A 719,726-nucleotide genomic window follows, 5' to 3' on the forward strand; every position below is an offset into this window, starting at 1 on the left:
CCGTTTTATACCAAAAACAACAAAATTTAAGCCACTTTTTTAATGTTGTTTCGGGTATCAAAAACAGTTTTTCTGCTCATCTAATATAGACAAATAAAAAACAAACCGTATGAAGTTCCCTCTCCTTAGGGAGAGCCTGCCTCGCCGTCAGGCAGGGATTAGGCTGAGGGGTTATATATAAAATAGTGATACCAGTTATCGATGGGTATTAGATTCAACGTTGTTTTCTTCAACTTGATAAAACCAAATATAAAAAAAGTTCCATCTCCTCGGGAAGAGCCTGCCCGCCTGTGGTGGGGGTTAGGGTGAGGGGTTAGAAGTTAATATGTTAAGAATGCAAATCAATCCTATATGTTTTTCCTCAGCATTCTTTAACATTTTTATAACAAAAAGAAACTCAAAGTATCCAAAACCTACCACCATAAGTGGGGAAGGGGTACTTATATAAGTAGGTGTATGAGCGTCAGAGTATCGCTGGGGGTACTTATATAAGTAGGTGGATGTATCTAAAAGCTTCGCATAGGGTAGTGTCAATATAGGGTGGGGGTACTTAAAACAGAAGCATGACCAGGTGTAAACAGAAGTGCCACTTGTGTCAGAGCTAAGTGTCACTTGTGTTGGACACAGGAGCAGCCTATATAAGAACAGGGGGTTGGGTACTGTAGAGGTAGGAGCCGGGTACTTCATAAGTACCCCTTACTGGTATGGTAATGTTAATTTTTTAACAAATAGATAGTCTCGTTTCCTTATTTCTCATTTCTTGGTGGTATTGGAAATGTGTTGTTGTACATATAGTTTAATTCGTGATTTAAAACATCCAAAAAAATATATTCAGAATATTGGTATTCAGTAGTATATGAATCAGGTTAGAAATAAAATAAAAAATAATTAAAAATCGACAGTAACAAATGTGTACCTAATGACACTTACATATAGTAATAGCAACATTCAATAAATAAAGGTAGGCATTTAATTGAATAGCTATTACAAAAAATCAAGGGCTGCGGTTGTATATGGGGTATGTGTACCGTAGCCCGATTTTAGAATTTAAAAGAGCATTAAAAAGTGACAAAATGAGGATCAAATTGTGAATAACTATGCGTGCATTGTTAATAAGTTACGGTAAAACCGCTTTTTTTGTATTTTTTTTGTACATTGAGCTGGCTTAACAATCGATCCTTATATGATTTTATCCAGAAATGAAATCATAATGAACTTAAATAACCACAAATCGTCATTACTTTAAACCTCGCAACCCCTCCAATGAACAACTACAAACTTACGATCATCGGATTATCAATATCTGTGTTCGTTTATTTCTCCGCTATTTTTTTAGAAATCGACCTTTATGAGCAATTACTGATGTTTCTAGCTACCTTAGAACAGTATGAGTTTGATAAATTTATTATTCCTTTAGGTATTTTTGCCATCTTTTTGGTGTTTGATATGCGTAGACGTGTCAAGAAAATAAAATTAGAAAATGCAAAATTAAAGATTTATAAAGCAATGCTTTCTTCTAGTCACCATATTTTAAATAATTTTATCTATCAGATGGATATATTTAAGATCACTGCAGAGGATACACCTGGTTTTGATGCAAGAACCTTGGCGTATTATGAAGATATTATTAGCAATACCTCGCATCAGATTCATTCGCTCAGTAACGTATCCAGTATAGACGAATATTCTATACGTTCTTCTGTGATGTCCGGATAATCTCCAAAACGTTATTTTTAGTGTTATCGATGTATTATTTACATTAGATACAGTAGTAAGATGTACTTTTCATTTTACACTTAGTATTTCTGGTGATTGATTCTACCTAAAATGTAAGTATTGCGTATCCTTGTCGACTGTAGTGTAAAATTAAGCAATGGCGACTATAGATTACATATTGGGTAAAGGAGGATTTGCAATACTGGCATTGGTTGTAATACTAGTAGTGTTATATAATAAAGTAAAGGCACAACGAGAATTTGGAGTTTCCCCTAAAAAGAAAAAGGACAAATAAGTGACTATTACCGTATATATAGTATAAAGGAGCTATACAATCATATAGCTCCTTTATGTTTTAATAAAAGATAGTAAACGCTCTTAATTAAACTGGCATACTTTGTACGATGAAAAAGAAGAGTATCTACACGACACATCTCCAGGTCCTAAAAAAGGAGAAAGATCCCAGCAGTCCGAATTGGTATTACATCGTCTTCCGGCGATATTTCCTCCATTGATTGTTTTTTGTTGTGTTCTTGTAAGAACGGTTCCTAATTTTTTGATGTTGTTAATCATACTATACGTTTTAAGAATTAGATTTCTCTAATGTAAATTCTTTATCAAAGCAAAAGTAATTATTGTGGAGTGTCGACAGAATATTGTGGACGAGTGTATACGTCCTGATGAGATTTTTTTAAAGATATATACTCTAATTTAGATGAGTATTTATGCTAAAATGAGCAAATATTATCCTAAATCACAGTTTAAAAGGAAACTCTTTGCTCCTTTCCTTTGAACGAGGATTTTCTTGATAGCGGCAATAAACATAATTTTTAGTAACGAATTATTCTCCAATCTAACTATTTGTTCCCTCTCCCCGTGGGAGAGCCTGCCTCGCCGTCATGCAGGGGCTAGGGTGAGGGATTATTTGAAATTTTCAAGTATAAAGTTTCTCTAAATCTCCCTAGTAGGCAGACTTCTTAAACGTTTTTCCATACTCTTGTAAATCCCTCTTATAAGGGGGGGGTGGGGAAGGATGTTGTTAAAAAGGTGTAATTTTATACGTTTGAACTATCAGTGCTCCTAAAAAACAATATTACGAACCACTTTTTTCAAAAAAACTAAAGACAGATCCTCCATATTTGCGAGCATTGCTAAAGTTATCCAGATGATCAAGTTTAGTATGTTTAGAATGTTCTATGATTAATAGACCATCTTCATTAAGTAAATCGTGCTCAAAAACCAATGCTGCAATTTTTGCAAACTGCGCATCGGTAAAATCATAAGGTGGGTCAGCAAAAATAATGTCAGATTTTCTTTTTACTTTTTCCAAGTAGCTATACACATCACTTTTTATAGTGTCTATATTAAAATCAAGCTCTTTGGCAATACTTTTTATATATCCAACACATCCATAATTAGCATCTACGGCTGTAATGTTTTCCGAACCTCGCGAAGCAAATTCATAACTGATATTTCCGGTACCTGCAAAAAGGTCCAGTAAGGTAACTTGAGAAAACACATAATGATGATTGAGGATATTAAATAATCCTTCTTTGGCCATATCGGTTGTAGGTCGTACCGGTAATTTTTTTGGTGCCTGTAATCGTTTTCCCTTATATTTTCCGGAGATAATGCGCATACTAAAAGTGACTTAATAAAACAAAATGTTGATGATCATCAATAGGAGTAAGGCTATCAGAGATATTAATACTCTTATTTCTACTTCCAAAACCTACGTTACGGATATATTTATGTGCGATATCATAAGCAGTACTATTTTTAGAAATATCTCCTAAGAAAACTAATTGAAATTCTTCAGGGTTTAGTCTTAATTGCTCGGCAGCAAACATAACATAGTACAAAAAGTCCTCGTGAGTTTCATATATGTATGAATTACCTAATAAGATTTTTCCTTTTTGTGTAACCACCAGATCAAATGATCTGGAATTCATATGGACAAATACTTTGGTAGTTTCACTATTCTTTTCCTTTGCCAAAACATTGTCAATAAGTATGGTTACCGCGTGTTTATATGTAAACGAACCAAAAGTTTCAAAAAAGAAATTATTTATATTGGTATACGGAATATAAACGATCACTATTTCGTGTTGGTCTAATTCATCGTATGCTATAAAATCATTTTCTAATACTTTGATATTATATTTTAGATAATCTTTTAGCGATTCACTATCAAATAAAGCTTTAGGAACACAGGTATATAAATCGTTCTGATAAATTACTTCTACGGTATCAAATTCGTATTGAAGATTGGGATTGTGATCAAGAGTGTATTTGATTTTATCCAGAACTTGTTCCGGTGATAAATGAATCCCAAAATCATCTTGTTCTAAAGCAGTAATTTCACCATCAGTATTTACGGTGCAAAAAGAAAGTCCATTCAGGCTCACCTGAATGGACAATGTATATTTTGTAGTACCTGAAGTATTACTCTTGTTTTGTGTTTGAATCATAGGTTTTAGGCCAGTTACCAGTGGTATTAACTTCTTGCATAGAACCTACAGATAGAAATGGTCCATCCACACCTTCTACAGAAACCACTTGCTTTTCCTGATATAATAAATCTTTATCTAGGTCGTGTAATAAAACATCTTTAGCAACTTTAGCTTCAAAAACACTGATTCTAATTCCATTTTTGTCGATGAAACCAGCATCCAAATCGAATTTAGCATCGACTCCCTCGATAGGAACATTCATCATTGTTTTATAACGATCACTTCCTCCAAATAAAGAATCTTTGATAGACGCATAACCAAGTGTATCCACTACAACGGTATCTCTTGGCTCGTCAATTTGCAAGATTTTATTAAATCTGATAAAACTAGAATCTCTACGCTGTGTTAGTGTAAATTTAGCAGTATCTATAAAAGCAATTAGTTTAGCAGGATCTTTTTCGAATCTACCTACTACTGTATTATGAGCTAGTTCTGCTTGTCGAATATCTCTTAGGTTTTCGATGGCTTTTGCATAACGCACTTTTTTAACTTTGTTGAATCGTACAGGACCCATTACAGAATTGTATACCATGTAACCCAAGGCTGCGATAATTACCCATAGAACTAGTTGAAGAACAATTTTCATTTTATAATTTAGCTTTTAGACATTAGTGTATACGCAAATCTACAATTTTTTTTTAATCGTAAAAGTTTATAGCCAAAAAATCATTACTATCTTTGATTTATTAACAGATTATGGATTTAAGGAACACCAATATTTCATGAGGGAAACAGAGTTTTATCAATTGCTGAAAGATGATTTTCCTTTTGAACCTACACTAAAACAGGATATTGTACTACAGAAGCTTGCCAGTTTTATATTATCTGGTACTAAAAACAGTCTTTTTTTGCTTAAAGGATATGCAGGGACAGGAAAAACCACATTAATAGGTACTTTGGTCAAAAATCTGTGGAAAGCTAAGTTAAATTCTGTTTTATTAGCGCCAACAGGTCGTGCTGCCAAAGTAATTAGTAATTACTCAGGCAGACAGGCGCAAACCATACACAGAAATATTTATTATCCAAAAAAAACAAGTAGTGGAGGCTTGGCCTTTCAATTAAAACAAAACAAGAGTAGGAATACCATTTTTATTATAGACGAAGCTTCTATGATACCGGATACGCCTAGTGATAGCAAACTATTTGAGAATGGTTCTTTGTTAGATGATCTAATGATGTATGTGTATTCCGGTCATAATTGCAAAATTCTTTTTATAGGAGATACAGCCCAGTTACCACCGGTAAAATTAGAGGTAAGTCCAGCATTAGATCCAGATACCCTATCTATGGGTTTTAACAAAGAAGTAACTCAAATAGAGTTGGATGAAGTGGTAAGACAGGCAGAAAATAGTGGGATACTAATGAATGCGACATCCCTAAGAGAACTGCTGAATGATGGATTTTATGAATCCTTTCAATTTAATATTGAAGGATATCCGGATATCATACGATTAATAGACGGGCATGATATCATGGATGCTCTAAATGATTCTTATGCCAGCGCCGGTCACGAAGAATCTGTGATCATATTGAGATCCAATAAAAGAGCCAATATCTATAACCAGCAGATTCGTTCCAGAATACTCTTTCAGGAAGACGAGCTTTCTGCTGGAGATTATTTAATGGTGGTAAAGAACAACTATTTTTGGTTAGATACTAAAAGTGAAGCAGGATTTATAGCCAATGGAGATATTATCAAAATACTCGAAATATATGCGATCAAAGAATTATATGGATTTCGTTTTGCAGAAGTTAAAATTTCTATGGTAGATTATCCTGATCAAAAACCATTAGAAACAGTGTTGATTTTGGATACATTGACTTCAGAGAGTCCTTCTTTGTCCTATGAAGAGTCTAATAAATTGTATCAGGAAGTACTAAAGGATTTTGAAGGAGAAAAATCAAAATATAAGAAGTTTCTTGGGGTGAAAAACAATAAGTTTTTTAACGGTCTACAGGTAAAATTCTCTTATGCAATTACCTGTCATAAATCGCAAGGTGGTCAATGGGATACCGTATTTATAGAACAACCGTATTTGCCTGAAGGAATCAATAAAGACTATTTACGTTGGTTATATACTGCGGTGACAAGAGCGAAAGAAAAACTGTATCTTATAGGGTTTAAGGACGATTTTTTCATTGAGAATTAAATAGCGTTACGAATGCAAGAAACAATTTTAAGTATATGCCTTGGAGTCGGATTGGCGGCTTCTGTTGGATTTAGAGTTTTTTTACCATTATTGGCGGTAAGTTTAGCCGGGCATTATGGAGTGATTCCTCTCAATGGCGATTGGCAATGGGTTGGAAGCAATACAGCGTTAATTGTATTATCTGTTGCTACGGTTATCGAAATTCTAGCGTATTATATCCCTTGGTTTGATAATTTACTGGATACGATTGCAATTCCGCTGGCCGCTGTAGCAGGAACTGCTGTTATGGTCTCAACAGTAGCCAATTTAAGCCCTGTTGTAACCTGGGCTTTAGCGATTATTGCAGGAGGAGGAACCGCAGCAACCGTAAAAAGTACGATGGGCGCATCCAGATTAACCTCTACAGCAACGACAGGAGGTTTGGCCAATCCGGTGATTGCTACAGCAGAAACAGGAACAGCAACAGTGATGTCTGTGTTATCAATATTTTTACCCCTATTGGCGATAGTTTTTTTAATAGTTTTATTTTTTGGTTTAAGAAAAGTTTATAAAAAACTATTCGCTCGCTCTTCTTGAAAATCGATTTAAAAAAGTTATTTTTGACCCTGCAAAAGCAAGCAATTTTGAACAAAACTAACCTGAAAACGATCGCAATGATCCCTGCGAGATATGCTGCGTCCAGATTCCCTGGAAAATTAATGCAGGATCTCGAAGGTAAATCTGTTATTCTAAGAACATACGAAGCAGCAGTAAGTACCGCATTATTTAGCGAAGTGTATGTGGTTACCGATAGTGAGATTATATTTAATGAAATAACATCACATGGCGGTAAAGCAATCATGAGTATTAAAGAACACGATTGCGGAAGTGATAGAATTGCAGAGGCTGTAGAAAATATGGATATTGATATCGTAGTCAATGTTCAGGGTGATGAGCCTTTTACAGAGAGAGAAAGTTTAGAAAAGGTGCTAGAGGTTTTTGAAGGAGATGATGCCGATAAGATTGATCTTGCAAGTTTAATGACACCTATGAGTGATTGGGATGATATCGTGAATCCTAATAGTGTAAAAGTAATTGTGGATAAAGACGATTATGCACTTTATTTTTCTCGTGCTCCTATACCGTATCCCAGAGATAAAGAAATAAATCATACCTATTACAAGCATAAAGGAATCTATGCATTTAGAAAACAAGCTATTCTGGATTTTTATCGCCTACCGATGAGAACCTTAGAAGCTTCTGAGAAAATAGAATGTATTAGATATCTTGAGTATGGTAAGAATATCAAAATGATAGAAACACATCACGAAGGTGTGGAAATAGATACCCCGGAAGATTTAGAAAAAGCAAAAAAACTAATTAACAAACAAAATCTTTTGAACATTACATCTACGACTACTCCTAAGATTAAAGAATCTATTCATAAGAATTTCCCGATGGTACCAAGAGTGGTTTTTGGTAAAGGTTCTTTTAATCAACTAGGACAAATTCTTTCTTCAGAAAGAAAAAATGGAGCACCGTTTATTTATCTGATTGATGATGTTTTTGAAAACAATAAAACGTTTATTGAAGACAGAATACGGCTATCTGGGAATGATAGAATAGTATATATATCGACCCAAGAAGAACCTAAAACATCGCAAGTAGACGAGCTTGTTTCAGAATTTAAGAGCACTTATAGTTTTACTCCAAGCGGAATCATCGGTATTGGAGGAGGATCGATTATGGATCTGGCAAAAGCAGTGGCTATTATGATGAATAACACAGGTAGTGCTACAGAATACCAGGGTTGGGATCTTGTAGATAACAAAGCTGTGTATCACGTAGGAATCCCTACAATTTCTGGAACAGGAGCTGAAGTTTCCAGAACTACAGTATTAACGGGACCAGAAAAAAAATTGGGTATTAATTCTGATTTCACTCCTTTTGATCAGGTGATTCTAGATCCGGAATTAATTAAAGACGTGCCAAAAAATCAGTGGTTCTATACAGGTATGGATTGCTATATTCATTGTATCGAATCCCTAAACGGAACCTATTTGAATGCCTTTAGCCAAAGCTATGGAGAAAAAGCATTGGATCTTTGTAAAGAAATATTTTTAGAAGACTCTTTAGATAGAGAAGAGGCAGATGCAAAATTAATGATGGCTTCCTGGCACGGCGGAATGAGCATTGCCTATTCTCAAGTTGGAGTAGCCCATGCTATGAGTTATGGATTAGCCTATGTACTAGGAACAAAGCACGGTATAGGAAACTGTATTGTATTTGATAAACTTGGAGATTATTATCCAGAAGGTGTTGCACTCTTTAAGAAAATGAAAGAGGTTCACGATATAGAACTGCCAACAGGAATTTGCGCTAATGTAACCGAAGAACAATTGGATACTATGGTATCTGTCGCATTAGGTTTAGTACCATTATGGGAAAACGCCTTAGGTAAAAACTGGCAGGATAAAATGAATGCTGATATATTAAAATCGATTTATCGTACTTTATAGCTCTAAATTTCATAATTAAACAACCATGAGAAAATTATCATCTTTTATATTTTACAAAATAATGGGATGGAAGATGATAGGAGATTTTGATGGCGATAATGTTAAAAAATGTGTAGTCATTGCAGTGCCACATACGAGTTGGCATGATTTTTATATTGGGTTGTTAGTAAGGCAAATAGCAGGAGTCAAGATCAGTTTTATGGGGAAGAAAGAACTTTTTAAATGGCCATTTGGATGGTATTTTAGAAAAGTTGGAGGAATTGCCCTGGATAGAACTCCTGGTCAGAATAAAGTAGAAGCTATTGCAAAAGAGTTTGAAAAACGTGACGAACTTAGATTAACCTTAGCTCCAGAAGGAACGAGAAAAAAAGTATCTACTTGGAAAACAGGTTTTTATTATATCGCAAAAGCCGCCAATGTACCTGTTATTATGGTCGCTTTTGATTTTGGGAAGAAAAGAGTAGTGGTGTCTTCGGCGTTTTACCCAACAGATGATATTGATAAAGATTTAGAGTTTATGTACGGTTTTTTTAAAGGTGTAAAAGGAAAGATTCCTGAATACAGCTTTGAACCGGAAGCCTAGAATTTACGAGTTTTTTCTTTTTTAATGATTTCTTTTTTAGGGTCTTTTTTATGTTCTTCTTCCAAAGAGCCTGCACCAAATAGTAATTCCGTACTGGAGAATGTCGTTCCAAAAGTTTTTGCGGCAAGATAGACCTGAGATATTGCACTTTCTACTTGTTCTGTGCTAAGTTCCTTCAATGGGTGAACATATGCAGACCAAAGAATCCCATTAGAAATTGCGTACTTAACATCTAGTGCCGAATGAAAGTTTGCGGTCATTGAATCCAATAATAAATCTTTATCAAGATTGCTAGATTCCATGATAGGCGCTATAATGCGCATTCTATTATTTTTTGCATCCGTAATACACAACATCGCAGTTTCTTTATACACAAACTGCCAGTTTCCCGGTATTCCGCCAAGTGTATCTGCTTTTTTGGTAATAATTTCGCCTAATGTATCGTTGTTCATGTTTTGAGCCTGAGAAAATATTCCCATAGAAAGAAATACCAAAAAGATCCATTGCTTCATAATTGTGAAATTTTTTAATTAGGTCGAAAAGATATATTAAACATAACAAAAAAGACCGCCTGGTTAAGCGGTCTTTTCATAATTTATTAAAATGTTAGTTATTATTCTGTGAAAGTACCAGAAAAACTTACAGTTACCATTTCATTGTTATCCAATTGTATATCAGCAACAATCGTGTAATTATTATTCTCTCCACCAGAAATAGTAACAGTTCCACCAACTGCATCGTAAGTTACTCCATCAACTCTTAATGTCGCAATATCAAAATGAAAAGCTGGAGTTTCTGGAGTCTCAGCTAGAAAACTGAAAGTTCCAGGAGTAAATACGAACTCATTTCCTGTAATTGGAGAAAAAAGTTCAACATAAAATTCATAGGCGATACCATCATTGGTTCCATTTAAGTAAAAATCAAGGTTATAATGACCTTCTATTTGTGTGGTACCATAATCTTCAACTGATGTTGAAGAAACGTCAACTAAAGTTCCTGCATAAGAAATCTGATTAGTAACTTCAATAGTCGCTCCATCGTCGTCACTTGAACATGAAGTTAGTGCTAAAGCGGAAACGAATGCGAATAAAAATGTAATTTTTTTCATTTTGGGTTTTTTAAAATTAAGGCGCGAATTTAGACAAAAAAAGAAAAGAGTCAAATTTTAATTTAACTCTTTTTTAACTTTAACTTTTGTTGATTATTTCCCTTGATTTTAAGAAGATTCTTCCATGGTGTGATAAACATTCTGTACATCGTCATCTTCCTCAATCTTTTCTAAAAGTTTTTCTACATCGGCAGCTTGTTCTGGAGTGAGTTTTTTAGTCACTTGTGGAATACGCTCAAAACCAGAAGATAAAATTTCAATTTCTCTGTTTTCTAATTCTTTCTGGATTGCACCAAAACTTCCAAAAGGAGCATAAATCAATATTCCATCTTCATCCTGGAACACCTCTTCTGCACCAAAATCAATAAATTCTAATTCTAGTTCCTCAGGGTCAAGTCCTTCTCCATTAATTCTAAAATTACAGGTATGGTCGAACATAAATTCTACAGAACCAGACGTGCCTAAGTTACCATCGCACTTATTGAAATAAGACCTCACATTGGCAACTGTTCTATTATTGTTATCCGTAGCAGTTTCTACCAGGATTGCAATTCCGTGCGGAGCATATCCTTCAAACAGTACTTCTTTATAGTCACTTTGATCTTTGTCAGAAGCTTTTTTAATAGCTCGTTCTACATTGTCTTTTGGCATATTTACAGCCTTTGCATTTTGTATCACCGCTCTAAGACGTGAATTAGAAGCTGGATCAGGACCACCTTCTTTTACTGCCATGACAATATCTTTACCTATACGAGTAAACGCTTTGGACATTGCTGACCAACGTTTCATTTTACGTGCCTTTCTGAACTCAAAAGCTCTTCCCATAATCTAAATTTAAAATCTGAATACAAACATAAGTAGAAACCAAAAGTTTCACAAGTGGAAGTTTATTTCCGATTTAAATTTTTACTCTTCTTCTACAATTCCGTCGATTGCCTTGGCAAGTTGAAAGTCTTTTTCGGTAACACCATCAGCATCATGGGTAGATAAGGTAATATTTACCACATTGTACACATTAGACCAATCAGGATGGTGGTTCAGGGCTTCGGCTTCAAAAGCAATTCGAGACATAGCTGAAAAAGCATCTTTAAAGTTTTCAAATTCGAATGACGTATGAAGGGCATTATCTTCATATTCCCAACCATCCATTTTTTCTAGTCGAGAGGCAATTTCAGTTTCAGTTAATTTCATAATAGTATGATTTTTATTTAGTGTAATTGTTAGTAATGTTGTTTAAAGTCCTAATTCTTGTCGTAAAACTTCATCTTTATTACTGTTTTTGTTCCAGTAAGGTGATTTGATGAGCTTAACTTTCGTAGCTTTTGTGATTAATTCTTTAGCGTTAGCCCCAAAACCACTTTTAAACGTTTCTGTCCAGCTTTCGATTTCGTATGGGAAGGCACTATTAAAAGTGATGCTAATATTTCTGTTTAAAGAAGGATAGTTTATCGAATAAACACTAGTAGTGGTATTCTTTTGTAAGGTAGCTTTTGCCGAGTATGCTTTGATCTCTTTATGCTTAAGCCTGCAATATTCAAAAGAAGGAATAATTTTTAAGTCTCCTTGCGGAAGATTATCAGGGTCGATTCTAATTTTTGTCCATAATTCATTTTCAAGAATATCCTTTTCTAATGAAAAATCCTGATCTGCTTCTCCCTGAAAATACGAGTGTGATATGATATCATACGTTGCCCTATTATTTAATTGAGCATATACGTGTCCACACCATTCTTGCATAGAGCTCGATACTTTGATCGCGTGCTGGTTATCTGCAACCGGATAAAAAGTGCTCTGCATAATTGAATATGGATAAATTCCGGTATTAAACTTTTTAGTAGCATTTAACTTTAGAACCGGAATATTTTTAGCATTTTGGTAATCGGCTTTTACCTGTTCTTTAGGTAAAAAATCTTCGGTAACATAAATAAGAACGGCCTTTCCTTCTCTGGACTCACCATATCTGGCTTGTTCTAGTTTATAAGAGGTGATTTCGGCATTACCGGCATACCAATATTCTTTAAAAGCTGAAGAAAGTTCTTTAGCAGTTTCTAGAGTAGAATCCAAATTTTCTGTTGCTGATTTTTCTACATTTTTATTATTTTCTTCTGCTTTGATATTACTGCAAGCAATAAATATCAAAGCACCCAATATTCCGAATAGGAGCAATGACTTTTTCATAGTATTTTTTTTGATTTTTACGTAAATCTCTTTAGTAATCATCCCATCACTAAATCGATTCTTTTAAAAGCAATTTTGTATGAACTAAAGTACAATAAACCTATGATTTGGCAATTGCTATTAACGTTTCATAAACAAGTTGAACAGGTAATCCCATAACATTAAAATAACTACCTTCTATATGGGTGATGCCTACATAACCAATCCATTCTTGAATGCCATAAGCGCCCGCTTTATCAAAAGGCGTAAAGGTATCTACATAATAATCAATTTCTGCTTTAGAAAGTTTTTTAAAAGTAACTTTAGTGATTTGATGTATGATTTTGGTAGTTGTGGTAGTCTTAAAGCAAACAGACGTAATGACCTCGTGTGTCTGCCCCGAGAGAGAAGCGATCATATTCTTGGCATCTTTTGCATCTTTGGGTTTTCCGAGAGCTTTTTGATGATGCCAAACGATCGTATCACTGGTCACTAAAATATCATTTTGCTGTAGTTCTGTAAATTCATCTGCTTTTAGCTTTGCTAAATAGTCTGATATCTCAGAGCCTTTTAGATGATCTGGGTAAACTTCTTCTACTTCTTTTAATTGAATGGTGAAATCCAAATCCAGATCTTTAAAAAACTGTTGTCTTCTGGGCGATCCTGATGCTAGAATAAGGTGATGATCTTTTAATAATTCTCTAAGCATATCTTACAGTAAAATAAATTGATATAGTAATAATGATAGGGATGATAAAAACAAGACGATTTTTAAGATAAAACTCAACGTTTTAAAATCTTTATCGTTTTCTGCATTCCAACTCCTAAACATAAAATATAATAAAGGTGCGACCAAAAGACCTAAAACTAATACAACAACAATAGAATTACTAAAAAGGTAGGTATATACATAATAGATAATCAATCCAATAGGGATTGTAGTCAATCCACTTATAAGTTTTGCAGTACGATCTTTTCCTATAGCGATCGGAAGGGTTTGTATACCAGCATTATGATCTCTATTCATCATCAGGCAGTCTTTTACCATTTCCCTTATAGTAATAATAACAAATGCAAAAATAGAGTAGTCTACAATAATTAAAAAGATAACTTTTTGAGAAGTTCTATTCTGCTCAGTAATGGCAGGAAGCAAATCAAAAATGGCAACACCAATCAACGCAAGAGACATCATAAGACCCAAGAGAACATTCTTGAGTATGAGAATTTCTTTTAAATAGGTAGCATAAATATAAAAAACACCGGAGACAACTATAAACAGCGCAGCTAGTTTAGGATTGCCCACTATATTTGAGAGATAAAAACCTATACCGACACCGATTACATTAAAAATTATGAATAGTCGGTTCGCAATTTTTTCAGATATTGCTCCTCCAAGAATTCCTTTTGAATTTGAATTTTCTTTATCCTGAATTACGAACATCACATTAGCGGCGGCAACTAAAGAGATTGTAGAAATTACCAAAAGAAAAATTCCGAAACCATTTAAAGTAATTGCAATGTCGAAAGGTTGAAAAAGACCATATTTGATGCATAGTTGCGTTATGGCAATCAGGATTAGATTATCAAATTTAATGAGCTTTAAATAGGCTTGCATGAAAAGAAAAGTTGATTAGTTCGCAAATGTAATAATTAATCCTTTTGATACTCTATTAACTTATCTCCTTAAACGGGTTATTTTATAACTGGGTAAATATGTATTAACGTTAACGGTGGGTTAACGGTTATAAATTTCTCGGTTTCATACTCGGTTTGCTATACTTTTGATCTTGTCAACAATCAAAAAGCGAATAGTAATGCTAAGAATCACCATCATTTTGTTTATAGTTTCCTGTACGTATGGACAGACAAAGTATCAAAAAGACTTTGATTATTATTGGAATACAATAGATCAATATTTTGGATATTTTGATATTCAGAAAACAGACTGGAATAAAGTAAGAAGGATTTATCAACCTTCTGTAGATACAATACAAAATGATGGTGATTTTATTCGTTTGTTAGAAATGACTAATAATGAGCTTTACAATGGTCATATAGGTCTTAATACAAACCTGGCTTCATCCAGCAGAGTAATCCCAACAGGAACCGATTTATGGGTATCTTATAAGAATGATAGTTTTATGGTATCTGCAATTAGAGAAGGATTTCCGGCAGAAAAATCCGGCTTATTACTAGGAATGGAAGTAACTGGGTACAATGGTATTCCAATTTCTGAAGCGATAAAAAGATTTTTACCTAAAAGTGTTGAGACATATACTGACAAAATGTATGAATATGCAGGAAATCTGTTATTGGCCGGAACTCACAATTCGAAAAGGAGTATCAATGTTAATGGCCCATTAACATTCAATATTGAAAATGTAAAGAATAATAGACCAGCAAAGCTCGTAGACGCAAACATAATTGACAATAATATTGGATATATAAAAATCAATAATTCTTTGGGAAATAACAATACAATTCAGGTTTTCGATAAGACCTTGGATGATGTAAAAAATACAAATGGACTTATTTTAGATCTTAGAGATACCCCTAGTGGTGGAAACACAACGGTGGCACGAGCTATTATGGGAAGATTTATAACAAAAGAAGCTCCTTATCAACGTCATAGCTTTATTTATGAAGAAAAGTTATACGGAGTAAAGAGAAATACAATTGAATTGGTTTCTCCAAGAGGGAAAACGTATGAAAAGCCATTGGTTGTTCTTTGTGGCAGATGGACTGGTAGTATGGGAGAAGGAATTACGATTGGTTTTGATGGATTGAATAGAGCAGAAATAGTAGGTACAGATATGGGAGATTTATTAGGTGCTATCTATAACTACACATTGCCAGAAACTAACATTGGATTTCAGATTCCGGTAGAAAAGTTATTTCATATTAATGGAATATCTAGAGAAGATTTTAGCCCAAAACATTATATCTTAGATACCCAAGATCAATTACAAAAAGCGATTGATATCATTAATACATCTTTATAATGAAGCAGAAAGTAAATACACTCATCATTACATCAATCATAGCTTTGTTGGCACTATGTGGGATACAGGCGTATCTAATACATAATACATATCAACTAAAGAAGGATGTATTTATAAGGGAAACAAAAAGAGCTATAAATAACATTGATAATACTAAAGAGATGGATTCCTTAGCGGAGCTCTGGTATACGTATTTAAGTAAAAGTCTTGCTGAGTATAAGCAAAATAATATCCAGAAAAAAGAGGCATTAAATAGATTTAAACCTAAAGCAGATTCTTTAAATGACCTATTTATACAATATTACAAAAAAGAAATAGCAAGCCGCAATTTAGAATATGACATACAGTATAAAAAGGATATTAAAAGTATTGTGATTTTTGAAGATGAAAAGATGGATACCATTTTTTCCGCTTCGAATGGGGAAAACATATATGCGTTTGGAGAAAAATTTCCTAAGAAAGATGAAGTAGTCATGAGTAAAGCTCGCTGGTTTACGGATTTGGATTATGAAAACGAAATTAATGAAGGATCGATCAAAATGTCTTTGGACATAGAAGTGAGAACTGTAGATTATATCAATATTATAGGTTGGAAACGAATAGTGTTTAAACAGATGGCTACTTTATTTGTCTTTTCTGTACTGTTACTTCTTTTTGTAGTGAGTCTGATGTTCTATTCTATCAGGAATTTGATCCGTCAGAAGAAATTAGCAGATATAAAAACTGATTTCATAAATAATATTACGCACGAGCTTAAAACTCCAATGGCGACTTTAGGAATTGCATCTAAGAGTTTAAGAAAACCCGAAATACAGAATTCTCCAGACGCATTTTCAAATACACTGGATATTCTAGATCGTCAGAACAGTAGGTTGCAGAAGCTTGTTGATCAGGTAGTTACTAATAGTTTGGGTTCTGAAGAAATAGTGCTTAAAAAAGAAGAAATATTAGATGATACCTATTTTCAGAACGTTTTGAAGGATTTTGAATTATCAGTACAGAATAAAAATGTCAGTATCACATCCAAGATTGAATTTAGAGAAGTGCATTTAAGCATTGACAAATTTATGTTTACTACGGCCTTACTAAATGTTTTGGATAATGCTGTAAAATACGGCAAAGAAAAAGTAGAAATCGTTTTTAGAACATACCTTAGAGATGATCATTATGAGATATCTATTCATGATAATGGAATTGGAATCTCAGAAAAAGAACAACGTAAGATTTTTGAGAAGTTTTATCGTGTCAGCAAAGGAGATATTCATGATGTGAAAGGTTTAGGGTTAGGATTGTTTTATACGAGTCAGATCGTTAAGGCACATCAAGGAACAATTTCTTTAGAGAGTAAACCTGATTTAGGAACTACATTTACAATAATAGTACCTGTAAACGCATAAGTATGAAGCATATATTACTAGCAGAAGATGACTTTGATTTTGGAAGTATTTTAAAACAATATTTAGAGCTTCACGGATATAAAGTGGTTTGGGCACAAGATGGTAAAGAGGCTTTGAAACTCTTTTCTGAAGAGGAATTTGATATCTGTGTCTTTGATGTGATGATGCCCAAAATGGACGGTTTTACATTGGCAGAAAAAGTAATAGAGATCAACCCGGAAACTCCATTTGTTTTTCTTACTGCAAAAAAAATGAAAGAGGATAAAATCCGGGGATTAAAACTAGGAGCCGATGATTACATCGTAAAACCTTTTGAAGCAGATATTTTGGTTCTAAGACTTCAGAACATCCTAAAAAGATCTAAACGGGTTCAGGCGGTACGAGAAGAAATTATTGCCATAGGCGATTATAAGTTTGATGCAACCAATCATTGCTTAAAACTAAATGGAGAACGACAAAAACTTACAGAAAAGGAAACGATTTTAATCCAGTATCTGTACGATCATAAGAATACAATGATAAAGAGAGAGAACCTGCTAAACGACGTTTGGGGAAATGACGATTTCTTTTCAGGAAGGAGTATGGATGTATTTATCAGTAGATTAAGAAAGTATTTTAAACAAGATAAAAAGATAACAATTGAAAGCGTGAGAGGAGTTGGTCTCACATTTAACTTAGAATAAACAAATTTCATCAATCATCAATCATCAATCAAAAAACGAAAAATTATGAGGACATTAAGTGTTATTCTGTGTATAGCAGTGTCATTTTGTATCAACGCACAAACGTCAGTAGATCAATTACAAAAAGAAATAGATTCTATATATAGAACTAGTAAAATTACTGGTTTTGGAGTTTCTATAATGACCAGCGATAAAATACTTTATCAAAACGGTTTTGGTTATGCAGATATTGAAACAAAGAAAAAATATACCCCTCGAACAATACAAAACATAGGTTCCGTTTCTAAAACTTTTGTAGGGATAGCTTTGATGAAAGCAATTGAAGACGGTAAAATAACTATAGATACACCTATCAATGATATTTTGCCCTTTAAGATCAATCACCCTAAATATTCACAAGTTCCGATTACTGTAAAGCATCTTGCTACGCATACCTCTTCTATTTTGGATACCGATGCATATGAAAAAAGTTATGTTTTGGAAGAAGGAGTAGAACTAAAGGAAGAGAGCTTCACTAAAAAAGAATATAAAGAATTGAAGATGATGAGGACTAATAAGAAATATAGCCTTGAAAACTTTCTTAAAAATCATCTAACTCCTCAAGGCAAATGGTATGATCAGCGTAATTTTTTAAAGCATCAACCCGGAGATAGATTTGAATATTCTAATGTTGGATCCGCTTTATTGGCATATATCATAGAAATCGCAACAAATACTTCTTTTCCGAAGTATACACAACAATACATATTAGATCCTTTAGGAATGAAAAATTCAGGTTGGTCCTATACATCTGTTGATAAAGATCAATATGCTTCTATATATACAGAATCAGGAAATAAAATTCCAAGATATCAATTAATTACCTATCCCGATGGCGGATTTAGAAGCAGTATAGAAGATTTATCTAAATATCTCCAAGGTTTAATGAAAGGGTATTACGGAGAAAAAAGTATTCTTAAAACATCATCTTTTCAGAATATGATGTCACCGCAGGTAACCAAAGAACAATTTAATAGTAAAAAAGAATTAAAAGATAATTATGGATTTTTTTGGGGAGTATCTTCTTCCGGAAAAATGGGACACAACGGATCTGATCCGGGTATATTGACGCTTATGTATTTTAATAAAAAAGATGAAATAGGAGCGGTATTCTTTATGAATACAGGTTTAGAAGGAGACAAAGATATCCTTAGATCTGTACAGAGTATTTGGAAATCTATAAAAAAGTACAAAAAGAATTATGTAAATGCCCTTTAAAATATTTCAATCATTAATCTTTCTGCCTGTGGCGGATCAAAAAACGAATATTATGAGAACATTAATTTTAATTACAGCCAGTCTTATTTTAGGAATATGTACAACTATAGCTCAAACAACAGAAACCAACTCATCAAAATCTTCTTCAGAATTTGCATTGACATATGACTCTGATGCTGAGCATAAAAAATTCTATAGGTCTTTTGTCACATTAGACATGGATAATGATTATAGAATAAAAATTCGATTTATGAAGCATATGAAATCTGATGTAAAATCATATTTGATAGATCAATTTGGGAAAGAAAATATGATGGTTAAGGACGATACCTATTTCTGGAATAAAGAAGTGGATGATGAAGAAATGTATGAAGTGAGATTAAAAGGAAATAAATTAAGGGTTAATCTAAATAAGGACCTTGCATCAGATAAACTCATTAAGAGATTTGTGGAAATAGGTAAAGAACTAAAATCGATCACTTCAAACGCAGAAAAGAGTTAATAATCAATACATTTAAACATCAATCAATAACCTATCCATCTTAAGTGGATAATGAATCATTCATCAAAAAACGAATATTATGAAAACAATCATTTTAATGTTATGTATGGCATTTACAATGTCGATGACCAACGCGCAAACAAGTTCTAATTCTAAGGTAACAGTTAACTATTCTAGTGATGATACCAGTGATAATGGGTATAAAATAAATATTTCTATTTCTAATACAGATGATATTTATACGTTAAAGGCAAGCTTTCCCTCCCATAAAACAGATGAGGTAAAAAGCTTTTTAAAAGAACACCTAAATGCAAAAATGTCTACAAGTTATGGATCGTATATCTGGAACTATAATACTAGAGGAGAAGAAGGGTATAAGGTTAAATTAAGAAAAGGTAAATTATCTATCTTTTTGGATAAAGAAGCTGTGTCTATTGATCTGGTAGAAGATCTAATAGATGCATTTAGTGATCTTAGAGATTTAATTAAAGATAAATAGAGAATATACCTCAATGAAGAAAGTAATTATATGGATGATGTTTTCTATGTACATCATTTCGGTCAATGCTCAACAGAATCAAAAAAAAATTCTTAGCTCTAAACAAATATCAGATTTATATAATTTGATGATTTCTGAGATAGAATATGTTGATGCAGAGGCTATAGAGGTAAGAAATAAGACAAAACAGGTAAATTGGGATCAATACAAAGCCTATCATCAAAAACAGTTTGCCAAAGTCAATAGTTATGAAAGTTTAAGAAAGAAATTTCTTGATTTCGGAAAAGGGTTTACTAGTGGGCATTCTTATTTTAAGTTTAGCTATCCAATAGAAAAACAAAAAAAAGATAAGCTAGAGAGTTCCATTAAAATTGGATTTACATATCCAGAAAAGATGTTTTTTGATTTAGAATCTAAAAAAACAATCTCAAAAATTAATGGCATATCTGTAAAAGATGTTTTTCATCATTTTGTAAATTATGAAACGAGAGCAAATGGAATAGGGAATTGCCAGTTTGGTTTTAAATATAGATTTGAGCACGGTGCGTTAAAAGTAAATGGTCATCTTCCAAATCAAATAACTTTTGAAGATGGTAGTCAAAAAGAAGTTACTTATTCTGTTAATAATGATGCCGAATCCTCTTATGATCGTTATATGAGTCGAATTGAGGTTAACCAATACAAAGATTGGCGATTGATAGAGAAAGGTTATAAAACTGCATTACTATTAAAGGATGATATTGCTTTAGTTAAAATAAAAAACTTTGCATATAATAGAAGTGATAACGATTTAAGGTGCACAAAAGCAGTAAGTGATTCTACCGTTTGTAATGATATTAAAAAAATCAGAAATGGTTTAAAATCAATAGAAAATGATATAAGTTATTTGATTTTCGATGTTCAGAGTAACCCTGGCGGAAATGAAAACTCATCATTTCTTGCAGAGTTTTGTCCATCAGAATTTAAAGATCTAAGAATACAGTACAAGAAAACTGCTATTCTTGAGGATAATGATCTTAGGACGGCATTGTCATATGGTTTTCCTGGGGCAAACAGATGGTTTGACGAAATTTCGGAAAGCGGTACTTATGAGAAAACTGAAAATGGAAGTTTTTTACCACCCAGAGGAGATTTCTGTCGAGGTGGAGATAGCTGCGAACTGAAATATATTCAACCAAATGAAACAGCTAAACGTAAGGTTAAAAAAACAATAGTTTTAGTCAATGAAAGAACGGCAAGCTCAGCAGATGATTTTGTGTATAGAATGAAAGAGTATGGTGATGCAATCATTGTTGGCCAACCACAATCTGCGGATCTTACATTTGCGCTAATTGGCATTGTTTTTTATTTAGATGACCAGGGAAATATAAATAAAATGTATACAGGTAATAATCAAAAAAATTATGATGTTCCCGGAACAGAACTTTTTCAATTTTCCATACCGTATTCTAGAACAGTTAATAAAAATGGAGAAATGCTTCAAGGAAATCCACTTAAACCTGATCTATTAGTAGAAATTACTAAAGACAATTTTGAAAATAGAGAATATGCCGTGCTAAATAAAGCTATTGAAGAATTTGTTACTAAAGATAAGAACTAGATCATTTCAAAAATAGATAATGAGTCTTATCGATGATGATAAGGCTCGTTTCTTAGGATGGTAAAACCTCTATATAGTTGTTCAATAAAAAATAACCGAATCATTTGATGAGAGAATGTCATTTTTGATAATGAAAGTTTACCGTTAGCTCTATGATATACCTCCTGGCTAAAACCATAAGGACCTCCAATCACAAAAATCAATTGCTTGATACCGCTATTCATATGTTTTTGTAGCAACTCAGAAAAACCAACAGAATCATATTGTTTACCATTCTCGTCTAATAAAATCACCACATCTGAAGTAGTAATTTTATTTAAAATTAATTTTCCTTCTTTATCTTTTTGTTGTGCTTCACTAAGGTTTTTTGCATTCTTAATATCTGGAATAATTTCAAAATCAAATTTCACGTAAAATCCCAACCTTTTGATATATTCTGCAATTAGACTTTCTAGTTGTTTGTGATCGGTTTTGCCGATTGCGATTAATTTGATGGTCATAAATATAGTTTCTTTATGTACTTTGTTCTTCCAACTTCGTACTTATAATTTCTTTTCCTACTTTAGCAAAAATAACCATTCAATATGATTACAAAAGCTCAATTTGACACTGAAATTGAATTAATAATTGCTAATGCTATCAGAGAAGATGTTGGTGATGGAGATCATAGCTCTTTGGCGTGTATTCCTAATTCGGCAACTGGCAAAGCTAAGTTGTTGGTCAAAGATGAGGGGATTTTGGCAGGCGTTGATTTCGCTAAAAAAGTATTCAATTATGTAGATCCGGAAATGCAAGTTGAGGTATTGATCGAAGACGGATCAAAAGTAAAGTATGGAGATATAGCCTTTTATGTATCAGGAAGCTCTCAGTCTATCTTAAAAGCTGAAAGACTGGTGCTCAATGCAATGCAAAGAATGAGCGCGATTGCAACAAAGACAAATCAATTCGTGCAATTACTGGAAGGAACAGGTACCAAAATCTTAGATACGAGAAAAACAACACCGGGAATCAGAGCATTAGAGAAATGGGCAGTAAAAATAGGTGGAGGAGTAAATCATAGATTTGCTTTATATGATATGATTATGCTGAAAGATAATCATATTGATTTTGCAGGTGGTATTACTAATGCCATAAAAAAAACAAAAAAATATTTGAAGGATACGAACAGAGATCTTAAAATTATTGTTGAAGCACGCGATCTTGATGAGATTAAGGAAATATTGAAAACACCGGGAGTGTATCGAATATTGATTGATAATTTCAATTACGAGGATACTAGAAAAGCTGTAGAACTTATCGGAGATACCTGTTTAACAGAATCAAGTGGTGGAATCAACGAAAAAACAGTGCGCAAATATGCAGAATGCGGAGTAGACTTCATTAGTAGTGGAGCCCTGACACATTCGGTATACAATTTAGACTTGAGCCTGAAAGCAGTATAGAGTATGTCAAAAGCGGTTGAAGATAAGCTAGATAAAATACCAATTATTAATATTTTGGTTAAGATTGGTAAAAAGATTATTCTTCCCGGCTTTGAAGGACTTTCTCTATATGATCTGGTTGAAATTTATACTATTGGTATTGTAAAAGGAACATTTTCGGCAAGAGCGAGTTCTATTTCTTGGAGTTTCTTTTTATCCTTATTTCCTTTTCTTTTATTCTTATTGAATCTAATACCTATTATACAAATAGAAGGTTTTCAGGAGAATTTTTTTGAGTTTATAACCTCTGCATTACCAAATCAGTCTAAATTATTTTTTGACGAGATATATACCGATATTTCTGCTAATCCAAGAACTGGTTTATTATCTACAGTTTTTGTGCTTTCCTTGTTTTTAATGACTAACGGAATAAATGCCGTGTTTTCGGGTTTTGAATACTCTTATCACGTTACGTTAAATCGTAATTTTGTAAAACAATACATTGTGGCATTAGGAGTTTCTTTGATTGTGGCATCGTTATTGTTAATCACCGTAATAGTAACACTATATTTTAGTTACTTGTTAGAAAACTTAAAAGAAATGGGAGTGATGGATAATACCGTTTTTTGGTTACAATTTGGAAAGTATGGATTATTCATATTGATGATTTTTTTGGTGGTCGCTACACTCTTTTACTTTGGTACAACAGAAGGCAAAATGAACAGATTTTTCTCGCCAGGCGCATTTATGACTACAATACTGATAATGATAACAACCTATCTGTTTGGAGTATACATAGATAATTTTTCTAACTATAATAAATTGTATGGATCCATTGGAGCGATGCTCATTCTAATGGTATATATATGGCTCAATGCAAATTTACTATTGTTAGGTTTCGAATTAAATGCATCCCTAATTAAATTGAAGAAGAATTTTTAATATTTTAGCAGCATACAAACATTTAATTTAATAAAAATGAAAAAATTAAGCTTATTATTTATTCTTTTAGTAACTGTAGGAACTACTCAAGCACAGGTTAAAGTTGGAGATGCTACCTTACCAGATACGGTAACATTTAGCGGAGAAGACTTAACGATTAACGGAGCAGGGATGAGAGAGAAGTTCTTTTTCGATATATATGCTGGAGGATTATACCTTAAGAAAAAAAGCAATAGTGCCAGTTCAATTGCTGCTGCAGACGAAACTATGGCGATTAAACTCCATATAGTATCAGGTATGATGTCAAGAAGCAAAATGGAATCAGCGCTAAGAGACGGCTTTAAAAAATCTACCAAAGGTAATACAGCTTCTTTAGATAAAAGAATTAACACATTTGTTGGATTTATCAAAGATGAAATCGAAGAAGGACAGATTTATGATATTGTGTATGAGCAAGGTAAGGGAAGTGTAATCTACAAAGACGGAGTAGAAAAAGGATATGTAGAAGGATTAGACTTTAAAAAAGCTCTATTTAATATCTGGATAGGAGATAATCCTGCTGATAAAGGGTTGAAAAATGAAATGCTAGGCGCTTTTTAGGACAAAAAGCATTATTTTAGCGGTGAAATACACAAATTTAACGTTTTTTTTCAATTGTTGCTATGCGCGCATAACATATTTTATTACTTTTGTAATTAAAAGGAAGAATTTAAATATTAATACACCCCAGACAAAACTTTAACAAAGATGAAAAAAATTACTTTACTAGTTGTAGCTCTTATTTCTTTAACAACAGCTACAGCACAAATCAGAATCGGTAAAGCTGTATTGCCTTACGAAGAAAATTTCGGAGATACAGATCTTAAGTTGAACGGAGCGGGGATGCGTGAAATGTTGTGGATTGATTTATATGCAGGAGGACTTTATCTTCAAAAAAAGAGCAAAGATCCAAGAGCAATTCTGGATGCAAATGAAACGATGGCTATAAAATTGAATATAGTATCAGGTTTTGTAACGCAAAAGAAAATGATCAAAGCAGTACGAGATGGCTTTAACAAAGCAACTTTCGGAAACACAAAAGCGTTAGATGAAAGAATTAACATGTTTATTAAGTTTTTTAATGAACCTATCGTTAAAAATGACATTTTTGATATTGTATATATAAAAGATAAAGGAGTAAAAGCTTTCAAAAATGGAAAAGAACTCGGAGTTATTGAAGGTCGAGACTTTAAATATGCACTATTCAAAATTTGGTTAGGTGACGAACCTGCCAGTGAAGGAATTAAAAACGGAATGCTTGGAATTCAGTAATTCATTTCTAAGAAAAATTTAAAACGTAAAAAGCTATCTATAATCCGGATAGCTTTTTTGTTTTCATCATATTTTTTATATTGAACCTAATAATTTAAAACGATTAGCTAAAATGAAGATCTCAAAAATCCTTACAATAACCTTAATTCTTATAACCGGTTTTGCAAATGCCCAAAGCGAAATTATTGGAAAATGGAAAACCATTGATGACAATACAGGAGAGGCCAAATCAATTGTAGAGATCTATAAAAAAGGAAGTAAAATATACGGTAGAATAGCTCGAATTTTAAAAGAATCGGATCGAGATAAACTATGTAAAGAATGTGAAGGTGATGATTATAATCAGCCAATAGAAGGAATGGTTATTCTTAAAGGGTTACAAAAAGACGGAGATGAATATGAAGATGGAACCATTATGGATCCTGAAAATGGAAAGGTATATAAATGTAAAATTTGGGTGGATGAAGACAATCCTAACACTTTGAATGTTAGAGGTTATATTGCATTTTTATTTAGGACTCAAAAGTGGGTTAAAGCCTAGTGATCTACATTTAATATTCTTGTTTAAAGAAAATTTTAACATTTCTTACTGTTAGTTTTTAGAAAATTACAGAACTAAGCTGTTGTAATTTTTTAAAAACTAAATCATGAAAAAAATATTTACCCTATCTATCTTATTAGTCCTTACAACAATTACAACAGCTCAAATTAGAGTTGGAGATGCTGTTGTTCCATATAAAGTTACTTTTGAAGGAGAAGAGCTTACTCTTAACGGTGCAGGTGTTCGAAAAGTTTTAGGAGTTGAAACATACTCTGGAGGATTATATACAGTAAATAAGTATTCAGATGATAGATCAGTTTTGGATGCTGATGAAAGCATGTCAATTCGATTAGTGATCAATTCTAAGAAAGTAACCAATAAGCGAATGGTTAAAGTGTTTAGAAAAGGTTTTGACGATGCTATGTTTGGCAATACTCAGAGTTTAGATGCAAGGATCGATAAATTTCTGGAGCTATTCGGAAGTAGCACTCAAATCAATGATTTTTATGATTTAGTATATATAAAAGGAAAGGGGATAAGAACTTTCAAAAATGGAGAGGAAGTTGGTTACATAGAAGGAAGAGATTTTAAATATGCTTTATTTAAAATTTGGTTAGGAAACGAACCGGCGTGTAAATTAATCAAAGGCGGGATGCTTGGACAGAATGGATAAATAATATTAACCCCAAAATAAACAAAAGCCTGATCATTTGATCGGGCTTTTGTTGTATATAATAAGGCTAAAGATGTATTTTTGTTTAGAATCAAAAGTATCGATGGCATATTTTATAGATGTAATTCTTCCTATTCCTCTTGATAAAGAGTTTACCTATAGTATCAATAAAAATGAAGCTTCTTTTCTAAAACCGGGAATGCGGGTAGCCGTACAATTCGGTAAAAGTAAAGTATATGCCGCATTAGTAACAAAAACACATCAAACACCGCCTCAGGTGTATGAGGCTAAGGAGATAGAACACATTTTGGATGAAACTCCAATTGTTACTACGAATCAATTAGAACTTTGGTCCTGGATTTCTAAGTACTATATGTGTTCTAAAGGAGAAGTAATGAGAGCGGCTTTGCCTAGCGCGTTTTTATTAGAAAGTGAAACCATTATTTTAAGAAATGATAAGGAGCTTGTTGATGAAAATTTATTAAAAGATGATGAGTTTTTGCTTCACGAAGCATTACAGCATCAAAGTTTACTTCGTATCCAGGAGGTAATGGATATTGTCGGAAAAAAAAGCGTACTTCCATTAATTAAGCGATTAATTGAAAAACAGGTTATTACAGTACAGGAAGAGATCTATGAACAATATAAACCAAAGCTAGTTAGATATGTTAGGCTGCAATCAGAATATACTAGTGAAGTAGGGTTACAATCATTATTGGATTCTCTGACACGCGCACCTAAGCAAAGAGATGTACTGATGCACTTATTTATGCTGCAAGCGAAGAGTGAGAAAGCCATTATGGTAAGTGAGCTTATAAAAGCGGCGAATAGTAACGCAGGAGTAATTAAAACTTTGATAGACAAAAATATACTAGAAGAATATCATAAACAGACGGATAGAGTGCAATATGAAGGTAGTTCTTTCACTGTTACCAAAGAATTGAATACGTATCAAGAGCAAGCACTAAAAGAGATTAAAGAACATCTTGTAGAAAAAGATGTTTGTTTGTTTCACGGGGTAACCTCTTCTGGAAAGACCGAAGTTTATGTAAAATTGATTGAGGAACAAGTTCAAAAAGGAAAACAAGTTTTGTATTTGTTACCCGAAATTGCATTGACCACACAGTTAATAACTAGGTTGCAAGAGTACTTCGGTGAAAAATTATCTGTATACCATTCTAAATATTCTGTAAACGAAAGAGTAGAAGCCTGGAATAATGTAAAAGATTCAAAGTCTAAAGCTCAAATTGTCATCGGAGCAAGATCTTCAATATTTCTGCCCTTTATTAATCTTGGACTGATTATCATAGATGAAGAACACGAGAGTTCGTTTAAACAGTATGATCCTGCCCCTAGATATCATGCAAGAGATACTGCAGTAGTATTGGCTAATATGTTTAAGGCAAAAGTTGTGCTAGGATCTGCCACACCGGCTTTAGAATCTTATTATAATGCCGAACAAGGAAAATATGGATTGGTAGAGTTAACCAGAAGATATGGCAATGTATTAATGCCAGATATAAATCTGGTGGATTTAAAGACAAAATATAAAAGAAAAGAAATGACAGGGCATTTTAGTGATACGCTGTTACTAGCTATTCAAAATGCACTAAAAGAAGAGGAACAGGTTATTTTGTTTCAGAACAGAAGAGGATATTCTCCTGTAGTAGAATGTAATACCTGCGGTCACTCACCGCAGTGCCCTAATTGTGACGTGAGTCTTACTTATCATAATTACCGTAATCAATTACGATGTCATTATTGTGGATATCATATAGCGATGTTACAAAAATGTATGGCTTGCGATAGTCATGAGTTGTCTACTAAGGGTTTCGGTACAGAACAGATAGAGAACGAACTGAAAGAGTTGTTTCCGGATCATACTATTGGTAGAATGGATCAGGATACGACAAGGGGAAAACACGGATATGAAAAAATCATCACTAAATTTGAAGAAGGGGGAATCAATATTTTGGTGGGTACTCAAATGTTAACTAAAGGATTGGATTTTAGAAATGTGACTTTAGTCGGAATTATGAATGCTGACAATCTTCTTAATTTTCCTGATTTTAGAGCACATGAACGAAGCTTTCAGTTGATGTTACAAGTGGCAGGTAGAGCAGGGCGAACTAGTAAGAGAGGAAAAGTACTGATTCAAACCTACAATCCGTTTCACCAAATTCTTCAGCAAGTATCTATTAATGATTATACGGGTATGTATAAAGATCAGATTGAGGAACGATACCAATATAAATATCCTCCTTTTTATAGGATTATTAAGATCACCGGACGTCATAAAGATTATAACAAGGTAAACGAAGCAACACTTTGGTTAGCAAAATCTTTGGCAATGACTTTTAAGGAAAATGTATTAGGGCCAGAGTTTCCTCCAATTTCAAGAATAAGAAATCAGTATAATAAAAATATTTTGATTAAGATTCCAAACGGGCAATCACTAAACAGAACAAAAGAAGTAATCAAAAGGATAGAGAACTCTTTTAAAAGCATAAAAGAATTTTCTGGAGTCAGGATCATTATTAATGTAGATAATTATTAGTGAAACTTGATTTTGAGAAGTCTTTAAGACGCACTCAAAATTATAGGTTGAACCTGCCTACCTGGCGGATAGCAGGCAGGCTAATCCCGCTTTCTCAGCGGGATATTGGCCTAATACGTTATATGAATACGTTAACATAAAAAAACACAAAAAGCATGAGTTTGTGTTTAAAACAAGAAAATCCCACTTTTTAAGTGAGATTTTTAATTTATCAGTCATATTCTTTTATCCGCTTAATGCTTCTATTAAAGAATGTTTTTTGTGTCGACTTAACGGAATTTTTTCATCAGCAATCTCAATGTTACGACTGTTATAGCGTTCTACTTTATCAAGATTTACGATGTATGATTTATGTATTCTAAGAAAACGATCACTAGGTAGCTCTGCTTCAAAAGATTTCATGGTTGCCAATACTACGATAGGATCACCATCCTCCATGATTAATTTTACGTAATCACCTAAAGCCTCCACATATTTCAATTGACTTAAAAATATTTTACGTTTTTTAAGATTACTTTTTACAAAAATATAATCATCATCTTCAATAGATGCTTGTTCTGAGTTTAAACGAGACATACTTAATGCTTTTTCTACAGCAGCATTGAATCGATCCTTTTTAAGAGGTTTTCTTAAATAATCAATTGCGTCATAATCAAAAGCCTTAAAAGCATATTTAGTCTTTCCGGTAACAAAAATTATATGAGGTTTATTTTCCAGATCATCCAAAAGATCGAACCCGGTAAGGATAGGCATTTCGATATCTAGAAATAATAAATCTACCGGAGTATCCAATAATCCGTTTTTTGTCTCAATAGCATTGTTCCACTCAGCCACTAATTCCAGTGATGAATGTTCATCTATTAATTTAACAATAGCCAGTCTTTGCAGACGCGAATCGTCTACTACTGCACATTTTAATTGAGATTGTTCCACTTGCATAGGTTAATATTCTATACAATATTAATGAATATATATTATTTCCACAAACATTTTACGCTTTTTATCGATAAAAGATGTGTTTCATCGAAGTGTTTTTTAGTTTGAAAATCAAAAAAATAGTGTTACTTTTGCAGCCAATTTTAATTAAAAATAGATTTTTTATGAATCATTATGAAACTGTTTTCATCTTGAATCCCGTTTTATCTGAAGAACAGATAAAGGAAACAGTTAAGAAATACGAAGACATTCTTGTTTCTAACGGTGCCAAGATGATATCCAAAGAAGACTGGGGGCTTAAGAAGCTTGCTTATGCGATCCAGCACAAGAAAAGTGGTTTTTATCACTTATTTGAGTACACTGTACCAGGAGAGGCTATCAACACTGTAGAGGTTGAGTTCAGAAGAGACGAAAGAATAATGCGTTACCTTACTGTTCGTTTAGATAAGCACGCAATTGCTTGGGCTGAAAAGAGAAGAAATAGAAACAAACAAAAAGCTTAATTATGTCATCTATAGAACAACAAGCTAAAGGAAAAAAAGATGGAGAGATCAGATATCTTACTCCATTAAACATAGATACTTCAAAAGCGAAGAAGTATTGTCGTTTCAAAAAATCAGGTATTAAGTATATCGATTATAAAGATCCTGATTTCTTAATGGCATTTGTAAACGAACAAGGAAAATTATTACCTCGTCGTCTTACAGGAACTTCTTTAAAATATCAGCGTAAAGTGAGTGTTGCTGTTAAAAGAGCAAGACACTTAGCATTAATGCCATACGTTGGTGATTTATTAAAATAAAATTCGTCATAACATTATGGAACTTATATTAAAGAAAGACGTTGAGAATCTAGGATTCGCAGACGATGTAGTAGAGGTGAAGAACGGTTATGGACGTAACTTTTTAATTCCTGGAGGTTTTGCTGTATTAGCAACTCCATCTGCTAAAAAAGTATTGCAAGAGACTTTAAAGCAACGTGCTTTTAAAGAAAAGAAAGAGATCGAAGATGCTGAGAAAATAGCTAAGAAAATAGCTGGATTCGAAATCAAGATTGCTGCTAAGGTAGGATCTGGAGATAAATTATTCGGTTCTGTTTCTAATGCTGATGTTGCTGAAGCATTAGCAAAAGAAGGTGTTGAACTTGAGAAGAAATTCATTACTGTACCTGGTGGAACTATCAAACGTTTGGGGCAGTATGAAGCTTCTGTTCGTCTTCATAGAGCAGTAATTGCTCCGGTTGCTTTTGAGATAGTTGCTCAGGCTAAATAATTTGAAGATCTGATAATCAGTTAATAACTGGTTTATAAGAATATATAAAAACCGCTCATTTGAGCGGTTTTTTTGTTTACTTTCAGTGTAACTCACACAAAAATATCAATCAATGAAAAACTCTCTTCTCACCCTGGTTTTTGCATTATTGGCAATTACAATTCATGCTCAGGTAACAACCTCCAACATTTCTGGTTTAGTCTATGATAATACGAACCAACTATTACCTGGAGCAAACATTACCGCTATTCATTCGCCAACAGGAACTACCTATGGGGGAACCACTAATTTTGATGGTCGTTTTGATCTTATAAACTTAAGAGTTGGTGGCCCGTACCGGGTAACGATTAGCTATGTTGGTTTTAAGAAAAAAGTATATGATGATGTATTTCTTCAATTAGGACAAACCTACAATATAGATGTTATCATGACAGAAGATGATAATCAGCTAGAGGAAGTTGTGATCACTACCACCAAAAATGCTACGTTTAGTAGCGAAAGAACGGGGGCTGAAACTAATATAGGTAATCGAGAATTAAAATCTTTGCCTACGATTACACGTTCTGCTGCGGATTTTTATCGTTTAGAACCTACAGCATCCAGTAATGGGTCTTTTGGAGGAAGAAATGATCAATTTAATAATTTTAGCCTGGATGGATCTATTTTTAATAACCCTTTTGGGTTGGATGCGGCAACTCCTGGTGGTCAAACAAATGCCCAACCCATATCATTAGATGCTATCGATCAAATTCAGGTGTCTACAGCACCTTATGATGTTACTCAAGCTGGATTTACTGGTGCATCTGTCAATGCAGTGACTAAAAGTGGTACTAATGAATGGAAAGGTACAGTGTATGGTTTTTATCGTAATCAGGATTTAACTGGAGATAAAGTAGGGGATGATGATATCATTGTTCCTGATCTAACACAAGCACAGTATGGATTAAGTGTTGGAGGACCGATAATTAAAAATAAACTATTCGTTTTTGGAAATTTTGAAATTGATGATCGAGAAGATTTAGGTTCTAATTTTTTGGCAGCCAGACCTGGATTGACCGGGGCTAATGTATCTCGTGTTTCTGCAGAAGATCTTGATTATGTTTCTCAACAACTTAGTTTGTTAGGGTATGAGACTGGTCCTTATGAAGGGTATACGCATAATACAGAATCTACTAAAGGGATTTTAAAACTAGATTGGAATATCAGCGATAATCATCGTATGGCTTTAATTTATAATTTTCTTGATGCTTCCCGGGATTTACCTGCAAACCCAGAGGCTATTGGAAGAAGAGGGCCTGATCTAACCACCTTGCAGTTTAGAAATGCAGGATACACTATCAAAAACAAAATCAGTTCTTTCCTGGTAGAACTGAATTCTAATTTTGGAGGAAATATTTCTAATAAATTTCAGGCAGGATATACCTTTTTTGATGATAGTAGGGATCCTTTTTCTGCACCAGCACCACCAATTAACATAGCACAAGATGGTGTTCGTTATATAGTAGCGGGTCACGAACCATTTTCTATTAATAATAGATTAGAGCAAAAAGTATATCAGGTAACAAATAACCTAAACATAGTTACAGGAAAGCATACGATTACTTTGGGAGGAAGTTTTGAAAGATTTGAGTTTGATAACTCTTTTAATCTTGGAGTGTACACCTATTTTAATGCTGATGGTGGAGTAGGTACGTTTGCCCCAGATTTTGATAGTGTTCGTAATACATCAGGTTCTGTTAATAGCTTTGAGCAGGCGATTAATAATGGATTAATAGCAGAAGCGTTAGCAAACGCGCAGAATATTTTTGATACTAATAACGCAGCTGATAATTGGGCATTGGCAGAGACTAATGTTGGTCAATTAGCATTTTATGCACAGGACAAGTGGAGAATGAGCGATAAGTTTACGTTAACCTATGGTGTTAGAGTAGATCAACCACTTTTCTTTGATACCAGAGATAAAATTGCTGAGAATATAGAAAGAGCTGCTGGAGGTGAGTTTCCGGATGGTAATTATCAACCCGGCATTACCTATTTTGACGAAAATGGAACCCCTACGAATTTAAATAGTTTGGATTTACCATCCAAAAAGCTATTAATTTCTCCAAGATTAGGATTCAATTATGATGTAAAAGGGGATAAAACAATACAGCTAAGAGGAGGTACAGGTATTTTTACAGGTCGTTTGCCGTTTGTATGGATTGGTAATCAGGTAGCAAATCCAAATTTCTTTTTCTATACTACATCGGCTCCGGATTTTCAGTTTCCACAAGTATTTAGAAATAGTTTAGGAATCGACTGCAAATTTAAAAATGGACTGATAGCGTCTACGGATATTATTTATACCGAAGATATCAATGCGCAAATGGTAAGAAACTACGGATTAGCAACTCCTTCGGGAACACTTAATGGAGCAGATGGTAGGCCAATCTATCTGGCATCGGATAGAGCAGTCAATGAATTTGGAGGTACCACTAATGCGTATGTATTTACAAATACGAATGTAGGGTATTCGTTTAATTGGTCATTTAAGCTTCAGAAAAATTTCAAAAATGGATTGTTTGCTAGCGTTGCTTATAACTTCCTAGAAGCTGAAGATGCTAGTTCATTAGATGCAGAAATCTCTAGTGATGCATACGATAGAAACCCTGCGATTGGCAATGTAAATCAAGCGGTGAGTACGGCGTCTAGATATGGAGATAAACATAGAATTGTGGGGCAAATCAATAAATCCTTTAGCTATGGAAAAAACAAACAATGGAGAACTTCTCTTGGAGCCTTTTATGAATATGCGCAAGGAGGAAGATTTTCATATACCTATTCAGGAGATATTAATAATGATGGTTCTGTATTGAATGATTTAATTTACATTCCGACGGAAACCGAATTGGCAACCTATAATTTCAGTGGTACTCCTACAGAACAAGCTGAACAGAGAACAGCTCTTGAAGCTTATATTCAGCAAGATGAATACCTAAGAGAGCGTAGAGGGAATTATGCAGAGAAATATGCAATTTTGAGTCCTTGGCGAGGAAGGTGGGATGTGAAGTTATTACAAGATTATAATTTTCAAATTGGTGATAAGACAAATACCATTCAGTTAAGTGTTGATATTCTAAATTTCGGAAATCTGTTGAATTCTGATTGGGGAGTAATTGAAATTCCTGTAAATGATCAGCCTATTGGAGTAACCGTAGATGCTACTAATACACCCACATACTCTTTTGATACTTCTCAAACAAGCACTTTTGCAAATGACTTTAGCTTGGATTCCAGATGGCAGGCACAAGTGGGACTTCGATATATTTTTAATTAAAATAATAGATCACATACTAGATTTAAAAAATCCGTTCTCAATTTATTAGGAACGGATTTTTCCTCATAGAGGGTTCAGTTTCTAATGGTTTTCTGCAAGAAAAGACAGTAATGTTTTGAAAACATACTTAATAGACTTGTTTTGTGGTTGTTGATTTATGCTTATTTTTGCAGCCAATTTTACGAAAAGAGATGAAGTACCAAAGGCTTACCAAAGAACAGTTAGAAGAATTATATCAAGAGTTTATTAATTTTTTAGCCACCCAATCTATTACGGCAGATGAGTGGAATGAGATTAAAGCAAATAAACCAGAAGTAGCAGAAGAAGAGCTAGATATCTTTAGTGATTTGGTTTGGGAAGGAGTATTAAGTAACGCTCAGTTTTTAGAGCATTTTTCTAAAGATCAAATCCATCTTTTTTATCTGGGAGAAACCGAAATGCATCTAATAGCGATAAAAGTAAATGTTCCTGATATTGACATCACTACTCAAGAAGGATATGATTGGTTGCGCAATAACCTATTAGACGATCAGGTGGCTTTTTATAATGCAAATAAGGATTATAGTGAAGACTCTAATATGGATAAGTTTAAACTTATTTTACAGGGGGCAAATATCACGAAAGGTGAATTATATCAGTATTTTGAAAAAATTATTAGTGCGAATAAATAGTTTGGTGCTTTTTATTTTTTAGTAAGTAATTGCTTTACACCTAGTGGGTATACTATTTTTTTAATTTTTCATAGCTGTTGTTAGTGGAATATGCATAGCGTTTTTAATTTGACTACTGACTACTGACTACTGACTACTGACTACTGACTACTGACTACTGACTACTGACTACTGACTACTGACTACTGACTACTGACTACTGACTACTGACTACTGACTACTGACTACTCGTACCTCAGTGACTCAATAGGATCTTGTCTAGCAGCTTTTACCGCGGGATATGAACCAGAAACTACTGCAGTAAGGAAAGAAGTAACTACCGCTGCAAAAATTGCTAACCACGGAATGCTAAATTCAAAACCAGAAACAGCTACTATAATCGCTCCAATGGTTATCCCAAGTATAATACCAACTACACCTCCAATTTGTCCTATAATTACAGTTTCCATAAAGAATTGACTAGATATAGTATTCTTTTTGGCTCCTAGTGCCTTGCGAACACCAATTTCTCTGGTTCGTTCTGTAACAGAAACCAGCATAATATTCATTAAAGCAATCGAGGATCCAAAAATGGTGATGATGCTAATAATCCATGCAGCCCAATACAGATATCCAGTAATACTCGAAATACGGTTAATAAGATCTTCGCTTCGTTCTAAACCAAAGTTATTTTCTTCTACAGGATTTAATCCTCTTATCTTTCTGAAAGTTATAATTGCCTCGTCTTGAGCGCCTTCTAAAAACTGTTTGTCATCCACTTTTACACTAATATTATAGTTGATATTAGGTAAGGTGTATATAGAACGTGCAACTTGTAACGGAATCAATACCTTAAGATCCTGATTGTCTCTAAAAGTAGCTCCTTTACTTTCTAGAACGCCAATGACTTTAAATTTTACACCTCGTATACTAATAGTTTTGTTGATAGGATCCGTATCTTTAAAAATATTCTTCTTAAAATCAGAACCGATTAAACAAACATTGTTGTTATTTTCAATATCAAAAAAAGTAAAACTTCTTCCAAACTCTACTTCTGTTCCTGTATTTTCCAGATAATTTTCATTAACACCAACAACCGAAGCTTCAGGATCTGTTTTTTCATTTTCATATTTGACTTCAGCATTTCTAGTTCCAGTAAAAGACACAGAGGTTTTTGAAAATGGATATTGAAACTTTTCCTTAAACTGCCTTACATTACGATAGCTAATTATGGGGTTTATTTTTTCTCTTTCACCACTACCGCCACGTCTGGTAGTGAATTCATACCGTTGAATATTAAAGGTGTTGGACCCCATCGAAGCAAAATCTCCGGTTATAGTATTTTCCAGAGCCCCTAAAAATGTTAGGATTCCCACCAATGCGGTAATACCAATAGCTATAATCAAAACAGTAAGAATGGTTCGTAAAAGCTGACCTTTTATAGAATCTAAAGCAATACGGATATTCTCTCGAAAAAGTGAAAACATAATAGGTGAATTAGTATCGTTTGCAGTATAAGACTACAAAACGAGCTTAAAGTTACTCAAAAAAGTGAATTTTATAGATATAAGTAAAACTCTTTATGCATTTCCTGTAAAATTTTAAAGCTTTTTAAGATATTTACACCCTTTTAAGAATTGATAATTATTGGTAGTGATTAGGTAATAACATATCTTATACTATTAAAAACATAGAACAGCGCATACATGGCACAAAAACCATCCATACCAAAGGGAACACGTGACTTTTCTCCAATAGAGGTAGCTAAGAGAAGTTATATAATGAATACAATCAAAGAACAGTTTCAGTTGTTTGGTTTTCATCCTATAGAAACTCCAAGTTTTGAGAATAGCGATACCCTAATGGGAAAGTATGGAGAAGAAGGAGATCGATTGATTTTTAAGATACTGAATAGTGGAGATTATCTGAGCAAAGTAGATGATGTTTTATATACATCTAAAGAAAGTACTAAGATAACTTCTAAGATTAGTGAAAAAGCACTTCGTTATGATTTAACAGTTCCTTTTGCTCGTTATGTGGTGCAACATCAAAATGAAATAGACTTTCCGTTTAAGCGATATCAAATACAACCGGTTTGGCGTGCGGATCGCCCACAAAAAGGTAGGTTTAGAGAATTTTATCAATGTGATGCTGATGTAGTAGGAAGCAAATCCTTATGGCAAGAGGTAGATTTTATTCAGTTGTATGATAAAGTATTTAGCAAATTAGGGCTAGCGGGAGTTACAATTAAAATGAATAATCGTAAGATTCTATCAGGTATTGCAGAAGTTATTGGAGCTAGCGATAAATTGATTGATTTTACTGTTGCTTTAGATAAACTGGACAAAATAGGAGAAGATGGAGTTAAAAAAGAAATGCTCGCTAAGGGAATTTCAGAAGCTGCCATTGATAAAGTAAAACCACTCTTTAATTTTACAGGATCCACTTCTCAAAAAATCGAGAAATTAAAAGAATTATTAGTTTCTTCTGAAGAAGGAATGAAAGGAGTAGAGGAACTGGAGTTTATTATAAATACCATTGCCGAAATGCCTTTGGATAAGGCTACTCTTGATTTAGATGTTACATTGGCTCGAGGTTTAAATTATTATACAGGTGCTATTTTTGAAGTATCTGCACCAGAGGGCGTAAAGATGGGCTCTATTGGTGGTGGTGGAAGATATGATGATCTTACGGGGATTTTCGGATTAAAGGATGTAAGTGGTGTAGGTATTTCTTTTGGGTTGGACAGAATATATCTCGTACTTGAAGAATTAGGATTGTTTCCAGAAACGGTTGCTCCTTCTACAAAAGGATTATTTATTAACTTTGGAAAAGATGAAGCACTTTATTGTATGAAAGCTATCCGGGCGCTTAGAAATAATGGTACCATCACGGAGTTATATCCTGATAGTGCTAAAATGAATAAGCAGATGAAGTATGCCAATAAAAGAGCCATCCCTTTTGTTATTCTAGCAGGAGCATCAGAGATTGAAAATGACAATTTTACGGTTAAAAACATGGAAACCGGAACTCAGGAAACTATAAATTTAGAAGAATTAAAATTAATTTTGCAATAAATAAGACATATTAAACCAAACTGAAAATAAACACTAGTTAACTACCCTAAAATTAAAATTATGAAAAATATCGTTTTGAGCTCGCTATTGTGCCTCTTTTTGGTATCTGTAGCATCTTGCAAAAAAGATCCTAAAACAGATCAAGTAGAAGTAATAGAAGAGGTTGTAGACTCAACAGACGTTGTGGAGGTGGTTGAGGAAAAAAAACCTGTAGTAAAGAAGAAAAAGAAAACTACAAAAAAGAAAAAGAAAGCTACTGTTATAGAAGTTCCCGCTGGTGCTCCTTCTTTTAAGAGTACAGCTGCCAGAAAATATGTTAGAGATTACGAAGCGTATGTTGCTAATTATAAAAAAGCTGTTGAATCTAAAGGTGATATGGATGCTTTTTTAAAACTAAGCAAATCTAGTAGTGATTTAACGAATCAATATAGAAAATTGATTTCAACGCTACCTGCCGATGAAATGGAAAAAATGAGTAAGTACATGCAAGAAAAAACAAAGCAAATAGACGCTTTGAGCAGACAAATGTAATCATAGAGAAAGTATAATATTTTTAAAACCATCCCGTAGGCATTCGGGATGGTTTTTTGTTTGGCTTTTTTATAAAATCAAAAAAAGCCTTTAAAAATAAGGGCTTTTACGAATTAACTGTAGCGAGAGGGGGGGCACCCCCGTCCGCCTCAGGTGGATATGAATCCTTTCTTTATTTCATCAATTTATCTTTGACCCATTCTCTACCTTTACCTGATTTTAAGAATTTTTCTCTAATAATGGCTTCTTTTTTGGTTTCAAGAAACTCCAGGTAGGCAACTTTCCAAGGTCTATATCGAATGGTAAACCCTTTTTTGGCTAATTTGTTATGAGATTTAAAACGACTTATTAAATCAGAAGTGTATCCTGTATAACTTTTGTCATACTTTTCAGAATATAATATGTAGACTACAAACTCTTTCATAAATCAAAAAAAGCCCTTAAAAATAAGGGCTTTTGCGAATTAACTGTAGCGAGAGGGGGGCACCCCCGTCCGCCTCAGGCGGATATGAATCCTTTCTTTATTTCATCAATTTATCTTTGATCCATTCTCTACCTTTACCTGATTTTAAGAATTTTTCTCTAATAATGGCTTCTTTTTTGGTTTCAAGAAACTCTATGTAGACAACTTTCCAAGGTCTATACCGTACTGTAAATCCTTTTGTTGCTAATTGATTATGAGATTTAAAACGACTTATTAAATCAGAAGTGTATCCTGTATAACTTTTGTCATACTTTTCAGAATATAATATGTAGACTACAAACTCTTTCATAAATCAAAAAAAGCCCTTAAAAATAAGGGCTTTTGCGAATTAACTGTAGCGAGAGGGGGGCACGATCCCCCGACCTCTGGGTTATGAATCCAACGCTCTAACCAGCTGAGCTACCTCGCCAAATAGATGCTACATCCTTTTAATTCGGGTGCAAATATAAAAACAAAAAGTATTGTAGCAAACAATAAAGTAGAATTAATTTTTTTCAAATACTCTTTTCAAATACTTTTAAAGTCAATAATTAATCTATATATTGGCTTACTAACAATTTGCAATATGTCTGAAAAAATAAAATACGAACTCGAATTTGTAATACAATCCTCCCCACAGCTGCTATATCAGTATATTTCTACACCTTCAGGACTTTCTGAATGGTTTTCTGATAATGTAAATTCACGAGGAGAAATGTTTACTTTCATTTGGGATGATAGTGAAGAAGAGGCGAAGCTTTTAAGTAAAAAAAGTGGAGAAAGAATTAAATTCAGATGGATGGCTGATGAAGAAGAAGGCGATGATTATTTTTTCGAATTGCGAATACAAGTGGATGAGATTACCAAAGATGTTTCTCTAATGGTTACTGATTTCTCTGATGATGATGAGATTGAAGAAAATAAAATGTTATGGGATAATATGATTAGCAATCTAAAACATGTTTTAGGTTCTACCTGATTCCTTTATTTTTATAATGTATATTTGCCCCGCCCAATAGTTATTGGTAATAAGGGGCTTTTTTATGATTAATATTAACGGAAATTTAATAGCAGATAATGAAGCGACATTATCTATTGCTAATAGAGGATATGCATACGGTGATGCATTGTTTGAAACGATACGAGTAAACGCTGGAACCATTCTTTTTTGGGAAGATCATTACTTTAGACTGATGGCTTCTATGAGAATTCTGCGTATGGAAATTCCAATGAATTTTACACCAGAGTTTTTGCAACAAGAGATTCTGAATCTGATAGAAGAAAATAGTTTGAGTAATTCTTCTGTGAGGGTTAAAATAATTGTTAATCGAAAAGAAGGAGGTTTATATACTCCATTAGTGAATACAATTGATTATTGCATTTCTGTTAGACCATTAACGTCTAATTTCTTTACGCTTTCTGAAGAACCATATGAGGTAACTTTATTTAAAGATCATTATGTCGCTCCTGACTTACTTTCTACACTGAAATCTAATAATAAGTTGATAAACGTTTTGGGAAGTGTTTTTGCAAAAGAAAATTGTTTCGAAAATTGTTTGTTGCTCAATACTAATAAAATGGTGATCGAAGCACTGAATGGTAATCTATTTTTGGTAAAAGGAAACAAAATAAAAACTCCTCCTGTTTCTGACGGTTGTTTAAAAGGTGTTTTGCGGACTCAATTACTAAGAATTATTGAAAAATTACCCGAGTATGAACTGGAAGAAGCTTCGATTTCTCCATTTGAATTACAAAAAGCAGATGAATTATTTATAACGAATGTAATAACCGGATTACAACCGGTTACTAAATTTAGAAAAAAAGAATATGTCTCTGAAGTAACACGCAGATTGTTAGGAATATTAAATGCAAGAATTAGAATAGGGGATTAATTATAGGTAGGATCTTCTGGAGCATTAGACCATAATAAATATTCTCCACCTAATTCAATCATTTTCTCTTTCCAAAAAGTATCATAAGACTTGCCTATGATATTTTTTTCGTAAGTGTTTTTTACAATTACCCAAGAATTCGCTTCTAATTCTTGTAGCAATTGTTCTGCATCCCATCCAGAATACCCTAGAAAAAATCGAATTTCTTTAGGAGTAATTTTATTTTCAGCAATTAATTTTGATACTACCGAAAAATCTCCACCCCAATAAATTCCAGATGAAATTTCAACACTATTTGGTATTAAATCAGGGATTTTATGAATAAAGTATAGATTATCCTGTTCTACAGGTCCGCCATTGTAGATTTTAAATTCTGCTTCCACTTCAGGAACTAGATCTGATAGGACATAATCCAATGGTTTGTTCATAATAAAACCAATTGAACCTTGGTCGCTATGATCTGCAAGAAGTACAACCGAACGATTAAAGGAAACATCTCCAATGATGGATGGCTCTGCAATTAGAAGATGTCCTTTCGCGGGTTGAAGTGATATCATGGATGGCGTAGTTTATACTAAAACTAAATAATTATTTCTAATAATCAAAGCGGTTACCTCATTTTTACGGAGAATCCATAAAAAAAGCTCCCTTAGAAGGGAGCTTTCTATGATATCAAAAACTAATTAAATTAGTTAACTGAACTAGATAAATCTGCACCAGCTTTGAACTTAACAACGTTTTTAGCAGCGATCTTGATAGTTTTACCTGTTTGTGGGTTTCTACCTTCTCTTGCAGCTCTTTTAGAAACTGACCAAGAACCAAATCCTACTAAAGAAACACGGTCACCTTTTTTAAGAGAACCTTCAACATTTCCTAAGAAAGATTCTAAAGCTTTCTTTGCTGCTGCTTTTGTAATTCCAGCGTCAGCTGCCATTGCATCGATTAATTCTGTTTTGTTCATAATTCTGTTTTTAAATTAATTGTTGGTTAAACCAAATTTTTGTTAAACGCTCTACAAATTTATACGGATTTATGATTCATGCAAGGATTAGCCCAGTAAATACGGGGTTTTGTTGATAACTCAAGGCGATTGTTAATAAACAGGTGCGATTTCTATGAATTTTCTTACTCTAGTGATAGCAAGGGCTCAGCCCATTTTTGCATCTTTATAAAAGGTGTACCCGTTTAAGAGTGCTTTAGCTTCCATCGCTTTTTTCCCCGGCAGTTGAATTTTATTCAGAATAATATATCCGTTAGTGACCGCTACCTTAATTATAGAATCTTCGACAATAACCTTACCTACATCAAAATTATGTTCTTGCTTTTCCATACCTGCTCCATATACCTTTACAGACACTTCTTCTCCTTTATTATACAGAGTACACCAGGCTGTAGGATATGGACTTAAACCTCTAATAAGGTTGTAAATGGTTTGTAAGTCCTTACTCCAGTCTATTTTGGTGTTTTCGCGATGTAGTTTATAAGCGGTTTTAAGCTCTCCTTCTTTAGGTTGCTCTTTTGTGGTGACAGTTTCGTTTTCTATAGCTTTGATAGTATCTATTACTAAAGAAGCGCCAGCTGTCATTAACTTATCATGAAGAATACCTGCTGTGTCACTTTTTTCTATTTCCATTTCTTTCTGAAGAATAATATGACCTGTGTCAATTTTTTCATCTATAAAAAAAGTGGTGATACCTGTTTTTTGTTCTCCATTAATAATAGCCCAATTAATAGGAGCAGCACCTCTGTAATCCGGAAGTAAAGATGCATGTAAATTAAATGTTCCGTATGCTGGCATATCCCACACTACTTTGGGTAGCATTCTAAAGGCAACAACAATGTTTAGGTTGGCTTGTAATTTTTTTAACTCCTCTATAAAACCTTCATCCTTTAAATTGGTGGGTTGTAGGATATGTAGGTTTTTTGACAAAGCATATTCTTTCACCGCAGAAGCTCTAAGTTTTCTACCTCTACCTGCCGGTCTGTCTGGAGCGGTAATAACACCTACCACGTTATAATTGTTTTCTATAATAGTTTTTAGGGTTTCTACTGCAAAATCAGGAGTTCCCATAAATAGGATTCGTAAGTCTCTCATTATATGTTATACTAGTTGATAGTTGTTATATGGATCGATTTTTATGATATTGTGTTCGTTTAACTCCCTTAAAACCTCCAGTGCTGTTTCTTCGGGACAAGTTAATTGAGATAGAATATCCCTAGAGGATAAACCTTGTTTTTGTAAAAGAGCGATGATATTATTTTTAATTTCTTTCGGACCAACAATCGTTGGTTTTTTTGAAACACATACACTACAGATGCCACAATCCTTGGATTCCTTTTCTCCAAAATAAGTCAATAACTGTCTACTTCTACATATTGATTCATTTTGTACAAAACTAATCATAGCATTTACTTTATTGATTTTAGAAGTACTTAATTCTTTTAGAAAAGGTTTTACTTTATTAATGGTATGATCATCTTCTCTGGGTACTAAAAAAATAATATCCGCGTCGGTTAATTTATGATGAAACTGAAGTAATTCTGCATCTTGTAGTTTTTTTAAAACCTCAATTACGTTTGCTTCTGTGGTATTCACTTTAGAAGCGATAAGGGATAGGTTAATGTTTACTTCTTCATCAAAGACCCCTCCATAGGTTCGTAATATTGCTTTGGTTATCAATTCTAAATGCGAATGTTGTTCTAGATATTTTAGAAGCTGATTGCCTGTAGAGGTGATATGAACCGTACTTTTTTTAGTGAAACGTTGGGTGAAATTAATAATACTACAACGATCTAAAAACTGCAAGGCATTATAGGTTATCAAGGTGTTAAGGTTATATGTTTTGCAAAATATATTAAAATTAAATCCATGTGTCGTTTGTTCTCCTTCTCCATAAGATATCCTAAAGTAATTACACAGTTTACGATATATCAGCTTTACGAAATCCACATCAGGAAGTACTTTAATGAATTGATTTTCCACTCGAAGAATATCATTTTCATTTTTTAGAAGAAAGGCATAAGAAGTCTCTCCATTACGTCCGGCTCTACCAGCTTCCTGAAAATAACTTTCTATGCTCTCTGGAATAGTATAATGAATAATGGTTTTTACATTGGCTTTATCGATACCCATCCCAAAAGCATTGGTAGCAACCATAACTCTAATTTCCTCTGTTAGCCATTGCTGAAAGCGTTTTGTTTTTTCTTTTGCATCGACACCGCCGTGATAATATGTGGCCGCATATCCGCTTGCGTTCAAAAACTCACTGATCTCTATGGCTGATTTTCGATTTCTAACATAAATGATAGAGCTCCCTTGATAGCGTTCCAGAATTCTGATAAGTTTATCATTCTTATCCAAAATATGATACACCATATACCCCAGATTACTTCTAAAGAACGATTGTTTAAATATCTTTGGTTGAAATAAATCCAGTTCCTTAATAATATCCTCTACAACTTCAGGAGTCGCAGAAGCGGTAAGGGCAATCATAGGCACAGCCGGTTTAAGCTCCCTTAAAATCTTAATTTTTTTATAAGAAGGTCTGAAATCATTTCCCCATTGCGAAATACAATGCGCCTCATCAATCGCAATAAGGTTAATGTTCATTCTTTTAAGTCGCTCTTTTACTAAATCCTGCTGAAGTCGTTCTGGAGATAAATAAAGAAACTTATAATTACCATAAATGCAATTATCCAGTAAGGTGTCTAATTCTGAATATTTAATTCCGCTGGTAAGCGCAATAGCTTTAATACCTTTTTGCTGAAGATGTTGTACCTGATCTTGCATTAACGCAATAAGAGGTGATATTACCACACAGATTCCCGGTCTAAGCAACGCAGGTATCTGGAAACATATAGATTTTCCGCCACCAGTAGGAAGTAAAGCAAAAGTGTCATTGTTTTCAATAACGGCATTGATAATTTCTTCCTGTAACGGTCTGAAAGTATCATAATTCCAATTCTCCTTTAATAACTGGATAGGGGTAGTCATCAATACTATACTATATTACGTGTTGTAATATAAAGGTACTACGTTCTTTTACATTTCCAAAAGGAACTTCTATACAATTGTATCCAAATTTTGTGTATGTCTCTAATAAATGATGATGAATTTGTTGTGCTTCTTCAAAACTTTCATAACGTTCAGCATCAGATATATAAATTTCTTTCCAAGGAGGTAATAGGAAAACCTTATCGTAAACATAGTCCCTGCAAGCCTCTATAAATGGAGTGTCATAAGGTTGTTTAAAAAGATCCATGTACGCCAGTACGTCTGGAATTCCTCTATCGTAAAAAGCAATTTCCTTGTCGTCAGCAATGGAATCTTTGTATTGATTAATCCTACCATTCATTAATTGTATGTTGAAATTATAAGGATCAGAAACAGAAGCTATAGGATTAGAAACAATATCTATAGCGTCATTATTTTTTACTTCTTGAGTTATACTTCTAATAAACTCAGGAAAACAAAAGAAACCATCTTCTTCAAGTGTTTTAATAATCGATGTTTTTCCGGTAGAAGGACCTCCTGTAATAACTATTTTGTGCTGTGCCAAAGAAATAATTTTTGCGACAAATTTCGGAATTATAAAGTGATTTTGAAAATACTTTGGATACGTATACCATAAAGCTCTGTTAAAGTTGAATTTGTCCAGCTGTATTTTTAGTAACTTCAAAGACATAATAGTAATTTACCTACTATTTAGACTAATTAAATACAAATCCTAAAATTTAAACTCATGCCTGTTTATAATCTAAAAGTAAATGGTCAGTCACTTTCTGTAGAAACTGATGAAGATACACCTCTATTATGGGTGCTACGTGATCATTTTGATCTGGTGGGAACCAAGTTCGGTTGTGGTATTGGACAATGCGGAGCTTGCACTATTCACGCAGATGGAGTTGCAACAAGAAGTTGTTTGTTAAAAGTTTCTGTAGCTACAGAAATGGATATCAAAACAATAGAAGGTTTATCTAAAGATGTTTCTCATCCGGTACAACAAGCCTGGAAAGAGATTGATGTTCCGCAATGTGGATACTGCCAGTCCGGTCAGATTATGACTGCAGCTGCTTTTCTGGAGCAAAATCCTAATCCTAATAGAGAAGAGATTAGAGATGCAATGAGTGGCAATATTTGTAGATGTGCTTCTTATAATAGAATCGAAAAGGCGGTACAACAAGCTGCAAGTAAACTAAGTTAACCAATTTAAATCCCACGATAATGAAACATATAACGACTCCTTCGGTAAGTAGAAGGTCATTTATAAGAACATCGGCATTAGCAGGTGGAGGAATCTTGATTGGTTTTAACCTGTTTCAGGCGTGTAAACCAGAAGTTGCTCCTCCCACAGATATTGTAGATATTTCTGATCTAAATTTTAATGATTTTAATGCTTTTATTAAGATAGCAGACAACGGAATGGTCACTATTTTTTCTCCAAATCCTGAAATTGGACAAGGTGTTAAAACCTCAATGCCTATGCTGATTGCCGAGGAATTAGATGTTGCCTGGAAAAATGTTCATGTAGTTCAGGGAGCTTTAGATACCAAAAACTATACAAGACAAGTTGCCGGTGGAAGTCAATCACTTAGACATGGTTGGGAACCATTAAGGCAAACCGGAGCTACAGCAAGACAGATGTTAGTAAATGCGGCTGCAGCAAAATGGGGCGTGGATCCTGCAACCTGTAGTACAGAAAATGGAGTGATCACAAATAGTAATGGTGATAAACTAGGATATGGTGAAGTAGTTAAAGAGGCAGCTTCTTTAAAAGTGCCTGAGAATGTAATCCTCAAAGACCCAAAAGATTTTAAAATTATTGGTCAGGATATTCCTAATGTAGATGTTGATAAAATCATTACCGGAAAGCCTTTGTATGGTATGGATTACAAAGAAGATGGTATGGCCTATGTGTCTGTACTAAGACCTCCGGCTTTTGGGAAGAAATTGCAGGATTTTGATGCCACAGAAGCAAAAGCTGTTAGTGGTGTCATTGACGTATTTAAGTTTGGTGATAAGATTGCCGTGCTTGCCAAAGATACTTGGTCGGCAATGAAAGGTAAAAAGTCCGTAAAAGCAAAATGGATGAATGATTCTAAACTTGAAAACACGAAGGATTATGATAAAATATTAACGGATCTATTAAATGGTAAAGAATTTAATACAATGCGAGCGGATGGAAATGTGAAAAAAGCATTCGCAACTGCTGACAAGATATTAGAAAGAGTATATGAATCTCCCTTTCTTCCTCATAATTGTATGGAACCCATGAATTTCTTTGCACACGTGACAGATGAGAAAGTTAGGTTAGTAGGTCCTATCCAAACACCAGCGGGAACAGCCAGAAGAGTTGCAGAGTTATTAAATAGAAAACCAGAAGAAGTTTCTGTAGATATGACAAGAATGGGAGGTGGTTTCGGAAGACGATTATACGGTGATTTTGCTCTTGAGGCGGCTGAGATTTCTAATATATCCAAGAAACCGGTGAAGGTTGTATACTCTAGAGAAGATGATATGTCTGCTGGAATATACAGGCCCGCTATAAAATATAAAATTAGTGCTGCAATCAAAGATGGTAAGTTAACAGGATATCATCTTAAAGAAGCAGCGGTGAATTCTAATATGTATGGATTGATTCCTAATTTCTTTCCAGCTGGTGCCGTAGAGAATTACCAGGTAGATGTGGCCAAATATGATAGTAATATCACGATAGGTGCTTGGAGGGCTCCCTACACAAACTTTCTGGCTTTTGCCGAACAAAGCTTTTTTGATGATCTGGCGGAGTTAATGGAAGTGGATAACATAAAGCTGAGATTGGATTTATTACAGAACGTAAAAGGAAATACTGATGAAAGGATTCAATATTCACCAGAGCGATTAGAGCAAGTGATTAAAACAGCAGTTGAGAAATCAGAATGGGGTAAAAAACCTGATGGGGTCTTCCAAGGGTTTAGTTCATATTATTGTCATAATACGCATGTTGCAGAAGTGGCAGATGTGGTGTTGGTCAATGATCAGCCGGTAGTTAAAAAAGTCACTTGTGTCGTTGATTGTGGAATTGTGGTAAATCCTTTAGGGGCAAAGAATCAAATAGAAGGTGGTGTTATAGATGGAATTGGTCACGCTATGTACGGTGATTTTTCTTTTAAAAATGGTGAACCTCAGGATACTAATTTTGATTCCTATCGTTTGATACGAATGAATGAAACTCCTATTGTAGAAACTCATTTCATCGAGAGCGATATTGCTCCAACAGGATTAGGCGAACCCACATTACCTCCTGCAGGTGCTGCTGTAGCTAATGCGATTAAAGCAGCGAAGGGAATAAGATTGACCAAACAACCTTTTGTTAAAAATATGGATAACAAAGCAGTCTTGGGGTAGTATATGACACATGAGTTTAAAGAAATAATAGCATCGTATCAAGAAGCGAATCAGAAGGGAATACGAGCCGTCATTGCAACAGTAGTTGATATTGACGGCTCGTCATACCGGAGACCCGGCGTGGGAATGTTGATTTTAGAAAATGGTCAAATGACTGGGGCTGTTAGTGGTGGTTGTGTAGAAAAAGAAGTGCTAAGACAAGCACAATCTGTTTTTGCTACCAACAAAGCTAAGATCATGACGTATAATGGAAGATATCGACTTGGCTGTGAAGGAATATTATATATCTTGATTGAGCGTTTCTCTGTAAGTAATAATACTATTAATACAATACAACAATATTTAGCTTCAAGAACACCTTTTGAAATTAAATCTTATTACACAAAAGATGAAGAATCGAATAGATCTATGGGATCTAAAGTTTCGTTTGGAGATACTCATGAATTCAAGTTCTCTGATCATTTTGATATTGATATAGTTAAACAAGATATTAGTTTGGCATGTTTTGACCGTGAGATGCAACCTTGTTTTAGATTAGTAATTATCGGATCAGAACACGATGCTAAACAATTAAGTGTTATTGCTAATGCAACTGGTTGGGAAGTAGAAGTGGTGAATACACCAAAAAGTCCAAAAACGTTGTCTGATTTTTCTGGAGCTAATAAGGTGTTAAATCAATCTCCAGAAAATTTGGTGATTGATAAGGTGGATAAGCAAACTGCGATTATCTTAATGACTCATAATTTTGCTAAAGATCTATTGTATTTACAAGCTATAAAAGATACCCAACCGATCTATATTGGTTTATTGGGACCTTCCAGAAGAAGAGAAAAGTTGCTTTCTGCCTTTATAGAATATTTTCCTGATGTTACTGATGAATTTATGGAGTGTATTCATGGCCCTGCAGGACTTAATCTAGGTGCAGAGACTCCTCAGGAGATTGCTATTTCCATCATTGCAGAAATTCTTTCAGTGATTCGTGAACAGCAACCAATTCCATTACAAGATAAAGTAGGTGGGATTCATGGCAATGGGCAAAAGGAAACTATCGATAGCATTGTAAACAATCGCTAAGAAAATTGCACATATCATATTGGCCGCAGGATCTTCTAGTCGAATGGGAAGTCCAAAACAGTTGTTGCCCTGGGAAAATACTTCATTAATTGCGAATGAGGTTGAAAAGTCAATACAACTGAAACAAGTGATGACTTATGTTATTTTGGGAGCTAATTTTGAAGTGATTAAAAAAGAGATAGCACATTTTCCTGTTGAAATCCTTCATAACAGGAACTGGAAATTAGGAATGGGATCCTCTATTAGTTTTGGAATACAACAAACTCTTAAGAGTAAAGAAAACTTTGAAGCAGTACTGATTACATTGGTAGATCAACCATTGATTGATGAGGCTCACCTTACAAGTTTGATTTCAAAATTTAATCAAAATCAAGATGCAATTATTGCTACAGCAATGAAAGAAAGAATTGGAGTTCCTGCAATATTTCCAGGTCAATATTTTGAAGAGCTATCGGGTCTTAATGAAGATTACGGAGCACGTCATGTGATCAAGAATTATAAAGATCAAATAATCACCGTAGACGGAAAAGACAAAACAGATGATATTGATACAATCGAACAATATAAAGCATTGTGCAAACGGGTAAAAGAGAGAGCAAAGCATTCTGATTTGTAAATGAGAAGATGTATCTTTGTCAAAAATTTTGTGATACATGAGTGATGCTTCTAAATCTGAAGAATTTTATAAAAAACTAAAGGCCCAATTGGCAGACACTGCATTGTGGCCAACAGCGTATCTATATAAATTTATTGTTCCTACCGATTCTGATAAGGTGAGTCAAATAGAAGGTATATTTGATAATCTTGGCGCTGTGATTACTACCAAGCAATCTAAAAACGGTAAATATACCAGCGTATCTGTTAATGTACGAATGAAAAATCCGGATCACGTTATTATCAAGTATAAAGAAGTAGCAGTGCAGGTGGAAGGAGTTATTTCTCTATAACCAAATATTTTTATGCACTTCAATAAGCATACTGATTTTATTTTAGTATTTTGCAAACCAATTAATGAGCAACTGAAAAGTCTACACAGAAGCAAGTCTATTTTATAACTTACCATTCCTTTTTAGAAAAGCTCATACTACTATACATTTTATGGACGTTAACAATCACATGGAGATTAATAATTTAGAATATAATACAGAGCGTGAAAAGCTCATCATACCTGAGTATGGTCGTCATTTACAAAAGATGATTGATCAAGCGGTTGAAATTGAAGACAAAGAAGAGAGAAATAAAGTAGCAAAAGCAATTATTGCTGTGATGGGAAATTTGCAACCTCATCTAAGAGATGTGCCTGATTTTCAACATAAATTGTGGGATCAATTGTTTATCATTAGTGACTTTAAACTGGATGTAGAAGCACCTTATCCTATACTTACCAAAGAAAAACTAGAAGAAAGACCCGAACCATTAGAATATCCTCAGAATTTCCCGAAATATCGTTACTATGGTAATAATATAAAGAGAATGATTGATGTAGCAAACAGCTGGGAAGAAGGTGATTTAAAAACAGCTTTGATATATACTATCGCTAATCATATGAAAAAATGTTACCTGAACTGGAACAAGGATACAGTAGATGATCAGGCTATATTTAACCATCTTTTTGAATTAAGTAATGGTAAAATCGATCTAAGAAATAGCACTGAAGATTTAAGTACCTCTACAGATTTAATGAGAGGTAAGAAAAAAAGCTATCGTTCAGGTGGTTCAGGAAAAAAGAATTACAGAGGAGGCGGCAGTAACCGCGGTAAAAAACGTTATTAACCCATACCAAACCTAAATAACCATTCAACTTTTATGAGTACTTTTCAGATAGAAGGAGGGCATCAGCTCAAAGGTGAAATCACGCCTCAGGGAGCTAAAAATGAAGCCTTACAAATTCTTTGTGCTGTTTTATTAACCCCGGAAAAAGTGACGATTTCTAATATTCCTGATATAAGGGATGTCAATAAACTTATTGAAATTCTTAGGAATCTTGGTGTCAAAATTCAGAAACTGGGTAAAGGTAAGTATACCTTCAAAAGTGATGAGCTGAATTTAGATTATCTGGAAAGTGAGCAGTTTAAACAAGAGGGTAGTGGTCTTAGAGGATCTATTATGATCGTTGGACCTTTACTTGGAAGATTTGGTAAAGGATATATTCCACGTCCTGGAGGAGATAAAATAGGACGTCGTAGATTAGATACACACTTCGAGGGGTTTATTAATCTGGGAGCAGAGTTTAGATATAATAAGGAAGAACGGTTTTACGGAGTAGAAGCGTCAGAAGGATTGACCGGGACTCATATGTTATTAGATGAAGCTTCTGTTACTGGTACTGCTAATATTGTGATGGCAGCAGCGTTAGCAAAAGGAAAAACCACCATCTATAATGCCGCTTGTGAACCATACTTGCAACAGTTATGTAAGATGATTAACTCTATGGGTGGTAAAATAGAAGGAGTAGGTTCTAATCTATTGAGTATCGAAGGAGTCGAGTCTTTAGGAGGATGTGAACACCGTGTGTTACCAGATATGATCGAAATTGGTTCATGGATCGGATTGGCCGCTATGACCAAAAGTGAAATTACCATCAAGAATGTAAGCTGGGAGAATCTAGGAATTATACCAAATACATTTAGAAAACTAGGAATTACTTTAGAACGTGTAGGTGATGATATTTATATTCCTGCACATAAAGATGGATATCAGATCGAAAGTTATATAGATGGATCGTTCATGACCATTTCTGATGCACCTTGGCCAGGTTTTACACCTGACTTATTGAGTATCATATTAGTAGTGGCAACACAAGCTAAAGGCGAAGTGATGGTACATCAGAAGATGTTCGAGAGTCGTTTGTTCTTTGTAGATAAGCTAATAGACATGGGAGCGAAGATTATTCTTTGTGATCCGCATAGAGCAACCATTATTGGTCATGATTTTAAGTCTACACTAAAAGCTACCACAATGGTGTCTCCGGATATTAGAGCTGGAATCTCATTATTGATTGCAGCATTAAGTGCAAAAGGTACCTCTACTATTCATAATATAGAACAGATTGATCGTGGATATGAAAATATTGATGAACGTCTAAGAGCAATCGGAGCAAAAATAATCCGAGTTGACGCTTAATTATGATATAAATTATAATTAAAAAAAGAGGAACTGTTTAGTAATAGTTCCTCTTTTTTGTTTTCTAAATCTTTAATTTAAAAAAGCCGTCAAATTGAGTGATTTTCGTAATGAAATAAAGAAAATTAGCTTGCCCACCTATGGAGGGTATCGAAATTAGGCTTTTATACGAAAATCATTTGTTTTCGATAGTTCTGCTGAGCCTGTCGAAGTACAATCCGCTTGGGCGGACACTCAAACTGACGTAATTTTCTTCTTTAAAATAGGATGTATCTGATTTGAAAAGTACTAGTAAAAATTGTTAATTTATATCATCGAAACCCGTACTTTCTTTTTCTTAAGTCTTGTATTGGTAACTTGTTCTATTACCTTCTTCGCTTTAGAAGCTTTTACCGCTACAAAGGCACAATCAGGTTTGATTTCGATAGTTCCTAGTTCATCCTTGCTCAATTTTCCTTGTTTAAAGAATAATCCGGCAATATCACCTTTGGAAATTTTATCGCGTCTTCCTCCAGAAATAAATAAAGTCTTCCAGTCGGATGGCTTCGGAATAGGAGCATCTTCTAATACTTCTTCCTCTATGTCTGTTATGAATTCCGGAAGTACCTCGTTTTTCCATTGTAGAATATAAGCAGTTCCATCCGTATTCATCCTCGCTGTTCTTCCGTTCCTATGGGTAAACTCTTGACTTTTAAGCGGTAGGTGGTAGTGAATAATATATTTGATCTCAGGAACATCAATTCCTCTGGCTGCCAGATCCGTTGCGATGATAATTTGATGAGTTCCATTACGAAATTTGATCAACGCACGTTCTCTGTCTTTTTGTTCCATACCACCATAAAAACAGCCATGACTGATCTTGTGCTCCTTTAAAAAGTCACTCACTCGCTGAATCGATTCTTTATAATTACAAAAGATAATTCCTGGTTGATTACCGATATGACTTAGTGCTTTTACCAGTGTTGGTAACTTGTCTTTGGTATCAGAAATAATGGTTTTAATCTTTAGTTGAGAAGAACCTTCATCCAGATAATCGATTCGTACTGGGTTTTGTAATCCTACGAATTCGGGAATGGCTACTTCTTGTGTTGCTGAGGTTAGTACTCTTTTCTGTATATTGGGTAAAGCTTCTATAATCTCCGTCATTTCTGCTTCAAAACCTACTTCTAGTGATTTGTCAAACTCATCTAGAACGATGGTATTGATATGATCTACAGAAAAGCTGTCTCTTCGTAAACGATCTGCAACTCTACCGGGTGTTCCAATAAGGATTGCAGGGCGATGTCTTAAGTCAAGTTTATCCTGAGATCCGGATCGTCCACCATAGACCGCATTGACTTTATAGCCTGTACCCATATCTCTTGCGACTTGTTCTATCTGTATGGCTAATTCTCTGGACGGTACTAAGATCAAAGTCTGTATCTCTGCACAATCTGAATCTAATGTCTCAATGATGGGCAGCAAAAAAGCAACAGTTTTACCTGTTCCTGTAGGAGAGAGCAACACTACGTTATCACTAGATGAAATCGCTAGTTTTGCCTCTTCCTGCATAGGATTTAGGGTTGAGATTCCTAGTTTTTGTAATATATGCTGTTGATTTTTTATAGTACTTGACATCCGGCAAAGGTACAGTTAAAAGAGAAATATGCGAATGTTTTTTGTATTAGTCTGTCATTCCGGTCCTTCGACTTGGCTCAGGATAAACTAAAGGCTGGAATCTATGCTCAGTAAGAGTTTTATAAAAATTATTATAATCCCTTCCTATCTGCAATTTCTTTTTTTATCAGCTTTATGATCTTTTACACTCGATAAAAGTACAGTACAAATAAAAGAATTATAGTAATACGGATCAAAGTTATTTAGAGGGTGTTTTAAATATTGGTTATAATTTAATGGTTATCAATAATATAACTGTATTTTAATGGGATTTTTCCCTCAATTTTGTTGATAACCATCAATATTCACAGCTTTTTGTTCATAATGCCGATGTTTTTAACAGTTTGATCTAGGTTATTAACAATTTTTGTAGGAAAATAACACTTATAAACAATTTTATGAACAATTTTTGTGTTTTTTATCGATTAAAATAAGTTTTATATATAATTATTAACATTAACTCGCTGATAATGTTGATTATATGTTAATAACTTCGTATATTTACTTCAGTTAAACCTTAAATCACACAGTTATGAATCATCTTTATTCTTCTATTGATCTTATTTTAAAGAATGTTTTAGATTTCTTAAGAGACCTTCCCGGCGCATCTAGTTATGCGATCCGTAAATAATAATAAATTGTTTAGTGTAGTTTATAAATAGTAGAAGAGGTTGTTTCCCATAAACAACCTCTTTTTGTTTTCCGTACACTGAGCTTGTTGAAGTGTAAAGGAAAATAATAGTATTACCTGATTTTAATAGATCCTATCTTGATCATATAAAAGGACCAGATTTATACAATGATTACTAATATTCCTGGGATAACTGCTAGCACACTTGCTCAATACCCAAATATTTTGTTCTTTCGCTATCACAGCCATACATCTTGAAAGATTTAGAACAAAAAATACGCTCTTTTACACCCGTTAGTGACTCTGAAATGGAGTTCGGACTACAGTTTTATAAAAAGGAAACTTTTAAAAAAGGGGAGTTTCTTGTAAAACCTGGTCAGTACATACAAGATTTTTATTTTATGAAGCAAGGATGCGTTACCTTTTATACCATAGAAGAAGGAATTACAAGAGTTATGGAGTTTTACACAGATGGTTCTTTCTTTACGGATCTTTATCCTTATATAGAGGAAATTCCATCAGAATCATATCTGGAAGTTACAGAAGATTCCACAGTATATGTCATTTCTAAATCAGATGCCTTAAAAGTTTTTGATCATTCGCATGCTTTAGAACGTTTTGGACGATTGTCTATGCAAAAAGCTTTTATCAATAACTTCCAACGTATCAATCGGATGAAAAATTTATCCAACCAAGAACGGTATCTACAACTATTAGAAAAGCGACCATCACTTTTTCAACGTGTTCCGCAATACCTAATCGCATCTTATCTAGGATTAACACCTGTAGGACTCTCTAAAATCCGCAAAAGACTGAGTAAAAAGTAACTTATTGATTTAATTGCTACTTCTAGTTTATCACCTCGAGACATCCAATAAAAATTTTATATATCGAATATATTGACGTTCCAAAGCAGCGCTTTGTAAACCTTTTTTCACCAGTATAAGATTTGTTTTGCGTTAAAAAATCTTGAAGCCTTGGAAAGGTTTTAGTAAAGCAAATCTGGTTTTATCTGCTTAGGCAGATAAAAATACCTTGAAAAAAGCGTCTTTTCTTTTGTTTTCCAGCGCCTCATCTGGCGCACTCTTTACAGAGCACCCTTTGGACGAGCAAAGAAAATGAAAAAGGCTAAATCAAAGATAATTAAATTATTGAAAAACAATTCGTTATAAAACACATCAATGGTAGCTTTGTCGAGAGGTTACGTATGCTTAAGATTTTTTAAAACCTATATTTGAGATGTTTTTTTATGTCTAAAACCAAAGAATATCTTAAAATTCATATTTATTAAACCAGTTTAATTAGAATCTACTAAATATTCACGAAATTTATTGAGTTGTTAATAATCAACTTCTTAAAACTTCACACAATGGCTAAAGAATATATAGATTTAGATACCCTGAAATACCTTTTATATGATGTTCATCAATTAGAAGAAGTGTTACAGCAAGATCGTTTTGCTGATCACGACGCAGCATCCCTAGACTTATTTTTAAATTCGGTTAAAGAATTCTCAGATCGGGAATTGTTTCCATATTTTAAAGAAATGGACGAAAAACCCGCCTACCATAAAGATGGAGGTGTGGTGGTTCATAAACAAGTAGAGGTGATGATGAAAAAAGGAGGAGAGATGGGACTCATTTCTGGTACCTTTGATTATGAAGCAGGTGGATTACAGTTACCTATGATGATGTATACAGCCTCTGCCTTTATTCAGGATGCGGCTAATAACCATTTACCGGGTTACGTAGGACTAACCCTTGGTGCAGCAGAGTTAATTATCCATTTTGCTAATAAAGAATTAAATGACACCTATGTTCCTAATATGCTTTCTGGAAATTGGGGTGGAACGATGTGCTTAACAGAACCACAGGCTGGTAGTTCGTTATCAGATGTGATAACAAAAGCAACACCTCAGGAAGATGGTTCTTATAAAATGTTAGGACAGAAAATTTTTATCTCTGGTGGTGATCATCAATATGCTGATAATTTTGTACACTTGGTTTTAGCTCGTATCGAAGGAGCACCCGCAGGAACCAAAGGAATATCTTTATTTATTGTTCCTAAAAAACGTCCTGATGGAAATGGTGGTTTGGTAGCGAATGATGTAACCACAGTTGCTGATTTCCAAAAAATGGGTCAGCGAGGATATTGTACTACGCATTTAGGTTTTGGAGATGCAGATGATTGTAAAGGTTGGTTAGTAGGAGAAGCACATCAAGGGCTGAAATATATGTTTTTGATGATGAATGGTGCTCGTATTGCTGTGGGACGTGGTGCTGCCGCGATTGCTACCGCTGCGTATCAAGCTTCATTACAATATGCAAAGGAACGTCCGCAAGGTAGAAAACTGGCTAGTACAGGTAAAAAAGATCCTGAGCAAGGACAAACACTGATCATTAATCATCCAGATGTGCGCAGAATGTTATTGTTACAGAAAGTAATTGCAGAAGGTTCCTTAAGTCTGGTACTATTAGCTTCAAAATATTATGATCTGAAAGAAACATTAAAAGATGAAGTTGAAAAAGAAAAGTATAGCTTGTTATTGGAACTGATCATACCTATGGTAAAAACCTATCCATCGGATATGGGTGCCCATGCGGTTTCTAATGGGTTACAAGTATTGGGAGGTTATGGATTCTGTTCGGATTTTATACTACAACAATATCATAGAGATATTCGTATTTTCCCTATCTATGAAGGAACAACAGGTATACAATCTCAGGATTTATTAGGAAGAAAACTCCTAATGGAAAACGGAAAAGCGTTAGAGTTACTAAATAACGAAATAATGCAAACGATCCGACAAGCATCAGAATATGATGATCTAAGAGGATACGCTAATACATTAGGAGAAAAACTATTATTGACTCAAAAAGTAATAGGTTTCTTAGTTGGTTTTGCTAAAAAAGGAGATTATGAACGTTTTCTGTCGGATGCAACACCGTTTATGGAATTCTTTAGTAATATTACGATAGCCTGGATATGGTTAGATATGGCGGTAAATGCTAAAAATGCCATTATAACCGGAAAAAACACTTACTCTGAAGAATTTTACGAAAGCAAGATTCACGCAATGAAATTCTATTTTAAATATGAATTACCTAAAACCAGTGGTCTGGCAGAGATTCTGATGGATGAAGAAGTATTAACAATCGCTAGCGAGAAAGAGGTTTTTAGTTAATTCATTTGCTCATTTTATCATTATAACATTAACCCATTTTATTATTAAAACATTAATTCATTAAACTACCTAATGAACAGTATTAAACAATCATTTAATTTAGAAGGAAAAGTAGCAATTATAACAGGTTCAAGTAAAGGAATCGGAAAATCCATAGCACAGGGATTGGCAGAACACGGTGCCAAAGTAGTTATCAGTAGCCGAAATCAGGAAGCTGTAGATGAAGTGGCAGCCGAGTTTAAAGCAGCTGGATTAGAGGCTGTGGGTATCGCTTGTCATATCGGTAAAGCTGATCAACGAAAGCAGCTTGTTCAAAAGACAATCGAGCATTATGGCGGAGTTGATATTTTAGTAAATAATGCAGCAATTAATCCTATTTATGGTCCTATAGAAGATGCAGAAGAAGAAGTATTTGATAAGATCATGGATGTGAATGTCAAAGCACCGTGGATGTTATCTAATCTAATCTTACCATCTATGCAGGAACGTGGTGGTGGCAGCATTATTAATATTGCCTCTGTAGAAGCTTTACATCCTGGAGCAGGATTGGGATTATATAGTACTAGCAAAGCGGCTTTATTGATGCTGACCAAAAACCAGGCGAAAGAATGGGGACAATACGGAATCCGTGCCAATGTATTATGTCCGGGATTGATCAAAACGAAGTTTAGTGCGGCACTTTGGCAAAACGAAAAGTTACTGAATAAAATAGAAAAGACATTACCAACAGCACGTATGGGAATGCCGGATGAAATGGCTGGCATGGTTTGTCTATTAGCTTCAGAAGCAGGAGCTTATATGACCGGAAGCGTGTACAATGCGGATGGAGGTTATATGATTGCAGGTTGATACACGTTTTTGGGCGTTCGAGCTCGCTATACATTGCAATTCCTCTTCGCCTGAGGCGGATGTGGGATTTCCATTACAAATGCTTTGTATTCACGATTTCTTAAAACAATAGAAATCAATGAGTAATCCCTAACGCAAAAGAAGAATTAGATAAAAATACTTGCCTTTCACTTCAGGTTTTTTTACTGTATTCCTGTTGAAGGTCAGTGGCATTAAGATATTATAATATGAATTTTGAGTATTCAGAAAAAATTAAAAAACTCCAACAAAAGCTTACTGCTTTTTTTGAAGAACATATACTACCTGTAGAAGAAGAGGTAAATACCTTTCTCTACAATCCTGATAACCGATGGAAACCATGGCCAGGAATGGAAGATCTAAAGGCAAAAGCAAAAGCAGCCGGATTATGGAACTTGTTTTTACCCAAAAGTTATGGAGCCCTAAGTCCAGGATTAACAAATCTGGAGTATGCACCTTTAGCAGAAATTATGGGACGCATATTATGGTCTTCAGAAATATTTAACTGTAGTGCTCCTGATACTGGGAATATGGAGGTTTTGGCTAAGTATGGTTCTCCAGAGCATCAGAAACAATGGTTAGAACCATTAATGAATGGAGAAATTCGTTCTGCTTTTTTAATGACAGAACCACAGGTGGCTTCTTCTGATGCCACTAATATTGAGACCTCTATTATAAGAGAGGGTGATGAATATGTGATCAATGGAACAAAATGGTGGTCATCCGGTGGAATGAATCCCGATTGTAAGATTGCTATTGTGATGGGAAAAACAGATCCAGACGCTCCAAGACATCAACAGCAAAGTATGGTATTGGTGCCTATGGATACACCAGGATTAAAAATTATCAGACCTTTATCCGTATTTGGGTTCTATGATTCTCCAGAAGGTCATGCGGAGATTGTTTTAGATAATGTACGAGTACCAAAAGAGAATTTGATTTTAGGGGAAGGAAGAGGTTTCGAGATTGCACAAGGTAGATTAGGACCAGGACGTATTCATCATTGTATGCGTTTAATAGGTATGGCACAGCGATCTTTAGAGTTAATGTCCAAACGTGCCGCAGAACGCATTGCTTTCGGAAAAACGTTTAAAGATTACAGTAGTATTCGTCAGGAGATAGCCCAATCGCAATGTGACATTGAACAAGCCAGATTGCTAACACTTTCTGCAGCTGATAAAATGGACAAATTAGGTAATAAGGCATCCAAAGATTTAATCGCAATGATAAAGATTGTAGCACCTAATATGGCATTAAAAGTAATCGATAGAGCTATGCAGATACACGGCGGAAAAGGAGTAGGTCCTGATACCCCATTGGCACACTTTTTTGTTGCTGCAAGGATGTTGCGTCTAGCCGATGGACCAGATGAAGTGCATATGTACCAGTTAGGAAAAAGTGTGATTAAAAAATACGCAGAATAATGAAAATATGACGTTTTATAAGAATACTTTAATAGTCCCTTCTTCCTCTGGGAGAAGTTTAGCCCGCCTGACCGGACGGGCAGGGATGAGGGTTTTTCACAGTAAACACCCTCACCTTAATCCTCTCCCTCGAGGGAGAGGAAACATAAGTGATATATAATAATGTTATATACAATGTTTTTGTACTAATCAACCACATTAACAATGCAAAACGTACGCAAAGGCGAAGAACTAAACGAAAAAACTTTAAAATCATTCCTTCATAAGCAAGGACTGATAGATAATGACCAAAGTAGCTGGCAGGTAGAACAATATACACATGGGTATTCTAATCTTACCTATTTGTTAAAAATAGAAAATAAAGAATATGTATTGCGTCGTCCACCTTTTGGTGCCATTAAACGAGGGCACGATATGGGACGAGAGTTCAAAGTTCAGTCAGGTGTATACAAGGCATTTCCGAAAGTTCCAAAAATGTATGCTTTTACAGATGATAAAAGTGTTTTGGGTTGCCCTTTCTATATCATGGAAAAGGTAGACGGTATTATTCTAAGCGCTCGAGAAGCTAAAAAAAGGAATGTTTCGGCCAATGATTTTAAAACCATTGCAGATTCCTGGTTGAATACGTTTGTAGAACTTCATAAGTTAGATTACAAAGCAGTGGGACTAGAAGATTTAGGGAGACCTGAAGGATATGTAGAACGGCAAGTGTTAAATTGGGGGAAACAATACCTTAATGCAGCAACAGATGATGTTCCGTCTGCAGAGAAGGTGATGAAATGGATGGAAGAACATCAACCTAAAGACTATAGATATAGTTTGGTTCATAACGATTTTAAATATGACAATGTAGTTTTTAAAGACGATAGCTGGAAAGAAGTAATAGCAGTGCTGGACTGGGAAATGGCGACATTGGGAGATCCTTTAATGGATTTGGGCACGTCTTTAGGATATTGGACGATGAGCAGTGATCATGAGTTCGTTCAGCAAGGAATTCCATCACCAACCATAATGGAGGGAAATCCAAGCCGAAGCGAGATTGTAGAACTATATGCTCAGAAAAGTGGAAAAGATGTAGATCATCTTGTATTCTATTATGCGTTCGGACTTTTTAAAATAGCTGTAATTGCTCAACAGATTTATTATCGATATGATAAAGGGCTAACTACAGATCCTCGTTTTGCGCAATTAAACAAAGCAGCAGAATTGCTTTGTAACTTGGCTTGGCAAGCTATTCAGACCAAGAAAATAGATTAAATTTAGGATATCATGGATTATTTAGAGGCAACATACTATTTTGATTATGAATCAGATGAGATCCAGAATATTATTAAAGAATTTAATACGGATACATTAACTCCTAAGGAGAAAGCTACACGGTTATACCTTAAAGTAAGAGATAACTGGTGGTATGATCCATACCATATAAGCCTGACTAAAGATGCATACAAGGCTAGCTGGACTGCAAGAAAAAGTAGCGGTCATTGTCTGGACAAATCTATACTCCTGATTGCTTGTTTACGAGGATTGGGAATTCCTGCAAGAATTCATCTTGCCAAGGTGAAAAATCACATTGGTGTGGAGCGGTTGATAGAAAAATTTGGCACTAACGAATTAACACCTCACGGAATGGTCAATGTTTTTCTTGACGGAAAATGGCTAAAAGCATCTCCAGCTTTTAATAAGGCGCTATGCGAAAAATGTAACGTGGCTCCTTTGGAGTTTGATGGAGAAAAAGATTCCATGTTTCAGGAGTTTGATAATGCCGGAGGAATTTTTATGGAATATATTGAAGATTATGGACATTTTGAGGATCTTCCATTTGATTTTATAATGAATAATATTAAAGAGCATTACGCCGAAATTTTTCAACAATATGAAGGACTCACAGAAATTCGATTATAAAATATAATCTCTATGACAAATACATTTACAGGAATCACACAAAAGCAGTTTCATGATTTTATGGAATTTGAAGTCGATGGACCTTTTCAGATGATCAATCTTTTGAAGTTTAAGGATAAAGTAGAAGAAACCGGAACCACTGGAGCAGAGGCTTATGCACAATATATGAATGCGATCCTACCTTTTTTCCAAGATACAAGTGCCAAAGTGATATATCAAGGCAAGCCTTTGTTTGGTTTAATCGGTCCGGAAAATACTATAGAATGGGATAAGATACTGATTGTAGAATATGAGAGTAAGCAAGAATTTATAGGAATGATCACCAAAGAAGGATATCCTGCTGATATGCGGAGTCGTGCCTTATCAGATTCCCGATTGATTTTGTGTACTTCAAAATAAATATAGAATAACCAACCTAAATAAGTATATGCAAGTAAAAGATAAAATAGTCATAGTGACTGGAGCAGGCTCAGGAATAGGAGCAGCCACAGCGAAACATTTTGCAAAACACCAGGCTACCGTTGTGGTTTCTGATATAAAAGAAGGAAAAGCCAAAAGCATTGCAGACGAAATTAATAATGGAGGAGGAAAAGCAGTAGTGGTTGCTGCTAATGTAGCTAAGTTTGAAGAAGTAGAACAACTGATCAATACTACCGTAGAGAAGTTTGGGCAGCTAGATGTGATCGTAAACAATGCTGGCATTGGTCCCAGAAACATGACAAAAACAGGAGAATACTCTTTAGAAGATTGGGATAGTGTCATTGCAGTAAATCAAACAGGAGTATTCTATTGTATGAAACTTGCATTACAACAAATGATGAAACAAGGTCACGGAAATATTGTAAACCTTGCTTCATTAGCAGGCTTAAAGGCATCATTGAATAATCTTTCCTATAGCGCCAGTAAATTTGCAGTTGTTGGAATGACTAAATCCGCAGCGCTGGAATATGCTACTAAAAACATCCGTATTAATGCCGTATGTCCTGGATATACAGAATCTGCTTTATTAAGCAAATTGTTATCAGTACGACCGGATATGGATCAGATGCTAAAAAGTGTGATTCCGATGAAACGATATGGACTCGCTGAAGAAATAGCTGAAGCTGTTGTATGGCTGGCTTCTGATAGTACCAAATTCATTACAGGACAAACAATTACTTTAGATGGTGGAACCTCTTTGTAAAACTATTAATTAATCATTTAATCAAGCTATAACCAAGAATGCAAACCATTAGAATTGAAAGAAAACACAATTACGCTATTGTTCAGTTACATAGAGGCAAAGTAAATGCTATTAACCATCAAATGACAAAAGAAATAAGACAAGCTTTTTCGGATTTAGAAATTGATGATGCTGTTAAAGGAGTCATTATCACAGGAACTCCACATTTCTTTTCGGCAGGGTTGGATGTAATCGAGCTATATAGCTATGATGAGTCAAAAATGAACGAATTTTTCAATGATTTTGGTGGAATGTATATTCAGCTAGCCAAGTTTACGAAACCGTTTATCTGTGCGATTACAGGATATGCTCCAGCAGGAGGTTGTGTCATTGCGATTACGGCTGATCACAGAATTATGGCTGAAGGGGAAAAGTATACGATTGGATTAAATGAAGTTGCTGTGAATATTCAGATTTCTAATAATCTAATTAGAGGATACTCGTATTGGTTAGGAGAAGGAAAAGCAAACGAATGTATTTTAGGAGGAAAATTATTGAACGTAAACGAAGCTTTGACCTCCGGATTAGTGAATGAAGTGTGTGATTTAGAAGAAGTATTGCCAAAAGCTGAAGCCAAAATGAAACAATATTTGCAGGCCGATGAGGATATCTTCAAGAATACTAAATATAAACTCCGAAAAGATTGGTTGGAGAATATGGAAGATGATCCCAAAGTGGATCTGGAACAAGCAATTTCACTTTGGTGGAAACCAGAAATTAGAGCCAAAATGAAAGCTTTTGTAGAGAGTCTTCAGAAAAAATAATAAAACTTAGAATTTATAGTAAAACATAATAATACACAAAAATGAATAAACAAATCATCTTAAAAAACCGCCCTGAAGGATTACCAGATAACAATACTTGGGAACTGCAAGATAATCCTATTCCTGAACCTGCAGAAGGAGAAGTACTGGTACAACATCATTATATATCATTAGATCCAGCTATGAGAGGTTGGATGCGAGAAGGTAAATCATACATAGAACCTGTAGAATTAGATGATGTTATGCGTGCCGGTTCTATTGGCAAGGTAATAAAATCAAATAACCACCCTAAATTTAAAGAAGGAGATTATGTAACAGGTTGGGGCGGCGTACAACAATATACTGTTACCAATGGTGATAATTGGTATGCTGTAGATCCAAGTTTAGCACCTTTGCCAATGTATATCGGTACTTTAGGAATGCCGGGAATGACAGCATATTTCGGAATTTTAGAAGTGGGTAAGATTAAAGAAGGCGATACGGTCTTAGTTTCTGGAGCTGCTGGAGCTGTTGGTAGTGTGGTTGGACAAATCGCAAAAATCAAAGGTTGTCGCGTTATCGGAATTGCAGGTGGAAAAGATAAATGTGATTATGTGGTAAATGAATTGGGCTTTGATGCTGCAATTGATTATAAATCCGAAGATATTTATGAGGCGATCAAACGAGAATGTCCAAAAGGAATTGACGTGTATTTTGATAATGTAGGAGGAGAGATTCTGGATGCTGCACTATCAAGATTACGCATGCACGCACGAATTGTAATTTGCGGAGCTATTTCGCAATATAACAATATGGAAGATATGAGAGGGCCTAAAAATTATCTGTCCTTATTAGTAAATAGAGCAACAATGCAAGGAATGGTAGTGATGGATTATGCAAAAGATTATGGTAAAGCAGCCAGAGAAATGGGTGGTTGGTTAGCACAAGGAAAGCTAAAAAGCAGAGAAGATATTTATGAAGGGATTGAAAATTTCCACGAAACGTTCTTGCGTTTGTTTTCCGGAGATAAAATGGGAAAACTAATATTAAAAGTTATTGAAGAGTAATAAAAACCGTCGATTCGAGTACTTCGACCAAAGGAGAAGTGTATCGAGAATAGGATTTTGAATAAAAATTATATAAATAACAATGAGTTAACTCAAACACTCAAACACTCAAACACTCAAAACACTCAAAACACTCACAAACCAACTATGAAAGCAATAGTCTGTAAAGAATATGGATTACCAACAAATCTGATACTGGAAGATCTTAAAAGCCCAGAACCAAAAGAAAATGAAGTTTTAATTACAGTAAAAGCTTGTGGAGTGAATTTTCCTGATACTCTGATCATTCAAGGGTTATATCAGTTTAAACCAGAACTACCATTTACTCCCGGAAGTGATGTGGCAGGAGTGGTAAAAGCAGTTGGATCACAAGTAAAACATCTTAAGATAGGTGATGAGGTTTTTGGATTTGTAATGCAAGGTGGATATGCAGAAGAAGTTGCTGTACCGGCCAATGTATGTTTCAAAAAACCTCCAAAAATGGACTTCCCGATTGCTGCATCTTTTATGATCGCTTATGGAACATCGTATCACGCATTAAAAGATAGAGGAAAGCTAAAAGAAGGAGAAACCCTTTTAGTATTAGGAGCATCAGGTGGTGTAGGTCTCGCTGCTGTAGAATTAGGAAAGTTGATGGGAGCTAAAGTAATTGCTGCTGCATCCTCTGATGAAAAACTCAAGCTATGTAAAGAATATGGAGCCGATGAAGTTATTAATTATACTGGAGAAGATTTACGATCCAGAATTAAAGAGCTAACTAATGGTAAAGGAGCTGATGTGGTATATGATCCTGTAGGAGGTGATTATTCAGAATTTGCTTTGCGAGGTACGGCTTGGGAAGGCAGATACCTGGTAATAGGTTTTGCTGCAGGAAGTATCCCAAAGATTCCCTTGAACCTAACACTGTTAAAAGGTTGCTCAATCGTAGGAGTGTTTTGGGGTAATTTTGCAATGAAGACTCCTAAGAAAAATATGGAAAATACCGTGCAATTAATGCAATGGCTAGGAGAAGGAAAGCTAAAACCACATATTCATAAGATATATCCACTGGAAGAAGCTCCTAATGCTTTAGAAGAGATGATGAACCGAAAGGTAAGAGGTAAAGTTGTAATTCGATGTTCTTGAAATATTGCGTCACATCTAGTGACTCGACGATAGGAGAGTTGTATTGAGGTGTATAGCATAGTGAACACCTTTTTTAATACCTGCTTGACAGGTAGACAGGCTCTTCCCTAAGGGAGAGAAAATTATAAAACAATAATAAAACATACATGAGACTAAAGAATAAAGTAGCGATTATTACAGGTGGTGCCAGAGGAATAGGAAAAGCAGTTTCACAATTGTTTGCGCAAGAAGGTGCTACGGTGATCATCTGGGATTTATTAACCGAAGGCGAAAGTGTTGCTGAAGGGATTGTGGCAAAAGGTCAAGTGTCGGAGTTCACGAATATTTCTGTGACTAATAAAACAGCTATCGAAGTTGAAGCCGAAAGAATCCATAAAAAATATGGTCAAATAGATATCTTGATCAATAATGCTGGTATTACTAAGGATCGTACACTTCATAAAATGAGTGAAGCCGAGTGGGATGCTGTAATTGATGTAAACCTAAAAGGTGTTTTTCTATGCACACAAGTAGTTTCGAAGTATATGAAAGAAGCTGAATATGGTCGTATCGTTTCGGCAGCATCAAATGTAGGATTACGTGGTAATTTTGGACAAACAAACTATGCTGCTACCAAAGCAGGAGTAATTGCTATGTCTAAAACCTGGACAATGGAACTGGGTAAATACGGTATTACGGCAAATGCTTTGGCACCGGGCTTTACACTTACTGAAATGACTGAACAAATTCCGGAAGAACATTTGGATGGAATAAAATCTCAAATTCCACTCAAAAAAGCAGCCACGCCCCTGGATATTGCCTATGGATATCTGTACCTGGCATCAGATGAAGCTTCTTATGTTTCAGGTATATGCCTTACGATTGATGGTGGAATCTCAAGGTAGTTTGGGAGTGTTTCACGAAAGTTTAAAAAAAATCGTCAATTCGAGTGTCCCGATTTATGATAATCGGGATAGCCTGCCCGCCTATGGAGGGTATCGAGAATAGATTTTTGAACAACATATAAGAATAAAACCATGAATAAATTAATTTGTAAAAATTTTACGGAATTTAAAACTCATGAAGGTAAATCATTACCGGTAGGTGAGTGGCTTACAGTTACACAAGAGATGATCAATGCTTTTGCAGAAGCTACACAGGATTTTCAATGGGTTCATGTAGATCTGGAACGTATCAAAAAAGAATCTCCTTTCAAAAAACCAATCGCACACGGATTCCTGTCGGTCTCTTTACTATCTAAAATGTTGATGGATCTGATTCAGATAGAAAGTTTAGCGATGGGAGTTAATTATGGACTGAATAAAGTTCGTTTTCCACATCCGGTTTTGGTGGATAGTAGATTAAGATTACATAGCAGTATCCAAATGATCGAGCCTTATGCTGAAAACGGACTAAAAATTACTTGGGATTGCTCAGTAGAAATAGATAGTATTGATAAACCCGCTTGTGTCGCTGAATTTGTGTCTTTGATGTTTGAAGGTTAAAACACTTTTTGTTTTACACAAACCATCTCCAGCTACGAATAAAAACAAAAAGAGTAGACAATATCGATAAGGATACTGCCATGAAAACATATAATTGTGTTTCTTTTTTCCTTAATGCAACGCTCCTACAGTTCCTAATATACCTAAAAGAGCGTAGTAATATTGGTGCTGATACGCTAGTAGTTCTTTTAATCCAAATAAAGCTCTGGTTTTTCCTGAAGAACTAATATAATCTAAATAAATATCCTGGTTTATTTTTGTTGTTATTCCGACGCAAATGACACTTAACAGTAAGGAAATGAAACTTAGATTTTTGTTTTTTAGAAAACCTTTATTAATTGACTTTATAGGCATTTTGTTGAATAATTTTTCTTTAGCAAGAAAGACTTATGAAATGAGCCAAAGTTGCATGGTTTACGTCTTTGATAATTAGGAGTTAAATCTTTTTAAACTTCAAATCTTATTCCTCTGAGTCTTCTACTATTTCTTCTCCTTGTGCGTTTAGTTGCTTATCTATGAAATATAAACCGTTCATTGCTTCCTCATACACTATTTCTACCGCACCATCTTCATTTTCTGTAGGATCACCATTTTTGTCATAATATTTCATAGTCTTTATAAGGCCTGACGAAGCTCGGGTATATTCGTATTCTGCTACACCACTGCTATCATTAACCAAATTAAGGTCGGTATCGTAGGTGCTTTCTCTAATTAATAAATCAGAATCATTATAAACATAAGTTACTTTGTGATATCCATTAGGTCCTATAGCTGGGAGACCTTTTTTATTAAAGTACTCATAAGAAATAAGATGACCAGTTTCATTTAGTGTCTTTTTTTCGTGAAAAACACCGTTTCTATCATTAGTAGGATTGTCAAATCTATTGTAATTCTTATGACCAACGTAACGCTGTTGATTATCATATAAATATTCGATGGCGCTTATTCCATTTTGATATGAAGCTCTTTGATTTCTAGAATTGTAATAAGTTTCACGTGTAATATCGCCATATTGATTATACCTGTAATGCGTGGTACTAACCCCTTTGATCAGCCTGTTTCGTGTATCGAATTCTTTAACGAGAGTATCCTTACCAAAACGATTATATTCATATATTGTTTTAAACACTCCGTTTAATAATGCCGGCTTCATATTCTTATCGTAGTTGGTACGTTCTACAAAGAGGTTGTCTTTATTGTATGTATAAACGTTATAAGTAACATTTTGATTTGCATTTGCAAGTATACTGTCCTTTTGGTAATAGGTAGTTTTGGTTTTGTTGTTATTGTCATCATATTCCCAACGTGTAATAGCTACATCTTTGTTATAGGCTTTTAGGTTTCCTAAGGAATCTAGCCTCTTTTCTTTGATAAGGTTACCCCTTTTATCGTAATCGTATTCATGTATTTCGATACCATCCGCAGAAGTCGCAAAGCATTCATTTTCGTCTAGAAATAACTCTCGGATTACTTCTTCGTCTTTATTCATGTATTGCTTTCTAATCGCATACCCATCATCATTTTTAAAAATTGTATTGTAAACACCTAGATTCAAAACATTGCAAACCGAATCATTGATGTATTCATATTTACTAGCGCCGTTTCTATTGTCATCAAAGGCCAATACATAATTATCATAGTATTTAGCGGTAAATTTAATCCTGTTTTTATAATCATAATCCCATACTTGCATAAAATAATCATCATCTCCTATAACCGGTAATTCTGATGCGTTATATCTTCTAACAGAGGTATAATGATCCTTTAAATCATAAGAATATTCATAAATACATATTCCTTTTTTATTTTCTATTTGATCGCCATTTTCATTAAGATTCACATATTTGACTAGATTACCTCTTTCATCATATGTGTAGTGGAGATTGTATTCTGTTAAATGAGTGGCAAAAATTCCATTTTTATTATATAGCCTGGTTCTTTTAATTTTGTGATAATCATCTATAACATAATCATATACCGAAATATATTCTTTGTCATTCATAGGTTGATTATCCAAGTCAAAATTAGCGATTTTGATAGTCCTACCTTCATTGTCAAATTCTCTTCTTTCGTGAAAAACAAGATCATTATTAGCAGTTGGTCTTTCATTTACATCATAATAACTAGAATATCGGCTTTTAGTTTTGGGGTTATATTTCCAAATAGTTTTATGAACGGATTTGTATTCGACAGGGTCTCCATTTGCATTAAAGTATGAGATGGTCATATCTTTATTGGTGTTCCATACGGTTTTAGAAATAGATCTGTTTAAGACAGTGTTTCTGGTTAAGTCTTTATTGTAATAATGCATCTCAGACGTCGAATCTGTAGTTTTAATTATTTTGGTAATAGCAGTTTTAAAAATCCCTCCATTAGTAAGTTCTCCATTTTTGAAATACTTAATAATTACTTCCTTGTCATTACGTTCGACTTTATAACTTTTTCCGTTGATGTAGTCGGCTTTGCCGATTGGGTATGAAGTTAGAATTTGATGATCTAATGTGTGGTAAATATGTCTGTAATATTCAGTGCTTTTTTTAGTGAAATTATAATAGCTATAAATATTTGGGTTTTTATAGTAGGCTGTTTGACGTAATAAATCATCAATCTTTAACTCCCAATACCGTTGTTTCTTAAAATTGGTATTATGTTCTGAAACTTCATCATACGCTGCTTGCATTTTTGCTCTTTCCAGATCGTATGTGTCGTACAAATCCTGAAGCGAAGATGTGGTGATATTTTTCTCTCCTTTCTGAACAATTTCCTTACGCAACAAACGTGCGTGATATTCTGTAATGTTAAAATGATATTGTTCGTGTTTTAATAATTGAGGATCAAGAAGAGAATCTTTTAATCTTTCTGACTGGTTAGGATCCATAAATGCATATACCAGAGGATTATCTTCGTTAATTGTATTTGGGCAATGTATTTCAGAAAAGATTGTGGCATCAAACTCATCATCAATTTCTTCTACTTGCTTAAAATCCGACCAGTTTACCGGGCGGTCAGACCAAGTAACCATATTGCTGAGCTCTATTTTATTCGAATAGCCAACTATAAAAATTAAAATAAATAATAATAGAGAAGTGTAGAGGTAGTGTTTAGTTTTCATATTCCGCTTCCTCCTTTCTTTTCTTAAAAATCGATTTATAGGTTATAAATGGATGGTAAGTAACGCCAAGTATCACTACTGCCAGGAAAATGGCATATGATATATCTTCTAATTGAAATGATGCATAATTAAAAGTTAGATTGTATATGTAAATGCTTATAGAAAGTATTACGGAGTAGGTTAATCTTTGTCTAAATAAATAAGGATTAAATTCTGGTAAAGGTTCTTTCTTATTTGTAAATAGTAATAATAAAAAGAAACACACTAAGATAGAAAGGAATATACATAAGAATCTAAAAAACTCCTTTTCTACATAATTATTTAAAAGTTGTATGAGTAATGTGTTTAACAAAGCAAAACATAGTATTTCGCTTAGTATGTCTATATTTGATTTTCCCGGAGGTAATGGTATTCTTAATTTAAATGGTTCTCGTTTAGCGATGGGAGCATCCATTTCTTTAGGATTGTAACCATATTTATTTGCACCGTGATTTCCTTCTCCAAAGAGCATGAAAAGCCCATAAAATGGGATTATTTGAAAAAAACCACTATTACCCAAGTCGTGACAACGTTTAGCTCCCTGTGCTAGCAGGAACCAATATGATGGTATAATCATTAATACTATTAGGGATTCAGCTTCTGGTATAATTTCGGTGATAACTCCTACCAAAAAAAAGGATGCGATGAATATGATGTAGCTAAGGCCATATTCCAGCCTTCGTATCCTTCCGTAGAAGGAAAAAGGATTTTTAAACATATTTTGGGGGTGTAGGCTAATTTTGAATGTGCGAATATAAATATTTTTTAAGAAACCTGAAATTTCCCATGTTTATTTGTCTACTTTAGAGTTATATGTCAAATACTAAATATCATATTGTGTATTAATTCAAGGATGTTATCATAGAATATTTTTATAGTATATTTAAACCATGCTACACCATGAATTCTTTTTTGATTATAAAAAACACAAACTCTTCGGACAATATTGGCTGCCTAAAGATTGTAAAACCATCATTTTGTTGGTACACGGTATGGGAGAGCATTCTTCACGATATGCTGATTATGTAATACCTGAGTTATTGGCAAAGCATATTGGTGTGATTACTTATGATAATTTCGGACACGGTAAGAGTAGTGGTAAAAGAGGCCATTGCCCGAGTTATAATGCGTTAATGGAGGTTGTAGATATAATGTATCTTAAAGCTAACGAAATTGCAAGCGATCTTCCAATTTTTCTATATGGTCATAGTATGGGAGGGAACCTGGTAATTAATTATATATTGAGAAGTAATCCTAAGATTGCAGGAGCTATTTTAACTAGCCCGTTTTTACGTTTAGCATTTCAGCCGCCTATTTGGAAAATGATGATGGGTAAGCTTTTTCAAAAAATAGCACCTTCAATTACATTACCTTCAGGGTTGGATGTAAACGCTATTTCCAGGGTACCGGAAGAAGTGGAGAAGTATAAAAATGATCCTTTAGTGCACGATAAAGTGAGTCCTAATTTCTCTTTACCAATAATAAAAGCTGGAGAACAGGCTATTACTAAGGCTTCTCAATTAGAAAATCCCATTTTGCTAATGCACGGAACAGCTGATCAAATAACCAGTTATACTGCGAGTCAGGAATTTGCAGGAATAACAAACTATGTTGATTTTGTTTCCTTTGATGGTGCATATCACGAGCTCCATAATGATCTTGAAAAAGAAAAACTTATTTCTGTTATTACTGCCTGGATTCAAGAAAGTTTTTAACGTTTTGATTATGTGTTGTTTGTAATTGATTGTTGTAAGTGTTTTCATACCATATTATTATTGCTATGGCGTTAATTTTTGTTTACTTTTAATAACAACAGGAACATGTTTCTGTCAACTACTACCAACTTTTAAATAAATACATAAAAAAACAGTATCATGAGTGAAGTAACAGACGCCAAAAGAAAAAAGACATCAGTACTTAATATTATACCGGAGCAACAGATTGGAGGAAACAACTGTTGGGCTGCAGCTTTGTCCATGGCATTACAGAGTTATGGGTTACATATGTCTGAGAAAAAACTAGATGAAATGTTCGAAGGGAATAATCAAGGGTTGGATTTATTTACCTTACAACCGCAAATAGCTTCTCATTTTGGATATGTTCGCACAGAATATAGAAGCCTGATTTTTGGAAATGATCCTAAATTAACCTTTAATGAGATACAAGGTCAGATTGATAGTGATCGACCTATTCTTATCGGAACACAAAATTATAGTGGTTTTGCAGCACATGCTTTATTAATCATTGGATATACTGATGATGACACAGTACTTATCATAGATCCTTGGGTAGGAGCAATGAAGGAGATGGAATACGAAGAATTAGGAAATTATTGGGTGGAGACTATAGTTTTTGATAAATAAAAGGGATGTCTTCCTTTAATTTCAAGCCAAGGATTTTTTTAAATTATGTATGTTGTATCAAGATTTATTATAGGGAATGGTAAAGTAGAAAATCGTACCCAAATCTTTTTTACTTTCTAACCAGATTTTGCCACCCAGCATTTGGGTGTAAGCCTTTGCAATCGATAATCCAATACCAGCTCCTTCAATAGCATAGTTGTTTTCTATATCAGCTTGTACAAACCTTTCAAAAATGGCTTTTTGTCGATCTTTTGCAATACCCATTCCAGTATCTTTAACATAAAACTGTAAGAATTCATCTTGTACTTCATAGCCAAATGAGACAGAGCCTTCTGGAGTGTATTTAAGAGCATTTTTAACCAGGTTGGTAAGAATAGCATTAAATTTTTCTTTATCTGTTTTAATTAATGCCATATCATCTGATAATCCGTTGCTAAAGGATAATTGTAGTTCTTTTCTATCCGCTTCAGGCTTAAAGAATTGATATAAATAGGTTACTTGCTCATTAATATTTACTTCAGAAAGAAAAACTTTTACTTGTCCCGACTCAATTTTAGAGATATCAATAATATCTCTAATGATGTTGAGCATACGGGCACCACTTTCTTCGATTAAACTGATATACAATTGTTGCTCATCTCCGGTTAATACAGGTTCTTTGAGTAACTCGGCAAAACCTAAAATTCCATTCATAGGGGTCCGAATCTCATGACTCATATTCGCAAGGAACGCCGATTTAAGCCGATCACTTTCCTCTGCTTTATCTTTCATTTTGTTTAACTCTATTTCATACAGTTTTAATTCGGTAATATCAGTAGTGGTACCTACGTATCCAATTACTTCTTTTTTCTCGTTATATTCCGGGATAGCTTGTCCTAATACCCACTTGATGGTGCCGTCTGGCCTTAGGAATCTATATTCTGCATGTGATGAATCACTTCTTTTAGCATCATCATACCATCCGGATTTCAGTTTTTTCCTATCTTCTGGATGTACTGCTTTAAGCCATCCATCATCCATCGCTTCTTGCTGCGATAAACCAGAAATTTCACACCACTTTTCATTAACAAACGTAGTTTTTCCATTTGCTTTGGTCATAAAAACACCTACCGGAGAAATATCCGTAAGGGTTTGGTATCGACTTTCGCTCAATTGAATGACCTTTTCAGCTTCTTCAAATTTTTGTCGATAGGTAAGAGAATGATATACATCTTTAAAGGTGGAATACGTATCTTCTGTAACTTCTCTTTGAACGTATTTAAGATAAATGGTAAATAATATTCCGTAATAAAAACTCATGGTTATTTTGGATACCAATCCTGAAATAAGGAAATTCATTATGTTGTCAGAATTCCAAAAACCAATAACGCTAAACAATACCGCATCAAAAACAAGGACAACCAACATTGTCAAAAACACTCTCAAAAACAGACTTCTGATATACTTGGAAACGTATTCGAATATAAAAATCAATAAAATTGAATCTACAAAAAGCAATAACGTTCCGTATACTAAAAGAAAAACGTTAGTATTGAAGAAGTCTGATAGCATTGTAAACGATACTTGATGCATGCTGGAATCCTCCAAATTGATTCCAAAAAGAAGGAGCAGGATAACAATCATTAGATTGGCCGTTACCAACGCATAAATGAGTCTTCTGGTAAGTAATGCATCTTCTTTTATATAGAATATCAATACGGTAAATAAAGTAACCGAGAACAACACAGAAGAACCGGGAGATACAGTAATACCATCAAATATTTCAAAATACATCGTGGTAGCGGTAAATACCTGAATAAATTGAAACATTCCTAAAGCGGTAAACAATAATCCGTTACCTGTTACTTTACGGAAATGAAATAAAATTAGAACCAAAAAGGAAACAACGAATCCTTGTAAAAGAAAAATTGATATTTGATAATAATTAATTGCTTCCATAGAACATTATTAACCACCTGTATCTTTCAATAGATGAATGATAGTATTTTTTCAGTAAAGGCCCGAAAGATGATCAATGTGTGTAAACCCGTTAAAGGAAATTTATTGTATCCGTATTTTCGAAGATACAAAAGTAATTAGATTTTAGTGACTTAAAAAATCTAAGTTTTATGTAATGAAGTTATGTAGTCAGTTTACTTAATGCTAACTTATAACTTAAAGCTGTTTTTTTATTTTAAGCTAAGAAATTGAGGCATTAATCGTAGATACAACTATCCGAGCTAAGTTAGAGATCATTTTGAGTGTATCATTGACCATAATGAGTGGTAACTAATGTATCAAGATCTCATAGTTGTGCCTAAGAATTATTTTTGAGATAAAGATCAATTTTTGAATTTTCTGAAATTAAACAAGAGAGACTTTTGTTAAGGTACCATTACAATGATCACTGTCTTTGGAGATATGTATATACAAAAAATAGCGTTGAGGCTAATAATGCACTAATGATAAAGAGTATAATCCTATTAGGATCCTTTTTAGTTTTGGTTGTCATTATTTTAAAAACTTGAATCATTTTTCTATGTTCAAAAATTAGTAATATTAGAAGAACAGATAAGAACACTATTGCGTTAACGGTTGCCCCAGTTTTTACTTGATAAAAAACATCAAACAATACAATGTTAATCATTACAGGAATTAACAATAATGCTCCTATGATTTTTGTTCGTTGAGATAATAGAAGCAATGCTCCTGAAACTTGTATAATCCCTATAATTATTGGCAATGTCTTTGTATACCCAAAGAAAGACCACATAAGCTCCATCCCAGTTAGTTCGCTAACAAGCTTATCTGGAAATCCATTTTTATTTCCAAACTGTAGTGGCTTAGCAGCTCCATAGACAAATATGAAAAACGCAACAAAATAACGTAGTGTACGCTCTAGAATCTTCTGAAAAGTCATAAAAGTGATTTAATTATCAGACGATCTGTCGGAAATATTGTTACAACATAAGTGATTTGCTATTTTTTCGAGATTTTTCTTCTCCAATAAATTACAAATAGTAAGGTAATAACAGAAGGTGTTAACCAAACCCATAAGGTACTGGAGTTTAAAGCAGCTAATAAGAAAGCAGTTACGGCAGCACCATAAGCACCCGACATCTTACCGATATGATTAGATAGGTAAGATGTTGAATTTGTTTTAAACGTTTTATAAAGCCTAATATCTCTTACGCTAGCCATAATACCAAAACCACCAAAAAAAAAGAATAGAGTGCTTTTTGGTATTTCCTGAATGCGATAATAAATACCTACCGACACCATGCCAATAAAGACTAATCCCATAACACTAGTGATTGCTATATCTGTAATTCCTAAAGTGTGTTTTTTCTTAAACCGAAGCACACGGTTACCTGAAATAACGAGATATATAGTAAAAATAGAGAGTAGATGTAGTAATAAGTTTTCGTGTTTGGGTAACAATGTAATAGGTATAGCAATCAAAGCGCTAATAAACATCGTGATCGAAAAAACAATGCCTGCTTTTCTGTGATAAAACCTTCCTTTTTTACCAATAACACTTATCAGTCCAGATAATAATGCAATTCCGCCGAAGAAAGCGTGAATATAAATAAGAATTAAAGCTGTTTGTTCCATTATTGATGGTGTAATATCTCATAAAGATAAATAAATGGGTAAACAGGAAAGAAATTATTCAGAAGAAATAAACTTCATAATGTAATAAGCCAATCTTGCCGCTAATCTGGCAGTACAATTGTCTAAATCATACTCGGGATTAAGCTCTACGATGTCAGAGCTTACTAATTTACCGGACTTACAGATTTGTTCAATAACTGCTAATGCAATATCTATAGAAAAACCAAATGGGGAAGGAGCGCTTACTCCGGGAGCAAATGCCGATGAGAAACCATCCATATCAATAGTAAGATACACGTTGTCTACTTGGTCAATGAAATTATCAAGTACTGTAAAAATATAATTCCTGTTTTGGATATTAAAATCAGTACTTTTGATATATTTTACACCTAACTGATGAGCTGTTTTAAACAATTCCTGATTATTGGATTCCTCTTGAATCCCTAAGCAAAGGTATTTGAAACGATCATTCTCTTTAGAGATTTGATAAAATGGTGTTCCTGAGTTTCCATTACTTTCTATCTTTCTTAAATCAAAATGTGCATCTAGGTTAATGATTCCTATAGAAGAATTCGGCAAGTATTCCTTAATTCCGTTATAATGTGCGTAAGCTAAATCATGACCTCCTCCTAAAACTATCGTAAAATATTTATATTTAAGTATTTGAGCTATTTTATTTGAAGTATAACTTTGGGTGTATTCTAAATCGTTTTTATTACAAATAATGTTTCCAATATCTACAATTTGTACGCTTTTATCCAAGTGATTTGACAATGATGCCATCATTTTCCTGATAGCATCCGGAGCTAATGCAGCACCGACTCTTCCTGAGTTTCTTCGAACTCCTTCATCACAGGCATAGCCTAAAATAGCAAAAGCCGTATTCTGATTTTCAATTAGTTCATCGTTTTCCAAATCAAGAAAAGTAACTTTTTCATGAAGATATAATTGATCCTCGGATGTTCGTCCTGCCCAAATATGTGTATCTGCTCTTTTGTAATTCTTCATTGGCAAAAATAATGCGTGTGTATAATATATTACACAGATGCGATTGTTGTTAAAATAAATTATCTAAGATGTTGTTTTCTATAATATTAGGAATGGTTACTTTAAGTTCTGGTGTACGTTCCATTTCTCTTTTAATCGCAAATATAGCTTCTTCATTTCTTGCCCAGCTTCTGCGAGAAATACCATTGTTTACGTCATAAAATAACATGTTTTTAAGACGTCTGGAAGCTTCATCAGATCCATCGAGTAATAATCCGAATCCTCCATTGATTACCTCTCCCCAGCCAACACCTCCACCGTTATGGATAGATACCCATGTTGCTCCTCTAAAACTATCACCGATTACGTTATGGATAGCCATATCAGCAGTAAATTTACTTCCATCATAAATGTTACTGGTTTCACGATAAGGAGAATCTGTTCCACTCACATCGTGATGATCTCTACCCAGGACAACGGGAGCTGATATATCTCCTGATTTAATAGCTTTATTAAACGTCTCAGCGATCTTTATTCTTCCTTCGCTATCTGCATATAGAATTCTGGCTTGAGAGCCTACAACAAGCTTATTTTGCTTAGCCTCTTCGATCCATGTAATATTATCCTGCATTTGCTGCTGAATTTCTTCTGGAGCAGTGGCTTTTATTTCTTGCATCACCTTTACGGCGATTTGATCTGTTGTGTCTAAGTCTTCAGGGTTACCTGAGGTACATACCCATCTAAATGGCCCAAAACCGTAATCAAAGCACATAGGTCCCAAGATATCCTGTACGTAGGATGGATATCTAAAATCAATTCCGTTTTCAGCCATTACATCGGCTCCTGCCCGCGATGCTTCTAAAAGAAACGCATTCCCGTAGTCAAAGAAGTATGTGCCTTTTGCAGTATGTTTATTGATAGCACTAGCATGTCTTCTAAGGGATTCCTGAACTTTTGTTTTGAAAGTATTAGGGTCGTGGGCTATCATTTTGTTTGACTCTTCATAGCTCAAACCAACAGGATAATAACCACCGGACCAGGGATTATGCAAAGATGTTTGATCAGATCCGAGATGTATATAAATGTTTTCGTCATAAAACCGTTCCCAAACATCTACAATATTTCCTTTAAAAGCTATGGAAACCACTTCTGTATTCTGAATTGCTTCTTTCACTCGATTGACTAAGCTATCTAACTTGTCAATAATTTCGTCTACCCAACCTTGTTCATATCGTTTTTGTGCTGCATCCGGATTTACTTCTGCACAAACAGTGATGCATTTGGCAATATTGCCTGCTTTAGGCTGTGCACCACTCATTCCTCCTAAACCAGCGGTTAGAAAAATCTTACCCGCTGAGTTTTCTCCTGATTTTAATGTTTTTCTGAAGGCATTCATAACCGTAATGGTTGTTCCGTGAACGATACCTTGTGGACCAATATACATATAGCTGCCTGCAGTCATTTGTCCGTATTGGGTAACTCCAAGTGCATTATATTTTTCCCAGTCATCCGGTTTGGAGTAGTTTGGAATCATCATTCCATTAGTTACTACTACTCTAGGCGCTTCTTTTGATGATGGAAATAATCCCATGGGATGACCTGAATACATATGCAGCGTCTGATCTTCTGTCATTGTAGCCAGGTAATGCATAGTAAGTAAATATTGTGCCCAATTTTGAAATACTGCTCCGTTTCCACCATAGGTGATTAACTCATATGGGTGTTGTGCTACCGCGGGATCCAGATTGTTTTGTATCATAAGCATAATTCCAGCCGCTTGCTGGGTGTTCGCAGGATATTCGTTTATGGGTCTTGCATACATTTCATAATCAGGCCTAAATCGATACATGTAAATTCTTCCATATTCCTGAAGTTCTTCAAGAAATTCTTTGGCTAATTCCTGGTGCCAGTCGGTTGGAAAATATCTCAAAGCATTTCTAAGAGCCAGTTTCTTTTCGTCAATAGATAATATTTGCTTTCGTTTTGGGGCTCTGCTTATCTTTGGGTTCAAATGCTTTTTTGGAGGAAGCGTTTTGGGGATACCTGCGACTATTTGTTTTTTGAAAGTTGTCATATTGTATGCTGTAATTTCTAATCACATTGGTGATTATTGAAATGTTATTTTAATTTAATGTTCCGAGTGCACTGCATCTCCACGTTTCCAGACTTGTGAAGGAGTTAGTTTACCTTGATGATATAGAATTTCATTATAATGATCTGTAGAAAAAAGGCAAAAATCCGCTAACATTTTGGGAGCCAGTTTACCACGATCCTCTAATTTCAAGGCTGCTGCAGCTCTGTGTGTAATTCCAGCTAATACTTCTGCATTACTAAGTTTCTGAAAAGTTCCTAAAATACAAGCTTGTGTCAATAAATCTCCCATCGGAGCCGATCCCGGATTCCAGTCGCTGGCAATCGCCAGAGCACCTCCTGCATCTAGAATTCTTCTTGCTGGAGTGAAATCACATCCTAAGCCTATAGAAGCTCCTGGTAGTGCAACAGATATAACATCACTTTCTGCGAGCATCCTGATTTCTTTATCCGTACTAGCTTCGAGGTGATCAGCACTTATTGCATTGATTTTTACTGCTATTTCACTACCTCCCGGAGTAAACTGATCCGCGTGAACCGTGATATCAAATCCCTTTTCTATAGCTTTTTTGAAATAAGGTTCTATATCTTCTTTAGAAAATGCACTTTGCTCCACAAAAGCATCAATTCTATTAGCTAGATTTTCTTCTTTTAGTAGAGGAAATAGCGTTGATGCCATTTCATCGAGGTATTGCCGATGATTTCCATCATAATCTTTGGGTAGCATATGAGCAGCTAAACAAGTAGCGATGAGATCTGATTCTAAATGTAAGTTAGCTTCTTTTATTGCTCTTAACATCTTAAGTTCTTCTTTTATAGAAAGTCCATAACCACTTTTTACTTCTACAGTGGTGATTCCATTTTTAAGAAGATGATTGGCTCTTTTTACAACAGAGTGACACAGTTGTTCTTGACTGGCAGTTCTTGTTTTGGATACAGTGTCCCAAATTCCTCCTCCTGATTTTGCAATTTCCAGATAGGATTTACCCGAGTTGCGCATGGCATAATCATTGGCTCTTGAACCAGAGAAACAAATATGAGTATGTGCATCAATAAATCCCGGAAGACAAACGTAGTCCGATTGTAATTCTATGATTTCTGCTTCAAGACTTTTGGCGATTTCTTTCAAATCCGTATAATTTCCAATAGAATGAATATGTTCGCCTTCGGTTAGAATTCCTGCATTAAGAAGTATAGGAAGTTGTTCATCTTTTAAAGCACCTTTTAGTGGTAATCCATTCATGGATATGAGTTGTGTGATAGGACCAATAAGCTTGTACTTTGTCATAATTAATAGATTTCAAATTGGGTGGAGAATTTGGTTTCTAAAGATAAATTCTCCTTGTTGGCTACATTATTTGCTAATGTTATGATCGTTTTATTTTTAATAATATCAATCCCCTTATTTATATCATCCGCAAAAACACGATCTTTTTCAGCAAAAGGAACCTCTTTGCGTATAGTTTTATGAATCTCATCCAGAATAACACCTGATTTCATAGGTTTTCTAAATTCAAAAGCTTGCGCTGCTGTCAAAAGTTCTATCGCTAATATTTTTTCTACATTTTCAATTACTCTTAAAGCTTTTCTACCTCCAATGGATCCCATACTCACATGATCTTCTTGTCCAAGAGATGTTGGAATACTATCTGCACTGGAAGGGAAACACAGTCCTTTATTCTCGCTCGCTAATGCAGCGGTGGTGTATTGTAAAATCATATAACCGGAATTAATACCGGTGTCTTCCATTAATAATTTAGGAACTCCTGGAGAGTTACCTTCTAATGCCAAGTATATTCTTCGATCTGAAATATTACCAACTTCAGAAGCTGCAAGACAAGCATAGTCTATTGCCATAGCCAATGGTTGTCCATGAAAACTTCCACCACTTATAGTGAGTTCTTCATCAATGATAATAGGATTGTCTGTAACAGAATTTAATTCGATTTCTACTAATTCTTTAAGATGAAGCCAAGCATTTCTGGAAGCTCCGTGTACTTGAGGAATACATCGCAGTGAATACGGATCCTGAACACGATCACAATCAATATGATCTTCCATGATTTCAGATCCTTTTAGTAAAGATTTTACTCTGGAAGCTACATGAACATTTCCTTTGAATGGGCGTAATTCGTGTAATTCATTATAAAAAGGTTTTACAGAGCCTTGTAATCCTTCTATCATCATGGCTCCTATGATATCCGCTTGCGAAAGACAACTATGTAGCTTTTCTACGACTTTTACAGCGTGCGCCGCTATAAACTGTGTTCCATTGATTAAAGCAAGGCCTTCTTTTGGGCCAAGATCTAAAGAAGTCAGTCCTGTCTCTTTAAATAAAGCAGAAGTAGCTATCTCATTGTCATTGTATATAACTTTCCCCAAACCAATTAAAGGCAGAAACAGATGGGAGAGTGGTGCTAAATCACCTGAAGCACCTACTGATCCTTGAGAAGGAACCACAGGAATCACATCATTGTCAATATGCCAAAGTATACGATCCAATGTGCTTTCGGCAATACCAGAATATCCTTTGGATAAAGACTGGAGTTTAAGGATCAGCATGAGTTTGGCGATTTCCTGATCAATAGGATCACCCACACCCACACTGTGACTTTGTAAAATATTAGATTGAAGTATTTTGGTTTCTTCTTTTGAGATCATAGTCGTACATAAAGGACCAAAACCAGTATTGATACCGTATACCGGATGACCTTTGTCTACGATATTTTCGACAACCTGACGGCTTTTTCTGATCTTTTCTCTGGAGGTTTCAGAAATAATTCCTTTGATTTCTCCGGATGCTATTTTAATAGCAATACCACTGGTAAGATAATCCTCTCCGAATCGAAATTGTGATGATATTTTAGACATTATATGTTATTCATATTTGTGTACACTAAGATAATGTGTATTTTTAATACTTATAAATACTAATTTTGTCAATAATTAATAACTATGAGTTATCAGTTAGAATTACGTCACTTTACTTATTTTTTGGCTGTAGCCGAAGAGTTACACTTCAGAAAAGCAGCAGAACGTTTGTTTATTTCGCAACCTGGTCTTAGTAGGCAAATCAAACAAATGGAAGAGATTATAGGGGCTGAATTGTTTATTAGAAACAAAAGAAATGTTAGCTTGACGGTAGCGGGTGAATATCTCAAAAAGGAAATTGCCTATATATTTAACCATATTGATTTTACCATAAAACAGACAGCACTAATTGATAAAGGAAGTGAAGGAGAAGTTAGAATAGGTTTTTTAGGCTCTGCTATTCAAACGGTAATTCCAGATCTTTTGGTACAGGTTGACAAAGCATATCCCAAAATACAATTTAGCCTCGAAGAAATGTCTAATTACGATCAGGTTAAAGCAATTGTAAGCGATGAATTGGATATCGGTTTTGTGAGATTAGCCAGGGTACCAGATGGTTTACGTATTAAAGCAGTACAAACCGACACTTTTTCTCTAGTTCTGCCAAAGAATCACTTTTTAAATAAGCATAACTTTAAAACCATAGCGCAAGTTTCCTCAGAGCATTTTGTTCTATTTTCTTCAGACTATAGTTCGATATATTACGATAAGATAATGAGCATCTGTGAGGATAAAGGTTTTACACCCATAGTTTCCCATAAATCCGTTCACGCTCAAACAATTTTTAAACTTGTAGAAAGTGGGTTAGGGGTTGCGATTGTTCCTACCTCTTTGCAATATGGTTTTGATCTTAACGTAAAGTTTTTAGAAATTCCAAATATACCTCAAAGGGCAGAGCTCTCTGTCATCTGGAAAGAAGACAATCGAAATCCGGCTTTAGAAAAGGTGAGAAGATTTTTTTAATTATCAAAAATCAGGCTAATAATCAGCCTGATTTTTTGTTTTTCTATTGTGGAGGCATCGAATAAAAGAATTGCTCTTCTACTATTTTACCATTATTCACATTGTAAATGGCTAACTCTTCCATCTGCATGCGTCCTTGTCCTTTAAAAGTGCAATCCATTGTCATTTTACAAGTAAAATGATTTTCTGCAACTACAGGATCAGAAATTTCTCCTCCATGGAATTCCTCTACACTAGCATACCAATCTTGACTTTTTTTGGTTACAGCATCTTTTCCGGAAACGATAGCATTTGGTGCTCCTGGCATTTCTTTACTAACCACATTGTCAGCATATAGTTCTTTTAAGGCTTGCATATTTTCCCCTTTACGGCAGAGTTCCACTAAACGATTGGCTACTTCTTGTGTATTCATCGGATTGAAGTTTATTGATTTATAATTGATTTGCAATGCTTTTAAATTACAAAAAACTTCAGTTTCTAATTTTAAAGAAATGTTATAATTTTAGTGATTAAGCAACAGCTTCTTTGTAGACTTTAAGACAACGTTCTCTCGCTTCCTTATGATCCACTATCTTTTGGGGATAGTCTTTTGTATCAAACTCTTCTACCCAGGTTTTGATATAAGTTTTGTTTTTGTCAAATTTTTCAATTTGTGTAGTTGGATTAAAAATTCTGAAATAAGGAGCTGCATCCACACCTGAACCAGCTGCCCATTGCCAATTACCAACGTTAGCAGACATGTCGTAATCCAATAATTTTTCGGCAAAATAGGCTTCGCCCCAACGCCAATCAATCAATAAATGTTTGCATAAAAAACTAGCAACCAACATTCTTACCCGATTGTGCATGTAACCTGTTTTATTAAGTTGACGCATTCCTGCATCTACTAGCGGATAACCGGTTTTACCATTTTTCCAAGCATCAAACTCTTTTTCGTTATTGCGCCATTCTATACGATCATACTTGGATCGGAATGCTTTATCCTTAGTATGTGGAAAATGCCAAAGAATTTGCATAAAAAATTCACGCCAAATCAATTCTGACCAAAAAACTTCATTTTCTTCGGCAATTGCTTTTTTGATCATTTTGCGAATACTCACAGTGCCAAATCGTAAATGAGGACCTAACCTAGATGTTCCATTCTCTTTGGCAGGAAAATTTCGTGTATCTTCGTAATTGTCAATAAGCGTAGGGGTAACTATGTATTCAGGTACTTCTGTTGAAGATTTTTCAAACCCCATGTCGGATAACGACAGGTTTGGTAATCTTGTATTCTTGATCAAATTATCAATATGTTGACTCGTGTAATGAATTTTTAGTTTTGATTCGTCAAAAATCTCTTTCCACTTATTTTTATAAGGTGTGTATACAACATAAGGGTCACCATCCGATTTTACTACTTCGTTTTTTTCAAAGATTACTTGATCTTTAAAGGTTTTAAATTCAATAGAGTTTTCTTTCAGTAGTTTTTCTATGGATGCATCTCTTTGCTTTGCGTAAGGTTCATAATCTCGATTAGTATATACCTTTTCTATGTCATAATCTTTGATCAAATCTCTAAATATTGCTGTAGGTTTACCGTGAAAAAAAGCGATAGAGCTATCATTGTTTTCTTGTAATTCCTTTCTCATATTTTGTAAGGTATCGTAAATAAAAGACAACCTAGCATCGTTTTTCGGTAGCTTGTCTAAAATCTCACTATCAAAAATAAAAACAGGTAATACTTGTCTATCATCTTTAAGTGCTTCAAGAAATCCAATATTATCGTCGAGCCTCAAATCTCTTCTGAACCAAAATATATTTACTTTTTGAGACATCTTAATTGATATTTAAGGTAGACATACCTCCATCAACGCCTAATACTTGTCCTGTAATCCAACTACTGTCATCACTTAATAAAAATTTAGCGATGTTAGCAATATCTTCGGCTTCTCCAACACGTTTAAGAGGATGACGCTCATCCATTTTTTCTCGTTTTTTTTCATTTCCTAAAAGTCTTTCAGCTAATGGTGTATCTGTTAGTGAAGGAGCGATCACGTTAACTCTAAATTTTGGCGCATACTCAGCAGCTAAAGCTTTTGCGAAACCTTCTATAGCACCTTTGGCAGCGGCAACACTAGTATGAAAAGGCATACCTACTTTAACAGCAACGGTGCTAAAGAAGATTAGACTAGCTTGTTCTGATTTTTTTAATTGTGGTAGTATAGAATGCATGATTTTTATTAAGAACATAAAATTAATCTGCATATCTTCCTGAAAAGAATCAGGACTCAGCATCTTAAAGGGTTTCAAGTTAATACTTCCGGGGCAGTATACGAAACCATCCAATTGATCAGGAAGTTTTGAAGTGTCGATTTCGTCTGTTGACGCATCATATGGAATGTGTGTAACCTCTAGATTGCCTAGATTTTCAGAAGTTCGTGAAGCTATAAATATATTATGGTCTTCATATGTTTTTAATGCAATTTCGAATCCTATACCGTGGCTACCACCAATAAGTAAAATATTTTTTCTCATTTTTTGTAATTAAACCAATTCAACTTGTTTTTCTTTTTGACTTTTAAAGTCACCAAATAACTCTATTAACTTTTTTTCTCTGTAATCAAATATTTCTTTCAGCTTGGGTTTTACCAAAAAAGGATGTACGAGCTGTCCTAAAATTCCAAAAGGTACTTTGTAATCTATAATATCCTCCATTTCTACACCTCCCGGAATTTCTTTAATGAAATGTTTGTGGTGCCAAAGCGCATATGGACCAAACCGTTGCTCATCTACAAAATACTCTTTGTCTGCAGTATGAGTAATTTCGGTAACCCATTTAGTTTTAATGCCGGCTACAGGAGTAACAATGTATTGGATAATTTGTCCAGCATACATTTTTCTATCTGCACCAGATAAAATTTTAAACCCCATATAATCTGGTGTAATTGTCTTTAAGTTTCTTGGATCCGATAAAAAATCCCAGGCTTCCTGAAGAGAAATTGGAAGTTTTTGTTTTGCCTGTAATGTATATATTTTCATTTTGTACCTCTTTTTCAGGATAAAGGTACAATCATTTTGTTTAATCTTTAAGAGATAAATGTTAAACAAAAAATAAAATTAGAAATTATTTAGCCGCGATGTTTTGTTTACTAATATATAAATAAACAATCTCACAAGGTGTCTAACATTCTTTACAGCAGTTATCTGCTTTGATAAGTTTACAAGTCATTACAGCTAATATCGCTCCAACAACTGGTGCAGTCATGTACAACCATTGATGTTCCCAATGACCAGATAATAAAGCAGGTCCCAGAGATCTTGCGGGATTCATAGAAGCATTTGTCATAGGTCCGGCAAACATAGCTTCAAGGAGGACAACGCCACCAATCGCTATTCCGGCCATCATACCTACTTCTTTTGATCCAGTTGATACATTGATGATGACTAACATTAAAAAATAAGTAAGGAGTAATTCTAAAATAAACGCCCGGAGATCATCAAATGAAGGTAATGTGCCGCCTAGAAATTCACTATCAGGAAACAGAAAGAGTAAAATGCTACTGGCCGCAATTGCCCCAATGCATTGTGCTATAATATATTTAGGAACCTCTTTCCATTCAAATTTTTTAGCATATGCAAAAGCAATCGTAACTGCCGGGTTAAAATGTGCTCCCGAAATATCGCCAAAGGCATAAATCATCGCCATAACTATCAATCCCCAAGTGGCAGCAATACCAACGTGAGTAACATCTCCTCCAGTTACTTCGTTTATCGTCATGGCTCCAGTACCGCAAAATACCATGGTAAATGTGCCTATAATCTCTGATATATATTTACGTCTCATACAATTTGAAATGATGGCAAATATAGCATTACTTATTTTAAGTTTTTGTTAACTCTTAATGCAGGCGTAATTGTTAATTTCGTTATCAGTAAACTAATTAATAGACTAAATATAAACACAATGAAAAAGATCATCTTATTCGTATCGGCTGCCCTCATCTCTTTAGGAATTGAAGCCCAAGTAAAAACCCCACAACCTAGTCCTTTTTCTAAAATAGAGCAAGTGGTTGGATTAACAGATGTTTCTATAGAATATTCTCGTCCAAGTATGAAAGGACGTGCTATTTTTGGAAACCTAGTTCCTTTTGATAAATTATGGAGAACAGGAGCTAATAAAAACACTCAAATTACTTTCAGTGATGATGTTAAAATAGGAGATGCTGAACTTAAAAAAGGAACGTATGCTATTTTTACAAAACCAGGAAAAGAAAGCTGGGAAGTAATTTTCTATAGTGATGCAAGTAACTGGGGAACACCAAGAGAGTGGGATGATAGTAAGGTAGCTGGAAAAGTTACAGTAAAGCCTACCAAAATTCCAATGAATGTAGAGACTTTTACGATTATGTTAAGTGATTTTACAATGAATAGTGCGCATATCAATATCTTATGGGAAAATACTGAGGTTGCTTTTAAATTAGAGGTTCCTACTAAGAAAAAAGCAATGGCTAGTATCGAAAAAGCTATGGCGGGTCCATCTGCTAACGATCACTATCAGGCTGCTGTTTTTTATAAAGACGTAGAAGAATATGCGAAAGCTAAAGAGCATATCGAAAAAGCTGTTGCAGGTAGAGCAGATGCATTTTGGTATCACAGACAACATTCTTTAATCTTAGCTAAAACTGGAGATAAAGATGGGGCAATAAAAGCAGCTAAGACTTCTTTAAAACTTGCAGAAGAGGCTAAAAATGCCGATTATGTAAAGTTAAACAAAGACTCCCTTGCAGAGTGGGGAGCTAAATAAACACTCTTTTTTTTCACACAAATTGAAAGCGCTCTCATTTTAGAGCGCTTTTTTGTTTAGTCATCTTTTTCTAAAAAGAAAATTTCCTCAACCGGTTTATTAAATAGTTTAGCAATCTTTAATGATAGCACAGTAGAAGGAACATATTTGTTTTTCTCCATTGCATTAATTGTCTGTCTGCTTACGCCAATTTTTTCTGCCAAATCTGCTTGAGTAAGATCATGAATGGCTCTTTCAATTTTTATCTTATTCTTCATGATCGGGTTTTTTATAAACTACATAGTTAAATCGTAAAATAAATATCATTAGAGGAGTGAACATATTATAAATTAAGACATGCATATATCTTATATCGTATATAAAAATAGTAGCAAATAATAAAATAGAATAATTTACTACAACAGCCCATCCCAAAGAATCTAATCGCGTTTTTGAAATAAATTCATCTTCAATTTTTTCTTTGGAGAAGCTTACTAATAGACCACCAATGATAATAAGAATCACTATGATTTCATCTAAAATACTATTCTCAATGATTCTTAAAAAACCATTATTTTCCTTAAAGAAAGAATCATAATGGAATAATGAGATCACTTTGGTCTTAATTAGGTTGGATTCATAATCATTAAAGGAAAGTAATATTCCTGAGATAATACCAGTAAAGAGTAATGCCCAGCCAGGCCTTTTAAATTTGTTTGATAATAAGTATTTCATCTTGTTCGATTTTTGATTAATAAATCAAATGTAAATAATTTTTTACTAAAAGTAAATTTTATTTTACATTTTGTAAAATGACTCATACTTTAATATAGTTTTTGTGATATTAATTATTCATAATGCAAATCAATCTTATCCCTAACAGCATCCAGTAAACGAATTAATTGTAGACTTTTGTCAAAAGTCATTATGGTACTTTCTGTATTTCCTTGCGCTAGCATTTCCTGGACATGTATGGCCTCATAACTATATCCATTGGTAGTAACCGGAAATTCATATAATTTTGAAATTCCATCACTAGTGATAGTAACAGAAGAAGGTTCGTGAAATCGACTATGAATAATAATGGTTCCTTTTTCTAATTCGATAATAGCCTCAATATTTGTTTTTTCTGTAATCGAAGAGTATAAAGATGCTTGAATATTATTCTTATAGAAGAGTAACATAGTACAATTCTCATCGATGCCACTTTCATTAAATTTAGCATTCGCTTCGATTTTATCAGGATATCCTAATATACTTAATGCAGCAAATAATGGATAGATTCCTACGTCTAGTAAACTTCCTCCACCAAGTTTTTTGTTGAACACTCTATTTTCAGGATCGTAGGTGCTGGCAAAACCAAAATCGGCTTTCAAGCTTTTTACTTTGCCAAGTTCATTAGATTTTATAACATTTATAACGTGCTTATAATGAGGCAAGAAATACGTCCATAAAGCTTCCATTAAAAAAATATCATTATTTTTTGCCATAGCAATCATCTCTTCTACCTGTTTTGTATTCATGGCAAAAGGTTTCTCACAAAGCACTGCTTTTTTATGACTAAGGCACAGTAACGTGTTTTCGAAGTGAAAAACGTGAGGAGTTGCGATGTAGATAATATGTATATCAGGATTTGTTGCAAGTTCTTGGTAACTTCCATAACAGCTATAGACGTTATATGTTTTTCCAAATTCTTTGGCTTTTTTTAGATCTCTACTTGCTACCGCATATAATGTTGCATTTGGGATTGTTTTGATATCTTCTGCAAACTTATGTGCAATTTTACCACAACCAATAATGCCCCAGTTATATTGTTTTCTACTATCCATTGATTTTTTTATAAAATACGATTTAATATGGTAAATATTTTAAGGGTATTTTCCCTTTTTTGTGTTTTTGTTGTTTTTGTTTTCTGAATTTTATTTATAATTTAATGACAAATGTTTTATGAATCGTTTAAATATTTAACATAAATATAAAACATGTGCGGATATTAGCTGTTTTTTTTGATGGGTAATTAATTATTGGTAAATTTAAGATACTCACTTTTAAAACCAAACCATTATGAAAAATCAAACTACCCCAAAGGAATCTAGAAACCATCAGACGCATACATTGAGACTGAGCCGCATGAAAAATGAGCTCTCTGCTATGCTTACTGAGCTACATTCTTATCGTTGTGAACCCTGTACTCCTGATATGCACAAAGAATTTTTAGAACTGGATGACAGCGGACGCAGATTAAAGAAAACAATCGGTAAGGCATCAGAATTATTAAAAGACTCAGTGCAGTTTACAAAAGAAATTGGTGATGAAATTTTCGGAGTAATGAAAAGGTATCATAAATTTCAAAAGAATCTATCCATATATATGTCAGAAGCTATTGTTCATCATTAATTTATTGATCAATAGATATGTCATAAAAAAGCCTCGATTTAGAATCATCGAGGCTTTGTTATGATCTGTGCTTTCCAGAAAAGTTTTTTTTGATTAACCATCACGTATTCAGCTTTCTAATGGAGTGAAAATACTTTTAATTGATTTTGCTAATAATATCGATACGATGCTAGTATATAAAACCTTGCAGAAATCAAAAGGTTTATTGTTGTTGACCTATTAGTAATTCTTATATTTGAAAACATAAAATCATACGTGCCATAAATAAGTGGTATGTCATACCAAAAAAATATTATAGAGCGAATGAATCTCTTACAAGGTAAAACTGCCATTATCACAGGTGCAACTCGTGGTATTGGAAAAGGAATAGCACAGGTTTTTGCAAAACAAGGTGCAAATGTGGCATTTACATACAGTTCTTCAGTAGATGCGGCAAAAGATTTAGAAAAAGAATTGAATGGTTTAGGAGTTAAAGCGAAAGCTTATCAAAGTAATGCAGCTAGTTTTGAAGAATCCGAAAGTTTAGTAAAGGACGTTTTGGAAACCTTCGGAAGCATCGATATTCTGGTTAATAATGCGGGTATCACTAAAGATAATTTATTGATGAGAATGAGCGAAGAAGATTTTGATAAAGTTATCGAAGTTAATCTTAAAAGCGTTTTCAATATGACCAAAGCGGTACAAAGAACGATGCTTAAGCAACGAAACGGAAGTATCATTAATATGAGTTCGGTGGTTGGAGTAAAAGGAAATGCCGGTCAGGCAAATTATGCTGCTTCTAAAGCTGGTATCATTGGTTTTTCTAAATCAGTAGCCTTAGAATTGGGCTCTAGAAACATACGTAGTAATGTAATTGCTCCTGGCTTTATTGAAACCGAAATGACAGGCAAACTAGATGAGAAAGTGGTAGATGAATGGAGAAAAGCAATACCACTAAAACGTGGCGGATCTCCAGAAGATATAGCCAATGCTTGTTTGTTTTTAGCAAGTGATCTCAGTGCATATGTAACCGGACAGGTGTTGAATGTTGATGGGGGAATGCTTACCTAAAATTGGATTCTCGAACTAGGATTAACGATTTTCGAATAGTTTTTTAATAAGTTTAAGACCTTTTTAATTAAATGTGATTATTTTCAGGATTGTAATTGATGATCTTAAAAATTTGGAAAGTCAATAGTGTAATCTGAATATTTTACATCGTAATTAACAAGAATGCAGACACAAAATATAGGATTGATCATTGCAGCAGTAATAATTTCGTTAGTTATTGCGCTATTTCAATATATGTATAAAGCAAAGAATAGGACCAAAAGGAATCTATTGTTCGCTTTTTTGCGTTTTCTTAGTGTATTTGCATTATTAGTTTTATTAATTAATCCCACATTTAAGAAAAATATATATTATTCAGAAAAACCTTCCTTGGTAGTTGCAGTAGATAACTCTTCTTCAATAAAACATCTTGGTCAGGATCAGCGACTATCGCAGTTTGTAAACCAGATTCAAACTAATGAAGATCTTAATGAACGATTTGATATAAAATATTATTCTTTCTCAGATGATGTAAAGGATACGTTACGTCTAAAATTTGATCAAAAACAAACTAACATTTCCAAAGTGTTGGATAATTTGGATCAGGTTTATAAAAATTCCAATGCACCAACCATATTGATTACGGATGGAAATCAAACGTATGGTAGAGATTATCAATATAGGAGTAATGTTTATAAACAGCAGATTTATCCTATAATAACCGGAGATACCACAAAGGTTACTGATACTAAAATTCAACAACTAAACGTGAACCGTTATGCGTATCTTAAAAATAAGTTTCCGGTAGAAGTAATTCTCACCTATTCCGGTACTAAAGATGTTAACACAAGGTTGGAAATAAAATCAGGTCGAAATACTATATACTCAGCACCGGTTTCTTTTTCCAAGGAAAATAATTCTAAAGTAATCAACTTTACACTAGCAGCAAGTAATGCAGGTGTTCTAAAGTATAGTGCAAAATTAGTTCCCTTAGAAGGAGAAAAAAATACAATCAATAACAGTAAAGATTTTGCCGTAGAAGTAATCGATCAAAAAACCAATATATTATTAGTTAGTGATATCTTACATCCGGATCTTGGAGCGATTAGAAAAAGTGTTGAGAGTAATGAAAGAAGAAGTCTTAGCATTGCTAAACCATCAGAGGTTAAAGACATAGAAGAATACCAACTTGTTATTCTATACCAACCTAGTGCTCGGTTTAGTGGTGTTTATGAAAAGTTGAAAAATTCTAGAAAGAATCACTTTACGATAACAGGTTCTAAAACCGATTGGGTGTTTCTTAATAGAATTCAGAGTAAATATCGACAAGAGATTACTAGGCAAACGGAGTATTATTTACCAAGATTTAATTCCAATTACGGAACATTTTTGTTAGAAGATATAGGTTTTGATGGATATCCACCATTAATCGGTACATTTGGGGAGATACGGATAAATTCGTCCTTTGATGTTTTACTGCAAAGAAATGTGGATAATATAAAGACAGAAGAGCCACTGTTAACTACGGTTGAAGAGAATGGAATACGAGAAGCAATATTATTCGGAGAAGGTATTTGGCGCTGGAGAGCACAAAATTATTTAGACAATAAGAATTTTGAAAGTTTTGATGATTTCTTCGGAAAACTACTTCAGTATTTAGCCTCTAACAAACGTAAAAGTAGATTAAATACCATATCAGAATCTTTTTACTACGGTAACGCCAGTATCAAAATTAAAGCTGAGTATTTTACCAAAAACTATGAATTTGATCGCAGAGGAAGCCTAAAAATAGTGGTTAGGAATAAAGATTCAGAAACCTCTCAGACCATACCTATGCTATTAAAAAATAATACTTATGAAGCTGATCTTAGTAATCTATCTTCAGGTAATTATGATTATACAGTTTCTGTAGCGGGAGAAAATATATCACGCTCCGGTAGTTTTAGTATTTTAGATTATGATGTAGAGCAACAATTACTGAATGCTGATGTAACAAAACTTAGACAAGTAGCGACTAATACGAAAGGAAAAGCTTATTTTTTGGATCAAAATGATATCCTGGTTAAGGATCTCATTGAGGATCAGAGGTATCAGCCAATCCAAAAGAGCAAAGAAAATATCGTATCTTTAATAGATTGGAAATATCTTTTAGCAATTATCATATTTTTACTAGCAGTGGAGTGGTTTATGCGAAAATATAATGGGCTTATATAAAATTTAAAAACTAAACATTTATCATGGAAAAATTACCTAAAATAGGGTTACCTATTCTTATTATTGTTGTACTTGCAATTGTATTTATTTCAAAATCTACGGTCACAATTGGATCTGGAGAAGCTGGAGTATTATATAAAACGTTTGGAGGCGGAGTTGTAACTGATGAACCCCCACTAGGAGAAGGTTTTCATCTAGTGTTACCTTGGGATAAAGTGATTGTGTACGAAGTAAGACAGCAAGAAGTTTTTGAAAAAATGCAAGTACTTTCTTCTAATGGTCTAGAGATAAAATTGGATGCGTCTGCTTGGTTTCAACCCCAGTATGAAAAATTAGGATTATTGCACCAACAAAAAGGAGAAAATTATGTACAAAGAATATTATTACCAACCATTAGATCCGCAGCGCGTAGTGTGGTAGGTAGATATACTCCGGAGCAATTGTATTCTAGTAAAAGAGATGTTATTCAGAAAGAGATTTTTGAAGAAACAAAAAAAATTGTGGGAGATCAATTTGTACAACTAAATGAAGTGTTGGTGCGTGATGTTACTTTACCACCAACTATTAAAGAAGCAATTGAACGTAAACTTAAGCAAGAACAAGAATCTTTGGAGTATGAGTTTAAATTGACCAAAGCACAAAAAGAGGCAGAGAGACAAAAGATTGATGCAGAAGGTAAAGCAGTTGCCAATCAAATTCTTAGTGCTTCTTTAACAGATAAGATTCTTAAGGAAAAAGGAATTCAAGCTACTTTAGAGTTAGCAAAATCTTCTAATGCAAAAGTAGTTATAGTAGGTTCAGGAAAAGACGGAATGCCGTTGATTTTAGGAAACCAATAGAAAAATAATCTAGTACGATACTTTTTAATGTAGCCATCCTGCAATGTTTTGTAGGATGGTTTTGTTTTTATCTACTGATTGTGAATAGAATAGCTTTTAGTGATAACTAAATATATTTCAGGTATGAATAGTTGAAAATCCTTTACAATATAACTGATATGAGGATGTAAATCATATCTAACTGTCTTGTTATGTTCTGATTAAACCATAAAAAAGAAAAGGTTTATCCTCCTTAATTTTAAAAAAAATGTATTTTTAGCTTCACTAATAATCACTTAGTCTTTTTTTAGAATATTCTTAGCGATAATTTTATTATACGAATACCCTATATGAACAAACGGGATACTACTTTGTCCAAAATCGATTACTTGCTCGAACAATCCTTTAAACTTAGGGTTAATAATCTAGAAGATAGTGTAAAGCTGGCTACAGAAGCATTAGGGTTAAGTGAAAAAATACTTGATAATAAATATATAGGAAAAAGTTTAAACATGCTTTCGCTATATAGCATGATTCGCGGAAACGGTAATGAAGCTTTATCTTTTGCTGAAAGAGCTATTCAATGTTTCGAATCTTTAGATGACGACAGAGGAGTAGCAGATGCTAAATATAGTATTGCAGGAATACATTATAAAACAAATAATTATCATCTTGGGATGATATATCTTATTGATGCCTTGGTTATTTATCAAAAATATGATGATTGGCATAATCAATCACGTACTCAAAAATCATTGGGTACTATTTATGAAATTTTAGGTGATGAAAACAATGCTTCTGAAGCATACAGAATAGCAATTGAAACGGCAAAAAAATGTCAAAATAAAAACCTGGAGTCAAACGTGTATAACCCTATGTCCGGGATTTTACTTAAAAAAGGTAAGCCTGGAGAAGCGATGGAGATTATAAAAAAATCAATAGCGCTTAAGCAGGAAACAAAAGATGATAGAGGACTCGCATTTGCCATTTATGGTCGTGGTAAAGTATACAGCTATAATAAAAAGTATGACGAGGCCAGTGCTGATTATCTTACAGCATTGAGTATTCACGAAAAATACAATGATGTTTTTGGTATAGGAATGACCAAACATAAATTGGCTCAATTATATCTGGAAATAGGAGAGAAAGAGAAAGCGAAGATCATACTGAAAGAGGTAGTAGCTTTTGGTGAAAGATATAACCTGTCTAGAACAAAGTTTAAAGCTAGCCATCTTCTTTATGAAATATATAGTAAAGAAAACAACCACAAAAAAGCCTTAAAATACCTCGAAAGCTATTTAATAGAAAAAGATGCCTCTGTCAATTCTCAGACAGTAAAGGTTATTGAGAATTATGAGCGTATTTCTAAAATGAAATATCAGCAACAAGAAGAAAACTTGAAACGAGAAAAAGAAGCAATCGTTATAAAGAAAAAACAAGCAGAAGAAACAGCAAATATGAGACAATCATTTCTTTCTGCTATGAGTCACGAGATAAGAACACCGCTAAATGCCGTAACTAGTATTATTTCAATGCTTAAAGAAAGAGCAGATGCAGATGAACAAAAACTGCTAACATCGTTACAATTTTCATCAAAGAATTTAATGCGTATTATCAATGATATTTTAGACTTTTCTAAACTGGATTCTGACAAAATGGAATTAGAAATGCATTCTACTAATTTCGAAGAGCTCATTAATAACATTCGAGAAACTTATTTAGGAATGGCTCTTGAAAAAGGCATTGAGTTAAACATTCAAATCGATGTGGCTTTGAGTAAATTCTATATGCTTGATGAAACGAAGCTATTTCAAATTTTGGGAAATCTCGTAAGTAATGCGATAAAATATACGAATAAGGGATTTGTATGTATTGATATTGAGTTAATATCTTCAATAGGAAATAAGGATACAATATCTTTTAGTATAAAAGATACTGGTGTTGGAATAGCTAAACAGGAACAAGCCAGACTCTTTGATAGTTTTTACATACCTTCAACGATTTCAACAAGAAATAATGGAGGTACAGGTTTAGGTCTTGCTATTGTTAAGAAAATTGTCGAATTATATGGTAGCAGTGTATTGTTAACCAGTGAAAAAGGAATAGGTTCAACCTTCCAATTTGAGTTAGTATTACAACGTTCAAAAGCAATTGTTCAGATCGATCAAAAGCAAACAAATCAACTAAAGGGTAAAACGGCAATCCTTGCAGAAGATAATGAGGTAAATGCTTTGGTAATGGGGCAGTTACTTAAAAAATGGGGTGTTAAAATAAACCGAGTAAAAAATGGACAAGATGCTATAGAGATTGCAAAAAAGGAAAAAGTTGACTTTATTTTAATGGATATTCATATGCCGGAATTAAATGGTTTTGATGCTGCTAAACAAATTAGAGGTTCTGTAAATGAGAATCAACATACACCTATATATGCTCTTACGGCAGATGTAACTGCGGTTAACAACGATGATTACTTAGCCTATTTTGATGGTTTTTTATGGAAACCTTTACAAATAGATAGGTTATTTGATACCTTGGTGAATAATAAAAAAGGTGATTAGTCTACAAAAGGTAAGAAAGACAAACCTATCATTTGATGAATACTTACTTTCTTCTAATTCTCATTAAAATTAATACAGCAGTAATAGTAACCGCAGAAAGAATCAATGCGCCAGTAATATTTCCGTATATAAAATATCCTGTTGCAAATAATGCACAATAGACTAACAATACTCCTAGAAGCATAGAAGCCAGATCAACGGTGAATTTATCCGTGCTTTTATCCAATGTAATATTAGTTTGTTCTAGTTTGGATTTAAAACCATTCCAGCCAATACCATATGGTTTTACTTTATTATAAAACTTGCTTAGCGTATCGTCATTCGTTGGTTTGGTGATTAATGTAGCAGAAATCCAACTAATCGTTGTAAAGATTACACCGATTACTAATTCTTGATATCCTTCTAACCGCGAACCAAAAACGGATTCGTGGGCAAATTCAAACCAAAGCGCAATCACAAAAGAAACAATCATACCTGTAATTTCGCTATAAGCATTGATACGCCACCAAAACCATCTCAGAATAAAAATTAACCCTGTTCCTGCTCCGATTTGTAAAAGAATATTAAACGTGCTTAATGCGCTTTCCAAAGCCAATGCCAGTAAAGCAGCAAAAAACATTAATCCTACTGTGCTTAAACGGCCAATATTCACCAATTTTTTTTCGCTTGCTTCTGGAGCAATAAATCGTTTATAAAAATCAATTGCAATATAAGATGATCCCCAATTTAAATGAGTAGAAATGGTACTCATAAATGCCGCTACTAATGATGCTGCAACAAGGCCTAATAAACCACTAGGTAGTTTCGTGAGCATGGCAGGATATGCTAAGTCGTGACCTACAATACTTGGATCAACGTTTGGAAATGCCTTTTGGATAGCTCCTAACTCCGGAAAAACTACCAAAGAAATTAGTGCAATTAATATCCAGGGCCAAGGTCTCAAAGCATAGTGTGCAATATTAAATAAAAGTGTAGCTCCTATCGCGTTTTTTTCATCTTTTGCAGAAAGCATTCGTTGTGCGATATATCCACCACCTCCAGGTTCTGCTCCGGGATACCAAACACTCCACCATTGAACAGCTAGTGGTATTACCAATAAAGGAATTAGAGTTTTAGTATCACTAAAATCAGGTAAAAAATTAAGTTTGTCACTAACATTCGCGTGTTCTAGTAGATTTGATAGCCCGCCAACTTCAGGAAGATTAATTAAATAATAAGCGGCCGCTATGGAACCGACCATCGCAACAATAAATTGTAAAAAATCAGTAAATATAACACCACGTAATCCTCCTAAAGCGCTATAAATAACAGTAATAATAGAAGCATATAAAACACATTGTAACGGAGGCAATCCAAAAAGTATACCTCCAATTTTAATCGCCGCCAAACAAACAGAAGCCATAATCATTACATTAAAAAACACTCCGAGGTAAATAGCTCTAAATCCTCTAAGAAAAGCTGCTGCTTTACCACTATATCTGATCTCATAAAATTCCAGATCTGTCAACACTTCTGATCTTCTCCATAATTTTGCATAGACAAAAACAGTAAGCATACCGGTAAGTAAGAAAGCCCACCAAACCCAATTACCGGAAATTCCATTCTGTCTTACGATGTCTGTTACCAGATTAGGTGTGTCTGCAGAAAATGTGGTCGCTACCATAGAAATCCCAAGTAGCCACCAAGGCATATTTCTTCCTGAAAGAAAGAATTCTTTAGCATTTTTACCGGATTTTTTAGAAACGGCAATTCCAATAATTGCAAAAATTATAAAAAAGGAGATAATAATGATCCAATCTAAGGTAGATAATGACATAAAACAGAAATTAGTTAGATTTCGTAAATCTAATACTTTTTTGTTATCTATCTAGATCAAAAAAATAGCCTTTATAAATACACTTCATAAAGGCTGTTTTAAAAGTTAGTGTTACTATTATTTGTTTTTCAGTTTTTCTGCCTGGGCGGTCCAGTTATCACGCTCAATACGACCAGGAAAGAACTGTATCAAGTCGGTTACGGTATCTATATCCTCTTTTGTGAACCTGCTTATTTGATCAAAAGTATATATACCAATACTGTTTAACTTCTTTTCGATAAAAGGTCCAACACCACTAATAAGTTTAAGATCATCCTTTTGGGATGCATCTGCTTTTCCAAAACTTTCAAAATTTAATTTAGGTTTTTCATCATCACCTTCAGGTTTTGTTTCCGTATCACCGGACGTAATAGCTTTTGCCGTATCGTTGGTGTCAATCGGAACTGTTGTGGTAAATGTGGTATTTGCCTTCTGAAACTTACCGTTTCTTAGTTTTTCCTTTTCTCTCAGGCATTGATCTAATTTTTCTTGATATTTATTTTTAAGGCTCCATCTAGATAAAAACCATCCTAATAAGAATGCAATTAATAATAATAATAGAAGGCACCACCAATTTGCTTCGTTTAAAAAATCTAACATAGTTGTAGTTATTTAGTTTACAATTATTTCTATTCTTCTGTTTTTTGCCCTGTTTTCTTCGGTATCATTTGGAGCAACCGGGCTTGATTCTCCTTTTGATTCTGCAGTTAGTTTTTGCAAAGCAATACCTTGAGAAGATAAATAGTTTTTAACATTTTCCGCTCTTTGTAGCCCAACAGATTGATTGGCCGCGTCATCACCAACATTATCCGTATGTCCCGTTATAAGCACTTTCTTGTCAGGATATTTAGTCAGATAGTTTTTGAGTTCTAATGCATAATTTTTTAACGTAGCATCGGGTTTGAAGTCTTTAGATCCGAAATCGGAGTATAAAGTTTTATTTGCTATTCCTTTTTCGACTTCTTTTAATCTGGATTCATCTATTTTGGCAAAATTCAGAAGAACACCTCCATTGTAATTTCCATCATTATCGTATTCATAAGTATATAATTTCGCTTTGGTTACTATGCGATCGCCATTGACACCAGCTTTTACTAATAAATCCTTTAAGTAATTCGCCCTAGAAAGCCCAAGTTCTTTTTGATCTGTTTTTTCAGAAGATGTTTCATATCCGTACACTACTAATTCCTGATCCTGATTTTGGCCAAGATAGCTTGCTATCTTAGTTTCAAAACCTTGAATACCATTTGGAATATAAATGTCGCCGTTGATAATATTGATTCTGAGATTTTCTGGATATCGAAACACATCTGCGTTTTGGACGTCCTTAGCATAAAAGCCATGAGCTAACGCGAGACTATCTTCGTAAGCCTTTTTGGCTTTTGCCTCGGTTTCGGGGTCAATAGATTCTTCCATAACAGAAGATCCCTCATTTCTATCTCCAAGACACCAATTGCAGGAGTAGTACCACCACATTCCCAGCAAGGCGAATAAGATAAAAATAAGGAACGAAATTAAATTTTTCATATGTTGATGATTAGTGTTGTTCTCTTAAAGTTATAAAAATGTTTTAATTAAATTATTATGATAGAGTGATTTATACCTTGAAAAAAGATGAATAGCAAAAATTTAAGCTGAAATACATTTCAGAAAAAAATATTTTTTATAAATTCGCACAGTATTTAAAAAGACAATGAAAAATATTCTTTTACATCATCATCATTCTTACATTTCCGCCCAGGCGTGGTAAGTTGATATGTGTATAAGTGAATCATATATAATAACCCGTTTGAGCATTTTCAAACGGGTTTTTTATTTTAAAGCTTGTTTTGAACTGACCAAACACAACAATAAAAAAGATAATGTCAAAAATTAAAATTGCTATTCAAAAGAGTGGAAGACTTAATGAGGATTCTGTTCAGATTTTAAAAGATTGTGGTATTTCAATCGATAACGGAAAAGACCAACTAAAAGCGGCTACCAGAAATTTTCCTATGGAGGTTATGTTCCTTCGTAATGGTGATATTCCTCAATACCTTAGAGATGGTGTGGTAGATATAGCAATCATTGGAGAGAATGTTTTGGTAGAAAAAGGTAAAGATATCGATATTGCAGAAAGATTGAATTTTTCTAAATGCAAAGTATCTCTCGCAGTACCGAAAGATGTGGAGTACAATTCTATCAAAGATCTTGATGGAAAAAGAATTGCTACTTCATATCCGAATACGGTCAATGAATACCTAAAAGAAAAAGGGATTTCTGCTGACTTACACCAGATTTCAGGATCTGTAGAAATTGCACCAAATATTGGTTTAGCTGATGCAATTTGTGATATTGTATCTAGTGGTAGCACTTTATTTAAGAACAACCTGAAAGAAGTTGAAGTAATGCTAACCTCAGAGGCTGTATTGGCAGTTTCGCCAGGTATTAGCAATGAGAATAAAGCAATCCTGAAAAAATTACAATTCAGAATACAAGCAGTATTAAAAGCAAGAGCTTCTAAATATGTATTGCTCAATGCTCCGAATGATAAAATTGACCGAATCGTGGATATTCTTCCGGGAATGCGAAGCCCAACTGTTCTCCCACTTGCAGAAAAAGGATGGAGCTCTATCCATACGGTGGTAGAAAAGAATAAGTTCTGGGATATTCTAGATGAACTAAAGGCTGAAGGAGCAGAAGGTATTTTGGTATGCCCAATCGAGAAAATGGTATTATGATTTTTGAAATACGAAATACGAATTACGATCTAATGAATAATTAAAATATATACCTAAGTTCCCTCTCCTTAGGGAGAGGGTTAGGGTGAAGGGTTATGAAAAAAATATACAATCCAGAAAGGAATACTTGGTCAGAAATTCTAAAACGACCTACACAAACGGTGGCAGATATTGAAGGTACTGTGTTGGATGTTTTTAAAGAAGTGAAAGCAGAAGGAAATAAAGCTATTAATCGATATACAAAGAAATTTGATAAGGTTTCCTTAGATTCGATATTAATCTCTGAAGAAGAAATCGATAAGGCTAAGCAATTAGTAAGTGAGGAGCTTAAAGAAGCTATTGTACTTGCCAAATCCAATATTGAAGCTTTTCATGCTGCGCAAAAAACCGATAGAATATCTGTGGAAACTACAAATGGAGTGAGTTGCTGGCAGGAAAAAAGACCCATACAAAAAGTAGGATTATATATTCCCGGCGGGACAGCACCATTATTTTCTACGATATTGATGCTGGCAGTTCCTGCAAATATTGCTGGTTGTGCCGAAATAGTTCTATGCTCTCCTCCTGATACAGAAGGAAAAATCAATCCGGCTATTTTATATACTGCGAATCTTTGTGGTGTAACTAAAATTTTTAAAGTTGGAGGAATCCAGGCGATTGCCGGAATGACGTTTGGGACAGAAACTATCCCACAAGTATATAAAATTTTTGGTCCAGGAAATCAATTTGTAACAGTAGCTAAACAATTAGCTACAAAATTTGGAGTTGCGATTGATATGCCAGCTGGACCAAGTGAATTATTGGTGGTTGCAGATGATACAGCAAATGCTTCTTTTGTAGCTTCAGACCTGCTAAGTCAGGCAGAACACGGTAAAGATAGTCAAGTGATTCTGGTATCTACTTCAAAAGAACTTATTTCAGCAGTAGAAAAAGAAGTAACGAGTCAATGTGATGTATTACCAAGAAAAGAAATTGCAGAGGCGGCTATTGCGAATTCTAAACTGATTTATGTCGAAAATGATAAAGAAGCATTGGAGTTAATCAACGAGTACGGTCCTGAACATTTTATTGTGTGTGTAGCGAATCAAGATTATTACATAGATAATATAATGAATGCAGGTTCTGTATTTATTGGTAATTACACTCCCGAAAGTGCTGGAGACTATGCCTCAGGTACGAATCATACACTACCAACTAATGGATATGCTAAACAATATAGCGGAGTAAATTTGGATAGTTTTATGAAATCTATGACATTTCAGAAAATATCAGAAGAAGGAATTAAAAGAATAGGGAATGCTATAGAAATCATGGCAGAAGCAGAAGGATTACAAGCACATAAAAATGCGGTTACCTTAAGATTAAATAGTTTGTAAGACTCGATATATTTTGATTAATAGAATGTGAAAGGATGAGTTGTAAAAATTGCCAATATAATATAACAGAAACAGCTTTTTACTGCCAAGATTGTGGTGCAAAAGTAGTTACAGAAAGACTTACGGTTAAAAGAATGTTTCTCGATTTCTTAGATAAAGTTTTTGGTTGGGATAATACGTATTTAAGAACCTTTAGAACAATGGCGGTAGCACCAGATAAAGTTGCTAAGGATTACATTGATGGGGTCAGAAAGAAGTTTATGCCTCCATTTACGTTTCTTTTAATTGGTCTTACTATTGCGACGCTCGTTTTTAATTCTTTTTCAGATAAGTATACCGAGTTTTCATCTGGAATGTTTGGTGAAAGTTTTTACCGAATACAATTTGATAGTGCTAAAGAAAAAAACGATTCCCTCAAAAATTTAGAAAGTGAAAATGAGCAGAAAGCATTTGAAGACTTTATGCAGGAGCAAATAGAGGGTCAGAAAAAGACGCAAGGTATGCTGCTAAAATATTTTAACCTTTCCGCTTTTCTATTAATGCCGGTGTATACTTTTATAGCATTTCTAGTTTTTGGAAGAAAGAAATACAACTTTGCAGAGCATTTGGTAATTAACTGTTATGTACAAGGATTATCAATGATGACAATTACTTTTTTGTTTATAATCGCATTAATGATTCACCCGTACATATTTACGTCAAATGTTTTAATTGCAATTTTTTATTATTCATTTACTTATAAAAGGTTATGTAATCTTTCATTAGGTAGAACCTTATGGAAATTTATAAAATTCTTATTAATCTTAATAATTACATTTATAATATTTATTCTGTCTATAGTAATTATAGGGATTATACTAGATAAAGTTTTCGGCATAAACTTGTTAAATTAAATTTATAGAATTAAATATGATATCCTGAAACAAGTTCAGGATGATAATAGAAAATGAACAAAATACAATTCAACATAGATAAAATAACACGTGAAAACGTAAAAGGATTAGAACCGTATTCTTCAGCACGGGATGAATACGTTTCTGATGGCTCCGAAATGATTTTTCTGGATGCTAACGAAAATCCTTATGACAACGGGGTAAATAGATATCCTGATCCGCAACAGCGCAGTTTAAAGTCTGTGTTGGTAAGTCAAAAAGGAGTTTCGCCACAAAATATACTTTTAGGAAATGGAAGTGATGAAGTATTAGATCTTTTGTTTAGAGCTTTTTGCGAACCAAATGTAGATAATATTATTACATTGCCGCCAACTTATGGAATGTACAAGGTATTAGCAAACATTAATAACATTGAGGAAAAAGAAGTGTTGCTAACCCAAAATTTTGAGCCAAATGTATCCGAGATTTTAGAAGCTGTGGATGCCACTACCAAAATTATCTTCTTGTGTTCTCCTAATAACCCAACCGGCAATTCTTTTTCAGAAGATAGTATTATCAAAATTCTAGAAAATTTTCAAGGGTTGGTTGTTATCGATGAAGCTTATATTGATTTTTCATCAAAAGAAAGTTGGATTAACAAAATCGAAACGTATCCAAATCTGATCATCACACAAACATTGTCTAAAGCATATGGTATGGCTGGTATCAGGTTAGGATTATGTTATGCTTCAGAAGATATCATCGCGATCCTGAACAAAATTAAACCTCCGTATAACGTTAATGAGCTTACCCAACAAAGAGCATTAGAAAGAGTAAAAAATGTAGATCAGGTAAAAGAAGAGGTGGCTAATATTTTAAAAGAAAGAAAAAAACTTACGACTGTATTGTCTGAGATTGATTTTATTGAAAAAATATATCCAACGGATGCGAATTTTATTTTAGTAAAAGTAGATAACGCCAATTTGAGATACGATCAATTATTAAAGAAAGGTATTGTTATACGTAACAGAACAACACAACCGCTTTGTGAAAACACTTTGCGACTTACCGTAGGAACAGAAATTGAAAATAACGAATTAATAAAAGCTTTAAAAGAATTATAAAAAAATCCTTATTTCTTCTGTTTGTAATGGAGGATTAGGGTAAGGGCTTATGAAAAAGAAAGTATTATTTATAGATCGAGACGGTACTTTGGTTTTGGAACCTCCCGTAGATTATCAATTGGACAGTTTAGAAAAACTGGAGTTTTATCCAAAGGTCTTTCAGTATATGGCTAAAATCGCTAATGAATTAGATTATGAATTGGTAATGGTCACTAATCAAGATGGATTAGGAACAGATTCCTTTCCGGAAGATACGTTTTGGCCAGCTCATAATAAAATAATGACTGCATTCGAAAGAGAAGGAGTAGTATTTAATGCGGTTCATATTGATAAAACATTTCCACACGAAAATGCAAATACTCGAAAACCTAGAACCGGTTTGTTAACTCAGTATTTTGATAAAGAAAAGTATGATCTGGAAAACTCATTTGTTTTAGGCGATCGAATAACGGATATGGAATTGGCAAAAAACCTTGGTGCTAAAGGGATCTTTTTGTATGAAAATCCACAACTGGGAGCAGATGAAATAGAGACTGATACAAATGCTATCGCTGAGAGTATCGCATTAAGATCTACAGATTGGAAAGAGATTTATGAATTTTTAAAATTGGAAGATCGAGTAGCTGAAATTACTAGAAATACAAACGAAACTAAGATCTTTATTAAACTTAATCTAGATGGTTCTGGTAAAAATGATATCTCTACAGGGTTACATTTTTTTGATCATATGTTAGATCAGATCGGGCGTCATGGTGCAATGGATTTAACTGTTCAAGTGGATGGAGATTTACACGTGGATGAGCATCATACAATAGAAGATACAATGATTGCATTGGGAGAATTGTTTCATAAAACCTTGGGTAATAAATTAGGAATCGAACGCTATGGCTTTTGTTTGCCTATGGATGATTGCTTAGCACAGGCTGCAGTTGATTTTGGAGGTCGTCCATGGTTGGTTTGGGATGCCGATTTTAAACGGGAGAAAATAGGCGATATGCCAACAGAAATGTTTTTCCACCTTTTTAAATCATTTACAGATGGAGCTAAGTGTAATTTAAATATTAAAGCAGAAGGAGATAACGAGCATCATAAAATAGAAGGTATCTTTAAAGCGTTTGCTAAAGCTATGAAGATGGCAGTGAAGAGAGATGCTAATAAAATGTTTTTACCAAGTACGAAAGGAATGCTTTAGTTAATTACGAATTAAGATAGACGAATTACGAATTAAGATCTCGTAAATCTGAAATCACAAACCTAAAATCAAATTGAAAATAGTAATCATAAATTACGGGGCAGGAAATATACAATCCATCAAATTCGCAATTCGACGATTAGGGTATGAAGCGATTTTAAGCGATGATCCTGAGGAAATCAAAGCTGCAGATAAAGTTATTTTTCCTGGTGTTGGTGAGGCAAGTAGTGCTATGAAAAAACTCAGAGCCTCAGGTTTAGATACATTAGTACCTCAATTAAAGCAACCTGTTTTAGGAATTTGTTTAGGGATGCAGTTGATGTGTAGCTACACAGAAGAAGGAGATACTGAAGGATTAGGGATTTTTCATACTGATGTAGTTCGATTTAATCACGGTGTAAAAGTCCCGCAAATAGGATGGAATCAGATTGAGTCATTAAAGTCTCCATTGTTTCAAGGGGTAAAAGAAAAAGAATATATCTATTTAGTACATAGCTATTACGCACCCGTAATGGAAGAAACTATTGCGCAATCAACTTATGGAGTTACTTATAGCACAGCCTTGCAAAAAGATAATTTCTATGGAACTCAGTTTCACCCTGAAAAGAGTAGCACAGTAGGAGAGAAAATTCTAAAGAATTTTTTAGAAATCGGAAATTAGAAAAACGAAATTTAGAAAATTATGAAAGATATGAAGCTAAGAACTAAGCAATTTACAATTGATTGTTGGAAATTATGTTCTCAATTGCCAAAAACTAGAGAGTATAATAATTTAGTATTTCAGTTGCTAAAGAGTTCAAGTTCTGTGGGAGCCAATTGGAGAGCATCACAAAGGCCAAAATCAACTGCTGATTTTATAAATAAGCTAAAGATTGTGGAGGAAGAAGCTGATGAATCCTGTTTTTGGTTAGAAATATTAATAGAAATTATGAACGATGATACTAGTGAAGCAAATCGCCTTTGGAAAGAATCCGATGAATTATTAAGAATTATTGTAGCGTCAATTAAAACAGCAAAAAATAAACCGAGTTAAAATATTTCGTATTTCAACTTTCTAAATTTCGTATTTAATACATGAGAATAATACCAGCAATAGATATCATAGACGGAAAATGCGTTCGCCTCTCCAAAGGAGATTATGATACTAAGAAAATATATAATGAAAACCCTTTAGAAGTTGCCAAGGAGTTTGAAGCACACGGAATTCAATATCTGCATTTGGTAGATTTAGATGGAGCAAAGTCCAAACATATTGTAAACCATAAGATATTAGAACAAATAGCGTCTAAAACAAGTTTAAAAATTGATTTTGGAGGTGGTTTAAAAACAGATGAAGATCTAAAAATAGCTTTCGATAGTGGAGCAAATCAAATAACTGGTGGTAGTATTGCTGTAAAGAATCCTGATATTTTTAAATCTTGGTTATCAAAGTTTGGTAACGATAAGATTATTTTGGGAGCAGATGCACAAAATGAAAAGATTGCTGTCAGTGGTTGGTTAGAAGAAAGCGATAAAGAGTTGATTCCTTTTGTTAAAGAATACCAGAAAGAAGGAATTTCATACGTAATCTGTACCGATATCAGTAAAGACGGAATGTTAGAAGGACCTTCGTTTGAGCTGTATAAAAAAATGTTGAAAGAAATAAAAGATATAAAACTAATTGCTTCTGGAGGCATTTCAACTTTTGATGAATTACCAAAATTGGCTGAGATTGGTTGTGAAGGAACAATTATCGGAAAAGCAATTTATGAAAACCGAATCAGTTTAAAACAATTAGAAAATTATATTAGTGAAACTGAATTTTAAGGAATTCAAGAACGGATTCAAAATTGTAAGCTGAACTAATACCGCTGCAGAGCGGGATCTAATACTTTAAAATGATGAATGAAGAAATAGTTAAAGAGTTCAAGGAACAAATCATCTACAGATTAGATGAAAGTATCAGGATGGTTTCTATCAGTCTGGAACAACTGTCTGAAGATGATACCTGGAAACGATTTAATGAGTCGTCCAATAGTATTGGTAATTTGATATTGCACCTTTGTGGTAATATTACACAGTATGCTATAGCTTCTCTTGGAAACTTAGAAGATAAACGGAATCGTGATGTAGAGTTTGAAGCTAAAGATGGATTCAATAAAGAACAATTATTGACAAAACTTAAAAATACTGTGGAAGAAGCTAAAAGAATCCTATCAGACTGCGCGACTTCAGAATTAATGAGAAAAAGAGAAGTACAAGGGTTTACTTTTTCCGGAATAGGCATCGCGATTCATGTAACAGAACATTTATCATATCATACGGGACAGATAGCTTTTGCGACAAAACAATTGAAAAACAAAGATTTAGGTTTTTATGATGGTATAGACCTTAATATTAAAAATGAATAAGTAATTAGTGGTTGTCAAATAGTATAATTACATAAACAATAAACCAACGACTAATAACCATAAACTATTAACAAAGAAATGCTGACAAAAAGAATTATACCTTGTTTAGATATCAAAAATGGGCGTACCGTAAAGGGAGTTAATTTTGTTGATTTAAGGGATGCAGGTGATCCTGTAGAGTTAGCTGATGCCTATTCTAAAGCAGGAGCTGATGAATTAGTGTTTTTAGATATCTCTGCCACCGAAGAAAGACGAAAAACATTAGCGAACTTAGTATTGCACGTTGCAGAAAAAGTAAATATACCTTTTACTGTTGGTGGTGGGATTTCATCTATCGAAGATGTTGATATTTTACTTCAGAATGGAGCAGATAAGGTATCTGTAAATTCATCTGCTGTGAAAAACCCACAACTTATAAATGATCTAGCTGGTAAATTCGGAAGTCAATGTATTACTGTTGCTATAGATGCTAAACAGATTGATGGAGAGTGGAAAGTACATTTAGTAGGAGGAAAAGTGCCAACAGAGCTTGATTTGTTTGATTGGGCAAAAGAAGTAGAAGAAAGAGGGGCTGGAGAAATATTGTTTACCTCTATGGATAATGATGGTACTAAAGATGGTTTTGCAAATAAAGCACTAGCTAAGTTATCAAATGAGTTGAATATTCCGATAATAGCTTCTGGTGGTGCAGGAAATATCCAACACTTTGTAGACACCTTTAAAGAAGGTAAAGCAGATGCGGCTCTTGCGGCGAGTGTTTTTCATTTCAAAGAAATAGAAATAAAAGATTTAAAAAAGGAATTACGATCAAACGACATTCCGGTAAGATTATAAACGATTTGTCTTTCAAGCGGAGGCTGGAATCTAAAAGCTAGTAATAGAATAATGGAAATAAATTTTAATAAAAACAACGACGGACTTGTTCCTGCAATTATTCAAGATGCAACTACCAAAAACGTTTTGATGCTGGGATATATGAATGCAGATGCCTATCAGAAAACGTTAGATACAAAAAAGGTTACCTTTTTTAGTAGAACCAAAAACAGGTTGTGGACAAAAGGTGAGGAGAGTGGAAATTTCCTAAACCTAGTAGAGATTAAGAATGATTGTGATAAAGATACGTTGCTGATAACAGTTGATCCTGTCGGTCCGACTTGTCATAAAGGGTCAGATACCTGCTGGAACGAAAGTAACGAACAGTCTTTTGGTTTTCTTACGAAACTGGAAAACACGATACAAAATAGAAAGGAAAATCAAGATGATGAAAAGTCCTATGTGGCTTCATTGTTTAGAAAAGGAATTAATAAAGTAGCTCAAAAGGTTGGAGAAGAAGCTGTAGAAGTGGTTATAGAGGCTAAAGATGATAACGAAAAATTGTTCTTAGACGAAAGTGCAGATCTGCTTTTTCATTATTTGATCTTGCTCCAGGCAAAAGGGTATAAGCTCAATGATATTGTAGAAGTTTTAAAATCAAGAGAATAAATACATAAGTACGCTGTGGATTAATTATGTTTTTTATTGATTTATGCGGTTCATTTAACATTTTTTTATAGTTTTGCCGACTTTTATATATTCTATGTTGTGTTTTTTTGCTTTTTGATGGTAACAAATACCAGCATTACGACACTTACATATAAACCAATAAATTTTGAAAACATATAAAACAAAATTACTATTTATTTTATTGATAGTATTTGGAAGCTTTGGCGCAGCGATAGCTCAATGTAACCAAACCCAAACCATATCAATATGTGATATGGAAACCATCGATTTTGATAATGATGGTGACCCGGATGGAATTGTTAATTTGTATACCGAAACAGGGATTGCTCCACAACCTGGAGATACTTGGTTCGATCCCGGATTTAATTTTGCTTTAGATTCGGGTACTGGGAATCTAAGATTATGGGATTTAGATAATGCCTCAGAAGAAGAGAATGATTATGTATTCATTCTTAGAAATGCCAATTGTACAGATAATCAGTCTGCTATTATTAATTTAGTACTTGGTCCTTATTCAGGAGAAGCGCTGCCACCAGCTGGTCCTAATGAGGTTAATGTGGAAGTATGTGATGTAGCGGATCCTTGTGCGCCAGAGATATTATTCGATATTAACTTATTTAGCGCTTTAACCTCATTAGAAGGAGTACCGTCACCGCATCTTAATGGAGAATGGAATTATGTTGGAGATCCAGATAAAATAGTAAGGTTAGTAAATTCTAATTTTGGAACTACAGTTGCATATATCCCAGGTGGAGATTTGGTCGATCAGGAAGAATTTGAATTTACTTATACCGTTCCAGGTTTAGACCCTTTTTGTAATAGCTCTGCTATAACCAATGTTAAAGTTTCTGTTGTAAGGCAAGTTTCTTCCGGATTTGGTTCTAGTTTTAATATTTGTGAAGGAGAATTAATCAGTGGAGATTTTGATGTAGATATTGATTTACGAGATGATAGATTTTTAATAGCCGAAGATGAAGAAGGTGTTTGGTCGATAGATGATGATGGGCAAATTACTAATCCAGATGATTCATCGATTAATTTAAGAATGTTATATGATAATCTGTTAGCCACCAACCCGAGATTTGGTTGTCAGGAATATAGTTTTAGATATAATGTTGATCAACGATCTGTTGCTTGTTCAGATGTTAGTACAGAGGTTTCGTTTACATTTTATGAACAATTGAGACCTTTTAGACAGTCTGATGCTCCTGCTGAGTTTTGTTCTGATGATATTGCAACACCTACGACTGACCTTTATGATTTTCTTGAGTTTACCGAAGAAAATGGAGTTTTGTATGATTATCCTGATGGAAGTATTCCTAATGACTTTATTAAGTGGAGTTTGGTGAGTGGGCCATCGGATCTTCGGTTAGCCGCTAATCTTGCGGACTTGGATATTACACCAATTGATGAGCGCCATCGAGGGATTGTTAATTTACAAGGGGCACCATCAGGAACCTATATTTTTAGATATACTGTGGATCCAAAAAAACTTTGTGCTAATGTTAGTCCAGAAATACGTCTATCACCAAATTTTTGTGAGCCAGAAATTGATATAGAACATCCATGTGAAGAAATGTTTACTGACGTAACAATTGTGATATACGAAGAAGATTATGCAGGAGAAGATACAACAGGATTAAATTTTTGTGAAACACAAGATTCAGTTGATCTACGAAGCTTGTTAAATACAAACGGAAACATCGTGGATACAGAGGGTGTTTGGACAGACAGTAATGGGAATATAGTAGAAAATATTTTTGACATCCCAGAGATTACGGGCACTCAAACTTTTACGTTTACATATTCAACTATTAGTGATAATGGTTGTAGAGATGAGGCTGTACTCTCATTCACAGTTTTTACTGAGGCAAACGCCGGAGCAGGAACCGGAACTACCACTACATTATGTTCAGATAATTTAACTGTTACTCTGTTTGATCTTTTGCAAGGTAATCCAGATACTACCGGAATTTGGACAGGTCCTTTTGGGTATACTTCACCTGATCATTTAGGTGTTTTCGACGCTTTTGATACGGCATTGCCAATTCTAGGGCCTGGTGATTATGTATATACCGTTACAGGAAATGCGGGTTGTTCAGGAACTGATCAGGCAACTGTGACTATTGAAATAGTTGACCCTGTACAGATAGGTAATGATAGAAGTGATTCTTTTTGTGAGATAGACGGGCGGGTCAACTTATTTACAATATTAGATAATGATACGCCAAGAACGGGAAGTTTTCAGGATATAGAAAACACTGGAGCACTAACACCAGAAGGAGTTGTGGAGTTTGATTTATTGCCTAATCCCGATAACGAAATCAACAAAATATATAATTTTAGATATGTAATACCAAATACAGCTCCTTGTGATGAATCGTCACTAAATGTAGAAGTACAAATTATAGATTTACCGGAGCCCAACGTACCGGATCAGGAGTTTTGTATTCTCGATGCAAAAAGATTAGATGATATAGAAGTGGATGTGTTAAATTATAATTGGTATCCGACTCTGGAAAGCGATATGCCAATAATTGATAATCCATTATTATTTGATAATCAAGTATTTTATATAGCAACTGTAGATGCTGATAATTGCGAATCCGAGAGAGTAACCGTCAATATTAATATATTGAATATGGGAGAGCGATTTTCTAATGGAGACTTATGTACATTGGATTTTCAGGATGGAGTATCACCGGATGGAAATAACCAAAATGATACTTTTGACTTGTTTATAGAAGGTGAGTTTAATATTCCCGTAGCTTTTCCGGATTTTGATTTAAAAATTTATAACAGATACGGAGCTGCAGTTTATGAAGGTAATCGCAATACCGAACCATTTAGAGGAGAGAGCAATGTTTCCTTGCGATTAGGGGATGACCTGCCTTCAGGCACCTACTTTTATATTTTTACTCCCAATTTTGAAAACAATTTTCCAATTCAAGGAAGTTTTTACCTAAGCAGATAAACAATGAAATCACGATTTATTTTTGGTATAGCGATAGTTTTCTGCTCGGTATTGTATGCACAGCAGGAACCACAATATTCTCAATATATGTATAATATGAGCACGGTTAACCCTGCTTATGTAACAAATCAACCAGGGTTGATCTCTACTGGTTTACTATATAGAAAACAATGGACCGGGATTAACGGTTCACCGGAAACAGCAAATGTTTTCGGAAATATCCCATTGAATGAAAAGATTGAGTTAAGTGTTAATTACGTAAATGATCAAATTGGTGAAGCAATTCGAACTAATAACAATTTTTTCAATATAGATTTTGCATACATTACTCGTATTTCGGATCGTTTTAAACTTTCATATGGATTAAAAGCCGGTATTAATAGTTTTAAATTAGATGCTTCTGGTTCTGATGTGGCAGATGATCCTGCTTTTGCAGACAATAATTCCTCATTACAGCTTAACCTTGGAGCTGGTCTTTTCTTATTTTCTAATAATTTTTATGCGGGTATTTCGTCTCCTAATTTATTACCAAATGATGTTGATATCAATGGAATTGGAGTCTCGCAGTCAAAAACACATTTGTATGCAGTAACTGGTTTTGTATTTGATGTGGTGGATGAAGTTAAATTAAAACCCTCTATGGTGATCAAACAAGTATTGGATTCTCCTTTAACATTTGATGTTTCTTTAAACTCTCTGATTTATAATAGATTCGAGTTAGGAGTTTCGTATCGCTATGAAGATGCATTTATTGCATTAGCAGGGTTTAACATCACAAAAAATCTTAAAGTAGGGTATTCATATGATTTTAGTACGAGCGAACTAAGCGGTTATAATAATGGGAGTCATGAAGTTATTTTACTCTATAACTTCGATTTACTCAAATTCGGTAATAAATATACATCTCCAAGATTTTACTAGATTATGAAAATTAAAATACTACTTGTATTAGCATTGATGGTTACGCAGATAACTTTTTCACAAAGAAAAAGCAGAGCGGATCGTTTTTTCGAAAATGGAGATTATGTCAATGCAGCTTTACAGTATGAAGAAGAATTGAATCAAGAAGGGTATACTAAACATATTCTGGAGAATATTTCTACATCTTATTATAACACCTTTCAGTTTAAAGAGGCGTATCGATATCTAAAGGTTCTGACTTCAGGCAAATTTTATGGAAAAGATAAGAGTTATGATAACGCTTTCAATTTTATGATGCATCAGGTATTATCGGCATTAGGGAAGTATGAAAATGCGGTCGATTTCTTAGCTCTATATTATAAAAATGAAGGAAAAGAATTTAATAAGTCTAATGCTATTTCTGAAATAGAAGCTTTTAAACTAAAAGATGATGATTATACTATAACATCCGTTGGTTTTAATTCGGATGCTTCAGAGTTTGGAGCGATTAAAAAGGATAGCCTCATTTATTTCTCATCAGACAGAAAACCTAATGGAGTATTAGATAAAAATTATAGATGGACACATCGTCCTTTTTTGGATATTTACGCTGTAAAAGTGGATAAAAAGAACACACCTGTTTCAGATATAGAGACTATTTCAGGAGAAATAAATTCCAAACTCCATGAAGGTAATTTTTGTTTCACATCGGATGGGAATACCATATATTTCTCTAAAAGTAATTCTGAAAAAGGGAAAAAGAAATTTGATAGTCTAAGGACTAATGCAGTCCATTTATATAAAGCAACAAAAGTAGATGGTGTATGGCAGACACCAGAAAAATTAGCATTTAATGATACAAGCTATTCTACAGAACACCCTTGGATTTCTTCTAATGATAAAACGTTGTTTTTTGCATCCAATATGCCTGGTGGATATGGAGGTTTTGATATCTACTCCGTAGCGATAAATGCTGATGGAACATACGGTAAACCCGTCAATCTCGGTGAGACTATAAATACTCCTAACAGAGAACAATTTCCTTTTGTATCAAAGGATGGGCACTTGTTTTTTTCTTCTAATGGACATTTAGGACTTGGGATGATGGATGTTTTCGTTTCTGAATTAAAAGAGAATAAGTATACAAAACCGATTAACTTGGGAGCTCCACTTAATTCTAGTTATGATGATTTTTCTTTAACGTATTATAATGAAACAGATGGGTTTTTTGCTTCAAACAGAAAAAACAAATCAGAAGATGATATTTATTCCTTTTCTCAGATTGGAGAAATATTTTTGAAGGAATACGAGGCTAGTTTTACAGTAAAGGACTTTGCTACAGATAATTATATTCCTAATGCAGCTATTACAATTTTTGATTTAGACGATCAGTTATATGAAGATACGTTAGACAAAAAAGAATTTATTACACTGTCTTTGTTTCCTGGAAAGTATGCATTCAAAGCTTCAGCAGATGGTTACAAAACCAAGGAAAAGCCTGTTGTTGTTAAAGAGAAAGAAAACGAAACATATGTTATCTATTTAGATAAAGCGATCACTACTGTTGCAGACAATACTAAAGTTAAAGAGGATAAAAGCGTTTCTACTTCAGATAATGATGTTGTTAAAACACCTAACGAGCTCACTGCTGAACAATTACGAAAACAATTGCTAAGCGATAAAGTAGGTCCACAGGTTATAGAAAAGAATGGTAAGTTGTATTTTGATCTTCCTCCGATTTATTTTGACTATGATAAATGGAATATCAGAGCTGATTCTAAAAAAGTATTAGATGATTTTGCTTTAAAGCTTGAAAAATATAAAACGGTATACATTAAGATTTCTTCTCATACGGATAGTAGGGGTACTGATTCTTATAATCAGGTTTTATCAGAAAAAAGAGCAGAATCTACCCGTAATTATTTGGCGTTGGTAGGTTATGTAAATGCCAGAAGGATGCAGTTCGAAGGATTTGGAGAATCTATACCATTAATTAATTGTGAAGGTAAAGTTTGTACTGAAGAAGAACATCAGATAAATCGTAGAAGTGAATTTGAAATAATTAAGTATTAAGGAATTTGATATTGTTTGCAATATCTTGTTTTCTAATAAATTAAATTGTATTTTTGCACCCCTTTTTAGCGAGTAAGAGAATAAAAAGGATTAAAAAATAATTTATTTTAACGCTTCTGTATAAGTTTTCGCATTGATTCTCAAATAAGTACAGGATACAAATTTTATCTTCAATGTCTGAAGAAACAAAAAACACAGATGTTCAGGAAGTAGAGGCTCCAAAGGCAGCTCCAGCTGTATCTCCTCAACAAGAAAATCCTGAGCAATTTTTAAAAGATTTTAACTGGCACAACTACGAGGAAGGTATTGACCCAATCGCAGATTCAAAACTTGAAGAGTTTGAAAAGCTAGTTGCAGAAAACTTTGTTGACACTTTAAATGATGAAGTAGTAGAAGGAACTGTAATCAATATTACAGATCGTGATGCTATCATTGACATTAATGCAAAGAGTGAAGGTGTTATTTCATTAAATGAATTTCGTTACAACCCAGACCTTAAAGTAGGTGATAAGGTTGAGGTATTAATTGATGTACGTGAAGACGCTACAGGTCAGTTAATCTTATCTCACCGTAAAGCTCGTGTGATCAAGGCTTGGGATAGAGTAAATAATGCTCACGATACTGGCGAAATCGTAAACGGTTTTGTGAAGTGTAGAACTAAAGGTGGTATGATTGTAGACGTATTCGGTATCGAAGCGTTCTTACCAGGTTCTCAGATCGATGTGAAGCCAATCCGTGATTATGATGCATATGTTGGTAAAACAATGGAATTTAAAGTGGTTAAGATCAACCACGAATTCAAAAATGTTGTTGTATCTCACAAAGCACTTATCGAAGCTGATATCGAAGAGCAGAAGAAAGAAATTATTGGTCAATTAGAAAAAGGTCAAGTATTGGAAGGTACTGTTAAGAATGTTACTTCTTACGGTGTATTCGTTGATCTTGGAGGAGTTGACGGACTTATCCACATTACTGACCTTTCTTGGTCTAGAATTAACCATCCAAATGAGATCGTTGAACTTGATCAGAAATTAAACGTAGTAATCTTAGACTTTGATGAGGCTAAAACACGTATTCAGTTAGGTCTTAAGCAGTTAAAAGCGCATCCTTGGGAAGCTCTTGATAACGAGCTTAAAGTTGGAGATAAAGTGAAAGGTAAAGTAGTTGTAATCGCTGATTACGGTGCATTTATCGAAGTTGAAGAAGGAGTAGAAGGATTGATCCACGTTTCAGAAATGTCTTGGTCAACACATTTACGTTCTGCACAAGATTTCGTAAAAGTAGGAGACGAGGTAGAAGCTGTAATCCTTACGTTAGATAGAGAAGAGCGTAAAATGTCTCTTGGTGTTAAGCAATTAACTCCAGATCCTTGGACTGATATCACAACGAAATATCCTGTAGGTTCTAAGCATACAGGTATCGTTCGTAACTTCACTAACTTTGGAGTATTCGTTGAGTTAGAAGAAGGTATCGACGGATTAATTTATATCTCTGATCTTTCTTGGACTAAGAAAATCAAGCACCCATCTGACTTTACAAATGTTGGAGACAAACTTGATGTTGTTGTTCTAGAGTTAGATGTAGAAGGACGTAAATTAAGCCTTGGACACAAACAAACTGAGGATAATCCTTGGGATAAGTACGAAAAAGAGTTCGCTGTTGGAACTAAGCATACCAATACCATTGCTGAGATTGTAGACAAAGGTGCTACTATCGATTTTAATGAAGATATCGTTGCTTTCGTACCATCTCGTCATCTTGAAAAAGAAGACGGTAAGAAGCTTACTAAAGGAGATGAAGCAGAATTCCAAATCATTGAGTTCAATAAAGAATTCAAAAGAGTGGTAGCTTCTCATACAGCTTTATTCAAAGAAGAAGAGGCTAAGATTGTTAAGCAGGCTGCTAAAAAAGCTGCCGCAAGTTCATCAGAAAAAACCACTCTTGGTGATATCGATGCATTAGCAGATCTTAAAGCTAAAATGGAAAAAGGAGGTAACTAATCTCTTAATTTCAATATAAAATTAAAGACCGTTCTTTAAGGACGGTCTTTTTTTGTTTACCAATTTTGGATATAGTTATAAGTGAAGTAGATATAGAATTGTTAAAACTTATGATGTCCAACTAACATTATAACTCTAAAATTTTATTACTTTTGTATACCAAATATCTGTTTGGAGATTATGAGTCAAAAATTACTACTTAGTGCGAAAGAAATAGATATTATTCTGCACAGATTGGCTTGTCAATTAATTGAAAACCATACGCATTTTGAAGATACAGTACTTATAGGTGTACAACCTAGAGGAATTTTTTTGGCAGATAGATTAAAGGATGTTTTGGTGAAAGATTATCATCTTAAGGATGTTAAAATGGGATATCTTGATATTACTTTTTATCGTGATGACTTCCGAAGAGGAGAAAAACCTCTGGAGGCTAACAAAACCCAGGTTGATTTTACAGTAGAAGATAAACGAGTTGTTTTTATAGATGATGTTTTATATACCGGAAGAAGTATTCGGTCTGCACTGACAGCGATACAATCTTTTGGGAGGCCTAGGGAAATAGAGTTGTTAACTCTTATTGACAGGCGTTTTAGCAGGCATTTACCCATACAACCTAATTATCGGGGAAGACAGGTAGATGCGATTAATCAAGAAAAAGTAAAAGTGCATTGGATAGAAAATGAAGGCGAAGATGCAGTGTATTTGATAAATAATTAAAGTTGAATAGTTTCTGAAATTCAATAATAAGCGTTTCAGAAGTGTAATAAGGATAGAGACGAATGAGCGAATTAAGTGTGAATCACTTACTTGGAATTAAATATCTTACAGAACAAGATATAAATCTCATTTTTGAAACAGCCGATCACTTTAAAGAAGTGATTAACAGGCCTATTAAAAAAGTTCCTTCGCTTAGAGATATAACGATTGCTAACCTCTTTTTTGAGAATAGTACGAGAACTCGGTTATCGTTCGAACTTGCTGAAAAAAGATTATCTGCGGATGTAATTAATTTTTCCGCAGCATCATCTTCAGTGAAGAAAGGTGAAACCTTAATAGATACGGTTAACAATATTCTATCGATGAAAGTGGATATGGTGGTCATGCGACATCCAAATCCTGGAGCAGGCGTTTTTCTTTCTAAGCATGTAAACGCTAGTATTGTAAATGCTGGGGATGGAGCGCACGAACACCCTACCCAGGCATTATTAGATTCATATTCAATAAGAGAAAAATTAGGAGAAGTAAAGGGAAAAAAAGTAGTTATTGTTGGAGATATATTGCACTCTAGAGTAGCATTATCTAATATTTTTGCACTTAAGTTGCAAGGGGCTGAAGTTAAAGTATGTGGTCCAAAAACCTTAATACCTAAGTATATAGAAAGACTAGGAGTAACGGTAGAGACGGATTTAACAAAAGCCTTGCAGTGGTGTGATGTTGCTAATATGTTACGAGTTCAAAACGAACGAATGGAAATAAGTTATTTTCCGTCAACAAGAGAGTATACTCAGCAATTTGGAGTAAATAAAAGGCTGTTGGATAGCCTTGATAAAGAGATTGTAATAATGCATCCGGGACCTATTAATCGTGGTGTGGAGATCACGAGCGATGTTGCTGATTCTAAGCAGGCCATAATATTAGATCAGGTTCAGAACGGAGTAGCAGTGAGAATGGCAGTTATTTATCTTTTAGCTTCAAAAATAAAACAATAAGCATATGATATTCAATAAAGAAGGTACTACAACCATCATTACACAAGAAAAAGCTACCATAGTAGACTTTGTAAAAGGCATTGAGAATAAATATGAAACTTTGAAAAACGATAATATTGTCGCTAATCTATTTTCGTTAAAAGAATTATCAATAAATGATGTTAATGAATTTCTAAGAATTTCAAATACGCATAAGGCAAATAAGCGTTCTTTTGTTATTGTAACAGATAAAGTATCGTATGATGATGCTCCGAAGGAGATTACGATTGTGCCAACTTTAATAGAAGCACTGGATCTGATAGAAATGGAAGAAATAGAAAGAGATCTGGATTTCTAAAATTATTTGGTTAGTTTCTGTAATCTTCAATATTTATTTACGTCTTACCGTGTATGAATAAATTAGCCCCGTTTATTCTTGCCTTTGCTTTTGCACTTTCTAGTGCAGCTTATGCGCAAGATTGGAAATATGATTTTGATGAAGCAATAGCTTTGGCAAAAGAGAAAGATCAAAATATTGTTTTACTTTTTACAGGATCAGATTGGTGTCCACCTTGTATCAAATTAGAAAGGAAAGTGTTTTCGGATCCTAAATTTAAGGAGTTTGCAAATCAAAATTTTGTTTGGGTAAAAGCAGATTTTCCTAAGCGTAAAAAAAATAGATTGTCAGAAATTCAACAGGAGAAAAACAATAAACTTGCGGAGCGGTACAATAAAAAAATGGTCTTTCCGGTCATTCTGGTACTTGACAAAGAAGGAAAAGTGCTTGGAGCCACCGGTTATAGAAGGATGTCTGCTCAGCGTTACATAAAATTACTTTCAACTTTTGATTCTTTTGGAAGTTGAGATTGATTAATAAAGGAGATTAGAGTATATTCACACTGTTTTAAATAAAGATGTAAGAAAAATTGAAAATAACAATTTTAGGTTGCTATTCTGCAACTCCAAGAACATTTACAAATCCAACGTCTCAGGTATTAGAAATAAACAATCATATATTTTTAATTGATTGTGGAGAAGGTACTCAAGTAGAACTTAGAAGAAACAAAATTAAATTCTCCAGAATAAATCACATTTTCATATCTCACTTACATGGAGATCATTTTTTTGGATTAGTTGGTTTGGTGTCCACCTTTAGAATGTTGAATAGAGAAAATCCACTTCATATATATGGGCCAAAAGGAATAAAAGAAGCGATTACTTTACAATTAAAGCTTTCTAATTCCTGGACAGACTATCCATTGCATTTTCATGAACTTACTAATTCTGATTCTGAGTTGATATTTGAGGACGATAAGGTAGTTGTCCGCACCATACCATTACAACACCGCATTTATTGTAATGGTTTTTTGTTTCAGGAGAAATCTGGAGATCGTAAATTATTAATGAGTAAAGTACTTAATTATGATATCGATAAAGCTTATTATAAGTCTATTAAGAAAGGTAAAGACGTTATAATGAGTGATGGAACGATTATACCAAACACTGAATTAACTGATGATCCCGCTCCTGTAAAGAGCTATGCGTTTTGTAGTGATACTCGATACGATGAGGATAAAATTCCTTTGCTTAACGAAGTTACTGCCCTGTATCACGAGTCTACCTTCTTGGAAAGTCATAAACATTTGTGCTATAAAACCGGGCATAGCACAGCTATAGAAGCAGCGACTATTGCTAAGAAAGCTAAGGTGCAAAACTTAATCCTAGGACATTATTCGACAAGATATGATAATATCGAACAATTTAAGGACGAAGCTTTAACAGTTTTTGATCAGGTAGAAATTGGCGATGATGGTAAAGTTTTTGAATTCTAATTAGAGAGATTAAGTAATTCATATTACATTTAAACTAAAAAGGTATTAGTATCATGAATAGAGATCTTACAGATTATAGAAAATCGTATGATAAAAAGGCTTTGGAAGAAAAAGAGGTGCCTAAATCTCCTTTTCAGCTGTTTTCTGATTGGTTTAAAGAGGTTGAAAAAGAAGGTGGGGTAGAAGAGACAAATGCGATGACGCTTACTACCTTTGGCTTAGATGGTTTTCCAAAAGCAAGAATTGTGCTGCTCAAACAATTTGATAATGATGGATTCGTGTTTTTTACTAATTATGAATCAGAAAAAGGAAAAGCCATAAGCTATAATAATAAAGTGTGTATTTCTTTTTTCTGGCCTAATTTAGAACGCCAGGTGATTATCAAAGGCGAGGTAAATAAATTGTCTGAAGAAAAAAGTACTGCCTATTTTCAATCTAGACCAAGAGGTAGTCAATTAGGTGCCTGGGCATCTAATCAAAGCAATATAGTTGATTCCAGAGAAGTTTTGGAAGAAAAACTCTCGTATTTGGAAAAAAAATTCGACAACAAAGAGATACCAAAACCAGATTTTTGGGGAGGATTTTGTGTCACACCTATTGAATTTGAGTTTTGGCAAGGAAGACCTAATCGATTACACGATAGAATCAGATATAGTACTGCGATAGATGATGAATGGAAAATTGATAGATTGGCTCCTTAAATACTGCTATTTAATCGAAAGAATTCCTCGAGGCTCTGCCTCGGGGTTTCCTATTTCTACCTCTCCTTTCTGGGGAGAGGGTTGGGGTGAGGGGGAAATATAAAATTTCATTTTTTGATCCCAAGATCAAAATGAAACCAACGAAATACTCCGATGGCTCTCCCTCGGCGTATTTCGTTGGTTTCAAGAAATTTTTTATTCCATAATCACGAAATTGGACCTTCTGTTTTTTCGATATTCATCTTCTTCACAATCCTGACCATCCAGACAATTGTTCACAGGTCTTGTTTCTCCAAATCCCTGATAAGAAAGTATTCTGTTTTCTGAGATTTCTTGACTAACTAAATACCTAAAAATAGATTCAGCTCTTTTTTGTGATAATACTAAGTTATAATCAGTATCTCCACGACTATCAGAGTGTGTTTCTATTTTAATAATCATATTAGGATAATCTTCTTTCATTAGGATTACTACCTTATTAAGTTCGATTTCCGCTTTTTCGGTAATATCCCATTTGTCAAATTCAAAGTAAATTTCATTTAACTTAATAAGATCGTTGATGGTTTTATCAATGGTTATGTCCGAAGTTAATTCGCTACTTGGTTTTTGTGTAGTGTTTACAACATCATTGTTGTTAATCCCAGTACTTTCTGTATTTTCTGATTTGTTAGATGTATTTAATTCTACTAGGTTTTTGTCCAATTCTTTTGTTCTATTCACAAAATCAGTATTGGCGTTAGGACAATTTAACCCACTCATATCTACCGCTAACTTTAGCTGATAGTAATCAGGAAGATTGCATTTATTGATATGGTTATAACCTTTAGAATATTTTTTAGTTTCATTAAGAGAGCCATTAAATTCGGCTACTACCGGTTGATCTACAATGGTAACTTCTCCTGTTTCGTTTAGTAAATCACAACTCGTGTTTACTTTAATGGAATATCTAATTTCGAAAGGTTCGCTATCGATTTTAACCATTTTATTCGGAATCGCAAAACTTACGGTTCTAGAAGATTTATCATAATCAACTTTAATTCTTTTTGAAGGAAGAACTACAGACTCTTTCGAAAAAATTACGTTTTCAGGAAGTATATCTTTAATCACAGTATTCTTAGCATCGTCATTACCATCATTATTGATAGTTAAACTGTAAATAATATCCTGATCCGGTGTTACCAGATCATTAGGAAAAACATAACTGTTATCAGTATATCTTGATCTTTTTATAATCTGTATAGCAGGCTCATAGATTTCTACGCTAAAGGCAACAGCCATTACAGAATACCCATCATTATCGGTCAACAATCTAAAACTAGATTTGGTTTGGTTGTTACCAATAATGCTATTTCTTGGATTTTTAATATTAAATAAATCTGCATCATAACCTAATGTGTTCTGACTGGCAGGAACTCTGGAAGTTATATTTTTTCCGTTTTCGGTGATATTAGCATTAAAGAAATTGTTCATCGGATTGGTATTGTCCGTAATCCCTTTATATTTATTTGTCTCATTTGATTTTACCTGAAAACGATCACCTCGTATTCCTTTGTCTCCTTCATAAGAAATTACACCAATTTTTCCGTTTACTGCACCTTCCGGTATGGTTTGGAAATTATCAAATGAAAATTCAACAGGTTTAGCCTTGGAATCGATATTTACAAATCCATCATAAACGTAAAAACGTTTTCTGGGTTTAGAGTTGTCCTCATAAATAACTACCATTGTCCAGCCACCTGCTAAACCATTTCCTAGCGTAGGATCATCGTTAACTTCAGAGGTAGTTGCGGGAATATTAGCTACGGTATAAGTTCCCGTAGGATTTTCCAAATTCATAACCTGTGCAGTAATATCCTTATAACAAGAATACTGCTTAAACAAGGACTTAGAATCATTATAATAATCGTGGATGATCTCTGCTCCAGTTATATTTGAATAAAAATCATTACCAGGATACTTTATTTTAATAGAAGTGATATCATTCTTTCTTTCTGCATCTGCATAAGCCGCAGTCCAATAAAGACCAACGTGTTTTATAGAAGCACAACCTGATGTAATATCTAAGTCAGCACTACTGCTATTAAAGGTAGATGGATCATTATCGATGTCGATGAAACCCATTCTAAATTGATTATTCAGACCACCGTCATTATAGCTTTTGTTTGGGTTGAAAGTATCCGTTCCGTCATCATTACTCACCTTACCAAGAATGGTATTAGAAACAAACTTAAAATCACCTTTAATAGTGAACTCAGTTCTTTTTTCTAAAGGCACCTCTACCTGACCATATATATTGAATGCACAATATAATATAGTAACCATAAGACAGATATTAGCCTTAGAAAGCATTTTTATTTTGGTACTTGTTTTTTCCACTTTTCCTCTTTTATTCCCTAGTATGTTTAACTTAAATTTTACTATAAAATTGTATTTAATTGATTAGGGTAATCATCTTTGTAATAGGGGGAAACCGTAGGTAAATTTATATTTTAACATCTGATTATGTAAGTAAAAATTGTTCTTTTCGATATAAAATACACTTTTATCGATAAAGTGCTTTAAATTATTTACCTCATTTTCATTGGTTTACAGAGTGTTTTTTTGAAATAATTAACTGTTTTTTATGTATTTTGTTTGTTTTGTTACATGGATTTAGAGTTAAACATTTTTTTTTCAAAAAAGTCTTTTTTATGACTTTATGCTTAGAATTGTAAATGCTTATCCTTAAACTTGCGTATACAAAATGTATCTTGTTTATAACTTTGAAACAAATATGAAAACTTTATACATCATCAGACACGCTAAATCTTCTTGGGAATTTGATCTCGAAGATCATAAAAGGCCACTTAATAAAAGAGGCTTAAATGATGCAGATTTAATTGGAAAAAAATTGAAAACCCTTGTGAAATCAGTAGATCAGATATTAAGCAGTGATGCGGAAAGAGCAAAAACTACGGCTAGGATTGTTCTAGATAATCTTGATTTTCCGGAGAGTATATTTATGTTAGAACCAAAACTTTATGACTTTAGTGGTCATCAGGTCGTCGAGGTAATTAAAAATTGTAACGATGAAATTAATGATCTAATGATTTTTGGTCATAATCACGCATTTACCTCTATTGCAAATCTTTACGGGGATAAGATGATTGATAATCTACCAACGGCAGGTGTCGTAGGTATTTGGTTTGATGTGGATAGTTGGAAGAACATAAATGTAGGAAAAACCGTACTAACTTTGTTTCCTAAAGAATTAAGGTAATATAAATGGTAGAAAATCAGGTTAATACATATATAAATAGGGAGTTAAGTTGGCTGCAATTTAACGCTAGAGTACTTCAGGAAGCATCAGATGATAGTGTGCCATTACTGGAAAGATTGAGGTTTATAGGTATATTCTCTAATAATCTTGATGAGTTTTTTAAGGTGCGATATGCGGCAATAAAAAGAATTGATCTCTCTGGACGTGATGGAAAAAACGTTCTTAAAGGTAAGACAGCAAGTGAATTATTAGAACAAATAACCAAAATTGTTATAAAGCAACAGTCCGAAAGTCTAAAAACAATTAAAACTATTGGCGCAAAGCTAAGGGAACATGATATTTTTATTATTGATGAGAATCAAGTGACGTCTGAGCAGGATACATTTATACGCAGGTATTTTGTGGATAAAGTGAGTCCTGCTTTGGTAACCTACATATTAAATGATCTAGATAAATTCCCACATCTTAAGGATAGTGTTGCGTATCTGGCGGTAAAATTGGTGCTCAAAGAGCGTATTCCTAAAGAAGGGACTATTTCTAAAATTTTACACCAAAAAACACAAGAAAAAATCTATGCTTTAATCGAAATCCCAAAGAACACAGAACGTTTTGTAGTATTACCCGAAAAAGATGGTAAAAAATATATCATTATTCTGGATGATTTGATACGATACTGTATGCAGATCAACTTTAGTATTTTTGATTATAATAGTGCATCTGCTCATATGATTAAAATTACCAGGGATGCACAGTTGGATTTTGATAATGATTTTAGTAAAAGCTTCATAGAAAAAATTTCCAGTAGTGTAAAATCTAGGAGGGATGGTGAACCAGTAAGATTTGTATATGATAAAACAATAGATAAAGACACACTCAATTTTCTAATGGAAAAAATGGGAGTAGATAATACCGATAGCATTATTCCCGGAGGAAGGTATCACAACCGAAGAGACTATATGAATTTTCCTGATTTGGGTAAAAAAGAGTTGGTGTATCAACCTTTACTTCCTTTAACTATTCCAGGTTTAAGTTTACAAGGAAGTTTATTAGATAAGATTGCTAAAAAAGACTATTTACAATATACTCCCTATCATACTTTTTCATATACCGTAAAATTCTTGAGAGAATCTGCAATAGATCCTAAGGTGAAAACGATTAAAATAACCATCTATCGACTAGCAAATATATCTCACATTGCCAGCTCATTAATTAATGCGGCAAAGAATGGTAAGAATGTAACCGTACAGATTGAGCTTCAGGCGAGATTTGATGAAGAAGCTAATATCGGTTATGCAGAACAAATGCAAAGAGAAGGCGTAAACCTAATTTTTGGAGTTTCTGGACTAAAAGTACATTGTAAAGCTTGTGTTATAGAGAGAGAAGAAAAAGGTAAATTGAAACGCTATGGTTTTATAAGTACAGGAAACTTTAATGAATCTACTGCAAAAATATATACAGATTATACTCTATTTACAACAAATGAAGCGATTCTAAAAGAAACTAATAAAGTTTTTAAGTTTTTCGAGATTAACTATAAAGTAAGCAGATACAAACATTTATTGGTTTCCCCTCATTATACAAGAAGTGCTCTGGTCAAACTTATAGATAATGAAATAGCAAATAGTAAAGAAGGAAAACCCGCTGGGATCAAATTAAAATTGAATAGTCTTAGTGATTATAGCATGATTGACAAATTGTATGAGGCGAGTAGAGCAGGAGTGAAAATTGATTTGATAATTAGAGGAATATGCTGTTTGATTCCGGGAATTGAAGGAATGAGCGAAAACATAAGAGCAATTAGTGTAGTAGATAAGTTCTTAGAACATCCACGTCTTTTGATTTTTAAGAATGGAGGAGATCCAAAAGTATATATATCATCAGCTGATTGGATGAGAAGGAATTTGGATAGACGTGTGGAAATATCTTGTCCGATTTATGATGATGATATCAAAGAAGAACTTATGGATACTTTTGAAATTTGCTGGAGTGATAATGTCAAGGCAAGAAAACTTTCAGAAAATCAGGATAATGGGTATATTCGAAACGATAACTCGAAAGTGAGATCTCAAATTGCTACGTATGATTATTATTTAAGAAAATTAGGAAATTAAATATTTTGTTGACTATAGAAAAATATGGAGCCATTGATATAGGTTCTAATGCGGTAAGACTATTAATTAGCAGTGTTCATGAAGAGAACGGAAAGAATACAAGGTTTAAAAAAACGAGCCTTGTACGGGTCCCTATTCGATTAGGTGCAGATGTATTTTTGACCAATAGAATTTCAGAAGAGAATATTACTAGAATGATAGACGCTATGCAGGCGTATCAGCTTTTAATGAAAACACATAAAGTAGTTCGTTATAAAGCCTGTGCAACTTCTGCAATGCGTGAAGCTGAAAATGGCCAGGAAGTGGCAGATTTGATAAAGGAAAAATCAGGAATACAGATTGATATCATCGATGGTACTGACGAAGCAGCTATTATCGCTATGACAGATCTTCATGATTTAATTAATTCTGATGCAACCTACCTCTATGTAGATGTGGGTGGAGGTAGTACTGAGTTTACTTTATATCATAATGGAAATACGGTAACGTCCAGATCTTTTAAATTGGGTACAGTGAGATTACTGAATAATGTGGTTCCCGATAGAATGTGGAAAGAAGTTGAGGATTGGATTAGATTAATTACCAAAGGATACACTAGATTATCATTAATAGGATCCGGTGGAAATATAAACAACATTTTCAAAAATAGTGGAAAAGGAGTAGGAAAACCGCTATCATTTTTATACTTAAGCACATATTACGAACTGCTTAATTCGTTATCTTATGAGGAGCGAATATGGGAGCTTAATCTTAATCAAGATAGAGCAGATGTTATTTTGCCGGCTACCAGAATCTACTTGTCGGCTATGAAATGGAGTGGTGCGCGAAAGATTTTTGTTCCTAAAATAGGTCTGTCTGATGGTATTATAAAATCTTTGTATAATGAAAAAATAGATGGAAGCTAAAGGGATAATTCCCTATTTAATTATAGAAAATTTAATAAAATCATTTTTTTATCTTAAATTGTCCATATAACCAAATATCTTATAAATACTTATGCTATGAATAAAACTTTACTTTTGGTCTTTGCTCTATTAATCGGAACAATTACAGTTAACTCTCAAGAATCCAGATACGGAGTAAGAATTGGAGCTAATTTAAGTTCGATCAGTTCTGATGATATCACAGGGGACTTTGATAAGAGTAGGATTGGTGTCGTTGTTGGGTTTTTAGCTGATTTTGCACTAACTGAAAAATTAAGATTACAGCCTGAATTTCAATACTCCGGACAAGGAAATAAGGATAAAGATTTACGGGTGAACTATCTACAGGTGCCTATCTTGTTAAAATATAATATTACAGATCTTTTTAATATACAATTAGGACCTCAAGCCGGAATTAAAATTTGGGAATGGGAAGATAATCAGGCAGATATCGCTGATTTTAGTACGTTTGATTTTGCCGGTGTCGCAGGAATTGGAGTGAATATCACTGATAATTTCTTTGTTGATTTGCGCTATGCTTTTGGATTGTCTAATGTTTTTGATGAAGATGGTTCTGCAATAGAAATAGATGGTACCAGTAGAAATATACAGTTATCTGTTGGTTATAGATTGTAATGTTCATTATATCTTATAACAAAAATGCTCACTAAATAGTGAGCATTTTTGTTATCCATGAATAGATTCTTTTTTACTTAATGACTTCATAATCTCCGCCTCGTAATCCAATAAATTTTGCCATTTTTGATCGACTTCTTTTCGATCACCATATTTCCTTGCAAATCCAAGAAACATGGTATAATGGTTTGCCTCACTCACCATTAGATCTTTATAAAATTTTGCAAGTTCTTGATCTTCTAGTTCTTCAGAGAGCAATTTAAAACGTTCACAACTTCTAGCTTCAATCAAGGCAGCATATAATAATCGATGTACTAATTGAGTCGTTCTGCTACCTCCTTTTGGGAAAAATGTAACCAATTGAATCACATAATCATCCTTTCGATCCCTACCCAAAGTCCATCCTCTGGCAATGATTTTATCATGAACCATTTTAAAATGACTAATCTCTTCCTTCACAAGTTTGGTCATTTCCTGAACCAACTCTGTATATTCCGGGAAACTAACGATTAAAGATATTGCCGTAGAGGTTGCTTTTTGTTCACAATAGGCATGATCCGTAAGGATTTCTTCAATATTCTTTTCTACAATATTTACCCATCTTGGATCTGTGGGAAGTTTTAGACCTAGCATCATCTATTTCTTTTCGTTTATTATAAGACAAAATTAATGTTTTGAATCCTCTAATACTAATACAGTAGGAAACGTTTTTAAGTTATAAAAACTCATATTTAAGTCCAACTTGAGGTTTTAATTGATATATAAAAGATATTTTTTTATGTAGTAATGGAGTTTCCAAAGTGATTTCATAAGGTATGGTTAAGGAAGATTCTCCTCGAGTTAGTTTTAAGTGCTCATAGATATGTACTTCGGTATCAATAATGATTCGATCATTACTTTTGTTGGATTGTAATGATATATCTGTGGGTAAAAACTCTTGAGGTAATTTTGTTTCTATAGTGTCTATAGCTTCACGAGTATTAAAAATGGTTTGTGTTATAATATCTCCCTGTTCATTCTTAGCGTTATTACTAATTATGTCTACTTTTAATAATACGTTATTCGGAATTACTTGAATGTTACTAGATAATTGAGGTAGCATATTTGCTAAAATGGGTACATAAGATTCTCTAAATAATAAAGCATCTAAAGTTTCGCTATAAAGAATATGAAAAGTATTAGGATCCGGAATTGAAAAAGTCACTGCGTCAGCCCGATAATAATCTTTAATATAGTTTGATAACCCTAATTCTGTAATCAGTTTTTTTGCAAAATCCAGAGACTCTTTATTGATTTCTAATATAGAAAACTGTACTTCTAACTCATCAAATAAAGGAGCTACTAAAGTAATAAATGGAGCATAAGGACCGCACCCAGCATAGAATATATTGACTGTCTCATTTGGTTTTACTTTTTGGATATCTTTGATAGCTTTTACAATACCTCTTAAAAATTTGCTGGTTCTTTTATAATCTAATAAACATTGGGCAGCATGATTGAGTGATAAAGCCATACCGCTAGCAGTAGGAACAGCGGCTAAATGTTTAAATTCCATATCATACCCAGAAATAGAAGTTATTTCATTAAAATATCCGTGAATCTGATTTATAATAGTAATACGCTCTTCATAAGAAATATTCTCTTTTAAAAGTTTTGTGGATAATATTTTGATGTCCGGAATAGGTTTTAAGGAGTCCATTTTATATCGTTTGTCCTGGTTGATAAGAGAAAGTTTTATTGAGATTTATAAAAAAGCAGTTCATTGCGTATTAGATATCCAAATCAAAATCAGCTCTTAACTTGTCAATTAGTGGATTCTTTTCACGAAGTTTTTCGTATTTATCCTGTGGAGTAAACGCATATTTTTTGGATGCTTCTTCATTTACCTTAATATCAAGCGCAACACTATAATTATTTAATTTTTTATATAAAAACTGAAATAATCCTGGAAGCGCACTTTCCATATCAACTTTCATGGATTGATTAGGCAATTCTAAGTGAATTTTACCTTCTACTAAAGTTGGGATGTTCATGGCAAACATAGATCCAATGATTCGTTCTCCCTTTTTATCCTGCATTTTTCCGTATTCTTCCCAAGCACTTTGCATTTCTGCTTCAGTAAAGTCATCACTAGGTAGATTTTTGGGATCTACAATAGTGTCTACCTTTTTCTCTTCGTGTTCCTTTTTCTTTCGAATACTACTAAGAGATAATCCAGAAGTTCTGCGTTCTCTTTGTTTTAATATAGGTTTAGTTTCTGTAGCAGCTGTAGTTGCTGTTTTTTCTGAAATGGCAGTTGCAATAGGTGTTTCTCGTACTTTGGTTTCAACAGAACTGGATGTAATTGGTACTCCAGAAATTTCTTGAGTAGAAATACTTTGAGTTTCTGGATTAGCTGATTTTTCTTCAGCCTTTTCTTTTAGTTCAGGTGAAATCTTGATCGGTTTGATCCCTTTCTCCTTAAAATAACTAGGTGGAATTATGTAGGGTTGGTCATTTTTTTTTTCTCCGTCTTTAGTAAGAACAGAGGCAAGTTGCATTAAACATAATTCAACCAGTAATCTTTGATTACGACTTGTCTTATATTTTAGATCACAATCGTTGGCCAGTTCAATACCTTTTATTAGAAAAGGATGTGGGGCTTTTTGGGATTGTTCCAGATATTTAGCCTTTGTTTGTTCTCCTACTTCCAGAAGGTTGATAGTAGCTTGATTTTTGCATACCAACAAATCTCTAAAGTGCGATGCCAATCCGGCAATGAAATGGTGACCATCAAATCCCTGAGCCAGAATTTCATTAAACTCTAATAATAGTTGTGGAATGTTATTATCTAATATAAGATCCGTAGTTTTAAAATACGTTTCGTAATCTAGGACATTAAGATTTTCAGTAACGGCCTGTCTGGTGAGGTTTTTTCCACTAAAACTAACAACTCGATCAAAAATCGACAAAGCATCACGCATAGCACCATCGGCTTTTTGAGCGATGATTTGTAAAGCATCTTCGTCAGCAGTGATTCCTTCTTGCTCGGCTACTTGCATTAGATGGTTCTTAGCATCTGTAACGGTGATTCTTTTAAAATCAAATATCTGACAACGTGATAATATTGTAGGGATGATTTTATGTTTCTCTGTGGTTGCAAGAATAAAAATAGCGTGCTTAGGCGGTTCTTCTAATGTTTTTAGAAATGCATTAAAAGCAGCTTGTGAGAGCATGTGCACCTCATCAATAATATATACTTTATAAGTACCTACTTGCGGAGGGATACGAACCTGATCAATAAGGTTTCGGATATCATCTACAGAGTTATTAGAAGCTGCATCTAGTTCAAAAATATTAAAAGCAAAATCTTCATCTGGATTTTCGTGACCTTCCTGATTAATAGTTTTAGCTAAAATCCTTGCGCAAGATGTTTTTCCAACGCCTCGTGGCCCGGTAAACAATAAGGCTTGAGCAAGATGATTGTTTTCAATAGCATTAAGCAATGTATTGGTAATAGCCTGCTGTCCCACAACATCTTTAAATGTTTGGGGTCTGTATTTACGCGCAGATACTATAAAATGCTCCATCGATACAAAGTTAAAAATTGATTGGAAATAAAGAATTGTTGCTTTTGGTTTTTATACCGAGTTATTAACAGTTAAAAATATTGTCGAATTATGAATTCTCGTATATGAATTGTAGTATTTTTGCAACAAAGCAGGTCACCTTATCGCTGTTCGCTTTATGCGAAGAGAGGAAAGTCCGGACACCGTAGTGCAGCATAGCGGGTAACGCCCGTCCGTCGAGAGGCGAGGACAAGTGCAGCAGAAAGTATGTACAGGTAAGGCTGTAGTGAAACCAGGTAAACTCTATGCGGTGCAACGCCATGTAAACCAACGCTTAAGAGTTGCACGCTCAATGTTGGAGGGTAGGCGGTTTGATCCTGATAGTAATATCAGGACTAGATAAATGATAAGGAGTCCACCATTGGTGGGTCACAGAATCCGGCTTATGATCTGCTTTTTTTATTACATATTTGGGCATACTGTTTGATAAGAATATGTAAACTTCATTTGTATGCTAACTAAATTGACTTTTTTCTTTTTAATGCTATCTAATTTTATTGTTTTTTCTCAGGAAAAGCAACTTGATGTGAATGACTTTTTAGGAGATTGGAGTATAAAAAAAACAAACGAACATTTTCCTGAAATTTATCTTACCAGGTTGGATAGTAAAAATGGATATAAAGGATATGGAGTTAATTTTTTTATTGGTAAATATACAGGTAAAAGAAGAGTTCAACCTTTTAAAAAAGAACTTAAAAGACGCAGATGCGGAAATGATAATAGTTATTACTTTTATAATGATTTTGGATATCACGATATATGGGAGTATGATCCAGGTGCCCAAATATTACAAGTCTTTAATTCTAAAAATAATCAAGAAAAGAAATTCGAAGTAAATAAAATAAGTGCAGCGGAACTCATTTTGACTCGAATCAAATAGGTTTTTTACAAATCCTTTAACAATAAGCAATAACAATTTTCTTGTACATTGTGCAACAGAAAGAAAATTGTATTTATGAACATTGCGATTGTTTGTTATCCAACTTTTGGAGGAAGTGGAGTAGTGGCTACAGAATTAGGAATTGCACTAGCTAAATTAAATCATCAGGTACATTTTGTTACTTACAAACAACCTGTAAGACTTGGATTGCTTAATCCTAACATCCATTTTCACGAAGTTACAGTACCAGAATACCCTCTTTTTCATTATCAGCCGTATGAATTGGCGTTGTCCAGTAAGTTGGTAAATACTGTAAAAAAATATAATATTGAGTTGCTGCATGTGCATTACGCAATACCGCACGCCTACGCAGGTTATATGGCGAAAGAAATATTAGCAGAAGAAGGGATTCATATACCGATGGTGACTACTTTGCACGGTACTGATATAACACTTGTCGGGAATCACCCTTTTTATAAACCAGCGGTTACTTTTAGTATCAATAACAGTGATATTGTTACCTCTGTTTCAGAAAGTTTAAAAGATGATACACTTCGTCTTTTTGATATAAAGAAAGACATAGAAGTAGTTCCTAACTTTATTGACGCCAGTCTTCTGAAAACAGATTTTACAGATTGCCAGAGAGATTTAATGGCGACTCCAGAAGAAAGAATAGTTACCCATATTAGTAATTTTAGACCTGTAAAACGAATTATGGATATCGTGGATATATTCTATAATATTCAGAAAGAGATTCCTGCAAAATTATTAATGGTAGGAGACGGACCTGAACGTGAACGGGCTGAAAAAAAATGTAAGGAATTAGGAATTAAGGATAGGGTTATCTTTTTGGGCAACAGCAATGAGATCGATAAAATATTATGTTTTTCAGATTTGTTCTTACTGCCTTCAGAACGAGAAAGTTTTGGTTTAGCTGCCCTGGAAGCTATGGTGAACAAAGTACCTGTGATTTCCAGTAATGCCGGCGGAATACCTGAAGTTAATGTAGAAGGTGTATCAGGATACTTAAGTAATGTAGGGGATATAAAAGAAATGTCTGAAAATGCAATTAAGATTTTAAAAGACGATGATACTCTCCATAAATTTAAAGAAGGAGCTTATAACCAGGCACTAAAATTTGATATTGATAACATTGTTCCTTTATACATAGAGTTGTACGAAAATGCACTTGAAACAGTATAACAAGAAAGCACCATTGTTTTAACAATGATGCTTTACAACTAAACATAAATCAAATCAATTGATTCTAAAGGGTTTAAAAGGTATATCTTGCTGCGATACCGATATTAACCCCAAAATTATCGACATCTTCAACTCCTGCAGCATTTTCTATGCTATGAATATCGTAGGTAGGACGCACACTAAAGGCTACCTGTAACGGAAAATTAAAACGATAATCTACTCCAAAATCTGCCCCAACATAAGGAAAAAACTCACTATCCCTATCACTAGAAATTCCAATACCGAAAAAACTAGTTTTAAAATCAAGATAACCTGCACCAATTCCAGGACCGGCAAACCAATTTAAGTTATCCCAAATATTATAACTCCAATGAAAAAATACACCACCACGATAGGTATTGATAAATGCATTGGTTCTCCAGCTAAGATTGGCATCTATTCGGTTATGTTCTCCGAACATTTGTCGTTGATAGGTAATTTCAGGACCAAATCCTTCATCACCGACAACGCCTTCTGATAATCTAATACCAATAGCACTTTTAGGAATGTCCTGAGCTTGTAATTGGATACCGGTTATTACTAAGAATGCTACAAAAAATAATTTTTTCATGATTATAAGGTTTTTTAAAATTTACCTTTTGTATGTTAAAAGATCGATAGGTTAACATTTAGAAATATTTTTTTGTAAAAGAAAACCCTGAACATCATTGTTCAGGGTTTTCTTTATCGTATTGTATATTAAAAACTCGTTAAAACCTATATCGAGCACTTAGACCAAGATTAAAAATAATATCGTCATTATTATAATCATCAAAATAAATTTCTGGTCTGAAATCTAGAGAAATCAATAGTGGAAAATCAAAACGATACTCAATCCCTACATCTCCGGTTACAAACCCAAAAGTTTCTAAATCATCTCTGTCGTCAATATCATTGTCAAAATCTACTAATCCACCACCGATTCCAGGACCAACATACCAGTTAAGACCTCCATCGATATTAAAAACCCATTGATACATTCCTGTTAGTTTTAAGGCGTTGTATCTATTCCTTCCCTGAACTCCAAGATCTAATTCGATTCTGGTATCAGAACTTAATCTTGCTTGATAACTTGCTTCTGCCCAAAAACCGTCACTTTCACTAAGACGCAATCCAATTGCGTGTTCCGGGATTTCCTGTGCTTGCGATGTAAAGATAGAAGCAAATAATAATGTCGTAATGATAAAAATACGCTTCGTCATTGTGATTTTGTTTTTTTATTGTTATCCCAATATAACGTATGATCTCACTTTTTAATGTGATGAGATGGCTTAAGATTTTGTTAATATAATTTAAGTAATATTACCTTATATTTTAAGCTTCCTGAAGTTTCATATCAGTGCTTTCGAAAATTTTATCCGCTGAGTTGGCAATAAAACCTGTGAACAATTGACCATTATCTTGTTTATATCTGTATGCAAACTCATAATAACAAGAGGTAACCTCTTTTATGCCCTCTATAAATTCCATTTCAATTTTATCTGCTAAAATGCTCGATTGTTCTAAAAGTTGAGAAGGAGTACCTTTAATTTCTCCACCAGATGAATTCAAGATAAAACCATTTTCCTTTAGGAATTGATTTAGATTATTTAAATTCTCAAAACCTTCAAGTTTATTAACATCAATTGTAAAATGATTAGAACAAAAACCATTCACATACATCCAGGCTGCATATTCGGATTCTTCCTGTAGCATTTTATAAACTTCATAAGAAGGTGTTTCCCAAACTCTACCTTGGAGAATAAGATCATCTTGGTTGAAGATATCATTATTGCAATTATCTAGTATTTTCTTTACCGTGGCTTGCAATTCGAGAGAAAAATGATCAGTTAACAATTGGCTTATAAATATCTTTGGTGCATCTGGATTTTCTATATGCTCGTAGTGTTTTGCATATAGTTTCTTAGCTTCAAAATGATATTCACCCATTTCTGTATAACCCATAGCGATAAATGGTTTGGCAATCACTTCGATATTTGTTCTTAGGTCATCAAAAGTTCTTATAGCAATATGGTCATTGAAAATCGTTTCGCCTTCTCCTTCTAAAAGAGATTTTACTTTATATGCAGAAGGAGTTTTGCTAGCATATTGTTTCCATAGCTCCTCAAAAAAAAGTGTAGAATTCATTTTGTATCTGTTTGTTTTTGGAGCAAAAGTACTACTTTTGACTAATTTTGTTTATTTAAGTAATTGATTTAGTCAGTTATTATTTTATTTTATGTCAAATTGATTTTACTTTAAAATAAGATTTCTTATTTGAGTATAAATCTTTCAAAATTTCATTTATCATGAATCATTTTGATTATATAGACCAGCAAATATTATTGCAGATTCGCGAAGATGCCAGAAAACCTTTTTCTCAAATAGCAGATGAGCTAAAGATTTCTAATTCATTGGTACATCAAAGAATTAGAAAATTAAAAGAAAACGGTGTTATTAATAAAGCGGAATTTGTAATTGATGAGAAGCAAATAGGTTATAAGACAAAATCATATGTTGGTATTCGATTAAAAGAAGCCAGATATGCAAAATCAGTGGTTGAAGACCTTGCCAAAATACCGGAAATATTAGAATGTAATTATGTCTCGGGTAATTACGCACTTTTTATTCTGATATTTGCATATGACAATCATCATCTGCGTAACATCTTATATGAACAGGTACATCAGATAGATGGAGTAGCCGGAACGGATAGTTTTATTTGTTTTGATACGAATTTTAAAAGACAAATTACTTTAGATTCATTGGTAAAAGGAAAACAAGTATGATACAAGAGACTGACCTCGCAGTTTTAAAAGATCAGTTAGAAGGGGAGCTAGAGTTTGATTTACTAACTAAATCATTATATGCAACTGACGCCTCTGTCTATCGCAGGATTCCAACTGCGGTAGCATTTCCGAAGAGTATATCAGATATTAAAAGGATCATTGGTTTTGCAAACGATCATCAGTTAGGATTAATTCCTAGAACTGCGGGTACATCATTAGCAGGGCAATGTGTGGGAGATGGAATCGTGGTAGATGTTTCTAAGTGTTTTACCGAAATAATTGCTGTCGATAAAACCAAAAAAACGGTAACTGTACAGCCTGGTGTTATTAGAGATGATCTGAATCGTTATCTAAAACCATTTGGGCTATTTTTTGGTCCAAATACATCTACATCTAACCGCTGTATGATCGGAGGAATGGTAGGTAATAATAGTAGTGGTACGACCTCTATACAATATGGAGTGACAAGAGACAAAATACTGGAATTACAAACGATTTTGTCTGATGGTAGTGAAGCAATTTTTTCTACTATTTCTAAAGGAGATTTTGAACGTAAAATGAGTCAAAATACATTAGAAGGAAAAATATATAAAACAATTTATCAAGAACTGGCATCCAAGGATGTACAAAATCGTATACTCAAAAACTTTCCAAAACCAGAGATACATAGACGTAATACAGGTTATGCGATAGACGAATTGATTGAATCTAATATATTCTCTAATGAGAATGAAGATTTTAATATGTGTAAGTTGTTATCTGGTAGTGAAGGAACATTGGCTTTTACGACTCAGATAACCTTACAATTAGATGAATTACCTCCATCAGAATCGTTAATGATTGCTGCTCATTTTCATTCTATTGAAGATTGTTTAAATGCGGTAGAACCAGTAATGCAGCATAGGTTGTTTACTTGCGAAATGATGGATAAAACCATTTTGGATTGTACAAAGAATAATGTAGAACAGATTAAAAATCGTTTCTTTATAAAAGACGATCCACAAGCAATTTTAATGCTAGAGCTAAGAGCGAATGATACCAAAAGTCTAGCAGAGCAAAAGAAGGTACTTTTGACTACTTTAGAAAAATCAAATTTGTCATATGCAAATCCTATTTTATTAGGCAATGAAATCAACCGAGCCTTAGAACTTCGAAAAGCAGGATTGGGGCTATTAGGTAATATTGTAGGTGATAAGAAAGCGGTGGCCTGTATTGAAGATACAGCGGTGGCTTTGCCTGATTTAGCAGATTATATAAAAGAGTTTTCCGATCTTATGAAGAAGTACGATCAGCAAGCCGTATATTATGCACATGCAGGAGCCGGAGAACTTCATTTAAGACCTATTTTAGATTTAAAAAAGAAGGAAGATGTAGTGCTTTTTAAGAAAATTACAGATGATGTAGCCGCTTTGGTAAAAAAGTATCATGGCTCTATGAGTGGTGAGCACGGTGATGGAATTGTACGAGCAGCATATATTCCTTTTATGATAGGGGAAGAAAATTATAAATTACTAAGGCGAATTAAGGAAGTTTTTGATCCTAAAGGCATCTTCAATCCGGGTAAGATTGTAGATGCGTATCCTATGGATGAAAAATTGCGATATGAAATTGATAGAGAAGAACCCGAAATAGAAACCATATTTGATTTTACAGATTCGTTAGGAATACTGAGGGCTGCAGAAAAATGTAATGGTAGTGGTGATTGTAGAAAATCGGTAGAAGCTGGCGGAACCATGTGTCCAAGCTATAGAGCAACTAAAAATGAAAAGGATACAACCAGAGGAAGAGCAAATGCATTAAGAGAAGTACTGACGAATAATACGGCTAAAAATAAATTTAACCAAAAAGAATTAAAAGAGGTTTTTGATTTATGCATTAGCTGCAAAGGTTGTTCTAGTGAATGTCCATCTAATGTGGATGTGGCAACACTAAAAGCAGAATTCGAATATCAATATCAAAAGGAGAATGGAGTTTCACTGAGAACTAAGCTATTTGCGTATAACAATGCACTGAATAATTTAGGAAGAGTTGCTCCAGGATTAACGAATTTCTTTTTTAAGAATAAACTTACTTCCGGAATTTTAAAATCAGCATTGGGTATTGCAAAAGAGAGAGAATTACCATTACTCAGTAAACAATCTCTAAAGAACTGGTGCAATAAAAATTTAGCATCGATCCAACCTAGTAGTCCTATAAAAACTGTTTACTTTTTTATTGATGAATTTACAGATCATTTAGATACAAATATCGGAATCGATGCTATAGAATTATTAACTGGTTTGGGGTATGAGGTTAAAATCACTAAACATAAAGAAAGTGGAAGAACTTTTATTTCTAAAGGATTATTGAAACAAGCTAAGAAACTAGCGAATTATAATGTCAACGTTTTTGGCGAACTAGTTTCAGAAGATATACCATTACTTGGGTTAGAACCTTCTGCCATATTAACTTTCAGGGATGAATATCTTCGACTGGCAGATGATAAACAAGGAGCTAAAACACTTTCTAAAAATGTTTTTCTTATAGATGAATTCTTAAAATCTGAAATCGGGTTAGGAAATATTACTTCAGATCAGTTTACGAAAGAAGAAAAGATCATAAAACTCCACGGTCATTGTCACCAGAAAGCTTTATCCACTATTCAAACAACGTTTGTATATCTTAATTTACCGGAAAACTTTAAAGTGACGATTATTCCATCTGGATGTTGTGGGATGGCGGGATCTTTTGGGTATGAAAAAGAACATTATGATATCAGTATGCAAGTTGGCGAACAAACACTTTTTCCAGCAGTTAGGAAAGCTCCCGAAACCACCGTTATTGCCGCTGTAGGAACCAGTTGTAGGCATCAGATAAAAGATGGTGCACAACGCACAGCACTACATCCTGTAAGTATATTGAGAAAGGCTTTACAATAAAATATTTTATTATAAATAGCTTATAGTCAATAGGTTTTAAAATTGTGAATATCTAATAACAAAATTCGTGCTTAGAACTTTTTTTAAAATTTATATTTGGCATCCTAAAAAAGAAATATATGAGCGCTACTTGGTACGAATGTAAAGTGAAATATAGAAAAATAAATGACTCTGGAGTACAGAAAGTTACTACAGAACCTTATTTGGTGGATGCTGTATCTTACACAGAAGCAGAGACCAGAATTAATGAGGAAATGGCAGCCTATGTTAGTGAAGAATTTATTATTACTAACATAAAAGTTGCAAATTTTGCAGAGATACATCCTTTTGAGAATTCTGATCGTTGGTTTAAATCCAAGGTATCTTTAATCGCTTATGATGAAGAAAGCGGTAAAGAAAGAAAAACAAATTTGTATCTTTTGGTACAAGCTAATGATGTAAAAGAAGCGTTTGATAATACGAATAGTGTGATGAAAGGCACCACAGGTGATTATACGATTCCTGCAATTGCAGAATCACCTATTATGGATGTATTCCCATATTTTACAGGAGAAGAAGAACAATTAGAAAAGTTCAAAGCGTTACGAGATTCTATTCAGGTAGTAGAAGAAGTAGAAATTGATGAAAACGTACCTGCTGCTCCTGGTTTTATAGCAGAAGAGGAAGAGTAAGTAACTCTTTATACAAATGATTTAGAAGCTTAGTTATAGGCTGATTTAGGTTAAAAAAGTTCTTGTATTTATACGATTTGTATGATGCAAGAACTTTTTTGTTTTGATATTAATACTAGTTTCAGAATATTTTAAGTAAGTTTTTGGTAACTTATTCTTCAATTGATCGTCATACAGACAGCAGTTGTTTTACAATAAACTTGATATCAATCAAAACCATACATCACATGAAATCATCACAAAGAATTAAAACTCTATTACTTTTTTGTATCTGCACACTAGCATTCTTAACTACAAAAGCTCAAAACTTAGAAAAGGAAATTGATGAAATTGTATCTTCTATGTATACCTTAGAAGAACCTGGTATTTCAATTTTAGTAGCAAAAGATGGTAAACCTTTGTATCGAAAAGCATTTGGTAAAGCAAATCTAGAATTAGACGTTCCGCTAAAACCAGAAAACGTATTCGAGATAGGTTCTATTACCAAACAATTTACGGCGGTTGCTATTCTAATGCTTCAGGAACAAGGAAAACTGCAAATTGAGGATGAAATCACCAAATATATACCTGATTATCCTACAAATGGTAAAAAAATTACGATTCATCATTTATTAAATCATACTTCGGGTATAAAAAGCTATACAGGTATGGATAGTTTCATGAAATCTGCTCGAACTGATATGACCCCAACAGAATTAATTGATGTATTTAAAAACGAACCTATGGATTTTGATCCGGGAGAAGAGTTCCGGTATAATAATTCGGGATATATTTTACTTGGTTATATTATTGAAGTGATCACAGGTGATACCTATGAGAATTTTATAGAGAAGAATATCTTCGAAAAGATAGGGATGAATTCATCCTATTACGGAAGTATGAGCGAGCTTATCAAAAATAGAGCTTCTGGATATAAACCGGAAGGTGATAATTATCTAAATGCAGACTACCTTAGTTTAACATTGCCATATGCAGCGGGTTCTTTGATGTCTACAGTGGATGATTTATTAAAATGGCAAAATGCAATAAGCGCCAATACTTTTATCAAAAGAACAAGCTTAGAAAAAGCCATCAATGGTTCTAAACTAAATAACGGTGAAGAGATTAATTATGGATATGGTTGGGGAAAAGTAAACATACAAGGCGCTAAGGGATATGCACATAGTGGGGGTATTTTTGGATACACTACCAACGGAATTTTTCTGGAAGATGAAAATGTATACGTCATTGGGCTTACCAATTGTACTTGTAAAAATGTAGGTGAAATCACGATGAAAGTTGCAGCTACTGTGATCGGTAAACCGATTCCGGATAAAAAGGATGCAATAGCATTATCAGTTGACGAAGCTAAAAAGTGGGTTGGAGCCTATGAGTTTAAGGATAATGTGATAAGACATATTATGCTAAAGGAAGGTAAATTGTTTAGCTTGAGAGAAGGAGAGAATTCAAGAGAATTTGAAATATATCCAATGAAAGACGGCTCCTATATTTTTGATGATGGTACGATATCTTATAATTTCTCGATGACCGATGATGGTAAACGACAAACGGTTTTTAAAACTGCTGACGAAAGTTTTACTGGTAAAGGAATTGACAAAGCACCTCCTGCAGAAAGAAAAACAATTTCAGTTTCTCCTGATATTTTAAAAGGATATGTCGGTAAGTATGAGTTACAACCAAACTTTATCATAGACATCACGGTAGAAGGAAATTCAATATACGCAATGGCTACCGGCCAACCAAAATTCGAAATTTTCGCAGAAACTGAAACATTATTTTTCCTAAAAGTAGTACCTGCAGAAATTACATTTAATAAGAGTGATACCGGTACCATCGATAGTTTAACCTTAAACCAAGGCGGAAGAAAAATGCCCGCAAAAAGAATAGAGTAATTAGCAAAACAAAGTAAAGGATCAAAAGAGCCTATTAGTTTAAAAACTAGTGGGCTTTTTTAAATGATAGTGTATAATTCCATTTGCTCATTTTTACCTCTTAAAGAAGTATTACCAAGACTTTTAAAAGTAAAATCCGAAGAATTCTCTTTAAGTTTCTGAACTAATATTTCAGAAATTAAAGTTGCAACATCATAAGAATTACATAACCCTTGTATTCTGGCAGTGGTATTTAGCACATCACCGGTAAATACAATGTCCTTTTTGATTGTACCAATTTCGCCGGCGGTAATCATTCCGTAATGAAATCCGGCCTTAAACGTAGGCAAAACACCAAACTCTTTCAAGTACTTTGTTGATTGTTTTTTTAAAGCTTCCTCCATAGCATAAAAACACCTAATGCAGTTATCTTTTTTAAGTCCTTTTTGTAAATTCCAGGAAACTACAATTTCGTCGCCTACATATTGATATACCAAACCTGCGTGTTGTACAATAGCATCGGATATATCGGCGTAATAAGTCGCCAACATCTCAAAATATTTTACGTGACCTAGTTTTTCGGCTATAGTCGTGGAGGACTTCATGTCTAAAAACATGAAAATTCGTTCTTCTTCGATAGGTTTATGGTATTTTCCTGTGAAAAAATTAAATAAGACTTCTTGACCAATATTATCACTTACTTCAAGATAAAAAAGAGAGATTCCAATAATAGTTATGATGTAAAGTATGACACTCAGAAATGCTAAATTGGTTATGAAGTTTTGCAAATTTATCCAAACGTTTTCATCAAGTATATTGGTGTCGAATTCTACCATAAAAGATACACTGGCCGTACAAATGAGAAAAAAAACAACGATCGATAGATAAAAAGATATTTTGTAGATAATTTTCTTTAAAAAACTTTTAGAAGAAAAGAACTTGTTAAAATACAGTACTTCGAATGAACCTATCAATAATCCAAAAAGAGTTGCAGAAACTAAGGTGATTATAATACTGCTGTTTAGGTTGTAAGGGTTTTTGGTAGAAGGATAAAATTTAGAATCTCCAAGAATACCTTTTTCTAATAATAAATAAATTACTCCTGCAATAATAAAAAATATACCAAAGGGAATAACCCTATTAATGAATCTTTTATTTAAAGGAGAAATAATGCTCATTTAGAAAGTGAATATAATCTTTTGATAGAAAAGATTATTAAATATTTCAAATGTAGTAATAAATACTTTTAGGGAGTAATAAAGATTCTTGGAAAGTGTTGGAGACGAAGCTGTACTTCACATTAAAAAATAATCAACCCATTGTAAAGTAGATTGTTATAATTTGGTATCGCTCGGATCCTTTTGTTATCATAGTATTAAATGAAAATTGATGGTCTAATAGCCTTTGGGAACTTTAGCAATTGATACTATAAACTTTCTTAACAAGTTTCTGATTTATAGGTTTCATTTTTTTGATACGATTGTTATGTTTAAATTGATAGCAAAAGACAAGACTATATTTTAGATGAATTTGGGGGTTGTATACATTGTTTATGGAGTTTCGGGAAGTGGAAAAACTACCATTGGAAAAAAGCTAGCAAACCAATTAAATATTCCTTTTTACGATGCAGACGATTTTCATCCTGAAAGTAATATCAAGAAGATGTCTAATGGATTTCCTTTAGATGATAATGACAGAGAATCTTGGTTACAAGAACTATCGGTTTTAGTTAAAGATGCGCATCATAAAAAGGGAGCTGTGCTGGCCTGTTCTGCTTTAAAGCAAAAATATAGAGACACGCTTCAGTCAATTGATTCAAAATCCATAAGATGGATATTTTTGGATGGAAACTTTGATTTGATTGCAAATCGTCTAGAGTCGAGAAAAAATCACTTCTTTAAAAAAGAAATGTTGGTTTCTCAATTCGAAGCTTTAGAAAAACCAGATAAAGGTCTTATTATAAACATAAATAAGAATACAGATACAATCTTGAGTGAAATTATATCCAAATTAAATATGAATAAGTCACAATTAGGATTAATAGGTTTGGGGGTGATGGGTAAGAGTTTGGCTAAAAATCTATTATCTAAAAATTTTACTTTGTCAGTATATAACAGACAGGTAAAAGGAAAAGAGGTAGATATTGCTCAAAAGTTTGTAAAAGAAAGACAAGATGGTGTATTTGGATTTGATGATTTAGAATCTTTTGTAAATTCATTAGAACAACCGCGTACCATTATGGTTATGGTAAATGCAGGTAAACCGGTAGATGTAGTAATTGATTCGCTATTACCAATGTTATCCGAAAATGATTGTATTATAGACGGAGGAAATTCTCATTATATATCTACATTAGAAAGAAGTAAAAGATTAGCTAATAAAGGAATTCATTTGTTGGGAGCTGGTATTTCTGGAGGAGAAGATGGTGCATTAAAAGGTCCTTCGATTATGCCTGGCGGATCAAAGGAAGCTTATGATAGATCAGGGAAATTTTTAGAAGCAATAGCAGCAAAGGACAAGAAGAACAATGCCTGTTGTACTTATATTGGACCAGAAGGATCCGGACATTATGTGAAAATGGTGCATAACGGAATTGAATATGGAGAAATGCAATTATTGGCAGAAACCTACCACATCCTACGCTTTTATGCAAAGAAAAATCCAGACCAAATAGCCGATATTTTTAATAGCTGGAGAGACCAGGGATTGGATAGTTACTTATTGCAGATTACTGTAGACCTTCTACGTAAGAAAGAAGGAGACGATTTTTTGATAGATAAAATCTTGGATAAAGCAGGTCAGAAGGGGACTGGTGGTTGGTCCACCGTTGCTGCTCTAGAAGTTGGAATGCCCATATCTACGATTTCAGAATCTGTAATGGCTCGCAATATATCTGGTATGAAATCACAGCGTGTTATAGCTTCAGAAATATATCGGTTAAAAACTTCTAATATTTCTGAAGATGATTCTACATTCATAGAAAATTTAGAAAAAGCTTTTAAAGCAGCGAGTATTATTAATCATCATATTGGTTTCGAATTATTGAAAGAAGCCTCTAATCAATATAATTGGAATCTGGATTTATCAGAAATTGCTAGAATATGGACTAATGGTTGTATTATTAAAAGTAATTTGATGGAACATATTTGGAATTTGTTTGCAGTGGATCATACTGTTTCATTATTGTTATTTCCGGAAATCGTAACCACCTTAAAATCAAATATCGAAGCATTAACTGATACAGTTGCAACTGCACTTAAAGCAGGATATGCCTTACCGGTATTTTCTGCTGCGGCTAATTATTTTTTGATGTACACTTCTTCTCAATCATCTGCAAATATAATACAAGCACAAAGAGATTTTTTTGGAGCTCATACGTATCAAAGAGTTGATAAACCGTCAGATGAATACTTTCACACAAACTGGAAACGCTAATATATGGAGTATCAACTTTTAATAGCTGTAGGACTAGGGATCATTGCCTTACTTTTTATGATCCTGAAATTAAGAATGCAGGCATTTATTGCATTGCTTATTGTTTGCATATTAGTAGGAATTGTTGCCGGGCTACCTGCTGAAGATATTTTGAATAGTATTAAAAATGGAATGGGAGGCACGCTTGGATTCGTTGCTACTGTGGTAGGTTTGGGAGCTTTGTTTGGTGGATTACTAGAAAATTCTGGTGGTGCACAAGGATTAGCGAATTATATCCTCAAATTAGCTGGAGAAAAAAATGCATCCTGGGCGTTAATGATTACAGGTTTTATTATTGCAATACCCGTATTTTTCGATGTAGCTTTTATCATCTTGGTCCCCATCGTATATGCAATTGCCAGAAAAACTAAGAAATCTCTGTTGCTCTATGCAATTCCGTTACTTGCAGGATTAGCAATTACTCATAGTTTCATTCCGCCTACACCTGGTCCGGTTGCTGTAGCGGATATATTGGGAGCTAATCTTGGTTGGGTAATTGTATTTGGATTTTTAGCCGGAATCCCGGCAGCAATTATTAGTGGTCCATTATTAGGAAAATATCTTGCAAAAAAAATAGATTTAGTGATTCCTGAAAATGATGAATCGAATATAACCATCGATAATCCACCAAATCCAATTGGTATTATAGTCATTATTGCATTACCTATTTTGTTAATAGTTCTTAAAACGGTTTTGTTAGGTGATTGGTTTGAGGGCGGCATGTTACCAGCACCTTTGATATACACTATTACTCTTTTAGGACATCCTTTTACTGCTTTGATTATTGCAAATTTAATTGCGTGGTATTTTTTAGGAATTAAAAGAGGTGTCACTAGAGACGATTTATTAAAATTATCAATGAAATCTTTTAGACCTGCTGGTGCTATTATTTTATTGACAGGTGCTGGTGGTGCATTTAAACAGATATTAGTCGACACCAAAGCAGGGGAATTATTGGCTTCTTCCCTGCAGAGTTCCTATATACATCCGTTACTGTTTGCATTTGTAGTAGCTGCTTTAATAAGGGTTTTACAGGGTTCAGCTACGACCGCTATGATTGCAGCAGCAGGAATCACATCACCAATTATTTTGGCTGGGGATTTTAGTGCAGCTCAGATTGCTCTTTTTGTTATTTCTATTGCTTCTGGAGCAACGATCTTATCGCATGTTAATGATAGTGGATTTTGGTTAGTAGGACAATATTTGGGAATGACGGAGAAACAAACCTTTCGTTCCTGGACAGTTATGACAACGCTTATTGCAATTACTGGAGTTTTGATGTCTCTGTTATTGTGGTATGTTTTTTAAGTACCTTTGAATAATATGCTTTAATAACTGAGGAGTATAGGTGGAGAATTATCCACTATTAACAAATAAAATTTTAGAAATCCAGCGCCGTACGTAGAGAATTTCAAATCCACTGGTAACGGCAATTAATTATGAACTCATACCTCATTAAAATATTTATATTCTTTGTTTCTATGACATTTCCAACAGAAAACGATTTTATAGGAAAACACATTAGTAAATTTCCATCTGCAGCACTTGGAAGCGATCATGGCTATAAGAAGGATTATCGTATAGTAGGTGATTTTGCATACTTGGGAAAACCATATGAGATTTTATTTTTGTTTACTGACAAAAATGATATTGTACAATCTTATGATATACTTTTTGAAGGAGATATAGACCGTGCTTTTTATAATTTAATGATTAAAAAGTATGGTAATCCTGATTCAATTGTAAATATAAAAAACATCTCTGAGTCTGCGACTTCTATTGATGAAAATGGTATAAGTGCTAAACAATTTATTGGAAAATTGATGGAATGTTCTTTCGATGAAAATCCTTTTCTTATTAAATGGATTGAAAACAAAATTGAAATCCGATTTGATCTAAAAAAACCTGACGCTCCATTTAAAAAGACAATTATTCATTTTGGAAATTAAACTAATGTAAGTTGATTTCGTATTAGAAAGAGTTTTTTTTTATATTAAACTATAAGGTTGTGGGGTTTTAATAGAACGTATAGAGAGTTGTAATTTATATTGATTTTCCAATCTATTAACTATTTGGATTAGTAAATACTAGTTCTTAAAAATGTTATCGTGTGATTCTTTAGGGAATCATTAGCATAAACAAAGATTAAAAATTGCTTACTTTGTTTGACGATGAATCCAGAAGTCTTTAAACACATAGAATTATTATTAGGGAGTATTGGTTTTATAATCGCATTATTCTTTGGATTATTCTTGATAATCACAAAAAAGGAGCGCGCTAGTGCCAATGTGTTTCTAGCGATCTACCTTTTGGCTTTTAGCCTTAGGATTGGTAAATCCCTGTTCTATAATTACTTCCCGATTGATCCTATAATTAGAAATGTTTTTCTTGGAATGTTATTAGCTATTGGTCCTTCGTTATGGTTTTATACAACAAGATTATTTTTACCTAACAAAACAAAGAAGAAGAGGTCAGTTTTAATTCAGTATGTACCATTGTTTTTGTTTGTAGTATTTTGTTGGCTGATCCCCAATGATACTTCTATACTTTCCAGGATCATATTTTTAGGATTATTAGTTCACATTTTATCGTATGCGTTATTTACGTTGTATTGGTTATTTAAAAACAAAAGCCAATCCGGTCATAAATCTTATGCAATTTTTAGTTGGTTGATTTTCTTTACAGTGCTGACCATGGCCATGTCACTAATCCAGATGGGAGTTTTCTTGCGTTTGGTACCATATCTTAGTACAGCCTTTTTGTTTTCTGTGGTAGTTTTTATTCTATCTGTTTGGGCACTAAAGAATCCATTTTTATTTCAGACAGCAAATGAAAAATATGCCAATTCTTCTTTAAGTAATGAAAATGCTAAAACCTATTTAACTCAGTTAATACAATTAATGGAAAAAGAAAAACTATTTCTGGACCCCGAAATGACTCTCACAAAATTGAGTAATCGAATTGGGATTACTTCTAAGCAGTTATCTCAGGTAATTAATCAGCTCCAAAATGAAAATTACTCACAATTCATTGCCAGGTATCGAATCGCAGAAGCAAAACGATTATTACATCTACCGGAATATCAAAACTTCAAAATAGCTGCAATAGCTTATGAAAGCGGATTTAATAGCATTTCTTCATTTAATACCGCTTTTAAGAAGTTGACTAATACAACGGCGGTAAAATATAGAGAGTCTTCAGTTATATAAACATAAATATGCATCTGGGTTTTGATTATTTATGATGTAGCCATATTATTGATTTCGGTCAGCACTTTTTCTGTTTTATTCTTTAATATCATTTTTCCATTAATCCTTAGAACTTTGCAATCCAATGACTCCATCCAATTCATATGTATTTTTAAAGACCTTCCTTCAAAATCAGGGTTTTCATATTCATTTGCCCAATCTAAGAATGCTTTTGATGTTTGTTGGATTTTTTGGTCTGTATAAAGCTTTTCTCCATATCGTTGCTTCTCTCTTTGATACAAACGATGCATTCGTTCTTCATTGTCAAGATGTATAAATATTGCTAAGTCAAATATTGTTTCCCATTCTTTTCCCCAACTTACCATTGAACCGCTAATTATAACATTCTTATACTTCTGGAAATCGGCTTTTAGATACTTATTTCGTTCAGTTAATGGTATTTTTTCCTGAAAAGGAGGCTCAGTCTTTTTCCAATAATAATCATCTACATCCAGATGAACAAAATCAGTGTTTTTTTCAATTTCCTTTGCCAGTGTTGTAGTTCCTGAACCGGAAGCTCCAAATATTAAAACTTTCATTCGATTAAAATACTAATAAAATACAATTGATAACTTCAAAAATGAATTCTAACAGATAATTTGTAGGTTTGTTTTAATCCGCCACTTGGAATACATCTGATTATAGGTGTAATAGAGTAATTATGAAAAAGGAACAATATCAGATTAAAAAAATAAAGAAACCCTGGCCAACCAAAGATGCCATGGAGCAGGTGTATGAAATGAAATTATGGGGGAATAATGATGCTGAGTTTTATTCTGGAGAAGGTTCACATGATCCCGATATTGTACGCCCTTATGTTGAAGTTTTAGCAGCTTTTCTAACATCCTTTGAAGAGCCAATTACTGTATGTGATTTAGGTTGTGGGGATTTTAATGTTGGAAAAGCATTAGTAAAACATACCAAAAAGTATATCGCTGTTGATATTGTACCCGCTCTTATAGCACACAATAAAGAAAAGTTTACAGAAGAAAATTTAGAATTCCAGTGCCTGGATATTGCAGTTGATGATTTACCTATTGCGGATTGTGCAGTCTTGAGACAAGTTTTACAACACCTTTCTAATGCAGAAGTGCGAGAGATAGTTAAGAAATTAGCTGATTTTAAATATGTTGTTGTGACAGAACATGTACCCGAGGGTGATTTTGAGCCTAATAAGGATATCATTTCCGGACAAGGAATTAGATTGAAAAAACAAAGTGGGGTAAACTTATTAGCATCACCATTTGGTTTTAGTGTAAAAGAAGAAAAACAATTATTGTCTTTGGTTATACCTAATCAACAAGGTGTTATAGCAACAACAGTTTATAAGGTTTTTTAGATTGAAAAATTAAAGAAAGACGTTGTTCACTTTTCGTTTTTAAAGCGCCATAAGTAATCTCGATCATCTTTTTTCCAAATAAAATAAATAGCAATGGATGCTATAAGGGTAGCAGGAAAACCGGAGCCAATTCCAAGAGGTATTATTGCCAGAAAAAAAATAACTGCTCCCAGACATGCAATCTGAAATAGCTGGCCTTTCAACATCATTCCTATTGCGATTAATCCTTGAGCTATTGCAATAAGGGTAACCATTAGAATACTATTTGATGTGAACCAACCATTTATAAAATCAGCGTATAGTTGAAAAGGAGTCATTTTTGCATATTCCAGATAAGCATTCGGATCCTGATGAACAGTAGTTATATTTATCCAGCAGGCCCAGGCAAATAATAGTATAAATACTAATCGTGCTAGTTTTGGTTTACGAATCGCAGCTACCAAAAATAATATAGAAATGCTATTGGATATGGACCAGGGAATTAAATATTCTTTTAAGAGTTCCATTTATTTATTTGTGGAATTTATTAACTTGATTCAGCTAATGTTTCAATCAGTTTGCTACAACCGCCATTTTTTATAAATTCTGTATGATCATCTATTGTTTCAAAGTGTTTTCCGGTGATTTCGGAACATATTATTTTTGAATCAGTGTTGTGATAGAAAGTATCCAGTAATTTTTTGGAATATGGGTTTTTTAATGATGATTTTTTGGCTTCTTCTCGACACCAGATTAGAGATTTCATCCATATAGCGGCGGCTAGTGCACCACAGCCTTCACCACTCAAGCCAAGTCCTCCTGCAAAACCAGCTACCATGATCATTTCTTCATCACTAGCTCCCATTTTTTTAGCAACTTCGGTTGCACAACTTACACAAGCTTTAGAAGGTTCATTGTTTTTATTGGATAAACCTTTCAGGGCAGCTTGTACCGCCTCAGGTGCCCATTGACCTGCAAGCTTAAAACAGTGCAGAAACCTACCTGTGAGCATATATTTTGTCACACTTAATTTACTTGAAAAATCACAATGAGTAATATCCCTGCAGTTTATTGTGCTTTCTCTTTTCGAAAAAGATGTAATTAAATGTTGTGTAGCATTGATAGCAACTTGAATCGCTTGATTCTGATCTTTACATGTTCGAAAGGCTTCTGCACCAACAGCCAGAGATGCTCCCCAAAGCATACCACATTGATGGCCTTTTTGCATAATTCCTCCTGCAAGTGAATCTGAAGCTCGTTCCTCAAGTTCTTTCTGATGCCCGAATTCTCTATTTAGAATATAGAAAAACGTTCTGGAACAAGTTCCTGATTTTATAAATACTTTTGTTCCGTCTTTTGGCCCATCAGTAACATATTTTGTATCTGATTCCATATCGAAGTTTCATACGTTATCTGGGAAGATACAGATGAACAAAGTGTAATCATATGATATTCGTCAGTTTAGGGTAGAATTTTTGTAGTGGTAAAATATTGAAAATCAATTATTTTCTTATTGTTTCTAAGGTTTTACTCTAATAAACTATTTGTGAAAAGAGATGTAGTAAGTTTTATCGTTTTTTTTGAAGGTTCTCATATAACCAAAAAGAAATTATTTAGGTTGGGTAATTGGTTTGTCCGGTTTATTTATTGTTGTTTTTAATGTAATCTAACCATTCCTGTTCCAAATCCTTTATGGTCCTGTTGTATATCTGTTCCGTAGTTTCAGGATTAATGATATACTGTTTTAATTTTTCAATTCCGTAGGTCTTTATTAAAAAATCAATAATTGTAGCCGAAATCCCGTATCCTCCTAGATTTCCAAACTCTGAAGTATTAGCATCACTTAATTCCTGCCAGGAAGGAATTTCTTTTTTTAGGGCTTTGGCTCTAACAGCCTTTTTCTCCTCTTGAGTAAGCTGTCCGGCTTCATAATATGCATAACCTTCATTTAACCAATTAGGTAAACCAACTAATCCATTATCTCTAAAGTTTAATACAATAGTATGTGTTAATTCGTGTACAATAGCTTTGATAAGTGATTCATAGGTATGAACGCTACCAGGATTTTGTGGGCTAACCATTTTAAGTTCGTTTTTACTGGCAGCACCTACCACCCAATCTGGTGCATCAGGATAATTTATTGCTTTATGAAATGTTTTTATATCAGGGTAAATAAGTACGTCAATCTCAGTGTCAAAACGAGTACTCAATTTTTTAGTGAGACGAGCATAATTATTTTCAAGTACATTAGAAAGTTCCTCTAGAACTTCTTTTTTTGTTTTTTCTGAATAATACTTAAAATTTTCGCTGGTAAACTCTAAACTTAAAGATGTTGTGCTTGCTTTTTTCGAAGTAGTGTAATCAATTTCTTGATCCAATGGTGACAGTACAAGGGAAAATGTGTTTTCACCCTCTTTCCAAGTACCGGTAATTGTCTTTTTACTTTTATTCAGAATTCCGTGATAACTTGCCTGAGCAGCAGAGATATTGAGCTTAATTGAATCTTCAATAATTAAGGGAGGATCAAACGGTATTTTTTCTATGCCTTTACTTGGAATTCCTAAGTGTCCAGCCGTTTGTCCTAAGCTGTCTTCATAAAGATAAAATACCAATTCGGGATTTGCATCTCCCATTTTGATAGTTCCAATCCACGAACTTGGTAAAGATATTTTATCATTCTTTTTTTGACATCCAGCTATGGATATCGATAGCATACATAAAATTAGAATCTTAAGTTTCATGATGACAGTGTTTTTTAAGCATGACGATTCTAATTACTAATTGTTACTTGATGTACAAATTTAATTTGTTTTAAGTGTCTCAGCTTCGTTTAAGGTTCTGCAATTTCAACTTTATTTGTATTTAAATTGTACTTAAAATATTTTCCATTAGCTGTAGATAACACCATAAATTCTTTCATTTCACATAGTTCTGCATACAATCTAAAAGTACAAATATCAGTTGCTGTTATGTATGGAGTTCCTTTTAGATGAGAATGTATTGCGGATAAAACAATTTCGCCATTTGGTCCTTTAGACTGGGCAGGGATTAATCTGGAATGAAATTTTTTCCAATCCTTTATATTTCCCTTCATACCTGTGGTAAACAAATAATCATTACCAAAAGGTATAACTCCAGATTCTGTAGTTCCCATAATAATGTATAAACGATACTCTTCTTTATCTTTTATAAAAACTAAATTAGGATTAAAACCGTTTGGAAAACCGATTTTGTATTTCGGATCGGATAACTGATTTACAATTTTGATTTTAATATCCAGTAACTCTTTTTCTATTTTAGATAGATCGGATTTTTTAATTATTGACTCAAACGGCTTAGAAAGGTCAGATGTAGTAAAACAATATTTAGCTATTCTATTCTTTTGAGTTTTATCAATAAAAGATGCATATATAGTGTCATTTGAATGATATATAATATAACCTCCATAATTCTTTTTAAGCTTACGATTTGACATTAATAAATCGGTCGAATTCCAAGCAACTTTTTCATAACTGTACAATAAATTAGCCTCTTCGATAATTGAATCTAATTTTACTTGTAATGTATCCTTTTGCGAGTAGGTTAGGGCCGTTATTAGTACTGTGATTAATACAATTAATATTTTTCTCATTTTATTTTGATGTTTGATAAAGTAATGATATGTATTTAAAATCCGTTGAATAGCATAATCATTCACCAATTGTTATGTAACGTATATTAGATTTAGTTTTCAATTTTCAAATGTTGGATCAGGCCAGTCTAAAGTATTCCAATTATTGTTGTTCAACATATTCATTGCTGCTCCAAATACCTCGAGATAATTATCACGGTTTTTGGATACCATATCTGAAAATTCGTTATCCGGGTTATTCAATTCATTGATGGCGTATTGAAGATTAGTTTTAGCTTTTGTTGTATCTCCTTCATTATATAATATCCAAGCATAATTATAATAATCTTCAGGATGATTGGATTCTGGATTCAACAGATCAATATATGAGGTTTGAAATAATGTACTTTCTTTAGTAAGAAAGGATAAGGTGAAAAGTAAAATAATTATTCCTAATACTATTTTACTAGTAGAAAACACGGCTTTTTTCTTTAGTATTATAAATAAAGAGCCAGCAATTGTTAAAAAAGCCGCAATGATTAGTTCTTTAGAACCTGGCCAAAACAAAGTTTTAAAACAATAGGTTAAACTACAAAATCCAATAGTTACAAATAGAATTGATTCGGGTATTTTAATTTTTTTGGTAATTGAGTAAATTAAAATACCAATCGAAACCAGTAACAAAATCTGACTTCCTATGATTGTCATTTGATTACCAAAAGGCCAGCGCATTAGTTTGAATAGGATTCCAAAAATTAACGGAATAGAAATGAGCATCATTGCCGACTCTATTCGATGCTTCTTCTTTATCAAAGCTACAAGGCTGTAGATCGGAATCAACATAGCCATTAATAATACACCTAGTATTAGGAATTCATTACCTCCTCTATAAGGAATTAATGTTTTTGATACTAGGCCTAAAAGAGCTAAGGCAAAAGAAAAGAGTAGAATGTATTTAAGTATTTTCATTTATTTTGAGCGTTATAATTAAACATAACCTTTTGATCTGGTACTAAATTACTTTTATTCAGAATTCCGTGATAACTTGCCTGATCAGCAGAGATATTGAGCTTAATTGAATCTTCAATAATTAAGGGAGAATCCAATGGTATTTTTTCTATGCCTTTATTGGGAATTCGTAAGTATCCAGCCGTTTGTCCTAAGCTTTCTTCATAAAGATAAAATACCAATTCGGGATTTGCATCTCTCATTTATATAGTTCCAATCCACAACTAGGTAAAGATATTTTATCATTCTCTTTTTGACATCCAGCTATGGATATCGATAGCATACATAAGATTAGAATCTTACATCTCATGATAATCAGTATTATGGATAAGACGATTCTAAACAAAAATATTACTGATCCCTCTATTTACAGTAAACCGCTCAACCTTTGGGTGATGAGATGGTGTGATTCTTTCATGATACGGTCAATGAGTTCTTTACAAGTTGGTATATCGTGGATCAATCCTACAACCATTCCACAAGACCAGGCTCCAACCTCCATGTCACCTTCCATCATAATTTTAGGATATACCCCTGCAACTTCTTCGATAATATCTTCAAATCGAATATCTTTTCCCAGTTTTTTTTCCTTTTCCAGTAAACGCTGTACTGCGGTATTATTCATAACACGTTCTGTGTTTCTTAGAGGTCTCATCACTAATCGCGTATCTAATTCGGTAGCATCCAGAATCGCTTGTTTTACATTCTCATGCACCGGGGCTTCTTTAGTCGCTATAAATCGGGTTCCCATATTGATGCCTTCTGCTCCCATTGCTAGTGATGCAACTAATGAACGGGCATCTGCCATTCCGCCGGAGGCTAAAAAAGGAATTTCCAATTCGTCGTGTGCACGTGGTAGCAATATCATATTAGGGATATCATCTTCTCCCGGATGACCCCCGCATTCGAAACCGTCTACAGAAACCGCATCACAACCAATGGATTGTGCTTTTAACGCGTGTCTTACCGAAGTGCATTTATGAATTACCTTAATTCCTGCATCTTTTAGATATGGCAAAACAGCTTCGGGATTACGTCCTGCAGTCTCAACAACTTTTACGCCACCTTCAATAATCGCTTTGACATAACCCGGATAGTCAGGAGCGTTAACGGTGGGCAGGAAAGTAATATTTACAGCAAAAGGCTTTTCTGTTAGGTCTTTACATTTGGCGATTTCATTAGCCAAATCGGCTGGTGTTTTTTGTGTTAAGCCCGTAATTGTTCCTATACCACCTGCATTAGAAACGGCAGCTGCCAGTTCTGCAAAGCCTACATAGTGCATTCCACCTTGCATAATAGGGTGCTCAATACCAAAAAGTTCAGTTATCTTAGTTTTCATTATATATTTTTAGCGTTACGATTTATCGGATTATTTCTCGACTAAAGAAACGCATAATTCCCTAATCAAAAAGCATAATGTATAGCGATTTATTCACAAAGTGCTGTTGTATCTCTATTTTAGGTTAGATCACCCTTTAGAATATTATATACCAATTCTTTTGACATAGGTTTGCCAGCAGTCTTATTTCTAACGGTTTCAAAAGAAAACCTAAAGTCGCATCCGTTTTTAAATTCACTACATCCATAAGCCGTTTTTCCTTTTAGAATATATCCTGTTTTACATTTTGGACAAGGCATCTTTTCAGAAGTGCTTTTTGGTTTTAAATTTTCTTTTTGTTTTTTTTCTTCAAGAACCAATGAATAGTGTTCATCAAAACGTAATAATCCTTCTACAGTGCCATTTTCTGATGTAAAGCCTTTTAGATTTACAGTACAGCCTTTTTTTAATAGTCGTATATATTGCTTTTCGGATATTTTTTTACCCAGATAGCTAAAAGGTAAATTAAAATCACAACCTTCTTTATAAGCACTACATCCATAAGCAGATTTTCCTTTTAATAACATTCCCTGACCACATTTCGGACACTTTTCTGAAGTAATTGCGGTAGTTTGTTTTACTTTTTTTTGAGTATGCTTTTTTGTTTTTTGATCTATTGTATGCGATATATTAGCTCTTGTTTTTTCAGTTCTCACCTCATACACCAGCTGATCTACCATTTTTTTCATGTTCTTTATAAATGCACCGGCGTGAAAAGTGCCTTTTTCTATTTCTTTAAGTTGCTTTTCCCACCTTCCGGTTAATTCGGCAGAAATAAGGAGTTTGTTCTGGATCGTATCAATGAGTTGTACGCCTGTAGTGGTTGGTAAAATTTGCTTTTTATTACGTTCTATATATTTTCGTTTAAAAAGTGTTTCTATAATATTAGCACGGGTAGAAGGTCGTCCAATACCATTTTCTTTCATAAGCTCTCGCATTTCATCATCATCCACTTGTTTGCCAGCAGTTTCCATGGCTCTTAGCAAAGTTGCTTCGGTAAATTGTTTGGGTGGTTTGGTTTCTTTTTCCAAGAAAGAAGGTTCGTGTGGACCTTTTTCACCCTTTACAAAATCAGGTAGGATACCAGTTTCTTTTTTAGTGGGAGTATCCGGATTTTCGAAAACAACCCGCCACCCTTTTTCCAGAATGACTTTACCGGTGGTTTTGAATGGAACTTTTGCCGCTTCACCAATCACAGTGGTATTCGCTACTTTACAATCATCATAGAACACAGCTATAAAACGTTTCACAATAATATCATAGACTTGCTTCTGATTGTATTGTAGGTTTATCTGTTCACCTGTTGGAATAATAGCGTGGTGATCCGTTACTTTTTTGTCATTAAATACTTTGACAGATTTTTTAATCTTTTTACCTAATAGTTGTTGCGTTAGGGCATTGTAATTGGTTAATTTCTGAAGTATTCCCGGAACTTTTGGATACACATCATTTGGTAAAAAAGTAGTATCAACTCTGGGATAGGTTACTACTTTTTGCTCGTATAACTTCTGAACAATTTTTAAGGTTTCGTCTGCAGAAAACCCGAATTTGTTATTACAATATACTTGCAATCCGGTAAGATCAAATAATTTAGGCGCATATTCTTTACCATCTTTTTTGGTAATAGAAATTATTTCAAAATCACTTTCTTTTACTTTATTGGCTAACAACTCACCATCTTTTTTTTTGTAAAACCGTCCGTCTTCATAGCTAAACAGTGTATCTCTATATAAGGTTTGTAACTCCCAATAGGGTTGTGGTGTGAAATTTTGGATTTCCTTGTATCGATGAACTACCATCGCCAGTGTAGGTGTTTGTACTCTTCCTATCGATAATACTTGTTTATAACCGCCGTGTTTTACCGTATACAATCTGGTGGCATTCATTCCGAGTAACCAATCACCAATCGCTCTAGAATACCCTGCATAATAGAGATTGTCGTATTGTTCTGATGATTTTAGATTATTAAAACCTTCTTTTATAGCCTCGGTTGTTAATGAAGAAATCCATAAACGCTGTACTTTTCCTGTATAACCTGCTTGATTAATCACCCATCGTTGTATCAATTCTCCTTCTTGTCCGGCATCCCCGCAATTGATTATCAAACTGGCTTTTTCAAAGAGTGATTTTACGATATTAAATTGCTTTTGGATTCCCTGGTTATCCACAACCTTAGTCTTGAACTTTTCAGGAAGCATTGGCAGATTATTCAGATCCCAACTTTTCCAGTATGGTTTATAATCATTGGGTTCAAACAAGGTACATAAATGTCCAAAGGTGTAAGTAACCGCATACCCGTTTCCTTCATAATAGCCATCACGTTTTGTATTCGCTCCCAAAACGGTAGCGATTTCTCGTGCAACACTCGGTTTTTCGGCTATACAAACCTTCATGGAATTATTGGGTATTTAAAATAAATCTAATGCTATAGGAAATTTCCATTTTTTCTATTTTTCATAAAGAATATGGTTTAAAATATAAAGCTAATCAGTTATTCCTTTAATTAATTTCTAATGTCCACTGCAAACTGCCTACTGCGCAGTAGGCAGTTTGCAGTCGTTTGTTTAAAAATTTAGCGAGTCGAAAATTACGGATTTTTATATAGAAATGATAGTAATCTTTTGATGTGTATATCACGTTTTAGTTTGCCAGAATCACGATTTTGATAGGAAACAAGCTATATATCGGTCAAATTTGTCTAAAACCTTTACCGATATGAATACACCAGGATTTAACAGAAGAAAATTTTTACAAGTAGGAGGAACCTTTGCTGCGGTGAGTATTGCAACACCGTTAGCGTTTGGTGCATCCGTATTTACAGATGGAGGGGATCGACCAAAAGATACCGAGGAGAATTTAAGATTATTCTCTAATGAGAATCCATATGGTCCGTCACAGAAAGTTTTGGATGCCGTTTCTAAACATAATAACAGAATTAATAGATATGCATCTTTTCATACTCATGACACAGATAAGCTAAAGAAAACTATAGCACAACAGCAAGGTATTGAAGAGAATCAGGTGATTTTAGGTCATGGCTCTTTCGAAATATTGTGCATGCTTACCAGGGCTTTTGGACAAGAACAAAACAGTATCATTGTACCTGCGACTACATTTAATGTTACCGCAGCTTTTGCGGATAGAATTTTTGACCACAAAACGCTTAGAATACCGCTTACCAAAGAAATGGATATCGACCTGAAAGCTACCATATCGGCTGTAACCAAGGATACGAAGCTAGTATATATCTGTAACCCTAATAATCCTACCGGAAAAGCATTATCAGCTGCTGATTTAACTTCTTTTTGCAAAAATGTTTCTTCACAGACCTGTACGGTTGCTATTGATGAAGCATATATAGAGCTAATGAATCCTTCAAAAAGACCAGATACGATTCAGTTGTTACGAGAAAAGTATAATGTATTAATTATAAGAACTTTTTCTAAAGCCTATGGTTTAGCTGGTTTGAGGGTTGGATATGCCGTGGGGTTGTCACAAACAATAGCAAAGCTTCATCACGAATTTTATAGTTTTGGCGGATTAATCAGTAATCCCGGAGTAGTTGCTGCCATGACCGCTTTGGAAGACAATAAATATGTGGATGTTTATCGAAAGAGGAATGCCGAAGTCAGGTCGTTTGTGGAAAATAACTTACGTAAAATGGGAATAAAGTATTTGGAAAGCAATACCAATTTTATACTAATGGATGTAAAAGATAGCAAACGTTTTAGATCCGAATTAAAACCATTTGGGATGGCTATTGTTCCTGGTGGAGGAAAACAGTATCCTACTTGGGTTCGGATTAGTATTGGTACGTTGTCACAAATAAAAGTTTTCTTAAAAGCTGTTGAAGGAATGGAATGGTTGAAAGTATAAAATAGCTTAAATGAGTTCAAAATAATCATAGTGTAAAAAAAGAGTTTGAAATCTGAAAGAGTTGCAATTTTCAGGATAGAAACACCGGTTTTTCTGTCAAATTACTACCGAGTTTTTAAAGATTAACAAGTACATTTGTTGAAAATTGTTTTTTAATGGCAGGAAATACATTTGGAAACCTATTTAAGGTAACCACTTTTGGAGAATCACACGGAGTTGCAATTGGTGGAATCATTGATGGATGTCCATCTGGAGTGCAATTAGATCTTGAAGCCATACAGGGCGAATTAGATCGTCGTAAACCGGGACAATCAGCTATCGTTACGCAGCGTAAAGAACCAGATACCGTAGAATTCTATTCAGGAATTTTTGAAGGTGTAACTACAGGAACTCCTATTGGGTTTGTGATTAAAAATGCCAATCAGAAATCAAAAGATTATTCACATATAAAAGATTCGTACCGACCTTCTCATGCTGATTATACGTATGATCAAAAGTATGGTGTAAGAGATTATCGCGGTGGTGGTCGTTCTTCTGCCAGAGAAACAGCCAGTAGAGTAGTAGCCGGAGCTATTGCTAAGCAAGTACTTTCTGGGATTACTTTTAATGCATATGTAAGCGGAGTTGGAGCGATTAAATTAAATAAACCGCACACCGAACTTGATTTTTCGTTGACCGAAAGTAATATTGTCCGTTGTCCTGACCCCGAGAAAGCTGAGGAAATGGAACAGTATATCAAGCAAATCCGTAAAGAAGGAGATACCGTAGGTGGATTGGTAAGTTGTGCAATTTCTGGCGTACCTGTTGGATTAGGAGAACCTGTGTTTGATAAACTACACGCAGAATTGGGGAAAGCTATGCTATCTATAAATGCCGTTAAAGGATTCGAATATGGTAGTGGTTTTGCCGGTGCTGAATTAAAGGGAAGTCAACATAATGATTTATTCAATGCTGACGGAACAACCAAAACCAATTTATCAGGAGGGATACAAGGTGGAATCTCTAACGGAATGGATATTTACTTTAATGTGGCTTTTAAACCTGTAGCTACTATTATGCAAGATCAGGAAACCATTGACAAAGAAGGAAATATTGTCAATATGCAAGGTAAAGGTAGACATGATCCTTGTGTAGTACCAAGAGCCGTGCCCATAGTCGAAGCAATGGCAGCATTGGTTCTAGTGGACTATTGGTTAATGAATCGTACGATTAAGAAGTAGGTTTATGTCCAAGAATCTTTTTACAAAAGTGTTTTTTTCAATACTGTTGTGTCTTTTTTTTATTAATGTTCAGTCCCAGTCTTTAGGAAGAGAAAAGTACAAAGAACTTACAAATAATGATTTCGTAGAACAGATTGATTTGGTTTCAAAACCTTTTGAAATTGGGTCTGGCAAATTAATTTCTCCTTTAAGAATCATACCAGTTAATAATTATTTAGTAATTCATGATTTAGAATCGAAGAAGCACTTACATGTTATTGATATTGCACAAAAGAAATATATGGGTTCATATATTGATATAGGTAGTGGATCAAATGAAATGTCTAATATTAGTGTTTTAGAGGAAAGCGGAAAAGATTCTTTTATAATATGGGATGGTTACAATAAGAAGTATCTCTATTCTAAAATAGAATATTTACTAAATTCTGCAACTAATTTTGTAAGTGGTACGCTAGATGAAAAGGGATATTTTTATTTTCTGAACTATTATGAAGAAGTGAATAAACTTTGGTATGCAGGACATTTTAATGAGGGTTACCGTTTATATCAAAAGGACATAAAATCAGGAAAAGTAAAAAAATACGGAAAATTATTAAGTGCTGCAAAAGGTAAATTGAATACAATTGAGGTTAAGAATCATTTATCAGCGGCTAAAATTGAAAAAGGTAATAATCATATTGTGTTTGCGTATGAAACAGTTCCCTTGCTAGAGGTTTTTGACCAGAATACTAAAGAATTTATTTCTGTTTTTATACCTCACAGCGAACCACCTATTTATTATGCGGTTCAAGAACAACAAAAAGTGGAAATTGGGAGTACCAACGGTTCTTTATATGAGTTTTTAGATGTTAAACTAACAGATAAATATATTTACGCAGTTTATAGAGGAGAGGAATTTACTAATACAGATCCAATAAAAAGTGTTGTTTATGTCTTTGATTACAACTTAAAACCTATCAAGTTGTATTACCTGGATAAAGAGGTGACATCCATAGCGGTATATAATGATGAAATTATGTATGGTTTAAATATAGCTCCATTAATTCCTGGACAAAAAGGTAAGTTATTAAAATATGATTTAAGGAAATAGTTGGACTATTGGTTAATGAATCGCACGATTAAGAAGTAGGTTAGTTTTTGAGTTTGTGAGCCTTTGAGTAGTTGAGTCTCTGAGTGATTTTGTCATTCCGGCGTCCGCGTGTCGCTGAAGCTTTAGCGGAGGCACAAGGCTTGAATCTATTTTCATTTTGAAAATTTACAGTAATTGAGATTACACAATTATGTAATATGAGAAGAAAAGTAACTAAATTGAAAGTCCCAGTTTATGGATTATAGCCTATGGTGGAATGATATTCTGTTAACGCATTTATTCTAAAATACAAAAAACTAAGACATTCACACTTCTAACTTCGTAAATCGTAATTTATAAGGTATTTTTTTGTTTTTAATTTATATCTTCGACTTTTTGTATTCAAAAAATTAGATAATTCACATGAAGAAACTTGCATTGCATTGGCAGATAATGATCGGAATGATCGCTGGGATATTATTCGGATTTTTAATGACTCAGTTATCTTGGGGAAAAGGATTTACAGGAGATTGGATTGCTCCACTAGGTACCATTTTTGTAAATCTTCTAAAGTTAATTGCTGTTCCTTTAATTCTTGCTTCTTTAATCAAAGGAATTTCTGATTTAAAGGATATTTCAAAATTTAAAACAATAGGAGGGAGAACGATTATAATTTATGTAATCACTACAGTTATTGCCATTACTATTGGATTGTTATTGGTTAATGTAATGAAACCAGGAAATGGTATTACCCCCGAAACTATAGAGAAGTTAACTACAGAGTATGCAGGCAGTGCTAAGATATCAGAACGCATAGCCGAAGCTGGTAGACAAAAAGAAAGCGGGCCATTACAATTTGTGGTGGATATGGTGCCACAGAACGCCATAAAAGCAATGAGTGATAACAAAATGATGCTACAAGTAATATTCTTCGCTATTTTCTTAGGTATTAGTATGTTATTGATTAAAGAAGAACAATCGGATCCTTTGAAAAAGTTCTTCGATAGTTTAAATGAAGTAGTTCTAAAGATGGTAGATTTGATTATGCTTTCTGCACCATATGCAGTATTTGCATTATTAGCAAATGTTGTTGTGACATCTGATGATCCAGATATATTATTGGCATTATTGCGATATGCTGGAGTTGTGATATTTGGTTTAGCACTTATGATAGTGTTTTACTGTATTTTGGTTTCTGTAATTACTAAAAAATCTCCGCTTTGGTTCTTAAAACAAATTAGTCCAGCGCAACTATTAGCGTTTTCTACCAGCTCTAGTGCTGCGACATTACCTGTTACTATGGAAAGAGTAGAGGAGCATATCGGAGTAGACAAAGAAGTATCAAGTTTTGTATTACCAGTTGGTGCGACCATAAATATGGATGGTACTAGTCTATATCAAGCCGTAGCTTCCGTATTTATTATGCAAGTATTATGGCCAGAAGGACTTACATTTAGTAACCAAATCACGATCGTTTTGACAGCACTTTTAGCATCTATAGGTTCTGCTGCGGTTCCTGGAGCAGGAATGGTAATGTTAGTAATCGTTTTAGAAGCGATTGGTTTTCCTTCAGACAAACTTCCTATTGGATTAGCATTAATTTTCGCAGTAGATCGTCCGTTAGACATGTTACGAACAACGATCAACGTTACAGGAGATGCTACTGTGTCTATGATTGTTGCTAAGTCTGTAGGTAAATTAGGAGATCCAAAAGTAAAAGAATGGGACGACCATTATCAAGGCTAGTGTAGCTTTTTCAAAATATTTTGTTATTATTTTTCTAAAATTCAATGCTTTTTACATAAGATATAACTAGGGTTTTTACCTTTAGTGCGAATTGATTAATCAAGCTCGACATGAAGGAAAACATACCCATAGATGAATCATTACAGAAACTATATAGTCCGTCTGATTTTAGGCAAATTGGTCATCAGTTGATTGACATGCTTGCGGATCATCTGGATAAGGTACAATCACAAAAAGAACTTCCTGTTCTCAGCTATAAAGATCCCGAAGAAGAATTGGCCTATTGGAAAGAGGATATATCTTCTGATACTAATATGCTGGATTTTTATGAAAAGATTCTAGAACGATCTATTCATGTACATCATCCAAGATATATGGGGCATCAGGTAGCAGTACCTTCGGTGATTAGTAGCCTTTCTGGATTAGTCACAGATTTACTAAGTAATGGTACCGGAGTCTATGAAATGGGAATGGCCTCTAATGCCTTAGAAAGAATTGTTACAGACCTTGTTGCAAAAAAAATTGGATACGGATCAAATTCAGCCGGTTTCCTTACTTCCGGAGGTACTTTAGCGAATTTAACAGCATTACTAGCAGCTAGACAAGCCAAAGCTCCCGGTTCGGTTTGGGAAGATGGTCACAATGAAAAATTAGCAGTTTTAGTTTCTGAGGAAGCGCATTACTGTATAGATCGAGCTGCTAGAATATTGGGGTTTGGAGCAGAAGGGATTATAAAAGTTTCTACAAACAAAATGTACCAGATAAACACCTCTTTACTTGATCAATCTTTACAAGAAGCAAAAAGCAAAGGATTGACTGTTATTGCTGTTATTGGTTGTGCTTCTTCCACATCTACAGGTTCTTACGATGATTTAGAAACTCTGGCAACCTTTGCTAAACATCATAATCTCTGGTTTCACGTAGATGGCGCTCATGGAGCCGGGGTAGTCTTTTCTGAAAAATATAAGTATCTGGCTAAGGGAATTGACCAAGCAGATTCTGTAGTACTAGATTTTCATAAAATGCTATTGACACCATCTTTAAACACAGCTTTGGTTTTTAAAGAGGCTACAGAATCTTATAAAACCTTTGAACAAAAGGCTCAGTATCTATGGGATTCTCAGCAATCCAAAGAATGGTATAACTCAGGAAAAAGAACGTTCGAATGTACTAAATTAATGATGTCGCTTAAGGTATATTCGATTCTCAGAATGCACGGAGAAGATATCTTTGAGAAAAATATTGATCGATTATATGATCTAGGAAAGGTATTTGCCCAAATGATAAAAGATCGAGATGGCTTTGAGTTACTAATAGAACCTGAAGCTAATATTGTGAATTTTAGATATACAAACACCGTTTTAGAAGACTTAAATGCTTTTAATTCTGAAATTAGGGAACGATTGATCTTATCAGGAAAATTTTATATCGTACAAACTATGATTGGGGATCAGCGATATCTGAGAACATCCTTAATGAATCCACTAACAGAAAAAGAAGATTTTATGGCATTGTTAGATGAGATAGAAATCATTGCAAGCTCTTTGTAATAAAGCTGATATTAGCTAATTTTTTGATAGTATAATAAAATCTTTACATTATAACTAACGTTATATAGCGCAACGGATGTTGATGAACTTCATCTATAAATATATTTAGGAACCAACACACAGAAAAAATGAAACGTTTGTATATCTTACTACTTTCTCTTTTAATAATAAGTTGCAGTAATGACGATGACAGCACTAACAATAGCTTAGTCGATTTACAAGGGGAATGGAATTTGGTGAACATCATCGGTGGATTTGAAGGAATCGATCAGGATTTTGAAAGAGGAACTATTATTTGGGATTTCAATGAAACTGATGGAACGATAACGGTTACCAACAACAGTACAATAACTGATGTTTATAACGGTTTGCCTTCCGGTACTTATGACTATTCGGTGATGGATTCTGGTGGCTCAGATGAACTTATTGTCAATGATATCAATCTAGGTACCTTTACTGTTACTTCTATAAACCTGACTATCATTCCACAATTTAGAGATGGATTCGAAATTCGATTTGATCGATAGGAGACCGCAGCGTTATTTCTTTTTTAATACGCAACCAAAAGAAAAATATATCATCTATTAAGTAAATTAACTAAAACACGGTGATTTATGAAACGTTTTTGTGTCCTATTACTTTCCATCATATTGATTAGCTGTAGTAATGATGATGACAATTCAACACCCACGCTTCAGGGAGAATGGAATCTAGTGAATGTGTCAGGTGGATTTATAGGGTTGGATGCGGATATTGCCAAAGGAGTCATAGTTTGGGATTTTAATACGACTACCGGTATGGTCACCATAGTTAATAATAGTACTGATACTGATATAAATACGATATTACCTTCCGGAACATATTCATACAGTGTTTCTGCACCCGCAGATGCTGATACACTTGTGGTGAATGATGTGAATTATGGAAGAATCAATTTAGAAAATATGGTCTTTACCGTAACAGAATCTTTTGATGATGGGTTTATCTTTCGTTTTGAACGATAGATAATACTGGTATCGTACAATGATATGAAAATATCGGAAGCATTATAAAAAACAAAAGGGTTAGAGATTACCCTTTTTTTTATGATTATAAGTAAAGTTTTAGTCTTTGTTGATTTTCTGTTATATTTCATAAGTGTTTGATAAATAGTGAATTGAGTGTTTTTCGATATGTCGGAATAACCAAATAGGGGGAAAACCCCTATAGGATTCTTAGCTAAAGTCCCCTTATTTTGTGTGATAGATAACTATACTTTTGAACCACACTTATTAATAAACCTTAATACACTCATTATGAAACGGCTTTTTCTACCCATAGCTTTAATCTCATTTGCAGTAATATGTTTGAGTATTGTACACATAGATAATGTAAATCAGCTTGATAAAGAATACAATCAGTTAAGAGAGAAGCATCAAATTGAAAAAACAACCGATGCCAAAATCACCACTGTCGAGAAATTCGATACAAAGTGAAGAGCAGATCAAGATACGTTACCGTCCAATCAGGAAAAGGAAGTAATTTCTTCTGATTCGGAAAAATAAAGGGAAAACAAAAAAAGTAACGGATCACTCCAAGACTGTCTTATCCATTATGATAAGACAGTTTTTTGTTATATACGAATATAGAACTACAGTTTTTGGTGTTTCAGCTACCATAAACGATGTTATGAGACCATTATTAATTATGGACTCAACGAATTCTAATTAAACCCCAACGAATTCTAAAACACCTACCATAGTAGTGACTAATCATGATTACTTTTAAACCGTAATTAAAGGATGGTCTTTTTTTGCTCACCAAATCATTGAAACCCAAAATAAGGATGAAAAAGCTTTTAATACCATTTATACTAATTTGCTTTGCAGTAGCATGTTTAGGTTTTGTTCATATAGATAATATGAATAAAGCTGAATTGAATAGGGTAACATCAAAGGGGGGAAGTTTTGATTTTAATTCATAGTGCTATTGCAAAAGTAAATGGTATGTCATTGGTCAATAAAGAGTGCTTTTAGCTCTTGAGTTGGAATCATACAACTCTCTTTTTTGCCAAACCATTTATATCTGTTTTTCGAAATAATATCGTAAACACAATCTCTTAAGAATTTTGGGAGGATCAGAAAAACAGAAAGTAACGGATAACCACCAGACAGCTGCTTTGCTATATGCAAGGCAGCTGTTGATTTATGATAGTATGCCATGGATGGTTCGATAAGGAGGATCGTATCCAATTTAGAAATATCAATACCTCTTTCTTCGGCTAATTGTCGACCTATTTCGCTTTGTAAGGAAGCATATCTAAACACATCGTTTTTGTCACGTTTAATGATAAAATTAACAGCTCCGTTACAGAGATTACATACTCCATCAAACAGAATAACTTTTTTCCCTTCAAGATTCATAATGCAAAGATAAGTACGAATTACGAATTCTGCATATGGATTATCATTTCATTAAGATTGGTATTATTTTATAACAATCGAATCAATCACCTGTCTGGTAGTAATCTGTAGGTTTTTAGGTAACAAATTATCTTTAGGTAATACGGCGAGATATCTATCATTGTTAGAATCAAAAACTTGTTTAAATGTGGGATGTTCTAACTGTAGCATATCACATATTTCTGTTATGAGATCCAAATGATAAATAAGATCCGTGCTACCCAAATGAAAAATACCTTTTTTTCCTCGATTGATGATATAATGTAATTGCTGAGTAAGTTTCGAAATAGATGTGGCATTGATAATTACATTCGGAAAAACTTCTATCGGAGCCTTAAGATCGTGTAAGGTTTTAAGTTCTTGTACTCGTGGAGTGCTGGCCCCAAAAATCATCGGAATTCTAGCTATTACATATTTATGGGTTGGTAAGCGCATTAATGCGTTTTCGATTTTGATTTTCAACCTACCATAAACACTATTACTTAAGGTTTTATCATATTCATAGGATGGGTAATTACTAAAAGTATCAAAAACATTAGCACTAGATAGAAATATCAGTTTAGAAGTATTCTTTTTTAACCAGTTGATGATCCGCTGGTGCGCATCTAATTGAGCATTAAAATTACCTCTGATCGCAGAAACGATTATAGTGGGCTTTAGATTGTCTAATAATATAGAGATATCTTCCAGTTCCATATCATACTGAAAGAATTTCTGATTTTTCTCATAAAAAGGGTTATCCGTATGATAGGTACCATAGGTATCAAAATAGGAGTTAAGCTCTTTATAAAGAGCGTTTCCTATAAAACCACTGGCTCCTATGATAAGAATCTTTTTCAATACTCTTGTATGCTAAAAAAAGTTAAGTTTCTAAGATCACTAAATTCTGTAATCCTGAAACTTAACTTAAGCTTTATTATTGTTATAAAATAATTATCCTTTATAAAAAGGTAATTTTACTACCGTTGCCGGAATCGCTTTTTTACGTACCTGGATATTAATTTTACTACCTGGTGTAGCAAAAACTTTAGGTACATAACCTAAACCAATTCCTTTTCCCAGAGATGGTGACATGGTACCAGACGTTACAATTCCTATTTTTTGACCATTGCCATCTACGATATCATAATCATGTCTGGGGATTCCTCTTTCATCTAATTCAAAGCCTACAAGTTTTCTTTCAGCTCCGTGTTCTTTCTCTTTTGCTAATGCATCAGAATTTATAAATTCTTTGGTAAATTTAGTAATCCACCCTAATCCTGCTTCGATCGGAGAGGTTTTATCATTAATATCGTTTCCATAAAGACAATATCCCATTTCCAAACGCAAAGTATCTCTTGCTGCCAAACCAATAGGTTTGATTCCAAAGTCCGCACCTGCTTCTAATACTTTATTCCAAATTTGTTGTACTTCAGAATTTTTACAATAAATCTCAAAACCACCGCTACCAGTATATCCGGTCGCCGAAATAATTACGTGTTCGATACCTGCAAAATCTGCTACTTCAAAGGTGTAAAACTTCATCGCTTCCAGGTCTACAGAGGTTAAAGATTGCATTGCCGATGCAGCTTTTGGTCCCTGAATCGCTAATAATGAATACTCTTCAGACAGGTCACGCATATCGGCATTCATCGTATTATGACTTTTAATCCAATCCCAATCTTTCTGAATATTAGAAGCGTTTACCACTAATAAATACTTTTCGTCTGCTATTTTATAAACAATCAGATCATCTACAATACCTCCTTTATCATTAGGTAAGCAACTATATTGGGCTTTTCCATCTATAAGCTTGGATGCATCATTAGAAGTCACCTTTTGAATCAAATCCAAAGCATTAGGCCCTGTGATTAAGAACTCACCCATATGGGATACATCAAAAACACCCACACCATTTCTAACGGTCTCGTGTTCTATATTAACCCCTTCGTATGATACCGGCATATTATATCCGGCAAACGGAACTATTTTGGCACCTAATGCAGTATGAGTTTCTGTTAATGCAGTGTTTTTCATAATCGTTCGATTTGTAGAATTAAGAATCAAATGGACGCCGAAAGTAAAAAACTTTGTGCTGGTAAACAATGCTTTTATATGATAAATTGTTAACTTTTTGCTAATCCTAAAGCGGATTATTACGGATATGATAATCCCAAATACGAGTTTCAGTGTTTTTTTATAACTTTATCAAGTATCGTAATTAATTAAATAATTATGCCCGCAGGTTATTCTGGAACTCCACTTGCTAAAAAACTTGGATTAAAGGAAGGAGCAACAGCTTTATTTTATAATCTTCCGGATCACTATTGGAATCTTTTTTCTGAGATACCTAAAAATATTACAAAGCTTTACGAAGTTGGATCAACAGAGGCAGATTTTATTCATATGTTTTGCACCAGCAGTGAGGAGTTAAAAAAAGTTGCTCCGCTACATAAAAATGCATTAAAAAAAACAGGAATGTTATGGGTGAGTTGGCCTAAAGGAAGTTCTAAAATACCTACAGACCTTAAAAGAGAGCTTATAAGAGAATATGTATTAGAGATAGGATTAGTTGATATTAAAGTTGCTGCGGTTGACGAAGACTGGAGTGGTTTAAAGTTTGTATATCGGGTATCAGATAGAACATAACTTCCATAATTTACAGTTTATAGATTGAAGCAACCTAACACCATATGTTGCATCTACATCATAAACCTTATTGTTATGAAAAAATTAGCTTTACTTTTTTTAATTCCGCTTTTGTGTGTATCCGCCTGTAGCAATGATGATGATACCATCAGTAATCCTGATTTATTGGGAAAATGGAGATTGGTGGCGCAATTAGTGGATCCAGGTGACGGAAGTGGGACTTTTGAATCTGTAAATAGTGATTTAGAGTTAGCGTTTTTAGCAGCGGGAGTACTTCAGGTTTCTAACGGAAATTTATGTTCATTGGCGTTGGATACAGAAGGAAATAGTACAGAAAGTTATTCTGTAGATGAGAATACGATCAGCGTCGCGTGTACTAATCCAGTAACTATTAGTTTTGAAATCAAAGAAGGAAGCTTATTTCTTTACTATGCTTGTATAGAAGGATGCGCACAGAGATATCAGAAACTTCCTTAAAACGTTTACAAAACAATTTAATTGAAACTAATCATAACAAACAGCAAATCCCGTCCTAAAAATAGAACAGGATTTGCAAAATAACCCCCATCAATTAAGGTAACTAAACTTAATGATTTCTAAATGATTACTGCATCAGCTTTTTAGATAACTCCTGCAATTCTGCTGACTTAGCCGTCATGTAATCACTTAGCTTTTTTACATCATCACCAGAAAGGTTCCCCATTACCTCCTGAGCTTTGGTACCTAATTCTTGGCCTTTTTGACCTAAGGAAGCAAAAGCAGTCATATCCTTACTTTCTACTACTTTCTTATATTCTTCTATATAAGCTTCATAAGAATTAACATATTCCTGCACTTTTTCGTCGCTAAAACTAGGTACTCCATCTGATGCTGCGGTTTCAGTTTTGTTATCATTGCTTTTTTCTTCTGATGTTTCAGTTTTCTCAACTTCTTCAGTTTTGTTAGCACTATCAGAAGTTTCAGATTTAGTTTCGTTTTTACAAGAAGCTGTAAAAAGAACAGCAATAATTAATACGAAGTTTAAAATGGTTTTTTTCATGATTTTTATATAAGTGTTAATGAATTGGTTTGTTATGATTAACACTACAAATGTATGCTGAACAGCATTGTTACCAAACACTTTTTTCAGTGAAAAAAACACCCTGAAAACAGGGTGCTCTTGGATTCTAAAATATTAAATAGCTATATACGACCTAGCTATTTTTAATATACTACAATTAATTGTTTAGATTTGTTATTTAATCAGTGCTTTGAGTAGTTTGTCGATTTATAGGAAAAATTTAAGATATTCACTACTCCATTAGACTACGAATTATGATATTTTTGCCCCATGCAATATCTAAAAGACTCTACATATTATAAGGATGCCATTCAGGAATTAAATTATCCTTTTGGTGATTTTTATTTGTTTGATGGATTTGTCATAGGCGAAATCAAAGAAGATATGGTGATTACTTGGGACGATCACGCAAAAAAATTGGTAGAGGACCTCACTTATTTTTATGATCACAATGGCGAAAACGTGGTTTATATTACCAATAGAGTTCATTCATACGCAGTGAAACCCAGTGATTGGATAAAGTTTTATAAGAGTGATTATAAAATGAAAGGTTATGGTATTGTTAGCTATACTCGCAAGGGACTGCTAAATTCGTTAATAGAAAAATTGTTTATCAAAAGTAATTTTAAAAGTTTTGAATCCCTTGAAGAAGCCATTCATTGGGCAAAAAGCTTAGCCACATCTTCTGTTGCAAAATAGGCGCTACTTATTCGTTTTACTTACATTGGTATTATTGGTGTAATCTCATGTACCCCAATATAATCTATAGGATGAGTTCTTCAGAATTCTCATTGGGATTTTTTGATATGTAAAGATTTCTAAAAATAATACTTTGATTATCATCAGCTACAAACTTTTAATAGATTAGGTACCCGAATTTTATTGTGTAGATAGGATAAACCTTGTAATTTTCCCATACAAACGGTGGTTTACAGGGGTGATTTTTATACAGAATAGTAGTTATTTTGAAATCATTGAAATTGATAAACCTGTAGTATGCCTATCCAAACCATCAGTGAACACTTAGAGCATTATAAGACCTTAAAAAGCCAATTTGTTTCTCCGTATAACAAAATGGAAATCCTTATGGAGGCTCGTTTACATAAAAAGATCATCAGTACAGGTTTAGTCGAAAATATTAAGAAGAAACCGGTAGTCGTATTTTATACCACATCCAACCAAACAGAAGTGCCAAAAAAAGATTGGACACAGCAAATGAAAAAAGCTGCTGTCGACTATGCCGTGGAATATCCGGTTCCAGATGCTGGGAAAACATATTCTCTCTTTGGGAAAATCCTATTTTCTACTACTATAATTGGGGTTGTAGGTGCCTGTGCACTGATTTTTTATTTACTTTATTTCAGTACACCGCAATTTAAAATGAACCTAGAAGAATTTGTGTCTTTGCCCAAAAAAGGAGATCGCTATTATGGATTTATTCATCAAACTATAGATGATGAACAAAAGCCTTTTTTGGCTCACGGTTGGATTAAAATAATAGATGTGAATGCAGATAGTACGTGCACATACGTTTTGAGTACCGATCCAGGAGCTCTCACTTTTGATACTTTAGACGCAGAGCATACTAGTTTTTCTGATACGGCTATTCAAGGAAAATTTAATGCAGATGAACGTGCGCAGAAAGTAACGATTATTTCTCAAGACAAGCGTTCCAGATTTGATGCTCAGGTGATGAGCAATAAGATTAAAAATTATAAAATTAGTGTAGAGTAGATCAACTATGGAATTATTACAGAATACACCACTAAGTCGTAAAAATCCACCTAAACACGATACTTTTTTACAAGCATATCAAAATTTAGAACAGAATACCAAAGTAGGATTGTCGATATTAGGGACAGCCACCTTATTTTTTGTTTTGGTAATAGGGATGGGGTTTTATGAAGTTTTCGGAAACCCTTCTTTAGGAGATGGTATGCCTGCTAGTAGTTTGTTAGCTCCTGATTTTATCGGAATTGTTATCGGGGTTGCTGCATCCATATCTTTTATCATGTTTTTTCTAAACACACAGAGAAAACAAGCTATTAAGGAACAGCTTACCTATTACAAATTAGGAAATGTTGTTCCGCTTACTATGGATCAAAAGAAAGCAATCCGACTTAATTTAGTGCACATGTTTTATGGTGGAGCCTGGTCAGAGACGTTAGAAGTTTTTCCGTGTACTATTCGATTAGGAGATCAGAAATTTAAACCTAAAGCCTTTGACATACAATACGATAAATTATACCAACAGTATCTAAACGAAGATTGGGGTATTTTAAACAAGGCCCAATATCTTGATATGGTAGCTAGATTGTTTGAAGGAATGCATTCTAAATGGTTTGCTCAGGATATTGAGTCAGATGCGGCAGAGGATATGATAGATCAACTATCCGGTCTTACTAAAATTGACCAAAAGTATATCAGAGATTGTGGACAAAGCTCTGATGACAAACCTAAGAAACTAATCTGGGGATTTGACTTATTCAGGGTGATTCCAATGAGCAGATGGGCCTTTATGGCTGGATATATAAGCGAGGATCAAGCCTGGAAAAACGTGCTGAAAGCATCAGAGCTCATCTATTTTTTATTTGATAGTCACGAAGATTTTTATGATAATTATCGTGTTGGACATGCTTTTTGGAGCAATAATTTTGAAGCCTGTACAGATCGATTGGAGAAATGGACATACTTTAAAGAACATTGTAATTGGCCTGCGAGGAATTTAGATTGGTCACAACCTGCTACTGTAGAAATGCACGAAAACATGAAAACGAATTTTGCACAGCATCTATTATCCATACAAAAAGAACAGCAAAAAACAACGATCGGTTTCCGGAAACCGGATGAAAGTGAGTGATTACGCTAATTATAATCGTAAAAATGCCGAATTATTAGAAGAGTTGGTTGGTGAGACTTCTAGATCTTCAATCTTTATGGCACGTCTGAAGTGTAAGTTGCCGTATGGATTTTCATTCAGAACCGGGCAAACGTAAAAATACTCAGCAACCCTGAGTTCATCTAAGTGAAGAAAAGAAAAAGGATTCAAAGAATAAAGTTTTATCAAAAGAACAGATAACAATGCCGTACCTAAAGAAAGTAGTATTTCAGTTATTTGGTATCCTTCCTATAAAAGTTCTATTTCCTAATATATCAAATGCTATACTTACATTATGAAGAAACAATTAAAAAAAATATCGTTTTTAGTAGTCAGTCTGTTACTTGCCAATCCGTTCTTTGCACAAGAAAGAAAATTCGACACCGTTATTGTGAAAAGGCAAATAGCTACCAATGACTACGAGACAGATACGCTACTGGTTCAAAAAAATAGCATGAGGAGTAACCAGGTTTTAGTAGGTACCATGTTACTTAAAGATTCCAGAAAACTAAGCAGACTTTCTTTAAGCGGAGTAGAAGCCCTTAGTTTGGAAATGATAGATACTTGTGACGAAGGGCAAGAAGCATCTTCATCTTTTGGACGTAGTCGATATAAGCTACACGAAAATATTACCGATATACAACGAAAAGATAACATCGTTACCATTGATGTACAATTGGTTTCTAATTGCTGTAATGACTTTTTAGGAGAAGCAGATACTCGCGGAGATATGATTTGGTTGGGTTATATGGATTATGGTGACAACTGTTTATGTTATTGTACATACCATCTTAGATACAAGTTTGATATCACAAATCTAGACGCTAATATGGGATTAAAATATATCGGCTTTAGTGAAAAAAACAGAAAAAGAATTCCAGGATTATAACTGTTTTATCCACATAGAAAAAGAAAGAATGATGAATGAGACTTCGAGTACGCGAATGCTGAGCTGTGCCGGGCTTCGAGTGCCTCAGCCCTCGGGAAACGATATTTTTGAACACCATGTATTCCCGAACCCTGAGGCTCTCGAAGGGTGAGCTGTGCCGGGCTTCGAGTATGCGAATGCTGAGCAATGCCGGGTTTCGAGTGCCTCAACCCTCGGGAAACGATATTTTTGAACACCATGTATTCCCGAACCCTGAGGCTCTCGAAGGGTGATTCTGGTGGAACCGGGTTTCGAGTATGCGGATGTTGAGCTGTGCCGGGCTTCGAGTGCCTCAACCCTCGGGCGAAATATCGAACCCTGAGGCTCTCGAAGGGTGAGCTGTGCCGGGTTTCTAGTGCGCGAATGCTGAGCTGTGCCGGGCTTCGAGTGCGCGAATGCTGAGCAATGCCGGGTTTCGAGTGCCTCAACCCTCAGGAAACGATATTTTTGAACACCATGTATTCCCGAACCCTGAGGCTCTCTAAGGGTGATTCTGGTGGAACCGGGTTTCGAGTACGCGGATGCTGAGGTGTGCCGGGCTTCGAGAGCCTCAGTCTCCCCAATAGTATTAACCCTGATTAACCAAACGCTAGCGGTCGTTGAGGTACTCGAAACGAAAGCGTACTTGTACCCTCGAACCCTGAGTGGTCACAGGGTAACAATTGCTGAATTACAGACACATATTAGTATGAATGTAAAATATCATGTATATGAAAGGTTATATGTATATATTAGAATGTAGTGATGGAACGTATTATACGGGTAGTACAAAGGATTTAAAGAAAAGATTACAGCAACATCAAGATGGAGAAGGGGCTAATCATACTAAGAAAGGATTACCTGTAAAACTTTTATACTACGAGCAATATGATAGGATAGATACTTCCTTCTATAGAGAAAAACAAGTACAAGGCTGGAGTAGAGCTAAGAAAGAAGCATTGATGAGAGGGGAGCTAGATGCATTGCCTGGATTATCCATGGCATATCGTGATAAGGAGATCTTCAATTGAGAATACGGACTTCGAGAACCTCAGCCCTCGAGGTGTATCCGAAGGGTGAGGCTCTCGAACCCTGAAGTACTCTGAGTCCCCTGAAAACTCTGAGAACCCTGAAATGATACATTGAGCCTACCGAAGTACAGCCCTCGGATGATGATCGAACCCTGAGCCCTTCGACACGGCTCAGGATAAACTTTGCCGAAGGGTAAGTTGTTATACTGAGTGTACCGAAGTACAGCCCTCTGGTAGGAATCGACACTTCAAACCCTGAGGACCCTGAGCGAAGCCGAAGGGTCGAAGGGTGAGACTTCAAGCGCCTCAGTCTCCCCAATAGTATTAACCCTAAGTAACCAAATGCTAGCGGTCGTTGAGGTACTCGAAACGAAAGCGACTCCTTTGCCTTTGGCTTGATTCAGTATGAACTAGGCTGAGCGGTAATACAACCGTTAATTCCCCGTTAAACAGCTGTGTTTTCTTGGTTTTTTTACAAAGGAAGGCTATTTTAAAGTATGGAAAAAATATTAGTTATAGGTGCAACAGGCACCACAGGAAATAAAGTCATTAATGAATTACAAAACCATCAAAATTATGAGCCTATCGCCATGGTACGTAAACCCGAGCAGCAGTCTCAGTTTGAGCAGCAAGGTGTAAAAACCATTCTGGGAGATCTAACAGAAGACGTTACGCACGTTACCGAAGGAATAGACAAAGTAATTTTTGCAGCAGGTTCTAAAGGGAAAGCTTTGGACGCCGTAGATCGTAAAGGAGCCATGAAAATTGTAGATGCTTCTAAACGTCATAAGGTACAAAAGTTTGTTATGCTAAGTTCTATAGGAGCAGATCAACCGCAGCAATCTGATCAGTTACAAGAATACTTACAAGCAAAAAATGATGCTGATGAATATTTGGGAAATAGCGGATTGGATTTTACCATTGTAAGACCCGGAACGCTAAGTGATGATACTCCTACCGGAAAAATTACTATAAGTAAAAGCCTGGAGAATAAAAAAGGATCTATTCCTAGAGGAGATGTTGCAAAGGTATTGGTACACAGCCTGAAGGATGCGGTAGCAAATCGTGAGGTATTCGAAATCTTAAATGGAGAACAACACATCGAAGAAGCTGTGATGACCGTGCCGAGTGTCAACTAGACACGCTTTTATTATTAAATATTTAATACAAAGTGTACAACTGAAATCCTGCAAGCTGTCAGATGCTTGCAGGATTGTTATTTTTAGCGAAGGTTTAATGCAGCGCGTACATTCGTTGTTTTTTACGCTCGATCCAATAAAAGAATAACATGCCCAGGAAGTAGAGTGCTACGTCTAGCCAATCCGAGGTATAGCGTATCATATGCTTTGGTAAATACCATTCAAAATAAAGGGAATATCCCATAGTTACCACCATCAATAGCGGAAGAGGTAATATCATATTTTCATCACTTTTTAACTTTCTAACTATAAATTGACATACGTATAAAACGATAGGCATACATAAAAAATCATTCACGTGGTTTTGTATAAGTATAGGTAAGTCGATATTCAATTGCTGAAAACTATAAATAACCAGAGCAACGAAACAAAAGAAGAGGAAATAGTAACGATATACTAGTTTAGTAGTCATTTTCACCATTTTGATTTATGCCGCTATATATCCTATTACAAAAGCTAAGAAAGATCCTATTGCCAGGACAACAATCCAAATAGAATAAAAGAATTTGGCGGTATAGCGTATAAATATATTTTGATGTTCTTTAGCTTGTTCAAAAAACAGCGTAATCTTGTTTGGTTTTTGTTCCTTTATAGCTTTTTGTTTTTGTTCTAGTCGCTGTTTTCTTTCTTGGTTTCGTTTCAGCGTGGAGTTGACCAGAGTTCCGCACTCTTTGCAATAATCTCTATTTAAATTTAAGGTTCCGCAATTGGGACACTTTCTGTAAATATCACTCATAGTTAGTTGTTCTTTTCATAGCTACTTAAAGAAACCAAATTTCGATTAGATATAGCGTTATATTAACGTATTTTAAAGAATAGCTTAGTACTTTTTCTTAAAATTAAAAGACATCGGACTTCGGCTCCGTGGATGTTGCCCCTGTCGAAGTACAGTACTTGAGTGAGACTTCGAGAGCCTCAGTCTCCAAACTAGTTCCGACAGGTGAGACTTCGAGTGCCTCAGTCTCCAAGTTAGTTCCGAAGGGTGAGGTTCTCGAACCCTGATTAACCAAATGCTAGCGGTCGTTGAGGCTCTCGAAACGAAAGCGGACTTGTACCCTCGAACCCTGAATGGTCAATGGGTAACAATTGCCGAATTACAGACACATATTAGTATGAATGTAAAATATCATGTATATGAAAGGTTATATGTATATATTAGAATGTAGTGATGGAACGTATTATACGGGTAGTACAAAGGATTTAAAAAAAAGATTACAGCAACATCAAAACGGAGAAGGGGCTAATCATACTAAGAAAAGATTACCAGTAAAACTTTTATACTACGAGCAATATGATAGGATAGATACTGCCTTCTATAGAGAAAAACAAGTACAAGGCTGGAGTAGAGCTAAGAAAGAAGCATTGATGAGAGGGGACATTGAAGAATTACATATGTTGTCAGAGTGTAAAAATGAAACGCATTGGAGGGAAAAATATTCCTTATTCTTTGATAACGACAACGGTCTTCGGCTACGCTCAGACCTCGGATGATGATCGAACTAAGAGCCCTTCGACACGGCTCAGGATAAACTTTGCCGAAGGGTAAGTTGTTATACTGAGTGTACCGAAGTACAGCCCTCGGGTAGGAATCGACACTTCAAACCCTGAGAACCCTGAGCGAAGCCGAAGGGTCGAAGGGTGAGACTTCGAGAGCCTCAGTCTCCCCAATAGTATTAACCCTAATTAACCAAATGCTAGCGGTCGTTGAGGCTCTCGAAATGAAAGCGAGTCGAAGTGAAATCAAATAGGAATTGTGTAGCGAAAATACACACTTGTGGAAATAATACACACTTTCATTTTTTGGTATTTTTCTTAAATTGCTGGTATTCAATAGTGTTTGTAAATGGTATCAATTTTGGTTCTGCAGAGTGGTAATAAAAATACACTATGGAGATATCAAGATCTATTGAAATCACAAAAAGCCAGGTAATCGAAAGTTCGTTTGCTGATCGTATAAAGAGAAGTATGGCCAATGCGTCCTATTCTTTTATATTATTAGGGACATTTTTGCTGTTATTTGGCGCTGCATCTTTATTCTATTTCTTACAACCTTATTTTGAAGAAATTCATTTAGAAAGAATGAATACAGTTTGGGGCATTAGTTTAATGATCACAGGAATCTCTTTGTTATTAATCAAAGTAAGTTTTCTAGTGTTTATCCTACGTTTATATCTTAAATATAAAGTCATTGATACGGTTTCTGATCGAGAATTACCATTGTGTACCGTTATTGTACCGGCGTATAATGAAGGTGAATTGGTATATAAAACCTTACATAGCTTAGCAGAAAGTGATTATCCCATCGAAAAACTACAGATTATTTCTATCGATGATGGTAGCCAGGATGATACCTGGGATTGGATGCAAAAAGCAAAAAATGAATTAGGGAATCGTGTATCTATCTATCAACAACCCGAAAATAAAGGAAAAAGACACGCGCTTTATAGAGGCTTTAATTTAGGAATGGGAGATGTATTTATCACAGTAGATAGCGACTCTATTGTCAAAAAGGATACCCTACGTATAATGGCTTCGCCTTTTGTGAAAAATGAAAATTGCGGTGCGGTTGCAGGAAATGTTCGTGTATTGAATAGAGACAAAGCACTGATACCACGTATGCTTAATGTGAGTTTCGCTTTTAGTTTTGAGTTTATTCGTTCTGCACAAAGTGCGATTGGTTCTGTTTTATGTACGCCAGGAGCTTTATCGGCATATCGAAGAGAAGCAGTGATGAACTGTCGTCAAGCCTGGATTACACAAACGTTTATGGGGCAGGTTTCTAAAATAGGTGAAGATCGTGCAATGACCAATATGATTCTAAAGCAGGGTTATAATGTGTTGTTTCAGCGAAAAGCTTATGTGTATACTAACACTCCCGAACGTTATAAGAACTTGTATAAGATGTTTATACGATGGGAGCGAAGTAACATTCGTGAGAATATCGCGATGAGTAAATTTGCTTTTAGTGATTTTAGAGAAGGAGCAAAAAGCGGCACCAGAATATTGTTATTAAACCAGTGGTTAAAAATGACAATGGCTTATCCTGCTACCTTGTTAATGTTATTTTTTATATGTACATATCCAATATTATTCTTTAGCTCTACATTGCTTAGTATATTAGTGTTTTCTAGCATACAAGCAGTATTCTATGCTAAAAAGCATAGTATATCAGAATCACTATGGGCATATCCTTACAGTATTTTTTATGCATTTACTTTGTTTTGGATTACACCTTATGCCATAGCCACAGCCGGTAGAAGTGGTTGGCTTACACGTGATTTGACTAAAAAAGAAATAGAAGAACAGCAACAAGTGGTTTCTATATCTTAATCGTATGAATTACCCTTTTCATATCAATTAACCAACCGGTTTATTTCCTTTTTCAGGGTCTTGAATGTTTTTCCCAAATAAACTTTCAGACCCTGAGGAGATATACTTTTCTAAAAGAATGATACTACAACAATAACACCCAAACTCAACTACACTTTTTTTTGTTATCAATCTAACTATGATAGCTAACCTACTAAAACTCCTCCTATTGTAAATAGGGGGAGTTTTGCTTACTATAAGAATATCATACTATTTGCTGATGTAATTTCTTCAAAAAGAAAGGTTTTGAGAATATTCAAATACTGATATTTATCATAAATCGATAGGCCGTTTTTATCGTATCTTTAGTACATATTCACACCTTAAAACAATATCGTTATGGAGTTTATGGAAATTAAAGACAAAGACGGTAAACAACACTATATTAATCCAGACCATATATCTGCAATCACAGAGGTAAATGGACATTGCAAAATCAACCTAATGGGGCACGATTACATTTTTGCAGGAGAAAATCTTGAAGATGTAAGACTGCATTTGATGTCTTTTAAGCATTATTAATGTACTAGTTTTTGATCCTTTTTAAAAAGTATTGAACCACTCTTGAACCTTTTTACAGCATATGGTATTTAGAGTCAGGGGTTTACTTTGGTATTGTTCCCGGTTTAATTTGAGTTCGATATAACTTGGTTATGATATCAAGCGTGAAATTGTATGGTTTTTTCCTAATGAAAAGATGAAAAATTACGCGCCTTTCTAAGATCGAACCTAGAGTGACCTTTCAACAAGTTAGAGAGGATAAGCTTTATGACAGAGTCTTTTGTTTTCGATCTATTGTCTTAGACAGCTGCTAAAACTATAGAGTTTTTTATCGAACTCAAATTGGTTTGGCTTGTATTTAATATATCTATGTTAATCACGATGCGTCTGCATTAACTTTATGCATCCTTTAAATTAAAGCTCTCTTTTCTTTAAAGGGTATATGTTTATAAAGAACCGTACTAAACGTTATTTCTATATAGAAGGAAGAAATTTTCTTTTTTCAGTGAATAGAATATCCTTGTTTTCAGGGGTAGTTATTCTTCCTGTGATGCTTACTTTTACGATTCTAAATGAATAGTAAAGTAGTAGCTCGATTATGATTATTTCGAAAAAAAATATTTTAAAGTTTTTATTTGTTTGCGTAGCAATATGTAACCTAAGTTTTAAGGCTTTTGGTCAGAACGATACCATTTGGTATGATCAAAAATGGCAAGAATCCTCAAAGGAAAATGCAGCGTTTTATCGTCCTCCTTCGGTAAAAAATGGTGATTTGTACGTAATAAAAGACTACTATATCAATGGCCAATTACAAATGGTAGGAACCTCTACAGAAAAGGATAAAGCTATCTGGGAAGGAAAAGTTACTTGGTATCAAAAAGATGGAAAAGTACAGCAGGCGTTTACCTATAAAAACAATCGCTTGGATGGTGAATTTATTACCTATTACAAGGATCAAAAGCTGATTGCGCAATATAAAGACGGACGTTTTTTTTCTGGAAAAACCAATTTTATAAATAAAAATTCTCAAACCTTCAGAGAAAAAAAAGATAGTATTATTAGAGAAGTGATTTATGACAAGGACCTGAATGGAACACGTTATGAAATTTATAAAAAAATCACCAAAGATTATCCAAAGGAAACAGGAGTAAAGTACTATGGTAACGAAGGTGAATATTTGGGCACATCTTCCATAGATTCAGAAACCGGAAGGTACCAAGGTGTTTTTGTATATTATTATAAAAATCCTCTACGAGTAAGAAAGATTGTTGATCATAAGTATAAGGGCGGAAGAGTTAAGGCGACCTATTATCCTAATGGTGGTATCAGAGAACGATTCATAGACAAACCAGAACCCAAAATGGAGTACTATGATCAAAAAGGGACTTTGATAAGTACAGTTGGAATTGGAGATCCTAATAAAACCTGGGATTTTAGAGATGGAAAACGAGTTCAGTTTTATTCGGATTCAAAACCGGAAGAAATGCATTTGATAGATTTTATCGAAGAATTTGATGTAGAAGGAAATATTACCTACGCCGAGTTTTATCACAAAAACCAGCAAATACAATCAAAAGTTTTTTATGAAGATAAATACAAAAAAGAAGTTATTAGTTTTGATAAAAGTGGTAATCAAATTGCTAGGGTAACCTTTAAAAACTATGCTCCTTTTCAAGGTACTTTATTGGATAAATTCAAATCTAAAGTCTATGAACAGGGTAAGTTGATTAAGGAAACCAATTTTTACCCGGATACGACTATACCCTTTAGTGTATTTGAAAACAAAAAAGCAGTTTTTTATAACAAGAATGGGGATGTGCTTGGTGAAATAACTTCAAAATCTAATAGCTTTTTAAGTGAAGAGGATGGGACTCGATATTATATTGATTTTGAAGGAAGAATTATTCGCACCGCTACCTATGTAAAAGGAACAAAAACTTATGAAAAGGAATATAGACATTATAAAGAAGATACAACGAAAACAGGTATCAAGGAACGTTTTTATGAGGGATATAATATTATAAAAGAAGTATCCTTCTATCATGATACACCAAAAAAACGCTCTGAACTTTTTTATAAAAATGGAAATAAAGTTAGAGAAGTATTTTATGATAGAACAGGAAAAGAGGTTGCTACCTATGATTATGAACAAAAAGATGGTACTCTGTTTACTTATTTCTATGATACTGATGTAGTAGATGAATATCAAGAATTTGCTAAAGGGAGGTTGATAAAAAGTATAAAGTATAAGAAAAAATATAAACGTAACGCTGATGAAACTGAATCCTATGTGCTAATAGAAGATCTGGATATTAATACCGAAGCAGTTTTTTATAATGAAGAGGGTACCGTGATAGCAAAGTTAGTTTTTAAGGATAAAAAACCGTACGAAGGAGTTGGTTATGATTATAAAAGTAGAACCTATTATACTTTTAAAGATGGTAAAAAAAATGGATCCTATAAAAAGATGGGATACAATCAGAAGGTTTTAGAAGAAGGTTTCTATATCAATGATTTAAGACAAGCCGCCTTTATTACCTATGATTTTTATGGTAACAAGACTGTAGTCAAAAATTACAAAAATGATAAACTAGAAGGTGAAACTATTTATTATAATGAAAAAGGAGAAGTAGTCAGCAAGCTTGTGTATAAAAATGATCTACCTTTTGAGGGAAAAGCGATAGGTAGAGATGAAGAAATATGGTATGAGCAAGGTACAATCACGAAAAAGATAAAAACAACAGAAAATCAGGTCATAGTAACAAATTATATGACTGTAGATACCCAAGAAGTGATTGTTTATACCTCAAATAAGAAAAATAAAATATACCTATATACTTTAAAAAATTATAAACTACACGGAGACGTTATACGATACGACCTTAAAGGTAACCTACTCCATAAAGCGAAATTTGATAAAGGTATACTGAAATCTGGAGCTGTTTTGGTCAAAGAAAACTCTTATAGATCACAGGACTATACTAAACTACTTATTCACAAAAAAGAAGAAACCATATCAATAGAATGTTATAATAAAGATGGTGAAGTGGTGCTGGAAGTGAAAGAGAAAGCTAATTCGTATGGTGAATATACAAGTATTAATAAGTTAGGTTTCTATTTTAATAATATTGAAGCCAAGTTACTTTTATAAGAGTAAACAGATTAGACATATTTTAATCGTTACCTTGAAGGAATGAAAGGTAACGATTGTCTTATAAGTTCTTGTCCTGGGATCAAAGGTTATATAACAAATCTTATATTTGTAAAACCAACATATCCAATCATCTTATGAAAAGACTAATACTATTATGCCTTCTAGGATTTACTATACAAATACAAGCTCAGTTAGAAGACTGTGCTGAGTGTGATACCATTACTTACACAACCAAAGACATTACTAAAAACAGCCTTTACGACCTTCAGCTTTTGCGAAATGAAATTTTTGCCAGACATCAGTATGTTTTTAAAGATGAACGTTTATTAGAATATTTTCAGGAATATCTCTGGTATCAACCCGATTATAACAATCCTGCAGAAGTAAGTCTTAATGCTGTAGAAAATGCCAATATTGCTCTTTTCAAAACTGCTGAAGATCGTATAAAGAAGAAACGAAAACGGTTATTTAGTGAATTAAAAGAGTTAAAAAGAGTCCTGAAGCAAAACGACACTATTACGATTAATTTATTTCTGGATGATGGATTGTCTGACGGAGCCAATAAGACCGGAGCAATCAAAGAATTAAACGATATTCTTACGACAATTAATCTAAAAGATGTGAACTGGTACAAAGATACCGCCCTATACAAGGTATCTGTGGATAATGGATTCTTGGTTCGTATTACTGATTTAAGAATCAACGGGGGTGAGGTGATCCTTAGTACAGGAGATATACAACACTCAGAGATTATGACGGAACCTTTTCAGTACGGGAGTAGTTACTATTCTGAAAGTGAATACAATTCTACCTGGATTTTTAAGTTTGATGGTGAAAAGTTACGATTGGTAGAACATATGGTTGCAGGTTAGTTGACAAGATTTTGAGATACATTTCTCAAAGTTGATGATTACCAATAGTGTCAAAAAAAGATTTTCTGTATGTATTTCCGATAGGTAGTTCTTTCTGGTGTATCCAGATCGAATCATTGTCAATTTTATCAATATGTTTGATAGCGATAATATAGGATTTATGTATTTGTATAAAACTAGATGTAGGCAAGGTTTCCTTAAAATGTTTTAGCGTATTATAGGTAATGATTTGTTGATCGTACAGATGGATCGCGATATAGTTCTTAAGGCTTTCTATATATCGTATATCTTTTAAAAATACTTTGGTATACTTATTCTTCCCATCTGTTTTAAAAAAGAAAAAATCATCTGTATTTTGATCCAATACTACATTTTGACTAGTGCTTTCTTTAATTTTTGATATAGCTTTATAGAAACGTTCAAATTCTATAGGTTTTAGAAGATAATCGGTGGCTGATACTTCATAGCTGTCTAGGGCAAATTGAGGATAAGCTGTAGTGAAAATGATTTTGGTTTTTTTGTCAATAATCTTAGATAATTGAATCCCGGTTATTTCTGGCATTTGGATATCTAATAAGACCAAATCAATAGGTTCACTTTCCAAATATTTTAATCCCTCCAACGGATTCGTAAATGTGTTTTTTACCTTTAAAAAGGACACCTTGTTGCTATATTTTTCTAACAACCTAATGGCAGCGGGTTCATCATCAATAATTACACAAGTAAATATATCCTTCATGTTTAAAGTATTATAAACTTACAGTTCAAGTTTTAAATATGTCTCGAATTGGTTCTCATCTTTTTGATGTTCCAAGATATAATTATCCTTGTATATTACCTCAAGTCTTTGCTTAATATTTTTGGTACCAATACCAGGTTCTGTATACGTATCCGAGGTATTTATATAATTTTTAGTTTTTAGTTCTAGTGTATTTTCATTAATAAGTAAGGATATACTGGCCGGACAATTCTTGTCATTGATAATACCGTGTTTACAAACATTCTCTACAAAATGTATTAAAATGAGAGATGGTATTTTTTGAGAATGTATAAAACCATCAATATGTAATAACACATGGAAGTTATCTTCATATCTACGCTTAAAGAAATACAGATAATCTTCGATAAATGCAATTTCTTTATGTAAGTAGGCTAAGTCTTCATGAGTTTCGTAGGTAACGTATCTTAATAATTTGGATAACTTCATAATATCACTGGCAGTGTCCGGCTTTTCATCATACAATTCTTCATAAAAGTTATTTAATGTATTAAACAGGAAGTGCGGACTTATTTGTGATTTTAACACGGATAATTTAGCTTTTTCGTGCTCAATTTGTAGATGATGCATTTCTTCTTTACTTTGATTAAATCTAAAAAATAGACAGACAACAGCACTTACCAAACAAACTCTCAATGTGTAATAAAAAGAATCAAATAAATATGTACTTATAAATTCTGATATCGGAATGGTCATAACGTAATTATGTATTCCAATGATATGGTATAAGATAATTTCTTCTAGCAAAAATCTAATTCCTGCAAACAGTAAAATCATTGCAATAAAAGAAAAGAAGTATTTCGCGTACTTTTTCTTAAATAAAAATCGTGGTACACTGTATATATAGTTTACGGCATATACAAGTAGTAATGATATTGTAAAAGTGGTTTTAAATAAAAATAAATCAAGACTGGTTGAAAAAATATCTTTTTTAAAAATTATATAATCACCCAGAACATCCAGAATTAAAATAGTTATGATGATGAGTAAGTTGTAAAGAAATTCTTTTTTCGTATTCATATATCAAAAATACTTTTAAATGGGTACTGTTTTGGTTAAATAGTACGAACAATTCCTTTTCTAGGATGAACTACTATTTTGGCACAACAAATACTAATGTTTTATAATAACTATTATTGGCATAATGATAATGGGTGTTTGTGTAAAACTCATATACTTTGTGTGATAAGACAATAACATTGTATAGAATTTAATAATTTATATACAATGAAACACAGTCTATTATTACTCGTTAGTATCAGCGCAGTCTTTTTTACCAACAAAATGAAGGCGCAAGAAGTATCAAAGGAAAATGAAGGAATCCTGAAACCATATGCAACCTATTACCCAAAACAGAAAACAAAAGTATTGGTGGTTGGTACTTTTCATTTTTCATATCCGGGTTTGGATTACACCAAAACCAATGAAGATGATAAAATTGATGTGCTCAAAGAGCCTAAAAAATCCGAAGTAGAGGAGTTAGTAGCTTATATCAAAAGATTTAAACCAACCAAAGTAGCGATCGAGGCGAAAGAAGATTGGGGTATGGATAAAGAGTATGCCGAATATAGAGAAGGAAAACACAGAAACGTTAGAAATGAAAGTTATCAGCTAGGAATGCGTATAGCGAATGATCTGAAACATGATAAAATTTACTCGATAGATGCTACTACATTTAGTTCAGATTTAGAAAAGAAATATCCCAAAATGATGAAGGAACTTACAGAAGGTTATGATTTTCAGTCAGAAGATCCTTATGCTCAGATGGTTCAGAAATCGTTTGATGCATCTACCCAATTTCCTGCAAAAGTGAAGATTTTGGATTATTTCAAATTTATGAATACGATAGAAGGTCATCAGAATAATTATGGAGCGTATTTGGTTGGAGATTTTAAATTAGATGACAACCGTGGTGCAGATTTTTTATCTATATGGTGGTACAATCGAAATCTACGTATGTTTAGAAAAATTCAGCAAATAGATCAAAATGAAGAGGATAGAATACTAGTAATTGTAGGTAATGGGCACGCATCTGTATTAAGACATTTATTCGAATACTCGCCGGAGTATGATTTTGTAGAATTTAGTAGTCTGTGATGTGAAATAAAAAAGTAGAATAAATAATAAACAAAAATATCCAGCATGTTACGCTGGATATTTTTGTTTTAATAAAGCATTGGTCATCTAGTACCGAAGAAGTATCATTATTAGATGAGACTACTACAAAGGCTATTATTATTTTACACGAACCGCGCTCTTTTTTAATTTAATGATGCGTAGTTTATCTAACACTAGCATGATGTAATACGTTGGGTCGATTTCGTGCCATCGTACACCACCAAAATTAGCTCTGCCACTATGTTTATGATGATTATTATGATAGCTTTCACCCATCATCAAGAAATCAATAGGCAATAGGTTTTTAGAAGTATTATCGACTTTAAAATTCGTGTATCCAATGATATGTCCAAACCAGTTAATAATGACTCCGTGTATAGGTGCCATAAAAAAAGCTACTGGTAGAAATAACCAGTGCCACCAAACCGAAGCAAAAAAATAAAAGAATACCGTATATCCTAGTCCCCAAGCGATTCTGGAGAAATTGGAGCTGGCAAAAGCATCAAAAGATTTCCATTGAGGAGTATTTTTGGTAAACTTTGAATCTAGTAAAATTCTTTCATTATTAATGTCCTGGTATATATTTTTGGTACGCCACATCATGCTAAACATATTATTATCATATTTAGGAGAATGCGGGTCTTTTTCTGTATCTACAAAAGCATGGTGCATGCGGTGCATCACACCATAACCATAAGCACTAAGATAATTAGATCCCTGACATACCCAGGTAAGGAAAAAGCATGCTTTTTCAGTAAAATTAGACATAGTGAAGGTCTGATGTGCTGCATATCGGTGTAGAAAGAAACTTTGAAAAAATAAACCTGTATACCATAATACAAGCATAAAAATTAGAATAGCCATTTTTAGTGGAATGTTGAGTTTGTAATTATTTTGATTTGTGGGTATCTTAACTAGATTTCCAATACTGATCCGTTTGGTTATTTAGAAAAGAACGCTGCAAAAGTAAGGATATACCAGATGAATATGGTTATATAGTAGTTATATTTTCTGTACTATTATCTTTACATAAGAATAACAAAAATAACTTTTCAGCTAAGTAAATTACGACCAGAATTCTTCTTAGATTTGGGAAACAACCTAAACCAATTAAAACAAAATGATTCAATCCTATAAACAACGGCCGCGGTTAGAAGAAAATTATGATACCATTATTATTGGTTCGGGAATGGGAAGTCTTACTGTTGGGGCTATATTAGCTAAAGAAGGGAAGAAAGTACTGATCCTGGAACGTCATTATACTGCAGGAGGGTTTACACATATATTTAAAAGAAAAGGATATGAATGGGATGTAGGGATTCATTACATCGGAGGTGTACAGCAAGAAAATAGTCCTATCCGAAAGTTGTTTGATTATATAACCGATAGTAAGCTGGAATGGGCGGATATGGGAGAGGTATATGATCGCATTATTATTGGGGATACATCCTATGATTTTGTAAAAGGGGTTGAAAATTTTAGAAATCAAATGGTTAGCTATTTTCCTGAAGAAGAGAAAGCAATTGATGGATATATTGATTTGGTTTTTAGAGCGAACAAGGTAATGGGATCTTTTTATAAAGAAAAAGCATTGCCGGGTTTTTTACGTTTTCTGATCGGTGGATTCTTAAAACGACCGTATTTAAAATATGCAGACCAAACTACCTATGATGTACTTAGTAAGCTTACCAAAAATGAACGCTTGATTAAAGTCTTATCCGCACAGTATGGTGATTATGGTTTACCACCTAAGCAAAGTAGTTTTGCGATGCATGCGTCTGTGGCTAGACATTATTTTGGAGGAGGAAACTTTCCAATCGGTGGATCTTCCAGAATTGTAGATACGGTGGATCCGGTGATTGAAGCTTCTTCAGGTACGATACTTACCAACGCCGCAGTGGCTGAGGTGATCATTGAAAATAATAAAGCTAAAGGTGTTCGTATGATCGATGGAAAAGAGTTTTTTGCAGATACCATTATTAGTGGCGTCGGAGTTTTTAATACGTTTGAAAAATTAATTCCCGAATCTGTTGCTATTCATCATAAATTGAATGAAAAGCTTCAAAAAGTAACACCGTCAGTTTCCCATGCATGTTTATATATGGGATTTAAGAGTTCTCCAGAGGATTTACAATTACCCAAAACTAATTTTTGGATCTATCCTGAAGATTTAGATCACGATAGTTGCGTGGATCGATATCTACAAAATGAAGAAGCACCGTTTCCGGTAGTATATGTTTCTTTTCCCGCTGCCAAAGATCCTGATTGGCCCAATAGATATCCTGGGCGTAGTACTATTGATATCATTACTTTGGTTCCATACGAAACAGTGTCAAAGTGGAAGGATACGCGTTGGATGAAAAGAGGAGAAGAATATGAAGCCTGGAAGGAGAAGATTGCTCAGCGATTAATGAAAGAATTATTTAAACAACTTCCACATCTGGAAGGACAAGTGGATCATTATGAACTTTCTACACCATTGAGTACGGAGCATTTCGTAAATTATCAAAAAGGAGAGATTTACGGAATTGATCATACACCAGAGCGTTTTCGTCAGAAGTTTCTACAACCCAGAACTCCAATTAAAGGTTTGTACCTAACCGGTCAGGATATTGTTACCGCAGGAGTAGGTGGTGCGTTGTTTGCAGGAGTTGTTACAGCATCAGCTGCTACTGGTACAAATTTTAAGAATAAGATTTTTGGCTAGTTTACGTGATAAGGATTCCGCCGGATATTCTTAGAAGAATTATGTATCTTTAGAATGAACTCTTAACACTGTAGATATGGCAACAAATGATATTAAAAAAGAATATACAAACGGAGAACTTACCATCGTTTGGAAACCCGGAAAATGTATTCATTCAGGAGTTTGTGTAAAAACTCTACCAAAAGTATATCACCCAAAAGATAAACCCTGGATTCTACCCGAAAATGCTTCAACAGAGGCTTTAAAAAGTCAGATAGATGCCTGCCCGTCTGGTGCATTGGGTTATTATATGAATACATAATATTGATTATAAATTGGACCAAAAGGAAAACCGAATTTCTATGTTAGAATTCGGTTTTCAAGTTTGTGGATAGCCATAATTATTTTGAGGCAATCACTATAGACTTTATGTTCACGAATTCTTTTATACCAAAACCTCCGTGTTCACGACCGTAACCTGATCTTTTCACTCCTCCAAAAGGCATTCCCGGTTCTGCTAATCCAAAAGAGTTAATAAAGATCATACCAGTGTCAAAATGATTCTGTGCCAGAAGAATTGCTTTGTCTATATCTTGAGTAAAGATACCACCTCCAAGACCGAATTTACTGTCATTAGCTATTCTCATCGCATCTTTTTCATCTTTAGCTTTAATCAAAGAAGCTACCGGTCCAAATAGTTCATCATCATATGCGGGTTGTCCGGGAGCTACCGATGCCAAAACGGTAGCTGGATAATAAAATCCATCTCCCTCTGGAATTTCTCCACCACAAAGTATTTCAGCACCTTTTTCAACGCTTTTCTCAACCTGCTCGTGAAGCTTTTCTCTTAAATCCTCCCTGGCAATGGGTCCCATGTCAAAATCTGAAGAAGTAGGATCTCCAATTTTAATACCTTTCATAGCTGTTACAAAAGCATCTTTGAATTTATCGTAAATTTTATCAACTACGATAAAACGTTTTGCTGCTATGCAGGTTTCACCATTGTTGTATATACGACCTTTTACGCACATTTTTACTGCTAGATCCAGATCAGCATCTTCCAAAACTATATACGCATCGTTACTTCCTAACTCCAATACGGTCTTTTTTAGTTGCGCTCCGGCTTTTTCAGCGATCATTTCTCCAGCATTCGGACTTCCCGTTAGGGTAATACCCCGTATTAACTTATTTTTAATAATAGCATCTGATTGATCGTGGTTGATTACTAATACACTGAAGAGATGCTCGGGTAAACCGGAATCTAGAAATACTTTTTCTAACAGTTTAGCACTTCCGGTAACATTAGCAGCGTGTTTTAGCAATACTCCATTGCCAGCCATTAAGCTTGCCACGGCATAACGCACAACTTGATAGGATGGATAATTCCAGGGTTGTATTCCGTAGATCACACCTATTGGCGAATAGTTTACAATTCCTCTTCCACCACCGGAAAGTGTTCTTTCTTCAGACGCCAAATCATTCGGACCATTATTCGCTGTGTATTCACAAATAGCAATGCATAAATCTATTTCTTTCTCACTTTGTTTTAATAATTTACCCATTTCTGTCGTCATCATTTTGGCGAGATCTGATTTATGTTTTTTAAGGCTCGTACCTAATGATTTAATTTTTTCAGCTCTGTCTGATAGAGAAAATGTTTTCCAGTTTAGAAAAGCGTTATGACAATTCTGTATGGTTTCTTCTACAGTTTTATCAGACATGTATTTGTAATGCTTTAATTTCTTTCCGGTGGCCGGATTTATTGTGGTAATTGCTTCTTGATCTATTTCTGTGTCCATGGTATTTTTTGTTTTTAAGAGTAAGCCTAGTGATATTGTTATTTTTAATTACTGTTGTTCGCTTGGCAATACGTGAATGTCATTTATATTAACTCGAGCAGGTTGTGTCAATGCATACAAGATAGCTTCTGCGATATCTTCAGACTCTAACGTTGTCATATTCATCATATCGGAGAACTTATCCAGGATGTCTTGATCTGTAATGGTTTCTGTTAATTCAGTGGATACTGCACCAGGTTCTATAGAAGTTACATTGATTCCATACTTTGGAGCTAGTTCTTTTCGTAATCCTTCAGAAAACATTTTTACGGCCGCTTTTGTTGCACAATACACTGCTCCGCCCGGAAAATATTGATAAGCAGCAGTGGAGGAGATATTAACAATATGTCCGCCTTTGTTTTTAATTAAAGTAGGTAAAACGGCTGATACCCCATTAAGCACTCCTTTGATATTTACATCGATCATCGTATTCCATTCATCTGTTTTAAGCTTTTCTACATAAGACAATGGCATTAATCCTGCATTATTGATAATAACATTAATGGTGTCAAAAGTTTCTAGTGTTTTTGAGACAATGGTTTCAAAATCCTCTTTTTTAGTTACATCTCCTGTAACTACTAAGGCTTTCCCACCTTCATCTTCAATTTTCTTTTTTAATTTTTCTAAACGATCTTCTCTTCTTGCGGTGAGTACTACTTTTGCCCCATGTTTTGCAAGTTTAAGAGCTGTTGCTTCTCCAATTCCGCTGGAAGCTCCGGTAATAATGATAACACTGTTTTCTAGTTTCATAGCAATTTTTTTTAACGTTTAGGTCAAAATTGGACAATACTTAGGATTCTGATTAATTCTATCAGAATTATCTTTGACGTAAACGATATGTAGTTATACGGAAAAAATTCAGAGAGAAAGTTCTAAAAATAAAAAAGCCTGAAAATATGTTCAGGCTTTACTTTTTTAAAGTTCCCAAGGGTGATAACAGAAGCAGCGGTATTCTATCATTCCTGGCTCACAAGGAGGTGCAAAATGACATGTCACAGGACCACCTTTTCCGGTCACTTTTTTTTGTTCGTTCTTTTTAAGAACTTTAACATTGTTTAAATCTAAAATGCTTTTTAACATAATTTGAGTTTTAAGAATAAATGAGCCGTGAACATTTAAAGACACTCACGATGTATGTCTTTCTTTTATAATAAACAGATAAATAAAATTATTATTACAGGAAAATTTCCCTAAAAATTATAATGTTTTATTAAAATTATAACTTGATTGATCTTTAGAACATCACTAAAACCTTGAGGTTGATATAGGTTAGGTATAAGGTAATACCGTGAATCATTTGATCTAAGCCAAGAAGAGGAAAAAAGATTCTGGGATTTTCTCGATAACTGCTAGTAAGTTTACTGGTAAAAAAATCAGTTAGGCCGTGTAAAAAAGTATTAATTAAAACATAAACAATGGCAGTTTTTAAAGAGAACAAGAAAACAGAAAATATCCCCAGTACAATCATATATACCGTAACATGGATGCTGAGCCACTTAATTCCTTCGCTTTTTCGCAATGCCATTTTGGAACTTTGCAGCGCAAAATCTCCTATCCAATGTGCTATGAGAATCAGACTAAAGACCATAGCTAAAAGATATTAATTCAGGCTGTTATAACCTAATTGTTTATATAAAGTTTTAATAATTGTAGCCAAAAACACACAAAAAGAGCGTAAACTTAAGTATATTGTAGTAGCAATAGTTTTGAACCAAATTGTGAGCTACTTACTCTTCTATGAGATGTTTATGCACTAGGGTGCTTTAGTTAATATCAAAGTTTAATACTATCAGATGTTTCGTACTTTTCGTCATCGATTGTTATTTTGGTTTCTGGTTTTCATCAGCTTTAGCTTTGTGATTATCATGCTCTCTATTACCTATCTTCAAAAACGAGAAACTGTATTAAAACGTACTGAGGCGATTGAAAAGTCTTATGTAATGCTTTTAAAAAGTGTAAAAGCACAACAAGACTTTTTTAGCCACGCAAGTAGAGACCCTCAATTCTTTAAAACGGGAGACAATCAGTATTTAGATCAATACCTCACCTTGTTAGACAGTACACGATCATATTTAATGCAATTAGATTTTGAAGAAGAATCAGCTTTAATAGGAGGGATCGAATTCATAAAATCTGATATCACAGAGATAGACGCTGTATTTTTAGAACTTATTGAGCAAATCCAGGCCAGAGGGTATAAAAACTTTAATTTGGAAGGCTCTATGAGAAAGGATGCGCACTGGCTGGAGCAAATTGATGAGATCGCTACAGAGGATATTCTTTATTTAAGAAGATATGAGAAGGATTATATCATGCGAAATGAATCAGTTTATGTAACTAGGCTCAATGCACTCGTAACTAAATTAAGGAAACAAATTGTCGATGATAGAAGTATATCCAGAGCTCGAAAGGATGCTATTCTTTATTATCTGGATGGATACCGTAATAAGTTTATCCAATTAGTAAAGCTTGATCAACGTATTGGCATACGGGATAATTCTGGCTTGAAACAAAATCTGGATCAGAAGATTACGATTTGCGAGGAGGATTTTAGTAACCTCGTTTTGTATACAGAAGAATGGGCAAAAGCAGAGTTTAAACAACTGACCATTTATTTTGGGGTGATAGCTTTTCTATTATTAATTGTGAGTATTTTGATCAGCACACTAATCTCCAGAAAGATTACAAAACCGCTTACAGAACTCACAAAACATATTACGCGATTTGTAGATAGTAACTTTACATTAGAAACAGAACATCCACTAATTCGTACGGATGATGAAATAGGAAGTCTTACTCGTAATTTTTCCTTTTTGAAGGATGAAGTTATTTCTAGATTAAAATTTTTCAAGCAAAAGGTGGATGAACGTACTGAAGAATTAGCTACCGCAAATAAACGATTACTTCGACTTAGTGAGGCAAACAGTCGTTTTGTACCCGAAGAATTTTTACAGAACTTGGGTCGGGAGAGTATCGAAGAAGTACAGTTAGGAGATCAGGTAGAACGAGAAATGACAGTAGTCTTCTCTGATATCAGAGAGTTTACTAAAATTTCTGAGTTATTAAGCCCTCAGGAAAACTTTGATTTCCTTAATGAATATCTTAGTGGAATCGTCCCAATTATTCAACGAAATGGAGGTTTTATAGATAAGTTTATCGGAGATTCTGTGATGGCGCTATTCCCTGATAACCCGGATGCAGCCATACAAACGGTTTTTGAGTTTGAAGACTTTATCGAAGAATATAACCAAAGACTTCAGAAAAATATAGCACTCCCCATACAAATAGGAACCGGGATTCATACGGGTAAATTAATTCTGGGAACGATTGGTCACGATCATAGGCTGGAAACGACCGTGATTTCTGATGCGGTAAACACAGCTTCACGAGTCGAAGGGCTTACCAAATATTATGATGCCAAGGTTATAGGAACAGAACATACCTTGTCAAAGCTGAAGAATAAAAAGGCGTTTCACTATAGATTTCTGGATACGGTGAAAGTAAAAGGAAAAACGAAAACATTATCAGTATACGAATTCATAGCTCCGGGTGAAAGGATGAAGATAACCCAGCTAAAAATGTATAATAAGGGAATAAAATTCATAGAAAATAAAAAGATTAGAGAAGCAGCTGTAATATTTTCTGAATTACATAGAGAAAATCCTAAGGATCGAGCTGTTGAAATCTTTTTTGAGAGATGTGAAAATTATTTAGAAAAGAAAACATCCTCCTGGGATGAAATAACACATATGATTACCAAATAATAGTGAATGAAAAAGAAATTTGATCTTATTGTCATTGGCTCAGGTCCAGCCGGTGAAAAAGCCGCTGCAAAGGCAGCATATTTTGGATATAAAGTGGCTATCATAGAAAAGGAACGTAAGTACGGAGGCGCAGGAGTTCAAACAGGAACTTTACCATCCAAAACTTTAAAAGAGACCGCGTTGTACCTTTCCGGGATATATCAGAAAGGCGTATTTGGAGTAGATAAAGAAATCGGAAGAGCGACAGGAGTTCATGATTTTTTGTATCGTAAAAATGTAGTAACTAATCATATGCACAAAGCCGTTGCATATAATCTAAAGAAACACGGAATAGAAGTCTTTGAAGGTTTTGCAAGTTTTATTGACACTACGCATATAATAATAACAGGCGAACTGGAGCAAATTATTGAAGGAAAATACATTCTAATTGCTACCGGATCCTATCCATATCACCCAGAAAACATTCCGTTTGATAACAAACGAGTATTGGATTCTGATTCTATTCTTAACATAAAACGATTTCCAAAATCTATTTGTGTATTAGGAGCCGGAGTAATTGGCTGCGAATATGCTACTATTTTCGGAGCTATGGGTGTGAAAACCTTTATTGTCAATGATCATGACAAGATATTAGGATTCCTAGATTCAGAAATTTCTGAAGCGCTTGTAGAACAAATGCGAAAGAATGAAATTAAAATTTTGTTTAATAATTCGGTAGTGGAATTTGAAGTTTCTGAAGATGAGATGCAACCACTGAGGTTAAAATTGAGATCCGGAGAATATCTCAATGTAGAGATGTTTTTATTTGCAGCGGGACGAAGCGGAAATATCAGAGGATTAAACTGCGCAGGAATCGGATTAGAAACCGGTAAAAGAGAAACCGTGTTAGTCAACGATAAGTTTCAGACCAATATACCTAATATTTATGCTGTTGGGGATGTTATAGGTTTTCCTGCTTTGGCAAGTACCAGTATGGAACAAGGTCGGATCGCAGTGACTCATATGTTTAATACTGCAGATTTAGAATCATTGGCAGATGTTTTTCCATATGGTATTTATACAGTCCCTGAAGTCTCTATGGTTGGGATTACAGAAGAACAGGCCAAGAGTAGCAATATAGATTATGGTGTTGGTTATAGCTATTTTAGAGATACTGCAAGAGGAAAGATTATGGGTGATAATGATAACGGATACCTAAAATTAATTTTTGATAAAAAGTCCAAAGTGATAAAAGGCGTTCATATTATGGGGCATTTTGCCACAGAATTAATACACTTTGGTATGCAATTGGTACAAGAAAAGAAAACACTTGATCACTTGATCTCTACGGTGTTTAATTATCCCACATTACATGACTTGTATAAATATGCCAGTTATGATGGTTTAGGGAATATCGCAGGTAAAAAAGTGAAAACTGCTGGTGAAATGATATAATTCTTGTACAAATTTTCTCTAATTAAAGAATTCATCTCAGTAAATTGTACGGTTTGATCGATTTTACAATATCGATTCACCAGTTTATACTTTGTCTTGGTTATAAAACTTCCGTGAATATTTTAATAATATACACCTGGGCATATACATTGATTATGATTCAGAAAGTCTTAGTGTTCTTCAATAGATATATGTCTACAGCAACAGATTGCAATAATTTCTAAAAAAAACAGCGTAAAAGGAGGTAACAATTTGTCTAAATATGGCACTTACATATGCGATGACTCCTTTACTTCTTAGAATAGTAGTAACTGATGAGTATTTATTTTAATAATAACGAACTAACCAATATGACAAGAGAAGAACATTTAGCATTTTGTAAAAAGTGTACTAATCGAGAAATGGACCTTAAACAAGGTTTGGTGTGTGCATTGACTAAAGAAAAGGCAAATTTCATTAACGATTGCAGAGACTTTGTATTAGATCCTACCTATGAAGAACGATTTGATGATACGGAAGAACTGAATAATCAGGTAGTAAAAAGTCTAATATCTGATAAAGTTTTAGAGAAACTACGAGTAGAACAAAATTTTCCAATAGGGCTTATGTCAGGTATTTTTGTTGGGATTATTGGTGCTTTATTGTGGGGTGCAATCACATTGGCAACAGGGTATCAGATAGGGTATGTGGCATTAGCTATTGGAGCAGGTGTTGGTTTATCAATCAGATATGCAGGCAAAGGAGTGGATCAGATTTTTGGAATTACAGGAGCTATTGTTGCTGTTTTGAGCTGTTTTCTTGGAAATTTCTTTAGTATTATTGGGACAATTGCCAATTTAGAAAATCTAGAATACATAGAAACCCTTCTGTTATTTGATTACTCATTACTGATTCCTATGATGCAGGAGACATTTAGTGCAATGGATGTTTTATTTTATGGTATTGCTGGCTATGAAGGTTATAAATTTGCGTTCAGATCCTTTACCGAAAAAGAATTAGAAGATTTAAAAAAGAAGTAGGAATCAAATACATTCATTGTTATTATGTTTGTATCATCATTTTAAAATAAACTATGAAAAATATAATTTGCCTAATTATACTTTCATCATTTATAATAGTTAATGGTTATTCGCAGAAAGAAGGACAAAGTTTCTGTGGGGGAGATGTTACGGGAAGTTATTTTCCACTATCCGTTAAGAAAAAGAAACTTGTTTGGGGAAACACATTTTACTTTGAAACTAAAAAAGAAGAAAAAGTAATTGATGGTAAAAAATATATAAAGTATGAACAAGCATGGGAAAACGGGCAAAAAGTAGAGATGCTGTTACGTGAAGAGTTAGGAACCGTTTTCCAATATGAGCCTGACGGAAGTGATGAAACGCTTAGATACAATAGTTTACATAAGGCAGGAGATTCGTGGTTAACATCAGATAAAGAGGCAAAATATACGATTGTTTCATATGATGGAAAGCTCGCTACTCCTTATTGTAAGTATAAAAAGTTAATGGTGTTAGAAGGAAAATTTAAAGAAAATACATTCCTTTTTTATTATCTAAAAGGATATGGATATGTTGGTGCTACACTGGAAGATGAATTAATCTCGTTTGCAACTCCAGAATGGTAATTAAAAAAACTTATAGTTAATCATAATATGAGAAAAATAATACTTTTTGTATTTATATTACCTCCGTATAATCAAACTTATTACCAGATACATTGAAAAACATTTTTTTAATTTTTACGATATTAATTATCCTTTTTTCCTGTACTGATAATGGTGTGACGGAAAAAAAAGCGGTTCTTGCTTGTTTAGAGAAAGGTGAAAGTATTACAGAGCTCATTGAGGAATCTAATGTAGAAAAGTTACAAAAGGTTTTTATCGATATACCAAATCTAAATTATCTTATAGAAGTATTAGAGGATGAGGTGATGAAACATGAGAAGTATACACTAAGTCAACCTAACATTTTCTATAATCCCTATGGTGATGAATACATATATACTATTTATGCTAATAAGTGGATCGATAATGGAACCGATTGGGGTTTAAGTGATTATCTATTTGTATTTCAGCTTGCGTTTAAGTATGATGCTAATTCTCAAAAGGTTTCTGTTATAAATAATAGAATTTTAAAAGATCATGCTGGGTTCAAGAAATGGTGGTTTTCTTTTATCAAATCATATACTATAAAAAGCTGTAAAAGAGATTTTTGGGCAGATTCATTTGGGATCATCCCACCACCGCCACCACCTCCTGCAATAGAAGAATGGCTTTCAGAGAATAATGAGGGCTAATTTATCTTATTATTAATTTATAAAGGATGAAGGATATAATAACAAATATCATATTGGGGATTGTTATAGCGTTTTTTGTATTTATCATACTAAAAGAGTTCTTTTTAGACCTATATGAGTATAGAAAATGCTCTAGATGCAATAGCAGTTTTTTTAAGACGAGAATTACAAAAACAGAATCTCTAGGTATAGATTTTGAAGATTCTGATAAAGAAAACATTCGTCATTATTTTAATTGTAAAAAATGTAATCATACCTGGACCGTAGACACCTATAATGATCTTAGCTCTTCGGATTAAGAAGAGAGTAAAACTAATCATTTTTTAGATTTTTTAGTTTTGAAATTCACGTATTTATACTCATATATAAACGATATAATCGTATTAGTTTTATAGCTCTTAAAACTATATTAAAATGATAAGGTTCAACATAGTTCTTCTTACAGTATTACTAACATCTACAATTTTTTTTGGTGGTTGTGATAAGCACAATAAAAAAAAGCCAATTACTTCAGGAAATATTGAAGTTGTAAAAGATTCTGCAGTATTCAGTTTCTCTTTCGTTGGTTGTAATAGAGTTCAGTACGGAGATTGGCACAATGATAGTGCTACGAATGTATCTACAGCAAATCTTTCTGTATTAAAACGGATTTTTGATGATGTAACAACCCTAAAACAAAAACCATCTTTATTTTTCTTTTTAGGTGATTTGGTCTTAGCAGAATCGGATACTATTAATTTAGACACACAATTAAAAGCTTGGGTACAATTATATGAAGACAAGGCTTTTAGCACCATTAGTGATTCCGGAATAGAATTAGTTGCAGTTCCGGGAAATCACGAAATGTTGTTTTATAATACAAAGGATGATAAGGAATACCCTTTGGCAGGTGCTACTTCGGTATGGATGAAATATATGAAACCATATATGCCTACTGATCGAAACCATATCACAGGAAACGATAGCCTAGTGAATCAGATGACGTTTTCCTTTTCTCGGAACAATGTGGGATTTGTAGTAATGAATACGGATACTTATAACCCACCAACCAAAGAAAACCCTTATGGTTTTGAAGGTTTGATACCTACGCAATGGATTATTAATCAAATTGAACAATACAAACAAAACCCTGATATAGATCATATTTTTGTGCTAGGTCATAAACCGTACTATGTAGATGGTAAACCGGAAACAGGACATAAAGGATTTCCTGAAGGTCCCGTGCTTTGGCCTGAATTGCAGAAGAATAAAGTTGCAGCGATGCTATCGGCACACGTACACGACTATCAAAGGATGCAACCAAATGGGGAAGGAACCTACCAGATCATTGCAGGAAACGGCGGTAGTGATGGACCAGCTGCTTTTTTTGGTTACAGTACGATTAATATTATGAGTAATGGAGAAGTTCAATTTATTTCGAGAGGATTTGATAAAGGAAGACCTTACTATCAAGATGTACCGGAAAATGTTATGCAAGTACAAGATAGTACAACATTAACCTGGTCTAAAAATGCCAATCCTTATCAGCATAATTAATCATTCAAATCCCAGTTATACTCTAAGTACCGAACTTTTGCTGAATCATTAGCTTTTGTGTTTGAGTACTTGTTAATAAAAGGAATAACACCCTTTTTAAAATCAACAACATACCATTCGAATATCTTGCTGATTCCTATACTGTTCTCGGTGATTTTATTTTTGTCGGGATCATTAATCCAGGTTTTGGATAGTGTGTTTAACTGCTGATTAAGTTTGGTAGGAGTGAAGGCTTCATTTAATAATTTTGGGCAAGACACCGCAGCACAATTAAAAGCCACGTGTAATCTTGGTTCGTTAAAATTGGGACGAACAATGGTGTTTTCTATTTGGTTTAACGAGTAAATTCTATCTCCTGACTTTATAAATTTTTGATCCCAAGGCTTTCCTCCATTGATATCTTTAATACTTTTTATTGGATAAGCTTTGACTATTAAATAAACCGTAGCAGCATTATAAAGGTTAAACCAATAGGCTAATTTTTCATTATTAGTCCAATCATTCTTTGGTGGCATCTTCTCAAGATGAGATAAATACTCTTCTATTTTAGTAATGTCTGATTTAAAATCGTTATAATTTACTTTTCCCGTAGCAGAAACATATTTTTTTGTCAATAAATTCCATGTTGTATGATCGGGCCTGATTTTTTTAATTTCTGTTTCAACGATCTCTTCTTTTTTCTCTTCGTTTAAAGGAGTTGATTTCTCAATGTTACTTTCAGTTTCTTCAGTTTCTTCAGTTTCTTCAGTTTCTTCAGTTTCTTCAGTTTCTTCAGTTTCTTCAGTTTCTTCAGTTAGTTCAGTTAGTTCAGTTTCTTTTTCAGGCTCCGTTAATTTATGAGTAACTACAATAGAATCTTTGGTTTCTTGATTCTCAGTTTTTTTGTCGTTACTTAAGGTATCTTCTATTTCAGGTTTGGAGGTAGAAGATTTTGAAACCACAATATTTTCAGTAAGGATATTTGTTTTCTTTTCTTTTTTTTCAGATAGACATCCCGCAATAAAAAGAATCGTTAAGAATAAGATTACCTTTTGCATAATATTTAGTTTTGAAAGGATATCAGAATAACTTTTTTATTTTAAAAGCTGCTGCAATATCTATTTTAGGTTACTAAGAATAAAATCTAATTTTTTATTAGTATTCAGGTTTTGTGCAAAAGAATCTGTCATATGAGTTCCTTTATCAGCCAACCCCAGTTGCTGTAGTCTAAGAATATTTTTTTTATTTTCCAGTGTTACTTTACCAGTTAGTAAAAGACTCATATCTTGATTGCTATGGTAATAATCATATATTTTTTTGAGTCCTGTAAGATATAGATAATCCTTAGTAAATCCGCCGCCGCGATGCGCTCTTAATGTAATTTGCCAGGCTGTTTCTCTATTTAGTTTATATTGACTATACAGTAAGTCAAAGGTGTCTTTAAAATCATACCCTTTAATTAAACTATCAGCCGCTATTACCCGATATGCCAGCTCTTTCATGCGTTTTAGCGTTAAGCTTCCAGACATATATTCACTAAAAACCGCTAGGCCTTCTTGTGTTTCCGTATTATTGACAAAACCATTAGAGAATACTTTTAACGGCTGGCTTTTTCCATTAAAGGTGGTTACCATATGCACTCCAATTTCGTGGTTTGCCAATACCTGCAATTCATTATCACTGAACTTGTAGTTTTTCTTTAAGACCAATGTTTCAGAGGCGTTTAGAACCATTGCGGATGCAGAAATATGTGTAGATTTTTTAATATTAAAATCAAAATCATAGCGTTCTGCAAATTTTCTAAAATATGCTTCAGCGTCTGATGCCGAATGTTTTTTTATAAGTTCTTCTCCAGGCTGTTCATCTTCGAAATGAAGAATGAAACGTGCATTTTCTACATCACGTTCTTTTGGAGTGCCAAATACTTTTAATGAATTGTAATAAAAGTTTTTTCCACTTCCTATAGTTTCGATACATTGAATCAATCCAGAGTATTCATAGATAATATCCTGATATAACGTTCTAATCTCCTTATCTTCAATACGTTCTAATCGCTGACTAAAAAACAAACCTTGTAACTTATACGGATCAAATTTTATCTTTCGGTAGTTAAATTTTGGATTAAAACGATATTTACAGGCAAAGAAACTCTTTTTTTCCTGTTCAATATTCAATGGATTAAGGTAATTAAGAAGTTCAATATTCTTTACCAAATTATCCAGATTTTGATCAATTTCAAACAAATCTGTGTATGTATCTACGACATCTTTGATCATATTCTTATTTTAATAACAGCAAAAATAATAGATTAACTTTTCAGAAACACTACTTTGGATCAATAAAGCTTTGATAAAAAGATGTTGCGTGTTTTGGTAGCCTTAATTTTAGTTCTTGTTCAATGCTGTTGACTACTTCAGGATACATAATATATTCTAGTTCGTGGCAATAAATCTTTGAAAATTCGGTAGCCAAGACTAAGGTATTGTTAAAATGATTAGTAATATATTTTAAAAAGTATCCATTTCCCTGAAACGTATCATTGATAGCGGCTGTAGTTGTTATGGCGTTTGGTAGTTTAATTTCTGACAAGTCGTTACTCCAAGAAGTTGCAAACGTAGAAAAACGATCATTATCAATATTTGAAGTTCCTAGGTTCACAACAGGGACTTCTCGATCCCAGCGTCTCCAGTTATATGAATGCATATCATACACAACAGCGGCGCCATATTTAGATTCTATTTTGGAAACTAAAGCGTGAACTACACGATAAAAATTATGATGTTTTTGTAATGAACGTTCTTTGGTTTCTGATTTCAAGGAGTTTTTCCATAATTGTTTTCCCCAGGCATCTTCATAAATAGCATTTTCAGGATCTCTATTGAGATCATATTCGAATCTGGAGTCGCAACCTGCAATTACGATAGGATGGCTTTGTACCATCTGTTTGGTAGCTGGATCTTCTTCATACCAGCGCTCATATTCGGTATGCAGACAGTTTGCCCAAAGTTCTTTTCTAAACTGATGTCCGTCGTGGACGGCTCCACAAATATAATAGGAGTAAGAATCTATTTTAAGTGTAAACGAATAGTCTTCAGACACTGCATGAAAAGGTTCTTCGGCCTGTATTTTGGCAAGCATATCTTTAATAGAAAGCCTACGCATCGTCTACCGTTTTTCTTAATTTGGCTTTTCTATCAAACCTATTAACTCTTTGCACAACTTTATCTTCTATAAAGTCTACTACTTTTTCTTGTAGTCTTACTTTATATTTTTTGTTAATATACGTGATTCCGCCTGGGCTCATTACATTGACTTCTACCAGCATACCGTTGATCACATCAATCCCAACAAAATACAACCCGTCTTTAACCAATTTAGGGTCAATCAAACGGCATAATTCTTTTTCTTGTTTTGTTAGAGAGTGTTTTACAACAGAACCGCCGGCAGTAACATTTGATCTGTGATCATCTTCGGCAGGAACTCGTCTCATAGCGCCGATTGGCTTTCCATTCAGGATTAAAATACGAACATCACCCTGATCTGCACCTTCAATATAATCCTGAAGGATAACATAATTGGTGGTTCCATCTTTATTATCTATATAAAAATCTAATAGAGAACGGATACTGGTCATCGCTCTTTTTTCAATCAAAATAACACCAGAACCACCAAAACCATTAAGAGGCTTAAGAATCATTTTATCGTGTGTAGATTCTTTGATCATTTTGATCAGATAGTCCTTATTTTTAGTAACGTGCGTTCTTGGGATAAAATGCGTGTCAATATCGTCAAATGCTGCTGTATAAAGTTTATTATTTGATCTTCTGATTCCATCTATATCATTCATAATAAAAACATCATCCTTAATTGAATCCAGAAAATTAAGCATGATCATATCCAGAGGAGGATTACTGCGTAAAATAATTACATCAAACCCAGCTAAGGGTAGCATCTCATCTCTAAACGTTGTTTTAGTATAAAACGACTTCATAGAAGAAGAAACTTTATCCTGACGATTAATAACTTTGCAAAAAGAATAGGTAACACTGTCTCTGATAGTAAGATTTGAGGGTGTTGCTAATGCTACCCCGTGCCCTCTCTTTGCAAATTCGTGGATTAGTGTAAGACTCGTATCATTTTCAGGATCGATTTCTTCCCAAGGATACATAAGAAAACAGACGTTCATGAGTAATAAATGTTTTAGAAAAGAAAAATAATAAATTTTGCGTTTAGAAGCCCAAAAAACTAATAAAACTTAAATTATTTATCTAACAAAAATCTTAAATACAGTCTATATTTGGATTGACTTTATTTAGCTTATCCCAAATAATGTGATCAATAGGTTGCGGAGAGATCTTAAATAGTACCAAATGTTTATTAGTATTCTCACAATAATTATAGGTAGCTACTATATTTAGATGTACTTCTTTTTTTGTGGTAAATGCATCGTAGGTTATAACTTTACCGGCATAAGAATGATCATCAACTTTTTCGAAAAAGGCTTTAGCTTTTGGAATGGCTTCAGCTGAATCCTCATCGGAGTTAGAAACTACTTGCATCAAACCATCGAAATACATCTCCAGTTCTGATTCTAAACGATTACTGGATAGTTGAGGGTCATTATCTAAATACCAAAGAAACGCATAAGAAAAAAACTCTTCAGAACCTTGTTTGCCCCATCCAGGTGCAAATCTAACATATTCCGTACCTTTATGCTCTAGCGATTTGGCAAATGATAATGGAAATGTTATGGTCTCTTTTCTCCAGTTATCAGGAGCCGATAGGAGATTAATAACGTTATGTTCTTTTTTACATTGTATAAGAATTAATGATAGGACAATGAAAAATGGTATAGTTTTTGAATTTCTCATTTCGAGATAGTTATTTTAAGCAATAAAAATACTAATTGTAAAATTATATATTGTTTTTTATAAATTTGTTATAAGAAGGAAAAATACGAATACAAAAATTTTAAAATGAAATTATATAAGTTTAAAACATTACTACTACTTATTTTTTGCATTCAGATTTCAATGGCACAATCGCTGGATGATGCGAAAGAGGCAGAAATAATCAATATACAAAAAGATATAGTTGGTAAACTTACAGGACATATTCCAATAAAGGGTAAGAAAAAATTATCGAGCCGTTCTAGTAATTCAGAAAGGAAAACTACCGCTGATTATTTGTTCAATTCTTTAAAAGAAATCGGACTTAAGCCAAATCGTAATAGTTATAATGTGCAAGATAAAAAAGGGAATCAATATAATGGAGCTAATATCTATGCAGAGATTCCTGCCACCAATGGGAGTGATGAATATATAGTACTTGGTGCACATTATGATACTGCAGAGGATAGCCCGGGAGCTGTTCATAATGCCACAGGAGTAGCATTAACACTATACGTTACCGAAAAACTCACAAAGTTGGCCGACAGAAGTATTAATTTTATGATTGTCTTTTTTGATCAGCAGGAAACCAATATGATTGGTTGTAGAATGTTTGTAAAAAAACTACAAGATGAAAAGTACAATATAAACTCTATGCATCGTGTTGATTATGTAGGTTGGGATAACGACGAAGATAGAGCTATAGAGTTATTGGCTTCTAACATAAGTTTGGAGTCAGCTTATCGATTAGAATCTGGTGTTCCTGTATTTAAGAGAAGAGTATCTACTCCAGAAACAAGAATCTTTTCTAAATTAGGGTATGAAACCATTACAATTACTGCAGAATTAATGAATGGCGATAATTCACCATATGTACATCAGACTGAAGATAAATATACAACTGTAAATTTCAAGTATCTTGCATCTACCTCAGAGATCGTTTATAAGGTTATGAAATCTCTGTCTAAGTAAAGAATTTAAAAAAACGATATTTTTAAAAGAGTTTTTGCTAGTGTAGCAAAAACTCTTTTAGTTTTTTGTAGTCATTTGTTTTGACACTTATCTTCTCCTTATTCAATACTTTTTCAATTTGCTTAGGAATTTGAAGTTTTGTTTCCAGGGTTTCTTCAACAATATCCAAAAACTTAACCGGGTGTGCAGTTTCAAGAAATACACCATATTCATTTTCTTCTAATCCATACGCTTTCAAACCCAAATATCCCACAGCTCCGTGCGGATCTGCTATATATTTATTTTGACTGTATACTTCTTTCATAGCTTTTCTGGTTGCATTATCGTCAAAGCTATAGGCAGAAAAACTATTTTTGAGGGATTCGAAATTATTATCAAACAATTGTTGGATTCTTATAAAGTTACTGGGATTACCTACATCCATGGCATTAGATATAGTGGCCTTGGAAGGTTTTGGATCATAATCAGAAGTTTTCATATATCGGACCACAGTATCATTTACATTTGTAGCGGCAACAAAGTGTTTTACAGGTAGTCCTAGTTTATGGGCAACAATCCCTGCGCAGATATTACCAAAATTCCCACTGGGAACAGAAAAAACAATATCCTTTCCTTTACTTTTCAATTGTTTATAAGCAAATACAAAATAGAATAATTGTGGTAACCATCTAGCGATATTAATAGAATTGGCTGAAGTTAACTGCATATGATCCGTAATGGTTTCATCCAAAAAGGCTTTTTTAACCATATCCTGGCAATCATCAAATACACCATCTACTTCTAATGCGGTTATATTTTGACCTAAAGTAGTAAGTTGACGTTCTTGTATGTCACTAACTTTACCGGATGGATATAAAATCACTACATCCACACCTTTTACTCCTAAAAAACCTTGTGCAACTGCTCCACCAGTATCTCCGGAAGTAGCAACAAGTACAGTCACTTTATTATCATTATTTCGGTTAAAATATCCAAGGCAGCGTGCCATAAACCTGGCGCCTACATCTTTAAAAGCCATGGTTGGACCATGAAAAAGTTCTAAGGTTCCAATGTTTTCTTTGATATCGACAACCGGAAAATCAAAACTTAATACATCGGTTAGGATATCTCTTAATTCTGTTTCTGGTATTTCATCACCTACAAATTGCTTAATAGTTTGAAAAGCAATTTCTATAGTATCCAGATTTTCGATAGTATCAAAAAATGATTTGGGTAATGGGGTTATTTTTTCCGGAAAATATAATCCCTTGTCCGGAGCTAAACCTTTAATTACCGCTTCAGAAAAAGATACTTTAGGGGCGTTGTTATGTAAACTATAATATTGCATGAATACGCTGTCTTATTGTTGTGGAACTATAGCAGAAAACTCTATTTCTACCAGGATATTTGGGTCAATTAATTTCGCTACTTCTACCATTGTAGTGACCGGTTTTATTTTTCCGAAGTATTCACCGTGAGCTTTACCAATTTCTTCCCATTTGGTAATATCGGTACAGTATATTCTAGTACGAATGATATTATCCAAATCAGCACCTAAGTCGTTAAGCACTTTTTTTACGGATTCAATAATGGCCACTGTTTGCTCATATTCATTGGCTCCCGGAGCGGTTGTACCTGAAACCTCAATAGTATTACCGATTTTGATAGCTCTAGAGTATCCCACAATATCTTCCCAAGGAGAACCGGTAGCTATTTTTTTTATTTCTTGCATATCAGTTAATTATTTTTATACCGTCATTATTGATTTTAGAAATATGAATATCAAAATCAAGTCCGGTTTTTGTGTATACTTCTTTAATGGCTTCTGCAACTTTTTTTGCAGTATCCATACCTTTGCTTAAAGCAAAAATAGAAGGCCCTGAACCCGAAATACCACATCCTAAAGCACCCTTTGCAATAGCAACTTTTTTGACGTTTTTAAATTCAGGAATCAAAATGGACCGCATAGGTTCTATAATCACATCTTCAAGACTACGACCGATAAGTTCATAATCTTCTGTAAACAAACCGGTTACAAGACCTCCTACATTTCCCCATTGATGAATTGCCTGCTTTAGCGTTACGTTTTGTTTGATTACAGATCTGGCATCCGAAGTTTTTACTTCAATTTGTGGATGGATAACCGTCATTACTAAATCCTTTGGTGTATGCAGTTTTATAACATCCAATGGATCATAACTTCGAACTAATGTAAATCCACCCAATAGGGCAGGAGCTACATTATCAGCATGTGCATTTCCACTGGCAAGTTTTTCACCTTCCATAGCAAATTCTACCAATTTATGAGCAGAAAAAGGATGATCCAGCAGATGGTTCACAGCCCAAACGGCACCTGCACTGCTTGCAGCACTACTGCCTATACCGCTACCAGCTTTGATTTTTTTATAAATCTCAATCTCAATACCAATTGCACCTTCGTAATCCTTTAGTAAAGCTTCTACAGCTACACCTGCAACGTTCTTTTTTGTTTCTAAGGGTAAATCGGCTCCTTCGATCTTAGTAATTCTTACTCCGGGTTCTGAACTTAGAGAGATGATCATCTCATCCCCAACTGTATCCAAACAACAACCCAGGACATCAAAGCCACAGGATAGATTGGCAACGGTAGCTGGAGCAAAAATCTTAATACGTTTCATTCTAAATGTTGAGATTTACTTTTTACCAATTCTAATAATATCTGCAAAAATACCTGAAGCTGTAACATCTGCACCAGCGCCAGCACCTTTTACAATAAGCGGTTGTTGCGGGTATCGATCGGTATAAAAAAGAACAATATTATCACTTCCTTCTAAATTATAAAAAGGATGATCAGCAGGAATATGTTGTAATCCAACCTTTGCTTTTCCATCTTCATATTGTGCCACATATTTTAAACGACACTCTTTTTTGTTAGCTTCATCTAGGATTTGCTTAAAATGCGATTCGTTAGCCTTTAGTGATTCGAAAAAGGCGTCAACACTATTGGTTTCAAGGCTTTCTTCTGGTAAAAACGCTTCTTTTTCTATATCCTCTAGCTCCATAATATTACCACTTTCACGAGCTAAAATCAATATTTTTCTAGCCACATCTACACCACTAAGATCAATTTTAGGATCAGGTTCTGTATATCCTTCTTCCTGTGCCTGCTTTACTACATCATAAAAATTAACTCCCTCTTTGTAATTATTAAATACAAAATTAAGACTACCGGATAATACCGCCTGAATTTTATGAACATTATCTCCAGAAGCTATTAAATTGTTTAGAGTGTCAATAATAGGTAGACCAGCTCCAACGTTAGTTTCGTAAAGAAAAGAAGCACTGAATTTACGAGAAAGTTCTTGAAGTTCTGAATAGTTAGCATATTCATCAGCACACGCAATCTTATTACACGTTACAACGGCCATGCTTTCTGCTAAATAATGTTTATATACCTTGGCAATGTCAGGATTAGCCGTGTTATCTACAAAAATAGAGTTACGAATATTCATTTCCTTAGCAGTGATAAAAAACTTTTCAGAATTTGCTTTTTCTCCAGTTGCTAATGCTTCTTCCCAGGAGTCTAATTTGATTCCTTGTTCATCGAAGGTCATCGTTCTGGAGTTTGAAATTCCAACTACACGTATTTTAAGTCGTAGTTTATCCTTTAAATAGCTTTTTTGCTGTTCTAACTGGGAGAGCAATTTACTACCTACATTTCCAACACCGGTTACGAATAGGTTCAATTGTTTTGTTTTTACTTCAAAAAAGCGTTCGTGTAAAATATTTAATGCTTTTTTGATATCCTTTTTTCCGATAACCACAGATATGTTTTTTTCTGATGCTCCTTGAGCTATCGCTCGGATATTCACATTATTTTTACCTAGGGTACTAAACATTTTACCACTTAATCCTTGGTGGTGGTACATATTGTCACCAACTAATGCAACAATGGCAGCGTTATTTTCAATTTTTACAGGATCTACTTTATGTTTTGTGATTTCGAATTCGAAGGCTGTATCCAGAACCAACTTCGCCTTTTCAGCGTCTTGTTCATCTACAGCCAAACAAATAGAATGCTCAGAAGAAGCTTGCGTAATTAGAATTACATTGATGTTCGCTAAAAATAAAGCCTCGAATAAGCGTTTAGAAAATCCGGGTATTCCAACCATTCCACTACCTTCTAGAGATATGACAGAGATATTATCTATATGACTAATTCCTGTAACCGGTTTTGGTCTATTGGCAACTTCTCTTGTGATCAATGTTCCTTCATCTTCTGGCTGGAAGGTGTTTTTGATTACAATCGGGATATTTTTATCTAAAACTGGATGAATGGTAGGAGGATAGATCACTTTTGCTCCAAAATGAGATAATTCCATAGCTTCCTGATACGATATATGAGTGACAGGTTTGGCTTGTTTCACTAATTTAGGATTAGCAGTATACATTCCGCTAACGTCCGTCCAAATCTGAAGTTTATCTGCCTGAACTGCAGACGCTAAAATTGCTGCTGTGAAATCCGAACCACCTCTTCCTAACGTCGTTGGCTCTCCATCTGATGTTTTGGCAATAAACCCAGGAAACAAACTAACTTGATGGTTGTTATCCTGAGCGTAGCGCTTTATTCTAAAATTAGTCTCTTCGTAATCTATGGTAACTTTTGTAGCGTCGGTCGTGATAATATAATCCCTGGAATCTTTAAGAACGATATCTAATCCTTTTACTTTTGCTGCTTCGGCAATTATAAATGATGATAACATTTCACCAAAACTAGCAATAACAGATTCGGTTTTAGGTGATAATTCACTTAAAAGGTATACTCCTTCGCATAAAGATTCTAGTTTGTTTAGCTCTGATTTTACTTTGCTGATTATAGAACTTTGTGAAACCACCGGAATTAACTCTTTGATAGCCTCCAGATGTCTGTTTTCTATAGTAATAAGGGTGCTTTTATATGTATCGTTATTAGATGAAGCTTCCTTTCCGGCTTGTATTAGAAGATCCGTAACTCCACCAAGAGCAGAAACAACTACATACAGTGATTTGTTTCTGGATTGCTTTTCGATGATTTCTATTACTTTTTCTATGGTCGTTGCATTTGCAACTGAAGAACCTCCAAATTTTAGAACGTTCATAATGTATTTTTTAAAATAATGTAATTGATAAGGCTTTTCGGTAATTTCTTTACGTAAAACAAACTACTTACTTAATTTCTGTGATATATAAATGATTAACCCCTAAGGGTAATAATTGTAGTTGTAGTACGTGTAAATGAAGTGTAAGCGAAAGCCGCTGTTGTTCCTAACGCGAAAAGTAAAACCGAGATTGAAACCGTACTAAACATTAGTTTGATTTATATTTAAGTTCAAATGTATAATTTTTTACTTTTGGACAAAATAAAAACGTTGGTAATCATAAACTTTTATTGATCCTTTAATTTATAGATGAATTCGTTAAAGCATTCTTAAAAAAAGTAAATTAAAAAGATTATTGTGTTTTAAAATTATATGATGACTTAATTACTAAAATTTATACTTGTGAAGATATTTTCCGCTGATCAAATGCGAAAAGCAGACGAAGTTACTATTCAATCTCAAAAGATTACTTCTTTAGAGTTGATGGAAAGGGCTGCTACTCAGATATTCAATGTTTTACATCAACGATTACAGGGAGCTCCCATTCCGATTCATGTATTTTGTGGTATAGGAAATAATGGAGGAGATGGTTTGGTAATTTCGCGATTGTTAGTGGAACATGGATATCACGTTAAAACATATATTGTTAATTTTAGTGATAACCGATCTGAAGATTTTTTAGCGAATTATGATCGATTAAAATCATTAGGTGCAGAGTGGCCCATACAGTTAAAATCCGAAGAGGACCTACCCGATATTCAGCAACAGGATATGGCAATTGATGCTATTTTTGGGATTGGATTAAATAGACCTTTATTACCTTGGATAATTAACTTGATTAAACATATCAATGCCTCCAGGTGTTTTACCTTATCTATAGATGTACCTTCAGGATTATATGCAGATAAGGCTCCAGATGATCCGGAAGGCGTTATTTATGCTTCGACAACGGTTACTTTTCAGTTGCCAAAATTGATATTTTTTCTACCGGAAACAGGTCAGTATTCTCAGGATCTTGAAGTTATTGACATAGGTTTGAACAGAGATTTTATTGCTCAAACTCCTGGTCAGGCCGAATTAATAGGTAAGAATGAAGTATTGTCGCTTTATAAGCCAAGATACAAATATGCACATAAGGGAGATTATGGACATTGTTTACTAATAGGAGGTAGTTATGGAAAAATAGGGAGTGTAGTATTGGCGACAAAATCTGCATTACGAATAGGTGCAGGTCTGGCAACAGCATATATACCTGAATGCGGGTATGAAATTTTACAGACCTCTGTTCCAGAGGCCATGGTAGTAACGGATGAAGAAGATGATTATATCTCTAATGTGGTGATTGATTTTGATCCTTCAGTTATCGGAATAGGAATTGGGCTTGGTACACACGAAAAAACAGTGGATGCCTTTGGTAAATTTTTAAAGCAAAACAAAAGCAAGCTAGTTATTGATGCAGATGGTATTAATATATTAGCTAAAGAATCAAGGTTTTTAGAATATTTACCTGAAAGAGCAGTGTTGACTCCACATCCTGGGGAATTAAAACGTTTAATTGGTGATTGGAAAGATGATTTTGATAAAATTAACAAGACCAAAGAATTTTCTAAGAAATACGATTGTGTTGTGGTAATCAAAGGTGCAAATACTTTAATTATTTATGATGATAATATCTATGTGAATACTACCGGAAACCCGGGAATGGCTACCGCAGGAAGTGGTGATGTCTTAACAGGTATTATTACAGGATTAATTTCTCAAGGGTATGATCCATTGCATGCTTCTATTTTTGGAGTGTATTTACATGGTAGTTCTGGTGATCTGGCAATTCAAGAAACTGGATATCAGGGTTTACTGGCAGGTGATATAGTTTCTTATATTGGGAAATCATATATTGAGTTGTTTAAAAAACCAGAACAAATGAATCCTCAAGCCTGATTATACTTAAAAAAATAGTGGTTTTCGCGTACAATTTTGTTTGCTTTTTGTAGTTATGGTTACTGATGATTTGTATAATTTTATTTCATTAATTAAAAAGCAAAAAATGATGACAAAAAAGATGATGGCAATCGCTGCAATTGCCTTGGGATTATTAGGCGTTTCCTGTTCTAGTGATGATGGACCACCGGTTTCTAACTTAACTTTAGAATTGGTTGGTTTAGAAGTGTTAACTAATGGGGCCACTTATGAAGGGTGGATTGTAGTTGATGGAGAAGCTATTTCCACTGGAAAGTTTAATAGTGCTGCAAACTCATTAACGTTTCCTGTAATAACCTCTAATTTAGAAAATGCAACCGAGTTTATTTTATCAGTTGAACCGCCAAATGATTCAGATCCTGATCCTTCTAAAACAAAATTATTAAGCGGAACGTTTAGTGGTAATGTTGCACAGGTTAGTGTAAATACTGTGGTTGGAGATTTTTCTGCGGTTTCCGGAAGATTTATTATGGCCACTCCAACGGATGTTGTAGCGGATAATGATGAGTTTGGTATTTGGTTTGAAGATCCAAGTGGAGTGCAAACAGTAGCAGGTTTAAATCTACCAACACTTGCAGATGGTTGGAAATACGAAGGGTGGGTTATTTTTAATAATATTCCAGTGACAACCGGAACATTTAGTGATGTTGATAATTTTGATGATGCGTCTCCTTACAGTGGTAATGGTCCTTCTCCAAATTATCCTGGTGAAGATTTTTTAAATAGCGCTCCTCAGGGACTTACTTTTCCTACTGATGGTGATGTTCGTGGAAAAACAGTTGTTATTTCAATAGAGCCATTCCCTGATTATGATCAGGCAACACCGTTTTTTGTAAAACCATTAAGTGGAATTGCAGGTCAGAATGTGGCTCCTGCTATTAACAATATATCTGCGACTAACAATGCCCCTTTTGGTAGAGTTTTAAGATAAACCAAACGAATATTTGATCAAAATCCCGAGAACTTTCGGGATTTTTTTGTTTATTAAAATTACCTTCTGGGATGAAAGGTGTTAATAACTTCACTCAGATGACTTCGATCAATATGCATATATATTTCTGTAGTAGTGATGCTTTCGTGCCCTAACATTAATTGTATGGCTCTAAGATCAGCTCCGTTTTCTAATAAATGTGTTGCAAAAGAATGCCTAAAGGTATGTGGACTTATATTTTTATGAATTCCTGCTTTCTCTACAAGTCGTTTTACTATCGTAAAAATCATAGCTCTGGTAAGCTGCTTTCCCCTGCGATTTAAAAACAAGGTGTCTTCGTGTCCTTTTTGGATGTTAAGATGATTTCTTATTTCATCTCTATAGATGATAATAAACTTCTGTGTTACTTCGCCTATGGGAACAAATCGTTGTTTATCTCCTTTTCCTGTTACACTAATGAAACCCTCTTCAAAGAAAAGGTCAGAGAGCTTCAAATTAATTAATTCACTAACCCTCAATCCACAACCATAAAGCGTTTCGATAATTGCTTTATTTCGCTCACCTTCAGGTTTACTTAAATCTATTTGAGTAATAATAGTATCTATTTCTTCAATAGAAAGGGTATCAGGCAATTTCCTTCCAATTCTGGGAGCTTCAATTAATTCCATCGGATTAGTTTCTCTGTAATCTTCAAAAATCAAATAATTAAAAAAGCTTTTTAACCCAGAAATGATACGGGCCTGAGACCTGGCGTTCACTAGTTTTGCAGTAGCATAAATAAACTGTTGTAACGTATTTTTTTCTATAGAAAGCGGAGAAGTATTCATATCATTTTCCTCGAGAAACTTTATTAATCTTTGGATATCCAAACTATAATTAATGATCGAATTATCAGAAAGTCCTCTTTCGATTCGTAGATAATGTTCATAATCTTTTATAGCATGATTCCATTTCATTGCTCTAATATATTAAAAGAATGGATGTAATGTAATTTATATTTTAGAGAATTTGTAACCTTTTTAAAATGAATTAATTATACAATTTTATGAAATCAAATACTAGTGTATGTTTTTGATTTTATTAGATTTTTGTTTGTTATATCGATAAAAATAGTACTTTTGTCGGGATTATTTGAAAAAAACTAAAAAAACAAACAATGATTAAAAAACTATTATTTGTAGTATTATTTGGAGCAGTTACTGTAAGTGCTACTGCCCAAGAAGAAAAAATTAGATTTGGTGCTAAAGCAGGTCTTAACTTATCTAGTATTACAGGAGATTTTACTGATGAGCTTAGTATGAGAACAAGTTTTCACGTTGGTGCATTAGTTGAAATTCCACTTTCAGATAAGTTTGCTTTACAACCAGAATTAATGTATTCAGCACAAGGTGCTAAGTATGAGTTTAGCGAGCCAGGATTTACTGATGAATCAACTATCAAGTTAGATTACTTAAACATTCCTGTAATGGCTAAGTTCTACCCTGTAGAAGGATTTAGTATTCAGGCTGGACCACAGTTAGGTGTTTTATTATCTGCAAAAGATAAGGGAGAAGATTCTATTGGTGGTGAGTATGACGATGATATCAAAGAGTTTATTTCTTCTATAGACTTAGGTTTAAATTTTGGTGTAGGTTACCAGTTAGAAGCAGGTATCTTCTTTGAAGGACGTTATAATTTAGGGTTGACTGATATTAATGATGAAAACACTTCTGATGACTTTAGTCAAAGAAACTCAACTATTCAATTTTCAGTAGGATATAAATTCTAAGAAAATAATTTATATTTTTTATAAGAAGCACCTTCTAATAAGGTGCTTTTTTTATACCCAATTATGCAAATAAGAGTTTTCAGTTTTTCATTCATCACTAGGATTTAACTATTCATCCACATTATTATACCTAACGAGAACAGTTCTGTTTGTTTAAAAAAATCTTCTCCTAGTTTTGATGCATTGAATAAGGCTTTTAATAGGCTGGATCAATGAACTAAATATTAATAAAAAAACAAAACATGGTAAAGAAGTTATTAGTAGTACTTTTCTTAGGGCTAATTACAGTTATGAATGCTCAGGAAGAATCAATACGATTTGGTGCTAAAGCAGGATTAAATTTAGCAAACATTACAGGGGATGGAACTGAAAATCTTGATATGCGAACTAGCTTTCATATTGGAGCGCTTGTTGAAATTCCACTTTCAGATAAGTTTGCACTGCAGCCAGAATTAATGTACTCTGCTCAAGGAGCTAAATTTGAATTTAGTGATTTTGGACTTACTGATGAATCAACGATTAAGTTAGATTACTTAAATATTCCTGTTATGGCTAAGTTTTATGTTGTAGAGGGATTAAGCATTCAGGCGGGACCACAATTAGGAATTCTATTATCGGCAAAAGAGGAAGGAGAAGATTCGATCGATGGAGAATATGAAGAGGATATTAAAGATTTTGTTTCCTCAATAGATTTAGGTCTAAACTTTGGTTTAGGATACCAATTGGAAGCTGGTATCTTTTTTGAAGGTCGCTATAATTTAGGTTTGACTAATATTAATGATGATGATGAAGCGGTAGATGATTCAAGCGTTAGGAATTCTGTAATACAATTTTCGGTAGGATATAAGTTTTAAAAGTGAGTGACATTTTGTTTGTAAGTAAGAACCCATCATAAAAATGTTTATGATGGGTTCTTTTGTTATTATTAAATACTGATCTTAGAATTTATATACCAATCCAAGATTGATATCATCAAGGTTTACTCCAAAAGTAAAAGCATCGGTTGATTCAGCACCATCAACATCCGGTTTAGCTGTAGCATACCCTAAAGCACCCCAGAATGCCTCCAAAGCAAAATGATCACTTAAGAAATAACTTATACCAGGACCTACGTTAAGTCCAAAACCATTTACTTTAAGTTCGTTGGCACCTTGTTCTTGCTTAGAACTTGCGTATTCTAAACCAAATTCACCAAAAACAGAAAACTTGTTAGAAGGAGTGAAGTAATACCTTCCGAAAGCCCCTGCATTAATAGTATTTGTTTTAAAATCTTCTGTAAAAGGAGCTTCTTGTTTACTTGTTTGATAACCCAATCTTGCACCTACAGCAATATTATCGGAAACAAAGAATCCTACTCTAGGAGTAAATTCGAATGAATTATTTTTAATATCTCCTGTTGATTGTGAATCATATCCAAAAGATCCAGATACAAAAATATCACCTTTAGCGAATCCGCTATCTTGGGCATTAACAAATGCCAATGTAAATACTGCAACTGCAGTTAAAAGAATTTTTTTCATGATGTTTGTTTATTAATTATTACACCCATTAGTTACAGAAATAGAAGTTTTGTTACTATATTTTTGAGAAAATTTAAATTAAATTTTAGGGAAATTTTATAACACACTAATAATCAATCAATAAAATATGTTCTTCATGTGTAGTCTTTTTCATTTAGGAAAGAGAGAATATATAGACTTTTTTCCAAAACATTTTTATACTGTTATAAAGCAGAGGTTTTTTATTTCCTTGTGCACCTTGTTATAAAAAATAAAACTACATTTGGGTATCAACTTATTTTTATAAATATGAAGAGAAATAATTTTATACTACTACTAGTGATCTTCTGTTTTATTTCTGGTAATGCGCAGAAGATAGATGATGAAGATCCGTTGTATGCAAGAGCAGGATTTAAAGGAGGTATTAATTACAGCAGTATTTTAGGTGATGCGGATGGTACAGATGCTAGAGTACGCATACATCTGGGAGCCGTTATAGAATATCCTATTTCCAGTAAGTTTTTTATACAGGGCGAATTGTTATATTCTGCTCAGGGATATAAGATAAATGTTGGTGATCAGGAACAGAAAATCAGTTTAAATTATTTTTCATTACCAATTGTGACAAAAATATACCTGACCGAGACTATAAGTCTAGAAACAGGCCCACAGTTTTCGTTATTGACTTCGGTCGGAAATGACGATGTACCCGATAATGATCCTTTCTTTGATGCTTTTAATGATCTTGATGTTAGCTGGGCATTTGGTGCTGGTTATAAGTTAGAAAGTGGTTTGTTTTTTCAGTTACGATATAATTTAGGACTTACAAATATTAATGACACAGGAATTATTGATGTAACCAACAGGAATTCAATTGCACAATTATCAATAGGATATTTGTTTAAAACCAAAAATAATCGAAGAATCATACGAGAGCAATAAATATGAAGCTTTTAATAATAAACGGCCCCAACCTTAATCTTTTAGGTAAACGAGAACCCGGAGTGTATGGGAATCAATCTTTTGAAGATTTTTTTTCAGAACTACAGATGAAATTTAGAGATGTTGAATTAGGGTATTTTCAATCTAATATAGAAGGCGAGTTGATTACCAAAATTCAGGAGGCAGATGATATTTATGATGGTGTTATTTTAAATGCCGGGGCATATACACATACTTCTATCGGAATTGGAGATGCGATTAAAGCCGTTTCTGTGCCTGTTGTAGAAGTACATATTTCAAATACATTTAGCAGAGAAGAATTTAGGCATCAATCCTATATTTCTCCAAATGCTAAAGGTGTTATTCTAGGGTTCGGTTTGCAGAGTTATGTATTAGCGATTCAAAGTTTTCTATAAATGCATAAGGCTTATTTTAACTGGAGTAGTGGTAAGGATTCTGCTATGGCGCTTTACTTAATTTCTGAACAGAAAGAATTTAAGGTCACTAAATTATTCACTACCGTTAATGCTGACTATAATCGTGTTACTATGCACGGACTCAGGGAAGAGCTTCTAAACAAACAAATTGAGAGTCTTAATTTACCTTTGCAAAAAGTAAGCCTTCCTAAAGACGTTTCTATGGAATTGTATGATCAGAAAATGCATAAGGCTGTTTCTCAATTAAAGGATGAAGGTTTTACACATAGTGTTTTTGGAGATATTTTTCTGCAAGATTTACGAAGTTATAGAGAGGAACAATTAAGGAAAATCGGAATTCAAGGTGTATTTCCATTGTGGAAAAGGAATACAAAGGAATTACTTGAAGAGTTTATATCGTTAGGTTTTAAGGCAATTACGGTTTGTGTAAATGCTAAGTATCTTGACAAATCTTTCTGTGGGAGAGTTATAGATCATGGCTTTCTGAAAGAATTACCAAACAATGTAGATCCCTGTGGAGAAAATGGAGAATTTCACACCTTTGTTTTTGATGGACCAATATTTAACAAACCAATTAATTTTGGAATAGGTGAGAAGGTACTTCGAAGTTATACGTTATCGGATGATGATACTGATAATTGCTTTGCGGATGAAGATAGGAATTGGGATTCCTCATTTTGGTATTGTGATTTGATACCTGAATAATACCTCATAAAAAACACCTTACTAGAAAAAGTAAGGTGTTTTTTTATGTGATACTTTATATGTTTTATAAATGAATCACTTCATCATAAGCATCTGCTACAGCTTCCATTACCGCTTCACTCATAGTTGGGTGTGGATGTATAGCTTTTAATACTTCGTGACCTGTAGTTTCTAATTTTCTACCTAATACAGCTTCTGCGATCATATCTGTAACACCAGCTCCTATCATATGACATCCTAGCCATTCTCCGTATTTAGCATCAAAAATCACTTTTACAAAACCGTCTTTGGTTCCAGCTGCACTTGCTTTACCTGATGCAGAGAAAGGAAATTTACCTACTTTAATTTCATAACCAGCTTCTTTGGCTTGCTTTTCTGTCATACCGACACTTGCAATTTCAGGAGAAGCGTATGTACATCCAGGAATATTGCCATAGTCAATAGCTTCTACGTGCATACCGGCTATTTTTTCTACACAAGTAATACCTTCTGCTGATGCTACGTGAGCTAATGCCGGTCCTGATACTACATCACCAATTGCATAAATTCCAGGAATGTTAGTTTGATACCAATCGTTTACTACGATTTTATCTCTATCTGTGGCGATACCCAATTCCTCCAGTCCAATATTTTCTATATTGGTTTTGATACCTACTGCAGATAAAACGATATCGGCTTCAAGGATTTCTTCTCCTTTTTTAGTTTTTACAGTAGCTTTCACTCCATCTCCACTAGTATCCACACTTTCTACAGAAGAATTAGTCATTACCTTAATTCCTGCCTTTTTAAAGCTTCTTTCGAATTGTTTTGATACTTCTTCATCTTCTAATGGCACTAGATTAGGTAAGAATTCTACAATGGTAACCTCTGTTCCCATTGCATTATAAAAATGAGCGAATTCTACACCGATAGCTCCAGAGCCTACAACAATCATTTTCTTAGGCTGAGAATCTAAAGTCATCGCTTCTCTATATCCAATTACTTTTTTGCCGTCTTGTGGTAAGTTTGGTAACTCTCTTGATCTGGCTCCTGTAGCAACAATGATATGTTTAGCTTCATAATCAGATGCATTCCCGTCTTTGTCAGTAACGGTAACCTTATTGCTGGCTTTTAACTTACCAAAACCTTCAATTACGTCAATTTTATTCTTCTTCATAAGGAATTGCACACCTTTGCTCATTCCTTCTGCAACGCCACGACTTCGTTTTACTACCGCATCAAAATCTTTATCGAATTTTTCAATGGTTAAGCCATAATCAGAAGCATGTTTTAGGTAATCAAATACCTGTGCACTTTTTAATAATGCTTTTGTAGGGATACACCCCCAATTTAAACAAACACCTCCAAGGCTTTCTTTTTCAATAATAGCAGTTTTAAACCCCAATTGAGAAGCTCTAATGGCGGTAACATAACCACCAGGTCCACTTCCTAATACGATAATATCATATGCGCTCATAAATGTGAATTTTTTGAAGACACGAATTTACGGATAATTCGGTTAATCAAAAAGGGAATTGTAGTTTCCATTTTCATAATTATGAGCCAAAAACATTAATAAAAAAACACTACCATAATGATAGTGTTAATTTTTTTAAATATCTCTTGATCTTTTTAGAATAAAATCTAGTATTATTAAATTATATAGGCTTTTAGAATTCTAAATTTAAAGCAGACTGAACTTCATTAAAATTCAATAGGTTGATATCTGTACTTTCTGCAAATTCTGATGGAATTGCAACAATTCTAAATGTTTGATTATCTGTAAATTCAGGTCCTGCAAGTTCTGGAGCATCACTTTCTAAGATAATGTCTACATCACCAACGGTAAAATTAAATCGATAGTAAAGAAATCCTTCGATTGCACCTGTTGTATCATTGAAAAAGAAAATTGATCCTGTTGGTAATGGTTCCCATACATCTAATCCATTGTCCACTGCTTCTAACCTATAAACCAATACTACATCAGAATCGAAAATATTTTCATTGAAGAAAAAGCGATCAGCAAAATCATTTGCTTGATTAAAACTTGTAGTAAATTCAAATGTTTTGCCAATTTCACCGTCTAGTCCCGGAGGGCCTTGTGGACCTGGAAGTCCTTGATCCCCTTCGCAAGAAGTAAATAAAATAGTTGATAAAAATAAGAGTGTGAAAATCTTTTTCATAATGTGTAATTATTTGTTGTTTTGATATTTAAATTAATTATCAATAAGTGTTCCAAAGTTTTTAAAACAATATGTTTTTATGTTTTATCAAAATCTATACTTACCGAATTTACACAATAACGTTGACCTGTTTCTGTAGGTCCATCGTTAAAAATATGTCCTAAATGGCTACCGCAATTGGAGCATAAAATTTCTGTTCTTATCATTCCGTGTGATGTGTCTTTTATATATTCGACACTTCCTTCGATGGATTGATCAAAACTAGGCCATCCACAACCGGAATCAAATTTAGACGTGCTTTCGAATAACGGTACGTGACAGGCCATGCATTTATAGGTGCCATTTTCAGAATGGATATTATATTCACCTGTAAATGGACGTTCGGTTCCTTTTTGTCTTAAAATTCTATACTGCTCCTCGGAGAGTTCTTTTTTCCACTCTTCTTCTGTTTTATTAAAAGGATATTTACTCATTATTTAGTTTCTTTTGATTCAAAAATTAATGCATCACCGTTGATACAATGTCTTTTTCCGGTAGTTTCTCTTGGCCCATCATCAAATACGTGTCCTAAATGTCCGCCACAGGTAGCACAAAGTAACTCGGTTCTAGCATATCCTAACTTATAATCAGTATCTACAGAAACGTTTCCCTTTACTGCTCGGTCAAAACTAGGCCATCCGGTACCACTATCAAATTTGTGTTCACTTTCATATAAAGGAGTTTTACAACCTGCACAATAAAAAGTACCTGCTTTATAGACTTTATTTAAAGGGCTAGAGAATGGTCTTTCGGTACCTGCTTGTCTTAGAATGTAGTACTGTTCATTGGTTAGAATTTCTTTCCATTCTTTATTCGTCTTAGAAACCGCGTACTCTTTCTTTTCTTTTTTTACTTCTTTTTGGGCATTGCCTGTACAACTAATCGTTAAGATGCAAATGCAAAGTATGAGGATTTTTTTCATTAGTATTTAAATTAAATTATTGTTTTTTAAGTAGTCGTAAAATACTGTTATTGATAACGAAGTTCATTATTTTGAAATAAAATCTACTATAGTATCAATCACTTCTTTGTCTCCTAAAATCTTTCTATGACCTAGTTTTTCTGTTAATATTAATGTGCCATTTTTCAATTTTTCGTGGATCTCTTTTGCTGCACTATAATGCACATCTACGTCATTTTTATCGTGAACAACCAGTGTAGGAATGTCAACACCTTCAGCAGAAATTCCGCCAGAGTAGTTGTCAAGATCTTCTCCATAACGTTTATCAAAATATTGTTTCATCAATCTACCTGTTTTCTGACTTAATTGTAAATTTTTGACAAAGTTTTGAGTTATTTTTGTGATGCTATTGGCTGTTCCTATGATCACAAGTTTTTCAATACCAAAACCAAACTTTGCAGCTCTTAATAATGACATACCACCCAGAGAATGACCAATTGCTGCTTTAAACGGACCGTGTGTTTTTTCTAATTGATGAATAGTCTCGATAAAATGTAGCATGCTACTTCTTTTTCCCGAAGCTTCACCGTGTGCGGGAGCATCAAAACTAATTGTACTATAACCTTTAATCAATAATTGATCAGCAATCTTACTAAGTTGAGTACCACTACCGGACCATCCATGTGCCAACAAGATCTTTTTATCAGAGTTTCCGTAGTTATAAACAACCACCTCTCTGTTTATCTTTTCAATTCTAATAATTTCTTTACGGCTATCTAAAGCCATATTTTTTTCCCTTTCAGGTCTATTATATTTAAATGGGGTTAAGAATAAACGGGCACCAAATCGAGAAGCTAAAAAAGGTGAAATCCAGTTTAAAACTTTTCCGAGATACAAAATTGGTTTGGGCACAAGCAGAGCCTGCACAGGTATCAGATCTTTATCAATCTTAGCCATTAATGAATAAGTCAATTTTTTAATTAAAATTAAAATAACAAAAGCATTTGTAAGAAATATTATGAATAATTAACATTATGTAGGACAATTACTGAAATAAAACCAAATATATCTTACCAATTCTTGTATATAAGTTTATAAAGTGCTTAATTTTGTAGCTTATTTTTTAATTTAAAGCAAATGCGGGTAGAACCCTCTGAAATAGAAAAAAAAGAACAAAAAGTACTTTATGACTATCAGGCCAGAGATATAGACAAGATTTTTGGGCGTTTGCAAGAATTTCCGAATAACTACAATTTATTATACCAACTCCCAACCGGTGGAGGTAAAACTGTGATTTTTTCTGAAATTGTAAGAAGGTATATAGAAACCACTAAGAAAAAAGTAGTGGTACTTACACATCGTATTGAACTTTGTGATCAAACGTCCAAAATGCTTACCGAGTTTAATGTAAAGAATAAGATCATTAACAGTAACGTAAAAAAACTGGAAGATCAAGATCAGTACATGTGTTTCGTGGCAATGGTGGAGACGCTTAATAATCGTCTGAATGATGACCAACTAGAGATCGATAATGTGGGAATGGTGATTATTGATGAAGCACATTACAATTCATTTAGAAAACTTTTTCGTTTTTTTAATACTTGTTTTATACTAGGAGTTACTGCGACTCCGCTAAGTTCTAATATGAAACTCCCGATGAAGGATAACTATCGTGAGTTGATCGTTGGGGATACGATATCGTCTCTTATCAATAATGGATTCTTGGCTAAACCTGTAACGTATACTTATGATGTAGGTCTTGGTTCTCTTAAAATAGGAATGAATGGTGACTATACAGTAAAATCATCTGAAGAACTTTATACTAACGCCTTGATGCAGGATAAGCTCTTAAAGGCTTATGAAGAAAGAGCTAAAGGGCAAAAAACATTGATTTTTAATAATGGAATTAATACTTCAATTCAGGTGTATGATGTTTTCCACAGGGCTGGTTATCCCATAAGACACCTGGATAACACCAATAGCAAACAAGAAAGAGCAGATATCCTAAAGTGGTTTAAACATACAGACAATGCAATTCTATCTTCTGTTAGCATATTAACTACAGGTTTTGATGAACCTACAGTAGAGACCGTGATTCTTAATCGGGCTACAAAATCCCTAACACTCTACTTTCAGATGATTGGTAGAGGATCGAGAATACTTCCTAAAAAGCCAGAATTTTCTATTATTGATATGGGAAATAATACTGCACGGTTTGGACTTTGGAATGGAGAAATTGATTGGCAAGCTATTTTCAGATTACCTGACTTTTATTACGATAGTCTGGTAAGTGACGATGAAATAGAGCGTAAATTTAAATATGTAATGCCTGATGAAGTCCGAAAGGAGTTTAGCAATTCTATAGATATCGATTTTGATATCGAAACGGAATATGCTAATACTAAAAAATATGGTTTGCGCAGTAAAAGTGTTTTAGAAAAATCTATAGAACAACACGCTAGGATGTGTGTCGAAAATAGTGAAGATGTTTTCGACGCACGAATTCTTAGCAAATTATTAGATCAGGATATTGAATATAGAGTTCGTCGATATTCTTATTGTATTAGTAAGAGTACCAAAAATTATAGAGAATGGTTACAGGAGGATTACGGACGCAAATTACGTTCTAAAATAAATCAACTTTTTTTATAATAATTTCTGATACTTTTATTTATTGTTTCATTTTTTTCAAATCTCTATTTCACCAACTAAATAAGGAACAGAATATCCACTCAGAAAAACTCTATCGCCCTCTAATCGACAATCTATTTCACCACCTCTTTTAGACAATTGTCGTGCCTTAAGTTCTGTTTTACCAAGTTTTTCAGCCCAAAATGGTATCAAAGCTGCGTGAGCGGACCCAGTAACAGGGTCTTCCAAAGGAATTTTTGGATTTGCATCGAATACTCTGGATACAAAATCCGAATTTTTACCTTCAGTAGTGATGATGGTACATAAATAGGGGAGTCCTTTCAGAAGTTCTAACTTAGGTTCTTCCGCTAATACTTCTTCTTCAGAACCAACAGTAATAATAAGATCTCTTCCTGCAAAAGCTTTTAACGGTTTGGATTGGAAAGCCTCAAATATTTCTTTCGGAATATCAACAGGTTGAGGAGGTCGAGAAGGAAAATCTAATGTAATAGACCCGTTATCCTCTTTTTTAGCTTTTAGGATACCACTTTTAGAAGAAAATGTTACTTCACTAATTGCAGTGTCAATAAAATTAAAAATAACATAGGCAGAAGCTAAAGTAGCGTGACCACACAAATCAATTTCTGCATAGGGCATGAACCATCTAATTTCATAGATGTCATCTTTTTTTACAAAATAGCCTGTCTCAGCAAGATTATTTTCGATAGCTATATTTAATAAAGTTTCATCATCCAACCAATGAGTTAAATGACAAATAGCAGCTGGGTTACCTCCAAAGAGTTTTTGCGTAAATGCATCGATCTGGTATATTGGAATTTTCATAGGTTTAATAAATTTTTAAAATTTGACCTGTATTTTTAGTAGTTAATATGTGCTCATATATTTTTACAACATCTTCAATTTCTACAGGTAAATACCCTGCGAATTTTTGATCTTTAGGAAAATCACCTGCTATTGCTCCAGGAGCGACAGTATTAAGTCGAATACCTCGATTTAATTCATTTGAAGCAGCATGAACAAAACTATGAATGGCGCCATTAACCAGGGAAAGTGCTACAGCGTTCGGTTCATAATGTTCAGCAAGAATACCTGTGGTTAGTGTTATAGAACCATTTTCTTTTAGATAATCTTTGGCTATATGAACAAGATTTACTTGCCCCATTAATTTACTTTTAATTCCTAGGTAATAATCTTCTTCTTTGAGATCAGAAAGTGATTTCCATGAAGCAGTGCCAGCAGCATTAATTACAGCATCTAATTTAGGTAGTTTCTCGAAAAGTGATTTAATTGAGTTCTTATTTGTAATATCAACAGGATAGGTGTCACTGTTTCTATGTGCTCGGTATACTTCATGATTCTTTTTAAGAGCATTGTAAATTTCTTTCCCTATAGTTCCGGTGGCTCCTATAACTAATATCTTCATAATTATATATTTAATTTTATAAATATGTATCTATAAATTTTTTATAGATTATCTGTTATTTCAGTAATATATTCCTGTATAATCTTTTCATTTCTTTTAAAATATGTCCATTTTCCATGTCTGGTTGGTGTAACCAATCCTGCTTTGTGCATAGTGGCTAAATAATGAGAAATAGTGGGCTGTGATAAGCCTGACTTATCCTGAATCAATTGACCACAGACTCCAAAATCAAAATGTCCTAGCTCCGCATGTGGCGGAAAATTAGATTCCGGATCTTTTAACCACTTTAGAATATCCAACCTTGTAGAATTAGCCAAGGCTTTTTTAATTTCTAATATTTCTTCTTTTTTCACGGGTCAAATATACATATTTAATTTTATAAATATGTATATTTTTAGTTTTTTATAATTCGAAAGGTAATCTGCACTATAGAAATCATAATAATGGTTAAATGAGTGATAAATTGTATTTGATAGAATTTATTTGTGTTTAATCGATTCTTGATAGGGTGATTTCCCTTTTGTTAAAAATATAACTATATTCACTAAATAGTTAAATATTTAATAATTAAAACTCTCAACTTATGAAAAAACAAGGCATTTTATTTTTACTCACATTATCTGTAATTTTGATGATATCCTGTGATTCGTCTGAAAACGAAGGGGTTAATCAAGAAGAAGTTTCTAAAGATCTTATTGCCAAACTAGAAAATGCACATTTTGTTACTCACAATGCACGTATCACAACCTTTATGGGCGAACGCGGTGTTGCAGTGGAGGACATGTTTTTTACTTTTGAGCAAATTGATGAATTAAACCAGGAGATTGTTGGACCAGTTACAAAACAATATCGCACCACAAATCTGGTAAAAAAGCTTCCTAGAGTAATCACCGTGAGTGTTGATCCTGCATTGGGTAGTTTAGGTTCTGATGCGTTAGATGGAATGATTAACATGTATAATCAGGAGAATCTTCAGTTAACTTTTCAACGAGTGGCTTTTGGATTAAAAGGAAAGCGAAAAGCCAATATTGAAGTAACAGAATTTTACGAATTAGAATCAGGAGGATTTATAACACTTGGTAGAGCCGCTGGATTTCCAACACGTAAAGGTGATCCTGCAAAAGGCTTTGGTATTAACAGTAGGTGGTTTGAGTTACTAAATCCTTCTTTAGCAGAGGTTACAGGAACGATGGCTCACGAGGTTGGACATTGTATTGGGTTTAGGCATACTGATTATATGACCAGAGAAAGCTGTGGTCAGAATGTCAATGAAGGTAGTGCAGGAGTAGGAGCAATTCATATTGCCGGTACACCAACTACATCTGATGCTACTTCCTTAATGCAGGCGTGTGGTCCAGCAGATAGGTTTAATAATAATGACAAAATTGCATTGGATGTACTGTATTAATTAATTCGATTTAGTGTCTTACGTATATAATAAGTTAGAAGGAGTGGTCACAAAATGGCCGCTCTTTTTGTATCAGGTAATATTGATTAAAGGAATAGGTTGAACTATAAATATACGTTATGAAATCTATTATACTTTTGAACAACTGCAGATGATGCTATTTCGCTAGATTATTTTTATTTAATTTTTATAATACGACTCTAAAATTAGGAAAACTAAGCTGTTTATTATATCTCAAAATATGACCCGGATTTAAACATTTTTAATCAAAACATTCGTATATCTATCCAGATTTTTCAAAACCATATCACTTCCTTTTACTACAACTTCCAGAGGGTTTTCTCCTTTGTAAACCGGTAATTCTGTAGTTTCTGAGAATCGCTTATCGAGGCCTCGAAGCATAGATCCGCCTCCTGTTAAAAAAATACCGGTGTTATAAATATCTGCAGAAATTTCAGGAGGAATATCAGATAAGGTATCCAGTACCGCATTTTCAATTTGTGTGATTGATTTGTCCAGACTTTTGGCTATTTCTTTATAGGTTATATATACCTGTTTTGGCTTACCGGTTAACATATCTCTACCTTGTACAGGGAGTTTTTTGGGTGGAGATGTTAAAGTGTTTAATGCCGAACCAATCTTAATTTTAATCTCTTCAGCTGTACTTTCTCCAATATGTAAGTTGTGATTCTCTCTTATATACTGAATAATATCATCGTTAAAAACATTTCCTGCAATTTTCACAGATTGTCCCGAAATAATTCCGCCAAGAGTAATAACAGCAATTTCTGTAGTACCACCACCAATGTCAATAACCATATGACCTTTAGGTTGTAATACATCAATGCCAGCTCCTATAGCTGCTGCCATAGGTTCAGAAATTAAGTATACTTGTTTTGCATTAAGACGTCTAGCAGAATCTCTGACAGCACGCATTTCAACTTTGGTAATTCCGCAAGGAATTGCAATAATCATTTTGAAGGATTTTATAAATAGAGCATTACTTAAGTCAGAAAGTTTTTTGATAAGAATTTTCAGCATTTTTTCTGATAAATCAAAATTCGCAATAACACCGTTCCGTAAAGGGTAAAAGGTTTTAATATTCTTATGGATTTTGCCACGCATTGAGCTGGCTTCTCTTCCTACTGCTATTATTTTTCCACTTATTCTATTGACTGCTATAATAGAAGGTGCATCGATTGCTATTTTACCTTTATGAGTAATTAGGGTGTTGGTAGTACCTAAATCTACCGCAATTTTATTGTTTAGAAAGTCAAAAAAGCCCATAATTGTTTAGTTAAGTTAGTATTGATTTGTGGGTAATTATTCTTTATGGTTGCTAATTCATAATAACTCTAATAAACGTTTAATATTGTGATATTTTATTCAAGCATTTGATTATCAATTAATTATTATTTGTTTGTTATTTATTTTGTTCCCTTTTTTGTTGATATTGATTCCGAATATTAGCAAAAAATGACATAGAATGACCTTTTAAAACATTATCATGGAGAGTCTTGGAGGTTTTATTTTATATCCTATAAAATTTTTGGCGCTAACTATCGTTTTCCAGATAGTTTCTTTTATTTTTGCTGCTAATGATGCGTAAATACATTTTTTTGGTAATAATCCTTTTTACCACTTTTACCTATTCACAAATAGGAGGAAGATATACTTACCAATTCTTAAATTTGGTTTCTTCACCAAGACAAGCTGCACTTGGCGGTAAGTATGTGACTGGGTATAATATGGATCCAACATCCGCAATGCTTAATCCAGCTGCAATAAATATTGAAATGGATAATCAATTGGCTGTAAATTACGTGAATTACATTGCAGATGTCAATTACGGTTCTGTATCATATGCCAAAGCATTTGGAGAAAAGAGGCGAGTATTTCATGCTGGAATTACGTATATCAACTATGGCAAGTTTGATGGATTTGATGAATTTGGTAATGAAACTGGTGATTTTGGAGCAGGTGAGGTTGCTATATCTGTTGGGTATGGATATGCAATTCCTAATTCAAATTTTCACGTAGGAGCAAGCGGAAAATTTATTTCTTCAAAGTTGGAACAATATACGTCATTAGGTGGCGCATTAGATCTTGGAGTAATTTATCATAATCCAGAGTCAAAGTTTGATTTTGGTCTTGCGGTACGTAATCTTGGTACGCAATTTACAACCTATGAGGATACCAGAGAAGATTTACCGTTATCTGTAGATATGGGTTTTGCACAAACACTGAAGAATGTACCTATCCGATGGAACTTTACATTAGAGAATTTACAGGTTTGGGATGTGGCATTTCGGAATCCTGCACGAGATATTACAGATCTTGAAGGAAACGTAGAAGCCGATGACCCTAGTTTTTTTAATAACGCATTACGTCATGTAGTAGTTGGACTAGAGTTTTTTCCTGAAAGCGGATTTAATATTCGTTTAGGGTACAATTTCAGAAGATCAGAAGAATTGAGAATAGTAGATCAACGATCTTTTGCAGGACTTAGTGGTGGTTTTTCTCTTAAGCTCGGCAAATTTAGATTTGCTTATTCCTACGCACGTTACAATTCTGCTGCTTCTTCGAGTACTTTTGGTGTAAACGTAAATCTTCAGTAGTGAATAAAAAAATTATCATAGCAATAGACGGTCATTCTTCTACAGGAAAAAGTACAGTAGCAAGACAATTAGCTAAAGAACTTGGTTACATCTATGTAGATACTGGTGCTATGTATCGTGCTGTCACATTATATGCAATGCGAAAATGTTATATTGATAAACATCATTTTAATAGAGAAGCATTAGAACGTTTTCTACCTTTTATTAATATCAAGTTCGAAGTCAATTCTAAAACAGGATTAGCCGAAGTGTTTTTAAATAATGAGAATGTTGAAAAAACAATACGAAAACTGGACGTGTCTAATTTTGTAAGTCAAATTGCAGCTGTGTCGTTGGTTCGTAAAAAACTAGTAGAACAACAGCAACTCATGGGCAAAGATAAAGGGATCGTAATGGATGGGCGTGATATTGGCACGGTTGTTTTTCCTGAAGCAGAACTAAAGTTATTTATGACAGCAACTGCAAAAGATAGAGCAGAACGTAGATATAAAGAACTTATTGACAGAGGAGAAAAAGTTACATATGAAGATGTTCTAAAGAATGTTGTCGATAGAGATCATATAGATAGCACAAGAAAAGATTCTCCTCTTCGGAAAGCTGAAGATGCTATAGTTATCGATAATTCTAACCTTACTCTTAACGAGCAATTTAGTCAAATTCTTAACATAGCTAAAAACGTTATTGAAGGAAAAGCTAATTAGGGTATATCAGTCAATTCAAATATTATTCTGAATATTTAGGTTCTCTCAGTTCGTGGAAGGTCATTTTTCCCTTTACCCATTCTATAAGCTGCTTTTGTTTGTTATCTTCGGTAACTAGTAGTACTCTATTAAGAATAAGAGTTTTATCTTTAAATGTATACCTTAATGGAATGGTCGTATCCGCAACAGCATATAAAGGAGTTTCTTTAAGGATTTTATACTCCTTGCCATTGTTCATTACGACAGATTTTTTAGACTCGTAAATAATACTGGTTTTAGATAAAGATTGCCCATATCCAGATATTGATAATATTAAGAAGAATGAAAATAAAATCGATTTCATAATTATTATAGATTTGGGATATTACGGTAAAACCGCAAAGTTACACATTTTATTGTTTTTGACCAGTACTTTTAAATAAACACAGGAATTTTATATTTTTTTTATGATATAGATTTTTATTTTTGGCGTGAAGAGGTATTAAAAAACCATCAAAACTAATAGCTTTGATGGTTTTAAAAATTCTTCTGTCAAATAGATAGTGGTAATCCTATCATCTGATCAATTATAATCGATACGCTACTTTATGATAATTGCATGATTAGATAATTTTCCTGCTATATCTAAAGAAAGAATGTATGATCCAGTCTGAATACCATTCACATTAATTATTTTATTCGTCACATTTCCTTGTGATACTCTTCTTCCTTGAAGATCATATAATGTGTAAGCTGTTTTTGCATTCGGAGTAACAATATTAAGTATACCATTCGAACCAACAGGGTTCGGGTAAGCACCAATCTGTATGGCTTCTGTAGTAGTAAAACTTTCTACTTCAGGTCCTCTTGCCGAACCTCCAACAGAAAATGTTGTTGACTCAGATCCTCCAAATGCTCCACCAGAAGCTAAGGTAGTACTGCCTGCAGTAAGAGCATAAGATCCATTTCCGTAAGAGCAGCAGATACCATCTCCATAAGAATCATTTATGGTAAAAGTATATGATCCTGCATTAAGGCATTCTGTCACGGTAATGGTTGATCCATCTGGTTGAGAACCATAAGTTCCACCAGAAGCAACTACTTGATTACTGCTATTTACAATTTGCCAGCTTGTTTCTTCTGGATAATTATCTAATGTAATTGATAAAGTAACATCAGTACAAGAAGGAGGTGTTACAGTTCCTGTAGTTAAACTAATATCGTCTACTGTCATATCACCGGCCCAGGAGGAGCTTGTAATACCGTTAAATCTAAGTTGAACTCCTGCACCTGTAAGCGACGCTAAGTCCACACTTGCTGACTCCCAAGAATTTCCTTGGTTACCTGATTTAGACCATAAAGAAGTCCATGTTGCTCCATTATCATTACTGGCTTCTAAAGTTAATGTCCCCATACTACTTCCATACATATGGTATTGAAATGTAAAAGTAGCTTGAGAAGTTCCGGTTAAATCAAAACAAGGAGAGTTTAAAATAGCTCTTTTGTTTGGATATCCATTTCCATTACCCGATGCTTCGATGTACATATAGAAAGATCCTTCAGTTGCGCTAGATGGTCCAGTATTACGAGATGGAGTTCCATTAGCATCTCTTGTCCAGTTGATATCATCACCAGAAGCCTGTGACCAGCTGCCTAATCCGGTTTCGAAACCTTCACTATAAGGAAATGAAGAAATACCGCCGGTACAACCTGTATTAGGAGTTCCTGCTTCTGTAGTTACATTTACCGTATTACTGAAACTAGATTCATTTCCAGCAGCATCTTTAGCTTTTACTCTAAAAGAGTATGCAGTTTCTGGAGATAATCCAGTCGCGGTATATGATGTACCTGCAATGGTAGCAACTACTGTATTTCCTCTATAAACATCGTACCCTGTTACCGCTACATTATCGGTAGATGCATTCCAAGATAAATCTGTAGTACTAGTGGTAGTATTAGAAGCGGTTAAGCTTGATGGAGTAGAAGGAGCTTCAGTATCTGGAGTTACAACACCAGAGATTTCAAAATTAGTATTAGAAATATCAAAGAAAATATTTCCTGATCCTTTTACCATAATTCTGTTCTGAGTACCTTGAACATTTGGTACAGTAATGTTATGTGAACCATCATTAGGTACTCCTGTAGCTAATGCTATTGGATATGTATCTCCACCATCTGTTGATAATAAGATATCTACATTGGCAGCGTTAATTCCGTTTCCTGTAGTACCTGCTACATCCCAAGTTACAGTTTCGATAGCATTTGCAGACCAGCTTACATTTGTATTTGGTGAATTTACCACAAAAGGTCCTGCATTAGCAGTAACACTAACACTCATATCGTCACTGTTGTTTCCAGCTCCACCAGCTCTATTGTCTCTAACAGTTAATCTAAAGTTTAATGTTCTGGTTACATTTGGAACAGCTTCCCATTGCCAGGAAGTAGCTCCAGTCTTTACAGTAGATAATCTAGGAAAATATCTTTTATTAGAGGTTGTCGGGTTAAAAGATCTAAAGGCTACACCAGAAGTTCCTGTAACACTTGGATATGTAGTAGCAGCATTGTTTTCATCTCTTTGTTCCCAGCAATATGTTAGAACATCACCAGAATTAGCATCAGATGCCTGACCTTCAAGAACAAATGGAGTTCCTCTTGGTATGGTGTGGTTTGATCCGGCATTAGCCGTTGGAATTGAATTACCTGTATTTGTGTTTGTTTGGCAACTTGTAGATTTCACATAGTTAGTTACCTGTTCAATAGAGAAAAAGTGAAAATATGGATCACTATTCTGCTGTACATCAGTAGCTCCGGTAATTCCTGCATATCCCATGATCGTTGTTCCACTACCTGGTTCAAAATGCGCGTTAGTACCTTCATTTCTGAATGAGAATGTGTGATTTGCTCCAAACTGATGTCCAATTTCGTGAGCTACATAATCTACATCAAAAGCATCTCCTACAGGAGTACTTCTGGAAGTAAATGCACTTCCTTTACTACCATTTACACATACACAACCAATACAACCTGCATTACCATTATCACCGGCTTTGGCAAATAAGTGTCCTATGTCGTAGTTAGCTTCTCCTATTACGCTTGTAAGCGTAGATTGAAGTTGGCTATTGAAACTTCCAGTATATGGATCTGTACTTGGATTTGTATAAATAACATCATCAGTGTTTCCGATAACAACCATGGTTACAGCAAAATCACTTTCAAAAATACCGTTAACACGAGTCATTGTGGTGTTAATAGCAGCCAAAGCTCCTGCTTTAGTCCCTCCGTGAAACTGAGTATACTCTCCATTAGTAGAAACTGCAATACGGTACGTTCTTAAAGTACTATCATCTGCATTTTTATTGTTAAATGAAGCAGCATTGCTTAAGTTAGGTGTGTTTCCATCAACTAAACATTCAAATTTCTCAATACTAGCAGATTTTTGGTCTCTGGTATAGATGGTATATATTGAACCATCTAAAGAAATAGGCTCAATAAATACTGCAGCATCGCCACCTAAACGCATACTTTGCAATCCTAAGGGAGAAACACTAAATCGAACTCTGGCAGTAGGGTTATCTATACTTTGACCTGCGTAAGATTTAATACCTGGGTATTTTGCAGAAAGCTCATCACTAAATACCGGTGCTTCCATGACTCTATATGACTCCATTGTTCCATCTGCATTCGGCAAAGGAATAATAATGGAAGATGTTGAAGATTTCCCTCTTAATGGAGAATCCGCTAACATTTTTTGAATGCTATTTACATCTAAGTTAAAAAGAGTGTTTGTAGGTAAGTCCTTTTTTGTAGAGATTACATTAGAACTTTTAAGATTTGTGTTGGTTCTCGTCCAAGGATTTTGAGAGAAACCAAGGCTTATCATGAATAAGCCCATGATCAAAGATAATCGTGTTTTCATATTAATAATAAATTGAGTTAGCAGCGCCAAATGTAAAAATATTTTTAATATAAATGTGAAATATTTAACAATAAAACAATAATAAGTTAATAATTAAACACATTTTAATAAATTAATAGCTATAAAAGTGTCAATTCTGTAATCTTGGAATCATATTTTTAATTTATATTATCATATTGACAATGTTAAATTACCGAGAAAATGATAATGGTTGAATGAAGTGGAATTGGGTTACACACAAATGAGGGTCAAAAAAAGACCGCCAAAAAGCGGTCTGAATATAAAAGTATGTTTTGTTTTTAAATGTATCTTATAGATTAGGGATAATCAATTCCTGATCAGGATGAATAACATCTGGATTCTTCAGAATATGTGTATTCGCAGCAAAAATTTCTTTATACTTCATAGGATCTTTATAATAGTGCTTTGCTATTTTACTTAAAGATTCACCACTTTTTACAGTATGTCTATGATATACAGAAGTATCTGCTACATCTATATCCGCTTCTATATCAGAAGGAGCTTCACCACCAATTTCCTTTATTTTATCCCAAAGTTGATTTTTTTCGTATTGAGTATTAGCAGTTCCCTTTACTTTAAGAACTCCATTGTCTTCAGAAACATCACCGTTTTGTATATTTAATTCTTGTCCAAGATCTAAAACGTCTTGATATTTTGCTTTAACCATAACTAAGTTGATTTTTTAAATTATTAATTAGATTTACCCAAATATAATAATTTATAAAGTTGGATTTATATAATTTCTTGATTAAAAAACATCTTATAATCGATGAAATGCATAATTTATCTATATTCGAATACTTATAAATAAAGTTAATATGTTTCGAAAACGATTCTACTACCTTATTCAACTTCAATATTTGGGTTTTAGATATCATGGTTGGCAAAAACAACCTAATGTAAATACCTTGCAACGTATGGTAGAACGTACTACCAACTATGTATTGGATACTAAAGATTTTAAAGTATTGGCTGCCGGTCGCACTGATGCAAAGGTTTCAGCTAATGAAGCATATATTGAACTATTTGTAGATCATAAACCTCTAGAGTTAAAAGTTTTTTTTGATTTGTTTAATCAAAATCTACCACAAGATATAAGAGCTATTAGTATACAAGAAACAGATGAGCAATTTAATATCATACAGCATCCTAAAATAAAAGAATATATATATCTTTTTGCTTTTGGTAAAAAGTTTCACCCTTTTAGTGCACCATTTATGTATAATGTTATGGAAGTGCTAGATATTGATCAGATGATGAAAGCTGCAAAATTGTTTGAAGGAAAGCATAACTTTAGATCGTATTGCCATCGACCCAATGAGAATACAATAGTGCACGGAGAAATTATACAATGCGAAATTGTAAAAAACACTTTGTATACAGCCAGTTTTTTTCCTGAGGAGAGTTATATGTTGAGGGTTAAGGGAGAAGGATTCAAAAGAAATCAAATTCGATTGATGATGGGAGCATTATTGGATCTGGGAAAAGGCAAGATTGGTATAGATTTCATTAAACAAACATTGGATCCGGATGCAGAAGAGATTACTTTAGAACATATTGTTCCAGGCTCGGGATTGATTTTGAATTCAGTAACACTTAACAATGAAATACTATGAAAGTAGTATCTACTAATATTGGAGAACCTCAAACTATTTCCTGGAGAGGAAAAGAGGTAAAGACAGGGATCTATAAATATCCTGTTAACAAACCTATCTTTCTTGATACAGAGGACGTAAAAGGAGATTTTGTTATAGATCGAAGATTTCATGGTGGTGTTGACAAAGCATGTTATCTATACGCTGCAGAGCATTACCCATATTGGAAAGAAAAATATCCAGATTTAGATTGGAATTATGGAATGTTTGGAGAAAATCTAACTGTAGAAGGATTTGATGAAAGAGATATTAAAATTGGTGCTATTTATAGGTTAGGAGAAGCTACAGTTCAGATTTCCAGACCCAGACAACCCTGTTATAAGTTAGGAGCTAAATTTGGTACTCAAAAAATTCTGAAACAGTTTATAAATTCATTATTTCCTGGAGTATATGTTAGAGTATTAGAATCAGGCACTGTTAACAAAGGAGATGAATTTATACTTATTGATGAGGCTGATGATGGAGTATCTATTTCTGAGATATATATGCTAATATATCATTATGATAGAAGTAAACATAAAGACCTATTATATAAGGCGCTAAATAATAATTTAGTTTCAGATAGTGATAAAAAGTATTTTGGAAAGTATGTATAAGCTATTTATCCGTACTATTGGAAATAGTTGCTAACAGCTTAGAAGAAGGAATACCTTGATTTTTAATTTCAGAATTTTCAAATGTTTTTATTAGCCGTATAATATTATTGTTGGCGGGACATGCTATATTCATTTCTTTTCCGACGTTTACAATAGCACCATTTAAATAATCGATTTCGGTTTTTTTACCTTGAGATAAATCCCACCACATAGATGTTCTAACCGTAGGGTCTATTGCCATCATTTTGTTAGCCACCAGATTAAACAAAAAATCAGGTAAACTAAGCACAAAAGGTAAATATTTGCCCGGTACTGCTGTCACCTTTGGTAGTTGAATATCTAATGCTCTGGTTACAGAAAGTAATTCTCTCATTAATGCAGCAATAACCAAGCGATAGTTTCTTTGTTGTAACATTGCTTTTACTGGTATGTTAGCCAATGCATTTACGCTATTTCCCAGGTTTAATTGTAGTTTTGCCCATAATAATTCTTTCATTTCCTTTGTTTGGGTAACAGGCATTAGTGAAGTATTTAGCTGTTTGACCAGATTTTCTATTATATTTTCAGTTTTGTAAGTTACTTCTATAGTCAAAGCTCCTTCGGATCCTCGATGCAGGTGACCGGGTTTAATTTCGGCTACGTTAAAAGGTACCATAACTCTTAGAACCGTATTCTGCGGATACTTTTGTTTCATAACTTGATCCGAACCCAATCCATTTTGGCAACATAAGATAATTGTATCCCGACCAACTAATGGATATATATCCTCACTGGCTTGATCAACTCCTGTACATTTTACAGTAACCCATAAAAAATCACAGAATTTATGTTCGTCTTTTTTATTTAAATCTTCAAGGGCTAAGAAATCAAGATTCTTTGCATACACAGTATTATCTAAATAATCGGTTAGCTTTAATCCGTTACTTAGTTTTTTATGAATTAGGGGACGACAAACTAATTTGGTATCACGCCCTAAAGAGGTAAGCCTACCTCCTAAAAAGCATCCAATCAATCCAGCTCCAAATATAATATGTGATTGCATAGATTAGATTAAGTGATTTTTTCTTGGTTTAAAATAGCCAACGCCAATTTTATGGTATTATAATCCATAGCTTGTTCAAAATGTTCGAAATAAGGTTTTAAGGTATCTGGATTGTTAAGCGTTTCCTTTGCTTTTTTCACCGAATTGATATCCTCTTTGCTTACAAATTGTTTCAGATCAATATCTTCACCGTCATTATACAGTTTCATGATATGAGAAAAGATCGTGGATTGTGCTAGTTTTCTTTCTTGTCCAATTTCTTCAATAGATAAACCTTGCTTATATAAATTCAGTGTTTCTTTATAAGAATTTCCTTTGTTTTTATTTGATTTTTTCTTCTTGTTAGTCTTTTCTGCAGAGAAATCAATAATCGCTTTAATGAATTGGTATCCATAGTTCTGCATTTTTAGCTTACCTACACCGCTAATTTGCATAAACTCATCATCACTCATTGGTCTGGACTTTTCCATTTCCTTCAAGGAAGCATCATTAAAAATCTGATATGCAGGAATGCCCGCTTCTTTAGCTAGTTCCAATCGCAATGCGCGTAACTTATCAAATAAAGTATTCGCTGTCACTTTTTTTACTTGTTCGGCAGCAGTTTCCTTCAGCTTGTCAAATTCAGCGAGATTGGCAAGGCTTACTTTTTCTCCTTCAAAAAGTACCTTTTTAGAAAGCGAGGTAAGTTTAAGCTTATTATTTAGATGAAAAGCTATTTCCAAATATCCCTGATTAATCAACTGGATAATATATTGTTGCCAATCTTTCCAGGAAATATCATTGGCAATTCCATAGGTTTTCAGGTTTTGGTATCCTTTGTCAAGTACCACTGCATTTTGTGCTCCTCTAAGCACATCAATTACGGTTCCTATAGGTTCTTCTTCTTTGATTCTAACTACAGTGGATAGTGCCTTTTGTGCGATAATAGTTCCATCGATAAAGCTTGGTGGATTTTTACAAACATCACAATTACCACAATCTTCTTCGATCAATTCTCCAAAATAGCTTAGTAATATTTTTCTCCGACAGCTAAGAGAGTCTGCATATTGCTTCATTCTATCCAGCTTGGCCATTTGCACTTCTTGATTGCCGGATGTGGTAGCAAACTTCTGTAATTGGACAACATCGGCATAACTATGAAAGAGAAGAGTAGAAGAGGGTAATCCATCTCGACCTGCACGACCAATTTCCTGATAATATCCTTCTATATTTTTTGGTAAATTATAATGAATGACCCAGCGCACATTGGATTTGTCGATTCCCATACCAAATGCAATTGTGGCACAAACGATCTGTACATTGTCATTTATAAAACCTTCTTGTACTTCAGCGCGTTTTTCGTGATTGATACCTGCATGATACGCTTCTGCTATGAACCCTTGTACTTGCAATTTTTCTGCGAGCATTTCTGTAGTTTTTCGACTTAAGCAATAGATAATACCTGCATCATTGGGTTTATCCTTTAGGAAATTTATAATTTGTTCAATTCTTTTGTTTCCGGGACGTACTTCTAAACTTAGGTTTTTGCGATCAAATGAGGCTAAAAATTGCTTAGCATTTGGAATATTTAATTGTTCACATATATCTCGTCGTGTAGCTTTATCTGCTGTTGCTGTTAACGCAATAATCGGTGTGTCCGGAAATCTGTTTTTAAGGTATCCAAGTTGCGTATATGCCGGTCTGAAGTCGTGACCCCAAGCCGAAATACAATGTGCTTCATCAATGGCAATCAAACTTATTTCAATTTGAGAAAGCATCACATCCAAAAAACTTAAACTCTCAGGAGCCACGTAAAGCAGTTTAATATCTTTATCAAGAATTTGTTGATAGATTTCCTGTTGTTCTTTTTCATTCTGACTGCTATTTACAAAAGCTGCTTGTACTCCATTGGCTCGTAATCCATCTACCTGATCCTTCATTAATGCAATTAAAGGAGAAATTACTAAGGTGATACCAGGAAGTAGCAAAGCGGGTAATTGATAACAAATTGACTTTCCGCCACCAGTAGGCATAATAACCATATTGTCATTTCTATTGAATACGGAGTCAACGATATCTTCTTGTAAAGGTCTAAAACTATCGTAACCAAAATATTCTTTTAGAGTATGTAGAATTTGTTCTTGTGTTGGCATATGTGCAAAGAAAGGAAAAAAGACACCAAAAAATAAAGGAAAGGATTAGAGCTTATGAACTATCGTTTTATTTTTTTCATTCTCACTGGCAAGCCATCCTCAGGCACTTGCAACGGCACCGGTTTTACCGGCATTTTATATTCTGGATCTACAGACCATTCGTGAGAGAGTAATAATTTGCTGATTACGTATTTTATCTGCATTTCTGCAAAAGCAAAACCTATACAATAATGGGCACCTGCACCAAATGGAGTATAGGTATATGGGCATTTTGTATGTTCACTTCTTTCTTTCGAAAAACGCTCCGGATCAAAACTTGCCGGACAAGACCATACTTCGGGATTATGATGGTTTTGATCAATGTCAACCGAAACATGAGTACCTTCGGGAATATTGTATCCTTTATATTCAAGATTTTTGGTTGCTACTCTTCCTATGGATACCAGCGGTGGATAACGTCTTAAGGTTTCTTTAAGTGCCAGCCCAAATTGTTCTAATTTTCTTAAATCTTTTACTGTGAAATTATCACCGTGTTCTTTATAAAACTCTTGAGCTTCTGTTCTTAATTTTTCTTGCCAATCCGGATATTTAGCAAGAAAATAACAAAAACTTGTTTGAGTACTTGCCGTAGTGTCGTGAGCCGCCATTAAAATAAATATGAGATGATCAACAATTTGTTCATCATTTAAAGAGTTACCATCTTCATTTTTGGCATTTGCAAGTATACTAAAAAGATCTTTTTTTGGATTGTTTTTTCTTTCCGGTAAAAGTTCTTTAAAAAAAGTAACCAAATATTTTCGAGCTTTGATTCCTTTTCCATAGGCAGTAAAAGGAAGTTTAATCGGTAGTGCAGAGCTCGCATCAACGATATCCGTGATTGCTTGATTAATTTTCGTAAACTGTTGGTTTTTATTAATTCCGAAAAATACTTCCAAGGCAATTTCCAGCGTAAATTCTTTTAGTAACGGAAACATTTTTGGATTTGGGTCATTCCAGGTGGATATATGTGCGGGAACAATATTTTTCATCATCTCTAGATATCCTTCCAGAGGTTGTTTCTTAAAAGCTTCTGCTATGATAGAACGATGGTGTTTATGTTTTTCTCCGTCCATTAGCATCAATCCATTCGGAAATAGATCTTTTAGAATCAGATCCCAGGCTTCTTTACTATTAAAATCTTTATCGTGTTCTACCAGCGTATATCGTGCAGCATCTTTGTCATGAAGTGTAGAAATCACCCTATTTAGAATTCTAACCTTATAAAGCTCTCCGTACTTTTTTATTTTTTTCTGTTTAAACTTGTGATAGTCTTTAAAGAAGGATAATAAATCGCCCCAAGGTAAAAATGATGAAGTTTTACCCGGGATTTCTGATAGATCAGAGTTTTTCATGAAAATAGATTTGTGCAATTTGTTTATAAAGCTAATGAAACAAAAACAGATTCGCAGAATACTTTTACCATTTAATCTTCTATATGGTAGAATTTTAATTATCTGAGGTCCGAAACCTTGTCAAAACTACGTTTCAGCTAAGCATTTCGTATGATTATCTTAATTGAGTTGACGATTTAAACATGCTGATCAAGAAGAATTGTATTTCCGTCGGGATCAATTAACACAACACTTCCGGGACCGGTTGAAGTTTCATCAGTTTCTCTCTCTAATTTTAAGCCTTTATTTTTAAGATGTTTTTGAATTTCTCTTACATCATCATAATTTTTAAGAGTATTGGCATTGGTATCCCATCCGGGATTGAAAGTCAAAATATTATTTTCAAACATCCCTTGAAAAAGCCCGACAAGAGCGTCTTCATTTTTCATTATTAAATAATTTTTTTCCAAATCCCCTGCAAATACCTGGAATCCTAAATTCTCATAAAATTCTTTTGATACTCTTAAATCTTTCACGCTCAGACTTATTGAAAATGCTCCTAGTTTCATGTTATATACTTTGTTAGGTTATATAGTTTATTTATTCGTAAAAATAATCCATGGCTTTATTGGCATATGGACCATATGAATTTACAAATATTTTAATAGATACAACGTATTTATTAACTAGAGAAAGAGATTAGTGATACAGGTGATGAATGTATGAGGTGATCATCACCCAAAATAGCATAAAGAAAGCTATTCCACATTGTACAAAAGCTTTTGTGCTAGTTTGTTTTGTTTTATTGTTCATGATTGATGAAAAATTAGGTTGATACCTATAGGTATCAAAACAATGAAATATGTTACACTTTTTTTAATTGTAAATGGTTTTGTGATGCTGATATAACAGGAAGTAATAATTTAATTTTTAATCATTAATATTTTCAAATTCCTCCAAACATGTATCCAGAGTTTTCCCTTCTTTATGAACGCATTGACAAAACTGAAATCCTTCGGTTTCTCTTTCTGTATGTATGAATTGTTTTTTGCAATCTGATAATGAGTTTTTTGGCATTACTTCATGACCATAGATAAATACTAATAATATCAATCCGAAGACAACAGTCACTGTGGTAAAGAATAGAAAAGGAAACTTATTACTATATTTTTTTGGTTTTTCAATGATTCCGTAGTCGGATATTTTTTTAAACGGTAAAATATATTTCAGCCTGTCGTAGTTCCAGACCAGAATGTATACATTGGCAAGTACCATTAATGGTGCAGAAACGAAGGATCCGTCAAATCGAACAGCAAATGAAAGTATGCATATATTTACGATAATCGGGAAATATAGTAATGCTCCTAAAGTTACCGTTCTGGGTATTAATAATAATATTGCTGCAGCAACTTGGGCAATACCAATAAATGTGTAGTAATATCCTGTATGATGGAGTGCTTCTAAATAAGAGCCCATTGGATGATTGGTCGATAATCCACTGGCAAATCGTTCATCCATAATTTTTACCATTCCGGAAATAAAAAAGCCAAGGGCTAATGTAAGCCTACAAAAGATTGAAAAGTACCAATGCCATCTATTTTGCTTAATCTTAAAATAGAACTGGTCAAATTTGGATAGATTGTCCAATTGTTTGGTGTGTTTATTTATAATGACTGACGTTTAAAAGTACTATAAAAATTCTAGATATAAACGTAATGTATTAGTCATCTAAAATCAATATCAGTTTTTTAATTATGCTCATAAGTCATAGGCTTTTTTGGCACTTTCTATTTGTTCTTTTTCGGTGGTTTCGGGGTACAGTATATACTTGGGAGCAATGATTGGTTTTACTTGTTCAATGTTAATTTTTGTAATCGACGCAAATGGAAATTTTCCACCTGTCATTTGAACCAATACTTTTTCCATTAAAGAAAATTCTGAATGAGTTGTACCGATAATTTCGGCTTTTCCCTTTATCTGAAATCCTTTTTGTACTAGGATATCAATAAAGCTAATACAAACATTCATATTTTGCTTAATATTTCTAACAGTTTGTGGAGAGGCAATGTTGGCAACAATTATATAATTTTCTTCATAATAATTAAATATTTCCTTTGGCGAAACATTGGGAATACCATCAGCTGATACTGTGGCAAGCCAGCACAGTACACTCTTGTTCATATATTCCTTTATTTCTGATGTTAGTTGCACATTTATTCCTTTAAGATCTCTAGCAAATAATTGTTATATAAAATTAGTTACATGACGTACTAATTTTGAAACAAAACCATCATCGATATAGGTGGAACAGCAATCTTATTTTTTACGCTTTTCTTTCCTTCTATATCAAAATCATCTCCTGAAACAGCTACTTGCCAATCTCCTATAAGCTGATATGTTGTTGCCTCTGAATTACTATTGTATATAACATAAATGTTTTTCCAGGAATCTCCATTCGCATGATTACTGATCTGATAGCTAATCAATCCACCGTTATCATCTTTAAATTCTAAATTAGCTCTGACATCTTCTGCTTTGGTCATCCTGAATGCCGGATGTGCCTTTCTTAATGCGATTAAATTTTTATAGTAAGTAACCACATCAGTGTTACTATTTTTCCAGTTCCAATCAATTTGGTTGATACTATCAGGTAAATTATAAGAGTTGTGTTCCCCATTTTTAGTACGTAACATTTCTGCCCCGGCGTGCATAAAAGCGATTCCTTGAGAAGTCATTACAATTGCATTTGTCAGTTTTTGCATGGCAATGAGTTGCTCATTGGTAGCATCTTTTCTAGAAATTTTTAATTTATCAAATACCGTATGATTATCATGACAAGAAACGTATGATACAGATTGCCAGGGTTCATTAGCCCAAGGTGCTTTTGAATAATTCACTTTAGCATAATCGATCTGAGGATGTTGGATGGAACCTACAATCCCCATTTTTACAGACTCTTCTTCATTTTTTGCTCCACTCACAAAACCAGTACTTTCTTCTTTAAAAACAGAACCTTTTAATCCGTCTCTTAGATCATCACTAAAAGCTGATACTTGTGGCATCTGTAAAGTATTCTTTTTTAATGCTCTTTTTTCTTCAGGCAGGGGAGAATCTCCTGCAGTCCAGCCTTCACCATATATAAAGATATTTGGATTTATTTTTTTCACAGTTTCGGCTACCTTATTCATAGTTTCGGTATCGTGAATTCCCATCAGGTCAAAACGGAAGCCATCTAAATGATATTCTTTTGCCCAATAGGCTACAGATTCTATAATATATTTTTGAACCATTGCTCGATCAGAAGCCGTTTCATTACCGCAGGCGGATGCATCAGATGGTTTACCATCTTCCCATTGACGATAATAATATCCCGGAACTTCTAAATTAAAGTTAGAATTCTCAGTTCTTCCGGTATGATTATATACAACGTCTAAAATGACACCAATTCCGTTATCGTGAAACGCTTTAACCATTTGTTTGAACTCTTTAATTCTCACCTCGGCATTGTATGGGTCGGATGAAAAAGATCCTTCTGGCACATTATAATTTTGTGGATCATATCCCCAATTAAATTGAGGTGTGTCTAATTTTGTTTCATCGATAGAGTAGTGGTCATAGGTTGGAAGCAGATGTACGTGGGTGATTCCTAAATCTTTTAAATGATCAAATCCTGTTGCTACACTATCAGGTCCTTTCGTTCCTTTTTCTACCAATCCCAAATATTTACCAGGCATGCTTGATCCTGAATGAGGGTGAATTGTCATGTCTCTAATATGCAGCTCATATATTATGGCTTCATTAGGGTATTTTAATTCAATCCCACGATCTTGGTCCCATCCTTCCGGATTAGTAGTTTCAAAATCCAGAACCATAGCCCTTTTACCATTCACCCCAGTAGCTTTAGCATAGATACCAGGAGTTTCTTCTAACCATTCACCATCAATCATAGTCTGATATGTATAGTAAGTGCCGTGAAGATCTCGATTGATTTGGAGATTCCAGATTCCCTTTTCACTTTTATCCAATAAGAAGGTTTCGATAGGAGTCCCTTCACTACCTTTTTTATATAGATGTAATTGTATTTTTTCTGCTACAGGCGACCATATTTTGAAGGTAGTAGCCTCTTTGGAATAATCAAGCCAAAGATCAGCTTCTATTGGAGTAGGATATTCTTCAAAACTAGCATAAGCTATTTTCTTTTCTGAACATGAAATTATAGCAGATGAGATAAATAGATACATGAAAATACGTTTCATACGTTTTTACTTATGGTTTATAAAAGGTTATGGTTGGTTAACTAAAGGTTTTAAAATGTATTCTTATTTATAAAAATAGATCTGAACTTAGATATCGATCTCCGCGATCACAAATAATGGCAACCAGCACACCGCTATCCAATGTTTCAGCCAATTTTAGGGCCGCAGTAACAGAGCCACCACTGCTCATTCCAGAAAAAACTCCTTCTTCTTTTGCTAATCTTTTTGCCATTTCGGTAGCTTCATCCTGACTAACTTCTATTACCTGATCTACTTTGTCGGGATTAAATATTTTTGGGAGGTATTCTTTTGGCCATTTTCTAATTCCCGGAATTCTGGATTCATCGGTAGGTTGTACGCCTACAATTTGGATGTCTTGTGATTTTTCTTTTAGATAGGTTGAAGTTCCCATAATGGTTCCTGTGGTTCCCATAGAAGAGACAAAATGAGTAATTTTACCTTCGGTATCTTTCCAAATTTCTGGTCCGGTTGTTTTGTAATGAGCTTTCCAGTTATCATCATTGGTAAACTGATTTAGCATAACGTACCCTTCATTATTTACTTTTGCTTCAGCATAATCACGTGCACCTTCGATTCCTACGTCTTCAGAGGTTAAGGTAACTTTTGCACCATATGCACGCATCGTTTGCACACGTTCTTTAGTAGAGTTTTCAGGCATTACCAATTCTATATCTAGTTTAAAAATACCTGCAATCATAGCTAACGCAATACCAGTGTTACCACTAGTTGCTTCAATAAGTTTTGTGTTTTGATCAATATCACCTCTATCTAAGGCGGATTTAATCATATTATATGCTGCTCGATCTTTTACACTACCTCCGGGATTGTGTCCTTCTAATTTTAGGAATAATGTAATATTGGGATTTTTAATTAAAGAAGTAGCCTTCACCAAAGGCGTATTTCCGATAAGGTCTAAAATGTTGTGGGACATTAAATAACTTTTTTGATCTTTATTTCTGAAGTATTTGATATGATAGAGTTTTCCGGGACAGAGGATGTAATCCACGCATTACCGCCGATGGTGCTATTAGCTCCAATGACTGTAGTACCGCCAAGAATGGTTGCATTTGCGTAAATAGTTACATTATCTTCTACCGTAGGATGTCTCTTCACATTTCGAAGTTTTCTGTCTACATATAAACCACCCAAGGTAACCCCTTGATAAATCTTTACGTTGTTTTTGATAATAGCAGTTTCTCCAATTACAATTCCGGTAGCGTGATCAATAAAGAAAGATTCGCCAATCTCCGCTCCCGGATTAATATCGGTTCCCGTTAATCGGTGTGAGTATTCTGTCATTAATCTTGGAATTAGAGGCAAACCAAACTTCAATAATTCATGACTTAATCGATAAATAGCTATTGCATAGAAACCGGGATATGCCAAATACACTTCTTCAATAGAATTAGCTGCAGGATCACTTTTTATAAATGAATCTGCATCTTTATTCAATTTCTGTAATATCTCAGGTAGTTTTTCTAAGTAAGATTGCCAAATTTTACTACAAGGTTTTTCGGTTTCCCAACAGGCAAGATCAACAAGTTCTTCAAAAGTTTGTTCGAGGATTTCAATATTTTTTTCTACCTCTGTATCCGAATCGAATAATGTGTAAAAAAGAAGATTGGTAAAATACTCGGTTCGTTCCTTTAGTATTAGTCTAAGATTAGGATTTTTCTTCTGTTCCTTAATCTTAGCTATAATTAGATCTTTCTCTTTAGTCATCGTACCTCTTTTGAAAAGTCTAGTAAATATATAGAATAAAGAATATATACGTCCTAAAATGGTTTAATTCCTTACATTTTTATAAAAATAATAACAAAGAACTACTAGAATTGACAGTAATACATAAAATTCGGTTAAAAAGGAGGAAGAAAATAATGGTAAAATATATTCTTGCTTTAGAGCTGTAGAAAATGAAAAGTTAGGTCAACTAGTTAGAGAACTTATTGATATGTGTTCATTTTTTATTGTCAAAACCACTGATATTTATCATAATTTTTTCTGGAATATGGTACTACATTTGAACATCATTTTAAATTAATTCAACATGAAAAAAAGAACTCCTGTTTCCAGAATAATGACTTCTGATGTTATAACTTTAAATAGTACTAATGGTTTAGAAACAGCAGAATTGTTATTTAAAGAACATAAAATAAGACACATACCTGTTGTTAAAGGCGATAAGATCATTGGAATGTTAAGTTATACAGATTTGCTTCGCATAAGCTTTGCAGATGCTGTGAATGATACAGATGGTGATGTAGACACCGTTGTTTACGAAATGTTTACGATAGAACAAGTAATGGCTAAAAATTTAGTTAGTGTTAGTTCTAGTACTACCATAAAAGAAGTAGCAGAAATATTAGCTAAAAAAGAATTCCATGCATTACCTGTTATAGATAGCGGAAAACTAGTAGGAATCGTAACCACCACAGATCTCATAAACTACTTATTAGAACAGTTTTAGTAGCATTTATAGTATTTCAAGTAAATCTTAGGATTAAATTGACAAACCTTCTTTTATTGAATCTAAGAAGGTTTTTTTATGATTTAAAGTTTAGTTAAACTTCTAATCAACCATTAGATTTTAGTAATTTTAGCATTAAAGTAAATTGTATGACTACGATACCAAAATCATCCTTTGAGTTTTTAAAAGATTTAAAAAAGAACAATCATAGAGATTGGATGCAAGAGCATAAGAAACGTTATCAGTCCAATGAAAAAGAATTGAAAGTATTTTATGCTGCTGTTGTGGAAAGACTTAATGAACACGATGAGATTGAAAAAACAAAGGTTTTTCGTATTAATAGAGATGTTCGTTTTAGTAAGGATAAAACTCCTTATAATGTTCATAGAAGTGTTAGTTTTAGTAGGGCAGGAGCTCATCGTCGTGGCGGGTACTATTTACGATTAGAACCGGGCAATTCTTTAATGGCCGGAGGTTTTTTTGGTCCGGAGCCTAAAGATCTGTTGCGTATTCGAAAGGAGTTTGAGATGGATGATCAGGAAATCCGAGATATACTTGCAAATCCGGATTTTAAAAAGGCATTTGGTGATTTTAATTCAGAATATCAGGTAAAAACTGCACCCAAAGGCTTTAGTAAAGATCATCCGGCAATTGACTTGATTAAAAATAAGTCATTTTTTGTAAGTCATCAGTTTACGGATAAAGAAGTATTTGCTTCTGATTTTTTAGATAAACTAATATATCATTACGAATTATTGCGTCCATATTTTGATTATATGAGTGATGTATTAACTACAGATCTAAATGGAGTTTCATTGATTGATACCTGATGTAATTTTTAATCGCATTATCCGACAAAAGCAATGAGTTTACCACATTTATAAACTAACAAAAGATACAACATGAAAAGAATAGCAATTAATGGATTCGGACGAATCGGTCGTGCAGCTCTAAAAGTGATTATGGAAGAACCAGGATTGCAAGTAGTAGCAGTTAATGACCTGATGTCTTTAGAAAATGCACAGTACTTATTAAAATACGATAGTGTGTACGGTATTTACGATAAAGAAGTGCGTATTCATGAAGATCATCTGCACGTGGATGGTGAAAAAATATTATACTTTAATCAGAGAGATCCTGAGCAACTTCCGTGGAAAGAAAATAACATTGATATTGTGATAGAAAGTACTGGATTTTTTACTAATAGAGAAGATGCAGAGAAACATATCAAAGCTGGTGCAACTAACGTTGTTATTTCGGGTCCTACAAAAAGTAAAGACGCACCAACGGTTGTTCACGGAGTAAATACGGAGGATGGAAAAACCGCTATATTCTCCTGTGCCAGTTGTACAACCAATAATATTAGTCCTGTGGTAGAAATTCTGGGAAGAACCATAGGAATCAAAAAGGCAATACTTAATACAATTCACGCATATACTGCATCTCAAACTTTGGTAGATGCTCCATCCAAAAAGAATCCAAGAATGGGTAGAGCGGGAGCAATTAACCTAACACCAACATCTACTGGTGCTGCTATTGCTACTACTAAAGTATTACCTCAGTTTGAAGGTAAGTTTGACGGGATTGCGGTTCGAACACCTGTTCCTGTAGGTTCTGTAAGTGATGTTACTTTTATCGCAGAAAGAGATACTACGGCGGAAGAAATTAACGAAATACTTCTTAAAGAAGCTAAAACAGATCGATATTTGAAGGTGTTGGATGTTACCTATGAACCCATAGTTTCATCAGATATCCAAATGAATCCTTTTGCCTCCACAGTGGATGCCTCTATGACGAGGGTTGTGGATGGAGATTTGGTCAAAATCATGATTTGGTATGATAATGAGTGGGGTTTTACCAATCAGATGATCAGACAAATTTTGGAATTGTAATGATTCATCAGGTTTTAGCTATTTCTGCACCTATGATCGGTTTTGTTTGTAATAATTTTAACACAAAGTAAATTTTCGTATTCTATTTTTGAGAATTAAATGTTAAAACCAGTAATTATTAAGAATTAATACGAAAGTTTCTATATGAGGTTTTGGATTATTGTATGCTTCATCAGTTTAGGATATCAGAATTTTGGCCAATCGATTACTACAGAAAAAAAATCTTTCGTAGTTGGCACTACTACTGAAGCTATAAAAATAGATGGACAATTAGATGAAGCTATTTGGTCTAAGTTGACACCGGCAAAAGATTTTGCACAGTATTTTCCTAATGATTCATTACCGGCAACGGCTCAGACAGAGATTTATATGTGTACGGATAAGAAGAATCTGTATATTGGGATCAAGTGTTATGCAACTGGAAATAATTGGCTTGTAGAATCTTTACGTAGAGATTATCGTGCAGGAGGAAATGATAACATTACATTGTTATTCGATACTTTTGATGATCAAACAAATGCTTTTTATTTTGGGATTAATCCTGAAGGTGTTTTACGAGAAGGAACCATAAGTAACGGAGGAAATGTGTTTCAGGATTTTTCTACTTCCTGGGATAATAAATGGAGAGGCAATGCAAAGAAGTACGATGGATATTATACAGCAGAATTAGAAATTCCTTTTAGCACATTTAGATATCCAATCCCTTCAAAAAAATGGGGATTTACTTCGTATAGATTTGATACACAATCCAATGAAATAAGTATATATCCGGGAACACCACGTAATCAGGTGGTATTTACTTTGGCCTATCCAGCAGAAATGATTTGGGAAGAGGATCTTACGACCAAAAGCAGTGCGGTTTCTTTGATTCCATTTGTTTCTACAGGAATTAATAAGGATTATGAAGACAATACACCTACCGATGAGATTTTTGAAATAGGTGGTGATGCAAAGATCGCTTTAACACCCGGATTAAATCTTGACCTTACTGTAAATCCTGATTTTTCGCAAGTAGAAGTGGATGAGCAAATTACCAATCTTGATCGTTTTGAGATTTTTTTTCCGGAGCGAAGACAGTTCTTCCTTGAAAATGCTGATCTTTTTGGGCAATTTGGTTTCTCCAATATCAATCCATTCTTTTCTCGTCGTATTGGAGTAGCAGAGGATGTAGTGACGGAAGAATTAGCACAGAATAGAATTTATGGAGGATTACGTATAAGTGGTAAGCTAGATCCTAAGACAAGAGTTGGGTTGTTGAATATGCAAACCGAATCTAGGAAAAAGCAAGGAATCCCCGGAACTAATTTTGGCGTAGCAGTCGTACAGCGCAAGATAGGAGTGCGATCAAATATTGGAATTATAGCTGTAAATAAACAAGCTGTTAATTTTGATGAAAATCTGGATACGCTTGATATTAATAGATACAACAGAATGGCTGGTATCGATTATAATTACTCTACGAAAAGTAATACCTGGTTTGGTAAAAGTTTTGTTCACGGAACCTTTTCTCCTGATACCGATCTTGCTATTGCTCAAGGAACTACCTTAAATTACAATACAAGAAGGTTCGGAGCCTTATGGAAACACGAGTATGTTCACGAAGATTATAACGCAGAAGTGGGTTTTGTACCGAGAACAAATTACTTTAGGATCAACCCTACTGCCGAACTACGCTATTATCCGCAGAATGATTTTTTGAATAATCATAGCTATGGAGCAGAGGCAGATGTATTTTGGCGTCCTGAGTTTGGTAAAACGGATCATTTTTTTTCTGTTGGATGGGGAGGAGAGCTGACACAAAGATCGAATTTTGGGTTTAATCTCAATCATAGTTACGTGTACCTATTTGATCCATTTGATCCGACAGGTACAGATTCTGCAGAATTAGCAGCCGATCAAGATTTTTCTTGGGTTAGTTTTACCGGAAACTACAGAAGTGACAGAAGAAAAGTATTCAGTTGGAATCTAAGTCCTTACATAGGAGAATACTTTAATGGTTGGCGATACGGTACCAGAGGTGGTTTTAATCTTCGTTTTCAGCCTAAAGGGTTCTTCTCACTTAATTATGCAGTTAATGTTTTTGATTTACCACATCTAGATGGAACGAGAGAAACTTATCTAATTAGTCCCAGAATAGACTACACCTTTTCTAAAAGTATCTTTACTTCAGTTTTTGTACAATATAATTCTCAAAATAATAACACCAATATTAATGCACGTATTCAATGGAGATTTGCTCCGGTATCTGATTTGATTCTTGTGTATACAGATAATTACTTAACAGGAGATGTAGATGATCCAATGAACCGCTTTGCGTTTGATGTGAGAACACGTTCAATAGTATTAAAAATTACGTATTGGTTGAATTTATAAAAGAAAACCTTTCAAATTTTACGAATCTGAAAGGTTTTATAGGATCAAAAGTGTTTTGATTAGATCTGACTTAATCCACCATCTACTTCTAATTCGACCCCGTTAATGTATGAAGCGTCGTCTGAAGCCAGGAATAATGCTGATTTTGCAACTTCTTCAGAGGTTCCAAAACGACCAAGTGGTACTTGTTGCGCGAATCCTTTTCCCATTTCTTCTACTACATCTTCCGGTAAGCCCATTTTTCCGTAAAGAGGAGTTTCGATAGGGCCCGGTGCAATCGCATTTACTCGGATTCCTCTGGATTTCACTTCGGATGTCAATACTCTTTGGTATGCTCTTAAAGCACCTTTAGAAGCAGAGTATATTCCTAATCCATCAAAACCTTTTTGATGTACTATAGAATTTGTGAAAAGAATCGTTCCGCCATCATTTATATGCGGTAAGGCTTCTTTTGTGGCGATAATAGGTCCTTTAACATTAATATCAAATATATGATTGTAATGTTCTTCTGTAATATCAGTAGCAGGAGTAACAGGTGCAATTCCTGCGTTCAGAAATAGAATATCAATCTTCCCATATTTATTGGTTGCTTCCTGGATCAAACGTTTATTATCCGCAGCAATACCTACGTCCGCTTTAACAGTTATGAAGTCACCTTCAAGTTCCTTAGCAACTTCGTCTAATGCTTCTTGTCGTCTTCCGGATACTACAACTTTAGCCCCTTCTTTTAGATATAATTTGGCTGTTGCTAATCCGATACCGCTGTTCGCTCCAGTGATAATCGCTACTTTGTTTTTTAATTTACTCATGTTTGTATGTTTTTATTTGAAACAATCGTTTCAAATTTGGTTAAAAAAAATATTAGTGTAGTACTTTTAGTACTGTATTTATTAAATTTCTAAGTTCTTCCTCATTATTATTAAGTATTCCTGTCATGCGGAATCCTTGTATCGCAGAATATAAATAAAGGGCATATTGACTAGCCGTTTGATTTTCATTAAAAATCTTTTCCATTTGACCATTATGAACCAAATCTTCGAAGACAGCTAACATCTGCTCTTGATTCTGTTCCATAAAAGATTTAATTAACGGCTCCTGATTTGCCATTTCGGATTTACAATTCACAATCAAACATCCTTTTCTGTCCGCATCCGTTATAATATCCTTCAGATACATTTCGAAAATTGATCGAATCGTATCCGAAGCATTTTGTGCTTGTATTGTTTCTTTTCCTATATTGTTTTTCGCAACAGATTGGTAATGAGAAAGTACTTCCATAAACATGCCCAACTTACTACCAAACGAGTTATAGATACTTGAACGATTAAGATTGGTAGCATCAACTAAGTCTTGCATAGAAGTACCATTGTATCCTTTTTTATGGAATACTTCTGTTGCGTTTTGCAATACTTGTTTTCTATTAAATGTTTCTACTTTAGGCATGATTAATTGAAATGATCGTTTCAAAATTAATTATAATTTCGAAACCCTAATGTTATAAAAATACTAAAATTTAAAAATCTAGGATAGCATCCGTTTCATCATAAGATCGATTTGCTTATCAGTACCTAGCATAAATTGATGTCTATTGAATATCTTGAAACCATTTTGTTCATAGAATTGTATTGCTCTCGTGTTTTTATCCCAAACTCCTAACCAAATAAAATCTACTGCATTTTCTGTGGCTATCGCTACTATCTTGTCCAACATATACTTGCCAATACCTTTACCTTGGTTAGATTTTATAACATAAATCCGTTCAATTTCTATTGAGTTTCCGTTTACAGCTTCAGTTTGTGCTTTTCCTGAATTTAATTTCAGATAGCCGGCAAGTTCATCTTTATGCAGAACAAAGTAAAACTGTGATTCTGGATTTAGAATCTCGTTCGTAATTTCTTCTAAAGTAAATTTCTTGCTTAGATAATAATGAATATTCTCTTCAGTATTTAATGGAGGGCCAAAAGCGTCATAGAATGTTTGACGACCAATTTCCAGAAGTTTATGGTTATCCTCAGGAAGAACTCTTACTATTTTTAATTCCTGAGATTTCATATTTTTTTATTTCTATTATATAATTCGCTTGATAACTCTTAGTTTATGGGTGTATAAACGTTTCTCTCCATTAAAAATGCCCGTATGATCTATACGATCCACACGCACTTTACCGTGCGCGTGGATGATATAGTTATCTTTCATAATGATACCAACATGAGTAATTACACCTTCATCATTATCAAAAAACGCAAGATCTCCGGGTTCACTTTCTTCTATAAAACTTAATGGTTCACCTTGTGTAGCTTGCAATGAAGCATCTCGTAATAGTCTATAACCGTTTAGTTTATAAACCATTTGAGTAAAACCACTACAATCAATTCCAAAGTTCGTTTTACCGCCCCATAAATATGGAGCGTTTAAAAAGAGATATGAAGTTTCCACTAACTTTTCCTTTGGTCGTATGTTGGTAATCCTATTACCTTCATAATTGTGTTCAAAAAAATCCAACGCTCCTAATGAAGATCCTAATGCAATTGGCATTAGCTGATCATCTTTACAGCTCACAAAATCAATTAAATCTGATGAAAGATCTAATGGTTTTGAATCGAAATCTTTATACGCTTCTTCAGTAATTTCTATATACTGTTTGTTATCTATCCAACCTTCGTATGAGTCAAAGGCCAAGCGGATTCGACTCCATTTTTTTCGTTTTTCTAAAACTTTAAAATGTTCGCCGTATAAAACCTGCGATACCATTTCACTGGGATCACTGGGTTCAAAACGTAAGGGGACAATACTAAGATTGCAAATACCGTATAGCATGAATCTTTATAGGTACTAGATATTAAACATTTAATAGAATTTCAATGATATTTGGGTCCATTACACCCTTTCAATTACCATTGCAGAAGCACCACCACCACCATTACAAATAGCGGCCGCTCCGGTTTTTGCATTATTCTGCTCTAAAACATTCATCAAAGTAATTAGAATACGAACACCAGAACATCCTAACGGATGTCCTAAAGATACAGCTCCACCATTTACATTGGTATTAGAATCGTTTAATCCAAGTATTTTCATATTAGCCAATCCCACCACAGAGAAAGCTTCATTAAATTCAAAGAAGTCCACATCATCTAATGTGATTCCTGCTTTTGCAATTGCTTTTGGTAGGGCTTTTGCCGGTGCAGTAGTAAACCACTTAGGCTCGTGAGCTGCATCTGCATAACTTTTAATTTTTACCAAAGGTTTTAATCCAAGTTCAGCGGCTTTTTCTGCACTCATTACAACCACGGCTCCAGCACCGTCATTAATAGTAGAAGCATTAGCTGCTGTAACGGTTCCTTCTTTGGTAAAAGCAGGGCGCAAGGCAGGAATTTTCTCCATTTTTACGTTTTTATACTCTTCATCTTCCGTAATCATTACAGGTTCTCCACGTCGTTGAGGAACAGGAACAGGAACAACTTCATTTGCAAACTTACCTTCTGACCAAGCCTTTGCAGAACGTTCATAAGATTGAATGGCAAAAGCATCTTGATCTTCTCTACTAAAATTATGTTCTGTGGCGCATAAATCTGCACAAACTCCCATAGCATTTTGATCGTATACATCTACTAAGCCATCACGTTGCATTCCATCTTCCAATGTTTGAGAACCAAACTTATGACCTGTTCTTAATCGAACATAATGAGGAATTAGACTCATGTTTTCCATTCCACCAGCTACTACAATATCGGCATCTCCTAATGCGATAGCCTGGGCAGCATGCATTACTGCTTTCATACCACTTGCACATACTTTGTTTACAGTTGTACAAGGCACGGTGTCGCTTAAGCCGGCACCTAAAGCTGCCTGTCTAGCCGGTGCTTGTCCATTTCCGGCCTGTACTACATTACCCATAAATACCTCTTCAACCAATGAAGGATCTAGATTGATTTTATCTAATGCACCTTTTATTGCTATGGATCCTAATTGTGTAGCGGGAACTGTAGATAAACTTCCTAAAAAACTACCTATTGGAGTACGTGCTGCTGATACTATTACAACGTCTTTGCTCATTATATTCGAATTTAATATATGTGTGTTTGTTATTTTGCGAATTTAAGGATTTTTGAAGGATATACATAGCTATGTTATTCACAGGATTCACTTATCCCGAATTATATGAAGACACTATTTTTTCTGCATCTTTGTACTGACTTATTTTTTAGTACTTTTGAGTAATATATACGAATATCCTGGTGAAAAATATTTTAAATAATTTCTATAAAAATCAATCCTTTTTATATAAAGGTTTTCTTTTTGTTAGTACGTTGATTCTCATAGTATATCTTTTCCCAAAAGGAGGAGTTTTTAAGTATGAGTTTACAAAAGGGAAGCCTTGGCAGTATGAAAATTTATACGCTCCTTTTGATTTTGCCATTGCAAAGACACAAGAGGATATTGATGCAGAGAAGAAACGTATCGAAGATAATAACATACCGTATTTTGAGTATGATACTATCATTGCAAATATAGCAAAAGACACTTATAATGCTGCATTTAAGAGTAATTTAGAAACGCTGGATCAGAGTAGTTCCGGAAAACAGGCTAAGCTTTTTGGCAGAATACTTCTTAACGATATTTATAGGTATGGCGTTTTACAGGAGTCTTACAGCTATGAAAACAAACGACAAATATTTCTTAATAAAGGGAATAAGGCTGAAGCTATCACCTTTGGACAAATATTAACTCCTAATGCGGTTACAGCGCTTATTAATTCTAGAATTGACAAAAGTGAGTACGTTAAATTTAAGAGTGGTTTTGTTGCTATGTTTTATGATTTGGTGAAACCCAATGTATCTCTAAATCAAAAATTAACAGAAAGCACGCTAGAAAACGAATTAGCTCAGGTACTTACCACTAGAGGTAGTGTTTCTAAAGGAAGTAGAATTATTGCAAAAGGAGAGGTTGTAGAAGGAAATAGGTTGCAGATTCTTACATCTCTGAAAGCTGAATATGAGTCCCAGGTTTGGAGTGATAAGAATTTCTATTGGATTGTTTTCGGATATGGTATTCTGGTTGCTTTGGCGCTATTAATGTTATTACTTTTCATCAGGAAGTACAGAAGGGAAATTTATAATAATAATACTCAGGTTACTTTTATTGCTTTTAATATCCTATTAATGGTGTTGATCACTACGTTAGTGGTAAAATACAAATCAGATTATATCTATATTGTTCCATTGTGTATTTTACCGTTGATTTTAAAGGCTTTCTTTGATTCTCGACTTGGTTTGTTTACACATGTAGTAACTGTAATGATTTTAGGTTTTGTTGTTCCTAATAGTTATGAATATACCTTTTTGCAAATTATCGCTGGTATCGTTACCATATTAACGATTTCTGAATCTTATAAACGAGCCAATCTATTTATCACCGTAGGTCAGATTACACTCATTTATATCTTAGCTTATATCGCTTTTCATATTATACATGAAGGAAGTATTAGTGAGATCGATTGGACAACGGTGGGGTTATTTGTTATCAGTGGTTTTGCTACCTTAATTGTGCATCCATTAATTTATGCTTATGAAAAAATGTTTGGGTTAATCTCTGATGTATCTCTTCTGGAGCTTAGTGATACCAATTCCTCTTTATTAAAAGAGTTATCGGATAAAGCACCAGGTACTTTTCACCATTCTCTGAATGTTGCCAACATTGCTGAAGCGGCAGCTAGTGAAATTGGAGCAAATGTAATGCTTGTTCGAGTAGGAGCCTTGTATCACGATATTGGTAAAATGGCAAATCCTACATATTTTACTGAAAACCAAACAGCTTCAGGAAACGCACACGACGTATTATCTCCTAAAGAAAGTGCTAGAATTATTATTAATCACGTAATCAGAGGTATTGAAATAGCTAAAAAAAATAAACTACCTGATAGAGTTATAGATTTCATACGAACACATCACGGAACCAGTACGGTGTATTACTTCTATATGAAAGCTAAAGAAATCAATGAAAATGTGAATATAGAAGATTTTCAGTATCCGGGTCCAAAACCTTTTTCTAAAGAAACTGCAATTTTAATGATGAGTGACAGTGTAGAAGCTGCTTCTAAGAGTTTGAAAAACCCAACAAGTAGTTTAATTGATTCATTTGTAGAGAAAATTGTGAATAAGCAAATGGAAGATGGTCAATTTCTTAATGCAAATATTACGTTTAAAGAAATTCAGCAAGTAAAAAAGATTTTTAAACGAAAGCTTACTAATATATACCATTTAAGGATTGAATATCCGGAGTAATCTATGAGTTTGTGAGTTATTGAGTAAAGGGAGTTTTTTGTATGGAGTTGATATATCCTATACCAAATCCAAGATCCAACCTTCTAACAACCTAACAATCTAATGATCCAATAATCTAATGATCTAATGATCCAGAGATCCTAGCTCTTCAAATACCTTCCATCCATCCAGAAAGTTCCAAAAGGAATAATAGAACATAGTAAAACAATTCCAAGTGTCTTGTTATTCCATTGTTTTTCCGGTTTTATTAAAAACGCAAATACGATATAAGCAAGAAATAAAAAACCATGTGCCATGCCAATTACTTTATTAGGCTCGGGTGATGCAAATAAATACTTTAATGGCATTGTAACAAACAGTATGGCCAGGTATGAAATTCCCTCGAGATAGCTAATTAATCTAAAACTGGTGATCATATTTTTATTTTTATTTAAAATCGATGCAAATTTAAGGCTCAGAATATATCCAAACGTTAATAAATACCTATTTTTTACTACCATACTCTAATTCAAATACCTCGAGATCAAAATAGGGGATAGCAGATAATAAATGATCAAAAATATCAGCCACTATCTTTTCATAGTTTTTCCATACTTTATCATTACTAAAGGCATAAATTTCTAAAGGAGTTCCTTCAGCCGTAGGCGCTAATTGGCGACTCATAATTGTCATTTCATTATTGATGTAAGGGTGGTTCTCCAGATAGGATTCTACATATTTTCTAAATACCCCCATATTAGATAGGTTTCGACCGTTCATTAAAACTTCTTTATTGATCTTATGTTCTGTATTATAAGAATTTACCTTTTGTTGAGCTTCATCCAGATATTTTTCAATGAGTTCCACCTTTTTGAGACGATCTACGTCATTTTCGGATAAAAATTTGATACTCGAAGCTTTTATTAAAATAGCTCTTTTAATTCTTCTTCCTCCCGAGTCCATCATACCACGCCAATTCCTAAAGGATTGAGAAGTTAAATGATAGGTAGGGATGGTCGTGATTGTTTTATCAAAATTCTGAACTTTTACAGAAGATAGATTGATTTCGATTACATCTCCATCTGCTCCATATTTATCCATTGTGATCCAATCTCCGATTCTCACTGTATCATTAACAGCGACTTGTATACTGGCTACAAAACCTAGAATAGTATCTTTAAATATTAACAGAATTACGGCAGACATCGCTCCAAGAGCCGTTAAAAATGTCCAGATTGATTTCCCGGTAATCGAAGAAAAAATAAAGATAAAACCGATCACCCAGATAAATATCACGAAAACCTGTACGTAACTATCTATAGGTTTATCTTTAAAAGATTCTAAGGACTTGAGGAAATCTCTGAAAGTTCTCAGGATGCTTCTTACAATCCAAATGGTTAAAGCAATAACAAGGATATCAAAGAGAATTTCTAAATAACTTTCTGCTATAGGAAAAGCTATGAATAGTTTTGGTATTATCCATATGCTAATGGATAACGGTAGGATGTGAGATAGATAGTCAAAAGTTTTGTTTTTAACTAAATAGTCATCGAAAGTATTCGTTGATTTAGAAGCGTATCTTTTAAAAAGGTTTAAGAGTACTTTTTTGATCAACCTGTCCAGAACATATAGTACTATGAGTAATACGAAAATACCAATAACAACATTTAGAAATTCTGCTATGGTTTCGGAAACACCATTTGTAACTAGGAGCTTATAAAAATATCTTGTTAACTCTGCCATAGAATAAAAATCAATCAATAATTAATAAACTATAAAAATAAGCTTGAAGAGTTTTCTTAAACAAGTCTATACCAGACTAAATATGGCTACAGCATATAAATAAAATCTAACAAATCTTAATAGTCCAAAAAGTAAATAGTTAATGAAAGGATATTTGATCATTCCAGCTGCTATACTGGTAATCGAAAAAGGTATAGGAAGCAAAGCACCAACTACAATTAAAAAACCACCCCATTTACGAGTGTTTCTAATATGTTTGGCCATTTTTACCTCTAAATAGTTGTGAACTGAAGGGATTTTTGTAATTGATTTCCCAATAAAATAAGAGATGACTCCGCCCAAATAAGATAATAAGGCCAGTATGGAAAGATATAATATAGGGCTAGTCGTTTTGTCACTCCAGGCAATGAAAATTTCCGGAGGAATAAGACCTAATAAAGATTCTGAAGCAAAAAATACACTAAAAACTACATAGTCTGAATAGTTTTCTGTTACATAAATCAACACATCATTGATATTAATAACAAAATAGTTTACAATTAATAAACCTGCTATAAAAAGTAAAATAGGAGGTAATGCCTTTTTTAAACTAGTTCCTAAAAACTTATAAAAACCGGTATAACTATAATATTGATGCAATAACTGCAATCGTGTTTTTTTTACAGATCGGGGATTCATTTTCATAACAATTTTTCCACAAGGCAACAAAAATAATATATAATTGATTTTTTGACGTTTATAAAATCATAAAATTTGTCGAAAAATTTTGAAAGCCCTTACAATTTAGAAGAAAAACCAAGTAAAACATACTAGATTATGAATTTGGAAAATAAAAAAAGCCTTGATGGCTCAAGACTTTTCTGAAATTATGATTAAAAAGGCTTATGTATTAAGCATTTAAGGCGTCTCTGTAATCTGCCAAATCCATAACATTCATTTTGTTTTTTAAATCCTTCAATAAAGAAACAAGGTACATAAGACTCTCAACCGGATTTACATCTTCATTCTTCGCTACTGGTGTTTCATTTTCTTCTTCTTGTTCTTCGATAGGTTCATCATCCGGAATAGGGATAAGAAAGCTATCATTCTCCTGAATATGTTCGTAGGTAAGTCTTAATACCTTTACTACTAATGGTACTTGTTGTTCTAAAGCATAAGATCGTAAAGCTTTAAGATCTTCAATAAGTGTGTCTGTATTGATTCCGGATTTTTCCAGATCGTTTAGAATTTTGTCAATTAATTTGAGCGCCTTTTTATTTTCCAAGGATTATAAAATTAGTATGGTTTAAAAAATGATTACGGCAAATTTAACTCTTTATATAAATCTTTAAAATCTTTTAAAACAATAAATTTATTTTTTAATGTTAAATAAATAATATGCAAAAAAAATCTTCTTAATAATTAGAGGAATTTTCCCTGTAACTTATTGGTAAATAGTGCTTTATTTGATCTATGCTAGTATTCCAGCTAAAGTTTGAGGTTTAACCGTAACCAAAATTCCATAATCCTCTTTATCTTTGAAGAGTATTCCAATTACAATTTTTCCCTTACTTTTTTTGTTTTCCCCAACACTTACCTCCTTGAATACAGGAGGTAAGTTCTTCTTGGGGTATTTCGTAATTAAAATAAGGCAACTGTTGTATCTTTATCTTCCTCTTTAATCGTTACTAATAGTTTTCTTTTTCCTAAAGTACTAACTTTATATACTTTAGTCCCTGTGGTCCAATTTTCTTTTCTGGTTGCTTGTGGCATCATTGGGAAACCGTAACTAAATGTAGATCCATCTGGTTTAGGTCCAATCACTAAGAATTGATTTCGGGTTAATGAGTTATTCTTGATTTTAAACTTTATATATTTTATAGATGTGTTTTTAGCTTTTTCACCCTTGTTTACTATTGTTTTTGCATCACCACTAATCTTTTTAGGCGTGTTCATTATTTTTAGTTTTGCCTTGTCACTTAATTTTGCATCTAGCTCATTAGTAACAAATACTCTTGCAGATCCACGACTCCAAATATCTATTCTAGCGTTTTCTGCAACTAAACCTGATGCATCAATAGAGGCAAGTTCTGCAGCGATGCGTAACTCTTTTGTTTTTCCCTCTATAAAAACCTTACCGATAGGGGCAATCACTTGAATATAGTCATTATCAATATTAATAATTCTCGTAGTATCGTGGGTGCCACTTTCGACTTTTCTTAGGTTAGGAGCTCCAACAATAATCTTGGCATTTTCCGAAGGTTGTATCCATTCCTTTTGATCAAGGTGTAATACACCATCTACTACTTCTTTATCGATATAGTCAAAAAGATTAGAATCGGTAGTAATGGTAAGACCTTCTTCTTTGGATTGATCAATAATTACTTGTGCATAAAAATTTATTTTTATGGTTTGAATAGTATTAATATTAAAAGTTCTGGTTATAATATCTTTATTTCCTTTTATTTGAGCTGTAGTTGTTAGACAAACAAACAGTATTAATAGGCTTATAAGTTTTCTCATGATTTTGTGTTTTAAATTAAATTAGTGATAAGCTGGTTTTAGGTATTTTAAACCATTTTTTGCTGATTATGTAATCAATCCCGAATCTTCCTGATCCAAGAACAAGGTTATAGATAGAAATCCAAAGGAATCCCATTGCCGGTAACATTCCCCATAATCCATTATCCCATTTCTGGAAAAATATGGCGACTAACATCGTACACATAATTAGGAAAGAAGCGATTCTGGTTTTGAAACCTAATAAAAGAAATGCACCTCCAATAGCTTCACTCGCTGCTCCCATCCAGGCAAAAAACACAGGGAACAATGCAAAAATACCTCCATACTCCGCGATATCCTTAGGAAACCATTCTACAACTTCCAGAAAGCCCAAGTCCGGAGATCCTTCTGGGCTCCAGGGCACTCCAAATTTACTTCCGCCAAAATTTACTGCTAAAAAATAACCGCAAATAATTCTGGGAAATGCGAATAGTAAATCTATCGACCAATGCGGCATTGTAATCGGTGTAATAATTTTTTTAATAACATTTTTCATAACTGAAACGATTTTAGATTGTTTGATGTTCCAAATGTCTGAATCAGTTGTGAATACTGCGCCCCAAAACAAAATAGGACGGCTCAAATTATAATTTGAGCCGTCCTACATAAAGTGAGCCGATATTTAAAATACTATTTTTTAACTTCTAATAATACGATTTCATAATCCGATTTGATGGTTACACTACCATCTTTTACAGTAGTATCTGTTCCGGAGTAGGTGTCTGTTAAAGTAGTACCGTCTTTAAAAATAGAATTCACTTTTAAAGTCTTTGTTCCTTTTCTAAGATTTAATCCTATAACGACACCATCAACGATATCATCTTTACTATACATCCTTGAAAAAACATATGGAGTTTCACTAATCATTTTGTGTTTTCCAGCGCCAATAGCAGGGTGATCTTTTCTGAATTTCCCTAATTTTTGCCAATGTAGTAATAATGATTTGGTTTCTTCTGTCTCCAGATCTTCCCAGTTCATATTGGATCGTAGTGTCGCATCTCCTTGTGCTCCTTCAATGACCAATGATCTTGCAGTTTCATCACCATAGTATACCTGAGAGATACCAGGAGTTAATAAAAGTTTAGTTGCAGATTCATAGGTTTTACTTCTTTTTTTATCAAATGGGTCACCATCATCATGAGAAGTAATGTAGTTCATCACACTTTTACCGATCAAACCAGTTTGTAATGCTGTACTATATTTGCTGTACAATTTTTCATAACTTAATCGTTTTGCATCGTATTTAAACTGGAAATTGATAAGATTATCAAATCCATTGGCGTAATAGTCTACTTTTCGATCTCCAAAATCGTAAAAACGCTTTCCGTCAATTCCATATCCATATAATTCTCCAAGAACATAAAATTCATTATTATCCAACACTTTGTCAGGGTTGTTTTTCTTCCATTCTGTAAAAGCAATTTTAGCTTGTTCTGCCAGTACACCCCAAACACCTTCTTCTACATGTTTTACGGTATCTACACGGTATCCATCAATTCCAAGCTCTTTTACATAATCTGTTAACCATTTTATGATATAGTTTTTTGGTGATCGTTTAAGGCCTGTTTTGGCAAAAAAGAGCTCTAATTCATCCATTTCTGCTTCTAATCGTCCTTCTTTTTCCCACTTAGCAACAAGTGCGTCCGGCAGTTTTACTTCTTCATCACTTTCAGTTTTAATATCCGGAAGATTCTCAACCAAAGTACATTTTACAGCAGTTTCATAATCCTTATATGTACATTGTGGAGAAGTGCGCACCCAATCTTCTGACCAAACAGGATCCTTATCTGTTACAGGACCTGTGTGATTAATAACCACATCCATAAGAATCCGTATGCCGTTTTGATGTGCAACCTCTACTAGTTTTTTAAGATCATCATAGGTTCCGAAATTAGGATCAATAGTTGTCCAGTCTTTTGCCCAATATCCGTGGAATGCATAGGTGTTACCGGTTCCCTCATCCACACTGTCATGAATTTGCTCAACTAATGGATTTACCCAAAGTGCGTTAATTCCAAGATTTTTAAAATATCCATCTTCAATTTTTTGAATGATTCCTTTTATATCTCCTCCTTCAAAACCACGTAATACTCCTGTTTCTTTTGTTCTTTCTAAAACTTCGTCATTGGTTGAATCTCCATTTTTAAATCTATCCGCAAGTAAAAAGTAAACGTTCGCACCTTCCCAAATAAAAGGCATGTCTTTCGTGGTTACTGGTTTAACTGTTTTTACTGCTGCAGTTTCGGTTGTTGAAGAGGCTGTTTTTGTATCACTTTTACAGGAAATAAGGATGCTAAAAAGCCCTAAAAAGGTAGTTGTTAATAAATGTTTCATGTGTTAGTTTTTAATGTTTCAAAACATTTTTGTTCCAAATAGTATAGGGATCTAGAATGATGTTGAAACAGAAATCAATACTGGTTTAAGCTGCTAATCTATAAAATTGAACATAAAAATCCATCTTTGTAGAATTGCGAAATTCATAAAAATAATAAAATCAGGTATTGTTTAGAGAAGCTGCGTATTGAGAGGGTGAAGTATTTGTTAGCTTTTTAAAAACCCTGTTAAAAGTTGCTTTACTATTAAAACCACATTCATAAGCAATTCCTAATAGAGATAATTGTTCTTGTTTTCCTTGTTGTAGCATGTTTTGTACTGCTTCCACTCTATATGAGTTTACAAAATCATTGAAGTTTTTATCAAATCCAGAATTTATGGCATCTGACAGGGTTGGTGCAGGAATCTTTAGCATTTTAGAAAGCTCTGTAAGATTTAAATCCGGATTAAGAAATGGCTTGTCATTTTCCATAAACTCTTCAATTTTTTCTTTAACCTTAATTACATCTTCACTAAGTTCAATCTGTGGAGTAGCGGAATTCTCTTTTACATTCACTGAAAAATTTAAGTTATTCAACTTATTAGTGTCTGTAAAATATCCTTTGATTCCAATATAAATGATCGCTACAGCCGTAAAGAAATGATACCACCATTTTTGAGTCCAATGCAAATCTGTAATAACCGAACCAATAACTCCCTGAAAAATACTATATAAAAATAGGAAGGAATAAATAAAAAGAAAGTTTCTAATCCAGTTTAATTCAAGGCTATAGGTGTTGGAGAAAAACTGCTGGATTTTTTTTCTATATATATAGTATAGCTGTATGGTAAATGCCAAATACAATAACATCTGCAGATTTTCTACAATTCCTATTAGAGGGCCAACGTATTTTTCATCCAGAAAAACCTTAAGATAGCCGTTCTGCGTATCACTAAATCCTGGTTGAGAAGCATCATAAATAAAAATTGAAATTTTATAAATAACGTATAAACTAACCGGCGCAAAATGTATAAAATCCTTTTTTTTGAATCTGAAATTAGAAGTAGTGATTGATTTTACATAAAAATATAAAAGCGGACCAATTGCCAATGATAATGCAATTAGCCAATAATTAATCTTGGTATTGCGATAGGTATCATACCAATCCATAAAACCTATCGTATATGTAGTTCTGTGATATCCTGTAATAAAAATAAGAACCGATAGTATGAGTGCTGATACGTATTTCTTTTTGAAATATCTAACTAGTAGAAGGAAGGCAAAAACAAAAGCTTGTAATACCAATAGTAATAAAGGGGTACTATAAATATTAAAAGAAGGAAACTCTAATGGGAATGGAATTAGCATAATGCTAAATTAAATAATTCGAAGAAGTATTTTTTATTTTTTTTTTAATTAAAATACTGTTCCTTTGACTATAATTTAGAATAGAATGACTAAATTCAAAGCTTGGATCTCTGCAGCACGACTTCGTACATTACCATTATCAATATCAGGAATTATTGTCGGATCTTCTATAGGAGTTAGATTTATATATGAAGACATTCTGAAAATTATAGAGTCTAATGATCATTTGATCTGTTTATCCGGACCAAATTTTTTTGATAAATCAATTTTCTGGTTAGCTATTGCGACCACCCTGGGATTGCAGATTTTATCAAATTTTGCTAATGATTATGGGGATGGAGTAAAAGGGACTGATAATGAGGATAGAGTAGGACCTCAAAGAGCATTACAGAGTGGAGCCATTTCTAGAAAAGAAATGTTCAGAGGTATCGTTATTACGGCTATTATTACATTGATTTTGGCAATTTTACTGATCTATGTATCCTTTGGTAAAGAATATTTTGTGTATTCTGTTTTCTTTTTTCTATTAGGATTAGCGGCTATCATTGCTGCTATGAAGTATACAATGGGGGATTCTGCTTACGGTTATCGAGGATTAGGTGATCTGTTTGTTTTCATATTCTTTGGATTGGTAAGTGTGGTAGGATGTTATTTCTTATTCACCAAGAATTTAAACTGGTCAGTTTTTTTGCCGGCAATTACCATAGGCTTTTTGAGTTCGGCAGTGTTGAACCTCAATAATATGCGTGATCACGATAGTGATAAAAAAGCAAAAAAAAATACTTTAGTTGTGAAATTAGGTATAGCACAAGCAAAAAAATATCATTATTTTCTGATTTTAGGCGCTATATCATCTATGGTAATATTTCTATTTTTCACCTATCAGAATTATGCTAATCTATTATTTTTAGTCGCATTTATTCCCTTGGTTATTCATCTAATTAAAGTAGAAAAAACAAAAGATACTAAGGATTTAGATCCTGAGTTAAAAAAAGTAGCTTTATCAACTTTTTTATTAGCCATATTGTTTAGTTTAGGACAGATTTTTTAATTTAGTGACACTTAGTTTTAAGGAGCTTACTAAGTGAACTTAAAACTATTAGTGGAACTTATCCCGCTGTAGAGCGGGATCTAATACAATTATAATTAATTGAAAGAGCTTGCAAAGCGATTTTAAAACAATTAGTGGCACTTATCCCGCTGCAAAGCAGGATCTATATATAACAAGTAAAAACTTCACATAATGAAAATTACATTTTACGGGCATCATACCTTATTATTAGAAATCAAAGAAACTAAAGTCTTGATAGATCCTTTTATTTCTGGAAATCCATTAACTAAAGATAAGTTGAATATAGAGGATTTTAAAGTTGATTTCATATTATTAACTCATGCACATCAGGATCATACGTTGGATGCAGAGGCTATTGCTAAAAACAGTGATGCCACTATCGTTTCCAATTACGAAATTGCGATGCATTATCAAGAAAAGGGTATAGAAGTACATCCAATGAATCATGGTGGAAATTGGGAATTTGATTTTGGTAAAGTAAAATATGTAAATGCTATCCATACCAGTAGTTTTCCTGATGGGAGTTATGGCGGACAACCGGGAGGATTTGTTATTGAAGGCGAACATAAAAACATTTACATAGCCGGGGATACTGCATTGACGATGGATATGAAATTAATTCCTTTATCTACTAAATTGGATTTAGCGATACTACCTATTGGTGATAATTTTACTATGGGAATTGATGACGCTATTCTAGCAAGTGATTTTGTAGAGTGTGATAAAGTATTGGGTGTTCATTATGATACCTTTGGATATATAGAAATTGATCATGATGAAGCAAAAAGAAAGTTTTTCGCTAAAGATAAAGATTTGATGTTGTTAGATATCGGTCAGAGTATAGAGCTATAATGAAGGCTACTTACCATAAACACATTTTAGAATTTAAAAGACCTAGTGGAACTTCTCGCGGAATATTAAAAACTAAAGAAACCTGGTTTATTGTTATTACTGCTCAGGGAAAGCAAGGTATTGGAGAATGCGGAATTCTAAGGACCTTGAGTATAGATGATAGACCGGATTACGAAGAAAAACTGCAATGGACCTGTGATAACATTCAATTAGGGGTAGAACAACTTTGGGCAGAATTAAAAGAATTTCCGAGTATTCAGTTTGGTGTAGAGATGGCTTTTAAATCTTTAGAAAGCGAATCCCCTTATATACTGTTTCCTTCAAAATTTACAGAAGGGAAAGAAGCTATTCCTATCAATGGATTAATTTGGATGGGAGAGAAGGACTTTATGAAAAATCAGATCACGGAGAAGCTAGATCAGGGATTTGATTGCATAAAAATGAAGATAGGAGCCATCGATTTTGAAGCAGAATTGGAACTTCTGTCTTATATGCGTTCTCAGTTTTCTAAAGATGTCATCGAACTTAGAGTAGATGCTAATGGAGCTTTTTCTCCTGATGATGCATTGGGTAAATTAACCCAATTAAGTGCTTATCATCTTCATAGTATAGAACAGCCTATTAAACAGGGGCAATTCGAACAAATGAAGACTTTATGTAAGGCAACTCCATTACCTATTGCATTGGATGAAGAATTAATTGGTGTTTTTGATGTAACAGATAAGAAAAAACTACTACTAACTATACAACCTCAATATATAATTTTGAAACCAAGTTTGATAGGAGGGTTTAAAGGAACACAAGAATGGATTGATATTGCAGATGAATTGGAGATCGGGTGGTGGATTACCAGTGCTTTAGAAAGTAATATTGGATTAAATGCAATAGCTCAATATACGTTTACTTTAAATAATAAAATGCCACAAGGTTTAGGAACCGGAGGTTTATATACTAATAATATAAAAGCACCTTTGGCAGTAGATAAAGGAACATTAAGGTATCAACCTTATAAGAAATGGGTTGTATCATATTTAGATTAATAAAATAATTATAGATGTATATAGAACAAGGAAGAAAAGGAAAACTAGGAATGTGGAAGTATTTATTTCCTCCATTAGGGTTTTTTGGTTTAATGATTTTAAATTTTTTAGTCAGTTTATTAATAGGGGCGGATACCGAAACTGTTATGCAAGATCAAATAGAAACTTTAGGTAAACCTTTATTTTTTCTTATAGCTGTAGGACCTTTTGTTGTCTTCTTGGGAGCGTTATTTTTTTGGGTGAAAATTGTCCATCAACAAAGTATTACTTCATTGACTACTTCTAGAAAAAAAATAGATTGGAAACGAGTATTTTTCATGTTTGGATTAATGGCATTATATATTTGTATTACCACGTATATAGGATATATTATTGCTCCAGATGATTATGAAATAAATTTTCAGTTACAACCATTTTTGATACTAGCAATAATGGCATTAATCTTAGTACCAATACAAACCAGCTTTGAAGAGTATTTTTTTAGAGGATATTTAATGCAAGGACTAGGTATTGCTACAAAGACGAAATGGATTCCTTTTGTAATTACTTCTGTTACATTTGGATTAATGCATATTGCCAACCCAGAAGTAAGCAAGTTGGGACCTATTATAATGGTTTATTATATTGGTACAGGATTTTTCTTAGCAATTATGACCTTGATGGATGAAGGTTTGGAATTAGCATTGGGATTTCATGCCGCCAATAACCTTGTAACTGCTATGTTGGTAACATCTACTTGGACTGCTTTTCAAACAGATTCTGTATTATTATATACCGCAGAACCTGAGGTTAATCTCGAAATTCTATTTCCAGTGTTGATAATATTTCCTGCCTTTTTATTCATTTTAACCAAAAAATATAAATGGTCTGGATGGAAAGATAAATTATTCGGAAAAATAGAACCAGAACTTCAGACAGAAGAATGATAACAAATTGATAATATACAATTTACCTACGCATAACCTACGAGTATAGAAGAAAATTGAAATTTGGATATGCAAAAAAAAGATACATTTTCTATTCCAGAGATACACGAAGATTTTAGGATTAATAATCAGTCTTTAGATAAGATAGGATTGCAACGAATTGCATATAACTTTATTAAAGAAGGGGAGTTCTATGAGCAGGAAGTGGGTAATTTTCTATTGGATTGGTTAAATGATAAAGATCATATTATTGTTCAGACTTCTGGATCTACAGGTACACCAAAAAAAATCAAAGTATATAAACAGCATATGATCAACAGCGCCAAAGCTACGGGTGCTTTTTTTAAGGTAGAAGAAGGAACAACTGCATTATTATGTTTACCGGCTGCCTATATTGCGGGTAAAATGATGTTAGTTCGAGCGATGGTTTTAGGATGGAAAATAGACTTGGTTCCTCCAAAAACAAATCCTTTGGATACTGTGTATAAACAATATGATTTTTGTGCTATGGTACCTTTGCAGCTTGATAACTCTATTAATAGGCTACATTTATTAAAAAAACTAATCGTGGGTGGTGGAAAGGTATCAGAGAATCTCAAGGAACTGGTACAAGGCATAAAAACCAAGATTTTTGAAACTTATGGGATGACAGAAACTGTAACCCATATTGCTGCCAGAAGAATCAACCCAAAGAAAAAAGATAAAAAAGATGCTAAATATTTTAGAGCACTACCTAATATCACTTTAAGTATAGATGAAAGAAATTGCTTGATGATCAAAGCCCCCCAATTAAATGAAGAAACCATTATCACAAATGATGTTGTGGAACTAAAAACCTACAAAAGGTTTAGTTGGAAAGGCCGTTTTGATAATGTTATAAATAGCGGCGGAATAAAATTGTATCCTGAAGAAATTGAAACAAAACTCCAACTACTGATTGGACATCGATTTTTTATCGCTGGTGTTCCGGATAATGTCCTAGGTGATAAAGTAGTTTTGTTAATAGAGCGTAGTTTAGATATCACTGCAAAAGAAAAACTTAAAGAAGCAATACAACATCTTAGTATTTTGACTAAGTATGAAATCCCTAAAGAAATTCATTTCTTACCTCAATTCATAGAAACCGATACGGGTAAAGTTCAGCGCAATAAGACATTGGAACTTATTTATGATGAACGATCCTAAATGTTTAGGTAATTTCACTAATCCAAAATACTACTTCACTCAATGTAGGTTGTGATTAGATAGCTCTAAGAGTAGTTTTATTTCATAATCAAAAACAATCAATTATGAAATCTCTACACTATTGTATGCTATTATTCTTTTTTACCGGAATAGCCGTTGCACAACAAATAACAATATCAGGAACTGTTACAGATATCGCAACCAGTGATCCCATTCCCGGAGTAAATATCTTTGTTAAAAATTCGAATACTGGAACACAAACAGATTTTGATGGAAACTATAGTATCGAATCCAAAGTAGGGGATATCTTATCATTCTCTTTCATCGGATATGAAACAAAAGAAATAACAGTAAAAAAAGATAGTTCTATTATAAATGTAACAATGTCGATTGCAGCAGGTGAACTGGAGGAAGTTGTTGTTGTGGCTCAATGTATACAGAGAAAACAAACATTATTGGGGTATGCGGTTTCTACTATTACGAGTGAATCAAGGCGATCAACTAGAGCAGAAAGAAGAAGAGCCAGAAAGGAAAGAAAAAAATCAATTACTAATTTAAATAGGACACTTAGTGGAAAAGTAGCAGGGGTATCAATATCTAATGGTGTTGGAAGTATGAATTCCAATAGTTCCGTAAGAATTAGAGGTGCTAATAGTATGTCGGCCTCAGAACAACCATTATACATAATAGATGGAGTGCCTTTGGATAAAAAAGATATAGCTAAAATTCAGCAGATTGATCCAGCCAAAATTGCGGATGTGAAAGTACTGAAAGATAAAAAAGCTACTTCTCTCTATGGATCAAGAGCGGTTCACGGATGCATTATAATTACTACACACCAAGGGAATTACAAAATAGAAAATAACGAGTCTTACGAAGAAATTGTTGAAAATAGTTTTGAAAAAGTACAGACTTCTCCATTGTCTACATTTTCTATAGATGTAGATAAAGCATCCTATAGCAATATAAGAAGAATGATTAATAATGGTCAGCAAATACCAGCTGATGCTGTAAAGGTTGAAGAAATGATCAATTATTTTGAGTATGATTATCAACAACCAACAGGAGATCACCCATTTGCAATTCATACCGAATATGGCAAAACACCTTGGAATAAAGAAACTCAATTAGTGAAAATTGGCCTAAAAGGAAAAGAAATTCCACAAGAAGCTATTCCTGCTTCGAATTTAGTCTTTCTATTGGATGTATCTGGTTCTATGAATCAAGCAAACAAATTGCCATTGCTTAAGCGTGCTTTTAAATTACTGGTAAATCAACTAAGAGAGAAAGATAAAGTCTCTATTGTAGTATATGCAGGAGCTGCGGGAATGGTATTAAAACCGACATCCGGTGCTCATAAAAATGAAATCAATCAAGCACTAGATAATCTGAGTGCAGGCGGTTCTACTGCGGGTGGAGCCGGTATTCAGCTTGCCTATAAAATTGCTCAAGATAATTTTATAGAAAACGGCAATAATCGCGTAATTCTTGCTACTGATGGAGATTTTAATGTGGGAATGAGCAGCGATAAGGATATGAAAACCTTGATAGAAGAAAAGCGTAAATCTGGAGTATTCTTAACCTGTTTAGGTTTTGGAATGTATAATTACAAGGACAGTAAATTAGAAACCCTGGCGGATAAAGGGAATGGGAATCATGCGTATATTGACACAATGCAAGAAGCTCAAAGAGTTTTAGGTAAAGAATTTGGAGGAACACTTTATACAATCGCAAAAGATGTAAAGATTCAGGTAGAGTTTAATCCTGCAAAAGTACAAGCGTATCGTCTTGTAGGATATGAAAACAGGTTATTGGCTGATGAAGATTTTGTGGACGACACAAAGGATGCCGGAGAATTAGGAAGCGGACATACGGTTACTGCCTTGTATGAAGTAATTCCTGTTGGTGTAAAAAGTAATTATTTGAAGCATATTCCGGATCTGAAATATACAGATGCTCAAATCTCTAAAAATTATGGAGATGAATTGTTAACGGTAAAATTTCGATATAAAAGACCACAAGAAAGTAAAAGTATTGAGATGGTTCATATATTAAAAACAAAAGAAAGTATAGTGACAAAAGACTTCAATTTTGCTGCTTCTGTAGCTTGGTTTGGAATGAAAATCAGAAATTCAAAATATATAACTAATCGGGATATAAATGATATTATTGCATTAGCAGAAAAAAACAGATCCAAAGATAACCAGGGATATCGAGCAGAGTTTATTCGATTGATGAATAGCTATCAAGTAATGTAAAACAAATAGGATATTTCCTTATTTTAACAAACAGAGAAGTAAAAACAAAAGGAAACAATAACCACTTTTAATAGATCAAATGAAAAAGATTGTATTATCAATATTGCTATTAGCTACAGTCCACAATTATGGTCAAACAACTAATGAGAAGAATTTTATAGATCAAAATTATATTGAAGTTACTGGCAGAGCAGAATTGAAAATTGTTCCTAATCAAATTTATTTAAAAGTTTTATTAAATGAAAATGATAATAAAGGGAAAGAAAAAGTAGAGATGTTAGAAGAAAAAATGATGACTTCCTTAAAGGAAGTTGGCGTTAATACGGAAAAAAATGTTTCTGTAGCAGATTTTTCTAGTACTTTTAATTTTGGATTCCTTAAAAAGTCGGACATCAGGAAAAGTAGAGAATACCAAGTGCTGGTTGAAGATGCTGAAAAAGTTGGTGATGTTATTGAAGCATTAGAGAAAAATGATATTTCTAATATATCTATTGATAAAGTTAATCATTCAGAAATAGAAAAATTTAGAAGACAGGTAAAAATAGAAGCGATTAAAGCTGCAAAAGAAAAGGCAGTCTTCCTGACTGCTGCGATTGATCAAAAAATTGGAAAAGCAATTTATATTCAGGAATTAAACAATTCATATGGATATTCTCAATCTAATATTAATTATGAATTAAATCGGAGTTCAAATTCTTATGCTTCAAGAAGAGCGATGGCAGAGCTGCCAGGAACTGTATTCAAGAAAATAGAACTAAATTACGGCGTGTCTGTAAAGTTTATTTTGTTGTAAAGGAGTATCAGTTTTTAATAAAAAAGTGATTTTTACGGTAACATTTTGGTGATGTAAGAAATTAACAGATACAATTATCAAAGTTTTAGGATTGAATCTTTAGAATCAATACTTCTATTTTGATTAGAACAAGCATTTCTTAATTTAACACAAATCATTTTGTTATGGGTAGGTCTAAAATTCTAATTGTCAGTATTCTTTGTGTTTTCTTTTTTCTAAATTCTTCCTTCAACGAATTTTCAAGTGAAGAAGATATAATCATCTACTGGGATGCTTCATTTTCACAAAAAGATAAAAATTTCAATAAAGAATTTCAGTTTCTCGATGCCTATTTCAATAATCAGACTAATATAAAAGTAAGTCTGATTGTTTTCAATACAGAAATAATTTCTGAGGATATATTTACTATTCGATCTTCTCACTGGAACGATTTAAAAAACAAATTAGAAAATATAACTTACGATGGTGAGTCTGATTTTAGCTTAATAAATACAAAAGTCGATAGTAAGTTACTGTTTTTGTTCACAGACGGTAACAGTAATTTCGGAGAGGTTAAAACAAATCTTTATAGTCCTAGGATTATAACAGTTAGCAGTCAGGAAAGCATCAATAAAAAAGAGTTGCATGAGTTAGCGTACTACAATAGAGGATATTATGTAAATCTCTTGGAAAATGACATTTCTACATACATAAAAGCAATCAAAAATCAGGAAACACCAACCAAATTAGAATTTATAACAAGAAAAAAAGCAGAAAGAGATATGTCTTTTATAGAAGGAGTGATTACAGATGGTGAGAAAGGGTTACCAAATGTAAATATTCTATTAAAAGGCAAGAACAAAGGAACAATCACGGATAAATTTGGGAATTATCAAATTGCTGCAAAATCTGGTGATATCTTGGTTTTTAGTGCTATAAATATGAAAAGAACAGAGGTAGAAGTAGGTGATGAGAATATTATCGACATAAACTTAACAGAAAAGTTAAATCAACTCGAACCAACTGTTATCAAAGCGAAAGGAGGCGGGATTGATAGTGAGATTATAAAAGTAGGAGATAAGTTAATTAAGAAGCGCTCGTTGGGATACTCTGTAAGCAGTATTACATCAGATGATATTTCTGATATCAATAGAGGTCTAGGCGAAGCAATGGCTGGGGAGTTTGCAGGAGTTCAAATGGGAGTGCATAACGATCCAGGCTTAATGATAATAAGAGGATTCAGTTCTTTTCAGCTAACAAATCACCCTGCATTTTTTATAGATGGAGTACCATTACCGGTAAGTGGGGTAGAAAGTTATCAAAAAGAAAATTATGATTTTATAGATCCAAATATGATTAAAGATATAACTGTTTTAAGAGGTATTGCAGCAACAAATCTTTATGGAAAACTTGGGGTAAATGGTGTAGTGTTAATTACTACTAAGCACGGTAGTCTTAAATTTAAGGAAGCTAAGAAGAGCAATGAACCTAAAATCGACTATGACATATATGAAGGCCCTTTGGAATTAACAAAAACTGAACCAACAAAATTTATAAAAAGCCTTCAAATATTTTCTGAAATAGCTGCTGCGTATTCTTATTATCTTGATCAACGAAAGGACAATAAAAAAAATGTAACATTCTTTTTAGAATCTGCCGAATATTTTTTTCTAAAAGGAGAAAAGAGTATTGGATTAAGAATATTATCAAATCTATCCGAATTATTTCCGGAAGATACATCTGTTCTTAAAATCTTGGCTTTTCATCTTGAAAAATATGAAATGTTTGAAAAAGCTCAGCATATTTATAACCGTATTATAGAAGTTTCACCAACTATTTCGCAAACATATTTGAATCTCGCGAATAGCTATTTTGAAGATAAAAAATATCAGAAATCTGTTGATCTTTTTACTAAAATTAGTTCACAAAAGATCAACAAAGTCAACAGTTTTAATGGTTTGCAGAATCAAATCAATAATGACTTTAAAAATTTACTATCAAATCGTACCGTTGGATGGAAGCTTAACAAAATTAGGCGAAAATACTTCAACCTACCTAAATATGACTTACGTATAGTCACAGAGTGGTCACATCCACAAACAGAATTTGAAATGCAATATATCAATCCAAAAAAACAGTACTTTGTATTGAGTCACACACCAGAAAAGCACAAAAGAGTGATGGATAGGGAACTGCTAGAGGGTTTTACTTCTGAAGAATATATCTTGGCTGATGCAGAGAAGGGTAGATGGTTTCTAAGTCTTAAACCAACTCTTGGCTATAATTCTGATTTGAAGTACCCCAAGTTTCTAAAGATAAAAATTTATACAGATTTTGGAAGAGAACAAGAAAAATTACAAACGCACATCATCAATTTGGATAGAGTTTCAGAAGATAAAATATTTGCTTATTTTACCATTGATTAGAATATTCACGTCTTTTGATATAGTATAATTCTAGCTTACATTATTAAAAATTCTTAATTTATTTCAGTAAGAAAACTGTTGTAATAGTGTGTTTTAATAGAAAGTGCAATTGATTAATGAACAGCTATCCTACGCTTTAAAATTACCACTATGAAAGTAATTGAAAAGAGACACAAGCAAAGCATTGCAGGTGTCTCTTTTTTGTGATACATTTATTCGAATTTAATGAACCACACAAATGAAAAAACTCCTTATTCTAACATTAGTCCTGATCACCTATATTTCTAGTGCACAAATTCTTCCGGAAAGGGATAGAGCAGAGATAGTAGATCAAATACTAGCGGATCGTTTTAATAACTTATTACCTCAATTAATGGATCGAACTGATTTTGATATGTGGATATTGATTTCGAGGGAATATAATGAAGATCCGGTATTAAAAACTATGTTACCTGCTAAATGGCTTAATGCAAGAAGAAGGACGATATTGGTTTTTTACCGAGATAAAGAGAAAAATACAATTGAACATTTAGCTGTGGCGAGGTATAACGTAGGCAAAAATATTGATTCTGCATGGGATAAAGAGAAGCAACCCGATCAATGGAAAGCACTTATGGATATTATTACCACAAGAGATCCTAAAAAAATTGGAATTAACTATTCAAAACATTTTGGTATTGTAGACGGTATTGTAAAAACAGACTATGAAGAGTTTATGCAGGAACTTCCGGAAAATTACAAACCCAAAGTTACTTCTGCAGAGAAATTAGCAATTGCTTGGATAGAAACTCGAACCGAACAAGAAATGGAGCTATTCAAAGAATTAGTTCAAACTACCCATGATATTATTGCCGAAGCCTTTAGTACAAAAGTTATTAAACCTGGAACCACAACTACAGATGATGTAGTTTGGTGGCTGCGCCAAAAAGTTACTGATATGGGACTAAAAACCTGGTTTCATCCTACAGTGGATATCCAAAGGGCTGGAGAGAAATTAGAAAGTCATATTACTTCCTTTTCTAATAGGCCCGATAAAAAGATTATTAAACAAGGGGATCTTATTCATTGTGATTTTGGGATTACCTATTTAAGACTGAATACTGATTGTCAGCAACATGCTTATATTCTTAAAAATGGAGAAATGGCTCCACCTGATTTTCTAACAAAAGCTTTCTCTGATGGAAATCGTGTTCAGGATATTTTTACAGCAAATTTTGAAACTGGAAAAACTGGAAATCAGATTTTATTAAAATCATTAGAAGAGGGTAGAGCAGAAGGATTAAAACCATCGATATATACCCATCCACTGGGATTGTATGGACATTCTTCTGGTACTACAATCGGAATGTGGGATTCTCAAGGCGGTGTGCCTGTTAATGGAGATTATCCGTTGTACGAAAATACTGCATACGCAATAGAACTAAATACAACAGTAACTATTCCTGAATGGAAGAAGGATATTAGAATTATGTTGGAAGAAGCAGGTTTTTGGGGAGAAAAAGGGTTTAGATATATAAACGAAAGACAGACTGAATTAATAACAATTCCTAAGAGAAAATAAATAAAAAAGCATCCGTAAAATCTTTTACGGATGCTTTTTGAATATTACATTCTGAATAAACTATAGATCAATCTCTTCAGTAGTGCCATCAGGATATGTTACTATCGCTTTATTATCGCAAGTACCATCACCATAATTAATAGAAGCAGTCAATGCATTCTTGGTCATTACTAATGTACCTGTAGTGATATATTCACAGCTTAAAGTTCCTTCTAAAGCTGGATCGGTAGCTAATGAGTATGTATCAGCATTTAATGTTACAGTCCAGTTTCCGCTTAGTGTATAAGTTGCATCTGCAGAATTAAGTCCGGTAATCGTATAAGTCTTTGTTCCTTGCTCTGAAGCCGTTGTTCCATCTGCTAGGGTAATGGATAAATCAGACGTAACTGTATATGTGAAATTTCCACCATCGGTAGTATTTAGTGAATACGATGTACTCTTGCTACCATTAATTGAATTACCGGCATAGGTTAAGTTGTCAAAAGTAATGGAAGTAGAAACAGCATTATTTTCAACAACTACACTTACATTAATCGCTCCACTGATTGTTTCACCGTCCTCGGTAGTACAATCCGTAAACGTAAGAGTATATCCGGTTTCAGTTACACTAAAATCTGCACAATCAGGTCTTCCTAGCTTAGAAGATATTTCGGCATTAGATCTATTCATAGAAATATTATCCAATGTGATACCGTCAATAAAATTAGATATCTCTTCGACCTCTAAACTTTTCATAATATCTTCCTGAGTTATATCAGTAGATAGATTATTGTTACTATCATCATCGCTACAACTCACTACCAATAGTGAAGCCATCATTACGATACCTAATACTTTAATTTTAAAAAATGGTTTGTTCATTATGTATTGCTTTTAAGTTTAAATATAAAACTTGATTTACCATTTTTTATTTTACGTATGTGTTAATTTTTATAGTATATCTAGTACAACAATTATTGAGAATGTATCTATTTAACTAAAAGTTATATTCATGAAAAAATCACCTTTTAATAAAGGTGATTTTAATAAATAAATTCTATTGGTTATTTTTCATAAAGAAAACATTGACCAAATACACAAAGACCGCCTACACAAAATTCACCACAATTTGGTCCGTGGTTCCCGGCTTTAATGGATTTTTTTTCATTCATGTTGAGTTCTTGTACTCCCTTTAAATTTAAGATGTCTTTTAACATTTTTAATGATTTTAAATTAACTTATAGTTTTAAAATGATTTGTGATTCTTGTCGACTAGAATACATTTTGATACGAAAGTATGTTCAAACCATTAATTATAAAAAAGAAGAATAGTCAGTTTTATAAATTTGATGATGTTTTCTAAGAAAGATTATGCGTCCGCTTTGTTTTTATGATATCGTACGTATGCCGTTGACTACATCTTTTTTAGTATTATCCCAGTATGATTTTTGTTGTCAATTAGAAGAGAGTAGTAGTACCTTCCAGCTAATAAATTGCTATTATGATAGTGCAATTCTTGTTTTCCTTTGTTTTTAAATTGATACTTTTCCGTAGAAATTAAATTTCCGTACTCATTATATACATCCAACTGAACTAAGGTGTTTGTTGTTATTGTTTCGAATGAGAACGATATACTTTCTTTAAAATAGTTTGGGAAAGCTTTCACTTTGGTATTCTTGGATAACCTTTCGGGAACATCAATTTTCCAAGTATTATTTTCTTCATTAGATTCATCTATCTCATTTTCTTCATCAAGAATAATAAGAACTACATTATCCAGAGTCCCTTGATTGAGGTTCTCTTTGGTCCATAAGGATAAAGATGTTTTTTCTCCTGCTTGCAGAGGAACAATGGTTCTTGACCCCAAAAGTTTGCGAACGCTATTATTATACAAATAAAAGTTGGCTATTGATTTTTTTAGAATGTCATTACTATACTCACTATCATTATTTTCTATAATACACGAAATTGTAGTTCCACGTGCATCATCATATGGGCCTGTATATTTAAGATCTGCGCTTTTAATCAATAAATCTGCTCTTAGCGAAGGGTCATATACCTCGAAAATGAAAGAGTTTCTATCTAGAATTGGTCCTCCTTCATCATCTCTAATTAAAAACCCAACATTATATGTGTCAGGATCTAAGTTATATTGATCTGCCGAAAGATGGATATCTTTACCCTCTAAGTACTCCAGTTCTGAATTATTAGATTCTTCAACACGATTTGATGGCAAAGGCCTTTTTGGTGGTATAGGTACCGGTTCCAGGGTGGTATAAATCCAATCAGCAGATATGACTAAACGTAATTCAGGAGTCTTAGTGTATTTTAACCGATTATGAATATAAAACTTTAACGTTACACTTCCGTTCTCCCTTATGGCAAGATTATCATCTTTATTTGGTATTAATAGTTTAACTTCATTGTCACTTATATCCACGATTATATCTACGGAAATTGAACCTGAATTTCTTATTTCAACAATTTTATCATTCTGTGTCTCGCAATCATAATTTGTAGAAAAAATAGTATTGCAATAAATAGAATTCCAACCAGTAAAAAGGGTTAATATAAGAAATGAAAGGACAGTTTTTGGGTTCATGAATTTAATTTTTTTAAAGTATCGTTCTTATTAAATTTATATTAGATATAAAAATATAGTAATAGCTTTATAAACAATGTTTTATCGAAGTAAATAACATCAATTTTATAAAATTGACTATCCATTATAACTTATTTTAAGTTCAAGATTTTACTTATTTTTTAGTGTTGTGCACGTCCTTGCTAATTTGTTTCATATAAAAAGAGTGTGTTAATCCAGTTTGTTTTTTGAATGCAGCAGCAAAGGTGTTTACACTTTTATATCCGAGTTCTCCTGCTATTGCTTTAATTGTATAGGATCTGAACTTAGAATCCATTTTCATTTCTTTCAGAAAAAAATTAATGCGTAGTTCATTTATATACTCATTGAATGATTGTTGTTTATACTCATTCATGGTTTTTGACAAATACGTAGTATTGGTGTCTATCAGTTTGGCGGTGTTGTATAAATTACAATCCTTTTCTAAGAAGAAATTAGTTTTTTCTATTTCCTGAAGTTTTTCAAATAACAGTTTTACTTTTTCGTTGGTAATAAAATCTTTCTTAATTATCGGATTTGGTTTAGGAGGTTTTACTTCTATTTTTTCACTTTGAAGTTTTTCGAAAAGAACTTTGTTTGTTCGTTGTTTGCTAATTTGATGAACTAATAATAGTACAATTAGTATCGCAGCAAAAACTAAACCTATGATATATTTAGAATTTAAGGATGAAAGATCTTGGTTTTTTTCTTCCAAAGTAATTAAATCATACTCATACATTTGATCTTTAGTATTTACATCATCCTGGTGTCTAGAATCAATAATTCTTTTGTATGCATTTGCAAAATAAATTTGCTTCTCTGTATTTCCTGTATTTTCTGCACTTCGTTGTGCTAAGTCATACATTTCGGTTATTTTTTCTACCTGCTTTTCTTTTTCTTCAGAATTGATACTATCAAAATTTTCCGTTAGATATTCCAAAGCTTTGCTGTGCTCTCCCTTATTAAAAAAGAGCGTTGCGAGATGAAAATTAGTTGTAAATAATGCTTTATCAAAAACCTGATTCTCCCTTTTTATAAGTTTTTTGGCTTTATTTAGATAAACTAAGGCATTATCATATTCATTAATAGCAATATAGGTTTCACCAATAGTATTGTTGAAATTGATTTGAAAGGGAATTAATTTATAATCTTCTGATAACTTCAAGCCTTTATTATAATAATTCAAAGCATTGTGATAATCTTTTAAAAGATAATTACATACACCTGCGCCTAAAACAGCCGAAAGATAATTACCATAATAATTGGCTATTTCTTTGTTTTCTTTTTTGTCTAAAGAAATGATAGTTTCTTCATAAGATTCTAGAGCTTCTTTATATTGGTGAATACGTGTTCTTATATTATTAATATTAAGAAGTGTAGAAAATTCCTTGTCTTTTAAATTATTACTTTTTGTAATCTCTAATACTTTAAGGTATTCTTTTAAAGCCTCGTTATAATATCTTATTTTGAAATAAGAATTGCCAATTAGTGTATATGCACTTATTTTATATTCTTTATCCTTTTGGTTTTCGGCTAGATCTGATAACAATTTACCATACTTGATGGCTAAAACATAGTTCCCTTTTTGATATTGAATAAACCCTAAATAATAATATGCGAAAGATTGAATATTGTAATTATTTTCTTTAAACCCTCTTTCTAAATAGAGTTGATAATATGACTCGGTTTGATCGGGATTTTCTCTAATTTTTTCTTCAATAAAATCATAAACTTTATCCAGGTCTTCTTGAAAAAGAATATAGTCTCTGTTCTTTTTCAATTCCACGGATAATGAATCTGAGGTAACATATTTATCTTCTTGAAAAGAATATCCTTGTAAAAAAGATAAAAAAATCAACAGTACAATTACTTCCCTCATAGCAACTATGCTTTAGTTTAAATAATTTTTGAGAATGATAAACCAATTGATAATTATGGTTATAAAACTATAATTATGATACCGTTAACTGGTTACTTGTTATTTCATACAATTGAGAAATATTTAAAAGTTAAACCTGAATCACTCCAAGATTAAAGGGCTTCTCGATAGGAGCATGGTCTGCCGCTTCGATACCCATAGAGACCCATTTTCTAGTATCCAAAGGATCAATAATACCATCTGTCCAGATCCTTGCTGCAGCATAGTATGGAGAAATCTGTTTGTCATATCGAGCTTTGATTTTATCAAATAATGCTTTTTCATCTTCTTCAGAAAGTTGTTCTCCTTTCTTTTTTAAAGAAGCTGTTTCGATTTGCAATAATACTTTGGCAGCCTGAGCACCACCCATAACCGCAAGTTCAGCACTTGGCCAAGCGCAGATCAATCTTGGATCATACGCTTTACCACACATTGCATAATTACCAGCTCCATAAGAATTACCAATAACAATAGTAAATTTTGGTACTACACTATTACTAACAGCATTTACCATCTTCGCACCATCTTTTATAATTCCACCGTGCTCACTTTTACTACCTACCATAAAACCGGTAACATCTTGTAAAAAGACTAATGGAATTTTCTTCTGATTACAATTGGCAATAAATCGAGTGGCCTTATCAGCAGAATCAGAATAGATCACACCACCAAATTGCATTTCGCCTTTTTTAGTTTTCACAATCTTACGCTGATTCGCTACAATACCAACAGCCCATCCATCGATACGTGCATATCCGGTAATGATTGTTTGACCGTAACCAGATTTATATTCCTCAAAATTAGAATCATCTACCAATCGATGAATGATTTCCATCATATCATATTGCTCGTTTCGAGCTTTTGGTAAAATTCCGTAGATATCTTTTGGGTCTTTTTTGGGCTTTGCAGGCTTAATTCTATTATATCCGGCTTTATCAAAATCTCCAATTTTAGAAACTATATTTTTTATAGTGTCTAAAGCATCTTTATCATCCTTTGATTTGTAATCCGTAACTCCAGAAATTTCACAATGGGTGGTAGCACCACCTAAAGTTTCATTATCAATACTTTCTCCAATAGCAGCTTTTACCAGATAGCTCCCTGCTAGGAAAATGCTTCCAGTTTTATCCACGATTAAGGCTTCATCACTCATTATTGGAAGATAGGCTCCTCCAGCAACACAGCTTCCCATTACGGCAGAGATTTGAGTAATACCCATACTGCTCATCACCGCGTTGTTTCTAAAAATCCTTCCGAAATGTTCCTTGTCAGGAAAAATCTCGTCTTGCATAGGAAGATAAACTCCAGCACTATCCACCAAGTAGATAATAGGCAATTTATTCTCTATGGCAATTTCCTGTGCTCTAAGATTCTTTTTGCCCGTTATCGGGAACCATGCACCTGCTTTTACAGTAGCATCGTTAGCAACGACAATACATTGTTTACCACTAATATGTCCGATCTTGATGACAACTCCGCCACTAGGGCAACCTCCATGTTCAGCATACATATCATCACCGGCAAATGCTGCAATTTCTATAGCTTTAGCATCATCATCCAATAAATATTCAATTCGCTCTCTGGCTGTCATTTTGCCTTTAGCGTGTAGTTTCTCTATTCGCTTTTCTCCACCACCTAGCTTTACTTTTGCTAATTTTTGACGCAACGCAGAGACCAGGAGTTTATTATGATCTTCGTTCTTATTGAAGTTTATATCCATTTGTGTGTATTGTTTGCACGAAAATACAAAAATCAAAGAGTTTTCAAATCATTAAAATCAAAACGAAATATAAGAGCACATTTTCAAGAATTAGGTTTCATAAATGTTAATGAGTAACGGTTCGAGATGCTGTTTTATAACAGTTTGCTAACATTTGATTATCAGATAATTAACAATTGAGCTATAGATTTATATCTAACTTAAAACCAACTAGTTAAATATTAATCTAAAATCAAAACTCAACTATGAAATTATTAAAATTAAACACGCTCTTTATTTCTGTTTTTGTAGCACTTTCGATTACAAGCTGCAGTGTAGAAGATGAATCCTTTTATGAAGATATCCCATCAGTTCCATTGCAAATAGATGGCGAGATCAAAGCACAGACAAATTATTATGATAATGAAGGTCCTCACGATCATAATTTTTCAGAAAAAAGAGTTGATGGTTTTACAGAAACCTATGAATCCGGATCAAAAGGTAGCTATGCTGCTGCCAGTGTTAATTTATCTTCTTCAGGAACCTGGTATTTGAGTGATGCACTAATTGGCACGTTGTCAAATGACCGTAAGTTTGGAGCTAAGTCTGTGAGAATTAGAAATACAGGATATGCGATTATGTCTTTTAATATGGATAATGGTGTACAAACTGTAAGGATACGTCACGCAAAATATGGAAGTAACGGGAATTCTACTTGGCGTCTTATCGCTTCATACGATAACGGATCTTCTTGGTTTTATGTTGGTTCAACAATTACAACCAATTCTACATCGTTAAATACGGTTACGTTTGATGTAAATGAAACTGGAAGCGTACGGTATGGCGTATACAAAACTTCTGGAGGGTCTAATCGAATTAATATTGATAATTTTGAGATTATTACAGGATCCACCGGAGGTGGTGGAGGCACAGCATCAAGAGATAGTAATATTACTTTTGGTAACCCATCCAATGCCGGGTCAGGTTCTACAAATTATTATTTGTCAAAACCTGATTTTATTTTGTCGTACAACAACAATAGAGGAACCGCCAATTGGGTGAGTTGGCATTTAAGTAGTGCGTGGACAGGAAACGCACCACGTTGTAATTGTTTTAAAAGCGATACTTCATTACCAAGTACATTTTTTCGCGCTACATCAAGTGATTATACCAATTCTGGATTTGATAGAGGTCATCTATGCCCGTCTGCTGATAGAAATGGATCTGCGGATTCTAACGAAAACACTTTTTACATGAGTAACATTGCACCGCAGGCACCTGATAACAACCAAAGAAGTTGGGCAAATTTCGAAAACTATCTTAGGTCCTTGACCTTAGAAGGAAACGAAATTCACATCATAGCAGGAGTTGCCGGAAGTGGAGGAACAGGAAGAAATGGTTTCGCATCAACAATCGATGGAGGAAATATTACGGTACCGGATTCCTTCTGGAAAGTAGCACTTATTTTACCAAATGGCAACGATGATATTAATCGGGTAACTACATCTACTCGAGTAATTAGTATAAATGTACCTAATGATCAAGGTATTAGTTCTGATTGGACCCAGTTTAGAACTTCTGTAAACGATATTGAGAGTTTAACAGGATATGATCTTTTGGAGAATATTTCCAATTCTGTGGAATCTGTTATAGAATCCGTAATAGATAACGGCCCTTCTAGTTAAACTTTAATAACTAAGAGTACTAAAATGAGGACTATACGATCTTAGTCCTCATTTTTTATAAAATCACTTTTATAACTCCTTGTTTAACAACAGATAAGATGATTCTGTAGTTGAAGATCTCTCTAAAAAACTATTTTTTGATGATAAAATACCGATATTTGTATGCTGTTTTTGATTTATTATTAAAAACATTTAACTAAATAACTTGCTATGGGAATGAATAAAAATACGGTATTAGGATGGGCTACTTTTATAATGATTCTGGCTGGACTGGGATTAATAGCTTTAGGTGCATTTAGATATAGAGATGTTTCTGGTTGGGGATTTGCTGCAGTTGGAGTTGGATTTCTTGCAAATGCATGGGTATTTAATGCTTTAAAAGGTAGAGTATAACTAATCATATAATCAAGAGTTAAAATAATATCATTTAAAATAATTTTAGGGGCTTATGTCAGACGATAAAAAGATCATCTTTTCTATGTCTGGAGTTACAAAAACGTATAAAAGTGCGAATACTCCAGTTCTAAAAAATATATATTTAAGTTTTTTCTACGGTGCGAAAATTGGAATTCTCGGTCTCAATGGTTCGGGGAAATCAACTTTACTTAAGATCATCGCAGGTATTGATAAAAACTACCAAGGGGATGTTGTGTTCTCTTCTGATTATTCTGTTGGATATTTAGAACAAGAACCACAGCTTGATCCAGAAAAAACGGTGCTGGAAGTTGTAAAAGAAGGAGCTGCCGAGATGGTTGCTGTACTGGATGAGTATAATAAAATCAATGATATGTTCGGTTTGGAAGAAGTGTATAGCGACGCTGATAAAATGCAGAAGCTAATGGATCGACAGGCTGTTCTACAAGATCAAATTGATGCTGGTAATGGTTGGGAGCTGGACACGAAGCTGGAAATTGCAATGGATGCTTTAAGAACTCCGGATCCGGATAAAAAAATCGAAGTATTATCAGGTGGAGAACGAAGAAAAGTAGCGCTTTGTCGTCTTTTGCTTAAGGAACCTGATGTGCTTTTATTAGATGAGCCAACAAACCATTTGGATGCAGAATCCGTACATTGGTTAGAACATCATTTAGCGCAGTACAAAGGAACCGTTATTGCCGTAACGCACGATAGATATTTCTTAGATAACGTAGCTGGTTGGATTTTGGAATTGGATAGAGGAGAAGGGATTCCTTGGAAAGGAAATTATTCTTCTTGGTTAGATCAAAAGTCTAAACGTTTGGCGCAGGAAAGTAAGTCAGCTTCAAAACGTCAGAAGACATTAGAGCGAGAGTTGGAATGGGTGCGCCAAGGTGCAAAAGGAAGGCAAACTAAACAAAAAGCACGTTTAAAGAATTACGATAAATTAATGAGTCAAGATCAAAAGCAACTTGACGAAAAATTAGAAATATACATTCCTAATGGTCCACGTTTAGGAACTAATGTATTAGAAGCTTCCGGAATTAGTAAAGCTTATGGCGATAAATTGCTGTATGAAGATCTTAATTTTAAACTTCCTCAAGCAGGAATTGTAGGAATTATAGGTCCTAACGGAGCGGGTAAGACTACTATTTTTAAAATGATAATGGGTGAGGAAACTCCTGATAAAGGAAGTTTTTCTGTAGGAGAAACCGCTAAGATAGCGTATGTAGATCAAGCACACTCTAATATAGACCCGGATAAATCCATTTGGCAAAATTTTAGTGATGAACAGGATTTGATAATGATGGGTGGTAAAGAAGTAAATTCTAGAGCATATCTAAGTCGCTTTAATTTTGGAGGAAGTGAGCAAAATAAGAAGGTGTCCACGCTTTCCGGTGGGGAACGAAATAGATTGCACTTGGCGATGACGCTCAAAGAAGAAGGTAATGTATTGCTTCTAGATGAGCCAACTAATGATCTTGATGTCAATACATTAAGAGCTTTAGAAGAGGGATTAGAGAATTTTGCCGGTTGCGCCGTAGTAATTTCTCACGACCGCTGGTTCTTAGATAGAATTTGTACTCATATTTTAGCATTTGAAGGAGATTCTCAAGTGTATTTCTTTGAAGGTAGTTTCTCAGATTATGAAGAAAATAAAAAGAAACGTCTGGGAGGAGATTTAATGCCGAAAAGAATAAAGTATAAAAAACTAGTTCGGTAATATTTATGAATACATTATTTAAACTACTAGTTGTTCTGGTATTTTCTACCGTTGGTCATGCGCAATCTGAATATCCCCATGTACTGATTCTTAAAAACGGTACTGAAATAAAAGGGAAAGCCTTTTTTTGGAATAACAGAAAGGTAGTTTTTAGACTTGCAAGCACTGGCAAAAAAGAAGAGTTTAAGTATAAAACATTAAAAACAATCAAAAGCAGTGATCCCGAAAAGGCGTATGAAGGAGCGTTTGTACTAAAACAATTAAAAGGAACAGATAAAACCTTACGATTAATCCGGGTGGTTTCTGGAGAATTAGAATGTTTTTATCAAGAAACTTCTTCTTCTTACTATACGTATGGAACAGAGGTAGTTGCTACAACTGTTTATTATATTGGTAGACAACACGAAGATTTTGTGGCTAAAGTTAAAAATGGACCAAGATTTAAGAAGAGATTTCTCAAAGATGTTGATGGATTCTTCAATGATTGTCCAGATGTGATGTCTAAGATAGAGAAAGGATTTTTTGATGGTCAATTAGACGCTACAGAAGAAGTAGTAAGATATTACAATACAAAATGTTAGATAAAATTAAAGTAATAGCATTTGATGCAGATGATACCTTATGGGTAAACGAAACTTTTTTTAGAAAAGCAGAAGAAGAGTTTTGTGAACTTGTTTCTGATTATTTACCAAAAGAAGAAGCTAATAAACTGCTTTTTGAGGTAGAAATGCAAAACCTTGGTTTGTATGGTTATGGAATCAAGCCATTTACCCTTTCATTAATAGAAGCAGCTATTAAGATTACCAATGGTAATATGAATATGCAATTGGTGGAGAAATTGATAGCCAAAGGAAAGCAGATGCTTCAGGAACCGGTCGAATTATTAGATGGTATAGAGGAGACTCTTGAACATCTTTCTAAGAAATATCGATTAGTCATGGCTACCAAAGGGGATTTATTGGATCAGGAACGTAAGTTGATTAAATCTGGATTAGAGAATTATTTTCACCATATAGAGATTGTATCTGATAAAACAGAAAAACAATACCAAAAATTAGTAAAGCATCTGGATATTAATGAATCAGAGTTTTTGATGGTCGGTAATTCACTGAAATCAGATATTCTGCCAGTGCTGAATATTGGAGCACATGCGTTTCATATTCCATTTCATACCACTTGGGCTCACGAGGTTCATAATGGAACCATTGATCATCCTAATTTTAGAAGTTTAACCAATTCAAAAGAACTATTACAATATCTATAATGAGTAAAACGGAATTAAATCTAACTACTTGGAACAGAAGAGAGCATTATGAGTTCTTTAGTAGTTTTGATGAACCGTTTTTTGGCATTGTGTCAACTGTAGATTTTACTAAAGGATACCAAAATATTAAAGATAATGGGTATCCGTATTTTTTATATTACCTACATAAGGCAGTAAAAACAGCCAATGACATAGAGCCATTCAGATATAGAATAGAAGAAGATAACGGATATATATACGATAAGATTCACGCTTCGGCCACGATTGGAAGAGAGGATCATACTTTTGGTTTTTCTTTTATCGAATACGATGAAGATTTTAAAGTTTTTCAGGCTAATGCGCAAAAAGAAATAGAAGCAGTTAGAAATTCTACAGGATTGCGTTTTGATAATAATGCAAAGCGGATGGACAGTTTGCATATTTCTTCTATTCCGTGGTATAACTTTACAGGAATCTCTCACGCTAGACATTTTCAATATCGAGATAGTGTTCCAAAAATTTCTTTCGGAAAATACACAAAAGAAAAAGGTAAAATTAATTTACCAATATCGATTCACGTGCATCACGCACTCATGGATGGTTACCACGTGGGGTTATATCTTGAAGAGTTTCAGCGATTATTAAATGAATAAGTTTACTATTCGCGCTTTGTATATTAACAAACATACTCAATGAAAAAACGTATTCTATTTACTTTTTTAGGTTTATTTTGTTTTATAATAAAAGCACAAGATTATACAGATATTGTTAGACTCAATATATCACAAGCAAATTTGGAAGATGAACAAAAAACTTTTGACACGGACGTTACAAACATCAATTTTGAAGTTCTATATCCTAAGATTTTAAATGAAAATTTAATTCTGTTAACAGGTTTAACTGCAGAAAATACAAACGTAAATCTTTCTCAATTAGCATCAGACGAAAATTTAACCATGACCCGTTTAAATGCAGGCTTGAAAATTAAGCATTCAGAAAAATGGTCAGGGACGTATGTTGTATTACCCAAATTAGCGTCTAATTTCGAAAGTCTAGGGTCGCGAGATTTTCAAATAGGGGCAATTGCACTTTTGGATTTTCAGTATACCCAAGGAATAAGAGCAAAATTCGGTTTATATTCTTCGTCAGAAAATTTTGGGACTATCATTACACCGCTATTAGGAGCTTTTTACAGATCGCCTAACAAAAAGTTTCATTTTGATATCGTTCTGCCTATACGGATGGAAGCAAATTATGTACTTGCAAATCATTTTAGTTTAGGCGTTGATTTAAGGACATCGGTAAAATCGTATAATCTAGTTGGTGGTAGTACTAATGTTTATGTTCAGGAAGAGTCGGTTCGTGCGGCTTTGTATGGATCTTATGGTTTATTTAATGACTCTTTGCTACTACGTGCTAAATTAGGTTTTGATACTACAGATTATGGAGTATATGCTGTCAATGATAAGGTGGGTGTTCAGGTGCTTACTTTTACCCTCAATAAGGATAACAGAACACGTTTGAATAATGAATTCGACAGCAACCTGTTTTTAGGCTTAGATCTTATTTATAGATTTGATATTTCAACAAAACAATAATACCTATTGTATTTTTAATTGATTCAGATAATTAAATACAGTTTTATATTAATTTTATAAAGTAAGCCTTATAATTTCAGTTGAAATTATAAGGCTTTTTTGTGTTTAAAAAGTGTGGTTAATTAGCGATATACATAACCTACTACACCTTCATAAGCATATCCGGCACCTACGCCTTCGTTATAATTGGTTGTATATAAATGGTCTGTGTTAGACGATCCATAAAATCTATAAAGCTTCACTCTTCCGCTTCCGCCACTGTTATGAATATAAGCGGCTTTTTTAATGTTCCCGAACAAAGTGCGTACGCTATAATCTCTAAATCCTCTTCTTAATAAATTAGATTTTTCTGCACTACTAGTGGTCATAACAAAATCTCTATTTCCTGGTGCCAGAAGAAAGAATAATTGTTTAGTCCCTGATGGAGGTGCCGAGATGTAGTCATAAGTACCCAACTTAAAAGGCCTACCTTCATAAGTTCCTATGCCTATTCCAAGATTTAATACCCTGTACGTATGGACGGTGTTGGGTCCGCCAGAATAATAACGGCTAACTGCTGATATGGTATTAGCTTTTCCATTGATTTCAGAAGTTGTGTTTACATCTTCAGACACAGTGTTTTCTAAAGTGAGCTCATCTTTTTCACAAGATGTTAAGGTCAATACAGCAAGTATTGCTGTAAACGCGATTGATGATTTTAATGTTGCTTTCATAATTTAAGAATGATTAATATGTTATAAGTCAAAGATGTAACTTATGTCATTTTCTTAAATCATTTTGTGGAGCTATAAGGGGGAAATTGTGGATTACGGTCGTGGTTAGCGTGATCTATGTTTTTAATCAATTTTTTTATTATAAAATACGCTAAAGTATTACCGTAATTACCTTACTGGATTACTCTTTTTACTTCGATTACTTCGCCAACTTGCATATTATTTAATAGGATGTTTCCAATTCTAACTCTAACTAAGCGTAAGGTAGGAAAACCAACAGCAGAAGTCATTTTACGTACTTGCCTGAATTTACCTTCTTTTAAGGTTATAGAAACCCAACTAGTAGGACCGTGTCTTTCATCTCTTATTTTTTTTGATCTTTCAGGAAAATTAGGAGTATCTTTTAATTTAATTGCTTTGCAAGGATTGGTTATATATTTTTTTCCATCAAAACCAATTTCAACACCATCTCGTAACTTTGATATAGCCTCATTAGTAATACTTCCATCTACCTGAGCATAATATTCTTTCTCAATAGCGCCACTACATATATGATTGCTTGTTTTTCCATCAGTTGTAAGTAGTAATAGTCCTTCTGATTTTTCATCTAATCTCCCAATAGCCATAGTTCCATTCGGAAAATCAAATAGTTCGCCAAGTAATTTTTTTGAGTTTTGTTTTTGCCCATTGTTTATAAACTGACTCAGGTATCCGTAGGGTTTGTATATCATAAAATGTTTATGACCTTCTTTATTATTACTATTAGGCATTATTGACTAAATATTTATAATGAATGCAGTAATTAGATTCTGCCAAATGTAATAATTGTAAAACAGTCTATGAAAATTTTCATCATTTTAGGTTAACCTTTATATGAATTGTATAACTAATTGGTAACTAGATAAATATTTGATTATGGTCTGGTGAGTTTTATGTATCTATTTAAAATTAAACAATTACAGCGATGTCAATTCATATGATAGGACAGCCTTACAGCAGAGATATTATTGTCGGTGGGTATGGCTCTGGAAGAAGAAGGGATAGAGATCCCAATTATTTTGCTCCTAATCCCTTAGACCCCTGGCAACGGGATCAAATAAGAGGTTTTTATCAAATAGTAGAGGATGAGCATTTAATAGATTTGCATTATTATAGGTCAAATGATAATGTTTCAATTAATATTTATCAGGTAAAACAATCAGAGGTGCTATTTGTAGAAAGAACATTAGATTTGATACCATCCGGGCATTTAAGATGGCTACAAGAACGTAAACCTGCAGGAATCATTTTTGCTAATTCTGCGGGAAGAAGAAGAGATGAAAGGTATACCGGTGGTTTAAATCCGGGGTATGATGATCAAACAACGCCCTTTTTTGACGAAAGTGAAGGTATTATCATAACATATGGTGCCATATGGAGATACCAAAATCTACTCATTTCTCCAACATTAATTCACGAAATTGGTCATGTAATGACTCACGGTGGAAAAATTAGTTATCGCTATTTTTCTGCTACAGCAAGAGAAACATTGTCTAATACCAGGGTTTCTAGAAATCCCGGAACCCTTGAAGCTCTATGTAATGCTTATATGTATTTTATTTGCTATAGTAGTTCAAATCCTGCTGTGCGTCTTTTTGGAAGTAGACCCGCTATATTAGAAAAGAATCAACAGACCCGAGAAGCACTTAGAAGATGCCCCGCATTTACTTCACGAATGCTTTCTCCATCAGAAATGATAAATTTTAGAGAGAGATAACAAGAAATGAAACAAATCTTACAAGCTAATTCACTAAAATGTTTCATGAATAAATCAATTTAATGGCTCTAATTAGTTAAATTAAAATGGAACATCTATCTTTGTAAAAATAAGTACATATCGATTACTTTTTAAACTCTTTGTACTTAGTCGTTGTAACCACTGGGTTAATTGTTCGGTAAATCAATCTTCCAGAATTGTCATTTTCCAATCATTCGTTTAGTATTTCGATGACAATTTATGTTTAACAGATTAATTATAAATATACTGAATGGCAAAATCACAACAGACCTTTAGCAAGATTGAAAAAGAAAAGAAGAAATTAAAGAAACGCGAAGAAAAGCAGAAAAAGAAGGAAGAGCGCAGAGCAAATTCGAAAAAAGGAAGCGGTTTCGATAACATGATTGCTTATGTTGATGAGAATGGCCACCTTACTGATACACCACCAGATCCATCAAAAAAGAAAAAAGTAAAAGCTGAAAACATAGAAATTGGTATTCCGAAAAAGGAACATATTGAAGAAGATCCAATTAAAAAAGGTAAAGTAGCTTTCTTTAATGATTCTAAGGGATATGGATTCATTACTGAGCAAGAAACTCAAGAAAAATATTTCGTGCACGTACATGGTTTAATGCAGGAAGTAAGAGAAGGGGATAAAGTACAGTTTGAACTAGAAATGGGAATGAAAGGATTAAATGCTGTACGAGTAAAAAAGATTTAATAGCGTTTTATACTAATAATATTAAAAAAAGCATTTGCAGTTTATAAACTGCAAATGCTTTTTTGTTCTATTTTATAGTAGGATACCAATTTAGCTGTACAACTTCTATTTCACTATTTCCTTTATTAACAGTTTCTCTAAATTTAATAATATTACTTAATCCATCAGTTCCTCTATAGTGATATGGATAAACTTGCTTGGGTTTAAACTCTAGAACGGCACCAGCTGCACTTTCTACGGTCATCGTATAGGGTAGATTCATACAAACGAATGCTTTGTCAATATTTTTAAGAGCTCTCATCTCCGGTATATCTTCTGTGTCTCCGGAGAAGTAAAGGCGTTCGTCTCCTAAGGTAATTACGTATCCATTACCGCGTCCTTTTTCGTGGAACTTCAGTGCTTCTTCTCTTAGGTTGTACATAGGTATAGCTTCAATTGATATTCCAGCTACATCTTTTACTTCTCCATTATTAATAATGACTAGCTGATCCGTATAATTTGCAGGAAGTTTTTCTGCAACAGCTTGTGGTACAATTATTTTGGATTTAGAAAGGTCAAGACTGTTTAGAGTCTCTATATTCATATGATCTCCGTGGATATCGGTAATAAGTACAAGGTCTGGGAGTTTTTGATTTTCAAAAGCTTTTGCTCCACCAGTCGGATCCATATAGATGGTTTTTCCTTTGTATTCAAGTACAGTGGTAGCGTGCTGGATTGGAATAATTTTGATATCAGAAACTGGTTTTTCTTTAGATGAATTATCTGCAACAACTTCTTGAGTGTCTGTATTAGCTGTTGTTTCTTCTTTTTTAGTGTCCTTACAGCTTTGTATAAAAAGCGAAATTACTAAGAGGAATAGGGTATGTGATTTCATTATAGTTAGTTTTAGTTATGGTAACAAGGTATAAAATGACTGTAAAATCAGAAACATTTTAATGTAAGATTAACTATCTATCCAAAGCTTAATAGCCATCGCAACTACCATAACAACTAAAAATATTTTAACAACACCGTCTCCTTTTTTTACAGACCATCTACTGGCAAGCCAACCGCCTGAAGCGTTGCCAAAGGCTAAAACGAATCCATATAGATAATCTATTTGGTTATTATAGGCAAAAACGGCTAATGCACCGATAGTGTATATAAATACGACTAATGCTTTTACCGCATTGGATTTTACCAACCCCATTCTGTTAATAGAAGTAAGTGCTAATAGTATAAAGATTCCTACACCTGCCTGTATAAACCCACCATAAATTCCGATCACGAAAAAAGCAAGAATAGATAAAAAACGATATTTACCTTGTATACGTTCTGAAAAATCTTCAACATTGACTTTCGGTTTAAAAACCATGAATAATACAACAACCAGCATTACCACCGCCAGTATTCTATTAAACGTTTCACCTTTAATGTCAATCGCTATTTTTGCACCGATTAAAGAGCCTATCAAAGCAGATACACCTAAATAAACACTAAAGATTGAAGGCCTAATTCCTTTACTTTTAAAACCTGCAACCGAGGTAATACTCTGAATAAAAATACCTATTCTATTGGTACCGTTGGCGACCGTTGGAGGTAAGCCCATAAAAATTAGCATGGGTAAGGTCAGTAAAGATCCGCCTCCTGCAATAGTGTTAATGACTCCAGCAATAAAACCGACTAAGGCCAGAAGAATAAGTAGTAGTGTTTCGTTCATTTGGTTGTGTTACTTCCCAAAAATAACCAAAACTAAAAAATACAAATGCTTTTTGTAATTCATTTAGTATAAAATCTTAAACTATCGTAGATTTACAATACTAATTTAAAATTGAACAACCGTTAAAACGTTACACAAAATACTTCCGGTTTTAGAATCCTTAATAGGTTATAATAAAGCAACGTTGGCAGCGGATGCCGTTGCCGGTATCACAGTAGGTGTAGTGCTTATTCCTCAGGCAATTGCATATGCTTTATTAATGGGTACACCACCTATATATGGGCTGTATGCTTGTTTGATTCCATTAGTCTTGTATGCTTTCTTTGGTACATCCAGACAATTGAGTATTGGTCCGGTTGCTGTTACCGCTATTTTAGTGATGAGTGGAGTGAGTCAGATCGCTGTCCCATTTACACCAGAATTTACCAATTTGGTGATTTTTTCGGGCTTGTTGATTGGAATATTACAGTTAGCTCTTAGTTTTTTAAGGATGGGCTTCTTAGTAAATCTTATTTCTCAACCGGTAATTTCGGGATTTATTTCTGCAGCAGCCATCATTATTATTATTTCTCAGCTTAGTGAATCATTAGGAATAGAAATTCCCAATTTTGATTACACCCACGAATCCATATGGTTTGTAATGCAAAATATTTCTTCCATTCACCTTATAACGGTTGGTATGTGTTTAGGTTCTATATTGATTATGCTTATTCTGAAGAAGTGGAAGAGATCTTTTCCAGGAGCACTTTTTGTGCTTATAATAACAACTATAATTACTATTGTTTTTGATTTAAAAAGTAAAGGCCTTTCTGTAATCGAAGACGTCCCAAAAGGTTTACCATCATTTAGTATTCCTGAAATGAATTACGATTCGGTGGTAGCGTTGATACCATCAGTGCTTACCGTTACATTTATTGGATATGTAGGTAGTATTGGTATTGCAAAATCTTTAGAAATGAAGAATAGAGATCATATCGTGAAACCTAATCAGGAATTATTAGCCTTAGGGATTGCTAAAATAGTTGGAGCATTTTTTCAGGCAATTCCTTCTTCGGGTAGTTATAGCAGATCTGCAATTAATGACGAAGCAGGAGGGAAGACTACTATTTCGTCTATAATTACCGTGATTATGGTTATTATATCACTTTTATTTTTAACTTCTTTCTTTTATTATATTCCTAAAGCGGTTTTGGCTGCGATTATTCTTGTTTCTGTTTTTGGTCTCATTAATTTTAGTGAGGCAAAGCATCTTCTTCAACTAAGAAGAAGAGAGTTTATAGTAATGATTATAACATTTGTGGGGACTTTGGTTTTTGGAGTTGAAAAAGGGATTTTTATTGGGGTCATACTTTCTTATATATTCTTGCAGTACTATAGTTCCAGACCACATATAGCAGAATTAGTGAATATTCCGGGGACTCAATATTATCGTAATATCAATAGATTTTCTGGGGCTGAGAGGTCTTCTAAGTATTTGATCATCCGATTTGATGATCAGTTGTATTTTGCTAATACCAGTTATTTTAAAGAAACCATTCTGAGATATGTCCAAAAAAGGAATCCTTTACCTGAATTTTTAATTTTGGATAGCACTAACATACACGATATTGATAGTACCGGGTTACATGTTTTAGAGGACGTGCACCGGTATTTAGAAGAATCAGGTGTACAATTGTTAATTTCGGGGACCATTGGACCCGTGAGAGATTTTCTTAAAAGATCGGGTTTTACAGATACCTTAGGAATTCAGCATAATTTTTTAAATATAATAGATGCAGTAAATTTTACCGAAAATAAAACAGTTCAGAAAAACTCTTTAGAAGTAGCAGTCCAACATAACCAGAAAAGATCTTTTTTGGATTAATTTTTTATATTGAATTAGGTCTCGACTCCGCTCGACCTGACAGAACAATAATAAATAAGTTCCGATTAATAAATTAATTAGGTTGAAGTTAAGCAAGGATTGACTTCAATATAAAAATCATACTTTTCTAACCATCTAACCATCTAACCATCTAACCATCTAACCATCTAACCTATTTTTCATAGATGTGCATCTTCAATCCCATGCCATAATTCATGAAACCCTTTTGTATCAGTGTGTTGTTCTCACTATATTTTTTATCAAAACGTTGCCAGGTTCTGTTTTTATAGAATATTCTTCTGGTGAAGGTAATATTATCTTCAATTTTATCGGTAAACGGTAGTAGCGGTCTGAATGTGGTAGAGACCTTAACGATTCCTTTTCGGGTTTCTACTTCATGATATTTTTTTGTATGTTGAAGTTTTCCTTCCTTATCTGTATATCCAAGTACCTGAATAGAAATAAATACGCCATTTTTGGGTATAAAAACTTTATATTCGGAAATATCAAGCTCGAAATTAGTTTTATCTTTATTGGTGATCCTAAATATAATATCGTCACCGGGTAGTCTTTTACCGGGAAACCCATTGCTATTTTGATAAAATTGCATTTTAAATAAAGTAGAAAAGGATTGCTTCTTTCCGGAAGAAGATCCGCGAGAGGATTCCATCATAACTGGTAAAAATACTGAAGCAATTTTAGTCGATTTTAGTGGATCTTTGGGAAAAAATACTGCAATTTCAGATTCTACCGTAGGTAACCAACACCTAAAATAGTCATCGTGTACCTTAGAGCTCTTTTTTTTCGTTTTGTATTTACCAAGATTTTCTGCTTTTACAACTACTTCCTGAAGTTCTGCAATATCAGGTGTCAGTAAAATTGTTTTAGGCAAATCCTCTGTTGTTAAACCTTTTTCTTTATATCCAAGTGCGGATATAAATATAGAATCTATATCTCTATATCTTTTTTTTGAAAATTGAAAAACCCCATCTGCATCGGCAAATAAACCATTTCCGTTGCCAAATGAAATGGTAGCATAGGATATGGGGAATTTTTCCGAGGCATCGAAGATCTTGTAAGATTGACTTTGAATCCCTTGAAAAAGCAGTAATACAAGTATGGGGAATACTTTTTTCATAGTAGGTTAGGGGGGCGTTAAATAAAGGGTTAAATTAATGAAAAAAAATTAAAACCATAAGCCGTCTGACTTATGTAATAACATTTTGAACTTTTTATCATCGTATTTTTTAATTTTATATTATCAAAAAGAGAGCCAAAAAAAGAAGAATACCTACGGGATATGTTCTATTTTTAAGAATAACGTATTCTCTATTTGATGAATAATAAATGTACAAGCTCTATCTTTGACTTTCATTAGACTTCATATCTATCCGATACAAATAAAAAAGTAAGTATTTGAAAAAAGCTATCTATTTTATGATTCTAAGTACCGTATCTTTTACGGTAATGAACTTACTGGTAAAATATCTAATTGGGTTTAGTGCATACCAATTGGTGTTTTTTAGATCCATAGGAACATTGTTTTTTACCATGCCATTTTTGTTATATCATAACATATCAATCCTTGGAAATCAAAAGAAACTCCTCATATTTCGTGGATTAGCGGGTGTTACTTCTATGGGATTGTTTTTTATGTCAGTAGAATATCTTAAAATAGGTTCTGCCGTATCTCTTAGATATCTTTCACCCATCTTTGCTACAATTTTGGCTGTCATATTTCTTAGGGAACGAGTAAAAAACATACAATGGCTATTTTTCTTACTTGCATTTTTTGGAGTTTTGATCATCAAGGGATTTGATACGGATATTAGTTCTATTGGCTTATTACTCATCATCCTGTCTGCTTTGTTTAGTGGTGTTGTGTATGTGTTAATTAATAAAATAGGTTTAAAAGATCATCCTGTAGTGATTGTAAATTATTTTATGTGGATAGCTACAATTCTAGGAGGAATTCTTTCGATTTTTAATTGGAAAAAAACTCCGGAAGGATTAGAATGGGCGCTATTGTTAAGTTTAGGTATTTTTGGTTATTTTGGACAACTGTTTATGACCAAAGCTTTTCAGTCACAGGTTACCAATAAGGTGGTTTCCCTGAAATATATGGAAGTGATTTTTACGATGATAGCAGGTATTTTTTTGTTTGGAGACAAATATCCTTTATTAAGTATTTTAGGAACTGTTATGGTTATTACAGGGTTGGTTCTTAATATGTTTTATCGTTCTAAATAAATAGTAATAAATTGATTTAAAGTTAATTAAAATAATTTTTTAAACTATTTCTCCAACTTTTTTATGTAACCCACATTGCTCTACAAATTTGTTCGTAAATACTTCTCTTGTATCTTCATTTAATAAATGATTACGAGAATCTATCCAATGTTGCACTGTGGCAGCACCATACATTTTTTGTATTCGATTAAAATTAAGATTGAAGTTTATTTTACCCCAATGTAATGTATAAGCGATATTTTTAGCCTCCAGCCTATTCCATATTTTTTCATAAAAATTTCGGGTAACTTTAGAATCCACACCATCTAATTCTAACACACAGGTTTTCGGAAATTTTGTAAATCCTAATAATGCCTCAGTTCCTTTTACATATCGTAATGAAATTCCGCCAGGAAAAGGGTCACCATTATCAATGATATCTAATATTTCCTGTACTACTTTTGTGCTATCCTTTATATCTATACCCAATGCAGCGCTTGCTACTTTTCCTCTAAATTTAGTATTGTTATAGGTTTCACCTATAGTACCTTCTAGCGCAGCTGTTTCTTTGTATGCAAGAGGAAACAATAGATTAACCAGACTTGGCACTAGTTTTACGGATAGGGTTCCTAGACTATCCATCATTGTTTGTATGAGTCCTAAAAGATCATCGCCATAGGTTAATCCATTACTATCTCTGGTTCTGCGAGTATAATCATCGCGGTATTTTCGTTTATAGGCTACTTTAATATACACTCCTTTATCTGTGTCATTTGGCTTAAAATCAAATGGGTTTATAAGTACTTCGAAATGATACAATTCTCGATCTGATGAGAACTGTGGAAAAGGCAATAGATTCTCAATACCTGAAAAATCTTGTGTTGTCATCGCGTGTTTTAAGGTATCGTTATAAGCAATTTTATCAATGCGGTGCTCTTCTAATAAAAACTTTGGTTCAGTTTCTATTAACACTCCGTGGATGAAACCAAAACTACCGAAACTTACCAGTGCAGAATTAAATAAAATATCATCCTGAATTCTTTCTGCTCCAAGCCAATTCACAAATTTGTCTGACATAACAGGAGTAGAGTGACGTTCTAGCCAAATATGTCTATTCTTACCAACGATTATGTGCAATCCAACCACAAAATCTTGCAGGGACCCTACGTTAAATGCAGACCCATGTGTTCCTGTAGATAAAGCTCCGGCTATGGTTTGACCATTGCTGGCTCCTGAGGCTTTGATAGATCTATTGGGTCTTTTTTCTTTCTCCAGTTTTGAGTTTAATTGTAGTATGGACATCCCACATTGTGTAAAAAACAAGTTTTCGGGAGTTCCTCCTTTATCTATATAGTTATCTGCTACGTATGATTTGGAAATAGAAAAAGAGAGACGTAATGATTTAGTGTCAATAATTCCTCCTTCAGACACTGCAACTTTAGAAAAAGACCAGCCGCTACCCATAGCTCTAAGCCGGATTTTGTTTTTAATTGCGTGTCCGATTAACCATTGAATATTTTTGGTAGTTGCCTTATATTTTTCTGAGCTTTTGGATAAGGAATGATCATTTCTAAGCTTAAAAGAAGCATCTTTAGTGAGTTGTTGAGTAAAATTCTGATGCCTGTTTTCCCACGATGTGATTGGTAGTATTTCGATACCTTTAGGTAATGCCATTTTGATTAGTTTTTACTGGATTTATACTTACAAATCTTCGATTGGGGTGTCTATTGGAGCACATTCCCATTCTACAGTCTGCGGCACTACAATGCCTATAGTGATAGCAGAGATTAATATATACCCTAAATTAGTAGAACTGGTAACAGAGTTCATTCGTTTGGACTCACATTCGGGATCAATGTCTTTGGGTGTGACTAATCCCCAGGCATAGCTCCAGGAAGTTTTGGAGTGTTTTACAACAGAATCATTGTCATACTCGCTAACAACACGTGTTGACATACAGCTTTGACAACTTATCATAAGCACTAGTAATATACTAATGCTTCGCAATCGAATATAGTTTTGCATACCTCATGATTTTTTAGAGGCAATTAGACAAGTATTGGGTGGTGAATACGTTATACGTAAAAATAAGCAGATAATTTGTGCTGAGAAAGGGGGATTTAACTGTTTTTTATATTGAAAGTAGCTTTTTTAATAGAATTCACCAGATAATATATATTGATATATTGAAAAGTACATATATTTATACTTTAATTTATTCATAAGTTTATAAAGTATATTTGTGTATACTTTAGTATATTTGTATTGGTACTTACTATTAAGTATATTAATTTGTACTTTAATTAATAAAAAGCGCATAACGTATATATAAATATACATTATATTTTAGATATGGATTTTAATAAACTTTCGGATGATGATGTTTTGTTAACGCTTACACAACGTGTAAAAAAAAGGAGACTTAACCTCAATATAACACAAGATGAACTTTCTAAGAGGGCAGGAGTTCATGTGCAGACAATTAAGAACTTTGAATCTGGTAAATCTACAACTTTACTTACTTTTATTCAGATTCTTAGGGCTTTTGGAGAGCTTGACTCCTTGAGTTTGTTTTTGCCGGATCCGGGAATCAGCCCTATAGAATTATTGAAATTAAAAGGTAAAGAAAGAGAAAGAGCTTCAGGGAGTTCTGTAGATAAACCAAAGAAATCATCATGGTAGACGTTATCAAAATAACACTTTGGGATCAGGAATTAGGAGCTTTGAGTTGGGATACCAACAAAAAGTATGCGTCTTTTGAGTTTTTTTCTGATTTTTTGAAAAATAATTGGGATGTTTCACCCATACATATGCCTATTCGTAATTCAGAGAAAAGAATTTATAGTTTTCCGCGTCTTAATGAAGATACTTTTAAGGGATTACCGGGAATGTTATCGGATGTGTTACCGGATGATTTTGGAAATCGATTGATTGATCAATGGTTATTGCTTAATAATATCCCTAAAGCTCAATTTACACCTTTAGATCGTTTGTGTTATATCGGAACTCGTGGAATGGGAGCATTAGAGTTTCAACCTGCCAGAAATATTGGTAAAAAAATAGCAAGTAGTGTAGAAATAGATAAACTTGTAACACTTGCACAAAAAGTATTGAATTCCAGAGAGCAAATAGAACTCAATATCTCTGATACCGAGCATCTAAATGAATTGATAAAAGTAGGTACTTCTGCTGGAGGACAGCGCGCAAAAGCCATTATTGCTTATAATTCAAAAACTAATGAGATCAGATCTGGACAAACAGATGTTCCAAAAGGTTTTGAGCATTACCTTTTTAAATTTGATGGTGTTAATGATGTATCTCTTGGAGATCCACAGGGATACGGCAGAATAGAATATGCCTACTATCTAATGGCTTTGGATTGTGGAATTCATATGGAACATTCTCAGTTGTTCGAAGAACATGATCGAGCACATTTTATGACCAAACGATTCGATCGTTTGCCGGATAACGAGAAAGTGCATATGCAAACGTTATGTTCTATTGCACATTTTGATTATAAATCTCCGGGTGCATACTCGTATGAAAATGCATTTGAAGTTATGAGACAACTCAGACTGCCACATCAGGATGCTATTCAGCTATATAAAAGAATGTTACTAAATGTTATTGCCAGAAATCAAGATGATCATACTAAGAACATTTCTTTTTTAATGGATAAACAAGGTGTATGGAAACTGGCTCCTGCATATGATATCACCTATTCTTATAATCCTACCGGCATATGGACCAGCACACATCAGATGTCTATTAATGGAAAAAGAGGTGGTTTTACTATTAAAGACCTACTTGCTGTAGGGAATAAAATAAGCTATAAGAAGAGTAAAGAAGCTATACAACAGGTGTTGGATGTAGTAGGAAACTGGAATTATTATGCTAGTATCGCAGGAATTCCTTCAAAACAAGCTGATACATTGCAAAAAGCATTTAGAACTGAGTTATAATAAAAGTATTCTATGATTTTATTAAGTAGTCGGATTTCGAGTACCTCAATCCTCATTTGATATTTTTTTGAACCCTGAGGTTCTCGAAGGGTTAACTGCCATAACGGTCAAGCTGATACATTGCAAAAAGCATTTAGAATAAAATTATAACTTGGTACAGATAAAAATACTTTAGCATATATGAGTTTTAAAAAGAAAACCAAATTAAATTATATAACGACTAAAGGGATATTTTTCATAACACTATTAGTGATTGCTATTACGATACTTTCTGTATGGCAATTTGGACTCGGAAAAGAAAGAACTATTATTGAAAACTCTATACTATCCACAACCATCTTATCAGTTGTGTTTTTTCTGTTTATGACAATAGGGTTATATCACGGTGTAAAGTTAAAAGACAATTTAGGGAAAATGACAGATCGTTTGGATTTTGAGAAGGAGGGTATATCTGATGTTTTTGATACCTCACCGGAGATACCTGATCTTGGTGACGGATTTGAAGAAATCATTTTGGGTATTTTGCTTTGGGTTTTAATAACCATAATAATTGGAATATTATTATGGTTATTTGGGGGCATTTTATGGACGATGGTACTTATATTTTTAGCAATGCTATACTGGATTTTCTTTAGGGCATTACGTTTAGTCTTCAAAAAATCTCCTGTATGCAAGGGAAAATTAGCAAAAAGTATGCTATTTGGTGTAAGTTATACCGTTCTGTATAATTTTTGGATATACGGTATTATTCTAATAGCGGATTTCTTGAAGTAGTATTATTGAGCATACGAGTACCGAGAAATTTGGTGAATTATTTAGGGCAAAATATTCAAAATTTAGTCACGATAATTGGGGTAAAATGTTTTAATCTAGAAACTAACTTAAGTCTCATCGTACTCATACACTCAAAAATGGATTGTTCTAATTAAAATCCTCTCGTAAATAGAACATTAATTTAGATTTATCAGTAAAACTTTTGATAGCAATGATTTCACCGTTTAATTTGTTGTAAATTATTTCGGCAAATAAAAAGTCTATATAGAAAATACTGTAGTAAAAATCACGATTGGCATCATTGATAGAAAACAGATGTATTCCTTTGTTCCAAATGTGATGATATTTTTCTGCTAAGTCTTGCGAATTGAAACGCTTCTCCAGAGTAGTTTTTTGCATAAGTATATGATTTTAAGATTTAAAAGGCACCTCTAAACTACGGAAAAACCGTAAGAATACAAACATAAAAATTGAAAAAATCTATAAATTCCCCTTTTTCCGCCTATAAACTGGTAATTTTTGCCATTAAATCCAAAGAGTTAGATGCACTAAAAACTTAAATAAATCTTATTTTCGCATTAAATACTTGTATAGAATTGGCGACAGTTTCTCAAAATATATTTCTAACCAAAAAAGAAAAACTACGATGTATTTCTTGCGGTAAAAAGATTCCTTTAGGAAAATCTTTTGTTGCAGAAAGCGAAAATCATAAAGGTACCTGCTTTAGTTGTTCTCCTTTTGTAGGATATGTGTTATTACCTCCCGGAAATGTAGCAATGACCAGAAGATCTAAGAAACATTCTACACTTTGTGGGGTTGTTCTGGCTTGGAATCAACGTGGAAAAAGATATGAGCGCAGAGGACAGTTGGTAGAAGCGATAGCAATAGAAAAAGCACGTGTAGAATGTGAACAAGACCAGGCATCCAGAGATCGTAAAAATAAAAAAGCGGCAATCATTAGAGAACAAAAGGATCGTGAATTTGTAGTTAATTTTGCAGAAGCAATCAGAACTCAATATCCTAATTGCCCTATAAAAAGAGAGTTTGCCATCGCCATGCATGCCTGCGAAAAGCATAGTGGAAGAGTAGGCAGAACGGCTAAAGCTAAGGAGTTTGATGCCAAAATGATTGATTTGGCCGTAGAAGCACATATACGACATACCGAAACCAATTATGATCAACAGTTTGGTAAAGGAAAAGGTAAGAAAGAAATAAGGGTTGAAATTAAATCTGATATTCATACCATTATGAATAAATGGAAGTAATGTTTTTTACTTATAACATAAATACTGGGCTTTATGGCTAAAAAAGGTAGAGAAAAGAATACACTGAATAAAGCGAAGCACTCAAAGCTTATGAATCGTAAAAAGAATAAACTCCGAAAAGAAAAAGAGTTGAGAGCAGAACGATTAAAAGCGATGGTACAAAAAATGAATGCGTCCAAACAAAATACTTCTGAGAATGAGTAAATGCTATTGTGGAAGATCACAATCATATGATACTTGCTGTGGTAGGATTCACACAGATATTACGCTGGTAACAACTGCCGAAGATCTAATGAGATCCCGTTATAGTGCTTTTGTTTTGGCCAAAGGTGAATATTTAATGAAAAGCCACCATAGCACTACACGACCACCCTTAAAAGAAAAGAAGTCTATTGTAAAATGGGCAAACTCTGTAAAATGGGTCAAATTGGAAGTTTTAAAGACCTCAAAGGGTGCCGAGTCTGATGAAGAGGGAACGGTTGAGTTTAAGGCTTTTTACTTTGAAAATGGTGCTTTAGAAGTAATCCATGAGAATTCTCAATTTGTAAAAGAGAACGGATATTGGGTGTATATGGGAGAAGTTGATCATTAATAATCCTAATAAGTAATCAATGGAATTATACGACAAGATCATAAGGATCGTAGATGCAAATTTTATTTTTTGCTTATTTCCATTGATAATGACACTTATACTCGTAGAATTAATCTTCAAGAATAGATGTAAAACGAAACAGGTTTTGAATTTCATACGATGGAGTATTATTGTCTATACCGTAGTATCCATTGTTCACTTTATAATTGGAATTGTTTTCTTCCCAAATGAGTTTGCATTTATTAACAGAGCCGTCGGATCATATTGGGCAATGTATTGGGTTATGCTCTTTTCTTCCTCTATACTACCTTTTACATTGTTAATAAGAAAATTAGAAAGTAAACCCTTGTATATTTTGTTGGTTGCTGTTTGTATGAAATTAGGGGTTTATTTAGAACGTTTTGTGATTATCGTGACCAGCTTTCATAGAGATTATCTTCCGAATAACTGGAGTTCTGGTTTTATAAATTTTCCAACCTATGGCATTCTATTGTTTTTTACACAAGGATTCATTTTAGCAATTTTATTACTAGGTTTTTTTGAATTTATACATCGTAAAAACAATATTTAGCGGAAACTCGATATAAGTTTTAAATGTACAGTAGTATCTAAAGGTTTTCCACAACTTCATTTTCTTTCATTCATTTTAGATTTATAAAAACTTTTTTTACTCAAAGAGGGTAACAAAAAAATTCCCTGTGTATATAAAGATGTACTATCAAAACGCGCGCTTGATTACTACAACTTTTTGAGGTAGCCGAAAATCATCAAGAGTAGGCAAAAATCTAAACATACAAATAATGAAAAAGGTATTCTTATTACCCAGAGGCTTAGAAAAATTTTCTGCAAAGGAACTTAAAAACATGCAAGCTATTTTAGGTGGAGCAGAAGATGTTCCAGCACCAATATACTACCCTACTAGTGGTGGTAGACGATGTATAGATGGTCAGGTTTGGTCAGAAACATTGAAGAAATGTGTTCCGACTGTTATCGGAGTTCCTATTGAACATAGGTAGACGATTTGGGAAAGTTTATTAAATTCTCTTAGATAGTACTCTAAGGGACTGTAGTGATAACTATTTCCAATACGTAAACAGTAGAGGATTGATTTATCAATCCATAGGATACTAGGCGAAGCCGGAAAAGCTTACTTGTACAACCATAAAATCTCCGAACTTCGCTTAGTATTTCATAATTCACACTAACTCATTAAAAATATCTCTCATGCAATTCGATGCTTTAATACTCAAAGTGGCCAGTAGATGTAATCTCAATTGTTCTTATTGTTTTATGTACAATCTTGGGGATACTACCTATAAAGGACAACCTAAATTTATGTCATACGATATGATCGATTCGATTTTAGAAAAAACTAAAAAATATATCATTGAATATGACAAAAAAGAATTTTCATTTATTTTTCATGGAGGAGAACCTTTATTGATAGAAAAGGATTTTTATAGAACCTTTGTAAATAAAGCGAATACCCTCAATGAAGAGTTGCCGGGAGTTGTTTTTAGATATGATATACAGACTAATGGCGTGTTAATCGATGAAGATTGGTGTACATTATTTAGAGAACTAGAGGTGTATCCAAGTATCAGTGTTGACGGTACCAAAAAAGCACACGATATGTTTCGGGTAGATCATAAAGGAAATGGTAGCTATGATAAAGTTAGCGATGCAGTAAGATTACTTAAGAATCAAATAGGATATGCCGACACAGTCTGTGTAATTAATATTGAAGAAGAACCAAACGCCATTTATGAAAGCTTTAAAAAAATGCAGGTAAATTCTGTGAACTTTTTAATTCCTGATTTTACGTATGATAATTTTCCTTTCGACAAAGAAAAAACCGAAATGGCAGATTGGCTGATGCAGCTATTTGATATTTGGATTCAAGATGCTGAAAGATATAAAATTCCTATGTTTATTGGATTAATCAATAGATTATTGGGTGTTGGGAAAAATAGTAATAACGAATCTACTGTATTAGTAATAGAAACAAACGGCGAAATTGAAGCTATCGATTCATTAAAAGCTTGTGGTCATGGATTTACCAAATCAGGTATGAATGTGTTGTTTAATGATTTTTCGGATATTAAAAAATCACCATTGGGAAAGCTATATTTTGAAGATAGTTCCGTAAAACTGAATGATAAATGTCTTCATTGTCCGATTCGAGATATTTGCCAGGGAGGAAGACTGGTTCATAGATTTAATAAAGAAAATGGATTTAACAATCCATCAGTGTATTGTAAAGATCTGATAAAATTTATTAGTCATATACAAAATAGGTTAATTGATATTTTTCCCGAAATTTATAGTAACGAAAATGTGGAACCGATGAAGAGTGATGAAATTGTCGAATTTATAAATGATTTAAATGCAGAAACGCTGTTTGCCGAAGAGTTAGAATATTTTGGCAGCAATTAATCTACTCAAATTTGTAATTTTTTTAAATTAATTGGCACTAAACCTAAGAATACCATTCAGATAACCAATTTTTAGTTAAATCGTGAATAGGAAATTGAAAGAAAGGAATAATTCAATGGGTGAGTTCGCTACTGTAGATCAATGCAGTTTAAGAGGGCATTTACGTTGTGTATACACCACCGGAAAAGAAGTATACCGAGATGGCCGTCAGGGTCGCAAAACAATTCATTGGTGGAGAATGTCTTATATCGGCAGAGCTTGTACAAGAAAGTGGGGTAAAGGAGCTGGAGTTTTCTATGAAGCATTATTTGCAGTACCACATTATATCGGGATTTTGATAGGGAATCTAGCGGGTTATCTTATGTTTTTGCTCTTGGGAGCTAAAAAGCGATAATCTCGTGATGATCTAAAAAATAAGGCGCTATATATTTTCTAACAATTTCATGTTAAAAACTTCATTTCTTTTTCTCCTTAAAAAAGGATTTATTTGTTCCCGGAAAAAAAAAGTAGCCATTGGAAGAACAAGTTATTACCACAAAGAAATTTACTCGAAATAATTTCTTTAAAAATACCTATTGCGTATTTAAGGGAGTACGATTAAGAGAAATCTCCAGAAGAAAGCCTCATTATCGAAGCGAATCGGGGAGTACGTATTACTATACTACCAATGGAGTATATAGATTATCTAATCATTGGGGAAGAGCTGCTAAATGTAATTGGAGATTAGTATCAGAAATACCTGTAGAAATAGATGACCTTCGTTTAGGATATGCAGATTGGACGGACTTTAGAGAAAATTTAGATCAAGATGTTGATGCATACTACATTGCCGTAGATTTCGAGACCAAAACGGTAAGTTATAAGCATAAGGATAATCCTAACTATGACAATATAGCAGTGGTACGTCCCGTTGATGCAACCCGTAAATTGATCAAGCAAATCAAAAATCTTTTAGAAGATCATAAATGGGCAAAATATTATGACTATGATGATCTGGATGAGTTTCGAAAAGAAGTGGTTCTTGAACTGGTTAATACAAACAAAACATTAAATGAAATAAGACGAGAATTGGCGGCTTACTAGTTCGTGTTATTCCGGCATCATCACATAACTATCATCATTCGGGACCTTAGGAAATTGTTTGTTGCGCCATCGGTCTTTAGCTTGTTCTAATTTCTCTTTGCTGGATGATACAAAGTTCCAATAAATATGTCTTTCTTCAGGAAATGGTTGACCACCAAATAACAAAAGGTGTGTATTCGGTTCCATAATCACTGAACAACTATCTTCTATTTTAGAAACTAACATATTTCCTGTTGAAATAGTGTTTTCGCAAGCTTGTATTTCACCATCCACAATGCAGATACCAATTTCTCCCTGTAATTCACCTTTGATCTTTAGTTCATATCGTTCAGTGCTTTTTATTTCGACCATAAATAACTCTGAATGCACCGGTAATGGTGATTCTTTTCCGTATCCTTTTCCTGCAATCAATTTAAATTCTGTAGTTCCGTCTGTCCAATGAGGTAAATCAGTTTTATCTAAGTGATGAAATTCTGGGGCAATATCTTCTAAATGTTTTGGTAAGGCCACCCAAATCTGATATCCGTGCGCTAAAAATTCTGAGCCATCCCGCATATCTTTTGGAGTGCGTTCTGTGTGAGTAACTCCTTTTCCGGCTACCATCCAGTTTACAGATCCCGGAGAAATTCGTTGATTCGTTCCAATACTGTCCTGGTGCATTATTTCTCCATCTAACAAATAGGTCAGAGTAGATAAACCAATATGTGGGTGTTGATCCACATCCATATATTTCCCTTTTTTAATCATAGTTGGACCCATATGGTCTATAAAAATAAACGGACCTACCATTCTTTTTTTCCTGAATGGTATCAATCTTCCTACCAGAAAATCCCCAATATCGCGACTTCGCTCTTCAATTATTAATCCTTCACTAGACATTAAAATTTATTTTTTGACGTTAGAATTTCTAAAATACACTTTTTGGCTTGTGCATTACGTTAAATAAATATTAAGTAGTAATACAATAATTGCTTGCGAAGTAGATGAAATTATTTTACTATCTTTTCCAAACCAATCTTAAACAACCTTAAACCAACTCATGGAAATATTCTCCTCGTATAATCTCATTATTGAAGTTTCATTAGTACTTATTTTATCTTTTATCTTTAACGGTATTGCCAAGAAAACGAATGTTCCTGCTGTCTTGATGCTAATTATACTCGGTATTATTATTCAGTATGCTATTAAATCATTTGGAGAAGGAGCCTTTAATTTTTTTCCAATGTTAGAAGTATTGGGAATCGTTGGTTTGATTATGATTGTTTTAGAAGCAGCGTTGGAATTAAAACTGAAAAGAGAAAAACTGGTTCCAATTCTAAAATCTCTGGCTATTGCCTTAATAGGTTTAGTAGCATCCGCTTATGTTGCTGCAGTTGTACTCAAGGCATTAATAGATGGAATGACCTGGCAATCTGCATTATTATATGCAACACCCTTGTCTATTTTATCCAGTGCTATCATTATTCCTAGTGTCGCTGGCTTATCTGAAGCCAAAAAAGAATTTCACGTGTACGAGAGTACGTTTTCGGATATTTTAGGAATTATGATGTTTTATTTTCTTACCGGAAAATTAAATCCCGCAGAAGATGCAGGAGTAACCGGCTTTGTTTTTAATCTAATTATTACAATTATCATTTCATTAATAGCTAGTTACGGAATCATCTTGATTTTTCAAAAAATTAAAAGCCAGGTCAAACTATTTCTTTTGATTGCTGTATTGTTATTATTATATGGTGTCGGTAAAAAGATGCACCTTTCGTCATTGATTATCATATTGATTTTCGGATTGGTAATTGCCAATATGAAATTATTTTTTCAATGGAAGCTAGAAAAACTATTGGATTATGAAAGAGCCAAAGCTATTTATCACGAATTGCACGTAATTACAGCAGAAACAGCTTTTGTAGTGAGAACTTTGTTCTTTGTGATTTTTGGAATTACCATTACGCTTTCTTCATTATTAAACCTAAAAGTTACTTTAATCAGTATTCTCATCATTATATCCATATATGTCATCAGGTATGGATTATTGCGATTATTTGTTGGTAAAGACATTTCACCACAGTTATTTATTGCTCCCAGAGGTTTGATCACCGTACTTTTATTCTACGCCATACCTACAGAAGCTGTGATTCCGGGATTTGAACCGGGTATTTTATTATTTGTAATTATAGGAACAAGTTTGATTATGACTGGTGGAATGATACGAGATAAGAAGATGAAAGGAGTAGCGTTAACACCAGAAGAAATAGAAGCTGCGGCTGATGCAGAAGTGGAATATATCATGAATACCACCACAGATTTAAGTGAAATTGAAGATACTGATACCGGTGATGAAGAGGTATATGAATAAGTAATAGCAATGAAGAGATTACATAGATTAACAGCGATCTTAGTAAAATTGCAGTCCAAAAAGGTAGTTCAGGCTTCGGATTTAGCAGATAAGTTTGATGTGAGTATACGTACGATCTACAGAGATATGTTAGCACTGTCAGATGCAGGAGTACCTATAGGAGCAGAGGCGGGGACTGGTTATTTCTTGGTAGATGGATATTCTCTTCCACCGATTATGTTCACAGAAAAAGAAGCCAATGCCTTGATAACGGCTTCCAAAATTATACATAACAATAATGATAAGTCTCTAATATCGGACTATGACGAAGCAATTGAAAAAGTAAAAGCAATTCTTAATTCGACTCAAAAAGAAAAATTAGAACTTCTGGAACAACGAATTGTAAGCCCTCCTTTTCAAAAACCTCCCACAAGTAGCCATTTATCTGTAATACAGAAAGCCATTACGGATTTACGAGTATTAGAAATTGAATATACTGCTGCATCCCAACAATACACCAAAAGGACTATAGAACCTCTCGGAGTTTATTTTACCAGTACTATTTGGGTACTAATTGCTTATTGTAGATTAAGAAAGGATTATCGCGAATTTAGAACCGACCGGATCATTAATCTTATTGAGACTTCAGAATTATTTCCTCCTAAACTTTTCACATTAGAAGAGTATTTTAAAAAATATATTGAAAATTAATTTCACTACTGACATACCGTTGTCATAGGTCGCTTGTAGTTTTGATTAAAATTAAATCATGTATCACTTAATTCAAACTATTATGCTTAGTATGTTTTTATGCTGTGCAACAACTTTTAGTCAAAACCGAAACCTTATGAAAGACAAACCGTACACAATCGAAGTAGTATTATTTGAAGCAAATCCTGATTATTCTAAAGAAGAAGTAAAAACTGCAATTACCTCTTTAAATGATATCATTAAACTATATGATGGATTTATTGACAGAACTACAGCAAGTAATGAAGATGGTAAATTCATTGACTTGTTATATTGGACAGATATAAATGCTGCCAAAAAAGCCGGCGAGGATATTATGAAAAACCCTGAAGCTGTTGCTATTTTTGAAGTTATCCAACCGGAGACTATGGAAATGTATCATCTGAATGTTTTTAATCAATTTGAAGAATAGTTATATTTAAACTCATTACTATGTTATTAGACTTAAAACCAATCACACAAATAGATAGTATGATTCCCGAACATATTACGAACAGAAAAGGTGCCAGAAGCTTTAAAGATCTCAATTCGGAGGTAATTGAGTATTTGAATAAAGGTTTGGTGGAAACCGCTAATTTAATGGAGTGGTTAGCCGTTGATCAATTAAAATTATTAAAACGAATACTAGATGAATTCAATAAATCTCATTGGTTTGATAGTTTTTATGAGGCTGTTTTAAATCAAAAAAAGCCTAGCGCAAATTCGAATACAAAGGTAATTGGAGCGACTTTTACTCAATTAACTAATGACAGCGAAATTATCGACTATTTATCTAATCATAGATCAGATGTTCCCAGATGCTGGGCCGCACAATATTACGGAGCGATAGAAATGTCCATAACAGAACGATTACATACGATGAAGCCTTTCGCAGCAGATACTCATTTTGGAGTGAGAGAAGTGGCGATCTTTGCTGCCAAAGAGTACATTATTCAGGATTTAGATCAAGCGATTATGATCTTCTCTAATTGGACAAAAAATCCTGATGAGAATGTTAGACGCTATGCAGTCGAGGCAACCAGACCTATAGGAGTTTGGACGAAAAAAATTGATGATTTAAAGGAATCTCCAGAAAAAGCAATAGATATTTTAGAGCCTCTTAAATCAGATACTTCTAAATACGTAAAAGACTCATTGGGAAACTGGTTAAATGATGCAAGTAAAACCAGACCAGACTGGGTACAAAAGGTCTGTAGTCGATGGCAAAAAGAATCTTCTACAAAAGATACAGCCTATATTATTAAAAAAGCATTGCGAACTATTAATAAGTAACTCAGGTTTATTAAAAAATATTGTGGATTTCTCAGAATATCTAAGAATTATTAAATCAAAAATTATAATACTAAAAGATTATTAAAAAATCATTAAATCTTATTCTTTTTAAAATTTATTAAGGTGAATGTTCTTAAGTTTTTATAGCTTTAAACAGCCTTTTATAAGATATTAACAATTAGGTTAATCTCATTAATTTAATAACAAAGAATAGGTTATGAGAGTACTACACGCAAGTTTAGAATGTTACCCTTTAGCAAAAGTTGGCGGACTTGGTGACGTAGTAGGCTCATTACCTAAATACCTGACTGATTTAGGATGTATTACTGATGTCATTCTTCCATTTTATGACAATGAGAAAGTTCATCATTTGGAATACGAAGAAATCTTCACAGGCTCTTTGAGTTTAGGTGAAAATTCATTTGATTTTTCTATTAGAAAATTACTGTCTACCGAATTTGGTTTTCAGATATATCTGGTATATCAGAAAGAGTTATTATACAGACCGGATGTTTATAGTTACGAAGATGATACCGAACGCTTTGTAGCTTTTCAATTGGCAGTTCTAAATTGGGTGTTAAGCGAAGAGATAAAACCGGATATTATACATTGTCATGATCATCACACCGGAGTCATACCATTTCTGGTGTCACAAGTGGATACGTTTCAGAGTTTAATAGACATACCAACAATATTAACAATCCATAACGCTCAATATCAAGGTCAGTTTTCGTATGATAAATTGGATTATATACCGCAATTTGACTTACACAATATAGGTTTACTGGATTGGGATCATTGTATCAATCCATTAGCCACAGGCATTAAATGCGCGTGGACGGTAACAACAGTCTCACCGAGTTATATGGAGGAACTGCAGCATCAGGCTAATGGTCTGGAAGGTCTTTTAACGCATGAAAAGGCTAAATGTATAGGAATTTTAAATGGAATTGACCACGATACATGGGATCCTGAAAAAGATCCAATGGTGATAGAAAACTATGGAGTAAAAAATATAGTTTCCGGAAGAAAAGCTAATAAAAAATGGCTTTGTGAGGAATATGGTTTTAATATAGAAAAACCACTTTTTGCTTTTATCGGACGATTAGTTTATGAAAAAGGTGCGGACTTGTTACCAGACATTATTACTGAAGCCTTACATCATCTGGATGTCAATATCTTAATTCTTGGATCCGGTAATGCTGAAGTAGAATTAAAACTTAAGGAATTGAAAGAAACTTTTCCTAATTCTTACAACACGTATATTGGGTATGATGAAAAGTTATCACACATCATATACGCAGGAGCTGATTTTCTATTAATGCCATCGCGTGTGGAACCGTGTGGTTTAAATCAAATGTATGCGCTACGATACGGATCGATACCGATTGTAAGACGCACAGGAGGTCTAAAAGATACCGTTATCGATATTGGAGATGGTGGTTTCGGAATTTGTCACGATAAGGTAAATGTTCAGGATGTATATAATTCAATCAAAAGGGGAGTTGAATTTTATAATGACCAAAAATATTATAGGAAAACACAAAAAGAAATAATAAAAATTGATCATTCTTGGAATAATTCAGCCAAGCAATACATTGAATTATACAAATCTTTAAAACAACCACAATGATTAACAAAAAAGTCCTCGCAATTATCCTTGGAGGAGGACAAGGAACAAGATTGGCCCCACTTACAGAAAGTAGATCAAAACCAGCGGTATCTATAGCGGGAAAATATCGGTTGGTAGATATTCCAATTACTAACTGTATACATTCTGATATCAAAAGGATGTTCGTACTTACACAGTTCAATTCAGCCTCTTTGAATAGTCATATTAAGAACACTTATATTTTTAGTTCTTTTAGTCAGGCTTTTGTTGATGTGCTTGCTGCAGAACAAACTCCGAATAATAAAACGTGGTTTCAGGGAACGGCAGATGCTGTAAGACAATCCATGCACCATTTTTTGAATCATGATTTTGAGTATGCGCTTATTTTATCAGGGGATCAATTATATCAAATGGATTTTAATGATATGATCGAGGCACATATAGAAAAAGGAGCAGATATCTCTATTGCAACGTTACCTGTTAGTCCAAAGGACGCTACTGATTTTGGAATTCTTAAAACCAACGATGAAAGTTTTATTACGTCTTTTACTGAAAAACCAGATATGGATCAACTACCTGGTTGGGAATCTGAAGTAAGCGAGGAAATGAAAAAGGAAAAAAGAGAATACCTCGCATCTATGGGGATTTACATTTTTAATCGACAATTATTAGTTGATTTGCTTTCTGATCCTACCAGAATAGATTTTGGTAAAGAAATTATTCCGCAGTCTATTGATAGCCATAAAGTCCTGGCATATCAGTATGAAGGCTATTGGACCGATATTGGAACAATATCGTCATTTTTTGAAGCTAATATCGAGCTGGCTAATGATATTCCAAAATTTGATTTATTTGATAATGAACGAAATATACTAACGCGACCAAGAATACTTCCACCATCAAAAATATCCGGTACTCATTTGAATAAAACGATGATGGCAGAAGGTTGTTTGATTCAAGCAAAAGAAATTACGCAATCGGTTATAGGAATCCGTTCCAGAATAGGTAAGGATACAGTCATAAAAAACACTTATATGATAGGAAGTGATCGATATCAGGATTTGGATGAATTGGCAACTGATAATAAGGAAAACAGGCCTTATATTGGTGTAGGCGAAAGGTGTATGATTAATAATACTATTATTGATAAAGATTGCAGAATAGGTAATGATGTGGTTATTAATGGCGGACCTCATCTAGAAGATTTTGATAACGACCGATACGTAATCAAAGATGGTGTTGTTGTGATCAGAAAAGGAGCAGTAATTCCTAATGAATTCAAAATTTAGCTCCCTAAATTCTTAATTTATATCTTAATTTTTTGTGCTTTATGCATTTTTATAAAAATGCTAAGGTGAACTATATCGTTGTAGTATTTTGCGAAAACGTTATTGTTTATAAATTCTTACAATACACTCCTAAATCGTACAAAATATGAGATAAATTTTCATAAATAAATAATAAATTGCTTGACTTGTTATTAAAATACTAAAATCAAATCAATTTAATTTAAAATTTTTCATGTTGAATCAAGAGCGGGTTGTTATTGAAAATGTATCTCCAGAGATTAATAATGGAGCATTTTTTATCAAAAGAGTTGTCAATGAGAAAGTACACATAACAGCAGATATTATAGGTGATGGTCACGATATAGTTCAGGCAAGTATACGATATAAACATAAGAGTGAACGTAATTGGACAGAAACCAGAATGCAACCTTTAGAAAATGATTCGTGGAAAGGAGAATTTGAAGTTCAAAAGCAAGGATATTATACCTATCAGATTCAGGGATGGATTGATTATGCGTTAAACTGGAGACACGGAACTATACGTAAAATTGATGATGGGCAATATGTAAAATCAGAATTATTAGAAGGGAGAGATTATCTACAGAGCTTATACAAAAAAGCGACAGCAGAAGAGAAAAAGTATATCAATGAGTTATTAGATATATTTCAGGATGAAAAACAATATGATACGGCAATAGCCGAAGTAAAGAGTGGTAAAATACACGATCTGTTCTATAAATATCCATCAAAAGGTTTGATGGCGACGTATCAGGATTTACGGGTATACGTGGATCGTGAGAAAGCAAGATTTAGTACCTGGTATGAATTTTTTCCAAGAAGTGCTTCAGAAAAAGAAGGCAAGCACGGAACTTTCAAAGACTGTGAACGGCTTTTGCCCAGAATAGCTGAAATGGGATTTGATGTGTTGTATTTTCCTCCTATTCATCCAATAGGAGAAGTAAATAGAAAAGGTAAAAATAACACTACAGAAGCCTATCATGGAGATGTAGGATCTCCTTGGGGTATTGGTTCTAAAGATGGTGGTCATACCAGTATTCATAAAGAATTAGGTTCTTTAAAAGACTTCAAAAACCTAGTTAAAAAGGCAAAAGATTTAGGATTGGAGATCGCTATGGATTATGCGTTACAGGCAGCACCGGATCATCCATGGGTAAAAGAATTTCCAGAGTTTTTTAAATGGAGGCCAGACGGTACTGTACAATATGCAGAAAACCCTCCAAAAAAATATCAAGATATTCAACCGATTTACTTTGATACTGTCGCATGGAAAAAGATGTGGAAAGAGTTATTAGATACAGCGCTGTTTTGGATAGAAGAATGTGGCGTAAATATCTACAGAGTTGACAATCCACATACAAAACCGTTCCATTTTTGGGGCTGGTTGATCGAGGAAATTAAGAAAAAACATCCAGATGTATTGTTCTTGTCAGAAGCATTTACAAAGTCAAAAGTAATGCAACAATTAGCAAAACAAGGATTTACGCAATCCTATACATATTTTACCTGGCGAACAAATAAGCATGAACTTACAGAGTATGTAACAGAATTGACCACTACTGATCAGAGAGAATATTTTAGACCTAATTTCTGGCCCAATACTCCGGATATTAATCCTTATCATTTGCAAGGGGCCAATGAGGCGATGTATTTAATTAGATATGGATTAGCAAGTACATTGAGCTCTAGTATAGGTGTTTACGGACCCGTATTTGAACAAATGGTTTCAGAAGCTATTCCTGGAAAAGAGGAATATTTAGATAGCGAGAAATATCAAATACGTCATTGGGATTGGAACAAAACAAACAAGCTTACTACGATTATGGGGAGCTTAAATCATATCCGTAAAGAGAACCCGGCATTACAACAAACGAACAATATAAAATTTTGTCATATTGAAAACGATCAAATTATTGCGTTTTACAAATATGACGAAGAAAGAGCTAACGAATTGTTGATTGTAATAAGTTTAGATCCTTATTATTCGCAAAATGGACATGTACAACTACCGCTACACGAACTGGGTATACACGCAGGTCATCCTGTGCAGGTTCACGATCTGATTACAAAAAGTAGTTATCATTGGCATGATGAATGGAATTTTGTCGAATTACATCCAGCGTTGCCTTTCCATATATTTAAAATCACTAAATGATGTAAGCATATGTCTGATACGAACCAGAAAAAAGACCTCAATGATGTATATACTTATAACTCTGATTGGTCTGAATTATTTGAGAATCCCCAATTTATTAAAGAATTTAGCGAAGATATTTTAGAACCTTATATTATCACCAAACGTTGGTACGGTGGTAAAGCTAGTGCTTTAAAATATATAGAGTTAGTAGAACACTTTAGGATTGAGGATGAAAATGATTTATTCTACGGTTTAGTGTTAGAAGTTAATTTTAGAGAAGCATTTGTTCAGAACTATTTTATTCCACTTGCTTTGGTGACTGACCATAATTATGCTCAGGAAGAAATAATTACTAAAATAGAGCTAAATAACAAACAAGGCTTTCTGATTGATGCGACGCTTTTAGAATCATTTAGAAAACAAATTTTTGAAAAAATAATAGAAGGCGCCAAAGCTAAATACGGAGAGTTAGAATTCAGAAGAGGACGAGGATGTAAGGATTACGAATATGTGTCATCAAAAGCAATGGGAGTAGAGCAAAGCAATACTTCGATTATTTTTAACGACAAGTATATTCTAAAGATTTTTAGAAGAATATTTGTAGATCAAAATCCTGATTATGAGATCAATAAATACCTAACTGATAAAGGAGTTTTTAAAAACACTCCTAAATATAGCGGAAGCATTACATTGCGTTTCTCAGATAAGAATGTAATCACTTTGGCATTGATGCAGCGATTAGTTCCAAATCAGGGAGATGCTTGGGAGTATTTCTTAAATCAACTAAAAGGAATTTATGAAACCTTGAACCATGTTCATCCTGATGTCATGCAACTCAAACCTATTGATATGTTTGATAGAATAGATATCAAGGCAATTCCCGAAAAAATCAGAGAATATGTACCTATATCATTTTTTGAAGATATCGTTCAACTTGGACTTAGAACTGCCCAAATGCACGTGGCACTTGGATTAGAAAGAGTGAATATGCAATTTACTCCGCAGACCTATAGTAGTGATTATTCTGTTTGGTTAAAAAACAGGTTGATTTATCAATTCGAAAACCGAGTAAATCTTGTAGAAAACAACCTTCACAAACTAGAAGGGTTACGCCTAGAATTAGCACAAGAGTTTTTAGACAACAAAAAAGTTATACGAAAAAAATTACTTGATTTTGATGAGTCTAAACTAAAAGGCGAGCGTATACGTATTCACGGTGATTTTCATCTGGGTCAAGTATTGGTAGATGATGGAGATTTTTATATCATTGATTTCGAAGGTGAACCGGAGAGTACGATTAGAGATCGAAAAGTAAAACAATCTCCACTTAAAGACGTCGCAGGAGTTTTCAGATCATTTAATTACGCAGTATATTCTACAATATTTAATAATCTCGAAAATTTCAATTATTCTAAAGAAGAGTTATTTCATTTTGCCGATGTTTTGTACAGCTATATGACCGCTATTTTTCTAAAAAAATATGTTAAGTATGTTCAATCACATAATTTAAGCATTGGATATCATAAAGAGATAAAATTTATGCTAGAGTACTGTTTGTTGGAAAAAGCAGTGTATGAACTGGGATATGAGTTAAATAGTAGACCAAGATGGGCGGTGATCCCATTAAAAGGAATTTCAAAAATTATTAATAGCTAACCAAAAATATGAGCAAAGTAATAGTACATAGTTTATTCTCTGAATTTGATATCGATCTTTTTAAAGGTGGTAAGCATTATAGATTGTATGAGAAATTTGGATCGCACATTACTACGGTAGATGGAGTAAAAGGAACATATTTTGCGGTTTGGGCGCCATCTGCTAAATCAGTTTCCGTCATTGGTGATTTCAATTTTTGGATAGAAGGTGAGCATCAGTTGAATGTTCGCTGGGATGAATCTGGTATATGGGAAGGTTTTATACCTGGAGTCGGAAAAGGTAGCGTTTATAAATATAAGATTCACTCTCATAATAACGATATCAAGACCGAGAAAGCTGACCCTTATGCCCGTAGATGTGAACATCCACCTAAGACTGCTTCTGTCGTTTGGGAAGATTCTTATAACTGGGAAGATGCAAAATGGATGAAAAAAAGAAAGAAAAACAATGCTATTGATGCGCCTTTTTCTGTATACGAAGTTCATTTAGGTTCCTGGAAGAGAAGAGTGGAAGAGGATAGATCTTTATCTTATACAGAGTTAGCAGATGAATTGGTTGCCTATGTGAAAGAAATGAATTTTACTCATGTAGAATTAATGCCCATAATGGAGTATCCGTATGATCCTTCTTGGGGATATCAACTTACAGGCTATTTTGCGCCAACATCACGTTTTGGTTATCCCGAAGAATTTAAACTGCTAGTTGACAAATTACATCAAAACGACATAGGAATTCTATTGGATTGGGTGCCATCGCACTTTCCGGAAGATGCTCATGGATTAGGATTTTTTGATGGCTCTTGCTTATATGAACATCCGGATAAAAGAAAAGGATACCACCCAGATTGGAAAAGTTTGATATTTAATTATGGACGAAATGAGGTAAAAAGCTTTTTGATTAGTAATGCAATCTTTTGGTTGGATCAATATCATGCCGATGGTTTACGAGTAGATGCTGTGGCCTCGATGCTGTTTCTTGATTATTCCAGAGAAGAAGGGGAATGGGAACCAAATATGTATGGAGGAAGAGAAAACCTGGAGGCGATTACCTTTATGAAAGAATTGAACGAAGAAGTTTATAAAAGCTTCCCTGATGTACAGACAATAGCAGAAGAATCTACATCGTTCCCAATGGTATCTAAACCTACGTTTATTGGAGGTCTTGGTTTTGGCATGAAATGGATGATGGGATGGATGCACGATACCTTACAATATTTTGCTAAGGAACCCATATATCGGAAACATCACCAGGATGATCTAACCTTTAGTATGACGTACGCTTTTACAGAAAACTTTATGCTTCCCTTATCACACGATGAAGTAGTGTATGGTAAAAAGAGTATTATTGGCAGAATGCCAGGAGATGAGTGGCAACAGTTTGCCAATCTAAGATTGTTGTACAGCTATATGTTTACACATCCAGGTACCAATCTATTGTTTATGGGTGCAGAATTTGGACAACGAGAGGAATGGAATTTCCAAAGTAGTTTGGATTGGCATTTACTACAATATAACTATCATTCGGGTATTAAACATTTAATTACAGACCTTAATCTGTTATATAAAACATATCCTGCACTCTACGAGAAACAGTTTAGTGGAGATGGTTTTGAGTGGATAAGTTATGATGATCACGAGAATTCTGTTCTTGCCTATATTAGAAAGGGAAATAAAAAGAAAGATTCTTTGGTGATCGCTTGTAATTTCACACCTGTGCCTAGAAATAGTTATCGAATTGGGTTACCCAATAAAGGTAAATTGGTCCAACTATTTAATAGTGATAGCAAAAGTTATGGAGGAACAGGAGATTTCGATGTAAGCAAAACCTTAATAGAAGATAAAGATTGGCATTATAGAAGTTATTCTGCTGAGATTAATATACCTCCATTAGGAGCAATTGTATTCAAAATTGAATGATAAGATTAGGTAGAATCAATAAATATTTCAAACTTTTATCTACTTAGATTAAACAAATGTTAATACAATATAGTTTCAAACGTTTTCGTTAATTTTTCTTAATAAATACTCATTAAAAGAGTTTCTTTATTAAGATAGTTATTGTTTTTTTACATAACAAGAAAAAGAAACCAGCCAGCTATGATTACTAATACTGAGTTAGAAATAAAAGGAAACTTATTTCCCGGAAAAATAATATCCTTCTCCCAGAATGTAGATAAAATCAATTTTACAACAGAAAACGGGGTTATTTTACAAGTAACTATTCTTAGAGGAAGTGTTATTCGCTTTAGATATGCTACGGATAATAATTTTGAAAAAGATTTTTCCTATGCCATTAGCGAAGATGGAGCAAGAGGATATAGTAAGCTTGAGGTAGTAGAAAAGGACAAAGAATATCAGATAATCACTTCACGTGTTGTAGTCCATATTCATAAATTAGATTTAAAAATCACCATTCATGATCTGGAAGGGAACATTATCTGCAAGGATGATTGGGGATTTCATTGGGAACAAAGCTATGAATACGGTGGTAACATCGTAAAAATGAGTAAATCCGCTCCGCAAGGAGAATGTTATTATGGTTTAGGAGATAAACCTATGCACCTTAATCTAAAAGGAAAAAGAATAGAGAATTGGGCCACTGATCAATATGCTTTCGGAAAAGATCAGGATCCTTTATATAAAAGTGTACCTTTTTATATCGGAATGTATGAGGAAAGGGCCTATGGTATTTTCTTTGACAATAGTTTTAAAACATTTTTTGATTTCTGTAATGAACGTCGAAACGTAACTAGTTTCTGGGCCCATGGAGGGGAAATGAATTATTATTTCTTTTATGGACCTAACATGCAAGATGTTATTACAAGATATACGGATCTAACCGGTAAACCAGAGCTTCCACCTTTATGGGCGTTAGGATATCATCAGTGTAAATGGAGTTATTATCCGGAAAGTAAAGTAAAAGAAGTCACTACTAAATTTAGAGATTTAAAAATACCGTGTGATGCCATCTATCTGGATATTGACTATATGGAAGGATTTAGGTGTTTTACTTGGAATAAAGAATATTTCCCAGATCCTAAACGTATGGTTCAGGAATTAGCAGAAGATGGCTATAAAACTGTAGTAATTATAGATCCGGGAATTAAAATTGATGATGATTACTGGGTCTATCAAGAGGCTATGGAAAATGATTATTTCTGTAAGCGCGCAGACGGACCGTATATGAGAGGAAAAGTTTGGCCGGGAGAATGTTTTTTTCCTGATTTTACGAACCCTGAAGTTAGAGAGTGGTGGGCAGGATTATTTAAAGAACTTATTGATGAAATAGGAGTCAAAGGAGTTTGGAACGATATGAACGAACCTGCCGTGATGGAAGTTCCCGGAAAAACATTCCCGGATGATGTTCGACATAATTATGATGGCAATCCTTGTAGTCACAGAAAGGCACATAATATTTATGGTACTCAAATGGCGAGAGCTACCTATGAAGGGATCAAAAGATTTGGATATCCTAAAAGGCCCTTCGTAATTACTAGATCGGCATATTCTGGAGCGCAGCGTTATACTTCTTCTTGGACCGGTGATAATGTGGCAACCTGGGAACACCTTTGGATTGCTAATATCCAGGCACAGCGAATGAGTATGAGTGGTATGTCGTTTACGGGTAGTGATATTGGTGGATTTGCAGAGCATCCTACCGGAGAATTATATGCTCGTTGGATACAGTTGGGTGTATTTCATCCTTTTTGTCGTACGCACTCATCCGGTGATCACGGTAATCAAGAGCCTTGGACTTTTGGTGAAGAAGTAATAGATGTTACCAGAAAATATGTAGAATTAAGATATCAGTTATTACCATATTTGTATACAATGTTTTGGGAATATGCAGAAGAAGGAATTCCAATGCTAAAATCGTTGGTTCTTTACGATCAATTAGATCCTCAAACACATTATAGAACAGATGAATTTGTTTTTGGTAATCAGATTCTTGTATGTCCGGTACAGGAACCAAATGCAAAGGGAAGAAGACTATATATCCCAAGAGGAAACTGGTATAATTACTGGACTCGCGAATATGTAAAAGGCGGAATGGAGCAATGGGTAGATGCGGACCTGGACACGATTCCATTGTTTGTAAAAGAAGGAGCGATTATTCCTAAATATCCAATTCAACAGTATGTAGGAGAGAAAAAAATCGAAGAACTTAAATTAGAAGTATATTATAAATTAGGTAATAAAGAAGTATCCAAAGTATATGAAGATGCCCAGGATGGTTATGATTACGCCAAAGGCAGGTTTAGTCTAAGAAGTTTTGCTTTTACAGGGAAGGAAAATGAAATTATTATCCAACAACATAAAAACGGAACTTATATCACCGAATACGAAAGCATGAAAATTGAACTGATTGGATTACCTTTTACTGTTGGAGAAATTGAAATAGATAACGTAGTTGTTCCGCTCAAGGATCTAAAATTTAACTCAAAAGAGAATTCTGTAGTAGTTCCTAAAAATTTTGCAGAACTACACATTATTGCAAAATAAAAACAGTTAATCGATGATTATAGTTATTTATAGATTTTAATTTACAATAGATAGATTTTTATTGAAAAGGATGTGTCGAATTTTGTAATTTTAACATACAAAATTCACATCTATCCATAAATATTATGAAAAAAAGAAAACTAATAGTTGCTTTTGGATCTGTACTTCTTTTCCTTTCCTGTGCAACCAATCCTTTTACCGGCAAACAGACGCTGGCTCTGGTACCTAATTCACAGATTTTGCCAATGGCTTTTCAGCAGTATAATCAGTTTTTAGGTGAGAATAAGGTTGTTAAAGGAACTTCAGAAGCAGAAATGGTAACTCGAGTAGGTCAAAGAATATCCAAAGCATCAGAAAGATGGTTAAATGCTAATGGTTATGCAGGATATCTTAAAGACTATAAATGGGAATACAATCTGGTACAAGATAAAACGGTGAATGCCTGGTGTATGCCCGGAGGAAAAATAGTATTCTACACTGGTATTATGCCAATAGCGCAAAGCGAAACAGGAGTTGCGGCGATTATGGGTCACGAAGTAGCACATGCGCTCGCTAATCACGGTCAGCAACGAATGAGTGCTGCACAGATCCAACAAGTTGCCGGAGTTGCTACTGCAGTTGCTGCTAGTGGACAAGATGAAGAAACTCAACAGATCATTGGTACAGCCTTTGGACTAGGGAGTCAATTGGGAGTGATGTTACCGTTTAGTAGAAGTCACGAAACCGAAGCGGATCGTATAGGATTACAATTAATGGCTATTGCAGGATATAATCCTGATGAAGCTGCAGAGCTTTGGAAACGAATGAAAGCAAATAGTGGGGGACAAGCACCACCGGAATTTTTGAGTACACATCCATCAAACGACACGCGTATTGCAAATCTCAAGGCCTGGTCACCTGCCGCAAAAGCCGAAGCTAAGAAATTTGGTGTGACAACCTTTAAATAATTGTAATTTTTCAATTCTTAAAAAGATTATACCTATTTTAGAAGCTGTTCTGGAACAATCCAGAACAGCTTTTTTAATTCTATAGCATGCGAGAAACATTACCTAAAGGACATAAAAAATTATTAAATGCCTGGGCCTTTTATGATTGGGCAAATTCTGTATATAGTTTAACCATTGCATCTGCAATATTTCCTATTTTTTGGGGAGCACTTACTATTGTAAGAGATGCCGATGATAACATCATTAATGATACAGTTCGTTTTCTTGGCATTGATTTTAATAATGATTCCTTAATTAGTTATGTAACTGCGCTCGCTTTCTTAATGGTATCTATCCTAAGTCCACTACTATCAGGAATCGCCGATTATATTGGAAACAAGAAGAATTTTTTAAAATTTTTCTGCTATTTGGGAGCATTGTCTTGTATTGGTTTATACTGGTTTAGTATGGAACATCTTTGGTTTGGATTATTATGTTACTTTTTGGCATTAATTGGTTTCTGGGCAAGCTTGGTGTTTTATAATTCATATTTACCGGATATCGCTTTTCCGGAACAACAAGATGCTATCAGTGCAAAAGGCTATTCTTTAGGCTATATTGGTAGTGTTGTCTTATTGATTATTAATCTGGTGATGATCTTCTTTTACGACACCTTTGGTTTTGAGGATGAAGGAGTTCCGACGAGATTATCTTTTGTGATGGTTGGAGTATGGTGGATTGGGTTTAGCCAGTATACGTATTATCATTTGCCAAAAGGAAATAAAAAAGACAAGTTAACAAAAGATGTAGTTTTTAATGGTTTTAAAGAACTGAAAAGCATATGGGCTGCGATGCAGCACGATCTTAGACTTCGTAGATATCTTTCTGCATTCTTTGTATATAGCATGGCGGTACAAACTATTATGTTAATTGCTACATACTTCGGAATAGAAGAATTGGATTGGGGAGATCAAGATGCGACTACAGGTTTGATTATTAGCATATTGTTGATTCAATTGGTGGCTGTTTTAGGAGCTTTTCTTACTTCAAGAGCTTCTGCAAAATATGGAAATATAAAAGTTTTGATTTTTATTAACTTTATTTGGATAGGAATATGTGCATTTGCATATACTATTACTACACCTGAAGAATTCTATGTAACTGCTGCCATTGTTGGTTTAGTGATGGGAGGAATTCAATCTCTGTCAAGATCTACGTATTCTAAATTTTTACCGGAAAATGCTGTAGATACCGCTTCTTATTTTAGTTTTTATGATGTCTCTGAGAAAATAGGAATCGTAATCGGTATGTTTTCATATGGTTTGGTTGCGCAATTAACCGGAAGTATCAGATACTCCATACTTTTTCTGATTTTATTTTTTGTGATTGGTGTTCTATTATTATTTAGAGTGCCCCGAAATCAATAATTGTATATTTCCAAATGAATTAATTATTCTCTTATTTGAGGACACTTAAAAAAGTGTCTAACATTACATTTGTACTATAAAAAGTACGTTTTTCACATACAATTTTTGTTCATAAATATCAGATAAAATTAACCTCTAAAAGAAATATAGATTTGAATTATCCGTTATTATTTTACAATCTGTAAAGTAAAATAATTTAAGATTGATTTTTATCTATAATCTTTACACTTTATCTAATTAATGAAATAGTTTTAAACTTATTTTCCAATAAAATATTCAGGTATTGCGATATTTGAGTATAAATTATGCAACCAAATTTTACACATAAATAATAAACTAAAAACTCATGAAAAAACTGATCTTATTACTTGCAGTTGTTCTGCTCGCTTCTTGTTCTGCAAGTCAGAAAACCATTATTGCTGCAAAAAAAACACTAAAAGGAGAGTGGTCACTGGATAAGATATCCTATGATCGTTCTGGAATTTTTGAAGTTACTTTGTATAATGATGCATCGGCGGAATGTCTTACCGGCGGTGTCTGGAAATTTATTCCTAACAATAATACTGGTATGTATACTGTAAACGAAAGTCAGTGTACTTCTACAGGAGCTCGTAACTTTAGATTTACGATTCCGGAGCCTTCAGAAAATGGAGATTATAGTTTTCTTTTTAAACCAATTGATGAAAAGAAAAGAAGCACCAATGATAATAAAGGATATCGAATGACCCTAAAACATTTAGATGATACTACAATGACTTGGACGCAGACTGTAAGTCTGGAAGGAAAACCCTTTGTTATTACTATGAATTTTAATAAACTACAATAACTCAAATCTTTACACAATGATCAAATCAATTTTAAATAAAATAGCAATAGCATGTATAGCGCTAACAATACTAAATAGTTGTGATGCAGTGCAAAATGCAAATAACACACAGAAAGGTGCTGTAATCGGAACAACCGCGGGAGCAGTTCTTGGTGGTGTCATTGGAAATAATGTAGGAAATAAGGAAAACTCTGTATTGGGTGCTGTTATCGGTGGCGTAGTTGGTGGCGTAGCTGGTGGAGTTATCGGAAAACAAATGGATAAACAGGCTCAAAAAATCGAAGAGGAGATTCCCGGAGCAGAAGTTACACGAATTGGAGAAGGAATCGATATTGTATTTGACGAAAACAGTGGTGTTTATTTTGAGACAAACAAATACAATATAAATACTAAATCAAGAGAGAACTTAAATAAATTGGTAAATGTTTTTAAAGAATATCCGGATACCAATATCATCGTAGAAGGACATACAGATAGTTCTGGTGATGATGCATACAATATGGAATTGTCTAAGAAGCGTGCTAATTCGGTAACAAGCTTTTTGATTTCTCAAGGAATCGACAAAAATCGTCTAACTACTTATTATCACGGAGAAACATTGCCGAAATATGATAATGCAACAGCAGAAGGTAGAGCCAAAAACCGAAGAGTGGAATTTGGAGTAGTTGCAAATGACAAGATGATAGAAGATGCAAAGCAGAAAGTAGACTAAGTAATATCTCAGGTTAAAAAAAATCCCCAACGGAACTAAGTTTCGCTGGGGATTTTTTGTGCCCAAATATTTCTATACCCTGAATACAGTGATATGATTTTCACTATTTATGATATGGTTTACAAGGCATGATATCAAGATATTTGTAGTGTTAAATCAAAATAACCTCTTTAAAACCAAAGTCTTGAGAATAGTTTTTTTAGTAATGATATGTGCACTTTTATTGGGTTGTGGTGCTTCAGATAAATTAACCAGAGTTGCAGAGAGTTCAATCAATGGAGTTTGGATACTAAAAGAGGTTAATTTTGACACCGCCGGTAAAGGGACTTATACGATTACTATTTTAGACAACATCCCATTAAAATGCATAGAAAATACAAATTGGGAATTTATCTCCAACAATAACACCGGTAGCTATGCACTATCAGGTTCTTACTGTTCTACAAAAGGTATCCAAAATTTTATTTGGTCTGTTCCTAAAGAAATGTACGGGTTTAACCATAGTATCTTGTTAAAACCTGTCAATGCTAAAATGAAAAGTGAAAAAAATAACAAAGGATATCGGATGCAATTATATGAACTGGGAGAAGATAATATGATCTGGAGTTATGATATGATTGTTGATGGTGAAAAGTTTACAATTAAGCTACACTTTGATAAACAATAGACTTCAAAAAAATTAGAAACCTAAACATATATTTTACAGATGAAACCACACAATATCAAAAACTTAAAGAAACCGTTGTATTTAATAATGCTATTAACAACATTAATTAGCTGTAAGTCTATGAAAAATGCAGAATTAGGAGGCTTTATCGGTGCTGCAGGCGGGGCTATCATTGGAGGAGTAGTTGGAGAAAGCCTAAGCGAAGAGGCAGAAATAGGTGCTGTTATTGGGGGAATCGTTGGCGCTACAGTAGGAAGTATTATTGGAGATCGGATGGATCAACAAGCTAAAAAAATAGAGGAAGAAATGCCAAGCGTTGCTGTAGAAAGGGTAGAAGAAGATATTAATATCGTATTTGATGAAGAGAGCGGAGTATATTTTAAAAGTAATAAACACGACTTAAACGAGTCGTCTAAAGAAACCATTAAAAAATTAGCAGTAATTCTACAAGAATATCCTAATTCTAATATTGTAATAGAAGGACATACAGATAATGTTGGTAAAGAAGAGTCTAATTTTATTTTGTCAAAGTATCGAGCTCAATCTGTAAGGGATTACCTTGTTCTTTTGGGAGTAGAAGAAGAAAGGTTTACAGTAAAATATTATGGAGAATCTCAACCAAAATATAGTAATGATACTCTGGAAGGGAAATCAAAAAACCGACGAGTAGAAGTAACTATTTCGCCAAATGAAGAGTTAAGGAGACAAGCAGTGGCACAAATAAAAGAGTAAGGTCTTGTAATTGAGAATGATAAATCCCGACGTAATACTCGGGATTTTTTTATGCTCAAAATTTATGTATCTTCAATGGATGAATAGTCACACACACATAATAATCATCGGAGGTGGTTTGGCCGGTTTAACGAGTGCTATTCATTTGGCTAAGTCTCAAATACCTGTTGTTATTATAGAAAAAGATGTGTATCCAAAACATAAAGTTTGTGGTGAGTACATTTCTAATGAAGTACTACCATATCTGGATTTTTTAGATATAAATTTGACCCATCTAAAACCCACAAGTATCTCAGAATTAAATATCAGTACTATAAAGGGCAACATGATCAAAAGTAAATTACCCTTAGGTGGTTTTGGAATAAGCAGATATACATTAGATTATAATTTATGGAACTTAGCGAAAAGTCTAGGTGTACAAATGATTAATGATGAAGTTTTGGATATAAAATATAATCACAAGACATTTGAGGTAACAACTGCTAATAATGATGTATTAACCAGTGATTATGTAATTGGAGCTTATGGCAAACGTTCAGGCCTAGATAAAAACTTGAAACGTGATTTTAGTCAAAAAAAATCTCCTTGGTTAGCAGTAAAAGCTCATTATAAAGCCCATTTTGATTCTAAAACAGTGGCGTTACATAATTTTGATGGCGGGTATTGTGGATTGTCTTTGGTTGAGAATAACACTGTAAATGCCTGTTACCTGGTTAACTATAAAAGCTTCAAGAAATATAAGAATATTAAAGAGTTTGAAAAAAATGTACTTTATAATAACCCACATCTAAAAGATTTTTTTGAAAACTCTGAGCTAGTGTTTGAAAAACCTATCACTATAGGTCAGATTAATTTCGATAAGAAAAAACCTGTTGAAAACCATATTTTTATGTTAGGAGATGCTGCAGGATTGATTCATCCGCTTTGTGGAAATGGAATGGCTATGGCGATACAAAGTTCACAAATCTTATGCGAATTATTGGTAAAAAATTATACATCAAATATATATTCTACTAGCGAGATTGAAAAATTATATATCAAACAGTGGAATGAGACTTTTTCAAGAAGATTATATGCCGGTAGAATGCTACAAAAAGTGTTGTTACATCAAGGATTTCAACAAATAGCGCAGAGAGTGGCACAGGTGATACCCTCTATTGTTCCGCAAATTATAAAACAAACACACGGAAAACCAATGGTATGCTAGTAGATCTTTCATATAGAAGTAATGAGGCTGAGCTTATGGATAATCCTGAATTGGATAGTGCGGATCTGAATGTAGCACTTTCTGATATAGCTAGGGTCAATAAATGGTTAGGGGGAAACAATATTACCATAGAAGCAGTACTTAATGAAATAAATAAAAAAGAAGTTACCAAAGAATGGGTTATTGTGGATCTGGGATGTGGGGATGGTGAAATGCTCCGACAGTTAGCAGATGTTTTTAGAAGAAAGAAAGTAAATACCAAATTAATAGGTATTGACATCAATCCAAAATGTATAGAGCAAGCTAAAAAACTAAGTAGTAGTTATCCAGAAATTGAATTTTATGACAAAGATATTTTAACTTTAACAAAAGACGATTTTTATAGTGATATCATAGTCTGCACGTTAACTTTACATCATTTCTCGGATCAAGAGATTAAAAAAGTACTGACGAAAAGTGTAGAACTGGCCGAATCTTCGGTTATTATTAATGATATACATCGAAATAAATGGTCATACTACTTGTTTAAACTATTCAGCTTCTTTTTTATAAAGGGATACATAGCAAAAAACGATGGTTTGGTATCTATAAAAAGAGGGTTTAAAAGAAAAGAATTATTGCAGTTTGCAAAAAACATACAATTGGAAAACTATCAACTACAATGGAAATGGGCTTTCAGATATTGTTGGATCATTAATAGTTAATAAATAAAGGGGAAATACATTGAGTGTAAAAATTATAACAGTTGCTAAACAGTTACCAGAATATGTAAGAGAAACTAAAGAGATTATTCCTTTTGTTTCTCAATGGCTTTCGGGTCAGGAGGATCGTTTTAGGAGAAAAGTACTTAAGATTTTCGAAAATGCAGCGGTGGATAAGCGATATGGGATTATGAGTATTGAAGAAGTATTTACAGCAACTTCTTTTGAAGAGAAAAATAATATACATATTCGCGAAGTTAAAAAATTAGGAAACTCCGTAGTAAAGAAAGCATTGGATCAAGCAGGTTGGGATTCAAAATCCTTAGATTATATCATTACCGTAAGTTGCACTGGTATTATGATTCCATCATTGGATGCTTATATTATTAATTCATTAGAGCTTAGACAAGATATTGTAAGATTACCTGTTACCGAAATGGGATGTGCTGCAGGAGTATCAGGGATGATTTATGCTAAAAACTTTCTACAAGCTAATCCGGGTAAACGAGCTGCTGTAATTGCTATAGAATCCCCAACAACTACATTTCAGCATAATGATTTTAGTATGGTCAATATCGTTAGTGCAGCAATTTTTGGAGATGGAGCAGCGTGTACGTTGCTTTCTTCAGAAGAAGAAGCTGTTGGTCCAATCATAATCGCAGATGAAATGTATCATTTTTATGATGCCACTACTATGATGGGTTTTAAATTAACCAATACGGGTTTACAAATGGTTCTGGATAAAGAAGTACCAGAGAAAATTGCTAAACATTTTCCAGATATTATTCATCCTTTCCTTAAAAAACACGGTACATCGATAGAAGAAATAGATCATCTTATATTTCATCCAGGTGGAAAGAAGATTGTTCAGACGGTTGAAGGACTTTTTGGAGATCTCGGCAAGAATATTGATGATACAAAAGCGGTATTACGTGAGTATGGTAATATGAGTAGTGCCACCGTTTTGTATGTGTTAGAGCGTTTCATGAAAAAGAAACCAAATAAAGGCGACAAAGGGCTCATGCTTAGTTTTGGTCCAGGATTTTCTGCTCAAAGAATACTGTTACAGTGGTAGTTTTAATGAAAATAATTTAAAAATATGAAATCAAGGATTGTTTTGGTCTTATTTCTGCTTTACTGCGGAATAATAGTTGCTCAGAAGCAATTTAATGATACCATTCCGTTTAGAAATGATTTAGGCTTAATTATGATCCCAATCAAGTTTAATGGAGTAGAAAAAAACTTCATCTTTGATACTGGGGCTACTAATTCTGTTGGGTTTTCGTGGGTTAGAAATGAGCTTGCTAAAACATCAAAAACCTTAAAGATAACTTCCTCAAGTAGAAAAAAAAGTAGATTACGATATTATAAAAGTGATTCGGTAAACCTGGCTTCGGCAAAAATTACAAAGCATAGGATCTTGATGACAGGAGACAGTGATATCTTTTCTTGTTATGATATCGATGGAGTTTTAGGAGTAGATATTATAGCGCAGTTTAACTGGGCAATTAATTTTGATCAACAATATTTGGTGATGTATCCAAAAGATTTCCTTCCAGATGAAGCTAAAGAAATGTATCCGATTGACTTTGATTATACTAATAGAAGGCCCGGTGTTTTTCTTAAATTTGGCAGTGAACAAATCCGTTTTTTGTTGGATACCGGAGCTACTTATTCAGATATTTATACAAAGGACTATGATCGAATACAAAGTTTAGACCATACGAGTAGAGAAGCATATAGCGGATTTTTTGATTTTAAAGGTGATTTAACGAAGTCGAAATCCACTATAATGAGATTTTCTCCTATTACATCGAATGATGTAACCATTAATGGAATATTTGATTTAAGTAAAAAAAGTAATAAGATCGGTAATGGATTATGGAAGAATAATACCTTATTTTTAAGTCTTGAAAGCAAGAAACTTTATGTAAAACAAAAAAATATAGACGAATATCGTAAGGATTACGGCTGTGCTTTTGTATTTGAGAATAACAGAATGAAAGTAATAAAAGTGGTAGTAGATAGCGAAGCGTGGAAAAAAGGGTTGCGGCAAGGAGATGATGTGAAAATGATTAACGGACAAACATTTGAAGATTTTTGTAGTCTACAACAATTTCAAGAAGAGACTTCAGGAAAAGAAGCCGAAGTCACAATTACCTTACATAACAATACGAATATAGTGCTACAAAAGAAAACTGTACTTTAAACAATGAGACATCTACCTATATATCTGTTCTGTGTATTAATACAAGTAACAGCTTGTGCTAACAATGATAATTCTGTTACAGAAACCGATGCTACTACAAAAGCAGAGGTTGGCAATGTTTCGGTAACGGGAGATGAGAATAATTACACTTTTAGTGTTGAAATAAAAAGTCCTGATCAGGGTTGTAATCAATATGCAGATTGGTGGGAGGTCATTTCTGAAGAAGGGACGTTGCTATATCGAAGAATTTTGGCACACAGTCACGTAAACGAACAACCTTTTACCAGATCAGGAGGACCCGTAAACATTGCTAAAGATCAGATAGTATACATAAGAGCCCATATGAACAATAAAGGATACGGAAACGTAGTATTTAAAGGAAGTGTATCTACTGGATTTAGTCAGGAAACACTAGAAATTACTTTTGCAAGTGAATTAGAAACGACAGAGCCTTTGCCAAACGGATGTGCCTTTTAAAAAATAGATTTTGACAAAAGAACAAATCATCGAAAGATTACCATATCAAGAGCCTTTTCTATTTGTAGATGAGATTATAGACGTTGGTGCAGATGGTATCACAGGCTGTTATACACTAAAAACTGATGAGTATTTTTATAAAGGCCATTTTAAAGAGTATCCTATTACTCCTGGTGTTATTTTAACAGAGGTTATGGCTCAGATTGGTTTAGTATGTTTAGGAGTTTTCCTTTTTAAGGATCAACTGTTAGATGATAATATTCTTGGGGTTGCCATGAGTAGTACAGAAATGGATTTTTATAAATCCGTACTACCGGGAGAAAAAGTAATCGTAGTGTCTGAAAAAGAATATTTTAGATTTAATAAACTTAAGTGTAAAGTGTCTATGTACAATGAATCCGAAGAATTAGTAGCCAAAGGAATGATTGCAGGAATGATAACAAATTTAGATTAAATGAGCTTAGGGTATTCTTTAGTAAAGTTAGCTTTAAAGATAAAAGGAGAAAAGAAATCGTGGTCAATAGATCCTATTGATTACGTAAAAAAGCGCAAGGAAGATGTTAAGCTTCCAAATAGTAAAATCTTATTAGGGAATTCTTTTCATACAAGAGCCATTTTGGACAATAAGGTAACAGAAATAACTCCAATCAAACCTTCTAATGAATATTTACTCTTTTATTGTCACGGTGGAGCCTTTATTTATGGTCCAACTAAAAACAATTGGAAATCCATAGCACGTATTGTAAAACATACAAATACAAGAGCCTGGATGATTGATTATCCAAAAGCTCCCGAAAATAATATCGAAAAAATTACACAGAATATTTGTGAAGCATATCATAAGGCCTTGGAAGAATACGAAGCTTCGAAAATTATTTTTATCGGTGATTCTGTTGGAGGCAATTTACTTACTTCCTTAACACAAGGTTTAATCCAGGATGATAAGGAGCTTCCTAATCGTCTTGTTTTGGTTACCCCGATGGTAGATGCAAGTCTCACAAACCCAAGGATTGGAGAAATTGATCCTGTCGATCCTATTTTAAGTTACAAAGGGGTGCATTCTGCCAAAAAGATGTGTGCTGGAGATTTTTCGCTAAAAGACCCAATCATTTCGCCTTTATATGGTTCTTTTAAGGATTTTCCACCAATTCATATTTTTATGGCAACTAATGATATTTTAATGCCTGATCAGGAAATATTTATAGAAAAGGTAAAAAAAGAAGGAGGAGAAATAGAAGTAATTATAGGAGAGGGCATGCCACATATCTGGCCATTTTTACCGTTCTTTAAAGAAGGTGCTATTGCAATGAAAAAGATCATTTCCATCATTAATAAAGCGGTTTCTTATGAATAATAGGAGAGTGGTTATTACTGGTATGGGCGTAGTAGCTCCAAATGGAACGACCGTTTTAGATTTTAGTAATGCCATTAAAACCGGGTCATCGGGAATCCAATATATAGATGAATTAAAACAACTTAAATTTTCTTGCCAAATAGCTGGAAAACCAAATTATAACAATACTTACCTAAACAATTACTTTAATAACGTTCAATTAAAAGGATTAAATGCCTCAGGCTTGGAATATGGTGTGATCGCCGGATTAGATGCATGGAAAGATGCTGGATTACCAATTGCAGATAAAACGGAGAACCCTTTTTGGGATGCCGGAATTATTTTTGGTACGGGTGTATTAGGTGTAGATAAATTTAGAGAAGCCATTTATAAAGTTGATGATGGTAACGTAAGGAGGTTAGGCAGTACATCGGTGATACAAACCATGGCAAGTGGTATTAGTGCTTATTTAGGCGGAATGATCGGCTGTGGAAATATTACAACCACAAATTCATCCGCTTGTAGTACAGGAACTGAAGCCATTTTGATGGCGTATGATCGTATTGTAGCGAATAAAGCAGAAATAATACTAGCCGGCAGTACAAGTGATAGTGGTCCGTATGTTTGGGGTGGTTTTGATGCAATGAGGATTCTTCCTCATAAATACAATGATAATCCCACAGCAGCTTCCAGACCTATGAGCGCTACAGCCAGTGGTTTTGTGCCTGGAAGTGGAGCAGGGGCAATGGTTGTAGAAAGTTTGGAAAGTGCCCAAAAGCGAGGAGCTTCTATTCACGCAGAAATATTAGGAGGGCACGTAAATAGCGGCGGACAGCGTAATGGCGGAAGCATGACTGCTCCCAATAGTATTGCGGTTCAAAAATGTATTAAACAGGCAATCATTAACGCCGAAATCGAAGCAAAAGATATTGATCTGATCAATGGACACCTTACTGCTACTACCAAAGATGTTTTAGAAATTGAGAATTGGTGTACTGCATTGGGTAGAAAAGAAAAAGATTTTCCGTACATAAATTCATTAAAAAGCCTGGTAGGTCATTGTCTGGCAGCGTCCGGTAGTATAGAAAGCGTTGCTACGGTGCTTCAGTTAAAAGAAGATTTCGTTTTTGGAAATATAAACTGTGAAGATTTACATCCCGAAATTTCGGCCATAGTAGATAGGGAACGAATTCCTGTCAAAACTATAACCAAACCTCTTACCATTGCGGCAAAAGCTAGTTTTGGGTTTGGAGATGTAAATGCTTGTATTATCTTTAAAAAATATTCATAATCAAAAGTTCATGACAAAAGAAGAATTGCTATCTAAATTAAAGACTATAATAGAACCTTATGTTCAAAATCAAGAGGGATTACAACATCTCTCTGAAGACACAAATTTTATCGAAGATTTGGAAATAAACTCTGCTAATTTAGTCGATGTTATTCTGGATGTAGAAGATGAATTTGATATCGAGATCGATAATGACGGTATGGATAAAATGCTTACTGTGAAGGCATCTATAGAAGTAATTCAGGATAAATTAGCGACTAAATGATTGGTAATGACATTATAGATCTTAAACTTGCCGCAGTACAGAGTAATTGGCAAAGAAAGGGTTGGTTGCACAAAATCTTTACCGGATCAGAACAAAAAACGATTTGGGATGCAAATGACCCCAATCATATGATATGGAAATTATGGAGCATGAAAGAAGCTGCATACAAAGCACATCAACGATGTTTCTCGTTGTCTCCAAAATACAATCCCTGGGATTTCATTTGCACAGATAACAAAGTTGTTACCCAAAACAAATCATACCAAACCATTTCAAAATACACTGAAGACTATATATACACTATTGCATATAGTGACGCCGAGAATACAAATTTTGTATCTAAGGTATTTACTGGTGCACAAGATCAGTACAAAAGGATACTTCAGAATTATATTGCAGATATAAAAGGGGTCAACTTATGTGATGTCACACTTCAAAAGGATAATAGAGGTATTCCCGATGTAAAAATATGTAATCAATCTTCTCATATACCACTTTCATTATCAAGTCACGGTTCATTTTCGGCTTTTGCTATTGATTTATAAAAGCTTACGATGATTGTTAACTTTTACTAACAATTCGATTGTTTGATTTTATCCTAGTAATCACTTGTTTTTTAAGACGTGTACTTAACGGCAATCTGTAGTCTTTTATGAAAATTTCGTTTCCAGAAATTTTATCAATTTTATGTAATGCTACCAAAAACGATTTATGGGTTTTAATGAAATCTTCTTCCGATAAGGAACTTTGCATACTTTTAAGCGTTTTATGGGTAAGAATAGTCTCTTCTGTCGTTATAATCTTAACATAATTTTGTTGTGCCTCTACAAATAAGATTTTATTTAATTCTATTTTCTTTATTTCTTTATCTTGTTTTACAAATAAATAGGCAGTTAATTCTTTGTCGTTAATGAGATTACGTGTTTTATCTACTGCTTGTTTAAAGCGTTCAAATGAAATGGGTTTAACCAGATAATCGATTACATTAAAATTATAACTTTCTAAAGCGTGTTCTGAGTATGCGGTGGTCATAATGGTTGGAGGAACCATTTTCTGTGTTTTTAGCCATTCAATTCCAGTAATTATAGGCATTTGAATATCCAGAAACAAAATATCCACGTGGTTTTCTTGTAATAATACCTGAGCTTGTCGTGCATTTTTACAAATTCCTATTACTTCTAAAAATTCCAGATTATTACAATACCCGCTAAGAGCTTCCCTGGCCAAGGGTTCATCATCAACAATAAGACATTTAAGTACCATTATCTATAAATTTATTTCTAAAAACACCTTATGAAGATTGTCCCGTGTAGAGATACGTAAATCATATTGGTCGTCATACAAAAGAGCTAATCTCCGTTTTACATTTTGTAACCCAATACCACTTGACTTTTTGACGCTATTGAAGGAATCAAATGTGTTTTCTATATCACATTGTAGTTTGTTGTTACTTTCAAGTAGTTTAATATTAATGTAATTTTTTGAGGGGTCATCGTGATTACTTATATGTTTGAATGCATTTTCAATAAAAGGAATGAGCAATAACGGGGCAATTGTCTGATCTTCTTGTATATTAGAAATTTGATAATCTAATAGGATATCATCTCCTTTTCTGATTTTTTCTATTTCAATGTATTTTGAAATATAATCTAACTCCTTTTGTAAAGCTATTTTTTGTGAGCTACTTTCATACAATTGATACCGTAGCAAGTCAGAAAATTGGAGTAAGGTGTTTTTTGCAAGAGTAGAATTTTTATCGATTAGGTGATAAATACTATTGATCCCGTTAAAAAGAAAGTGAGGATTAAGTTGAGCTTTTAGATATTTCAGCTCACTATTATGTGTTTCTTTTAAAAGCTCTTGTTTCTTTTTCTCGGATTTAAAATATTCCAAAGGAAATCGGAATAAAAATCCCAGAAATGTGTAAAAAACATTAAAAATAAAATCTGGAAATAACCATATCATTGAGAATTCAAAGAATGTAAAACTTTCTTCAATTACATTATTACTTTTGGTATAGTAATAATCTAAATATCCTTCAATACCACTAATCAACAAGAAAAACAGTATGGTTATTGCTAAAAATTTAAAGATTCGATTTTTAATAAAATAATAAGGAACAGTAACAAAATATTGCCAGTAAAACAATAGCATATTGCTTAAAATTCCATAAGCAAAAGCAACATATAATAGGTTGTTTTCGGTAGAAAAACCATTCCAACTAAGATTATTAAAACCTAAAAAAGCAACACCCCAATGAGCACTCCAAAAAATGAAGTGGAAGACAAAAATCCACCGCTGAAACATTTTCTTTTGCATTATTTTTCAAATTGAAATTATAGGAATAAATTTATCAGTTTTTACAATAGATCTTTCCCGAATTGTTTACAGTTATGCTATAAAATTTGCAATATACAGTATAATAAACATATGTTTATCTAATCTTATTTTAATAGAGAAAGCATCTTAAAACATAAACCATCAATGGATTGCTTTTTTGGATGAAAAGAAGAAATATTGGTAAGCATAATCACTGCTTTTTGCGCTTTCTTATCAATAAGAATACAAGAAGTGTAACCTCCGGTGCCACCGTTATGAAATAAAATGGTTTGATCCTTTTTGTTTATGATATGCCAACCCAATCCCATAGAAACTTGCTTATTAATCATATGCGTTTGTTTTTGAGTTAAATCATAAATAGGGGTATTACTCATTTGTTTTCTAACAAATTTTTCTAAATCGACAATGTTTGATTTTATAGCTCCTGCACCTGCTAGCACATCAAAGTTCCAATTAGATGTTTCCTTTCCTTCAGGATCACGACCCTTTACAAGACTAGTTGACGGTATTTGATTAATATCTGTTGTAGAACTGTTCATATTCAAGGGCTTGAATATATTTTTTTGTAATAGGGTTTCAAAACTTTGATTGGTTTTCAGTGTTAATAGATGCCCCAAAAGTCCTGCTCCAAGATTAGAATATGCACTTTGTTCTCCTGGTTTTGATTCAGTTTTAAAATCTGTTTTTAAGTATTCATACAGTTTATCCGAATCATAGTTGCGGTATGGGTCATTTTGATCCATAGTAATCAATGGAATTAAATTCTGAGGAATTCTTGGCAAGCCTGATGTATGATTGGCGAGCATTTTTAGGGTAATATTTTTTTGATCTTCTCTCGGGTTATCTAGTTTGAAAGGAAGCAGATTAACAACAGATTCATCTAAAGACAACGCTTCTTCTACAACTAATTTTGATAATAGCGTCGATGTAAATACTTTGGTTATAGAACCGATCTCGAAAACAGCATTTTGGTTCTTTTTAGTTTGTAAGGAGTCATCTTTTTTAACAAAACCAAAGAATTCACTTTTCTCTTGATTAATCAAGGCAATGGAAACTTCAGTTTGATTAGGGAAAACAATTAGTTTATCCTTTAAAAGTTTAGTGATCTCTTTATTTTTTATTTCGTTAATAATGCTTTTTTGAGCGTGTATGATATCCGAATAATATTGAGTCAAAATGAAGATTCCAAAGAGTACGAGTTTAAATTTTATATAAGCCATAATAATGTATTTTGTTTCTCCGAAAATAGATAATATCAAAACTTGTAGTTTCTTATTTTGACCATCGTAATTATTTTTTTGATAACCGCAAAACGTGAACTCCTTATACGTTGATAATCATAATAGGGGTAAAGCCCCATCGAAATACCGTATTTACACCCTTATCATTATCTACGAATCTTTTGTACTTTTATAGAAGGGAAAATGAATACATAAAAATAACTGAAAATGATTACTCAATTAATAACAAAAGGGGAAGAAGTTCGAGAAGACAAAATCGAAATCACACGTTTAAAAGAAATTAACCTGGTAAATCTAGGACTTAAGCATAGTTCTGAAAGACTGGCAAAAGCATATAGTATGAAGTTATGAGTTTTATTAGATTAAAAATCTTTACTTCAGAATTGGAAAATCAAACACTATATTTAGTTTGTTTTTTTCTCGCTCATCCACAATGTTTACTCCAAAATCACTGGTATAAATAGTCGTTTTACCCAGAAGGTTTTTGGTAATATCTAAATTAAAATTGATGATAATTTCTTTGGTAATACCTTTGATTGTTAAATCTCCGATAACTTTATAATTATTATCACCAAAATGAACTACTTCTTTACTTTCGAAAGCTATTTTTGGATATTTCTTTTTATAAAAAAACTTTTCCCACATCAGATGGCCATCTCTCAAGAAATTATCTGTGTCTAACGTATTCACAAGAGCTGTACCTTTAAAATAAGCATTATCCGGATCTTCTGGATTAAAGGATATTTTAAAATCTAAACCTCCGATTGTACCAGTAGTTTCCTCAGAAACGAAGTCAAAAGTTATTTTAGCATTTTTCTTATCAAACTCTAACTTAATAAAATCGTTGATCAAAGTATCTTCGTGACCTATATATCCGTCAGATCCACTGATCATTTTGTCGGCCGGAGGTGTAAATTGACCATACCCAAAAGGGATCAGTAGTACTAAAAAGAGAATTAAATTAATGCAGGCTTTCATAATAAAGTTCATTTTTTAAAGATACAAAGGATCAATAATTGTTCCAAGAGTATATAAAAATCAAGACTGGTAAATTAAATGAAAATCAAGTAAATAATTATAATTTGATGTTAACGTTTCATCAAAATTCTAAAAAAACATCTAACTTAGAATTGAAATTGATTGTTAGTCAGGTACATAAACCATAAATATTTAGATATGGAAAGTCAAAATAAAGAGAAATCCTGGTCAAAAAGAAAGTTTGCAGATTTCCAAACAAAGTATCGTAGATCTTCTAATTTTGGATATGGATCCAAGAGAGATAAATTTTCCATCGAAGGTGATGGTGAGCTTTCTGTTCCTGTCAATAAGAACATAGAAGGTCGAGGTTCTAATAGCTAAAAGTTACTGTTTTGTCTTTCGCATGGAAGCTTTTAGATATATAAGAATCCCAATAGAAATTGCTGCACAAACAAGAAAACCCAGAAAAAGAGGTAGTGCAGTATCTTCAACATATCTTCCTATGTAGGTACTAATAGGAACAGCCATTATTGTGCTAACAAATCCCGTTATTGCCGCTGCGATTCCCGCAATATGACCAACTGGTTCCATAGCCAGTGCTCTTAAATTCCCGAATAAAAATCCAATCGAAAAGAATTGCAATCCAAAGAAAATCAAAAGAATAACAACGTTGGGGTTCGTCCCATTGTGAAACAAGGCTATATACAATAATGAAATACCAAAGAACGCATAGAGCGAAATTGATACCAGTTTCTTCATTCCATATTTGAGAACCAACGTACCATTCAAAAAAGTTGCAGTACCGATAGAAATGGCTAATAAAGCAAAAATATAAGGAAACTCATCTTTGAGATTATATTGCTGCTCAAAAATTTGTTGTGAACTACTGAGATACACTAAAAATGAACCTACAATAAAACCGGAGATAAGAGTATAGCCAATGGTAGCCTGATATTTGATTAATTCCTTTATACCATCTACAAAAATATGAGAAGAAAAACGTATACGTTTCGACACTTCTAAGGTCTCCTTTTGACGTTTCCAAAACCAAAGTGAGACCAAACCGCTAAATACTAGCTGAATATAAAAAATGGCCTGCCAATTGTAATGGTCTAATACCGATTTACCTAATGCTGGTGCTATGATAGGGACCAAAATAAAAACTACCGTAATAAATGACATAATACGTGCCATATAATTCCCGCTATAAATATCTCGAATCATAGCGATGGCTATCGTTCTGGGAGCAGAAAGCCCTATACCTTGTAGAATCCTTCCGGCAATCATCACCGTAAGACTAGTAGCATTAATACACATAAAACTTGCGATAATAAAGAGGGCAAAACCCATATAAACTACTGGTTTTCTTCCGATACTATCCGATATTGGTCCAAAAATAAGAGGACCGATACCAAGACCTAAAAAGATCATCGTAATCAATAATTGATTATCCGCTAATTCGGTCGTACCAATATTAATTCCTATAATATCTAATGCAGGTAATAATGCATCAATAGCCAAAGCCACAATAGACATCAGTGAGGCCATTAAGACAATAAATTCTAACTGTGCATATTTCTTTTTCGGCATTCGGCAAAAGTAGCTTATTTAGGAATATAGTCTAATATTGATGATCGCTATTTAACCTTTATTTAGTAGCAACGTATTTTTTGGTATAAATAGCATTTCTAATTTATTGTATATTGGTGATATGAAATTGTTTAATCAACAACGTAAAAGTCTAATGAACGTTAAAGGGATACGAAAATATCTATTATATGCAATAGGGGAAATTATTCTAGTAGTCATTGGTATTTTGATTGCTGTGAGTATTAATAATGCTAATGAGGTAAGAAAAACTAAGAATAAGCTGAAAAATATTTTAATTACTTATAAGGAAGATCTAAAAATTGATACGCTACAAGTAGGAAGGTCACTAGTTTTTTTAGATACACGTAAGAAAGTTTTTGATCAGTTTTTGAGTGATTCTGTAAACATAGATATGTATAAAAAAAATCCTACTGCTATGGGATTGGTATTGAGCTATAATCCATTTGAATTACAGCAAAAAGGAATTCGATTATTAGAAAAGTTCGAAAGTAGTGGGGAAACAGATAGCCTAGTGACCAGAATATTAGCAAATCATAACGCTTTTGATACATTATTAAAAGAAACACATGAACGAATAGGAGCAGATATCACTGATAATATGGATTATCTGAAGTATAATCATCCTTGGGTAGGGGATTTGTTATTGCGTAAACTGGACAATCCAGAAATGTTTGAATATTATGTGAGTGATACGTATAAAGCTAGATTGGCAATTCATCATATGTTGGTGTTTGGAAATCTTAAACCTATATTGGAACAGTACCAAAAGAGTGCGAAAGACATTTTAGATAGGATAGAAAAAAGAGTAGTTAATTAGAATTTTATATAATGATCTATTCGTTTTCGATTAAAATCATCAGACTTGATAAATAGAAAACGAATAGATATTTTACTTTATTAATTCTGGAATAAGCGAAAGGTTTTTTTTTAAGTTATTTCTCTATTAAAATCTTTCTGTTAATGATTTCTTTTCCATTGGTAATCTTTGCGATGTATAATCCAATTGGTAAATGTCCTAAACTGATTGTACCAATTCCATTTTCTATTTGCTCGGTATATACTGCTTGACCCGCACTGTTGAAAATATCTATTTTAGCGACTTTTGAACCATCGATACTAATATGAAGTACATCTGAGAGTGGAACAGGATAAAGGTACATATTAGTATTTTTAATTTCACTGGTTCCTAATCTAGAACCTCCAACCGTATCAAACCTCCATTGCTGATTTTGATTGGTGCTACTAGAGGCCCATAGATACACATTTTGATCAATAGCGCCACCATGGTTACCATCTAGCGAATAATTGGTTCCTCGTTTTTGTAATCGATAATGTCCCGATCCGGCATCTATTTTTTGCCATTGCTGACCATAATCTGAAGCATCACAAGGTTGTAGTGTCACATCTTGTCCGTTAGCTCCTCCGGATCCACCATCTAAGCATACATTGGTATTGTATTTTTGGTATGAATAATAACCTCCACCATGATCAATTTCTGTCCATGTCAAATTATTGTGTTGCACATAGGTATACAGCTCAACGCTTCTACCTGCAACCGCTCCGCTACCACCATCAATAGCAAAACTGGTAGCATTTCTTTTTACTAACTGGAAATTACCTCCATCATTGGTCACAGCTTCTCCATATACTTGTACTTCAGCCAGAGATAAAATACCAGTTCCTTGTATCCGTATTTTGATTATCTGTCCGGTTGTTCCTCCTGCATTTACAGTGATTGACGGGTTAGGAGCAGAGGTAAAAGATTTAGAAAATGTAGTATTTTCTTCAGAATCTATAACGGAGACCGTAAAATTTGATAATCTATTTATACAACAACTATCTGTTCTATTAAAAATAACAATTTCATCAATATTATAACTTGACTTCAAATCTACCTGCCACCAAGGGTTTGCTTCATTTTCAGTATGTGTTACGGATCCTCCAGACCATTTTCCATTGGTATTATTGTCTATAGCTCTTGTAGCATCGCCTCCATGTGTTTGATTCGTAGACGATTGTGTAGCTATACCAGTTAAAGCGAGATTATCTGATCCCCCATTATCATTATTAATAGAAATTGTAATACTATTAAGATTAAAGGAATTAGAAAATCCGCTAGCTAAAACTTTCATGCTTTGTACTCCTTTGGATAATGTGATTCCTGTTTTAACGGTAAGATCATTCCATATTTGTGTTCCTCCAGTAGAAGGTAGAGTTACTTCACCTGTTTTATCACTGCCTCCAAATTCGAATTTGATTTTACCACTAGTATTGATTGCTGCATAGTTTATAGATATATCATAAGTAGTTGTCTCTGGGACATAAACTGTATATGTCAACCACTCACCAGTGGCTATCCAACCTATATTATAGCCACCTCCGGTACGATTCTGGATGTCTACATTTTCGTCGGTACGATATTGATTTCCGGAATTGCCGTTAGAAGCATCTTTATAGGTTCTTCCGTCTCCAATCACAGGAGAGTAATCATAGTTTTCTGCCTCAATCGTCATTGGTAAAACATTCATATTATAATTAGGTAATCCATTGGTGAACCCACTGATTGGATCTCCATAACAACCAGATGGTCTCCTATATGTTAGACCTCCCCAACCTAAAGCATCGTTGGTCCAGCCAGCTTGTTCGTATCCATCTATTTCTATTGATTTGTCTCGGGCGCGCAATGTCCATTTCGCTTCATCTTCCGATTTAAATCCTCTACCAATATAATGTCCTACCGACATCTCCCAATTAGGACGATTTTTTGTAAAACCTCCAATACCGTCTGGACTTATAGATTTACTATACCATCTTTCAGTTCTATCAAAACCTTGAAGAAAAGTACTTGGTTCCCAGTGAGAGGTTTGATCAGGATATGAAGCTACATATGATACATTATAACGTAATGAATATTCTAATCCCAATAGTAGTCGATCATCTTCATGGCTGTATAAATCATCTCCTTGATTCCAAGCCATTTCTGCCATAGAGTTTAATAATCCCAAACCAAACATTACATGCGCTTGATCTCTAGATGATTCTTGACATTGCCCTGTCTCATAAATATAATTTGTCAATACTTCATTATACCCATAATCTGGGATATAGTTTCCTTGTGAAGTATTATAGGTGTCCGCGTGTTCTCCTGAAGCAATAAGATTTGTGTGCCTTCTTGGACCTGATGGATACGATAAGTCATCAGAGCGGTGTGTTTGTCCTTTTATATATCTAAGTGCTCGATCATACATGATTTCGTTATCCAAAAAGATTCCCATTGCCATAACCGTGCGCCAACCTGACAATCCCTGATTACCGTGACGTCCGGGATCTCCTTGGTAGGAACTCCAATAAAATGTACTATTAGATCTAATATCAGGAGGAACGGTTGTGTTAGAGTATCCAGGATAAACTAACATATCTTTAAATTTCTGTATATCAGATGCTGACCAACCAGAGTAGGTGCTTTTTATAATCTCTGCAGCCTCAATCATGATATGAGCAATACCACCACTTAATGCTTCTGTTCCGTTACTGGTCACGGATTTTAAATTAGACCAAGCTTTAAAAATTTCTATGGCTTTCTCAGCATGTCTGGCATCTTCACTAATATACCATCTAAGGGCATTATAATACGCAGCACGGATGTCACTATTCCATGCATTATAATTTGTTCTGGGAGCATCTCTTGCTAATACTGTAAAACTTTCATCACCCTGAACATTATAATTATAACTGGATTTAGAATCATCAATCATATTTTGATAAGAAGTATACCAAGGGTCTATTCTTGCTTCTACCATATATTTCATTCTGTCAAGATCCGATTTTTTATGAGATATGCCGGGATGTACCATCTGAGCTTCTATAAAATGTATAGCTATGAAGTAAAAAAAGAAAGAGGAAATGACTTTTTTGATAGGATAAGAGTAGTTCATTATAAATGAGTTAAGTGGTTATAGTATATATTGGTTTATAATATTTAAATTGGTCAACCAATTTATAAATTTATATAATCACTTAGTATAGGTAGGTTCCTCTCTAGAATTTGTAAGTAGTTTTCTAGTATACGCTGAGGATAAGGCTTTCTAAATTCTAAAATTAACCCAAAATAGTGGTTTACAGTGGAATCATAAAACTAAAATTCGTAAATTACCTTATAAAGATTATTGATAAAATTTTGTTACACAAAATAGTGGAAAGATGAGGGGTTTAGTTTTTATATTAATGATAGGAGGTATGTTCATAGGGTGTAATAGTACAAAAAAAGTAATAGAACCTACTGCAAAAAGTGAAGCTTTGGAAGCAATGATTGCCAAGAAAGCATTTAAGATAGAATCGGATTGGATGTATCCATTAGCAACAACTAGTATGAATGTGATTGCCAATAGTGGACTGCTTCCACCGGGCAGTACTGTTAATGGTATAAGTCTTATTGGAAATCCAAATTATATAAAATTTTATGGCGATAGTATCGCTATGGACTTACCCTATTATGGCGAACGTCAATTACCAGGACAATATACCCGAAATGAAGGTGGGATTAAGTTTAAAGGTATTCCGGATCGATATGAAATAACAAAAGATGAGAATAGACTACAGCATATGATCAAGTTTACTGTTAAGCATAACAGAGAATCATATCGAGTAACGATCACATTATATCCTAACTGGACCAGCAGTATTAATATTAATAGCACTCATCGAACTTCTATTAGATATCGAGGTACTGTGTCTATATTAACACCAAATGATGGATTGGTCACAAATTAATTTACACAATACCTCACCATTAGCAGTAGTAATCAAGAATGAAAATACCGAAAATAAATGGGATAATTGACCGTCGAATTCTCATAAACTATCAAGTTGACGGCCAAGTATTAGAAAATTATTTACCTGAGCCGTTTAAACCTAAGCTTATTGAAGGAAAAGGTATCGCCGGAATATGTTTGATTAGACTAAAAGCTATCAGACCAAAAGGATTGCCCAAACAAATCGGAATTTCATCTGAGAATGGAGCTCACCGAGTTGCTGTTGAATGGACGGAAAACGGAAAACGAAAAGAAGGTGTCTACATTCCAAGAAGAGATACTTCCTCCAAATTAAATTCTTTGGCCGGAGGAAAAATTTTTCCGGGTATTCATCATTTCGCCCAATTTAAGGTTGATGAATACGACGGTCATTATAATGTATCGTTCATTAGTGATGATAATACTTCTTTATCTATTGAAGCTAGTGAAACTGATTGTTGGAATAAAGAAAGTGTATTTGAAAATCTAAATAGTGTTTCAGATTTTTTCGAGATTGGCTCGGTTGGATATTCTCCTAATAAAAATGGTTTTGATGGTTTAGAGCTAAGAACGTATGACTGGAAACTGTCTTTGCTGGATGTAAAAAAAGTTCAGTCTAGTTTTTTTGAGGATGAAAATATTTTTCCAAAAGGTTCTGTGAAATTTGATAACGCTCTTTTGATGAAAAATATTGAACACGAATGGATTGGATTGAAAAAAATAGCAACCCATTAGGGAAATAAAATTTATAGCAGAAAACTTTACAAACCTTTAGTTTCCTAAAAATAAGAAAACCACGGTGTAGTTTTAGTTATATATCTTTAGATACTACTGTTTAATTTTTCAATATCTTCTATATAAGTTTGGTAAAACTCTTCTACATACGGTCTTCTACTATTATATCCTTGTGCCAAAAGTTCCTTTGATGTTTGCAAAAGTCTTTTAATATCAGAAGGATTACTATGTAGTTTCTTTAACGTTTTTGCTTTCCAATAAAACAGATCTGCATTTTTATTGTTTTTTATTCCCAAGTCAAATTTTTCCAGCGCATTTTCAAAATCACCCATTTCAAAATAGGTGATTCCGTGATACATAAAAGCTCTGCTTTCTATATAACGTAAATCTCCGGATTTAGATTCATGCTCAAAGAACTTTTTAAAATATTCCTGAGCTTTGAGATAGTCTTTTTTCATCATATAAGCTATACCACGCATAAAATCTATGTTTTCAGACTGCGGATAATCGACAAAATTAGGAGTAAGTACATCTAGTTCATCAAAATCCTTGATGGCGTTATCGTAATCTCTATAAAAATATAAATATAGATATCCTCGATATCCTTGCCACGATTCCGGATCCAATTCCACTGCTTTTGCATATTTCTTCATCGCCTCAGTATTGATACCTCTTTTTACTCTGGATGCTCCCATTTCTCTGTATACGTCCGATAAAGTAGAATCTAAAACACCTGCTTCATGGATTAAAAAATGCTCTTCTGGAGAACCTTGATAGTAGGATCCGTGTAATCCTTCTATAAATTGTTTTGCATATTTTTTTGACCCTGTTTCATTAAATTCTTTCTTGTATAATTTTGGTTGTTGATTACAAGAGCTCATCAATAATACAATACAAAAAACATTACGGTAAAATATCTTTAATCTCTCCATTTTTTAAAATAAAAGTTACATAGAAGTAAGAATCTCTTTTTACATTTCTAATTACACAAGGTTTCCATTTTTTTACACCAGAAATAATCTCATAGAGATGTGTGACCGTTTCTTTTGAGAATTGTTTCTCGTTATAATCAAAATCAGCTGATTGATCAGTAATAAATTTACCGGCTATACCCTTACAGTTAATAACAAACCTAAAGGTCAAGTATCCTGATGCATTATTCAGTTTATCAGTATCCAAACTACCATACACCAGCTTTTTTAGCTTTCCTTTTCCACCTATAAATCCTGCGCGATCATTTCCACCATTATAGTAATCAGCTATAAACTTATGATCGGTACAAAGTGTTAAGTCTTTGTCTTTATCAATCGTTTTATCAAAATCAATATATCCAACCCGCTGTATACCATGTTTAGATAATGAGTCAAATTGTTTTGGAAGGATTTGTTCTACTAAAATTCTTTTTATAACGTTTTCATCTGTAGTAAGTGTGGATGAGTAGAGTCCTAAATCCCGGACATAAATGTTACGAGAATGATATTGCATGGTATCTCTTCGAGTAGTACCAAAAACTGTAGTACTCGTTGTTGTTTGCTCAATAATTTTTGCAGGTTTAGACTCGATTAAAGTATCCTTAACCAGTTTTGCAATATGTTGAACATCAATATATATAGAGTCACTATTATGTAATCTTGCGTGATAATAAACCGTATCCTTACTAAAAGGTATGTATGTAGTCTTGATATCATCAGGATATACGGCATTCAGTGTATCTCTAGGGTAATAACGTTTATAACCAACTTCTACTGCATCCGTATCTTCAATTGTAAACTGCTTAGAAGATTGTAATTTAAAGGCTGGATTATAAATGTCTTTAGTGTATAAACTATCATTAAGTTTCTTAGTCCACGAATAATCCAGACTGGTTTTTATGTTCTGCTTGTTTTTCGGATATACATGTGTATAATATTTATTTATAACTCCTTCATTTTTGAAATTTTGAGGAATAAAATAACGTTCATTAGTATCCGAGGTAGTGTTGCAGGAGTAACAGATGATACATAATAATAATAGCTGTAGTTTCTGGTGCATTTAGTCGGTATTGATTCTAGAATAAAGGTAGTTTAATTTTAGGAATATAAAATCAAAAATACGCCGGCCATTATACCAAACAAAGGAACCAGTTTTTTCCGCTTGTTTTTTTCTTTGAAGATCAGGCCACCAATAACTACAGCGATTAATATTTGACTACGTTTTATAGCAGATAATAACATAATCAATGCTTCAGGATCTTGTAATGCTTTAAAATAAAAATAATCTGCGGCTTGTAGTAAAACACCAACTGCTACAATAGTCCAACGCCACGTAAACTTTTTTCGCTTCTCTGGATTGTTAAACCACGTGAGTGATAAAATAACCAACAATATCAAAACGGTATACCAGCAAAACCAGAATTGTAAAGTTTGTGGATTTAATTCTAAACTCTGAATTAAAAATTTATCGTATAAACCACTGGAAGCTCCTAAAAAAGTGGCTCCTATAATGGCAAATATCCATTTGTTTCTTTTGAAATTTATTCCTTCTTTTTTACCGATTTTAGAATATAGGATGACTGAGAAAATAATTAGAAAAAAACCTATCCATTGTAAAGAGTTAGGCCTTTCCTGATAGATTAAAATCGCTCCAATAAAGGTAAAGAAAGGACCTGCAGAACGAATCGGCGTTACAATGGTAATGGGAAGATGTTTTAACGCCTGATATGCTAAAACCCAAGATGCAGCCATGATCATCGACTTTATAAAAATAAAACCATGAGTTTGCCACGGAATTCGATCTATATGAAAACCAATTTGTTTTGTGGATTCAGGGAAAAACTGAGAACCTATAAAAAAGGGTAGTAATACCAAAAAACCTGAACCAATAGTACCAAGAAGTACCGGAAAAACTTCATTTCCCTGTACTGCATGTTTCTTGCATAAGTTGTGTAAACCCAAAAAAAGTGCGGCCAATAAACCCAAATACATCCACATGCCGCGAATATAAGTTTTTAGCTGATTTTATGAATAATTGAATATATGATATTTTAATTATTCAATGAATCGACGATTCAAAGAAAGGAAATCAATACTGAAAAAAATATACACGGCAAGTATCAAAAGTCTATAAATCCTCATCATGATGTTAAACCGAAAAAGTTAAAATCTATGTAGGAATTATACTTCTATTATTTTTTATATAACATTATTATGAATTTTGTAATATTTTATGATAAAAATTAACATTTACATAATTATTTAGATATATTTGCCGTCAACTAATTTATTATTCACGCATAATAAATCATCTATTTAACACAAATTAATTAATCTTAAAATCTAAAAATGAAAACTCAACTACACTTTTCTAAAAGATTTTTATGGCTATTTGCCATAGCATTTCTTACCACTGTTGCCACCTATGCGCAACAAGTCATCAATGCCACATTACAAAATGATGGAAGAACAAGACAATACCGGCTGTACGTTCCTGCAAGTTACGATGCCAGTAAGCCGGCTCCACTTATTTTAAATTTCCATGGTTTTACCAATAACATTGACACACAATATAATCAAAGTGACTTTAGACAATTAGCCGAAGACAATCAATTCATTTTTGTGACACCTCAGGGTCTGGGAGGCTTTTTCTCAGGATGGGCCATCAACAATAATTTTGGTGGTAACGAAGATGATTTAGGATTTTCTGATGCCTTGATTGATAAAATACAGCAGGATTATAACATTAATGAAAAGCGTATTTATGCCACCGGATTCTCTAATGGTGGTTTTTTTAGTTATCGATTAGCCTGCGAATTAAGTCCAAGAATAGCTGCAGTTGCATCGGTTGCAGGAAGTATGACAAGAGTATGGATCGATAACAACCAATGTCAACCACAACATCCTACTGCGGTATTACAAATTACAGGTACTAATGATAATGTGATTTCCATCAATGGTAACGGTACCAATGAGCCTATACAAGATGTTATGGAATACTGGGCAGCTGTTAACAATGCTGATTCCACGCCGGATGTGATTCAATTAGGAGGAGGATCTACACGTTCGATTTGGGATAACGGAGATAATGGTGTAACAGCAGAGTTTATAAGAGTTCAGGGAAAAGGACATAGCTGGAATGGTGGAAATGTAAGTACTTCTCAGGAAATTTGGAACTTCTTTTCTCGATTTGATATAGATGGTGTAATAGATGGCGTTCCGCCACCGCCACCAGTAGATACCTGTACAGCTACAATATCATCTTTCCCTTTTAATGAAAGTTTCGAAAGCAGTTTAGGACAATGGTCGCAATCCAATAGTGATGACCTTAATTGGACTAGAGATTCAGGAGGGACACCTTCTAATAATACAGGGCCATCTAATGGAGCAGATGGTAATTTTTATCTCTATGTGGAGGCATCCGGTAACGGAACAGGTTTTCCTAATAAAACAGCAATACTTAATTCACCTTGTTTAGATTTTAGTAATGTACCCACACCAACGCTAAACTTCCAGTATCATATGTTTGGTAGTACTATTAATAGTCTGGTAGTTGAAGCCAGAACGGATAATACCGGAAGCTGGTCTTCTGTGTTTAGTAGAAATGGTAATCAAGGAAATACATGGAATGCAGCTAATGTGGATTTGGTTGCATATGCCGGAGAAGCAAGTGTACAGTTGCGATTTATCGTAGTTACAGGTAGCGGAAATAGTGGATGGCAAAGTGATATTGCGATCGATGCTATCTCTATCCAAAATGGTACAGTTGATCCAGGTCCAAGCTGTGATGCTATTAATTTTAATGATTTTAGCATAAATTCTTTCTCCAATCAGGATAGTGCCGGTGATTTCTCTATACAAAATGGAGGAGGGGCTTTAGCTTTAACAAACAATACCTGGAAATTCATTCCGATCAATTATACAGTTACTGCTAATACTGTAATTGAGTTCGACTTTAGTAGTACATCGCAAGGAGAAATTCACGCAGTAGGTTTTGAGGACAATAATTCGCTAACATCGTCAAGATATTTCAAAGTACATGGTACTCAAAATTATGGAGTAACTAATTTTGACAACTATTCTTCTGGTACAACAACATATGTAATTCCTGTTGGGAATTTCTATACAGGCGCTATGGACAGATTGGTGTTTATTAATGATAATGATGCCGGTTCAGGAAATAATTCTATTTTCTCGAATGTAAAAATATACGAAGGGTCCTGTAGTGGTCGATCGGCACAAGAAGTTATTGCTAGTTTAGATACAAAAAGAACTATATTGGGTGACGAGGATGAAGGTATCCTAAGTTCCATCCAGATGGTTCCAAACCCCACAAGAGATCGATTCTCTTTTAATGTAAATGCCGAAAGTAACCAGGAAATTATGCTCACGATTTATACAACATTGGGGCAGAAAAAATATCAAACGAAATTAGATACCGGTGTAAATAATTTCTCTGCCAGCAGCTTAGCGCTTAGTTCTGGAGTTTATATCGTGAAAATTCAATCCAAAGGAGATGAGGATGTTACCAAAAAATTGATAGTTCAATAAGTAGTAAGTAACCATTAATTATATACAGAAAGATGCTTCGGTTTTATAACTGAAGCATTTTTTTTATTTAAGAATATTATACTTCCTGATAAGGGTAGCATAAAACGTAATTATTAATAACCTTATTTAGTTATCATACCAGCTATAAAAATAACTTTATCTTTTTTCGTTTATAAACTAATTCTACCATTTATAAAAATACAGGGTAAGAATTTGTATTTAACCATTAAATTTGTTTTGTGAAGACAATTACAGCAATAGTTATAGATGATGAACTAAGCGCAAGAAATGTGTTGAGTAATTTATTATCCAGAACAAATAAAAACATAGAGGTTATCACTACTTGTAGTAATCTGGAAGAAGGTGTTGAGCAAATCAAAAAATTCAAGCCTGATGTCGTTTTTCTTGACGTACAAATGCCTAATTATGCGGGCTATGAAATCGTGAGATTTTTTGACGTGATTAATTTTGAAATCATTTTTGTTACTGCTTTTAACCACTATGCCATAAAAGCTTTTGAACTTAATGCTATCGACTATTTAGTAAAGCCCATAGAACGCTCAAAACTGGATAGTACGGTTGAAAAAATAGAAGTAAAACTAAAGCAGAAATCCGCATTAACCGATTATAATAGTTTACTAAAATCTATTAAAGAAAAAGATTTTAATAAAATTGTAATTCCCGAACTTGGTGATAGACGAATTGTGAATCTAAGCGATATACTAGCGATACAAGCAGAAGGAGCCTACAGTAAATTACTGTTAAAAGGAAACAAAACTATTATTGCAAGTAAAAATTTGAAACATTTTGAAGAAATTTTACCAAAAGACGCCTCTTTTTTTCGAGCACATCGTACATGGATTGTAAATTTAGATCACGTAGAATTACTAAATAAAACTGCTCAAACTATTACTATGAGTGATCAAACAGTCAAAGTGAAGATTTCAAGAACAAGGATTGAAGCATTTCAGAAAAAATTAAGTTCAAACTCCTTAAATTGATAAAAAAGATTACATTCATAGTATGTCTCATTTGCGTTTTTAATAGCAATGCGCAAGAACCTGTTTCTATACAACTTTCAGAAAAAGATGGCTTACCGGATAAAGAGTTTTATAATATAATAGAAGATGATAAGGGCTTTGTTTGGTTATGTGCAGATAAAGGTTTTTTTAGATATGATGGTAAACACTTTGTAAATTATAGCAATCAACAACAACGCGGTCTATCTGTTTTTGGTGTCAAACAAGACGCATCAGGCAAGATATGGTGCAATAATATCTCTGGGCAATTTTTTTATGTAAAAGATAATCGTTTAGAATTATTTATAGATTTGAGTGAAGAACTAAAAGGAGAACTGGCAGAGTTTGAAATTTTGGACTCTAATTTGTTGGTCTTTTCGAGAAGTTTCATTCTTACTGTAGATATTAAGAATAAAAAATACATCAAAAAAACAGAGAACAAAAATAAGTTGGGATCTCCATTTAAAATTGATGACACTTTTTTTGTAGAAGATAATAATATCATTTTAAATCTCGAATCAAACTTTAATCTAGCTCCATTGTTTGAGATAGGTGGATCGCTATTAAATAAATCTTCGAAATATAAACGAGGAAAATCAAGGTTTTTCAAAGTAGGAACGTCGGTGTTTTTCAATCAAAATTTAAATGATAAAAATGTATTTTTTCAATTAGATTTAGACGCTAAAGTGGCGAAACCCATTTATGAACTAAACAATATTTCAAACGAAAGAATTTATGATTACTTTGAAAATAACAACGAAATATGGATTGCTACCAATTCCGGAGTATGGATCTATAAATTGATTCATGGAAAATTGAATTTTGTAAAACGTATTTTTAGCTCGCTAAATGTTTCAAAAATTATAAAGGACAGTGCAGATAATTATTGGTTTACTACCTTAAATAATGGAGTTCATGTCGTTCCAAACATCGCTATTGAGATCAGTGATGTTTCTATAAAAGATGCGAATATAACTGCTCTGGATAAGGTTAATGATTCTGTTGTTGCTTATGGTACCACAAAAGGAAATGTTGGGTTTTATAATGTAGTAACCAATAAAAATACTAGGATTACACTACCAACAAAAGATAGAGTTTCAGCAATAAAATTTTATCATTCTTATAACAAATTATTGATTGGTAAAGATATAAATGGTTACGTTTTGGACTATGATTCAGGGAAAATTGAGAAAATTGGACAGTTTCAAACAGTTAAAAGTATATGTATTTTAGAAAACAACACACTTCTTTATACTGATTACTATAGAGTTGGATTGATAAAAGAAGGTAAGTTTAATAACCGACCAATATTTATTTCTAGAAACAAAAGAACCTATGCTTCTCATTATAATTTAAAAACAAAAGAGACACTGATTGCATACGTTGATGAGCTCAAAGTTTTTGATACTTTATGGAAATCTAAGACCATAAGATATAAGGACAAACCTATTTTTGTAAAAACCATAAGCCAAACTTCTGATGGTACTATTTGGGTTGGTACGTTTAAAGATGGTATTTATGGTATCAAAGACAATAAGGTTAGCTATCATTTTTCGACTTCAAATGGTTTAACATCCAATAATATTCAAAAAATTAAAGGTAATACAGATGAATTGTGGATTGCCTCTGACAATAGTATTCAATTACTTAGTGCAAAAACTAAAACATTTAAAACGCTCACAAAACGTGAAGGCGTTCTATCTTATGATATAACTGGTATTGAAGTATTTAATAATAAGGTATATTTTTCCTCAAGTAATGGTTTGTTTTCAATTATTAGTGCAAATAGCTTCAAAAATCAGAATCCTGAAGTGTATTTTAATGCATTTAAGATTAATGATACGGATACAAGCCTTACGGATAAATATAAATTAGATTATGACAAGAACACTATCGAAATTGGGTTCAATGTAAATGGTTTTTTGTTCAATCATAAAGGAACTTATCAATATAGATTAAAAGGACTTAATGATAGTTGGTTTATGACCACAACCGGAGTGAATTTTGTGAAATATAATGGTCTTCCCGCAGGTAACTATACTTTTGAAGTAAAACCCTTTCTTGAAAATTTTAAAAATAATAGTGCTATAAAATCATTAAATTTTTCTATTAAAAATCCTTTTTGGAAAACATGGTGGTTCCTTCTTGGAATTATAGTATGTTCTATCAGTTTGATCACGTATTATTTAAGAAAAAAGATAAAAACAAAAGAAAAGGAACGAGAAGCTCAGCTCGAAAAAATTTCTTTAGAAAAAGAGCTATTAACAATCAATTTAATGGCCTTACGTTCTCAAATGAACCCTCATTTCATATTTAATTCATTAAATTCTATTCAGGATTTAGTTTTAAAAGAAGACACCGAAACTTCTTATGATTATATCGTTTTGTTTGCTAATCTTATACGCAATACTCTAACATATTCGAATCAAGATTTTATAACAGTTGATCAAGAATTGGAATTTTTAGAAGTTTACCTACGACTTGAGAAACTACGTTTTGGAGATTCTTTTAATTATACCATTTCTTATAAGGGAGAAAAAGACTTATATATCCCGTCTATGATGATACAACCTTTTCTTGAAAATGCTTTGGTGCATGGTTTATTACATAAGGAGGGACAAAAAAAACTTAATGTGTCGTTTGAGTATAAAGAAGATTATCTACACTGTGTAATTATAGATAATGGGGTAGGCAGAAAAAGAGCAGAGGCCATAAGAAAAAGACAAGGGAATCATCACGAATCTTTTGCTTTAAGCGCTATTAATAAACGTCTTACAATTCTTAATAAACGTTTTGATCAAAACATAGGCTATGTCATTGAAGATCTAAACGACGAACATGGTGGTGCTATAGGCACCAAAGTTATTTTAACGATGCCTAACAAGAAGAGTTTATAACAAATATAATATCCAGATTCTGATTTTTTTCACTTAATGAATCCAATTCGCAGTTCATCAAGTGGATTGATGAAATTTTATATTCTAGTAGTTAATTAGCATAAATATTAATTATTAATGATATAAAATGAAAAATTTAAAAAAGGGATTATTTATTTTAATAATTGGATTGCAATTAGCATCGTGTGGCGGTAGTGATGACAATATTGAAGATACTCCAAAAGACAAAAGCATTACAAAAGCCTATTTCACAAAAACAGTCTCGAACTTTAGAGACACCTACTTTCTATATAATTTAGGAGATGTAATTAACAACTCTTGGGATGCAGAGATATCAGTTGAGGGATATAATAGCGCTTACAGTTATGAAATAAAAATTAAAGGAGATGTTTTAAAGGAAGAATATACGTTACCTCTTCAATTTTCAAACACAGATGATACGAACCCAAGTATAAACATATTAAACTTTACTAAAGAGTTATTTAACGCTGAAGTAGATACTTACAAAGCTTTTATTGTAGAAAAAGAAAGTAACACCGAATTGGAAATTAGTATTCCACCTACATCGCCTGATAGACCTTACATTATGGTTGACGGAGATGAGGATGGTTTTTTATATAATTTTTTCTTCTCTGCAGAAAGAACTACAAGTGCCGCAGTTTTGACCGAATTAAACTTACCTACTAGACAAGGATTCGATTTTTTCTTTGGAGGGTCTTGGGCTCTTTCCAATGGCTTAAATGTAGTTATTGAAATTTATGATTTAGATTTAAATAAATTAGGAGAAGTTGCAACAAATAGATTTGTAACGGATAATAATGTAGTAGGTTATTCATTCATTACATCGAATTTTACAACGCTTATTCCAAACACAGGAGAGTATTTTTTAAGATTAAAAGGTTCTTCAGCAAGCGAGTTAAGATATAGCCCTTATCAAAAAATTAAAATAACAAAATAAGCCATGAAAAAAATAATTTTACTTACTATATGTGCCTTGTTTACAATAACCTTGCAGGCGCAAAAATCATTCTTCGAAGCCCTTGAAGCCAATGGGGAAAATGCAATTTACGAAGGTTTTACTGATATATCGCCAAATGGAGGAGGCACCTGTAAATTTGCAAGGTCGTTACCTAAAGTTAAAGTAAGCATACTGCGAATAGGTGGTGGAATTCCTGTTGGTTTTGTTGGAAAACCAGTATCAAAAGATTGGGGAGAAATTGGCGAAACAGAATTAAGTGATTATGGTAGAATGGACAGTTATCCTCATACCATGAATATGAAACATACCTACACAAAAGAAGGGTATGTTATTGTAGATGATATTATTTTTGTTTTAGATAAAATTCCAGATGGAGGATTACCTTCTGTTAACAATATAACTAAGGTATATGCCTTGGTAAAAAATGACGAAACTACTACTAAGAAAAAAAAGAAAGGTGGTTTTCTAGGAAAAATGAAACAGAAACTAAACAGCGCAGGACTTAGCCCTACTCACAAATATTTAAAAAGTGTAAACCTTGTAGAAAAATTTACCAATTATGTAAAAGCTATGCAAGCAAAACAAAATGCCCATACACTTACCGCTAAAAATAAAAGCGATATGGTTAAAATTAAAGCAGCTCGTAATGCGGGAGATGCAGAGATAAAACGTTACAACGACTCTATAAAAGCAACACCCGAGTATAAAGATTTACAGAGAAGAATAAAGCAAAACGAGGAAAATTATCAAGGCGCAAAGGCAAGAAATAAAGTAACACTACGTAATAATACGGGGAACACCATTTATATAGGTAAATCTGGGAGCCGTAATCAAGGAACTAGAATTGACAGTGGTAGCACAGCAACTTGGAGTTGCGATACAGATGCTTACTTGCAAATAGTAACAAAGTCTGGTGGAAGTTACAATTATAGTACTACAACTAATAAAGTCTATAGTTCAAACTCAGGGTGTGGATCTACAATAGCTATTAATTAATGGCAATAAAATCACAGGAAAATTTTAAAACATCTTTAAAATATCTTATCGTATTTGTTTTACTCTTTACAGTGTAAGCTCAATTCTGAATACCCGCCAAAGCTAGCAACGATATATCATTTAGTTAAGGGAGATAAAGAACTCTTGGGAACCAAAAAAACTAATACTAAAGGTTGTTGACCAACAGTACACGTATTAGTTATAACATTTTATAAATCATAAACCTCTCAAAATTCAATTGGATTTTGAGGGGTTTAATTTTACTGATTTTTTAGTTCACAAAGCCAAATTGCTATTTATAAAGTTCTTTACAACTATGTTATAGGAGTATAGTTTCTTTGATTTTATAAAACAGATAAACTATTTAAAATGAAAAACAAACTACTTTATTTTATGCTGCTTTTTGTAAGCGTATCCTATGCACAAATACCTTCAAATGATTTAGTTGCTCGATACAACTTTAATCAGTCAGCACCCTTGGAGGATGCTATTGCAACAAATGACTTTACTGCACAAATGTCGAGCTTTTCACAAGTCAATGACAGGTTTGGTGCTCAAGACGCTATTAACCTTCCATCAAATGAGGCTTTAGTAAGACCAGATTTGGATATCACTAAAACTGGAAATGATGTTAATTTTACGTACAGTTTTTGGGTAAAAACAGGTGTTAATGACACTAATAGAAGAACAATATTAGATGATAGTAATAGGTCTACTGAAGGATTTTCAGGTTCTGAATATGGTTATTTTATTTATTTAAGGAACGGAAGAGTTGGCTTAAGAGCAAGATACCAGATTACTCAATCAGGAAACATGGTCAATATAAGTAGAGGAATAGAATCTGCAATTACAGTTTCTGACGATAATTGGCACCACATTGTTTTTGTCGTTTCAATAGCGTTTAATACTACAACTTCGCAATGGAATTTAGATGGAGAAGTTTTTATAGATAATATTAGTCGTGGAGCGTTGAGCGAACCTTATAGTGGATTAGTAGAAAACATTGAAATAAATGGTAACGTAACACTAAATAATAATAAAAACCAAAACTTAGCAAGCGCTAATAAATATAACGGAGAAATAGATGACTTGATAATTTATAATAGACGCGTTGGTAATGCAGGTATAAATTCATTATTTAACGATGGACAATCTGGAACGCCAGGAGTTAAATTTGTAAATATTAATGCTACTGGAGCTAATAATGGTAATAATTGGAGTGATGCTTATACAGATTTACGAGATGCCATTATTAATGCTATACCAGGAGATGAAATTTGGGTAGCTCAAGGTGTTTACAAACCAAGTAATTCTTCTCGTACTACTTCTTTTAATATTAGTGCAGACAATGTTAGTATTTATGGAGGTTTTGATGGAACTGAAACACAATTAAACCAAAGAGATTTTGTATCTAATCCTACAATTTTGTCTGGCGATATAAGTGATAATGATACATCGGTTAGTTTTAATTTTAATAACAATTCCAGAATCGAAAATTCATATAATGTGCTAAAAATAAGCGCCAATAATATTATTGTAGATGGTGTCCACATTACTGGTGGACATGCGGATAATGTCAATGTGAATGCCAATAATCGAGGTTCTGCTATATTAGTTGCAAACGGCACTTTAGCTACTACTAATGGATTTGCTTTAAGAAATTGTGAGATTAGGGAGAATGTGTCCTTTGGTGCAGGATCTATATATGCAGACTACAATGCAAATGCTAGCGTAACTATAGCTAATTGTAAGTTTATTAATAATCTTAGTTTTTATGGAAGTGGAATGTTTCTTTATTGTAGAAATTCTAATACCACTTCTGTAGAGGTTTCTAATAGTTTATTTATAAACAATAGAACAAAAGACAGGACAACATCAAGCGGTAATACACTATTTAATGGTATTTCTGGTAGCTCAATGTGGATAGACGCCAGAGACAATTCTACGGTTAATACTAATATTACCAATGTTACTTTTGCAAATAATTCTGACTTTGGCACTGAGTCTTCCACATCTAGAGGTACTTTGGTCCTAATTAAACAAACTAACGCATCCCACAATGTTGAGCTAAATAATACCATCCATTATGGTAATAAAGGTGGTGATGGTAATAATAACAATACCACATTGGCAATCAACAGAGGAAACGGCACAAGAACAACATCTATCGCAGTTAATAATGCTATAGATGAGGATGGTTTTTCTAATTTAAGTTCTGGGACATCTAATATTTTAACTTCAGATCCATTATTTACAGATGCACTAAATAATGATTATACTTTATCCAGTGGTTCTCCAGCAGTAGACTCCGGTGATAATAGTTTTGTTATTGGTACTACTGATTTATCAGGTAACCAACGTATTTTTAATACTACGGTAGATATGGGAGCTTATGAGTTCGATTCCCAATTATTAAGTACAGAAGAGAATACATCCTTAAAAGGTTTTGTGGTTTATCCAAATCCTGTTAAAAACTCTTTCTATATCCAATCCAGTATAAAAGTAAATAGTATTACTGTTTACAATTTACAAGGTAAAGCGGTAAAAACATTTCCACAAAGTTTACCAAAGTATACTATTGATGAACTATCATCAGGCACTTATTTTATAAAAGCGAAACATCATGACGGAATTACAGTTGAAAAAATATTTAAGCAATAATTACATAGAAAATTTAATAATAAAATACAGGCTAAAAGTGGTTCTGCTAATTATGTATACTACACTGTTTATTTTTGTGTTTTCTTATATAGTTCATTGATAATGATCTATACTTCATTAAGAATAGCTACTTAAAGTAATTAAAATATCTGGCGCTTAAAATGCTAACAAAAAACTAATTGTTCAACAAATAGTAAGTAACCATTAATTTTATATAGAAAGATGCTTCGGTTTTATGACTGAAGCATTTTTTGTTTACCTGTTTTATTACCAAGTCCCATACGACGTTTTTGAATTCCAATTAGTGGTCCCGCTAAAATTGAAGATAAAAGTGCAGCAAATACGATAGCTACAAATATAGTCTGCCCTATTAACCGCAATTCAAGTGCGAGCGTAGCTACTACAATTTCCATGGCACCACCCGGAATAAAAGTAATACCCATTAAAATTGACGTTTGTGGGGACTGTTTGCCAAGTCTCGCTCCCAACCAAGCACCTATAAATTTACCCAAGATCGCCACTATACAAAAGATAACCGTAGGCCATAGAGCCATACCAGCAAGGAAATCGATTTTGAGACCAAGTGTTGCAAAGAAAAGAGGCACAAAAATAGCGTGTAAGGTATCAGAAACACTGTTACGAAGGTCATCTGACACACCTTTTGTACTTCCGATAATAGTACCAGCCAAAAAGAAACCAAGAATCGCATGAATACCTAACCATTGGGTGATGGCACCACAAAATAACCCTAAGCTTACAATTAAGGTTTGGGTTGCTGCCGGCTGGGTTAATGAGGTGGCTTCGACTCGACGAAGCGCACTGCTTAATACTTTAGCGCCAAAAATAGAACTTACAACTACAAATCCAATGATCCCTATAATCGAACCAACTAATTCTAAAGTACTTAAAGTATGTGGTGTCACCATAGAAATAACCAAGGTGAATAAAAACCATCCAAAAATATCATTGATAGCACAGGATGAAAGAGCAAGGGATCCCTTTGGTGTTTTACTGATTTCGAGATCATTAAGGGTACGGGCAACTACAGATATGGCAGTGATAGAACATGCTACGGACAAAAACAGTGAAAATGAGAATACGTTTGCTTTGTCTCCCCAATAGATAGGATCAAATGTACTAAACACTGGATAGCCTATCAGTATAGGAAATATAACACCTACAATGCCAATTAACATAGCAGCACGACCACTGCGGATTGCAGTTCTGATATCTACATGAAAACCCGAAGAAAGTAATAAAAAGAATACACCAAGCCAAGAGACAGTTTCTAACATTGTTGACTGTATCTGGTCTATAGGAAAGAGCCAAAGCTGTAGAGAAGGAGAAACTCGTCCGAGGAGTGTAGGACCTAATAAGATACCAGCTAGAATCTCTCCAACTATAGCAGGAATTTTATAAGCTTCAAAGATTACACTAAGGGTTCTAGCACAACCCAGAAGAATAAGGATTTGCAAAAGAAAAAGTAGAATATGACTTTCGTTAAGATAATGCATGTTTATACTTCTGCAGCTATGAATTTCTACATCGTTTATTAGTTTCTTAAATCATGTAATGCCAGTATTGGAATATTGGAATGATATGTCAGATTTTTCACCATTGGTTTAGATAAATTCCAACTAAAGAAATTATGCTTTCTATTAATAAAGGAAACCAGGTCAATATTGCGATTTTCAATAAAAGAATTAACACCCGATTGTACCTTCGTATCTTGTAGTTCATAAAACGAGTATTCTAACCCTTTAAAATATTCTTTTAAAAGGTTTTGGTTATTTCGTTGGTCTTCGTCAAGTAGTTTATTCTTTTGTAGAATATGTAAAATGTGTATGGCTGAGCCATTGTTTTTTGCAATATCGATCAAGTAATGAAATTCCTTTTTCTTATAAACCGTTCTATAGTCGGTTGGAAAAACGATTTCCTTTATTTTTTTGAAGATTGCTTTTGCTGGAATGGCTAAAACAGGACAGTTTCTAATTCTTTCCATGGCTAGCATGGTATGGCTTCCATAGATTTTTGTTCCGGAATCTGTGGCTCCTTTAGTTCCCATAACAACAATATCGATATCTTGCTCATCTATTATTTTTTTTAGTTTTTCTATTAAAAAACCACGCTCTGAAATCATATGATATTGATGATTTGGTGAATCATTAATAATGGATAGTCTATCAAGAATATTTGCTAACCCTGTTACAGATTTTTGTTTGGATACTTCTATTTGTGTTGTTGCATCAAGTTCCATCGTGAAAGCTTCGATACTATAAGTATTTAGGATATAAAACTCACAAGTGTCATGCTTATATAGGTTGATGGCATAATCCATTGCATTTTGAGCATTTTTTGAAAAATCAGTTGATATTAGTATTCTTTTTTTCACAACATATTATTTTATCATGATGATATTAAATCTATACTTTTATCAAACGTGTTACAATGATTTTTGTCAGTTATCGCCAATAATATCTAAGGTCCAACAGACTTTCTGGATATTATCACGTGTACTATGATACACTTACATGATGTATTACCAAGAGTTTATTCAAGTGGCTTTTCTTTGGTCACGACATAATTTCAAAGATTGAGAATCTCTGAAATTATGAATGAGGATGTGCGCAGGCTTTTTATTTCTACATATTTTTTAAACGTTCCCTGATGAAACCGAAGATTAGCTTCGCCGAATTCTAATTTGGTTCACAAATTATTCGTTTCACAGACTCCTTTAAAACAATAAAAGCCCTGTGAATTAAATGTTTTTTTTGAAAAGGTAATGGACAATCCTCCTGCCTTTCATTCCGGCGGATTAGTTTATTATATCCTACGCTATATGCAGTCAAGTAGTAGGAGTGGAGTGTAATGACTGTCTGGCAAGAAGTAGATATGTAGGAATCGATTTTAGCGGTATAAATTCATTTATTTTTTTGGAATCAACAGAGCACCATAGTTAAAAAATCAGATTTCATTCATAAATATTTGAAATATACCAAAGACCACTATTTTAAGCCCACTTCGTCTTTAAATCCTTATACTTTGTTCTTCCAATAGGAATACGTTCTCCATTCTTTAGCTCGGCAATATATTTACTTCCGGAGGAAACACTAATGTTTGTGATTTCAGTCATTTTTACTAAGTAGGATTTATGGATACGTTCGAAAGTAGGTGATAACAGCTGTTCTAGTTTTTCGAGTGATTTATCATGTAAGGCTTTGTTGCCATCTACCAGAAAAAGCTCTGTATAGGTTCCGGCACCTTTTATATATACTACTTTTTCCATAGGGATTAACTGTACTTTGTGCCGTTTTTTTACGGCTAAATATTTAACCGTGTTTACGGTAGAGGTTTCTTTGGTAGTTATTCGCTTTACTGCTTGCTCTAACCGCTCTTGATTAAAGGGTTTCGGTACAAAATCCAACACCCCATGTTCAAATGCAGTAATTGCCTGCTCTTTGTAGGCAGAAATAATAATGGTATGAAACGATTCAGACACTGCAGTAGTGAGCAAGTCGAAACCACTTTTGCCATTCAGGTTTAAGTCCAACAATACAAGATCTAATGTGTTATTTTCAATAAAGGTTACTGCTTCCTGTAGTGTGTTGATATGTTTTATGGATTGCAAGGCTTCGCCAACAATCGTACGTGTCATGCGTTCGATTCTTTTGGCGATTCTGGATTCATCTTCAACAATTAAAATATGCATCTCCTTACAAATATATAGTTATCGTATTTTTCCAGCCATGATCCACGGGTTCTGAGGTGAGTTCCCATTGATCACGATAACTCTCGGTTAGTCGCGCTTTGATATACTTCAGTCCTGTACCTTCTTTTATATTTCCTTCTTGTCTTAAAGCGGTAGCAAATGTCAAAAATGTGTAACGGTTATAATCGCTATTCGTTTCAAAAATAAGTCTAAACCTAATACGATTATCTTCCTGTGACAAACTGTGGGTAATTCCGTTTTCTAATAAAGTATGTAAAATTCCAGGTGGTATGTTTTGTTCTGGATCGATACCTTTTTCTTCCCAGAAATAGTTAATTTCTTTTCGGTATTCCATAATCTCCAAATGCGAACGGCAGAGTGCAATCTCCTGCGTTATAGGGATCAATGTTTTATTTTCGATCTGATTTAGCAAATCAAATTCTTTGGCCAAGGCTTCTATAAACAACACCCCTTTTTTAGGACTTTCTTCTACCCAATCTATTAATGATGTCAGTGTATTCATAAGAAAATGCGGTTGAATGTTCTTTTTTAGTAATTCGAGCCGTAGGCGAGTGGATTGTACTAATGAAGTTTCATAGGCCAATCGTTGTTCTTTGATCCGTAGCGAAAGTACGTACAACATGCTTAATAGGATAAGACTAAACCCTACAAAAAGACTGATGCCAAAGGAAACCGTATAACGGATAATGATGCAAACGAGTAACGTAAGTACTACTAGCAGGGCACCTTTCCCTTTTTTATATGCGCCATAGATCGCTATGCCTAAAGAAAACACCCATAAGCTAACCATCATATTATAGGCCGTAAAATCAAAGGAATGGTGCTTAAAAATATACAGGGATAGTAAAACTACCCCATAAATTCCTAAGAAGAGTTTCTGTTTTGGGTAGGGAAACTGCATAGAGAAATAGAGCGGAATTAAAAAAGAAATTCCAAACATAATACCGGTGATCACTTCTAAGCGTATTACGTGCAGGCTGTAATGGATAGGTATAGTTGTTCTTACAAAATGGGTCATGGTTAAGCCAAAAAAGAGAAAACAACTGATACTAAAAATAAGCATAGGGAACTCTTTTTTGTTGCCTAAGAATAGAAACAGAAAATAGATAGCTGCAATGAGGAACGCTCCGGCAAACACGTGCATATAGGAGTTTTTGATAAGTCGATCAGTGACCAGATCGTTGTATTCATCAATCTTCAACTCATGAATACCTATGTGATCCGGATAATAATAATTACTTAGGCGCAAAGCGAGTAGGTGTTCTCCTTTGTTAGTCAAATGGGTAGGAATCGTAAAAGTAGCCCACAATTCACCTTCAGGCGGTACATCTATTTCCTGGCCTGGGTTTCCGTTTCTACCAATCAACACCCCATCCCAAAATACTTCATACGCTCCGTAAACTTCTAACCGAAGGCCATAAGGCTGTAGGGATTCTGGAGCCTTGAGAATCTTGATGGGAGTCCTGGACCAGAAAATCTGTCCATCAGGAACCAATTTCATCCTTTTTTTCCAATTTGTATCATTCCAGTTTTTGGTAGCCCACGCTGGTTGATCTCCTATTTGGTATACCGTTTTATATCTTTTGAACACAGGATTTCGATCACTTTTAGTACAAGAAGTCCCTAGTAGCAATAGAAATAGCAAACAAGACAAAAATCTTAGGTTCATGTGGATGCGGTTTACGAACGCAAGATACTCATTATAATAGGTCTGCTTAGAGTAGTTCGTTAGTATATAGAGCAGTTGGCATAAAATAAATTCCATACATGAAATAAAAAAACATCCTTTGTATAACATAAAACGTATAAAGAGATATGCTACTATGAAAATTACTTATCTGAAAATTTACGTCTGTCTGAGTGATCCCGATTGTAATCGGGATTGTATCGAAGACCAGTAAATTTTTGTCTATGAAAATTTCTCGATACGATCCGACTTAGTCGGATCAATCGAAATGACGCCATTTTTAATTGTAAACCTTATCTGTTATACAGGTTAAAAACAACTAAATAAACAACTGATAAAGCTGATAATTCAATTATGAAATTTATAAATATGAAAAATAGTATCTCATTCCTCTTCGTTATAATTCTATTTCAATCATGTGCATCACAATCCAATACTGATACGAACATTGATTTAGTTAAAAAGGTAGAAACGGGCCTCACAACTAGGGTATACATAGAAGGTGATTCGACCTGGTCTATAGAAGAACGTATGAAACACTATGGTATTCAGGGTGTTAGCATTGCCGTCATACATAACGGTAAAATTGCATGGGCAAAGGGTTACGGTGTCGTGGATAAAGAAAGTAAAGCTCCTGTGACCGAGCAAACCCTTTTCCAGGCAGCGGCAACTAGTATGCCGGTAACGGCCTATGGTGCATTACGTCTTATAGAACCAAATAAACTAAGCTTAGATGAAAATATTAATAGTTACTTAAAATCTTGGAAAGTACCCGAAAATGAATTTACCAAAGAAAAGAAAGTTACCATAAGAAATCTTTTAAATCATTCTGCCGGAATACATCCTCGTGGAACGGGATCATATAGTATAAATAAAAAGATTCCAACACTTGTAGAAATACTAAACGGAACCCTTCCAGCTACAAACGAGCCGCTTACCGTAAATAAAGAGCCTGGTGAAAGTGTTCGTTTTGCATATGCTAGTTATGTGCCCATTCAACAAATGATGCTGGATGTTGAGGGGAAAACATTCCCAGAGATCATGCATGAACTCGTATTACAACCCTTAGAAATGAATAACAGTACGTTTAACCAATCACTAACTCCAGAGCAATTAACGATGGCGGCAACTGGTTATTTAACAGATGGTTCTATGGTAAAGGGTAGAAGTTTTATCAATCCATCAATGGCTTCCAATGGATTATGGACAACGGCTGAGGATTATGCAAAATTTATATCCAACGTACAGCAAACCCTAGATGGTAAGCGTACTAATGGATTATCAAAAGATCTGACAGAATTAATGGGCACACCGTATGGGGTGAGTAATTCTGACTGGTCATTTACACTGGGTTTAGGGTTTCAGCTTATTAATAAAAACGATGAAATCTACTTAAGGCATCACGGATGGAATACAGGTTTCTATGCTGAGATCATGGCTCATAGAGACAAAGGTTATGGTGTGGTTGTGATGACCAATTCCACGTTTCCCGAGTTTAATGCTGAAGTGATTCGCTCTGTATCCCAGGCGTATAATTGGGATAATTTTGTTCCGGTCTATAAAAAAATAGAAATCCAACAGTCTTTAATGGACCAAGTTACCGGTAGATACCTGTCCGATAACGCAATTGTAGAAGTTTTTCAAAAGGACAATCTACTATTCTATAAAGATATACTTGACGTAGAAGCTACAGAACTAGTCAAAGTCTCAGATAGCATTTTTGTTAGAAGAAATTCTAGCCGATTGATCCAATTCAAACAAAACTCTGAAAATAAAACGATCAATTTACTTCATCTTAATAGAAGCGATCAGACCATAGCAGCTACATTTATCAAGACGGATACTGATAAAAAAGATCCTGTGGAATTCCTTCTTGAAGATGATTTTGAAAATGCACTAAGCGCCTATAGAACTTTAATCGAACATGACCCTACTAATCCTAAAGCTACTGAAGACTACCTAAATGATCTAGGTTATGATTTTTACCACGAGGACAGAATGAAATTATCACAAAACACTTTCAAATTGAATATGATGCTCTATCCAGATAGTTTTAAAGTATACGAAAGTTATGCAACAGCCTGTATGAAAATAGGAGAAATTGATTTGGCCATTTTAAATTACTCTAAATCACTTGAATTAAATCCTCATAATAACGATGCTAAAGCTAAACTCAAGGAATTACAAAAAACTGAATGAAACGAACTTTTAGAGAATAGTAAGTAATAAATCGTTCCAAACATTACAAAATTTAAATTATGAAAAATTACTATGTTGTATTTGCAATACTTGTATTCGCACTATTTCTAAAAGCCTGCAATACCAGAAATCAGAACGTAAACGATTCTGATTTTCCTCGCTTAGAGCATCCCTTTTTTAGCCAAAAACCACCAGGGTTGACGCCCGAATTGTTTGCTCCTGGTATTGTTGCGACAGAAGAACATCTTGAAACTGTTGTAACGTTTTCATCAGATATGAAGGAATTCTATTTTACGAGATCTGGCGGAAAATATAAAGAACCCACATTGATTGTTATGCAAAACAAAAATAATCAATGGAACAAGAAATCTTTCGTGTCTGCTGATGCAGATAAATATAAGAAGCAATTTACGCCCAGTTTATCTGAGATAAAAAGCCTTGAACCGTTCAAAGACATTCCCATCGTAGGTTTTTCGGTCTCATCTAAAGGAACTTTATATTTCTATGTTTTAGATTTTACTGATGGTAGTGGCCATATGAGTTATTCACATCTTATAAATGGCAAATATGAAACCCCTCAAAAAATGAGTAAGACGATTAACACTGGTAAGTATATTGCCCACCCCTTCATTGCTCCAGATGAATCCTATTTAATATGGGATGCTGAGAAAGAAGGTGAAAATACTCCCGATATTTATATTAGTTTTCGACAGAAAGATGGTTCATGGAGCGCTGCAATTAACATGGGAGATAATATAAACACACCACTCTATGAACAGCATGCGCGAGTGACACCCGATGGAAAATATTTGTTTTTTTGGAAGGGTGATGTAAAGGTTAGGGAAGATGGAAGTAATCATGTAATAGGAAGCCCTTTTTGGGTAGATGCACAGATTATTGAGAATCTTAGACCCAAATAGGACGGAACGTATAGTAAAGGTCTACTAGACCTTTTTAGTGAATGAGACAATTGGCGGGTTGGAATTATAAACTACAAACACAAAAAGTAAAAACATGAAAATTACTAAATTATTAATATTGACATTGGTTATATCCCTAAACGCTGTCCTTGCTCAAGAAAATACTCAACATGTAGAAAGCTCTTCCTTAGTAGTGCCACAAATTCAGTTGGTCCCAATAAAAGACACGAAGACAGAAAAAAACTATGAATTGTATATAGAGTTGCCAGAAAATTATTCTGAGAACAATAATAAAACGTATCCTGTCCTTTATTATACAGATGCTATGTGGCATCTCGAAATACTATCTGCCTCAACAGAGTACATGCTTGAAGACGTTATTCTAGTTGGAATTTCTTGGCAGAAGGACATTGCAGAAAATTTAAAGCAACAATATGGGGCTCACGCCAGCCGATTTACCGATTATTCATTCTGGAAAAAAGCGAACCCTAATCATCCCAAACTGAAATTTGGTCAAGCTGAAAATCACTTGAGATTTATCCGCAACGATGTTATCCAATATGTGGATAACAGCTATCGCACTGATCCAGATAGTCGTACCTATTTCGGTTACTCACTAAGCGGTGCATTTGGTGCTTATATATTACTGACTCAACCTGATACTTTTAATAATTACATTCTTGGTAGTCCATTGAGCAAAGGCTTAGTTCCCTATCTTTCTGAGATTGATGCTAAATTAGGAGCTTTCAGGTCAAATAAGAACAAAACATTAAATGCTAACGTATTTATTGCCTATGGTACTTTAGAAAAAGAGAAGGCCGAACCTACTAACGAATTTATTAATTTACTTAATAATAGAACAAATTTAAATGTATCCATACAAAATAAAGCAATTAAAGGTGATCATCAAACCGCTTTCCCAATGATTGCTATACAAAGTGTCGATTGGCTCTCAAGCCTGCAAGACAAAACAAAAACATTTATAAATAGTGATTCGCTAACTGTAGAAATCCCATATCTGGGACAAAAGCCGCCAGGGCTAGTACCAGAACCTTTCGCTCCAGGTTTGGTTACAACAAAAAATTGGCAATATGGTGGTGTATTCACACCAGATTTAAAAGAATTTTATTTTATCAGAGAAGTTGGAGAGGAGGAGGATAAAAAAATGGAATTTGTCGTTTTTGAATACAAAAATAAGTCATGGCAGGAGCGTGTGATATCTAAAAGAGTAGGGCAGCCCTTTATCTCACCAGATGGTAAGATCATGCATTTGGGCAAAAGATATATGGAACGTACTGAGGACGGAGATTGGTCAGAGATAAAAAAATTAGACTCGGTTTTCCAGAAGATACAGATTATGCGTCTAACAGCGTCATCAAAAGGAACCTATGTTTTTGATGAGATAGGTATGCCGGACGGAGATGGCGTTATTCGTTATTCTCGATTAATTGATGGGAAACGTGAGCAGCCTAAGGCATTTGGTACTGCAATTAATACCGGTAGCATGAATGCGCATCCTTTTATCGCACCTGATGAGTCCTATCTCATTTGGGATGGTAGGAGAGATAGTGGATATGGTCATTCTGATCTTTATATCAGTTTTAAACAAAAAGACGGTTCATGGGGTGAGGCTATAAATATGGGAGACAAGATTAATACAGCAGCCTGGGAAGCTGGTGCCAGTGTGACACCGGATGGTAAATATCTTTTATTTAATAGGAATATGGGTTCAGACAAATACGAAAATGTAGATGTATTTTGGGTAGATGCTAAGATTATTGAAACACTAAGGCCAGAATAATAACTCATAAATATATATACGTAATGAAGTCAATCCGCCGCGGCGAACTGCAATTTGCTTATAAATACATTTGTACTATAAGGTACTGCGTTATGCATTACCATGATTTGTCACACTGCGCTGTTACACTGAGCATGTTTACACTGAGTTTATCGAAGTGTCGAAGTGTTGTCGTAGGGATAGGAGAGTGGTAGGGAAATCGATTTTAGTAGGTTCACAATCTCTTAAAGCAATAGAAGGGTATGAGCAGTGCTTTCGGCAGACAGCTTTGTAGAATCAATCTACATCCTTTTTTATGACTAATATCAGGAAAAATGGTATCATGTTTTTCTACTTTTAGATAATTCAAACGTTATCTTCTTGTTATGAAAAACACAAATCATTTAGTCATTAGGTCTATTAGTTATCATTTATTTATTCTTGGATTTTTATGCTTAGTAACGGCCTGTAATAATAGTCCTTCAGAAGATAAAACAAGTATACCTGAAACAGAGGAAATCGTAAAAGTTAACAATATCTATTGGAATGTGAAAGCCATTCTTCCAGATGGAAAAAGCTTAGATGTTAAAGCCTTTGATGAAGAAGGGAAATCCTTCGACATTAAGGCCATTGAAAACTCTGATCAAAATAGCTTCTTAGATGTTAAAGCTATTGGAGATAGTGAAGAATTACCGGTTAAATTGTTACTGAATGATGAGCAATTTGCACCCGTTGCGGCTATCAGTGATGAAGGAAATACGTATGAAATTAAAGCAATAACAAAAGAAGGTGAAAAACTGGATATAAAAGGCATTAGAAGATTTGGAAATATTGTCATTATGAAAGGCATTACCAAAGAGGGGAAATATATTGGATTGCAAGCCATTTCTCCAGATGGGAAACAAAATGATATTAAAGGTATAAAGGTTAACAGAGGAGAAAGAGAAATGACATTAAAAGGTGTAGCCGTTCATGCTCATGTGAAAGCAATGCACCCAGCCGCTAACGAAGCCGAGTTTAAAATGTTTAAAAAATCAGAAATTAATAAGAAAAGAAAGTATACCACTGATTTCAAAAGAATTATCTGGAATATTAAGGCAGTAACTACCGATGGTAAAAATCTAGATGTGAAGGCTTTTGATGCTGATGGCAATACATTTGACGTAAAAGCAACACAAGATTCTGAACAACATAGTTTTATGAATATTAAAGCATTTGTAGAGGGGTTCGAACTACCAGTTAAAATCATGCAAAGTTCGGATGCACATGCACCTGTTACTGCTATTGGGAAAGACGGTACTATTTACGAAATCAAAGCCTTAACTGAGGATGCTATCAAATTAGATATAAAAGGCGTGAGTCGTTCCGGTAATATCATTAATGTTAAAGCTATAAATCAAAATGGCGAATTCTATGGTGTGAAAGCTTTCGCTCCAGACGGTAAATTGAATCAAGTAAAAGGTATTAAGATTTTTGACAGAGAAGTAGAGATGAAAGTACAAGGACAACCGGTATATGCTCATTTAAAAGCTATAAATCAATAATCTGCTCTGTATCATCCGTTTAAGGTAATAACCAAAATAGTATATGATTACTATTTTGTATCATCATCCACCTTCATTTCATTTAGATGAACACCTGTATGTGCCTTATATAACTGTGAGTTGTCACCCTGAGTAGTTTACCCTGAGTTTGTCGAAGTGTCGAAGTGTTATCAAATGGTCACTTTGCTTTGAGATCCCAATAAAAAAGGTCTTATAGACCTTTTGAAGCAGGAGTGAGGTAGTGTGATGGCATTTATTTCCTCTACGGTATATTTTAAAAGTTTTCTAACGTAATCGAAAATTGGCTTCACCGAATTCTTATTCCGGTAAGCAAATTATTCATTTTTTGTAAAGTTTTGTTATTTATATTTGCGAAAATTACTGCTACTATAAATTAAAACTAAAACTAAAAGAGAATAAACTAAATCAAAATTTTATAAATGAGATATTTATTAAGCTTCATAGCATTATGCTTTTTCAATATTACTATCGCTCAAGAAATATTAACGATGGATGATGTTTATACAAAAGATAAATTAACTTATAAGACATTGAATAATCAATTATTTACGGGACAAGTTCAGTGGAGTAACAATAACGCATACCGAAATACAACAAATTTAGACATTGAATTTTATGATAATGGAAAAAAAATTAAATGGGAAACGTATAGTCTGAATGTTGATGATGAAAGGGAACTTAAAAAAGAAGTAGAATTTTATCCTGAACTTTTGAAAAGAAAAAAAATTACGATTTATATTGATGAAGGTAAGGAATGTACACTTTATGATAAAAAAGGAGATAAAATTTTTGAAGAATTATATGATGCTAATGATTTCTTGATATATAGGAATGAGTATAAAGATGAAAAAAAACATGGTATTCATACTTATTTTGAAGAAGGTGAAAAATACCAAAAAGAATTTAAAAACGGTTTTATAATAAGAGCAATAAGTTATAAGGGTGGAGAAAAGATTAAAGAGGTTCTTCTGAATTATGCAGAATCCATATATGAAAGAAAGGTGATAAAAATTATTGAGTATAAAAATGGAGAAATAATCAAGCAAACAAAATGTAATATACCTCAAATAGATTATGTTTTTGATAAATAGTACTACTTATTATAAATAGCAATTAAATATGCTAATCATAAGATTTCGACAATCGCCTGTGATAGGGTTTTAACAGCATATCATCCATTAATACAACTTTTAAGAAGTTAACCCAAAGAACGGCAATTGAATATAGCCAATCTCCTTTACCTTAAAAAGTCCTTAAAAGTTTCTTTTTTGTATGCCAACATCGTGATGTAAGTAGGAAGCTGAGTCTAAACCTTAGACATTTACAGCATATTAATAATAAATCCGGATTATGTAATAGAACTTCGTAATGAAGCTTTGAGATACAATAAATACTGGTGTTTTCTTAATTTATGCATAGCATCGCTCTGGTTAAATTAAAAAACACAGCGAAGCGGCAATATTTGCAGTAGCTCAAAGATTGAATAGATTTTCTATTGCATAATCCGGATTAAAACACAGTCAATATGAAAAAGTACGTCCTGGTAGTAGCTATGCTTCTTACAATTCAATGTATAAATGCGCAAGCTAAAATTGATGAAGATGTGAATACATCAGTTATTAATTTAGTTATTCTTAATGATAACGGAGATATTTTACTAAAAAAAGCAACAATTGGTTGGATTACAATAGGTGCATTTTATGAGAAAAGACACACCATAAATGAAGTTATCGATAGTATCTCAAATAAATATGGAGTATCCATTACAAAACCAAACCTTAAAGGTGTTTTTACGTATAAATTTGACTTTAATAATGCTGCAAGTGTACGACAGATGTATGTCGCTAAATCTACTACTAATGATTTACCAACAAATAAAAATGTAGAATTCCGTTGGGCTCCAAAAGATGAGGCTATAGAAAAATTTAAAAGTACCATTCCATGTTTAGGCGAAATGATAGCGCAAATTATAGAGTATCCTCAAGTAGTTTGGGGAGGTTCTTTTTTAATTAAAAGAGAAAACAAAAAAATGACTTCTAGGATAACAGAGGATTTTTATCCAATAAGCGACGCTTCTACATACAGAGAATCATCACATCATCCTTCAGTAGTAAAAGCACTTCAAAAGTATATGGAAGGCAGTTCTTATAATAAGAAAGAAATGCTACTAAGTGCCTTTGCAGACAATGCTACATTATATCTAACAAACAGAGATGGAGATTTCAAAAGATATTCCCCAAGTGAATACGCTGATTTTTTTAAAAAAGCTGAAAAGGGAGAGTTCAATGGGAGAGATGCTAAAATTTTAGATGTCAAGGTTACAAAAGATATAGCAACAGCAAAAGTTGAAATTGCCGGCCCTAATAGAGCGTGGGTATATATTGATTTGTTCTTGCTTAAAAAGTTTAAAAATGATTGGAAAATTATTAGTAAAACAGCAACAAGGGTCGATAACATAGAGAAGAATGCTGTATTATTTGTGGTTTCTAACGCTCATTATTATGCAAATACAGATATACCTACGGGAAACAGCTTTTCTGAAATTATAAATGCATATGATGTTTTCAAAAAAGCAAATTATAGGATCGATTTTGTGAGTCCAAAAGGAGGTGCGGTGCCATTAGCCTATATTAATACATCAGACGAGATGAGTAAAAAATATCTATATGATACGCAGTTTATGAATGCTTTGAAGAACACAAAGTCACCTTCAGAAATTGATGCTTCAAAATATAAGGCTGTTCAGTATATTGGTGGGGGAGCTGCTATGTTTGGGGTTCCGGAAAATAAAGAAATTCAAACCATAGCCATGGATATTTACGAAAAATATAACGGAATTTTATCTTCCGTTTGTCACGGTACAGCGGGCATTGTTAATTTAAAGACAAAAGATGGAAAATATGTAGTTGATGGTAAAAGAGTAAGTGGTTATCCTGATGATTATGAAAATAAAGATGCGCCGTATTTTAAAACATTTCCTTTTTTAATCAAAAAAACAATTGAAGAAAGAGGAGGTGATTTTAAATTCTCCGAACGAGGGAAATTTATTGTAGAGGTAGATGGACGTTTAGTTACAGGACAAAATTTTCAATCTTCAAAGCCTGTATCTTTAAAAATTATAGAATTAATAGACGCAATGAAGAAATAGATAAAGAGGCTAATAATTCTTATTCAGTTTCCATCCAGAAGCTTCGGGATTGTACGTGACAAAAGAAATTATCCGGTGTATATTTAAATATTATCTTGTGTACTATGATACAAGATACTCGAACTTCGCTAAAACAATGCCTATGCAGTTGATAATTATATTCTAGTTTAGTATTTTTTATTAATTCAAATACTATGTGTGGATTTAAAATTTTAAAATAGCTTCTTGTTTTTAGGTGTTTTATATGAAATGGTTTAAAAGAATAAAAGAGTTATATTATTTTTGCTATTTATATACGTTGCATAAATCCTGAAAAATTGTTAGAGAAAAGACGGCAATTACCCCAAGAACAATTTGTAGATACAGATTATTTCATTTACTGTTTAGAAGCGGTTCATGATATAGAAACGGACAATATTACCGAAGCACAAAAAAAATTAGAAAAATTGACTTCGCAATATGGCGTAGCTAGTATTTATAAAACGTGTGATACCATTGAAAGTTTAGAAGCTAGTTTAAATGCATTGGTCTTGGATGATCATAATTTTAAAAACTATGAAATAATCTACCTCGTTATAACAGGTGAAGCAAATAGTATTTGTTTGAATGACTATTATTATAGTCTACAAGAGATTGCAGAAATTTTTGAAGGAAGATTAAAAGGAAAGATTTTACATTTTTCAAATGCAAAAGTGCTAGATTTAAACGAAGAAGAAGCACAATATTTTTTGGATATCACTGGTGCAAAAGGTGTTTCTGGGTATGGAAATGAATATAATGGAATAACTAGCTCAGATCTTGATATAGCATTCTTTAACTTATTTAAAGAAGATGAGAATATGCTAGATGTTGTAGAAGAGTTGCATCAAAGACATTATAAAACCTGTAAACTACTTGATTTTAGATTGTATTACTAAACACTGACGATGTAAAACACCCGGCGGTGTCAATATATAATCAGAATTATTTCAATCCGCCGCGGTAGATCGTCAATTTGCTTCAATAAATACATTTGTACCATAATGTACTAATGTACTTGCGTGACGCCTGTCCTTAGCCGTCACACTGATCTGTCACACTGATCTGTCACACTGAGCATGTTTACACTGAGTTGTCACACTGAGCCTGTCGAAGTGTTATCGAAGTGTCGAAGTGTTATCGAAGTGTCGAAGGGATAGGAGCGTAGCGGGAAACCGACTTTAGGAGGTTCACGATTTCCTGAATATCAAATTGCAAATAATCAGTAATGCCTGTCTACAGCCAGGTAGATGTGTAGAATGGGAATACTTACAGAATTATTGATTAGTAGTTCTTAATTTTGGAATGTTTGATGAATATCGTATATTACACCAATAGTATGATTATTTAAACACATGGCAATGGCTACAATTAGAAAAACAATCACATTTACAGAGAAACAAGATAAATGGATAAAGTCTCAAATTAAGGCAGGAGAGTTCACAAATGATAGTGAGTATCTTCGTGATTTAGTAAGACGTGACCAAGCTAAAAAAGCAAAGTTCTCAGCACTTAAAGCAGCTATAACTGAAGGCATGGATAGTGGTATTAGTGATAAATCTGTGCCAGATATTATGAAAGAAGTCGAAGAACGTATGCGAGCAGATGGGCGTTTATAAAGTATCAAGAAAGGCAGAGATGGATCTTGCCAAAATGTATGAATATGGTATTGAAACATTTGGATTAAAACAAGCCAAGGGATACTTATTAGGAATGAATACGCTTTTTCATGTATTAGCCGATAATACTAATCTTGGACGTGATGCATCAGAATTTATACTATCATTAAAGCGATTTTCTTATAAATCTCACACTATTTTTTATTTGGCTACAGATATTGATATTTTAATTGTTCGTGTATTAAATCAAAGCATGGATTATGAAAAGAATTTATAGTCGATAACGCACATCCGAATACAATTTTATATAATGTCTTATTATGACTACTATTTTTGTATTATAATGTATTTGCGTGGCGCCTGTCCGCCGAAATGTAATGTAGGAGGATCACTTTGCTTTGGATAAAAGCTTTTAATACTCTAAATTTTTCATTTTTTTTTCTCAAATGTTTCTTGAAAATGTAATGGAATACTCCTTGCTCGAAGCGACGATAGGAGCGAAGTGGGAATGTGTATGGAATGGGATTAATAGTTCTATGTTATTAAATAAATACTTCATATATTTGGACTATAAATATTTTCGCTTACGAAAAAATGAAAGGTACCAAATTGACAGTTAAAGAAGTAGCTACAGAATTAGACTTGACTCCTCAACAAGTTAGAAATTTATGCAGATATGACAAATTACCAAGTGAAAAACTTGGGAATTCGTGGATAATAAATGAAGAGGAAGTTCAATACTATAAATCAAATCATAGTTGTGGGATAACAGAAGACAAAAATTTATCTCAACCTAAGAATTCAAATATAATTAGTTTTAATGAACCAATAGCCTTATCTTTTTTTACTGGAGCTATGGGCCTTGATTTAGGTATTGAGAAGGCTGGTTTCAAAACTCTTTTAGCCTGTGAAGTAGATAAAGCCAGTCGTAAGACAATAGCAAGAAATAAGCCTGAGATGGCTTTAATTGGTGATATTAGGGATTATTCTGCTAATGAAATAAGGAAAAAAGCTGGATTAACTAATAGTGATGATATTGATTTAATAATAGGTGGGCCACCTTGTCAAGCATTTAGTACTGCAGGAAAAAGAAAAGGTTTTGAAGATGAAAGAGGAAATGTTTTCTTAACATTTATAGATAGAATCTTAGAACTCCGACCTAAGTATGCCGTAATAGAAAATGTTAGAGGAATATTATCCGCACCTTTAATTCATAGGCCTCATAATCAAAGAGGAGAGGAGTTTGATGAATTAAAATTTTCCGAATTAAAAGGTGGAGCTCTATTAAATATAGTAAATATACTTAGAGATAGCGGATATGGTGTAAGTTTTAATTTATATAATGCAGCAAACTTTGGAACACCACAAAAGAGAGAACGTGTTATTATTATAGCATCAAGAACTGGAGAAAAATTACCTTATTTAACACCAACACATTCTGAAAACGGAGAGTTTGGACTTCCTGAGTGGAAAGATTTTAAAAGTGCAGTGCAGAATATGGATGAGGACTCGAAAAATCACGTAAATTTCCCAGAGAAACGTTTAAAATATTATAGAATGCTTGGCCCGGGACAATATTGGAAGAACTTACCAATTGAAATACAAAAGGAAGCAATGGGAAAATCCTTCTATTCAGGTGGAGGAAAAACAGGCTTTCTAAGAAGATTAGCTTGGGATAAACCTTCGCCAACCCTAGTAACTCATCCAGCAATGCCTGCGACTGATTTGGCGCACCCTGAAAAAGACAGACCTCTAACTGTTGAAGAGTATAAAAGAATTCAACAATTTCCAGATGATTGGGTTATTGAAGGAAGTTTAATTGAACAGTATAGACAAATTGGAAATGCTGTTCCAGTTGGATTGGGAAAAGCTGTTGGTAAAGCAATTTATAACCATATGAATAATATATCATCTAAACAATACTCTGGTTTTAAATACTCTAGATATAATAAAACAGATGATATCCAATGGGAATTACAAACTTGTAAAGCTATGAATCAATTTAAAATGGTTATTTAATGAATGAACTCAACCTAGAAGATGTAAAGCTCTATGTTAAAGATAATATAGGAACCTTTCATCAAAAAAGAATAGATAAACTTGATGACCTTGAATTAAAGGTTATTTTGAAGAGAAAAAACCCTTATTTATTTAGAGCTAAAAATGTATTAGTGGCATCAGATATTGTTCAAGGAATATTAGATGCTTGGGTTTCATCTAGTGAAGAGGGGATTTTTGGAGATTGGCTTGAAGGGTTAGCAATATTTGTAAACAATAAAGTTTATGGTGGCTGGAAATCTGGAATGGATGGAATTGATTTAGAGTTTGATAAGGATGGAGCTAGAAATATAGTCACAATTAAATCGGGTCCAGATTGGTCAAATAGTAGTTCTTGGAAAAAAATGATTGATAATTTTGATTCTGCTAGAAAAAGGCTAAAAACTTCAGGTGGAGGCATCAATGTAGTTGCTGTAAATGGATGTTGTTATGGTAGGTCTTCAAAGAGATTTGAATACAAGAAAAAAGGTGACTTATACAAATATTGTGGGCAGTCATTTTGGACTTACATTTCTAATAATGAGAGATTATATAAGGATTTAATTATACCTATAGGATATAAAGCAAAAGAGAAAAATGAAGAATTTTTGGAATCTTATTCTAAGATATTAAATAAGTTTACTCTAGAATTTTCTGAGAATTTTTGTTTAGATGACGGAGCTATTGATTGGGATAGATTAGTAGAATTTAACTCAAGTATTCGTTAAATTTAATTTGATAGGCTGAATGATAAATTGGCAATATTTTCCAAAATCTGATAAAATTCCAAATCACCTAACTAAAGTGATTGATGTGTTTGAAAAAGAGAGAGAACAAATAGATTCAGAAAATCATCAGTTCTCTAGTGATGAAGTACTTTCATTTTTAAGAAATAGGCTTGAAGAAATAAATTTTGAGATCGAGAAATCGAAAAAGCAGATAGATAAAATTCATATTCCAGTATTATTTGGAAGGAATGGGAATTTAGAGAAATACTTTGAAGCAGATGGGTTAAATAAAGAAAAGAAGACTGTTATTGAAGTAGAGGCTGGGAGAGGAGTTAGTAATCATCAATTTCTTAAAGATTTATTTCAAGCTTCTGTTATGCATGATATAGAATATTTAGTAATAGCAGTTAGAAATATCTATAGAGCAAGTAAAGATTTTGAAAAGGTTATTTCTTTTATAGATACTTTATATGCAAGTAATAGATTAAAGTTGCCGTTAACTGGGATTTTAATAATTGGATATTAGACTAAGCTATAATCACATTATGTAAAATAGAACTTGTGTGTTGATACCCAGATGGAACATTGAAAAAACGACCTCAAAATCTTTGGTAAAACAATAGGTGAATGAGCATGCATATTTTAGGGGTTTAGCAATACAGTTTCTTAAGAGTTCTAAATAATCAAGGAATTTCAAAGCAATGTTAATGAGCAAAAAGGTTAGCTTTTATTTTGGCGTTGGCAAGCGTTGGATAATTGTGTGTAAAATAAATTGCCAGAGCAATTTGATTTTATAAAGCAATCGAGCGCTTGGTAGCCCAGCCACATCAGCTCGCTAATATTTCTAAAGATTGAGAATCTTTAGAAATATTCCGTACAGAACGGCAACTGCGTAGCACATCACGAACTCCAATAAAATATTATCGCTGTGAGTAAATTATAGCTACAAATACGTGACAAAAGAAATTATCCAGTGGATGATTGCTTTTGGCGGCGAGATGATGCGGCTGCGAATGTTTCAACATATAATGACCCCAGTAGCTGCGATTACTATGAAATATAATTATTCTGGGATATTTTACACGAGTTTTTATAATTGATCACAAATCAATTCTAAAAAGCTGCGAGATGATGTGGCTGGGAACATTATAGCTACGAATGAAGCTTAACGTTTCTCAAATTGGTTTTTACATAATTGAGGACGATATAAAACACTGACGTGTTGTTATATCTGCAATTATGTCAATCCGCCGCGGCGGAGCGCCAATTTGCTACAATATACATTTGTACTATAATTTATATTATGTAAAATAGAATATTTCAGTAACTACTCTATTTACATAATTCTTATAGAAATTACTTAAATAGACTAATTACCTTAATTCTTATAAATCGAATATTCTGTACAATCGTACGTAAATTTTCAAATACGCGATTCTCAGCAAATGACATTTTGTTGTTATGTAAATAATAATTATAAAGATTGAGAATCTAAAGCAAAACTTTTAGGAACGTTCCATTACCTTAAAGCCAATCTTCGATTTCATCAGAAAACTTTTAATTCAATTATAGATTTAATAAAGGTTCGTAAACCCCACAAACTAAAAAAACAACCTCATTTGACTTTTACCAAATTTTCACTTGGAGTTGTTTCCTTCTGGAACCAAATATCAGCAACTCCAGAAGTGGCCAAATGAAACCCTGTGACCGTATCGTTTGCATCCCTTTTAAATGCCATGGAGGTAAAATGTCTACGGCTCCCCGTGAATAGATCTGGTATTCTTGGATCTAATTGGATAGGATCCATCCTGGGATGGACAAGTACAAGCTTCCCTTGTTGATCAATGATCAGAGCATACGTCGTATCCAAATCAGCAGCATAATAATTTCCAGTAAATACGTCTAGGTCCTTTGTCCAACTTGCATTGGTGTCATATGCAATCGAATGGAAGGTATCTTCCCCGACAGTTACGGACATCTTTTTGGGAACAGCTTTAGCATCGAAGCTTACCGTTACTTCTCCCCTTGTAATCATCTTAAAGGAGTTATCGCTTAGGGGAACAAGGGCACTTTCGTTTCCTGGACCTCTAAAATACCTCAAAGTATCGTTGGTAAGATGAATTTTCCGGGTTGAGTGGTTATTAAGGTCCCAATAATCGCCCTCAAATGCGGTAAGTTGTTCTTTTAATAATTTTTTTGCAGTTATTTTCTCGGGCTCGCTTGGCATGGGATCCAAGAAATCCTCAATATAGAGCTCACTGGCCCCTGTGGCAGCAAAGCCATTATAGGCTCCATCGTTTCCCATCACAACAATAGCAAGGTCATAATCCGGATAACGTATCAATTTACTGGCATATCCTCCCGCGACCTCAATATGGTACAGTTTTTTAGATCCTCTAAAATTCCAAAACCGATGACCTCCCGTATATAATGCCATATTACTTTCATTGACCTTTTTTCCATTAACAACAGACAGACCATCGAATTTTTTAAGCATCTGTTGCGTACCAACTTTGGGGTTTCTAAGTTCTTTGGCCCATAAACACATATCACCCACAGTAGTGTATACATCGGAAACGATTGTATGCGTGTGGTTCATGGTCGAATTGACAAAACCATCGTTCTGAGCAAAATATCCTTGAGCTTTGTTGGCGATTACGCTACCTTGGGTATCAAATACAGAATTTGTCATTCCTAGAGGTTTAAAGACTTCCTTAGTTATAAAATCTGCATAAGACATCTTACTGATTTTGGCAATAAGATCTTCGAGTATCATAAACCCAGCATCAGAATAGCGTTGCGTGCTTCCGCTATTGGACAGGGATTTTGCCTGGTTTAATACCATAACATATGCTTGTTTCTTGGTAAAAACATCTTCTGCGCTCCATCCGGCAAGGGCTTTAGAAACTTCTTGGTTGTTTAATCCACTTGTATGATGTATCAATTGCTCGATGCTTATGGAATGTGGAAAGGATCTCAAATTGGGCATATATTTCTTAATATCGTCTTGCAAGGAAAGTTGGCTTCGCTGCTCTAACAACAAAAGCCCATAAACGGTAAACTCCTTTGCTAGATCCCCGATATGAAACCTGGTTTCGGTACTAATTGGAATCTTGTGCTCTAAATTGGCCAGACCATAGCCCTTGGTATATATTATTTCACCATCGCTCAGGATACCAACGGCTATCCCTGGCTTATCTGGGGTGTCCCATTTGGCAAAAATGGCATCTATCTGAGCCGGTGTAATTTGTCTTTTTTGTACCTGCTGTGAAAAACAGCTAATACATGCGAAGAATAAAAATGTTATAAATAAATTTTTCATGCTCTTTTAGTTTGTTAAAAATTTATAATCGTTGCAATACGTCTACTACTTTTTTTGCTACCGAGGCTGCAGCAGATGGGTCTTGCCCTGTTATTAATCTGTCGTCGGCAACCATAAATCCGTCCCAACCTTTAGGTGAAAATTGAAAATCTCCTCCTCTTTTAGTGATTAGTTGTTGAATCGAGAACGGGAACGTTTTATAATAGTCAGCCTCCATGTTTTCGAAGGCATCAGGAAAGCCATTTACTTTTTTGCCTGAAACTAAATACGTACCATCTTTTGTTTTTAGATTCACAATGCCTGCCGTGCCATGGCAAATCGTAGCTATGATACCCTTATGATTCTCATACATTTGCATCACAATACGTTGTATATCCTTGTTCTCGGGAACTCCAAACATGGCAGCTCCTCCACCTCCGTAATAAACGGCGACATAGTTTGAGGCTTTAATTTTTGCCGGTTTATGCGTATGCTCTAAGGCATCCATAAAATCATTATCATATAAGTATTGCTTCTGTAATGAATCTGATGTGTTGATATACCCTATTGGTATAGCTCCTCCTTCTGGACTTACAAAATCCATTTTATAACCTGCCTTATCAAAGACATCATAAGCATGAACTATTTCTGAAAAATGATTGGAGGTATTCTGTTCTGAATCTCCATAAAAATGAGCGTTGGAAACAATGAATAGAATTCGTCCAGAATTTTGGCCGTTTACAGTTGGGATCGATTTATCTACACCTTGTGCATAGGTCAATAAAAACGAAGCAAATAAAAATAGGAAGTGAATAGTCTTTTTCATTTTTTTTGTTTTAGTCAGAAGGATAGATTACTTCTTTTTTTTGGTAAACATTTTATGTATAATAGTCCATGTACCTTCCGTTTTAAGCAGCATAAAATAATCGATATACGGTGTCTTACCAGGCGAAGCTATTTCTACTTTGGCAACCGCTGCGTTATTGGTATAATCAATAAAAAAGATCCTGCCCTTTTCCCCCGTTGGTTTCCCTTCTTTGGTATCGGCTATATAGTCTTTGCCGGACCAAATGCTTATCTGGTCATTTTTTACATAATATAGATTCAGATCTTGGTGAAAAGCTTCTTTTAATAGTTTGGGCTGTCCTCCTGTAGAACCATCGATGTACTTGGTTAGCGTTTCTCGAATACGGTCCTCTTCTGTTTGTGCCAATACGCATTGGGTAAGTAGTAAACAGGTAATTATAACTAGCTTTTTCATTGTTTTTGTTTTGGTATGAAAGATTATATTATTGAATCTTCTACCAAACTATTATAAATGAACAAACAAATGAAACAGGTGAAGTAAAAAGGCCTACAGATTTATAATTCTGTAGAAAACAAAGCCTAGTTTAAGGACTTTTTAAATTGTGCAGGGGTCATTCCTTTATGTTTTTTAAATGCAGCATAAAATGATGTATTTGATTTAAAACCACATTCGTTTCCGATACCTTCGATAGTTAGAACCTTATTAGATTGTAACATTTCTATAGCGGACTCTACCCTGTAGCTGTTTACAAAGTTCGAAAAGTTTTGCCCCATAGTATCATTAAGATATTGAGACAAGGTATGCTGATTAGTTTCAAGTTGCTTAGCCACATCTAAGAGTTTTAAATCAGAATTGAGGTGTATTTTTTCTTCTATAAAGAGATGAGGCAATCTATCGGCAATTGATAAAGCTTCGGTATCAGGTATCGCTTTGTTCTTGTATTTAATTACAGGTGAAAGAAAAGACAAACTATGTTGTCTTCGTTTAAAAAACCAGACCATTAGGCTAATGTACAGTGTAAACGAAAAAGAAAGTGCACCTACAATATACGACGTGTATTGGACGGTATTATACGCTAACCAAATAAGAAAACACCCTACAACAATATTGATAATCCAATAATCCAGATTACTCGGTTTTTCTGTTTTATCAACTAATTTTGAAAAAGAAAATCTAACCTGATAGATGGAGACAAAAAGATAAAGAGTCCATTGAAAGAGTAGCATATATCCTAAAATTCCATCATGTCCGCGCTGCCATAAATACCAATGCTCATTATAGGGATATAGGATTCCCGTCACAGTCATGAATACAATAATAGGTAGAATATGTAGCAACCAATTCCATTTACCAATACTTTCCGGTTTTGTTACGGTTCTAGTATATAGATATAAAAAAGGGCCAATAAGGAAACAAGCTGTTAAGCCAACTTGAATAAATAGTGACGATGTTTCAGAATAAAATGTTAGAAATACCGATTTTGTAACGCGTACACTAATAACAAACAATAAGGTAGCTAGAAAATAGTTAGCTCTATTTCTTTCTTTTATGATAAAAGCAAAATAGTAGCTCAAAAATAGACCATTAAAGGCTCCTACCGCGCTGAAAAAGAATAATATTTGGTCTTCGAAATCCAAGCTTAGTTGTTTAACAACAAATATATAAAAGTAAAAGAATAAATTTTTAGTCATTCCACACAGCTAGCTGGCTGTAAACAGTTATTGAACTTAAAGTTTATAGTTTTATTGTTGATTACATAAATTCTGAAAAAACGTTTAGATTTGTCTTCCTGATGTTCAACAATGAAATTTCATCATCATCTTTTATGTTATTATATACCAAAGAAAGAGTTACTATCTATATTGGCTCTTATGGAGACCCAAAGAAAAGTTTACGTGTATGAATTTCGGTATTTATTATTTTGATATTGTCAAATATCACAAGGCTTTAGAAAACTTCAATTTAGCTTTTGAGCTAGATAAAGATACTTATTTGCTTACTGAACATGTTGAAAAGACAAACACAGAAAGTAAACATTTAAGCAAATCTAGGCGGTACAATCACCCTTTGAAAGATCCGTTTCCCCTACTCTTGGATAAACTCGGTATGATAGCTCAGGAAATTAATAGATTCAAATAGAGCAAATATTGTATTAAAAATGTTGTTCTTACCAATGTCCTGTTCCTGGTTCTCCTTTAAAAGGCCCTACCAAGTCCGAAGTAATCCATCCAGCATAAAATTCACTGGATTGAGGGGTTACCTGTTCTCCATCAATATAACATTCCAGATGTTGTGGATAGAACGCGATATGATCTTTTAATACTTCAAATTCTGGAAAAGGATTCGGATACGACCATGCTACTGGCCTGTCTATCCCTGTTTTCAAGGTCCAATACACGGCATTTCCTTTCCATTCACATAAAGAGGTTTTACTGCGAATACTAGTAAGCATAGCCATTTGGACATCACCTTTAGGTATATAATATGTGGGTGGACTGGCGGTTTCAAGCACTGCTAGGGCTTCGTTAGAATTTGCAATCGTCACACCTTTATAATGAACTATTACAGGTTTGCACACCTTTTCAATGGCTGGAGGACGAGGAAAATCCCAAACGGAACGTTGTCCTTCTTTTGGAGTTATAGCAAATGGAGGTCTTTTACTACCATTATAATTCCAGCTTTCACGGGATTTTTGTAACCAATTGATCTTTGTTTTATCTTTTTTATTGGATCCCATAATTCCGTTTTATTTGTTTATCCTACTTTTCTTAATATAGCCAAAGGCGGACTTTGCAATACACTTTTGATATTACTTAATCCAATAATTAAAACCAATATCACAATACCTGGTAAAAACAATAAGAATGGTATACCGGAAGGCACAAAAGGTTCTTCAAATAACAATGTAGCCAATAATTGACTACTCAGCAATGACAAGAAAATTCCGGCCGAACTCCCAAGAATCCCTAAAAATAAATATTCAAGTGCCGTGATGTGTAGGATTTGTTTGCTCTTGGCACCTAGTGTGCGTAATAATACACTCTCTTTAATACGATGGTATTTACTAGTGCGAACTGAACCAATCAATACAATAAGTCCTGTCAGAATACTAAAGAAAGCCATGAAATTAATGACCCAGGATATTTTTTCTAAGATGTCTTCGATAACGGTATAGATCTGCCGTAGATCGAAGACAGTAACATTCGGAAATTTACGTACCAGCTCCTGTTGTAAAGCTGCCGACCTGGCATTATCAGGAACATAGGTGGTTAACACATGAAATTGCGGAGCTTGTTCTAATACACCTTTAGGAAAAACAATCATGAAATTTAACTGTAATCTTGTCCAATCTACTTTTCGAATACTTCCCACGGTGGCTTCCATTAATACACCTTGAACATTAAACACAACAGGGTCGCCTATGCCTATTTTTGCATTTTCTGCCAGACTTTCCGAAATAGAGATCTGTACCTTTTCACCTGGTTGGATCTCTTCAAGCCAATTTCCTTCTATAACAGTTTCTGAAGCAATGAGTGAGTCACGAAAAGTAGTTCTAAACTCGTGATTTAAAACCCAATCATTTATGGTTGAGCTTGTGTCTTTTCGGATCTCGTTCGCCATTTTTCCTTTAATGCTGTGCATTCGCATGGTAACAATCGATAGGTTATCCATAATGTTTAAACCTGCTTGGCTCACGCTGGCAACTACTTCTTCTCGTTGCTCCGGCTGCACATCCACCAAGATAATATTAGCATTTTCCTTACCATTGTCAAGTGCTGTTTTGCTCAACAGTATATCTTTTGTAAAATATAGGGTACTAATCAAAAAAGTCCCCAAGCCAATAGCAAAGATGAGTACGGTGGTTTGATTGTTGGGTCTAAAGAGATTCAGTAGACTTGTTCGCGCAGTAAATCCCCAAGCTGTCGGGAAATAACTTTTAATGGCTTTGATAAACAAGGCAGATATACCTGCCAGGATAGCAAAGGTTACAAAAATACCAACCACAAAAGCTAGCGCAAATAGCAAGTCCTTAAAAATCCAAAACGAGAATAAAAGAATAAAAATCAAGATCGCTCCAAAGGTCAATATCCTCATCTTTCTTGATCCGGCCGGTTGCTCTTCTGACACTCGCAATACTTCCAAAGGCGATACAAACCACGTACCAAGCAAAGGTGGTAATGTAAATAATACAGACATGAAGACTCCTAGTAAAAGCCCCATCATAATAGGTTGCAGACTGATCGAAACCTGAACATCAAAAGGTAAAAAATCTTCTAAAAGAAACGGAAGCGCTTGTTGAAGTCCTACACCTGCCATCGTACCTAGAATACCTCCTATAAGTCCCATGACAGCAATTTGTATCAGGTAGATCAAAAAAGTCTGTTTCCTGCTCGCTCCTAAACATTTTAAAACGGCGACATCGATTAGTTTTTCTTTGATATAAATATGTACCGAACTAGCAATACCAATACATCCCAAAAGTAAGGCTATAAAAGCTGCTAAATTGAGAAATTTACCCAGATTTGCATACCCACGTCCTATTTGTCGACTGGTGCTGGTATGGGTGTCGAGATCGGCATTTTCTGCATCCAATATAGGATCTAAGGTGTTCTCCAATTCAACTAAATCCACTTCGGGTGCTTCAAAAAAGTATTGATATCTCTTTCTACTGCCTAATTGCAACAGTTCAGTTTGTTCTATAAATCTAAAAGGAATAAGCACGGTTGGTGCTACAGTAGCTCCTATACCTGAACTACCCGGCATCGAATTAAGAGTGCCCGTAATAGGTAAGGTAACCACTCCTAATTTTATCGAATCACCTGGTTTGATATCATATTGTAACATCAGGGTCGCATCAACTACTGCTCCTCCTTTTTGCTGATACGCTGCTGCTGCAGTAACGGGTTCAGTCTCTAAGGTGCCATAAAACGGAAAGTTGCCTTCCATACCCCGAACCTGTACCAATTTAGCAGCTCCGTTTTTTGGAAATGCTGCCATCGACGGAAAGCTAACTTCATAAGCATCTGCTCCTAGTGAGTCAATAATAGCTTTAACCTTATCGTTGGGAAGTTGGCGGCTATCAATAATAAAATCAGCACCAATTAACACTTTGGACTGACGTTCGATGTTTTGCTTTACATTTTCGCTGAACAATTGTATCGAAACTACAGCGGCAATACCGAGAATAATAGAAGCCATAAATAGGAATAACCTAGAAATACTAGCTCTTCCATCACGCCAAGCCATCTTGAATAACCAAGAAATACCTGCTTTTGAATATAAACGCTTCTTCATTATTGGGCCAGTGTTTTCTCGTTACTTATAATCTTCCCTCCTTTTAATCGAAGTATTTGTTGCGTTCTGTTAGCTAGATCAAGATCGTGAGAGATAATCACTAAGGTCGTTCCGGCTTCTTTGTTTAATTCAAAAAGCAATTGTATTACTTTTTCACCGGTTTCCTCATCCAAATTCCCTGTGGGTTCATCGGCAAATAAGATGGATGGCGAATTTGAGAAGGCTCTTGCCAATGCAACACGTTGCTGTTCTCCACCTGATAATTGAGATGGATAATGATGAAAGCGATCCGACAAACCTACTTTTTGTAATAATTCCTTGCCTTGTTTAGCAGCATTTTTAACGCCTTGTAACTCTAAAGGTACAATCACATTCTCCAAAGCTGTTAATGTCGGTAGTAATTGAAAATCCTGAAATATAAATCCTACCTCCTTATTCCTCAATTCTGCTCGTTGATCTTCATCCAGTTCTTTAAGATTTTGTCCACATAACTCTACCGTCCCGGAATCTTGATGATCTAACCCGGCACAAAGTCCCAGCAAGGTAGTTTTACCACTTCCGGAAGGCCCTACAATCGAAAAGGTCGCTCCTTTTTCTACTTCAAACGAAATATCATGTAAAACTTTTAGCTTTTTTGAACCACTATTATATGTTTTCTCCAGTTCATGAATCTTTAATATCTTTGGCATATTGATTTTCAATTAATTTATTAGGCAATGCTAAAAAGGAAAAATAAGCAAATGGTTTCGGATTTATACAGTCGTTATGAGCAGATTTCCTTAAAGTTTTGTTATTTTTTATTAATAAGTTCACTTCTTTCTTGTGGAGAAAATACAGCTAAAAAAGAAACAACTTCCCCAGTTGAATCCGTTGAAAACACTAGCGAAACAACTAAAAAAACTGCTACCAAGACAATTCTTTGTTTTGGAGATAGTTTGACAGCCGGTTATGGCTTAGAAGACATTAATGATGCATATCCCGCCATACTTCAGACTAGGTTAGATTCTTTAGGGTTACCATATACAGTAATCAATTCGGGATTGAGTGGAGAAACAACAGCAGGAGGAAAAAGTCGGATTGGCTGGGTACTCAATCAAAAAATAGACATTTTTATATTAGCCTTAGGTGCCAATGATGGATTACGTGGTGTTCCCTTAACAGAAACCCGAGCAAATCTTCAGGTTATTATTGATACAGTGCGAAAAAAAAATCCAAAAACAACAATCATATTAGCCGGTATGCAGTTGCCTCCAAATATGGGTCCCGAATATATTACTGAATTCAGATCTGTTTTTCCTGATTTGGCTCAGAAAAACGAACTTGAGCTTATCCCCTTTCTCTTAAAAGATGTTGGTGGTATTGCAGAACTAAATCAGGCAGATGGTATTCATCCCACTGTCGAGGGGCAAAAGATACTCGCCAACAATGTGTGGGCTGTTTTAAAAAAGGTGTTACAATAAAAAATATATTTACTTTTATTTCGCCTCAAAAGACATAATAAATTTAGTACCAACACCTAATTGACTTTCGCAATGAATTTCGCCCTGCATCGCTTCCACATATTTCTTAACAATAGACAACCCTAGTCCTATAGATGATTCACCTGCTGTGGGCTGCGCACTGAGTCGCTGAAACCTTCCAAACAGCTTCTTTTGATCTTCCTCACTAATACCGGGACCGTTATCTTCGACTACCATAAATGCTTTGTTATCTTCAGAATATACGTGTAATTGTATCTTACCTCCTTTTTCAGAAAACTTAATTGCATTAGATAACAAGTTTTCTAAAACCTGTATCATATAATTTTTGTCCAATTCGGCAACGTGACTCCCTTCTTTTGCTTTTACAACTATGTGAATATCTTTGTCTTTGGCAGTAAGAAGAAAACGTCTTGTCATGTCATCTGCTAATGCAACCAAATCGATGAGTTCATTTTTCAACTTTACCTGATTGCTTTCCAGTGCGTGTGTATTTAAAATACGCCCTACCATATCGGTTAAACGATCTACCGAGTTGTTAATTTCATTTAAATACATGGCTTGATCCTCTGTTAGTTCCATTGCCGGTATATCAAGTAACCATATAATTCCTTTCATTTGATGTAACGGAGTTCTAAGGTCGTGCGCCACCATATCAACCAGCATGTCTTTTTCTTTATTAAGATGAATTAGTGCTTCATTTTGGCTAGCCACCTCTGCGGTTCGTTCTTTTACTTTTTGCTCTAATATAATATTTTGCTCCTTAATGAGTCGTTCATTTTCTTTCGCAGATATCAAAGCTTCTAACTGGGCATCTTCTTTTTGTTTTTTGTACATATTGATCCGATCTCCTAATGCAAAAGAAAGTAGTAATACTTCTAATGCAGAACCAATCTGCATGGCATTTAAATAGGTCATTACAAAAGTTAGATTTAATGACTCCAATATCGCAAAACAAATCCCCACAATAAGCGCTCCCCACGCAAACAGGTAATAGATTGCAGGACGAAACCCTTTTAGCTTAAATCGTATCCCTAAAATCAAAAAGTAAAAAGCCATTAACAAAAGACCAGCTTGTGCTAGTTTTAACCCTTCGATTTTATAACCAACAACTACCAATGCACATACCAAAAATCCCCATACAAGAAATATCATCGAACCTTTGTGCAGACGCGAACCTGATTTTTTGGTGTCTAAAAATTGTTGAGTAAATAATGTTGCCGTAATCATGGTTAAGCCTGAACTGACCACGACTAGTTGATTTAGAAAAGGTGCATTCGGCCAAAAGTATTCAAAGAAATAACCAAATACCGAAGCCATAAACCAGGTAATACTGAATACGTAGGCTATGTAATAAAGATAAATTCTTTCTCTTATGGAAAAATATAAAAAGAGATTGTAGAGGAAGATCAACAACATAAATCCGAAATAAATCCCTTGTAGAAAGTCTAAATCGTGCTCGTATGCTGCAAAATTAGAAAGTGTTCCTACTCTGAGTGGGAAAAATAAGGGTTGATCACTTTTTACTCTTAAATAAAAGGTTCTTGTAATATTCTTATCGAAATCAAGGGTAAATAAATAATTACCTACTTTAATTTCTCGTGTATCAAAAGGCAAGTCATCACCAGTATGTCTCGTAGAAACAAGTTGATTAGTAGCATCAAACTCATAGAGTGATATCGCATCAATATAAGCAGATCCTACATTGAGATAAAAGTTATCTGAAGTGGTTTTCCTGATCTTAAATTTTAACCAATAAGCCGAAGCGGTACTAGAGAAATTTATGGTTTCCTGAGAATTCGCTGTAAAGTTATTATTAATACGATCACTTAAGATTTCTTCTATAGATAAATCCAGAGAAGCATCTTCCAGATAATAGGTTTGCAGACCAATATCTTGTAATTCTTTAGTGTCATTTAGTAAAATTTCTGTTTGACTACATAAATGAAGAGGAGACAATAATAATATTGACAATACTCCTAAGCAGTATTTGAAATAAGGGGTCATTCGTAGTGCTTAATATAGGGAAAATATAAATAAATTACTTGTTGAATTTACTAAAAAAATTATTGTAATTAGCTGTTTAACTTGTAAGTTTATGAACCATTTGACGAATATATGAACAAACTTGAAATACTTAAGGAGAAAGCCAAAGAAATCGTTGACAAGGTGGCTGACGATCCACAAGGTCGATATAAATTACGATATCAATTCTATCAAAAATACGGAGACCCTTTTGTAAAAGGTAAAGAAGGGTTGGGAAATTCTGAATTAGCTTTTATGGAATGGGAAATAAAAAGAGGTGTACTCAATCCTATCCAAGACGCTTATCCGGGAAGCCCTTGGTGGAGAGAAGTCAATAGTCATTTTTTGTATGTAGCTACCCTTGCCCAGTTAATTAAGGAATCCGGAGAAACCTTTACTGATTTACCGGTTCCTGTGGATTTTTGGCTGGATTTTATCAATACTCCCAATGAATGTTCGTGGTATCGTGCCCATAACTCCAGTATTATTTCTGGATATGAAGTAGCAGATTCGCTGGCTTTTAAGGAAAATATATATGAACAATATTTTGTGAATATCGTACTCTATCGATTATTGTACGCTCAGTCGATGGTAGAAGGTGTAAGTTTTGGGATTTTAGGTAAAATTTTTGCAAACCCTCGTGGAAAAGCGGTTTCTATCATAACCGATATTGAAGCTTTTTATCCAAGTAATTACCCATTATCAAAAGAAGACATTGCGTATGTTACACATCACGCGCATAATCTTCCCGGATTAATCGAAGATATTTTCGATTTAATTTTTATAGTTCCACATTTAAGCAAGTTATACGATGAAGCTGCAAAATGGAATAACTCCCCTATCGTATTGAAGTATGTGAAAAACAATAAGCCCCTCTACCCGATTACTGAAAATAAAGTAAGCTCAGTTCATTTTAGTAACGCATTAACAACCAAGGACATCAATACTCCTTAAATACAAATAAACTAATAAACCAATACAAATCACACAAATGGAAAAAAAGAAAATAGCCATACTAGGTAGTGGTATGTCGGCACTTACCTCGGCTTATGAGCTTAGCTCTTATGAAAATTGGCAAGACCGTTATGATATTACCATTTATCAAATGGGCTGGCGATTGGGCGGAAAAACGGCTACCGGAAGAGGCCCCAACGAACGAATTCAGGAACATGGTATTCATATCGCTCAAGGTTGGTATGAAAATGCCTTTAGATTGATACAGGATTCTTACAAAGAGTGTGAGAAACATAATCTAATGCCGGATAGTCCTTTTAAATCTTGGGAAGATGGTTTTGATCGTGAGGACACTACCCTACTCACCCACTTTGATCCCAAAACTAATCAATGGATCAAGAAAAATATTATTTTTCCATCTAATAATTACATACCCGGTCAAGGAGGTCCTTTACCTTTTTCTGCTATTGTCAAAAAAGCTGTTGGGTTGATTTTAGAAATTTTGTTTGGTACAGATCCAAATAAGAAAAGTTTACTGAGTGCAGCGTCTGAATCTGCCAAAGAAATAAAAGCTCCAGAGCATCATTCTCTTTGGGAAAATTTCAAATCTAAACTTGAAGGATTTGTAAAAGATAAAGTTTTTAAACACGAAGGTGAAAAATTATTGAATTACGTGGCTGAATTAGTTCAGCATCTAAGTGAAGGAGATCACGATCACTCGGCAAGAAAAGATCATCATTCTATGATCAATGAACTTCTAGATACATTATCTAAATGGATTACTAAGCTTATCGATTCTATTGCGGATCATGACGAATACTTCTATTGGTTAGCAGTATTTGTGGAATTCGGAATTGTGAATATGAAGGGAACTTTTGATGATGTATATGACCCTGAAACTCACGAATTGGATTATGAACGTATCAACGAATTGGATTATCGCGAATGGCTTCAAAAACATGGAGCTAGTGAACGGTTATTGAGTTCTGCTATGGTTAGATTTTTGTATACAGGAACATTCCATAACCTAACAGGAGCTGATCAACAAGGAAGTCTGGCTGCCGGAGTTGGTCTTCATTTCCTTACCAATTCTGCCGGATATAAAGGATCTTTCGTATGGAAATTTAAAGCAGGAACGGCAGATACTATGATCACTCCAATTTATCTGGTACTTAAAAACAGAGGTGTAAACTTTAAGTTTTTCCATAAAGTAGAACAAGTACATTACTCAGACTCTGGAGCCATAGAAAAAGTATCGATGGCGGAACAGGTAACCTTAAAAAATGGCACCTACACTCCTACTTATAAGTTCAAAAATCTAGATGTATGGCCTGGGGAACCATTGTATGACCAAATTGATGATGCACAAGCTAAAGCCCTTAAAGAAGGTAAATATGATCTTGAGGAATCCTGGTGTGGTTGGAAGAATGTGGGTCAGGTTTCCTTGGAAAAAGGAAAAGATTTTGATTACGTTATTTTGGGGATTCCTATAGATGTTTTGGGTGGTCAAGAAGGTATTTGTAAGGAGATTATTGAGAATAATCAGGCTTGGTATAATATGTATCATCACGTAAAAAGTATTCCTACGATGTCTATGCAGTTATGGATTAAACCGACACTAAAAGAATTAGGAATGAACTTGCCGGATTGGGGTTTTCCTGAAGGTTCTTTACCAAACTTGGTTACCTATGCGGATCCCCAATATTCTTTTATAGATATGTCTCAGGTAATGCCTTATGAAAACTGGAATGAAGATAAACCGGGTGTATTAATTTACTATACAGGATCATTTCTGGATCCCGAAGAGATACCTCCATTCTCTGATCATCACTATCCTCACGAGCAATTAGAGCGAATTATGCGTGTTTCAGAACAATGGCTAAGAGACAAAATGGGATGGTTTTTCCCAAACGCTACTACGCTGGAATATCCAGAAGGAATGAAGCTAAGCGTTATCCATGATTTTTCTAAAGCTGCCAAGACCGATTATGGTAGATTGAAAACTCAGTTTTTTAGGGCAAATGTAAATCCAACGGATAGATACACGTTATCACTTCCAGGTTCAAATAAATACCGACTTAAAACGGATGAATCCGGTTTTGAGAATCTTATCCTTACTGGAGATTGGATTAATTTTGGTGTCAATGTTGGTTATTACGAAGGTGCTATCGTCTCTGGGCTTCAAGCAGGTCAAGCTGTACGTGATAAACTTGGTTTACCGAGCGAGACCGCTATTTTTAATGGTGTTAAATTGAAATAACTTCACACCCATTTATAGAAAATACAGAAACGAGTTTAGTTAAAGCAATAATTAAACTCGTTCTTTTAAATATTTGTAAATTAAATAATTACATATTTTAAACATCTTAATTTCAATAGTTCACAAGGTATGAAATACAGAATCACCCAAGAAGATCTAAAGAAAAGAAGTTATGGAATTTCTTTTGATATGATGGATGATGAATTCTTGCGTTTTATTCAAAAAGAAAAGGAACTGAATAATCCTTTTTTGAGTGAAGCTAATATTCAAAAACTCGAAAAAGATACCTTAAGAAATATACACAGGAATATTTACACCTATGGTTTATTCGGTATTATTTCAATGGGATATGGCTTGTTTATCTTGTTTAATTTTGAACCTAGAGTTGCGGTCAACTTGTATACGCAATTTCCTCTTATAGAAAATGGGTCGATCCCTATTGTATTGGGTTTTGGATTCATCATTGGTTCTTTGTACAGTTATAAAAAGAAAAATGAAGTTTTAGTCACCAAAGTGAAATCAAAGATTATTGAATATTTAAAAGAAGTACAAAAAGAAAAGTTAGAAAAAAGTTCTTATCAATATGGGAAAAAGAAAACGAATACTCACTTACAACCTAAAAAAAGGCAGAAAAGGAAATGATGGGTTTACAGAGACGAAATCCATATAGCTTTAGGATTATCAAGATTTTTGTTTATTGTCTTACCCGTCACTTGCACGACATTCACTAAATGTCGTTGTTTCAATTATAGGCAAACTATATTTTTGATCGTGTATTTTTAATCAATAGTTATGCAAAAAATTGAAAGACGTTATGATTTAGACTGGTGGCGAGTTATCTCTATCTTTCTGGTTTTCTTACACCATATTGGAATGCCATTTAACGGTGATGATTTTCATATTATGAATTCAGAATCAAGTAAGTTGTTAGATGATATTATGGTATTTTTTGAACAATTCAGGTTGCCATTGTTGTTTATGATATCCGGAACAGGAACAGTATTTGCTTTCTCTAAACGAAGTTGGATACAATTTGTAAAAGAACGTGCGACTCGGTTATTAGTTCCGCTAGTTTTTGGAGTATTTATCATCGTACCACCTCAAACCTATATCGAGCATATTGAATCATATACTTCCTATTCTGAATTTTACACTAAGATCTTAGAGTATTTGGATGTCAATCATCTTTGGTTTATCGAAAACCTGTTTTACCTTTCTGTTGTATGCATTCCATTTATTTTATTTATCAAATCTTCTAATTCGACATCCTTTCGAATGACATTAGAAAATTTTTGTTCTAAACCATTAGGTATATTTATGTTCGTACTACCGCTCATCATTCTTAAAATAGTCACCAAAAAGTATTTCCCAGGTGATAGTACTGCCATTACTAACCTTTCTACTACCCTATTTTATGGCTATTTTTTCATTATCGGAATTGTATTGGCAGGAACATCAACTTTATGGGACTCATTAAAAAAACATCGAAAATTAAATCTGGTAACCACCATCATTGCTATTATTATATTTTATGTGTATTATTTCTTGCCAGAGAGTATTGCATCATCTTATTGGGACATTTCTACCAGATGGGATATTTGGTATGGTTTGTCAGCACTTGTTAGCTGGACCGTGGTTATTACTTTGCTAGGATATGGACAGATTTGGTTAGCTAAGCCCAGTAATTTATTAAAGAAGCTTAATGAAGGTATCTACCCATTTTATATTTTACATCAGACAGTTCTGATTGTGATAGGATACTACGTTTTACAACAACCTTGGGATATTCTTCCAAAACTATTGGCACTAATGATTTTCTCATTTATTATTATCCTATGTATCTATCGATTTGTGATATATCCATTTGCAGTGCCCCGTTTTCTCTTTGGAATGAAAAAGAAGCAGGTTACTACAAAAGAGATTCCATCTATAACCTATAAAAACGCTTAGTATAATATTCAATATGATTGACACTTTATGTATACAACTTCAAAGAAGATTATAAATAAAAGAAGGTTATTGATTCCTAATTATTATACTAAAAATGATGTTAATTAAGATTCTTTTGTAAAACAATATCAGTATATTATATACTCATAATTAGATGGTTACAAATATCAAAATATGGTTTTTTGCTTTAGCTCTCGTCGGGGTTTCAACCCGTAGATGTGTGAAGGAAAGAGATACCTTTTATATAGAAAAGGTAGAAACATCCACTGGACCAAAACCGTATCCGGTTAACGCTGATAAGAGTACATTTGAAGAGAATTCTAAAATTACAAGAGCCGTTCTTATTACGCATTGTGGTAGTTGTCACCAAAGTTCTCTAGATTCTCATAAAATAGAAGCTATAAAGATTTTTGATCTGGATATGGCTACCAACTGGCATACTTCTTTATCTGTAGATAATTTACCTGGAATTGCTAGCCGTACAAAAAATAAATCTGCTATTTCTTCAGCACAAAAGGAGGCAATTGACATTTTTTTAAGATTAAAAGAACTACAACTGAAGGAATAAAACCTAAGTTTTTAATAAATCTAACCCTACTATTTGTTTAAAACAAAACTGTTTACACAAAAATCACCAAGAAAAATCGGCACTAATACTTAAGTAAAACTTTTAATTCAAAAGATATTATATAAATAATTGTTAATCATTTAATTATGATTATTCGTGGTATAATAAATTCGATCAATTTTCACTTTTAAATACATCTTTAATCATTCTAAAAATTATTTAATACATTAATTTAATTTATGATTTAGATAATAACTATAAATAAAAATTAATCAACTATATCTATAACTTTGTTCCAGAATTATAAATCAATCGCATATTTTTTTAATCAAAAAATCTTATTAAAATGGAAACAAAGGATTTAATTCAACTCGAAACTGTGACTCAACAAGTCGAACTAGTAAAAGGTGAATTTACACCATCTGAAGCTGCTCACGTTATTAGCAGTTTAATCAATGAAAAAATAAACTTTCACAAATTACAAAGACTTCAAATATGGGAAGGCGATCACGGATGCAAAACAAATAGATTGGATGGTCGTATCGATGAATTAGAAAATGAAAAGGAAATTGCCACTCAATTTATTAAAAGTATTAGAGGCCTTGGCAAAAACTTGAAAATCAAAGGTACTTTAGAAATTAGTCTAGCAGAATAATAACTATTAAACCACAGTAACAATGGAATTATTTAAAACGAAAGTTTTACCAGCACTCGGAATCACCATATTACTTTTCTTTATTACTCTCTCTTATTACAGCAACCAACTTTTCTTAGATAAAATCTTATTATGTTCCTTTATCATAGGTGGCTTATTAATAATGAAAGCACGAATTAGCATCAAGACTACTAGCTCTTCCAAAGCAGAGATCATGAATACTAAAATGGCTGAAAATGACTTTTCAAAATCTTACAAAAAGCAATATTACTAATATTCATATGGAAACTAACGTAAACCAGAAAGTTCCTTTGTCATACAAATTTGTATCTGTTTTACTATGGGTGCTATTTGCAAGTGGCTTATTATTTCTTGTCCTAAATTTTGGTAATATGCCAAAATTGGAAATTGGAGAGATGCTCAGAATCAATAGTTTTAGCATACTGATTTGCACTACAGTGGTCTTTTTTAGTGCTGTTGTTACCAGTTATGCAGCTAAGTATCTAAATGGATTTAGATATCAAAACCAATTTTTGATATATTGTCTATGCTTCACCGCTTCGGTAATATTGTTGGTAGTTTCTAATCACATTTTGTTGCTGCTATTCAGCTGGCTGGTTATGGGCATTTTTATGTCCCGGTTAATTGGTATCAATAAAGAATGGGGAGAAGCCAGAGAAGCATCAAAATTCACACTGAAGTATTTCCTTACCGGGACATTGTTTTTGACCGGTGGAGTATTACTTCCGGCTTTTTACAGCAATGCTTTTACAGTAGAAGAACTGACATTGGTAGCAGCTCAGCTGCCAATGCTAATCATCATACCTTCTGCCCTACTTATTATCGCAGCTGCAATTGTACAATCAGCAATGTATCCATTTCATCGCTGGTTATTATCAGCAATGACAGCACCTACTCCAGCCTCTGCTCTTATGCATGCAGGTTTTGTTAATGGTGCAGGTATATTATTAGCTTTGTTCGCTTCACTATTATTCGCTTCAAACACATTAGACCTTTTGTTTATCATTGGGGGACTCACTGCCATCATAGCACAATTTACCAAACTACTCCAGATCAATGTTAAACACAAATTAGCTTGTTCTACTATCGCTCAGATGGGTTTTATGATTATGCAATGTGGTTTGGGCTTTTTCAATGCTGCGGTAGCACATTTAATACTACACGGATTTTATAAAGCATACTTGTTTTTATCATCCGGTGAAGAAGTTGTACAAACCAACCCACAAAAATCCTTGCAATTAAAAATAAAACCACTACAAGCAATTGTAGTATTGATTTTTGGAATTCTTGGTGCCTTCTTATTTGCAATATGGACAGGAAAAGGTTCTAGTTTGGATAGCGGAATATTTTTAACCTTAATCGTAGCTATCACGGTGGGTCAGGCAACATATAATATTGTCAAAGAGGGAAGCCTTTCTACTTTACAAAAAATTATGGTGATGCCCGTTTTATTTGTTATCGGAATTGGATTATATGCTTTGATGTATAATGCAGTAACGGTTTTAATGGCAGATCTTCCTATGACAGCTAGTGCTGCACCATTATCAGTAACACAAATAACTTTTGGAATTATCTTCTTAATAGGATTTTTTGTAATGAAATTAGGCGGATATCAAAAACTTCCGTGGGTGTATGTAAAGTTAATGAACCTATCACAGCCCAATAAAAAAACAATTTTAATGTATAAATCAAAATCAATATGAATCCTAAAATTCTAAGCAGTATTGATAAAGCGTCAAAAGTAATAGGTAAGACGTGGCCACTCCATACTTTTGTAGCATCTAACCCTTTGTCAGGGTACGAAAACAGTTCTTTTTTCGAAGCTGTAAAAACTGCAAAGAAACATTTTGATGCGACTGTTTTTCCTGAAGCGAAAATGTATCGTGAGGCTTGGGAAAAGGGTGAAATCGATAACAACCTTTTAAAAGGATTACTACATGAAGAAGGGCTTACGAATTCACCAGAAGAATATCTTAAAGATATTGAAATACAAAGTCAGCAAGAAGCTCTCAATGCAAACCACGATGTTGATCGTATCATGGCAAAATGGCTTGCAGCATTTATGGATGAAGGGCTTGCAGAGTGGAATATGCCATTTAAAAGTGAAGGATTCTATAACGCCTGGAGACTTCTGGTAATTTATGATGAGGAAACCGGTCTGAAATCCCTGAAAAATATACCACCAACAAGCTTAGACGCTTTAGAGTCAATTTTGAGAGATTTTCCAGAAACTGAATATACTAACATATTGACGTATCATCTTGCTGCACTGCCTGGTTGGACAGGATATATTAACCATAGGCAAGAGTCGAACTCAGAGTGGCAACAAAAATATCCTATAACACTATCCGATTATCTGGCGGCACGTTTGTTGACTGCTAAAAGTCTAGGTATTTCGTTAGTTCCTGAAGTAAAAAGTTCGTTAGAGAATGAGTTGATTATAAAGTTACAATACATTTTGCTAAAAGCTTGGGAACAGAGCTGGCAGAATCGACTGGTAAACACTTTGGAGAACCAATCGGTATTATTAAAGACCGTTGAAAATGATAGCTCCCCAGATGCGCAGCTCGTATTTTGTATCGATACACGATCAGAACTAATTCGTAGACACGTAGAATCCAGTGGCAATTATGAAACATATGGTTACGCTGGTTTTTTTGGGATAGCTATGGACTACGAAAGTTTAGACGATGGAATTGTTCGTAAATCCTGTCCTCCTATCGTTGGTTCAGCTTATAAAGTGACAGAAAAGGCACAAATTAATGGCAAAAACAAATTAGAGAAGTACAATGCTAAAAATGACATTGCTAAGTTTAGCAAGTACTTCTTAAAGCGAATGAAGAATATGCTACCTTCTGCTTTTGGATACGTAGAAGGGTCAGGATTATATTATGGTATATCTCTTATTGCCAGAACACTGTTTCCTCGTAGATTATACCAACAACAAAAGAAAAAGTCCTATGAGACAACTTCATTTTGCGAACCGGACATCAATCCGTACAATAGTTCGAAAGCTTGTGAAATTTCTCTTGATGAAAAAGTGGGAATTGTAAAATCAGGATTTGATCTAATGGGTTGGAAGACGTTTTCTCCACTTGTACTCTTTGTGGGTCACGGAAGTCACTCTGCAAACAACCCTTTTGGTTCCAGCTTGGATTGTGGTGCTTGTGCAGCAAGCCCTGGTAGACATAATGCCAGAACTCTAGCCAAACTGGCTAATGAACCTGAAGTACGAAAAGCACTAACAGAAATACACGGATTTCAAATTCCGGAAGTTACTCTGTTTTTGGGTGCAGAGCATAATACAACCACAGATGAGATTGTTTTGTTTGATTCCGAAATACCGGAATCTCATTCAGTACTCGTGGCTAGATTAAAGAAAAATTTAGGCAAAGCACAAAGATCTGCGACAGCAGATAGATTAGGAACAAGCACTAAAAGTATCGTCACAGCGGAGAAGAAAGCAAGCAATTGGGCAGAAACCAGACCAGAATGGGGACTTGCTAAGAATGCAGGTTTTATTGTTGGACCAAGAAGTCTAACACAAAATACAAACCTGGATAGTCGTTGTTTTCTTCACTCTTATAACTGGGAATTAGACACTACCGGAAAAGCACTGGAAGGCATTATGCAAGGTCCTATGGTGGTAACACAGTGGATAAATAATCATTACTATTTCTCTACCGTAGATAATAATACTTTTGGTGGAGGGTCAAAAATAACTCACAACATCACTGGTAGATTTGGAGTCGTGCAAGGAAATGGTGGAGACCTTAAAATGGGACTTCCTCTGCAATCACTATTCGATTCGGATGACAGATTGTATCATAAACCCTTACGATTGTCTGTGATGATTCAAGCACCCATTAACAGAGTTTCTGATATCCTTTTGAGAAATGAAAATCTAAAAACATTGCTTGATAACGAATGGATTTATCTGATGGTAATGGATCCTAAACAAAACAACGGGATATTCAGATACAAAAAATCAATTCAGTGGGAACTTATGTCAGATGCCAAAACAGTAGAGTTTAACCAACAAGTAAATATTAAAGAAAAAGTATTAGAAGAAATTTCTGCATAAAAATGTATTAATATTTTTAGAAGAGACTGAATTCTAAGTTATAAGCAAATAGTTTAATTATAAAACTGAGGTCGCTATAATTTGATCATAAAAAAAGTCCATCAATATTGATGGACTTTTTATTAAACTTGAAAGTATATGTATGTATTAGATAACTTTTACGTTCACTGCGTTTAATCCTTTGTTACCTTCCTGTAGATCAAATTCAACTGTATCGCCTTCACGAACTTCGTCTACTAATCCAGAAATGTGTACAAAGTGATCTTTGTTAGCACCTTCTTCAGTGATAAATCCAAAACCTTTAGCGTCATTGAAGAATTTTACTGTTCCTTTATTCATTGTAATGTAATTAAATTAAAATATTATATTGTTTTAAAGTGCAAAAGTGACCCCTTTTTTTCGATATACAACATATTAATTCACTTATTTTCAATTTATTATAAATATGGTGTCTTTATATCTGATAATAATGGAGTTAAATTTTATCTTTTCTATAACTTGATGGTGTCATTCCTTCAAACTTTTTGAACGCACTATTAAAAGAAGAAAGACTGCTAAAGCCTGTATCGAAGGCAATTGCGGAAATGGTATATTTATCACCTTCAGCAGTAGAAAGCAATTTCTTAGCTTCCTGAACACGGTAATGATTGATGAAATCATTAAAATTTCGCTTTGCATATTGATTAATAACTGATGAAGTAATTTGCGTGCTTTTTCCCAAAAGTTTACTAAGCTTTGCTAAAGAAACATCTGGTTCGAGATATAATTTTGTATCAGTAATTAGTTTTGAAATCTTATTAAACAACAGATTATTATCATTTGCTCTAAACGCATCTCCATCCAAATCAGTAGCTTTTAGTTGAAATGCCTTATAACTTAAAAAATAGATGATAACAGAATATAAAATAGGGCCAACAATATACGGTACAGCTTCATCTACAATATTTAATATATAGGTCATCCAGATCACTATAAAACCTATGATAAGAAAACGTAACCAATTAAAAATAGCTCTCTGGGATTTTGTTTGTAATGTTTGCTCGTATTGCTGCTTTGTTTTTTTTAAAATCCACCAACCAAATATTATATAGAAAGCTAAATGTAAATAGATAAATAAAAGACCAATTCCAAAAATGACCATGACAAGTTTACCATTTTCATACCATTCTTTGGTAACAAAAAGGCTAGCGATAAAAATCAAAACAAACGGAATGAGTTCTAAATAATAGTATTTCGGTAGCTTAAAATTAGGATGGGTCATTCCCAAAATATACCATCTAAATAATGGGCCAATTAATAAAAGAAAAGCCAAACCTATAAAAATAAAAATTGGTTCCATACCACCACCAAAATTGAGCATAACTGATTTCCCTATTCGAAATGCCATAAAGACGAGGATCAATCCAAGTAAGCGATTGGTTAATGTCTTTTTCTTTTTGAATACGATTAAGTAGCACGCAAAAAGTACTCCATGCAAAAGTCCTGCACTACTAATAATAATCAATAATATATCTAAAAAGCTCAAGATACTATTTTTTCCAAATGTAGGGATATTTGATATTCCAAGAAAGCATAAACTTATGGAAGAGTTTATACTTTCTATTTAGCAATAATGCAAGTTTATCCTTTTAGTTTTCGAAATCTTTTGATATTTTTTTTGCATAAGATGTCAACCCAACTAAACTGAAAAATCGTCCAATTTTACCTTGCATAGCCGCTATAATACCGTGTTTTGCTATTAATATTCTTTGCATAGGCTTGTTATCTATAGAAATCATTTGCTTCATTAATTCTTTGGCTTTCCGGAAACCTTCTGTTTCATATACCTTTAAAACTTTGACAGCATTTTCTTCTCCTGTGATTTCTCTGTACTTGGGTGTATACCCTATTTGTGTGATCATGGTTTCGGCTAATTTCCAAGTAGACCAAGGATTTTGACCTGTTATTAAATTTTTATCGTGACTAATGTTTTCTAAATACATAGAACCTTCATTAAATTTCCCTCCTTTTGATATTAATTTATCCTGCAGAAGAAAAGGAAATATAGTTTCGGCATCCGAAATAAGCAGTAATTCTTCATCATTTGTAAAACCACTCACCTTTTTGTTTTCTAATAATGAACGACCAGAATCAAGAGTTACATTTACTAAAGCTGCAGGTCCGTGGCATACTGCACCAATAACCTTATCAGCCTGATATAACTCTTTTATAATAAATTGAATGGATTTATTTTTAGGAAAATCAAACATGGCTCCTTTTCCACCAACAAAGAATACTGCTTCATATAATTCAGGGTTAATATTGTGTACCGGAATCGTATGTTTTGCCTTATATTGAGCCAAACTATCATTTAAGAAAGCAAAATCATAGAGACCCATATCCTCATCATCAATTACTACAGGTGATTCTCCTCCTGATGGACTGGCAATATCTACCTCAAAACCGTTAGCTTGAAAAACGTAGTAAGCCCGCGATAATTCGGTTAATTCATAACCGGTACTTTTATCTGTAGCACCCATAGTATCGGTACTGGTAACGATTGCTAAAATTTTTCCTCGTTTTGGCACAATATCTTTAGAGAGATATGGTAAATCCGACACTTGAGTTCCGGTTATATATGGTCTATTCTCTGCCGATGGTAATAAACTCATAAACCACCAACCAAAAATAAAAAGTGAAATGATAATACCTAAAATGGAAATTATACTCCATTTAAGAATTCGATATTTTTTGAACATGCTATTTAATTTTAAAAATTATAGCACGAAGAACTACATAACAGCTTATAAAACCTGTCGAAATGATAATTCCGTCAGAGTAAATGATGTTTTAGGTTAGTCACTTAATTATAATAAATCTCAAACTTTAGCAATTGAAAAAGTAAAAGTACTCCCTTCTCCTTTAGAAGAAGCTACGGTGATTTCTCCACCTAAGTTTTGGACTATCTTTTTTACGGTTGCTAATCCAATTCCGGTGCCTAAATTGCCGTCCCTATCTTCTACTCCTACAACCGTAAAAAGATCAAATATTTTATCTAAATAATCTTTGGGAATACCGTCACCATTATCTTTAACAGCAAATTCATAAAAACCCAAAACGCTGGTTATCTTAATATCGATTACTATTTCAGGTTTTGAGTTATATTTGATTGCATTCGTAATCAGATTTGTTAAAACCTGCATTAATGCAGACTTATTTGCGATAATTTCTTGTACGTTTCCTAAAACATTAAATTTCGCTTTATGTTCTGAATCGGTAATTTGTTTGAGCTCTTCTACCAAATGTTCAATATCGATTTTCTCTTTTCTATTCTTTATTAAATCGTCACTTTTATAAAACTTCAGGATACCATCAATATAATCTTTTAGCGAGTAGGATGATGTTTTTAGATACTCTAAATACTGTAAAGACTCCTCACCTAGTTTATCTTTATTATCATCTTCTAAAAGCTCTGTCAACGAAATTATATTTGCTAAAGGCGATTTAAGATCGTGGGACACTACACTAGCAAACTTTTTTAGGTCTTCATTTCTTTTTTCCAGCTTATCCCGAAGCTGTGTAAGTTTTAAATTTTGGTATCGTTGCTCAAATAAACTAACTACCTGTTTAGACATTGCGAGCAATGCATTTTTCTGTTCAGAACTTAGCTCTCTGGGTTTTGTGTCGTATACACACAATGTGCCCAGTTTAAAACCTTCGGAATCTATTAATGGTGCACCAGCATAAAAAATTGCCTGATGTTCTGTCACTAAAGGATTGCCGTCAAATCGTTCATCTTCTCTTGAATCTTTTATAATGGTTATGGGATCATCTGAATTAATGGCATGACCACAAAACGATATCTCTCTTGGAGACTCGCTAAATGGAATTCCATAATGAGATTTTAGAAAATTTCGATCTTTATCCAACAAAGTGATTAACGAAATTGGAGCATCACAGATATAAGACATCACAGACGTGATATTATCAAAACTCTCTTCGGGTAAGGTGTCTAACAATCCATATTTTTCTACAGCAGCTTGTCGTTGCTTTTCATTCTTGGGGTATAAAGGTGCTATCATTGGGATAAATCTAAAGAATAATCAAACTGAAATCAAGATCCGTACATTTTTTCTCAAGCGAATACAACGGAACGTTATTTAATAATAATCTATGTTTTACAGAAAAAATAACATTAATGTATAATTTTAAGAAGAGACATCATATAGGCGCATTATCTATTTTGCAATACTATGTATTAAGGTTTTGCGGTTTTAATTATGTTTCTAACTTTTCTCCAAAGGTTTTTGGAAGCTAATGATTTATCATCTAATTCTCCCATTAAATGTCCCAGGTTTAGTTTTTCTGTATTTCCTTCGTAAGAAATATTCAATATGTTATTATCAGATATCATAGCCATAGACCAAAGTTTAAAGTCCCGAGATGGTTTTGGCCCTTTCCACATAGTAATAATATCAGAATGCCTTTTATCCTTTTTGATTCTTTCATATAATTTTAAAACATTCTTCTTTGGACCTTCGATAAGCTGAAAGAACACTTTCCTATGATAAATAAGACTTCCGGTAATATTATTATCTTCATTTAAAGCTCTGGCTAGAACGATAATATTTTCGATATCAGAGTTTGTAATTCCCGAAAATGCCATCGAACGATAAGTCACTTCGAACAAGAGATCGTCTTTTAGAAACGAATTTTTATATTCGCTAGGAAGCACACCAAATCTTTTTTTGAATAAATTAGAAAAATAACTTCGACTAGTATAACCAATCTGATAACAAATTTCTGAAACACTATAATCCGTAGATTGAATCAACTCTTTGGCATATTCTAATCTTAAATTGGTGATATACTGGTTGGCAGAGTATCCATATAAAAACTGAATTCCGGACTGAAGTTTTTTTAAAGACATACCGATTTCTCTGCTTAGTTCTGAAACGGTCAGTTTGTTACTAATATTCTTTCTGATATAATCCCCCAATTCTGTAATTTTTGAGAGTTCTTCTTTTGTAAGTGTAGGTTGGAAACTCTCGGTATTTAAATCGTGATCGTGAGCTTCAATCTGTGATGCTAACATATTCAAGACACCAGCCTGCGTTAACAATCTTCCGACAAGATCAGTTCTCTTGTTTCTAATAACAATTCTAGCAAAAGTACCTATTCGTGCATCTATATCTCCAAAATATCTATATGGCTTGCCTTCTTTTGTGTTATCAAAAATCTCATTTAGATTAGATCGTAACTGTTTACTGATACTATTTGTACTATGTAAACCTAATGATTTCGGATTTATAATTAAATAACAACATTCAAATTTAGTGTTTCCGGGAATCTCGAATTTTGACTTTTTACCCGGTTCACTCACAAGAATAAAATTCTGACTTTGTTGTATTTTTTTAAATTCAGTTTCATCAGGAAATTTTTGTAATTGATATCCTGATACAACATAGCTAAAATAAAGTGGTTTTTCGTTAGAGAATTCGAAGTCAATAACTAAATCCGAAGCAAAATTGATATCATAAACCCAAGCAGTTAAACCCGGAAAAAGCTCATATGCATTAATACTCCCTTTACCTTTACTATTATCAATGATCATAGATGCTGCTCCATAATCTTCGTGTAAATCCGCATCAAAATAAACAGAAAATTCACGTAACATCTCAATGGGGCTATTTTCTTTTAATCCTAACATATAATTTATGACATCTATAATGAGTAAATTTAAAAAAGTAAAAGTACTAAAATTTCAATCCTCGGAATACCTACAAGGAAGAAGCTTTCTATGTTCTATGAATACATTAATATATTAAAAATTAAGCATATTTTCAATTTATTGATTGATAAATAGTTATGTTGATTTTACTATATATAGTATGACTTTGATTTATTATGGATTTCTATCAAATAGCGTTAATATTTGTTTAAAATACAGTAAAGACTGAATACATTCATTTAAATTCTTATTTTATGATTAAAAATATTATTCCGAATGCGGAATAATGAAGATTTTAGTTTTTCTTATCATAGATCAACTATTAAAAGCCTATTTATTATAAAATTTGTTATTCAAATGTAAAACAAAGTTTAATCCATCCTAAAAAAATATAACACAATGAGAAATTTTGAATTATACGTGCCCACGAAAATGATTTTTGGCAAGGGGCAAATCGAGAAACTGTCTACAGAAGTGCCAAAAGATAAAAAAGTTTTAATGCTTTACGGAGGAGGAAGTATTAAGAAAAATGGTGTTTATGATCAGGTCGTAACTGCGTTAAAAGATCATACAGTGGTAGAGTTTGGTGGTATTGAAGCTAATCCTGAATATACTACTTTATTAAAAGCATTAGATGTTATTAAAAAAGAAGATATTGGTTACATGCTTGCCGTTGGCGGAGGTTCTGTTATTGATGGGACTAAGTTTTTATCTTCAGCAGCACTTTATGAAGGAGATAATCCTTGGGATATTCTAGCAAAGAGAATTAGAACATTAAAGGGATTACCTTTTGGGACAGTACTAACCTTACCTGCTACAGGAAGTGAAATGAATAGTGGTGCCGTGGTAAGTAGATCAGAAACGAATGAAAAAATGGTGATGGGTGGACCTGGATTATTTCCCGAGTTTTCAATTTGTGATCCTACAGTAGTTCATAGCATCCCAAAAAGACAATTGGCTAATGGTATTGTTGATGCATATACTCATGTATTAGAACAATATATGACCTATCCAGCAGATGCTCCATTACAGGATCGTTTCTCTGAAGGAATTTTGCAAACTTTAATCGAAATTGCACCTGCAATAATTAAAGATCCAAGTGATTATAAAGCTGCATCTAATTTTATGTGGTGCTGTACCATGGCACTTAATGGTTATATTCAAAAAGGTGTTCCTACAGATTGGAGTGTACATATGATCGCCCATGAGCTTACTGCATTTTATGGAATTGACCACGCGCGTACTTTAGCGGTGATCTTACCAAGCGCTTATACCAAGAAGTTTGAGCAGAAAAAAGAGAAATTAGCTCAATATGCCGAGCGAATTTTTAATATTAAAGAAGGCACTATTGACGAAAAAGCCACAGAAGCTATCAACAGAACAGAAAACTTTTTCAAGTCTTTAGATATTGACACACGATTAAGAGATTACACCAATGACTATGAAGGATTCTCTCAGAAAGTAGCAAAAAACCTAACAGACCACGGAATGACTGCTTTAGGAGAACATCAGGATATTACTCCCGAAATAGCAGCAGAAATTGTTGAGATGGCTTATTAAAGAATTTTTCTTGTATTTAAAGAAAGTCCTGTTTTTATATTTTAAAACAGGACTTTCTTATTTTTAATTATACTAATTTGAATAAGTGATATCTTATGGTGTGATACTATAAATTTAAAGGACTATTAATCAATTATTTTCAATAAGTATTGCTTATAATCAACAACTAATCAGCTTAATAAATGGTTATTGCACAAACCTAATATGGTCTTACCTTTCATTTAAAAAAAAGCTAAAATAATTTCAATTTGCTGTTAAAATTTGAGTTAAATTTAAGTCAATTAACCATTTAAATTAACACAAATGAAATTAAAACTCTTATTACTAACAGCCTTTGTCGTGAGCACATTTATGACTCAAGCTCAACAAACTGGGACCAAAGCATTTTATCACGGAAAAGTCTCTTCTGTAGAATATGTTTCCTCTATTGCATCAAGACCCAATGATCTTATTCCTCCTGATAATTCAGTGAGAGAAGCAAAAGATAAAAGATCCTTAGGAAATCAAATTATCTCTGGGAAAGATCCACAAACTGAAAATGATTATTTCTTTAGAAATAAAAACGCAATGGAGCAAAGTGTACAAAGAGCTCCTGCTAGTTTAGTTTTTGATACCTATTCATCAAATTCTCAACCTACAGACCCTTCCATTGCAGTAGGTCCTAATCATGTAATCGTTGTATACAATACTGGATTTATGATTTATGATAAATCTGGTAATCAATTAGTTGGCCAAACATCTCCTAATCCTGCAATTTTTCCTTCAGGAGGTTGCTGTGATCTAACGGCATCTTATGATAATGCAGCAGATAGATGGGTACTTTCGTTTTTAGGATCAGGTGCTCAGGTAGCAGTTTCTGATGGACCTAACCCAGTAACTTCTGGATGGTACGTTTATAACATCTCAGGAATACAGGATTATCAAAAATTATCTGTTTGGAGTGATGGATATTATATTACAGAAAACACAGGTGGAACTAATAAATTATGGGCATTAGAAAGAGATGCTATGTTAGCAGGAGATCCCAATGCGCAAATTCTTGGTTTTAACCTTCCTGGAATTGTTACCAGTGGTTTTTTTAGTCCTCAGGCTTTAAATGTAACTGATGGTAATTTACCAGCTCCTGGAGGTGCAACAATTGTTTATCTACAGGATAATGCTTGGAATGGCGTATCCGTAGATCATATTAAAGTATGGACAGCAGATGTAGACTGGAATAACCCAGGAAGCTCAACAGTATCGAGTCCACAGGAAATCGTTACAACACCTTTTATTAGTGTGTTTGATGGAGGAAGTTTTGTTAATTTATCACAACCTAATGGAGGTACTTCGATAGATGCATTGCAAGCAACGATTATGAATCAGGCACAATTTAGAAAATTTGCCACTCATAATTCTGCAGTGTTTAATTTTGTAGTAGATGTCGATGCTAGTTCTGGAGAATTGGCAGCCATACGATGGTATGAATTTAGACAAAGCGGAGATAACCAGCCTTGGTCTTTATATCAAGAAGGTACGTATACAGCTCCTGACGGAAGGCACGCCTGGCACGCAAGTTTAGCAATGGATGGTCAAGGAAATATAGGAATGGGATATACTTCTATGTCTGGTCCTACTACTCCATCAACAGTAAGAGTAAGTTCTTATTTTACAGGAAGATTAAGTTCTGATCCTCTGGGGACTATGACTACTGCAGAAGAACTTATTGCTAATGGAACAGGTAATATACCCGGAACACGATATGGAGATTATAGTAAAATTGATGTGGATCCATCAGATGATTCTTCATTTTGGTTTATCAATGAATATGTAAATGGTAGCAGAAGAGGTGTTGTCGGTAAATTCCAAATCGAAGCTGGAGTTCCAGATACAGAGGCCCCTACAGATCCAACAAATTTGACAGCTAGTAATATTACAGCTGGTGGAGCAACCCTTAACTGGACTGCTTCTACCGATAATGTAGGTGTAGCTCGATATACTATTTCTATAGGTGGTTCTGTAGTAGGAACCTCTACAACAACAAGTTTTAGTCTTACAGGGCTTTCTCCTTTAACCTCGTATACAGCTTCTGTAAGGGCAGAAGACGCAGCTGGAAATGTTTCGGGAAATGCAACTACTTCATTTACTACGATAGATGGAAGTACTACCGTTTATTGTGATTCTGAAAGTACTAATGTAAATGATGAGTTTATTAGTAATGTACAATTGAATACTATCAATAATAGCTCTGGTGCTCAGTTTTATTCTGATTTTACTGGAATTTCTACTGATTTAAATGAAGGGCAAACATATACGATTACCGTTACTCCAACCTGGACAGGAACTATATACGCAGAAGGTTATGCTGTTTGGATTGATTATAACAACAACGGGGATTTTGATGATGCCGGAGAGCTTGTTTGGTCAAAATCTCCATCTACAGACACTCCTAATAGTGGATCATTTACAGTTCCAACCGGAACTTCTGAAACTTCGGTGAGAATGAGAGTTTCTATGAAGTATAATGCGATTCCTACTTCTTGTGAGACTTTTACCTATGGCGAAGTAGAAGATTACACCGTTAATCTTAACGAAGGAACTGGAGGTCCAGGAGGCGGTACTATAGCTGCCTACTTTTTCGAAACCGGATTCGAAGGATGGATAGATGGTGGAAGTGATTGTGCTCGTATCAATAACAGTGCACGTGCATTCGAGGGTGATTATTCGATTAGACTTCGTGATAATAGTGCCTCATCTAACGCAGTATCTCCAATACTTGATTTAACAGGAAATACAGAAGTATCTATAGAGTTTCACACCTTCGCAAATGCCATGGAAAATGGTGAAGACTACTTTATTGAATTCTTTAACGGGTCCTCTTATGAAGTGATTGGGCAATATGTGACAGGTACCGATTTCAATAATGGTTCGTTCTTTACTGATACGATAGTATTAGACTCAGGGACTTATAATTTTAACGCTAACAATAGATTCCGTATACGTTGTGATGCTAGTGTTAATAATGATCAGGTTTATTTTGATCAAATCATTATTACCGGTGATAATGCTAGAACTACTACTCCTGCAACCACAGAAGATACCGATGATATTGCAGAAATAGTATCATTCACTAGAATGGCGGATAAGAGTATCCAGTTATATCCTATTCCTGCAACTTCGACACTAAACATTGAGATTAATGAAGGTAAATTTGACGAGATTATTATGATTTCTTCGAATGGTGCTATTGTGAAAAAGATAAATCCAAAAGAATCGTCATTTGGAGTTGATATTTCTCAATTCGCTGATGGATTGTATTTTGTTAGATTTACTAATTCTGATGGATTAGCAATTACAAAACGATTTATTGTAAAGAAGTAACTATAAATATTTATTAGCCAATAAGTGTTAGAAAAGGCTGTCGTCACTATGATCGGCAGCCTTTTATTATTAATCCACAAAAGAAAATGGAAATCTAATCTTTTCTATTTTTTATAAAATAAAACATCAATTATCTCCACTGCAAAAGAGATAAACCAATTCCGAAAGTAGTTTGACTATGATTGTAATCTATTAAACTTTCTCCATATCCGTGAAAGACTTGCGCGTGAATCTGTAGTTGACCTAAAATTTTAAATGCGTAATCCAGACGTATGCTGCCTCTATTTTCATTTCCATCTCTTAAGGAATGTTTTCCAAGTATACTAATATCATGTCTTCCTTTTGAAAAAGCAGCCAAAAACTCTGTCCTACCAACATAGTTTTCTATTCCTGGATTATTATCTTCTACCGCATCTTCTGGTAATCGCCACCAGGGTCTTAGCACAAAACTCCAAGAAGGATTCTCCCATCCAAACTGTAAAATAATTCTATTCCAGCTTCTCGATAAAGGATTTGATCTTCCATTACTTTGATGATTTATCCCGATACCGGCCAATACACCATTTAATCCTAAAATTTTATAAGGAGTTGGAAAAACCAGCATCAATTCTGGTTCGTAATTAGTTTCTCTAAATGGTCTCGAAATATTTGCGCTATAGAGTTGCCATCTGGACGATTGGGTATATCCTACCCAAACATCTCCTCCTATTTTGTTTCCAAACAAGTTTCTAACTGCTCTGGTTTTGAAACTTAATTGAAATTTTAATTCTGTATCAGAAAAATCAGAAGGTTCTTCTACTGAATTAAGAGGATTGTCACTAGTTGGAAAATTATTTATATCCGTTGTGTAATTAGCTACTAAAAAATAAACAGGTTTGTAGGCCTCAATCTTGAAACGTTTAATACTATCTTTTTTAATTTGCCATCGTTCAGATAAACTTCCTTCAGAATCTTGAATAATAATCTGACTATGCGTATACGTAAATGCTAGAATAGATAAAATCGCGGTAAATAATCCTTTCATAACATTTTATGTATTCCAAAGTTTTTAATAAAGAGAACAGCGAGTTAAAATATAGATTCTAACTCGCTGTTTTTAGAAATTATAAATTATTTCTCTATTCCTTCTAAATCAAGCATAAAGGCATAATTAAGGGCTGTCCTCTTATAACGTTCAAAACGTCCTGAGGCACCACCGTGTCCGGTTTCCATATCGCAATCCATGATTAAGAGATTATCATCTGTCTTCAATTCTCTAAGTTTAGCAATCCATTTAGCAGGTTCCCAATACTGTACCTGACTATCCCAATAACCTGTAGTAATCAATATATTAGGATAATCTTTTGCTTCTACATTATCATAAGGAGAATATGATTTCATATACTCATAATATTCTTTATTCTTAGGATTTCCCCATTCATCAAATTCGAATGTCGTTAACGGAATTGTTTCATCCATCATTGTGGACACTACATCTACAAAAGGTACAGCAGCCACTACTCCATTCCAAAGCTCTGGTTTCATATTTAAAACAGCTCCCATTAATAATCCACCAGCACTAGCTCCATAAGCATACATATGGTCAGAACTGGTGTATCCTTCTTTTACTAAGAAATCACCTACGTCAATAAAATCTGTAAATGTGTTTTTCTTTTTTAGCAGTTTACCATCTTCATACCAGTACCTGCCCATTTCTTGCCCTCCTCTAATATGTGCCATTGCAAATACAAATCCACGGTCTAGTAAACTAAGTCTGGTAGAACTAAAATAAGGTTCTGTGCTACTGCCATAAGAACCATAAGAATACAATAATAACGGAGTATCAGCATTTTTCTGAGCACCTTTTTTGTATACCAGTGATATAGGAACTTTCACACCATCCCTAGCAGTAGCATATAAACGCTCTGACACATAATTATCTTTAGAAAAATCAGGGTCTAATACTTCTTCCTCTTTCAATACTGTTTGCTCCTTCGTATCCATATTATAATCAATAATACTATTTGGAGTTGTTAGAGAAGTATAACTGTATCGTAAAATATTTGTATCAAAATCTAGATTGGTAGTAGGATAAGTAAGATAAGCGGGATCATTAAAAGATATATAATGATCATCTTCACCGCTCCATTTCTTTACTCTAATAGTACTTAAACCATCTTTTCTTTCGCTAAGTACCAAATGATCCTTGAAAACGGTAAAATCTTGTAGTAATATATCGTCTCTATGCGGTATTACATCTACCCAATTCTCCTTGGTTGTTGCTGTTATTGGTGTTTTTACCAATTTAAAGTTTTTTGCATCCAGGTTCGTATTGATATAAAAATGATCTCCAAAATGTGCAACGCTATACTCTAAATCTCTTTCTCTAGGTTGTATTACTTTCCACGCTCCATTTGGAGTATCTGCATCTAGGTATCTATACTCTGTAGATAATGTTTGATAACTACCGCTAATGATATACTTATCGGATCTTGATTTATACACAAAGGTGCTAAATGTATCGTCTTCTTCATTAAAAATCAATTCATCTTTTGATTGATCAGTTCCTAATACGTGCTTATAGATTTTATCGGCTCTCAATGTCACAGAATCTTTAGATGTATAAAAAACTGTTTTATTATCATTGGCCCAGGCTACACTTCCTGTAGTATTTACTAGCTTGTCAGAAAGGATTTTATTCGTTTGTAAATCTTTAAAATAGATGGTATAACGACGCCTCGAGACAGTATCAACCCCATAAGCTAACATTTTGTTATCTGGACTAACGGATCTACCGCCTAATGCAAAATAAGCAAGGCCTTTTGCCATTTCGGGTCCATGAAGCATGATTTCTTCTTTTGCATTTTCTTCTAGTTTCTTACGACAATACAAGGCATAATCCATTCCTTTTTCGAATCGTGTGTAATAAGAATATCCGTTGTCGTTATATGGAACTGATGAGTCATCTTTCTTGATACGACCTACAATTTCATCAAATAAAGTTTTCTGTAGACTATCTGTATGCTTCATCGAAGCATCTTTATAATCATTTTCTGCATTTAGATAGTCTAATACATCCTGTGTTTGTGCATCAGGAGTTTCTGCATTTTTTTGTTCGTCACTTAGACGCATCCAGAAATAATTATCTATCCTAGTATCTCCATGTGCTTTTAACTCTTCTGCTATTTTTTTAGCGACCGGAGCGTCTAATGATTGATGTGGTCTTAATTCGGTCTTTTCTTCTTTTGTCGTATTACAGGCTATAAATAGCGCAGGGACAATAAGAAGTAGATTGATGATGTTAGTTTTCATATAAAAATTAAATTTTGATTTTATGAGAATTCCCAATTGAATCCTGAATATAATTTAAAAGATAAAAGTACTGGTATTCTACAACAATTAGAAATTAATTTAATTTTTAAGAGCGATCGGTTTAGTTATCGAGTTCTAAAACTAACTATTGATTAAATAAAAAGCATCAACAGATTTAACACCAATGATGCTTTTTGTTTTAGAATTTATACACGCAAACGATTAATATGATGGTATTATGTAAATAAAAAACTCTATAGTTATAGGATGGAAAATTTAAGGCTAATTTTTAACCTTAAATTTTCCATCAAGCATTTCAATTTTTACTTTGTTTTCTAACTGAAACTGATTAGTAGCATAATGAGCCTTAAGAATTCCTTTTAATTCAAATAACTGATCAGGAACCACAATTTCCTTATTAAGTGCAGTAACACTATATGTTTTGAAACCAGATTTGGATTGGGAATTCCTATAAGATATATCTGCTTTTTTATTCATTTGTGCGTTTTCTAATCTTTTTGACTGCGCTACACTTTGTTCTAAAGTAACTTTTATGTTCTTTATTCTATTAAAATCTGTTGGTGAGGATAGTTGGTATACTTTATCTATTCTTTCTAAAGCATTTGCCAAAACAATCTGTTTATCAACTTTTCTATCATCAGAAATTGCGGCTCCTAGGTCAGAAAGTCCTTTAAAAAACTGAAGTTTTACAAACTTTTCTGATATCGCCTTTTTAGCGTCATTTTCTGCTTTTGAAACTTTCCCTAAATAATCTGTTACGGTTACCTTGTTTTTAAGGAGATCATTATTAGGATCTTTAGTTTCTTTTCTCCAATCAATTATGATTTGAATTCCATTAATCTTTTTTAACTGATTTGAATTCATTGCAGTACTAAACTTCTCTTTAGTGATCCCCATAAGTTTATCCGCATCTTTTATCAAATCCAGCGATAAATAATCTTCAACAGACTTAGTATAAGCATTGATAGCATTACTATCTTGATTTAATTCGTTGTAGACATCCCCTAACATTCTTCTAAGTTTTGGATTTACTATGGGTCCAATTCTACTAGACACTGCCCTACTTAGCTGGAATTTAGCGTTTGCTCCGCCGGGTCCATCCCATTTCTTCTTGTCATAAAAAATACCTCCCAGTGTGATATGGTATTTTCGGATCATTCGTAGGTCATTATCTCCGTATGCAGCACCTTTCATATTAAAAAGCCTGATGATAAGTTTATTGAGTTTCTTATCAGAAGGATCTAAACGTGGGTTATTATTATATAATTGTGCCATATCGGATGCAACCACTGTATAGAATGCACGATCCGAATTCCTTACTCCATCCAGTCCAGCTTGCCAAAAAGCTTCTGCATCTTTAAGATAGCCTTTGAAATATGCTTTTTTTCCCTTTGTGTGGTAAACTTTATATAACACTGATTCTGGATTGATCTTACTCCATTCACCAGACATATAAATTTCTGGACTATATCCATTCCAAAAACGAATATCACCAATATCCTCTATTTGTTTCGCCTCAATTATACTTTGAAGTTCATTTAATGCACTATAAATGGTATTTTCAGCTCTGGTTTCACTTTCTTTACGTTGAAACAATTTAATCTTCAATCTATTGATTTTCTTAGAACTAAGCCAGTTATTATCTGCCATTACATGAGCCCATAGCACCAAAGATTCTAAGGCTTTTTTATATTTTTTATTATTAAAATATGTTACTAGTTCTTTCTTTAGAAGTTCTTCTGAATAATTAGGTAGATCAATTTCCTGACAATCCAATGCTAACTGTCTGATGTTGTTCCGCACAACGCAAGAAAAATCATATCTGGTATACAATGCTACCATAGCACCACACGCTTTTTCTGAAAATGGGTCTTCTGCGTATGCTTTTTGATAATAATCACACGCTTTTTGTAAATTATTGTCATTTTTATAAATGTCACCAATTCGAACATAGATATCTAAGCGTATGGATGGATATTTTTTGGCCATGCCTTCTAGTTTGGCAATGGTAGATGGATCAATACCCTGTTCTTCTATCAATTGGATAAAATTGGACCACGCAGCTTTATTATCAGGATATTCAGCCAAAACTTTTTCATAATACACTAAAGCCCGTTTTTTATATGCATTAGTATTATTCGTATCCTTTAGTGCAGCTTGTTGATATAAATAACCACTTGTAAAGTTGAGTCCTGCTTCACAAAGCTTGCTACCATCTCCCAATTCAAGACAATCGGACATTTTGTTTTTTATATGTTTTGCAGCTTCTGCTATCTCACCTTTTGCAAGAAAGTCTTCAACGGTAAGATTCACATCTTTTATTAGTATTCTACTACTCTCTTTATAGCTTATAGGAGAGGGAGAACCAACCTGTCCAAAACAAAAGGTAAAAAGTAGTGCAGCAAATACTATCGAAAATATTTTTTTAGTTTTCATCTTACTCAATATTAGATTCAAAAAAATCGCTCGAAGTAGCAATAGTAGTATACACTTTCCTTCTGTATTTAGTAATAAAGATTTCCCCATTAAGTAGTTCCATAACAGGCAATTCTTTAAGTTGTATTCTTAGGCATCCCATTAGAGGTAACGGTATTCCAGTCATATTTTCCTGTACAGTACCTGAAAATTGAGCTTCTTCGTGCTTGGATACTGTAGCAACTCCACTATTTGTCTTACCATTAACAATCACTTTAAACTCACTATCAATGGGATCCATCATCAGCATTTCTTTTTTAAAAGGAAGAATAGCCTCTTTAATACCCGAAGTATCATCAATATAATAATGGTTACTATCCGGAATAGTGATTGAAATTTTATCAAACAAAATACTTACCAATTCCTGATTATATGATTTATTTAAATACGATTTCCAATCTTCTTGTAACTTTTCTAACATCATGGTAGTAGAGCTCTGATATGCATCAAATTCTTCGTAATCCAAAAATTGCCATTCATGAGAAAATACTGAGTTTTCTATATCCTTTAATTCAAAAAACAACCAATACTCTTCATTAAAACCTGTACTACCAACATTCTTATTTTTTAATGTGATCGTTAGCTTATTCGGTGCAGATTCTTTCAAGAATGATGCAAATCCTATATACTCATTAAGTCCATCCATGAGTATTGGTAATGCTTTGGTTTTTATTTCATCAATATCACTTTCAAATATTTCAAAAAATAAATTATCTGTAGCGATATCAAAACTCACTTGTATTTCCGGTTTTTGCCCCATAATCAGTGTCGTACAGAGTAGAAATGTACAAGTGATCCATCTGTTAATTGTTGTTTTTCCCATAATCCCCGTTATTGAAATGTAAATTTTAATAATTTATCTGTGTTATCAGATCGTATACGATATGATTGTTCGTTTACAACAGTGCTATCTGATTTTTTAATAACCTTTACCGTAATCTTATCATCCATATCTAAGTCAACTTCATTATGGGGCTTTATTTTTTTCCAATGTTGTGACCATTTTTCTAATATAGCAGGGGTTAATTGGTCATTCTCATGAAATTGTTTCCATTCTCTTTCACGTTCTTTAGTAATTTTCAATTTTCGTTTTCCTAATAACATTGCGCCTTTATCTTGTAATATACTATCCGTAAACTTGATAACTTTATTGTTGTGCTTTTCTATTCGGACCTCCAAACTAAACTTTTTCATTAATCTTGCTCGTTTAGGATCAAAGCGTATTAATAGTATCGGTTCTTGCAAAAAGCTTTTGGGGTAATACAATTCTTTCTTAGAAAATGGAGAAACAAAGAGAGGTAATTCTTCTCTTCCTTCTGGAACAATCTTCACAGAATCACCCATAAATGTTGTCCATATCAAAAATTTAGTATCACCTGTTGGATTCAAACTCTTTTGACGACCTTCTTTATACTCTTTACCACTTAACAAGGTAATTGGTACTTTATCAAATTCAGAATTTCCATGAACCCATACAGATGTCGTAAATGTCCATAAAAAAAATGCAATGACACCAAGGCTTATTAAAGATATGTTACCAAAAAATAATGACCCAATAGTACTTTTAAGCTTGCTTGATTCAGTATTCATATCTTCACCAAGCCAATCCCCCATTATTTTACCTGATACTGTAACAGTTACCAGAATTATTGCTATCAATCCGGATTCTTGTATTTGACCAAGGTGATAAAACATCCACCAAATCAACAGAAATATTAAAATTGGTAAAATAATCAATCTAATCCCATATTTGCGATACATTGGATATTTGGGGTATTCCAGATTATATTCTTTCTTAATCTGTTTTTTAACTGCTTTACTCGTTAATTCTGAAAAGACATTGGTGTCACCATCTTCTTCCCATTTCTTAAAAACTCTCCAAATAATATCTATAGGTATTACGAAGGCCCCAAGATCATCATTAGGGTTACGGGTCATCTGTATAATACCGATGATGTTGCCAGTTTCTCTTTCTATCAAAGCAGCACCACTCATTCCGGGTCTTATCAATCCATTTGCAAATACTAATTTTCTAATAACGTCAGAATCAACTTCTTCTCCGTTATAGTTTAAACTTACAGCCTGGGGTACATTACGTTTAAGGTCTCTGTCATTTTTTTGAAAACCAAAAGCCAAAAACTGTCTATCCTGTAGATCATTAGGGACATGGGCACTCTCAGGAAATGCCATCAAATGATGATCTTTTTTGGGGATTTCTATGATAGCAACATCCGGATACTCCTTTTTTAAAGATCCTAATTCACTTTCAGTATCAGTTGTTTCATTTGGTTCTTCATATATTTTTGAAACATACACTTTTACCGCACTCTCTTCCCATTCAAAATGGCCAGGTTCTTCAGGATTGGGGAATAATACTTTGATGGAACCTATATCATCTATTGACTTTCTTACAACGTGTGCACATGTAAGAACTTTTCCTGGAGCGATGAGGGTACCTGTTCCTATTGAGTTTTTTGCACGAACAAGCACTGTTCTCTTACGAAACAGTTTAATTAAAGGGTCGGCCATTAGATGATATTGTGACTATTAAGGTAATAAAAATTGGGGAAAATAACAATTATCATTAATTTACAGCAATTTGATTGTATTACGATTAAGATAATCCATCATACTATTTAACTTCATAAAAAACATATATGCCAAACCCTATATCCATCGAATTATTTCCAGCGGGAAACGGTGATGCAATACTTTTAGATTTTGGCGAAGCTCTCATTCTTATTGATACCGGATACACTTCTACTTTTCGGGATTATGTAAAACCCAGGTTAAAAGCGCTTCACGATGAAGGTCGTCGACTTACAAAGTTTGTAGTAACTCATATAGACGCTGACCACATATCAGGCGCTATAGCTTTTATTAAAGAAAACGGAGCTGCTGACAATCCATCTGTGATTGCTATAGATGAAGTATGGTTTAATAGCTATCGACATCTTAATTTTGAGGATAAAGCAGATGGAGATTTTGAAGGAGAGACTCCTATGATTGATATTATTGGAGGAAAAGAAAGTGCAGAAACGGAAGACGATATTCAATTAGTAAGTTATGAGCAAGGTACATCTTTAGGAAGTTTATTGCTGAAACATAAATATAATTGGAATACGACTTTTGATTCATTAGCTGTAAAAGCAGATGAACCATTAAAACTAAAACTATCAAATGACCTTTATCTAACCCTATTAGGTCCGACGCAATCTTCGCTTAATAAAATGGCGAATACGTGGTATCGTTATCTAAAAAGAATATTTGCAGGTAAGATCAATCAAGATGCCTTTTTTGATGATGCTTTTGAAAAAATGATGGAAGAAATGCGACAAGCAGAACTCGATGCAGCCATTCTTGATGAAGAAATGTTGGTATCTACTTTTGGGGATTGGGTGGAAAACTATACCAAATCTTGGGAAAAAGAGGACAACTCCCCTACCAATGGATCTTCTATTATCTTTTTATTAGAATACGGTGGTAAAAAAATGCTCTTTCTTGGAGATGCAATTCCTAGCCAGGTAGAAGAACAATTAAAAAAATTGACTCCCGAAGATCAATTGCCGATACAAATCGATGCTCTTAAAGTTTCCCATCACGGAGCCTGGAAAAATAATAGTCCTGAACTTATCAAAATGATTCAGGCAAAATACTATCTCTTTTCCAGTAATGGAAGACGACATCGACATCCAAATTTTGAAACTATCGCTAGTATTTTAAATAATCACCCTGTAGAATCCCATAAAACATTGGTATTTAATTATAAACAAGGAGAACGATTACTGGATGTTGATGATGATTTGAGTAAAAAAAAATATAATTATGATACCATTTGGCCTGACGTTGATGAGTGGGGAAATGGAATTGATGGGTATGTAAAATTGATAATAGAGTAATCCCATTAAGTACTTAAATACCATATAGAACTACCCTATTATATCATAAAACTAATGTCTAAAACGATAATTCGTTTTCTGAAAACGACATAGAATTATTTTCTGTTTTCTTATCAATTATTTTCCTCTTAGGATCTACGCTAGCTCTAGTAGGTTTTTGATCTACTATAATATGTAATTCTGTAGCGTGTTTGGTGATTTTATGTTTCTTTAGGTATATCAACTCTTCTTCTCCATTGGTTCCTTGTGCATATACCCCTATGTCAATCCAGTCGTTTACCGGAATGTTACTTTCGTTTTTAATATCGGCTACTTTATATTTATCTACATCTAAGTTCAGTTTTACTTTATACTGATTGTCAGAAATCTTGTTATAAGAAGCTTCGGTTATCTTACTTTCATGAAGTGTAACAGTTTCAAATAAATCTGTGATAACATATTGTAAACTATCCGGTGTTACTTCTCTAAAATAAGGTAGTAAATCCTTGGTAGTAGCATATCTATCTGTCTTGGTCTTTTTTACACCTTCAAAACTATCCCAATCTCTAATAAACCTTCTTAATGCCACATTAACGCTATCTTCAGAAATATAATCCTGCAAAGCATACATATTAATCAATCCTTTGTCATAATAGATATATTGTTGCCCGGATTCTACTAACGTAAGTGGCATTTCTTTAATTTTCTCATTAGCTCTTCCCTTCAGATAATTATCCATTCTGGATTGTAAAAACTGTTGTACTTTTTCTTCTGGATATTCTTCTTTCAATACCATTAAAGCAGAATACTGAGCTAAGGTTTCCGAAAGCATAGCTTTTCCCTGTACATTAGCAGGATTTACCTGATGACCCCACCACTGATGCGCTATTTCGTGCGCGGTTACATAAAAAGCCATATCCACATCTTTTTGATCATCAATATCCATAATAAAACCTATGTTCTCTGAAAAAGGTACTGTATTTGGAAATGATTGTGCTCTCTTTTTGTAACTGGTAGCTTCTACGATTCTCATCTGACGATATTGATAAGGACCAAAATTTTCAGTAAAATAATCAAAAGACTTTTTCATGCCACGCATCATTCGATCTAGATTATATTCATGTCCTTTATGATAGTATATCTCAAGATCTACTATCTGCTTATGACTTGAATGTTCTGATATCCATTGATCTTTCATCACCTCATATTCTGCAGATATAATCGAGTAGAAATTAGACATAGGTTTATCCATTTTATAATGGAAATACTTGCGATCACCTTCCTCCCATTCTTTCTGTAAATAACCTGGAGCTACAGCAGTTTGATTTATGTTAGTCCCAATAACGATTTCAAAATTAATCTCCTCGCCGTCACCTGAGGACAAACCTTCTAGAACTGCTATTGGATCATCTATTTTAGCTCTTCTCATTCGTGGTTGTAAACCATATTTTTCACGTTCTGAATCATCTTCTAACTCGATATGCTTATTGTATCCAATTGTTGGTAAGTAAAAGTTATTTAGCAAGGTTCCATTATATACGATATTCGTACTCGCCCCTTCTGTAAAACCTTTGGTGGTAGGGGTTTGTTTAAATTCCATTTTTATAGCCTCACCTGGCTGTAAAGGTTGATCTAATTCATAAATATAGTACCCATACAATTCGTATTGCTTGTTTACGCTGGCTCCTTTCTCGATATTCAGATATTCAATTTCTACCTGGTCATTAGGAGCTTTTTGGATATGAATTTCACTGATTACAGTCTTATGAGGGTTACTTAAAATGAAATATCCTTCTGCCGTATAGTTTCTTTGATAGGGATATAGTTCTACTTTTAGATTAACATCTACAATTTTTGGCTGTATGAGCTGGTCATATTTCTTTAGCGTTTTTTCATAATTTACTCTATGTTCCTGCTGTGTGGCAACGGTTGAATAATTATTCAGAATATTAGTGTTATAAAATATATAACAACCTGATAATAAAAAAACCGACAGCATAGCGATACCAAATCGCATTAATGGTTTTGTGAATCGTACTTTACTTGATTTCCAGCGTCTTTTGATATTTGTTTCTGTACCTCTTATTGCAAAAACTATTGCCACAATAAAAAGTAGTATTGAAAATGCAATCCAATACGATTTAAACCAGATAAAAGGTTCCCAAAAATGACCATAACCATTCATATCGGAATATATTCCTAAACTTGGACCTCCTAAATTGTATAATCCGTGATCGTACCCTAATACTTGTAATCCAATCGTAGCAGAGAAAGTAAAAACTATTGCTATGATATGTGATAAAAACTTATGGTTAAGAACAGTTTGAAAGAAAAAACAGATAATCGTAAAAAGGAATAAAAACGGAAGTATTTCAATGAAAAAGAAAGTAAAATACAATCCAATTTCAAATTTATAATAACCCATAGACACTTGGAAAAGGATTCCGGTCATAATCATAAGAATCATCAAAACGCTATAAGAAAGTACGAGACCTATCAACTTACTTGTCAAATACACCATATCCGAAACTGGCAAGGCATCATAAATTAGATTGAGCTTTGCATCTCTTTCCTTCCATATCAGTTCTCCTGAATAAAATATGATAATCAATAAAAAAAAAAGTATAGTATTTTCTAGTAACTCTCCTACGATAATATAGGTCGTAGGATAACTATCTACGCCAAATGAAGTATCTAAACTTATTGAGCTGATGAGTATGATTCCTAGTGCACAAGCCGTAATTACTAAAAAAGGTACTGATGTTAGAATTGATTTAAAATAAAATAGAGAATGATGACAAAGAAGACCAATCTTATTAGGATTCATAGAAACCTTATTATTAGAAATCAATATCGCATCTATTTCTTCATTAGTTTTAGTTTTAAGATCTGTATTGCTAGTTCTTTTTCCTTTTATAACACCATTTTTAATAACATTAAAATTAAACCTGTAATAACCAATTATTAAAGTTATCAATCCAATAAACATCCATAACAATCTATTATACAGAAGTATACCGTCTAACGGAAGCATCATAGTGTTTCGTTCTGCTACCGTCCAATATTGAGTAACCAAACTAATTGTTTGAAATGAAAAAGGTTCTAAAAGCCCGGACAATAATAAATTTTCTGATCCATTAGCTAATTGCATCGAGAGGATATATACCATTAAAAGTAGCACTCCTTGTGTATAGACAACCATCAATTTTCTGCTTAAAGCACCGCTTATAAAAAAAACAGCACCTCCAAAAAACAAACTAGGAAGTATAAGCGTAAGAAAAGGATGCAAATAATGCCAGAGATTAAAAGCTAACAAAGCATCACTAATTCTCCAAGGTAAAAACTCACTAAGTATCATCCCTAAGGGCAAGGCAGCATAAATAACCAGCAATATCACAAAAGAACCTAAAAACCGTCCCAGTAAATAATCTCGTTTTTTGATTGGGTTCACAAACATCAATGATTCCATATGATGGTCAAAATCACGTAATGCCGCAACTCCCATGATCATAGAAGTAATCATCAGAAAAAATGCAGAACTAATGGTCATTGTTCTGGCAATAACATAAGGCGCATTTCTTTTTAGAATATCAAGATTACCTTCAAAAATAATATCTACTGCCAACATTGAATACAACAATAGAATGAAGAAGTATAGATAGGTATCAGGACGTTTTGCCCTGTATTTAATTTCAAATTTGAATATTTCGAATAGCATAATGATTATAGTATTAAATGAGAATTGAAAAGTGTTAAGTATCTATGTCTATTGACAAATAGTTTAGTTCTGAAGTCTACCAAAAATATTAGAGAAGTATACATGCTCTAAATCTGCTGGAATAGCTTTAAATCCGTTCCCTGGATTGCTTTTATCCAAAATGTGAATTACAGGTTTCCCTTGTATAAACTTTTCAGCAATGACTGCAAATTCTTGCTTATAGGTATTTAGTTCACTTTTTTCAATCGTTTTTTGATATATCATACCTTCAAGTTCTTCGATGGCTTGTATTGGATTTCCCTTTAGGAGTACTTGTCCCTGATTGATGATAGCCATATTGGTGCATAGTTCTTTAACATCTTCTACAATATGAGTGGATAGGATTACCACTGTGTTTTCTCCCAATTCACTCAATAAATTGTAGAAACGGTTTCGCTCCGCCGGATCAAGTCCTGCTGTAGGCTCATCTACAATAATGAGTTTAGGGTTAGAAAGTAAGGCTTGTGCAATACCAAACCGTTGCTTCATTCCTCCAGAAAAACCTCCCAGATTTTTCTTTCTGTGATTATATAAGTTTGTTTTATGTAAAAGAGCTTCAACAACTTCTTTTCGCTGTTTCTTATTTGATAATCCCTTAAGTACAGCCAAATGGTTTAGCAAAAACTCTGCAGATACTTTTGGATATAAACTAAACTCTTGTGGTAGGTATCCTAACACTTTTCTGATTTCATCTTTTTGCTTTAACAAATCTGTATTACCAAGAGTTATGGAACCTTCATCAGCATCTTGTAAAGTAGCAATCGTACGCATTAATGTTGATTTCCCCGCTCCATTAGGACCCAACAGACCAAACATACCCGTTGGGATGTTTAGTGTAATATTTTGTAATGCTTTGGTTCCGTTAGCATATGTTTTTGATAAGTTGTTAATGACCAGTTCCATAATGTTCGTTTTTTGATTAAATGATTACTTAGCCAAACATATCAAGAAGCTCTTTTACAAATAAATAATAGTGATCAACAGGGTATAAACAGGTACACAAATAGTATCTAAATGTAATAAGTAAGTTCATCCCTGATTTGCTATAGTTCATACAGAGATAATCAGCGTATATCAACTTCTTTGGTGGATATACTTTATTTAAGTAATATTGGGTTATGATGTTACAAAATGATAGCTATAATCGGGTATTTATAACACTTAGTCTCTTTGTGTTTTCTTTAATAAGTGGTTTGTTTTTAATAACACTGGATATTAAATTCACAGGTGTTTTATTAACACTAACTTCCATTGGGACACTTAGCTATTTACTGTTGTATTGGTTTCTAACGAGAAAAAACTATATCAAAGACCTACCAGCTTTAATACGAAAGGAAATCTTAGCGATTGCTATACTATTAGGAGTATTTTATTTGATAGGAATGGTAGAATCCGATCCAACTCACGGAGTTCTTAGCATACTATTCGGAATTTCATTTATATCAGTACTTGCTTTCTTTTATTTCAGATATCGAATTGATAAGAAAGAAAGTACAACTTTAAAAAAATGGAATGTAACCAGATTAGGTTTTTGGTCGTTAATGGTTAATATCACCGTTGTACTATTCATTTTGATTTTCTATACATTTGAGAAAAAAGCAACTGAAAAAGGAACATTACTATTATTAGAAGAAGAAGATTTATTAATGGATCTTCTAATACCGGTTATATTCTTGATGCTTTTGATTTTTATCCTAAGCTGGTTAATCAGGCAGATTAAATCCATCATCAGGCTTAAAAACGAGAAAACTAAAACGGAACTGTTACATTTAAAAAGCCAAGTTAACCCACATTTCTTTTTTAATACACTCAATAACTTGTATGGTTTAGTAGAAGAAGATTCAAAAAAAGCGCAAGAGTTGATATTAAAGTTATCTGATATGATGCGATATAGCATTTATGAAGGAGAACACGATTTTGTGACTATTAACAAAGAAGTTGAATACCTTCAGAATTATATCGAGCTTCATAAGATGCGCTACCATAAAAAAACCGATGTTCAATTTAATTGTACTATTGAAGATAAAGAATCCAAAGTAATGCCTTTACTATTTATAATATTATTGGAAAATGCATTTAAACACGGTTTAGAAAATCTAAGGGAAAACGCCTTTGTTCGATTAAACCTGACTTCCACCGCCAAAGAAATTCATTTTGAAATAGAAAATAATTTTGACACCGCTGAACTTACTAAAGATCCTGGTATTGGGCTTAAAAATTTAAAAAGAAGACTGGAGTTAGTATACCCAAAGAAACATTCTTTATCTTTTGCTGTAACAGAAGATGTGTATAAAGTACAATTAACGTTAGAACAAATATGATCAAATATATAATCGTAGACGATGAACATATAGCACACGGTATTATCAAACGTTATTGCGATTTGTTACCAAACATGAAATTAATGAAGGATTGTTATGATGCGTTAGAAGCATTAGAATACCTAAGTACGAATGAGGTAGATTTAATTTTTCTTGATATTAATATGCCTAAACTCAAAGGTTTTGATTTTTTAAAAACCCTTTCTTCTCCACCCAAAGTCATTGTTACTACCGCTTATAGCGAATATGCTCTGGAAGGATATGAACTTAATGTAACTGATTATTTGTTGAAACCCTTTGGATTCGAACGCTTTCTTAAAGCCGTCAATAAAGCAGTAACCACAACATCTAAACCCTCATCTACTTCTGAAGTAAAGCTAGAAACTGAAGAAAAAAGTATTTTTCTAAAAAGTAATAAAAAATATACACAGGTTCCACTTGGTGCTATTCAGTACTTAGAATCTGCGGGAAACTATGTAAAGGTGGTCACTATTGATGAAACTATTACTGTTAGAGAAAAAATAACTGATTTATTAGAGACACTAGCTAGTGAAGACTTTCTGCAGGTACACAAGTCCTTTGCAGTGGCTAAAAAGCATATAAAAAGTGTTGAAGGAAATAGAATATTAATTGCAGATCATATCATACCCATCGGAACGATGTATAAAACTAATATCACTCAATTATTTAAATAAATTGTAATACGCTAAGCATTATCGATTTTATTTAAAACCATTTTTCGGTAAGATTTACTTATCGGTAATTTACTATCATTTGTTAATACCATCTGATTACCATCGATTAATTTCAGTTTATTAAAATTTACAATAAATGATTTGTGTATTCTGATGAAATCATTTGATAATTTTTCTGCAAAATCTGATAATGTTGTGGGAGTTAGAATCATTTGATGCGTATATATTTTAATATAATTCCCGTACGCTTCTATATAATTAATAGTATCTAGATTCAGCTTGATAATTTTTTTGTCACTTTTAACGTATATAGATGTAATAGTATCTTCTTTCTCAATAACAATATTGGTATTGTTATTATTAGTCAACTTTTGTTGCACCTTAATAACAGCCTGTATAAATCGTTCTAAAGAGAATGGCTTGAGTAAATAATCTGTCACAGATAACTCAAATCCTTCTACGGCATATTCCGGATATGCAGTAGTAATAATAACCTGAGGTTTTTGCTGCATTGTCTTTAATAAACTTATACCAGACAATTTGGGCATATTGATATCCAGGAATAATAAGTCTACATGGTTTTCTTGTAAAAATGCCATAACTTCAAAAGCATTTTTACATGTGGAAACTACTTCCAGATATGGTATTTCTTTTATGTAATTCTCTATGATCTGACGAGCTATAGGCTCATCATCTGCTATTAAACACCGCAAAACTTTCATCTAAAAATTAAGGATTAATTCTACTTTATATGATTCTTTTTGTTTTTCAATATTTAATTGATGCTTTTCTGGATACATCAAATCTAAACGTTTTCTAGCATTTTGTAAACCAATACCGCTTTTTCCTTTTTCAAGATCATTATCCTTTATATCTAAAGAATCGGTAGTGTTAATACACTTAAAAACAAGTGAACCCTCTCCAACTTCAACATCAACTAACACTTTACTCTTCACACTCTCCAGAACTCCTAAATGTTTAAACGCATTTTCCACAAAAACAATAAGCAACATTGGCGCTATAACAGTACTGGATACATTGCCATTTATATTGAACTGAATATCCGCTTTATCTTCTAAGCGTATTTTCTCTAGAGAGATATAGTTTTCGAGATATTTGATTTCCTTTTCTAAAGGAACAAACATTTCTTTGGTTTCATATAAACTATAACGCAATAAGTCTGAAAGTTTCAACATTAAATCAGGTAATTTTTCTGATTTCACTACGGATAGTCCATATAGATTATTTAAGGTGTTAAATAAAAAATGTGGATTCAATTGTGCTTTTAGGAGTTTTAACTCCGCTTCTCTTTCTTCCTGACGACGAAAAAAACTATCCCTGGCAATTTTTAAAGCGGTTCCAAAAAGTATGACCAATAGAACACCCCCAAAAACATTCAAAAGCATTTTCCACTGGAAATTATCAAAGAAGTTACTCAATAGAATTACACCCAAAAAAGTAAAAAACACAACATTAAGAAAAAACAAAACAGCTCCTAGCAACCTGTTATTGTTAAAGAATAATGGTAATATCTTTAGATTACTAATATACACTGGTGGCATAATAAAGGCAATAAAACCTATTGATACTAGTAGCCTGTTGTCTGCCTGGATTACCATTAAAAAGATAATCATCAAAAACACCCATACAAGAATGTTTTGCAAAAGCTTATTGTCAATCCAAGTATCTAATTTTGACATGTTATTAGGTTAAATATTCTGATCAAAAATAGGTTTTGATATTTGAAATAGCACTTTTTCATGATATAAGTTATCTATTACAGTCTATGTGACCTCTTTTTCGTGTTAAGATGATTTTTATGCTAATATCATTCTATTGCTTCCTCTCATCATTCTTTTTTCATTCTCATGTAAAAATACTTCAGTTTTGATCTAACAAATTATAAAAACAGAAATATGAAAACTTTACAACAATTAACAGTAATACTAGTATTCTTCGTTCTAAAGCATATAGGATATAGCCAAACAAATGATTTAGATATTATTTATAAAAAATACAATTCGGTATTAAAAGAACAAAACAAAGGAGTGGCCATTCTTATTAAAAAAGATAATGAAATAAAGACAATCAGTCTAGGTAATTTTAAGCTAACCGAGCATAGCGTTTTTAATATTGGTAGTGCCACAAAAACTTTTACTGCAATCCTAATACTGCAGGAGGTTGAAAAAGGAAACTTAAAACTAACCGACAGTATTGGTAAATATTTAACACCCATAAAAAATGTAGATGGATCTTTGACTATAGAAACTTTACTAACACACGAAAGTGGTTTAGATGAAGTCATAGGAAAAAATGTTCAAGATATTTTCTATGCTAAAAACGATTCACTTTACGATACTAGTTTATTAAGCCAAGTGGAAAAATCAAATCCAAAGATGATTGGTAAGTTCGACTATTGTAATACGAACTATTTCCTTTTAGGAAAAATTATTGAAAAAATCACAGATCAGAATTATTTTGATTTGTTGCGAGAACGCATTCTTATTCCTTTAGAAATGAAAAACACATATCCCTATGTGCATAAAAATATTCCAAATTTAGCAACTCCTTATCATGAGGAAAAAGACGTAACTGACTATTTAGACTATCGTTATTTTGCAAACATTGCGTATGCAGCTGGTAGCATTGCGTCCAATCTAACAGATATGGAAATATTCTATCGATCCTTATTTGAAACAGAACAGTTACTTAAAAAAGAGACTGTAAAAATTATGATGGAATCCGGAAACCAATATTATGGGTACGGGTTATTTAAATCTAATCAAGAAGGAGTTAAGTATTACGGACATGGTGGAAATAATATTGGGTATGCATTCAGGAATCAATATAACCCAATGACCAAAGATTTGTATTTAATGTTTACGAATACAAAAGCAATCCCATCAAAACGATCTATTCATAATGATCTACTAGCGTATATAAACAATAAACCTGTAGAAAATTTTAAAAGTATTGATTTAAAAAATTTCAAAAGATACACAGGTACCTATTTACTTAAAGAAGCTAATCTAACATTAGAAATCATTCTAGAAAACAATAGAATGTATTTAGTATCTAAAGATCAAGGAGTTAGAAGCGAACTTATCCAAAAGGATGGGAAATCACTTTATGACACTACAGTTGGAGTTGTTTAACACAAATTGAAGATGACAATAATAGTTTATCGTTTAGCCAAAACGGTTTTGTAACGACAATTAGCAAAAAAACATTAAGTAAATAAAATTAATAATTATGACACTTGAAATCCAAAACATATCAAAAAAATATAACAGAAATAAATACGGATTAAAAGATTTCTCTATAACCATAGAAAAAGGAATATTAGGGCTGCTAGGACCTAATGGAGCTGGAAAATCTACGCTTTTAAAAATGATAGCGACTGTAAGTAAACCAACGCAAGGTGTTATTATTTTGAATAAAAATAACATTGTAAAAGATGCTAATTATATGCGAAAACAATTGGGTTTTTTGCCTCAAGATTTTGGTGTATACCCCAACCTTAATGCTTTCGAATTTTTAGAATATATAGCAGCAATGAAAGGTATTGGAGGATCTAATCTTAAATCAAAAATAGAGCAATTACTTGATGGACTTAATCTACTAGACGCTGCCAAAAAACCTATTGGAAGTTACTCCGGAGGAATGAAACAACGCGTTGGAATTGCGCAAGCACTTCTCAATAATCCCAGTATTGTAATTTTTGATGAGCCAACGGTTGGCCTTGATCCTGAAGAACGGGTTCGCTTTAGAAATCTTATTTCGGATTTAGCACAAGACTGTATTGTGATTTTGTCCTCTCATATTGTATCCGATATTGATACGATTGCTGATCAGGTTGCAGTAATGAAAAATGGTTCCTTGCTCTCCTATGGTAATCAGGAAGTATTGATAAAGCAAGTGGATCAAAAGGTTTTTAGCATCATCATAGATAAAGAACAACTTGCTAATTTTAAAAATAATCAAATTGTAGTAAGTACTTCGCGAAAAGAAGGAATGTTACATGTTAGATACATTTCGGAAACTCCAATAGAACATTCTATCCCACAGCAAGCAAATCTAGAAGACGCATATTTATTCTTAACTAAAACAAATTAAAACAATGAAAAATTCAATAAATAAAAAGACAATTGCAGGAATATCTCTTGCCACCATACTATTTCTAATCGCTGTTCTGGTTTTCCTTAAAAAGGTGCATATCGGAGTTTATTATGCATACTAATACAATTCATTATGAAATCATTTTTATCTACCGTCAAATACGATTATTTACAAAGAACCAGAAGTTATAGTTTCTTGATAACCTTGTGTATTAGCTTAGCAATAGCATATACCTTTGTCCCGGAACCAAATGCCTCATATTCAACGATAAGAATTTCTGATTATGTTGGATATTACAATTCAGCCTGGTTTGGTTATGTAACCGCAATTATGACCAGTATATTTTTATCATTGGTTGGTTTTTACCTGGTTAACAGTGGAATTAAAACTGATCAAGTAACAAAGATTGGACAAATTACAGCGGCCACTTCTGCCTCTAATTTTAGATACTTATTCTCAAAGGTTTTTAGTAATTTTTTAGTGTTATCGACCATTGTATGTATTGTTTTTATAATGAGCATATTACTTTTCTTTTTGTATAACGAAGGATTTCCCTTTGAACTATCACAATTTATAGTTCCTTATATACTGATTCCCATTCCGGCTATGTTTTTTATTGCGGTATTAGCCGTGGTTTTTGAAGTATTATTCAAAAAATATTCAATAATTCAAAATATAGGGTTCTTCTTTTTATTTTCAGCTATAGCGTTTACTACATCAACAAATGAAACTCAATACTTCTTAGATCCTTTTGGAACCAAAATAGTAATGCATCAATTAGAAGAGAATGTTAGAAGCATTTTACAAACAGATGAACAGACTAGTCTGAACATAGGATACGTTATAGGAAACACAAAAGAGACTAAGAAATTTGAATTCAACGGAATATCTTTTCCTATATCTTTTTTAACGAGTCGAGTAGCATGGATTTTATTAGGAACAATACTAATTGTCACTATATCTCCATTTTTTCATCGATTTAATATAAAAGACAGATCTAGAACCATAGGTACAATTCCTAAATTCTTTGATAAAAAGGAAGGCAAAGAAATTGTTCTTTCAAACTTACATACATCCGAAATTAATTATGGAATATATTCTCTAATCAAAACTGAATTAGTATTACTTTTCCGAAAAGGAAAAAGATGGTTATGGACTATAAACCTTATAGGAATGGTTTTGTTAGCAATCGCTCCTATTGAAATTGCCTATCCATTGATGCTACCTGTATTATGGTTTTTACAAGTGCATAGGCTTTCAGAAATCTCTTCTAAAGAAATCTACCACAATGTTCATTATTTTACATTTAGTTCATATAAACCATTAGGTCGATTACTAACCTCACAGGTAATTGCTGGGATAATCTTACTACTGTTTTTAGCCTCTCCGCTACTAATTAGACTGATGATAGCGGATTTTTTATCAGTAGGTAATATTGTTATTGGATCAGTATTTATTGTTTTGTTAGCTTCTGCTCTAGGGATACTTACTAAAGGAAAAAAACTATTCGAGATATTGTTTTTTATGATCACCTACGCAAACATTAATAAAATATCATTTGCCGACTATTTCGGGGGACTATCACATAGTGATAATTATATAATATCACTAATAATAATGACCATAACTATAGGAATCATTGGTTTCTTAACAAGAAGGTATCAGTTAAGAAACTGAAATTCATAAACGCATTTTCATAAAGTTTATTTAAAACTTTCATATCCAATACCCATCATCATATATGGTGGGTATTATTTTTATATATTTATCCATATCATATCACACAAACCATCTCATGAAAACTATAAAACCTAACCTTCACTACATTGTCTTTTTAGCTTTAGCACTATCTTTCTTAGTAGGATCTTGTGGAAAAGACAATACCAAAAAAGACAAGACCCAAAAGGACATAGATAAAAAAAACACTACAAACATTTCACTAAAAGAAGCCTTAACTTTTTATGCTTCTTTTGACCAAGGTGTTCAGGCAGATTTTGCATTAGGCGACCCTCAATTATATACTATTCCCTCTCGTAAGGCCAGAGATTCTGCTCAGGTAGGAATACACAAAAAAGATATAAGTATCGCTAAAAATCAAGGACTCAAAGGCGACGCACTATTGTATGGTTCAAATAGCAAAGGCTATATTTATTATGTTAGTAAGGATAATATCGCTTATAACACTGAAAACTGGAACGGAGCTGTTTCTTTCTGGCTAAACCTTGATCCTGCTACGGATCTGGAACCAGGATATTGTGATCCAATCCAAATTACCGATGTAAGTTATAATGATGCATCTATATGGGTTGACTTTACAAAAGAAAATCCAAGAGATTTTAGACTTGGAGTTATTGGAGATAAAACTTCCTGGAAAAAGGACACCACAATTTCTGATAATGATGATCCGGACTTTATTAATCAATTACTACCCGTGTCCAAACCTCCTTTTGCTAAAGGTAGCTGGACACATATTTTTATCAATTTTAATGGTTTAAATACCGAAAACGCTGAGACTTCCTTATATATTAACGGTATACTGAAAGGGCAAAGAAATGGTATTACAGATCCTTTTTCCTGGGAACTCGATAAATCGAATATTTATCTTGGATTAGGCTATATAGGATTAATGGATGAACTTTCTATTTATAATAGAAATCTTACCCAAAAAGAAATCACCACATTGTATACATTAGAAAACGGAGTTCATACCCTTCTAAAATAAGAATTCAGTTACTTCACATACTATAAAATTAAAACTATGATGCGTTTTAAAATCATATTCGTCGGTATTACCGCTTTCCTCTTATTTTCTTGTAAAACTGAAACAAAAGTAGAAATCAGTGAAGAGGAACAAAGATGGGAAACCCACGCACTCAACACTACAATTATTAGAGATGATTTTGGCGTACCTCATATCTATGGAAAAACAGATGCAGATGCTGTTTTTGGGTTGTTATATGCGCAATGTGAAGATGATTTTAATCGTGTAGAACAAAATTATATTTGGGCTACAGGAAGATTAGCTGAAGTAGAAGGAGAAAATGCTATTTATAGTGATTTGAGAGCAAAACTCTTTATGACTGAAGAAGAGGCAATTGCTAATTATGAAAAAAGTCCACAATGGCTTAAAGAGTTATGTATTGCTTTTGCAGATGGTATCAACTATTACTTAAAAACAAATCCTGAGGTGAAACCCAGATTGCTTACACATTTTGAGCCTTGGATGCCTATGTATTTTAGTGAAGGATCCATTGGCGGAGATATAGAGCGTGTATCTACACGTAAAATCAAAGCAATGTATGAAGGTGGGATGGAAATACCTGTTAATGAGGAGTTAGCGTTAAAAAAGGAGAAAGAAATGTTAGAGCCACAAGGTTCTAACGGAATTGCTATTTCCGGATCACTCACACAATCAGGAAATGCAATGTTATTGATCAATCCGCATACTTCATTCTATTTTAGAGGAGAAGTTCATGTGGTAAGTGAAGAAGGGTTGAATGCATACGGAGCTGTAACTTGGGGACAGTTTTTCGTATATCAGGGATTCAATGAAAAGACCGGTTGGATGCATACATCTACCTATACGGATGTCATTGATGAATTTATAGAAACTACTACCCAGAAAGAAGGAAAACCAATGTATCAATACGGTGATGAATTACGTCCCATCGAACAGTATGAAGTTACGTTAAAATATAAAGAAGGAGATACTGTAAAAGAAAAAACTTTTCCTGCCTATCGCACGCACCACGGACCTATTACACATCTGAAAGATGGAAAATGGGTTGCTACTGCTCTTATGTGGGAACCTGTAAAAGCATTAGAACAATCCTATATCCGAACAAAACAAGATGGATATAAAGGATTTCGAACTATGATGGATATAAAGACTAATTCGTCTAACAATACTGTGTATGCTGATGCCAAAGGAAATATTGCGTATTTTCATGGTAATTTCATTCCTGTTAGGGATCAATCTTTTGATTATACTAAACCGGTTGATGGTAGTAATCCCAAAACTGATTGGAATGGCTTACATGCTGTTGATGAAGCTATAACCCTTTTAAATCCAAAAAATGGATGGTTACAAAATTGTAACTCTACACCATATACTTCGGCACTAGAATTTAGTCCGAAAAAGGAAAAGTATCCAAAATATATGTCTATAGATCGAGAAAACTTTAGAGGAGTTCACGCTATTGAATTACTAAAAGACAAGAAGGGCTATACAATAGACAGTCTTATTTCATTGGCTTACGATCCATATTTACCGGCATTTGAAAAATTAATTCCGGGATTGGTAGAAGCTTATGACAAACTTGATAGAACCAAAGAATTAGGTAGTAGTATAGAAATCTTACGAAATTGGGATTATAGAACTTCCAAAGAATCCAAAGCCATGACATTGGCTCATTTTTATGGAACAAACTATGCCAAAAAAGGAAAAAGACCAGAGGAATGTATCAGTGATATGGCTCTTCTCACCTACTTTGGTACAAAATCTCCGTTAGAAGAAAGGCTTGCCATTTTTAAAGAAACATTAGCTCAATTAGAAACTGATTTTGGAAGTGTTGTTCCTTGGGGTGAAGTCAATCGTTTTCAGCGGATTAATGGTGATATTAGACAACCTTTTGATGATAATAAACCAAGTACAGCTGTTGGATTTGCTTCTGGACGATGGGGAGCATTAGCCGCTTACGGTGCTCGATACACAAACAATACTAAAAAAATCTATGGAACCAGAGGAAATAGTTTTGTGGCTGTTGTAGAATTTGGAAATAAGGTAAAAGCAAAAACTAGTTTAGCTGGAGGACAAAGTGGTGATCCGGATTCCCCTCATTTTGATGATCAAATACAACCATACGTGGATGTACAATTTAAAGAGGCTGCTTTTTATAAAGACGATGTCCTAAAACGTGCTAAAAAAACATATCATCCTGGAGAGGAATAACTTAAATTAAAGCTTTAAGCATTAAAGCATAAGAACCTATAAATCAAATTTTTAAAAATAAAAAATATTATAACAACTGGATATTTTCTATGAAGTCTATAACTTTTTGTTCAGGCATTTCACAGGGTTTTAACAGCTCAGAGGTGGATGTGATATAATAATTTAGACTTATAAAATCATTTCCTTGTAATTCTTTCGCGTATACCTTATAAGATTTTCCATTATTAAAAACTTCTTTAGTAATACTATACTTTACATTGTTATATATTCCTTCAGAATATCCTTCTGGAATCCTTTTTATGTTTTCTAATAACATACTAATATTAAGAACTACAAGATAACATCGAACACCCCACTTTATTTCTTGCCCATTCCGGGCGTTTGGCAAACCATTTTTGATATTGTGGTTGATCATCATATGGTTTTTTAAGCATTTGGTATAATTCATCAATCAACTTATAATTTCCTTTATCAGCCTCATCAATTGCCAGCTGGGCCATATAATTCCTTAAGACATATTTTGGATTTATAATATTCATTTTTTCCTTACGTAGCGCATCCTCCACCTCTTCTTCTCGCAATCTATCATCGTACGCTAAAAACCACGAATTCCAACGTTCTAGTAAATTATCTTTTAAATCGTCAGGATTATAAAATGCTTCCTTTACAATTTGCAGCCCTTGATTAGGATTCCCTTTTTTATAATCAGCTAGGTTTCTATAGAAAATTGTCATATCAGTTTCTGTAAGCTGAAGTAATTCTTCTAATTCATTTATAAATAGATGATCTTTTTCCTGACTGGTAAAAACTCCAATCTTGGTGTACATCATATCAATATACTTTTTCTTATATGCCTCTTGATATTCATCTAACACTTTTTCTATTGGATCTACTTCTTCTATCAATGGATATAAGGCATTTGCAAGCTGATAAAGATTCCAAAGTACTATCTCCGGTTGTGTTCCATATCGGTACCGTTTAAATTGACGATCTGTAGTATTAGGTGTCCAACCATGATCATAACCTTCTAACCATCCATAAGGCCCATAATCAATAGTTAATCCTAGAATAGACATATTATCTGTATTCATAACCCCGTGCACAAAACCTACACGCTGCCAATCAATCACCATTTTAAGACTTCTTCTACTAACTTCCGACAAAAGGGATAGATAGGCATCTTTTCCAGTGTTCTTTATTTCCGGAAAGAAATACTTTATGGTATAATCTGTAAGTAGTCTCAGGTTTTTATGATCCCCGTGAGCAGCTAAAATTTCAAAATTACCAAATCGAATAAAAGAAGGTGCTACTCTACATACAATAGCTCCTTTTTCGTACGCTGCATTACCATTGTACATAATATCCCTTAGTACCATATCTCCAGTAATTGCAAGAGATAATGCTCTTGTTGTAGGAACTCCAAGATGATACATCGCTTCACTACATAAATACTCTCTTATAGATGAACGCAAAACGGCTAATCCATCAGCATTACGAGAATACGGAGTTTCTCCGGCTCCTTTTAATTGGATTGCCCAACGTTTTGAATTGTGTACAACTTCTGCAAGATTAATAGCGCGACCATCCCCTAATTGTCCGGCCCAGTTTCCAAATTGATGTCCTCCATAGTGCATAGCATAAGGCTTCGTGTGTTCTAGAACTTTATTGCCCGTCATTATCTGTAAAAACTCTTCTGATTGTACATCCTCCTTTGTAAACCCTATTTCATGCATCATTTCTTCAGAAACGTGTAATAATTCGGGATTAGAAGTCTTCCTGGGTTTTACATAAGAAAAACAAGCATTTCTAACCTGCCTACGAGTATTCTCTTCTATTGGATCCCCGGGTAATTCTTCCGAAAATGTATTTTGAATCGTAAGTTTCATTTTTAACTTAAATATATTATTTAATACAAGAAGATAGAAACTGTCATCACTCCTACAAATGCAATGGGTACTATAAACATCATATATACAAAGGAAACTAAATTCGCTTTGAAAATAGCAGATATCCAGCTGCTTCTATAAAAATTCCTAAATGCCAATATTAGATATAGTATAAACGAAAAATAGAACATCGTTATAAGCCAAGTTGGAATCTCAACCAACGAATTAGCTAAAATCAGAATACAAAATGAAGTAAAAACAAAGGTGAAGAAATAAAAACTGAATACCATATGATGCGCAAAAGTACACTTTCTCCAATAAAATATTTTTAAAATAAAAGCAAACAACGGCAACATCAAAAACATCGTAATCGGTATAGTATCATACAGTGTTTTAAGAATCCCACCTCCTTTCTTTTCATAAAACTTCAGAATTTGTGTATAGAACTTCTTGGTAATAGCACTATCCGCATCATCCAACCCCATAGCTTCTAATTTTTCGGTCTCAGGAGCATCAACAGAAATGAGAGAATCCAATACTTTGCGATCAAAACTGAACGAAAGTTCAGGAGCTTTTTGTTCTACAGACATCATAGAATCAATAACTTTCATATCCTCTTCGGATATTTTGGCAAGCGCTGCATTTGCTTTTATTGCTTCTTTAGCTTTTGCTATACCAATAGAATCCTTCATCAATCCTAAGGAATCAAGCTTTATTTCCCTATCAAACCCTTTTTTAAATTTTTGAGTTAGCGTATCATCTGCCTTCCTGACACTAAAAGAAAAAGCAAAAAAGAATACTACTGAAATAAAAAGATAAAACTGAGCCGGATGCAGATACGAAAGACGTTTTCCATCTACAAAACGTCTTGCTAAAACGCCTGGCTTGGTCATTAATGGAATAAAACTTCTAAAAAAACGAGCATCTATAGAAAAGTAGTTACTAATGGTATTGCTAAACAGTACCCCAAACGTAAGTTTATCAGCGGTTTCTTGCCCACAATATGGGCAATAATCAAATGATTCTTCAAAAGATTTTTCGCAATTTTTACATTGGTTAGTTCCAGACATTTTTAATCGTTTGGTTAAAAATACAAAAAGAATTTACAACTATAATTCTAATCCAATGTACGATCCAGTATTGCTTAATCCATTGTTAACTTCTCATAAACAGATCATCTAATTTTGAACCGCGTAGCAGCTATTTTTGCAATCACTTAACACATTCACACCTAATTTCTTGTATTTTTGGCAAAATTAAATAATTAATATTCACACATCTTTTATGAAAAAAGTAATTTCCGTTTTAGTAATAACGGCATTCATTGCAGCTTGTGGTACTACCAAAAATGCTACTACCCAATCGGCAACAACTAAGAAAACAGAAAAAAATCCCATTACTTATGCAAAAACAATAACCGCAGAAGATTTAAAAACTGCTTTGTACACCTATGCTTCCGATGAATTTCAAGGTAGAGAAACCGGTGAACCCGGACAAAAACTAGCCATTAATTTTTTAAAAGATCACTATGTTAAATATGGTGTTCCTGCGGCAAAAAGTGATGGAAATTATTTCCAGGAAGTACCTCTTGAAGTAATTGGAACACCAGAAGTTAAACTTAGCGTAAATGACAAATCATTTACCTATAAAGATGATTTCTTATCTCTTAGTGCCGGTAAAACAGATATTCTTTCTTTAGATGAGATTGTTTATGCAGGTTTTGGAATTGAAGATGAAAAATTTTCAAGTTATGACAATATTGATGTAAAAAACAAGGTAGTTGTGATCAAATCCGGTGAACCTAAAAACGAAGATGGAACATTCACCATTACCGCAACAACTGAAGCATCTAAGTGGTCCAATATGAGACAACAATTTGCAGCAAAACGTAATGCTGCTAAAGAAAAAGGTGCGAAAGCTATATTGTTTTATTTCCCAGAAATTTATCAAATGGCAGTTGCACAATTTGGTAATGCATCAGGTAGAATGTCTTTGGAGGATAATACAGAAGAACCTTATTTCTTTCTTATAAATAATAGTTTAGCAAAGGCTTTAGTAAACGATATAGATACTAATGATAAGACCAGTGCTATAAAAACGAAAATGACGTTAGATTTTAAGAGTATTTCTGAAAAAATTACTTCAGAAAATGTAGCTGCATTTATCAAAGGATCTGAAAAACCGGATGAGATCATAGTAATATCTGCACATTTGGATCACGAAGGCGTAAAAAATGGTGAAGTATATAATGGAGCTGATGATGATGGATCAGGTACGGTTGCCGTAGTAGAAATCGCAGAAGCTTTTGCAAAAGCTGTTAAAGATGGCAATGGCCCTAAACGCTCTATCTTATTCCTAAATGTAACAGGTGAGGAAAAAGGACTTTTGGGATCTCGTTATTATACGGATATGGATCCTATTTTTCCTTTAGAAAATACAGTTACAAACTTAAACATAGATATGATTGGTCGAACTGACCCAAAACGTAAAAGTGAAAACAGAAACTATGTATACCTAATCGGTAGCGATAAATTAAGCACTGAATTACACAATATTTCTGAACAAGTAAACACAAAATATACGAACATAGAACTAGACTATACGTATAATGATGAAAACGACCCTAATCGTTTTTATTACAGATCAGATCACTATAATTTTGCGAAAAATGATATTCCTGTGATTTTTTATTTTAATGGAACTCATGACGATTATCACCAGCCTAGTGATACTCCTGATAAAATCCAATACGATCTGTTAGAAAATAGAACACGATTGGTATTTTACACTGCTTGGGAATTAGCTAATCGCGAAAACAGAATTGTTGTAGATAAAGCCGAGAAAAATAAGTAAAACATATATTCTTTAAGATAAAAGGGACTTGATTAGATAAATCAGGTCTCTTTTTTTTAGTAGTAATATGAATATTTCTTATAGAAGTTATGCTTTATAATTTTTTCTGGTTAAAATGTAAAACAAACGTTGCATTAAAACCAAAAACAAAATTTCCATCACTAAGATTAAAATTATTAGGAGTTTGTGTTATAAATGCATCCTCTACCATATTTCTGGCATTTGTCATCTGAAATTGCAACATTAAATCGCTCATTTCCCAATTTACACCCAAAACAAAAGCATCATACGTATCAATCGATTTCAATGGGTTTGCTAAGTAATAGTATTCTGAGACAATAGATATATGGCCTCCAACTTTATACCTTGCTCCTATCCCTAGAGCAAAATGATTATGTGGATCCTCATCAAAAACAGAAGAACTCCTATGAATGAAAGTTGGTGATAGTTGTAATGAAAATTGAGGTGTAAACTTACGAGCTATTAATACCTGACTAGTATATGAAGTCCGATCGATAAAGTCATCTGATAAGCCGATTCCACCATAAAACTCATTCGTTTTACTTCTATAAGAAGCATTCTGAAAAAGTGTAATACTCAAAGGAGAACCTTTATCATGCTTCATCTGTCTTATCAGGTTATATTTTAAAAACCCATCAAAAATTCCGTCTAAAGTAGATCCACCGGCTCCAAACGTTAATCTGTTAGATATACCATATTCTAACGCTATCCTTGCTGTCCATTTATCTGCAACGAAACTTTGACTGGGGCGATTTGGGATGTTCCAAAATAAATTCATTGCTTTGATTTCTAAAACTCCTTTTCTTCTATTTTCTATAGAATGACCTAATGAAATTCGAGTACCTTTGAACGTTGCTATTTCGTACTGAGGAGTATCAGGATATTCTTTATCCAGTGTATCCAATAAGTCCTGCGCCTTCATAGAGATGCTACATCCAATGAGCATAGGTATAAGCAAAAGAAAAAACGTACTATTTCTCATAGGGTTGATATTCAAATCTAAATTTAATTGATATTATTTTAGCTATATTGGGTGCTAGAATTGGTGGGATTTTGATATCAAAATCTTTAACAACAACTTCAAAGTCTCCAGTTATTACATATTTTCCATCTATATTTTCTATGTTAGTTTTAATTTCTACTTCCTTTGAAATATCTCGTATCGTAAGCGTTCCCTTGACTATTTTAGTTTGAATTCCTTTTTCTAAAGGATCAAAATCAATAATAGTACCTTGAAAAGTAGCTTTTGGATATAAATCAGATTCAATATAACTTTCATTGAAGTGTTCGTGCATTAAAGATTTCTTGAATATAAATGCATTCATTAGCATACTTATTGCTATCTCATTTTTAGAAAAATCAATAATACTTAAAACCTGATTGTTTTTGGCTTCAATATTTTCTACAGAAGTATACGAAAAGAAAGATACTTGCCCTTGACGTGTAATAACTTGATCCGACCTCTTGTCAGAGTCCGTGAAATGGATCAAAAGGGATAGTAGAATAATAATTCTATTCATTGCTTTGTTGGTTAATCAGCATACAATTTAATAAAATGGCATCTTTTAGAAATCCTTTACAAACTCCTTTAAGCACTACTTTATCGCCTTTAGTGAGGTTTTTGATTTCCATAGTTTGATTGGATTGTAAATCACATAATACACCAGAATACTTGTTGTTGCCATACAATATTACTGTATTTCGGTTATTTAAAAAACTAACTTCCTTTATTACTCCTTCTACCTCGATAATTTTACCTTTATAAATTAAATCTGCATTTTTCTCATTCGTAATAAATGATGCTGTCAGACGTTCAGAACTTATTTTTATTTCTGTGGACACCTTATCAATATCAATTAGTGTTTCATTGTAAAATTTAAAATAAACAAAAACACTTCCGATGAAGAGTAAGCAAAAGAGAAAAAATATTATAACACTTTTTTTTTTCATATATACGCCACTAAGAAATTTACTAACATTAGGCTTACTATTTGATGCAATTTAAAATATAATTTAGAAATCGACTCATTTAGCCTCTTATTATAAAGATTAAAATAAGTCGATTTCTTATCTAAATTGATAACTAAGTATTTTTTGCTTTAATCTATAATCGTGATGGTACCTGTCATAGAGCCGTGAAACTCACAATTATAAAATAATGTATCAGGAGCAGTATCAGGAACAACAAAAGTAATCGTTCCGGATGCTATACCATTATTAGTAACCCCATTATCATAAGTATCTCCTGTACCAGTACCTTGTACAGATTTAATTAAAAATGGATGACCCGGTGCATCAACAGTAAACGTATAGGTTTTTCCTCGTTCTAAGGTTAAATCAGGATTATTACTATCAGTCAGGGTATTACTATTAAAAACATAAGCTGTAGCACCACTATTAGTTACATCATAGTTAATAGCCGTATTTACGTTACCTCCTATAATATTTATTTGACCTGTCATTACTCCATGGAACTCACAATTATAAAACAATGTGTCCGGTGCTGTATCAGGAACAGTAAAAGTAATTGTTCCAGATTCTGTACCATTATTAGTAACTCCATTATTATAAGTATCAGCAGTACCGGTACTTTGTACTGATTTAATCAAAAATGGATGACCTGGTGCATTTATAGCAAATGTATACGTCTTTCCTCGTTCTAATGTTATATCCGGATTGCTACTATTGGTCAAGACATCATTATTAAAAATATACGCCGTAGCTCCACTGTTGGTTACAATAAAATCTGCATTTATTTCTTCAATTATTTCTACTACAACTCCATCATCGCTACTGCAACTACTAATTAGCAATGCTGAAATAGAAAAGAGACTTAATACAAGATGGTTTTTTAATGTTTTCATTGTTATATTTTTTTGAATTATTACTGACACAAACTAACGAACATCGAAACTTTTTTATAAACAAAATATGTGTCAAGAAGAAAAATTGGCTTTAAAAAGGAAATAAAGATGTTGAAATAAATTATAATTTATCCGATTACTTAGTAACAACATCATATTAACAAAGTAATTTAGTTTCGAGAAAAATCTTGAGTATATTGCATTTTTAATTATTTAAAATCTTCGATACATTCTCAATGAGAAAAGACAAATTATACTTCTTAACTTTTATATCTATATCAGTAATTTTCTTAATTATTGCCTCATTTGGTGTGAAGTACTTTATTAAGGTTAGTGCAAATCAACTCATCGAGGTACAACTAGAATCCAGCAAGCGAGAAGCTAATGAAATTGCCAAGTTAGTACATTATCAAATAGTTGGAGGTATCGACAAACAACAGATCATTAATAATACACAAAGCGCTATTGAAAACACGCATAATGAAGCCTCTTTTATTTGTTTGTTTGATTGGTCCGGAAAACAAGTTTGCCATCCTAATATTACGAAGGTAGGACAAAAAGTAAACTCAAATCAATCGTTGTTAAAATCATTAAATGAAGAGGATAGTTCTGATAAATTATATGATTTACTTATTGACCAAAGAAAAGAAAATGATAGTATTTCCAGTACCGAAATGTTGTCCGAAATTGTTTATATATCCCCAGTAAAAGAGTCTGATCTTATTGTAGCGGCACAAGTTAACTTAAGTAAAATATCTGCGCAAACCATAGAATTAAAAAAAAGTTTCTATACCATTTTTGCTCTAATGGGTGGATTGATTATTCTTTCTTCTTTTTTTGCAGTTCGTATCATAGGAAGTTACTACGAAAAGCAATTAGAGCAAAAAAATATAAGCTTAGAAAGTGAATTGCTTAACCTTTCCAAATTAAACACTGATCTTATAGCATATCAACAGAAAGTAATTAAAAGTACGGAAGAAGAATCTACAGAAACCACGGAATCTGCAGAATCTACCAAAGAATCTGGTAAAAAAAGAATCCTTACCTATATCCGTAATGAATTGATCCCTGTTCCAATAAATAATATATCCTATATATATACAGAAAATACAATAACCTATATTGTTTGCTTTGATGGCAAAAAATCAACAAGTAATGACAGCCTTGATGATATGCTGATGAACCTGGATACCTCTCTCTTTTTTAGAGCAAACCGTCAATTTATTATTAGTATTACTGCAATAGCCAAAATAATTAAATATGGAAATAGTCAACTTAAAATTTTGATTCGTGATGCTGATGTTGAAATAATAATAAGTAAAAACAAAGCAGCAGAATTTAGACAATGGCTTAATATCTAACAAGCATTTGTTTTTTATTGATAACTCCTTGTACATATTTATAAACTTCAATTACGATACTTCATTTTTTCTTTAAAATAGAAATTTTGACAGATCAATTTTCGCTTTTTTATAATGTAATTAGGTAGACATCATGTGAACATGGCTTGAAAATAATTAATTTAATTATTTGTTTTACAGTGATTTACAGATTATTACTACTACTTCAGTTTCGATAAAATTTTCAAAAAATAAACCTGTTATAATTTCAAAGCCTTTTTTTCCTTTTTAAGGCTATTTTTTCCTTCTCATATATATTAATTTGATTCTCCACCCTTCATTGACGGTTATTTGTGACATAAATCATAAACTATCAAGAAATGAAACAAATAATCACATTACTTCTTACTCCAATATTATTCCGGTTAATACCAAAAAGTAATTGAGTAACAAACAACTTTAAATAATTAAAATAGTCTGTAAATCACGAGGACGTCTTTATCATCTATCTCATAGAATTAGCAACATATATTTCTCGTATTTAAGTAGGTTAGTTAGTTGATCATAAGAGGAAGACAAGTAAGTATGCTTTCTTCCTCTTATTCTTAAAATCCATTAAAAATGAAAATCAATTCAAAAATTAAAAGTACACTGATAATAACACTCAGTATCGCTCTTTTCTCTTGTGAAACTAATGTGGAAGAAGATTCTGATATAATCATAGAAGAATCTTGCAACACTACTATTTCTTTCACCGCCGATATTAAACCAATTATTGATAGTAACTGCATAAGTTGTCACGGAGGAAGTCGATTTCCCAACTTAAGAACTTATGAGAGTATCAGCGATAATGCGGCAAGAGTAAGAACGCAAGTTGTTAATAGAACAATGCCACAAGGAAGTTCATTAAGCAATGAACAAATAGAATTGATACGTTGTTGGATAGATAGTGGTGCATTAAACAATTAAAATAAATCTGATGAAAAGAAAAACAAGAATAACATTTGTTATTTCAATACTGATCATTGCCTTAGCAGGGATGTTTATATATACTGCTGTGTATAATAAACCTCATATAGATGTATCTGTAACTACACCAAATATATCATTGGAAGCGGGTGTTTTATTAGATGAGTTTCTAAATAATGAAACAGAAGCTAATACAAAATACTTAGACCAAATAGTTGAGATAAGTGGTATGATAACCGAAATAACTACAAATAAAGATGGTAATGGAATAATCACTTTGAGTAATGAAAACTCAATTGGCAACGTACTATGTCATTTATCTCAAGAAGAAAGTAAAAAACTAAGTAACCTAAAAACACTTCAAAAAATCAATATTAAAGGTATCTGTACTGGATATTTAATGGATGTAATATTGGTAAAATGTGTAATCGTTAATTAATACTCTAATTATAAAAAAATGAAAACAATAAATATCTTATTATTCAGCTTATTATGTTCTGCTGTTACATTCGGACAGGGTAAATTTCTAACAAAACAAGGATATACCTCTTTCTTTTCCAGCTCTCCTGTAGAGGATATTAAAGCAGAAAATAACCAAGTACTTAGCATCATTGATACATCTACAGGATCAATTGCTATTTCTATACTTATGAAATCATTTATGTTCGAAAAATCATTAATGCAAGAGCATTTTAATGAGAACTATGTAGAATCTGATAAATATCCTAAAGCGATTTTTAAAGGTAAAATTGTGGATTTCAAAAATATAAGTGGAAAAGAACAAGAAGTATCTATAGTGGGCGATATCACTATCCACGGCGTTACTAAAAAACTAGAAACACGAGGTAAAATTAACAAAACAGAAGGAAGCATAACATTAACAGGAGATTTTCCGGTAAAAGTTGCTGATTTCGAGATTGAGATACCATCTGTAGTTGTAAACAATATAGCTGAGACTATTAAAGTAACTTTTGAATTAGATCATAAACCATATAAAAAATAACATGAAAAAGAAGTTAATTGTTTTTCTATTGTGTGCGATTAGTTCGCATACATTTGCTCAAGATCTACTGGATATTTTAGAGGATGAAACGCCTCAGACAAAAAATTATATCACCTCTACTTTCAAAGGGACCAGAATATTAAATGGACATTCGATAGAAAATCGGAAGAAAGGAACTTTGGAGTTTGTCATATCTCATCGTTTCGGTAGAATAAATTTAGGAGCCGATGAACTATATGGACTAGATCAATCTAATATTCGTTTTGCATTGGAGTATGGATTAACTGATGATATCATGCTGGGAGTTGGTAGAAGTAGTTTTGATAAAACATATGATGGATTTGTTAAGTACAAGTTCTTAAAACAAAATTCTGGTAAAAATGGATTCCCATTTACTGCTTCTCTTTTTACAAGCATTGCCTATAGAACGCTCAAGGATTTTGATCCAAATAACGAACCTAGTTTTAGTCAAAAGTTATCATATGTTACTCAAGTATTAGTGGCTAGAAAATTTAGTCCGGGATTTTCATTACAAATTACTCCTACTTATATCCATAGAAATTCAGTAAAAATTAATGAGGATCCACACGGCATATTCGCCATCGGTGTTGGCAGTAGGATTAAGTTAACGAAGAGAGTTTCCATAAATGGAGAGTATTATTACACAGTAAACCCATTAGAATCAATTGATGCTTCAAATTCGCTTGCCTTCGGAGTAGATATAGAAACAGGTGGACATGTTTTTCAGATCATACTTTCTAATTCTATAACCATGATAGAAAAAAGTTTCATCACTGAATCCACAGATGACTTTTTTGAAGGTGATATACATCTTGGTTTTAACATTTCTAGAGCTTTCCAAATTGGAAATAAGAAAAAGAAAAAACTGAAAGCAATGAAAGAAGCTGGTCTTTAAACAAGTAAGATTGCTGTCAAAATAAGTATTAAACAAATTATAAGATGAATAAAATGTTTAGAAGAAATTTTAAAGTTAAGGGAGAAGATGTTGATGATTTCATGGTAATGCAGGAAGACGCTTATCAAAACTATACATCATCAATACTTAATGCTTATTTATTTGAAAAAGGATATGCTAAACAAAAGAGAAAACAAATCAACTTTGATTTGCATGAATTCTTAGAAACAAAAAAGATCAGAAAACATTTAATGTTTATGCAAGAATTTTTTATAAATCTGGAATTATTGTCATTTGATGAACAACAACAAAAGCTAATTGTTAGAAATAGTTTTTTTAATTCTAGTAATGAATTGTGTGTCACAGCAAAAACCAGTATATCTTGGTTTGATCATTCTTAATAAAACTAATTATAAATATAAATGTATAGATAGATCAATCAATTATTTAATTAAAACTACTTTATAGAAAAGTCAATGGGGTGAAATTGCTATGAAAATGGTTTATTTTAGGTGATTGATGTTTAGAAAGGCTGGATTCTTATAAATCCAGCCTTTTAATTATAAAAACCATTCCATCCTTTAATGTCTTAATCAACTTATAATTGAATTAAAAGTTGGTGTAAACTTTAATTATCCTGTTTTATATTTTTTAGAGTGGTTTCAAAAATAAAATCTCTGCAATTAATAATAACTACAGAGATTTTCAATAAACAAATCTAACTATAAACACACAAGAAACTAAGCTCTCATTTTTACAGTCTTGGGGTAATAAACTTTTAAAAATTTCTTTCTGATTTTAATGTTTTGATATCAATAATTAATTGTGCAATTGAAGCCCTATTAAGTCCATTATAAATTCCACGGATATGTTTGTTTTTATCAATTAATAAAAAATTCTCTGTATGCAAGAAATCATCTTCACTCTTTTCAACTCCGAGATCTTCTTCTACAAAATAATGATTCCTCCCTAAATCATAAATTTCCTTTCTATCACCTGTCACCAAGTGCCATTTATTATCGATAATCTCCTTTTCTTTAGCATATTTTTGTAATATAGGAACAGAATCATATTCTGGAGTTACAGAATGAGATAATAACAAGATTGTAGCATCATCTTTAAATTCTTTCTGAAGCTTAGACATGTTGTCGGTCATTTTTGGACAAATGCCGGGGCAAGTCGTAAAAAAGAAATCCGTTACATATATTTTATTATCAAAAATTTTATTTGTAATCGTATCTCCAAGTTGATTTACCAAAGTAAAATCAGGTATCGCATGAAATTCTCTTTCCTCCTGACTACCTGGTTTTAACCAATGTGGTGTAAATGTAGCTTCATTAAAATAAGGTAATGATTCTACCCTACTTGTTTCCTTTACTTTATCATTTTTACAACCACTTATGATAACTGATAAACCAAAAAACAGATATACTATTCTATTTATATTGTACCACTTCTTTTTCCAGTTCATAACATAAATTTGAGCGTTTAAGACCAAAAACTCGACCATTTTTAGCTTCATAATTAACATATATCTTACCATTTTTTAACCAAGCTTTTTGCATACCTTCTTCTTTCCCGTAATTCATATGGTTTTGTTTGGACAACTGTCCGGTTGGATACCACTGTTGCTGAATACCATGTTTTTCTCCGTGTACATAATTAGCTTTTGATGCTAAAGAACCATTATTCCACCAGATTTCTACAACACCATCAAGACGATTGCTCTTATAAAAACATTGTTTACGTAATGTTCCATCAGAAAACCATTTTTGGGCAATTCCCTGTTTTTTTCCTTCATAATAACCAACTTTTTCTTCTAAGGTTTTATTGGTGTGATAACTCACTGCATATCCAGAAAAAGGTTGTTCATTATAATACCATTTCCCTTCATTTGAACTAAGAACTAACTTGTTCTTAAGCACCAGTTTATTTGGAATACTTGTAACATTATCAGTGTATATATCTATACTTTCTGAAGTATTTTTACAACCGATCAAACAAAGGAAAATGATGATATAAATTATCTTAGTTAACTGCATTAGGAGTACCTTTAAATGGGCCAATAAATACTACATATCTACCGGTGTTAGAATAAATTTCATTAATAATGTGATAATGATATTCAGCTACATCGGTATGTTGTGTCACACTAGTATGACCTCCTGAAGTATCTAAATCTGTTGGGTATGTTCCTGTAGAATTACATTTTCTACCGTACATAAAGAAACCATCAGTTAATATCCCAATTAAATCCTCATCATCATCAGACCAGGCTTTTGGTTCCAAATGATAGTGATATACAGAGGGGCCTATATGAGCTCCGGAATAGTCTAAGCTTCCAACTGCTTGATCTAATGGTCCATTCCCTTCCTGATCATTAAAAATGGCTGCTCCACTAATTGCTACGCCAATGATTCCTAAAGAAGTAGCTGTAGTATTGGCTGCCAATTGTGGACTTGCAGAAACCCTCAAAGTAGCAGAACCATCAAAATTTGGGATCAAACTCGGAGTCATAGCTGTGGCTGTTGTTGGAGCCACATATAATTCATTACCTACACCCCAATATGGAGTAGTATGATTTGGATTTCCAGTTGTTTCAATCACAACATTAGATCCATCTAAATAAATATCCGTTTCATCGGTATCAAACTCTGCAAAAGCCGCATGAAGTTCTGTTACAGTGCCATCATCATCTGTAGTATCATTAGTGTCATCATTGCTACACGAAATAAATGCTATAAACACTAGACTGATTATTAATGTCATTGATACTAGATTTTTAATTATCGATTTCTTTTCCATTATTTTTAGGGTTAAGTTAAACTGATGTAAAATATTACTGTTCTCTCCTTGGAGGGCCTTTTCTTTCTGGCTTAGGAACTTTCTCTAGCTCTTCTTTTGTGATAAATCCATCTTCGTCTAAGTCGATTTTAGAAAAATCTCTTTTCAACGGTCCTTTTACTTCTTTTTTAGTAAGTTTTCCATCCTCATCGGCATCCATCATTTTAAATACCTCCTCTACACTTGGAGGTTTATGACCTCTTTCCTTAGTATCATTAGATTGTGCATTTGACTTGCAGGACATCATAATAGTTACCATTCCTATTACCAATCCTAAATTCATTTTATTTCTTTTTAAATTCATATCTATACGTGTTGTTATTTCTTATATAGACTATTAAACTAACCAAAAGTACTAGAGCAAAACTTTGTTTTCAGCGAATAACACTATCTTTTCAGTGAATGATAATTTATATTCTACAGACTACATTTATAAAAAGGATTTGTACCAGGTTTTAAAAAATCACTGACTTTATTTTTCCTTAATTTGCAATATGAGTAAATCAAAAAGGTTCTTTTTTCAAATACTTTTATGGCTAACTGTCTGGATGATTCTATCCATCGGTCAAGCTGATAATCGTAGATTATTTATTGAAAATTTGTTAGTGTTTAGCTTTCAGGTTTTTCTTATCGCAGGTCTTATATTTTATCTCGCAGAGAAGTTTTTATTTAAGAAAAAATATCTACTGTTTTTTGTGATTTCTATTTTGGCAATTGGTCTATGCACATTTATTTCTTCTAATCTATTCACTCCTCCAAGAATGCCTCGGATTGATGAATTAAGACATATGCCCCGAAGACCTCCATCTAGATTTTTGATTACATTATTGTTTTTAACCATATCTTATGTTATCGCTACATTTCTAGAGACTTTCCTATTTGCACAGAAGAAAGAAGAAGAAACTATCCGGAGTAAAAATGAGAACCTCCAAACTGAACTAAAGCTTCTTAAATCACAGATAAATCCTCATTTCTTGTTTAATTCTCTCAATAATATTTATGCACTATCGGTTATAGATTCTAACAAAACACAAGAAAGTATTAGTTATTTATCCGATATGTTGCGTTATGTGCTTTATGAATGTGAACGTAACTTCGTGCCTATAGAAAAAGAAATTACCTATATTGAAAACTATATAAGGTTATTTTCGTTAAAAAGCAGTAAACCATATAACATAACCACTGATTTTAATAGTATGGATAAATCAGTATCCATTGCACCAATGTTATTCATACCCTTTATCGAAAATGCTTTTAAGCACAGTAATATTGAAAAACCAAATGGTTCCTTTATCAACATAAAAATCATTACGATGTCTAGTAATGTTAGGCTAATTATAGAAAATAGCATTCCGAAAGAAAAAATTCACAAAGATAAACTGGGAGGAATTGGAATTGAAAATGTTAGAAAGCGATTGAATATTTTATATCCTAATCAACATCAATTGCAAATTAAGGATCATAAAGATGTGTTTAAAGTAGAACTGAACATAAATTTGACAGATTATGCTTAGATGTTTGATTATAGATGATGAAGAACTAGCAAGAACACTTCTGAAAACGTATATAGACAGATTACACTTTATAGAAATAGTTGATTCTTTAGAGAGTCCTTTGAATGCAATAGAACTTCTTCAAAACGAAGTGATAGATGTAATATTTTTAGATATTCAGATGCCTGAATTAAAAGGCACAGATTTCGCAAAAATGATTCCTACAACAACTGAAATAATATTTACTACAGCGTACTCAGAATATGCTTTAGAGGGTTTTGAATTAAATGCCTTAGATTATCTGTTGAAACCTATTACTTTTGATCGTTTCTTAGCGGCAGTACATAAAATAAAAAAAGGTTTGCAACCAACAATTCTAAATGAGACTATAACTATTAAATCAGGTTATGATTTACATAAAATAAAGTATAGGGATATTCTATATCTGGAGAGTGATAGTGAATATGTTATTTATCATACTGACAACAGAAAAATAATGAGTCATCAAACTTTAAAATTATTGGAAGAAACATTACCTGCCAATATTTTTATGAGAGTTCATCGATCTTTTATTGTGAATAGGAATAAAGTCACCGCTTTAAAGGGAAAGGATCTTTTTTTATCAGAAATTAAAATTCCTGTGAGTTCAACATACCACGAACAAGTCAAAGAGCAATTATTTTAAAAACATAGAATTAGGGGTTAAAACCTATTGTTTACCAGTCTTTTAACTCTTGAACCATACGTTAATTACAGATAGATTTGCCTTACAAAAAAAATATAACAATTATGGCACAATCAACTTTTCAAATTCAGACGTACTCATATTATAATTGGTCATCTAGAAGTAATGGAAAAACTAATTTAATTTTAAGAGGCTCTGGTGGACAAACCTGTTCTGTTTGGTTTAGAGAGGATCCCAATGCAGTTCTTCCGGCAGCAACCCAATCCGGTTCTTATTACAGCTTTTATTATCATCATAATCAACTACAGCATTTGATTGATATGCTACGCAATGAAAGCCCGATTTATGTATACTTCAATAATGACAACGGATTTAACAACTCCAGAATATCCACGGCTAATGAGCCTGTAGGTGAAGGAGAACTTAGTTAACTAGAAACACTACATTCATTAATTTAAATCGGAGAGCACAAACTGCTCTCCGATTTGTTGTTTAAAGATTATTTCAATGTCTAAAAACAGCCATACCACAAAGTCCAAAGGATTTATATTCTATATATTTAATTGAAAAAATGAATACGGTAATTGGCATTTATTTAACTCTACGCCTCCTCCATTTTTATTAATTTTAGAATCATTGATTATTTATAAATCACTCGTCATGAAAACACTCATCACTTTTATTATTTCATTGATCCTAGCTCTTTTTGCTAATAATGCTCAGGCAAATTCTTCTTTAAAAGCAAATTTCAAAACCGGTAATCCTGGTATCACCTCTATTCATACGATGACTTTTGGTCTAGAAGGTATTCTGTTTATAGGTGATAGTAAGGCTGCCCAAATTGTGGCTATAGATCTTAAAGAACATCCAACATTGGATAATTCTAAAGTAAAACTAGATCAATTAGATAAATTAATAGCTGATATGATGGGAACCACTATCGATCAGATACAAATTACTGATATGGTGGTAAATCCTGAGAATAATAACATCTATCTTTCTATCAATCATAGCTCTGGTGTGCCGATATTGTTAAGAGTAGAAGATAATATGTTGAAACAAGTCCCTCTTGATAATGTATCATATAGCAAAACAACCTTACAAAACCCTGTTACAGAAGAAGCAGAAGACCGTAGAGGTCGAAAATTACGTAAATGGGCTGTAGCTGATATTAAATATATGGAAGGCAAAGTATTATTGTCCGGCTTAAGCAATCAAGAATTCGCTTCTACTTTTAGATCTATCGATTTTCCGTTTAACGAAAAACAAAATTATAGTTCCTTGGAAATTTATCACGCAGCACACGGAAAATATGAGACTCATGCTCCGATAAAAGCGTTTATTCCTACTACTATTAATGGCAATCCACATGTAGTTGCCGGTTATACGTGTACTCCATTAGTGGTTTTTCCAATGAATGAAATTAAACCGGGTGAACACAATAAAGGTAGAACTGTTGCAGAATTAGGAAGCGGAAACTCTCCAGTAGATATGATAGAGGTTGAAAGCGAAGGAAGCCGTTATTTATTGATTGCAAATACCAATAGACCCCTAATGAAAATGGATTTTAAAGATCTTGAAGCATATCAAGGCGCTCTTACCACACCGGTTACCAAAAAAGGGGCAGCTGTAGGCGTGGATTATGTGAATTTACCATTTGTGAATGTGCAACAACTAGATAAACTGGGCGATAGTTTTCTTATAATACAAAGAGAATCTAATGGAAATCTGGCACTAAAAACCGGAAATAGTTGGTGGATAAAATAAAGAAAATCATTTCTCCAAATTTCATCTTTTATTATCAATAAAAAAGTGAAGCATTTCTTCTATATTCTATTAGTATCCATAAGCGTGGTATCAAAAATCTGCGCTCAATCGGCTCTAGACTTTACCCTTAGCGAAAATCAAATTGTAATAAAGAATGACATATCAACAGTAGAAAATATTTTTGTCTTTAAAGGTGAGATTGCTAAGGATAAGTTGGCTTCCTCTTCTCCTATACTGGGAAAGACCATTAGGTTAGAAAAAGAGATTCAATTTATTCCATTAGTTCAATTTGGATGGAATCAGAAATATACAGTCGTATACAATGACACTATTAGGTATTTTTCACTCCCGATCCCCAAAAATTATGAGTTCCTCACCGTATCAGAAATTTATCCTTCGGCTTCTGCACTACCCTCTAACCTTTTAAAATGGTACATCAAATTTTCAAAACCAATAAATACGGTACAGGCGTATAACCATATTAAATTAGTTAGTGCAAATGGCGACACATTATCCAGAGCTATACTACCATTAGAAAATGTGCTTATTTCGGAAGATGGAACCCTTTTAACAGTCTGGATGGAGCCCGGAAGACAAAAACGTGGTTTAATACCTAATGAACAATTAGGTGTTATTTTTAGTGAACAAGAAAGCTATCACCTGATAATTTCAAAAGAAATCAAAGATGATAACGGAGTTTCTATGAATGAAGAGTATACTCATCCGTTTATGATTACTACCGCGGATCGAGTTAAACCCAATATACACGACTGGAAACTAAATATCCCAAAAGGGAATTCTGTATCCAACCTTCTGATTCAATGTGCTGAACCACTTGATTATGGTAGTTGTATTGATAACATTACAGTGTTAGATAGTAATCAAATAGAGGTTAAAGGTAACTGGAAACTTATAGATAAAGAGACAGTATTATCTTTTACACCTTTTAAACCGTGGAAAAATGATAACTATCAAATTCTTTTTAAACCAAGTATTGAAGATTTAGCAGGAAACAACCTGAATCGGTTATTCGATAGTGAAATAAATGATAATTCTAATAAGATGACTACTCTCGAAAGTTATAAATTAAAGTTTGTCATAAAATAAAAAAAGGCAGTTCACACTGCCTTTTTTCGTTAAGTAGGTTGCCGTCTCCGTAGTAGTTTTGAGACTCATTTAGGATTTTTAATTACCAGCCAGTAACACAAAAGAATTACTGGAAACTGGTGATACATTATAACTCTTTACATTTTTTAATGTTTTCATATATTTTTCTGCTTCCATAAAAGCACTCTCCATAGGACTTACAGATGAATTCTTATCTAGGGTAATCGTCTTAGAAATCACCTCTCCACTAGTATATTCGATTGTCATTTTCCATCTTTTTACAGAATGAAAATTTTTAGAAACTAAAGAGCTCTCTTCTTTGACACTTTTCTTCTCTTTTTTAGTTTTTTCCTTTTCATTTTTCGGAGTTGTGTTTGCGTATCCTAAGGACACACAGAATAAAGCAGTAAACAATAAGAGTTTCATAGGTGATGATTTTTGGATTAGTTTTCACGAATATACATATATAATTTGATTATACAAATATATTTTTAATAAAATTTTATTTGATTATTAAAAAATTACATGTATGTTTGAATTATGGTAAATAAAAATTTGAAAAGACTCCTCAAGAAAAGTAAAGGAGCTAAAACGGTATACGGGATTTCTAAAACATTAGGAGTAAGCCCGCAAGCAGGAGATTATGTAGTAAAGCGTAAAAACCTAGCTAAAGACTTTGAAAGAATAAAAAAGATCGCAGATTATATGGAAGTAGATATAAAGGATATAATAGATGGTACTAAATAAAGGAGCTCTCCTCTATTCCTTTATATTAATATCATTTCCTGTTTTTTTTTGAGTAAAATTATCTTCACAGTTTATTCCTTATATTTCTTAAATAGAAAAAAGTTCTTTATGGTAATTGAGAAATAAATGTTACAATCAAACTTTTATACTTATATTTCCGAAGAAACTAAACAACTTCCTATTTAATGAGATTTATCTTTATTGTATTCATTTCTTACCTATATCTCTCATCTATAACCCCAGAAACTTATATTGGTCAGTGGCAAATACAAGGTGGATCTATCATCGAGATATACAAAAATGAGAATCAGTTTTTTGGAAAAATAAAAAAGAGGGCAGAAAAGCCTATCTCAAATCTTAATGGTTTGGATAACAAAAACCCTAATCCAGCTCTTAGAACACGTCAATTATTAGGAATTGATATTCTTAATGATCTAATTTTTGAAGACGGAGAATTAGCCGGAGGAACCATCTATAATGCAGATAGTGGAAAAACATATACTGTAAAAGTATGGATTGACTCAGACAATACTGATTTATGCTACATTAGAGCTTATAAAGGTATTTTATTTAAAACTTTTGAAGCAACAAGAGTAAAGAACTAATCAATACTCTTTCTTCTACTCCAATTCACCTTATATAATCAATAAAACTTTCTAGTACAGATGTATGCTGTTTAGGATCATTTTATAACACATTTTTTACAAAAGTTAATAGTAATATTAACAATATTCATTCCCGAAAATTCTTCAAAAAATAGTATATTTAAAGGTACGTCCTTTATTGTCAACACATTACATCTTTTTGTTTGACAAAACACTAGAATTTCTATTCTAACAACCGTTTTAACCTTTTTAATTCTATTATTACTATGAGTATCGTAAGACCAACCCCAAAAGGTAAGGTAAGAAGACCTGACTTCAAAGACCAATACAATAACTACATTGGTGGAAAATGGACCGCTCCTGTTAAAGGTCAATACTTTGACAATCTTTCTCCTGTTGATGGAACCAGCTTCACCAAAATTGCCAGATCCACCGCAGAGGATATTGAACTTGCTATCGATGCAGCCTGGAAAGCTGCTCCCGAATGGAATAACTCTTCTGCCACGTATCGCAGTAATTGCTTATTGAAAATTGCTGATATTATGGAACAAAACCTGGATGTCTTAGCTCGGGCAGAAACCTGGGATAACGGAAAAGCTTTACGAGAAACTTTAGCAGCCGATCTTCCTTTGGCTATAGATCATTTTAGATATTTTGCCGGTGTAATCCGTGCAGAAGAAGGATCAGCAAGTGAATTAGACTCCAATACAGTATCTATAAACATCCTAGAACCTTTAGGTGTTGTAGGTCAGATTATTCCATGGAACTTTCCGATCTTAATGGCAACTTGGAAAATAGCTCCTGCCCTTGCAGCCGGAAACTGTATTGTATTAAAACCGGCAGAACAAACTCCGGTAGGAATTATGATCCTTATGGAGTTGATTGAAGGAATACTTCCTGACGGTGTTCTTAATGTAGTTAATGGATTTGGAATTGAAGCCGGAAAACCATTGGCTTCTAGCACCAGAATTAAAAAAGTAGCCTTTACAGGAGAAACTACAACAGGCCAGCTTATTATGCAATATGCTTCTAAAAATATCACACCAGTTACATTAGAACTAGGAGGTAAATCTCCAAATATCTTTTTTGAAAGCATTATGGAAGCAGATGATACGTTTTTTGACAAATGTATCGAAGGAGCAGTATTATTTGCACTTAATCAAGGCGAAGTATGTACTTGCCCATCTAGGATATTGATCCAGGAAAGTATTTATGAGAAATTTATAGAACGTGTAATCGAACGCACCGAAGCAATCGAATTAGGTCATCCATTAGATCCGGAAACGATGATGGGTGCACAAGCATCAAATGATCAGTACGAAAAAATTCTAAACTACATAAATATTGGTAAAGACGAGGGGTGCGAGGTGTTATCTGGAGGTAAAGCTGCTTACGTAGAAGGCTTGGAAAATGGATATTACATTGAACCAACTTTATTACTAGGAAATAATAAAATGCGTGTCTTCCAGGAAGAAATATTCGGTCCGGTTGCCTGTGTAACTACGTTCAAAGATGAAGCAGAAGCTATAGAAATCGCCAACGACACACTCTATGGTTTAGGAGCCGGTGTATGGACTCGTGATATGCATCAAGCATATCAGATATCCAGAGCTGTACAAGCTGGTCGTGTTTGGATAAATTGTTATCATACATATCCTGCTCACGCACCCTTTGGAGGTTACAAAAAATCCGGTATTGGAAGAGAAAATCATAAAATGATGCTCAACCACTATCGCCAAACCAAAAACATGCTTATTTCTTATGACAAGAAACCACTTGGTTTCTTTTAAAACGAAGTTTTAATATGACACCGCGTGTTAAAGTTACTGAAGCTGCAAAAGCAGTAATTAATACCCTTACAAATACACATGGGGAATTGATGTTCCATCAAAGCGGAGGATGCTGTGATGGATCATCACCTATGTGTTTTGAAAAAGGTGAATTGATGATTAATGAAACCGATGTATGGCTAGGAACAATCCATAACTGTGACTTTTACATGTCTGCAGATCAATTTGAATATTGGAAACATACACAATTAACTGTAGATGTGATCGAAGGTCGCGGATCTAGTTTTTCTTTAGAAATCCCTTTGGGGATTCGATTTGTTATAAAATCACGAATATACAAAGACAATGAAGTCGATGAATTAAGTCCTATTCACGTTGGTGAGATGATATAACTGCCTTTACAACAATTATTAAATTAATATCAAACAGGCTGAAAACAGCCTGTTTTTTCATTTTTCACCATAGATTCGTTCGAAAACAACCTTGTTTCTTATTTATAACTTAGAAGTAAATGATTCTATTCTTTTTCGTAAACTTTGACCAACCGAATTCTCACTAAAACCTATAAAAACTCCGACCAGAAGTGCTAAATTTTCATAGTTTTTAGTACCAATATTTTTGGTTGATAACAAATCTCCATTACCAATTTCTACGTTAAAGAATCCGGTGATGAAAAACAGATAAAAAATAGAAGACACCAATGCAACAATAGCCAAACGATACAACGGATGCGGAATATTATCTCTAAGTGATTTTATTTCCTCAATAGTTTTATTCTTTTTGAAAAGTGAAAATGAAACCCAAGTACCCAATAATGATCCAATTAATACAAAAAACCAGTTTGTAATATACCCTTCATCAACATTCATTTTCTCATAGAACTCATCCTGAATTAATCCAATTTTTAATAATAACACAAGAACAAGACAAACCAATACAGCACCAAACATGGTGACTCCTAATTCTCTAATAAATGGAAGTTTCAATGACCACCACTTTGAAGCTACAAAATTCTCTTCAAAAGCTGCTAATTGTTTTTTTGCAAACAAATTATATGTAGAAGTTCCTCCCACCTCTGCAATTCCATATAAGGTGGACAAATACTTATCAGCTTCTTCATTAGATTTACAATTTTCCTTAATTACTGTTTGCACATCTTCTACAGCACTTATAAATTCAAATATTTCTGTTGGTATGGTATATCCTTTTGGTTTTTTTAAAAATATCTCAATTTTATAATCCTCATACTCCGTTCTGTAATAAAGAATATGTTTTTTAGGATCTATAGTTTCTGATTCTTTATTTTTTTCGGCTTCCAGTTCTTTGATTAAAGACTCTATGTTTTCAGTGTCTTTTTTGGTTAGATTTAATGTGTCAAGAAGTTTTTTATCCTTTAATAATTTTAATAACTCATCTTTATCTATATCTTTTTTATTAACCTCTTCCAAAAACTTTGCTTGTATATCATTCCTCTTTGCTTCTTCTAGCTTCTTAATTTCATCTATTACACCCTTAAGTTTTTCTTTTAACTCTTCCATTATTTTGTGTGTTTAAAGTTGATCTGTATCCTTATAATTTGTTCTTCCAGTCCGGATCTATTCGTATATCTAATTTCTCTTCCCAATCTTTATCTAATCGAATTCTCACATCCTTCCAATCCTTGGGATCTAATCGAATTCGGGTAATAAGGTCATCAAGAACTTGTCTCTTTTTTTCTTCAGAAAGTTCTTTTGAAATTGATATTCGATAAATAACAGAATTCTCTATTTTTTCTAAATCTAACTCATCCAGAACACCATCATCAATCAGGTCTTTAATCCACTCATCAGCTACATCTTGATTTTGTAGCATTTTTTCTAATTTAGAAGGATCAAATTTTGTGTCCCCCAACATATCCAATAATGGTTCTTGCTTATTACTTTTTTCTTTTGCGCTTTTAATTGATGCTAGCAATAACTCTATTAATAAGGTTTTTGGTTGTTGTTTTTTCATGATTACATTGTTGTTATATTATATATCTTACTTAAATCACCTAATAACTATTTGATTATAATCCAATCATCTCAACACATTAGCGATTATATGTTGAAATAAAAAAAGGCTAGTTTACGATTGGGGAAATTGACGACTGAAACGGGAGTTTTATTCTTATATGCAATTTACGAAAAAACACATATAATTTATTGTTTTTTAAATACTTACATTTCACACAATAATTAATTTGTATAAAAGTATAAAACTAAAAACCACAAAAAAATACCCAGAAAAGGGTATATTTTATAGCATTGAAATTTAGTCTTGATAAATGAAGTTCGGTATGAATATACCTAATACCAAATTACTTGAAAAATGTATTAAACAGAATAGGCTGCTATCAAGCAACCTATATCAGTTTAACCCTTGTCAAAAGAAGCCTGTTTTACAAGCAAACTTACTTAAGGCTAACACATCTATCTAAAAAAGTTCTTGTTTAATGTAGAGGTTTCATTATTTTAAACTTATTCTATAAATCCTCTATTCGTTTCATAACACTTTTCATTTGATCAACTTGCGCATTTGTGAATTCTCTTCTTAGATGTGGTCTTATTTTGCTCATTACATTTCCTTCTATTGTAGAATGAAGTAACCCCAAAGCATGTCCAATTTCATGAGGAGCGGTAGGAGTATATAAAAATTCATCTGTAATTAAAGCTCTTTGATTTTTTCCTATCCCGGCGATGTTCACGGTATGAGCTCTTTTAATAATATATAAACTTACCCTATTAGGATTATATGAATTCTGTGTTTGCATTAAGAATATTCTTGACTCTTCTCCTCTATTATCCCTCAAATCGTATAACTCATCGTTTATGAGGGTTTTAATATCTCCTTTTTCTAATCCAATACCGTATCTATGAAAAAAACTACCATTTAGATTCTTGATAAAATCAGATTCATCCAAGTTATAAGAAGATTGTTGAGATACAGAAGTCGGTTGTACATAAATAATATCGATCATCATAGTTTGTTCCGGATCATCAGAATAAACTTGATCAAACCCTAAAGGAACATTATCATTTTCTATAGTACAAGAAATTAAAAGTAAAAAGGTAAGCGTTGCTACAACAGACTTCATAAATCGCGTATTAAGTATTAAACATATCTGATTAATGAGTTCTAAGTATTCCTAGCACTTTGAAGCACAAATTGAATACATCTAACTTTAGAGCTTTTTATGTATGGGTAATTCTGATTATAGTTGCAGCAACAATAACTATAAATCATCAAAGTATGATTCGCTCAAATCGAATTTCATGTAAGCCAATCTATGATGCAATATTGATATACAAATTGCAAGATAATTAAGTTTGTGTGAGAATATTTGTGACGATTAATTAGGATAAATATAAAAAATTAAATAACTAAAAATAAGGGGTATTTTCCCCTTTTTATAAAAACTAAAATCCTCATTTAGTAGTATTTTTTTAAACCTAAAAGCTAAAATTTGGTATAAAATACATAGAGAATTATCAGCTTTTTTTCAACAAAATCAGGGTGTTTATTGCTATTGAGAAGATTTTAGTTAGTTTAGAGTACTATTCTTTTTTATATGATCATAAAAGTTTAATGATAGTTGAAACATGAGCTTTATAGATGTTTATTTAACTTTATTTTAACATATTTTATCCCGCATTTTTAGTGTTAACAAAAGTAATAGTCCAAAACTCTTATTATCTCGCTACTAATTATTTTCAGAAATTATAATCCATATATTTACATATTCATTATTCCAATTTATATTTTGCATCCAGATAATATTCATAATTCGCCTTACAAGTTTGATGTCCTAGCTGCAGCTCATCAAGATTTATCAAATTATCTTTTGATAAATTCTTATGGTACCAAGAGTATTGATTTTTCAAACAATCAGGCAGTACTAGAGTTAAACAAAGCAATTCTAAAACATCATTATCGATTAGATGACTGGAATATTCCAAAAGATTATCTCTGCCCTCCTATTCCAGGAAGAGCTGATTACATCCATCATATTGCAGATATATTAAAAGAAGATACTATTGGTGTTCAAATAAAAGGGTTAGACATTGGTGTAGGTGCAAATTGTATTTATCCCATTCTAGGATCTCAAATATACAACTGGAAAATGGTTGGTGTAGATATTAATATAGCTGCCGTTTCTGCTGCTCAGGCTAATGTAGATCTGACTTCCAATTTAAAAAACAATATTGAGATAAGACATCAAGAGAATAATGCTAACATTTTTGAAGGTGTTATTAAACCTAATGAATATTACCATTTTTCTATGTGTAATCCCCCTTTTCATACTTCAGAAAGTGAAGCGACCAAAGGAACATTACGAAAATTAAAGAACTTATCATCAAATGATACTAAAATTAACACTGCGTCATTAAATTTTGGCGGACAAGCGAATGAACTTTGGTGTAATGGTGGCGAAGCTTTGTTTATTAAACGAATGATCAAGCAAAGTGTATTCTTTAAAACCCAAGTCGGTTGGTTCACTTCTTTGGTTTCTAAAAAAGAAAACTTACCAAAAATTTACAAACAACTTAATAAAGTAAAAGCTATTCATAAAACGATAGAAGTGTCCCAGGGAAACAAACAAAGTCGATTTGTAGCCTGGAGATTTCTGAAAGAATAAAGGTTCTTAGATATATCAGAACTTAATACAATGAAAAGGTTTTATTCTGGTGGTCTTCCGTGAATTTCTTCGAATTTGGTATCAAAATTCTCTCTTAGATATGCATTCAATTTTTTTCGGTAATCGTCTTTTAACCAGGATAAAAAATTGTGTGTACTCCTACTTATACATTTGGCATAGCTTTGTATTCTATGATCTATATCCTCACCTAACATTTTAGCTAAAGCAATTGCATCATACACATCTTCGCTATTCTCTATACAAATTTTTGCGTGTTGTGCGATAGATCTTTCTAATACCACTTTAGAAGACTCACCTTTTCTAACTGAATCTTTATAAGTTTCTTTAATATCAAAATACACTTCTTCAGAATTAGCAAACTCTGCTCTTAATTCTTCTGGCATTTCATGCCTGAATTTGCTTTCAATCTCCTCATCATTAAGGAGTTTGTCCATATAATAATCTGGTGAATTAAATATTTTTTGCCAATCCAGATCTGCTCCCCAAGGTCCAAATCGATGATAATTATTTCCTAAATCAATAACATTGAACTTAGATTTATTATTAAGAATACGCGAACCACGACCAATCATCTGGTAATACAAAGTCAATGATTTTGTAGCTCTATTTAAAATAATTGTATCTACAGTAGGTTCATCAAACCCTGTTGTTAAAATACTAACAGAGGTTAAAATAGCATCCGGAGTTTCTTTAAACCATTTAAGAATCTGTTTTCTTTGTTTTTTGGTAGCTGTGTTATCCAAGTGCGCTATCGGATATCCAGCAGATCTAAAAGTATCATACACATGTAGTGAAGTGTTGATACCATTATTAAATATTAATGTTTTCTTACCTTTAGAATGCTTTTCATATGACTGAAGCAGCTGACTCAGCATATTACTATTGGTATATAAATCCTCCGAAGATTTCACCGTATAGTCTCCATTAGATCCTACTTCCAGAGAAGTTAATCCCATATTATATGCAAATACCTCTGCACGCGCTAAAAACTCATTCTCGATAAGAGATTCGATAGTTTCACCAACGATCAACTCATCATAATTATCTTTCATCGGTAACTTTGAGTTAGAACTCAGCGGTGTAGCTGTAACTCCCAGAATAAAGGACTTTTCGAAAAACTTAAATAACTTAGTAAATGAATTGTAGTGTGCCTCATCAATGATAACTAAACCTATATCAGATATATCTAATTTATCTTCATTCAACCTATTATTTAAGGTTTCTACCATTGCTACAAAACAACTATACTTATCCTGATCATCAAGATTTGCTTTGCTATCTACCACTTTATTATCTACACCGAATCCTGTAAGCATATTAGATGTTTGCTTACATAATTCTATTCGATGTGTCATCACTAATACTTTTCTATTGTGATGTTTAAGGTATTGTCTTACGATTTCAGAAAATATAACCGTTTTACCTCCACCAGTTGGTAATTGATACAAAAGGTGATAATCTTCTCTAGCATCTTCAAAACTTTTAAAAATTTTATTGATGGCTCCTTTCTGGTAACTATATAAATCCTTGCCTGTTTTTGTTTCTTGTAATTCTGTTGTGAGCTCCGACATATTTTCTGATTTCTAGGGCTGCAAAACTACTGCCTTTTGTGCGTTTTTGCAGAATTTTTATCATAAAAAATATCATTTATTTTTTCACATCCAGTTATTTAACAAATAAATATGTTAATTTCAGTAACATTATTCTGTATAAATAGTTACTTCAAAATGTATCTCATCAGAGATCAAATTGTCACCAAAATTACCAAATAAACTACCTGATTGATAAAACATATTCCATCTGGTCCTATCAATTATAAACTTTGACACAAAAGTTATACTGTCATTATTGTGTGTAATCACTGCATTAAATTCTATAGGTTCTTTTATTTCTTTTATAGTTAAATCAGCTGTAACGGACAGATTAGAATCATCTGTATATTTCACATCTGTGATAGAAAGTTTAGCAAAAGGGTATCTATCTGTTTCAAAAAAATCAGCATTCTTTAAATGATCTACCAATGACTCACTATATTCACCGTCAGTATTTCTTATTGAATTCATATCGATAACAAATTCACCGCCGATAATCTTATTCTCTTTTTCAAAAAATTGACCGCTATGAAAGGTAACAGTTCCATAATGCCCACCAGTATGCAGTTTGTTAAAGCCTTCCCATCTAAGTTTACTGTTTTCTTTATCTATTCTTAAAACTTTACTACCATTTGGCTTGGACATTTTTTCTTCTTGTACGATGTCTATCAATTCTATATCATAAAGCAATGTAGAATCTGGATGTGGAAATGTTATATTGCCTGTTCTTTTACTTAATGATGGAGGAACGATTAACTTTCTTATCTCTCCAACTTTCATTCCTTGTAACCCTTCATCAACACCCTTAATCACTTGGTTTCCTCCTACTAAGATTTTAAGAGGACTTGTTCTATTTCTGGAAGTATACACCAAAGAATCATTTGTGTATTTTGTAGTTTCATGAATAAGGACTTCTTGTCCTTTTACAACCATTGGACCGGAACCAACTTTTAGTATTTTATACTGAAGACCAGATTCAGTGGTTATGAAATCTGTCTTGCCTGAACAACCAAAAAACATCATGATTATGACTACACCTACAGGTATTTTAATTCTATTAGTGATTAGTTTTTTAAATCGGATTCTCACATTAATTTTCATCAATTTTCTCTTTTTTAATTTTACTTAAAACGAAAATAACTCGGAGTCTATCCAACTACACTAAATCAATTGTAAAAAAGTGTATCGCAATTGTAAAATTTCCGTTATTTGTAAAAAGTGAAGCTTTTCTATGAAAAACAAAGTCAAAATATTAGCAACTGTAATTGTCTTATTGGCAGGTATTTTGTCAATTCATAGTTTTTCTTCGAAAGAAGTTTCGTTTTATCCTGAAAAAATAAAGGTCGCGTTAAGAATTGTCGGGAATAAGTTATTATTAAAAAATAATGATACTACCTCGCTTGTTTTACCGATAAAAGAAATAGATAACAACACTTTTGAATTGTCTTTTCAAAAAGAAATATTTATCAATCCCGAAGTTCTCGTAGAGGTTATTGATACTGAACTTAAAAAAGCAGGTCTATCTGAAAATTATATTACAGAATTAGTTAATTGTAAAACGAATGAGGTGTCTTATAGTTATGAAATATTAGGCCCTCTTCAGGAAAATGAGATTCCATGTTTAGGTAGAGATTTTCCTAAAAGTTGTTATTCGATTAAAGTAATCATGCTAAAAGAAGATGTATCTTCCTTATATAGCACCTTAGGTAATCCTTATACACTTGCTTTAGTTGCACTATTTATTCTCCTATTAACGGGAACAAATTTATTTAAAAAGAAATCAGAAAAAAACACTTCAGAAATTACTTCTTATCATATCCAACTCGGAACACTTTGTTTTTACCCTGATCAACTAAAATTAAGCAAAGATCAGAATGAAATTTCTTTAACCATTAAAGAAAGTGAGCTTCTCACAATTTTTGCACAACATCCTAATCAAATCGTAAAAAGAGAACAACTGATAAAACAGGTTTGGGAAGATCAAGGAGTTATTGTTGGAAGAAGTCTCGATATGTTCATTTCAAAATTACGTAAAAAACTAGGAAAAGATTCTGGGGTAAAAATTACAAATGTTCATGGTGTTGGTTATAGATTGGAGGTAAGCAGCTAAAATTAAGTTGCAATAAGAATTGTGAAAATTAATTATAAATTACTGATTACTAGATTTTCTAAAATAAAACAACAGTTATTATAATTATATAGGTTAATGATGTTCTTTTTGTCCAAAAGGTTTTATAATAATACCAGCACTAAAAATAAAACCATCAGTTGGTGCATAAATCTCTGGAAACGTAGGATCGTTATTTGGAGGTAAAACTAATGGCGAAAACCTGCTTTGTCTTCGATCCGTGAAATTTTCGAAATTTACAAAGATCGTTCCCCAACTAAAATTACGCATTCCTAATAATCCCATGGTTATAAAATCTGTAGTTTCTGTTCCGTTAGAAAGCAATTGTTTTCCGGTATAATAAGTTTCATAACCAATACGCCATTTTTCATTTTCATACATCACCACACTTCCTGCATTATGTCTTGCCGTTAATGGCTTTTGGGGATTACCATCGAGATAGTTTAAACGTGTATCAATAAATGCATAATTAAGAAACCATCTAAAATCTTTATATGTAAATTTGATATTGGTTTCTGCTCCCTTGCTAACAATATCGTCTTGTGCATTTTCGAATTCAAAAAATCCATTATTAGCATCCGTTAATAGCAGGCCTTTCTGAATTGCTGTGATATAAAACAATTGGTTTATAGAAAAACCAATTTCATCGGTAAGATGAGTCTCATAGTTAAAATCAAGATTTACACCATATGAACGTTCTGCATCCAATGCATCCTTATCGATACCAAGTACGTTGTTAAAATTGATGAATTCTGCCTCTTCTGTAAAAATATCCGGAATCTTATATCCTAAGCCTCCTCCTATTCTGCTTGAAAATGAATTATTTGATTTATAAAGCAATGAAATCTTAGGTAAGGGAAAGAAACCCCAATCTTTAGCATAATCCGCTCTAAAACCAGTCTCTAATATCCAGTTCTCAGAAAAATCATAAATATTATTAACAAATAACCCTGTAGTGATATCGTTCTGATCTCGTTCCAAACCACTAGATTGTTCATCAAAATCGATGGTATATAAATTTGCTCCTAAAATCCAATCGGACCTTTCTCCTCGTTTATGATAAGCTACTTCTGTAAATGAATTGAACTGATCCCCATTAAAATTTATATTCGGAACAGTTAAATTCCTCTCAAAATAAGCAAAACTGTTCTTTATATTTAAAGATCGTGCGGCATCTATTTCTGTCGTATATACAGCCTGTGTACTAATACGTTTGGATATGTTCTCTTCTGTGTAAAGGGTGATATTTGCGGTATTTTCAATTCCGCTTATATCTCCACCTATTCTATCCTCGTAGGTTCCGTTGACACCAAACCAAAAGGTAGTCTCATCAGAAGGATAGTAAAACAATTTTGGGTTGATCGATACAGATTTTGTTCTTGGTAAATTGCTAAATCCGTCATCTTCTGGATCATATTCTTTTTGGTAATGTCCTGATCCGTACAAGGTAATCCCTAATTTACCATAACGCTCACTGTAAAAAACATTCGCGGTGGTTCCCAAAGCGTGGGTTTGGGTAAGCATTATATCTAAATCCGATTCTTCCTCTGGTGTTTTTGAGATCATATTTACTAATCCTGCAATGGCACCACCACCGTAAAGTGTAGAAGAACTTCCTTTTATAATTTCAAATTGTTTCAAATCCACCGGTGGAATCTGTAAAATACTCAAACCACTAGAAAATCCACCATATAATGGAAAACCATCTCTTAGTAATTGTGTATAGCGTCCATCCAATCCTTGAATTCTAATGTTAGAGTTCGCACTACTTAAAGATGTTTGCTGCATTTGTATACCCGTGCTTTCTCTTAAAACCATGGAAATATTGGTAGCATTCATGGCATTTTTTTCTCCTAACTCTTCTGCTCCAATAAACTCGATTCTGGTAGGGATTCTTTTTATCGTTCGGGTACTTCGATTTGACTGTAGAATTACTTCTTCTAAAGCTTCTCCATCTTCTTTTAGCTTTATCACCAATATTTCTGAATATGGAATTTCTACGGTCTTTTCTATAGATTCAAAACCCATAAATGATATATTAACATTATAGCTACCATTAGGGATATTATCAATTGTTGCCATACCATCAATATCTGTAACACCTCCTTTATCTATTTCTTGTATATAAATAGTTGCTCCAATAAGTGGTTCATTATTTGATTCTGAAAGTACTTTTACGTTTAGTGTATTTGTTTGCGCACTAGCATATGCACATATTGATATAGAGAGCAGTATGCTCCATATTATTTTTTTCATTCTGAATTTGTATTATGGAAATATGCTGATGAAAAGTTATATTTTATTAACAAATATAAATGAATTAAGATGTCTAGAACCAGAAAATTCTGCTAATTGAAGATATACTTCTACTGAATTTAAGGAGATTTACTTCTTCCTAAGGAAATCCAGGAATAATCACTGTTTCTTACCAACTAAAATCCATATCCGCTTATCTTCTTCCTTTTTCCACCTACCAAAGTCTTTGCTTTCGCTTTTAATCTTAAATCCAGCTGCTTCTAATTCTTCTTTTACATAATGTAACGCTAATGTATGGGCCTCCTTTTGCTCTTCTCTGGATTTATTGAGCATATGTTGCTTAAATTTTTCTATAAGTACAATATTTCCTCCAGATTTAAGAGCTTTCTTCACATGAGCTAATATTTTCTTATAATCATCCATTTCGTGATATGTATCCAAAATAACGACTACGTCTAATGAGTTTTCCGGTAATTTAGGATTATCATAATCTCCTAGGATTGTACGCACGTTTTTTACATTTCTATCTATAAGATGCTCCTCCAATTTTTCTAATCTATCTTTTCTAACATCTACCGCAAAAACTTTTCCGGATGCTCCGACCGCCTTAGCCATATGAATTGATAAATATCCTTCGTGACAACCAATATCAGCAACTTTATTACCTGATTTTATTTCTGCTATCTCAAAGATCTTCGAGACATTCATCCAGGTATCTCGTTCCTTCCAATCGTTCTCTTTATATTGAGCTTGACTAAAGAAAACTCCTAGTAAAATTAATAATGCCAGCAATTTGTTCTGTAATTCCATACATTTTCCATTTTTATAATTAATCCTGATAATGTGATGGTTAGAGAGTTTAAAATACAGTTTAAATAAGCCTTGGGTATACATTTTATGAAAAATTTAAATATTCTTTACATTTAAAAAGTGATATTCATTTAAATTCTAGGTAAGATTACATGGTATTCTTCTTTCAAACTATTATCATAATTAACTAAATCCATGAAAAAGGAACTATTTACGGCACTAAGTGTATATATATTTACCTGGTTAATGAGTCTGGTTCTTTTTATAATCGGCGGAGTTAGTAACGGTATTACTTTTTATGAATCTATCAAATATTTTGGCGAGGCATCAAAGGGACTCAACTTCCAAATCGCACTTCATGTTTTGTTTATTATATTATATTTTCTCTTTTTAATTTTTAGATACTTTATAAGAGTACAAAAAAAGAAAGGTTTTAAAGTAATGATAAAGAATTTCTCGCTCAGATTATTTACTCCGGCATTGGTTCTATTTGGTATATTTAAAATTATTATTGCGAAAAACAGTTCAGAAAACTTCGAATATGATTGGATTCCTTCCATCGAAAATAATAGTGGTATTGCTAAAGAATTATATGAGACTGACGGGAAACATCGCGGTATGACAGTATTTGGATGGAATTACAATAACAATCATGAAGTAGCGATTGATGACATCATACGATCTAATATAGAATGGGTGGCAGTAGTTCCTTTTATGGATCAAGAAGATGAGAAAACATTGACCATGAGAATTCCCAAAAATCTTGGTCAATGGTCAAAAAGGGATAGTTTGCATATAAAAACTATAACAAACCTGAAAGCAAAGAATATACGTATCATGCTCAAACCTCACCTTTGGTTGGGCACCGGATGGAGGTCTAATATTACCCACTCATCAACCTCTGATTGGGATATCTGGTTCGAATCGTATCGTATGAATATGATTCACTATGCAAAAATGGCTGCTAAAACAGATGTAGCGTTATTTTGTATTGGAACGGAGCTAAACAGTTCTATAGTCCAACAACCGGAACGATGGAAATCCCTTATTAAAGAAATTAAAACTATTTATAAAGGAAAACTAACCTATGCGGCCAATTGGGATGGAGAATACGAATTCATAGACTTTTGGAATGAATTGGATTATATTGGTATCCAAGCTTACTTTCCTTTAACAGAGTCATCAAACCCTGATATAAGTGCCATAAAAAAAGGTTGGAACATTCATGTAAATTTACTGGAATCATTATCAAAAAAGCATAATAAACAGATCCTATTTACAGAAATAGGTTATAAAAGCGAAGCTTCAGCCACGATTAAACCATGGGAATGGGGTTCTGCTCTGAGTATATTATCTAAACAGAAATCTGATAAGACACAGCAAATTGCATATCAAGCTCTTTATGAAACGTTTTGGGATAAAGATTGGTTTGCAGGAACGTATATTTGGCAATGGAATACGCAATCGAAAAAGGAAAATGCTTCTACAAATCTGGATTTTTCACCCAGATACAAACCTGCAGAGAATACTATTGCCAAATGGTATGCTACCAGTAGTTGTGATTAATTGCGTGATAAAAATACCGCAGGATTATCACGCGCGATAATATCAAACTCTTCTACCGTAAGATTACCCGTAGTGGTAGCCACCAGATTCTTTTCTGCAGAATGATTTCGAACTACATAAAAATCTGTCCCAAATAACACTTTCTTTCCTAATTTATCGTGATTAATAGTCTGTCTTAATAATGGAAAAATTTGTTCATCATGAAGTATATAACTAATATCAGCATACACATTATCATGCTGTAGCATAATACTACAGATAATCGAATACCAATCAACATATTTCCAACAATCCTGAAGTTTTTTCCAACTGAACTTTTTATTAGCCGTATACAAAAAATCAATGCCCATTTCGGGTTCTTTGATCAATTCATTACTGTATCCATATCGATCCAATTCCAAATATTTATTCCATTGATCTTCACCTCCAAAATGTGCAAAACAAATTTTTAAATGAGATAAATTATATTTTAATTCGGTGTTAAGGTCGGTATATCCAAAAAGGTTTCTGATCTCTTCACCACATTGACTGACTAATATTCTCAATAACTCTTCTTTTAGGAGTATTAAATAATTTAATGGATGTGTAAAGTTTAATGAAAAGTCTTTGTTCTTACCTTGTGGTAGTAATAATGATTCATAAATCTCATTTTTTAGATTTACAACTTCTTTAAACACCGGATGTGCCTCCCATTCTTTTTTCTTAGTCCCTCTATAAAAAATAGTCCCCTTGATACAATGAGTCATTATTGGTATCCCATTATCTGCTGCATATTTCCATAAGGGTAATAAAGCTTCATCAAATGGATAATATCCTAGTGCCGGATAAATTTTAAACCCTTCAAACTTCTTTTCTTCTATATATTGTTTAATGAAACAATCTAGCAGGGTTACTTTTCCATTTTCAGAAGTATATTTTAGATGATCCTTTTCTTCTTTAATTCTTCTAGGTTCGGCAAACACAAATGGTAGAAACGCATCTTTATTAGAGCTACTTTCTTTAATCGCTGCCAATTCTTCCATTTGGTATCGGTAAGAATTCTCGGGTTTTAATTTACCGGCGCCCATATATTCCATATCCATTGGCAATACAATAAATTTGGTTCCTGGAGCGTATTGCTCTTTCATTGACGAAAAAATTTTACTTTGATTTTTATACAAAGTAAATCGCCCTAATAATAAATATCTTTCTAACAAATCCTTTGTCATTTTACCGGGAAGAATTGAGAAAAATTTTACTGTTTTTCTGAGAATAAACAGAATAAGATTTCGGCCACTCTTGAAAAAACTAAATAATATAACAGTCAGAAGAATTTGTAAATATACATTATGAATAGGAAATAACATTGTATGATCTATCAACCAAGTCTGAAGCTTGATAATATATCCTATTATTTCGTTTTGTTCGGGATTGAAAACAAGTGACAACCATCTAAATATAATAAAAAAGACATGAACGGTCAGCACCATTCCTACTAATGACAAAATGCTAGAAAACAATTTGTTTCTTCTAAGTTTAATGGCTTTAACCACTCTTTTCCTTCTTTTCTCTACGTACGGATCCTGAAATTTTTTACCACTGCTACGAACACTTCTCTTATAAAACTTCAAAATCCAAGCAGTATTTAGTAAATAGCTTAATGGCCAGGGAACAAAAGTTTTTGCAAGATATGGTGGTACGTGTTCTCCTCTAAAAATATGAGTATGACAATTTATTACCGGTTTCTTATTTGGCAAAGACATATGGTTGATGGTTTGGTTATTTACAAATTATAACTAAAATCATACTAAAGAAAAGACCTCAGTACATAGTTCTATCTAATCTAGACGAAAGAATACTATGTACAGAAATCACACTTTCTTTATTAAAACTAAAAATCTGGGGAATAAACTGACGATTGTAAAGCATTAAATTAATGAGAAATAACGATTAAAAAAAATTCTAGTAGTTGTTTTTACCACTTCCACTCCAAAGTATGTTAAATTATAAATCAACAAGAAAAGCAACCAAATAGTTGCATTTATTAATAGTATTAATTAAATTAGCAACCGTTAAGTTGCATTTTAAAATTTTAAAAACCTAATCCAATGAAAGATTCAATCATTAAAGAACAAATTTTTAAGCATTCGATAGATAAAATCTGGAATGCTATTTCTAGACAAGAAGAAATATCTAGCTGGTTTATCCCGGCAGATTTTAAAGCAGAAGTTGGTTACAAATATACTTTTAACTCACCTGACGAAGAAAACTGTAGCCAAATCACAGGAACGATAAAACAAGCTCATCCATATACGTTAGAATATACTTGGATTGTGGCAAATACGGATGTGGAAACTACCGTTACTTGGAAATTAGAAAAAGTAGAAGAAGGCACTAAATTATATTTAGAACATTCTGGTATTGCTAATTATCCCGGAGAAACAGCGGTTACTATGTTTAATAGTTTTCATGGTGGATGGGATAATTGTATTCACGAACTTTCTGGTTATTTAAAACAAGCAGTGCATGCAGGATAGAATCACTAAAATACTGAAGGCAGTTGCAGACCCAACAAGACGCGAAATATTTCATGCATTGGTTGTAGCTGCCACCGCATTACCTATCACTCAGATATCGAGTCAATTTGATATGAGTCGCCAAGGTATTACCAAACACCTAAAAACTCTGGAAGAAGCCGGTTTAGTACAAATAAATTCTAAAGGGCGAGAACGATTTTGTTTTGCCGATACTAAACCTCTAAAAGAAATAAATCAATGGTTGCAATTCTATGAGCAATTCTGGGATGACTCCCTTAGCAATTTAGAATCTTATCTGGATTCTAATGTATAAGAGTCATCATAAGAGATTTCAATCTATACCAACAGCATCATATATCTGTACTTTATTCCACAAAGGAGAAGCCTCTTTAATAAACAAAAGATGTGCTTCTTCTTTTTGATATAAATCCTGTTCCTCTCTAGAGGAAAAGGTTACAACAATTGCATAAGTATAAGAGTTGTCTACCACTTCCCTATCCGTACCCGCCGGATTTCCTACAAAATTGGTTTTTGCATATTTTGATGTCTTGAGAAATTTATCTAGAGATTCTTCAAAAAGCTTTCTGTCGTCTTGGTTATCAGGATTATTGAGCCAGATGTAAACTATATGCACAAAGTTTTTATCAAAAACTTGTTGATCACTTTTACAGGAATAGAAAGTAAGACTAAAAAAGAGTAGAAAAAAAAAGGTTTTGCACACTTTTTTAAAGTTTTTATGATAGTTCATTTTATGTGAAATTGGTTACTTTTTAAAGGTACAAAAACATCCTATTTTTCTCATAGTGGTAATATCCGTGATGAGTTAAAAAAAAGAAGCCCAAAACTTTTAATAAAGTTCCGAGCTTTATTTTTCTATAATAAATTGAATACTATTCTTCTGTTTGTAAATCCTTTAATATATTTTCGGCTTCATTTATATTTTTTCCGTAGCATTTTTTAACCCATTTGGTAAAAAACACGAAAAATGTAATTCCTAAAGGAATGAAAATAATCAGAGGCCAAATATTCTTTACGCCTGTAAACATATCCTTACCACCGATAATTTTAGATGTTACAGGTAATATCAAAAAGATTAATAAAAAGCTTAAATAATAGGAAATCTTCTGAAGTGATTGAAATTGCTTTTTACTTTTGGTGTACTTTATCAAAGTATCCTTATAACTGTTTGTGTAAAAATCAATTCCGCTCATTTTATTGATCGATCGTAATGATAGCACCGGTAAAACCAAGAGTATAACCGCTGATGAAATGCCTAATATTATATTATACCAAGTTTCTAATGTAGAAATATTAGCAAAAATTAATATCGCCATGCTAAAGCAAATAATTGTACCAAATATTTCCGGATAAGCAATTTTATTCCATTTTTTCCTATACTGTTCTTGTGTCATCATAATAATCATTTTATCAGTTAATTTTTTTTGTTTTTCTAATTGGCCACTTATCTCAGACCATACTGTTTGCATTTCTTCTAATTCCATAGCCACCTATTTTTTTATTTGAGTTTTCAATTTTTGCTTAATTCTGGATATTCTCGTTCCTACATTTGATGCTGTTAAACCGGTAATTAATGCTATTTCTTCATATTTTTTTCCTTCTAAAAGCAATAGAATCAGACCTTTCTCCAAATCATTCAGCATTTTTATATGCGCATATAAAATCTTTAATTTCTCTTCGAACTCGGTATTATAATTTTCGGTTTGTTTCAATACGACCTGATCGATCCCAACTCTATTACCATTCCTTTTCTCTTTTTTTAATCTCGTAATTGCCGTATTCAAAGCAACCCGATACATCCAGGTACTTACTTTAGCATCTCCTCTGAAACTGTCATAAGCTTTCCATAATTGATACACGATCTCTTGATATAGATCTTGTTGATCTTCTGATCTATCTGTGTATACAGTAGTTATTTTAAAAATAACACCTTCATTATCCTTTATAATTCGAGTAAACTCCTCTTCTTTACTCATATGAGCTTGTTTTTTCTTATTAGTATCTAGTACATTCAAAAAATCACAAAATATTTTAAAAAATTAATTTAAAGCTATGAATTAAAATACCAAACATCCCATAAACATTAGGGGATTTCGGATAATCATAATACATTAAAAAAATAAGGAAAGACGTAAAGCAAATTAAAAACGTATCTTTTAAGAGGAAAGCAAGAAGAGAAACTAGTATAAGATTAGAAATTTTACCAAAAAAAGTATTAACAACAAAAAGAATTATTCTTTTACTACGATAATGGTAGCTTTTACTCCGGTAGTCAAATTCCATTCATTAGCTGTAATGACATTTCCTTGGTCATCGTGTAATTGAAACTCTGCAGTATTAGGACCTGAAGTACCCTGATTAAGAGCTTGTATATCTATTTTATTAAATCCTTTTACAAGATCTATTTTAAAACCCTGAAAAATTGCATCCAAATAGACTTCGGATCTAATCACATCATCATTTATATAAATCCTAACCAAATCCCCATCCACAGATTGATGATCTCTGTAAACAAGGTATACATATTCAGAATTACTTTTGAAATCTCCAAGATACTGATCGGATTTATACTCTTCTTTAACTTCTTTATCTTTTTGGAAATATTTAGGCACTACCTTGAAATTTGGTCGTAACAAACCATTGTTACCGGTCATGTCAAAAGGTTTCTGAGTTCTGTTAAATCGAATAGAATCCTCTAAACTACTATATAAAGTAAAATTATTTTTCGGCTTGGTTAAACCCGGAGAAAGACTGTATTTACTGGTTTTTAAATCACTATTGTTGTCGATTTTTAAAGAAGATAAAGGTTTTTCTATTTGTGCATTCATAGAAATGACAAAAAAAACTAAAAATATCGATACAACGTTTGATTTCATCTTCATTACTCCTTAATCGGATCTAGAGGGTAAAGATAACTAATCCCTCACTTTTTCTCATAATTGAATATCAAAAACTCGACCAAACTAGGGATTTCATAAAATAATATCACAAAAATTTGAATTTAATAAAAAAACACCCTTCCAAACTTGTAAGATAAATCCGATATATCTTATTTTGCTTTAAAATTATTTCAAATGATTTATAATATCATCGGAATTGCATTCGTCTTCATTGTGATTTTTTTAGGGTACCGCTGTTTTGTGTTAAGTAAAAATATTAAACATAAGAACAATGAATTGAATACTCTATTAAATACTACTGAGCAAAAAGTTCAAAGCAATCAAGAATTTATTTCATCTCTTAGTCAGGAATTAAGAACACCTTTATATGGAATTATGGGGTTAACAAATATTCTTGTAGATGAGCATCCCGAATTGAAAAATAATAAGAACCTTAAATCATTGAAATTCTCTGGGGATTATTTATTAACATTGATTAACAACGTATTACAGATCAATGTTTTAGAATCTGAGGAAATCGTACTCGATAAAAAGCCCTTTAACCTAAAAGAACTAACTCAAAACATCATAAATTCTTTTAGTTATGCAATTGAAAATAGTGGTAATTCTTTAGAATTAGACTTTGACGATGAGGTTCCTGAAGCACTACAAGGGAATCCTGCTATTTTGTCTCAGATAGTAATGAACTTAATTAGTAATGCATTAAGATTTACCAGAAATGGAAACGTTATTTTTTCTGTGCATCTAATCAATAAAAAAGGAAATATCAACAACATTTCGTTTAAAGTTGCTCACGATGGAAATGAAGTTTCTGAGGAAGACGAAAAATCTATCTACCAAGAATTTATTGGTATTGAAAACGTAAAAAAGTCATACTTAGGAACAAGTTTAAACTCCACAATTGTAAAGAAACTTGCTAAATCCTTAGAGGGAGAAATTATCCTTCAAAATAATTCTCAATCAGGATCTGAATATGCTTTTGTTGTTGATCTGGAAACAGTTAGCGAGACAGGTGATACTATAACTGAAACAATAGGAAGCGAAAAGCGAAAGGCTTTAGTAGTAGATGACAACAAATTAAACTTATTAGTTGCTGATAAAATCCTTTCTAAAGAAAATTTCGTTTGCACTACCATAGATAATGGGTTTGACGCTATAGAATTAGCCAGAGATAATTCTTACGATATTATTCTTATGGATATCAATATGCCCAAACTTAATGGTATTGGAACTACAAAAAGAATACGAGAGTTTGATGATAAAACACCAATTATTGCTTTAACCGCTGTAGATGTTACTCAATTAAACCGACAGATCATTAGAGCAGGATTAAATGACTATATATTAAAACCTTACGACAAGAATGTTTTATTAGAAATGATACATAAATACGTACAAAATTGACAATTAGTAAATTACTATTTCCTGTCCGACATTCAAAACAGAGTTATATTGTATGGCGTTAATTTTACATATCTCAGAAACCCCTATAGCATGTTTCCTTGCAATTCCGTGTAACGTATCCCCTTTCTTAACAACATAGATACTTTTTGTTGGATTATTATTGATAGCTTTTGCTTCTTCAATATTTGTCTGAACTACAATTTTACTTTTTCTAGTGGATCTATGTGACCGTGGAGTCATCCATTTTTTGGTCACAACAATATCATTGGATCTCACTTTGGTTTCTTGTGTAAACTCAAATAGATACTCAGGATGAATACTTTTACCGCGATATCTTACCTCCAGGTGTAAATGACTTCCTCTGGCATTACCAGATACTCCTCCTTTGCCAATAATCTGGCCTTTCTCGACAATATCATTTTCCTTTACTAAATATTTGGAAAGGTGTGCATAAACGGTCTCTAATCCATTATCATGACGTATAACTACAGTTTTCCCATGCCCTCCGTGACGTCTTGTATAACGTACTTTTCCACCCAACAAGGCTTTTACATTATCTCCCGTTTTTAAGTCAATATCGATTCCCTGATGTGGTCTACCTCTTCTCCATCCATATCTGGAAGTAACCACCATCTTATGATCTACCGGAGAAGCAAATACATCATCTTCAAAATGCAAAGGAATGGGATAGGTTACACTCTTTTTCCAATAAGTATTAAATACTGTATTACTCCAATTCTCTTCATAAACAGTACTGAAATCTTGTTTTACTAATTCTTCTTGAGGATCTGCTTTTTCCAGAATAACTTGGTAGTTGACCTTATATATTGGCAAATTCGTAATAGAACCGTCTAGGACTATGGTTTTATAATCCAATAATACTTTTTCTTCATTATGATCTAACTCTTGTGTAAATACCTTTACAAATGAAGCACAAACTAGAATTCCCAACAAAACCAGCTTTCTAATATTCAAAAACATGAATCTTTAATTTTTTTTAAATGAAGTAATTCTAATTCAGAGCTTTTGTTTTGTAATAAGACGATATAATTTTTATATCGTTACAATAATAAAAGGTATTGGGTTTTGTATAAAAGTTTTGAATCATAATCAAAAAATCTAAAAAATTATTAATCAGTTTGTTAGCAAAAACAAAAGGATAAATTTACCGTAAAAATATTACGGTATGCTAATTTTTAACAATTTTTTTTAACAATTTTTAAGAATTTGATGTGAAAAGTTTAGTAGGTGAAATTATAATAAAACCCACAACAATTAGTTTTACATAGCATATAAAAAGATTAATTAAATAACCATGAAAAATGTATTCACACTAATCGTACTATCCGGGGCTTTGATGACTACCTCTTGTGTATCTAAGAAGAAGTACCTTGCCCTAGAAGAGGATTTAAACAATACTCGTAGTACGTTACAGAAAACCACTGTAGAAAAAGAAGAATTAGAATCTAAATTTGCAAAAATCGAGGCAAGAGTAGCCGATTATAATGCAAAAATCAACTCTCTAAGAGATTCTAATGATGAGAAAATGGTAATGGTAGATAACCTTGCTGTAATTTCTAACAACACCAAAGAGAAGATGAAAGAAACACTGGCTCAGGTAGACCCTGAAAAGCTTCAAGGAGCCAGAACACTTGAGGATTCTATGAATCTTGCAGTTTCTCATAATCTAAAGAGTTCTTTGGACGATAGTTTAAAGGAGGATGAAGATATCTCTATCGATATTGACAATACTGTAGTAATGATTTCAATATCTGATAAAATGTTGTTTAATAGCGGAAGTTACAGAGTAAGTAACAAAGCTAATGATGTTTTAAACAAACTAGCTCAGGTAATTAATTCTGAACCTAGTCTTGATGTAATGATCGAAGGACATACGGACCCAAGAACTATTAGTACTCCCGCACTTGAAGATAATTGGGATTTGAGTGTTAAAAGAGCAACTTCGATCACAAGATTATTACAAAACAAGTATAACGTAGACCCTTCTAAACTAATAGCTTCAGGAAGAAGTAGTTACCAACCATTAGTTGAGAATGATTCTGAAGAAAATATGGCGATCAACAGACGTACAAGAATTGTATTACTACCTAATTTAGATAAATTCTTTGCGATGCTATCTTCAAATTAAGAGCAAACAATTTCAGAGAAAAAGGGATGAGCATTTACATATACTCATCCCTTTTCTTTTGGTATAATATTTTATTTCTCATCATATTCCTTCAGCTTTTCATCTAGTACTATAAATAGCTTGTCGTTATCTTTCTGGTCATATTGGTTTATCTTATTTTGAAATTCTGAAAGATCCAACAAAAATGATTTTATTCCATCCGATGCAAAGTCGTTAAGCATTTTGCCATATCCGAGTTTTTGTATATAAGCTCCATTTACATACTGCTCAAACTGATTCTTAATAGGAACCGTACATATAGGTTTTTTTAAGAATAAAGCTTCTGATATAAATGAATATCCACCATTAGCTAAAACAGCCTTAGCAGTCCTGAAGTTATCAATAAACTCAGTTTCACTAAATTTTTTCAGCATCACATTCCCGTGCTTTTCTTCTTTATTAAAACCATACAACAGAAAATTCTCGTTAGAAATACTGTTTAAAAGGTCAATCATTCTTTCTTGACTGCAAGAAGATTGATAAATCAGTATATGATTTCCTGCTTCTGGTTTGGCTTCCAAAATCTCTTCTCTAATTATAGGTGGAATCAAAATGCTATTCTTCTTACTAACCTCAATATTAAAAAAAGAAGAGATTAAGTATTGATTACAATTTGGAAGTTTTGCTTGGATTACAGCCTTTGCTATTTTATAATTTACTCTTTCTGACTCAGGTATTTCGATATCTAATTTACCTCTATCAATAATCTGCATATTATCTATACTAATTACTGGAAGTCTATGATATTTAGCATATAAATATGTGAAAGATTCAAAATCTGATATAACGATATCCGGCTCAAAACCATCTTGTAAATCTTTATATTTTTTGAAATTCGCAACTAAGTTTTCTGGTGCATTTTTTAAGATATCAATCGTAGTTTTTGACTTAGATACTACTCCATCCTTATAAGAAAACTGAAAACCTTTTATCTGATGTGTTTGATTTGGAAATCTATTTTTTAAAAACAGATAGGCTCTATCACTAGACACGATTCTAACATCATGGTTTTTTACTAAATGTGTTAGAATTACTTTGGCTCTGGTAGCGTGCCCCATTCCTTCTCCCGGAACTCCGTATAATATTTTCAAACTATGTATTACAATTTATAACAAGCTTAACCAATATAAGTATTTACGCTAGTCGTTAATTTACAAGAATTATGAAGCATCTTCTTAAACTTCAAAGCAAGATGCTCATCGTTAAACTTCATTGCTTCACTTATACTCTGAGATAAAACTAATTCTCCTATAAGGTATTCTACAAAATAAGTTTGATCTTCAGTTAACAATACATATTCTGTCATATTGATTCTCGTTTTAGAACCTTTAAGATTATTTCTCTTCAATTTTTAAAATATCAGGCTCTAGTATTATCAAGATCAAATTTAACTTTTACGATAGTTACTTTTATGTATACACCTTGCGGGTTATCAAATTCTTATTCACAATCTCTCCCAAAGAAATTATAAAGCGAAAACAAAACAAATAAATCTCATAAAATTTTTGTAACTTATTAATGTTCAAAACATAAATCACTCCATCATGAAAATATTTGTATTGATTCTACTCGGCTTATTTTCTACTACTACAATTTATAATACCAATACACCTCCTCCTATTGATGTTCATAATCTAGAAGGAGTATGGGATTTACAGTTCCAATTATTATATGATAATAACCAGGTGTCTGATACTATTTTTAACACGAACGGATATCGTCAGGTAAAAATATATAGTAAAGGAAAAGTGATGTGGACTCGGTTTGATCCTGCCGATAGTAATGAATGGTTTGGTTATGGATCGTATTCAATTAAAGGTAATCTGTTGGAAGAAAGATTAGAATACGCATCTGGACCTATGATGAAAATAGTAGATACAACTCAGGTATTCAAATTTGAACTGGTAATGGATAAAGATTCCTATCAACAAATTGCAGTAGACGAAACAGGACAATACTCGCAATCCGAAAACTATATCAGAATTGAATAATGAATGGCATAACCTTATCAATTACAATTATCTAGCGAAGAATACCGCATTAGTATATTAGATTATTTTCCTGTAATTTATAAATTAAAAAAAGGGGATTAACCCATTGATTAGGGTTGTACTCCCCTTTTTTATTATATCCTTTCAACTTACTTTTGAAAAGAGTCGAATGTATGGTTCCATACATTTATCATGTACCTATCCTAAATAGCTATTTCTTTTACACATTCATTTTTAATGTTTGTGGATGTAAATCTGTGTAAAAGAATTTCTGAGTAAAATAAGTATCATAATTAACCATAACTAAATATATTACAATGAAAAAAATTAAATTCTTAGCACTCAGTGCCACTGTGATGGTAATGCTCTTTTCTTGTCAAAAAAAGGAAATTACTGAAGAAACTCCACAAAACATTTACGAACCAACCAAGGAGCAACTCGATAAGCTGTATGACATGGGAATAAACATAGATGATGTTTCTATACAAGAAATTACTTATTTAGATGGAAAAACTTCGAAATATTTTGTTTCTGGTGACATTTTAGTTCCCGTTTCAGATTTAGATTCGTATCCCAAATTGAAATCATTGGATGATGGCAACAAACAATATCGACATGTAAATATTGTATCACCAGCTAACAGAAACATTGATATTCTTGGGTATACAGGTGGTAATCTTGGCTTAACTTCAAAAATGCAAACAGCGTTAAGCTGGGCAGTTAATAATTATAATGCATTACCAAATAGTCTTAATTTCAATCTTACTTTTGGTACAGATTATGTTCCCGCAGATATCGTCGTTTATAAGGTAAATAATGCGAATGGCGGCGGAAGCGCAGGCTTACCTAATGCTCAGGGAAAACCTTATAAATGGATACAAATCAATTCGGGAATGGATGCATTTAGTGTAAATGTAAATGAACATGTTATCGGCCACGAGATCGGTCACTGCTTAGGGTTGAGACATCAAGATTGGTACAATCGTCAAAGTTGCGGCTACTCAGGTCCTCTGCCCGCAGAATCTCCAGCTATTTGGATTCCGGGAACACCTTTTTCTGCATTTGCAGATTCCATAATGTTAGCTTGTTTTGGACCTAACGAAGATGGCGAGTTTACGGATACAGATAAAACCGCTTTGAATATACTCTACTAACAATAAAAATTAATCAAACCTATACAAAAAAGGTGTCTGAAAATTATAAAAATCACACATACAATTAAACCTTTTCATTTATATCAAGTCATACTACAAAACATTAAAATGTTGTACTATGAAAAATATAAGAACTCAAAAACTAGTATTACCATTCTTAATCGTAATTTTTTTAATCGGTAGTAGTTTTACCGCAAACATTGCGAAATGGGAACATCTAGGCTCCAGAACTGTAAACTATAAGATAGACCGTGATGTAATAAAAGTAACCGCTCGTGATGGGGTTTTTAAAAAATTAAAAATTAAGGTTACCAATGGTTCATTAAATATGCACAGAATAGTAGTACAATACGGTAATGGAGAGAAACAAGTAATACAAGTCAAAAAAAACTTTGCAAGAGGTAGCGCAACAAGAGTAATTGACCTAAAAGGTAATAAGCGAATCATAAGAGATATCACCTTTTTTTATGACACAAAAAATTTATCAAGAAAACGTGCAAAAGTTCATGTTTTTGGTAAACATTAAAAAAACAACAATATTAATCTGAGTCTAAATTGGTTGAAGTACTTCATATCTAAATTTATCCTAATTCAACCAAACTCAGATTCATTTTTTTATGATGTTTAACCTAATTGGTAATATCCACACTTTAAATAAGCTCCTTCTGGAAAAGTAACCGGGTGATCAATATCGTGATAAGTTTTATCTATAAGTGTAAAGCGCCTTCCGGAATTAGAAATATTTTCTTCACATATATCAAAAAACTCTTTTGCTAACACTCTTGATGAACAGGAAGCCAGCACCAACATACCATTTATATTTACTAATTGAGCACCAAGCTTGGCTAGTCTGGCATAACTATTTTTGGCTTTATTAATTTCACTTTCTCTTTTTGCAAAAGATGGTGGATCAATTACTACAATATCGAATTTCTTTTTACGGCGAATTAGGTCTTGTAAGCCCTCAAAAGCATCAGCAACCATAACTGTATGATTCCCGGAGTGTTCGTTTAATAAAGCGTTGTCTTTTGCCATTTCTAATGCTTGTCTACTTATATCTAAACTTGTGACCTCCTTCGCACCACCTGCTAGAGCGTGGATCGAGAATCCTCCTGCATAAGAGAATACATCCAATACGGTTTTTGCTTTAGAAAAATCCCCTACTCGTTTTCGATTGTGTCTATGATCCAGAAAATATCCGGTTTTATGTCCTTTGATTACGTTGGCAGAAAATAATACACTGTGTTCTCTAAATATAACAACTTCGTTTTCTAAATTTCCATAAATCACCTTTCCATCTTCCATTCCATATGTTTCTCCATCTGTTTGCAAAGATCTACTCAGTCGTACAACCACAGTTTTACATCCTGATTCTTCTATTAAATGAGGAACAATCCAATTTAGATATGGAAACCAAATATGGGAATACAATTTCATCACCAAGACCGTATCATACACATCTGCTATAAAACCTGGCATCTGATCATTTTCACCAAATAATAGTCTATAGCTATTTGTATCTGTTTCTAACAAAGGTTTTCTTATCATAAAAGCCTGATGAATTCTATTACCAAACCATTCTTTATTTATCTGAGCTGCTTTTTTGAACTGAATAATTTTAATTCTGATAGGAGAATATGGATCATATAATCCAATAGCTAATATGCTATTCTTCTTATGATCGTATATAATAGCCAAATCTCCGGCATTTCCTTTGGCATTTTGCTTAGCGATACTATTTTCAAAAACCCAGGGATGTCCCCGCTTTACCATCTTTTCTGCAGCAGGCTTCAGCTTTATTGCCAATCGTTGGATATTGATATCAGTAATTATATTCATAGCATGCAAGAATAACAATATTTTTCAGGTTTTAAGAAGATATTATACACAAAAAAAAAACGGGATTGTCTTTACAATCCCGTTTCACCAATACTTTTGTAGAGTTTTTACTTATTATTGAAGGTACTTATAAACCTTTAAATAAGTAAAACATCTAATCTTAGATTTAAGAGTTTTTCGTGTGTAATATATTTGTTGGTCAATCAAAACACGATTTTCTAACAAAGTCTGGCTTGTTTGTTAAAAATACTACAATTTAATCACTTAGACTTGCGTATAAACCTCAAAATAAGTACAATAAAATGATTGATTTAGGCTTTTAAAATAAGAAAAGCGCCCATCCCAAGAAGTATCAGGATACACGCTCTAAAAAAGTATTGTTCGAACTTGTAATTATTAGTAAAGTAAATCCCGTTTTTTGATTGTCTGTTAAATAGAAGTACTTTTCTTTAAAAAGCATTGATCCCAAGATGTATCAGGATAAACCCTCTTTTCAGCACTTATTCAACTTTCGTTTATCTGGTAAAAGATTTCGTTGATTTCTCTACTGTTTACATCTATATGACGAGCATCGATAAAATTTGTTACACTTTTATTTTATTTTTTTAAAATTGTTTTCTAAAAACGTCAAAACCCATTATAAACAATGGGTTTTGGAGATTGATTATCTAAGAAAATATCAGTATTATTTTCAGACTTAGAACTATCCAAAAGAACAATCCATCTAAAATAAATTACAATTTTTTAGCATTCTTCACTTTACTCTTGGTTAATGCTAGTTCTAAAACTTCACTCATTTCCTTAACATAATGAAATTTTAAACCTTTAAGATATTCAGGTTTTATCTCTTCAATATCTCTTCTATTATCCTCACAGAGTAAAATTTCTTTAATATGAGCTCTTTTTGCAGCAAGAATTTTTTCTTTAATCCCTCCTACCGGTAATACTTTACCTCTTAAAGTAATTTCCCCAGTCATTGCTATGCTCTTTTTTACTTTTCTCTGCGTAAATAGAGAAACTAATGATGTTAACATCGTAATTCCTGCACTTGGCCCATCTTTTGGGGTTGCGCCCTCAGGTACGTGAATATGTACATTATAATTACTAAAGATATCCGGATTAATTCCCAATATATCTGAATTTGCTTTGATATATTCCATCGCAATAGTTGCGGATTCTTTCATCACTTTACCTAAGTTTCCGGTTATGCTAAGACTTCCTTTTCCTTTGGATAGAATAGATTCTATAAATAAAATATCACCTCCTACACTAGTCCAGGCTAAACCTGTTACCACACCAGCGACCTCATTATTTTCATATTTATCGCGCTCTAGTCTAGGAATTCCAAGAACTTCAACTACATCATCACTACTTACTTTTACATTATAAGGCTCATCCATCGCAATGTTCTTAGCAGCATATCGTACCATTTTAGCTATTTGCTTTTCTAAACCTCGAACACCTGATTCTCTAGTATATCCTTCTACAATTTTTTCTAATTGAGTTTTCCCAATTTTAAGGTGTGATTTATCTAAGCCGTGTTCTACCAATTGCTTAGGAAGTAAATGTTGTTTTGCTATTTCTACTTTCTCTTCAATTGTATATCCAGTCACATTAATAATCTCCATACGATCGCGCAAAGCCGGCTGTATGGTATTCAAGCTATTAGACGTAGCTATAAACATCACTTTGGACAAATCAAATCCCATTTCAAGGAAATTATCGTGGAACTCAGAATTCTGCTCTGGATCCAAAACTTCTAATAATGCAGAAGAAGGATCTCCCTGATTACCTACAGACAACTTATCAATTTCATCTAAAACGAAAACAGGATTGCTTGTACCAGCTTTTTTGAGACTTTGAACAATTCTACCCGGCATAGCTCCAATATAGGTTTTTCTATGACCTCTGATTTCTGCCTCATCACGCAATCCTCCTAAAGAGATGCGCACATATTCTCGTCCTAATGCTTCGGCAATTGATTTTCCCAAAGAAGTCTTACCAACTCCAGGAGGCCCATACAAACATAAGATTGGTGATTTCATATCATTACGAAGTTTGAGTACTGCTAAATACTCAATGATACGTTTTTTAACTTCATCCAATCCATAGTGGTCACGATCAAGAATTTTCTTTGCACGTTTCAGATCAAATTTATCTTTACTAAATTCATTCCATGGCAAATCCAAAAATAAATCAAGATAATTACGTTGGATAGAATATTCAGCAACTTGTGGATTCATGCGACGCATTTTGGACAATTCTTTGTCAAAATGCTTCTTTACTTTCTCATCCCACTTTTTATCCTTACTTCTTGCCTGCATCTCTTCTATCTCATCTTCATGAGATACTCCACCCAGTTCTTCCTGGATAGTTTTCATTTGCTGATGCAGAAAATACTCGCGCTGTTGCTGACTCATGTCGTGCTGTACCTTATTCTGAATATCGTTTCTAAGTTCCAGTTTCTGGAATTCTAGGTTCATGTATTTCAAGGTAGCAAGTGCTCTGTCTTTTATATTGTCAATTTCCAGTATTTTCTGTTTCTCATCTACCGGTAGATTAAGGTTTGAAGAAACAAAATTGATTAGAAAAGAGTTACTCTCTATGTTTTTTATAGCAAAAGATGCCTCAGATGGAATATTAGGGCTTTCCTTGATAATTTCAAGCGCCAAATCCTTTATAGAATCAATAATCGTGTTAAATTCCTGATTTTCCTTAGAAGGTCTGGTTTCTGGTACTTCTAAAACTCTTGCTCTTATATATGGGTCTTCTTCTAAGATTTCATCAATCTTAAATCTTTTCTTCCCTTGCAAAATAACCGTAGTATTTCCGTCAGGCATCTTAAGCACTCTTAAGATTCTAGCCACTACTCCAACCTTATTAATATCCTTGGATGTTGGATTCTCTACATCTTCTTCCTTTTGAGAAACTACACCAATGGTTTTATTTCCATTATTCGCTTCATTCAAAAGTTTTATTGATTTGTCCCGGCCAGCAGTAATCGGAATTACCACACCAGGGAACAATACTGTATTTCTTAAAGGCAGTATCGGAAGTGTCTCAGGTAAATCTTCTTTATCTATCTCCTCTTCATCTTCAGGTGTCATTAAAGGTATTAATTCTGCATCTTCATTTATTCCCTGTAATGACAAACTGTCAAGCGTTGTTAATTTGGATTTCGTCATAAGTATATATAAAGTCATTTTGTCATTAAGTCAAAACGACATTCTTTAAAAATTAAATAAAACTGATTTTAGAATCAATAACACTAACAAAATAAGCCATTTATATATGATTCTACTTATGTATTTCAATTCTTATGCCACAAACTTCAAAAAAAATATTTTTAAAACTGTAACAAAATAGAACTATATATATCTTTATGTAAAGTAAACTGAAGTTTTTGACACTAACCAAACTAAATACTGAGCAACTGGTAGAGAGATGCCGCAAACGCGATCAGGGAGCGCAGATGGAAATTTATAATCGATACTATAAAGCTATGTATAACAGTGCTTATAGGATTATAAAAAATTCTGCAGAAGCTGAAGACGTAATGCAAGAAGCGTTCTTAACAGCTTTTACAAAGCTATCTATGTTGGAAGACAATAGGTTATTTGGTTCTTGGTTAAAAAAAATAGTGATTAATTCTAGTCTTACAATATCACGTAAGCGTAACATATATGGTGAGGTCCCTTTAGAAACCATAGAATATACGCTTACAGATGACACAGAAGGGATTGTAAGAGAGGATTTAACTAGTGTTAAAGCAAATACAGTTTTAAACACATTGAAAGAACTAAAAGAAAGCTATAGTACAGCATTATCATTACACTTAATAGAAGGGTATGATTATGAGGAGATTTGTGAAATTTTGAATATATCATATTCTAATTGTCGTACACTTATTTCTCGCGCGAAAGAAAGTTTACGAAAAAAATTACTGGTTGCATGAAAACTGAAGATGAAATAGAGAAATTATTTGAACGCATGGAAAATCAACTTGATGTATTTGAACCATCAGCTGATCATAAGGCACGTTTTTTAGAAAAACTACAAGAACAAAATAAGGTAGTTACATTACATCCTAAGAAACGAAATTGGATCAGGCCACTGGCTATAGCCGCATCTATTGCAATACTTGTAGGATTAGTATCAGTGGCTCCAATATTTAATGCTAAGGAAAAAGCTGATTTAGCAAGTGTTTCTCCACAAATGGAAGAAACTCAAAACTTCTTCACAGTTGCAATTAAAACTCAGCTTGAAGAAATAAACAAAAATGCATCTGCAGAAACTACTGAATTAGTTGCTGATGCAATGATACAATTAGAAAAATTAGAATCTAGTTATGAAATTCTAAAAAAAGATCTAGTAGAAAGCGGCAATGATAAAAGAGTGATCAGCGCGATGATTAAAAACTTTCAGAAACGTGCTTCTTTACTAGAAAAAGTATTAGAGAAAATTAACAATGTCAACGAATTAAAATTATCAGAAAATGAAACCAATATACTATAATATACTATGTTTACTATTTCTAGTTCCTGCAATTTCACTTGGAAATGGAGATACTAAAATAAAAGGAAAATATACCAAAGAAAAATCGCTGAAAAAAGAGTTTTCTGTTAACAGTGATGCTTTGCTAAAAATAAGTAATGACTATGGGAACTTGGATATCACTTCTTGGGATCAGGATAGGATTGTTATGGAAATAAATATAAAAGTCAATGGAGATGATGAGGAAAAAGTAATAAAAAAGTTGGAGAGTATTGATGTGATTTTTGAAGCTACTTCACAACTTGTCAGTGCAAAAACAACTTTTAATAAAGATGGAAAATCCTGGTGGTCAAAATTTTCTGATGGTTGGGGCGGAAACAATTTAAAACTAGAAATTAATTATACCGTAAAGGTTCCGGCGACAAACAGCATTGATCTTAATAATGATTATGGCAGTATCACACTAGATAAAATTAATGGTAATGCTAAAATTAACTGTGATTACGGACAGATCATTATTGGAGAATTATTGGGTAATGACAATTATATCAGTATTGACTATACACATAACAGCACCATAAAGTATATTAAATACGGAAAAATCAATGCCGATTATTCTGACTTTACTTTAGAAAAAGGTGATGAAATACTACTCAATGCTGATTATACACAATCCAAAATAATGGCGGTTAAAGAACTTAATTACAATTGTGATTATGGAAGTTTAAAGGTTGAAAATGTTGGAATATTCAAAGGAAACGGAGACTATCTGGATACAAATATTGGAAATGTAAGTAATAGTGTAAATATCAACTCTGATTATGGTTCTATAGATATAAAAAATTTAGAATCTACAACTAAAAACGTATCAATAAGAACAGATTACACAGGTGTGGATATAGGTTACAGCGATAATCTTAATTTTGATTTTGACATCAAAACATCATATGGAGGTATCAACCTAGATGATAACATTAGTATTATGAAAAAAAATAAAGAAAACTCTAGCAAAGATTACCAAGGGTATCGTGGTCAAAAAAATAGCGGAGCGACTATCAGCATATCTACCAGTTATGGTGGAGTAAAACTAAGAAAAAATTAATCATCAAATATTCAATCAATTATGAGAACAGTAACATTTATTTTAAGTTTAGTATTGTGTGGGGCAACATCGGTTCAGGCGCAATGGTGGGGAAACGGTAAAAAAATAGAAGGTGATGGTAATATGGTTACCAAAACAAGAACTACATCAGAGTACGATCAGGTAAAAGTAAAAGGTAGCCTAGATGTATCTCTTGTCTCCGGAAGTGAAGGAAATATAAAAATAGAAGGAGAAAGCAACCTAATTCCATATGTGAAGACCGAAATTGAGGGAGAAGCACTAAAAATCTATGTTGAAAAAGGATATTACTTAAAGGTAAGTAAAGGCAAAAAACTTATTGTCACAGTTCCTTTTAAAGATTTGAACAAAGTAAGTTTATCAGGATCAGGCGATATATACAGTGATGATGTTATTAAAGCTACAGATTTCACCACCAGTGTTTCGGGCTCTGGAGATGTAAGACTAGCTGTAGAAGCTAATAGTATCGAGAGTTCGGTTTCTGGTAGTGGAGATCTTATTTTAAAAGGATCTACAAATAACCTAGAATGTAAAGTGAACGGATCTGGGGATGTAAAAGCATATGATCTTAAAGCAAAAGATGTAATTGCATCTGTTAATGGATCAGGTGATATCAAAGTAACCTCTACATCTTCGTTAAAAGCCCGCGTAACAGGTTCTGGGGATATTGATTATCAAGGAAATCCAGAAAAAGAAGATAAAAAAGTTTCAGGATCTGGTGATATCACAAAACACTAAAAAAGAAGCATATTTCAATAATCCGAAACTGCTTAAGGAGTTTTACTTCTTGGGCAGTTTTTTTTACGTATATTAATCTTTATTTTTGTAAACAACTTGAAGTAAGTAATCGACAATACTCACTAATTAAAGTGCTAAAACTTTAATTTACCCCAAAACAATACGGACACTTTGCATTTTTTATCAAAAAAAGAAATTCCATTAAACGAAATCCTACCGCAAGGTTATGTTGATATACACTCACATTTATTAGCGGGAATCGATGACGGGGTAAAAACTGTATATCAATCAGCTTATATTATTGAGCAATTTGAGAAGTTAGGTGTAAAAAAAATCATTACAACGCCGCACGTAATGCAAGACGTATGGCCTAATACTCCAGAAATTATCAAGTCCAAACATACCGAAATGCAACAGGTTTTATCCTCTCTTGAGATAGAGGTAACTCTTGAGGCTAGCGCAGAATATATGTTGGATGATTTATTTTGTGAAAGTATAAATGGCCAAGATATTATTCCTCTGCATAAAAAATATATTCTGGTAGAGATGTCTACTTTTAATCCACCTATTAATTTAAACGAAATCCTTTTTGAAATAAAATTAGCAGGCTTCACTCCTATTTTGGCGCATCCCGAACGCTATTCTTTTTATCAAGATGATATAGATAAGTTTATCCAATTAAAGGAATCAGGTTTTTTATTTCAACTTAACCTGCTTTCAATTTCCGGATATTATGGAGAAAAAGTAAAGAATCTTTCTATAAAATTACTATCTGCGAATCTCTTTGACTTTGCAGGTTCGGATATCCATAATTACAGACAGTTCGAAATATTGGAAAAAGGTTTCATCCCAAAACATGCAAAAATGGTTTCATCCCTGATGGAAAGAAATTGTTTGTTTCTTTAGTCTTTTGCTCCATAACCATAACCATAGCCATAACCTACTTTATCACCAGCAGCATTTAGGAGGACGGCCATGTTAGGCAAGCGTTTTTCTCTATAGAAGTTTTCAGGAACTTGCAGAATTCTTTTGTCTGAGTAATTTTCTCTTACAATATATATACTTAAGTCGGCAAAGTGACCGATTAACAACGTATCCGTAACCAGACTCACAGGAGCTGTATCCACTACAATATAATCATAATGCTGTCCCAAATATTCGAACATCTCTTTTACCCTATCATTCATAAGAAGTTCGGCTGGGTTTGGAGGAATAGCACCAGAAGGAACTACAAAAAGAGGATCTTCTTCACCCATTTCATATATGACATCTTTAGGATTAATATCCGAATTCATAATAAAATTAGTAAACCCAGGAGTATCCTTCCCTTTTGGAAGCTCAAAGAAATTATGAAATTTAGGATCTCTAAAATCAGTCCCCAGATATGCTATCTTTTTACCAGAGATGGCTAATGTTTTTGCCAAATTTGATGAAACCAAGGTTTTACCTTCACCAGAAATAGTAGAGGTAACAAATATGACTTTGCCAGTTTCCTTTTTAGTTCCGGCCATTAGGAAGCCTAAATTGGTTCTAAGAATTCTAAATGCCTCAGCTACAGAAGACCTACTATTCCTAGAAACAACAATTTTACTTTTCTTCGTTTTCGTTCTTGGAATAGCGCCTAAAATTGGCATAGAAAGTACATTCTCGAGATCTTCTCTCGAATTTACTTTTGTATTAAACAGATCTAATAAATAAATCGTTAAAAAAGGAAGTGCGAGCCCAAAGAAAATAGCACCAAAATAGATCATTTTCTTATTTGGAGAAACAGGATATGATCCTAAGGTAGAAGCTTTGTCTATCACACGGGCATTAGATAATGTAATATGACTAGTGATTTCAGCTTCTTCTCTTTTTTGTAATAAATACAGATACAATTGTTCTTTAATACCTTGCTCACGACCTATTGCGGTTAATTCTTTTTGCCTTAAAGGAGCATTATATAATTGTCCACTAAAGTATTTATCTTGTGTTCGTAAACTATTCAAACTTATACTTATAGAACTTTTAGCTCCATTTAAACTCGCTATTAATCCTTGTCGCAATGAACCAATCTGTTCATCTATATTTACAACAACAGGGTTTTGCTCACTTGAAGACTTTAATAATCTTTTTCTTTGATTTATTAATCCGTTATACCTAGCAACAGTTCCTGTTACGGATGGATCATCAAATCCCAAAGTTGAAGGTAATATATCATATTTACCATCCTGACTTAGCACAAAACGCCTAGTAGACTCTATCTTCCTTAATTGAGTTTCTAATCTATTAATCTCCTGAATATTCCTGGAATCTATATCTGCTACCCTTTGAGTTTGTGCCGAAACATCATTTGTCAATCCAAATTTAGACTTGTACCCTGCTGCTTCATCATCGACCTCTGATAAATCTCCAGAAATAAGCTCTAGCCTTTCATTAATAAAACCTGCAGTTCTAGCAGAGGTTAATTTTTTATTTTCAATAGTAGACTTATTGTATTCTTCTACCAGATTATTAATGATATCCTTGGCTTTTTCCTTTACTGGATCATTTAATGATAACTTAACAATCGAAGATCCTTTCCCGATTGTAATAACGGATAACTTGTTTCTGTAGCCTTGAGCAACAATATTAACAGGCGTTATCTTAATGTGGATTATCTTTCCTTTATTAACCTCTATACCTTCAACACTTGGTGTAATAACTACATCACCAACACTTGTATTAATGGTTTTACCAAAAGAATGATCGCTAAGCTTTTTTCCTTCCTTATCCACAAAAGAAAAAGAAGTTGAGGAATTAATAAGTACTCTGAAGCTTTTGGATTTGGTATGAACAATAGAGTCTGCCGATAAAAAATTAATTTCAATTAATGATTTGGGATAATTCTCGGCTTCAAGAACCCTACCTTTTGTAAAATATTGAACATTAAGCTTAAGGTTGTTGACAACATTTGTAAGCAAAGTCCTAGATTTGATAATCTGTATCTCGTTTTCAATTTTATTTTTAGTATCGTCTAATAATCCTAGATCCTTAAATGCAGACAATTCAGATTCGCTCACACTTTCCTCTTGTGAGATTAAAATCGTACCCGAAACATTATATTGTGGAATCGTATAACGTATATGAACATAGGCTAATGTTCCAAAAATTAGTACACTCAATAGGAACCAATACCATTTTTTTACATATTTAAGAATTTCCTCCCTAAAGTTAAAACTTGACTTTGGAGTCTTTACAAAAGTATTTGTATCAGAATTATTATTAGAAATCATAAATTTTCTATCTTAAAATAAGCGCTAATGCAGCTAAACCTACACTTACTACACTCAAAACAACTCCGACTGTATTATCTCTACCTTTAGAACTTTTAATCATAGCTTGATTAGGCTCAATATACAATACATCGTTCTGTGCAAGATAATACACTGGTGAATCAAAGATAGATTTAGAAGTAAGATCAACTCGGTGATATGTGTTCACACCATCGTTTTCTCTAATCACCATCACATTACCTCTTTTCCCCATTATAGTTAAGTCACCTGCTAAACCGATAGCTTCAATAATCGTTACTCTTTCATTAGGAATTGTAAACGATCCAGGTCGACCTACTTCACCAATAACTGTAATTTTAAAATTCTTAAGTCTAACATTAACGATAGGGTCTTTTATATATATTTTTAATTTTTCCCTTAGCATATCCTTGATCTCTACTCTAGTTAATCCGGATATCTTTAATTTTCCTAATACTGGAAAATCAATATTTCCTTCTTCATCAATAAGATACGTAGGCTCTACTCCTCCATTCCCATTTGCAGCAGTTCCTGCATTATCGCCCGTTGGAGATGGCAAACTAGCTCCTTGCATCAAATTAAAAGGTCTGGCTGCATCCATATCGGTAGCAGAAACCAAAATACTAACAACATCATCTACTTTAAAAACCGGAGTAAACGAATTAGTTGACTTTATTCTTTCTAAATCATTAGAGTTTTGAAAATACACAACATCCGTTGGTGTTTTACAGGAAAAAATAAATGTTGATACTACTAATAAAAGTAAAAACTTGTGTGAGTTCATATTGTTAAATTCTTTAGGGCATTTCAATAAACAAACAAAAATATGACAATATTCTTGTTTTGTTATAACTATTTTAAAAAGAAGGCTACACTAATACTTTTGAGGTTTCGTTATTAGTATTTTGGTTCTTAATATCTATACTCTCAAATGCAGAATTTTTAGAGATAAATTCTGGCACAATTTCTTTGAGTTTACCCACAATTTGGTGATCTTGATTGAATAAATTCATAATACAGAGATCATCAATTTTATCCATTACCAATGGACAATCTGCATCGTCAAATTTACTAATCATAATTTTTTTGTGGTATGTTGGCAAGGTATTCTCCGTATCTGCTAATAGCTCTTCATACAGTTTCTCTCCTGGTCTTAAACCAGTTATCTCTATATCAATGTCATTAGGATAATTAAGACCGGATAGTCTAATCATTTTTTTGGCTAAATCGAATATTTTCACAGATTCACCCATATCAAAAATAAAAATTTCACCTCCATTACCCATTGTTCCTGCTTCAATCACTAACTGAGAAGCTTCCGGTATCGTCATAAAGAAGCGAGTAACATCTTTATGGGTAACAGTAAGAGGTCCTCCTTTATCTATCTGTTTTTTAAACAAAGGAATCACAGAACCATTAGATCCCAAAACATTACCAAATCTGGTGGTAATAAATTTAGTCTTACTTGTTTTGTGTAGACATTTTATATACATCTCTGCAACCCTCTTAGTAGCTCCCATCACATTGGTTGGATTTACCGCTTTATCAGTAGAGACAAAAACAAATTTATCTACACCAAATTCTGATGATAAATCTGCTAATTTTCGTGTACCTAAAACATTTATCTTAATTGCTTCACAAGGGTTATTCTCCATTAATGGCACATGCTTATACGCAGCTGCATGAAATACCATATTGGGTCTAAACCTTTCAAATATGGTTTCTATACGTTGGTGATCTCTGATATCAGCTACTATAGGAGTGAAATTAGTAACTCCTTTACTTAATAACTCCTGTTGTAAATCATACAAAGGCGACTCTGCCTGATCTACTAACACCAAATGTTTATAACTATAGAAAGACGCTTGTCTTACAATTTCGCTTCCAATAGACCCAGCAGCACCAGTAATCAAAATAACTTTATCGTGCAGCTCTTTTTTTATGTTTTGATTTTCTAATGCTATTGGTGCTCTATCCAATAAATCCTCAATTTGAATTGGCTTAATCTGAGATACATTTAATTTACCATCGATCCAATCATTTATTGCCGGAATAATCTTCACTTTCACTGATAGCTTAAGTAAATCATCAGAAATTTTGGATAAACGTTGCTTATCAATATGAGGAATTGATACAATGATTTCCGTTATATTGTGTTTTGTTACATAATTTTGCGTAATTGTTTTAGAGCGGTATACAGTAATACCATTAATTGTTTTTCCAACTTTTTGTGGGTTATCATCAATAAAACCAACTACAGTTACTGATTTATGAGAATCATTAGTAATAGCAGCCAGTGTTATCAAACCTGAATCTCCTGCTCCATAAATCATTACCCTCGAAGAATCTCCAAGTTTTGACTTTATATAATGGTAACAATATTTAAATACTAAACGACTAACCGTAAGATTAATAATATTCAATAAATAGTGAACACAAATAATAGATACAGGAATATTAAGAAGCTCTGGAATTAAGGATAATCTGCTTGACACCATTAACGCTCCACTTAAAGAGATCAGTACTGTAACCGCCAAAAACAAATTGTAAGCATCCCTCATTCCGGTATGCCTTATTACTCCTTTATGAGAACCTATCATCAAGAAACTAACCGCTGCTAAAGCCGTCATTACCGGTATTTGATAAAGGAAATTAGTAGTATCAAAATCTAGGGTTATACCAAACCTAACTACATAGGCCAAAAAGAAATTAAAAATAGTAATTGCAATATCGATAGATAATACAACCCATTTTGACGCGTGCTTATGTGAGTTATTTATTATGTAGTCCTTAATCATCTCAATATATTTTTAATTACCGATACTATTCTAAATAAATCTTCTTTTTCAAGATTGGACCCGCTGGGTAGGCAAAGTCCTCTATCAAATAGGTCGTCAGAAATTCCATTGAGGTAAGCATCACAATCTGCAAAAACAGGTTGACGATGCATGGGTTTCCATAGTGGTCGCGATTCTATGTTTTCTTCTGCCAGAGCTAATCTTAAACCTTCTCTTAGTTCATAAGATGTGGTTTCTATACAAGTCAGCCATCTATTAGAATGAAAACCTGTTGGCTCTTCCAAAAATTTAATTTCCGCAGAGTCGCTTAAGTTGTTTTTATAAAAATTAAAGTTATTTCTTCTGTTGTTTACGTGTTTCTCCAAAACCTCCATCTGCCCTCTTCCTATTCCCGCAATGATATTACTCATTCGATAATTGTGACCGATCTCAGTGTGTTCATAATGTGGGGCATTATCTCTAGCTTGAGTAGCAAGAAAAATAGCTTTTTCCCGCTGTTCTGGCTTTTTTGCTATTAACGCTCCACCACCAGAGGTAGTAATAATTTTATTTCCATTAAAAGAGAGTATCGCAATATCACCAAAAGTCCCACACTTCATACCGTGATAAGAACTTCCTAATGATTCTGCACTATCTTCTAAAACAGGAATTTTGTATTCTGAAGCTATTTTGTGGACGGCCTCTACATTATAAGGCATACCATATAAATGGACTGCGATAATTGCTTTGGGCTTTTTACCCTTAGCAATTCTATCTTTTATAGCCAATTCTAATTGTTCTGGACAGATATTCCAGGTTTGCGCTTCGCTATCAATGAATATAGGTTTTGCTCCTAAATAAACTATAGGATTGGCAGAAGCAGCAAATGTCATACTCTGACATAGCACTTCATCTCCTCGCGAAACTCCCAGAAGCTTTAGCCCTAAGTGTAATGCTGCGGTACCAGAACTTAGAGCAGCTACAAAATTGTTGTCACCCAAATAATTCTCGATATCCTTCTCAAAACCATCTACATTTGGCCCTAATGGTGCAACCCAATTAGTGTCAAAAGCTTGTTTAACATAGCTTTGCTCCATCCCCCCCATATGTGGTGAAGAAAGCCATATTTTCTTGGATTCTACTGCATTCATAATTTTCCCCATTAATTAATGAACAATACTTTATCCTCAACAACTATAACATAACTGTTACAATTGCCGACATTCTTTTTCATGACAATCTAATAAAATGTAAGGAAGAAGGGGGTAGCACTTCCAAAAATTGTATTTTACTCTTACTTGCTTTAACCACCGCTAAAATAGTTCAGTTACTTGTAATATCATCAGAAAAATTTGTTTTTTAGATAGAATACTAAAAAAAGGCGTTTAACAGCATTACTATTTCGTTATAATTCGAAAAACGAGGGGTTTACCGTAAGAAAAGTACTATATGACATAACACTAAATACAAGTAAAAACCTACAAAAAAGCTGGTTTTGTTTAATCAATTACGCTGAAACTATTATTTTTAACGTTTTTTAACTAACATTTACCAAAAAACAGCTGTAATTTCCTACTTCATTCCACCTCCAAAACTATACTGCAATGATACTGGTAAAATTTAATAATATTAGCAGTGAATAACCTATTTATCTATAGGGTTTTTCCCCCTGCCAATTCTAGCAGAAAAAGTCTAATTATGTCATCAAAATAAGAGTTTTTAAAAAAAATAAGATAATTCTTGATTTATTAAATTAATTAAACAAAATTTACACGCTTCAAAAAATTAATAGAATTGTATCATATCAATTTCTAATCAATAAACTCCCCGAATTTTATATTAATGGTTATACATGTTATTTAATTCTTTAGATTTTTTCATATTTCTACCGGTAGTTTTTATTTCATACTGGTTTTTTTTCTACAAAAACTTAAAACTGCAGAACTTTTTTATTCTGGGAGCTAGTTATTTGTTTTACGGAATGTGGGATTGGCGTTTTTTGTTTCTCATTCTAGCAAGTACTACAGTTGATTATTTCGTTGGTCAATACATCTACAGCAGTGATTCCCATAAACAAAGAAAGAGATGGTTATGGGTTAGTGTGATTTTTAATATTGGACTATTAGGCTTTTTTAAATACTACAATTTCTTTGTAGATTCCTGGGTTGATTTTATAGATATTTTTGGCTATAAACTACAAAGTTCCTGGACATTACAAATCATACTTCCTGTTGGTATATCTTTTTATACCTTCCAGACCATGTCTTATTCATTAGACATTTACTATAAGAGACTTGCTCCTACTAAGGATTTTATCTCATTTGCTACATTTGTTGGTTTTTTTCCCCAATTGGTAGCAGGTCCGATCGAGAGAGCTTCTAACCTACTTTCTCAAATTACTACTAAGAGGAGTTTTAACTATATACAATGTACAGAAGGTCTTAAACTCATAATCTGGGGATTGTTTAAGAAAGTTGTAATTGCTGATTCAATTGCGCCCATAGTGGATGATATTTTTGCTAATTATGGAAGTTACCCTGCCTCTACTCTTATATTAGGAGTTACTTTATTTAGTTTTCAGGTATATGGAGATTTTAGCGGGTATTCTGATATTGCGATTGGTACCGCTAAATTATTTGGAATAGAATTAATGTCCAATTTTAAGTTTCCTAGTTTTTCCAGAAATGTTGCAGAATATTGGCAACGTTGGCATGTATCATTATCGACCTGGTTTAGACATTATGTATACATTCCTCTTGGTGGAAGTCGAGTTAGTAAGCTAAAATCGGTAAGGAATATTTGTATTATCTTTTTAGTCAGTGGTTTTTGGCATGGTGCCAATTGGACTTTTATTGCATGGGGAGCAATTCATGCGCTTCTATATATTCCGGTTTTCCTGATGGGACGTAATCGAATTTATATGAATAATGTAGTTGCGGAAAATAGTTGGTTTCCTTCTATTAAAGAAATATTACAAATACTCCTTACCTTTTCATTAGTAACATTTTCCAGGGTATTTTTTAGATCAGAATCCATCACTGATGCTTTTGGTTTTTTGAAACAGATATACAATAATTTTAGTTTTGAAATATATGAACATCCTCTAGGATATCGTATGATTGACTATTTTATATTACTGGGGCTTTTTGTTTTATACGAGTTCAGAATAAGAAGAGATGAACGATCTCCTTTCAAATTTAAATCACGAGTAGTACGATTTATAGCCTATACTTTAGTAATTTTAGGTATGCTCCTTTTCTTTGATGATAATATTGATAGATCTTTTATATATTTTCAATTTTAGTTAAATGAAAAAACTTATTCTAAAAAGCGCTTTATATGTTTTTCTAGTACTCATTTCATTAGAGTTATTAGTTCGCGTTTTTCATTTAGGAAAAGATACTCCGACCAGAATTCTGGATGAATACAAAGTAGAGAAATGGATGCCTAATCAGAATGGTTTTTCTGTGACAGGAAACAGGAGACAGAATTTTTCTGAATATCATATAAACAACTCAGGATATAACTCTTACCGTGAGTTTACACCAACCAAAGACAATATTGAAGTTGCACTTGTAGGAGATTCATTTATAGAAGGGTTCCATCAAAATTATTATAATTCTATTGGTAAAAAAGTCGAGAAATCTATCCCAGAAATTGAAGTTTATGAATATGGATATGCAGGCTATGATTTTGCGGATCAACTACACCTAATCAATGCCTACAAAGAACAATTTGAGGCAATTGATCATATTATCCTTGGAATAAAATTCTCTAATGATCTCACCAGAGGAGAATACAAGGTAGTTACAGGTCGTCTAGCGTTAGAATCCCCTATGAATAGGCTTCTTAAAAAAAGTAAGCTACTCGTATACTGTAAAAGCATTGGTATTTTGGATCCTCCACAAAGACTGTTCTACAGACTAATGAATATACTGAAACCTACGTCTAAAAAACAAGATGCAAGCGAAGAGGAAATATTACGTATCAAAAAGGAGAAAGAAAACAAGTACTTAGCCAATTTCAATAACTTAGCTAATACATACGGCTATGATAAAAATCGTTTCACGCTGCTTTTAGATTCGAGAATTACCAGTAATCTTTTCATATCTTATTTAGAAGAAAATGATTATAATTATATTGATTTTTCAGAATATTTTGAAGAAAGTGATCATTCCACTACTTTAATTTACGATAGACACTGGAACAATCACGGGAGGGATTTGATTGCCAAAGCCATAAGTAAATACCTTAAAGAAAAAGAACTGATCAAAAAGTAACTTACTTTTGCAACATCACTTTTTGCATTTTTGATTTCCCCACAATTACATACGTTTTTTCTTTTTTAGAAACCTCTAACACTTTAACGTTAGCAACGTTATCTATACTGGTATACAGAAAATCAAAGACAATTCTTCTCAATTGTCTATGGTCTTTCGTATTGTAATCTATAACGGGTAATTTTTTATCATATACAGCTTCTTCTATTGCAGCAACTTGATATTCTTCAGTAAAAGCAATTGGATTTTTCTTTCGTTTCGCTTTATACTTTTTATAACGAACGTAAGCGATTTTAAAAACAAATTCTTTTAATTTTACTTTTAGATACTCAATATTTCCTTTAAAGAACCCTACAACTGATTTTTTTGGATATATGATTTGATGTTCAAAATTATATATGTGATTACACCATTCTCTCTTATAGCTTAGATCTCCCATTCCCATCTCATACGATTTATGATCGTTCTCAATAAGCCAATCTAGCTTTTTATAAATCTCTACGCTACCTAGACTAAACTTAGAATAATCAATATCATATGATGAAATTGCACTAAACAATCGATCTTGAAAATGATGGTTTAAGGAAACAATAATGGGTTGATTATTATCAAAAGCAACAAACATGGATGCTTTTTTTTCATTAATTAAAGAGAAATACATCTGTTTATAATGATCCCACCTTAAAAGACTTTGACTTACATCATTACGTTGTTCAAATCTTCTTACTAACATTTTTTCTAAAGCATCCATCAAGAACTCATAATCCTCCTCCTCTATTGCTCCATAGTATGTCTTATACGAAATGTTAAAACAAGATTCTAACCGTTTAATTCTTCTTCTGATACCTTTGGCATTACTTCTAAAACGATGCTTAATATAGGCATCAGCACTTGCAAAACCATCCAAAAAAACAGCATAGCCTTTAAAAAATTGCTCTACTTTTTTTACAACAAAATTACCACTGTTACTATGTGGTTTTAAATAATCTGGAATGAAAAAAACAGAATACACCTTATCTGGATTTTGCTCCAAACTATTATCATAATCAGGGTTGATTATCCCTTTCTCGTTTTCTGATGATCGTACTTCTGAGAATAGTTTTGGAATTGAACATTTTTCAAAAAGCTCGAAAAAATAATCTATATGTACTTTTTTCATCTATTGTTCAATCTATAAAACGGAAAGAAATAATTTTTCAGATCTTCTTCCTTGATATTTGCAAATTCTTTGTCTGAAGCTAAGCATAGTTCATTATACACTTTTTCATTTACTATTTTTCTTCCCGTACAAAATATAACATCATCATCCTTAGGAAACAATGACTTTTTATTTTTATACAACCCATCTCCATCCTTCATTCCTCCACCAAGAACGTAATACTTTTTACCATTTTCCACGGCCCATTCTATTACTTTTACTCTTAGGAAATCATTTGGTCGATAACTAAAATACTCTGCATTAGTACCTCCTAAGAATGCAAAAATTATATCTTTATAATTGATGATAAGTTCCACAGAAATTGGTACGCCCTCATGATAAACAATAACTATAGAAAAGTTATCCAGATTAGATAATATAAGATCTTCAAAATAAGTCTCAGAGAAGAAATAAATACTATCTGCTTTATTTCTTGTCATTGTATCTACATAGATATCATGAAAGATTTTGATAGTATCTTTAGTGATCTGATCCTTATGAAAAACCTTAAAATCCAAATTATAGTTTACTGCTTTTCTATAATTATTTCTCACTTTAGGAAGAAACGCATTCCACTGATCTTCAAAGTTTTCTAATAAATGACCTTTTACATTAGAAAGTGTTTGTATCAACGAACCAGAATAATTTTCATGATTCTCATTAAGACTAAAACGAACAAATTCTGTTACGATGTTGTTTTCCTTATACCAGGCATCTACATAATTCCAAAATTGAGCAAGATCCTCTGATGAAACATTATCATTAAACAATGGCCCACTATATCCATAAGGGCTAATAACATCATTATATGGGTATTCCTTATCATTTATTTTAATCTTTCTTAGCACAAAGGGCATTAAAATAATCGGGACACCATCCTTTTCAAATAAAAAACACCTTAATTCGTCTGAATCTTTCTCAGAATGACGAAGATGTTCTATGGAATAATAGACGTTATTGTTCCATTCTTTTTTAAGAAGTGACTTGTATTTCAAAACCTCTGAACTATCGTCAAGATCTTTTATTAATATTCTGTAGTTTCCTTCCAATGCTAATGTATTAATATGATTGATTTCATTTATTGATTGATGCTTTTAATAATCCCTACTTACTTTGACTAAAAAAATCATATATTTTATCAGATAGAACATTTGAAAGCCATATTATCCTCCCACAATGTTCTACATGCCAAACAGCTTTTCCCTCAAAAATATTGCCGGCTAATAATGGTCCTACGATATGTAAATTATCCGATGCTTCTAAAGATTCATTTACATCAAAACCAATCTTGGATTCATTAGGAATACATAATTTCTTTTCTATGGTATTCTTTAATAATTGTGGAATATCAGATGCTGTTAAATTTGTACTTCCAATACAGTTAAAAACTATTTGTACGGAATCTTTAGAAATTCTATTAGTTCCTGATCTGGTATCTAAGTATTCTAAAGAATACATATCATCAGAATTTTTCTTTATATCTATAAATCTCCCTGCGATATGATCAAAACGATTTTCCTCTTTTAAAGCTTCTATTGTTTTAGAATAATGATACCCTGCACATCGCTGTCTTCTTCCTATATCATTACCATATAGACAGGCAAACTTTTTTAGTTCTCCCTGATCTAGTTTTTTTAACAATGAACCAAAGGCTTTTGAGATAATATCCACAGTAGAAGCTGCTCCCAAGTGAATTTCATCTGCTAAATCCAGGTCTTTATATGTTGCATCGGCAATTTGCTTGGCTGTTAAGCTTTGATGATCAGCCAGAGAAAGTAAATTTTTTGGTAAATATTTCTTTTTTCCTTCCTCGTCAACAATAGAGTCTGGTGATAATCCCTGAGTAGAAAGAAGTGTAAACTTATTGATTTTGGATTTAATATTTCCGTGATCATTAAGCTTGTAAAGCATTTCTAAACCACTGGCATTTGCCCCAACGATTAAAGCATTCACCTCTTTTTCTGGCTGATCTTCTAAAAAGGTATCAAGTTTTGCAAGAACCTCTTTTAAACAAGGCTTATAAGGATTATTAACAAAAATCAAATTATCATCTGTAATGAAATCTTCTTTTTTCCATAAATGCACAGTAGGAAGTGAGCCTACAGAAAGAATAACCTTCTTAGAAATAAGCTTATGATCATTATTAAGAGATAATGAATACATAGTATCAGTCTTATCTATATCAATCACTTCTGTGTTCACATAATCGACTACTATACTGCCTTTTTCTTCAGCTTCTTCTATATACTTTTTGGTTTTTTGATCAATGTAGCAACCAAAAAAACGACGAGGAATAAAAAGGTCCTCCCATTCGTTGTTTTTGAGCTTATCTGCGTGCTTAGAAAGCCACTCTGCAGACAAAATACCTCCATCGGATCTAAACTCTTCTAATAACCATTCTTTATTTATATTAAGCCATTTGATAAACTTGCCTAATTCCGGTTCTGGTAAGAAATTCTTTAAAGATGTAATTAAAAGAACTGAAAAACCAGATCTCACACCATAAGGTATTCCTGTATAAAATTCCGGGTATTTATCGATAATAGTTATTGATATTTTCTTGTGTATTGATTTGGTTTTTAATCGATCAAGAAAATGTAAAATAGTAAATGATGATGAGATACCTGACCCTATAAAAGTGATATCTGTGTGGTTAGTTTTATTTTCAAAATCCATAAACTATGGTTGTTTTGTTTTTATTACGCGAGCCGGGTTACCAACTACGGTAGTATATTCCGGAACATCTTTAATAATAACTGTTCCTGCCCCTATTAATGTTTCTTTTCCTATTTCTTTTATACCAGTCATTGCAGTAACACCCATACCGATATAAGCATTTTTTCTAACATTGATTAAAGCTCCAATGTTAACACCAGAAGACATAAACACTCCATCTTCTAAAGTCACGTGATGTGCAATAGTGCTATCCATATTGATCATAATATAATTACCAATAGTAGTATGCGGCATCACGATATTACCAGCTAACATGTAGACAGCTTCGCCAATGGTTACATCGGGTGCAATCGATACAGTATGATGTAAAAACCCTGGTATACCATAACCTTCCTTTTTTAAAGTAGATAAATACGATACTCGTACTGCATTTACTCCAATAGGACAATACACATCTTGTATCTTATCTTTAAACTCTTCCAAAAAAAGATCCTTATACATACCGATAACTGGTATATTAATAACATCTTTACCTATAAGATCTGGATTATCATCGATAAAACCTATGATGTTTACTCCAGCTTCTTTAAGATATGAAGCATACACTTGTCCTTGTGTTCCTGCACCAATTATTACAGCGTTTTTCACTTTCTTACAATCTAGTTTTAGTGGTTTTTTTATTCTATTTGGTTAATTATTACCTGTAAAAGTAGGCATATTTACATTTTCGCCGCTATTAATATCTTCTTTAAACAAAACTTTCTTAGCTGTCATAAAAATAATCTTAAGATCAAGTTTAAAACTTAAATTTTCTGTGTACCATACATCTAGTTTAAATTTTTCATCCCAAGAGATTGCATTGCGTCCATTTATCTGAGCCCAACCTGTAATTCCTGGTCGCACATCATGTCTTTTTCTTTGAAAATCACTATATAAAGGTAAATACTTTACTAAAAGTGGTCTGGGACCAATTAAACTCATATCTCCTTTTATTACATTAAAAAGCTGTGGAATTTCATCTAATGAATACTTTCTTATAAACTTCCCCGTTTTTGTAATTCTCTTTTCAAAGGGTAACAGTTCTCCTTTTTCATCTTTTTTATCATTCATACTTTTGAACTTCACTATTTTAAATACCTTCCCATTTTTACCAGGTCGCTCTTGAAAAAAGAAAGGTTTACCGTTGTTGGCTATAGCCAATAGTATAATGAGTACCATTATGATCGGTGATAAAATGAGAACACCTATAAAACAAAGTGTGAAATCTAAAAAACGCTTTATAAATGAATTATACATAAATTCTATTCCTATATTCTAACTTATTTAATTTAAGATTTAGATAAATATCTCTTCCCTTTTTTTACTGTTTTAATAACTTCGCCCGGAACGCCGTATACTAGATTAAAATCATCTACATCATGCAATATTAACGATCCCGCACCGATAATACTATGTTTACCTATATCTACACCTTGTATTACATTAGCTCCTAATGATATTGCCGAACAAAAACCAACCGTTACATTACCTCCTACTGTGACACCTGGAGCAATACTTGCAAAATCATTAAGTTTACCATCGTGTCCAAAACTAGCATTTGTATTCAGGATACATCCATCTCCTATTTCCGCCAGGGCATTCACTTTTACTGAAGCTAATATTACCGTTCCTTTTCCTATTATAACACTAGGACTTATAATGGCGCTAGAATGAATAATCGTTACAAATTCAAAATCCGGGGCCAGTTCTTTAATTTTGGTATGCATTAGATATCTAGTCCAATTATCTCCAATAGCAATGATACCTTTCTTAATCCCTTTTTTTATTAAATCCTTTATCAGATCTTCTGTCCCTAGGATTTCATAACCAAGAACCTTATCTCCCTTTGGTTTAAACGAATCAATCAGCCCATAAATCTGATACTTTCCATTTGATTCTACTGTTTCTATAACAACCTTAGCATGACCTGAGGCACCGATAATTACAATTTTCTCCATTGGTTCGTAAAATGATAATCCGATAAAGAAATGAATCTGTTTATCACTATACTATGACAAAAATCAGTAGACAGTTTAAAAAAAATGAAATTAAACAGTTACCTATTTATTATATTGAAGGCTTATTACTATTGTAATTCTGATTGAATACTATTAACTAAGTCACCCACATTATTCATATTCATCAGATCCATTAACTTAAACTTAATATCAAAAGTTTTCTCTACTTCTGTAATAATCATCATATGCGTAATGGATTCCCATCCGTCCACATCATTTGCCGTAGTCTCATCCGAAAGTTGAAAATTTTCATGTTCTAATACAGCTACAAATGCTGTTCTCACTTTAGATAAAATCTCTTCTTTATTCATTAATTGGTTGTTTTTAGTTGTTTAGTGTATATCAAAATGTTTTTTTAATTCTTTTCTGTCAATTTTTCCATTGATACTATGCGGAAATTCTTTTATAAACCTTATGTGCATTGGAATCATATAACTTGGCATTACATTTTTCATATGATCAAAAATATATTCCGTATCAAATTCTTCGGATTCAATAGCTAAACCAAGTTCGGCATTACCTAACGAATTAGTAATATCTAGCGCTACCATATTCACTTTTTTATCAGATCTGGATTTTGCGTGAAACTCTATTTCGGCTAATTCTACTCTATATCCTCTAATCTTCACTTGGAAATCTGCTCTACCTACATATAAAAAATCTCCTTCATCATCCTTTAAACAAAGATCACCTGTTTTATAATACCTAATACTTTTCCCATTTTCTTCTCTTACAAAAAAGCTTTGAGCATTTCGTTCTTCATTTTTCCAATATCCTGGTGTAATTTGTGGACCTCCAAGGCATAATTCACCGGTTTCACCAATACCAACTTCTTCATTACTTTCATTAACAACAAGATACAAAGTGTCTTTTTGCGGGGTTCCAATCGCTATAATTCCATTATGTGCCTTAGTGTGAGTTTCCTTGTGATAAGGATAAAATCCGCTATACACGGTAAATTCTGTAGGGCCGTAGTAATTGAATATTTTACAGTTAGGAAGGCAATCGCTCCACTCTTTTGCGATATCACTATGTAAAGCTCCACCACCAAAACTACAGTATCGTATATCAGGAGCATTTATTTCTCCAAAATAAGGGCGTAAATAATTAATAATCGAAGGGACCATCGTAAGCACGGTAAGCTTCTCTTCGTTAATTAACTTAAAAATATAGAAATACTTAATCGCTACTTTCGGAATGGTATACATACAAGATCCTGACAACAAAGGAAATAGATAAGTAACTACCGAAAAATCAAAAGTAAGCTCAAACATTTGCAGGCATCTATCAGATGGCTCCAAATTAAATGTTGGTTCTGCATCAATCGCTCCTACCAAAGCCTGTACATTATCAAAAGTAATAGGCACTCCTTTTGGCAGTCCGGTAGTACCGGAAGTAAACAAGATATATGCTAATTGGTCTCCTGAGAATTCTTTAGGAACTAAGTTGATTTCAGTATTTGATAATTCTTTAGAAGGGATTACTTGATAATCATCGTACACCGAACTTTCTGAAGAATCTATAACATATTTAGTTTCAGTAAGCTCGAAAACTTTTGCATTACGCTCAAATGGAACTTCAGGATTCACTGGAACATACGCTTTACCTTCTAACCAAAGTGCAACGATACTGGCATATGTCTGAAGATCATCATTGGTAACCAAACCAATAAGCTTTTCCGAATCTTCTATTGTGTCAACTATTGCGCTTCTTATTTTGGATATTTCAACGGCAAAATGTTTGTAGGTATAAAACGTACCATTAATGCACAATACATTATGATCTGAATGCTTTTCTATCGATTCTTGTAGTCTTTTTACGAATTCCATTTGTGGTTGATTATGCAATTGGTTTAATAAAAATGTCCATCACGGTTTAACATCATAAAATTTTCAGAATCTATCTCTGTATCATTATGCGCCAAGCCTTTTTTGGTAACTTTATGTGTAAAAATTGTCTTATATCTTTTGGTGATATTATCAGACAATTTTGTGTCATCAGTAAATATGAAGGTTTTTCTTTGTTTCATAAAGTTTTCCATTAATGCATCTACACATAGATTATAGTTCCCCTCATCTTTCACCAAAAAATATTTAACATTGAACTCATTATAATTTATGACATAGGACAAAAACCCAATGATTTTATCTTCTTTTATGATTTTTAGATTATGAAGATATATATTATTACTAATACCTGTCTGTAGTGATTTATGAGGATGCTTATCAGGTACAGGCGTCTGTAGGTATTGACTAGTATCTATTTGCCAATTCACATACGCTTTTGTTTTATGAATCAAATCGTTATCACAAAGAGGTTTTACCAATTCCCAAGTTTCATCATCTAATTGGTTTATATACTCATATGAAAGCTCTTTTACCTTACTTTTTAGTTTAGATTTATTTAGCGATCGTATAATTGCTCCGGTTAAGTTGTCCATTTGATCCAGTATAAACTTAAAGGATTTTAAAAACTTAAATCTTCCAATTAACATAGAGGCATCCAGGCTAAAAAATATGGTATGCCTTAGTCTTGATGCTATAACTTTAAAAGGCTGTTTCTCATAAAATGTATTGACATTCTCGGCATATGATTTAATAAGTATTTGTTTTCCTGTAAGATTAACCGCTTCATTATAAATATATGTTCCTAAAACAGTGTCTTTATAGGTTTTATGTACCCACCAAGATATCATCCAATACACTTTTTTTGGTTTATTATCCTTTGTATTTAATAAGTCTGGAAACATAAATATAAACGAAATCATTTTATCTCCTTCATATCCAATTACTCCGCAATAATCATCATCATTAATTCTATCATTAGCCACTAACCATAATGCTTTACTCTTTGGTAATGGCGCGAGATCATTTTTCCAATAGGTGTTTTTATCAATAGCCTCGCTTAGTATTTTTTTTGTTAAGCCTATAACTTTTAAATCTTTACTCATTCTATTCTACCTAAAACCAAACTGATTAATTAGTACCATTAAACCACTCTGATGTTAACTCATTTGATAAGTTAACATCTTCTTTTTTCAAAACCTTTTTTAGTGTAAGACCCAATATTTTTAGGTCTAATAAAAAACTACAATTCTCCACATACCAAACATCATATTCAAATTTTTTTTTCCAAGTAATTGAATTTCTTCCATTTACCTGAGCCCAACCCGTGATTCCGGGTCTAACATTGTGTCTTTTTTTCTGAGTTTCATTATAAACGGGTAAATATTCTATAATCAACGGTCTGGGACCAATTAAAGACATATCTCCTATTAAAACATTTATCAGCTGTGGAATTTCATCTAAAGACGTTTTTCTAACAAATGTTCCAACAGTTGTCATTCTTTCCTTATCAGGTAATAAATTACCGTCATTATCCTTCAGATCATTCATTGTCTTAAACTTTATGATACTAAATATCTTCTCAGATTTGCCTGGTCTTTTCTGAACAAAAAATGGTTTTCCTTTATTTGCAATGGCAAGAAAAATGATTAGTACCAAAAATATCGGTGCTATAAATAGAAGCAACAGGAAGGCCGTGCTAAAATCCAGAACTCTTTTGAAAAAATTTTTATACACCTTATTTTTTTAGTTTAAAAACAATAATATTTTAAAACCTCGGAATGAATTCCAGGTCATACTTTTACACTTAAAAAATGGGGGAAATGAAATAGATATATGATTTTTATCTGTCAAGGGGAATGCAGTGATGATCATATCTATAATCCTATCATTAGAATCGCTGGCAAATATACAATCTATATTTTATTTTTTAAATTTAATTCTACTACTTTTTTAATAAAAAAATATAATTTGAATTTGAATTTTTAAGTTACTTAAACCATTACTTCATTTACAATTGCCTGTTGTTTGCCTGATTTTAATAGAGGTATTTCCGGGACATATTCTAACTTTATAATTGCGTCTTCTCCTAGGTATTCTTTAAATTCTTCTATAAACTGATTTTCACTTTCCAGAGTGTCATTTAGTACCTTTAATCTGAAAACGTACTCTTTATTTGTTTTCTGGATAATCTGCCGTTCTTTTACTTCTTTATATTTATTAATCACCAATAAAATACTTGTGGATAATATCTCACCCGAGGTGCTCCGTATCATATCCATTTTTCTCCCCTCAATTTTTGTAAGTACAGGTTTAGAAATCCCTTTTTCTTCTACATAATCCATGATTCCAATATCACCAGTATCATAACGGATCATGGGTGTATTATAATTAAATAAGTCAGTAATTACTATTCTTCCCAATTCTCCAGGTTCTACGCTATTATCGGAACTAAAACTTAAAATCTCTACGTAATAACTTGCCCAATTAATTTGGAAATATTCTTTACCAATCGGTTGCTGAGCTATCATTCCGTTTTCTGCATTAGAGTATCTAGAAACCATATCTACATCAAAATACTTTTTCATAGACAATTTTGTCAATGGATCTAAACGTTCTGACATGCCTATTACAGATTTTAGATTACAATCAATCGGTTTAGAATCAATTGAATCCAAATACTTACAGATTTTATCAAAAGATGAAGCATATCCTAGCATTCCTTTATTGGACGCGTCACTTTTTAAAATATCTATTAAATCCTTTATTGAGTTTTGTGATAAAGCAAAAACATCTATTGGTGTTATGTTTTGAAGAAAAGATTCCAGTTCATTTTTCTTTTTAAACATACTCCAAAAACGCAAATAAAATAACTTGTAACCAATATGAAACCCACACAATTCAGAAAAGTAAATAATATCTGCTGTATTTCTTGCTTTCTTATTAAGATCCTGATATACGGTAAAAGAAGCTCCTGTAGATCCGCTGGTAGAGACACTAACTTTCTTTTTGTGTTTATATTTTATCGATTGAATGTTATCGTATGAAGATCTAACAATCTCTTTGTTTGTTACGGGGAAATTTTGAAGATTTGAAGGATTAATATTCCTATAATATTCAGATGTATCCACAGAATGCTTTAATAACGAATCTAAATATTGTTTTTGTTTTTCGGAAAACTTCTGACTAACTGAGCCTTCAATTAGGTTTTTAATATCTCGATAATGTCTCCTTACACTACTTCCTGTTATAAAATCTAATGACCAAAAAGAAATATTTCTTATCCTTTCGTTAACTCTCATACTTTGTATTGACTTTTATTGAATAAAGTCTAGAAATAATCAAAGCCACAATATGATAATTAAAATATAGGTATATAGATTATTTGATATCTCTTAGATATTGATATGAACTATCTAAATAATTATGACGATGTTATTTGTTATTCTTGTCGTAAAATAAGGAATTGTTTTAATATTTGAAGAAAATGATATTGTCTTAAGTTAAACTACCATATCCGTTTCTTATAACCAATCCCTATCAATATAAGTAAAACAACTAATATTCCTGGGCTTAAAAACCAATATATAGAAATGTTATTATCTATTAAAATAGGTGAAGAATCACCAATAAGATAAAATCCACCCCAATAAAATGGAGCCTTATAGTCAATATTTGTAGTAGCAAGAAATTCTAACTTAGCATTTTGAAGAGCTTTATCTTTACTCATACCTCTGTTAAGGTTAGAATAAAAGTACTTCATTAACTTTGGTGTAGATTCGTCAGATACAGCCCAATTGGTTAAAACCAAACTTTTAGTCCCCGAATATTGAAACGCATTCCCTAAACTCATTATGCCTTCTCCCTCCGCTATTTTACCAGATCCCGTATTACAAGCACTTAAAACAACTAACTCAGCAGGAATATTTAATGCAAATAGTTCATAGCTATATAAAAGATTATCTTCTTTTATTTCCTTGTCATTATTATTAGTAAAGAAAAGTTTAGAATTTTCCGGACTCACATTATCTATCATCCCGTGAAGAGCTAGATGTAAAATACCATACTCTCCAGCATATTTCTTAAAATTAGCTTCTGTAGCCTGAGAATCATAATAATATTTTCCGTCTACTATTTTAGATACTTCAGTTATTTCTTCTCGAGTACCGGGTAAATCTCTAAGATTATTGCGGGACTTTGTATTATTTTTTGAATTAAAGAAACTTTCGGTATAGGAAAAAGCAAGACATTTACCTTTTATCACATCAGGTTTTGATCCATTGTTGAAAGATGCCCACAATAAATTAGAAGAATTAGCATAAGCAATAGCGTAATCTTTAAGAAAATAAGAAAATTGTTCTGGGTTATCTGTATTGTCATTTTGTGTCAATAGCAAATCAAAGTTAACGTGCCATAATGGTCCATCGGGAACAATTATCAATTGATCTCCAACAAGATCATTTTCAAAAGGCTTTATTAACTCAGAATATAATAGACTTGAGCATCTTTTATATTTATTTGAATTTTTAGAAATGATACTTTCTTGAAACTCCTCAACTTTTTTCGTTAGATCTTGAACTAATAATTCTTTTACAGTAATTTTATTTTTGGAAATCAAAAAAACATAAACAATACCTCTACCCGTAGTAAAAAATTCCAAAAGGGTTATATTTTCATTTAAATTATATTGAATATCATCAACTGAAATAATTTCCTTTTGATATTTAAGCTGATGATATTTAGGATAGTTTTTTTCCAATATTCTTATTAGTGAATCTTCTTTCCTATTAATATCAAATAATTTTCTTTCATTTTCTACTATCCTTATGGTATCAATAGGGTTATTTAATGAAGAAGAAATTATTTGTCCTTTATAAAATGCTCTTTTAACCTTAAGGTTTTCAACAAGGTCAATAACCCCTGAAGGAACTATAGAACTTTTAGCATATGAATCATTCAACAGTTGTTTAAGTGTATTAGCTTTACTTTTCTCGGAATAGTAAAAAGCATCCAACAATCTTTCTTTATCTTTTGTTTTTTCATAAAATAATATTTGTGAACTTATAATATCTGCATAAATTTCTTTTGTTTGTTTTGCAAATGCTACTTTATCTTTATAATTATTAAAAGCACTTCGAATCTTATCAATAATCAAGTCTATTTTGATATAAATACTAACACATTCATTTAAATAAGTTAGATCCTTATTTTCAACATATAATGACTGTAATGTTTTTCCTTTATTATAATATGTCATTAATACTTTTTGTATATCATAAAAAATATCCGAAGTAAAAACATCTTTGTTATTAGTAGGATTTTTGTATTTCTGATTTGAAGCTAATGACTTATTAAAATATTCAATAGCCTTTTTATACTTCTTTTGATTGTGATAAACTTTTCCTATTGATAAATAAAAATCCGAAGTTATAGGATGCTCTTCATTAAAATCATCGAGTAATAAATTCAATCCTATTTGATAATTTTGTTGAGCTTCTTCATACATGTTCATTTCGCTATAAACATTTCCTATGAACTCATAAGTTGCAGCAATGGAACGATGCTTCCCAAATAATGATTTGCCAATTTCATTAGATTTTTTATAGCATTGTATTGCTTTATCATATTCTTTTGTTTTTAAATAAAGATCTCCTATATATAAATACACAGTTTGTATACTAGTATGATTTTCTCCAAAAATTGACTGAGAAAGCACTAAGGCCTTTTTATAATATTCCTTGGCTCTATCATAATCTTCATCATAAAAGCATATCCTCCCCATATTTCTGTATACATTAGCTGAATGAGGGTGTTGTTCACCGTGAATTTCAAAACCTAAATTCAAACTTTTTCTAAGATATTCTAATGTTTTGTCATATTCTCCTTTTTGAGTAAAAACCAAAGCAGTATTCAGATATATAACTTTTTGTCCATTTAAAAACTTTTTCTCTTTAAATATAGTCAATGCATCTTGGTAACACTTTAAAGCATATTCATATCTCATCATTCTAAATGAAGTTAGACCAGTATTAGCCTTTATTCGTCCTACATAAAGATTATCGCTTCCAAAATTTTCGACAACAATTTTTAAATTTTTATCGTAATACTCTATAGCTTTTTCATATTTTCCTAAATCACTATAAATAATTCCCATAATATTATAATTGGAGCCAAGTTTTATATTATCGGAACCTAATTTTTCTAATCTAATAATAATTGCTTTCTCATTATATTTTATTGCAAGTTCATACTTATTAATTCTATAATGTATCATTGCCAAATTACTATAAGATGTAGCAATATCAGGGTGATTTTCAGGGAATAATTTCTTTCGCATTTCCAACGCTTTATTGAAATAATCCAATGCCTTGTCATAATTAGATGATCCTTGAAAATATTTTCCTTGATTATCGTAAGCATTGGCTTTTTCAGGATTATTATTTTCAAGATAAGTAGAACTTATTCGTAAAGCTTTTTGAAAATACTCCGAGGAATTCTCAAATTTCCTCGAATTTCCAAAATTCTCAGAAATTTTATTGTAACAACTTGCCACTTTGTCCCAGGAATTATTTTCCATATAAATATTCAATGCACTTTTAAAAAGGACAATAGAACTATCGGCTTTCTTTTCTAATAGAAAAGATTCTGCCTTTTTAAAATATTCATTTGCTAGAAGAATATCATTTTCAACTTGAGCGTAATTATTGAAAAATGGATTAAATATAATAACCGTCCATATTATTCTGTTGTATCGAATCAATTTACCTATATTCATAAGTGCGCAAGTATTACTTAATCATTTTATTATTAAAGAGAGAAAAAGTGAAAATATTAATTATAATTGTCTATATTCTTCTAAAATTGCGTTCCACACATACTTTCTTTCGTACCTCTCGCAAATCATCTCTCTCGCCTTCTGTGATAATTGTCTACAATATTTTTTATCAGTTAAAAGTTTTTCCATAGCATCATAAAGAGCTTCAGAACTTTTAACAGGTATGATGGTACCATTGATTCCTTCAGTTATTATTTCGTTACAGCCATTGATATTGGTAACAATACTTGGCAATCCCATAGCACCTGCTTGCATCACTACGTTAGGAAAACCTTCTCTATAACTAGGAAACGTAAGTGCATCTGCGATGGCAAAAAATGGTCTAACGTCGTTTTGCCATCCTACAGAAATAATATTGGGATTACTATCAATCTCACTTTCTGTTTCGGGTAATAAAGGATCTAATTCTCTTTCATAAGTTCCGACTAGCAAAAGTTTAGTATTTTGATGTTCATCATTCAACTTTTTGAATGATGTTATCAATTCATTGATCCCCTTATCTTTAACAAATCGACCCACAAAAACATACACAAAATCTTCTCTATCAATTTTTAACTCTTCTCTTAGTTTTGCATTATCTTCTAACGAATATTTAGAAGGATCAAAATGCGTGGTATCGATTCCGTTAGAACTTCCATTAGCAATAACCTTTAGTTTTTTGTCACTAGTATATTTATTTTCTAAAATAATATCATTTAACCCAAAAGAATTAGGATAAATCATCGTTGCACAACCATATGTAAATTTTTCTACAGTATCTAACAATAATCTCCTCGCTCCGGTTGCTTCTAATAAAGGTAATCCAGCTATGGTATGAAGTCTATGTGGAATCCCAGCAAATTTTGCAGCGATCATAGATAAAGTACCCGCCTTTGGAGTATGACTATGTACAATATCAGGCTTTTCTTTCTTAAAGACCTTATATAACTGATATACAGCCTTTAAATCTTTAATTGGTGTTATTTTACGAGTCATTTCTACAGGAATAACCCTTATCTCTTCCTTTTTACCAACTTTCTCTAAAGTATTTTCTTCTCTACTTGATACTCCAATTACATCATAGTGTTGTGACATAAACTTTAACTGTCCCTGTAATAGTCCTCCTAATGATCTAGGAACCGTAGTAACACGAATGATTTTACCCCTTTTTTTCACTTGTATAAATAAAATATAATATTTGACTGCAAATATATAGATATAACAAGGCATTAATATTTTTATTTAAATTCTTTTTTAACATATATTTAATCAATATATTGGAACGCATATCTGACTTAATGAGTTTTGACAGATAAAAATCACACCAAAAAGAAAGAAAAAACTTACAAAAATATTCTAATCTCTGATAAAATTGGGGAATAATTCCACACTTTTCATGACTTCTACACAATATTCCGCTATTTACGGCTTATTCAACCATTATAAATGGGACTTTGGATAATTTCAAACATCTTTTACGGTAAAACCATAGTTTATTAAGTGTTTATATATCAAATAATTATGTTTTGTAAACTTTAACATTTTTTTTCGACATAATACACAATAGTATCGATGAAACTCCGTTAACTATGAAATTGAAAACTAAAATTAACCCCCATCCAAATGAAAAAGTTACCTTATTGTCTATTGATTTTATTGACTTTCTGTTATTTCTCTTGTAGTAATGAAAGTATTGAAGAAATTATTGCTGAAGAAGAAGAAATTATTGATGAAGAAGATAATAATGAAGAAGAGGAAGAAGAAGATACAGATATAATTTCTGATACGCCTTGTGATTTTGACCTATCGAATCTTACTGCTAATTCTACTGTAGTTATTGACTGTCTATTAGATTTAGAAGGACAAACAATTAATTTACCTGCTAATGTTACCTTTGATTTTGAAGGTGGAGATATTTTCAACGGTACTCTTGTATTTTCCGGAGGATATATTGACGGAAGACTTCTAAATTCAAAGTTAGAAACTCAAGGCGACGTTTTACTTAAAGACCCTACATTTAAGTTTACGGCATCTCGATGGGAAAATATTGTACAAGGTCAGACAACATCTGATATTGCTCTGAAAAATACCGCTGAGTTCGAAAGATTGATGTACTCTATTAAGGAAATGGGTGGAACTACGTTCGAAACCAATGTTTTTGATGCTTATTTTGAAACTACTAAAGTAACCAGTACAACATCAAACCAGAATTTCTATGCATCTGTAGAAGCAATTAATGTCCCTTCGAACTTTCACCTAAAGATGTCTGACAATACTAAACTACGTCAGTATCCTGCTGAATCAAGAATTGAAAATGGTGCTATTCTAGCAATTCGGGATGCGGACAATGTTACTGTTTCTGGAGGTTATTTAATAGGAGATAGAAATGATCGTATTTATGCAGCTGATGATGTTGGTTTATATGGAACTCACCTAATGCATATACACTCTGGAAGAAACGTTACCATTGATGGCGTAAATTTTGTAGAAGGTTCCAAAGGAGCTCTTGCAATTTATTCTATAGGTTTTAGATTTAATCCCGATTATATTCCTACTTACGGTATAAATGTTATTAATTGTACTTTCAAAGATATTAGAAGAATGGGTATCGCCCTTACTGATGGTAGCGATATTCTTATTGAAGGAAATACATTTACCAATGTTGGTCAACCGATGTCTGGATCTGATGGTGGTGAAGTTGGTTATGCAATTAATATAGAAGCATATAGAACAAGAGATGCTAACGGTGTTCTTATGGAAAATGAAAGAGCTTTTGATATCCTAATCACTAGAAATACTGAGATTAATAGTAGAGTTGGATTTACGGCTGCCACGATAGGTCAAGACATTACTGTAGAGGATAATGATATTGAAACCAGATGTATCTTATCGCTGGCTTCTGGAACTAAAATCATCAATAATAGATTTAATGCATCTGCTGTAGCTGGTGAAACCTTTGCGATTTTTGCTGCAGGTAGTCATAGTGATACTGTTTTTGATAATGAAATAAGTGGTAATGACATATCTGGTTATGCTATTGGTATCGCCACGGATACTAATGATATTAATGTTTTCAATAACAATATTACAAATGGAGATATTGGACTACAATTAAAAGACACATCGGACTCCAGTTTTTATAACAATACCATTAATGTCAACCAAACAGGAATTAGTGCGACCAATACTTTCGTAAACAACACGACTATCAATGACAATACAGTAACTGCCGGTAGTTTTCATTTATATCTTACAGGATTTAATAACTCTACAGAGACTAATGGATATACAATCTCTTTAGAAAGAAATAAATTCTTAAATTCTAAAAAGGTTACCATTAATAATGCTAACGGAATTACTTTTAGAAATAATGAAGTAACTGGTGGTATTGAATTAGGAACTTCTTCTAATATTGATATTTCATCTAATACTAAAATAGATCCTAATGATAGTGATGGTATTCGTTTATACGGAACTCATTCTAGTATTTCTATAACTAACAACAATATACTAGAACCATCTGGAGCTGATAGATACAACTGTATTAATAACAATTCAGATACTCCAAACGCAATTACCTTAAGTGGTAATACCTGTGGTACGAGATAAGATAAACGTGTAAATAGGTAACCCTGTATATACAAGAAATCCGGAACACAATATTGTATTCCGGATTTTCCTTTTCTTTATAACTCTATTGCAAAATTTCTTTTAACGGCATCAAATTTGCCATTTGGTCCCAAAGGAATATCCTCCACTACTCGTATCTGATAATTTATATTTTGGCCTAGTCTATCTTTAAGGTTATCTACTAATTTTTCTTGCATTTTATCATCAAAATTTTGATCTGCAATTAAATTAACTAGAATCTCTTCTGGGTTTTCCTGAATAATTTGGCTTTTTACAATTCCTTCTAAGCCTTTGTAAGCAGTATCCATTCTACCTACGTATCCTTTTTCTTTTGTCCAAAGGATATCATCTTCCCTACCGGTTAATTTTTCTATCATTGGCATGGCACAACCACAACTACATGTTTTACCGGCTTCTGCAAGTAAAACAGTATCTTCAATATTGTATCTAATTAAAGGGGTTTTTAGATTTGTAAAACTGGTAACCACCAATTGAGCTACTTCTCCAAACTTTGCTTTTTCTCCTTTTACATTTACAAATTCAAAAACTCCCGAATCCGTATTTAAATGTAAATTACCTTGAGTACACTCCGTAATAAAAGGGCTTCCTTCACTAGATGCGTATTGATTATATACATGGCAATTAAATGCTTTCTCGATTTCCAGCCTTTGGTAATCGTATAACGTTTCTGCCGTAACAGCGATAGCCTTCGGAGTAAAATTTAATGTCAATTTTTTTTGGTTAATGAATCTACTAATAATATAAATTGCCGATGGGTACCCATCCAATAAAATGGGCTTAAAGCGATTCAATTTTTTTACATAATGAAATAAGTTATCATCGGTTAAATGATATGTAGACATTAACAATTGATTCTCAAAATAATTATATACCCAAAAAGGAGGTTTTTTTGAATCAGGTTTAACGATCAATCTTCCAGAAAATCTAACTTGCTTAACTCTCTTTGTTTCTAAACCAATTGCTTTATGAAACCTTCTCCATAAGGCAAAAGATCTGTTTATTGATTCTTTATCCAAATAATTAATCGTGGGCGCACCTGATGTTCCACTAGTATAACCAACTCCATCCGTATTTCGGCTTTTATTTACCAATAGATCGGGATTGGTTTTTCTTTCAGATTTGGTTAGGATAGGCATTTTCTGAAGCACATCATAAGGGTTTTCTTCAATATGTTTACCCTTTATTCCTAATTCCTTCATCTTCTTACTATACCAATCTGAGTGATGTAATGCTTCGGATAATAAAAGTATCAATCTACTTTTTTGATAAGCATTTATATGATCACTATCAGCATTCCACAAATCAATATATTCTTTTAAAAATGCGTCGAACTCTTTAGTATATCGTTGTTTTGAATTCTGAAACGCTTTTATATTCAGCAAAATGAATTTAAAGGGATAAGGCAAACTATTATATATTTTCTCCTGCATTTTTCCCATAACTATGCCTTTACTTGTTCTAAATAAAATTCCTGAATCTTTTGGGTATTCGAAACGATATCATAATTCCCTTTCACTATCTTTTCTGTATTATCATTCTTTTTAGCAGCATCTATTTCCAATATCTTCTTAGCCCAGTATTCTGCTGGTTTATCAATGGAAAGAAACGCTATATCATCTGTCAGGCTCACTTCTTTAGTAATACTATCAGATGCCAGAACTTTAATTCCAGCTGCTTGTGCTTCAATCAAGGTGACTGGAAGCCCTTCATAAAAAGAGGGAAAAACAAACACATCAAACATTTGAAATAACTCTGGTACATCAGCTCTAACTCCTAAAAAATGTACGTTACTGTCAATAGATAAGTTTTTGGCTTCCTTTTCCATCACTTTCTTTAATGGACCATCACCAATCATGACTAAATCACTAGCTGATTTTTCTTTTACTAAGGCAGCAAAAATTTGTAATAAGAATGCATGGTTTTTTTGGCTTGCAAATCGCCCTACATGACCAATCACCAACCGATTCTGCACATCGAATTCTTCTTTATACTCTTGAGCAACTAATGCATTGTAGGCAAACTTTTCTGTATCTATGGCATTATTCATAGTTGTAAAAGAAACGTTACTACCAAACAACCATTTTCCTGCTTTATCTCCGCAAGAAAACAGATGTGTCGCATCTTTTTTAACCTTCTTTTTTAGTTGAAGTTTGATTAACTTTTTAAATGTTTCTTTTATACTTTCTTTTTGAGAAAAAAGTGATGAAATACTAACATCATCTATTGCAATATGAGCGTGTGCTATTCTACAGGGAATATTGAATTCTTTGGCGATTTTAAGAGGGAAACAACTAAATGTATTCAGATGAGAATGTACAACAGCATATTCCTGATGTTCTTTAAAAAAAACTCGTAACTTATTGTAATAATCACCAGGAAAAAGCGGATTAATCGCATCAAATCGGTATATCTTTCCTCCTAAACTTTCTATTTCATCATCAAAAGCAGCTTTTTCCTTTCTATGCACTAAAAAATCGAACTGCACTTTATCTCTATCAATCTTTCTATAATAATTCATAATCATAGATTCAGCTCCTCCCCGATTCATGATCGTAAAAACTTGTAAAACACGTATGGCCGCCATTAAAATTCTCCTTTAGTTTTATATCGTATGTACAAGTTTAGCAATACGCCAAATGGTATCGCCAGAATGGTAATCAACTTCTTTGGTGATTCACTGATAAAAGACCCATTTTTAGTAAACATAGCGCTAGAAACGTAGTGAATTGCATTCTTAAATTGATCTTTAAAGTTCTCTGCTAGTTTCATTCTGCTTTTTCTAGAAAATGCAAATCCTTTGGGATGCCTTCTATATTGCTTCAGAATATTCATACTTGATCCATCTTGCATATATTCTACTTCACATAATACTTCATTAATGGGTAGCAGTTTATAGTCCTGATCAATCAATTGATATAAATACCCGAGAGGAACGAAACGCTCTCCTTCAAAAATAGGATACGGAGGATATTTCTTCACTACCTCTGTTCTATACACTAACTTCTTATCTCCCAACACCTTGTGCACATTGTATAGATCGTATAGTGTAGTTTCTTTTATATGGTCAGGAATCGTTGTACCAATAATTTTTCCTTCGGGATCAGCGTCTAATCCAACCAATCCGGCAAATTCTGGTTTGTCTTTGATCTTTTCCCAGGCAACAAGAATTTTATCAATAGCTTCTTCCCCCATACAATCATCACTATCGATACAAACGTTAAGTGTAGTTTCGGTTAATCGATAAGCAGCATTATGACCGCCATGCATTCCTTGATTTTCCTGATAATGATATTGTATATCGATTTTACCTTCTTTGATCCACGAAGCTACTAGCGTTTCTGTATCATCTGATGAACCATCATCTATGATTAACCAAACAAAATCTTGATTAGATTGTTTTATTAAACTCTCATAACACTTATGTAAGCAATAGGCCCTGTTATAAGTAGGTGTAAATACGGTTATAGTTTTCATTAGTTGACTAATTGATTTGTTTTTTTGTAATTATCCCCAATATAAATAGTACATCATATATGTAAATGAAAAATAAACCAGCATTACTTTCCCAATCATAAAATGCTGATTTTTAAAAAATTCTTTTTTTAGAAATGGATAAATAATGACAATTGCCATCATAAACCACGATAAATAGGCAAACCTATTGGAATAGTTAGCTTTGATTACTAAAATCCAAAATCCGTTACATATTAAATAGGTATTCAGCAATTGGAAATAAAATTTATCTTCAAATTTCTTTTTATAAATAAAGTACCATCCCGCAAATACTGCAAAAGCACTATGAAATAAGAAATCCCAACGAAATCCAGTACTTGCAAATGCACTAGCATCTACTTCTGATGTTAAGTATCCTGTAAGTCGATCATCTCCAAAACCTAAACTGGCAAAAAGTGTAACCCATAGACTTCCCATTACGAGTGACAAAGGAATACAAAAAAGCCATCCTTTAAAAAACGTTTTAGGATTGTTATAAAAGTTCGTGATGATATACGCGAAAATTGGTAAGAACAATGTTTTATGAAAGAATGTCGCAGCTAGAAAAAACAAAGCCATAACAACTTTGTTTTGACGGTAGCATAATCCCCATAAAAAAAGCGATGTCGCGGCACCATTTCGCATACCATTAACACCATACGTCCAAAATGAAAATGATACAATAAACATCAAAAAGGAATAATACCAATATTGACCAAATAATGTTTTGGATATCTTATAGAGTGGAAATATGTATATGAATGCACAAATCGTAAAAAAGGTATGTGCAGAAACGATCTGTGCTAAGGTTTTCATAAATACATGCCAACCATAATCATTCACTTCTGGAATCTCTCCTCCTAGTCTATACCTATCAAATGTGACTATATAATTAACCGTATCACCAAATATCCCACTAATAGGTCTCTGCCCAATATGTAGAATAAGGAAAATCAATAAAAAATATCCTGTAAAATTTATAAATACGATATTTTTCTTTTCACTAATTTCTAAGATTCTAGTGTGCAATAAAGTAAAAATAACCAAGAAAAAGCATAGGTTGATATACAACGGATAGTAAAACTCTAAAGGCACAAAAGTGTTCATCTTACTTAGCGATTTTAACCGTTATGTTAGTATTCTGCTTCACTCTTTTTAATTTATTCTTTTTGTTTTTGTCTAAAGTTAGAATTATACCTTTTTCCCATCTTGTTTGATAATACGTGCAGGATTACCAACCACTACACAATTATCCGGAACATCTTTCACTACCACAGATCCTGCACCTATTGAACAGTTATTACCGATTTTGATATCACCAATAATAATGGCTCCTGTGTAAATCGATACATTATCTCCAATTGTGGGTCTCTTTCCATTTACTTCTCCTACTGTGACTAAATGATTCACATATAAATTCTCTCCGATTGAATCTGCATTAAGAATGGTACTATATGGATGCCCAGTAAGCACTCCTCCACCAAGCTTTGTACTCATATCAATCCTAAAATACTTTTCCTTTTTACAATATATATTTAACAAACTGGATATAACACCTCTGTTTCTAAAATAAAATAACGTTCTAAAATCCGGAGAATTAGCCAGGAAATTTAAAAGTAATGATACTTTACTACCCTTTGCTCCTTTTGCTGATGCCCATCTTTCTATATCCTTATCAATAGACTCTTTGTTTTTACTCATCCGATATACAATCACATGAGGTAACAAAAACATTTTATAAATATTTAAAATTAATGATCTCATTTCTAATTTATTAAATCATTAAACATTTTTTGCCAAAGACTCATCACAGAGGAAAGCTGATACTTCTTAGCATTTTCTCTGGCGTTCTTACCCATCCTCAGTATATTATCTTGATCACCCATTAATTCATTAAGCTGATTAATAAAAGTATTATTATCATAAACGGGCACAAGAATACCGGTTTCTTTATCTATAATATTTCTTGGTCCATAAGGACAATCAAAGGATACAATTGGTAAGCCACAAGCCTGTGCTTCTAGTAAAACTAAAGGAAAACACTCATTATGTGATGTCATCACAAAAATAGAAGAATGTAACATTTCTTCTTGAATCTTATCTGTAGATCCCATTAATTTGATAGTATCCTGAATGCCTGCAGTATAAATTTTATCCTGAAGCATCTTAACATAACCCGGTTCTCCACTACCAAAAATATGAAGTTGCCAATCTTTTCTAATTTTGGCTATTTCTTTCCAGATATCGACAAGAATATCATACCCTTTTACTGCAGCAATTCTTCCTGCAGTAATAATTCTTTTATTAGTAAGCTCTGATACCTTATCAGGATAAAAAGTCAATGGATTAGGGATAACAACAGTATTCTTACTCTTATAATAATTAGATTCATCTTTATTAAGAATTACCAATGTATCATATTTCGACTCTACATAATCCGCAAATTTGAAGAAGAACTTCTTAAACAGACTTGGATTTTCACGTTTGCTCTTTTCGATAAATCTTGAGTAATGAAACTCTTTAACCTTTGGAATACTTTTTACAATAAATGGAACGAAATAAGTATCTACACTGTGACTGCAAACCACTACCACATCTGGTTTTATTTGTTTTAATGCAGCTTTAGTTCGTGAAATATGTTTAGGTAGTTTTTTAAGGTTTTTAGGATGGAAATAAGATTTTCGACGATTGTAATTAATCGCTAAATCTCTAAAAATTATCTTTTCATCAAAGGTATAACAAGGCTTTTCTTCTTTTTGTTCGGTAGTAACAATATGAACTTCATTACCTTCTTGAGCAGCAAAATAATTTGCTTTAATGGATAGTACCCTTTCGATGCCACCGTGCAAGTATACCTGATCAATAATAAAAACTATTTTCATGTCGAAGAGGTATTCGTTAAACTCTTAAATAAAAGGTTCCATTCTTCAGCAATAGTTTCCGGTAAATATTTTTTAACAGCTTCTTTTGCCTTTACTCCCATGGATTTTCTTTTATCCTCATTTTCAATTAAAGAAATCACACCTTCAGCAAAAGCATCAATATCACCATTTTCTATTAAAATACCATTTTCTTTATCTGTAATAATATCCGAAGGTCCATAAGGACAATCATATGAAATACAAGGAACACCATATGCCATTGCTTCTGTTAAGACCATTCCAAAACCTTCGAACCGAGAAGACATTGTATAAATAGAAGCTTGTTCATATTTTTCTGCAATATTTTTAACCGGTGGATAAAAATTTACCGTTTTTGAAATATTGAGATTGTTAGCTAGTGTAGCTAAACCCTCTGCCTTACTAATCGTACCATAGATATCCAATGTCCAATCCGGATATTTTTCTGCTACTTGTTTCCAGCTTTTTAACAATCTATCATATCCTTTTTGAAAACTATGCTTTCCGACAGCTAGTACATTCTTGTTTTCTAAAGTGCTTTTTACATCCGGATAAAATGATAAAGGATTAGGAATTACCTTTAGGTTTTTAAAGGACCACTCATTGAGGTTTCCATTAGTCAATACAACAAAATGATCGTAATATTTACCACCAAAATTCATCAAGCCAAATTTAATAGCGGTAGCGATTCGTTTGGTTAGTGATCTTTTTCCTTTTTTGATTTCAACACTTCTGGAAACGTGTCTCTCATATATCATCGGACACGGTTTACCCAATACTAAAGGAACAAAAAAACCTTTTAAACCATCATCACATACTGCAATTACATCTGGATTTAGGTTCTTCATTACACTTCGTAAACCAGACGCATATTTAAACATTCTGGTAAAAGGATTTCCTTTCGCACTCACATTATGATAAGATAACTTAGGACTAAAATTGTAAAAAAGGTCACTCGTGTCCTGATTCAAAGTAACAATATGTATATCATAACCATAATCATCAGCGAGTTTGCTAGCCTTAATGGAAAGCACTCTTTCTAGTCCACCCGGACCATCTATGCGGTTAACAATATATACAAGTTTCATCAAGATTTAGTTTAGAATAATGTCTAAGACTTTTTGCTTTTATTATTTTTTGATAACGATATCTAGATAAGGATAACAGAATCCACTGGTTAAATTTTTATTGAGTGTTTTTAAAAATTTGATATAGCGTAATCCTTTAAAACCAACCTTCAGAAATGCTGATTTTTCAAACTTCATCAAGCTACTAACTACATTTAGCTCTTTTAGCGGTGCAATCGCCACTTCAAATTCGTGGTAACTAGCTCCTCTTCCCCATCTCTTAAATTTCATCATGTTTTCATCATCTATTTCTCTATAAGAATCTTTAAAATTCTTTCTACTAGAAAACTTAGAATAATAGTATCCCAAATCATCGGGGAGCCAATCGTAAAAAGGTAATGCTGCGGTATGTGAGTCATAATACCACAATCTATTTGGAGTTTCGATAACTGCTAGATATCCACCTTTTGATAACATTCCCCAAGCTTGTTTTAATGATTCTAATCGTTCACTTACCGTCATGTGCTCTAAAACGGCATAATAGATAATAAAATCAAATTTTCTATCTTTAAAATTCTCTTCAATTTCTTCTCCATTTACATGATGTAATTCTGCTTCATAACCCGCAATCCGCATCCTATCTTTAGCTACTTCTAACGCACCTGCATCTACATCTACTCCTACTACTTTAGCACCTTGTTCACTTAGTGCCAACGTAGAGATTCCTGTTCCACATCCAATCTCCAGAATACTAGCACCGTTTAAATCTTTTACATGATGTAGCCAAGGTGCAATACGGTTTCTATTATAGTACAAACGTTCAAAAAGCTGTCCACTAATCGCTTGATTATATTCTGAAGTGGATAATCTACTTTTGGTGTTTCCCCTGTCTAAATAGTTTTCTTTAAGCGATTTTGTTAATTCTTCTAATTGCTCTTTGGTAAATACAGTATGTTTTTGTTGCATTTTTTTAGGAGCTGTAAAGAATCTATCTTTAAGCAGTTTTTTGAATACCCTTTTCATCTTTTGTGTGGTTGATTAGATTTTACTTGTTACTTTTTCTTTTAATGCATTTGCTAAGTCGTGGTGTTTTTCGAGGTTTTTTACGGTTGTATCGTTGGTTATTTTGCCTTCTAATCCAAAATTAGAAGTATATGCTCCTGTCTTACTATCAATATCTATTCTGTTAAACAATTCCAGAATACCGTCAAATCGGCAAGAGTCTACAAAACTATCAAATCCATTTACAAAAATTACGGGTGTTCCCATTGCTAAGCAAGGTAAAGCACAATGAATTCTGGAGGTGATTACTAGTTTTGCTTTTGCATACTTATTTAGAAGATCTTCTGCCATTGCAAATTTTTCTTCATCTGTATATGTATTAGAAGGTGGTTCCTGGTTAATAAATGTTGCAGTATCTAATACTTCTTTACTAATAAACTTTTTTATGTGTTTATTTTTCTTTCCTAATTTAAAAGCGGAGCCATTAAGAATATTTTTTATGGTAATTTTAGTATTATAAAATACTTTTTCTGCTCTTGGATAACTATATAAAGGATCCACGATATAAATATCATCTCCTCTTTCAGCATCATCAACTTTATATGAATCCAAAGTTAGCGTAAGACAACCAGTAAAATGTGCATCAATACCTTTTGCCTTAAGCGTATCTGCAGTAAATTGATCTCTACATCCTATAGGTTCATGTTTTTTTAAATAAGCAATCCCTTTTTCACTTAACATTGCTGGAGCTGCAGTATTGTTCATATGAAAAGATACGAATACAGGATCTATTTCCTCTGATGGCACCCAATTATGAATGTTATGAGTAAACCATCCATTCATTATCAATTTAATAGGATCTCCCTTATATTCTCCTAATCGTTCTCTATTTAATAGCGTATCAACTTTTGGTAAATATTGCTTAGCTGCTAAACTTTGAATATTATCTCCAACATTAAAGAAATTTTTATTCTCATCGTATGTAAGTAGTCCGTATTTCATGAATTCTACAATTAACCCAGTTTTTTATTCTATTTGAATTTTCTATATATCGTTTGCAACCAAGGAAACTTATTTCTAATAATAAATTTTAATCTGTTTGTTCCTTTGTTGGCGTTATTAATCTTTTCTTCTAAAAGCCGATCCACTTTTCCGTTTCTGAAATCGTTCATATGTTTGGTTTCGGTCTCTTTATTATCAAAAACAAAGAAAGTTTCTACACTCTTAGCTTTTTCCATAAGTTCCCACCAAAAGTACTTTACTCCCTTACTACCAGAACCAATATGTAATATTTGATAAATCTTGTCATAAACACTACCATCAACTTTGAAACCGTATTCATTAGGATTCTGGTTATTAAGAATTAAACCAAGTATTGTTCTGAAGCACTTTTCACAATAGCTACAATTGAATTCGGTCCTTTTTTCAGAGTAACATACTCGCAGTCTAAATCTCTTGTTTTTTTCTGAAGCAAATTTTGCAATCAGATCTACTTTGTCCTGTCTTTTTAATTCATAGCCATCATGAAATACTTTGAAACCAGATCCCCAGGTTATTTTCTCATCTATCTCTGGTGTAGATCCCCAATCAATATCTATATGATCTGTATAAGAAGACGCAATATGGACTGAACCATACTTATTTATATATGATAATGGAGCAAGTGAACCAACTAAAGCCAATCCGTGTTGAACTTTTCCCCACCACCCAATATCTTTCAACAAAAGCTCTACTTGATACGTATAAAAATCTCTAAGGTTGGTTTCTATATATTCTTTATTATTATCTTCTAACAGTTCTTCACTTTCTATAAAGCCGGTAAAATCTTTCCATTGATCTTTATCCTTTATAGTGATATCTGCCCCGTGAAGTGTAATTAAATCTGGTTTTCTATCGTAGATTCTTATATATGTAGCATATGCATCTACTCCTCCACTAAAAAGCATTGATGATTTAGAACCATCTAATGTGTTTTTTACTAATTTCTTTGCAATTAATATACCTTCAAAACTATTCGAAGTATCTCTTTTAGCAAATTCTTGTTTTATCTTCTCCTGTGCATTGTAAAAATCTTCATCTACTTCATCTACTTCTATAGAAAAGCCGGCAAACCAAGCCATTGGTAACACATTAGATAAAAATGGAATTACCGCAATACTTACTGGAGTAGCACTAACATCAATTTGATACTTAGAATAAAAAGATTCATTTTCTACAAATAGCTTCTGGATATTAGAACCAACAGAATATTCGTAGTTGATCTTTCGACCTTCTTCTGAATATGTAATTGAATGTAGTTTTAATGTATCCATTTCTTCTTTTTATTTTCGTTTTAATAAAGAAACTATAGGTTTTCTAAACAGCTCTCTTTCATACTCTAACATACCGATAAAATACATCATAAAGATAAAAACAATAGTATATGAAATCCCTTTTGCAATAAAACTAATCCATCCTTCACCAGGAATATAATTAATAAAGTAGCCTACTGCAATCACTAATAAAACTACTATTAGAGCTTTATGAAACAGTTCTTTAAAAAAACGTATAATATTCAAACCTATATTATTGTGATAATAAAAATTCATTACATTCTGTACAATCATCCATCCTCCAACAAGCCCAATTATCATTCCGACAGCGCTATATTCTCTGGCTAGAAAACCTCCTGCAATTACTCCCAGAATCATAAAGACAAGATAAAGAATTGCTTTAAAAGATAATTTATTTTTAGCCTCCAGTATAGAATTTCCAAATGCTTGTAATAAAGGGAGTGTATATCCAACCATGATAATAAGAGCAATCACATAAATCTCTCTACACTCTTCTACACCATATTTTCCATCGGACGAAGATTCTCCTCCTCCTACCCAAAGATTAATAAATTGTTCTCCATACAACATAAAAGCTCCAAAAATATACATCAATATGATAAACGACAGTCTTCCTAATTTAATCATCATATCGGTCAATTCCTCACCACTAGCATTATTTACAGACATCTGCGTTGCTCTTGGTAAAAAAACACTAGAAATCGCTGTAGAAAATGCTCCATAATAGGTTCCCAATGTAATCCCTAATCCATATATTCCTAAAACTTTAGGAATACTAATAGCTCCTAAAACCCAACTTCCGGATTTCCACTGCAACATATTTACAATGGCAAATAGGAAAATCCAACTCGAATATTGAAAAATCTGAAGGATAAAACTTTTGGATAATTTATGCAATTTGAACCTTACTTTTAATTTCACCAACACATAATAAGCAGATACCGAAATGGTAAGGACGTTGAATATTGTATCCACAATAACTAAAGCAATTGCTTTACCTCCAAAAAACAATACAGCAACGATGGTCAATGATCTTAGCAAATATCTAATGATCCCCACAGACTCAGGAAACACAAACTTTTCATATCCTTTACAAATACCGGTAAATATCATTCCCGGTAGCTGAATGGCCAAATTAAAAATTAGAATCACAAACATTAACTTAGCAATTCTTAACTCTTCTGCATTGAATTTGGTAAAGTATGAATCAATAAAAAAATAAAATACGATTCCAGAAATCACTACTAATGCAGAAACAGCAAAATATAAGATTCTAACAGTACCTAAAAAATTCTCCTCTCCTTCCTTATCTTTCTCTGCTCTATACTTAGCAATAAATCGAACCACGGTATTGGTTAATCCAAAATCAAGCAATGCAATAGTACCTATCAACGCACCTATAGCATTGAATATACCGTACTCATCTTTCCCTAAATAACTAACAATTAACGGAGTAATCACAATTCCGATAACGTTTATTAAGAAGATCTTTAAATAAGTAAGTAAAGCTCCTTTCTTTAATTGGCTCAATGTGGTTGGTTTAAAAAGTTGTTTATATTATAAGATGAAGATTGTTTCCCTTACAGTCTTCCGTGTACTTTTTCTTTTAAAATTCCCTTTACATCATACAAAACCCCATTTGGTTTTAATAATGAATTAAGATCAATATCCAAATATTCCTTATGTGCTACCGTTAATACAACAGCATCAAACTTTGAAGTTGGTAATTCTGTTATTGTTTCCAATCCATATTCATGTGCTACTTCTGATGGATTTGCCCAAGGATCATAGATATCGATATCCGTTCCAAAATCCTTTAAGTTTTGTATTACATCTACTGCTTTTGTATTCCTAACATCAGGACAGTTTTCTTTAAAGGTAATTCCTAATACCAATACATTAGCTCCTTTGATTTTGATATCGTGATTGACCATCAACTTGATAACTTCTGAAGCAACATATTGTCCCATGCTATCATTCAATCTTCGACCTGCTAATATAATTTCCGGGTGATATCCGAATTCCTGTGCTCTTTGAGCCAAGTAATATGGATCAACCCCTATACAATGCCCACCAACCAAACCTGGTTTAAAAGGCAAGAAGTTCCATTTTGTACCAGCCGCTTTTAACACCTCATTGGTGTCAATATCCATCAAATTAAAAATCTTAGCTAACTCATTAACAAAAGCAATATTAATATCACGCTGCGAATTTTCTATAACCTTGGCCGCCTCTGCTACTTTTATGGTTGGAGCTAAATGGGTTCCTGCGGTAATAACAGAAGCATAAAGTGCATCTACTTTCTTTCCTATCTCTGGTGTAGAACCTGCTGTTACCTTCAGAATTTTTTCTACAGTATGTAGTTTATCTCCTGGATTGATGCGCTCCGGAGAATATCCTGCGTAAAAATCTTTATTAAATTTCAATCCACTTATTCTTTCTAAAACCGGAATACACTCCTCTTCAGTTACTCCCGGATATACTGTAGATTCATAAACAACGATATCTCCTTTTTTCAGCACTTTACCAACAGTTTCGCTGGACTTATACAAAGGAGTAAGATCTGGTCTGTTATTTTTATCTACTGGCGTAGGAACCGTTACGATATAGTAATTACAATCTTTTATATCTTCTAAATCAGCAGAACAATACAAACCTAGCTCCATTTGAGCGTCATTTTTTAGTACAGACTGTAATACTTCATCTTCAACTTCTAAAGTGGTATCTTTTCCAGACCTTAGTTCATTGATTCTTTTTTGATTAATATCAAAACCAATTACAGGAAATTTTGTTGCAAACAATCTGGCCAAAGGAAGTCCCACATACCCCAAACCAATGATTCCTATTTTTATATCTTGCATTTTTGTGGTTATTTAGTTTATTTACTGGTTATGTAAAATTACTTTAGATTATCCCAATACCATTTTACAGCTTCTTTTAATCCTGATTTTATATCAAACTTTGGATCATATCCAAGAAGTGTTTTAGCTTTATCAACAGAAGCTAAAGAATGAGGCACATCGCCTTTACGTTCCGGGCCTTTTTTAACTTCTACATTCGCAATTTCGGTATCGAACTCTGATAGGTATTCCTTAAGCAAAGTGACTAATTCGTTTAAAGTAGTTCGCTCTCCAAAGGCCGTATTATATACATTGTTTAATGCTTCTTCATTATCAGAGACGATAGCCCTAAGATTCATCTGAATTACATTATCTATATATGTGAAATCTCTGGAAAAAGATCCGTCACCATTAATTACAGGTGATTCATGTTTCATAAACTGCATTACAAACTTCGGAATTACCGCTGCATAAGCACCATCAGGATCTTGTTTACGTCCAAACACATTAAAATAGCGTAATCCAATGGTATCCAAATCATACGTTCTTTTAAAATTATCCGCATACAACTCATTTACATATTTTGTAATTGCATATGGTGATAAAGGTTTCCCGATTTTATCTTCCACTTTTGGTAAGGCCTTAGAATCTCCATAAGTAGAAGAGCTTGCTGCGTAAATAAATCGTTTAACCCCAGCATCTCTAGAAGCTACTAGCATATTGAGAAAACCTCCTACGTTTACATCATTACTAGTTATTGGGTCATTTATGGATCTTGGTACAGATCCTAGTGCGGCCTGATGTAATATATAATCAACACCATTACAAGCTTTATGGCAATCTTCGAGATTACGTATATCGCCTTCAATAAATGTAAAACTTGGATTTTCACTAATAGCTGCTAAGTTTTTCTTATGCCCGGTGGCAAAATTATCTAAACCTACAACTTTACTACCTTTTTCTAGTAAAGCTTCACATAGATTCGATCCTATAAAACCTGCTGCTCCAGTAACTAAAACAGTAGAAGAACTTAATAGTTCTAATTGGTTAGTATTCATGAATTTTTTGTATTACCCCTTGATTTTTAATCCCCTACACTATGTTTATCACATAGACTGCGCGAAATTAAGATTAAACAATAGAACACACAACTTATATCAAAGGGGATTTTAACCCTTAATAAAACTCGTGATGTTCCGTCATCCTATAAAGAAATCAATTCATCGATTCAAACATTGCAAACAACTGAAAATCAAATATATAAAATCTCACTCGTTTTTATTAACAAAAAACGTTTTCGTAATAAAAACAGGTATTAATACCTATAAAGATCTAGCAACTCTTTTTCGAACCTATTTTTAGCCAAATATTGCGACTCTAGCTTCGGTTCAAAAGGAAAAGGCATTTCTAAACTTGCAGCTCTTCTCAACAGAGCTTACAAATAGATGATAAAGGATTGATTAGTTAGTATTCTTCGTCATATTTCCTTTGATGGTGTTTTCAAATTCAAGCGCTATTTCTTCTGTCCAGTCCTTAAGGAACCAATATCGCCAACACGATAATAAAGCTAGCACTATAAAGATCCAGGGACTTAAAATCCCACCTATAAAACCGTGAATAATTTCGATAAAAAAGACAAAAGACAAACTTCGAAAAAGTTTATAATGCGCTGTATTTCTTTCTAATTCTTGTAAGGCAGAGGTATTATTTATTCTTATAAAGGAAAAAGCCTTATAAAATCTATTACGACCTAATGATTTTCTATTGAATTTGAAATATAATATGTCTAATGGGTGACTAATATTAAGTAAAAAGTGTCCAACTATATACGACATCACCAAAAATATCGTAATCTCTGAGGTTTCAGAATATTTAAAATGAAAAACGAATGATATTTCCTTAATCCATAAATAAGTGAATACTAAACCTGGTAAAAGAATCGCAAATAAATCAAAGATTCCTATAAAAAAATCGCTGGGTTTAAAATTCATACTAAATTATTCTAAAATTACCTTAAACCTATTATTACATACAGGTCTAAAATTTTAACAAATCCTGTAACTCTTTTTCAAATCTGTTTTTTGCCAAATATTGAGACTCCAAGCTGGGTTCAAAAGGAATTGGCGTTTCTAAACTTGCAACTCTCTTTACCGGCGCATCTAAATATCGAAAACAATTCTCCATAATCAGAGCTGAAATATCTGATGCTATCCCTCCAAACATAGAATCCTCTTGCAAAATAATCGCTTTTCCTGTTTTCTTCACTGACGATAAAATTGTTTCTATATCTAATGGTTGTAAGGTTCTCAAATCAATAACATCTGCATTTATTTCTGAATATTTTTCTAATGTTTCTAACACCCAATGAACTCCTGCTCCATAACTTATAATAGTAATATCATTTCCCTCTTGTAACAAGGCAGCTTTGCCAAATGGTATTGTATAATATCCTTCTGGGACTTCTTGTCTAACACTGCGATATAATGCTTTATGCTCAAAAAACAAGACCGGATTAGAATCTTCTATAGATGTCAATAACAACCCTTTAGCATCAGCAGGAAAAGCCGGATATACCACTTTTAAACCTGGCGTTTTTGTAAACCAAGCCTCGTTGGTCTGGCTATGAAATGGTCCGGCACCTACTCCTCCTCCGCAAGGCATTCTAACAACAACATCCGCAGACTGACTCCAGCGATAATGAGATTTAGCCAATAAATTTACTATAGGATTAAATCCAGAGGAAACAAAATCAGCGAACTGCATTTCCACAATAGCCTTCATACTATTTACAGACAATCCATATGCTGCAGAAATTATAGCAGATTCACAAATCGGTGTATTACGAACTCTATCTTTCCCAAATGCTGAAACAAAACCTTCTGTAATCTTAAAAACACCACCGTAATCAGCAATATCCTGTCCCATAATAACTAGGTCATTATATTTGCGCATTCCTTCTTTTAAACCTTCAGAAATTGCATCTATAAGTCGAAGTTCTTTAGAAGATTTTTCAGGTAAAATTTCTTTAAAATCAACTGTTTTATAAACATCTTTTAGTTCTTTATCCAAATCAACTTGAATCTTTTCTTCTTCATTAGCTCTTTGCCAATGTGAATCGATATCCGCTTTTATTATAGATCGTTTCTGAAGATCTTCTTCGACAGAAAAAATACCGTTTTCAATAAGATATTCCTTATAATTTTCTATAGGATCTTTTAATCCCCAATGCTGCATTAATTCTTCAGGCACGTACTTTGTTCCGCTCGCTTCCTCGTGGCCCCGCATTCTAAACGTTTTGAATTCTAATAAAACAGGTCGAGGATTTTGACGTATACTTTCTGCTAGTCTATTTACTTTATCATAAACTTCCAAAACATTATTACCATCTATTATATGTGATTCCATACCATATCCTACTCCACGATCAGCAAGGTTTTTACAATTATACTGCTCACTTGTTGGTGTTGACAATCCATATCCATTATTCTCAATACAAAAAAGAACGGGTAAATTCCACACAGAAGCTATATTGAGTGCTTCATGAACATCTCCTTCGCTAGTTCCTCCTTCGCCTGTAAATACAGCAGTGACCTTATTATTGTTTTTTAAAAGATTACCCAAAGCAATTCCGCACGCAACCCCTAATTGCGGTCCGAGATGTGAAATCATACCGACAATATTATATTCTTGCGTCCCAAAATGAAACGAACGATCTCGACCATTGGTAAAACCATTTGCTTTGCCCTGCCATTGACTAAAAAGCCTATACATTGGTATCTCGCGTGTGGTAAAAACTCCCAAGTTTCTATGCATTGGTAAAATATATTCATCTTTACGTAAAGCACTGGTTATTCCTACTGAAATAGCTTCCTGACCTATACCACTAAACCATTTTGAAATTTTACCTTGTCGAAGTAAGATCAACATTTTTTCTTCGATCAGTCTAGGCTTCAGCATTTTTAAATATAAAGAAACAAGTAGTTCATTACTATACTCTTTCTTATCAAAATCTAATAACAATTTCTCTTCTGCCATAAGGTTTAAAATTCAAATAATAAATAGTTTCCAAAAACGAAAAATAGACAAGTAAATGTAATTATTTTTATCTCAGAAAAAACAACTCATACTACAATACTATTAAGTAGTTGTTAATTTAGACAGAACAATTATGTGAATTAACTAAATTTACTATAGATTAATGATTAGTTGTTAAAAAATAATTAATTTGACAGTAGTCTGGAATATTTCAAAAAAATATATCCTAGATGATGTGTATTTAACGAAATACATCTATTTTAGTTTAAGAAAATTAAATAAGCATGAATAATATACCAAGTGTAGATCTTGCAGATTTTTTGTCTGATGATCCATCACGTAAACAAAAGTTTGTTGATGAAATAGGAAAAGCCTATGAGGAAATAGGTTTTGTTGCATTAAAAAATCACTTTCTTAGTGATGATTTAGTAGAAGAGTTATATAAAGAGGTAAAAGCATTTTTTGCCTTACCATTAGAGGATAAACAAAAATATGAGATTGAAGGATTAGGTGGACAAAGGGGGTATATATCTTTTGGAAAAGAACACGCAAAAGGTAAAAAAGAAGGTGATCTAAAAGAGTTCTGGCATTTTGGTCAAGAGCCTTCTGAAGATGCAAATTTAATTGAAGAGTATCCTCCTAATGTAATCGTAGAAGAGCTGAAGGATTTTAATCATACCGGTATGGAAGCTTATAGAATGCTCGAAAAAACCGGTATATATGTATTGAGAGCTTTAGCTATATATATTGGTCTGGATGAACATTATTTTGATCATTGGGCAAGTAATGGTAATAGTATTTTACGTCCTATTCATTATCCACCTATTACCGAAGAACCAAAAGGAGCAGTTCGTGCAGGTGCACATGGTGATATTAATCTAATCACACTCTTAATGGGAGCTTCTACAGGAGGTCTACAGGTACAACGTAAAGACGGTGAATGGATTGATGCTATTCCGCAAGAAGATGAATTAGTGATTAATGTAGGAGATATGTTAGAACGTCATACTAATAATAAATTACGTTCTACGATACACAGAGTAGTTAATCCTCCAAAAGAACAATGGGGTAAACCAAGATATTCAATTCCTTTCTTTATGCACCCAAGAAGTGACATGAAATTGAATTGTTTAGAGGAATGTATCACAGAAAGTAACCCAAAACAGTATGAAGATATTACCGCTGGGGATTTTCTACATCAAAGATTAGTAGAAATAGGATTGATTAAGAAGTAGTTTTTAAAACATGGATTTAAAAGATCAATTAAAGAACTTATTTCCTGATCACGAACCTATTGAAGAGGAAAAAGATCTGGAAAAAGAAGATGGTATTTGGATGCAAAATGATCCAATTATTTGTAAATATGAGAAAAGAAAAGGGAAACCGATCACCATATTAGAAGGATACACAGGTGCTGATGAAGATTTTAAGAAACTTGCTAAAGAAATAAAAACAAAATTAAGTGTGGGAGGTAGTTTTAAGGATGAACGCATTATTATTCAGGGGGACTACCGAGATAAGATTATGGATATTCTAAAAACAAAAGGGTTTAAAGTAAAACGTGTTGGCGGATAATCACTTCTATACAATCTATTGAAAAAATAAAGACTTGGGGGCTAAAACTTTACATATTACCAATGGCGATAGTTTAACAGATCGCTTAAAAGAAATTAATCTTGTTGATGGAGAATTCTTGGTTTGGAGGGAGATGCTTTGTGAAGGCCCTACAGACATAAGAATTGAAACCGATGAAGCACTCTTAAAACGGAAAGCATTCCTAAAAAAATATTACAGAATTTCTCCTGAAGATTATGATAAAAAGTTTATAAGTCAAATAGAAAAGTTAGAAACAATAGAAAAGTATGATGAAATTATACTTTGGTTTGAATATGATCTTTTCTGTCATATCAATATGATTGCTGCCATAAGTTTATTACTTCGAAAAGGTATTAAAAACACTCCTGTGTATCTGGTTTGTAGTGGTAGAGTAGAGAATTCAAAAAAATATTTAGGGCTATGTGAATTATCTGATGCTCAGCTAAAAAAGCATTTTGAGAATAAAATAGCACTAGACATCAATGATTTAGAGCTAGCATCTCACATTTGGACATTATATTGTGAATCAAACCCAAATAAGATAGCTGGGCAAATCAAGAAACAATCCTCTTTTGATTATTTATCCATTTGCTTAAGAGCCCACTTACAGAGATTCCCTAATATGCTAACTGGCCTTAATACACTAGAGCACAATATCTTACAAATGGTAGATACCTATGAAATAAAAAACATAAAACAACTAATGGGATATGCATTAGAGTATCAAGGATTCTATGGATATGGTGATATGCAGTTGAAACGAGTATTAGCAAGACTTTTTCAGTTTTTTGATCAAACTAAAGATCGACTTTTATTATCAGAAAGAGGAAAATTAGCCCTGCAGCAAAAAAAGAATTTTTATAACACACAAATGTTGGATTGGTATTACGGAGGCGTCAAAAAATATGATTACCTGTATAATGATGAAACACATAACTTACTAAAATTATAATATGGCTATAGCCGAATCAGAATTAATTCTCAACCAAGATGGTAGTATTTATCATCTAAATCTAAAACCAGAGCATCTTGCAAAAACGGTTATAATCGTAGGTGACCCAGATCGTGTAGAACGAGTTACTAAATATTTTGACACTGTAGATTATATCATCAATAAAAGAGAATTTCATACTCAGACAGGTACCTACAAGGGAAAAAAGATAACCGTATTATCAACCGGTATTGGTACAGACAACATAGATATCGTTTTTAATGAATTAGATGCTTTAGTAAATATTGATTTCGAAAAAAGAGAAGTCAAAAAAGATCACACATCTCTTAATATCATTCGAGTTGGTACATCTGGAGCATTACAGCCAGAAATACCTATCGATAGTTTTGTAGTATCTGAACTTGCTATCGGATTTGATAGCTTGCTACATTTTTATGATAGTAAAGAGATTCAATTTCCCCAAATTTCGGAACCGCTAATGAAGCATTTGGATTGGGATAAAGATAAGTCAACTCCTTATGTAGTTTCTTTTGACAAAAAGCTAGGGAGACATATGCAAAGTGAACAAACTATTAAAGGTTTTACAATTACAAATGTTGGTTTTTATGGTCCTCAAGGAAGAGTCTTAAGGCTGGTAACATCAGATGAACAGTTAAACGAAAAGCTAGCTTCTTTTAGTTATGCGGATAAAAAAATAACCAATCTGGAAATGGAAACTTCTGGTATATATGGAATGGCAAAGCTTCTGGGTCACCGCGCTGTATCTATGAATGCAATGATAGCCAATAGAGCTACAGGACAATTTAGTAAAGATTCAAAAAAAACAGTTGATAGGCTTATCCAATATACTTTAGATAAAATTGTGAGTTATACAGATTAAATTCACACAGAGATATATCGGACAAAAAAAATGGACGATAAACCGTCCATATAATCACAATTCAAATATGAAAATTTCTGAAGAAATGAAATTCTTAAGAAAATATACTATCCAAACAATATCTTTAAGCTTATTAAAAAATTAGTAGCTAATAATAAGGCTATAAAAACAACAATTCCGTTTTCTAAAGTGTTGCTTTTTAATTTAGCTACCTTAACCTGAGCACTTTTATTTCTTAAAAAATTCTTTTTCATAACAAATATTGTTTTATTTGGTTTTAATTACTTCAAATATAGTCGCAATTATCAGATTTATATTTCAAAGGTAATGATATTATTTCTTATTTGACGATAAAAAACAAATATAATCGATGAAACACACCTTTTTAACATATTTCATATTTTAAAAACATGCATACTATAAAAATTGGAGGAGTTCCAGAACACTTTAACTTACCTTGGCATTTAACTATTGAAGAAGGAGCCTACTTAACAAACGATATACAATTAGAATGGACTGATTTTCCTGGAGGCACTGGAGCTATGTGTGAGGCTCTAAGGAATAAGGATATAGATATGGCCATTATTCTCACTGAAGGAATTGTAAAGGATATTATAGCAGGTAATCCCTCTAGAATTGTACAAACATATATTCAATCTCCTTTGATATGGGGAATTCATGTAGGATACAATTCTACCTATAAGAGTCTGGATGACCTAAAGAATACTTCTGCCGCTATTAGCAGATATGGATCCGGATCCCATTTAATGGCATATGTAAATGCACAGAATAACGAATGGGATACCACTTCTCTACAATTTGAGGTAGTAAAAAATCTTGATGGTGCTGTAAAAGCCTTAACACAAGGTAGTGCGGACTATTTTATGTGGGAACATTTTACGACAAAACCATTGGTAGACAACAAAACGTTTCGTCGAGTAGCAGACTGCCCTACTCCCTGGCCTTGTTTTGTAATCGCAGTTAGAGAGGAAATTTTAGAAACTAAAAAAGAGCAAATAAAAGATATCTTACGTACAATTAATAATACAACTTCTGATTTTAAGCAAATACCGAGTATCGATAAAACACTCGCTCATAGATATGATCAACAATTGGTGGATATTAAGGAATGGTTACAGATTACTGAATGGAGTCAATCAATAATAGATAATGAAACTTTACATAAAGTTCAGGATCAATTATTCAGTTTAGGTATAATTGGCAAGGTAGTTGATCCAGAAAATTTAATTTTTGAGATGTAAGCAACCTTTTTCAGGTTTTTACGTCTTGTTTAATAGGAAAACAACTTAATTATTATGAAACAGACATTAATTGCCTTTATTATTTTATTCTCATTTCAAATTTCTTTTGCTCAAGATCAGTCAGATCTTCCACGTAGAGATATTAACAAAAATGAACTCAGTATTAACCCATTCAATATTGTAGCCTTTGGAGCACTTGATCTTGGTTATGAAAGAATTATTAGCGAAAATAGTAGTTTAGGGTTTGATTTTTTCTACCGCCTAGCGGATGAAGATAATGATGAAGACGACTATGATCTTATAGATACCGATGGCGTATTTGATAAAGAAATAGCTTTTACAACCAGGTTTAAATACTTTTTTGGCAGCAGAATTGCTAGAGGTTTTTATGTAGAAGCTTTTGGAATGTTATCCTCTGGAGAACACGAAAACTACGTAGAAGTTTTTGACGATCTTGGAAACTTTATTAGTGCTGGTGATGTAGAAGAAGAATATACCGATTTTGCATTAGGATTCTCTGTTGGAGGAAAATTTGTTACTAGAAATGGATTCTTTATCGATCTTGGATTTGGTATTGGGCGAAATTTATTTAGTAATAAAAGCCCTGAAATCATATTAAGACCTAACTTATATCTAGGATATCGATTTTAATACGAAGAATTTATCCAGTTAGTATTATCATATACTCACACCATAGAGTTATACAGCTTTTTAGTAAGATTTAAGTCTGTATAACTCTTTTTTTTGTAAAACAAATTACATAATGAAGAAAACCTTTATTATAATAGCACTTATTTTCCTTGGAAAAATTGGTCTTTCCCAGGAAAACTCAACTAATCTACCAAAACGTGATACTCAGAAAAATGACTTAAGCATCAACCTCCATCCTTTTGCTATTGCTGAAGGTTTTAGCATAAACTATGATCGGATTCTTAATAAAAATATAAGTATAGGAATAAACCTTTTTAAAGCGTATGATGACCAAAATAATATTGATAATAGAGATATAGATATTACGGGAAGAACCAGTTTTTCAATTATTCCTAATATAAAATACTATGTTGGAGAAAGGTTTGCCAGAAGGTTTTATGTTCAGGGACTTGCTATGATATCATCAGGGCAGTTCATTACCTTTACGAATAATAGCCCAACCGCTCGAGAAATTGACTTTACAGATGTGGCTTTAGGAATCGGTATTGGGGATAAAAGAATATTAAAAAATGGCATTTTTATTGATTTTGGAATCGCAATTGCCTACAATTTAATTAATAAAAATAGTCCAGATTTACTGGCACATCCCAATTTATCAGTTGGTTATCGATTCTAGAAGTAGAGTATACCATTATATAAACGTTATTCAATAAAGGAGTGACATATCAAATGTTCATTTTTTTAATAACTTTTTATCGGAACCTGAATTAAATAGCAAAAATATTTCAGATATGATTAAATCATATATCTTATGGGCTTTCCGTAGGAAAAGGTTCAAATATTTTTGTACATTTGCATCGCCTACCCCAATAAACTAATTATGAAAGTGTACGCAACCTTTTTTAAGGAAACGCATCTAATAATTAACTAACAAATCAATTATGGTAACATTTCTACTAATACTTGGAGGGCTTATAGCATTCAATTTTATTCTTTTAAAATTCAGTATACAGTCAGTGGATGGTGAAAAGAGAAAAACTAAAAAAGTTCAATCTACTGTAGCCAACAGTAAAATTAATAAGGTAAAAACTACAGGAATTCCTAAGGCTGCTTAAATTTTATTTATCTCTTTACCACTCTATTGGTACTTGATTGGTACTTAGGAGATGTTCATTAGTCTTACTAAAATGCTTGTTTCCGAACCAATAACCTCTATTAGCGCTTAAAGGAGAAGGATGTCCACTGGTCAAAATATGATGCCTATTGTTATCAATTTTTGCACCTTTCTTTTTTGCAAAACCTCCCCATAATAAGAAAACTACATCATTTTTATTCTTGGAAATGGAATGAATCACGGCGTCTGTAAACTTTTCCCAACCTTTGCCTTGATGAGATCCTGCTTGATGGGCTCTTACCGTTAAAGTGGCATTAAGCAATAAAACTCCTTGTTTTGCCCATCGCTGTAGGTTGCCATTAGATGGAAAAGAAACATTAACATCGGATTCTATTTCTTTAAAAATATTGATTAATGAAGGTGGTATAGCAATTCCATTACTTACAGAAAAACACAATCCATTAGCTTGTCCGATACCATGATAAGGATCTTGACCAATGATAACCACTTTTACATCATCAAAATTACAACTATCAAAGGCCGCAAAAATATCCGATCCTTTCGGAAAACAAGTATGCGTTTGATATTCAGTTTTTACGAAATCAACTAATTCTCTAAAATATGGTTTTTCAAACTCATCTACAAGCTGTTCTTTCCAGCTATTCTCAATATTTACATCCATGTTAGTGTCAAAAAAATATGCAATTGTTTACATTTGCTTTTTCGTAAAATTAGAATAAAAACTTTTCTAAAAATAGACTCAGGTTGAGTTTTATAATAAAGAAATTAACAGAAACAAATATCTATCTTAAAAAAAATAGGATATCCGCATGATCCGTATTTCAGAAAAAACACTAAAAGATTTAGAATTCAATATCATACTTGATCACGTAGCTGATTTATGCAATACTGAATACGGAAAGTCAAAAACGTTAGAAATTGTTCCGTTAAGTACAAAAGAAGCATTACACATTTCTTTACAACAAGTGTTTGAATACAAATCTTCCTATTTAAATGATGCTAGAATTCCTAATCATGGATTTGATAGCATTGATAAAGAATTACAGCTGCTAGGGATAGAAAACACGTTCTTGGAAACATTTAATCTAAAAAAAATTGTATCCATAAGCCTTACTGCAAATGACCTACTTGGTTTTTTTAAAAAATTCAATGAGTTATACCCTGTTCTATATCAAACTTCATCTGAAGTTCCTTTTACTAAAGAGATTATCAATCTAATCGAACTAGTTGTCGATAAATTTGGAGAGATTAAGGACAATGCCTCTCCTACTCTTAATTCACTGAGAAAAGATATAAATGAAGTACAAGGTAAACTTAATGGTAGTTTTGGAAGAGATTTAAACAGATACAACAGTTTGGGGTATCTGGATGAGATAAAAGAAAGTGTTGTTGATAATAGAAGAGTATTGGCTGTTAAATCCATGTATCGCCGTAAAGTTAAAGGTTCCATAATGGGAAATTCTAAAACTGGGAGCATTGTATACATTGAACCCGAAGCAACCTTGCAGTATAGCAGAATGCTCAGTAACTTAAAGTATGAAGAGCGAGAAGAAGTAGTTAAAATACTGAAGGATCTAACAAATAGAATAAGACCTTTTTCAGAATTATTAGAACACTATCAGGAATACCTTAGCGATATTGATATTGTAGCTGCTAAATCAAAATATGCAAGTAAACTAAATGCGGTACTTCCAAAAATAACAGAGGACAGAGAACTAACCATAAAAGATGCATACCATCCCCTACTTTACCTGAACAATCAGGAAAAAGGCGAAAAGACCTATCCCCAAACAATTTCTTTGGATAAAAATAACCGAATTATAGTTATATCCGGTCCTAATGCCGGAGGAAAAAGCATTACACTAAAAACTGTTGGATTACTCCAAATTATGCTTCAAAGTGGTATGTTAATTCCTGTGCACGAGTACAGTAGAATGTGCTTATTCAACACCGTACTTACTGATATAGGAGATAATCAATCTATAGAAAACCACTTAAGCACCTACAGCTACCGATTAAAAAACATGAATTATTTTCTTCGAAAATGTAATGACAAGACCTTATTTCTTATTGATGAGTTCGGTACAGGTAGTGATCCGGAATTAGGTGGTGCACTTGCTGAAGCTTTTTTAGAGGTTTTTTATGAACGTGAATCTTTTGGGATCATTACTACCCATTATGCTAATCTAAAAATGTTGGCTAATGAATTACCAAATATGACTAATGCCAATATGCTTTTTGATGCTAAAACCTTGGAGCCTTTGTTTAAATTATACCTCGGTGAGGCAGGAAGTTCTTTTACTTTTGAGGTAGCTCAAAAAAATGGTATACCCTATAGTTTAATTAATAAGGCAAAGAAAAAGGTAGAACGCGGCAAAATACGTTTCGATAAAAGCATTGCAAACCTTCAGAAAGAAAGATCAAAACTTCAAAAAACTACTTCTGCTCTCAAAACAAAAGAACAAAAAACAGAAGAAGAAAAAGAGCGATTAGATAAGATCAACCAGCGTTTACAATTAAAATTAGAGAGCTATCAAGAACTCTATGACAGTAATCAGCGCATGATCTATTTAGGTCAGAAGCTAAACGAAATAAGCGAAAAATACTTCCATAATAAAAAGAAAAGGGAGCTTATCGATGAATTCATGAAAATTGTTCAGGTAGAGAACTCTAAAAGAAAAAAACAAACCGTTAAGCAAAGAAGGGCTAAAAAGGTGCAAGAAGAAAAAATAGTCAAAGAAGTAGAGAAAAAGGTAGATGTAATCAGAGAGAAGAAAAAAGAGCAAAAGAAAAAAGAAGAAAAAATCGAAAAAGCTAAACCTAAAATGATTCTGAAGGTAGGCGACAGAGTCCGCATGATTGATGGAAAATCCATAGGAACAATAGATACTTTAGAAAAAGGGAAAGCAGTAGTTAACTATGGGATTTTTACTACAAACGTAGCGATTGATCAACTTGAATTCGTTGAAAGAAAAAAATAGATAAATAAAATTTATACTCACACTATAGCAAAAGGCCACTAGTTTTTAATTAGTGGCCTTTTTATGTAGGTAAAGTTCAAGTGATTATTACTTTCCTCCTGCTAATAGCACAAAAGAATTTCCTGATACTGGCGATACGTTATACGCTTTCACCCTTTTTAAAGTCTTTATATATTTTTCTGCTTCTATAAAAGCTAATTCCATAGCACTAGATGATAAGTCATCATTAATCTCAATAGTTTTAGAAATAATATCTCCATTAGTATACTCTACTGTCATCTTCCACTTCTTTATCGAATGAAAATTTCTGGAGATTAGTGTATTCTCTACATCTTCTTTCTTATCCCCTTTTTTGTTTTTTTCCTTTTCGTTTATCGGATTAGAATCTAAAGAAGCGGCGTTTCCAAACGTTACGCAAAGCATTGCAATTACTAATAAGAGTTTCATTTTTTAGCGGTTTTGATTTGTATGATTCGAATATACAATTATTTTTTGATTATACAAATATTTTTTTATTAAAAATTTATTTGTATATTTAAATTATATAATATTGTTACACAATGATTAACAAGAAATTAAAAAGACTACTCAAAAAAAGTAAAGGAGCCAAAACAGTATACGGTATCTCCAAAGTATTGGGCATTAGTCCGCAAGCAGGAGATTATGTTGTAAAGAGAAAAAATCTGACAAAAGATTTCGAACGATTACAAAAAATCGCTGACTATATGGAAGTAGATATTTTGGATATTGTAGATATTAAGAAGAAATAAAACTCTCCTGCTTTAACCAATTCTTCCTCCTGCACTACAACAACAACTAAAACCTGAAAAGCTTTTTTAATAAAAGCTTTTAGCTATTTTTGAAGCTCACCAAACCATCTCATATGCAGATCTACCTTTACCTGTCTATCTATATTATAATAATCATTGGCCTATCTGTCTATATCTCCAAATCATCGAATACAGAAGATTTTCTAATTGGTGGAAGAAACCGTAGTGGATGGACTATTCTATTTTCGAAATTTGCCGGCGCCATCGGTGTGAGTACTTTAATCACCTATACAGGCTATGCATATAAGTTTGGTTGGGGATTATTTGCCATGTCTATTGGCTCTGTGATTGGTTATCTTTTATTTGCTTTTTGGGCAGCACCTAGAATTAAGAAACTATCATTATTAGGTAATTTCTATACACAAGGTGATCTACCCGCATTTGTTACAGGAAATAAAACCACTTCGTTAGTTACCAATTCGATTACTATTATTGTACAGTTTTTCTGGATTTTGCTATCTCTGGCAGGAGGTGCCAAGGTGATTACTTTTTTTGATTTATTTTCTTACGAAATTGCTTTACTAATTACCACTTTGGTAGTATTGATTTATGTGTTGTTCTCTGGTTTCAAAGCAGTTGTACTTACTGATACCATTCAGGCTATTATCATTATTGGTTTCTTATGTATTTTGATTTTAGGGATGTTAGATATAAAAGATTTTGGTGACATTTTAGGAACTTCTACAAATGAAAACGTACAACTAGGCAGTATTATCGGCCTTGTATTATATGGCGGATTATCTGTTTTTGGTTTAGCAGACAGATATCAACTTTGTTATGCCGCAAAAGATGTGAAATCACTAAAAAAAGGAATGGGATTGGCGATTATTCCAGTTTTATTAATAGCGTTTTTATTACTCCTTATAGGTTTATATGTTTATAATCAGAATACTACTTTGGATCCGGATACGGTATTTGTATTTGCAATGCAAAACTTAGTCAATCAATCCTGGATTCCTTTATTAGTAGTACTTTTCTTTGCTGGGTTAATGAGTACGGCGGATACTTCAATTTTTGCGGTCTCCTCTCACCTAGTTTATAAATCAAAAAAAGATCAGAAAGTGAAATCGGTACGATATGCAACTGTTTTTACCGTTTTTATTGCTTTTATCGTTGCCTTGTTTTGGAAAAGTGTTGTTGATATTACTATTGTCGGAGCGGCTCTTAGGATGACACTTTCCGTGGCTATGATTTATGTAATCAAGAAAAGAAAAAATAGCGGTCGATTTATAGCAAGTGCATTGGGCGGAATTGGAGGTTTACTTATTGGTTTATTGGCATTTGGACCTAAACCAACAATCGCAATTACAGTACTCCTAGGGTCATTGATTGGATTAATTTATAGATCCAAATAGTCTTGTTAAAGTATCCTTAAACCTAAATACTCAGAATTTTATCTTTTTATATTTGACGAAACACTCAAAACCAGGATCAAAATACTATTATGCGAAAACTACTTGTTGTCATAACTTTTAGCTTGCTATCTGTACAAATTACTGAAGCACAGCAACCTAAAAAACCGAATTCTGTAGAAATTCATGAAGCAATTAAGAAACTGAACTTTTTAGGTTCAGTTTTATACGTTGCAGCACATCCTGATGATGAAAATACACGATTGATTTCCTATATGTCAAATCAGGTGAAAGCCAGAACCGCATATCTATCACTTACTCGTGGTGATGGTGGTCAAAATTTAATTGGCCCGGAAATAAGAGAATTACTAGGAGTAATAAGAACACAAGAATTATTAGCAGCTCGTAATACTGATGGTGGAGAACAAATGTTCACGCGTGCTAATGATTTTGGATATTCTAAACATCCTGATGAGACCTTGGCTATCTGGGACAAAAAAGAAGTGCTAAACGATGTAGTTTGGGCAATAAGAAAGTTTCAACCTGATGTTATAATTAATAGATTTAATCACCGAACACCGGGAAGCACACACGGACATCATACTTCTTCTGCAATGCTTAGCGTAGAAGCTTTTGATATGGTAGCAGATAAAAATGTATACCCAGAACAACTTAAATATGTGAATACCTGGCAACCTAAAAGGTTATTCTTTAATACATCTTGGTGGTTTTACGGAAGTAGAGAGAAATTCGAAAAAGCGGACAAATCCAAATTTTTGGAGTTCGACACAGGTGTTTACTATCCTGACTTAGGACTTTCTAATTCGGAGATCGCTTCATTAAGCCGCAGTCAGCATAAGTCACAAGGTTTTGGAAGCACTGGAACTCGTGGGACACAAACTGAATATATAGAGTTAATAAAAGGAGATCTTCCTGAAGACAAAACCAATGTTTTTGATGGAATTGATACTTCCTGGAACCGAGTTAAAGGAGGAAAAGAGATTGGTGATATTTTATATGAAGTAGAAAAAAACTTTGATTTCAAAAATCCTTCAGCTTCTGTGAATCAATTAGTAAAAGCATATCAATTAATACAACAATTAGAAGATACGCATTGGAAAGCCATTAAAACCAAGGAAATAAAAGATATTATCGCAGCGACAACCGGTCTTTATTTGGAAGCTGTTGCGACAGAACCTTATACGACAAAGGATAGTGAAGTAACCATTAAAATCGAAGCCATTAATAGAAGTGACGCTTCAATTCGTCTAAAATCAATTGATATTTCTGCAATAGGAGTTTCAGAAAATGCAGAAACAGTCTTAGATAATAATAAAGGAAAAAACTACGAATTAAAAGGTAAAATCATTTCAAGCACAAAAAACACAACTCCATATTGGTTGAATAGTAAAGGAACTCTTGGCATGTATAATGTTACGGATCAAAAACTGATCGGAACACCAGAAACCAAACATCAAACCGAAGCTATATTCAATATTGAAATTAATGGAACTATTATCCCCTATAAAAAAGATATTGTTTATAAGACTAATGATCCGGTAAAAGGAGAAGTATATAAGCCTTTTGAAGTTATTCCTGCCATTTCTGCCAGCATAAAAGACAAAGTGATTATTTATGCAAATGGCCCTGCAAAAGAAATTCCGGTTACCATAAAAGCTGGAGAATCTAACCTAACAGGAACAGTTTCTTTAAAACACCCAGAAGGTTGGCAGGTGTCTCCACAAAAAATTGATTTTAGTTTAGCACAAAAAGGTGAAGAAAAAACCTTGGTTTTTACACTTACTGCTCCAAAAAATCAAAGCGAAGGGTATATTTCACCTCAAATAAATATTAAAGGAAAAATATATTCTGATGAAGTAATTACAATTGATTACGATCACATTCCTTTTCAGACCGTAGTATTACCTTCAGAAACAAAAGTAGTTCGATTGGATATTCAAAAGAAAGGTCAAAATATTGGATATATAGAAGGTGCCGGAGATGTAGTTCCAGAAAGCTTACAACAAATTGGTTATAAAGTAACTACAATTACTCCTGAATCAATTTCTGAAGAAACATTGCAACCTTTTGATGCTATAGTTGTTGGTATACGTGCATATAATACAGTAGATGAATTAAAGTTCCGACAAAAATATCTATTAGAGTATGTAAAAAACGGTGGAAACTTGATTATCCAATATAATACTAACAGAAGACTCAAAGTACAGGATAATTTAGGACCTTATCCATTAAAACTATCCAGAGATCGTGTTACAGATGAAAATGCAACCGTCAAGTTATTAGCAAGTGATCATCCTGTATTAAATACTCCGAATAAAATAACTAACAAAGATTTTGATGGCTGGGTACAAGAACGAGGATTATACTTTCCTGGTGAGTGGTCTAAAGAATATGTGCCTATTATTGCCGCAAATGATAAAGGAGAATCTGAGAAAAAAGGAGCTTTGTTGATTGCCAAATATGGAAAAGGATATTATGTATATACCGGTCTAAGTTTTTTTAGAGAATTTCCTGCAGGAGTTTCCGGAGCATATCGATTATTTGCAAATATGCTATCTTTAGGAAAATAATAACCATTATGGAAGATTCAAACACCAAAATAGTCTGGAAAAAGCTCTACACAATTATTTTAATTGCTAATGTATTGTACTTACTTTTTTTCTATTGGATTACGACAACATTTTCCTAAAATTTTATGTATTGGATATTTCTCTCAAACTAACTTTCATTATTACAATAGATAACTAACATATGCAACTTATAGATTGGATCGTACTTATAGGAACTTTATTATTTATTGTATTATACGGAGTTTGGAAAACAAAAGGCAGTAAGAACGTTCAGGATTATATACGCGGTGGTAATGAGGCAAAATGGTGGACTATTGGTTTATCTGTAATGGCTACTCAGGCATCTGCCATTACCTTTCTTTCTACTCCCGGACAGGCATTTCATAGCGGAATGGGTTTTGTTCAGTTTTATTTTGGACTACCCATTGCTATGATTATCATCTGTATGGTTTTCATTCCGCTCTATCATAAATTAAAGGTATACACCGCTTATGAATACCTAGAAAGCAGATTTGATCTTAAGACTCGTACTATTACTGCATTTTTCTTTTTGATTCAAAGAGGATTAGGTGCCGGAATAACCATCTTTGCTCCTGCTATCATATTATCTGCCGTATTAGGTTGGGATCTTACCACTCTAAATATAATCATAGGAATTCTTGTCATCATCTACACCGTTTCTGGAGGAACTAAGGCTGTTAGTGTTACACAAAAACAACAAATGGCTATCATTTTTACCGGAATGTTTATTGCTTTTTTTCTGATTATAAGTTATTTGCCAGAAGACGTAACCTTTACAAAAGCACTAGAAATTGCTGGAGCTAGTGGTAAGATGGAAGTGTTGGATTTTTCTTTTGACCTCAGTAATAGATATACTGTTTGGACAGGAATCATTGGAGGAACATTTCTAATGCTGTCTTATTTTGGAACGGATCAAAGTCAGGTACAAAGATACTTATCCGGTAAATCTGTAAAAGAAAGTCAATTAGGGCTGTTGTTTAATGGGTTATTAAAAATACCCATGCAATTCTTCATACTTTTAGTCGGAGTCATGGTATTCGTTTTCTACCAGTTTAATGCGGCTCCACTAAATTTCAATCCGGCGGCGAGCATTGCTATAGAGAATTCTAAATATGTTCAGGAATATGAGGAACTTGAAAATCAACTCACCGAAATTCAGGATTCTAAAGAAATCTCAATTCAAAAATATCTAAAAGAAACAGATCCTCAACAAAAGTTAGATGCCAAAAACTTTATAGCAGAATTGGATAAATCTGAGAAGAAAACCAGAGAAGCAGCGAAAGAATTGATTACCATGGCCGATCCCATTGTGGAAACCAATGATAAAGACTATGTGTTCATCCATTTTATACTCAATAATCTTCCGAGAGGACTAATCGGTTTGTTATTGGCTGTGATATTATCTGCAGCGATGTCATCTACGGCTTCAGAATTAAACGCCCTGGCATCGACTACGGCTATTGATCTTTACAAACGTAATATAACAGAAGAAAAAAGCGAGAAACACTATGTAACTGCTTCTAAATTTTTTACGTTAATTTGGGGATTATTAGCGATTCTGGTAGCGTGTTTTGCTGATTTATTTGATAACCTCATACAGTTGGTTAATATTATAGGATCTATTTTTTATGGAAATGTGCTGGGTATATTCTTGTTGGCATTCTTTATCAAATATGTGAAAAGTAATGCTGTTTTTGTGGCTGCATTAATTACACAAGCGATTATCATTTTTGTATGGTGGCAAGACTGGCTGCCTTTTCTTTGGTTAAATGCACTTGGATGCGGAACTGTAATGTTTTTGGCAATTGTATTAGAACTATTTATCCCGACCAGTGATATTGAAGTTGAAGCGTAATGAATTATCATAAAAAAGGGAAGCTAATGATAAGCTTCCCATATAACTGAATGGCACTAAAACTTAGTCCATACCACAAATCCATAAACAGGCATCTACATCATCCACCATTGCTACAAATTGTCCATTGCAATAGCATTTGATATTTGAATCTGGTACTGATATTATTGGATCTTGTTGTTTACCTCCGTTAATTTGTCTTTGTTCTACTCTATTTAGGGTAGTTCCTAAGTTTGAAATGTTTTTTAACATGATATGTATATTTTTAAATATGATGAATACTATGAACATTTAACGACACTCATAGTATATGTCTTTTTTAAAGATTAGTGTTCTGATGCCTCACATACGCACCCAAATCTTGAATGATAACAACCGTTTGAAATCTCAATTGAGGAGCATGCTCTCCATAAACCACCTTGAATGGACTGTTGTTCTAGTTTACCTAATGTTTTACCTAAGTTTGAAATGTTTTTTAACATGATATGTATATTTTTAAATATGATGAATACTATGAACATTTAACGACACTCATAGTATATGTCTGATTACCGATTGAGACTTATATATCTATAACTCGATAGGATCGGCTTCATCAACGATAAAACCATAACAACATGCATCCCAAGTACTGTTATAGGTTGTTCCACCAGGACAAGTTGTAGAAGTAAATCTAAATGATGGATGACAAACTAAACCATCTGCATTGGGTCTTAATCCTCCCGTAATAGATTTCTGTTCGTTTTTGTTTAATGATTTCCCTAAGTTTGAAATGTTTTCTAACATGATTTATATTTTAAAAATTGAAACTCTGTGATCATTTATAGACACTCACAGTATGTGTCCAATTCTTCGCGAAAGAATTTAGATTAAATAATCAGGAAAGAAACACGAGTAACTTTTTCTAATTATGCTGTCCTGTTACAACAATCATTATTTTGTTACCCAAAAAAATTATCTTTTTTTAAGAAAAAATACTAAAGCACTAAGAATTAGTACTAAAAGAAGTGAAAAAAAAATTCCATACAGAAGTATATTTGATGGAAATAGTTTGGTTTCTGCATCACCAATCAATACAAAAGTGGCCCAATAATGAGGAGATGTATCTGATAAAGAAGCTGATTTTAAGTAGTTAATTTTAGCATTATGCAATGCTTTAGATTTGGTCTGACCTTCTTCTAAGTTATGATAGAAACTCTCCATAATCTGAGCTGTAGATTTGTCATTAGCGTTCCAAAGAGAAGATATAACCGTATTAGCCCCTGCATAGAAAAAACCTCTTGCCAAACTCATCACACCTTCACCTTCGGCTATTTCTCCTAAAGATGTATTACAGGCACTTAGTACCACCAATTCTGCTTGATTTCGGGAAGTGTACAACTCATGATACTCTAGATTAGTATCATGAAATGCTATCTGAAGATTATCTGAAAAATTGGCATGTGTAGCCAGGTGAATTATCTTATGATCATCTGTATTAGATAAAAAGTTATACTTAGAAGCTTCTTCGTTACTATACCTATCTCCTACTATATACTTAGTGATACCTTCTATCTCATTACTACTATTGCTAATATCTTCAAGATTATCGTGATCAAAATTTATAGGGGCAAATGTTACTATATCTTTAGAAGGTTCTCTCTTTACAGTAGCATTATGTTGTAAAAAAGACATAGAGTATGCGTAACTTATTTCATTATCTTCAATGAGGTATCTATTTGTTTTTTTATCTATTATTAGAGCTTCGAAAGGAATATATTGTAAAGTACCATCCGGGATGATTACCAAATGTTTTTGATACAAAGACATAGAAATTTTATCTTTAGGAATTAGTAAAGCATATAGTTCTGAAGCTGTTTCATTAAAAGCTAATCGATCCTGCTCTGTCTCAAAAGGCTTAGACAATTGATTTCTATAGGCGCTAACAAGCTTTTCTAATTCACTTAGCTTGCCAATTCTAAGGATCTCCGTTTGTGTTTTAGAAATTAAAGTAGCATATACAACACTAAAAGAATCGTAATACTCATCGTGATTAGTGATGTATGAAATTACTATATCGCCATCATCCATGGTTTCTTGAACATTCTTTAGATCCACAATACCGGTTGTATTTTGATCTTTATAATATGCAGGAAATAGTATTCTTAAAGAATCTTCTTGTTTTTGGTATTGTCGTTTTAAATTAAAGCGTGCATTTTCTAATAATGTAATACTATCCTTATTTTTATTAGATGATATTAAATTATCAATATCAAGAATCTGTTTTTTTAAATCATTTTCTAATGCTAATACTGTATCCGGTAGTTTTGATTTATCAATATTTTCAAGAATACCCTCTGTTAAGAGAAGTGCTTTCTTTTTTTCTGAGAAATAAAAAGCTTTTTCACTCTCTTTAAGTATTTCACAAACTAATATTCCTTTTAAATAAATTTCTGAAGCTTTTTCTCTCCAGTATAATCTTGATCCATCTTCTTTACTAACATCAATCAAAATATCTACTAAGGTATCTGCTGATAATAAATTGGACAGCGCAAGCTCGATATGTTTTTTATTATTTTCCTCTTCATATAACTTTATAAGGATAGTAGATTTCTGAATTAATGCTAACAAAATATTATGTTGGTTATCCGAAATCCTTAACTCTTTCAGATCTGGTAAAGCGTTCATATCACGACCCAAACCTGCACTCTCCATTAGAGATTTTTGTATTTTATCTAAGGCATCTTGATATTGATTATTTTCAAAATAATAGTGACTTAATTGATGATATGCAGTTGACTTTTCTTCTGTTTCTATGGCGTATTTAATCCCTTCATTTAAAAAGAAAAAAGCACTATCCATTTGTTGTTCCTTTTGAGAATCTCTGTATAAATCTCCAAGTGACACAAATGAAGTGTAAATAAAAGTGGAGTCTTTGTCTTGAATTGCCTTACTTAAATTTCTGTTACTATAATATTTAGCTTTATCAAAATCATATCTTTCTATTTTACTATAATAATTTGCATAGTAATTATTAAAAGTTCTGTAATCTCTTATTGAATAATTAGGTAGTTGATCAAAAAGTTGGTCGACTTTGTCCAATAATTCTTTTGCTCTATCTAAACTATCAGGTGTGCTCATATTTAGTAGAACTAGAGCATGATTAAGATATTTAATAAGTAACACATTTTTATTACCAAATTTCTCCAACCCAGAAATTCCGTGAACATAATACTCATCCGACCTGAAATAATCATTTATAGAATAATAATACTTTCCTAATTCACAATAGGCTCTGGCAGTGGAATAATCATCTATATTAAGTGCTATTACTTCTCGATAACACGTTAAAGATTTTTCAAAATTTTTAATTTTAAAATACAAAAACCCTAGTTTGTATAGGGCTTTTGCATACTCATTATTCTTTATATCCAACTTTCGATATAAAGATATTTCATATTCTGTATAATCAATTGCTCTTTCGTATGACTGTATTCTATAAAGTTTCTTTGAAAAATCGCCGGCAATTTTAATAGCCTTTAACTCCTCTCTATTGCTTTCATATATAGCAACAATACTGTCAACTTCTTTTTCTATAAACGAAATCTCAATATTTTTATCATCCCATAAAGATTCATAAAATGAATAAAGGTCCTGAGAATTTACGCTGGCGTAAAAAAGTATAAAAAGAACGGATAATTGAAATCTATAAAGGTTCACTAATTCCTACCATTAGATTTATCACAATTAGTATTAAAAATTACGTGCTGTATTGCTTCTCGTAAAGGTTCGTCACTAGAAGTATCAGTAAGAGGTCCTGGCATTCTAGCTGCTTCCACAGTCCATGTTTCTGTATCTTCATCCTCGCATTCCACAATATCTGATATTAACAATAAACCTCTGTAGTGCACCCGTACTTCATTTTTAACACTTTCGGGAGTTCCTTCCACATAGATGATCAAAACTTCCATTCTTCCTTCCTCATCTATATAAGGCCTCCATTTCACCTCAGTTGTTTCCTCAATAGTAATATCGTTTGTAACCGGATCAGAGGTACAGCCAACCATGAAAATCATTGCACAAATAATTGTAACTTTATTTATAAAAAATTGTCTAATCATTATCTTACTTTTTTAAATTATAATATTTTCACCTTATTAGTTACCAAAAAGCTCATTTTGTTACCCAAGTGAGGATAAATATTTTGTTTAACCAAGGAATCACAGTATTTTAATGATTGAAAATGAACAATATCTTACCAGTTTACTGAATAATGATTCTAAAGGAATCATGAAAATTTATACTGCAGTTTTTCCCAGAGTTAGAAAGTTTCTTTTACAAAATAAGGGCACCCAGCAGGATGCAGAAGATATTTTTCAAAAAGCATTAATCCAGATCACTGTTAGATATAGAAAAGAGAGATTTGAAATCAATACAAGTTTTGAAGCGTATTTATTCACCGCTTGCAAAAATTTATGGCGCAGAGAATTAAATACTTCAAAAAATAGGGTAACAAATAGTGATATTATTGAACTAGTACCTGCAGAGCGCGATACTGCGTTAACCATTTTAGAGCAAAAGAGATGGGAATTATTTAGCGAAAAACTTGATTTGATCTCGGGAAACTGCAAAAAAATATTGACTATGTTTTTCAATAATAGCTCATATGCGGACATGGTTAAAAAAATGGGATATAGTTCTGAAACTGTAGCAAGGCAACGTGTTTTTAAATGTAAAACAAAATTATCAAAGAAGATCAAAGACGATCAACGTTATAATTCACTCAAAAAGTTATGAGTATAGAAGAAGACATATTAATTCAAAATTTTCTTAGGGATACACTTTCAGAAAAAGAAAGAAACGAAGTATTGCTTAGAATGGAAAACGATAACGATTTTCGAGAAAAGGTAAACTTTGAAAAACAATTACTTCTTAATCTAAATGAAAACAAATGGAGTGTTAGTAGGAATCAAGAGTTACCGGAAGTAAAGGAATATGAAGCATTGCTTAAAAGTGAATCTACTCAGACATTAACAGATACAATAAGTGCCGTGAATTATGAGTACCAGTTAAAACAAAACAGCGGAAATCAATCCTGGCTCTTATATACTGGTATAGCAGTCATTTTATTTGTTATCGGTCTCACGATTTTTTCGCCTTTTAAAGCTTCTCCAGAAGAATTATATGTAAGTTATTTAGATGTATCGGAATTACCTTCTTTAGTAGATCGGGGAAATAGTGAACAAAAATCACTAATCCAAGCACAAAAATTATTTGAGGCTAGAGAATATCGCCAATCCTTAGATATTTTAGAGAAGGAACTTTCTATTATGCAGAAAAACCAAGCTACTATATATCTTTATACAGGAATTTCTCAGATGGAACTAGGTCAATTCAATAAAGCGGAAATTAGTTTTAATGCATTAATAGAAAGCAAGCTTATAGATGCACCTAAAGGAAAGTGGTTTAAAGCTCTATTATTTCTCAAACAAAATAGTATAGAAAAAGCAAAGGAATTACTTTCTGAAATAGCCAAATACCCTAATAATTATAAATCAAAAGAAGCATCAGAGCTTTTAGACCAATTATAAACAAAAAATCCATCCGCCTTAGGCAGATGGATTTTTTTAGTTAGTAACCTCTTTATTTCTTAGAGGATCTAAACTTTATTGTAACTTAAAAAAAATTATATCTTTTGCCGATTACATTTTAACGTCCTCATCGTTCTTTTCGTAGTTAAATAAATAATCTATATCCATTTCCTTCACCTCACCTAACTTTTTTAAAGCCTTCATATCTACATCCTTTTTATTACCTATAACCAGAACATTATAATTCTCACCTTTAATATTCTCATTAAAAAATGTCTTAAGATCTTCTAACTTCATATTCTTAATAGCATTATACATTTCTTCTCTATTATCGTTATCTATACCCCTTTTCTTAAGACGCTCATATGTCCAGAAAATATTAGATTTCGTAATACGTTGCGCGGCAATTTTCTTTAATGTTGCTTCTTTTGCTTGATTAAACTGCTCTTCTGCTTCTGGCATATTTGTCATTAATTCCATCATTGCATCAACCGCCTGTGGCATTTTATTAGCTTGTGTACCAACATAGGCCATTACATAATCTGATTCCCCTACTTCTCTTCCTTGATCATAACTAGAAAACGCAGAATATGCCAACGATTTAGATTCTCTTATTTCCTGAAACACGATAGAAGATAATCCGCTACCAAAATAGGTATTAAACAATCGAGAAGCAGCCATTTTTTTAGGATCAAATTCAGCTCCTTTAGCTAATAAAAGCATCTCACTCTGCACCATATCATAATCTACAAAGTAAACATTACCACCTGTTTCCTTTTCTATATATGTAGTCTTCTCCGGGTACTCTAATAAATTAGATTTTACTGTATGATTTTTATCTAAAGATGCGATGGCTCCGTCGATATCATTACCATAATAGAAAATACGTTGCTTAAAATTACGCAACTCCTTTACCTTATCCACCAATTCTTGTGGATTCATTGCCTGTAATTCTGAAGCAGTATAGATATTACGTAAACGTGAATTCTCACCATATTTACCATAACTCATAAGCCCATTCCAAAAAATATTCCCTTTTTGAGTTTTATTATCCTTACGTCCTTTTAAGACTTTATCTACATACTTATTATATGTCTCTTGATTTGGTACCGCATTGTTCCATAAATCTTCTAACAAAGTTAAACCAGCATCAAGATTTTCTTTTAGTCCCGAAATACCCACATAAGTTTTATCATTGGCAGTAAAGACATTATAATTAACCCCTATTTTATAAAACTCTTGTTTAAGCTGTTCGGGTGTATACTTATCGGTGCCTAAATAATCTAAATAACCAGCAGCCAGAGACATTTTAGGATCATGATCTTTACCCATATCAAAAATGATATTTAAACTAAAAATATCATTATTAGGGTTTTCTATATGTGATACTGATAATCCATTACCCGTCTTACTTTCCTTGATAGCTGTCTTATAATCTATAAATTGAGGAGATAATGCTGTAGCTTCCAACTTATTAAACTCTTGTAAAAAGACAGACTCTTTATCTCTATTTAATTCAATTGGAGTAATTCCAGGGTTTTCTACCTTAACGATACTCTTGTCTTCACCTTTTATTTTATGGACTTCAACATAGTTATTACCGTATAAGTTATTCGCAAACTCTACAACTTGTTCTTTTGTGATTTCTTTCATATTATCTAACATTTCCAAGCGATTTTTCCAATCCTGAAAACCAATAAAAGCGTCTAAATATGCATATGCTGTAGAGGATGCATTTTCATATTGTTGAATTTGAGATAAGCGTAAATCATTAACAACGGCATCTAACAACCATTCTTCGAACTCTCCTTTTTTAATCTTATCAATTTGCGCTAATAACAAATCTCTAACTTCATCTAATGTTTGATCTTCTTTTGGTGTTCCATATAATAAATGAAATCCATAATCATTATCAAAATTTGTATAGGACGAAGCATTTTGAACTAATTGTTTTTGATTTAAATTTAGGTCAATCAATCCTGCCTGAGAATTTGCAAGCATATAATCAATAAGAGTTACTATTACTTCTTGCTCAGTTCCTTTACCTTCTGTTCTAAAAGCTACATAAATAGACTCCGAGGTAGGGCCATATACTTCTTTTTTAACAGGAGTAGCAAGTGGTGCTAATTTTTCAAATGTAGGATGCGAAACTTCTTTCTTTTTATAAGACCCAAAAGACTCGTTTACTTTTTTAATCGTAGCATCAAAATCAATATCTCCCACTAATATTACTGCCATATTATTTGGTACATAATACTTATCAAAATATGAGTGAATGGCCTCCATTGAAGGATTTTTAAGATGCTCTGATATTCCTATTGTAGATTGCGTACCATATGGATGTGTTGGGTACAAACCTTCTAATACAGCAAAATACTGCTTACGTCCATCACTATCTTGACCTCTGTTAAACTCTTCATATACAGCTTCTAATTCCGTATGAAACAAACGCAATACCAACTTACTAAAACGCTCACTTTCTACAGTTAGCCATTTATCCAATTCATTAGCAGGTATTTTATTCACATACACAGTTTGCTCATTTGATGTAAAAGCGTTTGTTCCCTCTGCTCCTAACGAACCAACCATCTTATCATATTCATTGGCTATAGAAATCTTAGAAGCTTCTTGAGAGATTTCATCTATCTTTTTATAGATTTCTTTTTTCTTTGTTGAATCTGTTTCTGCCTTATGAGTTTCATACAAATCAGAAATTTGTTTCAAAAGGACATTCTCTTTCTCAAAATCCTGTGTACCAATTTTATCAGTTCCTTTAAATACCATATGCTCCAAATAATGCGCTAAACCTGTATTATCTGCTGGGTCATACGTGGATCCCGCACGGACTGCGATAAGCGTTTGTATTTTAGGCTCTTCTTGATTTTTCCCTAAATAGACCTTCAGACCATTGTCTAATGTATATAATCGTAAACCTGTAGGGTCATTGGAAACTGTTTCATAAGAAAACCCAGCAGCATCGGTATGTGATTCTACTGTAAGTTCTTTGTCTGAATTTGTTTCTTGATTTGATGAATTCTTACAATTACTCAGTAAAAATAAAAAGGATAATAGTAAGACTGATTTTAATGATTTCATTTAATTAGTTTAAGTTAATATTGTTTAATGTACTATTAAACGTTTAATGTTAAAATAAGTTACGGTTTTTAAGAATATTTTAACAATAAAAAATCCACAAGAACCGAATCTTATGGATTTTCATTAAAATATTATAAATAAAGTCTTACTCTAGCTATTTTTAGCCTAAAACTTCAGCTACTTTTTTACCGATTTCTGCAGGAGAATCCACTACGTGAATTCCACACTCTCTCATAATTGCTTTCTTTGCTGCAGCAGTATCTTCACTTCCTCCAACGATTGCACCAGCATGTCCCATCGTACGTCCTGCAGGTGCTGTTTCTCCTGCAATAAATCCAACTACCGGTTTAGAAGTTCCGCTTTCTTTAATCCATCTAGCTGCGTCTGCTTCTAATTGCCCACCTATTTCACCTATCATCACAACACAACTTGTTTCTGGATCATTGATTAATAATTCCACTGCTTCCTTTGTAGTAGTTCCAATAATTGGGTCTCCTCCAATACCAATAGCAGTGGTAATACCTAATCCTTGTTTTACAACTTGATCCGCTGCTTCGTATGTTAAAGTACCAGATTTGGAAACAATACCAACGTTACCCTTTTTGAAAACAAAACCTGGCATAATACCAACTTTAGCCTCACCAGGAGTAATAACACCCGGACAGTTAGGGCCGATTAAACGACATCCTTTACCTTTTATATAATTAGAAGCTGTAATCATATCTGCAACAGGAATACCTTCAGTAATAGTAATAATTACTTTAATTCCTGCATCAGCAGCTTCCATAATAGCATCTGCAGCAAATGCAGGTGGTACAAAAATAATAGTAGTATCAGCTCCAACTTCTTTCACTGCATCTTCTACAGTATTAAAAACTGGTTTGTCAAGATGCGTTTGCCCTCCTTTTCCTGGAGTTACACCACCAACAACGTTGGTACCATACTCAATCATTTGACCAGCATGAAAAGTACCTTCACTACCTGTAAAACCTTGAACTATTATTTTAGAATCCTTATTTACTAGAACACTCATTGCGTTATGATTTTTTTATTTTTTTTAGCAGTTTCAAAAGTACGCTTTTGAATACTATAGTTAAAATGAAAAATCAAAAAAAATCTATTTTTTGATTTTTTAATTTTCTCTACCTATATTATATTATTTTCAGAAAAGTTAAAACAGATTAATTCACTTCTAAAAATTTATTCAGAGAAAAAAGATTTTAAATTTTCTGGAGTATTATCGCCTTGTTGACTAATCTGATATCCTCTATATAACTTACCATCTTTTAACTCCCAAATAGCTATAAAATGTGCTATTGCCTCTTCTTTATCGGGTGCTTCGATAGTTTTAGCTACATATGTATATCGAACCGTTACCATACCATCCTCTTCCAGAAGGTGGCTAATTTCACATCGAAACGTTTCAAAGGAACGAGACATCTCCTTAAACATGGTCTTGATATCATCGAAACCTTTTTTATTGTAGCCAAAACTACTGTTCCAATTTAATTCAACTTCTGGATGTAAATACTCAGAAAAGGCGTCTATATTATGGATCAAATCCGTCTGATAGAATGATTTAACTACCTCTTTTGCTGTTTTACTCATTATTCTTTAATTTTTCTATTATTTCGGGTATTTGCCTGATGGCAGCAATTTCTTTATATTTTTTTCTAAAATCATCTGCAGGCGTACCAAAATAGCTTTTATGTCCTTCTAAAGATTTACTAATTCCGGACTGGGCAGACACTACCGCTTTTGTTCCGATTGTAATTCCACTGGTGACTCCTACTTGTCCCCACAACGTAACTTCATCTTCTAGCACCACGCAACCGGCAATACCTACTTGAGATGCTATCAAGCATTTTTTTCCAATAACCGTATCATGTCCTATATGAACTTGATTGTCTATTTTGGTTCCTGATTTAATCGTTGTATCACCTGTTACTCCTCTGTCTATAGTACATAACGATCCCAAATCAACATGATCTTCTACTACAACTCTACCACCAGAAATTAGCTTATCAAAACCTTCAGGGCGATTTTTATAATAAAAAGCATCGGCTCCTAATACAGTTCCGGAATGTATCGTGACATTGTTTCCTATGACAGTACCATCATATAAACTTACATTGGCGTGTATTACGCAGTTATCTCCTATCACTACATCATTACCAATAAATGCTCCGGGTTGGATAACAGTGTTCTTTCCTATTTTGGATGTTTCTGATATGATCGAAGTAGCTTTCTGAAAAGGTTTAAAATATGTAGTTAACATATTAAAATCCCTAAAAGGATCATCTGATATAAGCAATGCTTTTCCCTCAGGACAATCTACTTTTTTATTGATCAATATTACCGTGGCTGGGCTTTCCAAGGCTTTGTCGTAATACTTAGGATGATCGACAAAAACAATATCACCTGGCGTAACCACATGAATCTCATTCATACCTAATACCTGAAAATCAGGGCTACCAATAAATTCCGAAGATATTATCGTTGCAATTTGTTTAAGGGTGTGTGCTTGAGGAAATTTCATTATACAATTTAGAGTTTTAGAATACGATTTCTAAATTACTCTTTAATACGCTCTTTATAGGTTCCTTTTTCAGTTTCTACCTTAATTTTATCACCTTCGTTGATAAAAAGCGGAACCATTACTTCTGCTCCAGTTTCCACTGTAGCAGGTTTTGTAGCATTCGTTGCGGTATTTCCTTTGACTCCTGGTTCTGTTGCAGTTACTTCTAATATTACACTTGCCGGCATTTCTACAGAAAGTGGCATTTGATCTTCAGAATTTATAATTACGGTAACCACTTCTCCTTCTTTTAGCAATCCAGGAGCATCCAAAGTAGATTTTTCGAGTGTTATCTGATTATAATCTTCTGTATTCATAAAATGATATGTATCACCTTCTGCATATAAAAATTGAAATTTGTGTGTCTCAACTCTGACATCTTCAATCTTATGACCTGCGGAAAATGTATTATCAATTACTTTTCCGGTAGTTACACTTTTTAATTTTGTACGAACAAAAGCAGGTCCTTTTCCTGGTTTTACATGTAAAAACTCTATAATCTTATATATATCGTGATTGTATTTGATGCACAATCCATTTCTGATATCACTCGTACTTGCCATCGCTAATTTTATTACTTGTTGTTATTATCTATTTTTCAATATTTATTAATTTGAGAAATACCCTTTCATGATACCTCTTTGAGAGTTCTTTATAAACTCTAAAACCTCGTCTCGCTCAGGTGTAGCTTCCATTTCAGCTTCTATGATTGCCACGGCCTGAGAGTTATTATAATTACTTTGATACAATATTCTATAGATAGATTGTATCTCTCTTATTTTCTCTGTTGTGAATCCTCTTCTACGTAGACCGATTGAATTTATCCCAACGTACGATAAAGGTTCTCTTGCCGCTTTTGCATATGGAGGGACGTCTTTACGTACCAAAGACCCACCAGTCACAAAAGCGTGATTACCTATACTACAAAATTGCTGAACTGCTGCCATACCGGCAAGCACAACAAAGTCTCCTACATTAATATGACCTGCAAGCGTACTATTGTTAGAAAAAATACAATTATCTCCTACAATACAATCGTGTGCTATATGGCAATATGCCATGATCCAACAATTCTTTCCGATTTTAGTCTTCATTCTATCGGTGGTACCTCTATTAATGGTGACACATTCACGAATAGTAGTATTATCACCTATCTCTGTTGTAGTATCTTCATCATTAAACTTTTTATCTTGTGGAACTGCAGATATTACAGCTCCCGGAAAAATACTACAGTTTTTACCTATTCGGGCACCTTCCATAATAGTTACATTAGAACCAATCCAGGTTCCCTCTCCTATGACTACATTATTATGAATCGTAGTAAAAGGTTCGATAACTACATTTTTTGCAATTTTTGCTCCTGGATGAACGTATGCTAAAGGCTGATTCATTGATTTTATTTTAATGCTTTAGTTATCATCAAATATCAAATGATATACTAAATAATTATTTTGATTTTACTATTTGTGCCATAAGTTCTGCTTCTGTTACTAATTTTCCATTAGCATAAGCAAACCCTTGCATATGACAAATTCCTCTTCTTATTGGAGTAAGCAATTCTAATTTGAATATCAGCGTATCTCCGGGAAGTACTTGTTGTTTAAACTTTACTTTATCTATTTTCATAAAATAAGTCAAGTAATTTTCTGGATCCGGAACTGTACTCAAAGCAAGAATACCACCAGTTTGTGCCATTGCTTCTACTTGCATAACTCCTGGCATAACAGGTGCTCCCGGGAAATGCCCTACAAAAAATGGCTCATTCATAGTCACATTTTTCATTCCTACAACATGCTTGTCAGACATTTCCAAAATTCTATCAATCAATAAAAACGGAGGCCTATGCGGAAGCATGGACATAATTTTATTGATATCCATCAAAGGTTCTTGATTTAGATCAAATTGAGGAACTTTATTACGTTTATCAATCTTTATGATCTTGGATAGTTTCTTAGCAAACTGTGTATTTACATAGTGACCGGGTTTATTTGCTATAATTTTCCCTCTGATTCGAGTCCCTATTAAAGCAAGATCACCTATTACATCTAAAAGCTTATGCCTTGCAGCTTCATTAGGATAATGAAGTGTGAGGTTATCTAATATACCGTTAGGTTTGATTGCAATGGATTCTTTTCCAAAAGCAACTTTTAGCTTTTCCATAGTATCAGGACTCAGCTCTTTATCAACATAAACAATTGCATTATTTAGATCTCCTCCTTTTATTAAACCGTGCTCTAGCAACATTTCCAGTTCATGTAAAAAACTGAAAGTTCTGGCATCAGCAATTTCTTCTTTAAATTCTGAAAGATGTTTTAAGGATGCATTCTGTGTCCCGAGTACTTTTGTACCAAAATCTACCATTGTGGTCACCTGATATTCATCTGATGGCATTACAATAATCTCACTTCCAGACTCTTCATCAGTATAAGAGATTACATCTTTTACAATATATTCATCTCTTTCTGCCTCTTGCTCCACAATACCTGCTTCTTCAAGGGCCTCAATAAAAAATTTACTGGAACCGTCCATAATTGGAGGTTCTGAAGCATCAAGTTCTATAAGAAGATTGTCTATTTCTAAACCTACGCAAGCTGCCAGTACATGCTCGGAAGTTTGAATGCTTACACCGTTCTTTTCCAAGTTTGTACCTCTTTGTGTATTTACTACATAATTAGCATCGGCTTCTATAATAGGATTACCTTCTAAATCAACCCGACAAAAAGCATATCCGTGATTTTCAGGAGCAGGTTTAAAAGTTAGTGTTACTTCTTTTCCTGTATGAAGTCCTACTCCTTTGAGTTCAACTTCTTTTTGAATCGTTCTTTGTTTAATTGCAACGGCATTACTCATTGTCATCTATCTTTTTCTCAAGTTTGTATATTCTATCTACAATTTTGGGTAAATTTTTAAAATGTACGTAAGATTTATTATAATCTGAGTACCCTAACGCTGGAGATCCTTGAATGGCTTCTCCGTCTTTAATATTTCTTCCTATACCTGATTGAGCCTGGATTCTAACTCTATCACCGATAACCAGATGTCCTGCAATACCAACCTGACCTCCGATTAAACAATGCTTTCCGATTTTAGTGGATCCTGCAATACCTGTCTGCGCTGCTATAGCAGTGTGTTCTCCAATTTCTACATTATGAGCTATCTGGATTTGGTTATCCAACTTTACTCCTTTACGAATAATAGTAGACCCCAGAGTTGCTCTATCAATCGTTGTCCCTGCTCCTACGTCTACATTCTCTTCTATAATCACATTACCGGTTTGTGGTACTTTACTATACTCTCCTTTTTCATTTGGTGTAAATCCAAAACCATCCGCTCCAACAATTACTCCACTATGAATTACACAGTTATCACCTATAATTGATTCAGAATAAATTTTGGCTCCAGCGAAAACAACCACATTATCTCCAATAGTAACATTATCTCCTATATATACATTTGGATAAATCTTAGCATTTTTACCAATATTTACATTATCTCCTAAATAAGAAAACGCACCTAAATACATATTCTCATCATATTTTGCCGTTTCAGAAATAAAACTTGGTTGTTCAATCCCAGTTTTATTCATCTTTACCATATTATAGTAATCCAATAATTGTGAAAATGCTTTATATGCATCATCTACCCTTATCAAAGTAGTCTTTATATTGGACTCTGCTTCAAAAGTTTTATCTACAATAGTAATCGACGCATCAGTAGAATAAATATATGGGGTATATTTAGGATTAGACAAAAATGTTAACGAACCTTTCGTTCCTTCTTCTATCTTTGCTAGTTTAGATACTTCTACGGTTTCATCTCCCTCGATTTCACCATTTAGTATACCTGCAATTTGTGTGGCTGTAAAAATCATTAGCAACAAAAGTATAAAAAATGTGTTAATCTATATACTTTGGATAACATATAAAATATTTAGTTACTGGTTTTGACAATGCCTTCAAATTAAATTGGTCCGTAGCACGCACAATATCAACTATTTTGCTCGATTTATACAAAATATTTATATTCTGTTTATTTTGGTGATATGCCTGATTAGAAATCTTTCCTGTGAAAACAAAATAACTAGCTTCTTCATCAGAAATTCTATTTTTCATTCTAAATTCATCTAATCGTTTTTTGATTTTCTCTTCACTAAAGGCTTTCTTCTTTATTTTTATTCGTAGTAAATCTCTGTCTATAATCATATTACACAGGTTTCGCAAAACAAAATCTTCTGATAAAGCCCATTCTTTCATTGCAGAAACAATATCATAATCATCCAATTTTGAAAATGTCTCCAATACTTCAACCGTAAAATTATCCGCAGTAATTTTATTTTCTAAGAAGAATAGTAGTGCTTTGCTTGCAGTAAGCTTCTCTCCTTTATTTACCAATTCTTTGGCTCTTTTTAGAACTCTTATCAATAAATTTTCGGCAACGAGGCTTGTTTTATGAAGATATACCTGCCAATACATCAAACGTCTTGCTAATAAAAATTTCTCTACAGAATATATCCCTTTTTCCTCTACTACTAACTCATCATTAACTACGTTAAGCATTGTTATTAAGCGCTCACTGTTAATATTTCCTTCAGCAACACCTGTGTAAAAACTATCACGCTTCAGATAATCCATACGATCCATATCCAGTTGGCCAGAAATTAACTGGTGAAGGAACTTACGGTGATACTCACCTTTAAAAATTTGTATAGCAAGCGTTAAACTACCGTTAAATTCTTTATTGATTCTCTCCATAAACATCAAAGAAATGGACTCATGATTTATCTCATTTACAATGCTATGTTCCATCGCATGAGAAAAGGGTCCGTGCCCAATATCATGTAACAAAATTGCAATACACAACCCGTCTTCTTCTTCTTCAGAAATACTAACACCTTTAAAACGAAGGACTCGCACAGCATTTTGCATTAGATGCATACATCCTAGTGCATGATGAAACCTCGTATGGTGAGCACCTGGATATACTAAATATGAAAGACCCATCTGAGATATCCTTCGTAACCTCTGAAAATATCTATGCTCGATAAGATCAAAAATTAGTTCATTAGGTATGGTAATAAAACCGTAAATTGGGTCGTTTAATATTTTAAGTTTGTTTCTTTTTTTCAAGTTTACTATACTTTTGCTAACAAATATATATGTATGAATTCAGAATTACGAATTAAGGGTTATGAATTATTAGATAATATATATTTTAGAAAGTGAAACTGTAATTCTTCAACAAGGAAACAGTCAATTAATTACAACTAAATGATTCTGAAATTGATAACACGCTGAACTTAATTAGTCAGATCATTTAATAACAAGAAATAAAAACTTTAGCATATAATGAGCAATATAAAGATACTTTGGGTAGATGATGAGATCGATTTACTAAAACCACATATATTATTTCTGGAAAAGAAAAATTACGAAGTTACCAAATGCCAGAGTGGTACAGAAGCTCTGGAAACATTGGAAGAAAATAATTTTGATATTGTTTTTCTTGACGAAAATATGCCTGGACTTTCAGGAATAGACACTTTATCAGAAATCAAAGAAAAAAATGATAGTCTACCGGTAGTAATGATCACTAAAAGTGAAGAAGAATATATCATGGAAGAAGCTATTGGAAGTAAAATTGCGGATTACCTCATAAAACCTGTTAATCCAAATCAGATTTTGCTTAGTCTAAAGAAGAATTTAGACCATTCTAGATTAGTTTCGGAAAAAACTACATCAAATTATCAACAGGAATTTAGAAAAATAGCAATGGAAATGGCTATGGTAAATTCTTATGAAGAATGGGTAGAACTTTATCAGAAACTAGTTTATTGGGAAATTCAATTAGAAGATATTGAAGATACAGGTATGTTTGAAATCCTTGAATCTCAAAAAGTAGAAGCAAATTCTCAATTCTGTAAATTCATAGATAAAAATTATCCCGATTGGTTTAATGGCGATGAAGATGCGCCAATCATGTCGCATACTTTGTTTAAACAAAAGGTTGTACCAGAAATTAGTAAAGATCAACCAACATTATTCATTGTCATTGATAACCTGAGATATGACCAATGGAAAGCCTTCGAACCTATTGTAAATAATTATTACAAAAAAGAAGAGGAAATATCATATTGTAGCATTCTGCCCACTGCTACTCAATATGCTCGTAACGCTATTTTCTCTGGATTGATGCCTGCGGATATGAAAAAACAACATCCTGATTTGTGGTTAGATGATACCGATGAAGGTGGTAAAAATATGAATGAAAATGAATTCCTAACGGCCCAACTTAAAAGACTGGGTTTAAACATAAAGCACGAGTATTATAAAATAACAAATGAAAGGTCTGGTAAAACGTTGGCCGCGAACTTTAAAGGACTGAAGGATAATGATCTAACTGTAGTTGTGTACAATTTTGTAGATATGTTATCCCACAGTAAAACCGAAATGGAGGTTATTAAAGAATTGGCTTCTAACGATAAATCATATAGATCCTTAACCCAAAGTTGGTTTAAAAACTCTCCTCTTTTAGAAATGATACAGCAGGCTCAGCAAATGGGTTTCAAGTTATTAATTACTACCGATCATGGAACGATTAACGTTAAAAATCCGTCTAAAGTTATAGGTGATAAAAACACTAGCTTGAATTTAAGATACAAAACCGGTAAAAGTCTGACCTATGAAGACAAAGAAGTTTTAGCTGCTACAAATCCAAAATCTATACACTTGCCTTCCATTAATATGAGTAGTTCTTTTATTTTTGCAAAAGGTGATTATTTCTTTGCGTACCCTAATAATTATAATCATTATGTAAGCTACTATAGAAACACCTATCAGCACGGAGGAGTTTCTTTAGAAGAAATGATCATACCATTTGTAGTTTTAAAACCCAGGTAGTTAAAATAAGTAAACAGTAATAAGTATGCATAGTAACCATTACTAATATTGCATATATATACAATTTAAAGTATACAGTATAGTGAAAATCCAATATACCCTAAACGAACTTTCACAAACAGCAGAGGAACTTATAAAAAATGCAAAGCACAAAACCTTTCTCTTTGATGCAGAAATGGGTGTTGGTAAAACAACACTAATCAAAGAAATCTGTAAGCAATTAGGTGTGCAAGATACGATCTCCAGTCCTACTTACTCTTTAGTGAATGAATATAAAGGTAGAAAAGACACTATTTATCATTTTGATTTCTATAGAATACAAGATGAAGAAGAAGCTTATGATATAGGTTTTGAAGAATACTTGGATTCTGGTGCCTGGATATTTATTGAATGGCCAGATAAAATCTCTAATTTATTACCAGAAAAAAGTGTTAAAATCAAAATAGACCTTCTGGACGATGGTAAAAGAGCACTATTATTAGGGTAAAAACATGTTAAAAAAGTCGTTTTAGTAAAATTTAACAGAGTTACTCTTTTTCTTACAGGAATAATCAACTATTTTTAATGTTGATTTTTACAAGTACTTAATCGACAAAAACATGGTTTTTGACAGAAACAACGTAAGAATAATACTTTTTATCAGTAACAAAAGTATTATGTTACAGCTCGCAAAATTACAATTTTTTTGAATTCAACAGCTGTCTGATTTTCATCTAAGTTTGGCTATCACTAATTTAAAATCCAATAAAATGAAAATCACAACAACTATCTTTTTTAGCTTTTTCTTAACCCTAGCAACCTACATGTTCTCCGAAGTAGATAACAACCAGACAAAACCCAATACCTCAACCACACAAAATGACAACACCAAGCAAGGAACAGCCATCTCAAAATCCCTCGAAAAAACAAAAATTAAAGTACCTAAAAATAAGTAGTCTGATTGTTTTTCTCATAGCAACAGTACCTTTCTTATTTTATATAAATGATATTTTCCCGGATGGAGCCATCTGGGAAAACTCTTTTTTCACTTACCAGAGTAAATATTATGAAAGTGTGAATGTTTTTATATGGGTGTTTCTCGGTAAATTCATCCCGCTTGTTCTTTTTATTATTTGGTTTTTTACCTGTAAGCATTGGTGGTATCCAGTAATATTAATTCCTATCGCTCTATATTGTTTTCAACTGATCTCTTTAATTATTGAAGATTCTCATATAATAGATGAAAATGAAATCTTTTATCTTATACCAGTTACGATTTTGATTTTGAGTCTAGTATATACAATACGTACTAAAGTATTTGACAAGATACACGGTATTGACCTATCGGAATTGAATTCTTTTAATAAATCTGATAAAAGACCTTGGTGGAATAGATTTCGATAGCTCATTTGGTTGATTTGTATTAGAGGATATAAGAATAGAAATATCTAATTTGTTTCTCTTGCCTATTACAAAAACTCAATATATAGTAAAATGAAACTAATTATGTTTTGTAACACATCCTCAATCAACCTCTCCTTCAAAGAAGAGAAGCTAAAAAAAAATCTTATAAAAAGATGATGTGATCGTACTTTTCGAAAAGTCAAAACAAAAGAAATTAATGTGCCCTTTTTTCAGCTTAAAAACATAAACTCATAAACTCTTAAAACTTACATACTCATCTTCTAAATTTGGATGCTATTCATTTTTATTCGTAATTTAGATACAGAATATCACACAAATGAGCAAACCAACCTCTCCTTTTACGAAAGAGCAACTCTTGCCACAAGAGGAAATGATAGAAGTAGCACGTAAAAAAGGAAAACTTTTTATTGGTATCCCCAAAGAAACCAGCTATCAGGAAAAACGAGTATGCCTTACTCCTGATGCCATTGCTGCCTTAACAGCACATGGTCATAGAGTATTAATAGAGACAAACGCAGGAATTGGAGCAAGTTTTACAGATCGGGAGTATAGTGAAGCCGGAGCGGAAATTACCAATGACCCTAAAAAGGTATTTGGATGTCCTATAATTCTAAAAGTAGAACCACCATCTATGGAGGAATTAGAGCACATCAATCCCCAAACGGTACTGATCTCGGCATTACAGCTAAAGACTCAATCCAAAGAATATTTTCAGGAACTCGCAAAAAAGCGAATAACAGCTTTAGGTTTTGAATTTATCAGAGATGCTGATGGTGCCTACCCTGCTGTTCGCGCATTAAGCGAAATTGCTGGTACTGCTGCTGTGTTAATTGCTTCAGAATTAATGAGTAGCGCTACCCAAGGATCCGGATTAATGATGGGTAATATTAGTGGTGTTCCACCTGTAGAAGTCGTTATTATCGGCGCTGGTACTGTTGGAGAGTTTGCAGCACGATCTGCTATTGGTCTTGGGGCTAACGTAAAAGTGTTTGATAATTCTATCACCAAACTCAGATGTATACAAACACACGTTGGAAGACCTTTATACACCTCTACAATTCAACCAAAAAACTTATTAAAAGCATTAAGACGCTGCGATGTAGTCATTGGAGCTGTTAGAGGTAAAAATCGTTCTCCTATTATTGTTTCCGAAACTATGGTAGAACGTATGAAAACGGGTGCTGTAGTGATTGATGTTAGTATAGATATGGGAGGTTGTTTTGAAACCAGTGAAGTAACATCTCATGATCATCCTACTTTCGAAAAACATGGGGTTGTACACTATTGTGTGCCAAACATTCCATCACGCTACGCAAAAACATCATCCCTATCTATTAGCAATATATTTACACCTTATATTTTGCAGATCGGTGAAGAAGGAGGTATCGAAAATGCTGTTCGTTTTGATCGTGGACTAAAAAGTGGATTGTATTTCTACCATGGTATCTTAACCAGTAAATCCATTGCTGATTGGTTTGATTTATCGTATCGAGATATTAATTTGTTGATTTTGTAAAAAGGAGTTACTAAGCTGCTAAGCCGCAAAGAAACAAAGAATCCCAGTTTCTAATAAAATCTGGTATAATATCGGTTCCAAGCCGTCCCAATAAAGTTTTATCGATGAATGTACTTACGATTTTTACTTGATTGTAATTACAAGCTTGTCGAGGCAAACAAGAACTTAAAGCTTAAACTTTTTTCATATTTGTTACTTTCCAGAACAATGATTCAAAAACTTTGAAACTTTGAAACTTTGAAACTCTGAAACTTTCCTTACTTTTGGTCACTGAATTTTTATAGCACATGAAATTAGCGCATCGACTAGGTTTTTACTTTTTTGGTTTTATTATTGGATTATTTCTGTTATTCTTCTTTCTGGGCGGAAAAAAAGCCTCTTGTGACTATACTCCTACCGCTCGCGTATTAAAAAACATAAGAATTAAAGAGCGTGCCTTTTCTGAAGAAGTACTCGTTGCTATGCAAAACTATAGTATTGATACTGCCGATATCTCTAATATTCTAAAATCAGGAGATGTTGATTTTGGAAAAAGTAATACTAAACTAGACTCTTGCAACACCTATTTTATTGAAGGTCAGACTAAAGAGAAAACGATTGGACTAATGATCGCTAATTGCGATTCTATTGCAAAGGTAAATACCTTGGAGATTTTGAAATAATTATAACTTTCTACTCATCACCCAAAAATCAAAATCCTCTTTACCAATACTAAAAGCATGCTCTCCTACAATGGCATATGAATTTCTTTCATAAAATCGTACTGCTTTTTCATTCGATTTCAGAACAGATAACCAGATATACTCGCTACCACTGGTTATTGCCTTATTAAAAATAAGTTCCTGTAATTGAGCTCCTATACCCATAGACAAATATTCTTTTAATATATATATCTTTTGCAGCTTACACGGTTTTGTAGATTCAACAAACCCTGAAGGCGAATCCAGTTGAATTTTAGCATAGCCCACAACTGTATTACCATAATAAGCCACCCAATAGACATTATGCGGCTTGACAACACTGCTTCTCAACTTTTCTACAGAAAAAGTACGATCAAGATAATCAGTAAGGTCTTTTCTATCTTCAAAAAGATGTCCAAAAGATTGGTCAAAAGTTTTCTTGCCTAAAAAAGAAAGGTCGTGAACATCCTCTATCGTTGCTATACGTATGTTAATATTACTCATATATTATAAATCAAATCTGTAACAAAAAACGAAAACTAAACACTTATACATTATACAACATCTAAAACACCAAAAATGAAATATATTACAGGAACTACCTTAGCTTCAATTGGAATTTTATTCTCAATATTCGGTATGACTATATTAAGTGATTTTTACACCATAAAGTATATTGCATTAGGATTAGGTGTTATTCTTGCGATCCTTGGTGTCTATCTAGAACAAAAAGCAAAACAGAAAAATCAATCTAAATCTTAATATATCAACGTTCTCTAGCGTTTATATCCTTATACTTATTAAACAACTCTTTAAAAACTTTCTGATCCACAGGTTTATAAACAATCTTAGTACTTAAAGGATATTTCTCTAAAAGATGAGATGGTCTCGTCGGTCTTTTAGTAAAACCTCCTCCACAATTAGGACATACATTATGCAAAATGGATTCAACACAATCTTTACAAAACGTACATTCAAATGTACATATCATTGCTTCTTTGCTATCATTGGGTAATGATTTGTTGCAATTTTCGCAGGTTGGTCTTATTTCTAACATAACTATAAAATTATGAATTACGATTGTCGAATTATAAATTAAAATTTAGCTTTTATTTTTTACGTACTTTAATACCGCATCAGGAATCTCAATACCATCTTGCAAATCTGTATCAGAAACTGGATCACTAGCTATTTGCCTAATAGGCACCACTCCTGCCCAAATAGGTAAACCATGATCTTCTTTTTCATCCACAACGCCTTCTGCCCTAACCTTTGCAGAAGCCGTATCGATATTAATTGCCATGACCAATGTAGCATTAAACTCCTTATCGTTTGGTTGTCTAATATTATCCCAATGTCCTGGAACCATATGATTCAAAATACATTCTAAAGCCTTCATCTTTTCTATTGGATCTACTACTTTACGAACCTTTCCAAAGACGTTTACAGAACGATAGTTAGCAGAGTGATGAAAAGCAGATCGTGCTAATACCAATCCATCCAGATGGGTAACCGAAATACTAGCGCTTCCTGCATCCAATAAATTAGTGATCATCCTATTTTTTAGTGATCCATGAATGTAGATAGTATCTCCCTGTCTACCATAAGCAGTAGGTATTACAATGGCATTATTTTGCCAAACATATCCTACATGACATAAAAAAGCATCGTCTAGAATTTTATTGATTTCTTCTTTGTTGTAGCTTGCTCTTTTCGCTCCTCTAATTACCTTATTAAGTTTTGTTTTTGGGTATTGTTCCATTGTTCACTGTAAATATTAATTAATTTTAAAATCATTTAGTTGTAAATACCTTCAAGTAAATCAATAACTCCAAAGTTTTAATCCAATAAAACCAACATCCCACAGATAAATTGATAGTATAATGGTTGCTATGGAGGTTGAAACATAATAAACTTTAAAACCTGTTCGATTTGATAACCGACCCCATCTCCATATTGTCATAAAAGAAAATCCTACCATAAAATACGAACTTAAATACACTACTACAGAATAGAAGTTCATACTTCCCGTATTATGAATATCATTCATTATGAAGCTAAACCCAACTAACATCAAAACAAAACAAAAAATCGCTCCAAATAATATAACGTGATTTAAAACTGGTGGTTTCTCTCTTTTAAAAAATCGACTTATAAACCATACCGAGCCATACAAAAGATATATAGCAGCTAGCAAAAAAGATAAAAACAATCCAAAAAATATGATTAGTCGTTTGATTCTTGATTCTTTCTCTGTGTAATTGTCATTAATCCAAAATACCTTTTTATTGTTTGATTCCATCAACATAGAAGAAGGAACACCCTCATTATTAAGATAAAATTGATTTTTTCCGGCGTAATATAATGTGTCTTTTGGTTTGCCCAGCAATGTTTTTGTTACTACTATATCATTATCAAAATCTAATACCAACCCGGCTAACATCCTATCAGAAAAAGCCATAAACTGATTTTTAGGACTTTTAAACTCATAAAATCCAGTGAATGTCTCTTTTAGATCCTCAGGCACTGGATAAACAATTCTTTGAGATGAATCGGTTTTATCTTTGGTTAAATATTTTAGAATTTCATCGACCAAAGCATTTGCATTTCCGTTGCGGTTAATTGATACAGCAATCCCTAAATCTATTTCCCTGGAATACACATACCTCGAAGCAAATCCATCTATTTCTCCCCCATGGCCATGAAAAAGATAGCCATTTTTCCAAACAGAATAATTTCCTAATCCATATCCAAATTCTAAACCTCTTCTTGCTGCAATGCTAGTTTTGGGGGTTTCTATCCTAGAAAATTCTTTTTCGGTTATCAATGCTGTATCCTTTTTCAACATAAACTGCAGGTAATTAGCCATATCTTCTGCATTGGCACAAAAATCCCCAGCCGGTCCTCCATTAATTGAGGTAAATGGAATTGGAATCAGATTTGCACCAATTTTTCGATATCCTTCTACGAAAGGAACATTGGGTGGTTTTTTAAAATAAAACCCTGAAGATTTCATTCTCATGGGATTCAAAATATTTTCCTTTATGTACTCGTTATATGGAACTCCGGAAATAACTTCTATTAAATGACCTGCAACTATATAATTAGGGTTTGAATAAGCTTTTCTATCCCCTGGTTTCCATCTGGATTTTAAAGAATTCTGATGGTCAACAACCATATTAAACACAGGTGGAGTTTCATTATCTCTTGTATTATACATGGCATGTAAATGAAAGTCCTCAAAACCTGAAGTATGCTCTAATAGATGCGATATCCTAACTGGATCATCATCCCTCCATTCATTATTAAACGGAAGATTTTGATCTATTTCTTCTATTGGCGTATTTAAGGAGTAAGAAGTCTCATTTAATAATTTATACAATCCAAAAGCTGTAAAAGATTTAGAAATCGATCCTTGACGAAATAAATGCTTAGAAGATACTCGTTCCTTTTCTTTTATATTGGCATATCCAATTCCACCGACAAAAATTATAGTATCAGAATTAACAATACTTATCATTGCTCCAGGAATCTGTTTCTCTTCAATGAAGTTTTCGATAGTATCAAGAAGGGAAGGAATATCATATTGACAAAATACTGACGATGAATTGATCATCATTAAAAATGATAATAGAAGTTTGATTGTCAACTTATTCATTATTTTTTTCTATTTAATAAATATTAAAAAGTGAATTAATTAGTAAACACATTTTTTTACGGAATAAATATAGTAGTTTTATGGAGTGTTAAACTAATCCAGTTTATATATTATGGGTAGTCCGGATGTATTTCCATTTAAAAGTAACATTGATTTAGATAGAAACTCTAGTAGACACCTTTATTTACAATTGTGCGATCAAATAATTGGATTTATTAAATCAGGCAAACTGGCTCCTTCATCAAAACTTCCCGGATCTCGCAAATTATCCGAAGATCTGGAGGTCCATAGAAAAACAGTGGTCGCTGCCTATGACGAACTAATATCACAAGGATGGATTGAGAGCATTCCCGCTAGAGGTACATTTATAAGCCAGGATTTACCGATTGTTAGTCCTAAAAAACTTCGGAGTTTTTCTAATACTTCAAGCAATAAAAACACGGCTGGTTTTAACTTCAAAAAGCGAAAACATCTTATAAGAAAAGAAATAGATACAATTCAAGCCGCACTAAAAATAGACGATGGAGTCCCGGATCACCGATTAGCTCCGATTGAAGATATCGCCAAAATCTATAGGAACATCACTAAAAAAGTTCATCATAGAGAACTCCTTACCTATGGCGATATATATGGAAATATGGATTTACGCAAGGCACTAGTCATTTATCTCAACCAAACCAGAGGATTAAAGATAACTGTAGATAACATCCTAATCACCAGAGGAAGTCAAATGGGTATTTATCTAGCTAGCCAATTGCTATTAAATGACAAAAAAACTATTATCACAGGAACTACTAATTATATGACTGCCGATAATACATTTACAGAAGCCGGTGGAATTATAAAACGTGTTTCTGTTGATGCGCAAGGGATCAAAACCAATGAAATTGAAAAGATCTGTAAAGAACAACCCATTAGTGCTATATACGTTACAACTCACCACCATCACCCTACCACTGTTACCTTATCAGCAGAACGACGTATGCATTTATTAGATTTAGCACAGCAGTATAACTTCGCAATAATAGAAGATGATTATGATTATGATTTTCATTACAGTAATGCTCCTATTCTTCCATTAGCAAGTAATGATACGCTTGGAAACGTTATATATATTGGTGGTTTTACAAAGATTATTGCTCCGGCACTGCGTATTGGTTATTTCATTGCACCAAAAGAGGTAGTAGATGAAGCCGCAAGATTAAGAAGAATCCTGGACAGACAAGGTGATACATTACTAGAACAAACGCTGGCGAGAATGATTAGTAATGGCGATGTGCAAAGACATAGTAATAAAGTACGAAGGATTTACAAATCACGTAGAGATTTGTTTTGCAAGTTGTTACAGAAAAAACTTACTAACTACTTTGAATTTGAAATTCCCAAAGGCGGAATGGCAGTTTGGGTACAATTAAAGAAACCATATCATTGGGACTTGGTAATAGCTGAATCCCATAAACAAAATTTAGTTTTCATAAATGATTGGAAGCGATATGATAATGACAACACTGATCACAATGGTTTTAGAATTGGGTTTGCAAAATTTAATGAAGAAGAAATACATACCATAATCAACACCTTGGAAGAGGTTATGGAATCTATTGATGAAAAAAAATAATTCACAATAGTTGAGAATCCAATGAATTACTCCGAATCTCTGGCAAGAAAATCCATAGCTATTTTTGCACTTTCCTCGGGTCTTTCTTCCATTGGCAAATGACCAGTTTCCTTCATGATAACTAATTTAGAATTAGGAATGGCTTCGTCAAACTTATAGGCAGATTTCACAGAAATCCAACGATCATTTTCGCCCCAAAGAATAAGCGTTGGATTGTTTATTTCCTTTAATTTATACGATGTATCTTTTCCTTTTTTCATAGTAAGTCTATCCATAAAAGCTTGACGATTTCCTTCTCTTAAGGCGAAATCGTGGTATTGCTTAACCAAAGCATCTGTTACCATACTATCATCATAATACACCTGTTTCAAGTTATTACGAATAATTGATTTTGGCGTAAAATAGAGGAATATTTTATTGATAACTGGAATACGAGCTAATCTAAAAATTGAAAAACTACTACGTTTCTTTTCTTTACTTTCATTGGTTTGCTTCTTTGGTATAACCCTATATCCCGAAGCATCTAATAATAATAATTTCTCTACCTTTTCTGGATAATCTGATGCAAAATTCCAGGCGATACCACCTCCTAAAGAATTACCTGCAAGATGAAAACTTTCGAGTTTTAAATTACTTACAAAATCATATAAGAACTTCGTATAACTATCAATAGAATACGCTCCTCGTATATGAGGACCTGTTAATCCAAAAGCGGGTAAATCTATGCTTATTACACGATAATTCTTTTTTAATGTATTTGCCCAACCCTCCCAGGTATGCAGTGATCCTCCACTGCCGTGTAATAAAACAATAGGAACACCAGATCCTTGATCAGTATAGTGAACTCTCATTCCATCTACTTCTATAAACTTAGAATAAGAATAGGTGTATTTTTCTTCTAACTCTTCTAAAGGGATATCAAAATCCGCAAGAAAAAATAATGATAAAAAGATGAAAGCAACAAAAGTCAACAATTTCTTATATTTTCTTATTTTTCTCATGTCGTTAAGAGTTTATGGACTACTTGAAAACAAGTTGGTATTTATATAGTAGACCTTGTAAATTAGTTTTAGAAAAAATCGCTCCCTTCAACATATTTATTTCAGGGTTAATCGTATAATTAAATGCAGTGCTGAAGTCTACCTTTTCGGCATTAGTTTGTTCAAAAATAGTTTTTGTTAAATCACAATTCTTAAACTCTGAACCAGAAATAATAGCTTCAGCAAAATCAGTTTCCAGAAGTTTGCAATCTATAAACTTTGTGTTTTTTAGCTGAAACCCATGAAAAGATGCATAATCCAGCATACACCCTTTAAACGTTGCCGAAAACATAAAGTCATTACAACTACTAAAATTTGCTCCCAATAACTTACAGTTTTCAAAAACGCACTCATCTCTAAATGCTGTTTGCTTCATCATTACTTTCGTAAAATTACAATCTATAAATGTGCATTCTAAAAATGTAACCACGGATATGTCTGCTTCAGTAAAATTACAATTAGTAAACGTACAACTATCATATTCAATACTTGGTAATTTTTGTCCTGAAAAGTTTTTATCTTGGAAATTTTGCTCGATTATTGGATGATCATTCATGTATTACTATTGTAAGTTTAAAATTAAATATTTCCTTTCAATCCAAAACACTATTCCTACTATTTTTATAAGGTTACTATTTAATTTAAACGTTCTTTCTAACTGATATGATAAAACTTTTAAACCAATCGATATCATTAAGACCATATTAAGATAAAATTCAAAAGAGATTAACTTTTAACAATGTACATTTGTTTTAAAACGCATAAATAATAGTATACTTTTTCCTGTGAACAAAAAAAAGAAGAAAAAATATAGATGGTTAAAACTACTATCCAAAATAATTACCAGCATACTTTTCATATTCATTCTTTTAATTCTATTTATAAGAAGTCAATGGGGTCAAGACATTATTGTAGACAAATTAGTCTCTTACATATCGGATAAAACCGGAACAGTTGTCAATATTGACAAAGCCTATATTACATTCTCCGGAAATATTCTTTTAGAAGGTGTTTACATAGAAGATCAAAAGCAAGACACACTGCTATATTCAAACAGACTAGAGGCTTCTATAGCTTTGGTTCCTTTGATCAGAGGAAAACGTTATCATCTAAAATCTTTAGATTGGAATGGTGTAAAAGCAAATATCATCAAAACACAGGAAACGGCTTCGTTCAACTTTGATTTTATAGTCGAGGCTTTTACATCCAATAATGATTCCGTATCACAACCAACAGATTCTACACAAACTGTTCCAATTAAAATTGGAAATATTGCATTAAACGATTTTGATGTTACCTTTCTGGACGAATCTTCCGGAATCGATAGTAGTTTTAAGCTAGGCACTTTAGAAGTAGAAATAGAAAAATTTGACTTGGAATCCATGTTTTTTGAAATCGATGAATTAGAATTCACAAATTCAATTGTCGATTATACTCAAACTAGAGCAACTAAGCCAGATACCACTATCAGCAATAACCGTTTACCTATTATAAAAATAAACGAGCTCACAATTCAAGAAATAGAAGCTAATTACACATCAATACCTGAAAAAAATACGTTGATTTCTAATATAAGTGAGTTATCTATAGAATCAGGTTTTATAGATTTAGAAAAGCTTAATTATCAAGTGGATGTTTTAGCACTCAACGACTCAAAAATCTCGTATGTAGATTTAAATAATACATCCAACAACACTATAAATAACGCTCCTTTTACCTTTGAATGGCCAGATATAAATGTAAAAGCTAATCGATTATCCTTACAAAATAATTCTATACAATACCGTACCACTCCTAATATCATAAGTACTTCAGAATTTAATCCTAATCATATTGAATTCAGTTCTTTAACACTAAAAGCTAATAATCTTACATTAATACAGGGTAAAGCAAATATTGATCTTGCTAAGTTGTCTTTTAGCGATCGTAGCGGATTTAGACTCAATAACTTTTCCTCTAAAATAAGTATCAATGATTCTTCAGGCTTAGCAATGAATAATCTAATTATAAATACGAATAGTAGCAACCTAGATGGTAGCATAAATTTACGTTATACTTCCTTAACTAATTTCATCAATAATCCAGAGAAATCAAAGATGGATATTGATTTAGATACTATAAATATTGATATACGAGATTCTTATTATTTTCAACCGGATATAGCGAAAAATTCTTATGTAGATTCTTTAGCTCAGAAAAAAATTAGTGGCTCACTACAAATTGATGGGAAAATATCTGATTTCAACGCAAACGTATCTAGTTTGAATTGGGGAACAGATACTAAAATAAAATTGAAAGGAGGAATAAAAAATCTTCTCACAGAAGAAGAGCTTGTTATTGATAGTTTAAGTTATAAAGCCAGTACGACACGTGATGACATTAAGAACTTTGTAAATGAATCAGAATTGGGAATTGCTCTTCCAAAAGAAGCATCCATAAATGGTCAACTAAATGGTTCTTTTAATGATATCAAAGGTAAATCTGTGATTGAGACCTCCTTGGGATCTGTGACTATTGAAGGAAATTATAAAAACAAAAATTCTATAGCATTTACCGGAGATATTGAGATAATAAGGGTTCAACTCCAAAGGCTATTAAAGAATGAACAACTTGGTCCACTCTCTTTTTCTGCAAAACTATCGGGATCAGGAACTTCTCTAAACACATTAAATGCAACTTTGGACTCTAATTTTAAACAATTGACTTATAATGAATATGATTTTTCTAATCTATCATTAGAAGGTAAAATTACACAGGGGAAAGGTAACGTAAATGCAAAGTTTAAAGATGATAATCTAAATTTATTGCTGGATACAAAGGTGGAATTAGACTCTATTTCACCTAAAATTAACGGATTGGTAAATATAAAAGGAGCTGACCTCAATGGACTGGGCATCACGCAAGAACCGATTAAAACTCAATTCAAATTATTTGTTGATTTTGAAGGGAATCCGGATAATTTCGGATTTACTTCTAATATCACCGATGCTTTAGTTGTAAAAGGAAGTGAACCCTATCCAGTTAATGACATTAACATCACCGCATCCAGCAATGATCAACAAACAAAGGCCTCAATAGATAGTAGATTTTTAAATGCTAACTTATTTGCTGATGCAAACATTAGTAAAATAAATTCCTCGATACAAACTCAGTTAAAAAGTTATATCTCAGCATCTGATGTGAGAGATACCCTAAGAAAACCGGTAGCTATTAAAATGAATATAACGCTTAGAGAAAAACCGATACTTAGCGACGTATTGCTTCCTGGAATTAAGAAAATGGACTCTATTACAGCTTCTATCAATTTTATTGAAGAAAAAGAAAAACTTACCGCCAGCATTAAAGCTCCTTCTGTACAATACTATAATAGTAGTATAGACAGTCTTGATCTTACGATTAATGGAGACGGGAAGGACTTAAACTTTTCTTTGGGATGGAAGAATATTTTATCAGATCCCATACATATAAATAAAACTTCTATCGATGGAGTACTAGAAAATCAAACCTTATTACTTGATTTTAGTACAAACAATGAAACTGATGAGATCGCTCGTTTGCGATCCGAATTACGTCTCAAAAATGATACACTATACTATCATATAAATCCAGCATCTGTAATTTTTGACAAAAATCCCTGGTCAATTTCTGAGAATAATCAAATTACTATAGCCAAGAACTATCTAGTTTTTCAAGATTTTCAATTATCTCAAAACCAACAACAATTAACAATTAGCTCTCATGATCCTTCTATCGATAAAGAACATATCAAGATTGCATTCCAAAAGTTTTATTTATCAACGTTTACCTCCATTCTAAGTAATGACGAAGTATTGGCCAATGGAGTCCTTAATGGCGAATTGACTATCGAAAAACCATTTGATGAAACAGGATTAATTGCGGATATAGCTATTGATAACTTAGAAGTTACAGAAATACCTTTAGGTGATCTTACACTAAATGCCACATCCAAAAGCTTAGAAAATTATGATCTGGCATTGAAGCTAAACGGTGAAAATGCTGAATTAAGTCTCAATGGAGATTATAAAGCATCTGAAAACGCAGCTGATATAAATCTGGACTTTAACCTCGAAAAGTTAAATATGAAAGTCATAGAAAAGTTTGTAGACGATCAAATTTCAGATACCAAAGGGAAAATTACCGGAAGTGCAAAAATTACAGGCACCACTTTAGAACCTAAATATGACGGAGTATTTCATTTTGAAAACACCAGCTTTATTGTTAATACACTAAATACAAGATTTACATTTCCCGAAGAGAATATAAAAATTAATAATTCCGGATTATTTCTAAATAATTTTACGATTGCCGATGGAAATCAAAACACCTTTTCACTGGATGGAAAAATAGGAACCAAAAATAGCAACAATCCTAATTTTGATCTTAAGCTAAAAACTAAAAACTTTCAGATTTTAAATGCAACTAGAGAAGATAATGATCTCTTTTATGGTAAAGTTAAAGTTACGGCCGATCTTGATATACAGGGAGACCTAAATATTCCTAAAGTTAGAGGAAATCTGGCAATTGATGAAGGATCTGACTTTACTTTGATCGTTCCCGAATCCGAACTCGATATTAAAGAGCGAGAAGGAGTCGTAGTATTCGTCAATCGAAAAAATCCTGACGCTATTATTACACGTAAAGAGGAGGATCAATATGCAACAGCATTACTAAAAGGGTATGACATTAATACACGATTGAAAATTGATAAAGGCTCAATTTTTAAGATTATCATCGACGAAAGAAGCAAAGATAACTTTCAGGTTTCAGGAAAGGGCGAATTTAAGTTCGGAATGGAACCAAATGGAAGAACCACACTCTCCGGACGTTATGATATTTCTGATGGTCATTATGAGGTGAGTTTGTATAATATTGTAAAAAGAAGGTTCTCTATTGCTCCCGGTGGTTCTATTACTTGGCTAGGAGATCCGTTAGATGCAAAATTAGATGTAACCGCTATTTATAATGTAGAAACCTCTGCTGCATCTTTAATGGCTTCTAAAACATCCGGAGAATCTGCAGGAGTAGTCAATCAATTCAGGCAAAAACTACCGTTTTTAGTATACCTTAATGTAGATGGAGAGCTACTAGAACCTGAAATTTCTTTTCAACTGGATATGCCGGAAGAAGAACAAGGATCTTTAGGAGGCGAGGTTTATGGACAAGTACAACAGCTTAACAATCAAGAAGAGGAACTAAATAAACAAGTTTTTTCTCTTTTAGTGCTCAACAGATTCTTTCCTCAGTCAGGAAGTGATGGCAGTAATGGTGGTGCAGTTTCTATAGCCAGAGACAATGTTAATAAGGTTTTATCTGGTCAACTTAATAATTTTTCTGATAAGCTAATCGGTGATACAGGCATAGAATTGGATTTTGGCCTCAACAGTTATACCGATTACCAAGGAAACTCCCCAGAAGACCGAACTCAATTAGAAATTAATGCACAAAAAAGATTATTTAATGATCGATTGATTGTTCAAGTAGGAAGCGATGTAGATATCGAAGGTAGCAGTCAGAACTCTGGTGAAAGTACTCCTGTAATAGGTAATGTAAGTCTCGAATATCTACTAACAGAAAATGGTAGATATCGTCTTAAAGGTTTTAGAAAAAATGAATTCGAAAGCGTTATCGACGGACAATTAGTTGTAACCGGAATAGCATTAATATTTAATAGAGAGTTTAATAAATTCAAAGAATTATTCTCTAAATCTGTCAAAGAACTGGAACAAAAGAAAATCAATAATAAAAAAGAAAATTGATCTTGAATAAAAACCTTATACTTTTTATCGGTATGATTATTCTGCTCTATTCTTGTGGAGTAAAAAGATTTATACCTAGTGATGAGCAGCTATACACAGGTGCTTCGTTAGGTTTACAAACAGAAGAGAGCATTGATAATCTAAAAGCAATAGAAGAAGAGCTAGAATCGGTACTTAGACCAAAACCAAACACTAAAATTTTAGGAATCAGACTAGGATTATACGCTTATTATAAAAACCAAAAGAAAAACCCTGGAGTTATCAATAGATTCTTATTTAAAAACTTTGGAGAGGAACCCGTCTATCTTTCTGATGTAGATCAAGCTCGTATAAACGAACTAATAGATAACAGACTGGAAAACAGAGGTTTTTTCAGAAGTATCATAGATTCCGAGGTTATTAAGGATAGTACCAGAGCCAGGATCAAATATAAGGCATCAATTAATGAACCTTACAAATTAGAAACCTATCAATTAAACGCTACAACATATCCTATTGGTGAGGATATTAAAGCAACATTAGCAAATAGCTTGATCAAAAAAAATGATCGTTTTGATCTTGCTTTATTTGAATTAGAACGAGAACGAATTGATAGATCATTAAAAAACAAAGGGTATTACAATTTTAATGCAGATTTCCTAATCTTCGAAGCAGATACTAATCAATATAAAAACAAACGTTTCGATTTATTTTTGAGATTAAAAAAAGAAGTGCCCGAAAAATCTTTGGTACCTTATAAAGTTGATGAAATCAATGTTTATCCAAACTACGCGATAGATACTGATAGTATTATAAAGGATACTGTATCCTACTCAGGTATTAATGTTATTCAGAATAAAGAATATTTTAAACCTAAAAGACTGGAATCCTATATTTTATTTGAAAAAGGACAATTATATAATCCCACTATTTCTAAAAGAACCAGTAACCGTTTATCCTCTATAGGAACCTACAAATTCGTAAACATAGAATATGATGTTCTTGATACAGGCAACAATGGTACTGGAAACGGTAATCTGACTGCTAATGTATACTTATCCCCCTTAAATAAACGTGCTATTAGAGCAGAGTTACAGGCTGTTTCTAAATCTAACAATTTTACAGGTCCTAATCTTTTGCTAACATATGCAAATAGAAATCTTTTTAGAGGAGGAGAAACGTTAAATTTAACGGCTTATTTGGGATATGAAACTCAATTATCTGGATCAGAAAATCAAGGACTAAGCAGCACGCAAATTGGATTTAAATCAGATCTTATATTTCCCAGATTGTTGTTTCCCATAGAAATTATGGATCGATTTAAATATGCGGTACCAAAGACAATTGTTAGTGCGGGATTCGAATACCTTAATAGAAGTAAATTATACAGCCTGAATTCAATCAATGCCAGTTTTGGATATAGCTGGAATGCCAATCGTTTTGTTAATCACGAACTGAACCCAATAAGTATTAATTATGTAAATCTTTCTAATACAACACAAGAGTTTAAAGATATCCTCAATGAAAATCCTTTTTTGGCAAGTAGTTTTGATCAACAGTTTATTGCAGGACTCACCTACTCTTTTATATATAATGAGCTTAATGACAGTTCTATTAAGAATGCTTTTTATTTTAATGCAAACTTTGATATCGCTGGAAATACCATTAGCCTTTTTGGAAAAAATGAAGAAGGAACAGAATCTGATTCATTTTTAGGATTAGAATATGCTCAATATGTAAAAGCCGATATCGATTTTAGATATCATTTTAGTTTAGGTAATGATCAAAAACTGGTAACCCGTTTATTTGGTGGATGGGGATTGGCGTATGGTAACTCTACAACATTACCTTTTTCAAAACAGTATTTCGCTGGAGGACCTTTTAGTGTAAGAGCCTTTAGAATACGATCACTCGGTCCCGGAACTTATACACCTAGCGATGAAGATTCTGGATCCTTTTTTGACAGATCAGGAGACATACGACTAGAAGCTAATTTAGAATACAGATTCCCTATAATTCCATATCTGAAAGGTGCTGTTTTTGCAGACGCAGGAAATGTATGGCTTATGGAAGAGAATAATGCCTTATCCGGAGGAAAATTTTCCTCTAATTTTATAAATGAATTAGGTATTGGCGCGGGTGTTGGCTTGCGGGTGGATATTCAAAACTTTGTAATTCGATTTGATCTGGCAGCTCCATTAAATGATCCTTCAGAAGAAGAACAAAATTTTAAATTTGATATTGCTAATCCCATATTGAATTTTGCAATTGGGTATCCTTTTTAAAACAATTACCTAACGCGCCATGGTGGATTCTTACGATTATCTCCTGCAAAATACAAAATGATTTGATTCCCATCAGGGTCTTTAAGCCTTGCTTCTCTCCATAACCAGCTTTGATTGATCGGCAGTTGGTCAAACTGTAATCCTTCTGCAACTAATCGTTCTACTTCTTGATCTAATTGTACGGTTTCAAAATATACATAAACCCCATCTCCTTCAGGTAATTTTTCGACTTGATGGATAGAAAAGGTAGCATCACCTTCTTTACATTCAAAACGAGCATAATGAGGCAACGCTTTTACGATTAATCGTAAACCAAGTTTCTCATAAAACGAAATAGATCGTTCTACATTAAGAGATGGAACGGTGACTTGGTTTAGGTTCATTGCTTAAACATTAATACATATAATAAAATTTGTGCTACACTTACCCTCTCTGTCAAGATGTATCTTGACATCTCTCCCTCTAAGGGAGAAGCTGGAATTGTTCTTTTAGTAAATCTGTTGACTAAAGACTGCCAACTATTATAACTTTCTTCTTTTTCTTTCCTTTGATAATAAATCTAATTCCCTAGTAGTTTGTCCGGCAACAGAGGTGTTTTCTTCAGCTCTACGTATTAAATAAGGCATTACATCCCTAACCGGTCCAAAAGGAAGGTATTTAGCCACATTATAACCTTCTGCTGCTAGATTAAAACTAATATGATCACTCATACCATACAACTGTCCTAACCATACTCTAGGATCACTCTTAACTATTTGCTCTTTTCTCATTAACTCAATAGCTTGGTAACAGCTATCTTCGTTATGAGTGCCTATAAATACGGAAATATCATCTAGGTTTTGTAATATGTAAACTAACGTGGTATTAAAATTAAGATCTGTAGCAGCCTTACTTTCACAGATAGGTGTTGGGTATCCTTTTTCTGCAGCACGATCATTTTCTTTTTCCATATACGCACCGCGCACGATCTTCATTCCGATTTTAAAACCAGATTCTTTTGCTTCTTGATGCAATTTCTTAAGATAGTCAAATCGATCATGTCTGTACAATTGTAAGGTGTTATATACAATTGCTTTTTCTTTATTGTACTTAGCCATCATTTTGGCTACCAATTCATCAGCAGCATCCTGCATCCAGCTTTCTTCGCCGTCAATTAATAGCGGAACATCACATTCATAGGCTTTTTTGCACACCTGATCAAAACGTTCCTCAATCCTACTCCATTCTTTCTCCTCTGCCACAGTTAGCGGTGTCCCTTCTGTTTTCTTTTGCCAAACCAAAAACCGACCTAAACCTGTAGGTTTGAAAACTCCAAAAGGAATTGCTTCTTTTTGATCTACAAAATCTAAGATTTGCATTGTTTTCTCTAGTACGTGGTCAAACTGTGCTTCTTCCTCTTTACCCTCTACAGAGTAATCTAAAACAGAAGAAACCCTACCTTTTTCATACATTTTTTCCACTACCGGAATACAATCTTCTTCATCTACACCACCACAAAAATGATCAAAAACCGTTGCTCTAATTAATCCTTGTACGGGTAAATGAGCTTTTAATGCAAAATTAGTAACAGCAGTACCAATACGAACCAGCGGTTCATTAGCAATCATTTTGAAAAGAAAATAAGCTCTCTCTAGTTCAGAATCACTTTTTAAAGCAAAAGCAGTCTCGGTATTATCAAACAAAGTATGTTCCTTCATTAAATGCAAATTTTAAAGATTCGTAACTATTATAGTCAATTCACTAAAATTATGATGGTATTATCAATTACCAACTGTTTGTTTTAAGATATCTGCAAATATAGAACTTGGAAGTTTATTTTATTACAAATTCTACTTAATTTCACAGCCTGTTAAAACACCTTTTATGAAGCCCATAGTTTCTAAAGATTCTATCGTTTATTTCAATGATGAATGTTACGCTGCTCTTAATGCTTACCTGGAAAAAGCAAACCATTCCAAAATTTTTATTCTTGTAGATAGCAATACCTATGAGAATTGTTATACTCATTTTATGAGTAAAATAGAAAAAGAATATGAGATTGAAGTTCTTGAAATTGAACCAGGAGAAATCAATAAGAACATAGATACCTGTAGTAGTATCTGGAGTGTATTAGCAGAATATGGCGCAGATAGAAAAAGTTTACTAATCAATCTTGGTGGAGGTGTTGTAACGGATCTTGGTGGTTTCATTGCTTGTACCTATAAACGTGGTATTAACTACATCAATGTTCCAACATCATTATTGGCAATGGTAGATGCTTCTGTTGGTGGAAAAACAGGCGTAGATCTCGGGAATCTAAAAAATATGGTTGGTGTTATTAGTGAATCCGAAATGGTATTGGTGGACACAGAGTTTTTAGGAACATTACCTGTTAAGCAAATGTGCAGTGGTTTTGCAGAAATGCTTAAACACGGATTGATACAGGACAGAGCTTATTGGGAAAAAATGAGCGATCTTTCCAAATTAACCACGGATGATTTGGATCAATTGATTTATGACTCTGTAGTCATTAAAAATAAAATTGTTTTTGAAGATCCAACAGAGCAAAACATCAGAAAATATCTGAATTTCGGTCATACTTTAGGCCATGCCATTGAATCTTTTTATCTAACACATCCAGAAAAACCTGAATTACTACACGGTGAAGCGATTGCTATTGGAATGATACTAGAAGGATTTATTTCTGCCGCACAACTATCGTTAACAGAAGAAGAACTCATCATAATCAGCCATGTAATTCTCGCTACATTTCCAAAAGTCGACATTGATCCTAATGATTATAAAGCGATAATGGAACTACTGGTACACGATAAAAAGAATGAAAAAGGAAATATCTATTTTGTATTGTTAAACACCATAGGCGAGGCAAAATATAACTGTATTGTGTCTGATGATTTGATCATCGATGCTTTTGAGTACTATGCTTCGCTGTAATCTTTTTAAATAGGAAAGTAAATCGGTTTGTAGAATTTTAGTTTTTAAAACCTTTATTAAACCTGGATCTAAAAAATTTCCACTCTAATTCTGATAGTTCTGATTAAAATTCGTCAAAAATACTTTTTAATCGAATTATTCGACTGTAGTAAAATATTCTTGCATACAATATCATAAAGAGATCAAGCACACCGACAAGGATTAATAGTGTTTTACCCTGTTCGGTTTGAAAGAAATCCATCCATCCAAGTTCAGAATAATCTGCTAATTTCAGAATCCCTACAGCACTTATCAATACCAAATGTACAGTTACAAAAAATTGGATTAGATAGGTTTTGAGAAATCTAATGCAAGCATTAATATAATTCCTTACGCTGTCGGTAGGTTTTATTTTTTGTAGTTTTTTTAAAGTATGTAGTGTCAAAATGCATCCCGCAAAAAGTGATAGCAAACAAACGATCCATATAGAAAAGGTTACTCTATTATAAAACATAAAAAGAGCAGCAGCAACCAATATGCTAATGCCAAGCTCCACCTTTAGTATTTTGGTAAATTGATCTAGTTCATTATTTGATTTTTCTTTTAGGTATTTATCTACCTTTTCTTGTGTAATATCGTCTTTAGGAATTTCAGCCCACAGTTCTTCTAAGTCTTTCATCAATAATATCTTTTAATTTTTTCTTAATTCTGTTTACTCTTACACCTATGTTATTGGCTTGCAGCCCTACTACATCTGAGATTTCTTTATATTCTTTTTTCTCCAGATAAAGCATAATAATAGCTCTGTCTATAGTCTGCAACTGTCTAATAGCTTCAAAAAGCAATTGATAGTTGTCATTCGACTGATCTTCATCAACCTGTTCATCCAGTTTTCTATTAATTTCTATTCGATCTGTGGGAATTATTTGAACCCTCTTTTTCTTTTTCAGGTTGTACATGCATACATTAAGTGTGACTCTATATACCCAGGTAGATGATTTAGATTCTCCGCGAAAATTATCCAGGGACTTCCAAAGCTGGTAGCATACGTCCTGCACATAATCCTCAAAGTCCTGAGAATTATTGGTATAACCACGACATAATTTCTTTATGATCCCTATATGATCATTCAGAAATTGATGAAAATGTTCTTTTTTACTATCCATATTAAGGTGCACTTTCAACGATTAGTAATCAGAATTGTCCAAATATTACATCAAACAAAAAAAAATATTTAAATATGTAAGAAATCAATTATTTCATTACTAATCAGGGCAAAACTTAAAAACTTAAAGTAATGAAAAAACAATGTATAGTCTTATTAACTCTTTGTGCTTTATTTTTAATGAATGCAAAAGCACAAGATCTGGTCATCAAAAATGTAAATGTAATTGATGTAGAAAACGGAATCCTAAAAACTTCTCAGGACGTTTTGATTAAAGGAAAAAAGATTCAAAAAATAGTAAATTCAAAACCAGGCAAAGTTTACGAAAACGCCAAAGTTATTGATGGTACAGAAAAATATCTTTCTCCGGGATTTGTAAACTCTCACGTTCACGTAGCATTAGGACCTGTTGGGGTCGAATTTGAAGATAAAAAACCGGTATTGGCCATCAAATTGGAAAAAGAATTACCCAAAATCACACTCGAACTTTTGTTGGAATATGGAATAACAACGGCAAGAGATCCTGGTGGGTATACGCAATCAACAGTGCAAGCAAAAAAGCAGATAGAGAATGGTTTATTAAAAGGTCCTGAATTACTTGTTGCCGGCAGTATTTTGGATACTTCAAGATTTAAAAATCTGACAGCAACCGTGCACAATACGAGCCAAATTAGAGAAGAAATAAGAGCACAATATAAGGCCGGAGTCGATCTGGTGAAATTATATACCAGTTTGACTCCAGAGTTTCTTGAAGCTGGTATCGATGAAGCCCACAAGCTTGGTTTGGGAACCGTAGCGCACCTGCATTCGACTTCCTGGACAGAAGCTGCGAACTTGGGAATCGATAATATCGTACATATTATACCAGGTAACGATAGTTATATTCCGGAAAGTAAAAGAGAAGATTACCATAATGCGGAAAAAATGGGAACTAAAGCATTCTTCAAGTGGTTTGAGCTCGTAGATCTTGATAGCAAAGAAATAAAAGAAATGATCAAAGCTCTAAAATCGAATGACGTATCTATTGATCCCACATTAATTCCATTTCATGCTGCTTTCTTCGGAGATCAGGGATTATATCAGAGCAATGAATTACTAAAAAGGCTTCCAGAGCCTTTGGTAACTAACTGGAAAACCGTTTTTAACTTTAACATAGGATGGACCAAAGATGATTTTGAGATCGCACATAACGTTTGGCCCAAGGTAGAACGATTTACCAGAATGTTACACGAAGAAGGTATTATGTTAACTGCAGGGACTGACGCCAACAATCCTTGGATAGTTCCTGGAGATAGCTTTCATAAAGAATTAAAATTATTAAAAGCGTGTGGTATCTCGAATAAAGATGTATTACGAATAGCGACAATCAATGGAGCCAAACTTTTAAACCTGGAAAATCAGATCGGAAGTATTACAATAGGAAAAGATGCAGACTTGGTACTTTTAAGTAAAAACCCTTTAGAAGATATCTCTGCGACTAGCAATCTAGAATTAATCATCAGTAATGGAGAAATCATAAAACCACTATTATATAAATAACCCAGATATACTAAAAAAGAGAAGCAAAATAAATTGATTATTTTTGACACTTAATAGTCAATTTATTTTGCAATAAGTAATAATCTATTAAAAGAAATAAACCCTGAAGATCAAAAATGGCTTATAATATCTAATCAAAACCCAATATCCTTTGAAAAAACGACTCTTTAAACTCCTCAAAATATTCTTCACTAGTTTATTAGTAATTATCATTTTTTTGGTAGCAATTCTATACTTTTCACTACACAAAAAAATGCCAGAAGGTACATCTGGAACAGAAGCTGATAATTTTGCTTTACAAATCCAAAAAGCGGTACAACACGATAAATATGTGAATACTGATTATATACAATGGACCTTTAGAAATAAAAATCACTATCTCTGGAATAAAAAATCTGGAAAAGTCGAAGTAACATGGGAAGATTACAAAGCAAATCTAGATCTTCTAAATCCTAAAAATAGTACCATTAGCAAAGACAATGTAGATTTAGTCAATTCTGAAAAAGACGAGATGTTAGAAAAAGCATTGTCGTATTTTAATAACGATTCTTTCTGGGTAGTAGCACCTCACAAATTATTTGATACAGGTGTCACCAGAAAATTAGTCAATCTGGAAGATGGATCTAAAGGCCTACTGATCACCTATGGTTCTGGAGGCACTACTCCTGGTGATTCTTATTTATGGAAAGTGGATCAAAACTACCTACCGAAAAGCTATCAGATGTGGGTTTCTTTACTACCAATCGGTGGTGTTGAAGCAACTTGGGAAAATTGGACCACTACAGAAAGTGGTGCTTACCTAGCGAAACAACATAAACTATTAGGCTTTGGTATTCCGATAAGTAATCTGAGAGCTTGGAATGAGTGAATTAGTATTGAGAAGTTAGTATTGAGAAGTTAGTATTAAATAGTAAGCATAAAGAATATTAATTAATACGAGTATATTATTGGATTAAAGCATGTTTTTTAAACGTTTACTCGTTTCCTCCCCCTCTGGGAGAGGACTAAGGTGAGGGTTTTGATGTAAAATCCCCTCATCCAAACCTTCTCCCCAAGGAGGAGGAGTTTTCACATAACACTGAATAACAGTCAATTCATCTTATTTAATTGAATACTACATTTCAAAACAACAAAGACACATAAAACTTAAACAATAAGACCAGTAATATCACAGAGATGATATTTAGAATCAATCCTGCTTTAACCATTTCGGATACTTTTACATAACCACTGGCAAATACAATGGCATTGGGTGGTGTTGCCATCGGTAACATAAAGGCACAACTCGCTGCCATCGTTACCGGAATCAACAGATGTAGTATTGGTATATCAAGTCCAAGTGCTATTCCTGCAACCACAGGAACAAAAATGGCAACCAAAGCTACATTGCTCATCAACTCTGTCATAAAGAGCATAAAAACAATAAGTAACAGCGTCACCGCCAATAAACTTAAACCTTTATTGGCTGCGATCATATTAGCTACCAACTCTATAAGCCCTGCATGAGATAAACCACTTGCTAATGCTAATCCTCCGCCAAATAAGATAAGGATTCCCCAAGGTAGCTTCTGAGTGTCTTTCCAAATTAAGGTAAACTCACCTTTACTTAATCGAAACGGAATCACAAACAAAGCAAATGCTCCCATCATACTAATACCAGTGTCCGACAACTTAAGATCAGGGAAAAAACCATTAATGGTAGTTCTGGAAATCCATAAAAATATGACTACACAAAAAATGGTCAACACTCTGCGTTCAGTCTTCTTTATTTTACCAAGCTTTTTTAATTCTTGATGTATCACATCTTTGGATGCAGCAAAACTTGCAATACGATTCGGATATATCCATTTTACAATCACAACATATATAATTCCGATCATCAAAACAGAGAAAGGCAATGCCAATAACATCCAATTCAGAAAAGAGATTTCTATCTGATATTCATTTTCTAAAAACCCTACTAAAACAGAATTTGGTGGTGTTCCTATTATCGTTGCCACGCCTCCTACATTCGCAGAAAAAGCGATGCCGAGCATAATACTCAAGGCAAAGTTTCGATCGTTCTTGGTAAAACCATCTTCATCGTCTACTAATAACTGGATTACAGACAACGCAATTGGCAACATCACTACTGTACAGGCTGTATTACTGATCCACATACTCATAAAAGCAGTCGCAATCATAAACCCCAGAATGACCCGATCCGGACTGGTTCCTGTAATTCTAATAATAGATAACGCAATTCGCTTGTGTAAATTCACTTTTTCTAACGCCAAAGCCATCACGAATCCACCAAAAAAAAGAAATACAATAGGACTTCCATAACTTTGCGAAACGGTTTTTAGGTCTAAAACACCGACCAGCGGAAACAAAATCAATGGTATCAAAGCAGTTACCGATATAGAAACTGCTTCTGTAATCCACCAAACAATCATCCATACTGCTACCGAAAGTACTTTATCAGCAATTTCAGAAACCATCACTATAGGAAGATTGATCAAGACCAAAAACAATATGGGTCCGGCAATCAATCCAATCTTTTTAATCAGTGGATATCTTGTCATTTATTTTTTGCTACTTCCCGTGAACTGTTGGGATTTATTTTTGAATAACACATTAAATGTTGTCAAACTCCCATACATACGTGTAATGTATTGTTGTAAATCTATCTTATCCTGATCGTCTATTACTTTAGAACTATTGATCTTTTGTTCCATCACACGGATGCGATCTCGTACCATTACTATTTTATGAAAAAACGTATCAATCGGAATTTCTTTAGAAACAAGATTCGTATCACCGGGTTCTAGTATGATCTTACCTCCTTTCCATTTATCAGCAATCGGAACAATTTCGGATATATCACTGTAGCGTTTTAATAATTCCCTAAAGGTGTTTTCCACTTCATAGAAACTTACAGTATCTACTTCATCTTCTACCCCATCAATCACTTCAAAATCTTCATCGACATCAATGGTTTCTAATCCGTTTTCTATAAATGTTACCCAATACATCTTTGATGTCACATTAGTAACTACACCCAACCCATAAGTTGGATGTTTAATTCTGGAGCCTATTCCTAATATCATTGGTATTTGTTTTTAAGCTAAAATATAAAAGTATGACGGTTTAGTCATATGATCTAGTGAGAAATCTAATATTCAGTATGATTTGATTAGGATATTTCCCTATACTCCGGTTTCGATGCTTGTGGGCTATACTTCGGTAAACTCAGCAGTCGTGGAGTCGAAGTCTGGGTACTCTCATGGTTCGAAAGCATCACCCTTCGTTAACGTGCCAATTCGAGGACTGTACTTCGGTACACTCAGCAACCGCTTAGCCGAAGTCCGATTTCACTTAAAGTTTCAATGAGAATTATAGCACTTCAGTCTTTATCAATTATAAGTTTTTAGTACCTTGCTTTCTACTTATGATTCAATTTATTTTAAATAACGAGGTTATTCACACATCTGCTAATGCAGGATTAACGCTTCTAGACTTTATTAGAGAACACAAGCAATTAAAAGGAACAAAAATTGGTTGTCGTGAAGGAGATTGTGGTGCATGTACAGTTTTGGTTGGACAACTAAATGATGACAAAGTCTCTTATCAAAGTATTACGTCATGTATTTCACCTCTCGGAAATGCCAACGGAAAACACATTGTAACGATCGAAGGAATTAATTTACCGAAAACACTGAATACAGTACAACAAGCCATGACCGATAACTATGCTACTCAATGTGGGTTCTGTACTCCGGGTTTTGTGGTTTCTATGACAGGGTACGCTATAGAAAAAGATAAAAATAACCTGGATTCTTGTAATGATGCCATAAGTGGTAATATCTGCAGATGCACGGGATATAAATCAATTGAGAAAGCGGGATTACTTATAGAAGAAAAACTGAAAGAAAAAGATACTAATGATACCGTTACTTGGTTGATCAAAGAGAAATTTATTCCTGATTATTTTGAAACCATTCCGCAGAAATTAAAAGATTTAGAGCCAAAAGTTCTTACCGGCGAAGGAAAAATAGTTGCTAGTGGAACTGATTTATATGTGCATAACGCAGATCAACTTGCCCAAGAACAAGTTCAGTTAATTGCGGGTCATAAAACTTTGACAGGAATTGAATTTACAGATTCAACTTGTACCATAGGTGCTAATACTACAGTTACAGAGCTATTAGAAAATAAGGAATTACGACTTCTATTTCCAAAGTTGAAGTCTTTTTTGAAACTAGTTTCTTCTGAACCCATACGGAATATGGGAACTTTGGGAGGAAACTTTGTAAATGCATCTCCAATCGGGGATATGACAATTTTCTTTCTAGCGCTCAATACCTCCTTAACAATACAAGCCGAAACTAAACAGGAAAGACAAATAGCATTTCAAGAATTTTATAAAGGGTATAAAACGTATGATTTACAGAAGGGAGAAATTTTGAAAAGTATTTCTTTCGATATTCTGGGAAACGAAGATTTTTATAATTTCGAAAAGGTGAGTAAACGAACCCATTTAGATATAGCGAGTGTAAATACCGCTGCAAAGATCACTTTAGATGATGATGTGATCAAAGAGGCGCATTTTTCTATGGGAGGCGTTGCTCCTATCCCAAAATATCTATTCGATACTAGTAATTTCTTAATCGGAAAAACAATAGGTTCAGAAACCATAAAAGAAGCTGCAGTAGTTTTACAATCCGAAATAACACCAATTAGTGATGTAAGAGGATCTGCAGACTATAAGCGTTTATTAGCCAAACAATTGTTCTTTGCACATTTTATCGAGTTATTTCCAACAAAAATTCAACTTCAAAAACTGATCGCATGATGAAGACGATGAAAAATATTGACAGTTTTACTCATGTTCGGGGAGAATCACTATTTGTTGATGATTTGATTACTAGGCAAGATACGTTGTATGGATTGGTATTTGATTCACCAAAAGCTCATGGGAAAATAAAACATGTAGACTATACAAAAGCAGAACAGGTTAAGGGCGTTGTAAAAATATTTACATACAAAGATATTTTGGGTGAAAACCAAATTGGTGGGATCATTCCGGATGAGCCTCTATGGGCAGAAGACGAAGTTCATTTTTGGGGACAACCTATAGCATTTATTGTAGCAACATCTGAAGCCATTGCAAAAAAAGCACGGCTGCTTATTGACATAGAGATTGAAGAATTATCTGTAATTACAACGGCAAAAGAAGCCAAAGAGAAACAGAGCTTCATCAATACTCCACGTTCGTTTTCATTAGGAGATACAGATGCAGCTTTTTCGGATTGTGATTACGTAATCGAAGGGGAAACTTTTTCTAACGGTCAGGAGCATCTTTATTTGGAAACGCAAGGTTGTTATGCTGTTCCTCAAGAAAATGGAAGTATTAAGATTACATCATCAACACAAGGCCCAACAGCAGTACAAAAAACGGCAGCTAAAGTTTTGGGAGTACCTATGCATAAGATAGAGATAGACGTTATTCGATTAGGTGGTGGATTTGGGGGAAAAGAAGATCAAGCAACTCCTTGGTCTGTTATGGCTGCAGTTGCCGTACAACATCTCAATAAACCTGTAAAATATATCCTAAACCGCCATGATGATATGCGCATGACCGGAAAACGTCATCCATATTCCTCTTTTTTCAAAATTGGGCTTGATAAAAACTTAAAAATAGTTGCGTTTGAAGCTGAATTTTTACAAAACGCAGGTGCAGCAGCAGATTTATCACCAGCAATTGCCGAGAGAACATTATTTCATGCCACAAACAGCTATTTTGTTCCTAATGTGAGTACAACCGTCTATAGCTGTAAAACAAACCTACCTCCCAATACGGCATTTAGAGGTTTTGGTGGCCCACAAGGAATGTTCGTTATTGAATCGGCTATTGCCAAGGCAGCAGATACAATAGGTATTGATAAACGAAAAATTCAGGAAGCCAACTTACTGGCCGAAAATGATGAATTCTCTTACGGGCAAATCGCAACCAACGTTGAAGCCCAAAATACTTGGTTTACCGCAAAAGAAAAGTTTGAACTTGATAAACTAGAGAAAGAAATTACTGATTTCAATGCTAATAATGCCCATTTCAAAAAAGGAATTTCTTTAATGCCTGTCACCTTCGGAATTTCATTTACAAACACCATGATGAATCATGCGAGAGCATTAATTCATATCTATCAGGATGGCAGTGTTGGTGTGAGTACAGGAGCGGTAGAAATGGGGCAAAGCGTTAATACAAAGATGCTACAAGTCGCTCAGAATGCGTTAGGTATTTCCGCTAATAAAGTAAAATTAGAAACAACCAATACCACTCGTGTCGCCAATACTTCACCTTCTGCAGCAAGTTCGACAGCAGATTTAAATGGAAAAGCTGTACTAAAGGCTTGTACTGCATTACTAGAAAGATTAGCAATAGTGGCTTCTAAAATGGTGACTGCAGATGTGTCCAAAATTTCTTTTCAAGAAGATTATGTTTTTGTAGATGGTAAAAAATCAAAAATAACATGGGAAGCAATCGTTGCTCAGGCCATGGCAGAACGTATTGCCTTATCAGAAAATGCACATTATGCAACCCCAGTTATTCATTTTGATAAAACTAAAGAAAAAGGACACCCTTTTGCATATCACGTGTATGGTACCGCCATTACATCTGTGACAGTGGATTGTGTGAGAGGAACCTATGAAATTGACTCCGTGAAAATTGTACATGATTTCGGAGAAAGTATGAATTTTGGTGTAGATATTGGTCAAGTAGAAGGTGCCCTCGCACAAGGAATTGGTTGGATGACTATGGAAGAAATCTCTTATAATAGTGATGGACGATTATTATCAAATGCATTGTCAACCTACAAAGTCCCGGATATATTTTCGGCCCCAAAGACAATCGAAACAATAGCTGTAGAAACGGATGGAAACGATATGGCGATCCACAAATCTAAAGCCGTTGGTGAACCTCCATTAATGTATGGAATTGGTGCGTACTTTGCAATTCAGCAGGCCGTAAAAGCATTCAACAAAAATTATAAACTAAAGTTTGATTCCCCCTTTACACCAGAAAAGGTACTCATGGGATTATACGAAAAGTAATAACCTTGAGCAAAACCATAAAACTGCAATACACCAAAGCTAATATTCTTAGAGGAACTATTATTTATAGTTCTGGTGATTTGATTGCTTCACTACTACTAGGAGAATTTTCTATGTATCGACTATTAGGTATGATCGTATTGGGCGCAACATTATATGCCTTCGAAATTCCGAATTATTTCGCTTGGATCGAGGTCAAAACAAAGGATATAACAGGAGTCAAAAAGACACTTGCTAAAACAGGATTAGCAATCCTCTATTTTAATCCACTGTGGATTGCGCGTCATTTGTTATTTATCAAACTTTTCTCTGGCAATCTTACTCAAATCAACTTAAATTTACTAAAAATAGCATGGGTATCATTTTTGGTCAATATCCCAATATCATTTGTGGCTAATTATTTGATTCAAAATAAAGTAAACTTAAGTTGGCGATTTTTGGCTAGTGCTATCTTCTCTGCATTAATGGCTATTTATTATGCATTAAGTGAAGTTATTTTCAATTAGAAGTGGATTATATTTTTTAATAAAACGTATGAAATTCTGGCAACATCTTTTATCAAAATTACGAGATTACCAAAACGTATATTTACTAACTGTTATAGAAAATATAGGTAGTTCTCCCGGTAGAAAAGGGTTTAAAATGCTGGTTGCTGAAGACGGTTTTATTTTTGGTTCTATTGGAGGAGGCGTTATGGAATTTTCATTGGTAGAAGAGGCTAAAAAACTACTAAGAAATCGGGATCTGAAAATCTTTTTGAAAAAACAAATACATCAAGGTCATAAAGAAAACGGTTCAGGAATGATTTGTTCAGGGGAACAAACGGTAGTCTTTCATCCATTAAACAATACACATATTTCTGTTATTGAAGATATTTTGGATTGTTTACAAAACAATACTAATGGAATATTGACACTAACACCGACTTTATTAAATTTTTCCAATGAACAATTAACCAATAAATTCGAGTACAAGATAAACGCATCTCAAGATTGGTTTTTTAAAGAATATATAGGACATAAGAGTACATTATACATCGTTGGTGGAGGTCATGTGAGTGTAGCAGTTTCTGAATTATTTGTAACTCTTGGATTTTATGTGATTGTTTTTGATAATCGAAAAGACCTAAACACACTAGAACTAAATACGAGTGCACACCAAAAATTAATTGTGGACTTTAATGAAATAGGAAATTACATTTCTGAAGGTTCAGAAAGTTATGTGGCAATTATGACCAACAGATATACCGATGATAAATTAGTGCTGAGTAAACTTATCAGAAATAATTTTGCCTACATAGGCGTACTTGGTAGCAAAGCAAAATTAAAAACAATGTGGGAGGTATTACAAAAAGAAGGTGTAACAACGTCTGAATTAAACATAGTTCGTGCACCTATTGGGCTTACCATAAAAAGTCAAACTCCAGAAGAAATAGCCGTAAGCATTGCCGCAGAAGTTATTAAGATCAAAAATATGAACCAATAATATATTTTGTTTCTTACTATAAAAAATCTACATTTCCACCTGATTTCATTAAAGACTCAATAGATAAAAATGTTATCATTTTTATCGAATTAAAATATTAAATAAAGACAAATGACAGAAGAGGATAAGAAATTTATGAGGCGTGCCATTGAACTTGCAGAAAATGGTATGGATACTAATACAGGCGGCCCATTTGGAGCAGTAATTGTAAAAAATGGAGAAATCATAGCAGAAGGTTGTAATAAGGTTACATCACAAAATGATCCCACTGCTCATGCAGAAGTAGATGCCATCCGTACGGCTTGCAAAAAACTAAACACTTTTCAGTTAGAAGATTGTATCATTTATACTTCTTGCGAACCCTGCCCTATGTGTCTGGGAGCCATCTATTGGGCCAGACCTAAAAAAGTTTTTTATGGATGTACGCGTGAAGATGCTGCTGATATCGAATTTGATGACCAATTAATTTATGATGAAATTGCAGTAGGAATTTCTAATAGACAAATAGAGTTCACCAATGGATTGAGAGATGAAGCATTAAAAGTTTTCAAAAAATGGAATTCAAAAATTGACAGAACAGAATATTAATTTAGGATTAATTGCTTTACTTCTATTTATCTGGAATCAACGTTCTAGAGCCTCAGGGCTCGTGATCTGAGAATTATCCTTCCGTAAACTCAGCATCCCTGTACCGACCTCTGTCAAAGTGAGAGGACTGAGGCTCTCAAAGTCCAAAATTATAACAGCTATTTAACAATTGTAAAAGCCAACCCTATTTTACTAAGAGCTATCAAATAACTACATTTGCAATCTTGGTTAAAAATTTATGGCAATATCAGACGAAAATATAGAGGTTTTAGGGGCAAGAGTTCATAATCTTAAGAACATTGATGTCACCATACCTCGAGAAAAATTAGTAGTTATTACCGGGCTTTCGGGATCTGGAAAATCATCGTTAGCTTTTGATACGATTTATGCCGAAGGACAACGTAGATATATAGAAACTTTCTCTGCTTATGCCAGGCAATTTTTGGGTAGTCTGGAGCGTCCTGATGTTGACAAAATCGACGGTTTATCTCCTGTAATTGCTATAGAACAGAAAACAACCAGTAAAAGCCCAAGAAGTACCGTTGGAACCATTACGGAAATCTATGATTTCTTAAGACTTTTATTTGCTCGTGGAAGCGATGCTTATAGCTACAATACCGGTGAAAAAATGGTTAGTTATAGCGATGAGCAGATCAAAGATCTTATTCTTAAAGACTTTAATGGTAAAAGAATAAACATTCTAGCCCCTATCGTAAGATCCAGAAAAGGGCATTATCGAGAACTTTTTGAACAAATAGCAAAACAAGGTTTTGTAAAAGTGCGGACCGATGGTGAAATTAAAGATATCACCAAAGGAATGAAGTTGGATCGCTACAAAACTCACGATATAGAGATCGTTATTGATCGTTTGGCTGTTAATGACGATAAAGATAATTCTAAACGTTTGATGGAGACTATTAATACTGCTATGTATCACGGTGATGATGTATTGATGGTAATTGAACAAGAATCTCAAGAAGCACGATTTTTTAGTAGAAATTTAATGTGCCCGTCAAGCGGAATTTCATACCCAAACCCGGAACCCAATAACTTTTCATTTAATTCACCAAAAGGCGCTTGTCCTAAATGTAACGGGATTGGCAATCTATATGAAGTAAATATCAAAAAAATCATTCCAGATGATTCTAAATCCATTAAAAATGGAGGATTGGTACCACAAGGACCACAAAAGAATAACTGGATTTTTAAGCAATTAGAATTAATTGCACAACGCTTCGATTTTAAACTAAGTGATCCGATTAAAAAAATCCCTAAGGAAGCGATGGAAGTCATTCTTTATGGAGGAAAAGAAAAATTTAGTGTAGATAGTAAAACACTTGGAGTTACCCGAGAATATAAGATTGATTTTGAAGGAATTGCCACTTTTATAGACAATACCTACACTAATAATGACTCTACTTCTTTGCGCAGATGGGCAAAGGATTTTATGGATAATATTGAATGTCCCGAATGTAACGGATCCAGACTTCGCAAAGAATCTTTATATTTTAAAGTTGGTGAGAAAAATATTGCTGATCTGGCCAATATGGATATTAGTGAATTAGCAGATTGGTTCATTCATCTACCTGATCAATTAAATGAAAAACAAAAGCAAATTTCAGGAGAAATCCTTAAAGAAATTAATGCTCGACTGCAATTTCTAATAGACGTTGGATTAACGTATTTGTCTCTAAACCGAAGTAGTAAATCACTCTCTGGTGGAGAAGCACAGCGGATTCGTTTGGCAACTCAGATTGGTTCTCAACTGGTGGGAGTTTTATATATTTTAGATGAACCAAGTATTGGACTGCATCAACGTGATAATGAGAAACTCATTAACTCTTTGGTTCAGTTGAGAGATATTGGTAATTCTGTTATCGTTGTAGAACACGATAAAGATATGATTGAGCGAGCAGATCATGTCATTGATATTGGTCCGAGAGCAGGAAAACACGGTGGTGAAATCATCAGTGAAGGTACTCCGGAAGATTTACGATCACACGATACTTTAACCGCGGATTATCTGAGTGGTAAAAAACAAATAGAAGTTCCTGCAAAAAGAAGAAAAGGAAATGGCAAAAAGATTTCTTTAACCGGTGCTACAGGAAATAACCTGAAAAACGTTTCGATCGATATACCTTTAGGGAAAATGATTGCCGTTACCGGAGTTTCGGGTAGTGGTAAGTCTACACTTATTAATGAAACACTCTACCCTATTCTTAATGCGTATTATTTTAATGGTGTTAAAAAACCTATGCCTTACAAAAAAATTAAAGGTTTAGAGCATGCCGATAAAGTTATTGATATTAATCAATCACCCATTGGTCGCACACCACGTTCTAATCCCGCAACATATACCGGTGTATTTTCAGAAATCAGAAACTTATTTTCTAAAACTCCCGAGGCTATGATTCGTGGATACAAACCGGGCCGTTTTAGCTTTAATGTAGCAGGCGGTAGATGCGAAACGTGCAAAGGTGGAGGTCTGCGTGTCATAGAAATGAATTTCTTACCTGATGTTTATGTAGAATGCGAAACCTGCCAGGGAAAAAGATTTAATAGAGAAACCTTAGAAATTAGATATAAAGGAAAATCTATTTCTGATGTGTTAGAAATGACTATCAATGAATCTTGTGAGTTTTTTGATCAGATTCCTAAAATATTTAGAAAATTAAAAACAATCAGAAGTGTTGGCTTAGGATATATTACCTTAGGACAGCAATCAACTACTTTATCTGGTGGTGAAGCACAGCGCATAAAACTAGCAACAGAATTATCAAAAAGAGATACCGGAAATACTTTTTATATATTAGATGAACCTACTACGGGTCTTCATTTTGAAGATATACGAGTATTGATGGAGGTCCTGAATGAACTAGTAAATAAAGGAAACACTGTATTAATTATTGAACATAATCTGGATGTTGTAAAAATGGCAGATTATATTATTGACATTGGATACGAAGGAGGTAAAAATGGTGGCGAAATTGTAGCCAAAGGAACTCCAGAGGAAATTATTAAAAACAAAAAGAGCTATACCGCTAAGTTTCTAAAAAAAGAATTAGAAGTTAGTAACTAATGAAGAGTTACGTGCTACCTTCAAAAAAATAAATAAACAACCAATCAAAGCTTTATTAGTGATTAACTAAAAGCTGTAAAATATTATTTTATGAGAAAAGAACAACGACATAAAGGATGGAATGAGATAAAAACAAATGACTCTTGGGCTATTTTTAAAATCATGGGAGAATTCGTGAATGGATTCGAAAAAATGAGTAAAATTGGACCTTGTGTTTCTATTTTTGGATCGGCAAGAACCAAAATTGATGATAAATACTATCAATTAGCCGTTGATGTAGCTCAAAAGATCGTAGAACACGGGTATGGTGTGATTACCGGTGGTGGACCAGGTATCATGGAAGCCGGTAATAAAGGAGCACATTTAGGTGGCGGAACATCCGTAGGTCTAAACATTGATTTGCCTTTTGAACAGCACGATAATCCTTATATTGATAGCGACAAAAGTCTTGATTTTGATTATTTCTTTGTTCGTAAGGTAATGTTCGTAAAGTATTCTCAAGGATTCGTCGTAATGCCTGGAGGATTTGGAACTCTAGATGAACTTTTTGAAGCAATCACTTTGATACAAACTAAAAAAATAGCCGTATTCCCAATAATTTTAGTAGGAACTGAATTCTGGGGAGGGCTAATTGACTGGGTAAAAAGTACACTTTTAGACAAATTTGGAAATATTAGCGCGGGAGATATGGATTTAATCCACGTGGTGGATACACCAGAAGAAGTATTGCACATATTAGATAAATTCTACGGAGAATATAATCTAAGCCCAAATTTTTAGAAAACATTTCTTTTCGCACAAACTCAACAAACTCAACAAACTCAACAAACTCAACAAACTCAACAATGAAAAGATCATTAATAATAGTCGTCACATTTTGTATTGCCCAAATTTCTTTTGGGCAGGCTACTATAAAAACTATGTTTTATAATGTATTAAATTATCCTACTGCTCCGCCGGAAAATAGAGAAGAAATATTAGAAACGATCATCGATAGTTATGAACCTGATATTTTTATGATTTGTGAATTAGAAACAGAAGAGGGAGGTAATGAGATACTAAACAATTCATTAAATGATGACAATACTAATTATTCCAGTGCTCCTTTCTTAAGTAATTTTTCTAATTCTGATGTAGAATTACATCAATTACTATATTACAACAATCAAAAGTTTACATTGATCCAAAGTCAAAGACTAATCACTACTATAAGGGATATCAATTGGTATACATTAGAGTTAATATCAGAAGATCAAGTAAACAATCCGATTAGAATAGAAGTTTTTGTGGCACATCTAAAAGCTAGCAGAGGTTCTGATAATGAAACAAAACGCCTCAATATGGTAAGAGAGTTTACAGATAATTATGCTAATTTAGATGAAAATGATTACGTGATTTTTGCCGGCGATTTCAATTTGTATTCTTCTAATGAACCAGCATATCAAGAGTTATTAGACGTGAATAACAAAATTATTATGGTTGATCCTATCAACACTCCCGGTAATTGGAGCAGTGATAACACATTTACCGATATACATACTCAAAGTACACGACTAAGTAGTGAGGATTTTGATGATTTTGGAAGTGGCGGCGGATTGGATGATCGTTTTGACTTCATCTTAATGTCAGAAAATATGGTTAATAGTACCGAATTAAAATATATTCCTAATACTTACGAAGCTTATGGTAATAATGGCAATTGTTATAACCAAAGGATTGATAACGTCGATTGCACAGGAACTTTTGATAGCGCTCTAAGAGATGCGTTATATACTATGAGCGACCATCTACCAGTAGTTATGGAATTACAGGCTAATCAGCAATTTCTTAGCACACCGGAATTTACAGAAACAATAAAAAAGATAGAATTGATTAGCGGCAACCTCTTAGATACTCAACTATCGCTACAAATTAATAATAATTCTGAGCCTATTGATTTCAAAATATATAATACCTTAGGGCAAGAAATAAAATCATTTTCGGCAAAAGGTAATAGTATTACAAATATTTCGGTATCTGAATTAAGTGCTGGAATGTATTATCTTGTTCCCGTTAGTATTATTAGTGATACCATCAAATTTGTGAAGAAAAATTGAGTCGCTCCAGAATATTCCATATCGTTTTAATACTTTTGATAATGCAAGCAGCCTCTGCTCAGCATACTATTGTTATTGATGGAGTTCTGGATGCCGATAACAAAAGTATAACGATACAACAGGAAATCATTTATACTAATCTATCTAAAGACACACTACAAGAGATTTTTTTACACGATTGGGCGAATAGTTTTGAAAGCAAAACAACACCTCTGGGAGAGCGATTTTCTGAAGATTTTCTGAAAAGATTTTATTACGCAAAAGACTATGAGCGCGGATCCACTTCTATTAAATCTATTACGGATACATCAGAAAACAATTTAACATGGATGCGTCATAATCAAACTCCGGATATCATAAAAATCGAGATGGATCGACCTCTGTATCCGGGAGCTAGTTTCACCTTTCAATTAAAGTATAAAGTAAAATTACCTAGTGAAAAGTTCACTCGCTATGGGTATCATAGAAATGGGGATTTTAGTTTAAAATATTGGTACATCGTGCCTGCTGTTTATGATACCAAATGGAATGTTTATAGTCATAAAAATCTTGATGACCTCTATGCTCCGTTATCGGATTATACTGTAAACTTAAGTTTACCGGTAGATTATACTCTTACTAGTGAATTTAATCAGAAAGAATCAACTGAACCCAACAGTACAACAAAAACAGTTAAGTTGACCGGTAAAAACAGAAACGAGGTTAACCTATACCTTCAAAGGAATAATTCGTTTTATGACTTTCAGATGAATGGGGTAAAACTCATTAGTAATATAGAGGATAATGATTTGATGCCCGAAATGAAAAGTGTGGCAACAAAACGAATTATCAAGTTTTTGGAAAATAGATTAGGCCCCTACCCTTTTGATAAAATCTTAGTTTCAGAAAATGATTATAAAAATAATCCAGTATATGGTTTAAATCAGTTGCCAGATATCCTGAGACCCTTTCCTGATGGTTTTCAATATGAAATTAAACAACTAAAATCGATTACAGAAAGTTATCTCGAAAAAACATTGTTTATCAATCCCAGATATGATGCTTGGATAAAAGATGCTATACATATCTATCTGATGATGGCTTATACAGAGCAATATTATCCGGATATGAAGATTATCGGTAATTTAAGCAAAGTCATAGGTATCCGTTGGTTTCACGCTGCAGACTTAGATTTTAACGATCAGTATTTCTTAGGATATAAAAACATGGCGAGATTATTTCTGGATCAACCTCTCACAGAGCCACAGGATAAACTGGTAAAATTCAATAAAAATATTGCAAATGCATATAAAGCAGGAATTGGTTTTAAATATTTAGAAGACTATTTAGAAGATGATAACATCCTAACTGATGCAATAAAGGAATATTATTCAAACAACACTTTAAAACTTACTGGCTCTAAACAATTTGAAAAAATCCTAAATACCTTAACTCCCAAAAATATTGATTGGTTTTTTGAAGATTTCATCCCTACGAACGAAAAATTAGATTTTAAAATTAAGTCGGTTAAAAAAAGAAAGGATTCTCTTGAAATTACTATAAAGAATAAAAGAAATAATTACATGCCCGTTTCTATAGCCGGATTAAGGGATGGACAATTAGTTTCGAAGACGTGGGTTACTGGCATCACGGGAAGGAAAAAGGTGAAAATTGCCAATGAAAATATTGATAAGTTAGTATTAGACTATGATCAGAACATACCGGAAATAAATAGAAGAAATAATCATCGAAATCTAAAAGGAATTTTTAATAAACCTATTCAATTCAGGTTTTTACAAGATGTAGAAGACCCTACTCGTAGCCAGATTTTTTATATTCCAGAGTTCGAATTTAATGTATATGATGGTCTTACAATCGGTTCCAAATTTTACAATAAAACGTTTATAAGAAGGGATTTTGACTATAGAATTACGCCTAGTTATGGTTTTCTATCAAAAAAACTAATCGGTTCTGCATTTTTTCAATATAGACATCAAATTGCTGATTACGATCTTTATCAAATCAAATATGCGTTTAGTGGTAGTATGTTTAGTTATGCGCCTGATTTACTTTTTAGACGCTTCTCTCCTTCTGTTGATTTTTTCTGGAGACCAGAAGATCTAAGATCTAATGAAACTCAAAGATTATCCATACGTAGTGTAAATGTATTTAGAGAACGAGACGACAACAATCCTGTAGAAACTCCAGATTATAGTGTATTTAATGTAAGGTATCGATACTCTGATTTCAATTTGTTAGACTTCACATCTTACCTATTTGATTATCAAATCGCTAAGAATTTCAGTAAATTATCTACAACAATTAATTACCGAAAAATATTCTTAAATAATAGACAGATCAATCTTCGTCTATTTGCTGGAGCTTTTCTTTATAATGATACAGAAAAAGATGGAGATTTCTTCAGCTTCGCATTAGATCGCCCTACAGATTATCTTTTTGATTTTAGTTATTTAGGACGAAGTGAAGAAACCGGCCTAGTAAGCCAGCAAATTATTATTGCTGAAGGAGGATTTAAATCCCAGTTAGAATTTCCTTTTGCAAATCAATGGATCACAACGTTGAATGCTAATACCAATATTTGGAATTGGATTTACGCTTATGGAGATGCGGGATTTGTCAAAAACAAAGGAACATCTCCAAAGTTTGTTTATGATGCAGGAGTACGAGTAAGTCTGGTAGCCGATTATTTTGAGCTTTTCTTTCCGGTTGTATCCAATAATGGTTTTGAAATAAACCAACCTAATTACGATGAAAAAATCAGGTTTATCATTACACTAAGTCCGCAAACCCTTATTGGTCTTTTTACCAGAGAGTGGTATTAGATTATAATTATAAAAATTTTTCTTTTGCAACTGTTACCTTTTCGGGAGTATCTTCTACTAAAAACAACATAAAAATATATAAGCTTAGCACGTGGGCAATATTAACAAATACTGTAAAAATATCACTTGGATAGAATAATTCGTTGATAGGCAATAACGACACTATAAATATGCACAAAAAAGCGACTATTATTAATTTCAGACCTTCTTTATACATATCTTGCATATAGATCAAATAAGCTACTAGTATATATGTAGTAGAACTAAAAAGACAAATAACAACTTCTGGAATAGCCTCTTTCACTACATCGATTAATAGTTGAGAGATAGAATAAATCAAATAAGCAATCAATGCGGTACAAACCAAAATTGGGGCAGATAAAAACGTGTTTTTCTTTATTTTTCCAATTACCAAATACTTTCTCAATGCCAGCGTACAAAAAATAAAGTAAAGTGACGTTAACATACAGATAAGCGAAAAATTCTTGATAAAATCCGTATAAATTAAAATATCACAAACGATCATAGAAACTAAACTAAGTACGTACCACATATTTACTTTAGCAGCTCGTTCAAAATAGATAGCTCCAATTGAAAAAATTATAATAGGTAACGCATAAGTCAGATAATTTCTATCAAAAAAAACAGTAATTATAATAACTACTGCAAACGCCATATAGAATAATATATCTGTGAGTTTTATGCTTTTCAAAAATGTATAGTTACATGAATAGGGATGGATCTTAATTTATAAAAAATCCTAATCAATCGTAATATAAACATTAATATTTATCTGAATTCATCTTTTTAATTTTTGTTTATCTAAAAAAAACAATCAACTACATTTTACAAAATAACTGATAAAAAGAAAGTCTTTACAACCTATCACTTCTATTAAAAACGAACAAAATTTTGATAATCAATTAATTAAAATTAAAAACCGTATATCTGCAATAGAATTTTTAATGGACGACAACTGTATCTTCCGTCTTACGAATCTGTACAATTTGTCTTATTTTCTAACAAAAATGATAAATGTGAAAATTTTGAATATTTGTTAATCAGTTCTTAAAATAATCAACTAAAAAAAGAATTCTTCAATAAAAAGTATAATTATATGAATAATTCACAATAACTTTAATACTTACTCTCTTGGAAATGATTCGAATTTTAGCTAAATTTGCGCACCGTAAAACATCGTTCACATGCAGCCTGAAACAACTATTACACCTAATATTTCTTTTGAAGAGTATAAAAATCAAATACTTAGAGATTACAAAGTCGCTTTAATAAGTAGAGAGTGTAGTTTGTTAGGACGAAGAGAAGTTCTTACCGGAAAGTCTAAATTCGGTATTTTTGGTGGTGGAAAGGAATTACCTCAATTGGCTATGGCAAGGGTTTTTCGTGATGGTGATTTTAGATCAGGTTATTATCGTGATCAAACATTTATGATGGCGATAGACCAATATACTGTAGAACAGTTTTTTGCCGGTTTATATGCTCATACAGATATAGAAAAAGAACCTTTTGCTGCAGGAAGACAGATGGGTGGTCACTTTGCTACTCATAGCCTTAATGAAGATGGATCCTGGAAAAATTTAACTAAACAAAAAAATTCTAGCTCAGACATCTCTCCAACTGCAGGTCAAATGCCTAGATTATTAGGATTAGCACAGGCATCTAAAGTATATCGAAATGAAAAGAGTGTTGAAGGTTATACTAATTTTTCTATCAATGGAAATGAAGTTGCCTGGGGAACGATAGGAAACGCGAGTACAAGTGAAGGTCTTTTTTGGGAAACTGTAAACGCAGGTGGTGTTTTGCAAGTACCTATGGTGATTAGCATTTGGGATGACGAATACGGGATATCTGTTCACGCAAAACATCAAACAACAAAAGAAAATATATCCTTAGTACTGGAAGGATTTAGACGTGATGAAAAACATGACGGATACGAAATCATAGTAGTAAATGGTTGGGACTATCCAGCATTAGTGGAAGCCTATGAAACCGCAGAGGATCTGGCAAGAGAACACCACATCCCCGTAATTGTCCACGTAAAAGAACTGACTCAACCACAAGGTCACTCCACATCAGGATCACACGAGAGATACAAAAGCGAAGAACGATTAAACTGGGAACGCGAGCACGATTGTAATAAGAAATTCAAAGAGTGGATTATTGAACACAATATCGCAACGGCTGATGAATTGCTAGAGCTGGAAAAATCTTGTAAGAAAACAGTACGACAAGGTAAAACTAGTGCTTGGAATGCTTATTTATCTGAAATTAAAGAAGAACAAAAACAAGCATTAGCTCAATTGCGGGCTGTAGAAGCCAAAAGTGCAAATAAAAATTTCATTTCTCCTCTCGTAAAAACATTAGCAGATAAGGATGAGCCTATACGCAAGGATATTCTTGAGGCTACTAGAAGAGTTTTGCGCTATATAGTTAAAGAAGATTTTCCTGAAAAAACTGCACTTCAAAACTGGGTAAACAATTACATAGAAGAAATACAACCTAAGTATAGTGATCATCTTTATAATGATTTTGATAGTAATGTAACCAAAATCAAAGAGGTAAAACCTCAGTATGCTGATAACGCAGAAACTGTAGATGCTCGTTTAATTCTCAGGGATAATTTTGACCAAATATTTAGCAGAATTCCAGAATCTTTAATCTTTGGAGAAGACAGTGGTAAAATTGGTGACGTTAACCAAGGACTAGAAGGATTGCAACAAAAATTCGGAGAGATAAGAATTTCTGATGCCGGTATACGAGAGGCAACTATTATCGGACAAGGTATCGGTATGGCGATGAGAGGTCTTAGACCTATTGCAGAAATACAATATCTGGATTATATTCTATACTGTATCCAGGGATTAAGTGATGATCTGGCTACCTTACGATACAGAACATTTGCCAAACAAAAAGCACCATTAATTGTTAGAACCAGAGGACATCGACTAGAAGGTATCTGGCATTCTGGTTCTCAAATGGGTGGATTAATTCATTTATTACGTGGTATTCATATTCTGGTGCCAAGAAATATGACAAAGGCAGCTGGATTCTATAATACTTTAATGGATAGTGATGAACCTGCAGTAGTAATAGAATGTCTAAACGGGTATCGCCTTAAAGAAAAGATGCCTACCAACCTATCAGAAATCAGAACACCGGTCGGTGTAGTCGAAACGATAAAAGAAGGTAGTGATATTACTTTGGTTTCTTACGGATCTACATTAAGATTAGTAGAACAAGCTGCTAAAGAACTTTTATCTGTTGGTATCAATGCAGAAGTAATAGACGTACAGTCGTTAATTCCATTTGATTTAACTCACGACATTGTAAAGAGTGTTGCCAAGACCAATAGAATTCTGATTATCGATGAAGATGTTCCCGGAGGCGCAACAGGATATATCCTTCACAAACTTATTGATGAACAAAATATTTATCAATATTTGGATAGTGAGCCGCAAACATTAAGCGCGAAACCACATCGCCCTGCTTTTGGTACCGACGGAGATTATTTCAGTAAACCATCTACAGAAGATATTTTCGAGAAAGTTTATAATATTATGAATGAAGTAAATCCTATAGAATATCCAAAATTAAGATAATACCTTAAAAAGGATTTTCTATCCGAATACGCTTTCCGTCTTGATAAGAAATAACAAATATATTTCTATCAATGATACCAGACTGAAGTAGAATTTTTCTAAATTCCTGAGCTTCAGAAAGTGTTTCGAATATTCCTAAGCTCAATTTAAAATAAGAAGTGTCACTATAGAAAAGAGCATTGGTAAATTTTTCAGAAACCAAAGGAGAAACTTTATCTTTTGTAAACGACTGGATTTGAACCGAATATACAGTATCTCTATTAATAAGACTTCTATATAAATAGAGGTCTTTTATATTTTGAAGGTCTTTTTGACCTTTTTCCAAATCTTTTAGTTGATTTTTAAGCACATCTATCTCCGATTGAAATGAAGGTAGTTCTTTATTTTTTACAAAAGTATTCTTTGCATTATTATCATCAACCCAAAATATAGTATAGATCAGCAAAGCGATCGTAGATATTAACAAAAATGAGCAAAGCACTTTTAGCATTACCTTGGAGGCCCTGTTCTTTTTAAGTTCTGCTGATCTTTCATTCAAAAGATCCTCTAGCTTTCCCTGCTCCACTTCAGCTTTTTCTATCTGATAATGTAACGATAAAAGATCTTCATTTTTAATATCTGGCATCTTAGTTGGGGATTAAGAGTTGTTTATAGTTATGGCAATTTTTGTTTAGTAATTTTATACACAATTCCGTCGCTTATTTCTAGAACCATAATGGGGTTCTCCGCTATGATTTTTTGAAAAGCTTTTAATGGAAAGCCTTTAGAGATCTGATTTATATCCTGAATACGTACTTTATCGTTTAACTCCAGCCTTCTAAGCTTTGTATTTGCATTAGAAACGTAATAGTTATCATACAAAAAATACAAGGTGTCCCCGTTTTTATCTATATCATATTCGGCTTCGTTATTTTCTTTTGCTTTTTCTACAGCTTTTTTTCCTTTATAATACTCAATAAAATCAGCTTCAATAAAAATTACACCATTATTTCTAAAGACCTTTTTGACATAACAATGTTGTCTTTCAAATTTTAATTTATTTATGGTATCCGTTGCTGACTTCTGAACAACATCATCCATAATATTTTCTCCTGGATTTGCTGTTTCTGTTGTAAGACTATCTTCTGCTGTTCCCAATCCCCTTTTGTAGTCTGCAATATCAGACTTAAGCTTTACCAATTCTTTTTCTAAGGAATCATTGATTTTCTGTATTTGATCTACTTTATCTGGTATATTATCCGGGGAATCTTCAGAAATCAGTTCACTATTTTGACTTAAGTAGTACATCCCTCCTCCCATTACCATAATGACAGTAAGAAAAAAGATCATAAAAATAAGACTATTTCGCTTACTTCTTTTAAGTTCCTCAGAAATAGAAACAAGACGGTTTTCCAGCTTTTGCTGTTTCATTCCAGATTTTTCAATCCTGTATTGTACTGATAATAATTCGTCTTCTTTACTTTTCATTATAATTCTCTAATCTAGACATCAAAATCAAACTATGGTATCCATTTAATATCCTTAAAATCCGGCTTCCGCTTTTCTAAAAACGCATTTCTACCTTCTTTTGCCTCATCCGTCATGTAGGCAAGTCGTGTAGCTTCTCCGGCAAAAACCTGCTGCCCTACCATACCGTCATCTGTAAGATTCATCGCAAACTTTAGCATCTTTATAGACGTTGGTGATTTCTCTAATATTTCTTGTGCCCATTGATATGCCGTATCTTCTAACTCATCATGCGGAATAACTGCGTTTACCATCCCCATTTCGTAAGCTTCCTGAGCGGAGTAATTTCTACCTAGAAAGAAAATCTCTCGTGCTTTCTTTTGGCCGACCATCTTAGCTAAATATGCAGACCCATATCCTCCATCAAAACTAGTAACATCTGCATCAGTTTGTTTGAAAATTGCGTGTTCTTTACTTGCCAAAGTAAGGTCACAAACCACGTGCAAACTATGTCCTCCACCAACAGCCCATCCTGGTACTACAGCAATGACTACTTTTGGCATAAATCGTATTAATCTCTGTACTTCCAGAATGTTTAATCGATGCATGCCATCTTGTCCAACATATCCCTGATGCCCTCTAGCCTTCTGATCTCCTCCACTACAAAAACTGTATACACCATCTTTTGTAGATGGACCTTCTGCCGAAAGTAATACTACTCCAATTGAAGTATCTTCTTGCGCATCATAAAAAGCATCATACAATTCACTCGTGGTATTAGGCCTAAAAGCATTACGAACGTTGGGTCTATTAAATGCAATCCTTGCTACTCCATTTGATTTTTTATAGGTTATATCCTGATATTCTTTTACAGTTTTCCAGTTTATTGAACTCATTATATTTTTTTTAGTGCTATCAAAAATAATATAATATATCGTATTCATCTATATTATTGCCATAGTTAAATCGAGTTGAAAAAACATAATATTTTAGATTTTGATTAAATTAACAAAGGTTCTGCACGATTTTTGATACTTTTAGTGAGAAAATGTAAGTTAAAAATTATGAGAATCTTTTTTGTATTACTTTTGGGTGGATTCGGTTTTATGACTTTTGGTCAGGAAAAACCTTCCTTAGCTATAGAATGGGAATCTCTGAACGCTCAGCTATCCGAAAGTTATACCCAATATACAATTGAACATCAAGAGATCATTCCTTCACTTTCATATATAAGATCTATAGTTTCTACCGGTAACTACCAACTCATGGAAATAGACCTGACAGTTGATCTTAGAAGGCAACTTATCAAAGATGACAGGCCCATGCTTTTGCTTCCGGAAAATAAGTTTGTAAAATCTGATTACTACGTCGCAATTCCTACCATCGAGAAAAGTGACGCAAGTATTACTATTACAGGAAATGGTGGTTACAATAATAGTAATCCTAACAACGGGGGCGTTAAAAACACCGTATATGAAGATGCCAGCACCAGAACAGGAATATACTGTCCGGTCACTGGGCTCCCACTAACTACTAGTCGAAGACCAAATTAGTATAAATGAATTAACGTAATCAAAAAATCAGTCTACCAGACGGATTCCGTCTTTTTCTATAACTATCTTTTTTGCTTTATATAAAGAACCAATCGCTTTTTTAAAGCTCTTTTTGCTTAACTGAAAAACATCTTTGATATCGTTAGGATCTGATTTATCGTTGAGATCAATAAATCCTCCACTAGATTTTAATTCATCCAGTATCTGCTGGGCGTTGGGTTCTATAGCCCTGAATCCGTGTCTTTGTAGTGTGAGATCTATTTTACCATCCGGACGAACTTTTTTGACAAAACCTTTTAACTGATCACCGGGAGTAACTTTCTGGAAAATTTCATCTTCATATACCAAACCTAAATGTTTTTGATTCACAATCATATTCCAACCGTATGGCGATGGGTGTGAAGCAATAAGATCTACTTCATCAAAAGGAGAAAGCAACACTAAAGAATTGTCCAGAAAAGCATTGGTCTTACTCGAACCTACAAGTCTGTTTGTTTCTTCATCCAAGTATACATAAATCAGATACCAGCTACCTACTCTCATCTTAGAAGCTTGTTCTCTAAAAGGAATAAAAAGCTCTTTCTCTAATCCCCAATCTACAAAAGCTCCAATATCAGAAACTGTTGTACATTTTAAATAAGCAAAAGAATTAACAGTGGCATAAGGTTCTATGGTAGTTGCTACAATTCGTTCTTCGTGATCGAGATATAAAAATACCTTCACCTCATCCCTGATCATAAACTCTTCTGGCACATATTTATTTGGTAATAGCACTTCATTTCCATCATCATCACTAAGATAAACCCCTTGATCTCTTTCTCTTACTATTTCCAGCGTATTGTATGTACCAAGTTTAAACATAATCTATTTTTTGCGCAAATATAATTCTTTAATCTTCCTCTTGTTAAATTAAAGTAAAAAAGGTGCTCCTAATGGAACACCTTTTTTAAGGTAAAAACCTGATATTTTATTTGTAAACAGATTCTTTTTTAAAGTGTTTTGCCAGCAGATAATATACCACTGCTCTATACTTATTTCTATTAGACTTACCATATGCATCCATAACAGAAGCAATTGCTTCATCTAATTTTGGTCCATCAGAAAGACCTAGTTTTTTAATTAAGAAATTTTTCTTTACTGTTTCTAATTCTGCCGCATCACTACCAGATACCGTAGCAGCATCTTTATTATAAATTGATGGTCCACAACCAATGGTAACTTTAGTTAAAAAATCCATGTCTGGTGTTTGACCAATTTTATCTTTAATATCAGCAGCATACTTAGTAATTAATTCGTCTCTTTTACTCATAAGATGATAATGTTTTAGGTTTTAGTTAATTTATTATGTTATCTCAAATATAACTTATTTATTAATGAATTATTCATTAATAAATTATATTATATCGCCTTTTTTAGACAAAACACCCAAAATAATCGATTAAAACACTATCGTTCTTGATTCTTGGGGTAAAAACTTCTAATAACTGTGGAGAATCATTGTAGTTATATAGTTTTTCCACACCTTTTACCAATTCTTTTTCATCGCTTGCTTCCATATATTCTATATCAAACATTTGACATAACTGCTTCGCTGTGAGCTGGTGTTTTGTTTCAAAAAACTTACTAAAGTTTTCGCTTTCTGTCTTACCGGGTAAAATCCTAAAAATACCTCCTCCACTATTATTAATTAAGATAATCTTGAAATCAGATGGTATGGAATCGTTCCATAGTCCATTACTATCATAAAAGAAACTAAGGTCACCGGTAATTAAGGTGGTCGGCAATCCCGATCCCAATGCTGCACCAATCGCCGTAGATGTGCTACCATCTATACCACTGGTGCCTCTATTACAATATACCTTAAATGAAGGATTTAATGAAAACAATTGGGCATATCGCACAGTAGAACTATTGCTAAGTTGAATCATCTGATGATTCGGAATTAAATCGAATAGATACTCAAATACTTTTAGATCTGTGAAATCTATCTTTTTTAAATATTCAGAATGTCGTTCTCTTCTTTGATTCCTAATAGTGATCCAATCAGACTTATATTTGGTTTCTACCAGAACCGTGTCTGGTAAAAAATTGGAGAAAAATGAATTGGGATTCATTTTTATATGTTCTGTTAAACAGAAATAAGTATCATAAGCTTTCTTTTCATCTACATGCCAATGAACTTTGGGTTGATAATTTCTTAAAAAAGCTTTAATCCGTTTAGATACAACCATCCCGCCAAAAGTTAATAAAACCTCTGGCTGCAAGGCTTTAAACTCTTTCTGATTTAACGGTGTAATTAACTGGTCTATACAATTAATATGTGTAGAATGATGAATATTGGATGTCGTCTCAGTCAATACTAAAACAGAAGGATCCTTAGCAAAATGATCAATCCATCTCTGCTCTATACTATCCGGAGAATTAACTCCGATCAATACAATTTTACGTTTTGCCCGATTCCATTCTTTGACCATACCCAATCGCAGAGTTTTAGAAATCTTATTTTCTATACGCTCTACGGGTATATTTTTGGGAGAAATTGTGGGCTCGGTAATAGTATCATATAGCGGTTCATAAAAAGGAACATTAATATGAACCGGACCATTTTTTTCTAAAGCAATATTTAACGCCAGATTAATTTCTCTTTCGTTATGTTTTTGAGCTTCGTGTTGTTTTTGTTTTATTTTTACGTCATCAATTTTCGTCTCCGGTACAATTTCAGAATATAAATTCGCAGAATACAGAATATGATTTTCAAATACATTTTTCTGACGTATTGTTTGCCCATCACCAATATCAATGCGCTCAATCGGTCGGTCGGCACTTAGCACCACCAATGGGATATCACTATAAAAAGCTTCAGAAATTGCAGGATAATAATTGAGTAAAGCACTACCTGATGTACAAACTAATGCAACTGGTTTCTGGATTTGTTGGGCAATACCCAATGCAAAAAAAGCTGCACATCTCTCATCTACAATACTATAACAATGTATTTCTGGATTTTCAGTAAAACCAATAGTCAAGGGTGCATTTCTGGATCCAGGCGAGATAACAATATGATGAATTCCTTTTGCTTCGCATAAAGCAACAATAGTTTGTGACAAAGGAATTTTGGAATATAAACGTTTTTTCATTCGTGGTGCTAAATTACAATTTAGCCATAATTAAAGCCAACCTTTTAGAAGTATTTTAATGTAAAACCTTTTTCATTGTTTCAGTCTTTCTGACTGTTTCTTCCCATTCATTTTCAGGAATAGAATCTTTGGTAATTCCTCCCCCTGCATAAATCAGGGCTTTTTTGGACACGAACTCCATACATCTAAGATTTACAAACAGATTAGATTCTCTATGTCCATTTTTAACTATATTCAATTCACCTAAAAAGCCCGTGTAATATTTTCGATCGTATAATTCATTCTTCATAATAAAAGATAAGGCTTCTTCTTTTGGTAAACCACATACTGCCGGTGTAGGATGTAATGTTTTTATGATATCTTCTATATTAGAATTATTAGGTATCAATGTACCTTTAATATCTGTCCTTAAATGTAATAATGTTCCCGCTTTATGGGTGTAGGTCCCGGATTTTTCAAGAGAATCTACTTTAGAAGAAAGCCTATTCATCACATAATCTGTTACGATAGCTTGTTCTTCTATCTCTTTAGCACCCCATTTCACTTCTAAAGAATCAACATGCGGCTGAGTTCCTGCCAGAGACATTGTAAAAAACTGATCCCCTTTTATGGTTACCAAAGTTTCCGGGGTTGCTCCTAGCCAAATTCCTATTGCCGGATGATACCAGCAATACACAAAGGCATTAGGATAACTATCAATTAACTTTTGGAAAACAACCAAAGGAGTTATATCGGAAAAATGCATTTCTTCTTTTCTGGATAACACTACTTTTTTAAAAGAACCTTGAGTAATAGCTTCAATTCCTTTGCGGACAAGCTTCAAATGAGCTTCTTTCTCATTATCATCTATATCAATTGATATTGATTGTTTGTTATGCTGAACTTCAAATTCGGTTTCTGAAATAACCGATCTATAATATTCACTGTTTTCGGCTGATATTAGAATTGTATCGTCTCTGTTATCAAATGGTGCAAAAACAAAGCCTGTAGTGTCATAAGAATCTACCTTGTATAATTCATTATTATTTTGAAGAAAACTATGAAGTTCTTTTTCCCCTGATTTCCGATATATTACAAATGGTAATTCTCGATCCCATTGAGATTGGATCTTCATATATAAAGATGAAATATCCATATTATCTGGATTTTGCCAAAGCAATAGTCGTTAGTTTTACTATAGAGATCAGATTATCATCCTCATTACGTATTTTGATATCCCAAAGCTGTGTGGTCCTTCCTCTATGTACAATCTCAGCTCTTGCATATACATATCCGTCTCTAACACTTTTTACGTGATTCGCTGAAATCTCTAAACCTCTAATATAAAAATCTTTGGTGTCCAAAAATATATGAGAAGCCGCACTACCCACACTTTCTGCCAATGCTACCATTGCACCACCGTGAAGAACACCATCTGGCTGATGTACTCTGGGAGTTACCGGCATCTTTGCTACTAAATAATCCTCTCCTACATCACAAAAAGAAATATCCAATGTTTCCATCAATGTATTCTTGCACATGATAGCGCATTGTTTCAATACCTCCTCTTTATTTAACTTCATATGTTTTAAATTTTAAGTAAAAATAAGCAATGACATTAAATAATTCTAACTATATTTGATTGTAATTTTAACGAACGTTCAATAAAATGCCAAAAACCAAAACATCCAAAGAAGAAGTATTAAGTAAAGTAATTCCGGTACTTAGAGAACGAGGTGTTTCTAAAAGCAGTATGAGCGAATTAGCAAAAGCCTGTGAAATTGAAAAATCTCATTTTTACTATTACTTTAATAGTAAAGAAGAGTTGATTAAAGAAGTATTAGCAACCGTTAATAGTTATTTTAAGCATAATTTATTTAAGGTAATTGAAAACAAAAGCTTCACTACCGAACAAAAGCTTAAAAAAGTACATGGCCTTATCGATAAAATGTTTAGAAATGCCAATAGCGGTTGTATTATGGCCAATACCGCCTTAGAAACCGCACACCTTGATCCTATTTATAAAGACGAAATCAAATATTTTTTTGAAGATTTTATAGCTGGGTTACAGATTCTATTAGAGCCCAACTATTCTAAAGAAGAATCTCTGGCATTGGCAGAACAGATGGTTCAAGATCTGGAAGGTGGAATCCTATTGATGCGTATCTACAACGATCATAAATATATAAACAATGCTGTTTCCAGAATGGAAAAGATAATTTTGAAATCACAATCATGAAATCTTATTTTATAAAATCTAATGATGGATATCCTATTTCGGTACACGAATTTGTTCCAAAATCACCCAATAATAAAACAATCGTCTTTGCTCCGGCAGTAGCTGTTCCACAAAAATTTTACTTCAATTTGGCTATCTATCTGGCAGAAAAAGGGTGCAATGTATTTACTTTTGATTATCGAAGTATTGGCAAATCAACTTCTCAAAACATTCAATCTCTAAAAGAATATGGTTTCTTTTCCTGGGCGATGGATTTCAAATCAGTATCCAAATATATAAAGGAGGAATTCCCGAAAAATACCCAATATATGATAGGTCATAGTTATGGCGGAAACAGTGTGGGGTTTAGTGACGCCTACCAATATTATGATAAGTATCTTACCATTGGATCTCAGTTTGGGTTTTACAAACATTTTACACCAAGAATGCGTGCTTTGATATATCTCAATTTTAAGATATTCGTCCCTGTCACTACATCTATACTAGGATACTATCCCTCTAGCTGGTTTGGGCTAGGAAGACCATTAACAACCAAAGCTGCAAAAGATTGGGCTACTTTCCTTTTACATCCTGACTCGATGTTACAATTTACCAAAAAAAATACTGAAACCTATTATCAGGATATCACGGCATCTATGTTGCTTATTAGTATTGATGATGATCTTTTTGCTCCCAAAAAATCAGTAGACATCTTAGGAGATCGAGTGTATAGCAATGCACAAACGATTCGAAAGCACCTAAAACCATCTGATTACAATCTGAAAAAAATTGGTCATTTTGATTTTTTTAGAAAGAAAAATCAGGATATATTGTGGCCACTAATAGATGAATGGTTCCAACTATAAAACCACACTAATTATGCAAAAAGAGGTTGTATATCAATCTACAAACACCTATGATACTTTGAATGAGTTGACTGAAGAAACGAAAACTGTTTGGTTAGTCTTTCACGGAATTGGTTATCTAAGTCGATATTTCATTCGGTTATTCCAAAGTTTGGATAATAAGGAAAACTATATCATTGCACCTCAAGCTCCGTCTAAATATTACAAAAACAATGATTATAAGAAAGTAGGATCTAGCTGGCTTACCAAAGAAAACACACAAACTGAGACTAAAAATGTTCTGAATTATATAGATGCTGTAATAGAAGCCGAAAATCTTCCTTCTACCATCAATTTTGTTGTTTTGGGGTACTCACAAGGTGTTAGTATCGCCAGTAGATGGATTGCCAGCAGAAACATACAACCTGATGGTTTTGTGATGATCTCGGGAGGTTTCCCGAAAGAACTCGCAAAAGAGGATTTTACATTTTTGACAGATAAAACCAAAATAACTCATATTTTGGGAGAAAAAGATCCTTATTTCGAAATAGATAAAGTAAACGCAGAAAAAGTAAGAGTTAAAGAAATTTTACCACAAATAGAATTTAGAACACATCCTGGCGGTCACGAATTGGATATTTCTACTCTGGAAAAAACTTTTTAGAATTCAATTATTTAAAACCCCTTAATTCTTCTGTAGCCTTTCTGCTTAGGACAGTATCATAAATAATAGTCAATTTTTGAATTTTGTTTTCAGAAGTTAATTCTAAAATATCTACTACCTTAAATTTGACTTTTTTATTATTTTTTAGTGTCCAGACATAATCAAAAAGTAAGGAAACTCTGTTCGTATTTTTCTCAAAAAACAATCCATCAAAATGTAATCGAGAAGAAGACGTATCTTCAGATAGTTTTCTATAAAATTCTATAGCTGGCAGTGTACCATAAAGAGGAGAAACTACAACTCCATCAGCCGTAAACAGGCTAATCACTTTATCCATCTCTCCTTTTTCTAAGAAAGAAAGATATTTTTTCGCTACTTCTTCTTTTGTCATTTCAATTGTTTGCGGAAATATATAGACCTGTCTGGTTTTTAAAACCTGACAGGTCTTGCGTATTATAAATATCGATTTTCAATTACATCGAGATGATGTTTCTGATGACCAGAAAGTATATAACCGGCAGCTCTGGCACTCATTGGGCTACCACTCGCCTCACCTATTTGAGTTAGCATATCCTCTGTAAAACCTTTAAATAAAGTTATTGAGCTATTCCTAACGGCCTCAAAATCTTCTATAAACTCTTTCTTGGTATAATTGTTAGCATTCGAATTAGGAACATATTCATCCTGATCAAACCCCATTAACGGACTTTTATCTTTTCTCGCAAAACGAAGTGCTCTATAAGCAAAAACTCGTTCTGTATCAATGATATGCTGCAATACTTCAGCAACGGTCCATTTGCCTTCCCCATAGCTATAGGTTAGTTTTTCATCAGGAATTGAATTTACAAATTCAATGAATTTATGTTTATCAAGCTTTAAGCCATCTACAACATTAGAACTTTCGGCTTTATCAATGTAAACGCCATAATATGGATTATACTCTTCTGGAGTAAGTATAGATTGCATATATTATTATTTAAAAATAAAGTAGAAATGTACTAATTCTTAATTCAATCCATAAACTCATTAACAGTTCTTTATTATTGACTATCCCAAATTAACTGTTTGCGTTTTGTTTCTCCAACTTACGCGCTCGAAAATATAAAAACAATGGAAATGCAAATGCAATAGCTACCATAAACGTTAAGGGAATAAATATCCACCAGTGTTTCATTTTTAGCTTAATAGCCTCCGGTATATACCAAACAAAAAAGGTAAATACTACCACTAATAAATCTGCATTAAATGATTTCGCAGGAAACGTAGTTTTTGTTTGTGCAATATAGTTAAGTAAAGAAGTATCTTCTGCCGTTAAATAAAACTGAATATTAAAATACCAGGTGTAGCAAAGCCCCAGGATTGCTAATAAAAGAAATATGTATTTAAGTTTCATGTCGTTGATTTTAAAAGAGTTGATTAGTTAATATGTTATTAGTTATATCAAATATACATTAACTAATCAATACTTAAACCGCCGTCAACAAATCCCTAAATTAATTATATCTACACTTTTTACTGCTCTGCATCTATAAATTTAATGGCCTCGATAATATTTTTGTCTTTAGTTAAATCCTGAAAATTAGCTTCTTTAATAATTTCAATTTTCGGTTTAATGGTTTTTGTGAATATGGCAGATCTATCGGTTCCATAACTGAGTGTAATTGCTGCTTTTGTTTTATATGGTAATTCAAACAAATCGTTAGCTGTGGTCAACCCATAACTTTCTTCACCTATAATCACGGTATTTTTTCTTCCTCTAAAACCTAAGGCAACAAATTCTCCAGCGCTTGCTGTCATAACACCAGTAATTAATGCTACCGGAATATTTGCTTTTGCTTTAGCGTTTGTCTTTACCTCTGCTTGAATTTTTTGATTTTCATAGTAGATCCCCTTGTCTAAACCTGAACGATTTTTTACATTTTTGTCTGCATCCAAATACAAGGAAACTGTGTTATCACCAATTAAATGGTACAACCCAGCCAGCATAACATTAGAGTTCCCTCCTATATTCAATCGTAAATCAATGATCCATCCTTTTATTTTTTGTGCTTTGTCTAATTTTATGATAGAATCGTATATTTTCTGAGCATTTTCATTTAACTCTTCTTGCGTTGCATTAAGCAAAAGCATTCCCGGAATAAAAACATACCCATAATGATCATTGATTAATTTTACCTCAAATTTTGGTTCTTTTGCATATGCTTCCAGTAGGCTTTTATGCAAATCTTCTTGTGTAATTTGTCTTTTGAGATTGCTTTGATATACTCCTTTTTCAGAAAAGAGGAGTAAATGATCTCCTTTTATGGTATCGAAAAGCTTTGAACATACCTCTAGCGACTGTTCAAAGGTTCTACTTTTTAGTGCTTCTTTTTTTATATCCGGCTTTATTTGATTCCAATCAACATTTTTTCGATACAAATAATTAGCTTCTAATTGTTCAAAGAATTGATCATAGAACACGTTAATACTGTCTTGCACCGATGCTACTTTCTGCTGACTGTAGATTCTTGAAGAAAATACAGAAACACTAATAATCAAACTTAAAAGTAATCTTTTCATAAGTATAGTTTTAAAATTTTATGATTTCAAAACTATGGGCTTTTATAGAAAAACAACTTCGAAAACAACGTGATAATGTCCAGAAAATAAATACTGGACATATTAGTTTTTATGATTTGCCTTATACTGAGTGGGAGTTGAACCCGTTATTTTTTTGAATACTGCATTAAACGAGGATTTAGAACTGAAACCAGATTTTTCTGCAATCGCCAACAACGTAAATTTTTCCTGTTCAGAAGAAACTAACAATGATTTCACCTTTTCAATTCTATAGGTATTTATAAAATCGGTAAAAGACATGTGATAGGTATCGTGAATGTATAAGGATAGTTCTTTTTCTGGCATAGATAATAGAGAAGCCAAATCCGAAACCTTAAGATTTTGATTAGTAAAGACTTCTTCATTCTTCATATAGTGCTCTATTTTATTTTTTAATAAACGATCTGGCTCTTGTTCTTTTTGCTCTTTGAGATGAAAGGTTTTAAATAATAAATTCGATTTTGTAAAACCAATGAAACCAATCCAATATATATACACAGAATTTAAAACTAATATTACGTAATAAAACTCTCTGCTATCTTCAAGATTAAAAAGAACAGCGATAATCTGATGGAATAAATTAAGAATGATAACAACAATAAACATTTTAGAAAATTTTGACAACCATTCCCAGTTTTTACGAGTTGATACAGAACCTTTAATCATTTCTTTATGGTTCCTTATAAACCCTAGAACCTTCATCATAATAAGTAGATTGAAGATCAAGTAAGCAAAATCATTGTACAAGAAAAATCCTGTTTGATACACTCGCCAAAAGATATCTTTATCAATACCACTATGAAGCATCACATACCAATATGTTCTTAATACTCCATATAGCACCGCTGGAAGAAACAGCATATATTCAATAGAAGAAATAACATTTGCCCTTTTTTCTATTTGATTTTTGATATAAAAATAAAATCCAACACCAATTAGATACTTATAGGGAAAAGGAAAAGACCCCAAAGGAATAAATCCTATTGAATTGACATCCATATACAATAGCGCGTATCTAAAATTATAAAAGGACAAGGAGAACAAGAACAACAGGTAATAATTAAAAGCCGCTTTATTTTCTCTTCTTTTAGAAAGTAAATAAAGACATAATGTAAACCCTTGAATTGCTCCAAAAAGCACTATTATATTTAAGACGATATAGTTTATGGTACTACTATTTATTAATGCAAAATGAGATCTACTGTATCAAAAAAATTAAAACAAATATACAAGAATAGTCCAGTTGAAATAATACTATTTCATAATCTAGTTGTTTAAGTAGATATTGTTCCAATTTCTGGTTTTCATATATTGATCCTACCCTTCATACCACGAAATTATTTAGGTCTATATATGTTTCTGGGGTAATCTGATATCCTTACACTCTCTTTTTGCAGTTCTTTTAATGCATCTTTCGCGATCCATTTTGCAGCGGAATTATCAATTGCTAACAAATCATTAGCAACCTTAATCGCTATTTGTTTTAAATCAATATTGCGCTTGCCAATATTCCGTAATGCCCAGTTTACAGCTTTTTTTACATATAACCTTTCGTCGGTAGCTTCTCTTAAGATCATTGGAAAAAACTGAACAAATAAATCATTATCTGATTTTTTATCCGCCATACAATAGGCTGCCATGGTAGCAAAACCTGCTCGTTTTTCGAACTCAGGTTTTCTTTCTGTCCAATCTATGATTTTGGCTAATGCAAATTTACTTCTGGCAAACAATCCCATACAAAAGCTATCGCAAATCTCCCAGTTTTCAAAGGTTTTGACCCATTTTTCCATTAATTCTTCAGTAACATCTTTTGGATCGAAGATCTTACTGCATAAAAGACGACCTTCATAAATATCACTATCGAAAAGTTTTAAAGCGAGTTGGTTATCTTTTCCAATTTCTTTAGCAATTACTTTTAAATCTTTATGATATATTCCCAAAGAATTATTAGATACAATTCCGAATTTCTTTTCTCTAAAGATTACTTTTTCAGGATCCTGCAGCTTTTTAAGCCTTGTTATTACCTCATCATATGTCACTTTTAGATTTTTAAATTCATGAAAACTTTATCATAGAAACTATTATTTGGTTTGTTCTTGTATCCAGCTAGTAATCACATCTAATGCAGTAGGCGAAAATGTTTGTTCAATTTCTGAGTATTCACTCATCGCTCCTGTTTTACATTCCTGAAACAGATGATTTAGATTTTCTAATTTCATAATCTTTACGCTATCATTACTGCCTTTTGTTAGTGAGTTTTTAATAACCATTAGATTTTCGTCTGCGGGAACTTGCAAATCCTTGTCACCGTTCATTGCTAAAACAGGTACGTCTATTTTCTCTAAATATTCTGAAGGCTTCGATTGTATTAAACTTGCAACTTCGAAACTAGTAATTTGCGCTACCAGCATTTTTCTTTGATTTTCAGGGAACATTTTACCGTATTTATTACTATAAAATGAATTGATACTATCTTTTAGGGATGTATTATCCAACTTAGAATTCTTAATGATATCATACGCTCCTTTTACTAATTCCTGACCTTGAGCAATTTGCATTTCATTTAAACCCATTGTTTTTTCAATAGCAGCTTTTTGCGATAACATTAAGATATCTCCATTAACTCCCGGAGCCGCCAGAAGTACTAGAAAACTAATATTTTCAGTTTCAGAAGCAACCTTAGGAGCTACAATTCCACCGATACTGTGGCCAATTAAACCAATTTTAGAAGCATCGATTTCCTTTCTGGTTTTTAGGTAATCCACTGCTGATTTAACGTCAGAGGACGAAACCGCGATCGTAACGGTATTAAAATCGCCCTCTGATGCTCCGACACCTCTCTCATCAAAACGTAATACTCCAATTCCATTTCTAGTTAATTGATCTGCAATTAAAAAATAAGGTTTATGCCCCATCATTTCACCATCTCTATTTTGAGGACCGCTACCACTAACGATAATAACTACCGGAAATTTACCGTCTTTTTTGGGAAGCGTTAAAGTTCCTGCCAACTTTAGGGTATCAGCAACATTCATAAACGTTATCTCTTCTGAATAATAACTAAATGGCGGTTTGGGTTCTTGAGGTCTATTAAGTTTAATGGTTCCTTTTTTCAGGTTTAAGGGAATTGGATTCCCTCTTTGCATAAAACTTCCAATAATTTCACCATTTTCACTAAGGTTTCCTTTATATTCTAATTTCAAATCAGGAAATGATATGGTGAGTATAGAATCTATCAAGGTCGCACTTTCTGCTTTAACGCCACTCAACCCTTGCAGTGGAATATCCATCGTTAGCGCATAATTATCAGCCATTTTCTCAATATGGAAAGCAACATCTAATTTCATCGTGTTTATAGTTACTTTTCCCATCCAATCTCCAGTAATATCCTGAGAGAACAAGCTCATTGAAAATATTGAAAGAAGGAGGATTATTAGTATTCTATTCATTATCATCTTTTTAAGGGTTGTGAGTGATTTTCTTTTTAGTATTGCTATAAGTTCATGGACCACTAATTTATGAAAAGATACTAAACCTGTTCAGAAACTATAGCATTTATCGAATTGAAAGAGAATTTTTATATTCAGCAAAAAAAACTACTATCGAGTATCTATCTTTCTTTTTTATATAAGATAGCTCTACCATTTCATTGTTTAACTGACAGAGGTATTCTTGTAGTCTTTGTATTGTACTCTGTATATGTAAACATCCATATCTAAATACTTTGTTCTGGTTGCCCTGGTCATTCCATTTCTTTCAGCAACTTTTTGAGAAGGAACGTTTTCTATGTCAATAATAGAAATGATGGACGTAGCTACATTGTTTTCAAAGGCTATTTTTTTAAATTCACTAGCCGCTTCTATTGCATATCCATTACCCCAATATCTAGAAATTAGATGATACCCGATTTCTATCTCATTTCTTCCATCTACATTTTGCAACAAAAGACCGCACTGTCCTATCAAATTGCCTGATTTTTTTTCAACTAATGCTTGTAAACCATAACGATTGTCCTCATATCTTTTTAACTGAAAATCAATCCATTCCATAGATTTTTCCGGTTTCATTTTCCAATCATCAGGAAAATACTTTGTAGCAACTTCATCCATAATAAACTCTCGCCACATTTCATCATCATCCTTAACAAGTGGCCGAATTAATAAACGTTCTGTTTCTCTCTCTTCTAAATAGTTTTTCCACATTTTTTTGAAGTTTTTCTTTATTCTAAAACATTAAGTTAACATAATCAGTATGAATACCAAGGTTAAAAAACCTATCACTGTGGTAAAGATTCCCATTTTCTTAGATTTAGTCCAACCTGCTAAAGAAATCATCGTAATCAATGATATAATTCCCATAAAAAAGCCGATAACTCCAGCGACTCGTGGAAGTAACAAATCATCTTCCACAACTTTAAAAGGATACCCGACGGTCGTCTTCATAAGAAGATTGGTCATAGCAAACACAGTAACCAAAAAGAAACAAGCTGCCAAGGTAGACGCAATCATAATTTTTTTAAACAATCTGGTATTCATCTCGGATACTAAAAGATTTGCAATTACCGCTATCGAAAACCCTCCAAGCAATGAACTGACTGTAATGGTTTGGTCTGCGAGTTTATTCCAGTATTCAAATGTGATTTCGGTCATTGATTCAGTATATGTTGATTAATTTGATTTTAAATAAAAATACAAATTAAAAAAATCATACTCTGATTATTCTTTGGGTGTGATATATTCAGAAACTTTATTGGTCCAGATTAGACAACCCGTTTGGTAGTTAAATTGGGCAGTATCTCTTTCCAATATTTTCTCTGCTTTGTCAATAAGCTTTGACTTTTTTACTGAAAGACCTTTATACGCATAAACCCTTACAATTGGATTTTCGTGTTTTATCAATTCAAACATTTGTATTTCGTCTAACAACTCAGTTAAGCGTTCAAATCGGGCATATTGTTTTGGATATATACCCCCAATCCCAATAGCACTTTCATAAACAAAATTTGCTTCAACAATTCCCTTGATTAAGAAATCAGGATTTTTGCATCTTCTAATCTTTGGATAGTCTCTTATACTATTATAAGGTAATGTGTCCAAGACATACACTCCTTTTTCTCTATCAAAATATTTAAAAGTTTCTGGCTTGCGATTACAGGATATTACTAAAAATATAATAATTAAATAGAGAACATTTTTCATTATTGATAATTTACAATAATTGCTAACAACAGGGCAATTTATAAACAATAACTAGTTTTCTTTTAGGATTGTAACGATTCTGGTATATGTATCACTAACAATTATTTCTTTTTCAGAGTTTATTGCCACTCCTGTCGCAGCTGTAAATAAACCTTCTTTTATACGCTCAATCACATCGAAGTCTATTGATGTCTTAAGAATTACATTTTCACAAGCAAGAAAAACATTATCTCCATCAACCGCAATATCATAAATATTATTCACATTTGGAATGGTTATTTTATTAATAAAACTTCCTTGTAGATCAAAAATTTGGACACCATTTTGATCTGAAACGATTACTCTATCATTTAAAATAGCAATACCCCAAGGGTTTATAAATTCTCCATCATTCATTCCATTTTGTCCCCATTCCGACAGAAAACTACCTTGATTATCAAATTTTTGCACTCTATGGTTATTATGGTCAACAATATAAATATTTTCCTGAGGATCAGAAGTTATTTGTCTGAAGTAGAAAAATTGACCTGAAGCGTTACCTTGTTCACCCCATTCGTTGAGTATGTTATTGTTCTGATCTATTATGGAAACCTTGTTTTCTGAAGACTTCGTTAGAACAACTTTTCCTTCACTTAAAAATTCAATACCTCTTGGTGAATTTATTGATTGAAATCTTTCAATAAATGTTCCATTACTATCAAACTTTTCAATCTTATTTCCGTTTGTATCAGTAATGTAAATATTGTCAGAATCATCTATATTAACATGCTCATTAAATAAGAATTGACCATTATTAGTTCCTTCACTTCCAAAAGATGATAACACGTCATAATTATCCCCATTCGAATAACCATAATCATTGTCACTTAACTCACTAAACTCTGTAGCAGAATTATATACTCTAACCTTATAAAAATATTTAGTTAAAGGATTCTGAATGTCAATATCTTCAAAAATATTCTCTGATGTCTCACCGATTATAAGATATTCATTAGACGATTCTTCTAACCTTAATATTTGATAGTTATTAGCATTAGGAACAGTAACCCAATTGAGCTCTATCTTATTTCCGTAGTCTCCCTTACTTGCGGTTAAACCTAAAGGCTTATCTATACTTGGCTTTGATATTATAACGGATATTTCATTTTCTGACATATTACCACTAACATCATAAGCAATAGCTTTTATAGAATAACTCCCTGAAGTATAAGAAGTAATATCAATAGAAAATTCATAAGGAGAATCAGAGTCAAACCCAACAACAACATTGTTTACAAATAGGTCCACTTTTTCAATTGAGTTATTATCTTCTGCTTCAACAATGATGTCAAAATTGCTTGCTTGAATAGATTCGTTCACAGGATTCGTTATTAAAACCGTAGGATTAATAATATCAATTGAACTTTCATCTGTGGTTGTGTTATTATCGGTACTGCAAGAAATTATTAGAATAGAGCATATACATATGGTAAAAATTACAGTGTTTTTTATTTTTTCTTTCATTTTTTAGTGTGATGGATTTAAAAAAACAGTAGTTAACCTTTAATATAAAATGAATTTTACACAAAAACTTAAGCTCGCTTTTTACCAATTTAACATTTAATTATTTCCCTTTGATTTTTTAAAAACGCCACAAATATAGATAAATTAGAATTATACAGAAATCCTTCATATCCATACCATTCAATAATTATTTTAACTTACATACTGACAATAATTTCATCTGCTCGATTTCATTCTTAAAATGATTATTCTTAATCTACCAATACTATCTTTTAGTATATGTATCTTAATGGCTCAAAATGTTACCTTAATTTTAGATTTATTTTCTATCGTTTTCGCTTTTTTCTTAAATGCTTCAATAAGATAGTATACCTTATAAATGGAATGACTTGGTTAATTATATTTTATGCCTTTACAAGTGAATAGCAGATGTATCCCAACTTTGTAACTCAATCAAATTTCCCTCAGGGTCTCTAGCGTATACAAAAGTGATTTCTCCTACTTTATCTATTCCTCTTTTTGTGATTTCTCCAAGTGTTGTACCTCCATTTTCTTTCAAAGTTTGAAGCATCTCATCAACACTATCTACTTCAAATGCAATATGACCAAAACCTCTTTTGTTTGGTAATATAAACTCCTGATTTTCTACTTGATTATATTGGTAAATTTCCAGTGTTGGGCCATTTTCTCCATATCCAGGAAGTAAAAGGTGAGCACCTTCCAATTTGGCATTTTTCAATCCAGTTCCGTTGTCGAGCCATTCTCCGGATTGATTTCTAATTGGCGGAACAATTTTACAATGGAAAGTTTTTACATAAAAATCTACAAGATCTTTCCAATTGACACTTACAATATTTGTGTGCGCAAACCGTATCATTCCTAAAAATTAAATTTTGTCTAGTTTAGAAACGGTCAATTCATTTTCTGTGTTTCCGGTATTTAAGGTAGAGGCCGGTTCAAATAACATCACGCTAACTTCCTCTGGTGCATACGGTTTGTGCTCCACTCCTTTTGGAATTATTACAAATTCGCCTGAATTCAACTCTAAGGTTTTATCGATTAATTCAATAAATAATTTACCCTCTATGACATAGAATAGCTCATCTTCCTGTTCGTGTTTGTGCATTACAAATTCTCCGTTGAATTTTGCTATTTTAACCAACTGATTATTAAGTGATCCGACGATCTTAGGTGTCCAATATTCGTTGAAGGTTTTTAATTTTGACTGTAGGTTTACCTTGTGTATTTCCATAGTGCTTTTTATTGGCACAACAAGTTAAACGTTTTTGGAATTAGTGCAAAATAATATTAAACAGTTTACTTTTCTTTTTTTATTTTAACAATGAATTCTCAACAACACAGTTATATCTAAGAAACACACAGATCATTGCATTTATGCATGAGTAGTTCTTATTGCATAGAGTGTTAGTAAATTTAAAAAAACACCGCAGATAAACATGATAATCCATTCTTTATTACTTGACGTCAAGGTTATCCTGCCTCCTTAAAAACGAAGTTTGTTTTTACTAAAAATTATAATTAGTTACCTGGTAAAATAGCGTTTGCTCACTATATTTCCATCTCGGTCATAAAAAGTCCACCAACCTACTTTTCTTTTTAAATGAATGTATTTACCTTCAGCTTTAACACTCCCATCTTCATAGAATAGCTTTGCCGGACCTTCCGTTTTGTTATTTACATAAGTGCCTTGAGAATCTTTGCTTCCATCGGGGTTATAATTAATCCAAATACCGTTGCCTACACCGTTTTTAAATTGCTGAACAGCTTCTAATTCTCCATTATCGTACCTTGCGCATAACCAACCCGTATAGGGTTCTTTATTTCCATTTGCAAAATATTGTTGACCATACCGAGTTCCATATTTTACATTTGCATCATTCATTGAAACCATCTCTGATTGAGGAGGTAATGTAATGTTATCATTTTGTGCGCAACTCATAAAATGAGTTAGATATATTAGCAATATTAATCTTTTCATTTTTTTATTTATTAATCATTAAATACTTTGATTCCATATAGTATAGATTCCATATTCTCTCACCATTAGCATCTTTCATATCTCCTCGATTACTACTAAAATAGAAGTACTTCCCATCTGGTGAAAAACTAGGAGATCCTTCAGATTGGGATGAATTAACCACTGGTCCTAAGTTTTTGGGTATTGACCAAACATCTCCTTTTTTTACAGAATAATAGATATCTGATCCTCCATAACCATCATATCTATTGTCAGAACCGAAAAATAAAATATTCCCATCTGGTGAAAATTGTGGTGAAGTATCATAATTGATGGGGCTTGACGGTGGAATTAATTCTTGAGGTTTGCCATAGGTTCCATCACTTTTTAAAATAGAAAAGTAGAGATTGGTTCTATCATTATTAACCCCTTTTGTCCAGTAATAAAGATTACCATCTTTATCGGTAATAGGTCCTGCTTCATAGTTTGCAGGCCATACGTTACCTTTTGCCATAGATTTATTTATTGTATTAGACAATGGCTTGGGCTTTGACCAACCATTATAACTCTTGTTCATCACCCAAATATTCATATCCATTTTTTGTGTAGTACTTCCATCTGGCAGAGGCCTATATGATGCAAAATAGAGTTCACTGGCATCACTATTTATAAAAGGAGCTTCATCCTCATCTATTGAGAATGCTGCAATTATTGGTTTGCTCCATCCTTTCTTAGTTTTATTAGTACTATATATGCGTTTTTGGCCGGTTTTCATATCTCTTCTGGTGAAATAAGCTGTTTCACCATCTGGCATAAAATTAATACCCCATTCATTGCTATTCTGCTCAGATATAAGCCCTTCTTGAAATATCAGTGGTTCATCAATGCGCTGTATTCCATTTTCGTAACGCTTTCGCGAAAGCAAAATACCTTTTGGATCATACGTGAATTCAACACCATCTTTTTTACCATTAATATAGGTAGCGTCATATTTTAGCTGACCATTTTCATAATAAGTTTTAAAAATTCCTTGAGTTATATCATCAATATAAAAACTCTCGGAGCGCAACTGTCCATTTGGATAAAAATATTCCCATCGCCCATTTCCTAAACTATTTTTCCAGTAGGCTCTGTACCGCAAAACCCCATTAGGATACCATTCTAACCATAATCCTTCAGTTTTCCCATTAACTAAAGTCTTCCAAAGCGATGGACTTCCATTAGCATACTGTTCTGATATGATACCTGTATAGGTTTTCATATCGACTTCTGATTCTTTAGAAACCTTTAACGGTTCTTGAATTTGGGAATGGACTGATTGATTAAAAACTAATAAAGCAACTATTGTTACTAGTATTCTCAATATGTTTTTCATAGTAATACGTTTCTTATCTTAAAGATATTCAAGAAAGACAGTCTGCGTATTTTAAAGTCGATAGGCCTGAAAATAAACCGATGAAATCGTTAAAGTACGATGCTTTTTATTTCTGGTAAATAAGTATCACTAACCCTAAGATTTTTTCCGTTATTTAAAATGACGTAGTGATATCTATCTACTTTCTTCAATTCTATGATAGCATTCATATTTACAAAATATGAACGATGTATCCGTAAAAAAACCTTTGGATTAAACATGTCTTTAAGTTGGGAAATTCCTTTTATAGAGAGAAATACTGAGTTTTTGGTGAACACTTTAGTGTAATCGCCAAACGCTTCTGCATACCATAAATCCGAGACGTTCACCATTAACTTTCTTGTCCCTTTGTGAAGAATTACTTTGGATGGAAAATTAGCTTCTTTTTGAAGAAGCGCTTCTGTCAAGGGAATTACACTTTCTTGATTATTAAATATTCTGTTGAGTGCATTGTCAAAACGTTTTTTACCATAAGGTTTAAGTAGGTAATCAATGGCATGTACCTCAAATGCTTTTATAGCATACTGGTCATAAGCCGTAGAAAATATGACTTCTGGTATTTCTTCTAACTTAGTAAGCACTTCAAAACCATTAAGACCAGGCATCTGTATATCAAGAAAAATAGTATCAGGCTTCAATTGATTTATCAAATTAACCGCATCATTACCATTAGTTGCTTCGCCTATAATTGCAAGCTCTTTATGAGCAGAAATATATTGCTTTAATAAATCTCTTGCATCTTCTTCATCATCTATAATTATTATTGTTTTCAAATGGCAAATGAGATTTTAGTTCCTGAAGGTATGTTGTCTTCTATCTTTAATTCAGAATTATAAATTTTGTCAAGTCTCATTTTGGTATTTAATAATCCCAATCCCTTAGAGAAAATAGTATCTTTATTTATAATACCAATTCCAGTATCTTCTATGGAAAAGTTTAAAAAACCATCTACTTCTTCAATTTTTATTATCAATCTTGAAGGTTCAACTTTTGCAGCAATACCGTGATTAACCGCATTCTCAACCAAAGGCTGCAATAGCATTGGTGCGATTTTAAGATTATATACCTTCTCTGGTACTTCAAAAGAGAAGTTCAACCGTTCCTTTAGTCTTATCTGCATTAACTCTAAGTAACTTTTTATAAAGTCCATCTCTTCTTTAATGGTAACAGATTCATTTTGAGATGCATAATTCTGATATCTAAAAAGATCAGACAATTGTATAATCAATTCTCTAGTTCTTTCATTTTCTGGCGGTATGGTCGCGTTAATAGAGTTAAATAAATTATGCAAGAAATGCGGGTTTAGTTGAGACTTTAAGGCAGTAATTTCACTTTTTAAGGTAATCTCTCTAAGAATAGCTTTTTCCTTTTCTTCTTTTTTGAATCTCTTGAAATATCCATATGCGTGTATGAATCCAAATTGCACAAAATAAAAAAGCATAAAAGTATAGAGTGTCCAGATTACTTTATAACCTCCCCAATACATGGCCCAACCAAATATTTTTGTTACCCAAAGTAACAAAAAATAACATATTGCAATGTATAGTGGTAAAAAAACCAAATGTGATAACAGCTGTATCCTAAGGTTATATTTTCTTAATGTAATGGAAGTGATATACCAAATGGGAATCGTTACCAAAAAACTGATAAAAAATTGCGCTCCTCCAGAAGCAAAAAATTCTTCTAAATGAAAATAAGGCGGGTGACCAGGTTTAAAACCACCCCAGGAAATCCAGCTTGCCGTATAATATATGATAGTTGAAAAAAAGTAAAAACCTAGAAATAAGAAAAGATCGCTCTTACTTACATATTGATTTATTTCTTTCCATAATTTCATATACTGTACAATATAAATAAATATACTATCTCATCTACAAAATAAATGATAAGGCTGTATATGTTTAGATGAAATGGTTTGATCACGAATTAATTTGGGGCGAAGCATGATTACGCATAACGGTTAGTATAGCAATCGTTGCAAGCAATAGGCGGTAATGATTTGTTATACAGAATTAATGACTATTTTTTTCTTTCTCAATATAATTTTTAACCAATTCAAGGAATTCCTTTTTTGTATAAAATTTACTTAGAAAATCTTCAAGTGTTCCTTCATTTGTGATTTCTTCGAAATAAACTTCGTGGTCGGTTCCAAAAACAGTTGGGTTTTCTGGATTAGGATCAGATAAACAAATATAATATCCGTCAGGAAAACTATATGAGAATGCTATTTCCATAAACTCCAATTTTCCATTCCCTATAACCTTTTTGACCTCGGTCAGGTTGGTCATTTCTTCATCTTCAAAATCCGCACTCCATTCTTCATAATCATTTGTACCCTCAGTTAATGGAGTAAATAATCTTTTCCTGTAAAAAGTTTGTCCATATGGTATTTCGTGGTCAGAAAAAAAATGAGAAATCAAACTTTTGTAAAATCTATCTTTATCCTGTTTATAAAGGTCTTTTTTTTTATCATAAAATTCCTCGACTCCATACAATTCGTGCCCCCAAAGTTCTTGGGGATATAAGGGATGATTAAATTCTATCCCTTCTATACATTCTTGTAGTGTCAGCCCTTCTTTAAAAGTTCCCCCTAAATCTAAGATTCTATTTATTATTTCTTTTTTCATTCCGTTCTAATTACCACTAACGTGTTAGTATAGTTACAAAAGGCAATTATATTTTATCATTAACCAACTCTTTACAAACGATTAAAGCAACCGCTGCAAGGATTTACTGTTAAAGGAAACTAAAATTAATCAAACAAAAAAACCACAGCAATACTAACTGTGGTTTTGGTTTTAAAATTATTTTTTACTATGCCGAGTTACGACTGGCATTGATATTACCAAATAACGAACGGGTGACCATTTTTTCATAGATTTCTAAGTCTTCTGAATCCTTACCTGATCGGGTAATATCCTGAATTTTCTTTAAGGCATATTGCTGAATCGTAAGTAATGGCAAAACAATGTTTTCTCTAATATCTATCGATGCCTTACCTGCAGGTTCGTTTTCCATCAATTTTGAGTATCCGGTTAACTTCAATATCAAACGTTTGGTTAATTCGTACTCATCGTGGATGATATTCCAAAAAGCTCCGTATTCCGGATCATCTTTCATATACGCCGTTAGTTGGAAGAATGACTTGGTTAAACTCATCATACTATTACCAACCAAAGCTCTGAAGAAAGCAGATTCTTTATACAATGCAGTAATTTTATCAAACTCTCCTCTATCTTCATACGTTTTTAAAGCGGTACCTACTCCATAAAATCCTGGAACATTTTGTTTTAACTGACTCCAACTACCTACAAAAGGTATAGCTCGCAAGTCTCCAAAATCCAAACTGCTACTTTTACTTCGTTTAGAAGGACGGCTACCGATATTTGCTTTTCCATAATACTTCAGCGTACTCATATGCTCCAAATAAGGTAAAAACTTAGGATGGTTCTTAAAGTCTACATAGGTTTGATAACTGATATCAGCCAATTCCTGCATCGTTTCTTTATTCTCTTTAGAAAAAAGATTGGCTTCATTTGCTGTCAACTGATTTTCTACACCCGCACCAAGTAATTGTTCTAAGTTATACTGACAAGAATCCAGCGTTCCGAAATTAGAACTTATCGTTTGCCCCTGAACGGTTATCTGTATTTGTTCATCTTCTACGGTTGGTCCAAGCGAAGCATAGAATTGATTGGTGTTTCCTCCTCCTCTGGCCGGTGGTCCACCACGACCATCAAAGAATATAACTTTTACATCGTATTTTCTGGAAATTTCAGTCAAGGCTTCTTTAGCTTTAAAGATTCCCCAGTTTGCCATCAAATATCCTCCGTCTTTGGTACCATCAGAGAAACCAAGCATAATCGTTTGCTTCATTCCACGACGTTTTAGATGTTCCATATAAACAGGATTACTATACAATGCTTCCATCACCTGATGTGCGACACGAAGATCGGGTACAGTCTCGAATAATGGAATCACATCTACTGATGGATGCTCCCAATCGCTCAATCTGATCATGGCAAAAGTTTCCATTACATTTAGTACACTTCCGTTGTTACTGATTATATAACGATTCGCACCGCGCTCTCCATTATTTTGTTGTATGGTCTGTATAGCATATATAGACTCTATGGTCGCTCTTGCCATGTCATCGTCTAGTACAGACGGATTCAATTTTCCGGTAACATTAGATAAAACCTGTATCTGCTCTTGTTCTGATAAGGATTGATAATTATCCGGAAAGAAGCCTAGTCCTAACTCAGTAGTTTTTTTTACAATTTCGGTAAGCACACTATGATGTACTCTAGAATCTTGTCGGATATCTAACGTCCCGAAATGGAATCCAAAAATCTTTACTTTATTGATTAAATCCTGTAATTCTTCTAAAAATAGGGATTGATGCTTACTGATCAATTCTTCTCTTACTTCTAATAAACCATTCATCAACTTTTCAATGGACAAAGGTTCTGCCGTTTTAGCGTAATAAAAATTATCGTATAAAGCTTCTTCTAAAACACCCAACTTATCCTGAAGGTTTCCGAAAGTTATTCTGCGTTTTAGTTTACGCATATCCCTATAATAGTTGATCAGAACTGTTTTACGAAGTCTTTTGGCAACTTTTAATGTTGTTTCTGTCGTTACAAAAGGATTACCATCCCTGTCTCCTCCAGGCCAAAAACCAAGGTTGATCAGATCATTTTCCAAATCCTCACCTTGAAAGATATTCTGCTGAATGTAGTTGTAAATAGTTCCAACCGAATGATAAAATACATTTTCTAAATACCAGATTAAACTTACTGCCTCATCATAAGGTGTGGGTTTTTCCTTTTTAAAGAATGCCGTTTTACCAAGCTGAGCAAGTAACCTTTTAATTCTTTGAGAATCATTATCACGAATCGCAGTATCAAGATCATGAATAATTCCGAGTACTGTTCCCGGATAAAACTGCGTAGGATGCGCAGTTAAGGTTGGTCTAATTTTAAACCTTCTTAGATAATCTTTTAATTCTTCTAACTGTCCTTTTGCTTGTGCTTCTTCTTTGATACTTCTTAGCGTACCACGGCCATCCATATTATTTACAATAGGAAAAGCAGCATCTTCGATGGCATCAAACAATACTACCTGCCGCTCTATATATTGGATAAATCGAAATAAAAGATCGTGCTTTTCTTTGTCTGAAGGATTATCCTGATAAAGTTTAAAAAAACTTTCTACAATTTCTGAAGGGTTTTTCTTTTGATCATACCCTTTTTCACAGAATTCTTTAAAAAGTGGAAGTAAAACTCCGGTATTGGTAATCTCATCAAAAGGTAATGTAATAAATATACTGTTGTATATCTGATATTTAGTAAGAACGTTGTGGTTAAAACGCTCTATTTTTGGTTGTCTTGCCATAATTGTGGTTACGAATATGGTTGATTAATAAATTATTTCACATTAAAAAACCCTCTAAGATCTATTCCTAAAGGGTTTATATGTTTAAAAACGACTGCCCTTTACAAATCTTGGAAAATAGAATGCATCAAGCGTTTCTTATCATTAATACTTTCTTCTAAAGAAATCATAGTCTCTGTACGGTATACACCATCGATATCATCCAATTGAAAAATAATGTCTTTAGCATGATTAGTGTCTTTTGCTCTTACCTTACAGAAAATGTTGAATTTTCCTGTGGTAATATGCGCAACTGTTACAAAAGGTATTTCTCTAATTCTTTGCAGTACAAACTTGGTTTGTGAGGTGTTTTGAAGATAAATACCTACATAAGCGATAAAAGAATATCCTAATTTTTTGTAGTCTAATGTTAAAGAAGAACCTTCGATAATTCCAGCCTCTTCCATTTTCTTTACACGTACGTGAACGGTACCTGCAGAAATCAGTAATTTTTTTGCAATATCCGTAAAAGGAGTACGAGTATTTTCAATCAACATGTCTAAAATTTGGTGATCTACTTCGTCTAATTTAAATTTTGCCATAGTAATTCTAATAAATTTTCCCGATTATTTACATTGCAAAAATAACAGAAAAATAATGTTTTCATACATTTTTTTTCAACTTTTTCTCAATTCTGTTGAGAATAATTCATCGTTTAGGTAGAATTTTAACATCTCATTATCTGGAACTACCTCTACTGTAACGTTTTCGTTCTGTATCACTCTTTTATTGCCGATAATTTCTCTGTGTCCATAAAAATTTCCTAAATCCGCAATTTTAACAATTTTTGGTATGAATTTAATATCATTTTCGGATAATTCTTCGGTATATTGAATTGCTATATCTACATTTTTTTTATCCAACATAACATCTCTGATAATTATATCATAAAAACATTTTCCATTTTCCGGGATTTCAAAGTAGTTTTCATAAAGATTCCCAACTATATTTTTTTCTGAAATGTAATCTACAGCTGCCACCAATGCATAAAAAATAAAAACTCTGGTTTTTTCGCGATCATAATCATCTTTATAATGCCCAGCTTCGAATAATATAGTAGGAATTCCCATATCAGACAGGGTATCACCAATACAATTGATATTAAAGCCATCATCATATCTTCCTACGCTATTAGGAATTACCTGTTGCAATACTGTGTTCATTTCTGCTATAATCTCCATAGCAATTTTACGACAAGGAGTAATTGTGCGTTCTTTATCACCAGCAGGTGACAAAAATGAGACTGTAGCCGGATACTTAGTTTCTCCGGCGCTAAAAATAGTTCGCTGTCCGTGTAAATTAAATGCATAATTCGGTTGAAACCTATCTATAATATCTCTGAGCAAGATACTTTCTTTCTGAGTTTTATTTTGTGCATCCCGATTAAGATCAATTTGATTATAATTGAGTCTTGTATATGCTTTTGCACCATCGGGGCTTAGTATAGGAATGATATATAAAGTACAAGAAGCCAAAATACCTTGAGAAATCTCATTGGTGTCATCTATTAGCATATTTAGAAAATCAAATACAGCTTTTGTAGTGGTACTTTCATTTCCATGCATTTGTGACCAAAATAACAACTTCTTTTTTCCAGTACCTAATTTCAAAAGATGGATAGGAGCATTATTTTCTGATGTCCCTAAAAGCTCTATCTCGACATGAATTGATAAGGTATCAAAAAGTGGAAGAATATGTTCCAGATGTATATAACGTCCTGATAGGGAAGGTTCTTTATATATATCGAACCAGCCTGACAAATTTTTAATATTCATATGCTAAATAAAACGTCTAAATTACTACGGTTTATCGAAGATTCATAACAATTATTTCAGTTTTTACGGATGTAAACTACAACAGTAGTTACAATTGTAAACTAGTGTAATGTTACATATGTAAACGCTATAAGAATCATATTTGTTTAATAAGTTAAACACTGCCTTCTTTAGAATTATTCAAAGTCGTTTATTAATTAACAAATAATTTCAGGAGTTAAATAAATATTTATAATTTACTTATTTTCAATCACTAAAACTTATTTACATAAAGTGTTTATTTAATAAAATTCATTAAGAAACTATATTAAATTACAATTGTAAACCGCTATTTAAAATCATTTGTTTAACTTTGTAACCACTCTCACGTTTTAAAATCGTTTACAATGGTAAACACGGCTGCATTCGGAAAAAGAATACAAGAAATCATGAAATTCTATCACGTTTCGGCGTCTGGATTTGCGGACGCTATGGGCGTTGGCCGATCTTCTATTTCTCATATTTTATCCGGAAGAAACAAACCTAGTTTGGACTTTGTGATGAAGATTACAGAAGCATATCCAGAGGCTGAATTATATTGGCTACTATATGGTGAAGGTACTTTTCCTAAATCAGAAAAAGAAGCTACAAATATTGAAACACCTTCACCAATTAAAACAATGCCCCCTTCTCCTACTGAAACGTCCACAGCTGAAGACACAGAGCAAGATTTATTTTCTCAAACCGAAACGAATATCACAAGTGCTCTAGATGAAACTATTCCTGAAGTAAAAAAAGAAATCATCAATACTGTTTCTACTAGTAAGGATATTAGTCAGATTGTGTTTTTTTATAAAGATGGCACTTTTGACGTCTACAAGAATTAGAAATCTTAACAACTTTTCTATTGGTTCCTGTAAAATCTGTAGAAATAGATTTATTTTCGTCCATCATAATTAAAATTACATGGAGCGACTTTGTTTTTTACTGCTTGTTTCAGCATTCATTTCTGGTTGTTATCAACAAGAAAGAAACTGTGTAGATTTTCATACAGGTACTTTTGAATTTGAAACTTACCTGAACGGCGAACTTGCTAAAACTACATTTGTGCGTAATGACTCTATCGAAATTGATTATTTTCAAGGTAAAAGTGATACCGCCAGTATTCGTTGGATTAACGACTGTGAGTATATCGTAAAAAAACTCCATCCAAAAAACATGGCCGAAGAAAAAGCTATACACATGAAAATTTTGACAACCGATAAAAACACCTATACTTTTGAATACGGTTTGGTAGGAGTAAAAAAAAATAAACAAAGAGGAACCGCAAAAAAAGTTAAGTAACACCCTTTTTACTTATAATCACCTAGCATTCAGGTTGATTGTAAATTATAAGGAAACAATCTTACTTATTTAAAAATGAGCAAACTAAAAGAATTACAGGATCGTAGTGGATCTATATGCGAATTATGCAGTGCTAACGAAGGGCTATCGGTATATGACATACCCGAATCTCCTAATGTAGGATTAGATTCAAGTTTATTATTATGTGCTACGTGTAAAAGACAGATTGAAGATGTGTCAACTATGGATCCCAATCACTGGCGATGTCTTAATGACAGTATGTGGAGCCAGATTCCCGGAGTACAGGTTATGGCTTGGCGAATGCTTACCCGATTGCGATCTGAAGGTTGGCCTCAGGATTTGTTAGACATGCTATATCTTGAAGATGATATCTTGGGCTGGGCAAAAGCTACCGGAGAAGGTGAAGATGAAAACACTACTATAAAACATCTGGATTCTAATGGTGCTATACTGCAAGCAGGAGATAATGTCGTATTGATAAAAGACCTAAACGTTAAAGGAGCTAATTTTACTGCTAAAAGGGGTACAGCAGTTCGTAACATATCTTTAGTACACGATAATCCCGAACATATAGAAGGAAAAGTTAGTGGCCAACACATTGTTATTTTAACCAAGTTTGTAAAAAAGTCGTAGCAGTACAGTTTTATAAAGAATAAGAAAATCCTAGTTAATATCTAGGATTTTTTTCATTTGTATTTTGCTACATTTACCTGAATTTTTGTTTCAGGTAATATAGTCTTAAACACTATTAATCAATACTTTAGAATAAAGAAGCTTGTTCGCCACTGCCATCATCTTCAACATCTTTATTTAATGAAATATCATTACCAGAGGTACTGTTTTTTGAGTCTGGAGTTACCGCCTGCTCTTCAATAACCTCTATTTCCTCTACAGGTAATTCTTCGGGTTCTTCGTACGGTAAAGATTCTAATAAATTTATCTGTCTCACCTTTTCAGTAGTCAATTGATTTCCTTGCGCCTTAATTCCTTTTACAGAAATAAAATCTTCTAAACTTATTTCATCATTTGGCTTCTGATCCTTTCCTCTAAGCTTGTTATACACTATTTCTGCAACCGGCCTATGATCTGTAGAAACAATTTCTAAGAATGATTTTTGATGGTCAGAAATAATCGTCTCTTCACGATCCGAATTTTCTACTAAAAATCGTTTTACATAATAACGCTCTTTTTCTCCATCCCAGTAAATAGCAGAGATCGGTTTCATCGGTTTCCATTTTTCCAGAACAACCATGTCTGAGTCAAAATGAACAGTAATTTCAGGAATAATTGTTTTCACAATCCCTTTTTGATTGATGATCAACAATCGATCTTCTCCTTTAAACTCACCAAGCAACTCTCCTCTTCCATCAACATTTAATCTTCTAACCGTGTCATCAAACCATATCTTACGAGGTTTTAACGTAGAGACCCCTTGTTCTTTCAGTTCGATTTTTTTGATGTTATATTTAGTGACGATATTTCCTTTTACTCCTCTTCCCTTTATCAACAAATCAGAAAAATCAAGATCAAACTTCAATTTTTTGACGCTTCCGGCTTGACGAAGGAAAATAGTAATTACTTCTGCTTCTCCGTTTGGATTTGCTGTAAAATAAGTCACTTTGGAACTTTTCTTTCCTTGTGTAAGATCGTATTCCTTATCTCTGGTGACACCTGTAACCGCAAAACGTTTTACATAAGATGCTCCTCCTCGACCATCCTGATAAATCATATTGTAGATAGTGCGTTTATCTTTCTTTTTAAAGACAGCCACGTGTATAATATCTTTACCTACAAAGGTTTTTGCATCTACTTTTGTAATCATCATTTTACCATCTGCCATAAAACAAATGATATCATCGATATCAGAACAATCTGTTACATATTCATCTTTTCGAAGTGATGTCCCTACAAAACCTTCTTCTCTATTTACATATAGTTTTGTGTTTCTAATGACAACTTTAGTAGCTTCAATATCATCAAAAATTCTGATTTCCGTCTTACGTTCTTTTCCTTTACCATAGGTATCTTTTAATCTCTTGAAATATGAAATAGCATACTCCACAAGATGTTCCAGATGATGTTTTACCTGAGCTATATCTTCTTCTAAAGCTTCAATCTTCTGCTGTGCTTTATCAATATCAAATTTTGAAATTCTTTTTATTCGAATCTCTGTCAAACGTACAATATCCTCTTCGGTAACGGCACGTTTCAAATGTTTTATATAAGGCTGTAATCCTTTATCAATCGCTTGTATTACACCTTCCCAGGTTTCTTCTTCCTCAATTTCACGATAGATACGGTTTTCAATAAAAATCCTCTCTAATGAAGCAAAATGCCATTGCTCTTGTAATTCGTTTAACTGTATCTCTAATTCTTTCTTCAATAATTCTACAGTATGATCTGTAGAACGCCTCAGCATTTCAGAAACTCCTATAAAATTTGGCCTGCTATTTTCTTCAATTACACATCCCAAAGGAGAAATAGATGACTCGCAATTTGTAAAAGCGTATAAAGCATCAATTGTTTTATCAGGAGAAATACCGCCTGGCAAGTGCACCAAAATCTCTACTTCTGCAGCAGTATTATCTTCTATTTTTTTGATTTTTATCTTACCTTTTTCATTGGCTTTAAGGATAGAATCAATTAAACTAGAAGTTGTAGTAGAAAAAGGTATCTCGTTTATAACCAGCGTGTTCTTGTCTAATTGAGAGATCTTTGCACGCACCCTAACCTTTCCTCCTCGATTACCATCATTGTAATTGGTAAAATCTGCAATACCTGCCGTTGGAAAATCCGGTAAAATTGTAAATCGCTTTCCTTGTAAGTGCTTTATGGAGGCTTCAATTAGCTCAATAAAATTGTGCGGAAGAATCTTTGTACTTAATCCTACTGCAATACCTTCTGCTCCCTGAGCAAGCAATAAGGGAAATTTTACAGGAAGATTAATTGGTTCTTTTTTTCGACCATCATAGGATAGTTGCCAATCCGTTACTTTTGGATTATAAACAACATCCAAAGCAAATTTAGACAAACGTGCTTCAATATATCTAGATGCCGCAGCTCTATCTCCTGTTAGTATATTACCCCAGTTCCCTTGCATATCAATCAACAAATCTCTTTGACCGATCTGCACCATCGCATCAGCAATACTAGCATCACCATGTGGGTGATATTGCATGGTATGTCCTACAATATTTGCAACTTTGTTATATCTACCATCATCTAAATCCTTCATAGAATGAAGAATTCGGCGCTGTACAGGTTTCAACCCATCTTCTATAGCCGGTACTGCTCGTTCCAGAATTACGTAAGACGCATAATCCAGAAACCAGTCTTTATACATTCCGGTAACTTTGGTAATCACTTCCTGAGGCTGATGATCCTCTGGGGTTAACTCATTATGTAGTTCTTCGTTTTCGTTTTCTATATCCATACCTTTTTTCGGGGCACTTTTTTGTATTCCTTACAATTAATCCTCTACTACGTCCAGCTCTACTTTCAAGTTTTCTATGATAAACTCTTGTCTACTCGGCGTATTCTTTCCCATATAAAAAGACAGTAATTCTTCTATCGACTTTTCTTTGTCTAACATTACAGGATCCAGACGAATATCATCTCCTATAAAATGTACAAATTCATCCGGAGATATCTCTCCTAGCCCCTTAAATCGTGTAATTTCAGGCTTTCCTGACAATTTCTGGATAGCATCTCTTCTCTCTTGTTCTGAGTAACAATAAATGGTTTCTTTTTTATTACGAACTCTAAATAATGGTGTCTGAAGAATATACAAATGCCCTTCTTTGATAACTTCCGGGAAGAACTGAAGAAAAAATGTAATTAATAACAAACGAATATGCATTCCGTCTACATCGGCATCTGTAGCAATTACGATGTTATTATACCTAAGATCTTCTAAGGACTCCTCAATATTAAGTGCAGCTTGCAGTAAATTAAACTCCTCATTCTCATACACAATCTTTTTACTCATGTTATAGCTATTTAGCGGTTTACCGCGTAAGCTAAAAACAGCTTGTGTATTTACATCTCTAGATTTTGTAATCGATCCACTTGCAGAATCACCCTCGGTAATGAACAAGGTACTCTCCAAGTTTCTATCCTTCTTACTATCTGTAAGATGAACACGGCAATCCCTAAGTTTTTTATTATGTAGACTTGCTTTTTTCGCACGTTCGCGAGCTAATTTACGAATACCTGATAAATCCTTACGTTCTCGCTCTGCTTGTAGTATTTTTCTTTGTAGTGATTCGGCTACAATCGAATTTTTGTGCAAAAAATTATCAAGTTTAGTTTTTACAAAGTCATTGATATAGGTTCTAACAGTTGGCAGATTTCCTCCCATTTCTGTAGAACCTAATTTGGTTTTAGTTTGACTTTCAAAAACCGGTTCCATTACTTTTATACTAATTGCAGAAACAATTGATTTACGAATATCACTTGCTTCATAGTTTTTGCCATAAAACTCTCGAATGGTTTTTACCACTGCTTCTCTAAAAGCAGCCTGATGTGTTCCTCCTTGTGTAGTATGCTGTCCATTTACGAAAGAATGATATTCTTCGCTATATTGGGTTTTGCTATGCGTAATGGCAATTTCTATATCATCACCTAATAGATGAATAATAGGATATAATCGATCGTCCTCATTAATATTATCAGAAAGAAGGTCTTTTAAACCATTTTCGGAAAAATATTTCTCTCCATTAAAAATAATAGTCAATCCAGGATTAAGATACACGTAGTTCTTTAACATTTTTGCCACATATTCTGTGCGGTACTTGTAATGCTTAAAAATTGTATTATCCGGTACAAAAGAGACTTTTGTTCCTCTTCTGCGAGAAGTTTCATCTAAAGTGTCCTGATTGGTAAGGTTTCCTTTTTCAAATTCTGCAGATGCTGATTTACCATCACGAGTAGATTCAACTCTAAAATAAGCTGATAACGCATTAACGGCTTTTGTACCAACTCCGTTTAATCCAACCGACTTCTTAAAAGCTCTGGAATCATACTTACCTCCAGTATTCATTTTAGAAACTACGTCTACTACTTTACCTAATGGAATTCCTCGTCCATAATCTCTTACAATTACTTTGTCGCCTTGGATCGAAATCTCAATGGTTTTGCCAGCACCCATGACATATTCATCAATAGAATTGTCAAGTACCTCTTTTAGTAAAATATAGATTCCATCATCCGCAGAAGATCCATCGCCTAGTTTACCAATATACATACCAGGTCGCATACGAATATGTTCTTTCCAATCGAGGGATCGTATATTATCTTCGGTATATTTAGTTTCTTCGCTCATAAAATTTTGGGTAGAATGCTTGCTAATATAAGGTTTCACTTACAAAATTAAAACAGTCATATTACAAAGTAATTAACAATTCTAACGTAATTTTTGTTGATTAATTGGCACACAATAGATTAATAGAAAATCCAGTGAAAATTATTCGCACATATAGTGCTTCAATCTTTTTAATTTTACTAGTTGAAAAATTAATTATCTATTCTTTATATATTGTATTTTAATTTGAAAATAGGCTTCAATTTTTTTGAAAAATTAAGTTTAAGATCACATCTTAATGAGAACTAAAACAAACATAAAATTAAATCTTTCTGACATTGAAAGATCTAACCTAAGGAAACAGAAGATTAAAATTTCTGAGATTCTCAATTATGCTGTAGATGAATTAGAAGTGATTCTTGGTGTATCCCCTGAAAGAGCAAAGGAAATATATGCTTTAGCTGATTTTCAACGAATTCCTTCCATAGGAATTAAATTCGCCGAAGATTTAATCTTTTTAGGTTACTATTCTATTACTGAACTACAAGATAAGGATGGTGCTGAACTAACAAATCAATATGAAAAAAAGAAAGGATATCGTATCGATTCTTGCGTAGAAGATCAATTTAGATTGGCAGTACATTTTGCAAATACTAGTGATTATTCAAAAAATTGGTGGGATTTTACTACAGAAAGAAAAAACTATAGAAACAATTTCGGATATCCAAAAGATAGACCAGTAAAGAATTGGCATGAAGTTCTCTAGGATTTGTATGGATAGTATAAAAAATCATGAATATAATAGTAGAAACCGATAGACTGATTTTACGAGAGTTTTGTATTTCTGATGCAAAAGATTTCTTTACACTGAACTCAGATCCTGAAGTTTTAAAATATACCGGAGATCTTCCTTTTTTATCGATCAAGAATGCAGAACTCTTTTTAAAAAACTACAAAGAATATAAGAAGAATGGTTTTGGACGTTGGGCTGTTTTGTTAAAAAACACCAATCAATTTATAGGATGGTGTGGACTTAAGTTAAATGAGGAAAATTTAATAGATATAGGATTTCGATTTTTTAAAGATCATTGGAGTAAAGGCTATGCTACCGAATCTGCCATTGCTTCGTTAAAATACGGATTTTATCAATTGCATCTTCAGGAAATTATAGGACGAGTCGATGGAGAAAATAAAGCTTCTATTAGGGTTTTAGAAAAATTAGGTATGAAGTTTTGGAAAAAGGATCCTTGTAACGGGATTCAAAACTCATCATACTATAAAATTCATAAATCTGATTTTCAAAATATTAATTATAAATAAAAAAGGTGACCTATAATTTTGGTCACCTTTTAGAAATATCAATTTTTCTATTTCATTTTTATTTCAAATCGAATCGATCAAGGTTCATTACCTTAGACCAAGTTGTCACAAAATCTTTAACGAATTTTTCTTCAGCATCTTCACATGCGTAAACTTCGGCAACAGCTCTTAATTCTGTATTTGAACCAAAAATGAGGTCTGCTCTTGTTCCTTTAAATTTCACCTTTCCGGTTTTACGATCGCTTCCTTCAAATATGGTATCATCATTAGAAACCGATTTCCAGGTATAGGTAAAGTCTAAAATATTTATAAAAAAATCATTTGTTAACGAACCAGATCTATCAGTGAATACACCATAATCAGAACCGTCATAATTTGCACCTAAAACACGTAGACCTCCAATCAGCACAGTCATTTCTGGAATTGACAAGGTCAATAATTGAGCACGGTCGATTAGAAGTGATTCTGCAGGTTGATTTTGGTCGCTCCTTACATAGTTTCTAAAACCGTCTGCTTGTGGCTCTAAATAACCAAAAGAAACAACATCTGTTTTTTCTTGAGTTGCATCTCCTCTACCAGAGGTAAAAGGAACTGATATATTATATCCTGCATTTTTGGCTGCCAGTTCTACACCTACATTACCGCCAAGTACTATCAAATCTGCAATCGATACATCTCCTGAAAAATCATTTTGGATACGTTCATAAACATCCAAGACCTTTGAGAGCACTTTAGGATTATTTACCTCCCAACTCTTTTGAGGTTCTAAACGAATACGTCCTCCGTTAGCGCCACCTCGTTTATCTGAATCTCGATATGTAGAAGCCGACGCCCATGCTGTTGTTACCAACTGAGATATAGTTAATCCTGATTTAGAAATCATCTCTTTTAAAGAAACGATCTCGGAGTCCTTAAGAGTTTTCCCTTTTGGGATAGGATCTTGCCAAGAAAATTCCTCATTAGGAACCTCAGGGCCAAGATAGCGAGAAATTGGACCCATATCCCTATGTGTCAATTTATACCAAGCTTTAATAAATGCATCTTCTAACGCTTCTGGGTTTTCTCTAAAACGTTTAGATATTTTCAGGAATTCAGGATCCACCTTTAATGCCATATCTGCATCCGTCATTATTAGCGCTTGACGTTTAGAAGGATCCCCAGCTGTTGGCGCGGTAGGAGCTTTAGAGTCAGCTTTTGGCGTCCATTGATGAGCTCCGGCAGGACTTTTAGTTAATTCCCATTCATAATCTAGAAGAACCTTTAAATAGTCATGATCCCATTTGTCTGGATTTGGTGTCCATGCGCCTTCCAAACCACTAGTAATAGCGTGATCTAAAACGCCTGTTTCATAAGAATTTTTCCATCCCAAACTCATTTGTTCGATGGAAGCACCGTGCGGTTCTGCTCCTACATATTGATCTGGATTAGCGGCTCCGTGAGCTTTACCAAATGTATGACCGCCGGCAGTAAGTGCCACAATCTCTTCATCATTCATAGCCATACGTCCAAAGGTTACTCTCATATCTGCCGCAGAGCCTAAAGGATCCGGTTTTCCATCAGGACCTTCAGGATTTACATAAATAAGTCCCATATGCACCGCTCCCAAAGGTGCTTCTAAATTATCTCTTCCTTCAGAGAAGCGCGCGTCATTACCTAACCATTCTGTTTCAGAACCCCAATATATATCTTGCTCAGGTTCCCATACATCTTCTCTTCCACCACCAAATCCTAAAGTTTTAAGCCCCATAGATTCAATAGCGCAATTTCCAGCTAGTATTATCAAATCAGCCCAAGAAATTTTATTTCCATATTTCTTTTTAATTGGCCAAAGTAATAAACGTGCTTTGTCTAGATTTCCATTATCAGGCCAACTGTTTAAAGGAGCAAAACGCATTGAACCCGAACCAGCTCCACCTCTACCATCACCTGCACGATAGGTACCGGCACTGTGCCAAGCCATGCGTATCATAAATCCTCCGTAGTGCCCATAATCTGCTGGCCACCAATCTTGTGATTCAGTCATTAAATTAATAACATCTTGTTTCAATGATGCATAATCAAGACTATTAAACGCCTCTTCATAATTAAAATCTTCATCAATAGGATTAGATTTTAAAGAGTGTTGTCTTAAAACATTTAATTTCAATTCGTTAGGCCACCAATCACGATTTGTAGTGCCCTGACCGGCAGCTCCTTTTGCAGCACCACCCAAAAAAGGGCACTTGCTAACATCGGTTTCGGTATTAATATTATAACTTCCTGTGCTATCCATAATGTAATGAGTTTTAAAGTGTACTCTCAAATTTAATGAATTGCTTATCCATTATCTATAGATTGATTATATATTTAAATGAATTCACAATAAACAAAATCTATACTTACAAAAATCACCTTAAAGATTATGAGTCATACATTTGCGTAACCGAATGATTACGTTTATATTTGTAACCATTCAGTTACGTTTTTGATGAGAAGAGATGTTTTTCAGGCTATTGCGGATCCGGTTAGAAGAGATATTATTGCTCTTTTGGCAGAACAAACGATGTCTATTAATTCTATAGCCGAAAAATTTGATATCAGTCGTCCTGCAATATCCAAGCATCTTAAAATCCTAGAAGAGTGCGATCTCATTTCTATTCATAAACAAGGAAGAGAGCGTTATTGTTTAATTAAGCCAAAAAACCTTGTGCCTGCATTCTTATGGATTGATCAATACAAAATCCTATGGGAAGAAAAATTGGACTCCTTCGAAAACTATTTAAATAAATTACAATCTAAAACCGAACAAAATGAATAACTTAAATAATCGTACTTTATCTCTACAAAGAACCTTTAATGCACCCATTGAATTAGTTTGGGAAGCCTGGTCACAACCAGAGCATATTGTCCAATGGTGGGGGCCTAAAGGAATGGAAACTAAAGTTATTGAACATAATTTTAGTGAAGGCGGAGCCTGGAAATATGCAATGCTTATGCCTGATGGGAATGAGTTTATTGCTGATGGTATTTATATTAAAATTGTAAAACTTGAAAAAATAATTTCATCTGCAAATTTTAAACCTATGACTGAAGGTGTAGAAATACAAGCTTTGTTTGAAAAAGATGGAGATCGTACAAGTTTTACATTTAATGTAGTCCACCCAACTGAGGAATATTGTAAACAACAAGAAAAAATGGGCTTTATGAATGGTTGGGGATCCGTTTTTGATAGGTTAAAAGAATTTGTAGATACTTCAAATAAAAAATAGCAATGTTAAGACTCCAGAAATTTAGTTTTTATATATAAACGTAAGATATACCTGCAACCTGCTTCTCAACTATCATAAAAAATAATACCTTTAGCGAAAACTGCTAAAAAGGACAAGTTTAAACGACAGTTATTGAACTCTATGGAAAAAGAAAACTATGCGGAAGTGTCTCCTGTTGAAAATCAAAACGATTTAAATAAAAATAAAAAGTATGATACCATTATCATTGGGTCAGGAGCAGGTGGACTTTCTGCCGCTATATGTCTGGCACGTTCAGGTCAGAAAGTTTTAGTATTAGAACAGCACGATGTACCCGGGGGTTGGTGCCATAGTTTTTATCTCAACGGGTATCGCTTTACACCGGGAGTACATTACATTGGTTTGTTAAACAAAGGAGAATCTACCAATACTCTTTATGAAGGACTTGGTATTGCTAATGATGTTTCCTTTTTTAGAATGAACCCCAAAGCCTATGAACATTGTTGGGTCGGTAATGAACGCATAGACATGCCAGCAGGTTATGACAATATAAAAGAAGCCTTGGCCAAACTTTTTCCCGAAGAGAAAAAAGGAATTGCTTCTTATCTAAAACTTGTTAGTGCTGTAAGCTATGAGCTGCAATTAATCCCAAAAGTAAAGGGATTTTGGGCACATCTTACCATTCCCTTTCGTACTAAGAACATGGGTAAATACAGCGTTTTTAGTTTAAGGAAAGTCATAAAAAAACATATAAAAAGCCCACTACTAAAAGCCGTATTAAATATACAAATAGGAGATCATGGGCTACCTCCTTCTAAGGCTAGTTTTCCCTTGCACGCCGCAGTTATGGGCCATTACTCTAGTGGTGGTTATTACCCTGTAGGTGGTGGAGGCGCCCTTGTAAAAGCTATGACAAATGCCTTAAAGAAACATAATGGGGAAATAAGAACAAGTCAAAAAGTGAATCAAATTCTACTAGAAGGCGGCAAAAAAAAGAAAGCTATCGGAGTACAATTAGAGAATGGTGAAAAGATTTTAGCCAAGCGGATTATCTCTAATGCGGATCCCAGCAAAACCTTTCTCGAACTGGTCGGAAAAGAAAATATTAGTAATAAACTAAATAAGCGCCTTGGTAAAACCAAATACTCCTGTACTTCTTTGATGCTTTTCGTAACTGTGGATATGGATATGCGAAAGGCCGGCTTGGACTCTGGTAACATCTGGATGATGCAACATGAAGACCTCGATACTTTATTTGAAGAAACTCAGAAAATTGATATACTAGAAGGAGATGTATTTCCCGGAATGTTTATTAGCTGTACAACTCTCAAAGATCCTATCAGTTTTGACGGTAGATATCATACCATTGAAGCAATTACCTATATTAACCATAAATCTTTTGACAAGTTTAAAAATGAAGGCGATACCCGATCTAAAGAATATTTAGATTTTAAGGATCAACTGACAAAAAAAATGATTAGAACGTTGGAAAAAGTGGTTCCCGGAATTGACAATAAAATTGTTCAAAAAGAATTAGGAACCCCAATTACTAACGAATACTATATTAATTCTACGAATGGTTGTGTATACGGAACAGAAAAAAGTTTCTGGCAAATCGGACCTTTTGCTTACAAGGCAAAAAGCGAAATAGAAAATCTCTATTTATGTGGTGCTAGTGTCTTATCACACGGAGTTGCCGGTGCAGGGTATTCTGGCGTAGAAACTGCTGCAAAAATACTTAAATGCAGACAAGAAGATCTTATACAGCCAGATGATTCGCAGAATATTAGGATTTACGAGGCAGAAGATGATTCTGACTACCCTGAATGGATCCGAAAAAAAATAAAAGTAAAAAGAGACCGACTTGCTTCTGGTGTAGATGCATTTGCAAAAACAGAATAAAATTAAATAAGAATATTCTTTTATCTTTATAGTGACAATCAATTCAAAACAAACCAAAAATTATATGTTTACGATAGAAGAATTAAGTAAAATTCAAAAACGGAAACAACTTATCGATATAGCACACCAGAAAAATATTGATATCCAAAAAATATTGTCCAAAATAAGATATGAAGAAGAACTAAGAGCGCTACAAGCAGAGTTGGTTAATCTTCAGAATTGGATAGCTAAGAAGAAGCTAAGAGTTGCCGTAATTTTTGAAGGTAGAGACGCCGCCGGAAAAGGAGGTTCCATAAAACGGTTTACAGAACACCTAAATCCCCGTTCCATGCGAATTGTCGCATTGGCAAAACCCACTGAAATTGAAAAGGGGCAATGGTATTTTAGAAGATATATAAAAGAACTACCAAATCCCGGTGAAATCGTATTTTTTGATCGTAGTTGGTATAACAGAGCTGTTGTAGAACCTGTCATGGGTTTTTGCTCTAATCAACAATATAAAAATTTCATGGTGCAAGTTCCGGAATTTGAACATATGCTTTATGAAGATGGTATTATCGTTATTAAATTTTGGTTTTCTATTTCTAAAGATGAACAGAAAAAGCGTTTTGATGCAAGGTTAAAAAATCCTCTTAAAATCTGGAAGTTTAGCCCTGTGGATATGGAAGGACAGAATCTATGGGATAAATACACCCATTATAAAGAACAGATGTTCTCTAAGACTCATACTACCTTTAGTCCCTGGATTATTGTAAAAACTAACAACAAAAAAACAGCTAGGTTAGAGAGTATGCGCTACGTGCTTTCTCAATTTGATTATATTGGGAGATCAAAGGCAAAAACAACTATTCTGCCAGATCCCAACGTCATCTTGCGATATTATCGCTATATAGAACAAATAGATATTTAGAATATGTCAGTAACTCAAAAAACAAAAAACCTAAATCTTTCTGAAGAAGATCTCGCGCTTATAAATTCTAAAATTGGTATAAAATATCTTTTTGCTGATAAAAAACCAGATTTTGAGAAAGTAGTTCGAATGGCAAGATATGAGACCGAACTCAAAGAATTACAGGCAGAACTTATCAAACTACAAGAATGGACTGCTAAAAACAATAAGAAAATTGTCATACTTTTCGAAGGGCGCGATGCTGCAGGAAAAGGAGGTGCTATACGAAGAATCACCGCCCATATCAATCCAAGACAGTTTAGAATTATAGCACTGCCAAAACCTTCAAAGGAAGAGGAAGGACAATGGTATTTTCAGCGTTACGTAAATCAACTTCCCCAACCTGGAGAAATTGTATTTTTTGACCGTAGTTGGTATAATCGTGCTGTTGTAGAGCCTGTAAATAATTTTTGTACTCAGGCTCAGTATGAAACTTTTATGGGTCAGGTAAATGATTTTGAGAGAATGCTATTAGAATCTGATACGTACTTAATTAAATTTTACTTCTCTATCACCAAAGAAGAACAAGCTCGCAGATTTAAAGATATAAAGACCAGCCCTTTAAAAAGATGGAAGATGACCAACGTAGATGAAAAAGCTCAGGAGCTATGGGATGAATACACAAAGTATAAATTAAAAATGTTTGAGCATACGAATACAAAAATTTCTCCCTGGATTATCATTGAAGCAGATAAAAAGACTAAAGCCAGAGTTGAAGCAATTCGACATGTTTTAGATAAAATTCCTTATGACAAATAGTACCACAAAAAAAAACGGGTCTTTATGACCCGTTTTTCTTTTTATATTTTTAAAACACTATCCCTTTAACCAAGCGCTTCTTAGTGCTAATTGTTCTTTGGTTGGATTATCAACAGATGATAAAGCTTCTCCTTTTGTATAGGATTTAGTTAGTTTAGTCTTTATAACTATCTCTTCTCCTGCTCTATCTAGTTTTACTTCTACATCATCACCTTCTTGCCATTGAAGTGTTTTTTGTAATTCAGTGTTGGCATTATTTAATGTTAATGCGATTCCATTAACTTCTTTAATAACATCAAATGGTTTTACTCCATTATCCGCCCAAAAACTATTTTCGGTTACCAGATCCGTAAAGAAAATAGTTCCTTTATCCTGATCTCCTCCAACAATAATTGCACCGCCATTTCTAACATAGTCAGTTTCAATATTTTTTGTTCCTATCGAAAGTCCTACTTTTTCAAAGAATTCATTATAATTAATTGGAGTGTTCCCAACTACATGAGTTTCTAAAAACTCTCCTATTGAAGGATACGTCATAGCAGTAATTTCATCAATGATCTTATCATCTTCAAATGGTTTATTCTTACCATATTTTAATGATAACTCTTTCATTAGTGACAATATGCCTCGGTTTCCTTCACTTTCTTTTCTCATTAAAATATCAATACACATACCAATCAAAGCACCTTTTTCGTATACATTCGCATAATTTTTAGCATATGGTTCATCAATTATATTTTCACTCATTACCGTAAAACTCATAGCATCATCAAACATACTAGCGGATGCAATCTTTCCCATCATTTTAGTGTAAAACTCTTCCTCTGGAACCAAGTCTTGATTCACCTGAAATACACTTGCAAAATACTCGGTAACACCTTCATACATCCATAAATGCTTAGAAAAAGTTGGATCATTATAATCAAAATAATGTACATCTTCAGAATGTACACTCAACGGAGTTACTATATGAAAAAACTCGTGAGAAACTACATCGATCATCGCCGAAGCCAAGGCATCTTCCGGAATTGCTTCTGGCAACACCACCACGGTAGAAGTATGATGCTCTAGTGCTCCAAAACCAGTGGGCGCAGACTGTGTTTGTGGTGCAAGATAAAGATAGATGTCATATCTAGGGGTACTATCGATATCTCCCAGATACGTTTTTTGTGCCTTCATCATCTTAAAAACAGTTTCTTTAATTCCCGCTGCTGTGTACACTTTATTTGGCGAATACACGCTTAAAACGATTTTTATTCCATCTACTTCGAACTCTTCTACATCCAACTTACCATACATCATTGGGTTATCTGTAATATCAAAATACCTTGTAGCAAAATACTTATCAGTAGTAATGCTTCCGTCTTCACTCGACTCAGAACCTACTTTTTGCAAAGCAGAAGTTCTCTTCATTGTGGTAGGTGCTTTTACCTCCAGTGCATATTGATTATTCTTTAAAACATCAAAATATCCAATAAAACCGTGAAGATTCAATACAAAATTATCGGGTTCTATATTCGTCCCTGAAGGCGAAAAAGGAGTACTCTCGCTTGTGTTTTCTATATCATATGTATCGTTCACCAAATAAACTATTTTATCCAATTGCTTAGCATTGGTAATCAGCCAAGTATTGGTATCCAATTTCTCACTTGCCAGCTCTGCTCCACTATAATCCAGTGCTCTAAAACCATCTACAAATTTCCCAAAATCACTAACAGCATAGGTTCCTTGTACTACTTTAGGAAGGAAATATTTTACAGTATCTTGTGTAAAACGTCCTGGATTAATAACAACAGGAACCTTATCATCTGTTATTTCAGTTAAATCTACTTCGGTAGCAATCGGCAGTTTAGAAGCAATATCATTTGCTTGGTTTATAGATCCGCATCCTATTAGTACCAAACCAATAGATACTATTATTAAGGCATTTTTCATGTATTTCAATTATTTACTTTTACTTACTTTGCTAGACGCAAAAAATTATTTGGTGTTACAATTTTGGTCCCGCAAAATATAGAATTTGTATAGACTTTAACCTATTTTTGGCTATTATTTACTTTATATAGCACTTTGGATATTTTAATTGATACTTATCGAATACGACTTTCTGATCATCCAGAATCGTTTGATTCTTCAAAAGCAACAATTGTTTTTTTACACGACTCTTTAGGTTCTATCGAGCTTTGGAGAGATTTTCCACAGAAGATAAGTGAATCTATAAACTGCAATGTTCTTTCATATGATCGCCAGGGGTATGGTAAATCAGATCCATTTTCTATATCAAAAAGAGATCAAGAATATCTTAAAAAAGAAGCACAAGTATTGGCTAAATTAATTGACCATCTAAAATTAGAAAAAGTAATACTATTTGGTCATAGTGATGGTGGAAGCATCGCACTAATAGCTGCCTCATTATACCCCAAAAAGATTAAAGGAATCATTACAGAAGGAGCACATGTATTTGTAGAAAAGGAAACTCTGGAAGGAATCCGAAATGCAAAAATGGCATACGAGACTACTTCTTTAAAGAATAAATTAAAGAAATACCACGGGAACAAAACAGAAAACGTATTTAAGATGTGGACAGAAACCTGGCTTTCCCCATCTTTTATTCATTGGAACATAGAAAATTATTTACCTGGAATACAATGTCCTTCTCTGATCATACAAGGAGAGAACGATGAATATGGTACTATAAACCAAGTATCTAGTATCATACAAAAAACCTCTGGGATTTCTGAAGCTTTAATAATACCAGACGTTGGTCATTCGCCTCATAGAGAAGCTGCTAATATAGTAGTAGAAACAACAGCTAGTTTTATAAATACATTAAAAATCTAAGAACTTTAGGGATCAGATAACCTAGTTAAGGCAAAAGATTTTTCGCTATAATATCTCTCAGATCATTTTTATTTAATGGCTTATTAATAATATCGTTCATTCCAATAGCAAGACATTCTTCTTGTACTTCGCCCAATTCTGCTGCAGTGAGTGCTATGATCGGTGTTGTTTTGTCAAATTCCCTGATTCTTTTCGTCGCCTCGCTACCATTTAAATAAGGCATATTAAGATCCATCAGTATCAAATCAAAGTCTTCTTTCTTCACCATTTGTATGGCATTAAAACCATTTTCTACAATCACACAATCATACCCAATTAAACCCAGTAGGTTTTTAGTAACAATTTGATTGATTTTATTATCCTCTGCAACCAATATTCTACGATACACATTGGTTGCCCCGCTATTTCTATCAGTTGTAGTTGCTTCTTCTCCTTCTTCTAAAATCTCTAGTTCCAGATCAAAGTAAAACTTAGCCCCTCTTCCTTCATTACTTTCCAGAAACACCTGACTATCCATCATTTTTAAAAGGTTTTTTACAATTGATAAGCCAAGACCAGTACCTTCTACGTTATTAGATTCTCTATCTACTTGAGAAAATTTTTCGAATACAAAGTCTTTTTTATCCTCTGGAATTCCCACACCACTATCCTCTACTTCATACCGAATAAGAATGGTATTGTCTTCTTTATTCAAAATTTTAATTCTTAGCCATATTTTTCCATTTTCTGTAAACTTAGAAGCGTTACCGATCAGATTGATGAGAATTTCTGATAATCGCAGCGAATCTACATTAAGAGAATCCGGTAAATCATTGGGCACCTCAAGTACGAGCTCATTGTTTTTACTTTTTGCCTGATACTCAAAAGAATTCAATAGATTTTGTGAAAGTTTAAATAAATTGGTTGGTGTTTTTGCCAATCGAACTTTATTGGACTCTATCTTACTAATCTGTAGTACATTATTAATTAAATTCAAAAGATAATCACCGGAAAACTTTAATGATCCCAACAATTGCCTATGTTTCTCTAATACATCTTCATCTTCGAGTAATAATGATGTTATTCCTACTACGCCATAAAGCGGAGTTCTTAATTCGTGACTTACAGTAGAAATAAATTGAGATTTTACTTGTGTTAGTTTTTCAGCTTCAGCTTTTGCTTCAATAAGTTGTACATTTTTATCCTTTAGCACGTCACTTAACTTTTTCTTTGATCTATATCCTATAAAAAGAAAAAACGCGGTTGCGAATAAAAATATAAGTCCAGCTACAGAAATAATAGTAATCGTCCTATTATTCTTTGCCATTTTGGCCTGATATTCCCTTTCTGTTTTGGTTATTTCTAATTCTCTTTTGTATTCATCTACATTAAAACTAACTCGAGCGACTTCGATTTGTTTTAGTTTTTCTTTATTGTAGACTTGATCTTTATATTCCTGATATCGCTTTATATCTTTATAGGCTTCTCCAAGATTACCCATTTTTTCATGCATTTCTGCCCTTGCTTCATACAGATAGGATAGCTCTAGTAACATATTATGTTTTTCTGCGATCTCTATCGATTCCTGAAAATAGTCTTCTGCTTCAGTATACTTATTTTGACTTAATGCTAGTCTTCCTTTAAGGTAGTACACTTCACAATATCCCTCAATATCTCTATTCTCTATTACTAATTTTTCGGCTTCTTCTAAATAAGGAATTGCCTTGTCATATTCTTTAGCATCGATATAGGTCCAGGCCAAATTGATAACAGGAGTCATATACTCCTGAGAATTATTTAGTGATTTACCTAGCTCAGTGGCTTTATTATAGAAGCTTAACGATTTTTCAAGATCTTTATAACCGTCTGAGTATACATTCCCCAAACCATTGTTATTCCATAATATAAGTAAAGAGTCATTGGCTTTTTCTGCATATTCCAATGATTTTCTAAAATACAGTTCTGCATTTTTGTAATCTACCAGTGTTTCATAATTATAAGCCATTAAATAATAGGCTTCTGACTTATAATGATCGTTACCTAATTCATGTGCGTAGTTAGCAGCTTTAATTGCATACTCAAGAGATTCTTTGATCTTATACTCAAAGGTCAAGTTATTAGAGGTGTCTATTAAGTATTGAAGACTATCATTAATGGGAAATCTAGATTCTTGCTGAGTATAGACCAAATAAGGAATAGAGAATATAAAATATATGAATAGTATTACTTTCCTCAAGATATGTAACTTTTAAAATGATTATCCGAAATCAATCCAATAATCCGAACTAATATTGATGATAATCAATCTTTAAGGTTAATTTACTAAAAAAAAGTAAACAATCGTTAGTTTTATCTTGTTAAGCTAAAAATTTCATATTCTATTTTTATTTTTTCTTACTATTTCTAGTTATACTATAAATCCCTAAAATTACGATAGCAGAACCTATAATCTGTAAGCTAGACACACTTTCATTCAAAAGAAAAAAGGCAAGAATAATGGTTGATATCGGACCAAGACTCCCGATGATAGCAACATTAGAAGCCCCGAGTCTTGCTATAGCGTATGAAATAAGATATGATGGAATAATCGTAGAAAAAAAAGCCATTAAAATAGCCAAAACATATATTTCTGAGCTGTAATTTATCAGGTTACCTCTATCAAAGACCAAATATTGTATAATAATGCACAAAGAAGACACGATCATCGCATAAGAAGTAAAAGTAATAGCTCCGAACTTAGGTATTAACCAACCACTTCCTACTAAGTATGTAGCATATGTTAAAGCACTTAAAAATATCAATAAAACTCCTAAGCTTACATTTGTGCTATCCAATTGAAGTTCTTGCCAAAAAGTAATTACTACTCCTATGTATGTAGTAATTATAGCTACCAACTGTTGTTTTGTTATTTTATCTTTTAAAAATATTCTAGAGATGATAATCACCAAAGTTGGGTACACAAATAGAATTATCCGTTCTAAACCAGCTTTTATGTATTGTAATCCTAGGAAATCAAAGTAACTGGCTAAATAATAACCTACAAAACCAAAGAATACGATCCACAAATAGTCAGTTTTCCTTATTTTTTCTGGGTTTGAGGGTTTATTCAAAGTAGCTATCACAAAATAAAAAGGAAGTGAGAACAACATTCTGAACAATAATAAATGCTCTGAGCTTATGTCAAATTTATAAGCTATTTTTACCATTACTGCTTTAGCAGAAAAAAGAATGACCCCAATAATAGCCAATATAACTCCAAAAAGGATTGGTTGCTTTTTTTGCATTGAGCAAAATTAGATTCAATATTAGATTACACTTTCTCCAATTGACAAAAATTACGATGTTCACCATTAAAAAAACCTCTAAGAAAAACAATCCAAGAGGTTTTATATAAAAATAAACGGTTATCTGCGTTATACGTTAAATAAGAAATGCATTACATCACCATCATTTACAACATATCCTTTTCCTTCTACACTAAGCTTTCCTGCCTCTTTTACTTTGGCTTCGCTACCATATGACACATAATCATCATACTTAATAACTTCTGCTCGAATAAATCCTTTTTCAAAATCTGTATGGATCACACCTGCTGCCTGAGGTGCTGTAGCACCAATAGGAATGGTCCAGGCTCTAACCTCTTTTACACCTGCCGTAAAATATGTTTGCTGATTTAACAACTTATATGCTGCCCTAATTAACACTGAAGATCCAGGCTCCTCTAATCCCATATCCTGAAGAAACATTTGTCTTTCTTCATAATCATCCAGCTCGGTTATATCTGCTTCGGTTCCAACTGCCAAAATAATCACTTCGGCATTTTCTGAAGCTACTGCTTCTTTTACTTTTTTTACGTGATCATTGCCATTAACTGCTGCACCTTCATCTACATTACATACATATAACACAGGCTTATCTGTAATAAATTGCAATGGTTTTACAAATGCCAGGTGATCATCTTCAGAAATCTCGATAGCTCTTACTGATGTTCCGGCTTCTAACCCTTCTTTCAACTTTAGCAACACAGCTTCTTCTTTCTGTGCTTCTTTATTACCGGTTTTTGCAGCTCGTTTAATCTTATCCAGCTTTTTTTCAAGAGTTTCCAAATCTTTTAGCTGTAATTCTATATCAATAGTCTCTTTATCACGTATTGGGTCTATAGAGCCATCAACGTGAACAATATTATCATTGTCAAAACAACGAAGCACATGAATAATCGCATCAGTCTCTCTAATATTACCCAAAAATTGATTTCCTAACCCTTCTCCTTTACTTGCTCCTTTTACCAATCCGGCGATATCAACAATCTCTACAGTGGCGGGAATAACTCGTTCTGGATTTACTAATTCTTCGAGCTTTTCTAATCTCGTATCAGGCACATTTACTACACCTATATTTGGTTCAATTGTACAAAATGGGAAATTGGCACTTTGTGCCTTCGCATTAGACAAACAATTAAAAAGTGTTGATTTTCCTACATTTGGCAATCCAACTATTCCTGCTTTCATATTTATGTATGTATAAGAGCAAATATGATATTTGCTCAAATTTTTGAGAGTGCAAAGATAACAGTATTAACTGATAGTATACAAATACAACGTAAAGAGATTATATTTAAAAGTAAATATATTCAATCCCATTTACCTTGGTAATTGCCCTTATAATTTAATTACTATAAAATGATTTATTACTTTTTCGTAATTTTACAATACCAAATAAATAAACCAATGAAAACATTGCGTAACGTAGTAACCCTTCTGTTTTTCTTCTGTACAATACTTGGCTATTCTCAATCTGAGGAAAAAAAAGATGAAAAAGAGAAAGTTGAGGAAACAAAAGCTAAAGAAAATACTTCTGAAGAAGTCGTAACTAAAATCATCAGGATTAAAGGTGCTAACGGAGAAGAAAAGGTAATCAAACAACAGCAAGTGATTACTAAAAAAAGTGAAGTAAAACTAAGTCCTGATGAGGAAGATGGTGAAACTAATAGAACTGCTGTTTATACGCCCGAGAAGGTATCGATCAAAAATTCTGGAACTACTTCTAATGAAAAGATATACAGCAGTATTCCCGATGGCAACGGCTATGTATTAACTCTTATTGATGAAAAAGGAGAAAAAACATCTAAAGCTAAACCACTATCTAATGGTTATTACCTGATAAATAATGGAGCAAATGATAATTGTTTAGGTCGTTTTGATGAATCTAAAAACCTAATTATTGAAACATACGATGCTGCAACGGATGCCGTAATAACATTAACATATAAATTAAAATAATCCGTATTAGATTTCACTAATACTAAAGAATGGCCCAATGTAAAAACATTGGGCCATTTTGGTAGCTAATCTATCTAAAGTTAAATTATAATCCTTTTAATCTAGTTTACACTAAGGTTCTTAATTGCTACTTGTCCATATACATTAGAGCCAGAATGACTGCTGCTGGTTGATTGCAAATACGCCCCTGCTTTGAAATAATTCTCATCTGCATCTCCGATATTAACAGAAGTAAACAATGTTCTTACTCTACTGCCACTATTATTTAACTCATATAATCTTACTACACTATTTCTCATCGTTAACTCAAAATAGTACTCAGTATCCATATTCATATTGAAATCGATAGTTCTTCCTTGACCTTCTATTTCTTCTGTTACATAACCTAAGATCCTAAGGTCTACCGAACCTGAATTTTGCCCACTATTTCCTTGAACTTGTACACGGATAACATCATCGTAACTATCATTTCTTTCATGAATTTGACCAAAACATAGTTTCCCCGATGGTGGAAGGTCTTCTATCTTAAATCTCCATTTCATTGAGTGTTCTGTATTAGTAGTTCCATCCCAATAATTACTTCCTCCATTTACTAGTTCTCTTAACTCTGATCTTGGATTAGATGACCCACCAGAGGTTGGATTTCCTGGGTAACATCTAAATGTTGCATATCCATTATTTTCAAAAAAGAAATGACTCTCACTTGTGCTTGCATTATCTGCATAATTTAACCCATTGTCATTACTACCAACATTAAGGTTACCACTAAAACCATTTAGTTTCCAACCACTTCCTATAATACTTGCTGCGGTTCCTCCTCCTGGTGGTGGCGGTGGCGGTGTACTTCCTACCTCTGTAAAAAACCATTTCTGACTATTCCACCCACTGTAAGCCCATTGATCTGCATTACTACCATTCGTTGTACCTCCTGCTCTTAAACTCTTTCCGCTATCTCTGTTCTTCAGTCTAAAATATCCATTTCCAACAGAAATTATTTGCCACTGTTGATGCGTCGTTCCTTGATAAGCCCACTGTTGCACATTAGCTCCATTAGAATTATTCCCGCCGGATACCTCGAGTGATTTCCCGCTATCTACTCCTTTCAGACGGACATACCCATTACCAACAGAAATTATCTGCCACTGTCTATGAGTTGCACTTGTGTTAGCGTCGGTTCCCCAAACCTGAAGATTTGCACCATTCGAATTACTTTTATTTTTAATATCTAATGTGCGACCACTTTTTAAATTTTTAATGGTGTAAATTTTTCCAGCAATCGGCGTTGCTTTTTGAAAAAACTCTTCTTTTAAATCAGATTCTGTAGAATTCTCAAACTCTTCTGATTCACAAGACACGAGACCAATAAAAGTTAGAAACAGGAAAGTTTTGGAAAGAAAAGATGAAAACACCTTCATTCGATGGGTTACATAAGTTTTCATAATTGTGAGTTTTAATTATTAATATTATTTGTGTTAAATATTTGGTTATCCAATAATAAAATTGGTTAACCAATCTAGTTGTAACAATATTAGTAATTTATTAACACAACTCAAACGTTTTCGTAAAATATTTTAAAAATAATTATCAGATTATTAGATATTTAACAGTAATTTTTAGTAAAACTAATTTTACACCAAATAAACAGTTTAATCTTACTAATTTTTAAGTCATATAATAATGAAAAAGACCACTCTTTAGAGCAGTCTTTTTTTAAGTTTTTACTATACCCATATTTTAATAGGTAACATTCAACGTCATATCTTTAACTCTAACTTCACCATAAGCATCTGGGGACTCATTATCATACCCTTCTCCTGATTTACAATCTTTTAAGAACATTGTAGATTGGGTATAACATCCTACTTTAAAATATCCCGTACTATCCTCGGATTTCCAATCATCTGTCCAAGCATCCAAACTAGGTCTACTTTCATTTTCTATCCTACAGTAAACTCGACCATTTTGAACAGTAACTGTAACTCTTAATTGCTCTCCCAAACTGTAAGGCAATACATTATCTACCTCAATATCATCATTTTGAACGACATGTAACCCTTGCTCATCTGACCTATACTCCACACGCAAAGGCTCATCACCTGGACCATGAATTTGCACCATAGACACTTCTGGTTTTTCTACCGGTAAATGTGTAGCTCTAACACGCACATCTAGATATTGATAATCATTCATACTCCAATAATTATCATTACCTCCTGGCATTTGTCTTAACTCCGATCTTGGATAACTTGATCCTCCAGTCGTTGCTCCACCACAATGTGCTTTAAAAACAACTTCATCACCTTCTACATAAAAATACTCAGCATATGGTGCAGGAATTTGTCCCATAAGATCTCCCATTTCTATTTCGCTATCAGAAGCATTTTTATTTCTATCATTACAGTTATTTCCTGACTTGCTATCATTAGTACTATCCTTTCCATTTCCATCAAGTGGGAATGTAATTTTCCATTGATCCAAATTAGATAAAATATCAGAAGGATTAGTACCTCCACTAGAGTTACCTTGCGGAGTAGCAATAATTGTTCTTGAGGATGATGTATTTCCTGCATTATCCACTGCTACTAGGGTAAAAGTATATGATGTTCCATTGGTTAAACCACTAATAGTTCTGCTTTCTCCAGATGTGGTAGCATTTCCACCAGCATATGTAATCCGTACATTATTAAAATCAGCGTCTCCAGGATTGTTCCAACTTAAAGAAACAGTACCATCACCAGCTGTTGCACTTAATCCTGAAATAGGTCCGGGAGGAGTTGTATCTTCTTGGTTGCCAAGTTCTCCGTAAATTTCTGTTTCAATGATACTATTCCAACTACTACTGGAATTACCAAAACAAGATATTCTTACATACCTAGCCTCTATACTATCAAAATTATAGGCCTCCAATCCTTCAGTAGTACCGCTACTCCCATTTGTTTTTGCATCATATACTGTACTTAGAGAAGATGTTGAGTTACCCACTCTAATTTTAAAATATGCTCTTCTTTCATCGCCTTTAAACCAAGCAATTTTTAAACTTGATATTGTTTTAGAAACACCAAGATCATATGTGATGTACTTACCCGTATATCCATTAGATGACCATCTTGATTCTGTATTTTCAATTTCTCCATCTACTGTATTTTCAGGTACATAACCAGTTTGATTTCCGTTGGCAGAGACACTTGTTGGTATGATCTGACCTGATTGGGTTGGATCACCCGATTCAGAACTGTCAAGTGTAAAATCATCAAAACGAACATCGCCACTATCTCTAGTTCCTAAAATAGTGACTGAAGATGCACTACCACTATTAAATGCAATAGTAATTTCTTCATAACTACTGGTATTAAAATCATTAATTTTGCCGCCTACTGAGAGTTTTCCATTTCCATTTACCCAAGCTTTTAGGATATAATTAGTGTTTTGGCTAACACTTACAGTTTGTTCTATCTTACCTGAAGAACTGGTAACTTTACCCGCTTTAGATCCTGAGTGCTCATCCCCGGAAATAGCATATTTTGCAGTATCTCCCCAACCCACTTCACCTGATTCGAATCCTGGATTTTGAAGTGGTACAGAAGCCTTTATTTCAGAATTACCTTTAATTCCCTCTAAAACTTCATCTTCAATTTGTTCATTGGTACAGCTAACAGCTGAAATGAATAGTAACACTAAGAACGTAGTTATAAATGACAAGTAAAACAACTTTCCCCGGATGATTGGTAATTTTTTCATTTGTTAGTAATTTTTTTAAAATGTTAACGTTTTTCCCTTAAACTACCGATTTGATTAAATTGGTTAACCAATTTTTCAATATTACTATTTTTTTAACACTCCGCAAACGTTTTCGTAAAATAATTATCAATTTTTTTCCATATTCATAATTTTGGCATACAGCACATACCGAATCTCTACTACTTTAAAACCACTTAAAAACACGCGAAAAATCCTACAAACAGTATCATCTTATTATTTTAATATGATTCTATATTTAGCGAATTAACCACTTACATAATCGAGCACATCTTGTTTGAAAATTATTTTTTTTACCCAAAAATCAACAGATAATTGAGTGAATTAATGCAGAAAACTTATCAAAAAAGATTTAAGAAATTTCAAAACCCGTCAAGTTTTAGCATTCCATTATTTAAAACTTGTAATAAATAGTATCCATCCTCTTGCTTTAAGATTTATTGAATATCTTTATTCCAAACCAATAAATATTATTACATGAAAAAACTCACACTCATTTTATTTGGCTTATTCACTAGTTTAGGATTTAGCCAACGAATTGTTACAGGAACAGTAACAGACACTTCTGGATCACCCATTCCTTTTGTTAATATTTTAGAGAAAAGTTCTGATAAAGGTACCACTACTGATGATGATGGAAAGTATACCATTGCGGTAGATGATAATGCAATTCTGGTATTTAGTTTTATCGGTTTTCAGACCCAAGAAATTCCTGTAGGTAATAACGACAAAATTGATGTGGTTCTTTTAGAAGGAGAAGCACTTAGTACCATCATCGTCGTAGGATCAAGAAGTCCTAAAAGAACCGCTACTGATACTCCTGTAGCTGTTGATATTATAGATATGCAGGATATTATTACAAAAAGTGGTAAAATAGAAATTAATGAATTATTACAGTACTCTGCTCCTTCGTTTAATGCCAATAAACAATCTGGTTCTGATGGAGCTGATCACATTGATCCTGCCAGTTTACGAGGTTTAGGTCCGGATCAAACATTAGTTTTAATTAATGGAAAAAGACGACATAGCTCTTCTCTTATTAATATCTTTGGTACCAGAGGCCGGGGAAATTCAGGAACAGATCTTAACACCATTCCGGCTACATCAATCAAAAGAATCGAAATCCTTAGAGATGGAGCCGCTGCACAATATGGTTCTGACGCGATTGCAGGAGTTATTAATATTGTACTAAGAGATAACATTGATAAACTAAGCGGTAGTATCAGTTATGGTGCTTATAACACGAATGCTAAAGGTGATTTTCCTGATGGAACTCCAAATACTGATGGTAATCGCTTAGACACAGAAAATGACGGAAACAGACTTGCCGATGATAAAAGTTTGGATGGAGGTTCTGTAAAAGTTACCGCTAATTACGGAGTAGGTATTGGTGATAAAGGATATATCAATTTCACTACAGAATATCTAAGCAAAAACAAAACACTTAGACCAGGATTTGATTTCAGGAGAGGTTTTGGTGAAGCAGCTATAGATGGATTCAATTTCTTTGCTAATGCAAGTGTTCCTCTATCTGACAAGACTGAATTATACGCATTTGGTGGAAGAAATTACCGTGATACCGATGCTTTTGCCTTTACTCGTAATGGCGGTGAACGTGTTGTAACTGAAATTTATCCTAATGGCTTCACACCAAGGATTACTTCTAATATTATAGATAATTCTATTTCTGCTGGTGTAAGAACTGAAACAGATAGTGGCTGGAAAATTGACCTTAGTAATACTTGGGGAAAAAACAATTTCCATTATTTCATTGGGGGTACCCTAAATGCCTCACTAGAAACAAATTCTCCTACAGAATTTGATGCAGGAGGACATAGTTTAAGTCAAAACACCATCAATTTAGACTTCTCTAAGTATTATCCCAAACTTGCCAAAGGTTTAAACCTGGCATTTGGAGCAGAATACAGAACTGAGAATTTTATAATTTTTGCTGGAGAAGCAGGATCATACGGAACATTTGACGCGAATGGAGAAATAGTGACTCCAAGTACTAATTTTAGAAATTTACCCTATTGGAGACCTAATGGTAATTTTGTCGCCACAAATTTCGACACTGTCGGAAATGAAATATTGACCGATTTATTCATTGATAATGATGGTTTAGCACAAAATATTAATGGTGATTATGTAGCCTATTCCGATGTTGCTGATGCTAATGGTAATTTCCCATTAGTTGTTGTCACGAATCCAGGTGATCGACAACGTATTGACGCTTTAGCAATTCAAAGACCTGGTGGATCCCAAGGATTTCCTGGATACAGTCCAGCCAACGAAGTGGATAGATCTAGATCGAACTTATCATTATATGCAGATGCAGAATTAGATATTACTGATGCTTTCCTATTAGCCGGAGCTGCCAGATTTGAAAACTATAGCGATTTTGGAAGCACCATCAATGGAAAACTAGCATTTAGAGTAAAAGCTTCTGATAACATCAATATTCGAGGTTCGGTTAGTACAGGATTTAGAGCTCCATCTTTAGCTCAAATCTACTACAATCTGAGATTCACGGATTTCCAAGGAGGTGTCGCAACGGAAACGCTATTATCTCCAAATAATAGTCCTGTTACTGCGTCTTTTGGAATAGATCGCTTAAAAGAAGAAACCTCCATAAACGCATCTTTGGGTGTTACTGCTAAGTTGGGTGATTTCTCGGCAACCGTAGATGGTTACTATATTGATATTAAGGATCGTATTGTGCTTACCGGGACTTTTCCAGCAACCGATTTTGACAATGTAAATGAAGCTCAATTTTTTGCTAACGGAGTGGATACAGAAACCTTAGGTATGGATGTTGTGCTTTCTTGGAAAAGTAATTATAGTTTTGGAACGTTGTCTGCGCTGTTAGCGGGTAATATTAATAACATGTACATTACCGCCGTAAATACGGACCTAGATCCAGATATCTTTTTCGGAAAAAGAGAGCAAGCATTTTTATTAGCCTCAGCGCCGAGAAGCAAATTTGCTTTGAATCTAAACTACAACACTGATAAATTTAATGCTGGATTGGGATTGACACGATTCAGTGATATTACACTGGTTGATTTTGATGACAATGAAGATGAGTATAGTGCAAAAATAACAGCTGATCTTACGGTTGGTTACGAATTGACTGATCAACTGAAACTTACAATAGGTGGAAACAACATCACCAATGAGTATCCTGACCAACAAGATGATTTAACAGAAGCTGGTGGATATTGGGATGCGGTACAAATGGGATTTAGTGGAGCCTATTATTATGCAAGATTGGATTTTAATTTTTAAATAAATCACTGTCACATTGAGCCTGTCGAAGATGAATCATTCTGGATAAAATACACTTCGACATGCTCAGTGTGACATATTATTTCTCATCATTTTTCTTGCTTAAAACTTGATCAATTGTATTTCTGTATTTTTCAAATTTGATCAAGTTATTATGGGAGCCTCCTTCTATCGTAATCATTCTCTTATTTGATGTTGATATACTTTCAAAAAGTCTTTTACCAGAACCATATGGTACCACGCCATCATCGGTACCGTGATAAATAGTAATAGGACATTGTACTTCCTTAACAAATTTGTTTGAAGGAAACTTGTATTGAAGTATCTGTTTAACCGGAAAGATTGGTAACCAATGAGAAGTTACTTCCTCCATAGTATTATAAGGAGTTTCTAATACTAGGTTACCCGGTTTGTTAGTTGAAGCTATTTTTGTACCGATACCTGTTCCTAGAGATCTTCCATATATAATTACCTGATCTTCATCATATTTAGTTAAAGCATACTCATAAAACAACTGAGCATCCTTGTATAGATTTTCTTCAGTTATGGTGCCGGTACTCTTACCATAGCTTCTATAATCCATCACGATCACATCATATTGTTTCTTAGCAAAAAAAGTAGTTATATTTCCCCATCGAGATAGACTTCCCTTATTTCCGTGGAAATACAAAATTACTCCCTTAGGGTTTTGATTTTTAAAATGAATAGCATTTAAGCGTTCTCCATCAGTAGTTTCAAGAAAAAACTCTTCAAACGGATGATCAAATTGAAATGAATGAAGTTCTGAAAGTTTTTTAGGCTGAAAAATTATTTTATGTTGAAAAAAATAAAGCAAGCCCATTCCTATAAGATATACAATTAATGTCCAAATCAGGACTCTTTTAAGCTTGGACATTTACTTTTTTTGAAGAATGCTTAACACCAATGCTTGTATTTGAAAGATTAATTTTTTTCATCTTTGAATTAATAATTTCTCCTAGCATCTTATGATAGGATTCAAAATTATTTAAGTTTTTATGTCCCCCACCTATAACAGTGTATAAGCGTGTGAGTTTAGGTTTTATTTTAGACAATTTTATACTAGACTTAAAAGGAATTAATTTATCGTGTGTACCATGGATAATATGAATCGGACAATTTACATATTTTAACCACTTATAAGTTGGTATGGGATATCTCATGATCAGTGAAACCGGCATAAAAGGAATAAACTTAGCAGCTACTTTACTTAAACTATAATAAGGAGCATCAAGAATTAACATTTTGGGATTATTGATAGAAGCTAGTTTAGTTGCAAAACCGGATCCCATCGATCGTCCATATAATATGATGTATTTTTCATCTACCTTTTCCTTTAATTTATTATAAACAAATTGAAGGTCTCTTTTGATTGCTTTAAAAGATCGTCTACCCGTACTTTTACCAAAACCACGATAATCTAACATGCATACATCATATCCGTGTCTGGTAAAATCTACTGCAAACTTACCCCAACCTTTGATGCTTTTAGAATTTCCTTTAAGATATAAAACAACACCTTTTGGATCTTCTACCTTAAAATGAAGTCCATTAATAATTGCACCATCCCGTGTTTCCAGGTTATATTCTTCCACCACCTGATTGTTGTAGTGAAACTCAAAATCTTTATCTAATTTCTCAGGTTTGAAAATAAAATACTCCTGTAGGTAGTACAAAACAATACTAGCTACAATATAAAACCCAAGAATAATAATTGCTATGTATCCCCAATTTGGCATATTAATATTCAATTAGATGTATTTGTAAGTAACTAATTTACAAAAAATTAAATATAATTGAATAAAAAAATCCTACCGTAGCAGGATCTTAACTAATATTGTGCTTATTCTATCTTATCGTCTAGCATCATAAATTCTAAAACGAACACCTACCCGCGCATAAATATCAAAAAACTTACTTTTATCAGTAAATTGAGCAACCAATACATCATCACTCAAGTTATTGGTAAAATCATTCATTACACCAGCCTCAAAAAATATATCAAACATCTCCCCTATCATCTGAGAAAAACCAGCTCCGTATACTCCGCCAATTACCAACTGTTCGTATGCTTCTGATTCTAATTCAACACCTAAAACTTCAAACTTAGTATTTAATCTAAATGATGGACCAACATTCACAAATGCTCTAAATCGATCTTTACCTCTGCCAAATAAATACCTAAACTTAGGATTAAAACCAACCTGTAATGCTTTAAATTCACCAAAACCTTCAACTTCACTTGAACGTTGCACTAAATCAAGTGAAAAAACAAAACTAGTCTTTGCTCGAACACCCATCAGATAACCATACCCAGCATTAAAATAAAAACCTGTGCCAATTTCTGAATCTACATTTTCAAAATTAAGTTTAGAAAATGTAGGTCCACCTGAAACTTCCCAGCGATATTGTCCGTAAGAAGAAAAGGAAATAACAGTTAATAAAATAAAGAATATTAATTTTTTCATAATTTCATGTTTAGATTTGAGGTTAAATTCTTGACGAAAATACTAAAATTTAAAAAACGAGTATAAAAAAACCTATCTAAACAGATAGGTTTGTAGTAAATATCTATCTACTAGTATGTTATTCCTTGTGCATAAACGCTTGTTTTTGTAATAAAAACTCTTCTGTTTCAACCACATCTTCATCCGGCACACAACAGTCTACAGGACACACAGCAGCGCACTGAGGTTCTTCATGAAAACCTTTACACTCTGTACATTTATCTGGTACTATATAATAAATCTCATCGCTAACCGGTTCCTGAGCCTCTTCTGAATTAACAGCTTTTCCGCCAGGAAGCACAACATCCCCTTCTAAATCAGTACCGTCGGCATATCTCCAATCATCGGCACCTTCATAAATTGCGGTATTTGGACATTCCGGTTCACAAGCACCACAGTTTATACATTCATCTGTTATTATAATTGCCATAGCTCTTTTTTATTCTAAATTTGCATCACAAAAATAACTCGTAAACTAGTGATAAACAAATTAGAAATGGGATTAAATGATCGAATCACAGCTTTTTCTGAATTAGGTAAGTTCTTAAGCCAATTCAAAAATACTGGTTATGAGAAGATTAGCAACATTAAATTTAATGAAGATTTTTTTGACGGAATGATCCAAAAAATAGAATCTGCTAAACATCATAATGGTTGGTTTACCGAAGAAAATATAATGTTTTCATTATCACAATGGAGTAAAACGCTAACCAAAGACAGTTTAGAAAAATGGTCCTCATCATATTCCTTAGATCATATAAAACCTAAAACAGTAGGAATTATTATGGCAGGTAATATCCCATTAGTAGGGTTTCATGACTTCATTTCGGTACTTATAAGTGGGCACAACGTTTTAGTAAAACAATCTTCAAACGACAATCAATTACTTCCGTATCTGGCGTCATATCTAATCGCAATTGAACCAAGATTTAAAAAACGTATTTCTTTTACCGAAGAGAGATTTGACCATTTTGATGCGATTATCGCCACAGGAAGCAATAATACGGCACGTTATTTCGAGCATTATTTTGGCAATAAACCTAATATCATACGTAAAAACAGAAACTCTATTGCCGTTTTAACCGGAAATGAATCCAAAGAACAGTTAGAAGCATTAGGGGAAGATATTTTTAGATATTATGGATTAGGTTGTAGAAGTGTTTCTAAGCTTATGGTTCCGGAAGGATATGATTTTGACTTGTTTTTTAAATCTATGTATGCTTACAATGATATCATAAATGGAGCCAAGTATGCTAATAATTATGATTATAACAAGGCTGTTTATTTAATGAGTAATTTTAAATTATTGGAAAACGGGTTTTTAATGCTGAAAGAAGACAAAAGTTATGGATCTCCGATTGCAACTTTATTTTATGAGACCTATACCTCCAAAGAAAAATTGTTACAAAAATTAGAAGCTGACAAAGAAGCTATTCAATGTATTGTAGGCGATAATTTTTCTGCCAATAGTATCGATTTTGGAACCACACAACATCCTTCTCTATCAGATTACGCAGATAATGTTGATGTTATTGAATTTTTAACAAAAATTGATTAAATAATTTATCATTTTGACAATGAATTTGTATTAGATTATTAGCACCTTTGTGGTGTTTTTTCTTACCGGTTTAAGGAGCTGGAAAATAACGAGAAAAGTAAATAATATAAAACTAGAAAAACTACTGATGAAAAAGCACAACTTTAGCGCAGGACCTTGTATTTTACCACAAGAAGTATTCAAAGAAGCATCCCAGGCTGTATTAAATTTCAATGACTCTGGGTTATCGATTCTGGAGATTTCACATCGTAGTAAAGATTTTGTAGATGTAATGGAAGAAGCTCGTAGCCTGGCTTTAGAACTACTGGGATTAGAAGGCAAAGGCTATAAAGTACTTTTTCTTCAAGGTGGAGCTAGTACACAATTTTTAATGGCTGCTTATAATTTACTACAATCGAAAGCCGGATATATTAATACCGGTAGTTGGAGCGATAAAGCAATCAAAGAAGCTAAAATTTTTGGAGAAGTTATTGAGGTTGCTTCTTCTAAAGATGCAAACTACAATTACATCCCAAAAGGATATGATGTCCCCGAGGGTTTAGATTACCTACATTGCACAAGTAACAACACTATTTTTGGAACACAAATCAAAGATTTCCCGACTACCAGCGCACCTCTGGTATGTGATATGAGTAGTGATATATTCTCTAGACAATTAGATTTCTCAAAATTTAGTTTGATCTACGCAGGAGCACAAAAAAACATGGGTCCAGCAGGAACTACATTAGTAGTTATAAAAGAAGATATTTTGGGTAAAATCGAAAGACAAATCCCATCCATGTTAGATTATCAAGTACATATCAGCAAGAGTAGTATGTTTAATACTCCTCCTGTATTTGCAGTGTATACTTCTATGCTAACACTAAGATGGTTGAAAAAACTAGGTGGAATTGCAGCAATTGAAGAACAAAACGATAAAAAGGCAAAGCTGATCTATTCTGAAATAGAATTAAATCCTCTTTTCAAAGGATTTGCTGCAAAAGAAGATAGATCTATGATGAATGCTACTTTTTCTTTGGTAGATGAAGATCTTAAAGAAACATTTGATGCTATGTGGAAAGAAGCTGGTATTAGCGGAGTAAATGGTCATAGAAGTGTGGGTGGTTACAGAGCTAGTATGTACAATGCTATGACAATGGAGAGTGTAGCTGCATTAGTAGATGTAATGAGTGATCTTGAAAGAAAAGCGTAAGAAATGATGAATTTTAAGTGTTAAATTATAAATAAATATGATTGAAGAACGTAGTTTTCAATTTGCACTTAAAATCATACAACTTGTAAAATTCTTGAGAGAATCTAAGGAATATGTTTTTGCTGATCAAATTTTGCGCTCTGCTACAAGTATTGGCGCTAATGTTGCGGAGGCCGGTGCAGGGCAATCTAAAAAGGATTTCATTTCTAAAATGGCAATTGCTTCAAAAGAAGCTAGAGAAACAAGGTATTGGCTGCGCTTATTAAATGAAAGTGATTTAGTTAACATAAACTTATCTTCTCATCTTGATGAAATAAATCAAATTATAAAAATTCTAACAAAAATAGTTAAGACAAGTCAACTTAAAACTTAACATTAAAATTTTAAAACTTTTAAAATGAAAGTATTAGCAAACGATGGAGTATCGCAAAGCGGTATTGATGCTCTAGAAAAAGCTGGATTCGAAGTGCAAACCACCACAGTTGCACAGGATCAGTTAGTAGATTATATTAACAAAAACGAAATCAATGTATTATTAGTTCGTAGTGCTACTAAAGTAAGAACTGATATTATTGATAATTGTAGTTCTTTAAAAATTATAGGACGTGGTGGTGTAGGTATGGACAATATTGATGTCGCGTATGCTCGTGAAAAAGGCTTACACGTTATCAATACACCCGCAGCATCATCAGGATCTGTAGCCGAACTGGTTTTTGCTCATTTGTATGGAAGTGTTCGTTTCCTTCATGATGCAAACAGAAATATGCCATTAGAAGGTGATAGCAAATTCAAGAACCTTAAAAAAGCATACGCTAGTGGAACCGAATTAAGAGGCAAAACACTGGGTGTTATTGGTATTGGACGAATTGGTCAAGCAACTGCCAAAATTGCGATTGGTGTGGGGATGAACGTAGTAGCCTTTGACCCCTTTATTGAAGAAGTGGATATTCCTTTAGAGTTTTTTGATGGGCAATCATTAAATTTTAAAATAAAAACCGTTTCTAAAGAAGAAGTACTTAAGCAAGCGGATTTCTTTACATTACATGTTCCGGCCCAAAAGGATTACGTAATTGGTAAGGCAGAAATTGAACAAATGAAGGATGGTGCAGGATTAATTAATGCAGCGCGTGGTGGAGTTATTGATGAAGTAGCTTTGGTAGAAGCTTTAGAGAGTGGTAAGTTGAGTTTCGCAGGTCTTGATGTATTCGAGAATGAACCAAATCCTGCTATCAAAGTATTAATGAATAATAAAATATCTTTAACACCACATATTGGTGCAGCTACAGGAGAAGCTCAAGATAGAATTGGTCAGGAACTTGCTGATCAAATCATTTCTATACTAAAGTAAATAATATAGCAAGAAACTATATTACTCTTAAAAAACACCTATTGCAAATAGTTGCAATAGGTGTTTTTTTATTTTCATTACCCTTATATCGACAAAATCTTCTTTTCATCTATTATTCTATGAAATAAAAGCATACCTATCCCATATTCTTAGAAATAAAAAATGTAACTTTAAGTCACATAATAAAAAATATATTAAAATGTCTGGATTATTAGATTTATTAAATAGCGATATCGGAAAACAAATGATTAGTGGCGTTAGCAATCAGACTGGTCAATCAGAAGGAAAAACTGCTGATGTTTTAAGTATGGCATTACCCGTATTAATGGGAGCTATGAAAAAAAATGCTTCAACGTCTGATGGTGCTTCTGGTCTGATGAATGCTTTGTCAAGTAAGCACGATGGAGGAATTCTTCAAAACTTAGGAGGATTATTTGACGGAGGTGTCGATGATAATACAATGCAAGATGGGGCAGGAATTCTTGGTCATATTCTAGGACAAAAACAACCTCAGGTAGAAAATGCACTTAGCTCTCAATCTGGCGTCGATGCAGGATCTGTTAGTCAAATTCTTAAAGTTGCAGCTCCAATACTTATGGGTGTTTTAGGACAACAAACCAGAGCCAATAACGTGAGTGATTCCAACGGACTAACCTCATTATTAGGCAGTATGTTGGGAGGACAACCAAAACAGAATCAAAGTTTGATTATGTCTCTTATTGACTCAGATGGAGATGGTAGTGTTCTTGACGATGTTGCTGATATGGTGATCGGATCTAACAAGAAAAAAGGTGGTCTTGGTGGACTACTAGGGGGGCTCTTTGGAAAATAAAATCCGACAACCACCCTTTTTATAAAATTATAATAAAGAGTTTTGATATTGTATCAAGGCTCTTTTTATTTTATAATATTAGCTGTATAAAAATGTTAAACACATAAAGTATTCAATCTACTTTTTGTAATTTAGAAAATGATTATGAAAAACAGTATTTACATATTTATTTTAGCATTGTGTATCTATAGCTGTGGAACTACTAAGGACAGAAAACTGGATACGACATCTACCACCGCTACATCTGATACATTAAGAATTGCTAATGACGATTTAGAGTATGAAATTATTATTATAGAGCCAGGCTTTAATAATTGGTTGGTTACACAACAACCTAGAGGATATTACAATCAACAATTTTTGGAAATAAGAAATCGACAATACGTTATTGAGTATAATCAAAGAGTTGTTCAGCCACAACGGTTTGATCCTAATTTATATATACAACAGATTAACTACGATCAATATACGGATTATGGATACGAGGTAAATTATCTTCTTTTTAATTATTTTAAATATTTCGAACAGCGATATAAGCAGAAATTTTTTGTAAGTAGAGGTTAAAGGTTTTGACACAAAAAGTATAAATTGTATTTTTGCGCCATGCAAAAATTCAAAGATCGTTGGGAGATTAAAGCAAATTGGCAACTTCTTTTCCCCTTCCTGGGATTATTAGGTTTACTAATTTCAGCTTTTTTAATAAGTAAACGGTTAATTTCCGGCCTTTTAAAATTATCAGAAACCAACGATTCTTATTTTCTTGCGGTATCCTTAATCACCATTTTTATTTTTATTCCATTACTAGGTTTAACCTTAAAGATTTTTGATGCTTTAGAAAAAAAATGGAATGTCACTTATCGATGGGAACTTATTGCTATTTTTATAGCTTTTGCCATTACAGGCTCTACTGCGGCTCAGGTCTCTGACCCTATACTAACGCTTCTTGGTTTAAGTAGGGAAACTACAAATGGTTGGATTTATTGGCCTCTTCGAATATTATTAATATTCCCAATATATCAGGTAATACTATTGATTGTAGGATGGTTGTTTGGACAGTTTAAGTTTTTCTGGTGGTTCGAGAAAAAAATGCTTCGTAGAATGGGGTTTGCCCGATTCATAAAAGATTAAACACTATCCATCCACAAGTAAAAGTTTATTTAACAACTTCCACTTCAATTATTTTAGCTTCATTATCAGCAACTTCCTCTTTATTTAATACAAAAGTATATATCCACATTAATGTAAATGATGGAATAATATCGGTACCTGGAATAATCTCTTCAATAAAAGTTATTACGGAAGCTATCTTACCCTTCTTTCCGGGATACATATCCATCATTTTTTTTGCAGCATAAGGTGCCCACAAAATATCTAAAAAAGGACCAATAAAGGGCACAGCCATTGAAGCCATACCAACTATATCATAAACAATCCCTTTTTTTAATAATTTATATTTCTGTTTTTTCATAAGTTTCTATTTACTAAAGATATAACAAAAAAAATGCCAAAAAATTGTTATGCCAAATCCGCAGTAATCAACCTTAAAAATTCTGTTCGGGTTTCAATTTTTTCAAATTGTCCCCTAAACCCCGAAGTGGTAGTTACCGAATTTTGTTTTTGTACGCCACGCATCATCATACACATATGTGCTGCTTCAATAACTACAGCAACACCTTTAGGCTTCAACGTATCATTTATACACTCCAAAATGTTATGAGTCAACCGCTCTTGCACCTGAAGACGTCTGGCAAAAACATCCACAATTCTTGGTAGTTTACTTAAACCTACAATTTGACCATTAGGAATGTATGCAATATGAGCTTTTCCAAAAAACGGCAACATATGATGTTCACACAAAGAATACAATTCAATATCTTTTACAATTACCATGTCATCGTATTCCTCTTTAAACATAGCACTTCTGAGAATTTCTTCAGGATCTTGGTGATAACCCTGGGTTAAGAATTGCATGGCTTTTGCTGCTCGTTCAGGAGTTTTTTCAATTCCTTCTCTGCTTACATCCTCTCCTAGATCTGTGATTATAGATTTAAATTTATTCTTAACATCGTCTGTAACTTTTATGTTGTATTCCTCGAATTTATTATATGGCATTATATCGTTATTAGTTCTGTATTTCCTTCTTTAATTTACTCTTAAAAGTATTTTGCAATTTACTTAGTTTTGGGTTAATCACAAACTGACAATACCCTTGATTACTATTTTGATTATAATAGTTCTGATGATAATCTTCAGCATTATAAAAAGCTCCTAGCTCGGTTACTTCCGTTACTATAGGGTCATCAAAAATGCCTTCAGAAGTAAGACTTTCAATAATGGATTGTGCCATCTCCTTTTGTTCTTCATCAATATAAAAAATAGCGCTTCTGTATTGTGTACCTCGATCCGCTCCTTGCCTATTTAATGTGGTTGGGTCGTGAGTAGCAAAAAAGATTTCTAACAACTCGTGATAATTAATGATCTCAGCATCATATTCGATTTTAATCGCTTCTGCATGACCTGTTCTACCTGTTGTTATTTCTCGATATGCCGGATTCTTAATTGTGCCTCCTGTATATCCTGAGATTACTTTGTATACGCCTTCCAGCCTCTGAAAAACCGCTTCGGTACACCAGAAACATCCACCAGCAAAAACAGCAGTACTTAAGTTATTTTTTCCCATAGTAATGTTAAAATATAAATATTGTTTAACTAATGTACACATATACTAAACAGCCCTAATGTTTTTTAACTTTTCATTAGTATGTCATGTAGTTGTACAATCCTAGTTTTGCAGGTAAGTCGAAAAAGTAAGGATTTTTTTACAAAACATGAATAGAAAACTACGCCCTATCTTAAGTGTGCTGTTAATGCTGCATGCGCTTATTTTGTTCAGTCAAGAAAAAAAAGAGATTACCGCAAAGAGAATCACTACAGCACCTAAGATCGATGGTATTCTGGATGATCAGGTTTGGAAAGATATTCCTGCTTCTGGCGACTTTAGAATGTGGCAACCGGGAAACGAAGGAACAATTCCGGAGAATCTTCGAACGGAAGTTAAAATGGCTTATGATAATAAAGCTGTATATTTTGCAGCGTATCTATATGATGATCAACCGGACAAAATATTAAAGCAGTTTAGTCAACGTGATAATGTGTTTGCGCAGGCAGACTTTTTTAATATTTCGATAAACACCTATAATGATGGGATTAATGAAACTCGATTTTTTATTACGAGTGCAGGAACCATTGGAGATGCTCGAGCGGATCAGTTTAATGAAGATTTTAGCTATAACGTAGTTTTTAGTGCCAAAATTTCTTATGACGAAAAAGGTTGGTATGCAGAATTTAGGATCCCATACAACGCCTTACGTTTTCCTGAAGTAGCAGTGCAAGATTGGAGTATCAATTTTTTTAGACGTCTGCAAAATAGAAATGAAACACATTCCTGGAATTTTGTAGATAATGAAGTAGGGCAACGAACCCAGTATAACGGATTAGTGAGAGGTGTGGAAAATATAAATCCTCCGCTAAGACTTACATTTTTTCCTTTTGTCCAAGGCTTAGCTACCAACTTTGATGGAGAAACGGAAACTGATTTTAGTGCAGGATTGGATGTAAAATATGGATTAAGTGATAGTTTTACGCTGGATGCTACGTTGATACCTGACTTTGGGCAAGCTGCTTTTGATGAAGTGCGCCTTAATTTAGGCCCCTTTGAACAGACTTTTGGAGAAAACAGACAGTTTTTTACAGAAGGAACAGAACTTTTTAATAAAGGTAATATTTTCTTTTCCAGACGTGTGGGTAATGGCCCTACAGGTTTTGTATCGGATGATGAACTCATGGAAAATGAAATAGCCGAAGAAGCTCCTTCTAAAGTTAACTTATTAAATGCAATTAAAATTTCCGGAAGAACCAAAGGAAATCTGGGTATTGGTTTTTTTAATGCTGTTACTGAAAAAACAGAGGTTCGTATCACAGATACAATTACTGGAAATCAAAGAAGTAAGGTGGTCGAACCATTGGCTAATTATAACATTTTTGTACTGGATCAACAGTTTAATAATAACTCTTCTTTATCCTTAATAAATACGAATGTAACTCGTAATGGCAGCGATTTTAGGGATGCTAACGTAACGGGATTAGTTTGGAATCTGGCGAATAAGGCAAATTCATACCGATTAACAGGACGATCCATAGTCAGTCAGGTAAATCTACCGGGAGATAACATTGCAGGTTTTAGATCAGAATTAGATTTTGATCGTATCAAAGGTAAATGGCGATACGGATTTGGTCATGACTTAGCAAACACTACTTTTGATATTAATGATCTGGGAGTAAATTTTAGAAACAACTTCAATAGCTTTAGAGTAAGTACCTCTTACCAAATCTTTGAACCCACTAAGGTATTTAATAACTATAGGATCAATCTCTTTGCCAGGCATCGTAGGTTATATAAACCAAGCGTTCAAACATCTAACTCTATAGGTGTTGATTGGTTTTTTGTGACCCGAGAACGTTTTGCTTTTGGAGGGTTTACTATTTATGATTCTGACACAGACGATTATTTTGAGCCAAGAGTAGATGGCAGATTTGTAACATTTAGTGAAAATCTAGGAGTCAATCTATGGGTATCCTCTGATTATCGAAAGAAATTTGCATACGATGTACGAGTATTCCATCGTAATTGGTTTGAAGATGATCAACAAACCTATAGCATGAATCTTTCTCCAAGATATCGATTCTCTGATAAACTCCTGGTAGTTTGGGCCACTGATTACTCTATCAGAAAACGAAATTTTGGATATATTGACAATAATGACACGGATGTTTTCCTGGGACAAAGAGACATTACTACAATAGAAAATTCGCTGAGTGCCAGCTATAATTTTGATCCGTATAAAGCGATCAATCTTCGTTTTAGAAACTTTTGGAGTACAGCAGATTATTCAGAAAATGTATTCTACGTATTGAACAACGATGGAAGTCGCACACAAGCAGATTACGACATTTCGCAAAACGATCCTAATACCAATTTTAATATTTGGAATCTGGATTTAAGCTTTAGCTGGAGATTTGCTCCCGGAAGTGAAGCTACCCTACTCTACCGAAATCAGATTTTTAATCAGGATGAACTTTCTATGATTAACTATACAGACAGCTTAGACAATCTTTTTGGTCAGCCGATCCAGCATACATTATCATTAAGAGTTGTTTATTTTCTTGACATCAATAATTTAAAGGGTTCTTTTAAAGGATAATCTTGGCGATTTTTAGGATATTGGTTACTTTCACAGATTCAAGAAACAAATAGATGATAAAAGCGAAGAATATTCATAAAAATTACGGAGATTTACACGTATTAAAAGGTGTAGATTTACACATTAAAGAAGGTGAAATTGTTTCTATCGTAGGAGCGTCAGGTGCAGGAAAAACTACGTTACTACAGATTCTTGGAACATTAGATAGAGCTTCAGAAATTAAAGGAAGTGATTTGTCTATCAATAATAGTATTATCAATTTCCTTTCTGAAAAACAGCTTTCTAAATTTAGAAATGAGCAATTAGGGTTTATTTTTCAGTTTCATCAGCTTTTACCTGAATTTACAGCTTTAGAAAATGTATGCATCCCTGCATTTATTAAAAAAGTTCCAAAAGCTGAGGCAGAAAAAAGAGCGAAAGAATTGTTAGGCTTTTTAGGTCTGGAACATCGGTGTGATCACAAACCCAGTGAGCTTTCCGGTGGAGAACAACAAAGAGTTGCCGTTGCCCGGTCTTTGATTAACAACCCTAAAGTAATCTTTGCCGATGAACCTTCTGGTAACTTAGATAGTGAATCCGCAGAAAATTTACATCAACTATTCTTTAAATTGAGAGATGAGTATGGACAAACGTTTGTTATAGTTACACATAACGAAGAATTGGCGGATATGGCAGACAGAAAATTAGTAATGGTAGATGGTAAAATTATAGGCTAATATTCTTAGTTCTAACAAAATATATAAAAGACCGTTTAAAAAACGGTCTTTTGATAGATTTCTAAGTTATAGCATTTTTTTTTAATAAAGATATTCTATAGCAGTTACATCATTTCTGTTGAAGTTTCCATCTTCATATCCTGTAGGACAGGACATCATTGTAGAACTAATGTCAATTCCTGTAGGAGTTCCCGGAATATGAATTGCTCCATCTGATCCTTGCTGTTCGTTACTTCCATCACAATATCTTCTGAACCAATCAGTATGACGTAATCCAATACAGTGACCCATTTCGTGAGTAATAACATGAGTTGCATAATTAGACCCTCTACTGGAAACACTTGGTCCAATACGAGCCCATTTATAAGGCCTACCACCTGATGGAAATCCGGCTAATCCTCCAGCTCCAAGATCTCTTCTAACATATACCACAAGATCAGCTGCTTGATAATTAGTTCCAAAGGTTAGTCTAAGATTAAGAGAACTATTTAAGCGATTATAATTATTTACCGCTCTTTGTAGCGCTTGTCTATTTGTAGTATCAAGGCCATTTCCGCCTCCTCCTGTATATCCTAGAACATCAATAGTACGATTATTACTACTTACAAGATTACGAGTTCTATACTGCTTCATACCATTATCAGTATCTCCTAAACCTTCCATATCCATAAGTTGGTTTACAGGAATACCTAGATCGGTATTATTTACGATGAAATCGGTCGTAGTTCCGTCTAAATCGGTAATAGCCTTAAAAGAAACTTCGGTATTACTGACCCCAAGTTCATTTAATTTCAGCAATTGCTCTTTTGTTGGTTCCTTCTGTAATGTTTCAGTTTCATCGCCTACACCTTCATTTTGGCAGGACAGAAAAGCTCCACCGAACAAAAGAGTTAGCATCATTAATTTGAATGTTTTCATAATAATTGTTGAGTTTGATAGTTAAAAAATTTAGTTTCAATACTGCTTGTTAACTTAGAAATCTCTTAGTTGAGTTTAGTATTATTTTTTTGTAAGCACTTTAGATAAAAATCAATCGCCCCTTCTAAATGAACCAAAATAATTAGTCTTTTATCTAAAAAATATAGATTAGACTTTATATCAAGCATATATCACACAATTCTTTATTGCTTATTAGAATATTGATTACTTAAAACCTTGATATGAGTATGATTTTACTATACTTAACAATAGTTATTTTAGCAAATAGGATAGAGATTGATCCTGTTTAAATGTTGATTCAAATGTTATAAAATCTTAGTTGTAACCCTTTTTTCAGGAAATGATAAAGTTCAAATAATATTTCGAATCCAGATGCAAATGTTGTTTAAATAGTACTTCGGGTGATAATTAGGTGTCATAAAATTTATATAAGTTGAGTTTGTGTTAGTTGAGGACTAAATTCGAAATAATTTACACTAGAAACAACATTTGATTGTCTCAGAACACGTTTTAAGATGTCTAAAAAAATTGAGAATTTACATTATTGAATTGAAAATCAATTATTTACACTCTTAATGTATTCTGACGGAGAGACACCTGCTATTTCTTTGAAATTTTTATAAAACGAGGCTCTGGAGCTAAAACCAACCTCATCTGCAATAGCAGAAATGCTATATTGTTCGTATTTCTCAGATAATAATAACCTCTTACACTCCTTAACTCGATAAGAATTTATATATCCATTAAAATTTTTGTGTTCAATTCTGTTAATAGCCCTTGAAATTATTCTTTCGGGTAGTCTTATATCTTTAGAAAAACTTTTTAGGTTTATATCTGGATTCAAATAAGACTTTTTTTCGTTAATATGATTTTCTATCCTTTTGATTACTTCTTCCAATTCTTCTTTACCATCATTAATTTCCCTTTTGGCAGGAATCACATTATTAATGTTAATTTGGACTAAGCTCGATATTGTTATATAATATAGGCAAAGTAGTCCTATGGCACTGTAAAGATTAGATACCAGATTATTTCTAATTTCGAATGAATAATATAAATGCCTGAAAATATTTAATATGATACAACTTATACAAAAAACAATTAACCAAATCAAGGATTTAAATCTTGTGTTTGAAAAATGAAATGTAAGAAGTTTATTATGCTTGATCGAAACACGAATTATTAGAATACTAAGCGAAACTATATATACAGATGAAAGAATCCTATGGATAGAATCAAAATTATTTTTAATTAAAAATTCCGGTGTTTCTGATGTTACAAGAATTATAATAGATATGATAAGTAGTACAACGAATTCTATCAAAGCTGGAATCAGGTATATAAACCTTGATTTTACGTTAATACCTGTAGTCTTATAGGCGTAGAATAGTAATAGGGTGAGCGTTAAAAAATCAAATCTAAAAGGTAAATAATAAACCGCAGGATGATCAATGTACTTAGTTAAGAAATAGATGGCTATCTCAAAAAACATTGTAGCAAAAAATAATGATAAATATCTATTAACTTTGATTTTTTTGGACTTATAAAAGAATAGAATAAGGGAAATAACTAACGTTTGTAAGCCACTAATAAGGAATAGAGAATCTTTTATTGTCATAGACATATCTTAAAAAGTTTATTTACAGATATATATAAATAACAATTTGAGCTTTAATATCCCTAAAAACAAGAACATATTCGATTATTAAAAAAATAACACTATCTGTGAAAAATTTAACAAACTCAGAACTCAAAGAATTTCTTGATGAAAAAGCTCTTTTTTATGAACAACCAAAATTCATAGAAACAGATCCAGTTCAGATACCTCATCTTTTTACCAAAAAAGAAGATATTGAGATAGCCGGTTTTCTTACGGCGACTATTTCCTGGGGAAACCGTAAAAGCATTCTTAATAATGCGCATAAGTTAATGGAGCTTCTGGGAAATGCTCCTTACGATTTTATACTAAATCATACAGATACAGATCTTGAAAATTTAGAAGGTTTTGTTCATAGAACTTTTAATGGTACAGATCTTACTTATTTTATAAAAGCATTACAAAATATCTATCGTAAGTATGGCGATCTAGAAGGCTTTTTCAAACAATTCGGTAATGAAACACATTTGCAAAACGCTATCCACTATTTTAAAAGAGAATTCTTCATTTTACCGCATCTGTCTAGAACCCAAAAACACGTAAGTGATCCTCACAAAAACTCCGCAGCAAAAAGGATCAATATGTTCTTTAGATGGATGATACGAGATGCTAAAGCAGGTGTAGATTTAGGAGTTTGGAAAAGCCTATCTTCTTCACAATTATCTTGTCCTTTAGATGTACATTCCGGTAACGTTGCCAGAAAATTAAACTTACTAAGTAGAAAACAAAACGATGGTAAGGCACTACACGAACTTGATGTTAACTTAAGGTTATTAGATCCTTTAGACCCCGTAAAATATGACTACGCATTATTTGGATTAGGTGTTTTTGAAAAATTTTAACTTAGAATAATTCTAAAGAATAACACTCTGTTTACATTCTAAACATTAGATTGATGTTTCTTTAATGAACATACAACATTTCCATAAAGAGTTTGGGCTTGTGGTCGTGCTAAATTTGTGAAAACAAAATTCACACAATCATGAAAAACTACTTAAAACTTCTTGCGCTAGGTTGCAGTTTTGTATTCATTTCTTGCAATGATGATGACAATACTTCAGCACCACCAATAGGAGATCTCATCAATTTAGAAAGCAGATCAACATCACCTATTTTACTAAAAAAAATGTCTGGTTTTACAGATATTGACATTTACAACTTACTATCTTCAGAAGATACTTACATTCCTGATTTCACGTATGGTTCTATGGCAGATGGAGCTGGCTTACTTCGTAATACTGATGGAACCTATACATTAATAAACAATATAGAAGCAGACTATGCGATAGCCAGAATTACACTCGATGAAACTTTTAAGCCTATCAAAGGAGAGCATATTCTTAATGCGATAGCAACAGCAGAAACTGCTCAGTGTTCTGGATCTATGGTCACACCAGAGGAACACGGTTTTGGACCTATCTACCTTTCTGGCGGAGAATGGGGTGGAAATTCTAAAGGAGTTTTTGCCACAGACCCTTACAGAGATCCTTCTATTGCCTCTACTCCCAGAATGTTAACTGCAATGGGACAGTGGTCTACTGAAAACGCAGTGGCTATTGGCAAAGATGCATATCCGGACAAAACGGTTGTTTTTATAGGAGACGATAATAGTAATAACGAAATTCCTTCTGGTCAATTAGGTATGTATGTTGGCAATCGAGGTGATCTCGAAGGAGGAAAATTATATGGATTAAAAGTAACTTCGCCTGGAATTACATACGAAATGGATATGGAAGAAGGAACTGCATATGATATGGAGTTTGTAGAGCTTACAGAAAAAGATATTGATCTATTAGATGCTGAGGCTAAGTCAAAAGGTGTAATGGGATTCTCTAGATTAGAGGATATCGACTGGAGAAGAGGTTCTGCCGCTAATAACAGAGAAGTATATCTTGCCGTTACCGGAAGAGATAAACCAGACCTTATCGGAAAAGGAACTCGTTCAGGAAGAGTGTATAAAGTGATGCTGAACGAAAATGACCCTACAGGAGCTGGAAAAATAACCTGTGTGCTTGATGGAGATAAAGAAGGAGGTAAAGCTGAAGCCTTCCACAGTCCTGATAATATTTTAGTAACAGAAAACTACGCGTATATTCAGGAAGACCCTAATGGAATACAAGATTTTAAACCAGCAGCCGCTCATTATGCTAGATTGTATCAGTATAATCTTAATTCAGGTATATTAAAAACTGTTCTAGAATGTGATCAAGTAACTGCTGCTGCTCAAGGATACGGACCTGCCGATAAAACTTGGGAAATCACAGGTATGATTGATATTTCTGACATAATCAGAGTAGATGAGACATTTATTCTCATTACCCAAAACCACGGTTGGGAAAAAGCTGACGGTACACCTTTTACGGATCCTAACGCCAATCCAAATGTTGCTAATAGCAGAAAAGAAGGTAGTATGTTATATATTATCAAAGGATTAGGACGATAATTTTATATCACACATATCATCAAATGCAATTATTATTAGATTATATAACAAATAAAGGGGCTTGTCTTGGGATAAGCCTCTTCCTTTTAATTACTCTATTCTCTTGCAGTGAAGTAGTAAAAAAAGAAGATACAGAAGAAATCAAATTCAATACTGTAATGCATAAAAAATTTGACCAGGATATTACCTTAGCAATTATGTATACTGATAGTATTAAATATAATCCTGATAAAATTAAACAGAATTTTAAAGAAGCAAGAAAATACTTTAAAAAGCTAGAACCCATATTATCCACTCTTGATATAGATAACTATGGATTTCTTAACCAGCCAAATATTCTAAAAGTTGAAGAAGAAGATTTTACGGATATCAAAATAAAACCTCCAAGTGGCTATCAGGTTCTTGAAGAAGAGATATTTTCAGAACAAATTGATACAGTTACTATTATTAAACATGTCAATCTAATTTCTAGTCGGTTAAAGCTCATTCAAAAGAACACGAGCTTTAACCATATAAAACCGTATCACTTTCTGTGGATGTTTAGAAAGGCTATTGCAAGAGTTGCGCTTACCGGAATTACAGGTTTTGATTCTCCTGTTCTCGAAAACTCATTAGAAGATGCTAGAATAGTGTATAAAAGTTTACAGACGTACCTATCCATGTTTAATAATGAATTCAAAGATCATAGCCTATTTGAAGCCTGGAATAATGAAATAAACGCTACAATAAATAATCTACAAGGTGATTTTAATGAATTTGATCGCTATAATTTTATTAAAAACCATACACACAAACAGTTAAATCTTTGGAATAAAACAGTTACAGACTGGAAAGTAGAATTTCCTTTTGAACTAGCATTAAAAAACGATGCAAAATCACTCTTTTCTTCCGATACTTTTAATGTGAATTATTTTGCGGATCAAAGTCAAAAAGAAATCACAGAAGATCAGATACTACTCGGCAAAAAACTCTTTTATGATTCGAATCTTTCTACAGACAAAAATATCAGCTGTGCAAGCTGTCATCAACCTGAAAAAGCTTTTACTGATGGATTAAAAACATCCAAAGGAATTACTCGTAACAGTCCCACCTTATTATATTCAGCCTTACAACAAGATTTCTTTTATGATAAAAGAGCCGGTGGGTTAGAGGGACAAATTATAAGTGTTGTAGAAAATGAAAACGAATTTCATTCGGATTTAGAAACTTTAGAAAAAGCTGTTATCGAAAATGATACATATGTAGCTGAATTTTCAAAAGCATATCCTAATCGTGAAATCAACAATAATGATATCCGGAATGCAATCGCAAGTTATATAAGAAGTCTGATTCCGTTCAATTCCAAGTTTGATAGAAATATAAACGGTTTAGAAAATACGCTTTCCCAGAATGCAATTCATGGATTTAATCTTTTTAATGGTAAAGCAAAATGTGCTACTTGTCATTTTGCACCATTATTTAATGGCACTGTTCCGCCAGATTATAAAGAATCTGAAATGGAACTAATTGGAGTTCCTAAACATAAGGATACAGTTAATGCCGTTATTAGTGACGATTTAGGAAGATACTTAGTATACAAAACTCCTGAACGAAAACACTTTTTTAAAACACCTACAATACGAAACACCGATAGAACCGGACCTTATATGCATAATGGTGTATATAATACTTTAGAAGAAGTTATGGATTTTTATAATCGTGGCGGCGGAGCCGGTATCGGTATAGATCAAAAATATCAGACTCTACCTAAAGATCCACTGGATCTAACAAAACAAGAAATCGCTGATATCATTGCTTTTATAAAAAGTCTCAACGATGAGTCAATAGTATATTAAATTATGTATGATTTGAATATTGATTAAAGGGAATTCTTAATTTTTAATATTTTTTTGTTAATTTTATTAAGAATTGTTTCACACAAGGCAATTCGTGATGAAGATGATTGCACCGGTACTCCCCTTAAACGAAGAATTCAGAATTGAAGCATTAAAGTCATTAGGTATTCTTGATACAGAATCCGAAAATGAATTTGATGAGATCACCGCTTTAGCTGCGTATTTGTGTGATACCGAGTCTGCTTTAATATCATTGGTTGATAGTGACCGGGAATGGTTTAAATCCTCCTATGGGTTTTCTGCTAGTGAAATTCCGAGAAAGGAATCATTTTGTGCTCATGCTATTTTAGAACCCGATACTCCATTAATTGTTAAGGATGCCAGATTAGATGAACGTTTCTGTAACAATCCTCTTACCATAGAAGGAACAGTGACCTTTTATGCCAGTATTCCTTTGATTGATAAAGACGGTTTCGCACTGGGCACTCTATGTGTAATCGACAGACAACCCAAAGAACTTAGCGACAAACAGTTAGAAGCTTTAAAATCTCTTGCCCACCAAGTTGTCATTTTGTTTGAGCTCAATAAAAAAAATAAAGACTTAGAGCAAGTAGAAGATAAACTTCGTAAAAGAAATGAATCCTTAAAGGAGTTTGCAAGAGTAATTTCTCATGATTTAAAAATGCCTTTGGCCAATGTGATTACAACTTCAGATTTGTTAAAACTGAAATTGGCAAATGATCTGGATCAAGAAACTTCACAATATTTCGATTATATAAAACAATCCTCATTTACTATGAGTGATTATATTAATGATGTTTTGGATCACTACGAAAGTGATAGCTTAGCACAAAATAAACCAGAGTCATTTAAACTTAATTATCTTTTAAAAGAAATTGCCGAATTATTAAGTATTAAACCTGATTGTACGATTCATTTCCCGGAATCTAATCCTGCACTAAATTGCAACAAATCAGCATTAAAGCAAATATTTTTTAATTTGATCGGAAATAGTATTAAGTATAATGATAAAGAACAAATTATAATAGATATTGAGTATACAGAAGATACTATCTTTTATTACTTTAAGATTACTGACAATGGAATGGGCATCCCGGATGATAAAATTGATTCTATTTTCGAATTATTTACTACAGCTAACGGAACTGACAGAAGCGGTAACAAAGGAAATGGAATAGGACTATCTACTGTAAAAAAATTAGTGGAAAATTTGGGTGGATGCATCAAAGTAAAATCAACTTTGAGAGTACAAACCACATTTGATTTTTCTATCAAAAAACAGCAAAATCTTTAAGCAATAGTAGCCACACAGGCTTCGGCACACTTTTCACCATCGATAGCAGCAGAAATAATTCCGCCAGCATAACCAGCACCTTCTCCGCACGGATACAATCCTTTTATTTGTGTATGTTCTAAAGTAAATCGATCTCTTGGAATTCTCACCGGAGATGATGTTCTGGATTCGGGAGCATGCACTACCGCCTCATTAGTAAGATATCCTCTCATACTTTTATCAAACGCCTTAAATCCTTCTTGAAGTGTTTTATGAATAAACTTCGGAAAAACTTCGTGCATATCTACCGATGTTAAACCTGGCTTATATGAAGTCTCAGGCAAATTTAATGATGTTTTTCCTAGTGTCATGTCCACTAATCTTTGTGCCGGAACCCGTTGTGTTTCTCCTGCTAAGTGCCAGGCACGTTGTTCTATTTTTTTCTGAAAGTACATGCCAGCTAAAGGACCATATTCAGAAAACTCTTTAAAATCTTCTAACCGCAATTCTACAACAATACCACTGTTAGAAGTAGGTTGATCCCTTTTGGATGGAGACCAGCCATTGGTTACTACTTCTCCGGGACTTGTAGCACAAGGAGCAATAACGCCACCGGGACACATACAGAAAGAATACATTCCCCTACCTCCTACTTGTTTCACAATACTATAAGGAGATGGAGGAAGATAAGGCCCGCGTACTTCACATTTATACTGTATTTGATCAATTAATTGTTGAGAATGCTCTACTCTAACACCTAATGCAAAAGGTTTTGCTTCAATATCAATGTTTTTCTTGTATAACAATTCAAAAATATCTCTGGCAGAATGTCCTGTAGCCAATATTACTTTCTTCGTTTCGATTACATCTCCGTTATGAAGCACTACTGCATTGATTTCAGAGTTTTTGATCTTGAAATCAGTCACTCTGGTTTCAAAATAAATCTCGCCTCCGTGTTGTTTTATCTTTTCTCGAATAGAAGCAATAATGGCAGGTAACTTATTAGTCCCTATATGTGGATGTGCTTCTACAAGAATCTGATCTGTAGCACCAAAACCAACTAACAATCTAAGAATACGATTTACATCTCCCCTTTTCTTAGAGCGTGTATATAATTTTCCATCACTGTAGGTACCTGCTCCTCCTTCTCCAAAACAATAATTGGAGTCTTCATTTACGATATGATCTCTATTTATTGCTTTCAGATCTCTTCTTCTGTTACGAACATCCTTACCTCTTTCTAATACGATAGGTTTACATCCTAATTCTACGCAACGTAAAGCCGCAAACAACCCTGCAGGACCCGCTCCGATAATAACAATCTCGCTTGCATTTGAAACATCTGGATATTCTGGTAACTGAATAGATTCTTCAACAAAATCCTCTTGCACATATACCTTAATTTTCAAATTGACTTTTATGGCCTTTTGACGTGCATCAATAGACCTTTTTAAAATCAGTATATGTCTAATTTCGTCAATAGGCAACCCATTTTTTATCGACACCTGAGTTTTCAATAAATCCAGATTTGCCGAGACTTCAGGTGTTACTTGTATGCTAAATTCGTACTGCAAGGAATAGGTTTTCTAATTTTTGGCGAAGATACAATGTTATACAGTAAATCTATTTGTTACGAACATAAATCAGCTTAAACTTTCCACTACTATGATCTCGTTGATCTATTTCGAATTGCTTCAAAGAATTAAATAAAGGAGTTAATTTTGCAAAGCCAAAGTTTCTTGAATCAAAATTAGGCTGCTTTTTTAGAATTAGGGAACCTACATCACCCAAAAACGCCCATCCATCCTCATCTGCTGCATCATCTACAGAGTTTCTAAGTAATCTTATAATATTAGGCGTGATCTTATCTAAATTGGATTTCTCTGATTTTTCTTTACCATCCTTCTTCTCAGTATCTTTTTTAAGAATTTCCAGGTAAATAAACTTATCACAAGCAACAATAAATGGATCCGGAGTTTTCTTTTCTCCAATTCCATACACTACGACACCAGCTTCTCGTAATCGCATGGCTAACTTAGTAAAATCACTATCCGATGACACTAAGCAGAAACCATTAACCTTTTCTGAGTACAAAATATCCATTGCATCTATGATCATCGCAGAATCGGTAGCGTTTTTTCCTGTTGTATAACTATATTGTTGTATTGGGTTTATAGCATTTTCGAGTAAGAGATTTTTCCATTTTGCCAAATAAGGTTTTGTCCAGTCTCCGTATATTCGTTTGATAGTCGGAGTTCCATACTTGGTGATCTCTTCCATCATCTCTTTTACATACTTTGCGGGAATATTATCTCCATCAATCAGGACTGCTAATTTTGTATCTTTAATCATGCCTTTAAAGGTACATAAATACAATATCTAATAAAAGTATTCAATAGTAATCTAATGACCATTCAGAAAATATTAAAAAACACTGAACATCGACCTTGGGAATTACCAAAACAACCTTGGAAATATTACCAAGAATGGAATAAGGCAATTTTCTTACATTGGAAAGTAGATGACAATGAACTCAGAAAATTCGTTCCTAAAGAATTGGAAATTGATATGTATGAAGGGAGTCCCTGGGTATCCTTGGTAGCCTTTTCTATGGAAAAGATCAGACCAAAAAATCTACCATACTTTGATCCTATTTCAAATTTTGGAGAAATTAATATTAGAACCTATATTAAGTCAGGAAAAAAGACAGGTGTTTATTTCTTAAGCATAGAAGGAGGTAAAAAGCTTTCCTGTATGATCGCCAAAAAGATTTCTGAACTACCTTATCGCTATTCTAAAATGAAAAGAAAATCAGGAATTTACACCTCTACTAATAATCAATATGAAGATTCGCTTAAAATTGAATATCACCCTGGGAAAGAGCAAAACACCAAATCAGACCTTGATATTTGGTTAACAGAAAGGTATGCCCTCTTTCAGGATTCTAAAGAATTTATTAATGAATATGAAATACATCATCCGGAATGGTCATTACAAGATATTGAAATTAAAAACTTACTGGTGAAGTATCCGCGGTTCGAAACATTACTAAAAAATAATCCAGATAAAATGTGCTACTCCAAAGGTGTACAAGTACTTGCCTGGGGAATGGATAAAAAGAATAAATCCGATTATTATTAATGCACTCTAACACCGGATCATAAAAGATTTGTTATGTTAAAAAGGAACCAGTTCTAAAGTTTTATTAGACTATTTAACCTTTTTTTAGTATTTAAGTTTCTATATTTGATTAGAACAAACAATTAATTAGACTTATGAAAAAACTATTTTTTTTAGCCATCGCGCTTATCGGTTTTACTACAATTTCTAATGCACAAAGTATCAAATTTGGTGTTAAAGGAGGTGTCAACTTTTCTAATATAAACGGAGATACTGATCTAGACAGCAGAACAGGATATCATATCGGAGTTGTTGGACAATTAGGAATCGCTGACAAATTTGCGATTCAGCCAGAAGTATTATATTCTGCTCAAGGAGCTGACGATACTGATATTGACTATGTTAATGTACCAATATTAGTGAAATATAAATTTCTTAAATTTCTTAGCTTCGAAGCAGGACCACAATTTGGTATCGTGGTAAATGATGATTTTGAAGTAGGAGAACCAGAAAGTTTTGATGTTAGTGGTGCTGTTGGTGCCGGTGTAGAGTTTGGTGATTTCTTTGCTCAGGCAAGATATAATTTTGGACTTACCGATGTCGTAGACAATGTTGATTCGAAAAACGGAACTTTCCAACTTTCTATAGGATACTATATATTTTAAAAAGAAGCGATATATAAATATTTTAGAAGCGGAAGTTAAACTTCCGCTTTTTTTTATTCTTTTTTATGTTCTTTTACGTCTTCGATTATTATTTCTATTTGTACGTTTAGGTCTTCCTTGTTGATTTTTCTTTGGTGCAGCAGCGTTATAATCAAAAACGAAGCTCGGTTCAAAACCTGCAATGGTTTCTTTAGGTAATGTTAATTCTAATAACTTCTCTATTCCTTTTACATAAGCTACTTCATCCTGAGATACAAGAGAGATTGCCTCACCGCTTGCTCCTGCCCTACCAGTACGACCAATTCTATGTACGTAGTCTTCAGATATATTTGGTAATTCGTAATTAATTACGTGCGGTAACAAAGGAATGTCTAATCCACGTGCTGCAATATCTGTAGCGACCAACACCCTGATTTTATTTTGTTTAAAACCAGCTAGTGCTTTAGTCCTTGCGCCTTGACTTTTATTTCCATGAATTGCAGCAGATGTGATTCCACTCTTCGCTAATTTTTCGCTTAGCCGGTTTGCTCCGTGCTTCGTTCTAGTAAATATCAGTACTTGTTTCCAGTTTCCTTCTGAGATCAACTTGATAACTACAGCAGATTTCTTAGCTTTATCAACCTTATACATCTTTTGATCTACCTTCTCTGCAGTAGTGTTTTCCGGAGCAGCCTCTACAGATACGGGATGATATAAAATTCCGCTAGCTAATTTTTTAATTTCTTTAGAAAATGTAGCAGAAAACAATAGGTTCTGTCTTTTCTTTGGTAATAAGGCCAATATCTTATTAATATCTCTTTGAAATCCCATATCAAGCATTCGATCCGCTTCATCTAATACCAGTATTTCTGTTTTTGCCAGAGAAAGTGCTCTTTGATTATGTAAATCTAACAGACGACCGGGAGTAGCAACTAATATATCTACTCCATTTCTTAATGATCTGATCTGTGGATTCGCATTAACGCCACCAAAAACCACCATAGATCGTATATCTACAAATTCGCTATATGCTTTTACGTTATCTAAAATCTGTGCTGCTAACTCTCGTGTAGGTGTTAATATCAATGCACGAATTGGTCTTTTCCTGTAATGTTGACCTTGTGACAGTAACTGAAGTATTGGTAAAGTAAATCCAGCTGTTTTTCCGGTTCCCGTTTGAGCAGATGCTAACACATCTTTTCTTTCTAAAATTGGTGGTATTGCTTTTTCCTGAATTGGGGAAGGAACAGTATATCCTTTTTTATCGATTGCTTTTAATAAAGCATCGGATAATCCTAATGAATTAAATGACATATAAATTGTTTAAGAAACAACAAGCTATTACGTTATGCCATTTCTGAATGCAGCTGCAAAGGTACATCTAATTTTTAGTATACGTTTTACTTATCTGCTTATTAGTCTGTGAGAAGTAAAAAAGTATAATTCTTAGCCTAAAAATTCGTTAAGTCTAAACCTTCAATATCAAATCTTATAGTATATTTGACAAACGTTAATCAAGAATGCAATTTAGACACCCAGAATTTCTTTATGCTTTATTTGCACTCGTTATTCCTATTATAGTTCACTTATTTCAGTTAAGACGTTTTCAGAAAGTACCTTTTACCAATGTCCAGTTTCTAAAAGCAGTTACCATACAAACGCGTAAAAGTTCTCAGATAAAAAAATGGTTAACCCTACTTGCTCGTTTATTGGCTCTTGCGGCATTAATTATCGCCTTTGCACAGCCTTTTTTGGCTTCAGAAGAAATCGTGGGTAAAAAAAGTGAAACCGTAATTTACCTTGATAACTCTTTTAGTATGCAAGCTAAGGGTTCTAATGGTCCATTATTACAGCGAGCAATTCAAGAATTATTAAGCGTATTACCTGATGATGAGAATATTTCCCTCTTTACTAACACCAAGACGTTTAAAGAGGTTAGTAAAAAAAACATTCAGAATGATTTGCTTCAGCTAGAGTATACTTCTAATCAAATACCGTATAGTGCAGCGTACCTAAAAGGAAAACAACTTTTAGGAAATTCTCCGGAAACTATCAAAAGAATCATTATGGTTTCTGATTTTCAGCAAAAGAAAGAGGTTTTTGATCTTCCTTTGGATGCAGAAACCAAAACAAATTTTATTCAGTTAAAGCCTGTAACACGTCAAAATATAGCCATCGATAGTCTTTTTTTAAAACGCGATACAAATAATGAATTGGTTCTTAATGTTCTACTTAGTAATACCGATGCTAATGCAGAGGATGTATCGATTGCTTTTTATAATGATGAAAGGCTAATCGCGAAAACTTCGGTTACAATTCCTAAAAATGGTAAAACCAGTACTATATTTAAAATTGAAGAAAATACGAAGGTTAATGGAAGAATTGTTCTGGAAGATCCGGGATTGACATTTGATAATTCTCGATATTTTACAATTAATGTACCCGAAAAAATCAAAGTTGTCGCCATTAATGAGGCAAATGACCGTTTTATAAGAAATATCTATACCCCAGATGAATTTTCATTAATTAGTACTCCTTTAGAAAATCTAAATTACAATGATATTAGCAATGCTAATTTGGTATTGATTAACGAACTAAAACAAATTCCTATTTCATTAATTAATGCTCTTAAGTCTTTTGAAGATCAAGGAGGCACTATATGTTTTATTCCTGCTGCAGACGGCAATCTCGTCTCTTACCAGCAACTTATTGGCAGTTTCTCTAATGAAGGACTATCGGCTTTAAAAACACAGGAAAAGAAAATAACAGGCATTAATTTTTCTCATCCGTTATATAGAGGGGTTTTTGATAAAAGGGTAACTAATTTTCAATATCCCAAGGTCAATTCATTATATCAGACCAATGCGGTAAATAGTATCCTGTCTTTTGAAGATAGTACTCCCTTTTTTTACAAAACAAATTCTATCTATATATTCACCGCATCTATTGATAATGAGAATTCTAATTTTAAAAATTCACCATTAATAGTTCCTACGTTATACAATATTGGGAAACAAAGTTTACAACTGTCAGATATATCTTATACCATCGGACAAACCAATACGTATGATATTCCCATATCATTAGGACAAGATGGAATACTATCCTTAGAATCAAGTCAGGAAAATATTATTCCTCTGCAACAAAGCTTTGCCTCTAAAGTAAAAATCACAACTGAAGAAGTTCCTACAAAGGCAGGAATATATGCACTTAAGGATAAAGAGCAATTCATCCAAAACGTAAGTTATAATTATAATACCACAGAAAGTAATTTACAATATTATGATCTTTCTACTACTGCAGAATATGAAGTAAGCGATTCTATAACATCCTTATTTGAGCAAATAAAAGAAGAATCCAGTATCCACGAACTTTGGAAATGGTTTATTATTTTTGCTTTGATTTTCTTATTAATCGAAATTCTATTATTAAAATATCTCAAATGAACTTATTATTAAAGGCCGCTACTATAATTGACCCTTCATCGCCTTTTCATAATCAAACGGTGGATATTCTAATTGAAAACGGAATCATTAAAGATATTGATGCACTCATCGAAGCTAACGAAACTGTTGAAGAAGTAAAATTAGATACACTACACGTATCCCAAGGATGGTTCGATAGCAGTGTAAGTTTTGGAGAACCAGGATACGAAGAACGGGAAACTATTGATCAAGGCTTAACGGTAGCTGCCAAAAGTGGTTTTACAGATATAGCGCTTAATCCTAACACATTGCCCATAACAGACACGAGCTCATCTATTGGCTTTCTAAAAGGCAAAGCATATCAAAACCCGGTAAATCTGCATCCCATCGGTGCCTTGACTACAAAATCTGAGGGTGTGGATATGGCTGAGCTGTACGATATGCGTCAAGCCGGTGCTGTAGCTTTTGGAGATTATAAAAAACCGATTCGAAATCCAAATTTGCTTAAAATAGCACTATTGTATGCTCAAAATTTTGATGGACTTGTACTTTCCTTTCCACAGGATACGAGTATTGCAGGTAAAGGTATAGTCAACGAAGAAGAACAAAGTACATTGCTGGGACTAAAAGGAATTCCTGCGCTGGCAGAAGAATTACAAATATCCAGAGATCTTTACTTATTAGAATATACTGGAGGAAAATTACATATTCCGACTATATCCACTGCAAAATCGGTGCAATTAATTAGAGATGCTAAAGCAAATGGTCTACAAGTAAGCTGTAGCGTATCCGTACATCATTTATCTCTTACAGATGCGGAATTAACAACTTTTGATACGAATTATAAAGTTTTACCTCCGCTAAGAACCCAAAAAGATGTAAATGCTTTGCTAGAAGGTATTAAAGATGGCACTATCGATATGATCACCAGTGATCATCGACCTATGGACATAGAACATAAGAAAGTAGAGTTTGATAATGCAAAATATGGTACTACAGGTTTAGAAACTGCTTTTGGGATACTGAACAGTATATTAAGTATGGATCAAACGATAGAATTACTTACCAAAGGAAAGTCTGTATTTGGAATTGAACATATATCTATTAATAAAGGAAATAAGGCTAGTTTATCATTATTTACTCCAAAGGGGAATACCACTTTTAAGATAGAAGATATTTTGTCAACTTCTAAGAACAGCGCTTTTTTAGGTAAAACTTTGAAAGGGAGTACCTATGGGATCATCTCTAACGGGTACATGATATTAAAATAAAAAGGGTTTTTACTGCTTCTTTTATTCTTTAGCACTAATAAAACGATAATAAAAAACATCAATCATGCAATCAGATTATGCAAAACAAGGAAAAACCGCTGCGATTGTGGCTTACATCACCATTATCGGAACGATTATAGCTTTTTATATGAATCAAGATGACAAAAATACGTTTGCTAGTTTTCATATTCGCCAGGCATTGGGTATAAACATTGGCTTCTATTTGTTGGGAGCTTTAGTAAGCATGTTCGATTCTTGGATAATTTCATCATCCTTTTACATCTTTATATTCGTACTTTGGTTTTTTGGTTTGATAACAGCCATACGAGAAGAACAGAAAACTGTACCAATAGTAGGGCCTTACTTTCAGGATTGGTTTACTTTTATTAAGTAATACTCCTGATATTGTAGAAAAACCTGCAAAATTTCTTTTACAGGTTTTCATAAATAACATAGTTAGCAGACTATTTTGTTTAAGACTTCGGGCTCCATTTTAGGAAGTTGGGCTTGATTACTAATTGTACCCATCCCCAGTTTTGTAATCCACTTGGATTTGGCTGGTTTTTTAGGAACTCCATTCCTTCTCCGGCAAACATTTGTGAGTATCCAACTTTTACAGAAGCATAAGGAAGTAATTTTTGT

656 protein-coding genes, 1 tRNA gene and 1 other RNA gene are annotated in these 719,726 nt (G+C 33.4%); 352 read left to right on the forward strand and 306 right to left on the reverse strand.

Annotated elements, in window-relative coordinates; genetic code table 11:
• The first annotated feature begins 1,263 nt into the window (after positions 1-1,263).
• The gene (locus ACFSR1_RS04710; RefSeq protein WP_378290134.1) at positions 1,264-1,716 is read left to right on the forward strand and encodes a hypothetical protein; all 453 of its coding nucleotides are present in this window, start codon (positions 1,264-1,266) and stop codon (positions 1,714-1,716) included.
• Between the two features lie 157 nt (positions 1,717-1,873).
• Positions 1,874-2,011, forward strand: coding sequence for a hypothetical protein (locus ACFSR1_RS04715; RefSeq protein ID WP_378290136.1), 138 nt, complete (start codon positions 1,874-1,876; stop codon positions 2,009-2,011).
• Between the two features lie 83 nt (positions 2,012-2,094).
• Here the strand turns inward: ACFSR1_RS04715 and ACFSR1_RS04720 are convergent, their stop codons facing one another.
• The 4 genes from ACFSR1_RS04720 to ACFSR1_RS04735 form a co-directional block, all read right to left on the reverse strand.
• Positions 2,095-2,289 carry a hypothetical protein gene (locus ACFSR1_RS04720; protein ID WP_378290138.1) on the reverse strand — a complete coding sequence of 65 codons (195 nt, stop codon included), beginning with the start codon at positions 2,287-2,289 and terminating at the stop codon, positions 2,095-2,097.
• 520 nt (positions 2,290-2,809) lie between these two features.
• Positions 2,810-3,355 (reverse strand): RsmD family RNA methyltransferase, encoded by a 546-nt coding sequence (locus ACFSR1_RS04725; protein WP_378290139.1) that lies wholly within the window; start codon positions 3,353-3,355, stop codon positions 2,810-2,812.
• A 1-nt stretch (position 3,356) separates the two neighbouring features.
• Positions 3,357-4,187 carry a DUF3822 family protein gene (locus tag ACFSR1_RS04730; RefSeq protein ID WP_378290141.1) on the reverse strand — a complete coding sequence of 277 codons (831 nt, stop codon included), beginning with the start codon at positions 4,185-4,187 and terminating at the stop codon, positions 3,357-3,359.
• Positions 4,162-4,815 carry a hypothetical protein gene (locus ACFSR1_RS04735; RefSeq protein ID WP_378290143.1) on the reverse strand — a complete coding sequence of 218 codons (654 nt, stop codon included), beginning with the start codon at positions 4,813-4,815 and terminating at the stop codon, positions 4,162-4,164. Before ACFSR1_RS04735 ends, ACFSR1_RS04730 begins: the two co-directional genes overlap by 26 nt.
• A gap of 136 nt (positions 4,816-4,951) precedes the next feature.
• Here ACFSR1_RS04735 and ACFSR1_RS04740 point away from each other — a divergent pair, with 136 nt between their 5' ends.
• The 4 genes from ACFSR1_RS04740 (at position 4,952) to ACFSR1_RS04755 (ending at position 9,460) form a co-directional block, all read left to right on the forward strand.
• Positions 4,952-6,379, forward strand: a complete 1,428-nt coding sequence (locus ACFSR1_RS04740) for an ATP-dependent DNA helicase (protein ID WP_378290145.1) — start codon at positions 4,952-4,954, stop codon at positions 6,377-6,379.
• Between the two features lie 12 nt (positions 6,380-6,391).
• Positions 6,392-6,955 (forward strand): DUF4126 domain-containing protein, encoded by a 564-nt coding sequence (locus ACFSR1_RS04745; RefSeq protein WP_378290147.1) that lies wholly within the window; start codon positions 6,392-6,394, stop codon positions 6,953-6,955.
• A 77-nt stretch (positions 6,956-7,032) separates the two neighbouring features.
• Positions 7,033-8,877 (forward strand): 3-deoxy-manno-octulosonate cytidylyltransferase, encoded by a 1,845-nt coding sequence (gene kdsB, locus ACFSR1_RS04750; protein ID WP_378291356.1) that lies wholly within the window; start codon positions 7,033-7,035, stop codon positions 8,875-8,877.
• A gap of 25 nt (positions 8,878-8,902) precedes the next feature.
• Complete coding sequence (locus ACFSR1_RS04755; protein ID WP_378290149.1) at positions 8,903-9,460, forward strand: 1-acyl-sn-glycerol-3-phosphate acyltransferase; 558 nt, start codon at positions 8,903-8,905, stop codon at positions 9,458-9,460.
• Here ACFSR1_RS04755 and ACFSR1_RS04760 read toward each other — a convergent pair.
• The 7 genes from ACFSR1_RS04760 to ACFSR1_RS04790 form a co-directional block, all read right to left on the reverse strand.
• Positions 9,457-9,972 (reverse strand): hypothetical protein, encoded by a 516-nt coding sequence (locus tag ACFSR1_RS04760; RefSeq protein ID WP_378290151.1) that lies wholly within the window; start codon positions 9,970-9,972, stop codon positions 9,457-9,459. The two genes, ACFSR1_RS04755 and ACFSR1_RS04760, sit on opposite strands and share 4 nt — an antisense overlap.
• Before the next feature lie 101 nt (positions 9,973-10,073).
• The gene (locus ACFSR1_RS04765; RefSeq protein ID WP_378290152.1) at positions 10,074-10,568 is read right to left on the reverse strand and encodes a hypothetical protein; all 495 of its coding nucleotides are present in this window, start codon (positions 10,566-10,568) and stop codon (positions 10,074-10,076) included.
• A gap of 108 nt (positions 10,569-10,676) precedes the next feature.
• Positions 10,677-11,393 (reverse strand): YebC/PmpR family DNA-binding transcriptional regulator, encoded by a 717-nt coding sequence (locus ACFSR1_RS04770; RefSeq protein WP_378290154.1) that lies wholly within the window; start codon positions 11,391-11,393, stop codon positions 10,677-10,679.
• 81 nt (positions 11,394-11,474) lie between these two features.
• Positions 11,475-11,762: a 4a-hydroxytetrahydrobiopterin dehydratase gene (locus ACFSR1_RS04775; protein ID WP_378291358.1), complete on the reverse strand. Its 288-nt coding sequence runs from the start codon at positions 11,760-11,762 to the stop codon at positions 11,475-11,477.
• Positions 11,763-11,801: 39 nt separating this feature from the next.
• Entirely contained in the window at positions 11,802-12,746 is a 945-nt protein-coding gene (locus ACFSR1_RS04780; protein WP_378290156.1) for a septum formation inhibitor Maf, read from the reverse strand.
• A gap of 100 nt (positions 12,747-12,846) precedes the next feature.
• Positions 12,847-13,434 carry a Maf-like protein gene (locus ACFSR1_RS04785; RefSeq protein WP_378290158.1) on the reverse strand — a complete coding sequence of 196 codons (588 nt, stop codon included), beginning with the start codon at positions 13,432-13,434 and terminating at the stop codon, positions 12,847-12,849.
• A 3-nt stretch (positions 13,435-13,437) separates the two neighbouring features.
• Positions 13,438-14,340 (reverse strand): geranylgeranylglycerol-phosphate geranylgeranyltransferase, encoded by a 903-nt coding sequence (locus ACFSR1_RS04790; protein ID WP_378290160.1) that lies wholly within the window; start codon positions 14,338-14,340, stop codon positions 13,438-13,440.
• A gap of 199 nt (positions 14,341-14,539) precedes the next feature.
• Here ACFSR1_RS04790 and ACFSR1_RS04795 point away from each other — a divergent pair, with 199 nt between their 5' ends.
• The 7 genes from ACFSR1_RS04795 (at position 14,540) to ACFSR1_RS04825 (ending at position 21,665) form a co-directional block, all read left to right on the forward strand.
• Positions 14,540-15,727, forward strand: coding sequence for a S41 family peptidase (locus ACFSR1_RS04795; protein ID WP_378290162.1), 1,188 nt, complete (start codon positions 14,540-14,542; stop codon positions 15,725-15,727).
• Positions 15,727-17,124 carry a sensor histidine kinase gene (locus ACFSR1_RS04800; RefSeq protein WP_378290164.1) on the forward strand — a complete coding sequence of 466 codons (1,398 nt, stop codon included), beginning with the start codon at positions 15,727-15,729 and terminating at the stop codon, positions 17,122-17,124. The genes ACFSR1_RS04795 and ACFSR1_RS04800 overlap by 1 nt, the downstream gene beginning before the upstream one ends.
• Positions 17,125-17,126: 2 nt before the next feature.
• The gene (locus ACFSR1_RS04805; protein ID WP_378290166.1) at positions 17,127-17,807 is read left to right on the forward strand and encodes a response regulator transcription factor; all 681 of its coding nucleotides are present in this window, start codon (positions 17,127-17,129) and stop codon (positions 17,805-17,807) included.
• Between the two features lie 45 nt (positions 17,808-17,852).
• Positions 17,853-19,064, forward strand: a complete 1,212-nt coding sequence (locus tag ACFSR1_RS04810; protein WP_378290168.1) for a serine hydrolase domain-containing protein — start codon at positions 17,853-17,855, stop codon at positions 19,062-19,064.
• Positions 19,065-19,116: 52 nt separating this feature from the next.
• Positions 19,117-19,566 (forward strand): hypothetical protein, encoded by a 450-nt coding sequence (locus ACFSR1_RS04815; protein WP_378290170.1) that lies wholly within the window; start codon positions 19,117-19,119, stop codon positions 19,564-19,566.
• Between the two features lie 79 nt (positions 19,567-19,645).
• Complete coding sequence (locus tag ACFSR1_RS04820) at positions 19,646-20,065, forward strand: hypothetical protein (RefSeq protein WP_378290172.1); 420 nt, start codon at positions 19,646-19,648, stop codon at positions 20,063-20,065.
• 13 nt (positions 20,066-20,078) lie between these two features.
• Positions 20,079-21,665, forward strand: a complete 1,587-nt coding sequence (locus ACFSR1_RS04825) for a S41 family peptidase (RefSeq protein ID WP_378290174.1) — start codon at positions 20,079-20,081, stop codon at positions 21,663-21,665.
• A gap of 26 nt (positions 21,666-21,691) precedes the next feature.
• Here ACFSR1_RS04825 and rlmH read toward each other — a convergent pair whose 3' ends face one another.
• Entirely contained in the window at positions 21,692-22,165 is a 474-nt protein-coding gene (gene rlmH / locus ACFSR1_RS04830) for a 23S rRNA (pseudouridine(1915)-N(3))-methyltransferase RlmH (protein ID WP_378290176.1), read from the reverse strand.
• A gap of 84 nt (positions 22,166-22,249) precedes the next feature.
• Here rlmH and nadC point away from each other — a divergent pair, with 84 nt between their 5' ends.
• The 7 genes from nadC (at position 22,250) to priA (ending at position 29,110) form a co-directional block, all read left to right on the forward strand.
• Complete coding sequence (gene nadC, locus ACFSR1_RS04835; protein WP_378290178.1) at positions 22,250-23,107, forward strand: carboxylating nicotinate-nucleotide diphosphorylase; 858 nt, start codon at positions 22,250-22,252, stop codon at positions 23,105-23,107.
• Between the two features lie 3 nt (positions 23,108-23,110).
• The gene (locus ACFSR1_RS04840) at positions 23,111-24,028 is read left to right on the forward strand and encodes a YihY/virulence factor BrkB family protein (protein WP_378290180.1); all 918 of its coding nucleotides are present in this window, start codon (positions 23,111-23,113) and stop codon (positions 24,026-24,028) included.
• Positions 24,029-24,064: 36 nt separating this feature from the next.
• Positions 24,065-24,628, forward strand: a complete 564-nt coding sequence (locus tag ACFSR1_RS04845; RefSeq protein ID WP_378290182.1) for a chalcone isomerase family protein — start codon at positions 24,065-24,067, stop codon at positions 24,626-24,628.
• 147 nt (positions 24,629-24,775) lie between these two features.
• The gene (locus tag ACFSR1_RS04850; RefSeq protein ID WP_378290184.1) at positions 24,776-25,339 is read left to right on the forward strand and encodes a chalcone isomerase family protein; all 564 of its coding nucleotides are present in this window, start codon (positions 24,776-24,778) and stop codon (positions 25,337-25,339) included.
• 112 nt (positions 25,340-25,451) lie between these two features.
• The gene (locus ACFSR1_RS04855; RefSeq protein ID WP_378290186.1) at positions 25,452-25,880 is read left to right on the forward strand and encodes a DUF2147 domain-containing protein; all 429 of its coding nucleotides are present in this window, start codon (positions 25,452-25,454) and stop codon (positions 25,878-25,880) included.
• Positions 25,881-25,986: 106 nt separating this feature from the next.
• Positions 25,987-26,553: a chalcone isomerase family protein gene (locus ACFSR1_RS04860; protein ID WP_378290188.1), complete on the forward strand. Its 567-nt coding sequence runs from the start codon at positions 25,987-25,989 to the stop codon at positions 26,551-26,553.
• 103 nt (positions 26,554-26,656) lie between these two features.
• Complete coding sequence (priA, locus tag ACFSR1_RS04865) at positions 26,657-29,110, forward strand: replication restart helicase PriA (protein ID WP_378290190.1); 2,454 nt, start codon at positions 26,657-26,659, stop codon at positions 29,108-29,110.
• Positions 29,111-29,335: 225 nt separating this feature from the next.
• Here the strand turns inward: priA and ACFSR1_RS04870 are convergent, their stop codons facing one another.
• Entirely contained in the window at positions 29,336-30,049 is a 714-nt protein-coding gene (locus ACFSR1_RS04870) for a LytR/AlgR family response regulator transcription factor (protein WP_035084012.1), read from the reverse strand.
• 161 nt (positions 30,050-30,210) lie between these two features.
• On the opposite strand from ACFSR1_RS04870, the gene rpsF reads away from it, so the two are divergent.
• The 5 genes from rpsF (at position 30,211) to ACFSR1_RS04895 (ending at position 35,304) form a co-directional block, all read left to right on the forward strand.
• Positions 30,211-30,549 (forward strand): 30S ribosomal protein S6, encoded by a 339-nt coding sequence (gene rpsF / locus ACFSR1_RS04875; protein WP_378290192.1) that lies wholly within the window; start codon positions 30,211-30,213, stop codon positions 30,547-30,549.
• A complete protein-coding gene (gene rpsR / locus ACFSR1_RS04880; protein ID WP_170837001.1) occupies positions 30,549-30,848 on the forward strand; it encodes a 30S ribosomal protein S18 in 300 nt (99 codons plus the stop codon). Before rpsF ends, rpsR begins: the two co-directional genes overlap by 1 nt.
• 16 nt (positions 30,849-30,864) lie before the next feature.
• A complete protein-coding gene (gene rplI / locus ACFSR1_RS04885; protein WP_378290194.1) occupies positions 30,865-31,317 on the forward strand; it encodes a 50S ribosomal protein L9 in 453 nt (150 codons plus the stop codon).
• Between the two features lie 112 nt (positions 31,318-31,429).
• Entirely contained in the window at positions 31,430-34,633 is a 3,204-nt protein-coding gene (locus ACFSR1_RS04890; RefSeq protein WP_378290196.1) for a TonB-dependent receptor, read from the forward strand.
• A 191-nt stretch (positions 34,634-34,824) separates the two neighbouring features.
• Positions 34,825-35,304: a DUF6495 family protein gene (locus ACFSR1_RS04895; RefSeq protein WP_378290198.1), complete on the forward strand. Its 480-nt coding sequence runs from the start codon at positions 34,825-34,827 to the stop codon at positions 35,302-35,304.
• A 224-nt stretch (positions 35,305-35,528) separates the two neighbouring features.
• Here the strand turns inward: ACFSR1_RS04895 and ACFSR1_RS04900 are convergent, their stop codons facing one another.
• Positions 35,529-36,770, reverse strand: coding sequence for an ABC transporter permease (locus tag ACFSR1_RS04900; protein ID WP_378290200.1), 1,242 nt, complete (start codon positions 36,768-36,770; stop codon positions 35,529-35,531).
• 219 nt (positions 36,771-36,989) lie between these two features.
• Here ACFSR1_RS04900 and hisS point away from each other — a divergent pair, with 219 nt between their 5' ends.
• Entirely contained in the window at positions 36,990-38,360 is a 1,371-nt protein-coding gene (gene hisS / locus ACFSR1_RS04905) for a histidine--tRNA ligase (RefSeq protein ID WP_378290202.1), read from the forward strand.
• Positions 38,361-38,420: 60 nt separating this feature from the next.
• Positions 38,421-38,891, forward strand: coding sequence for a hypothetical protein (locus tag ACFSR1_RS04910; RefSeq protein ID WP_378290204.1), 471 nt, complete (start codon positions 38,421-38,423; stop codon positions 38,889-38,891).
• 172 nt (positions 38,892-39,063) lie between these two features.
• On the opposite strand, the gene ACFSR1_RS04915 is transcribed toward ACFSR1_RS04910, so the two are convergent.
• From ACFSR1_RS04915 to ACFSR1_RS04925, 3 genes are all read right to left on the reverse strand, one after another.
• On the reverse strand, positions 39,064-39,315 hold the full coding sequence (locus ACFSR1_RS04915) for a GIY-YIG nuclease family protein (RefSeq protein WP_378290206.1): 252 nt from the start codon (positions 39,313-39,315) through the stop codon (positions 39,064-39,066).
• Between the two features lie 97 nt (positions 39,316-39,412).
• The gene (locus tag ACFSR1_RS04920; protein WP_378290208.1) at positions 39,413-39,664 is read right to left on the reverse strand and encodes a GIY-YIG nuclease family protein; all 252 of its coding nucleotides are present in this window, start codon (positions 39,662-39,664) and stop codon (positions 39,413-39,415) included.
• A gap of 46 nt (positions 39,665-39,710) precedes the next feature.
• Positions 39,711-39,784, reverse strand: a tRNA-Met gene (locus ACFSR1_RS04925).
• A gap of 156 nt (positions 39,785-39,940) precedes the next feature.
• Between ACFSR1_RS04925 and ACFSR1_RS04930 the strand changes: the two genes are divergently transcribed.
• Together ACFSR1_RS04930 and ACFSR1_RS04935 are read left to right on the forward strand one after the other, a co-directional pair.
• A complete protein-coding gene (locus tag ACFSR1_RS04930; RefSeq protein ID WP_298539152.1) occupies positions 39,941-40,333 on the forward strand; it encodes an START-like domain-containing protein in 393 nt (130 codons plus the stop codon).
• 64 nt (positions 40,334-40,397) lie between these two features.
• The gene (locus tag ACFSR1_RS04935) at positions 40,398-41,246 is read left to right on the forward strand and encodes an aminotransferase class IV (protein ID WP_378290210.1); all 849 of its coding nucleotides are present in this window, start codon (positions 40,398-40,400) and stop codon (positions 41,244-41,246) included.
• Here the strand turns inward: ACFSR1_RS04935 and ACFSR1_RS04940 are convergent.
• The 5 genes from ACFSR1_RS04940 to ACFSR1_RS04960 form a co-directional block, all read right to left on the reverse strand.
• Positions 41,243-41,803: a YqgE/AlgH family protein gene (locus tag ACFSR1_RS04940; RefSeq protein ID WP_378290212.1), complete on the reverse strand. Its 561-nt coding sequence runs from the start codon at positions 41,801-41,803 to the stop codon at positions 41,243-41,245. The two genes, ACFSR1_RS04935 and ACFSR1_RS04940, sit on opposite strands and share 4 nt — an antisense overlap.
• 131 nt (positions 41,804-41,934) lie before the next feature.
• A complete protein-coding gene (locus ACFSR1_RS04945; protein WP_027391128.1) occupies positions 41,935-42,207 on the reverse strand; it encodes an HU family DNA-binding protein in 273 nt (90 codons plus the stop codon).
• 186 nt (positions 42,208-42,393) lie between these two features.
• The gene (gene fmt / locus ACFSR1_RS04950) at positions 42,394-43,341 is read right to left on the reverse strand and encodes a methionyl-tRNA formyltransferase (protein WP_378290214.1); all 948 of its coding nucleotides are present in this window, start codon (positions 43,339-43,341) and stop codon (positions 42,394-42,396) included.
• 6 nt (positions 43,342-43,347) lie between these two features.
• Entirely contained in the window at positions 43,348-45,240 is a 1,893-nt protein-coding gene (locus ACFSR1_RS04955) for a RecQ family ATP-dependent DNA helicase (RefSeq protein WP_378290216.1), read from the reverse strand.
• A gap of 10 nt (positions 45,241-45,250) precedes the next feature.
• On the reverse strand, positions 45,251-45,931 hold the full coding sequence (locus tag ACFSR1_RS04960) for an AAA family ATPase (RefSeq protein WP_378290218.1): 681 nt from the start codon (positions 45,929-45,931) through the stop codon (positions 45,251-45,253).
• Between the two features lie 57 nt (positions 45,932-45,988).
• Here ACFSR1_RS04960 and ACFSR1_RS04965 point away from each other — a divergent pair, with 57 nt between their 5' ends.
• From ACFSR1_RS04965 to murA, 7 genes are all read left to right on the forward strand, one after another.
• Positions 45,989-46,450, forward strand: a complete 462-nt coding sequence (locus ACFSR1_RS04965; RefSeq protein ID WP_378290220.1) for a (2Fe-2S)-binding protein — start codon at positions 45,989-45,991, stop codon at positions 46,448-46,450.
• Positions 46,451-46,470: 20 nt separating this feature from the next.
• The gene (locus tag ACFSR1_RS04970; RefSeq protein WP_378290222.1) at positions 46,471-48,633 is read left to right on the forward strand and encodes a xanthine dehydrogenase family protein molybdopterin-binding subunit; all 2,163 of its coding nucleotides are present in this window, start codon (positions 46,471-46,473) and stop codon (positions 48,631-48,633) included.
• A gap of 3 nt (positions 48,634-48,636) precedes the next feature.
• Positions 48,637-49,707, forward strand: a complete 1,071-nt coding sequence (locus ACFSR1_RS04975; RefSeq protein WP_378290224.1) for an XdhC family protein — start codon at positions 48,637-48,639, stop codon at positions 49,705-49,707.
• Between the two features lie 19 nt (positions 49,708-49,726).
• Positions 49,727-50,323 carry a nucleotidyltransferase family protein gene (locus ACFSR1_RS04980; protein ID WP_378290226.1) on the forward strand — a complete coding sequence of 199 codons (597 nt, stop codon included), beginning with the start codon at positions 49,727-49,729 and terminating at the stop codon, positions 50,321-50,323.
• A 37-nt stretch (positions 50,324-50,360) separates the two neighbouring features.
• Positions 50,361-50,654, forward strand: a complete 294-nt coding sequence (locus ACFSR1_RS04985) for a DUF493 family protein (protein ID WP_378290228.1) — start codon at positions 50,361-50,363, stop codon at positions 50,652-50,654.
• 169 nt (positions 50,655-50,823) lie between these two features.
• On the forward strand, positions 50,824-51,480 hold the full coding sequence (locus ACFSR1_RS04990; protein WP_378290230.1) for a DUF4290 domain-containing protein: 657 nt from the start codon (positions 50,824-50,826) through the stop codon (positions 51,478-51,480).
• Positions 51,481-51,513: 33 nt separating this feature from the next.
• A complete protein-coding gene (murA, locus tag ACFSR1_RS04995) occupies positions 51,514-52,830 on the forward strand; it encodes a UDP-N-acetylglucosamine 1-carboxyvinyltransferase (protein WP_378290232.1) in 1,317 nt (438 codons plus the stop codon).
• Between the two features lie 306 nt (positions 52,831-53,136).
• Here murA and ACFSR1_RS05000 read toward each other — a convergent pair whose 3' ends face one another.
• A complete protein-coding gene (locus ACFSR1_RS05000) occupies positions 53,137-54,447 on the reverse strand; it encodes a DEAD/DEAH box helicase (RefSeq protein ID WP_378290234.1) in 1,311 nt (436 codons plus the stop codon).
• A 924-nt stretch (positions 54,448-55,371) separates the two neighbouring features.
• Between ACFSR1_RS05000 and ACFSR1_RS05005 the strand changes: the two genes are divergently transcribed.
• From ACFSR1_RS05005 to ACFSR1_RS05065, 13 genes are all read left to right on the forward strand, one after another.
• On the forward strand, positions 55,372-55,944 hold the full coding sequence (locus tag ACFSR1_RS05005) for a Crp/Fnr family transcriptional regulator (RefSeq protein ID WP_378290236.1): 573 nt from the start codon (positions 55,372-55,374) through the stop codon (positions 55,942-55,944).
• 542 nt (positions 55,945-56,486) lie between these two features.
• Positions 56,487-58,301, forward strand: a complete 1,815-nt coding sequence (locus tag ACFSR1_RS05010; protein WP_378290238.1) for an acyl-CoA dehydrogenase — start codon at positions 56,487-56,489, stop codon at positions 58,299-58,301.
• Positions 58,302-58,373: 72 nt separating this feature from the next.
• Positions 58,374-59,150, forward strand: coding sequence for an SDR family NAD(P)-dependent oxidoreductase (locus ACFSR1_RS05015; protein WP_378290240.1), 777 nt, complete (start codon positions 58,374-58,376; stop codon positions 59,148-59,150).
• 227 nt (positions 59,151-59,377) lie between these two features.
• Complete coding sequence (locus tag ACFSR1_RS05020) at positions 59,378-60,592, forward strand: acyl-CoA dehydrogenase family protein (RefSeq protein ID WP_378290242.1); 1,215 nt, start codon at positions 59,378-59,380, stop codon at positions 60,590-60,592.
• Between the two features lie 204 nt (positions 60,593-60,796).
• Positions 60,797-61,849, forward strand: coding sequence for a phosphotransferase family protein (locus tag ACFSR1_RS05025; RefSeq protein WP_378290244.1), 1,053 nt, complete (start codon positions 60,797-60,799; stop codon positions 61,847-61,849).
• 12 nt (positions 61,850-61,861) lie between these two features.
• Positions 61,862-62,497, forward strand: a complete 636-nt coding sequence (locus ACFSR1_RS05030) for a transglutaminase-like domain-containing protein (protein ID WP_378290246.1) — start codon at positions 61,862-61,864, stop codon at positions 62,495-62,497.
• A gap of 12 nt (positions 62,498-62,509) precedes the next feature.
• Positions 62,510-62,896, forward strand: coding sequence for a hypothetical protein (locus ACFSR1_RS05035; protein WP_378290248.1), 387 nt, complete (start codon positions 62,510-62,512; stop codon positions 62,894-62,896).
• Positions 62,897-62,924: 28 nt separating this feature from the next.
• Positions 62,925-63,680 carry an SDR family NAD(P)-dependent oxidoreductase gene (locus ACFSR1_RS05040; RefSeq protein WP_378290250.1) on the forward strand — a complete coding sequence of 252 codons (756 nt, stop codon included), beginning with the start codon at positions 62,925-62,927 and terminating at the stop codon, positions 63,678-63,680.
• A gap of 38 nt (positions 63,681-63,718) precedes the next feature.
• Positions 63,719-64,483 carry an enoyl-CoA hydratase/isomerase family protein gene (locus tag ACFSR1_RS05045; RefSeq protein WP_378290252.1) on the forward strand — a complete coding sequence of 255 codons (765 nt, stop codon included), beginning with the start codon at positions 63,719-63,721 and terminating at the stop codon, positions 64,481-64,483.
• 41 nt (positions 64,484-64,524) lie between these two features.
• On the forward strand, positions 64,525-65,529 hold the full coding sequence (locus ACFSR1_RS05050; RefSeq protein ID WP_378290254.1) for an NADP-dependent oxidoreductase: 1,005 nt from the start codon (positions 64,525-64,527) through the stop codon (positions 65,527-65,529).
• A gap of 147 nt (positions 65,530-65,676) precedes the next feature.
• Positions 65,677-66,654, forward strand: a complete 978-nt coding sequence (locus tag ACFSR1_RS05055; RefSeq protein WP_378290256.1) for an NADPH:quinone oxidoreductase family protein — start codon at positions 65,677-65,679, stop codon at positions 66,652-66,654.
• Positions 66,655-66,800: 146 nt separating this feature from the next.
• Positions 66,801-67,538: a 3-oxoacyl-ACP reductase FabG gene (gene fabG, locus ACFSR1_RS05060; RefSeq protein WP_378290258.1), complete on the forward strand. Its 738-nt coding sequence runs from the start codon at positions 66,801-66,803 to the stop codon at positions 67,536-67,538.
• Positions 67,539-67,670: 132 nt separating this feature from the next.
• Complete coding sequence (locus tag ACFSR1_RS05065; RefSeq protein WP_378290260.1) at positions 67,671-68,138, forward strand: MaoC family dehydratase; 468 nt, start codon at positions 67,671-67,673, stop codon at positions 68,136-68,138.
• 111 nt (positions 68,139-68,249) lie between these two features.
• Here ACFSR1_RS05065 and ACFSR1_RS05070 read toward each other — a convergent pair whose 3' ends face one another.
• From ACFSR1_RS05070 to ACFSR1_RS05080, 3 genes are all read right to left on the reverse strand, one after another.
• Complete coding sequence (locus ACFSR1_RS05070; protein ID WP_378290262.1) at positions 68,250-68,492, reverse strand: hypothetical protein; 243 nt, start codon at positions 68,490-68,492, stop codon at positions 68,250-68,252.
• A 106-nt stretch (positions 68,493-68,598) separates the two neighbouring features.
• Complete coding sequence (locus tag ACFSR1_RS05075) at positions 68,599-71,160, reverse strand: hypothetical protein (RefSeq protein WP_378290264.1); 2,562 nt, start codon at positions 71,158-71,160, stop codon at positions 68,599-68,601.
• A 79-nt stretch (positions 71,161-71,239) separates the two neighbouring features.
• Positions 71,240-72,007, reverse strand: a complete 768-nt coding sequence (locus ACFSR1_RS05080; protein ID WP_378290266.1) for a DUF805 domain-containing protein — start codon at positions 72,005-72,007, stop codon at positions 71,240-71,242.
• A gap of 172 nt (positions 72,008-72,179) precedes the next feature.
• Between ACFSR1_RS05080 and ACFSR1_RS05085 the strand changes: the two genes are divergently transcribed.
• Positions 72,180-73,004: an alpha/beta hydrolase gene (locus tag ACFSR1_RS05085; RefSeq protein WP_378290268.1), complete on the forward strand. Its 825-nt coding sequence runs from the start codon at positions 72,180-72,182 to the stop codon at positions 73,002-73,004.
• A gap of 159 nt (positions 73,005-73,163) precedes the next feature.
• Entirely contained in the window at positions 73,164-73,652 is a 489-nt protein-coding gene (locus ACFSR1_RS05090; RefSeq protein ID WP_378290270.1) for a C39 family peptidase, read from the forward strand.
• A 57-nt stretch (positions 73,653-73,709) separates the two neighbouring features.
• On the opposite strand, the gene ACFSR1_RS05095 is transcribed toward ACFSR1_RS05090, so the two are convergent.
• The 7 genes from ACFSR1_RS05095 to hutH form a co-directional block, all read right to left on the reverse strand.
• The gene (locus ACFSR1_RS05095) at positions 73,710-75,590 is read right to left on the reverse strand and encodes a sensor histidine kinase (protein ID WP_378290271.1); all 1,881 of its coding nucleotides are present in this window, start codon (positions 75,588-75,590) and stop codon (positions 73,710-73,712) included.
• Between the two features lie 445 nt (positions 75,591-76,035).
• Positions 76,036-76,551, reverse strand: coding sequence for a hypothetical protein (locus tag ACFSR1_RS05100; RefSeq protein WP_378290273.1), 516 nt, complete (start codon positions 76,549-76,551; stop codon positions 76,036-76,038).
• A gap of 59 nt (positions 76,552-76,610) precedes the next feature.
• A complete protein-coding gene (locus tag ACFSR1_RS05105; RefSeq protein WP_378290275.1) occupies positions 76,611-77,246 on the reverse strand; it encodes a hypothetical protein in 636 nt (211 codons plus the stop codon).
• 54 nt (positions 77,247-77,300) lie between these two features.
• Positions 77,301-78,254 carry a formimidoylglutamase gene (gene hutG / locus ACFSR1_RS05110; RefSeq protein WP_378290277.1) on the reverse strand — a complete coding sequence of 318 codons (954 nt, stop codon included), beginning with the start codon at positions 78,252-78,254 and terminating at the stop codon, positions 77,301-77,303.
• A gap of 49 nt (positions 78,255-78,303) precedes the next feature.
• On the reverse strand, positions 78,304-80,307 hold the full coding sequence (locus ACFSR1_RS05115) for a urocanate hydratase (RefSeq protein WP_378290279.1): 2,004 nt from the start codon (positions 80,305-80,307) through the stop codon (positions 78,304-78,306).
• Between the two features lie 54 nt (positions 80,308-80,361).
• On the reverse strand, positions 80,362-81,612 hold the full coding sequence (gene hutI, locus ACFSR1_RS05120) for an imidazolonepropionase (RefSeq protein WP_378290281.1): 1,251 nt from the start codon (positions 81,610-81,612) through the stop codon (positions 80,362-80,364).
• Positions 81,613-81,614: 2 nt separating this feature from the next.
• On the reverse strand, positions 81,615-83,195 hold the full coding sequence (gene hutH, locus ACFSR1_RS05125) for a histidine ammonia-lyase (protein ID WP_378290283.1): 1,581 nt from the start codon (positions 83,193-83,195) through the stop codon (positions 81,615-81,617).
• An 84-nt stretch (positions 83,196-83,279) separates the two neighbouring features.
• Between hutH and ACFSR1_RS05130 the strand changes: the two genes are divergently transcribed.
• The gene (locus ACFSR1_RS05130; RefSeq protein WP_378290285.1) at positions 83,280-84,158 is read left to right on the forward strand and encodes a LysR family transcriptional regulator; all 879 of its coding nucleotides are present in this window, start codon (positions 83,280-83,282) and stop codon (positions 84,156-84,158) included.
• A gap of 43 nt (positions 84,159-84,201) precedes the next feature.
• Here ACFSR1_RS05130 and ACFSR1_RS05135 read toward each other — a convergent pair whose 3' ends face one another.
• The 5 genes from ACFSR1_RS05135 to ACFSR1_RS05155 all read right to left on the reverse strand — a co-directional run bounded on the left by ACFSR1_RS05135 (position 84,202) and on the right by ACFSR1_RS05155 (position 87,984).
• Complete coding sequence (locus tag ACFSR1_RS05135; protein WP_378290287.1) at positions 84,202-84,570, reverse strand: SnoaL-like domain-containing protein; 369 nt, start codon at positions 84,568-84,570, stop codon at positions 84,202-84,204.
• A gap of 97 nt (positions 84,571-84,667) precedes the next feature.
• Positions 84,668-85,975, reverse strand: a complete 1,308-nt coding sequence (locus ACFSR1_RS05140) for a cryptochrome/photolyase family protein (protein WP_378290289.1) — start codon at positions 85,973-85,975, stop codon at positions 84,668-84,670.
• A gap of 1 nt (position 85,976) precedes the next feature.
• Entirely contained in the window at positions 85,977-86,675 is a 699-nt protein-coding gene (locus ACFSR1_RS05145; protein ID WP_378290291.1) for an SDR family NAD(P)-dependent oxidoreductase, read from the reverse strand.
• A 9-nt stretch (positions 86,676-86,684) separates the two neighbouring features.
• Positions 86,685-87,179, reverse strand: coding sequence for an SRPBCC family protein (locus tag ACFSR1_RS05150; RefSeq protein WP_378290293.1), 495 nt, complete (start codon positions 87,177-87,179; stop codon positions 86,685-86,687).
• A gap of 142 nt (positions 87,180-87,321) precedes the next feature.
• A complete protein-coding gene (locus ACFSR1_RS05155) occupies positions 87,322-87,984 on the reverse strand; it encodes an MIP/aquaporin family protein (protein ID WP_378290295.1) in 663 nt (220 codons plus the stop codon).
• Positions 87,985-88,104: 120 nt separating this feature from the next.
• Here ACFSR1_RS05155 and ACFSR1_RS05160 point away from each other — a divergent pair, with 120 nt between their 5' ends.
• A complete protein-coding gene (locus ACFSR1_RS05160; protein WP_378290297.1) occupies positions 88,105-88,944 on the forward strand; it encodes a DUF2911 domain-containing protein in 840 nt (279 codons plus the stop codon).
• A gap of 56 nt (positions 88,945-89,000) precedes the next feature.
• On the opposite strand, the gene ACFSR1_RS05165 is transcribed toward ACFSR1_RS05160, so the two are convergent.
• The 3 genes from ACFSR1_RS05165 to ACFSR1_RS05175 all read right to left on the reverse strand — a co-directional run bounded on the left by ACFSR1_RS05165 (position 89,001) and on the right by ACFSR1_RS05175 (position 90,752).
• Entirely contained in the window at positions 89,001-89,201 is a 201-nt protein-coding gene (locus ACFSR1_RS05165; protein WP_378290299.1) for a helix-turn-helix transcriptional regulator, read from the reverse strand.
• On the reverse strand, positions 89,191-89,658 hold the full coding sequence (locus ACFSR1_RS05170; protein ID WP_378290301.1) for a hypothetical protein: 468 nt from the start codon (positions 89,656-89,658) through the stop codon (positions 89,191-89,193). Before ACFSR1_RS05170 ends, ACFSR1_RS05165 begins: the two co-directional genes overlap by 11 nt.
• Before the next feature lie 113 nt (positions 89,659-89,771).
• Entirely contained in the window at positions 89,772-90,752 is a 981-nt protein-coding gene (locus ACFSR1_RS05175) for a Gfo/Idh/MocA family protein (RefSeq protein WP_378290303.1), read from the reverse strand.
• Between the two features lie 301 nt (positions 90,753-91,053).
• Between ACFSR1_RS05175 and ACFSR1_RS05180 the strand changes: the two genes are divergently transcribed.
• The 5 genes from ACFSR1_RS05180 to ACFSR1_RS05200 all read left to right on the forward strand — a co-directional run bounded on the left by ACFSR1_RS05180 (position 91,054) and on the right by ACFSR1_RS05200 (position 97,939).
• Positions 91,054-91,320 carry a hypothetical protein gene (locus ACFSR1_RS05180; RefSeq protein ID WP_378290305.1) on the forward strand — a complete coding sequence of 89 codons (267 nt, stop codon included), beginning with the start codon at positions 91,054-91,056 and terminating at the stop codon, positions 91,318-91,320.
• A gap of 303 nt (positions 91,321-91,623) precedes the next feature.
• Positions 91,624-92,370, forward strand: coding sequence for a 3-oxoacyl-[acyl-carrier-protein] reductase (fabG, locus tag ACFSR1_RS05185; protein WP_378291360.1), 747 nt, complete (start codon positions 91,624-91,626; stop codon positions 92,368-92,370).
• Positions 92,371-92,532: 162 nt separating this feature from the next.
• A complete protein-coding gene (locus ACFSR1_RS05190; RefSeq protein WP_378290307.1) occupies positions 92,533-94,563 on the forward strand; it encodes a VWA domain-containing protein in 2,031 nt (676 codons plus the stop codon).
• A gap of 23 nt (positions 94,564-94,586) precedes the next feature.
• Positions 94,587-95,402 carry a prohibitin family protein gene (locus ACFSR1_RS05195; protein WP_378290309.1) on the forward strand — a complete coding sequence of 272 codons (816 nt, stop codon included), beginning with the start codon at positions 94,587-94,589 and terminating at the stop codon, positions 95,400-95,402.
• A gap of 329 nt (positions 95,403-95,731) precedes the next feature.
• Positions 95,732-97,939: a tetratricopeptide repeat-containing hybrid sensor histidine kinase/response regulator gene (locus tag ACFSR1_RS05200; RefSeq protein ID WP_378290311.1), complete on the forward strand. Its 2,208-nt coding sequence runs from the start codon at positions 95,732-95,734 to the stop codon at positions 97,937-97,939.
• A gap of 43 nt (positions 97,940-97,982) precedes the next feature.
• Here the strand turns inward: ACFSR1_RS05200 and ACFSR1_RS05205 are convergent, their stop codons facing one another.
• The 3 genes from ACFSR1_RS05205 to ACFSR1_RS05215 all read right to left on the reverse strand — a co-directional run bounded on the left by ACFSR1_RS05205 (position 97,983) and on the right by ACFSR1_RS05215 (position 101,321).
• A complete protein-coding gene (locus ACFSR1_RS05205) occupies positions 97,983-99,755 on the reverse strand; it encodes a sodium:solute symporter family protein (protein ID WP_378290313.1) in 1,773 nt (590 codons plus the stop codon).
• A 117-nt stretch (positions 99,756-99,872) separates the two neighbouring features.
• Positions 99,873-100,394 carry a hypothetical protein gene (locus tag ACFSR1_RS05210; RefSeq protein ID WP_378290315.1) on the reverse strand — a complete coding sequence of 174 codons (522 nt, stop codon included), beginning with the start codon at positions 100,392-100,394 and terminating at the stop codon, positions 99,873-99,875.
• A 12-nt stretch (positions 100,395-100,406) separates the two neighbouring features.
• Positions 100,407-101,321 carry an OmpA family protein gene (locus ACFSR1_RS05215; RefSeq protein WP_378290317.1) on the reverse strand — a complete coding sequence of 305 codons (915 nt, stop codon included), beginning with the start codon at positions 101,319-101,321 and terminating at the stop codon, positions 100,407-100,409.
• A gap of 335 nt (positions 101,322-101,656) precedes the next feature.
• Here ACFSR1_RS05215 and hisG point away from each other — a divergent pair, with 335 nt between their 5' ends.
• The 21 genes from hisG (at position 101,657) to pdxH (ending at position 123,142) form a co-directional block, all read left to right on the forward strand.
• Positions 101,657-102,514: an ATP phosphoribosyltransferase gene (gene hisG, locus ACFSR1_RS05220; protein WP_378290319.1), complete on the forward strand. Its 858-nt coding sequence runs from the start codon at positions 101,657-101,659 to the stop codon at positions 102,512-102,514.
• 95 nt (positions 102,515-102,609) lie between these two features.
• Positions 102,610-103,890: a histidinol dehydrogenase gene (gene hisD / locus ACFSR1_RS05225; RefSeq protein WP_378290321.1), complete on the forward strand. Its 1,281-nt coding sequence runs from the start codon at positions 102,610-102,612 to the stop codon at positions 103,888-103,890.
• 35 nt (positions 103,891-103,925) lie between these two features.
• Positions 103,926-104,783 carry a DUF3667 domain-containing protein gene (locus tag ACFSR1_RS05230; protein ID WP_378290323.1) on the forward strand — a complete coding sequence of 286 codons (858 nt, stop codon included), beginning with the start codon at positions 103,926-103,928 and terminating at the stop codon, positions 104,781-104,783.
• A gap of 53 nt (positions 104,784-104,836) precedes the next feature.
• Entirely contained in the window at positions 104,837-105,886 is a 1,050-nt protein-coding gene (gene hisC / locus ACFSR1_RS05235; protein ID WP_378290325.1) for a histidinol-phosphate transaminase, read from the forward strand.
• 49 nt (positions 105,887-105,935) lie between these two features.
• Positions 105,936-107,078 (forward strand): bifunctional histidinol-phosphatase/imidazoleglycerol-phosphate dehydratase HisB, encoded by a 1,143-nt coding sequence (hisB, locus tag ACFSR1_RS05240; protein ID WP_378290327.1) that lies wholly within the window; start codon positions 105,936-105,938, stop codon positions 107,076-107,078.
• 73 nt (positions 107,079-107,151) lie between these two features.
• Positions 107,152-107,739 carry an imidazole glycerol phosphate synthase subunit HisH gene (gene hisH / locus ACFSR1_RS05245; protein WP_378290329.1) on the forward strand — a complete coding sequence of 196 codons (588 nt, stop codon included), beginning with the start codon at positions 107,152-107,154 and terminating at the stop codon, positions 107,737-107,739.
• A 30-nt stretch (positions 107,740-107,769) separates the two neighbouring features.
• The gene (locus ACFSR1_RS05250; RefSeq protein WP_378290330.1) at positions 107,770-108,111 is read left to right on the forward strand and encodes a four helix bundle protein; all 342 of its coding nucleotides are present in this window, start codon (positions 107,770-107,772) and stop codon (positions 108,109-108,111) included.
• A 41-nt stretch (positions 108,112-108,152) separates the two neighbouring features.
• Positions 108,153-108,884 (forward strand): 1-(5-phosphoribosyl)-5-[(5-phosphoribosylamino)methylideneamino]imidazole-4-carboxamide isomerase, encoded by a 732-nt coding sequence (gene hisA, locus ACFSR1_RS05255; protein ID WP_378290332.1) that lies wholly within the window; start codon positions 108,153-108,155, stop codon positions 108,882-108,884.
• 74 nt (positions 108,885-108,958) lie between these two features.
• On the forward strand, positions 108,959-109,468 hold the full coding sequence (locus ACFSR1_RS05260) for a DinB family protein (RefSeq protein ID WP_378290334.1): 510 nt from the start codon (positions 108,959-108,961) through the stop codon (positions 109,466-109,468).
• Positions 109,469-109,546: 78 nt separating this feature from the next.
• A complete protein-coding gene (hisF, locus tag ACFSR1_RS05265; RefSeq protein ID WP_378290336.1) occupies positions 109,547-110,302 on the forward strand; it encodes an imidazole glycerol phosphate synthase subunit HisF in 756 nt (251 codons plus the stop codon).
• 51 nt (positions 110,303-110,353) lie between these two features.
• Positions 110,354-110,950 carry a bifunctional phosphoribosyl-AMP cyclohydrolase/phosphoribosyl-ATP diphosphatase HisIE gene (hisIE, locus tag ACFSR1_RS05270; protein WP_378290338.1) on the forward strand — a complete coding sequence of 199 codons (597 nt, stop codon included), beginning with the start codon at positions 110,354-110,356 and terminating at the stop codon, positions 110,948-110,950.
• Positions 110,951-111,116: 166 nt separating this feature from the next.
• The gene (locus tag ACFSR1_RS05275; protein ID WP_378290340.1) at positions 111,117-113,945 is read left to right on the forward strand and encodes a T9SS type B sorting domain-containing protein; all 2,829 of its coding nucleotides are present in this window, start codon (positions 111,117-111,119) and stop codon (positions 113,943-113,945) included.
• A 3-nt stretch (positions 113,946-113,948) separates the two neighbouring features.
• Complete coding sequence (locus tag ACFSR1_RS05280; RefSeq protein WP_378290342.1) at positions 113,949-114,866, forward strand: PorP/SprF family type IX secretion system membrane protein; 918 nt, start codon at positions 113,949-113,951, stop codon at positions 114,864-114,866.
• Positions 114,867-114,869: 3 nt separating this feature from the next.
• Positions 114,870-116,918, forward strand: coding sequence for an OmpA family protein (locus ACFSR1_RS05285; protein ID WP_378290344.1), 2,049 nt, complete (start codon positions 114,870-114,872; stop codon positions 116,916-116,918).
• A 173-nt stretch (positions 116,919-117,091) separates the two neighbouring features.
• Entirely contained in the window at positions 117,092-118,918 is a 1,827-nt protein-coding gene (gene rpsA / locus ACFSR1_RS05290; RefSeq protein WP_378290346.1) for a 30S ribosomal protein S1, read from the forward strand.
• Between the two features lie 180 nt (positions 118,919-119,098).
• Positions 119,099-119,638 carry a bifunctional pyr operon transcriptional regulator/uracil phosphoribosyltransferase PyrR gene (pyrR, locus tag ACFSR1_RS05295; RefSeq protein WP_378290348.1) on the forward strand — a complete coding sequence of 180 codons (540 nt, stop codon included), beginning with the start codon at positions 119,099-119,101 and terminating at the stop codon, positions 119,636-119,638.
• A 62-nt stretch (positions 119,639-119,700) separates the two neighbouring features.
• Positions 119,701-120,630: an aspartate carbamoyltransferase catalytic subunit gene (locus tag ACFSR1_RS05300; RefSeq protein ID WP_378290350.1), complete on the forward strand. Its 930-nt coding sequence runs from the start codon at positions 119,701-119,703 to the stop codon at positions 120,628-120,630.
• Positions 120,631-120,634: 4 nt separating this feature from the next.
• On the forward strand, positions 120,635-120,967 hold the full coding sequence (locus ACFSR1_RS05305) for a ribonuclease Z (protein ID WP_378290352.1): 333 nt from the start codon (positions 120,635-120,637) through the stop codon (positions 120,965-120,967).
• Between the two features lie 53 nt (positions 120,968-121,020).
• A complete protein-coding gene (locus tag ACFSR1_RS05310; RefSeq protein ID WP_378290354.1) occupies positions 121,021-121,473 on the forward strand; it encodes a thioredoxin family protein in 453 nt (150 codons plus the stop codon).
• A gap of 62 nt (positions 121,474-121,535) precedes the next feature.
• Complete coding sequence (locus tag ACFSR1_RS05315; RefSeq protein WP_378290356.1) at positions 121,536-122,441, forward strand: ribonuclease Z; 906 nt, start codon at positions 121,536-121,538, stop codon at positions 122,439-122,441.
• 53 nt (positions 122,442-122,494) lie between these two features.
• Complete coding sequence (pdxH, locus tag ACFSR1_RS05320) at positions 122,495-123,142, forward strand: pyridoxamine 5'-phosphate oxidase (protein WP_378290358.1); 648 nt, start codon at positions 122,495-122,497, stop codon at positions 123,140-123,142.
• Between the two features lie 195 nt (positions 123,143-123,337).
• On the opposite strand, the gene ACFSR1_RS05325 is transcribed toward pdxH, so the two are convergent.
• Entirely contained in the window at positions 123,338-125,518 is a 2,181-nt protein-coding gene (locus tag ACFSR1_RS05325; RefSeq protein ID WP_378290360.1) for an OmpA family protein, read from the reverse strand.
• A gap of 397 nt (positions 125,519-125,915) precedes the next feature.
• Here ACFSR1_RS05325 and ACFSR1_RS05330 point away from each other — a divergent pair, with 397 nt between their 5' ends.
• From ACFSR1_RS05330 to ACFSR1_RS05345, 4 genes are all read left to right on the forward strand, one after another.
• Positions 125,916-126,401 (forward strand): SixA phosphatase family protein, encoded by a 486-nt coding sequence (locus tag ACFSR1_RS05330; protein WP_378290362.1) that lies wholly within the window; start codon positions 125,916-125,918, stop codon positions 126,399-126,401.
• A 5-nt stretch (positions 126,402-126,406) separates the two neighbouring features.
• Positions 126,407-128,512, forward strand: coding sequence for a polyphosphate kinase 1 (ppk1, locus tag ACFSR1_RS05335; RefSeq protein ID WP_378290364.1), 2,106 nt, complete (start codon positions 126,407-126,409; stop codon positions 128,510-128,512).
• Positions 128,513-128,517: 5 nt separating this feature from the next.
• Positions 128,518-129,417, forward strand: a complete 900-nt coding sequence (locus ACFSR1_RS05340; RefSeq protein ID WP_378290366.1) for a Ppx/GppA phosphatase family protein — start codon at positions 128,518-128,520, stop codon at positions 129,415-129,417.
• Positions 129,418-129,513: 96 nt separating this feature from the next.
• Complete coding sequence (locus ACFSR1_RS05345; protein ID WP_378290368.1) at positions 129,514-130,071, forward strand: porin family protein; 558 nt, start codon at positions 129,514-129,516, stop codon at positions 130,069-130,071.
• A gap of 51 nt (positions 130,072-130,122) precedes the next feature.
• On the opposite strand, the gene miaE is transcribed toward ACFSR1_RS05345, so the two are convergent.
• The 3 genes from miaE to ACFSR1_RS05360 form a co-directional block, all read right to left on the reverse strand.
• Positions 130,123-130,704, reverse strand: coding sequence for a tRNA-(ms[2]io[6]A)-hydroxylase (gene miaE, locus ACFSR1_RS05350; RefSeq protein ID WP_378291362.1), 582 nt, complete (start codon positions 130,702-130,704; stop codon positions 130,123-130,125).
• A gap of 82 nt (positions 130,705-130,786) precedes the next feature.
• Positions 130,787-131,770, reverse strand: a complete 984-nt coding sequence (locus tag ACFSR1_RS05355; protein WP_378290370.1) for a phytanoyl-CoA dioxygenase — start codon at positions 131,768-131,770, stop codon at positions 130,787-130,789.
• 70 nt (positions 131,771-131,840) lie between these two features.
• Positions 131,841-133,640, reverse strand: a complete 1,800-nt coding sequence (locus ACFSR1_RS05360) for a DNA polymerase III subunit gamma/tau (RefSeq protein WP_378290372.1) — start codon at positions 133,638-133,640, stop codon at positions 131,841-131,843.
• A 127-nt stretch (positions 133,641-133,767) separates the two neighbouring features.
• Here ACFSR1_RS05360 and rnpB point away from each other — a divergent pair.
• The 3 genes from rnpB (at position 133,768) to bshA (ending at position 135,762) form a co-directional block, all read left to right on the forward strand.
• An RNA gene (gene rnpB, locus ACFSR1_RS05365) (RNase P RNA component class A) lies at positions 133,768-134,080 on the forward strand.
• A gap of 50 nt (positions 134,081-134,130) precedes the next feature.
• On the forward strand, positions 134,131-134,559 hold the full coding sequence (locus ACFSR1_RS05370) for a hypothetical protein (protein ID WP_378290374.1): 429 nt from the start codon (positions 134,131-134,133) through the stop codon (positions 134,557-134,559).
• A gap of 75 nt (positions 134,560-134,634) precedes the next feature.
• The gene (bshA, locus tag ACFSR1_RS05375; RefSeq protein ID WP_378290376.1) at positions 134,635-135,762 is read left to right on the forward strand and encodes an N-acetyl-alpha-D-glucosaminyl L-malate synthase BshA; all 1,128 of its coding nucleotides are present in this window, start codon (positions 134,635-134,637) and stop codon (positions 135,760-135,762) included.
• Between the two features lie 73 nt (positions 135,763-135,835).
• Here the strand turns inward: bshA and ACFSR1_RS05380 are convergent, their stop codons facing one another.
• From ACFSR1_RS05380 to ACFSR1_RS05390, 3 genes are all read right to left on the reverse strand, one after another.
• The gene (locus tag ACFSR1_RS05380; RefSeq protein WP_378290378.1) at positions 135,836-136,372 is read right to left on the reverse strand and encodes a hypothetical protein; all 537 of its coding nucleotides are present in this window, start codon (positions 136,370-136,372) and stop codon (positions 135,836-135,838) included.
• Between the two features lie 139 nt (positions 136,373-136,511).
• Positions 136,512-137,003, reverse strand: a complete 492-nt coding sequence (locus ACFSR1_RS05385; RefSeq protein ID WP_378290380.1) for a hypothetical protein — start codon at positions 137,001-137,003, stop codon at positions 136,512-136,514.
• A 112-nt stretch (positions 137,004-137,115) separates the two neighbouring features.
• Positions 137,116-137,928, reverse strand: coding sequence for a DUF1338 domain-containing protein (locus ACFSR1_RS05390; protein WP_378290382.1), 813 nt, complete (start codon positions 137,926-137,928; stop codon positions 137,116-137,118).
• Between the two features lie 161 nt (positions 137,929-138,089).
• On the opposite strand from ACFSR1_RS05390, the gene ACFSR1_RS05395 reads away from it, so the two are divergent.
• From ACFSR1_RS05395 to ACFSR1_RS05410, 4 genes are all read left to right on the forward strand, one after another.
• On the forward strand, positions 138,090-138,569 hold the full coding sequence (locus ACFSR1_RS05395) for an Lrp/AsnC family transcriptional regulator (protein WP_378290384.1): 480 nt from the start codon (positions 138,090-138,092) through the stop codon (positions 138,567-138,569).
• Positions 138,566-141,487 carry an FAD-binding and (Fe-S)-binding domain-containing protein gene (locus tag ACFSR1_RS05400; protein ID WP_378290386.1) on the forward strand — a complete coding sequence of 974 codons (2,922 nt, stop codon included), beginning with the start codon at positions 138,566-138,568 and terminating at the stop codon, positions 141,485-141,487. Before ACFSR1_RS05395 ends, ACFSR1_RS05400 begins: the two co-directional genes overlap by 4 nt.
• A gap of 119 nt (positions 141,488-141,606) precedes the next feature.
• Positions 141,607-142,158, forward strand: a complete 552-nt coding sequence (locus ACFSR1_RS05405; RefSeq protein WP_378290387.1) for a DUF4494 domain-containing protein — start codon at positions 141,607-141,609, stop codon at positions 142,156-142,158.
• Positions 142,159-142,385: 227 nt separating this feature from the next.
• Positions 142,386-144,050 (forward strand): serine hydrolase, encoded by a 1,665-nt coding sequence (locus ACFSR1_RS05410; RefSeq protein ID WP_378290389.1) that lies wholly within the window; start codon positions 142,386-142,388, stop codon positions 144,048-144,050.
• 59 nt (positions 144,051-144,109) lie between these two features.
• Here the strand turns inward: ACFSR1_RS05410 and ACFSR1_RS05415 are convergent, their stop codons facing one another.
• Positions 144,110-145,207: an adenylate/guanylate cyclase domain-containing protein gene (locus tag ACFSR1_RS05415; RefSeq protein WP_378290391.1), complete on the reverse strand. Its 1,098-nt coding sequence runs from the start codon at positions 145,205-145,207 to the stop codon at positions 144,110-144,112.
• 346 nt (positions 145,208-145,553) lie between these two features.
• Between ACFSR1_RS05415 and gndA the strand changes: the two genes are divergently transcribed.
• The 4 genes from gndA to ACFSR1_RS05435 all read left to right on the forward strand — a co-directional run bounded on the left by gndA (position 145,554) and on the right by ACFSR1_RS05435 (position 150,712).
• Positions 145,554-147,464 carry an NADP-dependent phosphogluconate dehydrogenase gene (gndA, locus tag ACFSR1_RS05420; protein ID WP_378290393.1) on the forward strand — a complete coding sequence of 637 codons (1,911 nt, stop codon included), beginning with the start codon at positions 145,554-145,556 and terminating at the stop codon, positions 147,462-147,464.
• 3 nt (positions 147,465-147,467) lie between these two features.
• Complete coding sequence (locus tag ACFSR1_RS05425) at positions 147,468-148,811, forward strand: GntP family permease (protein WP_378290395.1); 1,344 nt, start codon at positions 147,468-147,470, stop codon at positions 148,809-148,811.
• 131 nt (positions 148,812-148,942) lie between these two features.
• Positions 148,943-149,452, forward strand: coding sequence for a hypothetical protein (locus ACFSR1_RS05430; protein WP_378290396.1), 510 nt, complete (start codon positions 148,943-148,945; stop codon positions 149,450-149,452).
• Positions 149,453-149,674: 222 nt separating this feature from the next.
• Positions 149,675-150,712 (forward strand): helix-turn-helix domain-containing protein, encoded by a 1,038-nt coding sequence (locus ACFSR1_RS05435; RefSeq protein ID WP_378290398.1) that lies wholly within the window; start codon positions 149,675-149,677, stop codon positions 150,710-150,712.
• Between the two features lie 29 nt (positions 150,713-150,741).
• On the opposite strand, the gene ACFSR1_RS05440 is transcribed toward ACFSR1_RS05435, so the two are convergent.
• Entirely contained in the window at positions 150,742-151,290 is a 549-nt protein-coding gene (locus ACFSR1_RS05440) for an AAA family ATPase (protein WP_378290400.1), read from the reverse strand.
• 122 nt (positions 151,291-151,412) lie between these two features.
• On the opposite strand from ACFSR1_RS05440, the gene ACFSR1_RS05445 reads away from it, so the two are divergent.
• A complete protein-coding gene (locus ACFSR1_RS05445) occupies positions 151,413-152,090 on the forward strand; it encodes a class I SAM-dependent methyltransferase (protein WP_378290402.1) in 678 nt (225 codons plus the stop codon).
• A 26-nt stretch (positions 152,091-152,116) separates the two neighbouring features.
• Here ACFSR1_RS05445 and ACFSR1_RS05450 read toward each other — a convergent pair whose 3' ends face one another.
• The 8 genes from ACFSR1_RS05450 to ACFSR1_RS05485 all read right to left on the reverse strand — a co-directional run bounded on the left by ACFSR1_RS05450 (position 152,117) and on the right by ACFSR1_RS05485 (position 160,458).
• Entirely contained in the window at positions 152,117-152,596 is a 480-nt protein-coding gene (locus ACFSR1_RS05450; RefSeq protein WP_378290404.1) for a hypothetical protein, read from the reverse strand.
• 20 nt (positions 152,597-152,616) lie between these two features.
• Positions 152,617-153,462 carry a C-GCAxxG-C-C family (seleno)protein gene (locus tag ACFSR1_RS05455; RefSeq protein ID WP_378290406.1) on the reverse strand — a complete coding sequence of 282 codons (846 nt, stop codon included), beginning with the start codon at positions 153,460-153,462 and terminating at the stop codon, positions 152,617-152,619.
• 247 nt (positions 153,463-153,709) lie between these two features.
• Positions 153,710-154,810, reverse strand: coding sequence for a peptidase MA family metallohydrolase (locus ACFSR1_RS05460; protein WP_378290407.1), 1,101 nt, complete (start codon positions 154,808-154,810; stop codon positions 153,710-153,712).
• An 89-nt stretch (positions 154,811-154,899) separates the two neighbouring features.
• Complete coding sequence (locus ACFSR1_RS05465) at positions 154,900-155,700, reverse strand: hypothetical protein (RefSeq protein WP_378290409.1); 801 nt, start codon at positions 155,698-155,700, stop codon at positions 154,900-154,902.
• A gap of 99 nt (positions 155,701-155,799) precedes the next feature.
• On the reverse strand, positions 155,800-156,648 hold the full coding sequence (locus tag ACFSR1_RS05470) for a hypothetical protein (RefSeq protein WP_378290411.1): 849 nt from the start codon (positions 156,646-156,648) through the stop codon (positions 155,800-155,802).
• Positions 156,645-156,890, reverse strand: coding sequence for a hypothetical protein (locus ACFSR1_RS05475; RefSeq protein ID WP_378290413.1), 246 nt, complete (start codon positions 156,888-156,890; stop codon positions 156,645-156,647). The genes ACFSR1_RS05470 and ACFSR1_RS05475 overlap by 4 nt, the downstream gene beginning before the upstream one ends.
• 164 nt (positions 156,891-157,054) lie before the next feature.
• A complete protein-coding gene (locus ACFSR1_RS05480; RefSeq protein ID WP_378290415.1) occupies positions 157,055-158,026 on the reverse strand; it encodes an NAD(P)H-dependent flavin oxidoreductase in 972 nt (323 codons plus the stop codon).
• Between the two features lie 119 nt (positions 158,027-158,145).
• Positions 158,146-160,458 carry a type IA DNA topoisomerase gene (locus ACFSR1_RS05485; protein WP_378290417.1) on the reverse strand — a complete coding sequence of 771 codons (2,313 nt, stop codon included), beginning with the start codon at positions 160,456-160,458 and terminating at the stop codon, positions 158,146-158,148.
• 322 nt (positions 160,459-160,780) lie between these two features.
• Here ACFSR1_RS05485 and ACFSR1_RS05490 point away from each other — a divergent pair, with 322 nt between their 5' ends.
• The 8 genes from ACFSR1_RS05490 (at position 160,781) to ACFSR1_RS05525 (ending at position 169,001) form a co-directional block, all read left to right on the forward strand.
• A complete protein-coding gene (locus ACFSR1_RS05490) occupies positions 160,781-161,941 on the forward strand; it encodes a pyridoxal phosphate-dependent aminotransferase (RefSeq protein ID WP_378290419.1) in 1,161 nt (386 codons plus the stop codon).
• Positions 161,942-162,096: 155 nt separating this feature from the next.
• Complete coding sequence (aroC, locus tag ACFSR1_RS05495) at positions 162,097-163,161, forward strand: chorismate synthase (protein ID WP_378290421.1); 1,065 nt, start codon at positions 162,097-162,099, stop codon at positions 163,159-163,161.
• Positions 163,162-163,165: 4 nt separating this feature from the next.
• Positions 163,166-164,251, forward strand: coding sequence for a BF3164 family lipoprotein (locus ACFSR1_RS05500; protein ID WP_378290423.1), 1,086 nt, complete (start codon positions 163,166-163,168; stop codon positions 164,249-164,251).
• Between the two features lie 402 nt (positions 164,252-164,653).
• Complete coding sequence (locus ACFSR1_RS05505) at positions 164,654-165,976, forward strand: dicarboxylate/amino acid:cation symporter (RefSeq protein ID WP_378290425.1); 1,323 nt, start codon at positions 164,654-164,656, stop codon at positions 165,974-165,976.
• A gap of 110 nt (positions 165,977-166,086) precedes the next feature.
• Positions 166,087-167,526: a pyridoxal phosphate-dependent decarboxylase family protein gene (locus ACFSR1_RS05510; protein WP_378290427.1), complete on the forward strand. Its 1,440-nt coding sequence runs from the start codon at positions 166,087-166,089 to the stop codon at positions 167,524-167,526.
• 128 nt (positions 167,527-167,654) lie between these two features.
• Complete coding sequence (locus tag ACFSR1_RS05515; RefSeq protein WP_378290429.1) at positions 167,655-168,053, forward strand: hypothetical protein; 399 nt, start codon at positions 167,655-167,657, stop codon at positions 168,051-168,053.
• A gap of 87 nt (positions 168,054-168,140) precedes the next feature.
• Positions 168,141-168,530: a hypothetical protein gene (locus ACFSR1_RS05520; RefSeq protein WP_378290431.1), complete on the forward strand. Its 390-nt coding sequence runs from the start codon at positions 168,141-168,143 to the stop codon at positions 168,528-168,530.
• 291 nt (positions 168,531-168,821) lie between these two features.
• On the forward strand, positions 168,822-169,001 hold the full coding sequence (locus ACFSR1_RS05525) for a hypothetical protein (RefSeq protein WP_378290433.1): 180 nt from the start codon (positions 168,822-168,824) through the stop codon (positions 168,999-169,001).
• 513 nt (positions 169,002-169,514) lie between these two features.
• Here ACFSR1_RS05525 and ACFSR1_RS05530 read toward each other — a convergent pair.
• From ACFSR1_RS05530 to gcvT, 3 genes are all read right to left on the reverse strand, one after another.
• Positions 169,515-169,928 (reverse strand): thiol-disulfide oxidoreductase DCC family protein, encoded by a 414-nt coding sequence (locus ACFSR1_RS05530; protein ID WP_378290435.1) that lies wholly within the window; start codon positions 169,926-169,928, stop codon positions 169,515-169,517.
• A 63-nt stretch (positions 169,929-169,991) separates the two neighbouring features.
• On the reverse strand, positions 169,992-170,807 hold the full coding sequence (locus ACFSR1_RS05535) for a sugar nucleotide-binding protein (RefSeq protein ID WP_378290437.1): 816 nt from the start codon (positions 170,805-170,807) through the stop codon (positions 169,992-169,994).
• Between the two features lie 93 nt (positions 170,808-170,900).
• The gene (gcvT, locus tag ACFSR1_RS05540; protein WP_378290439.1) at positions 170,901-171,983 is read right to left on the reverse strand and encodes a glycine cleavage system aminomethyltransferase GcvT; all 1,083 of its coding nucleotides are present in this window, start codon (positions 171,981-171,983) and stop codon (positions 170,901-170,903) included.
• A gap of 198 nt (positions 171,984-172,181) precedes the next feature.
• On the opposite strand from gcvT, the gene ACFSR1_RS05545 reads away from it, so the two are divergent.
• Complete coding sequence (locus ACFSR1_RS05545) at positions 172,182-172,595, forward strand: DUF3052 domain-containing protein (RefSeq protein WP_378290441.1); 414 nt, start codon at positions 172,182-172,184, stop codon at positions 172,593-172,595.
• Positions 172,596-172,670: 75 nt separating this feature from the next.
• Positions 172,671-173,072, forward strand: a complete 402-nt coding sequence (locus ACFSR1_RS05550) for a hypothetical protein (protein ID WP_378290443.1) — start codon at positions 172,671-172,673, stop codon at positions 173,070-173,072.
• 127 nt (positions 173,073-173,199) lie between these two features.
• Here ACFSR1_RS05550 and ACFSR1_RS05555 read toward each other — a convergent pair whose 3' ends face one another.
• Complete coding sequence (locus tag ACFSR1_RS05555; protein ID WP_378290445.1) at positions 173,200-173,634, reverse strand: hypothetical protein; 435 nt, start codon at positions 173,632-173,634, stop codon at positions 173,200-173,202.
• A gap of 291 nt (positions 173,635-173,925) precedes the next feature.
• On the opposite strand from ACFSR1_RS05555, the gene ACFSR1_RS05560 reads away from it, so the two are divergent.
• The 7 genes from ACFSR1_RS05560 to ACFSR1_RS05590 all read left to right on the forward strand — a co-directional run bounded on the left by ACFSR1_RS05560 (position 173,926) and on the right by ACFSR1_RS05590 (position 179,610).
• Positions 173,926-174,354: a hypothetical protein gene (locus ACFSR1_RS05560; protein WP_378290447.1), complete on the forward strand. Its 429-nt coding sequence runs from the start codon at positions 173,926-173,928 to the stop codon at positions 174,352-174,354.
• Between the two features lie 297 nt (positions 174,355-174,651).
• Positions 174,652-175,389 (forward strand): hypothetical protein, encoded by a 738-nt coding sequence (locus ACFSR1_RS05565; protein ID WP_378290449.1) that lies wholly within the window; start codon positions 174,652-174,654, stop codon positions 175,387-175,389.
• Positions 175,390-175,396: 7 nt separating this feature from the next.
• Positions 175,397-176,515 (forward strand): DUF1266 domain-containing protein, encoded by a 1,119-nt coding sequence (locus ACFSR1_RS05570; RefSeq protein ID WP_378290451.1) that lies wholly within the window; start codon positions 175,397-175,399, stop codon positions 176,513-176,515.
• A complete protein-coding gene (locus tag ACFSR1_RS05575) occupies positions 176,508-176,651 on the forward strand; it encodes a hypothetical protein (RefSeq protein ID WP_378290453.1) in 144 nt (47 codons plus the stop codon). Before ACFSR1_RS05570 ends, ACFSR1_RS05575 begins: the two co-directional genes overlap by 8 nt.
• A 177-nt stretch (positions 176,652-176,828) precedes the next feature.
• On the forward strand, positions 176,829-177,422 hold the full coding sequence (locus tag ACFSR1_RS05580; RefSeq protein WP_378290455.1) for a hypothetical protein: 594 nt from the start codon (positions 176,829-176,831) through the stop codon (positions 177,420-177,422).
• Positions 177,423-178,171: 749 nt separating this feature from the next.
• A complete protein-coding gene (locus ACFSR1_RS05585; protein WP_378290457.1) occupies positions 178,172-178,471 on the forward strand; it encodes a GIY-YIG nuclease family protein in 300 nt (99 codons plus the stop codon).
• 497 nt (positions 178,472-178,968) lie between these two features.
• Positions 178,969-179,610, forward strand: coding sequence for an SDR family oxidoreductase (locus tag ACFSR1_RS05590; protein WP_378290459.1), 642 nt, complete (start codon positions 178,969-178,971; stop codon positions 179,608-179,610).
• Positions 179,611-179,704: 94 nt separating this feature from the next.
• Here the strand turns inward: ACFSR1_RS05590 and ACFSR1_RS05595 are convergent, their stop codons facing one another.
• Positions 179,705-180,082, reverse strand: coding sequence for a hypothetical protein (locus tag ACFSR1_RS05595; RefSeq protein WP_378290461.1), 378 nt, complete (start codon positions 180,080-180,082; stop codon positions 179,705-179,707).
• Positions 180,083-180,097: 15 nt separating this feature from the next.
• Positions 180,098-180,406, reverse strand: a complete 309-nt coding sequence (locus ACFSR1_RS05600) for a hypothetical protein (RefSeq protein ID WP_378290463.1) — start codon at positions 180,404-180,406, stop codon at positions 180,098-180,100.
• Positions 180,407-180,804: 398 nt separating this feature from the next.
• Between ACFSR1_RS05600 and ACFSR1_RS05605 the strand changes: the two genes are divergently transcribed.
• The 5 genes from ACFSR1_RS05605 (at position 180,805) to ACFSR1_RS05625 (ending at position 187,566) form a co-directional block, all read left to right on the forward strand.
• Positions 180,805-181,161, forward strand: a complete 357-nt coding sequence (locus ACFSR1_RS05605) for a GIY-YIG nuclease family protein (protein WP_378290464.1) — start codon at positions 180,805-180,807, stop codon at positions 181,159-181,161.
• Positions 181,162-181,557: 396 nt separating this feature from the next.
• Positions 181,558-183,000: a glycosyltransferase family 2 protein gene (locus ACFSR1_RS05610; RefSeq protein WP_378290466.1), complete on the forward strand. Its 1,443-nt coding sequence runs from the start codon at positions 181,558-181,560 to the stop codon at positions 182,998-183,000.
• Between the two features lie 378 nt (positions 183,001-183,378).
• Positions 183,379-183,561: a hypothetical protein gene (locus ACFSR1_RS05615; RefSeq protein ID WP_378290468.1), complete on the forward strand. Its 183-nt coding sequence runs from the start codon at positions 183,379-183,381 to the stop codon at positions 183,559-183,561.
• Between the two features lie 577 nt (positions 183,562-184,138).
• Positions 184,139-186,691, forward strand: coding sequence for a toxin-antitoxin system YwqK family antitoxin (locus tag ACFSR1_RS05620; RefSeq protein ID WP_378290470.1), 2,553 nt, complete (start codon positions 184,139-184,141; stop codon positions 186,689-186,691).
• Between the two features lie 137 nt (positions 186,692-186,828).
• Positions 186,829-187,566, forward strand: a complete 738-nt coding sequence (locus ACFSR1_RS05625; RefSeq protein ID WP_378290472.1) for a YARHG domain-containing protein — start codon at positions 186,829-186,831, stop codon at positions 187,564-187,566.
• A 25-nt stretch (positions 187,567-187,591) separates the two neighbouring features.
• Here the strand turns inward: ACFSR1_RS05625 and ACFSR1_RS05630 are convergent, their stop codons facing one another.
• On the reverse strand, positions 187,592-188,305 hold the full coding sequence (locus ACFSR1_RS05630; protein ID WP_378290474.1) for a LytR/AlgR family response regulator transcription factor: 714 nt from the start codon (positions 188,303-188,305) through the stop codon (positions 187,592-187,594).
• Between the two features lie 18 nt (positions 188,306-188,323).
• Positions 188,324-189,364 carry a sensor histidine kinase gene (locus ACFSR1_RS05635; protein ID WP_378290476.1) on the reverse strand — a complete coding sequence of 347 codons (1,041 nt, stop codon included), beginning with the start codon at positions 189,362-189,364 and terminating at the stop codon, positions 188,324-188,326.
• Between the two features lie 207 nt (positions 189,365-189,571).
• On the opposite strand from ACFSR1_RS05635, the gene ACFSR1_RS05640 reads away from it, so the two are divergent.
• Positions 189,572-190,441, forward strand: a complete 870-nt coding sequence (locus ACFSR1_RS05640; RefSeq protein WP_378174826.1) for a DUF5694 domain-containing protein — start codon at positions 189,572-189,574, stop codon at positions 190,439-190,441.
• A gap of 138 nt (positions 190,442-190,579) precedes the next feature.
• On the opposite strand, the gene ACFSR1_RS05645 is transcribed toward ACFSR1_RS05640, so the two are convergent.
• Positions 190,580-191,326 (reverse strand): acyl-CoA desaturase, encoded by a 747-nt coding sequence (locus ACFSR1_RS05645; protein WP_378290478.1) that lies wholly within the window; start codon positions 191,324-191,326, stop codon positions 190,580-190,582.
• Between the two features lie 256 nt (positions 191,327-191,582).
• On the opposite strand from ACFSR1_RS05645, the gene ACFSR1_RS05650 reads away from it, so the two are divergent.
• Positions 191,583-193,169, forward strand: a complete 1,587-nt coding sequence (locus tag ACFSR1_RS05650; RefSeq protein ID WP_378290480.1) for a phytoene desaturase family protein — start codon at positions 191,583-191,585, stop codon at positions 193,167-193,169.
• 76 nt (positions 193,170-193,245) lie between these two features.
• Positions 193,246-193,470, forward strand: coding sequence for a (4Fe-4S)-binding protein (locus tag ACFSR1_RS05655; RefSeq protein ID WP_378290482.1), 225 nt, complete (start codon positions 193,246-193,248; stop codon positions 193,468-193,470).
• A 79-nt stretch (positions 193,471-193,549) separates the two neighbouring features.
• On the opposite strand, the gene ACFSR1_RS05660 is transcribed toward ACFSR1_RS05655, so the two are convergent.
• From ACFSR1_RS05660 to ACFSR1_RS05670, 3 genes are all read right to left on the reverse strand, one after another.
• Positions 193,550-194,947 carry an NAD-dependent succinate-semialdehyde dehydrogenase gene (locus tag ACFSR1_RS05660; RefSeq protein WP_378290484.1) on the reverse strand — a complete coding sequence of 466 codons (1,398 nt, stop codon included), beginning with the start codon at positions 194,945-194,947 and terminating at the stop codon, positions 193,550-193,552.
• 48 nt (positions 194,948-194,995) lie between these two features.
• On the reverse strand, positions 194,996-195,736 hold the full coding sequence (locus ACFSR1_RS05665; RefSeq protein ID WP_378290486.1) for an SDR family oxidoreductase: 741 nt from the start codon (positions 195,734-195,736) through the stop codon (positions 194,996-194,998).
• A gap of 484 nt (positions 195,737-196,220) precedes the next feature.
• Positions 196,221-196,574, reverse strand: a complete 354-nt coding sequence (locus ACFSR1_RS05670) for a DUF3307 domain-containing protein (RefSeq protein ID WP_378290488.1) — start codon at positions 196,572-196,574, stop codon at positions 196,221-196,223.
• Between the two features lie 205 nt (positions 196,575-196,779).
• Between ACFSR1_RS05670 and ACFSR1_RS05675 the strand changes: the two genes are divergently transcribed.
• The 7 genes from ACFSR1_RS05675 (at position 196,780) to ACFSR1_RS05705 (ending at position 204,015) form a co-directional block, all read left to right on the forward strand.
• Positions 196,780-198,750 carry an adenylate/guanylate cyclase domain-containing protein gene (locus ACFSR1_RS05675; protein WP_378290490.1) on the forward strand — a complete coding sequence of 657 codons (1,971 nt, stop codon included), beginning with the start codon at positions 196,780-196,782 and terminating at the stop codon, positions 198,748-198,750.
• Positions 198,751-198,756: 6 nt separating this feature from the next.
• The gene (gene sthA / locus ACFSR1_RS05680; protein WP_378290492.1) at positions 198,757-200,184 is read left to right on the forward strand and encodes a Si-specific NAD(P)(+) transhydrogenase; all 1,428 of its coding nucleotides are present in this window, start codon (positions 198,757-198,759) and stop codon (positions 200,182-200,184) included.
• 314 nt (positions 200,185-200,498) lie between these two features.
• Positions 200,499-201,203 carry a hypothetical protein gene (locus ACFSR1_RS05685; protein ID WP_378290494.1) on the forward strand — a complete coding sequence of 235 codons (705 nt, stop codon included), beginning with the start codon at positions 200,499-200,501 and terminating at the stop codon, positions 201,201-201,203.
• 53 nt (positions 201,204-201,256) lie between these two features.
• Entirely contained in the window at positions 201,257-201,808 is a 552-nt protein-coding gene (locus ACFSR1_RS05690) for a hypothetical protein (RefSeq protein WP_378290496.1), read from the forward strand.
• 92 nt (positions 201,809-201,900) lie between these two features.
• Complete coding sequence (locus ACFSR1_RS05695) at positions 201,901-202,479, forward strand: hypothetical protein (RefSeq protein WP_378290498.1); 579 nt, start codon at positions 201,901-201,903, stop codon at positions 202,477-202,479.
• Between the two features lie 26 nt (positions 202,480-202,505).
• Entirely contained in the window at positions 202,506-202,778 is a 273-nt protein-coding gene (locus ACFSR1_RS05700) for a hypothetical protein (protein ID WP_378290500.1), read from the forward strand.
• A gap of 115 nt (positions 202,779-202,893) precedes the next feature.
• A complete protein-coding gene (locus ACFSR1_RS05705; RefSeq protein ID WP_378290502.1) occupies positions 202,894-204,015 on the forward strand; it encodes a metallophosphoesterase in 1,122 nt (373 codons plus the stop codon).
• On the opposite strand, the gene ACFSR1_RS05710 is transcribed toward ACFSR1_RS05705, so the two are convergent.
• The 5 genes from ACFSR1_RS05710 to ACFSR1_RS05730 all read right to left on the reverse strand — a co-directional run bounded on the left by ACFSR1_RS05710 (position 204,012) and on the right by ACFSR1_RS05730 (position 208,865).
• The gene (locus ACFSR1_RS05710) at positions 204,012-205,052 is read right to left on the reverse strand and encodes a DUF547 domain-containing protein (protein WP_378290504.1); all 1,041 of its coding nucleotides are present in this window, start codon (positions 205,050-205,052) and stop codon (positions 204,012-204,014) included. The genes ACFSR1_RS05705 and ACFSR1_RS05710 overlap by 4 nt on opposite strands.
• 60 nt (positions 205,053-205,112) lie before the next feature.
• A complete protein-coding gene (locus ACFSR1_RS05715; protein ID WP_378290506.1) occupies positions 205,113-206,270 on the reverse strand; it encodes a flavohemoglobin expression-modulating QEGLA motif protein in 1,158 nt (385 codons plus the stop codon).
• 49 nt (positions 206,271-206,319) lie between these two features.
• Positions 206,320-207,156: an N-formylglutamate amidohydrolase gene (locus ACFSR1_RS05720; protein ID WP_378290508.1), complete on the reverse strand. Its 837-nt coding sequence runs from the start codon at positions 207,154-207,156 to the stop codon at positions 206,320-206,322.
• A complete protein-coding gene (gshB, locus tag ACFSR1_RS05725) occupies positions 207,149-208,180 on the reverse strand; it encodes a glutathione synthase (protein WP_378290510.1) in 1,032 nt (343 codons plus the stop codon). Before gshB ends, ACFSR1_RS05720 begins: the two co-directional genes overlap by 8 nt.
• 94 nt (positions 208,181-208,274) lie before the next feature.
• Positions 208,275-208,865 (reverse strand): hypothetical protein, encoded by a 591-nt coding sequence (locus tag ACFSR1_RS05730; protein WP_378290512.1) that lies wholly within the window; start codon positions 208,863-208,865, stop codon positions 208,275-208,277.
• A 105-nt stretch (positions 208,866-208,970) separates the two neighbouring features.
• Between ACFSR1_RS05730 and ACFSR1_RS05735 the strand changes: the two genes are divergently transcribed.
• Entirely contained in the window at positions 208,971-209,855 is an 885-nt protein-coding gene (locus ACFSR1_RS05735) for a M28 family metallopeptidase (protein ID WP_378290514.1), read from the forward strand.
• 37 nt (positions 209,856-209,892) lie between these two features.
• Here the strand turns inward: ACFSR1_RS05735 and thrC are convergent, their stop codons facing one another.
• Genes thrC through thrA form a run of 4 tightly spaced genes read right to left on the reverse strand, consistent with a single transcriptional unit; the run spans position 209,893 to position 214,951 of the window.
• Positions 209,893-211,182 carry a threonine synthase gene (thrC, locus tag ACFSR1_RS05740; RefSeq protein ID WP_378290516.1) on the reverse strand — a complete coding sequence of 430 codons (1,290 nt, stop codon included), beginning with the start codon at positions 211,180-211,182 and terminating at the stop codon, positions 209,893-209,895.
• Between the two features lie 12 nt (positions 211,183-211,194).
• The gene (locus tag ACFSR1_RS05745; protein WP_378290518.1) at positions 211,195-211,566 is read right to left on the reverse strand and encodes a RidA family protein; all 372 of its coding nucleotides are present in this window, start codon (positions 211,564-211,566) and stop codon (positions 211,195-211,197) included.
• Position 211,567: 1 nt separating this feature from the next.
• Positions 211,568-212,491, reverse strand: a complete 924-nt coding sequence (locus ACFSR1_RS05750) for a homoserine kinase (protein WP_378290520.1) — start codon at positions 212,489-212,491, stop codon at positions 211,568-211,570.
• A 15-nt stretch (positions 212,492-212,506) separates the two neighbouring features.
• Positions 212,507-214,951, reverse strand: coding sequence for a bifunctional aspartate kinase/homoserine dehydrogenase I (gene thrA / locus ACFSR1_RS05755; RefSeq protein ID WP_378290522.1), 2,445 nt, complete (start codon positions 214,949-214,951; stop codon positions 212,507-212,509).
• A 402-nt stretch (positions 214,952-215,353) separates the two neighbouring features.
• Between thrA and ACFSR1_RS05760 the strand changes: the two genes are divergently transcribed.
• Together ACFSR1_RS05760 and ACFSR1_RS05765 are read left to right on the forward strand one after the other, a co-directional pair.
• On the forward strand, positions 215,354-216,889 hold the full coding sequence (locus ACFSR1_RS05760; RefSeq protein ID WP_378290524.1) for an NAD(P)H-hydrate dehydratase: 1,536 nt from the start codon (positions 215,354-215,356) through the stop codon (positions 216,887-216,889).
• A gap of 106 nt (positions 216,890-216,995) precedes the next feature.
• Positions 216,996-217,859 carry an anti-sigma factor gene (locus ACFSR1_RS05765; protein WP_378290526.1) on the forward strand — a complete coding sequence of 288 codons (864 nt, stop codon included), beginning with the start codon at positions 216,996-216,998 and terminating at the stop codon, positions 217,857-217,859.
• Positions 217,860-217,918: 59 nt separating this feature from the next.
• On the opposite strand, the gene xerD is transcribed toward ACFSR1_RS05765, so the two are convergent.
• A complete protein-coding gene (gene xerD / locus ACFSR1_RS05770) occupies positions 217,919-218,815 on the reverse strand; it encodes a site-specific tyrosine recombinase XerD (protein ID WP_378290528.1) in 897 nt (298 codons plus the stop codon).
• 200 nt (positions 218,816-219,015) lie between these two features.
• Here xerD and ACFSR1_RS05775 point away from each other — a divergent pair, with 200 nt between their 5' ends.
• Together ACFSR1_RS05775 and ACFSR1_RS05780 are read left to right on the forward strand one after the other, a co-directional pair.
• Positions 219,016-219,627 (forward strand): porin family protein, encoded by a 612-nt coding sequence (locus ACFSR1_RS05775; protein WP_378290530.1) that lies wholly within the window; start codon positions 219,016-219,018, stop codon positions 219,625-219,627.
• 242 nt (positions 219,628-219,869) lie between these two features.
• Positions 219,870-220,481 (forward strand): porin family protein, encoded by a 612-nt coding sequence (locus ACFSR1_RS05780; protein WP_378290533.1) that lies wholly within the window; start codon positions 219,870-219,872, stop codon positions 220,479-220,481.
• Between the two features lie 84 nt (positions 220,482-220,565).
• Here the strand turns inward: ACFSR1_RS05780 and ACFSR1_RS05785 are convergent, their stop codons facing one another.
• A complete protein-coding gene (locus ACFSR1_RS05785; RefSeq protein WP_378290535.1) occupies positions 220,566-221,147 on the reverse strand; it encodes a porin family protein in 582 nt (193 codons plus the stop codon).
• A gap of 288 nt (positions 221,148-221,435) precedes the next feature.
• On the opposite strand from ACFSR1_RS05785, the gene ACFSR1_RS05790 reads away from it, so the two are divergent.
• From ACFSR1_RS05790 to ACFSR1_RS05800, 3 genes are read left to right on the forward strand one after another with little or no spacing between them, the layout of a single operon-like run.
• Positions 221,436-222,068, forward strand: a complete 633-nt coding sequence (locus tag ACFSR1_RS05790; RefSeq protein WP_378290537.1) for a porin family protein — start codon at positions 221,436-221,438, stop codon at positions 222,066-222,068.
• Positions 222,069-222,070: 2 nt separating this feature from the next.
• Positions 222,071-222,484 (forward strand): type II 3-dehydroquinate dehydratase, encoded by a 414-nt coding sequence (gene aroQ, locus ACFSR1_RS05795; RefSeq protein WP_378290539.1) that lies wholly within the window; start codon positions 222,071-222,073, stop codon positions 222,482-222,484.
• Positions 222,485-223,210 (forward strand): Dph6-related ATP pyrophosphatase, encoded by a 726-nt coding sequence (locus ACFSR1_RS05800; RefSeq protein ID WP_378290541.1) that lies wholly within the window; start codon positions 222,485-222,487, stop codon positions 223,208-223,210.
• Between the two features lie 64 nt (positions 223,211-223,274).
• Here the strand turns inward: ACFSR1_RS05800 and lpdA are convergent, their stop codons facing one another.
• From lpdA to ACFSR1_RS05825, 5 genes are all read right to left on the reverse strand, one after another.
• Complete coding sequence (gene lpdA / locus ACFSR1_RS05805) at positions 223,275-224,666, reverse strand: dihydrolipoyl dehydrogenase (protein ID WP_378290543.1); 1,392 nt, start codon at positions 224,664-224,666, stop codon at positions 223,275-223,277.
• 193 nt (positions 224,667-224,859) lie between these two features.
• Positions 224,860-225,372: a hypothetical protein gene (locus ACFSR1_RS05810; protein WP_378290544.1), complete on the reverse strand. Its 513-nt coding sequence runs from the start codon at positions 225,370-225,372 to the stop codon at positions 224,860-224,862.
• A gap of 77 nt (positions 225,373-225,449) precedes the next feature.
• On the reverse strand, positions 225,450-225,845 hold the full coding sequence (msrB, locus tag ACFSR1_RS05815; RefSeq protein ID WP_378290546.1) for a peptide-methionine (R)-S-oxide reductase MsrB: 396 nt from the start codon (positions 225,843-225,845) through the stop codon (positions 225,450-225,452).
• The gene (gene msrB, locus ACFSR1_RS05820; protein ID WP_378290548.1) at positions 225,845-226,333 is read right to left on the reverse strand and encodes a peptide-methionine (R)-S-oxide reductase MsrB; all 489 of its coding nucleotides are present in this window, start codon (positions 226,331-226,333) and stop codon (positions 225,845-225,847) included. Before msrB (ACFSR1_RS05820) ends, msrB (ACFSR1_RS05815) begins: the two co-directional genes overlap by 1 nt.
• Positions 226,334-226,399: 66 nt before the next feature.
• Positions 226,400-227,269: an alpha/beta hydrolase gene (locus tag ACFSR1_RS05825; protein ID WP_378290550.1), complete on the reverse strand. Its 870-nt coding sequence runs from the start codon at positions 227,267-227,269 to the stop codon at positions 226,400-226,402.
• Between the two features lie 180 nt (positions 227,270-227,449).
• Here ACFSR1_RS05825 and ACFSR1_RS05830 point away from each other — a divergent pair, with 180 nt between their 5' ends.
• A complete protein-coding gene (locus tag ACFSR1_RS05830) occupies positions 227,450-228,964 on the forward strand; it encodes a DEAD/DEAH box helicase (RefSeq protein ID WP_378290552.1) in 1,515 nt (504 codons plus the stop codon).
• A 36-nt stretch (positions 228,965-229,000) separates the two neighbouring features.
• Here the strand turns inward: ACFSR1_RS05830 and ACFSR1_RS05835 are convergent, their stop codons facing one another.
• The 3 genes from ACFSR1_RS05835 to ACFSR1_RS05845 are packed head-to-tail and all read right to left on the reverse strand — an operon-like array spanning position 229,001 to position 230,740.
• Positions 229,001-229,786, reverse strand: coding sequence for a PhzF family phenazine biosynthesis protein (locus tag ACFSR1_RS05835; protein WP_378290554.1), 786 nt, complete (start codon positions 229,784-229,786; stop codon positions 229,001-229,003).
• Positions 229,787-229,790: 4 nt separating this feature from the next.
• A complete protein-coding gene (locus ACFSR1_RS05840) occupies positions 229,791-230,387 on the reverse strand; it encodes a short chain dehydrogenase (protein WP_378290556.1) in 597 nt (198 codons plus the stop codon).
• Between the two features lie 41 nt (positions 230,388-230,428).
• On the reverse strand, positions 230,429-230,740 hold the full coding sequence (locus ACFSR1_RS05845; protein ID WP_378290558.1) for an ArsR/SmtB family transcription factor: 312 nt from the start codon (positions 230,738-230,740) through the stop codon (positions 230,429-230,431).
• Between the two features lie 230 nt (positions 230,741-230,970).
• Between ACFSR1_RS05845 and ACFSR1_RS05850 the strand changes: the two genes are divergently transcribed.
• Positions 230,971-231,795, forward strand: coding sequence for a M57 family metalloprotease (locus ACFSR1_RS05850; RefSeq protein ID WP_378290560.1), 825 nt, complete (start codon positions 230,971-230,973; stop codon positions 231,793-231,795).
• Positions 231,796-232,047: 252 nt separating this feature from the next.
• Here the strand turns inward: ACFSR1_RS05850 and mreB are convergent, their stop codons facing one another.
• Positions 232,048-233,082, reverse strand: a complete 1,035-nt coding sequence (mreB, locus tag ACFSR1_RS05855; RefSeq protein ID WP_378290562.1) for a rod shape-determining protein — start codon at positions 233,080-233,082, stop codon at positions 232,048-232,050.
• Positions 233,083-233,396: 314 nt separating this feature from the next.
• Here mreB and porQ point away from each other — a divergent pair, with 314 nt between their 5' ends.
• Together porQ and cmk are read left to right on the forward strand one after the other, a co-directional pair.
• Entirely contained in the window at positions 233,397-234,413 is a 1,017-nt protein-coding gene (gene porQ / locus ACFSR1_RS05860) for a type IX secretion system protein PorQ (protein WP_378290564.1), read from the forward strand.
• On the forward strand, positions 234,413-235,114 hold the full coding sequence (gene cmk, locus ACFSR1_RS05865; RefSeq protein ID WP_378290566.1) for a (d)CMP kinase: 702 nt from the start codon (positions 234,413-234,415) through the stop codon (positions 235,112-235,114). Before porQ ends, cmk begins: the two co-directional genes overlap by 1 nt.
• Before the next feature lie 22 nt (positions 235,115-235,136).
• Here the strand turns inward: cmk and ACFSR1_RS05870 are convergent, their stop codons facing one another.
• The 3 genes from ACFSR1_RS05870 to ACFSR1_RS05880 all read right to left on the reverse strand — a co-directional run bounded on the left by ACFSR1_RS05870 (position 235,137) and on the right by ACFSR1_RS05880 (position 239,697).
• On the reverse strand, positions 235,137-235,457 hold the full coding sequence (locus ACFSR1_RS05870; protein WP_378290568.1) for a hypothetical protein: 321 nt from the start codon (positions 235,455-235,457) through the stop codon (positions 235,137-235,139).
• Between the two features lie 237 nt (positions 235,458-235,694).
• The gene (locus ACFSR1_RS05875) at positions 235,695-239,009 is read right to left on the reverse strand and encodes a reprolysin-like metallopeptidase (RefSeq protein WP_378290570.1); all 3,315 of its coding nucleotides are present in this window, start codon (positions 239,007-239,009) and stop codon (positions 235,695-235,697) included.
• A 310-nt stretch (positions 239,010-239,319) separates the two neighbouring features.
• A complete protein-coding gene (locus ACFSR1_RS05880) occupies positions 239,320-239,697 on the reverse strand; it encodes a LysM peptidoglycan-binding domain-containing protein (RefSeq protein ID WP_378290572.1) in 378 nt (125 codons plus the stop codon).
• 151 nt (positions 239,698-239,848) lie between these two features.
• Here ACFSR1_RS05880 and ACFSR1_RS05885 point away from each other — a divergent pair, with 151 nt between their 5' ends.
• Both ACFSR1_RS05885 and ACFSR1_RS05890 read left to right on the forward strand, forming a co-directional pair.
• Positions 239,849-240,646, forward strand: coding sequence for a tRNA pseudouridine(38-40) synthase TruA (locus ACFSR1_RS05885; protein WP_378290574.1), 798 nt, complete (start codon positions 239,849-239,851; stop codon positions 240,644-240,646).
• Complete coding sequence (locus ACFSR1_RS05890; protein ID WP_378290576.1) at positions 240,643-241,281, forward strand: MOSC domain-containing protein; 639 nt, start codon at positions 240,643-240,645, stop codon at positions 241,279-241,281. Before ACFSR1_RS05885 ends, ACFSR1_RS05890 begins: the two co-directional genes overlap by 4 nt.
• Position 241,282: 1 nt before the next feature.
• Here the strand turns inward: ACFSR1_RS05890 and ACFSR1_RS05895 are convergent, their stop codons facing one another.
• The 9 genes from ACFSR1_RS05895 to epsC form a co-directional block, all read right to left on the reverse strand.
• On the reverse strand, positions 241,283-242,323 hold the full coding sequence (locus ACFSR1_RS05895) for a 2-dehydropantoate 2-reductase (RefSeq protein ID WP_378290578.1): 1,041 nt from the start codon (positions 242,321-242,323) through the stop codon (positions 241,283-241,285).
• Positions 242,324-242,331: 8 nt separating this feature from the next.
• Positions 242,332-244,455, reverse strand: coding sequence for a DNA helicase RecQ (gene recQ / locus ACFSR1_RS05900; protein ID WP_378290580.1), 2,124 nt, complete (start codon positions 244,453-244,455; stop codon positions 242,332-242,334).
• Positions 244,456-244,514: 59 nt separating this feature from the next.
• On the reverse strand, positions 244,515-245,846 hold the full coding sequence (locus ACFSR1_RS05905) for a cytochrome P450 (RefSeq protein WP_378290582.1): 1,332 nt from the start codon (positions 245,844-245,846) through the stop codon (positions 244,515-244,517).
• Between the two features lie 176 nt (positions 245,847-246,022).
• Positions 246,023-246,394 (reverse strand): VOC family protein, encoded by a 372-nt coding sequence (locus ACFSR1_RS05910; RefSeq protein ID WP_378290584.1) that lies wholly within the window; start codon positions 246,392-246,394, stop codon positions 246,023-246,025.
• A gap of 361 nt (positions 246,395-246,755) precedes the next feature.
• Positions 246,756-247,343 carry a DoxX family protein gene (locus ACFSR1_RS05915; RefSeq protein WP_378290586.1) on the reverse strand — a complete coding sequence of 196 codons (588 nt, stop codon included), beginning with the start codon at positions 247,341-247,343 and terminating at the stop codon, positions 246,756-246,758.
• Positions 247,344-247,583: 240 nt separating this feature from the next.
• Positions 247,584-248,036 carry a pyridoxamine 5'-phosphate oxidase family protein gene (locus ACFSR1_RS05920; RefSeq protein WP_378290587.1) on the reverse strand — a complete coding sequence of 151 codons (453 nt, stop codon included), beginning with the start codon at positions 248,034-248,036 and terminating at the stop codon, positions 247,584-247,586.
• Positions 248,037-248,095: 59 nt separating this feature from the next.
• On the reverse strand, positions 248,096-250,081 hold the full coding sequence (gene pulA, locus ACFSR1_RS05925) for a type I pullulanase (protein WP_378290589.1): 1,986 nt from the start codon (positions 250,079-250,081) through the stop codon (positions 248,096-248,098).
• A 67-nt stretch (positions 250,082-250,148) separates the two neighbouring features.
• Positions 250,149-251,033: a cysteine synthase CysM gene (gene cysM, locus ACFSR1_RS05930; RefSeq protein ID WP_378290591.1), complete on the reverse strand. Its 885-nt coding sequence runs from the start codon at positions 251,031-251,033 to the stop codon at positions 250,149-250,151.
• Positions 251,033-251,824, reverse strand: a complete 792-nt coding sequence (gene epsC, locus ACFSR1_RS05935; RefSeq protein ID WP_378290593.1) for a serine O-acetyltransferase EpsC — start codon at positions 251,822-251,824, stop codon at positions 251,033-251,035. The genes cysM and epsC overlap by 1 nt, the downstream gene beginning before the upstream one ends.
• A 325-nt stretch (positions 251,825-252,149) precedes the next feature.
• On the opposite strand from epsC, the gene ACFSR1_RS05940 reads away from it, so the two are divergent.
• The 4 genes from ACFSR1_RS05940 to ACFSR1_RS05955 all read left to right on the forward strand — a co-directional run bounded on the left by ACFSR1_RS05940 (position 252,150) and on the right by ACFSR1_RS05955 (position 256,834).
• Positions 252,150-252,569, forward strand: a complete 420-nt coding sequence (locus tag ACFSR1_RS05940) for a CBS domain-containing protein (protein ID WP_378290595.1) — start codon at positions 252,150-252,152, stop codon at positions 252,567-252,569.
• Between the two features lie 149 nt (positions 252,570-252,718).
• Positions 252,719-253,399 carry a DUF2461 domain-containing protein gene (locus ACFSR1_RS05945; RefSeq protein ID WP_378290597.1) on the forward strand — a complete coding sequence of 227 codons (681 nt, stop codon included), beginning with the start codon at positions 252,719-252,721 and terminating at the stop codon, positions 253,397-253,399.
• Positions 253,400-253,471: 72 nt separating this feature from the next.
• Positions 253,472-254,461 carry a type I glyceraldehyde-3-phosphate dehydrogenase gene (gene gap / locus ACFSR1_RS05950; RefSeq protein WP_378290599.1) on the forward strand — a complete coding sequence of 330 codons (990 nt, stop codon included), beginning with the start codon at positions 253,472-253,474 and terminating at the stop codon, positions 254,459-254,461.
• 144 nt (positions 254,462-254,605) lie between these two features.
• Positions 254,606-256,834, forward strand: coding sequence for a DUF5916 domain-containing protein (locus tag ACFSR1_RS05955; RefSeq protein ID WP_378290600.1), 2,229 nt, complete (start codon positions 254,606-254,608; stop codon positions 256,832-256,834).
• A gap of 59 nt (positions 256,835-256,893) precedes the next feature.
• Here the strand turns inward: ACFSR1_RS05955 and ACFSR1_RS05960 are convergent, their stop codons facing one another.
• From ACFSR1_RS05960 to ACFSR1_RS05980, 5 genes are all read right to left on the reverse strand, one after another.
• Positions 256,894-257,643 (reverse strand): SDR family NAD(P)-dependent oxidoreductase, encoded by a 750-nt coding sequence (locus tag ACFSR1_RS05960; protein ID WP_378290602.1) that lies wholly within the window; start codon positions 257,641-257,643, stop codon positions 256,894-256,896.
• Positions 257,644-257,695: 52 nt separating this feature from the next.
• The gene (locus ACFSR1_RS05965) at positions 257,696-258,277 is read right to left on the reverse strand and encodes a TetR/AcrR family transcriptional regulator (protein WP_378290604.1); all 582 of its coding nucleotides are present in this window, start codon (positions 258,275-258,277) and stop codon (positions 257,696-257,698) included.
• Positions 258,278-258,355: 78 nt separating this feature from the next.
• A complete protein-coding gene (locus tag ACFSR1_RS05970) occupies positions 258,356-258,886 on the reverse strand; it encodes a GNAT family N-acetyltransferase (protein ID WP_378290606.1) in 531 nt (176 codons plus the stop codon).
• A gap of 15 nt (positions 258,887-258,901) precedes the next feature.
• A complete protein-coding gene (locus ACFSR1_RS05975; RefSeq protein ID WP_378290608.1) occupies positions 258,902-259,651 on the reverse strand; it encodes a C40 family peptidase in 750 nt (249 codons plus the stop codon).
• 60 nt (positions 259,652-259,711) lie between these two features.
• A complete protein-coding gene (locus ACFSR1_RS05980; protein WP_378290610.1) occupies positions 259,712-260,890 on the reverse strand; it encodes an acetyl-CoA C-acyltransferase in 1,179 nt (392 codons plus the stop codon).
• A gap of 182 nt (positions 260,891-261,072) precedes the next feature.
• Here ACFSR1_RS05980 and ACFSR1_RS05985 point away from each other — a divergent pair, with 182 nt between their 5' ends.
• Positions 261,073-263,118, forward strand: a complete 2,046-nt coding sequence (locus tag ACFSR1_RS05985; RefSeq protein WP_378290612.1) for an HD family phosphohydrolase — start codon at positions 261,073-261,075, stop codon at positions 263,116-263,118.
• A gap of 140 nt (positions 263,119-263,258) precedes the next feature.
• Here ACFSR1_RS05985 and ACFSR1_RS05990 read toward each other — a convergent pair whose 3' ends face one another.
• From ACFSR1_RS05990 to ACFSR1_RS06025, 8 genes are all read right to left on the reverse strand, one after another.
• Positions 263,259-263,534 (reverse strand): DUF3817 domain-containing protein, encoded by a 276-nt coding sequence (locus tag ACFSR1_RS05990; protein WP_378290614.1) that lies wholly within the window; start codon positions 263,532-263,534, stop codon positions 263,259-263,261.
• A gap of 67 nt (positions 263,535-263,601) precedes the next feature.
• Positions 263,602-264,840 carry a mechanosensitive ion channel family protein gene (locus ACFSR1_RS05995; protein WP_378290616.1) on the reverse strand — a complete coding sequence of 413 codons (1,239 nt, stop codon included), beginning with the start codon at positions 264,838-264,840 and terminating at the stop codon, positions 263,602-263,604.
• 66 nt (positions 264,841-264,906) lie between these two features.
• Positions 264,907-265,524, reverse strand: coding sequence for a YqaA family protein (locus ACFSR1_RS06000; protein ID WP_378290618.1), 618 nt, complete (start codon positions 265,522-265,524; stop codon positions 264,907-264,909).
• Positions 265,525-265,729: 205 nt separating this feature from the next.
• A complete protein-coding gene (locus ACFSR1_RS06005; RefSeq protein WP_378290620.1) occupies positions 265,730-266,104 on the reverse strand; it encodes a hypothetical protein in 375 nt (124 codons plus the stop codon).
• A 356-nt stretch (positions 266,105-266,460) separates the two neighbouring features.
• Complete coding sequence (locus tag ACFSR1_RS06010; RefSeq protein WP_378290622.1) at positions 266,461-267,342, reverse strand: GIN domain-containing protein; 882 nt, start codon at positions 267,340-267,342, stop codon at positions 266,461-266,463.
• 16 nt (positions 267,343-267,358) lie between these two features.
• Complete coding sequence (locus ACFSR1_RS06015) at positions 267,359-267,877, reverse strand: DoxX family protein (protein WP_378290624.1); 519 nt, start codon at positions 267,875-267,877, stop codon at positions 267,359-267,361.
• A gap of 134 nt (positions 267,878-268,011) precedes the next feature.
• The gene (locus ACFSR1_RS06020; protein WP_378290625.1) at positions 268,012-269,715 is read right to left on the reverse strand and encodes an alpha-amylase family glycosyl hydrolase; all 1,704 of its coding nucleotides are present in this window, start codon (positions 269,713-269,715) and stop codon (positions 268,012-268,014) included.
• Between the two features lie 160 nt (positions 269,716-269,875).
• Positions 269,876-271,063 (reverse strand): helix-turn-helix domain-containing protein, encoded by a 1,188-nt coding sequence (locus ACFSR1_RS06025; protein WP_378290627.1) that lies wholly within the window; start codon positions 271,061-271,063, stop codon positions 269,876-269,878.
• An 85-nt stretch (positions 271,064-271,148) separates the two neighbouring features.
• On the opposite strand from ACFSR1_RS06025, the gene menA reads away from it, so the two are divergent.
• From menA to ACFSR1_RS06070, 9 genes are all read left to right on the forward strand, one after another.
• Positions 271,149-272,114: a 1,4-dihydroxy-2-naphthoate octaprenyltransferase gene (gene menA / locus ACFSR1_RS06030; RefSeq protein ID WP_378290629.1), complete on the forward strand. Its 966-nt coding sequence runs from the start codon at positions 271,149-271,151 to the stop codon at positions 272,112-272,114.
• A 192-nt stretch (positions 272,115-272,306) separates the two neighbouring features.
• Complete coding sequence (locus tag ACFSR1_RS06035; RefSeq protein WP_378290631.1) at positions 272,307-272,987, forward strand: metal-dependent hydrolase; 681 nt, start codon at positions 272,307-272,309, stop codon at positions 272,985-272,987.
• Complete coding sequence (locus tag ACFSR1_RS06040; RefSeq protein ID WP_378290633.1) at positions 272,987-274,027, forward strand: o-succinylbenzoate synthase; 1,041 nt, start codon at positions 272,987-272,989, stop codon at positions 274,025-274,027. Before ACFSR1_RS06035 ends, ACFSR1_RS06040 begins: the two co-directional genes overlap by 1 nt.
• A 14-nt stretch (positions 274,028-274,041) precedes the next feature.
• Positions 274,042-274,953 carry a CPBP family intramembrane glutamic endopeptidase gene (locus ACFSR1_RS06045; RefSeq protein WP_378290635.1) on the forward strand — a complete coding sequence of 304 codons (912 nt, stop codon included), beginning with the start codon at positions 274,042-274,044 and terminating at the stop codon, positions 274,951-274,953.
• A gap of 69 nt (positions 274,954-275,022) precedes the next feature.
• Positions 275,023-276,138 (forward strand): AMP-binding protein, encoded by a 1,116-nt coding sequence (locus tag ACFSR1_RS06050; RefSeq protein ID WP_378290637.1) that lies wholly within the window; start codon positions 275,023-275,025, stop codon positions 276,136-276,138.
• Positions 276,139-276,242: 104 nt separating this feature from the next.
• Positions 276,243-278,396: a YfbK domain-containing protein gene (locus ACFSR1_RS06055; RefSeq protein ID WP_378290639.1), complete on the forward strand. Its 2,154-nt coding sequence runs from the start codon at positions 276,243-276,245 to the stop codon at positions 278,394-278,396.
• A 79-nt stretch (positions 278,397-278,475) separates the two neighbouring features.
• Entirely contained in the window at positions 278,476-279,189 is a 714-nt protein-coding gene (locus ACFSR1_RS06060; protein WP_378290641.1) for an SIMPL domain-containing protein, read from the forward strand.
• Between the two features lie 164 nt (positions 279,190-279,353).
• On the forward strand, positions 279,354-281,594 hold the full coding sequence (locus ACFSR1_RS06065) for a TonB-dependent receptor plug domain-containing protein (protein ID WP_378290643.1): 2,241 nt from the start codon (positions 279,354-279,356) through the stop codon (positions 281,592-281,594).
• A 238-nt stretch (positions 281,595-281,832) separates the two neighbouring features.
• The gene (locus tag ACFSR1_RS06070) at positions 281,833-283,155 is read left to right on the forward strand and encodes a M24 family metallopeptidase (RefSeq protein WP_378290645.1); all 1,323 of its coding nucleotides are present in this window, start codon (positions 281,833-281,835) and stop codon (positions 283,153-283,155) included.
• Between the two features lie 60 nt (positions 283,156-283,215).
• Here ACFSR1_RS06070 and ACFSR1_RS06075 read toward each other — a convergent pair whose 3' ends face one another.
• From ACFSR1_RS06075 to ACFSR1_RS06090, 4 genes are all read right to left on the reverse strand, one after another.
• Positions 283,216-284,016, reverse strand: coding sequence for a hypothetical protein (locus ACFSR1_RS06075; protein WP_378290646.1), 801 nt, complete (start codon positions 284,014-284,016; stop codon positions 283,216-283,218).
• Between the two features lie 532 nt (positions 284,017-284,548).
• Positions 284,549-285,736 carry a CARDB domain-containing protein gene (locus ACFSR1_RS06080; RefSeq protein ID WP_378290647.1) on the reverse strand — a complete coding sequence of 396 codons (1,188 nt, stop codon included), beginning with the start codon at positions 285,734-285,736 and terminating at the stop codon, positions 284,549-284,551.
• Between the two features lie 154 nt (positions 285,737-285,890).
• Positions 285,891-287,633: a helix-turn-helix domain-containing protein gene (locus ACFSR1_RS06085; protein WP_378290648.1), complete on the reverse strand. Its 1,743-nt coding sequence runs from the start codon at positions 287,631-287,633 to the stop codon at positions 285,891-285,893.
• Positions 287,634-287,763: 130 nt separating this feature from the next.
• On the reverse strand, positions 287,764-289,392 hold the full coding sequence (locus tag ACFSR1_RS06090; RefSeq protein WP_378290650.1) for an acyl-CoA carboxylase subunit beta: 1,629 nt from the start codon (positions 289,390-289,392) through the stop codon (positions 287,764-287,766).
• A 245-nt stretch (positions 289,393-289,637) separates the two neighbouring features.
• On the opposite strand from ACFSR1_RS06090, the gene ACFSR1_RS06095 reads away from it, so the two are divergent.
• The 7 genes from ACFSR1_RS06095 to ACFSR1_RS06125 all read left to right on the forward strand — a co-directional run bounded on the left by ACFSR1_RS06095 (position 289,638) and on the right by ACFSR1_RS06125 (position 296,037).
• Complete coding sequence (locus ACFSR1_RS06095) at positions 289,638-291,056, forward strand: DNA/RNA non-specific endonuclease (RefSeq protein ID WP_378290652.1); 1,419 nt, start codon at positions 289,638-289,640, stop codon at positions 291,054-291,056.
• Between the two features lie 210 nt (positions 291,057-291,266).
• A complete protein-coding gene (locus ACFSR1_RS06100; protein WP_378290654.1) occupies positions 291,267-291,449 on the forward strand; it encodes a CAL67264 family membrane protein in 183 nt (60 codons plus the stop codon).
• Between the two features lie 55 nt (positions 291,450-291,504).
• Complete coding sequence (gene ettA, locus ACFSR1_RS06105; RefSeq protein ID WP_378290656.1) at positions 291,505-293,196, forward strand: energy-dependent translational throttle protein EttA; 1,692 nt, start codon at positions 291,505-291,507, stop codon at positions 293,194-293,196.
• Positions 293,197-293,201: 5 nt separating this feature from the next.
• On the forward strand, positions 293,202-293,777 hold the full coding sequence (locus ACFSR1_RS06110; protein WP_378290658.1) for a hypothetical protein: 576 nt from the start codon (positions 293,202-293,204) through the stop codon (positions 293,775-293,777).
• Positions 293,771-294,460: an HAD family hydrolase gene (locus tag ACFSR1_RS06115; RefSeq protein WP_378290660.1), complete on the forward strand. Its 690-nt coding sequence runs from the start codon at positions 293,771-293,773 to the stop codon at positions 294,458-294,460. Before ACFSR1_RS06110 ends, ACFSR1_RS06115 begins: the two co-directional genes overlap by 7 nt.
• Positions 294,460-295,092: a CatA-like O-acetyltransferase gene (locus tag ACFSR1_RS06120; protein ID WP_378290662.1), complete on the forward strand. Its 633-nt coding sequence runs from the start codon at positions 294,460-294,462 to the stop codon at positions 295,090-295,092. Before ACFSR1_RS06115 ends, ACFSR1_RS06120 begins: the two co-directional genes overlap by 1 nt.
• 39 nt (positions 295,093-295,131) lie before the next feature.
• A complete protein-coding gene (locus ACFSR1_RS06125) occupies positions 295,132-296,037 on the forward strand; it encodes a hypothetical protein (protein WP_378290664.1) in 906 nt (301 codons plus the stop codon).
• 122 nt (positions 296,038-296,159) lie between these two features.
• Here ACFSR1_RS06125 and ACFSR1_RS06130 read toward each other — a convergent pair whose 3' ends face one another.
• Together ACFSR1_RS06130 and ACFSR1_RS06135 are read right to left on the reverse strand one after the other, a co-directional pair.
• Positions 296,160-296,750 (reverse strand): hypothetical protein, encoded by a 591-nt coding sequence (locus tag ACFSR1_RS06130; RefSeq protein WP_378290666.1) that lies wholly within the window; start codon positions 296,748-296,750, stop codon positions 296,160-296,162.
• 173 nt (positions 296,751-296,923) lie between these two features.
• Positions 296,924-297,520 carry a pseudouridine synthase gene (locus ACFSR1_RS06135; RefSeq protein WP_378290668.1) on the reverse strand — a complete coding sequence of 199 codons (597 nt, stop codon included), beginning with the start codon at positions 297,518-297,520 and terminating at the stop codon, positions 296,924-296,926.
• Positions 297,521-297,714: 194 nt separating this feature from the next.
• Between ACFSR1_RS06135 and ACFSR1_RS06140 the strand changes: the two genes are divergently transcribed.
• Both ACFSR1_RS06140 and ACFSR1_RS06145 read left to right on the forward strand, forming a co-directional pair.
• Positions 297,715-298,506: a hypothetical protein gene (locus ACFSR1_RS06140; protein WP_378290670.1), complete on the forward strand. Its 792-nt coding sequence runs from the start codon at positions 297,715-297,717 to the stop codon at positions 298,504-298,506.
• A 271-nt stretch (positions 298,507-298,777) separates the two neighbouring features.
• Complete coding sequence (locus ACFSR1_RS06145) at positions 298,778-299,227, forward strand: cold-shock protein (RefSeq protein WP_378290672.1); 450 nt, start codon at positions 298,778-298,780, stop codon at positions 299,225-299,227.
• A 67-nt stretch (positions 299,228-299,294) separates the two neighbouring features.
• Here ACFSR1_RS06145 and ACFSR1_RS06150 read toward each other — a convergent pair whose 3' ends face one another.
• On the reverse strand, positions 299,295-300,101 hold the full coding sequence (locus tag ACFSR1_RS06150; protein ID WP_378290674.1) for an MBL fold metallo-hydrolase: 807 nt from the start codon (positions 300,099-300,101) through the stop codon (positions 299,295-299,297).
• Between the two features lie 69 nt (positions 300,102-300,170).
• A complete protein-coding gene (locus ACFSR1_RS06155) occupies positions 300,171-300,926 on the reverse strand; it encodes a sulfite exporter TauE/SafE family protein (protein ID WP_378290676.1) in 756 nt (251 codons plus the stop codon).
• Positions 300,927-301,065: 139 nt separating this feature from the next.
• On the opposite strand from ACFSR1_RS06155, the gene ACFSR1_RS06160 reads away from it, so the two are divergent.
• Entirely contained in the window at positions 301,066-302,790 is a 1,725-nt protein-coding gene (locus ACFSR1_RS06160) for a SulP family inorganic anion transporter (RefSeq protein WP_378291364.1), read from the forward strand.
• 172 nt (positions 302,791-302,962) lie between these two features.
• On the opposite strand, the gene ACFSR1_RS06165 is transcribed toward ACFSR1_RS06160, so the two are convergent.
• Positions 302,963-303,928 (reverse strand): hypothetical protein, encoded by a 966-nt coding sequence (locus ACFSR1_RS06165; RefSeq protein ID WP_378290678.1) that lies wholly within the window; start codon positions 303,926-303,928, stop codon positions 302,963-302,965.
• Positions 303,929-304,206: 278 nt separating this feature from the next.
• Between ACFSR1_RS06165 and ACFSR1_RS06170 the strand changes: the two genes are divergently transcribed.
• Positions 304,207-305,040, forward strand: a complete 834-nt coding sequence (locus ACFSR1_RS06170) for a DMT family transporter (RefSeq protein ID WP_378290680.1) — start codon at positions 304,207-304,209, stop codon at positions 305,038-305,040.
• 39 nt (positions 305,041-305,079) lie between these two features.
• Here the strand turns inward: ACFSR1_RS06170 and ACFSR1_RS06175 are convergent, their stop codons facing one another.
• Both ACFSR1_RS06175 and ACFSR1_RS06180 read right to left on the reverse strand, forming a co-directional pair.
• On the reverse strand, positions 305,080-306,693 hold the full coding sequence (locus ACFSR1_RS06175) for a hypothetical protein (RefSeq protein WP_378290682.1): 1,614 nt from the start codon (positions 306,691-306,693) through the stop codon (positions 305,080-305,082).
• Between the two features lie 27 nt (positions 306,694-306,720).
• Positions 306,721-306,975, reverse strand: coding sequence for a hypothetical protein (locus ACFSR1_RS06180; RefSeq protein ID WP_378290684.1), 255 nt, complete (start codon positions 306,973-306,975; stop codon positions 306,721-306,723).
• Between the two features lie 396 nt (positions 306,976-307,371).
• On the opposite strand from ACFSR1_RS06180, the gene ACFSR1_RS06185 reads away from it, so the two are divergent.
• From ACFSR1_RS06185 to ACFSR1_RS06195, 3 genes are all read left to right on the forward strand, one after another.
• On the forward strand, positions 307,372-307,701 hold the full coding sequence (locus tag ACFSR1_RS06185) for a helix-turn-helix transcriptional regulator (protein WP_378290686.1): 330 nt from the start codon (positions 307,372-307,374) through the stop codon (positions 307,699-307,701).
• Complete coding sequence (locus ACFSR1_RS06190) at positions 307,695-308,981, forward strand: type II toxin-antitoxin system HipA family toxin (protein ID WP_378290687.1); 1,287 nt, start codon at positions 307,695-307,697, stop codon at positions 308,979-308,981. The genes ACFSR1_RS06185 and ACFSR1_RS06190 overlap by 7 nt, the downstream gene beginning before the upstream one ends.
• A gap of 180 nt (positions 308,982-309,161) precedes the next feature.
• A complete protein-coding gene (locus ACFSR1_RS06195; RefSeq protein ID WP_378290689.1) occupies positions 309,162-309,755 on the forward strand; it encodes a hypothetical protein in 594 nt (197 codons plus the stop codon).
• A 147-nt stretch (positions 309,756-309,902) separates the two neighbouring features.
• Here ACFSR1_RS06195 and ACFSR1_RS06200 read toward each other — a convergent pair whose 3' ends face one another.
• Entirely contained in the window at positions 309,903-310,154 is a 252-nt protein-coding gene (locus tag ACFSR1_RS06200) for a hypothetical protein (protein ID WP_378290691.1), read from the reverse strand.
• A gap of 197 nt (positions 310,155-310,351) precedes the next feature.
• Between ACFSR1_RS06200 and ACFSR1_RS06205 the strand changes: the two genes are divergently transcribed.
• From ACFSR1_RS06205 to ACFSR1_RS06240, 8 genes are all read left to right on the forward strand, one after another.
• Positions 310,352-311,020, forward strand: coding sequence for a DUF2293 domain-containing protein (locus ACFSR1_RS06205; RefSeq protein ID WP_378290693.1), 669 nt, complete (start codon positions 310,352-310,354; stop codon positions 311,018-311,020).
• Positions 311,021-311,053: 33 nt separating this feature from the next.
• Positions 311,054-311,224 carry a hypothetical protein gene (locus ACFSR1_RS06210; protein WP_378290695.1) on the forward strand — a complete coding sequence of 57 codons (171 nt, stop codon included), beginning with the start codon at positions 311,054-311,056 and terminating at the stop codon, positions 311,222-311,224.
• Positions 311,217-311,612: a YchJ family protein gene (locus tag ACFSR1_RS06215; protein WP_378290697.1), complete on the forward strand. Its 396-nt coding sequence runs from the start codon at positions 311,217-311,219 to the stop codon at positions 311,610-311,612. The genes ACFSR1_RS06210 and ACFSR1_RS06215 overlap by 8 nt, the downstream gene beginning before the upstream one ends.
• A gap of 145 nt (positions 311,613-311,757) precedes the next feature.
• Positions 311,758-312,183, forward strand: a complete 426-nt coding sequence (locus tag ACFSR1_RS06220) for a hypothetical protein (protein ID WP_378290699.1) — start codon at positions 311,758-311,760, stop codon at positions 312,181-312,183.
• 229 nt (positions 312,184-312,412) lie between these two features.
• Positions 312,413-312,628 carry a hypothetical protein gene (locus tag ACFSR1_RS06225; RefSeq protein WP_378290701.1) on the forward strand — a complete coding sequence of 72 codons (216 nt, stop codon included), beginning with the start codon at positions 312,413-312,415 and terminating at the stop codon, positions 312,626-312,628.
• A 208-nt stretch (positions 312,629-312,836) separates the two neighbouring features.
• Positions 312,837-314,048, forward strand: coding sequence for a radical SAM protein (locus ACFSR1_RS06230; RefSeq protein ID WP_378290703.1), 1,212 nt, complete (start codon positions 312,837-312,839; stop codon positions 314,046-314,048).
• Positions 314,049-314,130: 82 nt separating this feature from the next.
• Positions 314,131-314,442 (forward strand): hypothetical protein, encoded by a 312-nt coding sequence (locus tag ACFSR1_RS06235; protein WP_378290704.1) that lies wholly within the window; start codon positions 314,131-314,133, stop codon positions 314,440-314,442.
• A gap of 119 nt (positions 314,443-314,561) precedes the next feature.
• On the forward strand, positions 314,562-315,131 hold the full coding sequence (locus ACFSR1_RS06240) for a hypothetical protein (protein ID WP_378290706.1): 570 nt from the start codon (positions 314,562-314,564) through the stop codon (positions 315,129-315,131).
• Positions 315,132-315,137: 6 nt separating this feature from the next.
• Here the strand turns inward: ACFSR1_RS06240 and ACFSR1_RS06245 are convergent, their stop codons facing one another.
• The gene (locus tag ACFSR1_RS06245) at positions 315,138-316,010 is read right to left on the reverse strand and encodes a pirin family protein (protein ID WP_378290708.1); all 873 of its coding nucleotides are present in this window, start codon (positions 316,008-316,010) and stop codon (positions 315,138-315,140) included.
• Between the two features lie 160 nt (positions 316,011-316,170).
• On the opposite strand from ACFSR1_RS06245, the gene ACFSR1_RS06250 reads away from it, so the two are divergent.
• The 26 genes from ACFSR1_RS06250 to ACFSR1_RS06375 all read left to right on the forward strand — a co-directional run bounded on the left by ACFSR1_RS06250 (position 316,171) and on the right by ACFSR1_RS06375 (position 344,017).
• The gene (locus ACFSR1_RS06250) at positions 316,171-317,484 is read left to right on the forward strand and encodes a cation:proton antiporter domain-containing protein (RefSeq protein WP_378290710.1); all 1,314 of its coding nucleotides are present in this window, start codon (positions 316,171-316,173) and stop codon (positions 317,482-317,484) included.
• Between the two features lie 9 nt (positions 317,485-317,493).
• Complete coding sequence (locus ACFSR1_RS06255; RefSeq protein ID WP_378290712.1) at positions 317,494-318,174, forward strand: helix-turn-helix transcriptional regulator; 681 nt, start codon at positions 317,494-317,496, stop codon at positions 318,172-318,174.
• Positions 318,175-318,310: 136 nt separating this feature from the next.
• Positions 318,311-318,625 (forward strand): hypothetical protein, encoded by a 315-nt coding sequence (locus ACFSR1_RS06260; RefSeq protein WP_378290714.1) that lies wholly within the window; start codon positions 318,311-318,313, stop codon positions 318,623-318,625.
• 20 nt (positions 318,626-318,645) lie between these two features.
• The gene (locus ACFSR1_RS06265; protein ID WP_378290716.1) at positions 318,646-319,485 is read left to right on the forward strand and encodes a DNA alkylation repair protein; all 840 of its coding nucleotides are present in this window, start codon (positions 318,646-318,648) and stop codon (positions 319,483-319,485) included.
• Positions 319,486-319,702: 217 nt separating this feature from the next.
• Positions 319,703-321,118 (forward strand): glycogen synthase, encoded by a 1,416-nt coding sequence (locus ACFSR1_RS06270; RefSeq protein ID WP_378290718.1) that lies wholly within the window; start codon positions 319,703-319,705, stop codon positions 321,116-321,118.
• Positions 321,115-322,386, forward strand: a complete 1,272-nt coding sequence (locus ACFSR1_RS06275) for a glucose-1-phosphate adenylyltransferase (RefSeq protein ID WP_378290720.1) — start codon at positions 321,115-321,117, stop codon at positions 322,384-322,386. The genes ACFSR1_RS06270 and ACFSR1_RS06275 overlap by 4 nt, the downstream gene beginning before the upstream one ends.
• A gap of 232 nt (positions 322,387-322,618) precedes the next feature.
• Positions 322,619-324,559, forward strand: coding sequence for an alpha-1,4-glucan--maltose-1-phosphate maltosyltransferase (locus ACFSR1_RS06280; protein ID WP_378290722.1), 1,941 nt, complete (start codon positions 322,619-322,621; stop codon positions 324,557-324,559).
• Between the two features lie 9 nt (positions 324,560-324,568).
• Positions 324,569-326,197, forward strand: coding sequence for a phosphotransferase (locus ACFSR1_RS06285; RefSeq protein ID WP_378290724.1), 1,629 nt, complete (start codon positions 324,569-324,571; stop codon positions 326,195-326,197).
• 8 nt (positions 326,198-326,205) lie between these two features.
• Entirely contained in the window at positions 326,206-328,113 is a 1,908-nt protein-coding gene (gene glgB / locus ACFSR1_RS06290; RefSeq protein ID WP_378290726.1) for a 1,4-alpha-glucan branching protein GlgB, read from the forward strand.
• A gap of 180 nt (positions 328,114-328,293) precedes the next feature.
• Positions 328,294-330,699 (forward strand): glycoside hydrolase family 31 protein, encoded by a 2,406-nt coding sequence (locus tag ACFSR1_RS06295; RefSeq protein WP_378290728.1) that lies wholly within the window; start codon positions 328,294-328,296, stop codon positions 330,697-330,699.
• Positions 330,700-330,824: 125 nt separating this feature from the next.
• Positions 330,825-331,646 carry a M48 family metallopeptidase gene (locus ACFSR1_RS06300; RefSeq protein ID WP_378290730.1) on the forward strand — a complete coding sequence of 274 codons (822 nt, stop codon included), beginning with the start codon at positions 330,825-330,827 and terminating at the stop codon, positions 331,644-331,646.
• Positions 331,647-331,732: 86 nt separating this feature from the next.
• On the forward strand, positions 331,733-333,052 hold the full coding sequence (locus ACFSR1_RS06305; protein ID WP_378290731.1) for an MFS transporter: 1,320 nt from the start codon (positions 331,733-331,735) through the stop codon (positions 333,050-333,052).
• A 346-nt stretch (positions 333,053-333,398) separates the two neighbouring features.
• Entirely contained in the window at positions 333,399-333,878 is a 480-nt protein-coding gene (locus tag ACFSR1_RS06310) for a lipocalin family protein (protein WP_378290733.1), read from the forward strand.
• A 19-nt stretch (positions 333,879-333,897) separates the two neighbouring features.
• Complete coding sequence (locus ACFSR1_RS06315; RefSeq protein WP_378291366.1) at positions 333,898-334,590, forward strand: OmpA family protein; 693 nt, start codon at positions 333,898-333,900, stop codon at positions 334,588-334,590.
• Positions 334,591-334,774: 184 nt separating this feature from the next.
• Positions 334,775-335,257 carry a hypothetical protein gene (locus ACFSR1_RS06320; RefSeq protein WP_378290735.1) on the forward strand — a complete coding sequence of 161 codons (483 nt, stop codon included), beginning with the start codon at positions 334,775-334,777 and terminating at the stop codon, positions 335,255-335,257.
• A gap of 39 nt (positions 335,258-335,296) precedes the next feature.
• Complete coding sequence (locus ACFSR1_RS06325; protein WP_378290737.1) at positions 335,297-335,989, forward strand: OmpA family protein; 693 nt, start codon at positions 335,297-335,299, stop codon at positions 335,987-335,989.
• Positions 335,990-336,068: 79 nt separating this feature from the next.
• Positions 336,069-337,196, forward strand: a complete 1,128-nt coding sequence (locus ACFSR1_RS06330) for an NAD(P)/FAD-dependent oxidoreductase (protein ID WP_378290739.1) — start codon at positions 336,069-336,071, stop codon at positions 337,194-337,196.
• On the forward strand, positions 337,190-337,900 hold the full coding sequence (locus ACFSR1_RS06335) for a methyltransferase domain-containing protein (RefSeq protein WP_378290741.1): 711 nt from the start codon (positions 337,190-337,192) through the stop codon (positions 337,898-337,900). The genes ACFSR1_RS06330 and ACFSR1_RS06335 overlap by 7 nt, the downstream gene beginning before the upstream one ends.
• A gap of 19 nt (positions 337,901-337,919) precedes the next feature.
• Positions 337,920-338,972, forward strand: coding sequence for a type III polyketide synthase (locus ACFSR1_RS06340; protein WP_378290743.1), 1,053 nt, complete (start codon positions 337,920-337,922; stop codon positions 338,970-338,972).
• Between the two features lie 24 nt (positions 338,973-338,996).
• Positions 338,997-340,106 carry an aspartyl protease family protein gene (locus ACFSR1_RS06345; RefSeq protein ID WP_378290745.1) on the forward strand — a complete coding sequence of 370 codons (1,110 nt, stop codon included), beginning with the start codon at positions 338,997-338,999 and terminating at the stop codon, positions 340,104-340,106.
• Between the two features lie 3 nt (positions 340,107-340,109).
• Positions 340,110-340,583: a hypothetical protein gene (locus ACFSR1_RS06350; protein ID WP_378290746.1), complete on the forward strand. Its 474-nt coding sequence runs from the start codon at positions 340,110-340,112 to the stop codon at positions 340,581-340,583.
• 10 nt (positions 340,584-340,593) lie between these two features.
• The gene (locus tag ACFSR1_RS06355; RefSeq protein ID WP_378290748.1) at positions 340,594-341,037 is read left to right on the forward strand and encodes a 3-hydroxyacyl-ACP dehydratase FabZ family protein; all 444 of its coding nucleotides are present in this window, start codon (positions 340,594-340,596) and stop codon (positions 341,035-341,037) included.
• On the forward strand, positions 341,038-341,937 hold the full coding sequence (locus ACFSR1_RS06360) for an alpha/beta hydrolase fold domain-containing protein (protein WP_378290750.1): 900 nt from the start codon (positions 341,038-341,040) through the stop codon (positions 341,935-341,937).
• Positions 341,930-343,207 carry a beta-ketoacyl-[acyl-carrier-protein] synthase family protein gene (locus ACFSR1_RS06365; protein WP_378290752.1) on the forward strand — a complete coding sequence of 426 codons (1,278 nt, stop codon included), beginning with the start codon at positions 341,930-341,932 and terminating at the stop codon, positions 343,205-343,207. Before ACFSR1_RS06360 ends, ACFSR1_RS06365 begins: the two co-directional genes overlap by 8 nt.
• Positions 343,208-343,217: 10 nt before the next feature.
• On the forward strand, positions 343,218-343,472 hold the full coding sequence (locus ACFSR1_RS06370) for an acyl carrier protein (protein WP_378290754.1): 255 nt from the start codon (positions 343,218-343,220) through the stop codon (positions 343,470-343,472).
• Positions 343,469-344,017, forward strand: a complete 549-nt coding sequence (locus tag ACFSR1_RS06375; protein ID WP_378290756.1) for a 4'-phosphopantetheinyl transferase superfamily protein — start codon at positions 343,469-343,471, stop codon at positions 344,015-344,017. The genes ACFSR1_RS06370 and ACFSR1_RS06375 overlap by 4 nt, the downstream gene beginning before the upstream one ends.
• Positions 344,018-344,033: 16 nt before the next feature.
• On the opposite strand, the gene ACFSR1_RS06380 is transcribed toward ACFSR1_RS06375, so the two are convergent.
• From ACFSR1_RS06380 to ACFSR1_RS06390, 3 genes are all read right to left on the reverse strand, one after another.
• On the reverse strand, positions 344,034-344,735 hold the full coding sequence (locus tag ACFSR1_RS06380) for a LytR/AlgR family response regulator transcription factor (RefSeq protein WP_378290758.1): 702 nt from the start codon (positions 344,733-344,735) through the stop codon (positions 344,034-344,036).
• 3 nt (positions 344,736-344,738) lie between these two features.
• On the reverse strand, positions 344,739-345,791 hold the full coding sequence (locus tag ACFSR1_RS06385; protein ID WP_378290760.1) for a sensor histidine kinase: 1,053 nt from the start codon (positions 345,789-345,791) through the stop codon (positions 344,739-344,741).
• 125 nt (positions 345,792-345,916) lie between these two features.
• Positions 345,917-347,032: a serine hydrolase domain-containing protein gene (locus tag ACFSR1_RS06390; protein WP_378290762.1), complete on the reverse strand. Its 1,116-nt coding sequence runs from the start codon at positions 347,030-347,032 to the stop codon at positions 345,917-345,919.
• 228 nt (positions 347,033-347,260) lie between these two features.
• Between ACFSR1_RS06390 and ACFSR1_RS06395 the strand changes: the two genes are divergently transcribed.
• Complete coding sequence (locus tag ACFSR1_RS06395; RefSeq protein WP_378290764.1) at positions 347,261-347,404, forward strand: hypothetical protein; 144 nt, start codon at positions 347,261-347,263, stop codon at positions 347,402-347,404.
• Between the two features lie 21 nt (positions 347,405-347,425).
• Here ACFSR1_RS06395 and ACFSR1_RS06400 read toward each other — a convergent pair whose 3' ends face one another.
• Entirely contained in the window at positions 347,426-348,031 is a 606-nt protein-coding gene (locus ACFSR1_RS06400) for a YceI family protein (RefSeq protein WP_378290766.1), read from the reverse strand.
• Between the two features lie 198 nt (positions 348,032-348,229).
• Here ACFSR1_RS06400 and ACFSR1_RS06405 point away from each other — a divergent pair, with 198 nt between their 5' ends.
• On the forward strand, positions 348,230-348,412 hold the full coding sequence (locus ACFSR1_RS06405) for a hypothetical protein (protein WP_378290768.1): 183 nt from the start codon (positions 348,230-348,232) through the stop codon (positions 348,410-348,412).
• 3 nt (positions 348,413-348,415) lie between these two features.
• Here the strand turns inward: ACFSR1_RS06405 and ACFSR1_RS06410 are convergent, their stop codons facing one another.
• Positions 348,416-349,621, reverse strand: a complete 1,206-nt coding sequence (locus tag ACFSR1_RS06410; RefSeq protein ID WP_378290770.1) for a multidrug effflux MFS transporter — start codon at positions 349,619-349,621, stop codon at positions 348,416-348,418.
• Between the two features lie 121 nt (positions 349,622-349,742).
• Between ACFSR1_RS06410 and ACFSR1_RS06415 the strand changes: the two genes are divergently transcribed.
• Complete coding sequence (locus ACFSR1_RS06415; protein ID WP_378290772.1) at positions 349,743-350,459, forward strand: DUF6090 family protein; 717 nt, start codon at positions 349,743-349,745, stop codon at positions 350,457-350,459.
• A 115-nt stretch (positions 350,460-350,574) separates the two neighbouring features.
• Here the strand turns inward: ACFSR1_RS06415 and ACFSR1_RS06420 are convergent, their stop codons facing one another.
• On the reverse strand, positions 350,575-353,577 hold the full coding sequence (locus ACFSR1_RS06420; RefSeq protein ID WP_378290774.1) for a galactose-binding domain-containing protein: 3,003 nt from the start codon (positions 353,575-353,577) through the stop codon (positions 350,575-350,577).
• A gap of 265 nt (positions 353,578-353,842) precedes the next feature.
• Here ACFSR1_RS06420 and ACFSR1_RS06425 point away from each other — a divergent pair, with 265 nt between their 5' ends.
• Both ACFSR1_RS06425 and ACFSR1_RS06430 read left to right on the forward strand, forming a co-directional pair.
• On the forward strand, positions 353,843-354,412 hold the full coding sequence (locus tag ACFSR1_RS06425) for a DUF4251 domain-containing protein (RefSeq protein ID WP_378290776.1): 570 nt from the start codon (positions 353,843-353,845) through the stop codon (positions 354,410-354,412).
• Positions 354,413-354,450: 38 nt separating this feature from the next.
• Entirely contained in the window at positions 354,451-355,167 is a 717-nt protein-coding gene (locus tag ACFSR1_RS06430; protein WP_378290778.1) for a DUF2071 domain-containing protein, read from the forward strand.
• Between the two features lie 86 nt (positions 355,168-355,253).
• Here the strand turns inward: ACFSR1_RS06430 and ACFSR1_RS06435 are convergent, their stop codons facing one another.
• From ACFSR1_RS06435 to ACFSR1_RS06445, 3 genes are read right to left on the reverse strand one after another with little or no spacing between them, the layout of a single operon-like run.
• On the reverse strand, positions 355,254-356,099 hold the full coding sequence (locus ACFSR1_RS06435) for a tetratricopeptide repeat protein (RefSeq protein WP_378290779.1): 846 nt from the start codon (positions 356,097-356,099) through the stop codon (positions 355,254-355,256).
• Complete coding sequence (locus tag ACFSR1_RS06440; RefSeq protein ID WP_378290781.1) at positions 356,071-357,198, reverse strand: hypothetical protein; 1,128 nt, start codon at positions 357,196-357,198, stop codon at positions 356,071-356,073. The genes ACFSR1_RS06435 and ACFSR1_RS06440 overlap by 29 nt, the downstream gene beginning before the upstream one ends.
• Before the next feature lie 38 nt (positions 357,199-357,236).
• Positions 357,237-358,136: an EamA family transporter gene (locus tag ACFSR1_RS06445; protein ID WP_378290783.1), complete on the reverse strand. Its 900-nt coding sequence runs from the start codon at positions 358,134-358,136 to the stop codon at positions 357,237-357,239.
• Between the two features lie 351 nt (positions 358,137-358,487).
• Here ACFSR1_RS06445 and ACFSR1_RS06450 point away from each other — a divergent pair, with 351 nt between their 5' ends.
• The 6 genes from ACFSR1_RS06450 to ACFSR1_RS06475 all read left to right on the forward strand — a co-directional run bounded on the left by ACFSR1_RS06450 (position 358,488) and on the right by ACFSR1_RS06475 (position 369,241).
• Positions 358,488-360,689 carry a T9SS type A sorting domain-containing protein gene (locus ACFSR1_RS06450; protein ID WP_378290785.1) on the forward strand — a complete coding sequence of 734 codons (2,202 nt, stop codon included), beginning with the start codon at positions 358,488-358,490 and terminating at the stop codon, positions 360,687-360,689.
• Between the two features lie 239 nt (positions 360,690-360,928).
• A complete protein-coding gene (locus ACFSR1_RS06455; RefSeq protein WP_378290787.1) occupies positions 360,929-361,690 on the forward strand; it encodes a LytR/AlgR family response regulator transcription factor in 762 nt (253 codons plus the stop codon).
• The gene (locus ACFSR1_RS06460) at positions 361,687-364,605 is read left to right on the forward strand and encodes a sensor histidine kinase (protein ID WP_378290789.1); all 2,919 of its coding nucleotides are present in this window, start codon (positions 361,687-361,689) and stop codon (positions 364,603-364,605) included. Before ACFSR1_RS06455 ends, ACFSR1_RS06460 begins: the two co-directional genes overlap by 4 nt.
• A 127-nt stretch (positions 364,606-364,732) precedes the next feature.
• A complete protein-coding gene (locus ACFSR1_RS06465) occupies positions 364,733-365,563 on the forward strand; it encodes a hypothetical protein (protein ID WP_378290791.1) in 831 nt (276 codons plus the stop codon).
• Positions 365,564-365,566: 3 nt separating this feature from the next.
• On the forward strand, positions 365,567-366,580 hold the full coding sequence (locus ACFSR1_RS06470) for a hypothetical protein (RefSeq protein WP_378290793.1): 1,014 nt from the start codon (positions 365,567-365,569) through the stop codon (positions 366,578-366,580).
• A 369-nt stretch (positions 366,581-366,949) separates the two neighbouring features.
• Positions 366,950-369,241 carry a T9SS type A sorting domain-containing protein gene (locus ACFSR1_RS06475; protein ID WP_378290795.1) on the forward strand — a complete coding sequence of 764 codons (2,292 nt, stop codon included), beginning with the start codon at positions 366,950-366,952 and terminating at the stop codon, positions 369,239-369,241.
• A gap of 233 nt (positions 369,242-369,474) precedes the next feature.
• Here ACFSR1_RS06475 and ACFSR1_RS06480 read toward each other — a convergent pair whose 3' ends face one another.
• The 4 genes from ACFSR1_RS06480 to ACFSR1_RS06495 all read right to left on the reverse strand — a co-directional run bounded on the left by ACFSR1_RS06480 (position 369,475) and on the right by ACFSR1_RS06495 (position 374,640).
• Positions 369,475-370,755, reverse strand: coding sequence for a cation:proton antiporter (locus ACFSR1_RS06480; RefSeq protein ID WP_378290797.1), 1,281 nt, complete (start codon positions 370,753-370,755; stop codon positions 369,475-369,477).
• A gap of 38 nt (positions 370,756-370,793) precedes the next feature.
• Positions 370,794-371,633, reverse strand: a complete 840-nt coding sequence (locus ACFSR1_RS06485) for a universal stress protein (protein WP_378290799.1) — start codon at positions 371,631-371,633, stop codon at positions 370,794-370,796.
• Positions 371,634-372,251: 618 nt separating this feature from the next.
• Positions 372,252-372,950, reverse strand: coding sequence for a LytR/AlgR family response regulator transcription factor (locus ACFSR1_RS06490; RefSeq protein ID WP_378290801.1), 699 nt, complete (start codon positions 372,948-372,950; stop codon positions 372,252-372,254).
• A 4-nt stretch (positions 372,951-372,954) separates the two neighbouring features.
• On the reverse strand, positions 372,955-374,640 hold the full coding sequence (locus ACFSR1_RS06495; protein ID WP_378290802.1) for a histidine kinase: 1,686 nt from the start codon (positions 374,638-374,640) through the stop codon (positions 372,955-372,957).
• 387 nt (positions 374,641-375,027) lie between these two features.
• Between ACFSR1_RS06495 and ACFSR1_RS06500 the strand changes: the two genes are divergently transcribed.
• The 12 genes from ACFSR1_RS06500 to ACFSR1_RS06555 all read left to right on the forward strand — a co-directional run bounded on the left by ACFSR1_RS06500 (position 375,028) and on the right by ACFSR1_RS06555 (position 389,198).
• A complete protein-coding gene (locus tag ACFSR1_RS06500) occupies positions 375,028-376,857 on the forward strand; it encodes a serine hydrolase (RefSeq protein ID WP_378290804.1) in 1,830 nt (609 codons plus the stop codon).
• Between the two features lie 59 nt (positions 376,858-376,916).
• Complete coding sequence (locus ACFSR1_RS06505; RefSeq protein WP_378290806.1) at positions 376,917-377,777, forward strand: hypothetical protein; 861 nt, start codon at positions 376,917-376,919, stop codon at positions 377,775-377,777.
• 94 nt (positions 377,778-377,871) lie between these two features.
• Complete coding sequence (locus ACFSR1_RS06510) at positions 377,872-379,578, forward strand: alpha/beta hydrolase-fold protein (protein ID WP_378290808.1); 1,707 nt, start codon at positions 377,872-377,874, stop codon at positions 379,576-379,578.
• 365 nt (positions 379,579-379,943) lie between these two features.
• On the forward strand, positions 379,944-381,101 hold the full coding sequence (locus tag ACFSR1_RS06515; RefSeq protein WP_378290810.1) for a DUF7486 family protein: 1,158 nt from the start codon (positions 379,944-379,946) through the stop codon (positions 381,099-381,101).
• A 440-nt stretch (positions 381,102-381,541) separates the two neighbouring features.
• Entirely contained in the window at positions 381,542-382,213 is a 672-nt protein-coding gene (locus ACFSR1_RS06520) for a hypothetical protein (protein ID WP_378290812.1), read from the forward strand.
• 434 nt (positions 382,214-382,647) lie between these two features.
• The gene (locus ACFSR1_RS06525) at positions 382,648-384,270 is read left to right on the forward strand and encodes a nuclear transport factor 2 family protein (protein WP_378290814.1); all 1,623 of its coding nucleotides are present in this window, start codon (positions 382,648-382,650) and stop codon (positions 384,268-384,270) included.
• Positions 384,271-384,587: 317 nt separating this feature from the next.
• Entirely contained in the window at positions 384,588-385,187 is a 600-nt protein-coding gene (locus tag ACFSR1_RS06530) for a DUF6642 family protein (RefSeq protein ID WP_378290816.1), read from the forward strand.
• A 462-nt stretch (positions 385,188-385,649) separates the two neighbouring features.
• Entirely contained in the window at positions 385,650-385,907 is a 258-nt protein-coding gene (locus tag ACFSR1_RS06535; protein ID WP_149627486.1) for a type II toxin-antitoxin system ParD family antitoxin, read from the forward strand.
• Positions 385,894-386,184 (forward strand): type II toxin-antitoxin system RelE/ParE family toxin, encoded by a 291-nt coding sequence (locus ACFSR1_RS06540; protein WP_378290818.1) that lies wholly within the window; start codon positions 385,894-385,896, stop codon positions 386,182-386,184. The genes ACFSR1_RS06535 and ACFSR1_RS06540 overlap by 14 nt, the downstream gene beginning before the upstream one ends.
• 317 nt (positions 386,185-386,501) lie before the next feature.
• On the forward strand, positions 386,502-387,926 hold the full coding sequence (locus ACFSR1_RS06545) for a DNA cytosine methyltransferase (protein ID WP_378290820.1): 1,425 nt from the start codon (positions 386,502-386,504) through the stop codon (positions 387,924-387,926).
• On the forward strand, positions 387,926-388,672 hold the full coding sequence (locus ACFSR1_RS06550; protein WP_378290822.1) for a PmeII family type II restriction endonuclease: 747 nt from the start codon (positions 387,926-387,928) through the stop codon (positions 388,670-388,672). Before ACFSR1_RS06545 ends, ACFSR1_RS06550 begins: the two co-directional genes overlap by 1 nt.
• 19 nt (positions 388,673-388,691) lie before the next feature.
• A complete protein-coding gene (locus tag ACFSR1_RS06555; protein WP_378290824.1) occupies positions 388,692-389,198 on the forward strand; it encodes a hypothetical protein in 507 nt (168 codons plus the stop codon).
• Between the two features lie 1,089 nt (positions 389,199-390,287).
• Here the strand turns inward: ACFSR1_RS06555 and ACFSR1_RS06560 are convergent.
• From ACFSR1_RS06560 to ACFSR1_RS06575, 4 genes are all read right to left on the reverse strand, one after another.
• Positions 390,288-391,994, reverse strand: coding sequence for a serine hydrolase domain-containing protein (locus ACFSR1_RS06560; protein WP_378290825.1), 1,707 nt, complete (start codon positions 391,992-391,994; stop codon positions 390,288-390,290).
• A 22-nt stretch (positions 391,995-392,016) separates the two neighbouring features.
• The gene (locus ACFSR1_RS06565) at positions 392,017-392,799 is read right to left on the reverse strand and encodes a type 1 glutamine amidotransferase domain-containing protein (RefSeq protein ID WP_378290827.1); all 783 of its coding nucleotides are present in this window, start codon (positions 392,797-392,799) and stop codon (positions 392,017-392,019) included.
• Between the two features lie 27 nt (positions 392,800-392,826).
• Positions 392,827-393,234, reverse strand: a complete 408-nt coding sequence (locus ACFSR1_RS06570; RefSeq protein ID WP_378290829.1) for a nuclear transport factor 2 family protein — start codon at positions 393,232-393,234, stop codon at positions 392,827-392,829.
• Between the two features lie 125 nt (positions 393,235-393,359).
• Positions 393,360-394,418: a helix-turn-helix domain-containing protein gene (locus ACFSR1_RS06575; protein ID WP_378290831.1), complete on the reverse strand. Its 1,059-nt coding sequence runs from the start codon at positions 394,416-394,418 to the stop codon at positions 393,360-393,362.
• Between the two features lie 262 nt (positions 394,419-394,680).
• Between ACFSR1_RS06575 and ACFSR1_RS06580 the strand changes: the two genes are divergently transcribed.
• The gene (locus ACFSR1_RS06580) at positions 394,681-394,920 is read left to right on the forward strand and encodes a hypothetical protein (protein ID WP_378290833.1); all 240 of its coding nucleotides are present in this window, start codon (positions 394,681-394,683) and stop codon (positions 394,918-394,920) included.
• A 28-nt stretch (positions 394,921-394,948) separates the two neighbouring features.
• On the opposite strand, the gene ACFSR1_RS06585 is transcribed toward ACFSR1_RS06580, so the two are convergent.
• The 3 genes from ACFSR1_RS06585 to ACFSR1_RS06595 are packed head-to-tail and all read right to left on the reverse strand — an operon-like array spanning position 394,949 to position 398,765.
• Complete coding sequence (locus ACFSR1_RS06585; protein WP_378290835.1) at positions 394,949-395,518, reverse strand: DUF427 domain-containing protein; 570 nt, start codon at positions 395,516-395,518, stop codon at positions 394,949-394,951.
• A gap of 17 nt (positions 395,519-395,535) precedes the next feature.
• Positions 395,536-398,028, reverse strand: a complete 2,493-nt coding sequence (locus ACFSR1_RS06590) for an ABC transporter permease (RefSeq protein WP_378291368.1) — start codon at positions 398,026-398,028, stop codon at positions 395,536-395,538.
• A gap of 47 nt (positions 398,029-398,075) precedes the next feature.
• Positions 398,076-398,765, reverse strand: coding sequence for an ABC transporter ATP-binding protein (locus ACFSR1_RS06595; RefSeq protein ID WP_378290837.1), 690 nt, complete (start codon positions 398,763-398,765; stop codon positions 398,076-398,078).
• A gap of 27 nt (positions 398,766-398,792) precedes the next feature.
• On the opposite strand from ACFSR1_RS06595, the gene ACFSR1_RS06600 reads away from it, so the two are divergent.
• Positions 398,793-399,536, forward strand: coding sequence for an arylesterase (locus tag ACFSR1_RS06600; RefSeq protein ID WP_378290839.1), 744 nt, complete (start codon positions 398,793-398,795; stop codon positions 399,534-399,536).
• 15 nt (positions 399,537-399,551) lie between these two features.
• Here the strand turns inward: ACFSR1_RS06600 and ACFSR1_RS06605 are convergent, their stop codons facing one another.
• Positions 399,552-401,561, reverse strand: a complete 2,010-nt coding sequence (locus ACFSR1_RS06605; protein ID WP_378290841.1) for a sensor histidine kinase — start codon at positions 401,559-401,561, stop codon at positions 399,552-399,554.
• Between the two features lie 111 nt (positions 401,562-401,672).
• On the opposite strand from ACFSR1_RS06605, the gene ACFSR1_RS06610 reads away from it, so the two are divergent.
• From ACFSR1_RS06610 to ACFSR1_RS06645, 8 genes are all read left to right on the forward strand, one after another.
• Positions 401,673-402,533 carry a hypothetical protein gene (locus ACFSR1_RS06610; protein ID WP_378290843.1) on the forward strand — a complete coding sequence of 287 codons (861 nt, stop codon included), beginning with the start codon at positions 401,673-401,675 and terminating at the stop codon, positions 402,531-402,533.
• A gap of 37 nt (positions 402,534-402,570) precedes the next feature.
• The gene (locus ACFSR1_RS06615) at positions 402,571-404,793 is read left to right on the forward strand and encodes an NAD(P)-binding protein (protein WP_378290845.1); all 2,223 of its coding nucleotides are present in this window, start codon (positions 402,571-402,573) and stop codon (positions 404,791-404,793) included.
• 129 nt (positions 404,794-404,922) lie between these two features.
• Entirely contained in the window at positions 404,923-405,435 is a 513-nt protein-coding gene (locus ACFSR1_RS06620) for a hypothetical protein (protein WP_378290847.1), read from the forward strand.
• Positions 405,436-405,585: 150 nt separating this feature from the next.
• A complete protein-coding gene (locus tag ACFSR1_RS06625) occupies positions 405,586-406,743 on the forward strand; it encodes an acyltransferase family protein (protein WP_378290849.1) in 1,158 nt (385 codons plus the stop codon).
• Positions 406,744-406,963: 220 nt separating this feature from the next.
• Positions 406,964-407,311 (forward strand): hypothetical protein, encoded by a 348-nt coding sequence (locus tag ACFSR1_RS06630; RefSeq protein WP_378290851.1) that lies wholly within the window; start codon positions 406,964-406,966, stop codon positions 407,309-407,311.
• A gap of 346 nt (positions 407,312-407,657) precedes the next feature.
• On the forward strand, positions 407,658-407,966 hold the full coding sequence (locus ACFSR1_RS06635) for a hypothetical protein (protein WP_378173915.1): 309 nt from the start codon (positions 407,658-407,660) through the stop codon (positions 407,964-407,966).
• Between the two features lie 236 nt (positions 407,967-408,202).
• Positions 408,203-409,690: a proton-conducting transporter transmembrane domain-containing protein gene (locus tag ACFSR1_RS06640; protein WP_378290853.1), complete on the forward strand. Its 1,488-nt coding sequence runs from the start codon at positions 408,203-408,205 to the stop codon at positions 409,688-409,690.
• Entirely contained in the window at positions 409,687-412,071 is a 2,385-nt protein-coding gene (locus ACFSR1_RS06645; RefSeq protein ID WP_378290855.1) for a DUF2309 domain-containing protein, read from the forward strand. Before ACFSR1_RS06640 ends, ACFSR1_RS06645 begins: the two co-directional genes overlap by 4 nt.
• A gap of 147 nt (positions 412,072-412,218) precedes the next feature.
• Here ACFSR1_RS06645 and ACFSR1_RS06650 read toward each other — a convergent pair whose 3' ends face one another.
• The 5 genes from ACFSR1_RS06650 to ACFSR1_RS06670 form a co-directional block, all read right to left on the reverse strand.
• Positions 412,219-412,410, reverse strand: a complete 192-nt coding sequence (locus ACFSR1_RS06650; RefSeq protein WP_118456039.1) for a cold-shock protein — start codon at positions 412,408-412,410, stop codon at positions 412,219-412,221.
• Between the two features lie 136 nt (positions 412,411-412,546).
• Positions 412,547-413,596, reverse strand: a complete 1,050-nt coding sequence (locus ACFSR1_RS06655; protein ID WP_378290857.1) for a helix-turn-helix domain-containing protein — start codon at positions 413,594-413,596, stop codon at positions 412,547-412,549.
• Positions 413,597-413,699: 103 nt separating this feature from the next.
• Positions 413,700-414,809 (reverse strand): type 1 glutamine amidotransferase domain-containing protein, encoded by a 1,110-nt coding sequence (locus tag ACFSR1_RS06660; RefSeq protein ID WP_378290859.1) that lies wholly within the window; start codon positions 414,807-414,809, stop codon positions 413,700-413,702.
• Between the two features lie 120 nt (positions 414,810-414,929).
• Positions 414,930-416,132, reverse strand: a complete 1,203-nt coding sequence (locus ACFSR1_RS06665; RefSeq protein ID WP_378290861.1) for a sensor histidine kinase — start codon at positions 416,130-416,132, stop codon at positions 414,930-414,932.
• A 176-nt stretch (positions 416,133-416,308) separates the two neighbouring features.
• A complete protein-coding gene (locus ACFSR1_RS06670) occupies positions 416,309-417,760 on the reverse strand; it encodes a BLUF domain-containing protein (protein ID WP_378290862.1) in 1,452 nt (483 codons plus the stop codon).
• A 420-nt stretch (positions 417,761-418,180) separates the two neighbouring features.
• On the opposite strand from ACFSR1_RS06670, the gene ACFSR1_RS06675 reads away from it, so the two are divergent.
• The gene (locus ACFSR1_RS06675) at positions 418,181-419,341 is read left to right on the forward strand and encodes an iron-containing alcohol dehydrogenase (protein WP_378290864.1); all 1,161 of its coding nucleotides are present in this window, start codon (positions 418,181-418,183) and stop codon (positions 419,339-419,341) included.
• 303 nt (positions 419,342-419,644) lie between these two features.
• Positions 419,645-422,701, forward strand: coding sequence for a GEVED domain-containing protein (locus tag ACFSR1_RS06680; RefSeq protein ID WP_378290866.1), 3,057 nt, complete (start codon positions 419,645-419,647; stop codon positions 422,699-422,701).
• A 130-nt stretch (positions 422,702-422,831) separates the two neighbouring features.
• Here ACFSR1_RS06680 and ACFSR1_RS06685 read toward each other — a convergent pair whose 3' ends face one another.
• The 5 genes from ACFSR1_RS06685 to ACFSR1_RS06705 form a co-directional block, all read right to left on the reverse strand.
• A complete protein-coding gene (locus ACFSR1_RS06685; RefSeq protein ID WP_378290868.1) occupies positions 422,832-423,725 on the reverse strand; it encodes a phospholipase A in 894 nt (297 codons plus the stop codon).
• 86 nt (positions 423,726-423,811) lie between these two features.
• Positions 423,812-425,992 (reverse strand): S9 family peptidase, encoded by a 2,181-nt coding sequence (locus tag ACFSR1_RS06690; RefSeq protein WP_378290870.1) that lies wholly within the window; start codon positions 425,990-425,992, stop codon positions 423,812-423,814.
• Positions 425,993-426,274: 282 nt separating this feature from the next.
• Positions 426,275-428,449, reverse strand: a complete 2,175-nt coding sequence (locus tag ACFSR1_RS06695) for a tetratricopeptide repeat protein (RefSeq protein WP_378290872.1) — start codon at positions 428,447-428,449, stop codon at positions 426,275-426,277.
• Between the two features lies 1 nt (position 428,450).
• On the reverse strand, positions 428,451-429,311 hold the full coding sequence (locus tag ACFSR1_RS06700) for a hypothetical protein (RefSeq protein WP_378290874.1): 861 nt from the start codon (positions 429,309-429,311) through the stop codon (positions 428,451-428,453).
• Between the two features lie 8 nt (positions 429,312-429,319).
• Positions 429,320-431,017, reverse strand: a complete 1,698-nt coding sequence (locus ACFSR1_RS06705; protein WP_378290876.1) for a trypsin-like peptidase domain-containing protein — start codon at positions 431,015-431,017, stop codon at positions 429,320-429,322.
• Positions 431,018-431,145: 128 nt separating this feature from the next.
• On the opposite strand from ACFSR1_RS06705, the gene ACFSR1_RS06710 reads away from it, so the two are divergent.
• Complete coding sequence (locus ACFSR1_RS06710) at positions 431,146-432,387, forward strand: ComEC/Rec2 family competence protein (protein ID WP_378290878.1); 1,242 nt, start codon at positions 431,146-431,148, stop codon at positions 432,385-432,387.
• Positions 432,388-432,445: 58 nt separating this feature from the next.
• Here ACFSR1_RS06710 and ACFSR1_RS06715 read toward each other — a convergent pair whose 3' ends face one another.
• Positions 432,446-436,084, reverse strand: coding sequence for a M1 family aminopeptidase (locus ACFSR1_RS06715; protein ID WP_378290880.1), 3,639 nt, complete (start codon positions 436,082-436,084; stop codon positions 432,446-432,448).
• Between the two features lie 63 nt (positions 436,085-436,147).
• A complete protein-coding gene (locus tag ACFSR1_RS06720; RefSeq protein ID WP_378290882.1) occupies positions 436,148-437,026 on the reverse strand; it encodes an ABC transporter ATP-binding protein in 879 nt (292 codons plus the stop codon).
• A gap of 215 nt (positions 437,027-437,241) precedes the next feature.
• Between ACFSR1_RS06720 and ACFSR1_RS06725 the strand changes: the two genes are divergently transcribed.
• The gene (locus ACFSR1_RS06725) at positions 437,242-438,444 is read left to right on the forward strand and encodes a sensor histidine kinase (RefSeq protein ID WP_378290884.1); all 1,203 of its coding nucleotides are present in this window, start codon (positions 437,242-437,244) and stop codon (positions 438,442-438,444) included.
• On the forward strand, positions 438,441-439,139 hold the full coding sequence (locus ACFSR1_RS06730) for a LytR/AlgR family response regulator transcription factor (RefSeq protein ID WP_378290886.1): 699 nt from the start codon (positions 438,441-438,443) through the stop codon (positions 439,137-439,139). Before ACFSR1_RS06725 ends, ACFSR1_RS06730 begins: the two co-directional genes overlap by 4 nt.
• A gap of 11 nt (positions 439,140-439,150) precedes the next feature.
• On the opposite strand, the gene ACFSR1_RS06735 is transcribed toward ACFSR1_RS06730, so the two are convergent.
• Both ACFSR1_RS06735 and ACFSR1_RS06740 read right to left on the reverse strand, forming a co-directional pair.
• On the reverse strand, positions 439,151-439,861 hold the full coding sequence (locus tag ACFSR1_RS06735; RefSeq protein ID WP_378290888.1) for a LytR/AlgR family response regulator transcription factor: 711 nt from the start codon (positions 439,859-439,861) through the stop codon (positions 439,151-439,153).
• Positions 439,862-440,839: a sensor histidine kinase gene (locus tag ACFSR1_RS06740; protein ID WP_378290890.1), complete on the reverse strand. Its 978-nt coding sequence runs from the start codon at positions 440,837-440,839 to the stop codon at positions 439,862-439,864.
• Between the two features lie 216 nt (positions 440,840-441,055).
• Between ACFSR1_RS06740 and ACFSR1_RS06745 the strand changes: the two genes are divergently transcribed.
• From ACFSR1_RS06745 to ACFSR1_RS06765, 5 genes are all read left to right on the forward strand, one after another.
• A complete protein-coding gene (locus tag ACFSR1_RS06745; protein ID WP_378290892.1) occupies positions 441,056-442,294 on the forward strand; it encodes a serine hydrolase domain-containing protein in 1,239 nt (412 codons plus the stop codon).
• A 97-nt stretch (positions 442,295-442,391) separates the two neighbouring features.
• Complete coding sequence (locus ACFSR1_RS06750; RefSeq protein ID WP_378290894.1) at positions 442,392-443,255, forward strand: ABC transporter ATP-binding protein; 864 nt, start codon at positions 442,392-442,394, stop codon at positions 443,253-443,255.
• 135 nt (positions 443,256-443,390) lie between these two features.
• On the forward strand, positions 443,391-444,935 hold the full coding sequence (locus ACFSR1_RS06755) for a hypothetical protein (RefSeq protein ID WP_378290896.1): 1,545 nt from the start codon (positions 443,391-443,393) through the stop codon (positions 444,933-444,935).
• A gap of 118 nt (positions 444,936-445,053) precedes the next feature.
• Positions 445,054-445,980: a LamG-like jellyroll fold domain-containing protein gene (locus ACFSR1_RS06760; RefSeq protein ID WP_378290898.1), complete on the forward strand. Its 927-nt coding sequence runs from the start codon at positions 445,054-445,056 to the stop codon at positions 445,978-445,980.
• A 36-nt stretch (positions 445,981-446,016) separates the two neighbouring features.
• Complete coding sequence (locus tag ACFSR1_RS06765) at positions 446,017-448,209, forward strand: acylase (RefSeq protein ID WP_378290900.1); 2,193 nt, start codon at positions 446,017-446,019, stop codon at positions 448,207-448,209.
• A gap of 67 nt (positions 448,210-448,276) precedes the next feature.
• On the opposite strand, the gene ACFSR1_RS06770 is transcribed toward ACFSR1_RS06765, so the two are convergent.
• From ACFSR1_RS06770 to ACFSR1_RS06780, 3 genes are read right to left on the reverse strand one after another with little or no spacing between them, the layout of a single operon-like run.
• Positions 448,277-448,525: a peptide methionine sulfoxide reductase gene (locus ACFSR1_RS06770; RefSeq protein WP_378290902.1), complete on the reverse strand. Its 249-nt coding sequence runs from the start codon at positions 448,523-448,525 to the stop codon at positions 448,277-448,279.
• Between the two features lie 7 nt (positions 448,526-448,532).
• Positions 448,533-450,095 (reverse strand): protein adenylyltransferase SelO, encoded by a 1,563-nt coding sequence (locus tag ACFSR1_RS06775; RefSeq protein ID WP_378290903.1) that lies wholly within the window; start codon positions 450,093-450,095, stop codon positions 448,533-448,535.
• 20 nt (positions 450,096-450,115) lie between these two features.
• On the reverse strand, positions 450,116-451,165 hold the full coding sequence (locus ACFSR1_RS06780; protein WP_378290905.1) for a DUF3667 domain-containing protein: 1,050 nt from the start codon (positions 451,163-451,165) through the stop codon (positions 450,116-450,118).
• Positions 451,166-451,379: 214 nt separating this feature from the next.
• On the opposite strand from ACFSR1_RS06780, the gene ACFSR1_RS06785 reads away from it, so the two are divergent.
• Positions 451,380-452,948, forward strand: a complete 1,569-nt coding sequence (locus tag ACFSR1_RS06785; RefSeq protein ID WP_378290907.1) for a M28 family peptidase — start codon at positions 451,380-451,382, stop codon at positions 452,946-452,948.
• A 94-nt stretch (positions 452,949-453,042) separates the two neighbouring features.
• Here the strand turns inward: ACFSR1_RS06785 and ACFSR1_RS06790 are convergent, their stop codons facing one another.
• The 4 genes from ACFSR1_RS06790 to ACFSR1_RS06805 all read right to left on the reverse strand — a co-directional run bounded on the left by ACFSR1_RS06790 (position 453,043) and on the right by ACFSR1_RS06805 (position 455,833).
• On the reverse strand, positions 453,043-453,951 hold the full coding sequence (locus ACFSR1_RS06790) for a DUF5777 family beta-barrel protein (protein WP_378290909.1): 909 nt from the start codon (positions 453,949-453,951) through the stop codon (positions 453,043-453,045).
• Positions 453,941-454,489 carry a YceI family protein gene (locus ACFSR1_RS06795; protein WP_378290911.1) on the reverse strand — a complete coding sequence of 183 codons (549 nt, stop codon included), beginning with the start codon at positions 454,487-454,489 and terminating at the stop codon, positions 453,941-453,943. Before ACFSR1_RS06795 ends, ACFSR1_RS06790 begins: the two co-directional genes overlap by 11 nt.
• On the reverse strand, positions 454,482-454,919 hold the full coding sequence (locus ACFSR1_RS06800) for an OB-fold protein (RefSeq protein WP_378290912.1): 438 nt from the start codon (positions 454,917-454,919) through the stop codon (positions 454,482-454,484). Before ACFSR1_RS06800 ends, ACFSR1_RS06795 begins: the two co-directional genes overlap by 8 nt.
• 149 nt (positions 454,920-455,068) lie before the next feature.
• Positions 455,069-455,833 (reverse strand): hypothetical protein, encoded by a 765-nt coding sequence (locus ACFSR1_RS06805; protein WP_378290914.1) that lies wholly within the window; start codon positions 455,831-455,833, stop codon positions 455,069-455,071.
• Positions 455,834-456,069: 236 nt separating this feature from the next.
• Here ACFSR1_RS06805 and ACFSR1_RS06810 point away from each other — a divergent pair, with 236 nt between their 5' ends.
• The 6 genes from ACFSR1_RS06810 (at position 456,070) to ACFSR1_RS06835 (ending at position 460,462) form a co-directional block, all read left to right on the forward strand.
• Positions 456,070-457,194, forward strand: coding sequence for a LytR/AlgR family response regulator transcription factor (locus tag ACFSR1_RS06810; RefSeq protein WP_378290916.1), 1,125 nt, complete (start codon positions 456,070-456,072; stop codon positions 457,192-457,194).
• A gap of 600 nt (positions 457,195-457,794) precedes the next feature.
• Entirely contained in the window at positions 457,795-458,142 is a 348-nt protein-coding gene (locus ACFSR1_RS06815; RefSeq protein ID WP_378290918.1) for a c-type cytochrome, read from the forward strand.
• A gap of 10 nt (positions 458,143-458,152) precedes the next feature.
• Positions 458,153-458,581, forward strand: coding sequence for an OB-fold protein (locus ACFSR1_RS06820; RefSeq protein ID WP_378290920.1), 429 nt, complete (start codon positions 458,153-458,155; stop codon positions 458,579-458,581).
• Positions 458,582-458,599: 18 nt separating this feature from the next.
• Positions 458,600-459,145 carry a YceI family protein gene (locus ACFSR1_RS06825; RefSeq protein WP_378290922.1) on the forward strand — a complete coding sequence of 182 codons (546 nt, stop codon included), beginning with the start codon at positions 458,600-458,602 and terminating at the stop codon, positions 459,143-459,145.
• 1 nt (position 459,146) lies between these two features.
• Positions 459,147-460,061, forward strand: a complete 915-nt coding sequence (locus ACFSR1_RS06830) for a DUF5777 family beta-barrel protein (protein ID WP_378290924.1) — start codon at positions 459,147-459,149, stop codon at positions 460,059-460,061.
• 44 nt (positions 460,062-460,105) lie between these two features.
• Entirely contained in the window at positions 460,106-460,462 is a 357-nt protein-coding gene (locus ACFSR1_RS06835) for a hypothetical protein (protein WP_378290926.1), read from the forward strand.
• Between the two features lie 377 nt (positions 460,463-460,839).
• Here ACFSR1_RS06835 and ACFSR1_RS06840 read toward each other — a convergent pair whose 3' ends face one another.
• From ACFSR1_RS06840 to ACFSR1_RS06855, 4 genes are all read right to left on the reverse strand, one after another.
• Positions 460,840-461,532 carry an SCO family protein gene (locus ACFSR1_RS06840; protein WP_378290927.1) on the reverse strand — a complete coding sequence of 231 codons (693 nt, stop codon included), beginning with the start codon at positions 461,530-461,532 and terminating at the stop codon, positions 460,840-460,842.
• The gene (locus ACFSR1_RS06845) at positions 461,498-462,103 is read right to left on the reverse strand and encodes a toxin-antitoxin system YwqK family antitoxin (protein ID WP_378290929.1); all 606 of its coding nucleotides are present in this window, start codon (positions 462,101-462,103) and stop codon (positions 461,498-461,500) included. Before ACFSR1_RS06845 ends, ACFSR1_RS06840 begins: the two co-directional genes overlap by 35 nt.
• Positions 462,090-462,830 (reverse strand): YHYH protein, encoded by a 741-nt coding sequence (locus ACFSR1_RS06850; RefSeq protein ID WP_378290931.1) that lies wholly within the window; start codon positions 462,828-462,830, stop codon positions 462,090-462,092. The genes ACFSR1_RS06845 and ACFSR1_RS06850 overlap by 14 nt, the downstream gene beginning before the upstream one ends.
• A gap of 70 nt (positions 462,831-462,900) precedes the next feature.
• Positions 462,901-463,209 carry an EF-hand domain-containing protein gene (locus ACFSR1_RS06855; protein ID WP_378290933.1) on the reverse strand — a complete coding sequence of 103 codons (309 nt, stop codon included), beginning with the start codon at positions 463,207-463,209 and terminating at the stop codon, positions 462,901-462,903.
• A 190-nt stretch (positions 463,210-463,399) separates the two neighbouring features.
• Between ACFSR1_RS06855 and ACFSR1_RS06860 the strand changes: the two genes are divergently transcribed.
• The 5 genes from ACFSR1_RS06860 (at position 463,400) to ACFSR1_RS06880 (ending at position 467,957) form a co-directional block, all read left to right on the forward strand.
• On the forward strand, positions 463,400-464,419 hold the full coding sequence (locus ACFSR1_RS06860; RefSeq protein ID WP_378290935.1) for a sensor histidine kinase: 1,020 nt from the start codon (positions 463,400-463,402) through the stop codon (positions 464,417-464,419).
• Entirely contained in the window at positions 464,412-465,083 is a 672-nt protein-coding gene (locus tag ACFSR1_RS06865; protein WP_378290937.1) for a LytR/AlgR family response regulator transcription factor, read from the forward strand. Before ACFSR1_RS06860 ends, ACFSR1_RS06865 begins: the two co-directional genes overlap by 8 nt.
• A 104-nt stretch (positions 465,084-465,187) precedes the next feature.
• The gene (locus ACFSR1_RS06870; protein ID WP_378290939.1) at positions 465,188-465,514 is read left to right on the forward strand and encodes a hypothetical protein; all 327 of its coding nucleotides are present in this window, start codon (positions 465,188-465,190) and stop codon (positions 465,512-465,514) included.
• 229 nt (positions 465,515-465,743) lie between these two features.
• A complete protein-coding gene (locus ACFSR1_RS06875) occupies positions 465,744-466,850 on the forward strand; it encodes a hypothetical protein (protein WP_378290941.1) in 1,107 nt (368 codons plus the stop codon).
• Between the two features lie 45 nt (positions 466,851-466,895).
• On the forward strand, positions 466,896-467,957 hold the full coding sequence (locus tag ACFSR1_RS06880) for an Ig-like domain-containing protein (RefSeq protein ID WP_378290943.1): 1,062 nt from the start codon (positions 466,896-466,898) through the stop codon (positions 467,955-467,957).
• A gap of 78 nt (positions 467,958-468,035) precedes the next feature.
• On the opposite strand, the gene ACFSR1_RS06885 is transcribed toward ACFSR1_RS06880, so the two are convergent.
• On the reverse strand, positions 468,036-468,383 hold the full coding sequence (locus ACFSR1_RS06885) for a hypothetical protein (RefSeq protein WP_378290944.1): 348 nt from the start codon (positions 468,381-468,383) through the stop codon (positions 468,036-468,038).
• Between the two features lie 129 nt (positions 468,384-468,512).
• Here ACFSR1_RS06885 and ACFSR1_RS06890 point away from each other — a divergent pair, with 129 nt between their 5' ends.
• From ACFSR1_RS06890 to ACFSR1_RS06905, 4 genes are all read left to right on the forward strand, one after another.
• The gene (locus ACFSR1_RS06890; protein ID WP_378290946.1) at positions 468,513-468,704 is read left to right on the forward strand and encodes a hypothetical protein; all 192 of its coding nucleotides are present in this window, start codon (positions 468,513-468,515) and stop codon (positions 468,702-468,704) included.
• 185 nt (positions 468,705-468,889) lie between these two features.
• The gene (locus ACFSR1_RS06895) at positions 468,890-469,309 is read left to right on the forward strand and encodes a DUF2147 domain-containing protein (RefSeq protein WP_378290948.1); all 420 of its coding nucleotides are present in this window, start codon (positions 468,890-468,892) and stop codon (positions 469,307-469,309) included.
• Positions 469,310-469,575: 266 nt separating this feature from the next.
• Entirely contained in the window at positions 469,576-471,099 is a 1,524-nt protein-coding gene (locus ACFSR1_RS06900; protein WP_378290950.1) for an aldehyde dehydrogenase family protein, read from the forward strand.
• Positions 471,100-471,113: 14 nt separating this feature from the next.
• Positions 471,114-471,491, forward strand: a complete 378-nt coding sequence (locus ACFSR1_RS06905; RefSeq protein WP_378290951.1) for a DUF779 domain-containing protein — start codon at positions 471,114-471,116, stop codon at positions 471,489-471,491.
• A gap of 102 nt (positions 471,492-471,593) precedes the next feature.
• On the opposite strand, the gene ACFSR1_RS06910 is transcribed toward ACFSR1_RS06905, so the two are convergent.
• From ACFSR1_RS06910 to ACFSR1_RS06920, 3 genes are all read right to left on the reverse strand, one after another.
• On the reverse strand, positions 471,594-472,637 hold the full coding sequence (locus tag ACFSR1_RS06910; RefSeq protein WP_378290953.1) for a hypothetical protein: 1,044 nt from the start codon (positions 472,635-472,637) through the stop codon (positions 471,594-471,596).
• A gap of 31 nt (positions 472,638-472,668) precedes the next feature.
• Complete coding sequence (locus ACFSR1_RS06915) at positions 472,669-473,091, reverse strand: hypothetical protein (protein WP_378290955.1); 423 nt, start codon at positions 473,089-473,091, stop codon at positions 472,669-472,671.
• A 511-nt stretch (positions 473,092-473,602) separates the two neighbouring features.
• A complete protein-coding gene (locus tag ACFSR1_RS06920) occupies positions 473,603-474,214 on the reverse strand; it encodes a matrixin family metalloprotease (protein WP_378290957.1) in 612 nt (203 codons plus the stop codon).
• Positions 474,215-474,880: 666 nt separating this feature from the next.
• Here ACFSR1_RS06920 and rlmF point away from each other — a divergent pair.
• The gene (gene rlmF / locus ACFSR1_RS06925; RefSeq protein WP_378290959.1) at positions 474,881-475,756 is read left to right on the forward strand and encodes a 23S rRNA (adenine(1618)-N(6))-methyltransferase RlmF; all 876 of its coding nucleotides are present in this window, start codon (positions 474,881-474,883) and stop codon (positions 475,754-475,756) included.
• A 41-nt stretch (positions 475,757-475,797) separates the two neighbouring features.
• Here rlmF and ACFSR1_RS06930 read toward each other — a convergent pair whose 3' ends face one another.
• Together ACFSR1_RS06930 and ACFSR1_RS06935 are read right to left on the reverse strand one after the other, a co-directional pair.
• Positions 475,798-477,348, reverse strand: coding sequence for a DEAD/DEAH box helicase (locus ACFSR1_RS06930; protein WP_378290961.1), 1,551 nt, complete (start codon positions 477,346-477,348; stop codon positions 475,798-475,800).
• Between the two features lie 129 nt (positions 477,349-477,477).
• Complete coding sequence (locus tag ACFSR1_RS06935; protein ID WP_378290963.1) at positions 477,478-478,470, reverse strand: YceI family protein; 993 nt, start codon at positions 478,468-478,470, stop codon at positions 477,478-477,480.
• 130 nt (positions 478,471-478,600) lie between these two features.
• Here ACFSR1_RS06935 and ACFSR1_RS06940 point away from each other — a divergent pair, with 130 nt between their 5' ends.
• The gene (locus ACFSR1_RS06940) at positions 478,601-479,479 is read left to right on the forward strand and encodes a winged helix-turn-helix domain-containing protein (protein ID WP_378290965.1); all 879 of its coding nucleotides are present in this window, start codon (positions 478,601-478,603) and stop codon (positions 479,477-479,479) included.
• Between the two features lie 93 nt (positions 479,480-479,572).
• On the opposite strand, the gene ACFSR1_RS06945 is transcribed toward ACFSR1_RS06940, so the two are convergent.
• Entirely contained in the window at positions 479,573-481,753 is a 2,181-nt protein-coding gene (locus ACFSR1_RS06945; protein ID WP_378290967.1) for a TonB-dependent receptor, read from the reverse strand.
• A gap of 159 nt (positions 481,754-481,912) precedes the next feature.
• On the reverse strand, positions 481,913-482,563 hold the full coding sequence (locus ACFSR1_RS06950; RefSeq protein WP_378290968.1) for a class I SAM-dependent methyltransferase: 651 nt from the start codon (positions 482,561-482,563) through the stop codon (positions 481,913-481,915).
• A 195-nt stretch (positions 482,564-482,758) separates the two neighbouring features.
• Between ACFSR1_RS06950 and ACFSR1_RS06955 the strand changes: the two genes are divergently transcribed.
• Positions 482,759-484,129 (forward strand): glycoside hydrolase family 113, encoded by a 1,371-nt coding sequence (locus tag ACFSR1_RS06955; RefSeq protein WP_378290970.1) that lies wholly within the window; start codon positions 482,759-482,761, stop codon positions 484,127-484,129.
• On the opposite strand, the gene ACFSR1_RS06960 is transcribed toward ACFSR1_RS06955, so the two are convergent.
• Positions 484,126-485,871 carry a hypothetical protein gene (locus tag ACFSR1_RS06960; RefSeq protein ID WP_378290972.1) on the reverse strand — a complete coding sequence of 582 codons (1,746 nt, stop codon included), beginning with the start codon at positions 485,869-485,871 and terminating at the stop codon, positions 484,126-484,128. The genes ACFSR1_RS06955 and ACFSR1_RS06960 overlap by 4 nt on opposite strands.
• A 345-nt stretch (positions 485,872-486,216) precedes the next feature.
• On the opposite strand from ACFSR1_RS06960, the gene ACFSR1_RS06965 reads away from it, so the two are divergent.
• Both ACFSR1_RS06965 and ACFSR1_RS06970 read left to right on the forward strand, forming a co-directional pair.
• On the forward strand, positions 486,217-486,645 hold the full coding sequence (locus tag ACFSR1_RS06965) for an SRPBCC family protein (protein WP_378290974.1): 429 nt from the start codon (positions 486,217-486,219) through the stop codon (positions 486,643-486,645).
• Positions 486,635-486,958: an ArsR/SmtB family transcription factor gene (locus ACFSR1_RS06970; protein ID WP_378290976.1), complete on the forward strand. Its 324-nt coding sequence runs from the start codon at positions 486,635-486,637 to the stop codon at positions 486,956-486,958. Before ACFSR1_RS06965 ends, ACFSR1_RS06970 begins: the two co-directional genes overlap by 11 nt.
• Positions 486,959-486,976: 18 nt before the next feature.
• On the opposite strand, the gene ACFSR1_RS06975 is transcribed toward ACFSR1_RS06970, so the two are convergent.
• From ACFSR1_RS06975 to ACFSR1_RS06990, 4 genes are all read right to left on the reverse strand, one after another.
• Positions 486,977-487,279 (reverse strand): Dabb family protein, encoded by a 303-nt coding sequence (locus tag ACFSR1_RS06975; RefSeq protein WP_378290978.1) that lies wholly within the window; start codon positions 487,277-487,279, stop codon positions 486,977-486,979.
• Between the two features lie 256 nt (positions 487,280-487,535).
• On the reverse strand, positions 487,536-488,147 hold the full coding sequence (locus tag ACFSR1_RS06980) for a hypothetical protein (RefSeq protein ID WP_378290980.1): 612 nt from the start codon (positions 488,145-488,147) through the stop codon (positions 487,536-487,538).
• Between the two features lie 6 nt (positions 488,148-488,153).
• Positions 488,154-488,639: an RNA polymerase sigma factor gene (locus ACFSR1_RS06985; protein ID WP_378290982.1), complete on the reverse strand. Its 486-nt coding sequence runs from the start codon at positions 488,637-488,639 to the stop codon at positions 488,154-488,156.
• 255 nt (positions 488,640-488,894) lie between these two features.
• A complete protein-coding gene (locus tag ACFSR1_RS06990) occupies positions 488,895-489,539 on the reverse strand; it encodes a hypothetical protein (RefSeq protein WP_378290984.1) in 645 nt (214 codons plus the stop codon).
• 198 nt (positions 489,540-489,737) lie between these two features.
• On the opposite strand from ACFSR1_RS06990, the gene ACFSR1_RS06995 reads away from it, so the two are divergent.
• Positions 489,738-490,967 (forward strand): response regulator, encoded by a 1,230-nt coding sequence (locus ACFSR1_RS06995; protein ID WP_378290986.1) that lies wholly within the window; start codon positions 489,738-489,740, stop codon positions 490,965-490,967.
• 3 nt (positions 490,968-490,970) lie between these two features.
• On the opposite strand, the gene ACFSR1_RS07000 is transcribed toward ACFSR1_RS06995, so the two are convergent.
• The gene (locus ACFSR1_RS07000; protein ID WP_378290988.1) at positions 490,971-491,948 is read right to left on the reverse strand and encodes a peptidoglycan DD-metalloendopeptidase family protein; all 978 of its coding nucleotides are present in this window, start codon (positions 491,946-491,948) and stop codon (positions 490,971-490,973) included.
• A 334-nt stretch (positions 491,949-492,282) separates the two neighbouring features.
• Between ACFSR1_RS07000 and ACFSR1_RS07005 the strand changes: the two genes are divergently transcribed.
• Positions 492,283-493,116, forward strand: coding sequence for a flagellar motor protein MotB (locus tag ACFSR1_RS07005; RefSeq protein ID WP_378290989.1), 834 nt, complete (start codon positions 492,283-492,285; stop codon positions 493,114-493,116).
• Positions 493,117-493,187: 71 nt separating this feature from the next.
• Here ACFSR1_RS07005 and ACFSR1_RS07010 read toward each other — a convergent pair whose 3' ends face one another.
• The gene (locus tag ACFSR1_RS07010) at positions 493,188-494,246 is read right to left on the reverse strand and encodes an MJ1255/VC2487 family glycosyltransferase (RefSeq protein WP_378290991.1); all 1,059 of its coding nucleotides are present in this window, start codon (positions 494,244-494,246) and stop codon (positions 493,188-493,190) included.
• Positions 494,247-494,272: 26 nt separating this feature from the next.
• The gene (locus tag ACFSR1_RS07015; protein WP_378290993.1) at positions 494,273-494,503 is read right to left on the reverse strand and encodes a hypothetical protein; all 231 of its coding nucleotides are present in this window, start codon (positions 494,501-494,503) and stop codon (positions 494,273-494,275) included.
• 196 nt (positions 494,504-494,699) lie between these two features.
• Between ACFSR1_RS07015 and ACFSR1_RS07020 the strand changes: the two genes are divergently transcribed.
• The 3 genes from ACFSR1_RS07020 to ACFSR1_RS07030 all read left to right on the forward strand — a co-directional run bounded on the left by ACFSR1_RS07020 (position 494,700) and on the right by ACFSR1_RS07030 (position 496,826).
• Positions 494,700-495,146, forward strand: coding sequence for a hypothetical protein (locus ACFSR1_RS07020; RefSeq protein ID WP_378290995.1), 447 nt, complete (start codon positions 494,700-494,702; stop codon positions 495,144-495,146).
• A 317-nt stretch (positions 495,147-495,463) separates the two neighbouring features.
• Positions 495,464-496,300, forward strand: coding sequence for a M57 family metalloprotease (locus ACFSR1_RS07025; RefSeq protein WP_378290997.1), 837 nt, complete (start codon positions 495,464-495,466; stop codon positions 496,298-496,300).
• Positions 496,301-496,418: 118 nt separating this feature from the next.
• Positions 496,419-496,826 carry a DUF2541 family protein gene (locus ACFSR1_RS07030; RefSeq protein ID WP_378290999.1) on the forward strand — a complete coding sequence of 136 codons (408 nt, stop codon included), beginning with the start codon at positions 496,419-496,421 and terminating at the stop codon, positions 496,824-496,826.
• Positions 496,827-496,924: 98 nt separating this feature from the next.
• Here the strand turns inward: ACFSR1_RS07030 and ACFSR1_RS07035 are convergent, their stop codons facing one another.
• Both ACFSR1_RS07035 and lon read right to left on the reverse strand, forming a co-directional pair.
• Positions 496,925-498,139 (reverse strand): class I SAM-dependent rRNA methyltransferase, encoded by a 1,215-nt coding sequence (locus ACFSR1_RS07035; RefSeq protein ID WP_378291000.1) that lies wholly within the window; start codon positions 498,137-498,139, stop codon positions 496,925-496,927.
• Between the two features lie 734 nt (positions 498,140-498,873).
• Positions 498,874-501,324 carry an endopeptidase La gene (gene lon, locus ACFSR1_RS07040; protein ID WP_378291002.1) on the reverse strand — a complete coding sequence of 817 codons (2,451 nt, stop codon included), beginning with the start codon at positions 501,322-501,324 and terminating at the stop codon, positions 498,874-498,876.
• Between the two features lie 218 nt (positions 501,325-501,542).
• Here lon and ACFSR1_RS07045 point away from each other — a divergent pair, with 218 nt between their 5' ends.
• From ACFSR1_RS07045 to ACFSR1_RS07065, 5 genes are all read left to right on the forward strand, one after another.
• Positions 501,543-502,094, forward strand: a complete 552-nt coding sequence (locus tag ACFSR1_RS07045; protein WP_378291004.1) for an RNA polymerase sigma factor — start codon at positions 501,543-501,545, stop codon at positions 502,092-502,094.
• Positions 502,091-502,654 (forward strand): hypothetical protein, encoded by a 564-nt coding sequence (locus tag ACFSR1_RS07050; RefSeq protein ID WP_378291006.1) that lies wholly within the window; start codon positions 502,091-502,093, stop codon positions 502,652-502,654. The genes ACFSR1_RS07045 and ACFSR1_RS07050 overlap by 4 nt, the downstream gene beginning before the upstream one ends.
• A complete protein-coding gene (locus ACFSR1_RS07055; RefSeq protein ID WP_378291008.1) occupies positions 502,635-503,735 on the forward strand; it encodes a hypothetical protein in 1,101 nt (366 codons plus the stop codon). Before ACFSR1_RS07050 ends, ACFSR1_RS07055 begins: the two co-directional genes overlap by 20 nt.
• Positions 503,736-503,756: 21 nt before the next feature.
• Positions 503,757-504,491, forward strand: coding sequence for a head GIN domain-containing protein (locus ACFSR1_RS07060; protein WP_378291010.1), 735 nt, complete (start codon positions 503,757-503,759; stop codon positions 504,489-504,491).
• A gap of 171 nt (positions 504,492-504,662) precedes the next feature.
• Complete coding sequence (locus ACFSR1_RS07065; protein ID WP_378291011.1) at positions 504,663-505,397, forward strand: tyrosine-protein phosphatase; 735 nt, start codon at positions 504,663-504,665, stop codon at positions 505,395-505,397.
• On the opposite strand, the gene ACFSR1_RS07070 is transcribed toward ACFSR1_RS07065, so the two are convergent.
• From ACFSR1_RS07070 to ACFSR1_RS07085, 4 genes are all read right to left on the reverse strand, one after another.
• Positions 505,394-507,745, reverse strand: a complete 2,352-nt coding sequence (locus ACFSR1_RS07070; protein WP_378291013.1) for a GumC family protein — start codon at positions 507,743-507,745, stop codon at positions 505,394-505,396. The two genes, ACFSR1_RS07065 and ACFSR1_RS07070, sit on opposite strands and share 4 nt — an antisense overlap.
• Before the next feature lie 7 nt (positions 507,746-507,752).
• On the reverse strand, positions 507,753-508,547 hold the full coding sequence (locus tag ACFSR1_RS07075; protein ID WP_378291015.1) for a polysaccharide biosynthesis/export family protein: 795 nt from the start codon (positions 508,545-508,547) through the stop codon (positions 507,753-507,755).
• Positions 508,548-508,632: 85 nt separating this feature from the next.
• Positions 508,633-510,561, reverse strand: coding sequence for a polysaccharide biosynthesis protein (locus tag ACFSR1_RS07080; protein ID WP_378291017.1), 1,929 nt, complete (start codon positions 510,559-510,561; stop codon positions 508,633-508,635).
• Positions 510,558-511,691 carry a DegT/DnrJ/EryC1/StrS family aminotransferase gene (locus tag ACFSR1_RS07085; RefSeq protein WP_378291019.1) on the reverse strand — a complete coding sequence of 378 codons (1,134 nt, stop codon included), beginning with the start codon at positions 511,689-511,691 and terminating at the stop codon, positions 510,558-510,560. The genes ACFSR1_RS07080 and ACFSR1_RS07085 overlap by 4 nt, the downstream gene beginning before the upstream one ends.
• 701 nt (positions 511,692-512,392) lie before the next feature.
• Here ACFSR1_RS07085 and ACFSR1_RS07090 point away from each other — a divergent pair.
• Positions 512,393-513,844, forward strand: a complete 1,452-nt coding sequence (locus ACFSR1_RS07090) for an MBOAT family O-acyltransferase (RefSeq protein WP_378291021.1) — start codon at positions 512,393-512,395, stop codon at positions 513,842-513,844.
• Between the two features lie 4 nt (positions 513,845-513,848).
• Positions 513,849-514,820 (forward strand): hypothetical protein, encoded by a 972-nt coding sequence (locus tag ACFSR1_RS07095; protein WP_378291023.1) that lies wholly within the window; start codon positions 513,849-513,851, stop codon positions 514,818-514,820.
• 1 nt (position 514,821) lies between these two features.
• On the opposite strand, the gene ACFSR1_RS07100 is transcribed toward ACFSR1_RS07095, so the two are convergent.
• The 13 genes from ACFSR1_RS07100 to ACFSR1_RS07160 form a co-directional block, all read right to left on the reverse strand.
• On the reverse strand, positions 514,822-515,979 hold the full coding sequence (locus tag ACFSR1_RS07100) for a GNAT family N-acetyltransferase (protein WP_378291025.1): 1,158 nt from the start codon (positions 515,977-515,979) through the stop codon (positions 514,822-514,824).
• Positions 515,976-517,067, reverse strand: a complete 1,092-nt coding sequence (locus ACFSR1_RS07105) for a GNAT family N-acetyltransferase (RefSeq protein WP_378291027.1) — start codon at positions 517,065-517,067, stop codon at positions 515,976-515,978. Before ACFSR1_RS07105 ends, ACFSR1_RS07100 begins: the two co-directional genes overlap by 4 nt.
• A 55-nt stretch (positions 517,068-517,122) precedes the next feature.
• Positions 517,123-518,694 (reverse strand): FAD/NAD(P)-binding protein, encoded by a 1,572-nt coding sequence (locus tag ACFSR1_RS07110; RefSeq protein ID WP_378291029.1) that lies wholly within the window; start codon positions 518,692-518,694, stop codon positions 517,123-517,125.
• A gap of 3 nt (positions 518,695-518,697) precedes the next feature.
• A complete protein-coding gene (locus ACFSR1_RS07115; protein ID WP_378291031.1) occupies positions 518,698-519,342 on the reverse strand; it encodes a NeuD/PglB/VioB family sugar acetyltransferase in 645 nt (214 codons plus the stop codon).
• A gap of 42 nt (positions 519,343-519,384) precedes the next feature.
• Positions 519,385-519,990 (reverse strand): sugar transferase, encoded by a 606-nt coding sequence (locus ACFSR1_RS07120; protein ID WP_378291033.1) that lies wholly within the window; start codon positions 519,988-519,990, stop codon positions 519,385-519,387.
• A gap of 32 nt (positions 519,991-520,022) precedes the next feature.
• Positions 520,023-520,691: an acetyltransferase gene (locus ACFSR1_RS07125; RefSeq protein WP_378291035.1), complete on the reverse strand. Its 669-nt coding sequence runs from the start codon at positions 520,689-520,691 to the stop codon at positions 520,023-520,025.
• Between the two features lie 128 nt (positions 520,692-520,819).
• Positions 520,820-521,062 carry an acyl carrier protein gene (locus tag ACFSR1_RS07130; protein ID WP_378291037.1) on the reverse strand — a complete coding sequence of 81 codons (243 nt, stop codon included), beginning with the start codon at positions 521,060-521,062 and terminating at the stop codon, positions 520,820-520,822.
• A 21-nt stretch (positions 521,063-521,083) separates the two neighbouring features.
• Positions 521,084-522,580 (reverse strand): AMP-binding protein, encoded by a 1,497-nt coding sequence (locus tag ACFSR1_RS07135; RefSeq protein ID WP_378291039.1) that lies wholly within the window; start codon positions 522,578-522,580, stop codon positions 521,084-521,086.
• Between the two features lie 23 nt (positions 522,581-522,603).
• Positions 522,604-523,701 carry a hypothetical protein gene (locus ACFSR1_RS07140; RefSeq protein ID WP_378291041.1) on the reverse strand — a complete coding sequence of 366 codons (1,098 nt, stop codon included), beginning with the start codon at positions 523,699-523,701 and terminating at the stop codon, positions 522,604-522,606.
• A 25-nt stretch (positions 523,702-523,726) separates the two neighbouring features.
• Complete coding sequence (locus ACFSR1_RS07145) at positions 523,727-524,332, reverse strand: sugar transferase (protein ID WP_378291042.1); 606 nt, start codon at positions 524,330-524,332, stop codon at positions 523,727-523,729.
• Between the two features lie 257 nt (positions 524,333-524,589).
• Positions 524,590-525,897 (reverse strand): CoF synthetase, encoded by a 1,308-nt coding sequence (locus ACFSR1_RS07150; protein WP_378291044.1) that lies wholly within the window; start codon positions 525,895-525,897, stop codon positions 524,590-524,592.
• Positions 525,898-526,103: 206 nt separating this feature from the next.
• Positions 526,104-529,370: a CHAT domain-containing protein gene (locus tag ACFSR1_RS07155; RefSeq protein WP_378291046.1), complete on the reverse strand. Its 3,267-nt coding sequence runs from the start codon at positions 529,368-529,370 to the stop codon at positions 526,104-526,106.
• A gap of 60 nt (positions 529,371-529,430) precedes the next feature.
• Positions 529,431-530,585 (reverse strand): glycosyltransferase family 4 protein, encoded by a 1,155-nt coding sequence (locus tag ACFSR1_RS07160; RefSeq protein ID WP_378291048.1) that lies wholly within the window; start codon positions 530,583-530,585, stop codon positions 529,431-529,433.
• A 447-nt stretch (positions 530,586-531,032) separates the two neighbouring features.
• Here ACFSR1_RS07160 and ACFSR1_RS07165 point away from each other — a divergent pair, with 447 nt between their 5' ends.
• Positions 531,033-533,018, forward strand: a complete 1,986-nt coding sequence (locus tag ACFSR1_RS07165; RefSeq protein WP_378291050.1) for a right-handed parallel beta-helix repeat-containing protein — start codon at positions 531,033-531,035, stop codon at positions 533,016-533,018.
• 77 nt (positions 533,019-533,095) lie between these two features.
• Here ACFSR1_RS07165 and ACFSR1_RS07170 read toward each other — a convergent pair whose 3' ends face one another.
• The 15 genes from ACFSR1_RS07170 to ACFSR1_RS07240 all read right to left on the reverse strand — a co-directional run bounded on the left by ACFSR1_RS07170 (position 533,096) and on the right by ACFSR1_RS07240 (position 550,729).
• Positions 533,096-534,499 (reverse strand): phenylacetate--CoA ligase family protein, encoded by a 1,404-nt coding sequence (locus ACFSR1_RS07170; protein ID WP_378291052.1) that lies wholly within the window; start codon positions 534,497-534,499, stop codon positions 533,096-533,098.
• Positions 534,500-534,501: 2 nt separating this feature from the next.
• Positions 534,502-535,644: a glycosyltransferase family 1 protein gene (locus tag ACFSR1_RS07175; RefSeq protein WP_378291053.1), complete on the reverse strand. Its 1,143-nt coding sequence runs from the start codon at positions 535,642-535,644 to the stop codon at positions 534,502-534,504.
• Positions 535,644-536,534 (reverse strand): glycosyltransferase family 2 protein, encoded by an 891-nt coding sequence (locus ACFSR1_RS07180; protein WP_378291055.1) that lies wholly within the window; start codon positions 536,532-536,534, stop codon positions 535,644-535,646. The genes ACFSR1_RS07175 and ACFSR1_RS07180 overlap by 1 nt, the downstream gene beginning before the upstream one ends.
• 30 nt (positions 536,535-536,564) lie before the next feature.
• Positions 536,565-537,659, reverse strand: coding sequence for an EpsG family protein (locus tag ACFSR1_RS07185; protein WP_378291057.1), 1,095 nt, complete (start codon positions 537,657-537,659; stop codon positions 536,565-536,567).
• An 84-nt stretch (positions 537,660-537,743) separates the two neighbouring features.
• Positions 537,744-538,316 carry a serine O-acetyltransferase gene (locus ACFSR1_RS07190; RefSeq protein ID WP_378291059.1) on the reverse strand — a complete coding sequence of 191 codons (573 nt, stop codon included), beginning with the start codon at positions 538,314-538,316 and terminating at the stop codon, positions 537,744-537,746.
• A gap of 2 nt (positions 538,317-538,318) precedes the next feature.
• Positions 538,319-539,434, reverse strand: a complete 1,116-nt coding sequence (locus ACFSR1_RS07195) for a glycosyltransferase family 4 protein (RefSeq protein WP_378291061.1) — start codon at positions 539,432-539,434, stop codon at positions 538,319-538,321.
• Positions 539,431-540,540 carry a glycosyltransferase family 4 protein gene (locus ACFSR1_RS07200; protein WP_378291063.1) on the reverse strand — a complete coding sequence of 370 codons (1,110 nt, stop codon included), beginning with the start codon at positions 540,538-540,540 and terminating at the stop codon, positions 539,431-539,433. The genes ACFSR1_RS07195 and ACFSR1_RS07200 overlap by 4 nt, the downstream gene beginning before the upstream one ends.
• A gap of 42 nt (positions 540,541-540,582) precedes the next feature.
• Positions 540,583-541,542, reverse strand: coding sequence for a class I SAM-dependent methyltransferase (locus ACFSR1_RS07205; RefSeq protein ID WP_378291065.1), 960 nt, complete (start codon positions 541,540-541,542; stop codon positions 540,583-540,585).
• A 15-nt stretch (positions 541,543-541,557) separates the two neighbouring features.
• A complete protein-coding gene (locus tag ACFSR1_RS07210) occupies positions 541,558-542,523 on the reverse strand; it encodes a polysaccharide pyruvyl transferase family protein (RefSeq protein WP_378291067.1) in 966 nt (321 codons plus the stop codon).
• Between the two features lie 29 nt (positions 542,524-542,552).
• A complete protein-coding gene (locus tag ACFSR1_RS07215; RefSeq protein ID WP_378291068.1) occupies positions 542,553-543,833 on the reverse strand; it encodes a hypothetical protein in 1,281 nt (426 codons plus the stop codon).
• A 9-nt stretch (positions 543,834-543,842) separates the two neighbouring features.
• Complete coding sequence (locus ACFSR1_RS07220) at positions 543,843-545,384, reverse strand: oligosaccharide flippase family protein (RefSeq protein WP_378291070.1); 1,542 nt, start codon at positions 545,382-545,384, stop codon at positions 543,843-543,845.
• Positions 545,385-545,434: 50 nt separating this feature from the next.
• Positions 545,435-546,715, reverse strand: coding sequence for a nucleotide sugar dehydrogenase (locus ACFSR1_RS07225; RefSeq protein WP_378291072.1), 1,281 nt, complete (start codon positions 546,713-546,715; stop codon positions 545,435-545,437).
• Positions 546,716-546,753: 38 nt separating this feature from the next.
• Positions 546,754-547,752, reverse strand: a complete 999-nt coding sequence (locus tag ACFSR1_RS07230) for an SDR family oxidoreductase (RefSeq protein WP_378291074.1) — start codon at positions 547,750-547,752, stop codon at positions 546,754-546,756.
• A gap of 402 nt (positions 547,753-548,154) precedes the next feature.
• On the reverse strand, positions 548,155-548,685 hold the full coding sequence (locus ACFSR1_RS07235) for a hypothetical protein (RefSeq protein WP_378291076.1): 531 nt from the start codon (positions 548,683-548,685) through the stop codon (positions 548,155-548,157).
• 46 nt (positions 548,686-548,731) lie between these two features.
• Positions 548,732-550,729, reverse strand: coding sequence for an alpha-ketoacid dehydrogenase subunit alpha/beta (locus ACFSR1_RS07240; protein WP_378291078.1), 1,998 nt, complete (start codon positions 550,727-550,729; stop codon positions 548,732-548,734).
• Between the two features lie 284 nt (positions 550,730-551,013).
• Between ACFSR1_RS07240 and ACFSR1_RS07245 the strand changes: the two genes are divergently transcribed.
• From ACFSR1_RS07245 to ACFSR1_RS07260, 4 genes are read left to right on the forward strand one after another with little or no spacing between them, the layout of a single operon-like run.
• Positions 551,014-551,964, forward strand: coding sequence for an isopenicillin N synthase family dioxygenase (locus tag ACFSR1_RS07245; protein ID WP_378291080.1), 951 nt, complete (start codon positions 551,014-551,016; stop codon positions 551,962-551,964).
• Positions 551,965-551,974: 10 nt separating this feature from the next.
• Positions 551,975-552,304 (forward strand): translation initiation factor, encoded by a 330-nt coding sequence (locus ACFSR1_RS07250; RefSeq protein ID WP_378291082.1) that lies wholly within the window; start codon positions 551,975-551,977, stop codon positions 552,302-552,304.
• A 34-nt stretch (positions 552,305-552,338) separates the two neighbouring features.
• Positions 552,339-553,277, forward strand: coding sequence for a DUF1835 domain-containing protein (locus ACFSR1_RS07255; RefSeq protein WP_378291084.1), 939 nt, complete (start codon positions 552,339-552,341; stop codon positions 553,275-553,277).
• 1 nt (position 553,278) lies between these two features.
• Positions 553,279-554,157 (forward strand): nucleoside phosphorylase, encoded by an 879-nt coding sequence (locus tag ACFSR1_RS07260; RefSeq protein ID WP_378291086.1) that lies wholly within the window; start codon positions 553,279-553,281, stop codon positions 554,155-554,157.
• Positions 554,158-554,264: 107 nt separating this feature from the next.
• On the opposite strand, the gene ACFSR1_RS07265 is transcribed toward ACFSR1_RS07260, so the two are convergent.
• The gene (locus ACFSR1_RS07265) at positions 554,265-554,411 is read right to left on the reverse strand and encodes a hypothetical protein (RefSeq protein WP_378291088.1); all 147 of its coding nucleotides are present in this window, start codon (positions 554,409-554,411) and stop codon (positions 554,265-554,267) included.
• A gap of 156 nt (positions 554,412-554,567) precedes the next feature.
• Here ACFSR1_RS07265 and ACFSR1_RS07270 point away from each other — a divergent pair, with 156 nt between their 5' ends.
• From ACFSR1_RS07270 to ACFSR1_RS07285, 4 genes are all read left to right on the forward strand, one after another.
• On the forward strand, positions 554,568-555,419 hold the full coding sequence (locus ACFSR1_RS07270; RefSeq protein WP_378291090.1) for a substrate-binding domain-containing protein: 852 nt from the start codon (positions 554,568-554,570) through the stop codon (positions 555,417-555,419).
• 54 nt (positions 555,420-555,473) lie between these two features.
• Entirely contained in the window at positions 555,474-556,070 is a 597-nt protein-coding gene (locus ACFSR1_RS07275; RefSeq protein WP_378291091.1) for a hypothetical protein, read from the forward strand.
• 112 nt (positions 556,071-556,182) lie between these two features.
• Positions 556,183-556,746 (forward strand): hypothetical protein, encoded by a 564-nt coding sequence (locus ACFSR1_RS07280; RefSeq protein ID WP_378291093.1) that lies wholly within the window; start codon positions 556,183-556,185, stop codon positions 556,744-556,746.
• A 265-nt stretch (positions 556,747-557,011) separates the two neighbouring features.
• Entirely contained in the window at positions 557,012-557,185 is a 174-nt protein-coding gene (locus ACFSR1_RS07285; RefSeq protein WP_378291095.1) for a hypothetical protein, read from the forward strand.
• Between the two features lie 15 nt (positions 557,186-557,200).
• Here ACFSR1_RS07285 and ACFSR1_RS07290 read toward each other — a convergent pair whose 3' ends face one another.
• Positions 557,201-557,866: a uracil-DNA glycosylase gene (locus tag ACFSR1_RS07290; protein WP_378291097.1), complete on the reverse strand. Its 666-nt coding sequence runs from the start codon at positions 557,864-557,866 to the stop codon at positions 557,201-557,203.
• 148 nt (positions 557,867-558,014) lie between these two features.
• Here ACFSR1_RS07290 and ACFSR1_RS07295 point away from each other — a divergent pair, with 148 nt between their 5' ends.
• Positions 558,015-560,186 carry an endonuclease MutS2 gene (locus ACFSR1_RS07295; protein ID WP_378291099.1) on the forward strand — a complete coding sequence of 724 codons (2,172 nt, stop codon included), beginning with the start codon at positions 558,015-558,017 and terminating at the stop codon, positions 560,184-560,186.
• Between the two features lie 87 nt (positions 560,187-560,273).
• On the opposite strand, the gene ACFSR1_RS07300 is transcribed toward ACFSR1_RS07295, so the two are convergent.
• Complete coding sequence (locus ACFSR1_RS07300) at positions 560,274-560,633, reverse strand: hypothetical protein (protein ID WP_378291101.1); 360 nt, start codon at positions 560,631-560,633, stop codon at positions 560,274-560,276.
• A gap of 113 nt (positions 560,634-560,746) precedes the next feature.
• Here ACFSR1_RS07300 and ACFSR1_RS07305 point away from each other — a divergent pair, with 113 nt between their 5' ends.
• The 4 genes from ACFSR1_RS07305 (at position 560,747) to ACFSR1_RS07320 (ending at position 566,835) form a co-directional block, all read left to right on the forward strand.
• Positions 560,747-560,956: a hypothetical protein gene (locus tag ACFSR1_RS07305; RefSeq protein WP_378291102.1), complete on the forward strand. Its 210-nt coding sequence runs from the start codon at positions 560,747-560,749 to the stop codon at positions 560,954-560,956.
• Positions 560,957-561,069: 113 nt separating this feature from the next.
• Positions 561,070-562,371: a sodium:solute symporter family protein gene (locus tag ACFSR1_RS07310; protein WP_378291104.1), complete on the forward strand. Its 1,302-nt coding sequence runs from the start codon at positions 561,070-561,072 to the stop codon at positions 562,369-562,371.
• An 89-nt stretch (positions 562,372-562,460) separates the two neighbouring features.
• A complete protein-coding gene (locus ACFSR1_RS07315; protein ID WP_378291106.1) occupies positions 562,461-564,959 on the forward strand; it encodes a PIG-L family deacetylase in 2,499 nt (832 codons plus the stop codon).
• A 181-nt stretch (positions 564,960-565,140) separates the two neighbouring features.
• Complete coding sequence (locus ACFSR1_RS07320) at positions 565,141-566,835, forward strand: sodium:solute symporter (protein WP_378291108.1); 1,695 nt, start codon at positions 565,141-565,143, stop codon at positions 566,833-566,835.
• Between the two features lie 63 nt (positions 566,836-566,898).
• On the opposite strand, the gene ACFSR1_RS07325 is transcribed toward ACFSR1_RS07320, so the two are convergent.
• The 4 genes from ACFSR1_RS07325 to ACFSR1_RS07340 form a co-directional block, all read right to left on the reverse strand.
• A complete protein-coding gene (locus ACFSR1_RS07325; RefSeq protein WP_378291110.1) occupies positions 566,899-567,087 on the reverse strand; it encodes a hypothetical protein in 189 nt (62 codons plus the stop codon).
• 318 nt (positions 567,088-567,405) lie between these two features.
• A complete protein-coding gene (locus tag ACFSR1_RS07330; protein WP_378291112.1) occupies positions 567,406-567,621 on the reverse strand; it encodes a hypothetical protein in 216 nt (71 codons plus the stop codon).
• Positions 567,622-567,789: 168 nt separating this feature from the next.
• The gene (locus ACFSR1_RS07335) at positions 567,790-570,534 is read right to left on the reverse strand and encodes a CHAT domain-containing protein (RefSeq protein WP_378291114.1); all 2,745 of its coding nucleotides are present in this window, start codon (positions 570,532-570,534) and stop codon (positions 567,790-567,792) included.
• Positions 570,534-570,935, reverse strand: coding sequence for a hypothetical protein (locus ACFSR1_RS07340; protein ID WP_378291116.1), 402 nt, complete (start codon positions 570,933-570,935; stop codon positions 570,534-570,536). The genes ACFSR1_RS07335 and ACFSR1_RS07340 overlap by 1 nt, the downstream gene beginning before the upstream one ends.
• 112 nt (positions 570,936-571,047) lie before the next feature.
• Here ACFSR1_RS07340 and ACFSR1_RS07345 point away from each other — a divergent pair, with 112 nt between their 5' ends.
• Both ACFSR1_RS07345 and ACFSR1_RS07350 read left to right on the forward strand, forming a co-directional pair.
• Positions 571,048-571,611, forward strand: coding sequence for an RNA polymerase sigma factor (locus ACFSR1_RS07345; protein ID WP_378291118.1), 564 nt, complete (start codon positions 571,048-571,050; stop codon positions 571,609-571,611).
• Positions 571,608-572,405, forward strand: a complete 798-nt coding sequence (locus ACFSR1_RS07350; protein WP_378291120.1) for a tetratricopeptide repeat protein — start codon at positions 571,608-571,610, stop codon at positions 572,403-572,405. The genes ACFSR1_RS07345 and ACFSR1_RS07350 overlap by 4 nt, the downstream gene beginning before the upstream one ends.
• Before the next feature lie 111 nt (positions 572,406-572,516).
• Here ACFSR1_RS07350 and ACFSR1_RS07355 read toward each other — a convergent pair whose 3' ends face one another.
• From ACFSR1_RS07355 to ACFSR1_RS07395, 9 genes are all read right to left on the reverse strand, one after another.
• Positions 572,517-575,501 carry a M16 family metallopeptidase gene (locus tag ACFSR1_RS07355; protein ID WP_378291122.1) on the reverse strand — a complete coding sequence of 995 codons (2,985 nt, stop codon included), beginning with the start codon at positions 575,499-575,501 and terminating at the stop codon, positions 572,517-572,519.
• 160 nt (positions 575,502-575,661) lie between these two features.
• Positions 575,662-576,534 (reverse strand): succinate--CoA ligase subunit alpha, encoded by an 873-nt coding sequence (gene sucD / locus ACFSR1_RS07360; protein WP_298540399.1) that lies wholly within the window; start codon positions 576,532-576,534, stop codon positions 575,662-575,664.
• Positions 576,535-576,701: 167 nt separating this feature from the next.
• Positions 576,702-577,109, reverse strand: coding sequence for a nuclear transport factor 2 family protein (locus ACFSR1_RS07365; protein WP_378291124.1), 408 nt, complete (start codon positions 577,107-577,109; stop codon positions 576,702-576,704).
• A complete protein-coding gene (locus ACFSR1_RS07370; protein WP_378291126.1) occupies positions 577,102-578,040 on the reverse strand; it encodes a UDP-3-O-(3-hydroxymyristoyl)glucosamine N-acyltransferase in 939 nt (312 codons plus the stop codon). The genes ACFSR1_RS07365 and ACFSR1_RS07370 overlap by 8 nt, the downstream gene beginning before the upstream one ends.
• Positions 578,041-578,075: 35 nt before the next feature.
• Positions 578,076-578,642: an elongation factor P gene (gene efp / locus ACFSR1_RS07375; RefSeq protein ID WP_108804079.1), complete on the reverse strand. Its 567-nt coding sequence runs from the start codon at positions 578,640-578,642 to the stop codon at positions 578,076-578,078.
• Between the two features lie 45 nt (positions 578,643-578,687).
• Positions 578,688-579,470 (reverse strand): acyl-ACP--UDP-N-acetylglucosamine O-acyltransferase, encoded by a 783-nt coding sequence (gene lpxA, locus ACFSR1_RS07380; protein ID WP_378291128.1) that lies wholly within the window; start codon positions 579,468-579,470, stop codon positions 578,688-578,690.
• Positions 579,471-579,525: 55 nt separating this feature from the next.
• Entirely contained in the window at positions 579,526-580,929 is a 1,404-nt protein-coding gene (locus ACFSR1_RS07385) for a bifunctional UDP-3-O-[3-hydroxymyristoyl] N-acetylglucosamine deacetylase/3-hydroxyacyl-ACP dehydratase (RefSeq protein WP_378291130.1), read from the reverse strand.
• On the reverse strand, positions 580,922-581,950 hold the full coding sequence (gene lpxD, locus ACFSR1_RS07390) for a UDP-3-O-(3-hydroxymyristoyl)glucosamine N-acyltransferase (RefSeq protein WP_378291132.1): 1,029 nt from the start codon (positions 581,948-581,950) through the stop codon (positions 580,922-580,924). The genes ACFSR1_RS07385 and lpxD overlap by 8 nt, the downstream gene beginning before the upstream one ends.
• 25 nt (positions 581,951-581,975) lie before the next feature.
• Positions 581,976-583,205: an HD domain-containing protein gene (locus ACFSR1_RS07395; protein WP_378291134.1), complete on the reverse strand. Its 1,230-nt coding sequence runs from the start codon at positions 583,203-583,205 to the stop codon at positions 581,976-581,978.
• Between the two features lie 219 nt (positions 583,206-583,424).
• On the opposite strand from ACFSR1_RS07395, the gene porX reads away from it, so the two are divergent.
• The 5 genes from porX (at position 583,425) to ACFSR1_RS07420 (ending at position 588,557) form a co-directional block, all read left to right on the forward strand.
• On the forward strand, positions 583,425-584,975 hold the full coding sequence (gene porX / locus ACFSR1_RS07400) for a T9SS response regulator signal transducer PorX (protein WP_378291136.1): 1,551 nt from the start codon (positions 583,425-583,427) through the stop codon (positions 584,973-584,975).
• An 82-nt stretch (positions 584,976-585,057) separates the two neighbouring features.
• A complete protein-coding gene (gene tsaE, locus ACFSR1_RS07405) occupies positions 585,058-585,462 on the forward strand; it encodes a tRNA (adenosine(37)-N6)-threonylcarbamoyltransferase complex ATPase subunit type 1 TsaE (protein ID WP_378291138.1) in 405 nt (134 codons plus the stop codon).
• 262 nt (positions 585,463-585,724) lie between these two features.
• The gene (locus ACFSR1_RS07410; protein ID WP_378291140.1) at positions 585,725-585,910 is read left to right on the forward strand and encodes a hypothetical protein; all 186 of its coding nucleotides are present in this window, start codon (positions 585,725-585,727) and stop codon (positions 585,908-585,910) included.
• Positions 585,911-586,695: 785 nt separating this feature from the next.
• On the forward strand, positions 586,696-587,895 hold the full coding sequence (locus ACFSR1_RS07415) for an alanine dehydrogenase (protein ID WP_378291142.1): 1,200 nt from the start codon (positions 586,696-586,698) through the stop codon (positions 587,893-587,895).
• A gap of 287 nt (positions 587,896-588,182) precedes the next feature.
• Positions 588,183-588,557, forward strand: coding sequence for a DUF4258 domain-containing protein (locus ACFSR1_RS07420; protein ID WP_378291144.1), 375 nt, complete (start codon positions 588,183-588,185; stop codon positions 588,555-588,557).
• On the opposite strand, the gene ACFSR1_RS07425 is transcribed toward ACFSR1_RS07420, so the two are convergent.
• Entirely contained in the window at positions 588,558-589,079 is a 522-nt protein-coding gene (locus tag ACFSR1_RS07425; RefSeq protein ID WP_378291146.1) for a GNAT family N-acetyltransferase, read from the reverse strand.
• A gap of 75 nt (positions 589,080-589,154) precedes the next feature.
• On the opposite strand from ACFSR1_RS07425, the gene ACFSR1_RS07430 reads away from it, so the two are divergent.
• Positions 589,155-589,337 (forward strand): hypothetical protein, encoded by a 183-nt coding sequence (locus ACFSR1_RS07430; RefSeq protein ID WP_378291148.1) that lies wholly within the window; start codon positions 589,155-589,157, stop codon positions 589,335-589,337.
• Positions 589,338-589,341: 4 nt separating this feature from the next.
• On the opposite strand, the gene ACFSR1_RS07435 is transcribed toward ACFSR1_RS07430, so the two are convergent.
• The 3 genes from ACFSR1_RS07435 to ACFSR1_RS07445 are packed head-to-tail and all read right to left on the reverse strand — an operon-like array spanning position 589,342 to position 592,233.
• Entirely contained in the window at positions 589,342-589,632 is a 291-nt protein-coding gene (locus ACFSR1_RS07435; RefSeq protein WP_378291150.1) for a DUF1272 domain-containing protein, read from the reverse strand.
• A gap of 45 nt (positions 589,633-589,677) precedes the next feature.
• A complete protein-coding gene (locus ACFSR1_RS07440; protein WP_378291152.1) occupies positions 589,678-590,337 on the reverse strand; it encodes a pyridoxamine 5'-phosphate oxidase family protein in 660 nt (219 codons plus the stop codon).
• Positions 590,338-590,397: 60 nt separating this feature from the next.
• Entirely contained in the window at positions 590,398-592,233 is a 1,836-nt protein-coding gene (locus ACFSR1_RS07445) for a serine hydrolase domain-containing protein (protein WP_378291154.1), read from the reverse strand.
• A 112-nt stretch (positions 592,234-592,345) separates the two neighbouring features.
• On the opposite strand from ACFSR1_RS07445, the gene pdxR reads away from it, so the two are divergent.
• Positions 592,346-593,851, forward strand: a complete 1,506-nt coding sequence (pdxR, locus tag ACFSR1_RS07450) for a MocR-like pyridoxine biosynthesis transcription factor PdxR (RefSeq protein WP_378291156.1) — start codon at positions 592,346-592,348, stop codon at positions 593,849-593,851.
• A gap of 26 nt (positions 593,852-593,877) precedes the next feature.
• On the opposite strand, the gene ACFSR1_RS07455 is transcribed toward pdxR, so the two are convergent.
• Together ACFSR1_RS07455 and ACFSR1_RS07460 are read right to left on the reverse strand one after the other, a co-directional pair.
• The gene (locus ACFSR1_RS07455) at positions 593,878-594,852 is read right to left on the reverse strand and encodes an alpha/beta fold hydrolase (RefSeq protein ID WP_378291158.1); all 975 of its coding nucleotides are present in this window, start codon (positions 594,850-594,852) and stop codon (positions 593,878-593,880) included.
• Between the two features lie 19 nt (positions 594,853-594,871).
• Positions 594,872-595,447, reverse strand: a complete 576-nt coding sequence (locus tag ACFSR1_RS07460) for a pentapeptide repeat-containing protein (RefSeq protein ID WP_378291160.1) — start codon at positions 595,445-595,447, stop codon at positions 594,872-594,874.
• 229 nt (positions 595,448-595,676) lie between these two features.
• Here ACFSR1_RS07460 and ACFSR1_RS07465 point away from each other — a divergent pair, with 229 nt between their 5' ends.
• Positions 595,677-600,668 carry a translocation/assembly module TamB domain-containing protein gene (locus tag ACFSR1_RS07465; protein ID WP_378291162.1) on the forward strand — a complete coding sequence of 1,664 codons (4,992 nt, stop codon included), beginning with the start codon at positions 595,677-595,679 and terminating at the stop codon, positions 600,666-600,668.
• A gap of 2 nt (positions 600,669-600,670) precedes the next feature.
• Positions 600,671-602,932 carry a translocation and assembly module lipoprotein TamL gene (tamL, locus tag ACFSR1_RS07470; RefSeq protein ID WP_378291164.1) on the forward strand — a complete coding sequence of 754 codons (2,262 nt, stop codon included), beginning with the start codon at positions 600,671-600,673 and terminating at the stop codon, positions 602,930-602,932.
• A gap of 5 nt (positions 602,933-602,937) precedes the next feature.
• Here tamL and ACFSR1_RS07475 read toward each other — a convergent pair whose 3' ends face one another.
• The gene (locus ACFSR1_RS07475; RefSeq protein ID WP_378291165.1) at positions 602,938-603,315 is read right to left on the reverse strand and encodes a VOC family protein; all 378 of its coding nucleotides are present in this window, start codon (positions 603,313-603,315) and stop codon (positions 602,938-602,940) included.
• Between the two features lie 138 nt (positions 603,316-603,453).
• Positions 603,454-604,629: a proline dehydrogenase family protein gene (locus ACFSR1_RS07480; protein WP_378291167.1), complete on the reverse strand. Its 1,176-nt coding sequence runs from the start codon at positions 604,627-604,629 to the stop codon at positions 603,454-603,456.
• Between the two features lie 166 nt (positions 604,630-604,795).
• On the opposite strand from ACFSR1_RS07480, the gene aroB reads away from it, so the two are divergent.
• The gene (gene aroB, locus ACFSR1_RS07485) at positions 604,796-605,866 is read left to right on the forward strand and encodes a 3-dehydroquinate synthase (protein WP_378291169.1); all 1,071 of its coding nucleotides are present in this window, start codon (positions 604,796-604,798) and stop codon (positions 605,864-605,866) included.
• A gap of 103 nt (positions 605,867-605,969) precedes the next feature.
• On the opposite strand, the gene ACFSR1_RS07490 is transcribed toward aroB, so the two are convergent.
• On the reverse strand, positions 605,970-606,524 hold the full coding sequence (locus ACFSR1_RS07490) for a hypothetical protein (protein ID WP_378291171.1): 555 nt from the start codon (positions 606,522-606,524) through the stop codon (positions 605,970-605,972).
• Entirely contained in the window at positions 606,496-607,011 is a 516-nt protein-coding gene (locus tag ACFSR1_RS07495) for an RNA polymerase sigma factor (RefSeq protein WP_378291172.1), read from the reverse strand. Before ACFSR1_RS07495 ends, ACFSR1_RS07490 begins: the two co-directional genes overlap by 29 nt.
• A 131-nt stretch (positions 607,012-607,142) precedes the next feature.
• Between ACFSR1_RS07495 and ACFSR1_RS07500 the strand changes: the two genes are divergently transcribed.
• Positions 607,143-608,549: an amidohydrolase family protein gene (locus tag ACFSR1_RS07500; RefSeq protein WP_378291174.1), complete on the forward strand. Its 1,407-nt coding sequence runs from the start codon at positions 607,143-607,145 to the stop codon at positions 608,547-608,549.
• Between the two features lie 253 nt (positions 608,550-608,802).
• Complete coding sequence (locus ACFSR1_RS07505) at positions 608,803-609,417, forward strand: hypothetical protein (protein ID WP_378291175.1); 615 nt, start codon at positions 608,803-608,805, stop codon at positions 609,415-609,417.
• A 253-nt stretch (positions 609,418-609,670) separates the two neighbouring features.
• Here ACFSR1_RS07505 and ACFSR1_RS07510 read toward each other — a convergent pair whose 3' ends face one another.
• Positions 609,671-611,113, reverse strand: a complete 1,443-nt coding sequence (locus tag ACFSR1_RS07510; RefSeq protein WP_378291177.1) for an SLC13 family permease — start codon at positions 611,111-611,113, stop codon at positions 609,671-609,673.
• Complete coding sequence (locus ACFSR1_RS07515; RefSeq protein WP_378291179.1) at positions 611,114-611,638, reverse strand: hypothetical protein; 525 nt, start codon at positions 611,636-611,638, stop codon at positions 611,114-611,116.
• 341 nt (positions 611,639-611,979) lie between these two features.
• Between ACFSR1_RS07515 and ACFSR1_RS07520 the strand changes: the two genes are divergently transcribed.
• The 9 genes from ACFSR1_RS07520 to ACFSR1_RS07560 all read left to right on the forward strand — a co-directional run bounded on the left by ACFSR1_RS07520 (position 611,980) and on the right by ACFSR1_RS07560 (position 625,714).
• Positions 611,980-613,383 carry an FAD binding domain-containing protein gene (locus tag ACFSR1_RS07520; protein ID WP_378291181.1) on the forward strand — a complete coding sequence of 468 codons (1,404 nt, stop codon included), beginning with the start codon at positions 611,980-611,982 and terminating at the stop codon, positions 613,381-613,383.
• Positions 613,380-615,644 carry a xanthine dehydrogenase molybdopterin binding subunit gene (locus ACFSR1_RS07525; RefSeq protein ID WP_378291182.1) on the forward strand — a complete coding sequence of 755 codons (2,265 nt, stop codon included), beginning with the start codon at positions 613,380-613,382 and terminating at the stop codon, positions 615,642-615,644. Before ACFSR1_RS07520 ends, ACFSR1_RS07525 begins: the two co-directional genes overlap by 4 nt.
• Positions 615,645-615,649: 5 nt before the next feature.
• Positions 615,650-616,150 carry a hypothetical protein gene (locus tag ACFSR1_RS07530; protein WP_378291184.1) on the forward strand — a complete coding sequence of 167 codons (501 nt, stop codon included), beginning with the start codon at positions 615,650-615,652 and terminating at the stop codon, positions 616,148-616,150.
• A gap of 28 nt (positions 616,151-616,178) precedes the next feature.
• Positions 616,179-617,129, forward strand: a complete 951-nt coding sequence (locus ACFSR1_RS07535; RefSeq protein ID WP_378291186.1) for an XdhC family protein — start codon at positions 616,179-616,181, stop codon at positions 617,127-617,129.
• Between the two features lie 111 nt (positions 617,130-617,240).
• The gene (locus ACFSR1_RS07540; RefSeq protein ID WP_378291188.1) at positions 617,241-617,717 is read left to right on the forward strand and encodes a nucleoside deaminase; all 477 of its coding nucleotides are present in this window, start codon (positions 617,241-617,243) and stop codon (positions 617,715-617,717) included.
• Between the two features lie 238 nt (positions 617,718-617,955).
• A complete protein-coding gene (gene uvrA, locus ACFSR1_RS07545) occupies positions 617,956-620,796 on the forward strand; it encodes an excinuclease ABC subunit UvrA (RefSeq protein ID WP_378291190.1) in 2,841 nt (946 codons plus the stop codon).
• Between the two features lie 90 nt (positions 620,797-620,886).
• The gene (locus ACFSR1_RS07550; protein ID WP_378173488.1) at positions 620,887-621,576 is read left to right on the forward strand and encodes an LOG family protein; all 690 of its coding nucleotides are present in this window, start codon (positions 620,887-620,889) and stop codon (positions 621,574-621,576) included.
• Positions 621,577-621,641: 65 nt separating this feature from the next.
• Complete coding sequence (locus tag ACFSR1_RS07555) at positions 621,642-622,892, forward strand: T9SS type A sorting domain-containing protein (protein ID WP_378291192.1); 1,251 nt, start codon at positions 621,642-621,644, stop codon at positions 622,890-622,892.
• A gap of 41 nt (positions 622,893-622,933) precedes the next feature.
• Positions 622,934-625,714, forward strand: coding sequence for a metalloprotease (locus ACFSR1_RS07560; RefSeq protein WP_378291194.1), 2,781 nt, complete (start codon positions 622,934-622,936; stop codon positions 625,712-625,714).
• 7 nt (positions 625,715-625,721) lie between these two features.
• Here ACFSR1_RS07560 and ACFSR1_RS07565 read toward each other — a convergent pair whose 3' ends face one another.
• Complete coding sequence (locus ACFSR1_RS07565; protein ID WP_378291196.1) at positions 625,722-626,426, reverse strand: hypothetical protein; 705 nt, start codon at positions 626,424-626,426, stop codon at positions 625,722-625,724.
• Positions 626,427-626,919: 493 nt separating this feature from the next.
• Between ACFSR1_RS07565 and ACFSR1_RS07570 the strand changes: the two genes are divergently transcribed.
• Positions 626,920-629,334 (forward strand): alpha-ketoacid dehydrogenase subunit alpha/beta, encoded by a 2,415-nt coding sequence (locus ACFSR1_RS07570; RefSeq protein WP_378291197.1) that lies wholly within the window; start codon positions 626,920-626,922, stop codon positions 629,332-629,334.
• Positions 629,335-629,338: 4 nt separating this feature from the next.
• Here the strand turns inward: ACFSR1_RS07570 and ACFSR1_RS07575 are convergent, their stop codons facing one another.
• Genes ACFSR1_RS07575 through ACFSR1_RS07585 form a run of 3 tightly spaced genes read right to left on the reverse strand, consistent with a single transcriptional unit; the run spans position 629,339 to position 631,676 of the window.
• Positions 629,339-629,959 (reverse strand): hypothetical protein, encoded by a 621-nt coding sequence (locus ACFSR1_RS07575; RefSeq protein WP_378291199.1) that lies wholly within the window; start codon positions 629,957-629,959, stop codon positions 629,339-629,341.
• A gap of 29 nt (positions 629,960-629,988) precedes the next feature.
• Positions 629,989-630,801, reverse strand: a complete 813-nt coding sequence (locus ACFSR1_RS07580) for a hypothetical protein (protein ID WP_378291201.1) — start codon at positions 630,799-630,801, stop codon at positions 629,989-629,991.
• 32 nt (positions 630,802-630,833) lie between these two features.
• Positions 630,834-631,676 carry a 1,4-dihydroxy-2-naphthoyl-CoA synthase gene (locus tag ACFSR1_RS07585; protein ID WP_378291202.1) on the reverse strand — a complete coding sequence of 281 codons (843 nt, stop codon included), beginning with the start codon at positions 631,674-631,676 and terminating at the stop codon, positions 630,834-630,836.
• A gap of 168 nt (positions 631,677-631,844) precedes the next feature.
• Here ACFSR1_RS07585 and ACFSR1_RS07590 point away from each other — a divergent pair, with 168 nt between their 5' ends.
• Positions 631,845-632,333 carry a hypothetical protein gene (locus ACFSR1_RS07590; protein WP_378291204.1) on the forward strand — a complete coding sequence of 163 codons (489 nt, stop codon included), beginning with the start codon at positions 631,845-631,847 and terminating at the stop codon, positions 632,331-632,333.
• A 27-nt stretch (positions 632,334-632,360) separates the two neighbouring features.
• Here the strand turns inward: ACFSR1_RS07590 and ACFSR1_RS07595 are convergent, their stop codons facing one another.
• From ACFSR1_RS07595 to ACFSR1_RS07615, 5 genes are all read right to left on the reverse strand, one after another.
• Complete coding sequence (locus ACFSR1_RS07595) at positions 632,361-633,194, reverse strand: CvfB family protein (protein ID WP_378291206.1); 834 nt, start codon at positions 633,192-633,194, stop codon at positions 632,361-632,363.
• Between the two features lie 106 nt (positions 633,195-633,300).
• A complete protein-coding gene (locus ACFSR1_RS07600; RefSeq protein WP_378291208.1) occupies positions 633,301-633,642 on the reverse strand; it encodes a DUF2853 family protein in 342 nt (113 codons plus the stop codon).
• A 103-nt stretch (positions 633,643-633,745) separates the two neighbouring features.
• On the reverse strand, positions 633,746-635,470 hold the full coding sequence (gene menD / locus ACFSR1_RS07605; protein ID WP_378291210.1) for a 2-succinyl-5-enolpyruvyl-6-hydroxy-3-cyclohexene-1-carboxylic-acid synthase: 1,725 nt from the start codon (positions 635,468-635,470) through the stop codon (positions 633,746-633,748).
• 55 nt (positions 635,471-635,525) lie between these two features.
• Entirely contained in the window at positions 635,526-636,605 is a 1,080-nt protein-coding gene (locus tag ACFSR1_RS07610) for an isochorismate synthase (RefSeq protein ID WP_378291212.1), read from the reverse strand.
• 1 nt (position 636,606) lies between these two features.
• The gene (locus tag ACFSR1_RS07615; protein ID WP_378291214.1) at positions 636,607-637,032 is read right to left on the reverse strand and encodes a PaaI family thioesterase; all 426 of its coding nucleotides are present in this window, start codon (positions 637,030-637,032) and stop codon (positions 636,607-636,609) included.
• Positions 637,033-637,118: 86 nt separating this feature from the next.
• Between ACFSR1_RS07615 and ACFSR1_RS07620 the strand changes: the two genes are divergently transcribed.
• From ACFSR1_RS07620 to ACFSR1_RS07630, 3 genes are read left to right on the forward strand one after another with little or no spacing between them, the layout of a single operon-like run.
• Positions 637,119-637,688 carry a TetR/AcrR family transcriptional regulator gene (locus tag ACFSR1_RS07620; protein WP_378291216.1) on the forward strand — a complete coding sequence of 190 codons (570 nt, stop codon included), beginning with the start codon at positions 637,119-637,121 and terminating at the stop codon, positions 637,686-637,688.
• Entirely contained in the window at positions 637,685-638,533 is an 849-nt protein-coding gene (locus tag ACFSR1_RS07625) for an alpha/beta hydrolase family protein (RefSeq protein WP_378291218.1), read from the forward strand. The genes ACFSR1_RS07620 and ACFSR1_RS07625 overlap by 4 nt, the downstream gene beginning before the upstream one ends.
• A gap of 13 nt (positions 638,534-638,546) precedes the next feature.
• Positions 638,547-639,176 carry an alpha/beta hydrolase gene (locus ACFSR1_RS07630; protein ID WP_378291220.1) on the forward strand — a complete coding sequence of 210 codons (630 nt, stop codon included), beginning with the start codon at positions 638,547-638,549 and terminating at the stop codon, positions 639,174-639,176.
• 7 nt (positions 639,177-639,183) lie between these two features.
• Here ACFSR1_RS07630 and ACFSR1_RS07635 read toward each other — a convergent pair whose 3' ends face one another.
• From ACFSR1_RS07635 to ACFSR1_RS07735, 21 genes are all read right to left on the reverse strand, one after another.
• Positions 639,184-639,567, reverse strand: a complete 384-nt coding sequence (locus ACFSR1_RS07635) for a nuclear transport factor 2 family protein (RefSeq protein WP_378291222.1) — start codon at positions 639,565-639,567, stop codon at positions 639,184-639,186.
• A gap of 62 nt (positions 639,568-639,629) precedes the next feature.
• The gene (locus ACFSR1_RS07640; RefSeq protein ID WP_378291224.1) at positions 639,630-640,142 is read right to left on the reverse strand and encodes a DinB family protein; all 513 of its coding nucleotides are present in this window, start codon (positions 640,140-640,142) and stop codon (positions 639,630-639,632) included.
• A gap of 91 nt (positions 640,143-640,233) precedes the next feature.
• Positions 640,234-640,569 (reverse strand): DUF2834 domain-containing protein, encoded by a 336-nt coding sequence (locus ACFSR1_RS07645; protein ID WP_378291226.1) that lies wholly within the window; start codon positions 640,567-640,569, stop codon positions 640,234-640,236.
• A 119-nt stretch (positions 640,570-640,688) separates the two neighbouring features.
• Complete coding sequence (locus ACFSR1_RS07650; protein WP_378291228.1) at positions 640,689-641,735, reverse strand: S41 family peptidase; 1,047 nt, start codon at positions 641,733-641,735, stop codon at positions 640,689-640,691.
• A gap of 102 nt (positions 641,736-641,837) precedes the next feature.
• Positions 641,838-642,773 (reverse strand): helix-turn-helix domain-containing protein, encoded by a 936-nt coding sequence (locus ACFSR1_RS07655; protein ID WP_378291230.1) that lies wholly within the window; start codon positions 642,771-642,773, stop codon positions 641,838-641,840.
• Positions 642,774-643,111: 338 nt separating this feature from the next.
• Positions 643,112-643,813, reverse strand: a complete 702-nt coding sequence (locus ACFSR1_RS07660; protein WP_378291232.1) for a DNA alkylation repair protein — start codon at positions 643,811-643,813, stop codon at positions 643,112-643,114.
• Positions 643,814-643,855: 42 nt separating this feature from the next.
• On the reverse strand, positions 643,856-645,223 hold the full coding sequence (locus ACFSR1_RS07665) for an alpha/beta hydrolase family protein (protein ID WP_378291234.1): 1,368 nt from the start codon (positions 645,221-645,223) through the stop codon (positions 643,856-643,858).
• A gap of 204 nt (positions 645,224-645,427) precedes the next feature.
• The gene (locus ACFSR1_RS07670; protein WP_378291236.1) at positions 645,428-645,976 is read right to left on the reverse strand and encodes a GNAT family N-acetyltransferase; all 549 of its coding nucleotides are present in this window, start codon (positions 645,974-645,976) and stop codon (positions 645,428-645,430) included.
• 30 nt (positions 645,977-646,006) lie between these two features.
• The gene (locus ACFSR1_RS07675) at positions 646,007-646,423 is read right to left on the reverse strand and encodes a hypothetical protein (protein WP_378291237.1); all 417 of its coding nucleotides are present in this window, start codon (positions 646,421-646,423) and stop codon (positions 646,007-646,009) included.
• A 66-nt stretch (positions 646,424-646,489) separates the two neighbouring features.
• Positions 646,490-646,972 carry a hypothetical protein gene (locus ACFSR1_RS07680; RefSeq protein ID WP_378291239.1) on the reverse strand — a complete coding sequence of 161 codons (483 nt, stop codon included), beginning with the start codon at positions 646,970-646,972 and terminating at the stop codon, positions 646,490-646,492.
• A gap of 51 nt (positions 646,973-647,023) precedes the next feature.
• Positions 647,024-648,475 carry an Ig-like domain-containing protein gene (locus ACFSR1_RS07685; protein ID WP_378291241.1) on the reverse strand — a complete coding sequence of 484 codons (1,452 nt, stop codon included), beginning with the start codon at positions 648,473-648,475 and terminating at the stop codon, positions 647,024-647,026.
• Between the two features lie 412 nt (positions 648,476-648,887).
• Positions 648,888-649,352, reverse strand: coding sequence for a VOC family protein (locus ACFSR1_RS07690; protein WP_378291243.1), 465 nt, complete (start codon positions 649,350-649,352; stop codon positions 648,888-648,890).
• Between the two features lie 9 nt (positions 649,353-649,361).
• On the reverse strand, positions 649,362-649,727 hold the full coding sequence (locus ACFSR1_RS07695; RefSeq protein WP_378291245.1) for a cupin domain-containing protein: 366 nt from the start codon (positions 649,725-649,727) through the stop codon (positions 649,362-649,364).
• 291 nt (positions 649,728-650,018) lie between these two features.
• Complete coding sequence (locus ACFSR1_RS07700) at positions 650,019-650,474, reverse strand: toxin-antitoxin system YwqK family antitoxin (protein WP_378291247.1); 456 nt, start codon at positions 650,472-650,474, stop codon at positions 650,019-650,021.
• 4 nt (positions 650,475-650,478) lie between these two features.
• Positions 650,479-651,828 carry a hypothetical protein gene (locus ACFSR1_RS07705; protein ID WP_378291249.1) on the reverse strand — a complete coding sequence of 450 codons (1,350 nt, stop codon included), beginning with the start codon at positions 651,826-651,828 and terminating at the stop codon, positions 650,479-650,481.
• Between the two features lie 89 nt (positions 651,829-651,917).
• Complete coding sequence (locus ACFSR1_RS07710) at positions 651,918-652,640, reverse strand: LytR/AlgR family response regulator transcription factor (RefSeq protein ID WP_378291251.1); 723 nt, start codon at positions 652,638-652,640, stop codon at positions 651,918-651,920.
• Complete coding sequence (locus tag ACFSR1_RS07715) at positions 652,637-653,704, reverse strand: sensor histidine kinase (protein WP_378291253.1); 1,068 nt, start codon at positions 653,702-653,704, stop codon at positions 652,637-652,639. The genes ACFSR1_RS07710 and ACFSR1_RS07715 overlap by 4 nt, the downstream gene beginning before the upstream one ends.
• Positions 653,705-653,879: 175 nt before the next feature.
• Positions 653,880-654,494, reverse strand: a complete 615-nt coding sequence (locus ACFSR1_RS07720) for a hypothetical protein (RefSeq protein WP_378291255.1) — start codon at positions 654,492-654,494, stop codon at positions 653,880-653,882.
• A gap of 187 nt (positions 654,495-654,681) precedes the next feature.
• Positions 654,682-657,264 (reverse strand): phosphoenolpyruvate carboxylase, encoded by a 2,583-nt coding sequence (locus tag ACFSR1_RS07725; protein ID WP_378291257.1) that lies wholly within the window; start codon positions 657,262-657,264, stop codon positions 654,682-654,684.
• A 101-nt stretch (positions 657,265-657,365) separates the two neighbouring features.
• Entirely contained in the window at positions 657,366-657,845 is a 480-nt protein-coding gene (locus tag ACFSR1_RS07730; protein ID WP_299601986.1) for an Lrp/AsnC family transcriptional regulator, read from the reverse strand.
• Between the two features lie 75 nt (positions 657,846-657,920).
• Positions 657,921-659,078 (reverse strand): M14 family zinc carboxypeptidase, encoded by a 1,158-nt coding sequence (locus ACFSR1_RS07735; RefSeq protein ID WP_378291259.1) that lies wholly within the window; start codon positions 659,076-659,078, stop codon positions 657,921-657,923.
• A gap of 386 nt (positions 659,079-659,464) precedes the next feature.
• Between ACFSR1_RS07735 and ACFSR1_RS07740 the strand changes: the two genes are divergently transcribed.
• The 3 genes from ACFSR1_RS07740 (at position 659,465) to ACFSR1_RS07750 (ending at position 661,055) form a co-directional block, all read left to right on the forward strand.
• Positions 659,465-659,944, forward strand: coding sequence for a helix-turn-helix domain-containing protein (locus ACFSR1_RS07740; RefSeq protein ID WP_378291260.1), 480 nt, complete (start codon positions 659,465-659,467; stop codon positions 659,942-659,944).
• A 79-nt stretch (positions 659,945-660,023) separates the two neighbouring features.
• Positions 660,024-660,401 carry a DNA topoisomerase IV gene (locus ACFSR1_RS07745; protein ID WP_378291262.1) on the forward strand — a complete coding sequence of 126 codons (378 nt, stop codon included), beginning with the start codon at positions 660,024-660,026 and terminating at the stop codon, positions 660,399-660,401.
• Between the two features lie 75 nt (positions 660,402-660,476).
• Positions 660,477-661,055 (forward strand): PhnA domain-containing protein, encoded by a 579-nt coding sequence (locus ACFSR1_RS07750; protein ID WP_378291264.1) that lies wholly within the window; start codon positions 660,477-660,479, stop codon positions 661,053-661,055.
• Between the two features lie 127 nt (positions 661,056-661,182).
• Here the strand turns inward: ACFSR1_RS07750 and ACFSR1_RS07755 are convergent, their stop codons facing one another.
• Entirely contained in the window at positions 661,183-663,855 is a 2,673-nt protein-coding gene (locus ACFSR1_RS07755) for a DNA gyrase/topoisomerase IV subunit A (RefSeq protein ID WP_378291266.1), read from the reverse strand.
• Between the two features lie 36 nt (positions 663,856-663,891).
• A complete protein-coding gene (locus tag ACFSR1_RS07760) occupies positions 663,892-665,745 on the reverse strand; it encodes a DNA topoisomerase IV subunit B (protein WP_378291268.1) in 1,854 nt (617 codons plus the stop codon).
• Between the two features lie 277 nt (positions 665,746-666,022).
• Between ACFSR1_RS07760 and ACFSR1_RS07765 the strand changes: the two genes are divergently transcribed.
• Both ACFSR1_RS07765 and ACFSR1_RS07770 read left to right on the forward strand, forming a co-directional pair.
• A complete protein-coding gene (locus tag ACFSR1_RS07765) occupies positions 666,023-666,490 on the forward strand; it encodes a helix-hairpin-helix domain-containing protein (RefSeq protein WP_378291270.1) in 468 nt (155 codons plus the stop codon).
• 26 nt (positions 666,491-666,516) lie between these two features.
• Positions 666,517-667,044 (forward strand): GNAT family N-acetyltransferase, encoded by a 528-nt coding sequence (locus ACFSR1_RS07770; RefSeq protein ID WP_378291272.1) that lies wholly within the window; start codon positions 666,517-666,519, stop codon positions 667,042-667,044.
• Positions 667,045-667,102: 58 nt separating this feature from the next.
• On the opposite strand, the gene katG is transcribed toward ACFSR1_RS07770, so the two are convergent.
• Positions 667,103-669,316: a catalase/peroxidase HPI gene (katG, locus tag ACFSR1_RS07775; RefSeq protein WP_378291274.1), complete on the reverse strand. Its 2,214-nt coding sequence runs from the start codon at positions 669,314-669,316 to the stop codon at positions 667,103-667,105.
• A 195-nt stretch (positions 669,317-669,511) separates the two neighbouring features.
• Here katG and ACFSR1_RS07780 point away from each other — a divergent pair, with 195 nt between their 5' ends.
• The 5 genes from ACFSR1_RS07780 to ppk2 (ACFSR1_RS07800) all read left to right on the forward strand — a co-directional run bounded on the left by ACFSR1_RS07780 (position 669,512) and on the right by ppk2 (ACFSR1_RS07800) (position 673,881).
• Positions 669,512-669,841, forward strand: coding sequence for an ArsR/SmtB family transcription factor (locus ACFSR1_RS07780; RefSeq protein ID WP_378291276.1), 330 nt, complete (start codon positions 669,512-669,514; stop codon positions 669,839-669,841).
• Entirely contained in the window at positions 669,834-670,292 is a 459-nt protein-coding gene (locus tag ACFSR1_RS07785) for an SRPBCC domain-containing protein (RefSeq protein WP_378291278.1), read from the forward strand. The genes ACFSR1_RS07780 and ACFSR1_RS07785 overlap by 8 nt, the downstream gene beginning before the upstream one ends.
• Positions 670,293-670,433: 141 nt before the next feature.
• Positions 670,434-672,173: a phytoene desaturase family protein gene (locus tag ACFSR1_RS07790; protein ID WP_378291280.1), complete on the forward strand. Its 1,740-nt coding sequence runs from the start codon at positions 670,434-670,436 to the stop codon at positions 672,171-672,173.
• Between the two features lie 64 nt (positions 672,174-672,237).
• The gene (gene ppk2 / locus ACFSR1_RS07795; RefSeq protein WP_378291282.1) at positions 672,238-673,083 is read left to right on the forward strand and encodes a polyphosphate kinase 2; all 846 of its coding nucleotides are present in this window, start codon (positions 672,238-672,240) and stop codon (positions 673,081-673,083) included.
• A gap of 3 nt (positions 673,084-673,086) precedes the next feature.
• On the forward strand, positions 673,087-673,881 hold the full coding sequence (ppk2, locus tag ACFSR1_RS07800) for a polyphosphate kinase 2 (RefSeq protein ID WP_378291284.1): 795 nt from the start codon (positions 673,087-673,089) through the stop codon (positions 673,879-673,881).
• Between the two features lie 57 nt (positions 673,882-673,938).
• Here ppk2 (ACFSR1_RS07800) and ACFSR1_RS07805 read toward each other — a convergent pair whose 3' ends face one another.
• A complete protein-coding gene (locus tag ACFSR1_RS07805; protein WP_378291286.1) occupies positions 673,939-675,816 on the reverse strand; it encodes a M61 family metallopeptidase in 1,878 nt (625 codons plus the stop codon).
• A gap of 135 nt (positions 675,817-675,951) precedes the next feature.
• On the opposite strand from ACFSR1_RS07805, the gene ACFSR1_RS07810 reads away from it, so the two are divergent.
• On the forward strand, positions 675,952-676,722 hold the full coding sequence (locus tag ACFSR1_RS07810) for an alpha/beta fold hydrolase (protein ID WP_378291288.1): 771 nt from the start codon (positions 675,952-675,954) through the stop codon (positions 676,720-676,722).
• 25 nt (positions 676,723-676,747) lie between these two features.
• On the opposite strand, the gene ACFSR1_RS07815 is transcribed toward ACFSR1_RS07810, so the two are convergent.
• The 3 genes from ACFSR1_RS07815 to ychF form a co-directional block, all read right to left on the reverse strand.
• Positions 676,748-678,937 carry a tetratricopeptide repeat-containing hybrid sensor histidine kinase/response regulator gene (locus ACFSR1_RS07815; RefSeq protein ID WP_378291290.1) on the reverse strand — a complete coding sequence of 730 codons (2,190 nt, stop codon included), beginning with the start codon at positions 678,935-678,937 and terminating at the stop codon, positions 676,748-676,750.
• A gap of 148 nt (positions 678,938-679,085) precedes the next feature.
• Positions 679,086-679,985 carry a DMT family transporter gene (locus ACFSR1_RS07820; protein ID WP_378291292.1) on the reverse strand — a complete coding sequence of 300 codons (900 nt, stop codon included), beginning with the start codon at positions 679,983-679,985 and terminating at the stop codon, positions 679,086-679,088.
• 129 nt (positions 679,986-680,114) lie between these two features.
• Positions 680,115-681,209, reverse strand: a complete 1,095-nt coding sequence (gene ychF / locus ACFSR1_RS07825; protein WP_378291294.1) for a redox-regulated ATPase YchF — start codon at positions 681,207-681,209, stop codon at positions 680,115-680,117.
• Positions 681,210-681,428: 219 nt separating this feature from the next.
• On the opposite strand from ychF, the gene ACFSR1_RS07830 reads away from it, so the two are divergent.
• Positions 681,429-681,980 carry a hypothetical protein gene (locus ACFSR1_RS07830; RefSeq protein WP_378291296.1) on the forward strand — a complete coding sequence of 184 codons (552 nt, stop codon included), beginning with the start codon at positions 681,429-681,431 and terminating at the stop codon, positions 681,978-681,980.
• Positions 681,981-682,081: 101 nt separating this feature from the next.
• Here the strand turns inward: ACFSR1_RS07830 and ACFSR1_RS07835 are convergent, their stop codons facing one another.
• Together ACFSR1_RS07835 and ACFSR1_RS07840 are read right to left on the reverse strand one after the other, a co-directional pair.
• On the reverse strand, positions 682,082-683,419 hold the full coding sequence (locus ACFSR1_RS07835) for an RICIN domain-containing protein (protein WP_378291297.1): 1,338 nt from the start codon (positions 683,417-683,419) through the stop codon (positions 682,082-682,084).
• 295 nt (positions 683,420-683,714) lie between these two features.
• Positions 683,715-685,718 carry a polysaccharide lyase family 7 protein gene (locus ACFSR1_RS07840; RefSeq protein ID WP_378291299.1) on the reverse strand — a complete coding sequence of 668 codons (2,004 nt, stop codon included), beginning with the start codon at positions 685,716-685,718 and terminating at the stop codon, positions 683,715-683,717.
• A gap of 495 nt (positions 685,719-686,213) precedes the next feature.
• Between ACFSR1_RS07840 and ACFSR1_RS07845 the strand changes: the two genes are divergently transcribed.
• Positions 686,214-689,024, forward strand: coding sequence for a TonB-dependent receptor (locus ACFSR1_RS07845; RefSeq protein WP_378291301.1), 2,811 nt, complete (start codon positions 686,214-686,216; stop codon positions 689,022-689,024).
• A gap of 79 nt (positions 689,025-689,103) precedes the next feature.
• Here the strand turns inward: ACFSR1_RS07845 and ACFSR1_RS07850 are convergent, their stop codons facing one another.
• From ACFSR1_RS07850 to ACFSR1_RS07865, 4 genes are all read right to left on the reverse strand, one after another.
• On the reverse strand, positions 689,104-689,919 hold the full coding sequence (locus ACFSR1_RS07850) for an alpha/beta fold hydrolase (RefSeq protein WP_378291303.1): 816 nt from the start codon (positions 689,917-689,919) through the stop codon (positions 689,104-689,106).
• The gene (locus tag ACFSR1_RS07855; protein WP_378291304.1) at positions 689,906-690,793 is read right to left on the reverse strand and encodes an alpha/beta hydrolase; all 888 of its coding nucleotides are present in this window, start codon (positions 690,791-690,793) and stop codon (positions 689,906-689,908) included. The genes ACFSR1_RS07850 and ACFSR1_RS07855 overlap by 14 nt, the downstream gene beginning before the upstream one ends.
• 102 nt (positions 690,794-690,895) lie before the next feature.
• Positions 690,896-691,510, reverse strand: coding sequence for a hypothetical protein (locus tag ACFSR1_RS07860; RefSeq protein WP_378291306.1), 615 nt, complete (start codon positions 691,508-691,510; stop codon positions 690,896-690,898).
• Positions 691,511-691,628: 118 nt separating this feature from the next.
• Positions 691,629-691,979 (reverse strand): 4Fe-4S dicluster domain-containing protein, encoded by a 351-nt coding sequence (locus tag ACFSR1_RS07865; RefSeq protein ID WP_378291308.1) that lies wholly within the window; start codon positions 691,977-691,979, stop codon positions 691,629-691,631.
• Between the two features lie 66 nt (positions 691,980-692,045).
• Between ACFSR1_RS07865 and ACFSR1_RS07870 the strand changes: the two genes are divergently transcribed.
• The 7 genes from ACFSR1_RS07870 (at position 692,046) to ACFSR1_RS07900 (ending at position 697,607) form a co-directional block, all read left to right on the forward strand.
• On the forward strand, positions 692,046-693,107 hold the full coding sequence (locus ACFSR1_RS07870) for an acyl-CoA reductase (RefSeq protein ID WP_378291370.1): 1,062 nt from the start codon (positions 692,046-692,048) through the stop codon (positions 693,105-693,107).
• Positions 693,108-693,234: 127 nt separating this feature from the next.
• Positions 693,235-694,299 (forward strand): 3-phosphoserine/phosphohydroxythreonine transaminase, encoded by a 1,065-nt coding sequence (gene serC, locus ACFSR1_RS07875; RefSeq protein WP_378291310.1) that lies wholly within the window; start codon positions 693,235-693,237, stop codon positions 694,297-694,299.
• A gap of 37 nt (positions 694,300-694,336) precedes the next feature.
• Positions 694,337-694,672, forward strand: a complete 336-nt coding sequence (locus tag ACFSR1_RS07880; RefSeq protein ID WP_378291311.1) for a four helix bundle protein — start codon at positions 694,337-694,339, stop codon at positions 694,670-694,672.
• A gap of 24 nt (positions 694,673-694,696) precedes the next feature.
• Complete coding sequence (locus ACFSR1_RS07885; protein WP_378291313.1) at positions 694,697-695,647, forward strand: D-2-hydroxyacid dehydrogenase; 951 nt, start codon at positions 694,697-694,699, stop codon at positions 695,645-695,647.
• 199 nt (positions 695,648-695,846) lie between these two features.
• Positions 695,847-696,479: a DUF937 domain-containing protein gene (locus ACFSR1_RS07890; RefSeq protein ID WP_378291314.1), complete on the forward strand. Its 633-nt coding sequence runs from the start codon at positions 695,847-695,849 to the stop codon at positions 696,477-696,479.
• Between the two features lie 144 nt (positions 696,480-696,623).
• Positions 696,624-697,043 (forward strand): DUF6146 family protein, encoded by a 420-nt coding sequence (locus ACFSR1_RS07895; RefSeq protein ID WP_378291316.1) that lies wholly within the window; start codon positions 696,624-696,626, stop codon positions 697,041-697,043.
• Between the two features lie 39 nt (positions 697,044-697,082).
• The gene (locus ACFSR1_RS07900) at positions 697,083-697,607 is read left to right on the forward strand and encodes a DUF6787 family protein (protein WP_378291317.1); all 525 of its coding nucleotides are present in this window, start codon (positions 697,083-697,085) and stop codon (positions 697,605-697,607) included.
• Positions 697,608-697,632: 25 nt separating this feature from the next.
• On the opposite strand, the gene ACFSR1_RS07905 is transcribed toward ACFSR1_RS07900, so the two are convergent.
• From ACFSR1_RS07905 to msrA, 3 genes are read right to left on the reverse strand one after another with little or no spacing between them, the layout of a single operon-like run.
• Entirely contained in the window at positions 697,633-697,947 is a 315-nt protein-coding gene (locus ACFSR1_RS07905; RefSeq protein ID WP_378291319.1) for a hypothetical protein, read from the reverse strand.
• Between the two features lie 47 nt (positions 697,948-697,994).
• Positions 697,995-698,591: a GTP cyclohydrolase I FolE gene (gene folE / locus ACFSR1_RS07910; RefSeq protein WP_378291321.1), complete on the reverse strand. Its 597-nt coding sequence runs from the start codon at positions 698,589-698,591 to the stop codon at positions 697,995-697,997.
• 10 nt (positions 698,592-698,601) lie between these two features.
• Positions 698,602-699,159 carry a peptide-methionine (S)-S-oxide reductase MsrA gene (msrA, locus tag ACFSR1_RS07915; protein WP_378291322.1) on the reverse strand — a complete coding sequence of 186 codons (558 nt, stop codon included), beginning with the start codon at positions 699,157-699,159 and terminating at the stop codon, positions 698,602-698,604.
• Between the two features lie 148 nt (positions 699,160-699,307).
• Here msrA and ACFSR1_RS07920 point away from each other — a divergent pair, with 148 nt between their 5' ends.
• Together ACFSR1_RS07920 and ACFSR1_RS07925 are read left to right on the forward strand one after the other, a co-directional pair.
• The gene (locus ACFSR1_RS07920) at positions 699,308-701,740 is read left to right on the forward strand and encodes a DUF5916 domain-containing protein (RefSeq protein WP_378291324.1); all 2,433 of its coding nucleotides are present in this window, start codon (positions 699,308-699,310) and stop codon (positions 701,738-701,740) included.
• A gap of 53 nt (positions 701,741-701,793) precedes the next feature.
• Positions 701,794-702,456: an ABC transporter ATP-binding protein gene (locus ACFSR1_RS07925; protein WP_378291326.1), complete on the forward strand. Its 663-nt coding sequence runs from the start codon at positions 701,794-701,796 to the stop codon at positions 702,454-702,456.
• Between the two features lie 81 nt (positions 702,457-702,537).
• On the opposite strand, the gene ACFSR1_RS07930 is transcribed toward ACFSR1_RS07925, so the two are convergent.
• Positions 702,538-703,374, reverse strand: a complete 837-nt coding sequence (locus ACFSR1_RS07930) for a M57 family metalloprotease (protein ID WP_378291328.1) — start codon at positions 703,372-703,374, stop codon at positions 702,538-702,540.
• Positions 703,375-703,951: 577 nt separating this feature from the next.
• Positions 703,952-704,335 carry a helix-turn-helix domain-containing protein gene (locus ACFSR1_RS07935; RefSeq protein WP_378291329.1) on the reverse strand — a complete coding sequence of 128 codons (384 nt, stop codon included), beginning with the start codon at positions 704,333-704,335 and terminating at the stop codon, positions 703,952-703,954.
• 785 nt (positions 704,336-705,120) lie between these two features.
• On the opposite strand from ACFSR1_RS07935, the gene ACFSR1_RS07940 reads away from it, so the two are divergent.
• The 4 genes from ACFSR1_RS07940 to ACFSR1_RS07955 all read left to right on the forward strand — a co-directional run bounded on the left by ACFSR1_RS07940 (position 705,121) and on the right by ACFSR1_RS07955 (position 710,645).
• Positions 705,121-705,894 (forward strand): TIGR02757 family protein, encoded by a 774-nt coding sequence (locus ACFSR1_RS07940; RefSeq protein ID WP_378291331.1) that lies wholly within the window; start codon positions 705,121-705,123, stop codon positions 705,892-705,894.
• Positions 705,895-706,034: 140 nt separating this feature from the next.
• A complete protein-coding gene (locus ACFSR1_RS07945; RefSeq protein WP_378291333.1) occupies positions 706,035-707,495 on the forward strand; it encodes an alkaline phosphatase PhoX in 1,461 nt (486 codons plus the stop codon).
• 23 nt (positions 707,496-707,518) lie between these two features.
• Positions 707,519-709,330, forward strand: coding sequence for a cytochrome-c peroxidase (locus ACFSR1_RS07950; RefSeq protein ID WP_378291335.1), 1,812 nt, complete (start codon positions 707,519-707,521; stop codon positions 709,328-709,330).
• 97 nt (positions 709,331-709,427) lie between these two features.
• A complete protein-coding gene (locus ACFSR1_RS07955) occupies positions 709,428-710,645 on the forward strand; it encodes a sensor histidine kinase (RefSeq protein ID WP_378291337.1) in 1,218 nt (405 codons plus the stop codon).
• Here ACFSR1_RS07955 and ACFSR1_RS07960 read toward each other — a convergent pair.
• Together ACFSR1_RS07960 and ACFSR1_RS07965 are read right to left on the reverse strand one after the other, a co-directional pair.
• Positions 710,642-712,198, reverse strand: coding sequence for an NAD(P)/FAD-dependent oxidoreductase (locus ACFSR1_RS07960; protein WP_378291338.1), 1,557 nt, complete (start codon positions 712,196-712,198; stop codon positions 710,642-710,644). The genes ACFSR1_RS07955 and ACFSR1_RS07960 overlap by 4 nt on opposite strands.
• Before the next feature lie 49 nt (positions 712,199-712,247).
• A complete protein-coding gene (locus ACFSR1_RS07965; RefSeq protein ID WP_378173308.1) occupies positions 712,248-712,976 on the reverse strand; it encodes an NYN domain-containing protein in 729 nt (242 codons plus the stop codon).
• A 54-nt stretch (positions 712,977-713,030) separates the two neighbouring features.
• Between ACFSR1_RS07965 and ACFSR1_RS07970 the strand changes: the two genes are divergently transcribed.
• Together ACFSR1_RS07970 and ACFSR1_RS07975 are read left to right on the forward strand one after the other, a co-directional pair.
• Positions 713,031-713,765, forward strand: coding sequence for a YqjF family protein (locus ACFSR1_RS07970; protein WP_378291340.1), 735 nt, complete (start codon positions 713,031-713,033; stop codon positions 713,763-713,765).
• Positions 713,766-713,899: 134 nt separating this feature from the next.
• The gene (locus ACFSR1_RS07975; RefSeq protein WP_378291342.1) at positions 713,900-714,409 is read left to right on the forward strand and encodes a porin family protein; all 510 of its coding nucleotides are present in this window, start codon (positions 713,900-713,902) and stop codon (positions 714,407-714,409) included.
• Positions 714,410-714,472: 63 nt separating this feature from the next.
• Here the strand turns inward: ACFSR1_RS07975 and ACFSR1_RS07980 are convergent, their stop codons facing one another.
• On the reverse strand, positions 714,473-715,702 hold the full coding sequence (locus ACFSR1_RS07980) for a DEAD/DEAH box helicase (protein ID WP_378291344.1): 1,230 nt from the start codon (positions 715,700-715,702) through the stop codon (positions 714,473-714,475).
• Positions 715,703-715,908: 206 nt separating this feature from the next.
• Between ACFSR1_RS07980 and ACFSR1_RS07985 the strand changes: the two genes are divergently transcribed.
• The 3 genes from ACFSR1_RS07985 (at position 715,909) to ACFSR1_RS07995 (ending at position 719,478) form a co-directional block, all read left to right on the forward strand.
• On the forward strand, positions 715,909-717,834 hold the full coding sequence (locus ACFSR1_RS07985; RefSeq protein ID WP_378291346.1) for a vWA domain-containing protein: 1,926 nt from the start codon (positions 715,909-715,911) through the stop codon (positions 717,832-717,834).
• Positions 717,831-719,084 (forward strand): dihydroorotase, encoded by a 1,254-nt coding sequence (locus tag ACFSR1_RS07990; protein ID WP_378291347.1) that lies wholly within the window; start codon positions 717,831-717,833, stop codon positions 719,082-719,084. The genes ACFSR1_RS07985 and ACFSR1_RS07990 overlap by 4 nt, the downstream gene beginning before the upstream one ends.
• Positions 719,085-719,148: 64 nt before the next feature.
• Positions 719,149-719,478, forward strand: a complete 330-nt coding sequence (locus ACFSR1_RS07995; protein ID WP_378291349.1) for a hypothetical protein — start codon at positions 719,149-719,151, stop codon at positions 719,476-719,478.
• The last annotated feature ends 248 nt before the right edge of the window (positions 719,479-719,726 follow it).

Source organism: Aquimarina rubra, from assembly GCF_042684305.1.
GTDB classification, from domain to species: domain Bacteria; phylum Bacteroidota; class Bacteroidia; order Flavobacteriales; family Flavobacteriaceae; genus Aquimarina; species Aquimarina rubra.

Excerpts from the sequence above, each read along its gene's own strand:
- ACFSR1_RS05305 (WP_378290352.1), top strand. The coding sequence starts at position 120,635 with ATGATATTCAATAAAGAAGGTACTACAACCATCATTACACAAGAAAAA.
- ACFSR1_RS05230 (WP_378290323.1), top strand. The coding sequence starts at position 103,926 with ATGAGTTGTAAAAATTGCCAATATAATATAACAGAAACAGCTTTTTAC.
- ACFSR1_RS07515 (WP_378291179.1), bottom strand. The coding sequence starts at position 611,638 with ATGATATTAGGAATAGGCTCCAGAATTAAACATCCAACTTATGGGTTG.
- ACFSR1_RS07760 (WP_378291268.1), bottom strand. The coding sequence starts at position 665,745 with ATGAGCGAAGAAACTAAATATACCGAAGATAATATACGATCCCTCGAT.
- ACFSR1_RS05010 (WP_378290238.1), top strand. The coding sequence starts at position 56,487 with ATGGCTAAAGAATATATAGATTTAGATACCCTGAAATACCTTTTATAT.
- ACFSR1_RS06445 (WP_378290783.1), bottom strand. The coding sequence starts at position 358,136 with ATGTGGATGTATTTGGGTTTATTGGCCGCACTTTTTTTGGGTTTACAC.
- ACFSR1_RS07955 (WP_378291337.1), top strand. The coding sequence starts at position 709,428 with ATGAAGATGATTGCACCGGTACTCCCCTTAAACGAAGAATTCAGAATT.
- ACFSR1_RS05040 (WP_378290250.1), top strand. The coding sequence starts at position 62,925 with ATGCAAGTAAAAGATAAAATAGTCATAGTGACTGGAGCAGGCTCAGGA.
- folE (WP_378291321.1), bottom strand. The coding sequence starts at position 698,591 with ATGCCATATAATAAATTCGAGGAATACAACATAAAAGTTACAGACGAT.
- ACFSR1_RS07575 (WP_378291199.1), bottom strand. The coding sequence starts at position 629,959 with ATGCCAGATATTAAAAATGAAGATCTTTTATCGTTACATTATCAGATA.
- ACFSR1_RS06905 (WP_378290951.1), top strand. The coding sequence starts at position 471,114 with ATGACACCGCGTGTTAAAGTTACTGAAGCTGCAAAAGCAGTAATTAAT.
- ACFSR1_RS05480 (WP_378290415.1), bottom strand. The coding sequence starts at position 158,026 with ATGAAAACTAAGATAACTGAACTTTTTGGTATTGAGCACCCTATTATG.
- ACFSR1_RS06415 (WP_378290772.1), top strand. The coding sequence starts at position 349,743 with ATGAAATTGTTTAATCAACAACGTAAAAGTCTAATGAACGTTAAAGGG.
- ACFSR1_RS05100 (WP_378290273.1), bottom strand. The coding sequence starts at position 76,551 with ATGACTTTTCAGAAGATTCTAGAGCGTACACTACGTTATTTTGTTGCG.
- ACFSR1_RS06850 (WP_378290931.1), bottom strand. The coding sequence starts at position 462,830 with ATGACATTAATAATCAGTCTAGTGTTTATAGCATTTATTTCGTGTAGC.
- ACFSR1_RS06760 (WP_378290898.1), top strand. The coding sequence starts at position 445,054 with ATGAAAACTATAAAACCTAACCTTCACTACATTGTCTTTTTAGCTTTA.
- ACFSR1_RS07495 (WP_378291172.1), bottom strand. The coding sequence starts at position 607,011 with ATGGATAGTAAAAAAGAACATTTTCATCAATTTCTGAATGATCATATA.
- ACFSR1_RS07085 (WP_378291019.1), bottom strand. The coding sequence starts at position 511,691 with ATGAATGCAGTAGAATCCAAGAAAATATGGCTTTCTTCACCACATATG.
- ACFSR1_RS06800 (WP_378290912.1), bottom strand. The coding sequence starts at position 454,919 with ATGAAAAAAAAAAGTGTTATAATATTTTTTCTCTTTTGCTTACTCTTC.
- ACFSR1_RS05310 (WP_378290354.1), top strand. The coding sequence starts at position 121,021 with ATGAATAAATTAGCCCCGTTTATTCTTGCCTTTGCTTTTGCACTTTCT.
- ACFSR1_RS05075 (WP_378290264.1), bottom strand. The coding sequence starts at position 71,160 with ATGGTTACTTGGTCTGACCGCCCGGTAAACTGGTCGGATTTTAAGCAA.
- ACFSR1_RS05885 (WP_378290574.1), top strand. The coding sequence starts at position 239,849 with ATGTTTCGAAAACGATTCTACTACCTTATTCAACTTCAATATTTGGGT.
- ACFSR1_RS06175 (WP_378290682.1), bottom strand. The coding sequence starts at position 306,693 with ATGGCATTACCTAAAGGTATCGAAATACTACCAATCACATCGTGGGAA.
- ACFSR1_RS06305 (WP_378290731.1), top strand. The coding sequence starts at position 331,733 with ATGCGAGAAACATTACCTAAAGGACATAAAAAATTATTAAATGCCTGG.
- ACFSR1_RS05670 (WP_378290488.1), bottom strand. The coding sequence starts at position 196,574 with ATGGTCTTTAGTCTGATTCTCATAGCACATTGGATAGGAGATTTTGCG.
- ACFSR1_RS06920 (WP_378290957.1), bottom strand. The coding sequence starts at position 474,214 with ATGAAGTCTGTTGTAGCAACGCTTACCTTTTTACTTTTAATTTCTTGT.
- ACFSR1_RS04765 (WP_378290152.1), bottom strand. The coding sequence starts at position 10,568 with ATGAAAAAAATTACATTTTTATTCGCATTCGTTTCCGCTTTAGCACTA.
- ACFSR1_RS05435 (WP_378290398.1), top strand. The coding sequence starts at position 149,675 with ATGAATCCAGAAGTCTTTAAACACATAGAATTATTATTAGGGAGTATT.
- gap (WP_378290599.1), top strand. The coding sequence starts at position 253,472 with ATGAAAAGAATAGCAATTAATGGATTCGGACGAATCGGTCGTGCAGCT.
- ACFSR1_RS06350 (WP_378290746.1), top strand. The coding sequence starts at position 340,110 with ATGAGACATCTACCTATATATCTGTTCTGTGTATTAATACAAGTAACA.
- ACFSR1_RS06785 (WP_378290907.1), top strand. The coding sequence starts at position 451,380 with ATGAAAAAAGTAATTTCCGTTTTAGTAATAACGGCATTCATTGCAGCT.
- ACFSR1_RS07880 (WP_378291311.1), top strand. The coding sequence starts at position 694,337 with ATGATTGAAGAACGTAGTTTTCAATTTGCACTTAAAATCATACAACTT.
- ACFSR1_RS05510 (WP_378290427.1), top strand. The coding sequence starts at position 166,087 with ATGAAGGAAAACATACCCATAGATGAATCATTACAGAAACTATATAGT.
- ACFSR1_RS05030 (WP_378290246.1), top strand. The coding sequence starts at position 61,862 with ATGGATTATTTAGAGGCAACATACTATTTTGATTATGAATCAGATGAG.
- pdxR (WP_378291156.1), top strand. The coding sequence starts at position 592,346 with ATGGGTAGTCCGGATGTATTTCCATTTAAAAGTAACATTGATTTAGAT.
- ACFSR1_RS05080 (WP_378290266.1), bottom strand. The coding sequence starts at position 72,007 with ATGTTTAAAAATCCTTTTTCCTTCTACGGAAGGATACGAAGGCTGGAA.
- ACFSR1_RS07820 (WP_378291292.1), bottom strand. The coding sequence starts at position 679,985 with ATGCAAAAAAAGCAACCAATCCTTTTTGGAGTTATATTGGCTATTATT.
- ACFSR1_RS05630 (WP_378290474.1), bottom strand. The coding sequence starts at position 188,305 with ATGAAGGATATATTTACTTGTGTAATTATTGATGATGAACCCGCTGCC.
- ACFSR1_RS06725 (WP_378290884.1), top strand. The coding sequence starts at position 437,242 with ATGATGTTACAAAATGATAGCTATAATCGGGTATTTATAACACTTAGT.
- ACFSR1_RS06050 (WP_378290637.1), top strand. The coding sequence starts at position 275,023 with ATGCAAAAAAAAGATACATTTTCTATTCCAGAGATACACGAAGATTTT.
- ACFSR1_RS07230 (WP_378291074.1), bottom strand. The coding sequence starts at position 547,752 with ATGAATACTAACCAATTAGAACTATTAAGTTCTTCTACTGTTTTAGTT.
- ACFSR1_RS04795 (WP_378290162.1), top strand. The coding sequence starts at position 14,540 with ATGCTAAGAATCACCATCATTTTGTTTATAGTTTCCTGTACGTATGGA.
- ACFSR1_RS05640 (WP_378174826.1), top strand. The coding sequence starts at position 189,572 with ATGAAACACAGTCTATTATTACTCGTTAGTATCAGCGCAGTCTTTTTT.
- ACFSR1_RS07840 (WP_378291299.1), bottom strand. The coding sequence starts at position 685,718 with ATGAAAAAATTACCAATCATCCGGGGAAAGTTGTTTTACTTGTCATTT.
- ACFSR1_RS06130 (WP_378290666.1), bottom strand. The coding sequence starts at position 296,750 with ATGAAAGCAACATTAAAATCATCAATCGCGTTTACAGCAATACTTGCT.
- sucD (WP_298540399.1), bottom strand. The coding sequence starts at position 576,534 with ATGAGTGTTCTAGTAAATAAGGATTCTAAAATAATAGTTCAAGGTTTT.
- ACFSR1_RS06690 (WP_378290870.1), bottom strand. The coding sequence starts at position 425,992 with ATGAAAACTAACATCATCAATCTACTTCTTATTGTCCCTGCGCTATTT.
- thrC (WP_378290516.1), bottom strand. The coding sequence starts at position 211,182 with ATGCAATATTATAGTTTACATAACAACGCCCCTAAAGTATCTTTTTCT.
- pulA (WP_378290589.1), bottom strand. The coding sequence starts at position 250,081 with ATGAAACGTATTTTCATGTATCTATTTATCTCATCTGCTATAATTTCA.
- ACFSR1_RS07685 (WP_378291241.1), bottom strand. The coding sequence starts at position 648,475 with ATGAAAGAAAAAATAAAAAACACTGTAATTTTTACCATATGTATATGC.
- ACFSR1_RS06710 (WP_378290878.1), top strand. The coding sequence starts at position 431,146 with ATGCCAAACCCTATATCCATCGAATTATTTCCAGCGGGAAACGGTGAT.
- ACFSR1_RS07970 (WP_378291340.1), top strand. The coding sequence starts at position 713,031 with ATGACCATTCAGAAAATATTAAAAAACACTGAACATCGACCTTGGGAA.
- ACFSR1_RS05810 (WP_378290544.1), bottom strand. The coding sequence starts at position 225,372 with ATGAAAAAGATTTTCACACTCTTATTTTTATCAACTATTTTATTTACT.
- miaE (WP_378291362.1), bottom strand. The coding sequence starts at position 130,704 with ATGCTAGGTCTAAAACTTCCCACAGATCCAAGATGGGTAAATATTGTA.
- glgB (WP_378290726.1), top strand. The coding sequence starts at position 326,206 with ATGAGCAAAGTAATAGTACATAGTTTATTCTCTGAATTTGATATCGAT.
- ACFSR1_RS05800 (WP_378290541.1), top strand. The coding sequence starts at position 222,485 with ATGCATAAGGCTTATTTTAACTGGAGTAGTGGTAAGGATTCTGCTATG.
- ACFSR1_RS07460 (WP_378291160.1), bottom strand. The coding sequence starts at position 595,447 with ATGAATGATCATCCAATAATCGAGCAAAATTTCCAAGATAAAAACTTT.
- ACFSR1_RS07720 (WP_378291255.1), bottom strand. The coding sequence starts at position 654,494 with ATGAAAAAAGAAATAATAAATAGAATCTTAGATTTAGGGGGAACTTTT.
- ACFSR1_RS04730 (WP_378290141.1), bottom strand. The coding sequence starts at position 4,187 with ATGATTCAAACACAAAACAAGAGTAATACTTCAGGTACTACAAAATAT.
- ACFSR1_RS05685 (WP_378290494.1), top strand. The coding sequence starts at position 200,499 with ATGAGTATTTATTTTAATAATAACGAACTAACCAATATGACAAGAGAA.
- ACFSR1_RS05505 (WP_378290425.1), top strand. The coding sequence starts at position 164,654 with ATGAAGAAACTTGCATTGCATTGGCAGATAATGATCGGAATGATCGCT.
- ACFSR1_RS06665 (WP_378290861.1), bottom strand. The coding sequence starts at position 416,132 with ATGATAGCACCTTTATACCCCAAGAATGAAAAGCAACGACAAGCTGCT.
- ACFSR1_RS07100 (WP_378291025.1), bottom strand. The coding sequence starts at position 515,979 with ATGAAAAAAGTACATATAGATTATTTTTTCGAGCTTTTTGAAAAATGT.
- ACFSR1_RS06715 (WP_378290880.1), bottom strand. The coding sequence starts at position 436,084 with ATGCTATTCGAAATATTCAAATTTGAAATTAAATACAGGGCAAAACGT.
- ACFSR1_RS06420 (WP_378290774.1), bottom strand. The coding sequence starts at position 353,577 with ATGAACTACTCTTATCCTATCAAAAAAGTCATTTCCTCTTTCTTTTTT.
- pyrR (WP_378290348.1), top strand. The coding sequence starts at position 119,099 with ATGAGTCAAAAATTACTACTTAGTGCGAAAGAAATAGATATTATTCTG.
- ACFSR1_RS05085 (WP_378290268.1), top strand. The coding sequence starts at position 72,180 with ATGCTACACCATGAATTCTTTTTTGATTATAAAAAACACAAACTCTTC.
- ACFSR1_RS06840 (WP_378290927.1), bottom strand. The coding sequence starts at position 461,532 with ATGAACTGGAAAAAGAAGTGGTACAATATAAATAGAATAGTATATCTG.
- ACFSR1_RS07295 (WP_378291099.1), top strand. The coding sequence starts at position 558,015 with ATGATCCGTATTTCAGAAAAAACACTAAAAGATTTAGAATTCAATATC.
- ACFSR1_RS06940 (WP_378290965.1), top strand. The coding sequence starts at position 478,601 with ATGAAAAACAAAGTCAAAATATTAGCAACTGTAATTGTCTTATTGGCA.
- ACFSR1_RS06015 (WP_378290624.1), bottom strand. The coding sequence starts at position 267,877 with ATGAAAAATGTTATTAAAAAAATTATTACACCGATTACAATGCCGCAT.
- ACFSR1_RS07290 (WP_378291097.1), bottom strand. The coding sequence starts at position 557,866 with ATGGATGTAAATATTGAGAATAGCTGGAAAGAACAGCTTGTAGATGAG.
- ACFSR1_RS07745 (WP_378291262.1), top strand. The coding sequence starts at position 660,024 with ATGGAGCGACTTTGTTTTTTACTGCTTGTTTCAGCATTCATTTCTGGT.
- ACFSR1_RS07280 (WP_378291093.1), top strand. The coding sequence starts at position 556,183 with ATGAAGAAAACCTTTATTATAATAGCACTTATTTTCCTTGGAAAAATT.
- hisD (WP_378290321.1), top strand. The coding sequence starts at position 102,610 with ATGAAAAAAATATACAATCCAGAAAGGAATACTTGGTCAGAAATTCTA.
- ACFSR1_RS06560 (WP_378290825.1), bottom strand. The coding sequence starts at position 391,994 with ATGAAAAATTTATTTATAACATTTTTATTCTTCGCATGTATTAGCTGT.
- ACFSR1_RS07005 (WP_378290989.1), top strand. The coding sequence starts at position 492,283 with ATGAAAAATGTATTCACACTAATCGTACTATCCGGGGCTTTGATGACT.
- ACFSR1_RS06625 (WP_378290849.1), top strand. The coding sequence starts at position 405,586 with ATGCAAAAAATTGAAAGACGTTATGATTTAGACTGGTGGCGAGTTATC.
- ppk2 (WP_378291282.1), top strand. The coding sequence starts at position 672,238 with ATGTTTACGATAGAAGAATTAAGTAAAATTCAAAAACGGAAACAACTT.
- ACFSR1_RS05600 (WP_378290463.1), bottom strand. The coding sequence starts at position 180,406 with ATGAGTGATATTTACAGAAAGTGTCCCAATTGCGGAACCTTAAATTTA.
- efp (WP_108804079.1), bottom strand. The coding sequence starts at position 578,642 with ATGGCAAGTACGAGTGATATCAGAAATGGATTGTGCATCAAATACAAT.
- ACFSR1_RS07025 (WP_378290997.1), top strand. The coding sequence starts at position 495,464 with ATGAAAAAAATTAAATTCTTAGCACTCAGTGCCACTGTGATGGTAATG.
- katG (WP_378291274.1), bottom strand. The coding sequence starts at position 669,316 with ATGGATAGCACAGGAAGTTATAATATTAATACCGAAACCGATGTTAGC.
- ACFSR1_RS06770 (WP_378290902.1), bottom strand. The coding sequence starts at position 448,525 with ATGTTATTAGAAAACATAAAAAGGATTCCAGAAGGATATTCTGAAGGA.
- ACFSR1_RS06615 (WP_378290845.1), top strand. The coding sequence starts at position 402,571 with ATGGAAAAAAAGAAAATAGCCATACTAGGTAGTGGTATGTCGGCACTT.
- ACFSR1_RS06100 (WP_378290654.1), top strand. The coding sequence starts at position 291,267 with ATGGGAATGAATAAAAATACGGTATTAGGATGGGCTACTTTTATAATG.
- ACFSR1_RS07340 (WP_378291116.1), bottom strand. The coding sequence starts at position 570,935 with ATGATTAGACAATTTTTTATAAATAAAGTTACAATTATTTGTGCAATG.
- ACFSR1_RS06385 (WP_378290760.1), bottom strand. The coding sequence starts at position 345,791 with ATGCAAAAGAAAATGTTTCAGCGGTGGATTTTTGTCTTCCACTTCATT.
- ACFSR1_RS07165 (WP_378291050.1), top strand. The coding sequence starts at position 531,033 with ATGAAAAAGTTACCTTATTGTCTATTGATTTTATTGACTTTCTGTTAT.
- ACFSR1_RS04985 (WP_378290228.1), top strand. The coding sequence starts at position 50,361 with ATGAGTGATGCTTCTAAATCTGAAGAATTTTATAAAAAACTAAAGGCC.
- ACFSR1_RS06345 (WP_378290745.1), top strand. The coding sequence starts at position 338,997 with ATGAAATCAAGGATTGTTTTGGTCTTATTTCTGCTTTACTGCGGAATA.
- ACFSR1_RS07180 (WP_378291055.1), bottom strand. The coding sequence starts at position 536,534 with ATGAAAACTATAACCGTATTTACACCTACTTATAACAGGGCCTATTGC.
- ACFSR1_RS06185 (WP_378290686.1), top strand. The coding sequence starts at position 307,372 with ATGGATTTTAATAAACTTTCGGATGATGATGTTTTGTTAACGCTTACA.
- ACFSR1_RS04990 (WP_378290230.1), top strand. The coding sequence starts at position 50,824 with ATGGAGATTAATAATTTAGAATATAATACAGAGCGTGAAAAGCTCATC.
- ACFSR1_RS07135 (WP_378291039.1), bottom strand. The coding sequence starts at position 522,580 with ATGGAATTCGTAAAAAGACTACAAGAATCGATAGAAAAGCATTCAGAT.
- ACFSR1_RS05425 (WP_378290395.1), top strand. The coding sequence starts at position 147,468 with ATGGAGTATCAACTTTTAATAGCTGTAGGACTAGGGATCATTGCCTTA.
- hisS (WP_378290202.1), top strand. The coding sequence starts at position 36,990 with ATGGCACAAAAACCATCCATACCAAAGGGAACACGTGACTTTTCTCCA.
- ACFSR1_RS07750 (WP_378291264.1), top strand. The coding sequence starts at position 660,477 with ATGAGCAAACTAAAAGAATTACAGGATCGTAGTGGATCTATATGCGAA.
- ACFSR1_RS07425 (WP_378291146.1), bottom strand. The coding sequence starts at position 589,079 with ATGAGTAATATTAACATACGTATAGCAACGATAGAGGATGTTCACGAC.
- ACFSR1_RS06835 (WP_378290926.1), top strand. The coding sequence starts at position 460,106 with ATGAATAAAATGTTTAGAAGAAATTTTAAAGTTAAGGGAGAAGATGTT.
- ACFSR1_RS07645 (WP_378291226.1), bottom strand. The coding sequence starts at position 640,569 with ATGAAACTTAAATACATATTTCTTTTATTAGCAATCCTGGGGCTTTGC.
- ACFSR1_RS06000 (WP_378290618.1), bottom strand. The coding sequence starts at position 265,524 with ATGAAAATGAATCCCCGATCTGTAAAAAAAACACGATTGCAGTTATTG.
- gshB (WP_378290510.1), bottom strand. The coding sequence starts at position 208,180 with ATGAACGTCTGTTTTCTTATGTATCCTTGGGAAGAAATCGATCCTGAA.
- ACFSR1_RS06915 (WP_378290955.1), bottom strand. The coding sequence starts at position 473,091 with ATGAAAAAACAACAACCAAAAACCTTATTAATAGAGTTATTGCTAGCA.
- ACFSR1_RS05280 (WP_378290342.1), top strand. The coding sequence starts at position 113,949 with ATGAAATCACGATTTATTTTTGGTATAGCGATAGTTTTCTGCTCGGTA.
- ACFSR1_RS07965 (WP_378173308.1), bottom strand. The coding sequence starts at position 712,976 with ATGATTAAAGATACAAAATTAGCAGTCCTGATTGATGGAGATAATATT.
- ACFSR1_RS05945 (WP_378290597.1), top strand. The coding sequence starts at position 252,719 with ATGACTACGATACCAAAATCATCCTTTGAGTTTTTAAAAGATTTAAAA.
- ACFSR1_RS05515 (WP_378290429.1), top strand. The coding sequence starts at position 167,655 with ATGAAACGTTTGTATATCTTACTACTTTCTCTTTTAATAATAAGTTGC.
- ACFSR1_RS07770 (WP_378291272.1), top strand. The coding sequence starts at position 666,517 with ATGAATATAATAGTAGAAACCGATAGACTGATTTTACGAGAGTTTTGT.
- ACFSR1_RS05710 (WP_378290504.1), bottom strand. The coding sequence starts at position 205,052 with ATGCAAAAGGTAATCTTATTCTTAACGATTCTTTTTATTGCGGGATGT.
- thrA (WP_378290522.1), bottom strand. The coding sequence starts at position 214,951 with ATGAACGTTCTAAAATTTGGAGGTTCTTCAGTTGCAAATGCAACGACC.
- ACFSR1_RS04930 (WP_298539152.1), top strand. The coding sequence starts at position 39,941 with ATGTCTGAAAAAATAAAATACGAACTCGAATTTGTAATACAATCCTCC.
- ACFSR1_RS07155 (WP_378291046.1), bottom strand. The coding sequence starts at position 529,370 with ATGAATATAGGTAAATTGATTCGATACAACAGAATAATATGGACGGTT.
- ACFSR1_RS07285 (WP_378291095.1), top strand. The coding sequence starts at position 557,012 with ATGGTAACATTTCTACTAATACTTGGAGGGCTTATAGCATTCAATTTT.
- ACFSR1_RS06540 (WP_378290818.1), top strand. The coding sequence starts at position 385,894 with ATGGGCGTTTATAAAGTATCAAGAAAGGCAGAGATGGATCTTGCCAAA.
- ACFSR1_RS06535 (WP_149627486.1), top strand. The coding sequence starts at position 385,650 with ATGGCTACAATTAGAAAAACAATCACATTTACAGAGAAACAAGATAAA.
- hutH (WP_378290283.1), bottom strand. The coding sequence starts at position 83,195 with ATGTCTAAAATATCATCACAATTTCGATTCGGAGAGGATTATCTTACC.
- ACFSR1_RS07330 (WP_378291112.1), bottom strand. The coding sequence starts at position 567,621 with ATGTTAGAAAACATTTCAAACTTAGGGAAATCATTAAACAAAAACGAA.
- ACFSR1_RS06090 (WP_378290650.1), bottom strand. The coding sequence starts at position 289,392 with ATGGATATAAACTTCAATAAGAACGAAGATCATAATAAACTCCTGGTC.
- ACFSR1_RS07235 (WP_378291076.1), bottom strand. The coding sequence starts at position 548,685 with ATGAATTTTAAACCCAGCGATTTTTTTATAGGAATCTTTGATTTATTT.
- xerD (WP_378290528.1), bottom strand. The coding sequence starts at position 218,815 with ATGAAATGGAATCATGCTATAAAAGATTATGAACATTATCTACGAATC.
- ACFSR1_RS05995 (WP_378290616.1), bottom strand. The coding sequence starts at position 264,840 with ATGGCAGAGTTAACAAGATATTTTTATAAGCTCCTAGTTACAAATGGT.
- ACFSR1_RS06810 (WP_378290916.1), top strand. The coding sequence starts at position 456,070 with ATGAGAAAAGACAAATTATACTTCTTAACTTTTATATCTATATCAGTA.
- ACFSR1_RS07490 (WP_378291171.1), bottom strand. The coding sequence starts at position 606,524 with ATGAAAGACTTAGAAGAACTGTGGGCTGAAATTCCTAAAGACGATATT.
- ACFSR1_RS07975 (WP_378291342.1), top strand. The coding sequence starts at position 713,900 with ATGAAAAAACTATTTTTTTTAGCCATCGCGCTTATCGGTTTTACTACA.
- ACFSR1_RS07270 (WP_378291090.1), top strand. The coding sequence starts at position 554,568 with ATGCATACTATAAAAATTGGAGGAGTTCCAGAACACTTTAACTTACCT.
- ACFSR1_RS04755 (WP_378290149.1), top strand. The coding sequence starts at position 8,903 with ATGAGAAAATTATCATCTTTTATATTTTACAAAATAATGGGATGGAAG.
- ACFSR1_RS06845 (WP_378290929.1), bottom strand. The coding sequence starts at position 462,103 with ATGCAGTTAACTAAGATAATTTATATCATCATTTTCCTTTGTTTGATC.
- ACFSR1_RS05370 (WP_378290374.1), top strand. The coding sequence starts at position 134,131 with ATGCTAACTAAATTGACTTTTTTCTTTTTAATGCTATCTAATTTTATT.
- ACFSR1_RS04975 (WP_378290224.1), top strand. The coding sequence starts at position 48,637 with ATGACACATGAGTTTAAAGAAATAATAGCATCGTATCAAGAAGCGAAT.
- ACFSR1_RS06565 (WP_378290827.1), bottom strand. The coding sequence starts at position 392,799 with ATGAAAAAGACTATTCACTTCCTATTTTTATTTGCTTCGTTTTTATTG.
- ACFSR1_RS06190 (WP_378290687.1), top strand. The coding sequence starts at position 307,695 with ATGGTAGACGTTATCAAAATAACACTTTGGGATCAGGAATTAGGAGCT.
- ACFSR1_RS05645 (WP_378290478.1), bottom strand. The coding sequence starts at position 191,326 with ATGGCTATTCTAATTTTTATGCTTGTATTATGGTATACAGGTTTATTT.
- ACFSR1_RS07355 (WP_378291122.1), bottom strand. The coding sequence starts at position 575,501 with ATGAAATCATTAAAATCAGTCTTACTATTATCCTTTTTATTTTTACTG.
- ACFSR1_RS07345 (WP_378291118.1), top strand. The coding sequence starts at position 571,048 with ATGATTGAAAATGAACAATATCTTACCAGTTTACTGAATAATGATTCT.
- ACFSR1_RS06260 (WP_378290714.1), top strand. The coding sequence starts at position 318,311 with ATGAAAGACAAACCGTACACAATCGAAGTAGTATTATTTGAAGCAAAT.
- ACFSR1_RS06950 (WP_378290968.1), bottom strand. The coding sequence starts at position 482,563 with ATGGAATTACAGAACAAATTGCTGGCATTATTAATTTTACTAGGAGTT.
- ACFSR1_RS06400 (WP_378290766.1), bottom strand. The coding sequence starts at position 348,031 with ATGAAAGCCTGCATTAATTTAATTCTCTTTTTAGTACTACTGATCCCT.
- ACFSR1_RS07195 (WP_378291061.1), bottom strand. The coding sequence starts at position 539,434 with ATGAAAATAGTTTTTATTATTGATCAGGTATACTTGCACGGTGGCATC.
- ACFSR1_RS05890 (WP_378290576.1), top strand. The coding sequence starts at position 240,643 with ATGAAAGTAGTATCTACTAATATTGGAGAACCTCAAACTATTTCCTGG.
- ACFSR1_RS07190 (WP_378291059.1), bottom strand. The coding sequence starts at position 538,316 with ATGAGATCATTAATTTTAAATATTTATAAAATGTTTTTGTTACCTCAT.
- ACFSR1_RS07665 (WP_378291234.1), bottom strand. The coding sequence starts at position 645,223 with ATGAATAGAATACTAATAATCCTCCTTCTTTCAATATTTTCAATGAGC.
- ACFSR1_RS06620 (WP_378290847.1), top strand. The coding sequence starts at position 404,923 with ATGAAATACAGAATCACCCAAGAAGATCTAAAGAAAAGAAGTTATGGA.
- menD (WP_378291210.1), bottom strand. The coding sequence starts at position 635,470 with ATGAAAAAACGTTTATATTCCAAAATTCCTTTGTCACAAACTATTGTT.
- gcvT (WP_378290439.1), bottom strand. The coding sequence starts at position 171,983 with ATGAAAAACACTGCATTAACAGAAACTCATACTGCATTAGGTGCCAAA.
- ACFSR1_RS06390 (WP_378290762.1), bottom strand. The coding sequence starts at position 347,032 with ATGGCTTATATAAAATTTAAACTCGTACTCTTTGGAATCTTCATTTTG.
- ACFSR1_RS06225 (WP_378290701.1), top strand. The coding sequence starts at position 312,413 with ATGAAAAAGGTATTCTTATTACCCAGAGGCTTAGAAAAATTTTCTGCA.
- ACFSR1_RS05590 (WP_378290459.1), top strand. The coding sequence starts at position 178,969 with ATGGAAAAAATATTAGTTATAGGTGCAACAGGCACCACAGGAAATAAA.
- ACFSR1_RS07945 (WP_378291333.1), top strand. The coding sequence starts at position 706,035 with ATGAAAAACTACTTAAAACTTCTTGCGCTAGGTTGCAGTTTTGTATTC.
- ACFSR1_RS07315 (WP_378291106.1), top strand. The coding sequence starts at position 562,461 with ATGCGAAAACTACTTGTTGTCATAACTTTTAGCTTGCTATCTGTACAA.
- ACFSR1_RS07050 (WP_378291006.1), top strand. The coding sequence starts at position 502,091 with ATGAAAACTGAAGATGAAATAGAGAAATTATTTGAACGCATGGAAAAT.
- ACFSR1_RS06195 (WP_378290689.1), top strand. The coding sequence starts at position 309,162 with ATGAGTTTTAAAAAGAAAACCAAATTAAATTATATAACGACTAAAGGG.
- ACFSR1_RS07275 (WP_378291091.1), top strand. The coding sequence starts at position 555,474 with ATGAAACAGACATTAATTGCCTTTATTATTTTATTCTCATTTCAAATT.
- ACFSR1_RS05135 (WP_378290287.1), bottom strand. The coding sequence starts at position 84,570 with ATGAATACACAAGAAGTAGCCAATCGTTTAGTGGAACTCTGCCGTAAA.
- ACFSR1_RS06215 (WP_378290697.1), top strand. The coding sequence starts at position 311,217 with ATGAGTAAATGCTATTGTGGAAGATCACAATCATATGATACTTGCTGT.
- ACFSR1_RS07715 (WP_378291253.1), bottom strand. The coding sequence starts at position 653,704 with ATGAAATTATGGAAAGAAATAAATCAATATGTAAGTAAGAGCGATCTT.
- ACFSR1_RS05555 (WP_378290445.1), bottom strand. The coding sequence starts at position 173,634 with ATGAAAAAAACCATTTTAAACTTCGTATTAATTATTGCTGTTCTTTTT.
- bshA (WP_378290376.1), top strand. The coding sequence starts at position 134,635 with ATGAACATTGCGATTGTTTGTTATCCAACTTTTGGAGGAAGTGGAGTA.
- ACFSR1_RS04870 (WP_035084012.1), bottom strand. The coding sequence starts at position 30,049 with ATGCAAGTGGAACAATCTCAATTAAAATGTGCAGTAGTAGACGATTCG.
- ACFSR1_RS07435 (WP_378291150.1), bottom strand. The coding sequence starts at position 589,632 with ATGTTAGAAATAAGACCAACCTGCGAAAATTGCAACAAATCATTACCC.
- ACFSR1_RS07455 (WP_378291158.1), bottom strand. The coding sequence starts at position 594,852 with ATGAGAAAAATAAGAAAATATAAGAAATTGTTGACTTTTGTTGCTTTC.
- ACFSR1_RS05790 (WP_378290537.1), top strand. The coding sequence starts at position 221,436 with ATGAAGAGAAATAATTTTATACTACTACTAGTGATCTTCTGTTTTATT.
- ACFSR1_RS07500 (WP_378291174.1), top strand. The coding sequence starts at position 607,143 with ATGAAAAAACAATGTATAGTCTTATTAACTCTTTGTGCTTTATTTTTA.
- ACFSR1_RS06805 (WP_378290914.1), bottom strand. The coding sequence starts at position 455,833 with ATGAAAACATTAAAAAACCATCTTGTATTAAGTCTCTTTTCTATTTCA.
- ACFSR1_RS05095 (WP_378290271.1), bottom strand. The coding sequence starts at position 75,590 with ATGGAAGCAATTAATTATTATCAAATATCAATTTTTCTTTTACAAGGA.
- ACFSR1_RS05150 (WP_378290293.1), bottom strand. The coding sequence starts at position 87,179 with ATGAAAATATATACATTACAGGCAAAACAAAAACTTCCAATTTCTCTT.
- ACFSR1_RS07590 (WP_378291204.1), top strand. The coding sequence starts at position 631,845 with ATGAGAATCTTTTTTGTATTACTTTTGGGTGGATTCGGTTTTATGACT.
- ACFSR1_RS06680 (WP_378290866.1), top strand. The coding sequence starts at position 419,645 with ATGAAATTAAAACTCTTATTACTAACAGCCTTTGTCGTGAGCACATTT.
- recQ (WP_378290580.1), bottom strand. The coding sequence starts at position 244,455 with ATGCCAACACAAGAACAAATTCTACATACTCTAAAAGAATATTTTGGT.
- ACFSR1_RS06085 (WP_378290648.1), bottom strand. The coding sequence starts at position 287,633 with ATGAGGGAAGTAATTGTACTGTTGATTTTTTTATCTTTTTTACAAGGA.
- ACFSR1_RS07905 (WP_378291319.1), bottom strand. The coding sequence starts at position 697,947 with ATGAAAAAACAGAAATATAAATTATTAAAAAAAGGGATTGTTTATGAT.
- ACFSR1_RS04935 (WP_378290210.1), top strand. The coding sequence starts at position 40,398 with ATGATTAATATTAACGGAAATTTAATAGCAGATAATGAAGCGACATTA.
- ACFSR1_RS07420 (WP_378291144.1), top strand. The coding sequence starts at position 588,183 with ATGAAATTAGCGCATCGACTAGGTTTTTACTTTTTTGGTTTTATTATT.
- ACFSR1_RS06325 (WP_378290737.1), top strand. The coding sequence starts at position 335,297 with ATGAAACCACACAATATCAAAAACTTAAAGAAACCGTTGTATTTAATA.
- ACFSR1_RS06060 (WP_378290641.1), top strand. The coding sequence starts at position 278,476 with ATGAAAAAGATTGTATTATCAATATTGCTATTAGCTACAGTCCACAAT.
- ACFSR1_RS06645 (WP_378290855.1), top strand. The coding sequence starts at position 409,687 with ATGAATCCTAAAATTCTAAGCAGTATTGATAAAGCGTCAAAAGTAATA.
- ACFSR1_RS05745 (WP_378290518.1), bottom strand. The coding sequence starts at position 211,566 with ATGCAAGAAATAAAAAAAATAGCTACCGGTTCTCCTTGGGAAGATATT.
- hisF (WP_378290336.1), top strand. The coding sequence starts at position 109,547 with ATGCTGACAAAAAGAATTATACCTTGTTTAGATATCAAAAATGGGCGT.
- ACFSR1_RS06250 (WP_378290710.1), top strand. The coding sequence starts at position 316,171 with ATGGAAATATTCTCCTCGTATAATCTCATTATTGAAGTTTCATTAGTA.
- ACFSR1_RS07210 (WP_378291067.1), bottom strand. The coding sequence starts at position 542,523 with ATGAAATACGGACTACTTACATACGATGAGAATAAAAATTTCTTTAAT.
- ACFSR1_RS07865 (WP_378291308.1), bottom strand. The coding sequence starts at position 691,979 with ATGGCAATTATAATAACAGATGAATGTATAAACTGTGGTGCTTGTGAA.
- ACFSR1_RS05460 (WP_378290407.1), bottom strand. The coding sequence starts at position 154,810 with ATGAAACTTAAGATTCTAATTTTATGTATGCTATCGATATCCATAGCT.
- ACFSR1_RS06855 (WP_378290933.1), bottom strand. The coding sequence starts at position 463,209 with ATGAATTTAAAAAGAAATAAAATGAATTTAGGATTGGTAATAGGAATG.
- ACFSR1_RS07200 (WP_378291063.1), bottom strand. The coding sequence starts at position 540,540 with ATGAAACTTGTATATATTGTTAACCGCATAGATGGTCCGGGTGGACTA.
- ACFSR1_RS06075 (WP_378290646.1), bottom strand. The coding sequence starts at position 284,016 with ATGAACAAACCATTTTTTAAAATTAAAGTATTAGGTATCGTAATGATG.
- ACFSR1_RS05205 (WP_378290313.1), bottom strand. The coding sequence starts at position 99,755 with ATGTCATTATCTACCTTAGATTGGATCATTATTATCTCCTTTTTTATA.
- ACFSR1_RS04710 (WP_378290134.1), top strand. The coding sequence starts at position 1,264 with ATGAACAACTACAAACTTACGATCATCGGATTATCAATATCTGTGTTC.
- ACFSR1_RS06875 (WP_378290941.1), top strand. The coding sequence starts at position 465,744 with ATGAAAACACTCATCACTTTTATTATTTCATTGATCCTAGCTCTTTTT.
- ACFSR1_RS05750 (WP_378290520.1), bottom strand. The coding sequence starts at position 212,491 with ATGAAACGTATTAAGATTTTTGCTCCAGCTACCGTTGCCAATCTATCC.
- ACFSR1_RS07215 (WP_378291068.1), bottom strand. The coding sequence starts at position 543,833 with ATGGATACATTAAAACTACATTCAATTACATATTCAGAAGAAGGTCGA.
- mreB (WP_378290562.1), bottom strand. The coding sequence starts at position 233,082 with ATGGGCTTTTTTGACTTTCTAAACAATAAAATTGCGGTAGATTTAGGT.
- ACFSR1_RS05775 (WP_378290530.1), top strand. The coding sequence starts at position 219,016 with ATGATTAAAAAACTATTATTTGTAGTATTATTTGGAGCAGTTACTGTA.
- aroQ (WP_378290539.1), top strand. The coding sequence starts at position 222,071 with ATGAAGCTTTTAATAATAAACGGCCCCAACCTTAATCTTTTAGGTAAA.
- ACFSR1_RS07870 (WP_378291370.1), top strand. The coding sequence starts at position 692,046 with ATGGGATTAAATGATCGAATCACAGCTTTTTCTGAATTAGGTAAGTTC.
- ACFSR1_RS04800 (WP_378290164.1), top strand. The coding sequence starts at position 15,727 with ATGAAGCAGAAAGTAAATACACTCATCATTACATCAATCATAGCTTTG.
- ACFSR1_RS05530 (WP_378290435.1), bottom strand. The coding sequence starts at position 169,928 with ATGAATCTTGAAGGGAAAAAAGTTATTCTGTTTGATGGAGTATGTAAT.
- ACFSR1_RS06605 (WP_378290841.1), bottom strand. The coding sequence starts at position 401,561 with ATGACCCCTTATTTCAAATACTGCTTAGGAGTATTGTCAATATTATTA.
- ACFSR1_RS06155 (WP_378290676.1), bottom strand. The coding sequence starts at position 300,926 with ATGAACGAAACACTACTACTTATTCTTCTGGCCTTAGTCGGTTTTATT.
- ACFSR1_RS07680 (WP_378291239.1), bottom strand. The coding sequence starts at position 646,972 with ATGAAAAATGTTCTCTATTTAATTATTATATTTTTAGTAATATCCTGT.
- ACFSR1_RS07835 (WP_378291297.1), bottom strand. The coding sequence starts at position 683,419 with ATGAAAACTTATGTAACCCATCGAATGAAGGTGTTTTCATCTTTTCTT.
- ACFSR1_RS07610 (WP_378291212.1), bottom strand. The coding sequence starts at position 636,605 with ATGGATATTTCATCTTTATATATGAAGATCCAATCTCAATGGGATCGA.
- ACFSR1_RS06860 (WP_378290935.1), top strand. The coding sequence starts at position 463,400 with ATGAGTAAATCAAAAAGGTTCTTTTTTCAAATACTTTTATGGCTAACT.
- ACFSR1_RS06310 (WP_378290733.1), top strand. The coding sequence starts at position 333,399 with ATGAAAAAACTGATCTTATTACTTGCAGTTGTTCTGCTCGCTTCTTGT.
- ACFSR1_RS05465 (WP_378290409.1), bottom strand. The coding sequence starts at position 155,700 with ATGAGAAAAATATTAATTGTATTAATCACAGTACTAATAACGGCCCTA.
- msrA (WP_378291322.1), bottom strand. The coding sequence starts at position 699,159 with ATGGGAAAAAATAACTTAAGTACTGCTGTTTTTGCTGGTGGATGTTTC.
- ACFSR1_RS07055 (WP_378291008.1), top strand. The coding sequence starts at position 502,635 with ATGAAACCAATATACTATAATATACTATGTTTACTATTTCTAGTTCCT.
- ACFSR1_RS05550 (WP_378290443.1), top strand. The coding sequence starts at position 172,671 with ATGAAAAAATTAGCTTTACTTTTTTTAATTCCGCTTTTGTGTGTATCC.
- ACFSR1_RS04780 (WP_378290156.1), bottom strand. The coding sequence starts at position 12,746 with ATGAAAAAGTCATTGCTCCTATTCGGAATATTGGGTGCTTTGATATTT.
- ACFSR1_RS04920 (WP_378290208.1), bottom strand. The coding sequence starts at position 39,664 with ATGAAAGAGTTTGTAGTCTACATATTATATTCTGAAAAGTATGACAAA.
- ACFSR1_RS07805 (WP_378291286.1), bottom strand. The coding sequence starts at position 675,816 with ATGAAAAATGCCTTAATAATAGTATCTATTGGTTTGGTACTAATAGGA.
- msrB (WP_378290548.1), bottom strand. The coding sequence starts at position 226,333 with ATGAAAAAAATCCTCATACTTTGCATTTGCATCTTAACGATTAGTTGT.
- ACFSR1_RS07310 (WP_378291104.1), top strand. The coding sequence starts at position 561,070 with ATGCAGATCTACCTTTACCTGTCTATCTATATTATAATAATCATTGGC.
- ACFSR1_RS07700 (WP_378291247.1), bottom strand. The coding sequence starts at position 650,474 with ATGAAAAGATTAATATTGCTAATATATCTAACTCATTTTATGAGTTGC.
- ACFSR1_RS06070 (WP_378290645.1), top strand. The coding sequence starts at position 281,833 with ATGAAAAAACTCCTTATTCTAACATTAGTCCTGATCACCTATATTTCT.
- ACFSR1_RS06230 (WP_378290703.1), top strand. The coding sequence starts at position 312,837 with ATGCAATTCGATGCTTTAATACTCAAAGTGGCCAGTAGATGTAATCTC.
- ACFSR1_RS05015 (WP_378290240.1), top strand. The coding sequence starts at position 58,374 with ATGAACAGTATTAAACAATCATTTAATTTAGAAGGAAAAGTAGCAATT.
- ACFSR1_RS06335 (WP_378290741.1), top strand. The coding sequence starts at position 337,190 with ATGCTAGTAGATCTTTCATATAGAAGTAATGAGGCTGAGCTTATGGAT.
- ACFSR1_RS07510 (WP_378291177.1), bottom strand. The coding sequence starts at position 611,113 with ATGACAAGATATCCACTGATTAAAAAGATTGGATTGATTGCCGGACCC.
- ACFSR1_RS06495 (WP_378290802.1), bottom strand. The coding sequence starts at position 374,640 with ATGAACCTAAGATTTTTGTCTTGTTTGCTATTTCTATTGCTACTAGGG.
- ACFSR1_RS06055 (WP_378290639.1), top strand. The coding sequence starts at position 276,243 with ATGAAATCTCTACACTATTGTATGCTATTATTCTTTTTTACCGGAATA.
- ACFSR1_RS05675 (WP_378290490.1), top strand. The coding sequence starts at position 196,780 with ATGTTTCGTACTTTTCGTCATCGATTGTTATTTTGGTTTCTGGTTTTC.
- porX (WP_378291136.1), top strand. The coding sequence starts at position 583,425 with ATGAGCAATATAAAGATACTTTGGGTAGATGATGAGATCGATTTACTA.
- ACFSR1_RS06870 (WP_378290939.1), top strand. The coding sequence starts at position 465,188 with ATGGCACAATCAACTTTTCAAATTCAGACGTACTCATATTATAATTGG.
- ACFSR1_RS05635 (WP_378290476.1), bottom strand. The coding sequence starts at position 189,364 with ATGAATACGAAAAAAGAATTTCTTTACAACTTACTCATCATCATAACT.
- ACFSR1_RS05400 (WP_378290386.1), top strand. The coding sequence starts at position 138,566 with ATGATACAAGAGACTGACCTCGCAGTTTTAAAAGATCAGTTAGAAGGG.
- ACFSR1_RS05875 (WP_378290570.1), bottom strand. The coding sequence starts at position 239,009 with ATGAAAACACGATTATCTTTGATCATGGGCTTATTCATGATAAGCCTT.
- ACFSR1_RS05410 (WP_378290389.1), top strand. The coding sequence starts at position 142,386 with ATGAAATCATCACAAAGAATTAAAACTCTATTACTTTTTTGTATCTGC.
- ACFSR1_RS06210 (WP_378290695.1), top strand. The coding sequence starts at position 311,054 with ATGGCTAAAAAAGGTAGAGAAAAGAATACACTGAATAAAGCGAAGCAC.
- ACFSR1_RS06640 (WP_378290853.1), top strand. The coding sequence starts at position 408,203 with ATGACTTTTCAAAATCTTACAAAAAGCAATATTACTAATATTCATATG.
- ACFSR1_RS06740 (WP_378290890.1), bottom strand. The coding sequence starts at position 440,839 with ATGTCAAAATTAGATACTTGGATTGACAATAAGCTTTTGCAAAACATT.
- ACFSR1_RS06935 (WP_378290963.1), bottom strand. The coding sequence starts at position 478,470 with ATGAAAATTAATGTGAGAATCCGATTTAAAAAACTAATCACTAATAGA.
- ACFSR1_RS07850 (WP_378291303.1), bottom strand. The coding sequence starts at position 689,919 with ATGTCCAAGCTTAAAAGAGTCCTGATTTGGACATTAATTGTATATCTT.
- ACFSR1_RS05520 (WP_378290431.1), top strand. The coding sequence starts at position 168,141 with ATGAAACGTTTTTGTGTCCTATTACTTTCCATCATATTGATTAGCTGT.
- ACFSR1_RS06380 (WP_378290758.1), bottom strand. The coding sequence starts at position 344,735 with ATGGTACTTAAATGTCTTATTGTTGATGATGAACCCTTGGCCAGGGAA.
- ACFSR1_RS07655 (WP_378291230.1), bottom strand. The coding sequence starts at position 642,773 with ATGGATGTCAATTCAATAGGATTTATTCCTTTGGGGTCTTTTCCTTTT.
- ACFSR1_RS06125 (WP_378290664.1), top strand. The coding sequence starts at position 295,132 with ATGAAAAAACGTATTCTATTTACTTTTTTAGGTTTATTTTGTTTTATA.
- ACFSR1_RS05655 (WP_378290482.1), top strand. The coding sequence starts at position 193,246 with ATGGCAACAAATGATATTAAAAAAGAATATACAAACGGAGAACTTACC.
- ACFSR1_RS06295 (WP_378290728.1), top strand. The coding sequence starts at position 328,294 with ATGATTACTAATACTGAGTTAGAAATAAAAGGAAACTTATTTCCCGGA.
- ACFSR1_RS05910 (WP_378290584.1), bottom strand. The coding sequence starts at position 246,394 with ATGAAACTAGGAGCATTTTCAATAAGTCTGAGCGTGAAAGATTTAAGA.
- ACFSR1_RS06735 (WP_378290888.1), bottom strand. The coding sequence starts at position 439,861 with ATGAAAGTTTTGCGGTGTTTAATAGCAGATGATGAGCCTATAGCTCGT.
- ACFSR1_RS07995 (WP_378291349.1), top strand. The coding sequence starts at position 719,149 with ATGCAATCAGATTATGCAAAACAAGGAAAAACCGCTGCGATTGTGGCT.
- ACFSR1_RS06635 (WP_378173915.1), top strand. The coding sequence starts at position 407,658 with ATGGAAACAAAGGATTTAATTCAACTCGAAACTGTGACTCAACAAGTC.
- ACFSR1_RS06330 (WP_378290739.1), top strand. The coding sequence starts at position 336,069 with ATGAATAGTCACACACACATAATAATCATCGGAGGTGGTTTGGCCGGT.
- ACFSR1_RS06145 (WP_378290672.1), top strand. The coding sequence starts at position 298,778 with ATGGCAAAATCACAACAGACCTTTAGCAAGATTGAAAAAGAAAAGAAG.
- ychF (WP_378291294.1), bottom strand. The coding sequence starts at position 681,209 with ATGAAAGCAGGAATAGTTGGATTGCCAAATGTAGGAAAATCAACACTT.
- ACFSR1_RS07175 (WP_378291053.1), bottom strand. The coding sequence starts at position 535,644 with ATGGCGGCCATACGTGTTTTACAAGTTTTTACGATCATGAATCGGGGA.
- ACFSR1_RS06910 (WP_378290953.1), bottom strand. The coding sequence starts at position 472,637 with ATGGAAGAGTTAAAAGAAAAACTTAAGGGTGTAATAGATGAAATTAAG.
- epsC (WP_378290593.1), bottom strand. The coding sequence starts at position 251,824 with ATGACTAAAGAGAAAGATCTAATTATAGCTAAGATTAAGGAACAGAAG.
- ACFSR1_RS07090 (WP_378291021.1), top strand. The coding sequence starts at position 512,393 with ATGTTATTTAATTCTTTAGATTTTTTCATATTTCTACCGGTAGTTTTT.
- ACFSR1_RS05445 (WP_378290402.1), top strand. The coding sequence starts at position 151,413 with ATGAAAAAGGAACAATATCAGATTAAAAAAATAAAGAAACCCTGGCCA.
- ACFSR1_RS05000 (WP_378290234.1), bottom strand. The coding sequence starts at position 54,447 with ATGTCAAGTACTATAAAAAATCAACAGCATATATTACAAAAACTAGGA.
- ACFSR1_RS05840 (WP_378290556.1), bottom strand. The coding sequence starts at position 230,387 with ATGAAGATATTAGTTATAGGAGCCACCGGAACTATAGGGAAAGAAATT.
- ACFSR1_RS04715 (WP_378290136.1), top strand. The coding sequence starts at position 1,874 with ATGGCGACTATAGATTACATATTGGGTAAAGGAGGATTTGCAATACTG.
- ACFSR1_RS06755 (WP_378290896.1), top strand. The coding sequence starts at position 443,391 with ATGAAATCATTTTTATCTACCGTCAAATACGATTATTTACAAAGAACC.
- ACFSR1_RS05830 (WP_378290552.1), top strand. The coding sequence starts at position 227,450 with ATGCGGGTAGAACCCTCTGAAATAGAAAAAAAAGAACAAAAAGTACTT.
- ACFSR1_RS07560 (WP_378291194.1), top strand. The coding sequence starts at position 622,934 with ATGCAAGCAGCCTCTGCTCAGCATACTATTGTTATTGATGGAGTTCTG.
- ACFSR1_RS05605 (WP_378290464.1), top strand. The coding sequence starts at position 180,805 with ATGAAAGGTTATATGTATATATTAGAATGTAGTGATGGAACGTATTAT.
- ACFSR1_RS06435 (WP_378290779.1), bottom strand. The coding sequence starts at position 356,099 with ATGGAGAGATTAAAGATATTTTACCGTAATGTTTTTTGTATTGTATTA.
- ACFSR1_RS05045 (WP_378290252.1), top strand. The coding sequence starts at position 63,719 with ATGCAAACCATTAGAATTGAAAGAAAACACAATTACGCTATTGTTCAG.
- ACFSR1_RS05880 (WP_378290572.1), bottom strand. The coding sequence starts at position 239,697 with ATGGTTAAAGCAAAATATCAAGACGTTTTAGATCTTGGACAAGAATTA.
- ACFSR1_RS07890 (WP_378291314.1), top strand. The coding sequence starts at position 695,847 with ATGTCTGGATTATTAGATTTATTAAATAGCGATATCGGAAAACAAATG.
- serC (WP_378291310.1), top strand. The coding sequence starts at position 693,235 with ATGAAAAAGCACAACTTTAGCGCAGGACCTTGTATTTTACCACAAGAA.
- ACFSR1_RS05395 (WP_378290384.1), top strand. The coding sequence starts at position 138,090 with ATGAATCATTTTGATTATATAGACCAGCAAATATTATTGCAGATTCGC.
- ACFSR1_RS04955 (WP_378290216.1), bottom strand. The coding sequence starts at position 45,240 with ATGACTACCCCTATCCAGTTATTAAAGGAGAATTGGAATTATGATACT.
- ACFSR1_RS05735 (WP_378290514.1), top strand. The coding sequence starts at position 208,971 with ATGAAATTATATAAGTTTAAAACATTACTACTACTTATTTTTTGCATT.
- ACFSR1_RS06365 (WP_378290752.1), top strand. The coding sequence starts at position 341,930 with ATGAATAATAGGAGAGTGGTTATTACTGGTATGGGCGTAGTAGCTCCA.
- ACFSR1_RS05170 (WP_378290301.1), bottom strand. The coding sequence starts at position 89,658 with ATGAAATACTTATTATCAAACAAATTTAAAAGGCCTGGCTGGGCATTA.
- ACFSR1_RS07095 (WP_378291023.1), top strand. The coding sequence starts at position 513,849 with ATGAAAAAACTTATTCTAAAAAGCGCTTTATATGTTTTTCTAGTACTC.
- ACFSR1_RS06255 (WP_378290712.1), top strand. The coding sequence starts at position 317,494 with ATGAAGAGATTACATAGATTAACAGCGATCTTAGTAAAATTGCAGTCC.
- ACFSR1_RS05415 (WP_378290391.1), bottom strand. The coding sequence starts at position 145,207 with ATGAGCATTATTTCTCCTTTAAATAAAAGATTCATTAATAGGGTTATT.
- ACFSR1_RS05560 (WP_378290447.1), top strand. The coding sequence starts at position 173,926 with ATGCAATATCTAAAAGACTCTACATATTATAAGGATGCCATTCAGGAA.
- ACFSR1_RS07140 (WP_378291041.1), bottom strand. The coding sequence starts at position 523,701 with ATGAGTAAAGATTTAAAAGTTATAGGCTTAACAAAAAAAATACTAAGC.
- ettA (WP_378290656.1), top strand. The coding sequence starts at position 291,505 with ATGTCAGACGATAAAAAGATCATCTTTTCTATGTCTGGAGTTACAAAA.
- ACFSR1_RS05035 (WP_378290248.1), top strand. The coding sequence starts at position 62,510 with ATGACAAATACATTTACAGGAATCACACAAAAGCAGTTTCATGATTTT.
- ACFSR1_RS04825 (WP_378290174.1), top strand. The coding sequence starts at position 20,079 with ATGAAGAAAGTAATTATATGGATGATGTTTTCTATGTACATCATTTCG.
- ACFSR1_RS07035 (WP_378291000.1), bottom strand. The coding sequence starts at position 498,139 with ATGAATATAATTACTGATATCAATATCCAACGATTGGCAATAAAGCTG.
- ACFSR1_RS06865 (WP_378290937.1), top strand. The coding sequence starts at position 464,412 with ATGCTTAGATGTTTGATTATAGATGATGAAGAACTAGCAAGAACACTT.
- pdxH (WP_378290358.1), top strand. The coding sequence starts at position 122,495 with ATGAATAGAGATCTTACAGATTATAGAAAATCGTATGATAAAAAGGCT.
- ACFSR1_RS06780 (WP_378290905.1), bottom strand. The coding sequence starts at position 451,165 with ATGTCTGGAACTAACCAATGTAAAAATTGCGAAAAATCTTTTGAAGAA.
- ACFSR1_RS06475 (WP_378290795.1), top strand. The coding sequence starts at position 366,950 with ATGAAAAACAAACTACTTTATTTTATGCTGCTTTTTGTAAGCGTATCC.
- ACFSR1_RS06395 (WP_378290764.1), top strand. The coding sequence starts at position 347,261 with ATGATTACTCAATTAATAACAAAAGGGGAAGAAGTTCGAGAAGACAAA.
- ACFSR1_RS07370 (WP_378291126.1), bottom strand. The coding sequence starts at position 578,040 with ATGAAATTTCCTCAAGCACACACCCTTAAACAAATTGCAACGATAATA.
- ACFSR1_RS06990 (WP_378290984.1), bottom strand. The coding sequence starts at position 489,539 with ATGAAATCAAACGTTGTATCGATATTTTTAGTTTTTTTTGTCATTTCT.
- ACFSR1_RS05915 (WP_378290586.1), bottom strand. The coding sequence starts at position 247,343 with ATGGATGAACGATTTGCCAGTGGATTATCGACCAATCATCCAATGGGC.
- ACFSR1_RS06895 (WP_378290948.1), top strand. The coding sequence starts at position 468,890 with ATGAGATTTATCTTTATTGTATTCATTTCTTACCTATATCTCTCATCT.
- ACFSR1_RS05580 (WP_378290455.1), top strand. The coding sequence starts at position 176,829 with ATGAAGAAACAATTAAAAAAAATATCGTTTTTAGTAGTCAGTCTGTTA.
- ACFSR1_RS07635 (WP_378291222.1), bottom strand. The coding sequence starts at position 639,567 with ATGACAAAAGAAGAAGTAGCGAAAAAATATCTTTCTTTCTTAGAAAAA.
- ACFSR1_RS05140 (WP_378290289.1), bottom strand. The coding sequence starts at position 85,975 with ATGTCTCAAAAAGTAAATATATTTTGGTTCAGAAGAGATTTGAGGCTC.
- ACFSR1_RS06045 (WP_378290635.1), top strand. The coding sequence starts at position 274,042 with ATGTATATAGAACAAGGAAGAAAAGGAAAACTAGGAATGTGGAAGTAT.
- ACFSR1_RS06180 (WP_378290684.1), bottom strand. The coding sequence starts at position 306,975 with ATGTCAACACGTGTTGTTAGCGAGTATGACAATGATTCTGTTGTAAAA.
- ACFSR1_RS06245 (WP_378290708.1), bottom strand. The coding sequence starts at position 316,010 with ATGTCTAGTGAAGGATTAATAATTGAAGAGCGAAGTCGCGATATTGGG.
- nadC (WP_378290178.1), top strand. The coding sequence starts at position 22,250 with ATGATTACAAAAGCTCAATTTGACACTGAAATTGAATTAATAATTGCT.
- ACFSR1_RS05870 (WP_378290568.1), bottom strand. The coding sequence starts at position 235,457 with ATGAAATCGATTTTATTTTCATTCTTCTTAATATTATCAATATCTGGA.
- ACFSR1_RS07830 (WP_378291296.1), top strand. The coding sequence starts at position 681,429 with ATGAAAACATTGCGTAACGTAGTAACCCTTCTGTTTTTCTTCTGTACA.
- ACFSR1_RS07900 (WP_378291317.1), top strand. The coding sequence starts at position 697,083 with ATGCAAAAATTCAAAGATCGTTGGGAGATTAAAGCAAATTGGCAACTT.
- ACFSR1_RS06730 (WP_378290886.1), top strand. The coding sequence starts at position 438,441 with ATGATCAAATATATAATCGTAGACGATGAACATATAGCACACGGTATT.
- ACFSR1_RS05390 (WP_378290382.1), bottom strand. The coding sequence starts at position 137,928 with ATGAATTCTACACTTTTTTTTGAGGAGCTATGGAAACAATATGCTAGC.
- ACFSR1_RS05565 (WP_378290449.1), top strand. The coding sequence starts at position 174,652 with ATGCCTATCCAAACCATCAGTGAACACTTAGAGCATTATAAGACCTTA.
- hutG (WP_378290277.1), bottom strand. The coding sequence starts at position 78,254 with ATGAAGAATTACAAAAGAGCAGATACACATATTTGGGCAGGACGAACA.
- ACFSR1_RS07030 (WP_378290999.1), top strand. The coding sequence starts at position 496,419 with ATGAAAAATATAAGAACTCAAAAACTAGTATTACCATTCTTAATCGTA.
- ACFSR1_RS07785 (WP_378291278.1), top strand. The coding sequence starts at position 669,834 with ATGAATAACTTAAATAATCGTACTTTATCTCTACAAAGAACCTTTAAT.
- ACFSR1_RS06150 (WP_378290674.1), bottom strand. The coding sequence starts at position 300,101 with ATGAAATCACATACCCTATTCCTCTTAGTAATTTCGCTTTTTATACAA.
- ACFSR1_RS07755 (WP_378291266.1), bottom strand. The coding sequence starts at position 663,855 with ATGGATATAGAAAACGAAAACGAAGAACTACATAATGAGTTAACCCCA.
- ACFSR1_RS06095 (WP_378290652.1), top strand. The coding sequence starts at position 289,638 with ATGAAATTATTAAAATTAAACACGCTCTTTATTTCTGTTTTTGTAGCA.
- ACFSR1_RS07415 (WP_378291142.1), top strand. The coding sequence starts at position 586,696 with ATGAGCAAACCAACCTCTCCTTTTACGAAAGAGCAACTCTTGCCACAA.
- ACFSR1_RS06280 (WP_378290722.1), top strand. The coding sequence starts at position 322,619 with ATGTTGAATCAAGAGCGGGTTGTTATTGAAAATGTATCTCCAGAGATT.
- ACFSR1_RS06360 (WP_378290750.1), top strand. The coding sequence starts at position 341,038 with ATGAGCTTAGGGTATTCTTTAGTAAAGTTAGCTTTAAAGATAAAAGGA.
- ACFSR1_RS05165 (WP_378290299.1), bottom strand. The coding sequence starts at position 89,201 with ATGAAGAATAAGATAAAAATTGAAAGAGCCATTCATGATCTTACTCAA.
- ACFSR1_RS07670 (WP_378291236.1), bottom strand. The coding sequence starts at position 645,976 with ATGTGGAAAAACTATTTAGAAGAGAGAGAAACAGAACGTTTATTAATT.
- ACFSR1_RS06550 (WP_378290822.1), top strand. The coding sequence starts at position 387,926 with ATGAATGAACTCAACCTAGAAGATGTAAAGCTCTATGTTAAAGATAAT.
- ACFSR1_RS05200 (WP_378290311.1), top strand. The coding sequence starts at position 95,732 with ATGAACAAACGGGATACTACTTTGTCCAAAATCGATTACTTGCTCGAA.
- ppk1 (WP_378290364.1), top strand. The coding sequence starts at position 126,407 with ATGGTAGAAAATCAGGTTAATACATATATAAATAGGGAGTTAAGTTGG.
- lpdA (WP_378290543.1), bottom strand. The coding sequence starts at position 224,666 with ATGAGCGCATATGATATTATCGTATTAGGAAGTGGACCTGGTGGTTAT.
- ACFSR1_RS07305 (WP_378291102.1), top strand. The coding sequence starts at position 560,747 with ATGATTAACAAGAAATTAAAAAGACTACTCAAAAAAAGTAAAGGAGCC.
- lpxA (WP_378291128.1), bottom strand. The coding sequence starts at position 579,470 with ATGAATCAGCCTTTAGCATACGTTCATCCAGGAGCAAAAATTGCAAAA.
- rlmH (WP_378290176.1), bottom strand. The coding sequence starts at position 22,165 with ATGACCATCAAATTAATCGCAATCGGCAAAACCGATCACAAACAACTA.
- ACFSR1_RS06115 (WP_378290660.1), top strand. The coding sequence starts at position 293,771 with ATGTTAGATAAAATTAAAGTAATAGCATTTGATGCAGATGATACCTTA.
- ACFSR1_RS06675 (WP_378290864.1), top strand. The coding sequence starts at position 418,181 with ATGAGAAATTTTGAATTATACGTGCCCACGAAAATGATTTTTGGCAAG.
- ACFSR1_RS05450 (WP_378290404.1), bottom strand. The coding sequence starts at position 152,596 with ATGGAACTCTTAAAAGAATATTTAATTCCCTGGTCCATATCCAATAGC.
- ACFSR1_RS07475 (WP_378291165.1), bottom strand. The coding sequence starts at position 603,315 with ATGAACCTAAACCAAGTCACCGTTCCATCTCTTAATGTAGAACGATCT.
- ACFSR1_RS05380 (WP_378290378.1), bottom strand. The coding sequence starts at position 136,372 with ATGAAAAAATTATTTTTTGTAGCATTCTTAGTAATAACCGGTATCCAA.
- ACFSR1_RS05345 (WP_378290368.1), top strand. The coding sequence starts at position 129,514 with ATGAATAAAACTTTACTTTTGGTCTTTGCTCTATTAATCGGAACAATT.
- ACFSR1_RS07240 (WP_378291078.1), bottom strand. The coding sequence starts at position 550,729 with ATGGCAGAAGAGAAATTGTTATTAGATTTTGATAAGAAAGAGTATAGT.
- ACFSR1_RS07920 (WP_378291324.1), top strand. The coding sequence starts at position 699,308 with ATGAATAGAAAACTACGCCCTATCTTAAGTGTGCTGTTAATGCTGCAT.
- ACFSR1_RS07650 (WP_378291228.1), bottom strand. The coding sequence starts at position 641,735 with ATGAAAAGATTACTTTTAAGTTTGATTATTAGTGTTTCTGTATTTTCT.
- ACFSR1_RS05210 (WP_378290315.1), bottom strand. The coding sequence starts at position 100,394 with ATGTTAGATTTTTTAAACGAAGCAAATTGGTGGTGCCTTCTATTATTA.
- ACFSR1_RS07950 (WP_378291335.1), top strand. The coding sequence starts at position 707,519 with ATGCAATTATTATTAGATTATATAACAAATAAAGGGGCTTGTCTTGGG.
- ACFSR1_RS06285 (WP_378290724.1), top strand. The coding sequence starts at position 324,569 with ATGTCTGATACGAACCAGAAAAAAGACCTCAATGATGTATATACTTAT.
- ACFSR1_RS06025 (WP_378290627.1), bottom strand. The coding sequence starts at position 271,063 with ATGCTAATTCCATTCCCATTAGAGTTTCCTTCTTTTAATATTTATAGT.
- ACFSR1_RS05610 (WP_378290466.1), top strand. The coding sequence starts at position 181,558 with ATGGAGATATCAAGATCTATTGAAATCACAAAAAGCCAGGTAATCGAA.
- ACFSR1_RS04735 (WP_378290143.1), bottom strand. The coding sequence starts at position 4,815 with ATGAAAATTGTTCTTCAACTAGTTCTATGGGTAATTATCGCAGCCTTG.
- ACFSR1_RS05965 (WP_378290604.1), bottom strand. The coding sequence starts at position 258,277 with ATGCCTAAAGTAGAAACATTTAATAGAAAACAAGTATTGCAAAACGCA.
- ACFSR1_RS06795 (WP_378290911.1), bottom strand. The coding sequence starts at position 454,489 with ATGAATAGAATTATTATTCTACTATCCCTTTTGATCCATTTCACGGAC.
- ACFSR1_RS04820 (WP_378290172.1), top strand. The coding sequence starts at position 19,646 with ATGAAAACAATCATTTTAATGTTATGTATGGCATTTACAATGTCGATG.
- ACFSR1_RS06505 (WP_378290806.1), top strand. The coding sequence starts at position 376,917 with ATGAAAAATTACTATGTTGTATTTGCAATACTTGTATTCGCACTATTT.
- ACFSR1_RS05730 (WP_378290512.1), bottom strand. The coding sequence starts at position 208,865 with ATGAGAAATTCAAAAACTATACCATTTTTCATTGTCCTATCATTAATT.
- ACFSR1_RS06465 (WP_378290791.1), top strand. The coding sequence starts at position 364,733 with ATGAAAAATTTAAAAAAGGGATTATTTATTTTAATAATTGGATTGCAA.
- ACFSR1_RS06705 (WP_378290876.1), bottom strand. The coding sequence starts at position 431,017 with ATGGCCGACCCTTTAATTAAACTGTTTCGTAAGAGAACAGTGCTTGTT.
- ACFSR1_RS05525 (WP_378290433.1), top strand. The coding sequence starts at position 168,822 with ATGAAACGGCTTTTTCTACCCATAGCTTTAATCTCATTTGCAGTAATA.
- ACFSR1_RS06825 (WP_378290922.1), top strand. The coding sequence starts at position 458,600 with ATGAAAACAATAAATATCTTATTATTCAGCTTATTATGTTCTGCTGTT.
- ACFSR1_RS06580 (WP_378290833.1), top strand. The coding sequence starts at position 394,681 with ATGAATTTCGGTATTTATTATTTTGATATTGTCAAATATCACAAGGCT.
- ACFSR1_RS04745 (WP_378290147.1), top strand. The coding sequence starts at position 6,392 with ATGCAAGAAACAATTTTAAGTATATGCCTTGGAGTCGGATTGGCGGCT.
- ACFSR1_RS05850 (WP_378290560.1), top strand. The coding sequence starts at position 230,971 with ATGAAAAAACAAGGCATTTTATTTTTACTCACATTATCTGTAATTTTG.
- ACFSR1_RS04945 (WP_027391128.1), bottom strand. The coding sequence starts at position 42,207 with ATGAACAAAACAGAATTAATCGATGCAATGGCAGCTGACGCTGGAATT.
- ACFSR1_RS04720 (WP_378290138.1), bottom strand. The coding sequence starts at position 2,289 with ATGATTAACAACATCAAAAAATTAGGAACCGTTCTTACAAGAACACAA.
- ACFSR1_RS05500 (WP_378290423.1), top strand. The coding sequence starts at position 163,166 with ATGTCCAAGAATCTTTTTACAAAAGTGTTTTTTTCAATACTGTTGTGT.
- lpxD (WP_378291132.1), bottom strand. The coding sequence starts at position 581,950 with ATGATTTTTACAGCCACACAAATTGCAGGTATACTAAATGGTGAAATC.
- ACFSR1_RS06595 (WP_378290837.1), bottom strand. The coding sequence starts at position 398,765 with ATGCCAAAGATATTAAAGATTCATGAACTGGAGAAAACATATAATAGT.
- rpsF (WP_378290192.1), top strand. The coding sequence starts at position 30,211 with ATGAATCATTATGAAACTGTTTTCATCTTGAATCCCGTTTTATCTGAA.
- ACFSR1_RS04790 (WP_378290160.1), bottom strand. The coding sequence starts at position 14,340 with ATGCAAGCCTATTTAAAGCTCATTAAATTTGATAATCTAATCCTGATT.
- ACFSR1_RS05650 (WP_378290480.1), top strand. The coding sequence starts at position 191,583 with ATGATTCAATCCTATAAACAACGGCCGCGGTTAGAAGAAAATTATGAT.
- ACFSR1_RS05700 (WP_378290500.1), top strand. The coding sequence starts at position 202,506 with ATGAAGGATATAATAACAAATATCATATTGGGGATTGTTATAGCGTTT.
- ACFSR1_RS06490 (WP_378290801.1), bottom strand. The coding sequence starts at position 372,950 with ATGCATATTTTAATTGTTGAAGATGAATCCAGAATCGCCAAAAGAATC.
- ACFSR1_RS04760 (WP_378290151.1), bottom strand. The coding sequence starts at position 9,972 with ATGAAGCAATGGATCTTTTTGGTATTTCTTTCTATGGGAATATTTTCT.
- ACFSR1_RS07580 (WP_378291201.1), bottom strand. The coding sequence starts at position 630,801 with ATGAAAAGTAAAGAAGACGAATTATTATCAGTACAATACAGGATTGAA.
- ACFSR1_RS05585 (WP_378290457.1), top strand. The coding sequence starts at position 178,172 with ATGAAAGGTTATATGTATATATTAGAATGTAGTGATGGAACGTATTAT.
- ACFSR1_RS06815 (WP_378290918.1), top strand. The coding sequence starts at position 457,795 with ATGAAAATCAATTCAAAAATTAAAAGTACACTGATAATAACACTCAGT.
- ACFSR1_RS05780 (WP_378290533.1), top strand. The coding sequence starts at position 219,870 with ATGGTAAAGAAGTTATTAGTAGTACTTTTCTTAGGGCTAATTACAGTT.
- ACFSR1_RS07990 (WP_378291347.1), top strand. The coding sequence starts at position 717,831 with ATGAACTTATTATTAAAGGCCGCTACTATAATTGACCCTTCATCGCCT.
- ACFSR1_RS05705 (WP_378290502.1), top strand. The coding sequence starts at position 202,894 with ATGATAAGGTTCAACATAGTTCTTCTTACAGTATTACTAACATCTACA.
- ACFSR1_RS07070 (WP_378291013.1), bottom strand. The coding sequence starts at position 507,745 with ATGATTTCTAATAATAATTCTGATACAAATACTTTTGTAAAGACTCCA.
- ACFSR1_RS05490 (WP_378290419.1), top strand. The coding sequence starts at position 160,781 with ATGAATACACCAGGATTTAACAGAAGAAAATTTTTACAAGTAGGAGGA.
- ACFSR1_RS04860 (WP_378290188.1), top strand. The coding sequence starts at position 25,987 with ATGAAAAAAATATTTACCCTATCTATCTTATTAGTCCTTACAACAATT.
- ACFSR1_RS06010 (WP_378290622.1), bottom strand. The coding sequence starts at position 267,342 with ATGAGAAAACTTATAAGCCTATTAATACTGTTTGTTTGTCTAACAACT.
- ACFSR1_RS05720 (WP_378290508.1), bottom strand. The coding sequence starts at position 207,156 with ATGCGTAGGCTTTCTATTAAAGATATGCTTGCCAAAATACAGGCCGAA.
- ACFSR1_RS06965 (WP_378290974.1), top strand. The coding sequence starts at position 486,217 with ATGAAAGATTCAATCATTAAAGAACAAATTTTTAAGCATTCGATAGAT.
- ACFSR1_RS04910 (WP_378290204.1), top strand. The coding sequence starts at position 38,421 with ATGAAAAATATCGTTTTGAGCTCGCTATTGTGCCTCTTTTTGGTATCT.
- ACFSR1_RS07570 (WP_378291197.1), top strand. The coding sequence starts at position 626,920 with ATGCAGCCTGAAACAACTATTACACCTAATATTTCTTTTGAAGAGTAT.
- ACFSR1_RS07860 (WP_378291306.1), bottom strand. The coding sequence starts at position 691,510 with ATGAAAAAATTAATATTCTTTATTTTATTAACTGTTATTTCCTTTTCT.
- ACFSR1_RS06370 (WP_378290754.1), top strand. The coding sequence starts at position 343,218 with ATGACAAAAGAAGAATTGCTATCTAAATTAAAGACTATAATAGAACCT.
- ACFSR1_RS05980 (WP_378290610.1), bottom strand. The coding sequence starts at position 260,890 with ATGAGCAAAGACGTTGTAATAGTATCAGCAGCACGTACTCCAATAGGT.
- ACFSR1_RS07250 (WP_378291082.1), top strand. The coding sequence starts at position 551,975 with ATGGATTTAAAAGATCAATTAAAGAACTTATTTCCTGATCACGAACCT.
- ACFSR1_RS07225 (WP_378291072.1), bottom strand. The coding sequence starts at position 546,715 with ATGCAAGATATAAAAATAGGAATCATTGGTTTGGGGTATGTGGGACTT.
- ACFSR1_RS06970 (WP_378290976.1), top strand. The coding sequence starts at position 486,635 with ATGCAGGATAGAATCACTAAAATACTGAAGGCAGTTGCAGACCCAACA.
- ACFSR1_RS06585 (WP_378290835.1), bottom strand. The coding sequence starts at position 395,518 with ATGGGATCCAATAAAAAAGATAAAACAAAGATCAATTGGTTACAAAAA.
- ACFSR1_RS05905 (WP_378290582.1), bottom strand. The coding sequence starts at position 245,846 with ATGAAAAACTCTGATCTATCAGAAATCCCGGGTAAAACTTCATCATTT.
- ACFSR1_RS05105 (WP_378290275.1), bottom strand. The coding sequence starts at position 77,246 with ATGGAACAAACAGCTTTAATTCTTATTTATATTCACGCTTTCTTCGGC.
- ACFSR1_RS06510 (WP_378290808.1), top strand. The coding sequence starts at position 377,872 with ATGAAAATTACTAAATTATTAATATTGACATTGGTTATATCCCTAAAC.
- lon (WP_378291002.1), bottom strand. The coding sequence starts at position 501,324 with ATGACGAAATCCAAATTAACAACGCTTGACAGTTTGTCATTACAGGGA.
- ACFSR1_RS07550 (WP_378173488.1), top strand. The coding sequence starts at position 620,887 with ATGAGAAAAGAACAACGACATAAAGGATGGAATGAGATAAAAACAAAT.
- ACFSR1_RS06610 (WP_378290843.1), top strand. The coding sequence starts at position 401,673 with ATGAACAAACTTGAAATACTTAAGGAGAAAGCCAAAGAAATCGTTGAC.
- aroC (WP_378290421.1), top strand. The coding sequence starts at position 162,097 with ATGGCAGGAAATACATTTGGAAACCTATTTAAGGTAACCACTTTTGGA.
- ACFSR1_RS07625 (WP_378291218.1), top strand. The coding sequence starts at position 637,685 with ATGAAATCTTATTTTATAAAATCTAATGATGGATATCCTATTTCGGTA.
- ACFSR1_RS07555 (WP_378291192.1), top strand. The coding sequence starts at position 621,642 with ATGAAAAGATCATTAATAATAGTCGTCACATTTTGTATTGCCCAAATT.
- ACFSR1_RS06790 (WP_378290909.1), bottom strand. The coding sequence starts at position 453,951 with ATGAGAAATAGTACGTTTTTTCTTTTGCTTATACCTATGCTCATTGGA.
- ACFSR1_RS05430 (WP_378290396.1), top strand. The coding sequence starts at position 148,943 with ATGAACTCATACCTCATTAAAATATTTATATTCTTTGTTTCTATGACA.
- ACFSR1_RS07695 (WP_378291245.1), bottom strand. The coding sequence starts at position 649,727 with ATGGAAATACACAAGGTAAACCTACAGTCAAAATTAAAAACCTTCAAC.
- rpsA (WP_378290346.1), top strand. The coding sequence starts at position 117,092 with ATGTCTGAAGAAACAAAAAACACAGATGTTCAGGAAGTAGAGGCTCCA.
- ACFSR1_RS05195 (WP_378290309.1), top strand. The coding sequence starts at position 94,587 with ATGGAAAAATTACCTAAAATAGGGTTACCTATTCTTATTATTGTTGTA.
- ACFSR1_RS07540 (WP_378291188.1), top strand. The coding sequence starts at position 617,241 with ATGACAGAAGAGGATAAGAAATTTATGAGGCGTGCCATTGAACTTGCA.
- hisB (WP_378290327.1), top strand. The coding sequence starts at position 105,936 with ATGAAAAAGAAAGTATTATTTATAGATCGAGACGGTACTTTGGTTTTG.
- ACFSR1_RS07615 (WP_378291214.1), bottom strand. The coding sequence starts at position 637,032 with ATGAAGTTAAATAAAGAGGAGGTATTGAAACAATGCGCTATCATGTGC.
- hisC (WP_378290325.1), top strand. The coding sequence starts at position 104,837 with ATGAACAAAATACAATTCAACATAGATAAAATAACACGTGAAAACGTA.
- ACFSR1_RS04940 (WP_378290212.1), bottom strand. The coding sequence starts at position 41,803 with ATGATATCACTTCAACCCGCGAAAGGACATCTTCTAATTGCAGAGCCA.
- ACFSR1_RS07925 (WP_378291326.1), top strand. The coding sequence starts at position 701,794 with ATGATAAAAGCGAAGAATATTCATAAAAATTACGGAGATTTACACGTA.
- ACFSR1_RS05300 (WP_378290350.1), top strand. The coding sequence starts at position 119,701 with ATGAGCGAATTAAGTGTGAATCACTTACTTGGAATTAAATATCTTACA.
- ACFSR1_RS06110 (WP_378290658.1), top strand. The coding sequence starts at position 293,202 with ATGAATACATTATTTAAACTACTAGTTGTTCTGGTATTTTCTACCGTT.
- ACFSR1_RS06120 (WP_378290662.1), top strand. The coding sequence starts at position 294,460 with ATGAGTAAAACGGAATTAAATCTAACTACTTGGAACAGAAGAGAGCAT.
- ACFSR1_RS05020 (WP_378290242.1), top strand. The coding sequence starts at position 59,378 with ATGAATTTTGAGTATTCAGAAAAAATTAAAAAACTCCAACAAAAGCTT.
- ACFSR1_RS05990 (WP_378290614.1), bottom strand. The coding sequence starts at position 263,534 with ATGATCACCAGTTTTAGATTAATTAGCTATCTCGAGGGAATTTCATAC.
- ACFSR1_RS07170 (WP_378291052.1), bottom strand. The coding sequence starts at position 534,499 with ATGGGAAAAATGCAGGAGAAAATATATAATAGTTTGCCTTATCCCTTT.
- gndA (WP_378290393.1), top strand. The coding sequence starts at position 145,554 with ATGAATTTGGGGGTTGTATACATTGTTTATGGAGTTTCGGGAAGTGGA.
- ACFSR1_RS05715 (WP_378290506.1), bottom strand. The coding sequence starts at position 206,270 with ATGATCAAAGATGTCGTAGATACATACACAGATTTGTTTGAAATTGAT.
- fmt (WP_378290214.1), bottom strand. The coding sequence starts at position 43,341 with ATGAGAGACTTACGAATCCTATTTATGGGAACTCCTGATTTTGCAGTA.
- ACFSR1_RS05385 (WP_378290380.1), bottom strand. The coding sequence starts at position 137,003 with ATGACGAAGCGTATTTTTATCATTACGACATTATTATTTGCTTCTATC.
- ACFSR1_RS06200 (WP_378290691.1), bottom strand. The coding sequence starts at position 310,154 with ATGCAAAAAACTACTCTGGAGAAGCGTTTCAATTCGCAAGACTTAGCA.
- ACFSR1_RS07780 (WP_378291276.1), top strand. The coding sequence starts at position 669,512 with ATGAGAAGAGATGTTTTTCAGGCTATTGCGGATCCGGTTAGAAGAGAT.
- ACFSR1_RS06040 (WP_378290633.1), top strand. The coding sequence starts at position 272,987 with ATGAAGGCTACTTACCATAAACACATTTTAGAATTTAAAAGACCTAGT.
- ACFSR1_RS07440 (WP_378291152.1), bottom strand. The coding sequence starts at position 590,337 with ATGGAACAATACCCAAAAACAAAACTTAATAAGGTAATTAGAGGAGCG.
- ACFSR1_RS06900 (WP_378290950.1), top strand. The coding sequence starts at position 469,576 with ATGAGTATCGTAAGACCAACCCCAAAAGGTAAGGTAAGAAGACCTGAC.
- ACFSR1_RS06405 (WP_378290768.1), top strand. The coding sequence starts at position 348,230 with ATGGAAAGTCAAAATAAAGAGAAATCCTGGTCAAAAAGAAAGTTTGCA.
- ACFSR1_RS04895 (WP_378290198.1), top strand. The coding sequence starts at position 34,825 with ATGAAGTACCAAAGGCTTACCAAAGAACAGTTAGAAGAATTATATCAA.
- ACFSR1_RS04965 (WP_378290220.1), top strand. The coding sequence starts at position 45,989 with ATGCCTGTTTATAATCTAAAAGTAAATGGTCAGTCACTTTCTGTAGAA.
- ACFSR1_RS05330 (WP_378290362.1), top strand. The coding sequence starts at position 125,916 with ATGAAAACTTTATACATCATCAGACACGCTAAATCTTCTTGGGAATTT.
- ACFSR1_RS07790 (WP_378291280.1), top strand. The coding sequence starts at position 670,434 with ATGGAAAAAGAAAACTATGCGGAAGTGTCTCCTGTTGAAAATCAAAAC.
- ACFSR1_RS07845 (WP_378291301.1), top strand. The coding sequence starts at position 686,214 with ATGAAAAAACTCACACTCATTTTATTTGGCTTATTCACTAGTTTAGGA.
- ACFSR1_RS06065 (WP_378290643.1), top strand. The coding sequence starts at position 279,354 with ATGGGTAGGTCTAAAATTCTAATTGTCAGTATTCTTTGTGTTTTCTTT.
- ACFSR1_RS05250 (WP_378290330.1), top strand. The coding sequence starts at position 107,770 with ATGAAGCTAAGAACTAAGCAATTTACAATTGATTGTTGGAAATTATGT.
- ACFSR1_RS04915 (WP_378290206.1), bottom strand. The coding sequence starts at position 39,315 with ATGAAAGAGTTTGTAGTCTACATATTATATTCTGAAAAGTATGACAAA.
- ACFSR1_RS07585 (WP_378291202.1), bottom strand. The coding sequence starts at position 631,676 with ATGAGTTCAATAAACTGGAAAACTGTAAAAGAATATCAGGATATAACC.
- hisA (WP_378290332.1), top strand. The coding sequence starts at position 108,153 with ATGAGAATAATACCAGCAATAGATATCATAGACGGAAAATGCGTTCGC.
- ACFSR1_RS04845 (WP_378290182.1), top strand. The coding sequence starts at position 24,065 with ATGAAAAAATTAAGCTTATTATTTATTCTTTTAGTAACTGTAGGAACT.
- ACFSR1_RS06265 (WP_378290716.1), top strand. The coding sequence starts at position 318,646 with ATGTTATTAGACTTAAAACCAATCACACAAATAGATAGTATGATTCCC.
- ACFSR1_RS05160 (WP_378290297.1), top strand. The coding sequence starts at position 88,105 with ATGAAAAAGATCATCTTATTCGTATCGGCTGCCCTCATCTCTTTAGGA.
- ACFSR1_RS07705 (WP_378291249.1), bottom strand. The coding sequence starts at position 651,828 with ATGAAAAACATATTGAGAATACTAGTAACAATAGTTGCTTTATTAGTT.
- ACFSR1_RS06685 (WP_378290868.1), bottom strand. The coding sequence starts at position 423,725 with ATGAAAGGATTATTTACCGCGATTTTATCTATTCTAGCATTTACGTAT.
- ACFSR1_RS06020 (WP_378290625.1), bottom strand. The coding sequence starts at position 269,715 with ATGAAACATTTATTAACAACTACCTTTTTAGGGCTTTTTAGCATCCTT.
- ACFSR1_RS05660 (WP_378290484.1), bottom strand. The coding sequence starts at position 194,947 with ATGGACACAGAAATAGATCAAGAAGCAATTACCACAATAAATCCGGCC.
- ACFSR1_RS04785 (WP_378290158.1), bottom strand. The coding sequence starts at position 13,434 with ATGCTTAGAGAATTATTAAAAGATCATCACCTTATTCTAGCATCAGGA.
- ACFSR1_RS06515 (WP_378290810.1), top strand. The coding sequence starts at position 379,944 with ATGAAAAACACAAATCATTTAGTCATTAGGTCTATTAGTTATCATTTA.
- ACFSR1_RS07060 (WP_378291010.1), top strand. The coding sequence starts at position 503,757 with ATGAGAACAGTAACATTTATTTTAAGTTTAGTATTGTGTGGGGCAACA.
- ACFSR1_RS06720 (WP_378290882.1), bottom strand. The coding sequence starts at position 437,026 with ATGGAACTGGTCATTAACAACTTATCAAAAACATATGCTAACGGAACC.
- ACFSR1_RS07930 (WP_378291328.1), bottom strand. The coding sequence starts at position 703,374 with ATGAAAACATTCAAATTAATGATGCTAACTCTTTTGTTCGGTGGAGCT.
- ACFSR1_RS07595 (WP_378291206.1), bottom strand. The coding sequence starts at position 633,194 with ATGTTTAAACTTGGTACATACAATACGCTGGAAATAGTAAGAGAAAGA.
- ACFSR1_RS05130 (WP_378290285.1), top strand. The coding sequence starts at position 83,280 with ATGAGTTATCAGTTAGAATTACGTCACTTTACTTATTTTTTGGCTGTA.
- ACFSR1_RS05615 (WP_378290468.1), top strand. The coding sequence starts at position 183,379 with ATGGAGTTTATGGAAATTAAAGACAAAGACGGTAAACAACACTATATT.
- ACFSR1_RS07385 (WP_378291130.1), bottom strand. The coding sequence starts at position 580,929 with ATGAGTAATGCCGTTGCAATTAAACAAAGAACGATTCAAAAAGAAGTT.
- msrB (WP_378290546.1), bottom strand. The coding sequence starts at position 225,845 with ATGAGTAAATATCCTTTTAATAAAACAGAAGAAGAGTGGAAAAAAGAA.
- ACFSR1_RS04900 (WP_378290200.1), bottom strand. The coding sequence starts at position 36,770 with ATGTTTTCACTTTTTCGAGAGAATATCCGTATTGCTTTAGATTCTATA.
- ACFSR1_RS07325 (WP_378291110.1), bottom strand. The coding sequence starts at position 567,087 with ATGTTAAAAAACATTTCAAACTTAGGAACTACCCTAAATAGAGTAGAA.
- ACFSR1_RS05970 (WP_378290606.1), bottom strand. The coding sequence starts at position 258,886 with ATGAAATCTCAGGAATTAAAAATAGTAAGAGTTCTTCCTGAGGATAAC.
- ACFSR1_RS06995 (WP_378290986.1), top strand. The coding sequence starts at position 489,738 with ATGATTTATAATATCATCGGAATTGCATTCGTCTTCATTGTGATTTTT.
- ACFSR1_RS05960 (WP_378290602.1), bottom strand. The coding sequence starts at position 257,643 with ATGAGTAAATTAAAAAACAAAGTAGCGATTATCACTGGAGCGAACAGC.
- ACFSR1_RS05665 (WP_378290486.1), bottom strand. The coding sequence starts at position 195,736 with ATGAAACTAGAAAACAGTGTTATCATTATTACCGGAGCTTCCAGCGGA.
- hisG (WP_378290319.1), top strand. The coding sequence starts at position 101,657 with ATGTCAAAAATTAAAATTGCTATTCAAAAGAGTGGAAGACTTAATGAG.
- ACFSR1_RS05625 (WP_378290472.1), top strand. The coding sequence starts at position 186,829 with ATGAAAAGACTAATACTATTATGCCTTCTAGGATTTACTATACAAATA.
- ACFSR1_RS06480 (WP_378290797.1), bottom strand. The coding sequence starts at position 370,755 with ATGCATTATCTTAACGAAAGTCATATTCTACTTTTTCTTTTGCAAATC.
- ACFSR1_RS06960 (WP_378290972.1), bottom strand. The coding sequence starts at position 485,871 with ATGTCTTTGCCAAATAAGAAACCGGTAATAAATTGTCATACTCATATT.
- ACFSR1_RS06470 (WP_378290793.1), top strand. The coding sequence starts at position 365,567 with ATGAAAAAAATAATTTTACTTACTATATGTGCCTTGTTTACAATAACC.
- ACFSR1_RS07365 (WP_378291124.1), bottom strand. The coding sequence starts at position 577,109 with ATGAGTAAAACAGCAAAAGAGGTAGTTAAATCATTCTATCAGACGGAT.
- ACFSR1_RS05545 (WP_378290441.1), top strand. The coding sequence starts at position 172,182 with ATGCCCGCAGGTTATTCTGGAACTCCACTTGCTAAAAAACTTGGATTA.
- ACFSR1_RS05475 (WP_378290413.1), bottom strand. The coding sequence starts at position 156,890 with ATGAGAGATGCAAATCCCGAATTGGTATTTTATCTTTATGAAGAAAGC.
- kdsB (WP_378291356.1), top strand. The coding sequence starts at position 7,033 with ATGATCCCTGCGAGATATGCTGCGTCCAGATTCCCTGGAAAATTAATG.
- ACFSR1_RS07730 (WP_299601986.1), bottom strand. The coding sequence starts at position 657,845 with ATGGCAAAATTTAAATTAGACGAAGTAGATCACCAAATTTTAGACATG.
- ACFSR1_RS05405 (WP_378290387.1), top strand. The coding sequence starts at position 141,607 with ATGAGCGCTACTTGGTACGAATGTAAAGTGAAATATAGAAAAATAAAT.
- ACFSR1_RS06525 (WP_378290814.1), top strand. The coding sequence starts at position 382,648 with ATGAAAAAGTACGTCCTGGTAGTAGCTATGCTTCTTACAATTCAATGT.
- cysM (WP_378290591.1), bottom strand. The coding sequence starts at position 251,033 with ATGTCCCACAACATTTTAGACCTTATCGGAAATACGCCTTTGGTGAAG.
- ACFSR1_RS05155 (WP_378290295.1), bottom strand. The coding sequence starts at position 87,984 with ATGAGACGTAAATATATATCAGAGATTATAGGCACATTTACCATGGTA.
- ACFSR1_RS04850 (WP_378290184.1), top strand. The coding sequence starts at position 24,776 with ATGAAAAAAATTACTTTACTAGTTGTAGCTCTTATTTCTTTAACAACA.
- ACFSR1_RS06660 (WP_378290859.1), bottom strand. The coding sequence starts at position 414,809 with ATGTTCAAAAAATATCGAATTCTTAAATGGAGTATAATTTCCATTTTA.
- ACFSR1_RS05825 (WP_378290550.1), bottom strand. The coding sequence starts at position 227,269 with ATGGCTAAGATTGATAAAGATCTGATACCTGTGCAGGCTCTGCTTGTG.
- ACFSR1_RS05785 (WP_378290535.1), bottom strand. The coding sequence starts at position 221,147 with ATGAAAAAAATTCTTTTAACTGCAGTTGCAGTATTTACATTGGCATTT.
- ACFSR1_RS06885 (WP_378290944.1), bottom strand. The coding sequence starts at position 468,383 with ATGAAACTCTTATTGTTTACTGCTTTATTCTGTGTGTCCTTAGGATAC.
- ACFSR1_RS07080 (WP_378291017.1), bottom strand. The coding sequence starts at position 510,561 with ATGATTAAGGACTACATAATAAATAACTCACATAAGCACGCGTCAAAA.
- ACFSR1_RS04960 (WP_378290218.1), bottom strand. The coding sequence starts at position 45,931 with ATGTCTTTGAAGTTACTAAAAATACAGCTGGACAAATTCAACTTTAAC.
- ACFSR1_RS07185 (WP_378291057.1), bottom strand. The coding sequence starts at position 537,659 with ATGAACACTTTTGTGCCTTTAGAGTTTTACTATCCGTTGTATATCAAC.
- ACFSR1_RS06930 (WP_378290961.1), bottom strand. The coding sequence starts at position 477,348 with ATGTCGGAGCTCACAACAGAATTACAAGAAACAAAAACAGGCAAGGAT.
- ACFSR1_RS07735 (WP_378291259.1), bottom strand. The coding sequence starts at position 659,078 with ATGAATATTAAAAATTTGTCAGGCTGGTTCGATATATATAAAGAACCT.
- ACFSR1_RS06135 (WP_378290668.1), bottom strand. The coding sequence starts at position 297,520 with ATGCCTAATAGTAATAATAAAGAAGGTCATAAACATTTTATGATATAC.
- ACFSR1_RS06545 (WP_378290820.1), top strand. The coding sequence starts at position 386,502 with ATGAAAGGTACCAAATTGACAGTTAAAGAAGTAGCTACAGAATTAGAC.
- ACFSR1_RS07690 (WP_378291243.1), bottom strand. The coding sequence starts at position 649,352 with ATGATACGGTTTGCGCACACAAATATTGTAAGTGTCAATTGGAAAGAT.
- ACFSR1_RS07020 (WP_378290995.1), top strand. The coding sequence starts at position 494,700 with ATGAAAATATTTGTATTGATTCTACTCGGCTTATTTTCTACTACTACA.
- hutI (WP_378290281.1), bottom strand. The coding sequence starts at position 81,612 with ATGACAAAGTACAAGCTTATTGGTCCTATCACACAACTCATATCCATG.
- ACFSR1_RS06270 (WP_378290718.1), top strand. The coding sequence starts at position 319,703 with ATGAGAGTACTACACGCAAGTTTAGAATGTTACCCTTTAGCAAAAGTT.
- ACFSR1_RS06300 (WP_378290730.1), top strand. The coding sequence starts at position 330,825 with ATGAAAAAAAGAAAACTAATAGTTGCTTTTGGATCTGTACTTCTTTTC.
- ACFSR1_RS04855 (WP_378290186.1), top strand. The coding sequence starts at position 25,452 with ATGAAGATCTCAAAAATCCTTACAATAACCTTAATTCTTATAACCGGT.
- ACFSR1_RS07480 (WP_378291167.1), bottom strand. The coding sequence starts at position 604,629 with ATGAAGGAACATACTTTGTTTGATAATACCGAGACTGCTTTTGCTTTA.
- ACFSR1_RS06830 (WP_378290924.1), top strand. The coding sequence starts at position 459,147 with ATGAAAAAGAAGTTAATTGTTTTTCTATTGTGTGCGATTAGTTCGCAT.
- ACFSR1_RS04810 (WP_378290168.1), top strand. The coding sequence starts at position 17,853 with ATGAGGACATTAAGTGTTATTCTGTGTATAGCAGTGTCATTTTGTATC.
- ACFSR1_RS05180 (WP_378290305.1), top strand. The coding sequence starts at position 91,054 with ATGAAAAATGAGCTCTCTGCTATGCTTACTGAGCTACATTCTTATCGT.
- ACFSR1_RS04805 (WP_378290166.1), top strand. The coding sequence starts at position 17,127 with ATGAAGCATATATTACTAGCAGAAGATGACTTTGATTTTGGAAGTATT.
- ACFSR1_RS04890 (WP_378290196.1), top strand. The coding sequence starts at position 31,430 with ATGAAAAACTCTCTTCTCACCCTGGTTTTTGCATTATTGGCAATTACA.
- ACFSR1_RS07980 (WP_378291344.1), bottom strand. The coding sequence starts at position 715,702 with ATGTCATTTAATTCATTAGGATTATCCGATGCTTTATTAAAAGCAATC.
- ACFSR1_RS05835 (WP_378290554.1), bottom strand. The coding sequence starts at position 229,786 with ATGAAAATTCCAATATACCAGATCGATGCATTTACGCAAAAACTCTTT.
- hisIE (WP_378290338.1), top strand. The coding sequence starts at position 110,354 with ATGGAAATAAATTTTAATAAAAACAACGACGGACTTGTTCCTGCAATT.
- priA (WP_378290190.1), top strand. The coding sequence starts at position 26,657 with ATGGCATATTTTATAGATGTAATTCTTCCTATTCCTCTTGATAAAGAG.
- ACFSR1_RS06410 (WP_378290770.1), bottom strand. The coding sequence starts at position 349,621 with ATGCCGAAAAAGAAATATGCACAGTTAGAATTTATTGTCTTAATGGCC.
- ACFSR1_RS06375 (WP_378290756.1), top strand. The coding sequence starts at position 343,469 with ATGATTGGTAATGACATTATAGATCTTAAACTTGCCGCAGTACAGAGT.
- ACFSR1_RS05440 (WP_378290400.1), bottom strand. The coding sequence starts at position 151,290 with ATGAAAGTTTTAATATTTGGAGCTTCCGGTTCAGGAACTACAACACTG.
- ACFSR1_RS06500 (WP_378290804.1), top strand. The coding sequence starts at position 375,028 with ATGAAAAATAGTATCTCATTCCTCTTCGTTATAATTCTATTTCAATCA.
- ACFSR1_RS05115 (WP_378290279.1), bottom strand. The coding sequence starts at position 80,307 with ATGACAACTTTCAAAAAACAAATAGTCGCAGGTATCCCCAAAACGCTT.
- menA (WP_378290629.1), top strand. The coding sequence starts at position 271,149 with ATGACTAAATTCAAAGCTTGGATCTCTGCAGCACGACTTCGTACATTA.
- ACFSR1_RS06600 (WP_378290839.1), top strand. The coding sequence starts at position 398,793 with ATGCTAAAAAGGAAAAATAAGCAAATGGTTTCGGATTTATACAGTCGT.
- ACFSR1_RS05065 (WP_378290260.1), top strand. The coding sequence starts at position 67,671 with ATGAATAAATTAATTTGTAAAAATTTTACGGAATTTAAAACTCATGAA.
- ACFSR1_RS07630 (WP_378291220.1), top strand. The coding sequence starts at position 638,547 with ATGCAAAAAGAGGTTGTATATCAATCTACAAACACCTATGATACTTTG.
- ACFSR1_RS07895 (WP_378291316.1), top strand. The coding sequence starts at position 696,624 with ATGAAAAACAGTATTTACATATTTATTTTAGCATTGTGTATCTATAGC.
- porQ (WP_378290564.1), top strand. The coding sequence starts at position 233,397 with ATGCGTAAATACATTTTTTTGGTAATAATCCTTTTTACCACTTTTACC.
- ACFSR1_RS04740 (WP_378290145.1), top strand. The coding sequence starts at position 4,952 with ATGAGGGAAACAGAGTTTTATCAATTGCTGAAAGATGATTTTCCTTTT.
- ACFSR1_RS07725 (WP_378291257.1), bottom strand. The coding sequence starts at position 657,264 with ATGGCAAGACAACCAAAAATAGAGCGTTTTAACCACAACGTTCTTACT.
- ACFSR1_RS07110 (WP_378291029.1), bottom strand. The coding sequence starts at position 518,694 with ATGGATTTTGAAAATAAAACTAACCACACAGATATCACTTTTATAGGG.
- ACFSR1_RS06670 (WP_378290862.1), bottom strand. The coding sequence starts at position 417,760 with ATGTTAGGATTAAAAGAAAATAGCCCCATTGAGATGTTACGTGAATTT.
- ACFSR1_RS06450 (WP_378290785.1), top strand. The coding sequence starts at position 358,488 with ATGAAAACTCAACTACACTTTTCTAAAAGATTTTTATGGCTATTTGCC.
- ACFSR1_RS06955 (WP_378290970.1), top strand. The coding sequence starts at position 482,759 with ATGAAAAAGGAACTATTTACGGCACTAAGTGTATATATATTTACCTGG.
- ACFSR1_RS05570 (WP_378290451.1), top strand. The coding sequence starts at position 175,397 with ATGGAATTATTACAGAATACACCACTAAGTCGTAAAAATCCACCTAAA.
- ACFSR1_RS06765 (WP_378290900.1), top strand. The coding sequence starts at position 446,017 with ATGATGCGTTTTAAAATCATATTCGTCGGTATTACCGCTTTCCTCTTA.
- ACFSR1_RS07430 (WP_378291148.1), top strand. The coding sequence starts at position 589,155 with ATGAAATATATTACAGGAACTACCTTAGCTTCAATTGGAATTTTATTC.
- ACFSR1_RS07260 (WP_378291086.1), top strand. The coding sequence starts at position 553,279 with ATGGCTATAGCCGAATCAGAATTAATTCTCAACCAAGATGGTAGTATT.
- ACFSR1_RS07130 (WP_378291037.1), bottom strand. The coding sequence starts at position 521,062 with ATGAATAAAGAAGAGATTTTATCTAAAGTGAGAACAGCATTTGTAGCT.
- ACFSR1_RS05940 (WP_378290595.1), top strand. The coding sequence starts at position 252,150 with ATGAAAAAAAGAACTCCTGTTTCCAGAATAATGACTTCTGATGTTATA.
- ACFSR1_RS06980 (WP_378290980.1), bottom strand. The coding sequence starts at position 488,147 with ATGGAATTAGAAGAAATGCAAACAGTATGGTCTGAGATAAGTGGCCAA.
- ACFSR1_RS06080 (WP_378290647.1), bottom strand. The coding sequence starts at position 285,736 with ATGAACCCAAAAACTGTCCTTTCATTTCTTATATTAACCCTTTTTACT.
- ACFSR1_RS07505 (WP_378291175.1), top strand. The coding sequence starts at position 608,803 with ATGCCAGAAGGTACATCTGGAACAGAAGCTGATAATTTTGCTTTACAA.
- ACFSR1_RS07600 (WP_378291208.1), bottom strand. The coding sequence starts at position 633,642 with ATGAGTAAAAGAGACGAATTAATTACTAAGTATGCTGCTGATATTAAA.
- ACFSR1_RS05090 (WP_378290270.1), top strand. The coding sequence starts at position 73,164 with ATGAGTGAAGTAACAGACGCCAAAAGAAAAAAGACATCAGTACTTAAT.
- ACFSR1_RS05595 (WP_378290461.1), bottom strand. The coding sequence starts at position 180,082 with ATGACTACTAAACTAGTATATCGTTACTATTTCCTCTTCTTTTGTTTC.
- ACFSR1_RS05975 (WP_378290608.1), bottom strand. The coding sequence starts at position 259,651 with ATGCTATACGGTATTTGCAATCTTAGTATTGTCCCCTTACGTTTTGAA.
- ACFSR1_RS05260 (WP_378290334.1), top strand. The coding sequence starts at position 108,959 with ATGAATGAAGAAATAGTTAAAGAGTTCAAGGAACAAATCATCTACAGA.
- aroB (WP_378291169.1), top strand. The coding sequence starts at position 604,796 with ATGAAGCCCATAGTTTCTAAAGATTCTATCGTTTATTTCAATGATGAA.
- ACFSR1_RS07120 (WP_378291033.1), bottom strand. The coding sequence starts at position 519,990 with ATGTATAATTCATTTATAAAGCGTTTTTTAGATTTCACACTTTGTTTT.
- ACFSR1_RS07150 (WP_378291044.1), bottom strand. The coding sequence starts at position 525,897 with ATGAGAGTTAACGAAAGGATAAGAAATATTTCTTTTTGGTCATTAGAT.
- ACFSR1_RS05955 (WP_378290600.1), top strand. The coding sequence starts at position 254,606 with ATGAGGTTTTGGATTATTGTATGCTTCATCAGTTTAGGATATCAGAAT.
- ACFSR1_RS05055 (WP_378290256.1), top strand. The coding sequence starts at position 65,677 with ATGAAAGCAATAGTCTGTAAAGAATATGGATTACCAACAAATCTGATA.
- ACFSR1_RS07300 (WP_378291101.1), bottom strand. The coding sequence starts at position 560,633 with ATGAAACTCTTATTAGTAATTGCAATGCTTTGCGTAACGTTTGGAAAC.
- ACFSR1_RS05285 (WP_378290344.1), top strand. The coding sequence starts at position 114,870 with ATGAAAATTAAAATACTACTTGTATTAGCATTGATGGTTACGCAGATA.
- ACFSR1_RS06430 (WP_378290778.1), top strand. The coding sequence starts at position 354,451 with ATGAAAATACCGAAAATAAATGGGATAATTGACCGTCGAATTCTCATA.
- ACFSR1_RS07445 (WP_378291154.1), bottom strand. The coding sequence starts at position 592,233 with ATGAATAAGTTGACAATCAAACTTCTATTATCATTTTTAATGATGATC.
- ACFSR1_RS05190 (WP_378290307.1), top strand. The coding sequence starts at position 92,533 with ATGCAGACACAAAATATAGGATTGATCATTGCAGCAGTAATAATTTCG.
- ACFSR1_RS06695 (WP_378290872.1), bottom strand. The coding sequence starts at position 428,449 with ATGAAAACTAAAAAAATATTTTCGATAGTATTTGCTGCACTACTTTTT.
- ACFSR1_RS06555 (WP_378290824.1), top strand. The coding sequence starts at position 388,692 with ATGATAAATTGGCAATATTTTCCAAAATCTGATAAAATTCCAAATCAC.
- ACFSR1_RS07410 (WP_378291140.1), top strand. The coding sequence starts at position 585,725 with ATGAAAATCACAACAACTATCTTTTTTAGCTTTTTCTTAACCCTAGCA.
- ACFSR1_RS07520 (WP_378291181.1), top strand. The coding sequence starts at position 611,980 with ATGATTCAATTTATTTTAAATAACGAGGTTATTCACACATCTGCTAAT.
- ACFSR1_RS07740 (WP_378291260.1), top strand. The coding sequence starts at position 659,465 with ATGGTAAACACGGCTGCATTCGGAAAAAGAATACAAGAAATCATGAAA.
- fabG (WP_378291360.1), top strand. The coding sequence starts at position 91,624 with ATGAATCTCTTACAAGGTAAAACTGCCATTATCACAGGTGCAACTCGT.
- ACFSR1_RS05765 (WP_378290526.1), top strand. The coding sequence starts at position 216,996 with ATGATGACAAAAAAGATGATGGCAATCGCTGCAATTGCCTTGGGATTA.
- ACFSR1_RS06140 (WP_378290670.1), top strand. The coding sequence starts at position 297,715 with ATGTCAATTCATATGATAGGACAGCCTTACAGCAGAGATATTATTGTC.
- ACFSR1_RS05470 (WP_378290411.1), bottom strand. The coding sequence starts at position 156,648 with ATGAAAATACTTAAATACATTCTACTCTTTTCTTTTGCCTTAGCTCTT.
- ACFSR1_RS05070 (WP_378290262.1), bottom strand. The coding sequence starts at position 68,492 with ATGCCTATAAAGTCAATTAATAAAGGTTTTCTAAAAAACAAAAATCTA.
- ACFSR1_RS05360 (WP_378290372.1), bottom strand. The coding sequence starts at position 133,640 with ATGGAGCATTTTATAGTATCTGCGCGTAAATACAGACCCCAAACATTT.
- ACFSR1_RS06745 (WP_378290892.1), top strand. The coding sequence starts at position 441,056 with ATGAAAACTTTACAACAATTAACAGTAATACTAGTATTCTTCGTTCTA.
- ACFSR1_RS05025 (WP_378290244.1), top strand. The coding sequence starts at position 60,797 with ATGCAAAACGTACGCAAAGGCGAAGAACTAAACGAAAAAACTTTAAAA.
- ACFSR1_RS04815 (WP_378290170.1), top strand. The coding sequence starts at position 19,117 with ATGAGAACATTAATTTTAATTACAGCCAGTCTTATTTTAGGAATATGT.
- ACFSR1_RS05485 (WP_378290417.1), bottom strand. The coding sequence starts at position 160,458 with ATGAAGGTTTGTATAGCCGAAAAACCGAGTGTTGCACGAGAAATCGCT.
- ACFSR1_RS04970 (WP_378290222.1), top strand. The coding sequence starts at position 46,471 with ATGAAACATATAACGACTCCTTCGGTAAGTAGAAGGTCATTTATAAGA.
- ACFSR1_RS07350 (WP_378291120.1), top strand. The coding sequence starts at position 571,608 with ATGAGTATAGAAGAAGACATATTAATTCAAAATTTTCTTAGGGATACA.
- ACFSR1_RS06570 (WP_378290829.1), bottom strand. The coding sequence starts at position 393,234 with ATGAAAAAGCTAGTTATAATTACCTGTTTACTACTTACCCAATGCGTA.
- ACFSR1_RS05690 (WP_378290496.1), top strand. The coding sequence starts at position 201,257 with ATGAAAAATATAATTTGCCTAATTATACTTTCATCATTTATAATAGTT.
- ACFSR1_RS06275 (WP_378290720.1), top strand. The coding sequence starts at position 321,115 with ATGATTAACAAAAAAGTCCTCGCAATTATCCTTGGAGGAGGACAAGGA.
- ACFSR1_RS06425 (WP_378290776.1), top strand. The coding sequence starts at position 353,843 with ATGAGGGGTTTAGTTTTTATATTAATGATAGGAGGTATGTTCATAGGG.
- ACFSR1_RS07535 (WP_378291186.1), top strand. The coding sequence starts at position 616,179 with ATGAAATTCTGGCAACATCTTTTATCAAAATTACGAGATTACCAAAAC.
- fabG (WP_378290258.1), top strand. The coding sequence starts at position 66,801 with ATGAGACTAAAGAATAAAGTAGCGATTATTACAGGTGGTGCCAGAGGA.
- ACFSR1_RS06035 (WP_378290631.1), top strand. The coding sequence starts at position 272,307 with ATGAAAATTACATTTTACGGGCATCATACCTTATTATTAGAAATCAAA.
- rplI (WP_378290194.1), top strand. The coding sequence starts at position 30,865 with ATGGAACTTATATTAAAGAAAGACGTTGAGAATCTAGGATTCGCAGAC.
- ACFSR1_RS05355 (WP_378290370.1), bottom strand. The coding sequence starts at position 131,770 with ATGGACTCCTTAAAACCTATTCCGGACATCAAAATATTATCCACAAAA.
- ACFSR1_RS06520 (WP_378290812.1), top strand. The coding sequence starts at position 381,542 with ATGAGATATTTATTAAGCTTCATAGCATTATGCTTTTTCAATATTACT.
- ACFSR1_RS06590 (WP_378291368.1), bottom strand. The coding sequence starts at position 398,028 with ATGGCTTGGCGTGATGGAAGAGCTAGTATTTCTAGGTTATTCCTATTT.
- ACFSR1_RS07000 (WP_378290988.1), bottom strand. The coding sequence starts at position 491,948 with ATGTTTTTGAATATTAGAAAGCTGGTTTTGTTGGGAATTCTAGTTTGT.
- ACFSR1_RS07205 (WP_378291065.1), bottom strand. The coding sequence starts at position 541,542 with ATGAAAAGGGTATTCAAAAAACTGCTTAAAGATAGATTCTTTACAGCT.
- ACFSR1_RS05145 (WP_378290291.1), bottom strand. The coding sequence starts at position 86,675 with ATGAGAAAAAATATTTTACTTATTGGTGGTAGCCACGGTATAGGATTC.
- uvrA (WP_378291190.1), top strand. The coding sequence starts at position 617,956 with ATGGCAATATCAGACGAAAATATAGAGGTTTTAGGGGCAAGAGTTCAT.
- ACFSR1_RS06985 (WP_378290982.1), bottom strand. The coding sequence starts at position 488,639 with ATGAGTAAAGAAGAGGAGTTTACTCGAATTATAAAGGATAATGAAGGT.
- ACFSR1_RS06775 (WP_378290903.1), bottom strand. The coding sequence starts at position 450,095 with ATGAAACTTACGATTCAAAATACATTTTCGGAAGAATTACCCGGGGAT.
- ACFSR1_RS07675 (WP_378291237.1), bottom strand. The coding sequence starts at position 646,423 with ATGACCGAAATCACATTTGAATACTGGAATAAACTCGCAGACCAAACC.
- ACFSR1_RS07075 (WP_378291015.1), bottom strand. The coding sequence starts at position 508,547 with ATGAACTCACACAAGTTTTTACTTTTATTAGTAGTATCAACATTTATT.
- ACFSR1_RS06750 (WP_378290894.1), top strand. The coding sequence starts at position 442,392 with ATGACACTTGAAATCCAAAACATATCAAAAAAATATAACAGAAATAAA.
- ACFSR1_RS05455 (WP_378290406.1), bottom strand. The coding sequence starts at position 153,462 with ATGGAATCAGATACAAAATATGTTACTGATGGGCCAAAAGACGGAACA.
- ACFSR1_RS07125 (WP_378291035.1), bottom strand. The coding sequence starts at position 520,691 with ATGGAGAAAATTGTAATTATCGGTGCCTCAGGTCATGCTAAGGTTGTT.
- ACFSR1_RS05175 (WP_378290303.1), bottom strand. The coding sequence starts at position 90,752 with ATGGATAGTAGAAAACAATATAACTGGGGCATTATTGGTTGTGGTAAA.
- ACFSR1_RS07640 (WP_378291224.1), bottom strand. The coding sequence starts at position 640,142 with ATGCAATCTATACTTACTCCAGAAGAGTATAATCCATATTATGGCGTT.
- ACFSR1_RS06820 (WP_378290920.1), top strand. The coding sequence starts at position 458,153 with ATGAAAAGAAAAACAAGAATAACATTTGTTATTTCAATACTGATCATT.
- ACFSR1_RS05895 (WP_378290578.1), bottom strand. The coding sequence starts at position 242,323 with ATGCAATCACATATTATATTTGGAGCTGGATTGATTGGATGCTTTTTA.
- ACFSR1_RS06440 (WP_378290781.1), bottom strand. The coding sequence starts at position 357,198 with ATGCACCAGAAACTACAGCTATTATTATTATGTATCATCTGTTACTCC.
- ACFSR1_RS07620 (WP_378291216.1), top strand. The coding sequence starts at position 637,119 with ATGCCAAAAACCAAAACATCCAAAGAAGAAGTATTAAGTAAAGTAATT.
- ACFSR1_RS04840 (WP_378290180.1), top strand. The coding sequence starts at position 23,111 with ATGTCAAAAGCGGTTGAAGATAAGCTAGATAAAATACCAATTATTAAT.
- ACFSR1_RS06700 (WP_378290874.1), bottom strand. The coding sequence starts at position 429,311 with ATGGGAAAAACAACAATTAACAGATGGATCACTTGTACATTTCTACTC.
- ACFSR1_RS07320 (WP_378291108.1), top strand. The coding sequence starts at position 565,141 with ATGCAACTTATAGATTGGATCGTACTTATAGGAACTTTATTATTTATT.
- ACFSR1_RS05215 (WP_378290317.1), bottom strand. The coding sequence starts at position 101,321 with ATGAAAAATTTAATTTCGTTCCTTATTTTTATCTTATTCGCCTTGCTG.
- ACFSR1_RS07885 (WP_378291313.1), top strand. The coding sequence starts at position 694,697 with ATGAAAGTATTAGCAAACGATGGAGTATCGCAAAGCGGTATTGATGCT.
- ACFSR1_RS07265 (WP_378291088.1), bottom strand. The coding sequence starts at position 554,411 with ATGAAAAAGAATTTTTTAAGAAATAAAAGTGCTCAGGTTAAGGTAGCT.
- sthA (WP_378290492.1), top strand. The coding sequence starts at position 198,757 with ATGAAAAAGAAATTTGATCTTATTGTCATTGGCTCAGGTCCAGCCGGT.
- ppk2 (WP_378291284.1), top strand. The coding sequence starts at position 673,087 with ATGTCAGTAACTCAAAAAACAAAAAACCTAAATCTTTCTGAAGAAGAT.
- ACFSR1_RS04725 (WP_378290139.1), bottom strand. The coding sequence starts at position 3,355 with ATGCGCATTATCTCCGGAAAATATAAGGGAAAACGATTACAGGCACCA.
- ACFSR1_RS06945 (WP_378290967.1), bottom strand. The coding sequence starts at position 481,753 with ATGAAAAAAATAATATGGAGCATACTGCTCTCTATATCAATATGTGCA.
- ACFSR1_RS07525 (WP_378291182.1), top strand. The coding sequence starts at position 613,380 with ATGATGAAGACGATGAAAAATATTGACAGTTTTACTCATGTTCGGGGA.
- ACFSR1_RS07245 (WP_378291080.1), top strand. The coding sequence starts at position 551,014 with ATGAATAATATACCAAGTGTAGATCTTGCAGATTTTTTGTCTGATGAT.
- ACFSR1_RS06650 (WP_118456039.1), bottom strand. The coding sequence starts at position 412,410 with ATGAATAAAGGAACAGTAAAATTCTTCAATGACGCTAAAGGTTTTGGA.
- ACFSR1_RS06165 (WP_378290678.1), bottom strand. The coding sequence starts at position 303,928 with ATGAAAAAAGTATTCCCCATACTTGTATTACTGCTTTTTCAAGGGATT.
- ACFSR1_RS05620 (WP_378290470.1), top strand. The coding sequence starts at position 184,139 with ATGATTATTTCGAAAAAAAATATTTTAAAGTTTTTATTTGTTTGCGTA.
- ACFSR1_RS04770 (WP_378290154.1), bottom strand. The coding sequence starts at position 11,393 with ATGGGAAGAGCTTTTGAGTTCAGAAAGGCACGTAAAATGAAACGTTGG.
- ACFSR1_RS07985 (WP_378291346.1), top strand. The coding sequence starts at position 715,909 with ATGCAATTTAGACACCCAGAATTTCTTTATGCTTTATTTGCACTCGTT.
- murA (WP_378290232.1), top strand. The coding sequence starts at position 51,514 with ATGAGTACTTTTCAGATAGAAGGAGGGCATCAGCTCAAAGGTGAAATC.
- ACFSR1_RS05050 (WP_378290254.1), top strand. The coding sequence starts at position 64,525 with ATGAATAAACAAATCATCTTAAAAAACCGCCCTGAAGGATTACCAGAT.
- ACFSR1_RS07765 (WP_378291270.1), top strand. The coding sequence starts at position 666,023 with ATGAGAACTAAAACAAACATAAAATTAAATCTTTCTGACATTGAAAGA.